Origin of the sequence: Paraburkholderia pallida (genome assembly GCF_004524855.1) — a bacterium.
In the GTDB taxonomy this organism is placed as follows: domain Bacteria; phylum Pseudomonadota; class Gammaproteobacteria; order Burkholderiales; family Burkholderiaceae; genus Paraburkholderia; species Paraburkholderia oxyphila.
The window spans coordinates 1-922,746 of record NZ_CP038149.1 but is presented as its reverse complement, the minus strand read 5'-3'; the positions used below and the strand labels follow the sequence as shown (position 1 = coordinate 922,746).

General features: G+C 64.8%; 786 protein-coding genes, 1 tRNA gene and 20 pseudogenes (1 of these 807 only partly in view). 331 read left to right on the top strand and 476 right to left on the bottom strand.

The window, feature by feature from the left end; genetic code table 11:
- The 4 genes from E1956_RS19385 to E1956_RS19370 all read right to left on the bottom strand — a co-directional run.
- Nucleotides 1-747 carry the 5' portion of a porin gene (locus E1956_RS19385; protein ID WP_134752041.1) on the bottom strand. Its footprint begins 417 nt before the window's first position, so only the first 747 of its 1,164 coding nucleotides appear in the window; its start codon is at nucleotides 745-747; the stop codon falls past the left edge of the window.
- An 82-nt stretch (nucleotides 748-829) separates the two neighbouring features.
- Complete coding sequence (locus tag E1956_RS19380) at nucleotides 830-1,576, bottom strand: SDR family NAD(P)-dependent oxidoreductase (RefSeq protein WP_134752039.1); 747 nt, start codon at nucleotides 1,574-1,576, stop codon at nucleotides 830-832.
- Between the two features lie 74 nt (nucleotides 1,577-1,650).
- Nucleotides 1,651-2,889 (bottom strand): thiolase family protein, encoded by a 1,239-nt coding sequence (locus E1956_RS19375; protein WP_134752037.1) that lies wholly within the window; start codon nucleotides 2,887-2,889, stop codon nucleotides 1,651-1,653.
- Nucleotides 2,890-3,010: 121 nt separating this feature from the next.
- Nucleotides 3,011-4,135, bottom strand: a complete 1,125-nt coding sequence (locus tag E1956_RS19370; RefSeq protein ID WP_134752035.1) for a CaiB/BaiF CoA transferase family protein — start codon at nucleotides 4,133-4,135, stop codon at nucleotides 3,011-3,013.
- A 180-nt stretch (nucleotides 4,136-4,315) separates the two neighbouring features.
- On the opposite strand from E1956_RS19370, the gene E1956_RS19365 reads away from it, so the two are divergent.
- Genes E1956_RS19365 through E1956_RS19355 form a run of 3 tightly spaced genes read left to right on the top strand, consistent with a single transcriptional unit; the run spans nucleotide 4,316 to nucleotide 8,001 of the window.
- Entirely contained in the window at nucleotides 4,316-5,104 is a 789-nt protein-coding gene (locus E1956_RS19365) for an enoyl-CoA hydratase/isomerase family protein (RefSeq protein ID WP_134752033.1), read from the top strand.
- A gap of 22 nt (nucleotides 5,105-5,126) precedes the next feature.
- Nucleotides 5,127-6,494 carry a DUF1214 domain-containing protein gene (locus tag E1956_RS19360; RefSeq protein WP_134752031.1) on the top strand — a complete coding sequence of 456 codons (1,368 nt, stop codon included), beginning with the start codon at nucleotides 5,127-5,129 and terminating at the stop codon, nucleotides 6,492-6,494.
- Between the two features lie 13 nt (nucleotides 6,495-6,507).
- The gene (locus E1956_RS19355; RefSeq protein ID WP_134752029.1) at nucleotides 6,508-8,001 is read left to right on the top strand and encodes a DUF1254 domain-containing protein; all 1,494 of its coding nucleotides are present in this window, start codon (nucleotides 6,508-6,510) and stop codon (nucleotides 7,999-8,001) included.
- 69 nt (nucleotides 8,002-8,070) lie between these two features.
- On the opposite strand, the gene E1956_RS19350 is transcribed toward E1956_RS19355, so the two are convergent.
- Entirely contained in the window at nucleotides 8,071-8,790 is a 720-nt protein-coding gene (locus E1956_RS19350; RefSeq protein WP_167760073.1) for a TetR/AcrR family transcriptional regulator, read from the bottom strand.
- 306 nt (nucleotides 8,791-9,096) lie between these two features.
- On the opposite strand from E1956_RS19350, the gene E1956_RS19345 reads away from it, so the two are divergent.
- Nucleotides 9,097-10,239, top strand: coding sequence for an acyl-CoA dehydrogenase family protein (locus E1956_RS19345; RefSeq protein ID WP_134752025.1), 1,143 nt, complete (start codon nucleotides 9,097-9,099; stop codon nucleotides 10,237-10,239).
- Nucleotides 10,240-10,275: 36 nt separating this feature from the next.
- On the opposite strand, the gene E1956_RS19340 is transcribed toward E1956_RS19345, so the two are convergent.
- Genes E1956_RS19340 through E1956_RS19330 form a run of 3 tightly spaced genes read right to left on the bottom strand, consistent with a single transcriptional unit; the run spans nucleotide 10,276 to nucleotide 13,707 of the window.
- Complete coding sequence (locus tag E1956_RS19340) at nucleotides 10,276-11,289, bottom strand: AraC family transcriptional regulator (protein ID WP_134752023.1); 1,014 nt, start codon at nucleotides 11,287-11,289, stop codon at nucleotides 10,276-10,278.
- A 33-nt stretch (nucleotides 11,290-11,322) separates the two neighbouring features.
- Complete coding sequence (locus E1956_RS19335; RefSeq protein WP_134752021.1) at nucleotides 11,323-11,985, bottom strand: TetR/AcrR family transcriptional regulator; 663 nt, start codon at nucleotides 11,983-11,985, stop codon at nucleotides 11,323-11,325.
- A 39-nt stretch (nucleotides 11,986-12,024) separates the two neighbouring features.
- Nucleotides 12,025-13,707, bottom strand: a complete 1,683-nt coding sequence (locus E1956_RS19330) for an AMP-binding protein (RefSeq protein WP_134752019.1) — start codon at nucleotides 13,705-13,707, stop codon at nucleotides 12,025-12,027.
- Nucleotides 13,708-13,953: 246 nt separating this feature from the next.
- Between E1956_RS19330 and E1956_RS19325 the strand changes: the two genes are divergently transcribed.
- From E1956_RS19325 to E1956_RS19280, 10 genes are all read left to right on the top strand, one after another.
- Complete coding sequence (locus E1956_RS19325) at nucleotides 13,954-15,159, top strand: acetyl-CoA C-acetyltransferase (RefSeq protein WP_134752017.1); 1,206 nt, start codon at nucleotides 13,954-13,956, stop codon at nucleotides 15,157-15,159.
- Nucleotides 15,160-15,182: 23 nt separating this feature from the next.
- On the top strand, nucleotides 15,183-17,288 hold the full coding sequence (locus tag E1956_RS19320; RefSeq protein WP_134752015.1) for a 3-hydroxyacyl-CoA dehydrogenase NAD-binding domain-containing protein: 2,106 nt from the start codon (nucleotides 15,183-15,185) through the stop codon (nucleotides 17,286-17,288).
- Between the two features lie 158 nt (nucleotides 17,289-17,446).
- Complete coding sequence (locus tag E1956_RS19315) at nucleotides 17,447-18,988, top strand: long-chain-fatty-acid--CoA ligase (protein WP_134752013.1); 1,542 nt, start codon at nucleotides 17,447-17,449, stop codon at nucleotides 18,986-18,988.
- 37 nt (nucleotides 18,989-19,025) lie between these two features.
- Complete coding sequence (locus tag E1956_RS19310) at nucleotides 19,026-20,210, top strand: lipid-transfer protein (RefSeq protein ID WP_134752011.1); 1,185 nt, start codon at nucleotides 19,026-19,028, stop codon at nucleotides 20,208-20,210.
- Between the two features lie 45 nt (nucleotides 20,211-20,255).
- Nucleotides 20,256-21,458: an acyl-CoA dehydrogenase family protein gene (locus E1956_RS19305; protein ID WP_134752009.1), complete on the top strand. Its 1,203-nt coding sequence runs from the start codon at nucleotides 20,256-20,258 to the stop codon at nucleotides 21,456-21,458.
- Between the two features lie 14 nt (nucleotides 21,459-21,472).
- On the top strand, nucleotides 21,473-22,621 hold the full coding sequence (locus E1956_RS19300; RefSeq protein WP_134752007.1) for an acyl-CoA dehydrogenase family protein: 1,149 nt from the start codon (nucleotides 21,473-21,475) through the stop codon (nucleotides 22,619-22,621).
- Nucleotides 22,622-22,638: 17 nt separating this feature from the next.
- Nucleotides 22,639-23,094, top strand: coding sequence for a MaoC family dehydratase (locus E1956_RS19295; protein WP_134752004.1), 456 nt, complete (start codon nucleotides 22,639-22,641; stop codon nucleotides 23,092-23,094).
- Between the two features lie 32 nt (nucleotides 23,095-23,126).
- The gene (locus E1956_RS19290) at nucleotides 23,127-24,038 is read left to right on the top strand and encodes an SDR family NAD(P)-dependent oxidoreductase (protein WP_134752002.1); all 912 of its coding nucleotides are present in this window, start codon (nucleotides 23,127-23,129) and stop codon (nucleotides 24,036-24,038) included.
- 51 nt (nucleotides 24,039-24,089) lie between these two features.
- A complete protein-coding gene (locus E1956_RS19285; protein WP_134752000.1) occupies nucleotides 24,090-24,839 on the top strand; it encodes an electron transfer flavoprotein subunit beta/FixA family protein in 750 nt (249 codons plus the stop codon).
- Between the two features lie 15 nt (nucleotides 24,840-24,854).
- Nucleotides 24,855-25,796 carry an electron transfer flavoprotein subunit alpha/FixB family protein gene (locus E1956_RS19280; RefSeq protein WP_134751998.1) on the top strand — a complete coding sequence of 314 codons (942 nt, stop codon included), beginning with the start codon at nucleotides 24,855-24,857 and terminating at the stop codon, nucleotides 25,794-25,796.
- A gap of 457 nt (nucleotides 25,797-26,253) precedes the next feature.
- On the opposite strand, the gene E1956_RS19270 is transcribed toward E1956_RS19280, so the two are convergent.
- Complete coding sequence (locus E1956_RS19270) at nucleotides 26,254-27,777, bottom strand: DUF1254 domain-containing protein (RefSeq protein WP_232071726.1); 1,524 nt, start codon at nucleotides 27,775-27,777, stop codon at nucleotides 26,254-26,256.
- 229 nt (nucleotides 27,778-28,006) lie between these two features.
- On the opposite strand from E1956_RS19270, the gene E1956_RS19265 reads away from it, so the two are divergent.
- The gene (locus E1956_RS19265) at nucleotides 28,007-28,999 is read left to right on the top strand and encodes a DUF1254 domain-containing protein (RefSeq protein ID WP_232071724.1); all 993 of its coding nucleotides are present in this window, start codon (nucleotides 28,007-28,009) and stop codon (nucleotides 28,997-28,999) included.
- 463 nt (nucleotides 29,000-29,462) lie between these two features.
- On the opposite strand, the gene E1956_RS19260 is transcribed toward E1956_RS19265, so the two are convergent.
- The 4 genes from E1956_RS19260 to E1956_RS19245 all read right to left on the bottom strand — a co-directional run bounded on the left by E1956_RS19260 (nucleotide 29,463) and on the right by E1956_RS19245 (nucleotide 33,532).
- On the bottom strand, nucleotides 29,463-29,891 hold the full coding sequence (locus E1956_RS19260; protein ID WP_134751992.1) for a hypothetical protein: 429 nt from the start codon (nucleotides 29,889-29,891) through the stop codon (nucleotides 29,463-29,465).
- 508 nt (nucleotides 29,892-30,399) lie between these two features.
- A complete protein-coding gene (locus E1956_RS19255) occupies nucleotides 30,400-31,077 on the bottom strand; it encodes a hypothetical protein (RefSeq protein ID WP_134751990.1) in 678 nt (225 codons plus the stop codon).
- A 61-nt stretch (nucleotides 31,078-31,138) separates the two neighbouring features.
- Nucleotides 31,139-31,870: an NAD(P)H-dependent oxidoreductase gene (locus E1956_RS19250; protein ID WP_335930001.1), complete on the bottom strand. Its 732-nt coding sequence runs from the start codon at nucleotides 31,868-31,870 to the stop codon at nucleotides 31,139-31,141.
- 180 nt (nucleotides 31,871-32,050) lie between these two features.
- Nucleotides 32,051-33,532, bottom strand: a complete 1,482-nt coding sequence (locus E1956_RS19245) for a flavin monoamine oxidase family protein (protein WP_134751986.1) — start codon at nucleotides 33,530-33,532, stop codon at nucleotides 32,051-32,053.
- A 481-nt stretch (nucleotides 33,533-34,013) separates the two neighbouring features.
- Here E1956_RS19245 and E1956_RS19240 point away from each other — a divergent pair, with 481 nt between their 5' ends.
- On the top strand, nucleotides 34,014-34,775 hold the full coding sequence (locus tag E1956_RS19240; protein ID WP_134751984.1) for a TetR/AcrR family transcriptional regulator: 762 nt from the start codon (nucleotides 34,014-34,016) through the stop codon (nucleotides 34,773-34,775).
- 114 nt (nucleotides 34,776-34,889) lie between these two features.
- Complete coding sequence (locus tag E1956_RS19235; RefSeq protein WP_134751982.1) at nucleotides 34,890-35,318, top strand: DUF3293 domain-containing protein; 429 nt, start codon at nucleotides 34,890-34,892, stop codon at nucleotides 35,316-35,318.
- Nucleotides 35,319-35,355: 37 nt separating this feature from the next.
- Here the strand turns inward: E1956_RS19235 and otnI are convergent, their stop codons facing one another.
- Nucleotides 35,356-36,141, bottom strand: a complete 786-nt coding sequence (gene otnI, locus E1956_RS19230) for a 2-oxo-tetronate isomerase (protein WP_134751980.1) — start codon at nucleotides 36,139-36,141, stop codon at nucleotides 35,356-35,358.
- 91 nt (nucleotides 36,142-36,232) lie between these two features.
- Nucleotides 36,233-37,114, bottom strand: a complete 882-nt coding sequence (locus tag E1956_RS19225) for a LysR substrate-binding domain-containing protein (RefSeq protein WP_134751978.1) — start codon at nucleotides 37,112-37,114, stop codon at nucleotides 36,233-36,235.
- 308 nt (nucleotides 37,115-37,422) lie between these two features.
- On the opposite strand from E1956_RS19225, the gene E1956_RS19220 reads away from it, so the two are divergent.
- From E1956_RS19220 to E1956_RS19205, 4 genes are read left to right on the top strand one after another with little or no spacing between them, the layout of a single operon-like run.
- Complete coding sequence (locus tag E1956_RS19220) at nucleotides 37,423-37,641, top strand: DUF3311 domain-containing protein (protein WP_134751976.1); 219 nt, start codon at nucleotides 37,423-37,425, stop codon at nucleotides 37,639-37,641.
- Entirely contained in the window at nucleotides 37,638-39,116 is a 1,479-nt protein-coding gene (locus E1956_RS19215; protein WP_134751974.1) for a sodium:solute symporter family protein, read from the top strand. The genes E1956_RS19220 and E1956_RS19215 overlap by 4 nt, the downstream gene beginning before the upstream one ends.
- Nucleotides 39,113-40,330: an amidohydrolase family protein gene (locus tag E1956_RS19210; protein WP_134751972.1), complete on the top strand. Its 1,218-nt coding sequence runs from the start codon at nucleotides 39,113-39,115 to the stop codon at nucleotides 40,328-40,330. Before E1956_RS19215 ends, E1956_RS19210 begins: the two co-directional genes overlap by 4 nt.
- Nucleotides 40,331-40,373: 43 nt before the next feature.
- A complete protein-coding gene (locus tag E1956_RS19205) occupies nucleotides 40,374-41,825 on the top strand; it encodes an amidohydrolase family protein (RefSeq protein ID WP_134751970.1) in 1,452 nt (483 codons plus the stop codon).
- Here E1956_RS19205 and E1956_RS19200 read toward each other — a convergent pair.
- Nucleotides 41,822-42,670: a bifunctional allantoicase/(S)-ureidoglycine aminohydrolase gene (locus tag E1956_RS19200; protein ID WP_134751968.1), complete on the bottom strand. Its 849-nt coding sequence runs from the start codon at nucleotides 42,668-42,670 to the stop codon at nucleotides 41,822-41,824. The genes E1956_RS19205 and E1956_RS19200 overlap by 4 nt on opposite strands.
- 86 nt (nucleotides 42,671-42,756) lie before the next feature.
- Entirely contained in the window at nucleotides 42,757-43,974 is a 1,218-nt protein-coding gene (locus E1956_RS19195; RefSeq protein ID WP_134751966.1) for an amidohydrolase family protein, read from the bottom strand.
- 379 nt (nucleotides 43,975-44,353) lie between these two features.
- On the opposite strand from E1956_RS19195, the gene E1956_RS19190 reads away from it, so the two are divergent.
- On the top strand, nucleotides 44,354-44,938 hold the full coding sequence (locus E1956_RS19190; RefSeq protein WP_134751964.1) for a helix-turn-helix domain-containing protein: 585 nt from the start codon (nucleotides 44,354-44,356) through the stop codon (nucleotides 44,936-44,938).
- Nucleotides 44,938-46,269: a type II toxin-antitoxin system HipA family toxin gene (locus E1956_RS19185; RefSeq protein WP_134751962.1), complete on the top strand. Its 1,332-nt coding sequence runs from the start codon at nucleotides 44,938-44,940 to the stop codon at nucleotides 46,267-46,269. Before E1956_RS19190 ends, E1956_RS19185 begins: the two co-directional genes overlap by 1 nt.
- A 105-nt stretch (nucleotides 46,270-46,374) precedes the next feature.
- On the opposite strand, the gene cyoD is transcribed toward E1956_RS19185, so the two are convergent.
- From cyoD to cyoA, 4 genes are read right to left on the bottom strand one after another with little or no spacing between them, the layout of a single operon-like run.
- Nucleotides 46,375-46,749: a cytochrome o ubiquinol oxidase subunit IV gene (cyoD, locus tag E1956_RS19180; protein ID WP_134751960.1), complete on the bottom strand. Its 375-nt coding sequence runs from the start codon at nucleotides 46,747-46,749 to the stop codon at nucleotides 46,375-46,377.
- Complete coding sequence (gene cyoC, locus E1956_RS19175; protein ID WP_134751958.1) at nucleotides 46,746-47,357, bottom strand: cytochrome o ubiquinol oxidase subunit III; 612 nt, start codon at nucleotides 47,355-47,357, stop codon at nucleotides 46,746-46,748. Before cyoC ends, cyoD begins: the two co-directional genes overlap by 4 nt.
- A 3-nt stretch (nucleotides 47,358-47,360) precedes the next feature.
- Nucleotides 47,361-49,379 carry a cytochrome o ubiquinol oxidase subunit I gene (cyoB, locus tag E1956_RS19170; protein WP_134751956.1) on the bottom strand — a complete coding sequence of 673 codons (2,019 nt, stop codon included), beginning with the start codon at nucleotides 49,377-49,379 and terminating at the stop codon, nucleotides 47,361-47,363.
- 6 nt (nucleotides 49,380-49,385) lie between these two features.
- Nucleotides 49,386-50,408 (bottom strand): ubiquinol oxidase subunit II, encoded by a 1,023-nt coding sequence (gene cyoA / locus E1956_RS19165; protein ID WP_232071722.1) that lies wholly within the window; start codon nucleotides 50,406-50,408, stop codon nucleotides 49,386-49,388.
- 162 nt (nucleotides 50,409-50,570) lie between these two features.
- On the opposite strand from cyoA, the gene E1956_RS19160 reads away from it, so the two are divergent.
- The 3 genes from E1956_RS19160 to E1956_RS19150 all read left to right on the top strand — a co-directional run bounded on the left by E1956_RS19160 (nucleotide 50,571) and on the right by E1956_RS19150 (nucleotide 54,108).
- Nucleotides 50,571-51,995 (top strand): aminotransferase-like domain-containing protein, encoded by a 1,425-nt coding sequence (locus E1956_RS19160; protein WP_134751954.1) that lies wholly within the window; start codon nucleotides 50,571-50,573, stop codon nucleotides 51,993-51,995.
- A gap of 320 nt (nucleotides 51,996-52,315) precedes the next feature.
- Nucleotides 52,316-53,212, top strand: a complete 897-nt coding sequence (locus E1956_RS19155; protein WP_134751952.1) for a fructose bisphosphate aldolase — start codon at nucleotides 52,316-52,318, stop codon at nucleotides 53,210-53,212.
- Between the two features lie 125 nt (nucleotides 53,213-53,337).
- The gene (locus tag E1956_RS19150) at nucleotides 53,338-54,108 is read left to right on the top strand and encodes a transglycosylase SLT domain-containing protein (RefSeq protein ID WP_134751950.1); all 771 of its coding nucleotides are present in this window, start codon (nucleotides 53,338-53,340) and stop codon (nucleotides 54,106-54,108) included.
- A gap of 55 nt (nucleotides 54,109-54,163) precedes the next feature.
- Here the strand turns inward: E1956_RS19150 and E1956_RS19145 are convergent, their stop codons facing one another.
- The 6 genes from E1956_RS19145 to E1956_RS19120 all read right to left on the bottom strand — a co-directional run bounded on the left by E1956_RS19145 (nucleotide 54,164) and on the right by E1956_RS19120 (nucleotide 62,791).
- A complete protein-coding gene (locus tag E1956_RS19145; RefSeq protein ID WP_134751948.1) occupies nucleotides 54,164-55,531 on the bottom strand; it encodes a DUF1254 domain-containing protein in 1,368 nt (455 codons plus the stop codon).
- Between the two features lie 65 nt (nucleotides 55,532-55,596).
- Nucleotides 55,597-56,913 carry a DUF1254 domain-containing protein gene (locus E1956_RS19140; RefSeq protein WP_335930000.1) on the bottom strand — a complete coding sequence of 439 codons (1,317 nt, stop codon included), beginning with the start codon at nucleotides 56,911-56,913 and terminating at the stop codon, nucleotides 55,597-55,599.
- Between the two features lie 105 nt (nucleotides 56,914-57,018).
- Entirely contained in the window at nucleotides 57,019-59,199 is a 2,181-nt protein-coding gene (locus tag E1956_RS19135) for an acetate--CoA ligase family protein (RefSeq protein ID WP_134751946.1), read from the bottom strand.
- Between the two features lie 63 nt (nucleotides 59,200-59,262).
- Nucleotides 59,263-60,606 carry an MFS transporter gene (locus E1956_RS19130; protein WP_167760072.1) on the bottom strand — a complete coding sequence of 448 codons (1,344 nt, stop codon included), beginning with the start codon at nucleotides 60,604-60,606 and terminating at the stop codon, nucleotides 59,263-59,265.
- A 153-nt stretch (nucleotides 60,607-60,759) separates the two neighbouring features.
- Nucleotides 60,760-61,677 (bottom strand): LysR family transcriptional regulator, encoded by a 918-nt coding sequence (locus E1956_RS19125; protein WP_134751942.1) that lies wholly within the window; start codon nucleotides 61,675-61,677, stop codon nucleotides 60,760-60,762.
- An 82-nt stretch (nucleotides 61,678-61,759) separates the two neighbouring features.
- Nucleotides 61,760-62,791: a ProQ/FINO family protein gene (locus E1956_RS19120; RefSeq protein WP_134751940.1), complete on the bottom strand. Its 1,032-nt coding sequence runs from the start codon at nucleotides 62,789-62,791 to the stop codon at nucleotides 61,760-61,762.
- Nucleotides 62,792-63,091: 300 nt separating this feature from the next.
- Here E1956_RS19120 and E1956_RS19115 point away from each other — a divergent pair, with 300 nt between their 5' ends.
- Nucleotides 63,092-63,877: an SDR family oxidoreductase gene (locus E1956_RS19115; protein WP_134751938.1), complete on the top strand. Its 786-nt coding sequence runs from the start codon at nucleotides 63,092-63,094 to the stop codon at nucleotides 63,875-63,877.
- Nucleotides 63,878-63,931: 54 nt separating this feature from the next.
- Here E1956_RS19115 and opgC read toward each other — a convergent pair whose 3' ends face one another.
- A complete protein-coding gene (gene opgC / locus E1956_RS19110; RefSeq protein ID WP_134751936.1) occupies nucleotides 63,932-65,020 on the bottom strand; it encodes an OpgC domain-containing protein in 1,089 nt (362 codons plus the stop codon).
- A 473-nt stretch (nucleotides 65,021-65,493) separates the two neighbouring features.
- Between opgC and E1956_RS19105 the strand changes: the two genes are divergently transcribed.
- The 7 genes from E1956_RS19105 to E1956_RS19075 all read left to right on the top strand — a co-directional run bounded on the left by E1956_RS19105 (nucleotide 65,494) and on the right by E1956_RS19075 (nucleotide 73,531).
- On the top strand, nucleotides 65,494-67,884 hold the full coding sequence (locus E1956_RS19105; RefSeq protein ID WP_134751934.1) for a bifunctional salicylyl-CoA 5-hydroxylase/oxidoreductase: 2,391 nt from the start codon (nucleotides 65,494-65,496) through the stop codon (nucleotides 67,882-67,884).
- A 2-nt stretch (nucleotides 67,885-67,886) separates the two neighbouring features.
- Nucleotides 67,887-68,666, top strand: coding sequence for an SDR family NAD(P)-dependent oxidoreductase (locus tag E1956_RS19100; RefSeq protein ID WP_043288769.1), 780 nt, complete (start codon nucleotides 67,887-67,889; stop codon nucleotides 68,664-68,666).
- A complete protein-coding gene (locus tag E1956_RS19095; RefSeq protein WP_043288771.1) occupies nucleotides 68,663-69,223 on the top strand; it encodes a MarR family winged helix-turn-helix transcriptional regulator in 561 nt (186 codons plus the stop codon). Before E1956_RS19100 ends, E1956_RS19095 begins: the two co-directional genes overlap by 4 nt.
- Before the next feature lie 56 nt (nucleotides 69,224-69,279).
- Nucleotides 69,280-70,137 (top strand): enoyl-CoA hydratase family protein, encoded by an 858-nt coding sequence (locus E1956_RS19090; RefSeq protein ID WP_134751932.1) that lies wholly within the window; start codon nucleotides 69,280-69,282, stop codon nucleotides 70,135-70,137.
- A 16-nt stretch (nucleotides 70,138-70,153) separates the two neighbouring features.
- Nucleotides 70,154-71,353: an acyl-CoA dehydrogenase family protein gene (locus tag E1956_RS19085; RefSeq protein ID WP_232071831.1), complete on the top strand. Its 1,200-nt coding sequence runs from the start codon at nucleotides 70,154-70,156 to the stop codon at nucleotides 71,351-71,353.
- A 52-nt stretch (nucleotides 71,354-71,405) separates the two neighbouring features.
- Nucleotides 71,406-71,822 (top strand): RidA family protein, encoded by a 417-nt coding sequence (locus E1956_RS19080; RefSeq protein ID WP_028222680.1) that lies wholly within the window; start codon nucleotides 71,406-71,408, stop codon nucleotides 71,820-71,822.
- Between the two features lie 71 nt (nucleotides 71,823-71,893).
- Nucleotides 71,894-73,531 carry an AMP-binding protein gene (locus E1956_RS19075; protein WP_134751928.1) on the top strand — a complete coding sequence of 546 codons (1,638 nt, stop codon included), beginning with the start codon at nucleotides 71,894-71,896 and terminating at the stop codon, nucleotides 73,529-73,531.
- A 210-nt stretch (nucleotides 73,532-73,741) separates the two neighbouring features.
- Here the strand turns inward: E1956_RS19075 and E1956_RS19070 are convergent, their stop codons facing one another.
- The 3 genes from E1956_RS19070 to E1956_RS19060 all read right to left on the bottom strand — a co-directional run bounded on the left by E1956_RS19070 (nucleotide 73,742) and on the right by E1956_RS19060 (nucleotide 77,745).
- On the bottom strand, nucleotides 73,742-74,059 hold the full coding sequence (locus E1956_RS19070) for a hypothetical protein (protein WP_134751926.1): 318 nt from the start codon (nucleotides 74,057-74,059) through the stop codon (nucleotides 73,742-73,744).
- Between the two features lie 173 nt (nucleotides 74,060-74,232).
- The gene (locus E1956_RS19065) at nucleotides 74,233-76,188 is read right to left on the bottom strand and encodes a putative bifunctional diguanylate cyclase/phosphodiesterase (RefSeq protein ID WP_134751924.1); all 1,956 of its coding nucleotides are present in this window, start codon (nucleotides 76,186-76,188) and stop codon (nucleotides 74,233-74,235) included.
- Nucleotides 76,189-76,341: 153 nt separating this feature from the next.
- Nucleotides 76,342-77,745, bottom strand: coding sequence for a GGDEF domain-containing protein (locus tag E1956_RS19060; RefSeq protein WP_134751922.1), 1,404 nt, complete (start codon nucleotides 77,743-77,745; stop codon nucleotides 76,342-76,344).
- Between the two features lie 312 nt (nucleotides 77,746-78,057).
- Here E1956_RS19060 and E1956_RS19055 point away from each other — a divergent pair, with 312 nt between their 5' ends.
- The 10 genes and pseudogenes from E1956_RS19055 (at nucleotide 78,058) to glyA (ending at nucleotide 90,730) form a co-directional block, all read left to right on the top strand.
- The gene (locus E1956_RS19055; RefSeq protein WP_134751920.1) at nucleotides 78,058-79,800 is read left to right on the top strand and encodes a tetratricopeptide repeat protein; all 1,743 of its coding nucleotides are present in this window, start codon (nucleotides 78,058-78,060) and stop codon (nucleotides 79,798-79,800) included.
- A 92-nt stretch (nucleotides 79,801-79,892) separates the two neighbouring features.
- Nucleotides 79,893-80,525 carry a 2OG-Fe(II) oxygenase family protein gene (locus tag E1956_RS19050; RefSeq protein WP_134751918.1) on the top strand — a complete coding sequence of 211 codons (633 nt, stop codon included), beginning with the start codon at nucleotides 79,893-79,895 and terminating at the stop codon, nucleotides 80,523-80,525.
- Nucleotides 80,526-80,926: 401 nt separating this feature from the next.
- Entirely contained in the window at nucleotides 80,927-82,246 is a 1,320-nt protein-coding gene (locus tag E1956_RS19045; RefSeq protein WP_134751916.1) for an NAD(P)/FAD-dependent oxidoreductase, read from the top strand.
- A 162-nt stretch (nucleotides 82,247-82,408) separates the two neighbouring features.
- Complete coding sequence (locus E1956_RS19040) at nucleotides 82,409-83,740, top strand: MFS transporter (protein WP_028222689.1); 1,332 nt, start codon at nucleotides 82,409-82,411, stop codon at nucleotides 83,738-83,740.
- An 84-nt stretch (nucleotides 83,741-83,824) separates the two neighbouring features.
- The gene (locus E1956_RS19035; protein ID WP_134751914.1) at nucleotides 83,825-84,733 is read left to right on the top strand and encodes a dihydrodipicolinate synthase family protein; all 909 of its coding nucleotides are present in this window, start codon (nucleotides 83,825-83,827) and stop codon (nucleotides 84,731-84,733) included.
- Nucleotides 84,733-86,233: pseudogene (locus E1956_RS19030) on the top strand (aldehyde dehydrogenase). The gene E1956_RS19035 and the pseudogene E1956_RS19030 overlap by 1 nt, the downstream one beginning before the upstream one ends.
- 125 nt (nucleotides 86,234-86,358) lie before the next feature.
- Nucleotides 86,359-87,270, top strand: coding sequence for an aromatic amino acid DMT transporter YddG (yddG, locus tag E1956_RS19025; protein WP_134751912.1), 912 nt, complete (start codon nucleotides 86,359-86,361; stop codon nucleotides 87,268-87,270).
- A 75-nt stretch (nucleotides 87,271-87,345) separates the two neighbouring features.
- Complete coding sequence (locus E1956_RS19020) at nucleotides 87,346-88,071, top strand: GntR family transcriptional regulator (RefSeq protein ID WP_134751909.1); 726 nt, start codon at nucleotides 87,346-87,348, stop codon at nucleotides 88,069-88,071.
- 185 nt (nucleotides 88,072-88,256) lie between these two features.
- A complete protein-coding gene (locus tag E1956_RS19010) occupies nucleotides 88,257-89,291 on the top strand; it encodes a GlxA family transcriptional regulator (protein WP_134751907.1) in 1,035 nt (344 codons plus the stop codon).
- A gap of 191 nt (nucleotides 89,292-89,482) precedes the next feature.
- The gene (glyA, locus tag E1956_RS19005) at nucleotides 89,483-90,730 is read left to right on the top strand and encodes a serine hydroxymethyltransferase (RefSeq protein ID WP_134751905.1); all 1,248 of its coding nucleotides are present in this window, start codon (nucleotides 89,483-89,485) and stop codon (nucleotides 90,728-90,730) included.
- A 135-nt stretch (nucleotides 90,731-90,865) separates the two neighbouring features.
- Here glyA and E1956_RS19000 read toward each other — a convergent pair whose 3' ends face one another.
- The 11 genes from E1956_RS19000 to E1956_RS18950 form a co-directional block, all read right to left on the bottom strand.
- A complete protein-coding gene (locus E1956_RS19000) occupies nucleotides 90,866-91,801 on the bottom strand; it encodes an electron transfer flavoprotein subunit alpha/FixB family protein (RefSeq protein WP_134751903.1) in 936 nt (311 codons plus the stop codon).
- Nucleotides 91,802-91,820: 19 nt separating this feature from the next.
- Complete coding sequence (locus E1956_RS18995) at nucleotides 91,821-92,570, bottom strand: electron transfer flavoprotein subunit beta/FixA family protein (protein ID WP_134751901.1); 750 nt, start codon at nucleotides 92,568-92,570, stop codon at nucleotides 91,821-91,823.
- Between the two features lie 74 nt (nucleotides 92,571-92,644).
- Entirely contained in the window at nucleotides 92,645-93,808 is a 1,164-nt protein-coding gene (locus tag E1956_RS18990) for a porin (protein WP_134751899.1), read from the bottom strand.
- 134 nt (nucleotides 93,809-93,942) lie between these two features.
- Nucleotides 93,943-94,779: a substrate-binding periplasmic protein gene (locus E1956_RS18985; RefSeq protein WP_134751897.1), complete on the bottom strand. Its 837-nt coding sequence runs from the start codon at nucleotides 94,777-94,779 to the stop codon at nucleotides 93,943-93,945.
- A 73-nt stretch (nucleotides 94,780-94,852) separates the two neighbouring features.
- The gene (locus E1956_RS18980) at nucleotides 94,853-95,515 is read right to left on the bottom strand and encodes an amino acid ABC transporter permease (protein WP_028218750.1); all 663 of its coding nucleotides are present in this window, start codon (nucleotides 95,513-95,515) and stop codon (nucleotides 94,853-94,855) included.
- The gene (locus E1956_RS18975) at nucleotides 95,512-96,153 is read right to left on the bottom strand and encodes an amino acid ABC transporter permease (protein WP_134751895.1); all 642 of its coding nucleotides are present in this window, start codon (nucleotides 96,151-96,153) and stop codon (nucleotides 95,512-95,514) included. Before E1956_RS18975 ends, E1956_RS18980 begins: the two co-directional genes overlap by 4 nt.
- Nucleotides 96,154-96,927: an amino acid ABC transporter ATP-binding protein gene (locus tag E1956_RS18970; protein WP_134754597.1), complete on the bottom strand. Its 774-nt coding sequence runs from the start codon at nucleotides 96,925-96,927 to the stop codon at nucleotides 96,154-96,156.
- 241 nt (nucleotides 96,928-97,168) lie between these two features.
- On the bottom strand, nucleotides 97,169-97,687 hold the full coding sequence (locus tag E1956_RS18965; RefSeq protein WP_167760071.1) for a MarR family winged helix-turn-helix transcriptional regulator: 519 nt from the start codon (nucleotides 97,685-97,687) through the stop codon (nucleotides 97,169-97,171).
- A 19-nt stretch (nucleotides 97,688-97,706) separates the two neighbouring features.
- Nucleotides 97,707-98,753: an ornithine cyclodeaminase family protein gene (locus E1956_RS18960; RefSeq protein ID WP_134751891.1), complete on the bottom strand. Its 1,047-nt coding sequence runs from the start codon at nucleotides 98,751-98,753 to the stop codon at nucleotides 97,707-97,709.
- A gap of 39 nt (nucleotides 98,754-98,792) precedes the next feature.
- Nucleotides 98,793-100,118, bottom strand: coding sequence for a M24 family metallopeptidase (locus E1956_RS18955; protein WP_197732899.1), 1,326 nt, complete (start codon nucleotides 100,116-100,118; stop codon nucleotides 98,793-98,795).
- Between the two features lie 199 nt (nucleotides 100,119-100,317).
- Nucleotides 100,318-102,354 (bottom strand): NADH:flavin oxidoreductase, encoded by a 2,037-nt coding sequence (locus E1956_RS18950; protein ID WP_134751889.1) that lies wholly within the window; start codon nucleotides 102,352-102,354, stop codon nucleotides 100,318-100,320.
- 286 nt (nucleotides 102,355-102,640) lie between these two features.
- On the opposite strand from E1956_RS18950, the gene E1956_RS18945 reads away from it, so the two are divergent.
- The gene (locus E1956_RS18945) at nucleotides 102,641-103,267 is read left to right on the top strand and encodes a TetR/AcrR family transcriptional regulator (RefSeq protein WP_134751887.1); all 627 of its coding nucleotides are present in this window, start codon (nucleotides 102,641-102,643) and stop codon (nucleotides 103,265-103,267) included.
- A gap of 85 nt (nucleotides 103,268-103,352) precedes the next feature.
- On the opposite strand, the gene E1956_RS18940 is transcribed toward E1956_RS18945, so the two are convergent.
- Nucleotides 103,353-109,184: a beta strand repeat-containing protein gene (locus tag E1956_RS18940; protein ID WP_232071720.1), complete on the bottom strand. Its 5,832-nt coding sequence runs from the start codon at nucleotides 109,182-109,184 to the stop codon at nucleotides 103,353-103,355.
- Nucleotides 109,185-109,244: 60 nt separating this feature from the next.
- Nucleotides 109,245-109,376 (bottom strand): annotated as a pseudogene (locus E1956_RS47735) (ESPR domain-containing protein); the annotation flags it as partial.
- 468 nt (nucleotides 109,377-109,844) lie between these two features.
- On the opposite strand from E1956_RS47735, the gene E1956_RS18935 reads away from it, so the two are divergent.
- From E1956_RS18935 to E1956_RS18920, 4 genes are read left to right on the top strand one after another with little or no spacing between them, the layout of a single operon-like run.
- Nucleotides 109,845-111,002, top strand: coding sequence for a DUF2827 domain-containing protein (locus E1956_RS18935; protein WP_134751883.1), 1,158 nt, complete (start codon nucleotides 109,845-109,847; stop codon nucleotides 111,000-111,002).
- Nucleotides 110,999-112,180 (top strand): DUF2827 domain-containing protein, encoded by a 1,182-nt coding sequence (locus tag E1956_RS18930; protein WP_134751881.1) that lies wholly within the window; start codon nucleotides 110,999-111,001, stop codon nucleotides 112,178-112,180. Before E1956_RS18935 ends, E1956_RS18930 begins: the two co-directional genes overlap by 4 nt.
- Complete coding sequence (locus tag E1956_RS18925; RefSeq protein ID WP_134751879.1) at nucleotides 112,177-113,340, top strand: DUF2827 domain-containing protein; 1,164 nt, start codon at nucleotides 112,177-112,179, stop codon at nucleotides 113,338-113,340. The genes E1956_RS18930 and E1956_RS18925 overlap by 4 nt, the downstream gene beginning before the upstream one ends.
- Nucleotides 113,337-114,506 carry a DUF2827 domain-containing protein gene (locus tag E1956_RS18920; RefSeq protein ID WP_134751877.1) on the top strand — a complete coding sequence of 390 codons (1,170 nt, stop codon included), beginning with the start codon at nucleotides 113,337-113,339 and terminating at the stop codon, nucleotides 114,504-114,506. The genes E1956_RS18925 and E1956_RS18920 overlap by 4 nt, the downstream gene beginning before the upstream one ends.
- A 99-nt stretch (nucleotides 114,507-114,605) precedes the next feature.
- On the opposite strand, the gene E1956_RS18915 is transcribed toward E1956_RS18920, so the two are convergent.
- Both E1956_RS18915 and ydiK read right to left on the bottom strand, forming a co-directional pair.
- The gene (locus E1956_RS18915; protein WP_134751875.1) at nucleotides 114,606-117,281 is read right to left on the bottom strand and encodes an ATP-dependent Clp protease ATP-binding subunit; all 2,676 of its coding nucleotides are present in this window, start codon (nucleotides 117,279-117,281) and stop codon (nucleotides 114,606-114,608) included.
- 413 nt (nucleotides 117,282-117,694) lie between these two features.
- Complete coding sequence (gene ydiK / locus E1956_RS18910) at nucleotides 117,695-118,759, bottom strand: AI-2E family transporter YdiK (protein WP_134751873.1); 1,065 nt, start codon at nucleotides 118,757-118,759, stop codon at nucleotides 117,695-117,697.
- 225 nt (nucleotides 118,760-118,984) lie between these two features.
- Here ydiK and surE point away from each other — a divergent pair, with 225 nt between their 5' ends.
- Nucleotides 118,985-119,773, top strand: a complete 789-nt coding sequence (gene surE / locus E1956_RS18905) for a 5'/3'-nucleotidase SurE (protein ID WP_028218738.1) — start codon at nucleotides 118,985-118,987, stop codon at nucleotides 119,771-119,773.
- Between the two features lie 53 nt (nucleotides 119,774-119,826).
- Here surE and E1956_RS18900 read toward each other — a convergent pair whose 3' ends face one another.
- The gene (locus E1956_RS18900) at nucleotides 119,827-120,606 is read right to left on the bottom strand and encodes a cyclase family protein (protein WP_028218737.1); all 780 of its coding nucleotides are present in this window, start codon (nucleotides 120,604-120,606) and stop codon (nucleotides 119,827-119,829) included.
- 209 nt (nucleotides 120,607-120,815) lie between these two features.
- On the opposite strand from E1956_RS18900, the gene E1956_RS18895 reads away from it, so the two are divergent.
- Nucleotides 120,816-121,265 carry a MarR family winged helix-turn-helix transcriptional regulator gene (locus E1956_RS18895; protein ID WP_028218736.1) on the top strand — a complete coding sequence of 150 codons (450 nt, stop codon included), beginning with the start codon at nucleotides 120,816-120,818 and terminating at the stop codon, nucleotides 121,263-121,265.
- Between the two features lie 42 nt (nucleotides 121,266-121,307).
- Here the strand turns inward: E1956_RS18895 and E1956_RS18890 are convergent, their stop codons facing one another.
- The 4 genes from E1956_RS18890 to E1956_RS18875 form a co-directional block, all read right to left on the bottom strand.
- Entirely contained in the window at nucleotides 121,308-121,760 is a 453-nt protein-coding gene (locus E1956_RS18890; RefSeq protein WP_134751871.1) for an acyl-CoA thioesterase, read from the bottom strand.
- Nucleotides 121,761-121,787: 27 nt separating this feature from the next.
- Entirely contained in the window at nucleotides 121,788-123,293 is a 1,506-nt protein-coding gene (locus E1956_RS18885) for an indolepyruvate oxidoreductase subunit beta family protein (protein WP_134751869.1), read from the bottom strand.
- Between the two features lie 30 nt (nucleotides 123,294-123,323).
- Nucleotides 123,324-125,582 (bottom strand): thiamine pyrophosphate-dependent enzyme, encoded by a 2,259-nt coding sequence (locus E1956_RS18880; protein ID WP_134751867.1) that lies wholly within the window; start codon nucleotides 125,580-125,582, stop codon nucleotides 123,324-123,326.
- 212 nt (nucleotides 125,583-125,794) lie between these two features.
- Nucleotides 125,795-126,385 carry a BPSL1445 family SYLF domain-containing lipoprotein gene (locus E1956_RS18875; protein WP_134751865.1) on the bottom strand — a complete coding sequence of 197 codons (591 nt, stop codon included), beginning with the start codon at nucleotides 126,383-126,385 and terminating at the stop codon, nucleotides 125,795-125,797.
- A 412-nt stretch (nucleotides 126,386-126,797) separates the two neighbouring features.
- Between E1956_RS18875 and E1956_RS18870 the strand changes: the two genes are divergently transcribed.
- Nucleotides 126,798-127,274, top strand: a complete 477-nt coding sequence (locus tag E1956_RS18870) for a hypothetical protein (RefSeq protein WP_134751863.1) — start codon at nucleotides 126,798-126,800, stop codon at nucleotides 127,272-127,274.
- A gap of 205 nt (nucleotides 127,275-127,479) precedes the next feature.
- Entirely contained in the window at nucleotides 127,480-128,130 is a 651-nt protein-coding gene (locus E1956_RS18865; RefSeq protein ID WP_134751861.1) for a response regulator, read from the top strand.
- Between the two features lie 164 nt (nucleotides 128,131-128,294).
- Here E1956_RS18865 and E1956_RS46890 read toward each other — a convergent pair whose 3' ends face one another.
- The 43 genes from E1956_RS46890 to E1956_RS18650 form a co-directional block, all read right to left on the bottom strand.
- Nucleotides 128,295-128,630, bottom strand: coding sequence for a hypothetical protein (locus E1956_RS46890; RefSeq protein ID WP_232071718.1), 336 nt, complete (start codon nucleotides 128,628-128,630; stop codon nucleotides 128,295-128,297).
- On the bottom strand, nucleotides 128,627-128,833 hold the full coding sequence (locus E1956_RS18855; protein ID WP_197732898.1) for a hypothetical protein: 207 nt from the start codon (nucleotides 128,831-128,833) through the stop codon (nucleotides 128,627-128,629). Before E1956_RS18855 ends, E1956_RS46890 begins: the two co-directional genes overlap by 4 nt.
- 2 nt (nucleotides 128,834-128,835) lie before the next feature.
- The gene (locus E1956_RS18850) at nucleotides 128,836-129,135 is read right to left on the bottom strand and encodes a hypothetical protein (protein WP_134751859.1); all 300 of its coding nucleotides are present in this window, start codon (nucleotides 129,133-129,135) and stop codon (nucleotides 128,836-128,838) included.
- On the bottom strand, nucleotides 129,132-129,893 hold the full coding sequence (locus E1956_RS18845) for a lysozyme (RefSeq protein WP_134751857.1): 762 nt from the start codon (nucleotides 129,891-129,893) through the stop codon (nucleotides 129,132-129,134). Before E1956_RS18845 ends, E1956_RS18850 begins: the two co-directional genes overlap by 4 nt.
- Nucleotides 129,883-130,143 (bottom strand): DUF7940 domain-containing protein, encoded by a 261-nt coding sequence (locus E1956_RS18840; RefSeq protein WP_167760069.1) that lies wholly within the window; start codon nucleotides 130,141-130,143, stop codon nucleotides 129,883-129,885. Before E1956_RS18840 ends, E1956_RS18845 begins: the two co-directional genes overlap by 11 nt.
- Nucleotides 130,143-130,325 carry a hypothetical protein gene (locus E1956_RS18835; protein WP_134751855.1) on the bottom strand — a complete coding sequence of 61 codons (183 nt, stop codon included), beginning with the start codon at nucleotides 130,323-130,325 and terminating at the stop codon, nucleotides 130,143-130,145. The genes E1956_RS18840 and E1956_RS18835 overlap by 1 nt, the downstream gene beginning before the upstream one ends.
- A gap of 16 nt (nucleotides 130,326-130,341) precedes the next feature.
- Nucleotides 130,342-132,456 carry a glycosyl hydrolase family 28-related protein gene (locus E1956_RS18830; RefSeq protein ID WP_134751853.1) on the bottom strand — a complete coding sequence of 705 codons (2,115 nt, stop codon included), beginning with the start codon at nucleotides 132,454-132,456 and terminating at the stop codon, nucleotides 130,342-130,344.
- 96 nt (nucleotides 132,457-132,552) lie between these two features.
- Nucleotides 132,553-135,108: a lytic transglycosylase domain-containing protein gene (locus E1956_RS18825; protein ID WP_134751851.1), complete on the bottom strand. Its 2,556-nt coding sequence runs from the start codon at nucleotides 135,106-135,108 to the stop codon at nucleotides 132,553-132,555.
- Nucleotides 135,105-136,634, bottom strand: a complete 1,530-nt coding sequence (locus E1956_RS18820; protein ID WP_134751849.1) for a hypothetical protein — start codon at nucleotides 136,632-136,634, stop codon at nucleotides 135,105-135,107. The genes E1956_RS18825 and E1956_RS18820 overlap by 4 nt, the downstream gene beginning before the upstream one ends.
- Entirely contained in the window at nucleotides 136,631-137,353 is a 723-nt protein-coding gene (locus E1956_RS18815) for a DNA transfer protein p32 (RefSeq protein WP_134751847.1), read from the bottom strand. The genes E1956_RS18820 and E1956_RS18815 overlap by 4 nt, the downstream gene beginning before the upstream one ends.
- Entirely contained in the window at nucleotides 137,350-137,784 is a 435-nt protein-coding gene (locus E1956_RS18810; RefSeq protein ID WP_134751845.1) for a hypothetical protein, read from the bottom strand. The genes E1956_RS18815 and E1956_RS18810 overlap by 4 nt, the downstream gene beginning before the upstream one ends.
- 45 nt (nucleotides 137,785-137,829) lie before the next feature.
- Nucleotides 137,830-138,156, bottom strand: a complete 327-nt coding sequence (locus E1956_RS18805) for a hypothetical protein (protein WP_134751843.1) — start codon at nucleotides 138,154-138,156, stop codon at nucleotides 137,830-137,832.
- Nucleotides 138,157-138,189: 33 nt separating this feature from the next.
- Nucleotides 138,190-139,683: a hypothetical protein gene (locus E1956_RS18800; protein ID WP_134751841.1), complete on the bottom strand. Its 1,494-nt coding sequence runs from the start codon at nucleotides 139,681-139,683 to the stop codon at nucleotides 138,190-138,192.
- Nucleotides 139,680-141,167, bottom strand: a complete 1,488-nt coding sequence (locus E1956_RS18795; RefSeq protein ID WP_134751839.1) for a hypothetical protein — start codon at nucleotides 141,165-141,167, stop codon at nucleotides 139,680-139,682. The genes E1956_RS18800 and E1956_RS18795 overlap by 4 nt, the downstream gene beginning before the upstream one ends.
- Complete coding sequence (locus E1956_RS18790; protein WP_134751837.1) at nucleotides 141,164-142,117, bottom strand: hypothetical protein; 954 nt, start codon at nucleotides 142,115-142,117, stop codon at nucleotides 141,164-141,166. The genes E1956_RS18795 and E1956_RS18790 overlap by 4 nt, the downstream gene beginning before the upstream one ends.
- Nucleotides 142,117-142,338, bottom strand: coding sequence for a hypothetical protein (locus E1956_RS18785; protein WP_134751835.1), 222 nt, complete (start codon nucleotides 142,336-142,338; stop codon nucleotides 142,117-142,119). The genes E1956_RS18790 and E1956_RS18785 overlap by 1 nt, the downstream gene beginning before the upstream one ends.
- Nucleotides 142,339-142,341: 3 nt before the next feature.
- Nucleotides 142,342-142,674 (bottom strand): hypothetical protein, encoded by a 333-nt coding sequence (locus E1956_RS18780; protein WP_134751833.1) that lies wholly within the window; start codon nucleotides 142,672-142,674, stop codon nucleotides 142,342-142,344.
- A 45-nt stretch (nucleotides 142,675-142,719) separates the two neighbouring features.
- The gene (locus E1956_RS18775) at nucleotides 142,720-143,112 is read right to left on the bottom strand and encodes a hypothetical protein (protein WP_134751831.1); all 393 of its coding nucleotides are present in this window, start codon (nucleotides 143,110-143,112) and stop codon (nucleotides 142,720-142,722) included.
- Between the two features lie 51 nt (nucleotides 143,113-143,163).
- Nucleotides 143,164-144,480 (bottom strand): P22 phage major capsid protein family protein, encoded by a 1,317-nt coding sequence (locus tag E1956_RS18770; RefSeq protein WP_134751829.1) that lies wholly within the window; start codon nucleotides 144,478-144,480, stop codon nucleotides 143,164-143,166.
- A 59-nt stretch (nucleotides 144,481-144,539) separates the two neighbouring features.
- Complete coding sequence (locus E1956_RS18765; protein WP_232071716.1) at nucleotides 144,540-145,463, bottom strand: hypothetical protein; 924 nt, start codon at nucleotides 145,461-145,463, stop codon at nucleotides 144,540-144,542.
- Nucleotides 145,464-145,530: 67 nt separating this feature from the next.
- Nucleotides 145,531-147,597, bottom strand: coding sequence for a portal protein (locus E1956_RS18760; protein ID WP_134751825.1), 2,067 nt, complete (start codon nucleotides 147,595-147,597; stop codon nucleotides 145,531-145,533).
- On the bottom strand, nucleotides 147,594-147,935 hold the full coding sequence (locus tag E1956_RS18755) for a hypothetical protein (protein WP_134751823.1): 342 nt from the start codon (nucleotides 147,933-147,935) through the stop codon (nucleotides 147,594-147,596). Before E1956_RS18755 ends, E1956_RS18760 begins: the two co-directional genes overlap by 4 nt.
- Entirely contained in the window at nucleotides 147,932-149,179 is a 1,248-nt protein-coding gene (locus E1956_RS18750; RefSeq protein ID WP_134751821.1) for a PBSX family phage terminase large subunit, read from the bottom strand. Before E1956_RS18750 ends, E1956_RS18755 begins: the two co-directional genes overlap by 4 nt.
- Nucleotides 149,176-149,727 carry a helix-turn-helix domain-containing protein gene (locus E1956_RS18745; RefSeq protein WP_134751820.1) on the bottom strand — a complete coding sequence of 184 codons (552 nt, stop codon included), beginning with the start codon at nucleotides 149,725-149,727 and terminating at the stop codon, nucleotides 149,176-149,178. The genes E1956_RS18750 and E1956_RS18745 overlap by 4 nt, the downstream gene beginning before the upstream one ends.
- The gene (locus E1956_RS18740) at nucleotides 149,727-149,915 is read right to left on the bottom strand and encodes a hypothetical protein (protein ID WP_134751818.1); all 189 of its coding nucleotides are present in this window, start codon (nucleotides 149,913-149,915) and stop codon (nucleotides 149,727-149,729) included. The genes E1956_RS18745 and E1956_RS18740 overlap by 1 nt, the downstream gene beginning before the upstream one ends.
- A complete protein-coding gene (locus tag E1956_RS46190; protein ID WP_167760068.1) occupies nucleotides 149,915-150,091 on the bottom strand; it encodes a hypothetical protein in 177 nt (58 codons plus the stop codon). Before E1956_RS46190 ends, E1956_RS18740 begins: the two co-directional genes overlap by 1 nt.
- Nucleotides 150,088-150,390 (bottom strand): hypothetical protein, encoded by a 303-nt coding sequence (locus E1956_RS18735; protein ID WP_134751816.1) that lies wholly within the window; start codon nucleotides 150,388-150,390, stop codon nucleotides 150,088-150,090. The genes E1956_RS46190 and E1956_RS18735 overlap by 4 nt, the downstream gene beginning before the upstream one ends.
- The gene (locus tag E1956_RS18730; protein ID WP_134751814.1) at nucleotides 150,387-150,578 is read right to left on the bottom strand and encodes a hypothetical protein; all 192 of its coding nucleotides are present in this window, start codon (nucleotides 150,576-150,578) and stop codon (nucleotides 150,387-150,389) included. The genes E1956_RS18735 and E1956_RS18730 overlap by 4 nt, the downstream gene beginning before the upstream one ends.
- A gap of 168 nt (nucleotides 150,579-150,746) precedes the next feature.
- A complete protein-coding gene (locus E1956_RS18725) occupies nucleotides 150,747-151,172 on the bottom strand; it encodes a hypothetical protein (RefSeq protein ID WP_134751812.1) in 426 nt (141 codons plus the stop codon).
- 17 nt (nucleotides 151,173-151,189) lie between these two features.
- Nucleotides 151,190-151,753: a hypothetical protein gene (locus E1956_RS18720; RefSeq protein WP_134751810.1), complete on the bottom strand. Its 564-nt coding sequence runs from the start codon at nucleotides 151,751-151,753 to the stop codon at nucleotides 151,190-151,192.
- Complete coding sequence (locus tag E1956_RS18715; protein WP_134751808.1) at nucleotides 151,740-151,922, bottom strand: hypothetical protein; 183 nt, start codon at nucleotides 151,920-151,922, stop codon at nucleotides 151,740-151,742. The genes E1956_RS18720 and E1956_RS18715 overlap by 14 nt, the downstream gene beginning before the upstream one ends.
- Nucleotides 151,923-151,946: 24 nt before the next feature.
- A complete protein-coding gene (locus tag E1956_RS18710) occupies nucleotides 151,947-153,068 on the bottom strand; it encodes a hypothetical protein (protein ID WP_134751806.1) in 1,122 nt (373 codons plus the stop codon).
- A gap of 26 nt (nucleotides 153,069-153,094) precedes the next feature.
- Nucleotides 153,095-153,424, bottom strand: a complete 330-nt coding sequence (locus E1956_RS18705; RefSeq protein WP_134751804.1) for an Acb2/Tad1 domain-containing protein — start codon at nucleotides 153,422-153,424, stop codon at nucleotides 153,095-153,097.
- Between the two features lie 84 nt (nucleotides 153,425-153,508).
- A complete protein-coding gene (locus tag E1956_RS18700) occupies nucleotides 153,509-153,943 on the bottom strand; it encodes a DUF2829 domain-containing protein (protein WP_134751802.1) in 435 nt (144 codons plus the stop codon).
- 18 nt (nucleotides 153,944-153,961) lie between these two features.
- Nucleotides 153,962-154,213 (bottom strand): phage portal protein, encoded by a 252-nt coding sequence (locus E1956_RS18695; protein ID WP_134751800.1) that lies wholly within the window; start codon nucleotides 154,211-154,213, stop codon nucleotides 153,962-153,964.
- A complete protein-coding gene (locus E1956_RS18690; RefSeq protein WP_134751798.1) occupies nucleotides 154,210-154,545 on the bottom strand; it encodes a hypothetical protein in 336 nt (111 codons plus the stop codon). The genes E1956_RS18695 and E1956_RS18690 overlap by 4 nt, the downstream gene beginning before the upstream one ends.
- The gene (locus tag E1956_RS18685) at nucleotides 154,542-154,808 is read right to left on the bottom strand and encodes a hypothetical protein (RefSeq protein ID WP_134751796.1); all 267 of its coding nucleotides are present in this window, start codon (nucleotides 154,806-154,808) and stop codon (nucleotides 154,542-154,544) included. The genes E1956_RS18690 and E1956_RS18685 overlap by 4 nt, the downstream gene beginning before the upstream one ends.
- A gap of 10 nt (nucleotides 154,809-154,818) precedes the next feature.
- The gene (locus E1956_RS18680; RefSeq protein ID WP_134751794.1) at nucleotides 154,819-155,208 is read right to left on the bottom strand and encodes a hypothetical protein; all 390 of its coding nucleotides are present in this window, start codon (nucleotides 155,206-155,208) and stop codon (nucleotides 154,819-154,821) included.
- Between the two features lie 2 nt (nucleotides 155,209-155,210).
- A complete protein-coding gene (locus E1956_RS18675; RefSeq protein ID WP_134751792.1) occupies nucleotides 155,211-155,441 on the bottom strand; it encodes a hypothetical protein in 231 nt (76 codons plus the stop codon).
- Nucleotides 155,438-156,595, bottom strand: coding sequence for a hypothetical protein (locus tag E1956_RS18670; RefSeq protein ID WP_134751790.1), 1,158 nt, complete (start codon nucleotides 156,593-156,595; stop codon nucleotides 155,438-155,440). The genes E1956_RS18675 and E1956_RS18670 overlap by 4 nt, the downstream gene beginning before the upstream one ends.
- Before the next feature lie 186 nt (nucleotides 156,596-156,781).
- A complete protein-coding gene (locus E1956_RS18660; RefSeq protein WP_134751786.1) occupies nucleotides 156,782-157,054 on the bottom strand; it encodes a MarR family transcriptional regulator in 273 nt (90 codons plus the stop codon).
- Nucleotides 157,051-157,278, bottom strand: coding sequence for a hypothetical protein (locus tag E1956_RS18655; protein ID WP_134751784.1), 228 nt, complete (start codon nucleotides 157,276-157,278; stop codon nucleotides 157,051-157,053). Before E1956_RS18655 ends, E1956_RS18660 begins: the two co-directional genes overlap by 4 nt.
- Before the next feature lie 5 nt (nucleotides 157,279-157,283).
- The gene (locus E1956_RS18650) at nucleotides 157,284-157,583 is read right to left on the bottom strand and encodes a helix-turn-helix domain-containing protein (protein ID WP_134751782.1); all 300 of its coding nucleotides are present in this window, start codon (nucleotides 157,581-157,583) and stop codon (nucleotides 157,284-157,286) included.
- A gap of 153 nt (nucleotides 157,584-157,736) precedes the next feature.
- On the opposite strand from E1956_RS18650, the gene E1956_RS18645 reads away from it, so the two are divergent.
- On the top strand, nucleotides 157,737-158,012 hold the full coding sequence (locus E1956_RS18645; RefSeq protein ID WP_134751780.1) for a hypothetical protein: 276 nt from the start codon (nucleotides 157,737-157,739) through the stop codon (nucleotides 158,010-158,012).
- 168 nt (nucleotides 158,013-158,180) lie between these two features.
- Here E1956_RS18645 and E1956_RS47730 read toward each other — a convergent pair whose 3' ends face one another.
- A complete protein-coding gene (locus tag E1956_RS47730; protein WP_134751778.1) occupies nucleotides 158,181-158,525 on the bottom strand; it encodes a helix-turn-helix domain-containing protein in 345 nt (114 codons plus the stop codon).
- A 51-nt stretch (nucleotides 158,526-158,576) separates the two neighbouring features.
- Between E1956_RS47730 and E1956_RS18635 the strand changes: the two genes are divergently transcribed.
- Complete coding sequence (locus E1956_RS18635; protein ID WP_232071714.1) at nucleotides 158,577-159,284, top strand: LexA family protein; 708 nt, start codon at nucleotides 158,577-158,579, stop codon at nucleotides 159,282-159,284.
- Nucleotides 159,285-159,288: 4 nt separating this feature from the next.
- Here the strand turns inward: E1956_RS18635 and E1956_RS18630 are convergent, their stop codons facing one another.
- Nucleotides 159,289-159,597 (bottom strand): hypothetical protein, encoded by a 309-nt coding sequence (locus E1956_RS18630; protein ID WP_167760067.1) that lies wholly within the window; start codon nucleotides 159,595-159,597, stop codon nucleotides 159,289-159,291.
- A gap of 150 nt (nucleotides 159,598-159,747) precedes the next feature.
- On the opposite strand from E1956_RS18630, the gene E1956_RS18625 reads away from it, so the two are divergent.
- The 15 genes from E1956_RS18625 (at nucleotide 159,748) to E1956_RS18560 (ending at nucleotide 171,986) form a co-directional block, all read left to right on the top strand.
- On the top strand, nucleotides 159,748-160,119 hold the full coding sequence (locus E1956_RS18625) for an Lcl C-terminal domain-containing protein (RefSeq protein WP_134751774.1): 372 nt from the start codon (nucleotides 159,748-159,750) through the stop codon (nucleotides 160,117-160,119).
- Between the two features lie 29 nt (nucleotides 160,120-160,148).
- Nucleotides 160,149-160,355 (top strand): hypothetical protein, encoded by a 207-nt coding sequence (locus tag E1956_RS18620; protein ID WP_134751772.1) that lies wholly within the window; start codon nucleotides 160,149-160,151, stop codon nucleotides 160,353-160,355.
- Nucleotides 160,355-160,480: a hypothetical protein gene (locus E1956_RS47395; protein ID WP_256377789.1), complete on the top strand. Its 126-nt coding sequence runs from the start codon at nucleotides 160,355-160,357 to the stop codon at nucleotides 160,478-160,480. Before E1956_RS18620 ends, E1956_RS47395 begins: the two co-directional genes overlap by 1 nt.
- Before the next feature lie 124 nt (nucleotides 160,481-160,604).
- A complete protein-coding gene (locus E1956_RS18615; protein ID WP_134751770.1) occupies nucleotides 160,605-160,814 on the top strand; it encodes a hypothetical protein in 210 nt (69 codons plus the stop codon).
- Between the two features lie 23 nt (nucleotides 160,815-160,837).
- On the top strand, nucleotides 160,838-161,182 hold the full coding sequence (locus E1956_RS18610) for a hypothetical protein (RefSeq protein ID WP_134751768.1): 345 nt from the start codon (nucleotides 160,838-160,840) through the stop codon (nucleotides 161,180-161,182).
- A 35-nt stretch (nucleotides 161,183-161,217) separates the two neighbouring features.
- A complete protein-coding gene (locus E1956_RS18605) occupies nucleotides 161,218-162,075 on the top strand; it encodes a DUF2303 family protein (protein ID WP_134751766.1) in 858 nt (285 codons plus the stop codon).
- 117 nt (nucleotides 162,076-162,192) lie between these two features.
- Nucleotides 162,193-162,558 carry an Lcl C-terminal domain-containing protein gene (locus E1956_RS18600; RefSeq protein ID WP_134751764.1) on the top strand — a complete coding sequence of 122 codons (366 nt, stop codon included), beginning with the start codon at nucleotides 162,193-162,195 and terminating at the stop codon, nucleotides 162,556-162,558.
- A gap of 33 nt (nucleotides 162,559-162,591) precedes the next feature.
- Nucleotides 162,592-163,053 (top strand): Lcl C-terminal domain-containing protein, encoded by a 462-nt coding sequence (locus tag E1956_RS18595; RefSeq protein ID WP_134751762.1) that lies wholly within the window; start codon nucleotides 162,592-162,594, stop codon nucleotides 163,051-163,053.
- 14 nt (nucleotides 163,054-163,067) lie between these two features.
- Nucleotides 163,068-163,445, top strand: a complete 378-nt coding sequence (locus E1956_RS18590) for a four helix bundle protein (protein WP_134751760.1) — start codon at nucleotides 163,068-163,070, stop codon at nucleotides 163,443-163,445.
- On the top strand, nucleotides 163,339-164,781 hold the full coding sequence (locus E1956_RS18585) for an RNA-directed DNA polymerase (RefSeq protein WP_472802081.1): 1,443 nt from the start codon (nucleotides 163,339-163,341) through the stop codon (nucleotides 164,779-164,781). Before E1956_RS18590 ends, E1956_RS18585 begins: the two co-directional genes overlap by 107 nt.
- Nucleotides 164,782-164,802: 21 nt before the next feature.
- Entirely contained in the window at nucleotides 164,803-165,987 is a 1,185-nt protein-coding gene (locus tag E1956_RS18580; RefSeq protein WP_134751758.1) for an RtcB family protein, read from the top strand.
- A gap of 18 nt (nucleotides 165,988-166,005) precedes the next feature.
- The gene (locus E1956_RS46670) at nucleotides 166,006-166,893 is read left to right on the top strand and encodes a hypothetical protein (protein ID WP_197732897.1); all 888 of its coding nucleotides are present in this window, start codon (nucleotides 166,006-166,008) and stop codon (nucleotides 166,891-166,893) included.
- Nucleotides 166,883-167,071: a hypothetical protein gene (locus E1956_RS18570; RefSeq protein ID WP_134751756.1), complete on the top strand. Its 189-nt coding sequence runs from the start codon at nucleotides 166,883-166,885 to the stop codon at nucleotides 167,069-167,071. The genes E1956_RS46670 and E1956_RS18570 overlap by 11 nt, the downstream gene beginning before the upstream one ends.
- A 190-nt stretch (nucleotides 167,072-167,261) precedes the next feature.
- Nucleotides 167,262-168,299, top strand: coding sequence for a tyrosine-type recombinase/integrase (locus tag E1956_RS18565; RefSeq protein WP_134751754.1), 1,038 nt, complete (start codon nucleotides 167,262-167,264; stop codon nucleotides 168,297-168,299).
- Between the two features lie 144 nt (nucleotides 168,300-168,443).
- Nucleotides 168,444-171,986 carry a hybrid sensor histidine kinase/response regulator gene (locus tag E1956_RS18560; RefSeq protein WP_134751752.1) on the top strand — a complete coding sequence of 1,181 codons (3,543 nt, stop codon included), beginning with the start codon at nucleotides 168,444-168,446 and terminating at the stop codon, nucleotides 171,984-171,986.
- An 89-nt stretch (nucleotides 171,987-172,075) separates the two neighbouring features.
- Here the strand turns inward: E1956_RS18560 and E1956_RS18555 are convergent, their stop codons facing one another.
- Nucleotides 172,076-172,555 carry a hypothetical protein gene (locus E1956_RS18555; RefSeq protein ID WP_134751750.1) on the bottom strand — a complete coding sequence of 160 codons (480 nt, stop codon included), beginning with the start codon at nucleotides 172,553-172,555 and terminating at the stop codon, nucleotides 172,076-172,078.
- 100 nt (nucleotides 172,556-172,655) lie between these two features.
- Here E1956_RS18555 and E1956_RS18550 point away from each other — a divergent pair, with 100 nt between their 5' ends.
- From E1956_RS18550 to E1956_RS18535, 4 genes are all read left to right on the top strand, one after another.
- Complete coding sequence (locus E1956_RS18550; protein ID WP_134751748.1) at nucleotides 172,656-173,021, top strand: DUF2946 domain-containing protein; 366 nt, start codon at nucleotides 172,656-172,658, stop codon at nucleotides 173,019-173,021.
- Nucleotides 173,022-173,251: 230 nt separating this feature from the next.
- Nucleotides 173,252-175,678 (top strand): TonB-dependent receptor, encoded by a 2,427-nt coding sequence (locus E1956_RS18545; RefSeq protein WP_232071712.1) that lies wholly within the window; start codon nucleotides 173,252-173,254, stop codon nucleotides 175,676-175,678.
- Between the two features lie 98 nt (nucleotides 175,679-175,776).
- Nucleotides 175,777-177,357, top strand: a complete 1,581-nt coding sequence (locus tag E1956_RS18540; protein ID WP_134751746.1) for a PepSY-associated TM helix domain-containing protein — start codon at nucleotides 175,777-175,779, stop codon at nucleotides 177,355-177,357.
- 333 nt (nucleotides 177,358-177,690) lie between these two features.
- On the top strand, nucleotides 177,691-178,014 hold the full coding sequence (locus tag E1956_RS18535; protein WP_134751744.1) for a hypothetical protein: 324 nt from the start codon (nucleotides 177,691-177,693) through the stop codon (nucleotides 178,012-178,014).
- 46 nt (nucleotides 178,015-178,060) lie between these two features.
- On the opposite strand, the gene E1956_RS18530 is transcribed toward E1956_RS18535, so the two are convergent.
- Both E1956_RS18530 and E1956_RS18525 read right to left on the bottom strand, forming a co-directional pair.
- Complete coding sequence (locus E1956_RS18530; RefSeq protein ID WP_134751742.1) at nucleotides 178,061-178,771, bottom strand: SDR family NAD(P)-dependent oxidoreductase; 711 nt, start codon at nucleotides 178,769-178,771, stop codon at nucleotides 178,061-178,063.
- Between the two features lie 190 nt (nucleotides 178,772-178,961).
- Nucleotides 178,962-179,870, bottom strand: a complete 909-nt coding sequence (locus E1956_RS18525; protein WP_134751740.1) for a sterol desaturase family protein — start codon at nucleotides 179,868-179,870, stop codon at nucleotides 178,962-178,964.
- Nucleotides 179,871-180,136: 266 nt separating this feature from the next.
- Here E1956_RS18525 and E1956_RS18520 point away from each other — a divergent pair, with 266 nt between their 5' ends.
- The 4 genes from E1956_RS18520 to E1956_RS18505 all read left to right on the top strand — a co-directional run bounded on the left by E1956_RS18520 (nucleotide 180,137) and on the right by E1956_RS18505 (nucleotide 184,533).
- Entirely contained in the window at nucleotides 180,137-181,177 is a 1,041-nt protein-coding gene (locus E1956_RS18520; RefSeq protein ID WP_134751738.1) for a hypothetical protein, read from the top strand.
- 306 nt (nucleotides 181,178-181,483) lie between these two features.
- Nucleotides 181,484-182,197: a response regulator gene (locus E1956_RS18515; RefSeq protein ID WP_134751736.1), complete on the top strand. Its 714-nt coding sequence runs from the start codon at nucleotides 181,484-181,486 to the stop codon at nucleotides 182,195-182,197.
- Nucleotides 182,197-183,570 (top strand): ATP-binding protein, encoded by a 1,374-nt coding sequence (locus E1956_RS18510; RefSeq protein WP_232071710.1) that lies wholly within the window; start codon nucleotides 182,197-182,199, stop codon nucleotides 183,568-183,570. Before E1956_RS18515 ends, E1956_RS18510 begins: the two co-directional genes overlap by 1 nt.
- A 201-nt stretch (nucleotides 183,571-183,771) precedes the next feature.
- Nucleotides 183,772-184,533, top strand: a complete 762-nt coding sequence (locus E1956_RS18505; RefSeq protein ID WP_134751734.1) for a DUF4410 domain-containing protein — start codon at nucleotides 183,772-183,774, stop codon at nucleotides 184,531-184,533.
- A gap of 67 nt (nucleotides 184,534-184,600) precedes the next feature.
- Here E1956_RS18505 and dld read toward each other — a convergent pair whose 3' ends face one another.
- The 5 genes from dld to E1956_RS18480 all read right to left on the bottom strand — a co-directional run bounded on the left by dld (nucleotide 184,601) and on the right by E1956_RS18480 (nucleotide 191,821).
- Nucleotides 184,601-186,349, bottom strand: coding sequence for a D-lactate dehydrogenase (dld, locus tag E1956_RS18500; RefSeq protein ID WP_134751732.1), 1,749 nt, complete (start codon nucleotides 186,347-186,349; stop codon nucleotides 184,601-184,603).
- A 192-nt stretch (nucleotides 186,350-186,541) separates the two neighbouring features.
- Nucleotides 186,542-187,441, bottom strand: coding sequence for a LysR family transcriptional regulator (locus E1956_RS18495; protein WP_134751730.1), 900 nt, complete (start codon nucleotides 187,439-187,441; stop codon nucleotides 186,542-186,544).
- Nucleotides 187,442-187,534: 93 nt separating this feature from the next.
- Nucleotides 187,535-189,079, bottom strand: a complete 1,545-nt coding sequence (gene hpnR / locus E1956_RS18490; protein WP_134751728.1) for a hopanoid C-3 methylase HpnR — start codon at nucleotides 189,077-189,079, stop codon at nucleotides 187,535-187,537.
- A gap of 184 nt (nucleotides 189,080-189,263) precedes the next feature.
- Nucleotides 189,264-190,754, bottom strand: coding sequence for a GntP family permease (locus tag E1956_RS18485; protein WP_134751727.1), 1,491 nt, complete (start codon nucleotides 190,752-190,754; stop codon nucleotides 189,264-189,266).
- Complete coding sequence (locus E1956_RS18480) at nucleotides 190,751-191,821, bottom strand: patatin-like phospholipase family protein (RefSeq protein ID WP_197732896.1); 1,071 nt, start codon at nucleotides 191,819-191,821, stop codon at nucleotides 190,751-190,753. Before E1956_RS18480 ends, E1956_RS18485 begins: the two co-directional genes overlap by 4 nt.
- A 174-nt stretch (nucleotides 191,822-191,995) precedes the next feature.
- On the opposite strand from E1956_RS18480, the pseudogene E1956_RS46885 reads away from it, so the two are divergent.
- The 3 genes and pseudogenes from E1956_RS46885 to E1956_RS18470 form a co-directional block, all read left to right on the top strand.
- Nucleotides 191,996-192,571, top strand: a pseudogene (locus tag E1956_RS46885) (uracil-DNA glycosylase family protein); the annotation flags it as partial.
- A gap of 78 nt (nucleotides 192,572-192,649) precedes the next feature.
- Entirely contained in the window at nucleotides 192,650-193,015 is a 366-nt protein-coding gene (locus tag E1956_RS46880) for a DUF488 domain-containing protein (RefSeq protein ID WP_167760124.1), read from the top strand.
- Nucleotides 193,016-193,141: 126 nt separating this feature from the next.
- The gene (locus E1956_RS18470) at nucleotides 193,142-193,561 is read left to right on the top strand and encodes a DUF3830 family protein (protein WP_133192976.1); all 420 of its coding nucleotides are present in this window, start codon (nucleotides 193,142-193,144) and stop codon (nucleotides 193,559-193,561) included.
- Nucleotides 193,562-193,609: 48 nt separating this feature from the next.
- On the opposite strand, the gene E1956_RS18465 is transcribed toward E1956_RS18470, so the two are convergent.
- Nucleotides 193,610-194,686, bottom strand: coding sequence for a porin (locus E1956_RS18465; RefSeq protein WP_134754577.1), 1,077 nt, complete (start codon nucleotides 194,684-194,686; stop codon nucleotides 193,610-193,612).
- Between the two features lie 322 nt (nucleotides 194,687-195,008).
- Here E1956_RS18465 and E1956_RS18460 point away from each other — a divergent pair, with 322 nt between their 5' ends.
- Together E1956_RS18460 and E1956_RS18455 are read left to right on the top strand one after the other, a co-directional pair.
- Complete coding sequence (locus E1956_RS18460) at nucleotides 195,009-195,338, top strand: carboxymuconolactone decarboxylase family protein (RefSeq protein WP_134751723.1); 330 nt, start codon at nucleotides 195,009-195,011, stop codon at nucleotides 195,336-195,338.
- Nucleotides 195,339-195,509: 171 nt separating this feature from the next.
- Entirely contained in the window at nucleotides 195,510-196,217 is a 708-nt protein-coding gene (locus tag E1956_RS18455) for an SH3 domain-containing protein (RefSeq protein ID WP_134751721.1), read from the top strand.
- Nucleotides 196,218-196,499: 282 nt separating this feature from the next.
- Here E1956_RS18455 and E1956_RS46175 read toward each other — a convergent pair whose 3' ends face one another.
- From E1956_RS46175 to E1956_RS46875, 5 genes are all read right to left on the bottom strand, one after another.
- On the bottom strand, nucleotides 196,500-196,661 hold the full coding sequence (locus E1956_RS46175) for a hypothetical protein (RefSeq protein ID WP_167760065.1): 162 nt from the start codon (nucleotides 196,659-196,661) through the stop codon (nucleotides 196,500-196,502).
- A gap of 178 nt (nucleotides 196,662-196,839) precedes the next feature.
- Nucleotides 196,840-197,058, bottom strand: coding sequence for a hypothetical protein (locus tag E1956_RS18450; RefSeq protein ID WP_134751719.1), 219 nt, complete (start codon nucleotides 197,056-197,058; stop codon nucleotides 196,840-196,842).
- A gap of 414 nt (nucleotides 197,059-197,472) precedes the next feature.
- Nucleotides 197,473-198,036, bottom strand: coding sequence for a hypothetical protein (locus tag E1956_RS18445; RefSeq protein WP_134751717.1), 564 nt, complete (start codon nucleotides 198,034-198,036; stop codon nucleotides 197,473-197,475).
- Between the two features lie 502 nt (nucleotides 198,037-198,538).
- Nucleotides 198,539-199,000 carry a universal stress protein gene (locus E1956_RS18440; RefSeq protein ID WP_134751715.1) on the bottom strand — a complete coding sequence of 154 codons (462 nt, stop codon included), beginning with the start codon at nucleotides 198,998-199,000 and terminating at the stop codon, nucleotides 198,539-198,541.
- Between the two features lie 267 nt (nucleotides 199,001-199,267).
- A complete protein-coding gene (locus tag E1956_RS46875; protein ID WP_418789292.1) occupies nucleotides 199,268-199,396 on the bottom strand; it encodes a hypothetical protein in 129 nt (42 codons plus the stop codon).
- A 222-nt stretch (nucleotides 199,397-199,618) separates the two neighbouring features.
- On the opposite strand from E1956_RS46875, the gene E1956_RS18430 reads away from it, so the two are divergent.
- On the top strand, nucleotides 199,619-202,045 hold the full coding sequence (locus E1956_RS18430; protein ID WP_134751713.1) for a phosphoketolase family protein: 2,427 nt from the start codon (nucleotides 199,619-199,621) through the stop codon (nucleotides 202,043-202,045).
- Nucleotides 202,046-202,106: 61 nt separating this feature from the next.
- Here the strand turns inward: E1956_RS18430 and E1956_RS18425 are convergent, their stop codons facing one another.
- Together E1956_RS18425 and E1956_RS18420 are read right to left on the bottom strand one after the other, a co-directional pair.
- Complete coding sequence (locus E1956_RS18425; protein ID WP_134751711.1) at nucleotides 202,107-203,078, bottom strand: acetyltransferase; 972 nt, start codon at nucleotides 203,076-203,078, stop codon at nucleotides 202,107-202,109.
- 244 nt (nucleotides 203,079-203,322) lie between these two features.
- Nucleotides 203,323-203,718: a transposase gene (locus E1956_RS18420; RefSeq protein WP_134751709.1), complete on the bottom strand. Its 396-nt coding sequence runs from the start codon at nucleotides 203,716-203,718 to the stop codon at nucleotides 203,323-203,325.
- A 239-nt stretch (nucleotides 203,719-203,957) separates the two neighbouring features.
- Here E1956_RS18420 and E1956_RS18415 point away from each other — a divergent pair, with 239 nt between their 5' ends.
- Nucleotides 203,958-204,794: a DUF72 domain-containing protein gene (locus tag E1956_RS18415; RefSeq protein WP_134751707.1), complete on the top strand. Its 837-nt coding sequence runs from the start codon at nucleotides 203,958-203,960 to the stop codon at nucleotides 204,792-204,794.
- Between the two features lie 90 nt (nucleotides 204,795-204,884).
- Here the strand turns inward: E1956_RS18415 and E1956_RS18410 are convergent, their stop codons facing one another.
- Nucleotides 204,885-206,444, bottom strand: coding sequence for an RNA polymerase factor sigma-54 (locus tag E1956_RS18410; RefSeq protein ID WP_134751705.1), 1,560 nt, complete (start codon nucleotides 206,442-206,444; stop codon nucleotides 204,885-204,887).
- Between the two features lie 348 nt (nucleotides 206,445-206,792).
- On the opposite strand from E1956_RS18410, the gene E1956_RS18405 reads away from it, so the two are divergent.
- Entirely contained in the window at nucleotides 206,793-207,146 is a 354-nt protein-coding gene (locus E1956_RS18405) for a BON domain-containing protein (protein ID WP_134751704.1), read from the top strand.
- 165 nt (nucleotides 207,147-207,311) lie between these two features.
- Here E1956_RS18405 and E1956_RS18400 read toward each other — a convergent pair whose 3' ends face one another.
- Nucleotides 207,312-208,364 (bottom strand): aldo/keto reductase, encoded by a 1,053-nt coding sequence (locus tag E1956_RS18400; protein WP_134751702.1) that lies wholly within the window; start codon nucleotides 208,362-208,364, stop codon nucleotides 207,312-207,314.
- A 335-nt stretch (nucleotides 208,365-208,699) separates the two neighbouring features.
- Here E1956_RS18400 and E1956_RS18395 point away from each other — a divergent pair, with 335 nt between their 5' ends.
- Nucleotides 208,700-213,448 (top strand): DEAD/DEAH box helicase, encoded by a 4,749-nt coding sequence (locus E1956_RS18395; RefSeq protein ID WP_134751700.1) that lies wholly within the window; start codon nucleotides 208,700-208,702, stop codon nucleotides 213,446-213,448.
- A gap of 211 nt (nucleotides 213,449-213,659) precedes the next feature.
- Here the strand turns inward: E1956_RS18395 and E1956_RS18390 are convergent, their stop codons facing one another.
- Complete coding sequence (locus tag E1956_RS18390) at nucleotides 213,660-215,843, bottom strand: heavy metal translocating P-type ATPase (protein ID WP_232071708.1); 2,184 nt, start codon at nucleotides 215,841-215,843, stop codon at nucleotides 213,660-213,662.
- Between the two features lie 108 nt (nucleotides 215,844-215,951).
- Here E1956_RS18390 and E1956_RS46870 point away from each other — a divergent pair, with 108 nt between their 5' ends.
- Together E1956_RS46870 and E1956_RS18380 are read left to right on the top strand one after the other, a co-directional pair.
- Nucleotides 215,952-216,596, top strand: a complete 645-nt coding sequence (locus tag E1956_RS46870; protein WP_134751698.1) for a hypothetical protein — start codon at nucleotides 215,952-215,954, stop codon at nucleotides 216,594-216,596.
- 38 nt (nucleotides 216,597-216,634) lie between these two features.
- The gene (locus E1956_RS18380; RefSeq protein WP_134751696.1) at nucleotides 216,635-217,093 is read left to right on the top strand and encodes a Cd(II)/Pb(II)-responsive transcriptional regulator; all 459 of its coding nucleotides are present in this window, start codon (nucleotides 216,635-216,637) and stop codon (nucleotides 217,091-217,093) included.
- A 104-nt stretch (nucleotides 217,094-217,197) separates the two neighbouring features.
- Here E1956_RS18380 and E1956_RS18375 read toward each other — a convergent pair whose 3' ends face one another.
- Nucleotides 217,198-218,658 carry a M20 family metallopeptidase gene (locus E1956_RS18375; protein ID WP_134751694.1) on the bottom strand — a complete coding sequence of 487 codons (1,461 nt, stop codon included), beginning with the start codon at nucleotides 218,656-218,658 and terminating at the stop codon, nucleotides 217,198-217,200.
- Nucleotides 218,659-218,845: 187 nt separating this feature from the next.
- Between E1956_RS18375 and E1956_RS18370 the strand changes: the two genes are divergently transcribed.
- Nucleotides 218,846-219,166 carry a superinfection immunity protein gene (locus tag E1956_RS18370; protein WP_134751692.1) on the top strand — a complete coding sequence of 107 codons (321 nt, stop codon included), beginning with the start codon at nucleotides 218,846-218,848 and terminating at the stop codon, nucleotides 219,164-219,166.
- A gap of 227 nt (nucleotides 219,167-219,393) precedes the next feature.
- On the top strand, nucleotides 219,394-220,026 hold the full coding sequence (locus tag E1956_RS18365) for a LysE family translocator (protein ID WP_134751690.1): 633 nt from the start codon (nucleotides 219,394-219,396) through the stop codon (nucleotides 220,024-220,026).
- A gap of 121 nt (nucleotides 220,027-220,147) precedes the next feature.
- Here the strand turns inward: E1956_RS18365 and E1956_RS18360 are convergent, their stop codons facing one another.
- The 13 genes and pseudogenes from E1956_RS18360 to katG (E1956_RS18300) all read right to left on the bottom strand — a co-directional run bounded on the left by E1956_RS18360 (nucleotide 220,148) and on the right by katG (E1956_RS18300) (nucleotide 234,887).
- On the bottom strand, nucleotides 220,148-220,432 hold the full coding sequence (locus E1956_RS18360; protein ID WP_134751688.1) for a YodC family protein: 285 nt from the start codon (nucleotides 220,430-220,432) through the stop codon (nucleotides 220,148-220,150).
- A gap of 537 nt (nucleotides 220,433-220,969) precedes the next feature.
- Nucleotides 220,970-221,536, bottom strand: a complete 567-nt coding sequence (locus E1956_RS18355) for a carboxymuconolactone decarboxylase family protein (protein ID WP_134751686.1) — start codon at nucleotides 221,534-221,536, stop codon at nucleotides 220,970-220,972.
- Between the two features lie 38 nt (nucleotides 221,537-221,574).
- Complete coding sequence (locus E1956_RS18350) at nucleotides 221,575-222,924, bottom strand: aspartate aminotransferase family protein (RefSeq protein WP_134751684.1); 1,350 nt, start codon at nucleotides 222,922-222,924, stop codon at nucleotides 221,575-221,577.
- 98 nt (nucleotides 222,925-223,022) lie between these two features.
- Nucleotides 223,023-224,078, bottom strand: coding sequence for a C45 family autoproteolytic acyltransferase/hydolase (locus E1956_RS18345; protein WP_134751682.1), 1,056 nt, complete (start codon nucleotides 224,076-224,078; stop codon nucleotides 223,023-223,025).
- Nucleotides 224,079-224,300: 222 nt separating this feature from the next.
- Nucleotides 224,301-225,161 (bottom strand): MurR/RpiR family transcriptional regulator, encoded by an 861-nt coding sequence (locus E1956_RS18340; protein WP_134751679.1) that lies wholly within the window; start codon nucleotides 225,159-225,161, stop codon nucleotides 224,301-224,303.
- Nucleotides 225,162-225,747: 586 nt separating this feature from the next.
- Nucleotides 225,748-225,918: a hypothetical protein gene (locus E1956_RS18335; RefSeq protein ID WP_197732895.1), complete on the bottom strand. Its 171-nt coding sequence runs from the start codon at nucleotides 225,916-225,918 to the stop codon at nucleotides 225,748-225,750.
- A 222-nt stretch (nucleotides 225,919-226,140) separates the two neighbouring features.
- Nucleotides 226,141-226,422, bottom strand: coding sequence for a hypothetical protein (locus tag E1956_RS18330; RefSeq protein ID WP_134751677.1), 282 nt, complete (start codon nucleotides 226,420-226,422; stop codon nucleotides 226,141-226,143).
- 719 nt (nucleotides 226,423-227,141) lie between these two features.
- Nucleotides 227,142-227,938 (bottom strand): annotated as a pseudogene (istB, locus tag E1956_RS18325) (IS21-like element helper ATPase IstB).
- Nucleotides 227,931-229,430 carry an IS21 family transposase gene (gene istA / locus E1956_RS18320; protein ID WP_418789291.1) on the bottom strand — a complete coding sequence of 500 codons (1,500 nt, stop codon included), beginning with the start codon at nucleotides 229,428-229,430 and terminating at the stop codon, nucleotides 227,931-227,933. Before istA ends, istB begins: the two are co-directional and overlap by 8 nt.
- Nucleotides 229,431-229,720: 290 nt before the next feature.
- Entirely contained in the window at nucleotides 229,721-230,593 is an 873-nt protein-coding gene (locus tag E1956_RS18315; RefSeq protein ID WP_256377793.1) for an AraC-like ligand-binding domain-containing protein, read from the bottom strand.
- Nucleotides 230,594-230,719: 126 nt separating this feature from the next.
- Entirely contained in the window at nucleotides 230,720-231,466 is a 747-nt protein-coding gene (locus tag E1956_RS18310) for an SDR family oxidoreductase (RefSeq protein WP_134751673.1), read from the bottom strand.
- Nucleotides 231,467-231,691: 225 nt separating this feature from the next.
- Nucleotides 231,692-232,492, bottom strand: coding sequence for an SDR family NAD(P)-dependent oxidoreductase (locus E1956_RS18305; RefSeq protein ID WP_134751667.1), 801 nt, complete (start codon nucleotides 232,490-232,492; stop codon nucleotides 231,692-231,694).
- 130 nt (nucleotides 232,493-232,622) lie between these two features.
- Nucleotides 232,623-234,887, bottom strand: coding sequence for a catalase/peroxidase HPI (gene katG, locus E1956_RS18300; RefSeq protein ID WP_134751665.1), 2,265 nt, complete (start codon nucleotides 234,885-234,887; stop codon nucleotides 232,623-232,625).
- 572 nt (nucleotides 234,888-235,459) lie between these two features.
- Here katG (E1956_RS18300) and E1956_RS18295 point away from each other — a divergent pair.
- The 4 genes from E1956_RS18295 (at nucleotide 235,460) to E1956_RS18280 (ending at nucleotide 238,374) form a co-directional block, all read left to right on the top strand.
- Nucleotides 235,460-236,260: an SDR family NAD(P)-dependent oxidoreductase gene (locus E1956_RS18295; RefSeq protein WP_134751663.1), complete on the top strand. Its 801-nt coding sequence runs from the start codon at nucleotides 235,460-235,462 to the stop codon at nucleotides 236,258-236,260.
- Between the two features lie 84 nt (nucleotides 236,261-236,344).
- Nucleotides 236,345-236,749 (top strand): nuclear transport factor 2 family protein, encoded by a 405-nt coding sequence (locus E1956_RS18290; protein WP_134751661.1) that lies wholly within the window; start codon nucleotides 236,345-236,347, stop codon nucleotides 236,747-236,749.
- Between the two features lie 36 nt (nucleotides 236,750-236,785).
- Nucleotides 236,786-237,505: a hypothetical protein gene (locus tag E1956_RS18285; RefSeq protein ID WP_134751658.1), complete on the top strand. Its 720-nt coding sequence runs from the start codon at nucleotides 236,786-236,788 to the stop codon at nucleotides 237,503-237,505.
- A 104-nt stretch (nucleotides 237,506-237,609) separates the two neighbouring features.
- Complete coding sequence (locus tag E1956_RS18280) at nucleotides 237,610-238,374, top strand: SDR family NAD(P)-dependent oxidoreductase (RefSeq protein WP_134751655.1); 765 nt, start codon at nucleotides 237,610-237,612, stop codon at nucleotides 238,372-238,374.
- Between the two features lie 121 nt (nucleotides 238,375-238,495).
- Here E1956_RS18280 and E1956_RS18275 read toward each other — a convergent pair whose 3' ends face one another.
- The 3 genes from E1956_RS18275 to E1956_RS18265 form a co-directional block, all read right to left on the bottom strand.
- A complete protein-coding gene (locus E1956_RS18275; protein WP_134751652.1) occupies nucleotides 238,496-240,616 on the bottom strand; it encodes a 3-hydroxyacyl-CoA dehydrogenase NAD-binding domain-containing protein in 2,121 nt (706 codons plus the stop codon).
- A 90-nt stretch (nucleotides 240,617-240,706) separates the two neighbouring features.
- Entirely contained in the window at nucleotides 240,707-241,615 is a 909-nt protein-coding gene (locus E1956_RS18270; protein ID WP_134751650.1) for an NmrA family NAD(P)-binding protein, read from the bottom strand.
- Between the two features lie 83 nt (nucleotides 241,616-241,698).
- Nucleotides 241,699-242,871: an iron-containing alcohol dehydrogenase gene (locus tag E1956_RS18265; RefSeq protein WP_134751647.1), complete on the bottom strand. Its 1,173-nt coding sequence runs from the start codon at nucleotides 242,869-242,871 to the stop codon at nucleotides 241,699-241,701.
- Between the two features lie 199 nt (nucleotides 242,872-243,070).
- Between E1956_RS18265 and E1956_RS18260 the strand changes: the two genes are divergently transcribed.
- Together E1956_RS18260 and E1956_RS18255 are read left to right on the top strand one after the other, a co-directional pair.
- Nucleotides 243,071-244,876, top strand: coding sequence for an acyl-CoA dehydrogenase C-terminal domain-containing protein (locus tag E1956_RS18260; protein WP_134751644.1), 1,806 nt, complete (start codon nucleotides 243,071-243,073; stop codon nucleotides 244,874-244,876).
- A gap of 52 nt (nucleotides 244,877-244,928) precedes the next feature.
- Nucleotides 244,929-246,149 (top strand): CaiB/BaiF CoA transferase family protein, encoded by a 1,221-nt coding sequence (locus tag E1956_RS18255; RefSeq protein WP_134751640.1) that lies wholly within the window; start codon nucleotides 244,929-244,931, stop codon nucleotides 246,147-246,149.
- Between the two features lie 102 nt (nucleotides 246,150-246,251).
- Here E1956_RS18255 and E1956_RS18250 read toward each other — a convergent pair whose 3' ends face one another.
- From E1956_RS18250 to E1956_RS18235, 4 genes are read right to left on the bottom strand one after another with little or no spacing between them, the layout of a single operon-like run.
- Nucleotides 246,252-247,703, bottom strand: a complete 1,452-nt coding sequence (locus E1956_RS18250; RefSeq protein WP_134751637.1) for an NAD(P)(+) transhydrogenase (Re/Si-specific) subunit beta — start codon at nucleotides 247,701-247,703, stop codon at nucleotides 246,252-246,254.
- On the bottom strand, nucleotides 247,704-248,024 hold the full coding sequence (locus tag E1956_RS18245; protein WP_134751634.1) for a proton-translocating transhydrogenase family protein: 321 nt from the start codon (nucleotides 248,022-248,024) through the stop codon (nucleotides 247,704-247,706).
- 14 nt (nucleotides 248,025-248,038) lie between these two features.
- Nucleotides 248,039-249,181: a Re/Si-specific NAD(P)(+) transhydrogenase subunit alpha gene (locus tag E1956_RS18240; protein ID WP_134754569.1), complete on the bottom strand. Its 1,143-nt coding sequence runs from the start codon at nucleotides 249,179-249,181 to the stop codon at nucleotides 248,039-248,041.
- Between the two features lie 5 nt (nucleotides 249,182-249,186).
- Entirely contained in the window at nucleotides 249,187-250,119 is a 933-nt protein-coding gene (locus E1956_RS18235; RefSeq protein ID WP_134751633.1) for an NmrA family NAD(P)-binding protein, read from the bottom strand.
- A 221-nt stretch (nucleotides 250,120-250,340) separates the two neighbouring features.
- Here E1956_RS18235 and E1956_RS18230 point away from each other — a divergent pair, with 221 nt between their 5' ends.
- Complete coding sequence (locus tag E1956_RS18230; RefSeq protein WP_134751630.1) at nucleotides 250,341-251,216, top strand: SDR family oxidoreductase; 876 nt, start codon at nucleotides 250,341-250,343, stop codon at nucleotides 251,214-251,216.
- A gap of 154 nt (nucleotides 251,217-251,370) precedes the next feature.
- Here the strand turns inward: E1956_RS18230 and E1956_RS18225 are convergent, their stop codons facing one another.
- The 4 genes from E1956_RS18225 to E1956_RS18210 form a co-directional block, all read right to left on the bottom strand.
- Entirely contained in the window at nucleotides 251,371-253,251 is a 1,881-nt protein-coding gene (locus E1956_RS18225) for an AMP-binding protein (RefSeq protein WP_134751626.1), read from the bottom strand.
- 81 nt (nucleotides 253,252-253,332) lie between these two features.
- Nucleotides 253,333-254,469, bottom strand: a complete 1,137-nt coding sequence (locus E1956_RS18220; RefSeq protein ID WP_134754567.1) for a thiolase family protein — start codon at nucleotides 254,467-254,469, stop codon at nucleotides 253,333-253,335.
- Between the two features lie 79 nt (nucleotides 254,470-254,548).
- A complete protein-coding gene (locus E1956_RS18215) occupies nucleotides 254,549-255,007 on the bottom strand; it encodes a MaoC family dehydratase (protein WP_134754565.1) in 459 nt (152 codons plus the stop codon).
- A gap of 257 nt (nucleotides 255,008-255,264) precedes the next feature.
- Nucleotides 255,265-255,963 (bottom strand): TetR/AcrR family transcriptional regulator, encoded by a 699-nt coding sequence (locus tag E1956_RS18210; RefSeq protein ID WP_167760062.1) that lies wholly within the window; start codon nucleotides 255,961-255,963, stop codon nucleotides 255,265-255,267.
- A 357-nt stretch (nucleotides 255,964-256,320) separates the two neighbouring features.
- Between E1956_RS18210 and E1956_RS18205 the strand changes: the two genes are divergently transcribed.
- From E1956_RS18205 to E1956_RS18165, 9 genes and pseudogenes are all read left to right on the top strand, one after another.
- Nucleotides 256,321-257,148 carry an ABC transporter ATP-binding protein gene (locus E1956_RS18205; protein WP_134751621.1) on the top strand — a complete coding sequence of 276 codons (828 nt, stop codon included), beginning with the start codon at nucleotides 256,321-256,323 and terminating at the stop codon, nucleotides 257,146-257,148.
- Nucleotides 257,136-257,909 (top strand): ABC transporter ATP-binding protein, encoded by a 774-nt coding sequence (locus tag E1956_RS18200; protein ID WP_232071705.1) that lies wholly within the window; start codon nucleotides 257,136-257,138, stop codon nucleotides 257,907-257,909. The genes E1956_RS18205 and E1956_RS18200 overlap by 13 nt, the downstream gene beginning before the upstream one ends.
- 55 nt (nucleotides 257,910-257,964) lie before the next feature.
- On the top strand, nucleotides 257,965-259,203 hold the full coding sequence (locus E1956_RS18195) for a branched-chain amino acid ABC transporter substrate-binding protein (RefSeq protein WP_167760061.1): 1,239 nt from the start codon (nucleotides 257,965-257,967) through the stop codon (nucleotides 259,201-259,203).
- 61 nt (nucleotides 259,204-259,264) lie between these two features.
- On the top strand, nucleotides 259,265-260,215 hold the full coding sequence (locus E1956_RS18190; protein WP_134751616.1) for a branched-chain amino acid ABC transporter permease: 951 nt from the start codon (nucleotides 259,265-259,267) through the stop codon (nucleotides 260,213-260,215).
- A gap of 21 nt (nucleotides 260,216-260,236) precedes the next feature.
- On the top strand, nucleotides 260,237-261,559 hold the full coding sequence (locus tag E1956_RS18185; RefSeq protein ID WP_167760060.1) for a branched-chain amino acid ABC transporter permease: 1,323 nt from the start codon (nucleotides 260,237-260,239) through the stop codon (nucleotides 261,557-261,559).
- An 85-nt stretch (nucleotides 261,560-261,644) separates the two neighbouring features.
- Nucleotides 261,645-262,721 carry a porin gene (locus tag E1956_RS18180; protein WP_134751611.1) on the top strand — a complete coding sequence of 359 codons (1,077 nt, stop codon included), beginning with the start codon at nucleotides 261,645-261,647 and terminating at the stop codon, nucleotides 262,719-262,721.
- Between the two features lie 714 nt (nucleotides 262,722-263,435).
- Nucleotides 263,436-264,977, top strand: a complete 1,542-nt coding sequence (locus E1956_RS18175) for an efflux transporter outer membrane subunit (RefSeq protein ID WP_134751609.1) — start codon at nucleotides 263,436-263,438, stop codon at nucleotides 264,975-264,977.
- 67 nt (nucleotides 264,978-265,044) lie between these two features.
- Complete coding sequence (locus E1956_RS18170; protein WP_134751607.1) at nucleotides 265,045-266,223, top strand: HlyD/EmrA/EmrK family protein; 1,179 nt, start codon at nucleotides 265,045-265,047, stop codon at nucleotides 266,221-266,223.
- Nucleotides 266,224-266,295: 72 nt separating this feature from the next.
- Nucleotides 266,296-267,851: pseudogene (locus E1956_RS18165) on the top strand (DHA2 family efflux MFS transporter permease subunit).
- Between the two features lie 615 nt (nucleotides 267,852-268,466).
- On the opposite strand, the gene E1956_RS18160 reads toward E1956_RS18165, so the two are convergent.
- Genes E1956_RS18160 through E1956_RS18120 form a run of 9 tightly spaced genes read right to left on the bottom strand, consistent with a single transcriptional unit; the run spans nucleotide 268,467 to nucleotide 278,652 of the window.
- Nucleotides 268,467-269,522, bottom strand: a complete 1,056-nt coding sequence (locus E1956_RS18160) for a ferritin-like domain-containing protein (RefSeq protein ID WP_134751604.1) — start codon at nucleotides 269,520-269,522, stop codon at nucleotides 268,467-268,469.
- Nucleotides 269,523-269,571: 49 nt separating this feature from the next.
- Nucleotides 269,572-271,470 (bottom strand): hypothetical protein, encoded by a 1,899-nt coding sequence (locus tag E1956_RS18155; protein WP_134751602.1) that lies wholly within the window; start codon nucleotides 271,468-271,470, stop codon nucleotides 269,572-269,574.
- A gap of 40 nt (nucleotides 271,471-271,510) precedes the next feature.
- On the bottom strand, nucleotides 271,511-272,293 hold the full coding sequence (locus E1956_RS18150) for a VOC family protein (protein WP_134751599.1): 783 nt from the start codon (nucleotides 272,291-272,293) through the stop codon (nucleotides 271,511-271,513).
- Nucleotides 272,294-272,350: 57 nt separating this feature from the next.
- Nucleotides 272,351-273,088, bottom strand: coding sequence for a UbiA family prenyltransferase (locus E1956_RS18145; protein ID WP_134751597.1), 738 nt, complete (start codon nucleotides 273,086-273,088; stop codon nucleotides 272,351-272,353).
- Nucleotides 273,089-273,095: 7 nt separating this feature from the next.
- On the bottom strand, nucleotides 273,096-274,463 hold the full coding sequence (locus tag E1956_RS18140; protein WP_134751595.1) for an alkaline phosphatase family protein: 1,368 nt from the start codon (nucleotides 274,461-274,463) through the stop codon (nucleotides 273,096-273,098).
- Complete coding sequence (eboE, locus tag E1956_RS18135; protein WP_134751593.1) at nucleotides 274,441-275,565, bottom strand: metabolite traffic protein EboE; 1,125 nt, start codon at nucleotides 275,563-275,565, stop codon at nucleotides 274,441-274,443. The genes E1956_RS18140 and eboE overlap by 23 nt, the downstream gene beginning before the upstream one ends.
- A complete protein-coding gene (locus E1956_RS18130) occupies nucleotides 275,562-276,788 on the bottom strand; it encodes a 3-dehydroquinate synthase (RefSeq protein ID WP_134751591.1) in 1,227 nt (408 codons plus the stop codon). The genes eboE and E1956_RS18130 overlap by 4 nt, the downstream gene beginning before the upstream one ends.
- A 51-nt stretch (nucleotides 276,789-276,839) precedes the next feature.
- Nucleotides 276,840-277,736, bottom strand: a complete 897-nt coding sequence (locus E1956_RS18125) for a TatD family hydrolase (protein ID WP_134751589.1) — start codon at nucleotides 277,734-277,736, stop codon at nucleotides 276,840-276,842.
- Nucleotides 277,737-277,752: 16 nt separating this feature from the next.
- Entirely contained in the window at nucleotides 277,753-278,652 is a 900-nt protein-coding gene (locus E1956_RS18120; RefSeq protein WP_134751587.1) for an EboA domain-containing protein, read from the bottom strand.
- 798 nt (nucleotides 278,653-279,450) lie between these two features.
- On the opposite strand from E1956_RS18120, the gene E1956_RS18115 reads away from it, so the two are divergent.
- Entirely contained in the window at nucleotides 279,451-280,095 is a 645-nt protein-coding gene (locus tag E1956_RS18115; protein WP_134751586.1) for a hypothetical protein, read from the top strand.
- Nucleotides 280,096-280,299: 204 nt separating this feature from the next.
- On the top strand, nucleotides 280,300-280,467 hold the full coding sequence (locus tag E1956_RS46170; RefSeq protein WP_167760059.1) for a hypothetical protein: 168 nt from the start codon (nucleotides 280,300-280,302) through the stop codon (nucleotides 280,465-280,467).
- A gap of 63 nt (nucleotides 280,468-280,530) precedes the next feature.
- Here the strand turns inward: E1956_RS46170 and E1956_RS18110 are convergent, their stop codons facing one another.
- A complete protein-coding gene (locus E1956_RS18110) occupies nucleotides 280,531-282,126 on the bottom strand; it encodes an SH3 domain-containing C40 family peptidase (RefSeq protein ID WP_134751584.1) in 1,596 nt (531 codons plus the stop codon).
- 564 nt (nucleotides 282,127-282,690) lie between these two features.
- On the opposite strand from E1956_RS18110, the gene E1956_RS18100 reads away from it, so the two are divergent.
- A complete protein-coding gene (locus E1956_RS18100; protein ID WP_134751580.1) occupies nucleotides 282,691-284,466 on the top strand; it encodes an SWIM zinc finger family protein in 1,776 nt (591 codons plus the stop codon).
- 21 nt (nucleotides 284,467-284,487) lie between these two features.
- Here E1956_RS18100 and E1956_RS18095 read toward each other — a convergent pair whose 3' ends face one another.
- Nucleotides 284,488-285,648, bottom strand: coding sequence for a porin (locus E1956_RS18095; protein WP_134751578.1), 1,161 nt, complete (start codon nucleotides 285,646-285,648; stop codon nucleotides 284,488-284,490).
- Between the two features lie 63 nt (nucleotides 285,649-285,711).
- Here E1956_RS18095 and E1956_RS47390 point away from each other — a divergent pair, with 63 nt between their 5' ends.
- Nucleotides 285,712-285,846 (top strand): hypothetical protein, encoded by a 135-nt coding sequence (locus tag E1956_RS47390; RefSeq protein ID WP_256377788.1) that lies wholly within the window; start codon nucleotides 285,712-285,714, stop codon nucleotides 285,844-285,846.
- 17 nt (nucleotides 285,847-285,863) lie between these two features.
- Here the strand turns inward: E1956_RS47390 and E1956_RS18090 are convergent, their stop codons facing one another.
- The 3 genes from E1956_RS18090 to gltA form a co-directional block, all read right to left on the bottom strand.
- Entirely contained in the window at nucleotides 285,864-286,127 is a 264-nt protein-coding gene (locus E1956_RS18090) for a hypothetical protein (RefSeq protein ID WP_134751576.1), read from the bottom strand.
- Between the two features lie 738 nt (nucleotides 286,128-286,865).
- Complete coding sequence (locus E1956_RS18085; protein ID WP_134751574.1) at nucleotides 286,866-289,136, bottom strand: amylo-alpha-1,6-glucosidase; 2,271 nt, start codon at nucleotides 289,134-289,136, stop codon at nucleotides 286,866-286,868.
- A gap of 221 nt (nucleotides 289,137-289,357) precedes the next feature.
- Nucleotides 289,358-290,659, bottom strand: a complete 1,302-nt coding sequence (gltA, locus tag E1956_RS18080; protein WP_134751572.1) for a citrate synthase — start codon at nucleotides 290,657-290,659, stop codon at nucleotides 289,358-289,360.
- Between the two features lie 410 nt (nucleotides 290,660-291,069).
- Here gltA and E1956_RS18075 point away from each other — a divergent pair, with 410 nt between their 5' ends.
- Complete coding sequence (locus E1956_RS18075; RefSeq protein ID WP_028222029.1) at nucleotides 291,070-291,471, top strand: hypothetical protein; 402 nt, start codon at nucleotides 291,070-291,072, stop codon at nucleotides 291,469-291,471.
- 143 nt (nucleotides 291,472-291,614) lie between these two features.
- On the opposite strand, the gene mreB is transcribed toward E1956_RS18075, so the two are convergent.
- Both mreB and E1956_RS18065 read right to left on the bottom strand, forming a co-directional pair.
- Nucleotides 291,615-292,682, bottom strand: a complete 1,068-nt coding sequence (mreB, locus tag E1956_RS18070; RefSeq protein WP_134751570.1) for a rod shape-determining protein — start codon at nucleotides 292,680-292,682, stop codon at nucleotides 291,615-291,617.
- A 234-nt stretch (nucleotides 292,683-292,916) separates the two neighbouring features.
- Complete coding sequence (locus E1956_RS18065; RefSeq protein WP_134751568.1) at nucleotides 292,917-293,561, bottom strand: alpha/beta hydrolase; 645 nt, start codon at nucleotides 293,559-293,561, stop codon at nucleotides 292,917-292,919.
- A 353-nt stretch (nucleotides 293,562-293,914) separates the two neighbouring features.
- Here E1956_RS18065 and E1956_RS18060 point away from each other — a divergent pair, with 353 nt between their 5' ends.
- Nucleotides 293,915-295,495 (top strand): DHA2 family efflux MFS transporter permease subunit, encoded by a 1,581-nt coding sequence (locus E1956_RS18060; RefSeq protein WP_134751566.1) that lies wholly within the window; start codon nucleotides 293,915-293,917, stop codon nucleotides 295,493-295,495.
- Nucleotides 295,496-295,598: 103 nt separating this feature from the next.
- Here the strand turns inward: E1956_RS18060 and E1956_RS18055 are convergent, their stop codons facing one another.
- A complete protein-coding gene (locus E1956_RS18055; RefSeq protein ID WP_134751564.1) occupies nucleotides 295,599-296,909 on the bottom strand; it encodes an NAD(P)/FAD-dependent oxidoreductase in 1,311 nt (436 codons plus the stop codon).
- Nucleotides 296,910-296,955: 46 nt separating this feature from the next.
- Nucleotides 296,956-297,696 (bottom strand): ABC transporter substrate-binding protein, encoded by a 741-nt coding sequence (locus tag E1956_RS18050; RefSeq protein WP_232071823.1) that lies wholly within the window; start codon nucleotides 297,694-297,696, stop codon nucleotides 296,956-296,958.
- A gap of 211 nt (nucleotides 297,697-297,907) precedes the next feature.
- Here E1956_RS18050 and E1956_RS18045 point away from each other — a divergent pair, with 211 nt between their 5' ends.
- The 3 genes from E1956_RS18045 to E1956_RS18035 all read left to right on the top strand — a co-directional run bounded on the left by E1956_RS18045 (nucleotide 297,908) and on the right by E1956_RS18035 (nucleotide 300,746).
- Complete coding sequence (locus E1956_RS18045; RefSeq protein WP_134751560.1) at nucleotides 297,908-298,927, top strand: ornithine cyclodeaminase family protein; 1,020 nt, start codon at nucleotides 297,908-297,910, stop codon at nucleotides 298,925-298,927.
- A 125-nt stretch (nucleotides 298,928-299,052) separates the two neighbouring features.
- Nucleotides 299,053-299,724 carry a helix-turn-helix transcriptional regulator gene (locus E1956_RS18040; RefSeq protein WP_232071821.1) on the top strand — a complete coding sequence of 224 codons (672 nt, stop codon included), beginning with the start codon at nucleotides 299,053-299,055 and terminating at the stop codon, nucleotides 299,722-299,724.
- Between the two features lie 98 nt (nucleotides 299,725-299,822).
- Nucleotides 299,823-300,746 (top strand): glutaminase, encoded by a 924-nt coding sequence (locus E1956_RS18035; protein ID WP_134751556.1) that lies wholly within the window; start codon nucleotides 299,823-299,825, stop codon nucleotides 300,744-300,746.
- 46 nt (nucleotides 300,747-300,792) lie between these two features.
- Here E1956_RS18035 and E1956_RS18030 read toward each other — a convergent pair.
- Nucleotides 300,793-301,075: pseudogene (locus tag E1956_RS18030) on the bottom strand (helix-turn-helix domain-containing protein).
- Between the two features lie 100 nt (nucleotides 301,076-301,175).
- On the opposite strand from E1956_RS18030, the gene E1956_RS18025 reads away from it, so the two are divergent.
- The gene (locus tag E1956_RS18025; RefSeq protein ID WP_134754561.1) at nucleotides 301,176-301,682 is read left to right on the top strand and encodes a GNAT family N-acetyltransferase; all 507 of its coding nucleotides are present in this window, start codon (nucleotides 301,176-301,178) and stop codon (nucleotides 301,680-301,682) included.
- Between the two features lie 28 nt (nucleotides 301,683-301,710).
- Here the strand turns inward: E1956_RS18025 and E1956_RS18020 are convergent, their stop codons facing one another.
- Genes E1956_RS18020 through sufB form a run of 7 tightly spaced genes read right to left on the bottom strand, consistent with a single transcriptional unit; the run spans nucleotide 301,711 to nucleotide 307,807 of the window.
- Entirely contained in the window at nucleotides 301,711-302,043 is a 333-nt protein-coding gene (locus E1956_RS18020) for a non-heme iron oxygenase ferredoxin subunit (protein ID WP_134751554.1), read from the bottom strand.
- 1 nt (nucleotide 302,044) lies between these two features.
- The gene (locus E1956_RS18015; protein WP_134751552.1) at nucleotides 302,045-302,398 is read right to left on the bottom strand and encodes an SUF system Fe-S cluster assembly protein; all 354 of its coding nucleotides are present in this window, start codon (nucleotides 302,396-302,398) and stop codon (nucleotides 302,045-302,047) included.
- Nucleotides 302,399-302,445: 47 nt separating this feature from the next.
- Nucleotides 302,446-302,901: a Fe-S cluster assembly sulfur transfer protein SufU gene (gene sufU / locus E1956_RS18010; RefSeq protein ID WP_028222042.1), complete on the bottom strand. Its 456-nt coding sequence runs from the start codon at nucleotides 302,899-302,901 to the stop codon at nucleotides 302,446-302,448.
- Nucleotides 302,898-304,151: an aminotransferase class V-fold PLP-dependent enzyme gene (locus E1956_RS18005; protein WP_134751550.1), complete on the bottom strand. Its 1,254-nt coding sequence runs from the start codon at nucleotides 304,149-304,151 to the stop codon at nucleotides 302,898-302,900. Before E1956_RS18005 ends, sufU begins: the two co-directional genes overlap by 4 nt.
- Nucleotides 304,148-305,482: a Fe-S cluster assembly protein SufD gene (gene sufD, locus E1956_RS18000; protein WP_134751548.1), complete on the bottom strand. Its 1,335-nt coding sequence runs from the start codon at nucleotides 305,480-305,482 to the stop codon at nucleotides 304,148-304,150. The genes E1956_RS18005 and sufD overlap by 4 nt, the downstream gene beginning before the upstream one ends.
- 33 nt (nucleotides 305,483-305,515) lie before the next feature.
- Entirely contained in the window at nucleotides 305,516-306,310 is a 795-nt protein-coding gene (sufC, locus tag E1956_RS17995) for a Fe-S cluster assembly ATPase SufC (RefSeq protein ID WP_134751546.1), read from the bottom strand.
- A gap of 48 nt (nucleotides 306,311-306,358) precedes the next feature.
- Nucleotides 306,359-307,807 carry a Fe-S cluster assembly protein SufB gene (gene sufB / locus E1956_RS17990; RefSeq protein ID WP_134751544.1) on the bottom strand — a complete coding sequence of 483 codons (1,449 nt, stop codon included), beginning with the start codon at nucleotides 307,805-307,807 and terminating at the stop codon, nucleotides 306,359-306,361.
- A gap of 286 nt (nucleotides 307,808-308,093) precedes the next feature.
- On the opposite strand from sufB, the pseudogene E1956_RS17985 reads away from it, so the two are divergent.
- A pseudogene (locus E1956_RS17985) lies at nucleotides 308,094-309,606 on the top strand (DNA-3-methyladenine glycosylase 2 family protein).
- Nucleotides 309,603-310,124: a methylated-DNA--[protein]-cysteine S-methyltransferase gene (locus E1956_RS17980; protein ID WP_134751542.1), complete on the top strand. Its 522-nt coding sequence runs from the start codon at nucleotides 309,603-309,605 to the stop codon at nucleotides 310,122-310,124. Before E1956_RS17985 ends, E1956_RS17980 begins: the two are co-directional and overlap by 4 nt.
- A gap of 2 nt (nucleotides 310,125-310,126) precedes the next feature.
- On the opposite strand, the gene tssF (E1956_RS17975) is transcribed toward E1956_RS17980, so the two are convergent.
- The 6 genes from tssF (E1956_RS17975) to E1956_RS17950 all read right to left on the bottom strand — a co-directional run bounded on the left by tssF (E1956_RS17975) (nucleotide 310,127) and on the right by E1956_RS17950 (nucleotide 319,362).
- Nucleotides 310,127-311,980, bottom strand: a complete 1,854-nt coding sequence (gene tssF, locus E1956_RS17975) for a type VI secretion system baseplate subunit TssF (RefSeq protein WP_167760058.1) — start codon at nucleotides 311,978-311,980, stop codon at nucleotides 310,127-310,129.
- An 88-nt stretch (nucleotides 311,981-312,068) separates the two neighbouring features.
- Complete coding sequence (locus E1956_RS17970; RefSeq protein ID WP_134751538.1) at nucleotides 312,069-312,410, bottom strand: hypothetical protein; 342 nt, start codon at nucleotides 312,408-312,410, stop codon at nucleotides 312,069-312,071.
- A gap of 37 nt (nucleotides 312,411-312,447) precedes the next feature.
- Nucleotides 312,448-312,711: a PAAR domain-containing protein gene (locus E1956_RS17965; protein WP_134751536.1), complete on the bottom strand. Its 264-nt coding sequence runs from the start codon at nucleotides 312,709-312,711 to the stop codon at nucleotides 312,448-312,450.
- A 33-nt stretch (nucleotides 312,712-312,744) separates the two neighbouring features.
- Nucleotides 312,745-314,424 (bottom strand): type VI lipase adapter Tla3 domain-containing protein, encoded by a 1,680-nt coding sequence (locus tag E1956_RS17960; RefSeq protein ID WP_134751534.1) that lies wholly within the window; start codon nucleotides 314,422-314,424, stop codon nucleotides 312,745-312,747.
- On the bottom strand, nucleotides 314,424-316,541 hold the full coding sequence (locus tag E1956_RS17955; RefSeq protein WP_134751532.1) for a T6SS effector phospholipase Tle3 domain-containing protein: 2,118 nt from the start codon (nucleotides 316,539-316,541) through the stop codon (nucleotides 314,424-314,426). Before E1956_RS17955 ends, E1956_RS17960 begins: the two co-directional genes overlap by 1 nt.
- A gap of 19 nt (nucleotides 316,542-316,560) precedes the next feature.
- Nucleotides 316,561-319,362: a type VI secretion system Vgr family protein gene (locus E1956_RS17950; protein WP_134751530.1), complete on the bottom strand. Its 2,802-nt coding sequence runs from the start codon at nucleotides 319,360-319,362 to the stop codon at nucleotides 316,561-316,563.
- Between the two features lie 1,029 nt (nucleotides 319,363-320,391).
- Here E1956_RS17950 and E1956_RS17945 point away from each other — a divergent pair.
- Together E1956_RS17945 and E1956_RS17940 are read left to right on the top strand one after the other, a co-directional pair.
- Nucleotides 320,392-320,808: a hypothetical protein gene (locus E1956_RS17945; protein WP_134751527.1), complete on the top strand. Its 417-nt coding sequence runs from the start codon at nucleotides 320,392-320,394 to the stop codon at nucleotides 320,806-320,808.
- A 33-nt stretch (nucleotides 320,809-320,841) separates the two neighbouring features.
- On the top strand, nucleotides 320,842-321,837 hold the full coding sequence (locus E1956_RS17940) for an alpha/beta hydrolase fold domain-containing protein (protein ID WP_134751524.1): 996 nt from the start codon (nucleotides 320,842-320,844) through the stop codon (nucleotides 321,835-321,837).
- Nucleotides 321,838-322,080: 243 nt separating this feature from the next.
- On the opposite strand, the gene E1956_RS17935 is transcribed toward E1956_RS17940, so the two are convergent.
- Nucleotides 322,081-323,436 carry an MFS transporter gene (locus E1956_RS17935; protein WP_134751522.1) on the bottom strand — a complete coding sequence of 452 codons (1,356 nt, stop codon included), beginning with the start codon at nucleotides 323,434-323,436 and terminating at the stop codon, nucleotides 322,081-322,083.
- Nucleotides 323,437-323,780: 344 nt separating this feature from the next.
- Nucleotides 323,781-323,972 (bottom strand): helix-turn-helix domain-containing protein, encoded by a 192-nt coding sequence (locus E1956_RS47385; protein WP_134754550.1) that lies wholly within the window; start codon nucleotides 323,970-323,972, stop codon nucleotides 323,781-323,783.
- A 282-nt stretch (nucleotides 323,973-324,254) separates the two neighbouring features.
- On the opposite strand from E1956_RS47385, the gene E1956_RS46165 reads away from it, so the two are divergent.
- The 4 genes from E1956_RS46165 to E1956_RS47380 all read left to right on the top strand — a co-directional run bounded on the left by E1956_RS46165 (nucleotide 324,255) and on the right by E1956_RS47380 (nucleotide 326,644).
- Complete coding sequence (locus tag E1956_RS46165) at nucleotides 324,255-324,425, top strand: hypothetical protein (protein ID WP_167760057.1); 171 nt, start codon at nucleotides 324,255-324,257, stop codon at nucleotides 324,423-324,425.
- A gap of 584 nt (nucleotides 324,426-325,009) precedes the next feature.
- On the top strand, nucleotides 325,010-325,282 hold the full coding sequence (locus E1956_RS47540) for an HAD hydrolase-like protein (protein WP_335929999.1): 273 nt from the start codon (nucleotides 325,010-325,012) through the stop codon (nucleotides 325,280-325,282).
- Between the two features lie 322 nt (nucleotides 325,283-325,604).
- Nucleotides 325,605-325,889, top strand: a complete 285-nt coding sequence (locus E1956_RS17920) for a hypothetical protein (RefSeq protein WP_197732892.1) — start codon at nucleotides 325,605-325,607, stop codon at nucleotides 325,887-325,889.
- 620 nt (nucleotides 325,890-326,509) lie between these two features.
- Entirely contained in the window at nucleotides 326,510-326,644 is a 135-nt protein-coding gene (locus tag E1956_RS47380; protein WP_256377787.1) for a hypothetical protein, read from the top strand.
- Between the two features lie 91 nt (nucleotides 326,645-326,735).
- Here E1956_RS47380 and E1956_RS17915 read toward each other — a convergent pair whose 3' ends face one another.
- Nucleotides 326,736-326,936 (bottom strand): hypothetical protein, encoded by a 201-nt coding sequence (locus tag E1956_RS17915; protein WP_134751520.1) that lies wholly within the window; start codon nucleotides 326,934-326,936, stop codon nucleotides 326,736-326,738.
- Nucleotides 326,937-327,122: 186 nt separating this feature from the next.
- Nucleotides 327,123-329,219 carry a transketolase gene (tkt, locus tag E1956_RS17910; RefSeq protein ID WP_134751518.1) on the bottom strand — a complete coding sequence of 699 codons (2,097 nt, stop codon included), beginning with the start codon at nucleotides 329,217-329,219 and terminating at the stop codon, nucleotides 327,123-327,125.
- Nucleotides 329,220-329,382: 163 nt separating this feature from the next.
- Here tkt and E1956_RS17905 point away from each other — a divergent pair, with 163 nt between their 5' ends.
- Nucleotides 329,383-329,652 carry a hypothetical protein gene (locus E1956_RS17905; RefSeq protein WP_134751516.1) on the top strand — a complete coding sequence of 90 codons (270 nt, stop codon included), beginning with the start codon at nucleotides 329,383-329,385 and terminating at the stop codon, nucleotides 329,650-329,652.
- A gap of 311 nt (nucleotides 329,653-329,963) precedes the next feature.
- On the opposite strand, the gene E1956_RS17900 is transcribed toward E1956_RS17905, so the two are convergent.
- From E1956_RS17900 to ligD (E1956_RS17890), 3 genes and pseudogenes are all read right to left on the bottom strand, one after another.
- Nucleotides 329,964-330,938 carry an NADP-dependent oxidoreductase gene (locus tag E1956_RS17900; protein WP_134751514.1) on the bottom strand — a complete coding sequence of 325 codons (975 nt, stop codon included), beginning with the start codon at nucleotides 330,936-330,938 and terminating at the stop codon, nucleotides 329,964-329,966.
- 106 nt (nucleotides 330,939-331,044) lie between these two features.
- Nucleotides 331,045-331,644 (bottom strand): hypothetical protein, encoded by a 600-nt coding sequence (locus E1956_RS17895; RefSeq protein WP_134751512.1) that lies wholly within the window; start codon nucleotides 331,642-331,644, stop codon nucleotides 331,045-331,047.
- Between the two features lie 174 nt (nucleotides 331,645-331,818).
- A pseudogene (gene ligD / locus E1956_RS17890) lies at nucleotides 331,819-332,121 on the bottom strand (non-homologous end-joining DNA ligase LigD); the annotation flags it as partial.
- 44 nt (nucleotides 332,122-332,165) lie between these two features.
- Here ligD (E1956_RS17890) and E1956_RS17885 point away from each other — a divergent pair.
- Complete coding sequence (locus tag E1956_RS17885; RefSeq protein ID WP_134751510.1) at nucleotides 332,166-332,972, top strand: IS5 family transposase; 807 nt, start codon at nucleotides 332,166-332,168, stop codon at nucleotides 332,970-332,972.
- 2 nt (nucleotides 332,973-332,974) lie between these two features.
- On the opposite strand, the pseudogene ligD (E1956_RS17880) reads toward E1956_RS17885, so the two are convergent.
- Nucleotides 332,975-333,595: pseudogene (gene ligD / locus E1956_RS17880) on the bottom strand (non-homologous end-joining DNA ligase); the annotation flags it as partial.
- 185 nt (nucleotides 333,596-333,780) lie between these two features.
- Complete coding sequence (locus tag E1956_RS17875) at nucleotides 333,781-333,942, bottom strand: DUF1328 domain-containing protein (RefSeq protein WP_134751505.1); 162 nt, start codon at nucleotides 333,940-333,942, stop codon at nucleotides 333,781-333,783.
- 476 nt (nucleotides 333,943-334,418) lie between these two features.
- On the opposite strand from E1956_RS17875, the gene E1956_RS17870 reads away from it, so the two are divergent.
- Nucleotides 334,419-334,865 (top strand): PRC-barrel domain-containing protein, encoded by a 447-nt coding sequence (locus E1956_RS17870; protein WP_134751503.1) that lies wholly within the window; start codon nucleotides 334,419-334,421, stop codon nucleotides 334,863-334,865.
- Between the two features lie 106 nt (nucleotides 334,866-334,971).
- On the opposite strand, the gene E1956_RS17865 is transcribed toward E1956_RS17870, so the two are convergent.
- Entirely contained in the window at nucleotides 334,972-336,288 is a 1,317-nt protein-coding gene (locus tag E1956_RS17865; protein ID WP_134751501.1) for a cation:proton antiporter domain-containing protein, read from the bottom strand.
- Nucleotides 336,289-336,586: 298 nt separating this feature from the next.
- Between E1956_RS17865 and E1956_RS17860 the strand changes: the two genes are divergently transcribed.
- A complete protein-coding gene (locus E1956_RS17860; RefSeq protein WP_197732891.1) occupies nucleotides 336,587-338,011 on the top strand; it encodes a hypothetical protein in 1,425 nt (474 codons plus the stop codon).
- Between the two features lie 44 nt (nucleotides 338,012-338,055).
- On the opposite strand, the gene E1956_RS17855 is transcribed toward E1956_RS17860, so the two are convergent.
- Nucleotides 338,056-338,928, bottom strand: coding sequence for a CHAD domain-containing protein (locus tag E1956_RS17855; protein ID WP_134751499.1), 873 nt, complete (start codon nucleotides 338,926-338,928; stop codon nucleotides 338,056-338,058).
- A 126-nt stretch (nucleotides 338,929-339,054) separates the two neighbouring features.
- On the opposite strand from E1956_RS17855, the gene E1956_RS17850 reads away from it, so the two are divergent.
- Both E1956_RS17850 and E1956_RS17845 read left to right on the top strand, forming a co-directional pair.
- Nucleotides 339,055-339,258, top strand: a complete 204-nt coding sequence (locus E1956_RS17850; protein WP_134751497.1) for a CsbD family protein — start codon at nucleotides 339,055-339,057, stop codon at nucleotides 339,256-339,258.
- A gap of 373 nt (nucleotides 339,259-339,631) precedes the next feature.
- Nucleotides 339,632-340,534, top strand: a complete 903-nt coding sequence (locus E1956_RS17845; protein WP_232071701.1) for a hypothetical protein — start codon at nucleotides 339,632-339,634, stop codon at nucleotides 340,532-340,534.
- Between the two features lie 349 nt (nucleotides 340,535-340,883).
- Here the strand turns inward: E1956_RS17845 and E1956_RS17840 are convergent.
- Nucleotides 340,884-341,195, bottom strand: a pseudogene (locus tag E1956_RS17840) (paraquat-inducible protein A); the annotation flags it as partial.
- 124 nt (nucleotides 341,196-341,319) lie between these two features.
- Between E1956_RS17840 and E1956_RS47725 the strand changes: the two are divergent.
- Nucleotides 341,320-341,523 (top strand): annotated as a pseudogene (locus E1956_RS47725) (DUF3564 family protein); the annotation flags it as partial.
- A gap of 60 nt (nucleotides 341,524-341,583) precedes the next feature.
- Here the strand turns inward: E1956_RS47725 and E1956_RS17830 are convergent.
- A complete protein-coding gene (locus E1956_RS17830; protein WP_134751495.1) occupies nucleotides 341,584-342,669 on the bottom strand; it encodes an extracellular catalytic domain type 1 short-chain-length polyhydroxyalkanoate depolymerase in 1,086 nt (361 codons plus the stop codon).
- Between the two features lie 144 nt (nucleotides 342,670-342,813).
- Here E1956_RS17830 and E1956_RS17825 point away from each other — a divergent pair.
- Nucleotides 342,814-342,945: pseudogene (locus tag E1956_RS17825) on the top strand (ATPase domain-containing protein); the annotation flags it as partial.
- A 212-nt stretch (nucleotides 342,946-343,157) separates the two neighbouring features.
- Here E1956_RS17825 and E1956_RS17820 read toward each other — a convergent pair.
- Both E1956_RS17820 and E1956_RS17815 read right to left on the bottom strand, forming a co-directional pair.
- Nucleotides 343,158-344,453: an NRAMP family divalent metal transporter gene (locus E1956_RS17820; RefSeq protein ID WP_134751493.1), complete on the bottom strand. Its 1,296-nt coding sequence runs from the start codon at nucleotides 344,451-344,453 to the stop codon at nucleotides 343,158-343,160.
- The gene (locus tag E1956_RS17815) at nucleotides 344,450-344,908 is read right to left on the bottom strand and encodes a DJ-1/PfpI family protein (RefSeq protein WP_134751491.1); all 459 of its coding nucleotides are present in this window, start codon (nucleotides 344,906-344,908) and stop codon (nucleotides 344,450-344,452) included. Before E1956_RS17815 ends, E1956_RS17820 begins: the two co-directional genes overlap by 4 nt.
- A gap of 359 nt (nucleotides 344,909-345,267) precedes the next feature.
- Between E1956_RS17815 and E1956_RS17810 the strand changes: the two genes are divergently transcribed.
- Complete coding sequence (locus E1956_RS17810; protein ID WP_134751489.1) at nucleotides 345,268-345,870, top strand: hypothetical protein; 603 nt, start codon at nucleotides 345,268-345,270, stop codon at nucleotides 345,868-345,870.
- Between the two features lie 362 nt (nucleotides 345,871-346,232).
- Nucleotides 346,233-346,760, top strand: coding sequence for a DUF6496 domain-containing protein (locus E1956_RS17805; protein WP_134751487.1), 528 nt, complete (start codon nucleotides 346,233-346,235; stop codon nucleotides 346,758-346,760).
- 177 nt (nucleotides 346,761-346,937) lie between these two features.
- On the opposite strand, the pseudogene E1956_RS17800 reads toward E1956_RS17805, so the two are convergent.
- From E1956_RS17800 to E1956_RS17785, 4 genes and pseudogenes are all read right to left on the bottom strand, one after another.
- A pseudogene (locus E1956_RS17800) lies at nucleotides 346,938-347,141 on the bottom strand (thiamine pyrophosphate-dependent enzyme); the annotation flags it as partial.
- Between the two features lie 122 nt (nucleotides 347,142-347,263).
- A complete protein-coding gene (locus E1956_RS17795) occupies nucleotides 347,264-347,842 on the bottom strand; it encodes a hypothetical protein (RefSeq protein ID WP_134751485.1) in 579 nt (192 codons plus the stop codon).
- Between the two features lie 81 nt (nucleotides 347,843-347,923).
- Nucleotides 347,924-348,199: a DUF1488 family protein gene (locus E1956_RS17790; protein WP_134751483.1), complete on the bottom strand. Its 276-nt coding sequence runs from the start codon at nucleotides 348,197-348,199 to the stop codon at nucleotides 347,924-347,926.
- 14 nt (nucleotides 348,200-348,213) lie between these two features.
- Nucleotides 348,214-348,630: pseudogene (locus E1956_RS17785) on the bottom strand (DJ-1/PfpI family protein); the annotation flags it as partial.
- Nucleotides 348,631-349,235: 605 nt separating this feature from the next.
- Between E1956_RS17785 and E1956_RS47720 the strand changes: the two are divergent.
- Entirely contained in the window at nucleotides 349,236-349,535 is a 300-nt protein-coding gene (locus E1956_RS47720; RefSeq protein WP_418789290.1) for a hypothetical protein, read from the top strand.
- A pseudogene (locus E1956_RS47715) lies at nucleotides 349,493-349,635 on the top strand (transposase); the annotation flags it as partial. The gene E1956_RS47720 and the pseudogene E1956_RS47715, both read left to right, overlap by 43 nt.
- Nucleotides 349,636-349,651: 16 nt before the next feature.
- Here the strand turns inward: E1956_RS47715 and E1956_RS17775 are convergent.
- The 7 genes from E1956_RS17775 to E1956_RS17745 form a co-directional block, all read right to left on the bottom strand.
- Nucleotides 349,652-350,491 carry an amidohydrolase family protein gene (locus E1956_RS17775; RefSeq protein WP_232071697.1) on the bottom strand — a complete coding sequence of 280 codons (840 nt, stop codon included), beginning with the start codon at nucleotides 350,489-350,491 and terminating at the stop codon, nucleotides 349,652-349,654.
- A 72-nt stretch (nucleotides 350,492-350,563) separates the two neighbouring features.
- A complete protein-coding gene (locus E1956_RS17770; protein ID WP_134751477.1) occupies nucleotides 350,564-351,388 on the bottom strand; it encodes a FadR/GntR family transcriptional regulator in 825 nt (274 codons plus the stop codon).
- A 2-nt stretch (nucleotides 351,389-351,390) separates the two neighbouring features.
- Entirely contained in the window at nucleotides 351,391-352,512 is a 1,122-nt protein-coding gene (locus tag E1956_RS17765; RefSeq protein WP_134751475.1) for an acyl-CoA dehydrogenase family protein, read from the bottom strand.
- Entirely contained in the window at nucleotides 352,503-353,495 is a 993-nt protein-coding gene (locus tag E1956_RS17760) for an acyl-CoA dehydrogenase family protein (protein ID WP_167760056.1), read from the bottom strand. The genes E1956_RS17765 and E1956_RS17760 overlap by 10 nt, the downstream gene beginning before the upstream one ends.
- The gene (locus E1956_RS17755) at nucleotides 353,492-354,412 is read right to left on the bottom strand and encodes an acyl-CoA dehydrogenase family protein (protein ID WP_134751471.1); all 921 of its coding nucleotides are present in this window, start codon (nucleotides 354,410-354,412) and stop codon (nucleotides 353,492-353,494) included. The genes E1956_RS17760 and E1956_RS17755 overlap by 4 nt, the downstream gene beginning before the upstream one ends.
- Nucleotides 354,409-355,572, bottom strand: a complete 1,164-nt coding sequence (locus tag E1956_RS17750) for an acyl-CoA dehydrogenase family protein (protein WP_134751469.1) — start codon at nucleotides 355,570-355,572, stop codon at nucleotides 354,409-354,411. Before E1956_RS17750 ends, E1956_RS17755 begins: the two co-directional genes overlap by 4 nt.
- The gene (locus E1956_RS17745) at nucleotides 355,569-357,173 is read right to left on the bottom strand and encodes a class I adenylate-forming enzyme family protein (protein WP_134751467.1); all 1,605 of its coding nucleotides are present in this window, start codon (nucleotides 357,171-357,173) and stop codon (nucleotides 355,569-355,571) included. The genes E1956_RS17750 and E1956_RS17745 overlap by 4 nt, the downstream gene beginning before the upstream one ends.
- An 85-nt stretch (nucleotides 357,174-357,258) precedes the next feature.
- On the opposite strand from E1956_RS17745, the gene E1956_RS17740 reads away from it, so the two are divergent.
- From E1956_RS17740 to E1956_RS46860, 3 genes and pseudogenes are all read left to right on the top strand, one after another.
- Nucleotides 357,259-358,074 carry an enoyl-CoA hydratase/isomerase family protein gene (locus E1956_RS17740; RefSeq protein ID WP_134751465.1) on the top strand — a complete coding sequence of 272 codons (816 nt, stop codon included), beginning with the start codon at nucleotides 357,259-357,261 and terminating at the stop codon, nucleotides 358,072-358,074.
- A gap of 110 nt (nucleotides 358,075-358,184) precedes the next feature.
- Nucleotides 358,185-358,349: pseudogene (locus E1956_RS46160) on the top strand (electron transfer flavoprotein subunit beta/FixA family protein); the annotation flags it as partial.
- 1,945 nt (nucleotides 358,350-360,294) lie between these two features.
- Nucleotides 360,295-360,479: pseudogene (locus tag E1956_RS46860) on the top strand (IS5/IS1182 family transposase); the annotation flags it as partial.
- Nucleotides 360,480-360,522: 43 nt separating this feature from the next.
- Here the strand turns inward: E1956_RS46860 and E1956_RS17730 are convergent.
- A complete protein-coding gene (locus E1956_RS17730; RefSeq protein ID WP_134751460.1) occupies nucleotides 360,523-361,701 on the bottom strand; it encodes a helix-turn-helix transcriptional regulator in 1,179 nt (392 codons plus the stop codon).
- Between the two features lie 204 nt (nucleotides 361,702-361,905).
- On the opposite strand from E1956_RS17730, the gene E1956_RS17725 reads away from it, so the two are divergent.
- Nucleotides 361,906-362,214: a YncE family protein gene (locus E1956_RS17725; protein ID WP_197732890.1), complete on the top strand. Its 309-nt coding sequence runs from the start codon at nucleotides 361,906-361,908 to the stop codon at nucleotides 362,212-362,214.
- Between the two features lie 328 nt (nucleotides 362,215-362,542).
- Here the strand turns inward: E1956_RS17725 and E1956_RS17715 are convergent.
- The 3 genes and pseudogenes from E1956_RS17715 to E1956_RS17705 form a co-directional block, all read right to left on the bottom strand.
- Nucleotides 362,543-362,754: pseudogene (locus E1956_RS17715) on the bottom strand (hypothetical protein); the annotation flags it as partial.
- Nucleotides 362,755-362,988: 234 nt separating this feature from the next.
- Nucleotides 362,989-363,951, bottom strand: coding sequence for a SphA family protein (locus E1956_RS17710; protein ID WP_134751458.1), 963 nt, complete (start codon nucleotides 363,949-363,951; stop codon nucleotides 362,989-362,991).
- Between the two features lie 300 nt (nucleotides 363,952-364,251).
- The gene (locus tag E1956_RS17705; protein WP_134751457.1) at nucleotides 364,252-365,199 is read right to left on the bottom strand and encodes a VOC family protein; all 948 of its coding nucleotides are present in this window, start codon (nucleotides 365,197-365,199) and stop codon (nucleotides 364,252-364,254) included.
- A gap of 133 nt (nucleotides 365,200-365,332) precedes the next feature.
- Between E1956_RS17705 and E1956_RS17700 the strand changes: the two genes are divergently transcribed.
- Entirely contained in the window at nucleotides 365,333-366,280 is a 948-nt protein-coding gene (locus E1956_RS17700) for a LysR family transcriptional regulator (RefSeq protein ID WP_134751455.1), read from the top strand.
- A gap of 176 nt (nucleotides 366,281-366,456) precedes the next feature.
- Here E1956_RS17700 and E1956_RS17695 read toward each other — a convergent pair whose 3' ends face one another.
- Nucleotides 366,457-367,935 (bottom strand): NAD-dependent succinate-semialdehyde dehydrogenase, encoded by a 1,479-nt coding sequence (locus E1956_RS17695; protein WP_134751453.1) that lies wholly within the window; start codon nucleotides 367,933-367,935, stop codon nucleotides 366,457-366,459.
- An 81-nt stretch (nucleotides 367,936-368,016) separates the two neighbouring features.
- Nucleotides 368,017-368,310 (bottom strand): DUF1330 domain-containing protein, encoded by a 294-nt coding sequence (locus E1956_RS17690; RefSeq protein ID WP_028219276.1) that lies wholly within the window; start codon nucleotides 368,308-368,310, stop codon nucleotides 368,017-368,019.
- Nucleotides 368,311-368,731: 421 nt separating this feature from the next.
- Between E1956_RS17690 and E1956_RS17685 the strand changes: the two genes are divergently transcribed.
- From E1956_RS17685 to E1956_RS17670, 4 genes are all read left to right on the top strand, one after another.
- Nucleotides 368,732-369,448 (top strand): FMN-dependent NADH-azoreductase, encoded by a 717-nt coding sequence (locus E1956_RS17685; protein WP_197732889.1) that lies wholly within the window; start codon nucleotides 368,732-368,734, stop codon nucleotides 369,446-369,448.
- Between the two features lie 39 nt (nucleotides 369,449-369,487).
- Nucleotides 369,488-371,020: an aldehyde dehydrogenase gene (gene adh, locus E1956_RS17680; RefSeq protein WP_134751451.1), complete on the top strand. Its 1,533-nt coding sequence runs from the start codon at nucleotides 369,488-369,490 to the stop codon at nucleotides 371,018-371,020.
- Between the two features lie 73 nt (nucleotides 371,021-371,093).
- Nucleotides 371,094-371,408 (top strand): EthD family reductase, encoded by a 315-nt coding sequence (locus E1956_RS17675; RefSeq protein ID WP_028219274.1) that lies wholly within the window; start codon nucleotides 371,094-371,096, stop codon nucleotides 371,406-371,408.
- 89 nt (nucleotides 371,409-371,497) lie between these two features.
- Nucleotides 371,498-372,382 carry a haloalkane dehalogenase gene (locus tag E1956_RS17670; RefSeq protein ID WP_134751449.1) on the top strand — a complete coding sequence of 295 codons (885 nt, stop codon included), beginning with the start codon at nucleotides 371,498-371,500 and terminating at the stop codon, nucleotides 372,380-372,382.
- 120 nt (nucleotides 372,383-372,502) lie between these two features.
- Here the strand turns inward: E1956_RS17670 and E1956_RS17665 are convergent, their stop codons facing one another.
- The 4 genes from E1956_RS17665 to E1956_RS17650 all read right to left on the bottom strand — a co-directional run bounded on the left by E1956_RS17665 (nucleotide 372,503) and on the right by E1956_RS17650 (nucleotide 375,410).
- Nucleotides 372,503-373,399, bottom strand: coding sequence for a LysR family transcriptional regulator (locus E1956_RS17665; RefSeq protein WP_167760055.1), 897 nt, complete (start codon nucleotides 373,397-373,399; stop codon nucleotides 372,503-372,505).
- A 90-nt stretch (nucleotides 373,400-373,489) separates the two neighbouring features.
- Entirely contained in the window at nucleotides 373,490-373,900 is a 411-nt protein-coding gene (locus E1956_RS17660) for a (R)-mandelonitrile lyase (RefSeq protein WP_134751445.1), read from the bottom strand.
- Nucleotides 373,901-373,973: 73 nt separating this feature from the next.
- A complete protein-coding gene (locus E1956_RS17655) occupies nucleotides 373,974-374,918 on the bottom strand; it encodes a fumarylacetoacetate hydrolase family protein (protein ID WP_134751444.1) in 945 nt (314 codons plus the stop codon).
- Between the two features lie 102 nt (nucleotides 374,919-375,020).
- Nucleotides 375,021-375,410: a YciI family protein gene (locus E1956_RS17650; protein ID WP_028219271.1), complete on the bottom strand. Its 390-nt coding sequence runs from the start codon at nucleotides 375,408-375,410 to the stop codon at nucleotides 375,021-375,023.
- A gap of 673 nt (nucleotides 375,411-376,083) precedes the next feature.
- Between E1956_RS17650 and E1956_RS17645 the strand changes: the two genes are divergently transcribed.
- The 3 genes from E1956_RS17645 to E1956_RS17635 all read left to right on the top strand — a co-directional run bounded on the left by E1956_RS17645 (nucleotide 376,084) and on the right by E1956_RS17635 (nucleotide 379,068).
- A complete protein-coding gene (locus E1956_RS17645; RefSeq protein WP_134751442.1) occupies nucleotides 376,084-376,839 on the top strand; it encodes a PadR family transcriptional regulator in 756 nt (251 codons plus the stop codon).
- A 105-nt stretch (nucleotides 376,840-376,944) separates the two neighbouring features.
- Nucleotides 376,945-377,754, top strand: coding sequence for a siderophore-interacting protein (locus E1956_RS17640; RefSeq protein WP_134751440.1), 810 nt, complete (start codon nucleotides 376,945-376,947; stop codon nucleotides 377,752-377,754).
- A gap of 57 nt (nucleotides 377,755-377,811) precedes the next feature.
- Entirely contained in the window at nucleotides 377,812-379,068 is a 1,257-nt protein-coding gene (locus E1956_RS17635) for an MFS transporter (RefSeq protein WP_134751438.1), read from the top strand.
- Nucleotides 379,069-379,226: 158 nt separating this feature from the next.
- Here the strand turns inward: E1956_RS17635 and E1956_RS17630 are convergent, their stop codons facing one another.
- From E1956_RS17630 to E1956_RS17605, 6 genes are all read right to left on the bottom strand, one after another.
- Nucleotides 379,227-379,712, bottom strand: a complete 486-nt coding sequence (locus E1956_RS17630; RefSeq protein ID WP_134751436.1) for a lysozyme inhibitor LprI family protein — start codon at nucleotides 379,710-379,712, stop codon at nucleotides 379,227-379,229.
- Nucleotides 379,699-380,292 (bottom strand): lysozyme, encoded by a 594-nt coding sequence (locus E1956_RS17625; protein ID WP_134751434.1) that lies wholly within the window; start codon nucleotides 380,290-380,292, stop codon nucleotides 379,699-379,701. The genes E1956_RS17630 and E1956_RS17625 overlap by 14 nt, the downstream gene beginning before the upstream one ends.
- The gene (locus tag E1956_RS17620; RefSeq protein WP_134751432.1) at nucleotides 380,292-380,837 is read right to left on the bottom strand and encodes a PAAR domain-containing protein; all 546 of its coding nucleotides are present in this window, start codon (nucleotides 380,835-380,837) and stop codon (nucleotides 380,292-380,294) included. The genes E1956_RS17625 and E1956_RS17620 overlap by 1 nt, the downstream gene beginning before the upstream one ends.
- Nucleotides 380,838-381,248: 411 nt before the next feature.
- A complete protein-coding gene (locus E1956_RS17615) occupies nucleotides 381,249-382,376 on the bottom strand; it encodes a 3-deoxy-7-phosphoheptulonate synthase (RefSeq protein WP_134751431.1) in 1,128 nt (375 codons plus the stop codon).
- Between the two features lie 195 nt (nucleotides 382,377-382,571).
- Entirely contained in the window at nucleotides 382,572-383,579 is a 1,008-nt protein-coding gene (locus E1956_RS17610) for a sterol desaturase family protein (RefSeq protein ID WP_134751430.1), read from the bottom strand.
- A 15-nt stretch (nucleotides 383,580-383,594) separates the two neighbouring features.
- A complete protein-coding gene (locus tag E1956_RS17605; RefSeq protein ID WP_134751428.1) occupies nucleotides 383,595-384,626 on the bottom strand; it encodes a YncE family protein in 1,032 nt (343 codons plus the stop codon).
- A 300-nt stretch (nucleotides 384,627-384,926) separates the two neighbouring features.
- Between E1956_RS17605 and E1956_RS17600 the strand changes: the two genes are divergently transcribed.
- Nucleotides 384,927-386,252, top strand: a complete 1,326-nt coding sequence (locus E1956_RS17600) for an Nramp family divalent metal transporter (RefSeq protein WP_134751426.1) — start codon at nucleotides 384,927-384,929, stop codon at nucleotides 386,250-386,252.
- Between the two features lie 287 nt (nucleotides 386,253-386,539).
- Complete coding sequence (gene zwf / locus E1956_RS17595) at nucleotides 386,540-388,015, top strand: glucose-6-phosphate dehydrogenase (protein ID WP_134751424.1); 1,476 nt, start codon at nucleotides 386,540-386,542, stop codon at nucleotides 388,013-388,015.
- 145 nt (nucleotides 388,016-388,160) lie between these two features.
- Here zwf and E1956_RS17590 read toward each other — a convergent pair whose 3' ends face one another.
- On the bottom strand, nucleotides 388,161-388,346 hold the full coding sequence (locus E1956_RS17590; protein WP_134751422.1) for a hypothetical protein: 186 nt from the start codon (nucleotides 388,344-388,346) through the stop codon (nucleotides 388,161-388,163).
- Between the two features lie 116 nt (nucleotides 388,347-388,462).
- Nucleotides 388,463-388,879 carry a MarR family winged helix-turn-helix transcriptional regulator gene (locus E1956_RS17585; RefSeq protein ID WP_134754542.1) on the bottom strand — a complete coding sequence of 139 codons (417 nt, stop codon included), beginning with the start codon at nucleotides 388,877-388,879 and terminating at the stop codon, nucleotides 388,463-388,465.
- Between the two features lie 284 nt (nucleotides 388,880-389,163).
- Between E1956_RS17585 and E1956_RS17580 the strand changes: the two genes are divergently transcribed.
- Entirely contained in the window at nucleotides 389,164-390,222 is a 1,059-nt protein-coding gene (locus E1956_RS17580) for an alcohol dehydrogenase (protein ID WP_418789289.1), read from the top strand.
- A gap of 758 nt (nucleotides 390,223-390,980) precedes the next feature.
- Here E1956_RS17580 and E1956_RS17575 read toward each other — a convergent pair.
- A complete protein-coding gene (locus E1956_RS17575; protein ID WP_134751420.1) occupies nucleotides 390,981-391,976 on the bottom strand; it encodes an aldo/keto reductase in 996 nt (331 codons plus the stop codon).
- A gap of 304 nt (nucleotides 391,977-392,280) precedes the next feature.
- Here E1956_RS17575 and E1956_RS17570 point away from each other — a divergent pair, with 304 nt between their 5' ends.
- A complete protein-coding gene (locus tag E1956_RS17570; RefSeq protein WP_134751418.1) occupies nucleotides 392,281-394,428 on the top strand; it encodes a tetratricopeptide repeat protein in 2,148 nt (715 codons plus the stop codon).
- 42 nt (nucleotides 394,429-394,470) lie between these two features.
- On the opposite strand, the gene E1956_RS17565 is transcribed toward E1956_RS17570, so the two are convergent.
- Nucleotides 394,471-394,692 (bottom strand): hypothetical protein, encoded by a 222-nt coding sequence (locus tag E1956_RS17565; RefSeq protein ID WP_134751416.1) that lies wholly within the window; start codon nucleotides 394,690-394,692, stop codon nucleotides 394,471-394,473.
- Between the two features lie 492 nt (nucleotides 394,693-395,184).
- Between E1956_RS17565 and E1956_RS17560 the strand changes: the two genes are divergently transcribed.
- Entirely contained in the window at nucleotides 395,185-395,535 is a 351-nt protein-coding gene (locus tag E1956_RS17560; protein WP_134751414.1) for a DUF1330 domain-containing protein, read from the top strand.
- A 64-nt stretch (nucleotides 395,536-395,599) separates the two neighbouring features.
- Here E1956_RS17560 and E1956_RS17555 read toward each other — a convergent pair whose 3' ends face one another.
- From E1956_RS17555 to E1956_RS17545, 3 genes are all read right to left on the bottom strand, one after another.
- Nucleotides 395,600-396,631, bottom strand: a complete 1,032-nt coding sequence (locus E1956_RS17555) for a 4-hydroxyphenylpyruvate dioxygenase family protein (protein WP_134751412.1) — start codon at nucleotides 396,629-396,631, stop codon at nucleotides 395,600-395,602.
- Between the two features lie 59 nt (nucleotides 396,632-396,690).
- The gene (locus E1956_RS17550; RefSeq protein WP_134751410.1) at nucleotides 396,691-397,104 is read right to left on the bottom strand and encodes a RidA family protein; all 414 of its coding nucleotides are present in this window, start codon (nucleotides 397,102-397,104) and stop codon (nucleotides 396,691-396,693) included.
- 93 nt (nucleotides 397,105-397,197) lie between these two features.
- Complete coding sequence (locus E1956_RS17545; RefSeq protein ID WP_134751408.1) at nucleotides 397,198-397,833, bottom strand: Crp/Fnr family transcriptional regulator; 636 nt, start codon at nucleotides 397,831-397,833, stop codon at nucleotides 397,198-397,200.
- A gap of 187 nt (nucleotides 397,834-398,020) precedes the next feature.
- On the opposite strand from E1956_RS17545, the gene E1956_RS17540 reads away from it, so the two are divergent.
- The 3 genes from E1956_RS17540 to E1956_RS17530 all read left to right on the top strand — a co-directional run bounded on the left by E1956_RS17540 (nucleotide 398,021) and on the right by E1956_RS17530 (nucleotide 402,442).
- Nucleotides 398,021-398,548, top strand: a complete 528-nt coding sequence (locus E1956_RS17540; RefSeq protein ID WP_134751406.1) for a hypothetical protein — start codon at nucleotides 398,021-398,023, stop codon at nucleotides 398,546-398,548.
- Nucleotides 398,549-398,619: 71 nt separating this feature from the next.
- On the top strand, nucleotides 398,620-400,764 hold the full coding sequence (locus E1956_RS17535; protein WP_134751404.1) for a phosphocholine-specific phospholipase C: 2,145 nt from the start codon (nucleotides 398,620-398,622) through the stop codon (nucleotides 400,762-400,764).
- Between the two features lie 235 nt (nucleotides 400,765-400,999).
- On the top strand, nucleotides 401,000-402,442 hold the full coding sequence (locus E1956_RS17530) for an NAD-dependent succinate-semialdehyde dehydrogenase (RefSeq protein WP_134751402.1): 1,443 nt from the start codon (nucleotides 401,000-401,002) through the stop codon (nucleotides 402,440-402,442).
- Between the two features lie 55 nt (nucleotides 402,443-402,497).
- Here E1956_RS17530 and E1956_RS17525 read toward each other — a convergent pair whose 3' ends face one another.
- Nucleotides 402,498-402,896: a GFA family protein gene (locus E1956_RS17525; RefSeq protein ID WP_134751400.1), complete on the bottom strand. Its 399-nt coding sequence runs from the start codon at nucleotides 402,894-402,896 to the stop codon at nucleotides 402,498-402,500.
- Nucleotides 402,897-403,143: 247 nt separating this feature from the next.
- Between E1956_RS17525 and E1956_RS17520 the strand changes: the two genes are divergently transcribed.
- The gene (locus tag E1956_RS17520) at nucleotides 403,144-404,196 is read left to right on the top strand and encodes a catalase family peroxidase (protein WP_134751398.1); all 1,053 of its coding nucleotides are present in this window, start codon (nucleotides 403,144-403,146) and stop codon (nucleotides 404,194-404,196) included.
- Nucleotides 404,193-404,726 carry a cytochrome b gene (locus tag E1956_RS17515; protein WP_134751396.1) on the top strand — a complete coding sequence of 178 codons (534 nt, stop codon included), beginning with the start codon at nucleotides 404,193-404,195 and terminating at the stop codon, nucleotides 404,724-404,726. The genes E1956_RS17520 and E1956_RS17515 overlap by 4 nt, the downstream gene beginning before the upstream one ends.
- A 77-nt stretch (nucleotides 404,727-404,803) precedes the next feature.
- Here the strand turns inward: E1956_RS17515 and E1956_RS17510 are convergent, their stop codons facing one another.
- The 3 genes from E1956_RS17510 to E1956_RS17500 are packed head-to-tail and all read right to left on the bottom strand — an operon-like array spanning nucleotide 404,804 to nucleotide 409,025.
- The gene (locus E1956_RS17510; RefSeq protein WP_134751394.1) at nucleotides 404,804-406,270 is read right to left on the bottom strand and encodes an efflux transporter outer membrane subunit; all 1,467 of its coding nucleotides are present in this window, start codon (nucleotides 406,268-406,270) and stop codon (nucleotides 404,804-404,806) included.
- Between the two features lie 18 nt (nucleotides 406,271-406,288).
- Nucleotides 406,289-407,884, bottom strand: a complete 1,596-nt coding sequence (locus E1956_RS17505; protein ID WP_418789288.1) for an MDR family MFS transporter — start codon at nucleotides 407,882-407,884, stop codon at nucleotides 406,289-406,291.
- Nucleotides 407,877-409,025, bottom strand: a complete 1,149-nt coding sequence (locus tag E1956_RS17500) for an HlyD family secretion protein (protein WP_134751392.1) — start codon at nucleotides 409,023-409,025, stop codon at nucleotides 407,877-407,879. Before E1956_RS17500 ends, E1956_RS17505 begins: the two co-directional genes overlap by 8 nt.
- A gap of 103 nt (nucleotides 409,026-409,128) precedes the next feature.
- Here E1956_RS17500 and E1956_RS17495 point away from each other — a divergent pair, with 103 nt between their 5' ends.
- The gene (locus E1956_RS17495) at nucleotides 409,129-409,863 is read left to right on the top strand and encodes a CerR family C-terminal domain-containing protein (protein ID WP_134751390.1); all 735 of its coding nucleotides are present in this window, start codon (nucleotides 409,129-409,131) and stop codon (nucleotides 409,861-409,863) included.
- 209 nt (nucleotides 409,864-410,072) lie between these two features.
- The gene (locus E1956_RS17490; RefSeq protein WP_134751388.1) at nucleotides 410,073-410,708 is read left to right on the top strand and encodes a LysE family translocator; all 636 of its coding nucleotides are present in this window, start codon (nucleotides 410,073-410,075) and stop codon (nucleotides 410,706-410,708) included.
- A gap of 47 nt (nucleotides 410,709-410,755) precedes the next feature.
- Here E1956_RS17490 and lpdA read toward each other — a convergent pair whose 3' ends face one another.
- On the bottom strand, nucleotides 410,756-412,519 hold the full coding sequence (lpdA, locus tag E1956_RS17485) for a dihydrolipoyl dehydrogenase (protein ID WP_134751386.1): 1,764 nt from the start codon (nucleotides 412,517-412,519) through the stop codon (nucleotides 410,756-410,758).
- Between the two features lie 206 nt (nucleotides 412,520-412,725).
- On the opposite strand from lpdA, the gene E1956_RS17480 reads away from it, so the two are divergent.
- A complete protein-coding gene (locus E1956_RS17480; protein ID WP_134751384.1) occupies nucleotides 412,726-413,187 on the top strand; it encodes a universal stress protein in 462 nt (153 codons plus the stop codon).
- A gap of 137 nt (nucleotides 413,188-413,324) precedes the next feature.
- Here the strand turns inward: E1956_RS17480 and katG (E1956_RS17475) are convergent, their stop codons facing one another.
- The gene (gene katG, locus E1956_RS17475; protein WP_134751382.1) at nucleotides 413,325-415,514 is read right to left on the bottom strand and encodes a catalase/peroxidase HPI; all 2,190 of its coding nucleotides are present in this window, start codon (nucleotides 415,512-415,514) and stop codon (nucleotides 413,325-413,327) included.
- A gap of 362 nt (nucleotides 415,515-415,876) precedes the next feature.
- Here katG (E1956_RS17475) and E1956_RS17470 point away from each other — a divergent pair, with 362 nt between their 5' ends.
- Complete coding sequence (locus tag E1956_RS17470; RefSeq protein WP_167760054.1) at nucleotides 415,877-416,986, top strand: lactonase family protein; 1,110 nt, start codon at nucleotides 415,877-415,879, stop codon at nucleotides 416,984-416,986.
- 214 nt (nucleotides 416,987-417,200) lie between these two features.
- On the opposite strand, the gene E1956_RS17465 is transcribed toward E1956_RS17470, so the two are convergent.
- Both E1956_RS17465 and E1956_RS17460 read right to left on the bottom strand, forming a co-directional pair.
- The gene (locus E1956_RS17465; RefSeq protein ID WP_134751378.1) at nucleotides 417,201-420,566 is read right to left on the bottom strand and encodes an adenylate/guanylate cyclase domain-containing protein; all 3,366 of its coding nucleotides are present in this window, start codon (nucleotides 420,564-420,566) and stop codon (nucleotides 417,201-417,203) included.
- Nucleotides 420,567-420,814: 248 nt separating this feature from the next.
- Nucleotides 420,815-421,186, bottom strand: coding sequence for a YciI family protein (locus E1956_RS17460; RefSeq protein ID WP_134751376.1), 372 nt, complete (start codon nucleotides 421,184-421,186; stop codon nucleotides 420,815-420,817).
- A gap of 252 nt (nucleotides 421,187-421,438) precedes the next feature.
- On the opposite strand from E1956_RS17460, the gene E1956_RS17455 reads away from it, so the two are divergent.
- Nucleotides 421,439-422,005: a TetR/AcrR family transcriptional regulator gene (locus E1956_RS17455; RefSeq protein ID WP_134751374.1), complete on the top strand. Its 567-nt coding sequence runs from the start codon at nucleotides 421,439-421,441 to the stop codon at nucleotides 422,003-422,005.
- 317 nt (nucleotides 422,006-422,322) lie between these two features.
- Nucleotides 422,323-422,748, top strand: a complete 426-nt coding sequence (locus E1956_RS17450; RefSeq protein ID WP_134751372.1) for an organic hydroperoxide resistance protein — start codon at nucleotides 422,323-422,325, stop codon at nucleotides 422,746-422,748.
- 177 nt (nucleotides 422,749-422,925) lie between these two features.
- Here E1956_RS17450 and recD read toward each other — a convergent pair whose 3' ends face one another.
- The 10 genes from recD to E1956_RS17400 form a co-directional block, all read right to left on the bottom strand.
- Entirely contained in the window at nucleotides 422,926-425,196 is a 2,271-nt protein-coding gene (gene recD, locus E1956_RS17445; protein ID WP_232071690.1) for an exodeoxyribonuclease V subunit alpha, read from the bottom strand.
- Complete coding sequence (gene recB / locus E1956_RS17440; RefSeq protein WP_134751370.1) at nucleotides 425,193-429,053, bottom strand: exodeoxyribonuclease V subunit beta; 3,861 nt, start codon at nucleotides 429,051-429,053, stop codon at nucleotides 425,193-425,195. Before recB ends, recD begins: the two co-directional genes overlap by 4 nt.
- Entirely contained in the window at nucleotides 429,050-432,664 is a 3,615-nt protein-coding gene (gene recC, locus E1956_RS17435; protein WP_232071688.1) for an exodeoxyribonuclease V subunit gamma, read from the bottom strand. The genes recB and recC overlap by 4 nt, the downstream gene beginning before the upstream one ends.
- Nucleotides 432,665-432,913: 249 nt before the next feature.
- On the bottom strand, nucleotides 432,914-434,050 hold the full coding sequence (locus E1956_RS17430) for a sn-glycerol-3-phosphate import ATP-binding protein UgpC (protein WP_134751368.1): 1,137 nt from the start codon (nucleotides 434,048-434,050) through the stop codon (nucleotides 432,914-432,916).
- A gap of 128 nt (nucleotides 434,051-434,178) precedes the next feature.
- Nucleotides 434,179-435,024, bottom strand: coding sequence for a sn-glycerol-3-phosphate ABC transporter permease UgpE (gene ugpE / locus E1956_RS17425; RefSeq protein ID WP_134751366.1), 846 nt, complete (start codon nucleotides 435,022-435,024; stop codon nucleotides 434,179-434,181).
- Nucleotides 435,025-435,035: 11 nt separating this feature from the next.
- Entirely contained in the window at nucleotides 435,036-435,917 is an 882-nt protein-coding gene (gene ugpA, locus E1956_RS17420; protein WP_134751364.1) for a sn-glycerol-3-phosphate ABC transporter permease UgpA, read from the bottom strand.
- Nucleotides 435,918-435,992: 75 nt separating this feature from the next.
- Nucleotides 435,993-437,255, bottom strand: coding sequence for an autotransporter strand-loop-strand O-heptosyltransferase (locus E1956_RS17415; RefSeq protein ID WP_167760053.1), 1,263 nt, complete (start codon nucleotides 437,253-437,255; stop codon nucleotides 435,993-435,995).
- A 167-nt stretch (nucleotides 437,256-437,422) separates the two neighbouring features.
- A complete protein-coding gene (locus E1956_RS17410) occupies nucleotides 437,423-438,664 on the bottom strand; it encodes an NAD(P)/FAD-dependent oxidoreductase (protein WP_134751360.1) in 1,242 nt (413 codons plus the stop codon).
- 188 nt (nucleotides 438,665-438,852) lie between these two features.
- The gene (locus E1956_RS17405) at nucleotides 438,853-439,725 is read right to left on the bottom strand and encodes a transporter substrate-binding domain-containing protein (RefSeq protein WP_134754532.1); all 873 of its coding nucleotides are present in this window, start codon (nucleotides 439,723-439,725) and stop codon (nucleotides 438,853-438,855) included.
- Between the two features lie 267 nt (nucleotides 439,726-439,992).
- Complete coding sequence (locus tag E1956_RS17400; RefSeq protein WP_134751358.1) at nucleotides 439,993-441,300, bottom strand: MFS transporter; 1,308 nt, start codon at nucleotides 441,298-441,300, stop codon at nucleotides 439,993-439,995.
- Nucleotides 441,301-441,589: 289 nt separating this feature from the next.
- Here E1956_RS17400 and E1956_RS17395 point away from each other — a divergent pair, with 289 nt between their 5' ends.
- A complete protein-coding gene (locus E1956_RS17395) occupies nucleotides 441,590-442,114 on the top strand; it encodes a nucleoside 2-deoxyribosyltransferase (RefSeq protein WP_134751356.1) in 525 nt (174 codons plus the stop codon).
- 94 nt (nucleotides 442,115-442,208) lie between these two features.
- On the opposite strand, the gene E1956_RS17390 is transcribed toward E1956_RS17395, so the two are convergent.
- From E1956_RS17390 to E1956_RS46155, 4 genes are all read right to left on the bottom strand, one after another.
- Entirely contained in the window at nucleotides 442,209-443,873 is a 1,665-nt protein-coding gene (locus E1956_RS17390; protein WP_134751354.1) for a S10 family peptidase, read from the bottom strand.
- Nucleotides 443,874-443,997: 124 nt separating this feature from the next.
- Complete coding sequence (locus E1956_RS17385) at nucleotides 443,998-445,647, bottom strand: S53 family peptidase (RefSeq protein WP_134751352.1); 1,650 nt, start codon at nucleotides 445,645-445,647, stop codon at nucleotides 443,998-444,000.
- Between the two features lie 279 nt (nucleotides 445,648-445,926).
- On the bottom strand, nucleotides 445,927-446,817 hold the full coding sequence (galU, locus tag E1956_RS17380; RefSeq protein ID WP_134751350.1) for a UTP--glucose-1-phosphate uridylyltransferase GalU: 891 nt from the start codon (nucleotides 446,815-446,817) through the stop codon (nucleotides 445,927-445,929).
- A 314-nt stretch (nucleotides 446,818-447,131) separates the two neighbouring features.
- A complete protein-coding gene (locus E1956_RS46155; protein WP_167760052.1) occupies nucleotides 447,132-447,275 on the bottom strand; it encodes a hypothetical protein in 144 nt (47 codons plus the stop codon).
- Between the two features lie 245 nt (nucleotides 447,276-447,520).
- Here E1956_RS46155 and E1956_RS17375 point away from each other — a divergent pair, with 245 nt between their 5' ends.
- Complete coding sequence (locus E1956_RS17375) at nucleotides 447,521-448,681, top strand: acyltransferase family protein (RefSeq protein ID WP_134751348.1); 1,161 nt, start codon at nucleotides 447,521-447,523, stop codon at nucleotides 448,679-448,681.
- Between the two features lie 200 nt (nucleotides 448,682-448,881).
- Here E1956_RS17375 and E1956_RS17370 read toward each other — a convergent pair whose 3' ends face one another.
- The 3 genes from E1956_RS17370 to E1956_RS17360 form a co-directional block, all read right to left on the bottom strand.
- Nucleotides 448,882-451,440 carry a glycosyltransferase family 4 protein gene (locus E1956_RS17370; RefSeq protein WP_134751346.1) on the bottom strand — a complete coding sequence of 853 codons (2,559 nt, stop codon included), beginning with the start codon at nucleotides 451,438-451,440 and terminating at the stop codon, nucleotides 448,882-448,884.
- Nucleotides 451,437-452,903, bottom strand: a complete 1,467-nt coding sequence (locus tag E1956_RS17365; RefSeq protein WP_134751344.1) for a flippase — start codon at nucleotides 452,901-452,903, stop codon at nucleotides 451,437-451,439. The genes E1956_RS17370 and E1956_RS17365 overlap by 4 nt, the downstream gene beginning before the upstream one ends.
- 90 nt (nucleotides 452,904-452,993) lie before the next feature.
- Nucleotides 452,994-455,198, bottom strand: a complete 2,205-nt coding sequence (locus tag E1956_RS17360; protein ID WP_134751342.1) for an NHL repeat-containing protein — start codon at nucleotides 455,196-455,198, stop codon at nucleotides 452,994-452,996.
- Between the two features lie 384 nt (nucleotides 455,199-455,582).
- On the opposite strand from E1956_RS17360, the gene E1956_RS17355 reads away from it, so the two are divergent.
- From E1956_RS17355 to E1956_RS17345, 3 genes are read left to right on the top strand one after another with little or no spacing between them, the layout of a single operon-like run.
- Nucleotides 455,583-456,731, top strand: a complete 1,149-nt coding sequence (locus E1956_RS17355) for an acyltransferase family protein (protein ID WP_134751340.1) — start codon at nucleotides 455,583-455,585, stop codon at nucleotides 456,729-456,731.
- Nucleotides 456,728-457,771 carry a GDP-mannose 4,6-dehydratase gene (gene gmd / locus E1956_RS17350; protein ID WP_134751338.1) on the top strand — a complete coding sequence of 348 codons (1,044 nt, stop codon included), beginning with the start codon at nucleotides 456,728-456,730 and terminating at the stop codon, nucleotides 457,769-457,771. The genes E1956_RS17355 and gmd overlap by 4 nt, the downstream gene beginning before the upstream one ends.
- Nucleotides 457,758-458,714: an NAD-dependent epimerase/dehydratase family protein gene (locus E1956_RS17345; protein ID WP_134751336.1), complete on the top strand. Its 957-nt coding sequence runs from the start codon at nucleotides 457,758-457,760 to the stop codon at nucleotides 458,712-458,714. Before gmd ends, E1956_RS17345 begins: the two co-directional genes overlap by 14 nt.
- Nucleotides 458,715-459,479: 765 nt before the next feature.
- Here E1956_RS17345 and E1956_RS17340 read toward each other — a convergent pair.
- The 10 genes from E1956_RS17340 to E1956_RS17295 form a co-directional block, all read right to left on the bottom strand.
- Complete coding sequence (locus E1956_RS17340) at nucleotides 459,480-460,649, bottom strand: glycosyltransferase family 4 protein (RefSeq protein ID WP_134754530.1); 1,170 nt, start codon at nucleotides 460,647-460,649, stop codon at nucleotides 459,480-459,482.
- Nucleotides 460,650-460,724: 75 nt separating this feature from the next.
- Nucleotides 460,725-461,969 (bottom strand): glycosyltransferase family 4 protein, encoded by a 1,245-nt coding sequence (locus E1956_RS17335; RefSeq protein ID WP_134751335.1) that lies wholly within the window; start codon nucleotides 461,967-461,969, stop codon nucleotides 460,725-460,727.
- Nucleotides 461,966-463,504, bottom strand: coding sequence for a glucose-6-phosphate isomerase (locus E1956_RS17330; protein ID WP_232071686.1), 1,539 nt, complete (start codon nucleotides 463,502-463,504; stop codon nucleotides 461,966-461,968). The genes E1956_RS17335 and E1956_RS17330 overlap by 4 nt, the downstream gene beginning before the upstream one ends.
- A gap of 2 nt (nucleotides 463,505-463,506) precedes the next feature.
- Nucleotides 463,507-464,676: a glycosyltransferase gene (locus E1956_RS17325; RefSeq protein ID WP_134751333.1), complete on the bottom strand. Its 1,170-nt coding sequence runs from the start codon at nucleotides 464,674-464,676 to the stop codon at nucleotides 463,507-463,509.
- 118 nt (nucleotides 464,677-464,794) lie between these two features.
- Nucleotides 464,795-465,721, bottom strand: a complete 927-nt coding sequence (locus tag E1956_RS17320) for a glycosyltransferase family 2 protein (RefSeq protein ID WP_134751331.1) — start codon at nucleotides 465,719-465,721, stop codon at nucleotides 464,795-464,797.
- Nucleotides 465,722-465,776: 55 nt separating this feature from the next.
- On the bottom strand, nucleotides 465,777-468,011 hold the full coding sequence (locus E1956_RS17315) for a polysaccharide biosynthesis tyrosine autokinase (protein ID WP_197732906.1): 2,235 nt from the start codon (nucleotides 468,009-468,011) through the stop codon (nucleotides 465,777-465,779).
- 48 nt (nucleotides 468,012-468,059) lie between these two features.
- Nucleotides 468,060-469,235, bottom strand: coding sequence for a polysaccharide biosynthesis/export family protein (locus tag E1956_RS17310; RefSeq protein ID WP_134751329.1), 1,176 nt, complete (start codon nucleotides 469,233-469,235; stop codon nucleotides 468,060-468,062).
- The gene (locus E1956_RS17305) at nucleotides 469,232-469,681 is read right to left on the bottom strand and encodes an arsenate reductase/protein-tyrosine-phosphatase family protein (protein ID WP_134751327.1); all 450 of its coding nucleotides are present in this window, start codon (nucleotides 469,679-469,681) and stop codon (nucleotides 469,232-469,234) included. Before E1956_RS17305 ends, E1956_RS17310 begins: the two co-directional genes overlap by 4 nt.
- Nucleotides 469,682-469,741: 60 nt before the next feature.
- The gene (locus E1956_RS17300) at nucleotides 469,742-471,160 is read right to left on the bottom strand and encodes a UDP-glucose dehydrogenase family protein (RefSeq protein ID WP_134751325.1); all 1,419 of its coding nucleotides are present in this window, start codon (nucleotides 471,158-471,160) and stop codon (nucleotides 469,742-469,744) included.
- A 99-nt stretch (nucleotides 471,161-471,259) separates the two neighbouring features.
- Nucleotides 471,260-472,639 (bottom strand): undecaprenyl-phosphate glucose phosphotransferase, encoded by a 1,380-nt coding sequence (locus E1956_RS17295; RefSeq protein WP_134751323.1) that lies wholly within the window; start codon nucleotides 472,637-472,639, stop codon nucleotides 471,260-471,262.
- Nucleotides 472,640-473,145: 506 nt separating this feature from the next.
- Between E1956_RS17295 and E1956_RS17290 the strand changes: the two genes are divergently transcribed.
- A complete protein-coding gene (locus E1956_RS17290) occupies nucleotides 473,146-474,666 on the top strand; it encodes a mannose-1-phosphate guanylyltransferase/mannose-6-phosphate isomerase (protein ID WP_134751320.1) in 1,521 nt (506 codons plus the stop codon).
- 266 nt (nucleotides 474,667-474,932) lie between these two features.
- Here E1956_RS17290 and E1956_RS17285 read toward each other — a convergent pair whose 3' ends face one another.
- Nucleotides 474,933-476,135 (bottom strand): transposase, encoded by a 1,203-nt coding sequence (locus tag E1956_RS17285; RefSeq protein WP_134751318.1) that lies wholly within the window; start codon nucleotides 476,133-476,135, stop codon nucleotides 474,933-474,935.
- Between the two features lie 716 nt (nucleotides 476,136-476,851).
- Here E1956_RS17285 and E1956_RS17280 point away from each other — a divergent pair.
- Both E1956_RS17280 and E1956_RS17275 read left to right on the top strand, forming a co-directional pair.
- On the top strand, nucleotides 476,852-477,331 hold the full coding sequence (locus tag E1956_RS17280; protein ID WP_134751316.1) for a DUF2501 domain-containing protein: 480 nt from the start codon (nucleotides 476,852-476,854) through the stop codon (nucleotides 477,329-477,331).
- A 248-nt stretch (nucleotides 477,332-477,579) separates the two neighbouring features.
- Nucleotides 477,580-478,044, top strand: a complete 465-nt coding sequence (locus tag E1956_RS17275; protein ID WP_232071683.1) for a hypothetical protein — start codon at nucleotides 477,580-477,582, stop codon at nucleotides 478,042-478,044.
- Nucleotides 478,045-478,132: 88 nt separating this feature from the next.
- On the opposite strand, the gene E1956_RS17270 is transcribed toward E1956_RS17275, so the two are convergent.
- The 6 genes from E1956_RS17270 to E1956_RS17245 all read right to left on the bottom strand — a co-directional run bounded on the left by E1956_RS17270 (nucleotide 478,133) and on the right by E1956_RS17245 (nucleotide 484,097).
- Nucleotides 478,133-478,732, bottom strand: coding sequence for a DUF4337 domain-containing protein (locus E1956_RS17270; RefSeq protein ID WP_134751314.1), 600 nt, complete (start codon nucleotides 478,730-478,732; stop codon nucleotides 478,133-478,135).
- A 418-nt stretch (nucleotides 478,733-479,150) separates the two neighbouring features.
- Nucleotides 479,151-479,852, bottom strand: a complete 702-nt coding sequence (locus E1956_RS17265; RefSeq protein WP_028217641.1) for an ABC transporter ATP-binding protein — start codon at nucleotides 479,850-479,852, stop codon at nucleotides 479,151-479,153.
- On the bottom strand, nucleotides 479,852-480,622 hold the full coding sequence (gene livG, locus E1956_RS17260; RefSeq protein WP_134751312.1) for a high-affinity branched-chain amino acid ABC transporter ATP-binding protein LivG: 771 nt from the start codon (nucleotides 480,620-480,622) through the stop codon (nucleotides 479,852-479,854). The genes E1956_RS17265 and livG overlap by 1 nt, the downstream gene beginning before the upstream one ends.
- Complete coding sequence (locus E1956_RS17255; protein WP_134751310.1) at nucleotides 480,619-481,890, bottom strand: high-affinity branched-chain amino acid ABC transporter permease LivM; 1,272 nt, start codon at nucleotides 481,888-481,890, stop codon at nucleotides 480,619-480,621. The genes livG and E1956_RS17255 overlap by 4 nt, the downstream gene beginning before the upstream one ends.
- Nucleotides 481,891-481,897: 7 nt before the next feature.
- Nucleotides 481,898-482,824, bottom strand: coding sequence for a high-affinity branched-chain amino acid ABC transporter permease LivH (gene livH / locus E1956_RS17250; RefSeq protein ID WP_134751308.1), 927 nt, complete (start codon nucleotides 482,822-482,824; stop codon nucleotides 481,898-481,900).
- Between the two features lie 145 nt (nucleotides 482,825-482,969).
- Nucleotides 482,970-484,097 carry a branched-chain amino acid ABC transporter substrate-binding protein gene (locus E1956_RS17245; protein ID WP_134751306.1) on the bottom strand — a complete coding sequence of 376 codons (1,128 nt, stop codon included), beginning with the start codon at nucleotides 484,095-484,097 and terminating at the stop codon, nucleotides 482,970-482,972.
- A gap of 1,037 nt (nucleotides 484,098-485,134) precedes the next feature.
- On the opposite strand from E1956_RS17245, the gene E1956_RS17240 reads away from it, so the two are divergent.
- The 3 genes from E1956_RS17240 (at nucleotide 485,135) to E1956_RS17230 (ending at nucleotide 488,149) form a co-directional block, all read left to right on the top strand.
- Nucleotides 485,135-486,124: an ABC transporter substrate-binding protein gene (locus tag E1956_RS17240; RefSeq protein ID WP_134751304.1), complete on the top strand. Its 990-nt coding sequence runs from the start codon at nucleotides 485,135-485,137 to the stop codon at nucleotides 486,122-486,124.
- A gap of 330 nt (nucleotides 486,125-486,454) precedes the next feature.
- Entirely contained in the window at nucleotides 486,455-487,351 is an 897-nt protein-coding gene (locus E1956_RS17235) for an ABC transporter permease (RefSeq protein WP_133193160.1), read from the top strand.
- Nucleotides 487,352-487,354: 3 nt separating this feature from the next.
- The gene (locus E1956_RS17230; protein ID WP_134751302.1) at nucleotides 487,355-488,149 is read left to right on the top strand and encodes an ABC transporter ATP-binding protein; all 795 of its coding nucleotides are present in this window, start codon (nucleotides 487,355-487,357) and stop codon (nucleotides 488,147-488,149) included.
- 115 nt (nucleotides 488,150-488,264) lie between these two features.
- Here E1956_RS17230 and E1956_RS17225 read toward each other — a convergent pair whose 3' ends face one another.
- Entirely contained in the window at nucleotides 488,265-488,660 is a 396-nt protein-coding gene (locus tag E1956_RS17225) for a PaaI family thioesterase (protein ID WP_134751300.1), read from the bottom strand.
- 322 nt (nucleotides 488,661-488,982) lie between these two features.
- Between E1956_RS17225 and E1956_RS17220 the strand changes: the two genes are divergently transcribed.
- Entirely contained in the window at nucleotides 488,983-490,248 is a 1,266-nt protein-coding gene (locus E1956_RS17220) for a pyridoxal-phosphate-dependent aminotransferase family protein (RefSeq protein ID WP_134751298.1), read from the top strand.
- 120 nt (nucleotides 490,249-490,368) lie between these two features.
- On the opposite strand, the gene E1956_RS17215 is transcribed toward E1956_RS17220, so the two are convergent.
- From E1956_RS17215 to tssA, 19 genes are all read right to left on the bottom strand, one after another.
- Nucleotides 490,369-491,184 (bottom strand): class I SAM-dependent methyltransferase, encoded by an 816-nt coding sequence (locus tag E1956_RS17215; RefSeq protein ID WP_134751296.1) that lies wholly within the window; start codon nucleotides 491,182-491,184, stop codon nucleotides 490,369-490,371.
- Between the two features lie 28 nt (nucleotides 491,185-491,212).
- Nucleotides 491,213-492,163, bottom strand: coding sequence for a hypothetical protein (locus tag E1956_RS17210; RefSeq protein ID WP_134751294.1), 951 nt, complete (start codon nucleotides 492,161-492,163; stop codon nucleotides 491,213-491,215).
- Between the two features lie 59 nt (nucleotides 492,164-492,222).
- The gene (locus E1956_RS17205; protein WP_232071681.1) at nucleotides 492,223-492,831 is read right to left on the bottom strand and encodes an OmpA family protein; all 609 of its coding nucleotides are present in this window, start codon (nucleotides 492,829-492,831) and stop codon (nucleotides 492,223-492,225) included.
- Nucleotides 492,832-492,899: 68 nt separating this feature from the next.
- On the bottom strand, nucleotides 492,900-493,571 hold the full coding sequence (gene tagF / locus E1956_RS17200) for a type VI secretion system-associated protein TagF (RefSeq protein WP_134751292.1): 672 nt from the start codon (nucleotides 493,569-493,571) through the stop codon (nucleotides 492,900-492,902).
- Nucleotides 493,568-497,143: a type VI secretion system membrane subunit TssM gene (tssM, locus tag E1956_RS17195; protein ID WP_134751290.1), complete on the bottom strand. Its 3,576-nt coding sequence runs from the start codon at nucleotides 497,141-497,143 to the stop codon at nucleotides 493,568-493,570. Before tssM ends, tagF begins: the two co-directional genes overlap by 4 nt.
- Nucleotides 497,140-498,405, bottom strand: coding sequence for a DotU family type VI secretion system protein (locus E1956_RS17190; RefSeq protein WP_167760051.1), 1,266 nt, complete (start codon nucleotides 498,403-498,405; stop codon nucleotides 497,140-497,142). The genes tssM and E1956_RS17190 overlap by 4 nt, the downstream gene beginning before the upstream one ends.
- 70 nt (nucleotides 498,406-498,475) lie before the next feature.
- The gene (gene tssK, locus E1956_RS17185; protein WP_134751286.1) at nucleotides 498,476-499,810 is read right to left on the bottom strand and encodes a type VI secretion system baseplate subunit TssK; all 1,335 of its coding nucleotides are present in this window, start codon (nucleotides 499,808-499,810) and stop codon (nucleotides 498,476-498,478) included.
- 48 nt (nucleotides 499,811-499,858) lie between these two features.
- Nucleotides 499,859-501,850, bottom strand: coding sequence for a type VI secretion system-associated FHA domain protein TagH (gene tagH, locus E1956_RS17180; protein WP_232071679.1), 1,992 nt, complete (start codon nucleotides 501,848-501,850; stop codon nucleotides 499,859-499,861).
- Between the two features lie 48 nt (nucleotides 501,851-501,898).
- The gene (locus tag E1956_RS17175; RefSeq protein WP_134751284.1) at nucleotides 501,899-503,896 is read right to left on the bottom strand and encodes a type VI secretion system Vgr family protein; all 1,998 of its coding nucleotides are present in this window, start codon (nucleotides 503,894-503,896) and stop codon (nucleotides 501,899-501,901) included.
- 1 nt (nucleotide 503,897) lies between these two features.
- Nucleotides 503,898-504,287 carry a DUF4280 domain-containing protein gene (locus E1956_RS17170; RefSeq protein ID WP_134751282.1) on the bottom strand — a complete coding sequence of 130 codons (390 nt, stop codon included), beginning with the start codon at nucleotides 504,285-504,287 and terminating at the stop codon, nucleotides 503,898-503,900.
- A gap of 65 nt (nucleotides 504,288-504,352) precedes the next feature.
- Nucleotides 504,353-507,079, bottom strand: a complete 2,727-nt coding sequence (gene tssH / locus E1956_RS17165) for a type VI secretion system ATPase TssH (RefSeq protein ID WP_134751280.1) — start codon at nucleotides 507,077-507,079, stop codon at nucleotides 504,353-504,355.
- A gap of 4 nt (nucleotides 507,080-507,083) precedes the next feature.
- On the bottom strand, nucleotides 507,084-508,259 hold the full coding sequence (gene tssG, locus E1956_RS17160; protein WP_134751278.1) for a type VI secretion system baseplate subunit TssG: 1,176 nt from the start codon (nucleotides 508,257-508,259) through the stop codon (nucleotides 507,084-507,086).
- A complete protein-coding gene (tssF, locus tag E1956_RS17155; protein WP_134751276.1) occupies nucleotides 508,244-510,121 on the bottom strand; it encodes a type VI secretion system baseplate subunit TssF in 1,878 nt (625 codons plus the stop codon). The genes tssG and tssF (E1956_RS17155) overlap by 16 nt, the downstream gene beginning before the upstream one ends.
- Before the next feature lie 27 nt (nucleotides 510,122-510,148).
- A complete protein-coding gene (tssE, locus tag E1956_RS17150) occupies nucleotides 510,149-510,661 on the bottom strand; it encodes a type VI secretion system baseplate subunit TssE (RefSeq protein WP_028217621.1) in 513 nt (170 codons plus the stop codon).
- Entirely contained in the window at nucleotides 510,654-511,505 is an 852-nt protein-coding gene (locus E1956_RS17145; RefSeq protein WP_134751274.1) for a type VI secretion system accessory protein TagJ, read from the bottom strand. Before E1956_RS17145 ends, tssE begins: the two co-directional genes overlap by 8 nt.
- 111 nt (nucleotides 511,506-511,616) lie before the next feature.
- Nucleotides 511,617-512,105, bottom strand: coding sequence for an Hcp family type VI secretion system effector (locus E1956_RS17140; RefSeq protein ID WP_134751272.1), 489 nt, complete (start codon nucleotides 512,103-512,105; stop codon nucleotides 511,617-511,619).
- 78 nt (nucleotides 512,106-512,183) lie between these two features.
- Entirely contained in the window at nucleotides 512,184-513,683 is a 1,500-nt protein-coding gene (gene tssC, locus E1956_RS17135) for a type VI secretion system contractile sheath large subunit (RefSeq protein ID WP_134751270.1), read from the bottom strand.
- Between the two features lie 48 nt (nucleotides 513,684-513,731).
- Nucleotides 513,732-514,232 (bottom strand): type VI secretion system contractile sheath small subunit, encoded by a 501-nt coding sequence (gene tssB, locus E1956_RS17130; protein WP_028217617.1) that lies wholly within the window; start codon nucleotides 514,230-514,232, stop codon nucleotides 513,732-513,734.
- A gap of 79 nt (nucleotides 514,233-514,311) precedes the next feature.
- On the bottom strand, nucleotides 514,312-515,364 hold the full coding sequence (gene tssA, locus E1956_RS17125; RefSeq protein ID WP_134751268.1) for a type VI secretion system protein TssA: 1,053 nt from the start codon (nucleotides 515,362-515,364) through the stop codon (nucleotides 514,312-514,314).
- 887 nt (nucleotides 515,365-516,251) lie between these two features.
- Here tssA and E1956_RS17120 point away from each other — a divergent pair.
- Both E1956_RS17120 and E1956_RS17115 read left to right on the top strand, forming a co-directional pair.
- Nucleotides 516,252-517,019 (top strand): hypothetical protein, encoded by a 768-nt coding sequence (locus tag E1956_RS17120; protein WP_232071811.1) that lies wholly within the window; start codon nucleotides 516,252-516,254, stop codon nucleotides 517,017-517,019.
- 34 nt (nucleotides 517,020-517,053) lie between these two features.
- Nucleotides 517,054-517,920, top strand: coding sequence for a PP2C family protein-serine/threonine phosphatase (locus E1956_RS17115; protein ID WP_134751266.1), 867 nt, complete (start codon nucleotides 517,054-517,056; stop codon nucleotides 517,918-517,920).
- Nucleotides 517,921-517,943: 23 nt separating this feature from the next.
- Here E1956_RS17115 and E1956_RS17110 read toward each other — a convergent pair whose 3' ends face one another.
- The 6 genes from E1956_RS17110 to E1956_RS17085 all read right to left on the bottom strand — a co-directional run bounded on the left by E1956_RS17110 (nucleotide 517,944) and on the right by E1956_RS17085 (nucleotide 531,820).
- Nucleotides 517,944-518,720, bottom strand: a complete 777-nt coding sequence (locus E1956_RS17110; protein ID WP_134751264.1) for a glucose 1-dehydrogenase — start codon at nucleotides 518,718-518,720, stop codon at nucleotides 517,944-517,946.
- An 80-nt stretch (nucleotides 518,721-518,800) separates the two neighbouring features.
- The gene (locus E1956_RS17105; RefSeq protein WP_134751262.1) at nucleotides 518,801-519,556 is read right to left on the bottom strand and encodes an SDR family NAD(P)-dependent oxidoreductase; all 756 of its coding nucleotides are present in this window, start codon (nucleotides 519,554-519,556) and stop codon (nucleotides 518,801-518,803) included.
- A 202-nt stretch (nucleotides 519,557-519,758) separates the two neighbouring features.
- Complete coding sequence (locus tag E1956_RS17100; RefSeq protein WP_134751261.1) at nucleotides 519,759-520,397, bottom strand: papain-like cysteine protease family protein; 639 nt, start codon at nucleotides 520,395-520,397, stop codon at nucleotides 519,759-519,761.
- On the bottom strand, nucleotides 520,378-527,622 hold the full coding sequence (locus E1956_RS17095; RefSeq protein WP_167760050.1) for a two-partner secretion domain-containing protein: 7,245 nt from the start codon (nucleotides 527,620-527,622) through the stop codon (nucleotides 520,378-520,380). Before E1956_RS17095 ends, E1956_RS17100 begins: the two co-directional genes overlap by 20 nt.
- Before the next feature lie 186 nt (nucleotides 527,623-527,808).
- Entirely contained in the window at nucleotides 527,809-529,488 is a 1,680-nt protein-coding gene (locus tag E1956_RS17090; RefSeq protein WP_134751258.1) for a ShlB/FhaC/HecB family hemolysin secretion/activation protein, read from the bottom strand.
- A gap of 1 nt (nucleotide 529,489) precedes the next feature.
- Nucleotides 529,490-531,820: a CHAT domain-containing protein gene (locus E1956_RS17085; protein WP_232071677.1), complete on the bottom strand. Its 2,331-nt coding sequence runs from the start codon at nucleotides 531,818-531,820 to the stop codon at nucleotides 529,490-529,492.
- 286 nt (nucleotides 531,821-532,106) lie between these two features.
- Here E1956_RS17085 and E1956_RS17080 point away from each other — a divergent pair, with 286 nt between their 5' ends.
- The 8 genes from E1956_RS17080 to E1956_RS17045 all read left to right on the top strand — a co-directional run bounded on the left by E1956_RS17080 (nucleotide 532,107) and on the right by E1956_RS17045 (nucleotide 543,070).
- Entirely contained in the window at nucleotides 532,107-534,434 is a 2,328-nt protein-coding gene (locus tag E1956_RS17080) for a serine/threonine-protein kinase (RefSeq protein ID WP_134751255.1), read from the top strand.
- A 280-nt stretch (nucleotides 534,435-534,714) separates the two neighbouring features.
- The gene (gene mltA / locus E1956_RS17075) at nucleotides 534,715-536,526 is read left to right on the top strand and encodes a murein transglycosylase A (RefSeq protein WP_418789301.1); all 1,812 of its coding nucleotides are present in this window, start codon (nucleotides 534,715-534,717) and stop codon (nucleotides 536,524-536,526) included.
- Nucleotides 536,527-536,792: 266 nt separating this feature from the next.
- Nucleotides 536,793-537,485, top strand: a complete 693-nt coding sequence (locus E1956_RS17070; RefSeq protein ID WP_134751251.1) for an HAD family hydrolase — start codon at nucleotides 536,793-536,795, stop codon at nucleotides 537,483-537,485.
- Nucleotides 537,486-537,703: 218 nt separating this feature from the next.
- Nucleotides 537,704-538,159 carry a MarR family winged helix-turn-helix transcriptional regulator gene (locus tag E1956_RS17065; RefSeq protein ID WP_134751249.1) on the top strand — a complete coding sequence of 152 codons (456 nt, stop codon included), beginning with the start codon at nucleotides 537,704-537,706 and terminating at the stop codon, nucleotides 538,157-538,159.
- Between the two features lie 17 nt (nucleotides 538,160-538,176).
- Nucleotides 538,177-540,336, top strand: coding sequence for an FUSC family protein (locus tag E1956_RS17060; protein WP_134751247.1), 2,160 nt, complete (start codon nucleotides 538,177-538,179; stop codon nucleotides 540,334-540,336).
- 37 nt (nucleotides 540,337-540,373) lie between these two features.
- The gene (locus tag E1956_RS17055; protein ID WP_027818583.1) at nucleotides 540,374-540,583 is read left to right on the top strand and encodes a DUF1656 domain-containing protein; all 210 of its coding nucleotides are present in this window, start codon (nucleotides 540,374-540,376) and stop codon (nucleotides 540,581-540,583) included.
- A 7-nt stretch (nucleotides 540,584-540,590) separates the two neighbouring features.
- Nucleotides 540,591-541,583, top strand: a complete 993-nt coding sequence (locus E1956_RS17050; protein WP_134754518.1) for an efflux RND transporter periplasmic adaptor subunit — start codon at nucleotides 540,591-540,593, stop codon at nucleotides 541,581-541,583.
- The gene (locus E1956_RS17045; RefSeq protein ID WP_134751245.1) at nucleotides 541,580-543,070 is read left to right on the top strand and encodes an efflux transporter outer membrane subunit; all 1,491 of its coding nucleotides are present in this window, start codon (nucleotides 541,580-541,582) and stop codon (nucleotides 543,068-543,070) included. The genes E1956_RS17050 and E1956_RS17045 overlap by 4 nt, the downstream gene beginning before the upstream one ends.
- 187 nt (nucleotides 543,071-543,257) lie before the next feature.
- Here E1956_RS17045 and E1956_RS46855 read toward each other — a convergent pair.
- Together E1956_RS46855 and E1956_RS17035 are read right to left on the bottom strand one after the other, a co-directional pair.
- A pseudogene (locus E1956_RS46855) lies at nucleotides 543,258-543,476 on the bottom strand (hypothetical protein); the annotation flags it as partial.
- A 414-nt stretch (nucleotides 543,477-543,890) separates the two neighbouring features.
- Nucleotides 543,891-544,193 (bottom strand): DUF4148 domain-containing protein, encoded by a 303-nt coding sequence (locus E1956_RS17035; RefSeq protein WP_134751240.1) that lies wholly within the window; start codon nucleotides 544,191-544,193, stop codon nucleotides 543,891-543,893.
- Between the two features lie 262 nt (nucleotides 544,194-544,455).
- Between E1956_RS17035 and E1956_RS17030 the strand changes: the two genes are divergently transcribed.
- From E1956_RS17030 to E1956_RS17000, 8 genes are all read left to right on the top strand, one after another.
- Entirely contained in the window at nucleotides 544,456-545,850 is a 1,395-nt protein-coding gene (locus tag E1956_RS17030) for a selenium-binding protein SBP56-related protein (RefSeq protein ID WP_134751238.1), read from the top strand.
- A 52-nt stretch (nucleotides 545,851-545,902) separates the two neighbouring features.
- Nucleotides 545,903-546,583 carry a hypothetical protein gene (locus E1956_RS17025; protein WP_134751236.1) on the top strand — a complete coding sequence of 227 codons (681 nt, stop codon included), beginning with the start codon at nucleotides 545,903-545,905 and terminating at the stop codon, nucleotides 546,581-546,583.
- A gap of 186 nt (nucleotides 546,584-546,769) precedes the next feature.
- Nucleotides 546,770-546,949 (top strand): helix-turn-helix domain-containing protein, encoded by a 180-nt coding sequence (locus tag E1956_RS17020; protein ID WP_197732888.1) that lies wholly within the window; start codon nucleotides 546,770-546,772, stop codon nucleotides 546,947-546,949.
- Between the two features lie 58 nt (nucleotides 546,950-547,007).
- Nucleotides 547,008-547,199, top strand: a complete 192-nt coding sequence (locus E1956_RS46150; protein ID WP_167760033.1) for a hypothetical protein — start codon at nucleotides 547,008-547,010, stop codon at nucleotides 547,197-547,199.
- Nucleotides 547,200-547,226: 27 nt separating this feature from the next.
- Complete coding sequence (locus tag E1956_RS17015) at nucleotides 547,227-547,619, top strand: hypothetical protein (RefSeq protein ID WP_134751234.1); 393 nt, start codon at nucleotides 547,227-547,229, stop codon at nucleotides 547,617-547,619.
- The gene (locus tag E1956_RS17010) at nucleotides 547,616-547,981 is read left to right on the top strand and encodes a hypothetical protein (RefSeq protein WP_134751232.1); all 366 of its coding nucleotides are present in this window, start codon (nucleotides 547,616-547,618) and stop codon (nucleotides 547,979-547,981) included. The genes E1956_RS17015 and E1956_RS17010 overlap by 4 nt, the downstream gene beginning before the upstream one ends.
- Nucleotides 547,982-548,252: 271 nt before the next feature.
- Nucleotides 548,253-549,158 (top strand): NADPH-dependent oxidoreductase, encoded by a 906-nt coding sequence (locus tag E1956_RS17005; RefSeq protein WP_232071675.1) that lies wholly within the window; start codon nucleotides 548,253-548,255, stop codon nucleotides 549,156-549,158.
- Between the two features lie 85 nt (nucleotides 549,159-549,243).
- Complete coding sequence (locus E1956_RS17000) at nucleotides 549,244-550,155, top strand: ketopantoate reductase family protein (RefSeq protein WP_134751230.1); 912 nt, start codon at nucleotides 549,244-549,246, stop codon at nucleotides 550,153-550,155.
- An 83-nt stretch (nucleotides 550,156-550,238) separates the two neighbouring features.
- Here E1956_RS17000 and E1956_RS16995 read toward each other — a convergent pair whose 3' ends face one another.
- From E1956_RS16995 to E1956_RS16975, 5 genes are all read right to left on the bottom strand, one after another.
- Nucleotides 550,239-550,703 (bottom strand): PaaI family thioesterase, encoded by a 465-nt coding sequence (locus E1956_RS16995; RefSeq protein ID WP_134751228.1) that lies wholly within the window; start codon nucleotides 550,701-550,703, stop codon nucleotides 550,239-550,241.
- A gap of 165 nt (nucleotides 550,704-550,868) precedes the next feature.
- Nucleotides 550,869-552,134: a benzoyl-CoA 2,3-epoxidase subunit BoxA gene (boxA, locus tag E1956_RS16990; protein ID WP_134751226.1), complete on the bottom strand. Its 1,266-nt coding sequence runs from the start codon at nucleotides 552,132-552,134 to the stop codon at nucleotides 550,869-550,871.
- 15 nt (nucleotides 552,135-552,149) lie between these two features.
- Nucleotides 552,150-553,577: a benzoyl-CoA 2,3-epoxidase subunit BoxB gene (boxB, locus tag E1956_RS16985; protein WP_134751224.1), complete on the bottom strand. Its 1,428-nt coding sequence runs from the start codon at nucleotides 553,575-553,577 to the stop codon at nucleotides 552,150-552,152.
- A 58-nt stretch (nucleotides 553,578-553,635) separates the two neighbouring features.
- The gene (gene boxC, locus E1956_RS16980; protein WP_134751222.1) at nucleotides 553,636-555,351 is read right to left on the bottom strand and encodes a 2,3-epoxybenzoyl-CoA dihydrolase; all 1,716 of its coding nucleotides are present in this window, start codon (nucleotides 555,349-555,351) and stop codon (nucleotides 553,636-553,638) included.
- Nucleotides 555,352-555,491: 140 nt separating this feature from the next.
- Nucleotides 555,492-556,457, bottom strand: coding sequence for a helix-turn-helix transcriptional regulator (locus E1956_RS16975; protein ID WP_232071673.1), 966 nt, complete (start codon nucleotides 556,455-556,457; stop codon nucleotides 555,492-555,494).
- Between the two features lie 109 nt (nucleotides 556,458-556,566).
- On the opposite strand from E1956_RS16975, the gene E1956_RS16970 reads away from it, so the two are divergent.
- From E1956_RS16970 to E1956_RS16955, 4 genes are all read left to right on the top strand, one after another.
- Nucleotides 556,567-557,040: a DUF4863 family protein gene (locus E1956_RS16970; protein WP_134751220.1), complete on the top strand. Its 474-nt coding sequence runs from the start codon at nucleotides 556,567-556,569 to the stop codon at nucleotides 557,038-557,040.
- A gap of 272 nt (nucleotides 557,041-557,312) precedes the next feature.
- Entirely contained in the window at nucleotides 557,313-558,956 is a 1,644-nt protein-coding gene (locus E1956_RS16965) for a benzoate-CoA ligase family protein (RefSeq protein WP_134754512.1), read from the top strand.
- 553 nt (nucleotides 558,957-559,509) lie between these two features.
- A complete protein-coding gene (locus tag E1956_RS16960) occupies nucleotides 559,510-560,880 on the top strand; it encodes a sensor histidine kinase (protein WP_232071671.1) in 1,371 nt (456 codons plus the stop codon).
- Nucleotides 560,877-561,914 carry a response regulator gene (locus E1956_RS16955; RefSeq protein WP_134751218.1) on the top strand — a complete coding sequence of 346 codons (1,038 nt, stop codon included), beginning with the start codon at nucleotides 560,877-560,879 and terminating at the stop codon, nucleotides 561,912-561,914. Before E1956_RS16960 ends, E1956_RS16955 begins: the two co-directional genes overlap by 4 nt.
- Before the next feature lie 64 nt (nucleotides 561,915-561,978).
- Here E1956_RS16955 and cqsA read toward each other — a convergent pair whose 3' ends face one another.
- The 3 genes from cqsA to E1956_RS46850 all read right to left on the bottom strand — a co-directional run bounded on the left by cqsA (nucleotide 561,979) and on the right by E1956_RS46850 (nucleotide 565,417).
- On the bottom strand, nucleotides 561,979-563,277 hold the full coding sequence (gene cqsA / locus E1956_RS16950; protein ID WP_134751216.1) for an alpha-hydroxyketone-type quorum-sensing autoinducer synthase: 1,299 nt from the start codon (nucleotides 563,275-563,277) through the stop codon (nucleotides 561,979-561,981).
- Nucleotides 563,278-564,191: 914 nt separating this feature from the next.
- Nucleotides 564,192-565,208 carry a GGDEF domain-containing protein gene (locus tag E1956_RS16945; protein ID WP_232071669.1) on the bottom strand — a complete coding sequence of 339 codons (1,017 nt, stop codon included), beginning with the start codon at nucleotides 565,206-565,208 and terminating at the stop codon, nucleotides 564,192-564,194.
- Nucleotides 565,160-565,417, bottom strand: coding sequence for a hypothetical protein (locus E1956_RS46850; RefSeq protein ID WP_232071667.1), 258 nt, complete (start codon nucleotides 565,415-565,417; stop codon nucleotides 565,160-565,162). Before E1956_RS46850 ends, E1956_RS16945 begins: the two co-directional genes overlap by 49 nt.
- A gap of 380 nt (nucleotides 565,418-565,797) precedes the next feature.
- On the opposite strand from E1956_RS46850, the gene E1956_RS16940 reads away from it, so the two are divergent.
- From E1956_RS16940 to E1956_RS16925, 4 genes are all read left to right on the top strand, one after another.
- On the top strand, nucleotides 565,798-566,148 hold the full coding sequence (locus E1956_RS16940; RefSeq protein WP_134751213.1) for a response regulator: 351 nt from the start codon (nucleotides 565,798-565,800) through the stop codon (nucleotides 566,146-566,148).
- A gap of 71 nt (nucleotides 566,149-566,219) precedes the next feature.
- Entirely contained in the window at nucleotides 566,220-567,137 is a 918-nt protein-coding gene (locus E1956_RS16935; protein WP_134751211.1) for a LysR substrate-binding domain-containing protein, read from the top strand.
- A 208-nt stretch (nucleotides 567,138-567,345) separates the two neighbouring features.
- Entirely contained in the window at nucleotides 567,346-569,511 is a 2,166-nt protein-coding gene (locus E1956_RS16930; RefSeq protein ID WP_134751209.1) for a phosphocholine-specific phospholipase C, read from the top strand.
- A gap of 150 nt (nucleotides 569,512-569,661) precedes the next feature.
- On the top strand, nucleotides 569,662-570,456 hold the full coding sequence (locus tag E1956_RS16925; protein ID WP_134751207.1) for an SDR family NAD(P)-dependent oxidoreductase: 795 nt from the start codon (nucleotides 569,662-569,664) through the stop codon (nucleotides 570,454-570,456).
- A 93-nt stretch (nucleotides 570,457-570,549) separates the two neighbouring features.
- Here the strand turns inward: E1956_RS16925 and E1956_RS16920 are convergent, their stop codons facing one another.
- From E1956_RS16920 to E1956_RS16905, 4 genes are all read right to left on the bottom strand, one after another.
- Nucleotides 570,550-570,864, bottom strand: a complete 315-nt coding sequence (locus E1956_RS16920) for a Zn-ribbon domain-containing OB-fold protein (RefSeq protein ID WP_232071665.1) — start codon at nucleotides 570,862-570,864, stop codon at nucleotides 570,550-570,552.
- Nucleotides 570,861-572,024, bottom strand: coding sequence for a thiolase family protein (locus E1956_RS16915; protein ID WP_134751205.1), 1,164 nt, complete (start codon nucleotides 572,022-572,024; stop codon nucleotides 570,861-570,863). Before E1956_RS16915 ends, E1956_RS16920 begins: the two co-directional genes overlap by 4 nt.
- Nucleotides 572,025-572,037: 13 nt before the next feature.
- The gene (locus tag E1956_RS16910; protein WP_134751203.1) at nucleotides 572,038-573,384 is read right to left on the bottom strand and encodes an MFS transporter; all 1,347 of its coding nucleotides are present in this window, start codon (nucleotides 573,382-573,384) and stop codon (nucleotides 572,038-572,040) included.
- Nucleotides 573,385-573,486: 102 nt separating this feature from the next.
- Nucleotides 573,487-575,130 carry an ATP-dependent acyl-CoA ligase gene (locus E1956_RS16905; RefSeq protein WP_134754506.1) on the bottom strand — a complete coding sequence of 548 codons (1,644 nt, stop codon included), beginning with the start codon at nucleotides 575,128-575,130 and terminating at the stop codon, nucleotides 573,487-573,489.
- 106 nt (nucleotides 575,131-575,236) lie between these two features.
- Between E1956_RS16905 and E1956_RS16900 the strand changes: the two genes are divergently transcribed.
- The 3 genes from E1956_RS16900 to E1956_RS16890 all read left to right on the top strand — a co-directional run bounded on the left by E1956_RS16900 (nucleotide 575,237) and on the right by E1956_RS16890 (nucleotide 578,734).
- On the top strand, nucleotides 575,237-576,145 hold the full coding sequence (locus tag E1956_RS16900) for a LysR family transcriptional regulator (protein ID WP_134751201.1): 909 nt from the start codon (nucleotides 575,237-575,239) through the stop codon (nucleotides 576,143-576,145).
- Between the two features lie 154 nt (nucleotides 576,146-576,299).
- Nucleotides 576,300-577,535, top strand: coding sequence for a diaminopropionate ammonia-lyase (locus E1956_RS16895; RefSeq protein WP_134751199.1), 1,236 nt, complete (start codon nucleotides 576,300-576,302; stop codon nucleotides 577,533-577,535).
- A gap of 35 nt (nucleotides 577,536-577,570) precedes the next feature.
- Complete coding sequence (locus tag E1956_RS16890) at nucleotides 577,571-578,734, top strand: M20 aminoacylase family protein (RefSeq protein WP_134751198.1); 1,164 nt, start codon at nucleotides 577,571-577,573, stop codon at nucleotides 578,732-578,734.
- A gap of 24 nt (nucleotides 578,735-578,758) precedes the next feature.
- Here E1956_RS16890 and E1956_RS16885 read toward each other — a convergent pair whose 3' ends face one another.
- Together E1956_RS16885 and E1956_RS16880 are read right to left on the bottom strand one after the other, a co-directional pair.
- Entirely contained in the window at nucleotides 578,759-579,643 is an 885-nt protein-coding gene (locus tag E1956_RS16885; RefSeq protein WP_134751196.1) for an alpha/beta hydrolase, read from the bottom strand.
- Between the two features lie 102 nt (nucleotides 579,644-579,745).
- Nucleotides 579,746-580,117 (bottom strand): hypothetical protein, encoded by a 372-nt coding sequence (locus E1956_RS16880; RefSeq protein WP_134751195.1) that lies wholly within the window; start codon nucleotides 580,115-580,117, stop codon nucleotides 579,746-579,748.
- A gap of 142 nt (nucleotides 580,118-580,259) precedes the next feature.
- On the opposite strand from E1956_RS16880, the gene E1956_RS16875 reads away from it, so the two are divergent.
- The 5 genes from E1956_RS16875 (at nucleotide 580,260) to E1956_RS16855 (ending at nucleotide 583,368) form a co-directional block, all read left to right on the top strand.
- A complete protein-coding gene (locus E1956_RS16875; RefSeq protein ID WP_134751193.1) occupies nucleotides 580,260-580,526 on the top strand; it encodes a YlcI/YnfO family protein in 267 nt (88 codons plus the stop codon).
- Nucleotides 580,523-580,858, top strand: a complete 336-nt coding sequence (locus tag E1956_RS16870) for a type II toxin-antitoxin system RelE/ParE family toxin (RefSeq protein ID WP_134751191.1) — start codon at nucleotides 580,523-580,525, stop codon at nucleotides 580,856-580,858. Before E1956_RS16875 ends, E1956_RS16870 begins: the two co-directional genes overlap by 4 nt.
- Nucleotides 580,859-581,069: 211 nt before the next feature.
- Nucleotides 581,070-581,501, top strand: coding sequence for a hypothetical protein (locus E1956_RS16865; RefSeq protein ID WP_134751189.1), 432 nt, complete (start codon nucleotides 581,070-581,072; stop codon nucleotides 581,499-581,501).
- Nucleotides 581,502-581,974: 473 nt separating this feature from the next.
- Nucleotides 581,975-582,994, top strand: coding sequence for a DUF6402 family protein (locus E1956_RS16860; RefSeq protein ID WP_134751187.1), 1,020 nt, complete (start codon nucleotides 581,975-581,977; stop codon nucleotides 582,992-582,994).
- Nucleotides 582,995-582,996: 2 nt separating this feature from the next.
- Nucleotides 582,997-583,368 carry a hypothetical protein gene (locus tag E1956_RS16855; protein ID WP_134751185.1) on the top strand — a complete coding sequence of 124 codons (372 nt, stop codon included), beginning with the start codon at nucleotides 582,997-582,999 and terminating at the stop codon, nucleotides 583,366-583,368.
- 35 nt (nucleotides 583,369-583,403) lie between these two features.
- Here the strand turns inward: E1956_RS16855 and E1956_RS16850 are convergent, their stop codons facing one another.
- From E1956_RS16850 to E1956_RS16840, 3 genes are all read right to left on the bottom strand, one after another.
- Entirely contained in the window at nucleotides 583,404-584,930 is a 1,527-nt protein-coding gene (locus E1956_RS16850) for a methyl-accepting chemotaxis protein (protein ID WP_134751183.1), read from the bottom strand.
- Between the two features lie 240 nt (nucleotides 584,931-585,170).
- Nucleotides 585,171-585,983, bottom strand: coding sequence for a class I SAM-dependent methyltransferase (locus E1956_RS16845; protein WP_134751181.1), 813 nt, complete (start codon nucleotides 585,981-585,983; stop codon nucleotides 585,171-585,173).
- 243 nt (nucleotides 585,984-586,226) lie between these two features.
- A complete protein-coding gene (locus E1956_RS16840) occupies nucleotides 586,227-588,512 on the bottom strand; it encodes an NADP-dependent malic enzyme (protein WP_134751179.1) in 2,286 nt (761 codons plus the stop codon).
- A 212-nt stretch (nucleotides 588,513-588,724) separates the two neighbouring features.
- On the opposite strand from E1956_RS16840, the gene E1956_RS16835 reads away from it, so the two are divergent.
- From E1956_RS16835 to E1956_RS16825, 3 genes are all read left to right on the top strand, one after another.
- The gene (locus E1956_RS16835; protein WP_418789300.1) at nucleotides 588,725-589,639 is read left to right on the top strand and encodes a LysR family transcriptional regulator; all 915 of its coding nucleotides are present in this window, start codon (nucleotides 588,725-588,727) and stop codon (nucleotides 589,637-589,639) included.
- Between the two features lie 113 nt (nucleotides 589,640-589,752).
- Entirely contained in the window at nucleotides 589,753-590,049 is a 297-nt protein-coding gene (locus E1956_RS16830; protein WP_134751175.1) for a type II toxin-antitoxin system RelE/ParE family toxin, read from the top strand.
- Between the two features lies 1 nt (nucleotide 590,050).
- On the top strand, nucleotides 590,051-590,353 hold the full coding sequence (locus E1956_RS16825; RefSeq protein ID WP_134751173.1) for an addiction module antidote protein: 303 nt from the start codon (nucleotides 590,051-590,053) through the stop codon (nucleotides 590,351-590,353).
- Nucleotides 590,354-590,478: 125 nt separating this feature from the next.
- Here the strand turns inward: E1956_RS16825 and E1956_RS16820 are convergent, their stop codons facing one another.
- Nucleotides 590,479-591,801 (bottom strand): MFS transporter, encoded by a 1,323-nt coding sequence (locus tag E1956_RS16820; RefSeq protein ID WP_134751171.1) that lies wholly within the window; start codon nucleotides 591,799-591,801, stop codon nucleotides 590,479-590,481.
- A gap of 323 nt (nucleotides 591,802-592,124) precedes the next feature.
- Here E1956_RS16820 and E1956_RS16815 point away from each other — a divergent pair, with 323 nt between their 5' ends.
- The 7 genes from E1956_RS16815 (at nucleotide 592,125) to E1956_RS16785 (ending at nucleotide 599,020) form a co-directional block, all read left to right on the top strand.
- Nucleotides 592,125-592,868, top strand: coding sequence for an IclR family transcriptional regulator (locus E1956_RS16815; RefSeq protein WP_134751169.1), 744 nt, complete (start codon nucleotides 592,125-592,127; stop codon nucleotides 592,866-592,868).
- Nucleotides 592,869-592,993: 125 nt separating this feature from the next.
- Nucleotides 592,994-594,046, top strand: coding sequence for a cyclase family protein (locus E1956_RS16810; RefSeq protein ID WP_134751167.1), 1,053 nt, complete (start codon nucleotides 592,994-592,996; stop codon nucleotides 594,044-594,046).
- Nucleotides 594,047-594,098: 52 nt separating this feature from the next.
- Nucleotides 594,099-594,800, top strand: coding sequence for an SDR family oxidoreductase (locus E1956_RS16805; RefSeq protein WP_134751165.1), 702 nt, complete (start codon nucleotides 594,099-594,101; stop codon nucleotides 594,798-594,800).
- 2 nt (nucleotides 594,801-594,802) lie between these two features.
- Nucleotides 594,803-595,804, top strand: coding sequence for a 3-hydroxyacyl-CoA dehydrogenase (locus tag E1956_RS16800; RefSeq protein WP_134751163.1), 1,002 nt, complete (start codon nucleotides 594,803-594,805; stop codon nucleotides 595,802-595,804).
- Nucleotides 595,805-595,886: 82 nt separating this feature from the next.
- Nucleotides 595,887-597,215, top strand: coding sequence for a short-chain fatty acid transporter (locus E1956_RS16795; RefSeq protein WP_134751161.1), 1,329 nt, complete (start codon nucleotides 595,887-595,889; stop codon nucleotides 597,213-597,215).
- Nucleotides 597,216-597,245: 30 nt separating this feature from the next.
- Nucleotides 597,246-597,542 (top strand): YciI family protein, encoded by a 297-nt coding sequence (locus E1956_RS16790; RefSeq protein WP_134751159.1) that lies wholly within the window; start codon nucleotides 597,246-597,248, stop codon nucleotides 597,540-597,542.
- A gap of 305 nt (nucleotides 597,543-597,847) precedes the next feature.
- The gene (locus tag E1956_RS16785) at nucleotides 597,848-599,020 is read left to right on the top strand and encodes a porin (RefSeq protein ID WP_134751157.1); all 1,173 of its coding nucleotides are present in this window, start codon (nucleotides 597,848-597,850) and stop codon (nucleotides 599,018-599,020) included.
- A gap of 70 nt (nucleotides 599,021-599,090) precedes the next feature.
- Here the strand turns inward: E1956_RS16785 and E1956_RS16780 are convergent, their stop codons facing one another.
- Nucleotides 599,091-599,486 carry a PPC domain-containing DNA-binding protein gene (locus E1956_RS16780; RefSeq protein ID WP_134751155.1) on the bottom strand — a complete coding sequence of 132 codons (396 nt, stop codon included), beginning with the start codon at nucleotides 599,484-599,486 and terminating at the stop codon, nucleotides 599,091-599,093.
- 66 nt (nucleotides 599,487-599,552) lie between these two features.
- Here E1956_RS16780 and E1956_RS16775 point away from each other — a divergent pair, with 66 nt between their 5' ends.
- A complete protein-coding gene (locus E1956_RS16775) occupies nucleotides 599,553-600,866 on the top strand; it encodes a polysaccharide pyruvyl transferase family protein (RefSeq protein WP_232071663.1) in 1,314 nt (437 codons plus the stop codon).
- A 186-nt stretch (nucleotides 600,867-601,052) separates the two neighbouring features.
- Here the strand turns inward: E1956_RS16775 and E1956_RS16770 are convergent, their stop codons facing one another.
- Entirely contained in the window at nucleotides 601,053-602,213 is a 1,161-nt protein-coding gene (locus tag E1956_RS16770; protein ID WP_134751153.1) for a porin, read from the bottom strand.
- Nucleotides 602,214-602,726: 513 nt separating this feature from the next.
- Here E1956_RS16770 and E1956_RS16765 point away from each other — a divergent pair.
- From E1956_RS16765 to E1956_RS16735, 7 genes are all read left to right on the top strand, one after another.
- Entirely contained in the window at nucleotides 602,727-603,026 is a 300-nt protein-coding gene (locus tag E1956_RS16765) for a YXWGXW repeat-containing protein (protein ID WP_134751151.1), read from the top strand.
- A 223-nt stretch (nucleotides 603,027-603,249) separates the two neighbouring features.
- The gene (locus E1956_RS16760; RefSeq protein ID WP_134754502.1) at nucleotides 603,250-603,810 is read left to right on the top strand and encodes an RNA polymerase sigma factor; all 561 of its coding nucleotides are present in this window, start codon (nucleotides 603,250-603,252) and stop codon (nucleotides 603,808-603,810) included.
- Nucleotides 603,807-604,265, top strand: coding sequence for a hypothetical protein (locus E1956_RS16755; RefSeq protein ID WP_134751149.1), 459 nt, complete (start codon nucleotides 603,807-603,809; stop codon nucleotides 604,263-604,265). The genes E1956_RS16760 and E1956_RS16755 overlap by 4 nt, the downstream gene beginning before the upstream one ends.
- A complete protein-coding gene (locus tag E1956_RS16750) occupies nucleotides 604,262-604,765 on the top strand; it encodes a periplasmic heavy metal sensor (RefSeq protein WP_134751147.1) in 504 nt (167 codons plus the stop codon). The genes E1956_RS16755 and E1956_RS16750 overlap by 4 nt, the downstream gene beginning before the upstream one ends.
- Before the next feature lie 113 nt (nucleotides 604,766-604,878).
- Complete coding sequence (locus tag E1956_RS16745) at nucleotides 604,879-606,399, top strand: DUF1800 domain-containing protein (protein WP_134751145.1); 1,521 nt, start codon at nucleotides 604,879-604,881, stop codon at nucleotides 606,397-606,399.
- Nucleotides 606,400-606,404: 5 nt separating this feature from the next.
- Nucleotides 606,405-607,553 carry a DUF1501 domain-containing protein gene (locus tag E1956_RS16740; RefSeq protein WP_134751143.1) on the top strand — a complete coding sequence of 383 codons (1,149 nt, stop codon included), beginning with the start codon at nucleotides 606,405-606,407 and terminating at the stop codon, nucleotides 607,551-607,553.
- A 107-nt stretch (nucleotides 607,554-607,660) separates the two neighbouring features.
- Entirely contained in the window at nucleotides 607,661-607,858 is a 198-nt protein-coding gene (locus E1956_RS16735; protein ID WP_084687882.1) for a YXWGXW repeat-containing protein, read from the top strand.
- Nucleotides 607,859-607,909: 51 nt separating this feature from the next.
- On the opposite strand, the gene E1956_RS16730 is transcribed toward E1956_RS16735, so the two are convergent.
- Nucleotides 607,910-609,421 carry a carbohydrate porin gene (locus tag E1956_RS16730; RefSeq protein WP_134751141.1) on the bottom strand — a complete coding sequence of 504 codons (1,512 nt, stop codon included), beginning with the start codon at nucleotides 609,419-609,421 and terminating at the stop codon, nucleotides 607,910-607,912.
- 115 nt (nucleotides 609,422-609,536) lie between these two features.
- Nucleotides 609,537-609,734, bottom strand: a complete 198-nt coding sequence (locus tag E1956_RS16725) for a hypothetical protein (protein ID WP_134751139.1) — start codon at nucleotides 609,732-609,734, stop codon at nucleotides 609,537-609,539.
- 1,031 nt (nucleotides 609,735-610,765) lie between these two features.
- Between E1956_RS16725 and E1956_RS46145 the strand changes: the two genes are divergently transcribed.
- Nucleotides 610,766-610,906, top strand: a complete 141-nt coding sequence (locus E1956_RS46145; RefSeq protein ID WP_167760048.1) for a hypothetical protein — start codon at nucleotides 610,766-610,768, stop codon at nucleotides 610,904-610,906.
- Nucleotides 610,907-610,980: 74 nt separating this feature from the next.
- Entirely contained in the window at nucleotides 610,981-612,639 is a 1,659-nt protein-coding gene (locus tag E1956_RS16720) for an NRAMP family divalent metal transporter (RefSeq protein ID WP_134751137.1), read from the top strand.
- Nucleotides 612,640-612,735: 96 nt separating this feature from the next.
- On the opposite strand, the gene E1956_RS16715 is transcribed toward E1956_RS16720, so the two are convergent.
- The 7 genes from E1956_RS16715 to E1956_RS16685 all read right to left on the bottom strand — a co-directional run bounded on the left by E1956_RS16715 (nucleotide 612,736) and on the right by E1956_RS16685 (nucleotide 620,837).
- Nucleotides 612,736-613,689 (bottom strand): LysR family transcriptional regulator, encoded by a 954-nt coding sequence (locus E1956_RS16715; RefSeq protein ID WP_134751135.1) that lies wholly within the window; start codon nucleotides 613,687-613,689, stop codon nucleotides 612,736-612,738.
- Nucleotides 613,690-614,021: 332 nt separating this feature from the next.
- Nucleotides 614,022-615,194: an NAD(P)/FAD-dependent oxidoreductase gene (locus tag E1956_RS16710; RefSeq protein WP_134751133.1), complete on the bottom strand. Its 1,173-nt coding sequence runs from the start codon at nucleotides 615,192-615,194 to the stop codon at nucleotides 614,022-614,024.
- 147 nt (nucleotides 615,195-615,341) lie between these two features.
- On the bottom strand, nucleotides 615,342-616,841 hold the full coding sequence (gene amaB / locus E1956_RS16705; protein ID WP_134751131.1) for an L-piperidine-6-carboxylate dehydrogenase: 1,500 nt from the start codon (nucleotides 616,839-616,841) through the stop codon (nucleotides 615,342-615,344).
- A 298-nt stretch (nucleotides 616,842-617,139) separates the two neighbouring features.
- Nucleotides 617,140-618,291, bottom strand: a complete 1,152-nt coding sequence (locus E1956_RS16700) for a branched-chain amino acid ABC transporter substrate-binding protein (RefSeq protein WP_134751129.1) — start codon at nucleotides 618,289-618,291, stop codon at nucleotides 617,140-617,142.
- Nucleotides 618,292-618,918: 627 nt separating this feature from the next.
- Complete coding sequence (locus E1956_RS16695) at nucleotides 618,919-619,479, bottom strand: hypothetical protein (RefSeq protein WP_134751127.1); 561 nt, start codon at nucleotides 619,477-619,479, stop codon at nucleotides 618,919-618,921.
- Between the two features lie 272 nt (nucleotides 619,480-619,751).
- On the bottom strand, nucleotides 619,752-620,117 hold the full coding sequence (locus E1956_RS16690; RefSeq protein ID WP_134751125.1) for a nuclear transport factor 2 family protein: 366 nt from the start codon (nucleotides 620,115-620,117) through the stop codon (nucleotides 619,752-619,754).
- 81 nt (nucleotides 620,118-620,198) lie between these two features.
- Nucleotides 620,199-620,837 (bottom strand): glutathione S-transferase family protein, encoded by a 639-nt coding sequence (locus E1956_RS16685; protein ID WP_134751123.1) that lies wholly within the window; start codon nucleotides 620,835-620,837, stop codon nucleotides 620,199-620,201.
- A gap of 121 nt (nucleotides 620,838-620,958) precedes the next feature.
- Here E1956_RS16685 and E1956_RS16680 point away from each other — a divergent pair, with 121 nt between their 5' ends.
- The 4 genes from E1956_RS16680 (at nucleotide 620,959) to E1956_RS16665 (ending at nucleotide 628,156) form a co-directional block, all read left to right on the top strand.
- Nucleotides 620,959-621,912 carry a LysR family transcriptional regulator gene (locus E1956_RS16680; RefSeq protein ID WP_134751121.1) on the top strand — a complete coding sequence of 318 codons (954 nt, stop codon included), beginning with the start codon at nucleotides 620,959-620,961 and terminating at the stop codon, nucleotides 621,910-621,912.
- Nucleotides 621,913-621,978: 66 nt separating this feature from the next.
- Entirely contained in the window at nucleotides 621,979-625,428 is a 3,450-nt protein-coding gene (locus tag E1956_RS16675; RefSeq protein WP_134751119.1) for an adenylate/guanylate cyclase domain-containing protein, read from the top strand.
- 967 nt (nucleotides 625,429-626,395) lie between these two features.
- On the top strand, nucleotides 626,396-626,665 hold the full coding sequence (locus E1956_RS16670) for a DUF4148 domain-containing protein (protein ID WP_134751117.1): 270 nt from the start codon (nucleotides 626,396-626,398) through the stop codon (nucleotides 626,663-626,665).
- A gap of 543 nt (nucleotides 626,666-627,208) precedes the next feature.
- Entirely contained in the window at nucleotides 627,209-628,156 is a 948-nt protein-coding gene (locus E1956_RS16665; RefSeq protein ID WP_134751115.1) for a 3-keto-5-aminohexanoate cleavage protein, read from the top strand.
- 55 nt (nucleotides 628,157-628,211) lie between these two features.
- Here E1956_RS16665 and E1956_RS16660 read toward each other — a convergent pair whose 3' ends face one another.
- Nucleotides 628,212-629,135 carry an AraC family transcriptional regulator gene (locus tag E1956_RS16660; RefSeq protein WP_134751113.1) on the bottom strand — a complete coding sequence of 308 codons (924 nt, stop codon included), beginning with the start codon at nucleotides 629,133-629,135 and terminating at the stop codon, nucleotides 628,212-628,214.
- A gap of 125 nt (nucleotides 629,136-629,260) precedes the next feature.
- Here E1956_RS16660 and E1956_RS16655 point away from each other — a divergent pair, with 125 nt between their 5' ends.
- From E1956_RS16655 to E1956_RS16645, 3 genes are all read left to right on the top strand, one after another.
- Entirely contained in the window at nucleotides 629,261-630,412 is a 1,152-nt protein-coding gene (locus E1956_RS16655) for a zinc-binding dehydrogenase (RefSeq protein WP_134751111.1), read from the top strand.
- 10 nt (nucleotides 630,413-630,422) lie between these two features.
- The gene (locus E1956_RS16650) at nucleotides 630,423-631,499 is read left to right on the top strand and encodes a zinc-binding dehydrogenase (protein WP_134751109.1); all 1,077 of its coding nucleotides are present in this window, start codon (nucleotides 630,423-630,425) and stop codon (nucleotides 631,497-631,499) included.
- Between the two features lie 246 nt (nucleotides 631,500-631,745).
- On the top strand, nucleotides 631,746-632,882 hold the full coding sequence (locus E1956_RS16645) for a LysR family transcriptional regulator (RefSeq protein WP_134751107.1): 1,137 nt from the start codon (nucleotides 631,746-631,748) through the stop codon (nucleotides 632,880-632,882).
- Between the two features lie 43 nt (nucleotides 632,883-632,925).
- Here E1956_RS16645 and E1956_RS16640 read toward each other — a convergent pair whose 3' ends face one another.
- The 7 genes from E1956_RS16640 to E1956_RS16610 form a co-directional block, all read right to left on the bottom strand.
- Nucleotides 632,926-635,250 carry a TonB-dependent receptor gene (locus E1956_RS16640; RefSeq protein ID WP_134751105.1) on the bottom strand — a complete coding sequence of 775 codons (2,325 nt, stop codon included), beginning with the start codon at nucleotides 635,248-635,250 and terminating at the stop codon, nucleotides 632,926-632,928.
- 291 nt (nucleotides 635,251-635,541) lie between these two features.
- Entirely contained in the window at nucleotides 635,542-636,690 is a 1,149-nt protein-coding gene (locus E1956_RS16635) for an ABC transporter substrate-binding protein (protein ID WP_134751103.1), read from the bottom strand.
- 66 nt (nucleotides 636,691-636,756) lie between these two features.
- Nucleotides 636,757-637,164 carry an ExbD/TolR family protein gene (locus E1956_RS16630; protein ID WP_134751101.1) on the bottom strand — a complete coding sequence of 136 codons (408 nt, stop codon included), beginning with the start codon at nucleotides 637,162-637,164 and terminating at the stop codon, nucleotides 636,757-636,759.
- The gene (locus E1956_RS16625; protein WP_134751099.1) at nucleotides 637,164-637,871 is read right to left on the bottom strand and encodes a MotA/TolQ/ExbB proton channel family protein; all 708 of its coding nucleotides are present in this window, start codon (nucleotides 637,869-637,871) and stop codon (nucleotides 637,164-637,166) included. The genes E1956_RS16630 and E1956_RS16625 overlap by 1 nt, the downstream gene beginning before the upstream one ends.
- A 55-nt stretch (nucleotides 637,872-637,926) precedes the next feature.
- Nucleotides 637,927-638,751 (bottom strand): energy transducer TonB, encoded by an 825-nt coding sequence (locus tag E1956_RS16620; RefSeq protein ID WP_134751097.1) that lies wholly within the window; start codon nucleotides 638,749-638,751, stop codon nucleotides 637,927-637,929.
- Between the two features lie 36 nt (nucleotides 638,752-638,787).
- Nucleotides 638,788-639,918 (bottom strand): ABC transporter substrate-binding protein, encoded by a 1,131-nt coding sequence (locus tag E1956_RS16615; protein WP_134751095.1) that lies wholly within the window; start codon nucleotides 639,916-639,918, stop codon nucleotides 638,788-638,790.
- 54 nt (nucleotides 639,919-639,972) lie between these two features.
- Nucleotides 639,973-641,154, bottom strand: coding sequence for an LLM class flavin-dependent oxidoreductase (locus E1956_RS16610; protein ID WP_134751093.1), 1,182 nt, complete (start codon nucleotides 641,152-641,154; stop codon nucleotides 639,973-639,975).
- 493 nt (nucleotides 641,155-641,647) lie between these two features.
- Here E1956_RS16610 and E1956_RS16605 point away from each other — a divergent pair, with 493 nt between their 5' ends.
- From E1956_RS16605 to E1956_RS16590, 4 genes are all read left to right on the top strand, one after another.
- On the top strand, nucleotides 641,648-642,724 hold the full coding sequence (locus tag E1956_RS16605; protein WP_134751091.1) for an ABC transporter substrate-binding protein: 1,077 nt from the start codon (nucleotides 641,648-641,650) through the stop codon (nucleotides 642,722-642,724).
- A 58-nt stretch (nucleotides 642,725-642,782) separates the two neighbouring features.
- A complete protein-coding gene (locus E1956_RS16600; RefSeq protein WP_134751089.1) occupies nucleotides 642,783-643,934 on the top strand; it encodes a PhnD/SsuA/transferrin family substrate-binding protein in 1,152 nt (383 codons plus the stop codon).
- A 13-nt stretch (nucleotides 643,935-643,947) separates the two neighbouring features.
- Nucleotides 643,948-644,772, top strand: coding sequence for an ABC transporter permease (locus tag E1956_RS16595; protein ID WP_134751087.1), 825 nt, complete (start codon nucleotides 643,948-643,950; stop codon nucleotides 644,770-644,772).
- Nucleotides 644,773-645,650: 878 nt separating this feature from the next.
- Nucleotides 645,651-646,427: an ABC transporter permease gene (locus E1956_RS16590; protein ID WP_134751085.1), complete on the top strand. Its 777-nt coding sequence runs from the start codon at nucleotides 645,651-645,653 to the stop codon at nucleotides 646,425-646,427.
- Here the strand turns inward: E1956_RS16590 and E1956_RS16585 are convergent.
- The 3 genes from E1956_RS16585 to E1956_RS47375 all read right to left on the bottom strand — a co-directional run bounded on the left by E1956_RS16585 (nucleotide 646,418) and on the right by E1956_RS47375 (nucleotide 648,789).
- Nucleotides 646,418-647,602, bottom strand: a complete 1,185-nt coding sequence (locus E1956_RS16585) for a sigma-54 interaction domain-containing protein (protein ID WP_134751083.1) — start codon at nucleotides 647,600-647,602, stop codon at nucleotides 646,418-646,420. The genes E1956_RS16590 and E1956_RS16585 overlap by 10 nt on opposite strands.
- A 108-nt stretch (nucleotides 647,603-647,710) precedes the next feature.
- Nucleotides 647,711-648,391: a class II aldolase/adducin family protein gene (locus E1956_RS16580; protein WP_134751081.1), complete on the bottom strand. Its 681-nt coding sequence runs from the start codon at nucleotides 648,389-648,391 to the stop codon at nucleotides 647,711-647,713.
- Between the two features lie 275 nt (nucleotides 648,392-648,666).
- Nucleotides 648,667-648,789: a hypothetical protein gene (locus tag E1956_RS47375; protein ID WP_256377786.1), complete on the bottom strand. Its 123-nt coding sequence runs from the start codon at nucleotides 648,787-648,789 to the stop codon at nucleotides 648,667-648,669.
- Between the two features lie 116 nt (nucleotides 648,790-648,905).
- Between E1956_RS47375 and E1956_RS16575 the strand changes: the two genes are divergently transcribed.
- Nucleotides 648,906-650,225, top strand: coding sequence for an alpha/beta fold hydrolase (locus E1956_RS16575; protein ID WP_134751079.1), 1,320 nt, complete (start codon nucleotides 648,906-648,908; stop codon nucleotides 650,223-650,225).
- A 221-nt stretch (nucleotides 650,226-650,446) separates the two neighbouring features.
- Nucleotides 650,447-650,617 carry a hypothetical protein gene (locus E1956_RS46140; RefSeq protein WP_167760047.1) on the top strand — a complete coding sequence of 57 codons (171 nt, stop codon included), beginning with the start codon at nucleotides 650,447-650,449 and terminating at the stop codon, nucleotides 650,615-650,617.
- A gap of 118 nt (nucleotides 650,618-650,735) precedes the next feature.
- On the opposite strand, the gene E1956_RS16570 is transcribed toward E1956_RS46140, so the two are convergent.
- From E1956_RS16570 to E1956_RS16560, 3 genes are all read right to left on the bottom strand, one after another.
- The gene (locus E1956_RS16570) at nucleotides 650,736-651,929 is read right to left on the bottom strand and encodes a porin (RefSeq protein ID WP_134751077.1); all 1,194 of its coding nucleotides are present in this window, start codon (nucleotides 651,927-651,929) and stop codon (nucleotides 650,736-650,738) included.
- 156 nt (nucleotides 651,930-652,085) lie between these two features.
- Nucleotides 652,086-653,531 (bottom strand): NAD-dependent succinate-semialdehyde dehydrogenase, encoded by a 1,446-nt coding sequence (locus tag E1956_RS16565; protein WP_134751075.1) that lies wholly within the window; start codon nucleotides 653,529-653,531, stop codon nucleotides 652,086-652,088.
- 89 nt (nucleotides 653,532-653,620) lie between these two features.
- A complete protein-coding gene (locus E1956_RS16560; RefSeq protein ID WP_134751073.1) occupies nucleotides 653,621-654,379 on the bottom strand; it encodes an IclR family transcriptional regulator in 759 nt (252 codons plus the stop codon).
- A 160-nt stretch (nucleotides 654,380-654,539) separates the two neighbouring features.
- Here E1956_RS16560 and E1956_RS16555 point away from each other — a divergent pair, with 160 nt between their 5' ends.
- From E1956_RS16555 to E1956_RS16520, 8 genes are all read left to right on the top strand, one after another.
- On the top strand, nucleotides 654,540-655,910 hold the full coding sequence (locus tag E1956_RS16555) for an aminotransferase class III-fold pyridoxal phosphate-dependent enzyme (protein WP_418789287.1): 1,371 nt from the start codon (nucleotides 654,540-654,542) through the stop codon (nucleotides 655,908-655,910).
- A 126-nt stretch (nucleotides 655,911-656,036) separates the two neighbouring features.
- Nucleotides 656,037-656,945: an ABC transporter ATP-binding protein gene (locus E1956_RS16550; protein ID WP_197732886.1), complete on the top strand. Its 909-nt coding sequence runs from the start codon at nucleotides 656,037-656,039 to the stop codon at nucleotides 656,943-656,945.
- Nucleotides 656,946-656,984: 39 nt separating this feature from the next.
- Complete coding sequence (locus tag E1956_RS16545) at nucleotides 656,985-657,965, top strand: ABC transporter substrate-binding protein (RefSeq protein ID WP_134751071.1); 981 nt, start codon at nucleotides 656,985-656,987, stop codon at nucleotides 657,963-657,965.
- A 139-nt stretch (nucleotides 657,966-658,104) separates the two neighbouring features.
- Nucleotides 658,105-658,872, top strand: coding sequence for an ABC transporter permease (locus E1956_RS16540; RefSeq protein WP_134751069.1), 768 nt, complete (start codon nucleotides 658,105-658,107; stop codon nucleotides 658,870-658,872).
- Entirely contained in the window at nucleotides 658,869-659,636 is a 768-nt protein-coding gene (locus E1956_RS16535) for an ABC transporter permease (protein WP_134751067.1), read from the top strand. Before E1956_RS16540 ends, E1956_RS16535 begins: the two co-directional genes overlap by 4 nt.
- Before the next feature lie 47 nt (nucleotides 659,637-659,683).
- Complete coding sequence (locus tag E1956_RS16530; RefSeq protein ID WP_134751065.1) at nucleotides 659,684-661,078, top strand: aspartate aminotransferase family protein; 1,395 nt, start codon at nucleotides 659,684-659,686, stop codon at nucleotides 661,076-661,078.
- 2 nt (nucleotides 661,079-661,080) lie between these two features.
- Entirely contained in the window at nucleotides 661,081-661,890 is an 810-nt protein-coding gene (locus tag E1956_RS16525) for an SDR family NAD(P)-dependent oxidoreductase (RefSeq protein WP_134751063.1), read from the top strand.
- 21 nt (nucleotides 661,891-661,911) lie between these two features.
- Nucleotides 661,912-662,715 (top strand): SDR family oxidoreductase, encoded by an 804-nt coding sequence (locus E1956_RS16520; protein ID WP_197732885.1) that lies wholly within the window; start codon nucleotides 661,912-661,914, stop codon nucleotides 662,713-662,715.
- Between the two features lie 102 nt (nucleotides 662,716-662,817).
- Here the strand turns inward: E1956_RS16520 and E1956_RS16515 are convergent, their stop codons facing one another.
- The 4 genes from E1956_RS16515 to E1956_RS16500 are packed head-to-tail and all read right to left on the bottom strand — an operon-like array spanning nucleotide 662,818 to nucleotide 665,931.
- Nucleotides 662,818-663,357 carry a gamma carbonic anhydrase family protein gene (locus tag E1956_RS16515; RefSeq protein ID WP_134751061.1) on the bottom strand — a complete coding sequence of 180 codons (540 nt, stop codon included), beginning with the start codon at nucleotides 663,355-663,357 and terminating at the stop codon, nucleotides 662,818-662,820.
- Entirely contained in the window at nucleotides 663,354-664,235 is an 882-nt protein-coding gene (locus tag E1956_RS16510; protein WP_134754494.1) for a beta-keto acid cleavage family enzyme, read from the bottom strand. Before E1956_RS16510 ends, E1956_RS16515 begins: the two co-directional genes overlap by 4 nt.
- Nucleotides 664,236-664,253: 18 nt before the next feature.
- On the bottom strand, nucleotides 664,254-665,003 hold the full coding sequence (locus E1956_RS16505) for an SDR family NAD(P)-dependent oxidoreductase (protein ID WP_232071659.1): 750 nt from the start codon (nucleotides 665,001-665,003) through the stop codon (nucleotides 664,254-664,256).
- A gap of 13 nt (nucleotides 665,004-665,016) precedes the next feature.
- The gene (locus tag E1956_RS16500) at nucleotides 665,017-665,931 is read right to left on the bottom strand and encodes a dioxygenase family protein (protein WP_418789286.1); all 915 of its coding nucleotides are present in this window, start codon (nucleotides 665,929-665,931) and stop codon (nucleotides 665,017-665,019) included.
- 507 nt (nucleotides 665,932-666,438) lie between these two features.
- Here E1956_RS16500 and E1956_RS16495 point away from each other — a divergent pair.
- The 3 genes from E1956_RS16495 to E1956_RS16485 all read left to right on the top strand — a co-directional run bounded on the left by E1956_RS16495 (nucleotide 666,439) and on the right by E1956_RS16485 (nucleotide 670,772).
- Nucleotides 666,439-668,055: a DHA2 family efflux MFS transporter permease subunit gene (locus tag E1956_RS16495; protein ID WP_232071657.1), complete on the top strand. Its 1,617-nt coding sequence runs from the start codon at nucleotides 666,439-666,441 to the stop codon at nucleotides 668,053-668,055.
- A gap of 63 nt (nucleotides 668,056-668,118) precedes the next feature.
- The gene (locus E1956_RS16490; protein ID WP_134751057.1) at nucleotides 668,119-669,282 is read left to right on the top strand and encodes an HlyD family secretion protein; all 1,164 of its coding nucleotides are present in this window, start codon (nucleotides 668,119-668,121) and stop codon (nucleotides 669,280-669,282) included.
- The gene (locus tag E1956_RS16485) at nucleotides 669,261-670,772 is read left to right on the top strand and encodes an efflux transporter outer membrane subunit (RefSeq protein ID WP_134751055.1); all 1,512 of its coding nucleotides are present in this window, start codon (nucleotides 669,261-669,263) and stop codon (nucleotides 670,770-670,772) included. The genes E1956_RS16490 and E1956_RS16485 overlap by 22 nt, the downstream gene beginning before the upstream one ends.
- A gap of 61 nt (nucleotides 670,773-670,833) precedes the next feature.
- Here E1956_RS16485 and E1956_RS16480 read toward each other — a convergent pair whose 3' ends face one another.
- Genes E1956_RS16480 through E1956_RS16455 form a run of 6 tightly spaced genes read right to left on the bottom strand, consistent with a single transcriptional unit; the run spans nucleotide 670,834 to nucleotide 677,809 of the window.
- Nucleotides 670,834-671,274, bottom strand: coding sequence for a RidA family protein (locus E1956_RS16480; protein WP_197732884.1), 441 nt, complete (start codon nucleotides 671,272-671,274; stop codon nucleotides 670,834-670,836).
- Nucleotides 671,261-671,983 (bottom strand): DUF3726 domain-containing protein, encoded by a 723-nt coding sequence (locus E1956_RS16475; RefSeq protein WP_134751053.1) that lies wholly within the window; start codon nucleotides 671,981-671,983, stop codon nucleotides 671,261-671,263. The genes E1956_RS16480 and E1956_RS16475 overlap by 14 nt, the downstream gene beginning before the upstream one ends.
- Entirely contained in the window at nucleotides 671,980-673,719 is a 1,740-nt protein-coding gene (locus E1956_RS16470) for a hypothetical protein (protein WP_197732883.1), read from the bottom strand. The genes E1956_RS16475 and E1956_RS16470 overlap by 4 nt, the downstream gene beginning before the upstream one ends.
- Nucleotides 673,720-673,745: 26 nt before the next feature.
- Nucleotides 673,746-675,308, bottom strand: coding sequence for a BCCT family transporter (locus E1956_RS16465; RefSeq protein WP_134751051.1), 1,563 nt, complete (start codon nucleotides 675,306-675,308; stop codon nucleotides 673,746-673,748).
- Between the two features lie 43 nt (nucleotides 675,309-675,351).
- A complete protein-coding gene (locus E1956_RS16460) occupies nucleotides 675,352-676,353 on the bottom strand; it encodes a dipeptidase (protein WP_232071655.1) in 1,002 nt (333 codons plus the stop codon).
- A gap of 13 nt (nucleotides 676,354-676,366) precedes the next feature.
- Entirely contained in the window at nucleotides 676,367-677,809 is a 1,443-nt protein-coding gene (locus E1956_RS16455; protein ID WP_134751049.1) for an aldehyde dehydrogenase family protein, read from the bottom strand.
- A 102-nt stretch (nucleotides 677,810-677,911) separates the two neighbouring features.
- Between E1956_RS16455 and E1956_RS16450 the strand changes: the two genes are divergently transcribed.
- Nucleotides 677,912-678,835, top strand: a complete 924-nt coding sequence (locus E1956_RS16450) for a LysR family transcriptional regulator (RefSeq protein WP_134751047.1) — start codon at nucleotides 677,912-677,914, stop codon at nucleotides 678,833-678,835.
- Nucleotides 678,836-678,964: 129 nt separating this feature from the next.
- Here E1956_RS16450 and E1956_RS16445 read toward each other — a convergent pair whose 3' ends face one another.
- Nucleotides 678,965-679,216 (bottom strand): hypothetical protein, encoded by a 252-nt coding sequence (locus E1956_RS16445; RefSeq protein ID WP_134751045.1) that lies wholly within the window; start codon nucleotides 679,214-679,216, stop codon nucleotides 678,965-678,967.
- A gap of 389 nt (nucleotides 679,217-679,605) precedes the next feature.
- Here E1956_RS16445 and E1956_RS16440 point away from each other — a divergent pair, with 389 nt between their 5' ends.
- Nucleotides 679,606-679,935: a superinfection immunity protein gene (locus E1956_RS16440; RefSeq protein WP_134751043.1), complete on the top strand. Its 330-nt coding sequence runs from the start codon at nucleotides 679,606-679,608 to the stop codon at nucleotides 679,933-679,935.
- A 1,084-nt stretch (nucleotides 679,936-681,019) separates the two neighbouring features.
- Here the strand turns inward: E1956_RS16440 and E1956_RS16435 are convergent.
- The 11 genes from E1956_RS16435 to E1956_RS16385 all read right to left on the bottom strand — a co-directional run bounded on the left by E1956_RS16435 (nucleotide 681,020) and on the right by E1956_RS16385 (nucleotide 694,075).
- Complete coding sequence (locus E1956_RS16435; protein WP_134751041.1) at nucleotides 681,020-682,186, bottom strand: alpha-hydroxy acid oxidase; 1,167 nt, start codon at nucleotides 682,184-682,186, stop codon at nucleotides 681,020-681,022.
- Between the two features lie 35 nt (nucleotides 682,187-682,221).
- Nucleotides 682,222-683,715 (bottom strand): aldehyde dehydrogenase, encoded by a 1,494-nt coding sequence (locus E1956_RS16430; RefSeq protein ID WP_134751040.1) that lies wholly within the window; start codon nucleotides 683,713-683,715, stop codon nucleotides 682,222-682,224.
- A gap of 8 nt (nucleotides 683,716-683,723) precedes the next feature.
- Complete coding sequence (locus E1956_RS16425) at nucleotides 683,724-684,863, bottom strand: porin (RefSeq protein WP_134754484.1); 1,140 nt, start codon at nucleotides 684,861-684,863, stop codon at nucleotides 683,724-683,726.
- A 95-nt stretch (nucleotides 684,864-684,958) separates the two neighbouring features.
- Nucleotides 684,959-686,353 (bottom strand): FAD-binding oxidoreductase, encoded by a 1,395-nt coding sequence (locus E1956_RS16420; RefSeq protein ID WP_197732882.1) that lies wholly within the window; start codon nucleotides 686,351-686,353, stop codon nucleotides 684,959-684,961.
- Complete coding sequence (locus E1956_RS16415; RefSeq protein WP_134751038.1) at nucleotides 686,350-687,960, bottom strand: 5-guanidino-2-oxopentanoate decarboxylase; 1,611 nt, start codon at nucleotides 687,958-687,960, stop codon at nucleotides 686,350-686,352. Before E1956_RS16415 ends, E1956_RS16420 begins: the two co-directional genes overlap by 4 nt.
- Nucleotides 687,961-688,006: 46 nt before the next feature.
- Complete coding sequence (locus E1956_RS16410; RefSeq protein WP_134751036.1) at nucleotides 688,007-688,921, bottom strand: dimethylarginine dimethylaminohydrolase family protein; 915 nt, start codon at nucleotides 688,919-688,921, stop codon at nucleotides 688,007-688,009.
- 59 nt (nucleotides 688,922-688,980) lie between these two features.
- Nucleotides 688,981-689,799 carry an ABC transporter permease gene (locus tag E1956_RS16405; protein WP_134751034.1) on the bottom strand — a complete coding sequence of 273 codons (819 nt, stop codon included), beginning with the start codon at nucleotides 689,797-689,799 and terminating at the stop codon, nucleotides 688,981-688,983.
- A gap of 1 nt (nucleotide 689,800) precedes the next feature.
- Nucleotides 689,801-690,637: an ABC transporter permease gene (locus E1956_RS16400; RefSeq protein WP_134751032.1), complete on the bottom strand. Its 837-nt coding sequence runs from the start codon at nucleotides 690,635-690,637 to the stop codon at nucleotides 689,801-689,803.
- A 13-nt stretch (nucleotides 690,638-690,650) separates the two neighbouring features.
- A complete protein-coding gene (locus tag E1956_RS16395) occupies nucleotides 690,651-691,763 on the bottom strand; it encodes an ABC transporter substrate-binding protein (RefSeq protein ID WP_134751030.1) in 1,113 nt (370 codons plus the stop codon).
- A 58-nt stretch (nucleotides 691,764-691,821) separates the two neighbouring features.
- A complete protein-coding gene (locus E1956_RS16390) occupies nucleotides 691,822-692,922 on the bottom strand; it encodes an ABC transporter ATP-binding protein (protein WP_134751028.1) in 1,101 nt (366 codons plus the stop codon).
- A 235-nt stretch (nucleotides 692,923-693,157) separates the two neighbouring features.
- On the bottom strand, nucleotides 693,158-694,075 hold the full coding sequence (locus E1956_RS16385; protein ID WP_134751026.1) for a LysR substrate-binding domain-containing protein: 918 nt from the start codon (nucleotides 694,073-694,075) through the stop codon (nucleotides 693,158-693,160).
- Between the two features lie 790 nt (nucleotides 694,076-694,865).
- On the opposite strand from E1956_RS16385, the gene E1956_RS16380 reads away from it, so the two are divergent.
- From E1956_RS16380 to E1956_RS16360, 5 genes are all read left to right on the top strand, one after another.
- Nucleotides 694,866-695,987, top strand: coding sequence for a polyamine ABC transporter substrate-binding protein (locus tag E1956_RS16380; protein WP_134751024.1), 1,122 nt, complete (start codon nucleotides 694,866-694,868; stop codon nucleotides 695,985-695,987).
- 224 nt (nucleotides 695,988-696,211) lie between these two features.
- Entirely contained in the window at nucleotides 696,212-697,360 is a 1,149-nt protein-coding gene (locus tag E1956_RS16375; RefSeq protein WP_134751022.1) for an ABC transporter ATP-binding protein, read from the top strand.
- 13 nt (nucleotides 697,361-697,373) lie between these two features.
- Nucleotides 697,374-698,339 carry an ABC transporter permease subunit gene (locus E1956_RS16370; protein WP_134751020.1) on the top strand — a complete coding sequence of 322 codons (966 nt, stop codon included), beginning with the start codon at nucleotides 697,374-697,376 and terminating at the stop codon, nucleotides 698,337-698,339.
- Entirely contained in the window at nucleotides 698,336-699,247 is a 912-nt protein-coding gene (locus tag E1956_RS16365) for an ABC transporter permease subunit (RefSeq protein ID WP_134751018.1), read from the top strand. The genes E1956_RS16370 and E1956_RS16365 overlap by 4 nt, the downstream gene beginning before the upstream one ends.
- Before the next feature lie 55 nt (nucleotides 699,248-699,302).
- Complete coding sequence (locus tag E1956_RS16360) at nucleotides 699,303-700,901, top strand: DUF3138 family protein (RefSeq protein ID WP_134751016.1); 1,599 nt, start codon at nucleotides 699,303-699,305, stop codon at nucleotides 700,899-700,901.
- A gap of 319 nt (nucleotides 700,902-701,220) precedes the next feature.
- On the opposite strand, the gene E1956_RS16355 is transcribed toward E1956_RS16360, so the two are convergent.
- From E1956_RS16355 to E1956_RS16315, 9 genes are all read right to left on the bottom strand, one after another.
- Entirely contained in the window at nucleotides 701,221-702,873 is a 1,653-nt protein-coding gene (locus tag E1956_RS16355; protein WP_167760045.1) for a methyl-accepting chemotaxis protein, read from the bottom strand.
- 309 nt (nucleotides 702,874-703,182) lie between these two features.
- Nucleotides 703,183-704,757, bottom strand: a complete 1,575-nt coding sequence (locus E1956_RS16350) for a DUF3138 family protein (protein ID WP_134751011.1) — start codon at nucleotides 704,755-704,757, stop codon at nucleotides 703,183-703,185.
- Nucleotides 704,758-704,958: 201 nt separating this feature from the next.
- The gene (locus E1956_RS16345; RefSeq protein WP_134751009.1) at nucleotides 704,959-706,353 is read right to left on the bottom strand and encodes an aminotransferase; all 1,395 of its coding nucleotides are present in this window, start codon (nucleotides 706,351-706,353) and stop codon (nucleotides 704,959-704,961) included.
- Nucleotides 706,354-706,385: 32 nt separating this feature from the next.
- Nucleotides 706,386-707,267 carry an ABC transporter permease subunit gene (locus E1956_RS16340; RefSeq protein ID WP_134751007.1) on the bottom strand — a complete coding sequence of 294 codons (882 nt, stop codon included), beginning with the start codon at nucleotides 707,265-707,267 and terminating at the stop codon, nucleotides 706,386-706,388.
- Nucleotides 707,264-708,178, bottom strand: coding sequence for an ABC transporter permease subunit (locus E1956_RS16335; RefSeq protein WP_197732881.1), 915 nt, complete (start codon nucleotides 708,176-708,178; stop codon nucleotides 707,264-707,266). Before E1956_RS16335 ends, E1956_RS16340 begins: the two co-directional genes overlap by 4 nt.
- On the bottom strand, nucleotides 708,175-709,284 hold the full coding sequence (locus tag E1956_RS16330; protein ID WP_134751005.1) for an ABC transporter ATP-binding protein: 1,110 nt from the start codon (nucleotides 709,282-709,284) through the stop codon (nucleotides 708,175-708,177). The genes E1956_RS16335 and E1956_RS16330 overlap by 4 nt, the downstream gene beginning before the upstream one ends.
- A 228-nt stretch (nucleotides 709,285-709,512) precedes the next feature.
- Nucleotides 709,513-710,103 carry a transcriptional regulator BetI gene (gene betI, locus E1956_RS16325; RefSeq protein ID WP_167760044.1) on the bottom strand — a complete coding sequence of 197 codons (591 nt, stop codon included), beginning with the start codon at nucleotides 710,101-710,103 and terminating at the stop codon, nucleotides 709,513-709,515.
- A gap of 119 nt (nucleotides 710,104-710,222) precedes the next feature.
- A complete protein-coding gene (locus tag E1956_RS16320; RefSeq protein WP_134754478.1) occupies nucleotides 710,223-711,314 on the bottom strand; it encodes an extracellular solute-binding protein in 1,092 nt (363 codons plus the stop codon).
- Between the two features lie 109 nt (nucleotides 711,315-711,423).
- Nucleotides 711,424-711,711, bottom strand: coding sequence for a hypothetical protein (locus tag E1956_RS16315; protein WP_134751001.1), 288 nt, complete (start codon nucleotides 711,709-711,711; stop codon nucleotides 711,424-711,426).
- A 366-nt stretch (nucleotides 711,712-712,077) separates the two neighbouring features.
- On the opposite strand from E1956_RS16315, the gene E1956_RS16310 reads away from it, so the two are divergent.
- The 3 genes from E1956_RS16310 (at nucleotide 712,078) to E1956_RS16300 (ending at nucleotide 715,395) form a co-directional block, all read left to right on the top strand.
- A complete protein-coding gene (locus E1956_RS16310; protein WP_134750999.1) occupies nucleotides 712,078-712,506 on the top strand; it encodes a hypothetical protein in 429 nt (142 codons plus the stop codon).
- A gap of 284 nt (nucleotides 712,507-712,790) precedes the next feature.
- Nucleotides 712,791-713,885 (top strand): 3-phosphoserine/phosphohydroxythreonine transaminase, encoded by a 1,095-nt coding sequence (gene serC / locus E1956_RS16305; protein ID WP_134750997.1) that lies wholly within the window; start codon nucleotides 712,791-712,793, stop codon nucleotides 713,883-713,885.
- Nucleotides 713,878-715,395, top strand: coding sequence for an ATP-grasp domain-containing protein (locus E1956_RS16300; RefSeq protein ID WP_134750995.1), 1,518 nt, complete (start codon nucleotides 713,878-713,880; stop codon nucleotides 715,393-715,395). Before serC ends, E1956_RS16300 begins: the two co-directional genes overlap by 8 nt.
- 124 nt (nucleotides 715,396-715,519) lie before the next feature.
- Here the strand turns inward: E1956_RS16300 and E1956_RS16295 are convergent, their stop codons facing one another.
- From E1956_RS16295 to E1956_RS16195, 20 genes are all read right to left on the bottom strand, one after another.
- Nucleotides 715,520-715,831, bottom strand: coding sequence for a high-potential iron-sulfur protein (locus tag E1956_RS16295; protein WP_134750993.1), 312 nt, complete (start codon nucleotides 715,829-715,831; stop codon nucleotides 715,520-715,522).
- Between the two features lie 354 nt (nucleotides 715,832-716,185).
- Nucleotides 716,186-716,482 (bottom strand): EthD family reductase, encoded by a 297-nt coding sequence (locus tag E1956_RS16285; RefSeq protein WP_134750991.1) that lies wholly within the window; start codon nucleotides 716,480-716,482, stop codon nucleotides 716,186-716,188.
- 36 nt (nucleotides 716,483-716,518) lie between these two features.
- Nucleotides 716,519-717,253 carry a hypothetical protein gene (locus E1956_RS16280; RefSeq protein WP_134750990.1) on the bottom strand — a complete coding sequence of 245 codons (735 nt, stop codon included), beginning with the start codon at nucleotides 717,251-717,253 and terminating at the stop codon, nucleotides 716,519-716,521.
- Nucleotides 717,254-717,333: 80 nt separating this feature from the next.
- Entirely contained in the window at nucleotides 717,334-718,011 is a 678-nt protein-coding gene (locus E1956_RS16275; protein ID WP_134750988.1) for a hypothetical protein, read from the bottom strand.
- A gap of 34 nt (nucleotides 718,012-718,045) precedes the next feature.
- Nucleotides 718,046-718,702 (bottom strand): c-type cytochrome, encoded by a 657-nt coding sequence (locus tag E1956_RS16270; protein ID WP_134750986.1) that lies wholly within the window; start codon nucleotides 718,700-718,702, stop codon nucleotides 718,046-718,048.
- A gap of 10 nt (nucleotides 718,703-718,712) precedes the next feature.
- A complete protein-coding gene (locus tag E1956_RS16265) occupies nucleotides 718,713-720,197 on the bottom strand; it encodes a flavin monoamine oxidase family protein (RefSeq protein WP_134750984.1) in 1,485 nt (494 codons plus the stop codon).
- Between the two features lie 250 nt (nucleotides 720,198-720,447).
- Nucleotides 720,448-720,858, bottom strand: a complete 411-nt coding sequence (locus E1956_RS16260; protein WP_134750982.1) for a DUF4148 domain-containing protein — start codon at nucleotides 720,856-720,858, stop codon at nucleotides 720,448-720,450.
- 50 nt (nucleotides 720,859-720,908) lie between these two features.
- Nucleotides 720,909-722,198, bottom strand: a complete 1,290-nt coding sequence (locus E1956_RS16255) for an acyl-CoA dehydrogenase family protein (RefSeq protein ID WP_134750980.1) — start codon at nucleotides 722,196-722,198, stop codon at nucleotides 720,909-720,911.
- A 170-nt stretch (nucleotides 722,199-722,368) separates the two neighbouring features.
- A complete protein-coding gene (locus E1956_RS16250; protein WP_134750978.1) occupies nucleotides 722,369-723,055 on the bottom strand; it encodes a TetR/AcrR family transcriptional regulator in 687 nt (228 codons plus the stop codon).
- A gap of 239 nt (nucleotides 723,056-723,294) precedes the next feature.
- Nucleotides 723,295-724,626: an NAD(P)/FAD-dependent oxidoreductase gene (locus E1956_RS16245; RefSeq protein WP_232071807.1), complete on the bottom strand. Its 1,332-nt coding sequence runs from the start codon at nucleotides 724,624-724,626 to the stop codon at nucleotides 723,295-723,297.
- Nucleotides 724,627-724,816: 190 nt separating this feature from the next.
- Nucleotides 724,817-726,058, bottom strand: coding sequence for a thiolase family protein (locus E1956_RS16240; RefSeq protein WP_134750974.1), 1,242 nt, complete (start codon nucleotides 726,056-726,058; stop codon nucleotides 724,817-724,819).
- A 25-nt stretch (nucleotides 726,059-726,083) separates the two neighbouring features.
- Nucleotides 726,084-727,637: an AMP-binding protein gene (locus E1956_RS16235; protein ID WP_134750972.1), complete on the bottom strand. Its 1,554-nt coding sequence runs from the start codon at nucleotides 727,635-727,637 to the stop codon at nucleotides 726,084-726,086.
- Between the two features lie 47 nt (nucleotides 727,638-727,684).
- Nucleotides 727,685-728,818: a saccharopine dehydrogenase family protein gene (locus E1956_RS16230; protein WP_134750970.1), complete on the bottom strand. Its 1,134-nt coding sequence runs from the start codon at nucleotides 728,816-728,818 to the stop codon at nucleotides 727,685-727,687.
- 222 nt (nucleotides 728,819-729,040) lie between these two features.
- The gene (locus E1956_RS16225; protein ID WP_134750968.1) at nucleotides 729,041-729,721 is read right to left on the bottom strand and encodes a c-type cytochrome; all 681 of its coding nucleotides are present in this window, start codon (nucleotides 729,719-729,721) and stop codon (nucleotides 729,041-729,043) included.
- Nucleotides 729,722-731,200: a flavin monoamine oxidase family protein gene (locus tag E1956_RS16220; protein WP_134750966.1), complete on the bottom strand. Its 1,479-nt coding sequence runs from the start codon at nucleotides 731,198-731,200 to the stop codon at nucleotides 729,722-729,724.
- A gap of 88 nt (nucleotides 731,201-731,288) precedes the next feature.
- Nucleotides 731,289-732,254: a WD40/YVTN/BNR-like repeat-containing protein gene (locus tag E1956_RS16215; protein ID WP_134750964.1), complete on the bottom strand. Its 966-nt coding sequence runs from the start codon at nucleotides 732,252-732,254 to the stop codon at nucleotides 731,289-731,291.
- Nucleotides 732,255-732,271: 17 nt separating this feature from the next.
- On the bottom strand, nucleotides 732,272-734,632 hold the full coding sequence (locus tag E1956_RS16210) for an efflux RND transporter permease subunit (protein ID WP_134750963.1): 2,361 nt from the start codon (nucleotides 734,630-734,632) through the stop codon (nucleotides 732,272-732,274).
- Nucleotides 734,633-734,705: 73 nt separating this feature from the next.
- Nucleotides 734,706-736,535, bottom strand: a complete 1,830-nt coding sequence (locus E1956_RS16205; protein WP_134750961.1) for a DUF1302 domain-containing protein — start codon at nucleotides 736,533-736,535, stop codon at nucleotides 734,706-734,708.
- 76 nt (nucleotides 736,536-736,611) lie between these two features.
- The gene (locus E1956_RS16200) at nucleotides 736,612-737,976 is read right to left on the bottom strand and encodes a DUF1329 domain-containing protein (RefSeq protein WP_134750959.1); all 1,365 of its coding nucleotides are present in this window, start codon (nucleotides 737,974-737,976) and stop codon (nucleotides 736,612-736,614) included.
- 76 nt (nucleotides 737,977-738,052) lie between these two features.
- Nucleotides 738,053-738,208 carry a RidA family protein gene (locus E1956_RS16195; protein ID WP_197732880.1) on the bottom strand — a complete coding sequence of 52 codons (156 nt, stop codon included), beginning with the start codon at nucleotides 738,206-738,208 and terminating at the stop codon, nucleotides 738,053-738,055.
- An 886-nt stretch (nucleotides 738,209-739,094) separates the two neighbouring features.
- On the opposite strand from E1956_RS16195, the gene E1956_RS16190 reads away from it, so the two are divergent.
- A complete protein-coding gene (locus tag E1956_RS16190) occupies nucleotides 739,095-739,694 on the top strand; it encodes a transglycosylase SLT domain-containing protein (protein ID WP_134750957.1) in 600 nt (199 codons plus the stop codon).
- 12 nt (nucleotides 739,695-739,706) lie between these two features.
- Here E1956_RS16190 and E1956_RS16185 read toward each other — a convergent pair whose 3' ends face one another.
- A complete protein-coding gene (locus tag E1956_RS16185; protein ID WP_134750955.1) occupies nucleotides 739,707-740,882 on the bottom strand; it encodes an adenylate/guanylate cyclase domain-containing protein in 1,176 nt (391 codons plus the stop codon).
- A 24-nt stretch (nucleotides 740,883-740,906) separates the two neighbouring features.
- Nucleotides 740,907-742,505: a PAS domain-containing hybrid sensor histidine kinase/response regulator gene (locus E1956_RS16180; protein ID WP_134750953.1), complete on the bottom strand. Its 1,599-nt coding sequence runs from the start codon at nucleotides 742,503-742,505 to the stop codon at nucleotides 740,907-740,909.
- Nucleotides 742,506-743,350: 845 nt separating this feature from the next.
- On the opposite strand from E1956_RS16180, the gene E1956_RS16175 reads away from it, so the two are divergent.
- Both E1956_RS16175 and E1956_RS46130 read left to right on the top strand, forming a co-directional pair.
- On the top strand, nucleotides 743,351-743,557 hold the full coding sequence (locus E1956_RS16175; RefSeq protein WP_134750951.1) for a hypothetical protein: 207 nt from the start codon (nucleotides 743,351-743,353) through the stop codon (nucleotides 743,555-743,557).
- A gap of 96 nt (nucleotides 743,558-743,653) precedes the next feature.
- On the top strand, nucleotides 743,654-743,812 hold the full coding sequence (locus tag E1956_RS46130; protein WP_167760043.1) for a hypothetical protein: 159 nt from the start codon (nucleotides 743,654-743,656) through the stop codon (nucleotides 743,810-743,812).
- Between the two features lie 92 nt (nucleotides 743,813-743,904).
- Here E1956_RS46130 and E1956_RS16170 read toward each other — a convergent pair whose 3' ends face one another.
- Nucleotides 743,905-744,846, bottom strand: a complete 942-nt coding sequence (locus E1956_RS16170; protein ID WP_134750949.1) for a LysR family transcriptional regulator — start codon at nucleotides 744,844-744,846, stop codon at nucleotides 743,905-743,907.
- 150 nt (nucleotides 744,847-744,996) lie between these two features.
- On the opposite strand from E1956_RS16170, the gene E1956_RS16165 reads away from it, so the two are divergent.
- Nucleotides 744,997-745,917: an alpha/beta hydrolase gene (locus tag E1956_RS16165; protein ID WP_134750947.1), complete on the top strand. Its 921-nt coding sequence runs from the start codon at nucleotides 744,997-744,999 to the stop codon at nucleotides 745,915-745,917.
- 178 nt (nucleotides 745,918-746,095) lie between these two features.
- Nucleotides 746,096-746,731 carry an SDR family oxidoreductase gene (locus tag E1956_RS16160; protein WP_134750945.1) on the top strand — a complete coding sequence of 212 codons (636 nt, stop codon included), beginning with the start codon at nucleotides 746,096-746,098 and terminating at the stop codon, nucleotides 746,729-746,731.
- A gap of 106 nt (nucleotides 746,732-746,837) precedes the next feature.
- Here E1956_RS16160 and E1956_RS16155 read toward each other — a convergent pair whose 3' ends face one another.
- Nucleotides 746,838-747,755 carry a LysR family transcriptional regulator gene (locus E1956_RS16155; RefSeq protein ID WP_134750943.1) on the bottom strand — a complete coding sequence of 306 codons (918 nt, stop codon included), beginning with the start codon at nucleotides 747,753-747,755 and terminating at the stop codon, nucleotides 746,838-746,840.
- 99 nt (nucleotides 747,756-747,854) lie between these two features.
- Between E1956_RS16155 and E1956_RS16150 the strand changes: the two genes are divergently transcribed.
- Entirely contained in the window at nucleotides 747,855-748,661 is an 807-nt protein-coding gene (locus E1956_RS16150) for an IS5 family transposase (protein ID WP_134750941.1), read from the top strand.
- A 63-nt stretch (nucleotides 748,662-748,724) separates the two neighbouring features.
- Here E1956_RS16150 and E1956_RS16145 read toward each other — a convergent pair whose 3' ends face one another.
- Entirely contained in the window at nucleotides 748,725-749,978 is a 1,254-nt protein-coding gene (locus E1956_RS16145; RefSeq protein WP_167760042.1) for a CaiB/BaiF CoA transferase family protein, read from the bottom strand.
- 426 nt (nucleotides 749,979-750,404) lie between these two features.
- On the opposite strand from E1956_RS16145, the gene E1956_RS16140 reads away from it, so the two are divergent.
- From E1956_RS16140 to E1956_RS46125, 4 genes are all read left to right on the top strand, one after another.
- Nucleotides 750,405-751,205 (top strand): SDR family NAD(P)-dependent oxidoreductase, encoded by an 801-nt coding sequence (locus E1956_RS16140; protein WP_197732879.1) that lies wholly within the window; start codon nucleotides 750,405-750,407, stop codon nucleotides 751,203-751,205.
- Nucleotides 751,206-751,309: 104 nt separating this feature from the next.
- Nucleotides 751,310-751,963 (top strand): zinc-binding dehydrogenase, encoded by a 654-nt coding sequence (locus E1956_RS16135; protein WP_134750935.1) that lies wholly within the window; start codon nucleotides 751,310-751,312, stop codon nucleotides 751,961-751,963.
- A 66-nt stretch (nucleotides 751,964-752,029) separates the two neighbouring features.
- The gene (locus tag E1956_RS16130) at nucleotides 752,030-753,490 is read left to right on the top strand and encodes an aldehyde dehydrogenase (protein ID WP_134754476.1); all 1,461 of its coding nucleotides are present in this window, start codon (nucleotides 752,030-752,032) and stop codon (nucleotides 753,488-753,490) included.
- Nucleotides 753,487-753,642, top strand: coding sequence for a hypothetical protein (locus E1956_RS46125; RefSeq protein WP_167760041.1), 156 nt, complete (start codon nucleotides 753,487-753,489; stop codon nucleotides 753,640-753,642). The genes E1956_RS16130 and E1956_RS46125 overlap by 4 nt, the downstream gene beginning before the upstream one ends.
- Nucleotides 753,643-753,721: 79 nt before the next feature.
- On the opposite strand, the gene E1956_RS16125 is transcribed toward E1956_RS46125, so the two are convergent.
- Together E1956_RS16125 and E1956_RS16120 are read right to left on the bottom strand one after the other, a co-directional pair.
- On the bottom strand, nucleotides 753,722-754,657 hold the full coding sequence (locus E1956_RS16125) for an alpha/beta hydrolase (RefSeq protein WP_134750932.1): 936 nt from the start codon (nucleotides 754,655-754,657) through the stop codon (nucleotides 753,722-753,724).
- 16 nt (nucleotides 754,658-754,673) lie between these two features.
- Nucleotides 754,674-755,594, bottom strand: coding sequence for an alpha/beta hydrolase (locus tag E1956_RS16120; protein WP_134750930.1), 921 nt, complete (start codon nucleotides 755,592-755,594; stop codon nucleotides 754,674-754,676).
- Nucleotides 755,595-755,709: 115 nt separating this feature from the next.
- Between E1956_RS16120 and E1956_RS16115 the strand changes: the two genes are divergently transcribed.
- From E1956_RS16115 to E1956_RS16085, 7 genes are all read left to right on the top strand, one after another.
- Nucleotides 755,710-756,648, top strand: a complete 939-nt coding sequence (locus E1956_RS16115) for a LysR family transcriptional regulator (RefSeq protein ID WP_134750928.1) — start codon at nucleotides 755,710-755,712, stop codon at nucleotides 756,646-756,648.
- A gap of 174 nt (nucleotides 756,649-756,822) precedes the next feature.
- A complete protein-coding gene (locus E1956_RS16110; protein ID WP_134750926.1) occupies nucleotides 756,823-757,632 on the top strand; it encodes an enoyl-CoA hydratase/isomerase family protein in 810 nt (269 codons plus the stop codon).
- Between the two features lie 64 nt (nucleotides 757,633-757,696).
- On the top strand, nucleotides 757,697-758,587 hold the full coding sequence (locus E1956_RS16105) for an SMP-30/gluconolactonase/LRE family protein (RefSeq protein ID WP_134750924.1): 891 nt from the start codon (nucleotides 757,697-757,699) through the stop codon (nucleotides 758,585-758,587).
- A 28-nt stretch (nucleotides 758,588-758,615) separates the two neighbouring features.
- Nucleotides 758,616-760,106: an aldehyde dehydrogenase family protein gene (locus E1956_RS16100; protein WP_134750922.1), complete on the top strand. Its 1,491-nt coding sequence runs from the start codon at nucleotides 758,616-758,618 to the stop codon at nucleotides 760,104-760,106.
- A gap of 43 nt (nucleotides 760,107-760,149) precedes the next feature.
- Nucleotides 760,150-761,613, top strand: coding sequence for an aldehyde dehydrogenase family protein (locus E1956_RS16095; protein WP_134750920.1), 1,464 nt, complete (start codon nucleotides 760,150-760,152; stop codon nucleotides 761,611-761,613).
- A gap of 70 nt (nucleotides 761,614-761,683) precedes the next feature.
- Nucleotides 761,684-762,754: a zinc-dependent alcohol dehydrogenase family protein gene (locus E1956_RS16090; RefSeq protein ID WP_134750918.1), complete on the top strand. Its 1,071-nt coding sequence runs from the start codon at nucleotides 761,684-761,686 to the stop codon at nucleotides 762,752-762,754.
- A gap of 44 nt (nucleotides 762,755-762,798) precedes the next feature.
- Nucleotides 762,799-764,217 (top strand): MmgE/PrpD family protein, encoded by a 1,419-nt coding sequence (locus E1956_RS16085; RefSeq protein ID WP_134750916.1) that lies wholly within the window; start codon nucleotides 762,799-762,801, stop codon nucleotides 764,215-764,217.
- A gap of 183 nt (nucleotides 764,218-764,400) precedes the next feature.
- Here E1956_RS16085 and E1956_RS16080 read toward each other — a convergent pair whose 3' ends face one another.
- The 6 genes and pseudogenes from E1956_RS16080 to E1956_RS16055 all read right to left on the bottom strand — a co-directional run bounded on the left by E1956_RS16080 (nucleotide 764,401) and on the right by E1956_RS16055 (nucleotide 771,424).
- Nucleotides 764,401-765,582: a CaiB/BaiF CoA transferase family protein gene (locus tag E1956_RS16080; protein WP_134750914.1), complete on the bottom strand. Its 1,182-nt coding sequence runs from the start codon at nucleotides 765,580-765,582 to the stop codon at nucleotides 764,401-764,403.
- 34 nt (nucleotides 765,583-765,616) lie between these two features.
- A complete protein-coding gene (locus tag E1956_RS16075) occupies nucleotides 765,617-766,471 on the bottom strand; it encodes an IclR family transcriptional regulator (RefSeq protein ID WP_167760040.1) in 855 nt (284 codons plus the stop codon).
- A 13-nt stretch (nucleotides 766,472-766,484) separates the two neighbouring features.
- Nucleotides 766,485-768,448 (bottom strand): annotated as a pseudogene (locus tag E1956_RS16070) (AMP-binding protein).
- A gap of 15 nt (nucleotides 768,449-768,463) precedes the next feature.
- Nucleotides 768,464-769,669, bottom strand: a complete 1,206-nt coding sequence (locus E1956_RS16065; protein WP_134750912.1) for an acetyl-CoA C-acetyltransferase — start codon at nucleotides 769,667-769,669, stop codon at nucleotides 768,464-768,466.
- 103 nt (nucleotides 769,670-769,772) lie between these two features.
- On the bottom strand, nucleotides 769,773-770,522 hold the full coding sequence (locus tag E1956_RS16060; RefSeq protein ID WP_134750910.1) for an SDR family NAD(P)-dependent oxidoreductase: 750 nt from the start codon (nucleotides 770,520-770,522) through the stop codon (nucleotides 769,773-769,775).
- 26 nt (nucleotides 770,523-770,548) lie between these two features.
- The gene (locus E1956_RS16055) at nucleotides 770,549-771,424 is read right to left on the bottom strand and encodes a MaoC family dehydratase (RefSeq protein ID WP_134754472.1); all 876 of its coding nucleotides are present in this window, start codon (nucleotides 771,422-771,424) and stop codon (nucleotides 770,549-770,551) included.
- A gap of 251 nt (nucleotides 771,425-771,675) precedes the next feature.
- Between E1956_RS16055 and E1956_RS16050 the strand changes: the two genes are divergently transcribed.
- The 3 genes from E1956_RS16050 (at nucleotide 771,676) to E1956_RS16040 (ending at nucleotide 774,605) form a co-directional block, all read left to right on the top strand.
- Nucleotides 771,676-772,827 (top strand): acyl-CoA dehydrogenase family protein, encoded by a 1,152-nt coding sequence (locus tag E1956_RS16050; protein ID WP_134750908.1) that lies wholly within the window; start codon nucleotides 771,676-771,678, stop codon nucleotides 772,825-772,827.
- A gap of 156 nt (nucleotides 772,828-772,983) precedes the next feature.
- Nucleotides 772,984-773,811, top strand: a complete 828-nt coding sequence (locus E1956_RS16045) for an IclR family transcriptional regulator (RefSeq protein ID WP_134750906.1) — start codon at nucleotides 772,984-772,986, stop codon at nucleotides 773,809-773,811.
- The gene (locus tag E1956_RS16040) at nucleotides 773,808-774,605 is read left to right on the top strand and encodes an IclR family transcriptional regulator (RefSeq protein WP_134750905.1); all 798 of its coding nucleotides are present in this window, start codon (nucleotides 773,808-773,810) and stop codon (nucleotides 774,603-774,605) included. Before E1956_RS16045 ends, E1956_RS16040 begins: the two co-directional genes overlap by 4 nt.
- Before the next feature lie 128 nt (nucleotides 774,606-774,733).
- Here the strand turns inward: E1956_RS16040 and E1956_RS16035 are convergent, their stop codons facing one another.
- The 6 genes from E1956_RS16035 to E1956_RS16010 all read right to left on the bottom strand — a co-directional run bounded on the left by E1956_RS16035 (nucleotide 774,734) and on the right by E1956_RS16010 (nucleotide 780,509).
- Nucleotides 774,734-775,420 carry a nitroreductase gene (locus E1956_RS16035; protein ID WP_134750903.1) on the bottom strand — a complete coding sequence of 229 codons (687 nt, stop codon included), beginning with the start codon at nucleotides 775,418-775,420 and terminating at the stop codon, nucleotides 774,734-774,736.
- 68 nt (nucleotides 775,421-775,488) lie between these two features.
- A complete protein-coding gene (locus tag E1956_RS16030) occupies nucleotides 775,489-776,667 on the bottom strand; it encodes a CaiB/BaiF CoA transferase family protein (RefSeq protein ID WP_134750901.1) in 1,179 nt (392 codons plus the stop codon).
- Between the two features lie 2 nt (nucleotides 776,668-776,669).
- On the bottom strand, nucleotides 776,670-777,908 hold the full coding sequence (locus E1956_RS16025) for a CaiB/BaiF CoA transferase family protein (RefSeq protein WP_134750899.1): 1,239 nt from the start codon (nucleotides 777,906-777,908) through the stop codon (nucleotides 776,670-776,672).
- 38 nt (nucleotides 777,909-777,946) lie between these two features.
- A complete protein-coding gene (locus E1956_RS16020) occupies nucleotides 777,947-779,113 on the bottom strand; it encodes an acyl-CoA dehydrogenase family protein (RefSeq protein WP_134750897.1) in 1,167 nt (388 codons plus the stop codon).
- A 17-nt stretch (nucleotides 779,114-779,130) separates the two neighbouring features.
- Nucleotides 779,131-779,592, bottom strand: a complete 462-nt coding sequence (locus E1956_RS16015) for a MaoC family dehydratase (protein ID WP_134750895.1) — start codon at nucleotides 779,590-779,592, stop codon at nucleotides 779,131-779,133.
- 29 nt (nucleotides 779,593-779,621) lie between these two features.
- Nucleotides 779,622-780,509: an HpcH/HpaI aldolase/citrate lyase family protein gene (locus E1956_RS16010; protein WP_134750893.1), complete on the bottom strand. Its 888-nt coding sequence runs from the start codon at nucleotides 780,507-780,509 to the stop codon at nucleotides 779,622-779,624.
- A 272-nt stretch (nucleotides 780,510-780,781) separates the two neighbouring features.
- Between E1956_RS16010 and E1956_RS16005 the strand changes: the two genes are divergently transcribed.
- Nucleotides 780,782-782,167, top strand: coding sequence for a spinster family MFS transporter (locus E1956_RS16005; RefSeq protein WP_134750891.1), 1,386 nt, complete (start codon nucleotides 780,782-780,784; stop codon nucleotides 782,165-782,167).
- 300 nt (nucleotides 782,168-782,467) lie between these two features.
- Here E1956_RS16005 and E1956_RS16000 read toward each other — a convergent pair whose 3' ends face one another.
- Complete coding sequence (locus tag E1956_RS16000) at nucleotides 782,468-783,073, bottom strand: TetR/AcrR family transcriptional regulator (RefSeq protein WP_134754469.1); 606 nt, start codon at nucleotides 783,071-783,073, stop codon at nucleotides 782,468-782,470.
- A gap of 314 nt (nucleotides 783,074-783,387) precedes the next feature.
- Between E1956_RS16000 and E1956_RS15995 the strand changes: the two genes are divergently transcribed.
- Complete coding sequence (locus E1956_RS15995; protein WP_232071650.1) at nucleotides 783,388-783,582, top strand: hypothetical protein; 195 nt, start codon at nucleotides 783,388-783,390, stop codon at nucleotides 783,580-783,582.
- Between the two features lie 42 nt (nucleotides 783,583-783,624).
- Here E1956_RS15995 and E1956_RS15990 read toward each other — a convergent pair whose 3' ends face one another.
- The gene (locus tag E1956_RS15990) at nucleotides 783,625-784,062 is read right to left on the bottom strand and encodes a YybH family protein (RefSeq protein ID WP_134750889.1); all 438 of its coding nucleotides are present in this window, start codon (nucleotides 784,060-784,062) and stop codon (nucleotides 783,625-783,627) included.
- A 229-nt stretch (nucleotides 784,063-784,291) separates the two neighbouring features.
- Between E1956_RS15990 and E1956_RS15985 the strand changes: the two genes are divergently transcribed.
- The 5 genes from E1956_RS15985 (at nucleotide 784,292) to E1956_RS15965 (ending at nucleotide 792,016) form a co-directional block, all read left to right on the top strand.
- Nucleotides 784,292-785,737 carry an MmgE/PrpD family protein gene (locus tag E1956_RS15985; RefSeq protein ID WP_134750887.1) on the top strand — a complete coding sequence of 482 codons (1,446 nt, stop codon included), beginning with the start codon at nucleotides 784,292-784,294 and terminating at the stop codon, nucleotides 785,735-785,737.
- Between the two features lie 257 nt (nucleotides 785,738-785,994).
- The gene (locus tag E1956_RS15980) at nucleotides 785,995-786,906 is read left to right on the top strand and encodes an alpha/beta fold hydrolase (RefSeq protein WP_134750885.1); all 912 of its coding nucleotides are present in this window, start codon (nucleotides 785,995-785,997) and stop codon (nucleotides 786,904-786,906) included.
- Nucleotides 786,907-787,285: 379 nt separating this feature from the next.
- Entirely contained in the window at nucleotides 787,286-789,730 is a 2,445-nt protein-coding gene (locus tag E1956_RS15975) for a type VI secretion system Vgr family protein (RefSeq protein WP_134750883.1), read from the top strand.
- A gap of 66 nt (nucleotides 789,731-789,796) precedes the next feature.
- On the top strand, nucleotides 789,797-790,786 hold the full coding sequence (locus tag E1956_RS15970; RefSeq protein WP_134750881.1) for a hypothetical protein: 990 nt from the start codon (nucleotides 789,797-789,799) through the stop codon (nucleotides 790,784-790,786).
- 846 nt (nucleotides 790,787-791,632) lie between these two features.
- Nucleotides 791,633-792,016, top strand: coding sequence for a hypothetical protein (locus tag E1956_RS15965; RefSeq protein WP_134750878.1), 384 nt, complete (start codon nucleotides 791,633-791,635; stop codon nucleotides 792,014-792,016).
- A 537-nt stretch (nucleotides 792,017-792,553) separates the two neighbouring features.
- On the opposite strand, the gene E1956_RS15960 is transcribed toward E1956_RS15965, so the two are convergent.
- The 8 genes from E1956_RS15960 to E1956_RS15925 form a co-directional block, all read right to left on the bottom strand.
- Nucleotides 792,554-793,483 carry a LysR family transcriptional regulator gene (locus E1956_RS15960; RefSeq protein WP_134750876.1) on the bottom strand — a complete coding sequence of 310 codons (930 nt, stop codon included), beginning with the start codon at nucleotides 793,481-793,483 and terminating at the stop codon, nucleotides 792,554-792,556.
- Between the two features lie 103 nt (nucleotides 793,484-793,586).
- The gene (locus E1956_RS15955) at nucleotides 793,587-794,735 is read right to left on the bottom strand and encodes a CaiB/BaiF CoA transferase family protein (RefSeq protein ID WP_134750874.1); all 1,149 of its coding nucleotides are present in this window, start codon (nucleotides 794,733-794,735) and stop codon (nucleotides 793,587-793,589) included.
- Between the two features lie 29 nt (nucleotides 794,736-794,764).
- Nucleotides 794,765-795,973 carry a CaiB/BaiF CoA transferase family protein gene (locus tag E1956_RS15950; RefSeq protein WP_134750872.1) on the bottom strand — a complete coding sequence of 403 codons (1,209 nt, stop codon included), beginning with the start codon at nucleotides 795,971-795,973 and terminating at the stop codon, nucleotides 794,765-794,767.
- 61 nt (nucleotides 795,974-796,034) lie between these two features.
- Nucleotides 796,035-796,448, bottom strand: coding sequence for a Zn-ribbon domain-containing OB-fold protein (locus E1956_RS15945; RefSeq protein ID WP_134750870.1), 414 nt, complete (start codon nucleotides 796,446-796,448; stop codon nucleotides 796,035-796,037).
- 20 nt (nucleotides 796,449-796,468) lie between these two features.
- The gene (locus tag E1956_RS15940; RefSeq protein ID WP_134750868.1) at nucleotides 796,469-797,680 is read right to left on the bottom strand and encodes a thiolase family protein; all 1,212 of its coding nucleotides are present in this window, start codon (nucleotides 797,678-797,680) and stop codon (nucleotides 796,469-796,471) included.
- A gap of 10 nt (nucleotides 797,681-797,690) precedes the next feature.
- Nucleotides 797,691-798,188 carry a MaoC family dehydratase gene (locus E1956_RS15935; protein ID WP_134750866.1) on the bottom strand — a complete coding sequence of 166 codons (498 nt, stop codon included), beginning with the start codon at nucleotides 798,186-798,188 and terminating at the stop codon, nucleotides 797,691-797,693.
- Nucleotides 798,189-798,269: 81 nt separating this feature from the next.
- Entirely contained in the window at nucleotides 798,270-799,415 is a 1,146-nt protein-coding gene (locus tag E1956_RS15930) for an acyl-CoA dehydrogenase family protein (RefSeq protein ID WP_134750864.1), read from the bottom strand.
- 197 nt (nucleotides 799,416-799,612) lie between these two features.
- Complete coding sequence (locus E1956_RS15925) at nucleotides 799,613-800,767, bottom strand: CaiB/BaiF CoA transferase family protein (RefSeq protein WP_134750861.1); 1,155 nt, start codon at nucleotides 800,765-800,767, stop codon at nucleotides 799,613-799,615.
- 219 nt (nucleotides 800,768-800,986) lie between these two features.
- On the opposite strand from E1956_RS15925, the gene E1956_RS15920 reads away from it, so the two are divergent.
- From E1956_RS15920 to E1956_RS15905, 4 genes are all read left to right on the top strand, one after another.
- Nucleotides 800,987-801,982 carry an AraC family transcriptional regulator gene (locus tag E1956_RS15920; protein ID WP_134750859.1) on the top strand — a complete coding sequence of 332 codons (996 nt, stop codon included), beginning with the start codon at nucleotides 800,987-800,989 and terminating at the stop codon, nucleotides 801,980-801,982.
- Nucleotides 801,983-802,114: 132 nt separating this feature from the next.
- Nucleotides 802,115-802,477, top strand: a complete 363-nt coding sequence (locus tag E1956_RS15915; RefSeq protein ID WP_197732878.1) for a hypothetical protein — start codon at nucleotides 802,115-802,117, stop codon at nucleotides 802,475-802,477.
- Nucleotides 802,478-802,533: 56 nt separating this feature from the next.
- Complete coding sequence (locus E1956_RS15910; protein WP_134750857.1) at nucleotides 802,534-803,778, top strand: aromatic ring-hydroxylating oxygenase subunit alpha; 1,245 nt, start codon at nucleotides 802,534-802,536, stop codon at nucleotides 803,776-803,778.
- Between the two features lie 72 nt (nucleotides 803,779-803,850).
- Complete coding sequence (locus E1956_RS15905; RefSeq protein ID WP_134750855.1) at nucleotides 803,851-805,347, top strand: aldehyde dehydrogenase; 1,497 nt, start codon at nucleotides 803,851-803,853, stop codon at nucleotides 805,345-805,347.
- 118 nt (nucleotides 805,348-805,465) lie between these two features.
- Here the strand turns inward: E1956_RS15905 and E1956_RS15900 are convergent, their stop codons facing one another.
- The 8 genes from E1956_RS15900 to E1956_RS15865 form a co-directional block, all read right to left on the bottom strand.
- Nucleotides 805,466-806,656, bottom strand: coding sequence for an acetyl-CoA hydrolase/transferase family protein (locus E1956_RS15900; RefSeq protein WP_232071805.1), 1,191 nt, complete (start codon nucleotides 806,654-806,656; stop codon nucleotides 805,466-805,468).
- Between the two features lie 257 nt (nucleotides 806,657-806,913).
- Entirely contained in the window at nucleotides 806,914-807,126 is a 213-nt protein-coding gene (locus E1956_RS15895; protein WP_232071648.1) for a hypothetical protein, read from the bottom strand.
- 186 nt (nucleotides 807,127-807,312) lie between these two features.
- Nucleotides 807,313-808,569, bottom strand: coding sequence for an MFS transporter (locus E1956_RS15890; protein WP_232071646.1), 1,257 nt, complete (start codon nucleotides 808,567-808,569; stop codon nucleotides 807,313-807,315).
- 139 nt (nucleotides 808,570-808,708) lie between these two features.
- On the bottom strand, nucleotides 808,709-809,821 hold the full coding sequence (locus tag E1956_RS15885; protein WP_134750849.1) for a porin: 1,113 nt from the start codon (nucleotides 809,819-809,821) through the stop codon (nucleotides 808,709-808,711).
- Between the two features lie 560 nt (nucleotides 809,822-810,381).
- Nucleotides 810,382-811,140: an IclR family transcriptional regulator gene (locus E1956_RS15880; protein WP_232071644.1), complete on the bottom strand. Its 759-nt coding sequence runs from the start codon at nucleotides 811,138-811,140 to the stop codon at nucleotides 810,382-810,384.
- 82 nt (nucleotides 811,141-811,222) lie between these two features.
- Nucleotides 811,223-811,978, bottom strand: coding sequence for an IclR family transcriptional regulator (locus tag E1956_RS15875; RefSeq protein WP_232071642.1), 756 nt, complete (start codon nucleotides 811,976-811,978; stop codon nucleotides 811,223-811,225).
- 172 nt (nucleotides 811,979-812,150) lie between these two features.
- On the bottom strand, nucleotides 812,151-813,110 hold the full coding sequence (locus E1956_RS15870; protein ID WP_134750845.1) for an alpha/beta hydrolase: 960 nt from the start codon (nucleotides 813,108-813,110) through the stop codon (nucleotides 812,151-812,153).
- Between the two features lie 180 nt (nucleotides 813,111-813,290).
- Nucleotides 813,291-813,878 carry a nuclear transport factor 2 family protein gene (locus tag E1956_RS15865; RefSeq protein ID WP_134750843.1) on the bottom strand — a complete coding sequence of 196 codons (588 nt, stop codon included), beginning with the start codon at nucleotides 813,876-813,878 and terminating at the stop codon, nucleotides 813,291-813,293.
- 323 nt (nucleotides 813,879-814,201) lie between these two features.
- On the opposite strand from E1956_RS15865, the gene E1956_RS15860 reads away from it, so the two are divergent.
- Together E1956_RS15860 and E1956_RS15855 are read left to right on the top strand one after the other, a co-directional pair.
- The gene (locus tag E1956_RS15860; protein ID WP_134750841.1) at nucleotides 814,202-815,860 is read left to right on the top strand and encodes a flavin-containing monooxygenase; all 1,659 of its coding nucleotides are present in this window, start codon (nucleotides 814,202-814,204) and stop codon (nucleotides 815,858-815,860) included.
- Nucleotides 815,857-816,627: an SDR family NAD(P)-dependent oxidoreductase gene (locus tag E1956_RS15855; RefSeq protein ID WP_134750839.1), complete on the top strand. Its 771-nt coding sequence runs from the start codon at nucleotides 815,857-815,859 to the stop codon at nucleotides 816,625-816,627. Before E1956_RS15860 ends, E1956_RS15855 begins: the two co-directional genes overlap by 4 nt.
- 340 nt (nucleotides 816,628-816,967) lie before the next feature.
- Here the strand turns inward: E1956_RS15855 and E1956_RS15850 are convergent, their stop codons facing one another.
- The 10 genes from E1956_RS15850 to E1956_RS15805 all read right to left on the bottom strand — a co-directional run bounded on the left by E1956_RS15850 (nucleotide 816,968) and on the right by E1956_RS15805 (nucleotide 825,817).
- Nucleotides 816,968-817,783: an alpha/beta fold hydrolase gene (locus tag E1956_RS15850; protein ID WP_134750837.1), complete on the bottom strand. Its 816-nt coding sequence runs from the start codon at nucleotides 817,781-817,783 to the stop codon at nucleotides 816,968-816,970.
- Nucleotides 817,784-817,952: 169 nt separating this feature from the next.
- A complete protein-coding gene (locus E1956_RS15845) occupies nucleotides 817,953-818,312 on the bottom strand; it encodes an antibiotic biosynthesis monooxygenase family protein (RefSeq protein WP_167760038.1) in 360 nt (119 codons plus the stop codon).
- A 56-nt stretch (nucleotides 818,313-818,368) separates the two neighbouring features.
- On the bottom strand, nucleotides 818,369-819,616 hold the full coding sequence (locus tag E1956_RS15840; RefSeq protein WP_134750833.1) for an MFS transporter: 1,248 nt from the start codon (nucleotides 819,614-819,616) through the stop codon (nucleotides 818,369-818,371).
- 122 nt (nucleotides 819,617-819,738) lie between these two features.
- Nucleotides 819,739-820,698 (bottom strand): MBL fold metallo-hydrolase, encoded by a 960-nt coding sequence (locus E1956_RS15835; RefSeq protein ID WP_167760037.1) that lies wholly within the window; start codon nucleotides 820,696-820,698, stop codon nucleotides 819,739-819,741.
- Nucleotides 820,699-820,773: 75 nt separating this feature from the next.
- The gene (locus tag E1956_RS15830) at nucleotides 820,774-821,160 is read right to left on the bottom strand and encodes a nuclear transport factor 2 family protein (protein ID WP_134750829.1); all 387 of its coding nucleotides are present in this window, start codon (nucleotides 821,158-821,160) and stop codon (nucleotides 820,774-820,776) included.
- 19 nt (nucleotides 821,161-821,179) lie between these two features.
- Nucleotides 821,180-822,043 (bottom strand): fumarylacetoacetate hydrolase family protein, encoded by an 864-nt coding sequence (locus tag E1956_RS15825; protein ID WP_134750827.1) that lies wholly within the window; start codon nucleotides 822,041-822,043, stop codon nucleotides 821,180-821,182.
- A 15-nt stretch (nucleotides 822,044-822,058) separates the two neighbouring features.
- Nucleotides 822,059-822,640 carry a VOC family protein gene (locus tag E1956_RS15820; RefSeq protein WP_134750825.1) on the bottom strand — a complete coding sequence of 194 codons (582 nt, stop codon included), beginning with the start codon at nucleotides 822,638-822,640 and terminating at the stop codon, nucleotides 822,059-822,061.
- 59 nt (nucleotides 822,641-822,699) lie between these two features.
- The gene (locus E1956_RS15815; RefSeq protein WP_167760036.1) at nucleotides 822,700-823,242 is read right to left on the bottom strand and encodes a flavin reductase family protein; all 543 of its coding nucleotides are present in this window, start codon (nucleotides 823,240-823,242) and stop codon (nucleotides 822,700-822,702) included.
- 2 nt (nucleotides 823,243-823,244) lie between these two features.
- Nucleotides 823,245-824,471 carry an acyl-CoA dehydrogenase family protein gene (locus E1956_RS15810; RefSeq protein ID WP_134750823.1) on the bottom strand — a complete coding sequence of 409 codons (1,227 nt, stop codon included), beginning with the start codon at nucleotides 824,469-824,471 and terminating at the stop codon, nucleotides 823,245-823,247.
- Between the two features lie 74 nt (nucleotides 824,472-824,545).
- Nucleotides 824,546-825,817, bottom strand: coding sequence for an acyl-CoA dehydrogenase family protein (locus E1956_RS15805; protein WP_134750821.1), 1,272 nt, complete (start codon nucleotides 825,815-825,817; stop codon nucleotides 824,546-824,548).
- Nucleotides 825,818-826,383: 566 nt separating this feature from the next.
- On the opposite strand from E1956_RS15805, the gene E1956_RS15800 reads away from it, so the two are divergent.
- Entirely contained in the window at nucleotides 826,384-827,169 is a 786-nt protein-coding gene (locus E1956_RS15800; protein WP_134750819.1) for a GntR family transcriptional regulator, read from the top strand.
- Between the two features lie 94 nt (nucleotides 827,170-827,263).
- Here E1956_RS15800 and E1956_RS15795 read toward each other — a convergent pair whose 3' ends face one another.
- Both E1956_RS15795 and E1956_RS15790 read right to left on the bottom strand, forming a co-directional pair.
- Nucleotides 827,264-828,466 (bottom strand): porin, encoded by a 1,203-nt coding sequence (locus E1956_RS15795; protein ID WP_134750817.1) that lies wholly within the window; start codon nucleotides 828,464-828,466, stop codon nucleotides 827,264-827,266.
- 475 nt (nucleotides 828,467-828,941) lie between these two features.
- Entirely contained in the window at nucleotides 828,942-829,685 is a 744-nt protein-coding gene (locus E1956_RS15790; protein WP_134750815.1) for an SDR family oxidoreductase, read from the bottom strand.
- Between the two features lie 98 nt (nucleotides 829,686-829,783).
- On the opposite strand from E1956_RS15790, the gene E1956_RS15785 reads away from it, so the two are divergent.
- From E1956_RS15785 to E1956_RS15770, 4 genes are all read left to right on the top strand, one after another.
- Nucleotides 829,784-830,803, top strand: a complete 1,020-nt coding sequence (locus tag E1956_RS15785) for an AraC family transcriptional regulator (protein WP_134750813.1) — start codon at nucleotides 829,784-829,786, stop codon at nucleotides 830,801-830,803.
- A 131-nt stretch (nucleotides 830,804-830,934) separates the two neighbouring features.
- On the top strand, nucleotides 830,935-832,254 hold the full coding sequence (hisD, locus tag E1956_RS15780) for a histidinol dehydrogenase (RefSeq protein WP_134750812.1): 1,320 nt from the start codon (nucleotides 830,935-830,937) through the stop codon (nucleotides 832,252-832,254).
- Nucleotides 832,251-833,018: an SDR family NAD(P)-dependent oxidoreductase gene (locus tag E1956_RS15775; protein ID WP_134750810.1), complete on the top strand. Its 768-nt coding sequence runs from the start codon at nucleotides 832,251-832,253 to the stop codon at nucleotides 833,016-833,018. The genes hisD and E1956_RS15775 overlap by 4 nt, the downstream gene beginning before the upstream one ends.
- The gene (locus E1956_RS15770) at nucleotides 833,015-834,043 is read left to right on the top strand and encodes a LacI family DNA-binding transcriptional regulator (RefSeq protein ID WP_134750808.1); all 1,029 of its coding nucleotides are present in this window, start codon (nucleotides 833,015-833,017) and stop codon (nucleotides 834,041-834,043) included. The genes E1956_RS15775 and E1956_RS15770 overlap by 4 nt, the downstream gene beginning before the upstream one ends.
- A gap of 41 nt (nucleotides 834,044-834,084) precedes the next feature.
- Here the strand turns inward: E1956_RS15770 and E1956_RS15765 are convergent, their stop codons facing one another.
- The 7 genes from E1956_RS15765 to E1956_RS15735 form a co-directional block, all read right to left on the bottom strand.
- Nucleotides 834,085-834,471, bottom strand: a complete 387-nt coding sequence (locus tag E1956_RS15765) for a nuclear transport factor 2 family protein (protein ID WP_134750806.1) — start codon at nucleotides 834,469-834,471, stop codon at nucleotides 834,085-834,087.
- Nucleotides 834,472-834,486: 15 nt separating this feature from the next.
- Nucleotides 834,487-835,350: a fumarylacetoacetate hydrolase family protein gene (locus E1956_RS15760; protein ID WP_134750804.1), complete on the bottom strand. Its 864-nt coding sequence runs from the start codon at nucleotides 835,348-835,350 to the stop codon at nucleotides 834,487-834,489.
- Nucleotides 835,351-835,364: 14 nt separating this feature from the next.
- A complete protein-coding gene (locus tag E1956_RS15755) occupies nucleotides 835,365-835,958 on the bottom strand; it encodes a VOC family protein (RefSeq protein WP_134750803.1) in 594 nt (197 codons plus the stop codon).
- 44 nt (nucleotides 835,959-836,002) lie between these two features.
- A complete protein-coding gene (gene aceF / locus E1956_RS15750; RefSeq protein ID WP_418789285.1) occupies nucleotides 836,003-837,394 on the bottom strand; it encodes a dihydrolipoyllysine-residue acetyltransferase in 1,392 nt (463 codons plus the stop codon).
- A gap of 4 nt (nucleotides 837,395-837,398) precedes the next feature.
- Nucleotides 837,399-840,071, bottom strand: coding sequence for an alpha-ketoglutarate dehydrogenase (gene mdeB, locus E1956_RS15745; protein WP_134750799.1), 2,673 nt, complete (start codon nucleotides 840,069-840,071; stop codon nucleotides 837,399-837,401).
- 85 nt (nucleotides 840,072-840,156) lie between these two features.
- On the bottom strand, nucleotides 840,157-840,699 hold the full coding sequence (locus E1956_RS15740) for a flavin reductase family protein (protein WP_232071640.1): 543 nt from the start codon (nucleotides 840,697-840,699) through the stop codon (nucleotides 840,157-840,159).
- 2 nt (nucleotides 840,700-840,701) lie between these two features.
- The gene (locus E1956_RS15735) at nucleotides 840,702-841,958 is read right to left on the bottom strand and encodes an acyl-CoA dehydrogenase family protein (protein WP_197732877.1); all 1,257 of its coding nucleotides are present in this window, start codon (nucleotides 841,956-841,958) and stop codon (nucleotides 840,702-840,704) included.
- A gap of 377 nt (nucleotides 841,959-842,335) precedes the next feature.
- Here E1956_RS15735 and E1956_RS15730 point away from each other — a divergent pair, with 377 nt between their 5' ends.
- A complete protein-coding gene (locus E1956_RS15730; protein WP_197732876.1) occupies nucleotides 842,336-843,031 on the top strand; it encodes a TetR/AcrR family transcriptional regulator in 696 nt (231 codons plus the stop codon).
- On the opposite strand, the gene E1956_RS15725 is transcribed toward E1956_RS15730, so the two are convergent.
- The 6 genes from E1956_RS15725 to E1956_RS15700 all read right to left on the bottom strand — a co-directional run bounded on the left by E1956_RS15725 (nucleotide 843,028) and on the right by E1956_RS15700 (nucleotide 848,788).
- A complete protein-coding gene (locus E1956_RS15725; protein WP_134750795.1) occupies nucleotides 843,028-843,498 on the bottom strand; it encodes an Lrp/AsnC family transcriptional regulator in 471 nt (156 codons plus the stop codon). The two genes, E1956_RS15730 and E1956_RS15725, sit on opposite strands and share 4 nt — an antisense overlap.
- A 124-nt stretch (nucleotides 843,499-843,622) precedes the next feature.
- Nucleotides 843,623-845,323, bottom strand: a complete 1,701-nt coding sequence (gene ilvB, locus E1956_RS15720; protein ID WP_134754458.1) for a biosynthetic-type acetolactate synthase large subunit — start codon at nucleotides 845,321-845,323, stop codon at nucleotides 843,623-843,625.
- Between the two features lie 321 nt (nucleotides 845,324-845,644).
- Nucleotides 845,645-846,745: a porin gene (locus E1956_RS15715; RefSeq protein ID WP_134750793.1), complete on the bottom strand. Its 1,101-nt coding sequence runs from the start codon at nucleotides 846,743-846,745 to the stop codon at nucleotides 845,645-845,647.
- An 80-nt stretch (nucleotides 846,746-846,825) separates the two neighbouring features.
- Nucleotides 846,826-847,683, bottom strand: coding sequence for a fumarylacetoacetate hydrolase family protein (locus tag E1956_RS15710; protein ID WP_134750791.1), 858 nt, complete (start codon nucleotides 847,681-847,683; stop codon nucleotides 846,826-846,828).
- Nucleotides 847,680-848,135, bottom strand: a complete 456-nt coding sequence (locus E1956_RS15705) for a nuclear transport factor 2 family protein (protein WP_134750789.1) — start codon at nucleotides 848,133-848,135, stop codon at nucleotides 847,680-847,682. Before E1956_RS15705 ends, E1956_RS15710 begins: the two co-directional genes overlap by 4 nt.
- Complete coding sequence (locus tag E1956_RS15700) at nucleotides 848,132-848,788, bottom strand: VOC family protein (RefSeq protein WP_134750787.1); 657 nt, start codon at nucleotides 848,786-848,788, stop codon at nucleotides 848,132-848,134. Before E1956_RS15700 ends, E1956_RS15705 begins: the two co-directional genes overlap by 4 nt.
- Nucleotides 848,789-849,015: 227 nt before the next feature.
- Here E1956_RS15700 and E1956_RS15695 point away from each other — a divergent pair, with 227 nt between their 5' ends.
- Entirely contained in the window at nucleotides 849,016-850,659 is a 1,644-nt protein-coding gene (locus tag E1956_RS15695; RefSeq protein WP_134750785.1) for an FAD-dependent monooxygenase, read from the top strand.
- A gap of 46 nt (nucleotides 850,660-850,705) precedes the next feature.
- On the opposite strand, the gene E1956_RS15690 is transcribed toward E1956_RS15695, so the two are convergent.
- Complete coding sequence (locus tag E1956_RS15690) at nucleotides 850,706-851,350, bottom strand: PadR family transcriptional regulator (protein WP_134750783.1); 645 nt, start codon at nucleotides 851,348-851,350, stop codon at nucleotides 850,706-850,708.
- A 149-nt stretch (nucleotides 851,351-851,499) separates the two neighbouring features.
- On the opposite strand from E1956_RS15690, the gene E1956_RS15685 reads away from it, so the two are divergent.
- Nucleotides 851,500-852,813, top strand: coding sequence for an MFS transporter (locus E1956_RS15685; protein ID WP_134750781.1), 1,314 nt, complete (start codon nucleotides 851,500-851,502; stop codon nucleotides 852,811-852,813).
- Between the two features lie 632 nt (nucleotides 852,814-853,445).
- Here the strand turns inward: E1956_RS15685 and E1956_RS15680 are convergent.
- The 7 genes from E1956_RS15680 to E1956_RS15650 all read right to left on the bottom strand — a co-directional run bounded on the left by E1956_RS15680 (nucleotide 853,446) and on the right by E1956_RS15650 (nucleotide 861,890).
- Nucleotides 853,446-853,533: transfer RNA gene (locus tag E1956_RS15680), tRNA-Ile, on the bottom strand.
- A 184-nt stretch (nucleotides 853,534-853,717) separates the two neighbouring features.
- Nucleotides 853,718-856,126 carry an RNA polymerase sigma factor RpoD gene (gene rpoD, locus E1956_RS15675; protein ID WP_134750778.1) on the bottom strand — a complete coding sequence of 803 codons (2,409 nt, stop codon included), beginning with the start codon at nucleotides 856,124-856,126 and terminating at the stop codon, nucleotides 853,718-853,720.
- A gap of 175 nt (nucleotides 856,127-856,301) precedes the next feature.
- Entirely contained in the window at nucleotides 856,302-858,200 is a 1,899-nt protein-coding gene (gene dnaG, locus E1956_RS15670) for a DNA primase (RefSeq protein WP_134750776.1), read from the bottom strand.
- A 111-nt stretch (nucleotides 858,201-858,311) separates the two neighbouring features.
- Complete coding sequence (locus tag E1956_RS15665; RefSeq protein WP_134750774.1) at nucleotides 858,312-858,758, bottom strand: GatB/YqeY domain-containing protein; 447 nt, start codon at nucleotides 858,756-858,758, stop codon at nucleotides 858,312-858,314.
- A 284-nt stretch (nucleotides 858,759-859,042) separates the two neighbouring features.
- Nucleotides 859,043-859,255, bottom strand: coding sequence for a 30S ribosomal protein S21 (rpsU, locus tag E1956_RS15660; protein WP_013434742.1), 213 nt, complete (start codon nucleotides 859,253-859,255; stop codon nucleotides 859,043-859,045).
- A 297-nt stretch (nucleotides 859,256-859,552) separates the two neighbouring features.
- Nucleotides 859,553-860,521, bottom strand: coding sequence for a universal stress protein (locus tag E1956_RS15655; protein WP_134750772.1), 969 nt, complete (start codon nucleotides 860,519-860,521; stop codon nucleotides 859,553-859,555).
- 142 nt (nucleotides 860,522-860,663) lie between these two features.
- Nucleotides 860,664-861,890, bottom strand: coding sequence for a BaiN/RdsA family NAD(P)/FAD-dependent oxidoreductase (locus E1956_RS15650; RefSeq protein ID WP_134750770.1), 1,227 nt, complete (start codon nucleotides 861,888-861,890; stop codon nucleotides 860,664-860,666).
- Between the two features lie 192 nt (nucleotides 861,891-862,082).
- On the opposite strand from E1956_RS15650, the gene tsaD reads away from it, so the two are divergent.
- Nucleotides 862,083-863,117: a tRNA (adenosine(37)-N6)-threonylcarbamoyltransferase complex transferase subunit TsaD gene (tsaD, locus tag E1956_RS15645; protein ID WP_134750768.1), complete on the top strand. Its 1,035-nt coding sequence runs from the start codon at nucleotides 862,083-862,085 to the stop codon at nucleotides 863,115-863,117.
- Between the two features lie 134 nt (nucleotides 863,118-863,251).
- Here the strand turns inward: tsaD and E1956_RS15640 are convergent, their stop codons facing one another.
- The 6 genes from E1956_RS15640 to E1956_RS15615 all read right to left on the bottom strand — a co-directional run bounded on the left by E1956_RS15640 (nucleotide 863,252) and on the right by E1956_RS15615 (nucleotide 868,989).
- Nucleotides 863,252-864,367, bottom strand: a complete 1,116-nt coding sequence (locus E1956_RS15640) for a porin (protein WP_134750767.1) — start codon at nucleotides 864,365-864,367, stop codon at nucleotides 863,252-863,254.
- Nucleotides 864,368-864,495: 128 nt separating this feature from the next.
- Nucleotides 864,496-864,675: a hypothetical protein gene (locus E1956_RS15635; protein WP_134750765.1), complete on the bottom strand. Its 180-nt coding sequence runs from the start codon at nucleotides 864,673-864,675 to the stop codon at nucleotides 864,496-864,498.
- A gap of 107 nt (nucleotides 864,676-864,782) precedes the next feature.
- On the bottom strand, nucleotides 864,783-865,592 hold the full coding sequence (folE2, locus tag E1956_RS15630; protein ID WP_134750763.1) for a GTP cyclohydrolase FolE2: 810 nt from the start codon (nucleotides 865,590-865,592) through the stop codon (nucleotides 864,783-864,785).
- A 183-nt stretch (nucleotides 865,593-865,775) separates the two neighbouring features.
- Nucleotides 865,776-867,683 carry a 1-deoxy-D-xylulose-5-phosphate synthase gene (dxs, locus tag E1956_RS15625; RefSeq protein ID WP_134750761.1) on the bottom strand — a complete coding sequence of 636 codons (1,908 nt, stop codon included), beginning with the start codon at nucleotides 867,681-867,683 and terminating at the stop codon, nucleotides 865,776-865,778.
- A gap of 86 nt (nucleotides 867,684-867,769) precedes the next feature.
- Complete coding sequence (locus E1956_RS15620) at nucleotides 867,770-868,663, bottom strand: polyprenyl synthetase family protein (protein ID WP_134750759.1); 894 nt, start codon at nucleotides 868,661-868,663, stop codon at nucleotides 867,770-867,772.
- On the bottom strand, nucleotides 868,660-868,989 hold the full coding sequence (locus E1956_RS15615) for an exodeoxyribonuclease VII small subunit (RefSeq protein ID WP_134750757.1): 330 nt from the start codon (nucleotides 868,987-868,989) through the stop codon (nucleotides 868,660-868,662). Before E1956_RS15615 ends, E1956_RS15620 begins: the two co-directional genes overlap by 4 nt.
- Nucleotides 868,990-869,298: 309 nt before the next feature.
- Between E1956_RS15615 and E1956_RS15610 the strand changes: the two genes are divergently transcribed.
- Nucleotides 869,299-870,405, top strand: a complete 1,107-nt coding sequence (locus E1956_RS15610; protein WP_134750755.1) for an aromatic ring-hydroxylating oxygenase subunit alpha — start codon at nucleotides 869,299-869,301, stop codon at nucleotides 870,403-870,405.
- Between the two features lie 136 nt (nucleotides 870,406-870,541).
- Entirely contained in the window at nucleotides 870,542-871,411 is an 870-nt protein-coding gene (locus E1956_RS15605) for a sulfurtransferase (RefSeq protein WP_134750753.1), read from the top strand.
- Nucleotides 871,412-871,435: 24 nt separating this feature from the next.
- Here the strand turns inward: E1956_RS15605 and E1956_RS15600 are convergent, their stop codons facing one another.
- From E1956_RS15600 to polA, 3 genes are all read right to left on the bottom strand, one after another.
- The gene (locus tag E1956_RS15600; protein WP_134750751.1) at nucleotides 871,436-872,308 is read right to left on the bottom strand and encodes a dienelactone hydrolase family protein; all 873 of its coding nucleotides are present in this window, start codon (nucleotides 872,306-872,308) and stop codon (nucleotides 871,436-871,438) included.
- An 87-nt stretch (nucleotides 872,309-872,395) separates the two neighbouring features.
- Complete coding sequence (locus E1956_RS15595; protein WP_134750749.1) at nucleotides 872,396-873,751, bottom strand: NAD(P)/FAD-dependent oxidoreductase; 1,356 nt, start codon at nucleotides 873,749-873,751, stop codon at nucleotides 872,396-872,398.
- Between the two features lie 232 nt (nucleotides 873,752-873,983).
- On the bottom strand, nucleotides 873,984-876,809 hold the full coding sequence (gene polA, locus E1956_RS15590) for a DNA polymerase I (RefSeq protein WP_134754456.1): 2,826 nt from the start codon (nucleotides 876,807-876,809) through the stop codon (nucleotides 873,984-873,986).
- Between the two features lies 1 nt (nucleotide 876,810).
- Here polA and E1956_RS15585 point away from each other — a divergent pair, with 1 nt between their 5' ends.
- Nucleotides 876,811-877,566, top strand: coding sequence for an LOG family protein (locus E1956_RS15585; RefSeq protein ID WP_134750747.1), 756 nt, complete (start codon nucleotides 876,811-876,813; stop codon nucleotides 877,564-877,566).
- Nucleotides 877,567-877,751: 185 nt separating this feature from the next.
- On the opposite strand, the gene E1956_RS15580 is transcribed toward E1956_RS15585, so the two are convergent.
- Nucleotides 877,752-878,657, bottom strand: a complete 906-nt coding sequence (locus E1956_RS15580) for a transcriptional regulator GcvA (protein WP_134750745.1) — start codon at nucleotides 878,655-878,657, stop codon at nucleotides 877,752-877,754.
- Between the two features lie 95 nt (nucleotides 878,658-878,752).
- Between E1956_RS15580 and E1956_RS15575 the strand changes: the two genes are divergently transcribed.
- The 4 genes from E1956_RS15575 to E1956_RS15560 all read left to right on the top strand — a co-directional run bounded on the left by E1956_RS15575 (nucleotide 878,753) and on the right by E1956_RS15560 (nucleotide 881,022).
- Entirely contained in the window at nucleotides 878,753-879,364 is a 612-nt protein-coding gene (locus tag E1956_RS15575) for a chromate transporter (protein ID WP_134750743.1), read from the top strand.
- Entirely contained in the window at nucleotides 879,361-879,888 is a 528-nt protein-coding gene (locus E1956_RS15570) for a chromate transporter (RefSeq protein ID WP_134750740.1), read from the top strand. The genes E1956_RS15575 and E1956_RS15570 overlap by 4 nt, the downstream gene beginning before the upstream one ends.
- A gap of 253 nt (nucleotides 879,889-880,141) precedes the next feature.
- Nucleotides 880,142-880,711, top strand: coding sequence for a hypothetical protein (locus E1956_RS15565; protein WP_134750738.1), 570 nt, complete (start codon nucleotides 880,142-880,144; stop codon nucleotides 880,709-880,711).
- Nucleotides 880,708-881,022: a hypothetical protein gene (locus tag E1956_RS15560; protein ID WP_134750736.1), complete on the top strand. Its 315-nt coding sequence runs from the start codon at nucleotides 880,708-880,710 to the stop codon at nucleotides 881,020-881,022. The genes E1956_RS15565 and E1956_RS15560 overlap by 4 nt, the downstream gene beginning before the upstream one ends.
- A gap of 86 nt (nucleotides 881,023-881,108) precedes the next feature.
- Here E1956_RS15560 and E1956_RS15555 read toward each other — a convergent pair whose 3' ends face one another.
- Nucleotides 881,109-882,635, bottom strand: coding sequence for an AMP nucleosidase (locus E1956_RS15555; RefSeq protein ID WP_134750734.1), 1,527 nt, complete (start codon nucleotides 882,633-882,635; stop codon nucleotides 881,109-881,111).
- Nucleotides 882,636-882,882: 247 nt separating this feature from the next.
- Between E1956_RS15555 and E1956_RS15550 the strand changes: the two genes are divergently transcribed.
- The 3 genes from E1956_RS15550 to E1956_RS15540 all read left to right on the top strand — a co-directional run bounded on the left by E1956_RS15550 (nucleotide 882,883) and on the right by E1956_RS15540 (nucleotide 885,229).
- Nucleotides 882,883-883,281: a hypothetical protein gene (locus E1956_RS15550; RefSeq protein ID WP_028219564.1), complete on the top strand. Its 399-nt coding sequence runs from the start codon at nucleotides 882,883-882,885 to the stop codon at nucleotides 883,279-883,281.
- A 131-nt stretch (nucleotides 883,282-883,412) separates the two neighbouring features.
- Nucleotides 883,413-884,435, top strand: a complete 1,023-nt coding sequence (locus E1956_RS15545) for a homoserine kinase (protein ID WP_134750731.1) — start codon at nucleotides 883,413-883,415, stop codon at nucleotides 884,433-884,435.
- Nucleotides 884,426-885,229, top strand: a complete 804-nt coding sequence (locus tag E1956_RS15540) for a BPSS1780 family membrane protein (RefSeq protein ID WP_134750729.1) — start codon at nucleotides 884,426-884,428, stop codon at nucleotides 885,227-885,229. The genes E1956_RS15545 and E1956_RS15540 overlap by 10 nt, the downstream gene beginning before the upstream one ends.
- A 123-nt stretch (nucleotides 885,230-885,352) precedes the next feature.
- On the opposite strand, the gene E1956_RS15535 is transcribed toward E1956_RS15540, so the two are convergent.
- Nucleotides 885,353-885,532 (bottom strand): DUF3563 family protein, encoded by a 180-nt coding sequence (locus E1956_RS15535; protein WP_028219562.1) that lies wholly within the window; start codon nucleotides 885,530-885,532, stop codon nucleotides 885,353-885,355.
- Between the two features lie 134 nt (nucleotides 885,533-885,666).
- Nucleotides 885,667-886,872: an extracellular catalytic domain type 1 short-chain-length polyhydroxyalkanoate depolymerase gene (locus E1956_RS15530; RefSeq protein ID WP_134750727.1), complete on the bottom strand. Its 1,206-nt coding sequence runs from the start codon at nucleotides 886,870-886,872 to the stop codon at nucleotides 885,667-885,669.
- Between the two features lie 274 nt (nucleotides 886,873-887,146).
- Between E1956_RS15530 and E1956_RS15525 the strand changes: the two genes are divergently transcribed.
- Nucleotides 887,147-887,857, top strand: a complete 711-nt coding sequence (locus E1956_RS15525) for a phosphatase PAP2 family protein (protein ID WP_134750725.1) — start codon at nucleotides 887,147-887,149, stop codon at nucleotides 887,855-887,857.
- A gap of 52 nt (nucleotides 887,858-887,909) precedes the next feature.
- On the opposite strand, the gene E1956_RS15520 is transcribed toward E1956_RS15525, so the two are convergent.
- Together E1956_RS15520 and E1956_RS15515 are read right to left on the bottom strand one after the other, a co-directional pair.
- Nucleotides 887,910-888,722 carry a TOBE domain-containing protein gene (locus tag E1956_RS15520; protein ID WP_232071799.1) on the bottom strand — a complete coding sequence of 271 codons (813 nt, stop codon included), beginning with the start codon at nucleotides 888,720-888,722 and terminating at the stop codon, nucleotides 887,910-887,912.
- A 237-nt stretch (nucleotides 888,723-888,959) separates the two neighbouring features.
- Nucleotides 888,960-890,531, bottom strand: a complete 1,572-nt coding sequence (locus tag E1956_RS15515; RefSeq protein WP_134750721.1) for a CHAD domain-containing protein — start codon at nucleotides 890,529-890,531, stop codon at nucleotides 888,960-888,962.
- Nucleotides 890,532-890,774: 243 nt separating this feature from the next.
- Here E1956_RS15515 and E1956_RS15510 point away from each other — a divergent pair, with 243 nt between their 5' ends.
- Both E1956_RS15510 and ppk2 read left to right on the top strand, forming a co-directional pair.
- Entirely contained in the window at nucleotides 890,775-890,993 is a 219-nt protein-coding gene (locus E1956_RS15510; RefSeq protein WP_134750719.1) for a YdcH family protein, read from the top strand.
- Nucleotides 890,994-891,196: 203 nt separating this feature from the next.
- Nucleotides 891,197-892,327: a polyphosphate kinase 2 gene (gene ppk2, locus E1956_RS15505; RefSeq protein ID WP_134750717.1), complete on the top strand. Its 1,131-nt coding sequence runs from the start codon at nucleotides 891,197-891,199 to the stop codon at nucleotides 892,325-892,327.
- A 96-nt stretch (nucleotides 892,328-892,423) separates the two neighbouring features.
- Here ppk2 and E1956_RS15500 read toward each other — a convergent pair whose 3' ends face one another.
- Nucleotides 892,424-892,807: a tautomerase family protein gene (locus E1956_RS15500; protein ID WP_134750715.1), complete on the bottom strand. Its 384-nt coding sequence runs from the start codon at nucleotides 892,805-892,807 to the stop codon at nucleotides 892,424-892,426.
- 115 nt (nucleotides 892,808-892,922) lie between these two features.
- Between E1956_RS15500 and E1956_RS15495 the strand changes: the two genes are divergently transcribed.
- The 3 genes from E1956_RS15495 to E1956_RS15485 all read left to right on the top strand — a co-directional run bounded on the left by E1956_RS15495 (nucleotide 892,923) and on the right by E1956_RS15485 (nucleotide 896,126).
- The gene (locus E1956_RS15495) at nucleotides 892,923-893,774 is read left to right on the top strand and encodes a LysR family transcriptional regulator (protein WP_134750713.1); all 852 of its coding nucleotides are present in this window, start codon (nucleotides 892,923-892,925) and stop codon (nucleotides 893,772-893,774) included.
- Nucleotides 893,775-894,879: 1,105 nt separating this feature from the next.
- The gene (locus E1956_RS15490; protein ID WP_167760035.1) at nucleotides 894,880-895,314 is read left to right on the top strand and encodes an MbcA/ParS/Xre antitoxin family protein; all 435 of its coding nucleotides are present in this window, start codon (nucleotides 894,880-894,882) and stop codon (nucleotides 895,312-895,314) included.
- Nucleotides 895,315-895,343: 29 nt separating this feature from the next.
- Complete coding sequence (locus E1956_RS15485) at nucleotides 895,344-896,126, top strand: RES family NAD+ phosphorylase (protein WP_134754452.1); 783 nt, start codon at nucleotides 895,344-895,346, stop codon at nucleotides 896,124-896,126.
- 185 nt (nucleotides 896,127-896,311) lie between these two features.
- Here E1956_RS15485 and E1956_RS15480 read toward each other — a convergent pair whose 3' ends face one another.
- From E1956_RS15480 to E1956_RS15465, 4 genes are all read right to left on the bottom strand, one after another.
- On the bottom strand, nucleotides 896,312-897,046 hold the full coding sequence (locus tag E1956_RS15480) for a metallophosphoesterase (RefSeq protein WP_197732875.1): 735 nt from the start codon (nucleotides 897,044-897,046) through the stop codon (nucleotides 896,312-896,314).
- A gap of 221 nt (nucleotides 897,047-897,267) precedes the next feature.
- Complete coding sequence (locus E1956_RS15475) at nucleotides 897,268-898,662, bottom strand: c-type cytochrome (protein WP_232071637.1); 1,395 nt, start codon at nucleotides 898,660-898,662, stop codon at nucleotides 897,268-897,270.
- 22 nt (nucleotides 898,663-898,684) lie between these two features.
- Nucleotides 898,685-900,289: a GMC family oxidoreductase gene (locus tag E1956_RS15470; protein ID WP_134750707.1), complete on the bottom strand. Its 1,605-nt coding sequence runs from the start codon at nucleotides 900,287-900,289 to the stop codon at nucleotides 898,685-898,687.
- A 244-nt stretch (nucleotides 900,290-900,533) separates the two neighbouring features.
- Nucleotides 900,534-901,277: a sugar dehydrogenase complex small subunit gene (locus tag E1956_RS15465; protein WP_134750705.1), complete on the bottom strand. Its 744-nt coding sequence runs from the start codon at nucleotides 901,275-901,277 to the stop codon at nucleotides 900,534-900,536.
- A 279-nt stretch (nucleotides 901,278-901,556) separates the two neighbouring features.
- On the opposite strand from E1956_RS15465, the gene E1956_RS15460 reads away from it, so the two are divergent.
- From E1956_RS15460 to treY, 8 genes are all read left to right on the top strand, one after another.
- Nucleotides 901,557-902,213 carry a DUF1345 domain-containing protein gene (locus tag E1956_RS15460; RefSeq protein WP_134750703.1) on the top strand — a complete coding sequence of 219 codons (657 nt, stop codon included), beginning with the start codon at nucleotides 901,557-901,559 and terminating at the stop codon, nucleotides 902,211-902,213.
- Nucleotides 902,214-902,467: 254 nt separating this feature from the next.
- Entirely contained in the window at nucleotides 902,468-906,025 is a 3,558-nt protein-coding gene (locus E1956_RS15455; RefSeq protein ID WP_134750701.1) for an alpha-1,4-glucan--maltose-1-phosphate maltosyltransferase, read from the top strand.
- Nucleotides 906,022-909,498, top strand: a complete 3,477-nt coding sequence (gene treS / locus E1956_RS15450; RefSeq protein WP_134750699.1) for a maltose alpha-D-glucosyltransferase — start codon at nucleotides 906,022-906,024, stop codon at nucleotides 909,496-909,498. Before E1956_RS15455 ends, treS begins: the two co-directional genes overlap by 4 nt.
- Complete coding sequence (glgB, locus tag E1956_RS15445; protein ID WP_134750697.1) at nucleotides 909,491-911,707, top strand: 1,4-alpha-glucan branching protein GlgB; 2,217 nt, start codon at nucleotides 909,491-909,493, stop codon at nucleotides 911,705-911,707. Before treS ends, glgB begins: the two co-directional genes overlap by 8 nt.
- A 69-nt stretch (nucleotides 911,708-911,776) precedes the next feature.
- A complete protein-coding gene (glgX, locus tag E1956_RS15440) occupies nucleotides 911,777-914,032 on the top strand; it encodes a glycogen debranching protein GlgX (protein WP_134750695.1) in 2,256 nt (751 codons plus the stop codon).
- Nucleotides 914,033-914,053: 21 nt separating this feature from the next.
- On the top strand, nucleotides 914,054-915,952 hold the full coding sequence (gene treZ, locus E1956_RS15435; RefSeq protein ID WP_134750693.1) for a malto-oligosyltrehalose trehalohydrolase: 1,899 nt from the start codon (nucleotides 914,054-914,056) through the stop codon (nucleotides 915,950-915,952).
- Nucleotides 915,949-918,279, top strand: a complete 2,331-nt coding sequence (gene malQ / locus E1956_RS15430) for a 4-alpha-glucanotransferase (RefSeq protein WP_134750691.1) — start codon at nucleotides 915,949-915,951, stop codon at nucleotides 918,277-918,279. The genes treZ and malQ overlap by 4 nt, the downstream gene beginning before the upstream one ends.
- Complete coding sequence (treY, locus tag E1956_RS15425; RefSeq protein ID WP_134750689.1) at nucleotides 918,276-921,200, top strand: malto-oligosyltrehalose synthase; 2,925 nt, start codon at nucleotides 918,276-918,278, stop codon at nucleotides 921,198-921,200. Before malQ ends, treY begins: the two co-directional genes overlap by 4 nt.
- Nucleotides 921,201-921,255: 55 nt before the next feature.
- On the opposite strand, the gene E1956_RS15420 is transcribed toward treY, so the two are convergent.
- Nucleotides 921,256-922,746 carry a hemolysin family protein gene (locus E1956_RS15420; RefSeq protein ID WP_134750687.1) on the bottom strand — a complete coding sequence of 497 codons (1,491 nt, stop codon included), beginning with the start codon at nucleotides 922,744-922,746 and terminating at the stop codon, nucleotides 921,256-921,258.

The following is a 922,746-nucleotide window of genomic DNA, read 5'->3' as shown; positions in this document are numbered from 1 at the left end:
GGTGTAATGCTCGGTGCCGACCAGATCGAACGTCGAAGCCGCGAGCGGTGCGGGCGCGAGCTGCAGGGTTTCTTTTCCGCCGTGCTGGTTGATATAAGCCAGTGCCGCGTAGAGCCCATATCCTTCATACGACAGGGCCACGTCGACCACGTTGCCCGTGGTGGTCGAGACCGGTTGCGTGGAGGTCGTGGGAAATCCGTACATGGCGTAGAGCTTCATGCCGTACACCTTGGGCGACTGATAGAAGATCGTATTGCTGAGGCGCCCCGGCGCGTATTGCGTGGCCAGCGTATTGCGGTCCGAGGCGGAAGCCAGATCGAAGGCTGCGAGCGGGGAGAGCACCTCGTCGCCACGGAACGGCTCCGCATAGTAGACAGCCCAGAAGCTCGGCTGATACTGGCGGCCGAAGCTCAAGGTGCCATAGTCGTCGTGGCGCAGGCCGACCCACGCCTGCCGGTAGAACAGCACCGACGTGTCGGCCATCAGGCCGCCGTTGTTGACGTTGAAACCGCTTTCCAGGTCGAACACGGCCTTGAGTTTCCCGCCCAGATCCTCGCTGCCCCTGAGCCCGACCATCGACCCGGTCGAGCCGCCGCTGCGCTCGGAAACCGAGCCGGAGCCGCCGTTGTTCATGTACTGCACGAAGGTGTCTACCACGCCATAGAGCGTCACGCTGCTTTGCGCCGCGGCACTTCCGGCCGCGACAGCGAAAGCTGCCCCACAAAGTCCTCGAATCGCGAAATGCATACCTGTCTCCTCTCCTATTGTGTTTTGTGACGCCATGCACGGTACGTTGGCGCGGCCAGCGCAGCGTTGGCCGCGCGTTGCCTTAGCGGGTGCCGCAGTCGATTTCCAGCGTTGCTGCGTTGATGTAGGCGTTTTCGATGGCGTGCTGCACGAGCGCGGCGAACTCCGTGGCTTTGCCCATGCGGCGCGGGAACAGCATCTTGTTGATGACGCCCTCGGAGACCTTGGACGGCATGCCGGCCGACATGCCCGATTCGAACAGGCCCGGCGAAATGGCCAGGACGCGGATGCCATGCTCGGCGAGGTCGCGGGCCACCGGCAGCGTCATGCCGATCACGCCGGCCTTGCTCGCGCTGTAAGCCGCTTGCCCCATCTGTCCTTGCTTCGCGGAGCCGGATGCCGTGTTGACGATCACGCCGCGCTCGCCCGTGTCCTCCGGCTCGTTGGCCGTCATCGCGAGTGCCGCATGACGCACCACGTTGAAGGTGCCGGTGAGATTGACGGCCAGCACGCGGCTCCACAAATCGCTGGGGAAGAGCTCGCCCTTGGAGAGCGTTTTGCACGCCCCGAGGATGCCCGCGCAGTTGACCGCCACGTGCAGACGGCCATGCTTCGCGACCACTGCGTCGATGCCGGCTTTCACGCTCGCTTCATTGGAGACGTCCACGGCGATGCCTTCGATGCCGGCGCCAAGCGCGTCGTTCAGCTTGCTCTGCTCGAGATCGAAGCCGACGACTTTCGCGCCCGCCGCCGCCAGCGCTTTGCACGTGGCAAGACCGAGTCCGGATGCGGCGCCGGTGACGATTGCAACCTTGTTCTGAAGATTCATTTCTTATCCTTACCCATAACAATAAGTCATCCTGATCATGGTGTCCGGCAAGACCCATGAGGGGACACCGCGCCTCAGCGGCCGAGGATCGTGATGCAGGCCACGGCCTCTTCCACGCCGTACAGGCCGCCGCCGTTTTCGGCCACAGCGATGCGGGCATGCTCGACTTGACGTGCGCCGGCTTCGCCGCGCAACTGGGTCACGAGCTCGTGAATTTGCGCGATGCCGGTGGCGCCGACCGGGTGTCCCTTCGATTCGAGGCCGCCCGAGGGATTGACGGGAATCCGGCCGCCAATGGTCGTTTCGCCGCGCTCGGACATGCGGCCGCCATCGCCGAAATCGCACAGGCCGAGGTTCTCGATCTGCACGATCTCGCCCATGGCCGTGGCGTCGTGCACTTCGGCCACGGACACGTCCTGCGGGCCGACACCGGCGATTTCATACGCGCGGCGCGCGGCGCGCACGGTGACGTGCTTGTCGATCTCCGTGGCGTCGCGGTCGGTGCCGGTCTGGATCACGGAGGCGAGCACGCGGATCGCGCGCTTCGGATCGATATTCAGGCGCTTGAGCGCGTTGCCGGTGCAGAGGATGGCCGCGGCCGCGCCGTCCGAGACGGGCGAGCACATGGGCACCGTGAACGGATAGGTGATGGGCGGCGCCGCGAGCACTTCGTCGACCGTATAGGCGACGCGGTATTGCGAAAGCGGATTGTGGACCGAGTGCTGATGGTTCTTCGCGGCCACGGCAGCGATCTGGCGCTGGGTGGTGCCGAAGCGCTTCATGTGTGCGCGCGAGATCGCCGCATAAACATCCATGAAGACGCTATAGGGCTTCGGCGAAGTCGTGCCCGGCGGAATCTCCAGGCCCTCGCCGATCTTCAGCAGCTCGGCCTGGATCTGCGCAGCGCGCGAAACGTCGAGCGCGCTATCGAAGACGGAAAACATGCGCTCGCGGTCTTGCGAGAACATCTTCTCCGCGCCGATCGCGAGCGCGACCTCGCCGGCCCCCGCGAGCAGGTGGTTGACCGCGAGCACGAATGCGCTGCTGCCGCTCGCGCAGGCGTTCTCGATGTTGACGACCGGAATGCCGCCGATGCCCATGTCGCGCAGCGCGATCTCGCCGCGAATCATGTGCTGGCCGTCCATGTGGCCTTGCGAGGCGTTGCCGTAGAACGCGGCGTCGAGCGCTTCCTTGCCGATGCCGGCGTCCTTCAACGCGGCGGCGGTGGCGCCGCGTGCGAGCGACTTGACGCTCTCTTCGAGCAGGCGGCCGAACGGCGTCATGCCGACGCCGACTACGTAGATGTCTTTCATTGCGGATTCCCTGGCAGAGCTTGCCGGTTTATTTCTGCGCAGTGTTCGTGCGCTGGGTTTCTGATCTGGCAGCTAGATTACTCACGAGTAGAAAAGCTGTCTAGAAAGATTAATTCGACGTTTACCCCAGGGCCGGACGTGCGCAGCACGACGCAAGAATCGCGTCGTTGTGCTCGCCCACGGCGGGCACGCCGCTGACCGGGCCGGGGTGGCCGGCGTCGCCAAAAATGAGGGGCTGCGCGACGTACCAGCTCTCGCGGCCGTCGCGCTCGCGCACGCTGCGGAACATGCCGCGTTCGCGAAAATGCGGGTCCTGCGTGACTTCTTCGAGGCTGTTGACCGGCCCCCAGGCCACGCCCGCCCGATCGAGCAGGGCGGCCCATTCGTCGCGCGGACGCTTCATGAGGGCTTCGGCAATCAGCGGCTTGAGCTCCGCTTCGCGCGCGCTGCGCTCGGCGTGCCCGAGCGGCGCGAGCGCCGGCAACCCGAGCAGCTCGCAAAGCGGCGCCCAGAACCAGTCCTCGTGCGTCACGGAAAGCGTGAGCAGGCGCGCGTCGGCGCAGCGGAACACCCCGTAGGCGGGTTGCGCGTTGATGTGCGCCATGCCGAGCTGGCCGCCGTTCATGACCGGGGCGAGGAACACGCTCATCCAGGAGACGAGGCCGTCCGTCATCGAGACGTCGACATACTTGCCGCGGCCCGTGCGGGTGCGTTCGAGCAGCGCGGCGAGGCACCCGGCAACGGCAAACATCGCGGACGAGAGGTCGCCGATCGCGAGGTCGGGCGAGGCCTCGATCTGCCCCGTCGCCGCCTGGCGGTACAGCAGCCCCGCGATGGCCTGGTATGAAAGATCGTGCGCGGGACGGTCGCGCCAGGGGCCGGTCTGGCCGAATCCCGAGATCGACACATAGACCGTGCGCGGGTTGATCTTCGCCACGTCTTCATGGCCGAAGCCGAGGCGCGCCATCGTGCCTGGCCGGAAACCCTCCATCAGCACGTCCGCCGTTTCGATCAGGCGGCGCAGCGTGGCGCGGTCGGCTTCGTCCTTGAGGTCCAGCGCGACCGAGCGCTTGCCGCGGTTGAGCGCGGCATGAAAGTCGGGCAGCTGGCGTGCCGGATCTCCGCCGGACGGACGCTCGACGATGATCACGTCGGCGCCCAGGTCGGCGAGCACAAGCGTGGCAAAGGGGCCGGGGTATTGCTCCGCGAGCGTGACGATGCGAATGCCCTCGAGTGGCAGGCTCATGGTGTCTCCTTCGTGTTTTTCGCGGCCGCAGCAAAGGCGGCGACAGGTATAGGGGGAAATCACATGTTCGCACATTTCTACTCGTGAGTTAATATAAATTCCCGTTGGTAATTCGCCCGTCTGGGCGGTGCATCGATCGATCAAACCGGAACAACCGCAGCAAGAAAAGGAGAAGGGAACATGGAGGAGAGGAGTGTCGTCACGGAGGTGCGAGGCGGAGCGATGTGGATCACGCTGAACCGGCCTGAGGCGATGAACGCCATTTCGCCCGAAGTGGTTGATGGCGTTGGCCGCGCGCTAGACGAAGCACTCGCGCGCGACGACGCGCGCGTGGTGGTGCTGACGGGTGCGGGGCGCGCATTCTGCGCGGGCGCCGATCTCAAGTTCGTGCGCGGCGAAACCGGTGGCGGCCAGTCGGGCGCCGGACAGTTCCTCGCGAGCCTGCTCGAACTGCTCAATCGGCTCGAACGGTTTCCGCGCCCGGTCATCGCGGCCGTCAACGGCCTGGCGCTCGCGGGCGGGCTCGAGCTCGTGCTGTGCTGCGACCTCGTGCTGGCGGCCAGATCGGCGCGCTTTGGCGACGCCCACGCGAACTATGGGCTCCTGCCCGGCGGCGGCGGCTCGGTGCGCTTGCCGCGCAAGATCGGCGCGGCGCGCGCCAAGTATCTGATGTTCACCGGTGAATTCGTGCCCGCCGCCGCCATGGAGGCGGCCGGCCTCGTCAACGAGGTGGTCGACGACGGCGCGCTCACGCAGGCGGTCGACGCGCTCGTCGCGAAGATCGCGGCGAAGAGCCCGCTCGGCGTGAGCCGCATGAAGGCGCTGGTCAACGACGGCCTCGAGCAGCCTGTGGAAGTGGCGCTGCGCCAGGAACTGCTGATGACCGCGCTGCACGAGCACAGCGACGATCTGCGCGAGGGCCTCGCGGCGTTCCAGGAAAAGCGCGCGCCGCGCTTCACCGGCCACTGATGGCATAGCGGAGGCAACCATCATGCGTACTCCGATTCGAGCCGTTGTCGCTGCGCTTTGCGCGGCTTCGGCGGCCGTGGCGCTCGACGCCTGCAAGACGTTCACGCCACCGGCCGCCGCCGTTCAGCAGACCGCTCCCGCCGGCGAGGCCGCCGCACTACGCGTGTCCGACCAGGACATCAGCGACGCCTGGATCTATCTGATGGGCCGCCTGCTCGTGCTGCGCCAGCAGCGGCTCGACTTCGAGCGCAACGGCTTTCAGTGGAACCAGCTCGTTCACCGCACGCCCGGCGGTGTCGAATGGGCCAATCCGAATCTCGATGTGGTCTATTCGGAAGCGTGGATCGCTGTCGATGAGAACAGCTGCGTCCTGCTCGATATTCCGCGCATCGAGGGCCGCTATTACACCTGGCAGATGCTGGACGGCTGGGGCGAAACGATCCTCAACATCAACGAGCGCACGTTTGCCGGGCATCCCTATGGCCGCTATGCGCTGTGCCTGAAAGGCAGCCATGTGAGCATTCCCGCCGATGCGCTGCGAGTGGACTTGCCGGTGCGCACGGCGCGCGCGCTATTGCGTGTGGAGCTGGGCAATTCCGCCGCGCAAGCGGAACGCCTGCAGCACGCGTTCCGCTTGACACCGCTTGGCGAACCGAAGATCCCGGCACCGATTCAGGTGCCGCTGTTCGCGAACACAGCGCTGCCGCGCGCACAGGCCTTCGATTTCGCGGACGCGATCCTCGCGGGCCAGCCCGACCTCAACCCGGGCATGGACGCCGTGCGCGCCAAGGTCGGGGAGGTCGCCGAACTGGTGCGCTCGGGCGCGGCCGGGAGGCAGCGTGTCGACGACGCCGTGGCGAAGCTGGCGCTGCCCGCGCTCGCGGGCCGCCTCCGCGCGCCCGGTCCCCGTGCCAACGGCTGGGCCCACCCGACGGTGGTGGGCACTTATGGCGGCGACTACCTCCAGCGCACGGCTGTCGATCTCGCCGGCATCTGGGCCAACACGCCGGCCGAGGTGACGTATTTCGCCATGCCGCATCTGGATGGCGGTGCGACTTACACGCAGACCTTCGCAAAAGATGCGCTGCCGCAGGCGCAGGCGCGCTACTTCTGGTCCGTCATGGCAGTCGATGCGACGCACTACCGGGTCATGCGCAATCCGCTCGATCGCTACACGCTGAACCTGCAGTCGAAGATTCAGCCCAACGCGGACGGCTCGGTCACGCTCGCCTATGGCCCGCGCAAGCCGGATGGCGTTCCCGAGTCGAACTGGCTGCCCACGCCGTCTGGCGAGCAGTACAACCTGACGTTCCGCCTCTACGGGCAAATCTCCCGTGCGTCGGAGGCGCCGTACTATCCGCCGCCGCTCGTGAAGCTCGAAAATCAATAAGGGATGCGAATAGATGAAGAAGGAACTGCTGATCGGGCCCATCGCGAGTGCGTTGATCGCGTATGCAGCGAGCTTCGCGCCATCCGCGCAGGCGGCGGACATTCCCGCTGCTGTGCCGGCGGCTGCGGGCGGCGAGAGCGGCGCGTTCGCGCCGGGTACGCGCATCACCGAGGCCTACGCCCGCATGGTGGCGCGCAACGCGTACTTCTGGGCCTGGCCCATGGTCAATACCTGGAACAGGCGTCTCGCCTTCGAGCGCGTGCCGGAGCCGGGCCTCGCCGGCGGCGCGATGCCGGTTGCCCCGCTCAACCGGCTGGCGATGCTGACCGATTATGTCGATCCGGCCGAGCGGCTTGTCGCCTGTCCCAATCAGGACGTCGTGTATGGCGCCGGCATCGCCGCGCTCGACAAGAGCCCCGTCGTGATCCAGGTGCCCGATTTCGGCAAGCGCTTCTGGGTCTATCAGGTCGTCGACCTGCGCACGGACAGCGTGGCGAATCTCGGCGCAATGTACGGCACGAAGCCGGGCTTCTATCTGCTCGCCGGGCCCGACTGGCATGGCGAAGTGCCGAAGGGTATCGCCGGAGTGTTTCGCTCGACGACGCAGACCGCATTCGTGATTCCGCGCGTGTTCCAGGACGACACGCCCGCGGATCACGCCGCGATTCAGGCGTCGCTTGGCAGCATCGACATGTATCCGCTCGCGATGTACGACGGCACGATGAAGACACACGACTGGCGCCAGTTACGCGCTTTCCCGTTGCCCGCGCATGCCGGCGGCGGGCATGGCGAATCGCGTCTCGTGTATCCCGAGCGCTTCTTCGACGAACTGCCCGCGGTGCTCAAGGACGCGCCGCCGAGGGCCGGCGAAGCGGCGCGCTATGCGGAGGTGCTTTCGGTGATTGCCGCCGCGCGCAACAATCCGGCCTTGAAGGAGGCCTTGATCGACGAGGCGAAGCGGACCGAGGAGGAGATGATCGACCCGCTGCTGCAGTTCCGGAACTACGGCATTGCGCTGGCCGGCAACTGGAGCACGCAGACCAATGGCGCGCAATTTGGCGACGATTACTTCACGCGCACGGCCGTGGCGAAGTCGAATATTTTCGTCAACAAGCCGGTGGAAACGCGCTACTTCTACCTCGATCTCGACGCGGCCGGCGCGCGACTCGACGGGGCGAAGCGCTACACGGTCACCTTTGCCAAAGGCGCGTTGCCGCCGGTGCGCGGCTTCTGGTCGTTGACGCTTTACGACCAGTACCACTTCTTCGCGCCCAATCCGATCGGGCGCTATTCGGTCGGCACGCGCAATCTGGAGCTGAAGCCGAATCCCGACGGCTCGCTCACGGTCTACATTCAAGCCGATGAACCAACCGACCCGCAGCAGCGCGCCAACTGGCTGCCGGCGCCTCGCAGCGGCGCATTTTCGCTGATGCTGCGCGCGTACTGGCCCGACGAGGCCGTCGCCTCAGGCGCGTGGACGCCGCCGCCGGCCATCGCTTTGCAGTGAGCGGCGCGCTCGCGTGACGACGGGGCGCCGCCGCAGCGGGGCGCCCCCACCACGGGCACGGCCAGGGAGCTACGAAGCCGCGCCGGAGCGTCTGGCCGACGTGGCAGCTGTCGAGCGGGCAGCGGGCGCGGGTGCCTGCGCCGCAATGCCGTGCGACATGAACTGGACGAGCGTCTCGGCGAGCGCTTCGGGGCTATATTCGCCTTCTCTGTCGAACCATTGCGGAATCCAGTTGATGGCGCCCATCAGCCATGCGATGGCCAGCTTCGGCTCGCATGGCGCGATCGAGCCGTCGTCGATGCCTTCTTGCACGACTTCCCGCATGCGCTTGTCAAATGCGCGGCGCCGCTTGCGGATGATCTCCTGATGCTCGGGCAGCATGTCGTCGAGCGGCGACATGAAAAGGCTCATCACGGTGTCGTCCGTAACGAGCTGGATGAACCGGCTGACGATTTTCGCCACCTTGTCGAGCCCGTTCTTGCCCTCGTTCGCTTCCGCGAGCGCCATGTCGCCCAGGTCGTGGGTGACGCACTGGGTCTCGTAGAGTAGTTCGCGCTTGCCCTTGACGTAGTAATAGAGCGCAGCCTTCGTGACGTTCAGCCGCTCGGCCACATCGTCCAGCGAGACGTTGTGATACCCCTTTTCCTTGAAGGCCCGGCTCGCCTCGCGGATCAGCGCCGCCTTCTTGAGCTTCTGGAGATCTTCGCGCGAGGGCAGCGCATTTTTCCAGCGCGCCGTCGATTCTTTCGGCTTGCGGGCGGCGCGGGGCTTCGACTCGGTCGCTTTCATGGTTAATGAGGTTGAAATGCAGTCAGGCGATCTTACCACGCAGTCGACTGCATGTTGTCCGGAGGAATCGGTGCTGAACCCTGCTGGATGCCTGCCATGTGCCTCCCTGATCGGCCAGTGGACCCGTAAAAACAGGGCGCACAACGGCTGGGGCGTCACCCCCATTGACAGATTAACTCGCCAGAACGAAAATTTACTCAAAAGTAGAATTGTGAGTGCTGAGCACGCAATGTGCGCTTTGCGATCATGATTCGGAACGGCGAGGCGCCGCAAACAATCGAAGCAACCTGGAGCACGGAGACCGAGATGGCAGACGCATCCACCGCATTTCTGACTGAGCAGCAAATCCTGATTCGCGACTCGGCACGGCGCGTTGCCGCCGAGGTCGTCGCGCCCACGGCAGCCGAACGCGACCGCACGTCGGCGTGGCCGCATGCGGAGCTTGCGGCGCTTGCCGATCTCGGCTTTCTTGGCATGCTGGTGCCCGAGGAATATGGCGGTTCCGGCGCGAGCGTGGTCGACTTCTGCCTCGCCCAGTACGAGTTCGCCGCCGCGGATGCGGGGCTCGCGACCATCCTGCACGTGCACAACTTCACGGCGCTGTGCATCGCGACGCATGGCAGCGAAGAACAAAAACGCCGCTATCTGCCGGCCATGGCGCGCGGGGAGTCGATCGGCGCGTTCCTGCTGACCGAGCCGCAGGCGGGGTCGGATACCGCCGCGCTGCGCGCCACGGCGCGTCGCGATGGCGATCACTACGTGCTCGACGGCACGAAGCAGTTCATTTCGAATGGCAGCGAGGCCGGTGTCGGTCTCGCCTTCGTCGTGACCGACAAGGCCGGCGGCAAGCGCGGGACGAGCGTGATCATCGTCGATCCGAAGCAGCCGGGCTACGCGGTCACGCGCATCGAGACCAAGCTCGGCCAGCACACCGCGCATACCGCGCAGATCGCGCTGGAAGGCTATCGCGCGCCGGCTGAAAACCTGCTCGCGCGCGAAGGCGATGGCTATCGCATCGTTATGGGCGGGTTGTCCGATGGGCGTATCGGCATCGCGTTCATCGCGGCGGGCGTGGCGCGCGCGGCGCTGGACGCCGCGGTGGCCTATTCGAAGGACCGCGAAGCCTACGGCAAGCCGATCGCCGAGTTGCAGGCCGTGAGCTTCGATCTCGCCGATATGGCCGCGCAGGTCGAAATCGCTTACCAGTATGCGCTGCACGCGGCGCGCCTGTGCGAGCAGGGTATCGAGTGCGCGAAGGAAGCTTCGATCGCGAAGCTCTACGCCAGCGAGATCGCCGAGAAGGTGTGCTCGGACGCGATCCAGATTCACGGCGGCTATGGCTACCTGACCGATTTCCCCGTCGAGCGCTATGCGCGCGACGTGCGCGTGTGCAAGATCTACGAAGGCACGAGCCACATCCAGAAGTTGATCATCGCGCGCAGCCTCTGACGAGACACGTCCGGCGCGCTTTCACCGGCGCGCCCCTCAGCGCTGCCGGTAGGAGCCCGCGGGACTGCCGGTCCAGGACTTGAAGGCGCGCTGAAACGCGGCGCTGTCCGCAAAGCCGAGCTCGGCGGCCAGCGTCGCGACGGGCACGGCGCTCGTGGTAAGCCGCATGATCGCGAGGTCGCGCCGCAGCCGGTCTTTCAGCGCCTGATACGACGTGCCCTCGGCCGCGAGGTGGCGCTGCATCGTGCTGGCGGAGACGTGCAGGCGCTGCGCGATCGTCTCCAGGTCGGGCCACGCCGGGATCGTGAGCTGCAACTGCTCGCGCACGCGCGCGCTGAACGCATGCTCGCCCGGCTTCGGAACGATCAGTCTCGGGACGACGTCGCGCCAGGCGGCCCGAAACGCCTGCTCGTCGCGGCGTACCGGAGCCGCGAGCAAGTCCGCGTCGAACCAGACCGCCGAGTGCGCTTGCGCGAATTGCAGCGGGGCGGGAAAGATCGGCGCATAGATCGCTGCGTAGGCGGGCTGATCGAAACTGAAATCGAACCGCCGTGGCGGCAGCCGGCCGCCATGCAGCCATGCGAGAAACTGCCAGAACGTGCGCAACAGGAATTCGTGCAGGAAGTTCTGGGCGGCGGCCTGCGGCTCGTGAAACTCGAGCGCGAGACCGCTCAGGCCACCCTGGCCCACGCAATCCATGCGGACGTCGTCCTGCAGCAGCGAAAACGTACGCGCGGCGCGCCGCAGCGCTGTGGCGAGTGACGGCGCACCCAGCGCGGAACGCGCGACGAGCGCGAAGCTGCCGCGTCGGAGCCGCCGCGAGAACAGGCCGAGGCCCTCGTCGTCGCGCCGCTCGATCAAGAGACTCAGGAGCGTCGCGTATTGCTCGGCCGTGACCCGCGCGCCGGCTTCGTCGAGCAGGGCGGGATCGATGCGGGCGTCGACGAGCGCGGCCTCGATCCACTCGGGCGTTTCGGCGCCACGGCTGCGCAGGCCGCAGAGCAAGCCCTGCACCGACACGATGGAAAGCGTAACGGGCGCGCGCGACATGGCGTGTGGGGTCCGGTGTTCAGCCAGCCGGCGCTATCCGGCCGTATCGTCAATGGCCGGGCCGCCGGTGGCGAGCCACTGGAACGAGGCCAGCGCGCTCTGGTCCAGGATCGCCGAAGCCGCGCGCGACGCGCCCTGACTGCCGACGTTGCGCATCACGAGCCCCTGGAGCTGCGCGACGATCAGGGCCGCGCGCGCTTCAAGCTCCGCATCCGAAATAGCCGGGGCGATGCCCCGGATCAGCTCCGCGATCGTTTTTCGCTCGCGCCGCTGAAGCTTCTGCATGGTGCGCGCGGCCACGGGGTCGGTGAGCGCGGCCGCCGCGAGATGGACCAGAATCCGGGCCGTCGCGGGGTCTCTTGCCAGCTTGACGAACATTTTCATCGCGGCAAGGAAGCGTTCGAGCTGCGACGCCTCGGGCATGGCCTCGATGACCTCGTCGATGGCGGCCTGGTAGCGGTCCATCAGGAACAGCCACATCGCTTCCAGCAGATGGTCCTTGCTGGGGTAGTAGTGCTGCAGCGTGCTCAGGCCGATACCGACACTCGCGGCCACGCTGCGGACCGAGAAGCCCGCGTAACCGTCGCGTACGAAAATCGCCTGCGCCGCTGCAAGAATTTCGTTGGCTCGCGCGTGACCCCGCTGCGTGGTGGGCGAGGTCTTGCCGCGCAAAGGTTGCTGGCCGGTCCGGTTCATGCTGCGTGGGTAAACGAGTGAGGAAAGCCGCCGATCTTACTACGTGTTCCAGACCACGGAGCGGCCCTGGCTTACCCAGTGCCCGAAGCGCGGCGAGAGCAGCTCTTCGATCCGACTGCGCTTGATCTTCATCGTGGGCGTGAGCGTGCCGTCCTCGACCGACCAGGGCGTTTCGCAGATCACGAGGCACTGGAGCTTTTCGTGCGGATCGAGACCGGCGTTCACCTGTTCCAGATGGGCGCCAAGTGACTGTTCCAGCGCTTCGCGCCCGCCGGGGCCGCGTGACTCGCCGAGCGCCGTTTCGTTGAGTATGACGAGTGCGAGCGGCTGGTGCCGGTGGGCGCCCGCCACGAGGCAGTTCTCCAGTGCGGGGTGCGCCATCAACTGATTCTCGATCGGTGCGGGCGCAACGTATTTGCCCTTGCTCGTCTTGAAGTTGTCCTTCACCCGCCCGACGATCTTCAGGTTGCCGTGCGCGTCCAGTTCGCCCTTGTCGCCGGTGCGGAACCAGCCGTCGGCGGTGTAGGCCGCTCGCGTGAGCTCGGGGTCCTCGAAATAGCCGAGCATGAGCGAAGGGCCGCGCATCTGCACCTCACTCGTGTCCGGATCGAGACGCACGTCCAGTTCGGGATAGGGCTTGCCGACCGTGCCCGGATAGAACTCGCCGGGCAGCGTCGAATGCGAGGCGGCGGCGTTCTCGGACATACCATAGCCCTCGGTGATCAGCAGGCCGAGGCGAGCGTACCAGCGCAGCAATTCCGGCGGAATGGGCGCGGTGCCGGAGATCGCGAAGCGCACTTCGGCGAGTCCGAGCCCCTGGAGGAGTTCCTCCCTGAGCTTCTCGCCGGCGCCTGGCATGTCCAGCATGCGCTCGAGTTGCTCCGGCGGGATTTTCGCGCTTACGCCCTCGTGGAATTTCGACCACAGGCGTGGCACGGAAACGAAGATGGTGGGCCGCGCCCGGCGCAGGTCGGCGGCAAAGGTGGCGAGCGTGTCGCTGAAGTAGATGCGCATGCCGCCCACCAGCGAGCCGAGCTCCACGAGCACGCGCTCGGCGAGGTGGGCTAGCGGAAGATAGGAGAGCATACGGTCTTCTTCGCCATAGCGGATGCGCGTCGCGATCATGGTCACAGCGGCCGTGAGCGTGCCGAAACTGTGCATCACGCCCTTGGCCATGCCGGTCGTGCCCGACGTGTACACGAGCGTCGCGAGCTCGCCGGCTGCGCGCCCGGGCTCGCCCTCGAGAGGCGCCGTGCTGGCGACGATCGCATCCCATTGCAGCGCGTCGATCGCGGGCGCGAGCGGCAGGGCGATGCATGGCCGGTTGGGCTGCGCGAGCACGGGCGCGAAGCGAGCCCAGTCGTCGTCGAGGCGGCCGACGAAGCAGGCCACGGCGCGCGAATGCATGAGGATCTGGCGCGCGCTTTCGGCGGTGTTGGCGGGAAACAGCGGCACGGCAACATGGCCCGCCATCCAGATGGCCAGATCCGCGATGATCCAGTGCGCGCTGTTCTTGCCCAGAACCGCAATGCGAGAACCGGCCGGCCAGTCTTGCTGCTTCAGCCAGGCCGCCATGCGGCGCGCCTGCGAAGCGGCTTCGCCCCACGTGTAGTCGATCACCTCGTTGCCGCAGGGCTGGGTCAGCCAGACAGCGTCCGCACGCGTGCGCTCCCAGTGATAGAGCCGCTGCAGCGGCAGGGTGTCGGCGGACGGTGCGCTCATTCCTGTCTCCTGATGGGGCCACATCTCTCGAGGCCTCGTTGTCAGCATGATTGCCAGCAATCCAGATGATCCGGATTCCACTCTTTTTTTCATAATAAGTCGGGTGACCGGTTTTCGCAACGCTTGCCCGGACGCCCGATCTCCCTGGTTGACTTATTACCTTGCTCGTGTAGCATTCGCGCAACCGGTCATGTGACCCATTGGAAAAATGCCCCGGCAAAACCGGAGCCATTCAAGGAGACGAAGATGAGCGAAGCGCTGATATTCGACGCGCTCAGAACGCCGCGCGGCAAAGGCCGGGCGGACGGTGCGCTATACGAGGTCAAGCCCATCAGCCTGTTGTCGGGCGTGCTGCGCGAACTGCAGCAGCGTCACGATCTCGATACGGGCGAGGTCGACGACGTGGTGATGGGCATCGTGGCGCCGGTGGGCGAGCAGGGCGGCAATCTCGCGAAGATTGCGGCGCTCAACGCGGGCTGGGACTGGAATGCCTCGGGCGTGCAGCTCAACCGCTATTGCGCGTCGGGCCTGGAGGCCGTCAATCTCGCGGCGCAGAAGGTGCGCTCGGGATGGGAGGATCTCGTGGTGGCGGGGGGCGTCGAGTCGATGTCGCGCATTCCCATGGGGTCGGACGGCGGCGCGTGGGCCCAGGACCCGCAGACGGCCATGGACCTCGGCTTCGTGCCGCAGGGCATCGGCGCCGATCTGCAGGCGATGCTCGACGGCTACACGCGCGAGGACCTCGACGCCTATGCGCTCGCCTCGCAGCAGCGCGCCGCCGCGGCCCGCGAGGGCGGCCGCTTTGCCCGCTCGCTCGTGCCTGTGCGCGACGCGAGCGGCATGGTCATCCTCGAACACGATGAGCTGATCCGCCCCAATTCGACGATGGAAGGGCTCGCGGCGCTCAAGCCCGCGTTCGACACGCCCGGCAAGATGGGCTTCGACGCGCGGGCGATCCGCTACTACCCGCAGGTGCAGCGCATCGAGCACGTGCATACGTCGGGCAACTCGTCGGGCATCGTCGACGGCGCGGCGGCGCTCCTGATCGGCAGCGAGAAGAAGGGGCGCGATCTGGGCCTCACGCCGCGCGCGCGCGTCGTCGCGACGGCCGTGACCGGCTCCGAGCCCGTGATCATGCTGACGGGGCCCGCACCCGCCGCGCACAAGGCGCTGGCCAAGGCCGGCATGACAGTCGAACAGATCGATCTGTTCGAAGTCAACGAGGCGTTTGCATCGGTGCCGCTGCGCTTCATGCGTCTCATGGACGTGCCGCACGAGAAGGTCAACGTCAACGGCGGCGCCATCGCGCTCGGCCATCCGCTCGGCGCCACCGGCGCGATGCTGCTCGGCACGCTGCTCGACGAGCTCGAGGCCCGCAACCTGCGCTACGGCCTCGTCACGCTGTGCGCCGCAGCGGGCATCGGCATCGCCACCATCATCGAGCGCCTTTGAGCGCGCCCCTTACGAGATTCGTCATGAAGACCATTCGCTACGAAACCGGCGCCGACCAGATCGTCACGCTCACGTTCGACGACCCCGACGCCCCCGTCAATACGCTCAGCGAGCAGTGGCAGCGCGATTTTGCCGAGGCGGTGGAGCGCCTCGTCGCCGCGAAGGAGACGATCCGCGGCGTGATCCTCGCGTCGGCCAAGTCGACCTTTGTCGCCGGCGCCGACCTGAAGGCCGTTCAGGAGTACAAAGCGCAAGACATGCCAGTGGTATTCGCGCGTATCGAAGCCGCGAAGCAAAATTTCCGCCGTCTCGAGACGCTCGGCAAGCCTGTCGTGGCGTGCCTGGCGGGCAGCGCCGTGGGCGGCGGGTTCGAGATCGCGCTGTGCGCTCACCATCGCGTGGCCGTAGATAGTCCCAAGGTCCAGATCGGTTTGCCGGAGGCGACGCTCGGCCTGCTGCCGGCCGGCGGCGGCGTGACCAAGATGGTGCGCCTGCTCGGCCTCGCCGACGCCTTGCCCTGGCTGCTCGAAGGCAAGAGCATGACGGCCGCCGAAGCCGCGCGCATTGGTCTCGTGCAGCGTCTTGTCGACACGCCGGACGCGCTGCGCCAGGCCGCGGTCGAATGGATCGACGCCAATCCCGTGGCGTCGCAGCCCTGGGACGTCAAGGGCTATCGGATGCCGGGCGGCACGCCCTCCACGCCGAAGATCGCGGGGGCGCTGGCCGTCATGTCCGCCGCGCTGGAGCAGAAAACGCGCGGCCTGATGCCGGGGCCCGCGGCCATTCTGGCGTGCGCGGTCGAAGGCGCCCAGGTGGACTTCGACACGGCCATGCGGCTCGAATCGCGCGCGATCGTGAAGCTGTTCGTCGATCCCGTGGCGCAGAACCTCGTCAACTTCTTTTTCGACCGCACGCGCATCAAGGCGGGCGCCTCCCGGCCGGCGGGCGTGGCGCCGCAAGCCGTGGCGAAGGTGGGCATTCTCGGCGCCGGCATGATGGGCGCGGGCATTGCCTGCGTGAGCGCCATGCGCGGCATGGACTGCGTCCTGAAGGACGTGACGCCCGAGCGGGCGGAGAGCGGCAAGGCCTACACGCGCAAGGTCACCGACGCGCGCGTTGCAAAAGGCCGCATGACGGCCGAACAGCAGGCCCAGGTGCTGGCGCGCATCCACGCGACAGCCGATGCGCAAGATCTGCAGGGTTGCGACCTCATCATCGAAGCGGTATTCGAAAGCCGCGAACTGAAGGCCCAGGTGACGCGCGAGGCCGAGCCGATGCTGGCTGCGGACGGCGTGCTCGCGTCCAACACGTCGACGTTGCCGATCACGGGACTGGCCGCCGCATCGGCGCATCCCGAGCGCTTCATCGGGCTGCATTTCATCTCGCCCGTCGACAAGATTCCGCTCGTCGAGATCATCGTGGGCGAGAAGACGAGCGACGCCACGCTCGCACGCGCCTATGACTACGTGCTGCAGATTGGCAAGTTGCCGATCGTGGTCAACGATTCGCGCGGCTTCTATACCAGCCGGACCTTCGGCAGCTTCGTCAAGGAAGGCGTAGGCATGCTGATGGAAGGCATTCCTGCGGAAGTCATCGAAAACGCGGCGCTCTCCGCCGGCATGCCGGTCGGGCCGCTCACGGTGCTGGACGAAACTTCGCTTTCGCTGGCGCTTTCCATCACCGAACAGACCATCGCGGACTTGAAGGCGGAAGGCAGGCCGTACCTGAAGGAGCCGGGCGACCTCGTCATCGAGAAGATGGTGAAGGAACTCGGGCGCCGGGGGCGCGCAGGCGGAGGCGGCTTTTACGACTACCCGGAGGGGGAGAGGAAGCGCCTGTGGCCGGGCCTGAAGCAGCATTTCGGCAGGGCCGGCGTGCAGTGGGACATCGCCGAATTGCGCGACCGGCTGCTGTTCCGGCAATCGCTGGAGACCCTGCGGGCGATGAAGGAGGGCGTGTTGCGCACGACGCACGACGCCAACGTGGGCTCGGTCACCGCAATCGGCTTTCCGGCGTGGACGGGCGGCACGTGGCGCTTTATCGAGTCGCAGGGCATGGAGCGGTTCATCGCGCGCTGCAACGAACTGGCCGGCCGTTACGGCGAGCGTTTTGCGCCGCCGCAGGCGTAGCGCAACGAGGCCGCTCGAGGCGGGCGGCCATCCTCCTGCTCTCTGGCTGGGGCGGCACACGAGCGGGTTGCCGTCTTTTGCAATGTATTCGATGGATTGCGCAATCGCCGGACGGCGCGACGGTCCCTAACATACATGCACAAAGACAGGAGACATACATGTATCAAACCCAGGCGCTGCATCGCGCGCGGCAACAGTACGGCAATCGCGTGGCCGTCCGTTTCGCCGGGCGCGAATGCACCTTCGGCGAACTCGCGGAGCGCGTCGCGCGGCTCGCCGGCGCGCTGCAGCAACTGGGCATGGAGGAAGGCGACCGCATCGCGATGCTCTCGCTGAATTCGGATCGCTATCTCGAGTTCCAGATGGCCGTGCCGTGGGGCGGCGGCGTGCTCAATCCCTGCAACATCCGCTGGTCCGCGGCCGAGTTGCTCTACGCGCTCGATGACTCGGGCTCGACCATGCTGCTCGTGGACGACGCGTTCGCCGAGCTTGGCGCGCAGCTACGCCGCGACGCGCAAACCGTGCGCGAGCTGATCTATTGCGGCGACGGTGCGGTGCCGGACGGCATGCGCTCCTATGAGGCGCTGGTCGCCGCAGCCGCGCCCGTAGCCGACAAGTACCGGCGCGGCGAGGATCTCGCGGGCATCTTCTATACCGGCGGCACGACGGGCTTCCCGAAGGGCGTGATGCTGAGCCACACCAACCTCGGCGTGGCCGCGCTCACCGCGTGCGCAACGGGCCTCGCGCGGCCCGGCGCGGTCTATCTGCACGCGGCGCCGATGTTCCATATCGCCGACATCGGGCTCGCCGGGCCGCATTGGATCGAAGGCAATACGCACGTGATCCTTCCCTCGTTCGAGCCGGGCGCCGTGCTCGAGGCGATTGCGCGCTACGGCGTGACCCACACGGTGCTCGTGCCGACCATGATTCAGCACCTCGTCGAGCATATCGAGCGGATGCCCCACTACGACGTGACGACGCTCGAAACGGTGGCGTACGGCGCCGCGCCGGTCGCCTCGGCGCTGCTCGCGCGGGCGCAGGCCGCGTTTCCCGGCACGCGGTTCGTGCAGATCTACGGCATGACGGAGGCCGGTCCGGTGTCGATCGAAACCGGCGGCGCAGCCGGCCTCGCGCCAGAGGGCGCAACCGGGCGGCCCTGCTACTGCGTCGAAGTGAAGATCGTCGACGCAAGAGGCGAGGAAGTGCCACGCAACACGCCGGGCGAAGTGGCGCTGTGCGGGCCGAATGTGATGCAGGGCTACTGGAATAAACCGGAGCAGACGGCGGCCGTGCTGCGCGACGGCTGGTATTTCACGGGCGACGGCGCGTACATGGACGACGACGGCTTTCTCCACGTGATCGATCGCCTCAAGGACATGATCATTACCGGCGGCGAGAACGTCTATTCCGCCGAAGTGGAAAACGCCATCGCGTCGCATCCGGACGTTACCGCTGCGGCGGTGATCGCCGTGCCCGACGCGCGCTGGGGGGAGGCCGTGCATGCTGTCGTCGTGGCCGCGCCGGGCGCCAGCGTGAGCGCCGACGACATCATCGCCCATTGCAAGGCGCGTATCGCGGGCTACAAGTGCCCGCGCAGCGTCGAGTTCGTCGACGCGCTGCCCGTCTCGGGCGCCGGCAAGGTGTTGAAGGTCAGGCTGCGCGAGCGTCACTGGAAAGATCGTTCGCGCAGCGTGGCGTGACGGTTCATATCAATCGATACAGCAGGAGCATACCCACATGAGTCGAGACGTCTACGTTGCCGGGATCGGCATGATCCCGTTCACCAAGCCGGGCGCGAACGAGCCCTATCCGCAGATGGGCGCGCGGGCCGCGCGACTCGCGCTGCAGGACGCGGGTCTCGGCTACGAGCAGATCCAGCAGTGCTACGCGGGCTTCGTCTATGGCGATTCCACGGCGGGTCAGCGCGCCATCTATGAGGTCGGCATGACCGGCATTCCGGTCATCAACGTCAACAACAACTGCTCCACGGGTTCGACCGCGCTGTACCTGGCCCGCCAGGCCGTGGCGGGCGGCGCGGCCGACTGCGTGCTGGCGCTCGGCTTCGAGCAGATGAATCCGGGCGCGCTGAGCACCTACTTCCACGACCGTGCGTCGCCGTTCGACCGCTTCGCCGTGGTTGCCGAAGAACTCCTGGGCGCGAACGATGTGCCGCCCGCGCTGCGCTATTTCGGCGGCGCCGGGCTCGCGCATATGAAGCAGTACGGAACGAAGCTTTCGACCTTCGCGAAGATCCGCGCCAAGGCAAGCCGCCACGCCGCGAACAACCCGCTCGCCGTATTCCGCAACGTCGTGACGGAAGACGAAGTCATGGCGTCCCCCATGGTGTGGGAGGGCGTGATGACAAAGCTGATGGCCTGCCCGCCGACCAGCGGCGCGGCCGCAGCCGTCGTCTGCTCGGAAGACTTCGCGAAGCGCCACGGCCTGAACCGGCAGGTCCGCATCGCCGCGCAGGCGATGACGACCGATTTCACCTCGACGTTCGAGGCCCGTGACATGCGCGAGGTCGCCGGCGTCGGCATGACGAAAGCCGCCGCACGCCAGGTGTACGAAGCGGCCGGCGTCTCGCCGCAGGATATCGATGTGATCGAGTTGCACGACTGCTTCGCGCATAACGAACTGCTGACCTATGAAGGGCTCGGCCTGTGCCCGGAAGGCGGCGCCGAAAAGTTCGTGCTCGACGGCGACAACACCTACGGAGGCCAGTACGTGACCAACCCGTCGGGCGGCCTGCTCTCGAAGGGCCACCCGCTCGGGGCCACCGGCATCGCCCAGTGCGTCGAGCTGGTCCAGCATCTGCGCGGCACGGCACAGGCGCGCCAGGTGGAGGGCGCGCGCCTCGCGCTCCAGCACAACGTGGGCCTTGGCGGCGCCTGCGTGGTGACGCTCTACGAGCGCGTCTGATTGTTCAGGCTGCGCAAGCATCCAATCGATTCAGGAGACGGTCCGATGGACTTTCAACCCGATGCGGGTTTGACCGCATTCCGTGAGGAAGTGCGCGCATTTCTGCGCGCCCATTTGCCGGCCGATCTGGCCGGCTCGCAACATGGCGTGCGCTCGCCGCGCGCCGCGCTGATGCATTGGCAAGGTATCCTGAATGAACACGGCTGGGGCGCGCCCTGTTGGGAAACGGCGCATGGCGGCACAGGCTGGACGCCGCAGCAGCGCCTTGTTTTCGACGAAGAGTGCGCCGCCGCGGGCGCGCCGACCCAGGACGTCTTCGGCCAGCGTCTGCTCGGCCCGGTGCTCAATCATTTCGCGTCGCCGGAGCAGAAGGCCGAGCATCTGCCCCACATCTTCGCCGGCACGCGGCTCTGGTGCCAGGGCTTTTCCGAGCCTGGCTCGGGATCGGATCTCGCGTCGCTGCGCACGCAGGCCGTGCGCGACGGCGATCATTACGTCGTCAACGGCCAGAAGATCTGGACGAGCTATGCGCACGAGGCGGACTGGATCTTCCTGCTCGTGCGCACCGATACATCTGTCAAGAAGCAGGCCGGTATCAGCTTCCTGCTCGTCGACATGCAAACGCCGGGCATCACGGTGCGCCCGATCATCACGATCGACGGCTGCCATCACCTGAACGAAACGTTCTTCGACAACGTGCGCGTGCCGGTCGCCAACTGCGTGGGCGGCGAGGGCGCGGGTTGGAGCGTCACCAAGTTTCTCCTCAACAACGAGCATGCGGGGACGGCCGATTTGCCGGCGCTCCTGCGCTTGAAGAAGCAGTTGCGCAGTGTTGGGGCCACGCTTCGGGTGGACGGCCAGCCGCTCGTGCGCCAGCCGGCCTTCGCGCTGCGGCTCGCCCGCCTCGAAGCCGAGCTGCAGGCCGTCTCCATGATGGTTCAGCGGGTGGCGGTGCTGGAGCAGGATCACAGTCCCACGGCGCACGTGATGGGGTCCATGCTGAAGATTCGCGGCACGGAGCTGCAACAGAAGATGAGCGAGTTCCTCGTCGAATCGCTGGGCGACTACGGTGCGATCGCGTACCCCGCCGAGTCGCACGCGGAAGAGGGCGACACGCTGCCGGTTCCGGCCGCGGGCATAGGGCCGGGCCTCGCCAGCGCGATGTTCTTCCGCCGCGCGTCGACGATCTACGGAGGCACGAGCGAGGTCCAGCGCGGCATCATCGCCAAGCTGTTGTTTCAACTCTGAGGCGGGACGCCACCATGAATTTCAATCTGAATGCCGAGCAGCAGATGCTGCAGGACAGCGTGCGCCGCTTCGTGACGAAGGCGTGCAGCTTCGAAATGCGCGCCGCGCAGGTGCAGTCCGGCCGGGACGCTTGTGCGCGCAACTGGGGGTTGTTCGCCGATAACGGCTGGCTGGCCGCGGCGCTGCCGGATGCCTATGGCGGGCTGGGCGGCTCGGTGCTCGATAACGTCCTGATCGGCCTTGAACTGGGGCGGGGACTCGTGACCGATCCGTTCGTGGGGCTGGGCGTGCTCGCTGTCCAGACGCTGGCCGCGTGCGCGACCGACGCGCAGAAGCAAGCCCTGCTGCCGCGTCTGGCCGACGGGACGCTGCGCATCGCGCTCGCTTTTAGCGAGCCGGATGCGCGCGGCAATCCCGCACGCGTGAAGACGAGGGCGGCACCCAATGCGGACGGCTACGCGCTGCATGGCCACAAGACGCTGGTCGTGGGCGCACCGGCGGCCGACATGCTGCTGGTGTCCGCCTTCATCGACGGCGTGGGGGCCGATCCGGGCCGCATGGCGCTGTTCCTCGTCGAAGCCGGTAGCGCCGGACTCGCGCAGCGTGCGCTGCCGTTGCACGACGGCACCTGGGCCGCGGACGTGCAGCTCAATGGCGTGCAGGTGAGTGCCGATGCGCGCATCGGCTACGGCGGCGATTGCTTGCCGGCGTTGCGCCATGGGCTGGCCCATGCCGTTGCCGTGCAAGGCGCCGAACTGATTGGCGTGATGGAGGCGGCCATCGAGGCCACGTCCGAGTATCTGAAGGTGCGCAAGCAATTCGGAGTCCCAATCGGTAGCTTCCAGTCGCTTCAGCATCGCATGGCCGACATGGCGGCCGAAATGGAGTTGGCCCGCTCGATGCTGTTCGCGCTGCTCGCGGCATTCGAGGCCGGCGACGAGACGGCGCTGCAATACGCGGTGTCGGCGTGCAAGGCCTTCGTCTGTCGCGCTGCGAAGAATGTTTGCGGCCAGGCGATCCAGTTACACGGCGGCATCGGCATGACCGAGGAATGCGTGATTGGCCACTACTTCAAGCGCGCGGTGGTAGCGGAGCTCGTCCTCGGCAGCAGCGATCAGCATGAGGCGGCCTGTGCCGCCGCGCTCGAGCGCTCATTGAGCTGAATACCAAGGAATTTTTGATGAAAGTTTATGAAACGCCCGATGCGTTGAAGCCGCTGAAGGGGGAGTCCATCGGCACGAGTGACTGGCTGCTGATCGACCAGTCGCGCGTGAATCTGTTCGCGGACGCGACCGACGACCACCAATGGCTTCACGTCGACGTCGAGCGCGCCAAAACGGGGCCGTTCGGCGCACCCATCGCGCACGGCTTCCTGACGCTGAGCCTGTTGCCGGGGCTGGTCGCTTCGGCCTTCGAGGTTCGCGGCACGTCGGCCGGCGTGAACTATGGCCTCGACAAGGTCCGGTTTCCCTCGCCCGTGCTCGTGGGTAGCCGCATTCGCGGGCTCTTCCGGCTGCTCGAATGGGACGAGCTCGGCAACGGTGCCGTGCAGATCAAGATCGAGATGACGATCGAGTGCGAGGGTGCACCGAAGCCGGCCTGCGTGGCCGAGCCGATTCTGCTTTTTTTCCGCTAAAACGCGCCGCTATTGAAGAAGAGGAACGAGACATGAGCATTCGATTTGACGGGAAGGTCGCCATCGTGACGGGCGCCGGAGCGGGCCTTGGACGCCAGCACGCCTTGGCATTCGCCGCGCGCGGCGCGAAGGTGGTGGTCAACGATTTCGGCGGCGGCCGCGACGGCACCGGCGGCTCCTCGGAGGCCGCGTTGGCGGTGGTCGAGGAAATCCGCGCGTCGGGCGGTACGGCGATCGCCAATGGTGCAAACGTGGCCGACTTCGCCCAGGTTCAGGCCATGGTCGCGCAGACCCTCGATGCCTTCGGGCGCATCGATATCCTCGTGAACAATGCCGGCATTTTGCGCGACAAGAGCTTCGCCAAGATGGACGTGGCGGATTTTCGCGCGGTGCTCGACGTGCACCTGATGGGCTCGATGCATTGCACGAAGGCCGTATGGGAGACGATGCGAGAGCAGAAGTACGGCCGCATCGTCATGACGACGTCGGCGGCGGGGCTCTACGGCAGTTTCGGCCAGGCGAACTACGGCGCGGCGAAGATGGCACTGGTCGGCCTGATGAACGTGCTTCATCAGGAGGGGTTCAAGAGCAACATCAAGGTCAATACGATTGCGCCCATCGCGGCGACGCGCATGACCGAAGAGATCCTGCCGCCGGCAGCGTTGGCCGCCATCCAGCCGGAGCGGGTGACACCCGCGGTGCTGTTCCTGTGCAGCGAGGACGCGCCGTCGCGCGTCGTGCTCTCCGCCGGCGGCGGTTCGTTTGCGGCGGCGACGGTCGTTGAAACGGCGCCGTGCCACATTGCCGATGGCGACCTGAGCCCCGAATCGATCGCGGACCGTTTCGCTGAAATCGCCGACTGGAATACCGCTTCGGCTTACGCCGAGGCCGGGCAGGAAGTGGGGCGCTTCATCGAAGCTGCGCTCAAGTCCGCGCGTGACTGAAATCCTTGCCGTTGAAGACGGCTCTGTTTTGCTGGAAGTCGGGAGTGCATTTTGAAAGTACTGGTCGCAATCAAGAGAGTGGTCGATCCGAATGTGAAGGTCGGCGTGAAGTCGGATGGCACGGGCGTCGACATCGCCAACGTGAAGATGTCGATGAACCCGTTCGATGAAATCGCCGTGGAAGAAGCGGTGCGATTGAAGGAAGCGGGCGTGGTGACGGAAGTGATCGCCGTGTCTGCTGGTGTCGCGCAGGCGCAGGAAACGCTGCGCACGGCGCTGGCGATCGGCGCGGATCGCGCTGTGCTGATCGAATCGGATGAAGATTTGCAGCCGCTCGCCGTGGCGAAGCTTTTGAAGGCTGTGGTCGATAAGGAGCAGCCTTCATTGGTCGTTCTCGGCAAGCAGGCCATCGACGACGATTCGAACCAGACCGGACAGATGCTCGCCGCTTTGGCGGGTCTGCCGCAGGCGACGTTCGCTTCGAGGATCACCATCGCCGATGGCCGTGCCACGGTTGCGCGTGAAGTCGACGGCGGTGCGGAAACGCTTTCCCTGCAATTGCCCGCCGTGGTGACCACCGACCTTCGTTTGAACGAGCCGCGCTACGTCACGCTGCCGAACATCATGAAGGCGAAGAAGAAGCCGCTGGAGACGATCAAGCCATCGGATCTGGGCGTGGATGTCACGCCGCGCCTGAAGACCCTGAAGGTGGCGGAGCCGCCCAAGCGCAGCGCCGGCGTGAAGGTCGCCGACGTGAATACGCTGGTCGAGAAGCTGAAGACCGAAGCCAAGGTGCTGTAAGGGAGCGGATTGAACATGACGAATCTGGTTATTGCCGAACACGACAACGCAACCGTCAAGGCGGCGACGCTGAACACCGTGGCTGCCGCGCAGAAGATCGGTGGCGACGTGCACGTGCTGATCGCGGGGCACAACGCCCAAGCTGCCGCAGAAGCGGCCGCCAAGATCGCCGGCGTTTCGAAGGTGCTGCTGGCTGATGCGCCGCAGCTCGAAGTAGGACTCGCGGAAAATGTCGAGGCGACGGTGCTTTCGATCGCCAAGAACTACACGCACATCCTGGCACCTGCTACGGCAGCGGGCAAGAACGTCACGCCGCGACTCGCCGCGAAGCTGGACGTCGCGCAGATCTCGGACATCACGGCAGTGGAATCGCCGGACACGTTCGAGCGTCCGATCTACGCGGGTAACGCAATCGCAACGGTGCAGTCGCAAGACCCCATCAAGGTCATCACCGTTCGCACGACCGGCTTCGACGCCGTGGCGGCCGAAGGCGGCAGCGCAACCGTGGAAAAGATCGAAGCGGCCGCCGACAGCGGCCTTTCGCAATTCCTGAGCCGTGAAGTCACGAAGCTCGACCGTCCCGAACTCACGAGCGCGAAGATCATCGTCTCGGGCGGCCGGGGTCTGGGCAGCGGCGAGAACTACACGAAAGTTCTGGAGCCGCTCGCAGACAAGCTCAACGCAGCACTGGGCGCATCGCGCGCGGCAGTGGATGCGGGCTACGTCCCTAACGATTACCAGGTCGGCCAGACCGGCAAGATCGTCGCACCGCAGCTCTATATCGCGGTGGGCATCTCGGGTGCGATTCAGCACCTCGCCGGCATGAAGGAATCGAAGGTGATCGTAGCGATCAACAAGGACGAGGAAGCGCCGATCTTCAGCGTGGCCGACTACGGCCTCGTGGGCGATCTGTTCACCGTCGTGCCGGAGCTGGCGAGCGCGACGGGCCTGCAGTGACAGTCGTAGCAGCAAGCCCGCGCATCGTGCCGGTCCCGGCATTGCTGTGCGGCGCCGAATATCGAAAGTGCGGGAGCAGGCGATGAACACTCGCGGCAAGTCGCTGCGCGTCGCAGTGGAAAAGTGGTTCGGGACGGATCCCGCACACCGTACCCGTGTGACGCGATGCCGTCACGCGAGCGCGAAGCACTGGCGCTTCGTTCGTGTCGAAAGCGAGCGGCCGTCCGGCTTGCTGGCGATCGTATTCTTTCGCCATCGGGATGGAGGGTGGTGCGTGTTCCCACCCTCGCACCTATGGCCGGCGACCGGGGCCTCGACGTGGTTGCCCGGTTGAACACCTGCTGGACGATGCGCCGGCCTGGCGCCATGCCGTGTGCGCGCGATCGGTTCAGCGGCATGCTGCCATGATGTCGCGGCGGGAAATCCCAGCCGCGATGGCACGGCAGCTTAAACGTCGTTACTGTACGCGCTCCATGGCCGGGGCCTTCCATTGCCCGTCGAGTGCAGGGGGCGCGGGCCAGTAGAGCCGCAACGCCGTGAGGAAGGGGCCCTGCGGCGCCGGAAGCCAGTTCGATTCGAGCGCGGGCCCAAGCGACTCATGCTGGATATACAGCGTGATGCCCCCATCCGCGTCGCGCTTGATCCCGGGCAGCATCGGCGAATTGATCAAATAGCGGTTCAGCTCATTGGCATAGAGCAGGCTCGCGGGCAACTCATAGAGCGTGAGCGACCAGAACGCGTTGACGGGAGGCAGTTTTCCCGGCGGGAAGTGCAGCGTGTAGCGGTTCGAACCGTTAAGCGCCTCGCCATGCGAATCGACGAAATAGACCGGGTAGAACGCTTCCGTCTTGGTGTTGGCATAAATTCCGACGACTGCCCCGGCCATGCGCGCCAGATAGTTTCCCTGCAGGGTGGCACGGGTTCCGAACAAACTGGCGCTCGATATCTTGCCCGTATCGAGGTCGTTTTTCTTGAATTCGGCGTACGCGCTCCAGGCGTCGGCCATGCCATCCTGCATTGCCTTTTGTATCTCAGGCGCAAGGGCATTCGCATCGAACGGCTTGCCGGCTCCGACGCCAATCTTCGCGAAACGCTCCATCAATGCCTTCTCCGAAGGATCGGTCGGGCAGAACTGGAGCACGAAATTCAACACATTGAAGAATTGCAGCGAGCTGCGCTCGTCCTGAGGCGTGAGCGGCTGGATGAACTTGACAACAGGGGCAGGTGTGGGTGCGGGCTTGCCGAGATACTGCGAAAGCGTTTCAACCTTATATCCCGCCTGTATGCGCTTCACATTGTCGATGTCACCCGGATTGAACAATTGCGTACGGTAGAAAACGAACGCGAAATCCGTGTCCGAGCGAATGACCGACTTGATGCCCTTGGGAACGGTGCCCTTCCACTCGGGGCCGGCCAGCAGGAACTTGCCCGCACCGTTGCCCGTGGTTCGGCTGCCGGCATACGCAAAATTGAACGTGTACAAGTCGATGAACTGAACTGCGTAGTATCGCCCTTTGTCCACCGGGGGCACGCTCAGGACGAGCGGCTCGGTACGCAGGTCGGCACCGAGGAACGAGTAGGGCGTGTCGGAGTTGGGAGACTGAATGGTCTTGTCCTCCGGCGTATACACGCGCGCCGTGTTGGCGATCGAGTTCCATGGCGCCTTGAAGTTTGGACCATGCTCGTCAGCAAAATAAGAGTACTGAATGCGATAGTTGTCGACGAGCGGAAAGCCGTAAATTGTGGCCTCTTTCGCAATGGCTCTCGCCTGCTGTGCAGAGAGCGTTTCTGCCGCGAATGCCGCAGGGAGGAAGAATACGGTCATCGAGGCAATCAGAAGTGCGTGGCAAGTTGCAAGACGCCTCAGGCGTAGCAGCTTCTGTATGTGTGACAAGAGAGGCTGGCTAATGTCGCGTATATATCCCATACTTTCCTTCCTGAAGGGTGTGTGAAACGAGGATTGGATAATGTGGCCGCTCAAGAGATAGCAGAGGCCCCCGGTGGCGTCAACAACGAATCAGATCGTACGCATGGCGCTGGTTATACTGGCGGGGCAGCAGGCATGAGCGATCAAGAAAAGGTTATGCGTGGCAGGGAAAGCTTCATTATTCTGCAATCCAGAATGCTGCTGTGATAGATATTTATCAACTTTCATGTAGAACAACGATATGAAAAGACATACTTTCTGCCGAGCCTCAATTGCGGCGCTCATGCTGACTGCCATTTCCGCTTACGCCCAGTCCACTTCGGCGGGACGCGTGCCCGTTACCGTTGAAAATTTTGCGCGCGCCGAAAGCGATGTGTCGTTCGCGAATTTCGTCAAGATGGGTGGATTCGGCAAGTTCGCTCACAATCGCGACGTGGCGCCGATCGATCGTCAGCCTGTTGTCCGCCCGAACCGCGACACGCTTTACTCCGTGGGCGTATTCGATCTCGATGCAGGCCCGCTCACCATCACGCTGCCGCAAGCGGCTCACCGCTACATGGCCATGCAGGTCATTACCGAGGAAGAGTACACGCCAGAGGTCATCTACCAGCCGGGAAGCTATACGTTCACGCGCAAGCAAATCGGCAGCCGCTACGTGGTGATGGCCGTGCGCACGCTCGTCAACCCCGAGGACCCGGCTGACCTCGAGAAGGCGCGCCATCTCCAGGATGCCATTGTGGTGAAACAAGCCAGTCCCGGAAAATTCGAAATACCGGACTGGGATCCTGTGAGCCAGGCGAAGGTCCGCGACGCGCTGCGGGTGCTGGGTTCGACGCTGCCCGATTTGGGCGGCATGTTCGGCGCGAAGGGGCAGGTGGATCCGGTGCGCCATCTGATCGGAACGGCTAGCGCCTGGGGCGGCAATCCGACCAAGGACGCAATCTATCTGAATGTCACGCCGGAGAAAAACGACGGCAAGACCATTTACCACTTGCGGGCGAAGGACGTGCCGGTGGATGGATTCTGGTCGATCAGCGTGTATAACGCTCAGGGTTTCTTCCAGAAGAACGATCTCGACGCCTATACGGTGAACAACGTGACGGCGAAGCGCGCAAGCGACGGCTCGGTTGACGTCCAGTTCGGTGGTTGCGACGGCAAGATTCCGAACTGCCTGCCGATCACCGACGGATGGAACTATATGGTTCGACTTTACCGGCCTCGGGCTGCCATCCTCGACGGGCAGTGGCATTTCCCGGTGGCGGTAGCGGCGAACTGATGCGAAGTGACACAACGGCGCCGGGCGGGAATGTCGGCCGGCGCCTGGTTTGCGTGATTCATTTCAGCACGCAGGTGCAGCGTTTTTCAGCGTTCGTGCGGCGCGAGGATCGACGTGTGGTGTTGGATGGTGTGGTATGCTAAATAATTTTACATAATACCAATTATCGAAGTTTTTGATGTAGGTCCCAAATAGAAATGTCGGGTTTCCGCTAAATAGAAATGTCGTGTTCTGTGTAGGTTGAGCGCCGGACATCCACATGGAGCGCCAGCGATGAATGCGACTGGGACGATCATCATGACGATGCGCGAGCTGCTGGCGCGGTTTTCACGGATGCGTGGAGCCGCCAATGGCCTGTACCGGGATCACGATGAGCATGCGCGAACTGGACCGCCTGATGGTGATCGAGGCAGTCGCCGAGGCACGACTGATGCGCTGGCGTTGCGAAAGCTAACGGTGTCCATCACGTCCGAACAAGCTCAAGCCCGTTTTCGGCACACCATTGCCTCAGCGCGCTTTCGACAGCATCGGCTTCAAACGAATACCAGCGCTCGAGAACGCCTTCACGCTCCAGCAAATCCTTGAAACGGGCGTAAGCCCCTTGCCGTCGGAAAAAACCTTCGACCTGCTCGTAACACGCAGGCAACTCCTGTGCGACAAGGCGTAAGGCGAGACGTCTTCCCAGATTGAACTCGTTTTTGTGGGGTATCGCGAGGTAGCGATCTGACGATGCAAGGTCGTCAGGAAGCTCCTCTTCGAACCCGTCGCTGGAATCGGAAGTCCAATAGATCTTGCCCGTATCGAGCGAGACATACGCGTTATGCTCCGTTGTCGCCGCGTAGCTGACGAAATCGAAAGCCAAAGAAAGTTCATCGTACCTGACTGCGACCATGGCTTTACTCACACAGGTTGTAACATGCCAAATCGGCATACCCGCTCAGGGCCGGGGTTTGCGGTCCGTTAGCCAAACGAACCCGCATGAGGTGCGCGGGAACCGGCGAACGGCTGCCGATATTTTGACAGAGACAGCGAGCGCCTGTCGCGTTTCGGGGACGGGCAACGCCTGACTGGAGTCGAGCGTTTTGCGCAGCGTGACCGGGAAGGCGATACGCCATCCATGATCGACGCGTTCGATGCGGGCATTTCCGCACGACATCCCCACACGCAAGCGGAAATTCTCTGCGCGGAATCCCACTACCTCCGTATGCACCGGCTGACGCTGGAGCAGCATGAGTTATGCAACTTGCTGCGCCAAGCCAACATGCTCATAAGATATTCGCATCGGTTTCCACGCAGACTCGGTACAGGGCTCGGCATTTCGAATCTGGCATAACTTAAAACGTAGGAATGAAAATAATATAGGTGAAGAATAGAAATGTCGTGTTCTATGCTCGACCCCTCTACTTTCTCGATCGATGTAGCAATTGCCATCCGAACAGAATCATCCACAACGGAAGAAGCCCCACGACCGCCATTTCGATGCCATTTGTGAAAGCATCGAGTTCGCGAAAGAACCCGCACACGAAGTACACCCCTGCGAGTGAGCCGGTTACTCGCAGTAGTGTCGAGCCACCCCAACCGTCCTGCTTAAGCAGTCGGCCGATCATCATGGCCCAGAAGAAAAAGGCCGGCGCCTCGCTCCACCAGAGGCCTCGCTGCGCAACATGGACGACAGTCGCCCAGGAAATCGAAGCGATGGCCTTTTCGTCCAAGCCTCCAGCAATGTACAACTGCGACAACGGCTCGATCGTGGCCAACTGGACCACCGCGCCGCCTACGCCCATGGTGACGTAAAACACGAGCGCCATGGCTGCCATGTGACCGAAAGCTCCGGCCTTCTCACGAAAGGCATACCAAAGACCTCCACCTATGGCGACGAACGGCAAATAAAATCCGAACACGTCCGTGAGCATGGCCCAGCGGAACAGGTCGCGCGTCTGGGCCGGAAGCGCCAGCATCGTTGAACCACGGAACACCATCTCCGTGTCCGGGCCCGTGACCTTCGTCAGCAGACCAAAGGTCGCATAAACCAGAAGGCCCCCAATGACGGCGCTTAAGGCTGTGAAGCGGATGGCCATGAGCGAGCTTCTATCAGTTTGCATGTCTATTCCGGGAAAAAATGAGCACTGGCACAACACGTCAAGGTTTGCGCCGGTTAGATCTGTCTCTTGCCGCCTGTTCCGGGGTTAGCGGGTAAAGATGCTCATCGAATTCGTCGAGCGAACGGAATGAAAGCGTCTGGCGCGTTTGCCAGTTCCTCACGTCCTGGTCGAATCGCGCCAGAATTTCGGCCCGCTCTTTTTCGCTGATATAGGGCACGTGATAACCGAAGAACGGCTCGAGCACTTCGAATCCCACATAGGCCAGCGTGCCTCGAAGAAGGTGTGTCAGCATGATGTCGATTTCATCGTGCACGGCGTCCTTCCCGAACATATGCGGACGGCCCCCAAGCGTCGCGGTCACCCACGCGCGCTTGCCCTTCATTCCACCTCGATCGTAAAAGCGCATGCCGCCATAAAATTGGCCGGAAAGAAACACGCGGTCGATCCAGCCCTTCAGGATCGCGGGCGTCGAGAACCAGAAGATCGGAAAGTTCAGGACGACGAGATCCGCCCACAGAACGTTCTCTACCTCCTCCGTGATGTCGGGCGACAACGTTCCGCCGAGGCGTCCCGCTCGCTGCTCTTTTGCGTAGACCAAATACTCCGGATCCTCGCGCGTTTCAAAATCGGCCGAACTGGCAACGGGATTGAATCCCTTCGCATAGAGATCCGATGTACGCACCTCGTGTCCCGAGTCGAGCAAGACTTCCTGCGCAGCGCGAAACATCGATGAAGTGAACGATTGGGGCTCCGGATGCGCATGCACCACGAGCACCCGACGCCGCGCGCAGTCTTCCACAAGAGACATAATTTTCTCTATCAATAATTAACTAAGGATGACGAATTACTAAAATGACGATGAGACACCATTCATGCACCCCGCCTCCGTCTGCATTCTTATTAACAGGAACACAGGTGATGAATGTGCCTATATTTATGGCATCGTGATTTATTTCCGGTTCAGGAAGGCTTTGACGTCCTGGGCCACACGCGTCCCGCGCTCGATTGCGCCATCAATGGTGCCGGTCCAGCCACTTGCGCTGTCCGCACTTGCGAAGAAAACCGCGCCTTCGCGCTGTCGCAACGGCTCCATATCGCGGGTCAGTTGACCGGGCCGGTAGTAACACCATGTGCCTTGGGACCAGGGGTCGGCGGTCCATTGATAACCGGTCGTCGCCACGACATCGGCACCGGGCAGAATCTGCCGAAGCGCCGTCTGTACCGCGTCTTCGTCGTTGATGTCCAACCGTCCCGGAGGTCCGAACGATACGAGCAGCGTGCCGTCATCGCGCTCCTGCTCAGTCCAGGTCACCGCGATCGGGTTGGGGAAGGCGCCACATCCCATCCATTTCCCGATCTTTTGCTTGATGTGGATGTAGCACTTGGTCCCCTGCCCCGCGACCCCGGCTTTGGACGCTGCCAGTTTGGCTGGATTCAGACCCGGCCTGAAATCGATGCTCTTCAGGACGTTCGCCGGAACGGTACAGATCACGGCGCCGGCCGAGTAATGGGCGCCCGACGCGGTGGTGACGCTCACCTTCCCGCCCGCCTGCTCGACCCGCGCGACCGGTGTGGAAAGCATCACGTCCGCCCCACCGTCCGCGGCGATCGCATTCGCCAAGCCTGAAGTCCCTTGCTCGATCCGGTATTTGTTCACCCGCTCGAACAGCAGCCCCAAGTCGAATTCCGAAAGCGCCCAAAGTTTCAGTTGATCGGCCAGTCCTGCAGATGCGGGATCGCGATGGCAAAGGGTGGTCAACTGAGGCGAGATCAGATCGTGGACTTCCTGCTTGAAGCCCACGGCCGCCAGGCGGTCCTGCAAAGACAGGCCGTCATACTTTCGAACCTCGTCCGCGTGGAAGAGCGGGTCGTGCGGTCGCGGAAAGACCAGTCGTCCGCCGTAGCCATCGACGTCACAGAATTTCGCCATGGCATCGGCTAGCACGGGGAACACTTTTTCCGCATCGCCGCTCTTGATCTTGCCTCCAGAGAGCCAGGACACGTGCTCCAGACTCGCGCCCGGGCCGTCGACGATACCCATTCCATACCGCGTCATCTCATCCCAGACATGGGGCTGGCTCCAGTGAATCCAGGTGCCGCCCATTTCGAGGCGATGTCCCGCAAACGACGAGGTAAACGTCCGGCCGCCGATGCGCGCACGCGCCTCCAATAACAACGTTTTCATGCCACGCAACGCGCAATCGCGCGCGGCGGTGAGGCCAGCAAATCCTCCGCCGATAACGATCACGTCATATTGCGCACCCGATGCGATGGACTTCGACTCCGGCCCCGGGAGCGACGGCCGCTCGCCGGCCAATGCACGCCCGCCTTTCGCCAGGGTCGAGCTGGCTAGAGCGGTCGCTGCCAGCGCGGATCCTGCGCCCCGCATGAACGTACGCCGCCCTACTTTTACCGACTGCTCTTCTTTCATCTCATTCACCGTAATTATGTCAGTTGACCTAGTTGGCGTTATACACACCAGCGTTTTTGGTCGCAACTAAGGTTAAACCCTCATCTCGTTGCGATGGCGTAGCGGGTGGCATGCCTGAATTGGGTATAAGCCTATGATTTATTGATTAAATGCAATCTAAATGTGCTGCCTCGGAGTCAATCAATCCGTGAGCAAGAGGCTCAGAGAATCGGCCTTTCCGCGACATCTCCAGATTCGATTTTCTAGGTCCTGCGACCTAGATAAGCGTTTCCATCCGCAAAGCGAGGACGTGCCGACAACCTGCGGCGCGCTCTGGAAACATCGGTGAACGGTTTGCTCGGGCTGACACGAGCCCGTTGAGACCGAAAACGGGGCCGCAAAATCGCGTAGCGCAAGGGAGGCAAAACTCAGGAGGCGAGAATGTGGACAGCGCCTGGAACGCAATGCAGCCGCTTGCCAGAATGAGGTCATGTGACCGACAATGCATCACTACAAGCTTGAGCATGATGCTCACTGCTCGACTTGGGAAGCTAACCTCATGGCCGCGAAACCGACGACAGACGATAGTGGCAAGAAGAATGGCCACCAGGACGCACTGGCCGATCGACGCCCGGACGTGCCTGTGGAGCCTCAAGCCGGCGACACGAGTCGTTCGCTCACTGGGCGCGGACGCAATACTGTCGCTCGCATCCTTGCCAGTGCGATCGAGATTTTCGTGGCCGAGGGCTACGGTGGGCTTAGCATGCGCAAGGTGGCTGCCAATGCGGGTCTGGCGCTATCCAATTTGCAGCACTACTTCCCCACCCGCGAAGACCTGTTTGCGGCGATCATTGCCGAGACCATCGCGGAGTATTCGAGGAACTATGACAACCTTCGCACCGACTCGTCGCTGTCCCCCGAAGCGCGACTGGAAAAGCTGGTCCGCTTGCTGATTGAAGACGGCAAACAACCTCGAACCCAAAGCCTCTTTGTGAATTTTTGGGCGCTGGCTCAAACGCAGGAATTCGCGCGCAGGAGCATGGAGGAAGGGTATATGTTCCAGCGCCGCATGATCGGTGGATTTGTCGCTGACGTGAACCCTCAACTGACACCGCTCGTGTTGGCGCGCCGAGCCGCGCTCATAACGGGGCAAATCGAAGGGCTACTGGTATTGATCCCTCAGCGCAACCGATTTCCTTCGGACATCAAGGGCATCGAGGACGAGGCCGTGAAAGCGATCCTTGCAGTCGCCACCATGCCCTGAGGGATGGCCACCGAGCGATGGGGCCTGCAGCCAACGCGCTGCGCTTGAGGGCACCTGCCGCGCATTCTTGAGCGCCTTCTCGGGCAAGGTGGATCGCAAAAGACGGAGGTATTTGTGTTTTCAGACTCAAGCATTGCGCGCGACACGATCCAGGCGTACCTCGAGACGCACTACGAGGTATTGGGCGAGACGCCGGCAACGCTGCAGATCGGTCAATTCAATCCGGCGCTTGCCATACTGCATGATGCCCGCCACGTTGCCTGTAGCGCGTTCATTACCGCCTGCAATCCGTTCAGTCAGCGCCTCGACCCGCAAGCCAATGTTGCCCGGCAAGAAGAGCTCGCGCGCGAGCTCGAGGTGCTCGGCCTCGCCTGCGTCGAGGGCGTCGGGCAACATCCGTCGAATCAGTGGCCCGGCGAAGCGAGCTTTCTCGTGTTGGGCGTGACGCTCGACGCCGCAAAGGCGTTAGGCGAAAAGCACGGGCAGAACGCGATCGTCTGGTGCGGCGCCGATGCCGTACCGCACCTGATTCTCTTGCGCTGATCCGTGCGCTTTACATGCCGTCTCGAGGCAAAGTCGATCACTGCGCTTGCAGATACGGGCGCAGCCAGCCCAGCCCATCGGAGGTCGCCGCCTTCGGCCGGTATTCGCAGCCGATCCAGCCGTCGTAGCGAAGCGAATCGATCAGAGCAAACAGGTACGGATAGTTGAGCTCGCCCAGATCCGGTTCGTGCCGCTCCGGCACGCCGGCAATCTGGATATGGCCGATACCGGCGATGTCGCGTTTGAGCTTCATCGCGAGATCCCCTTCGACGATCTGGCAGTGGTAGCAGTCGAACTGCACGCGCAGGTTCGGCGCGCCCACTTCGCGGCAGATGGCCTGGGCGTCGTCCTGGCGGCTGAGGAAGTAGCCGGGCATGTCGCGCTGATTGATCGGCTCGATCAGGATCTGGATGCCGTCGCCGCGCGCGGCTTCGGCCGCCCACGCGAGATTGCTCAAATAGGTCTCGCGGTGCCGCGCGCGATCGCCGTCCGCGCCGATCAGGCCCGCCATCACGTGCAGCTTGTCGTTGCCAATCGTGCGTGCGTAGCCGAGCGCGGTCTCGATCGAGCGGCGGAACTCGTCCTCGCGGCCGGGAAGCGCGGCCATGCCCCGTTCGCCCGCGGCCCAGTCGCCGGGCGGCGCATTGAAGAGCGCCTGCACGAGGCCGCTGGCGTCGAGGCGCGAGCGGATCCCGGCGGCCGGGTGCTCATACGGAAAGAGGTACTCGACCGCGCGAAAGCCGTCACGAGCGGAAGCGGCGAAGCGGTCGAGGAACGGGTGCTCGTTGTACATCATGCTGAGATTCGCGGCGAAGCGCGGCATGGCATCAGCTCCGGTTAGAGAACAAAAAACTGCGCCGCGCGGCACACTCGTGCGCGGCGCCGGGAATCGTGACAGGGCAAACGGCGGGCCATCAGCGCCGCGGCCTGCCGATCATCCGCGACATCGCCCGCGCCAACTCCTTCACGACCGTGTCGGCGGTCGGTCGGTGCAGCAGCGCGATGTCCATGGTCTCGACCGAAGGCAGCCCGCTCTTTTGCGTGAGCACGACGTGGTCGGCCGTGACCGAGCGCGCCGGCAGCAGGCTGATGCCGAGCCCGTCGGCCACGGCCGCCTGGATGCCGCTCAGGCTCGAGCTGATGAAGCTCAGGCGCCAGCGGCGCCCGAGCCCTTCGATCGCGTTCGTCATGTCGTCGCGATAGAGGCCGCGCGGCGGGAACGCGACCAGCGGTATCGGGTCGAGCTGAAACGACGGATTCTTCGCGCTGTCGATCCAGCGCAGTTGCTCGGGCCAGCTGGCCACCGCCTCGCGGCTGTTGCGCCGGTGCTTCACGAGTGCGAGGTCGAGGTCGCCGCGGTCGTAGCTGCTGGCGATGTCGCGGCTCAGGCCGCTCGTGACTTCGAGCTTCACCTGCGGATGCTTGCGATTGAACGCCGCGAGCATATGGGTGGTCGGTCCGCCGACGAAGTCCTCCGGCACGCCCAGGCGCACCGTCAAGCCCACGGCCGCCCCCGCCAACGACTCGATCATTTCGTCGTTGAGCGCCAGCATCCGCCGCGCGTAGGCCAGCAGCGTCTCGCCGGCATCGGTCGGACGCACATCGCGGGCGCCGCGCTCGAGCAGCTTGTGCCCCGCCATGTCCTCCAGACGCTTCACTTTCTGGCTCACTGTCGACTGCGTCGAATGCAGGCGCGCCGAAGCCGCCGTGAACGTGCCGCAATCCGCCACCATGACGATCGCTTTGAGCAGGTCCAGATCGAATAGCGGTCGATGCCCCCTGATGGTGTTTTTCATCGGACCATTTGATTTTCGAATGAGATACCGCCTTCTATCACGCGGCACCGTGGCTGGCAATCGTGTACCGCCCTGCCTTGCATTTCCTGCGCAGCGGCGGCGCCGTGCAGCGCCTCGAGGGTGTCCCGGACCTATTCGATTTATCACTGAAATGCATTAGAACATTTAACTTTTGAATGGCGTGCGCAATCGCTAACATTTGAACGTTTCGATCCGGCTGAACGCCGGGATCAGTACATACATATAGAAGTCTGGAGACAGGAATGGCGCAAACGCAGTTGAGCAGGCCAGCGCGCAGGAAACCGGCAGTGAACCTTCGCGTTCTGCTGGCCGCGCTGCCTTTCGTTGGCATTTATTCGGGCGGCTCGCTCGCCACCCATATACCGATGCTGTTCGGCGTGCCCTTCCTGCTGGTCTGGAACTTGATCTGGATGGCGGGGACGGCCGCCATCCTCGCCTTCATCTATTACCTCGACAGCCGCGACGAAGCCGCCCGCGCGGGCGAGCAGACGGGAGGCGAGCAATGAATCCGGCGCTCATCATCATCGTCCTGTTCGCACTTTTCTCGCTCTTCATCGGGCTGCGCGCGCGGGGCGGCAAAAAGCTGAGCCTCGAGCAGTGGGCCGTCGGCGGCCGTGGCTTTGGCTCGCTCCTCACGTTCCTGCTGATGGCCGGCGAGGCCTTCTCGACGTTCACGTTTCTCGGCGCGAGCGGCTGGACCTACAGCAAGGGCGTGCCCGCGTTCTACATCCTTTCATATGGCTGTCTGGCCTATATGTTCGGCTACTGGATGCTGCCCGCCATCTGGCGCTTTGCGAAGGAGCGCGGGCTCGTCTCGTTCGCCGATTATTTCGCGGCAAAGTATGAAAGCCGCGCGGTCGGCGTGCTGGTCTCGGTCGTGGCCGTCTTCGCGATGGTGGCGCTGCTGATCATCCAGTTGCGCGGACTCGGCATTATCGTCTCCGAAATGTCGTACGGCCTGATTGCGGAAAACACCGCCATCTGGATCAGCGCGACGCTGATGGTGCTCTACATGAGCGTCTCCGGCATCCACGGCTCGGCGAGCATCGCGATCTTCAAGGACGTGCTGATCCTCGCCCTCGCGATCTTTCTCGGCACGTACTTGCCGATCCACTATTTCGGCGGCTACGGCGAGATGTTCGCGCGCATCAACGCCGTGCATCCCGAGCTGCTGCGCATGCCCGAGCACGGCTACAACCTGAGCTGGTACAACTCGACGCTGCTGCTCACGTCGCTCGGCTACTACCTCTATCCGCATGGCTTCACCGCGACCTACGTCGCGCGCGACGCCGCTGCGCTGCGCAAGAACACCGTGCTGATGCCCATCTATCAGGTGCTGATCGCCTTCCTGTTCATGGTGGGATTCGCGGCAGTCCTGACCGTGCACGGGCTCGAAGGCGCGCAGACCGATCTTGCATTGCTGCGGCTCGTCAAGCAGACCTTCCCGTCGTGGTTCGTCGGCATTGTCGGCGGCGCGGGCCTGCTCACGGCGCTCGTGCCGGGCTCGCTCATCATGCTCAACGCGTCGACGACGATCGCCCGCAACATCTATCGCGAAGGCTTCGCCCCACAGGCGAGCGACCGCCAGGTCGCCCGCGTCGCACGCATCGCGCTGCCCCTCTTCACGCTCGTCGTCGTGTACTTCGTGCTGCGCGGCGGCGCAACCTTCGTCTCGCTCGCGATCTTCTCGTCGAGCCTGCTCACGCAACTCGTGCCGATGCTCGCCTCGAGTTTCCTGAAGCGCCCGTTCGGCACGCGTGAAGCTGCGTTCGGCGGCATCTTCGCGGGCGCAATCGTGCTCGCGCTGGCAAACTGGCGTGGCATGACGCTCGCCTCGGTTTTCCCCGGCGCGCCGCTCGCTTTCACTTCCATTAACACGGGCCTCGTTGCATTGTTCGCCAATGCGCTGGTGTTCGTCCTCGTCAGCGCCGCGCAACGCGCACTGCGAGGCCCCATGGCCACTACCGTGGAATCGGCATGACTTCTGCTAACCGCCCTCTCCTCATTTCCCATGTTCGCTTGCCCGATGGCCACCCTGGCCATCATGGCCAGCCGGTGTCCGTCTCGGTCGTCGGTGGACGCATCGAGGCGATCGGCCCGAACGTAGCGGCGCCGCCCGATGCCCTCGTCGAAGACGGCGGCGGTGCGCTGCTGCTGCCCGGCTTCGTCGAAGGGCACACGCATCTCGACAAGACTCACTGGGGCCGCGACTGGTATGTCAACGAAGTCGGCCCGAATCTCACCGACCGCATCGCGAACGAACGCGAATTCCGCAAGAACGCCGGGCACGATGCCGGCGAGCAATCGCTCGCGCTATCGCGCGCGTTCCTGGCAGCCGGCACGACGCGCTTGCGCACGCACGTCGACGTGGACACCGATGCGGGCCTGCGCTACCTCGAAGGCGTGCTCGACACGCGCGACACGCTGGCCGACGTGCTCGACATGCAGATCGTCGCCTTTCCGCAGTCGGGCATGCTGATCCGTCCCGGCACCGACGAGCTGCTCGGCAACGCGCTCGCCGCCGGTGCCGACGTGCTCGGCGCGCTCGATCCCGCCTTGATCGACGGCGACCCGGTCGGGTCGCTCGATGCCACCTTCGCGCTGGCCGAGCGTTACGGCAAACCCATCGACATCCACCTGCACGAGCCGGGCGAGATTGGCGCGTTCACGCTGAAGCTGCTGCTCGATCGCGTGGAGGCCATGGGCATGCAGGGACAGGTCGTGGTGAGCCATGCCTTCTGCCTGGGCGCGCTGCCCGAACCTACGGCGCTGCTCGAACGCGTTGCGCGCCTGCGCGTGGCGCTGCTGACGAGCGCTCCGCCCTCGCGCACCGTGCCGCCGCTCAAGCGCTGCCGCGAGCTGGGCATCACGATCTTCGGCGGCAATGACGGCATACGCGATACGTGGTCGCCGTACGGCGTGCCGGACATGCTCGAGCGCGCAATGCTGATCGGCATGCGCTACGACCTGCGGCGCGACGACGATCTGGCGGTCGCGTTCGATTGCGTGAGCGCGGCGGCCGCGAGCGGCTGCGGCTTCGCCGATTACGGCCTGCGGGCCGGCGCGCGCGCCGACCTCGTGCTGGTAGATGCCCAAACGGTCGCGCACGCGGTGGTCGCGCGGCCGGCGCGCAAGCTGGTGGTAGCGAACGGGCACATCGTCGCGCGTAGTGGCGTGCTCGCCAACGGCGTGTAATGTGCCGGCTGACTCACGAAAAAGCATACGAAAGAGCATGGACATGGACAATCGGGAACGCGTTGACGTGCTGATCGCGCATGGCTGCGTGATCACGCTTGACCCCACGCGCCGCGTGATTGACGACGGCGCGGTAGCGGTCAAGGGCGATCGCATCGTCGCGGTCGGCAAGACCGACGAACTCAGCGCAAAGTATTCTGCAGAGCGTACGATCGACGCGCGCCGCAAGGCCGTGCTGCCGGGCTTCATCGACGCGCACGCGCATGCGGGCCACGCGATGCTGCGCACCATCGGCGGCGCGGACGGCGACGCGTGGACCGATGCCTGCGAGGCCATCTATACGCAGGCATCGGACGAAGACTTCTGGGAGACGGAATCGCACCTCGCCGCACTCGAACGCCTGAAGGCCGGCGTGACGACGGGCGTCTCGCTGCTCGGCGGCGGCGATTCGATCATGCGCGTAGACGATCCCGTCTACGCGCGGCGCCATTGCGATGCCGTGGTGAAAACGGGCACGCGTTCGATGGTCGCGGTCGGTCCTTCGCGCCCCCCCTCGCCGCGCGCCTATACGCGCCACGATTCAAGCGGCAGCACGACGCGCGATGTCGATTTCGATCAGATGTACGAAGTGTGCAAAGCGATCGTCGATACCTGCCACGGCGACGCAAACGGGCGTATCCATATCGCGCTGACACTGCCCGTTTTTGCGCCGCAGCATTACCCGGCGCACGCGCAATGGGAAGACGTGGCGCGCCACGAGGCGGCCCGCTATATGGCGCTGGCGCAGTCGCGCGCGCTGAGCTTCACGCAGGACGGTCATCGCGCCGGTTCGCTGGAGTTCGCACACCGCGAGCTGGGGCTCATGAATGCGAAGTCGTTCATGTCGCACGCCATCGACCTCACCGAAGCGGACATTGCCGCGTGCGTGGAATCGGGCGCCTCGATCGTCCACAACCCGAGCGCGATCATGTCGATCATCGGGCGCTGCCCGGTGCCGGAGCTGATCGATGCGGGCGTCACGGTGGCGATCGGCTCGGACGCCGCCGCGCCCGACCGCGGCTACGACATGTTCCGCCACATGTGGCAGTGCATGCACTATCACCGCCGGCACTTCCGCGATCCGGACGTGCTGCCGCATGGCAAGGCGCTGGAGATGGTCACGATCGACGCCGCCAAGGCGTTGTCGCTCGATGGGGAAATTGGTTCGCTCGAGGCGGGCAAACTGGCCGACATCATCCTCGTCGACCTGTTCAAGCCGCATCTGATGCCGATGAACATGCCTGTCTATCGCGTCACGTGCTTCGCGAATGCCGCGGACGTGTGCATGACGATGGTGGGCGGCCGGATCCTGATGGAGGACTACCGCGTGCTGTCCGTGGATGAAGCTCAGATTCTGGAACGGGTAGAGGCCGCTGCGCAGCGCATGCTCGAGCGCAGCGGCCTGCGTCACCTGCTGGAGATGCCGGCGACGCTGTGGCGGGGTAGCCGCTATTAAGCCGTGCGCTTCGGCTGTTGGCCGAGCGTGAGCTTCACCGTGCGGTTCACATCCTTGTACAGCAGGTAACGGAAGCGCGACGGGCCGCCCGCATAGCAGGCCTGCGGGCAGAACGCGCGCAGCCACATGAAGTCGCCGGCTTCGACTTCCACCCAATCCTGGTTCAGGCGGTAGACGGCCTTGCCTTCGAGCACATAGAGGCCGTGCTCCATCACGTGCGTTTCCGCGAACGGAATCACGCCGCCCGGCTCGAACGTGACGATGTTCACGTGCATGTCGTGGCGCATGTCGCTCATGTCGACAAAGCGCGTCGTGACCCAGCGGCCTTCGGTGCCGGGCATCGGGATCGGCTCGATGTCCTGCTCGTTCGTGACGAACGCTTCGGGCATCGGCACGCCGTCAACCGCTTCGTAGTGCTTGCGCAGCCAGTGGAAACTTGCCACGTTGCCGCTGCGGTTGTGCAGCGTCCAGTTCGTGCGCGGCGGAATGAAGGCGTAGCCGCCCGGCACGAGCTTGTGCTCGACGCCGTTGAGCTTGAGCTCGAGCTCGCCGTCGACCACGAAGATCACGCCTTCAGCGAGGTCGTCGAGTTCGGGACGATCGCTGCCGCCGCCCGGGCTCACTTCCACGATGTACTGCGAGAACGTTTCGGCGAAGCCGGTCAGCGGACGCGCGAGCACCCACAGGCGAGTCTTGTCCCAGAACGGCAGGTAGCTCGTGACGATGTCGCGAATGACGCCTTTCGGAATGACCGCATACGCTTCGGTGAACATTGCGCGATCGGTCAGCAATTCGGTCTGGGCCGGATGGCCGCCTTTCGGCGCATAGTAAGAACTGGATGACATGCTTGACGCTCCGTGAGGATTTGATGTCACAACTTCAAAGGCGAGGCCGCGCGCGGACATCGCGCGCGCGAAGGCGCTCGGGATAGTTAGCCGCGCGGGCCGGATGCGGCCTGCGTGGGTTCGAAGCTCATGCGGGCGGTGTCGCCCCAGAATTGCCCGCGGCGAACGATGACGCGTTCGGCGGGCGCGGCTGCAACGGTAGCCGCCGCGTTCGGTGCCTTGAAGATCAGGAACGAGGCCTCGTTACCCGGCTTCAGGCCGTAGTCGCGCTTGCCGATCACGGCCGCGCCGGCTTCGGTCGCCATGTCCAGCGCGACCAGCAGCGCTTCGTCGGTATAGAAGCCGGAGCGGTAGCCGAGCAGCATGGCGCGCTGCAGCATGTCGCCGTTGCCGTACGGCCACCAGGCGTCCTGAATGTTGTCGTTGCCGCTGAACACGCGCACGCCGGCCGCGCGGAGCTGGAGAATCGGCGGAAAGGCGCGGTCGCCGGGGGCATTCGTCATGATCGACACGCCGGCCGCGGCAAGCGCGTCGGCGATGCGCGCCACCGAGTCCGGACCGACGTCGCCGAGCGCATAGGCGTGGCTCACCGCCACCCGGCCCTGCAGACCGGCTGCCTGAGTGCGTACCGCGATGCGATGCAGTTGCTCGATGCCTTGCTCGCCGGGTTCGTGCAGATGAATGTCGATCTTGACGCCGCGCTTTTGCGCAATGCCGAAGACGATATCGAGCTGGCCCTCGGCGTCGCCGTCGAGCGTGCTCGGGTCGATGCCGCCGACGACGTCGGCGCCTTCGCGCGCGGCTGCGTCGAGCACCTCGGCCGTGCCGGGGCACGACACGACGCCGGCCTGCGGGAAGGCAACAAGCTCGACGTCCATGATGCCGCGCCATTTTTCGCGCGCTTCCATCACGGCGTGAAGGTGGGTCAGGCCGGTTGTGGCGTCCACGTCGACGTGGCTGCGCATGGCCATGGTGCCGAACGAGGCCACCTGGCGGATCAGCGCGTCGGCGCGCGCGGCAATGGGCGCCGCGCTGGCCAGTGCTGCTTTTTCGTCGGCGAGGCGCTCGCGCAGCGTCGCCGCGACGCGATGGGGGCGCCAGCGGTCGCCGACGAAGCTCTTGTCGAGATGGATGTGGCCGTCGACGAAACCCGGCAGCACGAGGTGCCCCTGGAGGTCGATGACTTCGGCGCTGCCGGTCTCGGGGCGCTCCTTGCCGAGGGTGACCAGGCGTCCGTCGCGTACGGTGAGATTCAGGGACTGGCCGTCAGCGCCCACGGCGTTGACGAATACGCGATCGAACATGACTGTGTCTCGGCAAATCAGGCCCCACTCAACGCGTTCCAGTCTGCGTTGCGCTCGCTGCGCGGCGTGGGCCTATGGGGGATAGATGTCAACACCATATCGGACGGCGGCGTTATCGGCAAATTAAATGTTGGAATGTCCATCATTCATTTTCCAAATGGTTTGCCACAGGGCAGACACCTCGCCAGCGAATCCCCACATACCGCATCTGCGGCCCGATGGCTGTAATCCACATAAACAGCCTGAGAGCTGTAATCCGTAGATACAACCTATAGGCTGTATTTTGTATTTACAGCTTTAAGGTTGTATTTTGCATTTACAGCCTATAGACTGTGAGTCGCCCCTTCCCTTCGCCACGTCACCGCGGCAGGAGCCTCGCGTGGACTACTCGCTCAAGACCGTCAGCCAGCTGCGCCCCATGCTGCTGGGATTCCGCAAGCAAGCCGGCCTCACCCAGGAAAAGGTGGCGCAGCGCCTCGGCATTTCCCAGCAAAGCTATGCCGCCTTCGAAGCGCACCCCGAGTCCGCAAGCGTCGACCGGCTGTTTCGCGTACTGCGGCTGTTCGCGGTCGAAATGCGCCTGTCCGGGGCGGCTTCGCCCCCTATGAGCGCCGCGCGCGGCAACCGGGCCAAAAGTGCCGCGGCACCGGCTGGCCCTGCGAAGCGCAAAGCCGCGGAAAGCCGCCCCGTTGGGGACAAGGCACGCAGTGCGCCGGCCAACGCGCCCAAGCGCAAGGCGGCGGCGCCTGCCACGCGCAGCGCCGCCGCGAAAAAGCGTGCGGCGCCCAAACAGGCACCCACAGCGGCACCCACAGCGGCACCTAAAGCAGCACCTAAAGCAGCACCCAAAACAGCACCCAAAACAGCACCCACGCGCGCCGCAAAACGCGTCCCCGCCTCTGCCGCCGGCAAGAGCACGGCGCCAAAGCCCCGCGCGAAGCCGGGCAAGCGGGAGGACTGGTAATGGCGCGCGCCCGCCAGACGAACCGTCTCGACTTGTGGATGAACGGCCTGCCCGTTGGCTACTGGGAGATTGCGCGCGGCGTGGAGCGTCTTGCGTATTTCGAAAGCTGGACAGAAGACGAGCAAGGCCGGCCGCTGTCGCTTTCGCTGCCCTTCACGCCCGGCAATCAGCCGTTGCGCGGCGCCGTCGTCAGCGATTACTTCGACAACCTGCTACCCGACAGCGAGCGCATCCGGCGCCGCATCGCGGCCCGCTACCGCACGGGCGGGACCACGCCTTTCGAGCTTCTCGCCGTGCTCGGGCGCGACTGCGTGGGCGCGCTGCAACTGCTGCCGGCCGGCGAGGAGCCGGTGGGACTCGAAAGCATCGAAGGCAAGCCGCTATCCGAAGCCGCCATTGCGCGGCTCTTGCGCGACACCACCTCCGCACCGCCGTTTGCCGAGCACGAGAGCGTGGACGACCTGCGCCTCTCGATTGCCGGCGCGCAGGAAAAAACCGCCCTGCTCTGGCACGGCGGCCGCTGGCTGCTGCCCGTGGGCAGCACGCCGACCACACACATTCTGAAGCTGCCGCTTGGCCTCGTCGGCAACATGCGCGCCGACATGCGCACCTCGGTCGAGAACGAATGGCTCTGCGCGAAGATCGTCGGGGCTTTCGGTCTGCCGATCGCGCCCTGCGAGATCGCCCAATTCGAAGACACCAAGGCGCTCGTGGTGGAGCGCTTCGACCGGCGCATGGCGCGCAACGGCCGCTGGATCGTGCGCCTGCCGCAGGAAGACCTGTGCCAGGCCACGGGTACGCCGGGCCTGCACAAGTATGAAGCCGACGGCGGCCCCGGCATCGAAAGCGTCATGGCCGTGCTCGGGGGCTCTTCGCGCCAGGCAGACGACCGGCGCCATTTTTTCATGGCCCAGCTGATTTTCTGGCTGCTTGCCGCAACCGATGGGCACGCCAAGAACTTCAGCATCGCGCATCATCCCGGCAGCCGGTACGCTGCCACGCCGCTCTACGACGTGCTCTCGGCGCATCCGATCATCGGGCGCGGGCGCAATCAGCTTCCCGCGCAACGCGCGAGCCTCGCGATGGCCGTGCGTGGACGCAACGCGCACTACCGCGTCGCGCAGATCCTGCCGCGCCACTGGATCGCCCAGGGGCAGCGCGTGGGATTTGCCGTCGAGCAGGTCGAGGCCATGATGGCATCGGTGGCTGGGGATACCGAACGCGTGATCGGCGAAGTCGCGGCGCAGCTTCCCGGCGACTTTCCGCTCGACGTGGCCGAGGCGATCTTCGCCGGCATGCGCAGGCAGGCAAGGGTTCTCTCGGCGGCTTGAGTGGCGGTTGTGTGACTACCGGGTGGCTGGCTCGAGCCGATGCCGGCAACGCGCGCGCTGCGCGTTGCCGGCCGGCCTGGTGCGGGCGAGCCCGGGTGCGCGGGATCAGTCGCGCGCCATCGCGCGTTCGATGCTCATCTGCGTGGGCATCATGTTGACGTTCGCGTTGTGCATGACCCACAGCGACAGCCCGACGATCACTGCGATCAGGAACGCCGTGCACACGAAGATGCCGGTGTTCGCGCGCTGGCTGCGCGAGGCGCCGATATGCAGGAAATACACGAGCTGCACGACAAGCTGAGCGACGCACAGCACGACGATGGCCGCGAGCCCTGCCTCAGGCGGCACCACATGCAGCATCACCACGCCGAACGACGCGAGCGTCAGCACGAGCGAGAGTATCGTGCCGATCATGTAGCTCTTGAGACTGCCGTGCGAATCGTCGTGGCCGCTCGAATGTGTAAGGTTGGTTGAACTCACAGCATGCCTCGCAGATAAACAAAGGTGAAAACGCAGATCCACACGAGATCCAGGAAGTGCCAGAACAGGCTCAGGCACGCGAGACGGCGGCGGATCGCGCCGTTGAGGCCGAACTTCCAGGTCTGATGCATCATGATCGCGATCCACAGCAGACCGGCCGTGACGTGCAGGCCATGGGTGCCGACCAGCGTGAAGTACGCCGAGAGATACGCGCTCGTATGCGGGCCCGCGCCATCGGCGATGAGCTTCGCGAACTCGTTCACCTCCATGCCGACGAAGCCCGCGCCGAACGCGAACGTGATCGCGAGCCACACGATCACCTGCGCGCGGCGCTGCGCGTGGAGGCCCAGCATCGCCATGCCGAACGTGACGCTGCTCGCGAGCAGCAGCAGCGTTTCGCCGAGCACGTAAGGCAACTCGAAGAGCTGCCTGGCACCTGGTCCGCCTGCCGTCGCATTCGCGAGCACGCCGAAAGTGGCGAAGAGCGTCGCGAAGATGAGGCAGTCGCTCATCAGGTAGATCCAGAACCCTAGCGTGGTCTTGGTGCCGTCGTCGTGACCGTGATCGTGGCCGTGCCCATGGGCGTGAGTGGTAGCAGCGTGAGCCATGGTTCAGGCCATCTCCTTGAGTTGTTCAACTTGCCCGGCTTGTTCGAAGCGTGCGATACCGAGCTGCTTGAAGCGCGCGTTCTCGATGCGCGCCACCTCCGCGGCCGGCACCCAGTAATCGACGTCCTGGTCGTAGCTGCGCACGATGAACGTGGCGATCATGCCCACTAGCCCCACCGCCGCGAACGGCCACATGTGCCACACGGCGGCAAAGCCGAACAGCAGGCTGAACGCGGCGATGATGAAGCCGGCGCCCGTGTTGCGCGGCATGTGGATGTCTTCATAGGCGCGCGGCTGCACATACGCGCGGCCCGCTGCCTTGTTGTCCCAGTGCTGCTCCATCGAGGTGATCTCCGGCAGCACGGCGAAGTTGTAGAACGGCGCGGGCGAGGCCGTGGACCATTCGAGGCTGCGGCCGTCCCAGGGATCGCCGGTGAGGTCGCGGCTCGCATCGCGCCCGCGAATGCTCACATAAAGCTGCACGATAAAGGCGAGAATGCCGAGCCCGACGAACACCGCGCCCACGAGCGCCACCACGAGCCACGGATGCCAGCCCGGCACCGCATAGTGATTCATGCGGCGCGTCATGCCTTCGAAGCCGAGGATGTAGAGCGGCGTGAACGCGAGCCAATAGCCAATCAGCCAGCACCAGAACGACACCTTGCCCCAGAACTCGTTGAGCGTGAAGCCGAACACCTTCGGGAACCAGAAGCTCACGCCCGCGAGACAGCCGAACACCACGCCGCCGATGATCACGTTATGGAAGTGCGCGACGAGGAACAGCGAGTTGTGCAGCACGAAGTCCGCGCCCGGCACGGCCAGCAGCACGCCGGTCATGCCGCCCACGGCGAAGGTCACCATGAAGCCGATGGTCCAGAGCGTCGCGCTGTGATAGCGGATGCGGCCGCGGTACATCGTGAAGAGCCAGTTGAACAGCTTAACGCCGGTCGGGATCGAGATGATCGTGGTCATGATGCCGAAGAACGCATTGACGTTCGCGCCTGAGCCCATCGTGAAGAAGTGATGCAGCCACACGAAGAACGACAGAATGCCGATCGAGGCCGTCGCGTAGACCATCGACTTGTAGCCGAACAGCGGCTTGCCCGAGAACGTCGCGATGATCTCCGAGAACGCGCCGAACGCAGGCAGGATCAGAATGTAGACCTCGGGGTGGCCCCACACCCAAATCAGGTTGATGTACATCATCGCGTTGCCGCCGAGCTCGTTCGTGAAGAAATGCATGTCGAGATAGCGGTCCATCGTGAGCAGCGCGAGCGTGCCGGTCAGCACCGGGAACACCGCGACGATCAGGATATTGGTGATGAGCGCCGTCCACACGAACACCGGCATCTTCATGAGGTCCATGCCGGGCGCGCGCATGCGCAGGATGGTCACGATGAAGTTGATGCCCGAGAGCGTGGTGCCGAGGCCCGATAGCTGCAACGACCATATGTAGTAATCCATACCGACGGTCGGGCTGTAGCCCAGCTCCGAGAGCGGCGGATACGCGACCCAGCCCGTCGCGGCGAAGTCGCCGACGAACATCGAGACCATCACCAGCACCGCGCCCACCACCGAGAGCCAGTAGGAGAGCGAGTTCACGAACGGGTACGCCACGTCGCGCGCGCCGATCTGCAGCGGCACGACCACGTTCATGAGCCCGAGAATGAGCGGCGTGGCCACGAAGAAGATCATGATGACGCCGTGCGCCGTGAAGATCTGGTCGTAGTGATGCGGCGGCAGATAGCCCGCCGCGTCGTTGAACGCAACGGCCTGCTGCGCGCGCATCATGATCGCGTCGGCGAAGCCGCGCAGCAGCATGACGATCGCGAGCACGATGTACATGATGCCGATGCGCTTGTGGTCCACCGAGGTGATCCACTCGCGCCACAGGTAGCCCCACTTCCCCGCGAGGGTGATCGCGGCGAGCAAGGCCAGGCCGCCGAGCGCCACGACGGCGCCCGTGCCCATGATGATTGGCTCGTGCCAGGGAACGGCATCGAGCGTGAGTTTTCCGAACATGTGTGTTTACTCCGCTGCCAGGGTGGCGGGACGAGCGAGGGTGAGCGCCGGGTTAGTGACGCCCACGCCCGTGCCGCAGATCGGATTGCCGTGAACGTCGCGCATGTACTGGCCGACCACGCCATCGAAGAGGCCCGGCGCGACGTTCGAATAGAAGGTGACGGGCGTCTTCTCGCCCGGCTGCGCGAGCCGGGCGTAGGCGCCGCGGCTCAGCACCGTGGGCGAGGCTTGCGCGCGCGCGATCCAGGCGTCGAAGTCGGCGCGGCTCGTAGCGAGCGTGTCGAAATGCATGTCCGAGAAGCCCGGTCCGCTGAATGCCGCCGAGCGGCCCGCGTAGGTGCCGGGATGGTTCGCGATCAGATGCAGTTGCGTCTGCATGCCCGACATCGCATAGACCTGGCTGCCCAGCTGCGGGATGAAGAACGAGTTCATCAGCGAGTCGGCGGTCAGGCGGAACGACACGGGCGTGTCGACGGGAATCGCGAGCTGGTTCACCGAGGCCACGCCGTAATCGGGGTAGATGAAGAGCCACTTCCAGTTCAGCGCGACCACGTCCACGCGAATGGGCTTTTGCTGCGATTCGATCGGCCGGTACGGATCGAGCGCGTGCGTCGTGCGCCAGATCAGCACGCCGAGCGTGAGCACGATCACGCAGGGAATCGTCCACACCACGACTTCGATCGCGGTCGAATGCGCCCACTTCGGTGCGTACGTTGCGCGCGTGTTGCTCGCGCGATAGCGCCACGCGAACCAGAGCGTGAGCGCGATCACCGGGATCACCACGAGCAGCATCAGGCCGAGCGCGATCAGGATGAGGTTCTTCTCCTGCACGCCGATATCGCCTTTCGGGTCGAGCAGCACGGAGCTGCAGCCGCCGAGCAGTGCGAGCACGGCGCAGAGCGCAAGCGTCGCGCCAGTGCGGCGCTTGCGTGGTGGGGATGAGCATGAGCGCTCGGGTTGCGGAAACGGCGGGCCGGCTTCGATGGCCGATCCTCTTCGTGTGTGGAAGGTGCGCATGTCGGGTTCCATGGTTGACTTGTCGCGCAAACCCATCCATACGATGCTCACATCGCTAACATGGCAGCAGCCAGACACCGCCGCCCAGATAGCCATACATAGCCTATATGTATGGATTTACGCGCTTCGTGTCCGCATGCTAGAGTAAGACATCATGCATACATCCGCGACAAAATGACGCGAAACGATCCCGTCGATCCAGACAACACGGCGCCAGAGTGGGCCGAGACATGGGCTTCGGCGCTCCAGGGCGGCAGCGGGCCGCGCTATCTGCGGCTCGTCGACTTCATCGAGCGCGCCGTGGCCGAAGGCATGCTCGTGCCCGGCGAACGCGTGCCCCCGCAGCGCTCGCTCGCGGCGCTCCTCGGCGTGGATCTCACGACCGTGACGCGCGGCTTCAACGAGGCGCGGCGGCGCGTGCTGATCGAGGCGCGCGGACCGCTCGGCACCTTCATCGCGGCGCCGCGTGCGGAACTCGAGCGGCGCGTGGACCTGAGCATGAACATCCCGCCTCCGCCGGCCGGCATCGACACCGACGCGCTGCTGCGCGAAGGGCTCTCGCGCCTCTTGCTGCGCAGCGACGCCGACTTGCTGATGACCTATCACGTTGGCGGCGGCAGCGCGGCCGATTGCGCGGCGGGCGCGAAATGGCTCGAGCCGATGCTCGGCAAGATCGATCCCGCGCGGGTGGCCGTGTGCCCCGGCGCGCAGGCGGCGCTGGCCGCGCTGATCCTCGCGTTCACGGAGCCCGGCGAGGGGGTGCTGAGCGAGCCGCTCGTCTATCCGGGGCTGCCGCACGCGCTCGCGCAACTGGGGCGCCGCCTCGAAACTGTGGCGACGGACGCCGAAGGCATGCTGCCCGACGCGCTCGAAGCCGCCTGCCGCCTGCACGGCGCGCGCCTCCTGTACCTGAACCCCACGCTGCAGAATCCCACCGCCACGACGATGCCGGAAACGCGCCGCCGCGCGCTCCTCGAGGTCGCGGCGCGCTGCGGCCTGCGCATTGTCGAAGACGATCCCTACTGGCGCTTCGCGCCCGACGCGCCGCCGCCGCTCGCGCGCCTCGCGCCGGCGCAGGTCTGCTACGTCTCCACGCTCTCGAAAACGCTCTCCCCGGGCCTGCGCACGGCGTTTCTGGCGTTGCCCGATGCCGCGTCGCGCACGCGCGTGCTGGCCGCGCTGCGCAGCTTCTCGCTCATGGCCGCGCCGCTCACGAACGCGCTGGCCCTGCAGTGGATCGAAGACGGCACGGCCGCGCGGATCTTCGAAGGCGTGCGAGCCGAGGCGCAGGCCCGTCAACGCATGGCGGCCCAGACGCTCGGACCGGCGGCCTGCGAGAACGCGGGCATTCATCTCTGGTACGCGCTGCCGAGCTACTGGCAGGCACGCGAACTCGCGGCGGCCGCGAGCACCGAAGGCCTCGCCGTGGCGCCATCCACGGCGTTCGAGCAAGGCCTGGGCACGACCGGGAATACGGCAAACGCAATCCGCATCTCGCTGGGCGCAACCGGCGAGCGCACACGTCTGCAGGCCGCGCTGCGGCGCCTTTCCGCGTTGCTCGCCAGCGACCGGTCAACACCCGCGCAAGTGCTCGTCTAGATTTCACCGTCACGCGAAGCGCGCTTCAGGTTCGTTTTCACGGTGGCGTGGGGCTTGAATTTCTCCGTTGCGCGCGAAGCGCGCTTCTGCACGGATCACGGTGGTAATCCACGTGCAGCGCGCGGGGCTGGCATCGCGCTTGCTTCTTCTGCAGCCGGACGCGCTATACGCACGACAGACGGTTGCCGCACACACGGGCCGAGACGCTGTCACGCTGCGCCAGTACACTCACCGGATCGGAAGCGGCCCGAAGCGGGTCACGCCACCGGGTCCCACGTCACCGCGCCGCGCGCCGGCGCCTTTATTCGGGAGGTTTGAAAATGGCCAACGACACCATGCTGCAGCAGATGCGCGAGAAACCGGGATTCATCGCCGCGCTCGACCAGAGCGGCGGCTCGACGCCTGGCGCGCTGCGGCAATACGGCATCCCGGAGAGCGAATACAGCGGCGAAGCCGAGATGTTCCGGCTCATGCACGAGATGCGCGTGCGCATCATCAGCGCGCCGGCCTTCACGGGCGCGAAGGTGATCGGCGCGATTCTCTTCGAGCAGACCATGGACGGTCAGGCGCACGGCAAGCCCGTGCCCGCATTCCTGTGGGAAGAGCGCGGTGTGGTGCCTTTCCTCAAGGTCGACAAGGGTCTCGAGGCCGAGGCGGACGGCGTGCGGCTCATGAAGCCGATGCCCGGCCTCGACGCACTGCTCGAGCGTGCCGTGAAAGCCGGCATCTTCGGCACCAAGATGCGCTCGGTGATCGAGCACGCGTCGCCTTCGGGCATCGCGGCCATCGCGAAGCAGCAGTTCGAGGTGGGCGAGCAGATCGGCGCGCGCGGCCTCGTGCCGATTCTCGAACCCGAGGTGTCGATCAAGGCGCCGGACAAGGCCCAGGCCGAAGCGCTGCTGCGCGACGCCCTGCTCGCGGGGCTCGACGCCCTGCCCGCTTCGCGCAACGTCATGATCAAGCTGACGATTCCCGACACGCCCGACTTCTACAAGCCGCTCATCGATCACCCGCGCGTCGTGCGCGTGGTCGCCCTCTCGGGCGGCTATACGCGCAGCGACGCCTGCCAGCGGCTGGCGGCCAATCACGGGATGATCGCGAGCTTCTCGCGCGCGCTCATCAACGACCTCACGAAACAGATGAGCGATGCGCAATTCGACGCCGCGCTCGCTGCGAGCATCGACGAAATCTACAAGGCTTCCGTCGACAAAGTCTGAGCAAGCTCAGAGGAAGCGCATTGAGATGCACAGCCGGGCCATGTCCCGGCTGTCTTTTTTCGTGGACGGCTATACTGTGCGACTTTCATTCGCTCACCTGTTGTTTGCCCACGAAAGGACCGGCCATGAGGCGGTTACTCTGCCTGCTCGTCATGCTGCCCGGCCTCGTGCAATACGCGGCGGCCCAGCAGCCCCCAGACGACGACAAGAAGCTCCCCACCTACCTGAGCCAGAAGTTCGGTCTGGCCAGGGACAAGGCTGCACAGATTTCGCAGGCCGTGACCACGGCCGCCGAGAAATACTCGCTGCCGCCCGCCGTGCTCCTCGCCATCATCTCGATCGAATCGCGCTTTCGCGAAAAGGCGCGCGGCGCGAACCACGCGACCGGGCTCATGCAGGTCGTGCCCTCGGCACACCGTAACCTGCTGCGCGACGGCAAGGATCTCACGGACCCCGAAGTCAATATCGATGTGGGGTCATCGATTCTCTACGGCTACAAGCGCGCGGCCGGCGGCGATCTCGACGCGGCCATGAAGAACTACGGCGGCTCGAAGGCTTATGCGGAGAAGATCCGCTCGCGTGCGGCGGAATTCAGCCGCGTGCTGGACACGGCGAGCGCGCCGCAAGCCGGTGCCGCAGCAGCAGATGCGCCGGCAACCTACAGCGGTGCCTTCTCCGCCGACATGGCCGGTAACATCGCGGCGAGCGACTTGTCCGCGGCTCCCGCCACGGCGTGGCCGGCCAGCGCGGCGCTGGCAACACAAGCTTCCGCGCAATCCCTGCGACCCGCATCGGCCTTGCCGCTGGCGAGCACCTCGGCTGCTCCCGTTACCGAGGCATCGGCCATGCGCGGCATGCTCGAGACTCGCGGCAACGCCCGCTCGCGCGAACGCTGAAGCATCACGCGCAAGGCGCGCGCCGGGCGCCCGGTTGGGCTCGCCGGCATCGGCTTCAATCCGGCTGCCGCTCGATCGGCGGATACACGTAGCGTCCGGCCAGATGCGCCTCCTCCGGCACGTACAACCGCAACGCCAGATAAAAGCGCTCGGCGGGCGCGGGCAGCCAGTTGCAGCGCAGCACCGGATCCACGGGCTCACGCGCCGACACCGCGATACGCAAGCCGCCATCGTCATCGAGGCGCAGGCCGTGCGTGCGGTCGCCCAGCGAATAGCGGCCAATGGCGTTCTCGGCCAGCATGCAGGTCGCCCGCGCGTAAGCCGTCAGCGACCAGAACGCCCCAACCTGCGGCGCCTGGCCGGGCGCGAAACGCAGCACGTATGCGGCGTTGCCGTCTAGCGGCGCGCCCTCGGCGTCGCAATCGGCCGTGATGTACATCGCTTCCTCGACACCCAGCGCGCCGATATAGCTGAGCGCCACCTGCGCCCGCTCGTGATAGTCGTTTCCGAACGTCTCGCGCACATCGACCGGCAGCGCCCAGCCGCCGCCGAGCGCCTGCGGCGGCGCGCCCGTCAGCTCGCGCGTGAGTTGGGCGATCGCGCGCGTGAGTGCGTCGGCCTGCGCCGCATCGAGCGCCTCGCCCACACAGTCCGCGCCGATGCCGCAGGCGCGAAAGCGCGCGACGTGCGCGAGCGCCTCGCGCGGCGGCGGATGGTCGGCGAGCGCGCGGTTCACGACCTCGGCGAAGCGCGCCGCATCGCCGGGACGCTCCTGCGGCTGCAGCCCCGCGGGCACGCGCGTCGGCACCTGCTCGGGACTGCCCGCCGCGCGCTCGATCTCAAAGCGGTCCTGCAGCGCGATGGCCGCCGCGAGATCGGCCTCGCCATCCACGAGAATGCGTCCGATCAACCACACCGTGTCGGTCGGGCACGCGAGCGCACGCATGCCCGCGGGCACTTCGCCCCGCCACGCTGGCCCGTGCAGGAAGAATGCGCCCGCCTCGCTGCCCGTCGTGCGGCTGCCGATATAGCCGAAGGGATTCGTGTACATGTCGAGCAGGCCCAGCACGTAGTAGCGCGCAGGCATCGCCGGGACGCGGATCACGAGCGGGCCTCCGCGCAGGTCGAGCCATGCGCTCGAATAGAGCGTGTCGTTATTGGGCGTCACGACGCGCCGATGCTGCGGCCCGAGCAGCTCGCGCGAATGGAGCCACGCGTTGGCCCAGCGTTGCGGCGACTCGGGCGATGCGCCGGCAAAGCGGCCCGCTGCGTCGATGCGCGGGCAGGTTGCCGAAAACATGCGCGCCATTTCGTAGAGCGGCAGCGTGAATTGGACCGCTTCGCGCGCGAGCTCGAACAGATCGGCGTGATCGAGACAGTCGGCGCGTGTGGCGGCGGGTTCACGGAGCGGAATGGATGACATGAGCAAGCGTCCAGGATAAGAAAAGGCGTTTGGCAGAAGCTGGCTGGCGGAGCGCCGCGCCGCGCTCAGCGCGCCACGGCCCGCACGGGCGGAATCCGGTAGCGCCCGTCGAGAAACGCGGGCTGCGGATGGTAGAGGCGCAGGATCAGATAGAAGCCGCCTGCCGGCGCGGGCAGCCAGTTCGCGTGCGACGCCGGCACCTCGTGCTGGATGGCGATGCGCAGGCCGCCGTCCGCGTCGTACTGCAGGCCCGCGGTGCGGTCGCCGATCGCGTAGCGGCGTATCGGGTTGTCGACGAAGAAGCGGTCCGCGCCGTAGAGCGAGAGCGACCACAACGCATCGACGGGCGGCAACTGGCCCGGCGGGAAGTACAGCTCATAGCGGTTGCCGCCGTGCAGCGGCGCACCGGCGTCGTCGAAGTCGGCGCTCGCGTAGACGGCCTCTTCAGCCGCGAGCGCGCCAAGCCCCTTCATCGCCGTGCAGGCGCGCAGCAGATGCGCATGGCCGTAGCGGCCCAGACCGAGGCTATAGCCCCAGCTGCGCCGGGCGCGGCTTTGCGTGAAAGCCAGCAGGAGCTGCTGGGCTTGCGCATAGCCGAGCCGCAGGCCGCACCGGACCGGTTCGGGCAGCGCAGCCACATCCACGCCCGCTTGCTCGCGCAGGCCCGCGCGTTCGAGCAGGCCCACGAGCGCGGCCTCGTCCTCGCGCGGCGGGAGATCGCCAAAGGTATCGAACAGGTTCTGGAAGAAGTCGAGCGCCGGGTCGCCGGATTCGCGCCAGTTGCGCACGCACGCCGGGCCCGCGCAGCGCGGGCCGTCGAGACGGAACGCCCGCGCTGCCTCGCTGGCACGGGCCAGATCGTCGTCGCCCTGGACCAGCACCCGGCCCAGCAGCCAGACGAGCGAGGTGGGACACGCGACGGGCTCGCCCTCGCCCGTGGGCCGCTGCCCCGGCGCATGCAGCACGAAGCGCGCGCCGCGCGTGCCGGCGTTGCGCGGCCCCAGGTTGCGGAAGTTGTCGGTGAAGGCGTCGAGCAGTTCGACCACATAAAAACGCGTGTCGTCGAGGGGCGGAATCTCCAGCACCACCGGCCCGTTCGAGAGATCGATCCACGCGTTGAGGTAGAGGAAATCATTGGCCGGTGTGACGATGTCGCGGTCTTCGTGCGTCCAGCGGTGCGTGCTCGCGTAGAGCGTGTTGAACGGCGCGCGCAGCGGGCTGCGCGAATGAGGCAGCGTGTGCAGTGCGCAGGTGCGCATGACCTCCACCACCGGATAGCGCGCGAGCGCGAGCGGGCCGGCGGCCATGCTCACGAGCGCGGCGAGCGGGTCTTGCTCGAGGTGAGCCGTCGGCTCGACGATGCTCATTGCCTGGTTGTACATATCGATGATCGCTCCTTTGATGCGGTATGCGGCCCGCTCCCGGACCGCGTGTTTCGTGGCCGCGCGCGAGACGAGTCGTCGGCGGCGCAATCAGTGCGCTGCTTGCTACGCCTCGTTCCGCGAGTCGCCTTGCGGATGAAGCGTGACGACGGCATCGGCGGCAACGAGCCCGTCCCGCGTGACGATGAACGGATTGATTTCGAGCGTATCGAGCGTCTCGCCGAGCGCGGCGCCCAGGCGCGACACCGCCGCAAGCACCGCGGCCGCCGCGTCGAGCGATAGCGCCGGGTGGCCGCGATGCCCGCGCAGCAGCGCCGCCACGCCGCTCGTTTCGAGCATCGCGAGCGCGCGCTCGTGCGAGAGCGGCGCGAGGCCGAACGCCATCTTGCGGCCCAGCTCCACGCCGGTGCCGCCGAGGCCCGTCATGGCCACGGGGCCGAACACCGGATCGCGCCGCACGCCGACGATGATCTCGCCCCAGCCGTCGAGCATGCGCGCCACCACCACGCCCTCGAAGCCGCCCGGTATGCCCGCCTGCGCCGCCGAGGTGGCGATCGCGTCGAACGCCCGGGCAAGCGCCGCGGTGTCGCGCAGGTTCAGCCGCACGCCGCCCATGTCGCTCTTGTGCAGCACGTGGCGCGAGCGCAGCTTGAGCGCCACCGGACAGCCGAGCCGTTGCGCCGCGGCCTGCGCCTCGGCGACCGAGCCTGCCACACAGTGCGGCGCGACCGGTACGCCCGCGGCGGCCAGCATCGCCATGGCCTCGGCTTCGTCGAGCGACGCCGCGTGAGCGGGCACGCTCGACGGCAGCATGCTGGACGCTGGCTCAGTTGCCTCGTCTAGGCCCCTCGCATCCGCCGCCTCGCCACGCGCCACATCCGCTTGCTCGCCGGCGCGCAGCAGCGCGGCAACGGCGTCCATCGCGTAGACCGGCTCGCGCAGGGCGAGCACGCCGCGCGCTTCCAGCCAGCTGCGCTGCGTGTCGTCGACGAGGCCGCACAGCACGAGCTGCGCCGCCTCCGAAGGCGCGCCGTGCTCGCCGTGCTTGCGATGCGCCATCGCGCGTTCGACGGCCTGCTCGATCGCGGCCCACGCGCTGGGAACGTGAGCCGCCCCGGCCACGAACGCGACCACGCTGCCGTATGCGCCGCACGTCATGGCATCGACGAGCGTATCGGTCAGCACGCCGGTCTGAGCGACGACCTGGCCCGTCACGTCGATGGGGTTCGCCGTCGACGCGAACGCCACGCTCTCGCGCAAGCGCGCGGCGCACGCCTCGGGCAGCGGCGGCAGCGCGAGCCCGAGCGCCTCCGCGCGGTCGGCCATCATGATCCCGACCCCGCCCGAGACGGTCACGATGGCGGTTTGCCGCGAGCGCGGCCTGCGGCCCTTCGACAGCGTGTTGCCGAGCCGGAAGAAACCCTCGAGGGTATCGGCGCGGTGCACGCCGTATTCGTCGAATACCGCCTGATACACCGCGTCCTCGCCCGCGAGGCTCGCCGTATGCGACTGGGCGGCGCGCGCGCCGGTCGCCGTCGTGCCCACCTTGGCGACGACCACGGGCTTGCCGGCGGCGCGCGCGGCAGCCAGCGCCCGGCGCAGCTTGGCGCCATCGGCGCAGCCTTCGAGGTAGACGAGGATCACCGAGGTGAGCGGATCGTGCGCGAGCCATTCGACGGCATCGGCCACCTGCACGCCAGCCTCGTTGCCGGTCGTGATCCAGTGGCTCAGACCGAGCTGCGCCTCGCGCGCGAGCGCGAAGGCGTAGGCGCCGAACGCGCCGCTCTGGCTGACGAGCGCGACATCGCCGAGCGGCGGCGCGCCCGCGAGCGCCACCGGCGAGAACGTCGCGTAGACGCGTTCGCGCAGATTCATCAAGCCCAGACAATTCGGGCCAAGCAGCGCCATGCCGGCCGCCGAGGCCATGCGCGCGATCTCGCGCTGGGCCGCGCCGCCCGCCTCGCCGGTCTCCGCGAAGCCCGCCGTGAACAGCACTGCGGCGCGCGTGCGGGTGCGCACCATCTGCGCGACGACGTGCGGCGCGGCGGCGGCGGGCACGGCGACAATCGCGAGATCGACGGGTTCGGGCAGCGCATCGAGCGAAGGCAAGGCGCGCATGCCCTGCACGTCCCCGCCGCGCGCGTTGACCGCGTAGACGCGGCCCGTATAGCCTTGCTCGCGCAAGAGCCGCAGCGGCATGCCGCCGACTTTGGCGGCATCGTTCGACGCGCCCACGACGGCAATCGACGCAGGCCGCAACAGTGGTGTCAGATCGGCATCTCTCATATTAATCAGTATTCCTGTCAATCATGCGAAACAGCGTTCTCGATGGCCAAAGCGCCTTTGGGCTCAGCGCTTTCCCGCGGCGAGCGGCGGCACGACGCAGTTCTCCTCGCGCAGCTGCGCGCGTGCCATGAAGCGCCGGCGGTCGGCCTGCGGATCGATCAGCACGGCGGCCACGAGACCGGCGACAAGCGCAAACGCGCCCATGGCCGTCATGCCCATCCGATAGCCCTCGATCTGCGTCGCCGCGCGGTCGATCATGAGACCCATCGCGGCGGGCGTGACGAGCCCCGCGAGCGTCGTGATGCAGATGTTGATGCCGAGCACGCCGCCGCGCTGCGCAGGGGGCACGATCTCGCCGGCAAGCGTCACGCCGCTCACGAACGTGAACGATGCCAGCGAGAACGCCACAGTCACCGCGACGATGAGGAGCGGCCCCGGGGGGAGCGCAGCCATCAGCGTGAGCGCCGCGCCGGCCGCGACAACGGCTGCCGCGCCGAGCGTGCCGCGCGCATGGCGGCTCGACACGCCGCGCGCCATGAGCCGCTGCGACCATGCGCTCAGGAGCGGCGACGCCACCATCTGGCCGAACGCGGGCAGCACGACGATCCACCCTGCCTGCGTGAGCGAATAGCCGGCCACGCGCACGAGGTAGCTGGGCAGCCACACGGTCGCCACGGTCAGGATCACGTAGGCCGCGAAGCCCGCGAAGTTGCTCCCCGCACAGGTGCGCGAGAGCAGCAGCGCGCCGAGCGGGATTCTTGCGGGATAGCGCGACGCCGGGTCCGGGTCGGTCCCATCGGCGGCGGCGGGCGTCTCGTCGCTCGTGCCGAGCGGCCCTTCCTTGCCGATCCACAGCCACAGGACGCTCCACACCATGCCCACGAGCGCGAGCATCTCGAACGCCGCGCGCCAGCCGAACGAAACGATGACCCAGGTGATGAGCGGTGCGATGAAACCCGCGCCGAACGAGGCGCCGACCGTGAGCACGGCGGAGGGCAAGGCGCGCTCGCGATCGGGAAACCATTTATAGAGCGCATGCACGGCCACCGGATAGGCCGGCCCCTCGCTCGCGCCCAGCAGCACGCGTGAGAGCACCAGCGTGGCGGGCGCGGCGTAGAGCAGCAATGGCAGTTGCGAGATCGACCAGATCACGGCCATTGCGAGCAACAGCCAGCGCGCCTTCACGCGGTTGGCGAGCAGGCCGACCAGCAAGGCCGAAATCGAGAAAAACGTGAAAAAGCTGGCGGCGATGCGCCCGAACTGGCTATGCGTGAGATGCAGCTCGCGCATGATGGGCTCGGCGGCGAGCCCGATGAGCGCCTTGTCGGCGAAATTGATGGCGAGGAACAAAAACAGGCCGGCGACGATTACCCAGCGCCGCAGCGTGCCGCGAGTCTCGAACGTCATTGCGTCTCCATTCGCGGCTTTTTCGTGGCCCCGGTCGGCGTTGCTCGCCGCCGGTTGCCTGAGTTGCCTCTGTTGCCGCGTCCGGGACATTGGACGCCACGCGCATCAATAAGACAACTGCATAATTTGCATCGAATCGATGTGTTCAGCGCATCAATCGCTGAGCGGCGGCAACGCTCCGGTCACCCGCTGGAAGGTCTGGATCGTCTGCTCGGCCGCCGGCGAGAGCGTGCGGCCCGCCAGGTGAACGATGCCGAACTGCAGCCACAAGGGCGAGCGCTCCGGCAACGAGAGCGGCACCAGCCCGGTCATGCGCGCGGGGTTCGACAGTGCGTGCGTGGTGAGCAGCAGCAGCGCGTCGGTCTTGCGCGCATATTCCTGCAGGACGTTCACGTCGTTGCACACGAGGTGGAATTCCAGCTCGTGGCCCGGCGCGTAGCGCAGCCATTTGCGCAGCGCCTCGTGCATGGGGTCGGGCAGCGGCACGGAGACGATCGGAAACGCCTGCAGCTCGCGCGCGTCCAGCGTCTCGCGCCGGGCGAGCGGATGGCCTTCGCGCACGAACCACGCCGCGCGGTGCTTCGGCAGCGCGATCACGTCGATCTCGCTGCTCGACTGCGCACCGCGGATATCCACGATCAGAAAATCCAGAGACTCCGCGTGCAGCGCATCGTGCAGATTTTTCCAGTTGTCGACGGCGGCGTTGATCCGCAACTGCGGGTGGCGGTGCGCGAGCTCGTCGAGCACGGCAGGCAGCAGCACGGCCGCCGGATACGGACCGGCGCCGAAACTCACCGAGCCGATGTCGTGATTGCGCAGGAGATCGACGTCGCGCACGAGGCAGCGCGCCTCGAACAGCACTTTCTTCGCCCGGCGCACCACCATCTGGCCCGCGGGCGTGATCTGCACTTCGCGGGTGGTGCGGTCGAACAGCGCCATCTGCAGCTCGTCCTCGATGGACTGGATGCTGCGGCTCAAGGCCGGCTGGCTCAAGTGCACGCGTTGCGCCGCGCGCGCGAAAGTGCCCTCTTCAGCGAGGGCAATCACGTGTTCGAGTTGGCGCAGGTTCATGGCGTGGCGCGGCGAACGGCTCGATCAGCAGGCGCGGCGCTCGCGCCCCTGGGGCGCCGCGCCGGCCATGCCGATGCGCCGCTCAGCCTTGCGTGGCAGGCGCCTCGCCGTCGTTGCCAGACGCCTCGCCGGCTGCCGAGGGGGCTTGCTCCGGCGCCGGCTGGGCCGGCTGTTGCGGCGCGGCCGCAGCCTGACCCACGGACTGCTCCGCGGACTGCGCAGCGGCAGCGGGCTCCTGCGCGGGCGCGGCTGTGTCAGCAACCGCGGGGGCCGCGGCCGGCTCGGACGCCTGCGCCGCCGGAGCGGCCGGTGCGGCCTCCTGCGGCTTGGCGCGCGCCTCGGCCTTCGCCTTCTGGTGCGCGAGCGCAGCCTTGGCGCGGCCGACGTGCGAGGGCTCGATGCCCGGGCCTTCCGAGACCGTGCCGTCCAGCTCGTAGCGCGAGCCGCCTTCGGCCACGCGCTCGTGATAGCGCGGATGATTCACGTGGCGCTTGAGCACGGCGACGATCAGCGTGCGCTCGTAGTCGGGATGGCGCGCGACGAGGTCCTCGACCACGCCGATCTTCAGCGGCAAACGCTCGCGGAACGCCGGATAGTGCTTCGCGAAGACGTTCCAGACCGTGTTGAGCTGGCGATTGCGCTCGATGCGCGCCTTTTCGGCTTCGCTCAGATTGGCCATCGGCTGCTGCGCGCGTGCCGGGCGCTGGCGCTGGGCGCCGCGCTCGCCTTCGCGCGGGCCGCGCGCCGGGCGCGGCTGCTGGCTACGGGCGTCGCGGCGCTTCTCACCCGCTTCGCCGGCCTCGCCAGCTGGCTTGCCCTGCGCCTCGCCGCGCTGCTGGGGACGTGCGCGCGCACGCGCCTCGTCCGCGCCGCCGGGGCGAGGCCCTTTGGGGCCCTTGTGGCCGGGCGCGCCCTGAGCGCGCCGCTGGCCCTGAGCGCCCTTCTGCGGCCCGGTCTTTGCGCCCGCCTTGTTTCCTTTGGGCGCATGCCGGCCTTGCGGCGACTGCGCCTGCTCTTCGGGAGGCTGCTCGGTACCCAGGCCCATGCTCTTCTTGATTTCCAGAAGCCCGTCTTTGAAGCTCAGGGTACGGCGTTGTTGCGATGCGGCTTTCACGTCCAGATCTCTTCCTTATTGGATCGGACGCTATGATACCGAATTCGCGCAACGTGTTTTTATCCCGGCACGCGACGCACCGGTTTCGGGACCGTCCGCGCGAGCGTCTGGCGCGGCTCAATGCGCCGGCGCGAGGCGCCGAATACGTCTTGCCTGAGGGTCCTGGCAGCCCCGGAGCGCCCCGTGGCGTACCGCTAGCGTCCTGCTTGAATCGGCACACCTGGGCCAGACTGTTCCCCGTTTTTCATCGGCCGAAGCGTGCGTCAACGCGCGCGCATCGTGCGCTTTTTATTCCAGACCATGACTGCTCCCACCGTTACGCCCTCCCCGATTCGCGCCATCGTGACCGGCCATTCCCGCGGACTCGGCGCCGCGCTGGCCGAATGGCTGCTGGAGCGCCAGATCGACGTGCTCGGCCTCGGCCGCAGCGCGCACCCCACGCTCGCCGCGCGCGAGCGGTCGCCATCCGCCGCGCAGTTCACGGAAACCGCGCTCGATCTTGCCGATCCCGCCGCGCTCGAGCGCTGGCTTGCGAGCGGCGCGCTGCACCAGTTCGCGCACGGCGCGCAGTGCGTGCTGCTGTTCAACAATGCGGGCACGGTCGAGCCGATCGCGCCGCTCGGCGCCCAGGACGCCAACGCCATCGCCCGCGCGGTCATGCTCAATGTCGCGGCGCCGCTGATGCTTGCGAACGCCGTTGCCTCGGAACAGGCTTCTGGCCCCGCACAGGACCGCCGCATCGTGCACATTTCGAGCGGCGCGGCGCGCAACGCCTACGCGGGCTGGAGCATCTACTGCGCGACCAAGGCCGCGCTCGATCATCACGCCCGCGCGGTGGCGCTCGACGCGCCGCCCGCGGTGCGAATCTGCAGCGTCGCGCCGGGCGTGGTGGACACCGGCATGCAGGCCACCATCCGCGCCACCGGCGCCGACAAGTTCCCCCAGCGCGAGCGCTTCGAGCAGTTGAAGGCAAACGGGCAGCTCGCCACGCCCGAGCAAGCGGCCCGGCAATTAATCGATTACGCGCTCAGCGACGCGTTCGGCGCAACGCCAACGGCCGACGTGCGCGAGCTCGGAAAAAGCTGACGGCAATCGCCGCGGGTTCGCGCAAATCCTCACCTGGGCGAGCCCGCTTTCGCGTCAAGTGAGCGCGACGCGCGGCCGCGCCCCTTTCCATCGCCGCGCGCCGCCGGCCAGCACCAGCAGCGCGGTGATCGCGAGCAGGTCGCCCGCGAGCCGGGCGGGCAAGAAGCCGCTCGCGTGCGTGGCCCGCATCAGCGTATCGATCGTAATCGAGGCGAGCGCGCCGCCCACGAAACACACGAGCCCCTGCTGACCCACCGTCACGACACCCGGCAGGCGCTGGGCGAGCCAGCCGATCCAGCCGAGCCGCACCGCCTGCGCGGCCAGCCAGGCCACCGCGGCAAAGCTCACGATGCGCAGGCTCGCGAGGTTCTGCTTCATGTACCCCGGCTGCGGATCGACTTCGATGAAGAGCCGCACGATCGCGAACGAGGCGACGAGCCCGAACGCGAGCACCGTCAGCGTGCGGCCGAGCCGCGAGACCTGAAAGGCCTCCGACACCGGATAGAGCCGGCACAGCAGGCCGAGCATGAACATGGCTTGCCAGGCAAACGGATTGAACGGCCAGATCGAGCCCGGCGCGGCCGGCAAATAGTCCACGAGCCAGCAGCCCCCGAGCCAGATGCCAAAGCTGCCCAGCAGCACGGCGTCGGGCATGCGCCGCGCGAGCGGCATGACGACGGGCAGCGCGAGCACAAGAATCACATAGAGCGGCAGCACGCCGGCCAGATAGGGCTGGTCGCGGAAGACCGCGATATTGCCGAGCATCGCGAACGGGTGCGCGGCGAAGCGCAAAAAGCCCGAATCCGCAACGAGCGGCGAATCCACGCGCAGCGCCACGGCGGCGGCACCGGAAAGCAGCATCAGCACCGCCGTGCACAAATAAGCGGCATAGATTTCGCGCCCGCGCCGCCAGAAGCGCAGGTTGGCGGCATGGGCGCCCTTCCTCGCGGCGATCGCGAGCCAGCTCGCCGCCGACACATAGCCGCTCATGAACACGAACACTTCGGCCGAATCGCAATACGCAAAGGTGTGCAGCATGCCGTGCGAAAGCACACTGGAAGGAATGTGATCGAGGGCGATCGCAATCAGCGCGAAACCACGGAAAAAATCGATTTCGATCGATCGCTTCGGTGTCTGACTCATCAATCAATACTCCCCTTCGGGTCGGGTTCCAGGGTTGGCTTAATGGAAAAAGACTCGGCTACCAGTGGCCGAATCGCCGGTGCGTCGAGGTTGCGAATCTGAGGCCATACTTTCATCAGGATTGCTGAACATGTATGCGACATTGCATGGCGCCGCCATCGGAAAGGTCCTCGTAATGACCGGATGCTTTCGACGCTGAACCAAGCGAATTCAATGCCAGCTGGCCATACCACGCCCTTCACTGCCATCCCTTCCAGCATCGCACACTCCGCAACACGCCCGCAGTTTCTCCATCAGACGGAAAGTTGCGCGTAAGGATCGCGGGCGCGGCCTCTCTGGGTTGACGCCCACATCGCTGGCAGGTTCCCTGCTTCGGCCGCCCCGCCAGGGCTTTCCCGCCCCATCGGCAAATTACTTGACATCTAAACTAATTAGACCTAAATTGACCCTACGGACAGAACAAGGGAGCGAGCATGCGCATAGTTTGCATCGGTGGCGGGCCAGCCGGACTGTACTTCAGCCTGTTGATGAAGCGGCGTCACCCGGACTACGAAATCACGGTGATCGAACGAAACCGCCCATACGACACGTTCGGCTGGGGTGTGGTGTTCTCGGACCAGACGCTCGGCAATCTGCGCGCGGCCGATCCGGAAAGCGCGAGCGAGATCCTCGACGCGTTCAATCACTGGGACGACATCGAAATCCATTTCCGCGAGCGCTCGATCCGCTCGTCGGGCCACGGCTTCTGCGGCATCGGCCGCAAGCGTCTCTTGAACATCCTGCAGGCGCGCTGCGAGCAGCTTGGCGTGAAGCTCGTGTTCGAGACCCAGATGAGCGACGACGACGTGCAGAACGCCGACCTCATCATCGCCAGCGACGGCCTCAATAGCGCGATACGCCAGAAGTACGCGGCCACCTATCAGCCGGACATCGACATGCGCGATTGCCGCTTCGTGTGGCTCGGCACCTCGAAGCTGTTCGACGCCTTCACGTTCGCGTTCGAGCAAACCGAATTCGGCTGGTTCCAGGCCCACGCCTACCGCTTCGACGACAACACCTCGACGTTCATCGTCGAAGCGCCCGAGCACGTCTGGCGCGCCGCGGGCCTCGAGGAAATGAGCAAGGAAGACAGCATCGCGTTCTGCGAGAAGCTGTTCGCGCGCTATCTGGACGGCCATGCGCTGCGCTCGAACGCGGCGCATCTGCGCGGCTCGTCGCAATGGATCCGCTTCCCGCGCGTCGTGAACCGCGAGTGGGTGCACTGGAAGACCGGCGCGGACGGCAGAGAAACGCCGGTCGTGCTGATGGGCGACGCGGCCCACACCGCGCACTTCTCGATCGGCTCGGGCACCAAGCTCGCGCTCGAGGACGCCATCGAGCTCGCCAACAGCATGGACGCGCATCCGGGCAATCTGCGCGCCGCGCTGCATCACTACACGAGCGTGCGCAGCGTCGACGTGCTGCGCATCCAGAACGCCGCACGCAACTCGACGGAATGGTTCGAGCACGTGGAGCGCTATGCGCAGTTCGAGCCCGAGCAGTTCGCCTACTCGCTGCTCACGCGTTCGCAGCGCATCTCGCACGAAAACCTGCGCGAGCGCGACGCGCATTATCTCGGCGGCTTCGAGTCGTGGCTCGCCCAGCGCGCGGGCTCGGAGGCGGTCGCAGGGTCGGGTTCGGCAACGGGCCAGCGCACCGCGCCGCCGATGTTCACGCCGTACACGGTGCGCGGCGTAACGCTCAAGAACCGCGTGATTGTCTCGCCGATGGCGCAGTACTCCGCACGCGACGGCGTGGCCGGCGACTACCACCTGATGCATCTGGGCGCGCGCGCAATGGGCGGCGCGGCGCTCGTGATGACCGAGATGACCTGCGTGTCTCCCGAGGCGCGCATCACGCCCGCCTGCCCCGGCATGTACACGTCCGAGCATCTGCAGGCATGGCGGCGCATCGTCGACTTCGTGCATGCGAACTCCGATGCGAAGATCGGCATGCAGATCGGCCACTCGGGCGCCAAGGGCTCGACGCGCGTGGCATGGGAAGGCATCGACCAGCCGCTCGACGACGGCAACTGGCCGCTCGTTTCCGCTTCGCCGCAGCAATATCTGCGCGGCGTGAGCCAGTGGTCGCACGCGGCGAGCGCCGACGAGCTGCGCGAGATCGAGGCGCAATTCGTGCGCTCCACGCAGATGGCCGCCGAGGCCGGCTTCGACTGGCTCGAGCTGCACTGCGCGCACGGCTATCTGCTCTCGAGCTTCCTCTCGCCGCTCACGAACCAGCGCACCGACGACTATGGCGGCTCGCTCGAGAATCGTCTGCGTTTCCCGCTGCAGGTGTTCAACGCGATCCGCGCGGTGTGGCCCGAGGACAAGCCCATCTCCGTGCGTATTTCCGCGCATGACTGGGTCGAAGGCGGCATCACGCCCGACGACGCCGTGCAGATCGCGCGCGCCTTCAAGGCGGCGGGCGCGGACATGATCGACGTTTCGTCGGGTCAGGTGAGCAAGGACGAAAAGCCCGTGTACGGCCGCATGTTCCAGACGCCGTTCGCGGACCGCATCCGCAACGAAGCCGGCATCGCGACGATCGCGGTCGGTGCGATCTCGGAGGCCGATCACGTGAACGGCATTATCGCGGCGGGCCGCGCGGACCTCTGCGCCGTGGCGCGTCCGCATCTCGCGAATCCGGCGTGGACGCTCAACGAGGCCGCGAAGATCGGCTACTTCGATGTGAAGTGGCCGAACCAGTACACGGCCGCCAAGACCCAGCTCGAACGCAACATCGAGCGCGAGCGCGCGGCGGCGGCCGCAGCCGCGGGCCTCTCGCCGCTCGAACGGGCGCAGCGCGCCGAAGGCACGGTGTGAGCATGAGCGACGATACGCTGAAGGATCGCCACGCCGTCGTGACCGGCGGCGGCAGTGGCATCGGCGCGGCGACGGCCGCCGCGCTGCTACGCGCCGGTGCGCGCGTCACGCTGATGGGTCGCGACGCGGCGAAGCTCGACGCGCAGCGCGTGGCGCTCGGCGGCGGCGAGCGCATCGCCTGCGTGAGCGTCGACGTGATCGACGAAGACGCCGTGAGCGCCGCGTTCGCCCGCGCCGCCGACGGCCTCGGCGCCATCGACATCCTCGTGAACAACGCGGGCCAGGCCACCGCCGCGCCGTTTGCGCAGACCGATCTCGCGCTCTGGAAGCGCATGCTCGACGTGAACCTCACGGGCGTGTTCCTCTGCACGCGCGCCGTGCTGCCGGCCATGCTCGCGCGCAAGAGCGGGCGCATCGTCAACGTGGCGAGCACCGCGGGCCAGGTCGGCTATCCATATGTGGCCGCGTATTGCGCCTCGAAGCACGGCGTGATCGGCATGACGCGCGCGCTCGCGCTCGAAGTGGCCACCCAGGGCATCACGGTCAACGCGGTGTGCCCCGGCTATACGGAGACCGAACTGTTGCAGGCCTCGCTCGACCAGATCACGCGCAAGACCTCGCGCAGCGAGGCCGAGGCGCGCAGCCTCCTCGTGCGCCACAACCCGCAGCAGCGCTTCGTCCAGCCGGAGGAAGTCGCCAACGCGGTGCTGTGGCTGTGCGCGCCCGGATCGTCCTCGATCACCGGGCAATCGATATCCGTTTCCGGTGGAGAAATCACATGACATCGCCCGTGCCGAAACACAAGGAGCGCAAGGCGCCCGCCGCGAAGACGACGCGCAAGGGCGTCGCGAATCCCGCGGAGAACGTCGTCGACATGGAGATGAGCACCGGCGCCGATAGCCACATGGGCCTGCGCCTGTGGCTGCGCCTGCTCACCACGACGAACCTCGTGCAAGCCGAGCTGCGCCGGCGCCTGCGCACCGAGTTCGATACCACGCTGCCGCGCTTCGACTTGATGGCGCAGCTCGAGCGTTATCCCGAAGGCCTGCGGATGACCGAGCTTTCGCGCCGCCTGATGGTCACTGGCGGCAACGTCACCGGCATCACGGACCAGTTGCAGAAAGAAGGTCTCGTCGTGCGCGACGCCGACCCCGAGGACCGCCGCTCGATCGCCGTGCGCCTCACGCCCGAGGGCCGCGCCGCGTTCGACCGCATGGCGGCCGCGCACGAGCAATGGGTGGTGGAGATGTTCGGCGGCCTCTCGCTCGATGAAAAGTCGAAGATGCACGAGCGCCTCGGCAAGCTCAAGCAACACCTGCGCGACAGCCTCGAAGGCTGAGGCGCGCGAACCCGCAATCAAGCAATACGAAGCCGATACCAGGAAGGAGACATACCTTGACGACAGAACGCTCCAGCGCAGACGCGCTCTTTGCGGGCAACCGCGTGACGCTGGCCGGCTACGAGGCAAAACACTTCGGCTGGTCGGTCGAGGGCCGCGTGGCGACGATCACGCTGAACCGCCCCGAGCGCAAGAATCCGCTCACGTTCGAATCGTACGCGGAGCTGCGCGACCTGTTTCGTCAACTCGCCTATGCCACCGACGTGAAGACCGTCGTGCTGCACGGCGCGGGCGAGAACTTCTGCTCGGGCGGCGACGTGCACGACATCATCGCGCCGCTCATCGACCTGCCGATGCCGGAGTTGCTGATGTTCACGCGCATGACCGGCGACCTCGTGAAGGCAATGCGCCATTGCCCGCAGCCGATCATCGCGGCCGTGGACGGCGTGTGCGCCGGCGCGGGCGCGATTCTCGCGATGGCCTCCGACATGCGCTATGCCACGGCGCGCAGCAAGCTCGCGTTCCTCTTCACGCGCGTGGGCCTCGCGGGCTGCGATATGGGCGCGTGCGCAATCCTGCCGCGCATCATCGGCCAGGGCCGGGCGGCCGAGCTGCTCTACACGGGCCGCTCCGCAAGTGGCGAAGAAGGCCATGCATGGGGCTTCTACAACCGTCTATGTGAACCGGAGGCGCTGCTCGCCGAAGCGCAGAAGCTCGCGGCCGATCTCGCCGCGGGCCCGACCTTCGCGCACGGCATTACGAAGACGATGCTGCACCAGGAATGGACCATGAGCATCGACGAAGCGATCGAATCGGAAGCGCAGGCGCAGGCGATCTGCATGGCGACGCGCGACTTCGGCCGCGCCTATGAAGCCTTCGCGGCGAAGACGCGTCCGGTTTTCCAGGGAGACTAAGCAAGTGGACAAGCAATTGAGCGCAGCGGCTGACAACACGCTGCACGGCGCGCTTGCGTGGCCGTTCTTCGAAGAGCGCCATCGCGCGCTCGCCACCGATGTCGAAGCGTGGGCGCGCGAGCATCTCGCGCACGTCCCGCACGACAACGTGGACGACACCTGTCGCGCGCTCGTGCGCAAGCTCGGCGCGGCGGGCTGGCTGCGCTACGGCGTGGGCGGCACCGCGTACGGCGGCCACGGCGACACCATCGACACGCGCGCCGTGTGCCTGCTGCGCGAGACGCTCGCGAAGCATTCCGGCCTCGCCGACTTCGCGCTCGCGATGCAGGGCCTCGGCTCGGGCGCGATCTCGCTCGCGGGCAACGACGCGCAGAAGGCGCGCTACCTGCCGCGCGTCGCGCAGGGCGAAGCGATTGCCGCCTTCGCGCTCTCCGAGCCGAACGCGGGCTCCGATGTTGCCGCGATGGCGCTGGCCGCACGCGCCGAGGGCGACGACTACGTGCTCGACGGCGAGAAGACGTGGATCTCGAACGGCGGCATCGCCGACTTCTATGTCGTGTTCGCCCGCACCGGCGAAGCGCCGGGCGCGCGCGGCATCAGCGCGTTCGTCGTGGACGCCGACACGCCGGGGCTCGAGATTGCCGAGCGCATCGACGTGATCGCGCCGCATCCGCTCGCGCGCCTGCGCTTCACCGGCGCGCGCGTGAAGAAGAGCCAGATGCTGGGCGCGCCGGGCGAAGGCTTCAAGATCGCCATGCGCACGCTCGACATCTTCCGTACCTCGGTGGCCGCCGCGTCGCTCGGCTTCGCACGCCGCGCCATGGCCGAAGGCCTCGCGCGCGCCGCGTCGCGCCAGATGTTCAATCAGACGCTCGGCGATTTTCAGCTGACGCAGGCGAAGCTCGCACAGATGGCGCTCACCATCGACAGCAGCGCCCTGCTCGTCTATCGCGCCGCCTGGCTGCGCGACCAGGGCGTGAGCGTCACGCGCGAAGCCGCCATGGCGAAGTGGCATGCGAGCGAAGGCGCGCAACAGGTGATCGACGCGGCCGTACAGCTCTGGGGCGGCATGGGCGTGCAAAGCGGCAACATCGTGGAGTCGCTCTATCGCGAGATCCGTTCGCTGCGCATCTACGAGGGCGCGACCGAGGTTCAGCAACTGATCGTCGGACGCGACCTGCTCAAGGAGTACCACGCGGAACATCCGGCGGCCTGAACGCCTTGTTCGCCGCACGACTAATGCACGCAAAACCGGACGCGAGACATTCATGAAAAAAGCTCTTCTTCCCGCAGGCTGGGTCAAGCCGCGCGGTTATGCCAACGGTGTCGCCGCCGTGGGCACCCAGGTCTATATCGCCGGCCAGATCGGCTGGGACGAGAACGCGCGCTTCACGAGCCGCGAGTTCGGCGCGCAGGCGGTGCAGGCATTGCGCAACATCGTGGCCGTGCTCGAAACGGCGGGCGGCAAGCCCGAGCACCTGGTGCGCCTGACCTGGTATGTCACCGATAAAAAGGAGTACCTGGCATCGCTCAAGGAGATCGGCGCGGCGTTTCGCGAGCTGATCGGCGATTACGACATCGCCATGAGCGCCATCCAGGTAGTGGCGCTCATGGAAGACGACGCGAAGGTGGAAATCGAAGCAACGGCCGTGATTCCCGACGACGCCCGCCTGTCGAGCCAGTAAGCGACGCTAAAAGCCGCGCACGCAGCAACAGCACACCACAAGAGACTGTTCACAACCTGGCCGGAGACACCATGCAACCGTCCGCTCACGTCGATACCTTCGCACGCGATCACCTGCCGCCCGAGGCGCAGTGGCCCGTGATGCTGCTCGACAATCCCGACGTCGCCTACCCGGCGCGTCTGAACTGCGCGGCCGAGTTGCTGGACCGCGCCATCGAGGCCGGGCACGGCGAGCGCCCGGCCATCTGGTCCGAAGTCGACGGCAAGCCGCAGGCGACCACCTATGCGCAATTGCGCACGCTCGTGGACCGCAGCGCCCATGTGCTGGTGGAAGACATGGGCCTGAAGCCCGGCAACCGCGTGCTGCTGCGCGGGCCCAATACGCTGCAGATGGCCATCGCGCTGCTCGCCTCGTTGAAGGCGGGGCTCGTGGTCGTGCCGACCATGCCGCTGCTGCGCGCGAAGGAGCTCAAGCAGATCGCCGACAAGGCGCACGTGAGCGCCGCGCTCTGCGACGTGCGCCTCGCCGACGAGCTCGCGCGCTGCATGAACCCCGACGACGAATTCTTCTGCGCCGAGCTCGCGCAGGTGTGCTACTTCCACGACGACACCCCCGGAAGCCTGGAGAGCCGCGCCGCCACCAAGCCCGCCGAATTCACGGCGTGCGACACGGCGAGCGACGACGTCTGCCTGATCGCCTTCACGAGCGGCACGACGGGTACGCCCAAGGGCTGCATGCAGTTCCATCGCGACGTGATCGCGATGTGCGACCTGTTCCCGCGCCACGTGCTCAAGCCCACTGCCGACGACGTGTTTTGCGGCACGCCGCCGCTCGCCTTCACGTTCGGGCTGGGCGGCCTGCTCTGCTTCCCGTTGCGTGTGGGCGCCTCCACGGTGCTGATCGAAAAACTCACGCCCGCGCTGCTGCTGCAGACCATCGAGCGTTTTCGCGCGACGACGGTGTTCACGGCGCCCACCTTCTACCGGCAGATGGCGCCGCTCGTTAAGGACGTCGACATTTCGAGCCTGCGCAAGACGGTATCGGCCGGCGAGGCGCTGCCGCAGGCCACACGCGAGCTGTGGCGCGACGCGACGGGCATCGAGATGATCGACGGCATCGGTGGCACCGAGCTGATCCACATCTTCATTTCCGCGGCGGGCGGCGAGGTGCGGCCCGGCTCGATCGGCCGCGCGGTGCCGGGCTACGTCGTGCAGGCACTCGACGACGCGATGCAGCCGGTGCCGCCCGGCGTCACCGGCAACCTCGCGGTGCGCGGGCCGACGGGCTGCCGCTATCTGGCCGACGAGCGGCAGATAAAGTTCGTGCGCGACGGCTGGAATCTGCCGGGCGACGCCGTCACCATCGACGCCGACGGCTATGTGTACTACCAGGCGCGCGCCGACGACATGATCGTCTCGTCGGGCTACAACATCGCCGGGCCGGAGGTCGAGACCGTGCTGATGCAGCACCCTGCCGTGGCGGAATGCGGCGTGACCGGCGTGCCCGACGAATTGCGCGGACAGGTGGTGAAGGCCTTTGTCGTGCTGCGGCCCGGTTTCGAGGGCAATGACGCCATGGTGGCCGAGCTGCAGAGCTTCGTAAAGAACGCGGTGGCGGCTTATAAGTACCCGCGGCTGGTCGCGTTTATCGACGCGCTGCCGAGAACCGAGACGGGCAAGCTCAAACGGTCGGCGTTGAAGACGATGTGACCGGACCGAGCCTTGGTAGAAGACAGAGGGCGATGCGCTTCGTAAGCGCATCGCCCTTTTTGTTTTCCTGATTTCGGATCGGCACATCCATTTTTATTAGTAATACAACGTAAACCGTTAGAAACTTAACAATCAAACCGTATATATTTGACATTATTAATATAATGTTGGGATTTTGAATGCGGACGGCCACACAATTCACTCGCCCGCTCAGCCCCTCGGGTGCTTCATGTTTTCCGACTCGATGGCCGCATGCCATTCCTCGCTCGCCTCATCCGGCTCGATCGCGTCATCGATCGATGCCCTCGCGCGCTCGGCGCTTGCCCTCGCTTCGTCTGCGTCGGCATCATCTTCCTCGTCAGCGACCTCAGGGGGCTGGATCATGTCCCTGAGCATCGCGCGCAGCTCGGGCGTGTCCCATGGAAGGTGATGCTGCATTTGCACCTTGATGTAGTGCCTCACTTCCGCATCCTGCTCAGCAGTCAGAGGCAATCCCCGAAACGTATTTTCCGGGCCGAGGTCACTCATGGCTTTCTCCTCTAGCTGGCACCTGCTCTGTGCCAGTGTAATCCCGGCGTAAAGATGCTGCGCGCTTCGTGAGAAGCTTCACCCATCTCCCCCTGATTCCAGCGGCGGAATCGGCAGGCGATCGATTTTCATCAGCATGTCGAAGCGCTTTGACGACGGCCAGTGACGCGTCTTCACCGTCCCGGCGATCCCGCGATGCGGCCCTCGCGCAGCAACCTGCCCGCTTCCGCGGCGCCCACTGGCCGGCTGAAATGGAAGCCCTGCGCTCTCGTCGCCCGATTGGTGCCTGCGAGCAGCAGACGCTGCTGCTCGGTCTCCACGCCCTGTGCAATCACGCCAATGCCAGCCTCGCGCGCCACGTTGACGATACCCCGGATCGTCGCCGCGCCCGGGGCATCGCCAGTCAGGCGCTGGGTGACCGATCGGGCCACCTTCAGATGATTGACCTGCCAGGCCCGGGCGTACTCGTAAGTCGCGAATTCGCTGCCAAAGCCGTCGATGGCGATCTTCACGCCGAGCTTGCGCAGCGCGCGGAGCACGTCGTTGCGCGCCCACGCGAGCCGGGTCAGAGTGGCCTCAGTCACGTCGAACTCGAGATCGGACGGGGCCAGCCGCCATTTCGCGAGGGTTCCGGCCACGTCGCGAACCAACGCCTCCCCGTTCAGGAGCTCGCACGAGGACAGGTTGACTGCGATCATCAGCGGGGCAATCCCTTCATCGCGCCATATCCGCATCTGGCGGCACGCCTCATCCAGCACCCAGTGGCCGAGCGCCGCCATGTTGCCGGTGTGCTCGGCGAGCTGCATGAAGGCGTCCGGCCCGAGCAGGCCGCGCGTCGGGTGATGCCAGCGCACCAGCCCCTCCATACCGATGATGCTTCCCGACGACAGCTCCACCTCGGGTTGGTACTGAAGCTCCAGCTCGCCGCGATCCGGCGCGCCGCAAAGGTCTTGAGCCAGCCTCATCGTTTCGCGCACGGCATGATCGAGCCTGCCGGAGGGGAAGCAATAGCGGTTGCCGCCGGCTCGCCGGGCGCGCTGGAGCGCCAGATCGGCCTGCCTGAGCAGTTCCTGCGCACTGCCGCTGCCCCGGAAGCACGGACACACGCCGATGCTGCTGGTCATACGGACTTCGTTGCCGCCGAAGCACCAGGGCGCCGCCAGTGCCGTCTGGATCCTTTGCGCCAGCATGCCGGCGTCGAGTGCCTCGGCCGCCTCGGTCTGCAGCACGGCAAACTCGTCGCCGCCGAGCCGGGCCAAGAGATCGCGTTCGCCCGTGCAGCCCCTCAGGCGCTGCGCGACCTCCTGCAACAAGCGGTCGCCGAGCGGGTGCCCGAGCGTGTCGTTGACCGATCCGAAATGATCGAGGCCCAAATGCAGGACTGCAAACGGTAGCGCGCCGCGCTCGGTGGCCGCGAGAGCATGACGCATCCGGTGCGTGAAAGCCGATGCGTTTGCCAGTCCGGTGAGTGCATCGGTGCCCGCAAGCCGCGCGATCTTTTCCTCCGCCGCCCGCATCGCGGTCAGGTCGAGGATGATCCCCTCCACTTCGATGAGCCGTCCGTCTGCGTCACGCACGGCCGTGAACCGGTTCTCGACCCAGCGGCAGTTGCCGTCGCCCGTGCGCAGGCGAAATTCGACGGATGCCTGCGTGACGCTTTTGTCCAGCACGCGTGCCATGGCCGTCTCGACGCCCGGCCAGTCGCGCGGGTCGACTAGCGCCGGCAGCCCGCCAGGCGAGGCCATCAGTGCGTCACGGTCATGGCCGAATTGGGTGATGTCGTGCGAGATTTCGATGAGCGGCAGTGTGGGCTCGCCACGCAGCCGGTAAAACACGACCGGGCCGTTGACCGCGATGCTGTTCGCTTCGTCGAGCGCGTCGGTGCGCTCCTCAACGGTGCTACTGCTGGAAGCAGCGGCGTCTCCCGAGCCATGGTTGAGCTGCCCGGGTCCGGACAGCCCTTTCGTGGTTGTTGCTGTCGCGGTGCGCCCGACGCGTTGCGCGCGTCGCCGCGACGGCCAGTGCGGCACGTTGTGAGCCGAAACCATGATCACCCCCTCCGAATGACGAGGCGGGGTCGGCACGCCGCCCGGGCAACGCTGCACGGGGCGTTCGAGCGCGCGGGACATGTCCGTCTCGTCAGACGATACCAGTATAGTTGCCTCTGGCTGGCCGGCGAGCGGGGCATTGCGAATCTCGCACGGCCCTTTATTCGCGTCCGGCGCCAGGTCACGGCATGCCTGGCGGGCGCTGCGGGCAAGGCGGATTCTCGGCCCCGATCCCTATGCGATCACGACCCGGTTGCGCCCCAGATGCTTCGCGCTGTAAAGCCGCTCGTCGGCCACGCGCAGGATCGTGTCGATCGTGTTGCCGTCGCGGCCGAACTGCGAGCCGCCGACGCTGACCGTCACCTCACCCGGCTTTCCGCTGCCGGCGTTGAACGCACTGCCGGCGACCGACGAGCGGATGCGCTCGCCAATCGCGAGCGCCTTGTCGAGACCGGCCTGCGGCAGCAGCACCATGAATTCCTCGCCCCCCACGCGCGCGACGCCGTCGTACGGGCGAATCGCGTCGAGACATTTGTGCACGAACTCGCGCAGCACCTCGTCGCCTGCCAGGTGCCCATACGCGTCGTTGATGGCCTTGAAATTGTCGAGGTCGAGTGCCAGCAGGGAAAACGTCGTGCCGCCGTGCCTCACGCGGCCGATTTCGGCTTCCACGCGCTCGATGAACTGGCGCCGGTTGGCCGCGCCAGTGAGCGGGTCGGTGGCGGCCAGGTGCTTGAGTTTCTCGTTGGTGCGCTGCAGTTCCTGCAGCGCGCTTTCGGTACGCGCCGTGGCCTCGGCAAGCCGCGCCATCAGTTCTTCCTGGCTATAGATGTTCGAAAACGAGCGCGTAGTGTGAAACGCCTGCACCACACCATAGCTGAGCAGAAAGAATCCGGCGGCAAAGATCGCATGAGCGAGCCACCACATGTGGTTCCACGGCCGCCCGAGAATGAAGGCGAGCGACGCCAGCGCGAACGACGTGATCGAGATGCCGTAGATGACCATCAGCGGCGTGCGGATCCTGCGCAGCATCAGCGCCGCGACGTTCAGCGCGGAGAGAATCATCGCCCCGCCTTCCATCGAGAGCCGAACCGCGAGGCTGCCGGCGATCGGGGAATACGCCACCCAGGCGACCGCCAGGTCCACCACCACGAACAGCGCGATCCACGCGAGCCAGCCGCGAGGATCGGAACGCTTTGCGGTGCTGTCGGGCGGGTGGTTGTACGACAGCAGCCCCGCCAACAGCAAAGCCGACATCGCGAAACGCGACGCGGGACCGTAAAGCAGGAACAGCCACATGTTGTGATGCGCCATGCCGGTGAAGATGCCGTGCAGCGCATAGATGAGCACGAAGCCCAGAAAGCCTAGCGTCAGCCAGCGGAGCAGAGGCTCGCCGGACGACCGGTAGCACTGCCATGTTACGTAGGCGACGAACAGCCCTTCGAGCGTTGCGGCCGCGATTGCGATCTCGTGGAACAGATGATCTTCGAATTTGAGCGCGGGATTCTGGAAGAAGTACAGATAGGCAATCAGGTAAGCGGGCAACAGGGCAAAGCCAACCAGCAGGAAACGGGCGTAGGCCCTGGTGACGAAACGGACCAGCGTCTGCGGCTCGCGCGCAGCAATTGTGGCATTCATCCGCGATCTCCCTTTGGTGTTCACTACCGTTTCGCCGATGGTCCTGCCTTGCAGGCCGCGAACCCGAATCGGGTTCGCCCCGCTGCCCGCGTCGCGCGGCACCATCGAATCGGGGGCCCACTAACAACCGGTCAATCCTCAGGCAATTAAAAAGTATAGGCGCAGCATTTCATCTGACAAGGCAAGCTGCCGCGCACCCAAATGGCTCGACGGTATTCGATAGAATGTGTACACACGATGACACTCCCGCCTTCGAGGCGAAGTCATGCGCCACGCAATGCTGTCCCAGCCATCGTGCAGGCCTCGCTGAAAATGAGTGCGCCCAAGATTCTGTGCGGCATCGCGTTGGCTGCGCTGTCCATGACATGCGCCGCTGCGGCGGTAGCCGGTGCGTGTGTGCCGTCGTTCTCCGAGGTCGACGTCAAGGCTGGACTCGAAGTGCGGACCGGCTGCACGCTCTCCGCGCCCGCGTTAACGCGCGCCACTGAACGCCTGAACCGCGTGGTGAAAAGCAACGGGCTCTCCGCCGCGCAACGCGTAGCGCTGGCGAGCGCGGCCAACGTGATGCTGCACGCGGTCTTCTCGCAGACCAGCCAGGACCCAGCCGCAAACGACGCCACGTTCATCAACTTCGAAGCGATCCTCGAAAGCCTCGCATCGCAGATCAGGACGCGCACCGATATCGACGCCGCAGCCGAAGCTTCGAAATGGAGCACGCGCTATCAAGATCTGCTTCACAGGTTGTCGGTCACGCGCAGCACCGATCCCACCGAACTGCAGCTCGACGCAGCCGCGAGGCGCCTCGATCTCGATAGCGCATTGGCTTTGCTGACGCGGCTCGCCGCGGTTGCACCGGGCACCGCCCAGCTATCCGCGGCGCGCAACGACGAAGCGGCTAGCATCGAACTGCTCCGCTTCATGCCATGGAACGCGCTGCCCTACCTGGAAAAGGCCCATGCGCAGCAACCCGACGATATCGACATCGCCACCGCATTCGCCGACACGCTGCTCGTGCAGCACGAGCCCGGGCGCGCGGAGCCCGTGTATCGCGCGTTGCTGATCCAGTATCGAACGCTCGCGCAACAGAAGCCCGCCGAGTGGCAGCCCGCCGTCGCGCGCACGCTCGACAAGCTTGGCAGTCTGTATCTGCTGCAGAAGCAGCCGAAGGAAGCCGAAGCCGCGTGGCTGCACGCACTCGAAATCTATTGGGCGCTCGCGCGTGCGAATCCTTCTGCCTACGGTCCCGCAGTGGCTAACACGCTCGACAGCCTCGCAACCTTGTACCGCGACACGCAACGTCTGCAGGACGCGGCTGACGCGTGGCAGGAGGCCCTCGGCCTCGACCGCGCGCTGGCCCAGCGGGACCCGGCCACGTACCGGCCCGCCGTCGCGACGACGCTCAACGACCTCGGCATCCTCTACAGCGCGACACAGCGCACGCGCGACGCGGAGCGCGCGTATCTCGAAGCGCTCGGCATCCAGCGCGCGCTCGCACACGAGAACCCCGCCGCGTGGCGTCCGGCGCTCGCGCGCACGCTGAACAACCTCGGGAACCTCTACAGCGCAAACGGCCGGCTGCCGGACGCCGAGCATGCTTACCTGGAAGCCCTGAAGATCCGTCAACAGCTCGCGCGCGAAAGCCCCGCGCTCTACCAACCCGATCTGGCGCGTACGCTGGGCAATCTGGGCGTGCTGTACCGTCTCGAACGGCAACCGGCCAGGGCACTGCAGGCAGATCAACAAGCGCTGCAGATCGTTCATGCCCTCGCGCGCGAAGCGCCGACCACGTACCAGCCTGACGAGGCGCGGATACTGAACAATCTGGGCGTGCTCTACAACCGCACGGGCAAGCCGCGCGAGGCGGAGGACGCGTGGCGCCGCGCGCTGGATCTGTACCGCAAGCTCGCACACGACGATCCGCTCACGTGGCGCCAGGATGAAGCGCGCACCTTGCGCAATCTCGGCACGCTGCTCAACCACACACAACGCTCGGCTGAAGGCGACGCATTGCAGCGCGAAGCCGACGAGCTGCTGGATTCGACTCCGGCGCAATAGATCGCGAGGCAAACAGCAGGCACCACGCGCTTGCTGGTTGCGGGCCTATAGTGAACGATGAGCGTCCCGACTAGCGCGTTGCGCAACCGGCAATGGAAACCGCCGCCCCGGAAATCGTCCGACTTTTTCCGACTTTCGTATGGTGTCGTCGCCTCGAACAGGCGTGCTATGAATCGCTTGACCTGGCGCTGATGGCCTATGTCGATAGCCTGGTCCGCAGCGGCGTCGGCACCCGTACTGGCGCCGCATGGCAATCGGGCCACCAGCAACATAGAAAGCCTGCGTTTGCCGCGCTGACCGCGCATATCGAACGCGCTGCACGCGACGTCCTTGCGTTTCTCAAAGTCGCCGACGCGCCGTTTCACATTACCGGATGCTGGGTCAATGTCCTGGACCCGGGCGGGGCGCACGCGATGCACTGCCATCCCAACAATTTCCTGAGCGGTGCGTATTACCTGCGCACCCAGGCCGGTGCCGACACGATCCATTTCCACGATCCGCGCCCGCAGACGAGCGTGATTCGTCCACCCGTCACGGAGTTGACGGCTTACAACACCGATCAGGTGGTATTGCCCGTCAGCGAAGGGACGTTGCTGCTATTTCCGGCCTGGCTGGCGCATTCGGTGCCGCCGAATACGAGTGCGCAGGCACGCGTGAGTGTCAGCTTCAACATCATGTTCGACGACTACGACACCACCATGAGCCCACCACTCTGGGGAAATTGAAACAGCGTGCCGCCGACCGCACGCCTTCAACCGAAGCGTCGGCGCAATAGAACCGTTTCGACCAACCGTAGAACGATCGCGACATATCTCGTCATCCGTCACGGCAACACGCCCCCAGGTCTGACCGCATTTTGCGCGTCCCCGGTGTCGCCATCACGCGCCGCACCCGCCTATTTACGCCTTCGCCGCCCTGAATCAAGGGTAAACCCTTATCCCATCGATCGGGCAATGAAGTCCCCGCTGACAACGGATCCGAGCACGTAAACCCTTATTTTTACTTCGTCTACTTGAAACCTATACTTCGTCTACAGTATGTATACACAAATTCTTACCATGTGAATTCAGACTGGGCGCGCCACCCGAAGGCGCAATGAGATTCAAAAGCGACATTGGAATTTGATATGCAAACGGTTACCTCGCTTCCCGCAGACGACAGGATGTGCGGCTGGTATCACACCAGCCGAGCGCGCACGCCCAGGGCGAGCCACACGGGAGAATCGAAAGCGCGCTGGGCAGTGGTCGGCGCCGGCTTCACCGGACTCGCGGCGGCACGGCAGCTCGCCTTGAATTTCCCCGACGACGAGGTCGTGCTGGTCGAGGCGCAGGAAGTCGGCTTCGGGACCTCGGGACGGAATGCGGGTTTTGCGATCGATTTGCCGCACGACATCGGCGCCGACGATTACATCGGCGATATCGCCACGGCAAAGACCACGCTGAAGCTCAACGTGCTGGGACAGACGATCCTGCGCGAGCTCGTTACGAAGCATGGCATCGACTGCCATATGAGCGCGTCCGGCAAATATCAGGCCGCCGTCGAAGCGCGCGGCGTGGCCGTGCTCGACGCCTATCGCCGTGGGCTCGACAAGCTCGGCCAGGCGTATGAAGTGATCGAGGGCAAGGACCTGCCCGCGCATATCGGGACGTCGTTCTATCGCAAGGCGCTGTTCACGCCCGGCACCGTGCTCATTCAGCCCTCGGCGCTCGTCAAGGGCCTGGCCGACTGCCTGCCACCCAATGTTACGTTGTACGAACATACACCCATTACGAACGTGGAGTACGGCGAGAAGATCGTGCTCGCGCATCGGCATGGCCGCATTATCGCGGACAAGCTGGTGCTGGCGAACAACGCGTTCGGCATGCGCTTCGGCTTTCTTCAGCGCACCATGCTGCCGGTCTTCCTCTATGCGAGCCTCACCCGGCCGCTGACCGCCTCCGAACAGGCGCAGCTCGGCGGCAAGCCGTTCTGGGGCGTCATCCCCGCGGATCCGTTTGGCAGCACGTTGCGCCGCACGCACGATAACCGCATCCTCGTGCGCAACAGCTTTTCCTTCAATCCCGACGGCCGCCCGAAGGAACAGTATCTGCCCCGCTTCGCTGAGCGCCACCGTCTGTCGTTCGAGCGGCGCTTCCCGATGCTGCCGGATGTCGATTTCGAATACACGTGGAGCGGTTCGCTCGCGCTCTCGCAGAACCACAAAGGCTTTTTTGGGCAACTCGCGCCCAATGTCTATGGCGCGCTCTGCTGCAACGGACTCGGCATTACGCGCGGGACCGTGACGGGCACGCTGCTCGCCGACTGGCTTGCGGGCAAGCCGAATGACCTGACCGATTTCCTGCTCAAGACATCGGGACCGAACAAGGCCCCGCCCGAGCCGTTCCTCTCGATCGGCGTCAACGCGACGCTCTGGTGGGGGCAACGCAAGGCTGGGCTCGAAAGCTGAACACCCTGCGTCACCGGCCCGGCTACCTGGTGGCGGCTATTAGTTTGGATACCAAATAATCGGCGAATCGACCGATCGAACCTTGAACTACCAGCTCGGAACGCAGCATCCATGGCTCGCGCCAGGACGCTTTGCGCCCAATTTCATGGAAGGAGACACGCAATGTCGAACAATCACGTATCCATTGAAGATGTTCCGCTCAATGGATTTCATCAGTTACTCACCATCCGCTCGAGCGGCGGCTGGCTCATGGATGGCTATGTCCTGAGCATCATTGGTGTGGCGATGGTGCAATTTTCCGCGGCGCTCGGGCTTACCAGCTTCTGGGAAGGCATGGTGGCCGCTTCGGCGCTGATCGGCATTTTCTTCGGTGGATTCGCGGGCGGCTGGCTCAGCGATCGCATGGGGCGACAAAAGCCCTACTTCTTCGGGCCCGTCATTTTCTTCGTCTGCTCGATCGCGCAGTTCTGGGTCCACTCGGGAGAAGCGCTGTTCGTGCTGCGCTTTCTCATCGGGATCGGCGTGGGCATCGAGTATCCCGTGGCGGGTTCGTTGCTCGTCGAATTCATGCCGCGCAAGTACCGGGGTCCGCGCCTCGCCATGCTGACGATCATCTGGTTCCTTGGCGCGGCACTCGCCTATATCGTCGGCAATCTCATTCTGAGCAGCGGCAGCCCCGACGCATGGCGCTGGGTGCTCGCGAGTCCCGCCGTGATCGGTCTCGTGCTGTTCCTCGTGCGCATCGGCACGCCCGAGTCGCCGCGCTGGCTGCTCAGCAAAGGCCGCAATGCCGAAGCCGAAGCGATCATCAAGAAGGTGTACGGCCCGTCGTTCTCGCTGCGCAACCTGCCCGAGGAACAAGCGGAGAAGAAGATCTCGCTCTGGGCGCTGCTGCATTCCGGCTATGGCAAACGCATGCTGTTTGTCTCGGTGTTCTGGAGCTGCTCCGTGATTCCCGTGTTCGCGGTCTACTCGTTCGCACCGCGCGTGCTCGAGGCAATGCACTTGACCGGCCAGTGGGAATCGCTCGGCTCCGTTGCGATCACGCTGCTGTTCGTGGTCGGCTGCATCATCGCGACGCGCGTCATCAATGTGCTGGGACGCCGCGCCATGGTGATCCACAGCTTCCTGTGGTCGGGACTCGCCCTGCTCGCGCTGGGTGCCTCCTCGAACGGCTCGGCGTGGCTGATTCTGGTGTTGTTCGGCGCTTATGCGGTGCTGATCGGCGGCGCCCAGGTGCTGCAACTGGTGTATCCCAACGAAATCTTCCCGACCGATATCCGTGCATTCGCGGTCGGCATGGGCGCCTCGCTCTCGCGCATCGGCGCTGCAATCGGCACGTGGCTGGTGCCCGTCGCCCTGCAGACCGTCGGTATCGGCAACACCATGTATGCCGCGGCAGCCGTCTCATTCATCGGCCTCGTTGCCTCGCTCGCTCTCGCCCCCGAGACGCGCTCGCTGAGCCTGCAAGAAGCCGCTTCGCTCAATCACTGACACAACCCCGGTGGCGGCGCCCTCACCTGTGCGACGGCGCCCCTTTCGTCAACACGGCAGTTTTGAATTTTGCGGAACACCATCATGAACTTTGAAGGCATCTACACCCCGGCCATCACCCCCCTCACCGAAGCCGGCGAGATCGACAAGAAGGCCTTTGCCGAAGTGCTCGAATCGCTGATTGCGGCGGGCGTCCACGGCATCATCATCGGCGGCTCGACGGGCGAGTACTACGCGCATACTGCGCAGGAACGTTTCGACCTCGGCAGCCTGGCCAGGGAAGTGATCGGCTCGCGCGTTCCCTTGATCATTGGCACCGGCGCCGTGCGCACCGAAGATTCCGTCGAATATGCGAAGGCGGCCAGGGCGATCAAGGCGGATGCGATTCTCGTTGGCTCCCCGCCCTACGCCTTGCCGACGGAACAGGAAAATGCCGAGCACGCGCTCACGATCGATCGCGCGGCGGATCTGCCCATCATGCTCTACAACTATCCGGGCCGTATGAGCGTCTCGATGGGCCGCGAGTTTTTCCGCACCGTTTGCGAAGCGTCGAAGAACTTCGTCGCGATCAAGGAAAGCTCGGGGCAAACCGGACAGTTGCACATGCTGGCGCGCGAATTCCCGAATCTCGGCCTGTCGTGCGGCTGGGACGACCAGGCGCTCGAATTCTTCGCGTGGGGCGCGCGTAGCTGGGTCTGCGCCGGCTCGAATTTCCTGCCGCACGAGCACATCGCACTGTACCAGGCCTGCGCGGTGGAAAAGGACTTCGACAAGGGCCGCCGCATCATGTCCGCGATGTTGCCGCTGATGGACTTCCTCGAAGGCGGCAAGTTCGTGCAGTCCATCAAGCACGGCTGCGAAATCGTGGGGCTGCGCAGCGGCGGCGTGCGCGCGCCGCTCAAGGCGCTCAATGAAGAGGAAAAGCAGCAGTTGCAGACCGTCGTCGCGGTACTCAAGCGCGAGGTCGCTTCGGTCGTTGGAGGTGAGGCCTGATGTCTTCTCTGCTCAGCGCATCGGAATACGCGGCGCTAGCCGCGAAGCTGCCGTTCCCGACCCAGGCATTCATCGACGGCGCTTTCCAGCCGTCGAGCTCGGGTGAGACGTTCCAGACGACCAACCCGGCCACCGACGCGGTGCTCGCGCAGATCGCCGCGTGCAACGCCGCCGATGTCGATTTCGCGGTCGCGAAGGCCAGGGCGGCGTTCAAGGACGGCCGCTGGCGCAGCCTGCCGCCGTCGCGACGAAAGGCGATCCTGCTGAAGTTCGCCGATCTGCTCGAGCAACACGCGCACGAGCTCGCGACGATGGAGAGTCTCGACAGCGGCAAGCCGATCCGCGAATGCCAGAACACCGACGTTGCCGAGACGATCCATACGATTCGTTGGCATGCCGAACTGATCGACAAGATCTACGACTCCACCGCGCCGGTGGGCGCGGGCGCGCTCGCTGGTCGTGCGCGAGCCCATCGGCGTGGTCGGCCTCGTGCTGCCCTGGAATTTCCCGCTGCTGATGCTCGCGTGGAAAATCGGGCCGTCGCTCGCGGCCGGCTGCTCCATCGTCGTGAAGCCGGCGAAGGAAACCACCTTGACGGCCCTTCGCGTGGCCGCGCTCGCCCACGAAGCGGGCGTGCCGGCTGGCGTCTTCAATGTGCTGCCCGGCGGCGGCAAGGACGTTGGCGAGCCGCTTGGCCGGCACCCCGACGTCGACATGGTCAGCTTCACCGGCTCCACCGAGACGGGCCGCCGCTTCCTGCACTATGCGGCCGAGTCCAATCTCAAGCGCATCGTGCTCGAATGCGGCGGCAAGAATCCTGCCGTGGTGCTCAGCGACGCGGACGATCTGGACGCGGTTGCGCAGCACGTCGTCAACGGTGCGTTCTGGAACATGGGCGAGAACTGCTCGGCGTCGTCGCGCCTCATCGTGCATGCGAGCGTGAAGGACGAGTTGCTGCAACGGATCGGCGTGCATATGCGCGAGTGGAAGATGGGGGACCCGCTCGATCCGGAGCACCGCATCGGCGCGATGGTCAGCAAGGCCCATTTCGAGAAGGTCCGCTCGTATCTCGACCAGGCCCAGGCCGAACAATTGCCCATCGCATTCGGCGGCGACACGCAGCACGGCATTTTCGTCGAGCCGACCGTGGTCGACGGCGTCGGCCAGAACAGCCGCCTGTTCCAGGAAGAGATCTTCGGCCCGGTGCTCTCGGTGACGACGTTCAACGACATCGACGAAGCGATCGAACTGGCCAACGACTCGGTCTATGGACTCGCCGCCTCGGTCTACACCAGCAATCTGAATCACGCGATCCGCCTCTCGCGCGAGATTCGCGCCGGGGTCGTGACGGTCAACTGCTTCGGCGAAGGCGATGTCACGACGCCGTTTGGCGGCTACAAGGAGTCGGGCTTCGGCGGACGGGACAAGTCGGTCTGGGCGCACGACCAGTACACCGAGATCAAGACCATCTGGATCGACGTGCCGGCGGTGAGCGCGTAAGCGCGTTGGTACGCAGTTAAAGCGCTACCGGTTGTGACCATTCACGATGGTCGCGACCGGCCATGCCACGTTGGCCGCCGCGGCGCGCCGTGGCGGCCCGGCATCATCACAAGCAGGTTCGAAGTATGAAAAACAAGGACACGGCCACGCTGATCGGCCTCGTCGCAATCATGTTGTGGGCGTCGGTCGTCGCTCTCATCCGGGGTGTCAGCGAAAGCCTTGGCGCCACCGGTGGCGCCGCCATGCTGTACACGGTGGCATCGGTCTTTCTCGCCTTGACCGTGGGCCTCCCCAATCTCAGGCAATTTCCGCGCAATTACCTGCTCTGGGGCGGCCTGCTATTCGTGGCCTACGAACTGTGCCTGTCGCTGTCCATCGGCTATGCCGACAACGGCAGGCAAGCGATCGAAGTGGGCATGGTCAATTATTTGTGGCCCACTTTCACGCTGGTTTCGGCCATCGTGTTCAACAAGCAGAGGGCCAACCTGCTCGTCGTGCCCGGCTTCGTGCTTTCGATGATCGGGATCGGCTGGGTGCTCGGCGGCGATCACGGCATCGACTTGCCGGGCATGCTGGAGAACGTCGAGGACAACCCTCTGAGCTACGGCCTGGCGTTTTCCGGCGCGTTGATCTGGGCGGCTTACTGCACGGTGACGGCGCGCATGGCGAACGGCAAGAACGCCGTGACACCGTTCTTCATCCTGACGTCCGCGCTGCTTTGGGCCAAGTATGCGATCGATGGCGGCGGCGCGATGCAGTTCGACGTTCACGCGATCGTCTATCTGCTGCTCGCCGCCGCTGCGATGGGCTTCGGCTACGCCGCATGGAACATCGGCATTCTGCAAGGCAACGCCACGGTACTCGTGGGCGCGTCGTATTTCATCCCTGTGCTCTCCGCAGCCGTGGCCGCGCTGCTCCTGCACGCTCCCCTGTCCGAGCCGTTCTGGCACGGTGCGTTGATGGTCTGCGGTGGATCGATGCTCTGCTGGATGGCCACGCGCCCCCGGCGCGAATTGGGGGCAGACTTGCATTCATAGCGCCGCCAGTGCGCGTCGTATGGTGAATTTTCGTCCGGCGATTTATAGTACACAGAAAGTAGACAGAGAATTTCGATGAAACAAAGCCCCGACGAATCCCCGCTCGACACGACCGTTCCTCTCGACCGCAAGGCCGTGCTGGCCGACACCCTGCGCCGCCGGATCGTCAGCATGGAGTTGCAGCCAGGCGCCGTAGTCGACGAACTGGCCCTGTGCGATGAATTCGGTCTGTCGCGGCCGCCCGTGCGCGAGCTCATGCGCCAGATGGCCGCCGAAGGCTATATCGAGCTGGAAGCCAATCGCGCGGCGCGCGTCTCGTCGATGAACTACCACTCGCTGCGCAGTTTCTTTCTGGCTGCACCGCTCATTTACGTCGCGACGACGCAACTGGCGGCGGCCAATGCGAACGCAGCGGACATTGCCAGGCTCAAGGAAATCCAGAAACGGTTCCGCCAGGCGATCGATGCAGACGACGTGGACAATCGCGTGCTCTACAACGACCAGTTCCATCTCGAGATCGGCAGGATGGCGCAGAACGATTATCTGATGCCCAGCCTGCGGCGTCTTTTGATCGACCACGCGCGACTTGGCAAGACGTTCTACCGCTACCCCGCCTCCGAAAGCATGCAGCATGAAATGCATCAGGCGGCGAACCAGCACGACGAGATCATCGACGCCATCGAGCGCCGCGACGCCGAGCGGGCCGGCGAGCTCGTGAAGGCGCATTGGGAGCTTTCGCGCCGTCATATGACGGACTATGCGATTCCAGAAGGGCTTGAGGTACCGCTGAGCTTCGCCTGATCGGCGCGGCATCGGCGGACCGTGTCCGAGGCGCGTTCGCCGAACATGAAGCGATAGTCCTGGGCAAAGCCGCCTAGGTGCAAAAAGCCCCATTTCATGGCGGCGGCTGTGACCGAATCACCGGCGCGCAACGCGTGGCATAGCCGCTTCGTGAGCCACGCAGCGTCGTTCAACTTTGGTTCTCCATGCCGGACCTGATCGCCCCCACCCACCCGGAACCGGTACGGCCGCTTCGATTCGGCATCGTCCTGTTGCCGAATTTCACGTTGACGGCCTTTTCGGGTTTCGTCGATCTCCTTCGCCTCGCAAGCGACGACGGAGACATGAGCCGCCCCGTGCGCTGCACCTGGACCCTCGTCGCGGAATCGCTCGTGCCGATCCGCGCGAGCTGCGGCATTCAGGTGACCCCGTGGGTCACGTTCGACGAAGCCGGCGCGTTCGACTACCTGGTGGTCGTGGGGGGATTGCTGCATTCGGGCCCCTCGGCGAGCGACGCGACGCTGCGCTTCATCCGCGCGACGGCCGCCACCTCCGCGACGATCGTCGGCATCTGCACGGGTGCGTTCGCGCTGGCACGCGCGGGCATCATGCAGGACTACCGCATCTGCGTGAGCTGGTTTCACTACTGGGACTTCGTCGAACGCTTTCCCGACATTCCCGAAGCCAGCCTGATCGCCGACCGGCTCTTCGTGATCGACCGCCGGCGCATCACCTGTTCAGGCGGCCGCGCATCGATCGATGTCGCCGCCGCGATTCTGCTACGGCATTTCGACGCCAGCATCGTCCAGAAAGCCCAGCGCATCCTGATCGTCGACGATGCCCAGCGCGGCAGCGCCCCGCAGCCCTACCCGCCAGGTCTCGATCCCGCTTCGCATCCCAAGGTGCGCCGGGCCATACTCGTGATGGAGCAGCACATTGGCAATCCGCTCGCGCTCCCGGAGCTCGCACGGCGCGTGGATACCTCCGTGCGGCAGCTCGAACGACTATTCTTTGCCGAGACCGGCAAGTCGCCTAACGTCTACGGACGCCAGATGCGCCTGCGCATGGCCGCCTGGATGCTGAGCGCCTCCGACCGCACCATCGCCGATATCGCGATCTCCTGCGGATTCTCCGACGCCTCGCATTTCGGCCGCGAATTTCGCAAGACATTCGACGATTCGCCGGGCGCGTACCGCATTGCGCGCTCGCACGCTCACGAAGCGGCTGTTGTTGCCGAATGACACAAGTGCGGCATATCCCTGGGGCTTGTCGCAAACGTTCTATCCCGCCGGCGTCGCGTGCTTTCAAATAACGTCAACGCGGCCATCGCGCTGCGAAGCAAGGCGCGCCAGAGAATGCGCTGGAACCTGAGAGAAAGATCGGGCGCAAGCCGACACTGTTGTTGTCTCGTCAAACCGCAACTGGAATAGACATGTTCAATAGAACCGCCTCGACCGTCGAAAACGTCGATCCCGAACTCTTCAAGGCGATCGAACTCGAGAACCGCCGCCAGGAAGAGCATATCGAGCTCATCGCGTCGGAGAACTACACGTCCCCGGCGGTCATGGCCGCGCAGGGTTCGCAGCTCACCAACAAGTACGCCGAAGGCTATCCCGGCAAGCGCTACTACGGCGGCTGCGAATATGTGGACGTCGTCGAGCAGCTCGCGATCGACCGCGTGAAGGAACTGTTCGGCGCGGAAGCCGCCAACGTCCAGCCGAACTCGGGCTCGCAGGCCAACCAGGGTGTGTTCTTCGCCATGCTCAAGCCGGGCGACACCATCATGGGCATGAGCCTCGCGCACGGCGGCCACCTCACGCACGGCTCGCCCGTCAACATGTCGGGCAAGTGGTTCAACGTCGTGAGCTACGGCCTGAACGAAGCCGAAGACATCGACTACGAAGCCGCCGAGAAGCTCGCACAGGAGCACAAGCCGAAGCTGATCGTGGCGGGTGCCTCGGCGTTCGCGCTGCGCATCGACTTCGAGCGTCTTTCGAAGATCGCGAAGAGCGTGGGCGCGTATTTCATGGTCGACATGGCGCACTACGCGGGCCTCGTTGCCGCGGGCGTCTACCCGAACCCGGTGCCGTTCGCCGACTTCGTCACCACGACCACGCACAAGAGCCTGCGCGGCCCGCGCGGTGGCGTGATCCTGATGAAGGCCGAATACGAGAAGCCGATCAACTCGGCGATCTTCCCGGGCATCCAGGGCGGTCCGCTCATGCACGTGATCGCAGGCAAGGCGGTGGCGTTCAAGGAAGCGCTCTCGCCGGCATTCAAGGAATACCAGCAGCACGTGGTCGAGAACGCACGCGTGCTGGCTGAAACGCTGGTCAAGCGTGGCCTGCGCATCGTCTCGGGCCGCACGGAAAGCCACGTGATGCTGGTGGACCTGCGCGCGAAGAAGATCACGGGCAAGGCTGCCGAAGCCGTGCTGGGCGCCGCGCATATCACGGTGAACAAGAACGCGATCCCGAACGACCCGGAAAAGCCGTTCGTGACGAGCGGCATCCGCCTCGGCTCGCCGGCGATGACCACGCGTGGCTTCGGCGTGAAGGAAGCCGAGCAGGTGGGCAACCTGATTGCCGACGTGCTCGACAATCCGGAAGACGCAGCCACGATCGAGCGCGTGAAGGCGCAGGTCGCCGAGCTGACCAAGCGGTTTCCGGTGTATGGCTGAAGCCTGCGCGCGGGACGGTGGCGTAAGCGGACGCCGATAGCGACCTGGACGCTTCGTATCTCGCGGCAAGGCCATGCTTGAGCATGGCCTTGCAACGTCATCGCTCACGGTGCGCGTGGCCTTCTGCCGTTCGGACTACTCCAGACTGTCGGCCAGTTGCGGAACCGCAGTGAAGAGGTCGTCGACAAGGCCGAAGTCGGCAACACTGAAGATCGGCGCTTCCTCGTCCTTGTTGATCGCCACGATGACCTTCGAATCCTTCATGCCCGCCAGGTGCTGGATCGCACCCGAGATGCCCACCGCAATGTACAGTTGCGGCGCGACGATCTTGCCGGTCTGCCCCACCTGGTAGTTGTTCGGGACGTAGCCTGCATCCACTGCCGCGCGCGACGCGCCCAGCGCGGCCTGCAGCTTGTCGGCCAGCGGCTCGAGCACTTTCGTATAGTTCTCGCCGCTGCCCAGACCCCGGCCACCCGAGACGATGATCTTTGCGCTCGTCAGTTCGGGGCGGTCGAGCTTCGTCACTTCACGGCTCACGAAATGCGACACGCCCGCGTCCGCCGCTGCGTCGATGCTCTCGACCGATGCGCTGCCGCCAACGGCTGCAACGGGATCGAAACCCGTCGTGCGAACCGTGATCACCTTGATCGGATCGCCCGACTGGACCGTTGCAATGGCGTTGCCTGCGTAGATCGAGCGCTCGAAGGTGTCGGCGGAATCGACTGCCGTGATATCCGAGATCTGCGCGACATCCAGCTTCGCCGCAATCCGCGGAGCGATGTTCTTGCCATAGGCCGTGGCCGGGGCGAGGATGTGCGAATAGTGCTTCGCAACGCCCAGCACAGTCGCTTCGACGTTTTCCGCAAGGCCAGCCGCCAATTGCGGCGCGTCGGCCAGCAACACCTTGCTCACGCCGGCGATCTTCGCAGCCGCATCGGCGGCAGTCTGTGCGTGATGTCCCGCGACCAGCACGTGAATCTCACCGCCGATCTTCTGCGCCGCTGCCACCGTGTTCAGCGTCGCTGCCTTGATCGACGTGTTGTCGTGTTCGGCAATCACCAGATTCGTCATTTCGTTCGTCTTCCTGTATTTACAGCACCTTGGCTTCGGTCTTCAGCTTCTCCACCAGCGTCTTCACGTCCGGCACCCTCACGCCGGCCGCGCGCTTCGGCGGCTCCGTCACTTTCAGCGTCTTCAGACGCGGCGTCACATCGACACCCAGATCTTCGGGCTTCACGGTTTCCAGCGGTTTCTTCTTCGCCTTCATGATGTTCGGCAGCGTCACGTAGCGCGGCTCGTTCAGGCGCAGGTCGGTGGTCACCACCGCAGGCAATTTCAAGGAAAGCGTTTCCGCGCCGCCGTCGATTTCACGGGCAACCGTGGCCTTGCCTTCTGCAATCGTGACCCTGGAAGCAAAGGTGGCTTGCGGCAGACCCGCCAACGCGGCCAGCATCTGGCCCGTCTGGTTCGAGTCGTCGTCGATCGCCTGCTTGCCGAGAATCACCAGTTGCGGCTGCTCCTTCTCGACCAGCGCCTTCAGGATCTTCGCTACGGCCAGCGGCTCGACGCCATCGTTCGATTCGACGAGAATCGCGCGGTCCGCGCCAATCGCGAGCGCCGTGCGCAGCGTTTCCTGCGCCTGCGCGACGCCGACCGACACGGCGACCACTTCGGTTGCAACGCCCGCTTCCTTCAGGCGCACCGCTTCTTCCACGGCGATTTCATCGAACGGATTCATCGACATCTTCACGTTCGCAATGTCGACGCCCGTGTTGTCCGACTTCACGCGGACCTTCACGTTGTAGTCGACCACTCTCTTGACTGGAACCAGAATCCTCATCGTCATTCCCATATGAATGCAGGGGCGCGCAGTCGCCATGCAACGCAGCAGGCTTGCCACGGGCCCCGCAAGGTTTAGAACAGGTGATACATCCCAATCCGCAACGCGATCTGATGGTTGTTGCTCGACGCGTCGCCAACCACGCCATCGAAAATGGCGGCCTGCGACGCCGCCCCGCCGGCGCGCTGATAGACCCCCATCGCATAGATCGACGTGCGCTTCGAGAGCGCGTACGACGTCGTGAGGCCGGCCTGATGGTAGATCGGCACGGCGTCCGAGTAGCCGATATGCCCGTGCGTGTAGGTGTACGCGCCGCCCACCGACCAGGCGGTGGTCAGCGCGTAGCGGGCCCAGATTTCGTAGTTGTCGAAGCGGACCGTCGAAGTCGTACCGTTCGCCTGATCGAAGCGCGTGTCGGTGAAGTCGGCTCCCACCGTCGCCTGGCCGAATGCATAGCTCGCTCCAATCCCGGCTACCTGTTCGTTCTCCGGATTGCCGACATAGCTGAACGGGCCGGCCGCGCCGATCGCCGAACCTGTTGTGTTGGGCACAAAGTCGCCGTCCGTGAACAGCAGCGCCGGGTTTTTCGCGTACAGATACGCCGCCGCCACATTGACCGACGCGTTCGAGTAGCTCGCGCCGATGCTCCACATGCCGGTCGTGCCGCGGCCCGGCGCGGTCGAGTTCGTGAACGAATACATGCCGCCAAACGTCAGGCCGCCGATGTTCGGGCTCGCGTACTTGATCGCGTTGTCGACACGGAACGAGTTGTCGGTGTTGTCGATGTCGCCCGCATGCACGAACGGGCCACCGAACTGGCCAGGCGCCGTCAACGGCTGCAGGTAGTCGACGACCGAATCGTACTGGCGGCCGAACGTCAGCGTGCCGAGCCGCGTGTCCGACAAGCCGACGTAAGCCTGCCGGCCGAACAGGCGGCTGCCCTGGAGCATCTGCCCGTTCACGGCGCTGAAGCCGGATTCGAGCTTGAAGACCGCCGCAAGGCCGCCGCCGAGATCCTCGCTCCCCCTCAACCCCCACCGGCTTCCATAGACGCCGTCATAAGAGCCGTCCTGCATGTGCCACAGCGATTTGCCCCCGCTGTTGTTCGTATAGTCGATGCCTTCGTCGATCGCACCATAGAGCGTGACGCTCGACTGCGCCTGCGCCGCGGCCGAGCAGGCGGCGAAGGTCGACGCGATGGCCATCGAGCGGGACAATCGCCATATTCTTCTGTTCATTTGTTATCCTAATTGATTTGAATGCTGTGAGACGTGCTTCGGTAACGTGTGTCGGTTCAATACGGGATTAAGGACGATGGCGCGACCTCGCCGCGAATCTCGGATCGCGGCGGCCGCAGGCACATCCCTTCCGGTTACTGAATGATCCGCGGCGCGCCAACGTCCGCGGCCGACGTCGAGAGGCCGTAAGTCTTGAGGATCCGCCCAATCTCCCCGGACTGGCGCAGCGCTTCGATATTGGCGCTGAGCGCGGTGCCGAGCGCGGCATTCGCTTTCGTGTAGAGCAGCGCGGTCTGTCCCGGCTCCAGCGTGGCGGGCACGCGCGGGTCCGGCTTCACGAGCATGATCTTCATCGACGGATAGCCGCCCTTCGTCTGGTTGTACTGCGAGACCGCGTAGCTGTCGGTGCCGGCGTCGATGCGGCCGGCGGCCAGGTCCTGCGCCATCGCGACCGGATTCGGATAAACCACGAGCGAGCTGCCGAGCAGCTTCTGCAGATCGCCGGTCCATAGATAGCCTTGCACGGTCCCGACCCGCTTGCCGACGATGCTCCCTACGGTGTCGACGCCCTGCTTCGAGATCACCGCCATCTGGTCGAGATACATCGGGCCGCTCAGGCCGAGCACCTTCGCGCGATCGGCCGTGCGATACCAGTCGCCGAGGCCGATATCGGCGCGCCGCGACACGACCGACTGCACGACGGCGGCCGGATCGACGACCGAGACCGCGATCTTCAGGCACTCGCGCGCCGCAATCTGCTTGACGATCTCGCCATCGACACCTTTGATGTCCTGCGTGCCGGCCGGGATCGAATACGGCGGGAAATCCCACACGGCAACCGACAAGGTGCCGGGCCGGATCGTCTCGAACTGGTGCGCGGGCTTGCAGGCCTGGGCGTGGGCGGTGGCGCCGAGGCCGGTGAGACACAGGCCGACGAGCGCGATCGAAAGGCGGCGCATTGGTGATGTCATGAGAATCTCCCCAAGAAAGCGTGGCAGGTTGAAAGTGCGGAAATGTGCGAATGACGCAATGGGCGGAACAGGATCAGCGGACCGCGTGCCGTCCCAGACGGCGCTCGAGCGCCGATACGGCAAAGGTCGCGGGCACGCAGATCAGTGCGAACATCAGGCCCGCGAGCAGCAGCACGGGCATGTATTCGAACGTCGACGAACCGATGCTCGATGCGCGGCTGACGAGCTCGGGCAGCGCGATCGTGAAGCACAGCGAGGTGGCCTGCAGCATCATGATCGAGAAACCGAGCAGCGCCGGCAGCGCGACACGCAAGCCCTGCGGCACGATCACGAAGCGCAGCGCATCCACGGCGTTCAGTCCGATCACCGCGGCCGCCTCCTTCTGGCCATACGGCACCGCGTCGAAGCCCGCACGGATGATCTCGCTCGTGTAGGCGCCGGTGCAGCACGCCAGCGCAACCACGGCGGAGAGAAACGACGACAGCGTCAGCCCCGCATTCGGCAGTCCGAAGTAGAAGAACTGCAGCAGGATCAGCGCCGGCGCGCCGCGGCCGATCTCGACGAACACGAGCGCGGCGCCGCGTATCGCCTTCTGCTGCATCGACACGCACAGCGCGAGCACGAGGCCGAGCGGAATGCCGATGCCGATGCTCAGCGCGGTGACTTCGAGCGACAGACGGTAGCCGCCGAGCAGGTCGGGCAGCCAGGATAGCCAGAGATCGAACATGGCGCTCATCGCGACACCCCGGAACGAAGATGAAGATCGGCCCAGCGCGACAGCCACGCGACCGGGAGACTGAGAACGATGTACAGCAGCGCGGCGGCCGCGTAGACGCCGAATCCGCTGAACGTCTCCTGCGACACGTGATAGGCCTGGAACGCGATCTCGCCCACGCCGATCGTCGAGGCCACCGCCGAATCCTTGAGCAGACCAATCAGGTAGGTCGCGGCGGTCGGCAGCGCGACGCGCACCATCTGCGGGAGAATCACGTCGCGAAACTGCTGGATACGCGTGAGGTTCAGCACCTTCGCCGCCTCGTACTGCCCCGGATGAATCGCGGTCAGCGCGCCGCGGTAGACTTCGGAGAGATTGGCCGCGGTCACGAGGCCGAGGCCGAGCGCGGCCGCCGCGAACGGGCTGAGCGGCAGCAAGTCGTTGCCGATCCCGAAGAACACGAAGAACAGCCAGACGATGGGCGGCACCGACCGGCAACCGACGACGATGGCCGTCGCGATCGTGCGCGCAAGCGGATTCGCGGCCCGGCGCATCGCGCACAGCGGCAACCCCAGCACCGCGCCGATGGCGAAGACCGTGAGCGTCAGCGCGATCGTCCACGGCACGCCGGCGAGAATGGCCCAAAGATGGTCGATCATTTAGCGGTCCCTCACGGCATTCAGGAATTTCGCGGCGCGCTCGGTCCGCGGGCGGCCCATCACGACCTCGCTCGGCCCGGATTCGAGGATCCTGCCGTCGGCCATGATGATCACGCGGTCGGACACTTTCTCCGCGAAATGCATCTCGTGCGTGACGACGATCATCGTCATGCCGGACGCGGCGAGCTCGTTCATCACCGCGAGCACTTCGAGGCCGAGTTCCGGATCGAGCGCCGAGGTCGGCTCGTCGAACAGCATGATCTCGGGATCGAGCGCAAGCGCACGGGCGATCGCAATGCGCTGCTGCTGGCCGCCCGAGCAGCGCACCGGATACTGCGCGGCCTTGCTCGCGAGACCCACGCGCTCGAGCAACTCCATCGAACGCTTGTCCGCTTCAGCGCGGCTGCGGCCCATCGTGCGCTCCTGCGCGAGGCTGACGTTGCGCAGCACGCTCAGGTGCGGGAACAGGTTGAACGACTGGAACACCATGCCGATGCGGCGGCGCAACGTCACGAGCTCGCGGCGCGCGGGCGCCTGGTGCGCTTCGATCGTCACGTCGCCGATCGTGACGCGGCCTTCGGTCGGCGGCTCGAGCTGGTTGATGCAGCGTAGCAGCGTGCTCTTGCCCGACCCGCTCGGGCCGATGATCGCGATCACTTCGCCCGCATGCATCGAGAAGCTGACGTCCTGCAGCACGCGGTGCGGGCCGAACGTCTTGCCGACGCCCTCGACGCACAGGATCGGTTGCATGCCGGGCCGGCTCGTATGCAGCATGCCGGCTTCGGGTTGCAAGGGAGGGGGGACAATGCTGTTCATGGGAGCTTCTCCGTCGACGGCTTTCAAGGCTTGTCTCCAGGTCGATGCACGCCTGGCGATCCGCAATTCAGTTGATAAGTACAACGATATGAATTTATGGATGCTATTTAACGCATCCAATATTTTGAGCTCAAGCGATCGTTTTTCATCATGTCTTGAGCGGCACGCATCAACTCGGGTGCGTGCCGCTCAAGAGCGCTCACCACGTATGACGCGTGCTCATCAGCTTGTTGAGGATGCGATCGAGCGCGGCACGCTCGTCCTCGTCGAGCGCGCGCAGCATCAGCGTCTGCCGGTCGAGCGAGACGGGCAGCACCTGCTCGTAAAGCCGTTTGCCGCTTTCGTTCAGCGCGAGCCGGATCTCGCGCCGGTCGTCCGCGTTCGTCTTGCGGCGGATCATGCGCCGTTCCGCGAGCCGGTTCACGGCGCGGCTGATACTGTTCTTCGGCCGCCCCGTCACCTCGCAGATCTTCTTCGCCGTCATCGCACCCACGGTCGCGAGACAGGCGAGTACGTTGAATTCGTCGCGGCTGACGTCGAACGTCTCCAACATCTCCGCGAAAATCGGCTCCGTGTAGTAGTTCGACCACAGCGTCATCCGCCATGCGTCGTTCAGCGGGCCGTTCGTGACGATCGCGTCGAACACGGCGTCGCCAGCCGTTGCCTCGTCGCGATCTTCGGTGTCGTTGTCTTCGGGCTCGATGCCGGGTTCTTTCATCGGGAACAGCTCCATCGGGTCAATGGTCGGACCGCGTGCGGCAATCTTCGGGCGCTTCGCCCAGGCGGCTCAGCCAGTCGGCGAACATCAGGTCCAGATGCCCGCCACCGCCGTTCTTGAACAGCGTGATGTCGGCATCGTGCTGCCGGCCCGCGACGCGGCCGCTGCAAAGGTCGAACAGATCGCCCACGATGTCGGTAGCCGCGATCACGCCCGCTTCGAGCGGCTGGCGAATGTCGCCGCAGTGCTCGGTCACGAGCGCGCGGTGATCGACGTAGATGCGCGAGCGCAGCAGCGCCGCGTCGTTCGCTTCGCGCATCGCCGGCGTGTAGCCGCCCACCAGATCGACGTGGCAGCCGGCGCGCAGCCACGCGCCATCGATCACGGGCGACATCGAAGGCGTCACGCAGACGACGAGATCGGCTTCGCGAACGCTGCGCTCGAGATCCTTGACCGCGCGCACGTCGGCACCGGGGGCGTCGCCCGCCGCTTCGTCGGCGAGCCGTGCCGCACGCTCCGGGTTGCGGTTCCAGATGTCGATGCGCCGCAGCGTCGGAAACTCGGCCGCCATCACGCGCAGATGCGTCTGCGCCTGCGCGCCCGCGCCGACTATCGTCAGCGTCCGCGGGTCGCGTCGCGCGAGCAGGCGCGCACCAAGCGCGGAATCGGCCGCCGTCTTGAAGCGGGTGAAGGCATTGCCGACGATGATCGCGCGGAACCGGCCAGTTTCGGCATCGCTGAGCAGGACCGCGGAATGCACGGTGTCGGCCGAACCATCCGCACGTCGGCCGTTATCCGGCGAGATCGACACGACTTTCGTGCCCGTCGTGCCGTCGCTTGCCCCACCGAGCCAGATCAGCATCTCGGCATCATCGCGCGCCACGCGCGGCACCGTCGCGTGCAATCTCGCGAGTGGCGACCACGCGCGCCGGTGAGCCGCTTCCAGCGCGTCGATCATCTGCGTGGGCGGCACGCGGCTCAGCACCGCATCGGCGTCGATCAACCGGGGCAACTGAGGCAACTGAGGCAAGGGGCTCGACATCATCATGGGCAATCGGCTTGTCATGTAACGAACTGGGGCGGGCAGAAAGGGGGCGCGCCCGGCTTATGCGTTCCGGTCCGCGATCAACGGCGTGGACGAAAGCGCAATCGCACCGGTCGGCGTGATCAGCACCTGCTCCTCGAGCTTGACGCCTTCGGCGCCGCCCTCCTCGCCGATATAGCTCTCGACCGACACGACCATGTTCTCCTCGAACGTGCCGTCGTACCCCCACGCGTCGAAATCGACCGCGTACGCCACGCTCGGGTATTCGTCGACGAGCCCCACGCCGTGCAGCATCATCATGTAGCGGTTGTGCACATAGCGATCGGGAACCGGCCAGCAGCGCTCGGCGAACTCCCTGAACGTGACGCCTGCGCGCAGCAGTCCTAAGTTATGCTGAATCTGGTCTTCCGCGTAGCCGAGCAGGTTGCGCTGGTTCGCGGACACGCCGTGCCCCGGGCAGACGAAGCTGCGCGAAATATCCGAGAGGTAGCCGCCCGGCCCCACCATGTCGGTGTCGAAGCAGACCATGTCCCCTGCTTCGATCACGCGGTTCGTCGCGTCCTGGAACCACGGGTTCGTGCGCGGCCCCGACGAGAGCAGCCGGCTCTCCGCCCACTCGCCGCCGTGCGCGATGTTGGTCTCGTGAAAGACGCTCCACAGCTGGTTCTCGGTGATGCCCGGGCGCAGCGCCTCGCGCATGCGCGCGACGCCGAGGTCGCACACGCCCATCGAGACACGATGCTGCGCGATCTCCTCGGGCCCCTTGATGAGGCGGGCCTGCTCGGTCAGCGGTTGCGCGTCGAACAACGAGATGCCGAGCCGCGTCAGGCGTTCGGCGCCCCACGGGTCGCAGCGGTCCACGGCGAGCCGCAGGTTGCCGCCGCCGTGCGTGCGCAGGAGATCGGTGATTTCGTGCGCCCACGCATCGGCTTTCTCTTCCACACGCGGACCGGCGAGAAAGTAGATCCACGGCGTCGCCGGACGGATCTCGTCGATCGACTCGATGCCCTCGCTGTTGTGCTTGCTGCTCGTGAAATCGAACAGCACGAGCGGGCCGTCGGTGGCGATGAACACGTAACGGCTCGGCGAATGCATGACCCACAGGCCGAGATTGTTCGTATCGGTCGCATAGCGGATGTTCAGCGGATCGGCGAGCAGCATGCCGGCGTAGTCGTGCTTGCGCAGTTGCTCGCGCAGTCTCTCGACACGATACGCACGCAGCGCGCGGCGATCGATGGCGTCGTACGCGTCGAGCAGCGCGCGATCGACGGGCGCGACGCGCTGGCCCTGCACCAGTGCGTCGCGCCGATAAGCACGGCCGTTCGCGGGCTCGCCCGACGGCGAGGAAGCAATGGTGGAGGCTTGGAGTGCAGTGTCAACGATCACGGCGGCTTCCTTCAGGCTGGAGTGTGAGCGCTCGCAGTGGAGCGCGGACTCGACGCATTGCGACACATGGCACCGCATTGCCTGTTGCAATGCAGATTAGTCCCGTATGGAACCAACTGTCAATGCGCCAAAAATGATGTTTACCCTTGCATGGCGACGCGACTTGCCGGGACCGCAAACGCCCCGGCAAGCGTGCGCATTACAGGTCCTTGACGAGCCGCAGCGCGTCGTAGATCGCAGCGTGCGTGTTGCGCGCGGACACTGCGTCGCCGATCCGGAACAGCTGGAAGCGGCCTGCCGGATTGCGGCTCTCGACCTGCGGCTTGCCGTCGATCAGATCGTCGTAATTGACGGCGCCGAGGTTGCTCGACTGCGGCTTGAGCGCGAAATACAGCTCGTCCATCGGGATCGTGCCGTGATTGACGACGATCTGGTCGTAGCGGCGCTCATTGCGGATGCCGCCGTAGTCGCTGCCGACGATCGCGACGAGGTCGCCGCCTTCGCGGCGCACGGCTTCGAGCCGGTAGGTGACCGTGAACTTCGCATCGAGCTTCTGCAGCGAGCGCATGTACGGCACGAGATTCATGCTCATCACTTCAGGAGCGAACGAACGGTCGGGCGTCATGATCTCGACCAGGCCACCCGCCTGCGCGATCGCCTCCGCGGCCTGGAGCGCCGGGTGGTCGCCCGCGTCGTCGTAGATCAGCACGTTGCGGCCCGGCTTCACGTCGCCGGAGAGGATGTCCCACGCGGACACCACATGCTCGACGCCCTCGCTCAGCACGTTGACGTCCGGCATGCCGCCCGTCGCGACGATCACGACATCGGGACGCTCGTCGAGCACGATGGACGCATCGGCCCACGTGTTGAACGCGAAGCGCACGCCGAGCCGCTCGCACTGCGCCATGCGCCAGTCGACGATGCCGAGCATCTCCTTGCGGCGCGGCGTCTGGGCCGTCAGCCGGACCTGCCCGCCCGGATGACTGGTCGCTTCGAACACGACCACGTCGTGCCCGCGCTCCCCGGCGACGCGCGCCGCCTCGAGACCGGCCGGACCGGCGCCGACGATCACGACCTTGCGCTTCGCCGTTGCCGGCGCGATCGTATGCGGCATCGTTGTCTCGCGCCCGGTGGCCGCGTTATGGATGCAGAACGCGGCGCCCCCCTGGTAGATCCGGTCCAGACAATAGTTCGCGCCCACGCAGGGACGAATCTCGTCCTCGCGGCGCTCGATGATCTTGCGCACGATATGCGGGTCGGTCATGTGCGCGCGCGTCATGCCGATCATGTCGACCTTGCCCGACGCGATCGCGTAGCGCGCGGTAGGCACGTCCTGGATGCGCGCCGCGTGGAAGGTCGGAAAGTCGGTGGCGCTGCGAATCTCGCCCGCAAAATCGAGGTGCGGCGCGCTCTGCATGCCCATGATCGGGATGATGTCGGTCAGGCCCGCATCCGTTTCGAGGTGACCGCGGATCACGTTCAGGAAGTCGATCAGGCCGCTCGACTTCATCGCCATCGACAACTGGAGCCCCTCTTCCCTCGTCATCCCGCCGGCCATCATTTCATCGGCCGTATAGCGGACCCCTACGACGAACGCCTCGCCGACCCGCTCGCGAATCGCGCGCAGCACGTCGAACGTGAAGCGCATGCGGTTTTCGAGCGAGCCGCCGTACGGTGCGTCGAGCGTGTTCGTGAGCGGCGACCAGAACTGATCCATCAGGTGTCCGTACGCTTCCAGTTCGATCCCGTCGAGGCCGGCGGCCTTCATCCGTTCCGCCGCGTCCGCGTAGTCGCGCACGATGCGCTCCCGGTCCCACTCCTCGAGCTTCTTCGGAAACGCGCGGTGCGCGGGCTCGCGCGCATGCGAGGGCGACACGGCCGGCAGCCAGTCGCCTTTGTCCCAGCGCGTGCGGCGGCCCAGATGCGTCAGCTGGATCATCACCTTCGCGCCGTGCTCGTGGCACTCGTCGACGAGATCCTTCATCCAGGGCACGACCTCGTCGCGGTACGCGAGGATGTTGTTGAAGACCGGCGGGCTGTCCTTGGAGATCGCCGCGGAGCCGGCCGTCATCGTCAGCGCGATGCCCGCCTTCGCGCGCTCGACGTGGTACGCGCGGTAGCGCGCCTTCGGCATCCCGTCTTCGGCATACGCCGGCTCGTGCGACGTTGTCATGATGCGATTGCGAAACGTCAGATGTTTGAGGGTGTAAGGCTGCAGCAGCGGGTCGGTCGACATGGGATTCCTCTGGATGGGAACGGAAGCGTGATTCGTGACTGCCTGACGTGGATGCCTGTCGCAAGTCAGGTTAGAATCACTGTACATATGTGTCAAGATATCAAAACAGATGTGTACAGTAAGCTCGGGAAACCCCGTATCAAGGGCTGGGCCAGCCTTTCCGGCCTGGGCCGGCTTTATCGGCCTGGTTCAGCCCTTGCGGCCGCTGCCGTTGCGCGGTGCGGCACAATGCAGGTTGCGCAGTGCGCAGCCGATCGACGATTTTGACCGGGAGGACGTTTGCCAGATGGAAGAACCGATTGCAGCCGAGAACATCCGCGGATCCGCGGACACATGGCTGGATGCCGCGACGGAAAGCCTGCTCGAGAGCGGCATCGAATCCGTGCGGATCTTGCCGCTCGCGAAGAAGCTGAACACGTCGCGGACGAGCTTCTACTGGTTCTTCAAGGACCGGGAAGAATTGCTCGCCACGCTGCTCGAACGCTGGAAGGCGAAGAACACCGTCAACTGGATCGCGCGCACGCAGGCCTATGCGGACACGATTTCGGAAGCCGTGCTGAACGTGTTCGACTGCTGGTTCGACGACGCGATTTTCGACAACCGCTACGAGGCGGCCATCCGCAGTTGGGGGCAGCAGGCGCCCGAGATCGCCGCCGAGCTGGCCGACGCGGACGCGAAGCGGATTGCCGCGTTGACGGCGATGTTCGAGCGCTTCGGCTATGCGCTGCTCGCCGCACAGGTGCGCGCCCGCACGATGTATCTGACACAGCTCGGCTACGTGTCGATGAAGACGACCGAGCCGATGGACGAGCGCATGATGCGAATTGCTACGTATGCCGAAGTATTTACCGGCGCGCCGCCGTCTGAGCGCGAGATGCAGCGCTTCTTCGCTCGCCGTGGACCGGCGGTCTAGCGCGAACAAAAAAGACGGGACGAATGACGACGGGCGGCCGTTGCCGGCCGCCCGTCGTTCCCTGCTCTACTGACTTACTGCTGACTTACCACTTCCAGCCCACCCCGGCGTTCACGCCAACCTCATGGCCCGTGGTCGAGACACCGGCGCCGTAGCCCCAGCGTCCGTTGCCCGACAAGCCCTTGAAGTTCACCGCGACCGCGCTGTAGCCCTGGTACGAGCCGACGCCGACACCGATCGTCTTCTCGCCGGCATTGAGCGACGGCAGATACGTGCCGCTCATGGCCATCGCGAGCGCCGTGCCGGCGTAGGCCGTGCGCGCCACGTTGTTGACGTTGGACTGCACGCCGCCGAGCTGCGAGACGGTGGCCGCGTCGGTCGGGGCCACGCCCGGCGCAACGTTGGTCAAGCGGCGCTCGCCGCCGGCCGTGCCGAACGAAACGGTGTTGTCTTCCGTCGCGACCGAGTTCTGGCCGATCGCCACCGAGTTCGCGCCCGACGCAGCCGCACCGTTGCCGATGGCGACCGAGCCCGCACCGGAAGCCCGCGAGTTCACGCCGATCGCCACCGCCGGCGCGCCCGAGGCGACCGCGTTGGTGCCAATCGCCACCGAGTTCGCGTTGGTCGTCGTGGCACGGTAGCCCACGGCCGTCGTGTTGTCGCCGGTGGCGTTCGCGTTCGAGCCGTAAGCCGTTGCGCCTTCGCCGTTGGCATTCACGCACAGGCCCGAGCCCGTTGCGTCCACGCCGTTCACCGTGGAGCAGCCCTGCACCGCCGCGTTCTGGATCGCACCGCCCGTCGCGCCGCGCGTCTGCACGGTACCGTCGTTGTTCATGCCGCCGGCCAGCGTCCCCATGAAGGCATTGCCCGAGGCATTCGCGGAGTCGATCATCTGCACCACCGGCGCGAGCGTGGTCGACAGCGAGCTGACCGCCGAGGTGACCGTCGAGAGACCGGTCGACAGCGAGGACATGCCCGTCGAGGTCGACGTCGACAGATCGCTCATCGTCGTCGACAACGAGTCGACGCCGCCGGAACTGGTCGCCGCCGCAGTCGAGAGGCTCTGCAGGCTGCTATTGGTCGTGTCGATGCTCGTGGACAGCGAATTGAACCCGGCCACGGTGGACGTCGACAGCGAATTCAGATTGCTGTTGGTCGTGTCGATGCCGGTCGAGAGCGAGGCCACGCTCGACGAGGTCGAGGTCGACAGCGAATTCAGGTTGCTGTTGGTCGTATCCAGGCCGGTCGACAGCGAGTCCACGCCGGTCGAGAGCGAAGCGACGCTCGACGAGGTCGACGACGACAGCGACTCCACACCGGTCGAGAGCGATGCCACGCTAGACGAAGTCGACGTCGACAGCGAGTTCAGGTTGCTGTTGGTCGTGTCGATGCCGGTCGAGAGCGAAGCCACGCTCGACGAGGTCGACGACGACAGCGACTCCACGCCGGTCGAGAGCGACGCCACGCTAGACGAAGTCGAGGTCGACAGCGAGTTCAGGTTGTTGTTGGTCGTGTCGATGCCGGTCGAGAGCGAGGCCACGCTCGACGAGGTGGCCGTCGACAGCGAGTTCAGATTGTTGTTGGTCGTGTCGATGCCGGTCGAGAGCGAAGCCACGCTCGACGAAGTCGACGTCGACAGCGAGATCACAACGGTCGAGAGCGAAACCACGCCGGTCGACAGCGAGATGATGCCCGTCGACAGCGAGCTCACGCTGCTCGAAGTCAGCGTGGACAGCGACGAGAGACCCGTCGACAGATCCAGGTAGCCCGTGGAGGTCGAAGCCGAGAGCGAGTCGAGGTTGCTGTCGGTGGTCGAGAGACCGGTCGAGAGCGACGAGAGACCCGTGGAGGTCACGGTCGAGAGCGAGCTCAGGCCCGTCGATGCGGAGGTCGACAGCGAGTCGAGGCCCGTCGAGAGCGAGCTGGCGCTCGTCGATGCCGAGGTGGACAGCGAATCGACGCCGGTCGAGAGGCTGGCCAGGTTGCTATCGGTGGTCGAGAGACCGGTCGAAAGCGACGAGAGACCCGTGGACGTGACCGTCGAGAGCGAGCTCAGACCCGTCGAAGCGGAGGTCGAGAGCGTGTCGATGCTCGTCGAAAGCGAGCTGGCGCTCGTCGATGCCGAGGTGGACAGCGAATCGACACCGGTCGAGAGGCTCGCGAGGTTGCTATCGGTGGTCGACAGGCCCGTCGAGAGCGACGAGAGACCCGTGGAGGTGACTGTCGAGAGCGAGCTCAGGCCCGTCGAAGTCGAGGTCGACAGTGTGTCGATGCCCGTCGAGAGCGAGGACAGGCCCGTGGACGTAACGGTCGACAGCGAGCTCAGGCCCGTCGAGGTCGAGGTCGACAGCGTGTCGATGCCCGTCGAGAGCGAGCTGACGCTCGTCGAAGCCGAGGTCGACAGCGAATCGATGCCGGTCGACAGCGACGAGAGACCCGTGGACGTGACCGTCGAGAGCGAGCTCAGGCCCGTCGAGGCGGAGGTCGAGAGCGTGTCGATGCTCGTCGAGGTCGAGGTGGACAGCGAGTCGATGCCGGTCGACAGCGACGACAATCCGGTGGACGTCACGGTCGAGAGCGAGCTCAGACCCGTGGAGGTCGAGGTCGACAGCGTATCGATGCCCGTCGAGAGCGAGCTGACGCTCGTGGAAGCCGAGGCGGACAGCGAATCGATGCCAGTCGACAGCGACGAGAGACCCGTGGACGTGACCGTCGAGAGCGAGCTCAGGCCAGTCGAAGCGGAGGTCGAGAGCGTGTCGATGCTCGTCGAAAGCGAGCTGGCGCTCGTGGACGCCGAGGTCGACAGCGAATCGACGCCGGTCGAGAGCGACGAAAGACCCGTGGACGTGACCGTCGAGAGCGAGCTCAGACCCGTGGAGGTCGAGGTCGACAGCGTGTCGATGCCCGTCGAGAGCGAGCTGGCGCTCGTGGAAGCCGAGGTGGACAGCGAATCGATGCCAGTCGACAGCGACGAGAGACCCGTGGACGTGACCGTCGAGAGCGAGCTCAGGCCCGTGGAGGTCGAGGTCGAGAGCGTATCGACGCTCGTCGAGAGCGAGCTGATGCCCGTCGATGCAGAAGTGGACAGCGAATCGACGCCAGTAGACAGCGACGAGAGACCGGTGGACGTGACCGTCGACAGCGAGCTGAGGCCCGTCGAAGCGGACGTCGAAAGATTGTCGATGCTCGTCGAGAGCGAGCTGGCGCTCGTCGAGGCCGAGGTGGACAGCGAATCGACGCCGGTCGAGAGCGACGAGAGACCCGTGGAGGTCACGGTCGACAGTGAGCTGAGGCCCGTCGAAGCGGACGTCGAAAGATTGTCGATGCTCGTCGAGAGCGAGCTGGCGCTCGTCGAAGTCGAGGTGGAAAGCGAATCGACACCGGTCGAGAGCGACGAAAGACCCGTGGACGTGACCGTCGAGAGCGAGCTCAGGCCCGTCGAAGCGGAAGTCGAGAGCGTGTCGACGCTCGTCGAGAGCGAGCTGATGCCGGTCGATGCAGAAGTGGACAGCGAATCGACGCCAGTAGACAGCGACGAGAGGCCCGTCGACGTCACGGTCGAGAGCGAGCTCAGGCCAGTCGAAGCGGAAGTCGAGAGCGTGTCGACGCTCGTCGAGAGCGAGCTGGCGCTCGTCGATGCCGAGGTCGACAACGAATCGACACCGGTCGAGAGCGAAGACAGCCCCGTGGACGTGACCGTCGAGAGCGAGCTCAGCCCCGTCGAAGCCGAGGTCGACAGATTGTCGATGGCGGTCGAGAGCGAGCTGACGCCAGTCGAGGCCGAGGTCGACAGCGTGTCGACGCTCGTCGAGAGCGAGCTGGCGCTCGTCGAAGTCGAGGTCGACAGTGAATCGACGCCGGTCGAGAGGCTCGCGAGGTTGCTATCGGTGGTCGACAGGCCCGTGGAGAGCGAGCTGACACCCGTCGAAGCCGATGTCGACAGCGTGTCGATGCTCGTCGACAGCGAGCTGGCGCTCGTCGAAGTCGAGGTCGAGAGCGAGCTCAGGCCTGTCTCGGTCGAAGTGGACAGCGAGCTGATGCTGGTCGAAGACGACGCGGCCAGATCGTCCAGTGCCGTCGACAGCGAATCGAGGTTGCCGGAGCTGTTCGCGCTCGCCGTCGAAAGGCTCTGCAGGCTGCTGTTGGTCGTATCGATGCTCGTGGACAGCGAATTGAAGCCGGCCGCGGTGGACGAAGACAGCGAGTTCAGGCTGCTATTCGTGGTGTCGATGCCGGTCGAGAGCGATGCCACGCTCGACGAAGTCGATGAGGACAGCGAATTCAAGTTGCTGTTGGTCGTGTCGATACCGGTCGACAGCGATGCCACGCTCGACGAAGTCGACGAGGACAGCGAATTCAGATTGCTGTTGGTCGTGTCGATGCCGGTCGAGAGCGATGCAACGCTCGACGAGGTCGACGTCGACAGCGAGTTCAGATTGCTATTGGTCGTATCGATGCCAGTCGACAGCGATGCCACGCTCGACGAGGTCGACGAAGACAGCGAGTCCACGCCCGTCGAAACCGAGGCGATGCCCGTCGAGGCGGACGTCGACAGCGAATTCAGGTTGCTGTTGGTCGTGTCGATGCCGGTCGAAAGCGATGCCACGCTCGACGAAGTCGACGAAGACAGCGAGTCCACGCCCGTCGACAGCGAGGCAATGCCCGTCGAAGTGGACGTAGACAGCGAATTCAGGTTGCTGTTGGTCGTATCTAGGCCGGTAGAGAGCGAGGCGATGCCCGTGGACGCCGAGCTCGAAAGCGAGCTGATGCTCGTCGAAAGGCTCGTGTCGCTCGTGCTCAACTGGGCGACCGTGACGGCGTCCTGCGGCGCCGAGCCATCCGCGACGTTGGTGAGGCGACGTTGCGCGCTAGCGTTGCCGACCGAGACTTCGGCTGCCGGTGCGGCCGTGCCGGTAGCATAGCCGGTGCCCGTCGGGGCAGCGGCGCCGGTCTTGCTGTTGGCGCCGATCGCCACGCTGTTCGCGTAGGCGGCGTTCGCGTTGGGGCCGATCGCCACGGCATTCGCTGCGCCGGCGACCGTCGTGCTGCCAAGGGCGATTGCACCATTGGCCGTGGCAGTCGTGGTGAGACCGAGCGCGATCGCGCCGTTGCCCGTCGCCTGGTTGGCGCTGCCGAGCGCGACAGCGCCGTCGCCGGTTGCGCTCTGCGCACGGCCAATGGCCACGGCGCCGCCCGCGGCGGTCGAGCTGTTCGCCGTCGTGGCGGCCGAGCCGATCGCCACGTTCTGGCCCGTGGCGCCCGCCACCGAGCTGTCGCCCTGCGCGATGCCATAGTCGCCTTGCGCAACGGCAAGATAGCCGAGCGCCACGCCCGAGGCGCCGGCCGCCGTCGCCTGGGCGCCGAGCGCGATCGCGCTCGTGCCGGTCGCGTTGGCCAGCGAGCCAATGGCGATCGTGTCGGTGTTCGATGCGGTCGCGCCGATACCCGATGCAAACGAGCCCTGCCCGCTCGCCACCGAATAGATGCCGAATGCCACGGCGCCCGCGCCGTTCGCCTGGGCGCCCCAGCCACTCGAGAAGGCACCGAAGCCGTTTGCCTGGGTGTCGCAGCCCAACGCAATCGAGTTCAAGCCCCACGACTGGGTAACGGCCACGCCGTTCTTGGACTGCGTGACGTTACCGCGGTTGGTGCTCGTATAACCCGTGTAGCCGCTGGTTTGACCCGGACCCACGTTGTAGGGACCGTCGTAGCTCGTGGCCGAGGTTTGTACGCCAAAGCCGTAGATGCCGCCGGTGTACTTGGAGTCGCCATTGCCGTAGACGCCGCCGTAGCTGATGTTCGTCAGGCGGTTACAGTCGCCGTCGCCCATCATCGCCATCGAGTTCGCGGACGCGGTGCCGCCCAGGCCGCCCGAGCTGGCAGCCCGCGTGCTGGGTCCGGAAGCGTTGCTCGTCATGCCGGTATCGGTAATGACAAACGAGGCGAATGCGGAAGCCGGCGCAAGCGCCGCTACCAGAGAAACACTCGCAGCGACCGCGGCAAGCACGCATTTCGACCTGGTGCGTTTGCCACGAGCCTTGTCTAGTTCGGATACAGCAACCCAGGCGCCCAGCGCCTCATTCCATACACAACGATATGCCTTGTTCATACTACCCTCGGGTTGGACTCGTGAGCCACAACCGGCTCTTTGAATTCGGTTTTTAACCGGCCAGACGTTTCCGTTTTTGTGTTCGGAAATCGATATGCAAAGCATTCCATCCGGCACCAACCCGCTCTATAGAAATCCTTCTATTCCCCCTGGGCGTCGCCCCGTATTCAGAATTGTCTTACCTCCGCAGCCCGCTACAGCGCGGAGAGACACGTATTTCCAAGGCGTGGAACACCATACCTTTAAATTCGTATAAATGGCCACACCGATTATTGACGCCGACAAACGATTGCCCCGCATTTCGAATTTCTACTTCATCCGTGCCGGCGAGAAAATCGGGCGCCACTCCCCTGAGACTAAATTCGAGATATTCGAATTAATCCGATATCTCCGTTTCCACCGCGGGCGCACACTGCCTCACATCGCAGGTCCCAGCCAACACCCGCGCCCCTACACGGAAAACCCATCATGAGAATCGGCATTTCAGTGCTCAGCCACGCAGGCCAGAACATCTGGCAGAACGGTCTCGGCCAGAACGTCATCTTCGTCGCCCAGGCTTTCCAGCGGCTCCCGTTCGTCGAGTCCGTCGTGCTCATCGACGTCGGCAGTGAACGGCAGTTGCCGCAACAGGTCGACGACATCGCGCCGGGTCTTGCGCTCCTCACGCAGCGCGAAGCCACGGACGCCGTCGACGTGGTCATCGAGATGGCCGGCGCGCTCGACAACGCGTGGCTCGATTTGATGCGCGCGCGTGGCCGCAAGGTGGTTTATTACTGCTGCGGGCAACCCTATGTGGGGCTCGTGGAGCCTGCCGTATTCAACAAGCCCGTGCATACCTCGCGCCCCGACCGCTGCGACGAGATCTGGGTCGTCGCCAAGGACCGCCGGCACATGCCGATGATGCGCACGCTGCACCGCTGTCCCGCGCACGAAGTGCCGTACATCTGGCACCCGGGCTTCCTGCAGGCGCGCATCGACGAGGTCGCGCGGCATGGCGTGCAGTACGGCTACGAAACCGTGCCGAGCCGCAACGCGCGGGAAGCCGCCGGCGGCGCGCTGCGCGTGGCGATCTTCGAGCCCAATATCTCGGTGGTGAAGTGCTCGAGCATTCCGATGCTCGCCTGCGACGAGGCCTATCGCGCCGACCGTACGAGCGTAGCCAAAATGCATGCGCTCAACACGCTGCACATGAAAGACCATCTGACGATGCTGCATCTCGCCAACTCGCTCGATCTCGTGCGCGAGCATCGCGCGACGTTTCACGGGCGGCACGACATTGTCGGCTTCATGGGGCAGCACGCGGACGCGGTGCTCGCACACCAGTGGGACAACGACCAGAACTATAGCTATCTCGACGTGCTGTACGGCGACTATCCGCTCGTGCACAACTCGCCGTGGCTCGCCGGCTTTGGCGCGGGCTACTACTACCCGGGCTTCGATGCGTACGAAGGCGGCCGGCAGTTGATCGCCGCCGCGCACCGGCACGAGGCGGGACTCGACGCGTACCGCACACGCACACGCGCCGTGTTCGAAGCGGTCGATCCGTTCAGCGACGCCAACTTGCAAGCCTATGCGGAGCGCTTGCACGCACTCGTCGCCAGCGCGCCCGTGCGGAAGTCCGTATGAACACGCCCGAAACCGCCACGCCGCGTCATTCGTCCCGGCAACGCCGCGCCACTGCGGCGCGCCAGGGCCTGAAGGCTGGCGTCTCGCTCTACGTGCGCAAAGGCGAGCAATCGCTGTGGGAAAACGGCGTGTTCCAGAACTGCCTGTTTCTCGTGATGCTGTTGCGCCAGGTCGCGTCGATCGGCGAGGTGTATCTCGTGATTGGCGGCAGCGATGGGGAGGTCGACGACGCGCGACGCTTCATCGGCGACGCGCACATGCCGATCATCGACATGGCCAACGCTGCATCGCGCCTCGACCTGATGATCGAAATGAGCGCGCGGCTCGACGGCGCATGGATGGCCCGCTTCCGCGACCGTGGCGGCAAGATCGTTTCGATGCGCGTGGGCAACGACTATGCGATCGACATCGAGCGCATGATCTTCAACCGGCGGCAAGAAGCGCTCCTGCCCGGCGAGCCCTTCGACGAAATCTGGACCCTCGCCGAGTACGAAACCACCTGCGTGCCGTACTACCGCAGCGTCCTGCGCGCGAGCGTGCGTATCATGCCGCACCTGTGGAGCCCGTCGGTCCTCAGACGGGCCGCCGCTGCGCGGCGTTTCGGATACGAGCCCGGGCAAGGCCGTTGGCGTGTGGGCATCTTCGAGCCCAACCTCGGTACGATCAAGACGAGCCAGATCCCGCTGCTGTGCTGCGAAAGCGCGCACCGTGCGAATCCCGATTTGCTCGAGCACGTGTGGGCGTTCAACACGGCCAAGCTCGCAGGGAACGCCGGCTTTCGCAGCTTCTGGAACAGTCTCGACATGGTGCGCCATGGGGTGGCTTCAATCGAGGCGCGCTATCCGTTCTATCTGCTCATGGAGCGCCACGTGAATGCCGTCATCACGCATCAGTGGGAGAACGCGCAGAACTATCTGTATTACGAAGCGTTGCACGGGGGCTATCCGCTTGTTCACAACTCGCATCTGATCGGCAACTGTGGCTATCGCTACCACGACTTCGACTGCGAGGAAGGCGGCCGCGCCCTGATGCAGGCGTTCGCGACCCACGACGCCAATCTGGCCTCGTACCGGCGTGACGCCAAGGCCTTTCTCGCGACGCTCCACCCCGAGAACGAACACAATGTCCGCACTTATGGCGCCGCGATCGACGCCCTCTTCAAGAAGGAATCCGTATGAACACCGGAACTCATGACAGCGCGATCAAAACGCGGGGCCTCAAGGTCGGCGTCTCGCTCTACGTGCGCAAGGGCGAGCAATCGCTGTGGGAAAACGGCATCTTCCAGAACTGCCTCTTTCTCGTGATGCTGCTGCGCCAGGTCCCGTCGGTGGCCGAGGTCTATCTCGTGATCGGCGGCGGCGACGGCGACTTCGACGATGCGCGCCGCTTCATCAAGGACGCACCCGCGCCGCTCATCGACATGACCGACGCCGCCACGCGGCTCGATCTGATGATCGAGATGAGCGCGCAGCTCGACCGCGCGTGGATCGCCAACTTCCGCGAGCGCGGCGGCAAGGTCGTCTCGATGCGCGTGGGCAACGATTACGTGATCGACATCGAGCGCATGACCTTCGATTTGCCGCATGCGCTGCTCATCAGCGGCGCGCGCTACGACGAGATCTGGACCCTCGCCGAGTACGAGAACACCTGCATGCCGTACTATCGCAGCGCCATGCGCGCGCCGGTACGCATCATGCCGCACCTCTGGAGCCCGCTCGTGCTCGAGCGCGCGGCCGCCGCGCTGCCCGAAGGCCAGCGCTTCGGCTACGAGCCGGGGCGCCCCCGCTGGCGCGCGGGCATCTTCGAGCCCAACATCTGCATGGTCAAGACGAGCCAGATTCCGATGCTGTGCTGCGAGTCCGCGCACCGCGCGAATCCCGACATGCTCGAGCACGTGTGGGCCTACAACACCTTCAAGTCCCGGGAGCACGCGGGCTTTCGCAGCTTCGCCAATAGCCTCGACATCGTGCGCCACGGGCTGACGTCGTTCGAAGGACGCTTTCCGTTCTATCAGGTCATGACGCAGCACGTGGATGCGGTCGTCACGCATCAATGGGAAAACCCGCAGAACTACCTGTACTACGAAACATTGCACGGCGGCTACCCGCTCGTGCACAACTCGCACCTGATCGGCAACTGCGGTTACCGCTACCAGGACTTCGACTGTGAGGAAGGCGGACGCGCCCTGCTGCATGCGTTCGCCACGCACGACGCCAACCTGGCTTCGTACCGGCGCGATGCGCAGGCGTTCCTCGCCACGCTGCATCCCGAGTACGCCGACAACGTCTACGCATACGGCGCGGCCATCGCCGCACTGTTCGACAAGGAATCCGCATGAACACCGCCACGCAAAACGGCCCGCGCAGCGCGAAGGGCCTGAGGATCGGCATCACGATCGGGCTGCACCAGCCCAACGAGACGCTCTGGAACAATGGCATCAAGCAAAACGCGGTGTTCCTCGCCGACACGCTGCGTCATTGCCCCGGCGTCGCGAGCGCCACGCTCGTCAACACGACGGCCGTGCCGGTGACGGACGCGCTGCCCTGGAGTCTGCAGCGCTGGCCAACGCGTGCGTTCGACGAGATCAAGGACGAGCTCGACGTCGTGATCGAGCTGGGCGGCCAGCTCGACGGCGAGCGCACTGCATGGCTGAAGTCACACGGCGTGCGCCTCGTCTCGTACTGCTGCGGATTCGAGTACATCCACGCGACGGAAGGGATTCTGTTCAACAAGCCGATGTGGAACGGCAACCTGTTCGTCAACCAGCGCTACGACGACATCTGGATCATCCCGCAGGTGGCCGGCAACAGCCAGTCCTACTTCGAGGTGCTGCGCCGCGCGAGCGGACGCGTCGTGCCGTTCGTGTGGAGCCCGGCCTTCCTCGAGGAACGCACCCGCGCGCTGCCCGGTGGCGGCGTCTACGCGCCGCGCGACGAAGGCCGCGCGCCGGCGCGGCTCACGGTGATGGAGCCCAACATCAACATCGTGAAGTTCTGCCTCTACCCCGCGCTGATTGCGGAGCTGGCCTACCGCGCCCGGCCCGAGGCCATCGAGCGGCTGCAGGTGACCAATGCGCTGAAGCTCGCGCAGGAGAACCGCGACTTCATCGCGCTGATGAACCAGCTCGACATCGTGCGCGAGCACAAGGCCGTGTTCCTCGGCCGCCACGACACGCCGGCTTTCCTCGCCGAGAACACCGACGTGGTGGTCTCGCACCAGCTCGAAAACCCGCTCAACTACTTCTATCTGGAAGCGTGCTGGCAGGGTTATCCGCTCGTGCACAACGCCACGCTGTGCCGCGAGCTCGGCTACTACTACGAGGCCAACGACGCCCACGCGGGCGCCCGGCGGCTGATCGAGGCGATCGATGCGCGCGGGCGCGACGTTGCCGGCTGGCGCATGAATCAGCGTCGTGCGATCGCGCGCTTCCTGCCGTACAACGAGCAGGTCGTGAAGACCTATCAAGCGCTGCTCGACGAACTGATGGCGCGTCCCCTGCGATGAGGGCGGGAGGCCGGGGGGCGCGCGGAATGCGCGCGCGACGTGGCGAGCGGCGCACGCGAATCCGCCGCCCGCTTCAACTGCCCGTTTCAAGCGCCCCCGTCAGCCGCCCGTGGCGGCCGCCGCTTCGAACACCATGTTGCGCGCCGCCGCATCGTAGCGGCAGACGACCTTCGCGCCCTCCTTCACCTCGCCCTTGAGCATCTCCTTCGCCAGCTCGTTTTCGAGCGTCTGCTGGATCTGGCGCTTGAGCTCGCGTGCGCCGTATTCCGGCCGGTAGCCTTCAGCGGCGAGGAAGTCCACCACGCTCTCGTCGAACGTTAGTTCGATGTCCTGACTACGCGCCATGCGTTGCACCTGCTCGAGCTGCAGGCACACGATCGCGCGCAGCTCGTCGTCGGTGAGCGGCTTGAACACGATGATGTCGTCGATGCGGTTCAGGAACTCGGGCCGGAAATGCTGGCGCAACTCGGCCAGCACGGCGCTTTGCATCGAGGCGTCGGCGCTCGAGAGGAAGCCCGGGCCCGAGCGCTTCTGCCCCGACACCACGTCCGAGCCCAGATTGCTCGTCGCGATCACGATCGTGTTACTGAAGTCGACCACGCGCCCCTTGCCGTCGGTCAGGCGGCCATCGTCGAATACTTGCAGCAGCACGTTGTAGACGTCGGGATGCGCCTTTTCGATTTCGTCGAGCAGGATCACGCAGTAAGGGCGGCGGCGCACACGCTCGGTGAGCTGGCCGCCTTCGTCGTAGCCCACATAGCCGGGCGGCGAGCCAATCAGGCGCGACACCGCATGGCGCTCCATGTACTCGCTCATGTCGATGCGAACGACGGCGTCCTCGTCGCCGAACACCACTTCGGCCAGCGCCTTCGCGAGCTCGGTCTTGCCCACGCCCGTGGGCCCGAGGAACAGGAACACCGCGGTCGGCCGCCGGCCGCGCCGCAGGCCCGCGCGCGAGCGGCGCACCGCATCGCTCACCGCCGTGATGGCCTGCTCCTGGCCGATCACCCGCTCGTGCAGGCGCTTTTCCATCTCCAGCAGGCGCGTGCGCTCTTCCGCGGTCAACTGCGTGACCGGCACGCCCGTGAGCTTAGAGACGATCTCCGCGACCTGCTCGGTCGTCACGTCGGAGGTCACCGAGCCGAGGCGGCCTTTCCAATCGCCGGTGGCGTCGGCCAGCGCCTTCTCCTTCTCGGCGATGGGCTCGTCGAGCGCATGCGCGCGCTCGAAGTTCTTGCGCGTGGCCGCGTAATCCTGCTCGCGCTTGAGCTGCGCCAGCTCGGCCTCGAGCTCGAGAATCTGCGCGGGGCGCGAAGTGGCCGAAAGATGCACGCGCGCTGCCGCCTGGTCGATGAGATCGATCGCCTTGTCGGGCAGGAAGCGGCCCGTGATGTAGCGGTCGGAGAGCTCAGCGGCGGACACGAGCGCGTCGTCGCGTATCGTCACGTGATGATGGACTTCGAGCTTGTCGCGCAGGCCGCGCAGGATGTTGATGGTCTGGTCCACGCTCGGCTCGGTCACGAACACGGGCTGGAAGCGCCGCTCGAGCGCCGCGTCCTTTTCGATGTACTTCTGGTACTCCGAGAGCGTGGTCGCGCCAATCAGGTTCAGCTCGCCGCGCGCCATCGCGGGCTTGAAGACGTTGGCGATGTCGAGCCCGCCCTCGCTGCCGCCCTGGCCCGCGCCCACGATCATGTGGACCTCGTCGATGAACAGCACGAGGCTGTCGCGCTGGGCGTTGATTTCCTCCATCACGCCCTTCACGCGCTCTTCGAATTCGCCGCGATACTTCGCGCCCGCAATCAGGCCATTGACGTTGAGCTCGACGAGGCGCCTGCCGCGCAGCGACTCGGGCACGTCGCCGCCCAGCATGCGCTGCGCGAGCCCTTCGGCGATCGCGGTCTTGCCCACGCCCGGCTCGCCGATCAGCACCGGATTGTTCTTGCGGCGGCGCGCGAGCACCTCCACGACGGTCTCGATCTCGCTCGAGCGCCCGATCACGGGATCGAGCTTGCCTTCGCTCGCGAGCGCGGTGAGGTCGCGGCTGTACTGGTCGAGTTGCGGCGTGGGGCTCGGCGCCTTGGCGGCGGCATGCTCGCGCTGGTCGCCTTGCGCTTCCACGAGACGCTGCAATACCTTCTGCGGCGTCACGCCGAGACGGCTCAGCAGATGGCCCGCGAAACTGTCCTGCACCTGCGCGAGCCCGAACAGCAGATGCTCGGGCGCGACGTAGCTGTGACCCAGTTCGCGCGAGACGAGAAACGCGCGGTCGAGCGCGCTCTTCAGGCGTGGCGAAACGGCTATTCGGCCTTCCTCGCCCACGACGGCCGGTTCGCGCTTTTGCGCGTTGGCGTCGATGAACGCGCGCACGTCATCGGGCTCGATGCCGAGGCGCTGGAGCACGGCCGCGGCCGCATCGTTGCCGGCCAGCTCGTAGAGCAGATGCTCCGTGTCCACTTCGCGGCGGCCGAACTGCACGGCGCGCTCGGCGGCACGCTGGAGCAAATCGCGCGCCACGTCGCTGAAATAGCGCTCGACGATAGCGCCGTCGCCCGCTTCCATCGTGTGCGGCGCACTGGGGCCGCCGGCCTCTTCGGGTTGCTGCTGGGACGCGCGGAACAGCGCCTCGAGCGGGCTCAACGTACGCTGATGGCGCGTGAGCTGGGCGTAGTGATAGTCGCAGACGTCGAGAAAGCGCCGCCGGCCGTCCTGCAACACGGCCACCCGCACGGTCGCGGGACGCACGCCGCAAATGTCGCAGTTGAACTGAGCCATCTCCCCTCCTTGGGAACTTGGGTAGCACTGTGCCGTGCGCGTGCGCACGGGTGCACCGGGGAGCCGGGACGACGTGTGCAGCGAGTCAGGCACATGACAGCGTGAATGAACGCGAAGATGCGAAGAACGCAAGAGCAAAGCGAAGTCCAGCCGTCATCGTAACGTCGATTCGGCCGGCGTGCCGGTAGGCTGCTTGAGGGGCGAGTGGCGTGGCCGCTGCTGGACCTGGGGCGCCAGGTCAGACGAATCGGCTCAGGCGGGCGATGGGCGGCGCTTGTCGTGTGCGATTCGTGCGCGCCGCGCGCTTCCCGCCCGTGAAGGCCCACGAAGGGCCTCGAAGGGTCACGCAGAGCCACAAGGGGCCATGTAATGCCGGGGAAGAAGCGCGCTTGCGGGGCAGTTGGAGCGGGAACTCAGGCGGGCGTGGACGGCACCTGCTTCATCCACGCGCTCAGCAGCGCCGACGCCACCGCCAGGATCACGGGACCGATAAAGAGGCCCACGATGCCGAACGCGAACATGCCGCCCAGCACGCCGGAGAGAATCAGCAGCATCGAGAGATTCACGCCGCGCCGGATCAGCACCGGCCGGACCACGCTGTCGATCATCATGACCATCACGGACCACACCGCGAACAGGATCGCCGCGACGTGCGCATCGTGCATGAACAGCCAGACGACGCCGCCGATCAGCGGCAGGCCCGGACCGATTTGCGCGAGGCACAGCATCAGCATCAAGGCGGTGAGCACGCCCGCGCCCGGCACGCCGGCCACCGCGAGGCCGATGCCGCCCAGCGCCGATTGCAGCACGGCCGTCACGACGATGCCGAGCGCGACCGCGCGAATCGAGGCGCCCGCGAGCTTCACGGCCTCCGGGCCCTGGGTCGGGGAGATGCGCGCCGCGAAACGCGTGACGTAAGCGGCCGCGCTCTCGCCCTGGTTGTAGAGCACGCCCGTGATGATCACCGTGACGACCATGTGCATCACGAACACCCCCACCGATGCCGCGTGCCCAATCAGCCAGTGGGCCGCGATCGACACGTAGGGCTCGAGTTGCGCGAGCAGGCCGCCCGGGCCCGCGTCAGAGAGCGTCTGCCATTCGTTGGCCACGCGCGAGCCCACCACGGGCACGTCGTGAATCCAGCCGGGCGGCGGCGGCAAGGCGTACTCGGGCAGCTTGCGGATCAGGTCCATGATCTCGCTGCCGTGTGCGGCGAGCGTCGAGATCGCTTCATAGAGCGGCAGGACGATCACGACCAGCAGGATCAGCAGCATGACGAGGGTGGCGAGCCAGCGCCGGTTGCCGAGGCGCCGCTCGACGGCGAGCATCGCGGGCCACGTCGCGACGACGATCGTGGTCGCCCAGATCAACCCTGGAAGGAACGGGCGCATGACGTAGAGGGAGCCGACAGTCAATGCGCAGAGAATCGCGACGACGAACAGTACGCGAGCAATATCTGGCAGGTCTTGCGACTTCACGGGGTCTCCTCGCGGCCGGCGGGCCGCATCAACGCAACGGACTGGAACACGAACTCGAACGGCGGCTGCCGGGCCCGGACGCGTGGCCCGGGAGCGCGATGCCGCCGAGCCGCTAGTCTACCCGGATGGGCCCTGATCCGGCGCGAAATAGCCCTCAATCCGCCCGATCGCCGATAATGGCCGCTCCCCCTCCCGCCCGACCGCAAACCGCGAAAGAGACTCGCCATGTCCGCCTCCGTTTCGAAACTCCCCTGCGTGCTCCTCACCAACGACGACGGCATCGACGCGCCCGGCCTCGCCGTGCTCGAAGCCGTCGCGGCCGAGCTCGCGCATGAAGTGTGGGTCGTCGCGCCCGAGCACGACCAGAGCGGCACCTCCCATTCGATCAGCCTGCACTCGCCGCTGCGCGTGAGCCGCCGCGGCGAGCGCCGCTTCGGCGTGCTCGGCACGCCCGGTGACTGTGTGGTCATGGCGGTGCGCCACCTGATGGGCGATGTCACGCCCACGCTCGTGCTCTCGGGCATCAACCGCGGCGCCAACCTGGGTGTGGAAACGATGTTTTCGGGCACGGTGGGCGCGGCCATGACGGGCCTCCTGCTCGGCCTGCCGTCGATCGCGCTGAGCCAGGCCTTCCGCGACCGCGAGCACGTGCGCTGGGATACGGCCCGCGCGCTCGCGCCCGACGTGATCCGCCGCCTCGCAGCGGTTTCGCACGAGGCGCCCGTGTGCCTGAACGTGAATTTCCCGGATGTGGAGGCCAGTGCGGCAGGGCCGCTCACCGTCACGCGCCAGGGCGTGGGACTCGTGCAGGGGATCGATGTCGTTCCGCAGATCGATCCGCGCGGCATGGAATATCACTGGCTGCGTTTCACGCGCGGCCCGCGCGAGAACGGGCCGGATTCGGAAACGGCCGTGGTCGGCTCGGGGCGCGTGTCGGTCACGCCGCTCAATTTCGACCGGACCGACGAGCGGACTTTCTCAGTGCTCGAAGCAGCGCTGGACACGGCGCGCTGATCGGGCGGCCGTGCGCGTGGTGCTCTAGCGCCCGTGATCAGCGTGAACGGGCCTTAGTCCTGCACCAGCGCGAGCACGCGCAAGGGGCTGCCCGAGCCGGCCTGGATCTTCAGCGGCGCCGAGACGATCACCGCGCCCGTGGGCGGCAGTTGATCGAGGTTCTTCAGGCACTGCAGCCCATAGCGGTTCGATCCATGCATGAGCGTATGGCATGGATACGGCAGGGGCCAGGCGTAGGCCTGCCCCGCGTCGGTGTTGATGGTCTCGACGCCGAAGCCGTGAACCTTGCGCTCATGAATCAGCCACTCGACGGCCTCCTGCGTCGGCCCCGGCGTATGCGCGCCGTCTTCGCGCAGGTTCAGGAACTCGGCTGGATCCGTGCGCTTGGACCAGTCCGAGCGCAGCAGCACCCACGCGCCGGCCGGAATGCGGCCGTGCCGTGCCTCCCACGCCTCCAGAAAGCCCACCGTCAAAAGCCAGTCGGGATTCGCGGCGACTTCGGCGCTCGCGTCCACCACCACGGCCGGCGCGATGAAGTTTTTCACGTCGATGGTGTCCACGGCGTTCTGCGCGTGGTCCTTGCCGGAAATCCAGTGTACCGGCGCATCGAAGTGGGTGCCGGTGTGCTCGCCGCACGAGAAGTTGTTCCAGTACCAGCCCGGGCCCTGCTCGTCGTACTGGCTGATCTTTTCCATCTTGAACGCCCACACCTGGCCGAATTGCGGCGGCAATTGCAAGGCCGGAAATTCGGGCGACAGGGTTTGGGTGAGATCCACGACGCGCACACGGCCGCTCGCCAGATCGGTGGTCAGTTGCTCCAGACTGCTCGTCATCTTGCGCTCCTCGCTCAGGATCTGTTCACGCTAAAATTATCTTTAGGTCTAAATCATTTCAAAATCATGGTTAACCCCTTTGGGGACGTGGTATGTTTGCGTTCCGGCGCAGGCAGTCCGCGCTCCGCCGTGGCCGTCGGTCTGGCCATCCACCGTGGCCGTCGATACGCGCCGTCCGCAGTCGCCGTTCTTTACGCACTCTCCACCGTATGAGCCTGTCTCCCACCAGCAGTTTTGTCGACAGTTACACCCCGGCGCTGCTCGCCCAGGTCAGCCAGCTGATCTCCGGCGAGTTCCACGTGATCGTGCAGGCAGCCGGCTTCGAGATCTCGGACTGGCGCGTGCTGTCCACGCTTTCCGATGGGAAAGCGATGAGCATCGGCCGCCTCGCGCAGATTTCCGTGACGAAACAGCCGACCGTGACGCGCCTGCTCGACCGCATGGAGGCGCAAGGCTACGTCAAGCGCATTCCCAGCGAGACCGACCGGCGCGTCACGTTCGTGCGCATCACGCCGCAAGGGCAGAAGCTCGTTTCCGAACTGATCGTGCAGGCGAAACAGCACGAGGATCAGGTGCTCGCGCCGCTAGGCGCGCAAAAGGCCGAGGAATTGAAGGCCACGCTGCGCATGCTGATCGACCTGCATCGCCCGGCTGCCTGAACAACGCGGCACGCGCACGCCGCGGCCGCTCACAGGCACCGCTCAGTTCTCGCCTGCGCGCGCGGCGGCGTCCTGGGCGGCGCCCTCGATCGCGCGGCGCAAATCGTCTGGAATCGGCATGGCCTTGTGCGTGTCGAGCGAGGTCGTCACGATCGTCTGCTTCGCGCTCATGCGCACGACGCCGTCCGTGCCCGTGCACGCCCACGCCAGCGTGAGCGACGCCTGGCCGATGCGCTCCACGTCGAGCGAGAGCCACACCTCGTCGCCCATCTTGCTGACCGCCTTGAAATCGACCTCCAGATGCACCGTGGGCATGCCCACGCGACGCGCGCCGATCACGCCGTGATAGCCCTCGGGCAAGAGCGCGTCGATCCACGACTCGATGAGGTCGTTGAACAGCACGAAGTACTGCGGGTAGAACACGATGCCGGCCGGATCGCATTCGGAAAAATGAATCTTGTGCCGCCGGCTGAATACGGGTGCGTGCGTTGTCATTGCGATGTCTCCGTCCACGGCCTGCGATTATGCCAGCGCGTGCCGCACGAGCGCGGCGCGCAGCTTGTGGCCGTGCTCGTCGGCGAGCGCCGCATCGCGCAGATCGCGCAAGGTCGCGGGCGCAAGTCGCGCGCCTGCACGCACCACCGCGCCCATGAGCGTCTGGTAGTTCGCGAGCCCGCGCGCATGCGTGTCGCTGTAGCCCTTCACGAGGCGCTGGCATTGCGCGACTTCGACGGCCAGCGCCGGATTGTGCTGCGCGGACTGCACGATCTGCTGCAACCAGGCCTCGATGCGCGCGCTCTCGAGTTCGTAGCGCAGCGTGCGCCGGCGCATGCCGCGCAGGCGCGCGACCGCGTAGAGCATCAGGTAGCCGCGCAGCGAGCTCGTCTTGACCACGCGCCCTGCTTTCGTATGGCGCTTGACGAGACGATGAACGGCGTGCGGCTTCGCGAGCCAGCGGCCGATGCCGGCGGGCAGCGTCTCGCAGATTTCCTCGATGCGCGGATGCATGAATTCGTTGATGGCGAGCAGCTGGTCCGGCTGCGCGCGCACCTCGCCGCGCACGCGCTCGAAACGCGTGGCGCGCGTCTTGAGGTCGGCCACGCGGATCGTGTCCTCGTACGACATCCATAGCGCGAGATAGCGCGCCGTCTCGCGCAGCAAGGTGCCCGGCGCCTCGGGCAGCGTGCGGCGCAGGTTCGCGAGCCGGTCGAGATAGAGCGCCGCATATTCGGGGTCCTGATAATCGATCAGCCTGCGCACGCCCTCGATGGCGAACGACTGGACCTCGGCGGGCAGCTCCGCGCGCACGCGTTCGAGCAGACGGGCCACGACCGGGTCGCGAGGCGCCGGCGCTTGGTCGCTTGATTCAGAAGGCGGTGCGCCCTCTTGCGCGTCGCCTTCGTCGGCGCCCGCACGGGCGTAGCCCAACTCAAACGCGCGCAGGCTCGGCTTCACGCCTACGCCGCCGCGCTCGATCGTCTCCTCGAACTGGCGGCGGCTGAACGGCAGCACGCCGGTGCCGGCCAGGGCGCCGAACAGCACCGCGCTGATCACGCTGCCGCTCGCTTCGGCGGCCTGCGCCATGTCGAAGCGCACGAAGCGCTTCGCCGCCGCGCCCGCGTGGGCGATGAGCGCGCCGTCGTCCACCCGGCCATCGCCCATCGCGGTTTTTTCGGCGATCGAGTAGACGCGGTGCGTCGAGGCCACGAGCGTCGTGCGCTCGGCCGTCACGAGCCCGCGCTGCACGGCGCGGCCCGCCTCCATCAGCTCGGATGCCAGCACCACGTCGACGTCGCCGGGCAGTGGCATCAAGGCGAGAATCGGCGTGCGCGGCTCGCGCTCGTCGCGCGCGAACAGCTCGACGTAATAGATCGTCGCGCCGGTGCGCTGCGCGACGCCCGGCACCGAGGTGGTCTGCGCGTAATAGCCGTTATGCTCGCCCAGGTCGACGACCCAGTCGGCCAGCACGCCGCCGCCCTCGCCGCCCATGGCGAGAATCGCAATCTTGATCGGTTGTGCGTTGTTCATGGTGTTGCCCGGAGTCTCGATGGTCGACGGTCAAAAGGCATAGCGCGCGCGGCGGCGCGCCTCGCGGCGCTGCAGCCAGCCGATCGCCACGTCGCGCACGCGCTGGCGCAGCTTGTCCATTCTCGAAGGATTGCTGATGATCTGCGCACGGTAGAACGACGGGCACAGCACCGCCGCGTGCGAGACCTCGCCGCACAGGCCGCAGCCCACGCAACTGTCGAGCACGCTCGCTACCGGATCGGTGCGCAGCGGATCGGGGTTGGGCTTGATCGAGAGCGACGGGCAGCCCGAAAGGCGGATGCACGAGTGATCGCCGGTGCAGGTGTCCGAATCCACGCCGAAGCGCTCGCGCACCACGCGCTCGCCCGCGGCAATCGCCTTGCGCTGCTTCGGCTTCTCGCGGCGCTGCTTGTTCAGCATGCATTCGCTCTGCGCGATCAGCACCTTCGGCCCTTTCGCGCCAGTGGTGAGCGCTTCCTTGAGCGTCGCCATCATCGTCTTGAGGTCGTAGGTGCGGCGCACCGTCTTCACCCACTTCACGCCCACGCCGCGCACCGCCTGCTCGATCTCGTGGCCCGTGCTGCGCGTGGGGTTCAGTGCCGTCGACGAAAGAATGTCCTGGCCGCCCGTGGCCGACGTATAGCTGTTGTCGACGACGATCGTGAGGTTGTCGCTCTTGTTGAAGACCGCGTTGGCAATGCCGCTCGTGAGGCCGTTGTGCCAGAAGCCGCCGTCGCCCATCACCGAGATGGCGCGCTTGTCCGCGCTCGCGTTCAGCGCCGATGCGCTCGCGCTGCCGAGGCCGTAGCCCATGGTCGTCGCGCCCAGATTGAACGGCGGCAGGATCGAGAACAGATGGCAGCCAATGTCGGCGCTCACGTGGTGCGGGCCCAGCTCGCGCTCGACGAGCTTCATCGCCGTGAAGATCGGACGCTCCGGGCAGCCCGTGCAGAAGCCCGGCGGGCGCGCGTGCACGCTGTCGTCGAGCGGCGGCACGGAGGCGGCGGGGGCGCTTTCCGCACTTTCGGCGCTTGCCACGCCTTGCTCGGCTGAGCGCGCCGCCCCGGGCGTCGCTGCGGCAACTTCCGCACGCCCCGCCGGAACATCGGCGGGCACCGCCTTCACCGGAATCACCTTGCGCGGCGCCGGTTGCGCTTCGAGCACGCCATAGCGCTCGAAGAACGTGCGCAGGCCTTTCATGACCGTCGCCGCGTTGTATTCGCCCGCGAGCGGCAACACGTCCTTGCCGTGCAGCGCGGCGCTCACGCCGCGCTGACGCAGGATCGCGCTCGCGTTCTGCTCGACGAAGTTCGGCTGCCCTTCTTCGATCACGAGCACGGCGCGCTTGCCCGCGCAGAATCGTTCCCACTCCGAATCGATGAGCGGATACGCCACGTTCATCACGTAAAGCGGAATCTCCGATTCGCCGTAGACGTCCGCGAGGCCGAGCCGCTCGAGCGCGCGCAGCACCGTGTTGTAGCTGCCGCCCTGCACCGCGATACCGATATCGCGTGCATCGGCCGAGAAAAATTCGTTGAGCTGCCGCTCTTCGATGAACTTCACGGCGGCCGGCCAGCGCTCGTGAATCTTCTCGCGCTCGTGCAGGAAGCTCGCGGGCGGCAGCACGATGCGCTCGACGTCGCGCTGCGGGTGCTCGAGCGCATCCTTGATGGTGAAGGCGGAGCGGCGATTGTCGGACGCCACGAACTGGCCGTGCACATGGCACGCGCGAATGCGCAGCTGCAGCATGACGGGCGTGCTGCTCGCCTCGGAGAGGTCGAAGCCGTCCTTCACCGCCTGCACGATCGAGGGCAGATTGGGGCGCGGATCGAGCAGCCAGATCTGCGACTTCATGGCGAACGCGTGGCTGCGCTCCTGCATGATCGAGGAGCCCTCGCCGTAATCTTCGCCGACGATGATGAGCGCGCCGCCCGTCACACCGCCCGAGGCGAGATTCGCAAGCGCGTCGGACGCGACGTTCGTGCCCACCGTGGCCTTGAAGGTGACCGCGCCGCGCAGCGGATAGTTGACGGAGGCGGCCAGCGACGCCGCGGCGGTGGCCTCGCTCGCGCTGTTCTCGAAGCGGATGCCGTGGTCGCTCAGGATGTCCTGCGCGTCCGCGAGCACGTCCATCAGATGCGAGATCGGCGCGCCCTGGTAGCCGGCCACGTACGCCACGCCCGATTCGAGCAGCGCCTTCGTCACGGCGAGAATGCCTTCGCCGCTGAACACCTCACCTGCGCCAAGGCGCAGTTTCTTCACTTCCTCGACAAACGACCGCTCTGCCATGACCGTCCCCTTCGATGATCTGCCTCTGCCGCACGGCGGACCCATGCCGCGCGTCGAGTCAGTATAGTTTAGAGTTAAATATTTCCAAAATCATAGTTAACCCGGCAAGACGGCGTCCGGCAAGACGCGCCGCGCGTCCGGTTGCGGGACGGACGCGCGGCGCGAGAGGAAACGGCAAGCCTGTCAGGGCCTGTTTTCAGCGTGAACCGACCCTAGATCACCAGCCGCGAGACCTTCACGCCTTCGAGCGAGACCCCGGCCATCAAGCCGGCGTTGGTCAGCACGAACGCCTCGACGGGGCTGGTCGCCGTCGAGGTGTCGATATTGCCGTTCGCCCCCACGGTGACGAGCGCCACCGTGGCGTCGGCGCCGGCCGACCAGCCCTGGCTGTTGACGAAGTCGTTGAGCGCGCCCTGGTTCATGAACGCGAAGATGATGTCCTTGGACTGCGCGCCGATCTGCAGGCCGAACGAGCCCCCGAGGGTGCTGTAGTAACCGTCGGTCCGCCCGTTCACGCGCAGCGCGCCGGTGCCGTACTGCGCGCCGATCCAGAAGCCCGCCGCGATCACGCCCGGAAAGACGAGCACCCCGCTCGCCTTCGAAAGCAGCTCGCGCGAGCCGGTCACCGTGCTGTAGAGGCGCGTGAGCGTGGCGTCCACGCTCGCGTCGATGGAGTTGCGCCTGGCCGTGTTCTGGGCGGCGCTGCTTCCCGAACCCAGTGGGGTCGTCGTGCAGCCGGCGAGCGCAAGGCCGCCCGCGGCGAGCGCGGTGCTGGAGTTGAGGAGAAATTGACGTCGGCGCATTGAGATGTTCCTGTCGAGACGGATCCGTGAAGTCGATGCCCGCGCACACGTGCTGCGCGAAGCGCCTGAGGATAGCGTGCGTGGTCGCCGGCCGCTGCAACGGCATGCCTTGCCGGCCCCGTTCGGGCAGTCACGGCGGCCATGCCCGCCTTCCTCTGGCGATATAGGACCATGCGCCGCGCATCGAGTTCGCGCCGTCCGGCCGAAAATCCCCGGCGCCCGCGCCGGCCGCCACGCAATGCTGCGACGCAACACCCTCGCCTGCATTCATCTTGCGATGTCCGACTTTGCGTACGCCGATTTCGTAGTTTCTCGAAATCGTCCGATTTTTTCTGTCAGCCCTAGTCGATAGAGTCAAGACGTGGGGGCGCTCAACGCCTCTGCTCCCAGCCCTCTTGAATCCGATACCGTCATGTCCATCGCCAAACCCCTTCCTCGGAATCGACCCGCCGCGTCGTGGATCCTGAGCGCTTGCGAATGGGCGAGCGGCTTTGGGGTCTACCTCCTGCCGGTCTTCTATGTCGCCTTCTTCGCCGCGCTGTACCTGCTCTGGCGCGAGCCCCGCTCCACCTTCTGGCTGATGGCGGCAGGCGGCGCCCTTTGCTGGACGATGTCCGCGTGGGCGATCGTGTTCAGCCTCGCCAGCATGCGCTCCGCGCCCGCGCCCGTGCATGGCCGCGCGGAACCGGCCCACGCGCCTCAGCCGCGCGTGCGCCCCGAGCCGCTGCGTTTCGCGCAGATGCCCACGCGCACGTGCAACCAGGCCTGCGGCACGCCTACGGGTAGCGAAGCTCGCTTTGCGGTCGCCTGCTTCCACGCGCGCTGCCCCACGGCCAACACCAGCGATGCGCCCGGCATCGCTCACGAACGGCCGCAAGCCGATCGCTAACGCATCGCAACCGCCCTTATTCGAACGGACCGTGCCCATGCCGGGAACCGACCGTAGTCCTATATGAGTTACCCAGACATCCTACGGGAGGCCCAATAATCCCCTGACATATAATGAGATAGCTATCCGGTATAGCCGCGGGGCATACGGCCCGGCCCCACGCGGCCTCCTACAGACTGCGAATCCAGGCAAAACGTACACGCTCATGACGAACGCAACACAAGACCTGCGGATCGTGGTGGCCGACGACCATCCTGTCGTGCTCACGGCCGTCACCGACTACCTCGACCAGATTCCCGGACAGAAGGTCGTGGCGACCGCCGGGTCGGGCGCCGATCTTATCGAAACATTGCGCAACACCCCGTGCGACCTCATCGTCACGGACTTCTCGATGCAGGGCGAGGTCGAGGACGAAGACGGCCTGCGCCTCATCAGCCGCCTGCGCCGGCTCTATCCGGACACCCCCGTCGTCGTGTTCACGATGCTCACCAACGGCGGCATCCTGCACGAGCTCGCCGAGCTGGGCGTGGCCGGTCTCGTCGGCAAGGACGAGCCCATTCCGACGCTCGCGCAAGTCTGCCAGCGCGCGCTCGTCGAGCCGGGCACGACGCTCTCCGCGCGCATTGCCGAGCGGCTCGCCACGGAAGGCTCGACCGCCGACGAATTCCGCCGCACGAATCCCCTCTCGCCGCGCGAGCTCGAAGTCGTGCGGCTCTTCGCGCTCGGCCTGAGCGTCACCGAAATCTCCAAGCGCCTGAACCGGTCGGTGACGACCGTCGCCACCCAGAAGCGGGCGGCCATGCGCAAGCTCCATCTCGATTCCAATGCCGATCTGATAAGCCACAAAAACCCGTAGAAGCAACACGAAAGTGATGTAACCGACTGATTTTTATTGAAATAAAGCCCGCGCCGGTCAGCTAAGGGCTTTTGATGGTCAGGTCGCACTTTTCAATGTTTTCGGACTTCTCCCGGAGTCGCGAAAACGATTGTGGGCACAAACTGGTCACAGTCTCGGACGCGCTAGTCCCCGTCCGGAATGATCGCCCGCGAACCCTCATTCGTCTCGATGGACTCGGCGCAATGGTCGGTAGGCTGCCCGGCAATAAGCGTCGCTACCCACCCCAGAAACGCACACAGGATGCATCCCCACTCTCGCCCGGCCGCGCGCGCCTTTCCGGCCCGGCTGCTGATGGTCTCGTCCGGATCGCCGCCCGCGATCGCATTGCACAGGCAGTCGACGCAATACCACCAGCCGACGAAGTAGCCGTGGCCGTTCGGGTGGTAGACGTTGGCCGTCGCGCGCCCGAGGTTCCATAGGCCGATGCAGATGTTTGCGAGATAGAACCAGAGGATCATTGCGGCTCCTTCGGGCAGTTCTTCTGCCGCGCGAGCTCGTAGGCGATCACCTCGCGCTTCGTGTCGGGCGTGTCCGAGCTCGAGGCGGTCATGGGCTTGACCCATGAGCAGCTCGTGTCGACGATGCGCGGCGCGGGCGGCGGTGGGCACTGCGCAGCGCAGCCCGCGAGCGCCGCGACAGTGAGCAGGATCAAGAGGCGCATGGTCAGTCCTTCCGAAGCGCGCTGAGCTTCTGCAGCTCCGCGTCGAGGTTGGCATCAGGTATCGCCGCAGCCTGCTGCTGGGCTTGCGCTGCGTTCGAGGCATCCTGCTGCCCTGCGAGGGCCGTCACGGCGTTGCCTTGCGCTACCGAGGCCTGGGCCTTGGCGACGGTCGCGGCGGCCTTGGCCGTGGCCGTCTTGGCCTGCTGATGGCGGAATACGCCGAAGAGCACACCAGCGCCGCCGATGACCCAGGGGATGATGGCCGTGAGGTGCGCGACGAGGAAAGAGACGATGAGGGTCATGGTTGCCATGCTCCGGTAGTGAAAAGCTGCTTGTTAGCGGCGCGCCGCGTGACGAGGCCCGGCATCACCTTCCCCTTCGCCAGATCCCAGCGCGCGAACTGAGCGGCCGCCCCGACGAAGTCGCTCGCGTTGAGCAGGCGCAGCAGCATCGACGTCGCGAAGTTCTCTTCGCCTTCGTTGAACACGAAGTCGGCGAGCGCGCCCTTCTGCGCCGGCGTGATCTCGACCTTGACGCGCCGGTCGACGGCATCGGCCGCCTGGTTGAGGCGAATGGTGAGCTGGGAGTCGGCGTGCGCTGGCGTCCATACCGTGCCATAGACGATGTCCGCACCGGTGCAGCCATAGCCGCACGTCCACGGCGCGCCGTCGAGATGCAGAAGGTCCTGCGGGATCGCCATGCCGTTGAGCACGTGCTCCCACTGCCCGCGCGCCTGAATGGCCACACCGAGCTCCGATGCCGGATCCGGATAGGCGATCAGCACGCAGCGCTCGAAGTGCTCGGTCATCGGCCGGCACAGATCGATCCACGTTGGCCCATGCGGCGCAGCCACTTCTGGTTTTGCCCCCGGCGCGGGCGCCGTCACAGGAACCGGAACCAACGGGGCGACGACGGGCGTCGACCCGGGTAGCGTCGGCGATTTGCCGAACTGAATGCCACCACTGACGGGACCGATGATTTTGTTGTCGCGAATAACCGGCGCCGGCGCAGGCGCGCGGCGGAACAGCGCAAGGATCGCGGCAAAGAGGTCACTGAGCATCCCCGCCTCCCTTCGCGCCGACCTCCAGCACGCGCGCGATCATCGCCAGCACCACGCCGGCCGCCGGCCAGAACGTCTGCGGCACCTGTGGCAGGTACGTTTGCACAAACGGATACACGCTCGGCCAGTTGTCCGCGAGCAGCTGCGCGAGGTGCGGCGCCGCTGCGAGCAGCGCGCTCAGGGCGAACATGATCCGCATCTCGCTCCACTTCCATGCCTCCTTCCAGTCCTCCACCAGTCGGATCTTCATCAGACGCCCCCCTTCAGGAACTTTCTCCAGCCCCAGAACAGTTGGGAAATGACGAGCAATGCGGTCAGGATCGAGAGGGTGTGCGCCGCCGGGTCCGCCAAGAACCAGAGCCACGTGGAATTAATGACGCCCGCGCCGCTGATCACCCCGCTTGCCGTGCTCGCCATCGTTTGTTTATTCATTGCTTTGCCCCGAGCTTTAGTTGGAAATGACGTTCCACTGGCTCGCCGTGGCGTTCCAGATGAACGTCTTCGTGAAATAGTTGGTTGAGTAGTTCGGATTGGTCACGCCATCCACCGTGCCGAGAACCTGCACGCCGTACGTTCCGGCCTGCCCTACGCCGTCCTTGAGCGTGATGGTTCGCCCAATCGGTGGATTAGTCGGCAGCCCGAACGACCACGCCGCCGACCGCACGGCCGCCATGATGACCATGCGGTCCGTTGCGGTGGCCTGATAGTTGGCCGTCGAGGTGATGAAGGTCGGCTCGAATTCCCTCACGCCGATCTGGTTGTCAGAAGTGCCACCGCCCACGAACATGTTGTCGTGAACGGAATTAAGGCCGGCATTGGTGCCTGTGTTCGCGATGGCCAGATGCGTGTAGGCGCCAAACGGCGATGAAGAATCGACCGCGCCGCCGCAGTTGTTGCCATGCACGTGCACGTAGGACGAACTGCCGACCAGATTCACCGCAGCACAGAACGTCGCATCCGCCCCCGCAGAAACGCCGCGGCTGTTGTAACCGGTGATCATGTTGCCCGTAATCACGCCATTCACCGCGCCATATAGCGTGATGGGCGTCCCCACATGCGCCTGAAAGGTGTTGCCGGTAATGGAGAAATTCGTCAGCGCGGGACTTGCCCCGGACGTGCCTGCGCTGTATTCCTGAATGGCCTGCAAGCCTACGAGCTCGCCATTGAACACGTTGGCCGCGATCGCGCAGCCGTTCACATAGACGTCAGAAGGAGACGTGAAATTGATCGACGGGCCATGCGTGGGCACGTCGTCAAAGAAGTTGTTCGTGATGCGCCAATCAAGGTTGGTGCCGCCCGCAACCAGATTGGCCATCAAGCCGGCCGCGTTGTTGGCACCGATGAAATTGCCATCAACCAGAAGATCCTCGCAGGCGAACACTAGAACGCCGTATTGCGAGCCGATGTTTTCTACGGCCGACACCGTGACCGTGCCGTCGGCAGCGGTCCACGTCAGGTTGCGCGCGGCCGACTTTGCCCCGTTGAGGTAGTTGTCGAGGATCTTGATGATCTCGCAGTTGCCCGAGGCGTTATCCAGCCAGATATTGGCGATACCCTCCTGACATCCCGCGTTCTGGTCGTCCCAGACACCCTGAATCCAGCAGTTGCGGATCGTGGTCAGCGTGCACCCATCGAGATGCACCCCATACACGAGACGCCACGCCCAGCAATTTTCAATGAGCGCCTGCTGTGCGCCGACAAGATGGATCTGCGCGCCCGACGTGGCGAGGTTTGGAAGCGTCGTCTCGCCAGCCGTATAGGAAGGCGACTGCTGGAACCAGATGCCGCTGACGCGCGCAGCGTTCGCGGTTGCGATATACAGCGTGTCGCCGTAGTTGCCGGTCCGCTGAAAGATGGTCTGGTTCGGCCCCGCGCCGAGAATCTGCTGGTTGCTCAGACCCGTGAGGGTCGAGGACAGCAGATAGGTGCCGGGCGGGACATAGAGGGAAGCGCCCGCGCCCAGCGCGGTCAGGGCCGCCTGAATAGAGGCTGTGTCGTCGGTCGTGCCATTGCCGGTCGCCCCAAACTGCTTGACGCTGATCGTGCCGGTGGCACTCAGATACCAGCGGCCGCCGTCAGCGGCCTCGATTATCGTGCCGCCGTTATCGGCGCTCGAGATATCGCTCGCGTTGTACCAGTAGACGCCACCCCCGCCGTCGCCCTCCTTGTAGTAGCCGGTGACGGACACCGCAGGGAAAGTGTTCTTCGGGATGAGGCGAAGCGCGGCGATGGTCTGGACGGTAATGCCGACTGACGGTGCCAGGCTGCCGCCGCTTCCGGAGCCGACAAGAGAGCCGACCTGATCCTGTGTCCAGATCGTATTGCCGAACGAGTCCTGCAGGACGAACTTATAGACCTGCCCGAGTGCAAGCCAGACGGACGCCTCCCCGCGCGCGTTGAGGGCCACCGGATTCGCATTCGGGGTTGAGCCGGTCGAGTCCGTATACGTGGCCTGCGGCGTGGTGGTTCCCGCCTGATACGTATAGAGCTGTCCGCCAGCCAACGGATTGCCATTGTTGTCACAGAAGCGCTGAACCGCCATCGGCGCGAGCTGCACGTTCATCGGTGGACCTCAAATAAAAAAGCCCGCGCAAAGGCGAGCTCCAAAAAACGAAAAAGCCGCCTCAATGGGCGGCTTCGCTGACTGTGTAATGGACTTTTACGGGGAGGGCCCGAACGGGTTCGAGCCTGAAAGGCGTGACAATTTCGTGCCGGCACCGGGCTCCAGCGCGCGCTTGGCCTCTTTCGCGACCGCGCGCTTAGCCAGGCTCTGGCGCGTCCAGGTTCCGACGGGCACGCCGTGCGCATAGACATTCGCAGCGCCTTCCAGCGCCGACTTCGCCATGTTCGCCGCGCCGGCCACAAAGGTGTTGCTGTTATTCACGAAGCTTCCGCGCGGCTGCTCCTGCGTGTAGCGCGCCACGTTCCCCAATGTGTCCAGCGTCTGCGCGATCGGAGCACCGAGGACTACGCCAGTCTTCTGGTCAAGGTTCGTCAGGGCTTTGTTAAGCCCGGCCTGGCTGACATTTCCAGTATTCGTACGCAAATCGACGCCAGCCTGTTGCTTGATATGGTCAAGCAATCCAGCGGCCATGAGCTGCTGGTTCAGCGGATCGCCCGAAAGGTTTTGCGCCATGTTGCGCACCGCTGCAGCTTTGCCGCCAGCGATGTATTTCTGGACGAACTGGTCGGCGAGCGGCGAGGGCTCCCCGGCAGGCACTACGTCATTGATTGCGGCCTTGTACGCAGGGTCCGCCTCCATTGCCTGAAATCTTGTGCGTGCTTGCGCCTGCGCAGATTTGAACGAGGCCATCGCATCAGCGCCGGCCGATGGATCGAGAGGTGCACCGAGAATCGCGTCACGCAACTGACCAATGTCATGCTGCACGCTCGTGTTCTTCGTCTCGGCGATGGCTCCCGACAGGGTTTGATCGATGTCCATGAGATCGCGGGCTGTCAGCGGTCGTGTCGGGCCACCCGACTGATCGAACTGCCCGGGCAGCGTGACGCTATTGTTTTTTGCGTCTTCAAAAATCTGCTGGACACGCGACGGCAACGCACGGAATCGCGTCGGCCCGATCTGCGATTCAAAATTCCTCATCGTCGGGGCTGTATTGACCAGCGCAGACGTGCCGTCCGCGTTGCGCGCGGCGTCATACGCCTCAGCAATCTGATCCTGCAGCGGAGCGTCCGCCTGTTTGTACGCGTCAACCAGCGCCTGACCAATGCCAGCGCCAGAAGGCACATTCACGTCGGGAGCAGCCTGATCGCGGATCGCATCCAGATTCGCCGCCAGCTGGCCATTCTGTTCATTAAAGCGTTGCGCGAGCGCAGGGATTTTGCCGCGCATGTTTTGCTCTTGCGACATCAGATTCACATCGCCGGTCGCTTGGCCAGCAGTCAGTTCTACCGGAACAGGCAGCGAGCCGGCTTCGATATGTCGCGCAGCGGCAGTCGGATTCAGCTGCCCCTTTTGCTCCTGCATCGCAATCTTTTGGACAATCGCATCCGGGACGCCTTCCGCGCGCGCCTGCTCTGCGAACGATGTGCCGGCGGCGCCAACACTGCCTCTGGCGTTCGCGCCGGCGGCCGCCATTGCCGGGCCGGTGGGCGCACTCTGCGGCGCAGGACGCACATTCGCATCGTCGGCCGCGGTGGCCAGCGCAACATCGCGCGCCACCGGCGCGGCCGCCTTGACCGCGCCCGGCGCGAGCATCGACAGCGAGCCGGCCATGTTCGCCACGTCCTGCATCGGCATGCCCGTTGCGTTGGCCACGGCGGCCGCACCCTTATTCACCACATTGCCTGCCAGCTGCGACAGGCGCTGCGACGCTTCGCCCTGGTAGCCTGCTGTGTTCGTCACGCCGAAGAGGTTGCCGATCGGATGCGAGGCGCCCCCAAAGTAGCTGGACGAATCCTGCTCGGCCTGCTTCGGGCTGCTGCCGAGAGCGCGCCGCACTGCGTAATCGGCCTGCTGTGCAAGTTGGCCCGGGGCACTCAGGATCGTGTCAGCGAGCCCGGCTGCGCTATGGCCGAGAGCACTCAGAGCGCTCGTTTCTGGCTGTGGCTGTGCCTGTTGAGGTTGCGGCGGTTGTTGCTGTGCCACGGGCTTTGCCGGCTGCGCAGGCGCGTTCATGGCCGTCATGGCGGAATCAAATACATCCGGCTTCCCTTGCTGCGCAGTAGATGCCGTTGCCGAGGGGGCAGAGCCGCTGCCGGCGGAAGTGCTCCCCGCGCCAAGCGTCTGAAAATTCGTTAGCACCTGCCCGGGATAGGCCTGCGTTTTCGGCCCCCACCCGCGTTGGTCAGGACCGCCGTGATAGGCCATGAGGGCGGTCTGTGGATCGCCATACTGGCCCAGCAACTGCGAAAGGTATTGCGTTCCAGCGAGGATGTTCGTTTGCGGGTCAGCAAGATTCCCGCGAACGCCCATGCCCTTGGCGGTATCTGGCTCAACCTGCATCAGGCCAACCGCACCTTGCGAGGACACCGCACGAGGATTGCCCTTCGACTCGGTCTGGATGACAGCGCGGATCAGGCGCGGATCCACGTCATACATCTGCGCTGCGTGCGCGATGATGCCGCCGTACGGGTCAGCAGATGGAGCTGAAGGCCCCGGTGCGGGGACATTAGATGGCGAGGCGGCCTGCGGCGAGGAATTCCCCGCCGCGCCAGCGCCAAGGCTCGCCATCGCTTGATCGAAGGGGTCACTCACTGGAAAGCTCCCAGTGCATTTGCTCGCTTATAGAGCGCGCCAAATTGCTGTTGCTGGTTAGGCGTCATATCGCGCAGAAATCCAACTCGATCCGTTGGACTCATATTCTGGAATTGCCAGAGGCGCGGATCGCTGATCATCGCCAGATCGGACTTGCGATCCTTGTAAGCGCCAGCGTCGGTGCCGTTCGACGCTCCTTGCAGATAATGCTGCGCGAACAATTGCATTTGCGCGTTCGCCTTGCCGTACTCGGAGATTTCCTGATTCACCTTGTCCGGCATGACGCTTCCCGGCGTGAAATGCGCGACGACGGCGCGGGCGGCATCGGTATTGCCGCCGAAAGCCTGCTGGATCATCGACCCATATTTGTTGAGGAGTACTTGCGCTTGATTCAGGTCTTGCGCCTTTTCCGCCCCAGGCACCATGGCAAGCAAGCTGTTTGCATAGTTCAGGCGATCCCGCGGGCCGGTAAGCGCCTTCTGCGATTGCGTTTGAACGGCGTTGTAGAGCCCGATGCGTTGCTGCGCCGTCGAGGCATCACTCGTGACGCCTTGGTAATCCTTCTTCATCCAGTCCACGTCGGCGGATGTGCCGATAGGCGCGCCACTGCCGGCGAACGAGGGATTGTTCCCGGGCTGCGAATTCAGGCGCCCCGATCCGAACGGATTGCCCCCGCCATATCCGGGAGAACCGGGCGTGACCGAGCCAAGCGACACGGTGCCGGGCTGGCCGTTCTGGAATGTCGGCACGCGGGTCGCAGCCTCACCTGGCGATAGTCCCTGCGCCGTCTCCGGTCCCGTCGCCCCCATGGGAACAGCAGAATAGGGATTGAGTTGCACAGCCTGCACGCCGCCGCCCGAGCCCGTCGTCGTGCCGATCTGGGGCGCTTGCTCCTGCGCCGTGGTGTTCGCCGGCTGCAGCTGCATGGCGAGGTGCTGAAGCGCCTGGTCGCGCTGCGCCTGCGGCATATTCGGATTCAGGTGCTGGAGCAACGACTGCGCATAGCCAATGGTCGGCGCGGCCTGCGGGTTTTGCTTCGCATAGGCATCGAGGCCACCGCTCACGCCGGAAGCATCTGCCGAGCCAATGCCGGATCGGATGATCCCGGAAACGTCATTGCGATAGCCCTGCCCGAGCGCGCGAACTGAATCGTTCAGCTTTAGCCGGTTATCCATTGTCTGGATGATCGACTGCTGCACTGCCTGACCGGTCACGGGCAGGTACTTATTGGCAAAGTTCGCCATCGCCATGGGGTCGATTTCGCCGTCAGGTCCCTTTAGCGAATTGCCGTCCGGGTCTTTGCCGGTAAGCATCGCCTGCCGCGTGAGATTCATTTCGTTGAGGGACTGCGTCGATTGCGCGGCAGAGTTATTCAGGTTCTGCGTCTCAGCCTGGAACATCTGACCTTGCTGCTGAATGTTCTGCAGCTGAGCGAGCGATGAGAGCGACTGCGTCGCTTGTCCCAAGGACGAGAACGGGCTGCTTTGCTGGACCTGCAGCGGGATGGACGGATCGATCGGCATCATGGCCCTCCTGTCGCAGGCGTCCACCCTGGAACACCCGCATTAGCGTTGTTGCCGAACAAGTTCCCACCGGTAAGGTTGTTCAGCGCGTAGTAGCCGAGGCCACTGTTCACGCTTCCACTGATCGAGTTGCCGATGCCGACATCAGCGGCTGCAGCGGCATTGCCGGCGGACGTCGTCGTGTTGGCGATGCTATTGCCGGTAGAGACTGCGGCCTGCCCCACTCCTGATGCAGCGTTTTCGCCAAGATTTGCGAGATTGGCGAGGCGGTTGTAGATGTTCGAATTCTGCGTCTGGTAATCGGCGAAGGCGTTTTGGAACGCCGTCCCCGCCATGTTCTGGTTGTAGTTCACCAGGCTCTTGAGCGCAGAGCCCGAGAGAGCGCCATCCTGCGCCGCGGCGCTGTTCTGGATTGCCTGATCGCCTTGCTGCAACTGGAAGTTGTACGCTGGCGACATGTACTGTTGCCAGTTTGTATTGTTGATCGGCTGATTCAACGTCGCCAGTAGCTGCGGCGTGCCGGTCAACGTCGAGAGCGCAGCCTGACCCGTCTGGTTGTACGGCTGCAGGTTCTGCTGCGTAGTGTTGAACATCTGCAACTGCGTGGCATTTGCATTGTTCGCCGCGCTCTCCTGAGCGCTCGCCGCATTGCTCGACGACAATGCCCCCACGCCCGCGGTCAGTGCTGCCCCGCCTACAATGGCTGCAGCGATGAAACTCATGGGAGTTCCTTTAATTTGTTGTGCGCATCAAAGAGCGCAGATCCGTCAGGCTCGATCAATTCCTGCTCGATCTTGTCGAGGTTCCGCTTCTTCGTTCGATGCACTGTCATGCATGTGGCATCGGTCATGGCCAACACCGCGCGCTTGGTTCCAGGGGTCGATACAAGCACGGCGGGCCCGGTGACCTCGCGCGCGGGCCCATCGCCCTGCGTGATGCGGATGGTGCCGCAGCAGACGATATAGAAGTGCTCCTTGCGATGGACCTTACCAACGATGAGCGTCCCCGCGGGGCGCGGCAGAAAGCGCGCGTACATGCCGTCCGCGAAAAAGTGCTGCGTAGGCAAATCAGCCTGCGGCATGCTCGAAATAGCCGCTTGCAGTCGATCAATGGCCTCGCGCCCCGAGCTCGCACGATCGAAGATGTCATTCACTGGAAACCTCCACAATCTCGTTCTGCATCTCGACGGGCAGCATCGTCACTCCACGAAAAGCTGCGTGATGAGATCGCCAGCACCAACTGCCGTGGCGTCGCTGTCAGCCGCGTTGTCCGTCGTCGCCATCCACATCGTCTGGCTGAAGTTCACGCCGTTAGGCCATGCCAGCGCAAGCTGAGACGACGCAGGAACCTCGATCGTCATAGCTGGAACCGTTGTTCCAACAACAGGCGTATCGGTTGATTCGTACAACTTCACATATCGCGCTGCCGCGTTCGTATTGATGATCAGCGCACCCGTCAGGTTCGCACCCATCAGCTTGACGCGCGCGAGGTTCGTCGTGGCCAGTGAGACCTGACGGAATTTCATCGAAGACATGGAAGCCCCTGTCGATTGAAGTGGTTATTCGAATTCCCAGACGACGCAATAGCTGTTGCCACCCTGGCCGCCAGCATTGGCCGCGCCACTCGCGGCCGCCTGATTCGCGCCGCCGCCGCCCTGCCCCGGGTTGCTGGCCCCGATGCCCGCGCCGGAGCCCACCTTTGCCTGGAACAGCGTCGGGAACATCGACGACGGGCCACCCTGGCCGCCGTACGAAGCGCTGCCCGGATTCAGGACGACACCCACGAACCCCGCCGAGCCCGGCACCAGCACGAGCGCCGTGGCGCCACTCCCGACCGTCGGTGCGGCCGTCGGCACACTGTCAGCGGCGACGCTCGCCGTCGACGTGGCGGCACCGCCTGCGCCCGCATTGCCACCCGGACACGACACATACGAACCGAAGCTCGCCGTCGTGCCTGCGGTGCCCACGTTATTGCCTGCCGTAGCGCCCGCGCCGCCGGTAGGCAGCGTCACCGTCACACCGGTTACCGCGGTCGCAATGAGCACCTTCGCGTATGCGCCTGAGCCCCCGCCGGACGCCGCCGCACTCTGGCCGGTACCGGTGGCCGCCGTGCCGCCGCCGCCGCCGCCATCCGCCTGCAGCTCGACAATCTGGAAGTTCGTGCCCGGCGTCTTGGTGTAGGTGGCGGTGCTCGAGAGCACCTGAACATTGATCAGCCGACCGGTCTGGTTCGGGATGGCCTGAAACGACGGATCCGCGCCGGCGCCGTTGTCGGTCAGCACGCGCCCGGTGGTGCCGATGGTGGCGAACGTCGGCGCCGATGTGCCCTGGCCGAGCACGACACCGTGCGCCGTCAGGGTCGCGAGGCTCGTGCCGCCCTGCGCGACACTTAGCGCCGTCGTGAGGCCAGACAGCGATGTGATGTCGTTATTCGCCCCGCTCGCCGCCGCGCCGAGGTTGCCGCGCGCGGACGATGCAGTCGATGCGCCCGTGCCGCCATTGGCGACAGCGACCGGCGTTTGCAGGCTGACCGTATAGGCGCCCCCCGAATTGGATACCTGAATGCCGGTGCCCGCGGCGATCGACGATACGGGGAGCGCCTGAAACGCAGGATTCGAACTGCTTCCGCTGCTCGTCAGCACCTGGCCCGCCACGCCCGGCGGCGCAAAATTCGGTGCGCTCGCGCCGTTGCCTAGCACAACGGCGAATTGCGTAAGCGTCGACAACCCGGTACCGCCATCTTCGACTGATACCGGCACCGTCAGGGAAAGCGTGATTGCGCCGGCGGCGATCGAGAGCGAAAGGCCGGCGCCCGCTTCCAGCAACTTTGCGTTCGGCAAATCCGTCGCGGCGGCCGACAGCACGTAGGCAGCCTGCTGGAGCGCCCCGATCTCCTGCTGCAGCGTCGCGGCGTCCACCGGCGAGCCATTGCCACCCGAGCGATTGAAAATCGCCAGCAAGAGCAGCCAGAACTCGCGCGTTGCGCGGCCCGTGGTGTCGACGATCGGGACTGCCTGGTTCGGCAGACTCGCGTTCGTGTAGACGTCGCTCATACTGCGATCAGGCTCGCACCGACCACATCGCGCGGAACGGGATCGGAGAATTTCACGTCATAGACGCGATCGCGCGCCTGACCCATACGCCGCCAGATGCAGCGGTTTTTCGTCTGTCCCGCCATACCGATCGAACGCCAGTGCTCATTGCCCCACGTCTGGCCACCATCATCGGACCAGCGCAGGACCGCTTGCGGGCTGCTGCCCTGCCCGGTCTGCACGCCTACGCCGGGCGTGAATTCTATCTGCAGCTGCGAATGAAACACGCGCTCGCGATTGTTCTTGTCCCACACATGCGGCGTGCGGCGCCATGCAACAAGGGGATTCCCGTTGTCGGTATAGACCTGACGTGAAAGCTGGTAGAGATTGCCGCTCGAGCAGTCGCCCACGATCGTCACGCCCGCAAAATTCATGACGCAGTTCGACAGGTGCCGGTGAAAGAGCCCAGCCACAGGGTCATAGCTCGCGCGCTCGTGCCACATATTGGTGGTCACGTCCCATACCCAGGTCACGTCGGCAGTCGGGAACGTCAGCACATAGAACTCGTGCTCGTCCTGCTGATACACGTAGCCGATCGCATCGCTGGTCACCGGATAACTCGCGATCGCGTGATTGACCGCGATCGTTGAAACATCGACGATCTGATACCCAAACGTGCGCTTGACGGCGTTCTGCCCGCGTTCGTTGGCCCCGAGCCAGATGAGGCTATCGACACCGCGCTGGGCGTCGCTGATGCGCGCAATACTGTGCTTTGCAGCGCAGCCTTGTTGCGGCGTGACGCCCTGCAGGCGAGAAAACGGGAACGTTGCATTCCCCGCATCGAACCAGACCTCACTGGTGCGCTCGCCGACGAGCCACAGTTCGCGGATGTTCTCATGCATCGTCACGAGCTGATCGCTGCTCGAATCCTTCAGCGAGAAGTAGCTGGCGTCCATCGCGGTCTTGCCGTTCCAGTAAAGCGGCGACGTGTAGAAGGTCTGCGAGCCGGGCTCGTTGAACACGAGCCAGCCATCGATGAAGGCCACACGATCCGAGCCCAGCCACGCCGGGTCTGTGATCTGGGTGACCGTCTTTGCGGTCAGGTTGACCACGTAGCCGTTCGGACCGTCCACGATCACAGCGATGCCGCCTGCGCCGTTGTCCCGAATGCATACAGGGCCGCTGGACGTCAGCAGCGAGCCGATCTGCGTGGCCGCCAGCGTGATGCCAGCCACACCCGCGGGCGTCGATCGCTGCGTGACCCAATAGACGGCAGCGCCGGAAACTACGATCGCCGCGGCGCCGCCCGGAAGCGTCCAGCAACCGCGGATCGGGCCGCTGCCCACCGTGAGCAGATTCAGGAGACCGGGCGTGCCGAGCAGCGAGCTGGGCGTCTTGGACTCGCCGTTCTGGCTGATTTCCACGTACCAGTTGACGCACTTCTCCGCGTCCTGCACCAGCATCGGCGCTTCGTACGCCTGGCCGACAAACGGGAACTGGCTCACTGAAGGAAGCCCCCGTGCAGGATCCAGCCCGCGTCATTCTTCGCGCGGCCCGCGATCGCATGGTCGTACGTGGCGACCGCCTGCTGCTGCGAATTCAGGTTCTTCACCGCGGCGCGCGACTGCGTATAGGCGAGCATCAGCTCCTTCGAGACGCTCTTGCCATACTCGGGTGCCAGCTCGATCGCGAGCGCATTCTTCAGGAAGCGCACATAGCCCTGCGGCAGGCTCACTTCCGTATTGAGCGTCAGGAAGTCCGTGAACAGGTTGTCGGTCCATAGGTGAACCTCGCCGCCCTGCGACGGGTTCGGGAAGAAGTACATCGTCGCGAGCGGGAACGCGGCGTCGTAATAGACCACCTTGGGCCACGGGCCCGGCTGGTTCTTCAGGCCAATGGCGGACCATTGCTCGACCGAGATCGGGCGCAACGGGTAATCGACCTGCGAGATACCGGACGTCGTGAGGCGCGTGAAGCCCGTGATGATGCGCAGTGGCCGCGGGATATTGATGTTGCCCGGCGTCGTGAAGTCGATCGGCTCCAGCACCGAAAACGTCGCGGTGGCCGGCGCCGACATCGTCACGGTGGCCGCGCCAGCGCTGAAGGCTGCAACCGTCGCGCCAGCCGGAATTCCAGCGCCGGTCAGCGAACCTCCGACCTGAATATTGGACGGCATGGCGGTGACGCCGGAGATGATGGCGCTGCCCTGCACCGTCGTGCCAAGGAACGTGCCGCCAGCCGGATTGCCGACCGTATAGATGTTCTGGCCGGACGACAGATCGAAAATGTTCTCGACGCGCTGGTAGCAGGCCAGGTGCTCATTCGACAGACTGTCGAGCAGATCGTTGAGCACATAGAGCGCGTCATTCGCATCCTCGGGAGGAAGCGTCTCGCCGGCCGCCAGCACATTGATGCGCTTGAGGGCGCCCTGCACCACGTCGAGAGCGGTCGCCATCAGTCCTCCGGCGTATTGGTGCCGTCAGTGCGCGGGCGCCCGCGCTTCTTTGCCGATAGCGATGCGAGGTCTTCGGTCCAGCCCTCTTCTTCCGCGCCCGTCTGTTCCTCCGCCGAATTCACCGTTAGCGTCTGGATGGCGCCAGAAACGAGCGCGCGCTTGAATGATTCGGGCTCCGGAAAACGCTCGCTCGAGCGGTAGAGCATCTTGGGAAATTCCATGGCTCAGGCGCTCACGACCGAAGGAAGCTGTTGATATTCGCTGCGCGTCAGGCTCACCAGATACGTCTCGGCGGTGGGCGTGATCGAGCTGGCCGTGACGTTGCCGAACTGCACCGCGATCTGACCGGCAGCGGGCACGCGGACGTTCGAAACAACGAGGCCGGAGGTATGAGAGGGCTTGTTGATCTCGACGAAGTCGTTGAGCTGCGTGCCCGGCAGGTTGTAGGTCGTTTCCACCGTCGAATTCGCGGGAATCGCCGTGCCGTTGTTCGGCGTGAGCGTGACCGCGAGCAGCTCCTCGAGCAGGACGTTGCCGCGGGTAATGGTCGTTGCCATCTGCTGTTCTCCAGAAGCGGGAGAGCCGAAGCCCTCCCTGGATGGTTAGAACGAATTCATGTAGCCCGAGCCAGCCGGGATGGAGTCGTTCGCCTGCAGGCGCGTGACGCGCACGGTGTAGGCGCCAGCAGCCGGCGTGATGCTCGACGCCGTGCAGTTGCCGAAGGTGATCGGCAGCTGGTCAGCAGTTGCGCCAACAACGCCCGGCAGCGTCAGCAGACCGGCCTGGAAGGACGGCCCCGCGAGCACCTCGCAGATGTCGCCCTGGGTCAGGCCAAGGCCCGAGCCATTGAAGGTCTGCTGCGCGGTCGTGTTGGCGGCCACAGCAGACGGCGTGAGTGAAACGGTGGCGATGACGGCGACCTTCTGGAGGTTGCCGACGGGCAGGCACGGTACGGGATTCGCCGTAATCGCCGGGCCCGGATTCGTCGTAGTCATGTTCCTTGCTCCTGAAAAAGGAGAAGCCGCCCGAAGGCGGCCTCAAGACGGTTAGCCGGCGACGCGGCAGGCGAGCTCGCGGTACAGCGACGCCCAGCCGTACAGCACATCCATACGGGTCGGGATTGCGTCGTTGTTGATCGTGTACTGGCGCACCACGCGGATCGACAGGCCGGTCTGCTTGTCTGCCGCGCGGCCCGCGAAGTGCACGCCGTCCGGCAGCTCAAGGTCGGCGCTCGCGAGCGTGAACGCGTTCTTGTGCATCGCGATCGACTGCGGGCTGTACGCGCCACCCGAACCAAAGACCGTGATCGAGGCGTTGTTCGCCGGCGCAGCCGATACGTTCTGGAACTGGCCCGCACTGATGATCGCGGGAGCGATCGTGAGCTGCAGGTTGCCCGAGCTGTCGGACGTGTACGCGCCGCCCACCACTTGCCCGAGGCCGTTCAGTACGTTCGCGAAGGTGCCGTTGGACGGCGTGCCGACGGCCGGACGCACGACGAACTGGCGAAGCTGGTTCGAGCCCCACTGTGAACGGTTCTGCGGGTTGACCGCGTACACGCCAGCAATCTGGATCACGTCGCCGACGTTCACGACGTTCGTCGATGCGCTCCAGCCGGTCGTGTACAGCGTGCCGTTGTCCTGCCAGCCCGACGTGATCAGCGCCGACGAGGTGCCCGACGTCGAGAACACCGGCGTGCCACCCTGCGCGCCGACCTTGTACGAGGCGATGTTCTGGCTCTGGTACCAGTCGAAGCCCAGCGTGTCGCGACCGAGCAGGCCCTTCTTGTACATCTCGCCGATCGAGGCCTGCGGGTTGAACAGGCCCTTCAGGGCGTCGGCCATGCTGATCATCGAGAACGGATCGAGCAGGATGGAACGCTCGCCGTCATCGGGCGCGGCTTCCGAATCCATGATCGCCTTGGCCGTCAGCGCGGTAAGCGCAGCGGTCGGCTTCGTGCCCGGCGTACCCACGGCGTTGGCCGTGTTCTGGTACGCGAACGTCGTACCGTCGAAGTCGATCTTATTGGCGATCGCGGCGACGGCCGGCTTGATGAGACGCCCGCGGAAGTCATCCATCGACAGCAGCAAGTCGGCCGTCGAGAACTGCGTATCGACGTGGAACTGCGTCGTGAGCGTGACGGGCACGCTCGATTCGACGAAGTCTTCGACGTTGAGCGCGGGACCAACGGTGCCCTTGAAGCGGGCCGGACGGCGGACGTTGACCGTGTAACCGATCTTCGCACCGGCAATGCCGAACTTTTCGTCGTACTCCTTGTTCACCTTGTCGGTGAAGACGATCTCGTTCTCGAGGACCATCAGCGCTTCATACGTGATCTCGCTGATGGTCAACATGGTGTTGGACATTTCAGGCTCCGTAAACGACGAAGCCCCGCTCTTGGCGGGGCTTCAATGGTTTGGACGCGTCATCGCTTTCGACTCGCCTTGGCCTGCTGCTCACGCATGGCCTTGTATTCCTGGTACGTCATCTGCGCGGCGGGCTTCTCAACCGGCGAGGACGCATCGGAAAGCGGATCGATGGGCGGTGGTGCTTTCGATTTTTCAGGTGCTGCAGTTGCTGCCTTAGCGGCAGGCTTCGGCTCTTCCTTCTTCGCGGCGGCAGGCGCTTCCTTCTCAGCCGCAAGACGGTCCTCGAGCTTGCCGAGCATGCGCAGCGCCGCAGTCGGGCTCATGCCCTTCAGCAACCGCGCTTCATCCGGGTTCTGTGCGAGGTAGTACGCAATCTGCGGGCCAATATCGCTCTCCACGACAGCGACGTAGATGTGGTTCGGCAGGTCCACTTCGGACTTGCCCACCACGTCATCGAAGTCGGTGAGCTCGGTCTTCGCCACCTCGAGGCGGCGATTCCAGTTATCGGACAGCTGCTGTTGCGCGGCATTGATGCGAGCCTGCTGCTCGTCCCGTTGTCGCTCCGCGAGCTTCTGATCCACCTTCCAGTCCGTCAGCGCCTCCTGATAGTCGTCATCGCTGACAAACTGGGCACGCTGCGGCTTGGGATCGGGGTCCTTCGGTGCGGGCATCGCCTGCGCGGCCTGCATTTGCTCACGGGCTTCAGCCAATTCGGCGCGCAATACCTCAATTTCCGTGCGCGCCTCGTTGCGCTCGTGACGCGTGCGCACGAGTTCCTCGATCAACGGCTTCTTCTTCGGCTGCTGGCCTTCCTGCGCGGTGGTTTCAGCGCCCTTCTTGCCTTCTTCGCCCGGTTTGGCAGGCTCATTGGCAGCGGGTGCCGCAGCAGCCGCAGGAGTTGCGGCCGGCGCGCCAGTGATGTGCTGCAGCAGGGTTTCGGAAGTGACAACGGTTGCTTTTTCAGACATGGATCTCTCCACGATGCCCCAATGAAAACGCCCCACGCGGCGGGGTAACCGGGTGGGGCGAGAGTGAAACCAAATTCAGTTAATTGACGGCGCTTTCCTTGGCTGCCGTGAGCGCCTCGCGCTTGTCGCGCGTATCGAGGTGGGCGAGCAGCAATGCCACCTGCCCCTTGATCTCTTCGATGTCGCGCGCGGTGGTGTCGCGGCTCGCGATGTCGTGGCGCTTCGTTTCGTCCTGCATGGTCGTGCGCTGGGTCTCTCCCTGCTGCTTCATCTGCTCGATGCTCATGCGATATTTACGCTCGAGCTCAGCCTGCTGCAGGGCCTGCGCTTGCTGCTTGTTCTGAGCGATGAGGTGAGCGATGAGCGCCTTCGCCTGGTCAGGTACGTCGTCCGGGATCTGCGATTCCACACCCGCAATCGGGTTTGCCGCGGCAAGACGGTCCGCGATCTGGTCGGCGCCCGGCCAGTCGAACTGGCGCACCACGATGTCGTCGGCCACCATGGCGACCTTCTCGCCGATCGGCGTGCCGAGCAGCCCCAGCATGTTCTCGGCGTTTTCCTGACGCTTCGTCTGGTAGCCCGGGCCCGTGTCGATCACGATGTCGTATTCGCCCACCGTCACGTCGTTGAGCACCTGCTGTACGACGCCCAGCTCGTCGGTGACCTTCTGGTTGATCGTCACACTGTCCGGCACGCCGTCTTCGCCAATGATGCGAATGACGCGCTGCGTGTCGTAATAGTGGGGGATCCAGTCCAGGATGATCTGGCCGGTATGCTGGATCGACCGGCACAGGTTGTCGTAGAAATGGAAGTTGCTGCGGTCCGACTGCTGCTGTCGACGCTGCACCATCACGCCCGACGTTTCCTGCCCTTCTGCGCCCAGAGCGGGATCGAACATGCCCGCAACAGCCTTCATGTCCTCCGACGCGCCCATCGCTGCATTGACCTGCGCGGCGGGCATCCCCTGCGGCTGCTGTCGGATCGGCGGCGGAATCGGCGTGCCTTCGAGTGATACGGCCTTGTACTTCAGGTGCGAGTAGCTGCGATTGTTCGCGTTGTCCCACTCTTCCTCGTGGCCTTCGATCTGGTTTTCTTCGATGAGCCAAGGCGCTTTCGGTGCGAGCGCAACCACTTCGGTTTCAGACGTGCGCCAGTAGTTGTACATGCGCTGCGGATCCTGCAGGCCGCGCACCATGCCATAACGAATGACCTTGCCCTCGATGTCGTATTCGGCACCGTAGACCGGCACAACGGGAATCCAGCGGCCCGGCAGCTCGCGCTTGTCGAGGATCTCCAGCGCGGTCATCTTGTACCACATGACCCGGCGGCGCACGGTATCGCGCTCCTGCACCACCGTGATGCCCTGCGCGTCCAGATCTTCCTGCTTGACCTGCGACTTATAGACGTTTTTTCCCGTGCTCAGCTGCCACAGCGTGTCGGGCACCTTCTCGATCTTGAAGTACTCCGCAACGCGAATTTCATCCCCGTTAGCCCAGTCGCTCAGGTCGTCGCCTGCGCCCGTATTCTTGAAATCGATCCACTTCGCCTTCGGATACTTGCGCTGGAATTTCTTCTTGCGCATGCGATCCGTGATGATGCACCACTCCGCATCCGAACCGTCCGGCTCGATGCTCGACGGGTCGAAATAGACCGTGAACGGGTTGCGCACGCGCGCGAGGCAGATCTCCTGATCGAAGCTGTCCTCGCGCACGTAACGCGTATTGATGCGCCAATACCCCCAACCCATGCGCACCTGAAAGTCCGCTGCCGTGTCATAGGCCACGTCGGCGCGGCTCTTGACCTGAATGTGGCGCATCAGCCCTGCCACCACATTGGCCTTCTGCTTGTCAGCACCACCAGCAACAGCGTGCACCGTGATGCGCGGTCGCTGCTCGCGCATGTTGTTCACGGCCTGACGCACGAAGCTGTCGGTCTTGTTGATCACCAGACATGGACGATGCTCGAGCTCGCGCGCGGTCTGGATCATCGTCGGCCACTGGTCGCCAGCGGAAAACTTCAGATCGTTGAGCGCCTCGGCGCGATTGTGCGACTCGGCCTCGACGCACGTCTTGAGGTTCTCGTTGCACTCAATGATGACCGCGTTGCGGTCCGACACAATGGGGCGGCCGCGCTCGTCGATAATCACAGCTCCACCCCCGCGGCTTTCATTTCAGCCAGACGACGCGCCTTGTACTCGGCATATCCCGCGACGTGATCGCGCTGCGGCCGACCGCGACCCCAATCCCAATTCACAGTCGGCAGCGTCTGACCCGTCAACGCATTCCACCCACGGAGATGGGCTGCATAGACGGCATTCGAAAACGCGCGGCGCACCCCCCGCATGCGTCGATCGCCCCGCTTCTTTGAAATCGGGCCTTCTACGACAGACGCAACGCCGCATGGCAAATGGGAAATGTCGACACGCACGAAGGCGCTGTCGCCTCGCATGAAGAACGAGATATGAGGCTTCGTGCGCTGCTTCATCCCATCCACCCGCCGCGAGAAGCTTTAACGATACGGTCAGCAGCGCGAGGCTTCGCAGTGGGCGTCACGCGCTTGATCGCGCGCCGCGCCCCCTCGCACGCATAGCGCAGGGCATCGATCACGTGGTTGTCCTTGTCTTCGAGGATGGGAAGAACCTGATCCGTCATCGGATCAGTCTTGTAGCGGTACAGCGACAGCTCATCGATCGTGTGCACGCAACGCGGGTGCACGATGATGTCGAAACTCTTGAGGAACTCGATGCCCTCTTCCAGACTGCCCGGGCCCTTCACGGCGCGCACGATCTTCGGAAAGCCGTGCTTCTGCATGTGGCTGATCGTCTCGGGCCGCGACGAGTCCGCCGTGATCGGCCACTTCTCCGCGTCCGGCACACTCATGAAAAGCTCGGGCAGGTTCACGATCTCGCAGCCGACCTGATACGCCTCGTAATCGACGTAGAGCGCATTGCCTTCGAGCGAGCAGCGAATGAGCACGCTCGGATCGACCGAAAAGCCCCAGTCCGCACCCAGGCGGAAGATCGTGCCCGGCGCGCGGTCGAACTCCTCGACGCGCCAGTTCTTGAACACGCGCGCCTCGCTGCTCTTCTGGTAGTCGCCCAGCCAGATGTGCGTGTACTTCTCCGGGTCCCGCCGACGGTCGTATTCCATCTCCTCGACCAGCGGCGTATCGCCAAACCACGGGTTATCGCAATAGTTCGCCTCGACCACCACGGCGCCCGGTGGCGCATCGCCACCGCGTAACAGCACATCGACCGGGTCAGTCGGGAAGCGCGGATTCCACGAGAACCACAGTTCACTGGCCGGCTTGCGGATCGTCGGGCGCAGCATGTCGAGCGACTTCTGGCTCAACGTCTGCGCTTCCTCCACCCAGGCGATGTCGTAACCTTCAAGCGACTTGATCGACTCGGCCGTATGGTTGGCCATGCCCTCGAAGATGATCTGTCCGCCGTGGATGCTCTTGATCAGCGCGTCCTGCACCTCGAAGTAGTAGCCCGCGTTCATCGTCTGGATCTTCGACTCCAGAAGCTTCTTCACGGACTGCTGCAGCGACTTCTGCTTCTCGCGAACACAGACGATATCGGTCTTCTCGATCGCCGAGCGCTCGATCACGGACTCGCCGAAGAAATGCGATTTGCCCGAGCCCCGCCCACCGTGCGCACCCTTGTAGCGCGCAGGCTCCAGCAGCGGAGCAAACACCCGCGGCGTGTCGAGCAACAGATCGCTCATTTCGACGTGACGACCTTCGCATCGATGATGCGGCGCGTGATCGAGCCGATCTTGCCCTTCTCAGGGTTGTTGAGCCGTTCGATCTGCTCCTTGTTCGCACGCAGCAAGTCGCGCGGAATTTCGCTCGCCTCGTTCGCCATCTTTGTGAGGGTCGAAATGCCAGCAAGCGTAACAACACTCTTCTTGCTCAGCGGCTCCGCATCGTCGATCTTCCCGATCTCAGCATGCGCAATACCAGAGAGACGATGCGCGGTCGCCGCGCCGAACCGCGCCGCGCCCGCGAGATGTTCACTAATGGCTTTCAGGTCGTCCGCAAGTGAACGCGCGGCCATCTGTTCAGAAACGTTCAGGAACGAAAGCGCGCGCTCAGTTTCAACTATTTGATTCGCAACGCTTTTCACAGCCTGATGGCGTTTCGAAACGCGCGCGGAAATCGCGGCCTTGCTCACGCCGAACTCGCGCGCGAGCGCAGCAGCCGATTCGCCCGCCAGAATGCGCTTGCCGATGGCTTCCCACTGCGCATCGGTCAGCTTCGACGGGCGTCCCATTACTGCACCTCGGCCAGAAAACGCCGCTCGATTGAGCCGACAACGCCCGTGTCGACGAGCTCGACCGTGAGCCAGTTGCTATCGCCCACCACATCGTCACGGCAGTTGTAGCCAGGGTCAGAAATGACGCGCACGCGCTTGCCATCATTCGGACTGGCCGGGCAGCAGATCACGTGCGTGGCTTCCATCACGCCGCTCCGCGCCAGCCGCTGATCGAATACGTGAAGCCACGATCGCCGACGCGAACCATCAACGGCACGCGATAGCTGAGCGCGCGCACACGAGCGGCCATGTGGCGAGCGGCGTCGAACGCTTCGAGGTGGGCTCGAAGCGCAAGGCTGAGCGCCTGGTCGTGCGCGCTCACTCGAAAACCCCGCACACGTCCGCTTCCTGCATGATCAGGAAGCGCTCCGAGCCTTCGAAATACTCCTTGTGCTGGAACTCGCCGAAGACGATGCGCTGCCCCGGGGAGACAACGAGCTCGCGCCGGCGACCATCGCGACCACGCTTGCCCGGGCCCACAGCGATAATGATGCCGGTGCCACCGAGCTGGCGCTGGCTCTCGATGTTCTCGCTCACCTTCACGAGCAGGCCTGCGGTGGTGATGTCCTCGCGCAGCGCGTCAGGGCGCACGAGAATGCGGTCGTCGGTCGGCTGGATCATTTCTTCTTTCCGAATGCGCGGCGCGCGGCCGCGTCGATCTTCTTGCGTTCGGCCGACGTGGCGAAGCGCTCGCGCGATTCAGCATTCGCGATATGCGCCTTGTCCTCGAGCGGAAACGCACGATCCTTCGGATCGGCGAAATCCTTCGCGGACAGCTTCTTGCGCGCGAGGGTGCTCAGCTTGGCCATCAACGGTCCTGAAAAAGAAAAGCCCCAGCGCGCCGGGAAACGGGCTGGGACAAAGCTCGACGCACGAGGAGGCATCGAGAGGAAACACGGAAACGAAAAAGCCCCGCGCGGCTCTCACCGGGCGGGGCTGTTTTCTATGGACGAACGCCGTCCAACTGGTTCCGGAAATTACACGGATATCCCAAAGTCGTCAAGGTTTTTCAAGCTACCGCAAACCGAACGATCCAAAATACCCACCGCGACCATCTGCGGACACAAGATCGCCTTGGCGCGCCCGTACTCAGCGTCAAGGCTCAATCCATCACCCAACCGGGCGCTTCCCCATACCGAGGCACCGCTCAGGAAATTGCGCATCGACGCGTTGATAGCAACGCGCGCGCGCGTGTCGAGCCTCTGAATCATCGGCTCCAGCTGCCGCCCGATCGACTTCTTGCGCGACCATTCAACCTCAGCATCGAGCTCGTCGTAATCCATCCACTGGCGGCTGCTGCGAAAGTGCGCGCAGGTGCTGTCGAATGCCTGGTAATCGGTGCCCGCGTTATAGCCCATGCTCCACTCGTACCAGTCCAAAAGCAGTTCGTCGATTCGGTCCATAGGCCCCCGTCAGCCCGTTATGCTGCAATGCTCAAAATCTGCGCGTGGAACTGCGTTCGCTGTCCAGGCTCATCTAAACGCCGCTCGCGCGATCGATTTCGCTCGCGGATCGCCGCCTGCTCGGGCCGCTGAAGATCCTTGATGCGATCGAGCAACGCCATCACGTCGTGCGGATCGACGATGATTTCCTCGGTTCGCGCGAGCGGCGTCGCGAAGATGCCGAAGTCGTCAATGCTCTTTCGCTCGGTCGAAATGAACTGCGGCATCGCGTCGATGGGCGAGAAAGCACTGACGTTGTCGTTTGTCACGACATGCAGTGCCGACGCCATATAGGCGATGCTGAAATCGAGCGGCCTGTCCCTGAACGGCGACCGGTCGTAAAAGTCGAACTCGATCGTATTCGTGATGCCGCGCAACTGCAGATCGCGATGGCGCATGGCGATGCGCACGCCATAGCGGTGGAAATCCTGCTCGGCCGACAACTCCCAGCCAGCCTGCTGCAGGGCAGGTAAAGTCGCCACCCAACCGCAGAAGTGCACGCGGTGGGGCAGCGAAAGGACGCGATGGTCAGAAAGAGCCATCAGCAATGCTGGCCATCAGGTCGTCGTATTCGCGGCGCAGGTTCACAAGCACCTGCTCCGCCGTCTGGATCTGCTTCAGCTTCGTGACGACGGCGCGCTTGGCGCGGCTCTGTGTCTCGTCGCGGACCTCCTTTTTCGCTTCTTCTTCGAGTGCTTTGATATCCAGCATGACTGCTCTCCGTTGGTAAGTGGGTTAAACCTTGCGCTCGATCGCCTCGAGCTCGGCGAGGATCTGCTCCACGGTCCGCGTCTCAAAGCCCGCCAGCAGGCGCTTGATATTCAGCACGTGCTGACGGACCTCGCTACTGGGGACGGCGGAAGTTTTGGCTGCCAGCGTGCCGGCGGCTTGCAACGCAGCTTGGGCAGACAATGCTGCGGCGCTTGCGGAGGCAGCGTCCGCAGCCAACGCACTGCCGTTTGGGTCAGCTGCACCGGGGACACCGCCACCAGCCGATCCATTCGCACCCGCCGCCGCAGCGCCGGCATCGGTCGGCGCGTTTCCCGCCTCCACGCCCTCCGAAGTACAACCGGATCCGTCTCCCTCACCACCAGCCGCGGCCATGCCCGTAACCTGCGACAACGACGGCAACGCAAGCGAGCCAGAAAGCGGCGTTGAGTCCGCGAGGGGTCCGCCAGCAGCTCCCTCCTGCGCCCCCGGGCCGCTCGGGGTGGGCGAAGTAGCAGACGTCGCAGAGCCCTCCAACGCTGTCGGGGTGGCCGCATTCGCGGCAAGGACGTTTCCCGCTTCACCCGCATTGCCATCGCCAGAGACAGGCGACAAAGACAACTCCCCCACATCACCTTGCGGCGCGGAACCAGACTGGTTTTGCGTCGACAGGGCAGCATTCAAAGCCTGCCCGGGCGTGGCGTTTCCCGGGTCAGCTCCAAGGAAAGCCCCCGAAGGGTTCGCCTGGGTCGTCTGGGTCGATGACGCCGCATCCGAACTCGTCGCAGTGGCGCTGCCATCCGTCGCAACCTGGGCAGCGCCGATCACGTTTCCCTGCTCACCGGCGGCCGGAGTCGCGCCCGATTCCGCACCGACGACAGAGGTCGTACCGGAAGTACCGGACGGTGCGGCTCCCGCAGATACCACATCGATCTCCCCCTGCGCGGCCGCGCCAGCCCCATGCTCAATGGCGCCGTTCGAGCCCGGCGCACCTTGCGCAGACATCTCGCCCTGCAACGGCCGGCCCGACGAGGCACCACCAGCAGCGTTTCCCTCACCGTCCAGGTGAAGTGCGTGCTCGAGCTTCTGCTCGAAATTGCGCAGCTCGCCAAGAAGGCCCGTCGATTGGTTCTGTTGCTCTTCGCTCATGCCTACTTTCTCCGATTGAATTGAGGTCAGACAGCCGGCTGCGCAACCGCGCGCACCAGCGCCATGATCCCGGTCTGGATATCCGTCTTGCCGATCGCCGCCCAGCGCTGCGGCTCGGCCTCCATGAAGCGGCGATATTCCCTGCACTCATCACTGCCGCCCTGCTGCCACGGCTCATACGTCGTCGACTTTTGGGCGGCGGCTTTCTTCGCCTCGGCATCCGTCGACAGCAGACCAGCCAACTGCGCCTGCAAGCCGAGCAGCTCGGCGCCCTTCTGCTTGATCTGGTTCATCAACTCGATTTCGGCCTGCGAGAGCTCGCGATAGCCGGCAATCTTGCGGTGCTGGTTTTCCACGTCTGTTTTCTCCGATTGATTTGCGGGGCGCCCGGGGTCTTATGCGCTACATCCGCCGCCCCAGCTCACGGGCCACTCCACGAGTTATTCGACGATCAGCCAGTCGTCCGCCAGCATGTCCGTCTGGCTGGCCAGCCAGCCCATCAGGATTTCGCCCGTGGCGGTTTTCATCGTGATCGACGGCAGCACGACCGCAACGCCGCCGGGCTGGGATTCCGCATACTCTCGATTCGCGGGCGCCCAGAATCCAGCTGCCGGCACCTCTCGGCCACCGTTGCACGACAGCGCGAGCCACATGCCCTTCCCGTTCCAGCCTGACCGCGCGACGCGATGGCCTTTCTTCAGCGCCTCGAGCGCGAGGCCGAACGACATTTCGTCAGTTTCGCGGTAAGCGCCCTCGAAGGCCTCGGCGGGACTCCAGCTGCGATAACCGTCCGGATACAGCACGTTGTAGCCGTCGCGGCCATCGTGCACGGCGGGCGCCGCACACACGATCTTGGTTCCGATATAGCGCTGCATGAATGCTCCTGAGATTGGTCAAACGATGACGGTGAACGAAATGCCCCAATGCAACAGCCAGTCGACCATCTGGGCGCGAAGGTCGGCATTGATCGGGAACGGAAACGCAACCTGCAGGCGGCCGCCAGCGAGCTGCTCGAGCTCGCCCGCGAACGGGCAGCCCTCGAATGCGACAAGCTGCTGCTTCGTGGCCTCGTCAACGCGCTGACGGCTCTTGTGCGCCAGCGTTGCGGGAACATCGGCCCATTGGATGTAGGCGTATGCGCTCACGATGCGTCCTCCAGATTCCATTCGCGATCGCCGCTGTCCATAAACGCCGCCAGCGACTTGCGGTTCTTGCTCACCAGCGCCTTGCAGCGCAGGTATTCGGGCGTCACCCAGTTCGAGCGATGCGTCTCAACGGCGCGGCGGCGATCCTCGGGCACAAAAACCTCTACCTCGACGCGTTCGGCTTCGAACGTGCCGTCGCGATTGACGAGGCGGCGCACGGCGCGCACGCGCGAATTGAGCTCGCAGTCCCCGGGCACGTAGGTCAGGCGGCGATAGCGGCCGACCTCGACTGCGACAACGCTCGGCACCTCGACCGTGAGAACGAGCTTCATCGCGCATCTCCGTAAAGCCGCTCGATCGTCGCGTTGAGAAGGTCGATCTGCGTCACCTTCAGGATCCGCAGGTAGGTCTGGTCGCCGTGCACGCCGTTCTTCCCCTGGTGGCAGTCGTCGTGGCAAAGCGGCACCGTGCAGAAGTCCCCCGCGCGCTGCGCCCCGCCGTGGCCGACGCGAACGTGATGCACGTCTGTCTTCGATTCCTGCGTGCGGCCGAGCAGCGTGCAGCAGATGCAGGCCATCTTCGCGACGCGACCCATGTGGGCGCTCTCACGCTTGTTCGGACGGTGCGCCATGGCCAACCCTCAACATTTCACGCATCGCCGTCTCGACCACAAGGTCTGCAGACGGCCACCACGTTGAATCACCCGTTGCTTGCGACCACTCATCGGGAGCAACGACACTTTCCTCAATCGCCAGATCCGAACGCCATACGACCCGCCGATTCGGCGCACCGCGATTGCCAGACCGGCGCTGTTGCCGCTCCCGGAGATAGCCCTGCAAGACGAGCGCGCGCGTGAGTGTGCGAGCCTGTTTCCCGCAAATCTCCAGACGGACAGCGATCTCGTTGCAATCCATTTCGCCGGTCTCCTCGACCATGCGCAGCACGGCAAGCTTCGTGGGATGCATCACGCCGGCACTGAGTGCACTTTTCCTCATGGTCAGAACGGAGGCGTGGTCAGCGAGCCGCCGGCGTACGTCGTGCGGTGCATGTTGTCGACGCGGCGCGCGGCGATTGATTCGAGCACCACGAACAGCGTGCCCGGGTGCGTGATCGCGAGCCGCTCCGCCTCTTCCGTCGCGGCCTTTTCGGTCGGGTGACGGAATTTCGGCGGCGTCGCGCCGGTCGGCGACCAGACGAGCCAGAAGGCCTGTTCGGTTTGCGGGTTCATGATGCGTAGTCGTCCACGGGCATGAGCGCGTCACCGAACGTGGTGCGCGCGAAGTGGTAGAGGTCGACGGCGTTAAAGCGCTGCGCGTCATTGAGCACGAATTCGATGGCGCGGGGCTCGCGCGAGGCCTTGGCCACGAGCACGCGGTACGAGCGCCAGTCCTCGTCGGCTTTGCGCTCGCGCATGCCCAGCTCGGCAGCGCGCGCATCGACACCGGGCTGCGTCTCGAACCATGTCGTCGGATCGAACCCATCCGGCTTGCCGGTCTGCTTGTCCGCCAGCACCTGGTCGACGAACGATGCGACGAAGCCTACGTAGGTCGGGTGATCGCTCTTGTCTCGCATACGCGCCGCCACAGCGAGACCGTGCGCTTCGCGCAGCAGGCCGGGCGTCACGCCCTTTCCGACCCACGCCAGCACGTGAACGCGGTCCCGGCTTCGATCGATCGTGAGGTCTTTGGCGCGTGAGCGCTCCAGAGATACCAGTAGCTCCGAGAGCTCACGCTCCGGCTCCGCGTTTACGCCTTTCGAATTCACAGCAGCAGCGGCAGCAAAGTTATCCACACCGCCATCCTCACGCGCGTTGCTGCTGTCTCTGCTCTCTAAAGCAATATCTGCTTTATTGGGGTCCAAAATTGGAGGGGCTTGACGTGGGATTTCACCCCCCTTGACGTGGGATTTGGAGGGGCTTGACGTGGGATTTAGAGGGGCTCCAGTTTTGGAGGGGCTTGATTTTTCACCCCTCTTGGCCGATTTGGCCGAAGAGGCTCCAAATTTGGAGGGGCTTCGTTTTTGGACTGGCTTACCCTCGTATTCCTCACGCGAAGGCGGACTGAGCGAGATGGTTTCCCCAGTGCGCTGGTCGATAGCCTGCACGATGACCGACCCGGCAGGCGCCACCATCTGGTACACGACGATGCTGCGCGTCTCGCCAATGCGCTTTTGAGTCTCAATCAGATAGCCGAGTACAATCAGCTTCGCGCGCGCCTTGCGAATCGTCTGGATGTTCAGCTCCGTGTCCAGGAGGAGTTCCTCATTGGTCACCCACGTGCTGTAGTCCTCGCTGGCCCAATTCGCGTAGGTCTTCAAAACGGTCTTCGTCGTGGAATCACCCACGCGCTGGCGTTTCGCCCATTGGAAGGCGTAATGACTCACGGACGCTCTCCTAATGCCCGCAGGGCAATTCGCCGCGCTCGTCCTTCGTCGAGCCGCAGGAAATGCATGTGGTCGGCGCAGCCTGTTCGCTAGTCTGCGCGGCGCGCTCATCCTCAATACGAGGTATCGCGGCGGATCCGAAGAAACCATCCCCCACCGTCACCCAGACGCCGACGAGCATTGACTCTAGGCCGAACATGCCGCCTCCCCGAGGTTGACGCGATAGACAACGGTCTTGCCCGGGCCCACCAGCCGCGTGATGTGGCCGTCCTGCTCGAGCTCTTTCAGATACGTGCGCACCGCGCTGTCGCTCACACCGCAGCGAAACGCGATCTCGCGGATAGTCAGCTCAGCCTCGGACGACTGGAGGCGCGCCTCGCGCGCGACGTAACACAGCACCAGCTTCTTCAAGCCAGGCATGTCGAGAGGCCAGACGAAGTTTTCGTGATAGAGGCTCATGCACGCACCAGCCAATGGCTCGCGAAGCCGCGAAGCCAGGAAAAGGTGTAAAGGAAGGACAACACGAAAATCCCGTACTGGTGGGCTTTCCACGTTGCGTAGAACCAGAAGGGCTGCGATGCGAGGCCGAAGAAGCACGCGTAGCGACGGCGCGCCACGTGCTCATCCTGAGACAGGAAAACGGCCGCCACACTCAGCAATCCGATGGCGATTTGCTCGAGCATGCGAATCAGCGGCCGCAGTTCCCTAGGCCCTGACGGGCGCACTCGCACGACGCCCCGACCTCGCAGAGCGTCGTGATGGCGTCGAGATAGCGGCGCGTGACCAGCGAATGGCCGAGCACGCCCAGCACCGCGTCGAGCTTGTCGATCGTGATGCCCGCCTGTCCCGACGTGATCTTCGAGAGCATCGAGCGGTCCCAGCCCGTTGCCTCAAGAATCAGGTTTTGGCGATCCGAGTCGCGAATCGCGTCGCGCAGCGCATGCTCGAGACTCGGCTTGCGCGAGCCCGGCGTAAACGGTCCGTTCATTTGTATTCTCACCCGTTCAAATCCCCGGGAATGCTTGTGCATCCCGGTCCTACTACATTGCGGCTATCGCCAACGCCGCTTGTTAGAAGGAGCCTCCAGCCATGTCAGAATTGCGTACCCCTACGTCAATCCCTTCCACAACCAGAGGCTCAAATGACAACAGAACTCGAAAAACTCAAAACACTCGTCGTTGCACTGTCAGAACAAGTCGTCGCGCTAGCGACCAGAGAGACTGTCCACGTCGCGGCGATTCATGCTCTTGCCGAATCTCATCCGTCGCCTGCAGAAGTCGAACGACGCTTTCGCGATTTGATCGAGACAATGCTTGGATGTCAGGACGACTCGCCGCCGACGGAGGCGCAGCAGCAGACCCAGCTTCAGACGACGAACGCATTTCTTGCGTCCCTGAAGCGAGAGGGGCCTCGTTAAAAGCGATTGAAGCGCCGCGCCCGGGCTGCTCCCAATTGAACCGCGGGCGGCTGCGATCAAACCACCTGCCAACTGACTCTCGGCGAGCCACCGACGCGAGTCGCGCGGCAATCTTTGCAGTGCGCGCTCGACGGCGTTGGCGCAATTCCTCGGGTGTCAGCGGGCGCTTCATGCTTGCCCCTTCCCTACATGCGGCTCCGCGCCTGCAGGCGGTTGTACGTCGTCTGTCGTGCTCTCTGTTTCCGGTTCGGGTGCGCTTTCTGCGTCGCCCTTCCCCGTGGCTTTCCTTTCAATCAACGGAACCGCAGAAGCCGGGCGCATACGCGCAACCGGTTCGGGACAGAGCCGGTCATGAAGGCCGATCAAACGCTGCCCGACCTCCCAACGCAGGCTGGACTGTGCTCCGGAAGCGAGCCCAGAGACGGTCGATTGCCGCACTCCGATCTCGGCCGCTATTTGCACTTGGGTAATGCCCTGCTCAGCAAGCCGGGCTAAGAGGAGTTTCCAGTTCATGCTACGAAGAATATCGGCAGACCGATACAAAGTCAATCGGATTGCCGATTCTTGAAATATCAGAATGCCGATATGGCTACGATCATTAGAACGTTTGGCGATCGCCTCAAATGGGCGCGCAAAGAGAAGAAGCTCACGCAGAGCGTTGTGGCAGAACGATTGACCATGTCGCAATCGCTGCTTTCTGAGTTGGAGAACGACAAATATGAGGCGTCGATCTGGACGCCTCACCTAGCCCGTCTTTACGATGTAAACGCCAGTTGGCTTGCGTCTGGTCAAGGCTATCCGGATGCTAAATCGTATGGGGCGCCCTTCGAAAACGCGTCTCAAGCCACGGGAGGGATGCGCCGCTATCCCGTTTTGTCCCACATCCAGGCTGGGCGCCTGACAGAGATCGAAGCGCCTTACGCGCCCGAAGACGGCTTCGCCGTCGAGTACGGAGACAATGACGCTTCCCGATGGGCGTTCTTCCTTGAAATCAAGGGTGATTCGATGACCCCTGATTTCAAGGACGGTGACCGGGTTCGCATAGACCCAGAAGTCATTCCGCGCCCTGGCGACTACGTAGCAGCGCGCAATACCAAGGAAGAGGCCACATTCAAGAAGTACCGCGTCCGCGGCACCGACCCAAATGGGAATGAGATCTTCGAGCTCGTCCCCCTCAATCCCGATTACCCGATCATGCGCAGCGACGAAATGCAACTTCGCGTGATCGGGACGATGACCGAGCACCGTCGGAAGTATCGAAGAACTAGGTGAAGCGTTATTTTTCGGAGGCGAGCGAGCCGCATTTGAAATCGACCTCGCCGGATGAAATCTTTCCGAACCCTCCGTTACCAGAGTCGGTCGCCTGCAAAACCTTCATCTCTTTGCCACTCCGCTTGCAATAAGCGTCTGCTTTTTCGAACGCCGAAGCCTTTTGCGCCGGCCCTGACGACCAGCCCATGGTGCTGTGACTTGCCACCATGAATGTGTCCGACCCGGTCGAAACAACGTCTGTGACGCCTGCGCAACCGGCAACGCCAATCGCTGCAAACACGGCAACCGATGCCGACTTCCTGATATTCCACATCGTGTCCCCCGTCCCATCTTTCATTGCTGTTGAATGAATCCGCAGCATAGCCAGAAAAAATATCGGCTATCCGATTGACTTATATTATCGGATAGCCGATACTTCGCCTCACCGTCGTCACATACGACGCGGCGACAACCGAGGCGATCAATGTCACATCTCCTGCAAGCCATTCAGCTCCCTGAACTTCAGGCCGGCGAAATCTACGTCGGCATCATCGGCGATCAGTCCGGCAATCTCCATCACGTGATCCTCCTCCCCGGCGAGCGCACCGACGTCAACTGGAAGGACGCCAAGGAATGGGCCGCATCTATCGGCGGCTCACTGCCCAACCGCATCGAGCAGGCCATGCTCTGGGCACGTTGTCGCGATCAGTTCGAGCCGGATTGGTATTGGAGCGAGGAGGTCTACGAGCGCAATTCCGGCTGGGCCTGGTCTCAGGACTTCCGCTACGGCACCCAGAGCCGCGACCACCAGTACTACGAGCTTCGCGCTCGCGCCGTCCGCAGATTGTCGATTTAGTCATTCATCAATTCGTTCGGGGAGTGACGATGATCACAATCGATCGCATCGAACAGACGCACGTTCAGCCCGTCACGCGCGCCGAGGCGCGGCCCAGCGGCTATCCGCGCATGGCCGACGCGGAGCTCGAGCAGTACGCGCGGCGCACCACGAAGCGGCCCCTGCTCTGCTTCGCGCTCCTCGCCTCGACGCCGTTTCTTGTCGAGATCATCGACCGCCTGCTCGGGGCCTGGTGATGTGGGCGCTCTTCAAGCTTTGGGCCATCGCGTTCGTGGTGCTCGGCTTCTGGGCGCTCGCAGTCGGCGTGATGGAGCAGCTCGACCATCACACCGTCACGTGTCACGCGAAGAGCTGCACCTGATCCCGAAAACGCTCACCTATGTACAGCCTCGAAACGTTCGCACTCCTAGTTGCCGCAGTCATCTGCGCTGCGGCTGCCGGCGTGGGCATCGGACTGCTGATTGAGCGCCTCCGGAGGAAGTGACATGCACGCATTGCCACCCGTTACGCCCGAGCAGATCGCCCGCGAATTCCGCGAAATGCGCTGTACAGGCTCCGCAATGGAAGCGCTCTCACCGGGGCCGCTGCGCCGCGTGCTCGAAGCAGCCGCACGTCGTCGCGTGAAGCATGAAGAATCCAGGCCACGTGCAATCGCGCACGACGGCCGCCGCCGCGCAAGCGGCGATTTTGAGTAACCAATCCCCATAAAGGTGAACCTATGTCTGCTCGACCCATCATGGACACGCTCCGCCATATCGGCGGCGGCACGTTCCTCGACAACGCGAGCGACGAGCTGGCCGCGCTCGTCAATGCCGTGGACGCCAGCGGCAAAGGCGGCACGATCACGCTGACCATCGCTGTCAAGAAGGCCACGCGCGGCGGCGCAATGCACATCGCGGGGAAGGTCACCGTGAAGAAGCCCGGCGACGAGCCGATGGAAGCCATGCTCTTCGCGACGCCCGAAGGCAATCTCATCGCCGAAGACCCGCGTCAGGCAAAGCTCGACATCAAGCAAGTCTCCGGAGCATCGGACGCCCCTCCGACGGCGCTCAAGACGGCCTAACCCCCCCCTCCATCCACACAGGACTCGAAGATCACATGGAAGCGAAACACGAACCGAATCTCGCGGAAACTCTTGCGCGCGAGCTGAAGACCCCCGTCGAGATCGCATCGAATACCGCCGCCGCGCTTCGTCGCGTCGCGCTGCCGCCGGGCTGGACGCTCGAGCAGCAGGACGACTCGGGCAAGCTGGCCGCGCCGCTACGCAAGCGCGCTGTCGTGCGCCTGAAGGACGCCGACAGCTTCATCGACTACGTGAAGCGCCACGGCTCGCTCACCGACTGCACGATCTGGTGCAAGGCCGACTACGTGAAGGGTGAAGTGGCCTTTACCGGCATCATCAACGACCACGGCGCCGATCCCGAGCGCGCCGCGTGGCGCGATCACCGCGCCTTCTTCTCGCCGGAGTTCAGCGAGGAATGGCGCCGCTGGACGAGCAAGCACAAGCAGGCCATGAGCCAGACCGAGTTTGCCGCGTTCATCGAGGATAACCTCAAGGACATCGCCTCGCCGGACGGCGTGAGCCTGCCGACCGGCGCGATGATGCTCGAGATGGCACTCTCGTTCGAAGCCACGCAGGACATGCGCTTCAAGAGCGCGATCCGCCTCTCCAACGGCGGCGTCAACCTCTCGTTCGTGCAGGACGACGACGCACAGACGCTCCAGAAGATGGCCGTGTTCGAGCGGTTCGCGATCGGCATCCCGGTCTTCTGGAACGGCGACGCATACCAGGTCGACGCGCGTCTGCGCTACCGCGTGCGCGACGGCAAGCTCAACTTCTGGTTCGAGCTCGTGCGCACCGACAAGATCCTCGAATCGGCATCGGCAACGATCATCCAGACCATCCGAGAAAAGACTGGCAATCCGTTCTTCTTCGGCGACGCGTTCGTCAGCTGAGGATCCCGACACCGGTCGCCCGCGCGGCCGATCTGCAGCGCGGGGAGGCTCCCGCAGTGCAGTGCGTGTTTGACCGGCGCCGACGCGGGCCGGTCCTTTTTCAAACAAGGAGAAGTCATGCAGCAAGTTCAATTGCCGCCGCTCGCCGAAGGCGAAATCTATCTCGGGGGCTTCGTCGACGCAAATGGCGACGTCACGCACACCATCCTGCTGCCCGGCGATAACGACAACGCATCGTGGCAGGCCCAGATGGAATGGGCGAAGAGCATCGGCGGCGATCTGCCAACGCGCGCCGAGCTGGTAATCGCCTATGAGAAGCATCGCGACCAGTTCGAGAAAGCGGCCTACTGGTCGAACACCCCTGACGATGATCCCGAGTATTCCGGCTGGGCCTGGTGTCAGGTCTTCGACGTCGGCTACCAGCTCACCTGCCACCAGTTCTACGAGCTTCGCGCTCGCGCCGTCCGCAGATTGTCCATTTAACCCTTCATCCATTCATCAGGAGTGCGTCAGACCATGATCACGCTTGAACAGATCGAGGCCGAGCATTCGCGCATCAGCGAACTGATCGCAGCCTTTCGCGCGCAACCGATGCCCACCGAGCACGTTGTCGCTGGCGTGAAGATCCCGCTCGCGCCTGGCGAGCGCTACGCGGGCCTTGTCCTCGGCGAAGACGGCAAGCAGGACTACCACCTGATCCTGCTTCCCGGCGAGGCCGAAAGCGTCGACTGGAAGGCGGCATGCGAATGGGCCGCCGAGCGCGATGCATCTCTGCCGACTCGCCGCGAGCAATCACTGCTTTTTGCCAATCTGAAGGCCGAGTTCGAATCGGCCTGGTATTGGTCGGGCGAGCCGCACGAGGAAAACTCCGGCTGGGCCTGGTCTCAGCGCTTCGGCTACGGCGACCAGATCCTCAACCACCAGTACGACGAGCTTCGCGCTCGCGCCGTCCGCAGATTCATTCCTTCAGTAATTTAACGATCTAAACCACCGTGGCCTTGCATACCCAACTGCCGATCTATCGCGCCGCCGAAGATCTTCTGGATGTCGTGACCGATGTGGTCACGAACATGCAGCGGAACTTCAAGCGCTCGATCGGCGAGAAGATCAATCTCGAATGCATCGAGATCATCGTGCTCGTATACCGCGCCAACGTGGCCGGCGACAAGTCGCCGCACCTGCTCGAACTCATCGAGCGCCTGCAGGTGATCAACCTCTTGCTCCGGCTCGGCTTCAACAAGCGCAAGCTCGACGGCGGCGCGTATGCGCGCGCGGTCGAGCTCACCACGAGCATCGGCAAGCAGGCCACCGCATGGAGGAAATCCGCAGGCAATCGCCCGCTCCGTGGAGGTCAAGGCTCCCATGGCTGAGCGATCTTTCAATCTGGTCGTGCCGCTGGCTCACGAGGCCACCGCCACGCGCACCACGGATACCGTCCGCCAGCAGGCGCTCCGGTCCGGCGCAGTTTCCCGGCTGAGCAATCGGCCGGGCGACGTAGATAGCACGATTTTTCCGGCTGGGCCTGGTATCAGAACTTCAACAACGGCAACCAGAACAACAACCACCAGAACAACGAGCTTCGCGCTCGCGCCGTCCGCAGATTGGGAAGATGGTTTTACGTTCGCCGAGCTGGTCGAGGCTTACCTCGACTGCCGGCGCACGAAGCGCAATAGCCGCAGCGCGCTCGCGTTCGAAGTACGTCTCGAGCGCAACCTGCGCCTGCTTTACGACGAGCTGATCGACGGCAGCTACACGCCGGGGCGCTCGATCTGCTTCGTGATCACGCGCCCGAAGCCCCGCGAGGTCTGGGCAGCAGATTTCCGCGATCGCGTCGTGCATCACCTGCTTTACCGCCGCATCGCGCCGCGTTTTGAGCGCTCGTTCATTGCTGACTCATGCGCCTGCATCAAGGGACGCGGCACGCTCTATGCCGCCCAGCGTCTCGAGGTGAAGGTGCGTTCGATCACGCAAAACTGGTCGAAGGCGGCCTGGTACCTGAAGGCTGACCTCGCGAACTTTTTTGTCTCGATCGACAAGGGCATCCTGCTCGAGCTGCTGCACGCGAAGATCGCCGAACCATTCTGGCGCGAGCTGACCGAGCTCGTGCTGATGCACGATCCGCGCGGCGACTTCGAATACCGCGGGCCGCGCGAGCTGCTCGAGCGCGTGCCGCCTCACAAGCGGCTAATGGAACAGGCTCCGCATCTAGGGCTTCCGATCGGCAATCTGTCCAGCCAGTTCTTTGCGAACGTCTACCTGAACGAGCTCGACCAGCGCGTGAAGCACCAGCTGCAGGCGCGGCATTACATCCGGTACGTGGACGATTTCGTGATTCTCCACGATTCGCCGGCATTCCTGAACGCGGCCTTGGCCGATCTGGATGCCTTCCTGCCTGCGCGACTGGGAGCGCGTATCAACCCGACGAAGACCATCCTGCAGCCGATCGACCGCGGCATTGATTTTGTGGGTCAGGTTATCAAGCCCTGGCATCGCACGACGCGCAAGCGCACGCGCAACGAAGCCATGCGGCGCGTTGCGGACACGCCGGATCTCGATCTTATGCAGGTTGCCAACTCATATTTCGGGCTGCTACGGCAGGCGTCCGCCAGTCATCACGATCGCGCACAACTTGCGAACGTCATCCGCTCACGCGGGCGCGCGGTGGACGCCGCCTTCACAAAGACCTTTCGCGGCTCTGCCGCATAACTGCTCAATTGCGAGATGCCCATGAAACAAGTTATTCAGGACGAAGGCGCACGCCCTATCAAGATCTGGACCGACGAGGTCGAAGACACCGCGCTGCAACAGCTGAAGAACATCGCGCGCCTGCCGTTCATCGCTGGCAACGGCGTCGCCTGCATGCCTGACGTGCATGCGGGCATCGGCGCGACGGTCGGCACCGTGATCGCGACGGACAAGGCCATCGTGCCCGCCGCCGTCGGCGTCGATATCGGCTGCGGCATGAACGCCGTGCGCCTTTCGCTCAAGGCCCGCGATCTGCCCGACAGCCTGACGGAAATCCGTCATCAGATCGAGCGCGACGTGCCGCTCGGCACCGGCGGCGCACACCAGCCCGGGCGCCTCCCCGCGCTGCACGCCGGGCTGCATGAGCGCTACGCTGAGCTCGCATGGAAGCATCGCGGCATCCACAACAAGAACATGCACGCCCAGCTCGGCACGCTGGGTTCCGGCAATCACTTCATCGAGCTGTGCATCGACGAGGCGCAGGACGTCTGGGTGATGCTGCATAGCGGGTCGCGCGGTGTCGGCAACCTGATCGGCCGCTATTTCATCGAGCGCGCCAAGAAGCGTATGGAGCAGTACTTCATCAGCCTACCCGACAGGGACCTCGCGTATTTCCCCGAAGACACGCACGACTTCAACGACTACGTCGAGGGCGTCCAGTGGGCACAGGACTACGCACTGGAGAATCGCCGCGTGATGATGGAAGCCGTGGTCGCTGCCCTGCGCCGCCACATTCCGATCGATTTCACGATCACGCAGGAGGCAATCAACTGCCACCACAACTATGTCCAGAAGGAAAACCACTTCGGCCGCAATCTGTGGGTAACGCGCAAGGGCGCGATCCGCGCGCGCGAAGGCGATCTCGGCATCATCCCCGGCTCGATGGGCCAGCGTAGCTACATCGTGCGCGGCAAGGGCAACCTCCAATCCTATTGCTCGTGCTCGCACGGCGCGGGCCGGCGCATGAGCCGCGCCGAGGCGCGCCGCCGCTTCCAGCTCGCCGACCTCGTCGCACAAACCGAAGGCGTCGAGTGCCGCAAGGATGACGCGGTGCTGGACGAGATCCCAGGCGCTTATAAGGACATCGACGGCGTGATGGAAAACCAGCGCGATCTCGTTGAAGTCGTGCACGTGCTGAAGCAGGTTCTGTGCGTCAAGGGCGCCTGATCGCGAGGAGCCATGGATATGAACCAATACCGCAAGAAGCCCGTCGTCATTGACGCATTCCAACTTCCCGCGCTCGACGAAGACGTCGCAGGCTTCGCGGAATGGGCCGCTCGCGTGGAGTTCGACGGCTACACCAGCGAGCGCGAAGGCTGCATGGCGATCGAGACGCTAGAAGGAACCATGACCGCCGAACCCGGAGACTGGATCATCAAGGGCGTGAGAGGTGAGTTCTACCCCTGCAATCCGGCTATCTTCGCGGCAACGTACGAAAGAGCCGATCTCGCCCCTGATGCGGCGCCGCCGACGCAATGTCAGTGCCCCGCGTGCAAGGTGGTGCTCCATGCGAGCGATTGCGCGGTACACAATGCGCCGGCGCTTCCTAACGGCCCATGCGATTGTGGATCGCAGTTCGGCGATCGCGCGACCTTCGAGGCATGGGCAGAACAACACAGCTTCGCCCCTAGCACGATCGAAGGTGCGTACGTCCCGGAACTCGCCAACGCAGCGTATCTGGGTTGGCACGCGCGCGCGTCAGCAGCGCAAGCCCCGCTAGGCTGGAAGCTTGTGCCAGTCGCCCCTACCGACGAGATGCTCATCGCGATGTTGAATGAAGGCGAGACGAATGCGTACCGCACGTGGCGCGGCGATCAGCATACCCACACCGTGTTCTTGCGCATCTCGGGCATCCGCCAGCGCTATCAGGCCATGCTTGAGGTCGCGCCCGCAGCGCAAACGCTGACGGACGAACAGACCATCGAGCGCTGCAAGTCCGTCGGCATCCGCTGGCTGTCGCCCGAGCCGGAGGACGGCTTCCCAGGCGCGTTCGAGCTGGTTGAGATGCACGAAATGCGCGCGCTGCTCGGCGCGCCGGCCGCCAGCGAAGCGGAGACGCCCCGTGACGCTTGACCAGCTGTTCTTGTGGCATCGCGAGCAGCACGAGCGCTGGGCTCATCTGGCCGAGAACAATAAAGCCACGCTGTCGCAGCCCTATAAGTCATCGCTGAAACGCTCGTACGAAAAGAAAGCGGCCTTCCACGCGAAGGCCGCCACCATCATCAACCCTCTGCGGGGAGTTCCAGCTTGAACGAGAAAGCACTAAGCCTGAAGGAAGCCGCCATGCTGCTCGGCGTCTGCTACTCCACGCTCTACACCCACAAGGTGGAAATGGGGTTCTTCAAGGTGGGCGGACAGTGGCGCATCTGGCCAGACAAATTGAAAGGTGCGCCGGAGTACAATCCCGATCGACCGGCGCGGACGGAACCAAGGAGCGAAAAATGTCAATCCGTAAGCGCAAAGGCTCGGACGTCTGGCACATCGATTTCCGCGCGCCAGGCGGCGGCCGAGTTCGACAAAGTACTGGAACAAGTGACAGGAAGGAAGCGCAGGAGCTGCACGACAAGCTGAAGCACGAGGCCTGGCGCGTGGCGAGACTGGGCGAGAAGCCGCGCCACTGCTTCGAGGAGGGGGCAGCGCGGTTTCTCAAGGAGAGAATAGGCAAGACCACGGTCAAGAGCATGGCGGCCCAACTCGAGTACTTCTGCGGGGTTTTCTCGGGACGCGACCTGGCGTCTCTTACGCGGGCCGAGATCATGGCCGCCCTACCGGTAGATGCCGTGCGCAAGGGCCGCAAAGCTCCGCTGACGGCAGGCACTCGCAACCGGTATCTCTCGACCATTCGCGCGCTGCTTTACGACGCCGCAGACAAGTGGGATTGGATCGACAAGGCGCCGTCGCTTCCCGAGCTGGAGGAGCCAGCGATCCGCATACGCTGGATTACGCGAGACGAGGCCAAGCGGTTGCTTCGTGCGCTGACGGACGACTGCATGCGGGACTGCACGGCGTTCGGCTTCCAGACCGGCCTGCGCCAGGCCAACATTCTGAAGCTGGAATGGGCGCAGGTTGATCTCGTCGCGAAGCGGGCCTGGATTCACCCAGATCAGGCCAAGGCACGCAAGCCTATCGGCGTGCCGCTTAACGAGGAGGCTCTCACGATCCTGCGGCGGCAGATCGGCAAGAGCGATGAGTACGTGTTCGTGAGCGCGGGCGAGCCGCTCGACCGATGGGACGCGTACTGGTGGAAAGTGGCATGCAGGAAGGCGGGCATCAAGAATTTCCGGTTCCATGATGTCCGCCATACCTGGGCTAGCTGGCACGTGCAGGGAGGCACGCCGTTGCAGGTACTCAAGGAGTTGGGAGGATGGGCGACGTTCGAGATGGTGCTTAAGTACGCTCACCTTGCCCCTGACCACCTTGCGCAGCATGCTAGCGCAGTTTTGATGCACGAACCACCGAAGCTCGTGGCAGTGAGCTAAGTCAGGGCTCATTTTGGGCACAAACCCGGCGCGACTTTTTTTAAAAATCGCTAGAATCCGCACCGGGTAAGGGTTTGAGAGGGGCTGTCAGATGAAGGCTAACGGAGATCTGATCCGTTACGCGAGTGAACACGGGTTCGCATAATGGAACGGCGCATCGCCTCGCTGGCTTCGCCCCTTGGCGCGCTCAAGGCGCTCGAGCGCAATCTGAAGCGCGAGCGGCGCGTCTTCGCGATGCTGATCGCGCTGCTCGCCTTCGCGGGCCTCGTTGCCGCGTGCGTGGCGGCGTTCAGCATCGGCGCGGCCGCGCTCTCGAGCCAGGCCGCGCAACTGCGCACGATCACGGCGCAAACGAACGAGTACGTTGCGCGGCGCTATAACTTCCTGTCGAGCCTGCGCCTGCTGTTCTCGCTGCAGGAGGAAGGCACCTTCACGCCGCCGCCCGCGCCCGCGACGGGGCAACGCTGCGCGCCGGCCTTCGCGGGCCTCGCGGGCGCGCCCGAGCTGCGCACGCTGTGCGAGCGCGCGGCAGAGCGGGCTTCGGCAATCAGCCTGAACGCGCCCATGCTGTTCGTGCTGCTCGACGGCAGCGCCGCATGGCAGTATCAGCTCGCCCCCGACCCGCACAACGCCACGCGCGAGACGCTGCGCGAGGGCGCGGATGACGCGCGCATGCTGGTGGACGCCGCGCTCCTGCGCATGAGTGCGCGCGGCATCGACCCGCTGGGCTCGGGCCGCTGGCGCGACGTGACCTGGTTCCGCCCGCCGGCCGCGCTCGGCTTTTCTCCCCGGCTCGTGCTGGCGGCGGCGACCGTTCTTAAGGATGACAAACCTTATGCGCTTGTGATCACGAGCGTCGATCTGGCCGCGCTGCGGCACGCGCGCGACACGAGCGCAGCAAACATCGAGCCGACCTTGTTCGACGGCGACGGCACGATGCTCGCCGGCACCTTGTCCCCGCCCGCCGCGCAGTACGTCGACCGCGTGGTCGCGGCGCTGCCCGTCGAGCGCTTTCAATTGCTGCCGCGCTTCGGCTGGGTGCTGCGCGAGCAGCCGCTCGAATATCAGTTCGGCCACTACACGCTCGCGCTGCCCTGGGACGCGCTATTCGCGCTGATCCGCACGCCGCTCGCCATCATCCTGCTGATGACGGCGGCGCTCGTGGCCCTGCTCGTGGCGCTCGCACGCTACTGGAACCGGCATGTGCTCGAGCGCACCTATGCCGAGGCCACGCGCGCGCTCGAAGGCGAATTGCTCAACCACCTGCTCGTGCACGCGACGCTGGTTGGCTTGTGCATCGTGCGCCAGCGCGACTTCGAGATCGTGATCGCGAACCAGATCGTGCGCAACGTGCTCGGCCTCGACGCTCACGCCACCCGGCTGCCCGGCGCGCTATGCGTGGAGTTCGAGAAGCACATGCCCGATGCGCCCGCGACGGGCGCTGACACCCCCATCCACGTCCTGCCTTTCTCGCTCGTGCGCGAAGACGGCGAAAGCGTGCATCTGGAAATCACCTACGCCCCCGCCTCCATGAACCGCGAGGACGTCATGTTCTGCGCCTTCGCCGACATGTCGAAGCACTACGAGGCCGAGCGCCTGTTGCGCGAAGCGAAGCGCACCAGCGATGAAGCCGCGCGCAGCAAGGTGAGCTTCTTCGCCGCGATGAGCCACGAGATCCGCACGCCGCTCGCCTCGCTCGTCGGCAACATCGAGCTGGTGGCGCGCGGTCCGCTCGCGCCCGAGCAGGAGGCGCGCGTCGAGGCCATGCAGATCTCCGCCTCGGAGCTGCTGCAGATCGTGAGCGATGTGCTCGACTTTTCGAAGATCGACGTCGGCGCGATGACGCTTTCTGAGGAACCCGAATCGATTGCCGTGCTGCTCGTGCGTATCGCGCTCGCCCATGCTCCGCTCGCCGCGCGCTCGCAGCTGCCGTTCTACCTCGTGATGGACCGCGCCATTCCCGCGCGGCTGTATTTCGACCCCGTGCGGCTCGCCCAGATCGTCAACAACCTCTTGAGCAACGCGTTCAAGTTCACGCACTCCGGCAAGATCGTGCTGCGCGCGCACTGGCGCGACGAGGCGCTCGAAATCAGCGTGGCCGACTCGGGCGTGGGCATGCCCGAATCGCTCAAGGCGCGGCTGTTCCAGCCGTTCACGCAAGGCGACGAACACCGGCTCACCGAGGCGCGCGGCACCGGCCTCGGGCTGTCGATCTGCGGGCGCCTCGCCAAGCTCATGCACGGGCGCTGCGAGGTGGAGAGCACGCTCGGCGTGGGCACGCGCGTGATCGTGACCCTGCCGCTGCGCCCGGACGGCACGCTCACGGCGGGCGAGGAATGGACCCTGCCCGACGTGCATCCGGCCATCCTGTGCCGCGCGCCCGAGAACCACGAATGGCTCACGAATCTCTTCGACCCCAAGGTCAGCACGCCGACCTGGCTGAACGCAAACGAACCCCCGCCGCGCGAAGGCACGTGGGATTACCTGCTGACGACGGGCGAGCATTCGGCCGAGGAAGTCGAGCGCCTGTGGGGCAGCACGGCCAACGTCGTGTGGCTGCGCCAGGATGGGCCGCTCGTGCCGCTCGCGCGCGCGGACGGCGGCGTGGAAGTGAGCCTCTATAGCCTCGCGGGGATTCGCACCGCCACGCAGATGCTGCGCGCCCGGACCGATGCGGCGGCGAACACGCCCGCCATGCTGGCTGGCGTTGGGCCTGGTGCTGGCACCGGTGTTGGCTCCCGCGCGGGCTCCGCCGAGACGCAAGCGCTGCAAGGCAACGATTTCCGGCGGCTGAACGTGCTGATCGCGGAAGACAACCTGCTCAACCGCAGCCTGCTGCGCGACCAGTTGCGCACGCTCGGCGCGAACGTGACTGAAGCGAAGGATGGCGAAGAAGCGCTCGCCCGGCTCGACGACGCGCACATCGACGTCGTGCTCACCGACCTCAACATGCCAAAGATGAACGGCCACCAGCTGCTGCAGGCCGCACGCGCGAAGCAGGCGGCGCTGCCCGTCTACGCGGTGAGCGGCAATGCCCTGCCCGAACAGATCGCGCAGGGCCGCCAGTCCGGCTTCACCGACTATTTGAGCAAGCCTGTGCCGCTCGCGGAGCTTGCACGCGTGCTCGCCGACGTAGCGGCGAATCTGCGCAGCGCCACGCAGGCCGCTGTCGCGCCGCCGGAGACGGCACAATCCCTTGCCGCTCACACCGGGAGTCAGACCAAGATGGGGCAGCCTGCTATGGATCAGCCCAAGATGGGCCATCACGAAATCGGCCAGCCCAAGATGGGCGAGTCCGAAACGGCCCAGCCCCGGATGGGCCACCCCCCGATAGGCCAGCCCGAAATGGGCCAGCCCGACGACGATGCCGACGACGGCGTGCCGCGCTTTCCCGCGTTATCTCCCGCGCTCGTGCCGTTGTTCGTCGAGCAAGCTGACCACGATATCGCCGACTATGCACAGATCGCGTCCGCGCGCGATTTCCAGCGCCTGCGCGACTGGGCACATCGTGTCTCGGGCGGCCTGGCCGTGCTGGGCCCTTCGATGCTCAACGAGGCCTGTCTGGAACTGCGCACGACACTGCGCGAGGCCGGACGGTGGACCGATGAAGTGGGCGAGCTCTCGGAGGCGGTGGTGGCCGAACTAGAGGCATTGCGCGAGCAGGCCGCGACGCGCGATTCGGCTTGATTCGGTCCGATGGGGCTTGAGGATGCCTGGTTTGTCCCGAGCGGGGCGCAGCCGCTACACGCGCAGCGCCAACCCGCATCGAGCCTGGCTCAAGTGAGCTCTGAAGAATCGCGGGGGTCGCCGCAGGCGCCTGCTCGTGGGCACTCACCCTGCAGCTTGCGCACGCACCACAGACGCAGCGCGCTGCCCTCGAGGGGGCAGCCGACGGGATTGTGCGGCGTTGCATGCGTGCGCGCTTCGAGCCGCAACGCGTACGCGTCGGGCAATTCGATGCCGCAACAGGTCGCCCGCACACCGCTTTCGTGTTTGGGCGCCGCGTGGTGCCGCAGCACACCGCCGCCTTGGCGCAGTGCATGCACGCCGCGGGGCTCGGCAGTGCGGGCCATCCATTTCAGGCTGGGCGCGAGGCGTATTGGAAAGACGGGCATGATCGTTCGCCGCGAAGCCCGCGGCGCCATAATCGTTGCAGACAGCAACAATAGTCGCTCGCCGTGCCCGCGCTCGCCATAGAACACCTTCGAAAAGGCCCGCGCGAGCCGGTTTTCGCGCCCTCGCGCAGGTTCCCGCATCCGATACGCAGCGGCTTATGACCGTCTTCAGCGTGCCGGCCCGCCTCCTCGACTTGCGCACATCATGGTAGACTGCGCCGCGCTTTTCGCTCACGCCGACATGAATTCACGCAAGCACACCCTGTTGACCGCATGGCTTGGCCTCGTCGCCATGTGGCTCATCGTGCTTGCGCCGCTCGTGAGTCAACTGGTGGCCGCCCATCAGGCGCACGAGCCCGACGCGGCACTGTGCTCGGCGCTGCAGCCGGCATCCTCCGCGCCGCATCTTTCGCACGACGATGCATTCGGCGCTTGCGGCTACTGCCATCTGCTCGAACATCACGTCGCGATGCCGGGCGTTCCCGTGCCCGCGCCCACGCGCGCACTCGTGGCCACGCTCGACCGCGTCGCGCCGCTCTCCACCCGCCACACGCCGTTCGGCGCCTTCCCCTCGGGCAGGCCGCGCGCGCCACCGTTGGTTGCCTGAACACTGCCGTCATCGGCCGCACGTTCGCGTTTCTCTCGCCCGCCCGCGTCTCCAGGCTGCGCTCGCCCATGCATGATCGGGCGCAGGCCCCGGCTTTGTCGATAGCCTCGGCAATGCCCATTGCCGCGAGCGTCCCGAAACGCGCTCCGTAGCACGCGCTATTCCGCTCGAGGCGGTCAGCGCGGCGCTCACGTGTGGCCGCACGTTCATCGCCTTCGGGAAACCTCATCATGTCCACGCCCGCCCCGCGCGGCGCGCGCATTCGCTCGCCCCTGCTTGCGTGTCCTCGCACGCCCTTCAATTCGCCGTTCAGGTCGCTGTTCAAGCAACCTGCCAAGCCAGCCTTGCGCCCGCGCGTACGTGCAAGCCTTGGCCTCGTACCGCTGTCCCTGTTCGCGCCGTTTGCGTCGTTCGCACCAGTTGCGTCCTTTGCCGCCGACGCCACGCTGCCCACCGTCACCGTGAGCGCATCGAGCGCCGGCACGGGCAGCGCGGTCACGCCCGCCGTCGACCCGAATCTGCCCGCCACGGTCGAGACCATCACGCCCGGGCAGTTTGAAAACTGGAACGTCGTCAACACGGAGGACGTGCTCAAGTACCTGCCGAATCTGGCGGTGCGCAAGCGCTTCGTCGGCGACCTCAATTCGATCATCGCCGTGCGAGGCACGAGCAACACGCAAAGCGCGCGCGGCCTCGTCTATGCCGATGGCCTGCTGCTCTCGAATCTGCTCGGCAACAGCTATTCGTTTCCGCCGCGCTGGTCGATGGTATTTCCCGACCAGATCCAGCAGGTGGACGTGATCTACGGGCCGTATTCGGCGCTCTATCCGGGCAACTCGCTCGGCGCCACGGTGCTGATCACGACGCGCATGCCGAAGCACTTCGAAGCCAACGCGGACGTGAAGGCGTTCACGCAGCACTTCAGTCTCTACGGCGTGAACCAGAACTTCAACGGCAGCGAAATGAGCGCGTCGATAGGCGATGCGATCGGCAAGTTCTCGTACCTGCTAGGCGTCAATCACCTCGAGAATACGAGCCAGCCGCTGCAGTTCGCGACGCTCGCCCAGTCGAACACGCCCGCGAAGCCCGGCGACATTCCCGTCCACGGCGCGTACTTCTACAACAATCAGACCAACACGCCCACGGCCGTCCTGGGCGTAAATGGCGAAGGCATCGAACACACGGTTCAGGACCAGTTCAAGCTGCGCATGCAATACGATTTCACGCCCACCGTGCAAGGCGGCGTGACGCTCGGCTACTGGCACCAGACCTACGACAGCCAGACCTCGACGTTCCTCTACGATGCCAACGGCAACCCGGTCTATAGCGGCAAGGTGTCGATGGGGGGCTACGAGTACACGATCCCGGCGTCCGCGCTCGCGCCCAGCCGCGGCTGGAGCGAAAACTGGCTCTATGGCGTCACGCTGCGCACGCATCAGGCGAGCGGCTGGAACGCCGAGGCCATTGCTTCGTACTACGACATTAGCAACAGCGTTGCGCGCACGGCCAAGTCCGGCGGCCCCGGCGACGGCCCCGGCACGATGACGCTCGGCGACGGCACCGGCTGGAAGACGCTCGACCTGCGGACGACATGGACGCCCGAGCGGCCCGACGCGGGCCTGGGCGCGCACTGGCTCAGCTTCGGCTACCACTACGACAACTATGTCGTCGACAACCAGACCTGGAACACGCTCGCCTGGCGCGACGGCGGCGCGGGCAGCTTCGCCAACGCGTTCGCGGGCAAGACCGGGACGCAGGCGTTCTACGCGCAGGACGCATGGCGCTTCCTGCCGCGCTGGAAGCTCGTCTACGGCGTGCGCTACGAAGACTGGCGCGCCTACGACGGCTACCAGGCACTCGGCGCTTCGAGCGTGCCCTATGCGAACGTCGGCGACCATCACCTTTCGCCGAAGGCTTCGCTGTCGTTCGACGTCACCGACGACCTCACGCTGCGCGCCTCCATCGCGCGCGCGTATCGCTTCCCCACCGTGAGCGAACTGTTCCAGGGGCAGGTGAACGGCTCGTCGATCGTGAACAACAATCCGAACCTGCGCCCCGAGGACGATGTTTCGAAGGAGCTCAGCGCCGAATGGGCGCACTGGAACGGGCTATGGCGTTTCACGCTGTTTCAGGATGACGTAAAGAACACGATCTTCAGCCAGACCGACACCACGGTCATTCCCAACGTGACGAACTTCCAGAACATCGGCAAGGTGCGCTCGCGCGGCGTGGAGACGAGCTACCAGGGGCAGGACGTGATGCTGCGCGGCCTCGATCTCGCGGCAAACGTGGCGTACACGCAGTCGAAGATTCTGGCCAATGCGCAGAATCCCGCGAGTGTCGGCAAGTACTTCTACCGGATTCCGCTGTGGCGCGCGAATCTCGTCGCAACGTACCGCTTCGACGCGCGCAACGCGCTCACGCTCGCGGCCCGCTACTCGGGTCGCCAGTACAACACGCTGACCAACACCGACACCAACCCGAACGTGTTCGGCGGCACGAGCACGTACACGGTCGCCGATATCAAGTACACGTTCCGGCCCACGAAGAAGAGCGAGATTGGCGTGGGCATCGACAACCTGTTCGACGCGCGCTACTTCGTCTACCACCCCTATCCGGGCCGCACGTACTACATCGAGGCGAAGCTCGGCCTATGAACACGCGCCTGCCTTCGTCCCTGCCGCAATCGCAACCGCAACCCCCGGCCCGGCATACGTCGCACGCCGCCGCGCGGGACCACGAGGAACCCCATCCGATGTCCGATACCCTGCCCGCCTCCGGTACACGAGGCACGCCAGACACGCGCGCCGCCCGCGCTGCCAGCACCGTTCAACCCGGCTATCGCACGCTATGGCGCTGGCATTTCTACGCTGGCCTGTTCGTGATGCCGTTTCTGATCGTGCTCGCGATCACCGGCACGATCTATTGCTTCCAGCCGCAGATCGAGCCGTTGCTGTATCCGCACCGGCTCGTGGTCGCGCCCGCCGCGACGCCGCGCCTGCCCGCCGATGCCCTGCTCGCGCGGGCACGGGCCGCGCTGCCGCCGGACGCGCGGCCCGTGCGCGCGCATATCGAAGCGAATCCGGCACGCAGCGCCGAGTTCGTGTTCGCGCTCGACAGTGGCGCCAAGGAGAGCGTCTATCTGAACCCGTACAACGGTGAAGTGCTCGGCACACTCGACGTGGAGCGCCGCTTCATGCAGGTGGACCGCATGCTGCACCGCAAGCTGCTGCTCGGCAAGCCTGGCGAGCTGCTGATGGAGCTGGCCGCCTGCTGGACGCTCGTGATGATCGTGACCGGCGTTGCGCTGTGGTGGCCGCGCCAGCCCGGCGAGCGAGGCCCGGCATGGGGTTCGATGCTGCGCGCCGCGCTGTGGCCGCGCTTCGGCGCAAAGGGCCGGCCGTTCTGGAAGAGCCTGCATGCCGCGATCGGCATCTGGCTTGCGGTGGGCGCGCTCGCGTTCGTCGTGAGCGGCTTGCCGTGGACGGGCTCGTGGGGCAAGCAGTTCAAGGCGCTCGCCACGAGCGCGAGTCTCGGCGCGCCGCGTGGCGCGTGGGGTGGCGGCCTGGCGCTGCAGTCGACGCCGCCCGGCGCACAAGGCACGCAGGCGAGCGCTGCCGCGGGCCAGGCTAACCACGCCGATCATGCCGATCATGCCGCCGCCGATGAGCACGCGGGCCACGACATGGCGTCAATGCCCGGCATGGTTATGGACGACCTGCCGCTGCCCAACGTGCCATGGGCTGTGGGCGCGGTGCCAGTGCCGCAGTCGCCCGGGGCGCGCGAGTTGCACCATCAGCCCACGTCGCGCTGGACGCTCGATCAGGTCGTCGCGCAAATGCGTGCACTCGGCGTGGAAAGTGGCTACGACGTCGCGCTGCCCGCAACGGCAACGGGCGTCTACGTCGTGTCGTACTTTCCGGCGGACCCGAAAGCAGAGCGCACGGTCTATATCGACCAGTACAGCGGCAAGGTGCTCAAGGACATCCGCTACGCCGACTACGGCGCGGTCTCGCAGGCGATTTCGTATGGCACGTCGCTGCACATGGGCCGCTACTTCGGCCTCGCGAACCAGCTGATTTGCGCGGCGATCTCGCTCGGGCTCGCGGCGCTCGCCGTCACCGGCTTCGCAATGTGGTGGCTGCGCCGCCCCGCCCGCGCATCACGCGGGCTCGGTGCGCCCGCGCGCGAGCGAGCCGCGCCGCCCATGCGCGCCTGGAAGGCGGGACTCGTCGTCCTCGGCGTGATCTTCCCGCTGATGGGCGCGACGATCGTGGCCGTGTGGGTGCTCGACCGGCTCGCTTTCGGCCGCTCGCGCAATCTTTCGTCTTCCTGACGAAATGGCAGTCGTGCGCATGCGAGGCCCGCTTTCACGCCCGAGCAGCATTGAACGCGCTGCGGTAATCTGAGGACACAATTGCCCTTGAACCCGGCCCTGCAATCCGGTTTCCAAGCAATATCGAGACCTTGCACGGGATCGGAGCAAGCGCTTTGCGCCTGGCGCCGGTCGACCGCGAAGCATGGGACCCGAGTAAGCGCTTTGCTCTAACTCGGGTCGACCGCGAAGCATGGGACCCAAGTAAGAGCTTTGCATGGGGCCGGAGTAAGTGCTGAAGCACTAACTCCGGCCGACAGCTAAAACGCTAACTTGGGTCGACAGGAGGTAACAGTGTTCCGGCTCATTTCTGCATTGGGGATAGCCGCGGTGCTTGCAGGCTGCGTCGCCTACCCTGGCTATTACGACGCCACGTACGGCTATGGCTACCCCTACCCTTACGCTTACGGCTATCCGTACGCATACGGCTACCCCGACTACTATTACGGACCGAGCTTCGGCTTTGCCTACTGGGGCGGCGGCGGCGGATGCTGCTACCACTATCACGGCTGGCACGGCGGCGGCGGCTGGCATGGCGGCGGCGGTGGTTGGCACGGCGGGGGCGGCAGCACCTGGCAAAGCGGCGGCGGCGTTCACGGCGGCGGGCACGGGCACTAGGGCCTGCTCACGCTAATAACAGGCCCTGGCCCGCGCCAAACGCCCCTCAAACGCGCCCGTTCACCGCAATCTCGGCGCCGGTGACCGCGCGCGCGTCCGACGAAATCAGGAACGCGATCACCGCCGCAATTTCATCGGCCTGCACCCAGCGCGTGAAATCGGCGTCGGGCATGTCGGCGCGGTTCTGCGGCGTGTCGATGATGCTCGGCAAAATCGCGTTGACCGTCACGCGTTTGTCCTTGAGCTCTTCGGCCAGCGCCTCGGTGAGCCGCGCCACGCCCGCCTTTGAAGCCGCGTAGGCCCCCATCCCGAGCCCGGCCTTCTGGCCCGCGCCCGCGCCGATATTCACGATGCGGCCCGCGCCGCGCGCGAGCAGGTGCGGCAGCGCCGCCTTCGACGCATTGAGTGCCGTCTTCACGTTCAGATCGAACATCGTGTCCCACGTGCGCGCGTCGCCTTCGGCGATCGTTTCCCAGCGGAATGCGCCGGCGATGTTGACGAGCGCATCGAGCCCGCCGAGCGCCTCGCTCGCGGTCTCGAGCGCCTGGTTCGCCGCGCCGGCGTCGACGAGGTCGATGCCGCCGATGCGCACCGCCTGGGCGAGCGTCGCGGGCCACGCGTCGCCGCCGGGTGCCGCGCCCCGGCCGATCAGCGCCACGCGCGCGCCGCGCGCCGCGAGAAACTGCGCGCTCGCCATGCCGAGACTGCCGAAGCCGCCGGTGATCGCCACCGTCTTGCCATTCACTGAGTTATCCATCTTGAGCGCCTGCCTGTCTTTCGTTCGGGTGGTTTCGAACGGTGGGTTGAAAATCGCCGCGGCGGCTCGTGGCCGCCGCGAGCCGCAACGTTAGCCGAGCGCGCCGATCCCATCAACTGCCGCTTCCTGCGCGGCAGGATCGATGCACAGCCGTGTTCAAGCGCGCCTGGTGCCGCAACGGCCCGGTATTTCAGGCCTCGGTCCGCGTCGCTGCCAGACTGCGCCGGCGCAGCTCCTCGGTGGTTTCGCCCTTGCCGTCCGCGCGCCAGCCCGGCGGCAGGATCGCGTGGCACACGGCGGTCCACAGATTCGGCGCGGCGGCGATGTCACGCGCGAGGCTCGCCCAGTGCTCGAACTCGACGACGAGCGGATTGCGCGAACGCGTCGGCGTAACGAGCCCGTAGCGGCACGGCTCCTCGGCGCGCTCTGCGACGTACGTGCCGAACAGTCGGTCGAACACGATCAGCACACCGCCATAGTTCGCGTCGAGGTAATCGACATTGGACGCATGATGCACGCGATGCGCCGAAGGCGTATTGAACACGTATTCGAGCCAGCCGAGCTTGGGCATCCAGGTGTTGTGCAGCCAGAACTGATAGAGCAGGTTGAACGAGAGAATCGCCACCGCGATTTCCGGGCGTACGCCGAGCCAGACAAGCGGCGCGAAGAAGAAAACCGGGCCGGCAAGCTTGCTGGTCCACCCGAGGCGGTACGCGGAAGTCAGCGTGAGCTGGTTGGGCGAATGATGCACCGCGTGCGAGGCCCAGAAAAAGCGCATGCGGTGCGAGGCGCGGTGATAGCAGTAGTAGCAGAATTCCTGGCCGACGAACACGAGCAGCACGAGCAGGACGTTATCGATCGTCAGCGTGAAGAGACGATGCTCCCAGGCGAAGTGGAAGATCGGCGTGGCGAGCGAAATGGGCAGGAACGCCAACAGTTTTCGTCCGACGAGATCGGCGAGCGAGAGCCAGACCTCGGACCAGTTGAATGGCGCCTGGCCGTCGCAGCGCTTGCGCAGCGAGAGCACCGCCGCCTCGATCAGCGAGGCGGCAACGATGAAGAGCGTGACATAAGACGCGAGTTTTCCTGTCGATAGCATGATGAATGGTGTGCGAGTAGAAGCGCCTGGCGCGGTGTTGAAAAGGACGCGTTGTGCGCTGCTGAATCGGGCGTCGCGTCGGATGAACCGCACTGTAGTGGCGCGCGACGCCCAGAACCACCGACAAAGTATGTCGCCGCATGTCGTGCGTCCGGCGTGAAATACCGCGACATGGTTTTGCGCGAGACTCGCACAAGGGATCGCCCTATAGTTCGTTCCGCTGACACGCCGACTGCGTGCTCCGAACCGAAACGCAAGGATCCCCGATGAAATCGCTCACCCGCTCCGCCCTCGTCGCCGCCCTCTTCGCCCTCGCCAGTGCACCGGCTTTCGCAGGCTGGTCTGGCCACGGCACCGCCTACACGCCGCGCGGCACGTACAACGGCGCGCACTACGGCTCGTGCGGCGGCGGCAGCTGCTCGCATGCGGGCGGCGTGGCCGGCCCGTGGGGCGGCGTCGCGACCAACACGGGCACCGTCACGCGCACCGCGCCGGGACAGTTCTCGAACAGCGGCACGGCAGTCGGCCCGAACGGGCGTTCGGTCCAGCATTCCGGCGACACGAGCTGCGCAGGCGGCACCTGCTCGCACACCGGCAGCATGACGGGCGAGGACGGCCGCAGCGCCTCGACCTCGGGCAGCGTGACGCGCACGGCGCCGGGTCAGTACTCGTCTTCGGGCACGGTCACCGCTGCGAACGGCAACAGCGTGAGCCACAACGCCTCGACCAGCTGCTCCGGCTCGACCTGCTATCGCTCGGGCACGGCCACGGGCAGCGAAGGCGGCACGGTCACGCACTCGGGCAGCGCCACGAGCGTCGCACCGGGCGTGGTGACGACGTCGGGCGGCACGACCGTCGTCCATGGCGGCACGGTCACGACGGGCGGGACCACGGTGGTCCAGGGCGGGTCCACGGTGGCCGTGGGCTCCACGGTGGCTGTCGCGCCGGCGCCGGTGGTCGTCACGCCGCCGCCCCCGCCGCCGGCCAACACGGTCTATGTGGCCCCGCCGCCGGCGCCGAACACCGTCGTCGTCGCCCAGGCGCCCAAGACCGTGTACGTCGCGCCCCCGCCGCCGAAGCCGGTTTATGTTGCACCGCCGGCGCCGAAGGTCGTGTATGTCGCGCCGCCCGCGCCCAAGGTCGTGTACGTCGCGCCGCCCGCGCCGCGCGTCGTGTATGTCGGCCGCCCGCTGCCGCACGCTGTCTATGTCGCCCCGCGTCCGGTCTACGTCTCGGCCCCGCGCGCTGCGATCTGGGTGCCGGGCCACTGGGCAGGCGGTGTCTGGGTGCCCGGGCATTGGGCCTGATCGCTAACGCGCGGCGCCCGTTTCCACGGGCGCTCGCCGTCCGCCCCGCTGCGGCCTGAGCGCCCAGCCGGCAGATCCGGGCGCCACGGCCACGAGCGCACTGCCTGCCCACGGCGTCGCGAGTTCCCGCGCAACGTGCGCGACACGACGTTCATGCACGCTCTGCTCATCTAATATCGAAGGAGCGGCCGCAAGCCGATAGCACCCCTTATCAATGCGCCTGAATCGCGCACCTGAATGACGGCGCCGCACGGCGCCGGACGCATTCTCATCCCGCAGCGCAGCAACCACCGCCGGAGGCGGCCCATGGAGCAGGCAAACCGGATCATCGTGCTCGACGACGAAGCCGAGCTGCGCCACATGCTGCAGCGCTTCCTGAGCGGGCATGGCTTCGAAGTGCGCGCCGTCGCCGACGGCAAGCGCCTCGACCGCATGCTGCAGCGCGAGCCTTACGACCTGCTCGTGCTCGATCTCATGATGGAGCCCGAAGACGGCCTGAGCGTATGCCGCCGGCTGCGCGCGGAAGGCCATACGCTGCCGATCCTCATGCTCACGGCCAAGGGCGATGCCGCCGACAAGGTGATCGGCCTCGAAACCGGCGCCGACGACTACCTCGCCAAGCCCTTTCTGCCCGACGAGCTCGTCGCGCGCGTGAAGGCGCTGCTGCGCCGCCAGAAGATGGCCGCGGGCGACCCCACGGTCACGACACAGCGGCTGCGCTTCGGCGATTTCGTCTTCGACGTCGGCCAGCAAACGCTCATGCGCGACGGCGTGCCCGTCGAGATCCATTCGGCGCAGATGCTGCTGCTGCACGCGCTCGGCTCCTCGCCGAACCGCGCCGTGAGCCGCGAGAACCTGCTCGCGCGCGCCCGCGGGCGCGACCACGCCGCGCTCGACCGCAGCGTCGACGTGCAGATCCTGCGGCTGCGCCAGATCGTCGAGGAAGATCCCGCCAAGCCGCGCTTCATCAAGACCGTCTGGGGCATCGGCTACATGCTGGTGGCCGGCGTCGACGCCTGATGCGTCACACGTTCATGCTCACGCCCTCGCGCTGGCTGCCGCGCTCGCTCCTCTCGCGCAATATCGCGCTGCTGGTGGCGCTCGTCGCGCTCACCCAGGTGTGCTCGTTCGCGGCGCTGCTGCATTTCGTGCAGCGCCCGCGGATCGAGCGCGCCTCGATCATCTTCGCCGACTACGTCGAGATGCTCGACGGCACGCTTGCCTCGATGCCGCCGGCCGAAGGCCGCGCCGCCGCCGCGCGCCTGAACGCCCACCGTGAGGCGCCCGCCTCGAGCGTCGATTTGCCCGGCGTGAATCCGCTGTATGTTTTCCAGACCTGGCAGCGCGACGTCTTCATCGAGGCGCTGCAGCGCCATCTGCCTGCCGACATGCCGGTGCGCTGGGAAACATCAGACGAAGAGCGCCTCTGGATACGCGTGCACGCGGCGGGCGAGCCCGTCTGGGTGACCCTGCCGATGACCGCCGACGCGCGCGCGAGCGGCATCACCACGGCCATCGTGCTGTCGATCGGCCTCGCGCTGCTGGCGGCGTTCACGGGCTGGCTGATCCAGCGGCATTTGAACCGCCCGCTCGCCGATCTCGCTCATGCGGCGCGCCGCGTGAGCGCCGGCGATGCACCCGCGCCCCTGCCCACCGACGGCCCGACCGAGATCGCTCAGGTTAGCCAGGCATTCAATCAAATGACCGCCGCGCTGCAACAAGCCGAAGCCACGCGCGCACTGATGCTCGCCGGCGTCTCGCATGACATCCGCACGCCGCTCACGAAGCTGCGCCTCGCCATCGCCATGGCGTTGCCGCGCGGCACCAACGACAAGCTCGTCGATTCCGCCGAAGGCTATCTAGACCACATCGACACGATCCTCCAGCAGTTCATGGACTACGCGGGCAGCGGCGAGCGCGAAGCACCGCAGCCGGGCGACCTCAACGCGCTCGTCGGGCAGCTCGTGGCCGACTTCGCGGGGCTCGGGCACGAATTCGACTTCGAAGAAGGCGATCTGCCCCATTTCGCGTTCCGGCCCGTGGCCGTCATGCGCCTGTTGATGAACCTGATGCAGAACGCCGTCGTTTATGGCCGCACGGGCCTGGGCGTGCGGACGTGGGAGGCCGACGGCCACGCCTGCGTGGCCATTTGTGACCGCGGCAGCGGTATCCGCGCAGAAGAGCTGGAGCGGCTCAAATCGCCGTTCAGCCGCGGGACCAACGCGCGCGGCCACACGGGCGGCACCGGCCTCGGGCTCGCAATCGTCGAACGAATCGCACGATTGCACGGCGGCTCGCTGACTTTCGCCGACCGCGCGGGCGGCGGGCTCGAAGCCGTGGTGAAGCTGCCGCTCGAACGCGCCCCGTTTCCGGAGCCCGCCGCGCACGGATGACGCGCGCGCGACATAGAGCGACATAATTCGCGCGTGGCGTCAGCACGCACCTTATCCCATACTTGCGTCTGTACCGAGCGACACGCGCTGCCAGGAAACAAGAGCAGGCAAGACGTCCCGCCGGCCCTCATGAACCCGATCCATTATTTCGATATCCTGATTAACTGGCGAATAGCGGATCCAGCACCCAGGCACCCCGAGATGAACACGATGCTCCACACCCTCTTCAACAAGACCCGTCGTTTCGCTGGCGCAGCCCTGCTCGCAGGCTCGCTGTTCGCTTCGGGTTGCGCGTCGGCCGCGAACGCGCTGCAGGCAGCCGGCCCGCTGCCGCAAGTGCGCGCCGAGGTGATCTACGTGTCCGCGTTCGAGATCTCGCCCGATGTCGTGAAACTCGACAGCGGCATGGCGCAGAAGCTCAAGATGATGGCGAGCGGCGAATCGTCGGCGCAGCAGCAGCAACAGATGGCGCTCGCGGCGCGCGAGAAGCTGGCCGACAACATCGTCGCGCAGCTGCAGAAGATGGGCCTGCCCGCCCTGCGCGTGGACGGCCCCGTGCCGGCGGGACGCAGCGCGATCGTGGTCGAAGGCCGCATCGATACCGTCGATGCGGGCAGCCGTCGCCGCCGCGTCCTGATCGGGCTCGGCGCGGGCAAGAGCGAAGTGGGCGCGACCATTGCCGTGTCGTACCTGCCGGCCAACGGCGCGCCGCAATCGCTCGTCACGTTCGAGGCGAAGGCGGACAGCGGCCATATGCCCGGCATGGCGGAAACAGCGGGCGTGGGCGCGGCAGCGGGCCACGTGGCCATGTCGGCGGCGGCGGGCGCGGGGCTGCACGGCGCGTCCGAGGCGAAGCGCGACACGACCACCGCCGACGCCGGCAAGCTCGCCACCTCGATCGCGAAGCAGCTTGCGCAAGCGGCCACGCAATACGGCTGGGTGCCGGTCAGCAAGGCTAGCTGATCGCAGCCCGACAACGCGGCAACCTGCAGACCCGAACGGCGGCGCATACGCGCCGCCGTTCTCTTTTCTATTGCGCTGTCTCGCGGTAGTGCGCGAACTTCGAGGTCTGCCCGATGCCTGGATTGAAGCAGTTGCACGGATCGAGGCTTTCATAAATCGCCTCGAGCGCGGGCTTCGCGGGATAGAGATGGCCGACGTTGTGCTCGGCCGGATATTCGGCGCCGCGCGCGTCCAGCAGCTTCCACATCGCGTGCTCGAGTTCGAGGCAATCGTTGCCCTTGCGCACGATGTAGTCCTGATGAAACACGTGGCAAAGGAAATGCCCGTAATAAAGCTTGACCGCAATGGGCCGCTCGACGGCCTCGGGCAGCTTTTCGAACCACTCGCGATCGTTACGCCGCAAGGCGATGTCGAGCGCGACGATATCTTCCACTTCGTCGCCATGCACCGCGCGATAGCGCACGGCCGCCCCCGCCGCCGCGAAGCGGTGCAGGAAGGCCTTGGCGCCTTCGTCGGCCGTGCATTCGAAGAAGTCGCCGCCCGCCTGCGCGAAGTAGCGCCGCAGATAATCGCGCGTCTCATCGGCGGTATCGGCCGACACCTTGAGCATCAGATGATGCTCGTAGCGGTTGCGATAGTCCTTCAGGCGCGCGGGCAGATGGCTCGGGAACAGCCGGCTCGCGGCCTGCGCCACGCGGTCGGTGAGATGCGCGGGCAAGAAGCCGAAGCGCTCGAAAAACGCATCGCAGCGGCTCTTCAGCGCGAACAAGGCAGGCAGCCGCTCGGTGCCCAGATACTGGATCATGACGAACATGTCCTTGCCGTAGCGCTCGGCGATATCGAACGCGTCCCGGTGCATGTACTCGCCCGCAATCGGCAGGCTGGACAGCGCGGAAAGCAAATGGCGGCGCACGTCGGTCAGCTCCGAGGTCGCGTTGGTGCCGATGTAGAACACCTTCGCGCCTTTCTCCATAGGAAATGTGTCGAGCCGCACCGCGAACACCATCACCTTGCCGGCCGAGCCCGAGGCCTCGTGGAGGCGCAGCGGATCGGCGTTGTAGCGCGCGGGTGTCGCCGCGTCCACGTCGCGCACGTGTTCGGCGTAGTGCCGGTCCGAGGCGGCGCCGGCGTCGTGGCGGATGTCCGCTTCGGGCAGCTCGCCGCGATCGAGGCGAGCGAGGATCTGCTCCGGCGTCTCCCCAAGGCGGATGCCGAGGTGGTTGACGAGACTGAGCTGACCCTGCGCGTCGACCTGTGCATAGACACTCATCTCCGTGTAGGCCGGCCCGCGCCGCACGAGCGAGCCACCCGAGTTGTTGCAGATGCCGCCCACCACCGAGGCGCCGAGGCAAGACGAGCCGATCACCGAATGCGGCTCGCGGCCGAACGGCTTGAGCGCCTTCTCGAGCTGATCGAGCGTGGCGCCCGGCAGGCAGACCACCTGCTTGCCGCCGTCGATCACGTAGACCTTGCGCATGCGCGCCATGCTCACGATCACGATCGGGCGGTCGTAGCCGTCGCCATCGGGCGTCGAGCCGCCCGTCAAGCCCGTATTGGAAGCCTGTGAAATGACGATGGCGTTCGCGTTCACGCAGGCTTGCAGCACGGCCCATTGCTCGACCAGCGAGCCGGGGCGCACCACCGCCGCCACCTTGCCCTCGCCGAAGCGAAAGCCCTTGCGGTATCGAAGCGTTGCCTCGTCGCCGGTGAGCACCTGGCGGCGGCCGACGATGGATTGCAAGGCGTCGACGAGCGACGCTCGCCCCTCGCCACGTTGCGCGCGCGGCGAGGCAGAACGATCGGAAACGGCGGACATGCGGGCAACTCCTGCGGGACCGGCATGCGGACGCCGCATTCACGCGGCCGTTCGCCTGCCTTCGAATCAAAGGAGCCGAGCATAGGCCGCGCGATCCATTACGTCCAATATCGCGGATGCCGCCAATCGATATGAAAAACATATGGATTCACCGCGCGAGCCGAATTCGAGCGCCCGCGCATGACGCCGGACTCAATCGCGCGACGCTTGCCGGGCCGTCTCGCGCAGGATGCGCACGAAATGCTGCACGGTGGGCGAGCGCTCGCCCGGCCGGTGCACGAGTGCGATGGTGGTACGCAGCGACCCGCCCTTGAGGGCGTGATAAGTGACGCCGAGCGCCCGGATCTGCCGCATCGAAGACGGAATGAGCGTGACGCCGAAGCCGGCCGCCGCCATGTTGACGGCCGAGGAAATTTGCGGCGACTCCATGCTGATGACCGGATTGAAGCCCGAGGCACGGCACGCGCTGAGGATCGAATCGTAGAGATCGGGGCCGATCGGGCGCGGAAAAAGAATCAGCGGGTCGCCTGCTAGATCGGCGAGGTCGATGCTGCGCCGCCGTGCGAGCCGATGCCGCGGCGGCAGCACCGCGAGCACGTCCTCCTCCACGAGCGGCTCCGTGGCGAGCCCCCGGCAGTCGAGCGGCAAGCGCACGAAGGCGGCGTCCACCTTCGCCTCGCTCACGCGCTCGAGCAGCACCGAGCTATTGCTCTCCTCGCAGCCGATCGCCACGCCCGGATACGCGCTGCGATAGCGCTGCAGCAGCGTGGCCACGAGCGGATGGAACACCGTGGAGCCCGCAAAGCCCAGGATCAACCGGCCCGTCTCGCCGCGTCCGGCGTTTTGCGCCTCGGCCAGCGCCAGATCGGCGTCTTCCACGATGCGCCGCGCGCGCTCGCGAAAGAGCCGCCCTGCCTCGGTCAACTCGACGTGCCGCGAATGCCGCATGAACAGGCGCGTGCCAAGCTCCTTTTCGAGCTTCTGGATCTGCTGGCTCAGCGGCGGCTGTGCAATGCCGAGCACGCGCGCGGCTTCGCTGAAGTGCAGGTGTTCCGCGACAGCGAGGAAATAGCGTAGCTGGCGCAATTCCATAGGTTTTTCGTCTTGATTCGACCCGCGCAGGATGGAGCGCGCAGTGTGAACCGAAACTGCGCGTGCGTCCACCTGGATGGAGCAATGGCCAATTCAGCCCGTGCCCATGCGGGTCTCGTCGACGAACTTCTCGGTGGCGTCGTCGATCTTGCGGCCCTTGCGCCCTGCCGGGCCGTGAATATAGATGGTCTTCATGTCGACCTGGCGCTCGCCGCTGATACCGGGCGGCGGCGTCATCTCATAGCGCACCTCGCGCGCGTGGTCGGCGAGCTGCAAGCGCGGATCGAACACCGAGTTGAACTTCCACAGCATGCGCACGAAATTGGTCTGGCCGCGCAACAGCAGATGCGTCGCCTGCCCGAGCGCGCCGCGCAGCGCCGTCCAGCCGAGGTGCTTGCGATTCAGAACTTGTTGCGTGCGCACCAGTTCCGCGTAGAACTCGGGCAGCGGCAGCTTCGTCGGCACCACCGCGTGCTGGATGTCGTAGAGCCGGTAGTCGAGGCTCGTCAGGCGCCGCGCCTCCTGCTGCCAGTTCTCGGTGCCCGGGTACGGCGTGTTCACGCTGATGTTCACGATCTCGGGAATCTCCATGCACCACTGGCGTATCGTCTCGAAGCGCGCATGGTCCCAGTCGGGGTCCGCAATCAGGTTGACCGCGACCGTGATGCCCAGCGAACGCGCGAACTCCAGCGCCTCGAAATTGCGGTCGAGGCTGATGCGCTTGCGAAACGCCTTGAGCCCCTCGTCATCGATCGCCTCGAGGCCGAGGAACATGTACTTGAGGCCCAGCGTCTGCCACGCGTGGAACACCTCCTTGTTGCGCAGGAGCACGTCGCCGCGCGTTTCGAGGTAGTAGCGCTTCTGGATGCCGCGTTTGCGGATCGCATCGGCGATCGCCATGCCGTGCTCGGCGTGCACGAAGGCCACGTCGTCGACGATGAAGACGCCCGGCTCGCGCAGCGACGCGAGCTCCTCCACCACGACCTCCGGGCTGCGCGTGCGATAGCTGCGCCCATAAAAGGTCCACGCGCTGCAGAACGTGCAGTCCCACGGGCAGCCGCGCGCGAATTCGATCGACGCGCACGGGTCGAGCGTGCCGATGAAATATTTGCGCCGGTGCCGCAGCAAGTCGCGCGCGGGCCGCACGGGGTCCAGATTTTCGACGAAGCGCGGCGGCGGCCCGGACCCTTCGCGCGTGACCACGCCCGGCACCGCGAGCAAGTCGCTGCCTTGTGCGACGGCCTCGAGCAGCGTGTTGACCGACGCCTCGCCCTCGCCGCGCAGGACGCAGTCGATAGCGCCATCGGCGTGACGCAGCAGATCGGGCGCCGTGAACGAGACGCTATGGCCGCCCACGAACACGAAGCACGTGGGCAGCGCGGCCTTCACGGCCCGGGAGAGGTCGATGATCTCGGGAATGTTCGCCAGATAGTTGCCCGAAAAGCAGAGCGCCTCGGGCTGCCAGTCGCGCACCCTGCGCATCAGGTCGCGATGGGTCTCCACTTGCAGGTCGATGAGGCGCACGTCGTGGCCCGCGTCGCGCGCGGTGCCGGCGACCGATTCGAGACCCAGCGGTTCGAGGCGCAGGAACACGCGCGTATACATCAGGCCGCTCGGGTGGACAGCGAGCAATCTCATGAAGCCTCCTTGCGCGGCGCTTGCCCGACGCGGTGTGCATCGCGGCGCGCCTGCGGTCTGGCACTGCTGTGGCACTGCTCCGGCACTGCTGCTTCGTGCGAGTCTACGCGCCTTCCCATGGCGGCGCTCGCGGCGCCGCTACTTCCGGCATCACGCCCGCCGCGAGCCCGTGTGACGCCGGTAATCAGAAGCTGCCGAAAAGCGACCCCAGCACGATCACCACGGCTAGAGCAATCAGCGCGCCCACGATGCTGACCACCACGAGATCGCGGTAGCTCTCGCGATGCGTCGACCCGCAAACGGCCAGCAGCGTCACCACGGCGCCGTTGTGCGGGAGGCTGTCGAGCGTGCCCGACGACATCACGGCGACGCGATGCAGCAACGCCGGGTCGATATGATGCTGCGCGGCAAGCTGCATATAGGTGCCGCCGAGCGCGTCGAGCGCGATGGTGAGCCCGCCCGAGGCCGAGCCGGTGAGCCCCGCGAGCAGGTTCGTCGCGACCGCGAGCGAGACGAGCGGACCACCGCCGATGCCGAGCACCCAGTCGCGCACCGCCTCGAACGCCGGCAGCGCGGCGATCACGGCGCCGTAGCCCACGAGGCTGCCCACGCTGAGCACCGGCAGCACGGCGGCGTTCGCGCCCGCATCCACGCTTTCGCGCAACGCGGCGAGACGCCCGCGGTTCAGTGCGATGAGCACGGCGATCCCCACCGCGAGCGCCACCGATACCCCCCATACGCCCGACACCGCCGAAAGCGAGGTCGCGCCCCAGCGCGGCTCGGCAAGATAAGAGGCGTCCATGTGCGCAAACACCACGACGTTCATGACGAAGTTCATCGCCACCACCACCGCGAGCGGCGCGAGCGCAACGAAGGGCGGCGGCGGCCCCTCGTCGTCCGACGCAACGGCGCCGTTGTCGATTTCGGCGGGATCGAAGGTCTGCGCGAGGCTCGCGCGCTCGCGCACGAGCGCCGACTTGCCGCGCGCCGTGTCGTCGGCGCCGCCGTCCGCGGGCTCGATGAAGCCCTCGCCATTGCGGCGCGCCACGGCGGCCATGCGCCCGAGCCACCAGAGACCGAAGCCGGCCATCACGATGGCCGCGATGATCCCGAGTCCCGGCGCCGCAAACGGCGTAGTGCCGAAAAACGGCATCGGAATGGCGTTTTGCAGCGCGGGCGTGCCGGGCAGCGCGGACATGGTGAAGGTTGCCGTGCCCAGCATGATTGCGGCCGGCATCAGGCGGCGCGGAAGATTGGCCGAGCGGAACAGCGCTTGCGCCATCGGCGCGAGCACGAAGAACGCCACGAAGAGGCTGACGCCGCCATAGGTGACGAGCGCGCCGCCCAGCACCACGGCGGCGAGCGCGTGACGCGTGCCGAGCTTGTCGATCATGAACTGCGCGACGGCATCCACCGAGCCGCTGTCCTCCATCAGCTTGCCGAACAGCGAGCCGAGCAGAAACAGCGGAAAGAATTGCGCGAGAAAACGCCCCGTGCTGCCCATGAAAGTCTGGGTCCAGTGCGCGAGCACGGGCTGGCCCGAGATCAGTGCGGCCAGCATCGCGCAGAGCGGCGCAAGCAACAGCACGCTCCAGCCGCGATAAGCGAGCCAGATGAGCAGCGCGAGGCTCGCGAGCATGCCGCCGAGGCCCAGCGCAAGCGCGGCCGCGCTCATTGCTCCGCTCCAGGCAGCACGCCTTCGAGCAGTGCCTCGAAGGCGAACGATGAGCTCACGCCGAGCCTCGCGCCGTCGTGCGCGAGGAACGCTTCGGTGTCGCGCCGGCCTTCGTCGCGCAGCATCGTCAGGAAGGCCCATTCGGCATTGAGCTTGGACGACGACCCGAGCGTCACGAGCTTGGCGCCGTGAATGCGGTGCAGCCGCATGGTGCTCCAGCGTCGGCCCTCCGCGCTGCCCGCGTCGGCGACCTGGTGGAGCAGCGCCATCATGCGCAGCTCCTTGAGCAGCGGCGCGTTGAACGCGATCTCGTTGACCCGGTTGATGATCTCGCGCGCCGAGCGCGGCGTGCCCACGCGCTCCACCGGATTGACCTGCACGAGGATCGTGTCGCCCGAATCGGTCTCGCGGATCAGCGGCGTAATCGTGGGATTGCCCGCGTAGCCGCCGTCCCAGTAGGCCTCGCCGTCGATCTCCACGGCCCGGAACAGCGTGGGCAGGCACGCGGAGGCAAGCAGCGCGTCGGGTGTGAGGTCGGCGTTGCGGAACACGCGGGACTGGCCGTTGGCGACCCGCGTGGCGGTCGTGAACAGCTTGATGGGCGAGCGGCGCACAGCCTCGAAGTCGATGGTGTCGGCGAGAATCGCCCGCAGCGGGTTGATGCTCGCGGGATTCAGATCGTAGGGGGAAGCCACGCGCGCCACCATGTCGAGCACGGCGAACACCGGCGAATGATCGAGCGTCCAGCGGCCCATCAGCATGTCGACGAAGCCACGCCGCAAGGGGCTAAACCGCGCGGCGTCGGCCACGCGCCGCCAGAATGCTTCGAGCGAGCGGCGCGCGCCGGCGCCGCCGTCTCGCGCGTAGCCGCTCACGAGCACGGCGGCGTTCATCGCGCCGGCCGAGGTGCCCGAGATGCCTTCGATCTGCAGCCAGGGCTCTTCGAGCAGCCGGTCCAGCACGCCCCATGTGTAGGCACCGTGCGAACCGCCGCCTTGCAGGGCGAGGTCGACGTGCAGCGGTTCGGCGCGGCTCGTTCGGGGTGTCGTGTCACTTTCGGCGGGCATGGTGGCTCCGTTGAAGGTCGACCACCCGCGAGGTTACAGGAAAAGCCCAAAGCGGCGCACGCGCGAGGCTCACCTTGCAAGGCGTCACACGCATGTCACGAGGCGTAAAGGGCGTGGCGCCGCTTTGGTAGACTGGGACTCCCGCCCGCCCACTGTCCGTATCGCCATCGCGCCGTGTCGAATACCCGCTCGCTCCCGCGTCTGTTGACCGAAATCCGCGCTTGCCGCGTCTGTGCCGGGAGCTTGCCGCTCGGCCCGCGTCCGGTGCTACAGGCGAGCGCGAGCGCGCGTCTCTTGATCGTCGGCCAGGCGCCCGGCGCAAAGGTCCATGCCTCGGGCGTGCCGTGGGACGACGCGAGCGGCGAGCGCCTGCGCGACTGGATGGGCATCGATGCGCAGACGTTCTACGACGCCGAGCGCATCGCCCTCGTGCCAATGGGCTTTTGCTATCCGGGCCGTGGCGGCGGCGGCGATAACCCGCCGCGTCCCGAATGCGCGCCGCTCTGGCACGAACGCCTGCTCGCGCTGATGCCCGACGTGCGCCTCACGCTGCTGGTCGGCCAGTATGCGCAGCGCTATGTCCTCGGCAACCGGCGCAAGGCCTCGCTGACCGAGACCGTGGAGGCCTGGCGCGAGTACGCGCCCGCCTGTGTGCCGCTGCCCCACCCCTCGCCTCGCAATACGCCGTGGCTCCAGCGGCATCCGTGGTTTACGCACGATGTGCTGCCCGCGCTGCGCGAGCGCGTCGCCGAGGCTTTATCGCAAACGCAGCAAACTCAGCAAAAGCAGAAAGCGGGCGTGCATCCACACAAAAAGGAGAACCCGAAGATGACCCAACCAGCGATCACGGTCCAGCGTGTCTACGAACCGCTGCCCGAAGACGGACAGGCGTGCTTTCTGGTCGACCGACTGTGGCCGCGCGGCGTGCGCAAGGAGAAGCTCGCGCACGTGAGCTGGGTGAAGGACGTCGCGCCGAGCACGGAGCTACGCCAGTGGTTCCACAAGGACCCCGCGCAATGGGACGAGTTCGAGCGCCGCTACATCGCCGAGCTCGATGCGAACCGCGCCGCATGGGAGCCGATCGCCGAGGCGAGCAAAACGCGTCCGGTCGTGCTGCTCTATAGCTCGCAGGAAACCGTGCGCAACAACGCCACCGTGCTACGCGACTATTTGATGAAGAAGCGGCGCAAATAACGCCGCGTGCCTTCCTCTCGTAGACCCATTCAAGCCCGACGAAACTCCACTATTCGACCACCGGCACGCCTGCAAAGTGCGCTAATGTACGTGCATTGCAAATGCGTATCCCATGGAGAGCCCCACATGAAAAAGATCGTCGTGAACGCCGGCCCATACCGCTTCGTCGGCCGCCTCGAGGAAGAGAAGGCGCCGCTGACCTGCCAGCGCTTCCTGCAGTTGCTGCCGTTCAAGAACAAGGTGATCCATTCGCGCTGGAGCGGCGAAGCGGTGTGGATTCCGCTCGGCGATTTCGATACCGGCCTCGATTTCGAAAATCACACGAGCCACGCGTCGCGCGGCGACATCCTGCTGTATCCGGGCGGATTCAGCGAGACCGAGTTCCTGTTCGTGTACGGCAGCTCGATCTTCGCGAGCAAGATGGGCCAGCTCGCCGGCAATCACTTCTTCACGCTGCTCGAAGGACACGAGCATCTCGCCGCGTTCGGCAAGCTCGTGCTGTGGGAAGGCGCGCAGGACATCGAGTTCCGCCTCGCCGACGAATGATGCCTGCGAGAGTTCAGGTCGTGGATGTCCCGCAGCCGTTTGCTTCGCTCAGAACTTCTGGCGGATGCCGGCGACCACCGCGACCTGCGTAGTCGTCGACGATGGGCCGCCGGTGCCGTCGATCCACGCGCTGCCGATACCCGACGAGGCCTTCTGGTAGAAGCCGTTCAGGTACAGGTCGGTGCGCTTGGACAGCAGATACTGCACGCCCGCCGACACCTGATGATAGTGGCCGTCGTCGTCGCCGCGCGCCACCTGCGTGTACGTGTAGCCGACCATCGCCATCAGCGCGGGCGTCAGCATGTAGCGCACGCTGCCTTCGTAGTTGTTGAAGCGCAGCGTGCCGCCTGTCTCCATCTCGAAGTTCGTGCCGGTGTAGAGCAACCCGAGCGTGGCTTGCCCTAGTGCGTAGGTGCCGCCCGCACCCCAGGTCTGCTGGCGCGTCGTGCTCGCCAGACTCGCGCCGAACACGCTCGCCGACGAAGGATAGTAATTGTCCGATGCAACCGCGCCCGACGCGCTCGTCGCCGGACGGTTCATCCGCGCATACGCGGCGCCCGCGTTCAGCGGTCCGTTCGCATACGTTACGCCGGCGCTCCAGCTGTTGTCGTCCGCGAAACCGGTCGCGTTCGAGAAACCGTACACGAGGTTCGCCTGCAAGCCGGCCCACGTTGGCGACACGTACTTGACCGCGTTGTTCGTGCGGAACGTGTTGTTGATGTCGTCGTTGTCGAACGGGTGCGTCGAATACTGCGCCAGATAACTGCTCATCTGCAGCGTGCCGAGCACGTCCTGCGTCGAGTTGTACTGGCGGCCGAGTGTCAACGCGCCCCAGTTGACGCTGCTCAGGCCGACCCAAGCCTGCCGGCCGAACATCCGGCCGCCCTGGCCGAGTGCGCCGTTCGCGACGTTAAAGCCGTTCTCCAGCCGGAAGTTCGCCTTCGTGCCGCCGCCGAGGTCCTCGGAGCCAATCAGGCCCCAGCGCGGCCCCGACTCGTTGCCGCCCGCCAACTGCCACGACGAATGGCCCTGCTGATTGTTCGTGTAAAGCACGCCGGCATCGACGATGCCGTACAGCGTGACCGTCGACTGCGCGTTGGCGGCCTGAGCGCACGCGCAACTCATTACGACGCCTGCCGCTGCGATCTTGAGGGTATTGCTCACCTGTCTCTCCACCTTTGAGGAATGCGATTTCGTTTTTGATTGTTCTGGGTTGCGACGACCGTTACGCCCCTTTGCAGGTCTGGCCGCAGGGATTACGTCGTCGGCGGAGCGGATGTTAGCGAAGCCCATTTCCATTAAAAAGTTAAATATTCAACTGAAATTCAGTTGAAAATCGAATAGGTCAAGCGTGTGGCGCGTGCACCGTGAAGCGGTCAGAATAGGCGGGCCTTACCCCGCGATCCGGGCATGGGCCGGGATCGCCCAACTTTGAAAAGGACTTCCGATGCTGAACTGGAACGAATACCGCAAGGAGCTGGCGACGCGCGTCGGCGAAATGGGTAAGCTGTCGCCGGGCACGCTCGAGGGCTACAAGGCGTTGTCCACAGCCGGCGCGAAGACGGGCCATCTGGATGCGAAGACCCGCGAGCTGATCGCGCTTGCCGTCGCCGTCACGACGCGCTGCGATGGCTGCATCGCAGTGCATACGGCGGAGGCAAAGAAGCACGGCGCGACCCGGGACGAGATCGCGGAGGCGCTCGGCGTGGCGGTCGCGCTGAACGCGGGCGCGGCACTCGTGTATTCGGCACGCGTACTCGACGCGCTCGGCGACTAAGAGGTTGCGCAGGTCGGCCGCACGCCTCCTGCGCGAGCCGGCCTCGCGAAGCAATCTCCCGTTACATACGCAGCCGCGCCTCCGGACGCATATCTGCTACCGTTACGGTTACGAATTGGTTGAAATCGCAATAAATAATCGTCGGGCACTATCCATCGAGGAGGAACAGCGATGCGCAAGCAGCTCGTCGGCGCGGCGCTCGCCGGTCTGGCCGCAGTGTCGGCAACACCGGCGCTCGCGCAGACCCAGGCGTTCACCAACACGACCGTCAACATCTATGCAGGACCGGCCGGCGACTATCCCGTCGTGGCGCAACTTCCGGGCGGCGTATCGCTCGCCGTGATGGGCTGCGTGGCCGGCTACAGCTGGTGCGATGTGAGCCTGCCCGGCCTGCGCGGATGGGTCTACGGCGCCTATATCGTGTATCCGTATCAGGGTGCAAGAGTGCCGCTGATGAACTATGGCGCGGCCATCGGCTTGCCCATCGTCACGTTCACGCTCGGCGCGTACTGGGGCAACTATTACCGTGACCGCCCGTGGTACGGCAATCAATCGCGCTGGTATCGGCACCCTGGGCCGCGTCCGGGGCCGCCCCCTGCCATCCGCCCGCCCGCGCGGCCGCCCGCGCATGGCCCGAAGCCGCCGCCCCCCGGCGGCCATCACGGCAACCGGCCCGGCGGCGGCAACGGACACGAGCATCGCCCACCCAACCAGGGCGCGAGGCCACCGGGACAAGGCGGTGGACGCCCGCCGGGCAACAACGGCGCGCGGCCGCCGGGCGAGGGCGGCAAGCCGCCGGGCGGCGGCGGTGGTGGCGGCAACAACCGGCCGCCGCCAGGTGGTGGTGGTGGCGGTGGTGGACGCCCCCCCGGCAATTAAAGACAACTGAGCGGCAATTGAGCGGCATCGATCGGAACCGCTAGCCGGTCCTGCCTGGTATCGCATCGGTATTGCCGCTCTAGCGTTTGACGACGAAGCTCAACCGCGCGCAATGCGGTGGAGCTTCGTGCAGATGACCGCTCATGCCATCAAGATCTGCGATTCGAAACTCGGGGTGAACGAGCTACAACGCAGGATCGTGCACACGCCCTTTATATTCGGATACCTAATTATTTGCCGCAAAAAAACCGCACCGAAGTGCGGCATGGCGTTTGGTGTCAATCAACGCACGTGGTGGCACACGCGCACGGCGTGATGATTGTGGTGCTCGACATGACACACTTCATGGTGGTACGGCGCGGCGACGGCAACCAGCGGGGCGGCCAGAGCGGCGCAAAGCATCAGGGCGGACAGGCGGACGAACGGCTTGGCAACGGATTTCACAGTCTGACTCTCTCGATATCGCGTGGGTTAAACAAGAGAGAGCACTGTATCGCAGAGTGCGCAACACTTCGTTACACGCTTGTAACGAGCGTAGCGTCAAATGTCAGGGGCTTGACAGCGGGACCACGCCAACCCGTATTTCAATGTGATTACAGCAGCCTGCAAGACCGCAAGACCGTCACCGCCCTCCGCCTTCGTTGTGCTGGCTGCCCTGCGTCAGCCGCCGCAGCAATTCCTCGCCACGCATCGTGAGGCGCGGCGCGTAGCCGTCCTCGTCCTCGTCCATCTCGACGAGGTGGTAGCGCGCCAGCGCCAGAAAATCGGAATCGAGCGTCTGGAGTGGCGCATTGGTGTCGCGAATCAGCAACAACGCCGCCAGTTCGTGATGGCTGAGCATCGAGGTTCTCCTGTTCAGAACTCACCGTGGACATCAGCATAGCGAGCAAAACGTACAGTTTCGCTACAGCCGTGTTTCTTCGTATTACTCGCGCGATCGATGCGCCAGATAAAACGACGCGCCGCAAGATGTCCTCAATGTGTCACGCGTTACCGCGCACTAGATAAATCGGATTCCTGAATATAGGCGCGGGAAATGAATGCCTGCACGCGGATGGCCTGTCGCATATGCATCCCACCGTGGGCCGCGATGTCCCCGCCGGCAATGCAGCCCCGCAGCGTCGGCGCACAGGAACCCCGCCGGCGCTGCGGCCTCGATGTGCCATCCAGCCGTGGCGCGTCACCGCTGACCCGGAGATACCCCGGCTAATCGCCATACCGGGCCCCCAACCCAGCGGTGATGAATATGCTCCATCTAGTGCCCGTGCTGATTTCCGTTCGCGCTTGCCTGGGTCTTGCCGTCGGCGCGAGCGGCGCCCCGGCCCTGCCCCTGACGCTCCCCAGCCGCGCGCTGCGTGCCCGCGGCCGCCTCTGTCGCCTCGCGCGCCGTGTCACCCATCGCGCGCTCGAACGCGGCCATCCACTCGCGCATGGGCATTGCCGCGCCGCCTTTCACGCCCGGCGCGCCCTGCTGCAGCCCGGTCAACGTGTCCTGCCATTGCTGCGCCATGTCGCGCGCGAGCTGGTTCCATGCGCTGGCGCCTTCCAGCGCGGCCGCGGCGCCCTCCTGCCAGAGCGCGGCGCTCGCGCTCAGATAGTCGCGCCAGACCGACTGGCTCGCGGCGGCGAAATCGCTCCAGTCGCGCGCGTCGCGCAACGTCTCCAGCGTGCCTTCCAGTGCGGCGCGGTCGCGCTCCATGCGGCGATGCATGAGCTTGAGCGCCTGCTCACGCCATTGCTGCTGATGGACGAGCCATTGCAGGGTGGCCGCGACGCCGGTACGGCATGCATTGAACGATGGATGGGAAGCAGTGGCCATGATCGATTTCCTTACGAGAGTATGGGGCCCGTCCGCGGATGGGCACGCAAGGGCGTGACCGCAAAGAATGACGGGCAAGGCGCCCCGGCGAGACCGGCAGTGACAATGACTTGCGGCGGCGCGGCGCGCCAGAGTGACGGAAAGCGGGACTCCGGCAAACCCGGTTGCGATGCACGCCGCGTGGACTGCGGCGCGCTGCACCCGCTCACGCAACACGGCAACCGATGATTCGGCATGCAGCGCGTACGGCCATTGCGCGGTCGAATTCACATGATAAGCAAGATGCTCGCCCCCAGCGTGCCGAACGCCGACGGGAAGTTTGATCGAAATCGTATTTCAAGATATTTGCACCGTATAAACGCACGGCAGGCCATGCCTGTGCGGCTATTTTTCGATGCAAAGGTGGGCGCGCAGGTGCGCTGGCGAGCGCCGCGGCACCTGCGCCGCAGCGCCCGCTTGTCTCCAACTTGCCATCCACCTGGTGCCATTGAACGCCGCGGTGTCAGGCCGCTTGCGGCTCCTCGTTGCGCACGAGCATGACAGGACGGTCGGCCATGCGCAGGAACGACTCCGCCACGCTGCCGAGCAGCAGCCGCTTCATGCCCGACAAGCCACGCGTGCCCATCACGACGAGGTCCGCCTCGTCTTCCGCTGCAATGCGGTAGATCACGGCCGCGACTTCCTCGCCCATCGAGTCGGCGGCGCGCGCCGTGCCCGTCACGCCGGCCTGCGCGAACACCGTCTTCGCTTCCTCGAGTGCGGCCGTGGCGACATCGGCCTCGGCCGACTGGCGCGTCTGCTCCTCCGCGAAGCCGGTGCTGATATCGACGAGGCGCGCCGGATGCTGGACCACGCAGAGCGCCTCTACGGACGCGCCCGTCGCCTTGGCGATCTTCACGGCCTCGTCCAGCGCGCGGCGTCCGCTACGGCTGCCGTCGACGGCCACCAGAATCTGCTTGTACATTGTTACCTCCCGGGCCAGGCCCATGATGCGCGGCATCCTCCGTGCGCGGCCCCGGTCGCCCGGCTCGCGCGCGACGGTCATGCCGGCCGTTGCGTCCCACACGAGCCGCCTTGCAGGCTCGCGCAATCGAAAAGCTGCTTATCCGTTCGCATTCGCTGGTCTTATCGTCTCCGGATAGATGGGAGCGAAAGCACGCATGTCGCTGCGTCGCATCGTCGCTGCCCTCGTGCCTGCGCTGCCTGCGCTGCCGGCGCGTCGATCGCGCACTCATCGCATCATCAGCAATGCTGCGCCCGTGAGCCGCCCGTCGCGCAGATCCGCGAGCGCGTCGTTCGCGCGTGCGACTGGATACACCGTGGTCTCGATCTCGAACGTATGGCGCGCCGCGATGGCCATGAACGCGGCGCCATCGTCCCGAAGGCGCTGAGGAAGCCCGGCGCGGCGCACAGTGCGCTACGCACGGGGACGCATCATCTATCCATGTTACGCGGTCGGCGCGCGCACGGCGACGAGCGCGCGCGGACACCCAGAGGAAGCGCGCCCAGCGATCGTGGCACCATACCTCCGACCGACAGCTCTGCATGGGATGCAACCAGGCCCCATCGACAGGAGCAGCGAATGAGCCCGATCAGCCCCTCTACCCGCCCGCCGCCTTCCGACGCATTGCTGCAGCGCATGGACGCCTGGTGGCGCGCCGCCAACTATCTTTCGGTGGGCCAGATCTATCTGCTCGCCAATCCGCTGCTGCGCGAGCCGCTGCAACTCGCCCACGTGAAGCCGCGTCTGCTTGGCCACTGGGGCACCACCCCCGGCCTCAATTTCCTCTACACGCACCTGAACCGCATCATCAACGAGCGCGATCTCGATCTGCTCTTTATCGCGGGGCCGGGACACGGCGGGCCGGCCGTCGTCGCGAACACCTGGCTCGAAGGCACCTATAGCGAGACCTGGCCGAACGTGCCGCAAGACGAAGAAGGCATGGCGAGGCTCTTCAAGCAGTTCAGCTTCCCCGGCGGCATTCCGAGCCACGTTGCGCCGCAAACGCCGGGCTCGATTCACGAGGGCGGCGAACTGGGCTACGCGCTGTCGCACGCGTATGGTGCGGTGTTCGACAACCCCGATCTGATCGCCGCGTGCGTGGTCGGCGACGGTGAAGCCGAAACGGGGCCGCTCGCCACCTCGTGGCACTCCAACAAGTTCCTCAATCCGGTGACGGATGGCGCGGTGCTGCCCATCCTGCATCTGAACGGCTTCAAGATTGCCGGGCCGACCGTGCTCGCGCGCATCGGCGACGACGAGCTCGCCTCGCTCATGAAGGGCCACGGCTACGAGCCGATCTTCGTGGAGGCCGAGGACCCCGGCGTCGCGCACCGCCTGATGGCCGCGGCCTTCGACACCGCGTTCGACGAGATCGCGCGCATCCAGCAGGCCGCGCGCACCGCGGCCGAAACCGATCCGCATGCGCACCTCGAGCGCCCCCGCTGGCCGATGATCGTGCTGCGCACGCCCAAGGGCTGGACCGGCCCGAAGAGCGTCGACGGCCTGAAGACCGAAGGCTCATGGCGCTCGCATCAGGTGCCGCTGTCGAATATTGCGAAGCCGGGCCACCTCGCGCTGCTCGAAAGCTGGATGCGCAGCTACCAGCCCGCCGAGCTGTTCGACGCGCAAGGCCGGCTCGCACCCGAGATCGCCGCGCTGGCGCCGCGCGGCGAGCGGCGCATGAGCGCGAATCCGCGCTCGAACGGCGGCGGCCGCGTGCGCGAGCTGCGCGTGCCCGCGTTCGAGCGCCACGCAGTGGACGTGCCCGCGCCGGGCCAGGTGGACGCCGAAGCGACACGCATAATGGGCGCGTTCCTGCGCGAAGTGATGCGCGTGAACCTGCCCACGCGCAACTTCCGCATTTTCGGCCCGGACGAAACGGCTTCGAACCGCTGGTCCGATGTCTTCGACGTGACGTCGCGCACGTGGCTCGCCGAAACGACGCCCGACGACATCCAGCTCGCGCAGGACGGCCGCGTCATGGAGATCCTCAGCGAGCACACCTGCCAGGGCTGGCTCGAAGGCTATCTGCTCACCGGGCGGCACGGCTTTATGTCGTGCTACGAAGCATTCATCCACATCGTCGACTCGATGTTCAACCAGCACGCGAAGTGGCTGAAAGTGATCCGCGAGATTCCGTGGCGACGGCCCCTGCCTTCGCTGAACTACCTGCTGACCTCGCACGTCTGGCGCCAGGACCACAACGGCTTCAGCCATCAGGACCCGGGCTTCATCGATTACGCGGTCAACAAGAAGGCCGATACGGTGCGCGTCTACCTGCCGCCCGATGCCAACACGCTGCTCGCCGTGACCGATCACGTGCTGCGCACCTGGAACCGCATCAACATCATTGTTGCGGGCAAGCAGCCGCAGGCCCAGTGGCTCGACATGGACGCCGCCATCCGCCATTGCGCGGACGGCATCGGCATCTGGCAATGGGCGAGCAACGACGAAGGCGGCGAGCCCGACGTGGTGATGGCCTGCGCCGGCGACGTGCCGACGCTCGAGACGCTCGCCGCGGTCGACCTGCTGCGCGGCTGGCTACCCGATCTGAAGGTGCGCGTGGTGAACGTGGTGGACCTGATGACGCTCGAACCGGCGGACCGCCATCCGCACGGCCTCTCCGACGCCGACTTCAACGCGCTCTTCACGACGAACCGGCCCGTGATCTTCGCGCATCACAGCTACCCTTCGCTGATCCATCGGCTGACCTACCGGCGCGCCAATCACGCGAACATCCATGTGCACGGCTTCATCGAGGAAGGCACGACGACCACGCCGTTCGACATGGCGGTGGTGAATCGGCTGGACCGCTACCACCTGTGCGAGGCCGTGATCGATCGTGTGGAGGGGCTCGCGCAACGCGCCGCGCATGTGCGGCAGACGCTGCACGACAAGCTCGCCGCGCACCGCCGCTACGTGGACGAATACGGCGACGACATGCCCGAGATCCGCAACTGGCGCTGGTCGCGCACGAGTGCGCCTGCGCCGGGCGGCAGCGACTGAGAACGCGCTGAACGAAGGATGATGCGGGCCAGATGGACCGTACGGCCCGCGCGCGCGGCGCTCAGCGCGGCGCGGAGCGTCCGAACACGCGCACGAACGCGGTCACGAACAGGTCGAGCCGCTCCGAGTCGAGACAATCGATGCCCGCCGCGCCCACCCGCCCGTTGCCGCCGGGGAAAGCGCGGCAGAGCTCGTCGGCGCCGCGCGGACGCACGAGCGGCGCGCGCACGCTCACCGCGTAATTGCCGTCGGGATTGACGCTCAGCACGGCATGGGCGCACGACGGCTCCTCGATTGCGAGGGCATTGGCGAACACGCCGCGCACGCGACGCGCCCACGGCTCGTCGGGGAGCACGCAGACGCTGCCGTACTGCACCGTGAACAAGGGCGTGATCTCCTGCGCGCGTTCGAGATCTTCGCGGCGGCACGCCGAAAGACTCGCGACGAGCGGCTCCGAGGCAATGAAGTCGAACGGATCGGCGTAGTGCTTGAGCGTCTCGTAGAGCGTGACCGGCGCGATGAACAGGTCCTCGACGCTGTCGCCGTAGGCGTTGTAATTGATCGACTCGCCCAGCTCGCACAACTGGGCGGCCTGCGTTTCGTCGAGCCCGGCTTCGCGCGCGAGCTCGTGCGCGGTGGCCTGCAGGTTGTCGCCGAACGCCGCCGCGACCGCCCACGGGCGGTACTGCCCGCGCAGATGGCGGTCGACCAGCACGCTCGTGCAGACCTGCGCCGTGGTGTCGATGTGCGCGGCGAGGTTGACGTTCATCGGCAGTTCGCCCGCGTGGTGATGATCGAAGTACTCGACGTGCACGCCCTGGTCCAGCAGCGCGCAAAGCGCTTCGCGGTTCGCATCGAACGAAATGTCGAGCACCGTCAGCGAGTCGCCGGGCCGCGCCTGCACGCGCTTGACGAGCGCGATGTCGCGCTTCGCGCCCGTGACGAGCGTGGCCTCGCGCGGCCGGGCGAGGCGAAGCTGGTGCAGCGCGCAGATGCCGTCTGCATCACCGTTGAATACGTCGAAATGCGCCATGTCCTGTGGGTTCCGTTGCGTTGAGCTTCACAGTATCGCGCACCGAATGCGAATCCCACAAAGGGAGGATTTGACCGATCACAGTGAAGGCCGATTCGCTCAGCCCATCACACGATTTCGCGCCCGGCGATTCACGCGAATCGCCTGACAACGGCAAACCGCATCGAGCCTGCCGGTGTGCGCAAGCATCTGGCGGACTCATAATCCGCCGGCTACCCGCGCAGCCCGATCTGCCAGTTGACGCTCAGGTGCGGGCCAGCGGCCAGCGCAGCGAGAAAGCGACCGGGAAGCGCGGCGCCTTGCGGCCGGCCGGCGCGCGCCACGGCTGCATGCGCGCGCTCATGGCCGCGCACATGGCGACGCCTTCATCGCCGTAGAGGCGCTCCATGGCCTGCTGCACAAGTCCTGCGTCGTACCACATCTTGAAACGGCGATGGCAGGTGCGGAAGTCGGGGTAGCGCTCGGGCAGCTTCGCCCAGACGGAGCCCGTTGAAAGCACCCACAGAATGGCTTCGAATACGGCGCGCGAGCAATGCGCGGGACGGCCGCGGCGCGGGCCGCTGGAACGGATTTCATGGAAGAGCGGTTCGACGCTGCGCCATTGGGCGTCGCTAAGCTCCATCGAGGGACGAGGCTGCATCTGATATTCCAAGTTAGGTTGTCTGACACACAACGACTAAATTAGCCTCACGTCCTCGGGGAAAGTATCGGACTATGCCTAAAACGGTCTGAAAATCGGGGTGATAATCGAAGCACGATGGCATCGCGCCTACGAGGCGGGGCTTTCGAAATCCTGCTATTGCAACGGTGTCGTTTCGGTCCGTCACGCTAAAAAGCCGCGTTAAACTGGGGCATTCCGGACTCGACGGTGCAATTCCAATGGCACGCTCACCTGTTTCGCCCGCGAAAACTGGCCGCATTCGCGTCGGCATCGGCGGATGGATCTATCAGCCGTGGCGCGGCACGTTCTATCCCGAAGGGCTCGCGCAGCGCCTCGAACTCGATTACGCGAGCCGCCACCTCACTTCGCTGGAAATCAACAGCACGTATTACGGCGCGCAGCGCCCCGCGAGCTTCATGCGCTGGCACGACGAGACGCCCGACGATTTCGTGTTCTCGGTGAAGGGCCCGCGCTTCGCGATGAACCGCCGCGTGCTGGCCGAGGCCGGCGCCTCGATCGAGCGCTTTCTGGCCGGTGGCGTGCTGAATCTGCGCAACAAGCTCGGCCCGATCAACTGGCAGTTGTTGCCGGGCAAGCGCTTCGATCCAGAGGACTACGCACAATTTCTCGAACTGCTGCCCGTCGAAGCCGATGGGCAGGCGCTAAGCCATGCGCTGGAGGTCCGACACGAGAGTTTCTGCACGCCGGAGTTCGTCGCGCTGGCGCGTCAGCGCCGGGCCGCGATCGTGGTGTCCGGAGATTCGGAGTACCCCCAGATCGCCGACGTATCGGCGCCCTTCGTCTATGCCCGCATCATGGGCACGGCCGATGGCGAGCCCCTCGGCTATTCGCCCGCGGCGCTCGACCGCTGGGCCGAGCGCGCGCTCACGTGGGCCCAGGGCGGCAACCCGGGCGACCTCGCCACCTTCGACGCACCGCTCGCGGCCAAGGCCGGACGCGACGTCTATCTCTACGTGATCAGCGGCTACAAGGCGCGCAATCCCGCGGCGGCGATGGCGCTGATCGAGCGCCTGCGCGAGCGCGGCGCGCAATGAGCACCGGAAGCGCAAAAAGCGCACCGTCCGCAACAAACGCGCGGGGCGCAGCGGGATCGAACTCGCTGCGCCCCGCGCGTCGGGCCGCGCCTAAAGCTGCCGGCGCATCTCCGCCGCCGGCAGCTTCATCATCTGCCGGTACTTCGTGACGGTGCGGCGCGCCACGCGCACGCCCTGCCTTTCCAGCTCCTGCGTGAGCACGACGTCCGAGAGCGGATCGCGCGGATTCTCGGCGTCGATCATCTCCTTGATGAGCGCGCGCACGGCGGCGGCGGAACAGGTCCCGCCCGTGCGCGTCTCGAGCTCGCGCGGGAAGAAGCGCTTGAACTCGAAGATGCCGCGCGGCGTGGCCATGTACTTGTTGCCGGTCGCGCGCGACACGGTCGACTCGTGCAGGCCGAGCTCGTCGGCGACATCGCGCAGCAGCATCGGGCGCAGCGCAATCTCGCCATACTGGAAAAAGGCCTTCTGGCGCGCGACGATGCACTCGCCCACGCGCAGGATCGTCTCGCAGCGCTTGTGCGCGTTGCGAATCAGCCAGCGCGCTTCCTGCAACTGCTGCGCGAGCGGCGAGCGGCTCGTCTGCTCCGAGCGCGCGAACAGCTCCGCATAGAGCTTGTGGATGCGCGCGCGCGGCTCGATGGCCGGATTCACACTCACCACCCAGCGGCCGCGCACCTGGCGCACGATCACGTCCGGCACGACATAGCCGCCGTCCGCGCGGCCGTAGTGATTGCCCGGCTTCGGATCGAGGCGGCGCACGAGTGCGCTCGCGGCCTGCAGCGACTGCGCATCGCAACCGAGCTGGCGTTGCAGCTCGCCATGCTCGCGGCGCGCGAGACGTTCCAGATGCTCGGTGACGATGCGATGCGCGAGCTCGCGGTACGGCGTGTCCTCCGGCATCGCTTCGAGCTGCAGCGCGAGGCATTCCGCAAGCGAGCGAGCGCCGATGCCGGGCCGGTCGAGCGTCTGCACGACGCGCAGCGCGACGCGCAGGCGGTCCTCGTCGAGCGTGTCGCCCACGCCCTCGACATCGGCGAGATCGGCGAGCTCCTGACGCAGATAGCCGTCGTCGTCGAGCGCCTCGATCACCACCTGGGCCGCCGCGCGGTCGAGGTCTTCGAGCGGCGAGAGCCGCAGCGCCTCGTGCAGTTGCTCGCGCAGCGAGATAGGCACGCGCACCCAGTCGGCGGCATCGGCTTCGCCGTCTTCCGAGCCGCGATAGCTCGACGACGCGCGCAGCGCGCCCGGCAACGGCAGCTCGCCAGCGTACGACGTGCCGTCGTCGCTATAGCCGGAAGCTTCGTCGCTGTATGGCGTCGGCTCGCCGCCGTAGCTCGCGGCATCGGGGGGCATGCCGCCGTCCGCGGCGCTTTCCATGCCGCCATCGAGGTCGCCCTCGGGCGCATTGGCCGCCGCCGCGGGCTCGACGCTCGCGGCCGCGCCAATACCGGCGGCGCCTTCAGCGGCCTCGGCGGCTTCGCCGGTCTCCTGGGCGGGCGGCACATATTCGAGAAACGGATTGGTATCGAGCGCTTCGCGCAGTTCTTGCTGGAATTCGAGCGACGATAGCTGCAACAGGCGCACGGCCTGCTGCAGACGCGGTGTCAGCGCCAGATGCTGGCGCGCATGTAACGCGATGGAAGGCATGGCTGTCCTGTTCTTGAATTTGATGTGAATGGCCTGGTCCACGCAACACCCATGCCAGTTTTTACAAGCGCTTGTTTTATAACGGGATCGACTCTTGCGACGGCGCAATTCCAGCACCCGGGCCCGGAGTCTGGCGGACGTTTTTACAATCGCCCGAACAAAATTGCGTGCCGGATTGCGTGCTTGTTGAGCGCACTTTGAGCCCTCTTGCGCCTCAATCCGCCTCGCGCGGCCACGCTGGAATCCCACATAGTGCGCGCCGTAGCGCCGCCACGTTCGCCGCAATTGGCGCGGCACGGCATGGACCTTGCGGCACGTTGGCTGAACCCAACGGAAAAGGAGAAACGCATGAAGCGCATTCCGATGCTCAAGACCGTTGCAGGCCTGGCCTGCATGACTTTCGCACTCGCCGCCGGCGCGCAGACGACCACGACCGAGCCTTCGGCGGCGCCCTCGGGCAGCTCCGAAAGCGTCGGCCAGCACGTTGATGACGCAACCATCACGACCAAGGTGAAGACCGAATTGCTGGCCGCCAAGAACGTGAAGTCCGAGCACATTCACGTGAAGACGCGCAAGGGCGTCGTGTCGCTCACGGGCACCGTGCCGAGCGCCGAGGATCGCGACAACGCCAAACAGGTGGTTGAAGGCGTGTCGGGCGTGAGCGCCGTCAAGAACCACTTGAAGGTGGCGGCCGCGGGATAACCGTGGACTAGCGGCGTTTTAACCGCTCTTTAAACGCGCATTGGCCTCGCATCGACTCGCCATGCGCGACGCTCGCCGCGGGCGCCGCCCACGCAGCGGGCGTGCCACGGCGCCATGCAGCGGGACGCGTGCGGCGCGCGCGTCCCGCTGCTCATTGGTACGCCCTCAGCGCTCCTCGCGTTGCGCGTCGCGCAACTGCTCCCGCCGCGCATCGCCCTGGCGCGCGAGCATCCAGCCCGGATATTCGGCGGGCAAGCCGCTCACGTCGTCGAGAATCGCGAGCTCTTCCGTGGAGAGCTTGACCTGGGTCGCCGCGACGTTGTCGTCGAGCTGGTCGGTGCGCTTCGCGCCGACGATCACCGTCGTCACCGCGCGCTGATGCAGGAGCCACGCGAGCGCGATCTGCGCCACCGAAACGCCTTTGCTCTCGGCGATCGGGCGCATCGCATCGATGCAATCCCATGCGCGCTCGCGCTCCACGGGCGGAAAGTCGAACGTCGTGCGGCGGCTGCCCGCCTCGCCCTGTTGGTCGCGCCCGTATTTGCCGCTCAGGAGGCCGCCCGCGAGCGGGCTCCACACCATCAGCCCGAGCCCTTCGCTCGCGAGCATCGGCACGATCTCGCGCTCGAGGTCGCGGCCCGCGATCGTGTAATAGGCCTGCAGCGACTCGAAGCGCGCGAGCCCGTGATGATGCGCGATGCCCAGCGCCTTGACGATCTGCCACGCGGCCCAGTTCGAGACGCCCACGTAGCGCACATAACCCTGCTGCACGAGCGTGTCGAACGCGCGCACGGTCTCTTCGATGGGCGTGACCGGATCGAAGCCGTGAATCTGGTACAGGTCGATGTGATCGAGCTGCAGGCGGCGCAGGCTCGCCTTCACGGCTTCCATGATGTGATAGCGGCTCGCGCCGCGCTGGTTCGGCGAGGGGCCCATCTCGCCGAGCACCTTGGTCGCCACTACGACCTGGTCGCGCACCACCTTGAGGTTCTTCAGCGCCTGGCCGGTGAGCTGCTCGGAAACGCCTTGAGAGTAGATGTCGGCGGTGTCGATGAAGTTGATGCCCGCATCGAGCGCGCGGCCGATGAGGCGTTCGGCGTCGGACTGCTGCAGATCGCCGATGTGGTTCCAGATGCCGGCGCCGCCGCCGAAGGTCATGGTGCCGAGGCAAAGTTCAGAAACGAAGAGGCCGGTACGGCCAAGAGGACGCATACGCATGGGGAAACTCCGACGTGGACCGAGGGAACATCCAACAACGGGGCAGAGGATACTGCGTTCACGCAAGACGTGCCCGAAGTGCGCCTCAGGCGTTTCGAGGTGCGGCGCTTGCGTATGCGCAAGCGCAAGCCCCGCGACTGCGCACGCCGCCGCGCGCCCGAAGCGCCGCCTGGCAGCCGCGCGCGAAACCTGCCAGACTGCCCTTTCGCGATGCCTTTTGCGGTTTGCACCCGTTTGCACCCATCAACCCGATGGGCCGCGCGAGCCTCACGAGCCGCATGTCCCGCATGCCCGGCACTTGAAACCCGCGCGCCGCGCCCTCAAACCTTGTGCGCATGAGCCTGCTTTCGCCCGCCTCCGTCCAGCCCGATTCATCCAGGTCCGCGCTCAACGCGCCCGACGCCGCCAACGCCGCTGACCTGGAGGACCCGCTCGCCCTCTTCCATCCGGCTGTGGCCGCGTGGTTCCGGAACAGCTTCGCGGCTCCCACCCCCGCGCAGCGCGCCGCGTGGCCGCTCATCGCGGCCGGCCGCGCGACGCTGGTGGCTGCGCCCACCGGCTCAGGCAAGACGCTCACGGGTTTTCTCGCCGCGCTCGATGCGCTCGTGCGCGAAGGCCTCGCAAACGGCGGCGCGCTGCCCGACGCCACGCTCGTGGTGTACGTCTCGCCACTGAAGGCGCTTTCCAACGACATCCACTTGAACCTCGAGCGCCCGCTCGAAGGCATCCGCGCGGAGCTGGCGCGCATGGACCTGGCGCCCGTCGAGATCCGCACCGCCGTGCGCACCGGCGACACGCCGCAGCCCGAACGCGCAGCGCAACGCAAGCGCGCGCCGCATATCCTCGTGACCACGCCCGAGTCGCTCTATGTGCTGCTCGGCTCGGAGTCGGGCCGCCGCATGCTCGCTGGCGCGCGCAGCGTGATCGTCGACGAGATTCATGCACTCGCGGGCAACAAGCGCGGCGTGCATCTCGCGCTCAGCCTCGAGCGCCTCGATGCGCTGTGCGGGCAGCGTCTCCTGCGCATCGGGCTTTCGGCCACGCAAAAGCCGATCGAAACGGTCGCACGGTTTCTGGTCGGCATGGGCAGCGACGACGCGGCGCCGCCTGCGTGCGCGATCGTCGACGCGGGCCATGTGCGGGCGCGCGACCTCGCGCTCGAAGTGCCGCCGGTGCCGCTCGAGGCCGTCATGGCCAACGACGTGTGGGAACGCGTGTACGACCGCATGGCCGAGCTCGTCGCGCAGCACCGCACGACGCTCGTGTTCGTGAACACGCGCCGCATGGCCGAGCGCGTCGCGCGCCATCTCAGCGACCGTCTCGGCGCCGAGGTCGTGGCCGCGCATCACGGCAGCCTCGCGCGCGAGCATCGCTTCGATGCCGAGCAGCGCCTGAAGCGCGGCGAACTGCGCGTGCTGGTGGCAACCGCCTCGCTCGAATTGGGCATCGATATCGGCGACGTCGATCTCGTTTGCCAGATCGGCTCGCCGCGCTCGATCGCCGGCTTTTTGCAGCGCGTCGGGCGCTCGGGCCACCAGGTCGGCGGCATGCCGAAGGGGCGGCTCTTTCCGACCTCGCGCGACGACCTCATCGAATGCGCGGCGTTGCTCGACTGCGTGCGGCGCGGCGAGCTCGACCGCCTCGCGCTGCCGCACGCGCCGCTCGACGTGCTGGCGCAGCAGATCGTGGCCGAGGTGGCCTGCGCGGAATGGTCCGAGGACGCGCTCTTCGCGCTCGTGCGCCGCAGCGCGCCGTTCGCGCAGCTCGAGCGCGCGCGCTTCGACGCGGTGCTGCGCATGCTCGCCGAGGGCTACACGAGCCGCCACGGGCCGCGCGCCGCGTATCTGCACCGCGACGTGGTGAGCCAGACGTTGCGCGCCCGGCGTGGCGCGCGTCTCGTCGCGCTGACCTCGGGCGGCACGATTCCCGACAACGCCGACTACGCCGTGCTGCTCGAGCCGCAGGGCGTGCAGATCGGCACCGTGAACGAGGACTTCGCCGTCGAAAGCCTCGCGGGCGACGTGTTCCAGCTCGGCAACGCCTCGTACCGCATCCTGCGCATCGAGGCGGGACGCGTGCGCGTGGAAGACGCGCATGGCCAGCCGCCGAACATCCCGTTCTGGCTCGGCGAGGCGCCGGGCCGCAGCGACGAGTTGTCGTTCGCGATCTCGCGCTTGCGCGCGCAGATCGAGACGGCGCTCGGCGCGCACGCTGCTGGGGACGCTTCGGGCGATATCGCCGGGAACGCCCAGCCCGTCAACGCAGACGGCGCGCACGACGGCGCAGACGCTACGACAAGCCCAGACGGTACGGTGAACCCAGGCGCCGCGGCGAGCCCAGGCGCAGCGGCGAACGCCGCTGCCATCGAGCGCGCCACGGCATGGCTCGTCGGCACGCTCGGTCTGGACGACGCGCCCGCGCGCCAGATCGTCGAGTACCTCGCGCGCGCCCGCGCCGCGCTCACTGTCCTGCCGACCCAGGACACGCTCGTGATGGAGCGCTTCTTCGACGAAGCGGGCGGCACCCAGCTCGTGATCCACGCGCCGTTCGGCAGCCGCGTGAACCGCGCGTGGGGCCTCACGCTGCGCAAGCGCTTTTGCCGCCAGTTCAACTTCGAGCTACAGGCCGCCGCGACCGAGGACGCGATCATCCTCTCGCTCACGCACGCGCACAGCTTCGCGCTCGACGAAGTCTGGCGCTATCTGCACCCGAACAGCGCCGAGCACCTGCTGGTGCAGGCGCTGCTCGACGCGCCGCTGTTTGGCGTGCGCTGGCGCTGGAACGCCACCACGGCGCTCGCGCTGCCGCGCCAGACCGGCGGGCGCAAAACGCCGCCGCAAATTCAGCGCATGCGCAGCGAGGACCTGCTCGCGGCCGTGTTCCCCGACCAGGTCGCGTGCGTCGAAAACCTCGCGGGCGAGCGCGAGATTCCACGCCATCCGCTCGTCGATCAAACCGTCGACGACTGCCTGCACGATGCGATGGACACCGAAGCATGGCTCGCCCTGCTGCGCCGCATCGAGTCGAATGGCGTACGGCTCGTGACGCGCGAGCTGCCGGCGCCCTCGCCACTCGCGGCGGAGATTCTCAGCGCGCGCCCCTATGCGTTCCTCGACGATGCCCCGCTCGAAGAGCGGCGCACCCAGGCGGTGCTGTCACGGCGCTGGAGCGACCCCGAGTCCACCGACGATCTGGGCGCGCTCGATCCCGAGGCGATCGCGAGCGTGCGCGAGGAGGCCTGGCCGCAGGTGCGCGATGCGGACGAACTGCACGACGCGCTCAACACGCTCGGCGTGCTTGCGCAAAGCGAGGCGGACGCGCACGGCTGGAACGCGTGGCTCGCCGGCCTGGCCGCCGCCGGGCGCGCGACGCGCATGCCGGTCGCGGAACACGATGCGCTGTGGGTCAGCATCGAACGGCTCGCCTGCGTGCGCGCGATCTACCCGCAGGCGCAATGCGAGCCGCCGCTGGCTGCGCTCGCTCGCATCGAGGAGTCGCGCGACGAAGCGTGGAACGAGGACACGGCGCTGGTCGAGATCGTGCGTGCGCGGCTCTCGGGATTCGGACCCCTGACGGTTTCGCAAGTGGCGCGGCCGCTCGCGCTGGAGGCGAGCGTGGCCGCGCTGGCGCTCACGCGGCTCGAAGCCGAAGGCACGGTCATGCGCGGCCGCTTCACGCCGGGCGCGCGTGACGAAGAATGGTGCGAGCGCCATCTGCTCGCGCGCATCCACCGCTACACGGTACGCAAGCTGCGCCGCGAGATCGAGCCAGTCGAGCGCCAGGACTTCATGCGCTTCCTGTTCGAGTGGCAGCACGTGGGCGCCGACGCGCGCGGCTCGGGCCGCGACGCGCTCGCGGCGATGCTCGAGCAGCTCGAAGGCTGGGAGGCTTCGGCGCTCGCGTGGGAGGACGAGATCCTGCCCGCGCGCATCGACGATTACACGCCCATGCTGCTCGACGAGCTGTGCCGCTCGGGGCATCTCGCATGGGCGCGGCTGCCTGCGCGGGCCGCGGCGTCGACGGTGCGCAGCACGCCCGTCGTGCTGCTGCCGCGCCGTGAGCTCGCGCGCTGGACCGCGCTCGTCGAGGCGCCCGAAGCGGCGGAGCTTTCGGCGCGGGCGCAGCGCGTCCATGAGGCGCTGTCGCGCCACGGCGCGATGTTCTTCGACGAACTGGCCGCCGATGCGCGCCTGCTCGGCGTCGAGCTGGAGAACGCGCTGGGCGAGCTGGTGGCCGCGGGGCTCGTGAACGCCGACAGCTTCGCGGGGCTGCGCGCGCTGGTCCGTCCGGCAGCTAAGCGCCATGCGCAGCACGGACATTACGGACGACGGCGCCCGCGCGGCTTCGGGCCGCTCGTGGGCGGCATGGCCGATGCCGGGCGCTGGGCGGTGCTCAGGCGTGTCGCGTTGCCCGCTGCCCTGGCGGCGCCGGCGGAGGATCGTGCGGCCACGGAGCTTGCGTTGGGTTCATCGGCACCGGGGGAAGCGCACGCGGCGGTCGCCGCGAGCGAGGTGCGGGCGGTGCGCGCGACTAGCCTCGCAACATCGGCGGCACTATCGCGCCGCCCGCCAGCCGACCCCGATCTGCTGGAGCACGTCGCGCACGTGCTGCTGCGCCGCTATGGCGTCGTGTGCTGGCAACTGCTGGCGCGGGAGGCACCCTGGCTGCCGCCGTGGCGCGATCTGCTGCGCGTGCTGCGCCGCATGGAGGCGCGCGGCGACGTGCGCGGCGGCCGTTTCGTCACGGGCCTCTCGGGCGAGCAGTTCGCCCTGCCGGAAGCTGTTGCGCTGCTGCGCGAAGTGCGGCGGCGCGGTGGCTCAGGCAGTCCGGCGAACGGGGCACCGGGCGCGGAAAGCGCGCTCGTCTGCATTGCCGCCTCGGATCCGCTGAATCTTGTCGGCACCGTGCTGCCCGGGGAAAAGGTACCCGCAGTCGCGGGCAATCGCATCGTGTTTCGGGATGGCGTGCCCGTCGCGACGCTAATCGCGGGCCGTTGCGAGTTTCTCGGCGATTTCGATGAGGGCACGCGCGCCGCCCTGCGCGTGGCCCTTGGTGGCTTAGGGAGCGTTGCGTCGGGCACTTAACGGGCGCCTACGCGAGGTCCGTTTTCGGTGCCACGGTGAAGTTTGTTGAAGGATGCGGGCGGAATAGGCTGTTAGTTGCGTAACTTGAAGTGCCGGCGATTGGTGGCCGTTAGTTGCGCATTGATCCGCGCAGGCACGGACAAGGCATGCTTCACCTCAGCCGTGCTTCCCCACCCGCGCGTCCCCGCTGTACCCCACTAACCACGCGCCGCTAGGCCTTCCCAGCAAAATGCCGCCGCACGCGCAACCCGTTGGCGACGACCAGCAGGCTCGCGCCCACGTCCGCGAACACGGCCATCCAGAGGGTCGCCTCGCCCGCCAGCGCCAGCACGAGGAACACCGCCTTGATCCCCAGCGCGAGCGCGATGTTCTGCACGAGCACTGCCGACACCTTGCGGCTCAAGCCGATGAACGCCGCGATCTTGCGCGGGTCGTCGTCCATGATCGCGACGTCGGCGGTTTCGAGCGCCGTCGCCGTGCCGGCCGCCCCCATCGCAAAGCCGATGTCGGCGCGCGCGAGCGCCGGCGCGTCGTTCACGCCGTCGCCGACCATCGCCGTCATGCCGTGCCGCGCCGAGAGGTCCGCCACCGCGTCCTGCTTGTCCTGCGGCAGCAGATTGCCGCGCGCGTCATCGATGCCGAGCTGCGCCGCAATCGCGCGTGCCGTCGCGGGGTTATCGCCGGTCAGCATCACCGGCGTCGCGCCCAACTGCTTGAGCGCGCGCACGGCGCTCAAGCTCTCGGGCCGCAGCGCGTCTGCGACCGCGAACAGCGCCACCGGCTCGCGCGGCGAGCACAGCACGATGGCCGTCTTGCCCGCCGCTTCGAGCTGCGCAAGCCGCGCCTCGAGGTCCGACGAACACAGACCCAGCGACTCGACGAGCCGATGATTGCCCAGATGCCACGCCTCGCCGCCAATGCGCCCCGTCACGCCGAGGCCGTTGAGGACCGCGAAATTGTCGATCGGCTCGAGCGACGCCTGCGTGCCGCGCTCGCGCCAGCCCGCCACGAGCGCGCGCGCAACTGGATGCGTGCTGGCGTCGTCGAGGCTCGCGGCGAGGCGCAGGGCCTCGTCTTCGGGCAGCGCCGCCAGCGCGAGCGTGTCGGTGAGCACCGGCGCGCCGCGCGTGAGCGTGCCGGTCTTGTCGAGCGCGACGGCCTTGAGCAAACGCCCGCGCTCGAGCCATACGCCGCCCTTCACGAGCATGCCGTTGCGCGCGGCCGCCGCGAGGCCGCTCACGACCGTCACCGGCGTCGAGACGACGAGCGCGCACGGGCAGGCGATCACGAGCAGCACGAGCGACTTGTAGAGCCACGCGCCCCACGCGCCGCCGAACGCGAGCGGACCCACAATGGCGATCAGCACGGCGAGCGCGACGACGGCGGGCGTGTAGTAGCGCGCGAACTGGTCGACGAAGCGCTGGGTGGGCGCGCGCTGCGCCTGGGCCTCCTGGACCGCCGCCGCAATGCGCGCGAGCGTGCTGTCGCGCGCGGCCGCGGTGACGATCGCCTCCACGACGCCATCGACGACGATGCTGCCCGCGTAGAGGGCATCGCCTTCGGTTTTGTCGACGGGCAGGCTCTCGCCGGTGATGGGCGCCTGATCGAGCGCCGCGCGGCCCGTCGCCACGCGTGCATCAACCGGCACGCGCTCGCCCGTGCGCACGCGGATGCGCTCGCCCACCGCCACTTCGGCGACGGCGCGGGTGCGCCATTCGCCCTGCTCCGGCTGCTGGGCCGACTGTTGCGTCGAGTTTTGGGCCGATTTTTGCGCCGACTGTGCCCCGGCGGCGGCCGTCCAGACCTCAGCCGTTTCGGGCGCGAGCGCGGTCAGCGAGCGAATCGCGTGACGCGCGCGTTCGAGCGAAAGCGCCTCGATTTGCTCGGCGAGCGCGAACAGGAACACGACCATGGCCGCCTCGGGCCACTTGCCGATGACAACGGCGCCAGCGACCGCAAGCGACATCAGGAAATAGATGTTGATCGTGAAGTTCTTGAGCGCGATCCAGCCTTTGCGCAGCGTGGGCAAGCCCGCGCACATCAACGAAACGACCGCGCAGACCAGCACGGGCACGCCAGTCTCGTGACCCGTGCTCCATGCAAGGACCTCGGCCGCAGCAGCAGCGATGCCGCTCGCGGCGAGCAACAGCTTCTCGCGCATCGCGAGGCCTGGGCTGCGTGCAGGCGCGTCCGCGCCGGCGTTGGCCTGCGCGCCGTCGTCGAGCAGGCGCGGCGCCATGTCGAGCGCGCGCAGCGCGGCTTCGAGCGGCTGCGCGTCGGGCAGCCGATGGTAGACCGTCAACTCACGCGCGAGCAGGTCGAAATCCAGACGCACGACACCCTGCATCGGCTCGAGGCGTTTGCGGATTAGCCGCTCCTCGGTCGGGCAGTCCATGTTGTCGATGCGGTAGCGCGCGCGCTGCGCCCCTTCCGGCGCGCTCGCCGGCGCGGCGCTGCGGGTGGATTGCAGCGCCGCAGCGCCGGCGCAGCAGGATGCGGCTTCATGGCCGGCGTGCGCATGGGAATGATCATGGGCATCGTGGCCAGCGGCGTGATCGTGGCCACATGCGTGCCCAAGGTCATGGTCATGGTCATGGGCGTGGTCATGGTCATGGGCGTGGTCATGGGCGTGGTCATGGGCGTGGGCGTGGGCATCGTGATGGTCGTGGCCACATGCCTGCCCGTGCCCGTGCCCGTGCCCGTGCCCGTGCCCGTGCCCGTGCCCGTGGTCGTGGTCACGGTCATGGGCGTGAGCTTTGCCATGATCGTGGCGACATGCGTGCCCGTGATCATCGTCATGCTCGTGCCCATGATCATGATCGTGACCGTGGGCATGCTCATGGTCGCGCCCTTTGTCGTGCTGATGATCGTGCCCCTCGCCGTGCTGATGGCCGCACCCGTGCTCGTCGGCACCAGCGCCCGCACGGCCGCGCGCGCGATCCTCGTCTGCGTGCGCGTGGGCGCAGCCGCAGGCGTGATCGTCCTCCGCTTCATCGAGCGTGACTGCCGATTCCGTCAAGCGCGCCGCCGCAGCGTCCCGCCCTTCGTCGCGCGCCCGAAAGCGTTGCGCGAGCACAAACCGCGACCAGAAAGCCTGGACCATGGCCGATTTCTCCCAAAAGTGACAGAATCATTGGACAGCCTGTAGCCGCTACAGGGTCAAGCCATTTTTGGAGAACTGCGACCATGAGAATCGGTGAACTGGCGCGCCAGGGCCATTGCGACGTCGAAACGGTGCGCTTCTACGAACGCGAAGGTCTGCTGGACGAGCCGGCGCGCGAAACCAACGGATACCGCAGCTACACGGGCGCGCATGCCGCGCAGCTGAACTTCATCCGCCACTGCCGCTCGCTCGGCATCGGGCTCGCCGACATCCGGATGCTGCGGCGCTACCAGGCCGACCCGGGCCAGCCATGCGACGAAGTGAATCAGCTGATCGATTGCCAGATTGCGCGCATACACGAGCAGATCGAGTCGATGCGCGTGCTCGAGCAGCAGTTGCGGACGCTGCGCGATAGCTGCAACGCCCATCACAGCAGCAGCGCCGAGTGCGGGATCATGAAGAATCTGGAGCAGCCGATAGACGAAGAAAACTGCTCCTGCCACGCGGATGCCGCGCACGACGACGCAGCGGCGAAGGGATAAACGCAAACGGGGCGGGCGGTGCGCGGCTGGCACGCGCACCGCCCTTTCAGGGCCGGCTCACACTAATAACGAAAGGCCCCGGCCCTTTGAACCGCTCCAGCCCCTCAGGGAGCCGAAGCAATCACCTCAGCCACCGCAGCGGTGAGCTTCTTCGCGTACGGCACGTGCAAGAATTCGTTCGGCCCATGCGCGTTCGACTTCGGCCCGAGCACGCCGCACACCATGAACTGCGATTTCGGGAACCCTGCCTGCAGGACGTTCATCAGCGGAATCGTGCCGCCCTGGCCGAGATACGCGCAGTCCGCGCCGAAATGCGTGCGCGAAGCCGCGTCGAGCGCCTGCGAGAGCCACGGCGCGACCTCCGGCGCGCTCCAGCCGTTGGCCGCGCCCGTGTCGGGCTTGAAGGTGACTTTCGCGTTATAGGGCGGATCGAGTTCGAGCAGCGCCTTGAGCTCGGCGACGGCCTTCGACGCCTCCACCAGCGGCGGCAGCCGCAGCGAAAGCTTGAACGCCGTGCGCGGACGCAGCACGTTGCCGGCGTCGGCGAGCGCGGGCAGGCCTGCTGCGCCGGTCACGGAGAGCGAGGGCCGCCACGTCGAATCGAGCAGCGCCTGCTGCGGGTCCGTCGTCTTGGGCAGCACGGGGCGGCCGTCCTGGCCGCAGGCCCAGGGCAGCCCCCGCCAGACGCTCTCGCCAAGAATCTTCGCCGTGGCTTCGGCCTCGGAAAGACGGCTGGACGGAATCGCGCAATGGAAGCCCTTGGGCAGGAGCGTCCCGCTCGCGGCGTCTTCGAGCCGCTCGAACAGCTGGCGCATCACGCGGAAGCTCGACGGCGCAATGCCGCCATAGGAGCCCGAGTGGATGCCCTCTTCGAGCACCTCGACTTCCAGATCGCCCGATACGAGACCGCGCAGCGAGGTGGTGAGCCAGAGTTGATCGTAATTGCCCGCGCCCGAGTCGAGACAGACGACGAGCCCAACATTGCCGAGGCGCTCGCGCAGCGCGTCGACGTAGGGCAGCAGGTCGTAGCTGCCCGACTCCTCGCAGGTCTCGATGAGGCCCACGCAGCGCGGGCGCTCGATGCCCTGGGCGTCGAGCGCCGCCAGCGCCGTGACGCTCGCGTAGATGGCATAGCCGTCGTCGGCGCCGCCGCGCCCGTAGAGGCGGCCGTCTTCGAGCTTGGGCGTCCAGGGCCCGAGGTCGTTGCGCCAGCCCGCGAATTCGGGCTGCTTGTCGAGATGCCCGTAGAGCACGACGGTCTCGCTGCTGCCCGAGCGCGTGGCCGGTACCTCGAAGAAGATCACCGGCGTGCGGCCCGGCAGACGCACGATTTCGAGTTTCAGGCCGCGCACGGGCTGTGTTTCGGCCCATTTCGCGGCGTCCTGCACGACGCGCTCCAGATAGCCGTGCTTTGCCCAGTCGGCGTCGAATGCCGGGCTCTTGGCCGGCACCGCGATGTAGTCGGTGAGCGCCGGGACGATTTCGTCGTTCCACTTGCGCTCGACGAACGCACGCAATGCGTCGTGATCCAGTTGGCGGATGTCCTCTGTCGTGTCTGAGCTCATGGTGCGAATACCGTGCGGGAAAAACACAAATCATAGACCCGAACCCCACTGTGCCGACAGGCCTCCGTCACAAACTCGCCATGCGCTGGCCATCCGGCCAGGGACTCGGAGCGCTCCAGGCACGCGCGGCCGATCCGCGCGACAATGAACGATTGGGGGCATGACGCCCCGTTGGGAAGGACCGGCTATGGTGAGCCATTCCGTCTTCGAGATCATCGTTCTGCTGGCAGCGGTCGCGCTCTATTTCCTGCCTGCGCTGATCGCGGACCGCCGCAGGCGTGACGATTTGCTGACGATCGCCCTCTTCAACGCCGTGCTGGGCTGGACGGTGTTCGGCTGGCTGCTGGCGCTCTACTGGTCGCTGCAGCCGAATCCGCCGAAGGACATCGGCGGCAACGTGAAGGAAAGAAAGCGGCGTCTGGGCATGCTGGTGTTCTCCCGGCGGCTCGACGACCGCGTCCACGCGCGCGAGGCCCGCGAGTCCGAGCGCGGACGCTCCTCGCGTTGAAAGCCGCCCCGCGACGCATCCGGGTACCCGGCGCAGCAGGCGCAACGCGCGAGCAGCGCCTTCGCGAGACGCCTGTCCTGGCCGAACGGCCAAACCGCGCGACGGGCCGCGCATGCGCCTCGATTGCATGAAATAATCACAGACATAGCCGCCGTGCACGCGGGTTCCCCACCCAGCGTGTCCCCACTTTTCCCAGTTGCTTGACCCGCAGGACCACGGAGCCCGCCATGCCCCATGTCGCCCCGCTGCTCGCCTTTGCCGCCGTTGCGCTCGGCATGGCGCTCACGCCCGGACCCAACATGATCTACCTGATCTCGCGCTCGATCTGCCAGGGCCGCAAGGCGGGCCTGATCTCGCTCGGCGGAGTCGCGCTCGGGTTCATTTTCTACATGCTGTGCGCCGCGTTCGGCATCACCGCGCTGCTGATGGCCGTGCCCTTTGCGTACGACGCGCTGCGCCTCGGCGGCGCGCTCTATCTGGCCTGGCTCGCCTGGCAGACGCTCAAGCCGGGCGGGCGCTCGCCGTTCCAGGTGCGCGAATTGACGCCCGACCCGCCGCGCAAGCTCTTCCTCATGGGCTTCGTCACGAACCTGCTGAACCCGAAAGTGGCGATCCTCTATCTCTCGCTGTTGCCGCAATTCATCGACCCGGCCAAAGGCAGCGTGCTCACCCAGTCGATCGAGCTCGGCGCGGTGCAGATCGCGCTCTCGGTCAGCGTGAACGCCACCGCGGCAATCACGGCCGGCACGATTGCGTCGTTCCTGTCCCGCCGGCCAAAGTGGCTGGCCATCCAGCGGTATCTGATGGGGACGGTACTGGCCGGATTGGCCGTACGGATCGCTGCCGAAGGGCAGCGTTAAGCGATCGCTTGAATTAGCGGCTACCCGGTAGGCGGCAGGCCACGGGCGGCCATGCCGCCCCGCGGCACCGCACGCCGCCGTTCAGCGCTTCACCAGCAGGCGCAGGCGGCCTCAACGGGCCTCAAACGCGCCCGTTGGCGCGCGCTGCCGGCATGCGCAGCTTGACCGAAGCCGCCGAAATCAGGCGCGGCTCGCTCTGCACCATGTCTTGCGCAAACATGTCCTGGCGCAATTCGCCCTGATCATCGAACCACTGGCAGATCAGCCAATGGCCACTCGCAAAGCCCACAGGCCCTGCGTACATGACCGTCATGCGCGGTCCACCCGATTTGAGGGTGACTACGTCGCCAACGCTAGCCGTGGCGGTGCTTTCGTTTTCTGCAAGCTCAATGGACGTATCCAGCATGGCATTACCTCCCAGGCAGGTCGCTCTTCGAATAATGCCCGACGCGGGTTCCCCTCTCCCGCACGCAGGCCTCGTTTGTCGATAATGTTATTCGGGCGACCGTTAATAAGTCCGGCAAGACTAACAACGCGAAATAAAGCCTGCAAGCGATTTTGACGCAAATACGGGAAAACCGTTATTAATCCACCGGGACTGGTTCCGCATAATCGCGCCCCGCACGACAGTCCGGCCCGGCGGGCCTTCAGGCCTTACCGCGAGCCTGCACCGCGCAAACAGTCAGATTATTTCATGCATGCAAGGTCGATTTGAGCCATGCGCAACCCGACTTTAAGGCGAAAATCGTCCACCCGTTTTATTTTTCGCCTTGAATCGATCCGATATTTGTGCGCTGCAATGCGCGACATTAACCGTTTGGGTAAAAAGCCTTCGCCTGAAATATGGCCGTCATGATTATGGGCCGCCTTAAAAGAAAAAGCGCCTCGCCCAGTTGACCTGGACAAGGCGCCTGATGGCGCCGGACTCGTCGCCGCTTCGCGCTTACTCGGGGAACGGCAGCGAAGTCTGGCCTTCGGCGCGCATGCCGAACACGTTGAGCGTCATCGCCACGAGCGCGTAGTAGCCGAGCAGGCCGACGAGGTTGATCGTGGTCTCATGCCCGAAGCGCTCCACCGCGCGCGCGTAGGTCGCGTCGGAGACGCGCTTCGCGTCGTAGAGCTCCGTCACGAATGCGTAGATGAGCGCGTCGTCGGCTTCGTCGAACACCGGCTCGGCGCCGGTGCGGATCTGCTCCGCCAGCGCCTCGGGCACACCCGCCTTCAGCGCGATCGGGTAGTGGATGTACCACTCCGCCTGCGCCTGCCAGCGCGCCGCCGTCACGAGAATCGCCAGCTCCGAAAGGCGCAGCGACAGCCCCGTGTTGTAGCGGCAGAACGCGCCCAGACGCTGCGCATGCTGAGCAAGCTCCGGGCTGTGGATCCAGCCAAGGAACGGCCCGTTCAGATTGCCACGCGGGCCGGAGAGGATTTCGTCGAGCACCGCTTTCTGCTCGGCCGTCGCGCTGGCCGCGTCGAAGGCGCGCAGGCGCGAGTTCGGGGGTTGCGTCATCAATGGGCTCCGGGAAAGGAAAAACGCGGACAAGCGTATCAGGCGGCGTTGGCCACGCCTGTCGCGCTCAGCGCTGCGCCAATCGCGGCGGCCAGGCGCTCCTCGATCGTATCGATGTCCTGGGCCGTGCAGATGAACGGCGGCGCGAGCAGCACATGATCGCCGTTCTTGCCGTCGACGGTGCCGCCCATCGGGTAGACCATCAGGCCGCGCGCGAACGCCTCGCGCTTGATGGCCGCGTGGAGCTTGAGCGCCGGATCGAAGGTGGCCTTCGTCGCGCGGTCTTTCACGAGCTCGACGCCCACGAAGAGGCCCCGCCCGCGCACGTCGCCCACATATGGATGCCCGGCATAGCGCTCGCGCAGCCGCGCACGCAGTTGCTCGCCGCGCGCGAGCACGTTCTCGAGCAGCTTGTCTTCGGCGATCACGCGTTGCACCGCGAGCGCCGCCGCGCAGGCCGTGGCGTGGCCGATATAAGTGTGGCCATGCTGGAAGTAGCCGCTGCCGCCCACGATGGTCTCGTAGATGCGCTGGCTCACGAGCGTCGCGCCGATCGGCTGATAACCCGCGCCCAGGCCCTTCGCGATCGTGAGCAGATCGGGCGCCACGCCATCTTCCTCGCACGCGAACAGATAACCCGTGCGGCCCATGCCCGACATGATTTCGTCGAGCAGCAGCAGCACGCCGTAGCGGTCGCACACCGCGCGGATCTTGCGGAAGTACTCGCGCACCGGCGGCACCGCGCCGGCCGTTGCGCCCACCACCGTCTCGGCCACGAAGGCCGCGACGTTTTCCGCGCCGAGCTCGAGGATCTTTTGCTCGAGTTCGTCGGCGAGGCGCTGCGCATAGGCCTCGTCGGTCTCGCCCTCGTGACGCTCGCGGTATGCATAGCACGGGCTCACGTGATGCGATTCGATCAGGATCGGCAGGAACGGCTCGCGGCGCCACGCGTTGCCGCCGATCGCCAGTGCGCCGAGCGTGTTGCCGTGATAGCTCTGGCGGCGCGCGATGAAGTGGCGGCGCGTGAGCTCGCCCTTTTCCACGAAATACTGGCGCGCGAGCTTGAGCGCGGCCTCGATCGCCTCAGAGCCGCCCGAAACGAAATAGACGTGCTCGAGCCCCGCGGGCGCCGCGGCGATCAGGTGATCGGCGAGCTGCTCGGAAGCCTCGGTCGTGAAGAACGAGGTATGCGCGTATGGAAGCTGCTGCGCCTGCTGCTTGATCGCATCGATCACGCGCTGATTGCTGTGGCCGAGGCACGAGACAGCCGCCCCGCCGCTCGCGTCGATATAGCGCTTGCCAGTGGAATCGATGATCTCGATCCCCTCGCCCGCCACCGCGACGGGCAAGCTTTGCTTCGGCATCCGATGGAAGACTTTCGTGGACATGGGTTTTCTCGCTGAAATCGCTGAAATCGGGTTGATCCGTTGAAGTTGATCCGATGACGCTCGTGAAACGCTTTACGCTGAGCGGCCTGCACCGCCCTTCACGCCGCGCGCTCGACCTGCAGGCCCAGCGTGCGCACGCCGTCCTGCCAGACGTCGAACGTCACGCCGCGCGGCTCCACGCGCATGCAGGCCGTGGCGAGCGTGTTTTCCTCGTCGGGATCGCAGGGGTCGTCGCGGTAGATCGGCAGGCCCGCGCCCGCGCGGTCTTGCAGCGTGCGCACGAACGCCTCGCCGTCTGGCTGTGGGCCCAGCGCCGGCAGCAGTTCGGCGAGCCGTGCCTGGCGGTCGCGCGAAGAATCGGTGACGATCTGCGCCTCGTTCTCGCATCCCGCGTGAATCAGGTGGTTGGCGTGCCCCGAAGGGGCGCCCACTTCAACGATCGAGCTGCGCTGCGCCGTGGCTTCCACGCTATAGACGCGCACCTGGCCCGCCGCATCGGTGCCGCCGACCGTATGGTGAAAGCCGCTCGCGCGCGGCGTGTCGCGCAGCAGCGTCAGCGCGTCGGCGAGCGTTGCCGCATCGAGCACGGCGCGCGCGAGGATCATGCGCGGCACGCCCGCACGCGGCTCGCGAATGCGCACGTTGTTGATGGCCTGCGCCAGCCCCGCACGCGAAGCCGCGAAGGTGTGGCCGGGCAGCGACCCGGGATAGTAGAAGCTCACGAAGCCGGGCTTGCCCAGGGGCTCGACCTCGACCACGGCGCAACGCCCGCGCAGGTACGGATCGCCGTCTTCATTGTGGGCGATCAGGCCGGCCTCGGGCGTGCGCACCGCGAGCGTCGTGCAGCCGTCCGGTGCGTTGTGGATCAGCTCGCCGCGGCAATTCCACAGGAACAGATCGTGCGCCGGCCAGTCGAGCGCCGCGGCCATCGCGTCGATTTCCGCGACGTGGGCCGGAAAATGCCGCTCGGCCGCCGCGCGCAGTTGCTGTGCAAAGGCGCTGCCGCGCCAGCGGCTTACCGCGGCCCACGCGCTGCTCTGCGCCATATAGGCCGCGAAGACGGGCTTCGCGAGTTCGCCGAGCCGCCGCCCGATCGCCTCGGGCGTGCCGGCCATCCGGAGGGCCGGCCCCCGAAGAATATTGAGTTCCTGCATCGAAATTTCCGCCTGAATGCCTGAAACGGCCGATGTTCGATTTATACGCCACGCAACATATGTTGTCAAATTAAATGCATCTCGCAACAAATGCAATCTGCGATGCGAAAAAAATCCGCCTCGGAGGGCGGCTTTGCGAACAGGCGGGCGGGCCGCATGACCAGGCAGCGAGCGAGCCAGGACTCCGCTGCCTGACAACTGCGCGGCGGAATCTGCACCGCTTCACGGCACATAAGCCCCACGCGCGTTGAGCGTACGCTCGGACTGCTCGAGCTGCGCCACGGCGCCCGCGCCCTCGAGCGCGAGCAGATGCGCGACGAGCGACTCGGAGAGCGCCATCGCAGCCACCAGCGAAGGAAAGAACGACGGGCTTTCGTGCGTGAAGATCAGCACCTTTTCGGCGTTCAGCGCGATGGGCGAGACGGCGCTATCGGTGATGGCGATCAGCCGGCTGCCTTTTTCGAGCGCCGCCTCGGCCACGCGCACAGCCTCCACCGAGTATGGCGCGAAGCTCACGACGATCGTCGCGCTGTCGCGCTCGATGCCGAGCAGCTGAATTTCGAGCGTGCCGGCCTCGCCGCCCAGCAGCGAGACCGAGGGTCGAAAGAGCCGGTAGCCATACACGAGGCCGAACGCGACCGCATAGCACGAGCGAAAGCCCGCCACGTGCACGTGCTTCGCTTTCTTCAGCACGCGCGCGGCCTCGACCATGGCGCGCGTGTTGTGCGCGGCGCTCGCTTCGAGGTTGTGCTGCTGGGCTTGCAGCAGATCGTGTGCGAGCGCGTCCTTCGCGTTGCCCGCGACGAGCGAGCGGGCACGGCTCGAAAGCGGCTCGGGACGCGTGCGCACGCGCGCGACGAACAGGTTGCGCAACTCGTTCCAGCCCGGAAAACCGAACTGCTGTGAGAGCCGCACGAGCGACGCGGGCTGCACCTGGGCGCGCTCGGCGACCTTGCGCATCGAAGAAACGGCAACTTCGTCAGGATGGTCGAGCAGGAAGGCCGCGCCGGTCTGGAATTGCGGGCTCAGTTCCGAGAAACGCGCGCGGATGAGCGCTGCAAGCTGGTCGAAGCTTTCTGGCATGCGGATGGCTGACGGGCGGTGGACGACAACAAATGTTACCACCGGTGTTGCGAGATGTTGTGAAACGCGACTGGCAGTGGTGTTTCGCAAACGATTCCTGTCTTGTCGCAATTCAACCTGTCCCAGCAATATCTCGCAAATCAAACTGGCCTGAGGCTCACGAGACCAAACAAGGATTCGCAATTCAAACTGGCCTGATAGCGGTAACCCATTGATTCGAAAACACGCATTCCGAGCTACCGTGAGGCACCGAACATGCGCGGAAGAGCGCCGCATGGGCGTTGCAATATTTACAAGCGAGAGCGCCTTCACCCAAACGCAAATCCGGTCGACGCAGACCGCCGTAAATTCAATGGGTTAGCTAAAGCACTTGCAAACAAAACTGGCCTGCGAGGATGCAGTTGCAAGCGATATCTGGCCCGACGAATTTGGCCATAGTCTATTGATTTCAAAGAATTTCCCCCAAGCCACAGAAGAGATGCCCTTTCCCGACAGTTAGGATGCAATCAGACCCAGCCGCATTGCGCGTAGCCAAGTTGAGCCGAACTGAGTTCAACAACGGTCTCTTGAATTGGCCGCTGGTTAGTTAAGCAGCCAAGTACGTACGAAGCTCCTTCTCAGTTCGAGCTGAGTCAGGGTCGTCGATAGAGACAACAGCATCGATGGCGCGCACGTAGTCTTCGGACAAGGTCGCTTCCCATGCGCCCACCAATACGTGCTCCGCGAAGATGGCGCCATAGACTCTGTCGTCGGCCATTCCCGTGTGCTCGCAATCGCATTTGCCCGAACCGTCCCATTGCAGGCTTGCTTCAATAGTAGAGCGCGCCCGCGCCGGGCTTGGACCTGACGCTACCATCAACCGCCGCCGCCTCTTTCAATGGTCGTGCCTCCAATCGCCGTCTCGATGGTCGTGGTGCCAGTCGCCTCGCGAGCCACCGCCGTCGCGTAGATGCCCGCTTCAAGTTTGCTGCCGCTGATTTCACGCCGCGGTCAAAAGAGACTTGGCCTGCTCAAGAAGAGCGTGCGACGCGGCAAATTCATTGCGCCCAGCCATTGTGAGGGCCGCGTGGCCAGTGCGTGCAAACAGCTCGTCATTGGATGTTGCAACCAGATGCGAAGCGGAGACAATCTGGTCGTACCGACGAAAGAGTTCGAGCATCTGGAGCGCGTCTGCCCGGCGGTCCTGCGGACCAGCCGTGGCGAGAATTTGCGCCGCCGCTGCTAGTTGTCGCGTGACCAGCAGGAATTCAGAACGGTCCATGGCACTTACCTCATATGATGCCGTCGCCGGCTGTACGAAGCGTCTGGCGACAGGGTTTCCGATTCTGGAACTGGCGAAGATGTGGTGCTTCAATTGCCGTCCTCCAGCACAAACAGCGTCCTCGTCAGGGTCGTCCACGCGACTTCGCTTGTCTCTTCGGGGTTGGCTACAAGTCACATTCCCTGGTCTGGCTGACTAAGCTGTCAGCAAGCACCGCAGGGAAATATCTGATGAACAGTCTGCTTCCGGAAGCCGGCCCGACTTCGATTGACACGTGCGAAAAGGCGGCGACGCCCTGCAGCGCGAGTTGCTAGCCTTCCCCCCGTCCATGTACGCCGTTGATGGCGCCGACGCCGCCCAGCTTCACCCAGTCGGCCAGCTTGGGGGCTTTCTGATTCAGTTCGCGCACGGACGTTTCGCACAGAAAGATACGAACTGGTCGCTTCCATACGCCTGTGCCCCGTCGTAGTAGTCACGGAACTAGCTGCCGATTCTCATATGCTCGTTGTTTGTAGATGGACGTTCCCGTTTGCAGGCGCGGCCAGCAAGCGGGGCAACCACGGCAAAGCGGGTGGAGTCAGTCGTGCGCGGCGACTCTGCCGGACTGAGCCTGACCGGAGACGAGACACGACGAGCGGAAGTTCTCGTGTTGGCGAGCGTCTAAATTTGACCCACTGTTTTCATCTAAATTTGACCCACCCCGAGACAGCGTAGTACATCTACGCCGATGTGGATAACTCTGCGTTGTCAGCCTCCTTTGTCGTTCTCTTCCTGGTTGTCCGAACCTTGGCTGAGCTCTCCTTGAAGCGCCACGATTCATTGCCGGTCTCGACGATGTGGCAATGATGCGTGAGGCGGTCGAGCAGTGCCGTGGTCATCTTCGCGTCGCCAAACACACTGGCCCATTCCCCGAAGCTCAGGTTGGTGGTGATCACCACGCTGGTGCGCTCGTACAGTTTCGAGAGCAGATGGAACAGCAGCGCTCCAGCGCTCTGGCTGAACGGCAGGTAGCCCAGTTCGTCGGGATCACCAGATCCGCATGCGTGAGCCGGTGGGCAATCTGCCCCTGCTTGCCCGCCGTTTTCTCCAGTTCCAGCGCGTTGGCGAGCTCGATTGTGGAGAAGTAGCGTACACGCTTGCCGTGGCGCTGCACCGCCTCGATGCCGATGGCGGTGGCCAGATGCGTCTTGCCCGTGCCCGGTCCGCCGATGAGCACGACGTTGTGCGCACTCTCGAGGAATTTCAGCTGGTACAGATCCCGGATCAACTCCTCATCGACACGAGCTTGCGTGAAGTCGAAGCCTTTGAGGTCGCGGTGTGCCGGGAAGCGTGCTGCCCCCATCTGGTAGGCAATCGAGCGGACCTCGCGCTCGGCGCCTTCGGCCAGCAGCAACTGCTGCATGAAGCGTTCGGGATCGAACTCGGTATGGCGGGACTGCGCGTACAGCTCGGACCAGCTGCTGGCCATGCCGTGCAGCTTGAGCGCCTTGAGGCGGGCGATGATGTCGTTAGACATGGCGATTCTCCGGTTCAGTGACGCGCAGGCGCTCGTAGCGACCAACGTCTGCGGCGGGCTCCTCGGTCAGATTCAGCTGGGTGGTAGCTGTGGCGCGGCTTGCAGCCGGGGCCTTCAGGCGGCTCAGCACGTTGAGCACGTGATCGCCGCTGGGCCGGCCCGAGTCGAGTGCGGCCTGGACGGCCTGCAATACTGCATCGAGCCCGTGCTCCCGTACGGCGCCCAGAACCTGCGTCATGACGCGATCTCCGCCGGGATGCCTCAGCAGGTGTCGCTGCAGTTCCTGAAGGGGCTGGGGCATCGTCGCAAACGGCGCGCCGTTGCGCAGCGCGCCGGGCTTGCGCTCGACCAGCGTGATGTAGTGCTGCCAGTCGTAGAACGTCAGGTGCCGCTCGAAGCTGCGCGTGTGACGGGTGATTTCCCGGTCATCGACGACGACGCTCAGCAGCGCCGGATAGCAGCGCACGCTCACGAGCTGGTTCACGAACTCGGTCGGCACGCTGTAGCGGTTACGCTGGAAGTGGATCAGGCCCGTCGATGACACGCGCAGGATCTGCTCGACGTAGCCGTCGAACGGGCGGGGGTTGGGCATCAGCCGTGTGCGTTCATCCTCAAGCACATCCTCGACGCTCAGCTCCGGCCACTGCGGGTGCGGCATCTTCCACGCCTGGCGGCACCGGTCTGCGACCCATGCGTTCAGCGCCTCGAGCGAGTCCCAGCGATGCTGCACGGCATCGTGCCAGATCTGCCGGCGCTGGTCCTGCACGTTCTTCTCGACGATGCCTTTCTCCCAGCCGGCGGCACGGTTGCAGAACTCCGGCTCGAACAGGTAATGGCTGCACATCGCCTCGAAACGGGCGTTGACCGTGCGCGCCTTGCCGCGCCCGACCTTGTCTACGGCAGTCTTCATGTTGTCGTAGATGCCACGGCGCGGCACGCCACCGAAGGCGGCAAACGCCCTGGCATGCGCATCGAACAACATCTCGTGACTCTGGGTCGGGTAGGCCACCAGCCAGAACGCGCGGCTGGCGTTCAGCTTCACATGGGCGACCTCAAGGCGCCGGCGCAGCCCGCCCACGAAGGCGTATTCGCAGCTCCAGTCGAACTGGAAGGCCTCGCCCATCTCGAACGCCAGGGGAACATAAGCCTGGCGGCGCGGAGCCTGCGCCTGCCGCTCGCGCCAGCGCCGCACGAATATGCTCACACGCGTGTAGCTGCCGCCGTAGCCCTGTGCGCGAATCGCCTCGAACATGAAGCGCGCCGTGCGGCGCTCGCGTTTAGGCCGGTGGCTGTCAGCCTTCAGCCATTCCTCAAGCTGTCCAGCCCATGCGTCTACCACGCTCGGACTGACCCGTTTCGGGTACTTCGGCTCCGCTGCTTCTGGTTGGCGTAGCCACGTGCGGATCGTGTTGCGCGACAACCCCGTTCGTCGCGCAATCTCCCGCAGCGGCACCTTTTCGCGGAAATACATCCGCCTGATCTTGGCCAGCATACCCACCGTGATCACCTCTGTATCCCCTGCTCAAATAATGAGCAGGACATTCAATCACGTGGGTCAAATTTCGATGCAAATCACACCGCTAGGTGGGTCAAATCTGCTCGCCCGTTAACAGCTGTCAACCATGCGCCGTCGGCGGGTGGCGTTGACGGTGGCGGCCGGGTGGCAATCGAACACGCATTTCGTCTAGGCCTTCTAGGGGCGTCGCGCCGCCCGATGAACGAGATCTTCGGAGAGCGAGAAACGATGGAGCTGAAGAAAATCTTGCGGTTCGTTCAGCTCCTCTAATTGTCCACATCTTGTGCAACTGCGATACCTCGTTGCAGCGCCTGCTTTCTATACTCTCGGGGCGTTGCGCCATAGACCGCTTTGAACGATTGACCGAAGTGGGTCAGATTGTTGAAGCCCCACCCGAATGCAATGTCGCTGATGGGACGGATCGCCTGTCCGCGATCCGCCAGATCCCTCGCGCACTTCTGCAGTCGACGCTGCCGAATGAAGCGTTCAACCGACTGGCCATCCCCGGCAAAAATAGTGCTGAGGTAGCGCTTCGAGATCCCGAGATGCTCCGCCACGTCTCCAGGCGAAAGCCATGCACTGCGAAGATTGGCTTCGATGAATGCGCGTCCACGATGGGCTAGCATCGACCGGGTTACGGATGTTTTTCTGGCGTGGCCATCATCGGCTAACGAGGCGAAAGCCATCACGACCATGTCCAGCGCCTGTTCGCTCAGCCGCTGTGCGACTATGGGAGCGAACAACTCGAAGTCGCGTGCCAATGAGGTGATGAACTGCTTCGTAATCCTGCCGAGCGGGTTTTGGGCGGGCACGACCGTCGCCGTCAAACGCTCCAGCGCGCCAACCTGCTTCCGGAACAACGCACGAGGTACCTGAAGGACGAGTTGGGCCATCTCGTCACGGAAATCCATATGGAAAGCTCTCGAGGTATCGAGCAAGGTCATATCACCCGTGCGCAAAATGCATTGACGGCTGTCTTGCTCAACGGTCGCCGTTCCCTCAGTCTGAATACAGACGAAGATCTGCTCTTCCCCTGCCTTTGACGCTTCGAACTTGAACATGCTGGTCGGCGTCATCGGGCAGATTTTGAGGGAGCCAAAGAAGGCGTTCCCCTTGGTGCTGCTACATTCCAGGTGCAACCCGCGCCCCCATCTGTCAACGTGTGCACTGGTCAATTGGAGCCCCGCTTTACATCAGCGAGTGGCTGGTGACACCCGGCGGCGACACGGATGTCCCAAGCCATCCCGCAATAGCCGGCCCCGTGCTCAGCCCTTCATCATCATGTCGTTGAACTCATTGACCCACGCGTGCTCGCCCGGGCCCGGGTTCGCGCGCATTTGCACCGCAGGACCGACGAGAATTTCATCGGCGTCCGTGCCGAGTTGTTGCATCGCCCCGGCAATGAACTCGTCGAGCGGCATCGCGCGCTCCTCTTCGCTGCTATTCATCAGTTCGGTACGAACCCACGGCGGCGCGATCTCGACGACCGAAACCTTGCTGTCTTTCAACAGGTAACGCTGCGACAGCGTGTAGGAGTGCAATGCCGCCTTGGTTGCGCTATAAACAGCCGTCACCGCCATTGGCACGTAACCGAGCACCGAGGCCACGTTCGCAATGACTGCGCCGTCTTGCTGCTTCAGATGTTCGATCAATGCCGACGTCATCCGGATCGGCCCCAACAGGTTTGTCGTGACGGTTGAGGTCAGCAGGGTATCGTCAACCGGTCCGGCAGCGCCATCCGGAAGCATGATCCCGGCGTTGTTGATCAGGACATTCAGCTTTGGGTGGTCAGCGATCAGTTTCGCCGCTACCGCTTTGATATCCGACGGATCGGTAATGTCGAGCGCGACCGCCTGCATGCCAGGGTTGGCATCGATCGTGGCCTGCAGCCGATCAGCACGCCGCCCCGAAATAATGACCTGATTGCCGAGTTTGTGGAGCGCCTCAGCAAGCCCGCGGCCGATGCCCGAACCGCCGCCGGTGATGAAAATGGTGTTTCCTGTCAGCTTCATGATGAACTCCTGTTAATAGGGCGCCACAGACCTATGGCAAATTAACACCAACAGTCAAAGTTAATGACGATGTCGAACGCAATCAAGTATGACGATGAGCACCCCCGGCGTCAATGTCGATCACCACTGTCTTTATCGAATAGAGTAGTCACGTGAGCCGAACAATCGGCGGCACCGGCGAACATCGCCCGTGGATAGTGGGATTGCCGTAGCGCCGCCCGTTCATCACCGTGTCGTCAAATAGTGCGGCGCTGCACGATCTGCCGACAAATGGGGGGCCATTATTTTGCGCACGGATTCGTACGCGTCCCACGCCTCTACGGCGTGCAATGACGGGATCGTAACGAGTTCGTGACGGTCGAAGCCCGTCAAGGCCGCGTCGACCATGTCGCTCGGCAGCATGGCAAAACCCGCGGGCCGATGTTCGAGAGGGAAGCTGTCAATCTGCCAGAATTCAGTGGCTGTTGCGCCCGGCAGTACGGCCTGCATCTGGACGCCCTTCGCGGCGAGTTCGTGGTGCAGTGACAGGGTGAAAGCCAGGACAAAGGCCTTGCTGGCGGCGTACACGCCGTTGAGCGTTTCCGGCGAGACGGCGACGAGCGGCGGGATATTGATGATGGCACCCTCGCCTCGCGCCACGAAGCCCGCGACGGCTGCGTAGCTGAGTCGGGTGAGCGCTGTGACGCTCAGTTCTATCACGCGCGTCATCGCTTCGATGTCGCTGTCGAGCAACGGCTTGTGCGTACCCACACCGGCGTTATTGACCAGCAAGGTGACGCTCTCGTGCTGTTCGAGAATCTCTTCGATCCCGGCAAGCGCCGCGCGATCGTTGAGATCGACATCGACGATTTCGACGTTCCGACTCGTTTCGCTTGCCACGCGATCGGCAAGGTCGATCAGCCGGTCGCGGTTGCGCGCGACCAGAATCAGATCGTAGCCCCGGCGTGCGAGGCGGTTCGCATAGATCTCGCCAACGCCGGTCGACGCACCGGTAATGACGGCCGTACCCTGGTAAAACTTGACCATGATGTCACTCCGTCAGACAGGGTGTCGATGCCTGCATGCACCCGTCTCGCCGAGCACGCGTGCCCGATGCGCAGGGGCGGCCCAAGCCGCCCCCAGACTTCAACTCGAAGAAAATCGCCCACGCAGCGACTCAGCGTGGGACGAGGTCGAAGCGGTCGAGGTTCATCACCTTGACCCACGCCGCGACGAAGTCGCGAACGAACTTCGCTTGCCCGTCGCCGCTCGCATAGACCTCGGACAGCGCGCGAAGCACCGAATGCGAACCAAAGATGAGATCGACGCGCGTGCCTGTCCACTTCAAATGTCCCGTCTTGCGGTCGCGCCCCTCAAACACGCCGTGCTCCGCCGAGATCGGCTTCCATGCAGTGCTCATGTCGAGCAGATTGCGGAAGAAGTCGTTCGTCAGCGCGCCTGGACGATCAGTCAAGACGCCGTGAGCGTCCTCGCCAGCGTGGACACCCAGCACGCGGAGTCCGCCTGTCAACACCGTCATCTCCGGCGCGGTGAGCGTGAGCAACTGCGCCTTGTCGATCAGCAGTGCTTCGGCCGGTGCGGAAAACGCACGTTGCTGGTAGTTGCGAAATCCATCAGCGAGCGGTTCGAGCACGGCCACCGAGACCACGTCGGTCTGCTCCTGCGACGCGTCCATGCGGCCCGGCGTGAACGGCACGTTCACCTCCTGGCCAGCCTTGCGCGCCGCCTGCTCGATTCCCACGCCGCCCGCCAGCACGATGAGGTCGGCCAGCGACACCTTCTTGCCACCCGGCTGCGCGCCGTTGAAATCCGCCTGAATGCCTTCGAGCACCTGGAGCACCCTCGCGAGCTGCTCAGGCTGATTGACAGCCCAGTCCTTCTGCGGCGCGAGGCGGATGCGTGCGCCATTGGCCCCCCCGCGCTTGTCGGACCCGCGAAACGTAGAGGCTGCCGCCCAAGCCGTCGACACCAGCTCGGAAACTGACAACCGCGAAGCCGCGATTTTCTGCTTGAGGACAATCACGTCCTGCTCGTTCACGAGCGGGTGATCGATGGCGGGAATCGGGTCTTGCCAGATCAGCGCTTCTTTCGGCACTTCCGGGCCCAGGTAGCGCGCGCGCGGGCCCATGTCGCGGTGGGTCAGCTTGAACCAGGCGCGCGCAAAAGCATCCGCAAACCGCTCGGGGTGCTCCATGAAGTCCAGCGAAATCTTTTCATAGACCGGATCGAAGCGCAGCGAGAGGTCCGTGGTCAGCATAGTCGGACGCAGCTTTCTCGACGGATCGTGGGCATGCGGTATCGTCTCGCCGCCATCCTTCGCGACCCACTGATTCGCACCCGACGGACTCTTCGTGAGCTCCCATTCGTGGCTGAACAGGCTATGGAAGAAGCCCATGCCCCACTGCGTGGGCGTGCTGGTCCAGGTCACCTCCAGGCCGCTCGTAATCGTGTCCGGCCCCATGCCAGTGCCGAAGCGGCTCTTCCAGCCGAGGCCCATGTTTTCCAGCGCGGTGGCTTCGGGCTCGGGACCCACGTTGTCGGCGGGGCCCGCGCCGTGCGTCTTGCCGAAAGTATGGCCGCCCGCAATGAGCGCAACGGTTTCCTCGTCATTCATCGCCATGCGAGCGAAGGTTTCGCGGATATCGTGCGCCGCCGCAACCGGATCGGGGTGCCCGTCCGGCCCTTCGGGGTTCACATAAATCAGACCCATTTGCACGGCACCAAGCGGGCTCTCGAGAGTGCGCCCGCGGTCCGTGCGGCTGTGCTCAGTGCCGTGCAATTCTTCGTCGGCAACGATCACACCTTCGTCTTCGCCACCGGCGGAGGCCTTGCCGTAGCGCGCATCGCCGCCCAGCCAGCTTTTCTCGTTGCCCCAGTAGACATCCTGATCCGGTTCCCACGTGTCCTCCCGACCGCCCGCGAAACCGAACGTCGTGAAGCCCATGGTTTCAAGCGCAACGTTGCCTGCGAGGATCAGAAGGTCGGCCCAGGAAATGTTCTGTCCGTACTTCTGCTTGATGGGCCAGAGCAAGCGACGGGCCTTGTCGAGGCTCACGTTGTCTGGCCAACTGTTCAGTGGTGCGAAGCGCTGCTGCCCGCGCCCCCCGCCGCCGCGACCATCCGCGATGCGGTAGGTTCCGACGCTGTGCCACGCCATGCGGACAAAGAGCGGCCCGTAGTGGCCGAAGTCGGCGGGCCACCAGTCCTGAGAGTCGGTCATCAGTGCCGCGAGATCTTTCTTCAAGCCAGCGAAATCGAGGCGCCCGAAGGCCTCGGCATAGTTGAAGTCTTTATCGAGTGGATTGGACTTGCTGGAGTGCTGGCCCAGCAAATCGACCCGCAGTTGCTTCGGCCACCAGTCGCGGTTCGTCGTGCCGCCGCCCGCGGCGTGGGTGACAGGGCAAGTCTTGCCGGTTGACATATTTATGCTCCTTGCTGTGATTGCTTCTACCCTTCACCATCGACCACCCAAACGTTCTTTCCCGTGGATACGCATCGAACTTAAAGTCAGCATAGCGTGGTACTCCACTACCGACTATTGCGCGCAAGCATCGCAACCTTACCGACTGGTGGCGTTCGCCTCATACGATGGTATAAGTCATGCGCGCCCCTCATGCGGTCACGCGTCAGGCATTGCGGACCGTGCTGCCATCAACCGCGAGGTGGCCCTGCGCGGTTGTCGCCTTTCCGGCCCGCTGGCCGGTGCCGACCAGAGATCAGCACTCGGCCCAATACCCTCCTTTCCGCGCACGCCGTGCATTTTTACCCACTCGTATAATTTTCAACCTAAACGCCGCAAGCTAGTCTGTATAGCGTATCGGGACGATGGTCGAATCCGCTTCTGCGCAACGATCCGTGTCGCGCTCCGGTGCACGTCCGTTCTCCGCCAAGCCATGACCTGAATCATGTACATATATGTCATTCACGTCATAGCCAAACGAAGCCACAATGCACACACGCAATCACCTTCAACCTTCACAACGGAGTGAGATCATGGTTCAGGCACACAAGGGTACCGCCCTCATTACCGGCGCTTCCTCAGGCATCGGCGCGATCTACGCCGAGCAGCTGGCCCGCCGGGGATACGATCTGATTCTGGTCGCGCGCAACCGCGACCGGCTGATCGACCTCGCCAACCGCATCACGAACGAGACGCGCCAGAATGTCGAGATCATCGACGCGGATCTGAACGACCGCGCGGCGCTGGCCGGTGTCGAGACGAAGCTCAGGGAAGATGCGAGCATCACCCTGCTGGTCAACAATGCGGGCGTGGGTACGCATACGCCGCTGCTCGACAGCGATGTCGAGTCGATGACGCGGCTGATCGAACTGAATGTCACCGCACTTACCCGCCTGACCTATGCCGCCGTCCCGGGCTTCGTCGCGCGCGGCAAGGGGGCCGTCATCAATATCTCTTCCATCGTCGCGATCTCGCCGGAGACGCTCAATGGCGTCTATGGCGGCAGCAAGGCCTTCGTGCTCGCCTTCAGCCAGTCGCTGCACCACGAACTTGCCGACAAGGGCGTACAGGTCCAGGCCGTGCTGCCCGGGGCGACCGCCACCGACTTCTGGCAAACCGGCGGACTGCCGATCGAGCACCTGCCCGCGGGCATCGTCATGTCGGCCTCCGACATGGTCGAGGCAGCCCTGACGGGCTTCGACCGGCGCGAACTCGTGACGATCCCGTCGCTGCATGCCGGCGAAGAGTGGGACGCTTACGAATCCGCGCGCCAGACGATGGCCCCGCATCTTTCGACCGACACGCCTGCCCCGCGCTATACGACGGCACAGTAAGCGGCCGGCTTCAGACCCGCGCCGGGCGGGTCTATCATCGCCCGGCCGGTTACACCCGTTTTTTAAATCATAGGAATCCATATCATGACTGCAACCCTTGAAGAGAAGAACACCGCACTCGTTCTCGAGGCCCTGGAAACGCTGTTCAACAAGAAGGACTACGAAAAGGCCGCCGGATTCTGGTCCGACACCTACATCCAGCACAGCCAGCATGTTCCGGCGGGGCGTGAAGGACTCTTCGGCCTGGTCCGCACGCTGCCCGACGTCCGCTTCGAATATGACATGGTGGCCGCCAATGGAGACTTTGTCTGGGTGCACAGTCGATACACCAATTCGGCAACACCGACCGCACTGATCGCCATGGATATCTTGCGCATCGAGAACGGCAAGCTCGTCGAGCACTGGGACGTGCTGCAGAACGAAGCAACGCGCAGCGAATCCGCCGGCGGCTATCCGATGTTCGGCAGCACGTTCCCGGACGAGCAGTAACGCTGGCAACATAACGCTCCATGAAAGGACTACGCGATGAGCACGTTACTCGAACAGGCCGTGCAGGCGCACGGCGGAATTGACAACTGGGCGAAGTTCCGCAGCGTCTCCGCCGAGCTCGATATCGGTGGAGCCGTCTGGCCCCTCAAGGGCCTGCCCGACATGTTCCAGGGCATCGAACTGGCTGCAAGCCTGCAGCGCCAGCACGTCGGGATCACCTCGAAGGGCGCCGCGTGGCGCGGCACCTTCACGCCGGACGTCGTACGCATCGACTCACCGGATGGCCACATCGAGGAACGGCATGCACCGCGAGAGTCGTATCAGGGCCACACCCACCTGAGCCCGTGGGACCGCCTGCATGGCCTGTACTTTACGGGCTATGCACTCTGGACCTACCTGACCATACCGTTTCTCTACACCCAGCCCGGCTTCCAGACCGAAGAGCTGTCCGAATGGCATGAGAACGGCGAAGTCTGGCGCCGCCTGAAGGTGACCTTCCCCGATTCGATCGCCAGTCACGGCCGCGAGCAGATGTCCTATTTCGGCGAAGACGGGCTGCTGCGCCGCCACGACTATACGGTCGACGTGATGGGTGGCGCGCAAGGGGCAAATTACGCATCGAACTACCACACCGTCCGCGGTATCGTGGTCCCGATGTCGCGCCACATCTATGCTTACGACGACGCACGCCAAAAGATCGATGAACCCTTGCTGGTGTCCATCGATTTTCGCAGCATCGATTTCCACACTGAGTAGAAAACCCTGGAGCGCGCCTGCTCGCTGTCGCCGCCTCCATGGCGGTGCTCCGCAACGGGCGCGGCGGTCTCCCCTGGAAATTCAGAACACAGGAAGCGAACATCGTGAGCGAACTATTTGATCTTACCGCGAAGGTCGCCGTCGTTACGGCGTCGACGAAGGGTATAGGTTTGGCCATTGCGCGCGCGTTAGGCGCCGCAGGAGCGAGGCTCGTTATTTCCGGGCGCAGCCATGAATCAGCTGAAGCCACTGCCGCCCGGCTCCGTGAAGAAGACGGATTCGAGGTCACCGCACTGGCCTGTGACATTACGGACCCCGGGAGCGTGCAGCGCTTCGCGGCTGACGCGCTCGCCGCATTCGGCCGGGTCGATGCCCTTGTGCTCAATGCGGCGGGCAAGCCTCCTGTTGGTTCATTGCTCGACCAAACAGCCGATCATTTCGACGAGACGATGGCCAATGGAGTTCGCGGCAGCCTGGCTCTGGTCCTCGCACTTGCACCGCAGATGATCGAGCGAAGGTATGGCTCGATTCTGTTCATGTCGAGTCGTGCAGCGAAACGCGGCACTGGAGTGCTCGGATTGTACGGAATGTCGAAGGCGGCAATCGACCAGCTTGTGCGCAACCTTGCGGTCGAGCTCGGGCCGTCGAACATCAACGTCAATTCAATCAATCCGGGGGCGGTACGCACCGACTTTTCGCGCACGCTTTGGGAGAATCCGGAGCGAGAGAAACTGACTGTCTCGACAATTCCCATGGGGCGCATTGCCGAGCCAGAAGACGTCTCGGGCCTCGCACTCTTGCTGGTCTCCGGTGCTGGGCACTTTATCAATGGCCAAAGCATCAGTGTCGATGGTGGGGCGACTGCTTGAGGCCGTAATCGGCGACACTGAAGACCGGTGCTTCCGGATTCGAGCTGACAAAGTTTGCGGCACGCCTGGCGAGCAATACCGCGATTCCCACGACTGTCATGCAGCGATTCCGGAAAGGCCATCAGGCGTGCTGGTTGAGGCTGGCAAAATCCGCGCCGCGTTCCACGAGTTCGACCAGCAGCGGCGACGGACGCCAGAACCGTGGATCCTCGTTCGCGAAGCGCCGGATATCGTCGAGCACCGAGCCCAGTCCAACGGTATCCGCGTACTTCATCGGTCCGCCGCGAAAGCGCGGAAACCCATAACCATGGACGAACGCGACATCGACATCGAGTGGACGCAACGCGATCCCCTCATGCACGACGTTGGCCCCCTCATTGATCATGGCCGCCATGTATCGGCGGATGATCTCGTCGTCGGAAAAGTCGCGCGGCGTCACGCCTGCTCGACGGCGTTCCTCGTCGATGATTGCCTCGACTTCGGGGTCCGGCGTGCCTTCGCGCGAGCCGGAGGCGTACACGTAGTACCCGCGGCCCGTTTTCTGGCCGAACCAGCCTCGCTCACAAAGGCGGTCGCCGATCTGCACATAGCGGTCTTCCGGATCCCGGGTCACCGCCCTGCGCTTGCGCGTGGCCCAGCCGATATCGCCCCCCGCGAGGTCCGTGACCTGGAAGGGCCCCATCGCGAAGCCGAAATCGCGCAGGGCCTTGTCGATCTGCCAGGGCGACGCGCCATCTTCCATCATGGCATCCGCAGCGGCGCGATAGACCGCGAGAATGCGGTTGCCGATGAAGCCATCACACACGCCCGCGCGCACCGGCACCTTGCGCAGCTTTTTTGCGAGTTCGAAAGCGGTCGCCACGACTTCGGCGCTCGCCTTCGATGGCACCACGATCTCGAGCAGCTTCATGATGTTGGCCGGCGAAAAGAAGTGCAGGCCGATCACATCCTGCGGCCGGGAGGTCGTCGCCGCAAGCGCATCGATGTCGAGATACGACGTGTTCGTCGCCAGCGTGGCACCCGGCTTCAAAACGCGGTCAAACTGCGCGAAGACTTCCTGTTTGATTGCGATATCCTCGAACACGGCCTCGATCACCAGATCGACTTCCGCAAGCGACTCATAACGCGTGCTGCCGCTCCAGCGGGCCATCACAGTCGCCTTCGCGTCCGCACTCATACGGCCACGCTCGACGAGACGATCGTAGACCTTTTCAATGTTTGCGCGCCCGCGCGCAAGCGATGCTTCGTCGCGTTCAATCATGACGACTGGCAGACCCGCGTCGAGCACGGCCACGGCGATGCCCGCGCCCATCGTGCCGCCGCCGACGATCCCCACCTGGTCGATCCTGCGCGGCGCAGCCTGCCGTGTTTCCGGGAGCTTCCACACGTCTCGCTCGGCCATGAACGCGTGGACCAACCCGGCGCGCTGCGAGCTCTCCATGCACTCGAGAAAGAGCTTTCGTTCAATTCGAAGCCCCTCCTCGAACGAATGCTCGAGTGCGGCGCGCACCGCTTCCACAATCTTGAGCGGGGAAACCAGTCCCCTCGTATTCCCCAAGATCGAGTTGTGAGCGGCCTCGAGCTCGGCCGCGGCGGCTGCCTTGTCGGCAAGCCCCGCCGCGTCGCATGTGCGCCGGGGCCGAGCCTTGAGAGCCAGCAGTTCCTGCGTGTACGCCAGTCCTTCTGCCAGCGTGTCCTCGCTTGCCGGCACGCGGTCGACGAGACCCAGTTCCCTGGCTTGCTTCGCGTCGACGCGACAGCCGGTCGTCATCAGGTCGAGCGCGGCACGCACGCCGATCAGCCGAGGCGTTCGCTGCGTGCCGCCCGCTCCCGGCAGCAGCCCCAATTCGACTTCGGGCAGACCAAGCTTCGCACCTGCGACCGCGAGACGATAGTGCGCCGCCAGCGCGACCTCGAGCCCGCCGCCCAGCGCCGCACCGTGAATGGCTGCAACCACGGGCTTGCTGCACGCCTCGATCCGGTTGCAGACCTCGGGCAAGGTGGGGGGAAGCGACGGTTTGCCGAACTCGCGAATATCCGCGCCACCGATGAAGTTGCGTCCCGCGCCAATCAACATCACCGCTTCAACTTGATCGTCGCTTTCGGCTTTTTCGATTGCCTCCGTCAATCCACGCCGCACCGCCGAATTGAGCGCATTGACGGGGGCATTATCAATCGTGACAACAAGGATCTTGCCGCGCCGCTCACACGTCACGGCGCCGGTCTGGCTTTCGATATTCATGGTGGATTTCGCAATCTAATTATTACAATGTCAAGTTTAGTCGTCGACCCGGACAATGCCCGCCTTCCCGCGGGCTGACGGAACGCAGGCTCAGCGAGGGGCAAACGCCTTCGGATGACGCTGCACGAACTCGAACACGCTTGTGGCCGAGCGGCCAGTCAGCTCCGGAATGTCGTCCGACTGGCGATCGTAGCGATTCGCACGATGCAGGTCGGCCATGGCGCAAAGGTGGTCGACGAGGTGCATGGGCAAGCGCTTCTCGATCAACCCCGCGCGCCACGCTTCGAGCGGCACGTCGACATAGGTGATCGTCCGGCCGAGCGCCTTCGAATATTCGCCGGCGTAGTAAAACATGTCCTCGGACACGGGGCCGGTCAGATGGAGAATCCGGCCGATGTGCGGCGCGGGGTTGTCGAGCACCCGCGCAAGGACGTGCGCAACATCGTCGGCCGAAACAGGCGAGGTCTTTCCGTCGCCGAACGGAAGCCGCAACGCGTTGCTTGCGCGCACGTCATGCGCCGCGAGTTGCAGGAAAAAGCCCTCGAGGAACACAGTGGGGCGCACGTGAACGACGGGCAAGCCCGACCAGTCGAGCGCCTGCTCGGCTAGCCAGTGCAGCTTGTGCTGCGGGCTGGCCGTTGTCTCGTGGATGTTCATCTGCGCGACGGTCATCTGCGACATGTTGACGAACACGCTGACGCCGTAATGCTTCGCGACCGCCGCCGCATTCACGGTAGCCTGGAGATAGCTGTCGGAAACCGACATGCCGAAATAAACGGCGCCGCAGCCTGCGATGGCGCGATGCATGGCCTCCAGATCGCACAGATCGCCGACCACGACCTCGGCGCCCATCTCGCGCAGCGCTTGAGCTCGCTCGTCTTCACGGCGGACCATCGCGCGCACCGCGTGACCGTTCGATAGCAACAGCTGTGTCAGCGTCCTGCCGATCGCTCCTACGCGCCCTGCCGCGCCCGTTACCAAAATAGGCTGCTTCTGCATCTTGATCTCCGTTCATTCCTCATTCACGCGCCGCGCCCATGTTCGGGCGGCGCTCGCCGCGGCGCCAATGGCCCGCTAGTTCATCACACTGCCAGTTCCAGGATGTCGAGCACTTCACGCGGCGTCTGCACCTTGCGCGGATTGCTGTAGATGAAAAACTCGGTCATGGTGTTTCGCGCGACCAGTTCGAACTGGTCCCGGCCGACATCGACATCCCGAAGGCATGTCGGCAGACCCAGACGCTCGCAAAGCGCTTTGAACGCATCGGCAGCAGACCCGCCCGGCGCGCCCAGCGCCCTCGCGAGCGCGCGTTGCGCATCCTGCGTCACCGGCTCGTTATAGCGCAGAACAGCCGGCATCATGACCGGCGTGCACAGATAGTGCGGGACATGGCAGGTACCGCCGAGCACGTGTCCGATTGCGTGGCTCGCACCCATCGGTACACGCGACTGCAGGCCGTACGAGCACAACCACGACGCGATCTGGCATTTTCCTGCCGCTTCGGCATCCTCACGGTTCGCCCGGCTGCGAGGCAGCCAGTGCGCCATCATTTCCAGGCCCTGCAACACGACGGCATCGACGAGCGGATTGCCGCGCGGCGAACAAAGTGCCTCGATGGCGTGATCCATCGCGCGCGTCCCCGAGCCGAGGTAGAGATTTTCCGGCGCGTGTCTCAGGATCGCCGGATCGAGAATAATCGAGACCGGCATCATCTCCGGGTGATAGAACGTCTGCTTCAGGTCGCGCCCGGTATCGGTCACGAGACACCCGGCGTTGTACTCGCCGCCAGAAAGCGTGCTGGGAATCGCGATCATGCGCACCGCCGGGCCCCGGAAGGTCGGGGGCTGCGGAACGCCCGCCTCGTTGAGCTTGACCGCGAAGTCGTCGAGTCCGGTGGCGTCGGTGATCCGGTGCTCGATGCAAACGGTGGTGATCTTCGCGGCGTCGACAACCGAGCCTCCCCCGATTGCGACGATCAGGTCGGCTTTCGCATCGAGCGCGGCGCGCGTTGAAGCCACGACATCCTGCCGGGAAGTGTGCTGCGCGAGCCCGTCGACCAGCCCGGCAAAACGAGGCCCAAGTGCCGTTTCGATCTTCCGGATCTCATCGGTGCCGCGGTTCAACGAACGGCTCGCCATGACGAACACACGCTGGCTGCCGAGCCTCTCGACTTCACTCATCAGCGCCTTCGCGGCCGGCTTGCCGTATATCACACGCTCCATGCTCGGAAAAACATGCGTACCAGACTCGTGCATCGCCCTGTCTCCAGTGGGTTGTCTCATGTCGCAGCTACGTGTACTCCTCCGCGCGCAGCTTGCATGGTCCGAGTATCCTCGACTAAGATGACAGTGTCAAGTTCCAGCCGCTCACGTCATTCACCGCAGTGTTGCCCGACCAGGCTGATCACTCCTTTGGCCCGGCGTGCATTCACTCCCTTTCGCGAGACTGATCGACATGCCAACCTACCAAGGGCCGATTCACGATGTTCTGTTCCTGCTTAACGAAGTCTTCGACTATGACGCGCAGATAACGACCTTACCGGGATTCGAAGAAGTCACACCCGATATCGTTGCGGCCATCCTCGAAGGGGCGGCCGAATTCGCCGAGGATTGGCTCGTGCCGATCAATTTGCCCGGTGACCTGGCAGGGTGCAAATGGGAGAACGGCAACGTCACGACGCCTGCGGGCTACAAGGCAGCCTACGACGCCTACCGAAAAGGCGGGTGGCCGGCGCTTGCGGCCGAGCCCGAGTATGGCGGCCAGGGGCTGCCCGCGTCGCTCGCGCTAATCGTGCGGGAATTCATCGCCTCGGGCTCGATGTCGTTCGGGATGTACTGCGGCCTGACGCTCGGCGCTTATCGCTCGATAGCCGCGCACGCCGACGACGCGCTCAAGCGCATTTATCTGCCGAAGCTCGCGGATGGGAGCTGGGCCGGGACGATGTGCCTGACCGAGCCGCAAAGCGGCTCCGATCTGTCGTCGATTCGCACGCGCGCGGAACCCGATGAAGACGGCACGTACCGTATTACAGGGACGAAAATCTTCATCTCGGGCGGTGACCACGACCTGACCGAAAACATCGTCCACCTCGTGCTGGCAAGGCTGCCGGGCGCGCCGGCTGGCACGCGCGGCCTCAGCCTGTTCGTCGTGCCGAAGCACGTGCCGGTCGTCGAGGATGGCATCGTCGCCAGCACCGTCCCTAATGCCGTGAACTGCGGCTCCATCGAGCACAAGATGGGTATCCGCGCGCAAGCCACGGCCGTTTTGAACTTCGACGGCGCGCGGGGCTGGCTGATCGGCGCCCCGAATGGCGGGATGCGCGCGATGTTCACCATGATGAACTCGTCGCGCGTGGGTGTAGCGGTGCAAAGCGTCGGCGCTGCCGAGATCGCCTGGCAGAACGCCCTTGCCTACGCCAGGGAACGCCGCCAGGGACGCGGCCCCGACGCGGCGACGAAAGCGCCGGACGGTGGCCCGGAGCCGATCATCGTCCATCCCGACGTCCGCAAGAATCTGCTGACGATGAAGGCGCTCGTCGAAGGGATGCGCGGACTCTATATCGATGCGGCGATTGCGCTCGACGTGAAGGCGCGGCATCCGGATCGCGAGGTCAGCGACGCGGCCGACGGCACCCTCGCGCTCCTGACGCCCGTTCTCAAGGCATTCATCAGCGATTGCGCCCTGCGGGTGACCGATACGGCGATCAGCATTTTCGGCGGCCACGGCTACATCCACGAAAACGGCATCGAGCAGTTCTACCGCGATGCGCGCATCGTGCCGCTCTACGAGGGGACCAACGCCATTCAGGCGCTCGATCTCGTCCACCGCAAGCTCGCGCTTGGCGATGGCGCGATTGCCGAACGCTACTTCGACACCATCGCGGCCCTGATTGCGGAGCAACGCTCGAATCCCCGTCTCGATGACATGTCGACGGCACTCGACAACGCCCTGCAATTGCTGCGCGAGTGCACGGCGATCCTGCGCCGCCATGGGGAGGACGACGCGGTGGAAGCGGCCGCCTGCGCAAGCGACTACTTGCGGATGTTCGGATTCGTCGCGCTCGGCGCGGTATGGCTGCGGATCGCCGCGGCTGCCGACTCGGCCCTCGCGCGCTCGCCCGAGCGCACAGATTTCCTGTCCGGCAAGGTGAAGACAGCGCGCTTCTACTTCGAGCGGCTGCTGCCGGAAACCTGGGTTTGCCATAGCGCCATCACGGTCGGTTCCCGTTCGTTGCTGGCGATCCCGGAAACTGAGCTTTGAGCGTGGCTGTCCGCCCGCCGCGAAACTAACTGGAACGTGTTGGAGATATCGCATGAATACATCGAACAAGGGCCCGCTGTCGGGGGTTCGGATACTCGACCTGACGTCGGTCGTATTGGGGCCGCTCGCCACGCTGACGCTGGCCGGGCTCGGCGCCGAAGTGATCAAGATCGAAGCGCCCGAAGGCGACAACGCCCGCAACGCGGGCGTGATGAAGCATGCCGGCATGGGGCACGTATTTCTTCACAACAACCGCGGCAAGAAAAGCGTCGTGCTCGACCTGAAGCGGCCGGAAGGACGTGAAGCGCTGTTGCGCCTTGCAGCGGACGCCGACGTGCTGATTTCGAACGTGCGCGCGGCCGCCATGAAACGGCTGGGGCTCGACTACGAGACGCTCGCCGGGATCAACCACCGCCTCATCTATGTGACCGCCAACGGCTATAGCAGCCGGGGCCCTTATGCAGATCTACCCGCCTATGACGACCTCATCCAGGGGGCCGTGGGCATTCCGTGGCTAATGCAGCAATACGGCGCGCCTGAGCCCTGCTACACGCCGATCACGCTGGCCGACCGGCTCACCGGCCTGCACGTGGTCTATGCGGTCAATGCGGCGCTGTTCGCGCGGGAGCGCACCGGAGGCGGGCAGCATGTCGAAGTCTCGATGTTCGAGAGCGTCGCGCATTTCATCCTCGCCGATCACATGGGCGCACGCACGTTCGAACCGCCGCAAGGGCCTGCCGGCTACGACCGCCTGCTCTCGCCCCACCGGCGTCCCTACAAGACCGCGGACGGCTATCTGTGCGTGCTCATTTACAACGACAAGCACTGGCGCGGGTTCTTCAAGGGGATCGGCCACGCCGAGCAGTTCGAGACCGATCCGCGCTTCTCTACGCAGCAGAACCGCTCGCGGAACATTCGTGAAGTCTACGCGTGGGTGGCGGAAACCATGCTGACGCGCACCACGGCCGAGTGGCAGGCATTGCTCGACGAAGCCGATATTCCCCATCAGACGGTACGCTCGATCGACGAACTGCTGGACGACCCTCATCTGCTTGCCACCGGGTTTATCGGCGAAGAGGACCATCCGACGGAAGGCCGTGTGCGCACGCTCGGCACGCCAACGAGCTGGTCTGCAACGCCCACCGGCACGGTGGACCCCGCGCCGCGCCTCGGCGAGCACAGCGCCTCGGTGCTGCGCGAGGCGGGGTACACGGATGACGAGATCGAGCACCTGGTTGCCCTCGGCGCGGCCCGTATCGCCGGGCGTGCCTGAAATAGACGCGAGCCCTGCTACCGATATCGGAAGCAGGGCTCGGGCACAAGCGGCATTCCTCAGATAGTCGGGGCGTGACAACTGCCCCGACCCTTGCTTCGGCTAGGCGGCCTTCACCATCTCTTCGATGACCTTCTTGGCATCGCCGAACACCATCATCGTCTTGTCCATGTAGAAGAGATCGTTGTCCAACCCCGCGTAACCGGACGCCATCGACCGCTTGTTGACGATCACCGTACGCGCCTTGTACGCCTCGATGATCGGCATGCCCGCGATCGGCGACTTCGGATCGTTCTTCGCCGCCGGGTTCACCACGTCGTTCGCGCCCAGCACCAGCACGACGTCGACCTGACCGAACTCGCCGTTGATGTCCTCCATCTCATGGACGATCTCGTACGGCACTTCGGCTTCCGCGAGCAGCACGTTCATGTGCCCCGGCATCCGGCCTGCGACTGGGTGAATCGCGTACTTCACGTCGACGCCCTTCTCGACGAGCTTGTCGGTCAGTTCCTTCAACGCATGCTGCGCACGCGCCACCGCGAGGCCATAGCCCGGCACGATCACGACACTCTCCGCATTACCCAGCATGAACGCGGCGTCGTCGGCCGAGCCCGACTTCACCGGACGCTGCTCCTGCGCACCGCCCGAAGCCGCCGCGCCCGCTTCCGAACCAAAGCCGCCGAGAATCACGTTGAAGAACGAGCGGTTCATGGCCTTGCACATGATGTACGAGAGAATCGCGCCCGACGAGCCCACCAGCGACCCGGCGATGATCAGCATCGCATTGTTCAGCGAGAAACCAATACCCGCCGCCGCCCAGCCCGAGTACGAGTTCAGCATCGACACCACGACGGGCATGTCCGCCCCGCCGATCGGAATGATGATGAGCACGCCCAGCGCGAACGCGATTGCCGTCATGATGATGAACGGCAGCCACGACTGCGTGAGGAAGAACAGAATGCCAAAGCCGATCATGGCGAGCGCGAGCATCAGGTTGATCAGATGCTGGCCCGCATATACCACCGGCGCGCCCTGGAAGAGGCGGAACTTGTACTTGCCCGAGAGCTTGCCGAAAGCGATCACCGAGCCGCTAAAGGTAATCGCGCCGACGAACGTGCCGATGAACAACTCGATGCGGTTGCCGTAAGGCAGGAAGCCCGGCAGCGGATTGTTCGGATCGACGAGCCCAAAAGCCGACGGCTCCGACACCACCGCGTACGCGATGCACACCGCCGCGAGACCGATCAGCGAGTGCATGGCCGCGACGAGCTCGGGCATCTTGGTCATCTCGACACGCGCGGCGACAAACGCACCCAGCCCGCCACCGACCACCAGCGCCCCGAACAGCAGCGCGAGACCAAGCCCGAGATTCGAGCCAAACTGTGAGGCTTCCTTAACGATCAGAGCCAGCGTAGTGAGGATCGCAATCGCCATGCCCACCATGCCGAACAGGTTGCCGGCACGCGCGCTGCGCGGGTTCGAGAGCCCCTTGAGCGCCTGAATGAAGCAGACCGATGCAATCAGATAAAGCAGCGTAACGACGTTCATGCTCATTTATGCGCCCTCCTTCGCGGCGGCCTTCTTCGGTTCCTTCTTGCGGAACATCTCCAGCATGCGCCGCGTGACGAGGAAGCCGCCGAACACGTTCACGGCCGCCAGCAGCACGGCGAACGTGCCGAAGAACTTGCCCTGCCCGCCCACGGTGAGCCCCGTGGCCAGCATCGCGCCCACGATCACGATGGCCGAGATCGCATTGGTCACGGCCATGAGCGGCGTATGCAGCGCGGGCGTGACATTCCACACCACGTGATAGCCCACATAGACGGCCAGCACGAAGATGATCAGGTTGATGACGGTATGGTTGATCAGTTCCATTGCCGGGTCTCCTCTCAGGTCTTGCGCGTAACGGCGCCGTCGCGTGCCAGCAGCGTGGCCGCGACAATGTCGTCCGCGAGATCGATGTTGAGCGCGCCTTCCTTCGTCACGATCAGCTTCAGGAAGTCGAGCAGGTTGCGCGCGTAAAGCGACGAGGCGTCGGCTGGCACCATCGCGGCCAGATTCGTATGGCCGACAATCGTCACGCCGTGTTTGACCACGATCTGGTCCGCTTCGGTGAGCGGGCAGTTGCCGCCGCGCCGGCCGTCATACTCCGCGCCGCGTCCCGCGGCGAGGTCGACCAGCACCGAACCCGGCTTCATCGCCTGCACGGTTTCCGCCGAGATCAGCGTCGGTGCGGCGCGGCCGGGGATCAACGCGGTGGAGATCACCACGTCAGCCTGTTTCGCGCGCTCATGCACCAGCGCCGACTGGCGCGCGAGCCACGAGGGCGGCATGGGTCGCGCGTAGCCGCCCACGCCTTGCGCCGCTTCGCGCTCCTCATCGGTTTCGTAGGGCACGTCGATGAACTTCGCACCGAGCGACTCGATCTGCTCCTTCACCGCAGGACGCACGTCCGAAGCTTCGATCACGGCGCCCATGCGCTTGGCCGTCGCAATCGCCTGCAGACCTGCCACGCCCGCGCCCAGGATCAACACGCGCGCAGCCTTCACGGTGCCAGCGGCCGTCATGAGCATCGGCATGAAGCGCGGATAGATGCCAGAGGCCACCAGCACCGCTTTGTAGCCGGCGATATTGGCCTGCGAAGAGAGCACGTCCAGACTCTGCGCGCGCGTCGTGCGCGGCGCCGCTTCGAGCGCGAACGCGGTCACGCCCGATGCCGCCAGTCGGGCCGCGTTCTGTGCATTGAACGGATCGAGCATGCCGACCAGCACCGAGCCGCGCTTCATCAGCGGCAATTCGGCCTCGGTGGGCGACTGCACCTTGAGGACGAGATCGGCGCCGAACGCCGTGGCGGCGTCGACGACTGCTGCGCCGGCGGCCGTGAATGCCTCGTCGGGAAAGCTCGCGCCGGCGCCGGCGCCGCTCTGGATGGTGACCCGGTGCCCCTGGGACACATACTTCTTGATCGTCTCCGGCGTCGCGGCCACGCGGCTTTCGTGCGGGCGCGTCTCGGCGGGCACGCCAATGTGCAGGGTACTCAAGGTTGACCTTCCTTCACGGGGTGGGAGGTAAAGGCGTCCGCGTGCTGCCGCACGAAATCGCGAACACTCGCCGCTTGTCGGCCCGTCAGCTTGAAGACGTCGTCGGTCATCCGGTCATAGCGGCCCGCGCGATGCAGATCGGCCATCGCGCTGAGGTGCGCGATCAAGTGCGGGGCCATGCCGCGCTCGACCAGCGACTCGCGCCAGGGACCGATCGGAATGTCGCGGTAACGGATCGACCTGCCTAGAGCGGCCGAATATTCGGCCGCGAAAAAATGCATGTCACCGACTTCCGGACCCGTCAGATGGTAAGTGGCGCCGATGTGCGCAGCGGGTTCGGCGAGTATCGCCGCGACCGAACGCGCGACGTCGTCGGCTGCCACCGGGGAGGTCCTGCCTTCGCCAAACGGAAGCCGGATCTCGTTGTCCGCCTTCACCGAGGGCGCGGCAAATCGCAAGAAGAATTTCTCGACGAATACCGTGGGCCGCACGTGCACGACCGGCAACCCCGACCAGTTCAACACCTGCTCCGCAAGCCAATGGAGCTTGTGCTGCGGGCTCGGCGTGGTCTCGAACACGCTCATCTGCGCGACGCTCATCTGCGACATGTTCACAAAGGCCTTCACGCCGTGATGCTTCGCCACCGCGGCCGCGTTGACCGTCGCCGCCAGATAGGCGTCGGACACCGACATGCTGAAGTAGACCGATTCGCAGCCTTCGATCGCCCGGTGCATCGAATCCAGATCGAGCAGGTTCCCGACCAGCACCTCGGCACCCATGTGCCGCAGCGCATCCGCGCGTTCGTCCTCCGTGCGCACCAGAGCACGGACCTGCTGGCCTTGCTCAATCAAATACTGGGTCAGCGTGCGACCCACGGCGCCCATCCGTCCCGCGGCGCCTGTAACGAGAATTGGGGGTTTTCCTGCCATGTTCATCTCCTTTGCTCTTTCCTGCGGCTATTGACGCTTTGGAATTCCTGTTGCGCGACCCAGTATCCACAAGTAACATAACAGTGTCAAGTTTGACGATGTGGGTACACGAATCGTTCACGCGCCTGACCGTTCGGCGAGGCGCTAAACGCAAACAGTTCGCAAACCCCAACTGAGTACGCGCCGCTCGCGTGTTCATATCAGAGACCAAGGAGAGAGCCATGTTTCAAGACAACCTGTTGAAGGGCAAACGCATTCTCGTGACCGGTGGCGGTTCGGGACTCGGCAAGGAGATTGCCGCGAAATATCTGCAACTGGGTGCTGACGTCTACATCTGTGGCCGCCGGGAATCGGTGCTGCAAGAGACCGCCGCGGAGTTGATGAACCTGCACGGCGGCAGCGTCAAATATCACGCCGTCGACATTCGCAACGCAGAGGCCGTCGACCAGATGATCGAGTCGATCTGGCAGGACGGGCCGCTCACGGGGCTCGTCAACAATGCCGCGGGCAACTTCGTCAGCCGGACGGAAGACCTGTCGTCGCGCGGGTTCGACGCAATCGCCAACATCGTTCTGCATGGCACGTTCTATGTGACGCAATCCATCGGCAAGCGCTGGATCAAGGGCGGTCATCGCGGCAGTGTCGTCTCGATCCTGGTCACGTGGGTGCTCAACGGCGGGCCGTTCGTCGTGCCGTCGTCGATGTCCAAGGCGGGGGTCAACGTAATGACGAAGTCACTCGCCGTCGAATGGGGTCGCTATGGCATCCGCCTGAATGCCATCGCCCCTGGCGTGTTTCCTACTGACGGTATGAGCAAGCGGCTCTATCCGGGCCGATCCGACGCCGGCCGCACCGACGGCAGCAGCCCGATGGGCCGGCCGGGCGAGATGCACGAACTGCAGAACCTGGCCACGTTCCTCATGGCCGACGGATGCGAATGGCTGACAGGCCAGACGCTGACGATCGACGGTGCGAACAGCCTCGCCACGGGCGGCAACTTCTATCACTTCAAGGACTGGACCGACGAAGACTGGGCCAATGCTCGGGACTCGATCCGCGAGTTGAACGACCGCGACCGGGCAGCCCGCACGGTCTGACCTGCCTTCAAAAGCCGCGCCGCGCATGCCTTCGCAGGCGCGGCAGCGCTCTACCCTTCCCTCCTCAAAAAAAACGGCGCGCCGGAGACTGGAGTCTCGGCGCGCCGTTTGCCATCAATGAATGGCGCTATCAGATTGCCAACCGGGTCGCCAACTAGCTCGCCAGTTTCCTCGACACGACGACGTGCCCCGGATACGGCGCGCGAAACAGCGCACTCACGTCACTCGCGCGCCTCTCGATCACCGCGCGCTGGTTGAGGTTGCCTTTGTCCGTCACTTCGTACGCCTGCATTGACGGAGGTTCAGTTAGCAGTCCGACGCGCTCGATGCGCATCGACGCGCCAGACTGCCCCGCGTTGACCTGCTCGAGGCGGCGCGCAAGCTCCGCGATCAGCAACGGATCGCCGCGCAACTGCTCGAGCGGCGCTTCAACTGGTGCGCCCAGGAATTCGCGGCACGCGCCGAGGTCGGGCCACGCAAGCGCTCCGAGGGTGTTTTCGCCGTCACAGGCGATCACCGCTTCCTTCAATAGCGGATGGCATACGTCGAGCAGCCGCGTGCGCAGCGCTGCCGTGCGTACCCATGTGCCGTTCGCCAGCTTGAAGTCCTCGGCGAAGCGGCCTGCGAAGCGCAAGCCGAGTTCGGGACGTTGCGGATCGACGAAGCGCACGGCATCGCCGAGCAGGTAGAAGCCGTCTTCGTCGAATGCCTGAGCGCTTTGCGTCGGCGCGTTCAGATACTCGCGCACGATGTTGGCGCCACGAATGCGCATTTCGTATCGTCCCGGCAACGCGCTGTCTTCGACCAGCTTGAGCTCGACGCCGGGCAGCGGCAAGCCGATGCAGCCGACGTCGTCGAACGCCCAATACTGGGTGACGGCGGGGCCGGCGGTCTCGGTCGCCCCGAATGCGGACGTCAATACCGTGCGGTGCCCGGTCGTCCTGATCGAGACGGCCTGGAACCGGTCATAGAGTTCGCGTGAGAGCACCGCCCCGCCGGTGTAGGCATATGAGAGCCGCGAAAAGAAGTGCTGCGCGAATGCCTCATCACGTTCAAGCGCGTCGATCAGCATCGAGAGGCCCGCCGGCACGTTGAAATAGAGCGAGGGAGCGACATCGCGCAGATTCTTGAGCGTCGAATCGAATCGACCCGGCAGGGGCCGCCCTTCATCAATGTAGAGCGTCGCACCGAAACGCAGCACGCGATTCTGCACAATGTTGCCGCCCATCACGTGATGCCAGGGCAGCCACTCCAGATACGCGGGTTGCGTCTCGGGATCTCGCTCAAATACCTGGGCGGCCATCTCCTGCGCCGCCGCCATCATGCCCCGCGTGATCACCACGGCCTTCGGAACGCCGGTCGAGCCCGAGGTAAACATGTACTTCGCGGGCATATCGCTGGTGAGACTCGCATGATGCGGCTCAAGCTCGGGGTTCGGCGTGGCTTCGAGCCATTCTGCAAAACGCAGCATCTGGGGCGCGGGATGGCGGACCGCCAGCGTGCGCTCAGACGGCACGCGCAGTGCCGCAAGTGCGCCCGCGAAGCGCTTCGCGTCCTGCACGAACGCGAGATGCGGGCGGACGACGTCGACGGCCGCGCCAAGGCGCGCGTAATCGCCGCTCATCAAGGAATAAGCAGGCGAAACCAGCGCGACCGGGACGCCGGCGTAGAGTGCGCCCCAGGTCAGCAGGGCCTGCTCGGTCGAGTTTTCCGACAAGATGGCGACCGGCCGTTCGCGCGACGCGCCCGACGACAACAACTTGCTTGCGACCGCGCGGACAGCATCCCACACTTGCAGGCACGTCAAAGTCTTCCATTCGCCTTGCTCGTCACGCTCGACCAGCATCGGCGCGTTAGGCCGCCTTGCGGCCCAGTGCCCGAGCCAGTCGACCGTGCACCCGGGTTGCTCGGGAAGCGGATGCCCCGAGCGCAGCAACAGGACCTCCGGTTTCTGCGCTTCGACGACGACGGACGGCGCGCGGAAGCCCGTCTCGCGAAACGGGTAGTCGGCATGATTGAGGGACGTTGTGGACATAGCCTTTCCTGATCTGTCTCCATGACACTTCTTCGTCTTGCTATCGCGCCGGCGCGGCGAGCGCGGCCGGCACGAGCACGCCTAAACGGCTTCGAGGATCGTGGCGATACCTTGGCCACCGCCGATGCATTGCGTCGCGAGCGCGAACTGTCCGCCGGTGCGCTTGAGCACCGACGCCGCCTTGCCGACGAGACGAGCCCCCGTCGCACCGAGCGGATGACCGATCGCGAGAGCGCCACCGTCGACGTTCGTGCGCGAAGGATCCAGTTTCAGGTCGCGCGCGCAGGCGATTGCCTGGCTCGCGAATGCCTCGTTGATTTCAACGATGTCGAGATCGTCCACCGAAATGCCGGCACGCGCGAGCGCCTTGCGGGTGGCTGGAATGGGGCCGATCCCCATCAAGGCCGGATCGCACGACGCCACAGCCGCACTGCGAATCTTTGCGAGCGGCTGCAGCCCGTTGCGAGCCGCGAACTCCGCGCTGCAGATCAGCACCGCCGATGCGCCATCGGTCAGCGGCGACGACGTGCCCGCGGTAACGCTGCCATCCTCGGCAAAGGCCGGCTTGAGCCCTGCAAGCGCGTCCGCACTCGCTCCGGGACGGATGCACCCGTCCTGGGAGACGATGCCCTGGGGCGTTTTGATCGGGACGATCTCCGCAGCCAGCCGGCCGTCCTCGCGCGCCGCCGCCGCCTTTTGGTGCGAGATCACGGCAAGCTCGTCCTGCGCCGCCCGGCTCACGCCGAACTGACGCGCAACGTTCTCCGCCGTGATCCCCATCGGCAGATAAGCCGCCGGAATGGTCTCCAGCAGAGCCGGATTCGGAGACTTGTTGAAGCCGCCCTGCGGAACCCGCGTCATCGATTCGACTCCGCCGCAAATGAATGCATCGCCGAGACCCAGCGCAATCTGCCCGGCCGCGTAGTGGACCGCCGACATCGACGAACCGCAGAAGCGGTTGATCGTCGCGCCAGGGACGCTATCCCCGAAGCCGGCCAGAAAACCGATGATGCGCGCGATATTGTGCCCCTGCTCCGCCTCGGGATACGAACATCCCACCACGAGGTCCTCGATCTGCTGAGGCCTCAACCCTGTGCGTTCGAGCAACGCGGACACGACTGCCGCCGCGAGATCGTCGGGCCGCACGTCGATCAGCGCGCCCTTGCGGGCAAAGTGAAACGGTGAGCGGGCAAAGCCAGCAACGACAATATCGGTCATCATTTATCTCCTGAATTCATATCAATGCGAAAAGCGCATTTCGAAGCATTCGAAGCGCCAAGTGGATTCAACGTGAAGGCTAGCCGTCTGCCGGCTTGCGCTTGGGCACACTGCTCAGCGCGTACATGTGCATGACGCGCTCTCCGTTCTGATTCTTGAGGTCTACACGTGCCTTCACCATGCCGCGGCGCGGCTTGTCCGGCACCTCGAGAATTTCGACCAGCTCGCGTTCGACGTGGACCTTGTCGCCGGGACGCACCGGCAGATGCCAGCGCATCTCGTCGACACCGATACCGATCACCGGTGTCTCGCCGTAAAACCGCGCCTCGACGCACAAACGCATCGCGAGAGACGCAAGATGCCACCCGCTTGCAATTAGTCCTCCGAACGGACTGGCCTTCGCCGCGTCGGCATCGATGTGAAAGGGTTGAGGATCGAAGCCTCGACCGAACTCGATGATGTCCTGTTCGCCGATCGTGACTTCCCGACTGACCCACATTTCGCCAGTCGCCAGATCTTCCAGATATCGCCGCGTCATCGCACTCACCGCTGGGGGTTATCTTGAGCCGATTGTTACACTGTCAAGTTTGTTCGTCAACAGGGCGGCTGCGACTTTTCACGTGAGTTAAATGCGGGGATCCTTACGCGTACCGTGAGGAACGGGAATATGTGGCGCCACGCGCGATCGACGCCGCAGCGCGATGCATCGCGAGTGCCAGCAAGCAGGAGGAGGTCAACGTGCCGCGAGGCGGCACGCAGGCGGCGGTTCGCGCCGGTGCCGCTCGGGCAGACTAATCAGGCGGCGCCTTTCTTCACACGGGCGGCCGTCTTGCGCGCTGGGGCCGATGCGATGACATGAGGCGAGAGCAGACCGCCTAGCAGGACCCCGGACACGGACAGGCAGACATCGTCGATCCGATCGTCGGGCACCTGGCACAGCCCGCTCTTGCGGTCCGACAACAGCGTCGCCAGTCCATGCATTCCCGACCAGATCGCAATCGCGGAGTAGCGTGGCGGCCGTTCGTCACCGGTCTGGTCCGCCTGAAACTCGGCAATCGAGTTGCTGAGGAACTGAAACGACGCCGCACTGGCCTCCATCAACTCCGCGTGCCGGGTCTTGTCGGCAATGCGAGGGCCGAACATCAAGTGAAACAGTTCAGGGCGTCGCAGCGCAAATCCGACATAGGAACGCATCACCACGCGCAAGCGCTCTTCCTTGGTCATGCCGTCCTTGAGCGCAGCCAGACGATCGGCCATCAACTGGCGGAACCCCTCTGATGCAATCGCAGCAAGGAGTCCCTCCTTGTCACCGAAGTGATGCGTCGGAGCCGTCTGCGAAACTCCCGCCAGACGTGCAACCTCCCGCAACGAAAGCTCGGCCGCCCCGCGCAGCTCGAGTAGCTCGAGGCCGCGCTGGACCATTTCCTCGCGAAGGTTGCCGTGATGCCACGCGTTCTTTTTGGTAGGCGTCAGGTCAAGAGGTACTGAAGACATGTTGTCACCGTTTAGTAGTAAGCCGCCGAATTCCGGCGGTGATCCGTGAGTGGCCTGAGCAGCCACACGATGGACCAGCCACATTTTACTCCTGTGAGCCCTGAGAAAAAGCGCTACCGTTCAAATCCGCGGCCGGTCTTCCATAAAACGGCTCTCAAGGGAAATCCCTGGCTCGAAACACGTTGCCAGCGGCCAGGCGGCAAGCCTAATATTGACACTGTCATCTTAACAGCACTAACTTTAATGGAGCGCGCCGCTCACGTTAAAGCTCTCGAGCCGGATTCGATGTGTCGCAGACATCAGCGGGCGCCGGCCAGTCCTTTGGGTTCACAGTGAGATCACATTTTGGGCAATAGCATGAATGCCGCGATCCCCCCGAACAGCGGTGCACGCACGGAAGACGCCGTGCTTCGTCTGACAGCGGTACGCAAGGCGTTCGGCGCGACAGAGATCATCCGCGGCGTCGACTGGTCGATCCGGGCCGGAGAATGCCATGTGTTGATCGGGCCGAACGGCGCGGGAAAGTCGACGCTCTTCCACCTGATCAGCGGCCGCTATTCGGCGAATTCAGGGACGATCCACCTGCACGGCAAGGACATCACGAAGCTGAGTGCCAGCCGGATCAGCCGCGCCGGACTCGGCCGCAGCTTCCAGACCAACAATCTGTTCGACCGCCTGAGCGTGTTCGAAAACGCCCGCATGGGGGCGCTTCGAGCCGTGGGGTATGGACCGTCGTTCTGGCGTCGTCTGCCTCGCGGCGGCGCCGCCGACAGGCGTGCGTTGAGCGTGCTGGAAGAAGTCGGCCTCCTCGAACACTGTCACAAGCCAGCCGGCCTGCTGGCGTATGCCGATCAGCGCGCACTCGAAATCGCGCTCGCGCTGGCGGGCGGCCAGCAGGTCCTCCTCCTCGACGAACCCACGGCTGGGATGAACCGCGAGGAGACCCACCGCATCATCGGATTGCTGAAGCGACTGCGCGAAGCCGATCCGAACCGGACGATCGTCATCATCGAGCACGACATGGACGTGGTGTTCGAGTTGGCCGACCGGATTTCGGTGCTCGTGTATGGCGAGATCATCGCGTCCGACCGCCCGGCCAGCGTGCGGGCGGATCCGCGCGTCCAGGCGGCTTACGTCGGGATCGCCCCGCCAACCGCAAAGGAACCGATTGCATGTCAACGATGACGCATCACGCCACGCCCGCCCCTCGTTCCATACCGGGTTCCCCGCTGTTCGAAGCACGGGATATCGTCGCGGGATACGGCGAGAGCCGTGTGCTCCACGGCGCCACGCTGCGTGTCGGCGAGGGAGAGACGCTCGCGCTGCTCGGGCGCAATGGCTCGGGGCGCTCGACGCTGCTCAAGACCATCATGCGGCTCATCGCAGGCACCGGCAGCATCATGATGGCCGGCGTCGAGCTGGCGCGCGCGAAGCCCCACGAAGCGGCCCGTGCGGGCATCGGCTACGTGCCGGAGAACCGCGCGATCTTCCCCGACTTGACGGTGCGCGAAAACCTGTCAATCGGCCTGCCTCAGCGCCATCGCGCGCCGCAAGCCGGCCCACGAGGCCCGCAGTGGTCCGAGGACGAATTCTTCGAGCTTTTTCCAAACCTGAAACGCCGTGCAAACGTCGCGGGCGGCGTGCTGTCCGGCGGCGAGCAGCAGATGCTGACGATCTGCCGCGCGTTGATGGGCGAACCTCGCCTGCTGCTCATCGACGAGCCTACCGAAGGTTTGAGCCTCGCGATGATCGACCAGGTCGCAGGGCTGATTCGCGAGGCGGCGCGACGAGGCGTCGCCATTCTGCTCGTCGAGCAGAAGCTCACCATCGCGCTCGACGTCTGCCAGCGCATCAACGTAATGGGGCATGGCCAAATCGTATTCGACGGCAGCGTCCCTGCTTTTCAGAGCGATCCTGCGATTCGCAGCGAATGGCTCGAAGTCTGAAGCCACGAACGGACCCAACACGCGCGCTTGCGCAACAAGCAGGAGAGAGACACACATGGCAGCTATCCGGTTCAAACATCTCGCGGCCGCCGCCGCGATCGCCGCCCCCTTGATGTGCTGCGACGTATCGCAAGCGGCAGAGCCGCTGAAGATCATGCTCATCGATCCGCTCTCGGGCCCGCAATCGGCGACGATGCAGGGAACGAGCCGAAATCTCGAGTACGCGGTCAAGCGCGACAACGATGCCGGCGGGCTGCTCGGTCAGAAGATCGAGCTGACGACGTGCGACAGCAAGTTCAATCCGAAGGATGCCAAGAGCTGTCTCGACCGCGCGATCGGCAGTGACATTCACTACATCCTGCAGGGCGTCGGCAACAATGTCACGATGACGTTGCTCGACGGCATCGACAAATACAACGCACGCAATCCCGGCAAGGAGATCGTGCTGCTCAACTGGGCCGGTCTCGACGAGGAAACGACCAACCAGTACTGCTCGTTCTGGCAATTCCGCACCCAGGCCCATCTCGGCATGGAGCTCAAAGGCGCGATTCTGTCGCTCGACCCCGGCATCAAGCGTGTCTACCTCATCAACATGGACTACTCATCCGGGCAGGATGCGGACGCCGTCACGAAACGAATGCTCAAGCAGTTCAGGCCGGACATTCAAATCGTCGGGAGTGACCTGTTCCCGCCCGATCGTGTCCAGGACTTCACGCCCTACGTGGCGAAAATCAAGTCGACCCATGCCGATGCTGTCATCACTGCGGCGATTGGCACGGACCTGAACCGGCTCATCGGCGCCGGTAACGAGGTTGGGCTCGACGCGCGGTGGTACACCGTCTATGCATCACAGCACGGGCAGCTCCCCGCGATCGGCTCGAAGGGAGTCAACCGCGTGTATCAGGCTTCCGACTCCGTCATGAGCATGAACCTGCCCACAATCGACAAGCTGGAAGAGCAATCGCGCGCCGACGGCTACGGCGACTTCGAGAGCGTGCGGATGTATCGCGCCTATCGATTCCTCACGAACGCCGTCGGCAAGGCCGGCACCACGCAGCCGCTGCCAGTGGCGAAAGCCATGGAGACCACCACGGTGACGTTCAACAGCTACACCGCCACGATGCGCTCGACCGACCATCAGGCACAGATGCCGGTCTATCTTTCCGTGATGAGCCCGGACGCCAAGTTCAAGCAGGATGGGACGCCTTGGGGTTTTAAAGTCCTGAAGACGTTTGCGAGCGAGCAGATGAGCGAACCGACCACTTGCCAGATGAAACGCCCCCCGGGCGCGTGACATCGCCAGCGCGCCGCTCTCTTTCCCGCGCCACTCCATTTTTTTCGGAATCCGAAACACCATGCAAACGATTCTGCTCGGCCTCTTCAACGGGCTCACGTACGGCATGCTGCTCTTCCTGATGGCCTCGGGATTGACGCTGGTATTCAGCATGCTGGGTGTGCTCAACTTCTCGCACACCGCCTTCTATACGCTCGGTGCGTACTTCGCCTATACCGCGTCGCAGTTACTCGGACTCGGGTTCTGGGCAGGCCTCGTGGTGTCCCCCGCATGCTGCGCGCTTCTCGGCGCGCTCATCGAGCGGTTCGGGATCCGGCACGTGCTTCGCTACGGCTTGCTCGGCCCGCTTCTGCTCACGTTCGGCATCCATATCGCGCTGATCGAACTGGTCGGCCTGATCTGGGGGAAAAGCCCCGTCGCCTATGCAATGCCCGCGAGCCTCAATGTTCCGTTGTTTTCGCTGTATGGAATCGACTATTCGGCGTATCGCGCGTTCACGTTCGTCATGGCACTTGCGGTGCTGGCCGTTCTCCTCGTCACCCTGAAGTGCACGCGCATCGGCACGACGGTACGGGCTTCCTTGTCACATCCCGACATCGTCAATACGCTCGGCCACAACCTCCCGCTACTGCGCTGCATCGTATTCGCCGCCGGCGCCGCGCTCGCCGGACTGGCCGGCGCGCTCTCCGGAAATTTGCTTGGAACAGAGCCCGCGATGGCCGGCGAACTCGACGCGATCCTCATGATCGTGATTGTCGTCGGCGGTTTGGGGTCTCTCGGCGGCGCGCTTGTCGCTTCGCTTCTGATCGGCGTGCTGCAAACGCTCGCGACTTCCGCGGAGGTACCCTGGAGCCGCCTTCTCGGGCCCGTGCACGCGCTGTTCACGTGGTCGAGCGCCGCCACGGCCGCACTGGACCAGCCGATCAGCCGCTTTGCGCCGCTGGTTCCCTTTGCCATCGTCGTGCTGGTGCTCGGCCTCCGTCCGCGCGGCTTGATGGGCTCCCGTCATTGAACCATCGGGATCATGTCAACAATGAAACGGCAACGAAACTCGCTCCTTTACCCCCTCCCCGAACCGTCACCCGCGAGCACGGTCGTCAACGCCGGTCATGCGGACTATTTGCCCGCCGAGCGGCGCCTGTCCGTGCAAGCCGCCGGGTGGATCACCGCGCTTGCGGTGCTTGCCGCGCTGCCGCTGCTCTTCTCGTCACCCTTTGACGTATCGCTTCTGACTCAGATATGCATCGCCGTGACTTTCGCCGTCGCCTATAACATGCTGCTCGGTGGAACCGGCCTGCTATCGTTCGGACATGCGCTCTACTTCGGCCTCGGCGCCTATGCGACTGCGCATGCCCTGAACCACTTTGGCAGTTCCATTCCGCTTGTCCTGACGCCCCTCGTGGGCTGGGCCGTTTCCGTCATAGCCGGCGCATTCTTCGCGTTATTCACGGTGCGCAGCGGCACGCTGACCTACGCGATGATTACGCTCGCGATCGGCCAACTGGCGTTCTCCGTCGCCACCGTCATGACGGGCTGGTCCGGCGGCGACGAGGGCATCTCGCTGGACCCCACCAGGTCGAACGGCTGGGGCATCGATTTCGGTTCGCCGGTTGCCATCTATCTGCTGATCGCCGGCTGGACATGGCTATCGACGCTCCTGATGTTCGCGCTGACCCGCGCGCCGCTCGGGCAGATGATGCTCGCGACCCGCGACAATCCCGAGCGGGTCGAGTTCATCGGATTCAGTCCCGCGCTCATCCGCGGCATGGCCTCGGCGCTGTCCGCAGGCTTCGCTGGTGTCGCCGGCGCCCTCTATGCGCTCGGCTTTCAAGTCGTCACGATGGATTCGCTCGCACTGTCGCAAAGCACGGCAGGGCTGCTTCACGCGTTCATTGGCGGCTATGCTTCATTCTTTGGCCCTGTGGTCGGGGCGGCGCTCATCACCGTGGCGTCGATGTCTCTTGCGTCGCTCACCCACGCCTGGCCGCTTTACGTCGGTGCTTGCTTTGTCCTCGTCGTCATGTTCATGCGCAAAGGGCTCATCTATGCCCCGGACAGTGTGGCGCAGTACGCGAGGTCGTACTACGCAAAGCATGGCGCCCGGAAGTTGGCCGCGCATGTCCTCCTGCTTTGCTCGAGCGGTGTCCTGATCGCCGCCGGCTTTGTCGCGACCATCGAAATGATCGGAGCGCTTTCCGAAAACATGGGCATGCCCGTGACGCTGTTCAAGGCATTCGGTCTTCAGATCGTCGCCGATCCACACCGTTCTACACATTGGATCGTCGCGGTCTTCATTTTCCTGTGCGGCTGCTCCGGAATGCTGGCTTTCCGGGACAGGTCCTCCCTCCGACCATAGGGCTATCGAGATGGCACGAATTTGACGATTCCATAACTATATTAAGCATACCTATATTAAAAAACGGTTGAATCTGGAGACTTTCATGAGAAGAAGTTCAATTTTCGCGCTCGGGTTTTGCATCGGTTCGTCTGGCATCGGCGTCGCGCATGCCCAGTCCTCGGTGACACTCTACGGCGTCGTCGACAGCGGTATTCTGTACAAGACGCATTCCGGAAGCGGCGGCAGCTCGTGGCAGGTTGTTTCAGGGGGGGAATACACGAGCCGCTTCGGCCTGACCGGCGCCGAGGATCTCGGAGGAGGATTGCAAGCGACGTTCCAGTTGGAGAGCGGCATTCGCGTCAACAACGGAACGCTCATCAACGGCGGGCTGGCGAGCTCTGCCGCGACCGTCCTGTTCGATCGCGGCGCAACTGTCGGCCTGAAAAGCCAGCAGTTCGGCGGATTGCTCCTCGGGAAAAACCAGTCGCCACTGCTCAAGACGCTTGCCGACCTGGATGTCACCGGCTATTCGAATTTCGGCTCGCTGAACAACCTGCTCTACCAGAACCTCACCGGCTACTCTGGCTGGCAATACTCTTGGGTCGACAACTCGGTCGAATATCAGATACCCGAAGTCTACGGCCTGCGTGGGTCGGCCATGTACAGCTTCGGCGGAACCGCCGGCGATTTCGAGGCCAAGCGCGTCCTGTCCGCCGGCTTGACATGGCGCGTCGGCGACCTGCTTCTCGGTGGCGCATACTTCTCCGGCAACGATCCGACTGGCGTAACAAACGAAAAGGTCGCGCAATCCTATACGGTCGGCGCGAACTATAAGCTTGCGCAATTCCGCTTCGCGCTCGACTTCGCCAATTTCAAGGACGACGCCAAGGGAACGAGCATCAACTTTTATACCGGTGAAGTCGACTACCATCTCACTCCAGCCCTGGAATTCTCGGCGGTCTGCATTCGTCTGGACGACCGAACCAACGGCTCGATGAGTGGAACGCTTTACCGGATTGGTTCCGACTATTCTTTGTCAAAGCAGACCGTGCTCTACGCCGATGTTGGCTATGTGAAGAACAACTCGCTCGGCACGCTGGGTATCCAGAACTCGATGCCCGTTGGGGTGGTGGGCAAGAGTCAGCTCGGAATGATCGTCGGGATGCGCCACATGTTCTAGACCATAGGGTTGGAAACTGCTGCCCATTTCGCTAACCACGCACAGAATTCAGAACACCTTGTTTAGCGGGCAGTCATCGAATGGCAGAGATCCGTCGCTTGCAGCCCTTCGGGCAATCGCGAAGCTGCCATTCGAATGAATCGCGGGGCTGACTTCAGCAACACTGACGCTAGCCGCCGTTGCCCGATGGTCACGCCAGCGGCAGCCAAGGCCGTGATGCTTGCATGGGGCAGGTTTCGGAGCGGACCAGTCGTACGCGTGACCGAATGAGGGAAGCGTATGGCTTATACCATCGTATGCGGCACACGCCACCAGTCGGTAAGGTCGCGATGCCTGCGTGTAATTGTCCGCGGGCGAGTACCACGCTATGCTGACTCTATGTTCACCGGTTCGTGTTTGCGATCTCGACTGGGAGCCGCTATGCGTCAGTCGGTATATTCGGTTTGGCAATATACACTAGCGCTGCTTTTCGGCATCCAACCAGCGGCCGGTGGAAAACTGGAACATAACGAAGGGTATTTCACGCGAAATCGCGAGTGAACTTGATACCCGGGTTCAAGCGATTCTGGAACACGGACGTTTCCCTCTGCTGCATCGAATCGATGCGGCGCATTCGCAAAGCCCGGTTCAATCTTACCAACATGCGCCTTAAAGGTATCACTTCGCCTTCGATTCGGGCGGCGGCTCTTTCTGCTCGTTGAGGTATCCACGATAATGGACGATTTCTCGCCCGCCTACCGAGTGTGCAACACAACGACTCATCGGATATCGAGGAATCCCGGCGCATGGCTGCCTCCGCTGGCGCCTGTACTCGCGTTGACCTTGGCGGGATGCGTCAACTACGCGGGCATCAAGAGCGATCGGCAGATCGAGCCGCCGGCCAAATATGCAACCCAGCAGAGCTTGCCGGCTGAAGGCGGGAAATGGCCTTCGCTGGACTGGTCTGAGCAGTTCGGTGATCCGCAACTTCCGAAGCTGATTGACGAAGCGCTGAAGGGCAATCCGAGCATCGATGAAGCACGCGCTCGTGTCGACAAGGCGGCCGCCTATGCCGGCAGTGCGAAGTCGGCGCTCTACCCGAATGTGAGCGGCAGCTATGCATGGCAGCGCAATCTCTACTCGCAGAACACCATCTATCCACCTCCGATTGGCGGTAGCTGGGAAAGCGAGAACACCTTGTTGGTCGGCGCCTCCTGGGATCTCGACTTCTGGGGAAAAAATCACCAGAAGTTGAAGGAGGCCATCTCCGACGAGAACGTGGCGGAGGCTGAAATGGAGGAAGTGCGCATTGCGCTCGCCACCTCGGTCGCCAGTACGTACAACGAACTCGCGCGTCTGTATGAGCTACGCGATATCGCAGCGAACGAACTGAGGAACCGGCAAGATATCGAGCATATTACCGAAGGGCGCGTCCATGCCGGTCTGGACACGGATGTGGAACGCGAAACGGCCAATGGGGATACCTCGACCACCCGTTCGAGCGTAACGAGTCTCGACGGGCAAATCACGACGGTGCGTTACCAGCTTGCGGCCCTGCTCGGTGCGGGCCCGGATCGTGGACTCGCTATTGCTGACCCCATGCTCGGCTCAGGCACGACGGTTTCCTTGCCCGATAACCTGCCGGCGGATCTGATCTCGCGCCGCCCCGACCTCGTCGCCGCATATTGGCAAGTCAATTCCGCGGCACACGGCGTCAAGGAAGCAAAAGCCGAATTCTTTCCCGATATCAACCTCTCGGCGTCGCTGGGCCTGGACGCCTTCGGCTGGGGGCACTTCCTGACGGCCGGCAGCCGGCAGATCCAGGCGGGTCCGGCCATTCACCTGCCGATCTTCGATGCCGGCGCGCTGCGCTCGCAACTGCAGGGCCGCTATGCCGACTTCGACTACGATGTTGCAAACTACAACCAGACGCTGGTCAGCGCACTGTCTGACGTTGCGACGCAGGTCACGCTGATCCGCTCGACGGACAAGCAACTTGTGGATGCGCAAGCCGCGCTGAACGCGCAGACGAAAGCGTACCAACTCGCGGTCGTGCGCTACCGGTCGGGTTTGAACGAGCAACTCCAGGTGCTGAATGCAGACGATAACCGGCTCGCCGCCGATCAGGCGGTGGCGAATCTGCAAATGGATCGGCGCAATCAGCAGATTGCGCTGATCAAGGCTCTGGGTGGCGGATTCGACGCCACGAAAGCAGACCTCTCAACCCCATCGGGCACGCCCGATACGACGCTGTCGGTCCTGCACCCCAACCGCTGATTCCCATCTTTAAACCGTCGTGCGTGACCGCCTGGTGAAGTAGGCCAAGCTTTGTCGGAGAGCATCCATGAACCAGACTCAAGGCACTGTGGGAATCGAAAACGAAGAGAACAACGAACAAAAGAATCAGGACGGAAAGCGGAAATTCCTCCTCGCCACACTCGTTTCCGCGCTGGCCGTTGCCGGGGTCGCCTATGGTGCCTACTACGCACTCGTTCTTCGCTATCACGTCGACACCGATGACGCGTATGTGAACGGTAACGTCGTTCAGATTACACCGCAGGTGACGGGTACCGTTGTAGCGGTGAATGCCGACAACACGCAGATCGTCAAGACGGGGGAGCCGGTCGTGCGGCTCGACCCCGCCGATACGCGAATTGCGCTGCAGCAGGCCGAAGCGGACCTCGGCCAGACGGTGCGCCGCGTGCATGGCCTCTATGCCGACGACGACCAGTACCGTGCGGAGATCGCGGAACGGCAGTCCGACCTGAACAAGGCACAGGACGACCTGCGCCGCCGGCTCGCAACCGGCGTCACGGGTGCGGTTTCGGAAGAGGACATCTCGCACGCCCGCGACGCCGTCAACAACGCGAAGGCCGCGCTCGACGCCGCGACTCACAAGCTCGGCGCCAATCGCGCGCTCACGGCGAACACGACGGTCGATCAGCATCCGGATGTCCTGGCAAGCGCGGCACGGGTACGCGATGCCTGGCTTGCCTACTCGCGCACCACCTTGCCTGCGCCCGTGACCGGCTACGTCGCGCAGCGCACGGTGCAAGTCGGGCAGCGCGTTTCTCCGGGCACGCCGCTCATGTCGGTGGTTCCGCTCAATCAGGTGTGGGTGGACGCCAACTTCAAGGAATGGCAGCTCCGGCACATCCGCGTGGGGCAGCCGGTGGAGCTGACGGCGGACGTCTATGGCTCGTCGACCGTGTATCACGGCAAAGTGGTCGGCTTCACGCCCGGCACGGGCTCTGCACTCGCGCTCCTGCCGGCGCAGAACGCCACCGGTAACTGGATCAAGGTGGTTCAGCGCCTGCCGGTGCGTATCGAGATTCCAGTCGAAGAACTGCAAAAGCACCCGCTGCGTGTCGGCCTGTCAATGAACGCCGACGTCAATGTCAAGGACGCAAACGGCCCGCAACTCGGTGCGGACTCCACTTCGACGTACCAGACCAGCGTATTCGTCCACGATGGCGACGAAGCCAATGCAGCCATTGCCGGCATCATCAAGGCAAACGACTAAGGCGACGATGATGAATTACCAGGCGTGACGATTCACACTGCGCTAAGGACTGCCACTCATCTCTGGATTGCCATGACTACCAGTCATCAGGAATATCCGCCCCTCTCGGGAGCCGCCCTGACTCTCGGCTCGCTGTGCGTGGGCCTCGCGGGCTTCATGACCGTGCTCGACTCGTCGATCGCCAACGTCGCCATTCCCACCATCTCGGGTAACCTCGGCGTTTCCGGCGACGAGGGCACGTGGGTGATCACGGTGTTCGCCGCCGCGAACTCGGTAGCGATCCCGTTGACCGGCTGGTTGACTCAACGCTTGGGGCAAGTGCGCCTGTTTGTGGGGTCGATTCTGCTGTTCGCCTTTGCCTCGTGGTTGTGCGGCGTTGCGCCAACGCTCCCCATCCTGCTGATGGCGCGGGTATTTCAGGGTGCGGTGGCCGGCCCGCTGATTCCCATGTCACAAGCACTGCTGCTCAGCTCATGGCCCAAAAGCAAGTCGGCGCTGGCGCTTTCGTTATTCTCGATGATCGTCGTCACAGGCCCCATCGTCGGGCCAGCGCTGGGCGGCTGGGTGACCGACAGCTACAGCTGGTCGTGGATCTTCTACATCAATATTCCTGTGGGGCTACTTTCGGCGGGGGGGTATGGGCGCTCTACCGCCACCGCGACACGCCGCGCAAGAAGCTGCCAGTTGATATTGGCGGGTTACTGCTGCTGATTGTCTGGGTGGCGTCGCTTCAGGTGATGCTGGACAAGGGCAAGGATCTGGACTGGTTCTCGTCGAATACCATTGTCGTGCTTGCGATCACGGCAGCGGTGGGGCTTGCGCTCTTTATCATCTGGGAGCTCACGGACAAGAATCCGGTGGTGGACCTGACGTTGTTCAAGCAGCGCAATTTCCTCGGTGGGACCATCTCGATCGCCGTGGCATATGGGATCTTCTTCGGGACGCTCGTGTTGCTTCCGCAGTGGATGCAGGAGTACCTGGGCTACAGGGCGGTGGACGCGGGGCTAGCTACAGCGCCGCTGGGCATCTTCGCGGTGATAGGCGCGCCGATCATGGGCAAGATCCTGCCGCGCTCGGACGCCCGCATCATCGGCACCTGTGCATTCGTGGGCTTCGCCATCGTGTACTACATGCGCTCGTTCTTCTACACGGACCTGAGCGAAGGCTACATTATCCTGCCAACGCTGCTGCAAGGTATCCCGATGGCGCTTTTCTTCGCACCGCTGACGGTCATCATCCTGTCGGGCCAGCCGCCTGCGAAGGTACCCGCGGCGGCCGGTCTCTCGACCTTCGCACGGATGTTCTTTGGCGGAATCGGAACCTCGATCGCGAACGTCATCTGGAACAACAGAACGATTCTTCATCATGAGATCCTGACGCAGCAATCGAGCGCGACCAATCCGATGTTCAACCAGCAACTGGACGCCTATCATTCGCTGCTCCATCTCGGTCAAGGGGCCTCGTACGCACTGTTCGATCAGGTGGTTCAGAGTCAGGCCGCGATGATGGGGTTGAACGACGTTTTCTACGGCTCTGCACTCGTGATGCTCATCATCATTCCGTTGATCTGGATCACCAAGCCGGGCAAGTCGGCCGCTGGAAGTGACGCCGCAGCCGCAGCACATTGAGCAATGCGTTCAGGCATCGCGATGCCAGGTGCTGCCCGGCAATGCCGTATGCCGTGCGGATGTACGATCCGCACGCGTCGTCACGAGTACCCGCCCCCAAGGCGATCCGGACGACCGCAGCCTCGAATCGCTCGCGGCCACGCCGACGCACATCGTTGCAATGTTGGGCGAGCCAGGCAGTTCATGTTTGCCAATGCTCCCATGGGCGCGCGGACCCAGGCGCGCGCGCGCCGTTGAGGACGATCAGGTCAATGGAACGGCGGTCGCAGCATTGAAGCAAGTTTCCCGACCACAGCGCTGCCGGTACAGAATTGATTGCACGTTCAGAACCGTTTTCGTTTGCAAAGCGCAATGTTGATGCGTCACGATCCAGACCAGTCTTATTTGAAAAAGCGCCCGCCCATCATTTTTTACAATCTGTTTGTTATCAATAAGTTATCCGTTACCCTCAGACCAAATTTCGTTTGCGAATCACCACGATACGCTACGACGCCAGTGGCGCGAACAACGGCCCGCGCGTGGGAGATTCCGCGCGGGCCCTAGCCGTTGTTCACGGAGTTATCGCACTTTTGTGCAATTTCTGGCGGCTTTTTTCAGAGAGAAGCTACCCATCCCTTAAGCGGCGTTACCCGGATCGATCGGTTGATATTCGAAGCTCGGCCCCACGTGCAATTTCGGGTTGGGAATACCGGCCATCATCGCTTTTGCCTGACCTTTCAATGACATCATCAGGCCGATCGCGGTATTGAATTGCGCGCTCGTCGCCGCGCCGTTGAACAGCTGGTGCAACACCAGCAGCAAACTCGTATAGGCGTAGTTGAAGTTATTGCACGCGAGCCGCTGGGCCGAGTTCGGCGGATACGAGGCGAGCGTGGGATTGGTCGGCACCGGATAGACGCCCTGAGGATCGAACGGCACCGCTTCGCCCGTATACGCATAGCCGGGTTCGATGCCGGGTGTCTTCACGAGCCGATGCCCCTTCGCGATCTCCATGAAGCGATAGTAGTGCGCGTAGCCGCCGCCCACGACCGCTTCCGGCGACGTATGCGTGCCCTCGCCCTGCTCCACGATGGTCTCGATCGCCCGGCGCGCCGTCATGACGTCGTACACCACGACCGACTCGCGCATCAGCTCCGGGCCGACCTGATTGCGCGGCGGCTTCGCGAACGCGCCATCGCCGAGCTGCTCGATCGCCGCAAGGATCGCCGCATAGAACTGGCCGATCGTAATGGGCGCGGTGGCATCGGCCGCCAACAGGGCCGCCGACGGAAAATCCAGCGGGTCCTCGGGCTGCTCGATCGTGATGAACGCCTGCAGTTGTTCGCTCGAAAACGGCGCGAGATTGACAGTCAGCTCGGCCTCGACCCCGCCGGGCAGCGGCCCCGGATAGGTCGGAATGAAGCCCGGCTCGTTAATCACAGGCGAACCGCCCAGCGCGTTCATGACGTTCGAGGCCAGCGTCATGTGCAGCATTTCCTCGATCACGACCGAGCTGAGAATCCCGGCGATCGCGCCGTTCTTCGCGGGATCGAGCGAATATAGCGCGTACAGATAGAGCGGAATCGTCGAGTGCTCGAGCTCGATCGCCTGCTGCAAGGCCACGCACACCGACTGGCGCGTCACGGCCGGCGCCGTCAGTCCGCGCAGCACGGCGCGTTTGAGATGAATCATTTGCTTTCTCCGGATTGTGGGTTGGGCACTTCGGCGCGTTAGCGCATCCTCAACGGCTGATCACGCGCCGCGCGATCGCCGCGCTCTTGCCGCCGCGGGTTTCTTCCGCGCGCGCCGCGGCGCTCGCCGCCAATTCATCGGCGGTGAGTGTGACCGCGCGCAGCTTGCGCGCGGGCGCTGCCGTGCCGGGCAGCGGCGCGTCGAGAAAGGCGAGAATCGCGTCGCGCTTGGCCGGCGACAGATCGCGCGTGACCGGCATCGCGTTCGGATCGGCGGGATCGAGACCGAACGCGAGCTTGAGCAGCCCCGCATGGGCGACGACCTGGTCGTAATCGGCGAGATCGAGAAAACGCGCCATGACCGGATACAGGTTCGCGTACTGCTGGAAGATCGGATGCATGCTGTCCCAGGTGATGGGCGTCGACGCAACGAAGCGGCTCCACAGCAGAATGCTCACGAAATTCCATTGATTGACCGGTCCCGAATATGCCGCCGTATCGGCGAGGCTCGCGCGAATCCCGTAGACCTGGCCGTCGATGCCAAAGTCCTCGCCTTGATTGAAGTAGCGCGGCGTGCCGGGGTCGCTCGTGCCGAGCGTGAGCAGCGCGCGGCCGTTGGCGTCGGTCGTGAGCGTGCCCGCGAACGTCGTGGAGAACGGCGTCACCGTGTGGCCGTCGACGAATTGCAGCGCCGCGAGCGGCGTCGCCACTGGCGGCACGTCGTTCGGGTCGATCGAATTGCTCGGCTGCAATTGCGAATCGTCGGCGACGATGCGCAGCGCCGCGCCCGCCAGCGGCCTGCCCCATTGCGTCGCATAGAACGGCACCTCGATGCGTTCATGCGGGCTGCTGCGAAACACGTAGTTGTCGGCGCGCACGAACGCACCGCTCGCCCACTCGCTGATCGTGATTTCCGCGCCGCCGCTGAGCGTGAGCGGGGCGTGCTCCAGCGCCGCGAGCTGCGCGGCCGTCAGCGGCAGCGCCACGACGCCCGCGGTGCGCGCGTACCACGACGGATCGCTCACGTAACCGTGGGCGCCGTGCGCCGCGACGGTGCCGAGCGCGACCTGTCCGTGCGCCGACGCCGCGCTCAGCACGAGATCGCCCAGATCGTTGAGCGCACCGCCAGGCGTGCCCGTGCTCAGCGCATTGCCGAGGTCGAGCAGAATCGCGCTCGACGCGCGATCCACCTGCGCCGCGAAGAAATTGATGCCGCCCACGGGAATGAAAAAGTTGTTGCCGGGCTTGCCGTTCGTCATGAACTGGCGGCCGGGCACGAAATGTTTCGGCTCGTCGGGCGCCGACGGGCCGATGGTGCCCACGATGCGCCCACACATGAATTGCGGCGAGCGAAAGTCGAGATTGATGCCGTCGACGTTGAACTTGATCGACAGGCGCTCGCCGCTGGCGCGCAACGCGCGCAGAAACGGCGAGCCGTCCACGTCGCCCCATTGCAGATTGACGAGCACCGATTGATACATCGCACCGCCGACGGCGTCGCCGTGCGTGCCCGATGCCGTCGCGCGATTCCAGATGTCCATGAACGCGGCGGGCTCGAAGTCGCCGCACAGCAGCGCATTGCCTTGCGCGTCGACGATACGCACCTGCAAGCCCCAGATCTGCGAAACGAGTTGCTGCTCGGGGTCGAGATCGACGAGTTTCGCGCAGACGCGCGAGCCGGAATCGGCGATCAGATAGTCGAGCACGGGGTCGTTCGCGCCAACCGGCCCGGCCTGCGTCGACGCCGACGTGATCCGGCAGTTCAGCAACCGCCACGCGGCGTCGCCGGTCGGATTGAACCAGCCGTTGAGGTCCGTGCCCTTTTGCGGCAACTGATAGCTCGGCAGAAATGCCGCGTTGTCGAAGTGCCCGGGGTCGTTATTGACCGTGGACACATTGGCCTGAAACTGGCCCGCGAAATGCAGGCGGAGGGGGTTCAGATAGCTCATCGATCTTCCTCGTAGTTGCGGTTCCGCCGCCACGGCGGGTTCAGAACGGCTTGATCAGTCCAATCGCGTTGCCTTCGGGGTCCGTGACCATCGCAAACGTGTAGCCGTCGACGACGGTCGGATCGACGAGGCGCTTGCCGCCAGCGCGCACGGCGCGCTCGATCGCAGCATCGAGGTCGTCGACGCGCAAATAGAAGTGCGTGCCAGGCGCGTAGCCCGGCGTATCCGGCTCGGTCTGGCCGATGCCGCCGAGCAGCGGCGTCGTCTGCAACGCGAACGGCACATAGGCGAACCCCGATGCGCCGAGCGCGTACTGCCAGCCGAACACCTCGGTATAGAAGCGCGTGAGCGCGGCCTGATCGCGCGCGATCACCTCGAACATCACGCCGGGATGCCGGTTCGCCGTGGCCGCCTGCGAGGACGCCGGGGACGGCGACGCACCCGCCTCGCCGGGACGCACGAAGCCCGCGAGCGTCACCATGAACTCGACGAAGGTGAACGGCGCGCCGTTCGACTGCACGAACAATTCGCCGTGCTCGCGCACGAACGACGTGAACACCGGACCGCTGACATGACGCTGGAACGCTTCGGCGTCGCGATAGATTTCGAAGAACAGCACCGAACGCGCGTCGACGGGCGGCAACGACTGGAGCGTCGTCCCGACGGCATGCGGGCGATGCACAAGATAGACAAGCGTGTCGGGTTCCTCGCGCTCGACCGCAGCCGCGAGCGCGTGCAGCGCCGCGTCGGCGGCCGCTTCGCAACCGGGACGGATAAACCATGTCGACGTGAGACTGAGGCGCTGCGCGGTGGGCAGTATCATGGCGTGCCTTCAAGAAGATGTGGAGAAGCGTGCGGCGCAATTATTTCGTAGTGCGACTCAATCGCCGCGCACGTAACGTTGCGCGACGCGCGTGAGCAGCGCGCCGCCGACACCGGCGAGCAACCACGCGGGCTGCGCGGTGAACGCCGTGAGCACGATGCCGTCGCAGAGCGCGATTGCAGCGAGCATCCACGGAATCACGGGCCATGCGTAGCGACCGCCGGGCGCGCGATTTTCGCGTCGCGCGACGAACGTGAGCAACAGCACCCAGACGCCCTGCACAGCGCCCGCGAACCAGACCGGCCCCGCCACCGCGCCCTCGAGCGCCAGCGCGGTGACGACGTAGACGAGCACGCGCGCGGCCGCCATCGCGAACACCGTCGACGCAAAACGCTTATGGAACCGGTCGTAGAACGCAATCACGGCGAACAGCGCCGCGCCGCCCGCGAGCCCTTCGCGATGCGGCGCGAGCAACAGGCAGCCGAGCGCGAGAGCGAACAGCGCGACGGTGGCCGTCTGCGCGCGCGCGAGCGTAATGCGGCCCGCCGGGATCGGCCGGTAGCGCTGATGCACGCTGTCGTAGCCGAGATCGCAGAGATCGTTGAGCGCCATGCCACCGCAATAGAATGCCGACAACGCGAGCGCGAGCAGCACGACGGCCGCGCCCGACGCGGGCGACGCGGCGCCCGCGAGCACTGCGGCGGTCAGCACGTTGCTCCACACGGTAGGCAGATTGCTCACGCGGCACAGCGCGAGCAGCGGGCCAACGCGCCCGATCGACGAAAGAGTGCTCATGATGGCTTCAAGGCATGAAAAGGTGATCGAGCAGCAGCGCACAGACCTCGGTCGCGGCAATACGCTCGCGCGTCACGCGGCCGGGTTCGGAACTCATCACGATGGGCGCGTCGCCGTCGGCATGAGGACGGATGCCGTGCGAGCCGCGCACGAGCGACGCATCGAGCGGGATCACGTCCATCGTGTAACGCATGCCGAGCGCCTTGCGCAGCAGCCTCGTGCCAATCTTCAACGCCGGAAAGCGCAGCGCCGGGTCGACGAACAGCTCCGCCGGATCGTAGCCGGGCTTGTTGTGGATATCGACAGTGCGCGCGTAATCGGGCGCGACTTCGTCGTCGAGCCAGAAGTAGTACGTGAACCAGCTGTCCGGTTCCGCAAGCAACACGAGCTCGCCCGCGCGTGCGTGCGCGACGCCGTGATGGCGCTTGCCGCTTTCGTCGAGGACTTCGCCCACGCCCGGCAGACGCTCGCACAGCGCCCGTACCGCGGCGAGATCGCGATGCTCGCGCACATAGACGTGCGCGATCTGATGGTCGGCGACCGCGAACGCGCGCGACGCGCCGGTATCGAGCGTCTCGCGGCCGAGATCGTGTTTGATCGCGACGAGCCCTGCTTCGCGCAACGCGCGATTGATATGGACCGGGCGCGTGACCGGCACGATGCCGTATTCCGACAACACGACGACGCGCACGCCACGCTGCGTGAGCGCGTCGATCAGCGTGCCGCAGACCGTGTCGATCTCGCGCAGATCGGCGTCGATGTCGCCGTTCGGGCCGACGCGCTGCAAGCAATAGTCGAGATGCGGCAGGTAGATGAGATTGAGGCTCGGCGCATAGTCCGTTTCTACGGCAAGCGCGGCGTCGGCGATCCATTGGCTCGACCGGATGCTCGTGCGCGGCCCCCAGAAGTCGAACAGCGGAAACTGCCCGAGCCGTTCGCGTAACGACGGGCGCAGCGCCGCCGGTTGCGTGTAGAAGTCAGGCAGCTTGAGACCGTCCGCGCAATAGAGAGGACGCGGCGTGAGCGTGATATCGGCCTCGGTCGCCATCGCGTACCACCAGAACGTATTGGCGCACGTGAACGACGGGTCGCGCTCGCGCGCCATGTGCCAGATGCGCGGCGACTGCACGAGCCGGTTGCTCTGCCGCCACAGGAGCACCTGATCCAGCTCGCGGAAATACCAGCCGTTGCCGACGATGCCGTGTTCGGTCGGCAGCACGCCGGTCAGATAGGTGGTCTGCGCGGAACAGGTCAGCGCGGGCAGCGTCGCGTCGACCACGGCCACCTCGCGGCCGAATGCCGAGAGTCTCGGCATCCGCGCGTCGAGCAGATTGCGTGTGAGTCCGACGACGTTAATGACGGCTGTGCGCTGCATCGAGCGTCCCCTTGACCCAGTCGAGTTCGCGCGCGATCGACGCGCCCAGCGAGTCGAGCCGCAGCGCGGCGGGCAGCACGCCGAAGCTATAGGTTTCGACTTCGAGCGGCGTGCCGGCCGGAATGCGCGGCAGCGCCTCCTCGAGAAAGAATCGCGTCGTGTCGACGCCACCGATACGCTCGAGAAAGATCGGCACATGAAAATGCACGCGGCACTCCTCGGGCGTCTCGCCGCGTTCGAGCCAGCGCGCGAGGCCCGGCAGATCCGCGAAGCGCAGCAGCTCGCCGTCGCGCCGTTGCAGCACGGCCTGATGCAGATACGTGGGTTCGTCGAACGCCAGCAATTGCGCCACAGCCGCGCCGCTTGCGCGCAACGCCGACGACACCTGCACGCGCGCGATCGCGATGCCGGCCCCGGCGATCTGCGCGAGGCTCTGCGCGGGCGATTCGAATTCGACAGCCTGATGGCAACAATCGAAGCACAGCCCGATATGCTCGGTGAGCGACGCCGGAAAACGCATGCGCTCGAAGAACGCGAGCGCCTCGGCGGTGCGTTCGATCACGCAGTGCGGCTCGGGCTCGATCGCGAGACGAATCCACGGGCCGCCGCGATCGCGCACGCGCGCGAAATGCGCGAGCACGTCGACAAGATGGGCGCGGACCGTCGGCCAGTCGGCGGCGTCGAAGCCTTCGCGGAACGCGACCGGCACGGTCGAGATCGACGTGAGCGCCTCACGCGGCGACCAGCGCGCCAGGATGTCGGCGAGCCGCTTCGTGTAGGCGACCCGGCGCGCATCGCGCCAATCGGGCAGATAGGCACGCTCCTTCACGGCCGCGCCGTGGAAGACGCCGTACGGAAAGCCGTTGACCATCAACACGTAGCATTCGTGCTCGTCGCACCAGCGCGAGAATGCGTCGATCGCGGCGTCGTCGAGTTCGTCGGCGGCACGCGCGGACAGTCGCAAGCCGAGCGGAAACGGCGCGTCGGGCGAGCAAGCGCGCCGCGCCGCGGGCACGTGATCCTCGAGATTGAGCATCACGTCGGCCCAGCCGTCGCCGGGATGGATGTTCGTGCAATAGGTGAGCGGATACGCGCGGCTCATCGCTCGACCTCGGCGTGGGTCTCTACCTGAATCTCGGCGTGGGTTCCGGCCTCAAATTCAGCAGCCACGTGCTCACGGTGCGCGCAGCGCAGCGCATCCACGCAGCCGCGCATCACCGCGACGTCGATGCGATTGACCTCGACGCCGCGGCCGATGCTTTCGAGCAGCGTGATGCACAATTCGCCGCCCAGGTGCTCGCGAAAATCGTTGAGCGCGCCCGCGACGTCGAGCATGTCGAGCGCCGCGTCATCGAGCACGAAGCCGATATCGCGCAGCGTGTCGAGCACGAGATCGGCCTGGGCCCGCGTCAGCAAGCCGATACGCTGCGAATAGACCACGTCGAGCGCGATGCCGATCGCCACCGCCTCACCGTGCCGCAAGCGATGGTGTGACAACTCCTCCAGCTTGTGCGCGGACCAGTGCCCGAAGTCGAGCGGACGCGCGCTGCCGCGCTCGAACGGATCGCCGGAATGACGGATCTGCGCGAGATGCAGTTGCGCGCAGCGCACGATCATCGGCTCCATCGCATGCGGCGCGAGCGCGGCAAGCGCACGCCGGTCCGCGTGCAAGGCGCCGAAGAATTCCGCGTCGCGAATCAACGCGACCTTGACAGCTTCCGCGATGCCCGCGCGGCGGTCGGCGACGGGCACGCTGTCCAGCAGGGCGAAATCGTTCACGACCGCGAACGGCGGCGCGAAGGTGCCCACGAAGTTCTTGCGGCCGTGCCAGTTGACGGCGTTCTTCACGCCCACGCCGGCGTCGTTCTGGCCCAATACCGTCGAAGGCAGGCGAATCAGCCGCACGCCGCGATGCGCGGTGGCCGCCGCGAAGCCCACCGCGTCGAGCAGCGCGCCGCCGCCGATCGCGACCACATAGCTGTGACGGCACAAACCGTGCTCGCGCGCGAAGTCGTAGAACACGCCGACTTCGTCGAGCTCCTGCTTGACCGCTTCGCCGCCGCGGACAATCCATGCGGGACGCGCGAGCTCGAGCGCGTCGGCGTGGGTCTGCGCGTAGCGCTCGATTGCCTGTGGATACTCGGGACACGCCGCGACGATGGCCGCGTCGATCGCGGACAACACGCGCGCCGGGCCACGCCCGCGCTCACGAGGCCGCAGCAGATCGGCGAGCACGCTATTGGCGGGCGCGAACGCGTCGCGCGTGAAGCACACCGGATAACTGTAACGAACGTCGAAGATCTGGTCGATGCGATGTTCGAGCATGAACGCTCCGTGGGCTGATGAGGAGGTCGCGGCGGTCGGCGCAAGCGTCGTTCAGTTCGGCACCGGTTCGTCCACACGCGGCACTTGCCCGCGCAACACCGAGTTATCGGAGAACAGCTGACGCTGATCGAGCGACGGCGTGCGATCCAGTTCGGCCGTATCGATCTGCCGCGACTGGCCATAGGCCAGCAGCGCATTGCCCCACGTGACCGCTTCGACCGCCGCCGCCGGAATGCCTCGCTCCAGCATGAGGCGCGCGGTCTTCGGCACCGACAACGGATCGCTCACGCCCCAATCGGCGGAACTGTCGACGATGATCCGCTCCGGGCCATACTGGCGCACGATTTCGACCATCCGTTCGGATCCCATCTTGGTGTTTGGATAGATCGTGAAGGCCGCCCACGCGCCCGCGTCGAGCACGTCGCGCACGGTCTCCTCGTTGTTGTGATCGACCACGAGTCTCGTCATGGGCACGCCGTGCTCGCGCGCCACGTCGATCGAGCGCCGCGTGCCGAACTTCTTGTCGCGATGCGGCGTGTGCACCATCACGACCATGTCGTTCTGGTGCGCGAAATCGAGCTGCGCCTGATAGGCGTAATCCTCCGCAGGCGTAATTTCGTCGTAACCGATTTCGCCGATCGCCACGACGCCTTCCTTGAAGGCGAATTGAGGAATCAATTCGAGCACGTCGCGCGCGAGCGCCTCGTTGTTGGCCTCCTTTGAATTCAGGCCGATCGCGCAGTAATGCGCGATGCCGAATTGCGCGCAGCGAAACCGCTCCCACCCCACCAGGGCCGAAAAATAATCGATGAAGCTGCCGACGTTGGTGCGCGGTTGTCCGAGCCAGAACGCGGGCTCGATCACGGCGCGGATGCCGGCGGCCGCCATCGCCTCGATGTCGTCAGTGGTGCGCGAGCTCATGTGGATGTGTGGATCGAAAAATCTCACGGCGGCGTCCTCGTGGTCAGTGGAGAAGTTGCAGTGCGTCTTGCGTGAAGCCGCGAGCGCGCGCCTCGCTCAGGAAGTGCGCATGCTTCTCGAACAGGCCGGCCAGCCAGTTCGCGTTGTCGCTCAACGCGCCCGCCCGGCCGAGTCCGAGCAGCGCGCCGCGCTGGCCTTCGACGCTGCCAAGCAAGGCTTCCTCGTGCAGCGCCTCCAGCCCGCGCTCGCCAGCATGCGGGCCGAGACACAGCCAGATTTGGGGCGGCACGCTGCGTCCGGCGCTGCGGCGTTCGTCGACGAGATCGAGGGCCATGCGCGCAAGATCGGCGGACAGCCGCGCGTCGAGCCCGACGATGCGCCACAGCGGCACGTCGATGAACACCGCCTTGATGACTAGCTGCCGCCAGCTCACGTCGTCGAAATGCGTGGCCGGATACGGCGAATCGCAGGCCACAGCTTCGAACACCGTGCGCATATTGCTGCGGCACCCTTCGCCCGCGCGTGCGACGAAGCGTCCGCCGTCGGGCAGCAAGGGCAGCGCGCGATAGAGTGCGCAAGCCTCGCCGTGATCGGCGAAGCAGAAGGCATGTTCGTAGGCAAGGGCAAATGAAGCGTCGAGGAGATCCGGCGAGGCCAGCAGCAAGGCGATGCGCAAGGCGTCGAGCTCGCTCCAGCGGGTGGGGAAGCAGACGCAGCCGGCGGCGTGCAGCGCGCGCAGTTCGCCGGCGTCGAGCGCGAGCGCCGCGCTCGAGCGGGCGTGACGGCTGGCGAGTGCGAACAATTGTGCGCGCCGCCGGGCCGAAGCGCCGCCGCTGATTTCCGCCGACGCGGCATGAAAGAAGTCGAGCGCATCGGGCGACAGCCGCCTGTGCAGCCACCCGGCGACGCACGCGGTCAACGGCGAATGGAATGGGTTGGTCATGCCCGCTTCCTGGATCGTGAGAACAACTCGGTTCTTGTTTTGATCCGGCTAACGCCTCGCTACTGCGCCCACCACCGTGGCGCCGGTCTTTTCAATCCGGTCATCGACGCATTACGTTAGTAATCCTTTATATTTTGCGTGAAGATCACCCGTGCGCGCGGCCGGTTCGCGGAGCCTCACGAACATTCAAACCGCCGCGACCTTCACGCCAGGTTCGTCGATGAGCGCAGAGGATACTACCCGCCCCGGGGACCGATCTACCTATCAAAACAAGGAGGTTTTACGCGGACGCAGTCAAGTTGACACGCGCAGGCTTCGTGTCTACCTCGAGCATCGTTATCTTTACCCGCAAGATCGGCAGCATCAGGAAAACCCGTAGCCCGCCCAATTTGGATGCAACTCTGATACGTCGCAAAACATTAACTTGACTTGACCAAATGCTCGTGTAGAAATCCTCCAAAAAGTAAAAAACGTCATCCTTACCAGAGTGTATAAATCGGATTACTATTCATTATGCAAAAACTCTCAAATGACGCTGCGGTAAAGGTAGATAAAACGTCGTCTGCAACGCAGACTCCCAGTGCTCCTGTTTATCCTACCTACGGAGTTCACAATCCACCGCAATATAGTCCGTGCGCCGCACCGGACTGCCTGTATGGACGCGCGCCCGGCGAGCCTTCCGATCCGATCTTGCCGCTCTACTGGTCCGCGAAATGGAAGATGTATCGCGTGTACAACCGGTACACCGAGTATCCCCCGCCGTATGATGGTGTCCCGCCACATCCGTTGAAGGAAGGCGTGGATTACGAAGTATCCAGTGGCGCCAGCTATTACGACAGCACGTGGGTCGGGCCAAACGGCGAACGCGGCGCGATGATGGAGTATTACGAGGACCGCGCGCTGCCGATCTTTCCTGGCTCGAACCACTATAGTTGCGCGTACATCTCTCTCGGCGACAACGCGTACTTCCTCACCTTCGAGGAAAACCGCCCGGCCACCATGGTTCCCGTATGCCTGTTCTCGGCGCTGAACCATCCGCCCATGCGCGACTTCATCAAGCATCTGCCCTACAGCAAGGGAGACAGCGAGCGGCTCGGCGGACGCGTGCAGGGATATTCGTTCTGGACGAGCCCCGATGGGAATCGTCCGCCGATCCAGGTCGGCGCCAGTCCGGACCGCACGAAAGACGGCGCGGTGCTGTTCGGCTATGCCTTCCACAGCGACTGGACCGAAGACAGGAGCAACGGTGCCGAACCAGCACTGTATCGGCTGCCGCAGTCGTTTTATTTCTCCGGATGGCCGGCAGATCCGCCGAACGCGCCTATCGTCAGCCAGAACTTCTACGACTTCTCGTTCACGAAGCCCGACCCCGCCACGACGTGGGACCTCGTCGCACAGCTTGCGCAAGGACTGCCTATCCCAGTCTGCCAGTTCGGCTCTTGAGCCGTAGCGCTCCGGCGCACACCCAGCCGCTGTTTCAACGGTTGTGGTGCAAATCCGATCCGTCGGTCTGTTACCCTTGAGCTTCTGACCGGCATACGGTCTCGAATGCTACTGCACCGAAGCCTCCACGGAGGCCCGTCGCCATCTCGCGATGGTCAAGCAAGGTGCCCAGTTCGCCGCCCGTACATCACAAGGAGCAAGCCCATGTTTAAGTCGAAGCTACGCCGAGCGCTCGTCAAGGAGCGTCGCACCACGATGGATAGCCATCGCCTCGATCGTGAAGCTTCCGCGCAGCGTCAGCCTGGTGAGCCGCCGGAAGTCGAGCCGAAATCGGATGTGCCACGTTTTGGTGAGCGCCCGTCGCGCCACTGAGCGCAGACGGACTCGCGCGCGCGAATCGCATAGCACTTCGGTCCAGCACGGAATACCGGCCCCTCACCCGGCCGGATTTTCCTCGCTCGGATGCGGCACGTCGCCCCCCGCCGGCATCCCGAGGATGCTGATCTGGAACGTCGGCGTGGCCGCGAGCGATTCGAGGCTGGGGTCTTCCGGATAGCCTGGCAGCAACGGCAAGATCACCGAGCCCCCGATCACGGCGCGGCGGCTGTTGTCGGCCGGTTTCAGTCCCCAGACATCCTGGTAGACGAGCGGAACCGTACGGCCATCACGCACCGTGTTGCCGAGATAGAGCATGACGTGGCCGCCGATGTAGATCAGCGTGCGCATCGGCTTACCGTGCTGCGCGAGGTAGTCGAGCCGCGCCGCGGGTGTCAGCGACGAAAGGTCCGTCATGTCGCCGGCGAACATCTGCGCCGACGAATGGCGTGGCAGCCATACGCCGAGTACGGCAAAGATGCTCTGCAGTTCCGCCGAGCAGTCGTTGTCGAAGTTCGTGTTGCCCCAGCCGTACGGACGCCCGATCAGCGCCTTCATGAGCCTGGCGAGATGGCGCGGCGTTGCGGCGAGCGGCGCGGACACAATCGCGGTATCCGCGAGCGCGGCCATGCGCACGGCGGCGTGGCCGTCGATGTCGCGCACCGGCACGGCGACGACACGCGTGCCGGCCGACGGCGGCCCTTGCAGCGGCAATAGCGTGCCCGCAGGCGCAGCGAATCGAAAAACGCCACGCGTGTCGCGCAGGGCCGCGGACGCCTCGATCACGGCGCCGAGCGACTGTCCCGCCATGACGCGCCAGCGCGCGACGAATGCATCGTCGGCGAGGGCGAGTCCCCCGCTTCGCACCCAACCCTGCACGTCCGGAGTCTGCACGTAGGACCAGCCGCCATCCGCGCTCGTGCCAAGCACATAGAGCGGCGTGCCGGGACGCACGGCGCTCACCTGCAGGTTGTCGAAGGGGTAACCCTCGCCCGCGAAGTGACGGCTGTAGAACGACGGGTCGAGCGTCGGCAGCTCGCGCACGAGCAACGCGTCCGTCGCAATGGCGCGCCTGGCCGGATCGTATGTCGCTGCGCGGTCAAACTGCGACAGATCGACGTTCTGTGCAATCGCGTCGATCCACGCCTTCGTATGCGGACGGAAGTTCATGCCGTAGCCGATGCGGCGCGGCTCCTTGTTCGTGTTGTCGAACTCGTCGAGACGGCGCATCTGCAGCGCCGCTATGTCACTGCCCTTTTCGCTGTACACGCGGTTCCGGATGTAAGCGGGATTCCAGGGCGAAGGATCGTTCGGGCCAGCGCCGAAGTAGCGCGCAAAGAGCGCGTTGAACTGGGCGCGCTGCTCGTCGGGCGAGAGGAACGGGGTGTCGTAGCCGGGGCTTGATGGATCGAGCCAGTGATCGACGTTCTGGTCGTAGTTGTCGAGGGGGAAGAGCGAAACACGATCGACGAAGGTGGGGCGGCCGGCCGGTTGTGTCGCACTTTCCGGTGCGGCGGCCGGGCCGCTCGCGCAGCCGCTCACAATGCCTGAAGCTGCCAGCGCCGCGGCGAGCGCCCAGGTAGACGCACGTCGGGATGCGGCCCGGTGCGGAGCATTTCCGAACAGATGGCCGGAGGAACGAAAGAAGAAGTGCATGGATGAACAGGCCGTTCGACAAGGAGTCGATCATACCCCGAATGTCCGCACTGTCTGCCCCGCGCGTTGACGCGTGGGTGTTGGCCTTTAGCGGAGTCGATGCGGCGAAGTGTTCGTCTGGACCCAACATCGCGCCGCTCGTGGCCCGCGACACGCTGGATGCCGATTGCGCCGCAAGCCAGGCACACATGGGCACCCGGAGGAGTGGGCGCCCATCGGCACAGTCTTTGCACGACAACGCCTGCCCGATTCTCCCTCGCCGCCCATCCAACGGAGGCCAACGTGCTGGCAACGAAAGCGTTTACCGAAACCTGTGTCATTGACGGCATTGCCGTTACACTCACGTTCTTTCCTGACACCGGCGTATTGCGAATCACCGACGCAGTGGGTCGCCGAATTCGCGAGACGCGGTGGTCTTCGTCCTGGAGCAACCTTGTTACGACGCTCCGCGAGATTACCGCCCTTCCGGCGAAGGGCTAACGGTTGTTTGGCGAGCCGTTGCGCAGGTATGATCGCCGATGTGCGCCCCCCATCCCGCATGGCTTCAGTGATACGACCCACCCGATGTACGAATCTGCAAAACTCGCTGAAATCCTTACGCTAGCCGAAGTCGAGTCCTTGACCGACACAAGGACGTTTGCGCGCGGCAAGGCCTATTTCCATGATGGCGCCGTGTCCCGCCTCGATGTCCGCGAGGATGCGGTTCACGCTAGCGTAAGCGGCACTCACCGTTATCGGGTTCAACTCGCCGTTGGCGACAATGGCGCGCTCGCTTACGGCTGTAACTGTCCGGTGGGCGAGCGCGGGGCCTTCTGCAAGCACGCCGTTGCCGTGGCCCTCTCGTGGCTCGAAAACTCGGGCGAAGAGGTCTTTCACGTTGAAGAGGCCGATCAGGCAAAGCCGCGCAAAAAGCGAAAAACCAAAGCGGAGGTGATTCGCGAATACGTGGCCACGCTGAGCCACGACGCACTTCAGGGTCTATTGCTGGAAGCCGTCGAGCACGATCGCACCCTGCGCGACAGGCTACTGCTCGCCGCACGCTCCGAAGGGGCGACTGACCTGGCCGGGATGAAAGCAATCGTGAAGCAGGCAACGCAGATTTCCCGAGCGCTGCACTGGCACGAGGCCGGCGCCTACGCCGACGGCCTGATGTCGCTGCAAGACACGTTGCGTCGTTGGCTCGCGGGCGCCCATGCGGCGCAGGTGGTCGAGTTGTCGGAGCTGGCGATTACCACCGCACAAAGCAGTCTCGGGCATATCGACGACTCCGGCGGCGAGGTCATGCCCGCCATCCTTGAGCTTGCGGCGGTCCACCTCGAAGCATGCCTGGAGACCGGGCCCGACCCGGTAAAGCTTGCGCAGCGATTATTCCGGCTACAAATGGAAAGCCAATGGGGCCTGTTCTACGACGTGTTGCCGGCGTATGCGGAACCGCTTGGCGAGCGCGGGCTGGAACAGTATCGCCTGATGGTCGGCGAAGCCTGGGCGCAGTTTCCTGAACTTGCCCAAAGCAAGGAATCTGAGTATTCATTCGATGCGCGGCGCATGAAGGTCGAGAACGCGATGAAAACGCTCGCCGAACATGACGACGATGTTGACGCGCTTATCCAGATTCACGCGAAAAATCTTTCGAGTCCGCACCGTTTTTTGCTGTTGGCGGAGCTCTGCGTCGAACACGGACGCCCGGACGAAGGACTTGCGTGGGCGGAGCGTGGCATTGAGGAATTCAGCACGCATCTCGACTCGCGCCTGCTCAGCTTCTGTGTCGATGCGTATCTGCTGCGCGGCGAGTTCGATCGAGCCGACGCGCTCGCGTGGCGCCGTTTCGAAATGCACCCGACAGCAGAAGGATGGACAGCGCTGATGAAGGTTGCGTTGGCAACGGGACGACAGGGCAAAACCCGTGAGCGCGCACTCAAGCACCTTTGGTCACAGGTCGCGGAGAATGAATCGGCCTCGAAACCGGAGCACAGTTTGTGGCAACCGCATGCGCGCACCGAACTGGTCACGATCTTTCTCGCAGAAAACGCAAACGACGTTGCGTGGGATACCTTCTCTGGTGGCCCGGTCGCGATACGGCTGTGGCCGCAGATGGCGGCCGTTCGCGCCGGGACGCATCCGCGTGACGCCATCGCGCTCTATCAACGGCTGCTGCCGGTTGCAGTTGAGAATGGCACGTCCAACGCGCGATACGACGAGGCCTTTGACGTCGTGCGTGCCATCGGCAGGTTGCGGGGCAAGCTGGGCGAGCGCGTCGAATTTACCGCCGAACTGGAGCGGATTCGCGCGACGTATCGCGCGAAGCGCAACTTCATGAAACGGCTCGCCACCCTGCCCTGAAACTGCCCGCCAACGCGTCGATCAGAACGCGTGACGCATGCCCACGGTCACGGCCACCTGCGTGTCCGTCGACGACGGCGAGAGCGTGTTGATCATCGCGTGCGAGAGCACCGAGCCTTGCGGCGCGCCGTGCACGTTCTGATAGACGCCTTCGAGGTAGAAGTCGGTGCGCTTGCTGATGGCGTAGTCCGTCTGCAGCATCGCCGTGTTCCAGCCCGGGTTCGAGCCGTTATACGCGCCATGCGTGTACGTATAGGCCCCCGAAACCGTCCACGCCGGCGTGAGCGCGTACTTCACGTTGGCTTCGTAGTTGTCCAGACGCAGCGAGCCGGAGAGCGAGCCCGCCGAGGAATCGTTGGCGCCCAGATACGTGCCCGTGCCGAACGAGAACACACCTGCCGCGTTGTCGATCTGCGTGTGGCTCCACACGAGGCCCGCCGTGACCGGACCGTAGGTGTAGTTGCCGCCCAGCGACCAGACGCGCTGGCGTTGCGCGATGAAGTTCGCGCTCGTGTCGCCCGTGGTGACCGCGCCGCTGCCGTTGCCGGCGCCGTTGAGCTGCAGGTAGCCGGCAGCCAGGTTGACGGGGCCCTGCGCATACGAAAGCGCGAAGCCATAGGAACGGTTGTTCGCGAAGTCGCCTGCCTTGTTGCTGAACGAGTACATGGTCTCGGCCGTGAGACCGTACCACGTCGGGCTTGCGTACTTGACCGAGTTGTTGATGACGACCGAGTTAGCCGCGAGGTTGTCGTTCTCGAACGGATGCGCGGCGATATTGCCGCCCCACGTATTGGATTCCGCCGTGAGCGGACCGACGAGGTCGTTCATCACGTCGAACTGGCGACCAAACGTGAGCGTGCCGTATTTGTCGCTCTGCAGGCCGACCCACGCCTGCGAACCGAACATGTCGCCCGAGAACGCCTGCGCGCCGTTGTTGACGAGGAAACCCTGTTCGAGCTTGAAGACCGCATGGAGTCCGGCGCCGAGGTCTTCCGAGCCCTTGAGGCCGAACACCGTATTCTGCGTCGAGCTGGTGTTGAGCTGCCAGTTGCTGTGGCCCATCTGGTTGTTGGTGTAGACGATGCCGGTATCGATCAGGCCGTAGAGCGTCACGCTGCTTTGCGCATGCGCCGAGACGGCAAAGGCGCCGGTGATTGCGAGGGCGATTAACGATTTTTTCATGTTTTATGGCTCCGAGTGTGGGCGCTAGTGAATTGAATCGAATGCTCTTTGTGCGAAAAACCCATGCAGACGATTGAAGCACTTCGTCAACGCATCAATTTTTATCTATTGCGCTATTGGCAATTGATTATTGCGGACAGCGCAATGCCTGCCGCTTCCGCGGCTTATCAGGCAGAAACGTCACGCCTTGTGGGGTGAAATGACGATCAAGCGCATCATAAGGCGGCGAAAATAAAATTTGCGTTGAAATTGATGGCGGCGTTGCGCCGAAAGAACACATGGAGAAATGCGGTGCATTGCGCGCCCCAAGATCGCGCATGAAAATGCATTAATCGACGTTTTGGGGCAGATCGTAAAGAAAATGAAATGTTTTCAATTTGGCGAATTGAATTGCTATTTGGATGAGGAGTTGGCGAGGCGTGGTGGCGAGTCATCAGCGCCGATGCAACTGCGGCATAGAGCGGTGGAATCCGGTCCACGGCGGGCGGCCGTAGTGCGCGGCGCGCGGCGATTTATGTCACGCTTCTTTTAAGGCGTTGGCCTTAACTTGTTTTCGCGGCGGGCCGCAGGCGTTGCCCCTGTGCGGGGCGGCACCTACTTTTCTTTGCAGCCGCAAAGAAAAGTAGGCAAAAGAAAGCGGCTCACACCGCCAGTGTGACGCCGTCCCCCACTGCCCTTTTAATCGGAGCGGCTCCGGAGCATCCGTCGCCTCGCACACTCCGCCTGAGTGACAAGGGGCTCATCCTTCCCGCCACGCGCTACGCGCGGGCGGAAGGGTCTGCAAGGAAAACCACGCGGGCTGCCTGCGAATACGCTAAGTTATGCCAAGCAAATTTGCGATTGTGCAGGAATGGTTCTTGGCGAATATGCTGGAGTCCTACTGATATGCGAGAGTGCTTCCATTTGAAAACGTGGAGTTCTGTGAATACGTGTATATCCCACCGGTTTTGGTTATGCCCCACGGCGCGCGCAGCGCCGCCGGATGGATGAGTCCTTAGTCACTCCGGGTGACGACGAGTGGTGACAGACGCCCCGGAGCCGCTCCGATTAAAAGGGCAGTGGTGAACTGCGTCACACTGGCGGTTTGAGCGGCTTTCTTTTGCCTACTTTTCTTTGCCGCGGCAAAGAAAAGTAGGTGCCGCCCCGCACAGGGGCAACGCCTGCGGCCCGCCGCGAATACAAGTTAAGGCCAAAGCGCGCACCGAGCGCGCAATACCTCACAACACCGCCACCACCTTCACATCACTGCGATCCGCCGAGGCAATGACCTTGCCATCCACACGCCGAAACGTAAGCGTCACCGCCGCACTACCCACACGCAGATCTCCCACTTCGAGCCAATCAATGCCTTCGGGCAGCATGGGCTGCTCGACGCGCACTTCGTGCCGCGCAGCATCGATACTCACCCCCAAACACGCTTCGAGCATCATGAACGGCGACCCGGCAGCCCAGGCCTGCGGCAGGCAGGCCACCGGATACGCGGTAGGCGGCTCGCCCCGCCGGCGCGGGAAACCGCAAAACAGCTCCGGCAACCGCATATCGAAGGTAACGGCCGCTTCGAACAGCGCCTGCAACAGCCGCACGGCCGCCTCCTTGCGCCCATAACGCGCGAGCCCGCGCGCGCACAGCGCGTTATCGTGCGGCCACACCGAGCCATTGTGATAGGCCATCGGATTAAACCGCGCCTGGCCCGCCGCCAGCGTACGCACGCCCCACCCCGTATGAAACAACGCCGATTCAAGGACGCCGGCCACGGCACGCCCACGCTCGTACTCGGGCAAACCAAATGCAAGCAGATGCCCCGCATTCGACGCGAGCACGCGGCACAACTCGCCGTGGCCATCGAGTGCAATGCCGTAGAACTCGGACTCCGCCATCCAGTACTTGTCTTCCACGCAGCGGCGAATCTTCGCGGCGCGGCCCGCATAGCGCGCGGACTCCTCCACGAGACCGCGATGCGCGGCGAACTTTGACATCGTCTCGAACGCGGCGCTCGCGTAGGCCTGCACTTCGACAAGCGCGATCGGCCCGTCGGGAAAGTGCCCGTCCGCATGGAACACCGAGTCGTGGCTGTCCTTCCAGCCCTGGTTCGCGAGCCCGCCCTCCGACTCGCGCCGGTAATCGAGCAGCCCGAGCGGGTTGCGATCGCACACGCCCGCCACCCAGGCCGCGGCGCGTTCGAGCGCGGGCCAGAGCTCGTCGATCAACGCCATGTCGCCGGTGCGCTCCGCATAGGCGCCCGCCAGCACGACGAACAGCGGCGTGGAATCCACGCCGCCGTAGTAAAGCGCGAACGGCACTTCGCCGGTGGCCGCCATTTCGCTCTTGCGCATCTCGTGCATGATCTTGCCGACCGCCGCGTCGCGAAACGCCGAGTCCTCCTGCGCCTGGTGCGCCGCAAGGAAACGCAGCACGCCGCTCGCGAGCGCGGGTGTGAGCCACAGTGTCTGCAACGAGGTGATGATCGCGTCGCGGCCAAACGGCGTGGAGAACCACGGAATGCCCGCGTAGGGATACGGGCCCGTGGGCAGGTCCGTGGTCAGAAGGCCCAGGTCGGCGATCGAGCGGTTGATCCAGGCATTGAAGAGCGGATTGCTCGAGCGCACGTTTGCCGACGCGCGGCGGCGCTCGCGCATCACGATATGCGAGTCGACCAGCGCGGCGCGCACGGCCGCGCGGCCCACGCGCTGCTCCTTCGTGGGCGCGAGACAGTGTTCGGGCTGAATGATGCTCGCGCTCGGCGCATCGGGCGCGGCACCGGCCAGCGGCTCGACCTCGATGGCCACCGTGAGGTAGAGCGAGACGCAGGCCTGTGCGGGCAGCGCGACGGTAAAGTCGGCGCGGTCGGCAAAGAGCTTGTCCGGCGTGGGCGAGAACTCGATGCGCACGCGCCGCGCGACTTTGTCGAGGCCGATGTATTCGAGCCGCACTTCCCCATCTTCCACGCGCGGCGGCACGATCGTGCCCTGCCGCGCGCGCTTCAGGCCGCGCACTTCGAACATGTCGCGGAAGTCGCTCGCGAACGAGATCGAAAGCGGCACGACGGCTTCTTCGGTGCCGTAGTTCGTGAGCTCGATGGCCTCGGTCATCATCGTGCCCGAGAGCACGCGCTCGCGCTCCACGTGTATCACGCCCTCGGGCGTGGTCGTGCCGCCGAGCGGCGGCAGCGGGCGGTTGGTCAGATGCGCGGTGAATGCGGTGTTGTCGCTGCTCACGCTGCCCGAGAGCAGCGACGGCACACGGCCGCCGAAAGTGAGACGCAGCGAGGAGAGCACGCGCGTGTCGTTGACGAAGAGGCCGTCGTCGATGCCGGTGATGTCGCCGAGCGGGTCGTTGACGATAAAGGTGTCGCCCGACTTGAGCACGTGCTGGTCGGCGCTGGCGACCTCGGGCGTTTCGGGCGCGATAAATGCGCCATCGGTCTCGTGAGCGGGATGATCCACGCCGCCTGCGCGGGTGACGCCGCCGAGTGCTTCAGGATCCTGCATCGCATGCCTCCTCTTCGGTTCGCTTTCGCTCGATTGTAGTGGCTCGAGCGCAAATCATACGAGAGGTTTGTCCACGGCAGACGCAGCAGGTTCACACCGGTACGGTATAAAAAACGGGAGGGTACGCATTTTGGCGCACACCCTCCCGTCGAGCGCTGCGTGACGGGATCTACCGTCACGCAGTCTTCATCGCCGTTGCGGCGTTAAACAACGTCAACGCATCAGCGCGCCGAGATCGGCTTGGCTTCGCGAGCCGCTTCGCCAATGAAGAGCTGACGCGGACGGCCGATCTTCTGCTCGGGGTCGGCGATCATTTCGTTCCACTGCGCAATCCAGCCCACCGTGCGCGCCATCGCGAAGATGCAGGTGAACATCGAGGTCGGGATGCCCAGCGCGCGCTGCACGATGCCCGAGTAGAAGTCCACGTTCGGGTACAGCTTGCGCGACACGAAGTATTCGTCTTCCAGCGCAATCTTCTCGAGCGCCATCGCGAGCTTGAACAGCGGGTCGTCGTGCAGGCCGAGCTCGTTGAGCACTTCATAGCACGTTTCGCGCATGAGCTTCGCGCGCGGATCGTAGTTCTTGTAGACGCGGTGGCCGAAGCCCATCAGCTTCACGCCCGAGTTCTTGTCCTTCACCTGCTTGATGAACTCGGGGATGTTGTCGACCGAGCCGATCTCTTCGAGCATGTTCAGCGCGGCTTCGTTCGCGCCGCCGTGCGCCGGGCCCCACAGACACGCGATGCCGGCCGCGATACACGCGAACGGGTTTGCGCCCGACGAGCCCGCGAGGCGCACCGTCGAGGTCGAGGCGTTCTGCTCGTGGTCGGCGTGCAGAATCAGGATGCGGTCGAGCGCGCGCACGAGCACGTCGTTGACCTTGTACTCCTCGCTCGGCGTCGAGAACATCATCTGCATGAAGTTCGCGCTGTACGAGAGGTCGTTGCGCGGGTACACGAACGGCTGACCGATCGTGTACTTGTAGGCCATGGCGACGAGCGTCGGCAGCTTGGCGATCATGCGGATCGCGGACACTTCACGGTGTGTCGGATCGGTGATGTCGAGCGAGTCGTGATAGAACGCGGACAGCGCGCCGACCGCCGCCACCAGAATCGCCATCGGATGTGCGTCACGGCGGAACCCCCGGAAAAAGAAGTGCATCTGCTCATGAACCATCGTGTGGTTCGTGACCATCGAGACGAATTCGTCTTTCTGCTTCTGCGTCGGCAGCTCGCCCTTCAGGAGCAGGTAGCAGGTCTCGAGGAAGTCGGCGTTCTGCGCGAGGTTGTCGATCGGGTAGCCGCGGTAGAGCAGCTCGCCCTTGTCGCCATCGATATAGGTGATCGCCGAGTTGCACGCCGCCGTCGACATGAAGCCGGGGTCGTAGGTGAACATGCCGGTCTGGCCGTACAGCTTGCGGATGTCGATCACGTCCGGGCCCGTCGTGCCCTTGTAGACCGGCAGCTGGACGCCTTCGGCGTGGCCGGGGATCGTGAGTGTGGCGTGAGTCTTCGAATCGATCATGTCTTGTCCTTGCATTGAATTGCCTTCACCTCGCAAGAGCGGGAAGGCACGGTGTCGCTCGTCGCCCGATTTTCCGGGCCGGCTTCACTGCGACCACCTGACGCATTCTACGGCGCGACGCAGCATCGATTGATAGCGAACCCGGCAACAATGCCTCCTTCAGCTAGCAACATTGAATGCTTGCGGCACCCTTAACGCCGATTTCTGCAACAATATTTTGTCAGTGCAGTGCAACATGGACCCGTCCTGCTCTGACATACTGCTTGACATGCAACGACTTCCCCTGTCGACCAGAGCGGGGGCCTTCGTCAGGCCCCCGCTCTTGCATGTAGCGATATTGGCCCGCCTCCCTTGGCGGGCCTTTTTTCTAAGGCCGCACGCGCTGTACGCAAAACGTAAGGAATGAACAGATGAACATCTCGATCGACACCCTGTTCGCAGAAGACGAACTTGCAGAGGACGCCATCGTCACCGCGCTCAACCACCAGGACATCGTGGTTGCGCTCTCCGCAGCACTCGCGTCCGAGCGCGTGGCGGTCCTGCATATGCTCTACCCGCGCACCGACGCGCGCACGCACCGCAGCCTCGACGCGCTCGTCGACGCCCTGCACGGCCACGGCCTGCACCAGGTCGCGCGCCTCGTCTCGCAGGAAGCGCACTACCTCGTGTTCAAGGATCCGGTGAAGGCATGGAAGGCCTTCCACGAGATCCGCAACGACTCGCTCGCCATCGGCGTGCATCTCTACTACGCGGGCCTCGTAGGCGAAGCCGCCGAGCACAAGCTCGACGCGCACGCACACGGCCGCGACTAAGCGCAACCGATTCGGACTGCGATATTTCCGGATTCCTGCGAAAGCGGCCACCCTGGGTGGCCGCTTTGCGTTGGTCCGCTATTCGGGCGATTGCGGGCGCTTGCCGGCGCCCGCATAACCCAGCGGTGCGCCCATCGCGCCGCTCAATCGCAGGCGTCGAAGTCGGGCTGGCCGGCGGGCACGGCGCCCGCCGCTGCCGCGCCCGCGCCGCGCACGGCGCAGGTGAGCGGCTCGTCGGCCACGCGCACCGGCACGCCCAGCTCGGCGGCCAGGCACTGGTCGAGGCGGCCCAGCAGCGCGCCGCCGCCCGTGAGCACGATGCCGCTATCGGCGATATCGCTGGCCAGCTCGGGCGGCGCCTGCTCGAACACCTGGCGCACCACGCCGATCACCTGGCGCAGCGGCAAGGCGAGCGCATCGGCAATGTCCTCGCTCGTGATCTCGATGGTGCGCGGCAGGCCGTCCTCGAGGCTGCGGCCCGTCGCGCGCAGGCGCTCGATGGGCTCGCCGCGCAGCGCGCTGCCGATGATCTTCTTGACGTGCTCGGCGGTCTGCTCGCCGAGGATCACGCCGTAGAGGGCGCGCACGTGCTCGATGATGGCGCGGTCGAACTGGTCGCCGCCCACGCGCACCGAGCCGCTGACGGCCACGCCGCCCAGCGCGAGCACGCCCACTTCGGTCGTGCCGCCGCCGATGTCGACGACCATCGAGCCCGTGGCCGCGGCGACCGGCAGCCCCGCGCCCAGCGCCGAAGCCAGCGACTCGCCAATCAGGTTCACGCGCGCCGCACCGGCCGCGAACGCGGCATCGCGCAGCGCGCGCCGCTCCACGCGCGTGGCCGACCCCGGCACGCACAAGGTGAACGCCGAGCGGCGGCCGAAGCGGCGCTGCGGGCGCGCCATGGCGACGAAGCGGCGCATCATCTGCTCGGCGGCGGCAAAGTCGGCAATCACGCCGTGCACGAGCGGCTTCACGGTTTCGAGGTTCTGTGGCGCGCGTCCGAGGAGCGCCTTGGCCTGCGCGCCCACGGCGGCGACGGCCGATGCGCCGCCGCTGCCGGCGCCCGCGCCGCGCTCGCGGCAGACGACCGAGGGCTGATCGAGCAGGATGCCCCCTTGCGCTGTATAGATCAGCGTATTGGCGGTGCCGGGATCGATCGCCACGTCCTGGCGGGACCCCAAGTGCAGAAAATGCCGCGTGGCTCGGGCCATGTTGTCGTTATTCGTCGTTGCGTGTGGAGGGGGCCTACGGTGGGCCGCCCCGGAAATCGAGCCCGGTCGCAAACGTTTGAGCAACCGGGCGCCGGAGAGCCTTGACGGCCCACTGGCTTTGTTTACGGCGAAAGCCGGGCGAGACTTTAGCCGCGCCAAAAATAACCGGGCAGCTTAATCGCCAAGTGTGGAAAAAATAAGTCAGGCCGCCACGCCGCGCGCGCGGCCCCGGCGCTACCCCAGCGCCCGCACCAGCGCGTCGCGCCCGAGCATTGCGCCCTGCGCCGTGATCGTGTGGCCGACGCCCGGCAGCGCGAACGCCGCCACGGGGAACCCCGCGTCGCTGAACGCCGCGGCGGCCCGCTCGAGCTCCAGCACGGGAATCACCTCGTCGTCCTCGCCGTGCACGAGCGTGAGCGGCGTCAGGCTCTTCGCGACGACCGGCGTGACGAGGCGCCCGGCGTAGGCGACCACGGCCGCCGCGCCCTCGGACTGCGTCGCCACGTGATAGAGCGACATGATCGAGCCTTGCGAGAAACCCACCAGCGCGAGGCGGTCGAAACCGAGCCCCCAGTGCGCGAGCTCGTCGGCGAGGCGCTTTTCCAGCACCGGCGCCGCCGCGGCCACGCGCGCCGCGCGGTTCGTCTCGTTCACGTCGCGCAGCGTGAACCACTGGCGCCCGCCGAAGCCGCCGTCGAACGGCTCGTTGCCGTCGAGCGATGCGAAGGCGACGCCGGGCAGCGCGCCGCGCCAGGCGTCGGCGAGCGGCATCAGATCGCGCGCATTGCTCCCCACCCCGTGCAGCAGCACGACGAGCGCGCGCGCCGCGCCTTCGGCGGGCGCGAGGCGCCAGCCGCCATCGAATTGTGTCCAGCTCATTGTCTTGATCCCCTCTTGCCGTGTCTCCGACCCGCCAACCCGCGTAAAACGCGCATCATCCGCATGCAGCGCCGTGCGTCCGCCCGAAGCGGCAGGGCGCCGCGGCCCGCATGACAGCCGCAAGCATACGCTGCCCTTGCGACACGCGCATGCACGCCGGTAAAACGAAAAATCACGAAAAGGCATCGTAAGCGTTTAAGCGGCTCACGCCCCGCCGAAGCCCCTGCCGCGCCTGGGGGCGCTTTCACGCCCGCCCATGCCATTGCGCGATTGCAGGTATCCTTGCCGCAAATCCGGTCCGCCGCGCGGACCCTGCGCGTATCCTGCAGCCCCCGAATTTGCGGAGAAGAAGCTTGAGCCAGCCCACCTCACCCTCCTCGTCGTCTCCGCCACCCGCGCCACCGCCCCCGCTCGAAGGCGGCAAGCTGATCCTCGCGACCATCGCCGTGGCGCTGGCGACCTTCATGAACGTGCTGGACACCTCGATCGCCAACGTGGCCATCCCGACCATTTCGGGCGACCTCGGCGTTTCGGTCGATGAAGGCACGTGGGTCATCACGGTGTTCGCGGCCGCCAACGCGGTCTCCATCCCGCTCACGGGCTGGCTCACGCAGCGCTTCGGCCAGGTGCGCCTGTTCGTGGCGTCGATCCTCTCATTCGTGCTGGCCTCGTGGATGTGCGGTATCGCGCCGACCCTGCCGTTCCTGCTCATTGCGCGCGTGCTGCAAGGCGCCGTTGCCGGCCCGCTGATCCCGCTTTCGCAAGCCATCCTGCTGGGCTCGTGGCCGCGCGACAAGTCCGCCACCGCGCTCGCCTTCTGGGCCATGACCACCACGGTCGGCCCGATCGCGGGCCCGGCGCTGGGCGGCTGGATCACCGACAGCTACAACTGGTCGTGGATCTTCTACATCAACATTCCGGTGGGCCTGTTCGCGGGCTTCATCACCTGGAGCATCTACCGCAACCGCGAATCGCCCACGCGCAAGCCGCCCATCGACATCGTGGGCCTCGGGCTGCTCGTCGCCTGGGTGGCCTCGCTGCAGATCATGCTCGACAAGGGCAAGGATCTCGACTGGTTCAATTCGCCCGTGATCGTCACGCTCGGCGTGACCGCGCTCATCAGCTTCGCGTTCTTCCTCGTCTGGGAGCTGACCGAGGAGCATCCGATCGTGGACCTGCGGCTCTTCGCGCAGCGCAACTTCCTCGGCGGAACGATCGCGATTTCGGTGGCCTATGCCGTGTTCTTCGGCAATCTCGTGTTGCTGCCGCAGTGGATGCAGGAGTACCTCAACTACCGCTCGGTGGACGCGGGCCTCGTCACCGCGCCGCTCGGCATATTCGCCGTGATCCTCGCACCGGTGGTGGGCCGCATCCTGCCGCGCTCGGACGCGCGCGTCATCGCCACGCTCGCGTTCATCATGTTCGCGGTCGTGTTCTTCATGCGCTCGCGCTATGTGATCGAGATCGATACGTTCCATCTCGTCCTGCCCACGCTGCTGCAGGGCATCCCGATGGCGCTCTTCTTCGTGCCGCTCACCGCGATCATCCTCGCGGGCCAGCCGCCCGGCCGCATTCCCGCCGCCGCGGGGCTCTCGAATTTCGTGCGCGTGTTCTGCGGCGCCGTGGGCACGTCGATTGCGACCAATGCCTGGAACAACCGCACGATCCTCCATCACGCGCGCCTGACCGAGCAAGCCTCCATCTACAACCCGGTGTTCCAGCAGTCGATCGACCAGACCCAGCAGGTGCTGAACCTGAGCGAGCCCTCGGCGCGCGCGCTGTTCGATTTCCAGCTCACGACCCAGGCCGCGATGATGGGCCTGAACGATATCTTCTATATCTCGGCGATCATCTTCCTCGCGATCATTCCGCTCATCTGGATCACGAAGTCGACGCGAGGTCAGGGCGGAGGCGGCGCGGCGGGCGCGCATTGAGCACACTGGGCGCACCGCGGGCGCCGGTCGCGTGGCGAAGCGGCGGCCTGCGCTCCTCGCGTGACGAAGCGGCAGCCCGCGCTGCCGCCATGCCTGTGCCGCACTACGCGAAACGCTGCGGCAGATAAGGCCTGGGATCGGTGAATGGCGTCTCGCCCATGATCTGCTCGGCGACGAGCCGCCCCGTCACCGGGCCCAGCGTGAGCCCATGGTGGTTGTGGCCGAAAGCGAACCACAGCCCCGCATGGCGCGGCGCGGGCCCGAGCACGGGACGCATGTCCGGCGTGCACGGGCGCATGCCCATCCACGGCTTGTCGTCGAGCCGCTTGCCGAGCCCGAACACGGGCCGCGCCGCGCGCTCGGCCGCATCGAGCTGCGCGTAATTGGGCGGGCGCTCGCGCGTGGCCAACTCCACGCCGGTTGTCAGCCGCAGACCGCGGTTCATCGGCGCGACCACGTAGCCGCCCTCGATATCCACCACGGGACGCGTGAGCGGCGCGCCCGCCTCGCTCGCGTAGTGCATGTGATAGCCGCGTTTGGCCATCAGCGGCACGTGATAGCCGAGCGGCCCGGTCACGAGATCCGACCACGGCCCGAGCGCGACGACGGCAAGCTCCGCAGTCAGCGGCCCGTCCTCGGTGCGCACCTGCCAGCCGCTGCCCTCCTTGCGCAAGCTGAGCGCATCGCCCTTCGCGAACCGGCCGCCTTCGCGCAGGAACAACTGCGCGTAGCCCTTCACGAGCGCGCCGGGATCGGCCACGCTGGCCGGATCGGCCCAGTGAATCGCACCGGCATAGCCCTCCGATATCGACGCCTCCGCCGCGCGCAGCCCCGCCGCATCGAGGACATTCACGCGCAGGCCATGCTGCCCGGCCACGCGCAGCGCCTCCTCGCGCTCGCGCTCGAACTCCGCGGGCGAGCGGTAGGCCTCCAGCCAGCCGACCGGACGCACGAGCGCGCGCAGGTCCGTGCGTGCGTCGGGGTCCATGCCTGCGTCCGGGCGCGTGTCCGCGTAGGCGTCCATGCGTGCTTCCGAACGTGCCAGCAGCGCCTCGTGCTCGGCGACGCAGCGCCCGATGAGCGGCAGCATGTCGTGCGCCGCGCCCGCCAGCCGCGCCGGCGCCGACTCGCGCCAGAACGACGCGAGCCAGCGCGCATAGGCAGGCAGCGAGCGCAGGTCGTAGCGCAGCATCGTCGAGTCGTTGCGCATGAGCCGCAGCAGCGTGCGCCAGTCGCGTGGAAAGCCGTACGGCACCACCGACGACGCCTCGATCAGCCCCGCATTGCCAAAGCTCGTTTCCTCGCCCGGCGCGCGCCGGTCGACGAGCGTGACGCGCACGCCGCGCGCCTGCAAATGCAGCGCGACGCTCACGCCGACGATGCCCGCGCCGAGCACGATCGCGTCCTTGCTCATGCCATTCCTCTGGAGTCCATATGTGCGCCCCCGCTGCGCATCCCTGTCACTTCGCGACGATGTCGCGGCCGAAATACTTCATCGAAAGCTTCGTGAGCGTGCCGTCCTGGCGCAGCGAGTCGAGCGCCGCGACCACCTTGGCCTTGAGCGCCGGATCGTTCTTGCGCATGCCGAAGCCCGTGCCCTCGCCGAGCGTGGCCGGATCCTTGAGTGGCGCGCCCGCGAAATCGAAGTCCTTGCCTTGCGGCTTCGAAAGGAAGCCGTCGGTGGCAGTCTGCACTTCCTGGACCGCGCCGTCCAGACGGCCCGCGGCGAGGTCCGCGAAAATCTGGTCCTGATTTTCATACGTGACGATCGACACGCCCTGGGTCGCCCAGTGCTTGCGCACGTAGTCTTCCTGCGTCGATCCTTGCAGCACGCCGATCTGCTTGCCCTTCAGGCTCGCCGCCGTGGGCTGCAGCCCCGAGCCGCGCTTGGCGACCATCTGGATCGGCATCACGTAGACGGCCGGCGTGAAATCGATCTGCTGGCGACGCTTGTCGGTGATGTTCATCGCCGAGTTGATGACGTCGAACTTGCGCGCCTCGAGCGCCGCGATCAGGCCGTCGAAGCTGTTCTCCACCCACACGCACTTGACCTGCATGCGCTGGCACACGGCGTTGCCGATGTCGATGTCGAAACCCTGCAACTGGCCCGAGGGCGTCTTGCTCTCGAACGGCGGATAGGACGCCTCCACGCCGAAGCGCAAGGTCTGCTGCGTCTGCGCGTGCACCGCGTCCGCCGTCATGCCGAGTCCCGCGCCAAGCAGGCCGGCCAGGCCCGCAAGGCGGACCGCTCGCGCGTAGCGAATCATCTGTCTGTTCATCGTCGTCACCAATGTCTATAGGAGGAGTTCGGGCGGCGCCCTTCGCGTGTGTCCCGCGGCCGCCGGACAAATATAGACGAAAAATAAAAATAAAGTCTAGAATGGACAAAAATGTCTACTCACGGAGCACAGCATGTCCGACACGTCAGTTCCCCACGCAAGCGCCGCCGCGCCGTCGATTGCGCCGTTCATCGCCGACGGCGCGCAGGTGCGCGCGGCGCTCCCCGCCCTCGACGTGCGCGGCGTGCTCGCCGACATGTTCGCCGCGCTCGGCCGCGGCGAAGCCGTGCAGCCGCCGCAGACGCTCGCGCTGTTTCCGCGCGAGGCCGGCGACTTCATCACCTACCTGGGCGTGCTGGCCGATGCCGGCGTGTTCGGCGCGAAGCTCTCGCCGTACATCGCGGGCACCGGGGGCGCGAAGCCCATCGTCACGGCCTGGACCGCGCTGATGTCGATGCGCACCGGCCAGCCGCTCATGTGGTGCGATGCGGGGCTGCTCACGACCGAGCGCACGGCGGGCACCACGGCGCTCGCCGTCGACCAGCTCGCGCCGCGCGATGCACGCCGCCTCGCCGTGATCGGCGCGGGCGCGGTGGCGCTCGCGCACATCCGTCATGCCGCGCCGCTGCGCGCGTGGGAGAGCATTCGCGTCTATTCGCCGAAGCTCGCCGGCGATGCCGGGCGCGCCGCCAGCGTGCGTGCCGCCGACACGCGCGTGAGCCTCGCGGCAACGGCGCAAGAATGCGTCGCCGATGCCGACGTCGTCATGCTCTGCACCTCGTCGGGCAAGCCGGTGCTCGCGCTCGACGCGCTCACGAAGCCCGCGCTCATCACCTCGATCAGCACGAACGTCGCGCAGGCGCACGAGATCGATCCGGCCGCGCTGCCCACGCTCGACGTGTATTGCGACTATCGCCGCACCACGCCGCAAAGCGCCGGCGAGATGGTGCTGGCCGCGCGCGAGCACGGCTGGTCGCCGGAGGCGATCGTGGGCGATCTCGCCGAGCTCGCGAACGACGCCTGCCCGCGCCCCGGCTATACGCGCCATGTGTTCTTCCGCTCGATCGGGCTGGGCCTCGAAGACATCGCGATTGCGCATGCGCTCCATACGCATCTGCTGCAGATGCGCGAAGCGCCGGCGCGTGCGCACTAAGCACGCAGCAGGCGCAGTATCATCGACGTCCTCGTTGACAAAACTTCCGACGCCTCACGGCCCCCGGTCCGATGCAGAAAAAAGACTCCGCGAAGCCGCCCATCAAGCAGCCCGCCAAGCAGGCCATGAAGCAGGCCACGAAGCCGCCTGCGAACCCGCCCGCCAGCGCGAAGACGCCGCGCGAGCGGCTGCTCGAACGCTACGCGCACGTGGCGGACAGCATCACGACGCTGTTCTTCCCGTTCGCCGAAGTGGTGATCCACGATCTCTCGGACCAGACCGTGGCGTACCTCTCGAACAATCTCTCGAAGCGCGAGATCGGCGATGACGCCGCGCTGGAGGACGTCGAGGAGACCACGCGCAACAAGCTGCTGGGGCCCTACGAGAAGGTGAACTGGGACGGGCGGCGCATGCGCTGCGTAAGCACGGCGCTGTTCGACGACGACGGGCACGCGGCGGGCGTCATGTGCATCAACTTCAACATCGCGGCCTTCGACGACATGCAGGCGACGCTCGATCTGTTCCTGCGCGGCGCGGGCGTGATCGCGCAGCCCGAGGAGCTGTTCAGGGACGACTGGCAGGAGCGCATCAACACCTTCCTGCACGGCTGGCTGCGCGAGCGCCAGGTGGCGCTCAACTCGCTCACGCGCGAGCACCGGCGCGAGCTGGTGGAGGCGCTCCATGCCGAGGGCGCGTTCAAGGGCAAGAGCTCGGCGAACTACGTGGCGAAGGTGCTGGGCATGGGACGCGCGACGGTGTACAAGCATCTGCGCGAGCTGAAGGACGAGGGGCAGTAGCGCGCGGGGCGCGCCTGGTGCATCGGAGAGGCGGTCACACGGGGGGCAGACGCGCTGCGGTATCATCGCGATCCCTGCTCCCAGGCGTTCATCCGTCAATGAACCACCCGAACTATCCAGCGATCCTCGAAGAGATTCATCGCGACATCGCACCGTGGCGCACGGCGGGCCGCGTCGCCGACTACATCCCCGAACTCGCGAGGGTGCCCGCCGAGCGCTTCGGCATGGCGATCGTCACGCTCGACGGCAGCGTGTATTCGGTCGGCGATGCGTACGAGCGCTTTTCCATTCAGTCTATTTCGAAGCTCTTCGCCTGTACGCTCGCGTTCCAGTTGCTGGGCGACGCACTGTGGGAGCGCGTCGGCCGCGAGCCCTCGGGCACCGCGTTCAACTCGCTCGTCCAGCTCGAAACCGAACGCGGCAAGCCGCGCAATCCGTTCATCAACGCAGGGGCGCTCGTGGTCACCGACGTGCTGTGCCGACGCTTCGTCGGCGCCGAAACGGCGCTCGTGCAATTCGTGCGGCGCCTCACGGGCGCGGCCGATCTCGACTATGACCTGCGCGTCGCGCAGTCGGAACTCGCGCACGCCGAGCGCAACCGCGCCATGGCGCATTTCATCGCGAGCTTCGGCAACCTGGAGATGCCCGCCGATGCGGTAATCGACGCCTACTGCCGCCAGTGCGCGATCGAGATGAACTGCGTGGAGCTCGCCACCGCCGCCCTCTTTCTCGCCAACGGCGGCGTCGCGCCGGTCTCGGGCGAACGCGTCCTCGACGCGAGTTCCGCCAAGCGCCTGTCCGCGCTGATGCTGACCTGCGGCACCTATGACGCCGCGGGCGACTTCGTCTATCGCGTTGGGTTGCCGGCGAAAAGCGGCGTGGGCGGCGGCATCGTTGCCGTGCTGCCGGGGGAGATGGCGGTGTGCGTGTGGTCTCCAGGGCTCGACGCCAACGGCAACTCACTGGCTGGGGTCAAATCGCTGGAATGGTTGACCACACGGACGGGGCAGTCGATTTTTTGAGCGCGTGCGCGTACCCGATACGTCTGCGGGCGTCGCCCTGCCTGCTTCAACTCGAGCCGATCAGGATCTCAGCAGGTATCCGCAGTCCTTCATGCAAGCGACGAATCATTGCGAGACTCAGTTCGCGCCGGCCAGCCAATATTTCATACACCCGGTTTGGGCGCGGCCAGCCGGAAATGCTCCGCTTCGTAATGCTCAATCAGTAGCGAAAGAATCTCGAGACGGTCGCCGTCCTCCGTACCGGGCTCAGGATCGGCGTCGACCAGCGCAGCCACCACAGCGAGCGCGGCCTTGTAATCGTCCTCAGTGCGAACGGGGTGGATATCCATTCCAAGTACTCCATTTCCACGGTGCGAGCATCGATCCGGACATGTTATTTCGGCCAAGACTCTCTTACACTTTCGTGCAGCGCAAACCATGACCCAAACCATGCCTTTTGAAATCCGCCCCGAAACCCCCGCCGACATCCCCGCGATTCACGCGCTGACCGCAGCCGCCTTCCTGCACGCGCCGCACACGAGCCACACCGAGCAATACATCGTCGATGCGCTGCGCGCCGCCGGCGAGCTGGTCGTCTCGCTCGTGGCCGTGGACGGAGAGTCGCTCGTGGGGCACATCGCGATGTCACTCGTGGCGCTTTCGGACGGCACCACCGGCTGGTTCGGCCTTGGGCCGGTTTCGGTCGTGCCTGAGCGGCAAGGCCAGGGGATCGGCAGCCGGCTCGTCGAGCATGCGCTCGACGCCTTGCGCGCGCAGGGCGCGGCAGGCTGCGTGCTGCTCGGCGACCCGCTCTATTACCAGCGCTTTGGCTTCGCGCCCGAGCCCGCTCTGGTGCTGCCGGACGTTCCCGCCGAATATTTCCAGGCGCTCGCGCTGCGCGGCCCCGTGCCGGCGGCAACCGTGCGTTACAGCGAGGCGTTCGAGGCGCGCGCGTAGTCTCAACCCGGCGGACCAACACGGCGCATCAAAAACCGCTCTCGTCCCAGCGCGCGTCGCGCACCTGCACGATGCCGCCCTCCACGCGCACGGCGAACACCGCGACATCCTCATAAGCCGGCGGCGCGCGGACTCTGCCCGTACGAATGCAAAAGCGCGCGCCGTGCCGCGGGCACACCACTTCATCGCCCTCCACGGTCCCGCCGGTCAGGATGCCGCCGTCGTGCGTGCAAATGTCTTCGATCGCGTAGCAGGTGCCATCGAGATTGAACACCGCGACCTGCGCGCCCGCGACATTCACGCTGCGCACAGCGCCCGGCGGGAAATCGGCGTATGGCGCCACGTCCACCCAGTCGGCCATGTCAGAACATCCCCAATTCCAGACGGGCCGCTTCAGACATCCGGGCTCTCGTCCACGGCGGGTCCCACACCAGCTCCACCTTCGCCGCGCTCACGCCCGCCACGTCCAGGACGCAGTCCTCCACCGTTGCCGGAAACGACTGCGCAACGGGGCAACCGGGCGCGGTCAGCGTCATGCGGATCGTCACGTCCCCGCTTTCGTCGTCGACATCGAGTTCGTAGACGAGCCCCAGATCGTAGATGTTGACCGGTATCTCGGGGTCGTACACCGTGCGCAGCGCGTCGATCACGCGCGCTAGCAGGTCGCCGCCGCTACCCTGCGCATCGTCGCGTTCGTGCAGGTCATCTGTGTTCATCGTCATTCGCCTCGCTGCCTGTCACGCGGTTTGTCATGCCGCTCGCGTCATTCCGTGGACACCGGTTCGCCTTCGTCGCGCAAGGCCGCGCGCAGCGTGTGCCAGGCGAGCGTCGCGCACTTGATGCGCGCCGGGAACTCGCGCACGCCGGCCAGCACCGCGAGCTTGCCGAGTCCTGCCACGTCTGCGAGCGGCCGGTCGGCCGGGGCCGTCGCCATCGCGTGAAAGCGCTCGAACAGCGCCTCGACCTCGGCCTCGGTGCGGCCCTTGAGCGCCTCCGTCATCAACGAGGCCGATGCGGTCGCGATCGCGCAGCCGGCGCCCTCGAAGCCGACGTCCTTGACGATGCCGTCCTCGATGCGCAAATACAGCGTGATGCGGTCTCCGCACAGTGGGTTGTATCCCTCGGCCCGGCGGTTCGCGTCAGCGAGCGCATGGCAGTTCCGCGGCCGCCGGTAGTGGTCGAAAATCATTTCCTGGTACAACTCACGAAGGTCGCTCATAGGGGGAACAGCTCCTGCACGCGCGCGAGGCCTTCGACGAGCGCATCCACTTCGGCGCGCGTGTTATAGAGCGCGAACGACGCGCGCACCGTGGCCGGCACGCCATAGCGCGCCATGACCGGCATCGCGCAATGGTGGCCAGTGCGCACCGCCACGCCGCACTGATCGAGGATCGTGCCGATATCGTGGGCATGCGCGTGCGCCATCACGAACGATACGATCCCCACCTTCTCCTTTGCCGTGCCGATCATCCTCAAATGCGGCACCGCGCGCAGCGCATCGCTCGCATAGGCGAGCAAATCGGCCTCGTGCGCGAGCGCCACTTCCAGGCCAATTGCGCCCAGATAGTCGAGCGCCGCCGCCAGCCCCACCGCGCCCGCGATGTTCGGCGTGCCGGCCTCGAAGCGCCACGGAATCGCGTTGTACTCCGTCTTCTCGAATGTCACGGAGCGGATCATGTCGCCGCCCCCTTGCCAGGGAGGCATCGCCTCGAGCAGCTCGGTCTTCGCATAGAGCGCGCCGATTCCGGTCGGCCCGTAGACCTTGTGTCCGGAAAACGCGTAGAAGTCGCAATCGAGCGCGGTCACGTCGACGGGAAGATGCGCAATCGCCTGCGCGCCATCGATCAGCACCGGCACGCCGCGCGCGTGCGCGCGCTCGATCAGCCGCGCAATGGGGTTGATGGTCCCGAGCGCGTTCGACGCATGCGTGATCGCGACGATGCGCGTGCGCGGCCCCAGCATGCGCTCGTAGGCGTCGATGTCGAGTGCCCCGGCATCGTCGATCGGCACCACTTTGAGCTGCGCGCCCGTCTGCGCGCAGACCATCTGCCACGGCACGATATTCGAATGGTGCTCCATCGCGCTGATGAGGACCTCGTCGCCGGGCTGAATACGGGGCCGGACATAGCTCTGCGCCACCAGATTGATTGCCTCGGTGGTGCCGCGCACGTAAACGATCTCTTCGGCGCGGCCCGCGTGAATGAACCGCGCGATGCGCGCGCGGGCGCCTTCATACGCAGCAGTGGCGCGCTGCGAGAGCAGGTGCACGCCGCGATGGACGTTCGCGTTCATCTGCTCGTAGTACGCGCACTCCGCGGCGATCACAGACGCGGGCTTCTGCGTGGTCGCGCCGTTGTCCAGATACGCGAGCGGCAAGCCGTGCACGCGTTCGCGCAGAATCGGAAAGTCGCGCCGCCAGCGCGCCACCGCGCCTTCGTCTGGAATCCTTACCGGTTCGACAGGCTTCATGTGAGCCCCCGCAGGTATTCGCCGCCGGGCAGGCGCGCGAGCAGCAGTTGCGTGAGCCGCTTGCGCAGCGCGGCGCTTTCCACGCGGTCCACGCTCACGCGCGCGAACGCCCACACGAGCAAGGCCCGCGCCATGCGCTCCTCGAGGCCGCGCGAGCGCAGGTAGAACAGCGGGTTTTCGTCGAGCTGCCCGACGGTGGCGCCGTGCGTGCACTTCACGTCGTCGGCGTGAATTTCCAGCTGCGGCTTGGTGTCGATCTGCGCATCGCGCGAGAGCAGGAGATTGTCGTTGCCCTGATGCGCGTCGGTCTGCTGGGCGTCCGGATGTACGATCACGCGCGCGTCGAACACGCCGTGCGACGCGCCGTCGAGGACGCCGCGATAGTACTCGCGGCTCGTGCCGCGCGGCTGCTCGTGATCGACGCGCGTATGGTGGTCGACATGCTGCTTCGCGCCCACCAGATAGAGGCCGTTCAGATCGGCGCGCGCATCGGCCGCGTCGAGCCGCGTCGCGATCTGCGTGCGCGACAGCGCGCTGCCGAACGCGAACGAATGCGACGTGAAGTGGCTCGCCCGCTGCTGCGAGACGTCCACCTGGGCGATGTGAAACGCGCTGCGCGCCTCCTGCTGAATGCGGCAATGACGGACGTCGGCTTCGCTGTCCGCGACGATCTCGGTAGCGGCGTTGACGAAATAGGCCTCGTCGGCGATGCCCGCGAACTGCTCGACGATCGAACACCGCGCGCCCTGCTCCGCCAGCACCACGTTGAACGGATGCATCGCCAGGCCCGCTTCATCGGCGAAAAACAGCACGTGCAGCGGCGCGTCGATCGCGCATCCCGGCGGCAGCACGACCACATAGCCGTCGCTCAGAAACGCGCCGTTCAGCGCCGCGAAGCCGTCCTGCTGCTCGCGCCGGGCCATGACAGTGTGGAGCCGCTGGGGAATTTCGCGCATCGCCTGGCGCAGGCTGCCGACGAACGCGCCCTCGGGCAAATCGGCGAGCCGCGAGAGCTTCGGCGCATAGCGGCCGTTCACGAACACCAGCCGGTTCGCCACGTCATCGGGCACCAGATCGGTCACCAGACTCGCGATGCCGCCCAGGTCCGCGTGCGCGGGATGCGCGGGCGCGAAGTGCCAGCGCGGCTGCGCGATGGCCGTCACGTTGGTGTACTTCCACGCTTCGAGCTGCGTGCCCGGAAAACCCAGTATCTCGAACCGCTCGAACGCGTGGCGCCGGGCGCTGCGCAGCCACGGCAACTCGACGCCCGGCAGGGTCTTCACCGTCGTGCGAAAAGCGTCGCGGTAGTAGTCGCGCATCGACTCGCTCATTGCTGCTCCTCGCCGGACAAGCGTGCGCCGCTGCTAATGCGCGGCGCGCGGTCCGGGCCCTTCGTGTGCCTCGTCCTCTTCGCGTGTTTCGGCGCCGAGCCAGCCGTAGCCTTTGCGCTCCAGTTCCAGCGCAAGCTCATGCGTGCCCGAGCGCACGATGCGGCCCTGCGAGAGCACATGGACATGATCCGGCACGACGTAATCGAGCAGGCGCTGATAGTGCGTGACCAGCACGATCGCGCGATCCGCACTGCGCATCCGGTTGATGCCGCGCGCGACGACCTGCAGCGCATCGATGTCGAGCCCTGAATCGGTCTCGTCGAGAATGGCCAGGCGCGGCGCCAGCACGGACATCTGCAGCACCTCGTTGCGCTTTTTCTCGCCGCCCGAGAATCCCTCGTTGACGCCGCGCGAGAGCAGGTCCTCGCCGATCTCCATGTCCGCGAGCTTCTGCTTGACGAGCGCGAGGAAGTCCATGGCGTCCAGCTCCGGCTCGCCGCGCGCCTTGCGCTGGGCGTTGAGCGCGGCCTTCAGCAGATAGACGTTGCTGACGCCGGGAATCTCCACCGGATACTGAAACGCGAGAAAGACGCCTCTACGCGCGCGTTCGTCGGGTGCGAGCGCGAGCAGGTCGGCCCCGTCATAGTGCACGCTGCCGCCCGTCACGACGTACGGTTCGCGCCCGGTCAGCACGTGCGCGAGCGTGCTCTTGCCCGAGCCGTTCGGGCCCATGATCGCGTGCACCTCGCCGGCATTCACGCGCAGATCGACGCCGCGCAAGATCGGCTTGCCTTGCACGTCGACACTCAAATTGCGGATATCGAGCATCCTGTTTGCCTCGCTCAGCCCACGCTGCCTGACCGACACTACCCAACACTACCCGACGCTGCCTTCGAGGCTCACGCCGAGCAGCTTCTGTGCCTCCACGGCGAATTCCATGGGCAATTCCTTGAACACGTCCTTGCAAAAGCCGTTGACGATCATCGACACCGCGTCTTCTTCCGAAAGCCCGCGCTGCATGCAATAGAACAACTGGTCTTCGCCGATGCGCGATGTCGACGCCTCATGCTCGACCTTCGCGCTCGAATTCTTCACCTCGATATACGGGAACGTGAAAGCGCTGCAGCGCGCGCCGAGCAGCAGCGAATCGCAGCGGCTAAAGTTGCGCGCGTCCTGCGCCGAGCGGCCCATTTTCACGAGCCCGCGATAGGCGTTCCGGCCGCGGCCCGCGGAAATGCCCTTCGAAAGAATCGTGCTGCGTGTATTGCGCCCGAGATGAATCATCTTCGTGCCGGTGTCGGCTTGCTGGTAATGGTTCGTGAGCGCCACCGAGTAGAACTCGCCGACCGCGTTGTCGCCGCGCAGGATCACGCTCGGGTATTTCCACGTGATGGCCGAGCCGGTCTCGACCTGCGTCCACGAAATCCTCGAGTTGGCTTCGCGGCAGTCGCCGCGCTTCGTCACGAAGTTGTAGATGCCGCCGCGCCCCTGCTCGTCGCCCGGATACCAGTTCTGCACGGTCGAATAGCGGATCTGCGCGCCTTCGAGCGCGATGAGCTCCACCACGGCCGCGTGCAGCTGGTTCTCGTCGCGCATGGGCGCCGTGCAGCCTTCCAGATAGCTCACGTAGGCGCCCTTGTCGGCCACGATCAGCGTGCGCTCGAACTGCCCGGTGTTGCGCGCGTTGATGCGGAAGTACGTGGACAACTCCATCGGGCAGCGCACGCCCGGCGGGATGTAGCAGAACGACCCGTCGCTAAATACCGCGGAGTTCAGCGTGGCGAAGAAGTTGTCGGTGTACGGCACCACCGAGCCGAGATATTGCCGCACGAGGTCCGGATGCTCCTGCACCGCTTCCGAGAACGAGCAGAACACGATGCCGAGCTCGCCGAGCTGCTTGCGAAACGTCGTGGCGACCGACACGCTGTCGAACACCGCGTCCACGGCCACGCCGGCCAGCATCTCGCGTTCCTGCAGCGGCACGCCGAGTTTCTCGTAGGTGCGCAGCAGTTCCGGATCGACTTCGTCCAGGCTTTTTGGCCGGCCCTCCTGCGCACGCGGCGCCGAGTAGTACGCGATGCCCTGCCAGTCGATCGGCGGATGCTCGACCGTGGCCCAATGCGGCTCGCGCATCGTGAGCCAGTGCCGGTACGCGGCCAGCCGCCATTCGAGCATGAATTCCGGCTCGTGCTTCCTGGCCGAAATCAGCCGGACCACGTCTTCGGACAGCCCGCGCGGAAACGTGTCGGACTGCACGTCGGAGACGAATCCATGCTGGTATTTGCGCTGGACCCATTCGTCCACGCCGGCCGCATTCGTGCTCATCTGGACCTCCGCTTTCCGCGGCGGCGCCGAAACAGTCGACACCGCCCGAGCGCTGAAACCGCTCGCGAAGCCGCACGGCGCTATCGACCGGCGGCATCGATATTATTACGGTCTCCTTTTCACTCTCATCCACTATTGTAGAACCGCCCCCAAAACCCTGACGTACCCAGGGTCTCCGTGCGGTTGCGGTGGCGTACTCGTGGCTGTGCCGCAGGCGCCGAAGCGGCCCGACCACATGTCCGGAAATGGCGCACCTCGCGGGCGGCCAGGTTGTACGATGCTGCTCATGCTTACCGCCATCGACTCCCCAGAAAGCGACGCCTGTTATCTGGCGCTGAAGGCGCGCGATGCCCGCTTCGACGGCTCTTTTTTCGCGGCCGTCACCAGCACCGGCATCTATTGCCGCCCGGTGTGCCGCGTCAAGACACCGCGGCGCGAAAACTGCCGCTTCTTCCGTCATGCGGCGCAGGCCGAGGCGGCGGGTTTCAGGCCCTGCCTGCGTTGCCGCCCCGAACTGGCCCCGCGCGCGGCATCGTGGAGCACCGAGGACGCTTCACGCATCCTGGCCCTGCAGGCGGCGCGATTGATGGACGAACCCGATGCCTGGAAATACATGGCCCCCGCACTCCCCGCCCAAGGGCGGCCCGGCGGCGGCTTGATGACTCAAATCGCGCAACGGCTGGGCGTAAGCGACCGCCATTTGCGCCGCATCTTTGAAGCACACTTCGGAGTTTCGCCCCTCCAGTACCTGCAAACGCGGCGACTGCTGGCGGCCAAGCAACTGATCGCCGATACGCAACTGTCGATGGCCCAAGTGGCGCTGTCCAGCGGCTTTTCCAGCGTGCGGCGTTTCAATGGCGCCTTTTTGCGCCACTATGGGCTGAACCCCAGCGCGCTGCGTCGCGCCAGATCCGCGCCGGATGGACAAGGCGTGAGTGTGCGGCTGGGCTGGCGGCCGCCCTATGACGTGGAGGCGATGCTGGGCTTCTTGCGCCGGCGCGCCTTGCCCGGCGTGGAGCGGGTGGCGGATCGGGAATACACGCGCACGTTGCGCCTCATGCAAGGCGCGCAGGTCCACAGCGGCTGGTTGCGCGTGCGCTTCGACGAGGACCGCGCCCAGGCCGTGCTGACGATCAGCGACTCTCTGGCTGCGGCGCTGCCCACGCTGATCAATCGTGTGCGCGCCGCGCTCGACCTGGACGCCGATCCGATCGCCATCCACGACGCCCTGTACGCCGCCTTCCCGTCGAGCGACGGCGTGCGCGTGCCGGGCACGCTGGACGGTTTCGAGCTGGCCGTGCGCGCCGTGCTGGGCCAGCAGATCACCGTGGCCGCCGCGCGCACGCTTGGCGCGCGTCTGGTTGCGGCCTTCGGCGACACCATCGAGACGCCCGTCGCGGGCCTCGATCGTCTCTTCCCCCCCCCCCGCCGCCCTGGCCGCCGCCAGCGGCGATGCGCTGGGCCGGCTGGGCATCACGCGCCAGCGCCAGGCCGCGCTGCACGCCCTGGCCCATGCCGTGCTGACAGCCCGCATCGTCCTGCATCCCGGAGCGGACGTCGCGGCGGCCTGTGCTGACCTGCGCGCCCTGCCCGGCATTGGCGACTGGACCGCACAGTACATTGCCCTGCGCGCGCTGCGCTGGCCCGACGCCTTTCCGGCCGGTGATGTGGCGCTGCAAAAAGCCCTCGGCGTGACCAGCGCCCGCGCCGCAACACGCGCCGCCGAAGGTTGGCGGCCCTGGCGCGGCTATGCGGTACTACGCGTCTGGCATGCCGCCGATCACCCCATCCCAGCATGAAACACATCCTTATCGATACCTCTCTGGGCCGTGTGCGCCTGGCCGCCACCGAAATGGGCCTGGCCGGCCTGTGGTTCGAGGGCCAGAAACACAGCCCCGACACCACGGGCTGGCAATACGACCCTGACCATCCGGTGCTGCGCGAAGCCACCCAGCAGCTGCTTGCCTATTTCAGCGACCAGCGCCGCAGCTTCGACCTGCCGCTGGACCTGTCACGCGGCACGCCCTTTCAACAAGCGGTATGGAACGCCCTGTTGACCATCCCTCGCGGCACGACCGTCAGCTACGGGCATTTGAGTCAAACTATCGGCAAGCCCGCCGCCACGCGTGCCGTGGGCGCGACGGTGGGACGCAACCCGATCAGCGTGATCGTGCCCTGCCACCGCGTGCTCGGGGCCGACGGCAGCCTGACCGGCTTTGCGAGCGGGTTGGCGCGCAAACACGCCCTGCTGGTGCTGGAAGGCGCCCTCGCATGGCAGCGTCCACTACCTCTCGAGGGCGAGTTGCTGATTTGCTGAAATCAGATCAGCGGTACGGCGCCTGACAAAAGTCGGCCTCGCGCCAGCTCCGATCCATGGTTGGCGGAGACGATGACCAGCTGGACGAAGCCATGCGCCGGCGCAAAACGCAGGAACAGACTTTCGAGCACCCGCGCAAAGACGGCAAGAGACGAGCCGCTCAGCGCGCCCTCATCGATCGTGAGCCTCACGCGCAGCCCGCGAACCATGCCGGACTGGGGCAATTCCACGACCCACTCCATCGCCGTCTCCCGGGCCAGTCCAACGATGGCGCTCACCTGCTGACCTCCCGATTGGGCGTCCGCCGGCACATGATCCTCCAACAGCGACTTCAAGGCAGGCAGCCCGGACGGGTCGAGACTGAACGGACCGGTGGACAAATTTCGGAGGACGTTCCAGTAGCGATTGCGTGCACCAACGCGCGCGGTGCTGCCGGTTGGCTTGCAGACGAACGTGATTTTGTCCACAACGGATCTGTCCGGATAAACAAAATCGCCCTCGGGCGCGCCCCATTGCATGGACGCCGGCAAGTCACCATTGCTGCAGACGAGCATCGCGTCAATCTGCTCGTCGCGCGGTGGTTCGGCTCCCTCACCCCGCGAGTCAACGAAAGAGAGGACACGTGCCGGGCTGCCGGGCTGCGAATCGAAGGCATCGTCACGGGCGGCCAGCCAGTAAAGGACCGGCCTTCCGGTCGTGGCGCTGCCGAAGCTCGCATGATGCTCGAGCGAATGGTACGGCTTGATCTCTCTTGACGCCGCGCGGCTATCCCCGTCTCTCGTGAGGCGCACCGATTGCACTGCCCACACCGAGGCGGCCGCCGGATTAACCGTCTGGGGCACCAGCGGATAAGCCGGCAACGTCACGTCCTTCAGCGCGATCGGTTCCGCTGCGCAGGTGAAAAGGTTCACCACAGGCGTGCATCCCAACCTGAAGTTACGCGCTTCCAATTCCCTCAGCGAAGCGGCGGCCGCGCTATCGTGATGAAGCCCACAAACCGGCACATGGATGGTCAGGCGTCGTTTCACGCCCCGCCGGCCCGGAATCTGTCCAAGATGGAAGTCCAGGAAGTGAAACTTCTGCGGGTAGGCAAAATACTCGAGCAGCAACCGATACTCGGACCGGCCCCCGTCAGGTCGCGCGATCAAGGCATCGTCGTCGTCGAAGCCGACGCCTGACACGGGTACCGAATCAAGCGCGCTCCAGCGCCCGGTCGAATCGACTTCGATAAAGGCAGTCGTGGCCCTGTGGATCAGCGCGTCGATGATCGAAGCCGTGGCCATCCCGGACGCATCGACGAACAACCTCGCCGTCCCGGGCGCCGCGTCCGCGAATCCGATCGCTTCGGAACGAGCGGAGAAACTGATCGAGAAGACGCCACTCGCCCCCTGGGGAAGCTGCACGCTGGAGGGCACCGCGGACGGCAACCGATACACGGCTTCATCAACGCGCAGGGGCGAGAGCGTCACATCGTAGACGGTCCGAAACCCGTAGCTACCCCGGCGGGTCGTGAGGTCTGTGCCGCGCTTGATGACGGCCGGCTTCGTCAGACGGTCGACGGCCGCGCTCGACCCGAAGCACGCGATAGCGCAAGCGGGGAGCGGGCGCAGGAACTCGGGATACAGCACTTCGAGAAGCGCAGCGGTGAATTCCGGTATGTCGTCTTCGAGTCGATCCCGCACCCGGGCATTGAGCAACGCCGCGGCCTGAATCATCCGCTCGACGTGCATGTCCTCCGAGTGCTCGCCCGTCATGGACAAACGTCCGGCCGCACGCGGATGACGCGAGCCGAATTCGGACAGCCCGCGCCGCAATAGCAGCAGCTCCCGTTCAAAGCTGGTTTTCAGGTCCCGCACTCCCACCCCTGCCTTGTTCCGGTCGCGCCCGTGGTGAACTGATTGGCGAACACACACGCCTCACAGGCAAACAGGTCGCCCTCGCTTCTCAATACGGACTGCCATGACCCGCCATGGCGGTCGCCCAATCCAGCAAAAGGCCCCACACGCCGAGCGCAAATCCGGCGACGAACAACAACAGTCCCGCGCGCTTGCCCCTCATCAACCCTGCAGGAATGGACAGGACCAGGGATGCAACCAGCGGGTAGCGCAACCAGCCGTTCACCTCTGCGGCGAAATCGTCTCCCCATGAAGAGGACGCGAAAACCGGAATCAGGCACGCAATCAAAATACTCGCGAGGCAGAACCAGCCAAGCACAAGACAGAAAGTCCCCAGGCGATAAATGCGCGTTGTCTTCGCTTGAAGAACACTGTGTGAACTGTCGACCATAACCTATCCAAAATTCAAACCGCCCGAATGCTCGCGGTCACGTCAAGCCGGATGTCGGCACCGATGAAATCAGAGCGGCGCCGCACGATGTCTTGTGACCATCAAAGGCAACTGCACGTCCCTCGATCTGGACGTTCTCATCGCCTTCCACTATCACGCAGTGATCGTGCCCATCCATCGGACACGTACACCGGTCTCCCACGCAGGCTACCTCACGCCCCATGACGGTCGAGTTGTCCTGTCCGGTCACCACCCTGCCGCCGTGCGTCGTCGAGTCGCCGACCCGGATTACGCCTCGCATGCTCCCCTCCTTGATCGCGCTGCCGATGAAAGGCTACTTGCCCCAGAGCGGACTCACACTCGCGTTCTTTTCGTTCATGGCCTTGCTGGCCGCATCCGGCGGACTCACCATCACAATACTTGCCGAGTGGCCGTCGACCAGATTGACAGTCGCGCTCGTCTGTCCGTCCTCGTAGCCGGCAATCGTGGCAAGGCATAGCTGCACGAGCGCGGAACTCACGCCGGTGTCCCCAATGCGGCGGCCGATATCATAGCCGTCCTTCACGTCGCCGAGGTCGATACCCTGTGCATTGCCGTGCAGTGCCTGAGTAAGCGGGATGACCCACTGCCGGTCCAGCGTCGTGTCGTAGAACACGCGCGAAGGCTTCGTGCCATCGTGCAAGGTGCCCAGTGCCTGCTGCCAGCCTTGCTGCAGGCGCGCCACTTCCTCGGCACGCTTGAGCGGTTTGCCGTCGTCGCCGGTGAGTTTGACCTGTACCGGGCGATGCAGGTAGCCAAGCCTCGGCGCAACGTCAAACTGCTCGAGCTGCCAGTCGGTCCAGCGAACCGGCAGATAGGGACTCGGCTTGAAGTCGCCCGGCCCCTGATTGCCAATGTGTTGCCAGAGCTCCGGCAACTGGCTGATCCACCAGTCGGCCTTCATCGTTCCGACATGACGAATCGCCTTGTCTGCATCATCGCCAAACTGGTTATTTTTATCCCAGTAGAAATTCCACTGCTTGATCACGTCGTACTGGGTATCCCGCGTGTCGACCTCGCCAGGCACCTTCACCGCATAAGGGCGAACGCGCTGGTCCACGCGATCCGTACGGGCGACCAACAGGCCGCCCATGCTGTCGGGGATCGGCGGCACGGCTGCCTCACGCGGCTCGGGCGCCGTGCCGGGCGTCAGGCCCAAACGGTACTGCATACCGTCCCGGGACAGGATCAGCGCAGCCGGAACGTCCGGATGCTTGTCGAAAAAGTCGAACAGTTCGGCGATGGACGCCGCCGCGTTCGTCGTGTTGTGGTCGTCGAGCCACAAGAATTCCGTCGCACCCAGACCGGCTCCGTTGCGGCCGTCCACGATGCCGGCCGCGGCGCGGTTATACGCGTTGGGATTGAGCGTATTCGGCGGCCCAACAATGATCACCGGTACCGGCCAGTCATGCACCGCCTTGGCGGCGGCGTATCCGAACGCGGCATTGCTCGCCACATTCGAAAAAATTCTCCGCTCGTCGGGGCTGCTCCCGTAATCCTTCGGATCACGCGAGAGGAATGTCTCGTAGTTGTTCGCCTTCTCCTGAATGAACTTCCACACATTCGCCTGGTGTGTGCCCTTGACCACGAGGCCCACCGAGCGAATTTCGAGCGCATACTTTTCCCCGGTTCCCGCCAGGACCCGGGCCACTTCAGGATTCATGGACGGGTCGGCGACAGCGGCAGCGGGCGCAACAGCGGGAGCTGCAACGGCAGGCGATGGCTTCGCTCCACTGCTTGCGCCCGAGGCATTCATCATCCAGTGGCCGAAAAACGCGAACCCGCCCATGGCTACGATTGCCACCACGCCGTTGCGTATTCCTCTTCCCATATCGGGGTCCTGTAGTCCAGTGAGTTCCCAGTAATGATGGGAGCGAAAAAGTTGATAACCAACCCAGCTAATAGCGACGACGACCAGGACCAGCACATATGGCCAAAACTTGGGGCGGGACGGCGCCCGCAGAAGAGTATTCATCAGCGTAGCATCCGGTCACCGGTCGTTTCCTTATCCACCATCTTCGGTATCGTCGGCGAGACGATGGCAGCCGATGGGAACCTCCCGGTTGTGTAGTAGGTATTCGACGCCTCGATCAAATCTTTCGATTCCTGAGTGAGCCGCTCGTAGTACGTATTTTTCGAAATAACCTGCATCTGGCTATTGGTGATCTTCCAGTCTGCAATCGCGATCAGCAAGTCGCGCATAACAGGATCGTCGAGCGATTTTGCCTGCCCGATCGCGACGTCCATTGCCGCCACCCGGCGGATGTTATTGTCGTCGCGTAACATCGCCGAATGATAGGAGTTCTCGTCCCACGTCGAGCTGTCCTTTCCCAGACGCGCGCGCGCTTCGTTCGGCGTTTCCTCGCGAACAAACGGCGATAGTGCGCCGAGTCCATCGAGTTGTTGCACCCATGCGGTATGGTCTTCGGGATCTGTCGAGTGGCTGTTGAACCAGGCCTTGACGGCCTCGGCGCCCTGGATTCTCGCGTCCCTTGGCGCGTCCGTGACGGGTATGCCGGGTATTTTGGCATCGGGGTTGCCAATCAACGTGTCGCGGCCTACATAATCCGGCTGGTCTTTTCCCGGCTTCGTGGCATTGCCTCTCACCCCCTCGTCACCGAACATCTGGGGCGGATAGGGTGGCACAATCGCCTCGGCGTTGATCGTCCGGTTCTCCTGCGAGCCCATGAGCGAACCTTTCTTCAAACGCTCCGTGTAATCGGGCGACTTGCCAACAAGAGGCGATTTGCCATCTGCCATCCCGCCCCCCTTGCTCCAGACGCGCTGATAAAAGCGATATTTTTTCAGCTCCTGCATCGCCTTCAGGGTGTCGAAGTGAGTCTCCATGCCATCTCCGCCCGCCAGCAACGACAGGTAGTTCGGACTCTTTGGAAGCGCCTTCCAGTCTTCGGAGACGGTATCGGGCACGCCATAGGTACCGATACCCTGGATGTTCGGAATGGCGACCGTCGTGTCTTCGGGACAGAAGTACAGATACACCTTTCCGCGGTTATCGCGCTCTTCGAAGACGTGCGTCGACTGATCCACGCTGTCGATCCGGGTCGCCTTGCCCGGCGTCCAACCTTTACCCGCTCGCCCCGCGTGACGCTCGTTCAGATAGACAAGATCGGTGAGCTCTGGCGACGTATGGGGATTCTCCGTGACGGCCTTCACGATGTTGATCAGCGTATTGAGTTTGCCGGCCGTTGTATATTTTTTCGCCTGCGGTTGCGCAGCGGTTGCGAAGGCTGTCTCGCCAAGACTGTAGGGCGAGTCGACCATGATGACGCAATCCGCGCAACGGGCCTTGTCCTTGCTTTCGGCCAGCATGGCCTGGGCGAGCAGCGAGATGACCGTCCCCTGGCTGTGCGCCACGATGGTAACAGTCTCATTGGGATCGAACCGGCGGATTTCGCGGATCAGCATGGCAAGACGCACTGCGGCCAGCACGTAGTAGGTGCGATCCGGACTCGTCGAGCTGTACTGGAAATCGCTCATGCGCAGGGACGCCCCCCGGTTGCCCAGGCTTTGCTGGAAGCCCGGCCCGTACATCTCGGGAATGTTCGTCGTGGCGTTGTTGAACATGCCGCCGCCTTTCGCAAAATTTTTGTTCAAGCGGTTGCCGTAGGTGTCCTGGTACTGCCCTCTCAGCGTCGTGGGATGCTGCTCGCCGCCCTTGATATGTTTCGAGTCCGCGCGATAACCCCAATAGAAAGGGATCAGCATGCTGTGGGTCTGCTTGTCCCCTTCCGTTACGTCAGTTCGCTGGAACTGATACGTATCCGGGTCGTACTTGATACTCGCCCACTGATCGAAGTCTTTCTCGCCGCTTGTGTGCTTCGCGGCCTCATTGAACTGCAGCCCGTATGCTCCGGGCCACAGATCATCCCGGTCCAGTCGTTCCTTGAGCCCCGCGCATAGACCGGTCTCGACGTGCTGATAAGCCACGCCCGGGTCATTCACGCCATGCAGAAAAATCACCACACCCGGGAGGTCGCGGGGATGCTCGATGTTGCGCGGCCCCGAGCGGTTGGAATACGTGACAGCATTGCCGCGCTTGATCACACGGTCGGTATTTGTCGTTGCAGACATGTCGTTTACCTGTCGTTTTTCAACTGCCCTGTTTCAGGATGTCTATCTTGAGAATCCGCATGGCATCGTCCTTGACGACACTGGTCAGCCCGTTCGCATCGGTCTTCCCTTCGATCACGCTCCCGTCGTCGAGTGTGATCCGGTAGGGCTTGTGGGCCGCGGGCACCGTTTCGCCCGTCGCGTTGGCCGGGTAGTGCAGCCTGAATTGCTGATCGGTGGGCTGGTTGTTGAACGCCGATTTCGGCGCGCTCTGCGTTGAAGGGCCACCCCACTGATGCGAAGCCGACAACAGCTTGATGTCGCCGTTCGTGCCGAGCGTCACGCCCCCACCGAGCTTGATGTAGCTGCCGTCCTGCGCGACGAAGCGGATCGTGGGCGCGGTCACCAGCACCTCGTTTTCGTTCGTGCTGATCGTCACGCCCTTCTGCGCGTTCGCCGTCAGGGCATCGGCCTGGGCCTGCAGGAGCACCGGCCCTTCGCCGGAGACGGCCTGAATACCCGTGCCGCGCGCGAACAGTTGCATGCCCTGACCGGCCGTCGCATTCAGGCGCTGACCGCTCATCAACTGCACGTGCTGCTGGGCGACCTGATCGATGTTCTGCCCCGCGTAGGTCACATGCGTCCTTGGCGTCAGGTTCACCGATCCGGCCTGCGCACCGAGCGCCATCAATGCCTGCGATTCGCTGGTCGATGCGGTCGTGCTGCCTCCCGAACTTCCGGCGCCGGGCGACCAGTTTTTGAATGCGTCCGCAACGGCCGTCTGGCCTGTCACGTCGGCCGCCTGCCCGCCGTGCTGCCCGGCATAGTCGCCCAGCGCCTTGAAGAGGTCAGCACATTCGCCGAGCAACTGGATCAGCTCATTGCGATCCAGCTGGTTGCCGCTCGCCTGGGTCCGGGCATACGTCGTCAGCAAAATGCCTTGCGCGGCGCGCACGGCCGCAGCGGCATCCGTGCGCAACTCCGCGCCCTCCCCGCGATCCGCACCCTTGCCGTCGCTGCGCGGCTGAGTGAGATACCCGAGATTGAGCTGGGAATACGCATGTTCACTCGCGAGTTGCGCGCTGATCTGCGATGGCGTGTCATCCAGGCGGAGCTGGTTGTAACGCTGTCCCTGGATCTCCTTCGATCGCATGCCGGTCAGATAGCGGTTACCTGGCAACCCCCCGGTCCGGCTGAACGTAGCGGGCATGTTCTGCCCATTTGCAAACACGCCAGCGACATACATCCGGTCAGGGTCGCCGTTCATGAAATCGAGCAGCACCTCCATGCCGGCGCGGGGCAAGACGTGCTGTCCATAGTTTTCGCCTGCCCAGCCGCCGAGCACCCGCACTGCAGCGCTGTCGGCAGGGGTGCCGTTGGTGCCCGCACCGCTTGCGTGCGCATGGTCGGTCTCGTCAAGGCCCTGGATCTGCACGAAAATCCGTCCGTACTCGTCGCAATGCACTTCTTCGCCGTCGGGCACGACCACCACACCCGTGATCGGATACACGCGCGGCAAGTCGGCCCGGGGGTCATACATCGGCGTGAGCGGCGTGCCGCGCGGCACACCGGCAAACGTGTTTTCGTATCGACTCGGCTCCGAGTCGTGAATGGTCGCGGGACGCATGCGCGTCCCGACGGATGCCGGCGGCGAGTCGAACAACCACCGGCTTGCCGTGAACAGCGACTGGGCCCGCTCGTTCAGGTCCTTCGGAAGATTGTTTTCGCCACGGTGATGAAGCGAAGTCACGATCACGCGGCGATCAACGACTGGCAACTGGTCAAGCTCGGGGTGCCCCGTGACTGCCACCCAGGTGCCGACCCCAAGGTCACGAACACCACTTGCGCCGTCCATGCGCACGGCCTGCGCGTCATGCGCCATCAGCCGCGCCCGCCCAAGACGCTGGTTGTCGTCCGGCGAGTCCGCGATGTGCGGGGCGTCGATGCGTGCGTCCGAGAGCAGACGTGCCAGATCGTTTCCCGCAGCGCCCTGGTCAACGCGCGTTGGCCCCTGCAGCGTCTCCATCTGGCTGGGCTTGTAGTCCCAACTGACGCGGCGCACGGACCCCGCAACCAGCTGTCGGCCACTCGTGAGCAACGTGATTGAGTCGCTCATGCCGACGGTGGCGTCCGCGCGATAGGAGACTGTGCCCGCCGGCGCCTGCTCGAGCTTGATGACGTTGTCGAAGAGAACGAGCGTGTGAAACGGCTGCTCGCTCAGGTCCGAGGCGCCTTGCCCGCCGCCTGCCTTGACGAACCACGCGATGCCTTCCCGCCGGCACAGACGCCTGATGAAATCCGCGTCGGACTCGTCGAACTGAAGCGTCTGTTCACGGACCGGATATTTCGACGCATCAAGCCGCGACACGTCAATATCAAACGTTCCCGCGAGCGTGGTGCTTCTCGACCGCCATTCACGGACCAGCGTCTGGATAATATCCAGTGTGCTTTTTGTGCGAAAAATCCGCGTATTGACGCGACGTTCCAAAATCGATAGCGCGTCGCGAACCACCAGTTGATAGGTCGAGAGGGACCCGTCGGACTCGCCTTCATGCGCATCGGTGACGATCGCGCAGATTGACTGCAGCGTGCCTTTGTCGGTCACCAGCTGAATGGTCACTGGCTGGCCCAGAAAATTCTGGAGCGCAATCCCGTTAGCGGTTGAGAGGCAGGAAAGCCTGCCTTCTACACCTCCGCAGAGGTCCTCGCGAATGTCAAGCCGCTGCAGAAACAATAAACCCGAAAAATCGGCTTGAGAGGCGCGCCAGTATAGTCTGAACGGGCGTGTATCCTGCGACGGGAGGGCGCCGATAAATGCACGCTGAATGGCGGGAAAGTTCACGACCTGCTCCCCGGTAGGAATTGGGTGATATGCGTTTTCAATTGACTACGGTATTGCGGCCACGTGTCTGCGAAGCACTACGCGCGCATGAAGAAATCGCGCAGAAAATATCAGGCACTTAGTCTCCTGTCAAATCATCCGAAGCGACCGTCAAATAATCCGCATTTATTTCCGATTTATTGGCAACCGGCGAGATAAAGGAAAAATATTCCACCTGAAAACCTGTGTTTCTATGCAGCGTGCATTTTCCCGAGAAAGCCGGCGCAGCTTGCAAAAGCTACAGATCTCCCTCCCATCAGGCCGTACGTCTCGTCCTCACTTACGAGGCTGCCAGCACTTTTCGGCTAGCTCAACTGGGACACTGCCCAAATCGAATTTCGCAGGCGTGGCGACTTGCAAAACAGGCAAAACAGAAACATGGCCAATACGAAAATATTGACGGAATAAACACTAGAGCGACACCTAAACTGGACGCGGGTCGAATTGCAGCGAGCCAGGCAGGATGGGCCGGCGAAACAATCGATATGCGTCGCCGCACTTCGGGGGAATACGCATCGGATACGCTAGCGAATGGCCTTGATCTGCCTGATCACACCGTAAAGGCTATTTTGGCGTCATGCTTCGGAGCGTTGCGCAATTTGAACAGCCAGATACATCAACTTCCGAATCATCGGGGCATCGACCTTTGTATACCTTCGACGAAAACGTCAGGGTTGGCGTGTCGCCTGGTAACCGGTCGATGCGAACTGGTGAGCGATGGCAGCATCTCGAGCTGCTCAGGCCCTCCCCTGCTGATACGCCGCCCACACCGTGCGCTTCGCAATGCAGTACGGTTTCGTTAATTTCATGTCACTCATTCGCGGCTAGCAGGTTGGTAACCTTCGTGGACAGGGTAACGCCGCCTCTTCGCTCCACGCTCATTACAAGGGCTTCAACATTACTCCGGGAAGATCCGCCCCTTATTGCGGCATCGATACTCTTCCTCATGATGTCTGCCATTTGTCATTTCCCTTTCATCCGCAACAAGGTTTGCAGTTCCGTACCGAAGCGGCGGCGGTCGAATCGGTGCGCGCACACATGCAGGCCCTGCTTGCAAGCGTCGAATCCATGCCGCCTGGTGTCGAGCGCGATCGTGCGATCGTTGAGGACGCGGTACAGTTCACTTATGACTGGCCCGGCGTATCCACTCTCGCCAACCGCATTGCCGACAGCGAACCCGACGGAGATCCGCAACTGGTCGAGATTGGCCTGATCCTTTACGCCGCGCTCGGGATCGATCTCAAGAACGTGGACGTTGAGCGCGTCGTGCGCGTCACCAGCGCGTTTTCCGGACTCGGCATCGCGGCGTTGCAGGCTGTGCGTGCGGACATGAAGCGCGAATGGCGCGCTCACATCGTGCAGGCGGCCATGAACGCGCTCGGCCACGGCGCGCGTCGCGTCAGATGACTCGCGGCGAACTCACCTTTCCCGATTGAAACAATGAACGACAAACCCGGCGGCGTCATGCTGCCCACACGTATCGTCCCGTTTCCGGATTCGATCAGCCAAGCGGCGCAAACCGCATTGAGGCGCCTCGTGGATGAGCAAGGCGTTCCGCTGAACTCGCGCCACGTCATGCCCGCTCTTGAAGAATTCGACGCGTGGATGCAGGTCAAGGCGAGTGTCGACGCCCACTACGCCGCTGCGCTCGAACAACTCTCGGGACATTTGCGCGCTGGCGTGGAGACCATTCGGGTAGGCAGCGCGGTGATCCATATCGCGACACCCGTCGACCCACTCTCTGACGACTGCGCCTATATTGACCTGCACGGCGGGGCGCTGGTCTTCGGTGGGGGCGCCGCCTGCCGCGCTGGTGCACAGATGCAGGCGGACCGACTGCGTATTCGATGTTACGGCGTTGACTACCGCATGCCTCCCGAACACCCGTATCCCGCGGCGCTCGACGACTGCATGGCGGTCTGGTCACACGTGCTGGAGCGATACGCTCCGGAAAACGTCGTCATAGGCGGACGCTCGGCGGGCGGCAATCTCGCCGCGGCCATGACGCTGCGCGCCCGCGACGAGGGTTTGCCACTGCCCGCCGCACTCGTGCTGCTTTCGCCAGAAGTGGACCTGACCGAATCCGGTGACAGCTTCCAGACTAACCAGTGGATCGACGTCGTGCTGCCCGGCTCTCTCATGGCGAACAATCTCCTCTACGCCAAAGGGGCCGATCTGGCGCACCCATGGCTCTCACCACTATTCGGCGACTTCTCGAAGGGATTTCCTCCCACCTTCCTGCAAAGCGGCACCAGGGACCTCTTTCTCTCCAACACGGTGCGACTGCATCGTGCACTGCGCCGCGCACGCATTCCCGCGGAGCTTCATGTGTTCGAAGCCATGCCACATGGCGGCTTCATGGGCGCGCCCGAAGACCAGGAACTGAGCGAGGCGATCGAAAGCTTCGTGCACCAGCATTTGGGGGCATTGAGCTAATGACATGGCATAAGCTTCGGACGCGAGAGCCCACTGCGAACGTGTGGTCCATGCCGAAGATACGGTCCATTCGACCTGGCGTTCGCGCGCGCGGGCGCGCCTCCGAAAAGGCAGCGTTGCGGGCAAATCACCCGCTCGCAAATACCGCCCGCACCTCTCTCGCTCCCTTGGTGGCTTCGTCCCGCTGCCTCATTTTCGCAACGAATGACTGAACAATCTGGAAATTGGCGCTGGCTCACGCGTTCAGTGGTGAATCGATTCGACTCCGATCGTGCCGGAAACCGCTTGCGTGACCGCGAATTGCTTGATCAACAAACCCGCGCAAGCAACAAGACCTGCTACCGCCACTGCCGCGAATACACCCGCGAAGCCAAAGTGTCGACGCGTCAATTCAGCCACGAGGAATGAGCCGGCGATGCCACCGAATCGGCCGATGCCGAGCATCCACGCGACGCCCGTGCCGCGCCCCTCAGTCGGATAGAACGCCGCTGCAAGGGCGGGCATCGACGACTGCGCCGTATTCATCAAGACGCCAGCGAGGAAAACGACGAGAACCAGTGCGCCCATGTTGCCGGCCGCTTGCCCAATCGCGTAAACGCTCACAGCGGTCAGGGCATAGCACACCGCAACAACACGATTGGCATTGAACCGGTCCATCAATACGCCGCTCAGAACAGCTCCAACTCCGCCTAGCGGGAATAGCGCCGAGATGAGCGTTGCGCTTCTCGGCGTCAGTCCTGCGTCCTTCAGGAGAATCGGCATCCAGTTAATCGACGCGTAGAAAATCACCAGCCCCATGAAGTAGGCCAGCCAGAGCATCACCGAGCCGACGATATACGACCTCGAAAGGACCAGACCCAAGCCTTTGCTACCGGTGGACGGTGCTGTCTCGGTCAGGACGAAACGATCCGCCTCAAAGGCCGATTTGGAGATGCGGGCGAGCGCCGCCTGGATCCGGTCATGCGGACGCGCGGCGGCAACCATGAAGCGAACCGACTCAGGCATTTCGACAGCGATCAGGCCTGCGAGCACGAGCGGCGTGACACCCCCCAAAATCAGCACGCTGCGCCAACCAAAATGAGGAATCATCCATGCCGCGAGAAACCCGCCGAACGCGGCACCGAGCGGAAAACCGCAGAACATCAGATTGATGACCGTAGCGCGGCGGCGATCCGGACAGAATTCACCCATCAATGTCACTGCATTCGGCATTGCCGCTCCGAGTCCGAGGCCGGTGATGAAGCGCAGCGCAGTCAACTGCTGAGGAGTGGATGAGAATGCGGAGCCGAGGCAGGCAACGCCGAAAAGCGCCACGGCGGCAAGCAGCAACGAGCGACGCCCCAGGCGGTCCGAAAGGGGACCGGCACACAGCGAGCCGCATGCGAGACCAAAGAGCGCCGCACTCAGCACCGGCGCAAGGTCCGGCTTGGCGATGTGCCACTCGCCGAGGAGCGACGGCGCAATGAAGCCGATGGCAGCAGTGTCGAAACCGTCAAGCAGCACAATGACGAAACACATGAAGAATACGAGCCACTGGAACCTTCCGAACGGATGCTCGTTAATGAAAGTTTGTACATTGACTAGCGGCTTTCGACTCATCGACGGTCTCCCTTGCAATACGAAGGCATTAAGCACATCACCTGGCGATCGTTGTCCGGAATGCCCAAGCACCGCGGATTGTTCGCCTAAAGAACTCACGTTCCTTTAAGGAACAAATTCTCACGGCGGGTTGATAGACGTCAAATGAGTGAAACCACCGACACGGGGACATCCCAGCCGGCAAGGAAGGCCAGAGAGGCAGGTCACTATTGGGTTTGCCGAGATTGATCGACCGACTATCCAATTTCGAGATAGTAGATATCCGTCGCGCAAACTTGTTAGTGGCACACCACCAGCGTCGGACGCTCACGGAGGTTGTTCCCGTTTACACGCCCCACCCGCCATTAGCCGTTGGCTTTTTCCGTTCCGGCAGACGCCGTTGAAGACGCGCGTATGCGCATGATGGGTTGGCGCGAGGTGTCGAAACGCCGCGCGATCTCGCTCACCGAAACGCCCTTGTCGAGCAGGCCGATGACGGCTCCCCTGTCCGTCGGCGAGAGTGAGCCCGGCCGCCCCGTGTGCCGTCCCCATTTCAGTGAAAATCTTGCGGACGCCGGCTCTCAATGATCGCCTGCAGCGGTTCGGCACAAAGCGGCTGACGTGACGACGAGCAGGCGCTCGGACATCGCGCATATCTGCACCGACGAAGGATGGCTGTACCAGTCGGTCGTTCTGGTGCTGCCGTCCGTTTTGCGTGCCCGACGCCGGAACAGTGCGAGGCGTGGTCAACGCCGCCAGGGCACGCACGATGCTTCCTCCATACGCGTGATAGACCTGATCAGGAGGCTGACATATGAGCGACTACGCAGGACGAACGCGTGGCACTACGCAAACGTGCGAAGCAACGAGCCCAGGAGCCGCCCGGCGGCGAGATGGCCGTGCCCGGCACCGAACCGGACCGCACCCACAGCAGCGGCGAACTCTCCGAGTGTGGCAAGGAAGTCTGGCGCAGAGGCGCGGGACTCGACGGTGGAGGGAAAACGCGCTGAGGCGTGTCGCGCTGTATAAGGCGACGAATCTTCCGCGTAGCGGGCCGCTTGCCGGACTCCGTACCCACGGCGCGCGCGGCATGGCAAATGCGTATGACGTTGCACTGCCGTAACACCCACGGTCTCAGATCCACGACACGTCCGCCATTGCGGTTTCGACACAGCGGAGTTCTCGTTGATCAGCCGGCTCCGGGCACGGGTCTGCCTTGGTTGGCCAATGGCCCCATTCCCGGGAGCTGCAGATCGGAAGCCTCGTTCGGCACAAACGCATCCTCAATGTCGTGTAAGGCGTTGCTGCGCTCGAAGTGCGCCACGGCGCGCGTGGGGGCTGGTACGCCGAAAGCTGAAGTGATTAGACATGCTAACCGGATCAGACTTTCCCTTGCGCCCGGCCGTGTTTATCGACAGGGACGGCATGCTGCTGGAAACCGTCCCGTACAACATCGATCCGGCTCGTATGCGCCTCGCGCCGCGCGCTGTCGAAGCACTCGCCTTGCTGGCGGGCGCGAGGTTTCGGCTGGTTATCGTGAGCAGCCCGCGCGGCGCACGCATGCTATTGCTGCAGGCCGCGGCCCGGCCTGCTGTTGCGGGCAGGCAGCGAGTGCCGCGTCAATCTCGATCGCAGCTGGATAGTCGGAGACGTGCTCGACGACGTTGAAGCTGGCAACCGCGCCGGCTGCCGCTCGATCCTTGCCGATTGCGGCAACCTGACCGATTGGCAGAGCGCTCCGGCACGACTGCCCTACGCAATTGTTTCGGATCTCTATGAAGCTGCACAAGTCATCGTCGAGCACGATGCCTACGAGTGCAAAACCATGCGCTGGACTCATTGGACTCATGAGACGAGGCCGCCATGAACGGTACGTCCGGCGCCATTGCTCCGCGCGAAGCACATAACTGGAAGCCCGGCGATCAATGGGGCGTGTTCCATTCGAGCATCGTCACCCGTTTGCCGGGCGAATGGCTTCGCTCCAGGCGCGCGAATGCGTCCTGCACGGCGTCGATATCGAAGCACGCGTCCACCCGCACCTTGATCGCATTGTGCCGATAGGCATGCTCCTTGCGGCAACAGATTTGGCGGAACAGACGTTTTGTGTCGCCTACTCGCCAAGCGCGCTCTGCTTGGCAAATTCACCCAGGTGAGCAACGGTTAAATGAGCCTGGGTATCGGAGGCAATCATGCTGTACGAGTACGGCGGCTGGTTTATCGATGCAACACCGGATATTTCCATTGGCAAGTTCTTTGCTCACGTACGCCTGACGCGAGTCTCACAGGTCGACGGCGACGAACCAGAATTACACATTGAACGCGATATAGCCTGGTTTGATAGCGAGAACCAGGCTGTAGAGTGTGCGCACCAGTGGGCGATCGAGTGGATCGACGAGCGCTCAGGCAAGATCGGCCGCGCGCAAACGCTCCATGTCAATCGCTCAGGGACGTCACGGCCACGACAGGCCAGGTGACGAGCCAAGGAACACCAGCAACGGTCCGGCGGGCTGACCGCGCCGCCTGCAAGACCGAGCGCGCCCACGAGGAGAGCGCCGACGCGATGCTGCGCCCAGGCGCCCGGGCCACGCAGAAGTATCAGGCAAGCGCTCCAAACGCCAGAACCATCAGGGCGATCGAGCCAGTTAGCAGGCGGGTGAGTGCCACGTTGCCCTCCCGCAGACCGTCGTGCGATGGCATTGTATTCGCCCCAATTCGTTTGCTCAGGCGCGCTTTAGCACCGTACCCGAGCGCTTGCAATTTTGTGCGCGGTGTTTGTCAATGTATTCGTCGAATCGTTTGCTCGATACAGAACAGCCAAATGCTTGTGTACCGTCTTAGACCAGATTTGTCCTGAAATTTCGACTTTTGGACAACTCGGACATGCACTTTAACCTTCCCTGGTGTAGGCTTCATACGGTCTTTTCCCGGCTACGACAGTCACGAAAAGGTAACGAAAATGGTCATTCAACGTCTTTCTATCCGTGCGTGCAGGGGCACGCTCCAAATCGTTCCGATATGGCAAATCCTTGCGAAAAGCGGCGCAAAGGTGTGTCGCTGGACCGTGAGCGTCGATCGCAGGACGGGCGTAGAGTCGATGACCGTCGACATTGCAGCTTCCGGGCCTCAATGCGCGGCCGACATCATCGCAATGCTCAGCAAGGATCCGTTGAACATGATGGTCACCCCGCTTCCTGCAGCCGTGGTGTCCGATCATGGAGCCCTGGTATGACGATGCGTGCAGTGCAGCTGATCATGCCCGAGTGTTAGCCCAAACCCGGCTCAACGTTTGACGCGCTCAGGGGATAGTCGAGCGCGCTGTCTCATTGCTCCGCAATCTGCAGAGAACACATCTCGTCTCTCTCGCCGCGGCCGTTCACAGGCGCCTGCCTGAGCGCTTTGTTGGCCGCGAGCAGCCGCAAGCCCTGGTGACCCTGTGAGGCAACCACCGGCTCGATATAACGCTGGAATCCGGCGAGCACGACGAAGCTGTTGATGAGGCTCTGTCGCACTTCGGCGGCCAACGCCGGGTCCGCTCCCAACCTTTGAAGCCTGGTGAGGTGATGTACGCATGCAATGGGGCTGAGAAAGGCGCTCGCGGGATGCGCGATTTACCTCCCGGTTTGATGGTGAACGAAGTGCAAAGCTCGGCCGCCCAGCTCGTCGTCGCCATTCTTCGAGGACTGGCTGTTCAACGACAACCGAAAATTTCAGCTACTCGCGTTGCATCGCGCGATCTGCCTTTTCGCCTCGTCTACGACGCGCTGCGACGCGAAGCCGAACTTCGTTCTCAGTGCCTTGAGCGGCGCCGATGCGCCGAACGTATGCATTACGATCTGGGCGCCGAGCCGCCCGGCGTAGCGGTCCCAGCCGAGCGTCGCGGCCTGCTCGACGGCCACGCGCGCATGCACGGCGGGTGGCAGCACAGCATCCTTGTATGCCTCGTCCTGTCGTTCGAAGAGGTCCCATGACGGCATCGACACCACGCGCGCATGGATGCCCTCGCGCGCAAGCGTTTCGTAAGCGTCGATGCACAGCGCCACCTCGCTGCCCGTCGCGAGCAGCAGCACCTCGGGCCGCTTGCCGGCGGGCGGGTCGGCCAGCACGTAGGCGCCGCGCCGCAGACCTTCTGCGCTCGCATATTTCGCGCGGTCGAAGGTCGGCAGCGGCTGGCGCGTGAGCACGATGCAGGCCGGCATGCGCGGCTGCGCGAGCACGACACGCCATGCCTGCGCCACTTCGTTGGCGTCGGCGGGCCGCAGCGTCATGAGGCCGGGCACGGCGCGCAGCGAGGCAAGCTGCTCGACGGGTTGATGCGTAGGGCCGTCTTCGCCCACGCCGATCGAATCGTGCGTGAACACGTAGACGACGTTCAGTTCCATGATTGCCGCGAGGCGCATCGGTGGCTTCATGTAGTCGCTGAAAATGAGGAAGGTCGATGCGAACGGTATGAGGCCAGAAAGCGCGAGGCCATTCGAGACAGCGCCCATGCAGTGCTCGCGTATGCCGTAGTGCAGGTTGCGGCCTGCGTAGCTGCCGTGCTCGAAGCTGCCGGCCCCCTCGAATTTCAGCGGCGTTTTCGTCGATGGCGCGAGATCGGCCGCGCCGCCGAGCAGCCATGGCACGCGGCTCGCGATGGCGTTGAGCACCTTGCCCGACGACTCGCGTGTCGCCATGCCTTTTTCGTCGGCTTCGAAGCTGGGAATGTCTGCGTCCCAGCCGTTGGGCAGGCGACCCTCGAGCATCAGGCTCAGCTCCTTCGAGAGCTCCGGGTGACTTCTGGCATAGGCATCGAAGCGTTGCAGCCACGCGTCGTGCAGGGCCTTGCCGCGCGCGCCCATGATGTGGGCGAAGTGCTCGCGCACGCCATCGGGCACGAGGAACTGCGCGTCCTCAGGCCACCCGTAGGCGCGCTTCGCAAGCCGCACTTCCTCTTCGCCGAGCGGTTCGCCATGCGCCGCCGCCGTGTCCTGCCGGTGCGGCGCGCCCCAGCCGATGATGCTCTTCACGACGATCAGCGTCGGCTTGTCTGTCACACGTTTCGCTTCTTCGAGGGCAGCTTCGAGCGCGTTGGCGTCGTTGACGTCGTCGACGTGCAGCGTGTGCCAGTGGTAACCGCGAAAGCGCGCTTCGACGTCGTCGCTATAGGCGAGATCGGTGTGTCCTTCGATCGTGACGCGATTGCTGTCGTAAATCCAGATCAAATTGGAAAGCCGCAGATGCCCGGCCAGCGACGCCGCTTCATGCGAGACGCCTTCCATCAGATCGCCGTCGCCGCATAGGGCGTACACGCGATAGTCGAACAGTGCGGCATCGGGGCGATTGAAGCGCGCCTCGAGCCAGCGCTCGGCCATCGCCATGCCCACGCTATTGCCAAGGCCTTGGCCCAGCGGCCCGGTGGTGGTTTCGACGCCGCTCGTCACGCGATATTCGGGGTGGCCCGGCGTCACGCTGTCGAGCTGGCGGAACTGCCTGATGTCGTCGAGCGAGACGGCGGATTTGCCGGTTGGCTTGCCATGCGCGTCCACGGCCTTCACGCCCGAGAGATGCAGCAGCGAATACAGCAGCATCGAGGCATGGCCGACCGAAAGCACGAAGCGGTCGCGGTTGGGCCACAACGGCGCGTCGGGATCGTAGCGCAGGTGGTATTGCCAGAGCCGGTAGCCGAGGGGGGCGAGCGCCATCGGTGTGCCGGGGTGTCCCGAGTTCGCTTTTTGCACGGCGTCCATCGACAAGGTGCGGATCGTGTCGATGACGAGACGATCGAGATCGTGCGAAGACTGTGGGGCGGTTTGGGCGTGTGACATGGGCGGCGGCTCCTGGCAAGACTCCTGAAAATTGCGCGCCGCGGACCGGGACAGGCGCGGCAGCGAACAATCTCGCAAATTCGGTGCCGCGCCGTCCGTGGTGAGTCGTCAATGCACAGGCACAAGCCGTGCGCGACTTCGGATATCTGAGGGAGGGTACGTGATGAAACCTGTGACGAATGTAACGATTCTGATGGCGCTCGTGGCGGGCGCCGCGCTCGCCACGGCCAGCGCGGTCTACGCGGAAGACTATGCACCGCAGCCGAGGTATGAAGAGCCTGCTCCCCCACCGGAGCATGGTGCCGCGATCACACTCGGCTGGCACGGCGACCGCTATTGGGACGGCCACCGCTACTGGGAGCACGACGAATGGATGCACCGCCATCCACATGATCCCGGCCCGCAGCACGAGCAAGCGGAGCGCAGCTACTGAAAGCGCGCCTTGATGCACAACATGACCTCAGCCGCGAACGGCGGTTAGCGGTACCAAAAAACAGCAAGGCGGCACGGCGTATGCGGCGGTCGATGATGCGGCGGGTGTCCGGGAAAGCCGCTTTCCCGGACACCGGTCGGCACGCGTTGACGCGCATGCTCCATACCTGGTGGCCGGCTTGCCCCTGGCCGTCATGCAACGACATTACGTGTAATCGCTACAAACCGGTGCCGACGTGCTTCTTTCCCGGCACGCCATATGATTGCGATCACAACGTTATCCGAGCGCAACGTCCATGCCCTGTGCGGCCCTCAAAGCGCCTGGTGCCATTCGACCATGGCCACGAGCTTGCCGTGGGAATGCCCGCGCTCGAGCCGCTCGAAAGCGTCGTTCACGGCGCTGAAATCGACGCGCTCGGCCACCTCCACCTTGATCGCCCCCCGGTCGACCAGCGCGACGATGTGCTCGAGTTGCGCGCCATCCGGGCGCGCGGTGTAGCGCACGGCGCATGCGCCACGTGCGGCGGCTTCGATCTGCGACGGCTCGTCGAGCGCCGAGATCAACGTGCCGCCGTGCTTGAGTACGCTCCACGAGCGCGCCTGCACTGCGCCGCCCACGAGATCGAAGACGAGATCGATCTCGCTCGTGAGGTCCTCGAAGGCTTCGTGGCGATAGTCGATCGTCTGTGCCGCGCCCAGCGCGCGCAGTACGTCGTGCGTGGGGGCCGAAGCCGTAACGCTCACGTGCGCGCCGCAGTGTCGCGCGAACTGGACGGCAAAGCGCCCGACGCTGCCGCTCGCGCCGTGGATCAGCACGCGTTCACCGCGCTTGAGCTTGCCGTAGTCGAACAAGCCCTGCCATGCCGTGAGCGCGGCGAGCGGGAGGGCCGCCGCCATGGCGACGGCGCCTGCGCGCGGCGCGTTGGCGAGCGCACTGGCGGAGACGGCCACGAAGTCGGCCAGCGCGCCTGGGCCCTGGCCCACGAACGCGCAGACGCGCGTGCCAGGTTCCCACCCCGCAGCGCGCGGATTGCCTCTCGCAACGACACCGGCGACGTCGCGCCCCAGCGTAAACGGCAAATCGTGCTGCGCGACTGCCGGGTAGCGCCCGTGCAGCGTCTTCAGATCCACGGGATTGAGCGCAGCAGCTTGCACTTCGACCAGCACCTCGTCGCCGTACAGCAGCGGAACAGGGGTGCTTTCGCAGCTGAGCGCTTCGATCCCGTCAAACCGGGTAACGCGCCAGGCGCGCATCATTTCGGGTAACGCTTGTTGCAGCTGTTCCATCGAAGTCCCTCCGCAAGACAAGAGCCACGCGGACATCTGCCAGCGCGCGGCGTGCGCGCATCCCATAGGGTTTTCGCAAAAGCCACGCCTGCTCGGCGGGGCAAACTCACTCGCTCTGCACGGGCCCGAGCGCCTTGCCAAAGCAACGCACGCCGTCCATGCCGATGTATTCTCCGAACGCATCGACCGATTGGTAGCCATGCTGCTCAACCTCCATGCCGCCCGCCTGTCGCAGCACATGCGCGACCTGTTGCTGAGTCTCGGGACTCACATGGACGGCCACGAGCACGTTCGATACGTGCGGCTTCGGCGTGCCGTCAGGATCGTGCCTGATATCGTGCTGGCGCGTGCGAGCGCCGCCGCACGTCTGCCCGAGCGCGCCCAGCAGCGCGCCGATATAGGCGCCCACACCGGCGGCCACTGCCAGCACGAGCACCGAGCGTGGAGCGAATAGCGAGAACACTGTCGCGAACAAGAGCCCCACAATCGCCCCCACCGCCGCACCCGCTCCCGCGCCAGGCGACGCCCAGCGCGACTGCCGATCGTCAAAGCCGCCGCCGCCCACTGGAAAGCGCGCCTGCTGGGCGTCGTAGTTCACGTAGAGAAGCGACAGGTCTTCATCCGCGAAACCGTGGCTCCGGAGCCTGTCGATGGCCGTTTCGGCGTTGTCGAACGTCGCGAAGCGGCTCGCAACGATCAAAGACATGGCAATCCTCCTTGTGCGCTTCGGTCACACGCAAGCGCGGGCGATATCCCACTCAATTCGGATGCCTCAAAACCAGAAGCAATCTACGGGTCACGATGCTTCTATGACGTATCGAATCAGGACATGCCACTTAACGCAATGCACGTGCCCGCAGCCCGACAATCGACATGAGCGTCACGGCCATGACTTTCCGGTCTGCAAACGCCGCAGCATGGCCGCGCCGATGCGCTGGCGCGTGCTCCCATAACCTTCCCAAGGGTCACCTTCCAGCGTATCTAGCCGCTCGTGCAGATTCGCGATATTCCATTGGGCACCGCCGGTCGTGGTGTCGACTTCCTCCCAGCGCAGCGGCACTGATACGCCGAGACCGTGCCGCGCTCTTGGCGCATAGGCGGCAATCGTGCTCGCGCCGCGTGAGTTGCGCAGATAGTCCACGAAAATACGTCCCTTGCGATTCTGCGGACCCAGCTTCGCGCTAGAGGGTGTTAGGCACTTTCAGTCGGACCTGGTATCCTGGTGTGATGACACCACGCAAGCCATACCCGACGGACGTGACGGACGAAGAATGGAGCTTCGCCGTTGCGTACCTGACCTTGATGAACGAAGACGCACCGCAACGCAGATACGAACTTCGCGAAATGTTCAACGCGCTGCGCTGGATGGCGCGAGCCGGTGCCTCGTGGCGTATGCTGCCGACCAACTTTCCGCCGTGGGAACTGGTCTATCAGCAAACACAACGGTGGCTGAACGCGGGTTGTTTCGAGGCGATGGTCAACGACTTGCGTTCGGTGCTGCGTGTGGCTCAAGAGCGTCAGGGGCAACCGAGCGCGGTTATCCTGGATGGACGCACGTTGCAGTCCACGTGCGAAAGCGGCCCGCGTGCGGGTTACGACGGTTATAAGCGCAAGCGTGGCAGCAAGGTTCACATGGCCGTCGATACGCTGGGCAATCTGCTGGCTGTGCACATTACGCCGGCAAACGAGCAGGAGCGCGCGCAGGTGGCCGAGCTTGCCCGTCAGGTTCAGCGGGTAACGGGCCAGACAGTGAAGCTGGTATTCGCTGACCAAGGCTATACAGGCGAGGATGCGGCGCAGGCCGCGCGTGACGAAGGCATCGAACTGCAGGTCATCAAGTTGCCCGAGGCGAAAAAGGGCTTCGTGCTGCTGCCGCGTCGCTGGGTGGTCGAGCGCAGTTTCGGTTGGCTCAACCGGTTCCGGCGACTGGCTCGCGACTACGAGCGCCTGCCCGAAACCTTGGCAGGTCTGCACTTCGTCGTCTTCGCCATGTTGATGCTCGTTCATGCTGCGCCGATTATCCAAAGTTCCTAACACGCTCTAAAGCGCTCGGGCAGCCGCTTCGCCATTTGCTGCGCAACGGCGCGGGCGAACTCGCGCACCTCGTCCCAGCCCGCATGGCGCGCAAGCGGCACCACCACATGCAGCCCTTTGCCGCCGCTCGTCTTGCACCACGCGCGCAAGCCCAGCTCGTCGAGCAGCTCATGCGTCAGACGCGCGGCCTCGATCATGCGGCTCCAGTCGAGCGCAGGATCCGGGTCGAGGTCGAATATGATCCTGTCGGGCTTCTCGATGCTCGTCGTCAGCGCGTTCCATGTGTGCAGCTCGATCGCGTCCATCTGCGCCGCGCCCACGAGCGCTCGCGCGCTCTCCAGCGTCAGGAGCGGCGCGCGGCCGGGATCGAGGTCGGCGTGTCGCACGGCATGTGCGATCTGCGGCGGCTTCGCGTGCTTCTGAAAAAACTGCTCCCCGGATACGCCAGTCGGGGCACGGACAATCGCAACCAGCCGCTTGTGCAGATGCGGCAGGAGATGCGGCGCGATCGCCTCGAAGTAGTGCACGAGATCGATCTTGCGCAGGCCGCTTTGCTCGTCGATCACGCGCTCGGGGTGCGTGATGCGTACGGCCGCCACTTCGGTTTCGTCGCGCCCGGCGCGCGGGCGGCGATGAGTGGCCTGGAAGCCGCTCTCAATGATGGGTGTGGCTGTGGGACAAGGTTTTCTGGTTGGCGCGTTGTGGCACGCCAATCGGGGAATAAGGCAAAGGGAATACGGCGAGGCGAATGAGAAGCGCATCCGGCGGTAGCCGGATGCCAACGCCTATCCGTGTGGGGAAGCTGCGCTCACCGCCGCCTCATGCCGAACAACAGGCTCGCAAGGAATAGCACGACGAAAATGACGAAGAGGATCTTCGCGATGCTCGCCGCGCCCACCGCAATGCCGCCAAATCCGAAGAAAGCCGCAATCACGGCAATGATGAAGAAAACCAGTGCGTAATAAAGCATTTCATTCTCCTGAATATCTACCTCGCACAACACGCCAAAAGCGCCGCAGCCACCCGCGGCCTCGCCACGCTCCGGCACCTCGTGCTCGCCGGTTCGCAATGTGCGTGCCACGCTTGCACCGGACGCCGGTGCGGCGCAGGGCACACGCCGGCTTTTGCCACCTTACCCACTCGCGGCACATCGCTTGCAGGTGATGCTAATGCGTATCGAAAGAAGCGATACCAACATGCACACGAAGGCGGAAAAAAGCGTACGAACCCAGCGACGCCTTGGGAACTGGATGCCGCAGCAGGAAGACCCATGTACATGCTCGGCTGTTGTATGACGCGCATCGACTTCGGCAACTAGCACCGTCGTGTGCTGGGCGCGCGAGTTGCTGAAACGTCGACGCATCGTCCGATGCGCTCGCGCAGCCAACGCGCGACGCCCGACGATCGAACGATTCACGCTTCCCTTCTTCCATTCAGGAGCCCATCATGGCAATCAATCCCGATTCCTCAACTGGCGCGCGCATCGTCGGCAAAGGCAGCGAAACCGCTGCCGGACCCGGTCCCTATATCATGGCGGCCCGCACGCTGGACGGTGATCGCGTATTTAGTCTGGATAACGAAGAAATTGGAAAAATCAAGGATATCATGCTTGACGTCGAGCGCAGACGCGTCGCCTATGCCGTGATGTCGAGCGGCGGCTTTCTCGGCATTGGAGACAAGCTGCTGGCGCTGCCGTGGGCCGCGCTCACGCTCGACACGACCCGCAAATGCTTCGTGCTGAACGTGGCCAGCGAGCGCGTCAAGACCGCGCCCGGCTTCGACAAGGACCACTGGCCCTCGATGGCCGATGTCGGCTGGGCCACGACGCTCAACGAGTACTACGGTACGCGTGCGCACTGGGAGCGCGATCCGACGGAACTTCCACGTCGCTGATTGGCAGCGCCCAGACCCGGCGGCAATGCCGCCGGGTCGAACCGATGGACTTCCAGCGCCGCATGGCCGGGGCGCAGCTTCGCCACCCTTCACCACGACACACGCATCAGGCGGTTCCTGCTTGCCGCTTGCGCCGGAAGTAGTACTCCAGCGCATAGCCCGCGGTCGATCCGTGCAGCAACACGGAAATCGCGATCGCGTCGAGCACGACGGGCAGCGCCGGCCGCAACGCGTCGCCGGCTTGATCGATCCCCCACACCGCGTAGTAGAACGCGCCCACGCCTCGTATGCCCATCCACGCCATGAGGTTGCGCTGCTGCCTGTCCGCATGGGCGCCGGCCATCGCCCCGAGCACGGCTACGGGCCGCACGAGGAACACGAGCGCAAGCGCAAGCAGCAGCGCGCGCGGCTCCAGCATCTCGCGCCAATGCGCGGAGATCACACAGCCGATGATCAGCAGCAGAGAAAATTCGGCGAGCCGCTCGATCTCCAGCGTGAAGCCTGTCATGCCTTCGGCGAGCCATGCGTGCGCCCGCTCGGGATCTTTCGCGACTTCGCTGAGTTCGCCCAGCTGCACGTTTTCGAGCGCCTCGGCCGGGCGGCGCTCGCCGGTCGCGCGCAGTTCCGCATAACGCAGCGCGACGCCCGCCGCGAACACGGCGACGAACGCATAGGCATGCAGCAACAGCGCGAACCCATAGGTCACTGACATAAGCCCGATCGCGATGAAGCCATCGAGCCCCACGGCCTCGCCGTAGCGTGTACGCAAATGGAGCACGAGCCGCACGCAGAGCGTGGCCAGCACCGCACCGACCAGCAACGCCCCCACCGCGCCCCAGACAAGCGACGCAGCAAAGGAAGCCACGCTGTGCGCGGCGGCCACCGGAACGCCGCATAACGCGAGACCTAGCATCGCGAACGGCAAGGCCGCGCCGTCGTTGAGACCGCCCTCGCCCGAGAGCGCGAAACGCACCGGTTCCGCGTCTCCGGCTTCGTGCACGCGCAGTTCGTTGGCGAGCACGGGGTCGGTGGGCGCAAGCGCGGCGGCAAGAAACAGCGCGAGGCCCGCGGGAACGCCCAGCACCAAGGCCAGCGCGAACATCAGCGCGACGCTCAGCACCATGGCGAGCACGCCGAGCCGCAGCGGCAGCAACCAGAGCCGGTCGCTCAGCCGGATGCGCAGATGCATGCCGACCGAGAACAGTGAAATCACGAGACCGGCCTCGGCGACGACGGCGAGCGTACGCACGTCCTGCGCGAGATCGGCATGCACGAGGCCGAGGCAGCCCGGCCCCACCACGATGCCCACCGCCAGATAGATCATGGCGCCCGTGAGCGGCAGGCGTGCGATCGGGCCGCGCGCGAGCGCGATGAACATCAGCAGGACGCCGATGAGCAAAAACCAGGGGGCTTCGTACGCCATAGACCTGTTGACTCTCTGCTTCGTTGCGCGCATTCCGCTTACGCACGGTCTGTGCCCGGCGCGAAGCGTGTTTGAGATTTTCGGGGGATTGACCCGGTGGCGTGGCTTCGATTCGCGCACGGTTGCAAAGCCTACCTGTAAGACCTGAAATTTGGCAAACCAGATCCTCCTTCAGGAGTGCTATGCGGCGCCGTCAATGATGGAACGGCAATTGCGTGGTTGTGCGTGTGACCGTAGCGCTTCGCCTCGCGACACTTTCAAGTCGGTTGACGCGTCCAGGTCAACTGGAGCATGCGTCATGAACAAGCCGCCGCCAGGCATCGCACGTTTCGATTCCGCTGCCGCCATGGCACAGGCGCTCGCGAGCGCATTGCGCGGCGAGCCCTTTGCGCGCCCTGGCCAGTCGCCGATGCTCGACTTCCTGATGCCCGCCATTAACGCGCTGCCCAGAATTCCGCGCGAATGGGCTTATATCGTGGGCGGCATGAACGAGGGCATCGACCCGCGCCAGGCGAGGCAGCTCGATATCGAGCGTATCGCCCAATGGATCATCGGGCTCTACCCGCACGAATCCTTCGGATGTGCGTTCGTTGGCTCGTCCAATGGCGCCATGATTCATCTCGCTGCCGCGATGCGCGCTCCATGGCTGCCGCAAACCTTTTTGTGCCCAGTGCGTGCCACGTTCAGCGATCCCGACGATGCGCAGCGCTCGTTTTCCGAAGGCAATCGCGTGGCGGATGCCCTGCTCGCCGCCGATGAGCGTATCGCGGTTCATCAGATGCATGACCCCAATCAGGACCGCCTGATGTTGCACGCCATCCGCTACTTTCACCTCAAGCACCGCCGCCTTCCGCTCGCGTTTCGCGAGTTCCTGCTGCACACGCTCGAGCGAGGCGCCACACTCTACATCGTGCATTGCACGCGCGACTGGGCCGTCAGGCTCACGACCGAGCGCTCGTTCTATCAGTTCGGCGCAACGGGCGGCGCCACCGAAGACGAATATCAGCGCGGCGGCGAACGCGTGCGCACGTTCCTCGAGCGCCACCACAGCATGCGCTCACGCTGGGAGCCACCGGCCGCGAACTTGCGCGCGCCCGAGGCCGAATGGGGATTCGACACCGCCTTGCGCGGGGACCTCGCCGCGCTCGCCGCGTCGATGGACTGGCGCCTCGTCGAGATTCGCTTCGAGGAACCGGAGGCGCTGAGTTTCGCGACGGCGCACGTGTACCGACAATGGTATGAGGACAATGCCATCGTGGCGCGCCGCCTCATCGTCGACTCGTTCCTGCTCATGGATCCGTTGACGACGCTCAAGCTGCACGCGATACCGTTCTGGCTGATGTTCTGCGTTGAACCATCGGCGAACGCGCTGCAGCGGTTTCTCGACTACGGGCCGGAGATCGATGAGATCGATCTGATGCTGTTCTCGCCCGGCGTGCAAAGCATCGGCCTTGCACCGATCGATCGCTGGCGCGAGCTTCTCGATTACGCGGGCGGCGCCGGACGCTTTGCCGGCGTCGACACCGCTCGCTACCCGCGCGACTTCGCGACGTTCGGGCGACTCGGTCAGGCGCTCGCTCGACTGCAGCCCCGGCACGCCATTCCACCCACTCTCGGCCCGTTGCGCTTCGAGACGTTGCTACGCGAGCATGGCGCCCTTTTTAATGTGGAATGCGAAACGCTAGCGGAACCGGAAGCACCACCGGCAGGCGCCTTGCAGTGAGCATCGCCATATCCAGGAGGCAACACGAACCCCATACCGGTGGTTCAGCCCAACATGTTTGAGGCAGCGCGCTGGCGGCGCCTGCATTCCTTATGAAGCTTCGTGAGCGCCGCCTGCGCAGCGGCATCGTTCACGAATACGTCACGATGGTTCGTAAGAAGCCGTTCCGTGGCCACTGCATCGTTCAGCAAGCCAAATTTCTTCTGGATCTTCTTAAGCGATCTTAACTTCCCCTTGTAGCCGTGCGATGCCATGGGAGAAAAGAATTCCAGCAGATAGCGTAGTTTCTTCGCGCCCTTTCGCACATCATGCCAGGCGTCGTATTCCCGCTTGTCTGCCTTGCGTGCGCGACGGATGCGCTTCCCTAGCGCTTCGCGCGCCGCCAGTACCCGCTTGCGTGCGAAACGCGTTGCCGGCATGGACGCGCGTCCGGTCTTCAGGCCGGACTTCACTGCATTCAGTATGTCCGGCAACGTGTGCTTGAGATCTGCTGCGGACAACGTAGTTTCGGCGCTCTTGCGAGCTTTGCGGCGAGCGGCGTCAACGCGCTCTCCCTGAAACTCCCTATCTTCGGTGTCGACCAGCGTCATGGCAATATCCCAGTCGCGCGCCCCGCCCGCTGCAGCAGCCACGCGCCTGAGAAACGCGCGATCCCGCTCGACGGCATCGCGATCGAGCAGCGGCCGCCATGCCCACAAGAGCGTGCGCATGCGCCGCAATGCCACGCGCAGCGCGTGAAGGTCTTCGACGGTGGCATGACCGTGCATCCGGTGTTTGAGCACCTCGTTGACGAGGGGCTTGCCCAGTCGGGGAAAGAGTGTTCGCGCGTCTTCGCGCCGCGTCTCGCTTTGTCGGTCCGTGGTGTCCATCTTCGCCTCGATTTCGTTACGCTGCTTGATCAGCCGTGGCGCTTTCATGGTCCCTCCGTTCGCGCGTCTACTTGCAAAACGCAATCCCCGTTCCTTGCCGGGATTGCGTAACAGGTACGCGCGTTGCACACCCCTCTAGCGCACAATGCGCCGACCTGGAAAAGGAGAAGGAGCATGAACAAGGATCATGTGAAGGGCGAAGCAGAGAAACTCAAAGGGAAAGTCAACGAAGTGGCCGGGAAGGTGACTGGAAACAAGTCCCGGGAACTCAAGGGTGACGTTCAGCAAGGGGTGGGTGAAGCACGGAAGAAAGTCGGTGACGTGAAGGATGTCGTCAGAAAAGCCACCGATGGCGATATCGACGAGACCCCAGAATGAAGACGGGGGGCGTGGCGCTCAGGTTTATCGCACTTTGCGTGGCGCCCCCGCTCACGAGCAAAACAAACACGTGCGCCACCGTCATGCCGTTGGATGAGCGCACCCCAGTCCTCGCCTGTGCGTGCTCGAAATGAGCGGCCTTACGGGTGATAGGTCACGCAACGCATGTGCCCGCATAAATCGGTTGCTGTGCGCACCAAACGCTCGATCTCCTCCACAGCGCCGGGCTTGAGAAAGGGGTGGTCAAACCCGGCAATACGCGTTCGCTCACGGTCCTCGGCGTCCGCCCTTTGGGCATGTCGGTTGCGATCTTCGCCGTATGGCGCCGCCGCGCTGCTATTTCCGGAAGGAGACGGTCATGAGACAAGCCGTATTGGGCGTATACGACAACTGCGCGGATGCGCGTTCGGCGCAGCAGGCGCTACGCGATGCCGGGATGGTGCAAGCCGATGTTGCCGTCTATTCGATGTCAGTTGAGGCCCCAGCCGAAAAGGGGCCGCGTGTCTACGCAATCGGCGGTGGCGACGTTCGCGATCGCAAGGTCATATTCGATGAACTCGAGCACTTGTTTGCACGGATCTTCAAGAATAGCGAGTATCCGCCGGAAACCGAGGATTACCGGGAATTCGTTCGCCGCGGTGGAACGCTTGTCTGCGCGGATGTTTCAGACAGGGAAGTCGATGTGGCTATCGAGTTGATGCGCCGTGCGGGTGCAACTGACATTGAGGAGCGCGCCAACGCATGGCGGAACGCTTCCACGAAAACGGGCATGCCGGAACACGTGGCACGGCGGGCTAGCCTGGCGGACCGCGATGCCCCCGGACACTACGAACCGCAGCGCGCTGCGCCCACAGGCGGCTCTTCCGCCGCTGGCTCCACAGGCATGCAGAGCGCTCGCTATGCGCTGGACGAGCCGAAAGCCGCCGGCGTGTTCCAACAGGTCACGACTCGCACACAGCGGCGCGGGTCCCCGGGCACGGGCCTCGTGGGCGATCCCGTCATGGGGACCCCGCTTGACGACGATGATCTATACGACAGCGAATTTCGCAAGGATTATGACGCTCACTACGCAAACACGGGCGTGTCATACGACGAGTACCGCCGGGCCGATGCGCACGGAGCCACATTCGGGCAGGACGAGCGGTATCGCGGGTACGACTGGCAACAGGTCGAGCCCAGTGCCCGCAAAGACTGGGAGTCGCGCTATCCGGCAAGCGGGTGGGAGCGCTTCAAGGCGGCCGTGCACCATGGCTGGGAACGCGTGATCGGCCGCTGATGGTCCTCGCACGGTTGGGAAATCCAACGCGTCCGCCGATGCCTTTGAGGCTTTGACGCCGCAGGACGCACGCCTTTGCGCCGTTGTGCGTGACACTGCCGCGACTTTCGCGTGCGCGCGCTCGTCGGTTCTCGCCTCGGGCGTCGCCGCCATATGGCGCGATGGCTGTCTCGTGCGGTCGATTTGCGCCACGAAGCGATCGATATGCGTCAGGCTCTCGCGGATTTTCGGCGAGGCAGTCAGGCTATCTGCGTCGTAGCTCAAGCGCACGCCCGTGACTGTACCCACGCGAAAGCCGCGCAATTGCTGCGCCGGACCTCGGCTTGCGTGCGCCGAGAACGCGCGCCGGTCACGACCGGCTCCGGATATGCACGTCCCACATCATGCGTGGATCGAACGCATGCGAGGTCGCCATCGTGAGCGCGACGGCGAGCGCGAACACCGTGGCGCCAATCGCGGGCCGCGTCGAGGCCATGCCGCCGAAGTAAATCAGCCGCACGAAAGCGGCAATCGTAAAGACGTCGACATTCGACCATCGGCCCAGCTCGTCGATCCAGCGATACAGGTGCGCCTTCGCCCGCAAATGCCGGCGCAAGCGCCGCCGCACGGAAAGGATGAACCACCCCACGCCGATGATCTTGGCGACGGGAATGACGATGCTCATTACGCGTAAGCGCTACAACGCTTCCTGCGGCCCGCGTGCTCACGGTGTAACCCACGCGCCGGTCCTGCTGTGGCATCCAGCTTGCGCTGCTCCTGGACCGCGATGAGGTGCGAGGTCCACGAAGCCGCTCTGCGTACTACACAATCTGCACCTGAGCCGCCATCAGGAAATCAGCTGTGCAAGCGGTATCGCCACGTTGTCGCGCGAAGTTCCGCACAGCCAGATCGACTGGCACTGGCACCTGCAGGAAGTCGATCGCACACGGATACATGCGACTAACGCACTATTCGCGGGCAGGCTATCGCGGGCGCATCATCTACTGTGACTGCACTGACCGCGCTATGACCGCACTGACTGCGGACAGGACAGGACGCCGGGTGGCGGGTTACGCCGGGCGCTTCGCGCCGCGCCGCTGGCGCCGGAAAAAGTTCCACAGCATCGCCGTCGCGTTGGGGCCCTTGCCGGAATGAAATGCTTCACGAGGGTCGCCGCCGCTCCATGCATGGCCCAGGCCTCGAACGATGCAAACCCGCACGACGAGCCGGCCGCCCTTCAGATAGTCCAGGTAGTCCACCACGTCGCGGCTGTATGTCCGCTGCTCGCCAACGCGCAAGACGCCCTGCGTATCGACGAGCCGGTTCAGCCGCGCAAATTGGGCGCCAAGCTGTGCAGCGTTGCGCTTCGTGACGACGGCATCGAGTTCACCTTGGACGATGATGGCCGGCAAGCCAGGATAGCCGGCGACGTCCACGGACGTCTCTATCAGGCGCAGCGGATTTTCGCGGCTGCCCCCGCGCATGATGCGCATGGCCGTCAGGGTGGAGTTGGCGGCGCCGAATACCGGGCCCGAGTGCATGCCAACGGCGGCGAAGAGCGCCGGGTAATAAACGCCGAGCACTGCGGCGAGCCCGGCTCCCGCCGAGATCCCCGCCAGATACACGCGCTCGTGGTCGAAGCCATGCTCCTGAACGATCGCCGCGACGAGCGACGCTACGGCAGGTGCCTCGGAATGCATCGGATTATCGTGCCAGTGCCAGCAGCGGTGAGGATGTGCTGTCTTCGCCTGCTCGGGAAGCAACACCGCAAATCCGGCTCGCTCCGCGAGCCGGCAAATGCGCGTGCCGGCGGCAAACGACTCCGCGGTCTGCTTGCATCCGTGCAGCATCACGACGAGGGGCATCCCCCGCCCCGACATTGCGGCAGCCGGCAGATACAAGCCGTAGGCGAGATGGTTCACGAGACGCCCCGCGAGCGGCGGCGCGGAGTGAAACGAACGCAGCCACTCGCCCGCTGTCCGCGTCGATGGCAGGTGGCCAGTGCGCGGCGCGCTAACGCGCTTTCTTGCAACCGTGCGGGCAGTGCTGACCGCCGTTGGCTTGCGCGCAACGGCTTTCTTCTTCGACCGCGCTCCCATCAGGCTGGAAAGCAGGTCGAGACCTCCGGACCAGACGCCGGTTCTTTTCCTGGGCATGGACAAGGGCGAAGTCAATAAGACGTCAGTATAGAAGTCACGGCAAAATAATTTTGCATTATCCGAGGAAATGCAGTCCCTTCTCGATCGGGTTGGGCGACGCGTTGACCGATCAATCTCACTGGGTGTTTGAGATGGTGTTCGATGGATGCTGAGACGGGAAGCAAACGGACTGCCAAAACCGGCGTTCCAGGACTCGACGATGTCTTGATAGGCGGACTCACCGAGGGGCAGCTTTTTTTGCTGGAAGGTGCTCCCGGAACCGGCAAAACGACGCTCGCCCTTCGTTTTCTGATCTCCGGTGCGCAAGCGGGCGAACGCGGACTTTCCGCGACTGCGCAAACCTTATCAACAGCAGCAGCTGGTCGCGGAGATAGCGAAAGCGCTTTCCTCTACCCGGTCTGGATAACCAACCCGTTTCCCGGTTGGCCGTCTTCTTTACCACGACACCTTCTTTGGACAGTTCGAGCGACTACGGCGACTGCCGCCTACCCGGGCATAAACATGCCGGCAGCCGCGATTGCCATCAACAACGTGGCCATCCACCCGCCGGCTTTCAGGAGACCGGATATGGCAAACCTGCCCATGATCCGCCCGCTGCTGGCCATCAGCATCACGACGACCATCACCGGGACCGCAGCCAGTCCGTTGATCACCGCGCTCCAGTAAAGCGCCTTGACAGGATCCAGGTGAAAAAAAGTCATGCCGACGCCCCCGATGATCGCCACCGCAATGACCGAGTAGAACTCGCGTGCGAGCGTCAGATGCAGGGAAAGGCTGTTGCGCCATCTGAAGGCCCCCGCCGCGCCATACGCCGCGGAGCCAGCCAGCACCGGGAGCGCAAGCAGCCCGGTGCCCACGATGCCGGCGGCAAAAACCATCGAGGCAAAGCGGCCTGCGATGGGCGCCAAAGCCTGTGCCGCATCGGCGGACGTACGGATTTCTATATGATGGGCATGAAGCGTTGCAGCCGCAGTGAGCACGATAAAAAAGCCGACGCCATTCGAAATCCCCATGCCGATCCACGTGTCCGCGGCGATCCTGTCGATATGACGGTAAGCCTTGAATGACGAGACCCACCGCAGCGGACGCTCGCCAGGCTTCGAGCGAAGTTCCTCGACTTCCTGAGACGCCTGCCAGAAGAACAGGTACGGACTGATCGTCGTGCCGAGAACCGCCACGACGGTGGTGAGATACGCGCCGGAAAGACTGGCGCGCGGCCAGATCACGGATAGTGCGACCTGCCTCCAGTTCACCGGCACGACAAACGCGACCGCAACGTAGGCGAGCAGCACCAGGGTGAGCCATTTTAGAAAGCGCGCGTATCGATCATAAGGAAGCCAGATCTGCAGGATTGCAGACGATGCCCCCAGAGCCACCACATAAAGCTGCTGGGGCCCCTTCACGAGAAGATGGATCGCCGCCCCCATCGCTGCCAGGTCTGCGGCAATGTTGACGGTGTTCGCGCCCGCGAGAACCAGCACCATTGCGATGACCAGCCATTTCGGTCCGAGTACCCGCATATTGGAAGCGAGCCCCTTCCCGCTCACGCGTCCGATTCGTGCACTGATCATCTGGATGGCGACCATCAGGGGATAGGTCAACAGGAGCGTCCACAAAAGCGTGAGGCCGAACTGGGCCCCGGCTTGGGAATAGGTGCCAATGCCGCTCGGATCGTCGTCCGCCGCCCCGGTCACGAGGCCAGGCCCGAGCCGGGACAGCCACGAGCGCTCCGTTTGATCGGTAACCGAAACTTCCGGCTCGAGTCTATCCTGGTCAGTCACGGACACGCCCTCTCAAGGATGCCGCCGGAGCAAGCGGCAGCTGACTTCAGCAAACGCCGTGCCACGCTTGCTCGTAGCCTCGCGGTTCTCTCGCTGACCGTGTGGGTCATGAAAGGCAGCCAGCCCCCGTGGCAGATGACGGCGATGAGCTTGTGCGACGCGTTTGCCCGCTTCACGAAAGACTGGGCCTCCGGAATCAGCCGGATTGCGCCCGAGTTCACGACGCCGCCGGGGAGAACGACCGCATCATAATCGTCAGCCTGTGCATCGGCGAACGTGCGATCCACGTTGACCTTGTTGCCGAGATCCACATGCCGGATACCGTGAATCGCACCAGACTTTTGCGAAATCACGTCAACTTCGATTCCAGCCTCCTTGAACGCACGCTGCGGCTCGGTAAGCTCCACTTCTTCGAAACCATCGACCGCCAGGATAGCGACGCGGTACTTCTTCATCTAGCTGGTCATTGCATCTTCTCCTCATTCAGTGGGGGCCGCATTGGCGCGTGAGTCGGGACTCGTAGTCTGGCTTCCTATGTAATCGCGAATTGAAGACACTGCGCACCGGTGCTCATATGCGAAGCACGCAGGCCGCGTGCCGTAGAAATCGATGGGCTGCGCACGCATAGAGCCGCCTCTTTACCGGTTCATCGGCTGCAAGCCCTATGCCGGTCCGCAGCGGTTGTGCGCGCGGAATGGAACTTGCGTGAACCCATGCAGAGCGTTCGAATGGCCTCGGGTCCCGCGTCACATCCGTGCAGTCCCGCCGGCGGCGAGCGTAGTCAGCAGATACTCATTGTCAGGTGGAGGAATCCATGTCACAGATCATCGCAGCCCGTTTTACGACGTTTCACGCCGCCGAGACGGCCAGGAAGCGATTGCTGACGAGCGGCCTGATCGAGGAGGATGTTGCCGAATTCCATGTGAACCCGGGCGGCGAACATGCACGCTATCCGATCGGTGGAGACGAGTACGCGGACCCGCAGGCGCGGTCCGCCGGGCTCTGGGCAACCGGCGGCGGTGCGCCAGGCGCGGTCGTGGGAGCGGCAGTAGCGGCCGTGCTCGCCTTCTTGCTATTTCACGCGTTTCTTGTGCGGGCGGCCTCAACACTAGTGGGCGCGTACATCGGTACTCTGATCGGCGCTTTGCTGCTGACTCGCGGTGGCAGCCGCGCCAACGAGCCTGGCTCCAGGGCCAGGCCGCACGAACGCGAATCCGGCGTACTCCTGGCAGTTCACGTGAATTCTGGCATGCAAGCGCGTGCAGTCCGTGTTTTACGGGAAGCAAACGGTCAGGATGTCGAAATAGCTGCCGGTCTCTGGAAAGATGGCCGGTGGACCGATTTCGATCCGACACGCCGTGTGAAGCCACTCGACAGCGATGGTTCCGTGCCCACAAGCGGCACGACAAAGTACTGAAAGCCGCACCCGCAAACGAAGCACGCGCGTAATGTCAGGGGTCAGGGTGCTACACTGTGCTTCGCTTTGCGGAGTTCGAATTGGCAATCCGATCGTTTTGCGTGCGTCTCTGGTAATCATCGCCACCGCGGCGGTCGGTATCCTGAAGTCCACGCTGCTCGTCCTGTGTTTCATCACGGCCTCCCGTATGTCATACCGAAGCGCGACCCGGCACCGCCACGCGCATCGGCCCCACGTCAACGGCGAATGCATGCCTCATACCCGGCGGCCGGCGCGCGAGCCAACGCGCTGCTGCGCGGCACAGCGGTTGCTCATGCAGGGGAAGGCACTTAAACCACAAAGCAAGGAACAGGAGAGCGACGATGCCCGAACGCAAAGTCATCGAGCGTGCTCGCGCCGACAAGCGCGCAGGAAAATCGCCGAGCACGCAGGCAGGCGAGTTCGTCAAGGATGAAATCGACCGCGTACGCGCCGGCAAGCATGGCGTGCGCTCTGCGAAGCAGGCCATAGCAATCGGTTTGTCGAAAGCACGGCGTGCCGGCGTCGACCTGAAGCCTCCCGCGAAGGGCAAGACCAGCGAGGCCACACGCAAGAAGGCGGAACAGGATGTGGCAAAGGGACAAGGCAAACAGAAGGCGAGCGCCAGCAAGGAGTCGAGGAACAAGCGCTCGCGCACCACCACGGCCGTGATGCAGCGCGAGAGCAAGGAAGGGGCGTCGAGCGAAGCGATGTCGGCGCAATCGAAGAGCGCGGCTGCGCGCAGGCCGGCCTCGAGCCGATCGGCCGCGGCGAAGAAAGCCGCGCAAACCAAGGGCGCGGCGGGCCGCTCGGCGGCGGCCAAAAAGGCGGCGCAAACGCGTGCGGCGCGGGCGCACCTGGGGCGTCGCTAGCCCGGCCGCGGCCGACGCAAGAGTGTGAGGCCGCTGCGAGACATCGCGCTGGTGCGGGCGAGTGACGCTTGCGCGCCCCCTCCCTTGCGCGTCCCATTCAAGGCGCGCGCGCTCGCTGATCGCCACCGTGCTCGCCGACCAAGTGCGGCGCCATGAGATCTTCGATGCGCAACGTTACGCGAACTTCGCAGCGATCGCATAGGGCACGGCAGCGCCCATCGAGGCGAGGCCGCCCGAGAGCGAGCACTTCATGCCGCGCCGGATCTTGAGGTCGCGTGCGTCCCAGTTTGCGCAGGATCCCGAATCGCTCGTGAGGATCGTCTCGACAGGCAAGCGCGGCGAAAGCTCCGTAAACACGCGCTGCGGATTCACACGCCCGCCCGTGGCGGCGCGCGCGCGCTGCCATGCGCCGTGATGTGATGTGATCCCATTGTGACCAGTGCGTATGCACACGCGGATCTGATGAAAGCACCTGCGCCGGCGCCGCGCGAAGCGAAGCGCGATCAGGTCCGCAGCGGCTCGACCGTCTGGGTCGGATCGAAGTCGGCCCATTTCCCGTCTTGCCAGCGACCGTTGGCGCGCTCGACCTCCATGCCGCCGGCCTCCTCCAGCACGTGCGCCGCCTCCTGCTGCATCTCGGGGCTCACATGGACCGCCACGAGCACGCCCGATTCACGCGCCTTCGGCGTGCCGTCCGGGTCATGCCCGATATCGGGCTGGCGCCCCCGGCCACCGCCGCGCGTCTGCCACAGCGCGCCTGGCAGCGTGCCGACATAGGCGCCGACGCCGGCGGCCACCGCCAGCACGAGCATCGAGCGCAGAAAGAGCGCCGAGAACACGATCGCGAGCACGAGGCCCAGAATCGCGCCCGCTGCCGCGCCGGCCCCCGCGCCGAGCGACGCCCAGCGCGACTGCGGATCGGCAAAGCGGTCGCCGCCCACCGAAAAACGGGCGTGCTGCCCACCCGGATTCACAAAGAAAAGCGACAGGTCTTCGTCCACGAAGCCATGGCTATGGAGCCTGTCGATGGCCGCTTCGGCATGGTCGAACGTCGTGAAACGGCTTGCAACGATCACAGACATGACAAACCTCCCTCAGCTTCCCAATGCGCTGTTCGTGCGGGCTAACCCGCCTTTCCCATCCTGGCCACCCTGGCCGCCTGCTCAGGCATCCCCAACTCGAAAATAGCCGCTGTGCAGTATCACCGCGCCGCCGGTCTGCTCGATCGCCTGCGTGCATACCTCGCGGATGCGCGCCTGCCCGCGCGCGAACGCCTCGCGCAGCTCACCTTCGAGCGCCGAGCCCGCGCCGAAATGGTCTTCCAGCGCCTCGGCACTGATGCAGCAGTCAAATGTCTTGCCGTCCACAACAGCCACGAAGTGCATGAGCAGATTCGTGCCGTCGAACCGCGGCGGGTCACTCCGGTATTCGATATGCATGTCTACATCCTTGACGATGGCCAGAGGGAGTTCGTAGAACTTGCTGGTGTACGCGCTACGCCGCCGCCGACGATGCCAGCTAGCGAGCCGCCATGGCAGATCGCCGCAACCGGGTTGTGCGCGGCGTCAGCGGCGCGCACGAACTCCCTCTCCTCGGGAACCATCTTGATCGCGTCGCCGTTGATCACGCCGCCGGGCAGCGCCACACCGTCGTAGTCGTCGGCCTTCGCTTGCGCGAACATGCAATCCATCTTCGCGCGGCTGCCGTTGTCTACGTGGCGAAGTGCCCGGATCTCACCGCTCTTTTGCGAAATCACTTCGACCACGGCGCCCGCTGCAGAACGCGCGCGCAATGGTTCCGTCAATTCGGATTCCTCAAATCCATCAACGGCGAGAATCGCTATCTTGCAGTGCTTCAATTCGCTCGACATCACTGTCCTCCCTGAGTGGGTCCAAATCGCTCGACGCCCATCGGCTCCTGCGGCTGCCGCGCGAGATGCGCCTGCGGAGATGCGCCTGCGCGGGTGCGTTGCCCTGGTATGCGCAACCCACGTGCCACAGACGCGGCGACCAGGCATGCCAAAAGCACGAGGCCCGGCCGACATGGCCGCTGGCCCATCCGTGTCCCCGGGATGGCGCACGCTGCATGCCGCGTCGCCCGGCGGCGCGAGCGATGTACCCTGTTCGTGCACTCGAGCGCGCGGCGTACCGATGCAGCGCGGGTTCAGGGCTTGCGCAAGAGTGTCTAACAAGGTGCCAGAGAGGATCAGACGATGACGCGATCCGAGGCTGGCGCTGAGCGGAGGGTGGTCGAACAGATCATCTCGCGCCGCCTGGCCAATCGCGTCTCGCACTACATCGGCGTGGTTGGTGTAGTGCTTTGTTTCTGCGATGTAGCGAGGAACGTCGAACGCAATCCTAGCGAACTTTCTTCCGTCCGATCTGAAGATCACGACAACCGGCAGAGCAAGCGTGCCGATGAACATGTCGCGATGCCCCACCTCGCCCTCTTCAAGCGCAAGCCGAATTCGGCGTCGTGTTGCCGCCAGGCCGCCCGGCATCGATCGAGGCCGCCAAAGCCGTGCTGGCGTCACTGGCAGAGCAGTTGCCGGCCATGCTGGCAGACAGCCTGCAGGATCAGCTCTCGCGACTTCGCGCGCTGGACGAGCAGATCGCACGGATCGAACAGCGCAATCTCGAATGGCGCCGCGACGATGATGCATGCAGACGCATCTCCGAAATTCCCGGCGTCGGCGTGCTCACGACGACCGCCGCGGTATCGGTCATCGGCAGGCAAAGATGTTCCGCTCCGGTCGGGAATTTGCCGCCTATCTGAGCCTGGTGCCGCGACAGAACAGTCCGGCGGCAAGGTCAAGCTCGGCGGCATCAGCAAGCGTGGCGACGTGTATCTGCGAACGCTGTTGATTCACGGCGCACTAGTCTTAGCCGGCGCTATCGCGACTCTGAGAGGCGATATACGCGCCTCGCATTGCCCTCGAACATCGCCGCTCGCTCGGCAGGTGCGTAGGCACCGATCAGCACAGCATAGTCGGCCCAGAGGCTTGCATACGACCTGGCGAGACGCTCGAGCGGGAAGTTGCTTCCGAAGAGACAGCGCGATGGACTGAACAGGTCGACTGCTCGCTCGACGAACGGACGCACGCGCTCGATCGTCCACTGCCTGTCGAACATGCCGAATCCGGAAATCTTGAGGACTGTGTTGGGCAGAGCCGCAAGCAGGGCGAGACCATCGCGCCACTGTCCCGTCAGTTCTGGTGATTGCAGCGGCGGCAGCCCCGCATGGTCGACGATGAAGGTAATGCCCGGACGACTGCGAATGACCTGCACGGCGTCGCTCACCTGGCTCGGGTAGATCTGCAGATCGAATGAAAGACCGTGGCGTTCGATCTGCGTGAGACCCGCGCACCAGGCGGGATCGCGCAGCAGGTTCGGATACAGGTCCGGATACCGCCCGGCCTGATTGAGCATCTGGCGCACGCCACGCACCCGGACATGACGACACTGCGCCTCGAGCTCGGATGACAATGCGGGACTCGCCAGATCGGCGTAGGCGATCACCGCATCGGGCAAACCTCGCGAAAGCGCCCGATCTTCCGCTATGGCTTCCAGCCAGGCTGTTTCGTCGATGTTGTTCCGGACATCAATCCCCGCCTGGACGTGCACGGCACCCACCAGCTCAAGGCCGCGCGCATCCTCGAGGAAGTCCCCGACGCAATAGCTCTTGTGTTGAGGTGCCGTGTCACCGGCAAGGCGCTTGTGCGGATCGGTCATCCACGGGTAAGCGTAGCGATCGAGATCCCAGAGGTGAAAGTGCGCGTCGACGAATCGCATCGTGTGTCCTGCTCAGACGGAAGGCTTGCGTGCGCGTTTGCGCCCTGCTTCTCCAAGCCAGGGGTCTAGCGCCAGCACGTGGGAGATCATGAGGCGACGCGCCTGCTCGGCGTCTCCCGCAATGATCGCCTCACCGATCTTGCGGTGCACGTTGTTGACGCGAAGCGCCGCGTGTTCACGAGAGTCTTCCGGGGTAGTCTGCTGTTCGGTGAGGTCGACCATGCACCGCACGAACAACTGGATGACGGGGTTTGCACACATCTCGGCCACGTGGACATGAAAGCTCTTCGCATTGAGATGCGACGCCTCGACTTCGCCTTTCTCGATCTCGAGGTACTGCGCCAGTTCGCGCCGCTGCGTAGGACTGGCCTCGACTGCCGCGGTTGCGGCGGCGTAGCCTTCGATCAGCCCGCGGACATCGAGCAGCTGTTTCGAGTCCACCCCGACGAATGAAAGGTAGAGCGCGATCGCCCGCACGGCAGCTTCTGAATCCGGCTGCATGACCACTAGCCCACCGCCCGGGCCCGGCCTCATGCGCGCGACCATGTGCACCTCCAGAAGGCGCACGGCTTCCCGGAATGCCGCACGGCTGATGCCGTAGCGTTCCAGCAGCACGGCCTCACTGCCCAGCACGCGTCCAACCGGCCAGCCCAAAGCCACGATGTCGGCCTCGATCTGCGCCGCAACTTCTTCGGCCAGCTTGCCCTCGCTTCTCACATCACGGTGCCTGCGCAATGCGATGGGCACCTTGTCACGGGCAGGAGGCTTCTGGGAGGGCATGATGGTGGCGAACTGTGGCAGCGTCTGGGCGAGCGTCGTGGGGGCGGATTGTAGCACCGTCAGGCTGCGCGACGAGACCCGCCCAACCCAAGGCGATTCTTCGCGACGATGCCCGTCATTACCTCGGTCGTCCCCCCTCCGATGCTTTCGGTCATCGTCTGCCGCCAGAGCAGTTCGATTCCTTCTTCGTCAAGAAGAATACCCGGCCCGCCCAACTCCATCGCAGCACGTGCAATGTTCTGGATGGCACGTGCGTGGACCAGCTTGTTCGCGGCCGCCTCCGCCGAAGCGGCCCAACCTCGCTCGACGGCCTCGACCACGCGCAGCGACTGCACCTCTGCTTCAAGCACATCGAGGTAGAGCTCGTCCAGTCGCCTGCGAACCAGGGGATCGCCAGCGAGGCCGTTCGCACGGACCCACTCGCGTACATCCTCGTGGTCGCGGCGCACACGGCCGCACAGGAACTGAACATGACGCTCGTCCGCAAGCGAAGCGGCCATCATGGCCCATGCGCCATTCTCCGGCCCGACACGGCAATCCGCGGGCACCACGACCTCGTCGAAGAAGATCTCCGTGAAGTGGTTACCATCCATCAACCGTATCGGTCGGATCTTCACACCGGGCGCCTTCGTATCGACGATCAGCAGCGATAGACCGGCACTGCGCGAGCCCGCAGGCCCGGTGCGACAGAGCAGCCACAGGTAGTCACAGTGATGGGCCCTGGAGTTCCAGCACTTGTTCCCATTGACGACGTAGTGGCCGTCGCGCAGTTCTGCCGTGCATCGCAACCCGGTGAGGTCCGATCCCGCCTCGGGTTCGGAATAGGCCAGGGCAAAGGTGATGTCGTAGCGGCGAATCCGATCCAGCCACGCGGCCTTTTGCTCGACCGTGCCGTAGCGAATGATGGTCTTGGCGACCACACCGATGCTCAGCGGAATGCGCGCCGCGCGCCTGTAGGCAATCTCGTTCCACAGCACGTACTCTTCGATCGGAGGACGGGCCAGTCCCCCCACCTCCTCGGGCCATGCGAGCGCGAGCCAATTGCGCGCAGCCATGGCCTTGTAGAAGGCGGTCAGTTCACGCTCGCCATCCGAGACAAGGTGCTTGTGCAGGTGCGCATAGGGCGCAAGAAAGCTGCGAACATCGTCGCGAAAGGCTTGCGTCTTCTCGTCTAGTTCCAACTGCACAGGACCTCCGCAGTTCCCGATTCGATCAAGAGCGCCGACGCACCCGTTGAAAAGTCCCTGTCACTCACGTCGTGCCAGGCATCCCGGTCAGACGGAGCCTGGACAGACCACTGCTGGATGCGGCGCGACTGCCAGAAGACCGGTCCGTCGGCTACTGCACCCGCAGCGCCGAAGACCTGATGCGTGGCGAACGCGGCCTGGCGTGCGGCCCTGGATGCCGAGAGTCTCGCGCTCAGGCAGAGACGCTCGAACCCGGCCCGCCGGTGCTGCACATGCACGGCCGCCGACCGGATCAACATTTGCGCCGATTCCAGTGCGACGACCGCTTGCGCAAGCGGGAATGCGACGCCCTGGAACGCGCCGATCAGTTGACCGAACTGTCGTCGCGTGTTCGCGTGGGAAGCAGCAGTGTCGATCAAGCCCAACCCTGCACCGACCAGTTGCGCGCCGATGACAATATCGTACCACCAGCGCGCCTCCGAAAAGGGGCCGAGATCGGTCTGCTCCGTTGACGTAACACGCGCCCAGTGTTCGCCACCGAGCGTCTCCACAGAATCGCATGCGCTGATCGAAAGCAACGTCGCGCGACCTCCAGCCAAACCGACGAACACGTCCGCCTTCATGCCCCAGGGCATGAGCGGCGCGACGCCCATTGATACGACACGTTCGCCCTCGGCCACTCCATGGGCCACTTCTGCTGGCAAGACGCGCATCGCAGCAACTGTCGCGGCGAAGGGCCCCGGGAACCCGGTACGACCGATTTCCTCCGCAGCGACAACGAGTGTCAACAAGGCGTCGTCGCCACCGTCTGCGCCGGCCAGAGACAAGACACCCAGCGAAGCCAGTTCTCGCCACAGGCCTGGCGAGTATCCGTCCAGGGGTCCATCGGCGAACGTCATGCGGTCCTTGCACAGCCGACGTACGGCGTCCGCAACCATGACCTGTTCCGCGTCGATCGAGAGAGAGATGTTGCTCATGCTGCCCACAATTGGTCCGCCGCGGCCCGTGCCTGTGCACTGGGGCCACCGAGTTCCCCCTGAAGCGCCTTCAGGCGATACGTCCAGAGGTGGAGGTGACATTCGTTCGTGATGCCCATTGCGCCATGGAACTGGTGTGCGTCGTAGTGGACCCGCGCCGCCGCTTGCTGCGCATACGCCGCGGCGAGCGCAGCGTCGGCTGGATCGCCGCTCCACGCCGCCCGACGCGCGAGCCACTGGGTGCTCTCGACCAGCACGGCACACTCGGAAAGACGATGCTGGATGGCCTGGTAGGACCCGATGGCACGCCCGAACTGGCGACGCTGCTTGACGTACTCGACCGTGAGATCCAGCGCAACGCGCGCCACGGCTCCGATCTCGACCGCCAGCGCGACCCGCCACCACTGGCGCATCACGTCAGCGGACGCGTCGACGGGCCTCGCCTTCTCGACATCAATCTGCGCCACCTTGCCGAAGGGATAGGCGAAGGGTGTATCGACCGGCTCGACCTGGCAGGTCCTCAGGTCGACAACACGCACGACGTCACCGCAATCCAGCAGTGCACTGCCCCGGGCGTCAACGAATCGACTCGCGCCGAGTAGCGGCAATGACAGCAGTGCGACAGGGCGGGTCAGCAGCATGTCAGGCACCACGTGCGGCACCACAAGCGCAGTGGCCCCGATCTCGATAGAGTACGGCGCGCGCGCCACGGCCTCTACGACCAGCGCTGATTCGACGGCGCCCATCCCTTCCGTGCGCCCGACGTCCAGGTAGCCCGCGTCGAGCAGGTCTCGCTCCAGGTCCGATCCCGGCAACCAGATGTCCGTCGAGCCGGGCGGAATGGCGGCGTGCCGCGATACCAGCTGCTCGATGCCTTCTTGCAGGAGTCTCTGGTCCTGCGTGAGTTCCAGGTTCATGTGCGCACCACCATGTCAGATTCGCGCGGAAGCTCAAGGTGATTTCGCGCGACAAGGTTCAACTGGATTTCTGCCGAACCGGCCGCGATGCCTGTCGAGCCCGCCCGCTTGTAAGCTGCAGCCAGCAAGGGATCGTCGTTGGCCATGAGCCGTTCATGCAGGTAGTCGCCGATGAACTCCGCGACGAGACGGTCAGCACTGACCATGGCATAGCGCGCGATGTTCGTGATCGAACTCGGTGGTCGACCCGCGAATCGTTCTCCAACCACGCGCAGGCAGAGACTGCGCGCGGCATCGATCGCGGCCCGGGCTATGCCTGCGCGCGCTCGCACGACACCGTCGCCCGAGTGCCCATCCATGGACAGCAGCATCATCGCGTGGTCGAGTGCACGCTGCGTCAACGCATATCGTGGCGCACCGATCCGCTCGTTGAGCAAGACATGGCGCGCGATCTCCCAGCCCTGGCCCTCCTCGCCCAGCAAGGCCGCGTGTGGCAACTCGACATCATCGAAGAACATCTCGTGAACCGATCGTTCACCCATGAAGGACTTGATGACCCGAACGTCGATGCCCGGGCGGCGCATGTCCATCAGGAACACACTGATGCCCGCGTAGCGCTCCGGAGACGTTCGCACGAGCATGAAGCACTTGTCCGCCAGACTTGCGCCCGATGTCCAGATCTTCGACCCGTTGAGGATGTAGCCTCGGTCGGTGCGTCGCGCGGACGTCCTGATCGCCGCCAGGTCGGAGCCCGCCGAGGGCTCCGAAAAGCCCTGACACCAGATCTCGGTGCCTGCGACAATCGGATCGATGTGCTCGTGTATCTGCGCTTCGGTCCCGAACTTCAGGATGGCCGGCCCGGCCCAGTTGACGTTCATGTACTGGTAGCTGCGCGGTTCGCCGGCGGCAAACATTTCTTCGCCGAGGATCCAATGATGAAAGGCGTCGAGGCCTTGGCCACCCACCTCGCGAGGCCAATGGGGAATCAACAGGCCCTCTGATGCCAGCATCGGGCAGAAGCGCCTGGAGAACTCGGACACGTAGGCGGAACCCGTGTCCAGTCGTGACTTCTGTTCCCAGTCCGCAGGCAGGTTCTCCGCCAGGATCGATCTCAATCGGGCACGAAAGCCGCGATGCCCGGCAGTCCATTCGAAGTTCATATCGAGTTTCCTTTACGCGCCGTGACGGTATCGCCCGACGTTGATGGCCTGGTTGCGGCAGCGTGGGAGGCGCGCAGTCGGATCTTGCTGACCTTGCCGGTGGGTAGTCGGGGCAGTTCAGTCACGAACGAGACGCCTTTCGGGCACTTGTAGTGCGCGATGCGTGCACGACAGAACTCGATCAGGTCCGATGCACTGAGCGCACGGTCACGTCGCAACACGATGACCGCATGCACCACCTCGCCCCAATAAGCATCCGGCACGCCAATGACGGCGGCCTCTTCGACGCCTTCGTGGCTTTCGAGCGCATCCTCAACTTCCCGGCAGTAGATGTTCTCGCCGCCGGAGATGATCATGTCTTTCTTCCGATCGACGAGAAAGAGAAACTCCTCTTCGTCGAGATAGCCGATATCCCCGGTGTGATACCACCCGTCGCGCACCGCCTCGGCTGTCGCCACGGAATTGTTCCAGTACAAGCGGAACTGAGTGTCCGATTTCACGCAGACCTCACCCGGCACCCCCGGCGGACATGGATGGCCCTCGTCGTCCACAACGCGCAACTCTCCCCCGTCAGCGACTTGCCCGACAGAGCCCAGTCGACGGACCTGAACTGCAGTTCCTTCGAGGTGGTGCTGATGCGGGAAGAGCACGGTGCCGTTCGTCTCCGTCATGCCGTAGCTGTTGATGAAGACGCTCCCAAATGCAGCAAGGCCACGACGAAGGAGCGGCACAGGCATCGGCGCCGCCGCATACAGTATTCCTCGCACGCTGGAGATGTCGTGTTGCGAGAACTCCGGATGGTCCATCACCGCCTGGAACATCGTAGGCGCAAGGTGCATGTGAGAGATGCGACTTCTGGCAATCTCACGCAACACCTCGCCGGCCTCGAACTTTCGGTGAATGACGACAGTCGCCCGGCGAAGGAACGCCGCAACCTGCTGGCTCCTCGCTCCGCCGTGGAAAAAGGGCATCGTTACCAGGATGCTCGAATCTCCGCGCAGGCCCAGCGCAGCCGCGATCTGTTCAGCCATACGTGACTGACCGTAGTGCGACCTGACGGCACCCTTGGGTCTCCCGGTCGTTCCGCTGGTGTAGATGAGTTGGCAATAGTCTTCCCGACTTGCGCGAAACGGCGCGCCTTGCTCATCGCCGCTCGCCACGAACTCCTCGTAGCCATGCGCCCAGGAATTCGCTGCACCAATGCACACGTAGATCGTCGCGTCGCCGAGTCTCGCCCGCAGCGCATCGACAGTCTCCCGATACTGCTCTTCGAACACGACGACACGTGGCGCGGTGTCGCTCAGGACGAATGCAATCTCCTCCACCGCAAGACGGTAGTTGACCGTCGCGGTCACGAACCCGAAGACATCGCCAGCGCCGTACACCTCCACGAACTCAGGCCGGTTCATGGACAGGACGGAGATCCGATCCTGGTGACGTACCCCGACGCGATGCAGGGCTGCACCGAGCTTTCGAACGCGAAGCGCATGTTCGCGGTACGTGATCTTCCGGCCTTCGAAGACGATGGCCACCCCCTCGGGACAGAGGCGGGAGCTTCGATCGATGACGTTTCCTGGCAGTAGCACGGCAGACTCGCTCATCAGTTTTGATTGAATCAAGTATACTTATTTATCGAGGTGCACCAACACGGGTTTACGCGTAACTCAACTTTTCTGGAGACAAGACATGGACTACACGAAGTACAAGACGATCGACGTGAAAGTGGAAAACGGCATTGCCACGTTGATGCTCAATCGTCCCGAAATGCTCAACGCGATCGTCGGCATCGGAGATGCCGTCAGCCATCGAGAGCTGGAAGATGTGTGGCTGGAACTTGCTGAGGATTCCGAAGTTCGTGTGATCATCCTGACGGGTGCAGGCCGCGCGTTCTCGGCGGGCGGAAACCTGAAGGCCATGGCCGGCCGCTTTGGCAAGCCGGAGGGTTGGGCCACGGCGCTCGGAGCGACGGGCTGGGCACCGCGAATGCTGTCGAACATCCTCACGGTCCCGCAGCCCATCGTCGCCGCAGTGAATGGCGACTGCATGGGACTCGGGGCAACGGTTGCCTTGTTCTGCGATACGGTGGTGATGTCACAAACGGGACGCATCGGCGACACGCACGTCAAGGTCGGCCTGGTTGCCGGCGACGGCGGCAGCATTATCTGGCCACTGCTGATCGGGGTCGCGCGCGCCAAGGACTTCCTGATGCGCGGGAAGATCGTCGACGGAATCGAAGCCGAGCGCATCGGCCTGGTGAGCTACGCCGTGCCGGCAGAGCAGGTCCTTTCCGCCGCGGGGTCGATCGCGCAAGAGCTCGCAGCACTTCCCCCGCTCGCGGTGCGCTGGACGAAGCGCTCGATCAACCAGACGCTGCGTGAAGAGTTCACCAAGAAGATCGACGCGGCGATCGCGCTCGAGTCGCTGTCCATGATGTCCCAGGATCACGGCAGCGCAGCGCAGGGCCTGCTCAACAAGGTGCGACCGACGTTCGCAGGCAAGTAGTCCACGCGCAGCAATAGCACGCGCACCGTCGATCCGACTCGTCCATATGGACGATCCCATACTGGTGCGCCAATCGATACTTCACCTCAATCAACCTGGGCATCGGAGATATGAAGATTCTTGTTCCAGTCAAGCGGGTCGCGGACTACAACGTGAAGGTGCGGGTCAAGAGCGATGACAACGGTGTCGACATCGCCAGCGTCAAGATGTCGATGAACCCGTTCGACGAAATCACGGTGGGAAAGGCGGTGCGCCTGAAGAAGAAGGCCATCGCGCATCGGCGACGTGTATTTCAATGGCCTGCCAGGGGATTACTACCGAGATCCCCTCGGAAGCCCAACGATAAACCGAAGCGAAGCCGCCGCATTTTCGCGGGGGTGCTGCTGGCCGCCGTGCTGGCGCCGCTCGCTGGCCCATCCTGGGCCGCAACGCCAGCCAAAGCGATACCACTAGTAGCGCCGTCGCCGATCGGCGGGGCCAACGGCATGGGCTTCGGCCCTGACGGGAAACTCTACGTAGGTGCAGTCATGAGCCAGGGCATCTTCCGTGTCGATCTCGACACGCGTGCGATTACGCAGATCGAACGCGGACCGAGCGGCGGAGCGGACGATATGGTGTTTCTGCCCGACGGCACACTGCTGTGGGCGGCGTTCATGGAGGGCGAGCTCATGAAGCGTGATCCGCGCGGCCGAGTGAGCGTCGTCGCGTCCAACCTGCCCGGCATCGACGGCATCGGTTTCCGCCGCACCGATGGGCGCCTTTTCGTCAGCCAGTGCTTCTCCGGCGATGCGCTCTGGGAGGTCGATCCGACTGGCGCCAAGCCGCCACGTAAAATCTTGAGTAACCTCGATTGCTTAAATGGCTTCGATTTCGGCAGTGATGGAAAGCTCTACGGGCCGTCCTGGTTCGGCGGAAAGATCGTGCGAATTGATCCTGATCGGCCAGCCGTTGAAACCGTGGTCGACGGACTCAACACGCCAGCGGCAGTCAAGTTTGGCCCGAACGGAAAGCTTTATGCGGTGCTCGCAGGCGACGGACGCCTGCTCGAGATCGACGTCGCTACGCGTGCCGTTCGGACCGTGGCGCAACTTGGCTCGGGGCTCGACAATTTGCTGCCTTGGGGTGATGACAAAGTGCTTGTCTCCAGTCTCGCCGAAAATTCGGTTGTCTCGGTCACTGCGGCGAGTGGTCAAGTTCAACCCATCGTAGAGGGCCGCATGACGTCTCCGGGTGGCATGGCTGTCTGCCGTGTAGACGGTCGTGATCAAATCTTCGTCGCAGATATCGCGACGCTCAAGATGGTTGATCCAGTAACCGGCGCCATTGTCGAAATTGGGCGCAGCTATCCTTCGAAGGGTGCACTGACCATCAGCCCCATTGTCGCTGCGACAGGAAGTAAGACCGTGATCCTTTCGGATTTCTCTGGAACGGTGCAATGGATCGACATCGCCAGTGGCAAGGTAGCCGGCGCCGTGAAAGGTCTTAGCGCGCCCTACGCCATGGCGGAGTTGCCTGATGGGACGATCGCGGTGGCCGAATACGGCGCGGGACGCATTGGACGCATCGATCCACGGACAAGCACGCTGCTCGCGCCGCTCGCCACCGGTCTCTCTGGCCCCGCGGGACTACTCCTGCTCAGCGATCGAAGGCTGCTTGTCAGTGACGCAAAGAGCGGCACACTTGCTGTGGTGCCAATTGACGGCGGCCCGGTGCGCCGGATTGCCAATGGCTTGAAGACTCCGGAGGGACTCGCGCTTCTGCCGGATGGCCGGGTGGTTCTGGCAGAGGTGGGGGCCAAGCGACTGATTGTTCTCGACCCGTCCGAAAAGTCGCGACCGCAGGTGCTCGCCGAAAACCTGCCGATCGGCCTGCCGCCGCAGAACAGCCTGCCGGCGCCCTTCGTGCCGACCGGTGTTGCGGTTTCAGGTTCATCCGTCTATTTCGGATCGAATGTCGATCGGGGCATCTACAAACTGCCCCTCCCTTCTTCTGTGTCGATGCGCGCCGGGTCCGCGCCAACTTGCGACGTATGGAAATAATCCGGAATGCGGCTAAGGGCGGAATGCGTGCCACCAACGCGGGGCCCGCTTCGGTCACGGCATGGGTGCACAAATTCAGCCCTCAATCGAGGACGCTAACGTGACGTACACCCGCAACTGCCGGGGGTAACGCTGATAACAGCTCGTGTTTCTGCGTACATTCTCGAATTCTTCCGGGAAGATGCGCAGAGACACCACCAAGCGAGCGGGACCAAGGCCAGCTATCGCGTCAAGAACAGGGCGCAGTACAACGCGGGGCTCATCGACCAAGGAGATATGGCGATATGGGATTGATCCAGACTGTTCGCACCACCACTCCTGACGGCGCCTCGCGAGCGTGGACGACCGTGCGTCTACACGGATGCACATGACAACGCGCGAGGCCACACCCCAGGCCTCGATCTATCGATCAGCCCAGGGAGATAACGCTATTCAGGAGCACGCGCACGAGGGTCGCCTGGCGCGTGACGCCGGTCTTCGAAAACACCGCGCGCAAGTGCGCGCGCGCCGTGTTCTTTGATATGCCGAGCTCATCAGCACATTCCTCGAGCGTGGAGCCATTGGCGAGTGTGAGTGCGAGCGACGCCTCGGTGGGAGTGAGATCAAACAGTTTGCGAACGACTTCGTCCGAGGCTTGAGCTTTTCGGTCCGGGTCGCGGATGAACACGGCGCACGCTGGGCGCCGCGCATTGTCTTCGGACCATTCGTTAAAGGCAATCTTGCGAATCAGCAGCCCTAATTTGGCTTTTCCGGAAGGTTGCGTGACCGACATCGCCTGCACCACGCCGGGTGTATTCGTGACGCGATCTGCGAGTGCATACCGGATCAACGCCTGCAACTTCCGGTTTTCCACCGCGTACGCGACTTCAAGCCTGTTGTTCTTGCGGCACACGCCATCTTTTACGGCCAGGATCTCGTTGGCGGTGATGTTGGTCTTCGTGATCGATCCGGTTTCGTCGAGGATAACCATGCCGACCTGCATACGGTCGACGGCGGTCGCATACAGCGCGCGTTCGGACTCGACGACGTCGAACTTCGAGTGCAGGCAGACCGCGCGTTTCAGGTGGGGCAGGAGTGCACCGCAAAGTGCCTTGTCGACCGCCGAAAAGTTGACCGACTGATGGCTGCGGGATATGCGCAGGCGGCACTCGCCGCCGTCGTTCGTACAGAGGTCGGCGCCCATCAGGTAGCCGACGTCATATACATTGTAAAACTGCTGGTAGATTTCACTGCTGCGCCAGACGTTGTCACCGAGCAGTTCGTCGATGGTGCTCATGCGGTGCTCTGGCAAGTCGACGAACGGATCGAGTGCATAGTAGTAGTTGTTATACGAGGCTTCGCCCGGCAATACGGCGCCGCCTTGTTCAGATGCGTGGACCATGAGACCGGCGCGATCGATCGATGGTGGGCGCAGGATGAGCGTCACATAGTTGGCGCCGAGCAGCGTGCGGATCGACTCCAGCGCACTGCCCCAGGGGATGACCTCCAGCGGGCCTTCGTAAATCATCGCCACCAGTTTGCTGAACTGCTCGATTGTCAGCGCCGATGCTTGCAGGAACTCCGTTCCGTCGTAGTGCTCTACCAGCATGTTTCCTGTCTCCTTGTATTGCGGTCCGTCCGCCGCTGGCCACTCGAACGATGCTGCTTTTCTCTGGCGTGAGGCCTTGTTGGTAACGTTGGATTTTTACCAGGCTCTGTTTGCATTTGACGATATGTGTTTACATCCTGGCTTCTGCGTGAGCGGGACACGATGCTTCGAGAAGCAAGCGCTATATCGCCGATGCGAGTGGCAATGTCCCGTTCATTGTTGATCCATGTAATGGCACACAACGGCAAGATCCTTGTCTGTGTGACGGGTGCCGACTATGTGGCAGAGGTAGACCCTCTCACGGGCAACGTTCTACGACGGCTGAAAACTGGCAACGGTCCGCACAACCTGTTCCTGACGCCGGAGCGTAACACGCTGTATGTCACCAACCGCGTTGGCGGCTCGCTGGCAGCACTCGACGCATCCACGCTCGAACTTCGCCGCACCTGGACGGAACTCATGCAATCACGGCGCAGTATTTCCGATCTGGGACATTGTATTCCGCAAAGCTGACTTCGCTGACGAATATCCGCCCACGGGAGACAGGCGTGCACCCGAATCGATGGCCACAGGCGGCTATCTGGCTCAGCAAATTGGAGGGCTGCAATTCTTCGTTCAGGAATGGCGTCGGGCGAACAAGTCGCGGCGGCGCTCATGAGAATGACAAGCTAACGTCGCAGTTCAACTGTAATCTCGCCACGCCGCAGGGATGTGTGCAACCATACTACCGAAGCGGCCGGGCCTGAATACACATCGGCAACAATCCGCGTCCTGCATGTTCGCGTTCGACCTCCTGGCTGCTGTGGTCCGGCTAGCGCCTCACGCTCGAGCTGGCAAGCCCTCAATGCGTCTGCGCGCGCGCCGCCGTCGCGGCGAGATCGCGCCATGCCGGCTGCCCTGACGCGTAGCGCGCGCGAATGTAGCCCGCAAGTTCGGCCATCTGCCGATCGTCGAAACTGTCCTTGAATCCGGGCATTAGCCGAGCCCTTCCGTGGCGGGCTGGTCGATGGCGTGCATCAGCACATGCAGGAGATTGTCGGGGCTCGCCTGGCTCTCCATACGGAAAAGCCGAACGATCATGACGAGGCCTCTGAAGCTTCCAGTTGTACGGCTCCCATAGTGAACGGGAATGTCACCGGCAAACAAGGAAACCGGATCGGTTCATGAGTTGCGAAACCGCCGCAGCCTCCCCGACGCACGCGGCATTCAGCGGGACGCATTCAACACTGGCGCCGCATCAACACGATTACTTCGAAAGACGACATTAGCAAACCGGTGTTTCTCCCCTCACTGGAATGCCTTGCTGAAAACTACGAACGCGCGCGAAATGCCAAGGGTATTCCGGTTCGCCACCGCGAACTGCAGTTTGAACTTCACATTGGCCTTCCAGGAAGGTATGTCATAGGCTATGACGGGCCCCACGCCGGCAGTCACGAGGTGTTTGCCGTCAGGTTTCGCCGGCAGGCCGTCCTGGATATCACCGTCCCACTGTCTGGCGTAGTAGCCGCTCAATCCGGCTTGCCACCTTCCGAACCGCTCCGTGATGGCGCTGTCGATGTCATAGACCGGCCCGCTCGAATAGTTGGTAGCGGAGTTGTGAGACGTGAAATCAAAAAAGACATGGGCACTGAACTCGAGGCCGTCACCAAGGAAATTGGGACCCGTGAGATACGTCACGGCAAAATTCGGTATATAGAAAAAGACGTTGTGCCCCGGCGTTTGCAACTGGGTAGTGTTGTATTTTCCGGTTGGGAAGATCATCGAATACGCCAGCTTGATGGTCAATCCATATGGCAGATCCGATCGCGACGATTTCACATTGCCAAACACCGGACCGATGTATTTACTCCACTCAATCAGGTCCGCGTAAAGATCGCCGAATCCCCTGTAATACTCATGCCTGTTGTCAATAGAAAGATACGCAGCGGTCACGGGAAGTTGTACAGAGGTTCCAACTGTTCCGCCGAACAGATGAAAGGGGTAAACGTAAAGGAGCCCCAAAGCCCCAACCATTTGATCCCCATGAGCCTGGACACTATTCTCTCTGTCTCCATTGTCGCCATACATGTGAGTGGCCAAAGCCGCTCCCGCCACCACGCTTCCATAAAACCCGGTATCCGATGGCAGATAAGCGTTGCGAATATCTGTTCCCCCTACCGGCCCTCCGAAGTAGTTCCCCTCCGACGCGTGAGACCACATTGGAGATGCGGTTACGGCACCCATGAAAATATACGCCAATATCTTTGACAAAATTCGTCTCCTTTAATATAGATTTTTATTTGTGTATAGTCATTCAAATCATTCAACCAGCCAATCTGCTTCTAAATTCATTTGTTCTGCAGTCGAATAGGTAGCGCGACACGAATCGTCGCGCGCAACACACCCTGTTCAAACACACTGATCACGACCGTGCGTGTGCTCAGGTGGCGTCCATCGTCGGGAAAAGACGAAGGCATCACTCTTGCACCCGGTCGGCTACTCGATCGCGATATCAACGCTCGGAAGATCGGCAGTCCACGCTCTCAAATCTCGCCGCCCGCTTTTCCCGGGCTACACACTGAAGCGCTTGATGAACTTCTCAGGCGGCGGGTCGCCCCATTGCGAAATCAGGCCGTCTTCCACCGAAATCAGCGTCGGGGCATTGTGGATATTGAGCCGATCACTGTCGGTCCAATGCTCGTGCATGCGTCCCCACGGATCGGCCCAGTAATCGAAGATCTGGCTACCGAGAAGGTGGCGCCCCACGCCCCACATATGCTCGTACTTGCCCTTTCGCCGCAGGTGGTCCTGGCCCAGGAATACGTCGTCGACATCCTGAACTTCGAAGGACAGATGGTTCAGGCCGGCGTGCGAGTTCTTCACGCAGTAGAAGATGTGATGATCGACAAAATCCTCGCCACGATCGCAACGATTGAATGACGAGGTGACATTGTCCTCGCTACCGGCATAAACCTCGTCGGTGCAGATCAGCCCCAACGTCTTGCGAAACCAGTCCACCGTGCCGCGCAGATCGGGGGTGCCCATGACGCAGTGACCGATACGCTTGACCCGCGCAGCACCGCGTTTGAGACGCACCAGTTCGCCCGCACGATTGAGAGGCTTATCGGCCATGTTCAGCGGAACCCGTTGAACGGGAATGGGCTCAACCGCCTCGATGCCATGGACAACCTCGATCTGGTAGCCGTTAGGTTCCTTGATGCGCACGCGCAAACCGCCGCCTGGCTCGTCGATTGCCTCCACCGCAGAGGCCCCCGGCAGCCGCGCGAGGCGGTGAAGATCCTCCTCGTCGGCGGCATGCCAGGCGAGCCCGACGAAGCCTGGCTCGCCGAGCTCGGTGACGTGAATGTGATGATGAGGATCGGTGCCCCGCATGTACAGCGCGCGGCTCGTTCGCGCTGCCCGCACCATCCCGAAGTCCGTCAGGAACTCCTCCATGACATCCAGATCGGGCGCGCGCAACCGCCCGTACGCTACATCAGTGACTTTGATCGTCGACATGCTCGCCTCCTGTTTCATATTGGCATCAATATTTATGCGTTGTCCGAACCTTGTGGGAGCATAATGGCCCCATCCCATGCAGATGGGAATCACGCAAATTGTGCGATCAATTCACACCCAGGGTACGAACTCAATGGACCGGCTTACCAGCATGCAGGCCTTCGTCGCCACCGCCGATGCAGGCAGCTTCAGTGAGGCGGCGCGCCGGCTCGCCATGTCGCCCAGCATGGTCACCAAACACGTCGAGGCGCTCGAGCACCGTCTGGGTGTGCGTCTGCTACATCGCTCCACGCGCCGGCTGGTGCTGACCGAAGCGGGCTCCGACTACCGCGACCGCTGCCGATACCTTTTGGCCGAGGTGGATGAGATCGAGGCCGGCATATCGACAGAGCGCCTGGAGCCGCGAGGCCTGTTGCGGGTCAATGTGCCGGTGTCGTTTGGCGTACGGCATATCGCGCCGCTGCTGCCGAACTACGCCCAGCGTTATCCAACCGTCACCGTCGAGCTTGGGCTGAATAACCGCTTCGTCGATCTGATCGAGGAAGGCTGGGACGTCGCCGTGCGCTTCGGGCCCATGGTGAACCCGGCGATGATCGCGCGCCGGCTCAGCACTTCACGCATGGCGGTGTGTGCTGCGCCCGAATACCTCGCCGTACACGGCACGCCTCGCACAGTGGCCGATCTGGCTCAGCATAATTGCCTGCGCTATGCCCCTGCCGGCATCAGCACCGCGATGCCCTGGCAGTTTCAGGGCCCCTATGGACCGGCCGCTCTTGAGGTCCGCGGCAACCTGCTCGCCAGCGACCCCAGCGTGATACGCACGGCGGGCCTGGGAGGCCAGGGCATCCTGTTCGAACCCACCTTCCTCGTCGGCGAAGACATAGCGGAGGGCAGACTGGTGGAGATCACCCTGGACCAGAAACCGCTAAGCGTACCCATTCATGCGGTATGGAGTCCCGGGCGCAGGCTCTCGTCCAAGGTTCGCAGTTTCGTGGATTTGCTGGCTGAGCATATGCACCCAGTTCCGCCATGGGATCGCGGGTTGCCGCCATCGACCAGCGAGGATGCTGCGTCGCGCTGAAGACTTTTCCACCCGTTTCGATGTCGACAAGCGGGTCGAAGCGTTCGATACGCTGACCCCGTATGGGGCAGGTGAGGCCGCACAATCGGCGTAGCGCCGTCGATCTTGCGACGGCCCCGTACCTGCTTGTTGTTCAAGCTGCTGCAGGCACCGATGAGCCCGCTGTTACCGCGTCCTCACCATTCGACGGCAATATACCTGGCCTCGGTGAACTCCTTTATCCCGTGGTGGGATCCTTCGCGGCCCAGTCCACTTTGCTTCACGCCGCCGAACGGCCCAGCGGGATCGGAAAGCACGCCCCGGTTCAGGCCGATCATGCCGCTCTCGATCTGCTCGGATACCCGCAGTCCGAGTTTCAGGTCCGACGTGTACACATAGGCGCCCAAACCAAACTCCGTCGCATTAGCGAGCGCAATGGCTTCATCAACGGTGTCGAATGAGGTCAAGGCGGCGACCGGGCCGAAGATTTCTTCCTGAAGAATGGCTGCGCCGGGATCGATGTCCACCAGTACGGTCGGCGGGTAAAAGAAGCCGGGGCGCTCGCAACGGGTACCGCCCACCAGCACCCGGGCACCGCGCGCCTTGGCATCATCGACCAGCCGTTCGATTTTCCCGACTGCCGCCGCATTGATCATTGCACCGCACTGTGTGTCAACGGCACAGCCGTCGCCGACATTCAGCGCGCCCATCCGCTCCGTCAGCCGCTCTGCGAAGGCGTCGTAGATCCCGCGCTGGACCAGAAAGCGGTTAGCCGCAATACAGGCCTCGCCTCCGTGACGCATCTTGGCGGCCAGGGCGCCCTCGATCGCCGCCACGAGATCGGCGTCGTCGAACACGAGGAACGGCGCGTTGCCACCGAGCTCCATCGACGGGCTTACGATATTGTCGGCCGCTTCGCGCAGTAGAATTCGCCCGACTTCGGTCGATCCCGTAAACGACAGTTTTCGCACGCGAGGATCGTGCAGGATCGCCGAGGCGAGCGGCCCCGGATCGGTGGTCGTGACGATATTGAGAACACCGGCCGGCAGGCCGGCCATCAGCATCAGCTTCGCAATGGCGAGTGCGGTCAGCGGTGTCTCTTCGGCGGGCTTCAGAATGCATGTGCAACCCGCAGCGAGCGCAGGCGCGATCTTGCGCGTCGCCATTGCCGCCGGCAGGTTCCATGGCGTGATGAGTAGCGAAATGCCGACGGGCGCATATTGGACAAGAATACGATTGGCGCCACCGGGCGCCATATTCAATTCGCCATTCAGGCGTACGCCCTCTTCCGCATACCAGCGGAAAAATTCGGCGGCATAGGCGACCTCCCCTTTGGCATCGTCCAGCGCCTTGCCGTTCTCGAGCGAGATGAGTTCGGCAAGCCACGCCTGATGATCCATCATGCTCTCGTAACACGCCTGCAGAATCTTCGAGCGCGCGCGTGGCGCCGTTGCTGCCCAGGCCTTTGCCGATTGGTCCGCTGCCTCGACGGCCGCCATCCCGTCAGACACGGTGCCATCCGCGACCGAAGTCAACACCCGGCCGCTGGACGGATCGATAACGTCGAAGCGGCGTGCGCCTTGCGCCGCTCGCCATTCGCCGCCTATGAGCAGATCGGTTGGAATCTCCGGAGGCCCGGGCAACTTCGCTTGCGACGGGGTCGCGTAGGTGTTCATCGAATCCATTGCTTCGTTATACTTACAATATTGAAGATTGACGGGGTGTGGCGATGGGCAACCTCAGCCCAGATCCACGAGCTACTCCAACGCTTCGACGATCCGATGATCGCGCAAGGTGCCAGGCGGCAGCGCAGCGAGCGCCTTCGCATAGAGCTCGCTATCGTAAGCGGCAATCGCCTGGTCGTAGCTGTCAAATTCCACGATCACGGTCCGCTCGACGACGGCATCCTCGTTGGCTCGCATCCTGCCGCCTCGAACCAGAAACCGGCCGCCGCCCGCTTTCACCGCGGCGGTCGCGAGCTCGCTGTACACCTCTCGCTGTCGGTGGTCGGGTACCAAGCGATATGCACATGTCCAATACGCTTTTGGCATCGTTGTGTCTCCTGTCTACCATTGCTTCATTTGGCGAACGGGCGAATTCATCGCCCGACCGAAGCCGTCTGTTGGCCCGGTAGCCCGGATGTTGCAAGCATCGCCTGGTCGAGTCAAAGACCGATTGGGTTTGGCGCCCAACCTTTGCGGTATGACGCCACGATGTTCCTGATATTTTCCCGGCTTTACCCCCTGGTTCTTCAGCGAGAACTCCGCGTTCTCTGCGTTCAATGATTCGCGAACCGCCCATTACTTTGGACCGCTAACGTCGCGTTCGTCACAACTGACCTTGCCGCAACCCATCGCCGCTTGGTCGCCGGCAGAACCCTGCGCCGATCTCCCACCTATGGTGCGAGCTAATCGCACACTTTGCGCGATTCTCATCGGCGTGAGAAGGGGCCAATATCTTCACAGAGGTGGCTTGCAGCTCGAACGGATCGACGGCGGCATTCGCCACCCTCCTCCACTACACGATATCGAGTACATCATGCAGATTCTTCGCGTCGACTCCAGCCCGCAAGTGCCATCGGTGTCACGTCAACTGAGTGGCGAACTGGTTGCCGAGCTCACACGGCACGAACCTGGCTGCCAGGTCGTGCACCGCGATCTTGGCAAAGAGCCGCTGGCTCACCTTTCGCATCAGTCCGTCGTTTCCATCCGCACGCCGGAAACGTCTACCCCGGAGCAAAAGGCGGTCAGGGTGCTATCGGACTCCTTGATCGATGAACTGGAAGCGGCGGACCTGCTTGTGATCGGCTCGCCGATGTACAACTTCGGCATCACCAGCCAGCTCAAGGTCTGGTTCGATCATGTGCTGCGCGCCGGCCGCACGTTTCACTACGCGCCGGAAGGGCCGATCGGCCTGTTGAGCGGCAAGCGCGCCGTGCTGGTCATGACGCGCGGCGGCGTTCACAGCAATGGCCCCGCGCGTCTGCGCGATCATCAGGAACCCCATTTGCGCACACTCCTGGCATTCGTCGGCATTGGCAATGTTTCAGTCATTCTGGCGGAGGGATTGGGTATGGGTGCCGAAAGCCAGCAGCGGGGTCTGGCTGCTGCACGATCCGCAATCGGTCGCTGGGTCGCAGATGAGTCGCAGCAGCGCGTTGCAGGCTCGGCCGCGCCTTCGCGTGCCTGAACCGAAGCCGTACATCCTATCCTTTGCGAAGAAACGAACATGATCGACACCCTCTCGGCCGTCCTTCCGGCGGACACCTCCGCTCCGGTCAGCTTCAAGCAACGTTACGACAACTTTATCGGGGGCAAGTTTGTGCCGCCGGTGCGTGGTGCTTACTTTGACAACATCACGCCGATCACCGGCGAGGTCTACACTTCGGTTGCCCGCTCGACCGAGGAGGACATCAGCCTCGCGCTCGACGCTGCCCATGCCGCAGCGAGCCACTGGAACCACACCCCGGCTGCAGAGCGCGCCAATATCCTGAACCGCATTGCCGACCGGATGGAGGCCAATCTCGCGCGCCTCGCCTTTGCCGAGACGGTGGACAACGGCAAGCCGATCCGTGAAGCCATGGCGGCCGACATTCCGCTCGCGATCGACCATTTCCGCTATTTCGCCGCATGCGTGCGCGCGCAGGAAGGCGGCCTCTCCGAGATCGACAGCACCACCGTCGCCTACCACTTCCACGAGCCGCTTGGCGTAGTCGGCCAGATCATCCCGTGGAACTTCCCGCTCCTGATGGCCGCCTGGAAGCTCGCCCCGGCGCTCGCCGCCGGCAATTGCGTCGTTATCAAGCCGGCGGAGCAGGCTCCGGTCAGCATTCTGGTGTGGATCGAGCTGATCGCCGACCTGCTGCCGCCGGGCGTGCTCAATGTGGTCAACGGCTTCGGGCTGGAGGCCGGCAAGCCGCTCGCCTCGTCCAGCCGTATTGCCAAGATTGCTTTCACGGGCGAAACAGGCACTGGCCGGCTGATCATGCAATACGCCAGCCAGAACCTGATTCCGGTGACGCTGGAGCTTGGCGGCAAATCGCCCAACCTCTTCTTCGACGACGTCGCCGCCGAAGACGACGATTTCCTCGACAAGGCGATCGAGGGCTTCGCCATGTTTGCCTTGAACCAGGGCGAGACCTGCACCTGTCCGTCGCGCGCGCTGGTGCAGGAGAGCCTCTACGAGCGCTTCATGGAACGCGCGCTAGAGCGCGTGCAGGCAATCAGGCAGGGCAACCCCCTGGAGGCGACGACGATGATCGGCGCCCAGACCTCGAGCGAGCAAGTCGACAAGATCCTCTCCTATATCGACATCGGCAAGCAGGAGGGTGCAGAGGTGCTGACCGGCGGGAAGCGCGCGACACTCGGCGGTGCGCTCGACGGCGGCTACTATGTCGAGCCTGCTGTGCTGCGCGGTCATAACAGGATGCGTATCTTCCAGGAGGAGATCTTTGGCCCGGTGGTTTGCGTCACCACCTTCAAGGACGAAGCCGAAGCGCTGGCGCTGGCCAACGACACGATCTATGGCCTTGGTGCAGGCGTCTGGACGCGCGATACCAACCGCGCCTATCGCCTCGGTCGTGCGATCAAGGCGGGCCGCGTCTGGACCAACAGCTACCACCTCTACCCCGCGCACGCGGCATTCGGCGGCTACAAGCAGTCCGGCATCGGTCGCGAGAATCACAAGATGATGCTCGATCACTACCAGCAGACCAAGAACCTGCTGGTGAGCTACAGTCCAAAAGCGCTCGGCTTCTTCTGAGCGGGCAACTGCATCCCGGGCGGCCCCGCCGCTCGCTGCGCCCAGTGCGACTATCCCTGAAGGAGAACACAAGATGATCAAGGTCAGCGTCCTCTATCCGGCCGGCGACGGCACCCATCGCTTCGACATCGATTACTACATCAACCGTCATCTGCCGATGGTGATGCAGAAGTTCGGCGCCGCCTGCAAAGGCCTCAGCGCCGAACAGGGAATCGCCGGCGGCATGCCCGGCACGCCGCCGGCCTACGCCGCCATGTGCCACTTCACGTTCGACTCGGTCGACGACTTCCAGGCCGCGATGATGCCGCACGCCAAAGACATCATGAGCGACGTCCCCAATTACACCGACATCACTCCAATCCTCCAGGTCAGCGAGGTAAAGATCTAGCGTCGGCGTGCCGCGCTCGGCAATATCAACCCCGATGCCGGTTGAGCAACCCGCAATCGGCTTCTGGCAAGCGCTCAGGAAACACACACATGTTCTCGACCCACGAACCGCCCAAGAAGTCCATCGAAGTTCTCGGCAGGAAGATGGCCTACGTCGAGGCCGGCAATGGTCTGCCCGTCGTATTCCTCCATGGCAACCCCACCTCGTCTTACCTCTGGCGCAATATCCTGCCCGTCGTTGCGCCTCACGCCCGATGTATCGCGCCCGACCTGATCGGCATGGGCGACTCGGAGAAGCTTCCAGGCTCCGATCCGGCGCGGTATGGATTTCAGGAGCATCGGCGCTTCCTCGAAGCGCTGCTTGACGCCCTCGGCCTTGACCGGGAAGTGGTACTGGTCGGACACGACTGGGGCGGCGCGCTCGCCATCGACTGGGCCCGGCGTCACCCTGCCTCGGTCCGCGGTATCTGCTATTTCGAAACCACCATTCGCCCGCGGGAATGGAGTGAGGTCAATCCATCAGAGCGCGCGCTTTTCGAACAGCTGCGCTCGTCCGAAGGCGAGCAGATGATCCTGCAAGAGAACGCCTTTGTCGAAGTATTGCTGCCGCGCTGGGTGCTAAGAAAGCTCTCCGAAGCGGAAATGGAGGTCTATCGCCGGCCCTTCCGTAATTCCGGCGAGGACCGCCGGCCTACACTCACTTTCCCGAGAGAAGTCCTGATTGGCGGCGAACCCGCTCACATGCTACCGATCATTCAGGCCAACACCGACTGGATGTCGACGACCGAAACGCCCAAGCTCTTCATCAACGGGGATCCCGGCGCGATCGTATTCGGCGCGCTTCGCGAGCTTTGCCGCACCTGGCCGAACCAGCGCGAGGTGACGGTGCGAGGCAAGCATTATCTGCAGGAAGACTCGCCACTCGAGATCGGGCAGGCGATCGTCGACTGGCTTGGGACGCTGCCCCGCGCATAGCGACGTTCCGCTCTGCAACCGTCCCCAGGCAGCCCAGTTGATGGCTCCTGGGACGCCAACTGGCAAGCGTTCATTCGCGCGGGTCGCCCACTCACCCAATACCCCTTTCAGTTAGGTATGCTAAGGCAAGGTATTGAGGATCCTGCCGAGCAGCTCATTGATCGAATTCATCAGCGCGGGCTGTTCGCTGCGTAGCCAGCTCATGAGGATCGGCGAGGTGCACCCCGGCTCGTCCAGCAGACGGTAACAGACATCACTGCCACGCATGCGCTGGACAACCGCGGGAACGATGCAGATACCGTAATCCGCGGCTACGAGACCCAGCGCGACCTGCAACTCTCCAACATCGATAATTTCGCTGGGCCGGAACCCACGCTCCGCAAACAGGGCGTGAACCGAGCCCGGATGCCCGGGGGATGCCCCTGTGGGAAACACGATGAATGTCTGATCCGCGAGATCGCGTAAAGACAACGGTTCTGGCGCGTTAATCGCGAGCGGATGATGAGCGGAAACAGCGACGAAGAGCGGCTCTTGTCGCAAGTGGACTTGGGAAATTTCCGGATCGCTGACGCGAATATGGCCGAATCCGATGTCGATTCGACCTTCCTTGAGCGCGACGACTTGCTGCCCGGCCGGCATTTCGACCAGATCGATCTTCGCGTGCGGATTCGCTGCTCGCAGCTCGCGCAACAGCTCGGGAAAGCGGCCATAGAGGACGATGGTCTCAAGGCCGATACGAAACGACCTCTGCCCCGTCCTTTCCAGATGGCGTGCTTCCTGCGAAAGACGGTCGATCCGCGCAAGAATTTCGGAAGCCCGCTGCTGGACCAGCTCTCCCGCCACAGTGAGCGTGAGCTGGCGGGAACGACGATCAACCAGCGCTATCCCGAGCTCTTCCTCGAGCGCGCGGATCTGTCTGCTGAAGGGCGGCTGCGCAATGTGCGATTCCGCAGCCGCGTGCGTAAAGTTCAGCGTGCGCGCCAAAGCAAGAAAGTAGCGCAATTGCCTGAGTTCCATCACGCCCATTCCTGGTCCATCATTGAACCTCAGCGTCGACTGCTTCCTTGTGCGAGGTAGCCCCGAATCACGCCGCAGCGGGATTGGCGCTCACGCTTCAGCCATACCCGGCGGGTAGTCCCCGTCACTCACTTTCTCCATCCAGTCGACAGCCGTACCGTTCACCGCTTCCTGCAGGGCAATATGCGTCATCGCCGTCGTCGACTTCGCACCATGCCAGTGTTTCACGCCGGGCGGGAAGCGCACCACATCACCGGTGCGAATCTCCTCGACCGGGCCGCCCCAGCACTGCGCCCAGCCCACTCCGGCCGTCACGATAAGGATCTGGCCCAGCGGGTGCTTGTGCCACGCGGTTCGCGCTCCCGGCTCGAACGTCACGCTCACCCCACTGCCGCGCGACGGCTCCTGCGTCGCGAACAGCGGGTCCATACGCACGGTTCCCGTGAAGTACTCCACCGGACCCTTGCCGGATGGTTGTGATCCACTTCGCTTGATTTCCATTGACGCGCTCCTTGGTTCGGGTAGTGCGGGTCCGCATGCGCGCGCTGTTCAGGCCGCGCACGCGGCCAGCGAATCAGGGCTTCTCTCTCACCAGCGGCCCGATCGGGGTCTCCGTGGTGAAACTGCGCCACGGACGCTTTGCCCCCACTACACGGTTGCGCAGCACGCCGATGCCCTCGATCTCCAGTTCCAGCACATCGCCTTCAACGATCCGCTTCTCACCCGAGTACGTCCCCAGCGAGATCACGTCACCCGCTTCCATCGGCGTGTAGTCCGAGCAGTACGCCAGCGTTTCGTACGGATCGAAGATCATCCCCGACGAGCTGTCGCCGCTGCGCGTCACCTTCCCGTTCACCCGCACCGACATCTTCAGGTGGCGCACATCGGGCAGCTCACGCCGGGTCACCACCCACGGCCCGAGCGGGCAGAAGCTTGCGAAGTTCTTCGCATACCCGTAGGGTTGGCCCATCTTCATGCGCTCGAACTGACGGTTACGCGCCGAGACGTCGTTGCAGATCGTCCAGCCGAAAACGTAGTCCGCCGCCTCCGAGGGCCGAATGTGCCGGCAGTCGCGCCCCACCACCATCGCCAGTTCGTGCTCCTCGTCCACGTCCTGCGGGAACGGCGGCAGCTCGATCTCGCCCTCGTGGCCGACCATCGTGCAGGCGTATTTGGGAAAGATGATCGGCTCGTTGAAGAACGCCAGGTTCGACTCGTCGATATGCTCCTGGTAGTTCAGCGCCAGCCCCAGGATCTTCGGCGGGTGCAGGATGGGCGGCAGCCACGCCGGATTGGCGACGACGTACTCGTCCAGCGCCCCCGCATCGCGCAAACGCGCCAGGCTCTCCTCGCCCAGGGTGTCGATATCGATACCGGACTGGATGATGGCCAGCAGCGAGTGGCTTTGCCGGACATGCGGATGGGTGCGCTCCATCGCGCGTGTGAGATCGACGATGCCTTCGGGCGCCGCGACACCGACATGCGGCGTGCCATGATAGTCGAATGTCATGAGTTTCATAGTTACTTCGTTCTCCTGCGTTTGGTTGACTTGTTAAGGCTCACGCTGACACGGGCACAGCTTCATTCATGCCGCCCGCCAGGCGGAACCGTTCGCCCCGCCTCAATCCAGCTTCATCGTTCCCGAGGAAAAGTCGATCTGGACATTCAGCCGGCCTTCGTTGACCAGCCAGGGGCGCACGGTGAATGAGCGGGCACCGCTTTGATGCATGGGATCCGTCGCCGCGATCTCGCGCGCATGCTCGATCGACGCGGCACGGATCACGAACATACCGTCGCCTTCCCAGAACAACTCGTCGTCGGTCCACTGCGGCCCGGCGGCGACGAGGATGCCTTCGCGCTCGATCCGGCACTGGTGGACCAGGTGCCGCGGCACATTCTCCAGCACCGCCCCGAGGCTGCCAGTCGGCCTCGAAAGCACCACATAGAACTGCTTCTGGAGCATGCCCCTACTTCGCTCGAGCACTTCCTCGCGCGTGATCCGTTCCGCCATGTTCGTCTCCTGATTCATTTTGACCTCGCACTTTGCGGGCTGGGGTGCCCTTGGCTAAGCATGATGGCCCCGTCTCGCGCAGATGAGAATCACGCAAAATGTGCGATCAGCTCACACCATAAGTAGGAGATCGACCTCTGGGTCTGTCGTCAACGGAGCGCTCGTCGCCGTGGCTATTCACACCGCTGTCCTGCCACGGCCTTCGCCCGAAAACCCGTGGGACGTGTGGGAAGCACCGTGTACTGGAAAACCGCCCCTGGATTTGCGTGCGATGCCCAGTGCTCTGGCACTTAACGAACACCTCGCTTTCATAGACAGCGCCGATGCCTACACACGCCTCGCTGTCGGCGATTCCTCCAGCGAAAACGAAGGCGCGAAAGCCAGCGCTCCAAACTCGCGAGCCAGTCGGTCTTATATGTCCCTACATTCTTAACGAGGATGCGCACGCCAGTGCTCTAAGGTGCGCTCATTCTGCGTCTCATTGCAGCACACTCAACTGCTATCAAAACCACCATTCGATAGTAAATTTGGCGAGAATTCTGCGCTGCACACCGAATTTCGCGGTTCCCGCACACTTTGTTGTGCACCGATACCTTCCAAAATTCTCTTTGACAAACACTCTTAAGATATATATCTTAAGACATGTTTTAAGACACTCTGAGAAGGAGGCCCCATGCGCCACCATCACGCTTTCAGCCATTTCTGGCATCACGGCCGCGCCAGCCGCGCCGGTTTCGACCCCTTTGCCAACGACGATTTCGCCGGCGTCCGCTTCGCCATGCGCCACCCGATGCACGCGCTGCGCCACGCCATGGGCCGCCACCGCGGCGGCGAAGGCCACGGCGATTTCGGCGACCGCTTCGGGGAAGGCTTCGGCCGCGGCTTTGGCGGCTTCGGTGGGAATGGCGACGGTTTCGGCCGCGCCCGCAAGTTCACGTCGGAAGATTTGCAGCTGATGCTGCTCGTGCTGCTCGCCGAGCGCCCGAGCCACGGCTACGAGCTCATCAAGGCGCTCGACGCGCGCTCGAACGGCTTCTACAGCCCGAGCCCCGGCATGGTCTACCCCGCGCTCACCTACCTCGAAGAACTCGGCTACGTCAGCGTCACGCTCGAAGGCAACCGTAAGCGCTACGAACTATCCGACGAAGGCCGTGCGCATCTGGAAGCCAATCGCGAGCGCGCCGACCTGATCCTCGCGAAGCTCACGCATTTCGGCCGCAAGATGGAACTCATGCGCCGCGCGCTCGCCGGCGAAGATCCCGCCGAAGTCACCGGCTGGGTGCGCGAGCTCATCGAAGCGCGCCGCGCGCTCAAGCACGCCTTGCTGGTCCGCACGGACGCCTCGCCCGACGAGCAGCGCCGCATCGCGGTGATCCTGGCGCGCGCTACCCGCGAGATCGAGAGCGGCGAGGAAAGCGGCGGCGCTTGAGCGCCGGCCCGCCAGCCTCCGCACACGGCCCGTCACCGCGCTTCGATCGAACGCCACCCCATCGCTATATCGCCATATCGCCATATCGCCCCATTGGAGCCCCAGATGCACAACCCAAGCCACCTTGAAGTCGTCCGCGTGCGACATCCGCTGAAGTTCCGCCTGCTGCGCGTCGCGCGCGTCGAGGCGCTGTCGCCCGCGCTCGTGCGCGTGACGCTCACGGGCGATCTGAGCGACTTCGTCTCGGCGTCCTTCGACGATCACCTGAAGGTGTTCTTCCCGGCCCCGGGCGCCGAAAAACCCGTGCTGCCGAGCCTCGGACCCGACGGCATCGTCTTTCCCGAGGGCGTCGAGCGCCCCGCCGCGCGCGATTACACGCCGCGCCGCTTCGACACCGTTGCCAACGAGCTCGACCTCGAATTCGCGCTGCACGAGGCCGGCCCCGCCACGGCGTGGGCCGCGCAGGCCCAGCCCGGCCAGTACCTGGGCGTGGGCGGTCCGCGCGGCTCGATGGTGATCCCCACGGGCTACGACTGGCATCTCCTGATCGGCGACGAAACAGCGCTGCCGGCGATCCAGCGCCGCCTGACCGAGCTGCCCGCCGGCGCGCGCGTCGCGGTGGTCGTGGAAGTGGCGAATCGCGCGGCGCGCATCCCGCTGCCCACCGAAGCCGATCTCTACGCCATTTGGCAATACCGTGAGGAATCCGAATCGGATCAACCGCTCGTCGATGCCGTGCGTGAAGTCTGGCTGCCGCCCGGCGAAGGCTACGTGTGGGCGGCCGGCGAAGCCTCGGCGATCCGCGCCGTGCGCGCGCACCTGTGCAACGAGCGCGGCGTCGACAAGAAGCGCATCCGCGCCTCGGCGTACTGGCGGCGCGGCGCCCAGGCGACGCACGAAACGATCGACGACTGAACCAAAACCCAGCGCGCGCACTCCCTTCGAGCGAGCGCGCATCACGAAGGTCCCTCAATGACCCTGGTCCTCAATCCGCTGCGTGAACGCACGTTGCTCTGGCTGCTCGCGCTCACGCAATTCACCGTCATCATGGACTTCATGGTGATGATGCCGCTCGGCCCGCAGATCATGCATGCGTTCACGATCACGCCTGCACAGTTCGCGACGGCCGTGTCGGCCTATTCGCTGTGCGCGGGTCTCTCGGGCCTGTTCGCCGCGACGTATATCGACCGCTTCGACCGCCGGCGTTTGCTGCAGGTCGCCTATGCGCTGTTCGCGCTCTCGAATCTCGCCTGCGCGCTCGCGACCAGCTTTCATCTGCTGCTGTTCGCACGCGCGTTCGCGGGTCTCACGGGCGGCGTGCTCGGCTCGATCGTCATGGCGATCGTCAGCGACGTGATTCCCGTCGCTCGCCGCGGTGCTGCGACCGGCGTGATCATGACGGCGTTCTCGATCGCCGCCATCGCGGGCGTGCCCTCGGGTATCGTGCTCGGCGCGCACTTCGGCTGGAGCGCGCCGTTCTTCCTGCTCGTCGTGCTCTGCGTCATCATCTGGATGGCGGGCGCGCGCGTCGTGCCCTCGCTCACCGAGCACGTGGATCGCGACACGCCGCTGCGCGCGATCGTGCCGCGCCTGTGGCAATTGCTGACGCTGCCGCGCCATATGAAGGCATTCGCGCTCACCTTCACGATGATGGGTGCTCACATGCTGGTGATTCCGTTCATCTCGCCGATGCTGGTGGCCAATCACGGTGTCGATCCGGAGAAGCTCTCGTGGCTGTATATGGCCGGCGGCGCTGCCACGTTCCTGACCTCGCGCGCGGTGGGACGCCTCGCGGATCGCTACGGCAAGCGGCGCGTGTTTCGCATCATGGCGCTCGTGTCGATCGTGCCGGTGCTGGTCATCACGCATCTGCCCACATTGCCGTTCGTCGCGCTGGTGGCGTTCTTCGCGGTGTTCATGATCGCGCTGTCGAGCCGCATGGTACCGATGCAGGCGCTGCTCACGACGATTCCCGAGCCCGCGCGCCGCGGCGCTTTCCTGAGCGCCAACAATGCGGTGCAGTCGCTGGGCACGGGGATTGGCGCGTGGGTTGGCGGCTTGCTGCTCCAGAATGGCCCGCATGGAACGCTCGTGGGGTTCGGGCACAACGGCTGGCTCGCGGCTGCGTTCGCGGTTGTCGCGGTGATCTGGGTCGGGCAGGTGCGCGGCGCGGGCGAAGACGATGTCGAGAGCGCGCCGGCATCGGGTGGGGCGACGGCTAAGGCGTGAAGTTTGGGACGAGGTTCCTGGTCGTTTTGCTTGAGCTTCGCCACGTCTTCTTTGCCTCTGGAAGAGGCGGTGTCGAGCTTGATCGCTTTACGGGGGCTGCCAACGGGCGCAGCGTGTAGACGCTTGAATGGAATGCCCCGCCGAAGCGGGGCTACAAATCATTCGTCGTTGTCAGGCTTGGTCAATTCAGTAAGCCTGTTGTTTGTGATTCTGGTCATGCAGTCCCAGAAATATACAAAGTGCAATGAAGCTTGGCCAACCGAGTAAGTGTCAAAGTAGCAATTGTTATCTCTATACTGCTCCCAACTCGCTTGAGCCTTCTCGAAGTATGGAAGTGCGGCGGGTTGTCCATAAGCGCTATTTTCCTTGTCATCCACTTTCAGGATTTTCACGACTTCGGTGATCCGCTTGTTTAAAGCCGCGATGGCTGATTCGTAGCGAAATTGGGCACAAGCGGACAAGTCCATTGTACCAAGCATTTCACCTTTACAGTACGATGCAACTTGAGCACGCGTCTTTCCAGAAAAATACTTGCTTGTTGGCGTCGCCTTTTTATAGTCGAACTCGGAGCCATAGATCGATGACGACGCATGTGCCGCATTGACGATCAAAAATAGAATCAAAGATATCTTAGTGACGCGCATCGTAATTCCCCGATTCAAACAAACGTGCCTCAAGACGGCGACGCCAAGGTATGCGTTGCGCCACAAACTCCAGTATAACGTCACGCATTCTTTCATATTCACCGCGATTCAGAAAGCCAGCCAAATATGATGAGCGGCTAGTCGGCCACGGATCATGCGGTCGATGGTTCGGCCCAGAGTTAAAAAGAATTGAAACAAGTGCGTCGTATTCGTGTTGATATAGTGCCACTCTGACTTCCCGATTAATCACATCCTCAACCGGACGCAAATTTACTGCAAAGAAATCCCTGCAACGCTGAACTGGCACAACATCGCCAATCCTTAGATTGTCTTGCGGCAATACCTTGTGTCCAAGTCCGACAGTTGGAATTCCATACCCATCGTCATAAACTTTGACGATGAATCCGTCAACAACTTGTTTCCCTTGAAAGATCCCGTTTACTACTCCGCTTTCGAGAACCGCCATAAATGTATATCCGTCGCGTGAAAGCTTCCAAGGCTTGCAAAGTCTGCCTGTTTGTACATACACGCACGAATTCGGGTTGGTGTTTGTTACTGCTACGGCGAGTGCGTCAGGCATTAGACCTCCGCTTTGTGACCAAGGTAAATCCGGGTGGTGTGCGCACCTTCCGTCGTATGGCGCATAGTGCGTCCCTGCGAATCGGTTACCCCGTGTATCAACTCGCCATTCGAAAGGCGCACGGTGTAATACACCTCCCGCAACGGCTGGCCCTTACCATCGCTTAGTTCGAATAGTTCGTCATAGGTAGTGGGAACCGAATTTTTCGGTGTTTCTCTGGCAGTGCCAGTACCGTATCCCGCGCCTTCCATCTCATGCGCAGCAAACTCATGCCAGGCCGTATCCTGAGACGCCAGCATGATCGGTGGCGGATCACACATGCAGATACAGACATCGCCTTCAAGCGCTTGTTGCCTGCCCATCATCGTTGCCGATCGATGCGGACCCTTCCAGCCTATTACCCCCGTCGTATTGCAAACGGGGCACAGCACCTTTGCGTCGATATAAGTGAGCGGCCGTCCGAGGTGGGTAGAACGCTCCATGCCTTCGATAACAACGCCGCCAACGGTGGATTTGTCGCCCAGTCTGAGCAGGTAGCGCCTCATATCGCGCCCCACAAAGTTCGCCTTTCTCGCCTTGCCATTTCCATACCTCCAGGGAGTCGCTGAAAGCAGCCGGCCTGGTCGTGCAACCGGCTACGCGCCGGGCCTGGAATTAGCCCGTTCAGGCGATGCTGGCGTCGCGGGAGAAGGTGCGATATCGGACTCGTCCGAATGAGGGTGCGAACGATTCACGGCGCATCGTGGCGCGCCCATGAATTGATATTCGACAATTTATTCACAATGCGGCGATTAATTCTTATGCTCGGGCCGCACCGCGAATTTTCAAGCTGCTTCGAAACGAAACGCTTCCAGGCACTTAGACCTGGGTCCGGGCCCTCGGCACGGCCATGCGCGCAATGAGGGCCCAGAAGCCGGATGCCCTGGCGGGCAAGCGGCGCACTTCTGGCGATGCGCCTACGCCGCCCGCTTCTGCCTGCGCGCGCGCACGGCTTGCGCCAGCGACTCCAGCACCGGCTGCGTCTGCGCCCAGCTGATGCAGGCATCGGTGATCGACACGCCACGCGCGAGCGGCACGCCCGGCGTGAGGTCCTGGCGCCCTTCTTCCAGATGGCTCTCGATCATCACGCCCACGATGCGTTCCTCGCCGCCCGCGAGTTGCGCGCCGATATCTTGCGCGACCTCGATCTGGCGCCGATGCTGCTTGCTCGAATTCGCGTGCGAGCAATCGATCATCACGTGCTCGCGCAGCCCGGCCTTCGCGAGCGCCGCGGAGCACGCCGCCACCGATGCCGCATCGTAGTTCGGCCCGCTCTTGCCGCCGCGCAGGATCACGTGGCAGTCGTTGTTGCCGCGCGTCTCGAAGATCGCGGCCATGCCCATTTTCGTCATGCCCATGAAGGCGTGGCTCGCGCGCGCGGCGACGATGGCGTCCGCCGCGATCTGCACGCCGCCGTCGGTGCCGTTCTTGAAGCCGATCGGGCACGACAGCCCCGAGGCCAGTTGCCGGTGGCTCTGGCTCTCCGTCGTGCGCGCGCCGATCGCGCCCCACGCCACCAGATCGGCGATGTACTGCGGGCTCAGCAAGTCGAGGAACTCCGTGCCCGTGGGCAGGCCGAGCGCGTTGATGTCGAGCAGCAACTGGCGCGCGGCGCGCAAGCCTTCGTTGATACGGAAGCTCCCGTCGAGGCGCGGGTCGTTGATATAGCCCTTCCAGCCCACGGTCGTGCGCGGCTTCTCGAAGTACACGCGCATGACGACGAGCAGGTCGTCCTTGAGCCGGTCGGCCTCGCGCTTGAGCAGTCGTGCGTATTCGATCGCCTGGTCGTGGTCGTGGATCGAGCACGGCCCGACCACCACCACGACGCGGTCGTCGCGATGCGCAAGCACCTCGCCGATTTGCGCGCGGCTCGTTTCCACGAGCGTCTGCGTGGCGTGCGGCACCGGCAGCTCGTCGAGCAGCAGCGCGGGCGAGATCAGCGGACGCACCGCGCCGATGCGCACGTCGTCGATGCGGGTGGAGTCTTCGGTGGCGTCGGCGAAGCCGACTTCCTGGTCGTGCTGCGGATTGTCGATACGGCTCAAGATGCTCTCCTTCGCTTGGGCGCCTCGCCGCGGCTCGAGCGCCGCGCGGGACAAGCCACGATTATCGCATCCGCCACGCGGCCTGCTGGAATCTCGATAGGGGTCTAGATAGAGAAAGAGGCGGCACGAAGCCGCCTCCCAGAGAGCCATCACGCGGGATGAAACGCCGGGCCTTGAACCGAGCCCGGCGCGCCATCAATTCGCTTGTCCGCCCAGCGGATAGCCCTTGCCGGCGAGACGCCGGCCGATGCGCACGAGCGCGAGCCACTGCTGGGCGATCAGCCCCTCGCCGTAGTTCACGCCGCGGCCTTGCGGCGCGGGCAACTGCTCGCGGATGCCGGTGGGCTCGAGCGCCTTGTTCCACGAGGCCGTGCGGAACATCACGTCCCACCACGGAAACAGCACGCCGAAATTGCAGCCATAGCGCGTGCCCTCGTGGCCGTAGCCCACCGCGTGATGGCGGCGGTGAAACGCCGGGCTCACGAGAATGCGCTCGAGCAGCCAGCCGAATTCGAGGCGCGCATTCACGTGCTGCACGCTCTGCAGGAAGTTGCTCACGGCGATCAGCACGACGAACTGCGAAGGCGGCACGCCGATAAACAGCGAGATGCCCGCGAAGAACGCGGCCTGGACGATGTCGTCGATGAAATGATTGCGATCGTCGCACCAGAGCGACATCTGCTGCTGGCTGTGATGCACCGCGTGCAACTCCCACCAGACGCCGAAGCGATGCTGCCAGCGGTGATACCAGTAGCCCGCGAAATCGAGCACGATCAAATAGATCATGAACGAGACGATGGGCTTGTCGGTCACGCCGGGCCAGAGGCTGTCGACGTCGATGTTCGGCACGTTGTAGATCGCCATCAGGCTCTGCCAGTGATTGAACAGCGGCGTGAGCAGGAAGAAGAACGCGATGTTCAGAATGCCGAGCTTGGCGATCCACGTGTACCAGACGTCGGCGCGCAGCGCCTTGCGGTCGCGCCACGGCTCGGCCGGGCGCAGCGCCTCGAGCGGACGCAGCAGCAGATACGACGCGCAAATCTGCAGCGCGCCCACGATCACCCAGTAGAGCGCGTCGTAGGTGTCCTCGTCGTAGCCCATCAGGCCGACCTTGTAGAAGATCGGCTGGACCACGTCCACGTAGACGAGCGTCTGCAACCAGGAAACGAGGTTGTCGGCTTGCGTCAGCAACGTATCGAGCATCGAATCTCCCGGGCGTCAGTCAGGATTGGGCGCATACACCGGCGCGCTGTTGGCGAAATAGATGCCGTGCGGCGAGCGGCCCACGGCGATCGTGTCGATCAGCTTGCGCGTCGTAAGGTCGATGATGCCCACGTGCTTGGCGAAGCGGAACGTTACCCACAGATAGCGTTTGTCGGCGGAAAGTTCCATGTCGTCGGGGCCGGGGCGCAGGCCCGTGATGTCGGCGACCTTGGTGAGCGTGGTGTAGTCGAGAATGCTGATGGTGCTTTCCACGCGGTTCGACACGGCCACGTGCTTGCCGTCGTCGAGATTGCGGAAGTTGTGCGCGCCGCGGCCCGTCTGGATCCGCTTGACGACCGTGCGGCTATGCAGGTCCACCACGGCCACGTCGTCCTCGCCCGTCATGCCGACCAGCAGGTACTTGTCGCCGGGCGTCATCCACAGGCCCGCGGGCGTCTTGCCCACCTGCAGCTTCCAGGCCACCGTCTGCGTGGGCAGATCGATCGCGGCCACTTCGCCGGTGTCCTGCAGCGTCACGTACGCGGTCTTGCTGTCCGAGGAGAAGTTGATGTGGCTCGGCGTCTTCGCGAGCGGGATGCGCTTCACGAGCGTGACGTCATGGCCGTTGTAGCTGTAGATGTCCACGCGATCGAGACGCAGGCCCGCCGTGACGAACCACTTGTGGTCGGGCGAGAAGCCGAGCTGGTACGGGTCTTCGATGCCTTCCACGCGGCGCTGCACCTTGCCCGTGTGCGGGTCGAGGAACATCAGGTCGTTCGAGACCGAATCGGCCACGATGAGCGACTGGCCATCGGGCGTGATCATCAGGTGATGCGGCTCCTTGCCGGTGGGCTCGGTGCCGACCACGGTGCGGCTCGCCTCGTCGATCAGCGAGAGCTGCGCCTCGCCGGAATCGAGCACGATGACTTTGTCGTTTGCGTTGACGTTGCCGCCGGCATGAGCCAGTGCGCTAAAGGCGAGCGAGCCAAGGAACACCGCCGCTGCTACGCGGTTCCTGGTAGGGGTAAGGATCGGGAAATGTGGCATTTCGTAAGGAAGTAAAGCGCTGCAGTCCGGTGACCGCAAGCGCAGAAAGCACGCTCGGAGCCGGTTTGTGCTGAGATAGATGCTGGCGCGCCGCAAAACGGCCGAAAGCCAGACGAAATCTCGCTCGAATTGACACAAACCAGCGGGCAGCGAACCCGGCGCGCGGGACATCTGATTAACGCGCGAGGATCATTTTCCGATGACGCGCAACTGGCCTGCAACTGCCCTTTTTAAGCGCTTTTCACGGGCCGCGCGCTGCTTTGGCCCCTGAATCGCGGCTTGAACCTCGACGAGGCGTTCATGCATCACCGAACCCGCGAAGACAGCCTGCATGACCCGCCGGGCGGACTCTCCGAGCGCACGGCGCGCAAGGTGCGCGAGGCGCTCGAAGGACGCCGGCGCGGCGCCGCGCTGCTGCTGCCGCTCGCGGGGCCCGCGGTGATCGTCTCCGTGGCCTACATGGACCCCGGCAACTTCGCGACCAACATCCAGGCGGGCGCGCGCTACGGTTATACGCTGCTGTGGGTCGTGCTGCTCGCGAATCTCGTCGCCATGCTGTTCCAGGCGCTCTCCGCGAAGCTCGGCATCGTGACCGGCTGCAATCTCGCAGAGCTGTGCCGCGCGAACCTGCCCGCCCCGCTCGTCTGGCTCATGTGGGTCGTGAGCGAGATCGCCGCCATGGCCACCGACCTCGCCGAATTCCTCGGCGGCGCGATCGGGCTGGCCCTGCTCCTGCATCTGCCGCTGCTCGCCGGAATGGGCGTCACCGCGCTCGTCACTTACGCGCTGCTGTTCTTCGAGCGCGCGGGCTTTCGTCCGCTCGAGCTCGTCATCGGCGCGCTTGTGTGCGTGATCGGCCTGTGCTATTTGCTGGAGCTTTTCATCACGCCCGTCGACTGGCGTGGCGTGCTCGGGCACCTGGCCACGCCGCGCCTGCCCGACGCGCAGGCCGTGACGATCGCCGTGGGCATCGTCGGGGCCACGGTCATGCCGCATGCGCTCTTTCTGCACTCCGGGCTCACCCAGGCGCGCGTGCAGCCGCGCGACGACCACGAGCGCAAACGTCTGCTGCGCTTCTCGAACATCGAGGTGGCGATCGCGCTGTCGTTCGCCGGGCTCATCAACATGGCGATGGTGATCATGGCGGCGGCGGCCTTCCACCTGGGCCACGCCGACGTGGCCGAGATCGGCACCGCGTGGCACACGCTCGCGCCCCTCTTCGGCATGGCGGCGGCCAGTATTTTTCTCGTTTCGCTGATCGCCTCGGGCCTGTCGAGCTCGGTGGTGGGCACGCTTGCGGGCCAGATGATCATGCAGGGCTTCGTGGGCTTCCAGATTCCGCTCTGGCTGCGCCGCGTCGTGACCATGGCGCCGAGTTTCGCGGTGGTGGGCCTCGGCGTGAACGCCACCGAGGCGCTCGTGGTGAGCCAGGTGGTGCTCAGTTTCGCGTTGCCGTTTCCGATGGCCGCGCTCGTCTGGTTCACGAGCCGGCGCGATGTCATGGGGGCCTACCGCAGCGGCGCGGCGCTCGCGTGGCTCGCGGTGCTGGGCGCGGTGGCCGTGCTTGCGCTCAATGCGCTGCTGCTGTTGCAGACCTTCGGTGTGAGCGTGCCCGGTCTCGGGTGAAGCGGTGCTGTGCGCTTTCGATGCCCCTGGCAAAGCAGCCGCTTGAAGCCAGCGCTTGACGGCTTCGGCGCGAAACGTGCAACACACGACGCCCGATTCGATCGATTCGCGCAATTCGCCAGGCATGCGTGCTCGAACCGTTCACCGACCGCACGGTCAGGGTGCAAATACCCGCGTTACGCGTGCAAACTCGCGCGAAACGATGCAACATTAGCCTTTTTCACCGCGCCCGCAGCCAAGCCGGGTGCAATCTTTGCAACGTTGCGCCACAACCGAACGACCCTGCCATGACGAATCAGCCTGTCCAAGCCGCGCCCGAACTGCCCGTCGACATGATCATCTTCGGCGGCGGAGGCGACCTGGCCGCGCGCAAACTGCTCCCCGCGCTCTACATGGCGCATCTGCACGGCAACCTGCCGCCTGACACGCGCATCATCGCCGTGGGCCGCAAGAACTGGACCATCGACGACTACCGCGCGTTCATGGACGAGCAGTCGCGTCCGTTCATCGACGCCAAGGCCTTCGACGCTCAAGCGTGGGACCGCTATCTGAGCCTGTTCCAGTATGTGATCATCGACGTGAATGCACCCGGCGATTACGAACGCCTCGCCGAGGCTTCGCGCAAGCATGCGCTGCGCGTGTTCTATCTCTCGACCTCGCCCGAGCTCTTCACGACGATCTGCGACAACCTCTCGTCGGCGCATCTGCTCGACAAGCACTCGCGCGTCGTGCTCGAAAAACCGCTCGGCCACGATCTCGCTTCGGCCAAGGAGATCAACGCTTCGGTTGGCCGCCATTTCGCGGAATCGCAGATCTACCGGATCGACCACTATCTCGGCAAGGAGACGGTGCAGAACCTGATGGTGCTGCGCTTCGGCAATCCGATCTTCGGGCCGCTGTGGCAGGCGCCGTATATCCGCAGCGTGCAGATCACGGTGGCGGAGACGGTGGGCGTGGGCAGCCGCGCGGGCTTCTACGACCACACCGGCGCGCTGCGCGACATGGTGCAGAACCACCTGCTGCAACTGCTGTGCATCGTGGCGATGGAGCCGCCCGTCTCGCTCGACCCGGACGCCGTGCGCGACGAAAAGCTCAAGGTGCTGCGCTCACTGCGGCCGATGTCGGTGGCCGACATCGCGCGCGACACCGTGCGCGGCCAGTACGCGGCGGGCGCCGTGGATGGCCAGCCGGTGAAGGGCTACCTCGAAGAAGACAACGTGCCGGCGGGCAGCAAGGCGGAAACCTTCGTGGCGCTGCGCGCGCACATCAACAACTGGCGCTGGGCCAACGTGCCGTTCTTCCTGCGCACGGGCAAGCGCATGCAGAAGCGGCAGTCGGAGATCGTGATCGAATTCGCGGACCTGCCCTTCTCGATCTTCCCGACCGGGCCGCGCAACTATGGCAACCGTCTCGTGATCCAGCTTCAGCCCGAAGAGTCGATCCAGTTGCAGATGCTCGCGAAGGAGCCGGGCAGCGGCATGAACATGCTGCCGGTGAACCTGAATCTCGATCTGCAGCAGGCCATTCCGGAGCGCCGCGCGGAAGCCTACGAGCGTCTGCTCGTCGACGTGATCCGCGGGCGCCTCACGCACTTCATGCGCCGCGACGAACTGGAAGCGGCCTGGAGCTGGGTGGAGCCGATTCTCGAAGGCTGGAAGGAGCTCAACGACCGCCCGCGCGTTTATACGGCGGGCACCTTCGGACCGGCTGCTTCTTCGGCGCTGCTCGCGCGCGAGGGCATGTCGTGGGCCGAGGAGGCTTGAGGCGGTTTGATGCAGCGTGAGGCGGCCTGAGGCCGTCTTGCGCTGGCGCCTGATGATGCGCGCCGTGCCTGCTGCGCGGCGCGCATAGCGTGTACCGTTACGAACGGTCGCCGCGCGGTGGTGATGCGTCGCGGCTTCGGGAACGCTAGCGCTGCTTGCCGCCGTCGCGGGCTTGCGCACCCTCGGCGCTCGCCCGGTCGGGGCGGAACAGATCGAGCCCCGCGAAAACCACCACGCCGCTCAGTGCCATCATCGGCACCGAATGCCGGCCCAGATAGAGAATCGCGGCAGCGAGCCACGTCGAAGCAAAAAAGGCAGCCATGCGCCGCATGATGAAACTCCAAAACTCATAATGCGCGAAGCGACGGCGCGTCTGCCCCGCGTGCTACCCGCGTGTGTATCCCGCCGCAACCGCGGCTCTGCGCCCGCTCACACCCGCAACAGGCGTTAGCCTAGCGTCGCGCGCACCGTGCGCAGCCGGCTCACGGTGTCCACGAACGCCTCGCCGCCCAGCGAGCGCTTGATGCGGCCCGTGACCTGCGCGCTCGCGTGATTGAGCGGCTCGCGTATCGCCGTGGCTTGCGGCGTGGGCACGAACGCCACCTCGCGCTGGTCGCCGACGGTACGCTGACGCGCCACATAGCCGCGCGCCTCGAGCCCGTCGAGCACGCGCGTGGCCGTGGGCCGCGCGATGGACAGCAGATCCGCCAGCTCACGCTGCAGCGAACCGGGCCGCTCGAGCACCGCGCGCAGCATGAAACCTTGCGGCGGCGTGAGACCAAAAGGCTCGAACGCCTCGGACCACTCGCGTTCGAGCCGGCGTGCGAGCGCCGACGTGTTGAAGTAAAGACACTGATCGAACATGGCCACAGGATACCCCGTTGTCGTTAGCTATGCAACCAACTCGACACGATAAGGCCCTGATTCAAGCGCTTTTCGAAGTCTTCCTATACGACCTTCATGTTCGGCTGCCGCGCTTCCTCGTCAGGTGATTTATCGGTAGTGCGAATTTATTACTCCCCGGCCAGGCAAGCCAGATGGTCGCCCCGTCGAAAAACAAACGAGCGTACGGATTTTTCGCGTATCCGTTATGATGTGAGCGAATCGACATCGCCTCACCGCTCCACACCACTCCAACGGAGACATCGATGCAGATGCGTTGTTATTGCGTGACCCACCACGGCCAGCCGCTCGAACTCGTGCAGCGCGACACGCCGCAACCGAAGGGCACCGAAGTGCTCGTGCGCGTGAAGGCTGCGGGACTTTGCCATTCGGACCTGCACATCTGGGAGGGCTACTACGACCTGGGCGGCGGCAAGAAGCTCTCGCTCGCCGACCGCGGCATCAAGCTGCCGCTCACGCTGAGCCATGAGATCTGCGGTGAAGTGGTCGCGGCGGGCCCCGAGGCCGGCGACGCGAGGGCCGGCACGATGGCGGTCGTGCATCCGTGGATTGGCTGCGGGCAGTGCGCGGCGTGCCTGCGCGGCGAGGAAAACATTTGCACGAAGCCGCAATCGCTGGGCGTGATGCGCGACGGCGGCTTTGCCGACTATGTGATCGTGCCGCATCCGCGCTATCTGGTCGAACTCGGCGGCCTCGACCCCGTGAAGGCCGCGCCGCTCGCGTGCGCGGGCGTCACCACGTTTTCGGCGATCAAGAAGTTCGGTGCGCGCATCCATGAGGATCCGGTTGTGATCATCGGCGCGGGCGGCCTTGGCATGATGGCCATCGAGGTGCTCAAGGCGCTGGGCGCGAAAGGCGCCATCGTGGTGGACGTGGATGCCGCCAAGCGCGAGGCCGCGCTAAAGGAAGGCGCGGTTGCTGCCATCGATGCGCGCGCACCCGATGCCGTCGAGCAGGTCGTCAAGGCCACGGGCGGCGGCGCCCGTGCCGTGCTCGATCTCGTGGGCGCGACGCCCACTGTGAAGCTTGCGATCGATGCGTGCGCGCGCGGCGGGCATGTAGTGGTGGTTGGATTGATGGGCGGTGATATCACGCTCTCGTTGCCGATTATTCCTATGCGGCCGCTCAGGATTGAAGGTAGTTATGTGGGCACGCTGCCCGAGTTGCGTGAGCTTGTCGCGCTGATGCGTGAGGGTAAGATGCAGGCATCGCCGGTGTTGAGCCGGCCGCTCGGTGAGATTAATGAGGCGCTCGAGGCGCTGGCGCAAGGTAGGGTTGTCGGGCGACAAGTGATGGTGCCTTAAGAGGCGAGGCGCGATTTTCTCGCGCGGTTTCCCTTCGCGGTTCCTTGTTTTGCATACGGGATGCAGGCGTTGCCCCTGTGCGGGGCGGCACCTACTTTTCTTTGCAGCCGCAAAGAAAAGTAGGCAAAAGAAAGCGGCTCACACCGCTAGTGTGACGCCGTCCACCACTGCCCTTATTATCGGAGCGGCTCCGGGGCATCCGTCACCTCGCGCACTCCACCTAAGTGACAAAGGACTCATACTTCCCGCCACGCGCTACGCGCGGGCGGCGGGGTCTGCAAGCAAAACCGCGCGGGCTGGCCGGCGATTGCGCTAGGGGCGCCACTCGGTAAATGCAGGGCGGTGCTAACCGGTGAATGCGTTGGGGTGCTAACTGGAGAATGCACGGGCGTGCTGGCTGGCGAATGCGTGGGCGTGCCGCTGATCGAATACGCTGGAGTCCTACGAAAACAGGTGTATCCCACTGGTTTTGGCTATGCCCCACGGCGCGCGTAGCGCCGCCGGATGGATGAGCCCTTAGTCACTCCGATATACGTCCCGTGATGGCAGACGCTCCGGAGCCGCTCCGATAGACAGGGCAGTGGTGGACTGCGTCACACTGGCGGTTTGAGCGGCTTTCTTTTGCCTACTTTTCTTTGCCGCGGCAAAGAAAAGTAGGTGCCGCCCCGCACAGGGGCAACGCTTGCGGCCCGCCGCGAATACAAGTTAAGGCCAAAACAAAAACCCGCGCCAAAAGGCGCGCCCGAGCAAAGCCGTGCTCACCGAGCGGCATCCCCAAGCCGATAGGCGGCGCTCGCTTCATCCAACCGCGCCTTCAGCGCGGGATCGATCTCGAGATCGGCGGCCGCGATCGACGCATCGAGCTGCTCCGGCTTGCTAGCCCCAATAAGTGCAGAAGTCACGAGCGGATTAGCCAGCACCCACGCGATCGACGCGGTAGTAATCGACTGCCCAGCCTCCCCAACGATGCCCCGCAGCGTCTCGATGGTCTCGAACTCACGCGCGTGCCAATAACGATCGTGATACATCTTCCCAGCCACGCCCACGCTCTGCGTAAAACGCCCTTCAGCAGGCGCGCTATCCTCGCGATACTTGCCGGTCAAGAGCCCACCCGCAAGCGGGTTATACGGAATCACCGCAAGCCCCTCTTCACCCGCGAGCGGCAGCAGTTCGCGCTCAATCTGCCGAAACAGCAGGTTGTAACGCGGCTGCACCGATACAAAGCGCGCCACGCGCAACACATCCGCACGGCCAAGCGCGCGTGCGAGCCGGTAAGCAAGGAAGTTCGACACGCCGATATAGCGCGCCTTGCCCGCACGCACGATCGTATCGAGCGCCTCGAGCGTTTCATCGAGCGGCGTGCTCTGGTCGTCGGAATGCAGCTGATAAAGATCGACATAGTCGGTGCCCAAGCGCCGCAGCGAGGCGTCGATCGCATCGAGCAGATGCTTGCGCGACGCACCCTGATCCCACGGCGACGGCCCGACCTTGCCCACAGCCTTGGTCGCCACGATGAAGCGCTCGCGCCGCCCCTTGAGCCAGCGCCCGACAATCTCCTCGGTGCGCCCGGCGTGCGTTTCGCCGCCGCCGAGCGGATAGACATCGGCGGTGTCGATGAAGTTGATGCCGGCGTTGGCGGCCTTGTCGAGAATGAGACGGGACACGTCCTCTTCGGTCTGCAAGCCGAAGGTCATCGTGCCGAGGCACAGACGCGAAACAGTCAGGCCAGTATGGCCAAAACGGCGGTATTGCATCGAATGCTCCTCTTTCTGGCGGTGCGTTGCATTGCGTTGCGCTCAGCGCGCCTCAGAGGCGCGCGATGCTGCGAAGCATAGCGCGCTCGCGCCGAACCTGCCGGGCGCGGCAGCAGCGCCTTACGATAATGCAATGCGGGAATTCGATGAGGATCGCGCAAGGCGCGGCGCACCCGTCACCGCCCGGTAATGTTGCTGAAGGGCCGATCACCCGAATAGGCGGGCTCGGCAGGCTCTAATCGCGCCGTTGTCCGCCCGCGCCGTGTCGTAAGCTCGTAGCGTCCTTTATTTCGCCCGCCCCACCGTGACCTCGACGACCTCCGACGCGCCCATCCACTCCGACCGCCAGCAGGAAGCGAGCGCGCTCAGCGCGCAAGGCCGCTTCGCCGAGGCGTTCGCCGTGCTCGCGCCGCTTGTCGGCACGCACGCGCGCGCGGACGACGCAGCCCTCGCCGACTCGCTCCATCTGGCCGCGCTCTGCGCGCTGGGCACGGGCAAGACCGACGCGGCGCAGGCACTCTGGCAACGCTGCATCGACGCGAAGCCCGGGTTCGTGGACGCCTGGCACGGCCTCGCGGCGATGCTCACGGCGCTCGGCCAGTGGGCCGCCGCCGAAACGCTCTGGCAGCGCCTGCTCGCCGTGGACCCCGCGCACGCGGACGCGCACAGCAATCTCGGCATCGTGCTGCATCGCCTCGGGCGCGCGCAGGAAGCCGAGCTCGCGTATCGCATGGCGCTCGCGGGCCAGCCTGGGCACGTTGACGCCCAATACAACCTCGGCATCGTCCTGCACGAGGCGGGCCGCCGCGATGAAGCCGAAGCGGCCTACCGCGCCGCGCTCGCGGTCAACCCGCACTATGCTCGCGCGCACAACAATCTCGGCACCCTGCTGCGCGAGCTCGGACGCATCGACGAGGCCGAGGAGGCCTGGCGCCAGGCGCTGCTCGCCGAGCCGCAATACCCCGAGGCGCTGAACAATTACGGCTCGCTCCTCAAGTCGCTCGGCAGACTGATGGAAGCGGAGCTGGCGTGCCGTCTCGCGATCAAGATCCGGCCGGACTACGTCGAAGCGCTCAATAACCTGGGCTGCGTGCTCACGGACCTCAAGCGCCAGCCCGAAGCCGAGCTGTTCTACCGGCAAGCGCTCGCGCTGCGCCCCGACCACGTCGACGCGCACTACAACCTGGGCGTGACGCTGCAGCAACTCGAACGCTACCCCGAAGCCGAAGCAGCCTACCGCACAGCCCTGCGGCTCGCCCCCACGCGCGCGGAAGCGCTCAACAATCTCGGCTGCATGCTCGGCATGCTGGGTCGCCTGCCCGAAGCGCTCGAGACGCTTCGCGCGGCGCTCGCCAGCAATGCCGATATCGCGCAGGCCCATTTCAACCTGGGCGGCGTATTGAAGGAGCTGGGCGCGCTGGAGGAAGCCGAGGCCGCATACCGCCGCGCGATCGCGCTCTCGCCCGATTACGGCGACGCCGTGTTTCGCCTCGCCACGCTGCTCATCACGATGGGCCGCTACGAGGAAGGCTGGCGACTCTATGAGCGGCGCTACGAAAACACCGGCTTCGTGCATTTCGCTTCGCGCGCAATGTTGAGCTGCGCGCATTGGCAAGGCGAGCCGCTCGCCGGAAAGTCGCTGCTGCTCTGGCAGGAAGACGGCCTCGGCGACATGCTGCAGTTCGCCCGCTACGCACGCCTCATCAAAGCGCAAGGCGCGGCGCATGTTGCGTTCGGCTGCGTCGATGCCCTGCACCGCGTGCTCGCGGACGTCGAAGGCATCGACGCCGTCTACACCCACGCCGAAGCCACCGCGCGCGCCGCTCAGTTCGACTACTGGGCGAGCCCGCTGAGCATGCCGCTGCGCCTCGCCACGACCATCGACACGACGCCGCCGCCAACCTGCTTCGCTGCCGACCCCGCGCTCGTGCGCAAGTGGGCCGCGCGGCTCGACACGCTGGGCGACGGCCCGCGCATCGGGCTCGTGTGGAAGGGCAATCCGAAGCATCACAACGACCAGCATCGCTCGGTTCCCTCGCTCGCGGCGCTCGCGCCGATCTGGAGCGTGCCGGGGCTGAAGTTCGTGAGCCTGCAAAAAGGCGCGGGAGAAGACGAAGCGCAAGCGGCGCAGCACGCGGGCGCCGACGCGCCGCAGCCGATCCTGCACCTCGGCACCGAGATTGGCGATTTCGTGGACACGGCTGCCATCGTCGCGCAGCTCGATCTGCTGATCTGCGTGGACACCTCGACGGCCCATCTGGCCGCCTCGCTCGGCACGCCCTGCTGGGTGATGCTGCCGGGCCGCGATGTGGACTGGCGCTGGCTCCACGTGCGCGAGGATTCGCCGTGGTATCCGCAAACGGTGCGGCTCTTTCGGCAGGCAGTGGACGAAACGTGGAGCGCGCCGATCGAGCGCGTACGGCAGGCGTGTGTGGAGCGATTCAGCCGGTAAGGCCCGGCGCGCGCGAAAAGCGCGGGCACGCCAGAGCCGGATTCAGTCCCACATGTTGCGGAATGCGACGGCAGCGATCACCGGCACGCAAAGCACGAGCGGAATCGCGAAGTAAGGCATCTCGCGATCGACAACCCAGCTGCGGATCAGCCAGCCAATGCCGAGCGCGAGCGTGAGAATCCCCACGAGCGCAGTCAGGGTATTCAGCAGCCAGGTGGGCGGCGGCTTGCGCTTTTTCTTCTCTTCCGTGGGAGACGGTTTCATTGGGGCGTTGAGAGTCGCTTTGAGCGCTTGAGCATCCCGACCGGGACGCCGATCAGACAATTTTACTCTCGATGCCCTGCGGCAAGCAGATGGGGACAGGTTCTGACCGGCCAAGCGCAATACGCTTTTTGTGGCGCCAGAAAAGAAAAAGCCCGCCTGATTGGGCGGGCTGAATCCATATCAGGAGGAGACATGGAGGAGACGAATTGATTCTAGGGTTTTCCCTAGGCATTTGCAAGCGTTTTTTGTGGGGCCATGTTCATTCGTTGAAATTCGGGCAATTCGCGGCTTTTTCTTACCGTTACATTACGCTTTTTATTTAATGTTTACTAACTTTTCATCGGCAAAAGCGCTAGCACTTTGAATGATGAATGCCGGCGCAAACAAGGCGCGCTGCACTGGCTTTACCTCGCAGGTAATCGATTCAGCTCCCTTCCCGCCCTATCCTCGTTACCGGTTCACACCCATTCCCATGTGCCCGCGAGGATAACCATGACGACCTACGCCATCGCCCATCTGCATCAAACCGATCTTTGCGCCGACATCGTCGAATATCTGGAGAAGATCGACGCCACGCTCGCGCCGTTCGGCGGCCGCTTCATCATCCATGGCGGCCCCGTGGAACGGCTCGAAGGAAAGTTCAGGGGCAATCTGATCGTCATCGAGTTCGACGACCACGAGCGCGCACGCGCCTGGTACGACTCACCGGCCTATCAAACCATCCTGCCGCTGCGCACGCGGCACGCGAGCGGCGATGTGTTCTTGATCGACAAAGTCGCGCAGCCGCATCGCGCCACCGATGTGCTCGAAGGCGTTGCCGTGCCTGCGGCCAGGACGGTGTGAACCGGTGTTGCCATCGCCACGCGTACTTGTAGTAGGCAATGGGGGGCAAGCGCCCGCGTTACGGTCATCCAAGCGTGCCGCGTTGTTGCTGGTCCTGCTCCTGCGACTCGAACAGGGCTTTGAAATTGCCCTCTCCAAAGCCATCTTCGCCGCGCCGTTCGATGATTTCGAAGAACACCGGCCCAATCTGGCGCCTGGTAAAGCGCTGCAGCAGCAGCTTGCGCGGCCCCTTGCCGTCGACCAGGAGACCGCTTTGCGCGAGGCGCTTGACGTCAAGGCCGTGTCCTGGGAGACGCGCATCCAGGCCGTCGTAGTAGTGCTGTGACGGCGCAGTCATGAATTCAATGCCTGCGGCGCTGAGCTTGCGTATCGTGTCCTCGATGTCGGACGTCAGCAGCGCGATATGCTGGATCCCCTCGCCGCCATAGTCGCGGATAAACTCGTCGTTCTGGTTGAGAACGCCGGGTTGGTCGTGCGCAGCGGCCGCTACCGGAATCGACACGCGGCCACAGGCGCTCACCATCGAACGAGCCCGCATGCCGGACAAGTGGCCCTTGACCTCGAGATATTGCTTCTCCGCGAAACCAAACGTATCGCGATAGAAGTTCGCCCACTTGTCCAGGTTCTCGGGATGGACGATGTTCGACGTATGGTCGACGGCCAGAATGCTGGCGTCGCCCTCCGGCGTATTGCGCGCTTCGACGGGCAGCGAAAAGTCCGCCATGAAATCGGTGTCGACGAAGTAGACGAGGCTCGCGCCGATGCCCAGAATCGCCGGCGCGTCGACGACGAACTCGCCTTCGACATCGGCCAGGGCCGCAAGCGCGCCGCCGGCCAGTGCCTGCTCGTGGGCCCGCCTCGCGTTGTCGACGCGAATGCCGATTGCGCGCACCGACGGACCATGCTTTTGCTCGAACGCGTTCGGGTTCCCGTTGACGAGGAACACGGCTGCGCCTTGCGTCATCAGCCACACACCGGTCTTCGATTTGCCACGGAGACGGAACCCAAGGTGTTCGAAGCGCTCGACGAGTTCCATCGGGCGTGATGAAACGAATTCGACAAAGGCGAATCCATCCGTTTTGACTTGCGTGCTCATTTTATTAAATAGCATTCCTGAATATATGAAGAGAAATCAGCCACGCGGCGCGGACTCGCTCAGTTGCGCGTCGCGGCGACGACCTTGATTTCGACGATGAGCTCGGGACGCGCAAGCGCAGCGATGCCGAGAATGGTCCACGCTGGAAAATCCGAACGGATATAGCGCTCCTTCACTTCGCGGAACACCGCCAGTTGAGAACCGACATCGACGTGGTACGTAACCAGCTCGACGACATCCGTAAAGTCGAGACCCAAATGCTCGAGCACAGCCTCGATGCGCCTGAACGCGACATCGATTTGCTCTTTCGGGTCTTGCGGAATTGTCCCGTCGGCACGCAGACCGATTTGACCGGCGATGAAGACCAGCCCGTTGGCCGTTACGGCGGGCGAATACTGGAACAGGTCGAAAATGCGGTTGCTTCCGAAAGTGGCGTCGTCCTCAGGAAGACGCAGGCGCTCGATTTGGCTCATGGCAGTCCTTCAATCGTGGTGGAAAGGTGTGAACCCAGCGTGCCCCACTCTACGTGACCGACCAGACCGCCGTCTGTATAGCGAGTTACCAAATCAGCCGAAAAGTTTCGAACGGTCCAGCACCCAGATACGCCGCTGACGCAATTCAATCGCCCCGAGTGTCGTCAGCCGCTTCAGGGCGCGCGTGACTGTGACACGGGTCGCACCTGTCATTGCGGCGATTTGCTCGTGAGTCAGGGGAATGGGTATGAGCGTACCGTCCTCGCGCTTTTCCCCGTACAACTCCGTCAGCCTGCCCAGTAACTCCCCGATTCGCATTTCTGGTTTCGGAAGCGCAAGGTATTGAATGCGCGAGGCGAGAATTCGCTGCTTGATCGCGACGATACGCATGAGAGAAATGGCAAGCTCAGGGTTGGACGGAATCGCTCCGGTAATCACCCTGATATCGAACTCTATAAGCTCTGAACGCTCCGCTGCGATGGCCGTCGCGATGCGAGGCAAGCCATCCATGGCTGGGGACTCGCCGAACATCGCCCACGGCCCCATCATCTCGAGCATGAACTCGGTGCCGTCACTCTGGAAGATTGAAACCTGGATGCGGCCCGACAGCAGGAAGTAGAACGTGAAGCCAAGCTCGCCCTGACGGTAGATCGTGGCGCCCTTCTCGACCTTGATCTTCCGGCCGAGATGAGCAGCACGAATCCACACGCCTGCTGTGGCGTCGTCCATGTGCCAGGTTTCCGTCGTCGTCAAAGCACTCTTGCTCAAACTTGTCCCCTTCCTGTTTGCGCGTGGCGCACCCGATTTTCCCACGTCATAGAAAGCAATACGAAAGCATCGGGAAGATTGCTCCGAAACACTAGCACTCGTTTCTGTTCAGGATTTCCGCGGCAGATCGCATTCACGGAAAAAACGTTTGCAAAAGAATATTCATCGCGCGCAAACGTTTTCACTGCTTTCACAATTCTTTCTTCGATACTGGCGAAACTGTGCGCCGACCCATTCTCTCGCCCCTATCACGAGAACGGAAGCGCACATGCAAACACGCCCTTTCGCGCAGTCACTGGCCAGCACGACAGCCGTTGTGCTGGCAACCATCATGCTTGCTGCATGCGGCCCGGGCAGCAGCGCGACATCGCAAGCTGCCGTCACAAACGCGCAAGCGCGTTCCAACGCCGCGACGCAAGCGCAGGATGTAGACGCGCCACTGCCGCCGGCTATGGCCTCGACGGACACCGTGGCCAACGGCTTTGGCGCATCGGCCCTAAACGGCGCCAGCGCTGCAAACGCCGCCGATTTCGCCAGCAGCCCGGTAGCGAGCGTGCAGGCAAGTCTCGCGGCCGATAGCGAACAAGTCGCACCCGTCATGAGCTACGCGCCCGGGGACGACCCACCGTCGAGCACCGGCAACCATTCCAGCAGCACCGCAACGACGAGTCAGTAATCCACCCGCAGTGTGCCTATGTCTGTGCGTATGCACACTCACCCCATCGACAAGCAGAAAGGTGAACCACAATGACGTCAACCAGCCGTCGCCGTTTCTTGCAGACCGTTGCTTCCTCGGGCGCCGCCGCCGCGGCGATGACCGTATTGCCCGAATCGATCCGCAATGCGCTCGCCATTCCGGCGTTCTCGCGCACCGGCTCGATCCGCGATGTCGAGCACATCGTGGTGTTCATGCAGGAAAACCGCTCCTTCGACCACTACCTCGGCCACCTGCGCGGCGTGCGCGGCTATAACGACCGCCTGCCGATTCCGCTGCCTGGCGGCCAGCCGGTCTGGTATCAGCCCTCGAAAGAAGACGCGACGAAGCCCGTGCTGCCGTTCCACCTCGACACGCAGACCACGAGCGCGCAATGCGTGGGCGACCTCGATCACTCGTGGTACCCCACCCACTACGCGATCAACAATGGCGCGTACAACCAGTGGCCGCAGTACAAGACCGACATGACGATGGGGTATTACCTGCGCGCGGACATTCCGTTCCACTACGCGCTGGCCGATGCATTCACCGTCTGCGACAACTACTTCTGTTCGCTGCCGGGACCCACGCACCCGAACCGCTCGTACCTCATGACGGGCATGGTCGACCCGACGGGCACGATGGGCGGCCCGCTGCTCGACAACAACGACTATGTGGACGGCGACGTGCCGCCCACCTACCAGTTGCTCTCGTGGACGACCTACCCCGAGCGCCTGCAGGCCGCCGGCATCTCGTGGCAGATCTACCAGCAGGGCACGAACGGCAGCGACCCTCTGAACGGCAACTACGGCACCAACATCCTGCAGAACTTCGCCAACTTCATCAACGCGCAGCCGGGCTCGGCGCTCTATCAACGTGCGCAGACCGTTCGCACGATCGCCGACCTCAAGAACGACGTGCTCGCGAACAAGCTGCCGCAAGTCTCGTGGCTGCTGCCGCCGGCCGCATTCTCCGAGCATCCGAAATACACGCCCGCTTACGGCGCCGAATACACCTCGCAGATTCTCGACGCCCTTACTTCGAACCCCGAAGTATGGAGCAAGACCGTGCTCTTCATCATGTACGACGAGAACGACGGCTTCTTCGATCACGTGGTGCCGCCGCAGCCGGCCACCACGCCGGCGCAGGGCAAGTCGACCGTGAGCGTGGACGGCGAGATCCATAACGTCGTGAATCCGGGGCGCGGCGGCAAGTACACGGCCGACGGCCTGCCCTACGGCCTCGGGCCGCGCGTGCCGATGACGATCGTCTCGCCCTGGAGCAAGGGCGGCTTCGTCTGCTCGCAGGTGTTCGATCATACCTCGGTGATTCGCTTCATCGAGGCGCGCTTCGGCGTGCACGAGCCGAACATCACGGCGTGGCGCCGTGCGGTGTGCGGCGACCTCATGACGGCCTTTGACTTCCGCACGCCCGACGCGAGCATGCCGACGCTGCCGGACACGAGCAACTACATGACGCTCGCGAACAACCAGTGCTCCGCGAACCCCGCGCCGACCGTGCCGGCCACGCCGGGCCCAATCGACCCGCAGGAGCCTGGCGTGCGCTACGCGCGTGCCTTGCCGTACGAATTGCATGTGAACGCCCAAGTCGACACGGCGAAGAACGCGCTCTCGATCACGTTCGCGAACAAGGGCCGCCAGGGCGCGCACTTCTACGTGTACGGCACGAACCGCAGCGACGGCCCGTGGCGCTACACCGTGGAAGCGGGCAAGTCGCTCGACGACACGTGGGACCTGAGCGTGACCAACGGCGTCTACGCGTTCGAGGTGTACGGCCCGAACGGCTTCGTGCGCCGCTTCTCCGGCACCGTCAGCACCGCTACGGCTGCCCAGCAAGGCCATGGAGTTAAAGGCGGCACGCCGCAGCCCGAAGTCGCGGCGCATTACGACGTGGCGAACGGCAACCTGTTCCTGAAGTTCACGAACACGGGCGGCGGCATCGCGCGCCTCACGGTGACGGACAACGCCTATGGCGCACGCGAGCGCCTGCTGGTGGTGCCGGCTGGCGCGCACATCGAGGAGCCCTGGGTGCTGGCCGCGAGCCACCACTGGTACGACCTCACGGTCACGAGCCGCGACGACACGACCTTCGCGCGCCGCTACGCGGGCCACGTCGAGAACGGCAAGCCGAGCATCAGCGATCCGGCCGCGGTCGCGCCCGTGACGCAACTGAGCTGACACGCGCGGCGGCAACGCCAGAACCGCCCCTGAATACAGGGACTCAATACAGGGGCTAACCGCCAGGGCCTTCGACCTCCTCGAAGGCCCTGCGCATTTGGCGCGCCAGCAGAACCTGAGAAGCGGTGGCAGAATAGAAAGCTTTCCGGCATTTTCCCGGCCACGGCGCCCCACGCGTTGCCGCGCGCGGCGCCCGCTTCCCCACCGTTGCACCGTTGAAGAGGATCGTCCCATCATGAGTTCCAGCGTGAAGCCCTATCCGGATACCCAGATTTACGTCGACGGCGCATGGCGCGCCGGCGCGAAGACGATTGCCGTGGTCGACCCCGCCACCGAGGCGGAGATCGGACGCCTGAGCCTCGCCAGCGAGCAAGACCTCTCGGACGCCGCCGAGGCCGCCGCGCGCGCCTTCAGCGCATGGCGCAAGGTCTCGCCGCTCGAGCGCAGCAAGCTGATGCGCCGCGCCGCCGACCTGCTGCGCGAGCGCGCCTGCGAGATCGCCGCGATCATGACGCGCGAGCAAGGCAAGCCGCTTGCCGAAGCGAAGGGCGAAACGCTCGCGGGCGCCGACGTCATCGACTGGTTCGCCGAAGAAGGCCGCCGCACCTATGGCCGCGTGGTGCCCTCGCGCACGGACGCGGTCCGCCAGATCGTCACGCGCGAGCCGGTGGGCCCGGTCGCCTGCTTCACGCCCTGGAACTTCCCGCTCAATCAGGCCGTGCGCAAGGTGTCCGCCGCGCTCGCGTCGGGCTGCACCGTCGTGCTGAAGGGACCGGAAGAAACGCCCGCGAGCTGCGCGGCGCTGGTGCAGGTGTTCGTCGACGCAGGCCTGCCCCAGGGCGCGCTCAACCTCGTGTTCGGCGTGCCTTCGGAAGTGTCGTCCTACCTGATCGCGCACCCGGCCATCCGCAAGATCTCGTTCACGGGCTCGACGCCAGTGGGCAAGCTGCTCGCCTCGAAGGCCGGCGAGCACATGAAGCGCGCGACGATGGAGCTCGGCGGCCATGCGCCCGCCATCGTGTTCGCCGATGCGGACATTCCGCGCGCCGCGAAGCTGCTCGCCGGCGCCAAGTTCCGCAACGCGGGCCAGGTGTGCATTTCGCCCACGCGCTTCATGATCGAAGACGCCGCCTACGACGAGTTCCTCGAGCACTTCGTGGCGGCCACCAAGGCGATCAAGGTGGGCAACGGCCTGACCGAAGGCGTGCAGATGGGGCCGCTCGCGAACGACCGCCGCCTCGCCGCGATGGAGCGCCTCGTGGCCGACGCGCGCGAGCACGGCGCGAAGGTCCTGACTGGCGGCGAGCGCGTAGGCCGCGAAGGCTACTTCTTCGCCCCCACGGTGCTGACCGACGTGCCGCTCTCCGCGCGCATCATGAACGAAGAGCCGTTCGGCCCGCTCGCGCCCGTTGCGCGCTTCTCGCGCTATGAAGATGCGGTGGCCGAAGCGAACCGTCTGCCCTACGGCCTCGCCGCGTATGCCTATACGCGCTCGAGCGCGACTTCGGCGGCGCTCTCGGAAGACATCGAAACGGGCATGCTGTCCATCAACCACCACGGCCTCGCCCTGCCCGAAGTGCCGTTCGGCGGCGTGAAGGATTCGGGCTACGGCTCCGAAGGCGGCACCGAGGCGATGGAAGCGTATCTCGTGACGAAGTTCGTCACCGAGCATCGTTGATTGGCCAACGCGCTGCGCGTGGGGGTTTCCGCGCGCGGCGCTTGGGTTGCATGCGTTACGTCTCCGGATAGCCGCGCGGATATCGCGGCAATCCATCAGCCAGTCGAATCCACGCGAGCTGCTGCGACGTCCAGGTGTGGTGCTCGGGCGGCGCCTCGTCCGGGTTATCGAGCGTGCCGGTGGCCACATCGACCTCATCGGCAAACGCCGCGTTGCGATAAATGAGCGGCGTACCGCAATCGGGGCAAAAACTGCGCTCCACATGCGCGCTCGACGCATACGTCTTCGGTGCGCCCGCAACGAATCTGAACGCCGCACGTGCGACGCTCATCCAGCCGACCAGAGGCGCCCCGGACGCGCGCCGGCAATCCGCACAATGACACACCGTATTGCCGATTGCTTCGCCTGAAATTTCATAGCGGATCTTTCCGCATAAGCAGCCGCCAGTCAGCATCGCGCCCTCCCAGTTCTGTTTCTGGCGACTTGCAATCGCCTTACACCCATTCCATCCTGCGCGCGCAAATTCGAATGGAATAGATCGCCTGCTCGTCCTGTTGACACCCACAACGGCCTCAAAGCCCTTCTACAGGACCGATCATGCCTCATCGCGCACTGATATGCCCATCGCGCCCGCGCGACCGCGTAGCGCTTTCCGCTGTTTTTCCCTGGCCGCACGAACGCATGCAATTGGGGGGCGAGCCATGACCCGCACCACCATCTGCGTGCCGTGCCGGCTCGCGGCCATTGCGGCAGCGACAGCCTGCGCCTGCGCCGCCTTTGCGTGGACCGCCGGCTGGATCTCGCCGACGCGCGTGACTGCCCCTCACATCGTGAATACCTTCGAATCGAACTATGGCGTGCACCCCGGCTACCGGCGCAATCATGCCAAGGGGCTCTGCGTGGAAGGCACGTTCGAGAGCAACGGCAATGGTGCGCGCGTGTCGCGCGCCGCCGTGTTCGCGCCGGGCGACACGCCCGTTATCGGGCGCTTCGCGATTCCAGGGAGCAATCCGTCCGCGCCCGACGCCAGCACCCCCGTGCGCAGCATGGCGCTGCTGTTTCAGTTGAAAGACGGAGAGCAATGGCGCACCGGCATGAATTCCACGCCCGTGTTCGTCGTTCGCACCCCGAATCAGTTCTACCAGCAGCTCGTGGCCTCGAAGCCCGACCCCGCGACCGGCAAGCCGGACCCCGCCAAGCTCGACGCGTTCTTCCGCGCCAATCCGGAAACCCTGCCGTTCCGTCAATGGCTCAAGGCACACCCGCCTGCGTCCAGTTTCGCGAATACGGCCTTCTACGGCATCAATGCGTTCATTGCCACCGATGCGAACGGCAACACGCGTGCCGTCCGCTGGCAGGTGGTGCCGCAAACGCCGTTCGAGCCTGAAACGTCTGCCCAGAAAGCCGACCCGAATTTCCTCGCCGACGATCTCGACGCGCGGCTCGCACAAGGCCCGTTGCGCTGGCACCTCGTGCTGACGGTGGCCGCACCCGGCGACCCCACCAACGATGCCACGCTGCAATGGCCGGACGGACGCGAGCAGATCGACGCGGGCACGCTGGTGCTGCGTCAGGCGACGCCGCAACGCGAAGGCGCATGCCGCGACGTCAACTACGATCCGACTATCCTGCCCGACGGCCTGAAGCCTTCCGACGATCCACTGCTCGCTGCACGCTCGGCCGCCTATTCGGTCTCGTTCAACCGGCGCACGCATGAAGAAGCCGCGCGCTCACAGGAAAATGCGCAACCATGAAGACCCCTCGCTCGCATTTCAGTGCCCTTTCCCGGCTCCTGCACTGGTCCATGGCAGTCCTGATCGTCACCATGCTATTTGTCGGGGTGGGCATGGTCTCGACCGTTTCTCGGCTGCACAATACCTTGCTCGCGCTGCATCGTCCGCTAGGCATCGCGCTGCTCGTGCTCGTGATCGTGCGCCTCGCCGTACGCCTCCTGTACGGCGCGCCGAAACTGCCCGCCGACATGCCGGCGGTGCAGCGCCTGGCGGCGCATGGCTCGCACCTTGTGCTCTATCTGCTCATGATCGCCATGCCGCTGATCGGCTGGTCGATGCTCTCGGCCGGTGGGTATCCCATCGTGCTGGCCGGCGGCGTGCACCTGCCGCCCATCGCGCCGCACAGCGTCGTGCTGTACGCATGGCTGCGCGCGGCGCATACGTGGCTGGCGATGGCGCTGTACGCGACGATCCTGCTGCACGTCGCGGCGGCGCTCTTTCACGCGCTCATTCGCCGCGACGGTGTGTTCGCCAGCATGGCGCGCGGATAGCGCGTGAACTCATGACCCCATGCCTCACGCACCGGCGCGAACGGGGATTTGGCCAGGATGGCGTGGCGCCGCCCCGCTCAACTTGCGGTGCTGCGCCAGCCGAGGCCCAAGCTTTTCTGAAGCGAAACAAAGTCCTTGAGCAACTGGGCCTGCCCCGAAATCACGTCTTGCTGCGCGAGGAATTCGGAGCGCTGCGTATCGAGCAGGTCGACGAGGCTCGACGCGCCGGCGCGATAGCGCTGACGCATCAACGTAGCCGAGCGCTGCGCGGAATCCTGCACCTTTTGCAGCGTCACCAGATGCACGCGCTGGTAGCCATAGCGTGAGAGCGCGCCGTTCGCGTCTTGCAGCGCGGCAAGCACCGCCTTTTCGTAGCGTGCCTCTGCTTCGTCGCGCGCGGCCTCGGCGCCATGCACGGCGCCGAGCGTGCGGCCGAAGTCGAAGACATTCCACTGCAGATACGGCACGCCTACCCAGCTGAAATTGTTCTTGCGCAGCAGGTGCCCCGGGTCCGCCGCCGTGAAGCCCAGATCGCCGAACAGCGTGAGCTTGGGCAGAAAGTCGGCCACATGCTCGCCGATTTGCGCGTTGCTCGACGCGAGCCGGCGCTCGGCCGCGCGAATGTCGGGCCGCTGCGCGAGCATCGTCGCGGGGTCGCTCACCGGCACCGATGCAGGCAGCGCCGGCAGCGCACGTGGCGCGGCCAGTTCGGCATCGAGCGCGCCGGGCGCCTTGCCGGTCAGCACGGCCAGCTGGTCGAGCGACATCTCCACCTGTGCCGCGAGCGGCGCGAGTGTCGAGCGCGTGGTCTCGACCTGGGTCGTCAGCCGCTCGACATCCACCTCTGCCGCCGTTCCGCCGGCGCGACGCTGCTCGGTCAGCGTCAGCATCTGTTGCTGCAGGTCGGCGTTGCGTTGCGCAATCGCGAGGCGCTGCTGTTCGTCGCGCAGATCGATATAGGCCTGCGTCACTTCGGCAGCGAGCGAGACTTGCGCATCGGCGAGATCGGCCTGAACGGCATCGGCTTCATCGCTCGCCGCCTCGACCGCCCGGCGCGTGCCGCCGAACAGATCGATTTCCCACGAAGCGTCGAAGCCCGCCGTGTAGAACTGCAGCGGGCCGCGCCCCGACCCCGAGCTGCCCGGCTCCTGCGAGAACGCGTTGAGATTGGGCTCGCGCATACGCGGCGCGGCGGCGCTGGCCGAGATCTTGGGCATCTCGGCGGCCTGTTGCTGCTGCAATTGCGCGCGCGATTCACGCAGCCGCGCCTGAGCCGCCCGCAGATCGGGATTGTGGGCAAAAGCCGCGGCCACCAGCGCATTCAACTGCGGGTCATCGAACGCCAGCCACCATTCGCTGGGCGCGCGCTCGGGCGTCACGCCTTGCGCCGGCGTGCGAACGAAGGTTGCGGCGCTGGCCGCCTCCGGCGCGACCGCCGGTGCGCCGCGATAGTCGGGGCCCACGGTGCAGGCCGCGAGCGCACAGGCGGCAGCCAGCACGGTGAGCGGCGCGATTGCGGATCGGGAAGAGCGAAGTGCGGTCATGAGTCAGGAGTGAAAGCGTCAGTGACCGGCGGACGGCGTCTGTGCGCCGGGCTGCGGTTTCTTGAGCAGGAGTGCAAGCGGCACGCATGCCGCCAGCGCGATGCCGAGCACCCAGAATGTTTCGGAGAACGTGATAACCAGCGATTGCTGCTGGATCTGCACCGCGATCTGGCCCAGCGAGCGCATCTGCGAGTAAGCCATATCACCCGTCTGCGCGAACCAGTTCGCCGCGCCCGCTGCCACGCGTTCCTGCCCGATCAGCGAGTTGGCACTGAGCGACTCGCGCAGCACCGCCGTATGGTAGGTCTCGCGCCGGTCGATGAGCGTGCCGATGATCGCGAGCCCCACCGAGCCGCCCAGATTGCGCGCCATGTTGTAGAGCCCTGCCGCGTCGCCGGAATCTTCGCGCGCGACCGCTGCCATCGAGGCCTGATTGAGCGGCATCATCGCCAGCATCTGGGCCGCGCCGCGCACGAGTTGCGACCAGACGAAATCATGGCCCACGCTCTGTGCGGTGAGCGAAATGTCGAGCATGCAGCTCAATGTGAACAACAGCAGCCCGCTCACCACCAGCACGCGAAAGTCCACCTGGCCGAGCAGGCGCGGCAGCACCGGCATCATGAGGAATGCGGGCAGGCCCGACAGCAGCATGATCGCACCCGACTGCTCCGCGTTATAGCCCGCGACGAGGCTCAAGAACTGCGGCAGCAAATAGGAAATGCCGTAAAGCCCTGCCCCCACCGCGAACACGATCACGATCACACTCGCGTAGCGCGGATTGCGCATGAGCGAGAGGCGCAGGATCGGCTTTTTCGCCGTGAACTGCGAAGCTGCGATAAGCGCCATGCCCGCGAGCGTCACCCATGTGAGCGCGACGATCATGTCCGACTCGAACCAGCGCTCGCGCTGCCCTTCTTCTAGCACCACGGTGAGCGAGCTCAGACCGACGGCCAGGCCGACGATGCCGAGCCAGTCGGCCTTGAAAAAGGCCTCCCAATGCGGACGATCGGGCTTGAGGCCAACGAGCAGCAGCGTGATGAGCGCAAGACAGACCGGCAGGTTGATGAAGAAGCACCAGCTCCAGCTGATGTTCTCCGCGAGCCAGCCGCCCACGACCGGGCCGAGCAGCGGACCGAGCAGCACGATGAGGCCGAACACCGTCATGCCGATCGGCAACTGCGAGAGCGGCAGGCGCGTGCGGATGATGGTCTGCCCGGTGGGAATCATGGCGCCGCCCGTGAAGCCCTGGCCGATGCGCCCCGCGATCATCACGCCAAGCGAGTTCGACCAGCCGCACATCATCGAAAAGCCGATGAACAGCGCGGAATTGGCGAGCAGAAAATTTCGCAGTCCGAATACCCGCGTGAGCCATGCCGCAAGCGGAATCATCACGATCTCGGACATCAGATAGCCCGTGGAGATCCATGTGCCCTCGGTGCCGGTCGCGCCGATCTCGCCTTGAATCTGCGGCAGCGCCGAGTTCGTGATCGAGATGTCGAGCGTCGCCATCAGCGCACCCAGCGCGCCCGCCGCCACGGCGACCCAGTCGGCTGCGCTCGCGCGCTCGCCGTGCGGATGCGCTCCGCCCCCTTGTGCGCTGGCGTGTTCAGCCACGATGGTTCTCGGCGTCGATACGGCGATCGTCGTCGCGCGCGGAGCGCGTGTCCACGTCCACGGTCACCGACATGCCCGGCAGCAGCACGCTGCGCGTTTCGGGACCGGTGTCGAGACGGATGCGCACCGGCACGCGCTGCACGATCTTCGTGAAGTTGCCGGTGGCGTTCTCGGGCGGCAGCAGCGCGAATTGCGCGCCCGTGCCCGGCGAGAAGCTGTCCACCACGCCATGCAGCGTATGGCCCGGCAGCGCGTCCACATGCATCTCGACCGGTTGGCCCACGCGCATGCGGCCGATCTGCGTTTCCTTGAAATTCGCCGTGAGGTAGGTCTTCTGCACGGGCACCACGGTGAGCATGCGCGTGCCGGGCTGCACGTACTGGCCCACCCGCACCGTGCGGTCGCCCACGCGGCCCGCCAGCGCGCTCCTCACCACCGAGTTGTCCAGGTCGAGTTGCGACTGCGCCGCATTGGCGCGCGCCGCCTCGAGTTGGGCGCGAGCCTGCGCGAGCTGCGCGGTGAGCGCGGCAATCTGCGAGCGCGCCGCTTCCACGGCGGCCGTATCCGCGGCCAGCGTGGCCTGGGCTTGATCACGCGTGCTCTTCAGTTCCGCGAGACGTTCGGCCGTTTCCGCGCCCGTCGCCGCGAGCGGCGCATAGCGCGCGACCTCGTCCTGCGCGTGGCGCAGGCTCACGCGCGCCACTTCCTGCTGCGCCTGGCTCTGAGCGATGTTGGCGTGCTGCTGCGCGATCTGCGCCTCGGCATGCTGGATGTCCGCGTTGCGCGCGTCGACGGTCGCGTTGGACTGGTCGAGCGCGACCTGATATTGGCGCGCGTCGAGCTTCACGAGCGGATCGCCGGCCTTGACCGCCTGGTTGTCGGCCACGTAGACGTCGGTGACATAGCCGCTCACCTTCGGCGCGATCGTCACGCTGTCCGCCTGCAAGTAGGCGTCGTCGGTGCTCTCGATGAAGCGCCCCACGAGCCACCAATGCCCACCCCAAACACCGGCGGCAACGAGCGCCGCGAGCCCGAGACCCACCAGCACGGTGCGCTTCGCACCGCGTGTTTTCCCGTATTTCCCAGGCGTGACGGCGTCGCTCGGCGCCTCGCGCTCAGCTGCGCCTGCAGTCGTAGACATGTTTGGCCAAATCCAGAATTGTTCCAGTTGGCAAAATTATTCCATTCGGAAAAATTGTGTCAAGTGATATATTTCTTGGAGCGAGGGCGCAAACCGGAAATTTATGAACGAACCGAAACGACTGCGCCGCCCCCCGGCGGGCGGCTATGCGCGCGGCGACGAAACACGCCGCAAGATCATCGAAGCCGCCATCAGCCTGTTCGGGCAGCACGGCTTCGAGGGCGCCTCGACGCGGGACATCGCGGCACGCGCCGGCGTCAACGCGCCTGCGTTGCAGTACTACTTCGAGAACAAGGAAGGGCTCTACCGCGCGTGCGCCGAGTCGCTCGCCGACGCCTCGTGGCAAGCCTTCGAGCCCGCCGTACTGCGCGCGCGCGCAGCGCTCGAACGCAACGCCGAAACCGCCGCGCTCATCGACGCGTTCATCGACATCCAGCGCATCGTGGCCGATCGCACCTTCGTGAAGCACTGCGAGCCGGACCAGCGCCTGTTCTTCGCACGCGAGCAAGGCGGCGGCGAGCCCGAGATTGGCACCGAAGTGCTGCGCGAGCGCGTGCGCATGCCGCTGAACAAGGTGAACACGGCGCTGCTGGCCCGCATCACAGGCCTGAGCGCCGACGACCCGCTCACCATCGTGCGCATGTTCAGCCTTTACGGGCAGTTTCTGCTCTTCTATGTCGCGCGCCGATCGACGCTCACGATGCTCGAGTGGAAGGATATCGACGCGGAAAAGGCTGAGTTCCTCAAGGCCAACATCGGCGAGCAAACCCGTGTGCTGCTCGAGCACTGGAGCCGCGAGCGCGACGCGAAGGGGGAACGGCCGGCGCAGGGCGGCTGAATGCGCCCGAATGTGGATGAATGTGGCTGAATGCCGGCGCGATGGCGGCGCACGTTTCCGATGATGGAACGCACCGGCGTTTTGAAGCGCTTCCGAAACTTCGGGCCGCCTCACACACTTTTGCGCTCCAGCGCCTCCAACTGACCCGTGCGGTCAGCCCGTGCGCGTGCTAGTGTTAAAAATTCGTTCCTCGCGCAACCGGTGCCGCCATGTCCCCCACCACAGCCGTCCTCAGCATTCTCGCCGCCGTCCTGCTGGGCGCCATGAGCCCAGGCCCCAGCTTCGTGATGGTCGCGCGCAACGCAATCGGCCTGTCGCGCCGCGACGGCGTCGCCACGGCTTTCGGAATGGGCATCGGCGCGATCTGCTTCGCGGGCATTGCGCTCGCGGGCCTCTATACGCTGCTCTCCACCGTCGCATGGCTCTACGCCGGACTCAAGATCGCAGGCGGCCTCTATCTCCTCTACATTGCCACGCGCATCTGGCGCGGCGCGGGCCACCCGGTGACGATGAGCCAGAGCGAGATGGACGGCGCCCGGCCGGGCAAGTCGTTCTGGACCGGCCTGACGACGCAATTGAGCAATCCGAAGACGGCGGTGGCCTACGGCAGCATCTTCGTGGCCCTGCTCCCGCAGCATCCGCCGCTCTGGTGCTATTTCGCGCTGCCGCCGCTCGTATTCGCGATCGAAACCGGCTGGTACACCGTGGTCGCGCTCTGCTTTTCGAGCCAGCGTCCGCGCGATCTCTATCTGCGCGCGAAGCGCTGGATCGACCGCATTGCAGCCGGCGCGATCACCGCACTCGGTTTGCGGCTGATTTTCAGCGCGGGGCACCGCGGGCTCTAAGCCGCGCCGCACGGTCCATCCATGGGCACGGCATCCTTTTCCGTGCCCTAGATGTTGAGTGCGCGCTTTTGAACGGCGAGCGCCGCTTCCCGCATCACTTCGGAAAGTGACGGATGCGGGTGCGAGATCATGCCGATATCTTCCGACGACGCCTTGAATTCGAGCGCCACCACGGCTTCCGCAATGAGGTCCGAGGCATTCGCGGAAATGATATGGACACCCAATAGTTCATCTGTCCGGGCATCGGCAATCATCTTGACGAAGCCTTCGGTCCGCCCGATCCCCAGGGCCCGGCCGTTGGCCATCATGGGGAATTGCCCCACCTTCACCTCGCGACCCTCCGCCTTCAACTGCTGCTCGGTCTTGCCGACCCAGGCTATTTCCGGCTCCGTATAGATGACCCACGGAATGCAGTTGTAGTCGATATGCGGCTTCTGTCCGTCGATGATCTCCGCCACCATCACGCCTTCGTCCTCGGCCTTGTGGGCGAGCATGGGGCCGCGCACGACGTCGCCGATCGCGTAGACGTGCGGCACGCTGGTCGCGCAATGGTCATTCACGGGAATGAAGCCTCTTTGATCGACCGTCAGGCCGACCGAATCGAGTCCGAGATCGTGGGTGTTCGGCACTCGCCCGATCGATACGATCAAGCGGTCGGCTTCGAGCACCTGCTGAACGCCGTCCTTGTCCGTCCAGGCGATCGAGACGCCGTCGGCATGCGTCTTGACCTCGCCGATCGAGGCGCCAAGTATGATCTTGAGGCCTTGTTTGGCGAACTGCTTCGCGGCCTCTTTCGTGATGGACTCGTCCGCCGCCGCCAGAAAAACCGGCAGCATTTCCAGCAAGGTGACGTCAGCACCCAGGCGCCGCCAGACTGATCCCAATTCAAGCCCGATCACGCCGGCACCGATCACGGCCAGCCGCGCCGGCACCGAATCGAACGCCAGCGCGCCCTCGTTGTCGCAGACAATCTGGTTATCCACGGCAACGCCCGGCAAATGACGTGCGTTGGAGCCCGTCGCAATGATGACGTCCTTCGCCGTGTAGGTGGCGCTTTCTGCGTCCCCGCTCACGCCAACGCGTATCAGTTCGCCCGCCTTGCCCGCGAGCTTGCCATGGCCCTTGAGCCACGTGATCTTGTTCTTGCGAAACAGGAACTCGACGCCACCGGTAATCTTTTCGACAATGGCTTCTTTGCGTCCCACCATCTTGCGCACATCGAGCGTGACGCGCTCAACACCGATGCCATGATCGCTCAAATGGTGCAGGGTCTTTTCGTACTCCTCAGAGGAAGCGAGCAACGCCTTCGACGGAATACAGCCGACATTCAGGCACGTTCCACCCAGCTTGGGCTTGCCGGCCGGGTTCTTCCACTGCTCGACGCAAGCGACGGACCTGCCCAGCTGCGCCGCGCGTATGGCCGCGATATAGCCGCCAGGGCCCGAACCGATGACGATCACATCGAAGTCCGCGCGCTGCGAATCCGGCTGAGCCACGGGAGCGGGCGCGGGCGCGGGAGCCTGAGGCGCAGGGGCAGCGCTAGCCGGCTGAGCGGGCGCGTGCGGGGCGGCCTCGGTATCGATGATGGCGATGATGTCGTCGGCATGGACGGTATCACCCTGGTTGTGCAAGGTCGCGGCCAGAACGCCGGCGGCGGGTGCCGGGACCTCGAGCACGACCTTGTCGGTCTCCAGTTCGATCAGAATCTCGTCCTGCGCGACGGCATCGCCGGGCTGCTTTTTCCATGCGAGAAGTGTCGCTTCGGTAACCGATTCGGAAAGCTGCGGTACCTTGACCTCTGTCTTTGCCATCGATGATTCCTCGGACGTCGAGCGTATTTCAAACGATCATACCCATGCGATTTCGCAGCACGGCTTAATCGTTCTTAACGCCAGCTGAAACCTTCGGCTGCCCGATGGCCCCTACGGCCCGGTGACCCGTCACGCCGATGCTAGAATCGGCCGCAATGGAACCGCGGCACCGAGGCAAAAACCCGGCGGTGCAGGAGACGCACATCATGTACACACGAGTCCTCGTCCCGGTGGACGGCAGCGAAGCCGCATCGCGGGCATTGGACGCCGCGCTGGAACTCGCCGTGGAGATGGGGGCCGAGCTTCGGCCGTTTTATGTGATCGACGTGCCGGTGCTCGCGTTCGAGTCACCCGAGCTCGATCCCTCGATCATGCGCAACGCGTTCGCCGCCGAAGGGCGCGTTGCCCTGACCCACGCCGAGGCGCAGATGAGAGAGCGCGGCGTAGCGGGTTCCACCTGCCTCGCCGAAATCTCGGGTCCCGGCAAGGACATTGCGCACCATATCCTGCTCGCCGCTGCCGATTGGCGCGCGGACCTCATCGTGATGGGAACGCATGGGCGGCGCGGCTTGCAAAGGTTGATACTCGGCAGCGTCGCGGAGCGGGTGCTGCGCGGCACCACGCTGCCTGTGTTGCTGGTGCCCGCCCGTACGCAGGCGGAGCACTGAATTCACCCGTTTCTGCCGATGTGCGGCGCTCGGGCGAATGTTTGCAGACGCGTTTGTAGACGAAGCGAAAGCGAAGGCCATCGCGCCTTCATCAAGCCGAACAGCGCGATGGCCTCACAATCGAACGCGCGGCAACGTCAGGCGATGTCGAAGCGGTCGAGATTCATCACCTTGACCCACGCAGCCGCGAAGTCACGGGCGAACTTCTCCGTGGCGTCGTTGCTGGCATAGACCTCGCTGAGTGCCCGCAGCACCGCATTCGAACCGAACACCAGATCCGCCCGGGTAGCCGTCCACTTCAGTTCGCCCGTCTTGCGGTCGCGGCCGTCGAACACGTCGCGCGCTTCCGAAGCCGGCTTCCACTCCGTGCCCATGTCGAGCAGGTTGCGGAAGAAGTCGTTGGTCAGCGCCTGCGGACGGTCCGTGAACACGCCGTGCGTCGCCTTGCCGTCGTTGGCGCCGAGGACACGCAAGCCGCCGATCAGCACAGTCATTTCCGGTGCGGTCAGCGTCAGCAATTGCGCCTTGTTGACCAGCAGCGCTTCGGCCGGTACGCGGACCCCGTCCTTGACGTAGTTGCGGAAGCCATCGGCGGGCGGCTCGAGCATGGCAACGGATTGCACGTCGGTCTGCTCCTGCAATGCATCCATGCGGCCAGGCGTGAACGGCACGTCAACGGCATGACCTGCGTTCTTTGCCGCCTGCTCGATGCCGGCGCTGCCGGCCAGCACGATCAGGTCCGCCAGCGAGATCTTCTTGCCGCCGGACTGCGCAGCATTGAACTCGCCCTGGATGCCTTCGAGCACCTTCAGCACCTTCGCCAGTTGCTCAGGCTGGTTCACCTCCCAGTGATTCATCGGCGCGAGGCGAATGCGTGCGCCGTTCGCGCCGCCGCGCTTGTCCGAGCCGCGGAAGCTGGACGCCGAGGCCCACGCGGTGGAGACCAGTTCCGCAATCGACAGACCCGATGCCACGATTTTCTGCTTGAGCGCGGCAATGTCCTTGTCATCGACGAGCGGGTGGTTCACCGCCGGAATCGGGTCTTGCCAGATCAGCTCCTCGGCGGGCACTTCCGGGCCGAGATAGCGTGCACGCGGACCCATGTCGCGGTGTGTGAGCTTGAACCACGCGCGGGCGAAGGCATCCGCGAACGCTTCGGGATCCGCCAGGAAGCGGCGCGAAATCTTCTCGTAGGCCGGATCGAAGCGCAGCGAAAGGTCGGTCGTCAGCATCGTCGGCAACAGCTTCTTCGAAGCATCGAACGCGTGCGGGATCGTTGCTTCGGCATCCTTTGCAACCCACTGATGGGCGCCGGCCGGGCTCTTCGTCAGCTCCCATTCGTAGCCGAACAGATTCTTGAAGAAGCCCATGCTCCATTGCGTCGGCGTGCTGGACCAGGTGACCTCGAGGCCGCTCGTGATCGCGTCCGCGCCCTTGCCGGTGCCAAAGCTGCTCTTCCAGCCGAGCCCCTGCTCCTCGAGCTGCGCCGCCTCGGGCGCTGCGCCCACATTGTCGGCCGGGCCCGCGCCATGCGTCTTGCCGAAGGTATGGCCACCGGCGATCAGCGCGACGGTTTCCTCGTCGTCCATGGCCATGCGCCCAAAGGTATCGCGGATATCGTGCGCTGCCGCGAGCGGGTCGGGGTTGCCGTCCGGGCCCTCGGGATTCACATAGATCAGGCCCATCTGCACGGCCGCAAGCGGATTTTCCAGATCGCGCTTGCCCGAGTAGCGGCTGTGGGGGTTGTCGCTCGGCGCGAGCCACGTGGTCTCGCTGCCCCAGTAAACGTCCTGATCCGGCTCCCACGTGTCCTCGCGGCCGCCGGCGAAGCCGAACGTCTTGAAACCCATCGTTTCGAGCGCGACATTGCCGGTCAGGATCAGCAGATCGGCCCAGGAAATATTCTGGCCGTATTTTTGCTTGATCGGCCAGAGCAGGCGGCGTGCCTTGTCGAGGCTGACGTTATCGGGCCAGCTGTTGAGCGGCGCGAAACGCTGCTGGCCGCGCCCGGCGCCGCCGCGGCCGTCGCCGATGCGGTAGGTGCCCGCGCTGTGCCAGGCCATGCGGATGAACAAGCCGCCGTAGTGGCCGAAGTCCGCCGGCCACCAGTCCTGCGAGTCGGTCATGAGCGCCGCGAGGTCCTTCTTGACCGCGGCGAGATCGAGGCGCTTGAACGCCTCGGCGTAGTCGAAGTCCTTGTCGAGCGGATTGGACTTGCTCGAGTGCTGGCTGAGCAGATCCAGCCGCAGCTGATTCGGCCACCAGTCGCGGTTCGTCGTCCCGCCGCCGGCCGTATGGTCGAACGGACACTTTGCTTCATCTGACATTTTCGATCTCCTTCCAGCGTGTTCACCCATCGACAAGACGACGATGGTCATCAAGGGTTTCAAACGCACATCCTGTCATGGTTCTCGCCGGCTTGCATTGTGACTGTCTGAATCGTTCTGAACGCCGGGGCGGCGCCGGCCGGCTCGTGCCATCCCCCCGCCTCTGGCTGGACAACAGACCCGGCCGCGTGCAGCGCCAGTAACAATTTGTGATCCATGTAACCGGAGCCGTCGCGCGTGCGAACTAGCTCTGGTATCCGGCACGGGTACAAGTCGCGAACGAAGCTTCAAAAGCCGGTCGTGGCAGCAACGATCGGTCCTGCGGTATTCGATCTGTAGTTTGCCAACCTATGGAGCCGTCAATGAAATCAAACCGCTTTTTCCCACGCACAGCGCGTAGAAATTTCATCTTCGCCATCACCGCCGCGCTGTCTTTACCCACGATGGCCTGGGCCGATTCGGATAGCGACCCGGCGGGCGCTGTCTTTGTCATGTCGAACCAGCCAACCGGCAATGCCGTGCTCGCGTACTCCCGGGACGCGAACGGTCAACTTGCGTACCAGGCCACCTACCCGACGGGCGGCAAAGGTGCCGGTACGGGAGCGGATCCGCTGGGCTCGCAAGGCGCACTGGTCTTGTCATCCGGGTTCCTGTTTGCGGTGAACGCGGGCAGCAACGACGTTTCCATGTTCAAGGTAGAAGGCACGAAGCTCACGCTGCTCGACCGGGAGCCATCGGGTGGGCAAAGGCCGGTCAGCGTCACGGTAAAAGGGTTTATCGCGTACGTCGTCAACGCAGGCGGGACGGCCAGCATAAGCGGATATTTCGTCGACGGGTTTGGCAAGCGCCTCGTCCCGCTACCGAATTCGCTGCGCCCGGTCGCGGGTGGCGCATCGGCTCAACCCGGTCAGATCGGTTTCGCACCGGAAAGCGACGAACTGCTGGTGACCGAAAAAGGGACGCAACTGATCGACACCTATCATGTCGACCCCGCGGGATATGCGAAAGGTCCCGTGCAACACGCATCGATCGGCGTCACGCCGTTCGGCTTTTCGGTCACGCGCCGCGGCTATGCCGTCGTTGCGGCCGCGGGCTCGGGCTCCGTTGCCTCTTACGACATCGAGCGCAATCAAGACCTGACGCTAATCAGCAATGTCCCCCTCGGACAAATGGCGCCGTGCTGGCTCGTCACGACCGGTGACGGGCGCTACGCGTATACGGCCAACGCGGGCAGCAGCACGATCAGCAGCCTGCGCGTGAACGCCGATGGAACCACGCAGTTGATCAATCCGACTGCTGCAGCCGTTAGTACTCCGCTCGATCTCGCACTGAGCGCGAACAGCAAGTTCCTGTACGTTCGCCAAGGTGGCGGCGCCGTGAGTGGCTTCAGCGTCTCACCCGACGGCAGTTTGAATCCGATCGGCGCAGTGACGGGCCTGCCACCGGGCGCGCAGGGCATCGCCGCTCGCTAGCCGGTTTGTACTGCTTAAGGTGCCGGGCGGCAGAGCGGGTCGGAATGCGACGGGGCGCACTGCCAGGCACGCCCGGCTTTGGTCACTGTTCGTCGAACAATCCGTTCGGCGGGGCTTCGCGTACGTCACTCATGCGGGTCAAGAAGGCGGCTCGCGCGGACGTTGCACGCGTGTCTGCAGAGCCGATCAGCCGGCTTCGTTACTAATGGAATCGTCATCGCGTTGCGATTGCGGCCAATTCATCAAGCCGCACTTTAGCTCGCTGCAAATCCGCAGTTCCGAATCCTTCCGTGAAAGCATCACGGACAGGAGCGAGTATTTGCCTCGCGGCGCTCATCCTGCCTTGCGTCAAATACAGCCCCGCCAGGCTCAGCGCCGCGCGCAGTTCGAGCGATCTGGCGCCACGGCGGTGAGCCGTGGCAATGGCCTCGTTGAAACGCGCCTCGGCCGCATCGCGGTCCGCGGCAGCGACAGCCGCAGTGGCATCAGCAGTCGGCAGCCCCGCCGGCAGCAGCAGCAACTCGCCCCCAAGGCGATACAGTTCCGGCTCGTGATGGCGTTCGCCCGATTCTTCGGCTACCGCCATGGCTTCGGCCAGCGCATCCAGCCCCGCATCGCGCTGCCCTGCCCTTGCGCAGGTTTCGGCCAATAGCGCCAGAAAGTACGTGCGGCCAAGTCGAGCCCCGGTTGCTTCATAGCCGGCGAGGCCGTGGCGTACGCGAGCCATACCCTGCCCGGCTTCCCCCGCTTCGGCCAGCGCCCAACCGTCGAGTATGGTTGCCCACGCAAGTATCGTGGGGAAGCCCTGCTCCGTCGAAAGGTCGATGGCCGCCTCCGCGCAGTCATGCGTGAGTCTGGGCTCGCCGCGCAATTGATGAAGCTCTGCCTTGAACACAAGCGATTGCCCGAGGCTGACCATGTCGTGCAACGCGCGAGCGCGAGTGAGCGCCTGTTCGGCACGCCTTAACGCCTCATCCGGATAGCCCATGTGCCAAAGCACGAGGCCCAGGCTGCTTTCGCCAACGCTGCGAGGATCTCGCCCATGCGCGAAGATCTCCTCGTCGAGTTGTTCAGCGTCATGCAGTTGCGACAACTTCCCCAAGCCAGCAAGATACGCATGCGCGGAACTCAGCTCCCCGAGCCTGAACAAGCTCATTCCCAGCAGGTAGTTTGCCTCCATGATTTGCGCGGGATTGTGCGCACGCTCGGCCAGCTCGAGCAGCCTTTCGGCGATCTCCCTGGCCGTCTTGTATTCGGCGCCCAACTGATAAACCATGCGCAGGCCGGTTTGAGCCCGGAACAGATGCGGCGTTTGTCCGGCCTGCCTGCACAGCTCCAGCGCACGTGTATACGTTGCCTTCACTTCGGGCGAAGCCCATCCTCTTGCAGCCATCAAGGCCGGCCCGATGGCAAGCCGCAACGCGAGTTCCCGATCGGCGCGCTCGGGCGTTTCAGGCAGACCTCCGAGCAGATCCAGCGCCATGCCGAGCTGACGAATCGCTTCGGCATTCGCCGACCGTTGCCAGGCCTGTTGCCCGGCGCAATGCAAATACTCGACCGCTTTCGGCGCGTTGCCACTCAGGCTGTAATGATGCGCGAGTTCACTCCAGTGGTCCTTGAGATGCGCCTCAAAAAGCGCCTCGAGTGCCTGGCCGGTACGTTCGTGCACCACGCGGCGCCGCTCGGCAAGCAACGAATTGCCGGCTACCTCCTGCGTCAACGCATGCTTGAACACATACTCCACCGCCGGGAAGGCGGGTTGCTCGTCTATGAATCCCCCTTTTTCCAGGCGCGCGAGCAGCGTGTATAGCTCGTCGTCCGGCAGTTCGACGACATACTGAACCAGGTTCGCCGGGAACGTCTTCCCAATCACCGCGAGCGTTTGCAGCAACTCTTTTTCCGCGGCCGGCAACCGGTCGATACGCGCAGCCAGCACGCCCTGCACCGTGGTCGGGATATGCAACGTGAGCGGCACCGTCTGCATGCGGTAATGGCCCTTCTCGCCCACGAGCACGCGCTCTTCGGCCAGCGTTCGCACCACTTCTTCGATAAAGAACGGATTGCCTTCCGTTTTGTCGAGGACATGCTGCTTCACGGCAACGAGTGTGCGATCGTCGCCAACGAGCGCACTGATGAGCCCCTGAGCATCGGCACGTCCCAGTGGCTCGAGCACCACCGGTGTGTAACAGTCGCGCCCGCTCCAGTCATCCCGATACTCGGGGCGATAGTTGAGCAGCAGCAGCAGGCGGCCACTCGATACGTGATCGATCAGGAAAGCCAGGAAAGCCTGCGTCTCGCTGTCGAGCCACTGCAGATCCTCGAACACCAGGGCGACGGGTTCGTTCACGCTTTCTCGCACGAAAAGCCGTGCAATCGCCTCGAACGTGCGATCGCGCCGGATATGCGAATCCATTTGCGTGAGCGCCGGACTCGCCTCGCCGATCCCGAGCAGATGAAGCAGATAAGGCACCCGATCCTCGAGACCACGCTCGAGCGTCAGTACGCGACCCGTCACCTTTTCGCGGCACCGTCGTTCGTCGTCCGCGGAGGAGATCTGAAAATAATTCTTCAGCAATTCAATGAGCGGCAATAACGCGAACGATTTGCCGTGCGAGACAGAGAATGTCTCCACCACGAGGCAGCCTTTTAACGCTGTTCGCTTGAACTCATGAAAGAGCCTCGATTTACCTACGCCCGCTTCGCCCATGACACCCACGACTGAGCCTTGCCCCGCTTTCGTCGCATCGAGCGCCCTGCGCAATGTGTCGAACTCCGCCTCGCGGCCCACGAACCGGGTCAGCCCGCGCTGTTCGGCTACCTGAAGACGGGTACGCAAAGCACCTGGCCCATGCAGCTCGTAGACGGCGAGCGATTCGGCGACCCCTTTGACCTGGGTCTGCCCCAAAGCCTTGAACTCGAAATACCCCTCGGTCAACCGGTAGGTGGACGGGCTCACAAGAATCGACGCCGGCGTAGCAATCGCCTCCATGCGCGAGGCAATGTGGATCGTGTTGCCGACCGGGTCATAGTCCGTGTGCAAGTCGTCCTTGCGAATGGATCGCATGACGACCTCACCGGTGTGGACTCCTACGCGGATTTGCAACGGAATCGCATGCGCGAGGCGAATGCGGTCGCTATGGCGGCGCATCGCCTGTTGCATTCTGAGCGCCGCATACAGTGCGCGCTGCGGATGATCCTCGTGCGCGATGGGCGCGCCGAACAGGGCGAGGATGCCGTCGCCGAGCAACTTCGCGACAAAGCCCTCGTAATGATGAACCGCCTCCATCATCAGCTCGATGACGGGAGCGATCAGTCGATGCGCCTCTTCGGGGTCCAGATCGTAGATCAGCGCAGTCGAGCCCGCCATGTCCGCGAACAGTGCGGTAATGGTCTTACGTTCGCTAACGGCCTTGCCGCGCGCTTCGAGGACCGCCTGTGCCGCACGGATTTGCTCAGCCAGATGCGATGGCGTGTAGTCGATGGGCGACGGTGTGGCTCCCGTGCGAACGAGGACGCCGCCGCACTGCTCGCAGAATCGGGCACCCTCGCGGCATTCAAAGCCGCAATTTGTGCAGCGCATATAGTCCCTCTCGTGGGACGCTCTCGATCACCATTTAAATCTCAAACACTCCGGGTATCAAGCTGCCTGCAGCGCGTTTTGCGTGCTTTATTTTCATACGAATCGGCGCGTGCACGCTCTCATTACCTGCGCAAAGCACTATCCGTTCCCGGTGCTCGCCGATCACAGCGCCATGCGCTTGCGCTGCAGGAACCGGCGCACCATCGCTTGCGCGGCGCCGTCTGCGTCACACGCGCCGCCGGTCGGACTCATGCCCCAGATGGCGCTTCGTAAGGCGCGGTCCAGACCGGGCGCACTTCCATGATGCCGTGCGCCGCGCCGGGACAACGCGAGGCCCACGCGAGCGCCGCATCGAGGTTCGGCACGTCGATCAGATAGTAGCCGGCGAGCTGCTCCTTCGAATCGGAGTACGGTCCATCGAGCACCTGCGGCTTGCCGTCAACGAGCCGCACCGTGGTGGCCGCGTTCGTGTGCTGCAACCGGTTGGCGCCGACCAGCGCACCGGCCTTGTCCAGCGATTCGGTGTACGCGTGATATGCGGCCACGCCTTGCTGCCGCTCGCTGTCGGTCATCTCGGCCCAGCGGTTTTCTTGTGAATAGATCATCAACAGGTATTGCATATGAGCCTCCATCATCGGTTGGTGGCGGATGAGTACATCGGGCCGCCATTTCAATGACGCGCGGGCCGGGTGCTGATGGACAAGCGGCGCAAAAAACTCGGGCGGCGCGGGAAGGTGTCAAAGCCGGGGTACAGGCGTTTATCGAGCGTACGGCCGCTTGTCTCGATTCTGGCCGCATCGTTCCGGAGCACAGGAAATTAATTTTCGCATCGGCACTTGACAATCTATCTTCCAGTAGATAAATTAGAGCCCATGGAAACGAAACTGACAGTGCGCGAACAAGTTGTGGACCACGCCATCACGTTGATGATGCTGCGCGGTTACAACGGGTTCAGCTATCGCGACCTGTCGGAGCTGGTAGGCGTGAAGACGTCGAGCATCCACTACTACTTCCCGTCGAAAGACGACCTGGTGCTCGAAGCCGTGAACCAGTACAGCAACGAGGTCATGCACGCCCTGAAGGCGGTGGACCCGGCGCTGCCGGCAAACGAAAAGCTCGCCATGTACACGCGGCTGTTCGGCAAGACACTCGGCGACGGCAACCAGATCTGCCTGTGCGGCATGCTGGCCGCCGACATCGAGACGCTGCCCGAGGCGGTGCGTCAGGCGGTGCAGGCGTTCTTCCGCGCCAACGAGTCGTGGCTCGCGAAAGTGCTGGAGCAAGGCGTCAAGGAAGGCACGCTGGTGGCCAAAGGCAAGCCCGAAAGCGCGGCGCGCACGTTGTTCGCGGCGCTGCAGGGCAGCGTGCTGGCGAGCCGCCTGTTTCATACGAAGGCGCGCCTCGAAGATGTGCAAGCCACGTGGAAAGCCGTCTCCTGATGGGGACGATCGGAAACATTTGAACGAAGGCGGCTAACCGCCTTTTTGTGGGGCAAGTTATCTATCTTTTAATAGATAGAATCAGTTTAAAAGCAACACGATGCAGGCGGAGTAAGGTATGGTTCTGCTTGGCCCATGCATCTATCTAGTCATAGATAGTGTCAGGAAGATGGCAATCATGCGTACGCCACGAATGACCGCTATTGTCGTTGTAACGCCGTAGCACAGCCTGTCGCGAAGACCACAGCCGGTCTGGACGACGAAAGATTCAACACCCGCAGTCCAACAGCTGCATTGCTCACTCAGGAGAGCCAGTCATGTCGATCGAACAAGTCCTCTACACCGCCGACGCAACCGCAACCGGAGGCCGTGACGGCCGCGCGGTCGTTCCCGCCAGCAATCTCGATTTCAAGCTCACCACGCCGCGCGAACTTGGCGGCGCGGGCGGCGACGGCGCGAACCCCGAGCAACTGTTTGCGGCCGGCTACAGCGCCTGCTTCATCGGTGCGATGAAGTTCGTCGGCGCGCGCGACAAGATCGCCATTCCGGCCGACGTCTCCATCAACGGCCGCGTGGGCATCGGCGCGATCCCCAACGGTTTCGGCATCGAAGTCGAGCTGCGCATCTCCCTGCCCGGCATGGACCGCGCAGCCGCTGAGGCGCTGGTCGAGAAGGCCCACGTCGTGTGCCCGTACTCGAACGCCACGCGCAACAACATCGACGTCACGCTGACGATCGTTTAAGGGCGCGCCCGTAGTTTTTGCGATTGGTTTTGCCGGTTAGTTTTCCCGATTTCCGATCGGGACGGTCGGGCCGCGCAGGCCGGACCACGCCAGGCTCACTTGCCTGCGTGGTCTGGCCCGCGCGGCCCTTATTATTTTCTCTTTATCAGATGGGAAACCCGCGCGGACCGTCCAGCCTCACTGCGCCTCGGCGTCGTGCGCAAGCCCCGCCATCAAGCCACTCGCGCGCTGGACCTTCGCCTGAACCGCGCGGTCGAGCACCGAGCGCCCCTCGGGCAGCGCCAGCGTGAGAAACGCGCGCGCCCGCGTGATCCCGGTGTAGACGAGTTCGCGCGTGAGGATCGGGCTGTAGGTATCGGGCAGCACGAGCGCCGCGTGCGTGAACTCCGAGCCCTGGGACTTGTGGACGGTGAGCGCAAACACGGTCTCGACACCCTGCAGGCGGCTCGGCGATACCCATTTCACCCCGCCCGCGCCGTCACCGGCCGGGAACGCCACGCGCAGCACCGGGGGCGCGCCCGCCTCCACCGGCAGATCGAGCGCAATGCCGATATCGCCGTTCATCAGGCCGAGTTCGTAGTCGTTATGCGTGACGAGCACCGGCCGGCCCGCGTACCAGTCGCCGAGCGGCTCGATCAACCCCTCGTCCTGCAAGATCCGCGCAACGCGCCGGTTGAGCCCTTCCACGCCCCATGCGCCGCGCCGCAGCGCGCACAGCAGCTGGAACTCGGTATGCGCCTTCAGCACCGCGGCCGCCCACTCGGAGAGTGCCTCGGGCGACGCGCCCGGCGCGGGACGCAAGGCACGCATCGTCGTCAGGTAGTGCCGGTAGCCGCGCCGCTGCGCGTCCCGCCCGGGGACATCGCGCGCTTCGTGCGCTTCCGGCGCCTCGCTCACAGCACCGTCTACGATGAGCGCGCGCAGCGGCGCGTCGTCGTGCGCAGGACAAACGAGCCGTGCGAGATCCGCGTAGCCATGCCGCCAGATTTTTGCCACGCCTGTGGCGTCGCCCACGTTGACGAGATCGGCCAGCGCGCCGATCCCGCTTTCCGATGCGAAACGATGACTCTCGCGCAGCATGGCCACGGCCTGATCGAGCGGCGTGCCGCGCGCATCGAGCATCGCGGCATCGATCCGCTCGCCCGTCGCGGCCTCGAGCCAGCTCCGCGACGCCTGCGTGTAGTGGCCTTCGCGCGCGCGGTTGCAGAGCTCGCCCAGCACCGCGCCCGCTTCCACCGAGGCCAATTGATCCTTGTCGCCGAGCAGGACGAGACGCGCCGTGGGCGGCAAGGCATCGAGCACGGCCGCCATCATCTCGAGATCGACCATGGAGGCCTCGTCGATCACGAGCACGTCGACGGGCAGCGGATTGCCCGCGTCGTGGCGAAAGCGCCGGCTGCCCGGCCGCGTGCCCAGCACGCGGTGCAAGGTCGTCACCACGGTGGGAATCGCGCTGCTTAGCGCGGCGGCGTCCACCTGCTGCGCGAGCGCCTCGAACGGCAGCCGTGCAACGGCGCCAGCGATCGATTCGTTCAGGCGCGCCGCCGCCTTGCCCGTGGGCGCTGCGAGGCGAATCCGCAGCGGCCGCCCGCCGGGGCTCTGCGGATTCGCCGCGCGGCCCAGCGCCAGCGTCTGCAACAGCGCGAGCAGCTTCACGACCGTGGTCGTCTTGCCGGTGCCGGGACCGCCCGTGATGATGCTGAAGGCGCTGCGCGCCGCGAGCGCACAAGCGAGCTTCTGCCAGTCCGCGCCTTTCGCATCTGCGCGGCGCGGCGCAAACAGCGCGTCGAGCGCCGCACGGGCGAGCGCGGGGGGCAACTCGGCCTCGAGCCGGGCTGCGTGCGCGAGGCGCGCTTCGATACCTGCGCGCACATCCTGCTCGTACTGCCAGTAGCGCCGCAGATAGAGCCGCGTGCCCGCGAGCACGAGCGGCGTATTGCCTTGCTCGCGGCCGACCAGGTCGGGCATGTCGAGCGCGTTCAGCCACTGCGTGAGCGTCACGCCAGCCAGCACCTCGGCGGGCGGCAGCGGCGGCTCGTCAGTGAGCAATTGCGGGCCATCCGGCGGCAACGAAAGCGCGAAGGCCGGATCGTCGAGCGTCGCGTGCAAGTCGAGGCAAACGTGCCCCCGCCCCAACTGGTGGCTCGCGAGCGCTGCGGCCAGCAACAACAGCGGCGGTGCATCGGGCGCCTCGTCCAGCAGAAAACGGGCGAAGGCGCCGTCGAGCGTACGCAGCCAGCCGCGCTCGACCCAACGGCCAAGCGTGGCAAGCATCTGCGCAGACGATTCGCATACCGTTGCGCGAACAACCAAATCGGCTTGCATGGCGTTGCGCACCGGCTCCTCCGGCGTCTCGTCCTGGCCGCCATCGAATTGCTCGAACAGGTCCCCCGTCACGCCGATGCCATCCTTCGGCCCGCGTGCCCCCGTGGTACGTCGCTTCGTCATACTGCGCCCTCCAGCGCGCTGTGATGCGCGAACAGCGCATCGAGTTGCTCGATCAGCTCGCGCGGCGGGCGCTCGCAATGCAAGCCCTGGCTCGGCGCGCGGCCGCCGCGCAGGAACATGTAGACCGCGCCGCCCACGTGACGGTCGTAGTCGTAGTCGGGCAGGCGCGACTTGAGCAGGCGGTGGAGCGCGAACAGATAAAGCACGTATTGCAGTTCATAGCGCGAATGGAGGATTTGCGAGCGCATCTTTGCCGCCGTATACGACGCGTCGTCGGGTCCCAGCCAGTTCGATTTGTAGTCGGCCACGTAGTAGCGGCCTTCGTGGATGAACACGAGGTCGATAAAGCCCTTGAGCATGCCGTTCAGCCGCGCCGCATCGAGCGGCGGGCGAGCCGCGCCGTCCAGTGTCAGCGCCGTGACCAGCGTATCGAGTTCCTGCGTGTCCACCTTGTGCACCGCGACCCAGAACTCCATTTCGGCCATATAGGACGACTTGTCGAGCGCAGCGAGCACAACAGGCGACACTGCCTCGCCGTCGAATGCCGGCAAATGCATCGGCATGCTAATGAACTCCAGCATCCACTGCGTGAGCGTGTCGATCCAGCGATCCCAGCCGCGCACGCTGCAGCGGCGCGCGATCATGTCGCGCAATCGCACGCTGTCCTTGTCTTGCCCGATCTCCGCGAAACCCTCGTTCGCCACCCACTCCATCAACTCATGCAGGAAGCTGCCCGCGTCGGCGCCGCGTGGGAAGCCGTGCATTGGCGCGTCCGCTGGCGCGATGGCGATGGCGTTGGCATCGGGAATCGCAAGCGCGGCGTCATCGTCAGCGGGCGCGCTGGCACCCAGCAGTTCGAGGAACACGTCTTCGCCGCGCGTATCGGGCGCCAAGCGCGCCTCTTCCTGAGCGTGCGCGGCATAGGCGTCCTGCGCGCCTTCCACCGTCTTCAGGCTCGAATAACTCGCGATCCACCACGGTATGCGCGCGCGGCGCGGGAACGTGCGTGCACGTCCGCGCACCGCGCCCGGCCCCTGCTGCGCGAAGACTTCGCTGCCGGGCTCCGGCGCCTGCGCCACGGCAATATCCGCGCACGATCCGCGCAAGGTCTCGAGCAGCGTCGCGCTCTGCTCCGCCGGCAATGCCGCGCCGCCGCCCGCGAGGTAGCCGAACGCGCTCGACTCCACGCTTTGCACGGGCGCGTAGCCGATCCACGTCGCGTAGCGCGCGCGCGTGAGCGCGACGTACAGCTTGCGCAGATCCTCGCCTAGCCGTTCGCGGTCGGCCTGTTCGAGCACGCGCGGGTCCGCTTCGAGCGTGACACGCAAATCGCCGTCTTCATCGTGCCACTTGAACGGCACGTCGTCGGCCTTCACGGCGCGATGCGCGCACGCGAACGGCAAGAACACGAGCGGGTATTCAAGACCTTTCGACTTGTGGATCGTCACCACCTGCACGAGCCCCGCATCGCTCTCGAGGCGCAGCTGGCGCGCATCGCCTCCGCCGCCCGCGCTTTCGTCATCGCGCTGCTCGTCGAGATAGCGAATGAGCGCATGCTCGCCGTCGAGCTGCGTGCTCGCCTGCTGCAGCAGCTCGGCCAGATGCAGCAGGTTCGTCAGCGCGCGCTCGCCATTGAGGCCCGCAGCCGCGCCCTGCCCGAGCAGGCGCTGCGGCACGTGAAAGTCGTTGAGCAGACGCCGCAGCATCGGCAGCACGCCTTTCTTGCGCCACACCTCCCGATAGCCGCGGAATTGCAGCACGCGCGCTTCCCATGCGATCTCGTCGCGGCCGAGCGCATCGAGCTCGCTCCACGTGAGGCCGAGCGTTGCCGTCGCGAGCGCGCTGCGCACGAGGCGCCCATCGTCGGGTTCCGCGCAGGCGCCGAGCCAGTAACGCAGCTCCTCCGCCTGCGGCGTTTGATAGACGGAATCGCGATCGGACAGATAGACGCTGCGCACGCCACGCTGCGCGAGCGCCTCGCGAATCGCACGCGCCTCGTCGCGATTGTTCACGAGCACGGCCATGTCCGCAGGCCGTAAGGGCCGCAGCCCGTGCTCGCCCTCGAAGCCCGCCGCCTGTGCCTGGCCCAGGTTGAGCAGGCGCACCATCTCGGTCGCGCAGCTCGCGGCCATGCTTGCAAAGTAAGCGGTCTTGCTCAACGGCTTGCCGTCTTCCATGCCGGGCAGCCACCAGACGTTGAGCGCTGCAAGCGCGTGGCCGGCCGCCTCCAGTTCGTCGGCACGGCCATGCGCATCCGCGGCGACGAACGGCAACGCGTTCGTCTCGCCTTGCGCGCCGCGAAACAGAAATGCACCGCTCCCTTCGGGGCGCAATTCCGCCGCCTCGAAACAGCGGTTCACCGCGTCGACCATCGCCCGTGTGGAGCGAAAGTTCTTCTTGAGCGTATAGAGACGCCCCGCGCACGCGCGCCGCGCGCGCAGGTAGGTATAAATATCGGCGCCGCGAAACGCATAAATCGCTTGCTTCGGATCGCCAATCAAAATGATGGCCGTCTCGCTGCGGTTCGCTTCGATGTCGTAGACCGCGTCGAAGATCTGGTACTGCACCGGATCGGTGTCCTGGAACTCGTCGATCAGCGCAACCGGATACTGTTTGCGAATGATTTCGGCAAGACGCGGCCCGTTCGGCTTCTTCAACGCCGCGAGCAGGCGCGTGAGCAGGTCGTCGAAGCCCATTTGCGAACGACGGGCCTCTTCTTGCTCGAAGCGTTGCGCCACCCACCGCGCCGCGTGGCAGAGAATGGGCAGCTTCGCCTCGGGGCGCGTGGCGAGCGCCTCGCGCAAGGTCTCCATCGCGGTGAAGCAGGCGTGTGCGGGCGGCGTGCCGTCCTTCCAGATTTCGGCGAGGCCCGCGGGCGTGAGACGCGTCCAGACCGCCGCGTCATCCTTGAAGCCGGGGTGCGCGCTCTGCGGGTCGTTCGCCCATTCGCGCAGCTTGCCGAACCACGTTTCGCTATGGCGCGTGTTCAGCTTCTTCGCGTCGAACTGCTTCTTTTCGCGCGCCGCCGCGATCAGCCCCTGGGCTTCGTCAATGCCTGCGCGCCACGGCGCCTTGAGCGCTTCGAGCGCCTCTTGCGCCCGCGTGCGGGCGTCGAGCAGCGCGGCCTCGGGCGCTGGCGCGTCGGGCAGCAGATCCGCGTGCGCGAGCAGCCCGCGAATGGCACCGTGCAAGTCGTCTGGACTCCCAAACCAGGCACGGACTTCTTTCGCGCTCTGCGCATCGAGCGGCGCCATGAAAGTGCGCCAGTAGTCGCGCACCACTTCGGCACGCAGCTCGGTCTGGTCCGTCTCCAGCGTCTGCGAAAAGAGGCTGTCGCTATCAAACGCGTGCTCGCTGAGCATGCGGTTGCACCAGCCGTGGATCGTCGAGACGGCCGCCTCGTCCATCCATTCGGCGGCAAGCTGCAGGCGCCGCGCGCAAGCGGGCCACCGCTCCGGCGCGTACTCTTCCCGCAAGTCGTATAGCAGATCCTCGCCGGGCGAGCGCAGCGGCACGTCTTCGGGCAGCGCGTGGAAATACTCGGCCGCTTCGATCAAACGCGCGCGAATGCGCTCACGCAGCTCTTTGGTTGCGGCATCCGTGAAGGTCACCACGAGGATCTCGGGTGGCGTGAGCGGGCGCATGCCCTCATGCGCCTGAGCTGTTTCATCGTGCTCGAGTGCTTCGTCGCCCTGCCCCGCGCTCTGGCCGCTATGGCCCAGCACGAGACGCACGTACAGCATCGCAATCGTGAATGTCTTACCGGTGCCCGCGCTCGCTTCGATCAGGCGGCTGCCATAAAGGGGGAAGCGCAATGGCTCCAGCACGTCGGCAATCATGTCGTCTGCCGGGGTCATGCGGTTTCTCCAGCGGAGTCGGCTGCGTTGGGGGCGGCTCGGTCGGGCTTCGATGAAGCCAGCGGCGCGCGCTGCACCGGCTGCAGCAATGTGGTTGCCAGCGCAACGAATTCGTCGCTTTCAATAAGCGCATCGAAATCGGCAAACGCCCTGCGCAAATAGGGATTGGTCTCGCGCTCGCCGGGCATGCGCACAGCGCCCTCGTAGGCCGTGCGCGCAGCGTCCCACGCCTCGGCCGGCACCGTCCCGGCCGCAGCGCCGAAATCGACTGGCAGCTTGCGCAGCCATGCAAACGCGGTCTTCACCGCCAGCGGGAGCGGCCGCCGCCCGCCTTCGTCCCAGGCTGCGAGCAGCGCGAGCAGCCACGCGCGCGCGACGGCCGGCGCCACGGGCGCGAACTCCGCCACGCCCACCTTGCTCACGATCACCGTCGTGACCTCGCCCGCCGCCAGTTGCGCGGCGACATGCGCGACCCAGTAAGCGACGAGACGCTCGCCGCGATACTTGTTGTCCTTCACGAGCGTGCCCGCGTCGAGAATGACGCGCCCCAGTGCGCTGCCCTCGCCTTCGCGGATGTCGTCGATCCAGTCCTGAATCGCGAGCGTGCGCCCGTCAATCTGCGCGTCGAGGCGTATTTCGTATTGGCCGGCGAGCGGCGTGGGCCAGCGCGCGAGCGCCTTGCGATATTCACCGAACAGGTCCTGCATCGGCGCGAGCAGTTCTTCGCCGATGACTTCGCCGAAGCCACCCGCCGCGAGGTCGCCGCTGCGGTGCATGCGTTCGAGCCGCGCGCGCGCCGCGGTATCGAGGCCCGCTTCGCCTTGCTCCATCGCGCTCAACTGCGCGCGGATCAATTCGCCCTGCAACTGCCACGCCTGCAGCGCATCCACTTCGAAGGGCTCGTGATTCTCGCTCGCCTCGTCCTGCATTTCGAGCCCCACGTGCAGACGCTGGCGAAAGAAGCTGCGCACCGGATCGCGCAGAAATTCGCCCAGTTCGCGCACGGACAGCGGCTCGTCGCGCTCGGACGCGGGCAATGACGCATCCGCCTGCGCCGCGCCGGCCAACGGCACGGGGCGGCTCCATTCGTGCGCGTAGGTATAGAGCGTCGCGCTGCGCGGATCGGCGGGAAAATAGTCGGGGCTGAACGGCTGCAGCCGATGTTCGATCGTCAGTGCATCGAGCAGTGCGTGAGGCGCTCGGTGCTCATCGTGCTCTTCGTGGCCTTCGTACTCGAGCCGCCAGCCGGCCTTCAGATGGTCGCGCAACTGCCCGACCAGCACCGAAGGCGGACGCGGCGTATTGTCGGTCACGCTGCGGCCCACCCACGAAATATGCAGATGATCGCGCGCGGAAAGCAGCGCTTCGAGAAACAGATAGCGGTCGTCCTCGCGGCGCGAGCGGTCACCGGGCCGATAGTCGCGCCGCATCAGGTCGAAGTCGAGCGGCGTGCGGCTGCGCGGATAGTCACCGTCGTTCATGCCCAGCAGGCAGACGTAACGGAACGGAATCGCCCGCATCGGCATGAGCGTCGCGAACGTCACCGCGCCCGCGAAAAAGCGCTGCGCGAGACCGCCGCCATCGAGCTGCCCGAGCCAGTTCTCCGCGACAATCGCGAGCGGCAGCGCTTGCGTGAGCGCGGCTTCGCTACACGCCTCTCGCCACGTTTCCAGCGCGTTGTCGAGACGTTCCAGCGTATAGGCGTCCTCGCCTTCATCGGCGGCAAAGAACGTGGCCTTCAACGCACGCAGGCGCTCGCACCAGACGTCGACGCTGGCCGGCTCGCGCAGCGTGCGCCATGCATGGTCGAGCGCATCGACGAGACGCGTGAGCGGCCCCAGCAACGCGGCGTCGAGGCCGCCGATTTCGGCGTACGGCTCGATGCCGCGCCACGTGCCCGAGCGGTCTCCAGCCGCGTAGCCGAGCAGCATGCGCCGCAGCCCGAAGGCCCAGCTATTAGGCGCGCTCGCGTCTTCGCCTTGTGGCAGCCCCAGGCTTGCGCGCTGCTCGCCATGCAGGCCCCAGCGGATATTCGCGCCGTCTATCCAGTTACGCAGCGTGGGCACGTCCTCGGCGTCGATGCCAAAGCGCGCGCGCACGGCCGGCACTTCGAGCAGGTCGAGCACGTCGCTCACCGTCACGCGCGCGTGGGGCAGCGAGAGCAGCATTTCCAGCGCGCCAATCAGCGGATCGAATGCACGCTGCGCACGGTCCGCGATGCTGAACGGGATATAGCGCGGATCGTCGCTCTCGACGAGGCCGAACACGGCCTGAATGTGCGGCGTGTAGACCTCGATGTCGGGCACCATGACGATCACGTCGCGCGGCCGCAGGGCCGGGTCCGCCGCGAATGCCGCAAGCAGCCGGTCGTACAGGATCTCCACTTCGCGCTGCGCGCTGTGCGCGACATGGAAACGGACCGACTCGTCCACCTGCGGGTCGACCGCAGGCCAGTGTTCGCGCGTTTCGGGCAAGGGCCGCAGATCGCGAATGTCGTCCTGCAATTGCTGCAACAGCGTGTGCGCGTCGGCGCCGTCGAACAGATCGATGCGCTGGCCGATGCGCGTGAAGTGCGGCGTGTAGGTCTCGCGCGCTTCGTCGCTATCGTATTCGTCCAGCAGGCCGATGAAGTCGCGCCCCTGCTTGCCCCACGCCGCCAGCAAGGGCTGCGCGTGCAGATGCAGTTGCGACTCGTCGAGTATCGCTGGCGCACCCGCACGGCGGCGCTGGCGCGCGTGCCGCGCGCGCAGCAGGTCCTGGTCGGCGACGATGTCGGCCCAGTAATGCATGCAGGGGTTGTGCACGCATAGCAGCACCTGGCTCCAGCGCGCGAGCGCGGCAAGCACTTCGAGCGACTGGCGCGGCAGGCTGGAAATGCCGAACACGACGAGGCGGCGCGGCAGCGCGCGCGGACGCGCATCGCCCTCCTGCCACGCCTGCGCGCGCGCCATGAAGCGCTCGTGCACGGCGGCGCGGCCCGTTTGTGCAAGTTCGCTGCCCTGCGGCGCGCTCGCGCTCACGTCGGCCAGCAGCGCGCGCCAGAGCGCGGCCTGCCAGCGGGCGTCGTCGGCAAGCGGCACGCGGTTGTTGCGCGCGTCGATCACCACATCGTCGTTCGCGGCCCACGCGGCGAGCCAGTCGGCCCGATAGACCTGGTACTGGTCGAACAGATCGGCCACGCGCTGCGCGAGCTGGAAGCACTTGCGCTGCTCCTCGTCGTTCGCCATGAAGCGCTTGAGCGGCTCATAGCCGGGCGTGTCGAGCAGCGCGGGCAGCATGCGCATGAGACGCCAGACGAGGCGCGATTTGTCGAACGGAGAAACGGGCGGCACCGCGTCCTCGCCCAGCACGGCGCGATACACGGCCCAAAGAAAGCGCGACGGCAGCGACATTTCGAGCGCCGCCGCGATGCCGCAGCCGCCGTCCTCGGGGTCGGCCGCGAACGCGAGCTTCAGCCACTGCGCAATGCCGTTGCTCTGCACGAGCAACATTTCCTTTTCGAGCGGCGCGATGGGGTGCTGGCCGATCCATTGCACGATCAGGTCGCGCAGGCGCTCGGGCTCGTTGCCGTGAACGAGCATCAGCCCCGCGGGCAATTCGCGCGCGCTCAAAGGCAGCCTCCTTGCGTGGCGCGGGCGGCCTGGCCGCCGTGATCGATTGCGGAGCGCTGTGAGCGAGCTTCAAGCGTGAGGAATGCGGCCATGTCGCCTGGTGATGTTTGTTGCCGATAAGAAACCCGATGCGCCGCGCGCGCTTTCCGATACGAAACCGAAGGGAATTCGATGCGAAGCGCGATGCAAAGCGCGGCGCGGGCCGGCTGTGCAGGCCGGCCCGAAGCGACATGTTACGACATTGACGCCTCAGCCGAGGCGGGTTCCCGCGGCGGGATCGAAGAAATGCAGGCGCGCCGCCGGCAGGCGCACGGCAATGCGCTCGCCGCGCGCGGGGCGCACCTCGTGCGGCAGACGCACGACCACCTCGTTGCTGCCCCAGCGGCCATGCGCGAGATTGTCCGCGCCAAGCAGCTCGCAGGTCTCGACCTCGAGGGAGGCGGGCCCGCCCGCCTCCGGCTGCCGTTTGCCGCTATCGCCGTTATCGCGGCTATTACCGTTGCCGTGCATGTGCTCGGGGCGCACGCCCAGCACGCATTCGCGTCCCGGCTGCAGCGCCGCGCGCAGGCCAGCCGGGAGCTGCTCCATCGGCAGCGGCAGCTGCGGGCCCATGCCCGCCGTCTCGAAGCGCTGGCCATCCGCGCTCACGCGGCCCCGCAGCAGATTCATTGCCGGCGATCCGATGAAGCTCGCCACGAACATCGACGCGGGCCGGTCGTACACCTCGCCGGGCGTGCCGATCTGCTCGGCGCGCCCGCCGTTGAGCACCATCACGCGCTGCGCGAGCGTCATCGCCTCGATCTGGTCATGCGTGACATAGAGGCTCGTCGTGCGCAGGCGCGCATGCAGCCGCTGGATCTCGAGGCGCATTTGCACGCGCAGCTTCGCGTCGAGATTCGAAAGCGGTTCGTCGAAGAGGAACACCGAGGGCTCGCGCACGATGGCCCGCCCCATTGCCACGCGCTGGCGCTGCCCGCCCGAAAGCTCGCGCGGCTTGCGCTCGAGCAGCGTGCCGAGCTCGAGGATCTCGGCCGCTGCCGCCACGCGCGCGTCGATCTCGCGGCGCTCGAGCCCCTGCAGCCTGAGGCTGTAGCCCATGTTGCGCGCCACCGTCATATGCGGATACAGCGCGTAGTTCTGGAACACCATCGCAATGTCGCGATCCTTCGGCTCCATGCGGTTGACGACCTTGCCGCCAATCCCGATCTCGCCCGAGCTCACGCTCTCGAGCCCCGCCACCATGCGCAGCAGCGTGGATTTCCCGCAGCCGGAAGGCCCCACGAGCACCATGAATTCGCCGTCCGCCACCTCCACGTCGATGCCGTGCAGCACCCGCTGCGCACCGTCGTACGATTTCGTCACGCCCCGCATGCTCAATGCCGCCATGCCGTCTCCCGCTTATTCGTTCGCTGTTTCGTTCGATGTTTCGTTGGCTCTTTCGCTTGCTCGTACGCTTGTTCGTACGCTTGTTCGTTCATCTTCTGCCCGATGTGCCTGGCCTTCGGCGTCACGCGTCACTTCTCCACATCCACGAGCCCGCGCACGAACCAGCGCTGCATCGCCAGCACCACGACGAGCGGCGGCAGCATCGCGATCATCGTCGCGCACATCACGAGGTGCCATTGCGTGGCCGCGTCGCCGCTCGCGATCATGCTCTTGATGCCGACCACGGAAGTCGTCATGGCCGCCGTGCTCGACATCAGGATCGGCCACAAGTACTGGTTCCAGCCGTAGATGAACGTGATGACGAAGAGCGACGCGATATTGGTTTTCGAAAGCGGCAGCACCACGTCCCAGAAGAAGCGCAGCGGACCCGCGCCGTCGATGCGCGCCGCCTCGATCAGCTCGTTGGGCAGCGTGAGAAAGAACTGGCGAAACAAAAACGTGGCGGTGGCCGAGGCGATCAGCGGCAGCGTAAGGCCCGCATAAGTGTTGGTGAGATGCAGCGTGGCCGCGACCTGCACCGTGGGAAAGATGCGCACTTCCACGGGCAGCATCAGCGTCACGAAGATGAGCCAGAACGAGAGGCGCCGAAACGGGAAGCGGAAGAACACGATCGCATAGGCGGAGATGATGGAGATGGCGATCTTGCCCACCGAGATCACCAGCGCCGTGATGACGCTGTTGAGCAGCATCTTGCCAAAGGGGCTCGCGGCATTGCCCGTGCCCACGTTCCAGACCGTCGCCGCGTTCTCGAGCAGATGCGTGCTGGGCACGAGCGAAAGCGGCACCGAAAAGACCTGTTGCGCGTTCATCGTCGCCGCGCAGAACGCGACGTAGACGGGAAACGCCACCACGGCCACGCCAAGCAGCAGCATCGCGTGGCAGAAGAGATTGAAGTATTTGCGGTTCTCGATCATAGTGAGCACCCCTAATACTGGACCCGCCGTTCGATAAAGCGGAACTGGAAGATCGTGAGTGCCGTGACGAGCAGCATCAGCACCACGGACTGCGCACCCGAGCTGCCGATATCGAGCCCGCGAAAGCCTTCGTCGAAGATCTTGTAGACGAGCGTGCGCGTAGCCTGCCCCGGGCCGCCGCCCGTTGCCGCGTCGATTACCGGGAAGGTGTCGAAGAGCGCGTAAACCACGTTCACGACGAGCAGAAAGAAACTCGTAGGCGAGAGCAGCGGCAAGGCGATGCCGAAGAAGCGCCGCACCGGCCCCGCTCCGTCGATGGCCGCGGCCTCGAAGAGCGACTGCGGAATGGCCTGCAGCCCCGCGTAGAAAAACAGGAAGTTATAGCTGATCTGCTGCCACACGGAGGCCACCACCACGAGCGTCATGGCCTGCCCCGGATTGAGCGCGTGATTCCATACGACATGCACGCGCGCGAGCGCGTAAGTCACGAGGCCGATGCTCGGATTGAAGAGAAAGCCCCAGAGCACCGCCGCAATCACGGGTGCCACCGCGTACGGCCAGATCAGGAAGGTTTGATAGAAGCGCTTGCCGCGCGTGACGTGATGCGCCATGGCGGCGAGCACGAGCGAGAGCACGAGACCGCACACGGTCACGAGCGCGGCAAAGACGACCGTCGTCTTGATCGAGTCCAGATACAGCGGGTCTTTGAACAGATGCGCGAAATTCGCGAAGCCGACGAATTCCGAGGAGGTGCCGAAGGCGTCTTGGGCCTCGGTGGATTGCAGGAGCGCGACGCCCGCGGGCCAGAGAAAGAATACGGCCGTGACCGCGAGCTGTGGGCCGACCAGCAGATAAGGCAGCAGGCTCGCGCCGAAACGGGAGCGTTGTTCCATCGCGTCGATCTCCTCGGGTTGCGGCGCCGCACCGGCGCGCGCCTGCATTTTAGCCGAGAGTCAAGACGCGCCTCCTCACGATGCACCGCGCGCCGCGATCAGTTCGTCCACCACGCCGATCACCTGGCCCGCGGTGATCACCGTCGTGCACTGATAGCGCAGTGCGTCGCCCGCGTGGCGCGGACACCAGCCGAAGTCGCTGTCGAACTCGACTGAGGTGTCGTTGTAGCAGCTATTGCAGCCGTGAAAGTTGATCACGCGCCACGGCGTATGGAACTCGGCTTTCGGATGCGAAAAGCCGCTGATCAAGACCACGGGCACCCCCACCGCCCAGGCAAGCCAGGACAGTCCGCTGCCCAGCCCGACGAAGAAGTCCGCGTGCGCGAGCAGGCTCGCGCGTTCCTGCAGGGGCCGCGCGCCGGTGAAGTCCTCGGCACCTTCCGGCATCGTGTTCAGCGCGCCGGGCAAGCCATATTCGCGATCCCGGTCGATGCACAGCACGCGGTAGCCGCGCGCCTTCAGGTGCGCGACCAGCCTGTGCCAGCCGTCCGGGTTGTTCCAGTATTTGCACTGCGTCGACGCCTGTGCCGCGATGCACACATAGGGCTGCGCCACGATGCGCGAGCGGTCGGCCACTACGATGTTCGTGCGCCGCTCCACCGCCGGCACGCCCAGCAGCCAGGAGGCAAAGTCTTGCAGGCTGCTCACGCGCGGATCGGTGGGCTGGTGATCGCGGTCGGCATACGGCGAAAAGCAGCCCACGCGGTAGGTTGCATAGATGGGCTTGCCGTCATCGTCCAGGGTACCTGAAGCCTCCGGCATTTCCGATACGAAACGCAGCGCCGGATAGCCGGCTTCGAACAGCTCATGCAGCCATGGCCGCATCTGCACCGTCACTGAGCAGCCGTGTCGCTGCCGATAGGCCTCGATAGCCGGCACCCAGGCGATCGCGTCGCCCAGCGCGCCCGAGCCGATCGTCATCCAGACGTGCTTTTCGGCGGCATCGAATGCATGGGAGAAGACCCGGCGGGGGCCGTCGAACACCTCCAGCAGGAATCGCACGAAGTATTTGCGGCGGCTCGCGACGATCTCGCCAGCCGCGAGCGCGGCGTCGAACACGAGGTTCTGCGTGTCGAGATCGACCATGCGCACGCGCCAGCCCGCCGCCGGCACCTGCACGCGGCACCCGTAGTTGAAGTCGTAGCGAATGCCCTCGGGGCCTTCGAGACAAGGGGCGTCCACGCGCGCGAAACTGGCCGCGTAGCTGCCGCGTTGCGTATCGGAAAACCCGGAAACTTCAGGAGCGGGACGCGATTCTGGATGAGCGGATGGATGCACCGTGCGGGCCTTGTTGGCGTGGCTGCGATATTCGGGACGGACGGTCGAGCCAGAACGCCCGGATCCGTCGCGCCCGCGATGATAGTGCAGCACCGCCCCCGCGCGCCGGCACGCAGATCAAGACATCGCCAAATAGCAAGCCCCGCAGTTCAAGGTGCGCTCACGCGCTACGCCAGTGCCGCCGCCGCGAACTTGCCGAGATCCGTGGCCGGGTCGCGCAGCGCGGCGAGATCGAGCCGCTTGCCCGAGCCCACGAGCTTCTTGCCGCACAGGAAATCCGGCATCGAGCTCACCGCATCCACCGCCAGCAGCGCGCCGTCCTTCAGGTAGTAAACCGCGAAGCGGCGCGCAGCCGGGTCGCCGCGCACGACGGTTTCGTCGTAGCCCTCGTGCAGGCCCACCGTCTGCAGCTTCAGGTCGTACTGATCGGACCAGAACCATGGCGCGTCGCACGCGGGCCGCGCCTTCCCGACGATGGCCGAAGCGGCGAGCTTCGCCTGCTCCACCGCGTTGTGCACGCTCTCGAGACGGCCCGTGCGGCTGTAGTGCGCGAGCGGCCGGCTCGCGCAATCGCCGATGGCGAACACGTCGGGGTCCGACGTGCGCGCGTCCTCATCGACCTCGATGCCGTTGACGCACGCAATGCCGGCCGCCTGAGCGAGCGCGACGTTCGGCGTGATGCCGATGCCGATCAGCGCGAGCGTGGCGGGCACGATCTCGCCACCCGCGAGCTTCACGCCCGAGAGTTTGCCGTGCTCGCCCACGAACGCCTCGATCTTCGAATTCAGGCGCAGGTCGACGCCCTGCGCGCGATGTTCGTTCTCGTAGAACGTGGAGACCGTCTCGCCAGTCACACGCCCGAGCACGCGCGGTGCAGCCTCGAGCACCGTCACCTCGTGCCCCAGTTGACGGGCGGCGGCCGCGGCCTCGAGTCCGATGTAGCCCGCGCCGATCACCACAAGCCGCTCGCCGGGCTTCACGCGCTCGCGCAGCACGTCGGCGTCGGCGAGCGAGCGCAGCGCCACGATGCCGGCGAGGTCGTGTCCCGGCAGCGTCAAGGCACGCGGCGTCGAGCCGGTCGCGAGAATGAGCTTGTCGTAGTGCAGCGTCGTGCCGTCGCTGAGCGTCAGCGTGTGGCTCGCGCGGTCGAGCGATTGCGCGCTCGCACCGAGCTTCAGTTCGATGCGCTGATCGTCGTAGAACTGGCGCGGCTTGAGCCAGAGCCGCTCGAGATCGGCCTCGCCTTTCAGGTAGGTCTTGCTCAGCGGCGGACGATGATACGGCGGCACCGGCTCTTCGCCCACCAGCACGATGCGCCCCTCGAAACCGTACTGGCGCAGCAGCGCCGCCGCGTTGCCGCCCGCGTGCCCTGCCCCGACGATCACCACTGTGTTGCCTGCTTCCTGCATGTCCGCTCCCGTTCATTGATTCGCCGCGCGCATGGGCCATGGCCATTGAGCACGGCACCTTGCCAGTCTGGGCTTGACGACGCGCACCGCCCGCGCGCGCCGGGACCGGCATCATCTCACGTCTGCACGGCGGACGGCAAAGCCCCGGCTTTGCGTGCACGGCACGGGCCTGCAGGACAACCGCGCCATCAATCGAGCGCGCGGTCGTTCGGCGCCGCGTAGAGCGCGCGCAGCGTATCGCTCATCGGAAAGTGAAAGTTCACGCCCTTGGGCGGCACCGGCTGCTCGAACCACTTCGTATAGAGCGCGCCGATCTGCCCGCTCTTCATGAGCGCGCTCATCGTCTCGTTCACGAGTTGCCGGAACGCCGGATCGCCGTTGCGCAGCATGAATGCATAGGGCTCCCAGGATTGCGGCGTGCCGACGATCACCCAGTCGGACGGATGCGCGGTCAGCGAGCGCGTGCCGGCGAGCAGCACGTCGTCCATCATGTAGGCGACCGCGCGCCCCGATTCGAGTATCTCGCGCCCCTGCCTGTAGTCCTTCGCGCTGATCACCTGCATGTTCATATGCTTCTCGAGATTCATGCGGCGCAGGATGGTCTCGGACGTCGTGCCCTGATTGGTGAGCACGGTCTTGCCCACGAGATCGCCGAAGTCGTGGATGCCCGAGTCCTTGCGCGTCAAGAGCCGCGTGCTCGCAACGAAGAACGTATCGGAAAACGTCACCTGACTATGGCGCGCCTGCAGATTGGTGGTGACGCCGCATTCGAGATCGACGGTGCCGTTCTGCACGAGCGGAATGCGGTTCTGCGAAGTCACGGGAATGAAGCGCACCTGCAGATTCGGGCGATGCGCCTGCGCCTTGATCGCATCGATGACATGATTGCAGATGTCCTGCGAAAAGCCGATCACGTTGCCATTCGCATCCAGATACGAGAACGGCACGGACGTCTCGCGATAGCCGATTGCAATCATGTTGGCGGCGCGGACCTTGTCGAGCGTGGGTTGTGCAACCTGTGCGCCAGCCGGTTGCAGCAATAGCAACGGCAGCGCCAGCATTACCGCGCCGGCGAGACCGGTGCGCAACGCCCGACACCGCCCCTTCGCCACGCGCTTGAGCCGGTTCATGATTCGCTCCCCCTGCCCGATGGACGTTTCGATTCGTGAAGTGATGCGCCCCGCACAACGCGCCCGATCGGCATGACTCGCATGGCGCGCCGTCCAATGCGATGTTAGCGCGCGGGCACTGTCACGAGAAACGCAAGGCGAAAAAAAAGCAGCGGCCGCAACCGCTGCTTTCGCGCCGCATGGCTTCGCCCCACGGGTTCAGCCGTTGACGATCTCCTTCGGTTGCAGCAGCGAGAGCGCAGCGCCCAGCACCATCGCCGCCGCCACGCAGTACATGCCCGCGTTGGTGCTATGCGTGACGTCCTTCATCCAGCCGATGATCGTCGGGCTCACGAAGCCCGCGAGATTGCCGATCGAGTTGATCATGCCGATGGCCGCGGCTGCCGAACCGCCGGCGAGTATCGCGCTCGGCCAGGCCCAGAAGACCGGCATGGTCGCGAGCATGCCGGCGGCGCCCACGGAGAGTGCGAGCATCGCGAGCGGCACGTTGTGGCCGAACACCGTGCTCAAGTAGAGCCCGAGCGCCGCGGCCAGCGAGGCAATCGCGAAGTGCCAGCGGCGCTCGCCGCGGCGGTCCGCGCTCTTCGCCACGAACAGCATGCTGAACACGGCGCAAGCGTAGGGAATCGCAGTCAGGAGGCCCACGTCGAGCGCGCTCTTCACGCCGCTCGCCTTGATGAGCGTGGGCAGATAGAAGCTGATGCCGTAGAGGCCCATCATGCAGCAGAAATAGATGAGCGCCATGAGCCACACGCGGCCATTGCTGAACACCGAGGCAACCGAGGCATGGCCCTTGCCGGCCTGCTCCTGCGCGATGTTTTCCTCGAGCACGGCACGCTCTTCGTTCGAGAGCCACGTCGCCGCGCGAATGCTATTGGGCAGATAGAACAGCGTGATCACGCCGAGCACGAACGAAGGCAGCGCCTCGATGAAGAACAGCCATTGCCAGCTCGCCCAGCCATCCCGGCCGTCGAAGGCCGCGAGAATCCACCCGGAAAGCGGGCCGCCCAGCACGCCCGCGACCGGAATGCCGATCATGAAGAGCGCGTTCATGCGGCTGCGCCGCGCGGCGGGAAACCAGTAGGTGAGGTAGAGCACGATGCCGGGGAAGAAGCCGGCTTCGGCCACGCCCAGCAAGAAGCGCACGATATAGAACTGGGTGGGCGTCTTGACGAACAGCGAGGCCGCCGATATCACCGCCCACGTGAGCATGATGCGCGCGATCCACCTGCGCGCGCCCACGCGATGCATGAGCAGATTGCTTGGGACTTCGAAGAAAAAATAGCCGATGAAAAAGATCCCTGCCCCGAGACCGTAGACGGTCTCGCTGAATTGCAGGTCGCTCAGCATCTGCAGCTTGGCGAAGCCGACGTTCACGCGGTCGAGATAGGCCGCAACGTAGCAAAGAAAGAGAAAGGGCAACAGGCGCAGGGTCGCTTTCGCGTAGGCCCGGGATTCGAGCTGCTGCCGTTGGGCGCTCGCAAGGCCGCTGGTAAGGGTATTCATGGTCTCCACTTCATGGGTCTGGCTCTTGCATGCGTTGGTCGTGCGTTGTTCATGCGAGCCATCGCTGCGCCGGCCAGGAAAATCGGGTCTTATGCCTGGCGTTGCAGGCGCGGATGTTACCGGTCACGCCCCTGCCTTGCAACGAATGCAAAGTGCATAATCGTAGCGGCACGCAATCGGCACTGTCAACATTATGTAAGCAAGACCGAATCGGTGGGCACGCCCGGTGCAGGGCTACACTCACCGGTCGAGTTTCGTATCGGATACATTGCATCGAGGAGCGCACGCCATGACTCATGCCGCCCCGCCCCGTCGCCCGCGCGTCTATCTCGCAGGCTTCGACGTGTTTCGCCCCGACGCGCTCGAATACGGCGCACAACTCGTCGCCGCATGCGGCGACTTCGGCTTCGAGGGTCTTTACCCGCTGGACGTCCAGGTGCCCGCCGATCTCGACGGCCCGCGCCAGGCCGCGTGGATTTATCGCGCCAATATCGACGCCATCCGCAGCGCGGACATCGTGATGGCAAATGTCAACGATTTTCGCGGACCGGGCGAGCCCGACTCGGGCACGGCGTTCGAGATCGGCTTTGCCGCCGCACTGGGCAAGGAAATCTGGGCTTATTCGGCCGACACCGGCACGCTGATCGAGCGCGTGCCTTCGCACCCCAGTGCGCAGGGCCGGGTCTGCGAGCGCGGTTTTCTCGTAGAGGACTTCGGGCTGACGAAAAACCTCATGATCGCGTGCGCGGCGCGCATCGTGCCGGGTGACGCGCGCGCGTGCCTCGCGGCCATGGCGCGGGGACGCGTGGACTAGCCGCCCCGCCGCACGACGGCGCACCACTGCGCAGCACGCCGCGCCGCGCCGCCGCACTCGCGGCACCCGCTGCACGCAGGGCGGCGCGGCGCCCTCAGTGGTGCATCGCGCTCATCGTGCTCATCGTGCTCATGCGCTGCAGCGCGCGGATGCGCGCGACCGCCGGGCGATCCGTCACTGCGGTCTGGTAGAGCTTCGCGACATCGGCCTTGAGCGCGGTGCGCGAGGCGCCGTCGAGATAGATCATGTGCCCCGATGGATAGAAGCGCGCGCTCAGGTTGTTGCGCACCTTCTGGTCGACGAGCGGCATCTTCTGCAAATCGATCACGGTCTGGTAGAACGGCGTGACGAAATCGTAGTAGCCGTTTGCGGAGAGCACGCGCAAATCCGGATTCAGTGCCATCACCGCGGCCAGGTCGCCCGCCGTGTAAAGCACGACGTTGCCCTGCGCGTCGACGCCCTTTTGCGCACCCGTCGGGTCGATGTGACTGAAGTTCCAGTTCTTGAAGGCCTGGTCGTTGAGGTCCGTGAACGACGAGTTGGTGCGGAACTTGAGCGTCTCGTTCAGATAGCTGTTCCACATGGCCGTGTACACGCCGCTGACCGCCGTCATGGTGGGGTCGTTGCCGCCCGAATTCGGGTCGATGTTGCCGGCAATGCCCGTGTCGATCGCGGTCACGCGGCCGTCGTACGAGCCGAGCGCCACGCCCTTGTCCTTGAGCAGCGTGGTGAGGAACAGCGAGTTGCCGCGGCTGTCGTAGGCCGCGATGTTGAGGTCCCAGGCCTGCAGCGTTTGCGTGTCGATACCCGTGTATTCCGAAAGTGTCTTGAGCGTCGCGGGGATCGCCGGATTTTTCGGATCGGGGAATTTTTCCAGCGCGAGCCGGTAGTCGGTGCGCGCGAACTGCGCCACCTGAGCCGCGAAGGTCTGCAGATCCTTGGGCGCCGGCTTCACGCCTAAACGCTGGTGATACCACGCGTCGGCCGTCGCCGTGGGCAGCGCGCCAACGGGATTGCCGCTTTGCGTGTAATCCAGAATCGAAGACTGCAAGGTGATGCCGTTCAGGTCCACGCCGTCTTCGTGAAGGCGATACGCGAGCACGCAGCTGCGCGCCGTGCCGTACGATTCTCCGTAAAGAAACTTCGGGGAATTCCAGCGGTCGTTGGCGCTCAGGTAGCGCTTGATGAACTGCTTGAGCGAATCCGCGTCCTGGTCCACGCCCCAGAAGTCGCGGTTGTGATGCGGCGCGATGGCCGCCGAGTAACCCGTTCCCACCGGATTGATGAAGACCAGATCGCTCTTGTCGAGCAGGCTGTCGGGGTTGTCTTCGAGCGTATAGGGCGCGGGCGGCGTGAAGCCCGGCATGGCGGTCTTGATGCGCTTGGGCGCGAACGAGCCGAGCAGCACGAACACCGAGGAGGAGCCCGGGCCGCCGTTATAGAAGAACGTGACGGGCCGGTCCTGGGCCTGCACGCCGTCCTTCGTGAACGCCACGTAGAAGATCTTGGCGTTGGGCTGCGAGCTGCTCGGGTCGACAGTGACGAGATGGCCCGCGGTCGCCGTATAGGCAATGACCTCGCTGCCGATCTGGATCGCGTGATGCGTGATGGCGGCGTTCTCAGTCATGTCGGTCACGAAATCGTCGGGACCGTTGCCGTAAGCGGTGGGATCGAAGCACGGCTGGTCGTTCGGGCTGCGGTGCTTGCCGTTGCCGCTCGCCGCTGCGGTGCCTTCGTTGGTCTGAGCCTCTTCGTTCATCTTGTCTCCTTGCTCGTGGTACGCCGTGGTCTATCGATCGCCCGGAACGCGGTTTCGCTTTGGAAACCAGGAAAACTTTTGCATGCGCGCCGCATTCCATCACGCGGCGCGCTCGTCCCCGATGCTACGCCGAGCCAAGCGCGGCTGCCACTTTGGTGCCCACGGGCGTGCCGAGCCCCGTGCAGGCGTCCCAGCCGGGCGCGGCCGCGTAGTCGCCGTTGTTGCCGCTCGTGATGTCGTTGAACGCACCGGGCTGCGCATAGAGCTTCGCGTTGACGAAGCCCGCCGCCTTGCCGCTCGTCGCGTTGATGCGCGCGATCAGCGCGGCCCACAGCGGCGCGACGGCGCTCGTGCCGCCCACCACGGTATCCGTCCCGCCGATATGCACCTCGTAGCCCGTCGACGGGTCGGCGTCGGCGGCCACGTCGGGCACGCCGCGCTGCGCGAGCGCAACCGCTGCGCCGCTGCTGTGTGCGACCTTCAAACCCTCCTGCCACGCGGGCAGCGCGAACGTCGCGCTCACGCCGCCGCCGGTCGCGCCGTTCTCGCCGCTGCTCCACACCGTCTCACGCGTGATCTGGCCGTTCGCCGCGCTGAGCTGCGTGCCGCCGCAGCCGAGCGCATAGGGACTGGACGCGGGGAAGTCGACATGGTCGGCGCCATCGCCCACGCCGTCCGACGAGCCGCTGTCGCCCGCCGCGCAGCACACCGTCACGCCCAGCGCCACGGCGGTCTGCAGCGCGTCGTTGAGCGCGCCCAGCGTCTGCTGCGACCACACCGATTCGGGCGCGCCCCAGCTGATCGAAATGACCGATGGCTTGCGCTGGCTGTCGTGCAGCGCCGCGCTCACGGCATCGACGAAACCGGCTTCGCTGTTCGGCGCGAAGTAGACGGCGATCAGCGCCCCGGGCGCGAGTGCGCCGGCGATCTCCACGTCGAGCGTGACTTCGCCATCGGGTCCACTGGGGTCGCCGTTCGGCGCGTTGGTTGCCTGATCGACCGAGACGGCCTCCACACGCGGCGGCGAGACGCCGAGCGCGCTGAAATAGGCATCGAGGTCCGACTGGGCGTAGCCGCCGCCCATTTCGATCAGCGCGATGCATTGGCCCGTACCGTCGCCGGCCGGAAAATCGTAGAGCCCGGCGAGTTGCAGCGGCGTGAATGAACGGCTCACCGCGCGCGCGGCGCGGATCGGCGCGTGCACGGCCCCGCCGGAGCCCGTGGCAACGACAACCGGCGGGCTTTTCGCCGGGGTTGTCGCGAGCGCCGTCGAATCGATGCGGAAATGCGCCTGCGCCTTTGCGCGGCTGTCGAGGCCGACAACCGCGGTGACGATCCCGTGCAGGTCGTCGGGCAGATGCACGGGGCCCGTAGGCTGGCGAAAGTGCTGCTTGAGCTTGCCAACCTGGTGCTCGAAGCGCTGCAAGTCCACGCCGAATGCGGCGTTGTACTGCTGCACGGTGCCCGAGAGCACGACGCGGCGCGCGCCGGGGTCGGCCTTCACGACCGCCATGCCGTGCGCCTTTGCGAACGCCTCCACGCGCGCGATGTCGGCGGCGTCCGCGCCGAAGCGCTGGTCGTATTGCTCGCGCGAAATCGGATGCGCGCCGGGCGCGCCCGACGCGATGCGCTCGACCAGCTCGCGGAACGCGGGCTCGGCCTGGCGTCGCACGATCACGACGACGTTGAAATGTTCCGTGGGATCGCACGCACCGACGCACTGCGCGCCGGTGGGCACCGGGTGTTCACTGCCTGCTACGGGACGCCTGATCATGGCCGGATCTCCTCGATGAGCACGTAGTCGTTCGCATTCGGACACACAACCGATTATGCGAGTTCCACGCGCCGAGCGAGTCGTCGACGCCCTTGCCCCTTCTGCCTGGCCTGCGGGCACACATAGTCGGCACTTTCGCGCCGACGCTGCCGATGCATCACGCATCGCGCGGGGCTGGCCGAACGCACACGCCTTACGAAATCCGCGCAAGCAGGCACCAAAAGAAAAAGCACGCCGGGCGCGTGGGCGCCCAGCGTGCTTCGATAAGGATCGCTAATTTCAGGCCGCTGCGGCCAGTGCCTGCGGCAGGTGGTTCTGCAGATAGGCCTCGAACTCGTCCTTCACTTCAGGATGGCGCAGTGCGAACTCGACGGTGGCCTTCAGATAGCCGATCTTGCTGCCGCAATCGAAGCGCGTACCCATGTAGCGATACGCGAGCACCTGCTCTTCCGCGAGGAGCGATTGCAGCGCGTCGGTGAGCTGAAGCTCGCCGCCCGCGCCCGGCTTCAGCGCGCGCAGGTGATTGAAGATCGTGGGCATCAGCACGTAGCGGCCGACCACGCCGAGATTGGACGGCGCGACTTCCGGCGCGGGCTTTTCCACGATGCCCGAAAGCTTGAACACATCCTCTTCCCACTCACGGCCGTCCACGATGCCATACGAGGCGCTGTTTTCGCGCGCGATCGCTTCCACGCCCACCACCGAGCTGTGATAGTGGTTGAAGGTGTCCACGAGCTGCTTCATGACCGGCTTGGGGCTATAGAGCAGGTCGTCGGCGAGAATGACCGCGAACGGCGCGCCGCCCACGAGCTTTTCGGCGCACATCACAGCGTGGCCGAGGCCCAGCGCTTCGGCCTGGCGCACGTAGAAGCAGTCCACGTTGCTCGGCTTGATGCTGCGCACGAGGTCGAGCAGCTTCTGCTTGTTGCGCGCTTCGAGCTCGGCTTCGATCTCGTACGATTTGTCGAAATGATCTTCGATCGCGCGCTTGCTGCGGCCGGTCACGAAAATCATTTCGGTGATTCCCGCAGCGATCGCCTCTTCCACCGCGTACTGAATCAGCGGCTTGTCGACGATCGGCAGCATTTCCTTGGGGCTGGCCTTGGTGGCGGGCAAGAAGCGCGTACCGAGGCCCGCAACAGGAAATACCGCTTTGGTAACTTTGAGCATGATGTTCATTCCCAGTTCGATCGTTTGAGTAACGGTCTCGCAGCAAGGCAAGCCGGCGTCCCCGAGGGTTCTGTTGGGTCTTTCTGCTGGGCAGTTTTTGTGTTCAAAAGGGTCGGGTCCGTCCACCACTAAAAAAGAGACGAAATTCCGAATGCGACGGTCAAGCAGACCAGCGGCAATTATTGCCTGATTGATTGCCATGCACCCCGAATAATCGGCATGAATTTCCTGATCCGGTTTCGATCGTCAAGCAAGCAAATTTCAAGCTGGCTTGCAATCGCGGCGCAATGGCAGATATTGCATGACCGCGCAGTTTACTCGACTTCGTCGGCGGGCGGCAAGCCGCTCGTTTGCGTGCGCGAACGCCGGATAGGCTCGTTTCGCAGCGCCTCGCGATACGCCGACACCGCGACGAGAATCAACAGCACGGCAATGCCGGCCAGCAAATGCATGTTCATCGAAATCTCCATCGACCTTAGGCGATCCCCAGCAAATTAGCATTTCAAATCACACAAATAAATCGCTTTCTCGTTACAAGGTTTTATTTCTCGATTTCGGCGCGGCTATGGATTTTTCGTATGCGGCCCGAGTGAAGCCGAATAAGCACCATGAATACTTTTTGAAAAACTTTTGCATAATTTCCTCGCATGAGGCCCCCTATGATCGCAGGGCAGCCTCCCACCATCACGCACGCCACGCCCCAATGAGCGATCCCGCACTCGAAACCGTCCTGCCGCCCGCCACCACCCTGCCCGCCGCCGTGGCGCGGCCCGCCGGTGCCGTCGCCAGCGATCACCTGATCGATGCGCTGCGCGGCTTCGCCGCCCTGCTGGTGGCGTATTTCCATTGCCGCCAGGTCACCTGGATCGGCATGGGTGCCTTCCATCAGGCCCACGCGAGCCTCGCGAGCCCCGGCACGATCGCCGCGTGGCTCACGCTGCCCATTGCATGGGGCTCCGCCGGCGTGCCGATCTTTTTCGTCATCAGCGGCTATTGCATTCACCGCAGCGGCGCGGCGCGTCTCTTGAAGAACCCCGATTTCCAGCTCGATGCCGGGCAGTTCTGGCTGCGCCGCTTCGTGCGGATCTACCCCGTATTGCTCGCCGCGCTCGCGCTCACCTTCGTGGCCGATTCGTTCAGCCTCACGATGACGCCCGTGAGCCACAAGATTCTCGACATCGGGCCGCACGCGTTCCTCGTCAACCTGCTCTCGCTGCAAGGCGTGGCGGGCCCGACCTACGGCTCCAACGGCGCGCTGTGGACGCTCTCGCTCGAAGTGCAGTTCTATCTGCTTTATCCGCTGCTGTTCGCCGTGCGCCGCCGCGTCGGACTCAACGCGGTGCTGGCCGGCATCGCCGCCATCAACGTGATTTCGGCGCTCACGCTCGCGCGGCACGAGATCGTTGTCTTCACGTCGTACTGGTTCTCATGGATGCTCGGCGCGTGGATTGCGGAAGCGCGCCTGCGCGGCTCGGCAGGCTTCCGTTTCGCTTACGTGGCCGCGGCGCTTTTCGCGGTGGCGGGCTGCGTGGCGTTCCACTTCGGCCAGTACGGCGCGTTCCAGCTCTGGGCCTGCGCCTTCGCCTGCTATCTCGTGAAGGCGCTCGCGCAGCCGGCCGCAACGGGCGGTGTGGTCATGCAGACGTTTTCGAAGCTCGGCGCCTTCAGCTACTCGCTCTACCTGATCCATCTGCCGCTCTTCGTGCTGCTCGGCTCGCTGCTGTTCCGCTCGGCCCTGCAGACCTCGATCTGGCCTTCGTTCGGCTTCACGCTCGCCGTGCTGCCGGTCGCGTGGGTCTTCTATCGCCTCTTCGAGCTGCCGGCGCTCAACGTCGCTGCACGCCTGCGCAAGCGGGCTGCTTGATGAACGTTTAGATTGCGCATAGAGATGGGCCGCTATAGCCAAAGCTATAGCGGCCCTTTTGCAATCGGGTCTTACCGCCCAGGCGTGCCCCGGCCAAAAAGCGGCGCTTCACGCTACACGCGAAAAAATAGCGGGGCCGCTCTCACACGGCCCCGCCCTCGCCGCCCGAATTCGACGGCCCCTCGCTTCTCCCTGAGGCGCTAGCGCGCGCGCGTCACGACGCCATCCAGCACGCGCCCGACCGCTTCCACGTATTGCTCCTTGCCGAAGCGCTCGCGCGCCACCGCAAGCCCGTTATGCGCGAGACGCTCGCACAGCGCCGCGTCATCGCACAGCGCGCCAAGCGTCTTCGCGAGCTCCTGCGCGTCGCCCGGCGTGCAGAGCAGCCCGTTCTTGCCGTGCTCGACGATCTCCTTCACGCCGCCGTCGCGCGAGGCCACCACGGGCCGCTGCGCGAGCATGCCCTCCACCACGACGCGGCCGAACGGCTCTGGCGTGATGGAGGTATGCGCGATCACGTCCATTGCGCGCATGCAGGCCGCAATGTCGTGGCGGAAGCCGAGGAAATGGACCCGGTCCGCGAGACCGCGCGCGGCAACGAATTCGTGCAGCTCCTGCGCATAAGCATCTTCGCCGAACAGCGGTGCGCCGACGAACACCGCATGCGCGCGCGGCTCGAGCAGGAGCGCTTCGAGCAGCACGTGCTGGCCCTTCCAGCGCGCGAGGCGGCTGAATGCACCAACCAGAAACGCGTCCTGCGGCAGGCCGATCTGCGCGCGCAGTTGCGCCTGCGGCACGCGCGCGAGCGCACGGAACGGCGACTCGTCCACACCGTTGTGCACGACGTCGATGCGCCGCGCGTCGAACTTCGTGAGATCGGCAAACACCCGCGCCGAAGCGTGCGAGTTCGCAATCACGTGCGCGAGGCCGAGCTTCGCGCAACCCTTGATGACGGCGCGCTGCACGCGCCCGAAATGCTCGTCGCTCACGATGTCGCGCAAATGCCAGACCACGGGCTTGCGCGCGAGCTTGCCCGCCAGCACGCCAATCACCATCGCGCGCTGCGTATTGGCGTAGAGCACGTCGGCGCCGCGTGCACGGCGGCGCGTCTCGCGCACGAGCGCGGCAATGCCCGCGAGCACGCCGAGCTTCGGCACGGCGCCGCCGTCGCGGCGCACGTTGCGCAATGCGCCCGAGTCAAGCACGTCCACGCGCGCGCCCGCGGCGTCGAGCGCCTCGCGAAACGGCCCGTCGTTGAACAGCAGCACCTCGATGCGTGCACGCAGACCCTTCACCACTTCCAGCAGGGAAAGCTCCGCACCGCCCAGCACGCCGCTCTGGTCGATCGCCAGCACGCGAGGCGCGTCTTGCTGGGCTTCTGGTGCCGTGTCTTGCGCCGCCGCCCGTCCGCCTTCGTCATCGTCGCCTGCGCGTGCCTTGGGCGCGCTAACGCGCGGCAGCCCAGCCTCGGCGATGGCCGGCACGGCCCGCGCCACGCGCGCGAAGAACTGCTCGCGGAAGTGCGCCGCGGAAAAACGCTCCGCGTTTGCGCGGCAATCCTCGGCGCGAAAGCGCCCCGGATCGCGCTCGAACGATTCGACCGCCGCGATGATGGACTCGGCACGCTGCTCCTCGAAGAACAGCCCCGTGGGCTGCGAGCCCGAGTCGCGCACGGTTTCGAGCGCACCGCCCTTGCCGTAGGCGATCACGGGCGTGCCGCACGCCTGCGCTTCCACGACGGAAATGCCGAAGTCCTCTTCGGCCGCGAACACGAAGGCCTTCGCACGGCGCATGCGATCGTGCAGCACCGAAAACGGCTGATAGCCCATCACCTCGACATTCGGGCTCGCCTTCGCGCGCACCTTCTGCATGTCGGGACCGTCGCCGATCACGACGAGGCGCTTCTCCGGCATGCGCGCGAACGCCTCGACGATGAGGTCGATCTTCTTGTACGGCACGAGCCGCGAGGCGGTCAGATAGAAGTCTTCCTTTTGCGTCTCGAGCTCGAACGCGTCGACGTCGACGGGCGGATACACCACCTCGGCCTCGCGCTGATAAACCTTGTGAATGCGCCGCGCGATGAACGACGAGTTCGCCACGAACTGGTCGACCGAGTTGGCCGTGCGCACGTCCCAGTTGCGGATGTAGTGGAGGATCAGCCGCGCGAGCATCGACTTCGGCCCCTGCGTGAGCTGCGACTCCTGCAGATACTGATGCTGGAGATCCCACGCGTAGCGAATCGGCGAATGCACGTAGCTGATGTGAAACTGGTCCGGGCCGGTCAGCACACCCTTGGCCACCGCATGCGAGCTCGAAATGACTACGTCGTAGCCCGAAACGTCGAGCTGCTCGATCGCGAGCGGCATGAATGGCAGATACGCACGGTACTTCGTGCGCGCCTTCGGCAGGCGCTGGATGAACGAGGTCGTCGCGCGCTTGCCGCGCAGGAACTTGCGGTCCTTGTCCTCGACGAAATCGACCACCGAGAACAGATCCGCGTCGGGGAAGCAGTCGATGATCTGCTCGAGCACGCGCTCGGCGCCCGCATAGGTGACGAGCCAGTCGTGCACGATGGCCACGCGCGGCTTGCGGTTGGCCGCGCGCATGGGTCGATCGAGGTGCTGCGGGCGCGTTTCCTGGTGCGGCCGCAATACGGTCACGCTGGACTCGCCGCGGGCATGGGTGTGGGTATCGCGCCGATGGGCGGGCGCGGCGGCGCTTTCGGACGGCGCCACTTCGTCGATCAGTTCGTGACTCATGCGCTTTTCCGTAGGTTCAGACGAAACAGAAGGGAACGGGCGTAGCCGCGCAGCATGGGCGTGGTCGCAACGGACCACACGCAATTGGCCAGCGCCAGCACGACGCCCGCGCCGATCGCATAGATCGCATCGGGCAGCCACCACGCAATGGCGAGTGCGGCAGCGAGAAAACTCAGGTGTGCGAACATGTCGACCACGATCGTGCGGCTGTGAATGCGCGACAGCCACAAGAGCACGACATAGTCGAAGAGCGCGCGGAACAGCACCGCCGCAGCGGCGCCAGGCAGGCCGAAGCGCGAAATGCCCAGCCACAGCAGGCCGGCGTAGAGCGGCAGCTCGACGAGGCCCACGCGCGCCGCGGCGGCGGGATTGTTCTGCGACTGGATCAGGATGCGCGTGACGCCGGCCTGCCCGATCAGCCATACGGCGATGATCAGGAAGCGCCCCACCGGTGCGCCGTGCCCGGCGATCTCGGGGCCCACCCACGCACGCAGGAAGGGCTCGAGCACCACGATCGCGCCAATGGCCACCGGCGTGAAGACCGCGTTGAGAAACTGCAGCGACTGCGCCGCGATTTCATCCGCATGCTCGCGATGCAGCGAGGAAAGGCGCGGGAACAGCGTGCGCACGAGCGCGTTGGGCACCATGTTCAGGCGCGTCACGAGGTTCTGCGGCACCGTGTAATAGGTGACGAAGCGCGCGCCCAGGCCCGCGCCCAGCATCATGCGGTCGAGCGAATCGGCGACCATCGTGGAGACGCTGGCAACCAGCATCCAGCCGCCGAAATTGAACAGCGCTTTCGAAGTGTCGAAGCGCGGCCCGCGTATTTGTTTGATGCCGAGCACGCGCAGCGCGGCACGCCCGAGCAGCAGGCCAGCCAGCAAGCGCGCAAGCACGGCGGCGGCAATCACGGTCTGCAGGTTCGGCGCAATCGCCCATGCGGCGCCGAGCGGCAGCAGCTGGAACAGGAACGTGCCGAGCGTCTGGTTCGTGTTGTAGATGCCGAAGCGCTCCGCGCCGTTGATCGCGCCCGCGAACACCCACGAGACGTTGGCAATGGGAATCGCCACCGCGAGCCACGGCAGCGCGAGATAGACCTCGTGGCGCAGCTCGGCGCTCACGTGCGTGAAGTACGCCGTATAGAGCGCGCCGCCCGAGTAGATCAAGAGGCCGCCAATCGCGCCCGTGATGAAGTTCAGCCAGAACGCGCTCCAGAACACGCGCTCGCAGGCTTCGGCGTCCTTCGACGCATAGGCCTTCGAGATCTGGTTCTGCGCGGCCATGCTCATGCCGAGATCGAGCACGCTGAAATAGCCGATCAGCGTCCACACGAGCGCGATCACGCCGTAGCGGTCGACGCCGAGCATCTTGATGTACGGCGGCACCGTGACCAGCGACACGAAGGTCGGCAGCACGAGGCCAAACAGATTGATCGCGACGTTGCGCAGTATGCCTTTATCCATGTGTGTTCCGGTAGCGTGCGGCGCGGCTTGGGAATGCGGGCCTCGGTCGGCCCTTCGGTTGGGCCCTCAACGAGCCCCTCAGTCGGACTCTCAAGCCGGCTTCCAGCGGTACATCATCACTTTCCCGCGTGCGTCTTCTTCAACGAAGATCAGGTATTCGCCGTTGGGCTGACGGTGTGCGGTAATGCCGAAGGGCACGTCCACCCAGCCCGAGGTATTGCCGACTTCCGCGCCTGGGCCGAACGTGCCGACCTCCTTCGCGCTGTCCTTGTCGTACACGTGGACGTTGCCTGCGGGCTCGACCACGAACAGGTACTGCCCTTCCACGGTGACGCCCGCCGGCGTGACCGGCGGCTTCGCCTTGGGGTCCCAGGGCAGTTGCAGCAGATAGCGCTGCTGCGGATTGCCGCTCGACCACTTGTCGTAGCGCACGAGCACACGGCCCGCTTCCTTCACGAAGCCCGGATCGTGTGGCGAGTCGGCGGTATAGCCCGCCACGTAAAGCGTGTCGGTCTTCGGCTCGTAGATCGCGCGATGCACCTCGGTAAAGGGCGCGGGCATCGCGTACTGATCCATCTTGTCGTACGCGTAGATCGGATTGCCCTTCGCATCGAGGCCGCCGAAGCGGAAACGCGTGATGCCCTTGTTGTCGCGCGCGCGCCAGATGTCGCCGCGCGTGTCGATCCACCAGCCCCACCCGCCGGCCAGGTGGCCCGGTCCCGGATACTTCGCGAATTCGCCGGCGTCGAACGCGCCGTTGCCGTTCGAGTCACGCCAGATCCAGTCGCCGCCAGGCGGCGCGTTCGGGACATGCTCCACGGGCCGCGCACGCCCCGCGATGAAGCCCGAGGGAATGGCGGTCTCGCCGTCGCGCTGCGGATCGAAGCGGTAGATCTTCAGGTGATCCGCATACATGTCGGTGAGATAGAGGAACGTGTGGCCGTTCAGCTCGCGCGCAGTGGGCAGGCCCGGCCACATGTCGCCGTTGAACACCGGGTCCTGCGGATACTTGAAGCGATTGGAGAGGAATCCTACATATTTCCAGTCCTGCCCCGGCGGCTTCGAAAGATCGAGCTCGAAGCGCTTGTTGCCGGTGTAGACGCTATTGGGCCGCGACGGGTCCACCCACGCGCCGTCCACGAACAGCAGCCCTTCCACGTTCCACAAGCGCTTGCCGTCGGGCGAATAGCTTTCGAGCGTGGCGCCCAGGCCCGCACCGATCGCGCCCTGGCGCGGGCCGATACCGTTGGTCGACACATAGATGTTGCCCTTCGCGTCCGTCCCCACGCCGGTCAGGCCGTTGAAGCGGCCGGGTCCCGGCCGGCCCGCGTCGCCGGAGAAGATGCCGCCACGCTCGCCGAGCGTGCCGCTCTGCTTGTAACCACTGCCCTCGCGCGAGTAGATGAGGATCTGCTGACGTGGGCCGTTGTCGGCCACCAGCACGCGCTGCTGCGGATCGACGGCCACATCCACGGGCACCGAGTCGGCGGGCAGCTCGATCGCGCTGGAGAGCGGCTTGCCATCCGCCGAATAATGCGCGATGCGCGGCGTTTGATCGGTCACGCTGCCCGTGACCACCCACAGCGAGCCATCACCCGCCACCGCGATCTTGCCCGGCTCGTGCACGTCGAATTGCGACCTGCGCTGCATCGAGTTCGCGTCGTACACCTCGATACGGTTCGCCATCGGGTTGCTCACATAGAGCAGCGAATCGGTTGCCGCGAGACCGCCCACATCGGCGACGTGCACAGCAGGGTCGGGATGAGCGACAGCCGGCACGTCGGAGACCTTGAGAAATGCGCTCGCAAGCTGCGCGTGCGGATTGAGCGGATCGGGCGCGGCCTGGAAGGCCGCGGCGCGCTTGGGCTCGTCAATCGGCCTGCGCGTGACGCCGTACCACTGGCGCCCCTTCTCCGGCCAGATGCCGGGGCCGACCAGGTGGCCCCTTTCGTTGCCCACGGCCACGGCCGCATACAGATAGCGATGGTTCACGGCCACGGCATTCCCGCCGTATCCGCCCCAGCCATGCGTGCCGCCGGCAAAGCCGAGCACCTTGCCGTTCTGATACGCGCTGATCTCCGCGCCGCTTTCATCCCAGGGCGCGTCGGTGTAGACCTTGCCATCGGGCGTCACGGCGATGGCGGTGATGTTGATCTGAGTCCACGTACCCTGGCCGTTGCCATACGTGTTGCCGATCCACGATGTCGTTACATTGAGTTGCGGCGCGGCGAGGGTCTGAACCGAAGAGGTGCAGACGAACGCACTGAGTGCAGCGAGCGCCAGCGTCCTGCGCATACGGCGGTCGGGAATCGGAAACGGCAAAGCAATTCCTCCGGTCGGTTGAATCCGTCTGGATCATGCCGTAGATTCACGAAGAAAATCGCAGCACAAAAAGCGAAAATAATTCAAAAAAATTCAGTATTCATCACGCCTGCCGGCACACATGCGAAATAAATCGCCGCGTGCCGCGCGAAGACCCGCGCAGCGGCCACGGCGCGGACTTGTCCCGATTTCCGAAACGAAACTGCAACGAAATCGCCACGATACTGACGCCTATATTCCGGCTAATCAAATCGCTTTCATTTTCAAAATCACCCACCAATATATTTCGGCTTTTTGACCATTTAATTCTTTCTAGAATGAACCGGCCTGTGCATGCATGAAACAACCGGATAGCCGATGACCGTAAACAGCCTCGCCAGCCCGCCGCAACATTCCCACCGCATCGTCCAGCTCGACGGCCTGCGCGCCTTCGCCGTGCTCGCCGTGTTCGCGCAGCACGCGCTGAAAGCGCCGTTGTGGATGGGTGTCGACCTGTTCTTCGTGCTGAGCGGCTTTCTGATCACCGGCATCCTGCTCGAGCGCAAGGCGCGCGGGCAATCGTATTTCAGCTACTTCTACGCGCGCCGCGTGCGCCGCATCCTGCCGCCGTACATCCTGCTGATGATCGTCTCGTCGCTGCTGTTCGGCTTCGGCTGGGCGCACTACTGGCCGTGGTACGCGTTCTTTGCGACCAATATTGGCGATGCGCTGAACCAGAGCGGTCATGACAGCCTGAACATCCTCTGGTCGCTCGCCGTCGAAGAGCAGTTCTATATCTTCTGGCCCTTCGTGGTGCTGCTGCTGCCCGAACGCGCGCTCGCCGTCGTGGCCGCGGCGCTCGTTTTCATCGTGCCCGTGCTGCGTGCCGTCGCGACGCCGTGGTTCGATTCGTTCTGGCCCATTTACTACCTCACGCCGTTCCGCATGGACCTGCTCGCCTCCGGCGCGCTGCTTGCCGTGCTCGTGCGGCGCGACCGCAACGCGCTCGAGCCGTTCAAAGTGCCCGCCGCGATTCTCTTCTTCGCCATGCTCGCCGTGCTCGCGTGGCTGCACCTGCATTACCCGCGTTTTCGCGCCGCCAACACGCCGCTCTCGAACGCCCTGCTCTACAGCGTCTCGCTTGTGTTCTGCACGTCGATCGTCGTGATCGCGCTGCAATCGAAGGGCTTCATCAAACGCCTGCTTTGCAACCCGGTGCTGGTCTACATCGGCACCATCAGCTACACGATCTACCTGATTCACCTCACGATTCTCTACGCGGTGTGGCCGCTCCACTTCAGCCGCCCGGTGAGCGCCGCCATCGCGCTCTCCATCACGCTCGTCTATGCGAGCGCAAGCTGGTTCCTCATTGAAAAGCGCCTCACGCGCGGGCCGAACCGCCGGCACCAGTCCGCGGAAGCCACCGCGCGCGCGCGCGTGAGCGCCACCACCTCGCAGTCCTGCATCTCAAACCCGATAAACAGGTTCCGAATCCACGTTCGCTACTTCAAAGGTACTGACACATGAACGAACGACGCAAAGCGATCATCACCGGCGTATCCGGCCAGGACGGCGCGTATCTGACCAAGCTGCTGCTCGACAAGGGCTATCAGGTGGTCGGCACCTACCGGCGCACCAGCTCGGTCAACTTCTGGCGCATGAACGAACTCGGCGTCACGGATCATCCCTCGCTCGAGCTCGTCGAGCACGATCTCACCGACGCGGGCTCGACGCTGCGCCTGCTCGAACGCTCGCAGGCAGGCGAGGTCTACAACCTCGCCGCGCAAAGCTTCGTGGGCGTGTCCTTCGATCAGCCGGTGACCACGGCCGAAGTGACCGGCATTGGCGCGCTGAATCTGCTCGAGGGCATTCGCGTCGTCAACCCTCGCACGCGCTACTACCAGGCATCGACCTCCGAAATGTTCGGCAAGGTGCAGGCGGTGCCGCAGCGCGAGGACACGCCCTTCTACCCGCGCAGCCCGTACGGCATTGCCAAGCTGTTCGCGCACTGGTCCACGGTCAACTACCGCGAGTCTTACGACATCTTCGCGACCAGCGGCATTCTCTTCAATCACGAGTCGCCGCTGCGCGGCCGCGAGTTCGTCACGCGCAAGATCACCGACGCCGTCGCCAAGATCAAGCTCGGCAAGCAGAGCGTGCTCGAGCTCGGCAACATGGACGCCAAGCGCGACTGGGGCTACGCCTCCGAATACGTGGAAGGCATGTGGCGCATGCTGCAGGCCGACGATCCGGACACCTACGTGCTCGCGACGGGCCGCACCGAAACCGTGCGCGACTTCGTGACGATGGCCTTCGCGGCGGCCGGCTTCCAGCTCGAATGGTCGGGCCGCGCCGAGCGCGAGACCGCTGTCGACATTGCGACGGGCCGCACGCTGGTGCGCGTGAGCCCGCGCTTTTACCGCCCGGCCGAAGTCGATCTGCTGATCGGCGACGCGGACAAGGCGCGCAGCAAGCTCGGCTGGGAGCCGCAGACCTCGCTCGAGCAACTCTGCCAGATGATGGTCACGGCCGACCTCACACGCAACGAGCGACATGACACGTTCTGACGATATGCGGCGCGCGCCGCGCGCGCTCATCACGGGTGTGGGCGGCTTCACGGGCCGCTACATGGCCGCTCGGCTGGCAGCCGACGGCTACCGCGTCTGGGGCACCGTGCGCGCCGGCGAATCCGTTGGCGACGATGGCGTGCCGGGCGGCATCACCGCGCTCGCGGCCGATCTGCTCGATCCCGAGGCGCTCGCACATGCTGTGGAGGCGGTGCAGCCTGATGTGGTCGTGCATCTCGCGGCGGTTGCGAACGTTGCTAACGGTGACGTTGCTCGCACCTATGTCGTCAACGTGGTTGGCACGCGCAATCTGCTCGATGTGCTTGCGAATCAGCGTCATGTGCCGCGTGCCGTGTTGCTTGCCAGCAGTGCGAACGTGTATGGCAATGCGACGCCTGGTGTCATCGACGAGGCCGTGGCGCCGCAGCCGGCGAATGACTACGCGGTGAGCAAGCTCGCGATGGAGTACGTCGCGAAGCGCTGGAATGCGCAGTTGCCGCTGGTAATCGCGCGGCCGTTCAACTATACGGGCGTGGGTCAGAGCACCGACTTTCTGCTGCCCAAGATCGTTGAGCACTATGCGCGGGGCGATCGGACCATTTCGCTCGGTAACACCGAGGTGAGTCGTGACTTCTCCGATGTGCGCGATGTGGTGGATGCCTATGCCAGGCTTGTCGCGGCGGCGCCGCGTGGCGAGACGGTCAATGTCTGCTCGGGCACCGGCTGGACGCTCGGTGAGGTGCTCGATATGCTTTCGCGTATCGCTGGGTATCAGATTGAGGTGAAGGTCGATTCGCGGTTCGTGCGCGCTAATGAAGTGCGCCATCTTGTGGGCTCGAATGCGAAGTTGCGGTCGATTGTTGGTGAATCGGTTCGTGTGCCTATCGATGAGACGCTTCGCTGGATGTATGGTGAGGCGAGAAAGCGGGTACTCGACCGCTGAGCTTGGGGCACCTTGCTCGGTTGCCGTGCTTTTCACGCTTTTCGCGTTTCCTTGTATTCGCGGCGGGCCGCAGGCGTTGCCCCTGTGCGGGGCGGCACCTACTTTTCTTTGCAGCCGCAAAGAAAAGTAGGCAAAAGAAAGCGGCTCACACCGCCAGTGTGACGCCGTCCCCCACTGCCCTGTCCATCGGAGCGGCTCCGGGGCATCCGTCTTCTCGCACACTCAACGTTAGTGACAAGGGGCTCATCCTTCCCGCCACGCGCTACGCGCGGGCGGAAGGGTCTGCAAGGAAAGCCGGCGGGCAGGCCAGCGATTGCGCTAGGGGTGCCACCCGGCAAATGCGCGAAGGTGCTGTCCGGTAAATGCGTTGGGGTGCTGATTGGCAAATGCGCGGAAGTGCTGATCGGTAATTCGGGGGAGTGCAGATTGGTGAATGCACGGGCGAGCTGGCTGGCGAATGCGTGAGCGAGCGCTGATCGAATACACTGGAGTCCTACGTAAACGCCTGCATCCCACTGGCTTTGGTTACGCCCCACGGCGCGCGTAGCGCCGCCGGATGGATGAGCCCTTAGTCACTCCGGGTGACGGCGAGTGATGACAGACGCTCCGGAGCCGCTCCGATTAAAAGGGCAGTGGTGAACTGCGTCACACTGGCGGTTTGAGCGGCTTTCTTTTGCCTACTTTTCTTTGCCGCGGCAAAGAAAAGTAGGTGCCGCCCCGCACAGGGGCGACGCTTGCGGCCCGCCGCGAAAACAAGTTATCCCCTTAATGCACGCCATTCGCGGCAGCGATAGCCTCCGCATAAACATCAGCAACGCGCTTAGCGATCACAGCATTATCGAAATTCTCACGCGCATAGGTCTTGCAAGCCACTTCGTCGGGCAACTTGATACGCCCGGAAAACGCCGCATCGATCCCCTCCGCAATCGCGGCAGCGCCAGTCTCCGGCAACACGAGATCTTGCGATAGACCGGCCACCGCCTCAGGCAACCCACCCACCGGTGTAACCAGCACCGGCGTCCCTGCCGAAAGCGACTCGACGGTAATGAGCCCAAACCCCTCCAGCGCCACGGTAGGCACGACACTCAACGTCGCAGCCCGATAAAGCGAAGGCAAATGCGCATCGGGCACAAACCCCAACAGCTTGACGTTATCGGTCAACCCAGCCGCATCGATCCGCTGATTCAACTCGGCTTCGAGCCGCCCGCGCCCGGCAATCAGCAGCAACACATCCGGGTGACGCTGCTTCACCACCTTCATCGCATCAATCAGGTCTTCCAGTCCCATACGCCGCACAAGCCGCCGCACAGCCAACACAATCGGACGATTCTGCGGCAATTGCAGTCTCAGCCGCGCCTCTGCCCGCGTGCAAGCCGGATCGAAATGCGCGGTATCCACGCAACCCGGCACGATACGCACACGCTCGGGCGAAATCGAATAACGCTTCGTAAGAATATCGCCAAAAGCCTTCGACAAAACGATGAGCCTCGACGAGCGTTCATACACCGACTGCTCGAGCGAATGCTTGATCCGCTGGCTCAACGTAGCCGCCCCTTCGACAAAGCTCTCATCGGCCCAGGGCCCCTGAAAATGCGACACCTGCGGAATGCCCCGCGTGACATCGAGCCCAGGAAACGTATAGAGCGCAAAGTGCGAAGAAATCACGTCAGGACGATGGCGCTGAATCTCTCGACGCAACGCGCGACGCGCATCCATGAGTCGAAACGGCAAGGCACGCGCCGCCGAACCGAAGCCCTGAATCGCACCGCCGCTGTCTTCGGCCACTTTGGGCGAGCCGGCCACCACACCGCGCACGTGCACGCCCGCGCCGGGCAGCGCCCCCACGAGCGAGTAATACATGCGGTCGAGCCCGCCCGCACGCTCCGGAAACCAGTGCATGCCGATCTGTAGCGAATGGATGGAATGTTTTGTCATCTCTCGTATCCTTGTTATGCCCATGTGCCCGTCAATTGACGGCAAATTGCTGGCCGATATGAGTTTCAGGGAATTTCAGGGAGTCTCTGCGCGCCGCAGCGTCTGAGCGCCTGGCAGCGGCTGCGCCGCGAAGTTGTGTTCCGTTCTGCGCGGTTCGTCCCGCGATTCGCTGCGCACGGTTGCGCCCGCGTCGCCAGCCAGGTGGCGATACAGCGCGATATATTGCGCGGCCATGCGCGCCCAGCCGAATTCTCCGGCCAGTTGCGCGGCGGCCTCGCCCATCGCGAGGCGGCGCGGCGTATCGTCGGCGAGTTGCAGGATCGCTCCGGCGAGCGCCGGCACGTCGTCCGGGTCGTCCAGCACAATCCCGCAATCGGGCGTGATGACCTCCGCCCCGCCCGCCGTCTGCGCCGTCACCACGGGCAGGCCCGCGGCAAGCGCCTCCAGCAGCGATAGGCTCATTGCTTCGTAGCGCGAAGGAAAAACGTAGGCGTCCACGCTGCGCATCAGAATCGGCATCTCGCGCACGAGGCCGAGAAAGTGCACGCGCGAGGCAATGCCCAGCTCCCGCGCCATTTCCGGGTACGGGCTGCCGGGCAGATAGCCCGCCACCGCCAGATGCACACGCTCGGGCAATTGCTTGAGCGCATGCAGGACCGTGCCCAGGTTCTTGCGCGGCGTGCGCAGATCGCCCACGAAAAACAGCAGGAATTTGTCGCCGGGCAGTTCGAACTTCGCGCGATCGGCACTGGCCGAGGCGAACGCGCGCGTGTCCACGCCGTTGTAGATCACGTCGAGCCGTTCAACGGGGTTGCCGCCCGATGCGACGATCTCGTCGGCCACCTTGCGCGAAACGGCCGCGATCACGCGCGAGCGCCGGTAGGCCCAGCGCTCGAGCACCGCGTTCGCGCGCGTATAGATGTACTGGTACGCCGACCATACGCCACCCGTGAGCCCGAACGGGTAGTACTTGCTGCGCCCCCAGCCGCCGTGCACGAAGTGCGCGGTGTTGACATCAGCATGGGCCCACGTGATGAACCCGTTCACATGCAGCACGTCGTATTCGCGCTTATGGCGGCGCAGCCACAGCGCGCTCTTGAGCGCGAACACCTGCTGGCGCAGCAGGTTAGTCGGCCACAAGCGCGAAGGCTGCACCGGCACCCACTTCACTTTCGGATGCGCAAGCAGCTCCGGCGCGACATGCGAGGCCACCAGCGTGACCTCGAATCCTTCTTCGAGCGCCGCGCGCGCGATTTCATGATTGACGCGCCCCTGGCCGTCGTTGTGGCGCACCACGTGCGTGACGATTGCGACTCTCAATCGGAAACCCCCCTGTTCCGGGCCTGGAGGCGAGTCTGCTTGCTCCAGTGTCCCGCGCTGAGAATGGAAAACACACTCGAAAACAGCAGCAGACCGCCCGTGCCAACCAGCGAGTTGGTGAACACGAGCATCGCGAAGATCGACACCGTGAGGCTCAGGCACGCGCACACGTAGCGGTCGTCGGGCATGGCGAGCGAGATGCGCACCGCGCGCGCGATGAGCCACAGCACGCCGGACATGTACATCAGCGTGCCGGGCCAGCCGAGCACGAACGGAATGTTCATCACGCCGCTGTCGAAGCTGCCGTATTGGCCGAGCTGGCCGTTGTTGTTCGAAAGCTTCGTCGATGCGCCGGTGGCGCCCAGGCCCTCGCCCGTCACGTCGGTGAAGGCCTTCTTCGCGAAGTCGGCATAAAACTGGTTACGCGCCTCGTAGCTCTGGTCGTCTTTCAGGTTCACGAGCGTATTCAGGCGCTGCTGCATGCGGTCGGCCACCGGGCCGAAGGTGAGCAGCGGCACGCACACGCCCGCGAGCACAAGCGCGCTCACGATGATGCGAATGCGCACCTTGTTGCTCGACTTCATCAGCTGGATCACCATGGCGATCGCCCAGCCGCCCCAGGTCGAGCGCACCAGCGAGAGTGCGAACGAGAAGAAGCCGAACGCCGCCGCGATCCAGCGCACGCGGTGCTTCGCGGCCATCACCAGCACCATCGCGCCCATCATCGCGAACGCGAACGGGCCCGAGGAGTTCATCGTGCTGAACACACGCACGCCGAGCGGCACCGGGTCGCCCTGCGAATTCATGTCGGAGCCGATCATCCACATGGCATCCCACGGCGGCATGATGAAGAACTGCACGAGACCGTAGGCGCCCATCACGAGCATGCCGTAGATGAAGGTGTTCACGATGGTGTCGCGGCACTCGGGATACTGACGCGTGAGCACCATGATGTGAAAGCCGATCAGGAACGGATAGATCCAGTTCGCAAGGTCGTAGACGGCCGCGGCGGGACCGCTCGCCACCACGCCCACGACGAAGCCATAGCCAATGCCGAAGAGCGCGAGCAGGATTGGCAGCCCGCGGCGCTGCGCGAGCATCGGGTAATAGCGCAGCAGCGAAAGCCCGCTGATCATCGTGACCGCGAGCGGCGCAACCTGAATCAGGCTCGTGGGCGTGAAGCCGCCCTTGCCGAAGTCGGCGAGACGGCGCACTTCGGGGCTCAGGAACCACAGCCACCACATGAAGCCGATATAGCGGACCGGATTCACGAAGTAGAGCCAAAAGCCCACGGCGATGGCAAGCGCGGGAAACGCGAGCGTGAGCACCGTGCCCTGATGCGCAATGATCAGCAACGTCGTGAAGGTCCACAGCGCGATCACCGGCAGCGTATCGCGGCCGAGCACGCTGCGCAGGCCCTTGCGCCTCGCCGCCGCCGGCGCAGGCGCGCCCGCGGGCGCGGCGCGCACGTTGATGGGCCGGGAAGGCCGCGGCGGCGGCGGTGGCGAAGCCGGAATAGTGGATGGAATTCGCATGATCACATCCCGCCGGGTGCTTGGCTTGAAGTCTGCCCCGAAGCCCGCACGCCTGCCGCCACGCCCGCACTGGCAGGCTGCGCCACGCGCGGATCGCGCTCGCGCATCATCTCGCGCGTGAGCTGCGCGTGCTGGCGCGCGAAGTTCTCGGTCGTGAGATCGCGCGTGGTCAGTTGCTCGCAGGCCTCGCGCGCCTGGGCGAGCGCGCGCGCGGGGTCGTCGACGAGCGCATTCACGGCGTCGCGCAACTGCTGCGTATTGAACGGCTCGACATAGTACGCGGCCTTTTCGTCGAAGTAGTCTTCGAGCGCGCCCACCTTCGTCACGATCATAGGCTTGCCGAGCGCCGCCGCTTCGAGCATCACGGTGATACCGGACGCGTGCGTATTGGGGCGCAGCGGCACGACGATGATATCGGCCCATTCATAAAGCGCATGCTGCTGCTGGATACCCGACACGCGCACGATCTCCACGTTCGACGCGCACGCCGATGCCGGCATGCGCCGGCGCGTGGCGATGCGCACCTGATAGCGCGCGTCGTTGCCGAGCGCGCCCACGAGCGTGGTCCAGTCGCGGTCGCGGTCGTTGCCGATGCCGGCCACGCGCACGGGCGTGTTCGGCTTCCAGTGCGACGGCGGACACAGCGGGAAATCGTGGGTGTTCAGGCCGTAGAGCACGTGGCGCGCCTGGCGGCCGAAAAAGTCGCCGCACAGGGCCGCATTCTCGCTCGCGAGCGTGGTCAGCAAGTCGGCGCGCGCGAGCAAACGGCGGTAGAACGCGCGGCGCAGCGCGCCGTAGCCGGGCCAGCGGTCGAGCAGCCACACGCTTTGCGCGAGCAGCAGCGGGCGCGCGCCGCCCTTCTTCGCATTCATGAGCAGAACTAACGCCACGGCCAGGTGCTCCTGCTCCGTGTGCGTCCAGATCACGTCCGAATCGAGAATCGCGCGGCGGTTGCGCCACGCGTGAATGAAATCGAAGCCAAGCGCGGCCTTCAGCGCGCGGCGCGCGAAGCGCACCGGCGTGCTTTCGCTCGTGTCCTGCGCGTAGTTGAGCGCGAACTCCGCCGACTCCGCGTGATGGTAACCGTACAGGGAGCCGATGTTCTCACCCTTGCGGTAACGGCGCGGGTCGGCACCATAGAAGAGGTGGACGTGGACTTGCGTACCGCTCATTCAAGGTCCTCCGTTGAATCGATTGCAAAATGCGCGTGAGGCGCCGGCGCGAATTGAGCCGGCCTGGTATGGCCTGATCCGGCTGGAGCTGCCTCGCAACGCGCGAGGCGCTCGCAGCTCAGGCGATTGCGCGGCGCGCCTCGCGCGCGCCGCCGCGCACCGCGCGCCAGCGCGCGAACGCGACGGAAGGCGAGCCCGCGCGCACTGCGCTCAGGCCCGTGTGCACCAGGCCCGGGTAGACGCGGGTGCCGATGAGTGCCCACCACCACCAGGCCATTTCGCGATGCAGCGGCGAAAGATGACCGCGCAGGATCAGGTGGAAGTTGTAGGCGGCATTGCGGATCGAGGCGAGCGTCTGCGCATTGCGCGGATCCTCGCCGGGACGCGCCGCGGGGAAATGGTCGACGGCCACGCGCGGGTCGTACACGAGCTTCCAGCCCGCGTGCTTCACGCTCATGCTGAACGCCATGTCGTTGTGCGTCTGCGCACCCGTGCCGCGCAGGCGCCGGTCGAAGCGCAGCTCGCCGATCGCGGCGCGCCGGTAGCTCATGTTCGCGCCCTTGAGCAGGTCGACCTCGCGCGCTTCGCCCACGCCCAGGTGGTGATTGCCGACGATGCGGCCCGAGCGCTGCACACGCCCCACGAGCGTGCGCTCACCGTCGAGCACGCGACCTTCTTCGTGGACCCAGTCGCGGCCGCCGAGCGCGCCGAGCTTGTCGTCGGACTCGAAGTGCGCGGCGATGCGCGCGACCCAGTCGGCATGCGGCGCGGCATCGTCGTCGGTGATGGCGATCACGTCGCCCGTCGCGGCCTCGAGGCCGCGGTTGAGCGCGGCCACCTGCCCCGGCTCTTCCACGGTCGCCACCTCCACGTTGAGCACGCGAGGCGTCACGTGCTCCGCGAGACAGGCATGCGTGGCTGCGTCGTCGGCGCGCGCCACCACGACGATCTGATCCGGCGTGCGCTCCTGGCGCAGCAGCGCCGAGAGGCAGCGCGCCAGATCGTCAGGACGCCGATACGTCGGCACGAGCACGGTCACTTTCATCGCGCTTTTCTCCGGTTTTTCGACTTTGGCTGACATAGTGCGGTTACCCTGCGCATCAGGCGCTCAGGTATTCCTGCACGGAGCTATAGCCGTACGCGTATTTGCCGTGCGCGCGCGCCGGCACGCCATTGAAGATCCCGCCCGTCACGTGCACGCCCGCGGTGCGCAGACGCTTGAGCGTATCGGCGATCTCCGCATCCGTATGGATGCCCGAGCGCAGCACGAGGAACGTCGATCCCGCATGGCCGCTGAGGATGGCGGCATCGGTCACGGCCAGCACCGGCGGCGTGTCCACGAGCAGGATGTCGTAGCGCTTCGAAAGCCCTTCGAGATACTGGTTCAGGCGCGGCGACATCAGGAGCTCGGACGGATTCGGCGGACGGCGGCCGCACGAGATGAAGTGCAGGTTGTCCACTTCGGTCGCGCGAATCGCCTCGTCCAGCGAGATCTGGCCGGACAGCAGTTCGGAAAAACCATTCGCCTGCGGGCCGCCGAGGTAGCGCTCGAGCGCGCCACGGCGCATGTCGCCGTCGATCATCAGCACGCGCTTGCCCGAGTGGGCGAGCAGCACGGCCAGGTTCGCCGTAAGGAAGCTCTTGCCCACGCCCGGCACCGAGCCGGTCAGGACGACTACGTGATTGCGTGCATCCATGATGCTGAACTGCAGCGAGGTGCGCAGCGAACGCAGGCTCTCGATCGTGAGGTCCTTGGGCGCCGCGTTCGCGAGCACTTCGCGCAGGCGGTTGCCGCCGCGTACGGGAGCGCGCTTTTCGAGCACGCTCTGCTCCGCCGAAAGCGGCACGAGACCGTATACGGGCAGATCGAAGGTGCGCTCGATCTGGTCCGGATCGACGATGCCCTTGAACATGTTCCGGCGCATCAGCACGAAGCCAGTGCCGAGAATCAGGCCGAGCATCGCGGCCGCCGAGATGATGAGCAGCTTCTTCGGCTTAGAAGGCGCACCCGGGCGCATCGCCGGGTCGACGATATGGACGTTGCCGCCCGTGCCCACGCGCTGGACCGAAAGCTCCTGGATACGGTTGAGCAGCAGCACGTAGATGTCTTCCGCCACCTTCGCGTCACGCTGCAGCTGCACGGCCTTCACTTCGGTGGCCGGCAAATCGCGGAACTTCGTGTCGTACTTCGCGCGCTCACCTTGCAGTTGCGCGAGCTGCTGGCGCGCCGCGATCAGCACCGGGTGCTGGTCGCCGAAGCGCTGCTGCAGCGAAGCGATCTGCAGCTGCAGCGCCGAGATCTGCTGTTCGTACTGCACGCTGCCGTCCAGATAGATCTTGGCTTCGTCGCTCGCGTTGATCGAGCCGGACTTGCTCTGATAGGCGGTGAGCGCGGCTTCGGCGTTCTCGAGGTCGGCCTTCAGGCGCGGCTGCTCGCTGCGCAGGAAGTCGAGCATCTTGCTCGCGTCGGCTTGCTTGGTTTCCACGTGCTCGCGCAGATACGACTGCGCAACAGCGTTGGCGATATCGGCCGCGGCTTGCGGGTCGGTGCCTTCGAGCGAGATGTCGATCACGCCCGTCTGCTTGCCCTGTTCCTGCACCTTGACGGCGCTCTGGAACGCCGAGACCGCATCGAGGTCGTTCAGGCGCATGACCTTGAAGCGCTCGCCCGGACGCGCCTTGAGCTCGTTCACGAGCAGCGTGATGCCGCCGCCCTGCTCGCGCGTGCCCACCGTGCCTTCGAGCAGGCGGCCGCCGTCGGGCCCGGAGATCACGTAGCGGTTGTCGTCGAGTGCGGTGAGCGTGAGCTTCTTGCCTTCGAGCTCGGGCGCCACCTGGATCGAGTCGATGTTGAGGACTTCACCGCCCCACGCATAGTCCTTCAAGCCGAACCACGGATGCGCAGGCGTGCCCGGCGTCGCGAGACGCGCGGCCAAGCTGCCGATGACGGGCAGCGTGACCGGCGCGGCCGTGAAGTTCAGCTTGAACTGCTTGACGACCGGCTCGAGCACGCTGCGGCTCTGGATCATCTGGATTTCGGCGTCGGTCGGCAGGCTGCCCTGCTGGCCGCTCGCGACGTTCGCGCCGGACTGCGTCTGCGTGAGCGCCTGGGACGTGTAGTCCTGCTGCTCGACGCGGACCTGCGTGTCGGCCGTATAAACCGGCTTGGCCACGAAACAATAGAACACCGCTGCGCCGACCACGACTGCCGCGATCGCGATGAGCCAGCCGATGTCGTCGAAGATGACGCGCAGCAACTGGCCGAGGACGACGTCCTCTTCCTCTGTGCGGGCCGCCGGGGCCGGCTGACTGATGGCTTGTTGGATACTCACGATTCGATCCCGTTTTAATTCATGTTGCGAGAAGAGAATGCCCGCACGCTTTTAGCGCGTGAGCTGCTTCAGGTAGAAGGCTGTCTCGACGGAAGGCAAGATCTCTTGCAACATACGGTTGAAGGTGGCCGAAGCGGCAGTGCCAACGTACACAACATCCATCGGCTTCAACTGGAATTGCGACGACAGCATGATCGCGTCGGGCTTGGTCATATCGAGTCGGTAGATCTCCGGCTGGGTGGGGTTGTCCTTCATGCCGCGCATCACGAAAATCTGGCGCGGGTTCGCGTCGGTATCGAGAATGCCGCCGGCCGTGGTGAGCGCGTCGGCAATGGTGAGCTTGCCGCGAATCAGGTTGGTCTGGATCGGCGTCTTCACCTCGCCCATGATGAATACCCGGCTGTCCGAATGATCCGGCACATTGATGATGTCGCCGTCCTGCAGGACCACGTTCTGGATCTGGTCGTGGCCCTGGAGAATCGCGTTGGCGTCAATGATGTAGAGCTTGCCGTTGCGCGTGAGGTGTACGCGGTTGATGTCGGCGTTGTCGGTGTAGCCGCCCGAGCGCGTGATGGCGTCCACGACCGTCAGCGGCACATCGCTCATCGAGAGCGGCCCCGGCGTCTTCACGTCGCCGGTGACCTGGACTTTCTGGCTGCGGTAGGAGAGCACGCGCACGTCCACCTGCGGGTTCTTGATGTACGGCCCGAGACCGGAAGCCAGCTGGTCGCGTAACTGGCCAGGCGTCTTGCCCGCGGCCTGCACGCGGCCCACGAACGGGAAGTAGATCGTGCCGTCCTTCGCCACGGTCTGCCCGTATGGGTCGGCCTCGCCCGGCAGCGCGTTGGTGTACGGCTGCGTGAGCGCCTGCCCCACGGTCTGCGTGGTGTTGCCGCCCGACGAGAAGGTCGAGCCTTGCGGCGTCGAGAGCTCGGGGTGGTCGTACACGGTCACGCCCAGAATGTCCTGGGGCGCGATGTGGTACGTGTAATCCGAGCTATTCGCGTACTTGCCCGGCGGCACCTCGTTGTTCTGGGCGGCCGCGGCGGCCTGCGCCTGCTGCATGACGAGTTGCGGAGTGATCAGATGCACGTCGTACTGCTTCTGCGGCTCGTTGCTCTTCTGCTCTTTGAGGCTCGACGTGTCGAGATAGTTGCCGGGCGCCGTGGAGCACGCGGCTACGAAGGCGCTCAACGCCAGCGCAGTCATCAGATTGAGTTTTCTCATTGGCATATTCGGCTCAGCCATCCCTTAACCAGTCGATCCATCAACTCCAGACTCTCGCGATACGCGGCCTCGTCGAGGCCATGCGGATCGGCGACATCCGAATTTTCCCAATTACCGAGCGCGTACACCTTGCCGTACGCGCTCGGTTCGATACGCTCGACGGCGAGCACCTGGTGGCGCTCCGTCACGAGCACGAGGTCCGCTTTGCGCACCAGGCGGCGCGTGAGGCGGCGCGAGCGATGCTCGCCGACCGCCACGCCGCGCTCGGTGAGCAGGCGTTGCATCACCGGGTCCATGTCCTCGCCTTCCAGCGCGCGCAAACCCGCCGAGTGAAACGTGCCTGCACGCTCCCCCGCCTGCTCGCGAAAGCGCGTGCGAAACAGCTGTGCCGCCGCGGGCGAGCGGCAGACATTTGCATGGCAGACGATCAATACGTCCTTGAACATGGCCCAGTGGCTCCTCAGGGTTCCTTACTGCTTGCGTAAAACGCAGGCGCTTGCAGGCTGCTACGCCGGGACGCGCGTCTGCGCGGCGGCTTCAGCGCGCGTGCGGCTAGCCTGCAAAGCGCTCGCGCGGCCCACCGCGTGATATTCGATGCCGAGCTCCTGCAGCGCGAGCGGATCGTAGAGATTGCGCCCGTCGAACACGATCGGCGTCTTCAGCAGCTCCTTGAGCGTCTCGAAGTCCGGCGCCTTGAACACCTTCCACTCCGTGGCGACCAACAGCGCATCTGCGCCGTTGGCGGCTTCCATGGCGTCGTGCACGTAGGCGAGGCGCTCGAGCTGCTCGGGCGTTTTGGCCAGATCGATCGCGAGCACGCGCTGCGCTTCTTCGATGGCAACCGGGTCGTAGGCCACCACGCGTGCGCCGCGCGCGAGCAGCTCGGCGATCAGCGTGCGGCTCGGCGCTTCGCGCATGTCGTCGGTATTGGGCTTGAACGCGAGGCCCCAGAGGCCGAAAGTTCGGCCCGTGAGGTCGGAGCCGAAGCGCGTGACGATCTTCTGCGCGAGCACCTGCTTCTGGGCGTCGTTGACCGCTTCCACCGCGCGCAGGATCTGCAGCGGCTCGCCGAAATCCTCAGCAGTGCGCATCAGCGCCTTGACGTCCTTCGGGAAGCACGAGCCGCCATAGCCGCAGCCCGCATAGAGGAAGTCGTAGCCGATGCGCGGATCCGAGCCGATGCCGCGACGCACGGCCTCGATGTCGGCGCCCACGCGGTCAGCGAGATTCGCGAGCTCGTTCATGAACGAGATGCGCGTGGCGAGCATCGCGTTGGCCGCGTACTTCGTGAATTCGGCCGAATGCACGTCCATATAGAGTGTGCGCTCGTGATTGCGGTTGAACGGCGCGTACAGGCGCTTGATCAGCTCACGCGCACGCTCGCCGGGCACGTCGTCGTCGCAGCCCAGTACGATGCGGTCGGGGCGCGCGAAATCGTCCACCGCTGCGCCCTCTTTCAGGAACTCGGGGTTCGAGACCACCGAGAACATATGGCCCTCGCCGCGCTTGTGCAATTCAGAGGCGATCGCGTCGCGCACGAGCGCGGCGGTCCCCACCGGCACCGTCGACTTGTCGACGATCACCTTGAAGCCGTTCATGTGGCGGCCGATATTGCGCGCGGCCGCCAGCACGTATTGCAGATCGGCGGAGCCGTCTTCGTCGGGGGGCGTGCCCACCGCGATGAACTGCACGTCGCCGTGCGCGACGGCCGCCTCGACGTCGGTCGAGAACGTGAGCCGGCGCGCGCGCCGGTTGCGCTCGATGATCTCCTGCAGGCCCGGCTCGTGAATCGGCACGACGCCTTGATTGAGCAGGTCGATTTTGCGCTGGTCGACGTCGAGACAGAACACGTCGTTGCCGATGTCGGCCAGACACGCGCCCGTTACGAGACCCACATAACCGCTGCCAATGATCGTCAGATTCATGCCCACCTCAATTGTGATTGCCTGTTGGTGTCCGTCCGGGCCGCGCCGTCATGCGCAGCGCAATGCGCAGTGCATACGCACATAGCGGACCCGGGTCGCTCAATATGCGTTCTGGCCTGCGAAGCCTTTCCACATGGTCATCGCCACGATCCGCAGATCGAGACCGAAGCTCCAGTGCTGCATGTAGTGCAGATCGAAACGCACACGGTCGCGCATTTTTTCCACGCGGTCGGTTTCGCCGCGGTAGCCGTTGACCTGCGCCCAGCCGGTAATGCCGGGCTTGATGCGATAGCGCGCCATGTAGCCGCGCACGAGATCCTTGTAGATGTCGTCGTGCGCAAGCGCGTGCGGGCGCGGCCCCACCACCGACATCTCGCCCTTGAGCACGTTGATGAATTGCGGCAGCTCGTCGAGGCTCGTGCGGCGCAGGAAGGCACCCACGCGCGTGATGCGCGGGTCGTTGCGGCGCGCCTGCGTGACCTGGCCCGCCACCTCCGCGTGGACCTTCATCGAGCGAAACTTGTAGATCTCGAACTCGTTGCCATCGAGCCCCTTGCGGCGCTGCTTGAAGAAGACCGGCCCATGCGAGGTCAGCTTCACGGCCAGCGAAATGATCGCCAGCAGCGGCGCGAGCGCCACCAGCACGGCGCCGGCAAAGGCGACGTCGAACATGCGCTTGGGCAGCACGCGCAGATCGGTGACCGGCGACGCCGCGAGATTGATGGCCGGCACGCCGAGCAGATCGACCACGGGCTGGCTGAAGAACGACAGGCTGCGCACGTCCGGAATGAAGCGGATGTTCACGAAGTCGTTGCGCAGCGCCATCACGATGCGATGAATCGTGCGCTCCTTCGTGATCGGCAGCGCGAGCCACAGCTCGCGTACGTCGTGCTCGCGCACGTAGGCCAGCATGGCCTGCAGGTCGCGCTCGACGGGCACGCCGTCGAGGCGCGCCTCGCCATCGGCGTCACTGTTCTCGTCGAACACGAGCGCGGGATGAAAGCCCGCCTCGGGATGGCTCTTCATCTGCTCGACCAGGAAGCGCGAGCAGCGATGATCCCCCACCACGGCCACCGCCTTCTGGTTGTAGCCTTCGCGGCGCAGGCTGCGCAGCACCATGTGCACGAGCGTCTTCGAGACGATCAGCAACGCGACCGAAGCAACCACCCACCAGGCGAGCCACGCGCGCGAAAGCGAATCGGCGCGGTGCACGCTGAACGACAGCAGAATGCCCGTGCACTCCACCGCGATCCACGCGGCGCACACGCGGGCTGCGAGCACGTAGAGCGACTTGCCGCGCCACGACTGGTAGATGCCGAAGGCCGGGAACATCCAGATCGCGAGCACGCAATTGAAGGCGAGCGCCACGCTCTCCATATCGGAGAGCGCCGCGAATCTACCGTGGTGCAGGGCCGCCGCGACCAGGGCGCCGGCGGCGATGGCGGCAAGATCGATGATTCTGGCTAGAACGCTCAGCATGTCCGGCACCTCGGGTTAGAAAAAAAGAATTGCAGCCACGCGCTATGCATCATGGCTGCCGCTTACAGGAATCAGGGAAAAGTGCACCGGGCTCGCCCGGCGCTGATGAATCGCATCCGAATAAACCCTAATAAAGCACGATAAAAATTGAATGCGCAACGCCAAAAAGTATCTCCAAATGTTTCGTTGCTAACGGTCTATTTTTTGTGTGATTTTTTCGGCAACGTTTTCCGGAAGTTGTGGCTGCAAGGGCTTCCGGCGCACCGCCGGAGCGGAAAAATTTGCCGTACCGCGGGCGCCAGACCCCGATTAATTTTTGACTCGGTCGAATGGATTCAGAAGCGGCACGCCATTTTTATTCGAATTTTTATTGGCTCCGTATTGTGACGAATTCGTTATTTTTTATTTGATTCGAATATTTTCCGTTTTCTTCTTTACGAATCTATTTATATCGATTTTAAGCATGCTACAAATCGCAGAACCGAAACGCCTTTCAGGAGAATGAGATGACGGATACGGGTTCCGCAACGACATCGGCACGCGTGGCTGATGCGCGCGCCGAATCGCGCAGCGCGCTGCAAGTCTGCCCGGTGGTGCTTGCAGGCGGCGCGGGCTCGCGGCTGTGGCCACTATCGCGCGAAACTTACCCGAAGCAGATGATCAACCTCGTTGGCGAGCGTTCGTTGCTCGCGGATACGGCAGGCCGTCTCGACGCGCTCGCCGAACGCGTCACCCTCGCCGACAAGCTGATGATCGTGTGCAACGAGGAGCACCGCTTCACCACCGCCGACCAGGTTCGCGCGGCAGGCAAGGAAGCGCGCCTCATTCTCGAGCCGCTCGCGCGCGACACGGCGCCGGCGCTCACGATTGCCGCGCTGTCCGTGGTCGCCGAGCAGGAGGACGGCATTCTCGTGGTGATGCCCGCGGACCACGCGCTCGCGGACCTCACGGCCTTCCAGGCCGCCGTTGCCGACGGCGTGCGTCATGCGGCCAACGGCCAGATCGTGACGATGGGCATCGTGCCCACGCGTGCCGAAACGGGCTATGGATACATCCACGTGGGCGAGCCGCTCGCGGCCGAAGACCAGGCCGGCGCACGGCGGTTGAACGGCTTCGTCGAAAAGCCCTATTTCGAGCTCGCGCAGCAGTACGTCGCCTCGCAGCGCTACTGGTGGAACAGCGGCATCTTCATCATGCGCGCCAGCACGTGGCTCAAGGCCATTCGCCATTTCCAGCCCGCCATCTACGAGGCGTGCGCGGCCGCCGTGGAGCACGGCAAGGCCGACGGCGACTTCTTCCGTGTGGACAGCGAAGCATTTGCGCGCTCGCCGTCCAACTCGATCGACTATGCCGTGATGGAGCCGCTTTCGGCTGACACCACGGTGGCCGGCGGCGTGGTCGTGCCGCTCTCCGCGGGCTGGACCGATCTCGGCTCGTGGGACACCGTCTGGCAAGTCGCCGCGAAGGACGATGCGGGCAACGTGGCCCAGGGCGAGGTGATGTTCGAAGGCGCAAGCGATACCTTCGCGCACTCGGACGGACGCCTGATCGCCTGCCTCGGCACGGAGAACCTGGTGGTGGTCGAAACCGCCGACGCCGTGCTCGTGGCCGACCGCTCGCGCGCCCAGGACGTGAAGAAGATCGTTCAGCGCCTGAAGTCGCAACGCCGCAGCGAAGCCGTCGCGCATCGTCTCGTGCATCGCCCGTGGGGCCACTACGACAGCGTCGACAGCGGCGAGCGCTTCCAGGTCAAGCGCATCGTGGTCGAACCGGGCGCGCGCCTGTCGCTGCAAATGCATCACCACCGCGCCGAGCACTGGGTCGTCGTGCGCGGCACGGCGCTCGTCACGCGCGGCGACGAGCGCTTCATCGTTTCGGAAAACGAATCGGCGTACATTCCGCTGGGCGTGTCACACCGCCTCGAGAATCCGGGCAAGATGCCGCTCGAGATCATCGAGGTGCAGTCGGGTTCGTACCTCGGCGAAGACGACATCGTGCGTCTCGACGACCAGTACGGCCGGCAGTAACGTCGTGCAATAAGGCGGTCAAAGGGGCGCCATAGAGCGCCCCGCCGCCAACGCAGCAGACAGACAGTGGGAACAACGGACGGAGACATCACTGGCGGCTGTAGCGGCGATCATTCGAGAGATTCGAAGAATCGACCGCTACGGCCGCAAGTGCGAAGCCAGTGTGCAAGACAGCGACGAGTAACGTTCGCTCGATGAGCGATGCGACGACTACGACGGAAACGAAGCTGCGGAAGACGGGCGCAGGCGCCGGCGTGCGCCGGCTCTCAGCCCAGATGCGTTCTGAAACGCGAGATGTGGTGACGGCGTTCGGCGCTCGCACTGCTTGCGGAGGAAGCATCGCGTACTTCGCCGCCACTGCGCCGCACGGTGCTCGAGGTGTAGCGCTGCAACGGCGCGTTGTGCACGTTGCCGGCGGCATTCGTGGCAACGGCGCTGGCCACAGCGGCACTCACCGCGACGGCGGGCATGGCGCGCGTGACGACGGCGTTGGGGGCATGCGGAAACGCCACGGACTGACCGTTGGCGGACGCGCTCACGCCGCCAGCAGTATCGCTGTCTGCGCCGCCAGGCATTTCACGCTCGATCCATTCACGCGCCCAGTCGAACGCGTAGTGCCGCGCCGCTTCGTCATCGCCGAACGGCGGCCCGATGAGGCCCGAGCGCTCCACGCGCTTGCCGTCCTTGAGGATTTCCACGGCCGCGCGATACATGTCGTTGCGCGCGGGCTCCACGCTCAGCTGGATCTCGTAGCCGCGCCAGTGCGCGATCTGCACGGCTTGCGGCATGGCGTTCGTCCACGTCGCATCGCCGTCGGTCTCGAGCGTCTCGTCGGGCACCACCGTACGGCTCGCAACGGGCACGCTCACGCTCGCGTCGGCGGGACGCGGCACGGCACCCGAACCGTGAGACGGTTGCGAACGATGCGGCATGTGATGCGCATGAGCGGACCTCGCGGGCTGCGCGAGTCTGTCGTCCAGACTCACGAGCTGACGCGTCATGCTCTCGATAGGATTGGCGAGCGGCGCGTCGGCAACCGACGCGGGCGCCTGCCATGCCTCGGGGCTCTTCCAGTAGACCGCGGGCAAGCCGTCGTCTTCGACGACTTCCTCGGCCACGGCAGCCACGGACTGCGCCGCCTGCGTGCTCGTCACGGCCGCCTGAGGCTGCACGGGCTCGGGCACGTAGACGAAGCTGCGGCCACGCTGCACGAGCAGCTTGACGAGCTCGCCGAGCGTGCCGCTCACGTGCCACTCCTCAAAGCGGCGACGGCAGGTCGGGCCGGACGGATAGCGCGCAGGCAGACGCGACCAGGATTCACCGGTCGTCAAGATCCACAGCACAGCGTTCGCTACGACACGCGGCTCCGCGCGCGGGCGGCCGCGGCGGTTCAGCCGTATAGGAGGTTCATCGGATACGAGCGAGGACACCAGCATCCACTCGTCATCGCTCAGTTCTTCGAAATTCATGCTGTTCTCCACGCAGCCGGACCGGGGCTGCTGTGACGGAGCCTTCGCTCGCGGATCTTGCTGTCCACGTTGGCGTGCTCGGTTGCACCATATGGTTATATGACATGTTCATTTGCTCCTCCGGCCGCACATTGGCAGTGCGTGTATTCACGGAAATGACGCAAAGAACGTGGTCTCACTCGTGCAAGGGAGAATTTGTGCAGGAAGCATACCACCTGAGACCAGCCGATGAGGAGGGCCGTAATAAGTGTTACGGTTAGAAACAAAGTAACCCTTTGTGTGGCCCAGATTATGCCGGTTCGCACTTGCAAACTCGCTTGCGAACCCCCTCACGACTTCGAAAAAGCCCTTCCAGCAAGGCCTTTTTCGCCCTTTCGCAAACCCTTTGCTTTCCTTCCCCCAACAACTCGATGCGCCCTCGTGCATGCATCTCGTGCCAGACCCCGTCACGCTCGATGCAACCGGGCGCTTCGCTATGCATGCCGGCTATCCGGGCCGCCCTCTTCTCCGGCGACATCGTTGTTGTCCATCTTTCCCCGAGACTCTGTTGTGCCCGCAACAAGTGACACAGAGATGAAACACAGCCCTCCAACGGGTTGCACCCGTCATTTCATGCCCCGCGCATGCGCGGCCACTCTGCAAAGGCTGCGCGGCGAATCCGTCTATAGTACGAGGGCCTCAGTGATCACACTGCTTGTTATCCAGGAGATTCGTGTATGCATACTTCAGCACTGCGCGGCGCCCGCGCCCTGATCGCCGCGACCGGTGTCGCCGCCGCTCTGCTTGCGCCGTGGAATGCGGCGCAAGCCCAGCTTGGCAACCTCCTCAACCAGGCAGGTGGCAGCGGCTCGACTTCGGGTGCAGGCAGCAGTCTGGGCAATCTCGGCAGCCTCGGCAGCACGCTCTCGGGCTCCTCGCTCACCTCGAGCAGCCTCGGCAACGTCACGGGCCTGCTGCAGTACTGCATCAAGAACAACTACCTCAACACCGACTCCGCCAGCAGCGTGAAAGACTCGCTGCTCAGCAAGCTGCCCGGCGGCGCTGCCACCACGGACACCGGCTACACGCAGGGCAGCAACGGCATCCTCACGGCCGGCAATGGCTCGCAGCTCGACCTCTCCGGAAACGGCCTGAAGGAAGCGGCCACCAAGCAGGTCTGCGACAAGATCCTCACCCAGGCGAAATCAATGCTCTAATAGAGCAGTCGCGGGACCGCTACAAGCTCGGCCACGCCCGCGTGCACGCGCGAGGCGGCCGGCTTTTGCGGTCCTGAGGTCTGTTGGCCGGGTCTGCCCGACCAGGTCTGCCCGACCGGGTCTGCCCAAGCGGGTCACACTTCGAATGTGCGGTGCGGCGCAAAATTGCGCAATTTCTGTGCCGCGGCTCTTGAACACCAACAGCGTTTCGGTGTCGAATGGGTTCACGCGGAACGCAAGTCACTGCCATGAACCAGCAACGAATCTCCGTAGCGCCTTTCTTCATCTTGCTTTGCGCGCTTTGCGCGGGGCTTGCCGCCCTTCTCGTGCCGCACGTCGCGAAGGCGCAATCCCACGACGAACAGTTCGACTGCAAGTCGAACCCGCATGAATTCATTTCAACGCTGATTGAAGAAAAGTCCATCGACCCGAATCCGAGCCGGGTGGAAGCCAACTCGGTCAACGCATTCAGCCCCGCGCACGGCAGCCGCCTGAGCGCGTTCGGTTTTCCCATCTACGTCGTGCTCGGCTACGCGCACGACGACACCCTCTTCCACCGCGGCGCGGGCAAGGAGCTCGATGCGCCGCTCTATGGCGTCGTAGTCTCCGCTCCGGCGGAATCGGTCCGCTCGCGCTTGCGCGAGGCCAATAGCGACGCCACCGTGCACTCGGTCGTGCCACTGCTGCTCACGGCCATCGTTTGCGGCGGCTGAGGCGCCCGCACGAGCGGCCTGCACCCACGGTCCGCGCGCACGGTCGGCAGCGTCCCAGCCCGGCGAAGAACGGCCTGACGAGGAACGCTCAGGCGAAGAACGCCAATGCGCCCAGCACCACGCCCGCCGCGCCCACGCCCATCGAAGTCCACAGCAGCCACTTGCTCCGCGTAAGCAGCGTAATCGCCGTGAGGGCGATCGAGATTTGAATCAGCGTGGTCGCCTGGGCCCAGCGATGGTGACCGTGCAGCAGGGCCTCGGCGCGCGCGTCGTCCTCGGCCACCTGCTTCTCGAGCGACTCCGCCTGCGCGCGAATCGGCTCTTTCTGCTTGCGATAGCGATCGACGTCGGCGGCGAAGCGGCGCTGCGCTTCGGTCGAGTTCGGCGTGAGCGCGGAAAGCGCGGCGCCCAATTCGGCGAGGTTTTCCTTCTCGCCTTTCGCCTGGTAATACGCCCATTGATTCGCCGCTTCGGTCTTGCGAATCGCGGCTTCGTTCTTGTAGTAGAGCGCGAGATTTTCGCTGTTGCCGCTCTGGTAGGCGAGGATCGCGCCAATCGAGGCAAGTATTGCGGTCATCACCGCCATGCGGCCCGGAAACGGATCGCGCTCCCCATCGCCGCCGTGGCCGGCGGCCGCGTGCTCGACCGCGTGATCGTGCGGACCGTGCACTTCATAGTCTTCAGACATCCAACGACTCTCCGGTAACTCAGATACCTTCGCGCACGGTCCACGTCTCACCGTGTTCTCGCGAAACGCTCAATTATCGTGAGCGCGGGCCGCTTGTCCAGTATCCGTTACGCATGTCACACAGAGAAATGGAAACGTATTAATTGCTAATTTAATTGAAAGTTTATTGTCCGGCGAAAATGATCTTGCAAATAAGAAAAAAGCCCATTCGGCTTTATTCTTGCCATCGCCCCTTTTTCATAGCTTCTTCCATCATTCCGAGCGTCAATCCATTACAGAAGGTCCTCAGGTTTTGCGAGCGGGCTATACGCGGCAACGGCTTGCCATCGCACCCAGCGACTGAATGAAAACGGCCCGCGCCATCCCCGCACGAAGAGCGGAAACGGCGCGGGCCGCCATGCGCATCACGCGCGAGCGCTCAACCGCCCAGGTAGGCGCGCTTGATATTGTCGTTCGCGAGCAGATTCTCGGCGCTATCGGCGAGCACCACGCGCCCCGTTTCGAGCACGTAGCCGCGATCGGCCACATGAAGCGCCTTGTTCGCATTCTGCTCGACGAGGAACACCGTCACGCCCTCCTCGCGGATCGCGCGGATGATGTCGAAGATCTGCGCGATCACGAGTGGCGCGAGGCCGAGCGTGGGCTCGTCGAGCAGCAACAGGCGCGGCTTGCTCATCAGCGCGCGGCCGATCGCGAGCATCTGCTGCTCGCCGCCCGACATCGTGCCGGCGCGCTGCTTCGCACGCTGGTTCAGACGCGGGAACAGCTTGAACACATGCTCGATGCCCGCATCGATCTCGTGCTGCGAGGCGAAGAAGCCACCCATCTGCAGATTCTCGAGCACCGTGAGGCTCGGAAACACGCGGCGGCCTTCCGGCGAGATCGCCATGCCCTTGCGCATGATCTCGTGCGTGGACTTGCGCGTGATGTCCTCGCCTTCGAACGTCACGCGCCCCGACGAGGCGCGCGGCGTGCCGCACACCGTCATCATGAGCGTGGTCTTGCCGGCGCCGTTGCTGCCGATCAGCGTGACGATCTCGCCCTTGTTCACTTCGATCGACACGCCCGCCAGCGCTTCGACCGCGCCATAGTGGGTATGGACCTTTTCCAGCTTCAGCATCAGTCCTCTCCGAGATAGGCCTTGATCACGCGCGCGTCGTTGCGCACTTCGTCGGGCAGGCCGATCATGATCGGCTTGCCGTGCTCCATCACGAGGATGCGGTCCGAGACGCCCATCACGAGACTCATGTCGTGCTCGATCAGGAGTACCGAGATTCCGAACTCGTTGCGCAGACCGTCCACCATCTGCTGGAGCTCGATCTTCTCCTGCGGATTGAGACCCGCCGCGGGTTCGTCGAGCATCAAGAGACGCGGATCGGTGATCATGCAGCGCGCGATTTCGAGGCGGCGCTGATGGCCGTACGAAAGCGTGCCCGCCTCGCGGTTGGCCACCTGCTTCAGGCCTACGCGCTCGAGCCAGTACGCGGCGCGCTCGAGCGCGGCGCGTTCGGCGCGGCGGTACGCGGGCGTCGCGAACAGGCCGCTCAGCATGTTGCGGTTCACCTTCAGGTGCTGCGCGACCATCAGGTTCTCTAGCACCGTGAGCTGCTTGAAGAGACGAATATTCTGGAACGTGCGCACGAGGCCGCGGCGCGCGACCTGATGGCTCGGCTGGCCGGTAATGGCGTGGCCGTCGAGCACGATGTCGCCCGCGCTCGGCTTGTAGAAGCCGCCCACGCAGTTGAACACCGTGGTCTTGCCCGCGCCGTTCGGGCCGATGATCGCGAACACCTCGTTCGGACGCACGTCGAAGTCGATGCCGTCCACGGCCAGCAGACCGCCGAAGCGCATCTGCAGGCCCGCTACTTTCAACAACGCTTGTGCGCTCATTGCGGCAACTCCACGTGCGGACGGCTTGCGGGCAAGAGGCCCTGCGGACGCCACATCATCATCAGCACCATCACCAGGCCGAAAATCAGCATGCGGTACTCGGCAAAGCCGCGCGCGACTTCGGGCAGCACCGTGAGCAGGATGGCCGCGAGCACCACGCCCAGCTGCGAGCCCATGCCGCCCAGCACCACCACGGCGAGAATCAGCGCCGACTCGATGAAGGTGAACGACTCGGGCGTGACGAGCCCCTGGCGCGCCGCGAAGAACGCGCCCGCGAGACCCGCGAACGACGCGCCCAGCGTGAACGCCGAGAGCTTGATGCGCGTGGGATTCAAACCCAGCGAGCGGCACGCGATCTCGTCTTCGCGCAGCGCCTCCCAGGCGCGGCCCATCGGCATGCGCAGCAGACGGCTCGTGACGAACAGCGTGAACGCCACCAGCACCAGCGCGAGCAGGTACAGGAAGATCACCATGTGCTCGCCGTTGTATTCAATGCCGATCAGCTCGTTGAACGTCTTCGCGCCTTCCACGCTTGCGTGGCGGGCCATCTCGAAGCCGAACACGGTGGGCTTCGGAATGCTGGAGATGCCGTCCGGGCCGCCCGTGATGCTCGTGAGGTTATTGAGCAAGAGGCGGATGATCTCGCCGAAGCCGAGCGTCACGATGGCGAGATAGTCGCCGCGCAGGCGCAGCACCGGGAAGCCGAGCACGAAGCCGAAGGTGGCCGAGGCCAGCGCCGCGAGCGGCAGGCATTCCCAGAACGTGAAGCCGAAGTACTGGTTGAGCAGCGCATACGTATAGCCGCCCACCGCGTAGAAGCCCACATAGCCGAGGTCGAGCAGGCCCGCGAAGCCCACCACGATATTGAGGCCCAGGCCGAGAATCACGTAGATGAGCGCGAGCGTGGCCACGTCCACCGCGCCGCGCGAGCCCATGAACGGGAACACCGCGCCGAACGCGAGCAGCACCCAGATGGCTACGCGCTGCTGGCGTGCGCCGAGCGTGGGCGCCCTGGGCAAGCGCACCGTACTCGTTGCGCGTACCAGCATCGGCTTGATGAGCTGGAATACGAACACGAGCGCGGCGGCAATCCACACGGGACGCCAGTGCTGGTGCAGCACGACCTGATAGCCGTCGAGCGTGAGCTGCAGGCCGAGGATGGGTGCGGTGAGGATGATCGTCGCGACGGCCGCGGCGAGCGCGCCCTTTACGGTCTGCGACGACGACTGGCCTTCTGCGGCCATGCGAACCGAAACAGTCTGACTCATTTCGACCTCACACCTTTTCGACGTCCGGCTTGCCGAGCAGGCCGGTGGGACGGAACAAGAGCACGAGCACGAGCAGGCCGAAGGCCACGACGTCCTTGTACTCGGCCGGCATGTAGCCCGCTGCGAAGGTTTCGGCGAGACCGAGCAGCACGCCGCCGAGCATCGCGCCCGGAATGCTGCCGATGCCGCCGAGCACCGCTGCGGTGAACGCCTTGATGCCCGCGATGAAGCCGATATACGGGTTGAGCTTGCCGATCGTGAGTCCGATCAGCACGCCGCCCACGGCCGCGAGCATCGCGCCGAGCACGAACGTGAACGAGATCACGCGGTTCGTGTCGATGCCGAGCAGGTTGGCCATTTTCATGTCCTCGGCGCAGGCGCGGCAGGCGCGGCCCATGCGCGAGCGCGAGATGAACAGCGTGAGCGCGATCATCAGCACGAGCGTCACGCCGACGATCAGCATGCGTGCATACGGAATCGTCACTTCGAAGCTGCCGCCCATGTTGAAGTCGAGCGCACCGGAGATGAGCATCGGCACCGACACGTCGCGCGCGCCCTGCCCGATCTGCACGTAGTTCTGCAGAAAGATGGACATGCCGATCGCGGAAATGAGCGGCACGAGGCGCGGCCCGCCGCGCAGCGGCCGATACGCGACGCGCTCGACCGCAAAACCGTAGAGTCCGGTGACCAGCACCGAGACGATGAGCGCCGCGCCCAGCACGAGCGGCAGCGGATAGCCCGCCGAGGTGCCGATCGCCGTGAGCGTGACGAGGCCCACATAGGCGCCGATCATGTAGATCTCGCCGTGAGCGAAGTTGATCATGCCGATGATGCCGTAGACCATCGTGTAGCCGATGGCGATCAGCGCATAGATCGCACCCAGCGTGAGCCCGTTGACGAGCTGCTGGGTGAACTGCGGAAGAAAATCATTCATGCCTTAAGCCCCGCGGCAGTGAAGCCGATGAGAGAGCCCTGAAACCGTGCCGATCTGGTTGAATTTGTTGCGCGCACAACTGATGCGAGACAGACTCCACGCCCCGCCATGGTCGGCGGGGCGTGCGCAGCGTGCGGCGCGGGGATCAGTTCGCGGCGGTCTTGGTGGCGTCCTTGTGCCACGTGTAGACGACGAAGCGGAACGACTTCAGGTCACCCTGGGCGTCGTACTCCACCTTGCCGATCGGCGTGTTGAAGGCATTCTTGTGCAGGTAGGCGGCAACCTTGGTCGGGTCGGTGCTCTTCGCGCCCGCGATGCCGTCGGCGATCACTTCGACCGCGGCATACGACGGCATCTGGAACGGACCGTTCGGGTCGCGCTTGGCGTCGGCGAAGGCCTTCACGAGCTTGGCGTTGGCCGGGTCCGAAGCGAAGTCGGCGGGCAGCGTGACGAGCATGCCTTCCGAAGCCGGGCCGGCAATGGCGGTCACGTCCTTGTTGCCCACGCCTTCCGGTCCCATGAACGTGGCCTTCACGCCCTGTTCACGCGACTGGCGCATCAGGAGACCCATTTCCGGGTGATAGCCGCCGAAGTAGACGAAGTCCACGCCTTGCGACTTGAGCTTGGTGACGACTGCCGAGTAGTCCGAATCGCCTGCGTTGATGCCTTCGAACACGACGACAGGGATATGCGCCTTGTCGAGCGCGGCCTTCACCGAGGTGGCGATGCCCTGGCCGTACGACTGCTTGTCGTGCAGAATCGCGACCTTCTTCGGCTTGACCTTGTTGATGATGTAGGCGGCGGCAGCCGGACCTTGCTGGTCGTCGCGGCCGATGGTGCGGAAGATGTACTGGCGCTTCTTGCCTTCGGTGAGTTGCGGCGCGGTCGCCGACGGCGTGACCATCACCACGCCTTCGTTCTCATAGATGTCCGAAGCGGGGATCGTCGAGCCCGAGCAGACGTGGCCGACCACGTACTGGATGTGCTGCGAGACGATCTTGTTCGCGACTGCGACGGCCTGCTTCGGCTCGCACGAGTCGTCCATCAGGACGGCTTCGAGCTTGTTGCCGTTCACGCCGCCAGCGGCGTTGATCTGTTCGATTGCGGTCAGGGCGCCCGCCTTGACCATGTCGCCATACTGGGCAACCGGGCCGCTGAACGGGCCGGCAATGGCGATCTTCACGGTGTCGGCGTTCGCAGCGGCGCCGAAGGCAAGCAGCGCGGCGGCCACGGAAAAGGAAGTCAGGCGGTTAAGGCGGGACAACGGCGTCATCAGGAGCTCCTCGATTGTTTTCGGGTCAACCGGGCAGACGGGTTGACCTGCGCAAACGAACACGAACAGCACCCCAAGGACTTCGACGGGGAGGACAACAAGGACGGGCCAAAAGACAAAAGACGCAACGGGGCCCGGCATGTATCGGCCGCCTGGTAGCGGCTTCAGTTCGGAGAGACTGTGGATACAGCCTCCATTGCGCAAGCGATCCGCCTGCCCCGTTCACTGCATTTCAAACCGGAAAGGTGGTCCGGCCAAAATCAGCGACCCGCGGATGCTATCAATAAACCCGCCCATTCCGCAACCGAGGGTTTTTTCGGATATCGATCGATATATTGATCTATGTCAATTGACAAAAAACACCCGGAAGCGGCCGAAAACCCTTGAAAAATCGGTGCGGAATGGCGTTCGAAGTCACAGCGCAGCGACAGGAGGCCCGTCTGGCGGAGGTTCGGGAAAATTAATTTCCAATGCGAAATTTTGATTATTAACCGCCCATTCCACAGAACCTCATGAGGGCCTCATCGAATATATTTATCCTGATGCCGCCACATTTTAACGATCCGGGAAATTATCGCGAACGGCACGTCTCCACAATAGTACAAACCCTAAATGCAAAGCGCGCCAACCCATTGATTTGATTCACAAAACTTACATTTGCATTTCAATGCGCCGCCGCAAAATCGCATAATCCACTCAGAATCTTGCGGCATGCGCTCATCCATTATTTCCAATCCGAAATCAGGAAAACTTCCGGCATCCCACCGATTTTTCCCAAAAATCGCCGATGCGATTTACCGCTCGCCGCCACGACACCGTCGCATCCATGCACCACTCGCCCGTGGCGCGTTCCGGACCCATGAAAGGCGATGGTATGCTCGCTGCCTTGCCGCCGGCCTGATGCGCACCATCGGCACCCAACGCGGCGCACGGCGTGCTGGGCAGCGCCGCGCGCAAGTCCGGTGGCGCTGCCGCGACCCGCGGCCCACACCCGTCCAGAACCGAAAGAACCGACCATTCGGGGGAGATCAAAGAGAATGAAGAGCTTCACGCAAGCCGCCAAGGCCGCCACCCTTAGCCTGATCGCCGGCGCCGCCGCGCTCACGTTCGCCACCGGCGCCGCACAAGCGGCCGAGACCGCGACCGTGGAAGTGCTGTCGATCGTCGAGCACCCCGCGCTGGACGCGATTCGCGACGGCGTGCGCGACGAGCTGAAAGCCGCCGGCTACGACGCCGGCAAGAACCTCAAGTGGGAATACCAGAGCGCGCAGGGCAACACCGGCACGGCCGCGCAGATCGCCCGCAAGTTCGTAGGCGACAACCCTAGCGCGATCGTCGCGATCGCCACGCCTTCGGCACAAGCCGTGGTGGCCGCAACGAAGTCGGTGCCCGTGGTCTACTCGGGCGTGACCGACCCGGTCGCCGCGCAGCTCGTGAAGACGTGGGCGCCGAGCGGCACGAACGTGACCGGCGTGTCCGACAAGCTCCCGCTCGACAAGCAAATCGCGCTGATCAAGCGCGTGGTGCCGAACGCGAAGAACGTGGGCATGGTCTACAACCCCGGCGAAGCGAACTCGGTCGTGGTCGTCAAGCAGCTCAAGACGCTGCTCGCGCAGCAGGGCATGACGCTCAAGGAAGCGGCCGCGCCGCGCACCGTGGACATCGGCCCGGCGGCGAAGAGCCTGATCGGCAAGGTCGACGTGATCTACACGAACACCGACAACAACGTCGTCTCGGCTTACGAGGCGCTCGTGAAAGTAGCCGACGACGCGAAGATTCCGCTCGTCGCCGCCGATACGGACAGCGTGAAGCGCGGCGCCGTCGCGGCGCTCGGCATCGACTACAGCGACCTCGGCCATCAGACCGGCAAGGTGGTCGTGCGCATCCTGAAGGGCGAGAAGCCCGGCGCGATCGCATCGGAAACCAGCAACAAGCTGCAACTGTACGTGAACCCGGCCGCCGCGCAGAAGCAAGGCGTGAAGCTCTCCGACGACCTGCTCAAGGACGCCACGACGGTCGTGAAGTAAGGCGCGACGTTACCGCGTGACAGCGCGCGGGCCGTCGCGTCACGGCAATGCGCCCGCCTCGCGCGGCGCGTTGCCGATCGGAAACGGCGTGGAAGTACCGCCGGGAAACCGCGGAAACACGCCGCCGGAACGCGACTCAAAAGCACGCCGCAACAGCACAACGCAAGAAAGACGCTACAACGCAGTCGAGCCGTAAAAAACGTACCGGCCCAGAACGGGCCCCCGCGTCCGCCGGCGCACGCCGCCTCACCCAGGCTGCGCGTGCCGGCGGCGACCGATCCGGCGCAGCGACCACGACCCGCGCGCCGCAGACCGCAACAGGATTTCCCCATGTCCCTCTACTCACTACTGGGCGCGCTCGAGATCGGCCTGATCTTCAGCCTCGTCGCCCTCGGGGTGCTGATCTCGTTTCGCATCCTCAACTTCCCCGACCTCACCGTCGACGGCAGCTTCCCGCTGGGCGGCGCCGTAGCCGCCACGCTGATCGCCAATGGCCACGATCCGTTTATCGCCACCTTCTGCGCGATGATCGCCGGAGCGCTCGCAGGTTTCATCACCGGCTGGCTCAACGTGCGCCTGAAGATCATGGACCTGCTCGCCAGTATTCTCATGATGATCGCGCTCTACTCGATCAACCTGCGCGTGATGGGCGCGCCGAACGTGCCGCTCATCTCCGAGGCCACCGTCTTCACGATGATCCAGCCCGCGTGGCTGCCCGATTACGTGCTGCGCCCCCTCGCGCTGTTCGTCGTGGTGCTCGCGGCCAAGTTCGGCGTCGACTGGTTCTTCTCCTCGCAATACGGCCTCGCGCTGCGCGCGACGGGCGCCAACCCGCGCATGGCGCGCGCCCAGGGCATCGCCACGGGCCGCGCGACGCTCGCCGGCATGGCGCTCTCCAACGCGCTCGTGGCGCTCGCGGGCTCGCTCTTCGCGCAGACGCAAGGCGGCTCGGACATCTCGATGGGCATCGGCACCATCGTGATCGGGCTGGCCGCGGTCATCATCGGCGAAAGCATTCTGCCCGCACGCCGCCTCGTGCTCACGACGCTCGCGGCCGTGCTCGGCGCGATTCTCTACCGCTTCTTCATCGCGCTCGCGCTCAATAGCGACTTCATCGGCCTCAAGGCGCAGGACCTGAATCTGGTCACTGCCGTGCTCGTGACGATCGCGCTCGTGCTGCCCGCCACGCGCAAGAAACTTTTCGCCCGCAAGAACGGGAGGGCCTAAGCGATGCTCAGCGCACAAGACCTCAAACTGACTTTCAACCCCGGCACGCCGATCGAAACACGCGCGCTACGCGGGCTCACGCTCGAGATTCCCACGGGCCAGTTCGTGGCCGTGATCGGCTCGAACGGCGCGGGCAAGTCCACCTTCCTGAACGCCATCAGCGGCGACCAGATGGTGGATAGCGGCAAGATCACCATCGACGGCAACGACGTCACGAAGAAGCAGGCATGGGACCGCGCGCATCTCGTCGCGCGTGTGTTTCAGGACCCGATGGCGGGCACCTGCGAGGCGCTCACGATCGAAGAGAACATGGCGCTCGCGATGGCGCGCGGCAAGCGCCGCGGCTTCGGCCCGGCGCTCAAAAAGCAGGACCGCGAACTGTTCCGCGCCAAGCTGAGCCTGCTGAATCTCGGCCTGGAAAACCGCCTGACCGACCGCATCGGCCTGCTCTCGGGCGGGCAGCGCCAGGCCGTGAGCCTCCTGATGGCCTCGCTCCAGCCCTCGCGCATCCTGCTGCTCGACGAGCACACGGCGGCGCTCGATCCAAAGACCGCCGCGTTCGTGCTGGAGTTGACCGCACGCATCGTGGAGGAAGCGAAGCTCACCACCATGATGGTCACGCACAGCATGCGCCAGGCGCTGGACTACGGCCAGCGCACCGTGATGCTGCACCAGGGGCAGGTGGTGCTGGACGTGTCCGGCGACGCACGCCGGGGTCTCGATGTGCCGGACCTGCTGCGCATGTTCGAGCAGACGCGCCACGAGAAGCTCGACGACGACGCGCTGCTGCTGGGCTGAGCGCCGGCACGCGCCAAATGAAAAAACCCGCCACCTTACCGGTTGGCGGGTTTTTCATTTTCCGGCAATTAATCTGGATTCCGAATAAACTTTTGACGACCAGGCCGTGCCGGGTTCAAGCCGATTTCGAATACTTGAAGGTGCCCTGCGCGCTTGCAATCAGCAGGCGGTCGTCCACCCAGGCCTCCGCGCGGGCGAAGAAAATCGAGCGGCCGCCGCGCTCCAGAAAGCCCTTGGCGCGCACGAACTGCCCGAGCCCCTTGTCGAGATAATTGGTGGTGAGCGAGAGCGTGAAGCCATGGCGCTTGGGCGCGTCGGGCTCCGCGAACAGGCCCGCATAGCCCGCCGCCGCATCGAGCAGCGTGGCGATCGCCCCGCCTTGCAGCACGCCCTGGCGGTTGAGCTTCGAGGCGTCGATCGGCATGAGCAGTTCCGCGTACCCCTCGCGCCATTGCGTAACGCTCACGCCGAGCGTTTCGAGGAACGGATTGTCGACGGCGAATTGCGGCATGCTGCGGTCTCCTTGATGATGTCGATGAGCGGTGTCGATGCGGCCCGGCGCCTTGCGCACGCCATTCGCGCGCGGGCTACGATTCGCGCGCGGACCACGTCGCGTCACACCGGACCAAGCCAGGCCGGAGCCGGAGCCGGAGCCGGCTGTCGATTATAGGACGCAGCACCCGGCACCGCAGCGCGCCCTCACGCAACTGTGCACTGTTCAGAGAAAATCCGCGCAACTGTACATGGTTTTATATGCGGCCCGGAAGAACACTATACTTTTCCCCGCCGCCCACGTGGGCGCATTTCTCCCCAGCACCGCAAAGGAACCCATCATGACCGACAACACGCGCCCCACCGACTCCCTGACCCACCAACGGGCGGCGGCGGCCGCCGCGGCGTTGCCGGTCTCCTGCCCGAGCGTGGATCCGCTCACGAGCATCCTGCCCGAGGAGCCGCTGCTCATGATGGGCGCGGGCCCCGTGCCCATTCCGGACGCCGTCGCGAAGGCCAACTCGGTCGTCATCAATCACCTCGGCGACACCATGGCGCGCGTCATCGACCAGGTGAAGACCATGGCGCGCTACGTCTTCCAGACGCGCTCGAACTGGGTGCTCGGCGTGGCCGGCCCTGGCTCGGCGGCCATGGAAATGGCGGTCTCGAATCTCGCCTGGCCGGGCACGCGCGTGCTCTCCATCGTGAACGGTTTCTTCAGCGCGCGGATGGCCGAGATGGCGCGGCGCGTCGGCGCCGAGGTCGCCACGCTCGAGATGGCCGACCGCGAGATCGTCTCGCTCGATACGCTCGCGCAGGCCATCGAGCGCACGCGCCCCGAGATCGTCACCGTGGTGCACGGCGAGACGTCCAACACGGTCTGGAACCGCCAGTTGCAGGACATCGTGCGTGTCGCGAAGACCGTGGGCGCGCTCGTCGTCGTGGACGCGGTCTGCACGCTGAGCACGATGCCGCTCGACATGGACGCTTGGGGCATCGACGTGGTGATCACCGGCGGCCAGAAGGGGCTCTCGTCGATCCCCGGCGTCTCGCTGATCGCGTTTTCCGATGCCGCGTGGGAGCGCGTGCGCGAGCGCACCGTACCAAACACGCATTGGTGCCTCGACGCCATCCTCGCCGAGAACTTCTGGCACAACGCGGGCTATCACTACACCGCGCCCGTCTCGGGCGTGCTCGCACTGCACGAGGCGTTGCGGCTAGTCTGCACGGAGACGCTTGAAAAGCGCTTCGCGCGGCATCAGCGCTGCTCGCTCGCGCTGCAGAGCGGCGTGATGGCCCTCGGCCTCGAGCTCTACACGCCCGAAGCGTGCCGTCTGAACTCGGTGGTCGGCATCGCGTTGCCCGCGAGCGTCACGCCGCGTGACGTATGCAACCATATTTCGCGGCAGTACCAGGTGGAGATTGCCGGATCGTTCGGACTCCCCATCGTGCGCATCGGGCAGATGGGCGAGCAATGCCGCGAGCACCATTTGTTTCGCACCGTGCACGCGCTCGGGCGCACGATGTGCGACCTGGGCGCGGACGTGGATCTGCCTGCCGGCGTGGCCGCGCTCGAAGAATCGCTTTCGGCGGCCGGGCACCGATGAACGAAGCCGCGCGCTCCGGGCGGAGCGCCACTGGCAAAGCATTTCGGGCCGGGCGCCCCGGGCGGCCCGCGACTGGCGGAGCGTTTCAGACCGTGCGGCCCGCCACTGCCAGGCCGCGCCCTACGCGCGACGCGCCCTCACGCAGAGAAACGCCGGCGCGAGCGCCAGCTCCGCATGGAGCCTGGGCGCGACCGCCTTCATCTCGGGCTGCGGCAGCGGTTCGACCAGCTGCTCGATCACCCAGCCGTTCGCGGTGAGCGCATTGACGATATCGGCAAGCGGCCGGCGGTACGCCTCCACGTAGGGCTTGGGCTCGCCGAAGCCGCCCCAGTGCAGGCCAAAGCGCGTGGTCTCGAAGTACGAGCGGCCGCCGCGCGTGCGCGTATCGATCCAGTCGCGCATGGGATGCGCCATCGAGAACACCAGCAGCGCGCCGGGCCGGGCCACGCGCCGGAACTCGGCGAAGGTGGGCGTGAGGTGCTCCACATAGTCGAGCGCGAGCGAGCAGACGATACGGTCGAACTGGGCGTCGGCGAGCCACGCGAGCGGCTGGCCCAGATCGCCTTGCGTCACCTCCACCGGCAGGCCCGCGCAACGCGACTTCGCCAGCTCGACCATCGCGGGCGTCACGTCGAATGCATGCACGCGCGCCCCCGCGCGCGCCAGCTCGGTGCTGACGATGCCGGGCCCACAACCCGCATCGAGCACGCTGAGCCCCGCCACCTCACCGAGCAGCGCGGCAGTGGCTGGGCGCTCGTAGAGCGCGTTGTGCGGCTTTTCCGGCGCGATTTGCGCGTAACGCTGCGCGAACTGCGTGTAGTTCGCGCGGCCGGGCAGCTCGGGCGCGGCGCTCGCGCCGGGCACCGGTTCGGCGTGATCGTCGGACGTGGAAGCAGCGCTATCGTGAGGGACTTTGTCGTTTGAGTCGTTCTGCATGCTGGCGTGACGGCGGTAAGCAAAAGCGCTATTGTCCCGCGTTTTTCCCCACATTGCGCACGCTCAGTTCCAGCCCCCGCTTCACGCGCGCGATATCCACCCCGCCCGCGCCCGGCACATCGGCGAGCGGCATGAAGCGCGCGGGCGTGTGCAGCAGATAGGCCTGCAACTCGTCGATCACGATGCGGTCCGACGGGTCGTAGCCCATGCTCGTCAGCTCTTCCGTGAGCGCTTCGCGCTCCGTGTAGGTCAACTGATGCCACCAGAATGTGCGGCAGGCCTCGGCATAGGCGGGGTCGGAGAAGTAGCGCCAGTGCCCGAGCTCATGGCTCAGGATGGCCGCGCGCACCTCGGTGTCGATCACCTCCCCCGCGGGCCCCGTTCCCGTGCCCGGAATCGTGACGAGGAAATCATGCGCCGACGCGGCCTGCCACGTCATCCCGCCCTCGCCCGCTTCCTGCCGAATGAGGCCCCATTGCGCGAGCAGCGTCTGCAACGCGCGCTCGCCTTCGGTCAGGCTCACGTGCTGCCGCTGCGCCACGTCGAAGAACTGCGCAATCCGCGCCGTGCTGAAGTTGTTACCCGCCGTGAGGCCCGCCGGATCTTCGCCGAAGCGGCGCGCACTCGCGACAATGGCGCTCATCGACACCACGCGGTCGCGCGGCATGTCGCGCCGCTCGACCAGCGCCACGACACGCGAGAACATCGCGCCCTGCGCCGCGAGGCTCGGCGCGTGCATCACGTACAGGCCGGGCTGGTCCGTGATCGCGTAGAGCCTCAGCGTGGGGCCCAGCGGCAATGCGCCAGCAAGCTGCGCGAGCGGCAAGTGCACGACTGCGGGATGCGGCGCGAACGCGTCGGCGAGCTGGGCGCTCAACGCGCCCGCTGACATCGGCGTGCCGGCCGCGATCCCATGGGATGTCACGAGACCGGCGCACAGGCACACTAACGTTGCGTACGCAACGTTCGCGATACCCATGCGCGGGCGCGACCCCGCACCCGGCAATCCGCTTGACATGCGCAAGAGCGGCACGGAGTTCAGTCGGTCACGGTCACGATCGTCACGCGGCGATTTTCCGGCGCCGCCGGATTGCGCGTATTAAGCGGCTCGGTCGAGCCCTTGCCCACCGCGCTCAAGCGCTCCGCCGCAATGCCGTCCTGCTGCGTGAGATAGTCGACCACGGCCTGGGCGCGCTGCTGCGAGAGCGTCATGTTCGCATCGGCATTGCCGCGCGGATCGGCATGGCCCTCCACGCGGAACCGGAAGGCGGAGAGCTTGTCGGATTGCAACGCACGCGCGACCTTGTCGAGCGCGCCGCGCGCCGTGCTCGTGAGGTCCGTGGAATTCGTGGCGAAAGTAATCAGCATTTGCGCCGATGGGGCCTTTTCAGGCCGCTTCGCCTTCGCCGACATCGCGCCCGGCTGCTGATTCGACAGCACGAAGCCACGCGTGAGCACGTCGCCGGTCGTCTCGTTCGGCGTGAGCGCATTGGTGATGGACTGCTCGGTGATGTCCTTCTCTTTCATCACCTGAGCATGAGCGGGGGTCTGCATCGCGCCCGCGATCGCGACGGCGCAGCAAGCGAGCGTGGCGGGCCACACACGCCGCAGCCGCGCTTGCGAGACATTCTTCGTGAAAGCCAACATGTCATCTCTCCATTGAATCCAATCTTGCGCCATGGCGCGGCCTCGCTATTGCGCGGCCAGTTTGAGCCTCAATCGCGGCGCAGCGCGATCGCCGTCTGCCACGGCGCCTGCGCGACGTCGAGCAGGTCCGCGAAACGCGGCCCATCGAGCAGACCCTGTGCGATGCGCAGCGTTGCCGGAACCGCGTCCGATCCTTCGCTCCACCACACGCTCTCGCCCACCGCCGCGCGGCTGGCCAGGCACTCGCCGAGCCCGACACCAGGTTCTTCGCCCTCAGGCACACAAGCATAACGCCAGGGCGCGCCGTCGTCCTGCCCGAATCCATCGAGCGCCGCCACCTGCTCGTCGAAGCGTTCGAGATCGAAGGATGGCGCCAGTGTCGACAGCGCAAGCCCTGTCGCCGCATCGAACCACGCCTGCGCGCCGCGCAGCCAACCCGCGAGCAGCGCCTGCGCCATCGGCCGCGCGAGCGTGAACGGGAAATACCGGCCCACGCGGTCCACGCCCGGCATCAGCACGCCCACCCAGGCCTCCTCGCCGCACAGCGCCGCGCCCAGCGCGAAATACCACACCGGCGCGTTCAGGTAGAGCGGCAACCACTGCGCGCCATAGCGCGAGCGTGCTTCGAGCATGCCGGCCTGGAGGCTGCGGTCCCACGGCTCGATAAACGCTGCCGGCAGCCGCCGCGCCACAAAATCGCCGTGCGTGCGCACCTTGCCGAAGAACCCCGTCTCGCTCATAGATGATCGGGACAACGGAACTGATCGATCATGCCGCGCCGGAACGGGTTCGTCACACTGCTCGCGTCCAGCTCGAGCTGCGCGTGCCGGCCATCCGAGACGAAATCGATCTTGAACCGGTCGGGCTGGCCCATCTGCTGCAATTGCGCCTTGTCCATCAGATGCAGGAGCGCCCACGGACCGTCGGCGCGCGGCGCGTCGCCGTTGCCGGGCGGCGCGAATTCCACGTGCGCCTGCCCCGTGCCCTTGCCGCTCGGCCACTGGAAGCCCATGCCCTCGTTCGCGCCCGGCTTGGCGACCCATTGCGTGCCATCCACGTCGAGCGTGAATTGCGTGATCGACGGATCGATCGCGATCGGCTTGACCGTGAAGCGCACCGAGACGTCGCGCCCGCCCGCGCGGAACAGCGCATCGCGAATCTGCGCGGCGCGCTGGAACTGCACGAGCACATCGTCTGGAATGCCAAGCGATTCCGTGCCCGGCCGCCAGCGCCACACGGGCCCCGACATGTCGACGAAGTTCTGCAGATTCTTCTGGAAGAAGTCGTCGATCAGGCCACCCGGGGCGAGCAGGCGGCCGAAGTCGTCGGGCGCGGCGTCGCGCGTGGAGCTGCGCACGAGCGGATAGCGCCCGTCGAGCGCCTGCTTGCACAATTGCCCGACGTTCGCGAGCCAGAGCGCATTCAGGCGCGCGCGCTCGCCGCCCGCCATCAGCGCCGTGGCGCCGGTCGCCACGTCGTTCGCGACCGCCGCCAGCGGCGCGGGCGCGCCCTGCGAGGCGAGCTTGAGCTTGCCGATGGCGTCGCCGGGCGGCGGCGCCAGGCCCTGGCGGCGCGCGGTGTCGGCGGCCTGGAGGTAGGTGGCCGCGTCCTTGAGCGCCGCGAGCTGCGTGTCGAGCGGCGCGGGCCCTTGCGCACCGGGCTTGCCCACGAGGTCGTGCAGCGCCTGAAAATGCGCATCGACGGGATTGACCTGTGCAGGTGCACCGTTGGCCGTGTCGTCGGGCGTGTTGCCGATCGCGCTCTCCAGCTTCTTCTTCATCGCCTCGATCTTGCCGTTGATGAGCGCCCCCGCCTGCGCGCCAATCGTGCCGCCTTCGTTGATGCTGCCGAGCGTGGTCTCCTGCGCCGCCGCCACCATGACCGCGCGCAGCGGCGAGTCGGCATTGCCGAGCGCGTAGGCCACGCGCGCGCCCTTGTCCACGCCGTCGAACGGCACCACGTCGATATCGCCGAGCAGCGCGTCCCACTGGCGGATGTATTCGTCGTAGTAAAGCTGCGTCATCGCCGTCTTGAGGTCGTTGGCGGCCGCGGGCGTGAGCACCTGCTCGTCGCGGCCGAGCACCCAGTTGTCGCGCGCCACGTCGAGCACCGCGGCGTCGCGCAGCGCGAGAAACTTGCGATAGCCCGCGAGCGTGAATGCGCCGGGCACGCCGCGCGTGAGCGGCGCGCCGCTCTTGCGCACCAGCACGAGCGCCGCGTTCTGGCCGCCCGCGGCCGCCACGCTGAAGTCGGGCAGATGCTGGGCGTCGAGATCGCGCCGCACGCTGTCGAACATGCGTTGCGCGAGCGGCATCTTCGCGAGGTTCGTGCGCGCTTGCTGGATCAGGCTCTTGTCGAGCGGCAGCGAGGGGTCGAAGAACGCGGGCTCGAACAGCGCCGCAAGATGGCCGTCGATATCGTTGCGCTGCGCGTCGCTCGCGTCGCGCAACGGGCCGCGCTGCCAGTCGACATCGGCCCACAGGCGCACCGCATCGGCGTCGTAGTGCGACGGGTCGCCGAGCATCAGGTAGGCGCGCAGCACTTCGTACTGGAACTCGCCGTTGTTCGCATCGCCGCGCCGCAACTCTTCTTCCATGCGCCGCACCACGAGCGGCAGCAGCGTTTGCCCGAGCAGCCGGCGGTAGCTCGCCTGCGCCTCGAGCCCGAGCTTGTCGCCCTGGTAGAGCCCGAGCCGCGAGAGCCACGGCACGCTCGCGTTGCGCTGCGCGTAGCCGCCCGGCAAGTCGCGCGCGGCGTTCAGGAGCGGCAGCAGCGCGAGCGGGTTGTCGGTGGGCGGCGTGGCCTGGGCTAGCTGCTTGAGCGCGTCGACCTGTTGCGCCGCGTGCTCCACGTAGGCTTCGTTGCGCTGATAGCTGATGAAGAACGCACCGAGCGCGAGCACCGTGAACAGTGCGATCGCGCCGAGCGCGATGCGCTGCAGCCACGCGCGGCGCTGCTCCAGCCGGCGGTTGGTGCCCGCAACCCCGGACTCGTGAAAGATCACGTCACGCAGGAGCCGCGTGATGAAGTACGCACGCCCCGCCGACGCATCGGGCAGCACGACCTGCTGCTGCAGACCGAGCGCCGCGGCCACGGCGCTCATGACACGGTCGATCGGGCGCCCTTCCTGCGTGCCGCTCGTGAAATAGACGCCGCGCAACAGCACCGGCTTCTCGTAGCGCGATGCGCTGAACGCGTCGTTCAGAAAAGCCTGCACGACGCCTTCGAGGCCCGCGAACTGCTGCGGGAATCCATAGACGAGCGCGCGCCGCCGCGTGTCCGTCTCCTGCTGCATGCGATGCAGCACGCGCGCCTGCAAGCGTTTCTCCAGCGCGTCGAACTGCGCCGGGAACTGCGCGAGCACGTCGTTCGGACTGCCTGGATTGCCTGGAGTGGCACCGCCATCCTCGTCGAAGGCGAACGTCACGCCCCAGACCTGCTCGCGTTCGTCCCGGCCCAGGTCGTCGAAGAACTCGGCGAACCCGGCCAGCAAATCGCACTTCGTCACCAGCACATAGACCGGAAAGCGCGTGCCGAGGCGCTCATAGAGCTCCTTCAGGCGCTCGTGCACGGCCGAGGCCTGCAACGCGCGCTGGGTGTCGGAAAGCTGCAGCAGATCCTGCGCCGAGACCGCCACGATCACGCCGTTGAGCGGGCGGCGCGGCCGGTACTTGCGCAGCAATTGCAGGAAGCCGCCCCACGCGGCCTGATCGGCGGCCGCGAAGCTGTCCTGCGTGGTGAAGCGGCCGGCGGTGTCGAGCAGCACCGCGTCGTCGGTGAACCACCAGTCGCAGTTGCGCGTGCCGCCCACGCCGCCCACCGCCTGGTCGCCCAGTTGCGTCGAGAGCGGAAATTTCAGGCCCGAGTGCGTGAGCGCCGTGGTCTTGCCGGTGCCCGGCGCGCCCACGAACATGTACCACGGCAGCTGGTACACGTACTGGCTCCCGAAGCGTCCCTTCACGCGCGACTTGCGCAGAATCGCCATGGCCTCTTCGAAGCGCTTGCGCAGCGCGGTCACGTCGGCGTCCGATTGCTCCTTGCCCGGCGCCGCCTGTTTCGCGCCCTCGGCCACCACGCGCGTGAACTTCACGTTGGCAAGGCGCACGCGCAGCCAGCGCACGAACCAGTAGAGCGCCCATAGCAGGAACAGGATCGCGATCACGAACCAACGGCTCGTGCCCGATTCGAGCGGCGCGCTGCCCGCCCATGCGAAGAGCGGCCCCTCGATCCAGACGATCAGCGCGAGCGCGAGCACGCCTAGAAACGACAGCACGATCGTGCGTCGCAGCCAGTCCACCAGCTTCTTGATCATGGTGTGGCTCCCGGTGCGAGCACGGCAATGTCCACGCGGCGATTACGCGCGCGGTTGGCGGCGCTGTCGTTCGGCGCGATGGGCTCGGTATCGCCGCGCCCCTCGGCGGTGAAGCGCGCGGGCGTGCCGGCGCGGGCGACCAGCAGGTCCTTGACGGTCTCCGCGCGCGCCTGCGAGAGATGCCAGTTGGACGGGAAGCGCGCGGAAATGAGCCGCTGATTGTCGGTGTGGCCCGTGACCACGACGTTGCCGCGCACGTCCTTCAAGGCGTCGCCGATGCGCTGGATGATCGGCAAATACGTGGGCGTGAGCTCCGCGCTGCCCGAAGCGAACAGGCCGTCGCCATTCACCTCGACGATCGTGCGGTCGGGCTGTGTCGTCACGCGCACGAGGCCCTGCGCGATCTCGGGCGCGAGGAATTGCGCGAGCTTGGGCGCGGGCTTGGGCGCGGCCTCCATCTTCGCCACGAGCACCGGCGGCGGCGCGACGCGGATCGCGTGCAGCGCCTGGAACACGCTGTCCGATGCGTCGTTGAGCCGGAAGCTCAGTACCAGATGCGCAACCACCAGCACGACACACGCCACGGCCGCCGCCACCCACAGCGGCACCAGTTGCAACAGCGGCTTGCGCTCCACGCTCACGGGCTGCCATTGCGGCGAGAGCTCGCGCTCGACGGCGCCGCGCTGCGCGCGGATCATCTGTTCGAGCCGCTCGCGCACCGCGTCGAGCTGGGTTCGGCCGCCGTCGATGAGGCGGTAGCGCCCTTCGAAGCCGAGACCGAGTATCACGTACATCAGTTCGAGCACGTCGACGTTCGTGCCGGGGTTCTGCGCGAGCCGCTGGAGAATCAGGAAGAAGCGCTCGCCGCCCGAGGCCTCGTTATGGAAGGTCACGAGCAGGCTGCGGCTCGCCCATGCCCCCGCGCCCCAGGGCGTGCTCGAAATCGCCTCGTCGAGGAAAGTGCACAGGCAATAGCGCGACGCGCCGAGCTTTTCGTCGTCGTAGCCGCTCGCGCGCCCCTGCGTCTCGAAGGCCCGCATCATCTGAATCAGTTGTGTACGCAACTGTTCCAGGTCGGGGTGCGTGGGTAGCTGGCGCAGCGGCAAGGCCAGATCGATGAGCGGATTGGCCGCGCGCAGCAGCGGATTCAGGCCGCCTGCGTCGGCGGGAATCGGCGCGACGGACGACGCCGCGGCCACGAACGGCGCACGCGCGCCGCCCGGCGTCGGGATCAGGATCGTGGCGCCGGGGTCGGCGCTCATGCGTGGGTCGTCGGGTGACACGGTGCACGTCCTCCTCAATCGATGGCGCCGCTGCGCCAGACGCAAGCGCCTATCGGCGGATCGCCCAGAATTCCATCGCGAGGCCGGGAAACTCACCCGCGACGTGCAACGCCATGCCCGCCGAAGCCGCGAACTGCTTCCACAGTTCGTTGCCGCGGTCGAGCTCGAAATATGTGAATCCCGCATGGAACGGCAACTGGCGCGGCGCCACGGGCAGCGCCCGCAAGCCGATGCCCGGCAGTTGCAGATTCACGAGGTCGCGGATGCGCTCGATCGGCCCGATCTTCACTTGCGGCGCGAAGCCGGTGAGGATGGCTTCGGCCGGCATTTGCGCGCGCACGGCCAGCACGAAGTTGGCCGAGGCGAACAGGTTCTTGTCGGGCACCAGCGCGACGCGCAGGCCGAACTTGCGCTCTTCGAGCGGAATGGGCACCGCGTGCGGGTCCATGACCATGCTGAGCGCCGCGCGCAAGTCGTCGATCACGGGCGCGAAGGTCTCGCGCAAGCGGTCGTGCCGGTAGACGGGATACGCGTTGGGGCGCTTGTTCTTCTGGCTGAAGGTGGCCAGCTCGCCCGCGAGCTGCACCACCATCCGATAGAGCGCTTCGGGATGCAGCCCCGTCATCGTGGCGAAATGCGCCGCGAGCGGTTCCGCGCGGTTGATCAGCTCGAGCAGCAGGAAGTCGGAGACTTCGGCCACGCCCGTCACGCCCGGCTGCACGAGGCGCGCGGCCAGCGCCTCGCCGCGCTGGTGCAGGAGGCCCACGAGGTCATCGGCGAAGGCGCGCAAACGTGACGCCACGCGATAGTCGAGACACGGCGGGCTGTAGTCGGCTTCGAGCACGACGCGGTTGTCGGGCTGCCGCTCGATCACGCGCGCCACGCCAAGCGTGGCGTAGGCATTCGCCACGTCGGGCTCCAGCGCGAGGCGCACGCGCAGCTTGCCGATTTCCACGAGCGCCGCGCTCGCGTTCGGATCGTTGCTGTCCGGCACTTCGGCGTCGGCGCGGCGATGGCGCGCGAAATTCTCTTCGCTTTCCTCATTGCCTGTTTCCGGCACGCCGGGGCGGCGCACCGGCAGCGCGAGCGTGACGAGCATGCTGCGCGTGCCCTCGGGAATGTCGAGCGGCTCGGGCAGGTCGTCGTCACCAGGCAGGTTGAACGGCGTGCCGTCGGGAAACACGCCCGCGCAGGAGAGCAGCGCGAGCTTGCCGAGCTTGAGCAATTGCTCGTCAATCTCGAGCGCGGCGAAGCCCCAGGCATAGGGGCACAGGCCGCCCGCGCGCGTCTCGAGCTGCGCCTGCAGATAACGGTCATGCTGCTGCATATGATGCGGCTGCAGAAACATGCCTTCCGACCAGATGACTTTGCTGTTCCAGGACACGTTGTTCTCGTCGTCGTATGGTTGAGGAGGCGACCGCCGGCGCTCAGGTCAGGCGGGCCCCGTTTTCGGTTTCGTCTGCGCGTCCTCGCCCGTCGTTCTGCTCGCTTCGCGCGCGCGTTGCATGGCGTCCACCTGCGCTTCGTAGGCCTCGTTGAAGGCCTTGCCGAAGAGCTTCTGGAAGTCGTCCTCCGCTTCGCGCGCGATGCCTGCACGCAACTCGACGAAACGGTCCCAGAGCTTCGCCTTGCGGTTCGAGAGCACGCGGTCGAGCACGCCCTGCTCGCTCAACTGCGCTTCGAGCGTGGCCGGGTCGAACCGCGCGAGCACGTGCGAGAGCGCCGCGCGCATTCCCACTAGCACGGCCAGCTCGTGCGATTCGATGTCGACGAACGCGCGCGCGACCGCCTCCGCGGGCGGCAGGTAGCCCTGCGCGCGGCCGGTGAGCATTTGTGCGAGCGCGCTGTCCACGTCGGGGAAGAACTTGAGCGGGTTGTTGTCGCGCTCGACGATGAGCGTGGTGTCGAGCCGCGCCTCGCGCTTGGTCATCGAGCGCGCGCGCAACACCGCCATGGTCCCGCGCAGCGAATCGCGCAGCATCGCGCCGACGAGCCGCGCGAGGTCCGCGGCGGGCAGGTTCGGCGCGCGCCCGGCGTCGAGTCCCAGGCCTTCGAGCAGCGCGGCGAGCATGGCCTGCTCGTCGGTTGAAACCGGCGCGGCGGCCGCAGGCGCTGCCGCGCGTGCGGTGGGTTGCGGCGCGGGCGCGGGCGCGGCCGGTGCTGGCGTGGGTATTGGCGCAGGTGCCGGCGTGATGCCCGGTGCAGCGCCTGGCGTGGCCTGTCGTGGTGGCGTCGGCGCCTCTTCGGCCTTCGCTTGCACGGGAGGCGGCGGCTCGGGCTGCGATGGCGCCGCAGGCGCGAAGATTTGCGTCACGGAAGGCAGCAGCTCGCGCGGTGCCGCCTGGGCCGCCGCAGCGGGCTGCGCCGGCGGCGCGAAAGACCCTGGCGACGCTGGCGCGGCCGGCGCAAAGAGATCGTCGAACGGCGTCGCGCCATGCGGTGCCGCATCGCCCAACAAGCTCGCGGGCAAACCCGTCGGCCCGCCTGCGCCCAGGCCGAGCGGATCGGCCGCGCCAGGCATGGCGGCAAACGCAGGCAACGAAGCCGGCATCGGCGGCGGCATGAGCGGCGGCACCGGCGTCATGGCAGGCGCCACGTGGGGAGAAAATGCGCCGGGCGTCGCTACGCCGGGCGTCGCCACGCCGGGCGCCGCCGCACCAGTGGTCGGCACCTGCGCAGGCGCCGCGCTGCCGCCCGACTCCCACTGCGCCAGGGCGTCGGCCAATGGATCGTAGTCCGCAGGAATGCCACCGGCTCCAGACAGCGAGGCAGGCGACGCGGCAGGCGTAAGCGCAGGCGGCGTGAGCGCCTGCAGCTCGGGCGCAACGTGGTCGCTTTCCGATCCCGCATAGCCGGGCCGAGCGACCACGCGCTCATCGGTGCCGAGGCACGCCGCGCCGAGCGCATCCAGCCGGCCGGCGCCGGCCGCAGCGGCACCCGTGCCGCCCGCCTGGCCATAGCCGCCCGGCGCAAACGGGTTCACCAGCGGGTTCTCGGGCAGCGTCAGGTCTTCAGCCTCGGGCGCACCTCGCAGCACCTGCACGCCCGCGAGCGGATCGTGCCCGAACGGTCGCGCCTCGTCCTGCGCCGCGCCCTCTGCCAGCGCCACCTCCAGCAAATACGCGCCTATCATCAACTGATCGCCATGCGCGAGCCGCGCCTCGCGCGTGCCGCCCAGCGCGCGCTGGTTCAGCACGCTCGGATTGGCGCCGAGGTCGCACAGCAGATACTCGCCGCCACGGCATTCCACGCGCGCATGCACGCGCGAGATCGCGCGCTGCTGGTCGGGCAGCACGAGCGTGCAGGTCGTGGCGCGGCCGATCGTGCCGCCGTCCGGCCCGAAGCGCACGGCGATCGGTTCGGCGAGCGGCTCGTCGTTGTACTTCGCCACGCGCAGCGTGAGGATCGGATTGGTCAGTTGCATCGCGTTACCCAGGTCTCCCCCGTCATTTCATCAGGATTGCAGATCGCCTCACGACTCCACCTTCTTCGTGCCATCGTCAGCGTCCTTCGGGTCGGTGGGCGACGTGGGCGACGAGCCGGCTCCCGAGCCGGCCGAGCCCCCCGAATTGAGCTGGATCGGCATGCCCGAGACCGCAACCGAGCTCGGCCCGATCACCACGAACGCGCCGCCCGCTTTCAGGGTGATGCTCATGCCCGCCTCGATCACCACGTTCATGCCCGCCTTGATATGAATGTTCTGGCCCGCGTCGATGGCGTAGTCCATGCCCACCTTCTCCTGCAGCTTCTGCCCGACCGTGAGCGAGGCCGTGCCGTCGACCTTGGCGTTCTGCGCGCCGCTCACGTGGTCGTGCCGGTCGCCGCTCACCTGTACATACTCGTTGGCCGTGACCTTCAGGTGACGGTCGTTGCCGACGTTCATCAACGTGTCGTTGATCACCCACGTTTCATGGTCCTTTTGCGCATGAAAGAACAATTGCTCGCCGCCCGCCTTGTCGAGAAAGCGCACCTCGTTGTTGCCCGACGCATTGGGCGTGGAGTTGCTCTTGATCGTGGCGAAGGCCGAATTGGCCGGCAGCTTGTATGGCGGCATCAGGCTCGCGTTATAGACGCTGCCCGTGACGAGCGGATGGTCGGGGTCGCCTTCGATGAATTCGACGATCACCTCCTGCCCCACGCGCGGCAGGAAGAACATGCCCCAGGTCTTGCCCGCCCAGCCCTGCGAGACGCGTGCCCAGCAGCGGTCCGTCACCTGGCTGTCGTCGTTTGCGTAAAGCTGCTCCCAGTGGAACTGGACCTTGATGCGGCCGTACTCGTCGGTAAAGATTTCCGAGCTGCCATCGCCCACCACCACCGCCGTCTGCAAGCCACCCACCACCGCGCGGGGCGTGAGCCGCTCGGCGCGGAACTGGTTGTCCTTGCGCAGCGCCTTGAATTCGCAGTCGAAGAACGGCAGCGCGCTCTGTGCCGATGCCGCCCGGCTCGACACATAGGCATCCGAATTGATCTCGTACGACGCGCTCACCACCAGATAACCTTCGTTCCAGTCGTCCACGGGATGCTCGCTCATCTGCAGCAAGCCGCCCGGCCAGATGCCGCGCATCGTGCTGCGGCCTTCGATGCTGTCGTTGCGCGCCTGGCGGATCTCCACGCCCACGCGCGCGTAGCGGTCGCCGTCGGCGGGCGCGGTGTGCCCCGTGAGATGCTCCTGCATCGTGTAGCTCGGCGCGTCGTACGGCTGCGTGCGCGTGGCGCGCGAACGCAGGCCGCCCTGCAGGCTCGACGAGGGCTTTTCGAAGTCGTAGTCGTTCGTCTCGTAGTGACCGGTCTGCAGCTCGCCGCCCGCAAACCACTCATAGACGCATTCCATGCCCTCTCGCGCGGCCGCATTGCGGTCGCGATAAGGCATGCTCTGGTAGCCCGGGATGGGCGCGTGCACGTCGCCGGCATCGGCCAGCACCAGGGTCTGGCGGCCCCGCGTGTGCTCGAAGTAATAGTAGATGCCCTCGTGCTCCATGAGCCGGCTCACGAAGTCGAAATCGGTCTCGCGGTACTGCGCGCAATGCTCGCGCTTCGGATACGTCGCGGTGCAGCGGTTCGTCACGTCCACGTTGTAGTCGTTGAGCACGCTCATGACGATCTCGGGCACCGTCTTCTCGTAGTAGAAGCGGCAATGCGAGCCGCGCGTGAGCAGCCACAGGCTCGGCCGCACGATGGCCTGATAGCTCGCCATGCTGCCGTACTGCTGGTTGCCCGGCGAGGTCATGCGAAACACCGTCACGATGCCGTTGAACTGCCGCTCGCCGCCCGCGGGCAACGAGACCGCGATCGACAGGTCCTGACCGAGCACGTCCTTGGGCGTGACGGTGTTCTGCTCGCACAGCAGGTCCACGCGGTACTCGCTCAGGCGGCCCAGTTCGTCGCGGCCGGTCATGCGCAGGAACAGCAGGCTCGCCTGGGTGCCCTTGCAGCTGACCGTCACGTGGCGGTTCGTATCTTGCGAGGTCATGTCAGGGAATCATCGTGTTGACGGTGGCCGGGTTCACGATCGACACCACGCCGCCCCAGTTGCACATGCACTTCGAGACGTTGTCGAGCGAGGGCTGGTTGCCGAGCAGCACGGTCGGCGCGCCCGGTGTCCACGGGGTGAGGGTTGCGGGGATGCACGGCATGGGCGTGAGCACGCCCAGGGCCGCCGACGTGGCCGCGGCCACCTGCGGATTGGCCAGCGACGAGCACACGCCGAACGGCATGATGTTGACCATGGGTATGTGGTCCATGATGTTCGCGGCGGGCGGCCCTTCTCCCATCACCATATTGACGGGCAGCACCACGAGGCTCGACGGCGCGGCGCCGAACGAGCACTGCAGCGTGGCTCCCATGCTGACCTGTTGTGGCATGGTCGTTCTCCCCTGTTCTCTTTTGCACTCTTGCGCGCGCCGGGTCGCGCAGGATCGCGCGCTGCTTAATCAAACGTATAGACGAACTCGCCGTCGCGCGCGCCCACCTCCACCTTCGTCACGCTGGCGCCGTTCATCATGCGCGTGAGGAACTCCGTGGAGACGCGCGGCAGCAACGTGTTGGTCAGAATCGCATCGATCATGCGGCCGCCGCTTTCCAGCTCCGTGCAGCGGCTCGCGATCAGCTTGACCACCTCGTCGTCGTAGAGGAACGGCACCTTGTGCGAAACGCGCAGCCGCTTCTCGATGCGCGAGAGCTGCAGGCGGATGATCGCGCCCAGCATTTCGTCGGAGAGCGGGTAGTACGGGATCGTCACCACGCGTCCGAGCAGCGCGGGCGGAAACACCTTGAGCAAGGGCTCGCGCAATGCCTTTGCAATGCCCTCTGGATCGGGCATCAGTTCGGGGTCCTTACAAAGATTCGTGATGAGGTCGGTGCCGGCGTTGGTGGTGAGCAGGATCAGCGTGTTCTTGAAATCGATCACGCGGCCCTCGCCGTCCTCCATCCAGCCCTTGTCGAACACCTGGAAGAAGATCTCGTGCACGTCGGGGTGGGCCTTCTCCACCTCGTCGAGCAGCACCACGCTATAAGGGCGCCGCCGCACGGCCTCGGTCAGCACGCCGCCCTCGCCGTAGCCCACATACCCCGGGGGCGCGCCCTTGAGCGAGGAGACCGTGTGCGCCTCCTGGTACTCGCTCATATTGATCGTGATGACGTTCTGCTCGCCGCCGTAAAGCACTTCGGCGAGCGCGAGCGCCGTCTCGGTCTTGCCCACGCCCGAGGTGCCCGCAAGCATGAACACGCCAATCGGCTTGTTCGGATTGTCGAGGCCCGCGCGCGAGGTCTGGATGCGCCGCGCGATCATCTCGGTGGCATGGCCCTGGCCGATGATGCGCTTGTTCAGGTTCTCGGCCAGCTTCAGGACGTTCTCGATCTCGTTGCGCACCATGCGCCCCACTGGAATGCCGGTCCAGTCCTGCACGACCGAGGCCACGGCCTGGCGGTCCACGGTGGGCAGGATCAGCGGCTCCTCGCCCTGATGGCTCGCGAGCTGCCCCTGCAATTCGCGCAGCTCGGCGCGCAGCGCTTCTGCATCGATCGGTGCCGCGTCGTTAGGGGCATTGCCGGCTTGCGCCGCGCCCTCGCCCGATGCGCCTGTTCCGCCTTCCACCTTGCCCGTGCGCTCGCGCAACTGCGCGCGCAACGCGAGAATCCGCTCGACCAGCCCCTTCTCGGTCTCCCAGCGCGCTTCGAGTTGTGCGAGCCGCTCGCGCTCCACCGCGAGCTTTTCGCTGGCCGACGTTTCGCGCTCGCGCGTCTCGATGCCCACCGCCTTCTCGCGGCCGATGATCTCGAGCTCCGTTTCGAGCGCGGCGATGCGCTTGCGCGCGTCGTCCACCGAGGGCGGTGTGGCGTGCTGGCTAACGGCCACGCGCGCGCACGCTGTATCGAGCAGGCTCACCGACTTGTCGGGCAGCTGGCGCGCCGGTATATAGCGGTGCGAGAGCCGCACCGCCGCCTCGAGCGCCTCGTCGAGCACCTGCACCTTGTGGTGCTGCTCCATCGTCGAGGCCACGCCGCGCATCATGCGAATGGCCTTCTCTTCGTCCGGCTCGCCCACCTGCACCACCTGGAAGCGCCGCGTGAGCGCGGGGTCCTTCTCGATGTGCTTCTTGTACTCGGCCCAGGTCGTGGCCGCCACGGTGCGCAGCGTGCCGCGCGCGAGCGCGGGCTTGAGCAGGTTGGCGGCGTCGCCGGTGCCCGCCGCGCCGCCCGCGCCCACCAGCGTATGGGCTTCGTCGATAAAGAGAATCACCGGTTTTTCGGAGGCCTGAACTTCCTCGATCACCTGGCGCAGCCGGTTCTCGAATTCGCCCTTCATGCTCGCGCCGGCCTGCAGCAGGCCCACGTCGAGCGTGCGCAACTCGACGTCGCGCAGCGAGGGCGGCACGTCGCCCGCCACGATGCGCTGCGCGAAGCCCTCCACCACCGCGGTCTTGCCCACGCCGGCCTCGCCCGTGAGGATCGGGTTGTTCTGGCGCCGCCGCATCAGTATGTCCACGACCTGGCGGATTTCCTCGTCGCGGCCCACGATGGGATCGAGCTTGCCGCTGCGCGCCTGCTCGGTGAGATCGGTGGTGAAGCGGCGCAGCGCCTCCTGCTTGCCCATCGCAGCGGGCGGCATGCCGGCGGCGTCGCCCTCCGCACCGGCGCCCGCGTTCGCCTGGAAGCCGTCGCTCGCGCCCATCGCCGCTTCGGGCGAATCGCGCAACAGGCGGTCGAACTCTTCGCACAGCGCATCGAGCTTGATCTGCTCGAACTGCCGCGAGATGCCGTAGAGCGTATTGCGCAGCGAGGGGGTCTTCAGGAGTCCGACGATCAGATGGCCGGTGCGCACCTGCGACTCGCCGAACATCAGCGAGCCGAACACCCAGCCGCGCTCGACGGCCTCCTCCACCTGCGAGGAGATGTCCGTGACCGACGAAGCGCCGCGCGGCAGACGGTCGAGCGCCGCGGTGAGATCGCCCGCGAGCCGCGCCGGGTCGATCCCGTAGTGGCGCACGAGCCGGTGCAGGTCCGAGTCCTGCAACTGCAGGATCTGATGGAACCAGTGCACCAGTTCGATGTAAGGGTTGCCGCGCAGGCGGCAAAACATGTTCGCGCTTTCGAGCGCGCGAAAGCCTAGCTGGTTGAGCTTGCCAAAGAGCGCTGCACGCTTGATTTCGGCCATGTCTTCATTCTCCCGGGTGAATGTCGAGCGCTGCGTGTTCTACTGCGCGTTGCGCGTCGTCCTGTGGCGGCACGCGCATCGGGTCCTGCGTTTGTGTCTGCATTTGTGCTTGTGTCCCTGCCGCGGTGACTTCGTGCGCCCTTTCGGGCGCCACGCCATGCCGCGTGCGCGCTGCGGCGCCGCTCGCGGGATTGAGCTTCAGCTGCCGCTGGTCGCCTTGCGCCGCGCCGCTGAGCACCCAGCTCGTGAGCCCGAGCCGCGCATGCGCGCCAAGCTTCAGGCGCGGCACCTCGGCCTCGCGCAGTTGCAGGTTCACGTCCCAGTCGAGCCCGTCGCGCACGTAGTTGCGCACCCAGTCGACGAGCCGCTTGAGGCTCTCGCCGCCGGGCAGGAAGCGTTCGTAGTCGGCGAGCGACAGCGGCCCGATCACGACGCGAAACTTGTGCTGGCAATCCCATACGCGCGCGCCCAGCAGCGTGGAGACGCCCAGCGCCGAGGAGCCGTCGCGCGCGCCCATGCGCGTGCGCGACTCGGCCGGCAGCGGCATCCAGTGGCCCACCCACTGCTCGATCGACACGGGCAGCCGGAAAAAGCGCGTGAGGATGAGCGCGAGCCCCGAGGCCGAACGCGTGGGCGCACCCAGCAGCCCCGCGAAATGCAGCTTCGCGAAGTCGGGCACGGCATCGCGCTCGCGCTGCGCCGTTTCGCCCATGCCGAAGGTCGCGCCCACATACATCGCGAAGCGGTCGCGGCCCGGCCGCTCGAGGCTCACCGCGGGCTGCGCGTTAGCCCATGCCCGGTAGAACAGGCTCACCATGCGGTGCTGGAACAGGTCGAGAAAACGCGCGAACGTGGGGTCGTCGGCATTGCGCTCGCGGTCGCGGATATATTCGGTCAGATGCGTGGGCAGCGCGCCGTGCGGCCCGAGCAGGCCGAAGAAGTTCACGGCGAGGCGCGGCGCCCGGCCCTCGCCATGCTGCGAAAAGGCAGCCAGTGTCGTGGGATGGAACACGAGCTCGGGGCGCTGCGTGAAACGCACGGCGTCGTCGCGCGGGCGCAGCGACTCGCCCACGCGCGGCCGCTCGGGCCACGCGTTCTCGATCAGGCGCACCGCCTGGAAGAAGTCGAAGCGGTACGCCTCGTCTTCGAGCAGCCGCAGCACGGTCAGATGGTCCAGCATTGTCCCGCCCTCGCTGGCCAGCGCATGATATCGCCGCGCGCCGTCGTGCGCACCACGGTCTCGGTGAACGAATTCAACGAGACGTACAGTGAAAAATAGCGCGCCAGAACGGCGCCCAGCACGAACGCACCGGAGCCTTCGAAGGCCGTCTCGTCGAACGTCACGCTCACCTGCTGGCCGCGCCCGAACACGATCGGCCCCGGCACGGGCAGCCGCCGCGTAACGGGCTTGGCCTCGACCGAGCGCACGCCCTCGATCTGGCGCTGCGCCGCGGGATCGTCCACCGGGCAATAGAGGCTCAGCAAATCGCGCAGCGCCCGCGCGCCGGTGGCCGCGTCCGAGTCGATCAGCGAACTGTAGTTCAACGAAAGATGGCTCAGGAGCCGCCATGCCACCGCGCCGTGCGCGAACGACGGCAAGGGCCGGCTCGGCCCGCTCACGCAGCGCACGCTCTCCACGGGCGCTTCCACGCCCAGCGTGAAGTCCGACGCGCCGGTGCCCGTGGCAAGTGTGAGCGGCAAGTCGCGGTTCGTGCAGAGCACCTTGAGGCCGAGCTGCCGCAAGTCCGCGCGATACGGCGCGTTGGCCGCATCGACGAGCGCAATGAAGGTTTCGCTGCCAAGGTAGCTCGTGCGCTGGCCGCGCTCGCGTGCCCGTGAGGATTGCAACCGCCGCTCGCGGCGCACCTGGTAGTACGCGCTCGCCTGCTCGCCCGCGGAGAGATCGCGCGCGTGATAGAACGGCTCGAAGCGCTGCTCCTCGTTCGAACCCGCGCCATAGCCCGTCACTTCCTCGACGCGGTAGATCTCGAAGTCGAGCGGCCGCGTGCGGTCCGCAATCACCTGATACTCGAATTGCGCGGGATCGAAGGCGATGCGGTCGGCGCGGCGCGCAAACAGATTGATCGCGGGCGTGCAATGGAGCGCGAAGTGGCTGGCGTCGAGCGTCTGCTCGAGCAGCGGGTCCGCGCGGTCGAGCAGCACGATCACTTCCACCTCGTTTTCGGCGCAGGCGCGCAGCGCGCCCTGCAAGCCGTCGATGGCGACGAAGAGAAAGCGCTGCGGGAACGCGAAATATTCCTGCAACAGGCGAAAGCCCTGAAACGACTGGCGGCTCACCGGCAGGAGCGCTTCGTCGTCGTCGAAGCCGATGGGCTTGACGGCGCTCTTCGGTAACAGCCGGTGCCACGGCGCGGGCCGCGCGACCGGCAGCACGGCCACGCCCACGCACGAGGCGAGCAGGCGCTCGTAAAGCCGCGCGGGCAGCGAGTCCGCGCCGCGCAAATAAAGCGTGAGCCTGTCGAGCGCGAGCTGGCTGAACTTCACGCCGCCTGTCGTGCGCAGACGCAGACGCACGCCGGCTTTCACCCCTGGCGGCAGCGCCATGTCCGCGCCGCCCAGCGCGCCGGTATGCGTGAAGAACCTGGCCTCCGCGATCTCCACGGGCCAGAGCGTGAGCGCATGCGCCGTGCGGTATTCGCAGCGCGTGGAGCCGTTCTTGTCGAGCACGGCGTGCAGCGCGCTACCACGCGGCACGCTCACGCCGGCCGCAAGCGCCGGATGTGCGAGATCGGGCTGCATGTGCACGACCGCCATGGAGGGCGTGGGCGCGAGGTAATGCGGATAGATGAGCTCCGAGAGATGCTGCGTGAAGCGCGGAAACTCGGCGTCGATCTTCAACTGCACGCGCGCCGCGAGAAAGCTGAAGCCTTCGAGCAGGCGCTCGACATAGGGATCGGCGCAATCGAGCCCTTCGAGGCCCAGGCGCCCCGCCACCTTCGGAAACTCGCGCGCGAATTCGCTGCCCATCTCGCGCAAATGGGCCAACTCCTGGTTGTAATAGCGGATCAGGTCGGGATTCATCGTCGCTTCTTTGTCTCTGGCTCGTCTTTAGCGCGCCGCGCCCTGGTCGATCACGCGCACTTCGCCGCCTTCGAGGTCGAGCTCGGTGCGAAAGTAGAGCCGCTCCGGATACGGCTGCGCCCACAAGTCCCCTTCGATCGCGAACACGACCGTGTTGTGATGGCCCGTCGTTTCCTCCTGCAACACCGCCGTCACCTTCACCGTATCGCGCAGGATGCGCGGCTCGAACGCCACGATCACGTCGCGTATCTGCCGCTCGAGGCGCGCGAGGTTCATGCTCGACGCGGTCTTGCCCGCAATATCGGGGAAGCCGAAGTTGACCACCGAGCGCTCGACGAGCGGCCACGCGGACAGGTCCTGAACGGAGCCCAGCCCGCTCGCGTTGAGCAGCCACGCGAGATCGCGCTGCACGCCCTGGCGCAGCGCGCGCATCGAGAGCACGCGGCGCTCGCGGCTTTCGACCTTGGTGCCGGGCTCGAGATCGGTCAGCCGGTCGAGCAGCGCGGGCTGCAGGCGGTCGCGGCCCGTCGGCTCAGCCATGGTCTTGCGCACCGCCGCCCGCGGGCGCCTCGGCATCGAGCACGAGCGTGCGCACGTCGAAGAGCGCGTAGTCGTTTTCGTCGGTCGTGAACATGCGCTGACCGACCGGGTGCGCTTCGTCGAATTCGCCGCCGCCTGCCTCTTCCCACTCGGTCGCGCGCGCGAGCGCCAGCGCGTTGTCGGCCTGGCCGCTCGCCACGTTGGCGGCCAGCGTGCCGGGATAGCGCACGGGGATGAGCCCCGCCCCCTGGCCCTCGTTGGCCCACGTGAAGACGGCCGGCATCCACACGCGGTCGCGCAGGTCGTCCGGCGCCTCGAGCTCGATGCGGTGAATGCGCTCGAACGGCACCCAGTAGTAGCGGCCGTTGAGGATCACTTCGAGCGTGGGACCGAGGCGCGAGTCGGCATCGGCGATCCACGCGAACGGCACGCCGTTGAGCGTGCCCGCCGTAGGCTGCGCCGTCTCCAGCGCATTGGCGCGGCACGCGGCCGCCGCCTTGAAGTCGCCCGCGCCGTCGAGGCGCAGCGCTTCGATCAGGAGTGCGAGCCAGGCGGTCGGCTCGCCGAAAATGAGTGGCGCGCGCCGCCCCGCGAAAACGTCCTCGCGCAGCGCCTCGCACTGGAGCGCGTCACGATAAAGCTGCACCATCGGCAACGCGGCGGCGTCGAGATCGCCCACCACGTTGAGCTGCGTGAGCGCGCGCTCCCAGGCGCCCTGCACGGCAAGCAGCTGAAACAGGAACACGCGGTACGACGCGTTGGCCGGGTCTGCACGCACCTGGTTCTGCAATTGCTTCAGGCACGCGTCGAGGTCACCGGCGCGCAAGCTCTCTTCTGCGGTCATTGTCGATTTGCTCCGTCAAGCCAGCAAGGACTACGATCGGGCGTCGATCGGATCGGACATGCCCGGCGGCGGTGCGAATCCCCTTTCGCGCGCGCCGCCGTACTCGACTGCTTACTCCGCGACGTTCTTCGCAATGTCCCACTTGGTCTCGACCACGCCGCCTTCCTTCTCGCCCTTGGCGCTCTGCGGCTGGTATTCCACGTGGTACTTCTCGAAGTTGATCGTGACGTTCTCCGTGAAGCGATCCTCGCCGCCCGAGCCGCCTTCGCTGATCGACGAAATCAGCACGCCCGAGAACGTGACCTTGAAGTACTCGAGCGGATTGTCGCCGCCCGCCTTGCGCACCGTGAGGATCGCGGTGTCATAGTGGCTGCCCTTCGCGCACGCGCCCATCAGCACCGGCGTGGATTTGTCGACATACTTGGTGAAGGACAGATCCTGCACGTTCACCTTGCCCGCGCCGCCGCCCGTGCCCATGTGCATCGTGCCGCTTTGCGACATGCCCCAGCTCCATGCCAGCACATCGATTTCTTCCTTGTGCGACTTGTCCTGCGACTCGCCCTTCACGTCGCCGATCTTGATGAAAATATCAACGGCCATGTCTGTTCTCCACTTTGAGGGTTCGCGTCAGTTCGCGTTGATTTGCGCCGGTACGCGCGGGTTTTGCATTCACTCAGGTTATGCCGCCTTGGCGGACGGCAACTTGGACACCAGCCGCAACGACACCGTAAGGCCCTCGAGCTGGTAATGCGGACGCAGGAAGAACTTGGACGTGTAATAGCCTGGATTGCCCTCGACTTCCTCGATCACGACTTCGGCTGCAGCAAGCGGGCGGCGCGACTTCGTTTCCTCGCTCGAATGCGCGGGGTCGCCGTCCACGTATTGCAGAATCCAGTTCTGCAGCCAGCGCTGCATGTCATCCTTCTCCTTGAAGCTGCCGATCTTGTCGCGCACGATGCACTTGAGGTAGTGCGCAAAGCGGCTGCACGCGAACAGATACGGCAGGCGCGCCGCGAGATTCGCGTTCGCGGTGGCGTCGGGATCTTCGTATTCGGCGGGCTTGTGCAGCGACTGCGCGCCGATGAACGCCGCGAAGTCGGAGTTCTTCTTGTGCACGAGCGGCATGAAGCCGTTCTTCGCCAGCTCCGCCTCGCGCCGGTCGCTGATGGCGATCTCGGTCGGGCACTTCATGTCCACGCCGCCGTCGTCGGTGGGGAACGAATGCACCGGCAGATTCTCGACCGCGCCGCCCGACTCGATGCCGCGAATGCGCGAGCACCAGCCGTATTGCTTGAACGAGCGGTTGATGTTGGTCGCCATCGCATAGGCCGCGTTGGCCCACGCATACTTCTTGCTGTCCGCGCCCGCGGTGTCTTCCTCGAAGGCGAACTCGTCCACCGGGTTGGTCTTCGCTCCGTACGGCGCACGCGCGAGGAAGCGCGGCATGGCGAGGCCGATGTAGCGCGAGTCTTCCGATTCGCGCAGCGAGCGCCAGGCGGCATGCTCGGGCGTCTGGAAGATCTTCGTGAGGTCGCGCGGATTGGCGAGCTCCTGCCACGAATCCATCAGCATGACCGACGGGTCCGCGCCCGCGATGAAGGGCGCGTGCGCGGCGGCGGCCACCTTGGCGATCTGCGTGAGCAGGTCGACGTCCGGGCCGCTGTTGTCGAAGTAATAGTCGGCCACCAGCGCACCATAGGGTTCGCCGCCGAACTGGCCGTACTCCTCTTCATAGAGCCGCTTGAAGATCGGGCTCTGATCCCATGCCGTGCCCTTGTACTTCTTGAGCGTTTTGTTCAGCTCGTTCTTCGAGATGTTCATCACGCGGATCTTGAGCGTCTCGTCGGTCTCGGTGTTGTTCACCAGATAATGCAGCCCGCGCCACGCGCTCTCCACCTTCTGAAACGCCTCGGAATGGATGATCTGGTTCACCTGGTCGGTGAGCTTCTGGTCGATCTGCGCGATCAGCGACTCGATGGTCACGAGCACGTCGCCCGACACCACAGTGGTGTCGCGCAAGGCCTGCTCGGCCAGCGTGCGCACGGCCGTCTCGACGGCCTCCTTCGCTTTGTCGCTGCGCGGCTTGAATTCCTTTTCCAGCAGGCTCGCGAATTCGCTCGCTTCCAGTGTGGCACCGCCCTGCTGGGCTTCCTGCTGTTGAGTGCTGGGTTCGGCCATGTCAGACTCCCCCTCGATAGACGATTAATGGATAAACGAACGCGACGGTTATTCCTGCGGCTTGGGCGCCGAGGCCAGGGCCTGCAGCAATGCGGGATCGCTCAAGAGCTTCTGGATCAGATCTTCGGCGCCGGTCTTGCCGTCCATATAGGTCAACAGGTTCTGCAACTGGCCGCGCGCCTCCAGCAGCTTCGCGAGCGAATCCACCTTGCGCGCGACGGCCGCCGGCGAAAAGTCGTCCATGCTCTCGAAGGTCATCTCCACCGCGAGATTGCCCTCGCCCGTGAGCACGTTGGGCACCTGCACGGCCACGCGCGGCTTCATCGACTTCAGGCGCTCGTCGAAGTTGTCGACGTCGATCTCGAGGAACTTGCGGTCGGCGACCGGCGCGAGCGGCTCGGCGGGCTGACCCGACAGATCGGCCATGACGCCCATCACGAACGGCAGGTTGATCTTCTTCTCCGAGCCGTACACCTCTACGTCATATTCGATCTGCACGCGCGGCGCCCGGTTGCGCGCGATGAACTTCTGGCTGCTCTCTTTAGCCACGGCCTTTCCCCTCGTCGATGCCGCGGCGTCGCGCACCAGGGCGCGACGTGTGGCGGCGTTGCTGGACCCTGCTGACCCATCACTCCTCGTTCTGGACGCCGCCGATATGGCGCGCCTGCGCAACCCCATCGGGCGCGAGATCCTCGAGGATCTCCATGAAGCTCTTGTCGACGAGCCGCCGTGCCCGCTTGAGCAGCATCGGCACCGGGCTCCCCGGCTCATACGTTTCGTAGTACTTGCAGATCCGGTCGATGGCGCGCTGCACGTCCTCGCGGGTCGTGATCTCGCCGGGCGGCCGGGCCGGCGCGGCGGCGCCTGCCACCGCGGCTGCCTCTTGCGCAGCGCCCTCGACCTCTGCGGCGGCTTCGGCCGCAGGCGCGGATTGCGCTGCCTCATCGGCCACGCGCTCGCCAAGGAATGCCGCCGCGTGACGCAAGAGCCGCGTGAGCGGATCGAGGTCGATCGCACGCGAAGCGCCAACGTGGGTCATGAGCACCGTCTCGATACGCATCCCGGCCTCGACGGCACGCCGCAAGGCGTCGAGCGACTCGCGCGCGCTCTCGCCCGCGTCGGCCACCGCGAGGTCGATCGAGCTGAGCGAGGGCGCGCTCACGCCCGCGGGCACGGGAATCTCGCCGCTCGCGTATTCGACGTCACGCAAAGTGACCTGGCCGTGTGCCCGCGAGATCGCGAGCGGCGCTTCACGCACCTCGGCCAGAGTAGTAGCGGCATCAACGAGGCTCGCAAGCGCGTTCACGCGCGCGGTGGGATCGTTGTCGTCGTCGGGATCGAGCTGCGGATACAGATGGGCCCAGCGCTGTTCGAGCATGCAGGCGATCAGGTCGAGCCCTTCGGCAAAGCCGCCGAAGCCCACCCGATTGAGCAGTGCACGCGAGAGATACGCCGTCACACGCAGATCGCGGCTCTTCTCCAATAGAGCGAGCGCGAGCGCCTGCGCCTCCTTCCAGTCGGGGGGCACCGCCTCCACCACGGTATTGCCGTACTGCACGTCGGGTTTGCCATGCACGACGCGCTCGAGCTCGAGAAACGCCGGGTCGTACTCGACGTCTTCCCCGCAAGGCAGCGCCGACGAAACTTCCGCGAGCAGCGCCCCGGCATCTAGCATGGCCATGGTCCAGTGGTCCGTGTGGAATCGGTTATGTTCTGGGTGTCGCCCAGGCAAGCGCATTAAGGCGGATAGCAGTTTTGTGGCGCCGAACTGAGCGTGATTCTGATATTGCTTGATCCAACCGAGACAAATTCGTAAGCAAGGGCGGTCGTTCAGCTTAACGAGTCGCTATCAGAATAGCACGACAAGTACAAAAGAAAAGCGCCCCGCGGTGCAAGCACCGTACCCGAATTTCCGGAAATTCGCCACGCATTTAATTTACAGACGATTAAGTATTTGTTCCGTTATTCATGCAAGCGGCGCACCTGGCCGCTCAGCCTTGCTCCGCCTCGCTGAGCGCACAATCCGCTTGCGCAGTCGCGCAGTGGAATCGCTCCCACTCGCGCCGTTTAGCCCTTGTTTTCTAGTGGTTAACCATCATGCTGCATGGTTAGGAAAGTGAATCATCAGACTTATGCGCGCGAGGCCATGGCGCCCGAAGTTCGCTAACCTTATCGACCGAACGATCGTTTTTCCAGGTGCATCATGTTCGCTAACACGCATGGCGATTTACCCACTTCGAATCCAGTCCATCAATAAGTGCCACGTAAACCCTGGAATGCGCCTTTTAGCATTTTTATTTGAAAAAAGTAAGATGTTCTAGAACACGTAATTGCCGATTTTTTCACGCTTGTCAGACGCACGACCTCCTAATAGACTCGTCGTGAAAGCTGTGCAGCCAATCAAACGATCCATCCAGGACACACGAGCGTCATACGACGCCAGCTCAAAACCCGATGCGAGGGGAAAACGTGTCGAACATCGAAAGCGCAGCGCTCGTAGAAGGCCCGGAGAGTCCATGCACGCTGCCCGATCTCTGGCAGCGGCGCACGGCGCTGAACCGTGCCGAAATGGCTTCGCTCTATATCATCGTGCGGCGCGCGCTCACGGGCTATCACCCGTTCGAGCTGCAGGCGCTGGCCGAAGACAAGGAAGAGCTCATCTCGCAGTTCCTCTTCTCCAAAGTCTTTCGTCTCGAAACACCGGCCGCCGAATTAATGAGTTTTCCCGCGCATAGCGCCCCTTCGAATAGCCACGCGGTATGCAGCTATTTCCGCCGCTACCTGATCGACTGCCTGCGCAGCGCGAGCCATCGGCGCAACGTCTCGATCGACGAGGGTGATGTGCTCGCGGAGCTCGAAGAGCACAGCGCGACGCACCCCGATCCGGTGGGCGCCGCGCTGTTCCAGCACGGGCTCGACGAAGATTACGTGCGCGCGTCCGCCGTGCGCTTCATCGCCGGCCTCGACGAAGCCGCACGACTGCTGCTCGCCGGCACGCTCGGGTGGCTTTCCGCCGAGAAAGGCGGGCTCGCGCAGATTGCCGCGCGCTATGGCATTGCCTCCTATCACCACCGCGCGCGCAAGCTGGGCGTCACGCTGCGCAAAGGCGCGATGCCCGCCGACTTCGCGCGCACCGGCATCGGCCACTGGATCGAAGCAACGCTCGGCATCGAAATCGCCGCGGAGAACCGCCTCGCGCTGCTCGCCGTGCTCGGCATCCTTGCCGAGCAATCGCAGCTGGCGCATGGGGCGGCTCGCGTGCCGCATGAGCGCGGCGCGCGCGTCGCGAGCGCGGTGCCGTGCACGCACGACAGCGGCCACGAGATTCACGAGTGATCACGGGGAAGCCCGCAACAGGACAGGAGCGCGCGTGCAACTGGCCTTCGCAAGCCTGACCGATCAGGGCGGGCGGCAGCGCAACGAGGACTCGCTCGGCGACTGGTCGAGCGAGCGGCTCTTCTACTGCGTGGTTGCCGATGGCGCGGGCGGCCACGGCGGCGGCGACACCGCCTCGGCCATCGTGGTCGACACGGTGCTCGCCGATCTGCGCTATCTCACGCTGGCCGAACTGCCGCCCACGGGCGAGCGCCTCGCCAGCGCGCTCGCCCATGCGAACGACAACATCGTCGAGGAACAGTCGCACGGCGCCCCCGCGCTGCGCGACATGCGCTCGACCGCGACGCTGCTGGCCATCGACCGCGAGCGGCGCACCGCCGCCTGGGCGCATTGCGGCGACACGCGGCTCTATTGCTTCCGCGCGGGCAAGATCGTTGCGCAAACGCGTGACCACAGCATGGTGCAGGACATGGTCGACGCGCGGCTCATCACGGCCGAAGCGGCGCGCCATCATCCGCGCCGCAACGTGCTGTTCTCGGCGCTCGGCACGCTCGAAGGACTGAGCATCGCGGCACAGCCCGGCACGTTCGCGCTATGCGGGCGCGACGCGTTCCTGATCTGCACCGATGGCTTCTGGGAATACGTCGAGGAAACCACCATGCTCGCGACGCTCGCGCAGGCCGCCAGCCCGCACGCCTGGCTGGAGGCGCTGGCCGCGCATGTCCGCGCTCACGCGAGATCGGGTAACGACAACTTCAGTGCGAGCGCGGTTTGGGTGGGCGACGATGCGCACGGCGACGCCGCGCCGATGGTGCAAGCCGCGCAACGCGCGGACAAGCAAGAAGAGAAGACGGACGATCAGGCGACCGTCATGCGTCCCGTGCGGAACGCGGATTCGTAAGGCGGCGCCTGATCCGCCGCCGCTCAGAACGGCGCGCCGGGCAAGCCGGGATAATACGCCCCGGCGGTCATGCCGCCATCCACCGCCAGCTCCGCGCCATTGCAGTACGAGCCTTCATCACTGGCGAGGAAAAGCGTTGCGCGCGCAACTTCTTCCGGCAAGCCGACGCGTTGCAGCGGCACGTTCGCGTAATGCTTGTTGATCTCTTCGAGCGGCGCGCCCGTCGGATTCGACATGACCGTGTTCACGCCGCCCGGATGGACCGAATTGACGCGCACGCCCTGATGGCCGAGTTCGAGCGCGGCGACCTTCGTGAGCCCGCGCACGCCCCATTTGCTCGCCACATAGGGGGCAAGCGCGTTGACGCCGCGCAGCCCGTCCACCGACGAGATGTTCACGATCGAGCCGGAACCCTGCGCCTTCATCAACGGCGCAATCGTGCGGATGCCCGTGAACGTGCCCACGAGGTTGATCGACAGGACACGCTCGAAGTCCTGCTTCGTGAGTTCCGTCACGCCGCCGAACATCAAGATGGCGGCGTTGTTCACCAGCACGTCGATCCGGCCGAACACCTCGGTCGCGAATGCCGCCACGTGCGCCCAGTCTGCTTCTTCCGTCACGTCGAGGCGCACGAAGCGCGCGGCGTCGCCCAGTTCGCGGGCCAGCGCCTGGCCCTCCGCTTCGAGCACGTCGGCGATCACCACGCGCGCGCCCTCTTCCACGAACAGACGGCAGGTCGCCGCGCCCATGCCGCGTGCGCCCCCCGTCACGATTGCAGTCTTTCCAGCCAGTCGAGCCATGTTTCGCTATCCTCTTCAATTGCATGGCGCGTCGCGCCACCTGTCGTTTTCCCAAGCGCGCCCGCAACGGGCGCACGCCTTCAACCCCAATAAGCCTGGCCACCGTCGAGCGGCAGCGTCGCACCGGTCAGATAGCCCGCGTCCGCGCTCGCCAGCCACACGATCGCGCGGCCGATGTCGCGCTCGCAATCGCCGACGCGCCCGAGCGGAATCGTCTTGAAGAATGCGGCGGCTTCCTGCGGATGCTCGTCCACCCAGCCCTTCAGGCCTGGCGACAACGCATGCGGCGCCACCGCGTTCACGCGGATCCCGTCCGAGCCCCATTCGCACGCGGCCGCGCGCGTCAGTGACCGGATCGCCTCCTTGGTCGCCGCATAGGCGCCATAGCCCGAGGCGTCCCAGCGCACCGCCGCGGACGACGCGAAATTCACGATCACGCCGTCGCCTTTCAAATACGGATGGCAGGCGCGCATCATGCGCAAGGTCGCAAGCGGGCCCGAGTCGAAGCCGGCCACGAAGGCTTCGTCGGTCACCTCCAGCAGACGGCCGAGCGGCACGACCTGTGCGTTGTTGACGAGAATCTGCACGCCGCCGAAGCGCGCCACGACCGCTTCGACGCAGCGCGTGATCTGTGCGCCGTCCATTACGTCGCACAGGAACGGCTCGGCCACGCCGCCGCGCCCTCGTATCGTTTCGCAGGTGGCGAGCAACTTGTCCAGCGTGCGGCCGACCACGGCAACCGCCGCACCCTCGGCAGCAAGCGCCAATGCCACGCCTTGACCCACGCCCTGGCCCGCACCGGTGACCAGCGCAATCTTGTTGCTTAGCAGTGCCATAGATAGTCTCTATTCGATGATGATCCGGTGAGGCGATGCACTGGCGCCGCGGTTGGACGCACGCCGCCCCGGATTGCTGACCACTACGGTACAGGCGCGCACGCGCCGGTCCATCGTCCACTCGGACGATGGACCGGTGCCGCGCTGCTGCGCGGCACCGCTTTCGATGATGGGTGTGGTGGGTGTGGCGAGACTCGATGCGCTACTGCAATTTGCACATCATGCTGTATTGAGCCAGAGGCGTGTCATCCCAGTTGAACCGCTTGTTCAGGTCATCGATGGTGATTTCGATGTTCGGCCCCTTCGCAGGATCGTGAATGACAACGGTGTTCGCGCTCGGTTTGGAACCGATCAAGACAACGATATGGCCGCCGACATGGGCCCCTTTTGCATCGAATAGCTTGGTGCGCACATAACAGGGGCCGCAATCGCGCAGGATGGTCGCAAGCTTTTCACACGTCCATTGCTTGTCCGCGGGAAGCGGCACCATGCTCAAGCCTTCGTTCGTCACGAGCACCGGATAGTTGGCGCCCATCCCGCGAGGCTGAATGTTCCCTTTGGCATCGACCTCATGGGGCGTGCCGTCTGGCTTGACATATTGCGCAGGCACGCCAAGCCGCGGACCGATTTCCCGGTAATAGCCGAGCATGGACACGGCGGCATACCAGCAGCCCATTCGTTCGGTTCGCCCAGCACCTGCGTGGATATGGCCACCAATATTGACCTGGCTGACATAGGGCACGCTGAGAAGAATGTCCGACATTGGCTGCTCCGCTTCGTTGACGCCCGGCGCAAAGCCGTGTGCCCCGAAAGAAGGGTCCTCAAAAATCGCCACACCCATGCTGCCCGTTCAACAGCATGCAGCTGTTCAGATTGGGCTGCGAGCGCACGCGCTTCCACTCGACCGCGAGCAGGTCCTGGTTATCGCCGGGCGGCGTGGTCGTGAACAGCGGCTGATTCGACCCGACGCAGATATTGGTGCCCTGCAGGTTGTTCTCGTAGACGAAGGTCTTCTCGCTCATGCCGAAGAACGACTGCATCGCGCTTACGGCGAGCGGCAAGTCGGGGTCGTAGCGCGGCGCCGCCGGCGGCGGCGCCGTCACGGTCAGCGTGCCGGGCACGTTCTGCACGATATAGCCCACGCTCGAGAAGAACGCCGGATCGATCGCGTATTGTCCCGGCGGCGAGCCGCTCGTCGCGCTGCTCGAAAGCGTGCCGCTCAAGGTGGAGCCGGGGTCGCCGTTGATGAGGCCGCTGATCGTAAAGCCGAAGTTCGGGTTCGGCGCGCCTTCGATCTTCACCTCGCCGTTGGCCGTGACGATCACCGTGGGCCGCGCGACATAAACGAAGTGGTCGCCCGAAAGCGGCACCACCCCGCCCCAGCTACATCCCGCGCCGTAGCTGCAACCGTAGAAGTTCGGCTGCGCGGTGTTGGGCTGCACGTTGCCGCGCGTTTCGCCGTTCCATGTCGAGGCCCAGATACGCCAGCCGTTCGTCGCGCTGATGCTGCCGGTGCCGTTATCGGTGAAAACACCGTTCTCCATCACGAGATCGATCGTGCCGCCCGCGCTCAGGTTCGTGTTCTTGCCGCCCGTCGGGCCGTTCGGCGCAGCCGTGCCGCCGCCAAGGCCGATGCCGCCCGTTGCCGCCTGGGCCAGCAGGTTGCCGGTGAGCGTGGAGTTGGTCGCGTCGATGGTGGTGGCCGCGTTCGACGCCGCGTCGAACGAACGGCTCACGATCGGGCCGATCACGAAGCTCGTCGAGTTCAGGAAGTTCACGTTGCCCGCGTTGAGCATCGCGAGCACGCCCACGTCGTTTTGCGGATCGTTCAGCGTGAAGTTTCCAGGCCCCTGAAGCAGCAGCCCGGCCGCCTGGATGCCGCCCGGGTCCGTGACCGCGCCCGCCGAAGCGAGCGTGAGCGTATTGCTGCCGAGCGAGATGCCGTAGAGCAGCTGGATGCCCTGGCTGCCGCTCCCCGTGTTGATGAGCGTGAGGCTCTGGTTCGTGGTGGGTTTGCTGAGCGAGCTGCATGCGCCTTGCGAGGGACACACGCCGCTTACCGTGATGAGGCCCGTCTGCGTGCTCGAGCCCAGCACGAGCGTCGAGAAGCCGGAGAACAGCGAATACGTGGCGGCTTCGATGCTCAAGCCTGCCGCGCCGGTGCCGAACAGCGTGATCGGCGTGGCGTCCAGCGCGGTGAAGGCGAATGTCGTCGGGTTCACGCTCGCCGGCATGAACACGAGCGTGCCGCCCGATGACGTGATGGCGGCGCCGCTGTCGGCGAAGCTCGTCACCGTGCCGTCGTTGGCGGCACGCACGGCGAGCGTGCCATTGACGCCGGCGTTCACCTGCACGGTGCCCGAGGTGTAGTAGAAGTTGCTGCTGGGCACCGGCACGGCGCCCAGCGCAACGCCCGCGTCGGAGGTATTGGTCGAGCCCGCGATCGAAATCGTGGTGTTGGGCGCCGTGGCCGAGATCGTGCCGTTGTAAATGAGCGTGCCGTAGTCATACTGAATATTGCCGCCGCTCGTGCTCGTGGTCGGGCTCGTGACCACGCCGCGGATATCGATGGCGCCACCGTTGTTCGAGGTGATCTGCGAGCCGTCGGCGACGAGCACGCCTTGTGCGCCGGAGCCGGAACCGCTGCCGTAGATCGAGAGCGTGCCGCTGCCGGTGGTGAGGGTAGTGGGTGGCGTAGAGACGGTTACCAAGGAGGATGAGCTGGAATCGGAGTTCGCCGCGCCGAGCACCACGCCCGTCGATGAGAGTCCGGTCGTGGGCGTACCTGTCGTGAGGCCCGTGAGCGCGATGGTGCCGCTGGTCGAGGTGAGGTCCGAGCTGATGAGGTCTACTGCAAGGCTGCCACTGCTCGTCGCCGGCACGCTGCCTTTTACTGCTATCGCGCCGCTGCCGGTCTGGATCGTCGGCTGCACCGTGGTGCTGCCGTTCGCGGTGTAGCCGCCGGAGAGGAGCGTGCCATAGGCGATGCTCGGCGCACCGGTCGTCGTGCCGCTCAGCGTGACTGTACCGCTCGTGGTGAGGATCGAGCTATTGAAGGCCGTGATCCCGGTCCCGTCCGCGAACGGTTGGCCCGGCGCCACGTTCGTCGTGCCATCGATCAGCACATTGCCGGCCCCCGAACTCATCTGCGTATTGAAAAGCCCGACACCGGCGCCGCTGGAGGTGACATTCGCCGTGCCGGTCACCGTGACGCCCCCCCCGGCGGTCGTCAATACCGCACCGCCCAGATCGACGCCCTGCCCGAAGCCGCCCGTCGCCGTGCCCGTGATAGCGATGGCGCCGTTGCCGCCCGTCGTTAGCGTCGTACCCGGTGCGCCGGAGCCGACGTTGAGACTCTCCACGCCGTAGGCGAATGAAGACGCACTGGTTCCACCCGTCCCGGTCAACGTGATCGAGCCGCCCGACGTGCTCAAGGCGGTGCTCGACAGTCCGATGCCTATACCGTTGCCGGTCGCCGTGCCGGTCAATGTTGTGTTTCCGCTGCCGGTCGCGATCGACGAATAGCTCAAAGCGACGCCTTCGATGCTGCCATTGCCCGTGAGCGTCACCGCGCCGCTGGTATTGCCGATCGTCGAGGTATTGAGCTGGATCCCGGTCACGGCGGTCGACCCCGATGCCGTGCTGGACAACCCGATCGCCCCGCCGTTCGCAACAATCGACGCGTTCGCCAGCTGGACGCCATCCCCCGGTCCGTAAAGCATCGTGCCGGTGAGCGTGACGGCGCCGGTGCCGGTCACGTCGATGGCGGCCGCGCCTCCAGGACCCGCGCCTGAGATCAGGACGCCGTTGAAGATCGACTGGCCGGTGATGGCGTTCGCATTGCCGGTCCCGGTCAACTGGATCGTACCGTTCGTAGTCCCAATCGTGCTCTGATTCAACGTGATGCCGTTGCCGTCATAGAGCGACGTTCCCGTAATGGTCACGTTGCCGCCCGCCGCGCTGATCGCGGAATAGCCAATGGCGACGCCATCGCCGAAACCGTTCGTGCCCGTGATGTTCACGGCGCCGCCCTGGGTGTCGATGGTGGCGTTCGAGATGCTGACCACGCTGCTCCCCGTGTCGCCAATCGTGAAGTTGCCGCCGTTCGTGTTGAACGTCGTGTTGACAATTCCCACGTACTGATTGCCCCCGGTGCCGCCTGTGTTGGCGTCGAGCGTAACGTTCAGCGGCCCCGCGCCGGTGCCGGCGCCGATCGTGTCGTTGCCCTGGCTGACGCCGGCCGCGTCGATGGAGATGCCGCCGCCCGCGCTGAGCGTGAGCGTTGCCGTGCCGCTCGCGGTACTCTCGATCGGCGCGGAGACACTGATCGAGGCCGTGGGGGTCGACACGGTCAGATCGCCCGCTATCGAGAGCGCGGTCGTCGAGCCGAGGCTGGTGAACGCACCCGATGCCGTAGCGAAACCGGCCATCGACGCGACGTTGAGGGACACATTCTGCGAATCGACGAAATCCGCGCTGCCCGTGCCCGCGGTCATCAACGTCCCGACCGTGTTCGAAGCGTTCGTCAGCGTGAATGTGCCGGGCCCGGCGAGCCCAAGCGTGCTCGTCTGAATGGCGCCGCCCTGCGTGACGGTCCCCGCCGAGGCGAGCGTAAGCGTGTTGCCCGTGCCGAGTGAGAGCCCGTACAGAAGCTGGATGCCCTGGCTGCCACTGCCGTCGTTCTCCAGTGTCAGGTTCGTGGCCGTGGTAAACGTGGGCATCGAGACGCAAGTCACGCTCTCGCCAACGCACACGCCATTCACCGTGATGAGACCGGTGTGCGTGTCCGATCCCACCACCACCGTGCCCACATCCTGCGTGAGCAGGCCGAGCGTCGGCTGGTCGATCGACAGGCCCGCGCCGGTGCCGTACAAGGTGATGGGCGTGGCGTTCTGGGCGACGAGTGCGAAGCTCGAAGGATCGACCGAGCCCGGCAGGATCGCGAGCGTGCCGAGCGGCACCTGGACGGTCAAGCCATTGGCGCCAAGGCTCGTCACCGTACCGTCGTTGGCCGCGCGCAGCACGAGCGTGCCGGACGTGCCGGTCGAGATCGTCACGGAGCCTTCGCCGAAGTAGCCGCTGAGCCCGTTGCCGAGCACGAGCCCATAGTCGGCGGTATCTGTGGAGCCCGCGATCGCGATGCTGCCTTGCGTGCCGCTCACGCTGGGCGCCGCGCCAATCGACGAGTTGATCGTCGCGTTGTTGATCACGACGCCCGCGTCATTCTGCACGTTCGAGCTGCTGCCGGTTGGCTGCGGGCCGCCGCGCACCGCGCCGCGAATGTCGATCGCGCCGCCGCCAGTGGACTCTATCGTCGTGCCGGAGGTGATCAGCACGCCCTGGGTGCCCGTGCCCGTGCCGCTGCCGTAGATGCTGATCGAGCCGGTGTCCGACTGGATCGCCGTGGTACCGCCCGCCGCGGGCAGCTGCACGGCCGCAACGACGCCGACGGGGACGATGCTGCCCGGGTTCTCCAGCACGATGCCCTGCACCGACGTGTTCGCGGCCGGCGTGCCGCTGCTCAGGCCGGTCAGCGTGATCGCTCCGCTCGTCGTGCCGATCACCGAGCTGGAGATCTCCGTGCCGACACCATAGTCGTACTGCGCCTGCACGATGCCGTTCACGTTGATGTTGCCGCTCGAGTTGCCGAGCGTGGAGTCGACGAGGCCGACGCCCCACGGGCCGTCGCCGCCGCTCAGCTCCGGCTGCCGCGCGGACACGGTCACCGGGCTCGTGCTGGTGCTGGTGGCCGCCGCGGTGTTCACGGTGCCGTTCAGCGTGATCTGGCCTGTCGTGTTCTCCACTGTCGCGGTCTGGAGCCACGTGCCGATGGCGCCGCTACCGCTCGCCGTGCCCGTCATGGCGATGTTGCCGCTAGTGGTCTGCAGCGTCGGCTGCAAGGTTGCACCCGTGGTCGGCGCCGTGTAGCCATAGTTCAGGTACACGCCCGTCACAAAGTTGTTGCCCGAGCCCGCGGCCGTGCCAAGCGCCGTGCCGGTCAAATCGATATTGCCGGTCGTCGTGCCGACCGAGCTGTCGACCAGGTCGACACCGTAGCCGGTCGTGTCGGTGTAAATCGTGCCGTCGAGCGTCACGTTGCCGCTCGTGACGCTCAAGCTCGAGTTGTACAGATACAAGCCGTTGCCGCCGCCGTTCGACCCCGCGCTCGCGGTACCGATCGTGCCCGTCACCGCGAGCGTGCCGGCGCCCGTCGTGATCTGCGAGTTTTCGATGTCCACCGCGTTCACCGCGCTGTCGCTCGTCGGCGCGGTGCCAGTGATCGTCAGATTGCCGCCCGAGGTGCTGATCGTCGTCGACTGGATGCTGACCTGGCTCGCGCCGTTCGTGCCGATCGCCACCGCGCCGCCGTTGGTCGCGATGTTCACGCTCTGCAAGGTCACCATGTAGGCGGGCGACGTGCCGCCGATGTTCGCATCGATCACGACGCCGAGCGGGCCGCCGGTCGAGAAGATGTTGTCGTAGACGTTGATCGAGCCCGAGGCGCTCAACTTGAGGGTCGCGGGCGCGGTCCCCGTCATCTGGATCGGGGCCTCGACGTTGATCGTGCCGACCCCGTTCGGCGAAGCCGGCGAATTGACCGTCGACACGGTCACCGAAGTGCCGCTGTTCAATTCGTTTTCGATCGCCGTAAACATCAACACCGACGAATTCGGGTCCGGTCCGAACATCACGCTCGACGAGCCCGTCGAGGTCGGTCCCGACGCCGGCGTCCCCGTGGGCTGGGCCACGATATCGAGCTCGAACGGATCGAGTTCCCACGTCCCGCCCTTGCCCTTCGGCGCGAGCGCCTGTACCGTGGCGCCGCTCGTGTCGAGATAATGCCCCGAGGTCTCGATATAGCCGCCATTGCCGCCCTGCGGCCCGCCGTTCGCGGTGAGCGTGCCGTACAGGCGCGCCGCCGTCGTGCCATACGCCACGATATGCCCGCCGTTGCCGTTGGTCAGCGCATCGGCATGGATCTGCGCATTCGGATCCATCCAGACCGCATTGGCGTCGCGTATCGTCGGGTCCTTGCCGGCGGAGCCGCCGCCAAAGCGCACACTCCCACCGCCCGCCGCGCCGCTCGCATTCACATTCGCGCCCGCAAGCAGCGCGACGTTGTACCCCGTCACATCCACCTGCCCGCCCGTGAGCCCCGCGCCACCCGAAGCGTCGAGCGTGCCGGAAACGAGCGTCTCTCCATTCGTCCCGCCATCGAGCACGATATGCCCGTCACGCGCGGCAAGACTCTGCGCGCGCACGATGCCCTGCTGGTTGATGACCGTGCCCGCCAGCGCGTCGGCCGTTTGCGCGCTCATCACCACGGTGCCGCCATCGGCGGCGAGCGTGCCCGTGTTGCCGAGAAAGGCGTTGGCCGCGCCCGAATTGACCTTCAGCGTGGTGAGCCCGTCGCCCGCGAAGTCGAGCGTGACGTCGCTGCCCGCGCCCACCGCCACGGTGCCGAGCTTCGCCGCCACCATGCCGCTGTTGGTGACCGAGCCGCCGAGCAGCGCGATGGTGCCGCCGTCGGCCGCCGTGATCGACCCCGCATTGACCACGGCGCCCGGCGCATTGCCGACGAAATGGAAATTGCCCGCGAGGAAATCCGCATTCGAAATGCCGAGCGTGGACGCGACGAGCGAGCCCACGTTCACCGAAGACCCCGGCGCGAAGATCACGCCCGCCGGATTGACGAGAAACACGCGGCCGTTCGCGCTCAGGCGTCCGGCAATATTGCTGGGGTCGTTGCCCACCACGCGGTTGAGCAGCGCCGACGTGACCGAGGGCTGCGCGATGTTCACGGCCTCGCCCGCGCCGATCGAGAACGTGTTCCAGTTCACGATGGCGTTCGGCGTGCTCTGCGTGATGTTCATCTGCGTGGAGCTGGGCGAGCTCACCGTCACGCCGCCCGCCACCACCTGCGCGCCCGTGGGGTTGGCCAGCACCGACGATGCCCAGATGGCCTCGAACAGCGCCGCCACGACGCTTGCGATCGCCTTCGCCTGGAGCGGGTGCGCGTGCTTTGCCGCCAGCCGCGCATGGGCGCGGCGCCGGGGGGCCGCCACACCCGGGTGTCCATCACGTGCCGTTCCACACGCGCGTCCAGTGGCCCCGCCAGGCCGATTGTCGCCACGCTCGTTCATCGCACACCTCGCGAACCGGGCCGCACCCGGCACTGTCCCTGTCTCGTCCCACCCCGGCGTTGCGCGGCGCGTCAGCCCAAGCGGGCCGGCCGCGCCTCGCCGGCCGCATCAAAACGTCTTGCTCAACTGCATGTAGAACGTCGGCAGCTTGTCGTTGCCGGTCGTGTCGGGCGAGGTCGTGCGCCACGCCACGGTGCCCTGCCACGAGAACCCATACGGCAGCGCCAAGTACGCACCGATGCCCGCGCCGCTGCGCGTGATGTTGTTCGGCCCCTGGTTCGGACGCGGATTCGCGTTGTACCAGCCCGTGCCGAAGTCGAAGAACGTGAACGCGGTGATCTTCGAGTTCACCGCGTAACGCAATTCGGTGGTCGCCACGAAGCCTTCGTCGACGAGGCCTTCGGAGGGCGAATAGGCGCGCACCGCGTGCGGCCCGCCCAGCAGGAAGCGCGACGAGTTGTCGAGCGTGGTGGCCGCCCATTGCCCCGAGAAGCCGAAGAACAGGCTCACCTTCTCGGTCACCGCGTTCAGCCGGTTCGCGAAGAAGGTCGCGCGCACTTCGTTGCCGGCCGTGTTGCGCCCGAACGCCGACTGGTCGACCGCGTAGTTCGCGGCGTCCTTGAAATGCAGGCTGCCGATCAGCAGCTCGACGTCGGCGCTGTTGAAGCCGCCGCCGAACAGCGCGTCGCGGCTTTCGTAAGTGAGCCCCACGCTGCCTTCGACCATCGAGCGCCGGTTGTGGTCGTCGACGATGCCGATGTTGTCCGAGAGATCGCGGTACTCGAAATTCGCGCGCGCGAGCAGGTTCTGGTTGCGCGTGCGCAGCAGCGGATGCGTGACCGTGAGGTCGACCACGGTGGCGTCGCCGGTGGCATCGAGCGAGGAATACTCCTTGCCGAGCGTGTAATTCAGGCGCGCCACCGCCACGCCCACGCGCGTGCCGTACGCGTTCACGGGCGCCTCATAGCCCACGCGGCCATACGCGGTGTCGAGCCGCTCGGCGCCGAGGATGCGCAAGTCGAGGTTGTCGCCGATGCCGAACGGCGAGTTCAGCCGCGCGAGCGCGCCCAGGCGCCAGGTGCCGCTCGTGGAGGCGCCATAGTTGTCGAGGTCGACGGCGAAGGTCCAGCGCTTCGCGGGCGCGACGCTGATCGTGAGATCGACGGTGCCTGGCTCGCTGCCAGCCTCGATGGCCGAGGTCACGGTGATGCCCGGCAAGTCGGAGAGCAGCAGCATGGTGCGTTCGAGCGTCTGCTGCTGCAGCGGCGCGCCCACCGGAATCTGCTCGACGCGCTCGCGCAGCAGCGACTCCTTGATCGGCGTGCCCGCGGCCACGTTCAGGCGCACGTGCCCCACGCGCCCTTCGAGCACGCTCATCGTCACTTCGCCCGAGGTCACGTCCTGCGGCGGAATCACGACTTGCGCGAGCACGTAGCCGCGCGCGCGGTAGATCTGCGTGATCTGGGCGGCAATGGCCTGCAGGTCGGCGAAGTTGACCTCGCTGCCGATCTTGCCCTGCACCGGCGCCAGCAGCTCGTCGCTCGGGATCGTGTCGTTGCCCTTGAGCGCGATGCCCTTGAGCACGAAGCTCGCGCCGCCCGGCTGCCCGCTCGGCGCGTTCTCCTGCGGCACCGCGGGCAGTGCGCCCGCGCCGCCCGGCGGCGCGGGGCGCGTCTCGCGCGGCTGCGTCTGGTTCAGGATCGTGCCGCTGTTCGGCAACGTCTGCCCCCAGGCGATAGCGCTGCTCGAGCAAGCGAGTGCGGCAATCGTTCGGAGTCCTTTTTTCATGTCATGATCCGCGCGCGATGGAAAGACGCCAGCCGCCCATCAGGTCGAACGGCGCCCAGAAGAACGGATGCGCGAAACGCGGCTCCTTCATGACGGCGAGCTGCGCGGCACGCATGGCGTCGATCGCTTCCTTGCCCTGGGCAAGCTGCGAATAGAACGTGCGCATCGTGATTGCTGTGGATTCGTCGGCCACCGGCCACATCGAGACGATCAGGCTCGTCGCGCCCGCGTAGAAAAAAGCACGCGTGAAGCCGAGGATTTCGTCGCCGCGCGCGATGCGCCCGAGCCCGGTTTCGCAGGCCGAGAGCGTGACGAGCGCGACGTTGTCGAGCTTCAGGTTGTAGACGTCGAGCGCGAGCAGCGAGTCGGGGCCGTCGGCCGGTTGCGTGGCGGGCGCGAGCAGGATGCGCGAGTGCAGCGGGTCGATGGTGTCGGCCTGGGCGTGCGTGGCCACGTGGAGCACGCGCCCGCCCGGCGCGCTCTCGCGGAATTGCGCGCGCGTGGCGGCGCTTTGCAGGAACAGCTCCTTGGTCGCGAACAGCGGCGCAATGCCTTCCACCTCGGCCTGCGCGCCGGGCAGCGCATAGGCGGGCGCGATCTGCGGATTGCCGAACGCCACGAGGTTGCTCGCCACCTTCTGGCGGCGCGCCTCGAGCTGCATGGCGATGCTCGCCGAGGGCTCGAGCGCGATCGGGTGCTGCTCGATCAGGAAGCCGCCGGGGCCGTGCAGCGCCTGGAACGGCAGATAGTGCAGCGCGCCGTGCGGCACGATGATGAGGCGCTCCTCCGGCTGCAGCGCGAGCGGCGCGATCAGCAGCGCGTAGAGCTTGTCGCCATAAGTGATCGCGTTCTTGCTCCGGTGCACGATGGCGTTGCGCACGTCGGTCACGGCCGTGTCGATGTCGGCGCGCTTGAGCGGCAGCGTATGGCCCGAGAGGCCGCTCTTGCGGATCACCCACACCACGAGCGTGTCCTTCAGGCTGTGATATTCGATGATGGCTTCGTCGGGCCGCAGCGCGTCGCGCACCGCCTGGAGCGTCGGCACGGTGCCGTTGAGCTGCTGGTCGTCCACGCCCGCATCGACGCGGTTGCGCACCACGTCGAGCAGCGCGCGCGCCCGGCTGCGCTCGGAGAGATTCCAGGCGCTTTCATAGTCGCCCGCATCGACGGTCAGCTTGATCGCCTCTTCGAATACCGACTGTGTATCGCCGAACAGGCCCGTCTTGAACTCGTCGCTGCGAAAGCGCGCGCGGATCTTTTCGGAGTCGTCCACGGCCTGCAGGTAGGCTGCGCGCGCGTGGTCCTTGTCGCCGAGCGCGAGGTAGGCGCGGCCGATGCCCTCGTGCACCCAGAGATTGTCGTAGCTGGCCTCGCTCGCGCCCCCGCCGGTGCCGATCAGTTGCGCCTGATAGACCTTGAGCGCGTCGGCGGGCTTGCCTTCGGCGAGCAGCAGCTTGCCCTCGATGCGGCCGTAGGCGGGCGCGAGATCGGCGCTCGCGGGCGGGCCCGCCTTGTCGAGCGTCTGGCGCGCAGCGGCGGTGTCGCCCACGGCGATCTGCGCGTTGACGATGGACAGCAGCACGAGCGGCTTGAAGCGCGGCGAGGCCGTCAGCAACGCATCGTCATAGGCCGCGAGCGCCGCGTGTGCATCGCCACGGCGCAGCGCCACGTCGCCCAGCACCTTGTTGGCCGGCGCGAACACCTGGTCGGGCTGCTTCGGATTCGAGGCGAGCGCTTCGTGCGCGTACTTGTCGGCGTCGTCGAGGTCGCCCGCGTAGCTGTAGGCGATCGCCAGATCGCGCTTGGAGAGCGCGACGAGGTCGGCGTTGTCGGTGCGCTCGGCCACCACGAGCGCGCGCGCCGCCGCGTTGATGCTGTCGCGGAAGTCGCCCCGCTCCGCCGCCGCCACCGACATGCTGCAGTAGTCGTAGGCCGGCAGCGCAACGTGGTCGCGCGAGAGCAGGAGGCGCCCTTCGTCGGTCAGCGACTTGAGCGTTTCCGCGTCGCGCTCGCGCTCGGCGGCCTCGCGAAAGCCCTGGGACTCGGGCGCGAGGCCGGCGGCCGAGGCGTCCGCGCCGGGCCGGGTTGCGCTGGTTGCTGCGCCGGTGGTTGCGCCGTTCACGGTCTTTTTGGCGGCGGCAGGCGCGGCTCCGTTTACCGCGCTGGCGCCGCTGTCGGCCGCGCTGGCGCCGGGCGGCGCGGCAATGCCGAGCAGCAGCGCGCACAGCGTCGCGGCCGTGACCTTTGCGAGCGTCGCGTGCGCCGTCCGCGCGCGCGACGTGCATCCCGCGGCAGCCTGCTCTGCGGCCAATAGATGTTCGAGTTCGTTCACTTCGCTTTCCTGCGGGAAAGAAACATCACGCGACCGGGCCCTGAGCGCGCAGCCGGAGCAGGTCCGGCGGGCCATTTCATATGTGTTAAACGAAACGACCTCAGGCTTTTTGAAAGCCCGCGGAGAATTTCGTGTGAGGTATCGCATGCACGCAAGCGCCCCCCGGGTCGCGCACGCAACCACTACACTTTCAAAAACGGCCGCGCCGAATCGTCTACAGGTTGGATGGGCGCGGGCGCGCGGCCATTTCAAGCGCACAGCCTCGCCTGCCACGGAGCTTCGCCAGATGAGCAGCAGCAGCACCGACGACAAGACGGTCATCGTGTCCGCATCCGGCGGGCCGGACGCGCCACGCGTGGACGACGCAACGTCCGCGACGGTGATTCAGGACGCATCGCGGCACGCTCCGCCAGCCGACGAGGCGGTGGAGAAGGACAGCGGCGCGGACCCGGCGCAGCCGCCGGTGCAAGCGCAGACGCCATCCAGAACGCAAACCCGGACGCAAGCGCCGGCCGACGCGCAAACGCAGCCGGCCGAGGCGGGATCGACGGGATCGACGGGGTCGGCAAGTTCCGCAAGCCCGGCCGCCGCCACAACCGCTGCGACCGCGCCCGAAACGAGCCACCAGGCCCTGCCCTTCAACACGCGCATCGCCGAGTTCGAGATCGTCGGGCTGATCGGCGAAGGCGGCTTCGGCATCGTCTACCTCGCCTGGGACACGCTGCTGCGCCGCCACGTGGCGCTCAAGGAGTACATCCCGGCCGCGCTCGCCGCGCGCGTGGCGGGCAGCGCCGAGGTCACGGTGCGCTCGCAGCGCCACGAGGACACCTTCCGCGCGGGCCTGAAGAGCTTCATCAACGAAGCGCAGCTGCTCGCGCAGTTCGATCATCACTCGCTCGTCAAGGTCTACCGCTTCTGGGAGGCCAACGGCACCGCCTATATGGTGATGCCGTACTACGAAGGCGTGACGCTCAAGGAGACGCTGCGCCAGCTCGGCGTGCCGCCCACCGAAGCCTGGCTGCGCGCGCTGCTCGCGCCGCTGATCGACGCGCTCGCCGTCCTGCACGCCGCGCAGTGCTTCCATCGCGACATCGCGCCCGACAACATCATGTTGCTCAAGGGCAGCCAGCGGCCGCTGCTGCTCGACTTCGGCGCGGCGCGGCGCGTGATCGGCGACATGACCCAGGCGCTCACCGTGATCCTCAAGCCCGGCTATGCGCCCGTCGAGCAGTACGCCGAAGTGCCATCGATGAAGCAAGGCCCGTGGACCGACATCTACGCACTCGCCGCCGTGGTCTATTACGCGATCGAGGGCAAGACGCCGCCCGCCTCCGTGGGCCGGCTGATGGGCGACACCTACGCACCGCTCGCGACGACGGCGGCGGGACGCTACAGCGACGCGTTCCTGCGCGCCATCGACCACGCGCTCGCGGTGCGGCCCGAGGACCGCCCGCAGGACGTGCGCGCGCTCGCGGCCGAGCTGGGCATCTCGGCCGGCGGCGATGTCGCGGCGGGGCATGCGGGCGCGGGGATCGAATTCCTGCAGCCCTACACCTTGCGCGAGGGAGAGACGGCGCTGCCGCTGCCGGGGGACGGCGCCGCGGCGGGCTTGGGAGGATCGGGGCAGGCTTCGGGAGCGTCCAGGGCGTCCGGGGCACCTGCTTCGGCTGCATCGTCCGGTTCGTCTGCCGCGGCGGTGGGATCGGCTTCGCCGCGCGCTACGGCCGGCGCAATACCGCCAGCCCCTCACAAACGGCGCACGCCGCTCGCGGCTATTGGCGCAGGCGTGGCCATCGTCGCAGCCGTAGGCGCCTGGCTGGCGCTGCGGCCCACCGGCGCTCCGCCGCTCGTGGCGCGGCACGTCAACGCGCCCGCGGCCCCCGCCACGGCGCAGACCACCGCACCGGGCACGACGACAACGCCCGCAAGCGCCGCAGCCGGCCTGCCGCCCGTGCCGCCGCCAGCCGCGACGGCCTCACCGGCTCCGGAGACGACCGCGTCGGCCAGCGCAGCCGCGGCAACAACGCCCACCGCGCCCGCGAATGCCGCGCCGCAAGCCGCCGCGCTGGCGACCTACACACCCGCCAGCGAGTTCGAGCGCATCGTGACGCTCGCCGATCCGTCGATCGACGTGCGCACGACCTTGCGCAGCGCCACCGCGCGCATCAAGAAGGACTTCCTGCAGTTCAAGGTGACGAGCAGCCGCGCGGGCCGCGTCTACGTGTTCATGGTCGACCCTCAGGGCAACTATTTGATGCTCCTGCCCAACGAGCGCGACAAGGCCAACACGATCGCCGCCGGGCAGACGCTCACGCTGCCGCGTCCGAGCTGGCCGATGCTCGCCGACGCGCCCGCCGGGCCGATCCACTTTCTCGTGATCGTGTCGCCCGAGCAGCGCGACTTCTGGGACGCCGGGTTGCACCCCGGCGACGTATTCGCCGATTTCCCCGGACACGCGCAACGCGCCGCCGCAGCGCGGCGCACGGCGGACTACTCGCCGTTCGCGGGCAAGGCGCGCTGCGCGAAGCCGGCTTCAGGGCAGCCCGCGAGTTGCAATAACGCGTTCGGCGCGACGACGTTCGAAATCGACGTGGTCGGCGGCAGCGGCAGCTAGGCGGCGATTGGCATGGGATCGCGAAGCATGGGACCGCACCAGGCGCTAAAGCGCTAACTGCGATCGACCGCGAAGCATGGGACCAGAGTAAGCGCTAAAGCGCTAACTCTGGTCGACACAGGAGACCGTCATGGACCGTTCGCTCTTTCTGCTCGCGGCGGCGGCAGCCGCGCTCGCCGGCTGCGCGAGCGACAACCCAGCCAGCTCGGTGGTGATCGGACCGGCAACGCAAACGCAGGCCGCAAAGGCACAAGCCGCCACGCCAGCGCAACAGGCCGCCATGGCGTCCACGGCAAACGCACCGCAAGCGCCATCAGCGCCAACCGTGGCCGCGAGCCCGGCAGCGATGGCCGCCCCGGCAACCCCGGCGACACCCTCGGCATCGACCCTGCCGTCCCCCAACGCGAGCGCCACGCCGAGCGCACCGGCCCCCACCGCCGAGGCAAGCCCGTCAGCCGCCCCGTCCCCCGCCGCCGCACCCGCGGCCGCCTTCGCCACGCGTCACGCGTGGTACCAGGCCGCGCGCTTCTCCGACCTGCCCGGCTGGAGCACCGACGACCTCGGCGGCTCGCTCGACGCCTTCAAGCGCAGTTGCGGCGTGCTCGGCGCGCGCAACGGCTGGGCCGCGCCCTGCGCCGCCGCGCGCAGCGTCGATGCGGCCAGCGCCGCCGCCATCCGCCGCTTCTTCGAGACGTACTTCGACGTCTACCAGATCCGCAACACCGACCGCAGCAGCGACGGCACCATGACCGGCTACTACGAGCCGCTCCTGAACGGCAGCCGCCAGCCCGGCGGCGCCTACGTCTACCCGGTCTACGGCGTGCCCGAGGACATGCTCTACCTCGACTCGCGCCGGCTCGGCGGCGCGGCGCGCGGCAGCATCACGGCGGCGCGCGTCGAAGGGCGCACCGTGATCCCGCTGCCGGGCGCGGTGCCGGGCAGCGCGAAGGGCGTCTACACGCTCGACCTGCGCGACAGCGTGCCCGACATCCGCGACAAGAAAATGCGCCTGCGGCTGGACGGCGATCGCCTCGTGCCGTACTACACGCGCGCCGAGATCGAGCGCGGCGCCGCGCGCGCGCCGGTGCTCGCGTGGGTGGACGACCCCGTGCTGCTCTATTCGATGCAGATGCAGGGCTCGGGCAAGATCCGCATGCGTGACGGCACGATCCGCCGCGTGGCCTATGCCGAGCAGAACGGCCGGCCCTTCCTGCCGCCCGTCGCGCACGCGGGGGCGAGCGGACGCAAGCTCAAGGTGCGCGGCATCGAAATGGACATCGACGTCGCCGACGACGACAGCAGCAGCAACGGCCCCGACCTCGTCGCCGACGCGAACGGGCCGCAAGGCGCAGCGGGCGCGTCGGACAACGGCGCGTCGTCGACGGGCGCTAACAACGACGAGGACGACCAGCCCGTCTCGCCGCTGCTGCGCGGCTTCAAGCTCGCCAACGCCGGCCCGGCGACGAGCGGCACGGCGCGGCCCGCCGTAGCGAACGCGCAGCAACAGAGCACGAAGAGCGCGAGCGTGGGCGCAGGAGGCGCGGGTGGCGTCACGAGCGGCAGCACGGCCACGAGCAGCGGCGCGGGCGCGGGCATCGCTACGGCGCTCGGCGCGAACGCGCATCCGCAGCACGCGTTCGCGACCTCCGACCCCAGCTACGTCTTCTTCCGGCCCATCCCCGACTCGCCGAACGGGCCGATCGGCGCGCTCGGCGTGCCGCTCTCGGCGGGACGCTCGGTGGCCGTGGATCCGCGCACGACGCCGCTCGGGGCGCCCGTGTTCGTCGCCACGGGCGATGCCTCGCAAACACCGGGCGCCGTGAACCGGCTGATGATGGCGCAGGACTCGGGCGGCGCGATCCAGGGCGCGGTGCGCGCCGATTATTTCTACGGCTTCGGCCAGTCCGCGCAAGCCGAGGCGAGCCGCACGAAGGAGCGCCTGCGCATGTGGCTGCTGCTGCCCAAGGGCTTGCACGTGGCCGCGCAGGAATCGGCCACGAAAACGCGCGGGCTGTCGAACCAGTCGAACGCGGACTGCCTCGTGGCCGATCCGCAATTGTGCGTCGACGACGATACGGGCAACGGGCAGTGAGCGCTTTTGGAATCCGCGTCGGGGCTGTGTGAGCCGCGACGCGCAAAGCGCCCTGTGAGCGGGCCCATCTCGCGCTCCGGCGAGCGCGCGATCCGGCGCATTGCACGCCGGATCGTCGCATGACATCAGAACACTTATGGGCACTTTAATGTGTCAATAGAGCCATGGATCGTTGTTGAACAACGCCCCCGCCGCATCCCGGTTAAAATCGCGCTCTTCCGTCCGCCGCGCGGACGCGACCCCTTCCGCAGACGATCCCTCCCGCCATGCCCCACTCCCCCTTCGACGCCGTGCTCTTCGACTGCGACGGCGTACTGGTCGATTCCGAACGCATCACGCATATCGTGCTGGTCCAGATGCTGGACGCGCTCGGCTGGACGCTCTCCGTCGACGAGGCGATGGGGATCTTCGTCGGCAAAATGGTGAAGGACGAGGCCGCGCGCATCGAGCGGCATACCGGCTTTCGCGTCACGGAGGCCTGGCTCGAAGACTTCCGCGCGCGCCGCAACGCGGCGCTAGAGCGCGATCTCGTCGAGATTCCGGGTGCGCCGGTCGCGGTGCGCGCCGTGCACACGGCGTTTGACGGGCGGATTGCCGTGGCCTCGGGCGCGGACCGCCGCAAGGTCGAGCTGCAGCTGCGCAAGGTGGACCTGCTCGACTGCTTCGAAGGGCGCATCTTCAGCGGCCACGAAACGCCGCGCAGCAAGCCCCATCCCGACGTCTACCTCGCCGCCGCCGCGGGCCTGAACGCCGCGCCGCAGCGCTGCGCCGTGATCGAGGACACCGTGACGGGCGCGCGCGCCGGTCTCGCCGCGGGCGCCACCGTGTTCGGCTACAGCCCGGGAACGCCGGGCCACAGCAGCGCGCAGGCGCTGCGGGACGCAGGCGTTGCGCACGTCTTCACGGACATGGCGCAACTGCCCGCCCTGCTCGCAGGCTGGGGCACGCACCGACCCTGAGCGCCGGACCGGCGCCCGGCAGCGCCGTGAATCCCTCGTGAAATTCACCCGCTTGCGTCGCATCCGCGTCACACGGGCAGCAAAAATCCACCATCGAGAGCGCAAGCGCGCGGGCATTCCACTACCATCGCGAGTTAGCGTTGCAGGCTGGAAAATAGTAAAAGGCCGCCAAAGAAAGATAGTTTGCTACCGAATCGCTTTACGCTATCATCCCGCCGATGTCGAATCTTCATACCTTACGCCTCGCCGTCAGCAGCACGCTCGTCGTGGCGGCGCGCAAGTGGCGGCGCACGAGTCACGGCGCGCTGGCCGCCTATAACGTCTCCGAAGCCTGTGCCGCGCCGCTGCTCACCGCCGGGCGTCTTGGCGAAGCCGTGCGCCAGGTGACGCTCGCCGAGCACGTGGGCATCGAAGGCCCCTCGCTCGTGCGCCTGCTCGACCAGCTCTGCGCCGCAGGCCTCGTGCGCCGCGACGAAGACCCGGACGACCGCCGCGCCAAAACGATCTCGCTCACCGACGAAGGCCGCGCCGTCACCGCGAAGATGGAGGAAGACCTGCGTGCGCTGCGCGCGCGCGTGCTCAAGGGCGTGAGCCGCGCGGAGCTCGAAGCCACGCTGCGCGTGCTCAACGCCTTCAACACGCCGGACCCGGCCGACGCCATCCTTCATGACTGAAAGCTGAAAGCGGCCTCATGACTTACCCATCCCTCCGCGACTGGCTGTTCTCGGTCAAGACGTTCGCCGCGTCGATGCTCGCGCTCTATATCGCGCTGGTGTTTCAGCTGCCGCGCCCGTACTGGGCGATGGCGAGCGTCTATATCGTCTCGAATCCGTTCGTGGGCGCCACGCGCTCGAAGGCGCTCTATCGCGCGCTCGGCACCGCGCTCGGCGCGGCCGCCGCGATCGCGCTCGTGCCGCCGTTCGTCGAAACGCCGCTGCTGTTCAGCGTGATCGTGGCGCTGTGGACCGGCACGATGCTCTATCTCGCGATCTCGGACCGCACCGCGCGCAGCTACGTGTTCATGCTCGCGGGCTACACCATGCCGCTCATCGCGCTGCCCACCGTCACCGATCCCACCACGATCTTCGACGTGGCCATCGCGCGCACCCAGGAGATCACGGTCGGCATCATCTGCGCGAGCGTGGTGGGCAGCAACTTCCTGCCGAGCCGGATCGCGCCCACGCTCATCGAGCGCGCCGATGCCTGGTTTCGCGACGCCGCCTTCTACGGCCGCGAAACACTCTCCGGCCAGATCACGGGCAAGGCGCTGTCGGCCTGCCGCCAGCGGCTCGCCACGACCGTGAACCAGCTCGAATTCCTGCTGAGCCAGCTGAGCTACGACCACGCGCACCCGGAACTCCTCGCGCGCGCCCAGGACCTGCGCGGGCGCATGCAGCTCTTTCTGCCGATCATTTCCGCGCTCGCTGACCCGCTCATCGCACTGCGGCGCGACCTGCACACGTGGCCCGAGGGGCTCGACGCGTTGCTCGCCGATGCGGCCAAGTGGTTCGACGCCCCGCTGCCCACGCGTGCCGCCGATATCCACGACGACGCGGGCGACCCCGTCGCCGAGAGTCTGCGCGCGCGCGTGGCCGCGCTGCAGCCCCCGCACGACGCGCTCACGAGCTGGGAAGGCGCGCTGCTGTCGAACGCGTTGTGGCGTCTGGGCCAGGTGATCGACGTCTGGCAGGACTGCCGGACGCTGCGTGCGCTGATCGCGCACGAAGCGGGCGCGTGGCGGCCGCGCTACCGGCACTGGCGCCTGGGCGGCACCGAGCGCTTCTATGACCGCGGCCTCATGCTGTTCTCGTGCCTCGTGCCGATGGGCGCGATTCTCGTGGCGTGCTGGCTGTGGGTCAGCTCCGGCTGGCACGACGGCGCGGCCGCCGTGACGCTCGCGGCCATCGCCTGCTGCTTCTTCGCGGCGCTCGACGAGCCCGCGCCGATGGTGTTCCGCTTCTTCCTCGCGACGACCGCGAGCGTGGTGTTCGCGGGCCTCTATCTGTTCGTGGTGCTGCCCAAGGTGCATGACTTCGCGATGCTCGTGCTGCTGTTCGCGGGACCGTTCATCCTGATCGGCACCTTGATTCCGCGCCCCGCGTTCAACATGGTGACGATGCTCGTGGCGGTGAACACGGCCACCTTCATCAGCATCCAGAGTGCCTACGAGGCCGACTTCTTCGTATTCCTGAACAGTAATATCGCGGGCGTCGCGGGCCTGCTGTTCGCCTATGTGTGGACGCGCGCCACGCGCCCGTTCGGCGCGGAGTTCGCGGCCAGGCGCCTGCTGCGCTCGAGCTGGTCGGACGTGGCGCTCTCCGCCGGCGCCGAGCCGATCGACGACCAGCGCAATCTGGCCTCGCGCATGGTCGACCGGCTGATGCAGCTGATCCCGCGTCTCGCGGCGTCCGACGAGCACCGCCATCCTTCGATCGAAAGCTTCCGCGACCTGCGCATCGCGCTCAACGCGCTGGACCTGCGCCGCTCGCGCCGCAAGCTCGACGGCGAGCTACCCGCCGTCATCGACCGCGTGCTCGCGGGCGTGAGCGATCATTACGCGCGCTGCGCCCAGGCAAGCGCGCGACAGGACGTCCCGCACGCGCTGCTTGCCACGATCGACGACGCGCTGCACCGGGTGGCCACGCGCGGCCTCGCTCAGGAAGCCGCGGATGCCGCCGATACGGGCCCCGCAGGCGCTCCAGGCGCAGACGCGCAAACGCCGCCGCACGCGCGCTTCTCGCAGCGCTGGCTGCGCGACGCGCTGCACGCGCTCGTGGGCCTGCGCCTCTCGCTCTACCCCGCGCTGGTCGGCCAGCGCCCGGGCGCGAATCCAATCGGGGCCAATGGATGAGCGCACACCCTTTTTATTTACTTTTGATAACCGCACCATGATCGGCGAAATCGACATCTTCGGCGTGTTCGTGCCCGCCGTGCTCGTGCTGATGCTGATCGCGTACCTCATCAACGTCGTGATCGGCAAGGTGCTCACCCGCGTCGGCTTTTACCGGCTCGTATGGCATCGTTCCATTTTCGATCTCGGCATTTATGTCTTCGTGCTGGCTGCCGTCATCATCGTGTCGCATCGCTTCGTGAACTAACGTGAACGTGAAAAAAACCTGGTTCTCCGCAGGACAGATCCTGCTGACGCTCATCGTCGTCGTCGTGGCCGCCGTCGTGCTGTGGCGCATCGTCAACTACTACATGTTCTCGCCCTGGACGCGCGACGGCCGCGTGCGCGCCGACGTGATCCAGGTCGCGCCCGACGTGGGCGGCCTCATCACCAGCGTCGAGGTGGTCGACAACCAGCCCGTCAAGAAAGGCCAGGTGCTGTTCGTGATCGACCAGGCGCGCTACTCGCTCGCGCTGCGCCTAGCGCAGGCCGCGCTGGAAAATCGCCAGGCCGCGCTCGCGCAGTCCAGGCGCGAATACGCGCGCAATCTCAAGCTCGGCAACCTCGTCGCCAGCGAAACGCTCGAGGAAAGCCGCACCAAAGTGGACCAGGGCGAGGCCGCCGTGGCCGACGCCGAGGTGCAGGTGGACACCGCCAGACTGAACCTCCAGCGCACGACCATCGTGAGCCCCGTGGACGGCTATCTGAACGACCGCGCGCCGCGCGTGGGCGAGTACGTCAGCGCGGGCCGCGCCGAGCTCTCCGTGGTGGACATGCATTCGTTCCGCGTGGACGGCTACTTCGAGGAAACGCGCCTGCACGGCATCCATATCGGCCAGCCGGTGGAGATCACTGTGATGGGCGAGCCGAAGCCGCTGCGCGGCCACGTGCAGAGCATCGTCGCCGCCATCGAGGACCGCGACCGCCAGCAAAGCCCGAACCTGCTGCCGAACGTGAACCCCGCGTTCAGCTGGGTGCGCCTCGCGCAGCGCGTGCCGGTGCGCGTCGCGCTCGACGAGGTGCCCGACGACTTCCGCATGATCGCGGGCCGCACGGCCACCGTCGCGGTGCGCACCGAAGAGAACGACAAGCAGAAGACCCGGGCCGGCGCGGCGGCGGGCGCCAGCGGCGCATACAGCGCCAGCGGCGCGGTCGCCGCAACGAACGCTAGCGTCGCGCCCGTGACGGCGAGCGGAGCCTCGCAATGACGCGCCGCAGTCTCTGGCGCGCCTTCGCGCTCGCGCCGCTCGCGCTGGCGCTGGGCGCGTGCATGAACCTCGGCCCCAACTACACCGTGCCGAAGGACGCCCTCGTGAACGCCCCGCTCGCGCAAGGGCCGATCGCGGGCGCCGACCGTGCGCCCGTTGCGCAGGGCGAAGTGCCCAACGACTGGTGGCGTCTCTACAACGACCCGACGCTCGATCAGCTTGTCCAGCAGGCGCTGCAATCGAACACGAGCCTGCGCGTGGCCGCCGCGAATCTCGCGCGCTCGCGCGCCGCCGTGGAAGTCGCCAGCCAGCAAGGCGGCTTCTCGGGGAACGCGAGCGCCGGGGTCCAGCGCGCCCAGGTATCGGCCGAGCAATATCTTCAGTTCAGCAAGGTGCCGGTGGGGAACCTCGGCGATCTCGGCGTCAACGTATCCTATGAGTTCGACCTGTTCGGCAAGCTGCGTCGCGGTGTGGAGGCAGCGCAAGCGGACGACGAAGCCGTGCTCGCCGCCGCCGATCTCGCGCGCATCACCGTGGTCGCCGGCGTCGTGCAGGCCTACGTCGAATCGTGCTCGGCCGGCGAGGAACTGGCCATCGCGCAGGAGTCGCTCAAGCTGCAACAGCAGCGCGTGGCGCTCACGAAGCGTCTGCGCGACGCGGGCCGCGGCAACCAGCCCGACGTGACGCGCGGCCAGACCCAGGTCGAAACGCTTGCCGCCGACATTCCGCGCTTCGAGGGCCGCCGCCGCGTCGCGCAATACCAGCTCGCCATGCTGCTCGCGCGCGCGCCGTCCGACCTGCCGCCCGCCGTGCTTGCCTGCAACCGCCTGCCGAAGCTGAACCAGCCGATCCCGGTCGGCGACGGCGCGGCGCTCTTGCGCCGCCGCCCCGACGTGCGCGAGGCCGAGCGCCAGCTCGCCTCGTCCACGGCACGCATTGGTGTCGCGATGGCGGAAATGTATCCGTCGGTCAGCATCGGCGCAGGCGTGGGCTCGATCGGCCTCACCGACGACCTGTTTTCGTCGAAGACCAACAGCTGGTCGTTCGGACCCCTGATCAGCTGGACCTTCCCCGTGAACGGCCAGCGCGCGCGCGTGCAAGGCGCACAGGCGGCCACGGCCGGTGCGCTCGCGCAGTTCGACGGCGTGGTGCTCAACGCGCTGCGCGAAACGCAGACGAGCCTCGCCACCTACGCCGCCGACGACCAGCGCGCCGACGCGCTGCGCACGGCCTATGCCTCGGCGCAGCAGTCCGCCGACGAAACGCACCGCCTCTACGCGGCGGGCCGCGAGCCGTTCCTCTCCGACCTCGACGCCACGCGCACGCTCACGAGCGCGCATGCGCAGGTCGCTTCGGCCGAGGGCCAGGTGGCGCTCGATCAGGTGAAGCTGTTCCTCGCGCTCGGCGGCGGATGGCAGCCGGATCAGGAGAAGCCGGCGCCCGCCATGCCGGGGCAGGCGGATCAGGGGAAACAGGTTAGCCAATAAGGCGGTGTCAGGCACGCGGCTGCGAGTCGATACAGCCGTGGCGGCCGGCAAGCGCGACGAGCGGCGTCAATCCAGCGCCGCTCTTGTCGCCGCTGGGGTCATGCCTGTGCGCGCCATGCCCACGGGTCCAGCTGCATGCCATGCCCTGCTGCTCGAAGCGCCGCATGAGCCGGTGCCTCAGCGCGCCGAGCCGATACCACACCACGCCGTCGAACCGGGGCCAGCGCGTGGCCCAGACATCGGGCAGCGTCACGCTCACCCAGCCCGTTGCGGGCGCGCTCGTGGCATCCCAGCCCGAACGGGCCGCCTCGATACGCGTGAACGTGAGCGCCTGCGCCTGGCGATCGATGGAAGAAGCGGCACGAGCCGCATGGCAAAAGCAGGCGGCGCAGACGAGGACATCCATGAAGGCTGCGCAGCCGGATCGGCGCATGCGTGCAGCGTTCGCAAACGTGTGGATGAAAGCGCCGAAGAGCAATGCGGCGCACGCAACAGCACACGCATTGAAGCGCGCTGCGAAATGCAGCTCTACGCGCGGCTCAAAGCAGGCAGGCAGGCGGCGCGAGGGACGCGAGCGTCTCAGGGCAGCCAGCCGTTGGTGCGCGCCTCGTAGACGGCCTGGGGTTTCGACTCAGCGAGCTGCCGCGCAAGACCTCGTCGATATTAAGGATTCCAATACATCTATCCTGTAACCTTCCATAGGAAAACGCCGCACAAACGTTTCCGTTCGTGCGGCGCAACGCGCTCGAGCACGTCAACCCTGCGCGCAACAGCGCTGCCTCATCGCCTCATCGTGCCATGAAGCAGCAATCAAGCGAACTCAATGCACCATGCGCACCGGCGCCGAGTAGCTGCTTGCCTCGCCGCTTTGCGATGTGCCATCCATCGAAGACCCATAGCCGCTGGTGTCACGGGCGTCCAGACGCGCCTTGGCGGCCTGGTAGTCCGAAGGATAGAACGGCGAAGCCACGTTCGGCCGCCAGCCCACCGACTCGAGCGCCTTCACTTCGCTGCGCACCTGCTCGCGCGTGACAGGGCCATTTTCGGGTTGCGACTGAGCGAAAGAAACGGCCGGCACGACGAGCACGGCGGCAAGCGCGACAGCCTTGATAAGCGACTTCATGACAGTACCTCCGGTAACTTGATGTATCGGTCGGGCCCAAGCCGCAAACCGTTGGATATAGTGTAGAAACCCCGGAGCGCGGAATAAATGGCAGCCCGGCGAATTCACTGTTTTCGCAGCACGTATAATCGCGCGCCTCATTACCCCGGCTCATAAGCTTCTTTGCGCCAGGAATAAGGCACCGCGACACGGTATCCGGCCAGCAGGCACGCGCGCACCAGGGCAAGATAGGCGTTTCGGCACCCCCGAAAAGGAGCTTGCGATGGCGACATGGAAGCCGGATCCCAGCTTTTACCCCTCCGCACGCCTGGCGGCCACGGCGACACCTGAAACGCTCGCATGGGTCGCGAGCTTCGATCCCACCAGGCGCGTGCCCGACTCGCTCGACGTGGTCGACCTCGATCCGGGCTCGAGCGAGTACGGCCAGATCGTCCATCGCCTCGCGATGCCCAACACCGGCGACGAACTCCATCACTTCGGCTGGAACGCGTGCAGCTCGTGCCTGTGCCCCAACGCGCCGCATGCGCATACCGAGCGGCGCTACCTGATCGTGCCCGGAATACGCTCGTCGCGCATTCATGTCATCGATACGAAACCCGACGCGCGCCGCCCGAAAATCGTGCGCGTACACGAGCCGGAGAGCGTCGCGCAGCGCGCCGGCTATACCCGGCCCCATACGGTGCATTGCGGGCCGGACGGCATTTATGTGACAGCGCTCGCCAACGCCGAGGGCGAAGCGCCCGGCGGCATCTTCCTGATGGACCATGAGAGCTTCGATATCCTCGGCCAATGGGAAATCGAGCGCGGCCCGCAGCAGCTTGCCTACGACGGCTGGTGGCATCTCGGCTACGACACGCTCGTGACGAGCGAATGGGGGCTGCCCGCGACCTTCGAGAACGGGCTCGTGCCCGAAGTGCTGCTTGGGGGCCAGTACGGCCATCGGCTGCACTTCTGGGACCTGCATACGCGCCGGCATAAACAGGTGCTCGATTTCGGCGCGGAAAACCAGCTCGTGTTTGAATTGCGGCCCGCGCACGACCCCACCAAGCCTTACGGTTTCGTGAATTCCGTCATCAGCCTGAAAGATCTCTCGGCCTCGATCTGGCAGTGGTACCGCGACGGCGACCAATGGGCGGCGCGCAAGATCATCGAAATTCCCGCCGAGCCCGCCGACCCGGAGACGCTCCCGCCCCTGCTCAAGGGCTTCGCCGCGGTGCCGCCGCTCGTCACCGACATCGCGCTCTCGCTGGATGACCGCTTTCTCTATGCGGCCTGCTGGGGCACGGGTGAGCTGCGCCAGTACGATGTTTCGGACCCCGAACATCCAACTTTCACGGGGAGCGTGCGTATCGGCGGAATCGTCTCGCGCGCCACGCACCCGCGCGCGCAAGGCCGCGCGCTGAACGGCGGGCCGCAAATGGTGGAGGTGAGCCGCGACGGGCACCGCGTGTACTTCACGAATTCGCTGTACGGTGTGATCGACGGGCAGTTCTATCCCGATGGCATCGACGGCTGGATGGTGAAGCTCGACGCCGTCCTCGATGGCGGACTCAGTTTCGACGAACGCTTTTTCGTGGAGTGGCCCAAGACGCATCGCCCGCATCAGATCCGGCTGGAAGGCGGCGACAGCTCGTCCGATTCGTACTGCTATCCCTGAGTCGAATGCGCGCGAAACGCGGCAAGCAAGGCCAGGCACGAGGCGAAGCGGCATGAGCGGCCTGTTTGAGACATTCGGGACATTCGGCGCGCACTGGGCCGCCTGGAGCGCCGTGATCGCCAGCGGCGTTTTTCACGGCGCGAATCCGGCCATGGGCTGGCTCTTCGCCACCGCGCTCGGGCTACAGCGCCAAAGTCGCAGGGCCCTGCTGATGGCGCTGCCGCCTATCGCGCTCGGCCATGCCGCGGCCATTCTGCTGTTCACGGGATCGGTTGCGATGCTGGGCGCGTGGCTGCCTGTGCTTATACACAGTGGCTTGCGCTGGGTGCTGGGCGCCTTGCTGATCGGCTGGGCGGCCTGGCAGCATGCCTGGGGGCACCGCCATCGCGTGCGCGTCGGGATGACGGCTGGTTTTCTCGGCCTCGCGGCATGGTCCGCGCTGATGGCCACGCTCCATGGCGCCGGCCTCATGCTCATGCCCGCGTTGCTGCCGATGTGCGGCGGCGCGGCGGTGAACGGCGGTGCTGGTGTCGGTACGGCGGGGCCGCTTGCGGTGTCCGTGGCGGTGACTGTGGTGCATACGGTCGTCACGCTTGCCACTACCGCCTTCATTGCGTTCGTTGCTTATGAATATGTGGGACTGGGCGTGCTGCGGCGCGGCTGGATCAACTTCGACTGGCTCTGGCGCGGCGCGCTGGTGGCCACCGGGACGCTGATGATTGCGACGGCGTGAGCGGTGCGCTGCGCTCTACAGAGCCCTTCCCTCCCACCGCGTCTTGTTCGCGCCGCCGCCTCGCTATCCTGTTTGCAAGCCGATAAACATTTTTCGGATATCGAATCCTCATAATGGGTGGATCCAGACATGGCGCCGCGAGCGCATAGCCATGTCACTTTGGCGCGCCAATTGACGGAGCAATTGATGATGACCACGACATGCAGCCGCTTTGATGCGGCGGACTATCTGGACTGTGAGGAAGCGATTACGGAATTTCTCACCGCTTCTGCAGTGGATCCCAATCCTGACGTGCTGCTTGCAGCCATTGCGGCAGTTGCCCGCGCGCGCGATGGCAAAAGTTGCAGCCGATGTGAATCTCGATAGCCAAGCGGATTTCGAGTCATCAGTTTTCGCAAGGCAAACGATTGGGAGGTGAAGCATTATGGCAACGCGCAAGCCATTGATTGACAAGGATGACGAAGTCCGGGAACTGACCGCCAACGATCTCAAGAATTTCAAGGCCAGCAAAGCAGTCCTGCCACCCGCGCTCAAGGCGAAACTCGGCGTGCGCGGGCTGTCAGACACACATCGACTCAACGCTCGTCGACTAGCTGAAAATGCATTCGCCCGATGAAGTGGCAAGATGTCGCTGGACGGGTCAATGTCAATCATCGCCACGGGGCAGGCAGTGCGCGGCGTTCGCTCACCGACGCCAGATACACCATCTACCAACATTGATCGTTGTCTTTGCTACCAACGCTGTGTCATCATTTCGCGTCTCCACGACGAGCGAGCCCGTGATGTCCCCACCGTCTGCGCACCATCACGCGAAGCACCATTCGCCCCCCAGCACCATGAAGCCCCCCCCTACGTGAGCGACTTCATTGCCGCACATCTGGAGGCGGCACAATCAGTACAGCGCAAATATCGTGTTCCCGCTGGCATCGTGCTCGCGCAAAGCGGGTATGCGACAGACCCTGCATATTCGGCGAAGCTCAATGCCATCATCCGCACGCACAAGCTGGAACAATACGATAACGGGCGGCCCAATTGATGATCTGCCGACCGATCGTGCGTCGTGTGATTGCCGCCGCAGCCTTGCTCGCAAGCGTTCACGCATGGGCAAACGGCTTGCCGGTTGCGAACGACAACGAAGCCGCCACGCGGGCCGCTGACATCACACGTGACTATGCCCTCTCGAAAGACCGCACAGAGTGCCTGTTCTTCGATACGGCTGACAAGGGCAGCTACTTTCTGGTGCGCGTCCGCGAGAATCATAGTCAGGCATGCGGCGGAGAGCCGGGCGTTTCGCCTGTGTTGTTCTTCATGAAAATCCGCAAGCGGGACGGCCATATCGTTACAACGGCCTACGATGGCGAGCATTACCGCCCCCTCAAGCCACACCATCAAGACTGACACGTTCGGCACTCACAAGCACCGAGTCAGTCACTCACCCTCCCAGCGCCGATTGAAGCCCCCTACCCAGCGGCGAGACTCGCGGATCCCCCTTTCGAACCGGGTGACGGCGGCAAACGCCGCTTTTGGTGCCACCCCGCCGGCGTGCATGCAAGCGCCCGTTCGCGGCCACCGAACGCCACTCAGCGCGACACGCGCGAGCCATGTACCATACGGCGCTCGCGCTCGCGCGCAACGCATCGAACTGTAATCGCCGGAGAAGAACCCAATCATGTCCACCATCACCACGCCCGAAACGCCCGGCGCGGCGCCCCTCAGCACCGAAAATCCCGCAGCAACCCACACGGACCAAGCGAACCAGGCAACCGCCATGCACGCCCTCGAAGCCCGCTACGGCGCGCCCTGGCACGCGCCGCTGCCCGCCTGGAACGCGACGCTCGACTCGCTGCTCGCGCACCGCTCGGTGCGCAATTACACGAATCAGCCCCTGCCCGCCGGCACGCTCGAAACGCTGATCGCCGCGGCGCAATCGGCCTCGACCTCCTCGAATCTGCAGACGTGGAGCGTGGTCGCCATCGAGGACCGCGAGCGCAAGGCGCGGCTGTCGAAGCTCGCCGCCGACCAGTCGCAGATTCGCGAGGCGCCGCTCTTTCTCGTCTGGCTCGCCGACCTCAACCGGCTCGAAGCCGCCGCGCAGCGCACCGGCGCGAGCGCGGAAGGCCTCCACTATCTGGAGACGCTGTTCGTCGGCGTGATCGACGCGGCGCTGGCGGCGCAAAATGCCGTAGTGGCGCTCGAGTCGCTCGGCATGAGCTCGGTCTATATCGGCGCGATCCGCAATCAGCCGGAACAGGTGGCCGCCGAACTGGGCCTGCCGCCGCGCGTGCTGCCCGTGTTCGGCCTGTGCGTGGGCTACGCCGACGAGTCGCGGCCCGCGCAGGTGAAGCCGCGCCTGCCGCAGCCCGTTGTCCTGCATCGCGAGCAGTACGACGCGCCTTCGCAGCAAGGTGGCATCGCGCAATACGACGACGTGATGGGCACATTCCAGAGCGCACAAGGCCTGAGCGCGGCGGGCTGGACCTCGCGCTCGCTCGCGCGCTGGCGCAGCCGCGAATCGCTGCACGGCCGCGACCGCCTGCGCGATGCGCTCCAGGCGCTCGGCTTCGAGCTGCGCTGAGGGGTTTCGCATCAGTCGATACGATCCAGTTCGTTGAGCACACAACAAATTGGTAATTGAACAGGCAACCGAAGGAGCAACGCAGATGAAAATCGCCATCATGGGCGCGGGCGCGGTGGGCTGCTTTTACGGCGCCATGCTCGCGCGCGCGGGACACGACGTCGTCCTGATCGGGCGCGCGCAGCACGTCGAGGCCATCGAGCGCGAGGGCCTGCGCCTCGAAGCGCTGACGTTCGACGAGCGCATCGGCCGTCCGCACCTCACCGCGAGCACCGAAGCCGCCGCCGTGGCCGGCGCCGATCTCGTGCTGTTCTGCGTGAAGTCGACCGATACGGAAAGCGCAGGCGCATCGATCCGGCCCCACCTGCGCGCCGATACACTCGTGCTCACGCTGCAAAACGGCGTGGATAACGCCGAACGCCTGCGCACGGTGGTCCCGCACGACGTGGCGGCCGCCGTCGTGTATGTGGCGACGGAAATGGCGGGCCCGGGCCACGTGCGCCATCACGGGCGCGGCGAACTGGTGATCGAGCCCGCGCGCGGCAGCCTGGCCGCCGCGCAGGCCCTGAACGACGCGGGCGTGCCCACCGAGATCTCCGCGAACGTGCGCGGCGCGCTCTGGGCCAAGCTCATCGTGAATTGCGCGTACAACGCGCTTTCGGCGATCTCTCAGTTGCCCTATGGGCGGCTCGTGGAAGGCGCCGGCGTATTCGACGCGATGCAGGACGTGGTCGCCGAATGCGTGGCCGTGGCGCGCGCCGACGGCGTCACGCTGCCGCCCGACGTGGAAGCCGGCGTGCGCCGCATCGCCGAAACCATGCCGGGGCAGTACTCGTCCACGGCGCAGGATCTCGCGCGCGGCAAGCGCAGCGAGATCGATCATCTGAATGGTTACGTCGTGCGGCGCGGCGCGGCGCTAGGCGTGGCCACGCCGGCCAACCGCCTGCTGCACGCGCTCGTGAAGCTCATCGAGGACAAGGCGCACGGCACGATCTGAAGCGTGCACCTTAGTGCACGTTTAGGGGGCTTTCGTCATGAAGCCGCCTGCGCCCCACCGCACATGGGGGCGCAAGCGGTACTTCATGCGCCGGACGCTTCGCGTTCGAAGACGAGCAGCGTCGATGTCGCCGATGCGTAGACCTTGCCGGCGGCGTCCGTGATGGTCGCCTCGGTGAAGGCCGCGCGCCGGCCGATGCTCAACACGCGGCCTTCGGCGCGCACGGGGCCGGTGCTCGCGGTCATGGGCCGGTGATAGGCCACCTTGAGCTCGAGCGTCGTGTAGGCCTGATGCGCGGCGAGACGCGAGTGCGCCGCGCAACCGCAGGCCGAATCGAGCAGCGTGGCCGCATAGCCGCCATGCACGGTGCCAATCGGGTTGTACGCGTGCAGCCCCGGCACGCCTTCGAAGACCACGCGGCCCTCTTCCACTTCCGCGAGCTTGAAGCCCAGCGTATCGCCTATGGGCGCGGTGCGGCCGCTCGCGAGCATGCGCTGCAGTTGTTCGAGGCCGGTGAGGCCGGCGGGCAATTCGGCAACGAGGTTCATTTGAAACGTGTCTCCATCGGGTAGAGTGCGCGGCGCGCCTGGATGCACCCGAATGCAGCCGGTACGCTGACTTCCCGACATGGTAACGGTTTACGAACGATCGTGCTTAAGTAACCATGCGAACCGAGGAGGCACTCTTTTGCAGCATGTGGCCCCGATACCGCCTCAATAGGTTTCGAGGTGCAGCCGCCCTTCGCGCTTGAGCCGCTCCCACAGCGCGTCCCACGCCATGCCATGCGCTTGCGCGATCTCGCCGAGCGCCTGCAGCACGCCGTCTTCCATGCCCTTGAGCCCGCACACGTAAATATGCGTGTTGGCGTCCTTGAGCAGTTGCGCCACATCCACGGCGCGCTCGCGCATTGCGTCCTGCACGTAGCGTTTGGGCTGCTCCGGCGTGCGCGAGAACGCGAGATTCGTGTCGATGAAGTCCTTCGGCAACTTCATCAGCGGTCCGAAGTAAGGCAATTCCTGCTGCGTGCGCGCGCCGAAGAACAGCATGAGCTTGCCCGTCGCGCCCTTGAGCCTGCGCCGGCGCCGGTACTCGGTCATCGCGCGCATGGGTGCGGAGCCGGTGCCCGTGCAGATCATCAGCAGATGCGAGTTCGGATGGTTCGGCATCAGGAAGGTGTTGCCGAACGGGCCGATCACGCTCACCACGTCGCCCTTCTTCAGGTCGCACAGATAGTTCGAGCACACGCCATCCGCGGCGTTGCCGCTGTGGTCGCGCGTCACGCGCTTCACGGTGAGCGAGACGTTGTTGTAGCCGGGCCGCTCACCGTCGCGCGGGCTCGCAACCGAGTACTGACGCGCGTGATGCGCGCGGCCATCGGCGCTCGTGCCGGGCGGCAGGATGCCGATCGACTGCCCTTCGAGCACCGGAAACGGCATCGTGCCGAAGTCGAGCACGATGTGGTGAATGTCGCTTTCCGTGGCGTCGTCCGTGAGCCGGTAGTTGCCCGCCACGGTGGCCGTCGTCGGCGCCTTGTGCGTGTACAGATGCACATAGGGCCGTGCCGCCGACCACGGCGGCACGGTCGCGCCGCGCACCATGTCGGAGCCGGAGCCCGGCGCTTCGTCGCTGTCGCTCTGCGTTGCGCCGGCCTGCGGTGGGTTGGAAGCGTTGGACCCAGCCGATACTTCGGGAGCGCTCACGGTCGGGTTCTGCGTAGGGAGCTCGTCCCAGCCGAACTGTTCCTCGACGCTGTACGCCTCGGCCTTGAACACGTTGCGCCAGTTGTCGATCGCACCGGTCGGGCACGGCGGCACGCAGGCCATGCACGCGTTGCAGATATCGGCCTTGACGACGTAGTTGACGCCGTCGTGCGTGATCGCATCGACCGGACAGGTCTCTTCGCAGGTATTGCAGCGAATGCAGATCTCAGGATCGATCAGATGCTGCCTGAGGATCTCCACGGGTACCGGGCCGCTCATGATTGCCTCTGCCGTTCAATTGAAGCGCACGTACTCGAAATCGACGGGCTGGCGATTGATGCCCATCGCCGGCGGTGCGATCCAGTTCGCGAACTTGCCCGGCTCCACCACGCGGCCCATCAGCGACGCGACATAGGCGCGGTCCTCGGGCGTGGGCAGCCACTTCGCTTCGTTCGCGGCCCATTGCGCCTCGTCGATCACGCGGCCGTCCGGCGCGACACGCACGCCCGCGAAGGTGCCGATGCGGCGATTGAACGCCTTGTGCGGCACGCTCAGCCGAAAGTCGATGCCGGCCTTCTCCAGCACTTTGTTCCAGCGGTTCACGCCCGCCACCGAGTCCTTGATGTAGTCGTCGCGCAGTATTTCGTTCATGGCATTGAGCATCGGCACTTCGCGCTCGACGAGCTTGCCGTCCTGCACGTCGAGCAGGCGATACGTCTGGCCTTCGAGCTGATGGTCGTCGTCGCGCTTCGTTTCCTCGTAGCGGCCCTTCAGGCCCGAACTGTAGAACGTGGCCGCGTTCGACGAGTGGTCGGCGCCGAACAGGTCGATCGTCACTGAATAGTGGAAATTCAGGTAGCGCTGGATCGTTTCGAGGTCGATCACGCCCGCGGCGCGCAGGCGGCCCACGTCGTCGGTCTTGAGCTCGTTCATTGCCTGCGCGGTGCGCTGCACCACGCGCGAGACGCCCGACTCGCCCACGAACATGTGATGCGCCTCTTCGGTCAGCATGAACTTCGTGGTGCGCGCGAGCGGGTCGAAGCCCGACTCTGCGAGCGCCGAAAGCTGAAACTTGCCGTCGCGGTCGGTGAAGTAGGTGAACATGAAGAACGCCAGCCAGTCGGGCGTTCTTTCGTTGAAGGCGCCCAGGATGCGCGGGTTGTCGTCGTCGCCCGAGCGCCGCTCGAGCAATGCTTCGGCTTCCTCACGACCGTCGCGGCCGAAGTGGCGATGCAGCAGATAGACCATCGCCCACAGGTGCCGCCCCTCTTCCACGTTCACCTGGAACAGGTTGCGCAGGTCGTAGAGCGAGGGCGCAGTGAGGCCCAGATGGCGCTGCTGCTCGACCGAGGCGGGCTCGGTGTCGCCTTGCGTGACGATGATGCGGCGCAGGTTCGCGCGATGCTCGCCCGGCACGTCCTGCCAGGCGGCCTCGCCCTTGTGCGCGCCGAAGTGGATCTTGCGGTCCGCCTCGCCGGGCGCGAGGAAGATGCCCCAGCGGTAGTCGGGCATTTTCACGTGATCGAAATGCGCCCAGCCGCCGGCGTCCACGCTTACCGCGGTGCGCAGATAGACGTCGAAGCCATGCGAGCCGTCGGGCCCCATGTCGCCCCACCACGAGAGAAAATTCGGCTGCCACTGCTCCAGAGCCCGCTGCAGCGTGCGGTCGCCGGCGAGATTGACGTTATTGGGGATCTTTTCGCTGTAGTTGATGGTGGACATCTCGATTCCTTGCGGCTATGACGGAGCGGGCGGGACGCTGGCTGCGGCCAGGCTGCAATCACACGCGAGCGGGGTCGAACTGCGCCTTGCTGCCCTTGCCGTACACCTTGAGGGCGCCCTTCTCGCCTACCGCGTTGGGGCGATTGAAGATCCAGTTCTGCCACGCGGAGAGCCGGCCGAAAATACGCGTCTCCAGGGTCTCGGGCCCGTTGAAGCGCAGATTCGCCTCGAGGCCTGTGAGCGCGTCGGGCGACATGGCCGCGCGCTCTTCAAGCGCGATGCGGATTTCGTCGGCCCAGTCGATGTCGTCGGGCGCGGCGGTCACGAGGCCCAGCTGCTCCGCCTCGAGCGGCTTGAGCGGCTGGCCGATGCGCGCGCGCGCGGCGTCGAGCGGTTCGGCCTCTTCATAGAAGCGCCGCGCGAGACGCGACTGATGCGTGACCATCGGATACAGCCCGAAATTTGCTTCGGATAGCGTAATAGCGGGCTCTTCGTCTTCGTTCGAAGGCAGCGCCGCCATATAGCTGCGGTCGGCGGCAAATGCGAACTCTGCGAATGTGCCTGCAAAGCACGAGCCCGGCTCGATCAGCGCGAACAGCGAGCGCGACGAAACGTCGATGCGCGCGAGCGTGCGGCGCAGCATGCCGATGGTCTCGCGCACGAACCAGTGGTCGCGGTGTTCGATGAGTGCGGCGTCGGCGGCCAGCACACCGCGCGCGTCGCCCTCCGTCTTGAAGATCCACGTGCCGACGTCGAGCTCGTTGGTGCGCATCGTGAGGATTGCATCGTCGAGCTCGCGGGCGAACTGCAGCGGCCACCATGCGGCGCCGGCCGCGACGATCGCGTCGGTGCCTTCGGGTAGCGGCGCTTTCGCGGTATCGGGCGCTTTCGCCGTGAAGGTGGCCGTGCGCTTCGCGCGGTCGATCGACACCTCGACGCTCGCGTAGCTCAAACCCTTCGCGTGCTCGATGCGTTCGATGCGCGTGAGCGCGATGCCCTGCGCGCCCTGAGCAGCGTCGGGCCGGTCGCTCAGCGCGGCGAGCTCGAGCGCGCGCGCCTGCACGGCCTGGCTGAAGCGGTTGGGCTTGACCACGTCGTCCACGAGGCGCCACGCCTTCGCGCGCTCGCCGCGGATGCCCTCCGCCACGGTACAGAAAATATCGGCGCGGTCGTGGCGGACGCGGCGCTTGTCGGTGAGGCGCGTGAGGCCGCCGGTGCCCGGCAGCACGCCGAGCAACGGCACTTCGGGCAGCGCCACCGTAGACGAGCGGTCGTCCACCAGCAGGATTTCGTCGCAGGCGAGCGCCAGTTCATAGCCGCCGCCGGCGCAGGCCCCGTTCACGGCGGCAATAAACTTCAGGCCCGAATGCCGCGACGAGTCTTCGATGCCATTGCGCGTTTCGTTGGTGAACTTGCAAAAGTTCACCTTCCACGCGTGGGTGGAGAGGCCCAGCATGAAGATATTGGCGCCGGAGCAGAACACCCGGTCCTTCAGGCTCGTGAGCACCACCGTGCGCACCTCGGGGTGCTCGAAGCGGATGCGCTGGAGGGCATCGTGCAGTTCAATGTCGACGCCGAGGTCGTATGAATTCAGCTTCAGCTTGTAGCCTTCGCGAATGCCACCGTCTTCGGCAATGTCGATGCCGAGCGTGGCGACGGCGCCGTCGACGCTGAGCTTCCAGTGCCGGTATTGCGAGGGGTCGGTGCGGTAGTCGACACGCGGAACGGTCGGTGCAACGACCGGCTGGGCGACGGCGCTATCTGCTGCGGCCATGGGGCGTCTCCTTGTGCACTTCGTTTCAATGAACGATAGTGCAACACTCACCCCATGTAAAGCACTTTAGTGCATATTCAAAGTTGCGACGGGTAAACCATGAAATACACTGCATCTCCTGTCAAACCGCCCGGAGCACCTCAGTCAATGCGTGCCGGCTCCGCGCCAAGGCGCGCCGCGAGGCGATCGCGCATTTGCAGATAGGCGTCGGCGAGCGTCTTCTCGCTGGTGTCGAAGCGCATGTCCGCGCGGCCATACAACTCGCTGCGGCCCGCCAGAATGCGCTTGAGGTCGTCCATGGCCTCACGGTTGCCCGACATGGGCCTCAGGTCGCCCTGCGCGACCACGCGGCGCATGTGCTCCTCGGGCGCCGCCTGGAGCCAGACCGTAAAGCAGTGCGCAAGCAATGTATTGAAGGTGGCCGGCTCGGACACGAGCCCGCCCGGCGAGGCAATCACGGCGCGCGGGTGCTCGGCGATCACGGCCTCCAGCGCGCGCTGCTCGTAGCGGCGGTACGCGCTCGCGCCGTAGAGTGAATGAACCTCCGAGGGCGGGCAGCCGGCCAGTTGCTCGATCACGCGCGTGAGCTCGACGAACGGCACCTTGAGCTCCTGCGCGAGCATGCGCCCGAGCGTGGACTTGCCCGCGCCACGCAGGCCGATGAGCGCGATGCGCTCATTGCGATGCGGATCGGCGGGCGCCTGCGAGAACATCTCGGCGAGCGCGATGCGCGCGCGCTGCAGCGCGGCCGGGTCGCGCCCCTGCAGCAACTCGCGGATCAACAACCATTCGGCCGACGAAGTGGTGACGTCGCCGATCACCTCCGCCAGCGGGCAGTTCAGCGTAGCCGCGATCTGCCGCAGCACCAGCACGGAGGCGTTGCCCACGCCTGATTCCAGATTCGCCAGATGGCGCTCGGAGAGCCCGGTTTCCGCCGCCAGCGTCTTGCGCGTCATGCCGCGGCGCGCGCGCAGCATGCGCACGCGCTCGCCCATCGCGGTCAGGAACGGGTCGCGTTCGCTGCGCTCGCCGCGCGCCGCGTCCGTGGCTTCATGGGCGTCCGTCGACTCTTCCGGCTGCGGCTCGGCAATGTAAGTTTGCTTCATCTTGAGAGACCTCCCAACCCAGCTTTATGTACTATAGTGCTTGACATGCATTTTTCTAACCGCTAATTTTCGCCAAAAGACGGGCCGCAGACAAACACAGGAGACACGCATGTCCCCGCAAGACTTCGAACACCTGATTGCAGGTGTCACGAACCCGATTGCCGGCCGTCCACTCGATGATGCACTCGATGCCTGGCTCAACGCTACCTGGCCGAACGGCAGCCCGACCTTCGCGGCGCTCGAAAACGCCTGCCGCGAGGACGTCGCGAACGGCTGGATGTGTCAGCGCGAGGCCGGCGGGCTGCGCTACGGTCGCGTCATCAAGCCGCTGCCGGCCACGCACGGCTTTTCCGTCGATGTCGTGCAGATGAAGGATCTTGCCGGTCCGCATCATACGCACCCTCACGGCGAAATCGATCTCCTCATGCCGATCACGCCCGGCGCGACGTTCGACGGCCGGCCCGCGGGCTGGTGCGTCTACGGTCCAGGCAGCGCACACCGCCCAACCGTCGCCAACGGCGAGGCGCTCGTGCTCTATTTGCTGCCGCAGGGCGCGATCGAGTTCACGCCGGCGCCGGCCTGAGCAGCTACGCTGGCGCAGGCGAATCGGGCTTCGGGTCGCCGCCGGCGCACCGTTTCCTGCTAGCCAGCGGTATGAAGAATGATGTGGTGCATAAATTATTGCCAGGCAATCCGAATTGACCGGCGCAGCAGCTTCATAACCACCGTAGACCGACGGCGCAGCGCGCACGCAAGGCCATTGCACGCAAGACAACGCGATCGCGGCAGATCGAGACCGATCGAAGCACACCAAGCGGAGACAGCATCGTGGATACCCAAGCAGCGTCGCCGGCCGTGGCCCCTGCGGCACCGCAGCTATCGAGCGCGCCGGCCCCCGTGCCGCCGCCCGCGCAGTTGAACTTCGCGGCGCACCTGTTCGCCCTGAACGCGGCGCGCAGCGCCAAGCCCGCCTATATCGACGACACCCGCACGCTCGCCTATGGCGAACTCGAAACGCGCGCGCGCCAATTCTCCGCGGCGTTGCGCACGCTCGGCGTGCACGCCGAAGAGCGCATCCTGCTCGTGATGCTCGACACCATCGAGCTGCCTGTGGTCTTTCTCGGCGCGTTGCATGCCGGCGTCGTGCCCGTCATCGTCAACACGCTGCTCACCGCCGCCGATTATGTCTACATGCTCGCGCACAGCCGCGCGCGGCTCGTGATTGCATCGGGCGCGCTGCTGCCCGTCGTGAGCGCCGCGCTGGAACAGGCCCGTTCCCAGGGCAATGGCGAAGACTGCGCGCTCGTGGTCTCGCAGCCGCTCGACGACGCGCCTGACTGCCCGCGAGGAGCGCTCGTGCTCCATGAGCTGATCGAACGCGCCCAGCCCGCCGCGCAAGCGGCGCGCACGAGCGGCGACGACATCGCGCTCTGGCTCTATTCGTCGGGTTCGACGGGCAAGCCCAAGGGGACTGTGCATACGCACGCCAACCTCTACTGGACCGTGGAGACTTATGCCAAGTCCGTGCTCGGCATCCGCGAAAGCGACGTGGTGTTCTCCGCGGCCAAGCTGTTCTTCGCGTACGGGCTCGGCAATGCCCTCTCGTTTCCGCTCTCGGTAGGCGCGACCACGGTGCTGATGGCCGAGCGCCCCACCGCCAGCGCCGTTTTTACACGCCTCGTCAAGCACCGCCCGACGATCTTCTACGGCGTGCCCACGCTGTACGCGAGCATGATGGCCTCGCCCAATCTGCCCGCGCGCACGGCGCTCGCGCTGCGCATTTGCGCTTCGGCAGGCGAGGCGTTGCCGCGCGAGACCGGCGAGCGCTTCAGCCGCCATTTCGGCAGCGACATCCTCGACGGCATCGGCTCCACGGAAATGCTGCACATCTTTCTTTCGAACCGCCCGGGCGAAGTCGAATACGGCACCACGGGGCGCCCCGTGCCTGGCTACGAGATCGAGCTACGCGACGAATCGGGCCGGCTCGTGCCCGACGGAGAAATGGGCGAGCTCTATATTCGCGGCCCGAGCGCCGCCGTGATGTACTGGAGCAATCGCGAAAAATCGCGCGCGACCTTTCTGGGCGAGTGGGTCAAGAGCGGCGACAAGTACCGTCGCCTGCCCAGCGGCTGCTACATCTATGCGGGCCGCAGCGACGACATGCTCAAGGTGAGCGGCCAGTATGTCTCGCCCATCGAGGTGGAGATGGTGCTTGTGCAGCACGATGCCGTGCTCGAGGCGGCCGTGATCGGCGTGGATCAGGACGGGCTCGTGAAGACCTGCGCATTCGTCGTACTCAAGCAGGAGGCGCATACGCAAGCGCTCGCCACAGAGGACGGGCATGCCGCGCTCGTCGACACGCTGAAGGCCTTCGTCAAGGCGCGGCTCGCGCCGCACAAGTATCCGCGCGAGATTGTTTTCGTCGACGATCTGCCGAAGACGGCAACGGGCAAGATTCAGCGCTTTCGTCTGCGCGAACAGTATCGGTCCTGCGCGTGAGTGAATCGTGAAGCCGTAGTGAACCCGGCGGGCGGCCGGTCTCCGCGTCGCGACGCCCACGCGGCGCTCGTCGCAGCCATTCCGCCGTTCGTTCTAGCGCTTCTAGCGCTTCTAGCGCTTCTAGCGCTTCTAGCGCTTCTAGCGCTTCTAGCGCTTCTAGCGCTTCTCGCGCCTCACGCCCCAAGGTCACGGCCTGAGCCTCACGCCAGGAGCCGTTCGCACGCCTGCCGATTCATCCGCACAATTCCCCCTTCACGCCGTCTCACGCCCTGCGCCGCCTACTCCACACGCACGCGGCATGGTTCGTCGATGCTGCCTCACAACGGTGTGCGCCGATGTGACGCCCGCGCCCCTTGCAGCCTGCATCGGCGCCCCACAATGATGTTATTGTCTGCAATGGCCGCAGCAGTCCGACCCCACCTGCCCAGAGACCGCTACGCGTGGAAACCGAGCAAGCGCTTTGCACGGAACCGGAGCAAGCGCCAAAGCGCCAATTGCGGTCGACAAGAGACACACGCGCAGCCAGGGCCGGCAGCGAATCCGGCATCGAACCATGAGCGATTCCACCCTGATGAACGTATCGAGCATCACGATGCGCGCGCGCCGCGGCTGGGCGGCGCTCAAGCCGCGCATGGCGCGCGCGTTCGCGCCCGCCATGCGCAACCTCCAGTACGTGAAGCGCCGGATGCGCCCGCTCGCCGTGGTCGCGAGCGTCGGCTTCCCGCTTTACTACTACGTCTGGAAAGACCTCTTTCCGCAGCCCTATGAGAATCTCACGCTGCGCCTGATCGGCGCCGCGCTGTTCGTGCCGATTCTCGCCTTCGAGCGCTGGCCCGCCGCGGCCAAGAAACTGCTGCCCTGGTACTGGTATACCGCCACGCTCTACGCGCTGCCGTTCTTCTTCACCTTCATGCTGCTCAAGAACAACGGCAACGAGGTCTGGGTCGAAAGCGCGCTGATCGCCGCCTTCGTCATGGTGCTGCTGCTCGACTGGCTCATGCTCGTGCTGCAGTTCGTCGTGGGCATCGGGCTCGCGCTCATCGCCTATGTGCTCACCACCGACCCGATCGTCCTCAACTCGGTTTATCTCACCCACCTCGCGATTTTTTCATTCGCGGTGGCCATCGGCGCGGTGGCGAACTACGACCAGGACCGCATCCAGATCGAACAGGAGCGCGCCATGCTGGCCACGGCGGGCAGCGTCGCGCACGAGTTGCGCACCCCGCTCGTCGCCATCCGCGTGGGGGCGGCGGGCCTCATGCGCTATCTGCCCGCGCTGCTCGACACCTATGCGCTCGCCCAGCGCAACCGTCTGCCGGTGCCGAAAATACGCGTGGCGCATCTGCATTCGATGCAGGGCGTGGTGAGCCGCATCGAGCAGGAAGCGCTGCATTCGAACGCGATCATCGACATGCTGCTCGCCACCGCGCGCTTTTCCGGCACGAACATGCAAAACGCAACCACGTGCTCGATTGCGCATTGCGTCGAAACCGCGCTCGCGCGTTATCCGTTTCGCGAAGGGGAGCGCGCGCGCGTGCATTGCAATCTGCGGCCCGATTTCGAGTTCGCCGGCTCTGAGATGCTGACCGTGCACGTGCTATTCAATCTGCTTAAAAATGCCTTCCGACATATGGGCAGCATCGACGGCGCGCATATTTCGATCCGGCTCGAAGCGGACGATCGCGGCAATCGCGCCAACCGGCTGATTTTCAGCGATACCGGCTCCGGTATTTCGTCTGAAGTCTTGCCGCACATCTTTACCCGCTTTTATACTTCCTCCACCACCACCGATGACGTGGCGCTCGGAGCAGGAATTGGGCTGGCATTTTGCCGCGATGTCATGCAGGCGATGGGGGGATCCATTGCCTGCTCTTCGGTAAAAGGCAAGTACACCGAGTTTGTTTTGACATTCCCAGCGCCATGACGAAAGCCACTCCGAAAGCCATTCAGCCGTTCTCCTGGCCGACCACCGCCGCCTTCGTCGACGACAGCGCGGCGTTTCTCTCGAATCTGAGCCTGCAGCTCGACCCGGATCTGGCGTTCCGGCTATTCAGCTCGCCGGCGGAGGCCCTGAAGTTTCTAAACGGCCGCGCGGCGCAAGACCAGCCGGCCTCGCCCATTTTCAGTCCCTATCTGGACCGCACCGAAGAAAACGATGCGCATCAGGTGATTGCCATGCGCGTGGACGCGATCCGCTCGCTCGTGCACCGGCCGGAGCGCTTCGAGTCCGTGTCGGTCGTGGTGGTCGACTACGACATGCCCGAGCTGAACGGCATCGAATTCTGTCGCCGGCTCGCCAATCCGGCGCTCAAGAAAATCGTGCTCACCGGCAAGGCCGACGAGCACGTGGCCGTCAAGAGCTTCAACGAAGGCCTGATCGACCGCTTCATCCGCAAGCACGAAGTCGACGCAGTAGAAACCCTGAATCAGGCGATCCGCGACATGCAGGCCGCGTATTTCAACAAGGCCTGCGGCACGGTGCTCGATGCGCTTGCCGTGTCCGAATACGCGTTTCTCAAGGATGGCGCGCTCGCTGCGCACGTGCAGGGCATTTTCGAGTCGCTCGGCATCGTCGAGCACTATCTCTCGTATCAGCCGCACGGCCTGCTGATGTTCGATGCCCACGGCACGCCCTGGCTGCTCATCATCCACACCGAGGAATCGCTGCGCGGCGTGCACGAGATCGCCATCGAGCAAAGCGCGCCCGCCTCGTTTCTGGCCGAGCTCGACAGCCAGCGCAGCGTGCCCTACTTCTGGCGCACCGAAGGCTACTATCCGGCGCACTGCGAGCAGTGGCAGCCGTATATGCATCCCGCATCGGTATTCGAAGGCGAGCGCCGCTATATCTATGCCGTCGTGAAGCAACCCGCGGGTCTCGCGCTCGAAAACGTGCTGCCCTATGACGCGTGGCTGCAGCAGCTCGACCGCGAAATCCAGGCGGCGTGGGACTCGCGCTGAGCCGCGCACGCCGCCTGTCTGTCACGCCCGCGTCACGCCCGCGCCCTCTGCGCGCCTGCCGGCCTCACGCGGCCACCGGCAGTTCCGCCAGCGCACGCGGCTGACGCACGCGCGCACGGCCGGCGCCGCGCTCCATGAGGCGGCGCGTCGAAGGCCAGTTCCACATTTGCACTTCATCGCGGATCGCTTCGCACACGTCCACGATGCGCTCGAGCTCCGCCTCGGACAGCGCCGCACTGATCGACAGGCGCACGAGCGAGCGGTTCTGCGCCGTAGCCGGCGCGCAGAACACCGAGCCGAAGATCCCGCGCGCCTCGAGCGCATCGCGCAGCACGATGGTCTGCGGTTCCGGCCCGGCCTCGAGCGCGATGATCTGCGTTTCGCTGCCGTTGAGGTTGTAGCCAAGTTCCGCCAGGCGCATGCGCAGATAGCGCGCGTTCGCGGCCACGCGCGTGCGGCGCCAGTCGTCGCGCTCGATCACGTCGAGCGTGGCCGCGAGACCTGCGCTCTCGTGCGGCAGCAGCGTCGAGCTGAAAATGGCCGGCAGCGCCTCGCACTTGAAGTATTCCTGGAAGCGCCGCGAGCAGCTGATGATGCCTGCGCGGCCCGCGAACGCCTTCGCGAGGCTCGCCGTGCGAAAGTGCACACGATCGGTCAAGCCCAGCTGCGCAACCATCCCCGCGCCATGCGGACCGTGCGTGCCGAGTGAATGCGACTCGTCCACCACGAATACGCACTCGTGCTCGGCGCATACGTCCGCGAAGGCCTGCAGCGGGCACACGCTGCCATTCGTGCTGTACACCGAATCGACGATCACGATGCCCGGCCCGTAGCGCTGGATGCGCTGCTCGAGATGCTCGACATCGTTGTGGAAGAAACTGATGGCCTTCGCTCCCGCGCTGCGAATGCCTTCCCAGAGCGACATATGCGCCATCATGTCGACGTACACCGGCGTCTGCGCATTCGCGATCGACTGGATCAGCCCTGTGTTGGCCGCGAAGCCCGACTGGCACAGCACGCTCGCCTCGGCGCCCATGAAGCGCGCGAAACGGTCTTCGAGATTCAGCTGCGGACAATCGTCGCCGTGCAGGAACACCCCCGACATCAGCAGGCCGTTGCCCTCGGAGCGGATGCTCATGCACATCGCATCGAGAATCTCGGGATGGCGGGCAATCGACAGATAGTCGTTGCTCGATAAATGCAAAGCGTCGGCATCCGGAACGCGCCCCTTCATGATGTGGCCCCCCGACCAGCTCTGCTGCACGCGTTCCGTGTAATAGCGGTCGACGCGTGCGGCGAGAAAGGCCGGCAGCGCCACGTCGTTGTTATGTGCATGCCGCCAATTGTTATTGCCAACTTTCATCTCAGGCTCCTTGTGGTTGATGGCCACCCACCCAAGGTGATACGCGACTTCCCCCGGAAATCCTGCTGGACGGCTGGCCGGTAGTTGGCCCGCGCCGGAGCGCCATGCGCGAAACGCATGACGAGGGAATTCCGGTTGCGGGCCTATAAATGCGAAGAAAAATGCAGTGACGAATGCGAGCGGAGCGACGCCTCGCGAGCGTGCGCGGGGCGCGAGGGGCAAGACGCGCGGCATGCACCGGCGGCGCCTGCGTGCACATGCACGCGTCGCGCTACAGTGCGAGCGGCCCGAACCTGCGTCGGGCGGCCGGCGTCTTGCGGTGCGTCCACCCCGGTGCGGACTGGCGTCGACGCGGCTGGCATGCGCTTCTACGCGCACGAGGGGCAGCGGATTTGAAGGCAAATAAAGGCGCGTGACGCCGTAAGCGGGCGTCTCGACTTCCGCACGATATCCGCCTGGAATGATCGCCACTGGTTATCAAGGAAAAGACGCCTGCCCCGAAAAATGCGGTGCCTGTTTCCGGCGGCGAGAACACGACAACGCGCGGCCGGCTGGAACGGACGTTGTAGAACGTCATCCCTGGCTGGGATTGATTATCCTTTAAAAACAGCGATGTGGCTTATCTGAATTGCATTAGCATGCGCTATGCATACCGAAATGACTGCATAGGTTTAACGCCCCTCAACGATTCGTTTTCGAGGTATTCAAATTGCATAACTTCACGAGAAGAGACAGGATGACGAAATAAATCCATTGCGCAAAGAGGGAAAACACCCAGGCGCAACGGATTACGATTCTGTTTCAAGGGCCGGTTTGGGGAGTCGCGCGGAGTAATGCCAATGGAAAAATCGCCCGGCATTATTTGAACTTTTTATGACGCTGCCGGCGCATTCGCGCGCAATGGCGCTTTATTTTTATTGCGCCGCTGCGCTCACCACCCGGTCGCGGCCGCGCGTCTTCGCCTCATAGAGCGCCGCGTCCGCGCGCGCCATCAAGCTCGCCAGTGTATCGCCGTCCTGATAGACATCCACGCCGGCGCTGAACGTCAGGCCCGCGTGCGCCGCCGGGGCATCGTCGCCAGCGCCCTCCCCGTCGTCCGGCGCCATGCCCGACGGCGCGACCTCGTGCGCCGCGACGCAGTCTCCGCGCCGCACCGCGAGCGCGGCCACGCGCAGCGCGTCGACGCGCATCACCGCGTCCTCGCGCGCCATTGCCGGAAAAAGCAGCGCGAACTCCTCGCCGCCCAGCCTGCCGAACAGGTCCGACTCGCGCACGCCCGCAGCAATCACGCGGCCGAACTGGGCGAGCGCGCGGTCGCCGGCCGCGTGGCCGTAGCGGTCGTTGATGCTCTTGAAATAATCGATATCGACGATGGCGAGCGCATGCGGCATGCCCGCGGCACGCGCGGCGTCGAGCGCCGCGCGTGCCTGGGTGAGGAACGCGCGGCGCGTGAGCGCTCCGGTCAGCTCGTCGCGGCTCGCGAGGTGTTCGAGCCGCTCGGCCATACGGTCGTGCGCGAGCAGCACCATGCCGATCGAGAGCGCCGGCAGCACCAGGATCCCCAGCGCCAGATACGCAACGTTAAAGGGCGTGAAGTCGAGCATCGTGCTCTGGCGTATCAGCCCCGTGCCGTAAATGAAGCCCCGCAGGCCATGCGCGAACGCGCCCAGCCAGGCGGCGCAGGTGACGAAGCGATAGCTGTAGACCGGCCGCCCCTTCGGCCGATGCCGCAGTGCCAGCCAGCCGATGGCGCAATAAACCGAGCCATGAAACGCAGAAACGAGCGCAATGCGCGCGGCCAGATCCGGCGTTATCCAGTACCACCAGGCAATCCCCACGCCCACCACCGCACAGCCCGCCCAGGCAAGCGGCGCGCGCGGGCTCAGCCCGAAGAACTCGCGGCAACCCTCGACACCCAGGTAATGGCACATGCCAGCAGCGTGTTCGAAACGAAGATCGTGAGGAGCGGCATGCCCATGCGCTGCATGCCCGCGAGCACGAGCGCGACGCTCGCCATCAGATAGGCGCCCATCCAGCGGCTCACCCCGGGAATGCGCGCGGGCCGCAACGAGCCGAGGATGGCGAGACTCATGATGCTCGAGAGCACCGTGACGAGGAGGATATTGACCGGATCTAGCATGGGCGGAGCATGACGCAGGGGCGTTCGGATGGCGGCCGGCTAATGCGCTACGCACGTGCGGGCCGGGCCTTGCGTATGTTAACGGCAAAAAATAAAACGACTTGAGCCGCCCCGGCAAACACGGCAGCGCCACGGGAACGCCGGCTGCTATGGCATTCATGCGTCATTTCAGTGACTCGCATGCGCCACGCCGCCGATCGAGCGCATTGCCGCTCCGAATGCGCCGGGCATGGGAAATGCGGCACTACCGGTGAGTTCCGGCGCCTGCGAGCGCCGGAATCCGCCTGCTCAGACGGGGTTGGGACATGGCGAAGAACACGCTCGCACGGCATAGCAACCGTGCAAGAACGGCGGGCGCGCGCCGCACAGGTAAACGACGTATGGCTACCGTATTACTCGTCGACGACGACATCAACGCGCTGAACGCGCTAAAAGAGCTGGTCGGCCAGGAAGGTTATCGGGTCAGAACGGCAGAGGACGGGACGGACGCGCTCAGGGCCGCGCTCGCCGACCCGCCCGATGTCGTGATCTCCGATTGCATGATGCCGCACATGGACGGCCTCGCGCTGATGCGCGAAATGCGCAGCAACAGTGTGCTCGCAGGGGTGCCGCTCGTGCTCGTCTCCGCGCTCGTCACGCCGCCCGCCGATGCGAATCTGGTCGGCTTTCTGCGCAAGCCCTTTGCCGTCTCGCAGTTGCTCGACATTCTGCACCGCGTGGCGATGCCTTGAGCGCACGGCACGCCGTAACGAATCTGACGCGAAGCTGAGGTAAAGTCGAGGTCATTTGCCGTCACGAGACCATGCTCGTCCCCCAACTCGCGCCGCTCGTCGCCGCGTTCTATGAAACCGTCCGGCAAGGCAGCATCGTCGCGGCCGCACGGCATCTCTCGGTCAGCCAGCCCACCATCACCTCGCGCATCCAGCAGCTCGAAAAGCACTACGGCGTCGAGCTATTTCATCGCCGCGGCAACCGCGTCGAGCTCACGCAGACGGGCGCCGCGCTCATGCCGCTGATCGACCGGCTGATGCTGAGCGAACGCGAAATCGACGCCGCCTTGCGCCACGAACGCGAGTGCTACACCGGCAGCTTCCGGCTGGGGACCACCGGGCCCTACTACATTCTCCCCGCCGTGGCGGCGTTCCGGCGCCGCTATCCGAACGTGCAGCTCGGCATCGAGGTGGGCAATTCGAAAGAGGTGCTCGACGCGCTCGTGGAGTATCGCGTGGACGTGGCCGTTTCGTCGAACCGCGTGGACGACCCCGCGCTCGCGCGCCACCGCATCGCGGGCGATCTGCTCGTGCTGGTGGTCGATCCCGCGCACGCGCTCGCGCACCGGCGCACCACCGACCTCGGCGTGCTGGCCGGCGAAACGCTCTTGCTGCGCGAGCCCGGCTCGCGCACGCGCGAGGCCACCGAGACCGCACTCAGGCGGCGCGGCGTCGAGCCCGCCGCCGTCATCGAAATCGGCAGCCGCGAGGCGATCTGCGAGGCGATCCGCCAGGGCCTCGGCTGCTCGCTGATGCCCGCCGGCGAAGTGCCGCGCGGCGCCTCGCTCGTGAGCGTGCCCATCGAGCCCGATGGCCCCGCGATGCACGAGTATCTCTACCATCTGAAGAGCCGCGCGAACGGGCATCTCATCAGGGCGTTCATGGGCACGCTCGAAGCGCTGCGCGCCGCACACGGCGATGCCAGCGAAGCCGCCTCATTTCATTCGTAGAACGAAATAATTCAGGCCGGCCCGGCACGCGGAGAAACCTCGCGCGCCTCATGCCTCGCGTGCGCACCGAAGCGCATCGAGGCACGCCAACCGGCCCTCGACCACGCCGCGCGAGCCAGGCCGCCTCGCGCGCAGCAAGCGCCATTGCGCCCAACGTGTCATGCTCGCGGGTACCAACCCGGAACCACCCCGCACGACCTTTGGCACCATGACCTCGAAGGACCGCCGCCGATTTCTGCATAGCGCCGGCGCGCTCGCCGCGCTCAGTCTCTTTCCGCCGGCCATCCGGCGCGCGCTCGCGATACCCGCGAACCGCGCCACCGGCACGATCCGGGACGTCCAGCATGTCGTGATCCTCATGCAGGAAAACCGCTCGTTCGACCACTATCTCGGCACGCTGCCCGGCGTGCGCGGCTTCGGCGACCGCATCACGATCCCGCAGCCGCAAGGCGCAAGCGTCTGGCAACAGAGCGACGGCGCGCGCAGCGTCCTGCCCTTTCACCTCGACAAGACCAAGGGCAATGCGCTGCTCGCGGGCGGCGCGCACGAATGGGCCGACGCCCACGCCGCGTGGGACAACGGCCGCATGACGCAATGGCCGAAATCGAAAGGCGATATTTCGATGGGCTATCTGCGCGAAGCCGACCTGCCGTTTCATTTCGCGCTCGCGAATGCGTTCACGGTTTGCGACGCCTACTATTGCTCGCTGCTGAGCGGCACCAATTCGAATCGCCTGTTCCTGTGGACCGGCACGAACGGTCCGGGCGGCGGCGGGCCCACCCCGCACGCGGTGGTGAACAACAACGGCTGGGACTGGCTCGGGCCCTCCGGCAACGGGCTCGGGTGGACCACCTATGTCGAGCGCCTGCAGAAGGCGAGCGTGAGCTGGAAGGTCTACGAGAACCAGCCCGATAACTACAACGACAACCCGCTCGCGGGCTTCGCCACGTTCCGCAAGATCCACGAGGCGCTGCCCGGCTCGCCCAACTTGCCCTGGACGGCCGAGCTGGAGGCGCGCGAGCCGCTCTACAAGGGCATTGGCAACACCATGCCCGATGGCGGCTTCCTGCAGGCGCTCAGGGACGACATCGCCGCCAACCGGCTGCCGCAGGTGAGCTGGATCATCGCGCCGCAAGCCTCGTGCGAGCATCCCTCCGCCTCGACGCCGGGCCAGGGCGCGTGGTACATGCAACAGCTGCTCGACGCGCTCACGGCCAACCCGGAGGTCTGGAGCCAGACCGTGCTCTTCGTGAACTACGACGAGAACGACTGCTTCTTCGATCACGTGCCGCCGCCCGCCGCGCCCTCGCCCATCGGCGACGGCGCCTGGGCGGGCAAATCCACGGTCAGCACGAAGCACGAGTACTTCACCGTGCCGAACCCGCCCGGCGACACGACCCCGCTCGTGCCGGACGGGCAACCCTACGGCCCCGGCCCGCGCGTGCCGATGTTCGTGGTCTCGCCCTGGAGCACGGGCGGCTTCGTCAACTCCGAGGTGTTCGATCACACCTCCGTGCTGCGCTTTCTGGAACTGCGCTTCGGCGTCAAGGAGCCCAATATCAGCGCATGGCGGCGCGCCGTGTTCGGCGATCTGACCTCCACCCTGAACTTCAGCACCCCGAACGAAAGTCCGGTCAAGTCCTTCCCTGCCCCGAGCAAAGCCGCAGCCGATGCACAGAACGCGCAGCAGCATGCGCTGAAGGCCGTCTTGCCGCCTCCAGCTGCCGAGCAGTCGATGCCGGTCCAGGCGCGCTTCGCGCGGCCTTCGCGCGCGTTGCCGTACCGCCTGCATACGGAGGCGAGCGTGGTGCCGAAGCGCCACGCGGTGCGCCTCGTCTTCGGAAACGAAGGCAGCGCCGGCGCGGTCTTTCACGTCTACGACACCTTGCATCTCGATCGCCCGCCGCGCCGCTATACCGTCGAGGCGGGCAAGCAGCTCGACGATACGTGGACACCCGAAGCGTCGGACGCCGGCGCATACGATCTCTGGGTGCTTGGGCCCAACGGCTATCACCGCGGCTTCTCGGGCAACGTTAGCGCGGCGCCGCGCGGCCCCAACTCCGAAACGCGCCTGCGCTACGACGAGGCGCGCAACGCGCTCACGCTCACCGTCGCCAACGCGGGCCCCGTGCCGTCGATTTGCACGGTGCAAGCCAACGCCTATCGCACGGACGGGCCGTGGACGCTCACCGTCCCCGCGCATGGACGGGCGGAACAGACCTGGCCGCTCGACGCATCGGGCGGCTGGTACGACTTCACGCTGCGCGCCGCGAATGAGGTAAACAGCGGAGGCGACATCACACGCCGCTTCGCCGGCCGTATGGAGACCGGCAAGGACAGCATCAGCGATCCGGAAATGGGGATCGCGCACTGAGCGGCGCGCGGCTGCGTCGCCTCGCGCGCGTGCCGCGAGACGGTTACGAGCAAGGGAAGAATGCCCGCAGTACACTGCCGGTTCCCCTCACGCCGCCCGCTCGCACGGCGGCGCGTCTCACTCAGGCAACGCACGCAATCGGAGAACACGATGAAGATCGATTTGTCAGGAAAACTCGCGCTCGTCACCGGCTCGGCGGCGGGCATCGGGCTCGCCATCGCCAAGGGACTCGCGGGCACGGGCGCCACGGTGATCGTAAACAGCCGTCGCGAAGGCAGCGTGCGCGAAGCCGAAGCCGCCGTGCGCGAGGCCGTGCCCGGCGCGCAGGTGCAGGGCTTCGTCGGCGACCTCGCGAACGCCGCGGGCTGCGACGCGCTCGTGAAGGCGTATCCGCAGGTCGACATCCTCGTGAACAATCTCGGCATCTTCGCCCAGGAGGACTTCTTCGCGATCTCCGATAGCGAATGGCTGCGCTTTTTCGAAACCAACGTGATGTCCGGCGTGCGGCTCTCGCGTGCCTACGCGGGCGCGATGGTCAAGGCGGGCTGGGGGCGCATCGTGTTCATTTCCTCGGAGTCGGGGCTGAACATTCCCGCCGACATGATCCAATACGGCATGACCAAGACGGCACAGCTCTCGGTGGCGCGCGGCCTCGCCAAGCGGCTTGCCGGCACCGGCGTGACGGTGAACTCGGTGCTGCCGGGCCCGACGCTCTCCGAAGGCGTGGAGGCGATGCTCAAGGACGAAGTCGCCAGGACGGGCAAGCCCGTGGAGGAAGTGGCCGCGGCGTTCGTGCAGCAGCACCGGGCCTCGTCCATCATCCGCCGCGCCGCGAGCGTGGAGGAAGTGGCGAACATGGTGGTCTACGCGTGCTCGCAGCAGGCCTCCGCGACCACTGGCGCGGCATTGCGCGTGGACGGCGGCGTGGTCGACACGATCGCCTGATATTGATACGGCATCCTGATCGATCGCGCGGCCTCGTGCATCGGATGCGCGCTCGATTGCGATACGTTTCGTTTGGCCCGCCGTGTGCCAGCCTCACAGGGCGCGGGCCAGAATGCGGCTCTCCTCGTCGACTTCGAGCGAGACCGTCTCGCCTTTGCGTGCCGCAACGTCGAGACGGGCGATGACGACCGGCCCCGCATCGGTCCGAACGCTCGCGAGGTGCACGGCGCCCGGCTCGCTCGTGCCCACGCGGTGGCTCACCACGGTTGCCGCGAGCACCGTGCCGTGCGCCACCGCCTGCTTCGTCCATTGCGCGCCGCCGCACGCGGGGCACAAGTAGCGCGCCGGAAAGAGCGTGGTGCCGCAAGCCGCGCAGCGCAACACTTCGAGCTTCATGGTCTGTCTCATTGGGCATGCTCCGCTGCTTCCAGCACCACGGCGTTCGCGCACATGCCGTAGCGGTATTCGACCATGCCGTAGCCGCTCACCAGCGCGAGCCGCGCGCGCTCGACCTGACGCGCGCCCGCTGCGCCGCGCAATTGCGTGAGCGCTTCCACGAGGCCGTGCATGCCGCCCGCCGCACCCGCCTGCCCAGCCGAAAGCTGGCCGCCCGAGGTGTTCACCGGCAGCGCGCGCGAGGCGATGCGCGCGATCAGCGCGCGCAGATCGCCATCGGGCGCGAAGCCCAGGTCGGCCAGTTGCACGAGCGCCATGACTGGATAGTCGTCATAGACCGAGACGAGATCCATCTCGGCAGGCGCCGTTTGCGCCTCGCGCCAGAGCGCTGACGCCAGCGCTGCGAGCGAGGTCTGCAGGCCATCGCCCATCTGGTGATCGGCGTTGTAACGGCATTGCAGCGCCCGCACGCGCGCGTGACGGCCCGGCTTGACGAGGTCCGCGCGCGCCACCACCAGCGCGTTCGCGCCGCACACCACGGGCACGCAGTCGTAGCGGCCGAGCGGCGCGGCCACCATAGGCGCGTCGAGATAGTCGTCGAGCGTGAGCGGCGTGCGATAAACGGCCTGCGGATTGAGCGCGGCCCACGCGCGCTGCGCCACGCACAGCGCGCCGTAATCGGCGCGCGTGAGCCCGAAGCGCTCGGCATGCTGCTGCGTGAGCATCGCGAACAACGCGTTCGGGCCACCGCTTTCGAGCGGACGCAGCCAGGTCCGCGTGGTGAGGTTGTAGTGGTCGACGAGCCGCTTGAAGTCGCCCGGCTCGAAAGCGTCGCCCGACACCAGCGCGATGACGTTCGCATCCCCGCACTGGATCGCGCGGATCGCGTGCTGCAGCAGATTGATCGCGCTCGCGCCGCCGTGGCAGTCGTCCATGCACCAGCGCGGCGAGAGGCCCAGCCGCCACGCGAGGTCGATGGCGTGATCGGGGCCCAGCGTGAACGAGGCCACGCCCAGCCCGTCGATCTCGCGCGCGGCGAAGCCCGCTTGCGCGAGCGCCGCAGAGAACGCCTGCGCGAGCAGGTCGCCAGTCGAGAGGCCGCCCGCCTGGCGGCGGTACGGCACCTCCACGCCCGCGCACAGCAAAGCGCCGTCGTATCCGCGTGATGACATTATTTCGCTTTCCTTATCGTGTGACGCCGCGCACCGTTTCCCGCGTGCACACCAGCGCAATCACCGTGATAGCGCCCATCGCCATCAGCATCACCGCGACGGGCCATGCCGCGTGATACTTCGCGAGCAACGCGGTGGCGACGAGCGGCGAAAGCCCGCCCGCGAACACCGAGGCAATCTCGTGACCGAGCGCCATGCCCGAATAGCGCACCTCGGTGCTGAAGAGCTCGCCCATCAGGCTCGGCTGCGTGCCGATCATGGCGCCGTGGCACACCGCGTTGCCAAGCAGCAGCGCGAGCCAGATGAGCGCGGGCGCCTTGGTGTCGAGCAGCCAGAAGAACGGAAACGCCACCACGATGAGCCCCACCGCGCCAATCAGATACACGGGCTTGCGGCCGATGCGGTCCGAGAGGCGGCCCCAGAGCAGCATGGTCACGAGCTCCACCGTCATCGAAACCATCACGCCCGCGAGCATGACCGCGCCCGGCACGCCGATGAACTTGCCGTAGACGAGCGAGAACGCGAGGAAGATGTACGAGCCGCCGTTCTCGGCCACGCGCAGCCCCATGGCGACGAGGATCGCGCGCGGGTGCTTGCGGATCGCATCGAGCACCGGCATGTGCGAGGTCTTGCCCGCCGCTTCGGATTTCGCGAATTCGGTGCTCTCGGGCAGCGTCGAGCGGATATAGACGCCCACCCCGAAAATGACGATGGAGAGCAGGAAGGGCACGCGCCAGCCCCAGCTCATGAAGCTCTCGTGCGGCAGCATCTGCACGGCGAAGAACACCGCCGCCGAGAGCACGAAGCCGCCGCCCACGCCGATCTGGCTCCACGACGCGTAAAAACCGCGCTTTTCGGGCGGCGCCGACTCGCTGATCATCAGCACGCCGCCGCCCCACTCGCCGCCCGACGCAATGCCCTGCACCACGCGCAGCAGCACGAGCAGCGCGGGCGCCCACAGGCCCACCTGGCCGTAGGTGGGCAAGAGACCGATCAGGAAGGTCGCGGCGCCCATCAGCGAGAGGGTCCAGACCAGCGCGCCCTTGCGCCCGTAGCGGTCGCCGATGTGCCCGAACAGCACGCCGCCGAACGGGCGGGCCGCGAAGCCGACGGCAAAGCCCGCGAACGCGGCGAGCGTGCCGATGAGCGGATCGGTCCCGTGCGGAAAGAACAGCTCGCCGAACACGAGCGCCGCCGCCGTGCTGTAGAGAAAGAAGTCGTACCATTCGAGCGCATTGCCGGCGACCGATGCCATCACGATGCGGCGCAAGGCGCGCGGGTCAAGTGCCTGCGCACTCGTGCGGGGTTCTGCGTGCGGCGCTTCGGGCGCCCCGGCGGAACAGGTTTGGGTGCTTGCCATGCTGCCTCCTCGTGCCTCTGGTGGGCTCTCGTGACTTGCGGGTGCCGCCGTGCGGCAGGTGCGATGCGAATGCTGCGTGCCTGTTGCGTTTGCGCGCCGTGCTCAGGCTCGCCTGAGCCGGTAGCCAGACGCTTCGAGATCCCACGCCGTAACGGTAATGCCGGCCTCGCGCAGCTTGTACTTCTGGATCTTGCCGTTTTCCGTGCGCGGCAGATCGGCCACGAAGTCGAGATAGCGCGGCACGGCGAAATACGGCAGGCGCGGCTCGCAATAGCGGATCAGCGCGAGCGCGTCCAGCGTCTCGCCCGCACGCAGCACGAGCGCGGCCATCACCTCGTCCTCCGCGAACTCCGACTTGACCGCGTACACCGCAGCCGTCTCGACCGCCGGATGACTCAACAGCACCTGCTCTACTTCGTATGACGAAATATTTTCGCCGCGGCGCCGGATCGCATCCTTGAGCCGGTCGACGAAACGATAGTAGCCGTTCGCCTCGCGCACCACGCGGTCGCCCGTATGGAACCAGAGATTGCGCCACGCCTCCACGGTCTTCTCCGGCATGCCGAAGTATCCGCTCGCGAAGGCAAATGGCGTGCCGGCGCGCAGGATCAGCTCGCCCGCCTCGCCGTCCGGCACTTCGCGGTCGTTCTCGTCCACCACGCGCGCGTCGAAACCCGGCACGAGCTTGCCCATGTAGCCCGCACGCTGATCGGCGATGCCGCCGCCGAGCACGAAGTTCGTCTCGGTCGAACCGTAACCGTCGAGCAGCGCGATACCGCAGCGTTCGGTGAATTCCTGCTGGAAGTGCCCCGGCACGCCGGGCGCCAGCGCGATACGCACGCGATGCTCGCGCTCCCGGTCGGACGCCGGGCGGCCCAGCAGAATCGGCACCATGGCGCCGAGCACGTAAGTCACCGTGGCGCGCGTCTCGATGAGCGAGGCGAAGAAGCCGCTCGCCGAGAAACGCCGGTCGGCGACCAGTTGCGCATCGGAAACGAGCGCCTGGAAGAACGCGTTGAGCGCATTCGTGTGAAAGAGCGGCAAGCACGTGTAGAGCACGTCGCCGGCCACCACGCCGAGATGCTCCGCCGTGAGGCGGGCCCACCAGTAGAGCTGGGCGTGCGGGCAAATCACGCCCTTCGAGAGGCCCGAGGTGCCCGACGTATAGAGAATGGCGAGCGCGTCGCCGTCGCCGATGGGCGGCGCCGCGAGCGGCTCGCCCAGCGGCGGGAACGGCTGCACCGTCATGCTGCGCGCCGCCGGAGCGTGGCTGCTTTCGCGCGCTTCGGCGCTCTCGCCACGCTCGCCGCTCTCGATCAGCCAGATCGATTCGAGCGCGTGCGCCTGCGCGTCGATGGCGTGCACCGCGCCCACGAGATGCGTTTCGGCCACGATTAGGCGCGCGCCCGAATTGCGCAGGATGTGCTCGAGCTGCATGCCGCGCGAAGCGGTGTTGATGGGCACGACCACGGCGCCCAGCCAGCCGCAGCCCAGCACGATCTCCATGAACTCGCTGCGGTTCGTGCACAGCAGCGCGACCCGGTCGCCGCGCCGGATCCCGTGCGCCGCCAGCGCGCCGGCGCGGCGCGCGGCGATCTCGAGCGTCTGCGCGCCGCTCCAGCAGGTCCTGCGATCCGAAAACAGCGCAGCCTCGCCGTCGCGCTGCGCACGCGCCGCCAGCAAGGCCGGCAGTGCCAGCGATGCCGTCTGCGCCGCGTCGGCGGCGAGTGCGGCGCCCAAGTCCATGCAGCCCATAAACCGGTCTCCTCGAATTCCCTCGAAATCGATGAACCCAGTCTAGGTTTGGGCTAAGATATCTGTCAAATTCATCAATATTATCAACATCATAAACATGGCTGATTTCAACGAAGCCGATCTGAACCTCGTGCGCGTGTTTCAGGCGATCCTCGAAGAACGCAGTCTCACGCGCGCGGGCCAGCGCCTGGGCCTGTCGCAGCCAGCCATCAGCTATGCGCTCGGGCGGCTGCGCGTGATGTTCGACGATCCGCTTTTCGTTCGGTCTCCTGATGGCATGCTGCCCACGCCCACGGCGCAGCAACTCGCGTTGCCGCTCGGGCGTGCGATTGCGTCGATACGCGAGGCGCTGCGCCACGGCGAACCGTTCGACCCGGCCACGAGCGCGCGCGAATTCCATCTTTCGATGACCGATGCGGGCGAGCAGTTCTTCCTGCCGCCGCTGTGCGAAATGCTCCAGCGCGTGGCGCCGCACGTGAAGCTCGAAGCGCGTCAGACACCCGTGGCCGAGGTGGCCGAGCAACTGCGTCTGGGCCAGCTCGATCTCGCCATCGGCAATCTGCCGGCGCTCAAGCCGCACACGCATAGCGCCCTGCTCTTCGACGAGCCGTATGTGTGCATGACGCGCCGGCGCGCGGGACTGCCCGCGCGCCGCATGACGCGCGAGCGCTTTCTGGATATGCAGCACATCATGGTCGTATCGAGTGAGAGCAGCCACCGCACCATCAACGACTCATTGCGCGCAGCGGGGCTCGACCGCAAGATCGCGCTGAGCGTGCCGCATTTTTCGGTCGTGCCGCAAATCCTGCGGCGCACCGACTGGATGGTGACCTTGCCGCGCCGCGTTGCGCAGTTCTTCAACGAGCACGATCAATTCGCCATCTACGAACTGCCGGTGGAGATGCCGAGCGTGGAGGTCACCGTGCACTGGCACGAGACCTTCGACAACGACGAAGGCAACCGCTGGTTTCGCGAGCTGACGATCGAGACATTGCGTCAAGTGTGAAACGCGACGCGCAAGATCGATCGTTTTTTGCGTGCACAGCAGCAATTGCGAGACTTTTTCGCGAGGCCTGCGCCATATCATTTCTGGGGTCGGCGGCGTTCGCGCCGCAAATTCAAATCATCGAGGCCGTCCATTGGCCGAGGAACACTGCCCCATGCTGATCCCCAACCCGCGCGCCACCCGCAGCCCTTATCCCGCGACGCTACGCACCATTCTGAACGTCGAATCCGGCGATGAAAGCCGCGCCTGGCTGTCCAACTGGGTGTTGATCAGCCGGGAGCCGACGCCGCTGTGGGAGTTGCCCCACGCGGCCGCGCAGCTCGGCGTTGCGCGCCTGGCCGTCAAAGACGAATCGCTGCGCTCCCCGCTTGGCAGCTTCAAGGCGCTGGGCGCCCCAATCGCGTTGATGCGGCTGATCATGCGCCTCTTGCCCACCCATGACATCGCCCCGAAGGCATTGATCGAAGGCCGCCATCGCGAACAGATGTCGAACCTCACAGTCATCAGCGCCACCGACGGCAACCACGGCAAAGCGCTCGCCGCGGCGGCCCAGTCGATCGGATGCCATTGCGTCATCGTCCTGCATGCGAACGTCAGCACGGAGCGCGAGCAGGCCATTGCCGACTATGGCGCACGCATCGTGCGTATTCCGGGCAACTACGACGAATCGGTCGAGCATGCCGCCCAACTCGCGAGCGCCCATGGCTGGCACGTCGTATCCGACACGTCATACGAGGGATACGAGGCGATTCCGCGCGACGTCATGCAGGGATACGGCACGATCGCGGCGGAAGTCATCGAGCAAGCCGGCACGGCGCGCGGCGAACCCGCTTTCACCCACGTCTTCGTGCAAGGCGGCGTGGGCGGCCTCGCGGCCGGCGTGGCCAGCTACCTATGGGAGCATTACGGCGTGAATCGGCCACGCTTCATCGTGGTCGAGCCGCGCCAGGCCGATTGCCTCTATCAAAGCGCGATCGCGGGACGCGCCGCGCAAGCCACGGGATCGGTGGACTCCGTGATGGCCGGCCTCGCGTGCGGCGAGACATCCCCGCTCGCATGGAAGATCCTCGAAGGTTGCGTCGACAACTTCATGCTCATCGAGGACGAAGACGCGGTGGCGGCCATGCGCACGCTCGCGGCCGGCGACGGCGACGGCGACGACGTGCCCATCGTTTCGGGCGAATCCGGCGCCGCGGGCCTCGCCGGCCTTGCGAAACTGATGCAAGAGCCCGCGCTCGCCCATGCGGCGGGGCTCGATGCGCAATCGCGTGTCCTGCTGATCAGCACGGAAGGCGCGACGGCCCCGGGCGTCTATGCGCAACTCGTCGGCACGCACGCCGATACGGTAGCGGCGCGCCGCGACGAATGGCTGGCACAATGGGCACGCTAACGGAACCGGCATCGATGAGCGACGAGGAGGCGTCCATGGAAAGCACACTGCAAGGACAACTGAAGAGCTGGCGCCAATATCTGCACCAGCGCCCGGAAACCGGCTTCGAGGAGGTCAATACGTCCGACTACGTTGCCGGCATCCTCAGGACACTGGGCCTCGAGGTCCATCGCGGCATTGGCGGCACCGGGCTCGTCGCGAACCTCACGGTCGGCAGCGGTAAGCGCGCGATCGGCCTGCGGGCCGACATGGATGCGCTGAACATCGCGGAATGCGCACCGGGCCGCGAACACGCCTCGCTCAACGCCGGGAAGATGCACGCGTGCGGCCACGACGGCCACATGTCGATGATCCTCGGCGCCGCCCGCCTGCTTGCCGAACGGCGCGATTTCGACGGCACCGTGCGCTTCATCCTCCAGCCCGCCGAAGAGCATGGCCGCGGCGCCAAAGCGATGATGGCGGACGGCCTGTTCGAGCGGTTTCCCGTCGACGCGATCTTCGGCGCGCACAACATGCCCGGCATGCGTGCCGGCACCTTTGCGACGCGCGCGGGCGGCATCATGGCGAGCGAGGATAATTTCGTCATCCATATCAAAGGGCGCGGCACGCACGCGGCGCGCCCGCATATGGGCGTGGATCCCATCGTCGTCGCTTCGCAGATCGTGCTCGCCTTGCAGACGATCGTGTCGCGCAATCTCGACCCCAGCCAGCAGGCCGTGATCTCATGCACGGAATTCATCACCGACGGCATCCGCAATGTCATTCCGTCGAATGTGATCATCAAGGGCGACACGCGCAGCTATTCGAAAGCGGTGCAAACGCTGCTAGAGACGCGCATGCGGGAAATCAGCGTGGGCATCTGCGCCACGCACGGCATCGAGTGCAGCTTCGAATACACCCACGAATTCGCGCCCACGGTCAATTCGGCGCAATTTGTCGAGGTCGCCGTCAACGCCGCGCGCAATATTGCCGGTGAGGCGGCCGTCGATGCGAACGTCGAGCCGATGATGATTTCCGAGGATTTCGGCGCCTTTCTTCAGGCCGTTCCGGGCAACTTCATCTTTATCGGCAACGGCGACGCAGCGGAGCGCGGGGGCGTGCCGCTGCACAACGCGAGCTACGATTTCAACGACGACATTCTGCTGACCGGCGCGCGCTATTTCGCGGAGCTCGCCCGCCTCGAATTGCCGGTTCGCTAAACCGCGCAACGGCCGCGCCTCGGGTCAGGCCTGCTGCGCATTCGGATGCCAGCCGTTTTGCTTGAACGACGTGGCGAAGAACAGCACCTGATAGCGGATGGCATTCGACCAGTACGACCACGTATGCCCGCCGGGGCGCTCTGCATAGTCGTGCGGCACGCCCAGCGCAATGAGCTTGTCGTGCAGCACGCGGTTCGACTGCACGAAAGAGTCGTCCACGCCACAGTCGATCGTGAGCGCGATATGCGCATGCTCGAAGCTGCCCGCGCCCTCCACGATCGCGTTGCGCGTCCAGAAGTCGGCATGGCGCGCGGGATTGCCGAACACGCGGTCGATGCCCGGCTCGTCCTCGCAGTTGCGCGGATCGACCGCGCCGCTGATGCTGCCGGCCGCGCCGAACGCCTGCGGATGATCGAGCGCGATGCGCAGCGCGCCGAAGCCGCCCATGCTCAGGCCCGTGATCGCGCGCGTCTGGCGCGAGGCCAGAGTGCGGAAATGCGCGTCTATATACGACACCACTTCAGTGCCCACATAGGTTTCGTATTGGCTCGAAGAATCGAACGGGCTGTCGATGTACCAGCTCTCGTGGCCGCCGTCGGGCATCACGAGCATCACGTGATAGTGGTCCGCCAGCTTGCCGATGCGCGTGTTCGAGGTCCAGTCCGCGTAGCTGCCGCCCGAGCCGTGCAGCACGTAGATCACCGGATAGCGCGCTGACCCGCTGCCGCGCGCGTCATAGTCGTCGGGGAGCACCACGGTGGCGTCGAACGCACGGTGCATCGCCGCGCTGGGGATCGAGACGATTCTCGTCTGGAACGCCCAGCTTGGGGCGCTCAGGCACAGCGCAAAGAGCGAGGCCAGAAAGAGCGCCAAAGACTTGAGGGGCCGAATCGCAAGGGCTGTTTGCATGAGTAGTCGCTCTGGTTCGGACTGCCACGAAAGGCACGACGTCTGCGACGACTCTAGCAACGGCTACTTACAACCAAATTTCGACGAACCCTACGGCTAGCTTCACGCACGGTCATCGGCTGAATCATCTTCGTAAGCCGTGACGCCGGCATCGCCATTGCGCGCGCGCCGCTTGAGCCGCCCTTGCGGCTCGCCCGGATGCAACAACCCCTTTTGCCGGGGCGTGAGCGGGTCGGTCAGACAAGGCTCGGCATCGAGCTCCTGCTCGAAACGCTCCCACATGCCCGCGGGCGTGTTCGCCCGGCCCACGCGCGTGCCGATCGTCAGGCGGATCTGATTCGCGCGCAGGATGGTCGAGCGCAAACGATGGATCTCCCAGAGCAGCCGGACGACGACCGGCAGCGGGTGCCGGTCGTAGATCTCGGCGAGTTCCGCGGCCGTGAGCGGCGGAGAATGACGATGATTCCGTCCCATGATTGCGTCCCATTTCCTGCACCAAAACACTGTATATTTATACAGGTTAGCACACGTGGGAATTTTCCTGGGAGGTGTCGGAGGGGGATCGGATGGCCTGAGTGCTATCATTGCATTACATTTGCGATGCAAGGAGTAGCCAGTGAAAACTGCAACCATGCCGCCGCTGCGCGTCGACCCCGAATTGCGGCAGGCCGCCGAAGACGTGCTTCACGAAAACGAGTCGCTATCCATGTTCATGGAGGCGGCGCTACGCGAAGGCATCGCGCGCAGGCGCCTGCAGCGCGAGTTCGTTGCGCGGGGACTCGCTTCGCGGGACCAGGCGCACCGCGATAACGAATACTTCGATGCTGACGACGTGCACGCCGAGCTGGAGAACATGCTCGACGCCGCACGGAAGGCCCGATGAATTTTCGCGTTCGCTACACGCGCGGCGCACGCGACGATCTCAAAAGGCTCTACGCGTTCTTGCTCGAACGCGACGACACGGCGGCAGCACGCGCACTCGAGGCCATCCGCAAGGCCACGGACCTGCTGCAGTATTTCCCCTTCACGTGCCGCAAGGCAGACGACTCCAACCCATTCCTGCGGGAACTGGTTATTTCGTTCGGCGACGCTGGCTATGTCGCCCTGTTCGAGATTGACGGTGCACCGCCTGCCGAAGATCCGCTGGCCAGCGCGGCAAGCCCGTATGTGACGATCATCGCCGTCCGCCATCAGCGCGAAGACGACTACCACTGATCCGGTGAGCCTGAGGAAAAACAGCGACGCCCAAGGCTGAGCGCCCCTCTCCCAACGATTGTTTCAATCCGTGCAACGGCCTGTCGCGCCGTTGCGAACGTTTGGGATCATTTTGTTACACCTCTTACCCCGCAGGCCCACCCGCGTTACAGAGACCTTTCATCCCGGCCGCTATACTCAGCACCGTCTCAAAAAACAAGTGGGTTTTTCCATGTCGAAGAAATACATCCCGATGGTTGCGATTGCGGCACTGGCCGCCGCGGTTTCGTTGCCCGCCACGGCTGGCGACATGAACAATGCGCTGGGCGGCGCGCTCGGCGGCGTAGCCGGCGCGGCGATTGGCGGCGCCGTTGGCGGCCGCACGGGCTCCGTGATCGGCGGCGCAGTGGGCGGCGGCGCAGGCGGCGCAGTCACCTCGAACCGTCGGGAACGCACGGGCGCCATCATCGGCGGCGCACTGGGCGGCGGCGCGGGCACGGCAGCGGGCAACGCCATGGGCGGCCGTAGCGGCGGCCTCGTGGGCGCGGCACTGGGTGGCGGCGCAGGCGCGGCACTCGGCGGCAACATCTCGCGCTCGAATTCGTATGCCGACGAGTATCACCACGGCTACCACCATCACAGCAAGCGTCGCCATTGGGATTAAGCCCGCTACGGGATTAAGCCCTATCGGGCTTGAACGCTCTTCGGGCTTGAGTCCAAGTTGGACTTAAGCCCGCACCGCGGTCTGGCCCGCGTTGTGATCGAGTTCACATCGCACTCGATCGGCTCGCGCCTCACGCGAGCCTGAACACTCCCACCGCTTCCGCAATTCGACGGACTGCTCCGCAGTGGCATGTGCCGCCGCGAGGCCTCCTCAACGAGCGCAGTCACGCGCTCGACCGTGTCCACCATTTCCCGATCACGTTGCCCGTATCGTTCACGAGCGCCGAGCCCGCATCGATGGGCAGTGCCGAAGGCTCAATGAGCGCCTTGATTTCCTTTGCCGCAGCACCTCGCCTCCTCTCAATGGAATGTGCGAGTCAAATCAGTCAATTCGAAAACCGGCTTCCTTGACGATGATTAAGGCCTGGAACCCCTGAATATGCTCGTATTATCCTTTTTCTTGAAGGGAATATTATGAGCGCACAAGAATTATCCGTGTATGTTCCAGATGGCGGGGAATGGCGAAAACGTACGGGAAATATATGCTACGTCGAAGGTGAGAATCCTTGCCCCGAGGTATCAGCACCCGCACGGCGCCTGTCAGCGCAGGACCGGTTCGAAGTCACAGATATTCCCGGTGCGATGGCGAAGATGGGTTGGCACACGTCGGCCGCGCTTCTGAACAAATGGTTCCATTGTTCACCCAAGAATCAGGCGATGAGCTCATTCGAGAAGATGTATGGCCTTAGTCAGGATGGCTTGCATCAATATCCGGCCCATCGAATTGACCAGAGCACCATTCGTCTTGATTGGGTATTGTCTCATCCGCGAGTAAAGGTGCGCTTCGATGTACTGCAAAGCCATTTCTATCTGGCAACGAATACGGCTCGTGCATTATTGGCGAAGAAATTACGCAAATTCAAAGATAGAGAGCATATCGACTCCCTGGTCGAAACGGATGGAAACATGGACGAACTGCATACGAAATTTCAGTTCCAGCGCGTTCAGATAGATACGTCGGCGTTAGAAAAAGCATCGGTTTTCTTTCGGGCCATGCTCAACTATGGAAAACCTGATGATCTGGCGGGAGCACTGGGCGGCTTCGCCATGTATGCAGCAGCTGCAAAAATTCATATTCGCCCGTCGATTATCGGGGCCGGCACAGTAGCCGAGGTAACGCACGTTGCACTATACGTCAAAAACCCCTATTCATTTTTTGATGACGAAAAAGAAAGTGGCTCACAATATTTGGGTCATTGGAATCGAGATGGGATTTGTCTGGTACCCGAGGGCTATGTTTCTCAGTGGGCCAACTTTGGCAGTTGGAGCAAATACATCATTCAACCTGAGGGCCCGTATGGACGCACTTACTGGCCCGTACACAATAGCGACTTCCGGCGTTGGCAAGACGCACACAATGCGGGTGGCGACATAATCCTGTATTCCGACTTCCAGATCGTCAAGATTTCCCCGCCCATCAAGGTCAGGTTATAAAAATGAGAAAATTTCGACGCTTCGGTGTCATCGTCCTTTCATTTACGATTGCCCTCGTGTTAATCGATTACGGCTGTGAAGCCCGAAGGCGCGCGAAGGCTGGCGAATGCATGGACACCACATCGCACAATGGTCTATACCGTGCGCAGGCGTGCATCACTAGCGTCAGCGGAAACGTCGTCTTCTTTGTCGGCAGACTGTACGAAGCCCGCACCGGCAAACTTGTTGCCGAAACGACGTTCGATTCGATGGACGGCGGAGTACCGGACTTCATGCCCGACGACCACGCCGTATTGTTTGACGGCGGTGGAGATTCGGGGCTTATCGACGTTCCTCCTTCTCTGCTCGACCGCTTGCGCGCAAAGATTCCCTAAGCGCGCCGTCGTATTCAGCACGTCAGGCTCGCGCCTCACGCGAGCCTGAACACCCCCACCGCCTCGCGCAGTTCAACCGCCTGCTCGGCAAGCTCATGCGCAGCCGCGGAAGCCTCCTCAACGAGCGCCGCATTATGTTGCGTGACCTCGTCCATTTGCGTGACCGCCATGTTCACCTGCTCGATGCCGGTGCTCTGCTCCTGCGAGGCCGTGGCGATCTCGCCGACGATCGCCGTCACGCGCTCGACCGCGCCCACCATGTCCCGGATCACGTTGCCCGCATCGTTCACGAGCGCCGAGCCCGCGTCGATGCGCTGCGCCGAAGCCTCGATGAGCGCCTTGATCTCCTTGGCCGCCGCGCCGCTGCGCTGCGCGAGCGAGCGCACTTCCGCGGCCACCACGGCGAAGCCGCGCCCTTCCTCGCCCGCGCGCGCGGCCTCGACCGCGGCGTTCAGCGCGAGAATGTTGGTCTGAAACGCAATGCCGTCGATCACGGCGATGATCTCGACGATCTGGCCCGAGCTCGACGCAATCCCGTGCATGGTCCCAACCACCTCCGACATCAACTGCTTGCCGCGCGCGGCCGTACTCGCCGCATCGCCGGCCAGCAGCGCCGCCTGTTTCGCGTTCTGCGCGTTCTGGCGCACGGTGGCGGTGATCTGCTCCATGCTCGCCGCCGTTTCTTCTAGCGAGGCGGCCTGCTCTTCCGTGCGCGCCGAAAGTCCGTGATTGCCCGCCGCGATTTCACCGCTCGCCGAGGCCACGCCCTCCGCATGGCCGCGCACCTTGCTCACCACGCCCGCGAGGCTGCGCTGCATGCTCTTGAGCGCGGCGAGCAGCATCGCGGTTTCGTCGCGGCCGCCGGTCTGAACCTCGAAGGCGAGATCGCCCTTCGCCACCGCGCGCGTGCAGTCGAGCGCGCGCGCGAGCGGCCGCGTCACACTGCGGCTGAAGAGCCAGCTGCCCGTCATGGAGACGATCAAGGCCGCCACCATCAACACGGCGCTGATCGCCGTCGCGTGGCGCGCCTCGCTCGCCGCGTCGGCCGAAACGCGGGCGCTTTGCGCCGCGATCCGGTGCGCGGCTTCGTCGAGCAACGCGGCCGGCGCGCGATCAACGCCCGCCACCGCATGATCGCCCGCAGTGGGATCGAAGCCCGCCGCCTTGAAGGCCGCGAGCCCCGCACGATAGCCTTGCCCCATCGTCGTATGGGCAGCGGCAAAGCGCTCGACCAGGTCGCGGCTTTCGCCTTCGGGCAGACTCGTTGTTAGCTGTGCGGCAAGCGCGTCCACTTCGCGCTCGCGCGCTTCGAAGGCGGACCAGTGCTTATCGAGCAGCGCCGGGTCCTTGCCGCGCAGCAACGTGTCCTTCCACTCCTGCACCTGCACCTTGAAGGCGACCAGCATCGCCGTCACCGCGCGCTCGTTGGCGACGCTGTTTTGCACTGTCGTGCCGTACACGTTCAGCGACTGATTCAGTGAATAGATTCCGTAGAGCGCCCCCGCGAACATCAACAGGAGTGCCGCCGCGAATGCGAGCGGAATCTTCAGGGTCAACTTCATCTTCATTTCCTTGCGGTTGCCTTGCGTGACGCGCCGGGCGCCACGCAAATGCTATCGGCATACGCGCGCGAAACTGAAGGGCAGCAAGAGCACTGTTGCTAGCCACGCGTTCATCAGACAAAAGAACGCACCGAAATTCACAATAAATACGTCATCACCCATAAAAAGAACCCGGCGTTGCCGGGCCTCTAAATAATTTCGTATACCGAATGAAAACGCTTGAAGACACGCGCGCCAAACTCAAAGAGCGACAGTCACGAGCAGAAAGGTCGCGGAAATGGACGTTCTGCCCGCACGCGAACTGGTATTCGCGCTGTTGAACAGCGCTTCCAGTTCCTTTTGCAGCTCGGCGGATCGACCCGCACTCTCGGCCGCTTCAAACGCATTGATCGTCGGCGCATAGAACTTTCGGAATTCAGAAACGTACTGCTCCGGTGTGCCGGAATAGTCGAAAACCCAGGTCTCTCGGGAACAGGCCATATTCTCGGCCTTGCACCCCGCTGCAACGAATCGCTCGATCACGTTGCTCTCGACGCCCCACGTCATTGGACTGACGAATCCATCGGGCGACGGCGGCAGGTACGCCGAGCAGATCTTCAGAAGCTGCGCGACGCATGTCAGGTCATTGGGAATCCAGTTGCCCATGACGATCCGGCCGCCGGGCCGCGCTACGCGCACCATCTCCTTCGCCACGTCGAATGGTCTGGGGGCAAACATCGCACCAAAGATGCTGACGACGAGATCGAACGTGCCGTCGTCCAGTTCGCGCAGGTCGCACGCATCGCCCTCCTGAAACGTGCAGTTGGCGAGCCCCAGCTGCATTGCACGCTTGTTGCCCGCCGCCACCAGCGGGCCCGAAATATCGACGCCCAGAACCTCGGCCCCCAGGTCCGCCGCGGGGATGGCCGTGGTGCCGTCGCCGCAGCCAAGATCGAGCACGCGCAACCCCTTGGTGATGCCGAGCCGGTTCACGAGCGCTTCACCGCTCTCCCTCATGGTCCGGGCGATATGCGTGAAATCGCCCTTCTCCCAAAGTGCCTTGTTCGAATTCATGGCAGCGCTCCTTTGCGGGTGATGAATGGCTCGCCATGCGCAACCCCTGGCGTCAGGCGGTTGTCCGGCGAACACGCCATATAGGTATAGACATCGCGGCACCCACTTCGTGCAATCCACAGCCGGAGCTCACGCTGATCGCTGCAGTGCGCCCATGCATCGGCGATGCAAAAAAGGCGGCGCCCTCACGGGCCGCCGCCTTCTTCATCGTTCGCGCGCGAGCTTCTTGCGCGCCGGGCTCAATCAGTCGCGATTGGCCTGCAGCACCGTCAACGCCGTCATGTTGATGATGCGTCGCACCGTCGAGCTCGAGGTGAGCACGTTCACCGGCGCATTCACGCCGAGCAGGAACGGCCCCACCGCCACGTTGCTGCCCGCGCCGGTCTTGAGCAGGTTATAGGCAATGTTCCCCGAGTCCACGTTCGGGCACACCAGCAGGTTCGCCGCGCCCTTGAGCTTCGAATGCGGGAGGATGCGCAGGCGCAGGGCTTCGTCGAGCGCGCAGTCGCCGTGCATCTCGCCGTCGATCTCGAGATCCGGGTTCTGCTCCGTGACGAGCTTGAGCACTTCGCGCATCTTCGTGCCAGAGGCCGAGCTGCCCGAGCCGAAGTTCGAGCGCGAGAGCAGCGCGACCTTCGGTGCGAGATTGAGCCATTCCATCTGGCGCGCCGCCGCGAGCGTGAACTCGGCGATCTGCTCGGCGTTCGGGTTGTCGTTCACGTGCGTGTCCACGATGGCGACCGTGCGCTTGTCGAGCAGCAGGATGTTCATCGCCGCATAGGTGTTCGCGCCGGGGCGCTTGCCGATCACTTCATCGACGAAGCGCAGGTGGTTGTGATACGCGCCCACCGTGCCGCAGATCATGCCGTCCGCGTCGCCCAGGCGCACCATCATCGCGCCGATCAGCGTGAGGCGGCGGCGCATTTCCACGCGCGCCATCTCCTTCGAGATGCCGTCGCGGCAACGCAGTTCCCAATACGTGGTCCAGTACTGGTGGAAACGTTCGTCATACTCAGGATTCGTGACTTCGACGTCTTCGCCGAGCTTCAGGCGCAGGCCGAACTTCTCGATGCGCGCCAGCAGCACTTCGGGACGGCCGATCAGGATCGGACGCGCGAGCTTCTCGTCGACGATCACCTGCACCGCGCGCAGCACGCGCTCTTCCTCGCCTTCCGCGAACACGATGCGCGCCTTCGCGCCGTCACGCACGAACTGGCGGGCCGCCGCGAAGATCGGCTTCATGAACGCGCCCGAGTGGTAGACGAACTGCTGCAGCTCGTTCGTGTAGGCGGCGAAGTCGTCGATCGGACGCGTCGCCACGCCGTCTTCCATGGCGGCCTTCGCCACCGCCGGCGCGATACGCACGATCAGGCGCGAGTCGAACGGCTTCGGAATCAGATACTTCGGGCCAAAGCGCAGATCGTAGGCGCCATAGGCGGCCGCCACCGAGTCGTTGAGCTCTTCTTCGGCGAGCTTCGCGATGGCGTGCACCGCCGCGATTTCCATGTTGCGCGTGATGGTCGTTGCGCCCACGTCGAGTGCGCCGCGGAAGATGTACGGGAAGCACAGGACGTTGTTGACCTGGTTCGGGAAGTCCGAACGGCCCGTGGCGAGCACCGCGTCCGGGCGCGCTTCGAGCGCGACCTCGGGGAAGATTTCCGGCGTGGGGTTGGCAAGCGCGAGGATGAACGGCTTGTCCGCCATCTTCTTGACCATTTCCGGCTTGAGGACGCCGCCGGCCGAAAGACCGAGGAACACATCGGCGCCTTCGATCACTTCGGACAGCGAGCGCGCCGACGTGTCCTGCGCGAAGCGTTCCTTGTCCGGATCCATCAGCGTCGTGCGGCCCTGATAGACCACGCCATCGAGGTCCGTCACCCAGATGTTCTTGAGCGGCAGGCCCAGATCCACCATCAGGTCCAGACACGCGAGCGCCGCGGCGCCCGCGCCCGAGGTCACGACCTTGACCTTCGAAATATCCTTGCCCACCACTTTCAGGCCGTTCAGGAACGCGGCCGAAACGGTGATGGCGGTGCCGTGCTGGTCGTCGTGGAAGACCGGGATCTTCATGCGCTCGCGCAGCTTGCGCTCGACCGTGAAGCAGTCGGGCGCCTTGATGTCTTCCAGATTGATGCCGCCGAACGTGGCTTCGAGGCTCGCGATGATGTCCACGAGCTTGTCGGGATCGCTTTCGGTGACTTCGATGTCGAACACGTCGATGCCCGCGAACTTCTTGAACAACACCGCCTTGCCTTCCATGACCGGCTTGGAAGCCAGCGCGCCGATATTGCCGAGACCGAGCACGGCCGAGCCGTTCGTGATCACGCCCACCAGATTGCCGCGCGCCGTGTAGCGGAACGAGTTCTGCGGATCGGTGACGATCTCTTCGCAGGCCACGGCCACGCCCGGCGTATAGGCGAGCGCGAGGTCGCGCTGGGTGACGAGCGGCTTGCTGGCCGTGACCGAGATCTTGCCCGGCGTGGGGAATTCGTGATATTCGAGGGCGGCCTGACGCTCGGTCTTGTTCATGTTCCTCACTCCAGATAGGATGCCGGGCGCGCTGGCGGCGCTCCGGTGGTGTTCGAATGGTTCGAGTGAGAGCGATTCTAGAGAGCCGTCATAACGACCCTATTTTGATTTAGTATGGGGCCATTATGTTTTCCTGATGCCCCCCGAGGGGCTTGCGGATCGTGTCATTCAGTACCGACGAAGTAACGAGGCGCCTGAACACGCGCCTGAAAATGCGCCATCTGGTGCTGCTCCTGCAGATCCGCCAGCACGGCTCGCTCACGCGGGTGGCCGAGCACATGGCCACCAGCCAGCCCGCCGTGACCAATGCGCTGGCCGAGATGGAGAGCATGTTCGGCGCACCGCTGTTCGACCGTTCGCCGCGCGGCATGACGCCCACGGCGCTCGGCAACGTCGTGCTGGCCCGCGCGCAGGCCATGCTGCACGACCTCGACCATCTCGCGCGTGACATCGAGGCGGTGCAAGCCGGCCACGCCACGCGGCTGCACGTGGGCGTGATTCCGTTCATTTCAGGGCGCACGCTGGCTGCGGCCATCCGGCTCGCGCAGTCGCGCCTGCCGCAGCGCGTGACCATGACGATCCACGAAGGCACGAGCGACGCGCTGCTGCCGCGCCTGCGCGACCACACGCTCGACCTTGTGATCGGACGCGCCTCGTCCACCGTCGACGTCGCGCAGTTGAAGTTCGATGTGCTGTATCAGCAGACGCCGCGCTTGATCGCGAGCCGGCGTCTTGCCGCGCGGCTCGGGCGCAGCAAGGCGAACTGGCAGAAGCTCGCGGAGCTCGACTGGATCCTGGGCGCGCCCAACACGCCGATCCGCGAGCAGATCTCCGACATGTTCCTGCATGCGGGATCGGCGCCGCCCGTGCCCATCATGGAGAGCTATACGTCGCGCCTGATCGGCGAAATGATTGCGGCGAACGAAAACGCGGTGTCGATCGTGCCCGCCGATATCGCCGAAGAGCTCGTGCATATCGCCGGCGTGGCGATCGTGCCTTACACCTTCGACTGGACGCTGCCGCCCATCGCGCTGTTCACGCGCGCGGGCGTGCAGCGCGAGGTGGATACCGTGTTCGGGCAGGCGCTGCGCGAGCTTTATCAGGAGGCGGAGGCGGCGCGGCGGTGAGGCCTCGCTAGCGCTGATCAGGCCTTGATTAGCTGCTCAACCGTGCCTGGATACTTGCGCGCGCGCACTCTGCAGTGCTTGCATGATTGTCCCCTATGGGTTACATTTGGATCATGTACAAAGTCCTGCGCACGCCCCAATTCGACGAATGGCTCGATGAGCTGCGCGATCCGGTCGCTAGTGCGGCCATCAACATTCGAATCGAACGCGTGCGTCTTGGAAACCTCGGCAACTGGAAAGCCGTTGGAGAAGGCGTATCCGAAATGAAAATCGACGTCGGGCAAGGGTATCGCGCCTACTTCGTCCAGCGAGGCAAGGTAATCATCGTTCTGCTGTGTGGCGGCAACAAATCGACCCAGAAGAAGGACATCAAGCTGGCCAGGAAGCTTGCCAGCGAACTGGAGGATTGAAATGAAACTCAGCGAACTGAAGGAATTTGACGGGTCGAAATACCTTAAGGACGAGGAAACGATTCGTCACTACCTCGCGCAAGCGTTCGAAGATGGCGACCCTCGCCTGATACAGGCGGCGCTTGGCAACGTTGCAAAGGCGCGTGGCATGTCCGCCCTTGCACGCGACTCAGGAGTAAAACGTGAAGCCCTGTATCGTGCACTCTCCGATGGCGGCAACGCCGAATTCGCGACGATCATGAAAGTGGTGCGCGCGCTGGGCTTGCATTTGACCATTGCGCCACCTGAGCCAACGCACGCGTAACACAACGATCGTGCCAATACACGTCGACAGGTAAACGCAATGAGGGGAGCGGCAATTGTCGCTCCCCTCATTGCTGTCCGGCCCGCCCCTTCGATCGGCGCGCCCCCTTTCATTCACCGCGTCGTTCAAACCCGCTGCGCCACCCCACTCTGCTCGCGCATGACCTCATCGCTACGCATGCGCGAGACCAGCATCAGCGCGCACACCATCGTGATGATCACGTGCACGATGCCCAGCGCCACCACCGAAACAATGCTGCCCGTGGCGCTCAACAGGAACTGGCCGAGAATCGGCGTCGTGCCCGCGAACACCATGCCGCAGATCTGGTACGCGAGCGAGATGCCCGTATAGCGCACCTGCGCCGGGAAGGCCTTCGCGAGCATGCCGGCCATGGCCGCGTAATAGAGCGAATGCGGAATCGAGGCGAGCGCCATGCCGAACATGGCAAGCTTGGTCGAGCCCGTGCTGATCATCCAGAACATGATTGGCAGCGCCACGATCTCGGGCGCGAGCATATAAATGATGGCCTTCTTGAGATCGAGCCTGGTGGCCAGCACGGCGCCGAATGGCTGCACGATCAGCTGCACGACGATCGCGAACGTGATGACGCTCAGGAATTGCGTGCGGTCGAAGCCGATCGAGGTCACGGCCCATGACAGCGCGAACGTGGTCTTGAAGTAGGTAGCCGAAAGCGCGATCACGCAGGCGCCCACGCCCATCGCCACGAGCGCCTTGTGATGGCGCAGCACTTCGCCGATCGGCAGCTTCACGACCTTGTTCTTCGCCTGCAGCTCCTTCATGGCCGGCGACTCGTCCACGCTCGCGCGGATGAACAGGCCCACCACCACGAGCAGCGCCGACATCAGGAACGGCACGCGCCAGCCCCAGGTCATGAACTGATGGTCGGGCAGCATCGAGACGAGAAGAAACGCCACGGTCGAGAGCAGATTGCCGGCGGGCGAGCCCTGTTGCGCGAAGGCCGAATAGAGGATCTCCTTGCCCTTGGGCGCATGCTCCGACGAGAGCACCACCGCACCGCCCCACTCGCCGCCCATCGCAATGCCCTGCATCAGGCGCAGGAAGATGAGTAGCACCGGCGCGATCACGCCCGCCTCGGCGTAAGTGGGCAAGAACCCCATGGCCGTGGTGCAGAAGCCCATCAGCATGAGCGTGATGATGAGCGTTTTCTTGCGGCCCATCTTGTCGCCAAGGTGGCCGAACACGATGCCGCCGATCGGGCGCGCGAGAAAGCCCACCCAGAACGACGCGAACGCCGCGAGCGTGCCGACCACGGGCGAGCTCGTGGGGAAAAACAGCTTGCCGAGCACGAGCGCCGCCGCCGTGCTGTACGCGTAGAAGTCATACCACTCGATCGTCGTGCCGACGAACGAGGCGATGCCGGCCTTGCGGGCCTGGCGATGCTGGGTGTCGAGAGAGGAAGCTGCCAAGTTGCGTCTCCAGAAATCGATGCCGGCCGCGATGTTTCCGATGTTTCTCATGCGAAACACGCCGGGCCAGCCGCTTTTCCGATGCGAAACATGCCGATCCGGCGCGCGTCGCAAGCGGGGTCAGTACTGTTCACCTTACGAACAAGCTTTCATTTTCCGAACAACTGTCGGGAGGTGCGGACTATGGAGCGCTCGCTTTATACCGTCAACCAAGGGATAACCCGAATTCGCTCCAGACTCAGTCTGGGCGGCTGTACGCGCGTTTTAGGTGTTTACCCGTAAGCATGTTGTCAGAATATTATCGATATGCTGATAATGCTCTCATGGATGTGAAAACTGCAGTGCGCGTCTTCGACGTGATCAACCTCTTTGCCGAAGTCCGGCAACCGATGATCTACAGCGAGATTGCGCGTCGAACCGAGATTCCCCTGTCGAGCTGCCACGCGCTGTTGCAGACGATGGTGGCCAAGGGCTACCTCTACGCACCGGGCGTGAAGGCCGGCTATTACCCCACGCAGCGCCTCTTGCATGTCGCGCGCGACATCTGCAGCGAGGACCCGCTCACGCTGATGTTCCAGCCGCTGCTTGCCGCGCTGCGCGACACGACCGGCGAGACGGCGGCGCTGGCCACGCTGGCGGGCAACCGCGTCGTCTATCTGGACGTGCTGGAGTCGCGCCAGAAGATCCGCTACAGCGACGAGCCGGGCGGCTTCATGTCCGTCACGAGCGCGGCCGGCAAGGCGCTGCTCGGCGCGCTCGCGCCCGCGCCGCGGCGCAAGCTGCTCGATAGCTGCGAGCCGTTGACGGTCGCGCCGGGCGGCTCGTTCGTCGACCGCGCCACGTTCGAGCGCGAGATCGAGCAGGGCGTGCTGGACGGCTGGCATCGCTCGACGGGCGAAAGCGTCGAAGACGTGGCCGGCCTCGCGCGCGGTTTTCTGATTCATGGCGAGGCCTTCGCGCTCGTCATCGGCGCGCCGAAGGCGCGCCTGCTGAAAAACGAGCAGCACGCCGTGAAGGCGCTGCTCGAAGTGTTCGCGCAAATCCCGCCGTCGCTGCTCGCCGCCTGAGGGCGCGCATGCAGCGCCTGTGCAGGTAATAGCGCAATCGGCACGGCAAGGGTTGCGCAAGTGCGCCTGGGCTGCACGGCTCGCGACTTTGCCCACCGCCTGGCAAAGATGGGGAGGAACGGAGCATGCGTTGGAAGAACCGGCCGGAAGGCTCGAACTGGGGCGACTTCGGCCCTGACGATCAGTTGGGCCGCCCGAACCTCATCGGCGCGGAGCAGGTGCTCAAGGGCGCGCGCGAAATTCGCGCGGGGCTCACGTTCACGCTTTCGCTGCCGCTCGACTTTCCCGGCGAGAGCAAGCTCAACGTGCGCCGCCATCCGCCCGTGCTGCGCCCGACGTTCCGCGACGGCCTGCCGTATGTGAACTTCCCGTTCGCGCGCAATTCGCCGGACGCCACCGATGTCGTGAGCGACGACCAGGTGCTGCTCTCGCTGCAATATTCGACGCAATGGGATTCGCTCGCGCACGTGGGCGCGCGCTTCGACGCCAACGGTGACGGCGTGGCCGAAAGCGTCTACTACAACGGCTACCGCGCGAACCAGGACATCGTCGGCCCAATGGAATATCGCGCGGAAGACGGCTTCGCGCCGCACGCCTGCGGCGGCGAGCACAGCCACGCCGATGTGCTCGGCATCGAGCATCTCGCGGTGAAGGGCATGCAGGGCCGTGGCGTGCTGATCGATCTGGCCGCGCATTTCGGGCGCGAATGCCGCACGGTCGGCTACGACGACCTCATGCGCGTGATGCAGGCGGACAACATCGAAGTCGAGCGCGGCGACATGCTCGTGCTGCGCACCGGCTTTGCCGAAATGGTGCTGGAGATGAACCGCCAGCCCGACGAGGCCGTGCTCGCGAGCCATTGCAGCGCGCTAGACGGCCGCGACGAACGCCTGCTGCATTGGATCACCGACTCGGGCATTGCCGCCCTGGCCGCCGACAACTACGCCGTCGAGCGCTATCCGGCGCGCAAGCCCGCTACGGCGGGCGAGCACCCGCTCCTGCCGCTGCACCACCACTGCCTCTTCAAACTGGGCCTGCCGCTTGGCGAGCTCTGGTATTTGCATGATCTCGCCGCCTGGCTGCGCGCGCACCAGCGCTCGCGTTTCATGCTCACCGCGCCGCCGCTGCGGCTGCCGGGCGCGATGGGCTCGCCCGTCACGCCAGTCGCCACCGTTTGAATTCAGTCAGTATTCCTGTGTTTTTCGAGCAACTTCGATCCGCATTCCCAACATGGCTAAAGAACGAGTATTGATCACCGGCGGCGCCGCCGGCATTGGCGCCGCGTGTGCCGCCCGCTGCGAGGCAGACGGCTACGAAGCGGTCGTGATCGACCGCGTGGGCGACGGCATCATCGCCGATCTCTCAGACACCGAGGCCACGGCGGCCGCGCTCGAGCATGCGCTCGCAGGCGGTCCGATCACGCGCCTCATCAACAACGTGGGTGTCGTGTTTCCCGCCGACGCTGCGCATCAAACACTCGAAGAGCTCGAACGCGCGTGGGCGCTGAACGTGCGCTGTGCGCAGCAGTGCATGCAGGCGCTGCTGCCGGGCATGAAGGCCGCGGGCTTCGGGCGCATCGTCAATATGTCGTCGCGCGCGGCGCTGGGCAAGGAGCTGCGCACGGCCTACTCGGCCACCAAGGCGGCGCTCATCGGCATGACGCGCGTCTGGGCGCTCGAGCTCGGCGCGTTCGGCGTGACCGCGAACGCCATCGGCCCGGGCCCCATCCGCACCGAGCTGTTCGACCGCGCCAACCCGCCCGGCGCGCCACGCACCCAGGCCATCATCGACGCGGTGCCCGTGAAGCGCGTGGGCACGCCCGACGACGTCGCGCACGCGGCCTCGTATCTGCTCGACGCGCGCAGCGGCTTCGTCACGGGGCAGGTGCTGTATGTGTGCGGCGGCATGACGGTTGGCGTCGCCGGAGTCTGACGATGGCGCCCATCGCCCCGCTCGAAGCGCATGACGCACAGGCCACGCCGGAGCGCGCTATGAGGCGCGCGGGCATCGTCGGCGCGGGCAGCATCGGCGTGGCGTTCGCGCTTCAGTTCGCGCGCGCGGGCTGGCGCGTGCGCCTGTTCGATCCCGACGCCGCGCGGCGCGCGGCAGTGTCCGCCGAACTCGCCACGCGCCTCGAAGATCTCACGCGTTTCGCGCTGATCGACGAAAGCGCAGCGCAAATCGCCGCGCGCGTGGAGGTGGTCGACACACTCGAAGCCGCAGCCGCCGATGCCGACCTCGTGCAGGAATGCGCGCCCGAGCGTGCCGAGCTCAAGCGCGAGCTCTTCGCGCAGCTCGATCGCGCCGCGCCGCCGCATGCGATTCTCGCGAGCGCCTCGTCGTTTCTCGCGGCGTCGAAGTTCGTCGACGAAACCTTGCCGGGCCATGCGCGCTGCCTCGTCGCGCATCCGGGCAATCCGCCGTATCTCGTGCCCGTGGTCGAGATCGTGCCCGCGCCGTTCACGTCCCCCGCCGCCACGACGCGCGCCATCGCGCTCTATGGCGAAGCGGGCCTGCTGCCCGTGCGCGTGAAGAAGGAAGTGGCCGGCTTCATTTTCAACCGCCTGCAAGGCGCCGTGCTGCGCGAAGCCTATTGCCTCGTGCGCGACGGCGTGGCCTCGGTCGACGACATCGACACGGTGATGCGCGAGGGGCTCGCGCCGCGCTGGTCGGTGATCGGCCCGTTCGAGACCGTCGACTTGAATACGCGCGGCGGCATTGCCTCGCATGCGCAAAAGATGGGGCCGTCCTACGAGCGCATGGGCGCCGAGCGCGGCCAGCACGATCCGTGGACGCCCGAGCTCGTCGCGCAGGTGGAGGCCGCGCGGCGCGCGGCGCTGCCGCTCGACCAATGGGATGCACGCGTGGCATGGCGCGACCGCCAGCTCATGCGTCTCGCCAAACATCGCAAAACCCTCCCACCCGCCGAGGATTGAGCCGCACGCTCACGTAAGCGCGTGAGCGCGATGCGATCGCGAGAGAGACCCAGAATTACTACGACTTGAAAGAGACCGAACCATGCAAAGAGTCACCGCCTTCTTCACCGAGCTGATGCGCCGGTACTTGCCCGATCCCTTCGTCTTCGCGATCGGCCTCACGTTGCTCACGATGGTGCTGGCCGTGGCCGTGCAAGGCCAGGCCATCACCGCGCTCACCACGAGCTGGGGCAAGGGCTTCTGGGCGCTGCTCGCCTTCACGACGCAGATGGCCGTGATTCTCGCCATGGGCTACGTGCTCGCCACCGCCCCGCTCACCGACCGTCTGCTCGACCGCCTCGTCTCGCAGGTGAACTCGCCGCGCACGGCCATCATCGTGGCGACGCTGGTGGGCGGCGTCGGCAGCTGGCTGAACTGGGGCTTCGGCCTCGTGGTAGGCGGCATCGTCGCGCGCAAGCTCGCGCTGCGCGTGAAGGGCGTGCACTATCCGCTCATCATCGCTTCGGCGTACAGCGGCTTCACACTATACGGTCTCGGGCTTTCCGCAAGCATTCCGGTGCTGATCTCCACCAAGGGCCATCCGCTCGAAGCGCAGATGGGCGTCATTCCGCTCTCCGAAACGATTTTCTCGCCCACCATGCTCATCACGAGCCTCGTGACCATCGTCACGCTGCCGCTCCTGAATGCCTGGCTGCATCCGAAGGCCGGCCAGCCCGTGAAGGAAATCGATCGATCGCTCGAAGCCGCGCCCAAGGCCGCCGCGCCCGTGCTCGACACCGAAGAGCACGGCACGCTCGCCCATCGCCTGAACAACAGCCGCCTGCTCAGCTATGTGATCGGCGCGATCGGCATGGGCTATGTGGCGCTGCACTTCGTCCAGGGCGGCTCGATCGACCTGAACCTCATCAACTTCTTCATCCTGTTCCTCGGCATCCTGCTGCTCGGCACGCCCATTCGCTACGTCGAAAAGCTCAACGAGGGCATACGCACGATCAGCGGCATCATCCTTCAGTATCCGTTCTATGCGGGCATCATGGCGATCATGGCGTCCTCGGGGCTCGTCGAGACGTTCTCCGCGGCCTTCGTCAAGGTGGCCACGCCCGCCACGCTGCCGTTCTGGGGCTTGATCAGCTCGTTCTTCATCAACTTCTTCGCGCCCTCGGGCGGCGGCCACTGGGTCATCCAGGGACCGTTCATGATCGAGGCGGCCAAGACGATCGGCGCCTCCGTGGGCCACACCTCCGTCGCCGTGATGCTCGGCAACGCATGGAACGATCTCGTGCAGCCGTTCTGGATCCTGCCGGCGCTCGCGCTCTCGAGGCTCAAGCTCAAGGACATCATGGGCTATACCGTCATCATGATGTTCTGGATCGGCATCGTTTATTCGGTGGCGATTCTCGCCTGGGGCTGACCCGCCCCGGGGCTGAGTGGAGCACACCCTGTGCCATTTCTGATCGAAACCTTCGATAAGCCGGACCACGCCCACGTGCGCGCGCAAGAGCGCGCCGCGCACCTGGCCTTTCTCGAGAAGCACAAGACGCTGCTGCTCGCCTGCGGCCCCAAGCTCAACGACGACGGGTCGAGCGCGGGCGGCGGCGTCTATATCGTCGACCTGGACACGCGCGAGGAAGCCGAGCGCTTCATCGCCGAAGACCCCTTCTCGCTCGCGGAGCTCTTCGAGCGCGTGAGCATCGTCCACTGGCGCAAGGCTTACGTGGACGGCGTGTGCTATCTCTGAGCGCGCGCGCCCGTGTCGCTCAAGCCATGCGCTAATGCGCGGGCCGCTTGAGCGGCGCACTCCCCTTTCCCCCTCGCTAAGCCGCAGCCTGCGCCGCGCGCACGTCCTGCGCGCGCATACCTAAAACTTTCCTGGCAGAAAACTAAAACAAGTTTCATTTTTCGGGCCGTTTCCGACACGGACCTGTCATTGCATATCCTTAAATTCTCGATTCCCGCCGCATAGCAGGAAACACTGCGCATCGGACTACTAACCACACGCTCGTCCCCGCGCACGATGGTTGACCTTTCTCTAACGGAATCGAAATGAAAAAAGCGTTGTTGAATACTCTCGCCCTCGCCACGGTGGCCGCGTCGTCGATGGCGCACGCCCAAAGCAGCGTCACGCTGTACGGCACCGTCGACGCCGGTCTCGATTACATCAGCAACCAGAAGTCGTCGGCGGGCCACGGCACCTCGTGGGGCGTGCAGTCGGGCAACGTCAGCACGAGCCGCTGGGGCCTGCGCGGCGCCGAGGACCTGGGCGGCGGCCTCAAGGCGATCTTCCAGCTCGAAAACGGCTTTAACGTCGCGAGCGGCAAGGGTTCGAACGGCGGCTATCTGTTCGGCCGCCAGGCGTGGGTGGGCCTCGCGAGCGACCAGTACGGCTCGCTCACGCTGGGCCGCCAGTACGACGCGCTAGTCGACATGATCGCGCCGATGTCGGCCACGGGCTCGGGCTTCGGCGGCAATATCGCCGATCACCCGTTCGACAACGACAACCTCAACAACGACGTGCGCATGAACAACGCCGTGAAGTTCCGCAGCGCGACCCACGCGGGCTTCCAGGCCGAGGCAGCCTACGCGTTCAGCAACCTGGGCGGCGGCTTCTCGAACAACAACGCCTATACGTTCGGCGCGTCGTGGAACGGCGGCCCGATCAACCTCGCCGTGGCCTACTTCCAGGGCAACGAGCCGGGCACGACGACGGGCGGCGCGCTCTCCGCGGGCAGCGGCACCGACAACGACCCGATGTTCGTCTCCGCGCGCACGCGCACGCTGGGCGCAGGCGGCAGCTACACGATCGGCGCGGCGAAGGTCGGCCTCGTGTTCACGCGCACGATGATCGCCTCGCCCACGCAGATCATGCAGGGCGGCTCGCTCAATGCGTTCAGCGCCAACTACCTCACGTTCAACAACTATGAGGTGAACGGGCGCTACCAGCTCACGCCGCAATTCAGCCTGGGCGGCTCGTATGTCTATACGGACGGCTCGGTGAGCCAGGCGGCCGGCAATGCGTCGCCGCACTGGAACCAGTTCATGCTGCAAGCCGACTACGCGCTGAGCCGCCGCACCGACCTGTATCTCGAAGGCGTCTATCAGCGCGTCTCGGGCGCGAACGGCATTCCGGTGCTGGGCAATGCCTCGATCTATAACCTCGCGGCTTCGTCGAGCAACACGCAGGCCGTGGTCGCGGCTGGCATGCGCGTGAAGTTCTGACGCGTCACGCCCCCTGCACGCGCGCGGCGGCGCGCCCGGCTATCGGCCGGGTGCGCCGCCGCGGCGTTGTTTACGTGTGGCGCACGAAGAGTTCCGCGAAACCCGAGCGTGCATCGTGCTCGCGTGAGAAGCGGTACTCAGGCAGCAGCATGAGCAGGACTTCGGCCGTCGTGCGCACGATGCAGCCACGCGCCACGTGTCCGCCGAGCACGCGGCCTTGCGCGTCGGACACGCTCGCATGCAGATGCGCGCCGTCCGGTGACAGCGAACCTGCCAGCGTGAGGATTTCGTAATCGCCGCGCAAGGATGCGGGCGTATCGACGCCCGCGAAGCGCAATTCAACCGCGCTCAGACTGCCGATCCCCTGGACGACATATCCCGCCTTGACGCCATGTTCGGCGAGCGCGGCGCTGAGCGAGTCGCGCAGATCGTCGCCGGGAGACAGCCTGAGGGGTAGCGCATGCATGAGAGCAGCTCCAGCAAGGGTTGCGGCACCCCAGATTAAGCCCGTTCGCGCCCGCCCGCAATGCGCGTGGCAAGACACGGTCTCGCCACGCTCGGCGCGGTAGTATCGACATCGTGCGGGCCGTGCGTGTCCGCCGCCACGATCCGGGCCTCGCTCATGCCACCTCACCCTGATGCGCCGGCGCGCACGGTTCTGTTCGGCGCGTTCGACCGTCACAATTTCGGCGATCTGCTGTTTCCGCATGTGCTGGAGCGCATGCTCGCGCCGCGCACCGTGTCTCACGCCGGGCTCGCGACACGCGATCTGCGCGCCTGCGGCGGCCACGCCGTGCGCGCGTTCGGCGCGCTTGCCGCTGGCGCTCGCGGTGCGGCGCTGAACGTCATCCACGTGGGCGGCGAACTGCTGACCTGCGATGCATGGGAAGCCGCGGTCATGCTCGCGCCGCCCGAGCGCGTGCAGGCGTTGATCGCTCAGGAGCAGGCATGGAAGGACGATCCTTTGGCGTGGGCGCAGGCCCATGTGGGCATGGCGGCGCGCGCGCCTTACGTGCTTTCGAAAACGGCGCTCGCGCAAGCGCGGATCGAGACGCTCTGCTTCCATGCGGTGGGCGGCGCGGGTCTCGATCGGCGTGATGCGCCGTTGCGCGACGAGGTGCTGGAAAAACTCAGGATGGCCGATCATCTGAGCGTACGCGACCGGCAAACTCAGGCTCAACTGCGTGCGCAAGGCATCGATGCTCAGCTCGTGCCCGATCCCGCCGTCATGGTGGCGGAACTGTTCGGCGCGCGGATTCGGCAGCGCATCGCGCAAGATGCCATGCGGGCCATCACGCGCGCGTTCCCGCAGGGCTACGCGGCCGTCCAGTTCGACGCGAGCTTTGGCGACGATGCCACACTGGACCAGCTAGCTCGCGAAATCGCCCGGGTGGCGCGCACGCAAGGACTCGGCATCGTGCTGTTTCGCGCGGGGGCCGCGCCATGGCACGACGATCTCGACACCTACCGCCGCCTTGGCGCGCGCATCAGGGGCACGCGCCTCATGATTATCACTTCGCTCGATGTTTGGGATATTTGCGCGCTGATTGCGCGCAGCCGTGTTTATTGCGGCAGCAGCCTGCACGGCAGGATCGTCGCCATGGCGTTCGCGAGACCCCGCATCAATATCGTTCACGCGCAACAGGCGCTACAGCCGCCCAAGCAGGCCGCATTCGCCGCGACGTGGGAGCCTGCGGAAATCGCCGCAACGGCGAGCGTGGGAGAGATTGCCGGGGCGATAGACGCCGCGCTGGATGCCGACACGGCACTATTGCGCCACACGGCGGACGATCTAGCACGTCGCTACCGCGCAGCGTTCGAGCCGCTCCATGCGCTCGCCGGGTAATTCGTAGAGCAAACGAATCGAACCCGTAAAACGGGCGCACAAAAAGCAACCGGCCCGCCGGCGAAACGCGCCTCGTGAGCGCATTTCGCACGGCGGGCCGGCCATGCATTGCCGGAAAACGCGGGAGCGGACCGGCCGATCCGCTCCCCGCGGTTTCCCGCTTCCGATCAGACGATCGGGCTTCGATTAGAAGCGGTGACGCAGACCCACCGTTGCAGCGACCTGGTTCGGCGTGGTCGACGGCGACAGCGTGTTGATCATGGCAACGTTCGACACGCCGTTCAGCGAGCCCGAAGCGTGCTGGTAGACGCCTTCGACGTAGACGTCGGTGCGCTTCGAGAGCGAGTAGTCGGCTTGCAGCGAAACGGTGTGCCACTTCGGATCCGACGAGCCAGCGTTGCTCGTGAGCTTGCCGTCCGTGAACGTGTACGCGGCGTTCAGGCTCAGAGCCGGCGTCAGCGCGTAGGTGCCGTTCAGCTCGAAGTTGTCGAGGTGCAGGTTCGTGTTCGGTTGCGTGAACACGATTTGCGTGTCGCCGCCCTGGCCGCCAGCAATCAGGCCCTGGTATTGCGTGTGGGTCCACACGAAGCCGACCGTTGCCGGGCCGTACGTGTAGTTCGCGCCTGCACCGAAGGTGCGCTGCGTTTGTGCCGACAGGTTGAAGTTGTTGCCATTGCCTGCCGAGTTCGCGCCGTTTGCGTTGCTGTTCGTGCGCGAGTTGTTCATCTGCAGGTAAGCAGCCGCGACGTTCAGCGGGCCGTTGCCGTACGATGCGCCGGCGCTCCATGCGCGGTTGTTCGCGAACTGGCCAGCGTCGTTGCTGAAGCCATACAGGCCGCCGAACTTGAAGCCCGCGTAGTTGGTGCTCTGGTACTTGACCGCGTTCTTGATCGAGAACGAGTGGTCGAGGTTGTCGTTGTCGAACGGGTGAGCGGACAGGTTGTTGCCGTAGCCCGCGCCTGCTTCCGACAGCGGCGACAGGTAGTCGACCATCGAGTCGTACTGGCGGCCGAGCGTCAGCGTGCCGTACTGGTCGCTTTGCAGACCGACGTACGCTTGACGGTTGAACATCGTGTTCGATTCCGTGTCACGGCCGTTGTTCAGGTTGAAACCGTTTTCCAGCTTGAAGATCGCATGCAGACCGCCGCCCAGGTCTTCGCTGCCCTTCAGGCCGAAGTACGTGTCGGACAGGGCGCCGCTGCCCTGGTTCCATGCTGCGTGGCCGCCCGCGTTGTTCGCGTAGACGATACCCGCATCCAGCGAACCGTAAAGCGTGACGCTGCTTTGTGCGTGAGCCGAAACTGCGAACGCGCTCAGGACGCCCGCGATGATCAAAGTGTTCTTCATGACTTTCCTATATGACATTCAGACCGCGCTGAAGTGGCCCGGGTACTGGAACCACCCCGGCAATCTTGGAGCGAAGTTTAAGTGCCAATGCATTGGGAACGGGCTATTCACGCGGTGGAACAGACCATTGCAGAATATGGAAATATCGAGATATCCGGGCTTAAAACCTTGTGTGGAAAGGAAAAATTCACCCTGGCCCCGTCATCGAAATGTCATGGACGTGTGGCAATCACGCGACGCCGTTGTCAAGTCAGTGAATTTGATTATTGCGGAATTCACTTTAAATATGACCTGACCCGTATGTTGGAGCCCTGTTCTGGTTAATGCGCGAAAACGAAACAAGCGCGGCAAAAACGCGGTGTCAGCCATTCATCGTGCTATTTGTAGCGGCGGCGCGCGCGGCGCAAATAACGTCACGTAAAAAATTTCATTTCCTCGCGACGGATTTGCGCCACTGTCCCGTTCAATACGCATGAGGGCCACACGCCCGCCACGAACAACGGGAGAGTTTCCATGCCACGCAAGCCGCTTCAAACGCTCCTCGCCGCCGTCGTGCTGATGCTCGCCGGCACGTGTGCATTTGCACAGACCGTCATCATCGCGCCGCAAGCGCCGCCTCCGCCGCGCGCGGAAGTCATGCCGCCGCCGCGCGCCGGCTACGTGTGGGACCCGGGTCACTGGCGCTGGGATCGCGGTGCCTATCTATGGGCGCCGGGTCACTGGCAGCCCGTGCGCCGCGGCTACCGCTGGGTGCCGGGGCACTGGGTCGCGCGCGGTCCGAACTGGCGCTGGGTGCCGGGGCATTGGGCCTGAAGCCGGCGCCGTGTCGTATATATTGAACGCTCGCGAACCGGCCCTGGGAGAGAACGACGATGAGACTCGCGCGGCACGAGCCGCTGCGTTCGCACACAACGGCTGCGCGCTCGACGAGATGCCAAGCACCGCGGCAGACACGGCAGCGAGCACGGGCTCGGGCATTGCCGCAAGCACGGGCGCAGACGCGCGCGGTCCAGGCGCGCCGGCACGGTGTGGCGCCTTGAGCGAGCGCGATCCCGACGCGGACCTCGTCGCGCGCGTGGGCGCGCGTGACGCCGGCGCGGTGCGCACGCTCGTCCTGCACAAGCTGCCGCGGCTCCTCGCGCTCGCCACCCGCATGCTCGGCGATCGCATGGAAGCCGAAGACGTGGCCCAGGAAACGTTCATGCGCATCTGGAAGCAGGCGCCGCATTGGCGCACCGGCGAGGCGAAGTTCGACACGTGGCTGCACCGCGTCGCGCTCAATCTCTGCTACGACCGCCTGCGCGGCCGCCGCGAGACGCCCGCCGATACACTGCCCGACGAAGCCGATCCCGCGGCGGCACCCGAGCAGCAACTCGAGGCGCGCACGCGCGACGAGCGCGTACGTGCCGCGCTGGCCGCGTTGCCCGTGCGCCAGCGCGAGGCGCTCGTGCTCACCTATTACCAGGAGCTTTCGAACCTGGAAGCGGCCAGCCTGATGGGCATCTCGGTCGACGCACTCGAAAGTCTGCTGGCGCGCGCCCGCCGCACCCTGCGCGCACAACTGGCCGGCGAACAGGCCGGTAAGGACTCCGTATGACATCTGAACGATTCCACACGCTTGTCGAGGCCTATGGCGCCGATCCGCGCCGCTGGCCCGAGCACGAACGCGCCGACGCGCTCGCCTGGGCGCGCGCGCACCGCAGCGAAGCCGATGCGGTGCTAGAAGAAGCCCTGGCGCTCGACGCCTGGCTCGCACGCGACATGATCGCGCCGCCCTCGCGCGCGCTCGTCGAGCAGATCGTCGCGCTCGCGCCCACACCTGTGCCGGTGCACAAGGCGCCTTCGAAGCAGCGCATGTTCTGGTGGTCCGGCGCGGCGTTCGCGGGCGCCGGACTCGCGGGCGCGCTCGCCGGTGCGCTCGCCATGTCGCTCGTGCTGCTCGGCAATCCGCCGCCTTCGGCAAGCGACTCGGGCCATGATGCCGCGCACGAGAGCCCCTCGTGGATGAGCACGAGCTTCGATGGCTCGATCGACGAGTGGGGCGACGAATGAACGGACGCTCCTGGAAGGCGCTGATCGTGGGTTCGGTGCTGCTCAATGTGTTCCTGCTCGGCGCGATTGCGGGCGGCGCCTGGCGCTGGTTCGCCGTGCACGGCACGGCGCAGGCGCCGCAAGCGCAACGCACGGCGCTGCGCTTCGCCACCGACGAGCTCGCGCCCGAGCGCCAGCAGCAGTTCCTCGACGCGCTCAAGGCCGCGCGGCGCGAAGGCCGCGAATACGCACGCGCAGGCCGCGACGACCGCCGCCAGGTGCTCGATCTGCTGGCCGCGCCGCAGATCGACCGGCCCGCGCTCGACGCCGCGCTCGCACACACGCGCGAAGCCGACCTCGCCATGCGTACCGAGGTGGAAAGCGCCGTTGCCGACTATGCCGCCACGCTCACGCCCGAGGAGCGCGCGAAGTTTGCCCAGGGACTCGAGCGCAGCGGTCAATGGCGCCTGCCGCTGAAGCAGCGCAAAGCCCCACAGCAATCGGCGAGCGAAGCGCAATGAGCGCGAAAGCGAAACAAGCCGTAACAACTGGCTAAAAGAAATTTTGCGCGGCAGCGACGGATCGATGCGCGAGTTGCGTTTAAGGGAAATACGCAACGCAATGAGGACAGCGCATGGAAAGCCTGCCAACCGCTCGCGCGGGCGCGATCGCGATGAATCGCTTCGGCCTGGGCGCGCGCCCCGACGAGACGCCCCCTGCCGACCCGCCGCGCTGGCTGCTCGACCAGTTCGCCCGCTACGAGCCGCTGCCTGCGGCATGGCGCGGCGAGCCTGGCGCGGTCGCCGTGACGACGCGCTTTGGTGAGGAACGCCAGCAGCGCATGGCGGACGACACGGCCGCCAGCGGCACGAATGGCACGCCCGGCACCCGAGACATGGATGCCGCCAACAACGGCAGCGCAAGCCAAACGCCGCCGAACGCGGCCTCACCGCAAGCGGCCCAGCAGGCCGCCCGCCAGGCCACCAACCGCGCGATTCGCCTCGAGGGGGTCGAGATCTATCGCAGTGCCGTGAACGCCCGCCTCACCAGTGCTTTGGACACCGAAACACCGTTCGTCGAGCGCCTCGTGCACTTCTGGTCGAACCACTTTGCGGTATCCGTCGACAAGGCGGCACTGGCCGGCCTCGCGGGGTCCTTCGAGATGGAAGCGATCCGCCCGCACGTGCTCGGCCGCTTCGAAGACATGCTGGTCGCCGTCGAGCAGCATGCCGCGATGCAGATCTTTCTCGATCAGGTGCGCTCGGTCGGCCCCGACAGCCGCGCCGCGCTGCGCGCCGATCAAAACGATCCCGCGCACAAGCGCGGCCTCAACGAGAACCTCGCACGCGAGATCATGGAGCTGCACACGCTCGGCGTGCGCACCGGCTACAGCCAGGACGACGTCACCGAATTCGCGCGCGCGCTCACGGGCTGGAGCGTGGCCGGCGTGCGCGGACCGCAGCCGGGCAACGCCTCGCCCGGCGTAGCGACGCCAGGCGCCTTCGTCTTCCGGCCCGCGCTGCACGAACCGGGCGCACGCACGGTGATGGGCCGCCGCTACGACGAAGCGGGTGAAGAACAGGCGCTCGCGATCCTGCACGACCTCGCCCACGCCCCCGCCACGAGCCGCCATATCGCGTTCCAGCTCGCGCGCCACTTCGTCGCCGACAATCCGCCGCCCGCGCTCACCGAGCACCTCGCGCAAGCCTTCGAGCAAAGCGATGGCGATTTGCCCACGGTCTATCGCGCGCTGGTGGAATCGCCTCTGGCATGGAACGACGCTGACGTGAAGTTCAAGACGCCATGGGAATGGACCGTTTCGTCGATGCGCGCGCTCGGCTGGCGCGAGCGCGGCGACCTGAACGCCGCGCCGCTGCTCACGCAACTGGGCCAGCCGATCTGGCGCCCGGGCTCGCCCGCCGGCTACGACGATATTGCCGCGAGCTGGGCCGCGCCCGATGCGCTGGTGCGCCGTGTGGAAGTTGCGCAACGCTTTGCGGCGCGCGTGGGCGACCGGCTCGACCCGCGCACGCTCGGCCCCGCCGTGCTGCCGGGCACGCTCAGCACGGCAACGGCCACGGCGGTCTCGCACGCCGAGAGCGCGCCAACGGCCATCGCGCTGCTGCTCGTCTCGCCCGATTTCCTGAGGAGGTAACCGGTATGCTCTCCCGCCGCCATTTCTTGCGCGTCGCCGCCGCCGGCGCGGGCGCGATGCTCGTCGCGCCGCAAATCGTGTTCGCGAGCGCGGCCACCGACCGCCGTTTCGTCTTCGTCATTCAGCGCGGCGCCGCCGATGGCCTCAACATCGTCGTCCCGTATGCGGAGCCCGCATACGCGAGCCTGCGCGGACCGCTCGCCATCGACACCGCAAACGCGGCGAAGCTGAACGGCACCTTTGCGCTGCACCCGTCGCTCGTGCAAGCGGCGCAGATGTATCACGGCGGCCAGGCGCTCTTCGTGCACGCGGTGGCCTCGCCGTATCGCGACCGCTCGCACTTCGACGGCCAGAACGTGCTGGAGACGGGCGGCACCGCGCCGTACCAGGTGAAGGACGGCTGGCTCAACCGGCTCGTCGGGCTCGTGGGCGCCACGCGCGAGAACGCCATCGCACTCGCGCCCACGATGCCGCTCGCGCTGCGCGGCACGGCGCGCGCGACGTCGTATGCGCCCTCCGCGCTGCCCGCCGCGTCTGACGATCTGCTCACGCGCGTCTCCGCGCTCTACGAAGGCGACGCGCAATTGCACGGCCTCTGGGCTTCGGCGATGAACGCGCGCGGGCTGGCCGGCGACGCGAGCGCGCATCAGGATCCGGCGAGCCTCGGCAAGCTCGCGGCGCAATTCCTCGCGCGCGCGGACGGCCCGCGCATCGCGATGATCGAGACCGGCGGCTGGGACACGCACAGCGCGCAAAACGCGCGGCTCGCGAATCAGCTCAAGGCGCTCGACACGATGCTCGCCTCGCTGCGCGATAACCTCGGCCCCGCGTGGGACAAGACCACCGTGCTCGTGGCCACGGAGTTCGGCCGCACGGCGGCCGCCAACGGCACGGGCGGCACCGACCACGGCCAGGCCTCGGTAGCGATGCTCGCGGGCGGCGCCGTGGCCGGAGGCCGTGTAATAGCGGACTGGCCGGGCCTGCGCCCCGCCGATCTCTACGAGCAGCGCGACCTCAAGCCCACCGCCTCGCTGGATGCCCTCATTGCGGGCGCCGCCGCCGAAAGCCTGCAACTCGACCCGCAGCGCACGGCTACCGTGCTGTTCGCGCAAGCGGGTGCGCAGCAGCCGGTTACCGGGCTGATTCGAACCTGAATAAACACTAAGGATTACGTATGATTTGGCGCGAGAAGACCAAGATGCCGATCGACGAAACATAAATCCGTACATCAAGGAGGAACTCAATCGTGAAAAAGAAGCCGATGCTTCTCGCCGCCCTGCTCACTGGCACGGCCCTGCTTTCGGCGTGCGTAGTGGAGCCCGCGCGGCCGCCCGAGCCGCCGCCGCGCGTCGAAGTCGTGCCGCCCGCGCCGGCGCCCGGCTATCACTGGGTGAAGGGACACTACCGCTGGGAAGGCAACCATTGGGCCTGGGTTCCCGGGCACTGGGCCGGCTGGTAAGCACGCGGCCACCCAGCGCGCGCGGTGCGCCCGCACCGCGCGCATCCGCCATCAGAAGGCGATCGTCGTTCTCACGCCCACGACCGCTTCGTCTCCCACGCGCTGCGTGACGTTCTGCGGATCGGGAATGCCGCCCGACGGCCTGAAGAAGTACTGGAAGTCGGCCTGCACTTGCCACCACGGCGCGATCTGATACTGGTACGTTGCCTCCAGCACGGTCTCCGAGCTGCGCGACGGATAACCGGGCGTATACGCTGCGGTGTCGCTTGCGAGATCCTGGGCATGCGAACCGATCTTCGCGTAACCCACCGCGAGCCCCACCGTATCGTTGTCGCGTCCCTTGAACGGCGCCTTCAGCGTCACGCCCGCATTCACGGCGAGATCGACGAGATTTCGGTCGCCTGGCGCGCCCATCACGCGCGCGAACACGCCCAGCGATTGCGGGCTGTCCGCGCTCGGGCGCCACACCATCTGGTCCGCGACCGCGTAGAAGCTATAGTCGCCGCGGTGCGACTGCGGCACGCCCGTGCTCGCCGGATTCGCTAGCGAAAGACCGGTATTGTCGTAGTGCTGGTCGTCGAAGCGGCCCGTGTTGTACCAGAAACCCAGCTTGTAAGTGCCTGGCAATCCTGCATTCTTCGCATCGGCCGGATTCGACGGCGCCGGGTTGAGCGCATACTGCACTTCGCCGATGAAAAGCGCGCTGTCGTGCAGATTGAAGTTCGTGCCGCTCGCATTGAGCTTCTGCGGATCGCCCACGCCGTTGCCTGCCGGATTGCCGTCGAACACGCCCGCCAGCACGGTCCACGAATCGGACGGCGTCACGCGCAGGCGCGCGCCCAGGGAAGAAAGCGGATACGCCGGGCCGCCCGCCGGCATGTCGGTGGAGGGCAGCACGGGCCAGCCGAACGTGGCATTCATGAACGTGCCAGCGTACTGGCTCACCATGAATTCCTGGTCGAGGCTCTGCTGGCCAATCTTCACGTCCGCCTTGCCGCCCGCGAAGCTCTGCTGATACCAGAGTTCCCAGAGGCGCGTCGTGGCGTCGGCCTCGATACCGGTCGCCGTTTGCAGCGTCTGCAAGTTGCGCTGCGTGAGATTCGTGCCGTGAATCTGCAGGGCCGAAACGTTGAAGATGCCGCCGGGCAGACCGAACGCCTTTTGCGTATCGAGGCCGAGGCTCATCTCGGTGAGCCCGTCATAGGCGCCGCCGCGATGCGTGCCGCCCGAGAGATTGTTCAGATACTCGCTCGTCTCTTGCAAGCCGAACGTAATGCCGTGCTCGCCGAGCCAGGGGCGCAATCCCCCCATGTCGCCAAACAGCGTCGCGCGGTCCCACAAGCCCGTGGGCGCGGGCGCCGCGTCGGCGCCTTGCGCCGCCGGCGCCGCTTGCTGTGCTGCCGGTGCTGTTTCTTGCGCTTGCGGCGCCGGAGCGGCCTGGGCCGCATCGGGCGGGGCGCTCGTCTGCGCGTAAGCGGCCGGCGCGAAACCGAGTGCAAGGAGAGCGGCGAGGCCGAGGGGCGAACGGGCGAACGACGGCGTGCCTTTCAATGTTTTTCTCATGATGATTGAGGCGTTTTTTTCCCGGCGCGAAGACCGGGACGATTGCAGGAAATCGCTCGAGGCGAGCTGGAATTCGGGTTGTCTAGAAGGATGGCGAAGTAATGCGACGATCTCTTTACGAGAACCACCAGCTCAGGCGCATGGCGCGATCGATCCCGCTAGCGGCGGACGACGCGCAGAGCACCGCGGCCAATGCGATGGCCACCGCGACGAGGGCCAGCACCATGCCGCCCGCGGGCAGCGGCGAATTACCGGCACGCGCGGGGAACGGCGCCGTGCCGAGAAAGTACGTAACGAATGTTTTGACGAACATAAGCCCACCTCCGTCCAGCCCGCATGAGACGGGCGACGAACGACGACGTGAGAACGCCTCGCAAGCAGGCTTGCGACGGACGATTCAACAGAGGGAGCGTGCTGCAAAGAAGCGCGCTAACCCGACTCAGCGAGTTAGCGGCGAAGGAAAGAGGTCCTGCGGCGGCTAACTCGCGGTTGTGACGCCGGCGCAGGCCGGCATCGAACTTCCACTGCTAGAGCATGTGTCCACGAGGGACTCCTTTTGGAATGACGGGGCGGATTGTATTCGCCCTCTGCAAAAAAACGCAAGCAAAAAGATCGCCTGCACAATGTGCTCGAATGTTCTGCAACGAGGCACGTTCGCGATAGCCTCAATACACAGGTCTCCTGTGCAATCGCCCGCCGTCCCTCAGCCTCTCCACGGGCTTTCGCGCACCTTTCCAGAGGCTTCAATAGATCACCTCACCCTACCTTTCAATTTCCTGTACACCGCGACGTTTTTTTGTTCCGCCTCCAAAAACGTGTTGACGCGTCGCGCGTGCGCTACCTAAAATTTAGAAATCTTCACGAAAGGGGCTTACGCCTTGGACACCTGCAGTAGTCGATCTTCGAACTGTTTCGCTGCCTGACCGGCAAGACGTCCGCGCGCCCTTCTCACCGCCGCCGTCTCGCCAGCAGGCAGACGGTGCGCGCCGTAGCAACACTCCCCGTGCACCCCACCATTTAGCGCCGTCTGGACGCGGCTTTCGCGCGTTCGCACAGCAGGCGTTGCGAGCATCCGCTCGCGACTGCGCTCGTGCGCGCCTATTCGCAACAGGCGCTGCGCGCGAGCGCGTGGATCAACACGCGTGTACTTCCCGTACGCGCCTGACGCATGAAGGAGCCGCCATGCCGGATAGTGACAGTCATCCCTTACGTCCGACCCTTTTGACTTATTCATTCCTGAACACGGAAAGCGAGTAGTCGTCCGCCGCCATACGCAGCGCGCATGGCCACCCGGGCCTGCTGGCTTTCGCTGAACGCGTCGAGCCAGACGCCCGGAGCAACATCATGTCATTCGCACTCCTGCTTTCCAGGTGGCCTCATGTCGAAGAGGCGCGTGCCCAATACGAAGGCCTCGTCGCCTTGTACGAACACGTGCCGGGCTTGCCTGCCCACCTCTGGCAACGCTTCAAGCAGTTCTTCTCGTAGGCGGTACGCCGCGCGCGCACGGCGCACAACCACGCCCCCGCTAGCCACCCGACAACTCAAAAGACGAGAACGCCATGTCCACTCCAAGCAACTTCCAGCCGGCGAGCGTATCGCCGCCACGCAGCGCCGTGCTCGACGAAGCGCACCTGGGCGACATCAAAGGTGCGCTCGGCACCATCTCCCATTACGACCTCGCGCCGCGCACGGGGTGGTGGCCGCGCCTGCGCACGCTGCTCGCGATCCTCGGGCCCGGCCTCATCGTGATGGTGGGCGACAACGACGCGGGCGCCTTCGGCACCTATACGCAAGCCGGCCAGAACTACGGCACCACCCTGCTCTGGACGCTGCTGCTGCTCGTCCCCGTGCTCTACGTGAACCAGGAAATGGTGCTGCGCCTGGGCGCGGTCACGGGCGTCGGCCACGCACGCCTGATCTTCGAGCGCTTCGGCAAGTTCTGGGGCGCCTTCAGCGTGATCGACCTGTTCATCCTCAATGCGCTCACGATCGTGACCGAGTTCATCGGCATCACCTTCGTACTCGACTTCTTCGGCATCCCGAAGATGCTGGGCGTGGGCATTGCCGCCGTGCTGACCATGGCTGCGGTGAGCACGGGCGATTTCAGGCGCTTCGAGCGCTTCGCCGTCGCGCTGTGCGTGCTGAGCCTGCTGCTCGTGCCGGTGCTCGTGTCGATTCACCCGCCCGTTGGGCAGATGACGCGCGACTTCTTCATTCCCAACTGGCCCGCCCATTCGAAGCTCTCCGACGTGATGCTGCTCGTGATCGGCATCGTCGGCACCACCATCGCGCCGTGGCAGTTGTTCTTTCAGCAGAGCTACGTGATCGACAAGCGCATTACGCCACGCTTCATGAAATACGAACGGGCCGATTTGTGGATCGGCATCTTCTTCGTGCTGATTGGCGCCGTGGCCATGATCGCGTTCTGTGCACAGCTCTTTGCCGGCAAGCCCGAATTCGGCAGCTTCACCGACGCGGGCGGTGTGATCGCCGGCCTCGAAAAGTACGCGGGACACACGCCGGCCGTGCTGTTCGCCATTGCACTGTTCGACGCGGCCATCATCGGCGCGGCGGCGGTATCGCTTTCGACGGCTTACGCGATTGGCGACGTGTTCAAGATCCGGCATTCGCTGCATCGCGGCGTGAATGACGCGAAGGGCTTTTACCTCGTCTATTTCGGCATCGTGGCCGCCGCGGCCGCTATCGTGCTGATTCCGGGCAGCCCGCTCGGCCTTCTGACCGAAGCCGTGCAGACCCTCGCGGGCGTGCTGCTGCCGAGCGCCACAGTGTTCCTGCTGCTGCTGTGCAACGACCGCGCGGTGCTCGGGCCCTGGGTCAACTCGAAGGCGCTGAACCTGTTCACGGGCGCGGTCGTCTGGGTGCTTGTCATGCTCTCGATCGTCCTCACGGCTTCGGTCATGTACCCCGACATGAGCGGCGAGACGATCATCGACATCCTCGCCGCCGGCACGCTGCTGGCCGTGGCCGCCCATGCGGTCATACTCGGCTGGCGCTGGCTGCGCGGCGAAACCCCGGTCGTCACCCAGCGCTGGCCGCAGGGCGCCCGCGATATGTGGCGCATGCCGCCGCTCGCCGAATTGCCGCCGCCCAATCTCACGCTCGCCAAGCGTGTGTGGATGGGCGTGCTGCGCGGCTATCTGATCGTGGCCGTGGCGCTCGTGGTCGTGAAGGTCGTGCAGATGACGCTCGTGCACTGAGCAAGCCAATGCGCCGCTCAAAGGCGGCGCCAGAGAAGCGGCAACCCCCGGTTGCCGCTTCAAGTTTTTTTGCTGGACCCTGGCGCGATATCGGTATCAGGCGGCTTGCGTGCAATGGTCCGGCATGCGCAGCGCCGCCTCGTCGGCGGCGAGCACTTGCGGAATGGATTCCTTGAGGAAGTCGACGAAGGTTCGGATCTTGGCGTCGAGATATTGCCGCGACGCGTACATCGCGTACACCGTGAGCTGCTGGAGCCGATAGTCCGGCAAGACCCGCAGCAAGGAGCCGTTGCGCAGCGCCGGCACCGCCGACGACATCGGCAGCGAGCCGATGCCCGCCCCTTCGCGCAACGCGGCGGCAAGCGCATCCGCGACATTCACCTGGAATACCGAGGGCGGCAACTCGAACGTCTCGGCGCCGCCCGGCCCCTCGAGGTGCCACCGGTCACGCGGAAACACCGGCGTGATGAGCTGGAGACAGGCATGGTCCGCGAGCTCGGCCACGCTGTGCGGCGTGCCGCGCTCGCGCAGGTAGTCGGGCGAAGCGCACAGCACGCTGTGCACCACGCCCAGTGTCTGCGAGACGAGCGCCGAATCGGGCAACTCCGTCGAGCTCAACTGCAAGGTCACGTCATAGCCTTCGTCGAGCAGGTCGGGCACGTGCTGCGAGAGCGTGAGCTCGACCGCAACCGAGAGATAGCGCTTCTGATACTGCATGACCGCGGGCACGACATAGGCTTGCCCGAAGCTCGTCGTGGCATGCACGCGCAGCCTGCCCGACGGCAGCGCCTGAGCGTCGCCGGCCTCGGCTTCCGCCTGGTCGATGTACGCGAGAATCTGCTCGCAGCGCCGAAGATAGCGTTCGCCGGCCTCGGTGAGTGCGACGCGGCGGGTGCTGCGGTTGAGCAGGCGCGTCTGCAGATGCGTCTCCAGGCTCGCCACGGCGCGCGACGCGAATGCGGTCGTGATGTCGAGGCGATGTGCGGCGGCGGTAAAGCTGCCTTCTTCGGCAACGCGGGCGAAGATCCGCATGCAGTTCAGCGTATCCATCTGATGTCAAAAACTGGGAGGGGGCAAGGGCGCCAGACCCCGCGCGTGATCCGCGCATCGGCTCCGTGCATGTGCACGCAGGAGGCCTGTGAGCGAGGTCCTGCGCGATCTGACACCGCCAAGCTTACCATCCATGCCGCTGCAGCGTTCACGGCGCGGCTTGGCCCGCCGTCATCAAGCCACTTCTTCGCGACTGTCCGCTGCCGCCGGCATGCCCACCGTTTTGCGAATGCCTTCCTCGCAAGAGACAAAAAAAAAGCCCGACACAGTCGGGCTGAATTTCGAAGTACCAGGAGACTCCATTCAACAAGGAAGGAGACGACACGCCGGAACTACACGACGTTCTTTTCAACGATGGGACGCTTTTCCAGCACGCGGTCCCAGCTCAGCGAAGACAGGTCCAGGGTCGCGTATTTCCCGCCGATAATGAGCTCGCTCACGCCGCGGCCCGTGGCGGGCCCCTGCTGCAGGCCATGTCCGCTATAGCCGTTTGCGAACACGCAGTTTTCGATCTCCGGGTGATAGCCGATGATCGCGTTATGGTCGAACACGTTGTACTCGTAGTAGCCCGACCAGCAATTCTCGACGCGCAGCGCCTCGAATTCCGGCACCCGATGCGCCAGTGTCGGCCAGATCACTTCGTCGAACAGGTTGTGATCGACTTCGTCGAGCGGCAGATCGTTCGGGTCGTTCTCTTCGCTCGGCGAGGTCCCGGTGATATACGTCTTGCCTTCGGGACGGAAATACACGCCGGTGGGATCGATCAGCAGCGGGCTGTTCGTGAGCCGTGCCGGCGACGACACGTTGAAGATGCTGCGACGCCGCGCGTAGACCGGAATGTCGATGCCCATCATTTCGGAAATGCGGCGCGTCCACGCGCCAGCGGCGTTCACGAGCGTATCGCAGGCGTAGCGTTCGCCGTTGCTCGCCAGCACATGCGTGACCTTGCGTCCGTCGAGCTCGAGACCGGTCACGTCCGAAGCGACATAACGCGCACCAAGCGCCTGCGCCTTCTTGCGCAGCGCCTGCACGAGCCCGTAGCCGTCGAACCAGCCTTCGCCGCTGAGGCCATAAGCGCCCGCAACGATATCGTCCACGTTCAGCCAGGGAAACTTCTCCTTGAGCGCGTCCGGCGAGAGCAGCGCGATATCCGCGCCCAGACTCGTTTGCAATGCATGGTTTTCGCGCAGCGTGGCCTCGCCCGACGAGGTGGCCAGAAACAGGTAGCCGCCCTCATGCAAGTCGATGGACGGCTTGTGACCCTCCACTTCGAGCCGGTCGCCGATATTGCGCAGGAATTCGATGCCGTAGAGCGACATCTGAATGGACAGCGGCGTGGAGAATTGCTGCCGGATGGAAGCCGCCGATAGCGCCGACGACGACCGCGCATAGCTCGGGTCACGCTCGATGACCGTCACGGCAATCGTCGGATCCGACGCGCGCAAAAAGTAAGCGATAGAACTACCGATGACCCCGCCGCCAACGATAACAACTTTTGCACTCACGACTTGCTCCAGATTCCAGATAGCCAGGCACACTGAGGGAGAGACGGTCCGGCGGCGAAGCAGAAACACGCGCCATTGCAAATTGCATTGGCTCGCGCGCTGCCCGGCCCCCTGAAAGTCTCCCCACGCCCAGAGTGAGTTTTATTTTTAGTCGATGTTGAAATCGATGCCCTGCGCGAGCGGCAGCGCAGACGAGAAGTTCACCGTATTCGTTGCGCGCCGCATGTAGGCCTTCCATGCATCCGAGCCCGATTCGCGGCCGCCGCCAGTCTCTTTCTCGCCGCCGAATGCGCCGCCGATCTCCGCGCCGCTCGGGCCGATGTTCACATTGGCAATGCCGCAATCGCTGCCCGACGCGGAGAGGAAGCGCTCGCTCTCGCGCAGGTCGGTCGTGAAGACGCACGACGACAGCCCGTGATGCGCGGCATTGTTTGCCTCGATGGCGTCTTCGAAGCGGCTGTACTTGAGGACATAGAGAATCGGCGCGAACGTTTCGGTCAGCACGATCGCGGTTTGCGCAGGCATCTCGACAATCGCCGGGCGCACATAGAAGCCCTTTTCGTTGCCCGCGACCCCATGGCGTTCGCCGCCAAAGACCTTGCCGCCTTCCTGCTTTGCCTGCTCGAGCGCGGCTTGCATGCGATTGAACGACTGCTCGTCGATGAGCGGCCCCATCAGCGTGCCCTGCTCCAGCGGGTTGCCAATCGAAACCTTGCTGTAGAGCGTCTTCAACCGTTCCACGGTCTGGTCATAGACACTCTCATGAACGAACAGGCGGCGCAGCGTCGTGCAACGCTGGCCGGCGGTGCCCACCGCCGAGAACAGGATGCCGCGCAGCGCCAGCTCCATGTCGGCGGTGCCCGAAACGATGCCGGCATTGTTGCCGCCGAGCTCCAGAATCGTGCGGCCGAAGCGGCGCGCGACTTCCACGCCAACGGCGCGGCCCATTTCGGTGCTGCCCGTGGCGCTCACGATATTCGAGCGCGGGTCGGCCACCAGCTTCGCGCCCACATCGCGCCCGCCGTTGACGAGGCTCGTGAGCCCTTCCGGCGCGCCGCCGAATTCCTTGAGCGCATCTTGCAGAATCTTGTCGACGGCCAATGCGGTCAGCGGCGTCTTCTCCGAAGGCTTCCAGATGACCGCGTTACCGCACACCAGGGCGAGCGCGGCATTCCACGACCACACGGCGGCCGGAAAGTTGAACGCCGAGATGACCGTGCAAACGCCCATCGGATGCCACGTTTCGGCCATGCGGTGGCCCGGACGCTCGGAAGCGATGGTCAGGCCATAGAGCTGACGCGAGAGACCCACCGCGAAGTCGCAGATGTCGATCATCTCCTGCACTTCGCCCAGCCCTTCCTGGAGGATCTTGCCGGTCTCGAGGGTGATGATGCTGCCCAGCGCATGCTTGCGCTCGCGCAGCTTGTTGCCCAGCACGCGGACCAGCTCGCCGCGCCGCGGCGCCGGCACGTTGCGCCATGTCTTGAAAGCTTCGTGCGCTTTCGCAAGCGCGGCGTCGGCGTCGGCGACGGACTGGCTCGCCACGCGGCCAATCAGTTCGCCATTGATGGGCGAATGAACCGCGATATCGCCTGCCTCTGCGAGATGGGAAATGCCAAGTTCCGAAAGGATGGTGGATGCTTTCACGGAGAAACCTCGTCGATGTTTCCGATAGGAAATATTGATACTTTAGGAAACTATACACGCAGAGCCGTGCACCGGCAACGTTGTCAATACGGCCCGCTGCGCTGGCCTAGAACGCCGCTCGCCAGCAAATCTCGCGGCGCCCGCCATGGGGCGGCGCGCCCCGCTCCCGGCCCGGCACGAAAATTTCGCATCGGAAACAATCATGCCTCGATGTTGCTGGCAGCAGGGTCAATGGCACCGCTCGCGCCGGGGCGTGCACCACGCGGGCTCGCACGCCCCGGATTGCCGCGGGCCGGGCTCAGTCCGTCGTCTTCGTCGTCACTGGCACCCAGGCCACGTCTTTCACCTGATACATCGTCGAGCTCGGGCTCTTGAGGTCGCCAGTCTGGGTGAAGGCAATCCGGCCCGTAATACCCTGGTAGTCCGTCGACTTCAGCGCGGCATTGAACTGCGCGGGGTTCACGGAGTTGGCCGTCTGCATCGCCTTGATGGCAACCCACGCCGCATCGTAGGCAAACGGCGCGTACGCCAGCATGTCCACGCCGTATTTCTGCTTGAACTTCACCTCGAAATCCTTCCCCTTCGGCAACGCGCTCAACGGCTGGCCGTACTCCCAGACCGCGGAGCCGTTTGCCGCGTCGCCGGCGATCTTGATGAAGTTCGCGTCCTTCACGCCGCCGCCCGCGAGAAACTGGGCCTTGATGCCGAGCTGGCGCATACGCTTGACCAGCATGGCCGCCTGCGTATCGAGACCGCCGAAGAAGACGAGGTCCGGATTGTGGCCCTTGATAGCGGTCAGTTGAGCCGAGAAGTCGACTGCCTTGTCGTTGGTGAACTCGCGATCGACGATCGTGCCGCCGTTTGCCTTGACGGCCTTGGCGAATTCGTCGGCCTCGCCCTGGCCGAATGCCGTGCGGTCGTCGATGATGGCGATGCGCTTCGCCTTGCTGACCGTCGCGGCGTACGCGCCCGCGTTGCCGGCGTTCTGCGAGTCCGTGGCGATCACCCGGTAGACGGTGCCGAAGCCGGCCTGCGTGATAGCCGGGTTCGTTGCCGACGGGGTAATCATTGGAATGCCTGCTTTCGCGTAGATCTGCGATGCCGGCAGCGTCGTGCCGGAATTGAAGTGACCCACGACGACCGCGACATGATCGTCGGCGAGACGTTGGGCCACCTGCACGCTGACGCGAGGATCGCTCTGGTCGTCCTGGGAATCGACGACGAACTTGACCGCCTTGCCGCCGATGGTCGGATGGGTAGCATTCGCCTCATCGACTGCCATGCGCACGCCGTTTTCGATGTCCTTGCCGTAAGCGGCGCCGCCACCCGTGAGCGGGCTGGCAACGCCAATCTTCACTTCGACCTGCTGGGCATGGGCGGCCCCGGCCGCCAGCAGCAGAGAAACAGCAACCCATACAGGACGACAGGCAGTGCGAAAGCGGGCAACCATTGAGCGTTCCTTTGATATCGGTGATCGGCACATCGCGCACCTCGTCAACCGCAGCGGGCTCCAGCGCGCGATATTCATCTCCCGCCTCGACACGCGGCGCGTGGGCCACGTGCGGCGAAGATGCAAGGAGATTGTCGGCAGCCAATAGACCGGCATCAAACGATATCTATGCACGACGTGATGCGCTTTAGTCATCAAGTCCGTGAGATTGGGGGATTCAGCGAAGTCTTTCGTGGAATGCGGGGCATTGGGAGATACCCCGATCGAACCGGCGCCATACCATCGAGACGCCGTGATGGCGCTAGTCGCGATGGACTCAAGTTCCCGCTCGCTCACTCGCCGCGGGCGCCTCTGGGGCGGTCGAGTTGTGTCCGCCACGCCCATTATATTTCGTCATCCGAACTAATAATCACGGAATTTGTTCCGGTTTGACACAATGCCCCAGTTTCCAAACGTCTTCAGCGCGACGGCATGACAGGTTTGCAACAGCCTTTCCGTATGCGGCTACGGCACCGTGTCCGGCCAACCGCTCCTGAACGTCCCGCAGGCGAAGACGGGGATGCACGCAGAAGAATCTTCACGCGAACGATTCAAGGCTCTCCGCTGCCGTCAGCGAGTCTCGCTTTATTAATGCGTCTCCATGTATCTTTTCATTCGATCTACGCGCGCCCGGATGCGCTTTTCCTTATACCCAACGGCGTCTTCCTTCATACCTAACCGCTTCATGAGTTTAATCACAAAGATTTGGCAATTGTAGCCATCTTCGACGTCGCCATTCCATTTTCCCTTATCCTTGGCTACATCGACCGCCGCCTTGAGCACTTCCCCCAAGCTCTTTTCCGGATCAAGCGTGTAATCATCTGCGTACGCATTGCCTGGCTTGATAGCCGAATAAAGTACTCGATAGTAGCTCTGCAGGAGATCGACCTTAACGGAGATATTGGCCGAAGTCGAGAAATAGGTTTCCCAATGCGAGTGTTCACCGTTCTCGTGGTCATAATCCAATGCCCTGACCACCGTCAATTTGCTCAGCATCGTGCCGAGGGTGAAACCTGCCGCATTGACTAATCCGGGTTGCACTACCGTATTATCCGCATCCTGATTGAGGGGAAATTCAGAACCCGCCGCTCCGCCCGCGTTTTTCAAATACATTTTCGGCGTACCCGTTGTGTACTTGGTCGTTCCCATGATTTCATTCTCCATGAATACGATTTCAGGCCGGCAAATAATCCACCACTCCGGCAACACAAGAGCGCTTGAATTAGCATGATTGATAACCATGCCAGGAATGTGCCGCGCAATCGACACGATTCTCAACACACACTACGCCGAAGTGCACGAGCACACAATGGTCTGATGTGACAGATAAAGCGGAATTTCCGCAATACCCGCCACATCATGCTTCACGCCTATGCATAGATGTTTTATTGCATCCTTACCCCTCAGGGATAATCCGAAAATCACGACGGCATGGAATCCAGGAAGACATAGAGCGCCGCAATCTTCCCGTCGCGAACGATGATCACATCGATGCCCGTATAGTGGGGAGCTTCGCCGCGCGGGCCCGATCCCCACGCGAGGCGGCCGGCATTGTGCAGCGCTTGTGCCTCACCAATCGGCGAGTAGGCGAAATGCGGATGCGTGGCTCGAAGCTCACCTGAGAACTTGTCGAGGGCATCGTGCCCGACGAATACACCCGGCGGCGCGTAGAGCACGCAGTCCTCGGTATAGAGCTCCTCGATTGCTGCGCGGCGACGCTTTGCGTCGCCTTCGCCGAATACCTCTTGCAGGTTGCGATAGAGCAGTTCGTCGATACGTTCGTTCATAACAGTTCTCCTTGCTGACCGGCTAGAGCGTGCGCCTGATCAGATTGCGTGAATGACTAGAAATTCGGACATTGCATGGCACTACTGAGCGAGTGCCAGCGTTTTTTCGATGCCGGTGATGACAGCGGGCCGCGCGGCCACTTCTTCAAGCCAGCGAGCGACAAATAGAAACTTGTCGAGGCTCGCGCCGATGGCCTGATGACGCCACACCCACCCGAAATGGGCGATATCCGCAATGCTGTACTCTTCGCCGGCAACGTACGGGTGGCGTTCGAGAATCTCATTGAGCACGCCCAGCGTCCGCTCGACTTCCGCAAGCGCCTGCGATTTGGCCTCGGGCTCGGGCGACGGCTGGAGCGCAACCCGGAACGCTTGCCCAAACGCGGGGCTCAAGCCAGACGCGTGAAAGAACAGCTGTTCAAAGACCCTGGCGCGCCGCTGGCCGTCCCGCGGCAGAAGTTGCCCGGTCTTTTCCGCGAGGTGGACGAGAATCGCGGCGGATTCGCTGACGACCAGATCGCCTTCGCCCGCAACGGACCTGTCGACGAGAACCGGTACTTTGCCATTGGGATTCATGGCCTTGAAGGCGGCGCGCTTCTGCTCGCCCTGGCGCAGGTTGACGGGTACGAGCCGATACGCGAGTCCCATCTCTTCCAGGGCGATGGGGACTTTGACGCTATTGGCCGTGGCGAACGCGTGAACTTCCAGCGGGGTGCTCATGAATCTTTCCTTTGTGGGGTTTGATCGCCTGATGCGGCGAGCAATGCGATGAGACAAATCTATGGCAGCGTGCTACTTTTCGAAATAGAAATGCCTGAAAACCATCGTTGCAAAATTGCCGATGTCCAAGCTGCCTGACTTTGAAGGGTTCGCGATGTTTGCGAAGGTCGCCGAAGAAGGCTCATTCGCCGCCGCTGCGGCGGCCATGGGCGTCTCCGTGGCCACGGTCTCGCGCGCCGTCACGCGGCTCGAGGAACGGCTCGGGGGCCGGCTGTTCAACCGCACTTCGCGGCGGCTCGCGCTCACGGACTATGGCCAGCGGCTGGCCGAGCGGGCCTCGAAGATCTACGCCGACGCCGAAGAGGCCGAGGATTTCGCGCGCGAGACGTCAAGCCGCCCGCGCGGGCTCGTCAAGCTCGCGGCGCCGCTGTCCTTCGGCGCGCGCTGGATTGCCCCGCTGCTGCCGGAGTTTTTCCGGATCTATCCGGATATCTCCGTCGAACTGCATCTCACGGATACTCATGCCGACCTGATTGGCGATGGGTTCGACGCCGCGCTGCGCATCGCCGTCATGGAAGATTCGTCACTGGCTGCACGCCTCATTGCGCCCGTGCGCCGGTTTGTCGTCGCGTCGCCCGCCTATTTGTCCCGTCATGGCCGCCCGCAGCATCCGCATGATCTCGGCGCGCATCCGTGCCTGACGTACGCCAACCGGGGCAAGCGGGATGTCTGGCGCTTTACGCACCCGAGCGGCGAGGTTTGCACGATCACGCCAACCGGCGCATTGCGGGCGACCAGCGTGGAGGCGTTGCTGCCCACGCTGCTAGCGGGACTGGCCGTCACTGAGCTTCCCGAGTTTGTGGCGACGCAGTATTTCGTGGATCAACAACTCGAAGCGCTTTTGACGGATTGGCGCTTGCCGGAAGGCGGTCTGTATTTCGTCACCCCCACTGCCCGCGCACGCCCTGCAAAGGTGAGCGCGCTGGCCGAGTTCTTCATCGCCAGGCTCACGCCGGCGCAATGGAGCGCCGAGGCGCAAATGGGCTGGAAGCCGCCAGGCCGTGGCAGCGGGTAATCCGCCTTGCTGCGCTGGTGGATTCGGCGTCTAATCAGTGACGTGCAGGCGAAAGCGAGGGGCGATATGCGCTGCGCAGACTGCGGTTTCGAAAATGCCGCCGGGGCTCACTTCTGCGAGCAATGCGGAATGCGGCTCGCGCGGCTGTGCTCGCGGTGCGGCCATGAGCTGAGCGCGAGTGCGCGCTTTTGCAATGCATGCGGTGCACCCGCCAACGGTGCGCCCTCTAGTGGCGCATCTCCTGGCGACGCCGCTCATGCATCCCCCGCCGCCCCCATTCAATACACGCCGCCCCATCTGGCCCAGCGCATTCTCGCCGAACAGGCCGCGATCGAAGCGCAGCAAGGCACGGCGGTCGAGCGCAAGACCATCACGGCCCTCTTTGCCGACATGGCCGGATCGACCGCATTGATCCACGAACGGGACCCCGAAGACGCCCATCGTCTGATCGCGCCGGTCATCGCGCTCATGATGGAGGCCGTCCATCATTACGAGGGCTTCGTCGCGAAATCGCTGGGCGACGGCATTCTCGCCCTCTTCGGCGCGCCGATCGCGCACGAGGATCACCCGCAGCGGGCGCTGTATGCGGCGCTGCGCATGCAGGAGACGATGCGCCGGCATGCCGACCGCATCCGTCTGCAGGAGGGCATTCCTCTGCAGATTCGCGTGGGCGTCCACACCGGCGAGGTGGTGGTGCGCTCGATCCGCAAGGACGACCTGCGCACCGACTACGACCCGGTCGGCCATACGATCCACATTGCCTCGCGCATGCAGACGATTGCCGCGCTCTCCTCCGTGCTCGTCAGCGAATCGACCTACCGGCTCACCACGGGCTATTTCGAGTTCAAGGCGCTGGGCGCCACCCAGATCAAGGGCATTCAGGAGCCGCTGGAAGTCTTCGAGCTGACCGGTCTTGGCGCATTGCGCACACGCCTGCAAGTGGCGGCACATCGCGGGCTGGCCCGCTTCGTGGGCCGCGAAACGGAACTGGAGCGCTTGCACGGCGCGCTCGCGCTGACGACGGCGGGGCACGGGCAAATCGTCGGCGTGGTGGGCGAAGCGGGAGTCGGGAAGTCGCGCCTGTTCCATGAGTTCAAGGAGCGCTCGCAGCGCGGCTGCCTGATACTCGAGACGTTCTCGGTCTCGCACGGCAAGGCGTTTCCGTATTTACCCCTCATCGAGCTGTTGAGGAACTACTTCCAGATCACGGCTCAGGACGACGAGCGGCGCTCCCGCGAGAAAGTCACCGGACGCGTCTTGACGCTCGAGCGCGGTCTCGAAGACCTGCTGCCCTATGTGCTGTATCTGCTGGGCGCCGGTGAGCCGGATTCGGCGGTCGCGACCATGGACGCCCGCATCCGGCGCGACCGGACCTTCGACGCGATCAAGCGACTGATCGAGCGCGAGAGCCTGAACCAGCCGGTTCAGTTGCTGTTCGAGGATCTGCAATGGCTGGATAGCGAGACCGAGGCATTCCTGGCATTCCTTATCGAACATGTGGCTAGCGAGCGGATCATCCTGCTGCTGAACTTCCGGCCCGACTATCGACCGGGCTGGAGCGACAAGGACAACTACCGCCAGATGCGGCTCGACGCACTCGGGCCGGCCGAAGCGCAAAGCCTGCTCAGCGCGCTGCTGGGCGATGACCCCGGCCTCATGCCGTTGAAGGAGCGCATCCTCGAAAAGACCGAGGGCAACCCCTTCTTCATGGAGGAAGTGGTTCAGACGCTCGTCGAGGAAGGCGCGCTGCTTGGCGCGCCCGGCCATTACCGCATTGCGAAGACGCCGGCCGAATTGCACATCCCCACCACGGTGCATGGCGTGCTGGCCTCCCGGATGGACCGGCTGCCCGTTGCCGAGAAGACGTTGCTGCAACATCTCGCGATTGTCGGCAAGGAGTTTCCGTGGAGTTTGATCCGGCAGGTGGTCGAGCAAACGGAAGACGAGTTGCGCCACCTGCTCTCGCGTCTGCAAATAGCGGAATTCATCTACGAGCGGCCGGCCTTCCCGGAAATCGAATACACCTTCAAGCATGCGCTGACGCAGGAGGTCGCCGCCAGCTCGCTCCTCTCCGAACAACGCAGTCTGTTGCACGAGCGCACGGCGCAGGCCATCGAAGCGCTCTATGCCGGCCGGCTCAACGAGTATTGCAGCGAGCTGGCGCACCACTACAGTCTCAGCAGCAATGCGCAGAAAGCCGTGGAATACCTGCACCGCGCGGGCCAGCAGGCCGTCGAGCGTTCGGCCGGCCTCGATGCGATGCGGCACTTCCAGACCGCGCTCGCGCTGCTCGAACGCTTGCCCGACACACCCGGCCGCGCGCGCCAGGAACTGGCGCTGCGGCTCTCTATCGGTCCCGCGCTGATGGCGGCCCGGGGTTACGCCGCGCCGGAAGTCGAAGCCACCTATACGCGCGCGATGGTGCTATGCGAACAGATTGGCGATTGCTCGCAACTCTTTCCCGCACGATTCGGCCTGCGCACTTACTATTCGTTGCGCGCCGATTACGCCACGGCACAGGAGCTCGGTGAACGGTTGTTGCGGGTCGCGTCCAACGCGCACGATCCGGATTTTCTGGTCGAAGCGCATAGTGCGTTGGGATCGAGCTCGTTCTTCCAGGGCGATTTCGTTACCGCACGCGAGCACCAGGAAAAGATGCGCGCGCTGTACGTGCAGGAGCGACATCAGGCTCATGCCTATGTCTATGGCATGGATCCCGGTGTGCGCACCTTGAGCATTGCTTCGTGGACCCAGTGGTATCTGGGCTTTCCCGATCAGGCCAGCGAGCGAAGCCGGCAGGCCCTCACGCTCGCCCGCAAGATTGCCCAGCCGTTCGGTCTCGCGTTCGCGCTGGTCTCCGCGGCGATGCTGCATCTGATCCGGCAGGAACCCCGGCTGGCACAGGAATTCACCGAGGCGGCCATCACGCTATCGGAGGAACAGGGGTTTCCGTACTACCTGGCCTGGGCGGCGATCCTGCACGGTTCGTCGCTCGCCGAGCAGGGCAACCTGGATGGCGGCATCGAACAGATGAAGCAAGGGCTCGCGGCGTACCTGGCGACGGGTGCGAAGCTTTCGCATTCCTATTTTCTGGGGCTGCTTGCCATGGCGTGCGGGCGCTATGGGCGTGTGCGCGAGGGGCTCGATACGCTGGCCGACGCGCTGGCCATTGTGGAGCAAACAGGAGAGCATTTCCACGAGGCGGAACTTTATCGGATCAGGGGAGAACTCCTTCTTGAGCGCGCGGGCGATCGAACGTGCGATGGGCAGGAGGCGTTACAGGCCGAAGGCTGTTTTCAGAAAGCGCTCGCCATTGCGGCTGGGCAGCGGGCGATGTCGCTGCAGTTGCGAGCCGGGTTGAGTTTGGCGCGGCTGTGGCGCGCGAACGGCAAGACCGGAGAAGCCGGTCAGATGTTGAGCCGCATGTATGAGGCATTCTCCGAAGGCGTGGATACGGCGGACTTGCTGCAAGCAAAAGCGTTGCTGGGCGATATGGCGACCGAGAGAAGCGCCTGATGGCAGGCGGATCATAATGTGTGAGTTATTTTTTATTCTGGATTCCAGATTAATTTTCTGATTAATCAACTCGCCTCAATATCGCTATCCACGTTGTCTTTCAATAACTCCCTTTGTGGGTTTTAAGGCGTTGGCCTTAACTTGTTTTCGCGGCGGGCCGCAGGCGTTGCCCCTGTGCGGGGCGGCACCTACTTTTCTTTGCCGCGGCAAAGAAAAGTAGGCAAAAGAAAGCCGCTCACACCGCCAGTGTGACGCTGTCCACCACTGCCCTGTATTTCGGAGCGGCTCCGGAGCGTCTGTCACCACGCGACGTCACCCAGAGTGACTAAGGGCTCATCCATCCGGCGGCGCTCCGCGCGCCGTGGGGCATAACAAAAACCATTGGGATATACACGTATTCGTGGAACTCCCGCGTATTTATATGGAAGCACTCTCGCATATCAGTAGGAATCCATTATATTTGACCGGAACCAATCCTGCGCAATCGCTAATTTGCGCGGCAGAACTGCGCGCATTCGCTGGGCAGCACGCTCGGTTTCCCTTGCAAACCCTTCCGCCCGCGCGTAGCGCGTGGCGGGAAGAATGAGTCCTTTGTCACTAACGCGGTGTGTGCGAGGCGACGGATGCCCCGGAGCCACTCCGATTTACAGGGCAGTGGTGGACGGCGTCACACTAGCGGTTTAAGCCGCTTTCTTTTGCCTACTTTTCTTTGCGGCTGCAAAGAAAAGTAGGTGCCGCCCCGCACAGGGGCAACGCCTGCGGCCCGCCGCGAATACAAGTTAAGGCCAACGCATTAAAACCCGTGGCGCGCCACGCGCCACCCGACTCACTATTGTTGCCCACACAGCAACGCTGCGTTGGCGCATTACGGGGTTACCCCAGGTCGAACTCCCTACTAGACTCCGCTCAAAGCCGCACGACCACGCTGTCGTTGCACGAATCGTTCAAGTTTGAATCGGAGAGAATCATGAAGAAGTCCTTTGTCCCGGCGCTCGCGCTTGCCGTCCTCATCGCCGCGCCGCTCGCCTCGCAGGCACAATCGGCACAGCCCGTGACCCACGCCCAGCGCTACGCCGAACTGGCAAAACTGGAAGCCGCAGGCTATAACCCGCGCGACTCGGTCCACTATCCGGAAAACTTCGAGGCTGCGCGAGCAAAGGTCGCGGCTGAAGACGCCGCGCAACAGAGCGCCGACGCAAGCGCCAACGGCACGATCAAGACCGCCGCCCGCCAGTAGCACGCCCCGGGACTCTGATCCCGCTTTCAAGGCGACCTCCCCCTCGCCAACCACGCGCCATACAAGGCCGCCGCCCCGCGCGGCGCACCACGCCACCCTCCCCGCCCACGCGGCCGGCCGCTAGTCCCCTCCCCTGGCGTCGCCCGGCCGCCCAGTCAGATTCTGCGCAATCTGATTGATGTGGCCCCCTCCAGAAACGCCCCTCTCTTCGTGACTTCTCCGCCGCAACAGCGCGGAATTCCTCTCCCCCCATTCCGCACTAGCCGATCAGCGCAGCGCCATGCCAGGACATACCCTCACCCCCTTGACTTAATTCATTCTACAACACATCATTCGATCTCAATCGATCTTTCGCGGAATCATTCCCGATCGATGCGATTGCGAGAGCGATGCCGATCTCATCCGTTTCGTCGGTTGACCAGAAGTCTCTTGCGAAGGGCAAACGCGTCGCGTAACGGCGGCGCCCAGGCAGACCTGCCCGGTCTGATTGCCGCCGGTTCGGAACGTTGCGAACTTTTTTTACCACTTGTATCGAGGATCATCATGGTCGAAAAACTTTCACTCTGGGAAGCCGCCAAACGCGAAATGGAGGAGTACCAGTTCATCGCCGGCGCCGAGCTGCAACCCAAATGGGATGTGTCGGAAAAGATCGCCATCAACGCCGCCGTATCAGGCCGCTTCGAGAGCACCACCTCGCTCGCCGAGTACGTAGACGCGGCGTCGAGCGTCATCGAAGCCGGCGCCTGCGGCGTGCACATCGACTTCTCGTTCATGACCGACGAGAAGGGCCGCCGCCTCGATCGCGACATCCCCCCCACCGAGGCCTACGCCGCGGTGCTCGAGCCGCTGCGCGCGCGCTTTGGCAACGACTTCGTGCCGAATCTGAACGTCCTCAACGGCTCGTCCTTCGACGAATGCGTGAGCCCCGCGCGCGCGGGCCAGTGCGAAGTGGCCCCGTGCGCGCCGGGCCATCCGGACGCGTTCATGGTGCCCGCCATCACCGAGCTCGAGGCCGCCGGCGTCAAGCCCGAACTGGCCGTCCACAGCTCCGGCGAGATCGAGCTCGCCAAGCGCAAGCTCATCGATACCGGCATCCTCAAGAAGCCCTATAACTGGCTGATTCTCTACGGCCTGCCGTTCAACGTCGGCCGCACGCTGGTATCCGGCACGTGGGTCAGCAACGCCCAGGACATGACGAAACACCTGTTCCTGATGGTCGACCAGATCCGCCAGATCGATCCGACTTCGGTCATCAGCGTCTGTGCAGCCGGCCGCGCGACGCTCTACATGACGACGCTCGCCACGATGATGGGCCTGCATATCCGCATCGGCACCGAAGACACGCCGTGGAAGTATCCGAACAGCGACGAGCGCCTCAAGGACAATCTGGAGATGTTCACCATGGCGTGCGACATCGCCGCCCTGCACGGACGCAAGCCGGCCTCGGCCAATGACTACCGGGCGCTGGTTGGCAAGCCGCCGCGCAATTGAACGGTCCGCGCGGCCAACGCCGCGCGGAAGATGTGCGAGCAGCTCGCGACGCCCTTCAGCGACGCTGCTCCATCCGATAGCGGCCCGGGCTGATGCCCGTCGCGCGCTTGAATGCAATGCTGAATGCGGTGTCCGACAGGTACCCAACGCGTTCGGCAATCGACACTAGTGGTTCTTCGGAGTCCTTAAGCGCTGTCATTGCAATCGCCATCCGCCATCGATGCAGGTAAGCGAGCGGCGCGCTGCCCACCATGGTGCGGAACCGCGACGCAAATGCCGTGCGTGACATCCCTACGCCTGAGGCCAGCGACTCAATCGTCCAGCGTTGTTCAGGCGAGCCGTGCATCATCGAGAGCGCCGACCCGACCCTGGCGTCCGATAACGCCCTGAGCCAGCCCCCCGCATGCTCGCCGCCGGCCATATAGGCGCGCAACGCCTGTACGAGCACCAGCGTCGCGAGACTCGTCTTCACCACGTCCGAGCCCGGCGCCGGATCTCCGGCTTCCAGCTTCAGCAGCGCAAGCACATGGGACAGCGCATGCGCCGCCACATCGGCTGCGCGCAAATGAATGAGCGGCGGCAAATTCCCCAGCAGCGTGCTCGTCACGTCGTTTTCGAAAATGAAGCGCCCGCTCGCTAGACTGACGGGCGCGACTCTCCCGGGCCCACGAAATCGCACGACGCCGTCCGCGCCGCGAATCGACCGGTAAGTTTCGGGGCCGTCGCGCGGCGTGCGCCCCGGCACGCTCGCTGAGCAGAACGGTTGTCCGTTCGTCAGCAGATAGACGTCCCCCTCTTCGATCGGGCGGTAGTCCGCCTCATCCGCCATCCGTAGATAAAGCCGCCCGCGCAGCACGGTGCCGAACTTCATGTGCTGATAGGCGGGAAACCGGAAGGCCCATGCCCCCTCGCCCTCGAAGCGGGACGAGAGGCCGCTGCGCACCTTCAGCAAGGCGAGGACTTCGGATAAGGCGTCCATAAATGTACGATCGATAAGAAATTCCGGCCAATTGATTATAGGAAGTTCCAGTTCCGTGCGCGAAGATCATACCGCTGCCGCTGCATCCGCGCACGCGGCCGATTTTTATCAAACGGAAGCCCGCCATGTCGACGCCCGCAGGTCTTGCCAGCAGGAATTTCGTTCTCCCCGATCATTTTCGCCAATGGGTGGTCAAAGGCGGTCTCGCCAGCGGCGCCTTGCGCGAGCAGAACTTCGAGCAGCGCATCGTGCCCATGCCGCAATTGGAAGATGGCGAAGCACTCGTGCGCGTCATGCTCATCAACGTTCACGCCGCAACGCGCATGCGCATCGCTCGCGGACTCATTGCGCAAGGCGCCACCGACCCGAATAACTATGCGTGCGCGCGAGTCGTGCGGTCGCGAGATCCGGCGTTCGCGGTCGGCGATGTCATCGCGTGCCAGGCGGGCTGGCAGGAATACCAGATCGTGCGCAGCGGCGATCTGCCCGTTGGATTCAGCGAGCCCGACGAACTGGTGAAAGCGCTGAACGGCACGCGCTCTCCCTGGACCTATGTATTTCGTCCGGCGCTGGTGCGCATGTGGCCACCGCCAGTGCTCATGGAAATCTTCGGCACTTCGGGCATGACGGCGTGGTTCGGCATGCGCCAGTATGCTCCGTTGATGCCGCGTGACGCGGTAGCCGTAGCGGCTGCGACCGGCGCCGTCGGGTCGATCGTCGCCCAGCTCGCGAAGGCCGCTGGATGCCGGGTGGTCGGCTTCGCTGGCGGAGCCGAAAGGTGTCGATGGGCGCTGGAGCATCTGGGTATCGATGCGTGCCTCGACTACAGCGCCGATGACTTCGACGACGCGTTGCTGAGCGCCTTTCCTGAAGGTATCGACGTGTTCTCGGATGGCGTGGGCGGTAGCTTGACCGAGCGCGTGGTGGCGCGCATGAACCGCCACGCGCGGCTCTTTTCGTATGGATCCGCTGCCGCTTCGTATTCCGAAGCAGTCGACAACGCGCCAGCGCAAAAGCCGACGTTGCGCGAAGTGTTCGGCATCAACGCAACCGTCGAAGACATGCTACTCGAGCGTCACATCCATTCCGGCGCATGGACGGTCGACAGTTTCTATCACGACCGGCTTCGCGCCGAAGACGAACTTTCGCGCTTGATGCGCATGGGTCTGATTCGATCGCACAGCCGCGCGGTGCGAGGATTCGAGCGCTTGCCCGGGGCGATCGCCGACCAGTACCGCCAGCGCGGAACCGGAAAACTGCAGATTGCATTCGAATGAGGGGCGCACCATGAAAGCATGGCAACTCACTCGCCTCGGCGGCGAGCTGAAACTCGTAGACCTGCCGACGCCCGAGCCGCGGCCTGGCAGCGTCGTCGTCAGAATGCAGACGTCGGCTGTCATGTCGTATATGCGCCAGTACGTCGCCGGCGAGTTGCCGGTCTACCACGCGCCGGATCGACCATTCATTCCTGGCGGCAACGGTGTTGGAATCGTCCACTCGGTCGGCAAGGACGTGTGGCACATGAAGCCTGGCCAGCGCGTCGTAATTTCATCGCACTTCGTTTCCAGCGAAAACGTTAGCAATCCTGCACAGATACTGATCGGCGTCACCGCTTCGGGCGCAGCCGGTCACGCGATGCAATCCGACTGGCCGGACGGCACGCTGGCCGAATACGCGCTGCTGCCAGCCTCGACATTGACCCCTGCCGATGCAGACGCCGATTTCGATGCCACGCAACTGGCGCTTTTCGCGCGCTTCGTCGTGCCTTTCGGCGGCCTGTTGCGCGGGCGGCTTGCGGCAGGCGAAACGGTCGCCGTATCCGGCGCGACGGGCGCATACGGCAGCGCGGCCGCATTGCTGGCCGTTGCGCTCGGAGCGAGCCGGGTCGTCGCGATCGGGCGCAACGCGAAGGCGCTGCACGCGCTTGCCGGATACGGTCGCGGCCGGATCGTGCCGGTCGCGGTCACGGGCGACGCTGCACAGGACGCGGAGACGATTCGCGACGCAGCACGGGGGCCCGTCGATCTCGCCTTCGATATGGTCGGCAACGCGCGAGATCCGAACATGACACTTGCAGCGCTGCGCAGCCTCGCGCGCGAAGGACGGCTCGTGCTGATGGGCAGCATGGCCGTGGATCTGCCGCTTCCGTACACCGAAGTCATGCTCAACGGCTGGGAAATCATGGGCCAGTTCATGTATCCGCGCGATGCTTTCCGGCGCTTGCTTGCGGTGGCTGGCACGGGTGCGCTGGAATTCGGCGCGCTGCGCCCGATGGTCTTCGGCATGACCGAGCTTCATGCAGCGATCGAATGCGCAGCCAACGCCTCGGGACTCGAGTGCGTGGTGGTCGATCATGAGCGGTAAGGTTCGTGCAAAACTCGCCACCGCTGTTATCCCGCCATTCATTTTTCAAATATCTGCCAACCAAATATTTAATTTCCCGTTGCCGCGCCGCCCCTCCATACTGACTGGCAAATATTGGGCATAACATCCACAGGCCCGAGCATAGCGCTGCGTGCACACGCGGCTGGTTCGCATGGAAGGAGACACCGGCGTGCAACTGGAGTCCACATACCGCACGAGCATCGCGTCGCAAGGAGGCGCATCGACGTGCGGGACGCATTGAAACCGGACGCCTCACCCGCGGACGCGTCCGATGGGTTCGACACGGCGCACGCGCTCGAGGTGCTCGAGGCCCGGCTGATGCGCATCCTGCTCGTGCTGCTGACCGAGCGTACCGTGTCGCGCGCGGCCGTGCGCATGAACATGTCGCAGCCGGCGACCAGCACCGCACTGAAACGCCTGCGCACGCTGCTCGGCGATCCGCTGCTCGTGCGCAGCCGCTACGGGATGGTGCCGACCGAATTCGGCGCGCGGCTCATCGAGCCGCTGCGCAACGCGCTGCGCGTGATCGACTTCATCCGCATCCAGCAGCCGAGGTTCGATGCACGCACGTCAGTGCGCACCTACCGGATTGGCTGCCCCGACTACCTGAACGTGCTATTCGTGCCAAAGCTCGTCGCGCTGTTCCGCGCACAGGCGCCGAATGCGCAGCTCGTGTTCCATCCGCTCGGCGATGGCTTCGACGATGAGCGCGCGCTCGCCGACGGCGAACTCGACATCGTGATCGACAACCGCACCGCCCGTCTCTCGCGGTTCCGGCAAGACGACCTGTTCGACGACCGCGTCGTGTGCCTGATGCGCGCCACGCATCCCATCGCCAGACGTGGCACGATCACAGCCACCGATTTCGCGCAGGCGCCGCAACTCTGCCCAACCCCCTCGTGGCTCGAAGCGTCCGGCGCGATCGACCGGCAGCTCGAACGCGTCGGCTTGCAGCGGCGCATCGTCGTCACGCTGCCGCACTTCGAACTCGCCGCGCACGCGCTCGTGCGCTCCGACCTGATCCTGACCACCACCTGCCGGCTCGCGCGGCACTACGCGAAGCTGTTGCCGCTTGCCGTTGTCGCGCTGCCCGCGCAGCCGCCCGACATCGTGTACCGGATGACGTGGAACGAATCGGGCGAGTGCGCCGAGGGCGTGCGCTGGCTGAGCGGTCTGATCGCCGAGGCGACGCGTTGCTGGCTCGATGCCGAGGTCCCGCAAGCGGCGCCCGCGACGGCCAGGGCCGCGCCGGAACCTATACGTGCGCTGCCCCGCCAGCGCACGACGCGCTGCAGTGCGTCACACCGCCCGCTGGTCGCGCGCGTCGCGCGTCGCCACCGTATCGCGTCGAAGCCGCACTGACATGAACCGGCGCAGGCGGCAACGGCAACGGCAGCAGCAACGCCTAGATCTTCGCAGTAAACGTCACGCCCACCACGCGCGGATCGCCGTACAGAATCGGGTAGGCGCCATACGACGGCAGAAGCCCGAGTTTCTTGTAGACCTTGTTAGTGAGGTTGGTGGCATAGCCGGTCAAAATGTACTTCTGATTCGGTGACGTCCACGACACGTGCGCGTTCAGGATCGTATATCCCCCTTGCCAAAGCTGCGGATAGGTCTGCCGCGTGGCGCTGAAGAACTGCAAGCTCTGATAGTTCACATCGCCACCGAGCGCGAGCGTGCCAAACTCCACGGGTAGCCGGTACTCGCCACCCGCATTGATCGTCGTGTGCGGCGAACGGGCGAACGAATTGCCCACGGCGGCCGGCACATAGGCGAATTCGGTGTAGCGGGTATTCAGGAGACCAAGGTTCGCGAACAGATACAGGCTGTTGATCGGCTGCGCCTTCAGTTCCAGCTCAAAACCGTCGGCACGCCCCTGTCCTGCGTTCGACAAGGTCGAGACCGGCGGCCCGCCCTGCGGATTGGGCGCCAGCGCAAACACCTGAATGTCGCGATAGTCGTAATGAAACACGCTGACGTTCGCAATCAGCCGCTTGTCGAACCATTCGCTCTTGATGCCGGCCTCGTAGTCGGTCAGGTATTCCGGCTGCACGGTCGATACCGTGCTCTGCGTGTATGCGCTGCCGTTGTAGCCGCCCGAGCGGAAACCGCGTGCGTAACGGAAGTACGCGCGCACATTGCTCGCGAGCGCGTATTCGGGCGTCAGATCCCAGGTCGGCGCACGCCATGTGTTGGTTTCGTTCTGCCGCGCGCTAACGGCGAGTGGCGAAGTCACCGAACCAGGCGCCCACCAGCTGCCCGTGTCGCTCCAGCTCACCGGGCCGACGTTCTCGAGGCCCGTGAGATTGATGTTCTTGCGCTCGATGGTGTAACGCAGGCCCGCCGTCAGGTTGAAGCGATCGGTGAAGCGATATTTCACGCTGCCGAATGCTGCGGCGCTCTGCGTGTGCTGCGTGATGTCGGCGAGATGATAGTACGTCGACGAAGGCCCGCCCGGCGCATCGGGCAAGCCGCCGCCCGCGCTTTGCTCGCTGAGCTCCTCGGTGAAGAAGTGCGCGCCGGCAATCCAGCTCAAGCGGTCGTTCTGCGGCGACTCGATACGGAACTCCTGCGAGAACTGATGCGAGGCCAGCGTGTCGTGAGAGCGCGCGGCGTCGTAGGGCGAGTAATCTTCGTCGTCCTGATACCAGCGGTTCAGGCCTTCGAGCGCCGTGATCGACGTGAGCGTCAGCGCGCTGTTGATATGCCAGTGGGCCGTCAACGAGCCGCCATAGGTCGTGATATGGTCGCTCGACGGCGCGTTCAGCGAGACCGTGTACGGGTCGCTCGACCCCACGAAGCCGAACGCATTGGCGCCGCCCGGGCCAGCGCCCTGCGCGTGCCACGGGTCGCCGCCGCCCGTGTAGTTGCGCGCGTGAACGTTGAGCAGGAAGTCGCTGTTCGAGGTGGGCACCGCGAGCAGCTGAAAACGCACGGCGTTGTCGTGGAAGCCGCCGAAGCGGCCGTTGGCATCGGTATTGGTGAAGTAGCTGTCGCCGTTCTCGTGGTACACCGACACGCGCGCGGCCAGCACGTCGTTATTGCCGATGGGGCCGCCCACCGCGGCCTCCACCAGCTTCGTGTCGTACTGGCTGAAGCCGACCTTGCCATAGCCGCTGAAATCGAAGGTCGGCTTTTGCGAGGTGATGCTCACCGCGCCGCCGATCGTATTCTTGCCCCACAGCGTGCCCTGCGGGCCGCGCAATACTTCGATATGGTCGAGATCGAAGAGCGGGAAGCCCTGCCCGAAGACGCTGTTGATATACACGTCGTCGAAGTAGACGCCGATCGGGCTCAGCGACAGATCGGACGGATCGTTGCTGCCCACGCCGCGCAGGAACCAGCGCGGGCGCTCGCGCCCTTCGGTCGAGGCACCGTTGAAGTTCGGCACATATTTCGTGATGTCGTTCACGACGCGCAATTCGTTCTGCTTGATGCTGTCACCGCTGATCGAGGTGACCGCCACCGGCACGTCCTGAATGCTTTCCTTGCGCCGGCGCGCGGTCACGGTGACCGTGCCCAGTTGCGTCTCGGCGGGCCTGGCCTGTTTTGCCTGCTTCGTCGTCCCGGCTTGCTTGCTGCGCGACACGTCCGCCTTTTCCGTCGTGCTGGCTGCGTCGGGTGCGGCTTGCTGTGTGGCGCCGTCGGCCGCCCAGGCAGGCGATGCCGCCATCGCGCCACCCAGCAATCCGCCGAGTGCAACCACCAGTGTTTTTCTCTTGAACATTGATTGCATTGTCCTGATCTGTTTTTATTCGCCTGCATGACCCCGCGTCATGCGCACGCTCTGTTCAATGCAAAAGGAATGCCAGCGCGAGCAGGGGCGAAAACGCCTTGTTTCAAGGCATATCGCGTTGCGCATCCGCGTGTGCTGCTGCGCAGGCAGCGCTCTTATGGTGTGGGCCTGTTGCGCACGCAACACCTGCTGCGGATGTTTCGCATTGGCGCGCAATGACCCAAAGAAAAAGCGCGCCTCGCGGGCGCGCTCATCGAAGCGACACGGCATGAATCTCGGCTCTTAACTGCTCGATGCCCCACGTGTGCGCGAGCGCTCGACCCGTTCCAGCGCTCGCGGGTCGATCCATTCATGCAGATCGAAGTCGGCGGGCAGCACGTGCTGGGCCAGCAGAAATTGCTTGAAGCCGTCGAGCGCGGCAATCGACGCTTCGTCGAGTCCCGTGCGCAGCCGCAGATGCACGTCAGCGCCATAGGCGCGGCGCAGCCATTCGTCGGACGAACCCGTTTCACGGCCCAGATAGGCGAGCACCTTGTCTGGATGCGCGCGCGCCCAGTTGTCGACGTCGATCACCCTGGCAAGGAAGCGCCCCACCACCTCCGGCGCCGCTTCCAGCGTCGCGGCGTTGACTGTGAGGGGCCGGGGCGAGCCGTTGTTGACGCGCACGCGCGGCTCGGGATGAAAGCCGATGTCGATCACCACGCGCGCCCCGATCAACCAGGCGGTTTCGAGCCCGAGCGAGCCCTTCACGTATATCGCGTCGACTTCGCCGCGCAGGAGCGCCGTGGCCTCGGCCGCGTAAAGCCGCCGGCTGGCGACGCTCGACGGGTTGCTGAAATGTGCCTCGTGCGCATCGCTGTGCGCGGTTGGGTGCGCCTCCTCGCGTACTTCCTCGCGCGCCGCTTCGTGCACAACTTCGCCCGCCGCTTCACGCACATCGCGCAGCCCCGAAGCCGCCACGTCGATCCACTCCACCTCGCGCGCCCCGATGCCTTCGAGCTCGAGCACGCTCGTGAAGCCGCGCAATGCGGCCGCGCGAAAGATGTCGATGCGCTGCCCCGCACGCGCGGGCAGCCCCAGCCGCCGCCCGCGCAAGTCTCTCGCCGTGCGGATGCCCGAATCCGGCAACGTGACGATCGCCTGCGCCTCGTCCACCCAGGTCAGCCCGATGACACGCGTTTGCGCGCCCGCCGCGCGCGCCCACAGCGCCGGAATGCTGCCGCCCTGGCGAAACGAGTTCGCCAGCGTGTGATCGATATGCGAGGCCGTGAGCGCGGTGTCGCGCGTTTCCTGCAGCGACCGCACGGTGATCCGGTCGCGCGCGAATTCCTCGTCGAACCAGCCCAGATGCGCGGCAATGCCTAGCGGCGTGGGCACCGGACAGCGGGTGAACCAGATCGACTGGACCGTCGATTCAGCGACTTCGCTCATGCGTTGTATCCCTCGCTCGTGATCACACTATGGTAAGCATCACTAAAGTTATCCCGAAGCATCGCCTCATCCATTATTCGCGGTCAGCACCGAAAGGCGGGTGATGCCCGCGTGCTCGATGGCGGCCATCAGCTTCGCCACGCTGCCATAGGGCACGCCCTCATCGGCCTGCAGGTTGAGCGCCACGTCGGGCCGTTGCGCCTTGAGCGCGGCTAGCTCCGCGGGAATACGCGCGAGATCGGTGGCGCGCTTGTCGATCCAGATCGCGCCCCTGGCGTCCACGCTCACGGTCACGGGCGCGCGCGTATCGGCGGCAGCAGTCGCCACCGTCTTCGGCAAGTTCACGTGAACCGCGTTGTTGAGCAGCGGCGCGGTCACGATAAAGGCCACCAGCAGGACCAGCATGACGTCGACGAGCGGCGTGATGTTGATCTCGCTGAGCACGTCGTCGTTATCGGCAGAGGAGAAGGCCATTATGCGAACGCCTCCGCCGTGGTTTGGCGCACCGGTTGCGGCGCGCGCGCGGCGCCGTGCACGCGAAAGCCCGCGCGCTGCGCGAGTGTGACGAAGTCGGTGGCGAACGCGTCGAGGTCGCCCAGCGTCGCCTTCACACGGCGCACGAAGAAGTTGTAGGCCAGCACGGCGGGCACGGCCACCGCAATGCCGATGCCGGTCGCCACCAGCGCTTCGCCGATCGGGCCCGCCACCACGTCGATGCTCGCCGAGGCGCTGCGCGTGATTGCGGTGAGCGCATGGATGATGCCGAACACCGTGCCGAACAGCCCCACGAACGGCGCCGTGCTGCCAATCGAGGCGAGCACCGCAAGGCCCGCTTCGAGACTGCGGCGCTCGTTCTGGATCTGCTGGCGCAGGTGCCGTTCGAGCAGATCGTGGCGGCTCCAGCTATGTTCGAGGTCCTGCGCGCCGCTCTCGTCGGCACGGCGCAGCGCGTCGAAGCCCGCTTGCGCGAGGCGTCCCGCCGGGCTCGAGGCGCCTTCCACCTGGGCCGCCGCCTGGAAGGTGCTCGCGGCCCAGAACGCCTTCGCCCAGCTGCGATTGCGCGCGCTCGCGCGCCAGGCCTGAAACGCCTTTGCGACGATGAGCGTCCACGTCAGCACGGAAAAGAGTCCGAGCAGCCACAGCGTGCCCTGGACGATGAAAGTGGTTGGAATGGCATTCATGATCTGGAATTCCTGTCGATGCGGTACGCGCACAACGCGCACCCGGTTAAATGAGCTACCCCAGCTTGAAATCGATCGGCACGTTGACCCAGCCGTCCACCGCGTCCTCGCCGCGCTTCGCGGGCACGAAGGCCCAACGGCGCACGGCGGCGACCGCCGCGTCGTCCAGCAGACGATGTCCGCTCGACGTCTTCAGTTGCACGACGTCGGGCGTACCGCTCGCCAGCACGTGCACGCGCAGGATCACGTGGCCTTCCCAGCCCTGGTCTTGCGCAAACGCCGGATAGTCGGGCGCGGGATTGTGCAGATAGGCGGCGTCGCCGATCGGCTCGGTTTCGCGCGGCGGCGCGGCTGGCGCAACGGGCGGCTGCGCTGCTGCGGGAGTTGGTGGCTGCGAAACTGCCGGCTGCGCCTGTGCGGCCACGGCAGATTCGAGCGGCTGCGCCGCATGAAGCGCCGGCTTCGGAGGCGCTGCGCGTGTCGGATGTACCGCGTGCGGCGGCACGGCGGCCGGCCGCGGCGCCGGTGCCGCTTGTGGCGTGTGCGGCGGCTCGGGCGCTTGCGCGAGCGGCTGCGGTGGACGTGTCAGCTCAACCGTCATCGGCAAGGGCTTGGGCGGTTGCACGAGCGGCGTCTGCTGCCCGCTCGCGTGCAGCCACCATGCAACCCCCGCATGCACGGCCAGCACGAGGCACGCGAGCCCGGCCAAACGAAGCCCATGCTGTCCATCGAACGAAGACCGCGACACCTGAGCGGCCACGCGAACGTGACTGCCTTGCGCAGACGCCACCGCACGCGCCTCAGTGCTGCGCCCTCCCACGCGCGACGCCGCGTGCCGGCGCATACGCACCATCGGCGAATCGATGCTTGCGATCGTCATGATGTGACTCCTCGTGCGCGGCGGCGGCGCATGACCTCAGCGCCCCCGCGCATGACGGCCACCGTGCACCTGTTGCAACGGCTCGGTGTCGATCCACGCGCGCGCGTCGAAGTCGTGTTCGAGGAAGCCCCATTCGAACAGGAAGTCCTTGAACGCGACCAGCCCGTCGATGGACGTCTGCGCGAGGTTCGTCTCCAGATGCCGGTTCACCTCGGCGCCATAGGCGTAGCGCACCCATTCCTCGGAGGCCCGCGTTTCGCGCCCGATATAGGCCACCGTCGGGCCTGGGTTGCGTGTCGCCCACTCTCCCGCGTTCACCACCACGCCAAGGAAGCGCTGCACGAGATCGGGCCGCGCGTCGAGCAGCGCCTGATCGACGGTCAGCGTGCGCGGGGTACCGTTGCCGATGCGCACGAGCGGGTCGGGATGCGAGCCGAGATCGACTACGACGTGCGCGTCGATCAGATGCACCGTCGCGAGCCCGGCCACGCCCTTGACGAACACGGCGTCCACCTCGCCGCGCAACAACGCCGCGACTTCGAGCGCATATTCGTGCGGACCGAGCTCGGCCAGCGTGGTCGCCTGCCCCTCGCGCCGCCCGCGCGGCAGGTGCGCGCCACGGCGCCCGGCAGGCTCGGGCAAATCGATCCACTCGGCGTCGGCATAACCGAGCCCGTCGAATTCGAGCGCGCTGAGGAAACCCTTGAGCGCGGCGGCGCGCCAGAAGTCGATGCTGATGTCGTGACGCGGCAGTCCCAGCCGACGCCCGCGCAACTCGGCCGGCCGGGCGATGCCGCTGTCGCGCCGCGTGATGATCGCCTGAAACTCGTTGGTCCACGACAGGCCGATCACGCGCGTGCGTGCGCCGCGCGAGCGGGCCCAAAGCGCCGGGATATTGCCGCCCTGGCGAAACGAATGCGGCAGGCTGTGATCGAAATGCGATTCGCGCTTGTCCGCCGCATCGATCTCCTGCAGCGAGCCGAGCGTGATGCCCTCGGCGCCGAATTCGTCGTCGAACCAGCCGCGATGGACCGCGATCCCCAGCGCCGTAGGCACGGGGCAGCGCGTGTACCAGAGCTTCTGAAGCGCATCGGGCGCATGGGGTGCACGGAGCGCACTGGCCGCCTGCGGTCCGCCATCCGGTTTGTCGATCAGCGTGGCTGTCATTTCGTTATCCTCTTCATGTTGAAAGTGCCGGCGATGATGCATCGCCGCGCAGCATCAGGCGCCGGCCACGCGCAGCGCAGCGCGCGTGCGGCTCGCATCCTGCGCGGCGGCCACGAGCGGCAAGACTTCCTCGCCCACGCGATACGCCTCTTCCAGATGCGGGTTGCTCGCGAGAATGAAGGTCGACACGCCGATATCCACGTATTCGGCGAGCCGCTGCGCCACCTGCTCGTGGCTGCCGACGATCACGCAGCCGGGACCGCCGCGAATCTGCGACATGCCGGCCCACAGATTCGGCCCGACGATCAGGTCGTCGAAGTGCTGGGTGTTGCCCTGATGCAGCGCGAACTGGCGCTTGCCGCCCACCGATTCGGAATCGCCGAAGCCGCTTGTCGGGCGCGAGTGGCCCAGGCGCGTCGCGTCGTTGACCGTCGCGAACATCTGGCGCAGTTCGGCCCACGCCTGCTCTTCGGTCTCGCGCGCGAGAACGTCGATACGCATGCCAAAGCGCAGATCGCGTTCGGCGTTCTGGGCGTCGAGCGCCTGGCGGGCCTTGTCGATCACTTCCTTTTGCTTCGCGAGCGGCTCGCCCCAGCTCAGGTGCACGTCGCCGTGGCGCGCCGCGACGCCGAGCGCGGCATCGCTCGCGCCTGCGAGATAGATGCGCGGCACCGGCTGGTTCGCGAGCGGCGGCAGCAGGCCGCCGTCCTCGACGCGATAGAAGCGCCCGTCGAAGTTGAACTGGCCGCCCGCCGAGTAGCCCTTCACGACTTGCAGGAACTCCTCCGTGCGCGCATAGCGGCTATCGTGGTCGATGAAGTCGCCATAGGCGCGCTGGTCCGCGCCACCGCCGCCCGTCACGACATTCCATTCCACGCGCCCGCGGCTGATGCGCTGCAGGCTCGCCGCCATTTGCGCGGCGTACGCGGGATGCACGAAATGCGGCTGCAGCGCGATCAGCAGGCGCAGATTGCGCGTCTCGCGCGCGAGTGCCGCCGCCACCACCCACGGCTCCTCCGTGAAGCGGAAGATGGGAATCAGCGCGCCATGAAAACCGACGATGTCCGCTGCGCGCGCAACCTGCGAGAGATAGTCGATATACCCGAAGTCGTCCGAATCGATTTTCGGCGCGACGCGCGCGCCGCGTTGACGGTTCCACTCGCCGCGCGTGTGCAGGTCGTGGGCGCGGCGTCCATCGCCGTGCATCGGCAGACGCCAGAGAAATTCGACAGCCATTGCTTGGTTCTCCTTGTGAATGGCCAACGCCTGCGCCCCGCTATCGAGCGCGGCGCGGGCAGGCAGTGTGGCGCTATCAAGCACGGGTCGTGCCAGCAGCACACGCGGCAGGCAATTCGAACGCACGAAGGTCCGCAAGGCGGCCACGCGGCCGGGCTGAAGTGCAATCCATGCGGCTCACGCGACACGACGCGTCCATTGCCGCGCAAAGCAAAGCCCGTTGCTTGAGTGTTGCCTCAGCAACAACGACCGCGCGCACTGCTGCTCATGCAGCACCCGGCGCTGCCTCTCACGCAACACGCCCGCGCCATTCGCACGCCGAGTTCACGTGACGCACGAGCCGCCACAACGCAGCGCGAGCGCTGATTTAAAGCGCTCGACGCGGCGGCGCGCGAAGCTGGTCTGGAACTTGCGTTGCCCTCCCGCAGGCCGGCGCGGGCCGGGAGGCATCTCGCGCGGGCCGCTTGAGCGAACTTCGAAATGGAAACCACACATGACAAGCAAGTCCGATTCGTCATCGGCACACACGCAGCCACTCTGGTATGTACGATCGCCGGTGCCGACGCCGCTCGGCATCGCCGTTCATCTGGGCTGGCTCAACGGCGAGCTCTCGGCCGACGGCGTGGCGATCCGCTCGCTGCGCGACTCGACGCGTCACGACCGGTCATCGATCAGCGATCACACGCTCGCGCAGTCGTTTCGCCAGGGCGGCAGCATCCCCGCGATGTGGGCGCGCTCGAACGGCGCGAACACGCGGCTGATCGGGCTTTCGTGGGTTGATGAGAGCCAGCTCATCCTCGCGCTGCCCGCTTCCGGCATACACAGCGTCGCGGCGCTGCGCGGTAGACGCCTGGCCATTCCGCGCCGCCGCGCCGACCGCATCGACATCTTTCGCGCCTCGGCGCTGCGCGGCTTCGTCAACGCGCTGAGCCTCGAAGGCCTGAGCACGCGCGATGTCGATCTCGTCGACGTGGAGGCGCGCACGCTGCAGTCGGTCGACGCGCAGCGCGAGCCGGGCCAGTTCGCCTCGCCGGACGGCTTCTCGAGCCGCTCGCTCTATGCCGCCGAAGCCGCAGCGCTGCTGCGTGGCCAGGTCGATGCGATCTACGTGAAAGGCTCGACCGGGCTCGAGATTGCGCAGGTAATCGGCGCGCAGGTGGTGATCGACATCGGCTTTCATCCTGAGCGCCGCATCCGCAACAACAACGGCACGCCGCGCCCGCTCACCGTCAACGCCGACGTGCTGGCGCAGCACCCCGACATCGTCGAGGGCTTTCTCAAACTGGTCGTCGATGCGGGCGAATGGGCGAAGAGCCATCCTGACGAAACGGTCGACTACGTGACGCAGGAAACGGCCTCGTCGCTCGAATGGGTGCGCACGGCATATGGACCGGTCCTGCATCAGCATCTGGGCGTGAACCTGGAAGCCGAATCGATCGCCGCGCTCGCCGAGTTCAAGGACTTTCTCTACGAATGGGGCTTTCTGGAAGCCGATTTCGACGTCGCGGACTGGATCGATCCCCGACCGCTAGGCGCGGTGCTCGCGCCCGCGCTACGCAAGCACGCCTGAAAACAGGCGCCGTTGGCCACGCCAATCCACACTATCCGCAAGCCGCAGCATGACGAACATGACACTCACCCTGGCCTCATCCCTGCACGCCGCCGCGCGGCGACTGACACTCGCGCTCGTTGGCGCTGCCGGCATCGCGCTCGCGGCGGCCGCACCGGTTGGCGCGCTCGCGCAGAACGCGCCGCCGAACGCATCGCCAAACGCGTCTCCAGGCGCGCCACAGGTCGTGCGCATTGCGGTCGTCGCCTGGTCTAGTGGCGGCAAGACGCAATACGCGGGCGCCTCTGCGCTCATCGACGCCGACAAGTCGCTGGAGAAGGCGCTTGCCGCACGCAACATCAAGCTCCAATGGGTGCCGGTTTCGACGGCGGCGGTGGGCACGCTCGTGAACGAGGGCTTTGCGAGCGGCGCGATCGATTTCGCCGGCTACGGCGACCTGCCCGCCGTGGTGGCGAACGCCGCCGGCACGCACACGAAGCTGATCGTGCCTGGCGGCGTGGGCAGCAACACTTACCTCGTGGTGCCGGAGAATTCGAGCGCGAAGTCGATACTCGATCTCAAGGGCAAGCGCATTGCGCTGAACCGCGGGCGTCCGTGGGAAGTCTCGTTCAACAAGCTGCTGGCCGCCAACGGACTCAAGCTCTCGGACTTCCGCATCTTCAATCTCGATCCGCAGGCGGGCTCGGCTGCGGTCGCGGCCGGGCGCGTGGACGGCTTCTTCACGCTCGACGATGCGTATTCGCTCGAGGACAAGCATGTCGGCAAAATCATCTGGTCGACCAAATCCGCGCCTGACGACTGGAAGATGCGCGCGGAACTTTGGGGCGACGCGAGGTTCGTCGCCGCGCATCCGGACATCACGCAGATCGTGGCGACGGCTTACGTGCGCGCAGCGTACTGGATCTCGCAGCCGCAAAACCGCGATGCGTTCCTGAAGATCCTGAGCGCATCGGGGCAACCTGAAAGCGTGGTGAGGCGCGAATACGATGGCGAGCGTCTCGCGTGGAAGGACCAGTGGGCGCCGGTCTTCACGCCTGCTTTGAACGCGCATTATCGGGACGTGGCGGCCTACAGTGCGCAGGCGCGCCTTGCTTCCGCGCCGGTGGCGGTCGATAGTTTGCTTGCGCCGCAATTTGTTGCCAGTGCGCTCAAATCGCTGGATCTCGTGCATTACTGGGGCGACGGCGCGGCGAGCGTCGCAGCGCGGTGATGGAGGGCGGCGCATGAGCACCCCGTATATTGCCTTTCCGTTCGCGCGTCTGCGTGCCCGGCGGGCCACGGCCTTCGCGGCGCGGCTCGCGCGTGGCGCTCAATGGTGGGTTACGCCGCTCGCGCTTGGGGCGCTCTGGTGGTATGCGAGCGCGCATGCTTGGGTGAGTGTGCAACTGCTGGTGCCGCCGCAACGCGTGTGGGGCACGGCGCTGGATTTGTGGCTCGATGGGGAGCTTCAGCAGAATATCGCGATTACGTTGCGCCGACTTGCAGTGGGTTTTGTGTGGGGCGCCGGCAGCGGTGCCGTTTGCGGGTTGTTGCTCGCTCGCAGCCGAATCTTCGGCGATTTCGTGCAGCCGTTGTTTGATTTGCTGCGGCAGATTCCTACGCTCACGCTTATTCCGGTGTTGATTCTTTTGATCGGTATTGATGAGCCGTTGAAGATCGTGATTGTGGCTAAGGCGGTGTTCTTTCCTGTCGCGCTGGCTACGCTCGGTGGCGTGCGCGATGCGCCGCGCGATCTTATCGAAATGGCGCGACATTATGGGGTTGGGCGGGGTGCGCTATTGCGCGATGTTATCGTGCCGGCTGCTTGTGGGCCGGTGCTTACCGGTGTGCGGATTGCGCTTGCGCGCGCGTGGCTTGCGCTTGTTGCTGCCGAGTTGCTTGCCGCTGATAGCGGGATCGGGGAAATGATGGAAATGGCGCGGCAGATGATGCGGATCGATGTCGTATTAGTTGATGTATTTGTGATCGGGTTGATCGGGTTCGTGATGGATCAATTTATTGCTGGTGTGCAGCGTTGGGCCTCGCGTTGGCAAGCGATTTCCCGTTAGGGAGTTTTTAAATTTTCATTTATGGTTCTTTTGGCGCAAGATTTTGCGCGGGTTTTTTTGGCTTTGGCCTTAACTTGTTTTCGCGGCGGGCCGCGGGCGTTGCCCCTGTGCGGGGCGGCACCTACTTTTCTTTGCAGCCGCAAAGAAAAGTAGGCAAAAGAAAGCGGCTCACACCGCCAGTGTGACGCCGTCCCACACTGCCCTGTACATCGGAGCGGCTCCGGGGCATCCGTCGCCTCGCACACTCCGCGTTAGTGACAAAGGGCTCATCCTTCCCGCCACGCGCTACGCGCGGGCGGAAGGGTCTGCAACGAAAACCGAGTGGGCTGGCCGGCGAATGCGCTGGGGGGGCCACCCGGTAAGTGCGCGAAGTTGCTGACCGGTAAATGCGCTGGGGTGCTGACTATAAAATGCGTTGGAGTGGTGATCGGAAAATGCGCTGGGGTTCTGACCGGCAAATGCATTGGGGTGCTGACTAGTGAATACACGGGCGTGCTGGCGCGCTGACTGGCGAGTGCGAGGGCCACGGCCGATAGAATACGCTGGAGTCCTACGAAAACACGTGCGTCCCACTGGTTTGGGTTATGCCCCACGGCGCGCGGAGCGCCGCCGGATGGATGAGCCCTTAGTCACTCCGGCGTGAAGCGAGTGGCGACAGACGCTCCGGAGCCGCTCCGAAATACAGGGCGGTGGTGGACGGCGTCACACTAGCGGTTTGAGCGGCTTTCTTTTGCCTACTTTTCTTTGCCGCGGCAAAGAAAAGTAGGTGCCGCCCCGCACAGGGGCAACGCCTGCGGCCCGCCGCGAAAACAGGTTAAGGCCAAAGCCTCCAAAGTGCTACAGAGAAAATCCAAACCATCCAATCAGGATTCCATATCATGCAAAAGCATAAAACCACTTCAATACGCCGCCGCGCAAGCGGCCTGATCCTCCCCCTCACGCTACTAGCCGCATGGCAAGCGGCCGCCCTCCACGATGAATCGCATCAATACACCTTCGTGCCACTCGAACAAATCGGCGCAGCCAGCATAGAACTCATCCGCAACGGTGAACTCTTCATCGACCTCGGCGCGAGCCTGCGCCGCACCACAATCGGCCTGGCATCAGGCACCCTGACCGGCATTGCACTCGGCGCCGGCATGGCGCTCTCCCCCTTCATACAACGGCTGCTACAGCCGCTCTTCCAGGGCATGCGCTACGTGCCGCTACTCGGCCTGATACCGCTCTTGAGCCTATGGGCAGGCAACGGCGACTTCGCCAAGACCTTCGTAGTCACGCTAGCCGCACTCTATCCGGTAGCAACCAGCAGCTTCGACTCACTACGCCGCATCGACATGCGTTTCATCGAGCTTGCCAAGTCCTACGAACTAACACGCACCGAACGCCTACGCGACGTGCTCCTGCCCGCGATGATGCCGGAACTCTTCACCGGCGTGCTGCAAGCAGTCCCCATCGCATGGATCACGGCAACCAGCAGCGAGCTGCTATTCAACGCGGGCGCAGGCGTAGGCAACCTCATGCAGAACGCGCAGGCAGGCGCGCGCGTGGACGTGCTGTTGGTATGCGTGCTAGGAGTGACGGCGCTCGCGGTAGCAATGAGCGCACTATGCGAGCGCGTTGCGCGCCGCGTGCTGCGTTGGCGCGATCAGGCCTGACGGCGCCCAGACTGCCCGGCATCGCGCTCTTCGCCCGAAGCGCGATGCAATGCGCCAGACTCGCCGGCATCGGCGACATCCCCTGCATCGCGCAGCTTCAACAACCCCAACTGCGCAAGGCGCGCCCTCACGATATTGCGCGAGAGATCAAGCAACCGCGAGGTACGCAACTGATTGTGCTCGCTGTATTCGAACACGCTGCGATAGACAGCCTCTTCAATATGCTGCCAAAGCTGCGGCGTGCCCAAATCAAGCAGATCCACCACCGCCGCGCGCAACGCGGCACTCGCCTCCGCAATATCGCTCGGACGCTCCGTGCGGCCGCCCGAGCCGTGGGCCGGCGCCGTTTCGCGCTCCAGCGGCGCCGCCAGCGCGAGCGCCGAGAAATGCAGATCCGCTACGTCGATCACCCCGCCGCTGCTCACAAGCACGGCGTGATGAATCACGTTCTCGAGCTCCCGGATATTGCCAGGCCACGAATGCTCATGAAGTCGCGTGAGCGCGGCCGCCGTCAACGTGGGGCGTGCGTTGCGCAAACGCTTCGAATAGCTTTCCAGAAAATGATCGATGAGCGGCGCAATATCGCCCGGCCGCTCGCGCAGCGGCAGCAGGCTCAGCTTGACGACGTTGAGCCGGTAATACAGGTCTTCGCGGAAATTGCCGGCGCGCACCGCGGCTTCGAGATTCACGTTGGTCGCCGCTACGAGCCGCACGTCGATCTTGACCGGCTTGCGCGAACCCACCGGCACCACCTCGCGCTCCTGCAAGACGCGCAGCAGCTTCACCTGCGCCGCGAGCGGCAAGTCGCCCACTTCGTCAAGAAAGAGCGTGCCGCGATTGGCCGATTCGAACCAGCCAGGCTGGCTAGCCACCGCCCCCGTGAAGGCGCCCCGCTCGTGGCCGAACAGCTCGCTCTCGATCAGCGTCTCGGAGAACGCACCGCAGTTGATCGCCACGAAGGGGCCGTCGCGCCGCTCGCTCAGGGAATGCACGAGCCGCGCGATCAGTTCCTTGCCGGTGCCGCTCTCGCCTGTGACGAGCACGGTGGCGTCGCTCGGCGCGACCAGTTGGACGCGCTCGAGCAGCACGCGCGATTTCGGGTCGTCGAAGGTGAGCGCCTTCGCGCGTATCGTGATGGCGTGCGAGCTGGGATCGGCGAAGCTGAAGACTGCCATGAGTCGACCGGCGAGAGAATGAGGGGAACCTGACAATAGCAAGGCCACCCCGCACCGGGAACCAATACATCGAGCTAACGGTATATCTCGCGCCGGATTACCTGCCCCTCATGCAAGCCCGGTCATCTTCCATTGCTGCTCGAGCGCGCCCGGCCCAAATTCCAGCGAACCGCCCAGCGGCTCCGCGAGCGCCTGAAATTTCGCTCCCTCCTCGAGGATCAGGATGTACTTCGAGATCTCGAGAATGCTTTTTCCCCAGAACGTGGCGCCGCCGTTTGCTTCAAGAATGGCGGGGATGTTGGCGTCGCGGCGGATCGTGTCGAGAATGAAGCGCGGCTCGCCCGGACGCCGGTCGATATAGATGGGGATCTCGCGCGCACGCGTGTAGCGCTGCGCCGGCGCATAGCGGATCGGCAACGGCCGGTGCGCGCTGGCCCACGCGCCGAGGTACGGTCCATGCACGTGGATCACCACGTCCACTTCAGGCGCCTCGCGAAAGACATCGGCGTAGCGCGGTCCGTGCCCGCTCGCGCGCGCATCGCCGCGCAGCACGGTGCCGTCGAAGCGCACGACATCGGCACGCACGCGCTTGAGCTCGTCCCATGGCGTCGGCGCGCCGAGCGCCACCACCGCGTCCTCTCCAGGCACGCGCTGGTAGGCCTGGAACGTATTGGTGGCCGAGAGCGTGTGCGTTTCCCGCAGCACGCTCTCGGCTTGAGCGAATTCACGCGAAGCGCGCTCGATCAGGTTGGCGAGTTCGAGTTGGCCGGCCGGTTGTGAGGCTGACATGACGTTTTCCTTGTGCAAGTGATGCGTGTGATGGCGGAAAGGCGTGCGATGCGATTCGCCGCTTCGTCATCAATTAGCAGCAAGCGTGCCAACGGGTCCGCGAACCCAGAGGATGGCGTGCGTACGCCGCCACGCCGCATGCGCGTCAAACGGGAAGAACGACTAGCCCAGCGCCGCCGCGCGCAAATTGCTGCGTGCCCAACAATCTCTGGGCGCGTATTGCTGCCTGCGCCGCAACACGCTCATGCACGCACGCAGTCGAACAGGAAGGACGGTCAACACATCCGACGCGCTTCCCGCAGCGCGAGCGGAGGCACGTCCAGCGTGCCCAGCAAGACCCCCACGACTGGCACGACCAGCACGACCAGCACCACCGGCACGACCAGCACGACCAGCACAAAAAGTCATGCCGCTTTCATCTGGTTCGGATCTTGCAAGCACTCCCGCTCACGCGCAATTCGTGCGCGCAACGCTTGCGCCTCTTCATGCTTGATACATGGCTATCCGAAACAATATGAAATCCGCGTCGCTAAGCCGTCCCCTCACCCACACCCGCGCCGTAGCGCGTCTCGCCTCCGGCGCAGCGCTGCTGTGCGCCGCCTTGCTCGCGCATGCCGGCGTGCGCGTGCCTGCCCCCGATCCGCTGCAAGGCGATGGACGCGTATCGGCGTTCTACACATGGGACGCCGACGTGCCCGCCTCTCCTGGCGTGCTGTTGCGCTCCGAGCCGCTGCCCGCCACGCTCGGCCTCGCGAATGCGTCGCGCCAGTTGCGCATCCTCTATAGCTCCACCGACGGCGTAGGCGGCAGCACGCCGATCGCCGTGTCCGGCGCGCTGTTCATTCCGCAAGGCACCGCGCCCCAGGGCGGCTGGCCCATCGTCGCGTGGGCGCACGGGACGTTCGGCATGGCCGACATCTGCGCGCCGTCGTGGTTCGGCCGCTCATGGCGCGACGTGCGCTATCTCAACGCGTGGTTGAAGGCCGGCTTCGCCGTCGTCGCCACCGACTACCAGGGGCTCGGCACGCCGGGGCCGAATCCCCAGCTCAACAATCGCTCGAACAGCTACACGCTGCTCGACAGCGTGCGCGCCGCGTTGCGCGGCGTGCCCGGTCTCGCCAATGAAGTGGTGCTGGTGGGCCAGTCGCAAGGCGGCTCGGCAGTGATCGCCGCGGCGGGATACGCACCGCGCTATGCGCCCGACCTCAATGTGCGCGCCACCGTGGCGACGGGCATCATCTACAACGCGCCGCACGCCACGCTGGCTTCGCTGGCGCCGTTCAAGACGCGTTTTCGCCGCGATCCCGAACGCGTCGACCCGACGCTCGCCTACGAGTTCTATTCGGTGCTCTCGGCGCAACAGATCGACCCCACGCTCAAGCCGGAAGACGTGCTGACCGACGCCGCGCGGCCGCTCCTCGAACAGTCGCGCATCAGTTGCCTCGCCTCGCTCGAAAGCGATGCCGAGCTTGCGGGACTCACGCGCGCGAATACGCTCAAGCCCGGAGCGCAGGCGCGGCTGCAAAAATGGTGGGATGCCTACCTCGCTTACCCGACGCTGAAACTGAACATGCCCGTGTTCGTCGGCGTGGGCGCCGACGACGGGCTCGCGCCCGCCGAGCTGGCGCTCGCGAAAGATGCCTGCGCGGCCGGCACCACGGTCGAGGCGCATCTCTATGAAGGTCTCGAACATAACGGAACGGTCAATGCGTCGTTGAACGATTCGCTCCCGTTCGTCAGACGTGTGCTGGCTGGCGAGTCGATCGCGCCGGTCTGCGAGCCGCATGAGCAGGCGCCTCGCGCCGTGGTTGGGCAAGACGACGGCGCGCATTGAGACGCCCGCCGCGGGGAGCACCGCCGGCCGCCGCGGCTCCGTGGCGGCCCGCTCGCCGGGAGCATATGTATCAGCGGTCACACCGTGTTACACGTGTAAAGATGGGCGAAACCCAATCCTGAAATTCGTGCACTACACTTCGATCGTCTTGTTGGATTACGGTGCAGCGCCACTGGCGCAGCCCGGTTTTTTACTCCCTCACTTTGGTCGGACGCACGTCGATGATTCGGACCCTCATCACCCTCTCCCTGATTAGCGGCCTGTGTGGTTGCATCGTCGCGCCGCCTTATGGTTACGCGCCCGCGCCGGGCTACTACGCCGGCTATGCGCCTGGCTATTACGCGGCACCGCCGGTCAGCATCGGCATCGGCGGCGTCTTCCACGTGCGTTGACCGCCTGTGATCGAAGCGCCAGCGGCATGCAAACCACCGCCAGCGCCAGCTTCACCCTGGACGCCGCCGAGTGCGGCGGTCCGCTTCCTTTCGTCATCTCACGGCTCGCCTTGACGCGTCAAAACCGGTGATCGATCCCAGCCGTAATTACGGCCTGCTCGCGGGACGATGAAAGCGGCAACAGCGACGGTTGCAGCGACGCATATCGGGCGTCACCGTTCGCCCGCTGGTACGCCCCAACGAGGTACAGCATCGTTCTCTTGGACAGGCTGTAATCCATGCCAAGATTGATCTGATTCCACCTGGGCGTCTTGCCCGGCGTGCCGGGCTTCGCGTCAAAATCTCCGGTTGTCAGAATGTACGCAGTCCCAACTGTCATGACCGGCGTAATCGCGTATTTGAAATTCAACTCATAGTTGCGCAACTCCAGCTTCGTCGCATCCAGATAGTTGAACTGCACGTCCGAGAACGTCGCGCCCAACGTGGCCTTGCCGAACGAGTACGCGCCGCCCGCACCAATGATCTGCTGCTTCGCCACGCCCGCGCCGAATGGGTTCGTGGTGAAGGCGTTCGAGTAGTCGTCGGTGGACGGCACGCCGTTCAACGCCCCGATTGCACCGGTCTGATTCGTCATGCTATCTGGCGTGTCGAGCCGCATGTAGCCCACGGCGAGTCCGAGCGGTCCGTTCGTGTAGCTGAGCGCCGTGGACCAGATGCGGTTGTCGGCGAATCCGCCGGCCGAATTGCTGAAGCCATACAGGCCGCCAAACTGCAGCCCCGCCCAAACGGGGCTCATGTACTCGATCGAATTATTGACGCGAAACGATCCGTCGAAATTGTCCGAGTCGCCGATGTGGCCGCCGATCGTGCCGGCCCAGTCGTTGTCTGACGCGTAGATCGCGACGAGATATTGCATGGGATCGTACTGGCGGCCGAGCGTGACCTGGCCCAGCGTGTCGCTCTTGAGACCGACCGTCGCCTGTACGCCGAACAGGCGCCCGCCCGCGCCCGGCGCGAACGCGCCATTGGACGGCTTGAATCCGTCGGCGAGCTTGAACGTCGCCGCCGTGCCGCCGCCGAGCGGCTCGGTGCCGGTCAGCACGAAGCGGCTACCCGTCGAGTTGTTGTCGAGGAAGCGGTACGCGTGACCCAAGCCCGGATTCGCCGCATACGGGTTCCAGTTGTAGTTCGTTCCTTCGTTGCTGACGTAAGCAATCCCTGTCGTAATGTCGCCCGCCAGCGTCACGCTTTGCGCATGCGCCATGCCGGCCGAAGCCATAAGGCACGCCAGACCACTACACACTCTCTTCATCAACCGTCTCCTGAGCGTCTTCGCTTGTTTATATAATATCAACACTGTTTCTAATATCGATTCAGTATTGGGAGACGAAAAATGCGTGTCAAGTTAATCCGGCGTACTTATGGGTTTACGATGAGTCGCGCAACGCAGTCAATGGTGCGCCAGGGGCTACGCAAAGCTTCGGCTAACGAACTTTGCGCATAGATAGTCCTGCAAGCCTTCGATGCCGTTTTCCTTGCCGAAGCCGCTGTCCTTGACGCCGCCGAAAGGCGTCTCAGCTTGCAGTACGGCCACGCTGTTGATGCCCACGGCGCCGGCTTCGAGCGCATCCGCGAGACGATCTGCATTCCGAATCGATGTCGTAAACGCGTAAGCGGCAAGTCCAACCGGCAGACGATTCGCGCGTTCGATCACATCGTCGAGCGAGTCGAACGAGGCGATCGGCACGACGGGGCCGAACGGCTCTTCGTTCATCACGCGCGCCATATCGGGCACGTCCGCGAGCACGGTGGGCTGAAAGAAGAAACCCGCGCGAGGCACGCATTCTCCGCCGCACACGATGCGCGCGCCCACGCCGCGCGCGTCGTCGACGAGCGCCGCCATTTGCTCGACGCGCCGCCGGCTCGCGAGCGGGCCCATTTGCGTGTCCGGCGCGAGTCCATCACCGATTTTCACGGCACGGGCGCGCGCGGCAAATCCCTCCACGAAGCGCTGATACAGCGACTGGTGCACATAGAAGCGCGATGGATTCGCACAGATCTGCCCGGCGTTGCGGAATTTGAAGCCCGCGAGCGTGTCGAGTGCGCTTTCGAGGTCCGCGTCTTCGCAGACGATCACGGGTGCGTGGCCGCCCAACTCGAGCGTCACGCGCGTGAGATGCCGCCCCGCCTGCTCGCCAAGCAGTCGTCCGACGTTGATCGAGCCGGTGAAGCTGACCTTGCGGACGGCCACCGACGCAATCAGCGAGCTGGAGATATGGCCCGGGTCGCCGATCAGCATCTGCACTACGCCGGGCGGCGTGCCGCTTGCGACGAACGCATCGACGAGCGCCATGACGGCGACGGGGGTTTCCTCGGCGGGCTTCAGCACCACCGTGCAGCCGGCCGCGAGCGCGGCGGCGAGCTTGCACGCGGACAGCATGACCGGGAAGTTCCAGGGCGTGAGCGCGGCCACCGGGCCAACGGGTTTCTGCACGACCCACTGCTGGACGTTCGGCGCGCGCGCGGGAATTACGCGCCCGTAGGCGCGGCGCCCCTCCTCGGCGAACCAGTCGATGACATCGGCGGCCTGGGCGATTTCGCGCGTGGCCTCGGCAAGCGGCTTGCCCTGCTCCAGCGTGAGACGCATGGCGCTCTCTTGCGCCGACTCGCGCAGGCGCTGAGCCGCGGCGCGCATGATCTGCCCGCGCTCGAACGCGCTGCGTGCGGCCCATGCCGGGAACGCCGCGGCGCTCGCCGCGACGGCCTGCGCGATGTCGTCATCGGACGCGGCCTGAAACGACGCCAAAGTCGTTTCGTTGGCCGGGTTCACCACGGTGCACGCAAGCGCGCCCGTGCCGTCGCGCCACTGCCCGGCAATGTGCTGGCGCGGTTGAGGGTAGGTGCAAGTCTCCAACTGTCTCTCCTTGGGGATGAATGCCAACAGGCACGCCGCAAACGTTCATCGCGTTCGCGTGCGTGCCTGGCGGCGAGGGGGAAATGAGATCAGACGATCGAGGTCACATGGGCAAGTTCCGCCGAGATGGCTGCCGCGCGCTCGGTCAGCACGGGCGCGAGGCGCGTCATCACGCGCCTGGTCATGCGCGCGGCGGGGGCCGCCAGCGCGACGCACGCGAGCGTTTCGCCGCGGCTGTTCACGATGGGTGCCGCCAGTGCATGCAGGTGCGGTTCGTATTCCTCCATATCCTGCGCATAGCCGCGCTCGCGCGTGCGCTCGAGCTCGGCCAGGAGCGCGTCGCGCTCGATCAGCGTGTTCGGCGCGCGCGCCACGAGCTTCACGCGCGCGAGGTAGTCGTCGAGCGCGGCTTCGGGCAAACGCGCGAGCCATGCCTTGCCCGCCGCCGTGCAGTACATCGGCACGTGCTCGCCCAGATCCGCCGCGACGCGGTTGGGCAGCGGGCTCTCGTAGACCTGCAGCACGACCATCTCGTCGCTGCGGCCCACCGTGAAATGAATCGTTTCCGAAGTGCTCTTCCACAGCTGCAGCAGATGCGGCCTTGCGGCCTCGAGCGGCGGGAAGCTGTTCTGCTGCGCGGCCGCGAGCGCGAGGATCGCATTGCTCAGGCGATAGCGCCGCGTCGTGGGGTTCTGCGCCACGAAGTCGTATTCCGCATACGTTTTGAGGATGCGGTGCACGATCACCTTGTCAATGCCGGTGCGTTGCGCGATTTCGGTCACTCCGAGATCGGAGCCTGCGTTGACGAACTGCTGGAGCACGTCGAGAGACTTGGCAAGGGTTTTCATGAATGGGTTCCGGCTTGACACACAAACAGCAGCTTACCATACTGTTTTAACGATGTGTCAACACTGTTTATATTATATCAACACAAACAGCGTGCAAATCGACGTACGAAGCGGCACACAAACGACGCAACGATCAACATCCTCATCGGAGACAAGCAACGTGTTCAGCAACCAGTCCGTGGACCGCAGCGCCATCGCGGCCGACAACGCGCGCTATATCTGGCACCCGATGGCAGCGCCCGCCGCCACCGAGGCCGCCCTCCCCACGATCATCACGCAGGGCGAAGGCGTGTTCGTGCAAGACATCGACGGCAAGCGCTATCTCGACTGCACCGCGGGTCTCTGGTGCGTGAACGTGGGTCACCGCCGCCCCGAGATCAAGCAGGCCATCGTCGACCAGCTCGATCAGATCGCCTATTACGGCACCTTCTCCAATCTTTCGAATCCGCCTTCCATCGCTCTTTCGGCGCGCCTGATCAAGATGCTCGCGCCGGAAAAGATGGCCCGCGTGATGTACGGCTCGGGCGGCTCGGACGCGAACGAAACCGCGTTCAAGCTCGCACGCCAGTACTGGAAGCTCAGCGGCAAGCCCGAGAAGACCAAGATCTTCTCGCTCAAGCACGGCTATCACGGCCTGCACTTCGGCGGCATGTCGGCGGGCGGCAACATCATGTGGCGACGCGCCTACGAGCCGATGCTGCCGGGATTCTTTCAGGCCGAGGCGCCGTATCTGTACCGCAATCCGTGGACCAACGACCCCGAGCGGCTCGTCGATCTCTGCATCGACGACCTCGAGCGCGAGATCCTGCATCAAGGCGCGGACACCGTGGCCGCCTTCGTCGCGGAGCCCGTGCAGGGCGCGGGCGGACTGATCGTGCCGCCCGCGCGCTACTGGCCGCGGCTGCGCGAGCTGTGCGACCGCCACGACATCCTGTTGATCGCCGACGAAGTCGTCACCGGCTTCGGGCGCACCGGTTCGATGTTCGGCGCGCGGGCATGGGGCGTCGCGCCGGACATCATGAACTTCGCCAAGGGCATCAATTCGGCTTACGTGCCGCTAGGCGCCACGGTCGTCAACGAACGCGTCGCGCGCGCATGGGACACCGACCATCCGCTCGCAACGATCATGCACGGCTACACGTACTCCGGCCATCCGCTCGCCTGCGCGGCGGCGCTCGCGAATCTCGACATTGTCGAGCGCGAGGACCTGCCGGGCAACGCCGCTCGCCAGGGCGAATATTTCCTCGCACGCCTGAGGGAATTGCTCGACTATAAGCAGGTGGGCGAAGTGCGCGGCAAGGGCCTGATGCTCGGCATCGAGCTCGTGCTCGACAAGGCGACAAAAGCGCCCTTGCCGCCGACGCATCCGGCCTCGAAGAAGCTCTATGCCACGCTGTGCGCCCAAGGGCTCCTCGTGCGCATCGCCGGCAACAAGATCATCCTCTCGCCTCCGCTCACGTTCGAGAAAGAACACGTCGAACGTTGCATGAACGGCTTGCATGCGGCCTTTGAAGCGATCGCCGCGGACTGAAGCCCGACCGTTATACGACTGAAGATCGATACACGACTGAATCCCATGACTGGATCCCGATTGGCGCGGCAGACAGACGACGTTGCGGGTCGACTGGATGCCCGGCAAGCGGGCAGGAGAATAGACGTGCAAGCTGATTTGAATATGCGGCGTGAAGCGGCGGCCATGCATCCCGCGGGCGCGAACCCCGCACGGAGCGCGGCGAACGCGGGCGCGGCGACCAGCGGCCCTGAAAGCCGCAGCGCCGGCACGCCCGGCGCCCTCTTGAAGGTACAGCACATTGCCAAGGCGCTCGGCGAAGGCGCCATGCGCAACCCGATCATTGGCGACCTGAGCTTCGAGGCGCTCGAAGGCGAGTTCCTCTCGATCGTCGGGCCGTCCGGCTGCGGCAAGACCACGCTGCTGATGTGCCTCGCGGGCCTGTATCGCGTGGACAGCGGTACGGTCGAGTTCGGCGGCAAGCCCGTCGACGGACCGCCCGCTGGCGTGTCGGTCGTGTTCCAGGATTACAGCCGCTCGCTGCTGCCCTGGAAGAACAACCTGCAGAACGTCGTGTTCGGCATGAAGCGGGTTCACGACATGAGCCGCGCCGACAAGCTCGCGTATGCGCACGAGCTGCTCGCGAACGTCGGCCTGAAAGGCTTCGAGCGCCACTATCCGTGGCAGGTGTCGGGCGGGATGCAGCAGCGCATCGCGATCGCGCGCGGCCTCGCGGCGCGCTCGCAACTGCTGCTGCTCGACGAGCCGCTCGCCGCCGTCGACGCGCAAACGCGCGCCGACATCCAGGACCTGCTGCTCGACCTCGCGCGCCGCTACAAGCAAACCTGCGTGCTCGTGACCCACGACGTCGACGAAGCCGTCTACATGGCCGACCGCATCGTCGTGCTCTCGAAGCGCCCGACCGTCGTGGCGCAGCAGATCAAGGTTTCGCTCGCGCGGCCGCGCACGCAGCTGGAAACGCGCGAGGAACGCGAGTTCCTCGACCTGCGCCATCAGGTCGTCACGCTGATCCAGTCCATGCGCACGCCGCACTGAACGCATTCTTCATTTCATAAAGACAGACAGGAGACAACTATGTTCAAGCGCTTGATCAAGCGTGCGCTAGTGGGCGCCGCGTTCGTGGCGGCGGCCGGGCAGGCCCTCGCCGCAGACGCGCCCACGACCATCCGGATCGGCGAGATTCGCGCCGATTCGATGATCCGGATCTACTACGCGCAAAGCAAAGGCTACTTCGCTCAGGAGGGCCTCAAGCCCGAGATCGTCACGCTGGGCTCGGGGCCGGCGGTTTCGTCGGCGCTCGCGAGCGGCTCGGTCGATATCGGCTACTCGGGCATCATTCCCGTGCTGTTCGCGCGCGCACGCAACCAGCCGTTCGTGATCGTCGACACGCTCGACTACGAGTACGGCGCGCCCGGCAAGCAAGACACGTGGCTGATCGCCAGCAAAGCGTCGAACATTCACAGCGTGGCCGACCTGCGCGGCAAGACCATCGCGATCAACGCTACGGGCGCCGTGTGCGAGCTGCTCGTGAAGGAGCACCTCGCGCAAGCGGGCGTGCCCTATGACTCGGTGAAGAAGATCATCGTGCCGATGCCGCAAATGGCCAGCATGCTGCAGGTCGGTAACGCGGATGCGGCCTGTATTTCCGAGCCCTTCTATGCGTCGGCGAAGATGTCGCCGAATGTCCAGGCGGTCACGCTCGGCTCGGGTGTCATCGCGAATCTCCCGCCGAACCAGCGTATCGCACTCGACGTGCTGTTCGCGCGCGAGGACTGGGTCAAGAGCCATGCGGACGTCCTGCAGCGCTTTAACCGCGTCCTCGATCGCGCGAGCGCCGACTTCCGCGCCAACCCCGCCCTCTATCAGCAATGGCTCGTGAGCGAGTTCAAGCTCGCGCCGGATCTCGCGCAACAGGTCACGCACTATTTCGACTGGGGCTCTCTCACGCCCGATGCCGCCTCGCTGCGCCCGCTCACCGACGCGATGGTGCACTACGGCCTGCTGCACGCGCCGCTCGACCCCGCCACGCTCGTGGCAACCGGCGCCGCGAAATAACCTCGAACCGCGCGCAAGGCAGCCGCGAGGCTGCGCGCCGCGCATGCCGCATGCGGGCCAGTCCAGGCACACCCAGGCCGGCAGCGGCGCGCGGCAACGCTCACGCAAGCACCGCAGGTGACGCTATGAAGGTGACGCAATGAAACAGTGGATCAAGCCATGTATCGGATTCGCAGCCGGTTGCGCGGTCTGGCAACTGGTCGTGTGGACCGGACATGTCCCGAAGGAATACATGCCCGGCGTGGGCACCGTGTTCGAGGCGCTCGTCGGCCAGCTGCGCTCCGCCGAGTTCTGGCAGAACGAGCCGCTCACGCTGATGCGCACGGCCATTGGCCTCGTTGCCGCCGTCGCGCTCGGCTTCGGCACCGCCGTGCTATCGGCGCGCTACCGCCTCGTTGAAGACGCGCTGCGCCCCCTCGTCAATATCATGCGCTCGCTGCCGCCCGCGGCGATCGTGCCGCTCTCGATCTTCGCGCTCGGGCTCGGCCTGAAGCTCTTTCTCTTCATCGTCTGCTTCTCGGGCGTCTGGACCGTCTATGTGAGCGCGGCGGCCGCGCTCGCGACCAGCGAGCCGGTGCAGTTGCGCAGCGCGCAGACGCTCGGCTACTCGGGCTGGGAAATCATGTGGCAGGTGCGCATTCCCGCCGCGATGCCGGCCATGCTGACCGGCGCGCGCCTCGCGGTCGCGGACTGCCTGATCGCCACCATCGCGGCGGAGATGCTGGCCGGCAGCAACGGCATCGGCTTCATGCTGTACGACAGCGCGTTCACGATGCATACGACCGACACGTTCGCACTCCTTGTGGTTGCGGGCGTCAACGGATTGCTGTTCAACCAGGCGGTGTTGCGCCTGCGCGCCAGCATGGTCCGGTGGCACGATCAGTTCACGAAAATGGTGCAAGCATGAAGCGTCTCACTCGACGGATCAACTGGCCCGGCATCGTGCTGCTCGCGGTTCTGGGCGCCGCGTGGGAAATCTCGGCGCGCTGGATCGGCTCGCCGAACTACCCCGGCCTCTTTGACGTGGTCGGCGCGCTCTACCGGCATGCGGGCGATCTCACCCAGGCGCTGGGCGTCACCCTCGTGCGGGCCGGCGCGGGCTTCGCGCTCGCGCTCGTGACGATGTTGCCGCTCGGCATTTGCCTCGGTCGCCTGCGCGCGCTCGGCGCGTTCTTCGAGCCGCTGATCGACCTCGTGCGACCGTTGCCGCCGCTCGCCATCGTGCCGGTCGTGATGCTGTTCGCGGGCACCGGCAACGCCGCCAAGATTCTGGTCGTGTTCTATGGCGCCGCGTTTCCCATCCTCATCAACGCCATCGACGCCACCCGCGCCACCCATCCCCTGCTCGTGAACGTGGCGCGTTCGATCGGCCTCTCGCGCAGCGAGATCATGTGGCGCATCGACCTGCCCGCCGCCCTGCCGCAGATCGTGAGCGGCATCCGCATCAGCGTCGCGCTCTCGCTGCTCATTAGCGTCAGCGCCGAAATGCTGCTCTCGACCAACGGCATCGGCAATTTCATCGTCGAAGCCCAGCAGCAGTTCGAGATCGCCGCGGGGCTCGCGACGATTCTCGTCATCGCGGTCGCGGCGCTGTGCATCGAAACCGTTTTTTACCGCATCGAGCGTCGGCTGCTCGCCTGGCATCATCAACGCGCCGCGCTAGGTCGCTAGGCCTCCGGGATTTCGCCGCTCTACTCATCACAGCAAGAGAGATTTTCATGTCGATTAGTATTCCTGATTCTGTTATCGATTCGTCCCGCCTCGACGCACTGCTCGAACGGGAGCAGCAACGCTTTGCGGCGCGGCATCCGCGCTCGGCCGAACTCTATGCCCGCGGCCGTGAGGTGTATCTCTACGGCACCCCGCTGCACTGGATGCAGCTGTGGCCGGGCGCGCATCCGGTCTATATGCGCGACGCGCAAGGCGCGCATCTGCGCGACGTCGACGGCAATGAGTTCGTCGACCTCTGCCTCGGCGACACCGGCTCGATGTTCGGTCACTCGCATCCGGCCATCGCCGACGCCATCGCCCGCCAGGCTCACCGCGGCGTGACCGCCATGCTGCCGTCCGAGGATGGCGTATGGGTAGGCGAAGAATTGAGCCGGCGCTTCGGCCTGCCCTACTGGCAGCTCGCGACTTCCGCTTCGGATGCCAACCGCTTCGCGCTGCGGCTCGCGCGCCTCGTGACGGGACGCGACAAGATCCTCGTCTTCAACGGCAATTACCACGGCTCGGTGGACGAGACGCAGGTCGAATTCGATGCGCAAGGCCGCATGCGGACTCGCACCAATGTCACCGCCAACGGCATGGATCACGAGCGCCTCGTGCGCCTCGTCGAGTTCAACGACATCGAGGCGCTCGAGCGCGAGCTCTCGCATGGCGACGTGGCCTGCGTCATCACCGAGCCGATGATGACCAATATCGGCATGGTGCCCGTCGCGCCGGGCTACCACGCTGCGCTGCGCGAGATCACGCGGCGCTACGGCACGCTGCTGCTGATCGACGAGACCCATACGATCTCGACCGGCCCCGGCGGCTGCACGCGCGCCTGGGGGCTCGAGCCCGACATCTTCGTGCTCGGCAAGGCCATCGCGGGCGGCATTCCTTCCGCGGTGTACGGCGTGACCGAAGCCGTCGCGCAACGTGTCTGGGCAGCTAAGCCGCCCGCGTGGGCCGGCGGCGAGAAGCGCAACAACCACTCGGGGTTCGGCGGCACGCTGGTGGGCAACCAGCTCACGATCGCGGGCCTGCGCGCCACGCTCGAACACGTGATGACTGACGAGAACTACGCGCACATGATCGAAATGGCGACACGCATCGCGCGCAGCGTCGATGCGGATATCGCAAAGCACGCGCTGCCGTGGCACCTCACGCAAGTTGGCGCCCGCGCCGAATACATGTTCATGCCGCAGCCGCCGCGCAACGGCAGCGAAGCGAAGGCCGGACGCAACGGGCCGCTCGAGGCATTCATCCATCTGTACCTGCTGAACCGCGGTGTGCTCATCACGCCGTTCCACAACATGATGCTCGCCTGCCCGCAGCTCGCGCCGGGCGACGTGGACCAGCACAACCGCGCATTCTCCGAGTGCCTGGCCGAGCTCGTGGGAGGCTGACGATGGGCCGTCTCGACAACAAGATCGCGCTCGTCACGGGCGCCGGCCAGGGCATCGGCGAGGCCATCGTCGAGCTCTTCGCGCGCGAAGGCGCGCACGTCGTGGTCAGCGACCTCGACCTCGCGCGCGCGAACGAGGTGGCCGCGCAAATCGTCCGCTCCGGCGGCCGTGCGGCTGCGTGCGGGCTGGACGTGACAGACGAGCCAGGCTGGCAGCGCGCGATCGCCTGGATTCAGGCCGAGCTGGGCGGTCTCGACATTCTCGTCAACAACGCAGGCGTCGCGCTCGTGAAGTCGATCGAGGACACCTCGCTCGCGCAGTTCCGCAACGTCATGCGCGTCAATGTCGAGGGCGTGTTCCTCGGTATCAAGCACGCGGCACCGGCGCTCGCCGCGCGCGCAAAAGGCCGCGCAACGACTGCGGCCATCGTGAACCTGGCTTCCGTGCTCGGTGTGCAAGGCATTCCGGACAACATCGCCTACGGCACGTCGAAGGCCGCGGTCCGGCAGTTGAGCCGCTGCGCCGCGATCGAGTTCGCCGAGCGCGACACGCCTATCCGCGTGAATGCCGTGCTGCCCGCTGTCACCGATACCCCCATGGTGCGCCGGGAAATCGAGGAATGGGCGGAGCTCGGCACCTTCGGCACGCGCGATGTGGAGACGACGCGCGCGGCATTCGGTGCGCGCGTGCCGCTCAAGCGCATTGGCAGCGCGGCCGAGATCGCCTACACCGTGCTCTTCGCCGCTTCCGACGAGAGCTCATTCACGACCGGCGCCGAATACGCCGTAGACGGCGGACGGCTGGCCGTCTGACCCCACGCAGGAGAGAACAGAGTGACTGGCAGATTGACAGGAAAGATCGCGCTCGTGACCGGCGGCGCCCAGGGCATCGGGCGCGCCATTGCGGAGGTATTCGCGAGACAGGGCGCGATGGTGGTGATTGCGGCGCGCTCCGCCGACCAGGGCGAAGACGTCGCCGCGCAACTGAGCCGGCAGATGCAAGGAGAGCCCGGCGCAGGCCGCGCGAGGGTCTCGTTCATGAAGCTGGACGTGGCCGATGCCCAGGCGGTGCGCGAAGCCGTGGACCGCATCGCGGCCCTGCATGGCGGACTCGACATCGTGGTCCACAACGCGGCGGCGTTCTCGCGCGACCCGCTCGATTCGATGCCGTTCGACGCGCTCGAGCGTGTGCTCGCCGTGAACCTGAAAGCGTGCTTCTACCTCGCGCAGGCGGCCGTACCGCATATGAAGGCACGGGGCGGCGGCCGGCTGCTCGTGACATCGTCGATCACCGGGCCGCGCGTTGTCATGCCCGCCACATCGCACTATGCGGCGAGCAAGGCCGGCGTGAACGGTTTCATTCGCGCGGCAGCCCTCGAACTCGCCGGTGCGGGCATCACGGTCAATGGCGTCGAGCCCGGTTACATCGATACGCCTGCCATGAGCGCCCTGAAGCAACGCTTTGGCGAGGAGGCGATCGCACGCCACATACCGCTGAAGCGGCTCGGCCAGCCCGAAGAGATCGCCAACGCCATGCTGTTCCTCGCCAGCGACGAATCGGCCTATATCACGGGCCAGACGATCGTGGTCGACGGCGGGTCGATGCTGCCCGAGAGCCCCGTTTTTGCAGAGGCTTAGCCAGATGCCGCTTCCTGCTGACGTTGAGTTCACCTCTCCCGCCTCCAACCGTTGTGTCGCGACACCTTTTTTCTGCGCGAATTCCGGAGGAGGCGAAGTTCGTTAGAACTGCATGACGAGCGGCTTCGAGAACAGGTAGCGCTTCGCCAGTGCCACGTATCGGTCGGCCGAAAGCTGGATCGCCTCTGCCTCCTTCTCCGAGAGCGGGCGAAGCAGCCGCGCCGGATTGCCGGCCCACAGCTCCCCTGTCCCCACCACCTTACCCGGTGTCAAGACGGCGCCGGCGGCCAACATGCCGCCGGTGCGCACGATTGCGCCATCGAGCACGCGCGCACCGAAGCCGACAAACGCCCGGTCCTCGATCGTGCACGCATGGAGGATCGCGCCGTGCCCGACCGTCACGTCACTGCCGACGAGCGTCGGCGCACCGTTTGTCGTCCCGTGCAGAATCGAGCCGTCCTGGATATTCGTTCGGGAGCCGACGACGATGCGTTGAACGTCGCCCCTCAGCACGCAGTTGAACCAGATCGAGGCGCACTCTCCAATCTGCACGTCGCCGACGAGCGATACCCCTTGAGCGATGAATGCCGACTTGTGCACCGATGGCGTTCCAAACTGCTGCCTGTCCTGATCCTCGCTCATTGCTTCAACCCCAGTTGTTCGCGTGCCTGCGCAGCCGTAGCAATTTCCCCACCGAGCGACAGCACGATATCGCGTGCTCTTGCAACCAGTTCGGCATTGCTTTCGGCGAGCACGCCCTTCGACAGGTAGATATTGTCTTCAAGACCGACACGGACATGTCCACCTGCCAGCCACGCCTGTGCGACGATGGGAAACTCCGCACGGCCGATGCCGAACGCCGACCACGCCGCGCCATGGGGCAGAAAATTGCGCGCGTACTGCAACGTTTCCGGCGTGGCCGCGAATCCGTATTTGACGCCCATGACGAACGTCCACAGACCCGGACCGTCGAGCACGCCCTCCTTGATCAGATCGAGCGCCAGATGCAGGTCGCCCGAATCGAAAATCTCCAGCTCCGGCTTGACACCGGCTTCGCGAATCACGTGAGCCATCTTGCGCACGTTCTTCGGCGTATTGATCACGACGTCGCCACCCGAATTCATCGTATTCAGGTCAAGGCTGCAGATATCGGGCCGCAGCTCGGCGATGTGCTCCACGCGCTTCTCGGGCGCAAGCAGCGTCGTTCCCGGCGCCGCGACTCTGGGATCGTCGTCCGAGGGGATGAAACGTCCGCCCGGTCCGGTCGTCAGGTTGATCACAAGCTCCTGGTCGACCGCCCTGATGAGCCGTATCACCTCGCGATACAGTTCGATGTCCATCGACGGTCGGCCGGTCGCCGGATCGCGCACGTGAATGTGAGCGACGGCTGCGCCGGCCTGCGCCGCTTCCAGCGCGGCCGTGGCAATCTGCGCGGGCGTAATGGGCAGTCCCGGGTGTTGCTCCGGTTTGGTCAGGTTCCCTGTGACTGCACAGGTGATGATGGTCTTGCGTGCGTGCATCATGAGCCTCGCTTCGGATCAGGCCAGCCGCCGGCCGCCATCGACAATGATGGTCGTACCCGTGCTGAATTTAAGGTGAGTCGCACATGCCTCGATGGCTTCGGCGATGTCATCCGGCGTGCCGATGCGCCCAAGCGGCGTGGTCGCGGCAACCTTGTCGTTGAAGTCCGCGCCGCGCCCGGGCACAAAGCTGGTATCCACGACCCCGGGCGACACGTTCAGCACGCGAATGCGAGGCGCAAGCGCGCGGCCAAGCGAAGCGGCCATGACATCGAGCCCGGCTTTGGCGGCACAGTAGGCGATATTGCTGCCGACGCCCGTCGTGGCCGAGATCGAAGACACATTGACCACCAGCCCCGCGCCGGATGCGTCGAGCAAGCTGCGGAATTCCCGGATCGCCGCGAATTGCGCGCGCCAGTTGACCGTCATGATCTCGTCGATCAGCTCGTCGGTCAGCGCATCGAGATCGGCGTGCCTGACCGGCTTCGTAAAACCGGCGGCATTGACGAGGATGTCCACGCGGCCGAACAGGGCGCTAATGTCGCTGGCCAGCGCGGCAAGCGTACCGCTCTCGGCGATCGACACGGATTTCGCCACATGCCCGTGCCCGGGCAGCGACTCCACGACCTGCTGCGCTTTCGCGGTCTCCGACTGACCGCAGACCACGACACGGGCACCCGCCGCCGCGAGCCGCTTCGCGACGGCCACACCGATTCCACCGGTACCGCCAAGAATGACCGCTACTTTGTCTTCAAGAATGTTGGACACGTTGTTCTCCACGTTATTTGATGGGGGGCGTCGGCCAGACAGGCGTCCCTTCGGCCACGACAAATTCATACTCGAGCGTGTAATACGGCCCGTTGACATCGGGTGCGGGGGCCTTCCCGTCGTCGTGTGCGGAAAACGTCCCGACGAGCGCGCGGTTCACGCCAAAGACAACGTCCGACCCCAGGTACTCCGAATCGTCTGCGAAAACCTGGCTGATCAACGTTTCATAGCCCTGCGCGACCACGACGAAGTGAATGTGTGCCGGACGATACGGGTGACGATGCTGCTTCTCGAGCAGCCGGCCTACCGGGCCGTGAGTCGGCACCGGATAGCCGGCAGGACGAACGGACCGCAGCCTGAAATAGCCTTGTGCATCGGTCCGGAATCTGCCGCGCAGGTTCATGTCGGGCTGGTCCGGGTCCTGGTTTTCGTAGAGCCCGATTGGCGACGCCTGCCAGACGTCGACGAGTGCGCCCTCGACGGGCGTACCCGCCGTGTCCACCACGCGACCGCGCACGAACAGCGGTGCGCCGGGCGAGCCTTCGGCCACGATGGATGCGCCATCGGCGTATTCGGGCGAGTGGCCCCGGTAGAACGGCCCAAGCAGCGCGCCGGGCGTGCGATTGCTGCGATCGGCCGTGTTGAGCAGGGTGACGAGCGTCGAGAAGCCCAGCACGTCCGCGGCCAGCACGACCTCGTTGTGATCGTCCACGGTCGCCTGCCCGATGGCCTTGACGAACTCGAGCCCTTTTTCGAACTCCTGATCCGTTAGTTCTACTTCACGAAAGAACGCGTGTGCGTGGCGCACCAGCGCGTCGATAATCTGCTTCAAGCGCGCGTCGTCCGTCTTGCTCATGGCCGCCAGCACGACTTCCGTAATCGACTCGGGGTCGTCAACGATGCTGTCGAGGTGAGTGAAATCCATCATGTGAGTCTCCTGGTGTGTTCCCGCAACCGGCGGTCATGTTCGACGGGTCCGGCAGCAAGCCCATTGAGCGGTTCCTTGCGCCGTCGGTCGATCAGTTCGCCGCTTGTTTTCATGCTATCGGGTCCACGCAAACGCGACGGACAATCACTTCCGAATTTCTGCCAGTCTCGGGACAACCGTGATCGGGCTTCCCGCCTCTGTCTGGACAGGTTTGCGCAAGCGGCAACCGTTTCATCGCCCCGTTTCGCCGGGGCGATGGAATGTCCGAAATTCGAAAACATCTGTCTCGTCAAGGAGACCGGAGCCGATTACAGTTCCGATACCGGCAACGACGTGCATGCCGTAACGGACACGTAAGACGTGGGGCATACCGTGGACGTTCTGACTGCCATGAAGGGGTTCGTCAAGGCCGGGCAACCGGCAAGCTGAAGCCATGGACCCGCGGACATCGCCGCGCCCACAATCGCGTTACCAGGATATGCTGACTTTTTTTCGCGACCACCGCCCATGAGCCAGGCCGCCATACCCACCCACGCTCCTGTCGCGCCGCCAGCCTCCGGGCCCGCGGCGGCCACGCCCGCGCCCGAACACGTCCGGGCCCTGCTGATCGGTCTGGGGCTTGCGACCGGCATGGAGTTCTACACGTTCGACAGCGTCAATCTCGTCCTCACGGATCTCACCGGCACCCTCGGTGTTTCCGCCGACGAGGCGAGCTGGATTCTGACCGTGTACAGCTGCGCGCTATTCCTTGGCGTGCCCATATCGATCTGGATGGCCGGGCATTTCGGCTACAAACGCTTCCTGCTCGGCACGGTGGTGGCGTTCGCCGCCACGTCCATAGGCTGCTCGCTCGCACCGGATCTCGACATCATGCTGTTCTGGCGCGCCCTGCAAGGACTCGCCGCGGCGGGCCTCGTCATGTGGTGGCGCGCCTCCGTGTACCTGCTCATGCCGAAGCCGCAGCGCAGCCCGTCGCTGATGCGCATTTCGACGATGCTGTATCTCTCGAGCGCAGCGGGCCTGCTTGCGAGCGGCTACATTACGGATCACGCCAACTGGCGCCTTATTTTCCTGCCCAACCTGCTCTACGCCGCCGGCGCGCTCTGGCTGATCGCGCGGCATTTCCCGAACCAGCCCAAGCCCAGCGCGGAGCGCCTTGTCTCCGCGGACTGGCCCGGCATCGTGCTGCTCGCCATTGCCTTGATCGCGCTGCAGGTGATACTCAATCGTGGCGAGATCGATGACTGGTTCGGCTCCGCGCATCTGCGCATACTCGGGTTTGTCGGTGCCGGCGCGCTGATTCTGTTCATCGCCTGGCAAATGAGCGCCGCCAACCGGACGCCGCTGCTATGGCTCGAGCTCATGCGCGACCGTAACGTGCTTTCGTCGGCGTTGCTCGGGGTGCTTACCGGCATGATTCTTTCCGGCAGCGTATTCGTCCTGCCGGAATTCCTGCGCAACGTCGCGTCGAAGACCTACAGCGCGACGCAGACCGGCCAGATCATGTGCGTCTACGCGCTCACCGCAGCCGCAATACGGCCGCTCATGGTCGGCTTCATCGCACGCGTGGGCCAACGCAAGGCCATCGCATTCGCACTCGTCATGCTGATCATGTCGATGCTGATCTTCAACCGGCTTCTGACCACCGGAACGCCGGGATGGTACTTCGCCCTGCCGCTGGTTCTCTACGCTTTCTGCCTTTCGCCGCTTCTGCCCGCCGTGGGCAGCGGCACAGTCGCACGAATCGATCAGAACAAACTCCTCGATGGCGTTTCGCTGTACATGACGTTTCGCCAGTTCGGCGCCTCACTCGGCGTCGCGCTCTTGACGATCCTGATCTCGCATCGCGAGACGCTGCACTCCGCAAGGCTTTTCGATCACGTGCGGCACGACAATGACGTGACGCGCACATGGCTCTCGACCGTCTCCGGCACGCTGACGACGCACGGCGGCTACACGCCTCTCGAAGCACAGCAGGCCTCCGTACGCATGCTCGCGGAGCAAGGCGCCCATCAGGCAGCGGCCTACGCCTACGCGGACGCGTTCGCGTTCATGGCCGTCGTGGGGATCGTCGCTCTTTGCCTGCTGCCGATTGTTCCGCCTACTCCCGTGCAAAAAAAGTAGGACGATTGCCTTGAAGCCACAACATCCGCCGCTCGCGGCGAAAAACACTGGACGGGAGACGCGATGAGTGAAGGATTGCCCGTCGAAAAGCCTAACGAAACGCGTACGGGAGCGGCACCGCCGCCGACGACTGCCACAACCGCCACGCCTGCGCCCAACACCCCGCCGCCCGGCGCGGCAAAGCCGAACCGGCGCCCGCTGCTGTTTGCAGGACTCGGCCTTCTCGTGCTCGCCGCGATCGCCTTGTATTTTTTCCTGCCGGGTCTTTACGAGCAGGAAACCGACGATGCATACGTGGACGCGCACGTCATATCGGTCATCCCCAAGGTGCCGGCTTACGTGCAGAAGCTCTATGTCGACGACAACAGCGCGGTGCAGCAGGGGCAGCTACTGATCGAACTCGATCCGCGGGATTACGCGGTTGCGTTGCAGCAGGCGCAAGCCAATCTGGAGAACGCGCAAAGCCGGCTCCAGGCAGCGCGCGACGAGATTCCGGTGGCCGACGCACGCGTCGCGCAGCAGCGCGCCGAACTGCAGGTCGCGCAAGCCAACTCGAAGCTGGCGCAGTCCAATCTGCGAAGGCTCCAGTCGGTTTCAGACGTGCGCGCGGTATCGTCCGAACGGGTGGATGAAGGCGCGGCGGCGGCGCAGGGTACGCAGGCGACCACCGTGGCTGCGCAGGTGCGCATCACCGCCGCAGAGGCGTCTGCGAAGCTCACGCGCACTCAGGCGGTCACCGCCGAGGCGGCCGTCGCACAAGCGCACGCGGCACTTGCCCAGGCGCAGTTGAACCTTTCGTACACGAAAATCTATGCGCCGGAAGCCGGCAGTGTGGCCAGAAAGAGCGTGGAGTCCGGCAATTTTGTCCAGCCGGGCCAACTGCTGCTCTCCGTTGTGCCCGAGCGGCTCTACGTGATCGCGAACTACAAGGAAACGCAACTGACGCACGTGCAGCCGGGCCAGGCGGTGTCCGTTCGCGTCGATGCCTTTCCCAACCTGAAGCTGCGCGCCCACGTGGAGAGCATCCAGCGCGGCACCGGCTCGCGTTTTGCGCTCCTGCCGCCGGAAAATGCCACCGGCAATTTCGTCAAGGTCGTGCAGCGCGTCCCGGTGAAAATCGTGTTCGACGATTCCGCGGACGCCCTGCGCTGGATATCCCCGGGGATGTCCGTCGAGACCCGTATCTTTACCCGGGAGCCGCCCAGATGGTTAGGCCTGCTGAATTAACTGCCGGGCGCGAGCGGCGAGTTGGCCGCCAGGCCCGTGCGTTGGCCGCGCTGTTGCTCTGCACAAGCGCCCTGCTCGGCGCGTGTACGGTTGGGCCCGATTACGTGGCGCCCAAAACGAGCTTGCCGCCCGCTTACAGTGAAGCGGCTGGCGCGCAGGCCACCGCGCCTTCGACGGCTGAAGCGGCATGGTGGACGAACTTCGGAGATCCGGTCCTGAACCATCTGATCGACGAGGCGCGGCGAAGCGCCCCGGATCTCGCCTCGGCTGAAGCGCGCGTGCGCGAAGCCCGGGCCATGCGCGGCGTGGCAGGTGCAGCCGACTATCCCGAGGTCGACGCGGGCGCCGCCTACGCCAGAACGCATGGCAGTGCGAACGTTCCGGTTGGCGTGCCGCCGGGCGGCCTGGGCCCGGGCATTGATGGCAATCTTTGGCAAGCGGGCTTCGACGCGTCGTGGGAAATCGACGTGTTCGGCGGCACGCGGCGAGGCATCGAAGCGGCCAACGCGGCCTACGAGGCGTCCGTCGCAGGACGCGGGGATGCCGCCCTCCTGCTGACCGGCGAGATTGCGCGCGACTATGTGGTGCTGCGGGGCGCGCAGCGCCAGCTCGCCGTCGCGCAGGAAAACCTGTCGATCCAGCGGGACACCTTGGCCCTCACGCGTTCCCAGTTCGATGCGGGCCTCGCTTCGCGTCTCGACGTGCTGCGCGCACAGGCGCAGGTCGAAGCGACAGAAGCCGAGATTCCGACGTTCGTGGTCGACGCACGCACCGCCATCTACCGGATCGGCGCATTGGTGGGCGTGCCGCCGGAATCGTTGCTGACCGAACTCGACGCCCCCCAGGCGATCCCCACGCCGGTTGCAGACGTACCGGTCGGCTTGCCGTCAGATCTGCTCCAGCGCCGCCCCGATATCCGCGAGGCCGAGCGGCAACTGGCTGCCGCGAATGCGCGCATCGGCGTGGCGAAAGCCGATCTCTACCCGCACTTCTACCTCACCGGCGCAGCAGGTCTCGAGAGTCTCGACGCATCGACGTTTCTGACTGCCCCGAGCCGCTATCTCTCGATCGGCCCCAGTATCAGCTGGCTCGTTTTCGACGCGGGCAAGGTCCGCTTCACGATCGATGCAGAACAGGCACGCACCGACGCTGCCGCGGCGCAATACCAGCGTGTGGTACTCGACGCGCTCCGCGACGTCGAAACCGCACTGGTTTCCTATGGCCAGTCGAAAATCAGGCGCGAGCGCCTGGCCGCCGAGGTGGCAGCCGATCGCGACGCCGTGGGCATCGCGCAACGGCTCTACCGGCAAGGTCTGGACGACTTCCTGCCGGTGCTCGATGCGGAACGGTCGCTATACGTAGCCGAAGACAAGCTCGCGCAAACCGACCGGGACACGGATATCGCCCTCGTGGCGCTCTACAAGGCGCTGGGAGGCGGCTGGCACGACGACAGCGCACCGTTAGCCTCGAACGCCAGCACGAAGCCGTGACGGATCGCTACCGGCGTGCACCGCTCACGCAAGGGGCCGGGCGCTCGCGCTTGCTTCGAATCTAGATCGCTACGGCCGCGCCTGCGCGAACCGGCACGCAGGCGTAAGCAACGATCTCGACCAGCATTTCCTCGCGCGCCAGCCCCGCAACGACACACGACGCGCGATTAGGAAATGGCGCCGCGAAGTAACGCAACCAGACCGCGTTGACGGCCGGCAGCCACGCGCGGTCCGTCACGTAGACCAAGACCTGCGCGACATCGCCCGCCGTGGCGCCGGCCGCCGCCAGCGTCTGGAACAGGTTCGCGAACACCTGCTGCGCCTGGGCTTCGATGCCGCCGCTCACGACGGTCCCCTCGGCATCGACGGGAATCTGCGCCGTGTACAGCATGCCGTTCGCCGTCACCGCCCATTCGAACATCGCTGTGCGGCTTTGCGGCAGTCCCGTGGGCACGGCCGCGACCGTACGCGGCGCCGCCATGACTTGCTTAGAATCCGTCATCAGCGCCCCCCGCACCATGCTCGCGCGACGCCTCGCTTGCCGCGACCAGCACGCGGCCCTTCCATGTAGCCAGACTCGCGGTCTGCTCGGTGTCCACGTCGACGCCGCGCCAGATCGCCTCGTAGTAACGTGCTTCGAGCTCGGCTGGATCGGCGGCGCCCTCAAGCGTTGGAGCCACTTCGATCGGCACGCGCTGTGAGGCATTCACGCGGCAGCACACGATCAACTCGTCCGCATCCCCAGTGGCTCGCGCGTCACAGCCCAGATAGGCCGGCCACGCATTCTGTCCGGTGGCGCTCGCATAGTGGCGCCCGCTGGCATCGCTCCACGCCAGATCGAAATGCCGCCCGCGCGCGCTCATCATCTTCAGCCCGTACAGCGCGAGGCGCGGCGCGAGTGCCTGCGAAACGCGCACCACGCCCATGCCGTTCCGCGTCGCCTCGGCCCATGCAAGCTCGAACGCAAGCGCACAACCGGCCAGCCCCGCACAGTGCTGCACGCGCATCGCGCCAGGCGCGGCACCTTCGACCACTACCCGCTCGCCCCGCTCGGCGCCAAGCAGGCCGTCCATCGCCGCGAGGCCATCGAGACCGAGCGCCTGCAACCACACGGCCGCATCCGCTGCATCTTCGTAATCGCCCTGCGCCCACCCGCTGCCCTCCAGCGCGGCGCGGCACAGCGAGACCAGTTCGTTCATCGCCATCTTCATGCTTGTGCACTCCCCCTTTCATTGCCGTCCGGCACGCACGGAAACAGCCAGTCGTCGATCATGTCCGGTGCGAGATCGTCGAGCGTCGGCGCCCCCTGGAACAGCGTGACCCGCACCCACAGATTCGACTTCGGATCGAACTTGCTCGCGCCGAACATCGACAACTTCGCGCGCATCAGGTCGATCGGCAGCATGTCGCGTGCGAGCAGGTTCTCGCGTATCTCGCCATACACACGCCCCGCGAGCGACTGCACGCGGCGCACGATCGCGCGGAACTCGGGATGCTCGGCCACGAACACGGCCACGCTCGCTTCGTCGTGCGCCTCCTGCAGCCGCGCATGGAGCCGCAGGATCTGGCGCGCGATGTCGAGCGGCAACTCGCGCGCGGCGCCCGGTTCCTCGGCGCGCATGCCAAGACGCGGCTCCTCCTTCTCGGCGGAGCGGTACCAGAAGAAATGGGCATCGTCGCGCTGCGTCTGGGGCTGCGTGAGCGCCCAGCGGTAGTCGCGCTCCACGAGCGAGCGCAGCGCGCTCACGCGCATGTCGGGATCGAGCCGCAGCGTATCGTCGACCGGTGCGCCGCAATCGATCGTGTCGACGTGTTCCGGATACAGTTCGAGTAGCACGGCCACGAGCACTTCCTGCGCGGCACACGAAAGCTGCGCGGCGGCCCACGCGAGCAGCGCGCCCCAGCGCATCGGCTGCGACCCCGCCGCTTCATGCTGTAGCGCACGCTCGAGACGCGGCAGCTCGGCGAGCAATTGAGCGTTGCGCGCGGCCTCGCGCGGATGGTCGGTATGGACCTGCGCGATGTGGCGCCCGGCGCGCGCGAGCAGCGTGCGCGCACGGGCGAGCGTGGCCGCGTCGACGGACTCGACCGCCAGCACGCGCGCCAGCGCCGTCTCGCGCCCGCGTATCCACTGGTCGAGCTGGGCCGGGTGGCGCACGAGGAACGGCGCCATCCCCAGCCCAGTCGCGTTGCCCACACCGAGATAGCGCCGGTAGCTGCGCGCGAGCTTGACGGCCGCACGCGGATTGCGCCGCGCCGCGATGTGCTCGACGAGGCGCACGCTGAAATCGCGCAACACAAAGACAGCGCACATCTGCGCCGAAAACCCCGCGCGGAACGCCTGGCTGTCGACGAGGCGCGTGTAATCAGCAATGCCAAACTTCCCGTTCCCATACACGGCCGTCGTGCGAATCAGGTAGCCCACGCGCTCGAACGCGGCGGGATCCGGCTGCCGCCCTTCCGCGAGGCAATTCACGACGTAGTCGAAGTTGCGCACGCTCTTGTTCGCCCGGCACAGCACGAGATCATGCGCGCGCAGCCGGCCCGCTTCCTGCAAGGGCACGTTGGCCCGCAGTTGCGCGAGATCCGCTGCTTCGGGCACGCCGCACACGAGGGCGGACGTGATGTCCCACTTCTCGGCGATCACGCGGTCGGTGCGCTCGGCGTCGTCGAGGTGCTGCGAGAAAATCACCTGGCTGTAGCGCTCGCCATAGGCTTCGATCGTGTAGACGCAGGTGCCATAGCCGTTGTCGTCGAGGTCCATGTGCGTGACGCGGATGCGCCAGTTGTCGCGCGCCATGCGCCTGACGAGCGCGCGCACGAAGCTCAGCCGCGTGCCGTGCATGGCGCCAAGCCGTTCGAGGCGATTCGTCACGTCGGGGCTGCGCATCGCGCTGCGCTCATCGAAATCGTCCGGCTGACTCGCGCCAATCGATTCGTTATCCATATCAATATCCACTTCCATGCCAGTCATTATTTCACTCCCTGCTCGACGGCCATCCTGCGCGCGATCCGCACCGCGTCCCACAGCGAAGGCAGGATCAGGATCGAAACCGGCACGGCGGTAATGACGATGAACGATTGCAGCGCGCTGATCCCGCCCGCCCCCATCGTGATCAGCACCGCGCCAACGAGCCCCATGCCGACCGCCCAGAAGATCTTGAGCCACGCGCTGGGCTCGCCGCCGCGATCGCCGCTCATGGCCATCGCGATCGTATAGGCCATCGAGCCGCCGTTCGTCACCACCGAGAAGAAGCTGAGGAACAGGAACAGTGCCGAAATCAGGTTACGCAGCGGCATGGCCTGGGCGACGCCGAGCAACAGCGCCTCGGGCAGCGTGCCGTGCGAGACCACCTTGCCAGGCGTTGCCAGTTCGATGCCGATGCCGGCGCCGCCAACGAGCGTGAACCACAGCATCGTGATCAGCGGCGCGGCGATCGAGAGCAGCACCACGAGCTCGCGAATCGTGCGGCCGCGCGACACCTTCGCGACATAGATCGCCATGATGGGCGCGTAGCCAATGAACCAGCCCCAGTAGAACAGCGTCCACGCGTTGAGCCATTTGCTGTCGCCGCGATACATCGCCGTCTGCACGAAGTCCACGAGGTGCGTCGCGAACGCCTTGAAGAACACGCTGCTCAGGAAGCTCGTGGGCCCGCAGACATAGAGGTAGGCCGCGAGGCCGAGCATCAGCCAGACGTGGATCTTGCAGACGAATCGCAAGCCTTCGAGCCCCGCGATGCAGGCCGTCGTGAAGATGGCGGTCACCGCGAGAATCACGAGCGCCTGGGTCGCGATGGTATCGGGCACGTGCCAGACCGACTGCAGCACATAGGCGATCTGCAGGCCGAGGAAGCCAATCGGGCCGATGGTGCCCGCCGCGACGGCGATGATCGAGGTCGCGTCCGCCAGCGCCGCGATCGGGCCCCGGAGCGCGCGCTCGCCGAACAGCGGATACAGCAGCGTGCGCGGCGCAAGCGGCAGGCCCTTATCGAAATGCAGGTGCATGAAGACGATGGTCAGCAGGCTGCCGAGCACGGCCCACGCCAGAAAGCCCCAGTGCAGGAACGATTGCGCGAGCGCCGCGACAGCCGCCGCCTCGCTGCGCGGCGCGGCGCCGAAGAACGGCGGCGGGCTCATGAAATGCATGAGCGGCTCGGCGGCGGCCCAGAACGCGCCGCCACCGGCCAGCAGCGCGCACATGATGATCACGACCCAGTTGAAGGTCGAATTCGACGGCACCGCGCCGCGGCCGCCCAGCTTCACGCGGCCGAGCTTCGAGAACGCGATGCCGAGACTGACCACGAAGGTCGCGAGCATCAGCAACTGCCAGTACAGCCCGAAGCCGCGCGTGGCCCAGCCAAACGCCGTGTCGACCGCCGCCGAGAGCCACGGCAGGTTGACCAGCGCGGCGACGAGAAACAGCACGAAAAATCCGCCGCTGATGATGAAGATGGGCCAGTCGATACGGCCCCTGCGAGCGGCCGGGTCGGCCGGTTCGTCACGCGCGGCCGCGAGGTCCGGCGAGGTCTGCATGTCCATGTCTCCTCCAGTCTTGAATAGTAGTGTTCGGCGCGCGTCAGCGGCGCTGTTCCGCATCACGCAGGATGCGCATCCAGTTGCCGCCCATGATCTGCGCGACCTCGCTGGGGGCGAAGCCCGCGTGCACGAGCGCCGCCGTGAGGTTCGGAAAGTCGGCGTTCGAGCCGAACCAGCTCACGGGCTGCGGCCAGGCCGCGTTGTCGGCGCTGCCTTCGCCGTAATCGGTCTGCTTGCTCCAGCGGCCGTTGCGCATCCATTCGAGCACGCTGTACGGCTGCCCCTGGCACAGGTCGCTGCCGATGCCCACGTGGTCGATGCCGATGAGGTCGACCGTGCGCGCGACCATGTCGGTGAACTCGCCGGGCGTGCAGCGGCTGCCGTTCTTCAGATGAAACGGATAGAGGCTGAAGCCCACGAGGCCGCCGCGCTCGCCGAGCGCGCGCAGCACCGCGTCCGACTTGTTGCGCTTCGCCTCGTGGAAGAACGACGGATTCGCGTGGCTGATCACGATGGGCTTCGACGAGATCGCGATGGCTTCGAGCGTCGACCGCTCGGCGCTGTGGGACATGTCGATCACCATGCCCACGCGGTTCATCTCCTCGATCGCCGCACGGCCGAATCGCGTAACGCCGCCATCGGAGGACTCGTAACAGCCCGTGGCGAGCAGGCTCTGATTGTTGTACGTGAGCTGCATCGTGCGCACGCCGAGATCGCGGAACACCTCGATGAGGCCGATGTCGTCCTCGATCGGCGAACAATTCTGCAGTCCGTATAAAATAGCGACCTTTCCGGCCTGCTTCGCCGCGAGCACGTCGTCCATCGTCCGCGCCCGCATCACGAGATCGGCGTGGCGCTCGAAACGCGCGTTCCATTCGGCCATGCGCGTGAGCGTCTCGCGCGCGTTCTCCCAGTAGACGATCGTCGCATTGACGGCCGCGACGCCGCCGTCGCGCATCTGCTCGAAGATGCCGCGGTCCCAGTTCGAGTACTGGGTGCCGTCGATGACGACGAGCGTGTCATGCAGAGTCTTTTCAGTCATTGCCCGCCCCCTTTTATGCGCGCGTGTAGGCGGTCTTCAGCGTGGTGTAGAACTCGGCCGCGTGCGGCCCCTGTTCGCGCGGACCGTAGCTCGACGCCTTGCGGCCGCCAAACGGCACGTGATAGTCGGTGCCGGCCGTGGGCAGATTGACCATCACGCAGCCCGCCTGGGCATGGCGGCGGAAATGCGTCGCGTGGCGCAGCGATTGCGTCATGATGCCGGCCGTGAGGCCGAACGCCGTGTCGTTGGCAACGGCCAGCGCCTCCTCGTAGTCGCGCACGAGGATCACACAGGCGATCGGGCCGAAGATCTCGTCGCGATTGATCTGCATGTCGTTGCGGCCCTGGTCGAACAGCGCGGGCGACATGCACCATGCGCGCTCGGGATGCGCGAGCGCTTCACCGCCGCACACGAGCCGCGCGCCCTCGCGCTGGCCGAGCGCGACATAGCGCAGATTCGATTCGAGCTGGCGCCCGTCGATGACCGGACCCATCTGCACGCCTTCGTCGAGCGCGCGGCCGACCCGCACGTTGCGCAGCCGCTCGGCCAGCCGCTCGACGAACGCCGCGTGGATACCCGGCGTCACGACGAGTCGCGACGACGCGGTGCACTTCTGCCCGGTGCCCGAGTAGGCCCCTTGAAACGCGCATTCGACCGCGAGATCGAGATCGGCGTCGTCGAGCACGACGAGCGCGTTCTTGCTGCCCATCTCCATCTGCAACTTGATGAGGTTCGGCGCAGCGGTGGCCGCGAGGCGGCGGCCGGTTTCGAGCGAGCCCGTGAACGAGATGCCGTCGACGCCCGGCGAAGTCGCGAGCAGATGGCCAATCGCCTCGCCCGGCCCCATCAGCAAGTTGAACGTGCCGGGGGGCAGCGCCTGGCGGCTGATGATCTCCGTGAGCGCCCATGCGCTGGCCGGGGTCAGGTTGGCGGGCTTGAACAGCACCGCATTGCCGAAGGCGAGCGCCGGCGCGATCTTCCAGCATGCCGTTGCCATCGGGAAGTTCCACGGCGTGATGACGCCGACCACGCCGAGCGGCTCGCGCCGGTAATCGATCTCGATGCCGGGCCGCACCGAATCGGCGTTGCCGCCGAGCTGCCGCAGCACTTCGGCCGCGAAGTAATGGAAGAACTGGCCCGCGCGCGCGACCTCGCCCACGCCCTCGGCGAGCGTCTTGCCCTCCTCGCGTGCAAGCTGCCGGCCAAGCTCATCGCGGCGCGCGATCAGCTCATCGCCGATCGCACGCAGCACGTCGTGGCGCTGCTCGAGGCCCGTAGCGGCCCATTGGGGTTGCGCGCGGCGCGCGGCTTCGATGGCCTGCTGCGCCTGGGCGCTGGTGGCCTGCGTGTAGCGGCCGATCAGGTCGTCGGTGTCGGAGGGGCTGCGGTTATCAACGAAGGTCTCGCCGGCCTGCCAGTGGCCGTCGATCCAGTTCAAAAAGGTCTGAGGATTCATCTTCGATCTCAACGCGATTGACGTGAGAGCGATTCTAGAAACCACGCTAAAATAGCCAAAGCCAATTTTTCTGATCGAAATATTTATTCTTCTTATTCCGCTATGGACCGGCTCCCTGATGTGAAGATCGCGCAGTTGCGCCATTTCGTGGCCGTCGTCGAGCACGGCGGCTTCAAGGCCGCCGCGCGGGCCGTGTTCCGCAGCCAGCCGGCGCTTTCGCTGTCGATCAAGGAGCTCGAAGGTGCGCTGGGCGCGGCCCTGTTCGAGAAAGGCAGCCACGCCTCGCTCACTCCGTTCGGCGCGATGCTCTATGGCGAGGCACGCAAGCTCGTCGAGCATTACGAACGCGCGATTGCCTCGGCAATCGACGTGGCGCAGGTGCGCGGCGGCCGCGTGCGCGTGGCCGCGGTGCCGTCGATCGCGCACGAGATACTGCCGCGCGCGATCAGCCGGTTCTCGGCGCGCCATCCTGGTGTGCATCTGCATGTGGAAGACGGCACAGCCACCTATATCCACGACCGGGTGCGCTCGGGCGCGATCGACTTCGGCATCGCGGGCGAGCCGAAGGACGACTCCGAGCTCAGCTTCACGCCGCTGCTCGCCGACGTGATGTGCTTGGTCGTGAACGCGGGCCATGCGCTGTTCAGGCAGCGCCGCGTGGAATGGAAGGATTTGTCAGGCTACCGGCTGATCGGCAATGGCACGCTGCGTGCGTTGCCCGAACCGGTGCGGCGTGCCGCGGACGGACAGGACGATATCTTCATCGCCAATACGACCACGCTGCTTTCGGCCGTCGAAGGCGGTGTGGGGCTTACGGTGCTGCCCTGGCTCGCGCAGCAGCGGCATCGCGAGACGCTGCGCTTCATTCCGCTCGACGCGCCGCGCATCGAGCGCGCGGTGGGCTTCGTCGAGCTGACCGGACGCTCGCTCAACCCCGCCGCGCGTGCACTGCGCGAGAGCTTTTGTGAGGCGCTCGACGATGTGGCGCTGCCGCCGACGTATGTGCGGCGGCCGTCTGCGGATTGAGAGGATCAATCAAGGCAGAGGATTAAAGCTTCTCGCGAAGCGCCAAGATCTCTGGACAACTAATAATTGACGCCAAGGTTGAACTGGCGCGGGGATTGCTCGGTGCGTGAGCGACGTAGAACGCGGCGATCAGAAGTCGGAGCCCAGCACCTGAACGGGCGACTTGGCGCCAGCCTGAACCTTCCGGGTTGCCACGTCGACAATCTCCTGAAGGTTGTCCAGAAGCGCGGCCTCATCGCTAGCCGGGTCGCCTTCGGAGCCAAAGACATCGACCAGACACTCACCTGCCACCCGAACCTCGAACAGGGTTCCCGCAATGAGGTAGTCGAAGTACGAATCGCCATCCTTGTGAAGAATGGGAAAACCAGATGGGCTGTTCATGGCGCGCACCTCGTGACGTGGTGGGCACATGGTAACGGGTTTCCCGTCGTGTTCCCGAGACCGCGGCGACGGCAATGCGGCAATCTTCGGGCTGGGAAACCCATACCTGCGCGGTTCCGGCAGTTTCACCCCGCAAGCGAGCCTCTTTTTCAGCAACCACGACGAAATGGTCTGCGGAATCCGCCGCGATTCCTTGAAAATCCCGCCAGACGGGGCTCCGGCGCGTTGTCGATCATCCCGGGGTGACGCGTCGATTGTTTACGTGGGCGCAACGCAGAATTCGTTCTATTAGCATTGTTCTTCAATAGATAGCGCCTAAAATTCCCTCCACTGTGTTACGGCGATCGTTGCTTTGCGGCGGTGCCGGACTGCTTACATGAGAGGGTGCCATGAAGGAAATTCTCGAAGGGGCCGCGGTCATTGCCGCGATGAGCCTGTATTTGATTCCGTCAATCGAAGCTGACGCGCGCGGGCATCACGATGCTTTGGCGATCACGTTGGTCAATGTGTTGCTGGGCTGGACGATCGTTGGATGGTTTGCGGCGCGCGCTTGGGCGCACAGCCGGCGCGAGGAGCGGCTGCTTGGCGCCGCGAAGAAAATCCAGCGTGCGGCGGGCCGGATTACCAGCCAGAAGATCGTGCAGCATGCGCAATGGCGTACCGCGATGGAATCCCGTTCGGCGTTGGGACGGCGTGACGTGAAGCGGTACTATTCATGATCGCGGCTAATGCACGAGGGGCGGCGGTGGTATCGCCGCTTCGGGCGATCGGTTCGGTTGTGGCGCTTTGCGCGATGTTGGTGGGTTGTGCTTCGGCCACCGATGTCACCTCGGTGGATCAGCATGGCACGCTTATGGTGTCGGCTAGCGCCACTGGCGGGCAGCTTGCGTGGGCGCGCGCTCGCAGGACCGCGATGGCCAAAGCTAATGAGCACTGTGAGAGCCTTGGGATGCAGACGAGTTTCGCTGCGGAACAAATGCAGGGTTTTCAGGCGTTCGAGCAGCAGGACTCTGTTGTCAGGTTTGAGTGCCATCCCAAATTGTGATTGGGGCGCTTTGCGCGCGGGTTATTAGGCCGTTGGCCTTAACTTGGTTTCGCGGCGGGCCGCAGGCGTTGCCCCTGTGCGGGGCGGCACCTACTTTTCTTTGCAGCCGCAAAGAAAAGTAGGCAAAAGAAAGCGGCTCACACCGCCAGTGTGACGCAGTCCACCACTGCCCTGTCCATCGGAGCGGCTCCGGGGCATCCGTCTCCTCGCACATTCCATGTTAGTGACAAGGGACTCATTCTTCCCGCCACGCGCTAAGCGCGGGCGGAAGGGTCTGCATGGAAAACCGGGCGGGCTGCGTGGCGAATACGCGAAGTTCTGCCGGGCAAATCGGAGATTGCGAAGGAATGGTTCCGTGCGAGCGAATATGCTGGAGTCCTACTGATACACGAGAGTGCTCCCAATAAATACTCGGGAGTTCCACGAATACGTGTATATCCCAACGGTTTTTGTTATGCCCCGCGGCGCGCGAAGCGCCGCCGGATGGATGAGCCCTTAGTCACTCCGCTATACGTCGCGTGGCGACAGACGCCCCGGAGCCACTCCGATATACAGGGCAGTGGTGAACTGCGTCACACTAGCGGTTTGAGCGGCTTTCTTTTGCCTACTTTTCTTTGCCGCTGCAAAGAAAAGTAGGTGCCGCCCCGCACAGGGGCAACGCCTGCGGCCCGCCGCGAATACAAGTTAAGGCCAACGCGCCGACAGGATCAAATACGAAAATAAGCGCACCGTACGGGCGCCCCGTACAGCAAACGAAATCACATCCTTGCCAACACTGGCAAATTGCGATTACGCCGCACCTCCACTGACGCCAGTTCAGTGAGATCACGGCAACCGAGCAACGCCATCGTCGTGGCAAGCTCCGTAGCCAGAAGCTTGAAAGCACAACCAATCCCGCCCTTTCCGCCCGCCGCGGCGCCATACAGCCCAGGCCTGCCAGCAAACACGGCCCTCGCCCCCACCGCGAGCGCCCGGCTCACATCCTCCCCACTGCGAATGCCACCGTCCATCATGACCGTGAGCGCATCTCCAACGGCATCGACAATCTCCGGCAACGCATCGACCGAAGCCGCGCAGCAATCCAGCTGCCTCCCACCATGATTGGAAACGATGATGCCGTCCACGCCCAATTCCTTCGCGCGTTTGGCGTCCTGCGCACCCAGCACGCCCTTCACCACAAGCGGCCCATCCCAAAGCCGCCGGATCTCGCCCAGCGAGCCCCAGTCGAACGCCGGATCGGTTTGCGCGTCCAGTTGCGCCATCATCGATACGCCGCCGCCATAGTACGGCTCGAGATTCGGCAAGCGAATGCCGCCGCCGCTCCAGTAGCGAAGCAGCCAGCCCGGATGCCGGAGCACGTCCATGCACATTCGGGCATTGGGCCTGAGCGGCAGCGCCAGGCCGTTGCGAATGTCGCGGCGCCGGATACCGGCAAACGCGAGATCGATCGTGATGACCAGCGCGCCGAAGCCACTCGCTTTCGCGCGGGCAATGAGGTCGAGGTCGGTGGCGCGGTTGCGCGACGCATAAAGCTGAAACCAGCCGAGATCGCCACAGATCGCGCCAATCTCCTCCATCGGGCAACTCGCCACGGTGCTCAGTATGAACGGCAAGCCCATCTCGCGCGCTGTCTCCGCAACGAGCCGTTCCGCCTCCGGCCACACGAGCCCGCTCATGCCGGTAGGCGCCACGCCGAAAGGCAACGCATAGCGCTTGCCAAACAGGTCTACCGAAGTATCCACTTTCGAAACGTCGCGCAACGCATGGGGGACCAGCGCAACGTCGCGCAGGCTCGCCCTGTTCTCCCTCAGGACGAACTCGTCTCCCGCGCCGCCATCGACGAAATCGAACACGACGCGCGGCAGATTACGGCGTGCAATTTCGCGGAGATCGTCGATGCAGGAGGCGGACGCGAGCGTAGGCATAGTGGCTTCAGGGACTTGAGTTTCTGGGAATGGGATCAACCGAGACGCAGGAGGGTCGACTTGAGCTCGGTGTATTTTTCAAGAGCGTGGACGGAATTGTCTCGCCCGTTTCCCGACTGCGCAATGCCTCCGAAGGGCATGTTCATGTCCCCGCTGTCGTCGTGACCGTTCACCCAGACCATGCCCGCGCGCAACCGTCGCGACGCTTCGTGCGCGAGGCGCAGGTTGCTGGTCCAGACCGATGCGCCCAGGCCATAGTCGCTGCTGTTGGCAAGCGCAATCGCCTCGTCGAAGTGATCGAACGGAAAGACCGTCAAAACCGGGCCGAAAATCTCTTCCCGCGCTATGCGGGCCGTTGCGGCCGGACGCTCGAAAATCGTCGGCTCGATGAACAAGCCGCCGCTCGACTCCCTGACGCGTCGCCCTCCGCAACGCAAGCGGGCCTCTGTGCGCCCCACGTCGATATAGCCGAGCACCCGGCGCAAATGCTGCTCGTCGACGATCGCGCCCATCGTGGTGCCAATATCGAGCGGGTCACCCGGCACGAAGCGCCTCGCCTCGTCCACCATCGCCTGCATGAACACGTCGTAAATGTCCGTGTGGATCAACAATCTCGATGCCGCGGTACATATCTGGCCCGCGTTGTAGAAGATGGCGGCTGCCGCGCTGCGCGCCGCGTGGCCGATATCGGGACAATCGGGCATGACGATGAACGGCGACTTGCCGCCGAGCTCGAGCCAGACGCGCTTCAGATTGGAGCGCGCGGCGCATTCCATCACGCGCTTGCCCACGGCGGTCGACCCCGTGAACGCCACGCAGTCGACGTCCTCATGGAGCGCCAGCATTTGGCCGACCGCGCCGTCGCCGGGCAGCACATTGAGCACGCCGTCCGGCAAGCCGGCGGCTCTCGCGAGATCGGCAATGCGCAATGCCGTGAGCGGCGACTTCTCCGAAGGCTTGAGCACTACGCTGTTGCCGGCTGCCAGCGCCGGGGCGATTTTCCACATGGCCATCTGGAGCGGAAAATTCCACGGCACGATGGCGGCGACGACACCCACCGGCTCGCGGGTGACGTAGCCCAGTTGGGTCTTGTCGATCTGGACGAGCTCGTCGACACGCTTGTCCGCCAGCTCGGCAAACCATTCGAGGCAATAGATCGTGCCGGGCACGTCGATCGCCGTCGTGTCGGCAATGGGCTTGCCGACGTCGAGGGTTTCCAGCAGCGCCAGTTCGTCGGCGCTCTCCCTCACGAGTTGCGCCCAGCGTTGCAAAACGGCTTTGCGCTCCCGCCCGCTCGCGTCCGCCCACACACCCGAGTCGAAGCAGCGGCGGGCCACGGCGATCGCCAGTTGAACGTCGCGCTCCGAGCAGGCGCTCACGTGGGCCAGCACGCGCGAGTCCGCTGGCGAAACGTCGGCGAAAACCGCGCCGTCGTGCGCGTCCACGCGTTTGCCGTCAATGAACGCACGCCCGTCGATGCGCAGGGATTGCGCGAGCGCGCGCCAGTCCCTTTCAATCGCACTACTCATCGTTGACCTCAGAAAGAATGGAACATGCCGATGCGCGCCATGCTCTGGTGCTGGCTGCTCGAGGGCGTGAAGTTATAGCCGATATTGGCATCCACGCCCGAGGACGCAACGAGGAAGTCCGCGCCCGCATAGACGGAGGTCCGCTTGGACAGCGCATAGGTCGCGCCCGCCGATATCGAGTTCCAGTGGTGTCCCTCGAAGGTGGTGTACTGGTATCCCAGCACGCCGAATAGCGCTTCCGTGAAGTTGTAGACGCCACCCGCCTCGTACACCTTCATCGACGAGCTCTGGCCGTACCCCTTGAACGTGGTGTCGGTGAAGTTGCCCATCAGCATCAGCTTGCCGAGCGTGTAGCTCGCGCCCACGCCGAGCGTGCCCTGGCTGTCCACGTTGAACGGCGTGCTGGCGTACAGGTCGGTCACCGCGCCCGTGACGGGATCACGCGTGGCGACGGTCTGGCCGAGGAAGGTCGTCACGCCGATTGCGCCATAGGGATCGAGCGCCGCCAGCCCGCTCGGCTGGTTCAGGCGCGTGTAGGCCACCGACGCCGCGAACGGGCCGTGCGCGTAGTTGACGCCGGCGCTCCATGAACTGCCGTTGTGGAAGTCGCCCGCGCGATTGCTGAACGAGTACATGCCGCCAAAACTCAGGCCCTTGAGGTCGGGGCTCGTGTACTTGACGGCGTTCTGCAGCCGGTCGCCGCCTACACGGTCGAAGTCGCCCTGGTGGATCGAGTAGCCCGTGGCGTATGCGCTCACGTTGTACTGCAGGATGAAATCGTTCGTGAAGTCATACTGGTTGCCGAACAGCAGCGTGCCGAAATCGCTCGACAGCCCGACGTAGGCCTGGCGGCCAAACTCCGCGCCACCCTGCTTGAGCTGGCCCGTGTTGAGCGCAAACCCGTTCTCCAGCCTGAACACGGCCTTCAGGCCGCCGCCCAGGTCCTCGCTGCCCAGCAGGCCCCAGCGGTTGCCGTACATCTTGCTGTCGTCGGCGCGGTAATTCGCCGAGCCGCCTTCGTTCGACACGTAAGTGATGCCGGTGTCGATCTTCCCGTACAGCGTCACCGAGTTCTGGGCGAACGCGGCCGTTCCCCCCGAGAGCGAACCGACCAGCGTACCAAGCGTGCCAAGCGCCACGTAGAACATTTTCGTTGTCATTCAGGTCTCCGAAATTAGCTGGGCGGGCATGCCAGTCAGCGATAACATCATGGATGCCCATTTTTATTGACTTCTTCGACTACTCAGTCAACCACCTTGCCCGGGTTGAGCGTTCGCTTCGCGTCGAGCAGCGAGCGCACGGCGCCCATCAACGCGAGGCGCTGCGGGTCGCCGTAGCGAGCGAGCGCGGCCTTCTTCTCGACCCCAATGCCATGCTCTGCGGAGAGGGCGCCGCCCACTGCCGCGAGCGGCTCGTAGATCAGCGCTTCGATATCGGCATAGCGGTCGTGCAGCGGCGTATCCGCTGCCAGCATGATGTGCAAGTTGCCGTCCATCAGATGACCGAAGACGAAGAGCTTGATCGACGCGTCGAACGACCGGAATGCCGCCTGCAAGTCGCGCACGTAGCCGTCCAGCGCGGGAACCGGCAGCGCCACGTCGAACGAAAGCTGATGGGCGCCCTGATGCGCGACCGCATCCGAATCCTCGCGCAGCAACCAGATGCGCTCGCGCTGCGTGCCGCTGCTCGCGACGATGCAGTCTTCGAGGAGGCCGTCTTCCAACGCGGACTCCAGCAACGTTTCGAGTTGCTGCGCCATGTCGATGGCGTCGTCGTGCGCGACTTCCACCACGAGACTCAACGGGCAATCTTCGAACACGAGGTTCGCCAGCTCCGGGTGGGCGTCGCGCACGCACGCCGCATAGTCCGCCCAGAGCACTTCCACCGCGAGCAGGCGGTCGTAGTGCGCGTGCCGCAGGCGCCGCACGATTTCGAGTCCGGCACGCAGGTCGGCGAGGCCCAGCAAGGCCGTCGCTGCGGCCCGCTGCTGCGGCACGAGCCGCAGCACCGCGCAGCTCACGATGCCGAGCGTCCCCTCCGCGCCGATGAAAAGCTGCTTCAGGTCGTAACCCGTGTTGTTCTTGGTCAGCGCGTTCAGGTCGCGAAACACGGTGCCGTCTGCGAGCACGGCTTCGAGACCCAGCACTTGCTGGCGCGTCATGCCGTGGCGGAACGCGCGCAGGCCGCCGGCGTTGTGCGAGATCAGCCCGCCCACCGTCGCGCCGTCGCGCGAAGCCAGATCGACGCCGAATTCGAGCCCCGCCTCGCGCGCCGCCTCGTTGATCTGCGCGAGCGTCACCCCTGCCTGCACCGTGATCGTCATGCTCTCGCGATCGAGCGCCACGATCCGGTTCATGCGGCGCAGCGAAACGATCACATCCTCGGGGCGCGATGCGCTCGCCCCCACGAGCCCGGTGAGCCCGCCTTGCGGCACGAGCGAGCGCCCCTGTGCCGCGCAGCATTGGACCACGGCGGCGAGTTGCTGCGTGTCGGCGGGCGAAACCATGATGCGTGCCGCGAGATTCTCCGTGTGATAGCCATGATCGAGCAGCTTCACCTGCTCGCCCACGCGCACGCCCTCCCTGCCGGCAATGTGCGTCAGCGCCTCGATCAGCGTGGCGTCGTCGCGCGCCATCATTGCGCCTCCCAACTGAAACGCGAGGCATCGATTTCGAGCAGGCCCGGCGTCGTCTTGCCGTGCTGTTCGGCCAGCAATGCGCGCAGCTCCGCCAGATTCGCCGGCGCGCAATACGCAATGTCGTAAGCGGCAGCAAGCGCCCTGAAGTCCGGCGGCTCGACATCGACGCCGAGCGGCGGCACGTCCGCGCGGCACATCGCGTCGCGAATCTCCTGATAGCCCCGGCTGTTCCAGACGACGACCGCGATGCCCGCGCGCGCCTCGCGCGCGCAGGCCAGCTCGCCCACGCTGAACTGCACGCCGCCGTCGCCGACCAGCGCGACGACGGGCCTCGCGGGCTGCGCGAGCTTGGCGCCGATCGCCGCCGGCAAGCCGTAGCCGAGCGTGCCGTAGCCCGTCGACGAGTTGAACCACGATGCGCTAGCCGTGGCCCGGTAGGCAATGGCGCCGCGATAGACCGGCTGCGTCGAATCGCCGGCGACAATGGTATCGGGAGCCGCATCGCGAATGACCGTGAGCAGCGCGTCGAAGCGCCGGTCCTGCTCCCGCGCGTGGGCCCGCACGGCGGCATTCACCTGCGCCACGCGCCGGTGCGCCCATTCCAGATCGGTTTGCACATCGAACGATGTCGCGAGCAAGTCGTGCAGCACCGCGCGGGCGTCGCCGACGACCGGGAGCGCGGCGGGATGCGCCCCTAGCGCCTGGAACGGATCGATGTCGATGCGCACGAGCGGCGCGCGCAGCTTGTGCGGCCCTTTGCCGAAGAAGTCGTAGTCGGTCTCGCCCAGCTCCGTGCCGATGGCGACGACCAGATCGGCCTCGTCGAAGAGCTGCCGCCCCTCGTCGAACGACTGCACGCCGTCAAGCAGCAACGGATGATCGGGCGGCAACAGGCCGCGCGCGTTGACCGTCAACGCCACCGGCGCGCCGAGGCGTTCGGCCAGCGCCTGCACGAGCGGCCCCGCGCCCACCGCCCCGCCGCCCGCCAGCAGCACGCGCCGGCGCGAGGCAGCTAGCCGCGCGCGCAACGCGTCGAGCACGGCCAGCGGCGCGCTCGGCGCGGCCGGAATGGCGCGCGGCGTCAAATCGACATGTGACGCGTCGGCGTCGAGCACATCGAGCGGAATCTCGATGTGCACCGGGCGTGGCCGCGCACAGCCGAACACCGCGAAGGCCCGGGCCAGCACCTCCGGCAACTCGTCGGGCCGGTTCAGCGTATGACTGAACGCGCTAACGCCGGCCACCAGGGCGCGCTGGTCGGGCAGTTCGTGCAGCCGGCCGTGGCCGAGGCGCAGGTGCTCGCGACGATTGACGCTGGAGATGACCAGCATCGGAATGGAGTCTGCATAGGCTTGCCCCATCGCGGTGGCGATATTCGTCATCCCCGGACCGGTGATGATGAAACATACGCCCGGCCGCCGCGCGACGCGCGCATAGCCGTCGGCCATGAAGCCGGCGCCTTGCTCGTGGCGCGGCGTGACGTGCTTGAGCCGGCTGCCGGCCAGCGCCCGGTACAGGGGCACCGTATGCACGCCGGGGATGCCGAACAGGGTGTCGACGCCATAGCCTTCCAGCAGGCGAACGAGCGCTTCAGCGCAAGTGATCAAGACAGACTCCAGGTGTGTTGCAATGAATTGATGCGGCGTGCGGCGCTCAGACCGGATCGCGACGCAGTGGCTGGCACATGCAGTGCACCCCACCGCCACCATTGGCGATCATGTCGATTTCCGGGTCGTAGACCGTGAAGCCCAGCGCCTTCAGGCGGTCCTTGAGGAAATGACTGCTGTTGGGCAGGAGCACGCGGTCATTGCCGAGCGCCACCACGTTGCAACCGAGCTTCATCGTGTCCTTGAACGGCACTTCGATGATCTCGATGCCCTTGCCGCGCAACCAGCTCACGACGTCCGGCTCGGTCGTTTCGATACAAACGGCCGCAAGCTTAGGCGCGAGCATGACGACCATGAGGTCGATGTGCACATAGTACGGATCGATGCTGGACAGGCGCACTTCCCAGCCCTCCTTCTCGAACCAGCCCTTGAGCTGGCGCGCGCCTTCCTCTTGCGAGCGCCCTTCCACGCCTTCCCAGCCAATCAGCACGCAACCGGGCTCGATAATGTCGAAGTCGCCACCCTCGAAGGTGCCCGCCGTGACGTAGTCGTAAATGGGGATGCCAAGGCGCTGATACGTTTCGATGGCGCGGAAGTTCTCGCCGCGGCGCCACCATTGCGCCATGTTCGTGATGACCGCGCCGAACGGCGTCATGACCGACGAGTCGCGCGCGAAGACCTGATACGGGAGCGCGGGATCCGCCGCGTGAAAGTGCACCTTGACGCCGGCGCTGTGGTAGGCGTCCACCATTTCCGCGTGCTGGCGCCGGGCAACGTCCGCGTCGAAGCGCAGGCCGTCGCGCAGGCTCTTCTTGGACAGCGAGCTCGTTTCCAGCCAGCGATAGTTTTCGACCGGGCCGAGCAGGATGTCGCGCAGCACGCCGTAGTCGCTGTTGGCGCCCCAGTTGTCGAGCGCGGGGGTGTTGCCTTCTTCACGGCGATTACGCAGATTGAACGTCATGATTTGGATTCCTTATTAAAGTTAGTGCTTTTGACCGCCTTGCGACGGTCCCTGCTACCTCAGTGTTCGGCCCGGCGCCGCTCGCCGGCGTGCTGCAAGGCCATGCGCGCGACGAGCACGACGGTGGTGATCGCCAGCAGCAGCACGGAGATGGCGGCGACGCTCGGGCTGATGTTGTCGCGCAGCTCCGTCCAGATATGGCGCGGCACCGTGTTCACATTCACGCTGGTCACGAACAGCGTGACCGAGATCTCTTCCCACGACAGCGCGAGACCGAGCAGGAACGTGGACGCCATGGCCATCTTCAGGTTAGGCAACACGACGAGAAACGTGGTCTGCACGAGATTCGCGCCCAGATTGCGGGCGGCCAGCTCGATGCGCCGGTCCAGCTGCGAGAGCGCCACCATCATGGTCACGACGCAGTACGGCACGATCATGATCACATGCGCGACGATCACGCCGGGCAAGGTGTCGTACCCGAGCGAGGGCAGCCAGGAGCCGACCTTCGTCTCCATGAAGTACAGCACCATGGCCGAGATGATCGGCGGCACCACCATCGGCACGAGCACGAGCGCCACGACCGCGCTCACGATGCGCGAGCGCAGATACCACACGCCCACGCTGAAGGCGACGGCCAGCACGAGCGCGATCACGCTTGCCACGACGGCCACCAGCGCGCTCTGGCCGATGCTCGACATCCAGTCGCTGCTTTCGAACAGCGCCTTGTAGTGGCGCAGCGACCAGTGGCCGTCGGGCATCGAAAGATAACGCTTCGACGTGAACGACACCGGAATCACGGCCAGCAGCGGAAACATCAGGAAGCCGATGGTTGCCACGCTCAGCACGCGGCTGATTGAACCAGTCTGTTGGTTATCCATATCAATTCACCAGCCTGTTGGAACGCGTCGCACGCATCATCAGCGCGGCCAGCACGCCGATGAACGCCAGCAACGACACGCTTAGCGCCGCGCCCAATCCCCAGTTGTTGGTCTGGAACATCTGCAGGTACACATACTCCGCAATCATCGTGGTCTGGCCGCCTCCAAGAATCGCGGGCGTGATGAAGAAGCCCAGGCAGAAGACAAACACGATCAGAAACGCGCCCAGGATGCCCGGCAAGGTCTGCGGCACGAGCACGGCCCAGAACGTGCGCAGGCCATTCGCGCCCATGCCGCGCGCGGCGAGCAGCGTGCGCCGGTCCACCTGGCGCATGCTGGAGGCCAGCGGGAAGACCGCGAACGGCACCATCAAATGCACCATGCCGATCACGACGCCGAACTCGTTGCGCGTCATCTGCAGCGGCTCGCTTATCAGGCCCAGGTGCATCAGGAGGCCGTTCACGACGCCGTCACTGCCGAGCGCGATGAGCCAGCCGAACGCGCGCACCAGCACGGAGATCCACATCGGCACGAACACCGCGATCTCCACCACGCGCTGCCACGGCCGCGAGGCGAAGACCCAGCAGTACGACAGCAGGTAGGCAATGGCGACTGCGACAACGGTGGTCGTCATGCACAGCCGGAGCGTGCGCACCATGACCTCGCGGATCGATGCATCGCTGACGACCTGGCGGTACTGATCGAGCCCGGGAACCGGCAACGTGACGCTCCATCCGATCACCCCCGCCAGCGGCAGCCCGTAGAGCAGCAGCAGGAACACCGGCAGCGGCACGATCAGGAGCGCGCGCTTTACACTGGAAGAACAGGTCAGACTCATGCTCGTCGGACGCTCAGCGCGCGATATGTTTGAGATATTGCTCGAGCGCCGCAGCGTAATGGTCGGCGTACCACTCGATATTCAGGCGAATCTGTCTGGCCAGGTTCTCCGGCGTCGCGCAGTTGCGCGCGCGCAGGTTCGTCGGAATCAGCGCCTGCGCAGCGGGATTGGCGGGGCTGTTGTTGGTCAGCTTGAAGAGCTCCACCTGTGTCTTCGGATCCTGCGCATAGGCGATGAACTGCATCGCGGCCGGCGCCCCGCCCGGATTGTTTTTCAGCACCGCCCAGGTGCTCGGCGTCACGAACGCATTGTCGTAGCCCCATTTGATACGGCCATCGGTGTCCTCTTCGAGCAGCATGGCGCGCGTGTTCCAGATCGCGCCCACGGACGCGTCGCCGTTCACCATGAACTGCTGGCTTTCCGCGCCCGCCCCCCAGTAGCCGATCACATGGGGCTTGAGCTCGTCGAGCTTGCGCAGCGCGCGCGGGACATCGAGCGGATAAAGCGCGGAAGGCGCGACGCCATCGGCCAGCAGCGCGGCCTCCAGCATGCCGTTCATCCACTTGTAGAGCGTGCGCTTGCCGGGAAAGGCCTGCACGTTCCAGAAGTCGGCCCACGTGCGCGGCCCCTTCGAGCCGAAGCGCTGGCTGTCCCACGCGATGACGTAGCTATACAGGTAGCTGGCCACGCCATATTCCTGCGCGAAGCCCGGCGCCACCTTGTTCTTGTCGATGATGCCGTAGTCGAGCGGCTGGCAGATGCCCGCGCGGCCGAGCGTGAGCGAGGTGAACGGCTCCGCGTCGACCACGTCCCAGCTCGGATGGCCGCTCGCCGCCTGAGTGCGGATCGCGCCGTCGGTGGGGCCGCTGCCGTCGATCTTGACGGGAATGCCGGTCTTGCGCCCGAACTCGTCGGTCCACGCCTTCCGGTACGCATCGATCGCATCGCCGCCCCAGTTGACGACCACGAGTTGCTTGCCCTGAGCGAAAGTCACTCCGGCGCGCATCGCGGCGGGCAGCGCGGCCAGCATGGCCATCGCCTTGACGAAGCTGCGCCGGCTGACTTTGCCCGCCTGGGCTTGTTCGAGGAGGATTTCGATGCTGTCGCGTTGATGACGGTGATCCATTCAACACTCCGTAGTCGGATAGAAGGCGTTTGGGTGAGGTTGGGCCTGCTCGATTGCTTCAGGCATCGAGCAGGATGCTGTTCGTCGGACACCAGCTCAGCCACACGGGCGCGGTATCGCCGAGGCTGCGCACGGGATGCTCCACGGGCACGTCGATCACGGTGGTCGCGCTGGACGCGCCGCCGTTCGCGGCACGCACGACCAGCGCCATGCGCGAGCCACAATAGGTGCGCTCGACGAGCGTGCCTGGCACGAGATTGCGGTGGCACGGCGGCGGCGCCTCGACATGCAGCGTCATGTGCTCGGGGCGCACGGCCAGCACCTTCGCGCCGGCCGCCGGCGCGGCTGCGGTTTTCGCGCGCAGCGTGAGCGCGCCGTGACGGCCGGCGACCAGATCGCCGTCGTGGCCATGCGAGTCGAGCGCGAAAATATTCATCTTGCCGAGGAATTCGCCCACGAAGCGGCTCGCCGGACGCGCATAGATGTGCTCGGGCGCGTCCACTTGCGCGAGCCGGCCCTTGTTGAAGATGGCGATGCGCGTGGACAGCGCGAGCGCCTCCTCCTGATCGTGCGTCACGAACACGAAGGTGGTGCCGACCTGCTTGTGAATGCGCTTGAGCTCGGCCTGCAGTTGCTCGCGCATGTTGCGGTCGAGCGCCGAAAGCGGCTCGTCGAGCAGCAGCACGTCCGGCTCGAACACGAGCGCACGCGCAATCGCCACGCGCTGCTGCTGCCCGCCCGAGAGCTGATGCGGCCGCTTGTGCGCATGCGCCGCGAGCCCGACCGTCTCCAGCATTTGCATCACGCGCGCCTTGCGTGCGGCCGCATCGACCTTGCGGATGCGCAGGCCGAACGCCACGTTGTCGAACACCGTCATGTGCGGAAAAAGCGCATAGCCCTGGAACACCATGCCGAAGTTGCGCTGCTCGGGCGCGCGGCGCGTGATGTCGACGCCGTACTCCAGCAACTGGCCGGCGCTCGGCTCGACGAAGCCCGCCAGCGTCATCAGCAAGGTGGTCTTGCCGGAGCCGGACGGGCCGAGCAAAGTCAGGAACTCGCCCTTTTGAATGTCGAGAGAAATATCGTCGAGCGCGAGAAATGCGCCATAGCGCTTGGTGATATTCCGGGCGCACAACTGGTTCTGTGTTTGCCTGTCCACTGCAACCTCTTTTATCAAAACGTCGCCGTTTCTATGCGTCGCTGGCGTCAATGTGCGACGAATTTACATGACGATTTTCGGAACAACAATTTCGGAAATTAAACGCAACAGGTCAATTTTTTTCACCTTTCTAGGCGTTAACGCACCCCGAAGCCCCGGTCGATCCGGTAATACCCTCGAAATTTCTGCCCTATCGGCAATGGGGAACGACGCTGCCGGGGAGATGCGCGAAGCGCTAGGGATGGTGGCGTACGGGCGCGGCCCACGAGCGCAGCGAAGCGCCCAGTTCGCCGTGCAGCCAGTCGCTGAACGCACGTACGTCGGGGCGCTCGGCGCGCTCCGGTGTGCATACGAGGTAGTAGCCGCGCTGCGACTCGATCGCGACGTCGAAGGGCCGCACCAGCAGGCCGCGCGCGAGCGCGTCGCCGCTCAGCAGCGTGTCGCCGATCGCGATGCCCTGCCCGGAAATGGCGGCTTGCTGGGCGAACGGCGCATCGGAGAAAACGATGCCACGGCGGCCGTCGATCGCCTGCAAGCCCGCGCCGGCGAGCCACAGCAGCCAGTCGTCGTGATTGCTCATGTGCAGCAGCAGCGTGTCGGCGAGATCCTCGGGCCTCAAGCGGCTGCCGCGCGCGTTGAGCAAGGTTGGGCTGCAGACGGGGAAAAACGACAGCGACGTGATCGGCTCGACGGTGAAGCCCGGCCATTTCCCGGTGCCGTAGGTCACGAACAGGTCGGCGTCGCGCGCGTTCACCTCGTCGCCCTTCTGGGGCGTGGCAATGCTCAGCTCCACGTCGGGATAGGCGCGATGAAACGCGCTCAAATGCTGGCACAGCCAATAGACCGCAAAGCCAGCCATGCAGCTCACGCGCAGCCGCCCCGCGACGGCGCCGTTGGCATTGCGCCGCGCCGCCTCTTCGAGTATCGACAAGGCCCGGCGCGCCTCGAGCATATAGCGCTCGCCGCGATACGTGAGCGCGATGCCGCGGCCCACCTTTTCCAGCACGGCGAAGCCGAGACTTCGCTCGAGACTGTCGATTTGATGGCTCACCGCACTTCTTGTCAGGTAGAGCTCAGCCGCTGCCCGGGAGATGGAGCCGTGTCTTGCGATAGCGTCGAGTGCTTTCAACGCTGTGGTGGAAGGAAGGTGCATGCGTAATCGGGTTGCCTGGATCGCGGCGCCACGTGCCGGCGCATGAGCTGCGCAGCTCGCCCGGCCTGACGCGGTGGCACTCAATGTCGCCTTGCGGTCGAGCCGATTCGGCAACCGCCCGGGCGGAGTCTGAGCCTAATCGAAAATAATTTCCGATTCCAGTTGGGCAATCCCAGCTTGCGAGAGCAGCTCGCCTCATGTAATGAGCAGCGGCAAGACCCAACGCGAAAGGGGCGATGGCGCGGAGCCAGGATTAGCGGGTATCAGGATCGCGAGCGCCACGATGCAGTCCATTGAAAATTCATAACATGAACAATAGCTTACATTGCTCGGCAGCGATGTGAACGTCTCGAACTTCGTATATTTACGACCTTGGATCTGCAATAGAGTGCTGCAACACGAAAAGAATTCGACGCCGTGCCGCGTGACATGCACAGACACGGTGTTCCGAAGGAGATGGAGACAATGGTTGCACGCAGCTTTGCGCGAGTCGAGACATTCGACTCCGAACTTCTTCCTGGCCGATCGCAACACGCGAGATCCATTGGATTGTCCGGCCAACGGCCTGGCGGGCTCGACACCTCCGGCCGCTCGGCCCCCAGCCGCTTCCCCGCACCAGTCCGGCTGAGCGCGTTCACGATCACACTGAAAAAGCGATTGCCGCAATCGGCGCCTTCATTCGCGGCCTGACCGGCGGCTGTTTCGCTACACACGTACTCAATGGGCGGTGGCATCTAGCGCGTGCCTGCGGCGGTGCTCCGTCCGAACATTATTCCCAGGGAAAACCCACATGAATCTTTATCATCTTCGACGCGCGACCGCCGTGGCCGCGACTGCTCTGGCCGCGAGCTTTTCAGTGACTTCGAGCCAGTCTGCGCAAGCCGCCGACAGTGTCTTGAACGTCTATAACTGGTCCGACTACATCGCAAAGGATACGATCCCGAACTTCGAAAAAGAGACGGGAACGCACGTCAAGTACGATAACTACGACAGCGACGACACGCTCCAGGCCAAGCTGCTCGCGGGCAGTTCGGGCTACGACATCGTCGTGCCGTCATCGAACTACATGGCCAAGCAGATCCAGGCGGGTGTGTACCAGAAGCTCGACAAGTCGCAGATTCCCAATCTGAAGAACCTCAACCCCACGCTCATGAAAATGATCGCGGATACCGACCCGGGCAACCAATACGGCGTGCCCTGGGCTTATGGTATCGACGGCATCGCCTATAACGAGCAGGCGGTAAAGAAGGCACTCGGTGACAAGGCACCCGTGGATAGCTGGGCGCTCGTGTTCGATCCGCAATATCTCTCGAAGCTCAAAGGATGCGGAGTGTCGTTCCTCGACCAGCCGGCCGACGTATTCGCAGCGACCCTGCAGTACATGCACAAGGACCCGAACAGCACGAATCCGGCCGACTACCAGGACGCGTTCGACGTCCTGAAGAAGATCAGGCCGTACATCACGCAGTTCAATTCGTCTGGCTACATCAATGATCTGGCAAACAACGACGTCTGCGTAGCCGTTGCGTACTCGGGCGACACCGGCATCGCTCGCCGCCGCGCGGAAGAATCGAAGCGTTCGTATTCGATCCGGTTCTCGAACGTGAAGGAAGGCGGCGTGCTGTGGTTCGACATGATGGCCGTGCCGAAGGACGCACCGCACCCGCAAGCGGCGATGAAGTGGATCAACTACATCGAGGACCCGAAGGTCAACGCGCAGATCACGAACGAAGTGTTCTATCCCACCGCCAACGCCGCCGCACGTCCGCTCGTGACGCCACTGGTCACCCAGGACCCGAACATCTATCCGTCCGACGAGACCATCAAGAAAATGACGTTGCTGCGGTCTCAGCCGCTCGAGATCCAGCGCCTTGAAAACCGCCTCTGGGCACAGCTCAAGACCGGGCACTGATCAACCTGAAGACGAGACAAAGGAGACATCGCGGACGAGGGTTCGATCGAAACCTCTCCGCACACCACGCGCAGTTTTGACGTCTGGTCGCGTGGCGCGGTAACAACCCGAATCAGGCAGCCCCCTTTGAGTTCCGGTCGAAAGACCCGCTTCCACGAGTCGCTCCGCGCGCTTCGTGTGGGACTGCTTGCGCCTGAACCCCGTAAGGCAGGAATGGTCACATCATGAAAACGACGCCTTCAGTCAATGCCCAACAGGCCGTGCGCTCGCCGGCCGCCCCGTCCCGGGACGAATTCGTCCGCATCGAGAACGTCGTCAAGAAGTTCGGCGACAGTATCGCCGTGAACAACGTGAGCCTGAACATCGCGAAGAACGAACTGTTCGCACTGCTTGGCAGCTCGGGTTGCGGCAAGTCCACGCTGCTGCGCATGCTTGCCGGCTTCGAGACCGCCACCTCGGGCAAGATCTTCGTCGATGGCGAAGACCTCGCGACGCTCCCCCCGTATCGCCGCCCCGTCAACATGATGTTCCAGTCGTACGCGCTCTTCCCGCACATGAGCGTGGAATCGAACGTCGCGTTCGGCCTCAAGCAGGAAGGCGTGCCGAAGAACGAGATCAAGGAGCGCGTGGCCGACGCGCTGAACCTCGTGCAGATGGGCCGCTACGCCAAGCGCAAGCCGCACCAGCTCTCGGGCGGCCAGCAGCAGCGCGTCGCGCTTGCCCGCTCGCTCGTCAAGCGTCCCAAGCTGCTGCTCCTCGACGAGCCGATGTCCGCGCTCGACAAGAAGATCCGCCAGAAGACCCAGCTCGAACTCGTGAACATCATCGAGAAGGTCGATGTCACGTGCGTAATGGTCACGCACGATCAGGAAGAGGCGATGACGATGGCAAGCCGCCTCGCCGTCATGAGCGAAGGCCGCATCGTGCAGATCGGCTCGCCCAGCGGCGTCTACGAATTCCCCAACAGCCGCTTCTCCGCCGAGTTCATCGGCTCGACCAACCTTTTCGAAGGCCGAGTGGTCCAGGACGAACCCGATCACATCTTCGTCGAAAGTGAGGACCTCGAAACGCGCATGTACGTGAGCCACGGCATCACCGGGCCGCTCGGCATGCCGGTGGGCATCTCCGTGCGCCCCGAACGCATGCACGTCACGCGCGAGAAGCCCGCGGCGCCGTACAACTGGGCACGCGGCGTGGTCAAGGACGTGGCCTACATGGGCAGCTACTCGCTCTATCACGTGCGCCTGCCCGGCGGCAAGGTGGTCGTCTCGAACCTTTCCAGCTCGCACCTCATGAACGAGGGCGCGCCGGCCTGGAACGACGACGTCTATGTCTCGTGGTCGCCCGCCAGCGGCGTCGTGCTCACGCAATAAGGGAGATGCCGACATGAGTGCTTCTTTGCCTTCCACCACGGCCGCCTCCGATGGCCGCGCCTCGCGCGGCACCTTCGCACGCTTCCTCTCGCGCTTCGTGCCTTCGGGCCGCACCACCGTCATCGGGATTCCGTTCCTGTGGCTCACGCTGTTCTTTGCCGTGCCGTTCGTGCTCGTGCTCAAGATCAGCTTCGCCGACCAGATGATGGCCGTGCCGCCCTACTCGAACCTCGTCGAGATGAAGGACGGCATGGTGCACCTGGCGCTGCAGCTCGGCCACTACGTGTTCCTGCTGCAGGACAGCCTCTACGTCGCCACCTATATCAGCTCGCTGAAGATGGCCGCGGTCTCCACCTTCTTCTGTCTGCTGATCGGCTACCCCATCGCCTACTACATCGCGCGCTCGAACCCCGCCACGCGCAACGTACTGATGATGGCCGTGATGCTGCCGTTCTGGACCTCGTTCCTGATCCGCGTCTACGCGTGGATCGGCATCCTCAAGGACGACGGCCTGCTGAATCACGCGCTCATCGCCATCGGCCTGATCCACTCGCCGCTGCGCCTCTATCACAGCGACGCGGGCGTCTATATCGGCATGGTCTATTCGTACCTGCCCTTCATGGTGATGCCGCTCTACGCGCACCTCGTGAAGATGGACCTCACGCTGCTGGAAGCCGCCTATGACCTGGGCGCCAAGCCCTGGGTCGCCTTCACGCGCATCACGCTGCCGCTCTCGAAGAACGGGATCATCGCCGGCAGCCTGCTCGTGTTCATCCCGGCGGTGGGCGAGTACGTGATTCCCGAGTTGCTCGGCGGCGCGGACACGCTCATGATCGGCCGCGTGATGTGGGACGAGTTCTTCAACAACATGGACTGGCCGATGGCATCGGCCGTGACGGTCGCGATGGTGGTGCTGCTGCTCGTGCCGATGGCCCTCTTCCAGCACTACCAGGTCAAGGAAATGGAGGACCGCAAATGATCAAGCCCAACCGCACCCTGTCCACGGGCGTGCTCACGCTCGGCTTCCTGTTCCTCTACATCCCGATCATCAGCCTCGTGGTGTATTCGTTCAACGAATCGAAGCTCGTGACCGTCTGGTCGGGCTTCTCGCTGAAGTGGTACGCCGCGCTGCTGCAGGACGACGAGCTCCTCACCGCCGCCTGGCTCTCGCTGAAGATCGGCCTGATGACGGCGTTCGCGTCGATTGCAATCGGCACGTGGGCCGGCTATGTGCTCGCGCGCATGGGCCGCTTCCGGGGCTTCGCGCTGTTCGCGGGCATGATCAACGCGCCGCTCGTGATTCCTGAAGTCATCCAGGGCATCTCGCTGCTGCTGCTGTTCGTCGCGATGGAGCAGTTCCTCGGCTGGCCGAAGGGCCGTGGCGTGCTGACCATGTGGATCGGTCACGTGATGCTGTGCGTCTCGTACGTAGCGATCATCGTGCAGTCGCGCGTGAAGGAGCTGAACAAGTCGCTCGAAGAGGCCGCGCTCGATCTGGGCGCCACGCCCTTCAAGGTGTTCTTCGTGATCACGCTGCCGCTGATCTCGCAGGCCCTCATCTCAGGCTGGCTGCTCTCGTTCACGCTTTCGATCGACGACCTCGTGCTCTCCGCGTTCCTCTCGGGCCCGGGCTCGACGACGCTGCCGCTCGTGGTGTTCTCGCGTGTGCGTCTCGGTCTGAATCCGGAGATGAATGCACTGGCCACCCTCTTCATCAGCGCGGTGACGATTGGCGTGATCGCGGCCAACTTCATCATGTCGGCCCGCGAACGCAAGCGCGCGCGCGACATGCAGATGGCCTTCGTGCAGCCCGGTCCGGCTGACACACCCGTGGGTGCCATTGCGCCGACAGCTACCCGCTCCTTCGGGCGTGGCACGGCGACCTGAGGACGACCTGCCCCGTCCAGGGGCTTTTGCAACAATGACTGGAAGAGACAACTCAATGAGGAAGAAGTTAATCTGCCTGCTGGTGGCCGGGGCACTGCCGGGGCTCGCTTTTGCGGACTCGACCAGCGATCAGATCAAGGCCCTGCAGCAGCAGCTCAACGCGCTGCAAAAAGAGGTGAAATCGCTCAAGAACGAGCTTGCCACGTCGAACACGGGCGCGAAGGCAACGGCGAAGAGCGCAAGCGGCACGGGTGCCACGGTTGCCGCGGCGGCGCCTGCGCAGGAAGTGGACATGTCCTCGCCCGACTACGGCAAGCAGCCTGCTCACCTGACCAACGACGAAGTCGACGCGATGAAGCAGCAGATCGCGGGCCAGCAGCTGAAGGTGGACTCGCTCTCCGACGCGGCCAACACCGGCCCGATTGCGGGCCTCTCGGTCACGGGCTATATCGACCCGACCTATATCTACAACCGCGCACCCGGCACCTCGTCGTTCCTGTTCGCGAACCACGAAAGTTCGTATAACTACTTTAACAGCACGTTCGGCGACCTCTACCTCGACATCAAGAAGACCTTCGGTGTCGGCCCGATGGCGCCTTCGGCCGAAATCACGCTCATGCCCAACCGGGGCAACGGCATCACGCTGCTGGCCAACGAGCACGGCGACATCGGCGACAACATCCTGAACACGGCGGTCATCACGGTGCCCGTGACCGCCACGGGCACGTTCGTGGCGGGTCTCATGCCGAGCTTCGGCGGCTATGAGGTGCAGCAGTCGAACCAGATGCTCACCCTCACGCACAACCTGCTCTACGACTTCTCGGATCCGGGCAGCTATGTGGGCGTGGGCTGGAACTACTCGCCCGACAGCAGCCAGTGGGCCTTCAAGTTCATGGTCGGCAACGAGCAGTACCGTACCTACGGCGCGGTCACGCAGACGGGCACGAACGCGCTGGGCGACCCCATCACGACGAGCAACAAGATCCCGACCTTCACGGCGCGCGCCGACTACACGTGGTCGAGCGCACTCGATATCGGTGGTTCGTTCAACGTGGGCCGCCAGACGCTGTCGAGCGCGCAGGATCCGACGACCGGCCAGTTCGTCTACGGTCCGGGCGGCCAGGCCACGAGCTCGGGCGGCTACTTCTTCTTCGGCGAAATGGACGCGACCTACACGCTCGCGGACATCCAGTACAACGCCGAGCTCGACTACGGCCAGCAGCAGCGCGCCGCGTTCAACGGCGGCAATGCGCAGTGGTACGGTCTCTCGCTGCTCGCGCACCGCAAGTTCAACGCACCGGTGGTGGGCCGCATGGGCGTGACCGCGCGCTACGACGTGCTCGCCAACGGCAAGAACGGTGGTGGCGGTGGCGGCATCGCGCTCAACGGCAACGGCATGGATCCGTACAACGGCTTCGGCGTCGGTTCGGAGTGCCTGGCGACTTCGCAGGCCAACGGCGGTCATGGCTTCGAATGCAACGGCGCAACGCGTCAGGACGTAGCCCTCGATCTGCTGTTCTATCCGACGCAGCAGGTCACCGTGAAGGTTGAATATCGTCACGACTGGGCCACGCAGAAGGTGTTCCTGCGCGACGACGGCTCGTACAGCAAGAGCAACGACCTGCTGGGCGCGCAGTTCATCTACTCGTTCTGAAGATGGGCCAACGGACAGCAGCCTGTGCGGTGCTGTCCGGTTTTCATTCGCCGGACCATAGGGCGGTGGCCCATCGGCAAGCTGCCATCTGCATCAACGGTGACAAGCCGCGCATGTCCAGCCCCCCCTCCTTGAGGCCTCATAGCCGCACTTGCTCGGCGCCGGCCCCCTCACGTCTGGAACGATCCACGATTGCGGCGCTCGAGCGGGATTGATCTCTGACCCGCGAGACGAATCGGTGAGGATCGTCACGCAAGTTCATGTCGAGCGCGGTCAAAGCCAGTGCGCGACTTGCAAACTTCCATGCTGCTCCACTCCGTCAACGTGACAACGCCGTTGCACCGGCTACTCGCAAGGCGATATGCGCCTCGCCGCCAATGACTTCGTGCCGCGCTTCGCTGCGCGCGCCGGCGACGTTGAACACCGCCACCGCCTCGCGCAGGCCCGCGGCCCCACCGGCTAGCGTTTGCGCGGCGCCAGCAACCTGCTCGACGAGCGCCGCGTTGCGCTGCGTCGTCTCATCCATTTCCGCCACGGCGCGATTGACTTGTTCGATATCGCTCTTCTGCGCGGCGCATGCCGTTGCGATATTGCTCATGATGCCCGTGAACTCATGCACCGAGCGCACGAGTCCGGAGATGCGCTCACCCGCATCCGCCACGAGGCGGGACCCCGCCTCGACGTGCCCCGCCGATTCTCCGACCAGCGCTTTGACCTCTTTCGCCGCGTGCGCGGTACGCTGGGCCAGCGTGCGCACTTCGCCCGCCACCACGGCGAACCCACGTCCTTCGGCTCCGGCACGCGCCGCTTCCACGGCTGCATTGAGCGCGAGAATATTGGTCTGAAACGCAATGCCCTCGATCACGCCGATGATCTCCGCAACACGCGTTGAGCTGCCCGCAATGTCCTCCATGGTCGAGATCACACGCCCGACCAGCTCGCCGCCCCTGCCCGCCGCTTCAGAAGCCGCGCTGGCGATGGTGCTGGCGTGCGCCGCGTCGTCCGAGTTTTGCGTCACGGCAGCGGTCAGCTCGGTCATGCTGGCCGCCGCCTGCTGGAGCGATGCAGCCTGCTCTTCGGTGCGCTGTGAGAGATCCCGGTTGCCGGTCGCAATCTCGCCCGCGCGCACCGCGATCGATTCCGTCGAGGTCTTGATCTGTCCGACAATCGACATGAGCTGCAAGCGCATCGTTTCGAGCGAGGCCATCAGACTGCGATTGTCGTTCGGCCGGAGCACCACCGCCACCGCGAGATTTCCGCCCGCTATTTCGCTGGCGAGACGCTGCGCCTCACCGGGATCGCCGCCGAGCTGCCGCAATATGCTGCGCGTGATCAGGATCGCAGCGGCCACGCCCACGCAGAGCGCCGCGAGCACAGCAGCCACGGTGACGAGCGCAAGGCGCGACCACGTCGCGGCCGCGGCATCCGCCGCATCATGCGCGCGGCCCTGCTCGAGCGCGAGCAACTGGTCCAGCGTGGCCAGCCATGCGACCTGCTTTGGCCGCACTTCGTTCACGAGCACCTTGAGCGCGGCATCCTGGTCGTTGGCGAGCGCCCAGTTCATCGCTTCCTTCTCGACGAGCGGCATGGTCTGAGCCTCTTCGTCACGCAGCGCGGCAAAGAGGCTGCGCTCCTTTGCGGTGGTCAGCGGCGAGGTGTCGAACAGACGACCCAGCGCGCGATAGTTTTCCGCATAGGAAACTTCCTGCGCCTTGATTGCCGATTGTTCCGCTTCGACATCCTGTTCATTGGTCATCACAGCCATGTTGCGGATGGCAATGGCGATACCGCTCACCGCGCCGCGCAGGTTCGTCGCGCGCATCGTCTCGGCGTCATGGACAAGCACGATATCGTCGAGCTTGCTGCGTATGCTCGTCATGCTGGCCATGCCGACCACGGACAGGGCGACGAGCATCGTGAGCACAACGCCGAAACCGGCTGAGAGCCGGGTAATAATGCGGGTTTGAGCCATCTTGATTGATCCCCGTAGCGTCCGGAGCCGCGAAGGCGTATCGGGCCGTCCGGCACCGTCGACATTCGTTTGGGCTCCCGAAGACAGCACGTCGCGATGCGGTGCTGCGTCCATTGTTCTTGGGGGCCAATGCTATTGCAGGCCATACAGTGGAAACTATTGTATTTTTGATGTTTTCAGTCGTTATAGCCGGCTCTCCCCGATTTTCAACGCCATCAACGTGAATCCTGACTCGCCGTTGGCACGCCTCAGGCCGGAGCAGGTGCGCCAGGGCGAGCCAGGGTGTCGCCCATCCATCAGCCGTGCCTGCTAGAACGAGTAGACGAACTGCGCGGCGAGCAGATCGTTGCTCTTGCCATACGAGCCGTCGTCGCGCAGGAACACCCTCTGCGTGGCCCAGTCGTGGCGATATTCGACCTTCACGGTGATCTGCTGCGTCGGATAGAACAGCAGATCGAGCGCCAAGTCCTGACGCGTCGCGCCGTGGCATTCGAAGCCGTAGCCGCCGTCGGCCTTCGAGTTCGCGAGGCAATCCGAACCAATGCCGAAGCCGTTGTACGGGTCCATGCCATTGCCGTTGAGCACGACGCCGCCACCGCCGCCACCGTTCTTGCCGTTGGCGAGCACGTCGTAACGCGCGGTCACGCCCATGCGGCCCACCACCGGCGCGTTGAACTTGCGGTGCGCGAGCAGCGAGAGGCCGTACCATTGCGCGTTGCCGCCGTTGAACGCGGCGCGCTGCTGCTGGCCGTAGTCGAGCTCGGCGTTGTACTGGATGTCCGCGAGCGTGTAGGTCGCATCCATTTCGCCGAAGAAGAAGTAGCCGCCCGAGCTCGTGGCCTGGCCGCCCGGACCGTAGACGACCTGGCCCGTGGTGGGGTCGGTCGCGCTCGACAGCGTCTGGCGGCCCACGTTGAACGATCCGCCGATATCGAGTGCGCTCGACCACGTGTAGTCGGCGCGTGCCGTGAAGGTCGGGATCTTGTTGCTCGTCGTGATCGGGTCGCCCAGCGCGTTCGTGCCCGTTTGCGTGACGGAGCCATAGGTGCGGTACTGCTCGTTGCCGACCATGAACTTGAAGGCCCACTGGCTGGCGTCGGGCGAGTAGTTCCAGCCCACGCCCACGTAGCTGCCCGGATCCGAGAAGTCGTAGAGCAGGTTGTGCGTGAGCGTGAGCATCTGGTTCGACTGCTGCACCTCGTAGCCACCAAAGCTCGTCATGAGACCCGCGACGAACGTGCCGGTCGCCGTCACCGGCACGGTGACGACGGCGGTATTCAGGATGTCGTCGGCCAGCGAGCCGTGCTCGTTCGTGAGCAGCGTGATCCCATTGCCGCGGTTGGGCATGAGCGTGATTTCGGCCGAAGGCGCCATCGGGCCGACACCGAAGGTCTTCTTGATGTCGAGATACACATCGCCGAACGTGCTATTAAAGTAGTTGTACGAACTTTCGTGGTTAGCAAACAGGAACGATGAAGTGTTTGCCGCCCGGTTATAGATGTAGCTCGGGTCGATATAGCCCGTGATCGAGAGGCCCGCGAGCGGGCCAGTGTTTGAGGCATCGACGAGCGTGTCCACCTTCAGCCGCTGGCTGGCCAGTTGCTGCTTGATCTTCGCGACCTCGTCGTTCGTCAGCGTGGCCGGCGCGGCGCCATCGTCAGGCGACAGCGCGGGCGTCGCCGCCTGCGCGGCCACTTCCGGCTTCGTGCCACTGGTGGACACGCTGCGCGTTTGCGCCGTCATTGCCTCCTGCATTTTGGCCATCGACTTCTGCAACGCCGCCACCTGCGCCTGCAGCGCCTTGATCTGCGCGTCCGTGGCATCGGCCATCGCCAACCCTGGTAGACAGGCCGCCACCGCCATGCAAATAAGTCGTCTCTTCATCCTCGTTCTCCTCGTTAGTCATGTCGCCAACCGCCAGCGCGTAGCCGCCCGCTCCGGCAACGCGCTGAATATCGGTTATCTATTTATTCAATAAAGGCGATGGATTGCACTGCGTGGAAACAAACGTCCGCCACTGGCAGGCGAAGCTGCGCCCCTGCCTGCTATCGCCAGGCGGGGCGCATCGATGCTGCGGATGCAGCCTCAAGCGATCGTGATGCCGAGTTCCTGCTCGATGTCGTGCATGGTCCGCACGATGCCTTCGCGCAAGGCGTCCATCATCTGGTCGACTTCCTGCTTCGTTATCACGAGCGGAGGCGAGAACACGCATTGATTGACGATAGGACGCACCATGAGCCCCAGCTCGTGGCAATGCCGGTCGATGCGCGCGCCGAGGTCGCTGTCGAACGCCAGCGAGTCTTCCGCGATGCTCTTCACGCTGCACTCGACGCAGCCGACGAGCCCCATGCCCCGCACATCGAAAACGATGGGGATGTCACGCAGCTCCTGGAGCCGCGACTGGAAGTACGGCCCGAGCTCGCGTACGTGCTCGAGAATGCCTTCGCGCTCGATGATCTCAATGCTCTTCAGCGCAGCGACGCTGCACACCGGATGACCCGAGTAGGTGAAGCCATGCCCGAAGGTCGCGCCGCGCGCCCGTCTGCCGGACACTTCGGCAAAGACGCGATCCGAGATCAGGCAGGCACCCAGCGGCAGATAGCCGGACGTGAGCCCCTTCGCGCTGGTGATGAGGTCCGGCTCGATGCCGAACACGTCTTTCGACGCAAACCAGTGGCCGAGACGCCCGAAGCCGGTGACGACCTCGTCCGAGATGTAGAGCACTTCGTACTTGCGGCAGAGCTCCCAGCAGCGGCGCAAGTATCCGTTCGGCGGCACGATCACGCCGCCCGACGACTGAATGGGCTCCGCGATAAACGCGCCGACATTCTCCGCACCCAGCTCCAGAATCTTCTGTTCGAGATCGCGAACCTTTTCGTCGGCGAATGCTTCGACGCTCATCCCCGCCGGGCGGCGCGACGGGTTCACCGACGGCAGGAAGTGGACCGTGGGCGAGCCGATGTCGAACCAGTTGCGGTCGCGATCCTTGCCGGTGACGAGCGAGCACAGGTAGGTGCTGCCGTGATACGCGGAGGCGCGCGAAATGATGTGCTTCTTGTTCGGCCGCCCCTTCACGTTGTTATAGAAGTGGACGAAACGCAGCGCGGTGTCGACCGCGGTGGAGCCGCCCGTCGTCAGAAACACATGATTGAGGTCCCCCGGCGCGAGCTCCGCGAGCTTGGCCGCGAGCCTGGCGGACGGCTCGCTCGTGAGCGAGAACGGGTTCATGTAGGGCACCTGCATGATCTGTTGCGCGATCGCGTCGGCCATCTCCTGCCGGCCATACCCGATCTGCATGCACCACATCCCGCCGGGGCCGTCGATCAGGCGGTTGCCTTTTTCGTCGTACACGTGGATGCCCTCGGCACGCTGCACCACCGTCCGGTTTGCCGCGCCCACGTCCGTCATCGACTCCCATGGGTGCAGCCATGATTCGTTGTCCTGCTTGCGGATCTGCTCCAGATTCTTCAAGGCTTTCATCTTTCCTCCATTGATTTCAACAGCGTGCCCGGTCATGCCGCCTGCGCCACACGCACGGGCGTCAGCTCTTCCTGTGCCGGCGCGGCCAGCGCGCGGCTGACTTCGGCATCGCGTCTGCGCGCACGCCGGAGCATGAAAGTGTTGTTGAGCACCACCACGACGCTCACGAACATGATGACGATCGTGCCCATAGCATTGATCTCCGGGTTCAGACCGAGCCTCACGCGCGACAGCACGACGAGCGGCAGCAAGGTCGAGCCGGGGCCGGACAAGAACGCGGACATGATGATGTCGTCCATCGAGATCGTGAACGACAGCAGCCAGCCAGAGAGCAGGGCCTGGGCGATCAACGGCAGTGTCACGTCGAAGAACACCCGCCATGGCGGCGCCCCGAGATCCCGCGCCGCCTCCGTGAGCGAGCGGTCCATCTTCGCGAGCCGGGACTGCACGGTGATCGAGACGTAGGACAGGCACAGCATCACGTGGCCGATCCAGATCGTCACCATCCCGCGCCCGCCCGACCAGCCGAACAACTGTTGCAGGCCGATAAACAGCAGCAGCAGCGAGATGCCCTGGATAACCTCGGGCAACACGAGCGGTGCGTTCGTCATCGCGGCAAACAGCGTGAACCCGCGAAACCGGCCGAAATCGGAGAGCACGAAGCCGGCCCACGTGCCGATCACGACCGACGCGCAAGCCGTGGCCGCCGCGATCTTCAGGCTCGCGGCCGCAGCGTTCAGCAGCTCCGCGTCCTGCGTCAGCGCGTAGTACCAGCGCAGTGAGAAACCGGTCCATACGGTGACGAGCTTCGACGCATTGAACGAATAGAACACGACGCTCACGATCGGCACGTACAGAAAAAGGAAAACCAGCGCGAGGAATGCTCCCGGCAGGATCCGTCGCATGATGTTCATGAGGTTTTGCCCTCCCTCGCCTGAATACGCTGGAACCACGCCATCGGCACGAGCAGCAGCACGACCATTGCGCAGGCGGCCGCTGCCGCGACGGGCCAGTCCGTGTTGTTGAAAAAGTCATCCCACATGACGCGGCCGATCATCAGCGAATCGGCGCCGCCCAGCAGTTCGGGAATCACGTACTCGCCCACCGCCGGGATGAACACCAGCAGGCAGCCGGCGATGATGCCGCCTGCGGAGAGCGGCAAGGTCACGGTCACGAATACTTTCCAGGGCCTGGCGCCAAGATCGCGTGCAGCCTCGATCAAACGCATGTCCATCTTCACCAGGTGCGCATAGAGCGGCAGGATCAGATACGGCAGGTACGAGTACACCATGCCGATATAGAGCCCCCAGTCGCTGTGATAGAGCCTCAGCGGCCGATCGACCAGATGCGCCCAGAGCAGGAAATCATTGAGCAGTCCTTTTTCCTTCAGGATGCCGATCCATGCATAGATGCGGATCAGGTACGAGGTCCAGAACGGCAGCATGATGCCCACCATCAGGACGTTTCGCCGGGCCGGATTCGAGCGTGCGATCAACCAGGCAGTCGGATAGCCGATGAGCAGACACAGCAGCGTCGAAATAAAGGCCACCTGCACCGACTGGAGATAGGCGTCGATATACAGGCCGTTGATCAGCACGTCGCGATAGTGCGCGAAGTTCAGCCGGATCTGCAGCACGCCGTCGACCCACTGGGCAAGCGGCGAATACGGCGGCATCGCCATGCGCAGATCCGCGAAGCTGATCTTCAGGACCGCGAAGAACGGCACCATGAAAAACAGCAGCAGAAACGCGTACGGAATCGCGATGACCACGCTGCGCCCCGAAGGCATGAAGCGGCGCGGCAGGCTAAGGGCGCGGGTCATCATGATTCCAGCACCACCACGCTGTCCGCGTCCCACGACAGATAGACGGGCTCGCCGTACCCGGGCGGGTGCGCGAACTGCCTGAGCGTCATGCGGGACATGTTGACCATGAGCAGCCTGCCGCTGCGCAGGCGCACGTAGAACAGCGTGTAGCTGCCCATGTACGCACACTCCTCCACCGTCCCCTCGGTGACGTTGTAGCCGAGGTTTGGCGGCGTGAATTCGAGGTTCACGCGCTCGGGGCGGATCGACACATGGCAGGTCATCCCGCGCCTTCCGTTCAACGGCGCGCGCAGGCGGATCTGTGCATCCAGGTCGGCGCATTCGATCCGGTCCTCCCCTTGCTCGAGGAGCACGCCGTCGAACAAATTCGTCGAGCCGATGAAGTCAGCGGAGAACTTGCAGTTCGGCGACTCATAGACATCTTCGGGCGCGCCGATCTGCATGATGCGGCCGCGGTTCATCACCGCGATGCGATCGGCCATCGTCATGGCTTCCTCCTGATCGTGCGTCACCATCACGCAAGTCACGCCCACCTTCTGCAGAATGTTGCCGAGCTCGAACTGGGTCCGCTGACGAATCTTCTTGTCCAGCGCCGACATCGGCTCGTCGAGCAGGAGCAGCTTCGGACGCTTGATCAGGCTGCGCGCCAGCGCGACACGCTGCTGCTGCCCGCCGGAAAGCTGGTGCGGCTTGCGCGACCCGTAGGCGGACATCTGCACCAGTTCGAGCGCCTCGCTCACGCGCTCGCGAATCTCAGCTCGCGGCACCCGCTCCTGCTTCAGGCCATACGCGACGTTCGCCTCCACGTTCATATGGGGAAACAGCGCATAGGACTGGAACATCATGTTGGTCGGCCGGCGATGTGCGGGCACCGTCGCCAGATCGACGCCCTCCACCAGGATGCGCCCCGACGTCGGCGTTTCGAGGCCGGCCATCATCCTCAGCAGCGTAGACTTCCCGCATCCCGAGCTGCCCAGCAAGGCGAACAGCTCGCCCTTGCCGATCGACAGGCTCACATGGTCGACGGCCGTTGTGGCGCCGAACTGCTTCACGATGCCGACGATCTCGACAAAACCCGAGTCGGGCTTGCGCGCGGTGCGACCCATGGCCGTTGCGTCCTCGAGAGCCTGATGCTGCCCAGGCGCCCCGAGATCAGACCATGCCGCTCTTTCCAGTGCGTTATTCATAACCTCATCTCATTAGGAATATTGAACATCGTGCCATCTCCAGTCGGCGCCGCGAGCACGCCCGCACCCTGCTTATGTTGAACAAACATTCATCCAATAACGCGCGCCGGAAAAAGGCGGCACACCGACACCCGCCGCCCGCCCCGGTTACGCCAGCATCATCGAGAGGAAGTCGAGACAGGCATCCTCGGCCTCCTTCGGGGTGAATCCTTTCGGATCGAGCCCCCACTCCAGCCACAGTCCGTCGATCACGCCGATCAGCAAAATCGTTGCGCGCCGCGCGTTGATTTCGCGCCCACGCTGCTTGCCGGCCTCCTCGAACAGCTTCTGGTACAGCTCCCGGTCGTAGTTGTAGGTCTCGCGGTGCAAGCGCCTGAGCGCCGGCGACTTGCCAATCACACTCCAGTAACCCACCCAGATGCCCAGATAGTCCGGCTTGAACAGCGTGGGGCCGAAGCTGACCCGGATCAGCGCACGCAAGCGCTCCTCGGGATCGCTATAGGTGCTCATGACCATTTGCTGCGTGTGGAAAGCCCACTCGTCGCACAACTCCTTATACGACTGGCGCAACAACTCGTCCTTGCTCGTGAAGTGATGGTTGATCATCCCTCTCGAGACTTGGGCCTCCGCGCATATGCTGTCCACCGTCGTGCCGGAGTAGCCGTACTTCGCGATGGAGCGCATGGTCGCCTGGATCAGCGACTTGCGCCGCACTTCCGGGTCCTCGCGACTGCGCACGCGTCCTGTCGGTTTTGCCGCTGTCCCGGGCCTTTTGCGGACATTTGCCGTTGTCATCGCGCCTTACTCTCCGTTGTCTGGCAATGAGCGTCATTATAGGGCCGGGCCTGCGCCTGCAATCAGCGGTTGGCCTTGAACTGCAGCCACAGCGCATTCATCGTGCGCCGGATATCCGGGTCGATCGGCTCGAGCACGAAGTACGACTTCAACTGCTCGCTGGTTGGATAGATGGACGTATCCTGCGCGACCGCCGGATCGATCATGCCGCGCGCAGCGGCGTCGGCCGTGATATAGGTCGTATCGTTGGTGAATCCCGCCGACACCTTCGGGTCGAGCATGAAGTTCAGCCACTTATAGGCGTCGTCCTTGTTCTCCGCATCCTTCGGGATCGCCATCATCGTGAACCAGACCCCGCCGCCGCCCTTGGGCACCAGATACTCGATCTGGAAGCTGCGGTGCGCCTCCCTCACCCGGCGCTTGATCATGCCTGCGTCGCCCGACCAGCTATAGGCGACGCAGACATCGCCGCCCGCCACATCATTGATGTAGGTGGAGCTGAACTGCGTCACGTATGGGCGGATTTTCTTGAGCACATTGTAGGCATCGCGATAGTCGCCGGGATTCTTGCTGTTGGGATTTCGCCCCATGTAGGCGAGGACAATCGGGAATACGTCGGCCGGCGAATCCACGATCGAGACGCCGCATTTGCTGAGCTTGCTGACCACCTCCGGATTGAACAGCAGATTCCAGCCCAGCGCGTTCACGTCGGCATCCTTGCCGAGCGCGGCGCCCGCCTGCTGCAGGTTGATCGAGATGCCCTCGGTCCCCCACGCATAGGGAATTCCGTATCGATTGCCCGGGTCCATTTTCGCGATCTTCTTCATCAACTCGGGGTCGAGGTTCGCGCGGTTGGGAATCTTCGACCAATCGAGCTTCTCATACACGCCGGCTTCGATCTGGTTGGTCATGTAGGTCAGTGTCGGATACACCACATCGTATCCGGTATGACCGCTCAGCAGCTTCGCCTGCAGCGTGTCGTCGCTATCGAGTGCGTCGTAGCGGACATTCACGCCCGTGGACTTCTGGAAGTTCGAGATCGTGTCCTTGCCGATATAGTCTGACCAGTTCAGAACGTTCAGCGTAGTGGCGCTCGCCGCAGCCCCCTGCCCCAAGGCAAGTGCCGCAATCACCATCGGTATAACCGCCTTCATGCGTCTCACAGCATCCCCTCCAAAGTTTAGGTTGCTCGATCTGTCTGACTCATGCCTGATTGCCGACTGCACGCACCACCCGGAACGCACTCTACTATTTGATGACCGTTCAATAAAGTGCGGGATAGCCCTGGATCAAGGCCAACCGTTCCGCTCCGTCAAGCAAAGCCTCGTTTTGTGAGGTTTCGATACGCCTCGCGCCGGCAGGCAGCAATGCCCTGCGTGTGTCTTCGTGATACCCAAAAACAATGCAGATCACGCCATCCACGCAGGACTTTTCTTGTGATAGCGATGCGCCTGATGCAATTGTATGTTCGTTCAATAGCGCACGCCACGGAGTATAGGGAATATTAAACAGGAGTTCAATAGCGTTTTTGGAGAGGAATTTTCGGGGCAAGGACGCCTGCGATACCACCGGGACGCAGCCCGCACATGTAAGCCAGGCGCAAGCTCAAAGCCGTCGTGGTGCCGCCCTCCGCTCCGGCCACCGAACCCGCCAGCTTTGCCGATATCGGTGCCTCGCGAGCCTGCGCGCCCAATGTTCTGCAGATTCGGGGCGCGCCCCCGCTTGCTTATCGGCGCGAGAACGCGCAGGCTGCTCAGTTGAGACTCGCCGGGGCTATGTTGGCCGAACTGACTGCGAGCGCCGGCCGTGCCGGCGCGCACGGACCTTGGTGCCGACGTGTATCCGGACAGGTTCAAGCGCCGCATCTCGTGGCGCGATAGTGGATCTAGCAACACATTTCGCGCAGGAGGACCGGCCATGCGGATACGACATGCCACCCGCTTCGCCAGGGGCAGCGCGGCGGCAGCAGGCCTCCTGGCCACGGCCGCGATGGGTGCGGGCGCCTTCGACGGGGACTGGGCCGTCTCCCTCACCTGCCCGCCCACGCCCGATGGCGCCTACAGCTACAACTACCAGTTCCCCGCACAGGTGAAGGACAGCGCGCTGCACGGCGAGCACGGCAGGGAGCATGAGGCAGGCTGGCTCGTGCTCGACGGCACGATCGGCCCGGACGGCAATGCGAGCCTGCGCGCAAATGGCCTGAGCGGCGCGCCCAACTTCGCCGTGGGGCATGTGGACCGGCTCACGCCGTATTCGTATGAGGTCAAGGCGCACTTCGACGCCACGTCCGGCACGGGGTCGCGACTCACGGCGCGGCGCTGCGATTTCGTGTTCTCGAAGCCGTGACTTTGACGCGCTCGCTCGCACGCGCGGCAAAAATACTTCGCATTCCTCTCTTCTCTAAAAAATGCTCCCGCTCCAGGTCCCCGATGCAGGGTATGGGTGTCGCCGGCCGACCGGACTGAAAGCCTCTGAAAGCCATCAGAAAACCGCGTCGGGTGATTTGATGCCCGTTTGCCCTTCATCTCGCCGCCTTGAAACGCTCCACGTGTTGATAACCTGTCGTCATCGGCCCTGACGCCACGCACCCGGCATCGCGCGGGCCAAGAGGCACTTTCCCCTGACCGTACATGAAGTCCAACGCCCTCAATTTCTCCGGCGGCCCCGGCGCGCTTCCGGCCACCGTACTCGATGAAACGCGCGAAGCAATCGTCGCGCTGCCCGCCACCGGGCTCTCGGTGCTTGGCATGAGTCATCGCTCGGAGTGGTTTCTCGGCATTCTCGACGAAGCCGAACGCAACATCCGCGAACTCCTCGACCTGCCTGCCCGCTACGCGATTTCCTTTCTGCAAGGCGGCAGCAGTCTGCTGTTCGCGACGATACCAATGAACTTTGCGACCCGCGCGTTCGCGCCGCCGGAATATGTGAATTCGGGCTACTGGAGCATGCGCTCGAGCGCCGAAGCCAGGCGCGTGTGTGCGAGCCGCATCGCCTGGGACGGCACGCGCACTGGCTTTCGCGAATTACCGATGCTAGACCGGCTCGCCGTCGCACCCAACGCAGCCTATCTGCACTACGTGTCGAACGAAACTGTTGAAGGCCTGCAATTTGCGCTGCCCGAAGCAAAGCCGGCCGTGCCGCTGATCGCAGACATGTCCTCGGACTTTTTGTCGAGACCGCTGGCCGCGGACCGCTTCGCCATGATCTACGCGCACGCGCAAAAGAATCTCGGTCCCGCGGGCGTCACCGTTGCGCTGATCGATCGAGAGATGCTCGCACGCATTCCCGATGGACTACCACGCATTCTCGACCTGCGCACGCAAATCGAGCATCACTCGAACTACAATACGCCGCCCGTATTCGCAATCTACGTGCTCATGCTAGTCACGCGCTGGCTGCGAGACACAATCGGCGGCCTCGCGGCCATGCAGCGCATCAACGAAGCCAAGGCGCAGCGTCTTTACGGCACGCTCGATGCGATGCGCGATGCCATCAAGGTGCATGCAGCGAGCCCCTGGCGCTCGCAGATGAACGCCGCCTTTACGTTCGGCGACGAACGGCTCGATCGCGCGTTCATCGCCCACGCCGCCGAGCGCGGCATCGTCGGACTCGAAGGGCACCGCTCGCTCGGCGGGCTGCGCGCCTCGCTTTACAACGCGGTAACGCTCGACGCAGTCGAAACGCTGTGCGATGCCTTGACCGACTTTGGGCGGCAGCATGTCTGAAGCGCGCCACGCCAGCCATCGCCCTGAACACGAGATGTCGCCGCTCTCCGAGCAACGGTCACAGCCCACCATGGCGGCCGATGCAACTACGGACACGCTGCCGCCCGATGCCGCCACGGAACACTCAATCGAATACCTGTCGCGGGCGCTCGACGCCGCCCCTCTGGATGTCACGCTGCACGCGCAGATGCTCGCAGCCGCGCGCGCGGCCAACGACGAGCCGCTGAGCACTGCGCACGAGCTGGCGCTCGCGGCTTTCGATCTGCTCGGCGCCACGACGACTGACAAGCTCGCGCTCGTGCTCTACAACGTTGCGACGGTCTACGCAATGAAAGGAAGGCGTGAGGCGGCGATTCGCTGGTACCGGCATGCGCTCAGGATTCATCCGGACCTTGCCATCGCCCATCAAAATTTGGCCGCGGCGCTCGAACGCGAGGGGCTGCGTGAGGAGGCTTGCGCTCATCGCGAACAGGCCTACCGGCTACAGCGCGTGTTCACCGATGCGGCGCTTGGCAACGAGGAGCGCCGCGTCCTTATCCTGGGCGTGGGCAAAGGCACGGGCAACGTCCCTGTCGACGCCCTGCTTTCGCACCTGAATACCTCGCGCATCCGCTACGCGATCGATTACGCCGACGAAGCCGAGGACGCGCAACTGCCGCCTTATGACCTGGTGTTCAACGGCATCGGCGACCCCGACGTCGCAACGCCGCTTGCCGCGCGCATCGCCCGCTTTGCCGCACAGTGTGACCGGTCGATGCTCAATCCGCCTGAAGCGATCGAGCGCACGCACCGCCACAAAACGGCTGAGTTGCTCGCACGCGTGCAAGACGTCATCGTGCCACGCTGCCTGCGCATCGATGCTCGCCCCGCAGATTTGAAAACGCTGACGCAGCAGATCGAGCAGTCCGGTCTCTCGTTCCCGCTATTGATGCGCCCGCTCGCGACCCACGGTGGCGAGCGCCTGGAATTGCACACGTCGCTCGCGTCATTGTGGTCAGCGCTCGTCGAACTCGAAGCGCCGTGCTACCTCACCGCCTGGCACGACTTTCGAAGCGCCGACGGCTACTACCGCAAATACCGGATCATCTACGTCGACGGCGAGGCTTACCCCTACCATCTCGCCATCTCGAGCCACTGGATGGTCCACTACTTTTCGGCCGGTATGGTCGAACAGCCGTGGAAGCTCGACGAAGAGCGGCGCTTTCTCGCCGATCCGTTCGCGGCACTGGGCAAGCGGGCGAATGAGGCCATTGTCGCGATCGGGCGACAACTCGCGCTTGATTATGGCGGTATCGATTTTTCGCTCACCGCCGACGGGCAGGTGCTCGTGTTTGAAACCAACGCCACCATGCTTGTGCATCGCGAACCACGGTTCGGTCCATTGGCGCACAAGAACGCGTATATCGACCAGATAGTCGCGGCCTTCGAGCGCATGCTGCAGGCACGTACTCGTAGCCGCCCGACTCAGGCCGGCCAACACAAGTCGTCCGCACTATCCCTCACATCGTGATGGTGGATTCCGGCACCACCATTTGGCGTGAACCCGGCTCGCTCGCGCCGATCAATTTTGCGCGGAAGCCTGCAATGACGTGCAGCATGCGCACGCTTTTCGTGCACGTGCTGCCCCCGAGCAATCAAGCCTTCTTGCTATAGGCACTACACCACCCCTTGGCCGCGACCTGTTTGCCGCCGAACATTGGGCACGGCGCGAACGCATCATTCGATTTGCCCTGATAGAACATGCAATTACCGCAGACCTGACCCGTTGCGTACTTCGCGTACTTCGCCTTGTCGACCTTTGTCGCGTCGGTCCTGTAACCGAGCGCGCGCGCCGTCGAATCGACTTCCGACACCTTGTCCCCATCGGCAAAGGCGAGGCGAGACAGCGACAGCCCCGTTGCAACACCTGCGGTAGTGATCATAAAAGTGCGGCGGGACTTTCTCATGCAAATACCCCTTTGTTGTGGAATGGGCGTGCCGGTAAGGCACAGTGACATCAACAACCCATGGCATGCAAATTTACATGCCATAAAAGCGCCAACCGCTTCGAGCACGTCTGCGCATTCAGACTTTCAGCGCCTCTCGCTACACGCCACTCGCCGCTCGCCGCTCGCCGCTCGCCGCTCGCCGCTCGCCGCTCGCCGCTCGCCGCTCGCCGCTCGCCGCTCGCCGCTGACCGATTCCACAGGAATGCCAATCAGTAATGCCATAGAGCAAATTGATCGTTCACGTTGGTATCGGTCATCGCATGGATTGCAGGCCTCGCGGCAATGGCGAAGTCCGGCCGGCCGCGCGACCGGTCAGTCGTCCGCGCAGAAGATCGTCGGTGTGATATTGGTGAAGTTCTTCACGTCGCCGATCACCTCGGCGGTCCTCGCTGAGGAAAGCGCCATATTGATCCCAACCTGATCGCTGAAGCGCAGTATCGCTACGCATGCGAAGGGTTGCTGAGTGGGCGATGGAAACAGAACCTCAGCCGATTGCAGGCCGAACTCGCTCCACGCCGAGCGCACAAGCGGAGCATGAGTCGAAAGGTAATACTCGCGATCAAACGTGGCGCCTTCTGCGCTCGGGTAGCTCACGATCAGGGTAGTCATATTCAATCCCGTGTTAAGAGGTGTTTGAGAGTGGCCTCAGGTGGTTGCACCGGCGCCTTGCAAGCGTGCTGGCAACGTTCGTGCGCGGCGCAGCAATTGCCAGCCGAACAACAACATCCACAGCGGCAGAACCAGCACGACGACCATCTCGCTGGCATTCGAAAGCGCGTCGAGATCAGGAAAGAAACCGAACAGGAAGAAGACCCCGAAAGCCCAACCGACAATCTTCAGCAGAATCGATCCCTTCCAGCCCGCCTTCTCGAGCAGGTTGGCGGCAATTAGCGTCCAGAAGAGCACGAGGGGACCCTCGATCCACCAGAGGCCGTTTTGCGTGCCATTGGCTATCGCCGTCCATACCGCCGCCGCGGCGTTTCTCGTGGCATCGTCACCGCCCGCGTAAAGATGGGCCAACGGGTGAAGGACGGCGAACTGCATGACAGCGCCGGTCACGCCCACCATGACGTACAACACAACGGCCATCGCCACCATGTTGCGAAGCGCACCCAGCTCTTCGCGAAATACGTGCACAAAGTATCCGCCAATGACGAGGAAGGGCAGATAGAAGCCGAGCGTGTCGGCAACCATGCACCAGCGAAACAGGTCGCGGGTATCCGGTGGCAATGCCAGCATCGGTGCGCCGTGCAGCACCATATCCGCATCCGGACCCGTCACCGCCAAAGACAACCCGACATTTGCGTATGCCAGAACGCCACCGATGATGGCGCTCCAGGCCGTGAAGCGCATTACCTTGCGCGAGGTCTGATTCATCATAGTCTCCGGGAATAACTCTAAACGTAGCCCGCATTGGACTTCCCGGTCGCCCGGGAACCTGGGTGCAGCGACGTCATCGCTCAATTGTGGGAAGGCGCGAGACGCTTCGATATTTGCCCGCCGCGTTGGACGCGCTCCAGGGCGCAGTAGCCGTAATAGATCGTCGGCATGAAGCCGGCCCACGTGCACAGCGCCAACGTGAAAAAATTGAGCACGACGTTGGTTTCCTCTCCGGGGATCTTGTAGAAATCGTAGATGCCGGCAATCGCAAGCGAGGCCATCGACGACACCGCCACACCCAGGGCCTCGAGCACCGCGCCAACGTTCAGCAATCGCTTGACGAAATAAGCGAGATAGATCGACAGCAGAATCCACATCGCCAGATAGTAGTAAGGCAACACCCCCGCGATGAAATCCGCTCCTACGAGGACGAATGTGAGCGCAAACGAAGCGACGAATACCGCTACGTCCTGCCGAATTGACGGCTTGTAGCCGTGCGTAATCGCCATCAGACCCGCGACGGCAATGACAGGCATACCGAAGCCGCGAGAGAACGCATCGAAGAAGTGCGCTACCTCATAGGAAACCGCATTGCCGGTGGCAAAAAATCCGATGGCGTTCGTTGCCGAGGTTCCAACGATCCACATCTCCAGCCCGAGAAGATAGTTTCGTTTCCTGACGATCTTCCAGCCGTAGAAAAACGAGCTCACCGCCAGCAAGGCACTAGAGAACATAAGAACTAAAGATCTGAGGTCCATGACTAAACTCCCAACTCCGGTTGCGTCTGATTGATCAATTTTTCTTCGGGTCAAGGCTTGCCAGATAGGTGGCAATGGCCTCGCGGTCTTCGGGCGAAAAGCCTGTCACAAGGTTCTTCATGACGCCCGTGGGTTCGCTGCGGGTGCCTGATGCGAACTCGTCGAACTGGGCGAGCAGATAGTCGTATCCCTGACCCGCCAAACGCGGAAACTGGTCGTGGCCCATCAATTGGGCACCGTGACATGCGACACAGTTGCCCGCGGCCACCAGGTGCTGCCCCTTCTCGCGTAGTTGCGCATCCGGCTTGAAGTAGTGATTCGCGACAGGGGTCACACCGGCGAAATATTCAGCCAGTGATTTGATCTGCGGATCGCTCATCGTCATCGCCAGCGGCCCCATGTTCGGATTGCGCCGCGCCTCACTCGCAAAATTGTGGAGCTGCGTTTCCAGGTAGGGCGCCGGCTGCCCCGCCAGACTCGGATACCCCTGATGGAGCGAATTGCCTTTGACTCCGTGACAGCCCATGCAGACGTCGGTCATATGCGGCCAGGGGCCGCCGTCAGCCAGGTAAGCCGAGGTCGACGTCGTGATAAAGCTCTGAAGCCGGTAAAGACCTAGCAGATCGGAACCGAAAATGGCCAGCAGCAGAACCATAACCAGAGGAATGCTAATCAATAGAATTTTTTTCATCGCTGCCCTCCTACGCCCGACGCAGGGCATTCAGCGCCTGAAGCGCGCCTTGATGGCCGGAGCGCACGGCGCCGTCCATGTAGCCGGCCCAGATGTTCGCGGTTTCCGTCCCCGACCAGATCAGCTTGCCGCAGGACGGGCGCAAAGCCTCGCCGTGAGCACTCCAGAAACCCGGCGGAATGGCGGAAACGCAGGTCAAGGTCCAGCGATCGACCCGGCCCCAGTCCTGATCGTGGTAGGCGATGGGAGACAGCGCTTCGTCGCCGAATGCCTGCGCGTACAGCTGCTTGTGCATGGCCATTGCGGCGTCCCGCCCGGACGGGACCATCGCGTTCTGGATAAACGCATTGATGACCCCGATCTCCCCGGCGGGCGGGGAATTGTCGTAGGCCCAGAGGATGGGGCCATTGACCTGGAAGATGCTGCCGTTCATGCCCTTGTCGCGCCAGAACGGACGGCGATAGACCATGGCCGTCTTGCGTGCCGGGGAATGCGCGGGCCAGGCACGCTGCAGGGCCGCACGCTTTTCAGGCAGGGGCGGATCGAACTGCACCTGATGACACAAAGCCGGATGGATGGCCATGATGACCGTCCGTGCCCGCACTTCTCCGTGTTCGGTATGCAGGGTGACGACGTCGCCATCCCATCCGGAAATCAGGCGGACCGGAGAAGACAGGCGCACCTTGTCGCCCAGTTGCTGGGCCATCTTGATGCTGAGGATTTGCGAGCCACCGATGAAGCGGGTTTCCTGGGCGCTGTGCTTGATGCTGTCGAGTTGCGAATAATCGCAATCCGCGGAATTGACCATCGAAAGGAAGTGCAGCAACCCCATCTTTGCTGGCGCCGCGCCGCCCGAAAGCGTGATGCTGCCATTCCATGCAACCTGGTCTTCAGGCTTGATATCCTGCTTTTCCAGCCAGTCACCGACCGAGAGCTTGTCCAGTTCGCCGGCCTTCGGGGACGTCCACGGTGCGCCGCAAGGCACGTCGCGCGAGAGCCTGCTGAGCTTTGCTCCGATCGCCTCGTCGGTGCCGAACGTGCCCTTCAGATCGGCGGTCACGCGACCGTCGCCGCCCAGAACGACCGTATTGCCGTCGTAGTAGGTCGGGAAGGTGCCGACACCCAGTTCGCGTGCGAGATCCGCAACGGCGGTCTGTCCGGGCCCGATCCATTGCCCGCCGACTTCCGAAACGTACCCACCAGGGATGTCGTAGTTGAACGTTCGTCCCCCAACACGGTCCCGGGCTTCCAGCACCAGAAATGACTCGCTGCCCGCCTGACGCAGGTCTCGCGCGGCGGTCAGTCCAGCCAGCCCCGCACCTATGATGGCCACGTCGAGAATGTCGTCCGCGTGTGGCGCGCCCTTGCTGACTGCCGCATACGACTGTCCGGCGCCCATGGCGAGCGTGCCCACGGCAGCCGAGGCACCGGCATATTTGAGCCATTGCCTGCGCTGCAGGTTTGCAGCGCCATCAGGAGAAGATTTTTTTACCATAGTGCCTCTGTTTACGTGATGAAGCGCCCCGCTCCTCGCGAGCCACCGCAACCGCTGCGCTCTGGCGCGAGGTTTCACAACCGATCGATTCACCTTGCTGTCGCAATGATTCGGTATCCTTTTAAATTATCCTGGGCGCCACATCCGGGACCGCTATGCGCTTGAATTGACGACTCCAGCTACAGCACGACGGTGAACAGATCGCCCACGATGCCGTAATCGGCTGCGCTGAAGATCGGCGCTTCCTCGTTCAGTCACTTGTGCTACTTACGCTCGTCGCCGGAATGATCCCTTCTGCCTTCCACACCTGCTCCAGGCGCAGGAAGTTTTCCCGGTTGCGCGCCCTCGTCGCAGCACCGGGCGGATAGTCAATCCAGCGCGGCGGAAGCAACCCCTGCTCCCCGGCCTGCAGAAGTTCGGCCCGGACTTGCGCCCGGGTTTTGCCGGGCGCCGCGCTCACGTCCGCAGCCGGACGCGCGTCCGCGCGAGCCGCATCGGCCTGCGCACCCGGATCATCCGACACGCCACTCGAGACAGACACGGAATGCGGAATCGACGGCTCGGTGGGGCGAACACCGCCGCCACGCGCCTGGGCCGAAACGGTGACGGTAGTTAGCACAGCCGCGAAAGCTGCATGCCTTAATATGGCGGCGGTATTCATGTCGTAGTCCTAATGTAAAAATTCAGCCGGATTCACTGTCGACGCCCTGCTTACTCCTTCGCCCACCCGTTCTGATAGAGCTTTCCTGCCAGCACGCCCAGACGCAACGTGAGGTGGTAGTTCTCGCCGTCTTCGATCAGCGCGGAGCGCACATCGCGGAACAGCTTCTCGATCGGAAATTCACGGGTGGTGCCGTTGCCGCCGAACATCTGGAACGCCTCGTGCGTGATCTTCATCGCCTCTTCGGTCACGCTGACCTTGGCCTGGGCCGTTGCGTACGGATGGCTCTTCGGAGACAGACGTGAGAATGCGAGGCTGCGCCGCGCAATCGCACGCGCCATCTCCAGCCGGCGCAGCATCTCTCCCACGCGCAGTTGGGTCATCTGGTGGTCGATCAACAGCGCCCCACCTTGCTTGCGCTCGTGGCAATACGCCAGCGCGAGCTCGAACGCGGCGCGGGCCACGCCCACGAACACCTGGCACATGTGCGTGCCGGCGAACGACCAGGTCGAAGCCAGATTGCCGGGATAGTCGTCCTGCAGCGCAATGGCGAAACGCCTGGGCACCTTCACGTTGTCGAAGTAGATCTCGCCCTGCGGCAGCGAGCGCTGGCCGATTTTGTCGAGCGGCTTGCCGCGCGAGACACCCGGCAGATCAAGCGGAAGAATCATGCCGATGCCGTTGGTGAACGCGCTTCGTTCCCCGGTGCCATAAAAGCCATCGCCATAATCCGCCGCCATGTACGCGAGCGCCACCTGCGCGACCGAGCCGTTCGAGATCCACGCCGAACTCTGCCCGTTGATGACGATCTCGTCCGCACCCACCTTCGCCGTGAGGTTGCCCACCGGTTGCTTGCCGCCGGCGCTGAGTTCGTCGCGGTAGAGAATCGCGGCATCGGTGCCGCGGTCGGGCTGCGTGTTCATCCAGCAACCAATCTTGCCGGTGCACATGTCGATCAGTTCCTGATTGCCGACCGACTGCGCCATCATCAACGGAGCGGGCGCCACGCCGATCGAAATAGCAAGCCCTGCATCACCCCAGCCGAGCTCTTCGCCGATCAGCGATTCGATGCGCACCGCCATGTCTGGCGGAAGCTGCGCGAGCAGTTGCGGATCGAGGCCCAGCTTTGCACTCTCCATCATGGCCACCCAGTACGGCGAGCCAGGCGCGATCACTTCCTCCGGCGTCATGCGGTCCAGTTCGCGGCCGACGGGCTTCAGCACGTCGCGCGCGAAACGGTGAACCGTGTCCTGGATCGCACGCTCCTCCTCGCCCAGCGGCGTTTCGAAACCGGTCAATCCCGCCAGCGGCAACCCTACGGATTTGTGCAGTCGAATCATTTCAGTACTCCTCCTCTCCTGGACGCATATCGACCGGACTGCCCCGCAACCCAGTCGCCTCATTTGTAGATCAACATACCAAACATAGGTAACAATACAAAATAGAATACGAAAAAAAAAGACAGGGTATTCCCCTGTCCTTTTTCTTTGCCGGCATGGGCCCGTGGCGGCTAGGCCGTCTCGGCGTCTACCGTCTTCCCCCACACCAGGTTATACGCGGTCTGAAGGAAGATCGCCTCAAACCCTCGCATGTACGCCCGCTTACTGCGCGGGGTGCCCAGATGAAGGGTCATGCCGTCCACCATCGAAATGAGCAGCACGGCGATATGTGCACTCTCGGCCGTTCCACGCTCCGGATTGGCGGCATGAATAAGCTTGGTCAGTTCGCTCGTCAAGGTGTCGTACCACTCGTCGCGCATCTGTGCGCACTCGGGGTCGCTAGACGCAAACGAAAAGAAATGCCACCACAGCGGGATGTTCTTCGAGTCCTTCGCGTCCCGCAACGACTGATCGAGAATGGCTTCGATCGTCGCACGCGGCGAGGCGTTGCTCTGGAGCGCCTGTTTCAGCGCATCGAGATACGTGTCGATCACAGGCGCCATGACCGCCCGCAGGACGGCAGGCCGCGTCGGGAAATAGTATTGAAGGTTGCTGACGCTGATTCCCGCTTTCAGGGCGACGGCACGCAGCGAGAAGTCTATCGGGCCACTTTCGAGCAAGAGCTTCCTTGCCACACGAACAATGGCATTGCGTGTACGTACGCCTTGGGCCCGCAGACCGTCGGGTGAAGCGCCCGTGGAAGGTGCTGCGCTCGATGTCCGCCGCTTGCGGGTGCTGGGCTCTTTTGGCACTGTCATCGCTTTCCGCCTTGAGTAAGGTAGACGCCTCGCCGAGGAGAGGCAACGCGGTCAGACGAACCGCTTCCTAGGTAAACATGACTATACCTTACAACAGGCTGAAACTCCATCCGCATGGCGGAGCATGCGGCGGTGTTCGTGCCCGCTCTTCATCACCCTCAACCGCAGTAGCCGGGCATCGATCCGCTCGCCCAATGCCCCGGCAGGTTCGTCACGAGCGTCCCCTACCTTGACGTGCGTTACGCCCGCAGCGCTTGCGCCGCGCGCGCCTTGCTGTTCACGCGTTCGTCGAGCGCGTTCGTCACGCCCAGCGCCCCATTGACGACGCACCATCGCAACGGCTCGGGCAGCGTCGATGGCGTCTTGTGATCCAGCGCCGAAAGGAGCGGATTTTCGGCGCCGCGAATCCGCCCGGCAATCAGGTTGCCCACCATGGACTGGGCAGCCACGCCATGTCCGGAGCATCCTGCACTGTAGAAGATGTTCCGATGCGCCCCTGTTGCCCCGACGACCGGCAGCGCGTCATTGGCCAGGCTGATATAGCCGCTCCAGCATGCCCGCAGCGCGATGCCTTTGAGCGTGGGGAAGCGGTCATGCAGAGCCGTGCGCAGCTCGCGATACGACTCGTAGTCGGGCACGTTCGGCGTTTTGGAGCCGTACGGGTAATGGATGCGCTTCGTCGTCACCACGAGTGTGTTGTTGACGGTCAGGCGGTGGCTTTCCATGGTCCAGTGTGCCGTCACGATGCCTTCGCGTCGTGGCCAGCCCAAGGTCTTGCACTGCGTATCGGAAAGCGGCTCGGTCTCGATCGCCGAGACCCTCAACGGTATGACCTTGTCTGCAAGCAGGCCCAGTTGCGGCGTATACGCGTTGGTGGCCAGCATCAGCGCCGGGGCGCTCGCACTGCCTCGCGGGGTTTGCACCTTGATGACCGCCCCCTCCGTGTAAGACAGCAGCGGCGTATGCTCGTAGATCTTCACGCCCGCCCGCAGCGCCGCGCGCCTGAGCCCCATCACATACTTGCCGGGGTGGAGCGTGCCACCGCGCGACACGTAGTTGCCAAACAGAAACGCCGGCGGAATACCGCGTGCACGCATCTCAGCCTGATCGAGAAACTCCGACTGAAGGCCCAACTCGGTGCCGGTTCGCATATCCTCGCGCACCTTCTCTTCCTGAGCCGGATCGATGCCGGCACGAATCAGCCCTGTCTGGTTGTAGTCGCAGTCTATTTCGTACTCCTTGAGCTTTCCCTCCACGAAGGGGACGGCGTCCTCGTAGTAGCGGACGATCTCCTTGCCTTTTTCGTTGCCGATGCTCTTGAGGAAAAGATCGTATTCGAGCGCGAGTGCGCCGGCCAGATAACCCGCATTGCGTCCACTTGCACCGAATCCGGCAAACTCGCGCTCGAGCACGACCACTTTCGCTCCGTGCCTGACCAGCTCCAGCGCAGCCGAAAGCCCGGCAAACCCGGCGCCGACGATGACCACGTCCGCGCTCACGTCGCCCACGAGTTCCGGCTGCAAGTCGTCTGGTTTTTCCACCCAGCCGCCAAGCGCGCGATACTTCTCCATGTCAGCGGTCAATTTGAGTTCCTCCACGGGTCCAGCCGATTCGACCCGCGAGCATTGCGTAGCCGCCACGGCTGGCACCACTACGGCTGCCGCCGCCGCGCCCTTGATGAACGTGCGGCGGCTCACTCCGGAGCGCGAGCCGTCTTGCTGTTCTGCCTGTGTTTCCGTCGTCTCGCTCATACCCGCTCCATCAAGTCTTGCTCAGAATGTGGACAGCAAGCGCCGCCTCTTCGATGCCCTGAAATCCACCGCCGTTTTCCTGAATCGCGTGACGCGCGCCGCGTACCTGACGCGCGCCCGCTTCGCCACGCAGTTGAGTCACCAGTTCGTAGAGCTGACCGATTCCTGTCGCGCCCAGCGGATGCCCCTTCGATTCGAGGCCGCCGGATGGGTTGATGGGAATGCGGCCGCCGAGCGTGAACTCGCCGCCTTCGGCTGCGGGACCGCCCTGGCCGATCGGGACCAGTTGCAGATTTTCGGCCTGGATGATCTCGCCCATTGCCGACGCGTCGTGCACCTCGGCAACATCCATGTCCTCGGGGCCGAGGCTTGCCTGCTCATAGGCCTGCAGCGCCGCGAGGCGGCCGATATTCTTTTCCGGCTCGTCGATGCCCCGATGCGTGAAGCTGCGGATCACGCTCGCCGCAATCCGGATGCAGCAGCGGCGATCGGCACCGATGCGCCGCAAGCCTGCCTCGGTACACAGGATCGCCGCGGCCGCGCCGTCCGAAACCGGCGCACACATGGGCAGCGTGATCGGATACGTGATCGGCGGCGCCGCGAGCACTTCGTCGATCGTGAACGGCTGGCGAAACTGCGAATACGGGTTGTGCACCGAATGCAGGTGGTTCTTCGACGAAACCGCTGCGATCTGGCGCTGCGTGGTGCCATAGGTCTTCATGTGATACCGGCACAGCGCGGCATAAACCGACATGAAGCGGCTATAGGGTCGATCGGACTCCGAACCGGGCGGCGCGTGAACACCCTCGCCGAGCTTCATCAGGCTGGCGAAGTTCTCCTCGACACGCGACACGTCCCAGCCCGCCTCGAACAGGGCGAACGACTTCGCCTTGTCCGCGACGTTCATCTTCTCTGCGCCGAGCGCGAGCGCGACATCGCAGGCACCCGACCTGAGTGCCTGGCCCGCGAGGTGCACCGCGGTGCTGCCCGAAGCGCAGGCGTTCTCGACGTTGTGGACCGCGATGCCTTCAATGCCAATTTTGCTGAACACGACCTGCCCTGGAATCGATAGCTGGCCCTGCAGCGGCCCGCTGGTGATGCCAGCATAGAAAGCCGCGCCGATCGCCCCCGCATCGCAACCCGCATCCTTCAAAGCCCCGCGTAGCGCTTCGCCCGCGAGATCGTCGATGCTGCGCTCGAAGTGCCGGCCGAACACGGTCATTGCAATGCCGGCGATATAAATGTCGCTCATGGTGTCTTATTCCAGCGTGGCTGACTCAGATCCGGCGGGTTTGACCCTGCCAGTACTGCTCGCGCAAATCCTTCTTCAGTACCTTGCCGGCCATGCTGCGAGGCAGTGCTGCGATGAAGTCCACGCTCTTCGGTGCCTTGACCGAGCCGAGCTTTGCCTTGCACAACGCCACGAGCTCCTCGGCACTGACGCTCTGACCCGCGTTGAGCTCCACTACCGCCTTCACGGCCTCCCCCCACTTTTCATCGGGCACGCCGATCACTGCGCAATCCTGCACGGCCGGGTGCGCCCAGATCACCTGCTCGACTTCGCTCGGATAGACGTTGAAGCCACCACTGATGATCATGTCCTTCTTGCGGTCGGTGATGTGCAGATATCCTTCGGCATCCAGATGACCGATATCGCCCGTATGCAGCCAACCGTCAATGACCGTTTCCGCGGTCTTCTCCGGCGCCTTGTAGTAGCCCTTCATCACGAGGTCGCCGCGCACGCAGATTTCGCCACTCTCGCCCCGCGGCAAGATCTCGCCGCGATCGTTCAAGATCTCGACGCGAATCAGCGGGTTGGGCCTCCCGACTGACGAGAGCCGCTCTTGCGGTGCGAGCGCGCCTTCGACAAAGTGCTCGGCCGGCGTGAGATAGGAGATCGACGCCGGAGCTTCCGTCTGGCCGTAGCCGCCGGCCATGACTGGACCGAATACCTCGATCGCGCGCTTGAGCTTCTCCACCGACATCGGCGCAGCGCCATACAGAAAGCACTTGAGTGACGAAAAATCCTGGTCGTCGATGCCGGGGATATCGAGCAGGCGATAGATCACTGTTGGCGGCAGGAAGAACTCCGTGACCCGGTGCCTCGCGATCGCGGCGAGCAGACGCGCCGGCTCTGGCTTCGGCAGCACGACCACCGTACCGCCACGCGCGGTGCAAGGCAGAGACAGCATCCCTGTGGTATGCGTCATGGGCGCGGCAGCGAGATTCACCGGGCGCTCCACGCCATACGGAAACGCCATCATGAACCGCGCGAAGTAGGTCTGAAACGCGCGATGCGTATTCATCACGCCCTTGGGCAAGCCCGTCGTTCCGCCCGTGGCCGAAAGCGTCACGATATCGTCCATGTCGTAGTCGACACGCGGCTCGCTCGCCGGTTGAGCCGCGCTCCATTTTTCGAGCGACGGCGCCCATGGCAGATCGGCATCGATACAGATCCAGAGCCTGACCTTGGGGAGACTGGGACGCAGCGCTTCGATCGCCGGTGCGAACGCCTCGTGAAAGAACAGCGCTTCGCAATCGAACGTATCGAGGAGATACTGGTTCTCCAGCGGCGCGTTGCGCCCGTTCACCGGGATCCACACCACGCCCGCACGCCACAACCCCAGCGTGCAGGTCCATGCCGTGACATCGTTGTCGGCCCAGACCGCTGCCTTCGCTTCCTTTTCAAAGCCGGCGGCGAGCAGGCCGTTGGCGATGCGGCACGACAGTGTGTGCACCTCATCGAACGAATAGCTGCGCTCGTCCTGGATGTAGGCGATGCCGTTGCGGTTGATGCGCCAACCGCGATCGAAGAAGTCAATGATTGCCATGTCCCATGTTTCCCTGAATCGGTTCTGAATCTGCTCGTGCGTGGCGCTTACAGCTGAGCGACGGTCGCGCGCGCGAGCCCGCGCTGCTCGAGGAACCCGAGCAGATAGCGATGCCCGAATGCCTTGGAACCCGAGGCAAAGCCCACCTTCGCAGTCTCGCCGTCGAGCAGTTTGATCGCCGCGGCCGTCTGGATGGCGCCGGTCGAAATGTATGGCGTGATCCCGTGCACGGTCGCGCGCACTGCCGAGAGCTGGCCACGGCCGATCGCGAAGTCAACCGTGCGATGAAGCGACGTGCGCTCACGCGGCGGCATCGACGGTGTCACGGAATCGACAAGCTGCTTGAGGACCGCGTCCTGCTGCTCGCGCGGCAAGTTCGCATACTCGGCATCCCACTTCTGCTCGAGGCCGTGCACCATCTGCATCGCGTTGTTGTCGTAGAAACCCACGCACGAGATACAGCTGCGCACGCGTGGATCGTGCTCGAAGTGCACCGGCAGCGACGTACCGCCCCAAGGAAGCGCGAACACGGGCTGAAGGAAATCGGGGGAGGCGACGCTGAACGAAGCGTGCTTGTCATGCGGCACCAGCTTCTTTTCCCACAGATAGCACGATTCCTGGCGATACCCTCCGAAGATGGTCGCCGTGGAGCCCACGCTCACACCGGCGCCGGCGCCACGCGGACCGCGCGTCAAAGTCGCCGTCTCCAGCGCATCGACACCCGGCGTCTCGAGTGCCAGCTCGGCGGCGATTTCCGCGAACGTGTACATGTATGCATTCGACGGCGACAGCAGCAGACCGGCCTGACGGTACAGCTCGCCAAACTGCTCGCGCGCCTGGCGGATGAAGTGTTGCTCGCCGGTGGTGTCGAGGTAGTGACAACCGGCCTTGAGTGCCGCCTCCACCGTAACCAGCCCGAAATCGAAGAACGGCCCGACCGTGGTGCACACGACCTTCGCACCCCTGAATGCACTGGCGAGCGACTCGACGTTGTGCTCGGCCTCGATGATTTCGTAGTTAGCCGATTCAAGGCGCACGACACGCTGCGCCATCATGTCCTGCGTGCGCTTCGCATTGCGCGCGACCGCCGTAAAGGGAATGTCCTGGTCGATGAGCCAGTCCATGATCAACATGCCGGTGTAACCACTAGCGCCATAAACAACGACGGGATGCTTTGCCATGCTTGTCTCCTGAAACGTGATGGGTCAAATGTTGCGTCTCTCTAATGCCCGGTATGTCACCAACGACTGACGCGTAGTGCCGTCGGATGATGCTGCGATGATGCACGCGCGCTTAATAGAACACAATACAAAACTTAGTCCATGTTACAAAATATAGAAGGCGAAAAAAGACAGGGTATTCCCTGCCGTTTACGCGATTCCTGCTCCGCTATGCCGTAGCGGCTATTGCCTGCCTGCGGTGCTGCCTCCTGGCGTCAAGCCGGCGAGATAGCTGGCCACCGCGCGGATGTCTTCGCCGGACAAGGTGGCCGCCATCCCGTTCATTGCACCGCTCGGGTCATGACGTTCACCCGACTTGAAGGCGGCGAGTTGCTTCGCGAGATAGGCCTCGCCCTGGCCCGCCAGACGCGGTATCTGATCGCGGCCCATGAACGACGCTCCGTGGCAGGCCTGGCAGCTTTTCGCCGCGACTAGCGCCATGCCCCGCTTGTCGAGCGCCGCCTCTGCGTGCACCGCTTCACTCTGGGCCGGTGTCTGCCGCGCGAAATAACTAGCGAGCGATTTGATCTGTTCATCCGTGAGTGCCCTCGCAATCGCCCCCATGTAGGGATTAGCTCGCTGCCCAGTAGCAAACCCGTGCAACTGTGCGACGAGATAAGCCTCGGGCTGTCCGGACAGCGCCGGATACCAGGCATTGACGGACTGGCCGTGCGTACCATGACAGAAGTAACAGGTTTCCTGCGGTTGCGGCCAGGGGCCGCCGTTGGCCACCTCCGTCTTGTCGATCTCGTTCATCGCCTGTTCGAAATGCATGCCGTCGAGATAATCGCGTCCGTAGAGCGCTCCCGCGCCCACGACGCCTGCCAGCACGACGACTGCGCCAACGATCCATGCCCGTTTCATTCACGCCACCTCGCCGCGTCGAGTGAAACCTGCCAGCGCCTGCAAGGCTGCGCGGTGGCCCGAACGCACAGCGCCATCCATCGCGCCGGCCCAGATATCGGCGGTTTCGGTCCCCGACCAGATCAGGCGGCCGACTTCGGGATGCAAATACTTGCCCCATTTCGTCCAGAAGCCTGGCGGCATGGGATTGATGCAATGCAGGGTCCAGGGATCGACGCGGCCCCAGTCGTAGTCATGGAATTGCGCCGGACGCAGCGCGCGATCTCCGAATGCCTTGGCATACGTTGCCGACAGCGTCTTTTCGGCCGTCGTGGGATCGTCCGGCAACATCCCCGGCGCGACAAATGCGGCGATCACGCCGAGCGATGCATCGGGAGGCGAGTTGTCGTACGCCATGAAGACCGGGCCACCGACCTGGAAGATCGTTCCGCAGTAACCGGCGTCACGCCAGAACGGTTTGTCGTAGACGTGGACCGCCTTGCGCATTGGGGCATTGGTGGGCCAGTTCTGCTGGAGTTGCGCGCGCCCACCAGGCAACGGTGGATCGAAAACCACCTGATTGCACAGGGCCGGATTCATCGCCACGATCACGCGACGCGCTCTGACCACGCTCTGATCGGTGTGCAGCTCGACCACATCGCGGTCCCAGCCTGAGATCTTGCGCACTGGCGAGGACAGCCTGACCTTGTTGCCGAGCCGCTCGGCCATCTTGATGCTCAGACGCTGCGAGCCGCCGACGATGCGCGTCTCTTGCGCGCCGCCCTTGAACGCTTCGAGCTGCGTGTAGTTGCAGCTCGCACTGTTGATCATCGATAAGTAATGCAGAAGACCTAGCTGGGCTGGCGCACCGCCCGTAGTCAGCTTTGCCGCCAGCGCGAGAAAGTAGCCATCCTCGTATTTCACGCCCTGCTGCAAGAGCCAGTCGCCGTACGAGAGCTTGTCCAGTTCCGCCAGGTGCGGTGCCTTCCACGGCGCGCCGGACGGCACACCGCGCGCCAGCTCGGCAAGCCGGTTACCGATCGTTTCGTCGCCCCCCGTGCCGCCCTGAAAATCCTGGGCCACCGCCACGTCCTGTGCCAGCACGACGGTCTTGCCGGTGTACCAGCTCGGAAAGGTGTCGATCCCGAGCTCACGGGCCAGATCGAAGATGGCGGTCTGGCCAGGACCGATCCACTGCCCGCCGGCTTCGGAAACGATGCCGTGGCCGAGGTCATGGTTATAGGTGCGTCCACCAACGCGGTTGCGGGCCTCGAGCACGACGAACGAATCGCATCCGGCCAGTTCGAGGTCGCGGCCCGCGGTCAATCCCGCGAGACCCGCCCCGATGATTGCGACGTCCAGAGCATCGCCGTCCGTGGGTTTCGTTACGGCGGCCTGCGCCAGCGACATGCCACCAGCCGCCAGTGACGCCGCACCCATCGCCGTAAAGCGTAGAAGCTGGCGCCGCGTCTGGGTATCCGGCCTGCGTTTCCGATCCATCTTTGATGACCAGGTCAGTTTCATTGTTCCTCTACTGTTTTCTCTGCTCTTGAGGAAAGCGCTTTAACAAGGTGGGGACTTGCATTGCTCAACGCGCTGGCAGCACCCCGTCTTGCGAAAACAGGATCGGCTTGCCCGCACCGTCGATCAATGCGGCGGTGAGCGTCGCGCGATCCTCGCGCTGGTGAACCTCGAACGACGCGCTGCCCCCGCGTTGGCGCAACACCAGTCCGTCGAGTCCAACGCCGAGCAGCCCGTTTCCGGTCGCAACCAGATCCGCGATCGAACTCTTCGTGTTGGCGTTCAGCGCGGTCCACGTTGCGCCTCCGTCACTGCTCTGGTACAGGCTGCCGAGCAGTCCGCCCACGACGATGCGTCCATCGGGCAGCGCCACGCCTGCCCACAGCGTGCCCTTTCCGCCCGTCGGCAGATAACTCCACGTCGCGCCGCCATCGGTCGACTTCAGCACCATGCCCTGTTCGGAGTCGATGTAGAGCGCGCCTTGTTTATCCGCGAAAACGTGGTACAGATTGCGATCCGCCCTGCCGGCGCCTGGCGGCTTCGGCACCGTCACCTTGGTCCATGTCTTGCCGCCGTCATGCGTTGCGAGCATCAGCGACCACAGCCCCACTGCCATGCCGTCCTGCGCGTTGGTGAACAGCACCGAGAACAGCGGCTGGTCCACCGAGAGGTCCATCCGTTGCTTCTGCCACGTCTCGCCGCCGTCGCGGGTCGCGAGGATCACGCCCCACTGACCCACTGCCCAGCCGTGCTGCGCGTCGGTGAACGTCACCGCCGAGAGCGTGGCCGACACCGGCACCTCGCGCGCCTGGCGCCATGTTTTTCCTTCGTCTTCCGAAATTATGATGACTCCGTGCTCGCCCACCGCGACGATGCGCTTGCCCGCATGCGTTGCGTCCAGCAGCATCATGTGGGACGGCGCGCTCCAGGCGTGGGCGGGTTTGGCCGCCCAGTCTGCCACCATGCCTGCGGGCTGTGCCAAGGCAACGGCACTCGCGCACAACGCGGCGCAGGCAACAAGCGTCTTGATCATGACTGCGTCCCCCATGTTTAGTGGCTGAACAGGCCCGGCGCACGCGCCGGCTTACGGCGCGGGAACCAGCGCTCCAGCACCGAGGCCAGTGCCGGCAGCGCGGTCATCGCCATCAGCAGGTTCACGAGGAACATGAACGCCAGCAGCTTGCCCATGTCGGCCTGGAACTTCAGCGCCGAGAAGCTCCATGTCGCCACGCCGATCGCCAGCGTGATGGCCGTGAAAATCGTCGCCACGCCCACCTCGAGCATCGCGTGCTGAACCGCCTTCACGATGCTCTGCCCACCCGCCAGATGTACCTGCAAGCGGTTGTAGATATAGAACGCGTAGTCCACGCCGATGCCTACCGCCAGCACCATCACCGGCAGCGTGGCCACCGTGAGGCCGATCTGCAGTCCCTTCATGAACCAGTAGCCGATGAAGGTGGCCACCGTCAGCGGCAGGCAGCACGCCAGCATCGCGCGCCAGTCGCGGTAGGCCAGGAACACGAGGATCAGGATCGCCGCGTAGACATAGAGCATCATCGGCAGTTCGCTCGCCGCCACCTCCTCGTTGGTCGCCGCCAGCACGCCCGCATTGCCAGCCGCGAGCCGCACCGTGATGCCCGGGAACGGATGCGTTGCGCGGTACGTCTTCACGTCGTCGAGAATCCGGTTGATCGTCGTAGCCTTGTGATCGGTGAGGAACAGGTGCACGGCCGTCATGCTGCAATCCACTTTCATGAAGCCCTTCACCCGGCCCGTGTCCACCGATACCGCACCATAGTTTTCCGGGTCGATCGGCACGACATTCATCTTCGGATAGTCCTCGTTGTAGCCCTGGTTGTAGCGGCGCAGCATCCCGGAGTACGACTGCACCGACACCACGCCCGGCTCGGTGCGCATCGCGCTCGTGAAGTCGTCTTCGTACAGCCCGACCGCGGGGTTATCGCACGCCTTGCCCGTCGATTCGATCGCCACCGTGAGCCAGTCGAGCCCGATGTCGTAGCTCGAGGCAATCGACGTGGCGTCACGGTTGAAACGCGCGTCCGCTCGCAGCTCCGGCGCTCCGGGCTGGAGCGTGCCGATCACGCGGTCGCGGCTTTGCCAGGCGGCCAGTGCGAACACCACCAGCGTCAATGCCACGGTGAGACCGGCATACTTCGGCTCGGCGATGCGCGCGAGCCCGCGCAGCCATGTCGAGCGCTGTTCGCTGCGCTTCAGGGCACTATCCGCATAGCGCTTCGTGAAGTTGAAGCACGACGCCGCGACCGGCAGCAGCACGAGATTCGTCACGATCTTGTAGGCCACGCCAAGGGAGGCCGTGATGGCCAGCTCGCGCACCATCGGAATCGGAATCAGCAACAGCGTGATGAACGAGACGAACGCCGTCACGAGCGCCAGCACACCCGGAATCAGCAGACCGCTGAAGCTGTGGCGCGCGGCATCGAACGCGCTGTGGCCGTGCGCAATCTCGCGCACGATGTAGTTCACCTGCTGCACGCCGTGCGAAACCCCAATCGCGAACACGAGAAACGGCACCAGCACCGCGAGCGGATCCAGTCCAAAGCCCAGCAGCTTCAACGTGCCGAACTGCCAGACCAGCGACGTCAGCGAGCACGAAATCAGCAGCACCGTGAAGCGCACCGAGTGGCAGTACCAGTAGACCGCGAGCGCAGTGAGCAGCAATGCGATGCCGCAGAAGCCGAGCACGGCGGTTGCGCCATCGGCGATGTCGCCGATCTGCTTGGCGAAGCCGATGATCTGGATTTCATAGCCCGCGTCTTCGAACGGCTTGCGGATCTGCGCTTCGAGCAGACGGTTGAATGCCACGTAGTCGAGCACCTTGCCGTTGCGGTCGCGCTCGTTGAGCTCGGCCGTGATCATCGCGCTGTCTTCGTCATGCGAAACGAGCGTGCCGACATAGCCGCCCAGCGTGGTCGCATGGCGGATCTTCGCGACCACATCGGGCGTGAGCTGGTCGGGTGTGATCGTGCCGGAGATGATCGGCTCGGCGCGAAAGCCCTCGTCGGTGATCTCGTTCACGTAAGCGTTCGGCGTCCACAGCGACTGCACGCCGATGCGGTCCACGTTGGGCAGATACGTGACCGCCTGGGTCACCCTGTACAGGCGCGTGAGCCCATCCTTCGTCCAGATCGAGCCCTTGCGCGCGCGCACGACCACGGTGATGCGGTTCGCGCCGAGCAGGTCGGCGCGGTACTTCTGGAAGGTCTGGATGTATTCATGGCCAATAGGCATCTGCTTTTCGAAGCCCGCATCCATGCGCAGCTGCACGGCGAAGAAGGCCATCACGGCGGTGAACAGGCCGATGCTCACGAGCACCGCCGCGCGATGACCGAAGAAGCACCGCTCCAGCGTTTTTACCAGACGATTTAACACGGCATTTTTCCTTCAAGCGTTTCGGCCGTTTCAGCGACAAGCGGCATTGGACCACCCACCGGCGCTTTGGCCATCAGAAGTTCCGGGTGACGAACATCCCGACGAAGTTGCGGTCTGCGTAGGGGTTCCCTACGGTGTTGTGCCCGCCCCAGAACAGCGTGTAGTTGATCCCCGCCTGCCAGACGGTCGGGTTCTGGTTGAACAGCACATAGAGGTTCAGCGACTTCGCGCCCTGGAGGTAGTTCGCGCTGAGCGTCGGCGTATAGCCGTAGAGCCCGTCGGCGAACGTCACGCCGGGCGTCACCTGCCAGCCGTGGATCAGCGTGCCGTCATAGGTCCAGTTGAAGTCGATCGTTGCACCCACGGAACTGGACGTGCCTTGCGCCATGCCGATCGGGTAACCCAGGCCCGAGTTGTTGTTCAGCCACGGCAGATAGCCCGCCTGGGGCACCTGCGTGACCGTCTGGCCGTCGACCGTGCGCGTGATGCCGTGCGTGCTCAGGCCCGGGTAGTAGATCCAGGTGAGCTCCCAAGTCAGGGTGGCCTCATCTGCACCGAGCAGCTTGAGGAACGGATACTCGCTGCGCGTGAGCGCGAGCAGGCCATTGAGGTCGTACTGGAACTTCTTCTCGTCGGCCCATTGCTGGCAATTCACCCCGGCCACGCCATTGGTGTTCAGGTCGAGCGGGCCGCCCGCGCCATAGCAGCTCGAGAGCGCCACGGCATCGTGCGGCCGGTACGACAGCTCGGTGCCGATCGCCCAGTTGCCGATGCCGAAATTCGCGCTGGCGCCAAAGAGCTGCCGGTTCTGCAGATACGACCAGTCCAGCGTGCCGTTGGCCAGCGACGAGAGCACCGGCGACTTGTCGGTATAGTTCTCGTAATAGACCGCGAAATTCGCATCGAACGAGCGCGGCGAATAGTTGAACTTCATGCCGAACTGCGGATGGTACTTCGACGGCGCCTGCCAGTTCACAGGCAAGCCGATATCGTTAAAGGGCGGCCCGGCAAACGCGCCGTTGACGAGCCCAGTATTGATCCCGTTGAGCACGTTCTGGTTGCCGCTATTGGGCCCCGCGATCGTGCCTGCACTGGGGCCGGCCACGTTGAGATTCGTGGTGCTCACCGTATACGGGTCCGTGCCACGGCCCAGGCTGTTGGACACGGACCAGAACGAACCCACCGGTGGATAACGATTGCCGTTCCACTGAAATTGATAGTAATCCTCAGTACTAAAGCCGTGAGAAAGATCGGCTGCGAAACTGATCATCGGCGCGGGCAGCAATGCCTGCTTCAGCTGCGAACCGGGAATCAGCAGCTTCTGCACGTCGAGCGAATTGGTGGCGTTGATGCCGCCCTGCGCGAACATGCTCTCGCCCCAGTTGATCACCTGGTTGCCGAGACGTACGTGCGCGTTCTGACCGTTGATCGTGAAGTCCTTCTCGCCCCACAGATCGAGCAGCTGCGCGTTGTAGACGACCTGCGCCGCGGCGGTGCTGGAGAGCGGCGTGCGGTTCGTGTCGCCCGCGAGAAAGTCGTACATGCCCGTGCCGCGGATCATGAACTTGAGCCCCTCGCTGGGCATCTTCAGCAGCAGCTCGCTGGTCGCGCTGATATAGGTGCTGAAGGGCTGACCCTTGCGGTAGTTCAGGTCGCCGTCGTCGCCCACGCCCCACTGATTGACGTTGGCCGCCGCACCGCACCCGAACGCGTTCGGATCGCCTGTGAGCGAGCAGCTCGGGTTCTGGGTGCGGATGCCCGCGCCCGCCGTGAGATTGGTCACCCACGAACCCGAGAGATCGTTAAAGCCTGTCGTGAACTCGTAACCGTACGCACCCGTGGCCGCTGTTCCGAATAGGGCGAGCGTGACCGCAACATCCCTTCCAATGAGCTTGGTTTTCATGCGTCTCCCCTGCCATCGCCCTCGATGCCGACGCACGCCACCGGCGCGCGTCGGTCCCCGGTACCTGCGCCTGACCTCAGCGCTCGCTCACGGACCGCAGGGATTCAGCCGTGTAGAAGTCTGTCTTGAAGCGCGGGTCGTTGATTTGCTGGTACCAGCGAATGTCCTTGCCCTGGCCGATCGAGGAGGCGTCGAACACATAGCGTCCGTTGTTCAGGTCATACTGCACGAACGGCTCGTTATCGCAGGCGCCGCCCAGCTCCCATACCGGAATCGGATAGCTCTCGCGCACTTTCCAGAGCTTGCCCTGCGCGTCATAGTCCTCGCCCACGAGCGCGAGCCAGCTGTCCTCGTCCAGATAAAAGATCTTTTTCGAAGCGACGTGACGCGCCGTAGGCTTGAGCGTTGCTTCGACCACCCAGACGCGGTGCACCTCGTAGCGGCGATGATCGGGCGAAATGCCATTGGGCGTGGCGACGTCGTGCAACTTGTCCTTGAAGGTGTACATGCCGAAATCGTCATACGGGACGATCATTTCCTTCTTGCCCACGAGCTTCCAGTTGAACCGGTCGATGGAGCCATTGAACATGTTGGATTCGTCGATCAGATACTGATTCTCGAAGCCGATCAGCGGTGCATCGTGCGTATAGGCCGGCATGCGCCTCACGCGGCGCTGCCCTGGAAAGTAGTAGTAGGTTTCCGAGTCCTTGTCGAAGTACTGGCGCTGCACGAAGGCCTGCCCGGCCAGTGCTGCCGGCGAATCGACGGAGAAGTACGCAGCGAGGCTGAGCTGGTCAACATCCTGTGGCGTGCTCTTGCCATCCTTGCCCCCCGGGAAATAGAAGACCTGAGGACCGACTGCATCGATCCAGTCGCTGCTGCCGGGGCGCGGGGAAATAGCCGTGACGACCGGCGACCACTCGACACCCTCGCCGCGGTATCGTGTTTCGTAGTTGAGGATCGCTTCGGCGCCGTTCTTTGGCTGCGGAAACGCCACGCCCGGCAGCACTGCGGCCTGCACCGTCTCGCCATCCGAAGCGAGCTTCGCCGTCGTCAGATTCGCGCTCGAATTCTGCTCGGCGAAATCCGGCAACTGGCATTCGCGGTGGGACGGATAGACGTCCATGCGATAGCCCTTCATCTGCTTGATCAACTGGATCTGCCCGGGCGACAGCTTGTCGGCGTATTTATCGACGTTCGAAGCGTCGATCGTGTACAGCGGCTTCTCGCTCTTGTGCTTCCAGAAGTCGCCGCGAACCTTGCCCCACTCCCAGCCTGCGGGCGTGGCTTGCCTGCCGGAAAACGCCGGCACGAGCCCGTCCTTGCTGGCTGCGCGCTCGGCACCTGCCGGCGTGAGGTCGTCGGCAACGGCCGCTCCGGCCGCAAGCAATAATGCAGCCGCGATGGCCGATACGGCTCCGATGGTGTGCTTTCTCATCATGACTCTCCTTCCGATCTCACTCTAATTCGTAGTGCCTATTATTAGATTCAAACCCAGCGCATGGGAGCCGAACCGCTCAGCCCTTGCCGGCTTTCATATCCGGGCCCATGCCGACCTGGCCCGAGACCCAGATCGTGTTCCCCACCCGGGTCGTGGGCGAGCAATGGTTAGCGTTGTAGAACGCCTGGAACGGCGGCGGGACGATCGATTGCCGCGCGATGGACATTGTCATGATGGTGGTCCCTTTGATCAGACAAGTTGACGGAAACACGGCGCGCGAAACGGATTCCCTTCTTTCAACACGGCAAGTTCTTCATTCATGGCTGAACTCCTGGATCGTCAATCGGCGACCAGGTTGCTAACGCTTCCCGCGACGCCTACGTAGAAAACTTTACCAAAGTTAGGTCATGATACAAAAATAGAAAAAAGAAAAAAGAGAGGGAATTCCCTGTGTGTGGGTAGGTGCCGTCATTCGGCTCCCCGGTTACAAACGCTCCCAGCCTCTTCGTGGAAAATGTTACCTAAATTAGGTCACAATGAAAAAGACAGAAAACAGGGAAAAAGAGGGTATTCCCGGGGGTCCACATGACGACACACCAGCCTGCCAGCCCCACGGTCAGTCGCAGGATGCGGTTTCGGCACCTGCAAGCAGCTTGAGCAGCGATCGAGGCCGCCTTTGTGGACACAAGGCAACCGGCTTGCCGCCAAAGTCTTCTTGTTTTATTTTGTAAACATACCTATCTTAGGTATTGTGTTCTACAATCTGTCTGCAATCCCCGCTTGTGCATGAAAGGGTGCAGTCGATAGCGTTAGCAACCCGCCGCCTTGGCATCGGAAGGCGCGAGAACGTGGCTTGGAGCGGCTTTTGTCGCGATACCGGTGCTGCGAACAGTTAGCGGCGAAACAGGTAGGAGACGGTGATGTTTGGCATTCTCAGCAATTGGATCTATATGGGCAGCAACGCATACGACGAGTACACGTTCGTGCCATGGCTAAACAAGAACGTCTACCGTCGAACGGTAGATTTTAGTCAGGTATGCATACTATAGCGTCCGCATATTGCATTTCCAGCCGGACGCGGGCGTGAGCCCCGCACGCAATCTTGAGGAACATAGGCCGTGTTCACGAACCTGAGCGAAGAGGCTATTGGGTGGTTACACACGCTTGCGCTCCGTCTTCGCAATATTGTCCTCGCGGCGACTGTGGTTTTCTTCTCGCTAACGGGACTGTGTTATGGCGCTGTTGCGTCGGATTGGCCGGCGTCCACTCAAACTGTCGACGTCCCGACAGAGGCAGCGCCCACGGCAGAGGAAATCGCGACCGTTGTGAGTGCCCGCTTTCATATAGGACTGCACGGCGCCTTGGAAATCGGTCACGCGGTGCTAATTGCGGCACGACGCTACGCAATCTCGCCGTTGTTATTGCTTGCAGTGATCGCGGTCGAATCGGGTTTCGACCGATTTGCAGTCAGTGTGGCTGGCGCCGAGGGACTCATGCAAGTGCTTCCGTCTCAACACAGAGACCGTGTCCTTGACACGTCCGATTTGACCGACGCGCGCACGAACGTCCGTATTGGATCCGCCATTCTGCGAGACTATATAAGGGCGTCAGGTGGCAATCTGGAGGCCGCGTTAAATCGCTATAGCGGAGGGGCCAAGGGCTATGCACAACGCGTAGCCGATCGCTTGCGCATGATGAAAGCGGAATTCGGTTTGTAGCCGCGGTCTTGTTTAGACTCGGCCGACCAGGAACCACGTTCGGAGCTCGCCCATGCCCTTCGTCACAATCGTGCCGCGCGCCTCGAACACGAAGGGATCGCCCAGCCTCTCGCGGGTGGCCGCCGTGACCTGCACACGCCCGGCCATGCCGTGCGATTCCATCCGGCTCGCGAGATTCACGGCAACGCCCCACAAGTCGTAGATGAACTTGCGCTTGCCGATCACGCCCGCCACGACTTCGCCACTGTTGATGCCAATCCGCAACTGCAGGTCGCAGTGCCGCAGCGCGTTGAAGCGGGCCATCGTATCGATCATGTCGAGCGCCATGTGCGCCGCGCGCGCCGCGTGATCGTCCACGGGAATGGGCAGTCCTGCAGCCGCCATGTACGCGTCGCCGATGGTCTTGATCTTTTCGAGGCCGCGCGTGTCGGCGATGCTGTCGAAATCCGTGAAGATATCGCTGAGCATCTCGACGAGTTGCTCGGGGCTCAGGCCAGCCGAAAAGCCGGTGAAGTTCACGATGTCCGCGAACAGAACCGACACCTCGGGAAAACGGTCCGCAATCACCTGCGGAAAGCTGCTGTCGGCAACGTCATGAAGATGAGCCTTCAAGCGCTCGGCAATCGGATGGGGCAGCATGTTGCGCAACAGCCGCTCCGAGACCTTCTGCTCGGCGACCACCTTCGCATAGAGATCCTTGAGCTCGTCGCTCTGGCGGCGAATCAGCTCGCGGCTCGCCTCCACTTCCCGCACCTTTTGCTCGAGTGCCTTGCCGTACTCGCGCGACTCGCGGTGCAGCAAGCGGACCTCCAGCATGTTATGGACACGCATCAGCACCTCCGCCAGATCGAACGGCTTGCTGATGAAGTCCTTCGCGCCGGTTTGCAACGCGCGCAACTTATGGGCCGGCTGGGCGGTGATCGCGATGACGGGAAGATAGTTGTCCACTTCGAGCGACTTGAGGCTCTCCATCACCTGAAAGCCGTCGAAGCCGGGCATCTGGAGATCGAGCAGGATCAGGTCATAGCGGTGATGCCGATGAAGCTCGCTCACTGTGGACGCTTCCATCGTCGACGTGACGTGAACATAGCCCGCGCGGCGCAGCATCTGTTCGAGCAACAGCACATTCGCTTCCAGGTCATCGACGACCAGAATTTTCGCGTTGAGGATCGCTAATGAATCGATCATGGCTCGATGCCCGACGACCTGAATCTAGCCCCGGCTTTCCACGGACGCGATGGCCTCGGCGAGGGCCTCCATGAACTGGTCGATCTTGATCGGCTTCGTCAAATAGCGAAAGAAGCCCGCTTTCAGCCCCTTCTCCACGTCGCGCGGCATCGCATTCGCGCTGAGCGCCAGAACCGGGATTTGCGCGGTGGCTGGATTCTTGCGCAAGATGCTCAGCGCTTCGACGCCGCTGATATCGGGCAGGTTGATGTCCATCACAATCACCTGCGGCAACGCACTCGATGCGAGTTCGACACCGAGTTGACCCGTCATGGCGCTGAGCATCCGGATATCCGGGCGCCTCGCGATCAGTTGCTCGACCAGTTTCAGATTGGCCGGATTGTCCTCGATATAGAGCACGGTAGGCATGCGTGCCTCGGCGGCCGCCCCACTTTCGGGCGCCGCGTTCGCGGGCACGGTAGACGATGCGGCAGTCGTCGGCGCAATATCGGGAGCGCGCGCCGCATCGAGTTCGATCGAGAAGACACTGCCCGTTCCCGCGGTGCTTTCGACACCGATGGTGCCGCCCATCAGTTCCGTCAACCGCTTCGCCACCACGAGGCCAATGCCAGTGCCCTCTTCGGTGCCAGCATCCTGTCCCAGGCGATTGAATGGCTGGAAGAGCTGGCCCAGCTGATCCGGCGACAAGCCCAGGCCCGTATCGGCGACGCTGATGCGAACCCGATCCGCTACGCGCGTCGCGTCGTATTCGACCGTGACCGTGCCCGATGGGCGGTTGTACTTGATCGCGTTGGAGAGCAGATTGATCAGGATCTGCTTGAAGCGAGTCCGGTCGGCGCGCACATGGCAGCGCGGCTCCACATGCGGAAAGTTCACCACGATGCGCCGTTGACGCGCCTGCGGCTCGATCATGGATGCGCATTCGCGCAAGATGTCGCTCAGCGAGACCGGCTCCGGCGAAATGGACACTTGCCCGGATTCGATCTTCGCCAGATCGAGCACCTCATTGATCAACGCCAGCAGGTGCCAGCCCGCACGCAGAATCTGATCGATGCTCGCCTGCTGCGAAGGCGGCGGCGGCGGCGACTCGGAGGCCATGAGCTGGGCGAAGCCCAGAATCGCATTGAGCGGGCTGCGCAACTCGTGGCTCATGCTGGACAGGAAGTCCGATTTCGCGCGGTTGGCGCGGTCGGCCGCGGCCAGCGCCTGCTTCTGGTCGTCGATATCGGTGACCGTCCCAACCCATTTGACGACACGGCCCTCGGCATCTTTCACCGGCGAGGTCCGGTCGACATGCCAGCGATACGTGCCGGCGGATTGACTCTTTAAGCGCACCTCCATTTCGTATTCGGCGCCGCTCGCGAGTGCGGACTTCCAGTTCGCGAGCGCAGCTTGCACGTCATCGGGGTGGATCACCGATGTCCAGTTCCAACCCTGAATTTGCGCAAAATCGAGCCCGGTATAGGCTTCGAGCCTTCGGCTGACGAAGTCGACCGAGCCATCTGGATCGGCAGTCCATACGATATGAGGTAGCGCGTCTGCGAGCGACCTGAAGCGTCGTTCAGTGTCGGAAACCCCGGTTTCGGGACAAGGACGATTCGTCGATTTTGCTTGCTTTTGCATGATCCAACCCCAAAACGCACGCCGACGTGTCGGAGACGCAGCATGGCCACATCGCGGTCTTCATGTTCCCGCTGATGTAGCGAAGCGTCAATGAGGAGCGGATCGACCTGCGAAGGGGTACTGCATCTGCCACTGGCGGGAGCCAGCTGGTCTCAGGCGCAGCCGGGCAAGCGCCGACATCGGGGAGATGGACAGGCATTGCGCCGGACCTGGATTATGCGGTTAAGCAAGAAGCCCGGGGTTTAAAGCATAAATTGTCTATTTCATGGCTCCGTTCAACCACAGTGTCAACTGTAGAAAGGAATAAAGCGGCCAAACGGACAGCATTCAAGCCTCTGATAGGTATTTGCGGAAAGGCCAAACAACAGGCGAAGCCCTTACTCCCTTATAATTAGCCGCTTTTTAACTCGATAGGCTGAGTTATTTCCAAAGGCTTGTCAATAACGCATGACGGAGACGCCAATGCTGAGAGCGACCTTTGTATTCGCATTAACTGCACTTTTATCCGCGTGTATTTCGAAAGACGGCGCAGAATCTGCGATGGCCGGGTTCCCCATGCATAACGTCGAACTTGGTGGCCCGGCGCCCGGGGTATGCGACTGGAATCAAAAGACCGGTGTGCACTACACCGGGATCGACAACGACACTGGCAAGCCCGTGTCTGGCGTACTCTGCACGAATGTGTACGAGTCCAACTCCACAATCCACCCCGACCACTAACGGTAATCCGATAAGCGGCACCCGCGCTGGGCAAAAGTTGGCCACGGGCCAGCTCCGCCCCATTGCGGGCGCCAGGCGGGCGCGTCAGTAAAGTGGCCATGTCGCGTCAGGGGAGCGGTATATAGTTGATCGGGTTGCTCGCCAACGCGATCGCGAGCCTCGTCGATGGTCAGGGCAGGATCACGATCGATGCGCTGCGGCCGCCGCCGCTGACCGGGCCGATCAGGAACGCGCTCGCCGCAGTCGAGACAGGCGGAGGCGACGAAGATCCCGAGGTCGACGCCGACTACGGCGAGCCCGGCCTGACGCCGACCGAACGCGTATTCGGCTGAATCACGCTGGAGGTCCTGGCACTCGGGGCTGGCAATCCGGCCAGGCCCGTCTACGCGATTCCGGGCCGCGGTGTCGTTTGGCGTGTCTCGCTGCACATGCCCGCGGCGCGTCTCGACATCGACAATCCGTGGGTGCGCTGGCCGTCGAACTCCGTGGCGCGCAAGACCGGCCGCGCTCCGGTGATTTTGCCCAACATTGGCGGCGCGGTGCCAAACGATATTTTTGCGGACGCGCTCGGGTTGCCGACGTTATGAGCCCGCATTCGTATGCGGGTTGGTACAGCGTGCGCAATGAGGCGATCGTCGGAGTGGGCAAGCCGAGCCGTTCGCCAATGACCAGTCAACATTCACTGCGTCCCCTGTCTGGCGGCGAAAAGGATCGTCATCAATTCGCGCTTACCCACCAGAAAGTCGATAAGCGCCCTGACCTTCGCCGGCATCTGCGCACGCGTGGGCGCGTAGACATAAAAGCCTGCAAACGGCTTGCACCATGTCCCCAGTACGCGCTTCAGCGCCCCCGAATCCAGATGTGGCTGGACGGCGATGTCAATGTGCTGGATAAGCCCAACGCCTTGCAGCGCCGCGCGGATCATCCCGTCGTCGTCGTTGGTCGTCACGCTTCCTCGCGGTTCCACCATGAAACTATGGCCCGGCTCCTCTGGCGACGTAAACTCCCAGGGATGGATCGCCCCGCTGGCCTGCCGGAAGCGCAAGCAGTTGTGTCGAATCAGATCGCCTGGCTTCGCGGGCTCGCCATAACGCTCGAAATACGTTGGCGTTCCAACCACGGCCATTTCCAGCGGAGGCGTCACAGGAACCGCAATCATGTGCGGTGCGAGGCTCTCGCCTATCCGGATGCCAACATCACAGCCATCCGCAACGATGTTCGCAAGACCATCGTCCATTACCAACTCAAGTCCCAATTTGGGAAAGCGAGCACTGAACTCCTCTAGATGCGGCTCGATGAGGGTCTTGGCGGCGACGCGCGATGTGTTCATACGAATCAAGCCGGAAGGCTCATCGCGCTCATCGTGCAACGCGTCAACAGTCCTTTCAAGGGCGACAAGTGCCGGATACCAAACCTCGTAGAGCCGCCTCCCCTCCTCCGTCAATGACATGTCGCGAGTCGTTCGATAGAGCAGTTTGACGTTCAGGCGCCGCTCGAGCGCCTTCACGTTTTGCGAGAGATTTGCGCGGGATACCCCCATCTCAGCGGCGGCTTTCGTAAAACTACGATGATGCGCAACGTGCGCGAACCACGCGAGCGAGGGGAGCAAAGACGGATCCATCCGGGTTCCATTGTCAATTTGGCAATACAACTGTAGTCCAGATTGCGAGCTTTCGTAATTCCAAACCACTCTCTATATTCAGGTCGTTGTCACCCGGTTTCAAAGTTTCCATCTGTGCGAACTGAACCGCCTCACCTGAACGGAATCATCATGAAAAGCGTCAAGATCAAACATTTGTATTGGGATATCGCCGCCAACGTCTATTTCCCGCCTGATTTCAATGAAGGCACCCAGTATCCTGCCATCATCAGCGCCCATCCGATCGGCAGTTGCAAAGAGCAAACTTCCGGAAACGTCTACGGCGAGGCATTGGCCAGGGAAGGCTTTGTCGTCATCGCATTCGACGCCAGCTTCCAGGGCGATAGCGGCGGTGAGCCGCGCTATATCGAAGACCCGTCGCAACGCGTCGAAGATTTCCGCGTAGTCTGCGACTACCTTGTGACGCTCCCCTACGTCGACGAAGAGCGCATCGGGGTGTTGGGAATCTGCGGCGGCGGTGGCTACTCGATCAATGCGGCCATGACCGAACGCCGTATCAAAGCGGTGGGCACTGTAACCGGAGCCAACTACGGCCGTCTGATGCGCGAAGGTTTCAGCAACTACAACCCCATTGCAGCACTCGAGGCGATGGCCAAACAACGTACGGCGGAAGCACGCGGCGCGGCACTCCGCGTGGACGATCTGTTGCCGCCTTCGCCCGAAGCTGCCAAAGAAGCCGGTCTGACCGAGGTCGACGTTTTTGGTGCAACCGAATACTACCGTTCGGATCGTGGCCGCGCGCCAAATGGCGTCAACCGCTCGCTCTTTTCGCACCAGGCCGTCGCGGTGGGCTGGGACGCGTTCCACCTCTGTGAGACGCTCCTCACCCAGCCGCTCATGGTGGTGGTCGGCGACAAGGTCGGGGCCTTCGGTGCCTACCGGGATGGCTGTGAAATCATGGGTCGCGCGGCTTCGAAAACGAAGGAGTTGGTCGTCGTCGAAGGCTGGTCGCATTACGACCTGTACGACAAGCCCGAGCCGGTCGGCAAGGCGCTGGCGAAACTGATCCCGTTCTATAAGGAAAACTTGTAGTCCCACCGCCGGGATCACAACGGGAATCGCTTATGCCACGGCTGCTTTACGGAATCCGCTGGCCAATCATTATCGCAATGCGTTCGCTGCCTCCGGCGCGCGGACCGCATTGCCATACAAATCGAACTGACTCCCGCGTTCTATCGCGGAGCCGACTCCTCGAATCGGGAAAGACATCATGAAAAAAGTATTAATCCTTGGCGCCAGTGGTCAGATCGCGCGCTGGGCAGTACGCATGCTGGGAGAGCAAACGGACGTCAGGCAAACACTACTGATTCGCGACCCCAAAAAATTGACCGGAAAAGAGCCCGCGAACGCGAGCGTAGTGATCGGCGATGTATTGGACAAGAAACTTTTGCATCGAGTCATGGAGGGCCAGGACGTGGTGTATGCCAACCTGGCCGGTGACGTGGACATCCAGACGGAGCACATTCTGGCCGCCATGAAGGCCACCAACGTCAGGCGGCTGATCTTCATTAACTCCCTCGGGATCTATGATGAGGTACCAGGAAATTTCGGCGAATGGAACCGGCAGGAGATCGGAGCGTATCTGCCGCCATATCGCAGGTCCGCTGATCTGATCGAAGCATCCGATGTGGATTACACCATCCTCCGCGCCGCGTGGCTGCAGGACAACGAAGAAGTGGATTATGAGGTCACCACACGCGACCAACCGTTCAAGGGCACCGAGGTTTCACGTAAAAGTGTCGCCGATCTGGTCGTAGATCTCGTGGAACATCCCGAAAAGCTCGTGCGCGCCAACGTTGGCGTCAACAAGCCGGGAACCGAAGGCGACAAGCCCGCTTTCGTCTGAAACGGAACGCCGGAAGAATCGATATGAAAGTCGACGGCACACTCCACAACGCGAGGAATCGGCATGCGCGGTCGCACAAGCCATCGCACGCAGTCCATAAAGGAGGCTAGTGATCGGTCAATTGGGCGACGAATGCCCTTGTGGCGGCAGTCAATGGGTCGCCACGGCGCGTGCCGATGCAAAGCCGGCGCAACGCCCACGGTTCGTCCAGTGCCACCAGCATCACCTTGTTAAGGTCCTCCACCGGCAGCATGCTCTCCGGCTGAATCATCACACCCAGGCCGGCCTTGACGAGGCTGCGGGCAGCCTCGATCGTATTGACCCGGTACTTCACATTGAGCTGCCGCCCCAGCGCGGACGCCGCGTTACTCAACTGGGTCATCATCGAAGTCGTCGGCGAGATGCCGATAACATTCTGCTCGAGCAGGTCTCGTGTCGTCACACTCGCGCGTCCTCCGAGGCTATGCCCGAGCGGTACGACGGCGACCAGACGGTCGGTTCGATACTCGACGATATCGAATATCGTCCTGTCGATATCGTCGGTTGCGTAGAACATGGCCACGTCCGCCTTGCCAGTGACCACGGCGCCGATCACATTCGTGTTTGCGTCCTCTTGCAACTCGATGTCGACGAGTGGAAAGTCTCGCGTGAATTCCGCTATTTCCCGCGCGAGAAACTGAACGATGATCGTGCTCGTGGAACTGATGCGAATATGGCCACGCACACCCTCCGTGAACTCGGCGACCTCCCGACGCATGACCTCGAGATTCTCGAACATCAAACGCACATGGCGAGCAAGCACTTCGCCAGCAGGACTGGGCACCATGCCGCCGGGCGTGCGCTCGAACAGATCGATGCCGGCTGTTTCCTCGAGATCCTGGATCCGTCTCGTCGCGGCGGACGGCGTGATGTTTTCTCTCACCGCGGCGCGACGCATCTGCTGCTCCTCCACGACGGTGAGAAACAAGCGCAACGTGAACAGATCGACACGTCTGGTCAGATTGTGAAGACTGAACCCCGCCATATCCTCTCCCTCCCTTTGCGCCCCGGTAACATTGCAGGCACGAGCAATTGAGGCTAGAAGGTGTTATGAACTTTCGGCCAGACCTGGTACCCTGGCGGGATGAAGAAACGCAGGCCCTACCCAACGGATGTATCGGATGAAGAGTGGTACTTCGCCGCTCCGTACCTGACATTGATGAACCAGGACGCGCCTCAGCGTCGCTACGAATTGCGCGAGATGTTCAACGCCTTGCGCTGGATTGTCCGCGCGGGTGCACCGTGGCGTCTGCTGCCCAATGACTTTCCGCCGTGGGAGACGGTCTACCAGCAAACGCAGCGCTGGATTCAGGCAGGCTGTTTCGAGGCCATGGTAAATGACCTGCGTTCGCTTATCCGGGTGGCGCAGGATCGCCGGGGTCAACCCAGTGCAGTCATCCTCGACGGCCGCACGCTGCAGTCGACGTGCGAGAGCGGCCCACGCGCAGGCTATGACGGGTACAAGCGCAAGAAAGGCAGCAAGGTGCACATGGCGGTGGATACGTTGGGGCAACTGCTTGCGGTTCATGTGACGCCGGCCAACGAACAGGAGCGTGCACAGGTCGGAGAGCTCGCGCGACAGGTCCAGCAGGCGACGGGGCAGACAGTGAGAATCGCGTTCGCTGACCAGGGCTACACCGGCGAAGAGCCTGCAGAGGCCGCGCGCGATGAAGGCATCGAGCTTCAGGTGGTCAGGTTGCCGGAGGCGAAAAAGGGCTTTGTACTGTTGCCGCGGCGCTGGGTGGTGGAGCGCAGCTTCGGCTGGCTCAACCGCTTCCGCCGACTGGCCAGAGACTACGAGCGATTGCCCGAAACGTTGGCTGGTCTGCATTTCGTCGTGTTCTCCGTGCTTATGCTCGTCCACTTTGCAGCCCTTAGCAAAAGTGCATAACACCTTCTAAGCCCGGGGAGAACCGGCCGTCAACCGGGAAGCCCGCATGCGTTGGCCACAGACTCAGATTACTTTCAGTTCCTCCAACCTGCCAATTTCATCTTCGTTCATGCCCAACCACTCGTGCAGCACATTCGAGTTGTGCTCGCCAAGTTTCGGCGGCGTTTTCGCCTCGGGTTCGGGGACATCCGACATTTTGACAGGATTCCCCGCCACCTCAATGTGTCCCCAGACCGGATCATCGAGCGTCATGAGCATCTTGCGGGCTGCAACGTGAGGACATTCGAACAGATCCGGAACATCGTTGACCGTCGAGCACGGCACACCACCGGCGCGCAGCGTCGCCAGCGCAGTCTCCCGCGATCGATCAGCCAGCCATGCGTCGATCTCGACGTTCAGCGCGTCCAGATGCTGCTTGCGCAACATGCCATCGGCGAATCTCGGGTCACTTGTCAGATCCGGGCGGCCGATCACGTCCGCAAATCGCTTCCAGATGTGCTCGCCCAGCACCGCGATCACGATATAGCCATCTTTTGCGCGATAGGTGCCAAACGGCGCAGTGACGGCGTGGACGCCAGGCGGCGCTGTCCGTTTCGTTGCGGAGTACATGGCAACGGAAATTTCGTTGAGAACCAGTGAGGCGTCGTACATCGAAATATCAATCTTCTTGCCCTTCCCCGTCGTCTGCCGATGCAACAGCGCCAGCACAACGCCATAGAGCGCCAGGACGCCGCACTCGATATCGGCAAGCGAGAAGCCGAGATAGGTCGGCCGATCGCCGGTGCGTTCGGGACGATACATCAACCCGCTCATCGCCTGGCCCACGATGTCGAACGCAGGAAAGTCGCCGTACGGGCTGGGCAATATGTCGTCGTGTCCAAAGCCGGAAATAGCGCCATAGATCAGCCGCGGATTAATCCTGCTCAGCTCTGCATAGCCAATTCCCAGCCTGTCCATGACGTTCGGCCGCAGGTTTTCAAGCACAACGTCAGCTTGCGTGGCGAGTTCCTTAAACAGGCGCTGCCCCTCGGCGTGCTTGAGGTCGAGCGTCACGCTTTTCTTGTTCCGGTTCGTTCGCAGAAATGCGAGGCCGCTCGGCTTGCCATCGGCGCCGGGTCTGACCGGACTTGTGCTCCGCGCAAAATCACCGCCTTCGCGCGCCTCGATCTTGACGACTTCCGCGCCCGCATCCGCAAGCCACATGGAAGCAAACGGCGCCGCGATGAAATTTTCTACGGTCAGTACCCTGATGCCGTCCAACGGACGCCCAACGCGGATTTTATCTTCACCGCGTGAATCATGAAGTGCCTCCTCCATCTTGTCTCCTGTTCGTTCATTGCATAGGGCGGATGCTAGGTGCGCCGGGCGCCGCATTCAAATGCTGATTCGCGAATCCGGCGTTGCGGATTCACGAACGGGCATCTCCAACACAAGTTGCCCCGGATCACCAGATCATCACGCGCGGCGCTCGGACAGCCAGACAATCGCACTCACATGCGTGTACGCAGCGAGGTCCGATTCGAAAAACGTCAACAGGCGATTCGAAAAACGGCACTCGAATTAAGACCTCTGCCTTCCTAATATTGGACATCAGGTCAGGCGGCGCTCCATGGAGTTCGTACGCCCGCCGCCAGTCAGTTACCCGCGAGCTACCGGCCACCTGCGTACCATCCGCAATGTCGTGCGTAGCCGATCGGTGGGCATGCTCGCGCGAATCTCTCCACGATTTGAAGGCAAATTTCGATGAGCAGTCTTGAAGGGAAAGTAGCCGTTGTCACGGGCGGCACCGGCGGAATCGGCAAAGGGATCGCGTTGCAGCTTGCCGCTCGCGGTGCGACGGTCGTGATCAGTGGACGAAATCCGGCAAAGGCAGAGTCGGTGCTTGGCGAACTACGTCAGGCAGGCGGTAAGGCGGATTTTCTGGCCGGTGATGTTCGATCGAAAGCCGATATGGACGCGTTGGCGTCGGAAACTGCCCGCCGCTACGGTGGCATCGACATTGTCGTCGCCAACGCTGGGGGCAATGACGACGAAGCACGTTCTCCCGACGTACGTGGCCCATTCGCCCATATCGACCTCGCACGCGTCGCCGCGCTGGTTGCGGACAATACGGCCGCCAAGCTCCTCCCGGTACAAGCCGTGTTGCCTTTTATGCGTCCGCGCGGCGGCGGCAGCGTGATCTTTGTGACCTCGGAAGGAGGCCGTGTACCGACGCCGGGCCAGACCGCTGTTTCGACGTTCGCCGGGGGGCTGATCCGGGCGAGTAAAGTCATCGCCAAAGAACTCGCTCAAGACAAGATCCGGGTCAATTGCGTCTGCGTGACGGTCGTGCGAGACAGTCCATCCTGGGACGCCGTGTTCGGTGCGCAAAGCAAGGTTTCAGCCCAGCATCGCAAACAATATGAAAAGGTCGTTGCTGGCTGCCCGCTCGGCGTTGCCGCACCACCTGATATCGGCCAGGTCGTCGCGTTCCTGGCATCGGATGAGTCCGCTTACCTCACAGGCGCGACGCTCAGCCCGACTGGCGGACTCACCATTCATTGATCATGCCACGCGGCGTGGCCGCGCTCACCGCATCCGTAATAACACCACAACGCGGTTCGGCATGACGCGTGCACGCCAGTTCAAATACAGTTGGAGGAGACGTAATGCGCGGCATGGTGTTCCAGGGAGATTGCAAGGTCGAAGTGCTCGATTTCGAGGACCCCGTTCCAGGGTACGGCGAAGCCGTCATCGAAATGAAGGCGTCCGGGATGTGCGGAACCGACCTTCACTACTACCGTCACGGCATGGCGGATTCACCGGCCATGCTCGGCATGCTGGATCGAATGGACTCCGAACAGATTATCGGCGGACACGAGCCATGCGGCGTCATTGCCGCGCTGGGGCCCGGTGTCGATCCGAAGGCGCACGGTATCAACGCGAGCAAAGTCGATCCGGTTGAGGCAATCCGCAAGCTGACCGGCGGCAAAGGCGTCTCTTGCGCGGTAGAGTGCGCGGGGGGCGAACTGCCGCGCGCCCAGGCCATTCGCAGCACGGGTGTGTGGGGACGTGTCGTGCTCGTCGCCATCGGCGGAAACGTCACGATAGACGTGATGAAAGATCTGATCGGCAAGCAACGGACACTGATCGGATCATTTACCTTCTCCGAAACCGGTATGAAGGACTGCGCCCGCTTCATCGCCGATCACGGCGTCGAAGTGGACCAGCTCTTTACCGAGGAATGGAGTCTTGAACAAGCTGGTGAGGCCTACGCGCACTTCAATCAACAAACGAGTGGCAAGGGCATCATCGTATTTTGACGACACACCTGACGGTGTCGTCCCGCATCTGAATAGCGCCTTCCAATGAGGGCGATGGAGAATTTGATGACCAAGAGAACAATCGAACTCAAGCATCCTCGAATGTTCTACATTGGCGGGCAGTGGGTCGCGCCCTCCACCTCCGGTACTTTCGACGTGCTCGATTGTTCGACGGAGGAAGTCGTAGCGACGGTTGCAAAGGCCGAGTCGGCGGATATGCACCGCGCCATCGCCGCAGCGCGCGACGCTTTCGACAAAGGGCCGTGGCCCCGGTTGACGCCGCAAGAACGCGCGGTCTATCTCGAGCGATTCGCGCAGCGCCTCGAAGCGCTCAATGACGACTTTGCCCGCGTATGGTCGATTGAGACGGGAATCGTCTACAAGGTTGCCCAACCGCGTCTCGGCTTGTTCATCAGCGGAGCGTTTCGCCAGTACGCGGCGATGGCATCGACTTTCCCGTTCGTCGAAGAACAGCGATCGGTAACAGGGAATCCCGGCTATCGCGTCTACGAACCGGTCGGCGTCGTGGGCGAGATCATCCCCTGGAACGGGCCAGCCGGATTGATGGCCTACAAGACCGCGCCTGCGCTGCTGGCCGGCTGTACGCTGGTGATCAAATCGTCGCCCGAAGCCCCCTGTTCGGCCTACCTGTTCGCCGAGATTTGCGAAGAGATCGGCTTGCCGCCCGGGGTGGTCAATGTCGTGACCGCCGATCGCGACGTGTCCGAGGAGCTGGTTCGCCATCCCGATGTCGACAAGATCACGTTCACGGGATCGACAGCCGCGGGCCGCCGCATCGCTTCGATCGCAGGTGAACGGGTCGCGCGCGTCACGCTCGAACTGGGCGGCAAATCGCCCGCGGTCATTCTCGACGACTACGATATCGAAACCGCTGCGAATACGCTCGGTCCCTCGTACTTCGGCTACAACACCGGGCAAATCTGCCACAGCCTGACGCGTGTGATTGTGCCCCGTGCGAAGCACGATGCCATGGTCGAAGCGTTGTCAACGATCGCGAAGCAGATTGTGGTCGGCGATCCGTTCGCACCGGAGACGACCTCCGGTCCGCTCGCGAGTGCACGGCAACGGGAGACGGTCGAGCGTTTTGTCGCCAGAGGCATCGCAGACGGTGCAACGCTGGCAGCCGGCGGCAAGCGGCCGGCAGATCTGACTCGCGGGTTCTTTTTCGAACCGACGGTATTCGGCAACGTGGACGATCGTTCGACGATCGGGCAGGAAGAAATATTCGGCCCGGTACTGAGCGTCATCCCTGCCGACGACGAGGCCAGCGCGATACGCATGGCCAATGACACGCCGTTCGGTTTGAACGCCGCGGTCTTCACCAACGATCGCGCCAGGGCACTGGAGGTGGCGCGGCAGATCCGCTCGGGTACGGTCGGCCACAACGGACCACGCACGGACTTCTCGATTGGCTTTGGCGGCTTCAAGCAGTCAGGCATCGGGCGGGAAGGCGGCGTGGAAGGTTTGACCGCATTTATGGAGTCGAAGACCATCGTCATGGCTTGACGGCCCCGTTCGACGATCTGTTCGATCGTGGTCTGATCGCCCGCATAGTCCTGCGGCTTGCCGGCAAGCAGGTCGTAAAGCGAAACGCGCAGATCGTCGATACCTCGCTCGATCAGGCGATCCATCAACGCGCACGCGTCGCCGATGCGTAGTGCCCCTGCGCCCGACGCTTCCGGAGAAATACGATAGCCCACGCAGCAGGGACACCGCATCCGCGGTGTCCCTGTGCGATTACAGGTGCTCCTTGAAGAACGGCACCACGCTCTTGAGCGCCAGGGCTACCGGCTCGGGCTTATCGTACAGGTCGTAATGCGACCAACCTTCGGCCACGACGATATGCTTGTCCTTCGATGCAGCGCGGCCGTAAATTTCCCAGCCATCGCGATACGCACCAAAAGCGCCCGGCTTGTCGCCGATCACCACCATCAGCGGCTGCGTGAGCAGCACTTCGGCGTGCAGGAAAGCGTCCCAGCCCATCGCGGCGCTGTTGAACGAGAACAGCCCACTGGTCGCGCCGTTCGGTTTCTGCCCACGATCGGACTTGTAATAGTCCGTGGCTTCCAGCACGTCGATATCCGTCACGCCGTTCTTTCTGCCTTCATCGACCGATGCCGGCAGATAGTTGATGAAGTTGCGCGGCGCACCCTTTGCTTCCGCGGTGCGCTGCTTGCCCATCGCCTCCAGCGCGCCGACGGGATCGAAATTGCTGAACCCTTCGCGAATCAGGCGACCAAAGTTGACGCCGGTGATCGACGTCACCGCCTTGATGCGGTGATCGGTCATGGCCGCATGGATCGTATAGCCCCCCCCGCCGCACACACCGATCGCGCCGATACGGCTCTCATCGACATAGGGCAGCGTGACGAGATAGTCGATGGCAAAGCGGATATCCGACACGCGAATCGACGGGTCTTCGATAAAGCGCGGCGACCCGCCACTGGCGCCCTGGAAGCTCGCATCGAAGGCAATGACGACGAATCCCTCCTGCGCGAGCGCCGCACCGTAGACGTTCCCGGCGGTTTGCTCCTTGCAACTGCCGATCGGGTGCGTGCTTACGATGGCGGGATACTGCCGGGTCTCGTCGAAATCCGGCGGCAGATAAATATCGGCTGCCGTATCCCACCCCAGGTTTTTATAGCTGACGGTGCGAATGTCGTTGACGCTCATAACGGGTCCCGTTTTCTCAATGACCGAGCGTACGCTGGAAGAACGGCACGAGTACCGAAACGGCCTCGTCGACGTACTGTGGCACGTCGTACAACGACATATGGTTTGCGCCTTCGACAACGTGGAGTTGTTTGTCCTTGCTCGCGGCGCGGGCGAGCAGGTCGTCGCTCATCCACTTGCTGCCGGCCACGCTGCCCGCCACGATCTGAAGCGGCTGGGTCAGGAAAGCTTCGGCCTTGTTGTAGGCGTCGTAGGTGATGATCTGGTTGAGGCTGCGGGACGTCATGAAGCCAGGCGCGTTGGGATGCTCGCAACGCGGCGTGTGGTAGTACTCCCAGGCTTCGCGCAGTTCGGCGTTCGGGGCATCTTCCTCGCGCATCGGCGCGAGCGGCAGCGTCGCCAGTTGCGCATTCACGGCGTCGCTCGTGCGCGCCTGCGAACCCGCGCCGATGTAGGCCAACGCGTCCGCATCGGCAACCGTGTTTTCCCAGCCATTGCGGAACATCTGGCCGATGTTGACCGCGCTGACGGTCCCCACGGCCTTGATGCGGCGGTCGTTGATGGCGGCGTTCGCGGTATAGCCGCCGCCAGCGCAGACGCCCATCGCGCCGATCTGCTCCGCGTCGACATACGGCAGCGTCACCAGATAGTCGATTACGGCGCTGATGTCCTCGGTCCGGATGTACGGGTTTTCGAGTTGACGCGGCTCGCCCGTGCTCGCGCCCTGATACGACGCATCGAAAGCAATCGCAACCAGGCCGTTTTCCGCGAGCTTGCGGGCGTACAGTCCGGCGGTCTGTTCCTTCACACCGCCGCCCGGATGCGTGACGACCACGGCTGCGTGCTTGCGGCTCGCATCGAAACCTTCCGGCAGATGGATGTTGGCGGCCATCGTCACGCCCTGGCCGTTGAGGTTCTTGAAGGTCACGCTTTGCATAATCGGTTGGCTCCTGTATGGATAAAGTCCGTTTCGATGGAGTTCATCATAGGCGCGTCTTTGGATAGGAAAAACCGCCTTTTAAACACATCAGTGTTAAGCTAAACTTGACAATATGCCGATTGAAACCTCCCTTCTGCCCGCCCTCGCCTCGTTTGCGAACATTGCCCGTCACCGCAGTTTCACCCGCGCGGCGACGGAAATGGAGGTGTCGCGCGCAGCGCTTTCGCAGCAGCTCAAGGCGCTGGAACAGCAACTCAACGTGCGGCTGCTGCATCGCACGACACGCGATATGTCGCTCACGGAAGAAGGACAGCGTCTGTTCGACACACTCGCGCCCGCGCTCGCGACGATCGAACGGGCGGTGGCTGAGCTTGGCGAAGCGCATGCCGAACCCGCCGGGCAAATCCGCGTGAGCACGTCGCGCATCGCGGCGCGCCTGCTGCTGGAACCGCACATGGCTGATTTCCTCGCGCGCTATCCGAAGCTGCGTCTCGAGTTCGTGATGAATGACGGGTTCTCGAATATCGTGGCCGAAGGTCTGGACGCGGGCATCCGTCTTGGCGAGAGTCTCGACGAACATATGGTGGCTGTGCCCGTCACGCCCATGCTGGAAATGGCCATCGTCGGCTCGCCGGAGTACTTCGCGCGTCACGGCACGCCGGAAACCCCGGCCGATCTCATGCGTCACAATTGCCTCTCCTATCGCTTCACGTCGAGCGGCACGATCGACCGCTGGTCGTTCACCACACCCGGCACCGAGGCCCAGACGGTGGTGTACGAACCCAAGGGCAACGCCATCTTCAACGACGACGACAGCATGCTGCGCGCAGCGATACAGGGCGTCGGACTCGTGCAGCATATCGACCTGTGCGTGCAACATCAGCTAGCCAACGGATCGCTCGTGCGCGTGCTCAGGCCGTGGTGCCGCCCCTTCCCGGGCTTCTATCTCTACGTCCCTTCGCGCTCGCAAATGCCCGCGAAAACCCGTGCGCTCATGGACTTTCTGATCGCACAACGCGAGCAGCTCGAACGGGTACGTGAATCGCGCTGATACGTGTGCGAGGGCGTGAAATGCGTCTTCCCAATATAGGCGAATCAAGCGGGCACGAATCGCTTTCCTGAGCGGCTACCAAAGTACGGAACGCGCGCATCGCACGCATTGCGCCCGCCGATAACGGCGGGTTCAATGGATGTTGATCCGTTCAAATCCGTTTTGGAATTCCGCATGCGATACGAAGAATTCGAGTATCTCCGGTTCGATCCCCAGCCCGACGGCGTCATGCTCGTCACGCTGAATCGCCCCGATTTCATGAATGCCACGAACAACCGGATGCATTGGGAACTCACCCAGGTCTGGGGCGTGCTCAACGGCGATCCGCAGGTCAAGGCAGCAGTCGTCACCGGCGCGGGCGACCGCGCATTCTCCGCAGGTGGCGATCTGTCCGTCGTGGAAGAAATGTCGAACAGCCACGAAGCCACGATGCGCGTGATGAAAGAGGCGTCAGACATCGTCTACAACATGCTGGCCTGCGAGAAGCCCATCATCTCGGCGATCAACGGCACGGCGGTGGGCGCGGGCCTCGCCGTGGCGCTGCTGGCCGATGTGAGCGTGATGGCGGAGGACGCGCGTCTGACCGACGGTCATACGCGCCTGGGCGTCTCCGCGGGCGACCACGCCGCGATCGTCTGGCCGCTGCTATGCGGCATGGCCAAGGCGAAGTATTACCTGATGACGGCCGATTTCGTCGATGGCAAGGAAGCGGAGCGCATCGGCCTCGTCACGTTCTGTGCACCTCGCGTAGAAGTCCTGACGAAGTCGCTCGGCATCGCGGCCAATCTCGCGCGCGGCAGCCAGAGCGCCATTCGTGCAACCAAAAAGTCGCTCAACAACTGGATGCGCCTCGCCGGACCGATTTTCGACAATTCCCTCGCAATGGAAATGCTGTGTTTCCTTGGCGAGGATGTGAAGGAAGGCCTGGCCGCGCTGCGCGGAAAACGCCAGCCAGATTTTCCGTCAGCCCGCTTACCCTCGTAGCGCGCGGCCGGATTGCCCGACGCGCCACCCTGCGCGTTTTACCTAACTAATAATAGTTAATGACATGAGACAACTGACCCTGCTGCTGGACGGTATGACGCACACCGAAGGCGCGCGCTGGCACGACGGACGCTTCTGGTTCAGCGATCTGTACTCCGAACGAGTGTGCTCGATCCTGGAGGACGGCAGCGATCTGCGCACCGAAATGCACGTCCCCGAGTGCCCTTCCGGCATCGGCTGGCTGCCCGATGGCCGCCTGCTCGCCGTGTCCATGCACGATCGCAAGCTGCTGCGGCGCGAGCACGATGGCGCCGTGGTGGTCCATGCCGATCTGTTCCCCCATCTGGAATTCGAGCCGAACGACATGGTCGTGGACGCGCAAGGCCGCGCGTGGGTGGGCAATCTCGGCTTCGACGTCATGAAGCTGGCGCCCCGCCGCCCGGCCCGGCTGGCGCGCGTCGATCCGGACGGCACGGTCACCGTGGTCAGCGAAGGGCTGCATTTCCCCAATGGCCCGACCGTGATCGACCACCGCACGCTCGTGGTCGCGGAATCGTTCGGCAACCGGCTCTCGGCCTTCGACATCCAGCCCGATGGTTCGCTATCGGCACGCCGGGACTGGGCGCGCTTTGGTCCGGTGCCGCAAAACGAGGACGTGATCCAGTCGATGGCCGAAATCACCGTGGCGTCGGACGGCATCTCGCAGGCCGATGCCGAAGGCGCTATCTGGGTCGCGGACTTCATCAAGGCGCGCGTACTGCGCGTGGCGCCGGGCGGACGCATTCTCGAAGAGATCCAGACCGGCGATCGCAACTGCTATGCGTGCGCCCTCGGCGGCGCGGATGGCCGCACGCTGTTCCTGTGCGTCACGCCCGCCGATTTCAATCCGGACGTGCGCCGCGCCAATCCGCTGAGCGCCGTGCTGTCCACTCGGGTCGACGTTGCCGTCGCCTGAGCGCATTGCCATTTCCCATGGAGACTTCATGACGAATTCATCCAACCCGGCTCAAGCCGCCCGCGCCAAAGCGCTCGCCTGGATCCTGCAAGGCGGCAAGCGCCTGCTCATCGGCGGACAGTGGATCGAGGCAGCGTCGGGCAAGACCTTCGAGGTCATCAACCCGGCGACTGAAGAACGGCTCTGCCATGTGGCCGAGGCCGACAGCGCCGACGTCGATGCAGCGGTGATCGCCGCACGCAAGGCCTTCGAAGCGCCGTCCTGGGCCACGCTGTCACCGCACGCGCGCACCCGCGCGCTGCTCAGGATCGCCGACAAGATCGAGCAGCACATCGACGAACTGGCCGCGATCGAATCGCTCGATAACGGCATGCCGCTATGGTTCGCCCAGGGCGCGGTGACGGCCACCGTCGACATCTTCCGTTACTACGCGGGCTGGTGCTCGAAGGTGCTGGGCACCACGATCCCGTCGGACGGCAGCACGCTCATCTATACGCTGCGCGAACCGCTGGGCGTGTGTGGCCAGATCATTCCGTGGAACGTGCCGATCCTGATGGCGTCCATCAAGTTCGCCAATGCGCTGTGCTGCGGCAACACGGTGATCCTCAAGCCCGCCGAACTGGCGTGCCTGACCTCGATCCGGCTTGCTGAGCTGATCCAGGAGACCGACCTGCCGCCCGGCGTCATCAACGTGCTGCCCGGATTCGGCGCGACGGCGGGCGCCGCGCTCGCCCAGCACCTGGGCGTGGACAAGATCGCGTTCACGGGCTCCACGGCCATCGGCAAGCAGATCGTGCGCGACGCCACGTCGAACCTGAAGAAGGTGACGCTGGAACTCGGCGGCAAGGCGCCCAACGTGGTCTTCGCCGACGCCGACATCGAAAAGGCCGTGCAGAGCGCCGTCAAGACCTTTTGTGGCAACTCGGGCCAGGTGTGCTCAGCGGGCACGCGCCTGTTCGTGCAGGAGAGCATCCACGACCAGGTGTCGGAGCGCGTGGCGCAACTGGCGGCCACGTGGAAGGCCGGCGACCCGTTCGCCGCCGATACGAAGCTCGGGCCGTTGATCTCGGCGAAACAACGCGAGCGCGTGTGGTCGTACATCGGCGCGGGCCAGGAAGGCGGCGCGTCACTGCGCCTGGGCGGCAACGCGTGGAGCGGCGCGGGCTACTTCGTCGAACCCACGGTGTTCGACAACGTGCGCAACGGCATGCGGATCGCGCAGGAGGAGATCTTCGGCCCCGTGCTCTCGATCATCCCGTTCAAGGACGAGGACGACGCCGTGCTGCAAGGCAACGACACCAGCTACGGCCTGTCCGCCGCGGTCTGGACGCGCGACGTGTCGCGCGCCCACAAGGTCGTGCGCGCGCTGAAGGCCGGGCGTCTGTGGATCAACACGTTTGGCGAGTCCGATCCGGCGATGGCGTTCGGCGGCTACAAGCAATCGGGCTGGGGACGCGAATTCGGCCAGGAATCGATCGAGGCCTACACGCAGACGAAATCGATCATGGTCCGCATGTGATCGCGGCTTTCCAAAACAAACGTCAAGGAGACACGCCGTGGATATGAGCACGCCTACGTTCGTACAAGGCGCCAAAAAACTGCTGATCGGCGGGCAATGGGTCGAGCCCGGCTCGGGCCAATATATCGACGCCATCAATCCCGCCACGGGCGAGCGGCTATGCCAGATCGCCCGTGGCGATGCCCCGGATGTCGATCGCGCCGTGGCCGCCGCACGCCGCGCCTTCGAAGGGCCGTGGAGCCGTTTCACGGCACACGAGCGGCGCAAGCTGCTGCTGCGCGTGCACGACGTCATCCTCGACAACTTCGACGAGCTGGCGTTGATCGAAACGCTCGACATGGGCGCGCCGCTCGCGCGCACGCGTGGCTACAAGGAATGGCTTTCGCAGCTCCTGCAGTTCTATGCCTCGCAGACGGGCGCGGGCACAGTTACGGCAAGCCCGCTGTCCATCGCGCCGAACTTCACGGCGCTCAAGCACCTGATGCCCGTGGGCGTGGTCGGCGGCATCATCCCCTGGAACGGCCCGCTGATGGGCCTGTGGTGGATCTACGGTCCGGCGCTCGCGACCGGCTGCACGGCTGTGCTCAAGCCCGCCGAAGATGCGTCGCTGTCCTCGTTGCGCGTATCCGAACTGATGATGGAAGCCGGTGTACCCGACGGCGTCATCAACGTCGTCACCGGCTACGGCAAGGACGTGGGCGAAGCGCTGGCCGGGCACATGGGCGTGGACCGCGTGGCCTTCACGGGTTCGGTGGGCACGGCACAGGCAATCGTGCGGGCCTCGGCCGGCAACCTCAAACGGCTGCAACTGGAACTGGGCGGCAAGTCGCCCGACATCGTGTTTGCCGATGCCGATCTCGACAAGGCGGTGCCAGGCGCGTCGATGGGCGTGTTCACCAACACGGGCCAGGTCTGCGTGGCGGGCACGCGCATTCTCGTGCAGCGCGCCGTGCACGACGAATTCGCGCAGCGCATGGTCGCGTTCGCCAAAACCATCAAGATCGGCGACGGCCGCGAGCCGGGGACCCAGATCGGCCCGCTGATCTCGCAGCGCCAGCTCGAACGCGTCATGCACTACGTGGATATCGGCGGCAAGGAGGCCGAACTGGTACATGGCGGTCGCCGTCTCGGCGGCGAATTGACTAACGGCTTTTTCGTCGAGCCCACGGTCTTTGCCAACGTGCGCAACAACATGACCATCGCGCAGGAGGAAATTTTCGGCCCGGTGGCGTCGGTGATTCCGTTCGACTCCGCGGAGGACGCGCTGCAACTCGCCAACGACACGCCGTATGGCCTCGCAGGCGGCGTGTGGACGCGCGACCTGTCCACCGCGCACAAGGTCTCGCAGGGCATCCGCTCGGGCACGGTCTGGGTCAACTGCTATGGCGTGATCGACCCCGCCGTGGGTTTCGGCGGCACGAAGATGAGCGGCTATGGCTGGAAAGGCGGCAAGGAGCACGTGGAAAGCTTCCTCTACCCCAAGGCCACCTACATCAATCTGGACTGACTGGACTGACGATAGACGCGCGGCCCAGCCGCCGCGCATTCCAGTCACGAAAACAATTCAGGAGACACACATGAAAGGCATCGTCTTCAGGGGCGACAAGAAACTCGACATCCTCGATTTCGACGACCCCACGCCCGGCCCGCTCGACGCGGTCATCGAAATGAAAGCCTCGGGGATGTGCGGCAGCGATCTGCACTTCTATCGCAACAAGCCCGCCGACGTCATCAAATCGCTGGGCTTCAAGGACCTGGCGTCGCGCGGCATGTCGGAGGACACGCCGATCATCGGCGGCCACGAGCCGTGCGGCCAGATCGTCGCGCTTGGCGCGGCAGTCGATGCGCGCGCCTTCAAGGTGGGCGATCGCGTTGCGGTGTTCCACTACGAAGGCTGCCAGCACTGCGACCATTGCCGCACGGGCTGGACGCAGATGTGCAGCCACGGCGCGGATATTCATGGCGTCATCAAGCACGGCGGCCACGCGCACTACATGCGGGTGCCCGTGACCTCGCTCGTCCACTTGCCCGATGAGGTCTCGTACGCCACGGGCGCCGCCGTTTCCTGCGGCACCGGTACGGCCTGGGGCGCGCTGCTGCGCCTGAACATCAGCGCGCGCGACACGCTCGCCGTGTTCGGACTCGGGCCTGTGGGTCTATCGGCGGTGCAACTGGCCGCGGCGATGGGTGTAGAAGTCATAGGCGTCGACATTTCCGCCGACCGTGTGGAACGGGCCAGGGAATTTGGCGCGGCGCACGTGATCGACGGCAGCAAGGAAGATCCGATCGAAGCTATCCTCAAGCTGACCGGCGGCATGGGCGCGACCTGCGCGATGGACTGCGCGGGCGGCGACACCCCGAAGCAGCAGGCGGTGCGCTGTACGCGCCCGTGGGGACGCATCGCACTCGTCGCCGTAAACGGCAATCTCAACGTGGACGGCATGAAGGACGTGATCGGCAAGCAGCGCACGATCCTCGGCTCGTACACGATGTCCGAAGTCAGCATGAAGGACTGTATCCACTTCGTCGCCAATCACGGCGTGGACGTGGACAAGCTGTTTACCGACCGCTGGAAGCTGGAGCAAGCTGACGAAGCGTATCGTCTGTTCGACGCGCAGGCGGGCGGCAAAGGCGTGTTCCTGTTCTGATTTCCCGAATTTCCAGATTGCATCCTGAAAGCAAGGAGACACGCGTGACCACCGCGCACGAAACCCCATCCCCCACTCCGGCCAACTGCCCGCCGCTGGAGCGGGAAGTCGTTCGCTTCATTCAGGAACTGAAATACGAGCATCTCGACGCTCGCGCGCACGCCGGTTTGAACCGCCTGCTGCGCGACCAGATCGCCTTGCAGATCGGCATCTCGAAGATGCCCTGGTCCGAGCAACTGCTCAAATACGCCATGGCGCAGCAGCGGCCGGGCAAGAGCCGCGTGAGCGCCTCGGCCGTGACGATGAGCGCCGCGGACGCCGCGTTCGTCAACGGCTCCTATGGCCACGGCTTCGAATACGACGACGCGCACGGCCCCAGCTACAGCCATCCGGGTAGCTGCGTGATCCCGGCAGCGCTCGCGATTGGCGAGGAGTTGGGTTCGTCGCTCGAAGACGTCCTCACGGCGATGGTCGCCGGTTACGAGGTCTACGCGCGCCTGGGCGTGCTGGCCCAGCCCGAACTGTTGCAGCGCGGCTTTCATCCGCACGGCACGCTCTCGAATTTCGGCGCGGCCGCCGTCGCCGCCAAACTGCGCGGCTTCGATGCGGAAACCACGCTGCACGCGCTGGCCATTGCGTTGAGCCACGTCTCGGGCACCACCGAGTACACCTCCACTGGCGGCTCCATCAAGCGCATCCATGCGGGCATCGGCACGCGCAACGGCATGCAGGCGGCCGACATGGCGCGTGCGGGCATTACCGGCCCGCGTGCGTTCCTGAGCGGCAACAAGGGATTTTTCCGCACCTTCCTGCAGCGCGCGGCGGGCGACGCGCCCGAGCGGCGCTTTGCACTCGATCAGCCGTTCGAGGTGAGCACCGTCTGGCTCAAGGCTTATTGCGCGTGTTATTGCACACATGCCTATATCGACGCACTACGCCCGTTCGCCGCGCGCCGCGACGAGATTGCCGATGTGCATCTGAAGATCACGCCGCATTTCAACGTCGTGGTCGGGACGGCCAATGCCAACGCCTATGAGCCGAAGAACATCGAGCACGTGCAGTTCAGCCTGCCCATCCAGGCCGCCTTCGCCTTGCTCGGCAAGGGCAACGGCTTCCTGATCCATCGTGACTATCTGGCGGGGAACGTGGACATGGCGCCCGTCATCGCGATGGCGCGCAGCATCCGCATCAGCGAAGAGCCCGCGCTGGAAAAACAGTATCCGGGCCGATTCGTGGCCGACGTGACCGTGACGTTCAAGGACGGCCGCGCCGAGCATGTGTTCGTCGAAAACCCGATCGGCACCGACCGTAACCCCATGCCCGAGCAGGAGCAGGACGCCAAGTTCATGGAGCTGACCCGCGATATTCTGGGTGAAGGGCGCGCCCAGAAACTGCTGGCGACGCTGCGCACACTCGATCCCGCGATGCAGACTGCCCAACTGACGGAGATGTGGGCGACGTAACGACAAACGGCTGGTTGAGCAGGATCCCCCTGCCCGCCAGCCGTTTTTTCTTGAGTCCCGGCTTTACATGCCCGAGTAATTCGGACCCCAGGCTCGCGTCCTTGAACGTCAGATGCGCGGGCTGATCTTTCTACTCATGTGGGACTGTCGTGCTTTGTCAATGGCACGCTCAAGCTGGCCGCGTCAAATGACGTTGCGCAGTCGCAGACCGGCGATGGCCTGGGCGTCGTAGCCGACACCGGCCAGAATCTCATCGGTGTGTTCGCCCGTCAGCGGTGCCCGCGTGCGGATCTCGGGCGGCGTGCGCGACAGCGAGACAGGCGTGGCGAAAATCGGCACCTTCTTCGGCGCGCCGGGGTAATCCATCCAGTGAATCAGGTTGGCGGCTTCGATGGTCTTGTCCTCCAGCGCCTCGCGCGGCGAATTGACCGGACCCGCGGGAATGCGCGCCCTTTCGAGTTGCGCCAGTGCTTCGGCCTGCGAAAGATCCTGGCACCACGCTGACATCACCTCGCTCAGAAACTCGCCGTGCTCGCCGCGCAGCCGGTCGTCGGCAAAGCGTGGATCGTCGAGCAGCTCGGGGCGCGCCACAAGCTGCGTCCAGCGTTTGAACATGGGCCGCCCGATCACCTGAGTAATGAACCAGCCGTCCTTCGCCTTGAAGATATCCGAGGGCGCGTAGCTGGACGCCCGGTTGAGCGTGGCGGCGCGGTCGAGACCCAGCAGCGCTTCCTCGATCAGCGCGCCGCTGGCCATGTTCAGCCCCGTGCACAGCAGCGATGCACTGACCTCCTGGCCCATGCCGCTGCGCTTGCGCTCGTAGAGCGCGAGCACGGTGCCCAGCGCGCAGGAAAAGGCGGTGGCGAAATCCACCACGGGCACCATCGCCTTTTGGGGCTGATCCGGCGTGCCCGCGATGTGCACCGCGCCGCTCAGCGCCTGGCCCACGCCGTCGAAGCCCGGCCGGTCGCGCACCGCCTCGCTGTTGCCGAACGCGTTGGCGGCCACGAGGATGATGTCGGGCTTGATGCGGCAGAGGCTCTCGTAGTCGAGCCCGAGGCTCGCGAGCGTGCGCGGCGGCATGTTGGCGATCACCACGTCGGCGTCGGCCACCAGCCTGCGAACAATGTCGCGCCCTTCCTCGCTATCGAGATCCAGCGTCATGGAGCGCTTGTTGCGGTTGACCTGCAGAAATAGCGCGCCCTCGCCTTGCTCCGTCACGGGCACGATAAAGCGGTCTTCGCCACCGCCCACGCGGTCGACGCGGATCACCTCGGCGCCATAGTCGGCCAGCAGCGCCGAGCAGTACGGCCCAGCGATAAAGCGGCCAAAATCGAGAACCTTGATGCCTTCGAGCACTTTCATTTTTCTCTCGCATGAGAATCGGCTTGACCCGCGGTCAATATCCGATCACGTTGAATTCCGATTGCAGTTCGTGCGCCATCGCCAGCAGGCGTGGTCCCAGTTCGCGCTCCACACGCCCGCGGGACATGCCATGGCTGGCGCCGATGCAAGTGAGCACAAAGGGCGCATTGCCTTCGAGCAGCACGGAGGCGGCGAGCACGCCTAACTCCGGCTCCCATTCGCCGATGGCCGTGCAATACCCCTTTTCGCCGGCCTGGGCGATGCCCTCCAGGACGCGTCGGCGCAGCCTGGCCCAATCGCGCGACATGCGCCGCTCCACGTTATCGAGCAAATAGCTGCGCTCCAGCTCAGGCAGCGCCGCGAGCAGCGACCAGCCCATGGGCGAGAGCGCGATGCCCAGCCGCATGCCCACATGCAGCGGCAGCATCACGGGCGATTCGAGGCTGCGCCGGCATTCGAGCACCACGAGGTCGAGCCGGTCGCGCACCGCGAGGCATACGTGCAGCCTGTGCTGCCGCGCGAAGGCCGCCATGCGCTCGCCCGCGAGGCCCTGGATGGCGGAATGGGCGATGGCGGCAAAGCCGAGACCCAGCACCGCCGCGGAAAGCCGGTACTTGCGCCCGGTGGCGTCGTGGAGCAGATAGCCGATGTGCACGAGCGACCGGGCGATGCGCGACACCGTGGAAGGCGGCAAGCCGGTGCGCTGCGCCAGCTCGCCGTTGCCGAGCCAGCGCTCATGCGGCGCAAAAGCCGAGATCAGCATCAGTGCGCGCACCAGCGGCGTGACCACCACCGCGCCCGGCTCGCGCTGCGGCGCAGCGCTTAGCCGCCCCGCGGAGATATCGGGCATCGCGCGCTGCACCCCGGTGAGCGGACGGGCGGCGGTCATGGCGAGGCGTGGATCAGTCCGTGGGCGCCACAGCGCGCACTTCGTCGAGCGCGGCGGGATTGTCGAGCGACGACAGATCGCCCGGCGGCAGGCCGCAGTACACACTGCGGATCAGGCGACGCATGATTTTGGAGCTGCGTGTCTTGGGCAACTGCTCGACCACATGCACGCGGCCGGGCCTGAACGGGCGCCCGAGGCGCTTGTCGACATGGCCGGACACGGCGGCCTCCAGCGCGGCCCGCTCCATCGTCGAGCCGGGCTTGGGCACCACGAAGACCACGAGCTTCTGCCCCTTCTCGGCATCGGCCACGCCGATGGCGGCGCCTCGGCCACGTCGGCGAGCTCGAGCACCACTTCCTCGACCTCGGCCGGGCCGAGGCGCTTGCCGGCAACCTTGAGCGTGTCGTCGGAGCGCCCCATCATGAAGTAGTTGCCCTCGGGCGTGCGCAGCGCCAGGTCGCCATGCACCCAGATGCCGGGCATGGTCTGCCAGTATGCTTCCAGGTAGCGCGCGTCGTCGCGCCAGAACGATTGCGTCATGCCCACGAAAGGCGCGCGGATCGCCAGCTCGCCCACCTCGCCGGTCACGCTGTTGCCAAATGGATCGACCACGTCCGCCGCCACGCCGGGCGAGACGGTGTTGAAGCCGCTGGGCGGAATCGGGCGGATCGGCACGCTCGCCAGCAACGCGCCCGAGGCCTCGGTGCCGCCCGTGTAGTTGATGACAGGCGCCGTGCCGTCGCCAAAGCGCTGCAGAAACCAGTTGAAGTGCTCGGGCGCGATGCCCTCGCCCGCCGTGATGAGCAGCCGGACGGTGGAGCGGTCGCCCCTGAGGGCCAGTTCCTCGTGGCTGGCCATGCCACGGATCAGCGTGGGCGCGGAGCCGAAGTGCGTGACCTTGTGGCGCTCCACGACCTGGGCCATGCGCGACCAGTCGGGGTAATCGGGCGCGCCGTCATAGCAGACCAGCGTGGCGCCGCGCAGCAGCGCACAGCCCAGCACCAGGGTGCCCGCGATCCAGCCCATGTCGGCGGGCCAGCAGTACACGTCGCCGGGGTGCACGTCGAAATGGACCAGCGAGTCGTGCGCGATCTTGATCGGGAAGCTGCCGTGCGTGTGCACGACGCCCTTGGGCTTGCCCGTGGTGCCCGAAGTGTAGATCACCATGAAGGGTGTGTCGGGCGTGACGGACACTGGCGCCGTGCCTTGACCGCGTGCCACGGTGGCGGTTTCCTGCCAGTCGAGATCGCGCGCATCCTGGGCGGCTCCATGGACGACCTCGCCTTCGCTGCGCTTCCAGATCACGTGCTCGAGCAGCGGCAACTGGCGCCACGCGTCGCGCAGCGCGCCCGCCACGTCGACGCGCTTCGTGCGGCGCGAAAAGCCCGTGGAGGCGATGACCATGCGCGCCTCGGCGGCTGACAGGCGCGCGACGATGGCATCGACGCCGAAACCGCTGAAGAGCGGCACGACCAGCGCACCCAGATGCACGATGGCGAGCAGCGAGACGGTGGCCTCGATGCCGTTTTCCATCAGGAGTCCGATTCGGTCTCCCTGCTTCAGACCCTGCTGTGCGAGGCCCGCCGCGAAGTCGCGCACGCGCGTTTCCAGCTCCGCCCAGGTCAGCGCATTCACGCTGCCGTCCTCACGCTCGGCCACCACGGCGTTTTGTTGCGCGGTGGCGGGATTTCGGGCCCATGCGTAAATGGTGTTGACCCAGTTGAGCTTGCCGCCGGGAAACCAGTTGGGAAACTGCGGCCCGCGCGACAGGTCCACGTAGCCCGTGGGCGGCTCGTCCCAGGCGATGGCGCATTCGCGCATCACGGTGTTCCAGTAGCGCTCGGGCTCGTCGATCGAGACGCGCATCAGCTCCTCATACGAGGACACCTCCAGTGCGCGCATCAGCTTGACGATGCCGGCGTTCTGCAACTCGCGCTGGCCGGGCTGCCACACGTGGCCGGATTCAGGATTGCTCATGATGAGTCTCCCTTCTTATGCACGTTCGAAAATCATGGCGATGCCCTGGCCGCCGCCGATGCACATCGTCTCCAGGCCATAGCGTGCCTCGCGGCGCTGCATCTCGTGCAGCAGCGTGCTCATGATGCGCACGCCCGTGGCCCCCACGGGATGGCCGAGCGAGATGCCCGAGCCGTTGACATTGAGCCTTTCCTCCAGCGCTTCCATGGAGCTGCCCCAGCCCTTGACGCAGGCGAGCGCCTGGCAGGCGAAGGCTTCGTTGAGTTCGATCAGGTCCATCTGCTCGAACTTCAGCCCCGTGCGCGCCAGCAGCTTCTGCACGGCCGGCACGGGGCCGATACCCATGCGCGCCGGATCGCAGCCCGCGGCGGCCCAGCCGACCAGCCAGCCCATGGGCGTGAGGCCCAGTTCTTCGAGCTTGTCGTCGGCCACGATCAGGCAGGCGGCAGCAGCGTCGTTCTGCTGGCAAGCATTGCCCGCCGTGACGACGCCGTCCTTCATGATGGGCTTGAGCTTCGCGAGGCTCTCGGCCGTCGTTTCGCCCCGCACCCCTTCATCCTTGCTCACGAGCAGCGCGTCGCCCTTGCGCTGCGGTACGGACACCGAAACGATTTCCGCGTCCAGCCAGCCCGCAGCCTGCGCCGCGGCGGCGCGCTGGTGACTGCGCGCCGCGAAGCGGTCGGACGCCTCGCGCGAGATGCCGTACTCGCGCGCCAGCGTTTCGGCGGTTTCAATCATCCCGCTGATGCGGCCAAAGCGTGCTTCGGGCTGCGAACGCTCGCGGCCACGATCCAGACGGTCGTGCATCTTCACGGTGCCCGCGCGCTTGCCCCAGCGCATGTCGGTCGTGTAGTACTCGACGTTGCTCATGCTCTCCACGCCGCCGGCCATCACCACGTCGGCCGCGCCGGTCTGCACCATCATGGCGGCCGTCGCGAGCGCCTGCACGCCGCCACCGCAGCGCCGGTCGAGCTGCATGCCCGCGACCTCGATCGGAAAGCCCGCCTGCAGCGCCACCCAGCGCCCCGTGCAAGGCGTCTCGCCGCTCGCGTAGCTCTGGGCGAAGACCACGTCGTCGATGCGCGCTGCGTCGAGCCCGGTGCGCTCCACGACGGCACGCGCCACGGTGGCGCCCAGTTCCTCGACGGGAACCCCTTTCAGTACCCCGCCGAATGCACCCACTGGTGTGCGCAGCGGGGAGACGATGGCTGCTCGTTTCATTTCAAATGCCTCTGGAATAGCTGGAAGAATTCATCGCCCGCGCAAATCGGTCGTGCGCCGGCCGTTGTTGTCTTTACGGGTCGCAAGCGATACCGCCGCGCAATCAGCCGTACCGTCCGCCCGTCACATGCAGCACCTCGCCGCTGATGAAGCCCGCACGCTCGCTCGCGAGGAAGGCAACGGCGTCGGCGATGTCCTCGGGGCGCCCCACGCGCTTGATGGGCTGAGCGGCCACGGCGCGCTCCTTGATGGTTTCGTAGGTCGCCAGCGCCTGGACCATTTCCGTTTCCATGAAGCCAGGCGCCACGCAGTTCGCGGTGATGCCATAGCGGCCCTCTTCCATCGAGAGCGCCTTGGCCATGCCGATCAAACCCGCCTTGGCGGCCGAGTAATTGGCCTGCGTGGGATTGCCCAGGTGGGCGCGCGAGCTGATGTTGATGAGACGCCCCCACCCCTGCTCGATGAAGTGAGGCATGACGGCCCTGGCCGCCAGAAAGGCGCCCTTGAGCATCACGTTCATGACGAAGTCCCAGTCCTCCTCGCTCATCTTCACGAGGTACTTGTCGCGCGGCGCGCCCGCGTTGTTCACGAGAATATGCACGCCGCCGAAATGCGCGACGGTTTCATCGACGAGGCGCTGCACGTCGGCGGCCTTCGTGATGTCGCCCACCACGCAGTGCGCGGCCAGCCCCTCGTCCCGCAGCGCCTTCGCGGTGGCCTGCGCCAGTTCGGCGTTGATGTCGGTGATGACGACTTTGGCGCCCTCCTGTGCGAGCCGGCGCGCCGTGGCGGCGCCCAGGCCCCGTGCCGAGCCGGTGACGATGGCGACCTTGCCGTTCAAACCCAGATCCATGTGATGCTCCCGCAAAAAGTTGGTGTTCAGGTCAGATCGACCCGCGCATTGTTCAAAACCACCACGCCCCGCTCCACCGCCGTGACGCGCAGCGACACCGTGCTGCCGCGCACCCACATCTCCGTGCGCAGCGTGTCGCCGGGCCACGCAGGCGCCGTGAAGCGCACGCGCATGCCGGAAAAGTGCGTGTCGTCGTAGGCCAGCACCGTGCGCAGCACGGCGTGCGCGGCCACGCCCATGAGGGCCATGCCGTGCAGAATGGGGCGCTGGAAGCCCGCCGCAGACGCCACGGCCGGGTCGGCATGCAAGGGATTCAGGTCGCCGCTCAAGCGGTAGATCAGCGCCAGTTGCGCGGGCGTAGGCAGCTCGCACACGTAGTCGGGCTCGCCCTCGGGCATGGCATGGGGCGCAGGGGGCGCGCCACCACTCCCCCCCTCGCCAAATCCACCGTCGCCGCGCAACAAGCTCAGTTGAATCACGGTGGCAAGCAACTGACCCGTTTCGGCATCCGTAATTTCGCGCGTCTGCTGCAGAAAGGCGCCCTTGCCTTCCCCTTTGTCCCACAGGCCTGTGATGCGTGTCGTGCCCTTGACGCGTCCGCTGGTGGGCAACGGTGCATGGAGTTGAATTTCCTGCTCGGCATGCAGGAGTTTTTGCCATGTGATGCCCGTATCCGGCTCACGTGCCCAGAAGCCTGGGTAGGCGAGAACGTTCACCATGGTCGGCACGGCACGCAGCGATTGACCGTCCTTTCCCTCGTAGACATAGCGCAATTGCCCCGCGTCCAGCGGCTCGCTTCCGAGGCCCAGGCCGAGGGCGTAAAGCTGGGTATCGCGCTGGGAAAACGCATGTTCGATGGGCGGAAAAGGACGTGCCAGCAAGTGAGCAGGATGAATGGACATGACGGACATGACAACGGTGATAACCAGTCGTCACGATGAAACCAGCGCTCATCCCGGTCAACCGATTTGCCTTGCCTGTTCCGTACCTTGGCACGGGCGGCTGCACGCCTTTTGTCGGCCTGCGCCAATGCGGGCAAACGCAGACCGGCCGGGGAATTTCCATCTTCCGGAACAACCGGAGCAAATCCGTTGCTTCGCTCCCGCGACTACCGCAGCATGGGGCACCCTCATCGATTGATTGACACGCTGACATGATTCGCGACCAGGAAACGCTCAACGGATTGCTCGACACTATCGCCCGCTTCGTGCGCGAACGCCTCGTGCCCAACGAAGAACTCGTGGCCGAAACCGACGAAATACCCGAGGACATCGTGGCCGACATGAAGGCCATGGGCTTGTTCGGCCTGACGATTCCCGAACGCTTCGGCGGCCTCGAGCTGACCATGGAAGAAGAAGTGCTGGCTGTCTTCGAGCTGTGTCGCGCCGCGCCGGTATTTCGCTCGCTGCTGGGCACCACGGTGGGCATCGGCTCGCAGGGCATTCTGTTCGACGGTACGCCCGAGCAGCAGGAAAAATACCTGCCGCGCCTCGCGACCGGCGAGCTGATCGCCGCCTTCGCGCTGACCGAGCCCGAATCCGGCTCCGATGCGGCCTCGCTGCGCACCACGGCTATCCGGGACGGCGACCACTATGTGGTCAACGGCACCAAGCGGTTCATCACCAATGCGCCGCATGCGGGCATCTTCACGCTGATGGCCCGCACCAATCCCGACGACAAGAGCTCGGGCGGCATTTCGGCCTTCATCGTCGATGCCGGAACGCCCGGCATCAGTTTCGGCAAGCGCGACAAGAAAATGGGCCAGAAAGGCGCCCATACCTGCGACGTGATCTTCGAGAATGCGCGCATACCCGCCGCCAGCCTCATCGGCGGCAAGGAAGGCCAGGGCTTCAAGACCGCGATGAAGGTCCTGGACAAGGGCCGCATCCATATTGCCGCCGTCTGCGTGGCCGTGGCCGAGCGCATGCTGTCCATGGCCCTGGCCTATGCGATGGAGCGCAAGCAGTTCGGCCAGCCGATCGCCGACTTCCAGCTCGTGCAGGCCATGCTGGCCGACAGCCGCGCGGAGATCTACGCGGCGCGCAGCATGGTGCTGGACGCCGCGCGCCGGCGCGACGACAAGCTGCCCGTGAGCACCGAGGCGTCGTGCGCCAAGCTGTTCGCCTCCGAGATGTGCGGCCGCGTGGCCGACCGCGCGGTGCAGATCTTCGGCGGCGCCGGCTACATGGCCGAGTATGGCATCGAGCGCTTCTACCGCGACGTGCGGCTCTTTCGCATCTACGAGGGCACGACACAGATCCAGCAGATCGTCATTGCCCGCAACATGATCCGCGAGGCGCAGTAGCCCGGCGCGTCGAACGGGCGACTAGCGGCAGACCTCTACCCCGCGCGCCAGTCGCCACCGCATAGCGACCAGGAAGGAGTAAACCCCAATCGACATCGGCCAGCGCCAGAATTCTAATGATCGTTAGTTTGGTGAGCGTGTTTCGTAGAGACAACCATGTATCGTTCATACTCCCCCGACGCCAGTGCAACGCCCAAAACGGGGACGGTCAAGCACGGCCCGGTCGTGATGCCATTTGCTCGCGCGCTGGCCATCCTTTGCGCGTTCACGCCCGACGATCGCTGGCTTTGCAACAGCGACCTCTCCGAACGGGCAGGCATCCCGGCATCCACCGTGACGCGCCTGACGCGCACCCTGATCGCATCAGGCTATCTGTGCTGCGACAGTGGCAAACGGCGCTTTCGCCTCGGCCCTTCGGCGTTGGCGCTGGGCTACCGGGCGGCGGCCGACATCGAGATCCACGAAGCCGCCCATCAGCGCATGCATCTGTTTGCCGAGCGCCACCAGGTGCATGTTCATCTCTGCGCCCGCAACCGTCTGGATGTGGTCGTCATCGACAGTTGCTGCACGAGCACCATCCCTGCCTCGCTGCAGCCAGCGATCGGTACCCGGTTGGGGCTCGCATCGTCCGCCGCAGGCTGGGCGCTGCTGGCGAGCCTCCCCGACGTCGAACGCGATTATCTGCTGCGCAGCGCTGCGTCGCAGTCCTCTCGCGGCTGGAGCGAGAAATGGGGGTATCCAGGCCGTCGTCCCAGCGAAGCCATCGGGCAGGTGCGAGACGGCGGATTCTGCGTCGCGTTCGGGCGATCGGGCCAACCCATGACGATGGTGGCCGCCCCGGTCCAGTTGCCAGGCGAAGCGCCACTGGCCGTGAGCTGCATGGGGCCAGCCATGCTCATCGGTCGCGCGCGCAGCGAGCGTGAGCTGGGGCCGGCGCTGGTCCGCATGGCTCAGGAAATCCAGCATTCGAGAGCATTGTCATGAGCGCGCCCAGAGGCCCTGCATCCGACCATTCGACGCTGATGACGGTGGAGCGCGGGCTGGAGGTCTTGCGAGCGTTCCGCTCGAACCGTGCGCCACTGAGCAATGCGGAGCTCGTCAGGCGCACCGGGCTCTCCAAGGCCACGGTCTCCCGCTTGACCTCCACCCTGATACAGGTTGGCTTCCTGCGCCTCGTCCCCGGCAAGCGCGAATTCGAGCTGTCCATCGGCGCACTGGGGATCGGACACGCCTATCTGGCAACCAACGACCTGCTACAAGCGGCGCAGCCTCTTCTGCAGGAGCTGGCCGACCGGCTCGATGTTTCGGTGGCGCTCGGCGTCAAGGATGGCATCGACTTGCTTTACGTCGCTTACCGTGTCAGCCGCAAGGTCGCCACGCTGCGACTCGGCGTCGGTTCAGTGCTGCCCATGAGCACCACCTCCATCGGGAGAGCCTATCTTTGGGGGCTGCCTGACGAAGAACAGCAGCGCTTGATCGAAGCGCACAAGCGCCACGCCGGACCACAAGGCGAGGCGCTCGGGCACGCCATCCGCGCCTCTTTCGACGAGCTCGAATCCACCGGCACCTGCGCGGTGCTGGGCGGCTTCCAGCGCAGCACCTTTGGCGTGGCGCTGCCCGTACGCATCGGCCGCGAGGGCACCCTCATGAGCATGAGTTGCGGCAAAGCGGACGTCGATCTCGATCTGCAGGCCGAGCGCGAACGTATCGCGCCCGCGCTCAAGGAAACGGCCGCACGCCTGCAAGCGCAGTTGGCGGACTGCGAGGGCGGTCTCTAGCACGCTAGCAGGCCACGGACATAGCGCTTAGGAGAACGGCTGAACCTCGGCCCTCGCCAGTTCCGGCAAAGGGGTGGTCGATCAGCCACGCCATGGCGCTCTCCTCCTGGTGTGTCTGCAAGCCTCGATCAGGCAAAGCGCGTCAGATCGTCCACGCCGGCCCGCGTCGTGCGGAACTGGTTGACCGGGTGCTCCACCTCGGCGTAGCCGAACGAGATGCCGCAGACCATGTGCTGCGTATCGGGAATGCCGAAATACTCGCGCACGAAATGCGCGTGGCGCGCCAGCGCCGCCTGCGGCGTGGTGGCCACGCCATGGGCATGGGCCGCCAGCAGGAACGAGGAGATGAAGCCGCCCGCATCCACGAGCGCGTACGGTCCGAGCTCCACCGGCACCGTGACAATCGCCACGTGCGGCGCATCGAACATGCGGAAGTTGCGGAACATCTGCTCCATGGTGCGCTCGGTGTCCTTCCTGCCAATGCCCAGTGCGGAATACAAGGCAATGCCCGCGCCGCGCCGACGCTCACCGTACACGCCCTCGTAGCTGGGCGGAAACGGCAGATCGGACTCGTTTTGCTGATGGTTCCGCGCGCGCTCCATCAGCGCCTCGCGAAAACGCTCCGTGCTCTCCAGCGTTTCGGTGATGACCAGTTGCCACGGCTGCACGTTGCACCAGGAGGCCGAACGGCCCGCCATGGCGACGATGCTGCGGATCAATTCGGCGTCCAGTGCCTTGTGCTGGTAGGCGCGGCAGGTGAAGCGGCCGTTCGTCAGGCGATCGAGCGCATCGAGATCGGGAGTGCGAGAGGTCATTTCAGAGGAATCCTTATCTGTTTTTCAATCGTGGCCGAACGCGCGCGTGGATACGTGTGCCCGCGGCATCATATGAAGGTGCCCTGGGCGCGCCAGGCCTCGATGCGCTCCTCGGGCAGCCAGCCTTGCAGCGCGGCGATGGCGTTGTCCGTGCTCAGCGCGGCAGGCGGCTCGGGCCGCGCGGCGGGCGTGCGCGAAAAGCGCGGGCCGGGAGCGGGATGCGTCACGCCGTCGAGATCGATGAACGTGCCGCGCGCCGCGAGATGCGGGTGGCCCGGCGCCTCGTCGAAGTCGAGCACGGGCGCGAGGCACACGTCGAGCTCGCCGAGCTGCCGCGCCCACTCGTCGCGCGTGCGCTCCCTGAATCTGGCGGCCAACACCTGCTTGGCCTCGGGCCAGTGTGCGCGGTTCATCTGCTCTTGCAGCAGCGGGTGGTCCTGCAATTCGAGCTTTTCGAGCAATAGCCGGTAGAACTTGCTCTCAATCGGGCCGACGCTAATGTACTTGCCATCGGCGCACTCGTACACCTCGTAGAACGGCGCGCCAGTATCGAGCAGGTTGGTGCCGCGCTCGTTGCTGAGCATGCCCGCTGCATGCAGGCCCAGCGTGACCGTCATGATGGAGGCCACGCCGTCCACCATGGCGGCGTCCACCACCTGGCCCTGGCCGGAACCGCGCGCCTCCAGAATGCCAGCGAGCAGGCCGAATGCGAGATACAGCGAGCCGCCCGCGTAGTCGCCCAGCACATTGAGCGGCGGCGTGGGCGCCTGCCCCGCGCGGCCCATGGCGTGCAGGGCGCCGGTGATGGAGATGTAGTTCAGATCGTGCCCGGCCACCTGGGCAAGCGGTCCGTCCTGCCCCCAGCCGGTCACGCGGCCATAGACGAGGCGCGGGTTGCGCGCGAGGCACGCATCGGGCCCGAGGCCCAGGCGCTCCATCACGCCGGGGCGAAACCCTTCGATCAGCGCATCGGCCCCGGCGATCAGTTCCATCGTCATCTCGACGGCGGCCGGATCTTTCAGGTCGACGCGGATGGACTTGCGGTTACGTAAGCCCAGATCGAACTGCGCGGGGCGGGGCGCGCCGAGGCCCGAGGGCTCCTTGCGGTCCACGCGGATGACGCTGGCCCCGAGGTCGGCCAGAAACATGGCGGCCAGCGGCCCGGGACCGATGCCCGCGATCTCGACGATCTTGATGCCGGCGAGCGGGCCGCGGCGCGACGGGGATGCGGATGGCGCGGTGGACATGGTCAGATCACTCCCTCGTCGCGCAGTTGCCGCAACCGGTCCTCCGGGAGCTTGAGCAGGCTGCGGTAGATCTCGTCGTTGGAGGCGCCGAGTTCCTGTGCGGGCTGGTCGAACTGCACCGGCGTCCTGGAGAAGTGAATCGGCAGCCCCATGCCCATGGCCTCGACATCGGCGAGTCCGGAATGCTCCAGCTTCACCACGGCGCCGCGCTTCTCCAGCACTGGATCCTTGAGCACGTCGAGCGGCGAGCGCACGGGGGCCGCCGGCACGCCGCGCTTTTCCTGCAATTCGCGAATGACCTCCTCCGTGCTGCGCTGCCGCGTCCACTCCTCGATCATGGCGTTGATCTCGGCGGCATGCTTCATGCGCGGACCGCGCGTGGCGTAGCGCGGATCCTTCGCCATTTCGGGCCTGCCCAAAGCTTCCATCAGGTTCTGGAACCAGTCGGGCTGGAACGCCACCATGGCCACATAGCCGTCGCGCGTGCCGTACACGCCAAACGGCACGAGGCGATCCTGGAAGTTTCCCGAGCGCTTGGGATAGCCGTGCCCGAGGAACACGTCGAAATGTTCTTCGGCCACCATCGACGAGAGGCAGTCGAGCATGGACACCTGCACGAGTTGCCCCTCGCCTGTCCTGCCGCGATGGATCAGCGCGGCCAGGATGCCATTGACGGCGTACAGCGGCGCGACGAGGTCGGCAATCGGCAGGCCCCAGCGTGTGGGCTGGCCGTCGGCGAAACCCGTCACGTCCATGATGCCCGAAAGCGCCTGCACGATGATGTCCATGCCCTTGAGACTCGGGTACGGGCTCGGCTCGCCAAAGGCCTTGATCGAGGCGTAGACGATCTTCGGGTTAGCTTTGCGCACGCTCTCGTAGTCCACGCCGAGGCGCGCCGTGGCGCCCTCGCTGGCGTTTTCGATGACCACGTCGCACTCCTTCGCCAGCTCCATGAAGAGCGCCCGGCCCTGCTCCGACTTCAGATCGAGCGTGATGCTTTTCTTGTTGCGCGCGCGATTGAGGATCGTCAGCGACACCTCGTCCTCGCGCCTGACACCGAAGTGGACGCCTTCCTTGCCCACATAGGGCGGATTGTTGCGCGCGATATCGCCGCCGCCGGGCGATTCGACGCGAATGACTTCGGCGCCCAGACCGCCCAGCAGCAGCGACCCGTAGGGCCCGGCGAGCGCCACGGTCAAATCGAGCACGCGAATACCTTCCAACGGTCTTGTAGTGGACATGCTTGTCTCCTGTGTCCTGTATGCGGCCGTCGCGTCGCTTAGTATGACTTCGGCAAGCCGAGCTTGCGCTCCGCGATGTTCGACAGGATGAGCTGCGGAGTGACCGGCGCGATGTAGCCGATCCACGCCTCGCGCATGAAACGCTCCACGTGATACTCCTTCGCGTAGCCAAAGCCGCCATGCGTGAGGATCGAGGTCTGGCAGGCGTTCATGCACGCCTCGGACGCCAGCAGCTTCGCCGCGTTGGCCTCGGAGCCGCAAGCGAGCCCCCTGTCGTACAGATCCGCCGCCGCGAAGATCATATGATTGGCCGCTTCCAGTTCCGCCCAGTTGCGTGCCAGCGGATGCTGGACACCCTGATTCTGGCCAATCTGACGACCGAACACGATACGCTCCTTCGCATATTGCGTGGCCAGCTTGAGCACCGCGCGGCCGATGCCGACCTGCTCGACGGCAACCAGCACGCGCTCGGCGTTCATGCCGTGGAAAATGTAGCTCAAACCCTTGCCTTCTTCGCCGATCAGCGCGTCCTTCGACACCGGCAGGTTGTCGATGAAGAGTTCGTTGGTGTCGACAGCGGCGCGGCCCAGCTTGTCGATCTCGCGAATGTCGACATAGTCGCGGTCGAGCTTCGTGTAGAACAGGCTCAGCCCTTCGCTATGCTTCTTGACCTCCTCGATCGGCGTGGTGCGCGCGAGGATCAACATGTGGTCGGCAACCTGCGCGGTCGAGATGAAAACCTTCTTGCCCGAAATGAGGTAGTTGCCGTCGGGTTGCTTCTTCGCCACCACCTTGAGCCTGGTGGTATCGAGCCCCGTGTCCGGCTCGGTGACCGCAAAGCACGCCTTGTGCTCGCCACGCGAAAAGGGCGGCAGCCACGCCTTCTTTTGTGCTTCCGAGCCGAAATGCACGACCGGCTGCAAGCCGAAGATGTTCATGTGGATGGTGGACGCCGCCGCCTGGCCGCCACATTCGGCGACCGTACGCATGAACAGCGCCGCCTCCGTTACGCCCAGATTCGCACCGCCCACCTCCTCCGGCATACAGATGCCGAGCCACCCGCCGCTGGCGACGGCTTCGAAGAACTCATGCGGGAACGCGTGGTTCTTGTCCTTGTTGCGCCAGTATTCGAGCGGAAAGTCGGAACAGATTTTTTCCGCCGCATCGACAATGGCAAGCTGATCGGCGCTGAGTTGGTAGTCCATGGCTTCTTCCTGTGAAATCAGGCCTTTTCGGTGGGACGCAGCATCATCAGGCCGGTGCGCACCGCGGTGCACACGATCTCGTCGCGCTGGTTTTTGGCAACGTGCCTGAAAGTGACGATGCCCGAGTCGTTGCGGCTCTTCGAGAGCCGCGTCTCGAGAATCTCGGTCTCGACACGAATCGTGTCGCCGTGGAACGTGGGCTTGGGAAAAGCGATCTCGCCAAAGCCGAGATTGCCGAGCGTGGTTCCCAGCGTTGTTTCGTATACCGTAATGCCGGCCACCAGCGCGAGCAGGAACATGCTGTTCACGAGACGCTGGCCGTAAAAAGTGTTCTTGCTGTACTCGGCGTCGATATGCAGCGGCGCACAGTTGTAGGTCATCGCCGAGAACAGGACGTTGTCGGTCTCGGTGACGGTGCGGCGGATGGCGTGCTCGATCAGCATGCCGGGCTTGAATGCTTCGAAGTAAAGGCCTGCCATTTTGTTTCTCCTGATAGTTTCGTTGGCGATCAGCCGTTGAACGACTGCGCGAGTTCGATGATTTCGCGTGCCGTCTTCGCGTGAGCAATGTCGATGTGCTCGCCGTCGTAGATGCACGAGGCGCGGCCTTCGGCCTGGGCCTTGTCCAGCGCGTCGATCATCCCCTGATAAAAGGCCACTTCTTCCTCGGTGGGGCTATAGGCCTTGTTGACGATTTCGACGTTGGAGGGATGCAGCACCAACTCTCCGCTCATGCCCAACTGGCGGTCGTTGGCCGCCGAGACCCTGAGCCCTTCGAGGTCGTGCACCTGCTGCCAGACACCGCCGATGGGCAGCTTGCCCGCGGCGCGCGCAGCCATGACGACGCGCGACTTGAGGTACTGGGTTTCGCGGCCGTTCAGCGACCAGACGGTCTTGAGCGCACGAGCGACATCAGCGTTCTTGGCCGTGGCGCCCACGATGGCGGGCACGCGTTCGTGCTGGGCGATTTCGTAGGCCAGTTGTAGCGAGCGGGCGGTCTCCAGCAGCGGGATCACCCTGGTGTGACCCACCTCGACACCCGCGCGGTACTCGGCCTCGGCCAGCATCGACGAGACGGTATGAATGTCTTCGGGACCACAAGGCTTGGAGATCACGATGCCCTCGACCACGGGGCTCACGATGGCCAGGATGTCGTCGAAGTCGTACAGGTGTGCGCTGCGGTTGATGCGCACCCAGATACGCTGCTTTTGCTCCGCCAGCCAGGCCAGCTTCGACTTGACGATCTCGCGCGCCTCGACTTTCTGCGGCGGCGGCACGCTGTCCTCCAGATCCAGGATCAGTGCATCGGCCCTGGAGGTAATGGACTTCTCGATCCAGGTCGGCTTGTTTCCCGGAACAAAGAGGAAGGAGCGTATGGGTTTCATCTGCGTCGTCATGTCTATCTGGGCCTGTCGATGGGTTCAACTGAGTGCCGTCAGGTTTTACCTAACAACTGGTAGTTAGTTTCGGCGCTGATGAAGACGCTGTCATTGGGGGTTTACACCAACCTCGAAACAGGCGCGCAAGTCGCGTCGCGCCCCGCAACACGCGAGGCAATCCGGTCGGCTCATGGATAACACGCATGGAACATCGTCTGTCCACGCACCACACTACCTAACGTTAGGTAGTCAAAATCGCGTGATATTTAAATGAACGTATCGGAGGAACAATGAGCAACACCACGAACGACTTGCCGTCCAACGGCGCCGGCAGCAACGAACAAGCGCTAGCGCAGCCATCCCCTGCTCGCGTAGTCCACGACAGCGGACAGGCCTGGTACATACTCGCGGTGCTGACGCTCGCGTACTCTCTGGCTTACATCGACCGGCAACTCCTCAATCTGCTGGTCGAGCCCATCAAGCGTTCGCTAGTCATCTCCGACACGCAACTGAGTCTCGTCCAGGGTATCGCGTTCATTTCCGCGTACCTGGTCGCATCGCCGCTATTCGGCCGGCTCGTCGACCAGACTAACCGGCGCAATCTTCTCGTGGTCTGCATCTGTCTGTGGTGCGGTTTCACCGCGCTGTGCGGCAAGGCCAATACGTATGAAGGGCTCTTCATCGCACGGCTTGGCGTCGGTGCAAGCGAGGCGTGCGTATTCCCACTCGCGCTCTCGGTGATCGCCGACTGCTTTTCGGCCAGGCAAATGGCGCGCGCAATGAGCATATTCATTCTCGGACCGATGCTCGGCGGCGGGCTCTCGCTCGTCGCCGGCGGTTTCGTGATCGAATTCGCGCGCGCGCTTCATCAGCAGTTCCCGATCCTCGCGCAGTTCCAGACCTGGCAGCTCGCGTTCGTGCTGATCGGATTGCCCGGGATTCTCTTCGCGCTGCTGGTCGTGGTCACCGTGCGCGAACCCGTGCGCAGCAGCGTGAACAGCGAGCGCGCGGACGACCGGCAATTCACGACCGGCGATGCAGCCGCCTACCTTTGGCAGCGACGCGGGTTTTATGTGCGCATGCTGCTTGGTGTAGGCATGCTGGCGATCGTCGTGCTCGGCATGCCGGCGTGGATGCCAACGTATCTGATTCGCACGCACGGGATGCCGGCCGCGCTCGTCGGATTCCGCTTCGGCGCGCTGGTCGTAAGCTTCGGCATTGCCGGCGCGCTCATCGGGCCCTGGATCGCCCGCCAATTCGAAAAGCGCGGCTATCAAGATGGGCCGCTGCGCACCGCGGCACTCGCCATGATTCCGATGATGCTCTGCTGCGCGAGCATTCCGTTCGCGCCTGGCGCGACGGGCGCGTTGGCCGCGGCCGCCGGCACCGTCTTTTTCTTCAGCCTGCCCACGGCCTGCATGAGCGCGGCGCTGCAACTCGTCGCGCCGAGCCGCATGCGTGGCACTGTAGGTGCCCTCTACTCGTTCGTCGCTCAGTTGATCGGCTTCGGTGCAGGCCCGACGCTGATCGCGCTGATGACCGATCATGTGTTCGGTAATCCGAAGATGGTCGGGCATTCGATCGCTATCGTATGCGCGATCGCGTCAGCGCTCGCGGCATGGCTGCTCTTTGGCGCACTGCCCCACTACCGGCGCTTGCTGGCCGAGTCCGCTTGAAGCAGTGCGGATCGGGCGGTGGCCAGCGGCTTCAGCTCAATGCATCCTTCACGGCTTCGAATCTAACGAACGGTAGATTGATTTACAGTGCGCGTCATCTCCATCCGGTCCAACCCGAATGCAGATGACCTCGTCACATCAGCAGCAAAACTCGGCGCACCCGGAAGGAAGCGGGATTCAATGCGAAACGCGTTCGGCGCGAGGAGGACGGCGCCCGGGACGGGGCGCCGTTGCGCAAGATGGAGAAAGTGGGAGGGCAGGCGTCGCTCGAGGTTCCGGGCGACGCCAATGACGGCCGGGTCAGGACGAGGCGGCCAGTTCCTTCTTGCGGCCGCCTCGCCGCGGCTTGGCCGCAGGCGCAGCGCCCTCGAAGAACATCGTGATGAACTGATCCGCGATCTTTTCGAGCGATCCCTTCTTCGGATCGAACCAGGTCTGGACCGAATTGATGAAGCCGAGGACGAAGACGCGGCTCAGTGCAATATCGATGTCCTCGCGCAAATAACCTTCCGCCCGCAGATCGTCGAAGACGGTCGTCCACATCCGCTGATGCCGCTCGCGCCGCTTGACTTGACGCTCGCGCACCTTGTCCGGCAACTGTGTCAGGAGACGATTGTGCGCCAGCGCGTAGTCGCCGAACTTGATCAGGGCGCTCATCTGCCCGACCAGTGCCGCCTTGAACCGGTCTTCGGCATTCGCGGTCGGGGGCAGCGCGTCCATGTGCTCGTTGATATGCTGCACGATGCTGTCCGCGCCGTGCTCCATCACGACGTCGACAAGTTCTTCCTTCGACGCAAAGTGATAGTAGATGCTCGCGGCCTCGATGCCGGCCTGGTCCGCGATCGAGCGCATCGTCGTTGCCGTATAACCCTGGGTTGCAAACGAACGAGCCGCGAGCCGCAGCAGAGTCTCTCGGGTATCCGCGCTGGGATTTACATTACGCTTTCGCACGTGTCTCTATCAGCTTTGCGCTGTCCTGTGTTCGCCAGCGCAAAGGGTACGCGCTGCACAATCTAATGGTCGTTTGGAAGGTTACCGTATTTTTTCCGCCCGGAACAGCCGCCCTGTCACTGTACGGAACGACTCGCCGGCGCATATTGACACGGCGCGGACCAACGGCGAAGTTCGAAGCGGATGCTCGATGCGCCACCGCGTGCGCGCCCTCCCCCGGCGCCTCGCTGGGCGGCGCTACGAGCCTCGTTGCCGTCGGCGAGCAACAGGTGGAAGCAAGCGCACTGATCCTCGTCGACATCGTGCCGTACACGGAGCCAGCCGGTGTCGAACGCATCCGCGCATTCATGGCCCAGAATCCGGACGGATTCGCTTCGCTCGACGAAGTCGCGGAGGCGATTGGCCGCTACCGCCCTTCGCAGTCGCGCCCGCGCAGTCTGCAAGGCCTCGCGAAGAACACGTGAGCTCGCAATTCGGCCCGAGCGTTGCGCTTGCCGGCCTGGGCCTCATCCTGCTCCGCCCTGTATAGGCGGCGACTCCGGCGTAGTTGAAAAATGGTGTTGACGAATCTTCCATTGGCCTTGTTGCAATGCGACGACGAGCGTCGTGCGCAAACGCGAGCGCGACAGTTGGCCACCACTCAACACGAACGAGAATTCGCCGTAGCCTTGCGCAAGAAAGCAGTCGTCCGCGAGGCGGCTGAAGTGCTGCTCCACGAGTTCCAGCGCGGCCGATTCGATCACGCCTTCGTACGAGGCAAAATAATCACGAATCGCGCCAGCGCCAACCGAGTGCCCAGGCCGTCCGCCGAAAAACAGCGCGTCGTCCGTGTACACGGCCGTCAACATCTCTGCATTCCAGCGGTGCGCCGCCGCATTCCATGCGGCCTGGACCGTCGCGAGCGCCGCGCGGGCTCCAACGACCGCATCGGTGTTTCGGTTCATCAGATCTCTTCCTCCTCAGTCGTGATAGACCGTCAAGCCTCTCCCACGGCGGCTCGACGTACATCGCCACCAATCCTAACAGCCGTTAGCTTTCGATACAAATCGCCCCGCGCGGCGGGAACTTCGAAAGTTTGCCACGTATACGGATTAATACGCATGGCACTCCCTCAAGCCCTGGAATAAAACTAACATACGTTAGTTATAAGCGCATCACTCTCAGGACCCTGCCATGCCCGCCACAATCGTCGAACAGCTTGCCCATTTCACCACCGACACCCAATTCGACCGAATCCCTCCCGCCGTCGTCGAGGAGTGCAAACGGATTCTTCTTGACTCGATCGGCTGCGCCGTAGCAGCCATCGGCGAGCCCAAGGGCCGCATCGGCATCGACTATGCACGCGCGATGGGCGGCAACGGCAACGCGACCATCATGGGCACGGGAGAGAAAGCGTCGATTTTCGGCGCGGCGTTCGCCAACGGAGAACTGATCAATGCGCTCGACATGGACGCGGTCGTGCCGCCCGGCCACGTCACGCCCTATGTGCTGCCCGGCGCACTGGCCGTCGCGGAAGCTAGGGGCGCACCAGGCACGGCGCTGGTCGAAGCAATGGCGCTCTCGCATGAAATGTCGTATCGACTCGGCAAGGCCATGGACTATCTGCGCGACACCCGGGACGGCAAGGTGTCTCCGCCGCCCGTCTACGGCTACAGCAGCACCGTGTTCGGGGCGACGGCTGCAATCGTCAAGCTCAAGGCCCTCCCGCCTGCCGTGCTCCCCAATGCGCTCGGCATTGCGGGCAGCATCTCGCCCGTCAATTCGCAGGTTGCGTGGTTCCAGCATGCGCCCAGCTCGACGATCAAGTACCTGCTGGCCGGCGCGCTCACCCAGGCGGCAATGACGGCCGCCCATATGGCCGAATTCGGCCATCGCGGCGACATCCAGATTCTCGACGACCGCGAGTACGGGTTCCCGCGCTTCATCGGCACGCGACGCTGGGAGCCCGGGCACATCACCGCGGGCCTCGGTGTCGACTGGCGCTTCCCCACCGAGCAGGCCTACAAGCCATATCCTCATTGCCGCATTCTCCATGCGCTGCTGGACAGTCTCACGGAGATTGTCGAAGAGAACGATATCGCGCCCGCGGAGATCGACGGCATCAAGGCGTGGGTCGAGGGCTTCGTGGAGCAACCCGTCTGGCTCAACCGCGAGATCGCGCATGTTCACGACGCGCAGTTCAGCATCGCGCACGGGCTTGCACTCGGCGCGCACCGCATCCCGCCCGGCAAGGGGTGGCAAGACCCCGACCTCGTCTTCGGCGAGTCGGTGATGAACCTGATGTGCAAGGTCACGCACGAGGTGCATCCGAACTATGTCGAACTCCTTAGCGGCCACGCCGCCAGCCGCCCCGCGAAAATCGAGATTCAGGCGCGCGGCAAGACCTTCGTGGGCGAGCGTCGCTATCCGAAGGGCAGCCCCTCGCCGGAGTCGTCCAGCTTGATGACCAACGACGAACTCGCCGCCAAATTCCGCCGCAACGCCGAAGGCGTGCTCTGCTCCGCCCGCACCGACGACGTGATCGACACCGTCTTCCATCTGGAGAAACTCGGCGATGTCGCAGCGCTCATGCGCATGATCGGCCCGAATGACGAACGCGCGGCTGGCCAGGCACGTTGATCACCCACCCAGACCATCGCGTGCGACGGCGGCGTGTAGCACGCGATGTTCGCGAAGTCCATGGGCAAGTAATACAGTCATTCTCGTTGGTTCGCCATTTCGGAGTACGGAACGTGTGAGCCAACGGCATTGACTCATTCCCGATGCGCGCGGACCTTATGTCTGAGACTTCCGCGCTGCGAGCCCAATACCGCATCGCGGAAAACAGTCACTGACCCGCATGGAAATGCACGCAGCGAAGGACCAGTACGATCGTGATGACTTTGACGCAAGCGCGTGTGCGCGACACGCCCGCCCCAACACACGTATGGGAGAGCGCGGACGGTACACGCCTCGCCGGCGACGTCTGGGGCGACCCGGATGGCATACCGGTGATCTTGCTGCACGGCAGCGGGCAAACCCGTCACGCCTGGAGCATGACGGCACGGGCGTTGGCTGCGGCGGGCTTCTATGCGATCGCCTTCGACGCGAGAGGACACGGCGATTCCGACTGGTCGCCGGTCTGCAATTACAGTCAGGGCGCCATGGTCCGCGACCTCGAATGCGTCGCGGCCATGCTCGACGGCCGCACGCCGGCGCTCGTCGGGGCGGGCATGGGCGGCAGCACGAGCCTGCTCGCGGTAGGCGAACGCTATGTGAATGCGCAGGCGCTCGTGCTCGTCAACATCGCACCGCAAACGGAGAGCGCGGCTGTCACGCGGCTGCAGTCGTTCATGCGGCAACAGCCCGACGGCTTTGCGGCACTCGACGAAGTGGATGCGGCGCTACAGCGCTTCCGGGCCCATCCGGCGCGACCGGTGAATGCGGAGGGCCTGATGCGGAGCGTGCGCTGCGGCGACGATGGGAAATACCACTGGCACTGGGATCCAGGCTTCGCCGCATGGCCGCGCGACCTCGCGCGCCGCGAGTCGCGGCTCTCGAAGTGTGCGCGCAATCTCGACCTGCCCACGCTGCTCGTACGTGGCCAAAGCTCGGAGGTCGTCAGCGAAGCGGGCGCGCGCGCCTTTCTGCGTTTATGTCCGCACGCGCAACACGTGAATGTGCGCGACGCCGGGCACACGATCGCTGGGGAGCATAACGACATGTTCGGCCATACGGTGCTGCGCTTTCTGCTGCGGCATGCGAACTTCGCCTGTCCGCCATCGCATCGCGCAACAGCCTGTGTATGACGCGGCGCATGGCGCAAGCCGAGCCGCTGGCCTCGCACCTCATACGCGAACGCTCGACGAGCGCGGCCACGGATGCATCCGCGAACCGGTCGCCGCCCAGTACGGGGCTTGCCCCCGTTCCGGTAAAGCGCAGCCTCCATTGCGCAATCTGGCGCGTCCATGGTCGGGTACCTGCATTTCAAACGAAGACATCGGCGCAGAGACTTTTGCGTCGTGACAAACAATGATATTTTGAAGGGCTCCGAACCGTTGCCCTGACAAATAGCGGGAGGTATAAGGGAAGGATGGTCTGTAAAAGGCCATCACCACGGCTCGTCATTTCTTCGCAGCCCATTCATGCGGGCCGTGTCTCCACATAAACAGCAAGGAGGCGACGCGTATGGCGGAGCTGCTGACGGCACTACAGGACATACCGGGAAGGCAGGCGTATTTTCTCGAGGTGCCGGGAACCGCAAGCGCGGCACAGCTTTCGGTCGTGGAATTCGATGCGATCGAGAAGATGGGGGCACCCAACGAGGTGAGCATCGTCCTCACCCACCCGCTCCAGCTCCCGCGTACCGATTACCTGAATCTGCATGCGACTTTCAAGATTGTGGCCGACGACAGCGTCGTCAGGAAATTTTCTGGCTATATCGAGCGCTTCTCGACGATCCAGACCACGAAGGACTACACCCGATACCGGGTCGTCCTGAAATCCCACTTCGGCCGCCTGCAGGGTGTCACGAACACGCAGGTCTTCCAGCATCTCACGACGCCGCAGATCATCCAGAAGATCCTGCGCAGTCACGGCATCCCGGAACACCAGATGGCGTTCCGGCTGCGCGGCAAGTATCTGATGCATCTGTGGCGCTTCCAGCACCAGATGACGGATTTTGACTATGTACACATGCTCATGGAAAAAGCCGGCATCTACTGCTATATCCTCGAAACTGAGTACGGGGATCAGATCGTCTTCGCAGACGACATTGACCACTATATCTACGACCCCCAGCTGATTGTTCCGTACCGCGAAGCAGCGGGCCTCGAAGCCGGTGGCATGGAAGCACTCACGTCCATCAGGACGCACGCCATGACGGTACCCCGATCCGTCATCGTTGCCGATTACAACCCGGATCAGGCTTGGGAACGCTTTCGCGACGAAGCCGATATCGCACCGCAGGATGAAACCACTTACGGCCAGACCTACCTCTATGGCACCAACCATCTTGACCAGGACGGCGCAAAGTGGGAAGCCCAGTTGCGACACGAGGCAGCGCTCGCGCGCCAGATCGTGTACGAGGGCGAGAGCAACGTGCTCGAGCTGCAATGCGCGCGCGTGCTCGAGACCGACATCGTCCTCCCGGACGCGCCCCATGGGCAGGTGATCACCGAGATCACCCACAGTGGCGCACGTGACAAGGCCTATTCGAACAGTTACAAGGCCATCCCGGCCGATCGCCGATTCCGTCTGCAGATGCACCCAGAAAAATGGGCGTGCATTTCCGGCACACTCAGCGCACGAGTTTGCAGTCCAGACAAATACACGTATGGCTACCTGAATTATGTCGGATACTATGTGGTGCGACTCGATGCCGACTTCGGAGAGTGGCCTCACGGAGGCGAAAGCGTGCCGCTGCGGCTCGCCAAACCCTTCGCTGGCAAGCTGCAAACTGGCTTGCACTTCGTCGCACTGGACAATGACGAAGCTGTGATTTCATTTCGAGATGGCGATCCTGATAAACCGGAAATCACGGCATTTCACCACCACAGCCAAGCCCGCGACCTGATCACCAACGACCGTCGCTGGCTCTCGCGCAACGTGATTCGTACGCAGAGCAACAATAAGCTGCGCATGGAAGACTGGGCAGGCCAGGAAGGCATCAAGCTGAGCACCGAACATTCGGGCAAATCGCAACTCAATCTCGGATACCTGGTCAATCAGAAGCTTGAGTACCGCGGTGAGGGCTATGAGCTCAGGACATCGGGCTACGGTGTCAATCGTGGAGGTAAGGGCCTGTACATCACCGCGTACGATCGTCCGGCTGCGACGGGAAAGCAGCTCGACATGCAGGAGACTATCGCGCAGCTCGAGAGCGCGCTGGCCACTGCGAAGGCGCTGGCTGCATCGGCGAGTAGCGCAAAAGCGGAACCCGCCGATACCCATGCCCAGCAGCAGCTCAAGGAAGATTTGGATGGCCTGAAGAAGCCCGGCCTCCTTATGAGCACCCCAGCATCCGCGGGGCTCGTGGCGAGCGAAGGGATCCAGATTGCCGCGCAGGGCAACCTGAATGCCGTCGCCGGAAAGAACGCGGACTTCAGCGTCCTGAAGCGTTTCACGGCAACGGCTGCCGAAAAGATTTCTCTGTTCGCCCAGAAGCTCGGTATCAAGATCTTCGCCGCGAAGGGCCCCGTCCAGTTCCAGGCCCAGACTGGCCCCATGTCGCTCACAGCGGCCAAAGACGTCGATCTTGGGAGCGTCAACGGGAAGGTCAACCTCGCGGCCACCAAAGAAATCATTCTCGAATGCGGTGGCGCATTTGTGCAGATCAAGGATGGCAGCATCACGCTCGGCGGCCCAGGTGATCTGTTCCTGAAGACCATCACAGCCCAGAAGAAAGGCAAGGATACGAAGCATATCCTTTTACCGGCACTTTCCGGTGCTCAAAATGCGTTCGACGACCGCTTCAGGTTGATCAACGCAACTACTGGCGCGCCGCTTCGGAGAATCGAATACGCTATCGTCCGCGCTGACGGATCAGTGGAACACGGCGTCACAGATGACGCTGGGCACACTCATCTCCTAAGTCAAACTGCAAAATCGGAGGAAGTCAAAATATACGCATAGCTCAACGTCACTGAATGTTCGAGTTTTTAGTTTATCAAATAATTTCTGCAACTGGAAAGCTGTCCCATGAGCGATGAAACATTTCCCATTGATTTTGGAAACACTATGGACAATTTGATAACCACCCCACTTGGGCGCAATCTCAATCTTGTATGCAAGAAGAATACGACGTTATTTACTGACGAAAGTGCAAAGGAAGTTCTCGTCCCGGAAAAATATGTATTATTGAAAATTACGACAATCGCAAGTGGCTACGCACTTCAAAAAGTGTATGGGCATCCGAACGTTACCACTACGTTCCGAAAGTCTGCAGACCCTCAGCCCGCGCTGGTTGTGCCAACGTTCCATGCCCAATTAGTTTTTTTTGATTCGACCAAAGCAGAATCGGGGTCTACAAAACATGACATCAATGTAACCCGCGACGCTTGGTACTATCTCGGTGTTGACCATGCTGGCGCTACCTGGTGCAGAAATGTAAGCTTCGAACCAGCCGATGCTAGAAAGAATAGATACTTGACGGAACAAATCCACTTCCCCCCCGGAGCGGATAAAAATGTGCATGGATTCTTTCTGATGCAGGATGAAGCTCAGCGTGGAAAAGACAGCCGACAACTGGAAGCTAGAGGCGTCAGTCTTGATAATCCGTATGGAGACCGAATTTCTTGCAGGAAGAGCGAATCTACCGCATCGAACATCATGTTTCACATAGGGGGATTTTACGTAGCTCGGGCTGCGCTTGGTCACGCAAAATGGCTTGGAGGCTCGGAAGGGTGTTTCACATTTATCCCCAAGGAAAGTGTTCACTCTACACCCGAAGAGGCATCAAGAGTCACTGTGGAGAACGCCTTTTTGTCAAATAGAACATGGGTCAACTTGACAAGAAAAATAGAAACGTATCGCGACAATGATCCACAAAAGCGTTTTATTGTTGAGGTAGAGCCGCGCAACGATTACGCTCGCGATTCGATGAAAAACATTATTATGTTGTCTGGAGCGCTAGACAGACAGATTCGACATTATGTGAATGGCGTCATTTCCAATCCATTTTCTTTCTAACTGCTTAAAAAGCCACTCGCATGAACAATAAAATACACGACCGACCATATAGACTACAAATAGCCATCGGAGTTTTAATTTTAATCCTACTTTCCGTTACCTGCTACCTTTTTTATCCGACCGCCCGTTGCATTTACGAATGGGGCGATTTTTCCGCCCCCTGTCAAGAGGAATTCATGCTGACATTGATGATACCATTTCCAGTTTTTTTTGTGCTCTGGGGAATATTGCTCACATCAGCCATTCTATTTTTCAGAAAATCCAATTAATTAAAATTAAAAATTTCCAGCACTCTCGACAACCTCATATTTCCGATGAAAAGTGTAGAACCGCGTTTGAAGCAGATAAAAAATCTTCAACATGGAAAGAAACACCAATAATAGTCGATCGCGTATCATGCGTGCCTCGGACATCGATGGCACCATGTTTCGCGATCTCGATAACTGGGAACTGCGAAGATCCATGCGGGACCTAGACACGCTGCGCGCCACCCGATTCCTCGACTTATTCGGCCGCATGGCCAAGCTACCCTAAAAGGGAAATCGACGTTATTCATTGGGGAACGAACTAGGCAGCCTACGGGACGGTAGAAATTCATTTAGCCTTGATTCCGGAGGTCTATAATTAATTAAAATGATAAATTCAGCGTTCCTTTCGGCGATGGTTTTCGGTGTGTGTTGCCTCACCGTTCAATCAAGCTATGCGGCGAGCGGCATAAATAGCGAGTGCGCTAAAGGCACTACGAACAAGTTTGCTATCAAAGAATTCAAAAACAATTTGGTGAGCGTATGCCCAGTCGAAGATGGTGCAGAATGCCTATACTCATTGACGTACGCGAAAACGTTTGTGGACAGTCATCTTCATCTCAATTCTGATCACTTGAAAGACTATGTGATTAAGGATTTCTCAACAGGTTACGGAAACAATGACGTTGTTCATTTCATGTTCTTTGCACAATGTCGCAGTGGAAATTTTGTACAGGTTGGAGATGATTTCTTCACGACAGTAAAGCCCGATGTGGTTGACAAGACGACTGGCTGGCTAAAGTTTCGTGTCACGCGTGATTGCTATAGCGAAAGCATCGGCGACACCCAGGAACGCAGCTACACCATCGTGTTCGGTCCTAAAAAGAAGAAGTATGGCCCCCCGGATTCCAATCCAAAATTGACGCACTATTGCAGTGACGCAGAACTAGCTTTGCCCGCAAACTCGACAAACGCACCCAAGTAAATCAAGCAAATGTTCCTGAATCGAATTTTCCAACCAATTTTCATATGGAGTACATACCGTCACTCGCAGACACCAGTTCACCAAAACCAGCGAAATTCACGTCACGCACATGCACGCCGGGGACGCGTAGTCGGCGCGCCGCGGTATTTTCGCAAGCATACAGCGCCGAAGCACCCTCCCGACCTCGTCATGCATGCGTGCCTCAACCTGCGCCTGCCCATACACGGGGAATTCCTTCCGTGGCTCTTCGCGAAGGCCGGCAGGGCGCATCGCGTCAAGGTCGACGCGACTCGTATTCAGCAGCATCACGCCGATACGCGAAGCCGCACTGGCGAGAGCGGGCCTCGCTTACCTGCCCGAGCCCTGTGTTCGCGAAGCGCTGGCCGCGGGCATCTCGTTCAGGTCCTGGCGGACTGGCGCAAGACCTTCGAGGGCTAGCACCTTTACTACGTCAACCGGTGCCAGGCTTCATCTGTGCTTTCTTTGCCCGTCGAGGCACTGCGTTATCGGAAGCCGTGACAGGGTACGTGGGTCGGCTCAGGCCGCCGCCTCGTCGCGCGGGCGGTCCAGCAGTTGCCGGATCAGCGCGGCCGCTATGGGATTCACCTCGCGCCCGCGCGCGGTCGCGATATGAATGTGCCGCACCGCCCACGGCTCGGCGAGCTCCACCACCGTGACGCGGCCGAACAGTTCGTGGCTCACGAGACATTCGGGCTGAATGGTCACGCCGAGCCCAGCCTCGACGAGACTCACGGCCACGCCCGCGCTGCTCACGGTGTAAGGTGGCTCGAATTCGGCGCCAAGGCGCCGCGCCGCGACCCGCAACGCGCTCTGCATGGCGTTGACGGCGATGAGGTTCTCCGGCAGCAGGTCGGCGAACGAGACGCTCGTGCGCGTGCTCAGCCGGTGCCCCTGCGGCACGACGGCGATCAGGCGGTCGGTCCGGTACGGTGTCACGTCCACCCCGCCGAGGTCGAGCTCGTGCGAGGCCGCGAACACGCCGGCGTCGGCCTCGCCGCGCGCGACGGCGTGCACGATGTCGGCATTCTCCATTTCTCGTACCACGAGATCGACGAGCGGATATTCGCGCTTGAAGTCGCCCAGCTCGCGCGCGATAAACGGCACGATGATCGTGCGCGCCGACGCGATTGCCAGCTCGCCGCGCATGCCCTCGGTAAACGACGCGACTTCGGCGCGCATGTCGTCGAGATTCTCGAAGATGCGGCGGATGTAGCGCACCAGCACCGCGCCCGCGGGGCTCGGCACGACGCCTTTCGGGCCACGCTCGAGCAGCTTGATGCCGGCGATGTCTTCGAGGTCCTGAATGCGCTTGGTCGCCGTGGACGCGGCGATGTTCTCGCGAATCGCGGCGAGACCGATCTGCTGCTCCTCCACCGCCGAAACGAACAGCTTCAGCGTGAACAGATCGACCTGCCGTATCAGATGCAGCCGGTTGAAGGTGCTCATGTCTCCTCTCTTGCCCGCCCTCCCCGCCTCTCTACGCGACGTCGCACGGGCCTGACGGCTTGATCGTACACCGTCTGCCCCTGCGCGGCGCCCTGGATCGAGCCTATTGCGGCACCTTCAGCAGGCGTTCGAGCTGGTCGTTGTCGGCGCCGATCTCGCGCGCGGCATGCAGCGGCGGCGGACGCTTGCCGTCGAACGACAGCGGCAGGCCGACAAGGCCGATCTCGTCGTCGGGCGGCGTTTCGATGATGCCTAGCGCACGCGTCTGCTCGTGCCCGACCACCTCGGCCGTCGTCTGGATCGGGGCGACCGGTATGCCGGCCGCTTGCAGCCGTGCCTGCCAGGCCGCACGCGTGTCCGTTGAAAGACGCTCGCCGATCAGGCGGTCGATTTCCACCCGGTTCTTCAGCCGCCCGGCGTTGGTGGCGAAGCGGTCGTCGCCGGCCCATTCGGGATGGTCGATCGCCGCGCACAGCTTCGCGAACAGCGCGTCGTTCGCCGCGCTCACGATCAGATGGCCGTCGGCCGCCGCGTACGCCCGATGCGGGACGATGAACGCCACGCCCGACCCGTGCCGGCCGCCCTCCTCGCCGTCCGCGCTGAAATTCGCGATGCCGACCGACATCCACGCAATCGCCGTCTCCAGCAGCGAGCTGTTCACGGTTGCGCCGCAATGTTTGATTTGCCGGCGATACAGCGCGGACAGAATGCCGATCACGGCCCACATGCCGGTGCCGAAGTCGACGATCGACACGCCCGCGCGCACCGGTGCCTGCTCCTCCTCGCCGGTGATGCTCATGATCCCCGAGAACGCCTGCATGAGCGGATCGTAGCCCGGCAGCGTATTCATCGGCCCGGCGTGGCCGAACGCGCCCACCTCGCAGTAGACGAGCTCGGGCTTGGTGACGCGCAGGCTGTCCGCGTCGAGTCCGTAACCGGCGCTGGAGCCGGGGCGCAGATTGTGGATGAACACGTCCGCGTGCTCGGCGATCAACCGGTGCAGCGTCGCGAGCTGATCGCGGTCCTTGATGTCGAGACAGATCGTGCGCTTGCCGCGATTGAGCGCGTGATACGCCGCGCCGCTGCCTTTCCACTTGCTCGGCCCCCAGCCGCGCGCCGAATCGCCCGCGGGCCGCTCGATCTTCCAGACTTCAGCGCCCAGCGCCGCGAGGATGCGCCCGCTGAACGGCGCCGAGGCACTGTCGCTCAGCTCCACCACCACGACGCCCGCCAATGGCAAATCACGCAACATGGTTGTTCTCCCTGGAGTTGTGTCTGCTGTCACGCGGCATCCGGGCCGGGCGTCCATGCGCCACCCGAGCGGATCATCGCGTCAATCTCGTCGCGGCCGAAGCCGTACTCCGCCAGCAACTGTGCTGTCTGCTCGCCCAAACGCGGCGCCGGATAGCGCAACTCCGGCGCGCTCTCGCTCCATTGCTGAGGAATCCCTAGCGTTCGGATCATGCCCTCGGACGGATGCGCCTGTTCGGCGAAGAAGCCCACCGCTTTCATATGCGGGTCGTCGAGCAGCGTTTCCGGCGTATTCATTTCGATGACGGGAATGTCTGCCTCGCTCAGCAACGCGACCCATTGCGCCGAGGTCTTCGTTTCAAAGACCCGCGCGAGAAACGCGTAGAGATACGCGATATGCTCAGTGCGCGCGCCTATCGTGGCGAATCGCGGATCGTCGGCCATCTCCGGATGTCCAGAGAGCACGAAGAAACGCCGCCAGTGATGATCGGCATACACGTTGACGCCGATATAGCCGTCGCGCGTGCGATAGGGCCGGCGGTCGGGATTCATCATGCGCGCGTAGCCCCAGTCGCCGAGCGGCGGCACGAAGGTGTGGCCGTACAGGTGATCGCCAAGCACGAAATGCGCGAAGGTCTCCAGCATCGGCACGTACACCTGCTGGCCCACGCCGCTCTTCTCGCGCCGGTACAGCGCCATCGCCACCGCGTTGCTGGTAGCGATGCCAACGACGCGATCCGCCACCGCCGTTGCGACATACTCGGGCGGCCCCGACTTGCGGCTTTGCAGCACCGGCATGCCGACCGCCGCCTGGATCAGGTCGTCGTAGGCGGGACGCGCCGCATAGGGCCCGTTCTGGCCAAAGCCGAACGCCCCGCAATAGATGATGCGCGGATTGATCCGCTGCACGTCCTCGTAAGCGATGCCGAGCCTGGCCATCGTGTGCGGGCGCATGCTGTACAGCAGCACGTCGGCGCTTTCCGCCATGCGCCTGAGCGCGCCGATGCCGTCCGGATGCTTGAGATCGAGCACGAGGCTGCGCTTGTTGCGATTCAGATGCAGGAAGATCGGCCCCATGCCGGGATGACGAGACGGGCCGATGTTGCGCGTCGTGTCGCCCTCGCGTGATTCGATCTTGCACACGTCCGCGCCCATGTCGGCCAGCAGCAACGAGGCGTACGGGCCCATGAAATTGGACGTCAGGTCGAGAATGCGCACGCCCTCAAGCGGTCCGGCCATGATGCCTCCCGCCGGGGCGTGTGCCTGGAATAAATCTCACGGTGTCTCCTCCGTTTGGCTGCTATGCCGGCACGAACAGCGGCAGCTTCTGCTCGCCGCGCTGCGCGAAGCGCACCGCCACGCGCTGGCCGATCGCGATGGTCTCCGGATCGGCGTTGATCTGCGAAAACAGGAAATAGCCCTCGTCCATCTGGATGAAGCCGACCGTATACGGCACGATGCCGGCCCATACAGGCGTCGGCCCGCGCATGATCGTGCTGTACGACCAGACGGTGCCGCGCCCACCCGACTGCCGCCAGTCGAGCGAGCGCGACCCACAGTGTGTGCAGAACGAGTGCGCGGGCCACACGGCTTGTGTGCAGTCGTTGCAGTGCTGGTAGGTCAGCCGTTCTTCCGCCAGCGCGGCCCAGTAGGGCTCGGCGTCCGGCAAGCGGTAAGGCTGCGGCCAGCCATTGAGCGAATGAGTGTCTGTCATGGAATGCTCTCGATCGGATATCACGTCGTGGACGACAGCAGCAGCACCGCACCCGCCGCCAGCATCCCGCCCGCGCCCTGCACCAGCACGGTCCGCGGACGGCGTGCGGGCGCAAGGCCCAGGGGTTCGCCGCGCAACTGGCGCACCGCTTCGACGATGCTGTCCATATTGCACGAGATACCTGGCTGTCCGAACGACAGCCAGCCGCCGTTGGTGTCGGTGGGCAGATCGCCATCCACGCCGGTGCGGCCTTCGCGATAGAGGTCGATGCCGCGCCCCTTCTTCGCGAAGCCCAGATCCTCCATCACCATCGGCCCCATGTGCGCGAAGTTGACCGAGATCTGCGCCATGTCGATATCCTCAGGACCGAGGCCCGACATCGTCCAGGCCTGTCGTGCCGCTTCCGCAGTCGCCGTCGTGGTCAGGCTCGGGAACGCGCCGAGGCTGTCGAACCGGCACTGCCGCATGTTCATGCGGTCGGTCAGGTACTCGTGCGTCGTCGCCGAACCGTAGCCCATCAGATACACCGGATTGTGGGCGCCGCGCGCATTCTCCGGCGACGTGACAACGAGCGCCCCACCCGTGCCACCGCCCCAGGTGGAGCACATCCAGCGGCGCAGCGGCGTCGCCACGTAAGGGGAAGACAGAACCTTCGCGCGGTCGATCTCGCCGAACTTCGCCTTCGCCGCGTGCGGATGATGCCGCCCCCAGCGCTGATTCGCGACGGCCACATCGGCAAGGTCCGCTTCAGTGATGCCGAATTCGTGGAAGTAGCGCTGCGCGGCCTGCGCGTAAAGCGCGGGAATCGTCGGGCCGTAGGGAATCTCGAACTGCGGGTCGGCGTCGGCTTCCGCACCCATCGCGACGGCGTCGACGAACAGCTCGGTCGCGTCGCTCTGCAGGCACAGCACGTATTCGGCCCGGCCCGCGGCGATCATCTGCGCGGCAATTGTCAGCGTCGAGGTCAACCCGGCGCCGTGCATCGTCAGCTCGCTCGTGATCGTCACCGGCATCTGCATGTGCGAAATGAAGATGTTGCTCCACTGCGAACGCTTGTCGGCCCACGGCGAGCGGCCCGTGAACACCGCGTCGACCTGCTCCTTGCGAATGCCCGCGTCAGCGAGCGCGTTGAGTGTCGCCTCGGCCGCCAGCTGCAACGGGTCCTTCCTGTTCGCGAGCGACGCATAGGCATCGCCCATGCCGACGATCGCCGCTACCGGTTGGGGACTCATACGTTGCTCCTCAGACCTTGAAGTCGGGCTGCGCTTCGGCGATCAGCGCGTCGAGGTCCGCGCGACGGCGCAGCATCAGCAGGCTCCATTCGCTACGCTGCACGACTTCGCCGCGCTGGTTATAGGCCTGAATCAGCATCGTGCCCACGCCGAACTTCTCGTCCTTGTCCTTCTTCGCGATCACTTCCGCGCTCGCGTAGACCGTGTCGCCGATCTTGACCGGGTTCAGGAAGCGCATCTTGTCCACGCCGTAGTTCGCCTGGATCGCCGGACCGAACTGCAACAGGCCCGAGATCAGCGAAAACGTCAGCATGCCCTGCACGATACGCTCGCCCCAGCGCGTCTTCTCCGCGTATTCCTTGTTCGAGTGGATTTCGATCCAGTTGCCGGTGAACATGCAGAACATCACCACGTCGCTTTCCGTCACCGTACGGCCAGGCGAGCGGAACTTCTGCCCGACCTCCAGTTCGTCCAGCGGGATATTGATGCTGTTATTCACTACGTTCATTGCCACGTCTCCTGAAAATTTCGTGGACGAGACGGCCACATCTGTCCGTCTCGCGTATAGAGCTTGTGGAGCTTTGCCCCCTTACTGGCGCATCGACTTCGCAATGATCGTGCGCTGGATCTGCGAAGTGCCGCCACCGATGGTCGACTGGATGCTCTCGCGCAAATAGCGCTCCATGTCGGCTTCGGGCAGGTTCGCGTAGCCGCCCAGGACCTGCATGCCCGCCAGCGCGCACTCCTTCAGCGTTTCTGAGCCGTAGAGCTTCGCCATCGACACTTCGCGGCTGCACGGCACGTGCTTCGCGGCCATCTGCGCGGCGCGGTAGCACAACAGGCGCGCGGCGTCGACCTTGGTCTGGCAGTCGGCCAGCATGTGGCGAATCACCTGGAAGTCGTAGAGCTGGTGGTCGAACTGGATGCGTTCGTGCGCGTAGCGCGTGGCCGTCGCGACGGCCTGCTGCGCATTGCCCGTGTAGGCGGCGGCCACGGCGCAGCGCTCGAGTTCGAGGTGCTCGGTGATGATCTTCCAGCCCTGGCCTTCTTCACCGAGCAGCGCGTCGCCCGGCACGCGTACTTCGTCAAGGAAGATTTCCGTCGTGCCCGTGGCGTGACGCGAGAGCGTAGGCAGTTTGTTGATCACCATGCCCGGCGTATCGTTCGGGATGAGCAGCACGGAGAGCCCCTTGTGCTTGTCGTCCGTGCTCGTGCGCACGAGCATCGCGATGACGGTGTCCTTCGCCGCCGCGCCGCTGCACCAGAGCTTCTGGCCGCTCACGATCCAGTCGCCGTTGCTGTCGCGGCGTGCCCGCGTTTTCGTATTCGCGGCATCCGATCCCGCATCGGGCTCCGAGATCGACACCGAGAAGCGGATCTTGCCGTCGATGAACGGCTGGACGTATTTCGCTTTCTGCTCCGGCGTGCCGAACTTGATGATGTTCATCGCCGTGAAAGTCGGCACGAGCACCGAGCACGCGAAGTCGAAGCCGAACTTGCCGAGCCCTTCGGCCATCAGCGAATAGTCGAAGATGTCGCCGCCCGATCCGCCCTCTTCCTCCGGGATCAGAATGCCGAGCCATCCCTGCTCCGCAATCCTCTTATAGGCCTCGTACGGATAATCGCGATTCATGTCGCACTTGCGCACGTACTCGACGGTGATCTCGTTGTCCATGAACCGGTTGACGGTGTCGAGCCACATCGTCTGCGATTCGTCCAGAAAGTTCGCTTGCATTTGTCTTCGCTCCAGTTGACGTGTTTGCCTCGTTCTTCTGCCGGGCATCACTGTCTGTAGATTAGGCCTACGCTATTTCCGATCCAACTGGTCAATTACGAAGCAGCGATTCGAATTTCCCGAAATTCGGCGAGGTTTCCCACTAATTCAGGATTCCAATGTAATTGCCATGCAATACCCGGTATCGTCTCGACGATTCACACGATGACCCGCGACTCGCGCAAGCTGTCGAGCTCCCCCGCACTGAATCCCCAATCCCGCAACGCCTCGTCCGTGTGCTCGCCGGGCTTCGCAGGCGCTCGCTGAATGGCGCCGGGCGTGCGGCTGAAGCGAGGCGCCGGCGCGGGCTGCACAACACCATCGCGCTCGACGAACGTGCCGCGCGCGCGCAGGTGAGGATGCGTGGGCGCTTCCGTCATCGAAAGCACGGGGGCGAAGCACACCTCGCGGCCCTCAGCCAGTGCGCACCATTCATCGCGCGTGCGCGTACGGAAGATCGCGGCGAACTTTTCGTGCACCTCGGGCCAGCGCGAGGTGTCGTGCTGATCAGGCATGTCGACTTCGGAAAGGCCCAGCACCTCCAGCGTGTTGCGCCAGAAGCGCGCCTCGTTCGAGCCCACGCTGATCCAGCGCCCGTCCTTCGTTTCGTACACGTTGTACCAGGGCGCGCCCGAATCCAGCCGGTTGCTGCCGCGCTGGTCCTTCCAGTAGCCGCTCGCGAGCAACCCGTAGCACAACGTCATCAGCGAGGCCGAGCCATCGACCATCGCGGCATCGACCACCTGGCCTTTGCCCGAGCGGCGGCTCTCCAGAATTGCCGATACCACCCCGAGCGCAAGATAAAGCGAGCCGCCGCCAAAGTCGCCGGCGAGATTCAGCGGCATGACGGGCGGCCCGTTGGCCGGGCCGATGGCGTGCAGCACGCCCGTCAGCGAGATGTAATTGACGTCGTGCCCCGGCGCCTGGGCGAGCGGGCCGTCCTGCCCCCAGCCCGTCATGCGGCCGTAAACCAGCGCGGGATTCGCCGCGAGGCAGGCGTCGGGGCCGAGGCCCAGCTTTTCGGCCACGCCGGGCCGGAATCCTTCGACAAGCGCGTCGGCGCGGGCAACCAGCTTGAGCACCGCGCCCGCGGCCTCGGGCTGCTTCAGGTCGAACGCGGCGCTTCGCCTGCCGCGATGCAGCAGATTGAAGCGCGAGTCAACGGGTACGCCGCCATCGTATCCGGGCGGCCGGTCGATGCGGATGATGTCGGCGCCGAGGTCCGACAGCAGCATGCAGCAGAAAGGCACCGGGCCGACACCGCCCAGCTCGACAATCCGTACGCCCACCAGCGGGCCTTGAGTTTCGCGCATAGTCTTCACAGTCCCTGATCGGAATCGATTCAGGTTACTGCCCACCCGCCGCGCGTCCAATGTCGAAAATTCGAATTGCCACTTCGCTATGCTCGAAGCGCCCCCCGCATGGTTGCTGTCGGCCCCGCTTCCGAATTCCGGAACGAACGGCTGCCAGCGTTGACGGCGCACGCAGCGCTGGCATAGGGTCTGGATCATCGATCGTATGCAGAATCGTCCATGGATCCGCTCTCGGATGTTCTATCGCTTCTGAAGCCGCGCAGCCAGCTCTTTGCCGCGTTCGACACCGCGGGTGCATGGTCGTTTTCTTTCCCGCCCTATGACGGCATCAAGATCGCCGCCGTCCTGCAAGGTGGATGCTGGGGAATCGTCTCCGGGATGAACCGCCCCGTTCGCCTGGAGGAAGGCGACTGCTTTCTGCTGAACAGCGGCTACGAGATCGTTCTTTCGTCCGATCTTTCGCTGCCCCCTCAAGATTCTTCGCTCATCATGGATGGGATCGCTCGCGACGGCATCGCTGTACACAACGGCGGGGGCGAGGTCTTGCTGATAGGCGGCTTCTTTACGTTCTCCAGCGAGCACGCGGCCTTGCTGCTCGATGCATTGCCACCGTTCGCCAATCCGCCTCGCTCGTCGAATCAGGCGGACGTGCTGCGCTGGTCGCTCGATCAACTGAGGTCGGAATTGCGCGCCCCCATGCCGGGCGGCGTGCTGGTGTCGAACCACCTGCTGCATCTGATGCTGGTGCAAATATTGCGCTTGCACATGACCGCGTCGTCCGCGGAGTCTCCCGCGGGATGGCTCACCGGTCTGTCCGATCGCCGGATCCGGGCTGCGATCAGCGCCATGCATGCGGAACCCACGCGTCACTGGTCACTGGAAGAGTTGGCTCGGATCGCCGGATTATCACGAACAATCTTCGCGCAGCGTTTCAAACGGCTGGTCGGAGAAACGACCATGAGCTATCTGATGCGCTGGCGCATGCTGATGGCTACGGATCGCCTGCGTCACAGCGAGCAAAGCATCACATCGATCGCCTTCGCGCTCGGCTATGAGTCCGAAAGCGCATTCTGTACCGCATTCAAACGGGCAATGGCCTGCTCGCCGACACAGTATCGGCGGCACGCGTCCGTGTCGGCGGAAGATACACAATCCGTACTCCCTATAAGCAAAACCGAACGCCTTCGAAATACCCGCTCCCCGGTCAAGAACTAATATTCGGCTGCACCCAGTGCCATTGCGGCGATGCCGTGTGACGATCGAAGGCAATGGATGGATGCCATGTTGTCGACCCACAAAAAATGACGTCTGCGTAATCACCAGGCGAAGACCTATCGGAGGAGCACAATGATCCAGGCTGTATCCGTCAATTCTGGCCGGCTGCCGGAAGGTTTTGAAGAACTCGAACCCTGGCTCGAGCGTTGGAGCGCGCCGACGTCCCATGAGCGGTGGATCAACCGCGCCGCGACGCCGTACCCGGACATCGTGAAGTTTTATGACGCGATGTTCGCCCGCGCCGAAGAAGCGACCGTCTACCTCGAAAAGCTCCCGCTCGACGACATGCCCGAGCCGGCACAGAACCTGTTTCGGCTTCTGCTCTCGATGTGCCATGCCGCGATCGCGGTGGAAATGCATCAGGCGCCGACCATCCGCCATGCACAGCCAGTGCATGCGCTGAAAATCGCGACTGGCTTTCAGCCGCACGGCTGAGCGCCTGTGCGTCGACGCTGATCGATTTGCAATCCTACTCATTTGCAGGAGCCGGCATGAACCACCCTACCGAACACCCCGCCCAACTGACCGAATCCGCAGGCCTTGACACCGAAGCGATGCCCGTTTCGCTCTATACCGATCCGGCGCAGTACGAGATCGAACGCGAGCGGATCTTCCGCCGCGCATGGTTGATGGCCGGCCGTGTCGAGCGGATTCCCAATCGCGGCGACTTCTTCGTCAAGGACATCGCGATGCTGAAGACATCCGTTATCGTCACGCATTCGGAAGACGGGGAAATCCGCGCATTTCACAACGTCTGCGCACACCGCGCGAACATCGTCGAGCACCGTTCGAGCGGCAACACGAAACGCTTCGTGTGCCGCTACCATAGCTGGAGCTACAACAACTCCGGCGATCTGTCGCACGTGCCCGACGAACCAGGCTTCTTCCACCTGAACAAGAAGAAGTGCGGGCTGACACCGGTTACCGTGGCGCTCTGGGAAGGCTGGGTCTTCATCAACATGGCGCCGACGCCGGAGGTCAGCCTGAAAGAATTTCTCGGGCCCATGGCGGACGCGCTCGCCGGCATCGAATATCCGAATCCGGATCACGCGCTCGTGCTGCGCGGCGAGTTCAGGGCGAACTGGAAAGCCGTGGCCGAGAACTTCAGCGAGGCCTATCACATCTCGTCGATTCACCCGAAAACGCTCGGACCGATTTACGCCGGACCGCTCAATCCGTTCAGCAGGCCAATTAGCGCGAACGTTTACGGCGCACATCGATCAATGTCGACGTGGCTGAATCCGGCCGCCGCGCCGTTCGCGAATGCGAAAGTCGCGCAGTGGCTCTTCACGGCCGATCACTCGGTCACCGGCACACGGAAGGATGGTCAAACCAATCCGCTCGTCGAGCACAAGGGGATCAACCCGACGAAGAGCGATCGCTGGGCAAGCGACGTCAACTGGTTCTTCCCGAACTGGCACCTCCAGATATCGGCGAACCAGTTCTGGACGCACGAATTCTGGCCGACGTCGGCAACGTCGACGATCTGGGAAGCGCGCTTTTACTTCAGGAAAGCGCAGACGGTGCGCGAGCGTCTGCAGCACGAGCACTTCACATCGCATATCACCGACACGATGCTCGAGGACCTCGGCAATATCGAAAGCATGCAGCGCGGGATGGAATCGGGCGCCAAGCCGTTCATCCACTTCAACGAAAGCGAGATCCTGTGCCGCCATGGGCTCGAGCAGGTCATCAAGTGGTCGGCAGCGACGACAGCCAGGGACGCACTGACCTAAGCGGCGCGGCCAATCCCGTATGCCGCGGAGCAGTCTGGCCGACAACCCTGGTATTTTCACATCGAGGCATCCATGCCCCACGAATCTCGCGCGGCGCTGCCGCGCTACGAGCATCTGTACATCAATGGAGAATGGGTCAAGCCGCTCGACGGCGAACTCATCGAGAGCATCGATCCGGCCACCGGCAGGCCGTGGGCCATCGCGCCGATGGGCGGCCGTGCGGACATCGACCGTGCCGTGGCAGCCGCGCGTGCGGCCTTCAACGGGCCGTGGCGGCGCATCCCGGGCTACGAGCGAGCGGCGTTGCTGCGCCGCTTCGCCGATCTCTTCAGCGCGGCGATTCCCGAGCTTGCGGTGATCGAATCGCGCGACAACGGCAACCTCGTGCGCGAGCACCGCGCGAGCCTCACCGCGCAGGTCCAGTGGTATCAATGGTTCGCCTCCCTCGCCGACAAGGCGCAGGGCACGACGATCCCGATCGACGACAGCGTGCATGCGTTCACGTCGCGCGTCCCTGTGGGTGTCGTCGGCGCGGTCATCCCCTGGAACGCGCCGCTGCTCGCGACCTGCCTGAAGATTGGCGCGGCGCTAGCGGCGGGCTGCACGCTGGTCGTGAAGCCCGCCGAGCAGACGCCGGTTTCCGCACTCGAGCTCGCGCGCCTGATTCACGAGGCCGGATTCCCGCCGGGCGTGTTCAACGTGGTGCCGGGCTTCGGCGGCACGGCCGGCGCGCATCTCGTGATGCACCCCGACGTCAGCAAGATTTCGTTTACGGGCTCGACCCAGACGGCGAAGCACATGGTCCGTGATGGCGCCGACAACCTGAAGCGTTTCACGTTCGAGCTCGGCGGCAAGGCGCCCCACATCATCTTCGCCGATGCCGATCTCGACAACGCCATCAACGCCGCGACGGCGTCCGCCTGGCGACTCACGGGACAAAGCTGCGCGCTCGGCTCGCGCGTGCTGGTCGAGCGGACCGTGTACGAACGCGTAGTCGAGGCGTTCCGCACGCGCGCGCACTCCGTGCGCGTCGGCCTGCCTTCAATCGACTCAAACCACATGGGCCCGCAGGCGCACGAAGCACAACTCAAGAAGACGCTGTCGTATATCGACTTCGGCAAGGAGGACGGCGCCGAGCTCGTCGCGGGTGGGCATCGTATCGCGACGCCGGAGCTCGCCTCGGGCTACTTCGTCGAGCCGACCGTGTTCGCGGGCGTGAACAACGGCATGCGCATCGCACGCGACGAGATCTTCGGGCCGGTCGCTTCGCTGATTCCGTTCGACGGCGAGGACGAGGCCATCGCCATCGCGAACGACACGCCGTACGGCCTCACCGCCGGCCTGTGGACGCGCGACGTGGGACGCGCCCACCGCGTCTCGAGCCGCATCGAAGCCGGCATGGTATGGGTCAACACCTACTCGTTCCTGCGCTGGTCCACACCTTATGGCGGATTCAAGTCGAGCGGCTGGGGCCGCGAGAACGGCATCGACGCGCTCGACCCGTACCTCGAAACCCGCACGACCGTCATCAGCACAACCGGGCAGTTCCCGGATCTTTACGCGAGCTGAACGCATGGGGCGGCGGCGCCGAAAGCGACGGTGCTGCCGCCATCGAACGCCGCGAACATGAAAAACGAACCGTGCGCGAGGTTGACGACGTCCATCGCGCCCCATAGCCTGTCGCTGCTCAGCGATTCATGCGCGCCTCCTGCTCGAGCCGCTCGCGATGAGCGGGATGGGCGACGGCAATCATCCGCAAGACGCGTTGCGCAAGCGACAGGCCCCGCAGATCGGCCACACCGTATTCGGTGACGATCACGCAGGCATCGCTGCGCGGCACCGTCACGGGCCCCGAGACACGCGTGACGATGCGGCTGTGCACGCTCGCCGTGGAAGGCAGCGCAACGATCGGCACGCCGCCGGGGCTCGACTGCGCCGCGCGCAGAAAGTCGCCTACGCCGCCCACGGCTCCCACATAGGTGCCCGCGACCATTTCGGCATTCACCTGGCCGGTCAGATCGACCTCCACCGCCGAGTTGATCGCGACAAAGCGCGCGATCCTGCCGAGCACCTTGGGGTTGTGCGTGTATTCGGTGCCGCGCAGCTCGAGCGCGGCGTTACGGTGTGCGAATCGACGTATGCGTTCCGAGCCGATAATGACGCCGCCCACCGTGACGCCGGCGTCGATCGTCTTTCTCGCATTCGTGACGACACCCGCCTCGCACAGCGCGGCGACGCCGTCACCGATGCTGCCCGTGTGCACGCCAAGATCGCGACGGTCGCGCAGTTGCGCGAGCACGGCATCCGGAATCGCGCCGATCCCCGTTTGCAGCGTCGCACCGTCTTCCACGAGGGATGCGACGTGCCGGCCGATGGCCAGCTCGACCTCGCCCGGCGCCGATGCCGGCGAGTCGGCGAATGGCGTGTCGGACGCCACGAGCAGATCGATATCGGATGCCTGAAGCCATGGGCCGCCATAGGTCCACGGCACCTCCGGATGAACCTCTGCGATGATTGCGCGCGCATGCTTGAGCGCTTCGACCAGGTATTCGCGGGCCAGCCCGAGGCTGTAGCGCCCCTGCTCGTCGGGCGGAGAAACCTGCAGCATCACGACATCGATACGCAATGCGCCGCTGCCGATCAGTGCCGGCAATTGCGAATAGTGCGCGGGCAGGATGTCGAGCACGCCTGCGCGGGCGAGCTTGCGATTCGCGCCGCTGCCGCAGTACGCGAGAAAATCGAAGGCGTCCGCGTGCTCCGGCGCGAGCACGTCGGCAAGACCGATGCCGAGAAAGAGACGCAGGCGCCGCAGCCGGTCGCGCTGCGCCACCAGCGCGCGCATGAGCGTGACCGGCTCCGCGTGGGACTGCCCCCACATTACGGTGTCGCCGGGGCGAATCAGGCCGGAAAGATCGGGAACGGGGAGCGTTTGGTCCGAGGCTTCAACAGATTCCGAGGCGTGCAGAGGCGAGAATTCGTCGTGTTTCATGCAAATGGAAAATGGGGGGGGAGCGAAGTACGATGACTCATTACACAGGAATCCAATGTATTCACGATTTCCCCTGTTCGATGTCATGGCCATTGCATCATCGCCCCAAGCAAGCGTCACCGTGATCTCGACGGTCGTTCCGTACTTCACACGACGCGCATCGTCAAACGGCGCGGCAACGGCGGAAAGACGCGCCATGCGCCGTCGTCATGCCGGAAGAAGCAGATGGCGATATCGCCGCACGGTGTGCGCGCCTCCACCCGGACACAGCGGCCACGCACGTTCCGCAACGGGCGCACCCGGAACGGCACCGCGTGACTGGGCATCAGCCAACGCTCCACGACCTCGCGCAACGACATTCGAACCGTTTCCATCCACGTCTCCCTGCTCTCCACTGCCCTGCCACGACTGCGGGTTCCTTGATGGGCTCATCGTGCATTTCGTCGCCCGCCAGCGTCAACGCTGTCCGTGCTGCCGTTCCGTACTTTGAACGCAGCGGCCACCGGGTTCCCACGGATCGCCGATCCGCCCGATGGCTTACGCGCTCAAACGTCCGCGTAAGCCATCGGCGACGGCGCGCTCTCCCGAATCTGCGCGACGACCACGGCCGCCAGCATCGCCGGCACCGCAAACGCGTAGAAGCTCCATTGCGGCCCCAGCTTCGCGCCGATCACCCAACTGCCGACCATTGGCCCCAGAATCGAGCCGATACGGCCCAGGCCCTGCACGACGCCGATGGCCGAGGCCCGGCACGAGGCGGGGAACCAGGCGGCGACATAGCCATAGCTGAGCGTGGCGGAGCCCACGGAGCCCAGTCCCGCGCCGAACACGCCGAGCATCAGCCACACGTAGGCGGGCTTCTGGCTCAGCACGAGCAAGGACAACCCGCAGATGAGCAAGTACGGAATGAGGACCTTCCTCGATCCCAGCCGGTCGGCAAGCCACGCGCCGAACAAATTGCCCGACACCGCGCCGAACTGCATCACCAGAAGAAACTGCAGCGAAGAGCCCAGCGGATAGCCGGCCTTGCGCATCAAGAGCGGCAGCCACACATTCAGGCCATAGATGACCAGTTGCACACAGAAGGCCATCAGCGCGAACAGCAGTACTGCCGCACGCCACTGCGAAGACATCATGAGTCGCAGCCCCCGCACGCGAGGGCTGGCCGAATGCGCATGATGCGTGCGCTGCTCCTCTTGCAGAGCCTGATCGAAGTCGACGGCATAGCGGGACGCCAGTGCGCGCGCTTCATCCGTGCGGCCGCGATCGACGAGGTAATTGACCGACTCCGGCAGGAGGAAATACATCGCCGGCAGAAGCAGGGCGTAAAGCGCTCCCACTGCGTAGAGCATGCGCCATCCGTGGCTTTCGAGCAGCGCGATGGCGAGCAGCGCGCAGATCACGCCACCGATGGGGTAGCCGGTGAGCGCGAGCGCGTTATATAGCTGCCGGCGATTGCGGGGCGCGCATTCGATGCTCAGCGCCACGGAAGACGGCACCACGCCGCCAAGCCCCACGCCGGTCACGAACCGTGCCACGCCAAAGGCGAACGGCGAGTGCGCGAGGGCACAAAAGAGCGCCCCCACCGAAAACCACAGCACGCCGAGCATGATAAGCCAGCGACGGCCGATCCGGTCCGCAAGCGGCCCGGCACCCACGAGGCCAACCATCAGCCCCGCCAATGTCCAGCTTCCGATCATGCCAACGCCGTTCGCATCGAGTCCCCAGCCGGGTTCTGCCAGGAGGCGCGGAACGGTTGCGCCATAGACGATGAGATCATAGCCGTCCACGGCTATGGTCATGAAACACATCAGCACGACTAATAGACGTCTTCCAGTTTGCGCAGCCGAATCGTTCACGTTGTCTCCTGTCCTCTCACGGCCACGCTGGCCGTGCGGTATTTATGGTTTTGGGTTAGACCCACTATGTCGGGCATCGCGGCTAGAACTTGTGAAGGATGCCTACCCCACCGCCGACCGTCGTGCCGGGCGCCCCCTGCAGCGCGCCGTCCACGTCGAGGCCGAGTGTGGACCGGCCGTGGTTATTGGTTACGCCGACCTGCGCATACAACGAAGTGCGACGCGACAATGAGTACTGCGTGCCGAGCGCGGCCAGCAACCCGTGCGTGCTCGAATCGTGCGGGTCCCGCAGATACCAGACACCCGAATTGACGTTGAGCGCCGACGTAACGTAATAGTCGAAGCCGAGGTTCCAGACGTCGTGATTGCCACCGCCCACCAAACCATTGAGCGTGGTCTCAGGCGCCTTGTAGTTGGTGAACGACCCCTTCACCGTAAAGGACGAGATCGAATAGCCAAGGCCAAAGGTCTTCGCGATGAGCGGTACCTCGAACAGCGTGTTGTTCAAGGTTGCCTCGTTTCCCGCACTCGCGTCGTAGACAGCCGCGTTGACCAGCACCCCGGCGCCCTGGAACTTCAGACTCGCGGAATACTGGCGTCCCGCGTTGAAATCTCCGGGCACGCCGCCGAGTGCGTACATGAGGCTTGCGGTAAACCCTGCCACCTTCGGCGACGTATAGCTCACCGCGTTTGAAACAAACGTTCCGGTAAACGTGTTGTTGGCGTAGACGGAGATGTTGCTGCCGAATTGCGCCATGCTGCGCGGGTCGGACTCATAGAGCGCAAGAATGAACGGCGAAAACTGCAGGCCGGCCTTCAATTCGCCAACATTGCTGGCGAGGGAGATCCACGCCTGACGGCCGAACAGGCCGCCATTGGTGTTGTCGAAGCCGCCGTTGGAAAGACTGATCCCGCTTTCCAGCTTGAACTTCACCTTCACGCCGCCGCCCAGGTCCTCTTGCCCGCTCAAGCCGAACACGGACGGCTCAAGCCCGCTGCTGATCATCTCGAACTGCTTGCCGCCGTTCTGCCCGGTCGCCGGGTTGTACGACTTGTTCGTATAGATCAGGCCCGCATCGAGCACACCGTAGAGCGTCACGCTGGACTGCGCCCACACAGTGACCGGCAACGACGACACTGCCACCAGAACGGCGATTCGCTTGAGTGCGAACCTGAATACGCCGTACGAACTCATGTCTGTCTCCTTGATTTCGAAATCGTTTTGTTTTTTTCATTGACGCCATGGCAAGGAGGAATCCCTCAATCCGGGGGCTTCCGGTTCCATGGCAATCGCTCCAAACCCGTAGTACGGGAGCACAAGCCATTTCAGTCTGGTGTTGGACCTCCACTCGAATCGCGCACGAAAGCCTGTGTTGCAGGTTTTTCGAAACTTGATATACAAATAGGATATCTAATCAAATAATCTGGAAAACGTGCCTGTATTCGCGAGCGTGGCATTCCGGAACAGGAATTCGAATGTCCATGGCTCGCGTCGTTTCCGTCGATTAGAACAATCGGAAATACGACGGTCAACGTCGCTCTTCGAAACGTTCCGTACTTCGGGGAGTCGACGGCGACCCGCTTCGGGTAAGGGAAGGAGCGTTCGCACAGCCCCTGGGAGTGAACGGCCGTGTGCGTAGAGGAAACACCGCTACGATAGCCCAGTACGCTGACCGCAGCCTCGTCAATCGAGCAGATCCGTGGCGCCCAGTTGCAGCGTGACGGCGCAAAGCGGCCGTGGAACAGGCCGCTCCGCTACGGCGCCTTGAACTCGACCTCGCAAAGTAGCGATTCGAGCTCGACCGCCGCCTGTCTGAGGGCCGGCACAATGCGGTTTCTAGCCGCGTCGATATCCAGTTTCGGTTCAACCGCACCGCAACTCAACGCCATCAATGTTTGAGCGCGCTGGAGCCGGATCGGCAGCGCGATACCATAAGCGTTTCGCTGGTACTCCCCTGCCGACAGGCAAACGCCATTTGAACGGAGATCCTCCTTGGCCGTCTCGATGCCTGCCCTGAGAGCCTCGGCCTGGGGGCCGGCAGCCGCCAGCAGCCGAGCGATATAGCGCTCCCGCATACTCTCGGACAGCCCGCCGAGCCAGGCCCTGCCGATCGCGGTCGTCCCCATTGGCAAAAGCGAGCCGACACCCAGTTGCAGCGTCGATATTCGCGCGCCACATTGGTATGCGATATAGAGCATCTCTAACTGATCCGGAACGGCAAGGGCGACAGAGACGTCGAGCCGGTCTGCAAGTCGTTGCATCAGAGGTTGGGCCAGTTGCGTGACCAGACTGGTGGCCAGGTACGACTGGCCGATTGCGAACACGCCCATCGTCAGTTCGAATTGAGGGCCGCCCGCAACTCGCCGAATATAACCTTCGTGAATGAGCGTCGATGTGAAACGGGAAACCGACGAGCGCGATAGCCCGGTGCGGCTGGCCAGTTCTCCATTCGTCAGCGGCACCCGATCGGCATGAAACGCCCGCAGTATCTGGAGACCGCGATCGAGCGTCAAGGTGACTTGAGTGGGGCGAGGCATCGAGGATCCCATTTGCGTCAGCCGGTGGCGGATGTTCTGGTTCAGGATTCGTGCGGTCTCACCGGCGTGCAGGCAAGCGTTCCTGCAGGACCTGCGCTGTCGCGACAAGCCGCGGCCCCAGTTCCATCTCCATGCGCACCTGCGCCATGCGCGCCGTGCGACCCACGCAGCCCAGCACCAGCGGGGGGCGCCCGGGAATGGAGACGGGCGTGGCAACGCAAGCAAGCTCCGGTTCCCACTCGCCATGCAGCATGCCGAAACCCAGCTCATGCACCTGCGCAATCTTCTCGCTCATTCTGCGCCGGATCGAAGGTGGCCATGCCCCCCCAGCCTTGTTCTCTACCTGGTCCTGTAAATACCGACGCTCTTCTTCCGGGAGCACCGCCAGCAGTGCCCAGCCCATCAGTGAATACGCAATCTGCATGCGCACGCCCGGCAATAGCCGCAAGTCCAGCACGGCCCGGCTGCCTCTCTGCGTATCGAGCACGATGATGTCAAGTCGGTCCCGGGTGCCGAGCAGCACGTACGTATCCGTTGCCTCGGCGAACTTGCGCATCTCCTCGCTCGCCAGCCGCAGGACGTCGGGATCGGCAACCGCAGCATAGCCCAGCGCCAGTGCGGCGGGCGCCAAAGCGTATTTACGGCTCGACGTGTCATGATGAAGATAGCCAAGAACCACCAGAGAGCGCAGCAGTCGCAGCGCGGACGGCGCGGGAATACCCGTTGCCTGAGCGATCTCCTGATTGGTGAGCCACATCTTCGCGGGAGCAAATGCCGAGAGGATCGACAGGCCGCGCGCGAGTGGCATGACCATAGACCGGCTATCCGGCCGCTTTTCCTGCGGTGGCTTCGGCCACGCGGTATCGACGCCATGCGGACCATTGCGTGACCTCGCACGGGTAAGCGGCGTCGTGGGCCTGCCGGAATGCATGTCTGCCTCAGCCTCCGTTGCATAAGAGACCGTGTCCTGGTCCTGCGCGCTCATTCTACTCCGCCTGTGTCCTGACCCCGCTCCTTGAGCGCGCCGCTAGCGCCCGAAGCCGGCCGCAAACGAACGCAAGACCGTCACGGCTTCCGGGGAGAATGCCAATCATCATCAGAAAGCCGTGCATTTGGCCTGCCGCGCGAAGATGATCTACCGGAACACCGGCCCCGGTCAGACGCTCAACGTACGCCTCACCTTCGTCACGCAATACGTCGTGCTCGGCCGTGACGACGATAGCCTCTGGCAATCCGTCGAGCTCGGGTTCACGCAGCGGCGACGCAAGGCTCGACTGCCTGGCCGTATCCTGCGGCGCATAGTGTGCCCAGTACCATTTCATCGCTTCGCGGTTGGTGAGCAGTTGATTATCCGGATCTGCATACGACGGCCGGTCGAAAAGACAGTCGGTCACGGGATAAACAAGCAACTGAGCGTCGATCGATACGGTTCGGGTTTTGCGCGCCAGCAGCGTCACTGCAATCGCCAGATTGCCGCCTGCGCTATCGCCGCCAACGAAGAGCGGTCCATCGGCCGGGAGCCATTCCGCCCGCTTTCGGGCGAGCCACTGCGTCGCTTGCCATGCGTCCTGAACCGGTCCGGGAAATGGGTGTTCGGGCGCTTTCCGGTACTCGACGAGTGCGACGGCAACACCCGCGCCGGTGGCGATTTCACGGCACAGCGGATCGAATTCGTCGATGCCGCCCACCACCCAGCCGCCGCCGTGAAAATAGATGAGCAGCGCCTGTGGTTGCTCATTCGGCACATAGAGACGCGCGCGCAGCGCCCCGTTCTCGACGGGAATGCCAAGCGGGACGACTTCGCGCATCTCGGGGCCAGGCGCGAGGATCGCCGTGATCTTCGAGAAGGCGGCGCGAGCCTCGCCGGGCGTCATCAGATGGCGCGGCTTCAGCGCCGACGAAGCGAGCTTCTCCATGAATGCGCGGGATTCGCGATCGAGGCTCATGACGATTCTCCTGCTAGCGTTCAGCCTGAAGCGCGGCAAGCACCGCATCCGCGCCCGCGAACAGATTCCAGCCGAGCGCGTAGTTCGCCTCGATCACGGGCGTGCGTACCGGCCCCCGGCGACACCGCATACCGATTCCTCCTGCCCCGCCCACTACGAGAACATTTCTGCGTGTTGCCATCAGCGCTCCCCCGCCTCGCGCAATCCTGCATCGGCAAGCATCAGAAAAACGGGATCCTGCGGATCGCGCCGGCCCAGGGTCCAAGCTGAATTCAGCGCGCTGCCGCCCGCCTCCACGAGATGAGACTGCATCGCGTCGAACACCGTACGGCGTTGTGCGACGCGCCATTCGTCGTTACGTTTCTCGAAGCGGTCCACGTAGCGCCCGAAGACCTCGACGCGACTGATCCCCGGGCTCTCGAGATGCTGCGCGTCGAGCATGGTCCGGTGGCCGCTCGCCTCGGGCGCGATCTCGAGCCGTGCCACGAAGTACGTCTCGACCACCGCGATCGTGTCGGAGGCGAATTCCACCAGACAGTTGCCCAGAAAATGCGTGGACTTCAACAATCCCGGGCTGTCGTGGCGCTCCCTGACCCACTCGATGAAATCGTCGCGACGCCCCTTGAAGTCCGCGTGATCGTCGGCGCAATCCTCGAAGAATGCGCAGCGGACGAGTTCCCAGTCGCGCCGGTCCACGCCGCGCGCGTAGCGCAGCATCACATCGCGAATCTGGTCCTTGTCGATAAGACGTTGCAGTGCAGTAGACATGGTGAACGGCTCTTTTCGTGACGACGCGCCAACGATGGCCGCCCGCCGCAAGCGATGTCAACGCGCGCGCGAATCGTCTCCCGTACTTTGAAATCTCTCGTGGCGCACGCTCGCCAACTCCGCGCCTACCGTGCGCCTCGTCGTTGCACGCAGGGTAAAACACCGATTTCAAAGTACGGCAAAGCCCTTTCGTTCCCATTGCCGTGAAATCCCGCGTGCCATCCAATGGAACCCGGCATGAGAAATATTTTTACCAGCCATCCGGCATGAGACCGGAGTCCGTGCTGAAGCACTCACTCCGGTCGACACAGGAGACAACTGCCATGAAAAAGGAGTCGAACGTTCTGGACGCCGTTGTCGTCGGCGCTGGCTTTGGTGGGCTGTACGCGATCAAGCGGTTGACCGACGCAGGCTTTCGCCTGCAGGCATTCGAATCGGGCGGCGGAGTGGGCGGCACGTGGTACTGGAATCGCTATCCCGGCGCGCGCGTCGATCTCGAGTGCTGGGACTACTCGTATTCGTTTTCGCCGGAACTGCAGGACGAATGGGATTGGCCCGAGCGTTATCCGACGTCACCCGAACTGAGGAAGTATCTGAACCACGTCGCCGACCACTTCGATTTGCGTCGGCACATCCAGTTCAACACCCGGGTCGAGTCGGCCGTGTTCGACGAACGCGAGAACCTCTGGGTCGTCACGACCTCCGACGGCAAAACCACGAAGGCGCGCTTCTTCGTGCCGGCGACAGGCGTGCTTTCCGTGCCGAAGCCGCCAGAAATTCCGGGCATCGAATCGTTCAGGGGCGAAAGCTACCACACGGGCCGCTGGCCGCATCATGAAGTCGACTTCAGCAACAAGCGCGTCGGTGTGATCGGCACAGGCTCGTCAGGCATTCAGGTAATTCAGGCGCTTGCTGGCAAATGCAAGCATCTGAGCGTATTTCAGCGCACGGCCGTGTACGTGGTGCCCGCCAAGAATCATCCCTTGACACCCGGGATGCGTGAGCGCGTGCGTGCCACCTATGCGGAACGCCGCGCGGTCAGCCGGCTCACGCGCTTTGGCATTGCCGTGCCGTTTCCGGTGGAATCGGCGCTCGACGCCACACCTGAGGAGCGGCGAAAGAAGTACGAGAACGCGTGGGAGAACAGCCAGTTGCTGGGTTTTCGCATGTGCTACGGCGACATCCTGTCGAACGAGAAAGCCAACGACACAGTGGCCGAATTCATCCGCGGAAGAATCCGCGAGACGGTGAAGAGCCCGGAAATAGCAGAAAAACTCATGCCGCGCGGCTTCCCATTCGGCACGAAACGTCCGTGTCTCGGCGACACCTACTACAGCGTCTACAATCGCCCGGACGTGACGCTCGTCGACCTGAAGGCGACACCGATCGAGCGCATCGTGCCCGACGGCATCGTCACGAGCGAAGGCTTGCAGCAACTCGACTGCCTGATCTATGCGACCGGCTACGACGCCCTCACGGGCGCGCTCACGCATATCGACATACGCGGCATCGGAGGGCGCCAACTGGTCGACAAATGGGCCAGCGGCGCAAAGACCTATCTCGGCCTCGTCACCAGCGGCTTCCCGAACCTCTTCACAATCACGGGACCAGGAAGTCCGGGCCCGCTCGCAAACATGTCGATGAGCATCGAGCAGCATGTCGACTGGATCACCGCGTGCATGGTCCACATGCGCGAACGTGGTATCCGCCGGATCGATGCCGACCTTCAAGCCGAAGAAGACTGGATGCAGCACGTCCAGGACGTCGTGTCGAAAACGCTCTATATGAAAGCCAATTCCTGGTACATCGGGGCGAATGTGCCGGGCAAGGCGCATGTATTCCTGCCGTATCTCGGTGGCCACGGCACGTACCGCAAGAAATGCGACGACATCGCGGTCGCCGGCTACCCGGGCTTCGTATTGACCAAGAACGGCGAAGCGCAGATCGAAACCTCCAGTGAAACGATCGGAGACGCAGCATGAGCAATGAGAACGGGCGACTCGCAGGCAAGATCGCATACATAACCGGCGCGGGCACTGGCATCGGGCGGGCCGCGGCGCAACTTTTCGCGCACGAAGGCGCCACCGTGATCATTGCGGAATTCAATGAGGAAAATGGGCGGCTTGCCGCAGAGTCCATCAACGCAGTTGGCGGCCGGGCGCAGTTCATTCGTACCGACGTGACGAGCGAGGACAGCGTGCGTGAATCGATCGACGCCGCAGTGCGCTACGCGGGCGGTATTGACGTGCTGTACAACAATGCCGGCGGCTCAACCTCGATAGACGCGCAAGTGACGGACTGCCCCGCCGAAGAGTTCTGGCGCGCGATCAAACTCGACCTGTTCGGCACGTGGATTACCTGCAAGCACGGCATTGCGGCAATGATGAAAAGTGGCGGCGGCTCAGTCATCAACAGCAGTTCGGTCTTCGCGCTGGTTGGCACGCGTGGGAAAGACGCGTACACGGCCGCCAAGGGCGGGATATCCGCCATCACGCGCTCGATGGCCGTGGAGTATGCGCCGCATCGCATCCGCGTGAACGCGGTCGCGCCCGCCGTCACGAAGACAGCTCGCGTGCTCGGTCTGATGGAGACGCAGCCCGGCGTGGTCAACAAGACCGGCGAGCGCCAGTTGCTCGGCCTCATCGAACCGGCGGAAGTCGCCATGACCGCGCTGTACCTGGCGAGCGACGAGTCGAAAACCACGACCGGCCAGATCTTCGCCATCGACGGAGGCTTTTCGATATCTTGAACGCGAGGTGACAGGGCGTCGCGCAACAAGGATCTCCCTGCGTTGCGCGCGCGGGGCGCCATCGAAGGCGCCCCACTTCACACGCCACGCCCGCTCACATTCGTGCCGCTCTCATCGACAACGAACCTCAGGATCGACGTGAAAATCAGGAATGCGGCGGCCACGGCAAGAGTAAAACCGTTGGTAATGGAGTGCATCGATTTCCTCAAAGACTGATTTGGTCTGGATGTCTTGTGCTGGAAGGGTGGGCGCGAAGTACTTTTCAAATGCCTCTTCGTATAGTGCATGGACCACTTCGGGACGGGCGTCCCGATACGCCCCGCCGGAATCGGAGCACGTGTCACCCACGTCCCCGGTTCTTCAACATCGCTCGAGTCGCGGCCGCGAACTCCACAGGCATATCGGTGAACCCGAGATGATGACCGGGAACCTCCACCATCGGGCAGCCGACCCCTTCTGCGATGACGACGGCCGCGCGGCCGGCGGGCCCATCGCCGGTACCCACGCCGGCGGCCGTGACCATGCTGACCTGGTTGCCGCGGATGCGCGCGAGATCCGGCACATAGAGCGTGAACGGCATGTACTCCTGCTCGAAGAAGAACTTCCAGTTCCCGGCGGCGCGTTCCGCGTATTCGAGTGCGACCAGCGTGGCGGCCTCCTTGCTCGCGTTGTTCAGTTCGGTGAATACGCGCTCGGCCGCCTCCCAGCCTTGCGTGCGAGTCGCTTCGTCGACCTGCTCGGCGAGCGCCTGCCATTCCCTCGCTTCGGGCAGCAGCAGTCCGGCCGGGGCCTCATGGGCGATGAGGAAGTCGACCACCTCGGGATGACGCGCGGCCAGTTCGAGGCCGACGACGGCCCCGCCGCTGTTGCCGAATATCAGGGCCTTCTTCTCGCCCGACGCGCGAATAACCGCAATCGCGTCACGAGCCTGCTGGGCAACCGTCATGGGCGCCGTGAGGTCGCCCGTGCTCCGGGAGTTGCCGCGCCGATCATAGGTGACGACGGTGTATTCGGTCGCCAGGATATCGGCCACGTCGGAGAAGAAGCCCGCGTCTCCGAGCGCGCCGGTGATCATCAAGAGAAGCGGGCCCTTGCCGCGTCGCTCGCAGTAGAGTTCGGCTTGCTCGGTGGATACGGTCATGGTCGTTTGGGTCAAGAGAGTCTCCTTAGTTCAGTGGATGGCGGGCGCCGGCACGGCAATCGTCGGATGGCGGCCCGTCAGGAATGCGACGGCGGCTGCGGCGAGAGTCAAACCGCCGGTGATGGTGCACATCGATTGACTCGATGGCTGGTTTGGGCTGCATACCTTGTGCCGGAACGTCGACCTACTCATACAGATGTGTATAGGACGCGACCGGCCGATAGAATCCGCGATTGACCTTCACGCTCGACGTGCGGTGAAGATCCGTCTTCAGTTCGCTGGCATAGGCCGGGTTGTCGACGGCGGCCACCCACGCGTCATACGATTGCCAGAGCGAAACGTTGATCAATTGATATTGATGGTCGGGCAGCAACGACTTTTGCAAGTCGGCGCGGATGAATCCCGGCATTTGCCCCATCAACTTCGAGCGTCGGTTCCAGTCGTCAACGAACTGCTCGATTTCCGTCTCGGCGATTTCGAGCAGGTTGATGAAGTAAAACGGCGCCTCGGGGTTCTGGATGTTGGGGTTGCGCGTCGAACTCATTGTCTTCTCCGTTGTGGGTAACCTATCCTTCCTGTCGCCGCGATTCGTCCTCTTCATCAAAGCGAGGCTTCGCTGAGCGCCAATCGTTTTGCCTTGCGCGGCGCGGTTTCCTCGACCATCAGCATCAACAACAGCGCAATGATCATGAAGACCGCCTGAAGGCAAGGCACGGCGATCAGGCCAACGCGATCGGCAAGTGCCCCGCCAAGCAGCGGTGCGAGGACGCCGCCGACAATTTCACCGGTGCCGAGCACGAGTCCGATCGCTGCGGCGACACGGCCCTCGCGTAGCGTTTCCGCCGGAACGGTAGCGATCAGTAACGGACCCAATGCACTGACGAGGCTGCCGACGAACAGCGTCACAGCCATCGCTACCGGGGTCTGCCACAGATACACCACGCTGAATGGCATCAATAGCGAGATCGCGCCGGTCACCAGCATGACCGGCTTGCGCCCGACCCGGTCCGATATGGCGGGCACCACGAGCCCGGAGACGGCGGCAGACAGCCCGATCATGCTCATCATCACGCCCACCTCGGTCGACGGCATATGCAGGACGCTAGAGAAATAAACGGGCAAGAAGACGAACGCCAGCGAGAATGTGCCAAGCAGCAGACTCGCCAGCGCCATGCACAGCACGATGTTCCGGTGGCGCATCATCACACGCAGATTCAACGTCTCCTGACCCGCCGCTGCGTCGGCGGCGGGCCGTCTCGCGGGATCGCGCGCAATGCGCCACGTCACCAACGCACAGATCAGTCCCGGCAGACCGGCCACAAAAAACGCTTCGCGCCATCCCCAATGGCTCGCGAGCGGAATCAGCACGATCGGCGCGATGAAGACGCCCAGCACACTGCTGCCGAAGGTCTGCATCAGCCCCATGTTGAACCCGCGCCGGGACTCCGACGACGCGTCGGCCATCAAGGTCTGCGAGATCGGCAGCACGGGGCCTTCGGCGACGCCCATCAGCACGCGCGAAAGCAGCAGCACCACAAACGTCGTGGCGAGACCGGAAATGAAGGAGCACAGCGAAAAGACGACCATCGCCAGCACCAGCACCAGCCGGTAGTTGCCGCGCCGATCGCACAGGCGGCCAAAACCATAGCCCGAGATCGCCCACGCCGCGGACAAGCCCGACGCGAGCAGCCCGATCTGCAGATTGTTGAGCGAAAGCTCGCGCGCGACGAACGGAGCGAGCAATGTCATCGCGGTCCGGTCGAGAAACACGAAGCCGAAGGTGAAAGTGAGGACGATCAGCAGCCGGTTCTCATACGACTTGACAACGCCATGCCTGGCTTCGCTCATGATCGTGCTCCGTCGAGGGCACGTGCAAACGTGCAAAGCTTCGGCCCATGAAGATCCACTGAATCCATTGCCTGTCTCCGTCAAGAATATTGTTATATGCGTGAGTGCCAAAGGCGCCGCAGCTATGCCGCTCCGTGCGCGTCGTGCAACTGCAAGCCGGGTTTCCAGATCCGCTCGCCGCCCTCGTCGAGCGTGCGTCCCACGCCCGGCCAGGGGAAGTGCGGCGTGAAATGAAAGCAGCGCTCCTGCAACAGGTGCGCGACCAGCTTGCGGCGCGTCTCGATCGCAAGCGCCGGGTCACTGTCGAAACTGAAGCGCCAGTCTTCATGCCGGATAGAAATGAACGGGTGGCCCGCCGCATCGGCCGTGTAGAACATCGCCTGTCCCTGCGACCTGAAACGGAAACCCACCTGGCCAGGCGTATGTCCGGGCAACAGAACGGTTTCGATGCCGCCAGGCAGCGTGTCGCCCGCCGCGAACCGGATCATCCGGTGCGCTGCAAGCGCAATGAAGCGCTGCGCGACCTGAGCGACGTCCGCCTTCATGAAATCCGGCATCAGGCAGCCATCGAGATCGGGCCGACTCCAGAATGCCAATTCCTCATTGCTCACGTAGTACGTGGCGTTCGGAAAGGCGGGCTGGCCGTCGTCGTCGAAGAGCCCGCCGATATGGTCCGGATGGATATGCGAGACCAGGACCGCATCGACTTCGGCCGGCGCGATCCCCGCATCGGCGAACGAGCGCAGCAGACGGCCCGCGGTCGGAATAGCGTGCCCGTCTGGCCCCGGCACTCTGCCAATCCCCGCGTCCACCAGCACCGTCATGCGCGGCTCTGGCAGACGGACCAGCAAGCACGAAATAGGCGTGTCGATGACATCGGGGCTCTCTCCGCACGCGCTCAGGAACGTGCGCAATTCATCGGGGGGAATTTCCGGCGCGGCCATTTGCGCGGGCGTCGTGACATACCCATCGCTCAATGAAACACACGACAGCGCGCCAAGCCGGAAGCGAAAAAACGCTGCCTCGCCGGCGCAATTCGCTTCGGCGGCGAGACTACGGGAAACCGTGGTGGCTTCGGTCATTCGGACCTCACTCGTGACATTGCAATCCAGTTCAAGGACGGCGCTCCAGGAAGCGAGGCGCCGTCGGCGGCGCATTCAGAGGTTCGTCGCCTGAAAGCTCACTTGCTGCCACGCGTTCATCTGCCGCCGCCACACCTGCGTCGTCATGATGGACATCTCCATGCGCTGGCCCGCCGGCATCAACTCGATCGACTGACGCAGCGGCCCGGTGGCCACCGCGATATCGCCATAAACGCGAACATCGAGGCCCTCGCGCGTAGCCGAGAGAAAGCGGATTTGCGTGCTTACCGCCGCCAGATAAGTGGGCTTGTCGTCGGTCTTGCCGTTGGCGTGCACGTGCACAACGTCGTCGGCGACCAGTTCGCCCAGGGTCGCGAGATCGGCCTCGACCAGCGCCCGGCAACGCGCGCGCTCGAGCCGTGCAATTTCGTCCGCCACGCGGACGTCGTTCGCATTGTTCATGTATGTCCTCCTGTTCCCGTTACGCCGACTCGGCCTGCACGACGTTCTCGATCGCGCCAATGCCGTCGATCTCCACCTTCATTCTGTCGCCGGCGCGCAACCAGCGCGGCGGCTTCATGCCGATCCCGACGCCACCCGGCGTGCCAGTGAAAATCACGTCGCCGGGCTCCAGCGTCATCACCTTCGACAGATGCTCCACCTGCGCGTAGCAGTCGTAGATCAGTTGCGACGTATTCGAATCCTGGCGCTTTTCGCCGTTCACGAAGCAGCGGATGCCGAGCGCATGCGGATCGGCGATCGCGTCGGCGGTGACGATCCACGGTCCGAACGGCGCGTGCGTGTCAAACGACTTGCCGATCGTGAATTGCGACGTCCTGAGTTGCCAGTCGCGCACGCTGACGTCGTTTGCGGCGCAGTAGCCGAAAATCACTTCATGCGCGCGCTCGCGCGGCACATGGCGGCAGCGCTGGCCGATCACGAACGCGAGTTCCGCCTCGTAATCCAGTTGCTCCGAGACGCGCGGCAGCTCGACGCAAGCAAACGGACCGGCCACCGAAGTGGGCATCTTCGCGAACCACTGTTGCTCGGCAGGCCGCGCCATTCCGGATTCCTCAACATGATCCGCGTAGTTCAGACCGATGCCGAGAATCTTGCCCGGACGCGGCACCGGCGCGAGCAAGGTCAGCGCATCGAACGCAATGTCGGCCGGTTGCGTGGCGGCGAGCGACGCGAGCCGCTCGCGCCAGGCCGGCCATGCCGCGATCAACGCTTTCATGTCGCGCGGCGCGGCGCCCAGATGCCGGACGATGTCGAGGACGCCGTCGTCGAGAGCCACGCCGACGGTCGGTGCATTGCCTGCCGTGCTGAAAGTAACGAGTTTCATGGGTTGGTGCTCCGTTTACATGGGGGTGGACTTGCCAGTCGCGGCGGTGCCGACCGCGCTCAACTCGGCATCGCTCGCGCCGGCGCGCCACATACGGACCAGCTCGTCGGGATCGAACTCCACGCCGAGATTGTTCTGCGCGAACGCCTCCGTATGGAAGTACGCGCCCGGATCTTCCCCGTTGTCGGCCTGCAGTTCGATATCGTTGCCCTCGGGATCGCGGTAATAGAGCGACGTGGTTGGGCCGTGGTTGATGCACCAGAACGGCAGGATGCCGAGCGATTTCAGGCGCGCATAGGTCGCCAGCAACTCGCCGATGTCGTTGTAGCTGTAAGCGATGTGATGCACGCCCGCTACCCGCTCGGCCTTCGGCGACAAGTCCGGCATGTTGAAAAAGGCCAGCCGGTGATGCTCGTCGTCATACGTAATGAAGGTCAGCACGTCGTCCTCGAACACGAGGTGTGCCTGGAACAGCTGCTGGTACCACGCGACCGTGTCCGCGCGCCGCGCGCATTGCAGAACGAGATGGGCCATGCGGGCGGGAACGATGCGCGCTTCGGTGTCGGCGCTGCTCGTCGATGTCTGTGATGTCGTCATGTTTGCCTCCTGTTTTACTGGGTCTTTCGCTGACGCCGGGCGCAGCGATCGGTTGCTGCTCACCACCCCTCGATGCATCCGCTGGCGGACAGCATCGGCGTGCGGGCGTGCATCTGCTGATACTTCCCGCTGTAGAAAACCAGCGGACGCCGTTGCTCGCCGTGCCGCACGTATTCGAGCTCGCTGATGTACAGCAGATGGTCGCCCGCGGGATGAATATCGACGGTGCGCGCGACGAGCTGCACGAGGCTGTTCTCCAGCAGCGGCGTGCCCTCGTGCTCGCAATACGGCAATGCGAGGCTGGCGTCGGGCCGGCCGCCGAAATGCGCGCTCAACGCACGCTGGTCCTCCGCGAGAAAATTGATGCCGTAACGCACGCCAGCGCCAACCCACTGGTTGAAACGCGAGCTCGCGCGAACAGAGACGAGCACGAGCGGCGGTTCGAGCGAGACGGACATGAACGCGTTCGCAGTCATCCCGGCAGGTTCGCCGTCGAGCCGAAAGGTCACGACCGTCACACCCGTGGCGAACCGGCCCATCGTCGCGCGCAGGACTTTCGCATCGATGCGCGGTGCGGCAGAAAGCTGGCTGCGGGCATTCATGGTCAAACCAGCGGCGTCACGTTGTTTTCGACGCCAAGCAGCGCCTTGCCATAGAGCTCGAGCCCGATCGCGGGCAGTCCCACCGCGTGGCGGGCCGCCGTGTTCGAGTCGCGCCACCAGCGCTGCAGCGGGCTCGCCTCGGCAAAGCCGCCGGCGCCGTGCGCCCACAGCAACGTGTTGATCGCATCGGTGACGTAGGTGGTCACCATGCCCGTGTCCGCCCGCACGCGCGCACGCGTCACGCCGTCGAGCTGCTCGTCGCGCCGCGCCGCGGCGTCGATCTCGTCCGCGGCACGGAAGGCGCGCAGATGCGCGTTGTCGATCTTGATCGCGGCCTCGGCGATCTGCATCTGAAACATGGTCGAATCGGATTGCTTCTCGAAAGACGTATAGGTGATCGGGCGCTGCGCGGCCTTTTCGATCACATAGCGCAGCGCGGCGCGGCCGAGCCCGAGTTGCGGGCCGGTGAGGATCAGCGCCGCGAACGGCACGAACGATGCGCGATACGCGGCCTCGTCCTTGCACTCGGTCGGATAGCGGCGTTCGATGGCCTCCATCATGTCGAGCAGGCGATGCTCCGGTATGAACACATCGTTGCCGACGATGCAGTTGCTGCCCGAGGCGCGCATGCCCGCCGTGAACCACGTGTCCTCGATCGTCAGTTCGGACATGGGCACGAGGGCGAGGTACTGCTTCTTGAACGCGCCGTTCTGATCGTGCTCGATCACGCCGATCGCAGCCCAGTCCGCATGCAGCGAACCGGAGGAGAAGTACCACTTGCCCGAAACCACGAGCCCGCCCTCCACGCGGCGCGACTGGCTGGACGGCGTAAAGACGCCCGACACGCGCGCTTTCGGATTGGCGCCCCATACGTCGTCCTGGGCCTGCTTCGGAAACAACGCAGTGAACCATGCGCACACGTTGATGAGCGCGACGACCCATGCCGTGCCGCCGCACGCCTCTCCCAATGCGGCCGACACCTCGAGGTGCGCGCGCAGCGTCCCTTCGTGGCCGCCGTAACGGCGCGGGACCATGAGCTGAAACAGGCCTGCGTTGTCGATCGCGGCAATGTTTTCGTCGCATGCGCGACGATATTTTTCGGATTCCGCAGCATTCTTCATGAGCAGCGGCTGCAGGGCCGCTGCCTTCGCAACCAGCTCATTCAAGGTATCGGCGGGCTCGCCGGCATCGATCTTCGACGCCCGTATCGTCTCCACTGTTGCCTGCATGGTTGTCTCCGGTTTTATATGAGTTGCGCCAATTCAAAGCCAGCGATCAAAGCGTGGCCCGCTTCGCGCCGGCGTTATTGCTGCGTCGCGGCCGCAGGTGCGGGTGCGTTCGCTTTGGCAAACGCACGGCCATAGTCTTCCTGGCAGGTCTCGATTTGCGTGTGGGCGTGCAGCGTCACTACGCGGCTGTCGCGGAACAGGCGTTCGAACGGATTGCCGTCCATGATCGACGACGCGCCGCCGGCCCGCAGCGTCAATGCCGTGATCTCCGAGGCAAGCTTGATGGCATGCGCGCTTTCCAGCTTGGTTCGCGCAATCTCGAGTTCATCGGCGGGCTGGCCGGTCGCCGCGAGCACCTGGACTTTTTCCACGTTGCCGCGAGCCAGCATTTCGACGGTGCGCAACTGGCAATGAAGCTCGCCGAGCTGAAGGTGCGTGACGGGCGCCTCGCTCTGACTGCTGTAGATCGAGTTGGAAATCCCACGGCGATGGATCTTTTCCTGAAACAACTCGACTGCCGAACGCGCGAGCCCCACCGCGATGGCCGCCATCAACGACGCCGTGTGCTGGATGAGGTTGACCTGGTAAAGCACACCTGCGGGCGCGGGAGCGAGGCGCTTCGCGGCAAAGATGTCGCCGATCGGACGCACGCGATATTCCGGCACGAACACCTCGTCCTCGATCACCACCGTGTTGCTGCCCGAGCCGCGCTGTCCCATCACCCTCCAGTCGTCGAGAATCTGCAGTTGCTCGTGCGGGACTTGCAGAAGAATGGGACCCTGGTCGGTTTCGCCTTCGCAGCTCGCACCCAGATGATGGAACGGGGTGTGGTGGCACGCGCTGTTGAACGGCCAGCGGCCCTTGAGCATGTACCCCCCTTCCACGCGCCGTGCGAATCCCGGCCCCCATGCCGTGATGACGCCGGAATTGAGCGGCCCAACCCAGCCCATCCCGAAGAGTTCTGCCTGAAACCGCGGGTCGAAGAACGATACCCATTGCTGGGAAGTCGTCGTGACCCATACCACCCATCCGGTCGAGCCACAGCCGCGCGCGATCTCCGCGACGATGTCGAATTGCTGCACGGGCGTCAGCGCGTAACCACCGTATTCGACCGGCACGCACATGCGAAACACGCCCAACTCGTCCAGTTCCTTGATGGTTTCATCCGGTACGCGGCGCAGCACCTCCGTTTGACGCGCACGCTCGCGCAGCGTCGGCACGTAGGCCCGCACGTCCGCGAGGATGCGCGCAGCGATCTGCTCGTCGCCCGGAGAAGAAAGCTGCGGCGCGCGAGGCGCGGCATCGCTGCTGATGGTCGACTGCTGGGCGACGGACACGACACTCATTGCGGGCCTCCAAGTTCTCAATAGACATCGGGTTTAAGTCGGCACAGATTCACATCGACAATTAAATATGTCAACACTTTTTGCCGATCTCGTACCGAACATCGGACCGCCCGGACAAGTTGCCAGTCATCTTCCTGCGAAATGAAATCGCAGTATTTACCGCTATTTTAAGTACATTGTGCTTGGTATCACGCTTTCCACACTGAATCTGACAGGATTCACGCGTTGTGGGTGAAATTTATAGTGTCGACATTTTTATCATAAAAAACGTTGACCATGATCCATTTTCAAGATCGATAGCATGCAGAATGTGACGATCACCGCCAGCTCTGGGACACTTCAACGCTACATTGTTGACGCGTCGGCTCCGTTGCCCGAGAGTCGAAACTTTCATTGCCGTCGGCGTAGCAACACGAAAAATCCGTGCTCAATGGCCACTTTTTTCGCATTAATCGTGGGCATGCCATTGGATCGACCAGAGTCTCACCGCGTGGTATAGTGAAATCGCTCATGCAAGGTGTCGACACTCTTCGTGTCATCCATAACGCTTACTTCCGGTTGCACTCATGACGAGATCCACAGCGCCTTCCTCAAACGCCAAAGGAAAAATGCGCAAGGGCGCGACAACTGCGATTGACGAAGCACCGCGCGTCAAACGAACGGGCAATACGGCGTCGATCGTCTACGCCGAGCTCCGGGCGAGGATTCTCGATGGCACACTCTCGCCAGGGCAGCCGATCTCGCAGCTGTCGATCGCGAAGGTGAGCGGCACGAGCCGCGGACCGGTGCGGGAAGCACTGCGGCGGCTACAGCAGGAACAACTGGTCGTGGCAGAGGCCAATCGGCGCTTCAGCGTCGCGTCGTTCGATATCGCCGACCTCGAGGAAGTCCTCGGACTGCATCTCGTGAACATCGCACTGGCGATCCGCATCGCCACGCCGTTCCTGAGCCAGGATGAAGTCGCACATCTGCGCGAATGCGCCGACGAAATGGACAAGTTCGCCAATCAGGACCGGTTCGCATGGGAGGCGGCCTTCCGGCGTTTCGCGTTGTGCTTCGCGCGGCATGCGGGCGCCCATTCGGTGGCAATCATAGGAGGACTAATCGATGATGCCCAGCGCTATCGCGCCTACGTGCTGACCGATACGCCGCCGGTTGCCCATCCGCCAGGCAAGGCGTTTCATGAGATCATTTTGTCTGCGGCCGGGGGCGACGGTTATCGCGCGTCCATTCTGTTCGCCGATATGTTCAGCCGCATGGCGTCGCTCATCATGGCCGGCGCCGCGCCACGGTATGATGCGGCGCGGCTGCGCAGCTGTATCGACGCCGTGTTGCCGCCCGCCGGACGGTGATGCGCCCGGGCCGCGCGCGCCGAGATTTCTGAAAAGCCGCGTTGACTGGGGCGATAACTGCGGCGCCACCGCCCCACCCCGCTTCCAGCCAGAATCAGAAGAACGTCATCAGACCGCACAGAATCGCCAACTGGTTCGCGCTTGACGAGACATCCGGCGCGCCGCCAACCACCGAAACGGTCGCAGGAACAGCAGACGGGTTGCTGCTGTGGTTAACCGCCGCCATGAGGTAAAGCATGGAGCGCCGGCTCAACAGATACCGCGCGCCGATGAACGGCTCGGTAATGGTGGCGCTCTCGCCTGCCCGGTTTCTGTCCCAGGCAATGCCCACCCCCGCACCAACGGTAATCGCTGGCGTCACATAATAGTTCGCCGCAACTTCAAAAGGCCGCGCTCGGGCCTGCGATCCGGGAAAGACAGTTTCCCACCCCTGCGAATAGTTGGCGAGCAATGTGAGACCGCCAATCGTGTAGACCGCGCGCACCGAATAAACGTTGTTGGCGATCACCACGGTGCTGAAGTTGTCGCGCGCCCAGCCCACGCCCAGTTCCAGGCCGCTGTTCACGTACTTCAGATAGGCCGACTGCATGTTGTCGTGGCGGCTGTCCGGGCCGAAGCCATACATGAGGCCGCCCGATATCGGACCGTTGTTGTACGCCCACTTGATCGAATTGTTGTACATCCCGGAGCCGGAATGGTTGTCGACGGCGGGCGGCGGCGCGCCTTTGACCGGGCTGCTGAATCCCTGGAAGCCCTCCACGAGTCCGCCCTCGATCATGGTGGTGGAATCCGGCGGCATCTCGATGTGAAGGAAATCGAACTGGCGGCCAAGGGTCAGCGTGCCATACGTCTCGCTGCGCAATCCCACGTAGGAAGCATAGGCCCAGAACGGCGTCGTGGATGCGCCATTGTTGACGCTGATCGGAGCTTCGAGCACGAACAGGGCTGAGAGCCCGCCACCCAGATCCTCGTTGCCTCGCAAGCCCAGCCGCGAAGGCGCCCCGCCATTGCTTTGCACCTCGGCAAGCGAGTGGCCGCCGGAATTGCTGACGTATTCGAGCCCTGCATCCAGTATGCCGTATAACGTCACGCTGGTTTGCGCTTGAGCGGTCGTCCCCGAGCACGCCAATAGCGCGAATACCCCGGCTGTCGCGGCACGCATGGACGTGTTCTGCGGTCTGGCTTTCATAGATGGATTCCGTTCTTGAAAAAGATCTCGTGCCTGGTTGTTTTGAAGGAAGTGCGACGGGATTTCCAGCCCAAGCTGTCCGGCGCGGCCGAGGTAAATCCGTTTCATCAGCGCAAATGATTAGTCATCCGAAACATTATTCATCGCGCTATGCACGCACGCGTTATCGCTCGGCGGCCCCATCCGCGGGCCGCCAAACGAACATCGGTCGTGCCTGAGAGGGCCAGCGAAATCGCGCGAGACGCATGCCTTCTGCCCGATTTCAGGACTTCCTTGAACGCAGCTAACCCGGTCGAAACAATAAATTTGCACCCAATAACTGTCAACAGTTTTAGACCTGAGCCTCGCCAGGACATACCCGTACAGCTTTCTCAAACCCGCCTATATGCCGGAAGAATCCACATAGCCTGGTTATCTCCGGATAAAATTTTGCACAAGCCGACACAACTTTGGACCATAATTGTGTCGACACATATGATCGTTGGATCACCGAGGTTTTTAGGTCGACATCGATGGCTAGCCAGCCCACGAGGACGCGGCGCCGCATCATGTGGCGTCGTGCCCGACGCCGCCCCGGCTGTGTTTAACGCGATTCGGCGATTGCGACGGCGTCAGCGCCGGCCGGCAGCCGCGCAGGGCAGGCGGTATCCGTGGCGAAGCGCCATACGGCTTGCGCCACGTCGAGCGAGTGAGTCACGTCGCCTGCCTGCTCGATCGTCGCGAATGCAGCTTGCGCGAACGCTTGATACGCCTGGGGGATGCCATTGGGCAGCAGGCGCTGGACGTTTTCGCCGAAACGGGTCTCCGGCGCCCGTCCCGGGATGATCAGGCCGACCCGTACGTCGAACGCTTCGAGCTCGAGCGCGAGCGACTCCGTGAAAGCCATGATCGCCGCCTTGCTTGCGGTGTAGATGGAAAGCAGCGGAAACGACTTCAACGTGACCGCCGACCCTACGTTGATGATGGCCCCAGAGCGACGTTGCGTGAATTGCGGCAACAGTGCATGCGTCATTGCCAGGGTGCCGAAGGTGTTCGTTTCAAAGACCTGGCGGACCGTCTCCATCGACGTTCCTTCGAATGCGCTGAGCAGGCCGACTCCGGCGTTATTGACGAGAACGTCTATCGAGCCGGCTGCATCGACGGCCTCGCGAATGCTCCGCGCATCGGTGACGTCGAGGGCGAGAACGCGCAAGTGCGCCGAGCGGGGCAGCACGTCCTCGCGTGGCATGCGCATGGTGGCGATGACGTTCCAGTCGCGTTCGAGAAAGTAACGGGCGGTTTCGAGGCCAAACCCGGACGAGCATCCGGTAATCAGAACGGTCTTCATGGGGATCTATGAAATGGTTGAAGGCATTGAAACGATAAGATTGCGTGGACCATCCCGCCATCATTGGCAGTCCAGATTTCATTCGTCGGAGTCCTGGCATGGTTGATCCGCTCGCCGAGTTTGTCGCCCTGCTTCGGCCAGGCGCGCCGATTGCAAAGACCGTTCGCGGTGCGGATTGCGCCCGCATGGGCTACCCGCAAACCGGGTTGCCTTTTTTCTGCGCGGCGCTCGAGGGGACATGTCGCGTTGACGTCGAAGGCAGGGAGACGATGGTCGTTCACCAGGGCGACTTCGTACTGATCCCTTCCGGCGTGGCTTTCCGCTTGCTGGACCCTGCCGGCACGCCGCTCATCGGGACGCGGCGTGCGGGAGAAACCATCGGGCCGGCTGAGCTGCGGCTCCTTGCGGGCTACTGTATCTTCGGTTCGCCCGACGCCGCGTTGCTCGTTTCGTTCTTGCCCCAGGTTGTGCATGTGCGAGGAGGCAACCGCCTTGCCAAACTCGTGCGACTCATCGAGGACGAGACCTGCACGGCAGGACCCGCGAGCGATGCCGTGCTCCGGCGACTGCTCGAAGTCCTCTTCATCGAGGCGCTTCGTTGCGCGGTCGATGCAAGCGCTTCGCCGGGCCTGCTGCAAGGGATCGCCGATGCCCGGATCGCCGCCGCGCTCCAGCGGATGCACGCGTTCCCGGCCCGGCCCTGGACCGTTGCGCAACTGGCCAAGGACGCCGCGCTCTCGCGTTCGGCGTTCTTCGAGCGTTTCAGTCGCATCGTGGGCGTCACACCAATGAAATACCTGCTCGCGTGGCGCATGGCGATCGCGATGGATCTACTGCTGAGGAACGCAGGCGGCGTGGCCGATGTCGCGGAACGTGTCGGCTACGGCACCGCAAGCGCCTTCAGTGCCGCCTTCGCGCGCTACGTCGGCATGTCTCCGACCCACTATCTGCGCAAGCAGGCTGAAACACGATTGCGTGTACGCAGCACTGTCCCGCTTCAATGCGCTGCGGCGGAAGACGTTCGGCATCCCGCGCGTGCGGCGCCACGCATAGGCCTGCCAGCGTATGCGGATACGAGCGAAGCCGTGTACGCGTGGACTCCGGTTTCGATGCGGTAATCGCCACGCACACATCCGCAATGGAGCCCCACACAACTCAAATGCGGGGTTAACACGTATTTGCATACGTATGCAACGACCGGAAGGTGTCAGCCATTCGAAGCCGGATACTCTTTTCATCAAGGACAATCATGATCAGGTACATCAAGCGTGGCCGTCCCGCGGCCGTCAAATCGGATGCCGAAGCAACGGTGCGCGCCACCGTCGAGCAGATCATTCAACGCATCGAGAAAGACGGCGATGCGGCTGTTCGCGAGTACAGCCGCCAATTCGATAACTGGGATCCGGACGAATTCCGGCTTTCGCGCGCCGAAATCGAAGCCGCGCGAAAGCAGCTTTCCGCCCGGGAGATCGAGGACATCACGTTCGCGCAGCGGCAGGTCCGCAATTTCGCGCAAATCCAGCGCGACTCGATGACGGACGTCGAAGTGGAAACGCTCCCCGGCGTCGTGTTGGGACACCGGCACATTCCGGTCAATGCGGTCGGCTGCTACATTCCCGGCGGCAAATATCCGCTGCTGGCTTCTGCTCACATGAGCGTGCTGACCGCCAAAGTGGCGGGCGTGCCGCGCGTGGTGTCGACCGCGCCGCCCTATCAGGGCCGGCCGCATCCGGCCATCGTCACGGCGATGGACATGGCGGGCGCCGACGAAATTCTCGTGCTCGGCGGCGTTCAGGCGCTGGTGGCGATGGCCGTGGGAACGGCGAGCGTAGCGCCGGTCGACATGCTCGTCGGGCCGGGCAACATGTTCGTGGCGGAAGCCAAGCGGCAGTTGTTCGGGCGGGTCGGCATCGACCTTTTCGCAGGGCCGACCGAGACGCTCGTCATCGCGGACGATAGCGTCGACGGCGAGCTCTGCGCTGTCGATCTGCTCGGTCAAGCCGAACACGGACCCACGTCCCCTTCGATTCTGCTCACCAACAGCGTCCAGCTGGCGCACGATACTCTCGCCGAAATCGAGCGCCAGTTGAAACACCTGCCGACCGCGTCGATCGCCGCGCAGAGCTGGGCCGATTGCGGCGAAGTCATCGTTTGCGACACCGACGAAGAGATGCTTCGCATTGCAGACGAAATTGCGTCGGAGCACGTTCAGGTCATGACCCGCGACCCGGAATTTTTCCTCCAGCGCATGACGAACTATGGCGCGCTGTTCCTCGGACCGCGCACCAATGTGAGCTTCGGCGACAAGGTCATCGGCACGAACCATACGCTGCCGACCAATCGCAGCGCGCGCTATACCGGCGGCCTGTGGGTCGGCAAGTTTCTCAAGACCTGCACGTATCAACGCGTGTTGAGCGACGAGGCCAGCGCCGCCATCGGCGCATATTGTTCGCGTCTGTGTCATATGGAAAATTTCGCCGGACATGGCGAGCAGGCGAACATCCGCGTGCGCCGTTATGGCGGGCGGCCTGAACTCGCCTGGTATCAGCCGGTGGAGGCGCAATTTTGATCGCCCTGCCAGCCGGGCCCGACTTCGGACTGAGCGGGCGACGCGCGCTCGTCACGGGAGGCAGCAGCGGCATCGGCCTCGCGGCCGCCGTGGCGCTGGGGCGCGCGGGCGCCCACGTGAGCGTGGCCGCAAGGCGCGGCGCCGAGCTGGAAGCCCTGTGCGAGGCCATGCGCGCCGAGCGCATCGACTGCGAAGCGCTCGTGCTCGACGTCACCGACTCCGGCGCGGTGGATCGCACACTCGATGCGCGCGCACCGTTCGACATCCTCGTGAACAGCGCCGGCATGAACCGCCCCAAGCCGCTCGCCGAGCTCACCGACGACGACATCGATGCGGTCGTGCAATTGAACGTGAAGTCGACGTTCTACACGACCCGGGCCGTCGCGCGCCGGCTCCAGGCCGCCGGCCTGCCGGGCTCGATCATCAACGTGTCCTCGCAAATGGGACATGTCGGCAGTCCGCGCCGTTCGCTCTACTGCGCAAGCAAGCATGCGGTCGAGGGCATGACCCGCGCGCTCGCATGGGAGCTGGGCCCGGCACGGATTCGCATCAACACGGTCTGCCCGACCTTCATCGAGACGCCGATGACGGCGCCCATGTTCGCGGCGCCGGGGTTCCGCGACTGGGTGTGTGAGCGCATCGCGTTGGGGCGTGTCGGCACGATGCCTGAAGTCATGGGCGCGATCGTGTTTCTCGCCAGCGAAGCATCGAGCCTGATGACGGGCAGTGCGCTCATGCTCGACGGCGGATGGACCGCGGCATGAAGACGGCTCCGCGCGCTCAGGACGTCGCCGCTCTCGCGAAGGTATCGCAGTCCGCGGTAAGCCGCACTTTTACGCCGGGCGCCAGCGTGTCGGAAGAAACGCGGCGCAAGGTGCTGGCCGCCGCGAAGATGCTCGGCTATCGGCCCAATGCGCTCGCGCGCAGCCTCATTACCCGACGCAGCCGCATTGTGGCGCTCGTGATGAGTTACCTCGACAATCAGTTTTATCCGCTCGTCATCGAACAGCTCTCGCAGCGGTTGCAGAAAGCCGGCTACCACGTCCTGATGTTCATCGCGGAAGTGGACGAAGAAGCCGATGGCGTGCTGGCCGAGATCCTCGATTATCAGGTCGACGGCATCATCATGGCCTCCGCGAACCTTTCACCAAGGCTTGCGAACAGTTGCGCCGATCTTGGCGTGCCTGTCGTGCAATTCAACCGTGTGATGGAACAGCGGGGCCGTGGCCGCAGCAAGATCAGCTCGGTGACATCTGCGAACGAATCCGGCGGCCGGATGGCGGCGCGGCTGCTCGTCGAGCGCGGATATCGCCGCATCGCGCTGATTGCCGGGCTGGAGAACGCCTCGACCAGCATCGAGCGCGAGCGCGGCTTCACCGACGAACTGGCCGTCCTTGAAATGCGCCTGTGGAACCGCGAGGTCGGCCACTACGATTTCCATCGCGCGCAGGAAGCCACGCAACGCCTCTTCGCCGGCGACGAGCGGCCGGACGGCCTGTTCGTCGCCAACGATCACATGGCGATCGCCGCACTCGATATGCTGCGCCAGGAACTCAACCTGAAGGTTCCGGAGGACGTGGGCGTCATCGGCTTCGACGATGTCCCACAAGCCGCGTGGGGCGCCTATCGGCTCACGACCGTACGCCAGGATCTGGAGCCGATGATCGACGCCACGGTCGCCCTGCTCTGCCAGCAGATGACCGGAGAGCTGCGGCCCGCCGACATCGTCGTGCCGTGCGCGCTCGTCGAACGCGCCACGGTGAGACAGCGGCCGCCATCAACAGCGTAGCCAGTGATGGTGGCCGCCCCGTGGATCGGCCCGACTCGTCTTTACAGATTGGTCGCCTGGAAGCTCACCTGCCGCCACGCGCCGGACTGGAGCCGCCAGACCTGCGTGGTCATGATGTGCATGTCCACGCGCTGGCCCGTCGCCATCATCTCGATCGACTGGCGCAGCGGTCCTGTCGCGACGGCCAGTCCGTCGTACACGCGCACGTCCAGACGCTCGCGTTGCGCCGAAAGAAACCGTATCGCGCCGCTCACCATCGCCAGATAGCCGGCCTTGTCGTCGGCCTGGCCGTTGGCGTGGACATGCACAACGTCGTCGGCCACGAGACGATCGAGCGCTTCGAGGTCCGCCGTCACGAGCGCGTGGCACCGCTCGGCTTCCAGCCGGATCACCTCGTCGCGCACCGTGTCTTCAGTATTGCTGATCATCGGCAGGCTCCGCGTTCATGCAGGTTCGGTCTGGACCACGTTCTCGATGGCGCCAATGCCGTCGATTTCCACTTTCATCCGGTCGCCGGCGCGCAGCCAGCGCGGCGGCTTCATGCCGATTCCCACGCCGCCCGGCGTGCCGGTGAGGATCACGTCGCCGGGCTCGAGCGTCATCACCTTCGACAGATGCTCCACCTGCGCGTAACAGTCGAAGATCAACTGCGACGTATTCGAGTCCTGGCGTTTTTCGCCGTTCACGAAGCAGCGGATGCCCAGCGCGTGGGGATCGGCGATCGCGTCGGCCGTCACGATCCACGGACCGAACGGCGCGTGCGTGTCGAACGACTTGCCGATCGTGAACTGCGAGGTCTTGAGTTGCCAGTCGCGCACGCTCATGTCGTTGGCCGCGCAGTAGCCGAAGATCACTTCGTGCGCGCGCTCACGCGGCACGTGACGGCAGCGCCGGCCGATCACGAATGCCAGTTCCGCTTCGTAGTCGAGTTGCTCCGAGACGCGCGGCAGATCGACGGGGGAGAACGGCCCCGTTGCCGAAGTCGGCATTTTCGCGAACCATAGCTGGTCCACGGGCCGCGCCATGCCCGACTCTTCCACGTGATCCGCGTAGTTCAGGCCGATGCCGAGAATCTTGCCCGGACGCGGCACCGGCGCGAGCAGCGTGACGCCATCGAAGCCGAGATCCGCGGGCTGCGAAGCGTCGAGCGACGCAAGGCGCTCGCACCAGGCCGGCCAGGCTTCGATCAGCGCAATCGTGTCGCGCGGCGCATCGGGCAGATGCCGCCCGATATCGACGATGCCGCCGTCAACGGCGAGGCCCGCGGCCGGCGCGTTGCTTCCCGCAAGGAATGTGACGAGTTTCATGCTTCCCCCTGTGCTTACATGAATGTTGATTTGCCGGTGGCCGCCGTGCCCACCGCGCTCAGTTCGGCGTCGCTCGCGCCGGCCTTCCACATGCGGACCAGTTCGTCGGGATCGAATTCCACGCCGAGATTGTTCTTCGCGAACGCCTCCGAATGGAAATACGCGCCAGGGTCGTCGCCGTTGTCGGCCTGCAGTTCAATATCGTTGCCTTCCGGGTCGCGGTAGTAGAGCGACGTGGTCGGGCCGTGGTTGATGCACCAGAACGGCAGGATGCCGAGCGGCTTCAGACGCGCGTAGGTCGCGAGCAGTTCGCCGATGTCGTTGTAGCTGTACGCGATGTGATGCACACCGGCCGTCTCGCGTTGCCTCGGCGGGATATCGGGCATGTTGAAGAACGCGAGGCGGTGATGCTCGTCGTCGTACGTGATGAAGGTCAGCACGTTGTCTTCAAAGACGAGGTGTGCCTGGAACAGCTTCATGTACCACGCGACGGTGTCTGCGCGACGCGCGCATTGCAGAACGAGATGGGCCATGCGGGCGGGCGCGATGCGTGTCTCGCTCGACGTTGCGTCATGGGTATCGCCGGCCTGCGTCTGTACTGTCGTCATGTCTGTCTCCTGTCTGGACGGTGCTGCATGAATTGAAGGCCGCATCAAAGCAGCACGCGGCGGAAGTCGGCCATCAAGGTGGCCAGATACGCGAGGAAGCGGCCGGCCTCGGCGCCGTCCACCGCACGGTGATCCCATGAAAGCGAAAGCGGCAGGATCAGACGAGGCTCGAACGCGGTGCCGTTCCATACGGGCTGCGTGGCGGCCCGGCCTGCCCCGAGGATCGCGACCTCGGGGGCGTTGATGATCGGCGTGAAGTGCGTGCCCCCGATGCCGCCGAGCGACGAAATCGACATCGAGCCGCCCTGCATCTGGGCCGGCGTGAGCTTGCCTTGACGCGCCAGCGCTGCAAGCTCAGCCATTTCTGCGGCGATTTCGGCAATGCCCTTGCGATCGGCGTCGCGAATCACCGGCACCACGAGTCCATCAGGCGTGTCCGCCGCAAAGCCCATGTGGAAGTAATGCTTCTGCACGAGCTCCTGACCGTCGAGGCTCACGTTGAATTGCGGATAGCGCTGCAGCGCCGCCACGCACGCCTTGACGAGAAAGGCCAGCATCGTCACCTTCGCCCCGCTGTCCCTCGCTTCGCGATTCAGCGTGGTGCGCAGGGATTCGAGCTCAGTCACGTCGGTCTGGTCGAAATTGGTGACGTGCGGAATCATCACCCAGTTGCGATGGAGATTCGCCCCGGAGATCTTGCGGATGCGCGAAAGCGGCCGGCGTTCCACCGGCCCGAACTTCGCGAAGTCCACCTGCGGCCATGGAAGGATGTCCAGAATGGTTGCACGCGCATCTTTCTGTGTCGCGGCTGGTGGCGGACTCGACAGCACGCCCTTCACGTGGGCCAGCACGTCCTCCCGCAGTACCCGGGCGTTGCGGCCGCTGCCTTTTACCTGCGCCAGATTCACGCCGAGCTCGCGCGCCAGCTTGCGCACGGACGGGCCCGCCGCGACATCGATCTTCGCAGACGCGTCGACGGGCTGCTGCTGAGGCGGCTGAACTGCCTGGGGCATCGGAAGCGGCTCGATGTGACGCTCCGGCACGGTTGGTTGCGCAGGCGTCTGCGCCAGTGCTGGCGCAGACGCCGGGGCCGCAGGCTCCGCCAGTTCCGCCAGTTCCGCCAGTTCCGCCAGTTCCGCAGGCGCGGCCTGGCTTCCGGCGCCCGCGGCGTCGAATTCCACGTGCGCGATCAGCGTGCCATGCGAAACCAGATCGCCCGGCTTGAGCAGAACCTCGCGTATCGTCCCGGCAAGCGAGCTCGGCACGTCCATGGTCGCCTTGTCCGATTCGAGCGTCACGAGCGGCTGCTCCCGCACAACGACATCCCCCGCGCGAACCAGCACCTCGATCACCGGAATATCCCGGTAGTCGCCTATATCAGGGACTCTCAACTCCTGCATGTCCAATCCTTTATCAGGTTTCCTGAGGGGGTTCACCAGCTCAGCGGTTCCACGGCGCTACGCCGTCCGCGGCGATCTCATAGCGCGCCAGCGCTTCGGCGTGCTTTGCCGCATCGACGGCTGCCAGCGCCGCCAGGGCGATATGCCAGCGGTCCACCTCGAAGTAGCGCCGCAACGCGACGCGCGTATCGCTGCGCCCGAACCCGTCGGTGCCCAGCGCCGTGTACGGTGCCTGTACGTAAGACGAGATCAGTTGGGCATATGCACGGACGTAGTCGCTCGCCGCCACTACGGGCGTGGCGCCCGGCAGGCAGCGCGCAACATGGCTCTCGTGCTGCGCGCCGGCGCCGTACAGCCGCTCGCGCTCCAGCTCGCGCGCCTCGCGCGCCAGTTCGGAGAAGCTCGTCACGCTCCAGATCTCGGCAGCGATGCCCCAGTCGTTCGCCAGCAACTCCGCCGCCGCGATCACCTCGCGCAAGATCGCCCCCGAGCCCAGCAGCCGCACCGCGGGCTCGCCCTCGCCGCGCACGCCGTAGCGCCGCATGCCCCGGACGATGTCCTCGTGTTCGTGAGGCTCAATCGCTTCGTGCACGTAGTTTTCATTCGTGACGGTCAGGTAGTAGAACTCATCATATTGCTGCTCCAGCATGCGGCGCGCGCCGTGATCCACGATCACCGCCATCTCGCCCGCGAACGCCGGGTCGTATGCCCGGCAGTTCGGCACCGTGGCCGCCATCACGTGGCTCGTGCCGTCCTGGTGCTGCAGGCCTTCGCCCGAGAGCGTCGTGCGTCCCGCCGTAGCGCCGATCAGGAAGCCCCGCGCGCGCTGGTCCGCCGCCGCCCAGATGAGGTCGCCCACGCGCTGGAAGCCGAACATCGAGTAGTAGATGTAGAACGGCAGCATCGCCACGCCGTTCACGCTGTAAGAGGTCGCCGCCGCTGTCCACGACGCGATCGCGCCGGCCTCCGTGATGCCCTCTTCCAGCAGTTGCCCGTCCTTCGACTCCTTGTAATAGAGCATCGAACCCGCGTCTTCCGGCTCGTAGAGCTGCCCCTGGGGCGAGTAGATACCCACCTGGCGGAACAGGCTCGCCATGCCGAAGGTGCGCGCCTCATCCGCCACGATGGGCACGATGCGCGGACCGAGCTCGCGGTCCTTGAGCAGGTTCGTGAACACGCGCACGAGCGCCGTGGTCGTGGAATTCTCGCGGGCGTCGGGCGTCAGCGCGAACTGCGCGTAGCTTGCCAGTGCGGGCACCGCAAGCGGTTCGGCATGCGTGGCGCGGCGCGGCATGTACCCGCCCAGCGCCTCGCGGCGCTCGCGCAGGTAGCGCAGCTCCGCGCTGTCCTCCGCGGGCCGGTAGAACGTCATGCCGGCCACCTGCTCGTCGTCGAGCGGCAGCGCGAAGCGGTCGCGGAACGCCTTGAGCGCCTCGACATCGAGCTTCTTCTGCTGGTGCGCCGTGTTGCGCGACTCGCCCGCCTGCCCCATGCCGTAGCCCTTCTTGGTCTTGGCGAGAATCACGGTCGGGCGGCCCGCGTGCGCGGTGGCGGTCGCAAACGCCGCGTGCAGCTTGCGGAAATCGTGCCCGCCGCGCCGAAGGCCGTCGATCTCCTCGGGCGTCATGTGCGACACGAGCGCCTGCAGCTCAGGATCGAGGTCGAAGAAGTGCGCGCGGTTGTAGGCGCCGTCGTTAGCCCCCAGTGTCTGGTACTGGCCGTCCACCGTCGCCGCAAAGCGGCGCAGCAGCACGTGATGGCGGTCGCGCGCGAACAGCGCGTCCCAGTCCGAGCCCCACACGACCTTGACGACGTTCCAGCCCGCCCCCGTAAACAGCGATTCGAGCTCCTGAATGATCTGGCCGTTGCCGCGTACCGGGCCGTCGAGCCGCTGCAGGTTGCAGTTGATCACGAACGTGAGGTTGTCCAGCCCCTCGCGCGCCGCGAGCGAGAGCGCCGCGACCGATTCCGGCTCGTCCATCTCACCGTCACCGAATACGCCCCATACGCGCCGCGTGTGGGTCTGGGCCATGCCGCGATGCTCGAGGTAGCGCAGAAAGCGCGCCTGGTAGATCGCGCTGATCGGGCCGATGCCCATCGACCCGGTGGGAAACTGCCAGAACTCGGGCATGAGCCACGGGTGTGGGTACGAGCACAGGCCGCCGCCGTCCACCTCCTGGCGGTAGCGCTCGAGCTGGCTCGCGTCGAGCCGTCCCTCCAGATACGCGCGCGCATAGACGCCCGGTGCCGAATGCGGCTGGAAATAGACCAGATCGCCCTTGCCCGCTTCGTTGTCGGCGCGGAAGAAGTGGTTGAAGCCCACTTCGAAGATCTCGGCCGCCGAGGCGTAGCTCGCGATATGGCCACCGAGTTCGCCATAGGCCTTGTTGGCCTTCGCGACCATCGCCAGCGCGTTCCAGCGGATGATCGAGGTGATGCGCTCCTCCATCGCGAGGTTGCCCGGGAACGCGGGCTGGTCCTCCACGGCGATGGTGTTCTGGTACAGCGAATAGGGATGCGCCGCGGGCGACACGCCCAGATGGTTCGCGTGCTCGGCGAGCCGCTGCAGCAGGAACGTCACGCGGTCCACGCCCGACACGCGGGCCACGGCTTCGAGCGCATCGAGCCATTCGGACGTTTCCTGCTGGTCAGGATCGGCTCCGGTCCCGCACGCCAGCGGGCCGTTCAACAATTGATGAGGTTCGGATTTCATTCAGTACTGCCTCGTTTTCGTTTCGGTTAAGCAGGATCGCTGCGGTGATAGCGCCCCGGCCCTGTGCGGAAATGCCTGCGCAGCCCTACCAGCCCTCGACGCAGCCGCCTGCGGTCAGCATCGGCGTATGTGCGTGCATCTGCTGGTACTTGCCGCTATAGAAAACCAGTGGACGGCGTTGCGTGCCGTAGCGGATATATTCGAGTTCGCCGATATACAGCAGGTGATCTCCGGCCGGATGGACGTCCACGGTCCTCGCAACGAGCTGCACGAGGCTGCCGTCGAGCAAGGGCGTGCCGTCGTGCCCGCAGAAGGGCAACGCAAGATCGGCCTGCGGCCTGCCGCCGAAATGGGCGCTGAGCGCCCGCTGGTCTTCGGCAAGGAAGTTGATGCCGTAGCGCACTCCCTTGCTCACCCACTGGTTAAAGCGCGAGCTCGCCCGCACCGAGACCAGCACGAGCGGCGGTTCGAGCGAGACGGACATGAAGGCATTCGCCGTCATGCCCGCGGGCTCCCCCTCCATCCGGTAAGTGACGACCGTCACGCCTGTCGCGAACATGCCCATGGTGGCGCGAAGCGCCCTGGCGTCGATGACCGGGGAAGCAGCTGGCTGGCTGATGGCGTTCATGATCAGACCAGCGGCGTGATGTTGTTCTCGACGCCGAGCAGCGCCTTGCCGTACAACTCCAGCCCAATCGCCGGCAATCCCACTGCGTGACGCGCCGCGGTGTTCGAGTCGCGCCACCAGCGCTGCAGCGGGCTCGATTCCGCGAAGCCGCCGGCGCCATGCGCCCACAGCAGCGTATTGAGCGCCTCCGTGATATAGGTGGTCACCATCCCCGTATCGGCACGGGCGCGCGCGCGCGTCACGTCGTCGAGCTGCTCGTCTCGCAGGGCTGCCGCGTCGATCTCGTCCGCGGCCCGGAACGCACGCAGATGCGCGTTATCGACCTTGATCGCGGCTTCGGCAACCTGGGTCTGGAATACCGTCGAGTCCGTCTGCTTTTCGTACGAGGTATAGGTGATCGCCCGCTGGGGCGCCTTCTCGATAACGAATTTCAGCGCCGCGCGTCCGAGACCCAGTTGCGGGCCGGTCAGGATCAGAGCTGCGAACGGCACGAACGACGCGCGGTAGCTTGCCTCGTCCTTGCACTCGGTCGGATAGCGCCGATCGATGGCCGCCATCATGTCGAGCAGCCGATGGTCCGGCACGAACACTTCATTGCCGACGATGCAGTTGCTCCCGGATGCGCGCATGCCCGCCGTGAACCACGTGTCCTCGATCGAAAGCTCCGACATCGGCACGAGCGCGAGATACTGCTTCTTGAACGCGCCGTTCTCGTCGTGCTCGATCACGCCAATCGACGCCCAGTCCGCATGGAGCGACCCCGACGAAAAATACCATTTGCCCGAGACCACGAGGCCACCCTCGACGCGGCGCGATTGCGTGGAGGGCGTAAATACGCCGGCGACGCGTGCGTCGGGATTGGCGCCCCAAACCTCGTCCTGGGCCTGCTGCGGGTAAAGCGATGTAATCCAGGCACACACGTTGGTGAGCGCGACGACCCACGCGGTGCCGCCACACGCCTCGCCCAGCGCTGCCGATACTTCGAGGTGAGCGCGCAGCGTGCCTTCGTAGCCGCCATAGCGCCTGGGGACCATCAAACGAAATAGCCCCGCACTGGCGATCGCTTCAATGCTTTCCTCGCTCGCCCGCCGATTGCGCTCGGCTTCCGCGGCGTTCTTCATGAGCAGCGGCTGAAGCCCGGTGGCGCGGCGCACGAGCTCCTGCAGGGAGGGGCCACTCTTCACCGGCTGCTGAACTGGCCATTGCGCAAGAGCCGGTTCGTTGTGGGTAACGTATTCGCTTGTTTTCATCATGTTCATCTTAGTCATCCTAAACATGCCATTGACCCGGTATCGGGAGATGGCGTTGATTGCGAGTCAACCTGCGCTCAGGTGCGCGCCGGAAACCGATATTGGGAAAAGCACGAGCCCGCGTGCCCGTGCAACCCCGCCCGGCCGGAAAGGAGAAGTTGGCGCATGCCTTCCACTCTTAAGAATGACGATAATGTCATTTCTTATTTGAGACAAATAGTAGAATTCGCCACGACATGTCGCAAGAATTATTGGTCTTCCCCAGGGTTTTCTATAGGACTGCATTGTCATTCTGACAATTCGTCATATACTACAAATACGAATCGCCCGATGAGAAGGAACCGATGGACCACCGCTCGATAGTTGCCGAAAAAAAGCGTCTGCTAATGCGTACCAAGCTGATCGATGCGGCCACGCGTGTGTTCGCCGACCGCGTTGGGCCCGCCCCTGTGATCGACGATGTCATCCGCGAAGCCAGGGTTTCGCGGGGGACTTTCTATAATTACTTCGATTCCCTCGAACAGGTGCTCGCGGCGATCGGCCAGGAATTCAGCAACCAGATGATCACGGACATCCTGCCGGTCTACGACATCCTGCAGCAGCCGTGGCAAAGGGCGTCGGTCGGTTTCCGGGTCTTTCTCGTTCGCGCCCTGCTCGACCGTAAATGGGCCGGATTCATGGCGCTTCCCGACGCGTGGCCCCACCATACGCTGCTCGCGAAATACATGGGCGCCGACCTGGAAAACGGCAGGCGCGCCGGGCAGTTTCACTTCGACGACGTCTCGGCCGCCACCGACTTCCTGATGGGCGCAACGTCCCAGGCCATCCAGTCGATCCGGCAGGGCGTGGCCGATCCCAACGCCTACATGAACGCCTATACGCGCATGGCATTGGCGGCCCTCGGATGCACGCACAAACTCTGCGACGAGGGCGTCGGATTCTCCCTCTCCTATCTCAAGGACTGGGCGTCCGGACGCCTCGACGTCAGCAAGCCGCTTTGGGCGCTCAACATGAATTCGAAGGAAGGCCAACTCTTCCTCGGCTACGCCGCGACGCAAACCGGCGCGGCCAAGGCGAGCTAGCGGCCTTGCAGAGGAATCGCCGTCGAATACATCACCTGCTTGAGCGCAAAGCTCGAACGGATGCTTTTCACATTGGGGATGCGCGTGAGCTCGTCCACAATGAGCCGCTCGAGCGCCTGGGTGTCACGCACCAGCACCCGCAGCAGGTAATCCGCGTCACCCGTCATCAGATAGCACTCCATTACACCGGGTATGGCAACCACGGCGCGCTCGAACTCGTCCAACCCTTCGCGCCGCTGGTTTTCGAGCGATATGTGAATGAAGACATTCACATTCAGTCCGAACATTTCCGGCGCAAGGAGCGTCACGCGCTGCCTGATCAATCCCGCGCGCTCCATCGCCCGCACTCTCGCGAGGCAAGGCGATGCGGAAAGGTTCACGCGCACCGCCAGTTCGACGTTCGTCAGGCGCGCGTCCTGCTGCAGTTCGTTGAGGATTCGTATGTCGATTGCGTCGAGTTGTACCATTGCGGATCCTGGAGAGTCGATCGGACAGGATAGCGAAACCGTCGGCCTCGCAGCCACGACGTCCAGGAGTGTAGCGTGTAGAGGGCTGCCCATCCACGGCTCACTACGCAGCTCACTGCGCGGCTCACAGCGTGGCATCGCCTTGCAGATCGGCCGACGTGAACAACATGTCGGTCAGGCCCGAGCCCGCGCGAACCATCGGCCAAACGTTCTCCGAAGGATCGACAATCACGTCGAGAAACACCGTACGGCCCTTCATGGCGAGCGCCTCCCGCAGCGCCGCCTCGACCTCGCCTGGCTGCTCGACGCGCAAACCGACGTGGCCGTAGGCACGCGCGAGCGCCGCAAAATCGGGCAATGCGTCCATGTACGAGTTCGAATAGCGGTCCCCATAATGGACGTGCTGCAACTGCTTCACCATGCCGAGATAGCCGTTGTTGAGCGAGACGATCTTCACGTCCAGCCCGTACTGCTTGCAGGTCGAAAGCTCCTGAATGCACATCTGGATCGAGCCGTCACCGGTCACCGTTACCACATCGGCCTCGGGAAACGCCCGCTTTACGCCCATCGCATAGGGAAGCCCGACCCCCATCGTTCCCAGCCCGCCCGAGTTGATCCAGCGCCGGGGCTTGTCGAACGTGTAACGCTGCGCCGTCCACATCTGATGCTGCCCGACATCGGAGCAGACGAATGCGTCGCCGTGCGTCACCTCCCACAGCTTTTCGAGCACGAACTGCGGTTTGATGACCTTCTCGTCGCGCGCGTAGGCGAGACATGCGCGAGCGCGCCACGTTTCGATATCGCGCCACCATGCACGGCGCGACAGCACCTCCCCGGGTTCTTCCGGAAGCAACGCCAGCAAGGCGCGCAAGACCGCCTTGACGTCTCCGACGATCGGCACGCCCACACGCACGCGCTTGTCGATGGTCGCCGGATCGATATCGATCTGGATGATTGTTTTATCTGCCCTGCAGAAGTCGTCAGGATTGCCGATCACCCGATCATCAAAGCGTGCGCCGAGCGCAATCAGCACGTCACTGTTCTGCATGGCGAGGTTGGCCTCGTAGGTCCCGTGCATGCCGGGCATCCCGACGCTCTGGCGGTGCGTGCCGGCAAACGCGCCCAGCCCCATCAGCGTGCTCGCGACCGGTGCATCGACGCGCCGCGCGAGGCTGGCGATCTCATCGCCGGCGCCCGAGGCAATGGTGCCGCCTCCAACGAGAATGCAGGGCCGCTGTGCACGGCGCAACGCGTCGGCGGCGCGCTGAATCTGGCCGGCATGGCCTTCGGTGCGAGGCCGGTACGAGCGCAGTTCGACCGTGTGCGGATACGCAAACGGCCCGCGCGCCAGCAGAACGTCCTTGGGAATGTCGACCACGACGGGCCCCGGCCGGCCTGTAGCGGCGATATGAAACGCCTTCTTGAGCGTCGTGGCCACTTGATCGACCTGCACGACGAGAAAATTGTGCTTCACAATCGAGCGCGTCAGGCCAACCGCGTCGCACTCCTGAAAGGCGTCCTTGCCAATGGCGTCCGTCGGCACGTTGGCGCAGATCACGACAATCGGAATCGAGTCGAAATAGGCCGTGGCGATGCCCGTCACGGCATTGGTTACACCCGGCCCCGAGGTCACGAGCGCCACGCCAACCTTGCCCGTCGCGCGAGCGTAGCCGTCCGCCGCGTGCACGGCCGCCTGCTCGTGCCGCACGAGAATGTTGGTGATCGACGGCGCCGAGAGCAGCGCGTCGTAGATGGGCAGGACCGCGCCGCCCGGATATCCCCATACCGTGTCGATGCCTTCCATGCGCAACGCGGACACGACCATCCCGGCGCCGGAAACGATCTTCGCTCGTGCGGCGTGAGTGGATTCCGTCGTGGCAACCTGGGCAATTTCCGGGGCAGCAATTTTCACTTTCTTCTCCGACAAACAGGATTATTGCAAGATCGTTTCCCTGAACCGGCGGCGCTCATACGGGCGCCCTGCAGGATAAGTCGATCATATTGGGTTCCATGAAGCAGATGATGTCGAATTGAGGGCCGGCCAGCGGGCTTCGCAGCACAAGCGCACTGCGCAATCGCCGTCCAACGAGAGTTCGTGCCGTGCGCGCCTTTTGAGCCGGCCATAGCTGCGGCGCGGTGATGCGCTTCAGAAGTGCGTATGCAGGCCAATTCGGGCCACCGCCTGGGTCGCGCCGGAGGACGCGCCATCCGGCGTGTTCATGCCGTTCAGTTGCGCGAGGCCGCCCGCGCTCGCACGCTGGTAGAGACCGAGCACGTACACACTGGTCCGCTTCGACAGGGCATAGTCGACGCTCACCGCCAGTTGGTGCGCGTGATTGTTGTCGACGACATCGTTGCCTTTCATGTACATGTACGACGCGCCGGCGCTCAACGCAGGCGTGAAGTTGTAGTGCGCGCCGACTGAACCCTCGTACACCGTGCCGCCGTTGAGCGAGTTGTGGACGGTGGTGAAGAGCGCGTTGGCGATCCAGTTTTCAAGACCGTAATGCGCGCCCACGCCCCAGTTGCGCACACTGACGTCGGGACCGCCTGCGAGCGGGTATTTCAGGTTCGTGTACGCGGCATTGAAGCCGAAGGCGTGCCCCGCATAGTTCAGTGCAAAGCTCGTGCCGTTGCCGGTGCCGATCGAGCCTGCGACGTTGCCGAAACCATACATCGCACCCGCGCTGAACCCGCCCACCACGGGCGTTTCGTACTTGAGCGCGTTGCTCGCGGTCTCCCCGGCCATGCGGTCCCAGTCGAACGCGCCGGTCGGATTGGCGGGCAGCCCGAGCTTCTGGAACGGTCCGGCGCGAAAATCATAGAAGTGGCCGGAAAGTTCGGCCGGGTCTTCGCCGCCCGCGAAGAGCGCGTCGGTCATGAAGTCGTACTGATTGCCGAGCGTAAGCTTGCCGGCTACCGGGTTGCTCAAGCCCAGTACCGAGGTCCGGCTAAAGAGGCTCTTGTTGGGCATGAATCCACCATTGTCCAGCTCGAACTGACTCACGAGGCGAAAGAACGCATGCGTGCCGCCGCCCAGGTCTTCGGTTCCCGACATGCCCCAAAGGTTGGGTCCATTGACGCCATCGTCCATCTTCAGGGTAGAGTGGCCGCCCTGGTTGCTGACGTAGGTGATGCCCGAATCCATCATGCCGAACAGCGTAACGCTGCTTTGCGCGAGCGCCGGCATTGCGCAACTCATACTACCCGCCGCAACGGCAATATATTTGCAGTGCTGAATATTCATGACCCGATCTCCTCACAATGACTCTCATCCGGCGAGGACGATACTTTTGCCGCCCTCTGCCAGGTCAACGCCTCATCGCATCATGCCCGCTCGCCCACGACCGCATTGCGCAGCACGCCGATCCCGCTCACCTCGACCTCCACCACGTCGCCAGCCTTCATGAAGCGGGGCGGGTTGCGCTTCGCGCCCACGCCGCCCGGGGTCCCGGTCGAAATCGCGTCGCCCGCGCGCAACTCGCAGAACGTCGAGATGTAGTGCACCAGAAAAGGCACCGACCACACGTTCTGCTCGAACGGCGCGCTCTGCATGACCTCGCCGTTCAGGCGAGTGGTCAAATGAAGCGCCTTCGCCGGCTCCCCAATCTCGTCCGCCGTGACGATCCACGGTCCCGTCGAGCTGCTCGCGTCGAAGTTCTTGCCCGCCGTGATGCTGTGCTTCTGCCAGTCGCGCACCGAGCCGTCCATCAGCAGCGTGTAGCCGGCGACGTGCTCCATCGCCGCGTCCTGCGCGATATGGCGCCCCGGCTTGCCGATAACGATGACGATTTCGCCTTCGTAATCGAACATGTCGGAGACCGCCGGCTTGACGATGGACTGTTCATGCCCGACCAGCGACTGCGGCAGCTTCGAGAAGAACACCGGATGCTCGGGCGCTTCCTTGCCCGTTTCCAGTTGATGATCGCGATAGGCCCAGCCCAGCGCGAAAAGACGCGCGTCCGTGCGCGGATTGACCGGCAGCCAGACCAGCTCGCCGGCCGGCGCGTCGGGCGTGGCGCGCTCGACAAGCTTGCGGGCGCGCTCGACGAGGCCCATCGCAAACAGATCCGCCAGATCGCGGCAGCCGTCGTCCAGCCGGCCGCCTCCCAGATCGAAGAACTGGCCGTCGACCACCGCGCCGAACGTCGGCTTACCCTTGAACACCACCGAAGCAAACTTCATTTGTTTTCCTCCATCGCCTTGAACCATGCCTGCACCTGCTTGCGACCAATGCGCCAGCGCCCGTCGATACGCCTGAGCTCGTCCGTGTACTCGCCGACGAGCGCCGGGCCGCGCAGAGGCGCGGGCTTGCCGTCCGGCACCGCCTCGTCGTGGCGATAGACCGTGACGTACGACTTCACGCTCGCCTCGTCGGCGCCGTGCAGCGTCGCGATCATGTTCGTGATGACATGTCTTACGCGCATCGCCTGCGAGCGGCGCTGCATCATCTGCACGATGCCGTCGTGCCCGGCCACGGTGCCGTCCGCGCGTTCCCATACGCCGTCCGGCGCGAAATGCAACAGCATGGCGTCGGGCCTGCCATCGTCGAAGGCCCGCACGAAGGCGAGCACGGCCTCTTCGCACGCACGCCGCGCCCGCATGGACTCCACGTCGTCCTCTTCGAACGGTCTCATGCCTTCTGCTCCGGAATCCTGATCAACTCCGAAAGCGGCTCGCCGTTGTCGAAGCGCGCGAGGAATGCATCACGGTCGATGTCGATGCCGGACGGGTTCGCCTTGAACGCCGCCGACTGGAAATAGCCGAAGAACGATTCCTCCGTGTCGTAATTGTTGCTGCACAGCTCGACCACATTCTGGTCCGGGTCCCGAAAGTAGAAGCTCGTGATGGGACCGTGATTGGCGCAACGGTGCGGATGGATGTCCGCGTCGCGAAGCAACCGCACCCGCTCGATCAGCGCCGCCAGCCCGACATGCTTGAACTGCATGTGATTGAGCCCGGGGTCGATGGTCGGCTGCGCGCCCACCGAAGGAATCTCGAAGATCGCGAACATCTGTCCATAGGGTAGCGTGCGGTCGAGGAACATGAACGAGCAGCGCACGTCGCTCGCGTGCACCTGCTTGCCACCGTCGCCCAGACGCTGCTTCGCCGGTCCCCTGGGCGTATTGACGATACTCCACGGCGTGCCGAGCACGGCCTCGTACCACTCGCGCATCGGCTCGTAGTTCGACGTTTGCAGGACCACCTCGGAAATCTTGACGGGCGGCATGGTGAGCGTCTGCTCCTTGAGCGCCGAAAGGCGTCCGGAGAGAGAAGTGACGGGTTGCATTTGCACAAGCTCCTTTCGTGACGAGAGACCCGAACGTTACAGACTTGCCGAACCGCCCGATGTTGGTGAAATCACCGATGGCTCACGATAACGTATCGATTTATACATGTCAAAACTTACATGTCATACCGTACATGTCTTGACGGGTATGAGGGTTGGCGAAAACGAGCCTGGAAAAGGGCCCCGCTTTTTGCCGTTTCAAAGGCAGGATCAGGAGAAATGCTTCAATGAACAGCAAGACGGAAGTCCCCGTAATCATCGTCGGCGGCGGTCCCGTTGGCCTCGCGCTCGCCAATGAGCTCAGTTGGCGCGGGGTCGAATACGTTCTCGTGGACGAAGGGGACGGGGACGTGACCTTTCCGGCCGGAGAGGCCATCTTTTCCCGCACAATGGAGCATCTGCGCCGCTGGGGCATTGCCGACCGGGTTCGCCATCATCGCGGCTTTCCGGACCACTACCCGTTCAACGTCGCCTTCGCCACGTCCCTGCACGGCAAGCTGCTCGCGTCGTTCGACGGCCATGCGAACCGCGACATGCCCATGGCGTTCGGGCATCTTTCTCCGGAGGGTCCCACGGTCTGTCCCAAGCGACTGTTCGATCCCACGCTGCGCGATGCCGCGCTCGAGCGCGGCGCGGACCTGCGCTATGGCGTACGCGCCACGCTGGTTGCGCACGACAGCGACGGTGTGAGCGTCGAGTTGGCCGATCTGCGTACTGGTCGCGTCGAGCGCGTGAAGGCGGGCTATCTGGCCGCGTGCGACGGCGCGCGCAGCGCGGTCCGCAAGGCGCTCGAGATTGATTACGAAGGTGATTTCGCGCAGGGGCACAATTTCGCCGCCTATTTCCGCTCGCCCGGACTGAAGGCCCATCTCGCGCGTCAGTTCGGCAGCACGTTCTTTCAGATCCATACGCTCACGCCGCAACGCACGTATCTGACGACGGTGGACGGCTCGGAACTCTGGCGCATTTCGGAGTACTGCCAGGCAGACCAGTCACCCGATCCCGCGGACATGATTCGCCGCGCGATCGGCGAGAACATCGGGTTCGACATCCTCCGCGCGCAGCCGTGGTCGGGGCATCGCGTCGTCGCCCGACAGTACGGCGCCGCGCGCGTGTTTCTCGTCGGCGACGCAGCGCACCTGCGCTGGCCGAAGGGCGGCTTCGGCGCGAACACCGGAATCGGCGATGCGATCGATCTCGGCTGGAAGATCGCGGCCCACCTCGCGGGCTGGGGCGGCGACGGCTTGCTCGAGAGCTACGGGATCGAGCGCCGCCCGATTGCGTTGCGCAACACCGGGGAAGCGGCACGCAACTACGACCGCGATTCGCGCATCGAAGGCTCGCCGCTGCTCGACGCGGACACCCCCGAGGGCGAAGCCGCGCGCCGCGCGATGGAAGGCGAAATCCATCGGCACCGCAAGCAGGAGTTCACGACCCAGGGCATTCAGCTAGGCTACTGCTACGCCGGCTCGCCGATCTGCGTGCCCGACGGCTCCGAGCCGCCGCCCGACGATCCGCACGTCTACACGCCGACGACCTGGCCCGGCGCCCGCGCACCGCACGCCTGGCTCGCCCCCGGTGTTTCCACGCTGGATGCGTTCGGCCGCGCATTCGTGCTCGTTACTACGGAATACGAATCAACGGCGCGCACATTCGCCGATGCCTTCAATGCCCGTGACGTTCCGTTCGCCACGTTGCGCATCACCGCGCCTGACGTCGTGCGGCTCTACGAGCGCAAGCACGTGCTCGTGCGCCCCGACGGCCACGTGGCGTGGCGCGGCGACGAACTGCCGGAAAACCCGATGGATCTGCTCGAGCGCATTTGCGGCCGGCGAACGCTCAAGCAGCAAGCGGAACTGAAGGCGGCCTGAACGAGGCCTGAGTGCAGCGATGCCGTGCAGGACGACGGCATCGAATTCAGGGCTGCCGACGTGCGCCTTTGCGTGAGGGGGGAATCTTCTCGTATTCGTCGAGCATCCAGCGATACCACTGAAGCGTGAAGACCCGGCTTTCACGCGTGAACATGACGCTGGAATACAAGCCGAACACGTGATGATCCGCGCCTACGGGAAATTGCACATCGTAACGCCGCTGGGCGTCGGCGAGATGGGCGTCGATGTCGGCGATTTCTCTTTCGACCAGCGCGATCTGCTTTGTGATGACGTCGACGGCCTCTTCCGGAGGCAGCAGCCAGAGCGAGAAGACCTTCAGGTTGAATTCGTTGCGCGTGGGGCTGGGCGTGGGCGCCTCCGCCACCCAGGCGCGCAGCGCCTCGCGGCCGGCGTCCGTGAGGCTGTAGACCTTCTTGTTGCGCTCGGCGGCATGGGAGAACGTCACGTAGCCCGCTTCGGCCAGCGCACCGAGCACCGGATAGATCTGGCTATGGCTCGCCTCCCAGTTGTAGTTTTTCGGCGGCCCCATCAGCAAGGAGAGGTCGTAGCCCGTTTGATCGTGATGTGCGAGCCGGCCAAGCAAGGCGTAGCCAATGACAGGAATCTTCTTGTTGGCGGCATCGACCCCGGCTTCGGTCGCGCCAGTGGACTGGCTTGCTTTGCGTGGCATAGGAATTGGATTCGCTGGTGCGGTCTGACGCTGTGAAGTGGGGATTATACGACTCGCGCCCCCGCGACCGGCCGGACGCTCGCACCGGACGACATTGAGCGACTATTCATATCAGCGGGCCACGAAAGCCCGCGGAAAAGGAGACGAAGATGGAAAGCATTCACGTGTCGGCCCCCGCAAGGATTGAGGAGAGCCCCCAGGGACGCGGCGCCATTCTGGCCGCGAGGATCATTCTCGGCGGCGGACTCGGCATGTTCCTCAACCTGGGCCCGGTCGTCCTGTTCACTTATGGGATCTTCATTCAGCCCATCTCGGCGCAAACGGGCTGGTCGGCCCTGTCGCTCGCTTCGGCAATCGGCCCGGCGATGCTGATCACCGCGCTATCGCAGCCCGCGATCGGCTATCTGCTCGACCGCCACGGCGCCCGCAAATTCGCCCTGGTTTCGATCGGCGGGTTCGGGCTCGGCATCATCGCGCTCGGCGCGCTGCCCGGCAGCGCGCGCGGCTTCTCATGGTGCCTCGCGCTCGCCACGCTGCTCGGCGCGGGACAAACGCCGCTGCCCTATTCCTTCCTCGTTTCGCGCTGGTTCGATCGTGGGCGCGGAACCGCGCTCGGTATCGCGCTCGCGTTCTCCGGCCTCGGTGTGACCGTCTGGCCCGCCGTCGTTGGCCATTTGCTCGCCGCAGTTTCGTGGCGTCAGACCTATATGGCGCTCGGGGGCATGGTGCTCGCACTCGGCGCACTAGTCGTCGCGCTGATCCGCGACCCGGTGCGCAATTCCGCTCACGATGGCGCAGACCATGCACCGCCGAGCGAGGGCGTTACGCTGAGCGCGGCGATGGCAACAGGCTCGTTCTGGCTGCTGGCCGTCGTCGCGTTCGTGATCGCTGCCGAAGTCACAGGCGCAACCGTTCATCTGCCCGCCATGCTGGCAGCGCACGGTGCATCTCCCCAGGCCGCCGCCTCGCTCGCCAGTGTGCTGGGCATTGCGAGCATCGTGTCGCGGCTCTTCATTGGCGTAGCGCTCGACTACGTCTTCGCGCCAATTGTCGGCTTCGCAGTCTTCGCGGCCTCCGCCGCCGGCTGCCTGCTATTGGTGCACGCAACAGCGGACGCGCCCGTCGTGGCGGCGGTCCTGCTCGGAATCGGTCTCGGCGCCGAAGCGGACATCCTTGCTTTCATCGCGTCCCGTATCTTCGGTGTACGACACTTTGGCTCGATCTACGGCGTGCTAATGGTCGTCTTCCTGCTTGGCACGTCCGCTGGGCCGACGCTCTTCGCGGTGGCGCTGAACGGCCATGGCGGCTACCCCGCCGCGCTCCTGGGCTCGGCCATTGCTGGCGCATGTGCCGCGTGCCTGACGCTCATGCTGAGTAGATGTGCCTTTAAATATATGCACGGCGGCGGCACGCCTGGTGGCCGTTCCAGACTTTCGTTGGAGCGTACGGGGCGCGATCTGTAAGGAGCGATACCGCACCGGTCTGTGCTTCCCTGAGGATGACGTCGAGCTTCCGATGAAGGTTTCGGCCGCCAAATGCAGATGCATCGAGCAATTGATTGCGCCATCGACGCACACCAGCAGTGTGCAGGCTGCTGTACGGTCCTCGAACCAGTGGTGTTCGCTGCCGTCGATCTGATCGAGCTCGGCCACAGATACCGGTCGTGCGCGAGGTGGGTAGACCTTCAGTTGGCGCTGTCATCTCGCGAGGGCGGCAAATCCCGGCTATTACGATAAGTTTGATTATCTTCCCGCAGCGGGCAAATCTATACGGCTCCCGTCGTAACGCGGCCGCCATTGCGATCGGCTGCACACATACTTCGGATTACTTTTCAATTTCTGCCTGCCCCATCATCACCGCGCGACAGACTTCGTGCCTGACTTGGCTTTGCGGATTGCGTTCTTGGTGGGGACACTGGGGTATCTCGCTTCATAGCCTGCGATCTACCCCAAAAACTACCCCCCACGAATCGGTGGCAGTCAAGGGAATGAAGCGGCTACCCGGGGACGTCCGGGAAGACCGGCGCCCCTATCCAATCTGGACTGAGGGTGAGAAAAACGGAAGAACATCCAGGCACTCGCTGGAATGCTTTGAATGGTGGGCCGGGTCGGGTTCGAACCGACGACGGGATTTCTCCGGCGGATTATGAGTCCGCTGCCTGCAACCAACACGGCGTCCGGCCCACGAAGCTACAACGAGGGGAAGTCAACAAAAAAGCCCGGTCTACACAGAGGCCGGGCTTTTCGACGGCAGGCCGACATACTACACGAACCGCACCAGCCTGCCTATCCGAAGCACGCAACTGAACGCAAATTAAGCGCCATAGATACGTCGTTACCTGCGTCTCGTTCCCATCTCAACCTAACATCAGTTCCCTTCGAGGAACGACTTGAGCTTGTCCGAGCGGCTCGGGTGACGCAGCTTGCGCAGCGCCTTCGCTTCGATCTGGCGAATCCGCTCGCGCGTGACGTCGAACTGCTTGCCCACTTCCTCGAGCGTGTGATCCGTGCTCATCTCGATACCGAAACGCATGCGCAGCACCTTCGCCTCGCGCGGCGTGAGCGAGTCGAGCACGTCCTTCACCACATCGCGCATCGAGGCATGCAGCGCGGCGTCCGCTGGCGCAACGGTGTTGTTGTCCTCGATGAAGTCGCCCAGATGCGAATCGTCGTCGTCGCCGATCGGCGTTTCCATGGAGATCGGCTCCTTCGCGATCTTCATGATCTTGCGGATCTTGTCCTCCGGCATTTCCATCTTCTCGGCAAGCGTGGCCGGATCCGGCTCGAGGCCCGTCTCCTGCAGAATCTGCCGCGAGATGCGGTTCATCTTGTTGATCGTCTCGATCATGTGAACCGGAATGCGAATCGTGCGTGCCTGGTCCGCGATCGAGCGCGTGATGGCCTGGCGGATCCACCACGTCGCGTAGGTCGAGAACTTGTAGCCGCGACGATATTCGAACTTGTCCACCGCCTTCATCAGGCCAATGTTGCCTTCCTGAATGAGGTCGAGGAACTGCAGACCGCGATTCGTGTACTTCTTCGCAATCGAGATCACGAGACGCAGGTTCGCCTCGGTCATCTCGCGCTTGGCCTGGCGCGCCTTCAGTTCGCCCGCCGCCATCTGGCGGTTGGTTTCCTTCAGGTCCTTCAGCGGCAGCACCACGCGCGCCTGCAGGTCCAGCAGGCGCTGCTGCTGCTCGCGGATCGCCGGGATGTTGCGCGAAAGAATCCCGCTATAGCCGTGATTCTCGGCAACGATCTTGTCGGACCATTCGAGGTCGGTTTCGTTGCCCGGGAAGCGCGCGATGAACTCCGAGCGCGGCATGCCGCACTTGTCCACGACCGTGTGCAGAATCTGGCGTTCGACCTGGCGCACTTCGTCCACTTGCGCGCGCAACGTGTCGCACAGGCGCTCGACGGTACGCGCCGTGAAGCGGATCGACATCAGCTCGGTCTGGATCGTTTCCTGGGCCTTCAGGTAGGACTTCGACTTGTAGCCTTCCTTCTCGAACGCGCGGCGCATCTTGTCGAACCACTCGCTGATGAGCGCGAACTTTTCGAGCGAGGCACGCTTGAGGGCTTCGAGCTGCGCCGCGTTGGCCGTCGCCTGGGCCGCGCCGTCGTCCTCTTCCTCCTCCTCTTCGCCCTCTTCCTCCTCTTCCTCTTCCACCTCGTTCTCGATCTCTTCGGCTTCCTTCGCATTGAAGCCGTCGGTGTCCTCGGCGTTCGGATCGATCAGGCCGTCGACGAGCTCGTCCACGCGGCTCTCGTCGTTCGCCACGCGCTCGGCCATCGAGAGGATGTCGGCGATGGTGGTCGGGCAAGCGGAGATCGCCATGACCATATGCATGAGGCCGTCTTCGATACGCTTGGCGATTTCGATTTCGCCTTCGCGCGTGAGGAGCTCGACCGTGCCCATTTCGCGCATGTACATGCGCACGGGGTCGGTCGTGCGGCCGAATTCGGAGTCGACGGTGGAGAGCGCGACTTCCGCTTCCTCTTCTACTTCGTCGTCCGAAGAAGCGTTGGGCGCGTTGTCGTTCAGGAGCAGCGTTTCGGCATCGGGCGCCTGCTCGTAGACGGCCACGCCCATGTCATTGAACGTGCCGATAATGCCTTCGATCGCCTCGGTCTCGGTGAAGTTGTCCGGCAGGTGATCGTTGATTTCCGCGTAGGTTAGGTAGCCGCGCTCCTTGCCAAGCTTGATGAGCGCGCGCAGCTTGTTGCGGCGCTCTTCGAGTTCCTCGACGGTCCCGGGCTGCGATGACGCGAATGCGTCTTTCAGCAGCGCCTTTTCCTTCGCTCGCCGGTCGCGCGCACGGGTGGTCTTCTCACCCTTGCCCGCGGTGGGCGTGCTCTCTTCGCTCTGGTTTGCGTCGTCATCGACGGACACTTCATTCAGCTTTTTCGTCATGGAGTTCGCCGTACCGGCTGTAGTCTCGACTCGCGGCTGCTGGACGTCAGCCTCTTGAACCGTGGATACTGGAGCCTCGCGCTCTGCCGCATCGTCCGCAACGGCAGGCACTTGCCTTGCACTACTCGGACCACCGGACCGCTTCGTTGCCGGGTGAGTCGCGGCTTTCGCCGCGCGTGTTGGCGCCGCTCGCGCGGCCGAAGCAGCCATGGCTTTCTTCCGGACTGCGGGGACTTCATGACTGGCGGTTACCGCCTCGCGGCGGGAACTGGCGGGTGGGACGTCCTGGGCCTTCGTGACCTTGCTGGTCGGCTCCGTCGAGCCTTTGCCTGTCGCCTTTTTTCCGCCTGTAGTCTTTGCCATTGCCATTCCGCCCTTGCTGGAAACTGGACAGCTTCCCGGTACCGCCCGGCGAATGACCTCCGAGTGATACTTGAGCTGCCCGCCCGGAAAAAACAAAAACAAACAACAAAAACAAACCGCTGAAAACCTTTTATTATAGCACGCACGGTAATAATCGCCCGCGCACGCTCCTACCCTACAGCCCGAGCTGGCGTTTCATGTCAGCTCGCGTCTGATTCAGTTTCACATATTCGGCCAGCTCCTCGGGCGTATGACGCGACTGCCGCGAAAGCACGTCCAACCGCTCGCTGCAGGCGTCGAAGCGCATCTTCAGGATTGCCGCCGCCAATTCCTCGCCCACGAGCCGCTCCTGCTCGCGGCGCTCCTCCAGCACAGCGCCATCTTCTGGATTTTTCATCAGCAAATCCCGAACGTTTTCATCATAGTCCAGAATTTCGCGAAAAATCTCCTCGAAGGTGGGGGCGTTCGCACCGTTTCGCAACAGGTCCGAAAGGAGCTGAAACTCGGCTGCGTCGCCCAGCGCACGCGCGTGCGTGGTCACTTCCTCGAACAGTTCGCCGTGCCGCGTGAGCGTGATGAGCGCCTGTTCGGCCTCTTCGTCGAGCTGCGCCACGATGCGCGGGTGCATCACCAGGTTGCGCAGCGCCTTGCGCTCGATCCCGGTCACGAGGTGCCGGTCCTTGCGCGCGGGCGCCTGACGCGCGGCCTGGGCAATACGGGCGTCGACCTCGCAGAGCGCCGCGACCTCCTCGAACGGCACGTCGAGGCGGTCGGCGAACATGTGCATGATCTGCGCTCGCAGCGCGTTCGCCGGCAGCGCCTGCAACAGCGGCTTGGCATCGAACAGCGCACGGGCGCGCCCTTCCGGCTGGTCCAGCTCCTTGCCCACCAGGACTTCGTTCAACATGAACTGCGAAAGCGGCATGGCCCGGTCGACCTGCTCCTTGAACGCCTCGGTGCCATACTCGCGCACGTAGCTGTCCGGGTCGTGCTCCGAGGGCAGGAACAGGAAGCGGATCGTCCGATTATCCGCCGCGTGCGGCAGGCAGGCGTCGAGCGCGCGCCGCGCTGCCCGGCGGCCCGCCGCATCGCCGTCGAAACTGAAGATCACCGTATCGGTCTGACGCATCAGCTTCTGCACGTGGATGGGCGTGCACGCGGTGCCCAGCGTTGCCACCGCGTTCTGGAATCCGAGCTGCGCGAGCGCGACCACGTCCATATACCCTTCGACCACCAGCACGTAGTGCTGCTCGCGAATCGCCAGACGCGCCTCGAACAGCCCGTACAGTTCGCTACCCTTGTTAAATAGCGGCGTTTCCGGGGAATTCAAATACTTGGGCTCGCCGCCGTCGAGCACGCGCCCGCCAAAGCCGATCACCTGACCCTTCACGTTGCGGATGGGGAACATCACGCGGTCGCGGAAGCGGTCGTAGCGGCGCGCCTGTCCCTGCGCGTCCTGCTTTTCGCTGACGATAACGAGGCCGGCTTCGACCAGCGCGTCGTCGCGATAATCGGTAAACGCGGATTCGAGGTTCTGCCATCCATCGGGCGCGTAGCCGAGGCCGAACCGGGCCGCGACTTCGCCCGTGAGGCCGCGTTTTTTCAGATACTGGATGGCAATCGGCGCGCTGCGCAACTGCTTGCGGTAGTAGTCGCAAGCCGTCTGCATGAGGTCCGAAAGCGCGTTGGAGACGGCCTTCGAGACGCCTGGCGCGTAGCCGCCGGAGCCGGCGCCCGCGCCGCCGCCACTGCCGCCATAGGCGCCGCCGCGCATCGGCGACGGTTCCTGGGGCACGGCGAGGCCGACCGACTGCGCGAGTTCGTTGACGGCCTCGGGAAACGTGAGGCCCGCGTGCTCCATCAGGAAGCCGATGGCGGTGCCATGCGCGCCACAGCCGAAGCAGTGATAGAACTGCTTCGTTGGACTAACGGTAAAGGAAGGGCTCTTTTCGTTGTGAAACGGGCAAAGGCCCATGAAATTCGCGCCGCCCTTCTTGAGCTGCACGTAGCGCCCCACCACGTCGACGATATCGACGCGGTTGAGCAGATCCTGCAGGAACGAATGCGGAATCATCAGGGCTCGGTCGCTCGCATAACAGAGGCCGGGCACGCGCATACGCACGGCCCGTGACGGGCCTCGCGGCAGCGCACGGCACGATGGCCGGCGGCGCGCGAGGCTTGGCCCTTACTTCGCGAGCGCAGCCTTGACGAGCCCGGAGACCGCGGTCATGTCGGCGCGGCCCGCCAGCTTGGGTTTGAGCACGCCCATGACCTTGCCCATGTCCTGCGGCCCGCTCGCGCCCACCTGGGCGACCGCCGCCTGCACTTCGGCAGCGATTTGCGCGTCCGAAAGCTGCTCGGGCATATAGGCGGCCAGGACCTGGAGCTCGGCGTTTTCCTTCTCGACGAGGTCTGTCCGACCGGCCGCTTCGAACTGGCTGATCGAGTCCTTGCGCTGCTTGATCATCTTGTCGATGACCGCCGTAATGCCGGCGTCGTCGAGCGTCACGCGCTCGTCGACTTCACGTTGCTTGATGGCGGCGAGCAGCAGACGAATCGTGGCGAGGCGCTCGCTTTCGCGCGCGCGCATCGCGGCCTTCATGTCGTCGTTGATCTGGTCCTTGAGACTCATCACTCACCTGAAATGCGTTGGGGTTGCACAATCCCCGGGGAAACCCGGGCAGTGCGGCCACCGCGCCAAACCATCGCACCGAAACATCACAAGAATGCAAAACCCGCCTGGAAGCGTTTCCAGGCGGGTCGGTGCGGATTCGACACAGCTGCGGCCACACCAATGTAGACAGCTCAGGCTTTGTTGCCGGTCCGGCCCGGGTTTCCCGGGCTGGCCGGCGGCATTGCCGGCTGCTTGCGACGCCATGGAATTCCCAAAAAACGGAAGCCATGGCGCCGCCGGAATCAGTACAGCTTCTTCGGCAGCATCTGGCTGCGCAGACGCTTGAAGTGGCGCTTCACCGCTGCGGCCTTCTTTCGCTTGCGTTCAGCCGTAGGCTTTTCGTAGAACTCGCGCGCACGAAGCTCGGTCAACAGTCCGTTCTTCTCGATCGTGCGCTTGAAGCGGCGCATGGCCACTTCAAAGGGTTCGTTTTCTTTTACGCGGATGGTCGTCATTTTCCAATAACGGATCAGGGGGTAAAGAGAGTCAAGTATAGCAGTTCCGTGCTCGCGCATTGCGTGGCCACTTGAGGGGGAAACCCCACCCCAAGCGGCCCGTAAGCCCACGTTCGCCGCTTCATTTGTCGTCCGTCAAACGGTCCTTTCACGCCGATTTCCCAGTGTGCCCCAAGAACCGATCGCGAGCCGCCACAGTGGCCAAACCAGGGCCGCCAGCCGCGCAGATCATGGGCATCATGACCCACGCGGCAAGTCCGACCGACTTGCAGGCAGCGATATGGCTAGCGCGGCGGATCAGCCTTCGCGGGGGCCGACGAGCAGCAGCGGCACACGCGTGATCTCGACGGCGCGCTGGGCAACGCTGCCGAGCAGCCAGCGCGCGACGCCCCGCCGGCCGTGCGTGCCGAGCACGACGAGATCGGCGTTCCAGTGCTCCGCGTCGCGCAGAACGGTGTGGGCGATGTCGTCGCGGATGAGGCCGGTCGCCACGAGCGCCGTTTCGCAGGCGTCGCCGGCCGGCCCGAGTTGCTCGCTCGCCGCAGCGAGTGCCTGGCGCCCGACTCCGCTGAACGACTCCTCCAGCCCCGGAGCGGCCACCGGACCGGCGGCCACGCTGCTGCGGTCGACGACATAGATCGCGCGCAACTCGATTTGCGGCGTGATGAGCCGCATGGCCGCCTCGATCGCCTGAGCGGAGGCCTCGCTGCCGTCCGTCGCCAGCAGCATGCGCGCAAAGCGCGCCTCTGCGCGCGCCTCGTACTCGGCCGGCACGACCAGCAGCGGGCACGGCGCACTCACGGCGAGCGCACCCGAGACCGAGCCGTCGACCCAGCGTTTCACGCGCCCGCGATGACGCGCCCCGACAATCAGCACGTCGGCCTGCCATTCGCTGGCCGCCGCGCTCAGGGCGTTGACGACTGCGCCGGATTCGCCGGAAAGATTGAGCACGTGCCCCGACACCGATGCAACTTGCCCGTCGAACGCGGACATGGCTCGCTCGAGCGTGCGCTCGGCCTCGTGACGCAACTCCTGGCGCGCGGCGGCGAGCGTGTCCTTCATCCAGGCATCGCCCGCCGTGTAGGCGCCGCCGGCCTGCCAGGCGCGCGGCTGCTCGGCGGCACAGACGATGCGCACGTCGGCGTCGCGCGGCGCCACGCGCCCGGCAAAGCGCAGCGCCTGCAGAGAGGCATTCGAATCGTCCACCGCAATCATGATTCGCCGTAGCGGCACGCCGTACTGCACCTGTTCTTCTTGCTGGTTCACCTTTCACACCTCTCCACATTGGATCAGTGTTCCAGCGTGAACCTCCATGGCCGGGCCAACAATGACGGGCGTCAAGTCCTGGAGACTCGATGCGTCACGTCAGTCAGAAACCGGTGTTTTGCAATGCTGCGGCCGGTGCGCGTCAGGCCTCGCCCGCAGCGAGCGTGAATTCCGCCGCAGCCTCGCCGGCCGCCACGCCGGAAGCCCACGCCCACTGGAAGTTGTAGCCGCCAAGCCAGCCCGTCACGTCCACCGCCTCGCCCACGAAGTACAGACCCGGCACGCGCTGACTCATCAGCGTCGCGGAGGAAAGCTCGCGCGTATCCACGCCGCCGCGCGTCACTTCGGCCTTCTTGTAGCCTTCGGTGCCGGTCGGGGTCAGCGTCCATTGCGCGAGACCCTCGCCGATACGGCGCAGCGTCTTGTCGGGCAGATCGGCGAGACGCGCTTCCAGCGGCACCTGATGCGACTCGAGCCAGGCGTGCGCGAGGCGGGATGGCACCCACTCGGCGAGCAGGTTGCCGATCTGGCGCTTTGTCGCGCCCTTCGCTTCGACGAGCGCGTCGCCGGCGGGCCGCTCGGGCAGCAGATTCACGCGAATCGGTTGCCCCGGCTGCCAGTAGCTCGAGATTTGCAGCACGCCGGGCCCGGAAAGGCCGCGGTGCGTGAACAGCAGATCCTCGTCGAAGGCCCCGCCGGTCTTGCGCTCGCCGGTCGCCACATGCACTTCGAGCGAGACGCCGGCCAGCGGCACATAGGGCGCCCAGTCCTGCGGCGCGAACGTGAGCGGGACCAGCGCGGGGCGCGTGTCGACGAGCTTGTGGCCGAACTGCTTCGCGATGCGGTAGGCGAAATCGGTCGCGCCGATCTTCGGAATCGAGAGGCCGCCGGTCGCGATCACGAGCGCTTTCGAGCGAATCTGCCCTTGCGGCGTGCCGAGCGTGAAGCCCGCGCCGTCGGCATGACTCACCGCCTCGACTTGCAGGGGCCGCCGCCACGCCACGCCCCCGGCGTCGCACTCGGCGCGCAGCACGTCGATGATCGCCTCGCTCGACTGGTCGCAAAAGAGCTGCCCCTTGTGCTTCTCATGCCAGGTCACGCGATGCTGGCGCAGCAGCGCGAGGAAGTCGCGCGGCGTATAGCGCGCGAGCGCGGAGCGGCAGAAATGCGGGTTGTTCGAGAGATAGTTCGCGGGGCTCGCGTGCAGATTCGTGAAGTTGCAGCGGCCGCCGCCCGAGATGCGGATTTTTTCCGCAAGGCGCGGCGCGTGATCGATCAGCGTCACGCGGCGGCCCTGCTGACCGGCCACCGCCGCGCACATCATGCCGGCCGCCCCTGCGCCGATCACGGCGATATCGAAGGATTCCATGGCGCGCATTCTACCTGTGCATCCCGCCGGGGTGGCGCCCTGGCGGCGCCTCGTCGGCTTCTCCGCGCGCCGGGCGCGGCGAGCCGGGTTTTGCCCGCGCTGCTATACTTTGAAGTTCGCCTTTCACTTTGATTCAGCGACGGTTTTCGCCTGGCTCGTCTTGCCAGTCGGGGCGCCGCCGCACGCCACACCATGCTCGTTCTCGGCATCGAAAGCTCCTGCGACGAAACCGGCCTCGCACTCTACGACAGCGAGCGCGGCCTGCTCGCACACGCCCTGCACTCGCAGATCGCCATGCACCGCGAATACGGCGGCGTCGTGCCCGAACTCGCCTCGCGCGACCATATCCGCCGCGCGCTGCCGCTGCTCGAGGAAGTGCTCGCGAAGAGCGGCGCCGCGCGCAGCGACATCGACGCCATCGCCTTCACGCAAGGCCCCGGGCTCGCCGGCGCGCTGCTGGTGGGCGCGAGCGTCGCCAACGCGCTCGCCATGGCGTGGAACCGGCCGACCGTCGGCATTCACCATCTCGAAGGGCATCTGCTCTCGCCGCTGCTCGTCGATGCGCCGCCGCCCTTTCCCTTCGTCGCGCTGCTCGTCTCGGGCGGCCACACGCAGTTGATGCGCGTGACCGACGTGGGTGTCTACGAGACGCTCGGTGAAACGCTCGACGACGCCGCGGGCGAAGCCTTCGACAAGACCGCCAAGCTGCTCGGCCTCGGCTATCCGGGCGGCCCGGAAGTCTCGCGCCTCGCCGAATTCGGCACGCCGGGCGCCGTCGAGCTGCCGCGCCCGATGCTGCATTCGGGCGATCTCGACTTCAGCTTCAGCGGCCTCAAGACAGCCGTGCTCACGCAGGTGAAGAAGCTCGGCACGAACATCTGCGAGCAGGGCAAGGCCGATATCGCGCGCGGCTTCGTGGACGCCGCCGTCGAAGTGCTCGCCGCCAAGTCGATCGCCGCGCTCAAGCGCACGAAGATGAAGCGCCTCGTGGTGGCTGGCGGCGTGGGCGCGAACAAGCAGTTGCGCGAGACGCTTTCGGCAGCCGCGCAAAAACGCGGCTTCGAAGTCCACTACCCCGATCTCTCGCTGTGCACCGACAACGGCGCGATGATCGCGCTCGCGGGCGCGCTGCGCCTCGCGCGCTGGCCCGAGCAGGCCACGCGCGACTACGCGTTCACGGTGAAGCCACGCTGGGATCTGGCGTCGCTCGCGCAGGACACCCGATAGCGGGTTCACGGGTTCACCAGCGCTATCGCACGCTGCCCGGCAGAAACTCGCCAGCGGCACAAACAAGCCACAGCGACACGAGACTCGCCCGCGGCGGCCTTGTGGCGAGCCGGAGATCGTCGAAAGACTCTGCGTCAGAAGCGCTGCGTCACACCAAGGACCGCGAGCGTTTGCTTCGTGCCCGGCGTCGTGACGGCGACACCCGACCAGCTCATCGTGGCCGAGCCATTGTTCTTCATGTAGCCCGCGCGCGCATAGACGGCCGTCCGTTTCGAAAGACTGTGGTCGATGCCCAGTTGCACTGCCCAGCTATTGTCATGCACACCGCGCACGACGCGTTGCAGGCCGGCGATTTCGATCGTGTCCGCCGTGGTGGCTTGAATCGTGGCGCCGGCTTGCATCACGCTATAGGGATGCACGGCCAGGAGCTGGGTCGCGAGCGGGCTCGAATCGTCATGCTTCGCACGGTGATAGCCATAGAGAAACTGCAGGTTGACGATGCCGATTTGATAAGCGACCGCAGTATTGAAATGCTCGGTTCCAACCGTATTGAGGACCGAAGGCAAGCTGGCCAGGGTCCTGGTGCCCGGATGCTGGTATTGATATGCAATCCCCGCATTCAGGCCATAGCCCGACCAGGTCGCGGCGATATCGATGAGATTGCCGTTCGTTTGCGGCGCAGGCTGCGACACGCTGGACTGGAACGCGTACATGGCCAGCAACTGGAGCCCATTGAGCTTCGGCGACTTGTACACGACCGAGTTGCTCGACCGCCCGCCGCTGGACTGCATGCCGATCGTATTGCGGTCGACGACATTACCGGCCGCGGCCAGCAGCGAGATCACTTCATTGGCGAAAAACGGGTCGCCTGGGTAGAGCACCCAGAAAGTCGGCTGGTACTGGCGGCCGAACGTGAGCGTGCCGTATTGCTCGTGTGTCAGCCCCACCCACGACTGGCGATAGAACATGGCGCCCGTATCGGCAAAGCCGGTGCCATTGTTGATGTTGAAACCATTCTCGAGTGTAAATATGGCTTTCAGCCCGCCGCCAAGGTCCTCCGTGCCTTTCAAGCCGAAACGCGACGGCGTGCTTCCGCCGCCGCGCTGCGACCAGGATTGCTTGCCGTCATTGTTGAGGAACTGGACAAACGCGTCCGCGATGCCATAGAGCGTGACGCTCGATTGCGCATTCGCGCCAACCGCCGCCAGCATCAACGCCGTACCGCAAATGCTCTTTCTGCAAAAGCGCATTCTGTCTCCTTCGTCATCTTCTTGTAGATGGATCGGCCATCGTTCGCGAGTAACGTGTGCCGACTCGTTATAAGGTCACGTTGCAGTGAAGTTATAACGGCGAAGGTAGACCTCGGTATTGCCACACCTCAATTAATCGCCGCATATTCGCGCAGCGTTATTGCCGCGCTGGCGATAGAGCGATCTGCCTGATGAGAAACAGAAGAAAATAATGTCAGGATAACCAGGCAAAGCGGGTGTACCCCAGCCTGGCTGGATAGGTTCACCAATACAAACGGCAGCTTGCCCAGACAAGCTGCCGTCGACATGTTTCCGCTTCAGACATTCAGACGATGAAGAACGCTTCGTAAGCGGTTGCAATCTCCACCGATCTGCGCCGCGCAATCGAATCAACTAACGCGTGCCGGCGTGTCGATCACCCCGCCGCGCGCTTGTCGTGCTCGATCACGGCATACGCGCTGTGGTTATGGATCGACTCGAAGTTCTCGGCTTCGAGCGTATAGGCAAGCACGCGCGCATCGGCGTTCAGGCGCACGGCTACGTCGCGCACCAGATCCTCGACGAACTTCGGATTCTCGTACGCGCGCTCCGTCACGAACTTCTCGTCCGGACGCTTGAGCAGGCCCCACAGTTCGCACGACGCTTCTTCCTCGGCGATGCGAATGAGGTCTTCCACGGGCAGGTCGCCCGCGAGCTCGGCATCGATCGTCACGTGCGAGCGCTGGTTGTGCGCACCATACTGCGAAATCTTCTTCGAGCACGGGCACAGGCTCGTCACCGGCACGAGCACCTTCAGCGAAAGGCGCGTCTCGCCATTGCGCACATCGCCCGTGAGCGTCACTTCGTAGTCCAACAGACTTTCCACGCCCGACACCGGCGCGACCTTCTTCACGAAGTACGGGAACGAGACCTCGATGCGGCCCGCCTGCGACTCGAGCTTATCGAGCATCGCGGCCAGCATCGTGCGAAACGTCGCCGGTTCGAGCGGCGCCCGGTTCTCTTCGAGCAGCGCCACGAAGCGCGACATGTGCGTGCCCTTCTGGTCCGCCGGCAGATGAACGTCGAGGTTCCACGTGCCGACGCTCGGCTGGACGTCGCCCGCGCCGGTCTTGACCGTAAGCGGATGGCGCACGCCCTTCACGCCCACGCGCTGGATCGGGATCTGACGGGTATCGACGGAGCTCTGGACGTCCGGCATCACGAAGGCCGGGTTCATCTGATTCATGTTCTTGTCCTCAGGCCGCGCCAAACTTGCGGCGCGCAAATGGCAAGCGCCGGCAAGAGCCGGCGCTGGCTGGCGAAACCGGGTACGCAACCCGGCCGCCGGTTCAATTTTGAAGTGGACTGCCGCGGCTCGCGGCCTGCCTGCTCAGACGAGGCTGGCCGCGCCGCGAGGCGCTAATCCCACTCAGGCGACGCGCATCACCGACTTGCCGGACGCGCTCGCGGCTTTGTCGAGAAAACGCTCGCGAATCGACTTCGCGATCCCTGCCGCGTCGAGGCCAACGCCCGCCAGCAGCTTGACCGGGTCGCCGTGGTCGATGAAGCGGTCGGGGAGGCCCAATTGTAGTACGGGCTTGATAACCCCACTTTCAAGGAGGGCTTCCACGCAGGCCGAGCCCGCGCCGCCCATGATGCAGCCTTCCTCGACCGTCACGAGGTAATCGTGCGTCTCGGCAAGCTGGCGCACAAGCTCCGCATCGAGCGGCTTCACGAAGCGCATGTTCGCCACGGTGGCGTCCAGCTCCTGTGCAGCGGCCAGTGCCGGCGCAACCATCGTGCCGAACGCGAGGATCGCCACGCGCTGGCCTGCCGGCGCATTGCTCTCGCGGCGCACTTCGCCCTTGCCCACCGGCAGCGCGGCCATCTGCTTGACGGTCGCGACGCCCGTACCCGCGCCGCGCGGGTAGCGCACGGCCGTCGGGCAGTCCTGCTGGAGCGCCGTGTAGAGCATCTGGCGGCATTCGTTTTCGTCCGATGCTGCCATGACCATCATGTTCGGGATGCAGCGCATGAACGCGAGGTCGTAGGCGCCCGCGTGCGTCGCTCCGTCCGCGCCGACGAGGCCCGCGCGGTCGATCGCGAACACCACGGGCAGGTTCTGCAGCGCCACGTCGTGAATCAGCTGGTCGTAGGCGCGCTGCAGGAAGGTCGAGTAGATCGCGACGACCGGCTTCAAGCCTTCGGCCGCGATACCGCCCGCGAACGTCACCGCATGCTGCTCGGCAATGCCAACGTCGTAGTAGCGGTCCGGGAAGCGCTTCTCGAACTCGACCATGCCCGAGCCTTCGCGCATGGCCGGCGTGATGCCGATCACGCGCGAGTCGAGCTCGGCCGCGTCGCACAGCCATTCGCCGAAGACCTGCGTGTAGGTCTTCTTCGCAGGCGTGGTCGACGGCTTGATGCCTTCGGCCGGATTGAACTTGCCGGGGCCGTGGTACAGGACCGGGTCGGCTTCGGCGAGCTTGTAGCCCTGGCCCTTCTTCGTCACCACGTGCAGGAATTGCGGACCGCGCAACTCCTTGATGTTCTGCAGCGTGGGGATCAGCGAGTCCAGATCGTGACCGTCGATCGGCCCGATGTAGTTGAAGCCGAACTCTTCGAACAGCGTGGCCGGCACGATCATGCCCTTCGCGTGCTCTTCGAGCTTGCGCGCGAGGTCGAGCACCGGCGGCGCATGGCGCAGCACGCGTTCCACGCCCGCACGCGCGGCGGCGTAGAAGCGGCCCGACATGAGGCGCGCGAGATGGCGATTGAGCGCGCCGACCGGCGGCGAAATCGACATGTCGTTGTCGTTGAGGATGACGAGCAGCGGCACGTCGTCTTCCACGCCCGCGTTGTTCATCGCCTCGAAGGCCATGCCGGCGGTCATTGCGCCGTCACCGATCACGGCGATGCCCATGGCGTTATCGCCCTTGAGCTTGCTCGCGACGGCCATGCCGAGCGCCGCCGAGATCGAGGTGCTCGAGTGGGCGGTGCCGAACGTGTCGTACTCGGACTCGTCACGCTTCGGAAAGCCGGAGATGCCGCCGAGCTGGCGCAGCGTCGACATCTGGTCGCGGCGGCCCGTCAGGATCTTGTGCGGATAGGTCTGATGGCCCACGTCCCAGACGATGCGGTCGCGCGGCGTGTCGAACACGTAGTGCAGCGCGATCGTCAACTCGACCGTACCGAGGTTGGACGACAAGTGGCCGCCCGTTTGCGAGACGCTGTCGAGAACGAAGGCACGCAGTTCGTCGGCGAGCGGTTGCAACTGGCGGCGATCGAGGCGGCGCAAATCCGCCGGGTCGTCAATGGTTTTCAGCAAGTCGTACATCGTCGTTCCATTGTAGGAAATCGAGCGCTCCCGCACTTCTGTCCGCGCATGAATTCCCGTTCATGCGCGTGGGCGGGTTGGCGCAATCAGCTCACCCGGTTCACAACCAGATCAGCGAGTTCGGCGAGGCGCTGCGCGCGCGCGCCGAACGGTTCAAGCGCCGCATGTGCGTTCTCACGCAACTGCTGCGCGAGCACACGCGAGGCATCAAGGCCGATGATCGACACGTAGGTCGGCTTGCCGTCCTTCGCGTCCTTGCCGGCGGTCTTGCCCAGCGTGGCCGAGTCGGCGGTGACGTCGAGAATGTCGTCCACCACCTGGAAAGCGAGGCCCACGGCCGCTGCGTACTGATCAAGCGCGGCGAGCGCGTCGGCCGAGGGCGTTTCGCCCGCCAGCGCACCCATGCGCACCGCGGCGCGCAGCAGCGCGCCGGTCTTCAGACGGTGCATCGTTTCGAGCTGCTCGCGCGTGAGCGAGTGACCCACGCTCGCGAGATCGATCGCCTGGCCGCCGGCCATGCCGATCGAGCCGCTCGCGAGCGCGAGTTCGCGCACGAGCGAGGCCTGGCGCTGAGCCGAGTCACCCAACCCCGACACATCGGACGTTAGCGTGATGAAGGCCTGCGATTGCAGCGCGTCGCCGACCAGCAGCGCCGTCGGTTCGTCATATTTGACGTGTACGGTGGGTTTGCCACGACGCATGTCGTCGTCGTCCATGCAAGGCATGTCGTCATGCACGAGCGAGTAGACGTGAATCATCTCCAGCGCGCACGCCGCCGCGTCGAGCGCCTCGGGCGCCGCGTTCGTCAGTTCGCCCGCAGCATGGCACAGCAGCGGGCGCACGCGCTTGCCGCCGCCGAGCACGGCATAGCGCATGGCGTCGTGCAACGGGGCAGGCTGCACGTCGGCTGCCGGCAAATAGTGATCGAGCGCGCTTTCGACCCGGTCAAGCACCTGCCGGGTCCATTGGTCAAATGTCATAGATCGTCGTCGTCTCCGCCAGCGGCGGAACTGCCTGTCGTATTGAGGGGCACGGGCCGCAGCGTTTCGCCGTCGAGCACGCGCACCTGTTGTTCAACCTTTTCGAGTTGCTGCTGGCAGAACTTCACCAGTACGGCGCCGCGGCGGTAGGCAGCCAGCGACTCCTCGAGACTCAAGCTGCCGCCTTCCATGCGCGCCACCAGCGCGTCGAGCTCGGCGAGGCCTGCCTCGTAGCTCTGCGGCAGGCCGGCGAGAGACGCCTCATCCGCGCCTGCTTCGGCGCCTTTGTCCGCGCCGGCGCGGTCTTTCGATGCGGATTTCGCCATGGGTGGTCGCCAAAATGAAACAAGGCGGACATTCTACGGCAAAAGCCCCCCAACCGCCCCGCTCGCCGGCGCGTGTACCCTGCCGGCCACACGCCAGGGGTTTGCCCGAATCGGTGCCGGAAGGCCGCATTTTGCGCTTTATTGTCGCGGTTTATACCGCATTCCTGGCGGTTTCTTGACGCAATTCCTGCAAAAATCAGCAACTTAGCTAGCCCGCCGGATGCAATCAGGCTATAATCTCCGGCTCCCTAAATCGAATCTTCGATGGTTGGGTTGTTCACTGCTTTCACGTCTTCATCGGGAGTGGGAATGTCCAATCTGAGCAATGCATTGCAGCTGAAGTCCATTCATAGTCAGCTGCCAGTCACGGCTTACTTTGACGAAGCGCTTCTCAAGCGCGAGATCGAAACGCTTTTCCAGAAAGGTCCTCGCTACGTCGGCCACGAATTGATGGTGCCCGAAGCGGGGAATTATTTTGCGCTGCCCAGCGAGAAAGAGGGTCGCGTGCTCGTTCGCAACAAAAGCAACGAGATCGAGCTGCTCTCGAACGTCTGCCGCCACCGCCAGGCCATCATGCTAAACGGTCGCGGCACGGCAGACAATATTGTATGTCCGCTGCATCGCTGGACCTATGACCTCAAGGGCGAACTGCTCGGCGCGCCGCATTTCGCGGACAAGCCCTGCCTGAACCTGAGCAGCACGCCGCTGCAAAAGTGGAACGGCCTGCTCTTCGAGTCAGCCGGGCGCGATGTCGCCCGCGATCTTGCACGCCTTGGGCCGGCCAAACATCTCGACTTTACGGACTATATGTTCGATCACGTCGAGATCCACGAGTGCAACTACAACTGGAAGACATTCATCGAGGTCTATCTGGAGGACTACCACGTCGTGCCGTTCCATCCGGGTCTCGGCAACTTCGTGTCGTGCGACGACCTGCAGTGGGAGTTCGGCGAATGGTACAGCGTCCAGACGGTGGGCGTGCACAACCATCTCGGCAAGCCTGGCAGCCCCACCTATCGCAAGTGGCACGACGAGGTCCTGCGCTTCCGTAACGGCGTGCCGCCGGAGTTCGGCGCGATCTGGATGGTGTACTACCCCGGTCTGATGATCGAGTGGTATCCGCACGTGCTCGTCTGCTCCTGGCTCATTCCGCAGGGCACGCAGAAGACGACGAACATCGTCGAGTTCTATTACCCCGAGGAAATCGCGCTGTTCGAGCGCGAGTTCGTCGAGGCCGAGCGTGCCGCCTATATGGAAACGGCCGTCGAGGACGACGAGATCGCCGAGCGCATGGACGCCGGCCGCCGCGCGCTCTTCGAGCGGGGCGTCTCGGAAGTCGGCCCGTACCAGAGCCCGATGGAAGACGGCATGCAGCACTTCCACGAGTTCCTGCGCCGCGAGCTCGGCACGATCTGAGCGCTTGATTCGCGGGCAGGCAACGCATCACGGAAAGACGGGCTTCGGCCCGTCTTTTTGTTTAGACTGACGGCATCGGGCCGGCACGGCAAAGACCACTGCGAATCGCCGGCCATGCACGATTCAAGGAGCCGTCATGCCCCACACCCACTACACCACGCTGATCTCGGCCACCAACCTGCACGAGCGCCTCACCGCGGCGCCCGGCAGCGTGCTCGTCTTCGACTGCCGCTTCGACCTCGCGAACCCCGCCGCGGGCGAAACCGCCTACGCCGCCGGCCATCTGCCGGGCGCGCGCTATCTGCACCTCGACCGCGACCTCTCGGGTCCGAAGACCGGCAAGAACGGGCGTCATCCGCTGCCCGATCGCGCGTCGCTCGTCGCCACGCTCATGAGCTGGGGGCTCAACGCGGGTCAGCAAGTGGTCGCCTACGACGAACAGGACGGCCGGTACGCGGCACGCCTGTGGTGGCTGCTGCGCTGGCTCGGACACGATTCGGTCGCCGTGCTCGACGGCGGCCTGCATGCCTGGCAGGCGGCCGGTTTCCCGCTCTCGAAGGATGTGCCGGCAGGCACGCAAGGCACCTTCAAGGCCGGGGCGCCGCTGCAGGTGACAGTGGACGCGCAGGCCGTCGAGCGCAACCTCGCGACGCACGAGCTCACGGTGGTCGATGCGCGCGCCGCCGACCGCTATCGCGGCGAGAACGAAACGATCGATCCCGTGGGTGGCCATATCCCCGGCGCGATCAACCGTTACTTCGTGGACAATCTCACGCCCGACGGCCGCTTCAAGTCCGCTCACACGCTGCGCGACGAATTCGGCGCGCTGCTGCCGGGCAAGACGCCCGAGCACGTGGTGCTGCAATGCGGCTCGGGCGTGACGGCCTGCCATAACGCGCTGGCGATGGAGATCGCCGGCATGCATGGCGCGGCACTCTATGGGGGCTCGTGGAGCGAGTGGTGCTCGGACCCGAAACGGCCCGTGGCGACGGGCCCGAACCCCTGAGCCACATGAGGCACGGCGCCGGCCTCAGCCGACGCCGTGCTCCTTGAACCACGCAATCGTGCGCTTCCAGCCATCTTCCGCATCGGCCTTGCGATAGCTCGGCCGGTAGTCCGCGAAAAACGCATGGCCCGCGTCGTCATACACGACGAACTGCGAGCCGCGCCCGCCCTGCGGGCCTTGCGCGATGGCCGCCTTCATCTGCTCGAGCGAGTCCTGCGGAATGCTTTTGTCCTGAAGACCGTAGAGCCCCAGCACCGGCACTTGCAGATTGCCCACAAGATCGAGCGGATTCTGCGGAGAGTTCGCGGTGCGAGCGCCAGCCACACGTCCGTACCACGACACGACAGCCTTCACACGCGGATTGCGCTCGGCATAGAGCCACGCGTAGATGCCGCCCCAGCAGAACCCGTTGATCCCCACGCGCTTGAGGTCGCCGCCATTCTGGCCAGCCCAGACGAGCGCAGCGTCGATGTCGCCGAGCACCTGCGCGTCGGGTACCTTGCTCACGATGTTCTGGTCGATCTGCTGAATCGTCTGATACGCGGACGCATCGCCTTCGCGCTCGAAAAAATTCGGTGCGATGGCCAGATAGCCGAGCTTCGCGAAGCGCCGGCACACATCGGCGATATGCTCGTGCACGCCAAAAATCTCGTGAATCACGATGATCACCGGCAGATGGGTCTTGCCGCGCGGCTGCGCGCGGTAGGCCGGAATCAGCGTGCCGCTCGACTCGAACGCGATCTCGCCGGCTTCGAGGCCCACGCTGTCCGTGTGGATCGTTTGTGCGGAGACTGGCAGCACGGCTGCGGCAAAACCGCTGCCGAGCGCGGCCTTGATGAAGGTGCGCCGGTCGAACGGCACGTGCGAGACGAGGCTGTCGACTTCAGGTTTGAGCATGCGACGCTCCTTTCGAAAGGACGACACAAGAGAACCGCACGAACCGGCGCAGCGCCGGAGCCGTTAAACTCCGGCGCATCATCCGCATCAGTGCAGCTTCACGCGCGGCAGCGTCGTGCGCCGCAGCCAGTGCGCAAAGGTATCGAGCACCATGCGCGCATAGCCGTGCAGCGCCGCGATATGCAGCCGGTACAGCGACATGTACATGAAGCGGGCGAAGAGCCCTTCGATCAGCATGCTCCCGCCGATCAGCCCGCCCATCAGGTTGCCGACCGCGCTGAAGTGGCCGAGCGAGACGAGCGAGCCGAAGTCGCGATACGTGAACTCCGGCAGCGGCTTCCCCGCGAGCAGGTCGCCCATCGATTGAAACAGGAACGAGGCCTGCTGGTGTGCGGACTGCGCGCGCGGCGGCACGCCACGTTCGTGGCCGGGCCAATCGCAGGCGGCGCAGTCACCTAGCGCAAAAACGTTATCGTCGATTTCGGTTTGCAGCGTGCGGCGCACGATCAACTGACCGAGCCGGTTGACGGGCAGGCCGTCGAGCTCCGAGAGCACCGCCGGCGCCTTGATGCCCGCGGCCCACACGGTGAGGTCCGCGCGCACGGTTTTGCCGCTCGCCGTGCGCACGACGCCCGGCGCCACGTCGATCACGCGCTCGCCGGTCATGATCCGCACGCCCAGCTTGCGCAGCAGCTCCGTAGTGGCCGAAGAAACGCGCTCGGCCAACGCGGGCAGAATGCGCGGGCCCGATTCGATCAGCACGATGCCCACATCACGACTCGGATCGAGTTTGTGCAGGCCATAGGCCGAGAGCACCTGCGCGGTGTTGCGCAGCTCGGCGGAAAGCTCGACGCCCGTCGCACCCGCGCCGACGATCGCGATCTGCACGCGCGGCACTTCGTTGCCTTCGTGATCGTGCTGACCATGAATCCAGGGCTCCGGCTCCTGATGCTCCGCGCGCATGCACGCCGCGATGAGGCGCTTGCGAAAACGCTCGGCCTGCTCGACGGTGTCGAGCGCGATGGAGTTTTCCGCCGCGCCCTGCACGCCAAAGAAGTGCGTCGTGCTGCCGATCGCGAGCACGAGCGTGTCGTATTCGAGCACGCGCTCGGGCAGCATCTCGCCACCGTCTTCGTCCTGCACCGCGCCGAGTGTGATGCGCTTCGCCGCGCGGTCGAGCCCGGTCAGCTCGCCCTGCTGGAATTCGAAGCCGTGCCAGCGCGCCTGCGCCGCGTACTCGAGCTCTTGCGTGAACGGGTCCATGCTGCCCGCCGCGACTTCATGCAGGAGCGGTTTCCAGATATGCGTCGGGTTGCGGTCGACCAGCGTGACGGCGGCGCGCGGCCGGCCGCGCTTCGCACGCCTTTCGCCGTAACGATCGCCTAGCCGTGTTGCCAGCTCGAGGCCTCCGGCGCCTCCTCCCACAACGATAAAGCGGTGCATAGACTCTCCGTGCATGTCGACAGGCGATAGAACATCCGACGCTGATCCGATATTCAATATCGGCGCTCACAGGCAGCGCGGCGTCGGTCTCCGGCTCATTGTCGGCTGACGCTGCGCACCGCGGCAAGACGCGCGGTGCGCATTAGCGACATCTGCTCCGGCCGCTTGCGCAACGGCGCGGCTGCGGTTACGGCCTGTCCGTGCGCGCGCTCTGCATCCCCCGCGTGCACCCTCAGTGCGCTTCTTCCCAGTTCGCACCCACACCCACTTCGGCCACGAGCGGCACCTTCAGCTTCGCCACCGAGCACATCAGTTCCGGCAAGCACTTGCGCACTTCGGCGAGTTCGTCGTCGGGCACTTCGAGCACCAGTTCATCGTGGACCTGCATGATCATCTTCGTGGCGATCTTGCGCTTGTCGAGCCACTGCTGCACGGCGATCATCGAAAGCTTGATGAGATCGGCGGCCGTGCCCTGCATCGGCGCGTTGATGGCGGCGCGCTCGGCGGCCTGGCGGCGCGGACCGTTGCCGCCGTTGATCTCGGGTAGCCACAGGCGGCGGCCGAATACGGTCTCGACATAGCCGCGCGATTTCGCGTCCATGCGGGTCTCGTCCATATAGCGCGCCACCCCCGGATAACGCGCGAAATAGCGGTCGATATAGAGCTTGGCCGCATCACGCGTGATGCCGAGATTCGAGGCAAGGCCAAACGCGCTCATGCCGTAGATCAGCCCGAAGTTGATGACCTTGGCGATGCGCCGCTGGTCGTTGCTCACTTCGAGCGGCGTCACGCCGAACACTTCCGCCGCCGTCGCGCGGTGAATGTCGTCGCCGCGCTTGAACGCCTCGAGCAATGACTCGTCGCCCGAGATGTGCGCCATGATGCGCAGTTCGATCTGCGAATAATCGGCGGACACGATCTTGCAGCCCGGCGGCGCGATGAACGCCTCGCGAATGCGCCGGCCTTCACCCGTGCGCACCGGAATGTTCTGCAGATTCGGGTCGTTCGAGGCGAGCCGGCCCGTGACCGCCACCGCCTGCGCGTAGTTCGTGTGGACACGACCCGTTTGCGCGTTGACCATGCGCGGCAGCTTGTCGGTGTAGGTGGACTTGAGCTTGGCAAGACCGCGATGCTCGAGCAGCAGCTTGGGCAGCGGGTAGTCCTCGGCGAGCTTTTGCAGCACCTCTTCGTCGGTGGACGGCGCACCGCTCGGCGTCTTCTTCACGACCGGCAGTTGCAGCTTCTCGAAAAAGATCTGGCCGATCTGCTTGGGCGAGCCGAGATTGAACTCGCCGCCCGCGAGCGCGTAGGCCTGCTGTTCGAGCTCGACGAGCCGCACCGCGATCTCGGCGCTCTGCTTCTCAAGCCGCTCCGTGTCGATCAGGACGCCATTGCGCTCCATCTTGCGCAGCACGCGCGAGGTGGGCAATTCGATCTCGCGATACACGTAATCGAGGCCCTTCTCGGGCACGATCTGCGGATAGAGCGCGAGGTGCAGTTGCAGCGTGACATCGGCGTCTTCGGCTGCGTATTCGGCGGCCTGCTCGAGCGCCACTTCGTCGAAGCCGATCTGCTGCGCGCCCTTGCCCGCGACCTCCTCGTACTTGATCGTCTTGATGCCGAGATGGCGCAGCGCGAGGCTGTCCATGTCGTGCGTGCGATGCGATTCGAGCACGTACGATTCGAGCAGCGTGTCGAATTCGACGCCGTTCAGCTCGATGCCATAGTTCGCGAGCACCTGCTCGTCGTACTTCATGTGCTGGCCGACCTTCTTGTGCTGCTCGCTTTCGAGCCACGGCTTCAGGCGTGCGAGCACTTCGTCGAGCGGCAGTTGCTCGGGAGCGTCGGGCCCGCGATGCGCTAGCGGCAGATACGCGGCGCTGCCAGGCTCGGTGGAGAACGACATGCCCACGAGCTTCGCCACCATCGGATCGAGCGCGGTGGTTTCCGTGTCGAACGCGGTGAGCTCTGCCGCTTCGATCTTCCTGAGCCACGCGTCGAACTGATCCCATGTCTGGATCGTGTCGTAGTGGCGCGGCGCGTCGACGAACAATGCGGGCTGCACGTTCGCGTCCTTCTCGGGCGCCTTCTCCGCTGTGGCCGCTGTCGCCGTGGCCGTGGGCGCAGCCACGGTCCCGTTCTGAATGGCGTCGTTCGCCTCACGCAGCCAGGTCTTGAAGCCGTGGCGCGCGAAGATATCGCGCAGGTCTTCGAGTGCTTCGGGACGCGTGGCGAGCGACGCCTCGATCGATTCGAGGTGCGGCGCGAGATTGCAAGCGGTCTCTACCGTGACGAGCTTCTTCGCCATCGGCAGGAAGTCGAGCGCTTCGCGCAGATAGCCACCGACGGCGCCCTTGATTTCATCCACATGCTCGACGATGCCGTCGAGCGTGCCGTATTGCGTGAGCCACTTCACCGCCGTCTTCGGGCCGCACTTGTTCACGCCCGGCACGTTGTCCACCGTGTCGCCGATCAGCGAGAGATAGTCGACGATGCGCTCCGGCGGCACGCCGAACTTCGCGATCACGCCTTCGCGGTCGAGCATCTCGTTGGTCATCGTGTTGATGAGCGTGACGTGGTCGGTCACGAGCTGCGCAAGGTCCTTGTCGCCCGTGGACACGACCACCTTCATGCCGAGCTTTTCCGCCTGGCTTGCGAGCGTGCCGATCACGTCGTCGGCCTCGACGCCTTCGATCATCAGGAGCGGCCAGCCGAGCGAGCGCACGGCCTCGTGGATAGGCGCGATTTGCGCCGCGAGCGGCTCGGGCATGGATGGCCGGTTCGCCTTGTACTCGGGATACCAGTCGTCACGAAACGTCTTGCCCTTTGCATCGAACACGCACGCGCTATACTCTGCCGTAACGTCCTTGCGCATGCGGCGCAGCATATTGATGATGCCGTATAGCGCACCTGTCGGTTCGCCGTCTGGACCGCGCAGATCAGGCATTGCATGGAAGGCACGATAGAGGTAGCTAGAACCGTCGACCAGCAGCAGGGTCTTACCTTCCAGCCCGGTTTGTTGCTGTAGCTTTGTATCCACGCGTAGTTCTTCAGGCATTATGGACAAGAGAAAAGTGATTCCGAGTCTGCGTTCACTCGCAGATCAAGAGCGCGCAACGGCCAAGAAGGCGCGCGCATCGTGGCAGATGTTCACGATTATGGCAGAGTTTATCGAGGCGACCGAATACCTGTCCGAGATCCGGCCAGCGGTCAGCATCTACGGTTCTGCCCGCCTGAAACCGGACTCGCCGTACTACCAGCTCGCCAAAACGATCGCGCGCAAAGTCTCGGACGCGGGCTTCGCCGTGATCTCGGGCGGCGGCCCCGGCATCATGGAAGCCGCCAACCAGGGCGCGCACGCGGGCAAGTCGCCTTCCGTGGGCCTGAACATCGAGTTGCCGCACGAGCAATCGGGCAACCAGTGGCAGGACATCTCGCTGCGCTTTCGCCATTTCTTCACGCGCAAGGTCACCTTCGTCAAGAACTCGGATGCCGTGATCGTGATGCCGGGCGGCTTCGGCACGCTCGACGAACTGGCCGAGGTGCTCACGCTCATCCAGACCAAGAAGTCGCGCCACGTGCCCATCATTCTGGTGGGCGCGGATTTCTGGAAGGGGCTGCTCGACTGGTTCCGCTCGGCGCTCGTGCCGATGGGTCTGATCAATCCGGAAGACATGGACCTGATGCAGGTGATCGACGACCCCGACCAGGTACTCGAAGCCGTGCTCAAGTTCTACGAGGACAGCGGCGAGGAACCGGAGAAGGAACACCCGAGCCGCCCCGAGCCCGACGAAGACCGCATGTTCTATCTTTGATGTTCGACGTCGCTCGCGTGCCGGCGCCTCGCGCCCGCGCGCGAGTGCGCTGCACAACCCGCCTGACGCGCTGACTTCGCAGCGCTTGCATGTGCCGCGCCGCGCAGGCACGGCACATGCGCAAAACTTTCTTCGGGCTTTCAGGCGCGCGACTTGCATGCCCGGCCTCAATTCACCCCCTCAACTCAGCCCGTTGCGCTCATGCTGCCCGGCAGCGCGCTAGCCTGCTCCTCTAGCCACCGGCAAAACTGCGCGACGACGGGCACGTCCGCCACCTCGCGCCGCGCAACCCACCAGTAGCCACGCGCGTCCAGATGCGGGCCGGCAAGCGGCGCGACGAGACGCCCCGAAGCCAGCTCGTCATCCAGCAACGGCAGCGGTCCAAGCGCCACACCGAGCCCGTCCTCCGCGGCCTGCAAGGCCAGATAGAAATGGTCGAACGACTGCTTCTTCCTGCACTTGGCCGTGACGCCGGCGGCGGCGAGCCACGTGCGCCACGCATCGGGGCGCGTGTCCGAATGCAGCAGGACGTGGCGCGCGAGATCGTTGGCGCACTGGATCGGCGCACGCTTCAATAGCGCCGGACTGCACACCGGCAACTCTGTTTCGTCGAGAAAATAGCCGCTCGCACAGTCCGGCCAATGCGCCGGTCCGCGCCGCACGGCGACATCGAACGCATCGAGCGTCTCGACAGGCCCGTTCGACGTGGCAAGGCGCAATTCCACGTTGGGCGCGAGACGCTGGAATTGCGAAAGACGCGGCAGCAGCCACTTCATGGCGAACGTGGGCAGCGCATTCACGCGCAGCACGTGGACGACGCCGGTATCGCGCAGCTCCGCCGTGGCGCGCGCGATGCTGTCGAACGCCCCCTGCACGGCTCCGAGATAGCGCCGCCCGTCCTCGGTCAGGGCGACGCGCTTGCCGTGCCGATGAAACACCTGCACGCCCACCCACGCCTCCAGCGCCGCAACCTGGCGACTGATTGCACCGTGAGTCACATGGAGCTCGGCCGCCGCGGCGGTGAAGCTGTTGTGCCGCGCCGCGGCTTCGAACGCGCGCAGCGCGGGAAAGGGAGGAAGGGAGCGAGCCATGCTTGTGATTCTAGGTCACAAGAACCCGGCCGAGAAATCGTTTTGAGCGAGGGAAGTTCGGCGCTACGCTTCGAGCTTGCCATCGAGGTCTTCGCATGAAACAACATCCCGCCTCCTCCACCTCCGAGGCCAACGCCATCCCCGCAGACGACGCGCCCGGCACACCCAGCGTACGTGATCTGTTCCTCGGCTTTCTCGGCCTCGGCTTCACGTCCTTCGGCGGCGCGCTGCCGCTCGCGCGCCGCGCCATCGTCGAGCAGCGCCGCTGGCTCTCGGCCGCCGAATTCACTGACCTCCTCGGCCTGTGCCAATTCCTGCCTGGCGGCAACGTGATCAACCTTTCGGTGGCGGTAGGCATGCGCTTCAGGGGCTGGCGCGGCGCCCTCGCCGGGCTGCTCGGGCTGATCGCCGGGCCGTCGCTCGTCGTGATCGGGCTGGGCGTGCTCTACGAGCGCACGCAGAACGATCCGCACGTGCGGCACCTGTTCGTCGGCCTCGCCGCCGCGGCAGCCGGGCTGCTGATCGCCATGGCCGCGAAGATCGTGCTGCCGCTGCGCCGCGACCCGGCCGCTGCCGTGATTGCATTGCTGGGTTTCATCGCCATCGCGCTGTTGCGCGTGCCGCTCTTGCCCACCATGCTCGTGCTCACGCCGGTCGGCATCGCCGTTGCGGCCCGTGCCGCCCGCCGCGCGGGAGAAGCACAATGAGCGCCACCCTCATTGCGCTCGCCACGATCTTCTGCCAGCTCTCGCTGCTCGCCTTCGGCGGCGGCAACACGATCCTGCCGGAGATGCAGCGCCAGGTCGTGGAGGTGCATCACTGGATGCCCGCGAGCGAGTTCAGCGCGCTGTTTGCACTCGCCCAAGCCGCGCCTGGGCCGAACATGATGATCGTGACGCTCGTGGGATGGCACGTGGCCGGCTGGGCCGGCATGCTCGTGACGTCGGTGGCGAAGTTCGGGCCCTCCTCGCTCGTGACGGTGGCCGCGCTTCACGCGTGGGACCGCTTCAAGGACCGGCCGTGGCGGCGCATCGCGCAGCGCGGACTCGTGCCGATCACGGCGGGGCTCGTGGCCGCGAGTGCGATGCTGATTGCGAAAGCCTCCGATCCCACGTGGATCGCATGGGGCATCACGGGCGTGTGCGCCGTGCTCGCCATGCGCACGAAGATCCATCCGCTGTGGCTGCTCGCGGCGGGGAGCCTGATCGGGTTGACGGGATTTGGGCAGTAGCGGCCCCGAGCCGTCATTCGTCCGGATGAGCCCAATCGCGGCTAGCGACTCGCGGGCCGGCGACGCATGCCGGCGCTATGCGCCAAACGGCCAATTGAAGCCTTTTCGCAGAACTATCTGATCGAAGGTTACGCCGGAGCAGGACAGGCCAGGGCGATCGCTTGCCTGTCCACGCAATGCAGGCGAAGCACAAGGCAAACCCTATAGACTCGAATGCCTGAGATTCGACCAGGCAAGGGCTTGCAAATTGACTTTGGCAGAACATGAGAACGCAACGGCGCATTCGGCGCACGAGCGCGCGTGGACGCATGGCTGGAACTGGCTCGTCATCGCCATCGTGGTCGTTGCACCGCTCGTGCTCATCCTCGTCGAATACAAACTTCGCGACGAACTGTGCGCCCTGCGCGCGCCGCACACGTGCCAGCCGCTGGACTTCTTTTCGCCGACCATGATGACGGCGGCGCTCACGATGGCCCTGCCCTGCATGAGCATGCCAGGCAGTTTGCCGAGGCTGATCGCACTGCCCCAGCCCCCTTCAATACTTCAATTCTCCGCGCGCAAGCAATGGGCTTGCACCTACCGTGCCGACATCCGGCGCAACAGGACGACAAGATACATCGGGTATGCAAATGTTGGCCTGGCCATCTTCGCACTTTTCTTGTCCGGCGGCATATTTGTCCTCTGGCTGTTGCGGCTTCACCCTGACGGCAGTGCTAGCATCTCCGCTACATGGGGAACACCACAAACGGAAAGCTGCATTGCCTACGGCATCGCAGCCAGCCTGACCTTGTTAAAGGCCACTCTTGAGCGGTTCAATAAATGACATACTCGCCTGTAGTCGAAATCATCGGCATTCCTGCCGCCGGTATATTCGTCGGGATCGTGTTGTCCTGGCTCGTAAGCCGCCTGTACCGTTCGCTTGCCCTCTATGATGCGCTCGAGGCTCAGACCAGGCGTGCATCGCCTGCGCCAAACGTCATCTATGCCCAGCCTACGTCACTGCCTGTCGATGCTGCCACGCGTATCGCCATGGCCATGAAGACGAAAAACATTGCACTAAGGCTCGACGGTGGCAAGTATGCGCACGCGCCGCTCGCAACCGCGCTCGCAACCGGTTACGTGCCGGTGAGCTGAAACGCTCTGCCAGTCCGCCCAGAGCAATCGTCCAGAATGTCCAGCGCACAGGCCTCTCCCACAGGCGCCGGACAGTCTTGTCTACTTCACTGAAACGCCACTTCGGCAAAGCTGCGCAACTTGCGACTATGCAGCTTGTGCAAGCCGTTGGTGCGCAAGATCTCCATCGCCATCACGCCTATCTGCAAGTGCTGATCCACTTGCGCGCGATAGAACGAATCGGCCATGCCGGGCAGCTTGAGCTCGCCGTGCAGCGGCTTGTCGGAGACGCATAGCAACGTGCCATACGGCACGCGAAAACGGAAGCCGTTTGCGGCAATCGTCGCGCTCTCCATGTCGAGCGCAACCGCGCGGCTCTGCGAAAGACGTTGCACCGGCTCGCGGTGCTCGCGCAATTCCCAGTTGCGATTGTCGACGCTCGCCACCGTGCCCGTGCGCATCACGCGCTTGAGCTCCACGCCGTCGAGCTGCGTGATCTGCGCAACCGCACGCTCGAGCGCCACCTGCACTTCGGCCAGCGCCGGAATCGGCACCCACAGCGGCAAGTCGGCATCGAGCACGTGATCCTCGCGCACATAGCCGTGCGCGAGCACATAGTCGCCGAGACGCTGCGTGTTGCGCAGCCCCGCGCAGTGGCCGAGCATGATCCACGCATGCGGGCGCAGCACGGCGATGTGATCCGTGATCGTCTTCGCGTTGGATGGCCCCACGCCGATGTTGATCATCGTGATGCCGCTGCCGTCCGCGCGCTTGAGGTGATACGCGGGCATCTGCGGCAGACGCGCGGGCGGCGTGCCCTCGTCGTCCTGCTCGCCGAGATTCGCGTTATAGGTGACCACGTCGCCCGGCTCCACGAACGACGTGTATTCGCTGCGGTAATTGCGCAAGTCGGCGTCGTCGGTGCGCGCCATCATCGCGCGGCCGAGCTTCACGAATTCGTCGATATAGAACTGATAGTTCGTGTAGAGCACGTAGTTCTGCACGTGCGTGGGCGAGGTCGCCGTGTAGTGCTTGAGGCGATGCAGCGAGAAGTCCACGCGCGGCGCCGTGAAGAGCGCGAGCGGCTGCGGCTCGCCCGGCGCCGGTTCGTAGGTGCCGTTGACGATGCGGTCGTCGAGCTCGGCCAGGTCCGGCGTATCGAATATGTCGCGCATCGCGAAGAGCCGCTCGCGGTCCAGATCGCCTTCGAGGTGGATGCCCTCGGCGAACGCGAAGTGAATCGGAATGGGCTGCTCCGACACCCCGACTTCGATCGACACATGATGGTTCTTCGCGAGCAGGCGCAATTGCTCGCGATAGTAATTGCCGAACAGATCGGGGCGCGTGACGGTGGTCTCGAACACGCCGGGGCCCGCGACGAAACCATATGAACGGCGCGAGTCGATGTGCGTGTTGACCTCCGTGTGAATGCGCACGAACGGATAGCATGCGCGCACGCGACGGTCGAACGCCTCGCCGCGCCGATAGCGCGCGAACGCATCGCGCAGAAACGAGGTGTTCGCCTCGTAGATGGCGGACAGGCGGGTGACGGCGTCGGCTGCGTCTTCGAAGGCTTCGACCGGAAAGTCGTGCGGGGGCGTCATGAAGGTGCGCCGGTGGGTCTCGTTGTTCATGTTCGTTCGCCTCGGTTCATATGGAACGACATTAGCACGGAAGAAGGTCATTCTGACAACGCCCTTCGCACGCTCGGGAGATTCGGATGCTGCGCGCCTTTGCGCCGCGATCGGCGCCAGGACCGCACCGAAACGGCCGCCCCGCCAGCCCCGCCGACGCGGCACGTCGGCCCCGCGCCCCCAGCGGTCGGACTCGGGGCGCGGGACGCGGATTTGCTAGAATTGGAATATTCATCGGAGAATCACCATGAAGCCGTACCTTCTTGCCGCCTTCGCAGCGACGCTCGCGTTCAGCGGTGTCGCCATGGCCACGCCAGCCGACGACGCGAAGACCGCCGTCGAGGCCCAGTCCGCCAACGAGCGGGCCGGCCTGCCCGATCTGGCCGCGATCAACAACCAGCCCGCTGCGCGCGTCACCTCGAAGGTCAACATCAACGACGTGCCGCGCACGCCGAGCTTCCACGAAGTGAGCCCGACCGGCACCGAGATCACCGAATACCGCGACAAGGGCAAGCCCGTCGAGATCAACGTGCATTCGAACTTCGGCACGCGTTACTCGATGAGCGCGAATCCCGACACCTCGCCGCAAGTCCGTCCGAACGGCCAGGCCAGCACGCGCCTGCCGTCGATCAATCTGCATTACTGATACGCCGTCCTTGCGCGCGGACGGCGTGCGCTGTCCCGCGCCGCCTCCCGCCCGAGCGCACGAAGCCGCGCCGAAACGGCGATTGCGCCCGTGAGCAGGGCTCCCATTACGATAACCACACGACCTCTGGCATGGCCGTCTTCACCGCTGTCACCGAAACCCAGCTTGCCCAATGGATGCGCGACTACGATCTTGGCGACGTAGTCGATTTTCGCGGCATCCAGTCAGGCATTGAAAACAGCAACTTCTTCCTGACGACGACGCGCGGCGAATACGTTCTGACGATCTTCGAAAAGCTCACTGCCGAACAGTTGCCGTTCTATCTCGAGCTGATGCGCCATCTGGCCTCGCACCGCGTGCCGGTGCCCGACCCGATGCCCCGTGCCGACGGCAGCCTGTTCGGCCTGCTGCACGGCAAGCCGGCGGCCATCGTCACGAAGCTCGACGGCGCGCCGGAACTCGCCCCGGGCGTGGAGCACTGCATGGAAGTCGGGCAGATGCTCGCGCGCATGCACCTGGCGGGCCGCGATTTCGCGTTCGACCAGCCGAATCTGCGCAGCCTGCCGTGGTGGGAAGAGACCGTGCCCACGGTCCTGCCGTTCCTCGCCGACGCCCAGCGCGAGCTGCTCACGAGCGAGCTCGCGCACCAGCAGGCCCTGTTCGCGAGCGACGATTACGCCTCGCTGCCCGGCGGCCCATGCCATTGCGACCTCTTCCGCGACAATGCGCTGTTCGCGCACGTCAGCCCGGAAACGGGCCATACGGTGCGCCTTGGCGGATTCTTCGACTTCTATTTCGCCGGCTGCGACAAATGGGTGTTCGATGTGGCGGTGACGGTGAACGACTGGTGCGTCGACCTCGCGACGGGCAAGCTCGACGCCCCCCGCGTCGAAGCGCTGTTGCGCGCCTACCAGACGGTGCGCCCGTTCACGCCCGCCGAGAGCCGGCACTGGGTCGACATGCTGCGCGCCGGCGCGTACCGCTTCTGGGTATCGCGTCTGTATGACTTTTATCTGCCGCGCTCGGCAGAGTTGCTCAAGCCGCACGACCCCGGCCATTTCGAGCGCATCCTGCGCGAGCGCCGCGCCGACAGCGCCGCCGGCACGCCGGGTGCCTTCCACGCACACTCTGAACAACCCCGCTCATGCAACTGATCGAAGTCCCCGCGAAGCAGGGGTACGTCTGGTTTCGCCAGGGCATCTGGCTGTTCCGGCGCAATCCGCTCGCGTTCCTCACGCTGTTTTTCTCGTATCTGCTCGCCATGACGCTGATCTCCGCCGTCCCGGTGATCGGCGGCGTGCTGCCGCTCATCTTCGTGCCGGGCGTGGCGGTGGGCTTCATGGCCGCGTGCCGCGACACCGTTGCGGGCAAGCCGGTGTTTCCGACCATACTCGTCGACGGTTTCCGCTCGTACGGGCAGACGGTCACCAAGCATCTGTTCGTGCTGGGCGGGATTTACGTGGTGGCGATGACGCTGGTGCTCGCGGCCTCGGCGCTCGTGGACGGCGGCACGCTGCTGCGCCTGATGACGCTGGGCGGCTCGCTCGATACGGATGCCGTCGCGAACAGCAATGTGCCGCTCGCCGTGCTCGCGTCGCTCGCGTGCTACGTGCCGGTTTCGATGATGTTCTGGTTCGCGCCGGTGCTGACGGCCTGGCACGAGGTGCCGCCGATCAAGGCGATGTTCTTCAGCATCGTGAGCTGCTGGCGCAACAAGGGCGCGTTCGTGGTGTATGGCGCGCTGTGGTTTGCGGTGTCGATCGGCGTGTCGCTGGGACTTTCGACGCTGCTGCGCGCGCTCGGCGCCGGTGACTACGCGCTGGCGATCCTCATGCCGGCGCTGATTCTCGTGACGACGATGCTCTATTGCTCGTTCTACGCGACCTATCGCGGCTGCTACGGCGTGCAGGAAAAGACGGCCGCCGAAATGCCGGGTTCGGGACGCTGAGCGAAAGGCGTCGAACGCAAGCCGCTTTGGGCGGCAAGTTCGAGCCGCACAAACACCAATGGGGCGCCACTGTGCGCCCCATTGCGTTTCTGAAACTTCAGACCGGCGTGAATGCCTGGCCGATTAGCCGTAGTGATTCATCCACGACGGGTTGCGGCCGGCCTTCTCGCGGTCGAGCTTGCGCATGCGGAATTCGAGGTCGTAGATGTCGGCCGATTCGGCCAGGTAGGCTTCCTCGCGCTCCTTTTGAGCGGTTTCGTACGACTTCGTGAGGAACAGGAAAAGGCGGCTGAGCAGGTACATGGTCTGGCTCCGGTAATCGGGCACATGCCCTCGGAATGAACAGAGCCATTATAGGGTAAACCCTTATCATGGTAAACCCTTGAATTGATGCGGATTGTCGCAGCGCCTGCCGGCGCGCACGACACACCGCGCGCTCAGCCCGCGCCAGCCGCCAGCTCGCCGTCGAAAGCGTCGTCGACCGCGTCGCGTCGCCGTGGCTCGAAAAAGTCCCAGATCATCGCGCTGGCGTCCGGTCCGGTCGCCGAATGGAACGGCACCGTATCGTCGCCGCCGCTCCAGGCGTGATCCAGCGCGCTCACCCGGCACAGACGCACCACGCTTGCGCCGTCGTGCCAGTAGTCCTGCACCGTGTAGCCCTCGCCGTCGTGCTCGTGCGAGACCACGCCCTGGCGCACGCCGTGAGCATCGGCGAGATCGTTCAGGCGCAGGAACTGCGTGGCGAGCTGCTCCGCATTGACCGGCGCGACCACCGCGTCGGCGCCGCCGTGCACGATGAGCGCCGGCATGCCGGGATGCGAACGGCCGGCCAGCTGGCCGTCGACGAGCGCCACCGCATCATGGTGCAACCCGCGCCGCATGACGTCGAGTGCCGAAACACCCGAGCGCGCCTCGCCGAACGCCGGCCCGGAATGGAGCGCGACAGCCGCGAAATGGCCCGGCGCGTTCACTGCCAGCAGCGCGGCAAGGCCCGCACCCGCCGAGAGACCGGCCAGATAGACGCGCGAACGGTCAAAGCCGTGTTCGTGCACAAGCGTGTCGACGAGCGAAACGATCGCCGCGGCTTCGCCGCCGCCCGCCGGCTGGCGTGCGTCGTACCAGTGCCAGCATTGGTGCGGATGCCCGTGGACCGATTGCTCCGGATAGACCACGGCAAAGCCGTGCTTGTCCGCGAGCAGGTTCATGCGGGTGCCCTCAGCGAACGAATCCATCGTTTGCTTGCAGCCGTGCAGCATCACGACGAGCGGCATGCCCGCGGTGGGCAAGCCCGGCGGCACATAGAGGCCATAGGCGAGCGCGCGCGACGCGCCGGGTGCCAGATGCTCCGCACGTTGCCATTCGCCGGCCGCCCACGCGGCGGCCCGGGGCCCCACGCGCGACTCGCGCAGCGGCGCCCCGCTGCGCGCAGCGGGCGCGGGGCGTACTGACGCCTCGCTTGCGGCTGGCGCTGCCGCCGCCGCGGCAGCGGCCTGCGCCACGGCGGTCTGGGCATTGCGCCACATGGCCTGCGCGTCGGGCGCGCGCCGGCCGGCTTCGTGCAGCGCTTCGCGCGCAGCACGGTTCTGGATGGCGAGCAGACGTCGCATGCCACCCGCCCACAGCTTCGTCAGATTTTTCGTCATCAGTGGCCTCGTGAAAGGGGGTCGAATACGCCGAGGCGATAAGCCGCGGCTCTTCATTGTGCGATGCACAATAACACCATTCATCGATCGATGCTGTAACGAGTTCTGGCTGCTGTAACGAGTTTTAAATCGGACCGTCATGTACGGCGCATCGCAATAATCGCCCCCGAACGCGGCTATACTGGAAGATGAGATGTAGTTCGTGTCGCCCTTTGCGGGTGCTCGAGCGTTAGTCAAATATGCCTTTTGGAATGCGCCACTGCGGCGCCAAGTCATGCCTGATTTACCCCTTCACCTCTGGTATTCGATCACCAACCTCGGCGGCGCCGGCCTCACACTCCCGCTCGCGCTGGCCATCGCACTGTGGCTCGCGACGGGCTATTCCTGGCGCATGGCGGCGAGCTGGCTGTTGCTCCTTGGTGCGGCAATTGGTCTCGTCACACTCACGAAGATCGCGTTCCTGGGCTGGGGTGTCGGCGTGCGTTCGTACGATTTCACGGGCCTGAGCGGCCACGCCATGCTGTCCACGGCGGTTTATCCGGTGGCGTTTTTCCTGATGCTGCAGGGCGTGCGGCCCGTGCTGCGCATCACGGGCGTTGTCGTCGGGCTCGTCATTGGCATCGCGGTCGGACTCTCGCGCGTCGTGCTCGACGCGCATTCGCCGTCGGAAGCGGTCACCGGCTGCATCGTCGGCGCGCTAACCGCGCTCGTGTTCGTGCGCTACTGGTGGGAGGCGCAATCGGGCCGGCTCTCCGCGGCCGTGGTCACGATAAGCCTCGCGGCACTCACCTTCGGATTGCACGACGTGCGCCTGCCCACTCATCGCTGGGTCACGAATCTCGCGCTCACCGTCTCGGGGCACGATCAACCCTATATTCGGGCCAAGTGGAAGGCCAATCGGCCGATACACAAGCCCGGCACGCTCAACGCGCCGGTCTCGCAGACCCGCAACACGCTTGCGCAGCCTCCCCAGCGGCACGCCTGAGACAAGCCGCGGCCCAGGCCGGCACCGTGCCTGAGTGCGCCGGCCGCCCCGCTCAGCCACCCACCCCAAGCAGCACGCTCGACGCCTTGAACACCGCCGTCGCGCTCGCGCCCGTTTCGAGGCCGAGCGCGTCGACGCTCGCGTCCGTCACGACCGCGGCAATCACCGTTCCGCCCGGCAATTCGAGCGTCACCTCCGCGTTGACCTCGCCGCGGCGCACGCCGCTCACCACGCCGCTCAAGCGGTTACGCGCCGAAAGCCGCGCGGCGTGGTCCGCCGAAAGCGCTCCGCCGCCCACCAGCACGACCGACGACGCCTTGACGAGCGCCACCACCGCCCCCCCAACGGCGAGACCCAACGCCTCGGCGCTCTCGCGCGTCACGACTGCGACGAGCTGCTGACCGCCCGGCAGCGCGATCGACACTTCGTCGTTCACGGCGCCGCACACGAGCGCCACGATCGTGCCGTAGAGCTGATTGCGCGCGCTGGTGCGCAGCGCGAAGCGGCCGAGCACGGCGAGATCCCTGCCGAGACTGCCTGCGGCGCCCGCGTCGGCGTCCGGCTCTGCCGCCCCGCCGAGCGCGCGCACCGCTGCGGCGGCGCGCTCGAGAAAGTGCCGATGCTCGCGCTCGATCGCACCGAACGTGGCGATCAGGCGTTGCGCGCGCGGCGTGAGCGTGGTCCCGCCGCCGCCCTTGCCGCCTGTCGCGCGCACGACGAGCGTCTCGCCGGCGAGATTGTTCATCGCGTCGATGGCATCCCAGGCGCCCTTGTAGCTCATGCCGACCGCCTTCGCGGCGCCGGTGATCGAACCGGTTTCGCGGATCGCCGCAAGCAGCGCGATGCGAGCCGCGCCACCGAGCATCTGCGGGCCGGCCTGAAACCAGACCGAACCGCCTACACCCAGCTCGGGCGATGCCGCGCGCGGCGGCTCGCCGGCTTCGGCGCCAGCGCTTTCGCCGCCGGCAGCCGGCCCGCCTGGGGAGGAAGTCGAAGAGGAGGAAGTCGTCATCGCGCGGGGCTGTCGTCGTAGGCAAGCGTTGGCGTCGATTATAGAGACGGGGCGCGCGAGATTGGCCCCGCGCTCGCGCGCACGCCCGGGTCAGGCGCCGCGCTTGACCTTCGGCTGGCGCAATTCGCGCAGGAGCCGCTCGCCCTCTTTCGCCGTGTAGCGCTTCATGGCTTCGCACCACCCTCGCGCGAAGCCAAGCTGATATGGCTCCGCATCCATGCGCTCGAGATAGCGCAAGGCGACCGCGGCGTCGTTGCCGTCGCCCAGCACGCCTTGCAGGCGCGCGAGCGAGCGCGTCGTGTCGGCGCGTGTGCGGCGCGTCGTGATCGGTGCGAAAAACTCGAGCGTATAGCGCAGATACTTCGCGCTGATACGCACGCGATGGCGGCCTGCGTCGTCGATGGCCGTGAGCTTTTGGGCCTGCGCGAGTTGCTCGTAATAGCGGCGCACGCGCTTCTTCGCGTGCCGGTGCAGCGAGCGTGCGTTTGCGCCGTCGGCGCGCACGCAACGCGCAAGGGCCGCCAGCCACTGCAGCCACGCCAGCGCGGCATGCGCGTAGCGCGGCGACGCCAACGCCTCGCGCAACCGTGCGCGCGCCACGAGCCGCTGCGCCTGCGCCTCATCGAGCACGGCGCGCCAGCGCGCGGGCTCGACGTCAGCCGCGGCGAGCGCGGGCAATGTGCCTTCGACGAACACGTCGCGATCGCGCGCGTCGCCGAGCAGCCCCCCCAGCCAGCTGAGCTCGGGTTTGACGCGCGCATCCCAGGTCTCATCCTGCCAATGCGAAAAAATCCGCATCACGGTGCGCAGACGCCGCTGTGCCACACGCATCTGGTGAATGAATTCGATGTCCGCAGAATCGCGCACGCCCCAGTCATTGCCGAGCCAGTGCGCGCTGATGTTGGCGCCGATCGCGACCAGCGCGGCCTCGGCGGTGCATGCGCCGCCCAGATCGACCGGCTCCGCCCGCAGCGCGCACGCGTCGCCGGCGAGGCTGCCGGCCGCCGCGCGCTCGAGCGCATCGCCCAGGCGCACGAACGCGGGCAGCGCGTCGGCCAGCTCGTGCGCGCAGGCGAACAGCGCATCGACGAGCGGCGCATCGTCCTCGCCTTCGGCCCACGGCACGCTCACGCGCAACTCGTGCAGGCTCGCGCCTTCGTCCTGCGGGGCACGCAGGTCGGCATCGAGCACGAGGTCCACGCTGAGGCCGTCGCGCTCCCAGCGCCAGCGGCTACGCACCGCCGACAGCGTCGCCGACGGTTCGAGCGGCCCGCATGACGCCAGCGCCTCGCGAAACACCTCGGGCGCGGCATCGAAGAGTGCGGTTTCAAGGCCGTCCGCTTCGAGATGCGCCTCGAAAATCGGCTCGACGACGACGATGCCCGGCGTCCATGCGCGCCGGCTGGAAACGACGACGCAATGCGCCGTGCCGCGCGTTTGAACGCCGATCCGCCAGCCGGCTCTGGCAAGTACGCCAGCACTATCGAAGACGGTGATCGTGACGGGGTCGGCCGAATCGGCCTGGGGTTCGAGCTGCGGCAAAGCGGCGCATATGGCCACGGCGAATTCGGATGGAATCTGCTCGGACGTGACGGCAGCCTCGGACGAAGCCTGTGGCGTGGCACTCACGACATCCAGCACGATTTCCAGTACGCGGTTCATGGACGCTCCGAGGGTCGTTGGGGCGGCAGAAAGCGGTGAAAATGGCAAATATGAACGGGTGAGATTAATCTGACAACGACGCTGTTGTCGCACCTGATGGTACACGCGCAACCGCAGCGGTGCTCTCGGTAGCGGCCCCACCCCGTTTGCGCGGAATGACGACGATCAAGACCTCAGCCTGACGAAAGTGGAAAAATACTTGCACATCGACCTGATGTGTTGCACTTCTGTAAGGAGTATTGAGTGTTCCCAGAATACAGAGACCTGATCTCGCGGCTCAAAACCCATGATGAGCATTTCGCGCGGCTTTTCCATCGTCACAACGAGATGGATCAACAGATCAAAAACATGGAAGCGGGCATCGTCCCCGCGAACGGCATGGCCATCGAACAGCTCAAGAAGGAAAAGCTGCAGCTCAAGGATTCGCTCTACCAGATCCTGCGCAAGGCCGAAAGCGTGTAAGCACCAGCGCTTATACCGAAACATGCCGCATCGTGCGGGCCGCGCGATGCGGCGCTGGTCCGCATCGCCCTGGCCATGATCCCGGTGCCGCCCGCGTCGCTGGCTCCCCTCGCTCCCCACTGCCGCAGGCCGCCCGGTTCAACCGGGGTCCGGCCGTTGTCGTAGCGCAACCTGTCGTAGCGCAAACAATTCCTACCCCAAAGATGGCCACTCACCCTGCCTCCCCTAAACCCGCCCCCGGCGCTCAAAGCGCGCTTCAAGACCCGCCTCGCCACAGCGACGCGCCCGCGCACCGGACCGAGCTCACGCCGCATAGCGCCGAGCTGCACGCCGTCGACGCCGCCATCGAAGCGGCCAGCGAGGTCATTGCCGGCGCGATGCACGATCTCGTCGGCGCCAATGGTGCAGCGCACGGCGAATCGTCCGACTCGTTGCTCGAATCCATCGCCGCGCTCATGCGTGGCTTGTCCCCAGACGAGGCCGCGCAACTGCGCAGCGTGATCCTGGAAGGCAACCCCGCGGACTGGCGCAAAACGCGAGCGCGCCATCCTGACGAAGAGCTTGCCGCGGGTTGGCGCGACGGCGCCTACCCCTACCGCAACCTGATGTCGCGGCGCGCCTACGAGCGGCAGAAATATCGCCTGCAGGTCGAATTGCTGAAGCTTCAGGCGTGGGTACGCGAGACCGGGCAGCGCGTGGTCATCGTCTTCGAGGGGCGCGACGCGGCGGGCAAAGGCGGCACGATCAAGCGCTTCATGGAGCATCTGAATCCGCGCGGCGCGCGTGTTGTGGCGCTCGAAAAGCCCACCGAGGTCGAGCGCGGCCAATGGTACTTTCAGCGCTACGTTCAGCATCTGCCTTCGGCGGGCGAGATCGTGCTGTTCGACCGCTCCTGGTACAACCGTGCGGGCGTCGAGCGCGTCATGGGCTTTTGCTCGGCCGAGGAATACACGGACTTCATGCAGCAGGTGCCGGAATTCGAACATCAGTTGATCCGCAGCGGCATTCACCTCGTCAAGTTCTGGTTCTCGGTGAGCCGCGCGGAGCAGCGGCGCCGCTTCAAGGAGCGCAGCGTGCATCCGCTCAAGCAGTGGAAGCTCAGCCCCGTGGATCTCGCCTCGCTCGACAAATGGGACGAATACACGCTGGCCAAAGAGGCGATGTTCTCCCAGACCGATACGGCCGACGCCCCCTGGACCGTGGTGCGCTCGGATTGCAAGAAGCGCGCGCGGCTGAACGCCATGCGCCACATCCTGCACAAGCTGCCTTACACGAGCCGCGATGTCACGGCGATCGGGTCCGTCGACCCGCTGCTGGTGAGCCGCGCGCTTTAAGCGCCGGGGAACCGGCCAGACCTGCACGCCTGCGACGTCCCGCGCCGCAATCCGCTTGCGGCGCGGGTACGGCGCGTTCGGCGGTGCGCGGCAAGATCAAGTGGCGTACTGCGCGATCCCATTGCCGAACGACCAGTTCTCGCGCGCGACATCCACGAGGTTGACGAATACATCCTCGCGCCGCACGCCGGGATCGCGCGCAAGGTTTTCGGCGATCTGGGCGAACAGCGCTTTCTTCTGATCCTGCCCGCGCGTATTGCTCACGGCGATCTGAATCATCACGAGATCGTCGCTGCGCTCGATGCCAAGGTAGTGGCGGCCAAAGACGAAATTGTCGGCATCGTGCTCGGTGACGATCATGAACTGGTCGTCTTCCGGCGCCTTGAAGACTTCCATGAGTGCAAGATGCACGCCCTGCGTGAGCGCCTTTCTATAGGCTGCGGGCTTGCCTGCGCGGACGGCAATACGGGTGAATGGCATGTCGGGCTCCTTCAGCGTTGCATGGGGTGACAAGTGAACGACCACGACAACAGCTTAGGCGCGCGCTATCATAATAAACAGATATTGCTCGATATTTCATTTATTTTCACTCGAAATGAAACCCCTCGATCTCGATGCCGTGCGCGCGTTCGTGCTGGTCGCGGAACTGCATAGTTTCACGCGCGCCGCCGACGCGCTCGATACCACGCAATCTGCCGTCAGCCTCAAGCTGAAGCGCCTCGAAGCCCATCTTGGCCGGCAGTTGCTCGAACGCACGCCGCGCGTCGTGCGGCTCTCGCCGGACGGGCGCGCGTTTCTTGGCGCCGCGCGCGAGTTGCTGGGAGCGCATGAGCGCGCACTCGGCACGCTGACGGGCGAGGCGCGGCGGCTCGCGCTCGGATTGAGCGAGTACGTAGCCGATGCACAACTCGCCCGCCAGCTCGCGCTCTTGCGCGCTCACGATCCGGGACTCGTGATCGCACTGCATCTTGGGCTTTCGGCACAGTTGCTCGCGCAATTCGACGAGCGGCGGCTCGACGCCGTCATCGTCCGTCAAGAAGCCGATGAGGCGCCGCGCGGCGACGCACGGCTGCTCTTCGACGAGCCGCTGGTCTGGCTCGCCGCGCCCGATTGGCAGTGGGAGCCGGGTACCTCGCTGCCGCTCGCGTTGCTCGAGGGGCCTTGCGCGGTGCGCGCGGCGGCGATCGCTGCGCTCGACGTGGCGGGCATCGCGTGGCAGGAGGTGTTCGTGGGCGGCGGCGTGGCCGCGGTTGGCGCGGCGCTGGAGGCGGGGCTCGCGGTGTCGGCGCTGGCGCGGCGCGTCGCACCGAGAGCGCTCGTCGATGTTGGGGCGAAGCACGGCCTGCCGCCTTTGCCGGTCTCGCGGGTGACGCTGCATTCGCGCGTGCACGAGCCGCGCTCAGCGGCGACGCTGCAATTGCTTGCGTCGAGTCTCGGCACGACCTGAGGGCAAAACTGCGTGAGTGGGTGGCCGTGCAGCCGGGGAGCCGCCGGTCTCCGGGCAACGCAGCCGTGCGTTAGGCGCGGGCATGCCGATACGCCGCACGGCCCAGCCCGGGTCGGAATGGATCAGCCCAGCATCGGCGGAAGTTGGCGCGGCTGCGGGATTGCGCGCTGTGCCTGCGCCGCAGGCGCCTGGACCACGAGCTTGTGATGCGGCGCCGGGTGGAGCGCTGTGGGCCTGGCCGGCGCGTGTTTCGGTACGGCCGGCTTAGGTGCGACCGGTCCAAGTGCGGCTGTCTTAGGTGCGGCCGGCTTGGGTGCGGCTGGTCTAGCGGCGGCCATCTTGGTTACGAGCGGCTTAGGTGCGGCCTGTCTGGGTGCGGATGGCTTAGCTGCAACCGGTCTAGAGGCGGCCATCTTAGTTACGAGCGGCTTAGGTGCGGCCTGCCTGTGCACGGCTGGCTTGGGTGCAGCCGACGTGTGTGCGGCTGGCTTCGGTACAGCCTGCGTGTGTGCCGCTGACTCTAAAGAGTGTGTGTGGGCGCTCGCCTGACGTGAGGTCCGCGGTGCATCGTGTGCCGCCGGCCGGCTCGCGGCATTGGCTCGTTGCTGGGCGTGAGCTTGCATGTGCCCGGCTTTCACAGGCTTCGCGGATTTCGCGGATCGTGAAGGTCGTGCTGCATGTGTCGCAGGCGCGTCAGACTTCGCGTGCTTCACGCCATGCTGCGCCTCGGTTCTGGCGGCCTTACCTTCTTTGCCACCATTGCGCGCGCTCGCCTGGGCGTTCCCGTCACGGGCGCTATGGGCACTATGCGCGTCATGCGCCCCACCTCCCCGCGTAGCGGCGCCGCCTCCCGCTCCATGCACCGCCGCCCCGCCATGGCCTTCATATCCGCCACGCTGCGCCGCGGCCGCCGGCGCGACCGCCCATGCCATCGTCGTCGACATCCACCATGCTGCGACCATCACCGCTACTGCCCGCACGCCGCTCCTCCCTCGAATAGCTGTTCTTGTCCCGATTCGATCGGCCGGCGATTATACCCAACCAAAATTTGCAAAAATCCATATATGGACTAGCATCATAAAAAAGTTCATATAAAGACCAGACCATGCCCCATGCGCCCACCTCCCCGTCCGCCGCGCCAGCGCGGCGTCCCGGCGCCGAGCCCTCAACCGCCGAGATGTCGGCGGCCGGCCTGCGCGCCTTTTTCAACATCGCACGCGACTGGGATCTCTCCGTGGAAGAGCAGATCGTCCTGCTCGGCTCACCCGGCCGTTCGACGTTCTTCAAGTGGAAGCAGGCACCCCAATCCGCGCGGCTAGGCCGTGACACACTCGAGCGCCTTTCGCTGCTGCTCGGCATCTACAAGTCCTTGCAGATCCTCCTGCCGCCCCCCGCCGCCGCCGATGCCTGGGTCAAGCGCCCCAACAGCGCGCCACCGTTCGGCGGCCGGAGCGCGCTCGACCGCATGCTCGCAGGCAATATCAGCGACCTCGTGGCGGTGCGTCAGTACCTCGACGCGATGCGGGGCGGCTGGGCGTGAAAAAGCACACGACACGAGACACGGCACAAGTGCCGGCCCCGGGCGCCACGCCCGCCACCGGCCCGTCGGACACATCCTGGGAGGCACACTGGCGCAGCGCGCCACTCGACTGGTCGCCCGCGTTCCGCGTGACCCCCACGCGCTTTCCCGCCGTGAATCTGTTCGACCGGGTGGCCACGCCTGAGGACTTCGAGGCGCTCTATGCACTCGAAGCGCTGACCAACGACCGCCTGCGCACGGAGACCGGCGACCTCGATCTCGTGCCGCGCGAGGAGCGCCGCTTCGGCCCCGGCTACGGCCCGATCATGGCCGCTTTCACGCATCTGAACCCGCAGGGCAGCCGGTTTTCCGACGGCACCTTTGGCGTGTTCTACTGCGCGCGCACGCGCGAAACGGCCATCGCCGAGACGCGCTACCACGCGGGCCGCTTTCTCGCCGCGACGCGCGAGCCGCCGCTGCGGCAGCAGATGCGGCTCTATACGGTGATCGCGCAAGGCACGGTCGCCGATCTGCGCGGCCCCGCGGCCGCGCATGCAGCCGCTCAAGGGCCCACTGATCTGGCCGATCCGGCCGTGCTCGCGCCGGACGACTACACCGCGGGTCAGGCGTTGGGGCGCGCGCTGCGGGCGGCAGGCGCGCCCGGCATCGTTTATCCATCGGTGCGCGATGCGGGCGGCGAATGCCTCGCCGCGTTGCGCACGACGCTGCTGCACGCCTGCCATCACGCCGCCTACCTCGAATACAACTGGAACGGCGAAGCCATCGACATGGTGTTCGAATTGACCGCCGCGTACGGCCAGGAGGGCATTTAAGGCGGGCCAGGGCGAGGACCGGGGCCAACGCCAACGCAGGGGCAGGTGTTGGAGACGCACGCAACGAGCCATACGCGCGAAAGAGCCGGGGATGCGCGCAGTTATCGCCCTGGACGTTCGCAGGTAGCGCGCAGTCAGAGTCCAGGCAGTCGCGGTAACGCGCGGCAGAAATGCAGGAAGCGCGTTTAAGGCAGCGTCATCTCGGCCGCGCCCATCGCGCGCGCCGCCTGCACGGAGATCGACCACTGCCGGGACGTGAGCGCCTCGACCATCGTCAGGCGTCCTTCAGGAATGAACGCGCCGGTATCGATGAACGTCTGCGAGCCTATCTGGCGCAGCTCGCGCACGGGAGTGTGCCCGCAGTAGGTGGGCGAAAGCGCGTAATGCGGCAGCCTGGCCGCGTTGAAGGCCAGCTCGCGCCCCCACATCATGCGTTCGCGCACTTCGGCATCGAACCGGCCGGCGTCGAGATCGGCATCGTCGCCGAAGAATTCCGCGTGCAGCACGTTAAAGCGCGTCTCGCCCTCGCCCACCACGCGCACGAGCGGCAGCTCCCGCAGCCGCTTTGCATACGTGGCCAGCGCGTGGTCGGACAGCCCCTGCGCCCAGCCCCCGCCAATGGCATACCAGCGATGCCGCGCGAGACGCCCTTCCGCGACCGCGCACAGCGAGTCTTCGTGATTGCCGAGCACGGCGTAAAACCAGGGCTTGTCGAGCAGCGCGAGCGCCTCCTCGCACTGGTCGCCGCGGTCGACGAGATCGCCCACCGAAAACAGCCGGTCGTGCGCGGCGTCGAATCCCACTTTGTGAAGCAGATAGCGCAAGGCGTCCACGCAGCCGTGCAGGTCGCCGATCACGAAATCGCGACCGGCCGCATTGGCCGCGTGATGCTGGACGTCAGGAGCGAGAGTTAGCGTCATCGTTTCATCATAGCGCTGGCCGCAGCGCCACGTATGCGCGCCAAACATCTTTTCGCGCAGCTTGCAGCCAGCTCGAGCGAAGCCTCCCGCGGCAGCGCCCGCGCGCCGGGACACGCGCTCAGGGGCGCGCCGTCTCCGGGCGCGCCGCCCATTGCACCGCAAATCGCACCACACAACGCGACGCCCGGGCTGACCCGGCCACACCCGGGCGCGGCAGCGCGCTATTGCGCCTGCGCGCGCAACGCCGCAACCTGGTCCGGCGTGATGCTCGCCTGCGGATCGCCGAACTGCTTCGTCACGTAGTTCGCGATGGCCGCCACCTGGTCGTTGCTGAGCGCATCGCCAAATGCAGGCATCAGCACGTCGGCGTCTTTGGTCTGGCGCTTCACGCCGTGCAGGATCGTCATCGTCAGGTTGTCCGGGCTCGCCGCGCCCGCCACGCTGTTGTGAATCAGAGACGGATACGCGCCTGGCGCACTCGCGCCCACGCCCGCACCGGTCCAGTTATGGCAGCTCGCGCAGTTCGCCACGAATAGCTGCGCGCCATTCACGCTCGTGATCACGGTGCCGCGCAGCGCGGTGATATCGTCGTTGGCGGGCTGGCCGTACGAATCGCGCGAGCGCGTCACGCCGCCCGCAACCGGCGGTTGCCCGCGCAAATAGGCGGTGATCGAGCGCTGGTCCTCGGCGTTCAGGTATTGCGTGGAGTTCTGCACGACCTCGGCCATCGGCCCGGCGGCGTTCGCGTGGCCGGGGGCCACGCCGGTGGCGAGGTAGCTCATGAGCGCGTCGTCGCTCCAGCCGCCGATCCCGCCCGCGCGGTCCGGCGTGATGTTGTAGGCCTGCCAGCCCGCCTGCGTCGCACCCGAGAAGCGGCCGCTCGACTTCAGGCCCTGCATGAAGTTGCGCGGCGTGTGGCATTCCTCGCAATGCGCGAGCCCTTCGACCAGATAGGCGCCGCGGTTGTACTCGGCGCTCTTTTGCGGATCGGGCACGAAGCGCCCTTCGTCGAAATTGAAGAGGTTCCAGAAAATCATCAGCCAGCGCTGATTGAACGGGAACCGCAGCTCGTTGGCGGGCGGCTTGTAGTGGATCGGCGCGACCGTGTTCAGGTACGCGCGGATCGCGAGCACATCCTGCTCCGTCACGCGCGTGAACTCCACGTACGGAAACGCCGGGTAGAGCCGCTCGCCGCTCTTGCCCACGCCCTCGTGCATCGCGCGCATGAAGTCGGACTCGGTCCACTGGCCGATGCCGGTGTCGGGATCGGGCGTGATGTTGGGCGTGTAGATCTTGCCGAATGGCGTGTTGATCGCGAGGCCGCCCGCGAACGGCCGGCTCTTGTCGGCCGTGTGGCACGCGGCGCAATCGCCCATGCGCGCGAGGTATTCGCCGCGCTTGACGATCTCCGGCTGGGCGGTGGCGTCGCCGGGCGCGGCCGGGCCTTCGCCGTGCGCGGCGGGCAGCGGGACTTCGTCGACGGGGCGCATCTCGCCGTCGTGCGCGGCGTGCCACGCCACGTAGAGCGCGAACGTGCAGAACAGCAGCGTGGCGAGCGTGGTGCGTGCGCGATGCGTGCGGTGGGTGCGATGCGCGGGGGACGGTCTTGTGTTCATCGGTTGTCTCCGGCTCATTGCGTCAAAGCTCGCGACGCAGCTTGTCGGCCAGCTTGAGCGCCAGCGCGGCAATGGTCAGCGTGCAGTTCACGGAGGCAGCCGTCGGCATCACCGCGCTGCTGGCGACGAACAGGTTCGAATGGTCGTGCGTGCGGCAGTCGGCATCGACGACCGAATCGGCCGGGTTCGCGCCCATGATCGTCGTGCCCATGATGTGGTTGTTGGGCGCGAAGGTATCGTCGAAGGCGACCTCCGTGCCCCCGAAGAGCGCCGCGATCTGTGCATAGAGCTCGTGTGTGTTGGCGGCGCTCTTCTTCACGTAGTCGTTGATCGAGTAGTAGATCTCGGGCTGCGGGATGCCGAGCGCGTCCTTGTGCTCGCCCGATGGCAGCACGCGGTTCTGCGGCTCCGGCAGATGCTCGTGGAAGCTGTTGATGTTGAGCGTGCGCGAGGCGCGGTCGCGGATCTCGCGGTCGAGCTCGGCGCCCGTCACGCCGTTCTTGATGAGCGCGGCGGTCACGGCCATCGTACCCACGCCGTTCGAGAGATGCAGCTTCTTCGCGGCGTAGTCGGAGCGGAATGCGCCGTCGCGGAAATTCACCACCGAGGTCATCTCCATCGGCCCGCGCCCCGGCCACAGCGGCTCGTTGGCGAGGAACGTGACGCCCGTGCCCGGGTGATCCATGAGATTGCGGCCCACCTGGTCCGAGCTGTTGCCGATGCCATGCGGGAAATGATCGCTCGTCGACATCAGCATGAGTTTCGGTGTTTCGATGCCGTTGGCGGCCAGCACGAAGAGCTTGCCCGTCACGCGCGTGCTGTTGCCATGCGGGTCCTTGTAATGCACCGCGGTGATAAGGCCTTTGTTGTCGGCCTCGATACGGTACACCACCGCCTCGGGCACGAGCTGGGCGCCGGCGCGCTCGGCCTTGTCGGCGTGCACGACGCCGTTGTACATCGCGGCGATCGGGCAAATGGGCATGCAGTTGTTGTTGCCGCAGCAAGTCGGGCGCGCATCGTAGGGGCGGCTGTTGCGCGCGACGGGCTCGGGCACCACGTGAAAGCCGTTGGCATTGAGCACGTCGCTAAAGCGCTGATCCATGTACGAGAGCGGCAGCATGCTCATCGGATAGGGCTTCGAGCGCGGCGAGCCCAGGTCGTGCTGCGCAGGATCCGGTCCCGAGACACCGAGCTCGGCTTCGGCGGCCAGGTACCACGGCTCGAGCGTCTCGTACGGATACGGCCAGTCACGGCCCACGCCGTACTGCGTCTTCAGGCGAAAGTCGGCGGGCAAAAGGCGCCAGGCCGCCGCCGCCCAGTGCCACGTGGTGCCACCCACGAGGCGCAGGTATTGCGAGTTGTACGGATAGTCGCCCTTCTGCACGAGGTAGTCGTTGGGCGGCGAGTATTCGGGATGCGGCGCGAACGGCGCGGAAGGATACGGCGTCGCGAAGTCGCCCTTGGCCGGCGAATTGCGGAAGTTCTCGACGATCTGCCAGCGCGCAAGACGCGGTCCCGCTTCGAGCAGGATCACCGATGCGCCGGCCTGGGCCATCTGGTACGCCACCAGACTGCCCGCCACGCCGGAGCCGACTACCACTACGTCGGCAGATTGCTTGATCGCCATTGTCGTCCCTCGTTGTTCTGGCTTGCTTGCGTAGTGTGAGGACCGGGCGCGGCCTGCCGGAATCCGCTCCCGCCGCGCGCCGCGGTTGCGGCGGCGCACGACGGCGGCGGTGCGAGAGGCGGCACGCGCAAGGTCTCGCGGGAGCGTTCGCGCGCCGCTGTCGGCCGGCCGGTGGACGCGTGCACGAGGTTCGCACGCGGCCCCGGCCAGCCCGCGTCACGCGCGAGCCGCCCCGCCAACTGCTCTAGTTCCTGGCCGCGGGCATCGCAGCCACCGTCGTGGCCGGCATGTCCGCAGGTTTCTTTGTCCAGTAGAACGGCACGTCGCGGCAATACGACGGAATCGTCAGCACGTCGCTGACCGGATCGAACATCAGCGCTTTCTCGTAGGCCAGCACCTGCACGTTCGGCATCTCGCCCACGAGCCCGAGGTACCACGCGCGCATGATGTCGCCGACGCTCGAGGCAAGCTCCGGCTGATCGGCCTTGAGCGCGGCCGTGACAGTGTCCGAAGGCACGCCGCCGTGCGCTTTGAGCCATGCGTTGAGCGCGCCCACGTTCTGCTCGAACTGGCTGCTTGCGCGCGCGAGCGCGGCGTAGATGCGCTGGCCGAGCACGGCGTCGAAGTGCGTGCGACCAGTCAGGTGCTGGGACAGTGCGATAAAGGCGGCGTAGCCGCTTTCCGCGGCTGCGGCGCTGGCGGCGGGGTCTGCGGCCGGGTTGGCGGCAAGCGCATCGGCAATGCCGAAAGCGGATTGTGCGCCGCGCCTGCCGGCCAGCGCGAAGGCGAGCGTCGCGGCAGTGGCGCAAGCGAGCGTCACGAAACGGCGGCGGCCCGCGTGCTCGACAGGGCCGTCGGGCTCGCTGGTGCCCGGCTGCGCTTCCGTACGAGCGGCGCGGCGAGCGGCCTGATCGTGCGATAAGCGGGCGCGCCCGAGGCGGTCATGGGGCGAATGAGCGGTCCCGTCCTGCTGCGTCACATCGGTCATGGAGACTCCTGACGAAGGGTCTATCCCGCGCGAGCGGGACTACACACTTGCCGCCGTGACCGGCGACGATGCATACGGGAAAAGTTTGCAATCTTGCTCAAACATGCACGTGTCAAATCCCTTTCCGTATGAAAGGTGCGGATGACACGTCGCGCAAGCAATATAGCGTCTCCTGACCCGATTCGACAAACCGTAAGCGCCGATGCCCGAAATAACGCCACATCGACGAGCCCGTTAAAATCGTTGCAACATTGCGCCCCCAAACTTTCAATCGATGCGATGAACGTCCTCCCGCAAGTCCTGCGCAACCGCCCGCACATGACCGTCGCCATTGTGGTGGGCGCGCTGTGCGGCGCACTCGCGCCGGGCGCGCTGCGGTCCGTGGCGCGCGTGCTGGCCGGATGGGACGCCGCGATCTGGACCTACCTCGTGCTGATGTGGATACACATGGCGCGCACGAGCGAGGAGCGCGTGCGCCACAACGCGCAGCGCGAGGACCAGAGCGCGGGCACGGTGCTCGTTCTGATCTGCACGGCAACGGTGTTGAGCATCGTCGCCATCGTGCTGGAGCTCGGCACGACCAAGGATCTCAGCACGGCGTCGAAAGTCCTGCATGCGGCGCTCACCGGCCTCACGCTGATCGGCGCGTGGTTCCTCATTCCCACCATCTTTACGCTGCACTACGCGCGCGTGTACTACGGCTCCGATCCCGCGGCGCCCGCGCTCGCCTTCCCCGACCGCAAGCTCGAGCCGAATTACTGGGACTTCCTGTACTTTTCCTTCACGATCGCGTGCGCGTCGCAAACCGCCGACGTCGGCCTGCGCGGGCGCAGCGCGCGGCGCGGCGTGCTCGCGCAATCGATTCTCTCGTTCTATTTCAACGTTGCCGTGCTTGGCCTGTGCGTGAACATCGCCGCGAGCATGGTGGGCAACTGACCCACCGAACCACTGAGCGCCTGCTGGCGCCCGGCCTCGGGCACATGCCTTGCTGACCCTCCCAGTGCCTGGACGCCACGTGTCGCCTGCGTGGCATCCGGTTTGGCTCCGGCCAGCTATTGCACTACTCTGAACAGGGCGTGTCGCGCGTATTGCTTGCGTGGCCCGCTCCGGCAGCCCACGGGCAACGTGATCGCATCCGGTGTCATATCGGCCATGCATCCACGTCGCCCGACGAATCTGGAATACGACCGATGGAAGCTCCCCACGCCTATGCGCCGCGGATCTATTTCGTTCATTCCGTTCTCGTCGGATCGCTCGACGCGTGGCCTGCGCAATTCGCGCATGCCGCGTCGCTCGGCTTCGACCATGTCCTGATCGGCGCGCTGTTCGCGCCGGGCGCCTCGGGCGACGACCGCATCGTCGCCGATCACACCCGCTTGCATCCCGCCTTCGGCACACAGGAAAGCGTGGACGACGCGTTGCGCCTGCTCGCGGCCGCCGCGCGCACGCGCGGCATCACGCTGCTCGCCGACCTCACGCTCGACCGCAGCGCCGCCGACGGCAGGCTCTACACCGGGCATCCCGAATGGTTCCATCCGTTCGAGCCCGAGGATGCGCGGCTCGACCCGCGCCACGGCCATCGCGACGCGAACGTGGCCTATGCCGACTTCGCGCGCGCGGGCGCGCCGCTTGCCGTGTGGTGGACGCAGCTCGCAAGCCGTATTGCCGATGCGGGCATCGGCGGCTTTCGCATCGACTCGCCGCATCGCGTGCCGGCCAACGTGCTGCGCGCGATCTTCGACGCGGTGCGTGCGAGCCATCCGCAAACGCGCTGGCTCGCGGCCACGCCCGGCCTCGCGCGCGAGGACCTCGCACAGCTCGAGGACGCGGGCTTCGACGCCGCCTTCACCTCGTTGCGCTGGTGGGACTTTTCGTCGAGCTGGCTCATCGATGAGCACGCCGTCATGCGGCGCGTGGGCTCGCCCATTGCGTTTCCCGAGGCGCCCTATGGCCCGCGCCTCGCCCACGACCTCGAAGGCGCCGGTGACGCGCGCGCGGTCGAGCGCGCCTATCGACGCATGCTGCGCGCGGCGACGGCGCTCGGCACGGGCTGGCTCGTGCCAATGGGCTTCGAATACGGCATGGACGAAGCGATCCATCACGGCGCGCCGGGCGGCGACCCGCACGCCGGGCACCATGGCGGCCAAGCGCCTGGCGTGCACACATGGGAAGCCGCGAAAGCGCGTGCGCCGCTCGATCTTTCCGCCGATATCGCACACGCCAACGCGTTGCAGCGCGAGACGTGGACGCTGCAGACCAACGGCGAGCTGCGCGCGCTCAACGGTCCCGGCGCGCCGGTGGCCGCCCTGCTGCGCGGCGATAGCGCCGACCTGCGCGAGTCCGGCGAAGCGCTGCTCACGCTCGTCAATCCCTCGCTCGCGGCGCCCGTGCGCGTGAACATGGCGCGCCTGCTCGACGGTGTGCCCGGCGGGTTCACGCGCTTCGCGCCGCTCGACGCGCAGACGCTGCGCGGCGCGCGCGACCCGGCCGCGCCTCACGACGCGAGCGCCGTGCCCGAGACCTTCACGCTGCCCGCGGGCGCGTGCTGGATGTTCAGCGCGCTCGCGAGTCCGGTGGTCACGCTCGCGCCGCCCGAAGACCACGCGAAGTCGCCCACGAGCGGGCACAAGAGCGTGCTCGAGGCGATTGCCGCGCCGCGCATCGCCATCGAGAGCGTGTCGCCGTCGGTCGATCATGGCCGCTTCGTCGTGAAGCGCGTGGTGGGCGAGCGCTGCGAAGTGCGCGCCGCGATCTTCGCCGAAGGCCACGACCGCATCGACGCGGCCTTCCTCTGGCGCGCCAGCGACGAGACCGCCTGGCACGAAGCGCCGATGACGCCGATGCAGCCCGCCGGCACCGACCTGTGGAGCGGCCACTTTCCACTCGAACGCGTGGGTCGCCACGAGTTCGTCGTGATCGCCTGGCGCGACGACTTCGCCTCGCTCGTCGATCATCTGCAGAAAAAGCGCGCGGCGCATCAGCCGGTCGACCTCGAGCTCGAAGAAGCGAGCCGCCTGCTCGCGCTCGTGCTCGCCACGGCGGAAACGTCGGACGCCGACGAGCACGAGAGCCAGTCCGGCGAGCATGCGCGCACACGCGACGCGCTCGATGCGCTCGTGAGGCGCTTCGTGGGCGCCGACACCGACACGCGCTGCGCGCTGCTGGCCGCGCCCGCAACGGCCGCCGCCGTGCGCGCCGCGCGCCATCGCCCGTTTCTCGCGCGCGACACCCAGGTGCAGCGCGTGGACGCCGAGCGCAGCGCCGCGCGCTTCGCGAGCTGGTACGAGATCTTCCCGCGCTCGATGAGCGACGACGAATCGCGCCACGGCACCTTCGACGACGTGATCGCCAAGATGCCGCGCATCCGCGACATGGGCTTCGACGTGCTGTACTTCCCGCCCATTCATCCGATCGGGCTCGCCAACCGCAAGGGCCGCAACAACGCGCTCACCGCGCAGCCCGGCGACGTGGGCAGCCCCTATGCGATCGGCGCGGCCGAAGGCGGCCACACCGCCGTGCATCCGCAGCTCGGCACGCTCGACGATTTTCGCCGCATGGTGGCGGCCGCGCATGAAAACGGCCTCGAAATCGCACTCGATTTCGCGATCCAATGCTCGCCCGACCATCCGTGGCTCAAGGCGCATCCGGGCTGGTTCGCGTGGCGGCCCGACGGCACGCTGCGTTACGCGGAGAATCCGCCCAAGAAGTACCAGGACATCGTCAACCCCGAGTTCTACGCGCACGATTCGAAGCCGGATCTGTGGCTCGCGCTGCGCGACGCAATCCTGTTCTGGGCGGACCACGGCGTGCACATTTTCCGTGTGGACAATCCGCATACGAAACCGCTGCCGTTCTGGGAATGGATGATCGGCGACGTGCGCGCGCGGCACCCCGACGTGATCTTCCTCTCCGAGGCCTTCACGCGCCCGCGCCTGATGTACCGGCTCGCCAAGCTGGGCTTCTCGCAGTCGTACACGTACTTCACGTGGCGCGAGTCCAAGCGCGATTTCATCGACTACCTCACCGAGCTCACGCAGACCGAGGTGCGCGACTTCTATCGGCCCAACTTCTTCGTCAATACGCCCGATATCAATCCGCGCTATCTGCAAGGCGGCGCGCGTTCGAGCCACTTGATTCGCGCGGCGCTCGCCGCACTGCTCTCGGGCCTGTGGGGCGTCTACAGCGGCTTCGAACTATGTGAAGCCCGCGCATTGCCCAATAGCGAAGAATATCTGGACTCCGAAAAATATCAGCTGCGCGCATGGGACTGGGAGCGGCCCGGCAACATCGTGCCGGAGATCGCCGCGCTCAACCGCATCCGCCGCGCGAATCCCGCGCTGCAGACGCATCTGGGCATCACCTTCCTGCCCGCGCACAGCGACGCCATTCTGTGCTTCGAGAAAGCCACGCCCGCGCGCGACAACGTCGTTGTCGTCGCGATCAACCTCGACCCGTTCGCCGAGCAAGGCGCCGACTTCGAGCTTTCGTGGGCGACCTTCCAGCACTGGCACATCGACGATCACGCGCGCCTGGCCGTAGTCGACGAAATGACCGGCGAGCGCTTCGAATGGCAAAGCCGCTGGCAGCACGTGCGGCTCGATCCGCACGCGCGGCCGTTCGCGATCTGGCGCATCGCGCCCATCGACGGCCTGCCGCGCGAGGCGCCACCCGCAGAGTCGGCCGACGAGCTGCATGTCGAAGGCCACCCCGAACTGGATCAGGACTTCCCGCCCGGAGGAGCGACATGAAACGCGATCCCGCCTCCCATGAGACGCCGCCGCAGGCTGAAGCGCCCATCACGCACGACCCGACCGCGGAGGACACCGACGCCCTTGCCGAGCACGAACGGCATGGCACGCAAAGGCGCGGCAAACCCTCGCTGCTTTCCGACGATCCGCTCTGGTACAAGGATGCGGTCATCTATCAGGTGCACGTGAAGTCGTTTTACGACTCGAACAACGACGGCGTGGGCGACTTCCCGGGCCTGCTCGCGAAGCTCGACTACATCGCCGCGCTGGGCGTGACGGCGATCTGGCTGCTGCCGTTCTATCCCTCGCCGCGCCGCGATGACGGCTACGACATCGCCGATTACCGCAACGTGCACCCCGACTACGGCCAGCTCGCCGACGTGCGCCGCTTCATCCAGGAATCGCACGCCCGCGGCATCCGCGTGATCACCGAGCTCGTCATCAATCATACGTCGGACCAGCACCCCTGGTTCCAGCGCGCCCGCCGCGCGAAGCCCGGCTCCAACCACCGCAACTACTATGTGTGGTCGGACAGCGATCAGAAGTACCAGGGAACGCGCATCATCTTCATCGACACCGAGCCGTCGAACTGGACGCACGACCCCGTTGCGGGCGCGTACTACTGGCACCGCTTCTATTCGCACCAGCCCGACCTCAATTTCGACAACCCCGCCGTGCTGCGCGAAGTGCTGCACGTGATGCGCTTCTGGCTCGACATGGGCATCGACGGGCTGCGTCTGGACGCCGTGCCCTACCTCGTCGAGCGCGAAGGCACCAACAACGAGAACCTGCCCGAGACGCATGCGATCCTCAAGCAGATCCGCGCGACCATCGACGAGCATTATCCGAACCGCATGCTGCTGGCCGAAGCGAACCAGTGGCCCGAGGACGTGCAGGAATACTTCGGCCAGGAAGACGAATGCCACATGGCGTTCCACTTCCCGCTGATGCCGCGCCTCTATATGGCGATCGCGAGCGAGGACCGCTTCCCGATCATCGACATCATGAAGCAGACGCCGGATCTGCTGCCGAGCTGCCAGTGGGCGGTGTTCCTGCGCAATCACGACGAGCTGACGCTCGAGATGGTTACGGACTCCGAACGGGATTATCTGTGGAACACCTATGCGAGCGATCGGCGCGCGCGCCTGAATCTCGGCATCCGGCGGCGCCTCGCGCCGCTCATGGAGCGCGACCGCCGCCGCATCGAGCTCATCAATTCGCTGCTGCTCTCGATGCCGGGCACGCCCGTGATCTATTACGGCGACGAGCTCGGCATGGGCGACAACATCCATCTGGGCGACCGTGACGGCGTGCGCACGCCGATGCAATGGTCGTCCGACCGCAACGGCGGCTTCTCGCGCGCCGACCCCGAGCAGCTGGTGCTGCCGCCGCTGATGGGCTCGCTCTACGGCTACGACGCCATCAACGTGGAGGCGCAGACGCGCGACCCGCATTCGCTGCTCAACTGGACGCGCCGCATGCTCGCCACGCGCCGCGCGAAGCAGGCGTTCGGGCGCGGCTCGATCCGCTTTCTGCGGCCCGCCAATCGCAAGATCCTCGCGTATCTGCGCGAGATGCCGGGCGAGCCCGCGATCCTGTGCGTGGCGAATCTCTCGCGCGCGCCGCAGGCCGTCGAGCTCGATCTCTCCGAGTTCGTGGGCACGGCGCCCGTGGAAATGACCGCCGATTCGGTGTTCCCGCCCATCGGCCAGCTGCCTTATCTGCTCACCTTCCCGCCGTACGGCTTCCTGTGGTTCCTGCTGTGCCCCGGCAACGAGCGCCCCTCGTGGAGCCAGCCGACCTCCGAGCAACTACCCGAATTCGTGACGGTCGTGATCCGCGAAGCCCAGACCGGCGCCACGCCCGAGAACGTGCGCCTGCTCGAATCCGAAGTGCTGCCCTCGTGGCTCTCGCGGCGGCGCTGGTTCGCCTCGAAGGACAAGGCATTGCGCGGCGTGAAGCTCGCCGCGCTCACGACCATCCACGGCGCGGGCTTCGCGTTCACCGAGCTCGAGGCCGAGCTCGCCGACGGCACGAGCGAGCGCTACCTGCTGCCCATCGCCATCACCTGGGGCGCGGACACCACCACGCCGCTGCACATCCAGCTCGCGCTCTCGCGCGTGCGGCGCGGGCGCACGATCGGCTACCTCACCGACGCGTTCTCGCTGCCGTGGTTCGCCTACGGGATGCTGCGCAAGCTGCGCGAGCGCGCGGCCGTGCCCACGGTGCAAGGCAGCACGATCCGCTTCGAGCCCACCGGGCGCCTCGCCGAACTCGATCTCGGCGAAGAGCCCGAGGTCCGCTGGCTAGCCGCCGAGCAGAGCAACAGCTCGCTCATCGTGGCGGAAACGGTCGTGCTCAAGCTCGTGCGCCGGCTGATCGCCGGTGTGCATCCCGAGGCGGAAATGAGCCGCTACCTGACGACGCTCGGCTACGCGAACACCGCGCCGCTCTATGGCGAAGTGGTGCGCGTGGATCCGCAGGGCGTGCCGCATACGCTCGCGATCCTGCAGGGCTATATCGACAATCAGGGCAATGCGTGGGACTGGGCGCTCGATTATCTGCGCCGCACCGTCGACGAACTGGCGCTCGCCGCCGACGACGGCGACACCGGCGACCAGGCGCACGAAGAGGAAGTGATGCAGAACTACGCGTCGGTGATCGGTGTGATCGGCAAGCGACTGGGCGAGCTGCATGCCGCACTCTCCACGCCGACCGACGACCCGGCCTTCGCGCCCGAACCCGCGTCGCGCGAGGACGTCGGGCAATGGATCGCCGATACGAAGACGATGCTGGCCGAAGCGCTCGACATCGTGGCGCAGCACTCGGGCGAGAACGTTCACACGCTCGACGACGACGCGCGCGAGCTCGCTCGCAGCCTGGTCGAGCGCCGCGACCTGCTGATGGCGAAAGTCGACGAACTCGTGCCGCTCGACGCATCGACGTTGCGCATCCGCATTCACGGCGATTTCCACCTGGGTCAGGTGCTGATCTCGCAAGGCGACGCCTACCTGATCGACTTCGAGGGCGAGCCCGCAAGATCGCTCGACTATCGGCGCGCGAAGCAATGCTCGCTGCGCGACGTCGCGGGCCTGCTGCGCTCGCTCTCCTATGCGGGCGCAGCGGCGCAATCGAGCACGGAAAGTGCGCCGCAGCAGATCGCCGAGCGCAAGCACGCGCTGTTCGAACGGTTTCGCGGGCATGCCGCCGAGACCTTCCTGAGCCAGTATCGCGCGGCCGTCTCCCAAGCCCCGCTCTCGCTCGTCAGCGCCAGCCACGAGCAGGCGCTGCTCGACCTGTTCCTGATCGAGAAGGCGGCCTACGAAATCCGCTATGAGGCCGCCAACCGGCCCAGCTGGCTCGCTCTGCCGATCCGCGGGCTGGCCGCGCTCGCGAACCGCGTGCTCGGTCCCACCCCCACACAAACGCAAGCGCATGGGCATCCGCATACGGGAGGAAGCGGACATGGCTGAACGCTCCCCCGACGCCGCCCTGCATCACCACGACATCGACGCGCTCCTTCACGGGCGGCACGCCGATCCTTTCGCGGTGCTCGGGCTGCACTGGGTCGACGGTGCGCCGTACGTGCGCGCGTGGTTGCCGAACGCCACGCAGGTTCGCGTGCTCGCGCGCGACCGCGCCCATACGCTCGCCGAGCTCACGCTCGTGCATCCCGCGGGGCTCTTCGCGGGGCCGCTCGCGGAAGCCGTGCCGTACCGGCTCGAGATCGACTGGCATGGCGTCACGCAGGAAATAGAGGATCCCTACTCATTCGGACCGCAGCTTTCCGGAGACGCACTGCACCGGCTCGCCGACGGCGACCCCTACGCCGTGCTCGAATGCCTCGGCGCGCGGCCGCTCACCTGCGAGGGCGTGCCCGGCGTGCGCTTTGCGCTATGGGCGCCGAATGCGCGGCGCGTCTCGGTGGTGGGCGACTTCAATTCATGGGACGGCCGCCGCCATCCGATGCGGCTGCGCCATGAAGCCGGCGTGTGGGAGCTCTTCATTCCGCGCGTGGCCGCGGGGGCACGCTACAAGTACGAGATCCTCGGCGCACGCGGCGAGGTGCTGCCCTTGAAGGCCGATCCGTGCGCGTTCCAGACCGAAGCGCCGCCCGCCACCGCCTCGGTGGTCGCGCCCGTGGAGGCGCTCGACGACTTCGCCTGGCACGACAGCGAATGGCTGCAGTCGCGCGCGCAAAAGCAGAATGCGCGCGCGGCCATGTCGGTCTATGAAGTGCATGCGCCTTCATGGCTCCCCACGCACGGCGCGGACGCACCGGCGCCCGACTGGCAGGCGCTTGCCGAGCGCCTGATCCCCTACGCGCAAGGCATGGGCTTCACGCACCTGGAGTTGCTGCCGGTAGCCGAGCACCCGTTCGGCGGCTCGTGGGGCTATCAGCCGCTTGCGCAATTCGCGCCCACGGCGCGCCTCGGCTCCCCGCTCGATTTCGCGGCCTTCGTGGACCGCGCGCACGAGGCCGGCCTCGGCGTGATCCTCGACTGGGTGCCCGCGCACTTCCCGAACGACGCGCATGGCCTCGTCGACTTCGACGGCACCGCGCTCTACGAGCACGCGGACCCGCGCGAGGGCTATCACCCCGACTGGAACACGATGATCTACAACCTCGGGCGCCGCGAGGTGAGCGCGTTCCTGATCGCCTCGGGGCTCGCGTGGCTGCTGCGCTATCACGTCGACGGCCTGCGCGTGGACGCCGTGGCCTCGATGCTCTACCGCGACTACTCGCGCGCGCAGGGCGAGTGGGTGCCGAACGTCCACGGCGGACGCGAGAACCTCGAATCGATCGCCTTCCTCAAGCGCCTCAATCACGAAGCGCAATATGTGCCGCAGCGCCCCGGCGTGATCACCATCGCCGAGGAATCGACGGCCTGGCCCGGCGTCACCGCGCGCCCCGAGGACGGCGGCCTCGGCTTCCAGTTCAAGTGGAACATGGGCTGGATGCACGACACGCTGCACTTCATGCACGAAGACCCGATCCACCGCCGCTATCACCATCACGAGATGACCTTCGCGATGGTCTACGCGTGGTCCGAGCGCTTCGTGCTGCCGCTCTCGCACGACGAAGTCGTGCACGGCAAAGGGTCGCTGCTCGGCAAGATGCCGGGCGACCGCTGGCAGCGCTTTGCGAACCTGCGCGCATACTTCGGCTTCATGTGGGGGCATCCGGGCAAGAAGCTGCTCTTCATGGGCGGCGAGTTCGGGCAGATGGCGGAGTTCGACCACGACGGCACGCCGCACTGGGACCTGCTCGACGACCCGCTGCACCGCGGCGTGCAAACGCTGGTGCGCGACCTGAACCGGCTCTATGCGGGCGAGAGCGCGCTCTACATGCTCGACACGGAGCCGGGCGGCTTCGAATGGCTCATCTCCGACGACGCCGAAAACAGCGTGCTCGCATGGCGGCGCGTGGACGGCTCGGGCCGCGAGATCGTGGTGGTCTGCAATTTCACGCCGGTGCCGCGCCAGGGGTACCGGATCGGCATGCCGCAACCGGGCCAGTGGGAGGAAGCGCTCAACACCGACGCGGAGATCTACGGCGGCTCGAACATGGGCAACGGGGGACTCGTGTGCACGGAGCCCGTGCAAAGCCACGGCAAGCCGCAATCGGTGGCGTTCGTGCTGCCGCCGCTCGGCACACTGATACTGCGCCTGCGCCGCTGATGAAATGATCGCGCCAGCATACCATCAGGAATCCGATGCAATAGAAGAAACACGACAAGGAGCATCGAAATGGCTAACGGCCCGCACGAGCGGCTGCTGCCCGGCACGCCCTACCCGCTGGGCGCGACCTGGGACGGGCTCGGCACGAACTTCGCGGTGTTCTCGGCACACGCGTGGCGCATCGAGCTGTGCCTGTTCGACCCGACCGGGCGCAAGGAGCGCACGCGCTACACGCTGCCCGAATGCACCGACGAAATCTGGCACGGCTATCTCCCGGGCGCGCACCCCGGCACCGTCTACGGGCTGCGCGCGCACGGCCCCTATCAGCCGCATCACGGCCATCGCTTCAACCCGTACAAGCTGCTGCTCGACCCCTACGCGAAACGGCTCATCGGTCAGTTCCGCTGGTCCGACACGCTCTACGGCTACCGCGTGCATTCGAACCGCGGCGACCTCTCGCTCGACCGCCGCGACTCGGCGCCCGCCATGCCCAAGGCCGTGGTCAGCCACGACGCCTTCGACTGGTCGCGCGACGTGCGCCCCAATACGCCGTGGGGCAAGACCGTCATCTACGAAACGCATCTGCGCGGCGTCTCGATGATGCGCCACGACCTGCGCTCGCACACGCGCGGCACCTTCGCGGCACTCGCCGCGCCGCGCTTCATCGAGCATCTGCACAAGCTGGGCGTCACCGCCGTGGAGCTGCTGCCGATGCAGGCCCTGCTCACCGAGCGCTTTCTCTTCGAACGCGGCCTGCGCAACTACTGGGGCTACAACTCGGCGGCTTACTTCGCGCCCGAGCCGTCGTATCTCTCGGGCCACGACCCCGACGAAATGCGCATCGCCGTGCGCCAGCTTCACGCGGCCGGCATCGAGGTGTTCCTCGACGTGGTCTACAACCACACCTGCGAGAGCGGCGAAATCGGGCCGACAGTGTCGTGGCGCGGGCTCGACAACGCGAGCTACTACCGCTGCGTGCCCGGCGACGAGCGCTACCTGATCAACGACACCGGTTGCGGCAACACACTCAATCTCGCGCATCCGCGCGTGCTGCAGATGGTGGCCGACTCGCTGCGCTACTGGGTCACCTCGTACGGCATCGACGGCTTCCGCTTCGACCTGGGCGTCACGCTCGGCCGCGAAGCGCACGGCTTCGACCCGGCCAGCGGCTTTTTCGACGTGCTGCGCCAGGACCCCGTGCTCTCGCAGGTCAAGCTGATCTCCGAGCCGTGGGACGTGGGGCCGGGCGGCTATCAGCTCGGCAATCATCCGCCGGGCTTCGCCGAATGGAACGACCGCTTTCGCGACAGCGTGCGGCGCTACTGGCGCGGCGACCCGGGCCAGCGCGCCGATCTCGCCGCGCGCCTCACGGGCTCGGCCGATCTCTTCGACAAACGCACGCGCCGCCCCTGGGCCTCGCTGAATTTCGTGACCTCGCACGACGGCTTCACGCTCGCCGATCTGGTTTCGTACGAACATAAGCATAACGAAGCGAATGGCGAGAACAACCACGACGGCCATAACGAGAACTGGAGCGCGAACTGGGGCGTGGAAGGTCCGACCGACGATCCGGCGATCCTCGACACGCGCGCGCGCGTCGCGCGCTCGATGCTCGTGACGCTGTTCATCGCACTCGGCACGCCCATGCTGCTCGCCGGCGACGAGGCCGGCCGCACGCAGCTCGGCAACAACAACGCCTACTGCCAGGACAACGAGATGTCGTGGCTCGACTGGACGCTTGCCGCAACGCCGCAAGGCGAGGCGATGACCGCGTTCGTCGCGCGCGCAATCGCGCTGCGCCGGGACCACCCCGTGCTGCGGCAGACGCATTTCCTGTTCGGCGACCGCGACGTGCTGCCGGGCGTGCACGACATCGACTGGTTCGACGAGCACGGCGAACCACTCTCGCCCGAAGCGTGGCAGGACCCCGAGGCGCGCGCGTTCGCGGTGCGGCGCGCGGGGCCGGGACTCGACGGCGAAATCGAAGTATTGTTGATGATGCTGAACGCCTCGGCGCACGCGGTGGCGTTCACGGCTGCCGCGCCGCACTTCGCGTGGTCCGTGCTGCTCGACAGCGCGCATCCCGAGGAACCGCCGCACGCATTGCCCGACGCGCGCCTGGAAGTCGCCGCGCATGCGCTCGTGGTCTTGGGCGCGAGGCCCGCGCGCCACGGCGAGCCCGCCGCCGCGCAGGTGCCGGCTCCCGGCGCGGCAAGCAATGAGGCGAGCGGCGCGCCGAAAGGCGGCGAGACGCCGCCGCCCGACCCGCGCCAGCCGGGCGCAGCACAGGCAAACGCTGACAAAGGCGCAGAAGACGACCGCTGAACAGGACTCCAGGAACCGGCCATGGCCACGCTTACGCATGATCCGCACGTCCGCCATTACATGCATTGCCTGCCGTTCGGCGCGCAGTTGACGGGCGCCGCGCACGCGCAGCCGCACACGCGCTTTCGATTCTGGGCACCCTCGTGCGACGCCGTGCAGGTGGTGTTCGAGAACGACGCCTGTGCGCCGCTGGACATGACGCCCACGGGCAACGGCTGGTATGAGGCCCAGGCGCAGTGCAGCTCAGGCACGCTGTACCGCTACCGCCTCGACCGCGGTCAACTCGTTCCCGACCCCGCTTCGCGTTTTCAACCCCAGGGCGTGCACGGGCCGAGCGAGGTGCTCGACGCGCGCGGCTACGGCTGGCAGCACGCGCACTGGCAGGGACGCCCGTGGGAAGACACGGTGCTCTACGAGTTGCATGTGGGCGCGTTGGGCGGCTATCGCGGCGTCATGAAGCGCCTGCCAGCACTCGCCGACATCGGCATCACGGCCATCGAGCTGATGCCCCTGAACGACTACCCGGGCGAGCGCGGCTGGGGTTACGACGTGGTGCTGCCCTATGCGCCGCACGCGGCCTACGGCACGCCCGACGAGCTCAAGGCGCTCGTCGATGCGGCGCACGGCCTGGGCCTGCAGGTGTTTCTCGACGTGGTCTACAACCACTTCGGCCCGGACGGCAACTGGCTCGGCCACTACGCGAAGCCGTTCTTCAAGGCGGGCAAGCGCACGCCCTGGGGCGACGCGCTCGATTTCGCGCGGCCCGAGGTGCGCGACTTCTACAGCGACAATGCGCTCTACTGGCTCACCGAATACCGCTTCGACGGCCTGCGCATCGACGCGGCGCACGCCATCGAGAACCCCGAGTGGCTGCGCGAGCTTGCCGATCATGTGCATGCGCGCGTGGAGCCGGACCGCCACGTGCATCTCGTGCTGGAAAACGAGCACAACGAAGCGAATCTGCTTGAAACGCATTTTGACGCGCAATGGAACGACGACGCGCATCATGCGCTGCACGTCATGCTGACCGGCGAATCGGAGGGCTATTACCGCGCCTTCGCCGACGCGCCCATCCACCAGCTCGCACGCGTGCTCGGCGAAGGCTTCGCGTACCAGGGCGATCCCTCGCCCGTGCATGCGGGCAAACCGCGCGGCGAGCGCAGCGCGCACCTGCCGCCCACCTCGTTCGTGATGTTCCTGCAGAACCACGACCAGATCGGCAACCGCGCGCTGGGCGAGCGCCTGCGCGCGTTGAGCGACGACGGCGCCCTGCGCGCGGCCACGGCGCTGCTGCTGCTCTCGCCGCAGATTCCGCTGCTGTTCATGGAGGAGGAGTACGGCTCGACACAGCCGTTCCAGTTCTTCACCGCCTTCGAAGGCGAGCTGGCCGACGCGGTACGCGAAGGCCGCCGCAAGGAATTCGCGGCGTTCAGCGCGTTTCACGACGCGGCGAAGCGCGCGCAGATTCCCGATCCGAACGACTTGCAGACGTTCGTGAATTCGTCGCCGCCGGCCGATGCGCCGCTCGACGACGAACAGCGCGCGTGGATGCATTTCTACAAGTCCGCGCTCACGGTGCGCGCGCGTCTGCTGATGCCGCGCCTGCGCGATGCGCGGCCGCTCGGCGCGAGCGTGCTCGCCGACGACGCCGGCAACAGCGTGAATGCGCTCGTCGCGCGCTGGCGCCTCGCCGACGGCGAGACTTATACGATCGCGCTGAACCTGAGCCCCAACGGCGTGAGGCTCGATGCGCAACCCAAAGGCATGGTTGTCTTCGAAACGCCCGAGCGTGCGCGCGATTACACCGACAACGACGTGCTGCCCGAAAGCGCCTGCGTGGCGTGGCTCACCGGCGCGGTGCCCGAGTACGCGCTGCATCACGACGCACGCGTGATGCAGCACGAGGAGCCGCTCGCATGAGCACCGCGCGCCGCAGCGAGACGCTCGCGGGCCTCGCGCAACGCGCGGGCTTCGAAGTCGAGTGGACCGATGCGCGCGGCGCCGTGCAGCGCGTGCCCGACAGCACGCTCGCTGCGCTGCTCGAATGCGCGGGCCTGCCGTGCGCGAACGCAACCCAGTTGCGGCACAGCGCCTCGACGCTGAACGCGGAGCAGTCCTCGCGCCGGCTGCCGCCGCTCATCACCGCCGAATTCGAGAGCGCAATCGAGCTACCCTCTTCGGCGGTGCGCACCGGCAGCCACTATCGCATCGATCTCGAGAACGGCGAGCACATCGAGGGCCGCTTCACCGCGCCGCGAGACGCGCCCGCGCTGCTCGCGCCGCTCTCCGAGCCCGGCTATCACACGCTCACCGTCCACGATCACCGCCTGACGATCGCCGTCGCGCCACCGCGCTGCCACACCCTCGACGACGCATGGCGCGCAAAGCACGGCAACGCATCCGGCCCGAGCGGCTCAGGCTCACGCGTGCCGCCGCTCTGGGGCAGCGCCGCCCAATTGTATGGACTCCGACGCAATGGCGACGGCGGCATCGGCGACTACAGCGCGCTGGCCACGCTCGCCACTGAGCACGCGCGGCACGGCGCACACGCGCTCGCGGTGAGCCCCACGCATGCGATGTTCAGCGCCGAGCCGGGCCACTTCAGTCCGTACTCGCCCTCCTCGCGGCTCTGGCTCAACGTCGCGCATATCGATCCAGCAGACGTGTTCGGCGCGCAGGCCGCACACGAGGCCTGCGTCGCCGCCCACGTCGTCGACATGGCGCGCGAGCTCGAAGCCCTGCCGCTGATCGACTGGCCGCGCGCAGTGCGGCTCAAGCTCGCGGTGCTGCGCGTGCTCTTCGATCGTTTCGACAGCACCGAGCGCACGAGCGGTTCGCCGCGCGCCGCGGCGTTCGACGCGTTCTGCGCGCGCGGCGGCGAGGCGCTCGAAGACCATGCGCGCTTCGAGGCGCTCCAGGCGGCCATGCTCGAGGAGCCCGGCGGCGCGCGCCACTGGCAGGACTGGCCCGCGCCCTTGCGCGACCCGCGCAGCGCGGAAGTCGCGAGCTTCGCCACAGCGCACCGGCGTGAAGTGGACTTTCACCGCTTCCTGCAATGGCTCGCGGCCGAGGGCCTCTCGCGCGCGCAACGCGAGGCGCGCGAAGCGGGCATGGCGGTCGGCCTCGTCGCGGATCTCGCCGTGGGCTGTGACGGCGCGGGCTCGCAGGCTTGGGCGCAGCCCGAGGACATGCTGCAGCGCGTCTCGGTCGGCGCGCCGCCCGACCTCTTCAACCAGGCCGGACAAAGCTGGGGCCTCACCACCTTTTCGCCGCGCGCGATGCACAACACCGGCTTTCGCGCCTTCATCGACATGCTGCGCGCCGCGTTCGCGCATGCGGGCGGCGTGCGCATCGACCACATCCTCGGCCTGCGGCGACTGTGGCTCGTGCCCGCGGGCGAAAGCGCGAAACACGGCGCGTATCTGCGCTATCCGTTCGACGATCTCTTGCGCCTCATCGCGCTCGAGTCGTGGCGGCACCGCGCCATCGTGATCGGCGAGGATCTCGGCACCGTGCCGCCGGGCTTGCGCGAGCGGCTTGCCGCGCACGGGCTCTACGGCATCCGCGTGCTGTGGTTCGAGCGCAAGGACGGCGCGTTTCTCGCGCCCGCGCGCTACGACCCGAACTGCGTGGCCACCACCACCACGCACGATCTGCCGACCGTCGCGGGCTGGTGGCGCGGCACCGACATCGACTGGCGCAACCGGATCGGGCAGATGCTGGCGCGCGCGGACGGGCGCGACCCCGTCGCCCTGGAGCACACCCAGCGCGCCGCCGACCGCGCCGCGCTCTGGCTCGCGCTGCAGGATGCGGGCTTCGCGCCGCGCGACGCCGCCGAGCCTTCGCCCGAGGACGCGCCGGTGGAGGACGCGCTCGGCTACGTGGCCGCGAGCGCGAGCCCGCTCGTGACCTGCCCGCTCGAAGACCTGCTCGGCCTCGCCGATCAACCGAACCTGCCGGGCTCGATCGACGAGCACCCGAACTGGCGCCGGCGCCTGCCACTGCCCGTCGACGCGCTGTTCGCCGATCCCGCGTTCACCGCGCGCGTCAGGACCGTCGTGCGGGCGCGCGCGATGGCTGGTGAGGCGGCAAATCAAACAGGAGGTCAAACGGAGGATCAAGCAGGCAGTGAAGCAAGCGCCGCTGCCGCCAGCCGCTCCGGTCGCCCGGATGGCGCCGGCGGCCCCGCGAGCCCTGGCGGCGCGCCTGCCGCGCCCGCAGCGTCCCCGCTTCGGCCCGCGCCATGACCTTCCCGCGCGCCACGCTGCGTCTGCAGCTTCATGAGGGCTTCACGTTCGACGACGCGCTGGCCCAGCTCGACTATTTCGCCGCGCTCGGCGTGAGCCATCTCTACCTCTCGCCCATCACGACCGCGCAGCCCGGCTCGATGCACGGCTACGACACGGTCGACTACGGCACGGTGAGCGAAGAACGCGGCGGCGAAGCCGCGCTGCGGCGCCTCGCCGACGCGCTGCATGCGCGCGGCATGGGCCTCATTGTCGATCTCGTGCCCAACCACATGGGCGTGGGCGGCGCGCACAACGCGTGGTGGCTCGATATTCTCGAATGGGGGCGCCACAGCGCGTTCGCGCGCCACTTCGACGTGGACTGGCACTCGCCGGACCCGGTGCTGCGCGGCAAGGTGCTGATGCCGTGCCTCGGCGCGCAATACGGCGAGGAGCTCGCGGCGGGCCGCATCGCGCTGAAGTTCGACGCGGCGCTCGCGCGCTTCTTCGTGCAGTACGGTCCGCACGTCTGCCCGATCTGCCCGATCGATTACGCGACGCTGCTGCAGTCGGCCGGCCATGCCGATCTCGACGCGCTCGCCGCGCCGTTCCAGGGCCTCACCACGCAGCCCGACGACCAGACGCGCGCCGCCATCGCACGCGATGCGCTGCGCGCCTTCGTCGAGCTCGAGGGCACCGCTGCGATCGATTCCGCGCTGCAGTCCTGGTCCGGCGCCGATGCCGTCACGCGCGAGCGCCTGCATCGTCTGCTTGATCGCCAGCACTTCCGTCTTGCATGGTGGCGCACCGCCACGGACGAAGTGAACTGGCGGCGCTTCTTCGACGTGAGCGCGCTCGCAGGCGTGCGCGTAGAACGCCACGACGTATTCGAGGCCGTGCACAAGCTCGTGTTCCGCCTCTACGCCGAGGGCGTGATCGACGGTCTGCGCATCGACCACATCGACGGACTCGCCGACCCGCGCGAGTATTGCGAGCGGCTGCGCCAGCGGCTCATGTCGTTGCGTGCGCAACCGCCTTACCTCGTCGTCGAGAAGATTCTCGCGCACGGCGAGCCGTTGCGCGAAGACTGGCCCGTGCAAGGCACGACCGGCTACGACTTCATGAACGACGTGGGCGCCCTGCTGCACGACCCCGCTGGCGCCGCGCCGCTGGCCGAGAGCTGGGCGGCGATCTCGGGGCAGGACTGGCCCTTCGCGCGCATCGCGCTCGACGCGCGCCGCGAGGTGCTGGCCGCCTATCTCGCGGCGGAGCTCGATCACGCGGCGCGCGCGCTGCACCGCATTGCCCGCGAGCAGCCGGCCACGCGCGACTTCACCTACGCGAGCGTGCATCGCGTGGTGGCGCAACTTGCGATGCACTTCCCCGTCTATCGCATTTATCCGGTCAATGGTCTGCGCGGCCAGGAGGACAACCCGTGGTTCGATCTCGCGCTGCAGGCGGCTCGCCAGGCCGTGCCGCGCGCGAGCCTTGCCGCGCTCGATCAGGTCGATGCGTGGCTCGGCGCGCGTGCGCCGGATGTCGAGAACGGCAACGGCGCGAAGCCCGCGCGGGCGGCACAGGCCAGCACCAACGCTGGCGCGCAGACAGGCAATGGCGGGGGCACGTCAAAGCAAGCCGTGCAGAATCCGGCCCCCGCCCCGCTGAGCCACGCGCTCATCGCACAGCGCACGGCACTCACACTCTTCTCGCAGCTCACCGCACCGCTCGCGGCGAAGGCGACCGAGGACACGGCGCTCTACCGCTACGGCCGGCTGCTTTCGCGCAACGAAGTGGGCGCGGACCCGGACGACTTCGCGCGCAGCGTTGAAGAATTTCATGCGGACAACGCGCTGCGCCAGCGGCGTTTCCCCTATGCGATGCTCGCCACGGCCACGCACGACCACAAGCGCGGTGAAGACGTGCGGGCGCGGCTCGCGGTGCTCAGCGAAATCGCCCCCGAGTGGAGCGCGACGCTGCGCGCGTGGTCGACGCTGAACCAGCCGCACCGGCGCAACGACGCGACGCCGTCGTCATCGTCATCGCCGGGGAGCGTGGCGGGGGAATGGGCGCCCGGCCCGGCCGCCGAGGCGATGCTCTATCAGACGCTCGTGGGCTGCTGGCCGCCCGAGCTCGACGCCGGCGACGAAGCGCGCGTGCGCGAGCTGGCCGAGCGAGTCGCGCGGTGGCAATTGAAGGCACTACGCGAAGCGAAGCTGCGCACGAACTGGCTCGCGCCCAACGAAGCCTACGAATCGGATTGCCAGGCATTTCTCTTCGACATTCTCGCGCCACAGCGACGCGACGGGTTTCTGCAGGCGCTTGCCACCTTCGTGGCCCGCATCGCACCGGCCGGCGCGGTCAATACGCTGCTGCAGACCGTGCTGCGCCTGACCTCGCCCGGCGTGCCCGACCTCTATCAGGGCACCGAGCTATGGGATTTGAGCCTCGTCGATCCCGACAACCGCAGGCCCGTGGATTTCGCCTTGCGCGCAGCGGCACTCGATCAAGGCGCGCCCGCCACCAAGCTTGCGCAGTGGCGCGACGCGCACGTGAAGCAGGCCACTATCGCGCACCTGCTTGCGCTGCGCGCCCGCGCGCCGGAGTTGTTGCGCGAGGGCGAGTACTGGCCGCTGGAAGTGCGCGGCGCGCTGGCCGCCCACGCGCTGGCCTTCGCGCGCCGGCACGGCAATACCTGGGCTGTCGTGATCAGCACGCGGCATGCGGCGGCGCTGCTGGAAGGCGATCTGCCGCTCGTCGAGTCCACACGCTGGGACGGTACGGCGGTCGTGTTGCCGAAGGGGTGCCCGGCCGCGGATCTGCACGACTGGCTGAGCGACGCGAAACGCGCCGCAACGAAGCATGATCAGGACAACGTGCTTTATCTGCGCGATGTGCTGAGCGCGATGCCTGTTGCGGTGCTGTCGAATCTCACACCAGCCTGAACCGCGCCCACCGGGCCGCGCCTGGGGCAAGGCATCAGCCCGACGTCAGTAAGCCTCAACCGCCCTCGTCCTCCAGATCCTTCGGGTACACGCGCACGAGCACGATGCGCGGTCCCTTCATCTTCTTCACGACGATGTCGAAGCGGTCGAACTCGACGCGCTGCCCCTCGGTGGGCAGATCGTTGAGCGCATGAATCACGAGGCCGCCCACCGACTCCGCGCGCCCTTCGTCGATATCGATGCCGAGCGCCTGCTCCAGCGAAACTACGGGCAGGCTGCCGCGTCCCATCAGCGTGCCGTCGTCCATGCGGGTCCAGTCGGTATCGGCCTGATGAAATTCGTCGTGGATCTGGCCTACCAGCGCGCCGAGCAGATTGTCGAGCGTGAGGAAGCCGCTCGGACGCATGCCCTTGCGCCCGACCAGCGCGAAATGCGGCGCGCCCTTGCGAAAGCGCCGGAACAGCGCGAGCGCGGGCGCCTCGGGCTTCACGTACTGCACCGGGCGCACGAACTTGCCGAGGTCGTCGAGCGCGTGGCCCGCCTCGCGCGCGAGCAGCAGATCCTTCAGGTGAATGAGGCCCGCCACGCGCTCGCCCGAAGCATCCTCGAAGAGCGGATAGCGGCTGAAGCGATGGCGCGCGACGATCTGCATGTTCTCGGCGAGTGACAGGTCGCGGCGCAGGCCCACCATCTCGTGCGCCGGGCGCATCAGGTCCGAGACGCTCAGGCGCGAGAAGTCCAGCGAATGCGCGAGGGCGTTCCATTCGTCGGCACTGTAGGTGCTTCCGGCGCCGCCCATGTTAGCGGTACTCGCCGGGCGCCTCGCGCGCGGCGAAGGCTTCGCAGCAGCGCCAGCCGAGCCGTTGGCGCGCGCCACGCCGCCCGCCGCCGCGTGTCCATACGCGAGCGCGCGCGCGTCGGCTTGTGCGCGTGCCTCGTGCAGCGCCTCTTCCTGCGCCGCGGCGCGGCGGCTGCGCAGGATCAGCTTGAGCTCGTCGGTCGAGTAATGCGCCTCGGCGCCATGATCCGCCGAGAGGCCGGCCAGCCTCAGCACGGCATTCGCGCTCGAATTGAGCGCCCAGATGGCCGGGTACATCGTCCAGTAAAAGCCGTACAGCGGCGCGGCGGCCCACAGCGAAATCTTCTCGGCTTCGCGGATCGCGAGCGACTTGGGCGCGAGCTCCCCCACCACGATATGCAGGAACGAGATCGCGGTGAAGGCGAACACGAGCGAGATGCCGTGGATCAGCTCCGGCGAGCGCACGCCCACGAGATCGAAGACCGGCTCGAGCAACTGCGCGAAGGCCGGCTCGCCGATCCAGCCGAGGCCGAGCGAAGCGAGCGTGATGCCGAGCTGGCACGCGGACAGATAGGCGTCGAGCTGGCCATGGACCTTGCCGAGCAGACGCCCGCGCAAGCCATGCTGTGTCGCGAGGCTTTGCACGCGCGTCGCGCGCAGCTTGACGAGACCGAACTCCGCCGCGACGAAGAAACCGTTGAGGGCAACGAGCAACAGCGCGCCGGCGAGAGCGATAACCTGAATCAA

Coding starts and splice junctions, on each gene's coding strand:
- E1956_RS19380 (WP_134752039.1), bottom strand. CDS start 1,576: ATGAATCTTCAGAACAAGGTTGCAATCGTCACCGGCGCCGCATCCGGA.
- E1956_RS19375 (WP_134752037.1), bottom strand. CDS start 2,889: ATGAAAGACATCTACGTAGTCGGCGTCGGCATGACGCCGTTCGGCCGC.
- E1956_RS19370 (WP_134752035.1), bottom strand. CDS start 4,135: ATGAGCCTGCCACTCGAGGGCATTCGCATCGTCACGCTCGCGGAGCAA.
- E1956_RS19365 (WP_134752033.1), top strand. CDS start 4,316: ATGGAGGAGAGGAGTGTCGTCACGGAGGTGCGAGGCGGAGCGATGTGG.
- E1956_RS19360 (WP_134752031.1), top strand. CDS start 5,127: ATGCGTACTCCGATTCGAGCCGTTGTCGCTGCGCTTTGCGCGGCTTCG.
- E1956_RS19355 (WP_134752029.1), top strand. CDS start 6,508: ATGAAGAAGGAACTGCTGATCGGGCCCATCGCGAGTGCGTTGATCGCG.
- E1956_RS19350 (WP_167760073.1), bottom strand. CDS start 8,790: ATGAAAGCGACCGAGTCGAAGCCCCGCGCCGCCCGCAAGCCGAAAGAA.
- E1956_RS19345 (WP_134752025.1), top strand. CDS start 9,097: ATGGCAGACGCATCCACCGCATTTCTGACTGAGCAGCAAATCCTGATT.
- E1956_RS19340 (WP_134752023.1), bottom strand. CDS start 11,289: ATGTCGCGCGCGCCCGTTACGCTTTCCATCGTGTCGGTGCAGGGCTTG.
- E1956_RS19335 (WP_134752021.1), bottom strand. CDS start 11,985: ATGAACCGGACCGGCCAGCAACCTTTGCGCGGCAAGACCTCGCCCACC.
- E1956_RS19330 (WP_134752019.1), bottom strand. CDS start 13,707: ATGAGCGCACCGTCCGCCGACACCCTGCCGCTGCAGCGGCTCTATCAC.
- E1956_RS19325 (WP_134752017.1), top strand. CDS start 13,954: ATGAGCGAAGCGCTGATATTCGACGCGCTCAGAACGCCGCGCGGCAAA.
- E1956_RS19320 (WP_134752015.1), top strand. CDS start 15,183: ATGAAGACCATTCGCTACGAAACCGGCGCCGACCAGATCGTCACGCTC.
- E1956_RS19315 (WP_134752013.1), top strand. CDS start 17,447: ATGTATCAAACCCAGGCGCTGCATCGCGCGCGGCAACAGTACGGCAAT.
- E1956_RS19310 (WP_134752011.1), top strand. CDS start 19,026: ATGAGTCGAGACGTCTACGTTGCCGGGATCGGCATGATCCCGTTCACC.
- E1956_RS19305 (WP_134752009.1), top strand. CDS start 20,256: ATGGACTTTCAACCCGATGCGGGTTTGACCGCATTCCGTGAGGAAGTG.
- E1956_RS19300 (WP_134752007.1), top strand. CDS start 21,473: ATGAATTTCAATCTGAATGCCGAGCAGCAGATGCTGCAGGACAGCGTG.
- E1956_RS19295 (WP_134752004.1), top strand. CDS start 22,639: ATGAAAGTTTATGAAACGCCCGATGCGTTGAAGCCGCTGAAGGGGGAG.
- E1956_RS19290 (WP_134752002.1), top strand. CDS start 23,127: ATGAGCATTCGATTTGACGGGAAGGTCGCCATCGTGACGGGCGCCGGA.
- E1956_RS19280 (WP_134751998.1), top strand. CDS start 24,855: ATGACGAATCTGGTTATTGCCGAACACGACAACGCAACCGTCAAGGCG.
- E1956_RS19265 (WP_232071724.1), top strand. CDS start 28,007: ATGCTGACTGCCATTTCCGCTTACGCCCAGTCCACTTCGGCGGGACGC.
- E1956_RS19260 (WP_134751992.1), bottom strand. CDS start 29,891: ATGGTCGCAGTCAGGTACGATGAACTTTCTTTGGCTTTCGATTTCGTC.
- E1956_RS19255 (WP_134751990.1), bottom strand. CDS start 31,077: ATGGCCATCCGCTTCACAGCCTTAAGCGCCGTCATTGGGGGCCTTCTG.
- E1956_RS19245 (WP_134751986.1), bottom strand. CDS start 33,532: ATGAAAGAAGAGCAGTCGGTAAAAGTAGGGCGGCGTACGTTCATGCGG.
- E1956_RS19240 (WP_134751984.1), top strand. CDS start 34,014: ATGCATCACTACAAGCTTGAGCATGATGCTCACTGCTCGACTTGGGAA.
- otnI (WP_134751980.1), bottom strand. CDS start 36,141: ATGCCGCGCTTCGCCGCGAATCTCAGCATGATGTACAACGAGCACCCG.
- E1956_RS19225 (WP_134751978.1), bottom strand. CDS start 37,114: ATGAAAAACACCATCAGGGGGCATCGACCGCTATTCGATCTGGACCTG.
- E1956_RS19215 (WP_134751974.1), top strand. CDS start 37,638: ATGAATCCGGCGCTCATCATCATCGTCCTGTTCGCACTTTTCTCGCTC.
- E1956_RS19210 (WP_134751972.1), top strand. CDS start 39,113: ATGACTTCTGCTAACCGCCCTCTCCTCATTTCCCATGTTCGCTTGCCC.
- E1956_RS19205 (WP_134751970.1), top strand. CDS start 40,374: ATGGACAATCGGGAACGCGTTGACGTGCTGATCGCGCATGGCTGCGTG.
- E1956_RS19200 (WP_134751968.1), bottom strand. CDS start 42,670: ATGTCATCCAGTTCTTACTATGCGCCGAAAGGCGGCCATCCGGCCCAG.
- E1956_RS19195 (WP_134751966.1), bottom strand. CDS start 43,974: ATGTTCGATCGCGTATTCGTCAACGCCGTGGGCGCTGACGGCCAGTCC.
- E1956_RS19185 (WP_134751962.1), top strand. CDS start 44,938: ATGGCGCGCGCCCGCCAGACGAACCGTCTCGACTTGTGGATGAACGGC.
- cyoC (WP_134751958.1), bottom strand. CDS start 47,357: ATGGCTCACGCTGCTACCACTCACGCCCATGGGCACGGCCACGATCAC.
- cyoB (WP_134751956.1), bottom strand. CDS start 49,379: ATGTTCGGAAAACTCACGCTCGATGCCGTTCCCTGGCACGAGCCAATC.
- cyoA (WP_232071722.1), bottom strand. CDS start 50,408: ATGGAACCCGACATGCGCACCTTCCACACACGAAGAGGATCGGCCATC.
- E1956_RS19160 (WP_134751954.1), top strand. CDS start 50,571: ATGACGCGAAACGATCCCGTCGATCCAGACAACACGGCGCCAGAGTGG.
- E1956_RS19155 (WP_134751952.1), top strand. CDS start 52,316: ATGGCCAACGACACCATGCTGCAGCAGATGCGCGAGAAACCGGGATTC.
- E1956_RS19150 (WP_134751950.1), top strand. CDS start 53,338: ATGAGGCGGTTACTCTGCCTGCTCGTCATGCTGCCCGGCCTCGTGCAA.
- E1956_RS19145 (WP_134751948.1), bottom strand. CDS start 55,531: ATGTCATCCATTCCGCTCCGTGAACCCGCCGCCACACGCGCCGACTGT.
- E1956_RS19140 (WP_335930000.1), bottom strand. CDS start 56,913: ATGTACAACCAGGCAATGAGCATCGTCGAGCCGACGGCTCACCTCGAG.
- E1956_RS19135 (WP_134751946.1), bottom strand. CDS start 59,199: ATGAGAGATGCCGATCTGACACCACTGTTGCGGCCTGCGTCGATTGCC.
- E1956_RS19130 (WP_167760072.1), bottom strand. CDS start 60,606: ATGACGTTCGAGACTCGCGGCACGCTGCGGCGCTGGGTAATCGTCGCC.
- E1956_RS19125 (WP_134751942.1), bottom strand. CDS start 61,677: ATGAACCTGCGCCAACTCGAACACGTGATTGCCCTCGCTGAAGAGGGC.
- E1956_RS19115 (WP_134751938.1), top strand. CDS start 63,092: ATGACTGCTCCCACCGTTACGCCCTCCCCGATTCGCGCCATCGTGACC.
- opgC (WP_134751936.1), bottom strand. CDS start 65,020: ATGAGTCAGACACCGAAGCGATCGATCGAAATCGATTTTTTCCGTGGT.
- E1956_RS19105 (WP_134751934.1), top strand. CDS start 65,494: ATGCGCATAGTTTGCATCGGTGGCGGGCCAGCCGGACTGTACTTCAGC.
- E1956_RS19100 (WP_043288769.1), top strand. CDS start 67,887: ATGAGCGACGATACGCTGAAGGATCGCCACGCCGTCGTGACCGGCGGC.
- E1956_RS19095 (WP_043288771.1), top strand. CDS start 68,663: ATGACATCGCCCGTGCCGAAACACAAGGAGCGCAAGGCGCCCGCCGCG.
- E1956_RS19080 (WP_028222680.1), top strand. CDS start 71,406: ATGAAAAAAGCTCTTCTTCCCGCAGGCTGGGTCAAGCCGCGCGGTTAT.
- E1956_RS19075 (WP_134751928.1), top strand. CDS start 71,894: ATGCAACCGTCCGCTCACGTCGATACCTTCGCACGCGATCACCTGCCG.
- E1956_RS19070 (WP_134751926.1), bottom strand. CDS start 74,059: ATGAGTGACCTCGGCCCGGAAAATACGTTTCGGGGATTGCCTCTGACT.
- E1956_RS19065 (WP_134751924.1), bottom strand. CDS start 76,188: ATGTCCCGCGCGCTCGAACGCCCCGTGCAGCGTTGCCCGGGCGGCGTG.
- E1956_RS19060 (WP_134751922.1), bottom strand. CDS start 77,745: ATGAATGCCACAATTGCTGCGCGCGAGCCGCAGACGCTGGTCCGTTTC.
- E1956_RS19055 (WP_134751920.1), top strand. CDS start 78,058: ATGAGTGCGCCCAAGATTCTGTGCGGCATCGCGTTGGCTGCGCTGTCC.
- E1956_RS19050 (WP_134751918.1), top strand. CDS start 79,893: ATGGAAACCGCCGCCCCGGAAATCGTCCGACTTTTTCCGACTTTCGTA.
- E1956_RS19045 (WP_134751916.1), top strand. CDS start 80,927: ATGCAAACGGTTACCTCGCTTCCCGCAGACGACAGGATGTGCGGCTGG.
- E1956_RS19040 (WP_028222689.1), top strand. CDS start 82,409: ATGTCGAACAATCACGTATCCATTGAAGATGTTCCGCTCAATGGATTT.
- E1956_RS19035 (WP_134751914.1), top strand. CDS start 83,825: ATGAACTTTGAAGGCATCTACACCCCGGCCATCACCCCCCTCACCGAA.
- yddG (WP_134751912.1), top strand. CDS start 86,359: ATGAAAAACAAGGACACGGCCACGCTGATCGGCCTCGTCGCAATCATG.
- E1956_RS19020 (WP_134751909.1), top strand. CDS start 87,346: ATGAAACAAAGCCCCGACGAATCCCCGCTCGACACGACCGTTCCTCTC.
- E1956_RS19010 (WP_134751907.1), top strand. CDS start 88,257: ATGCCGGACCTGATCGCCCCCACCCACCCGGAACCGGTACGGCCGCTT.
- glyA (WP_134751905.1), top strand. CDS start 89,483: ATGTTCAATAGAACCGCCTCGACCGTCGAAAACGTCGATCCCGAACTC.
- E1956_RS19000 (WP_134751903.1), bottom strand. CDS start 91,801: ATGACGAATCTGGTGATTGCCGAACACGACAACACGTCGATCAAGGCA.
- E1956_RS18995 (WP_134751901.1), bottom strand. CDS start 92,570: ATGAGGATTCTGGTTCCAGTCAAGAGAGTGGTCGACTACAACGTGAAG.
- E1956_RS18990 (WP_134751899.1), bottom strand. CDS start 93,808: ATGAACAGAAGAATATGGCGATTGTCCCGCTCGATGGCCATCGCGTCG.
- E1956_RS18985 (WP_134751897.1), bottom strand. CDS start 94,779: ATGACATCACCAATGCGCCGCCTTTCGATCGCGCTCGTCGGCCTGTGT.
- E1956_RS18980 (WP_028218750.1), bottom strand. CDS start 95,515: ATGAGCGCCATGTTCGATCTCTGGCTATCCTGGCTGCCCGACCTGCTC.
- E1956_RS18975 (WP_134751895.1), bottom strand. CDS start 96,153: ATGATCGACCATCTTTGGGCCATTCTCGCCGGCGTGCCGTGGACGATC.
- E1956_RS18970 (WP_134754597.1), bottom strand. CDS start 96,927: ATGCTGCATACGAGCCGGCCCGGCATGCAACCGATCCTGTGCGTCGAG.
- E1956_RS18965 (WP_167760071.1), bottom strand. CDS start 97,687: ATGAAAGAACCCGGCATCGAGCCCGAAGACAACGACACCGAAGATCGC.
- E1956_RS18960 (WP_134751891.1), bottom strand. CDS start 98,753: ATGACAAGCCGATTGCCCATGATGATGTCGAGCCCCTTGCCTCAGTTG.
- E1956_RS18950 (WP_134751889.1), bottom strand. CDS start 102,354: ATGTCGACCGACCCGCTGCTGCAGCCTTACACCCTCAAACATCTGACG.
- E1956_RS18945 (WP_134751887.1), top strand. CDS start 102,641: ATGGAAGAACCGATTGCAGCCGAGAACATCCGCGGATCCGCGGACACA.
- E1956_RS18940 (WP_232071720.1), bottom strand. CDS start 109,184: ATGACGAGCAACGCTTCCGGACCCAGCACGCGGGCTGCCAGCTCGGGC.
- E1956_RS18935 (WP_134751883.1), top strand. CDS start 109,845: ATGAGAATCGGCATTTCAGTGCTCAGCCACGCAGGCCAGAACATCTGG.
- E1956_RS18930 (WP_134751881.1), top strand. CDS start 110,999: ATGAACACGCCCGAAACCGCCACGCCGCGTCATTCGTCCCGGCAACGC.
- E1956_RS18925 (WP_134751879.1), top strand. CDS start 112,177: ATGAACACCGGAACTCATGACAGCGCGATCAAAACGCGGGGCCTCAAG.
- E1956_RS18920 (WP_134751877.1), top strand. CDS start 113,337: ATGAACACCGCCACGCAAAACGGCCCGCGCAGCGCGAAGGGCCTGAGG.
- E1956_RS18915 (WP_134751875.1), bottom strand. CDS start 117,281: ATGGCTCAGTTCAACTGCGACATTTGCGGCGTGCGTCCCGCGACCGTG.
- surE (WP_028218738.1), top strand. CDS start 118,985: ATGTCCGCCTCCGTTTCGAAACTCCCCTGCGTGCTCCTCACCAACGAC.
- E1956_RS18900 (WP_028218737.1), bottom strand. CDS start 120,606: ATGACGAGCAGTCTGGAGCAACTGACCACCGATCTGGCGAGCGGCCGT.
- E1956_RS18895 (WP_028218736.1), top strand. CDS start 120,816: ATGAGCCTGTCTCCCACCAGCAGTTTTGTCGACAGTTACACCCCGGCG.
- E1956_RS18890 (WP_134751871.1), bottom strand. CDS start 121,760: ATGACAACGCACGCACCCGTATTCAGCCGGCGGCACAAGATTCATTTT.
- E1956_RS18885 (WP_134751869.1), bottom strand. CDS start 123,293: ATGAACAACGCACAACCGATCAAGATTGCGATTCTCGCCATGGGCGGC.
- E1956_RS18880 (WP_134751867.1), bottom strand. CDS start 125,582: ATGGCAGAGCGGTCGTTTGTCGAGGAAGTGAAGAAACTGCGCCTTGGC.
- E1956_RS18875 (WP_134751865.1), bottom strand. CDS start 126,385: ATGCGCCGACGTCAATTTCTCCTCAACTCCAGCACCGCGCTCGCCGCG.
- E1956_RS18870 (WP_134751863.1), top strand. CDS start 126,798: ATGTCCATCGCCAAACCCCTTCCTCGGAATCGACCCGCCGCGTCGTGG.
- E1956_RS18865 (WP_134751861.1), top strand. CDS start 127,480: ATGACGAACGCAACACAAGACCTGCGGATCGTGGTGGCCGACGACCAT.
- E1956_RS46890 (WP_232071718.1), bottom strand. CDS start 128,630: ATGATCCTCTGGTTCTATCTCGCAAACATCTGCATCGGCCTATGGAAC.
- E1956_RS18855 (WP_197732898.1), bottom strand. CDS start 128,833: ATGCGCCTCTTGATCCTGCTCACTGTCGCGGCGCTCGCGGGCTGCGCT.
- E1956_RS18850 (WP_134751859.1), bottom strand. CDS start 129,135: ATGACCCTCATCGTCTCTTTCCTCGTCGCGCACCTCACGGCCATCATC.
- E1956_RS18845 (WP_134751857.1), bottom strand. CDS start 129,893: ATGCTCAGTGACCTCTTTGCCGCGATCCTTGCGCTGTTCCGCCGCGCG.
- E1956_RS18840 (WP_167760069.1), bottom strand. CDS start 130,143: ATGAAGATCCGACTGGTGGAGGACTGGAAGGAGGCATGGAAGTGGAGC.
- E1956_RS18835 (WP_134751855.1), bottom strand. CDS start 130,325: ATGAATAAACAAACGATGGCGAGCACGGCAAGCGGGGTGATCAGCGGC.
- E1956_RS18830 (WP_134751853.1), bottom strand. CDS start 132,456: ATGAACGTGCAGCTCGCGCCGATGGCGGTTCAGCGCTTCTGTGACAAC.
- E1956_RS18820 (WP_134751849.1), bottom strand. CDS start 136,634: ATGATGCCGATCGATCCGTCCATCCCGCTGCAGGTCCAGCAAAGCAGC.
- E1956_RS18815 (WP_134751847.1), bottom strand. CDS start 137,353: ATGAGTTTCATCGCTGCAGCCATTGTAGGCGGGGCAGCACTGACCGCG.
- E1956_RS18805 (WP_134751843.1), bottom strand. CDS start 138,156: ATGAAATTCCGTCAGGTCTCACTGGCCACGACGAACCTCGCGCGCGTC.
- E1956_RS18800 (WP_134751841.1), bottom strand. CDS start 139,683: ATGAGCGACGTCTACACGAACGCGAGTCTGCCGAACCAGGCAGTCCCG.
- E1956_RS18790 (WP_134751837.1), bottom strand. CDS start 142,117: ATGGCGACCGCTCTCGACGTGGTGCAGGGCGCCCTCAAGCGCATCAAT.
- E1956_RS18785 (WP_134751835.1), bottom strand. CDS start 142,338: ATGGAATTTCCCAAGATGCTCTACCGCTCGAGCGAGCGTTTTCCGGAG.
- E1956_RS18780 (WP_134751833.1), bottom strand. CDS start 142,674: ATGGCAACGACCATTACCCGCGGCAACGTCCTGCTCGAGGAGCTGCTC.
- E1956_RS18775 (WP_134751831.1), bottom strand. CDS start 143,112: ATGACTACGACGAATCCGGGCCCGGCGATTACGGCGAATCCCGTACCG.
- E1956_RS18770 (WP_134751829.1), bottom strand. CDS start 144,480: ATGTCCAACACCATGTTGACCATCAGCGAGATCACGTATGAAGCGCTG.
- E1956_RS18755 (WP_134751823.1), bottom strand. CDS start 147,935: ATGAAGCAGCGCACGAAGCCTCATATCTCGTTCTTCATGCGAGGCGAC.
- E1956_RS18750 (WP_134751821.1), bottom strand. CDS start 149,179: ATGAGCGATCTGTTGCTCGACACGCCGCGGGTGTTTGCTCCGCTGCTG.
- E1956_RS18745 (WP_134751820.1), bottom strand. CDS start 149,727: ATGGGACGCCCGTCGAAGCTGACCGATGCGCAGTGGGAAGCCATCGGC.
- E1956_RS18740 (WP_134751818.1), bottom strand. CDS start 149,915: ATGGAAGCCACGCACGTGATCTGCTGCCCGGCCAGTCCGAATGATGGC.
- E1956_RS18735 (WP_134751816.1), bottom strand. CDS start 150,390: ATGATCCAGCCGACCGACGACCGCATTCTCGTGCGCCCTGACGCGCTG.
- E1956_RS18730 (WP_134751814.1), bottom strand. CDS start 150,578: ATGGCCAAGCTGAGCACCCTCGCGCGCAAGAAGCTGTCCGCGAAGGAT.
- E1956_RS18725 (WP_134751812.1), bottom strand. CDS start 151,172: ATGGACCGAATCGACGAACTGCTTTTGGACTGGTACGAGTGGAGCATG.
- E1956_RS18720 (WP_134751810.1), bottom strand. CDS start 151,753: ATGGCTCTTTCTGACCATCGCGTCCTTTCGCTGCCCCACCGCGTGCAC.
- E1956_RS18715 (WP_134751808.1), bottom strand. CDS start 151,922: ATGCTGGATATCAAAGCACTCGAAGAAGAAGCGAAAAAGGAGGTCCGC.
- E1956_RS18710 (WP_134751806.1), bottom strand. CDS start 153,068: ATGAGCGAAGAGCAACAGAACCAATCGACGGGCCTTCTTGGCGAGCTG.
- E1956_RS18700 (WP_134751802.1), bottom strand. CDS start 153,943: ATGCAGCGCTATATCGGAACCAAGATCGTGTGTGCGGCGCCCGCCGTG.
- E1956_RS18690 (WP_134751798.1), bottom strand. CDS start 154,545: ATGAAGCTCGTTCTCACGGTCGAGGTGCCGAGCGTTGTCGCAGTCGAG.
- E1956_RS18685 (WP_134751796.1), bottom strand. CDS start 154,808: ATGGGTCGCGTCGCGAAGATGGCCTGCATCTGCTGCACGCTGCTCGGC.
- E1956_RS18680 (WP_134751794.1), bottom strand. CDS start 155,208: ATGAGGAAAAGTGCACTCAGTGCCGGCGTGATGCATCCCACGAAGCTT.
- E1956_RS18675 (WP_134751792.1), bottom strand. CDS start 155,441: ATGAACCCGCAAACCGAACAGGCCTTCTGGCTCGTCTGGTCGCCGACC.
- E1956_RS18660 (WP_134751786.1), bottom strand. CDS start 157,054: ATGAGCCTCTATCACGAAAACTTCGTCTGGCCTCTCGACATGCCTGGC.
- E1956_RS18655 (WP_134751784.1), bottom strand. CDS start 157,278: ATGCTCGAGCAAATCGCCATCGGATTGCTGAGTGTGGCGGCCGTTTTC.
- E1956_RS18650 (WP_134751782.1), bottom strand. CDS start 157,583: ATGAACGGACCGTTTACGCCGGGCTCGCGCAAGCCGAGTCTCGAGCAT.
- E1956_RS18645 (WP_134751780.1), top strand. CDS start 157,737: ATGACAACAGAACTCGAAAAACTCAAAACACTCGTCGTTGCACTGTCA.
- E1956_RS47730 (WP_134751778.1), bottom strand. CDS start 158,525: ATGAACTGGAAACTCCTCTTAGCCCGGCTTGCTGAGCAGGGCATTACC.
- E1956_RS18630 (WP_167760067.1), bottom strand. CDS start 159,597: ATGTGGAATATCAGGAAGTCGGCATCGGTTGCCGTGTTTGCAGCGATT.
- E1956_RS18625 (WP_134751774.1), top strand. CDS start 159,748: ATGTCACATCTCCTGCAAGCCATTCAGCTCCCTGAACTTCAGGCCGGC.
- E1956_RS18620 (WP_134751772.1), top strand. CDS start 160,149: ATGATCACAATCGATCGCATCGAACAGACGCACGTTCAGCCCGTCACG.
- E1956_RS47395 (WP_256377789.1), top strand. CDS start 160,355: ATGTGGGCGCTCTTCAAGCTTTGGGCCATCGCGTTCGTGGTGCTCGGC.
- E1956_RS18615 (WP_134751770.1), top strand. CDS start 160,605: ATGCACGCATTGCCACCCGTTACGCCCGAGCAGATCGCCCGCGAATTC.
- E1956_RS18610 (WP_134751768.1), top strand. CDS start 160,838: ATGTCTGCTCGACCCATCATGGACACGCTCCGCCATATCGGCGGCGGC.
- E1956_RS18605 (WP_134751766.1), top strand. CDS start 161,218: ATGGAAGCGAAACACGAACCGAATCTCGCGGAAACTCTTGCGCGCGAG.
- E1956_RS18600 (WP_134751764.1), top strand. CDS start 162,193: ATGCAGCAAGTTCAATTGCCGCCGCTCGCCGAAGGCGAAATCTATCTC.
- E1956_RS18595 (WP_134751762.1), top strand. CDS start 162,592: ATGATCACGCTTGAACAGATCGAGGCCGAGCATTCGCGCATCAGCGAA.
- E1956_RS18585 (WP_472802081.1), top strand. CDS start 163,339: ATGCGCGCGCGGTCGAGCTCACCACGAGCATCGGCAAGCAGGCCACCG.
- E1956_RS18580 (WP_134751758.1), top strand. CDS start 164,803: ATGAAACAAGTTATTCAGGACGAAGGCGCACGCCCTATCAAGATCTGG.
- E1956_RS46670 (WP_197732897.1), top strand. CDS start 166,006: ATGAACCAATACCGCAAGAAGCCCGTCGTCATTGACGCATTCCAACTT.
- E1956_RS18565 (WP_134751754.1), top strand. CDS start 167,262: ATGTCAATCCGTAAGCGCAAAGGCTCGGACGTCTGGCACATCGATTTC.
- E1956_RS18560 (WP_134751752.1), top strand. CDS start 168,444: ATGGAACGGCGCATCGCCTCGCTGGCTTCGCCCCTTGGCGCGCTCAAG.
- E1956_RS18555 (WP_134751750.1), bottom strand. CDS start 172,555: ATGCGGGAACCTGCGCGAGGGCGCGAAAACCGGCTCGCGCGGGCCTTT.
- E1956_RS18550 (WP_134751748.1), top strand. CDS start 172,656: ATGAATTCACGCAAGCACACCCTGTTGACCGCATGGCTTGGCCTCGTC.
- E1956_RS18545 (WP_232071712.1), top strand. CDS start 173,252: ATGTCCACGCCCGCCCCGCGCGGCGCGCGCATTCGCTCGCCCCTGCTT.
- E1956_RS18540 (WP_134751746.1), top strand. CDS start 175,777: ATGTCCGATACCCTGCCCGCCTCCGGTACACGAGGCACGCCAGACACG.
- E1956_RS18530 (WP_134751742.1), bottom strand. CDS start 178,771: ATGGATAACTCAGTGAATGGCAAGACGGTGGCGATCACCGGCGGCTTC.
- E1956_RS18525 (WP_134751740.1), bottom strand. CDS start 179,870: ATGCTATCGACAGGAAAACTCGCGTCTTATGTCACGCTCTTCATCGTT.
- E1956_RS18520 (WP_134751738.1), top strand. CDS start 180,137: ATGAAATCGCTCACCCGCTCCGCCCTCGTCGCCGCCCTCTTCGCCCTC.
- E1956_RS18515 (WP_134751736.1), top strand. CDS start 181,484: ATGGAGCAGGCAAACCGGATCATCGTGCTCGACGACGAAGCCGAGCTG.
- E1956_RS18510 (WP_232071710.1), top strand. CDS start 182,197: ATGCGTCACACGTTCATGCTCACGCCCTCGCGCTGGCTGCCGCGCTCG.
- E1956_RS18505 (WP_134751734.1), top strand. CDS start 183,772: ATGAACACGATGCTCCACACCCTCTTCAACAAGACCCGTCGTTTCGCT.
- dld (WP_134751732.1), bottom strand. CDS start 186,349: ATGTCCGCCGTTTCCGATCGTTCTGCCTCGCCGCGCGCGCAACGTGGC.
- E1956_RS18495 (WP_134751730.1), bottom strand. CDS start 187,441: ATGGAATTGCGCCAGCTACGCTATTTCCTCGCTGTCGCGGAACACCTG.
- hpnR (WP_134751728.1), bottom strand. CDS start 189,079: ATGAGATTGCTCGCTGTCCACCCGAGCGGCCTGATGTATACGCGCGTG.
- E1956_RS18485 (WP_134751727.1), bottom strand. CDS start 190,754: ATGAGCGCGGCCGCGCTTGCGCTGGGCCTCGGCGGCATGCTCGCGAGC.
- E1956_RS18480 (WP_197732896.1), bottom strand. CDS start 191,821: ATGCCCGCCGAAAGTGACACGACACCCCGAACGAGCCGCGCCGAACCG.
- E1956_RS46880 (WP_167760124.1), top strand. CDS start 192,650: ATGACCCAACCAGCGATCACGGTCCAGCGTGTCTACGAACCGCTGCCC.
- E1956_RS18470 (WP_133192976.1), top strand. CDS start 193,142: ATGAAAAAGATCGTCGTGAACGCCGGCCCATACCGCTTCGTCGGCCGC.
- E1956_RS18465 (WP_134754577.1), bottom strand. CDS start 194,686: ATGAGTTGCGCGTGCGCTCAGGCCGCCAACGCGCAGTCGACGGTCACG.
- E1956_RS18460 (WP_134751723.1), top strand. CDS start 195,009: ATGCTGAACTGGAACGAATACCGCAAGGAGCTGGCGACGCGCGTCGGC.
- E1956_RS18455 (WP_134751721.1), top strand. CDS start 195,510: ATGCGCAAGCAGCTCGTCGGCGCGGCGCTCGCCGGTCTGGCCGCAGTG.
- E1956_RS18450 (WP_134751719.1), bottom strand. CDS start 197,058: ATGCTCAGCCATCACGAACTGGCGGCGTTGTTGCTGATTCGCGACACC.
- E1956_RS18445 (WP_134751717.1), bottom strand. CDS start 198,036: ATGGCCACTGCTTCCCATCCATCGTTCAATGCATGCCGTACCGGCGTC.
- E1956_RS18440 (WP_134751715.1), bottom strand. CDS start 199,000: ATGTACAAGCAGATTCTGGTGGCCGTCGACGGCAGCCGTAGCGGACGC.
- E1956_RS46875 (WP_418789292.1), bottom strand. CDS start 199,396: ATGGCCATCGCGGCGCGCCATACGTTCGAGATCGAGACCACGGTGTAT.
- E1956_RS18430 (WP_134751713.1), top strand. CDS start 199,619: ATGAGCCCGATCAGCCCCTCTACCCGCCCGCCGCCTTCCGACGCATTG.
- E1956_RS18425 (WP_134751711.1), bottom strand. CDS start 203,078: ATGGCGCATTTCGACGTATTCAACGGTGATGCAGACGGCATCTGCGCG.
- E1956_RS18420 (WP_134751709.1), bottom strand. CDS start 203,718: ATGCAGCCTCGTCCCTCGATGGAGCTTAGCGACGCCCAATGGCGCAGC.
- E1956_RS18415 (WP_134751707.1), top strand. CDS start 203,958: ATGGCACGCTCACCTGTTTCGCCCGCGAAAACTGGCCGCATTCGCGTC.
- E1956_RS18410 (WP_134751705.1), bottom strand. CDS start 206,444: ATGCCTTCCATCGCGTTACATGCGCGCCAGCATCTGGCGCTGACACCG.
- E1956_RS18405 (WP_134751704.1), top strand. CDS start 206,793: ATGAAGCGCATTCCGATGCTCAAGACCGTTGCAGGCCTGGCCTGCATG.
- E1956_RS18400 (WP_134751702.1), bottom strand. CDS start 208,364: ATGCGTATGCGTCCTCTTGGCCGTACCGGCCTCTTCGTTTCTGAACTT.
- E1956_RS18395 (WP_134751700.1), top strand. CDS start 208,700: ATGAGCCTGCTTTCGCCCGCCTCCGTCCAGCCCGATTCATCCAGGTCC.
- E1956_RS18390 (WP_232071708.1), bottom strand. CDS start 215,843: ATGGACTGCCCGACCGAGGAGCGGCTAATCCGCAAACGCCTCGAGCCG.
- E1956_RS46870 (WP_134751698.1), top strand. CDS start 215,952: ATGGCCGGCGTGCGCATGGGAATGATCATGGGCATCGTGGCCAGCGGC.
- E1956_RS18380 (WP_134751696.1), top strand. CDS start 216,635: ATGAGAATCGGTGAACTGGCGCGCCAGGGCCATTGCGACGTCGAAACG.
- E1956_RS18375 (WP_134751694.1), bottom strand. CDS start 218,658: ATGAGCTCAGACACGACAGAGGACATCCGCCAACTGGATCACGACGCA.
- E1956_RS18370 (WP_134751692.1), top strand. CDS start 218,846: ATGGTGAGCCATTCCGTCTTCGAGATCATCGTTCTGCTGGCAGCGGTC.
- E1956_RS18365 (WP_134751690.1), top strand. CDS start 219,394: ATGCCCCATGTCGCCCCGCTGCTCGCCTTTGCCGCCGTTGCGCTCGGC.
- E1956_RS18360 (WP_134751688.1), bottom strand. CDS start 220,432: ATGCTGGATACGTCCATTGAGCTTGCAGAAAACGAAAGCACCGCCACG.
- E1956_RS18355 (WP_134751686.1), bottom strand. CDS start 221,536: ATGACGCAACCCCCGAACTCGCGCCTGCGCGCCTTCGACGCGGCCAGC.
- E1956_RS18350 (WP_134751684.1), bottom strand. CDS start 222,924: ATGTCCACGAAAGTCTTCCATCGGATGCCGAAGCAAAGCTTGCCCGTC.
- E1956_RS18345 (WP_134751682.1), bottom strand. CDS start 224,078: ATGCAGGAACTCAATATTCTTCGGGGGCCGGCCCTCCGGATGGCCGGC.
- E1956_RS18340 (WP_134751679.1), bottom strand. CDS start 225,161: ATGCCAGAAAGCTTCGACCAGCTTGCAGCGCTCATCCGCGCGCGTTTC.
- E1956_RS18335 (WP_197732895.1), bottom strand. CDS start 225,918: ATGGCCGACGACAGAGTCTATGGCGCCATCTTCGCGGAGCACGTATTG.
- E1956_RS18330 (WP_134751677.1), bottom strand. CDS start 226,422: ATGGACCGTTCTGAATTCCTGCTGGTCACGCGACAACTAGCAGCGGCG.
- istA (WP_418789291.1), bottom strand. CDS start 229,430: ATGCTGGCCAAGATCAGGCGGATGTATTTCCGCGAAAAGGTGCCGCTG.
- E1956_RS18310 (WP_134751673.1), bottom strand. CDS start 231,466: ATGAAGCTGACAGGAAACACCATTTTCATCACCGGCGGCGGTTCGGGC.
- E1956_RS18305 (WP_134751667.1), bottom strand. CDS start 232,492: ATGGTCAAGTTTTACCAGGGTACGGCCGTCATTACCGGTGCGTCGACC.
- katG (WP_134751665.1), bottom strand. CDS start 234,887: ATGTCAACCGGCAAGACTTGCCCTGTCACCCACGCCGCGGGCGGCGGC.
- E1956_RS18295 (WP_134751663.1), top strand. CDS start 235,460: ATGGTTCAGGCACACAAGGGTACCGCCCTCATTACCGGCGCTTCCTCA.
- E1956_RS18290 (WP_134751661.1), top strand. CDS start 236,345: ATGACTGCAACCCTTGAAGAGAAGAACACCGCACTCGTTCTCGAGGCC.
- E1956_RS18285 (WP_134751658.1), top strand. CDS start 236,786: ATGAGCACGTTACTCGAACAGGCCGTGCAGGCGCACGGCGGAATTGAC.
- E1956_RS18275 (WP_134751652.1), bottom strand. CDS start 240,616: ATGAATATCGAAAGCCAGACCGGCGCCGTGACGTGTGAGCGGCGCGGC.
- E1956_RS18270 (WP_134751650.1), bottom strand. CDS start 241,615: ATGCAGAAGCAGCCTATTTTGGTAACGGGCGCGGCAGGGCGCGTAGGA.
- E1956_RS18265 (WP_134751647.1), bottom strand. CDS start 242,871: ATGCACGAGTCTGGTACGCATGTTTTTCCGAGCATGGAGCGTGTGATA.
- E1956_RS18260 (WP_134751644.1), top strand. CDS start 243,071: ATGCCAACCTACCAAGGGCCGATTCACGATGTTCTGTTCCTGCTTAAC.
- E1956_RS18255 (WP_134751640.1), top strand. CDS start 244,929: ATGAATACATCGAACAAGGGCCCGCTGTCGGGGGTTCGGATACTCGAC.
- E1956_RS18250 (WP_134751637.1), bottom strand. CDS start 247,703: ATGAGCATGAACGTCGTTACGCTGCTTTATCTGATTGCATCGGTCTGC.
- E1956_RS18245 (WP_134751634.1), bottom strand. CDS start 248,024: ATGGAACTGATCAACCATACCGTCATCAACCTGATCATCTTCGTGCTG.
- E1956_RS18235 (WP_134751633.1), bottom strand. CDS start 250,119: ATGGCAGGAAAACCCCCAATTCTCGTTACAGGCGCCGCGGGACGGATG.
- E1956_RS18230 (WP_134751630.1), top strand. CDS start 250,341: ATGTTTCAAGACAACCTGTTGAAGGGCAAACGCATTCTCGTGACCGGT.
- E1956_RS18225 (WP_134751626.1), bottom strand. CDS start 253,251: ATGTCCACAACGTCCCTCAATCATGCCGACTACCCGTTTCGCGAGACG.
- E1956_RS18220 (WP_134754567.1), bottom strand. CDS start 254,469: ATGACCGATATTGTCGTTGCTGGCTTTGCCCGCTCACCGTTTCACTTT.
- E1956_RS18215 (WP_134754565.1), bottom strand. CDS start 255,007: ATGACGCGGCGATATCTGGAAGATCTGGCGACTGGCGAAATGTGGGTC.
- E1956_RS18210 (WP_167760062.1), bottom strand. CDS start 255,963: ATGTCTTCAGTACCTCTTGACCTGACGCCTACCAAAAAGAACGCGTGG.
- E1956_RS18205 (WP_134751621.1), top strand. CDS start 256,321: ATGAATGCCGCGATCCCCCCGAACAGCGGTGCACGCACGGAAGACGCC.
- E1956_RS18200 (WP_232071705.1), top strand. CDS start 257,136: ATGTCAACGATGACGCATCACGCCACGCCCGCCCCTCGTTCCATACCG.
- E1956_RS18195 (WP_167760061.1), top strand. CDS start 257,965: ATGGCAGCTATCCGGTTCAAACATCTCGCGGCCGCCGCCGCGATCGCC.
- E1956_RS18190 (WP_134751616.1), top strand. CDS start 259,265: ATGCAAACGATTCTGCTCGGCCTCTTCAACGGGCTCACGTACGGCATG.
- E1956_RS18185 (WP_167760060.1), top strand. CDS start 260,237: ATGAAACGGCAACGAAACTCGCTCCTTTACCCCCTCCCCGAACCGTCA.
- E1956_RS18180 (WP_134751611.1), top strand. CDS start 261,645: ATGAGAAGAAGTTCAATTTTCGCGCTCGGGTTTTGCATCGGTTCGTCT.
- E1956_RS18175 (WP_134751609.1), top strand. CDS start 263,436: ATGGACGATTTCTCGCCCGCCTACCGAGTGTGCAACACAACGACTCAT.
- E1956_RS18170 (WP_134751607.1), top strand. CDS start 265,045: ATGAACCAGACTCAAGGCACTGTGGGAATCGAAAACGAAGAGAACAAC.
- E1956_RS18160 (WP_134751604.1), bottom strand. CDS start 269,522: ATGATTCATCTCAAACGCGCCGTGCTGCGCGGACTGACGGCGCCGGCC.
- E1956_RS18155 (WP_134751602.1), bottom strand. CDS start 271,470: ATGAGCTATCTGAACCCCCTCCGCCTGCATTTCGCGGGCCAGTTTCAG.
- E1956_RS18150 (WP_134751599.1), bottom strand. CDS start 272,293: ATGATACTGCCCACCGCGCAGCGCCTCAGTCTCACGTCGACATGGTTT.
- E1956_RS18145 (WP_134751597.1), bottom strand. CDS start 273,088: ATGAGCACTCTTTCGTCGATCGGGCGCGTTGGCCCGCTGCTCGCGCTG.
- E1956_RS18140 (WP_134751595.1), bottom strand. CDS start 274,463: ATGCAGCGCACAGCCGTCATTAACGTCGTCGGACTCACACGCAATCTG.
- eboE (WP_134751593.1), bottom strand. CDS start 275,565: ATGAGCCGCGCGTATCCGCTCACCTATTGCACGAACATCCATCCCGGC.
- E1956_RS18130 (WP_134751591.1), bottom strand. CDS start 276,788: ATGCTCGAACATCGCATCGACCAGATCTTCGACGTTCGTTACAGTTAT.
- E1956_RS18120 (WP_134751587.1), bottom strand. CDS start 278,652: ATGACCAACCCATTCCATTCGCCGTTGACCGCGTGCGTCGCCGGGTGG.
- E1956_RS46170 (WP_167760059.1), top strand. CDS start 280,300: ATGTTTAAGTCGAAGCTACGCCGAGCGCTCGTCAAGGAGCGTCGCACC.
- E1956_RS18110 (WP_134751584.1), bottom strand. CDS start 282,126: ATGCACTTCTTCTTTCGTTCCTCCGGCCATCTGTTCGGAAATGCTCCG.
- E1956_RS18100 (WP_134751580.1), top strand. CDS start 282,691: ATGTACGAATCTGCAAAACTCGCTGAAATCCTTACGCTAGCCGAAGTC.
- E1956_RS18095 (WP_134751578.1), bottom strand. CDS start 285,648: ATGAAAAAATCGTTAATCGCCCTCGCAATCACCGGCGCCTTTGCCGTC.
- E1956_RS47390 (WP_256377788.1), top strand. CDS start 285,712: ATGCAGACGATTGAAGCACTTCGTCAACGCATCAATTTTTATCTATTG.
- E1956_RS18085 (WP_134751574.1), bottom strand. CDS start 289,136: ATGCAGGATCCTGAAGCACTCGGCGGCGTCACCCGCGCAGGCGGCGTG.
- gltA (WP_134751572.1), bottom strand. CDS start 290,659: ATGATCGATTCGAAGACTCACGCCACACTCACGATCCCCGGCCACGCC.
- E1956_RS18075 (WP_028222029.1), top strand. CDS start 291,070: ATGAACATCTCGATCGACACCCTGTTCGCAGAAGACGAACTTGCAGAG.
- mreB (WP_134751570.1), bottom strand. CDS start 292,682: ATGGCCCGAGCCACGCGGCATTTTCTGCACTTGGGGTCCCGCCAGGAC.
- E1956_RS18065 (WP_134751568.1), bottom strand. CDS start 293,561: ATGAGCTGGACACAATTCGATGGCGGCTGGCGCCTCGCGCCCGCCGAA.
- E1956_RS18055 (WP_134751564.1), bottom strand. CDS start 296,909: ATGAGCAAGGACGCGATCGTGCTCGGCGCGGGCATCGTCGGCGTGAGC.
- E1956_RS18050 (WP_232071823.1), bottom strand. CDS start 297,696: ATGACGGCGGACGCGGTGCACGCGCAGACGCAGCAGACCTTGCGCTTC.
- E1956_RS18045 (WP_134751560.1), top strand. CDS start 297,908: ATGTCCGACACGTCAGTTCCCCACGCAAGCGCCGCCGCGCCGTCGATT.
- E1956_RS18040 (WP_232071821.1), top strand. CDS start 299,053: ATGAAGCAGGCCACGAAGCCGCCTGCGAACCCGCCCGCCAGCGCGAAG.
- E1956_RS18035 (WP_134751556.1), top strand. CDS start 299,823: ATGAACCACCCGAACTATCCAGCGATCCTCGAAGAGATTCATCGCGAC.
- E1956_RS18025 (WP_134754561.1), top strand. CDS start 301,176: ATGCCTTTTGAAATCCGCCCCGAAACCCCCGCCGACATCCCCGCGATT.
- E1956_RS18020 (WP_134751554.1), bottom strand. CDS start 302,043: ATGGCCGACTGGGTGGACGTGGCGCCATACGCCGATTTCCCGCCGGGC.
- E1956_RS18015 (WP_134751552.1), bottom strand. CDS start 302,398: ATGAACACAGATGACCTGCACGAACGCGACGATGCGCAGGGTAGCGGC.
- sufU (WP_028222042.1), bottom strand. CDS start 302,901: ATGAGCGACCTTCGTGAGTTGTACCAGGAAATGATTTTCGACCACTAC.
- E1956_RS18005 (WP_134751550.1), bottom strand. CDS start 304,151: ATGAAGCCTGTCGAACCGGTAAGGATTCCAGACGAAGGCGCGGTGGCG.
- sufD (WP_134751548.1), bottom strand. CDS start 305,482: ATGAGCGAGTCGATGCGCGACTACTACCGCGACGCTTTTCGCACGACG.
- sufC (WP_134751546.1), bottom strand. CDS start 306,310: ATGCTCGATATCCGCAATTTGAGTGTCGACGTGCAAGGCAAGCCGATC.
- sufB (WP_134751544.1), bottom strand. CDS start 307,807: ATGAGCACGAATGCGGCCGGCGTGGACGAATGGGTCCAGCGCAAATAC.
- E1956_RS17980 (WP_134751542.1), top strand. CDS start 309,603: ATGAAACACATCCTTATCGATACCTCTCTGGGCCGTGTGCGCCTGGCC.
- E1956_RS17970 (WP_134751538.1), bottom strand. CDS start 312,410: ATGGTCGACAGTTCACACAGTGTTCTTCAAGCGAAGACAACGCGCATT.
- E1956_RS17965 (WP_134751536.1), bottom strand. CDS start 312,711: ATGCGAGGCGTAATCCGGGTCGGCGACTCGACGACGCACGGCGGCAGG.
- E1956_RS17960 (WP_134751534.1), bottom strand. CDS start 314,424: ATGAATACTCTTCTGCGGGCGCCGTCCCGCCCCAAGTTTTGGCCATAT.
- E1956_RS17955 (WP_134751532.1), bottom strand. CDS start 316,541: ATGTCTGCAACGACAAATACCGACCGTGTGATCAAGCGCGGCAATGCT.
- E1956_RS17940 (WP_134751524.1), top strand. CDS start 320,842: ATGAACGACAAACCCGGCGGCGTCATGCTGCCCACACGTATCGTCCCG.
- E1956_RS17935 (WP_134751522.1), bottom strand. CDS start 323,436: ATGAGTCGAAAGCCGCTAGTCAATGTACAAACTTTCATTAACGAGCAT.
- E1956_RS17920 (WP_197732892.1), top strand. CDS start 325,605: ATGCTGTACGAGTACGGCGGCTGGTTTATCGATGCAACACCGGATATT.
- E1956_RS47380 (WP_256377787.1), top strand. CDS start 326,510: ATGACCGTCGACATTGCAGCTTCCGGGCCTCAATGCGCGGCCGACATC.
- tkt (WP_134751518.1), bottom strand. CDS start 329,219: ATGTCACACGCCCAAACCGCCCCACAGTCTTCGCACGATCTCGATCGT.
- E1956_RS17905 (WP_134751516.1), top strand. CDS start 329,383: ATGAAACCTGTGACGAATGTAACGATTCTGATGGCGCTCGTGGCGGGC.
- E1956_RS17900 (WP_134751514.1), bottom strand. CDS start 330,938: ATGGAACAGCTGCAACAAGCGTTACCCGAAATGATGCGCGCCTGGCGC.
- E1956_RS17895 (WP_134751512.1), bottom strand. CDS start 331,644: ATGTCTTTGATCGTTGCGAGCCGCTTCGCGACGTTCGACAACGCCGAA.
- E1956_RS17885 (WP_134751510.1), top strand. CDS start 332,166: ATGACACCACGCAAGCCATACCCGACGGACGTGACGGACGAAGAATGG.
- E1956_RS17875 (WP_134751505.1), bottom strand. CDS start 333,942: ATGCTTTATTACGCACTGGTTTTCTTCATCATTGCCGTGATTGCGGCT.
- E1956_RS17870 (WP_134751503.1), top strand. CDS start 334,419: ATGGCAATCAATCCCGATTCCTCAACTGGCGCGCGCATCGTCGGCAAA.
- E1956_RS17865 (WP_134751501.1), bottom strand. CDS start 336,288: ATGGCGTACGAAGCCCCCTGGTTTTTGCTCATCGGCGTCCTGCTGATG.
- E1956_RS17860 (WP_197732891.1), top strand. CDS start 336,587: ATGAACAAGCCGCCGCCAGGCATCGCACGTTTCGATTCCGCTGCCGCC.
- E1956_RS17855 (WP_134751499.1), bottom strand. CDS start 338,928: ATGAAAGCGCCACGGCTGATCAAGCAGCGTAACGAAATCGAGGCGAAG.
- E1956_RS17850 (WP_134751497.1), top strand. CDS start 339,055: ATGAACAAGGATCATGTGAAGGGCGAAGCAGAGAAACTCAAAGGGAAA.
- E1956_RS17830 (WP_134751495.1), bottom strand. CDS start 342,669: ATGCCCAGGAAAAGAACCGGCGTCTGGTCCGGAGGTCTCGACCTGCTT.
- E1956_RS17815 (WP_134751491.1), bottom strand. CDS start 344,908: ATGAAGAAGTACCGCGTCGCTATCCTGGCGGTCGATGGTTTCGAAGAA.
- E1956_RS17810 (WP_134751489.1), top strand. CDS start 345,268: ATGTCACAGATCATCGCAGCCCGTTTTACGACGTTTCACGCCGCCGAG.
- E1956_RS17805 (WP_134751487.1), top strand. CDS start 346,233: ATGCCCGAACGCAAAGTCATCGAGCGTGCTCGCGCCGACAAGCGCGCA.
- E1956_RS17795 (WP_134751485.1), bottom strand. CDS start 347,842: ATGTCTGTGATCGTTGCAAGCCGTTTCACGACGTTCGACCATGCCGAA.
- E1956_RS17790 (WP_134751483.1), bottom strand. CDS start 348,199: ATGCATATCGAATACCGGAGTGACCCGCCGCGGTTCGACGGCACGAAT.
- E1956_RS17775 (WP_232071697.1), bottom strand. CDS start 350,491: ATGACCGATCCGCACAAGCGCCTTGCCGGTGACACGGCACCTCAACAC.
- E1956_RS17760 (WP_167760056.1), bottom strand. CDS start 353,495: ATGAGCAACATCTCTCTCTCGATCGACGCGGAACAGGTCATGGTTGCG.
- E1956_RS17755 (WP_134751471.1), bottom strand. CDS start 354,412: ATGAACCTGGAACTCACGCAGGACCAGAGACTCCTGCAAGAAGGCATC.
- E1956_RS17750 (WP_134751469.1), bottom strand. CDS start 355,572: ATGAACTTCGAATGGACTGCCGGGCATCGCGGCTTTCGTGCCCGATTG.
- E1956_RS17745 (WP_134751467.1), bottom strand. CDS start 357,173: ATGAGCGAGTCTGCCGTGCTACTGCCAGGAAACGTCATCGATCGAAGC.
- E1956_RS17740 (WP_134751465.1), top strand. CDS start 357,259: ATGGACTACACGAAGTACAAGACGATCGACGTGAAAGTGGAAAACGGC.
- E1956_RS17730 (WP_134751460.1), bottom strand. CDS start 361,701: ATGCTGGTAGAGCACTACGACGGAACGGAGTTCCTGCAAGCATCGGCG.
- E1956_RS17725 (WP_197732890.1), top strand. CDS start 361,906: ATGTCCCGTTCATTGTTGATCCATGTAATGGCACACAACGGCAAGATC.
- E1956_RS17705 (WP_134751457.1), bottom strand. CDS start 365,199: ATGTCGACGATCAAAGTCACTGATGTAGCGTACGGGCGGTTGCGCGCG.
- E1956_RS17700 (WP_134751455.1), top strand. CDS start 365,333: ATGGACCGGCTTACCAGCATGCAGGCCTTCGTCGCCACCGCCGATGCA.
- E1956_RS17695 (WP_134751453.1), bottom strand. CDS start 367,935: ATGAACACCTACGCGACCCCGTCGCAAGCGAAGTTGCCCGGGCCTCCG.
- E1956_RS17690 (WP_028219276.1), bottom strand. CDS start 368,310: ATGCCAAAAGCGTATTGGACATGTGCATATCGCTTGGTACCCGACCAC.
- adh (WP_134751451.1), top strand. CDS start 369,488: ATGATCGACACCCTCTCGGCCGTCCTTCCGGCGGACACCTCCGCTCCG.
- E1956_RS17675 (WP_028219274.1), top strand. CDS start 371,094: ATGATCAAGGTCAGCGTCCTCTATCCGGCCGGCGACGGCACCCATCGC.
- E1956_RS17670 (WP_134751449.1), top strand. CDS start 371,498: ATGTTCTCGACCCACGAACCGCCCAAGAAGTCCATCGAAGTTCTCGGC.
- E1956_RS17665 (WP_167760055.1), bottom strand. CDS start 373,399: ATGGAACTCAGGCAATTGCGCTACTTTCTTGCTTTGGCGCGCACGCTG.
- E1956_RS17660 (WP_134751445.1), bottom strand. CDS start 373,900: ATGGAAATCAAGCGAAGTGGATCACAACCATCCGGCAAGGGTCCGGTG.
- E1956_RS17655 (WP_134751444.1), bottom strand. CDS start 374,918: ATGAAACTCATGACATTCGACTATCATGGCACGCCGCATGTCGGTGTC.
- E1956_RS17650 (WP_028219271.1), bottom strand. CDS start 375,410: ATGGCGGAACGGATCACGCGCGAGGAAGTGCTCGAGCGAAGTAGGGGC.
- E1956_RS17645 (WP_134751442.1), top strand. CDS start 376,084: ATGCGCCACCATCACGCTTTCAGCCATTTCTGGCATCACGGCCGCGCC.
- E1956_RS17640 (WP_134751440.1), top strand. CDS start 376,945: ATGCACAACCCAAGCCACCTTGAAGTCGTCCGCGTGCGACATCCGCTG.
- E1956_RS17635 (WP_134751438.1), top strand. CDS start 377,812: ATGACCCTGGTCCTCAATCCGCTGCGTGAACGCACGTTGCTCTGGCTG.
- E1956_RS17630 (WP_134751436.1), bottom strand. CDS start 379,712: ATGCGCGTCACTAAGATATCTTTGATTCTATTTTTGATCGTCAATGCG.
- E1956_RS17625 (WP_134751434.1), bottom strand. CDS start 380,292: ATGCCTGACGCACTCGCCGTAGCAGTAACAAACACCAACCCGAATTCG.
- E1956_RS17620 (WP_134751432.1), bottom strand. CDS start 380,837: ATGAGGCGCTACCTGCTCAGACTGGGCGACAAATCCACCGTTGGCGGC.
- E1956_RS17610 (WP_134751430.1), bottom strand. CDS start 383,579: ATGCTCGATACGTTGCTGACGCAAGCCGACAACCTCGTTTCCTGGTTG.
- E1956_RS17605 (WP_134751428.1), bottom strand. CDS start 384,626: ATGCCACATTTCCCGATCCTTACCCCTACCAGGAACCGCGTAGCAGCG.
- E1956_RS17600 (WP_134751426.1), top strand. CDS start 384,927: ATGCATCACCGAACCCGCGAAGACAGCCTGCATGACCCGCCGGGCGGA.
- zwf (WP_134751424.1), top strand. CDS start 386,540: ATGACGAATCAGCCTGTCCAAGCCGCGCCCGAACTGCCCGTCGACATG.
- E1956_RS17590 (WP_134751422.1), bottom strand. CDS start 388,346: ATGCGGCGCATGGCTGCCTTTTTTGCTTCGACGTGGCTCGCTGCCGCG.
- E1956_RS17585 (WP_134754542.1), bottom strand. CDS start 388,879: ATGTTCGATCAGTGTCTTTACTTCAACACGTCGGCGCTCGCACGCCGG.
- E1956_RS17580 (WP_418789289.1), top strand. CDS start 389,164: ATGCAGATGCGTTGTTATTGCGTGACCCACCACGGCCAGCCGCTCGAA.
- E1956_RS17575 (WP_134751420.1), bottom strand. CDS start 391,976: ATGCAATACCGCCGTTTTGGCCATACTGGCCTGACTGTTTCGCGTCTG.
- E1956_RS17565 (WP_134751416.1), bottom strand. CDS start 394,692: ATGAAACCGTCTCCCACGGAAGAGAAGAAAAAGCGCAAGCCGCCGCCC.
- E1956_RS17560 (WP_134751414.1), top strand. CDS start 395,185: ATGACGACCTACGCCATCGCCCATCTGCATCAAACCGATCTTTGCGCC.
- E1956_RS17555 (WP_134751412.1), bottom strand. CDS start 396,631: ATGAGCACGCAAGTCAAAACGGATGGATTCGCCTTTGTCGAATTCGTT.
- E1956_RS17550 (WP_134751410.1), bottom strand. CDS start 397,104: ATGAGCCAAATCGAGCGCCTGCGTCTTCCTGAGGACGACGCCACTTTC.
- E1956_RS17545 (WP_134751408.1), bottom strand. CDS start 397,833: ATGGACGACGCCACAGCAGGCGTGTGGATTCGTGCTGCTCATCTCGGC.
- E1956_RS17535 (WP_134751404.1), top strand. CDS start 398,620: ATGACGTCAACCAGCCGTCGCCGTTTCTTGCAGACCGTTGCTTCCTCG.
- E1956_RS17530 (WP_134751402.1), top strand. CDS start 401,000: ATGAGTTCCAGCGTGAAGCCCTATCCGGATACCCAGATTTACGTCGAC.
- E1956_RS17525 (WP_134751400.1), bottom strand. CDS start 402,896: ATGCTGACTGGCGGCTGCTTATGCGGAAAGATCCGCTATGAAATTTCA.
- E1956_RS17520 (WP_134751398.1), top strand. CDS start 403,144: ATGACCCGCACCACCATCTGCGTGCCGTGCCGGCTCGCGGCCATTGCG.
- E1956_RS17515 (WP_134751396.1), top strand. CDS start 404,193: ATGAAGACCCCTCGCTCGCATTTCAGTGCCCTTTCCCGGCTCCTGCAC.
- E1956_RS17510 (WP_134751394.1), bottom strand. CDS start 406,270: ATGACCGCACTTCGCTCTTCCCGATCCGCAATCGCGCCGCTCACCGTG.
- E1956_RS17500 (WP_134751392.1), bottom strand. CDS start 409,025: ATGTCTACGACTGCAGGCGCAGCTGAGCGCGAGGCGCCGAGCGACGCC.
- E1956_RS17495 (WP_134751390.1), top strand. CDS start 409,129: ATGAACGAACCGAAACGACTGCGCCGCCCCCCGGCGGGCGGCTATGCG.
- E1956_RS17490 (WP_134751388.1), top strand. CDS start 410,073: ATGTCCCCCACCACAGCCGTCCTCAGCATTCTCGCCGCCGTCCTGCTG.
- lpdA (WP_134751386.1), bottom strand. CDS start 412,519: ATGGCAAAGACAGAGGTCAAGGTACCGCAGCTTTCCGAATCGGTTACC.
- E1956_RS17480 (WP_134751384.1), top strand. CDS start 412,726: ATGTACACACGAGTCCTCGTCCCGGTGGACGGCAGCGAAGCCGCATCG.
- katG (WP_134751382.1), bottom strand. CDS start 415,514: ATGTCAGATGAAGCAAAGTGTCCGTTCGACCATACGGCCGGCGGCGGG.
- E1956_RS17470 (WP_167760054.1), top strand. CDS start 415,877: ATGAAATCAAACCGCTTTTTCCCACGCACAGCGCGTAGAAATTTCATC.
- E1956_RS17465 (WP_134751378.1), bottom strand. CDS start 420,566: ATGCGCTGCACAAATTGCGGCTTTGAATGCCGCGAGGGTGCCCGATTC.
- E1956_RS17460 (WP_134751376.1), bottom strand. CDS start 421,186: ATGCAATACCTGTTGATGATCTATTCACAAGAAAACCGCTGGGCCGAG.
- E1956_RS17455 (WP_134751374.1), top strand. CDS start 421,439: ATGGAAACGAAACTGACAGTGCGCGAACAAGTTGTGGACCACGCCATC.
- E1956_RS17450 (WP_134751372.1), top strand. CDS start 422,323: ATGTCGATCGAACAAGTCCTCTACACCGCCGACGCAACCGCAACCGGA.
- recD (WP_232071690.1), bottom strand. CDS start 425,196: ATGACGAAGCGACGTACCACGGGGGCACGCGGGCCGAAGGATGGCATC.
- recB (WP_134751370.1), bottom strand. CDS start 429,053: ATGACCCCGGCAGACGACATGATTGCCGACGTGCTGGAGCCATTGCGC.
- E1956_RS17430 (WP_134751368.1), bottom strand. CDS start 434,050: ATGGCGGCATTGAGCATGCGGGGCGTGACGAAATCGTACGACGGTGCG.
- ugpE (WP_134751366.1), bottom strand. CDS start 435,024: ATGATCGAGAACCGCAAATACTTCAATCTCTTCTGCCACGCGATGCTG.
- ugpA (WP_134751364.1), bottom strand. CDS start 435,917: ATGGAACAACGCTCCCGTTTCGGCGCGAGCCTGCTGCCTTATCTGCTG.
- E1956_RS17410 (WP_134751360.1), bottom strand. CDS start 438,664: ATGCAGGAAGCAGGCAACACAGTGGTGATCGTCGGGGCAGGGCACGCG.
- E1956_RS17405 (WP_134754532.1), bottom strand. CDS start 439,725: ATGCTGGCGCTGCCGTTGCTATTGCTGCAACCGGCTGGCGCACAGGTT.
- E1956_RS17400 (WP_134751358.1), bottom strand. CDS start 441,300: ATGAATACCCTTACCAGCGGCCTTGCGAGCGCCCAACGGCAGCAGCTC.
- E1956_RS17395 (WP_134751356.1), top strand. CDS start 441,590: ATGACTCATGCCGCCCCGCCCCGTCGCCCGCGCGTCTATCTCGCAGGC.
- E1956_RS17390 (WP_134751354.1), bottom strand. CDS start 443,873: ATGAACGAAGAGGCTCAGACCAACGAAGGCACCGCAGCGGCGAGCGGC.
- E1956_RS17385 (WP_134751352.1), bottom strand. CDS start 445,647: ATGATCAGGCGTCCCGTAGCAGGCAGTGAACACCCGGTGCCCACCGGC.
- galU (WP_134751350.1), bottom strand. CDS start 446,817: ATGCTCAAAGTTACCAAAGCGGTATTTCCTGTTGCGGGCCTCGGTACG.
- E1956_RS46155 (WP_167760052.1), bottom strand. CDS start 447,275: ATGAACATGCATTTGCTGGCCGGCATTGCCGTGCTGTTGATTCTCGTC.
- E1956_RS17375 (WP_134751348.1), top strand. CDS start 447,521: ATGAGCGATCCCGCACTCGAAACCGTCCTGCCGCCCGCCACCACCCTG.
- E1956_RS17370 (WP_134751346.1), bottom strand. CDS start 451,440: ATGAGTCACGAACTGATCGACGAAGTGGCGCCGTCCGAAAGCGCCGCC.
- E1956_RS17365 (WP_134751344.1), bottom strand. CDS start 452,903: ATGGATAAAGGCATACTGCGCAACGTCGCGATCAATCTGTTTGGCCTC.
- E1956_RS17360 (WP_134751342.1), bottom strand. CDS start 455,198: ATGCGCAGGACGCTGGCGCTCGCTGCACTCAGTGCGTTCGTCTGCACC.
- E1956_RS17355 (WP_134751340.1), top strand. CDS start 455,583: ATGACCGTAAACAGCCTCGCCAGCCCGCCGCAACATTCCCACCGCATC.
- gmd (WP_134751338.1), top strand. CDS start 456,728: ATGAACGAACGACGCAAAGCGATCATCACCGGCGTATCCGGCCAGGAC.
- E1956_RS17345 (WP_134751336.1), top strand. CDS start 457,758: ATGACACGTTCTGACGATATGCGGCGCGCGCCGCGCGCGCTCATCACG.
- E1956_RS17340 (WP_134754530.1), bottom strand. CDS start 460,649: ATGACAAAACATTCCATCCATTCGCTACAGATCGGCATGCACTGGTTT.
- E1956_RS17330 (WP_232071686.1), bottom strand. CDS start 463,504: ATGCGAATTCCATCCACTATTCCGGCTTCGCCACCGCCGCCGCCGCGG.
- E1956_RS17325 (WP_134751333.1), bottom strand. CDS start 464,676: ATGAGCGGTACGCAAGTCCACGTCCACCTCTTCTATGGTGCCGACCCG.
- E1956_RS17320 (WP_134751331.1), bottom strand. CDS start 465,721: ATGAAAGTGACCGTGCTCGTGCCGACGTATCGGCGTCCTGACGATCTG.
- E1956_RS17310 (WP_134751329.1), bottom strand. CDS start 469,235: ATGAGAAAACTCAATCTGATGACTGCGCTGGCGTTGAGCGCCTTCGTA.
- E1956_RS17305 (WP_134751327.1), bottom strand. CDS start 469,681: ATGTTCAAGGACGTATTGATCGTCTGCCATGCAAATGTCTGCCGCTCG.
- E1956_RS17300 (WP_134751325.1), bottom strand. CDS start 471,160: ATGAATCTGACGATCATTGGCAGCGGTTATGTGGGTCTCGTAACGGGC.
- E1956_RS17295 (WP_134751323.1), bottom strand. CDS start 472,639: ATGCTGAGCGTTCTAGCCAGAATCATCGATCTTGCCGCCATCGCCGCC.
- E1956_RS17290 (WP_134751320.1), top strand. CDS start 473,146: ATGACGGATACGGGTTCCGCAACGACATCGGCACGCGTGGCTGATGCG.
- E1956_RS17285 (WP_134751318.1), bottom strand. CDS start 476,135: ATGAATTTCGAAGAACTGAGCGATGACGAGTGGATGCTGGTGTCCTCG.
- E1956_RS17280 (WP_134751316.1), top strand. CDS start 476,852: ATGCATACTTCAGCACTGCGCGGCGCCCGCGCCCTGATCGCCGCGACC.
- E1956_RS17275 (WP_232071683.1), top strand. CDS start 477,580: ATGAACCAGCAACGAATCTCCGTAGCGCCTTTCTTCATCTTGCTTTGC.
- E1956_RS17270 (WP_134751314.1), bottom strand. CDS start 478,732: ATGTCTGAAGACTATGAAGTGCACGGTCCGCACGATCACGCGGTCGAG.
- E1956_RS17265 (WP_028217641.1), bottom strand. CDS start 479,852: ATGCTGAAGCTGGAAAAGGTCCATACCCACTATGGCGCGGTCGAAGCG.
- livG (WP_134751312.1), bottom strand. CDS start 480,622: ATGAGCGCACAAGCGTTGTTGAAAGTAGCGGGCCTGCAGATGCGCTTC.
- E1956_RS17255 (WP_134751310.1), bottom strand. CDS start 481,890: ATGAGTCAGACTGTTTCGGTTCGCATGGCCGCAGAAGGCCAGTCGTCG.
- livH (WP_134751308.1), bottom strand. CDS start 482,824: ATGAATGATTTTCTTCCGCAGTTCACCCAGCAGCTCGTCAACGGGCTC.
- E1956_RS17245 (WP_134751306.1), bottom strand. CDS start 484,097: ATGACGCCGTTGTCCCGCCTTAACCGCCTGACTTCCTTTTCCGTGGCC.
- E1956_RS17240 (WP_134751304.1), top strand. CDS start 485,135: ATGAAGAGCTTCACGCAAGCCGCCAAGGCCGCCACCCTTAGCCTGATC.
- E1956_RS17235 (WP_133193160.1), top strand. CDS start 486,455: ATGTCCCTCTACTCACTACTGGGCGCGCTCGAGATCGGCCTGATCTTC.
- E1956_RS17230 (WP_134751302.1), top strand. CDS start 487,355: ATGCTCAGCGCACAAGACCTCAAACTGACTTTCAACCCCGGCACGCCG.
- E1956_RS17225 (WP_134751300.1), bottom strand. CDS start 488,660: ATGCCGCAATTCGCCGTCGACAATCCGTTCCTCGAAACGCTCGGCGTG.
- E1956_RS17220 (WP_134751298.1), top strand. CDS start 488,983: ATGACCGACAACACGCGCCCCACCGACTCCCTGACCCACCAACGGGCG.
- E1956_RS17215 (WP_134751296.1), bottom strand. CDS start 491,184: ATGCAGAACGACTCAAACGACAAAGTCCCTCACGATAGCGCTGCTTCC.
- E1956_RS17210 (WP_134751294.1), bottom strand. CDS start 492,163: ATGGGTATCGCGAACGTTGCGTACGCAACGTTAGTGTGCCTGTGCGCC.
- E1956_RS17205 (WP_232071681.1), bottom strand. CDS start 492,831: ATGTTGGCTTTCACGAAGAATGTCTCGCAAGCGCGGCTGCGGCGTGTG.
- tagF (WP_134751292.1), bottom strand. CDS start 493,571: ATGAGCGAGACGGGGTTCTTCGGCAAGGTGCGCACGCACGGCGATTTT.
- tssM (WP_134751290.1), bottom strand. CDS start 497,143: ATGATCAAGAAGCTGGTGGACTGGCTGCGACGCACGATCGTGCTGTCG.
- E1956_RS17190 (WP_167760051.1), bottom strand. CDS start 498,405: ATGAGCGCCGACCCCGGCGCCACGATCCTGATCCCGACGCCGGGCGGC.
- tagH (WP_232071679.1), bottom strand. CDS start 501,850: ATGCAACTGACCAATCCGATCCTCACGCTGCGCGTGGCGAAGTACAAC.
- E1956_RS17175 (WP_134751284.1), bottom strand. CDS start 503,896: ATGACCTCGCAAGATACGAACCGCCACGTGACGGTCAGCTGCAAGGGC.
- E1956_RS17170 (WP_134751282.1), bottom strand. CDS start 504,287: ATGCCACAACAGGTCAGCATGGGAGCCACGCTGCAGTGCTCGTTCGGC.
- tssH (WP_134751280.1), bottom strand. CDS start 507,079: ATGGCCGAAATCAAGCGTGCAGCGCTCTTTGGCAAGCTCAACCAGCTA.
- tssG (WP_134751278.1), bottom strand. CDS start 508,259: ATGCTGGACCATCTGACCGTGCTGCGGCTGCTCGAAGACGAGGCGTAC.
- tssF (WP_134751276.1), bottom strand. CDS start 510,121: ATGAATCCCGACCTGATCCGCTATTACAACCAGGAGTTGGCCCATTTG.
- tssE (WP_028217621.1), bottom strand. CDS start 510,661: ATGGCTGAGCCGACGGGCCGCGACCGCCTGCAGCCCGCGCTGCTCGAC.
- E1956_RS17145 (WP_134751274.1), bottom strand. CDS start 511,505: ATGACCGCAGAAGAGAGCTTGCGCGCCGGTGACCTCGACGCGTGCCTG.
- E1956_RS17140 (WP_134751272.1), bottom strand. CDS start 512,105: ATGGCCGTTGATATTTTCATCAAGATCGGCGACGTGAAGGGCGAGTCG.
- tssC (WP_134751270.1), bottom strand. CDS start 513,683: ATGGCCGAACCCAGCACTCAACAGCAGGAAGCCCAGCAGGGCGGTGCC.
- tssA (WP_134751268.1), bottom strand. CDS start 515,364: ATGGCCATGCTAGATGCCGGGGCGCTGCTCGCGGAAGTTTCGTCGGCG.
- E1956_RS17120 (WP_232071811.1), top strand. CDS start 516,252: ATGGCTTCGCTCTATATCATCGTGCGGCGCGCGCTCACGGGCTATCAC.
- E1956_RS17110 (WP_134751264.1), bottom strand. CDS start 518,720: ATGGCTCGACTGGCTGGAAAGACTGCAATCGTGACGGGGGGCGCACGC.
- E1956_RS17105 (WP_134751262.1), bottom strand. CDS start 519,556: ATGGCACTGCTAAGCAACAAGATTGCGCTGGTCACCGGTGCGGGCCAG.
- E1956_RS17100 (WP_134751261.1), bottom strand. CDS start 520,397: ATGGGTGTGGCGATTTTTGAGGACCCTTCTTTCGGGGCACACGGCTTT.
- E1956_RS17090 (WP_134751258.1), bottom strand. CDS start 529,488: ATGAAAAAAGGACTCCGAACGATTGCCGCACTCGCTTGCTCGAGCAGC.
- E1956_RS17080 (WP_134751255.1), top strand. CDS start 532,107: ATGAGCAGCAGCAGCACCGACGACAAGACGGTCATCGTGTCCGCATCC.
- mltA (WP_418789301.1), top strand. CDS start 534,715: ATGGCGTCCACGGCAAACGCACCGCAAGCGCCATCAGCGCCAACCGTG.
- E1956_RS17070 (WP_134751251.1), top strand. CDS start 536,793: ATGCCCCACTCCCCCTTCGACGCCGTGCTCTTCGACTGCGACGGCGTA.
- E1956_RS17065 (WP_134751249.1), top strand. CDS start 537,704: ATGTCGAATCTTCATACCTTACGCCTCGCCGTCAGCAGCACGCTCGTC.
- E1956_RS17060 (WP_134751247.1), top strand. CDS start 538,177: ATGACTTACCCATCCCTCCGCGACTGGCTGTTCTCGGTCAAGACGTTC.
- E1956_RS17055 (WP_027818583.1), top strand. CDS start 540,374: ATGATCGGCGAAATCGACATCTTCGGCGTGTTCGTGCCCGCCGTGCTC.
- E1956_RS17045 (WP_134751245.1), top strand. CDS start 541,580: ATGACGCGCCGCAGTCTCTGGCGCGCCTTCGCGCTCGCGCCGCTCGCG.
- E1956_RS17035 (WP_134751240.1), bottom strand. CDS start 544,193: ATGAAGTCGCTTATCAAGGCTGTCGCGCTTGCCGCCGTGCTCGTCGTG.
- E1956_RS17030 (WP_134751238.1), top strand. CDS start 544,456: ATGGCGACATGGAAGCCGGATCCCAGCTTTTACCCCTCCGCACGCCTG.
- E1956_RS17025 (WP_134751236.1), top strand. CDS start 545,903: ATGAGCGGCCTGTTTGAGACATTCGGGACATTCGGCGCGCACTGGGCC.
- E1956_RS17020 (WP_197732888.1), top strand. CDS start 546,770: ATGATGACCACGACATGCAGCCGCTTTGATGCGGCGGACTATCTGGAC.
- E1956_RS46150 (WP_167760033.1), top strand. CDS start 547,008: ATGGCAACGCGCAAGCCATTGATTGACAAGGATGACGAAGTCCGGGAA.
- E1956_RS17015 (WP_134751234.1), top strand. CDS start 547,227: ATGTCAATCATCGCCACGGGGCAGGCAGTGCGCGGCGTTCGCTCACCG.
- E1956_RS17005 (WP_232071675.1), top strand. CDS start 548,253: ATGTCCACCATCACCACGCCCGAAACGCCCGGCGCGGCGCCCCTCAGC.
- E1956_RS17000 (WP_134751230.1), top strand. CDS start 549,244: ATGAAAATCGCCATCATGGGCGCGGGCGCGGTGGGCTGCTTTTACGGC.
- E1956_RS16995 (WP_134751228.1), bottom strand. CDS start 550,703: ATGAACCTCGTTGCCGAATTGCCCGCCGGCCTCACCGGCCTCGAACAA.
- boxA (WP_134751226.1), bottom strand. CDS start 552,134: ATGAGCGGCCCGGTACCCGTGGAGATCCTCAGGCAGCATCTGATCGAT.
- boxB (WP_134751224.1), bottom strand. CDS start 553,577: ATGTCCACCATCAACTACAGCGAAAAGATCCCCAATAACGTCAATCTC.
- boxC (WP_134751222.1), bottom strand. CDS start 555,351: ATGGCCGCAGCAGATAGCGCCGTCGCCCAGCCGGTCGTTGCACCGACC.
- E1956_RS16975 (WP_232071673.1), bottom strand. CDS start 556,457: ATGAAGCAAACTTACATTGCCGAGCCGCAGCCGGAAGAGTCGACGGAC.
- E1956_RS16970 (WP_134751220.1), top strand. CDS start 556,567: ATGTCCCCGCAAGACTTCGAACACCTGATTGCAGGTGTCACGAACCCG.
- E1956_RS16960 (WP_232071671.1), top strand. CDS start 559,510: ATGAGCGATTCCACCCTGATGAACGTATCGAGCATCACGATGCGCGCG.
- E1956_RS16955 (WP_134751218.1), top strand. CDS start 560,877: ATGACGAAAGCCACTCCGAAAGCCATTCAGCCGTTCTCCTGGCCGACC.
- cqsA (WP_134751216.1), bottom strand. CDS start 563,277: ATGAAAGTTGGCAATAACAATTGGCGGCATGCACATAACAACGACGTG.
- E1956_RS16945 (WP_232071669.1), bottom strand. CDS start 565,208: ATGTGCCATTACCTGGGTGTCGAGGGTTGCCGCGAGTTCTTCGGGCTG.
- E1956_RS46850 (WP_232071667.1), bottom strand. CDS start 565,417: ATGCTAGATCCGGTCAATATCCTCCTCGTCACGGTGCTCTCGAGCATC.
- E1956_RS16940 (WP_134751213.1), top strand. CDS start 565,798: ATGGCTACCGTATTACTCGTCGACGACGACATCAACGCGCTGAACGCG.
- E1956_RS16935 (WP_134751211.1), top strand. CDS start 566,220: ATGCTCGTCCCCCAACTCGCGCCGCTCGTCGCCGCGTTCTATGAAACC.
- E1956_RS16930 (WP_134751209.1), top strand. CDS start 567,346: ATGACCTCGAAGGACCGCCGCCGATTTCTGCATAGCGCCGGCGCGCTC.
- E1956_RS16925 (WP_134751207.1), top strand. CDS start 569,662: ATGAAGATCGATTTGTCAGGAAAACTCGCGCTCGTCACCGGCTCGGCG.
- E1956_RS16920 (WP_232071665.1), bottom strand. CDS start 570,864: ATGAGACAGACCATGAAGCTCGAAGTGTTGCGCTGCGCGGCTTGCGGC.
- E1956_RS16915 (WP_134751205.1), bottom strand. CDS start 572,024: ATGTCATCACGCGGATACGACGGCGCTTTGCTGTGCGCGGGCGTGGAG.
- E1956_RS16910 (WP_134751203.1), bottom strand. CDS start 573,384: ATGGCAAGCACCCAAACCTGTTCCGCCGGGGCGCCCGAAGCGCCGCAC.
- E1956_RS16905 (WP_134754506.1), bottom strand. CDS start 575,130: ATGGACTTGGGCGCCGCACTCGCCGCCGACGCGGCGCAGACGGCATCG.
- E1956_RS16900 (WP_134751201.1), top strand. CDS start 575,237: ATGGCTGATTTCAACGAAGCCGATCTGAACCTCGTGCGCGTGTTTCAG.
- E1956_RS16895 (WP_134751199.1), top strand. CDS start 576,300: ATGCTGATCCCCAACCCGCGCGCCACCCGCAGCCCTTATCCCGCGACG.
- E1956_RS16890 (WP_134751198.1), top strand. CDS start 577,571: ATGGAAAGCACACTGCAAGGACAACTGAAGAGCTGGCGCCAATATCTG.
- E1956_RS16885 (WP_134751196.1), bottom strand. CDS start 579,643: ATGCAAACAGCCCTTGCGATTCGGCCCCTCAAGTCTTTGGCGCTCTTT.
- E1956_RS16880 (WP_134751195.1), bottom strand. CDS start 580,117: ATGGGACGGAATCATCGTCATTCTCCGCCGCTCACGGCCGCGGAACTC.
- E1956_RS16870 (WP_134751191.1), top strand. CDS start 580,523: ATGAATTTTCGCGTTCGCTACACGCGCGGCGCACGCGACGATCTCAAA.
- E1956_RS16865 (WP_134751189.1), top strand. CDS start 581,070: ATGTCGAAGAAATACATCCCGATGGTTGCGATTGCGGCACTGGCCGCC.
- E1956_RS16860 (WP_134751187.1), top strand. CDS start 581,975: ATGAGCGCACAAGAATTATCCGTGTATGTTCCAGATGGCGGGGAATGG.
- E1956_RS16855 (WP_134751185.1), top strand. CDS start 582,997: ATGAGAAAATTTCGACGCTTCGGTGTCATCGTCCTTTCATTTACGATT.
- E1956_RS16850 (WP_134751183.1), bottom strand. CDS start 584,930: ATGAAGTTGACCCTGAAGATTCCGCTCGCATTCGCGGCGGCACTCCTG.
- E1956_RS16845 (WP_134751181.1), bottom strand. CDS start 585,983: ATGAATTCGAACAAGGCACTTTGGGAGAAGGGCGATTTCACGCATATC.
- E1956_RS16840 (WP_134751179.1), bottom strand. CDS start 588,512: ATGAACAAGACCGAGCGTCAGGCCGCCCTCGAATATCACGAATTCCCC.
- E1956_RS16835 (WP_418789300.1), top strand. CDS start 588,725: ATGCGCCATCTGGTGCTGCTCCTGCAGATCCGCCAGCACGGCTCGCTC.
- E1956_RS16830 (WP_134751175.1), top strand. CDS start 589,753: ATGTACAAAGTCCTGCGCACGCCCCAATTCGACGAATGGCTCGATGAG.
- E1956_RS16825 (WP_134751173.1), top strand. CDS start 590,051: ATGAAACTCAGCGAACTGAAGGAATTTGACGGGTCGAAATACCTTAAG.
- E1956_RS16815 (WP_134751169.1), top strand. CDS start 592,125: ATGGATGTGAAAACTGCAGTGCGCGTCTTCGACGTGATCAACCTCTTT.
- E1956_RS16810 (WP_134751167.1), top strand. CDS start 592,994: ATGCGTTGGAAGAACCGGCCGGAAGGCTCGAACTGGGGCGACTTCGGC.
- E1956_RS16805 (WP_134751165.1), top strand. CDS start 594,099: ATGGCTAAAGAACGAGTATTGATCACCGGCGGCGCCGCCGGCATTGGC.
- E1956_RS16800 (WP_134751163.1), top strand. CDS start 594,803: ATGGCGCCCATCGCCCCGCTCGAAGCGCATGACGCACAGGCCACGCCG.
- E1956_RS16795 (WP_134751161.1), top strand. CDS start 595,887: ATGCAAAGAGTCACCGCCTTCTTCACCGAGCTGATGCGCCGGTACTTG.
- E1956_RS16785 (WP_134751157.1), top strand. CDS start 597,848: ATGAAAAAAGCGTTGTTGAATACTCTCGCCCTCGCCACGGTGGCCGCG.
- E1956_RS16780 (WP_134751155.1), bottom strand. CDS start 599,486: ATGCATGCGCTACCCCTCAGGCTGTCTCCCGGCGACGATCTGCGCGAC.
- E1956_RS16770 (WP_134751153.1), bottom strand. CDS start 602,213: ATGAAGAACACTTTGATCATCGCGGGCGTCCTGAGCGCGTTCGCAGTT.
- E1956_RS16765 (WP_134751151.1), top strand. CDS start 602,727: ATGCCACGCAAGCCGCTTCAAACGCTCCTCGCCGCCGTCGTGCTGATG.
- E1956_RS16755 (WP_134751149.1), top strand. CDS start 603,807: ATGACATCTGAACGATTCCACACGCTTGTCGAGGCCTATGGCGCCGAT.
- E1956_RS16750 (WP_134751147.1), top strand. CDS start 604,262: ATGAACGGACGCTCCTGGAAGGCGCTGATCGTGGGTTCGGTGCTGCTC.
- E1956_RS16745 (WP_134751145.1), top strand. CDS start 604,879: ATGGAAAGCCTGCCAACCGCTCGCGCGGGCGCGATCGCGATGAATCGC.
- E1956_RS16740 (WP_134751143.1), top strand. CDS start 606,405: ATGCTCTCCCGCCGCCATTTCTTGCGCGTCGCCGCCGCCGGCGCGGGC.
- E1956_RS16735 (WP_084687882.1), top strand. CDS start 607,661: ATGCTTCTCGCCGCCCTGCTCACTGGCACGGCCCTGCTTTCGGCGTGC.
- E1956_RS16730 (WP_134751141.1), bottom strand. CDS start 609,421: ATGAGAAAAACATTGAAAGGCACGCCGTCGTTCGCCCGTTCGCCCCTC.
- E1956_RS16725 (WP_134751139.1), bottom strand. CDS start 609,734: ATGTTCGTCAAAACATTCGTTACGTACTTTCTCGGCACGGCGCCGTTC.
- E1956_RS46145 (WP_167760048.1), top strand. CDS start 610,766: ATGTCATTCGCACTCCTGCTTTCCAGGTGGCCTCATGTCGAAGAGGCG.
- E1956_RS16720 (WP_134751137.1), top strand. CDS start 610,981: ATGTCCACTCCAAGCAACTTCCAGCCGGCGAGCGTATCGCCGCCACGC.
- E1956_RS16715 (WP_134751135.1), bottom strand. CDS start 613,689: ATGGATACGCTGAACTGCATGCGGATCTTCGCCCGCGTTGCCGAAGAA.
- E1956_RS16700 (WP_134751129.1), bottom strand. CDS start 618,291: ATGGTTGCCCGCTTTCGCACTGCCTGTCGTCCTGTATGGGTTGCTGTT.
- E1956_RS16695 (WP_134751127.1), bottom strand. CDS start 619,479: ATGGGAACGACCAAGTACACAACGGGTACGCCGAAAATGTATTTGAAA.
- E1956_RS16690 (WP_134751125.1), bottom strand. CDS start 620,117: ATGAACGAACGTATCGACGAACTGCTCTATCGCAACCTGCAAGAGGTA.
- E1956_RS16685 (WP_134751123.1), bottom strand. CDS start 620,837: ATGAGCACCCCGCTGGAAGTTCACGCGTTCGCCACGGCCAATAGCGTC.
- E1956_RS16680 (WP_134751121.1), top strand. CDS start 620,959: ATGTCCAAGCTGCCTGACTTTGAAGGGTTCGCGATGTTTGCGAAGGTC.
- E1956_RS16675 (WP_134751119.1), top strand. CDS start 621,979: ATGCGCTGCGCAGACTGCGGTTTCGAAAATGCCGCCGGGGCTCACTTC.
- E1956_RS16670 (WP_134751117.1), top strand. CDS start 626,396: ATGAAGAAGTCCTTTGTCCCGGCGCTCGCGCTTGCCGTCCTCATCGCC.
- E1956_RS16665 (WP_134751115.1), top strand. CDS start 627,209: ATGGTCGAAAAACTTTCACTCTGGGAAGCCGCCAAACGCGAAATGGAG.
- E1956_RS16660 (WP_134751113.1), bottom strand. CDS start 629,135: ATGGACGCCTTATCCGAAGTCCTCGCCTTGCTGAAGGTGCGCAGCGGC.
- E1956_RS16655 (WP_134751111.1), top strand. CDS start 629,261: ATGTCGACGCCCGCAGGTCTTGCCAGCAGGAATTTCGTTCTCCCCGAT.
- E1956_RS16650 (WP_134751109.1), top strand. CDS start 630,423: ATGAAAGCATGGCAACTCACTCGCCTCGGCGGCGAGCTGAAACTCGTA.
- E1956_RS16640 (WP_134751105.1), bottom strand. CDS start 635,250: ATGTTCAAGAGAAAAACACTGGTGGTTGCACTCGGCGGATTGCTGGGT.
- E1956_RS16635 (WP_134751103.1), bottom strand. CDS start 636,690: ATGAGCGAAGTCGCTGAATCGACGGTCCAGTCGATCTGGTTCACCCGC.
- E1956_RS16630 (WP_134751101.1), bottom strand. CDS start 637,164: ATGGCCTTCTCCTCTGCCGATAACGACGACGTGCTCAGCGAGATCAAC.
- E1956_RS16625 (WP_134751099.1), bottom strand. CDS start 637,871: ATGAATGCCATTCCAACCACTTTCATCGTCCAGGGCACGCTGTGGCTG.
- E1956_RS16620 (WP_134751097.1), bottom strand. CDS start 638,751: ATGACGATCGCAAGCATCGATTCGCCGATGGTGCGTATGCGCCGGCAC.
- E1956_RS16615 (WP_134751095.1), bottom strand. CDS start 639,918: ATGACAGCCACGCTGATCGACAAACCGGATGGCGGACCGCAGGCGGCC.
- E1956_RS16610 (WP_134751093.1), bottom strand. CDS start 641,154: ATGGCTGTCGAATTTCTCTGGCGTCTGCCGATGCACGGCGATGGACGC.
- E1956_RS16605 (WP_134751091.1), top strand. CDS start 641,648: ATGACAAGCAAGTCCGATTCGTCATCGGCACACACGCAGCCACTCTGG.
- E1956_RS16600 (WP_134751089.1), top strand. CDS start 642,783: ATGACACTCACCCTGGCCTCATCCCTGCACGCCGCCGCGCGGCGACTG.
- E1956_RS16595 (WP_134751087.1), top strand. CDS start 643,948: ATGAGCACCCCGTATATTGCCTTTCCGTTCGCGCGTCTGCGTGCCCGG.
- E1956_RS16590 (WP_134751085.1), top strand. CDS start 645,651: ATGCAAAAGCATAAAACCACTTCAATACGCCGCCGCGCAAGCGGCCTG.
- E1956_RS16585 (WP_134751083.1), bottom strand. CDS start 647,602: ATGGCAGTCTTCAGCTTCGCCGATCCCAGCTCGCACGCCATCACGATA.
- E1956_RS16580 (WP_134751081.1), bottom strand. CDS start 648,391: ATGTCAGCCTCACAACCGGCCGGCCAACTCGAACTCGCCAACCTGATC.
- E1956_RS16575 (WP_134751079.1), top strand. CDS start 648,906: ATGAAATCCGCGTCGCTAAGCCGTCCCCTCACCCACACCCGCGCCGTA.
- E1956_RS46140 (WP_167760047.1), top strand. CDS start 650,447: ATGATTCGGACCCTCATCACCCTCTCCCTGATTAGCGGCCTGTGTGGT.
- E1956_RS16570 (WP_134751077.1), bottom strand. CDS start 651,929: ATGAAGAGAGTGTGTAGTGGTCTGGCGTGCCTTATGGCTTCGGCCGGC.
- E1956_RS16560 (WP_134751073.1), bottom strand. CDS start 654,379: ATGAAAACCCTTGCCAAGTCTCTCGACGTGCTCCAGCAGTTCGTCAAC.
- E1956_RS16545 (WP_134751071.1), top strand. CDS start 656,985: ATGTTCAAGCGCTTGATCAAGCGTGCGCTAGTGGGCGCCGCGTTCGTG.
- E1956_RS16540 (WP_134751069.1), top strand. CDS start 658,105: ATGAAACAGTGGATCAAGCCATGTATCGGATTCGCAGCCGGTTGCGCG.
- E1956_RS16535 (WP_134751067.1), top strand. CDS start 658,869: ATGAAGCGTCTCACTCGACGGATCAACTGGCCCGGCATCGTGCTGCTC.
- E1956_RS16530 (WP_134751065.1), top strand. CDS start 659,684: ATGTCGATTAGTATTCCTGATTCTGTTATCGATTCGTCCCGCCTCGAC.
- E1956_RS16525 (WP_134751063.1), top strand. CDS start 661,081: ATGGGCCGTCTCGACAACAAGATCGCGCTCGTCACGGGCGCCGGCCAG.
- E1956_RS16515 (WP_134751061.1), bottom strand. CDS start 663,357: ATGAGCGAGGATCAGGACAGGCAGCAGTTTGGAACGCCATCGGTGCAC.
- E1956_RS16510 (WP_134754494.1), bottom strand. CDS start 664,235: ATGCACGCACGCAAGACCATCATCACCTGTGCAGTCACAGGGAACCTG.
- E1956_RS16500 (WP_418789286.1), bottom strand. CDS start 665,931: ATGATGGATTTCACTCACCTCGACAGCATCGTTGACGACCCCGAGTCG.
- E1956_RS16495 (WP_232071657.1), top strand. CDS start 666,439: ATGAGCCAGGCCGCCATACCCACCCACGCTCCTGTCGCGCCGCCAGCC.
- E1956_RS16490 (WP_134751057.1), top strand. CDS start 668,119: ATGAGTGAAGGATTGCCCGTCGAAAAGCCTAACGAAACGCGTACGGGA.
- E1956_RS16485 (WP_134751055.1), top strand. CDS start 669,261: ATGGTTAGGCCTGCTGAATTAACTGCCGGGCGCGAGCGGCGAGTTGGC.
- E1956_RS16480 (WP_197732884.1), bottom strand. CDS start 671,274: ATGACGGATTCTAAGCAAGTCATGGCGGCGCCGCGTACGGTCGCGGCC.
- E1956_RS16475 (WP_134751053.1), bottom strand. CDS start 671,983: ATGAAGATGGCGATGAACGAACTGGTCTCGCTGTGCCGCGCCGCGCTG.
- E1956_RS16470 (WP_197732883.1), bottom strand. CDS start 673,719: ATGGATAACGAATCGATTGGCGCGAGTCAGCCGGACGATTTCGATGAG.
- E1956_RS16465 (WP_134751051.1), bottom strand. CDS start 675,308: ATGCAGACCTCGCCGGACCTCGCGGCCGCGCGTGACGAACCGGCCGAC.
- E1956_RS16460 (WP_232071655.1), bottom strand. CDS start 676,353: ATGACTGAAAAGACTCTGCATGACACGCTCGTCGTCATCGACGGCACC.
- E1956_RS16455 (WP_134751049.1), bottom strand. CDS start 677,809: ATGAATCCTCAGACCTTTTTGAACTGGATCGACGGCCACTGGCAGGCC.
- E1956_RS16450 (WP_134751047.1), top strand. CDS start 677,912: ATGGACCGGCTCCCTGATGTGAAGATCGCGCAGTTGCGCCATTTCGTG.
- E1956_RS16445 (WP_134751045.1), bottom strand. CDS start 679,216: ATGAACAGCCCATCTGGTTTTCCCATTCTTCACAAGGATGGCGATTCG.
- E1956_RS16440 (WP_134751043.1), top strand. CDS start 679,606: ATGAAGGAAATTCTCGAAGGGGCCGCGGTCATTGCCGCGATGAGCCTG.
- E1956_RS16435 (WP_134751041.1), bottom strand. CDS start 682,186: ATGCCTACGCTCGCGTCCGCCTCCTGCATCGACGATCTCCGCGAAATT.
- E1956_RS16430 (WP_134751040.1), bottom strand. CDS start 683,715: ATGAGTAGTGCGATTGAAAGGGACTGGCGCGCGCTCGCGCAATCCCTG.
- E1956_RS16425 (WP_134754484.1), bottom strand. CDS start 684,863: ATGTTCTACGTGGCGCTTGGCACGCTTGGTACGCTGGTCGGTTCGCTC.
- E1956_RS16420 (WP_197732882.1), bottom strand. CDS start 686,353: ATGATGGCGCGCGACGACGCCACGCTGATCGAGGCGCTGACGCACATT.
- E1956_RS16410 (WP_134751036.1), bottom strand. CDS start 688,921: ATGACGTTCAATCTGCGTAATCGCCGTGAAGAAGGCAACACCCCCGCG.
- E1956_RS16405 (WP_134751034.1), bottom strand. CDS start 689,799: ATGGATAACCAACAGACTGGTTCAATCAGCCGCGTGCTGAGCGTGGCA.
- E1956_RS16400 (WP_134751032.1), bottom strand. CDS start 690,637: ATGAGTCTGACCTGTTCTTCCAGTGTAAAGCGCGCGCTCCTGATCGTG.
- E1956_RS16395 (WP_134751030.1), bottom strand. CDS start 691,763: ATGGATCACCGTCATCAACGCGACAGCATCGAAATCCTCCTCGAACAA.
- E1956_RS16385 (WP_134751026.1), bottom strand. CDS start 694,075: ATGCACCTTCCTTCCACCACAGCGTTGAAAGCACTCGACGCTATCGCA.
- E1956_RS16380 (WP_134751024.1), top strand. CDS start 694,866: ATGAATCTTTATCATCTTCGACGCGCGACCGCCGTGGCCGCGACTGCT.
- E1956_RS16375 (WP_134751022.1), top strand. CDS start 696,212: ATGAAAACGACGCCTTCAGTCAATGCCCAACAGGCCGTGCGCTCGCCG.
- E1956_RS16370 (WP_134751020.1), top strand. CDS start 697,374: ATGAGTGCTTCTTTGCCTTCCACCACGGCCGCCTCCGATGGCCGCGCC.
- E1956_RS16365 (WP_134751018.1), top strand. CDS start 698,336: ATGATCAAGCCCAACCGCACCCTGTCCACGGGCGTGCTCACGCTCGGC.
- E1956_RS16360 (WP_134751016.1), top strand. CDS start 699,303: ATGAGGAAGAAGTTAATCTGCCTGCTGGTGGCCGGGGCACTGCCGGGG.
- E1956_RS16355 (WP_167760045.1), bottom strand. CDS start 702,873: ATGGCTCAAACCCGCATTATTACCCGGCTCTCAGCCGGTTTCGGCGTT.
- E1956_RS16350 (WP_134751011.1), bottom strand. CDS start 704,757: ATGAAGAGACGACTTATTTGCATGGCGGTGGCGGCCTGTCTACCAGGG.
- E1956_RS16345 (WP_134751009.1), bottom strand. CDS start 706,353: ATGAAAGCCTTGAAGAATCTGGAGCAGATCCGCAAGCAGGACAACGAA.
- E1956_RS16340 (WP_134751007.1), bottom strand. CDS start 707,267: ATGAACATCATGCGACGGATCCTGCCGGGAGCATTCCTCGCGCTGGTT.
- E1956_RS16335 (WP_197732881.1), bottom strand. CDS start 708,178: ATGATGACCCGCGCCCTTAGCCTGCCGCGCCGCTTCATGCCTTCGGGG.
- E1956_RS16330 (WP_134751005.1), bottom strand. CDS start 709,284: ATGGGTCGCACCGCGCGCAAGCCCGACTCGGGTTTTGTCGAGATCGTC.
- E1956_RS16320 (WP_134754478.1), bottom strand. CDS start 711,314: ATGAAGGCGGTTATACCGATGGTGATTGCGGCACTTGCCTTGGGGCAG.
- E1956_RS16310 (WP_134750999.1), top strand. CDS start 712,078: ATGCGGATACGACATGCCACCCGCTTCGCCAGGGGCAGCGCGGCGGCA.
- serC (WP_134750997.1), top strand. CDS start 712,791: ATGAAGTCCAACGCCCTCAATTTCTCCGGCGGCCCCGGCGCGCTTCCG.
- E1956_RS16300 (WP_134750995.1), top strand. CDS start 713,878: ATGTCTGAAGCGCGCCACGCCAGCCATCGCCCTGAACACGAGATGTCG.
- E1956_RS16295 (WP_134750993.1), bottom strand. CDS start 715,831: ATGAGAAAGTCCCGCCGCACTTTTATGATCACTACCGCAGGTGTTGCA.
- E1956_RS16285 (WP_134750991.1), bottom strand. CDS start 716,482: ATGACTACCCTGATCGTGAGCTACCCGAGCGCAGAAGGCGCCACGTTT.
- E1956_RS16280 (WP_134750990.1), bottom strand. CDS start 717,253: ATGATGAATCAGACCTCGCGCAAGGTAATGCGCTTCACGGCCTGGAGC.
- E1956_RS16275 (WP_134750988.1), bottom strand. CDS start 718,011: ATGGACCTCAGATCTTTAGTTCTTATGTTCTCTAGTGCCTTGCTGGCG.
- E1956_RS16270 (WP_134750986.1), bottom strand. CDS start 718,702: ATGAAAAAAATTCTATTGATTAGCATTCCTCTGGTTATGGTTCTGCTG.
- E1956_RS16265 (WP_134750984.1), bottom strand. CDS start 720,197: ATGGTAAAAAAATCTTCTCCTGATGGCGCTGCAAACCTGCAGCGCAGG.
- E1956_RS16260 (WP_134750982.1), bottom strand. CDS start 720,858: ATGAATACCGCCGCCATATTAAGGCATGCAGCTTTCGCGGCTGTGCTA.
- E1956_RS16255 (WP_134750980.1), bottom strand. CDS start 722,198: ATGATTCGACTGCACAAATCCGTAGGGTTGCCGCTGGCGGGATTGACC.
- E1956_RS16250 (WP_134750978.1), bottom strand. CDS start 723,055: ATGACAGTGCCAAAAGAGCCCAGCACCCGCAAGCGGCGGACATCGAGC.
- E1956_RS16245 (WP_232071807.1), bottom strand. CDS start 724,626: ATGGAGAAGTATCGCGCGCTTGGCGGCTGGGTGGAAAAACCAGACGAC.
- E1956_RS16240 (WP_134750974.1), bottom strand. CDS start 726,058: ATGAGCGACATTTATATCGCCGGCATTGCAATGACCGTGTTCGGCCGG.
- E1956_RS16235 (WP_134750972.1), bottom strand. CDS start 727,637: ATGGCAATCATTGACTTCTTCGATCGCGGTTGGCGCATCAACCGCAAC.
- E1956_RS16230 (WP_134750970.1), bottom strand. CDS start 728,818: ATGGCAAAGCATCCCGTCGTTGTTTATGGCGCTAGTGGTTACACCGGC.
- E1956_RS16225 (WP_134750968.1), bottom strand. CDS start 729,721: ATGAAACGGGCATGGATCGTTGGCGCAGTCGTCGTGCTGGCAGGCGTC.
- E1956_RS16220 (WP_134750966.1), bottom strand. CDS start 731,200: ATGGATCGGAAACGCAGGCCGGATACCCAGACGCGGCGCCAGCTTCTA.
- E1956_RS16215 (WP_134750964.1), bottom strand. CDS start 732,254: ATGATCAAGACGCTTGTTGCCTGCGCCGCGTTGTGCGCGAGTGCCGTT.
- E1956_RS16205 (WP_134750961.1), bottom strand. CDS start 736,535: ATGAAAACCAAGCTCATTGGAAGGGATGTTGCGGTCACGCTCGCCCTA.
- E1956_RS16200 (WP_134750959.1), bottom strand. CDS start 737,976: ATGATGAGAAAGCACACCATCGGAGCCGTATCGGCCATCGCGGCTGCA.
- E1956_RS16195 (WP_197732880.1), bottom strand. CDS start 738,208: ATGACAATGTCCATCGCGCGGCAATCGATCGTCCCGCCGCCGTTCCAG.
- E1956_RS16185 (WP_134750955.1), bottom strand. CDS start 740,882: ATGATCGATTCATTAGCGATCCTCAACGCGAAAATTCTGGTCGTCGAT.
- E1956_RS16180 (WP_134750953.1), bottom strand. CDS start 742,505: ATGCAAAAGCAAGCAAAATCGACGAATCGTCCTTGTCCCGAAACCGGG.
- E1956_RS46130 (WP_167760043.1), top strand. CDS start 743,654: ATGCCCGCGGCGCGTCTCGACATCGACAATCCGTGGGTGCGCTGGCCG.
- E1956_RS16170 (WP_134750949.1), bottom strand. CDS start 744,846: ATGGATCCGTCTTTGCTCCCCTCGCTCGCGTGGTTCGCGCACGTTGCG.
- E1956_RS16165 (WP_134750947.1), top strand. CDS start 744,997: ATGAAAAGCGTCAAGATCAAACATTTGTATTGGGATATCGCCGCCAAC.
- E1956_RS16160 (WP_134750945.1), top strand. CDS start 746,096: ATGAAAAAAGTATTAATCCTTGGCGCCAGTGGTCAGATCGCGCGCTGG.
- E1956_RS16155 (WP_134750943.1), bottom strand. CDS start 747,755: ATGGCGGGGTTCAGTCTTCACAATCTGACCAGACGTGTCGATCTGTTC.
- E1956_RS16150 (WP_134750941.1), top strand. CDS start 747,855: ATGAAGAAACGCAGGCCCTACCCAACGGATGTATCGGATGAAGAGTGG.
- E1956_RS16145 (WP_167760042.1), bottom strand. CDS start 749,978: ATGGAGGAGGCACTTCATGATTCACGCGGTGAAGATAAAATCCGCGTT.
- E1956_RS16140 (WP_197732879.1), top strand. CDS start 750,405: ATGAGCAGTCTTGAAGGGAAAGTAGCCGTTGTCACGGGCGGCACCGGC.
- E1956_RS16135 (WP_134750935.1), top strand. CDS start 751,310: ATGCGCGGCATGGTGTTCCAGGGAGATTGCAAGGTCGAAGTGCTCGAT.
- E1956_RS16130 (WP_134754476.1), top strand. CDS start 752,030: ATGACCAAGAGAACAATCGAACTCAAGCATCCTCGAATGTTCTACATT.
- E1956_RS16125 (WP_134750932.1), bottom strand. CDS start 754,657: ATGAGCGTCAACGACATTCGCACCGTCAGCTATAAAAACCTGGGGTGG.
- E1956_RS16120 (WP_134750930.1), bottom strand. CDS start 755,594: ATGCAAAGCGTGACCTTCAAGAACCTCAACGGCCAGGGCGTGACGATG.
- E1956_RS16115 (WP_134750928.1), top strand. CDS start 755,710: ATGCCGATTGAAACCTCCCTTCTGCCCGCCCTCGCCTCGTTTGCGAAC.
- E1956_RS16110 (WP_134750926.1), top strand. CDS start 756,823: ATGCGATACGAAGAATTCGAGTATCTCCGGTTCGATCCCCAGCCCGAC.
- E1956_RS16105 (WP_134750924.1), top strand. CDS start 757,697: ATGAGACAACTGACCCTGCTGCTGGACGGTATGACGCACACCGAAGGC.
- E1956_RS16100 (WP_134750922.1), top strand. CDS start 758,616: ATGACGAATTCATCCAACCCGGCTCAAGCCGCCCGCGCCAAAGCGCTC.
- E1956_RS16095 (WP_134750920.1), top strand. CDS start 760,150: ATGAGCACGCCTACGTTCGTACAAGGCGCCAAAAAACTGCTGATCGGC.
- E1956_RS16090 (WP_134750918.1), top strand. CDS start 761,684: ATGAAAGGCATCGTCTTCAGGGGCGACAAGAAACTCGACATCCTCGAT.
- E1956_RS16080 (WP_134750914.1), bottom strand. CDS start 765,582: ATGAAAGTGCTCGAAGGCATCAAGGTTCTCGATTTTGGCCGCTTTATC.
- E1956_RS16075 (WP_167760040.1), bottom strand. CDS start 766,471: ATGACCGCCGCCCGTCCGCTCACCGGGGTGCAGCGCGCGATGCCCGAT.
- E1956_RS16065 (WP_134750912.1), bottom strand. CDS start 769,669: ATGAAACGAGCAGCCATCGTCTCCCCGCTGCGCACACCAGTGGGTGCA.
- E1956_RS16060 (WP_134750910.1), bottom strand. CDS start 770,522: ATGGATCTGGGTTTGAACGGCAAGGTCGCCATCGTCACCGGCTCGGCA.
- E1956_RS16055 (WP_134754472.1), bottom strand. CDS start 771,424: ATGTCCATTCATCCTGCTCACTTGCTGGCACGTCCTTTTCCGCCCATC.
- E1956_RS16050 (WP_134750908.1), top strand. CDS start 771,676: ATGATTCGCGACCAGGAAACGCTCAACGGATTGCTCGACACTATCGCC.
- E1956_RS16045 (WP_134750906.1), top strand. CDS start 772,984: ATGTATCGTTCATACTCCCCCGACGCCAGTGCAACGCCCAAAACGGGG.
- E1956_RS16040 (WP_134750905.1), top strand. CDS start 773,808: ATGAGCGCGCCCAGAGGCCCTGCATCCGACCATTCGACGCTGATGACG.
- E1956_RS16035 (WP_134750903.1), bottom strand. CDS start 775,420: ATGACCTCTCGCACTCCCGATCTCGATGCGCTCGATCGCCTGACGAAC.
- E1956_RS16030 (WP_134750901.1), bottom strand. CDS start 776,667: ATGTCCACCGCGCCATCCGCATCCCCGTCGCGCCGCGGCCCGCTCGCC.
- E1956_RS16025 (WP_134750899.1), bottom strand. CDS start 777,908: ATGTCCACTACAAGACCGTTGGAAGGTATTCGCGTGCTCGATTTGACC.
- E1956_RS16020 (WP_134750897.1), bottom strand. CDS start 779,113: ATGGACTACCAACTCAGCGCCGATCAGCTTGCCATTGTCGATGCGGCG.
- E1956_RS16015 (WP_134750895.1), bottom strand. CDS start 779,592: ATGGCAGGCCTTTACTTCGAAGCATTCAAGCCCGGCATGCTGATCGAG.
- E1956_RS16010 (WP_134750893.1), bottom strand. CDS start 780,509: ATGACGACGCAGATGAAACCCATACGCTCCTTCCTCTTTGTTCCGGGA.
- E1956_RS16005 (WP_134750891.1), top strand. CDS start 780,782: ATGAGCAACACCACGAACGACTTGCCGTCCAACGGCGCCGGCAGCAAC.
- E1956_RS15990 (WP_134750889.1), bottom strand. CDS start 784,062: ATGAACCGAAACACCGATGCGGTCGTTGGAGCCCGCGCGGCGCTCGCG.
- E1956_RS15985 (WP_134750887.1), top strand. CDS start 784,292: ATGCCCGCCACAATCGTCGAACAGCTTGCCCATTTCACCACCGACACC.
- E1956_RS15980 (WP_134750885.1), top strand. CDS start 785,995: ATGACTTTGACGCAAGCGCGTGTGCGCGACACGCCCGCCCCAACACAC.
- E1956_RS15975 (WP_134750883.1), top strand. CDS start 787,286: ATGGCGGAGCTGCTGACGGCACTACAGGACATACCGGGAAGGCAGGCG.
- E1956_RS15970 (WP_134750881.1), top strand. CDS start 789,797: ATGAGCGATGAAACATTTCCCATTGATTTTGGAAACACTATGGACAAT.
- E1956_RS15960 (WP_134750876.1), bottom strand. CDS start 793,483: ATGAGCACCTTCAACCGGCTGCATCTGATACGGCAGGTCGATCTGTTC.
- E1956_RS15955 (WP_134750874.1), bottom strand. CDS start 794,735: ATGTTGCGTGATTTGCCATTGGCGGGCGTCGTGGTGGTGGAGCTGAGC.
- E1956_RS15950 (WP_134750872.1), bottom strand. CDS start 795,973: ATGGCCGGACCGCTTGAGGGCGTGCGCATTCTCGACCTGACGTCCAAT.
- E1956_RS15945 (WP_134750870.1), bottom strand. CDS start 796,448: ATGACAGACACTCATTCGCTCAATGGCTGGCCGCAGCCTTACCGCTTG.
- E1956_RS15940 (WP_134750868.1), bottom strand. CDS start 797,680: ATGAGTCCCCAACCGGTAGCGGCGATCGTCGGCATGGGCGATGCCTAT.
- E1956_RS15935 (WP_134750866.1), bottom strand. CDS start 798,188: ATGAACGTAGTGAATAACAGCATCAATATCCCGCTGGACGAACTGGAG.
- E1956_RS15930 (WP_134750864.1), bottom strand. CDS start 799,415: ATGCAAGCGAACTTTCTGGACGAATCGCAGACGATGTGGCTCGACACC.
- E1956_RS15925 (WP_134750861.1), bottom strand. CDS start 800,767: ATGCGCGAAACTCAAGGCCCGCTGGTGGGCGTACGGATTGTCGAGCTG.
- E1956_RS15920 (WP_134750859.1), top strand. CDS start 800,987: ATGGATCCGCTCTCGGATGTTCTATCGCTTCTGAAGCCGCGCAGCCAG.
- E1956_RS15915 (WP_197732878.1), top strand. CDS start 802,115: ATGATCCAGGCTGTATCCGTCAATTCTGGCCGGCTGCCGGAAGGTTTT.
- E1956_RS15910 (WP_134750857.1), top strand. CDS start 802,534: ATGAACCACCCTACCGAACACCCCGCCCAACTGACCGAATCCGCAGGC.
- E1956_RS15905 (WP_134750855.1), top strand. CDS start 803,851: ATGCCCCACGAATCTCGCGCGGCGCTGCCGCGCTACGAGCATCTGTAC.
- E1956_RS15900 (WP_232071805.1), bottom strand. CDS start 806,656: ATGTGGGGGCAGTCCCACGCGGAGCCGGTCACGCTCATGCGCGCGCTG.
- E1956_RS15895 (WP_232071648.1), bottom strand. CDS start 807,126: ATGTCGTTGCGCGAGGTCGTGGAGCGTTGGCTGATGCCCAGTCACGCG.
- E1956_RS15890 (WP_232071646.1), bottom strand. CDS start 808,569: ATGACCATAGCCGTGGACGGCTATGATCTCATCGTCTATGGCGCAACC.
- E1956_RS15885 (WP_134750849.1), bottom strand. CDS start 809,821: ATGAGTTCGTACGGCGTATTCAGGTTCGCACTCAAGCGAATCGCCGTT.
- E1956_RS15875 (WP_232071642.1), bottom strand. CDS start 811,978: ATGGTCATGCCACTCGCGCGCGGCCTGTCGATCCTCTCGGCATTTGCT.
- E1956_RS15870 (WP_134750845.1), bottom strand. CDS start 813,110: ATGAGCCTCGATCGCGAATCCCGCGCATTCATGGAGAAGCTCGCTTCG.
- E1956_RS15865 (WP_134750843.1), bottom strand. CDS start 813,878: ATGTCTACTGCACTGCAACGTCTTATCGACAAGGACCAGATTCGCGAT.
- E1956_RS15860 (WP_134750841.1), top strand. CDS start 814,202: ATGAAAAAGGAGTCGAACGTTCTGGACGCCGTTGTCGTCGGCGCTGGC.
- E1956_RS15855 (WP_134750839.1), top strand. CDS start 815,857: ATGAGCAATGAGAACGGGCGACTCGCAGGCAAGATCGCATACATAACC.
- E1956_RS15845 (WP_167760038.1), bottom strand. CDS start 818,312: ATGAGTTCGACGCGCAACCCCAACATCCAGAACCCCGAGGCGCCGTTT.
- E1956_RS15840 (WP_134750833.1), bottom strand. CDS start 819,616: ATGAGCGAAGCCAGGCATGGCGTTGTCAAGTCGTATGAGAACCGGCTG.
- E1956_RS15835 (WP_167760037.1), bottom strand. CDS start 820,698: ATGACCGAAGCCACCACGGTTTCCCGTAGTCTCGCCGCCGAAGCGAAT.
- E1956_RS15830 (WP_134750829.1), bottom strand. CDS start 821,160: ATGAACAATGCGAACGACGTCCGCGTGGCGGACGAAATTGCACGGCTC.
- E1956_RS15825 (WP_134750827.1), bottom strand. CDS start 822,043: ATGAAACTCGTTACTTTCAGCACGGCAGGCAATGCACCGACCGTCGGC.
- E1956_RS15820 (WP_134750825.1), bottom strand. CDS start 822,640: ATGACGACATCACAGACATCGACGAGCAGCGCCGACACCGAAGCGCGC.
- E1956_RS15815 (WP_167760036.1), bottom strand. CDS start 823,242: ATGAATGCCCGCAGCCAGCTTTCTGCCGCACCGCGCATCGATGCGAAA.
- E1956_RS15810 (WP_134750823.1), bottom strand. CDS start 824,471: ATGCAGGCAACAGTGGAGACGATACGGGCGTCGAAGATCGATGCCGGC.
- E1956_RS15805 (WP_134750821.1), bottom strand. CDS start 825,817: ATGAGTGTCGTGTCCGTCGCCCAGCAGTCGACCATCAGCAGCGATGCC.
- E1956_RS15800 (WP_134750819.1), top strand. CDS start 826,384: ATGACGAGATCCACAGCGCCTTCCTCAAACGCCAAAGGAAAAATGCGC.
- E1956_RS15795 (WP_134750817.1), bottom strand. CDS start 828,466: ATGAAACGGATTTACCTCGGCCGCGCCGGACAGCTTGGGCTGGAAATC.
- E1956_RS15790 (WP_134750815.1), bottom strand. CDS start 829,685: ATGAAGACCGTTCTGATTACCGGATGCTCGTCCGGGTTTGGCCTCGAA.
- E1956_RS15785 (WP_134750813.1), top strand. CDS start 829,784: ATGGTTGATCCGCTCGCCGAGTTTGTCGCCCTGCTTCGGCCAGGCGCG.
- hisD (WP_134750812.1), top strand. CDS start 830,935: ATGATCAGGTACATCAAGCGTGGCCGTCCCGCGGCCGTCAAATCGGAT.
- E1956_RS15770 (WP_134750808.1), top strand. CDS start 833,015: ATGAAGACGGCTCCGCGCGCTCAGGACGTCGCCGCTCTCGCGAAGGTA.
- E1956_RS15765 (WP_134750806.1), bottom strand. CDS start 834,471: ATGATCAGCAATACTGAAGACACGGTGCGCGACGAGGTGATCCGGCTG.
- E1956_RS15760 (WP_134750804.1), bottom strand. CDS start 835,350: ATGAAACTCGTCACATTCCTTGCGGGAAGCAACGCGCCGGCCGCGGGC.
- E1956_RS15755 (WP_134750803.1), bottom strand. CDS start 835,958: ATGACGACAGTACAGACGCAGGCCGGCGATACCCATGACGCAACGTCG.
- mdeB (WP_134750799.1), bottom strand. CDS start 840,071: ATGAAATCCGAACCTCATCAATTGTTGAACGGCCCGCTGGCGTGCGGG.
- E1956_RS15740 (WP_232071640.1), bottom strand. CDS start 840,699: ATGAACGCCATCAGCCAGCCAGCTGCTTCCCCGGTCATCGACGCCAGG.
- E1956_RS15735 (WP_197732877.1), bottom strand. CDS start 841,958: ATGAACATGATGAAAACAAGCGAATACGTTACCCACAACGAACCGGCT.
- E1956_RS15730 (WP_197732876.1), top strand. CDS start 842,336: ATGCGTACCAAGCTGATCGATGCGGCCACGCGTGTGTTCGCCGACCGC.
- E1956_RS15725 (WP_134750795.1), bottom strand. CDS start 843,498: ATGGTACAACTCGACGCAATCGACATACGAATCCTCAACGAACTGCAG.
- ilvB (WP_134754458.1), bottom strand. CDS start 845,323: ATGGTCGTGTCCGCGTTGCGCATGGAAGGCATCGACACGGTATGGGGA.
- E1956_RS15715 (WP_134750793.1), bottom strand. CDS start 846,745: ATGAATATTCAGCACTGCAAATATATTGCCGTTGCGGCGGGTAGTATG.
- E1956_RS15710 (WP_134750791.1), bottom strand. CDS start 847,683: ATGAAGTTTGCTTCGGTGGTGTTCAAGGGTAAGCCGACGTTCGGCGCG.
- E1956_RS15705 (WP_134750789.1), bottom strand. CDS start 848,135: ATGAGACCGTTCGAAGAGGACGACGTGGAGTCCATGCGGGCGCGGCGT.
- E1956_RS15700 (WP_134750787.1), bottom strand. CDS start 848,788: ATGCAACCCGTCACTTCTCTCTCCGGACGCCTTTCGGCGCTCAAGGAG.
- E1956_RS15695 (WP_134750785.1), top strand. CDS start 849,016: ATGAACAGCAAGACGGAAGTCCCCGTAATCATCGTCGGCGGCGGTCCC.
- E1956_RS15690 (WP_134750783.1), bottom strand. CDS start 851,350: ATGCCACGCAAAGCAAGCCAGTCCACTGGCGCGACCGAAGCCGGGGTC.
- E1956_RS15685 (WP_134750781.1), top strand. CDS start 851,500: ATGGAAAGCATTCACGTGTCGGCCCCCGCAAGGATTGAGGAGAGCCCC.
- rpoD (WP_134750778.1), bottom strand. CDS start 856,126: ATGGCAAAGACTACAGGCGGAAAAAAGGCGACAGGCAAAGGCTCGACG.
- dnaG (WP_134750776.1), bottom strand. CDS start 858,200: ATGATTCCGCATTCGTTCCTGCAGGATCTGCTCAACCGCGTCGATATC.
- E1956_RS15665 (WP_134750774.1), bottom strand. CDS start 858,758: ATGAGTCTCAAGGACCAGATCAACGACGACATGAAGGCCGCGATGCGC.
- rpsU (WP_013434742.1), bottom strand. CDS start 859,255: ATGACGACCATCCGCGTAAAAGAAAACGAACCCTTTGAAGTGGCCATG.
- E1956_RS15650 (WP_134750770.1), bottom strand. CDS start 861,890: ATGGAATCCTTCGATATCGCCGTGATCGGCGCAGGGGCGGCCGGCATG.
- tsaD (WP_134750768.1), top strand. CDS start 862,083: ATGCTCGTTCTCGGCATCGAAAGCTCCTGCGACGAAACCGGCCTCGCA.
- E1956_RS15640 (WP_134750767.1), bottom strand. CDS start 864,367: ATGCGCTTTTGCAGAAAGAGCATTTGCGGTACGGCGTTGATGCTGGCG.
- E1956_RS15635 (WP_134750765.1), bottom strand. CDS start 864,675: ATGTCGACGGCAGCTTGTCTGGGCAAGCTGCCGTTTGTATTGGTGAAC.
- folE2 (WP_134750763.1), bottom strand. CDS start 865,592: ATGAATCAGATGAACCCGGCCTTCGTGATGCCGGACGTCCAGAGCTCC.
- dxs (WP_134750761.1), bottom strand. CDS start 867,683: ATGTACGACTTGCTGAAAACCATTGACGACCCGGCGGATTTGCGCCGC.
- E1956_RS15620 (WP_134750759.1), bottom strand. CDS start 868,663: ATGACATTTGACCAATGGACCCGGCAGGTGCTTGACCGGGTCGAAAGC.
- E1956_RS15615 (WP_134750757.1), bottom strand. CDS start 868,989: ATGGCGAAATCCGCATCGAAAGACCGCGCCGGCGCGGACAAAGGCGCC.
- E1956_RS15610 (WP_134750755.1), top strand. CDS start 869,299: ATGTCCAATCTGAGCAATGCATTGCAGCTGAAGTCCATTCATAGTCAG.
- E1956_RS15605 (WP_134750753.1), top strand. CDS start 870,542: ATGCCCCACACCCACTACACCACGCTGATCTCGGCCACCAACCTGCAC.
- E1956_RS15600 (WP_134750751.1), bottom strand. CDS start 872,308: ATGCTCAAACCTGAAGTCGACAGCCTCGTCTCGCACGTGCCGTTCGAC.
- E1956_RS15595 (WP_134750749.1), bottom strand. CDS start 873,751: ATGCACCGCTTTATCGTTGTGGGAGGAGGCGCCGGAGGCCTCGAGCTG.
- polA (WP_134754456.1), bottom strand. CDS start 876,809: ATGCCTGAAGAACTACGCGTGGATACAAAGCTACAGCAACAAACCGGG.
- E1956_RS15585 (WP_134750747.1), top strand. CDS start 876,811: ATGGACAAGAGAAAAGTGATTCCGAGTCTGCGTTCACTCGCAGATCAA.
- E1956_RS15580 (WP_134750745.1), bottom strand. CDS start 878,657: ATGGCTCGCTCCCTTCCTCCCTTTCCCGCGCTGCGCGCGTTCGAAGCC.
- E1956_RS15575 (WP_134750743.1), top strand. CDS start 878,753: ATGAAACAACATCCCGCCTCCTCCACCTCCGAGGCCAACGCCATCCCC.
- E1956_RS15570 (WP_134750740.1), top strand. CDS start 879,361: ATGAGCGCCACCCTCATTGCGCTCGCCACGATCTTCTGCCAGCTCTCG.
- E1956_RS15560 (WP_134750736.1), top strand. CDS start 880,708: ATGACATACTCGCCTGTAGTCGAAATCATCGGCATTCCTGCCGCCGGT.
- E1956_RS15555 (WP_134750734.1), bottom strand. CDS start 882,635: ATGAACAACGAGACCCACCGGCGCACCTTCATGACGCCCCCGCACGAC.
- E1956_RS15550 (WP_028219564.1), top strand. CDS start 882,883: ATGAAGCCGTACCTTCTTGCCGCCTTCGCAGCGACGCTCGCGTTCAGC.
- E1956_RS15545 (WP_134750731.1), top strand. CDS start 883,413: ATGGCCGTCTTCACCGCTGTCACCGAAACCCAGCTTGCCCAATGGATG.
- E1956_RS15540 (WP_134750729.1), top strand. CDS start 884,426: ATGCAACTGATCGAAGTCCCCGCGAAGCAGGGGTACGTCTGGTTTCGC.
- E1956_RS15535 (WP_028219562.1), bottom strand. CDS start 885,532: ATGTACCTGCTCAGCCGCCTTTTCCTGTTCCTCACGAAGTCGTACGAA.
- E1956_RS15530 (WP_134750727.1), bottom strand. CDS start 886,872: ATGACGAAAAATCTGACGAAGCTGTGGGCGGGTGGCATGCGACGTCTG.
- E1956_RS15525 (WP_134750725.1), top strand. CDS start 887,147: ATGCCTGATTTACCCCTTCACCTCTGGTATTCGATCACCAACCTCGGC.
- E1956_RS15520 (WP_232071799.1), bottom strand. CDS start 888,722: ATGCTCGGTGGCGCGGCTCGCATCGCGCTGCTTGCGGCGATCCGCGAA.
- E1956_RS15515 (WP_134750721.1), bottom strand. CDS start 890,531: ATGAACCGCGTACTGGAAATCGTGCTGGATGTCGTGAGTGCCACGCCA.
- ppk2 (WP_134750717.1), top strand. CDS start 891,197: ATGGCCACTCACCCTGCCTCCCCTAAACCCGCCCCCGGCGCTCAAAGC.
- E1956_RS15500 (WP_134750715.1), bottom strand. CDS start 892,807: ATGCCATTCACCCGTATTGCCGTCCGCGCAGGCAAGCCCGCAGCCTAT.
- E1956_RS15495 (WP_134750713.1), top strand. CDS start 892,923: ATGAAACCCCTCGATCTCGATGCCGTGCGCGCGTTCGTGCTGGTCGCG.
- E1956_RS15490 (WP_167760035.1), top strand. CDS start 894,880: ATGCCCCATGCGCCCACCTCCCCGTCCGCCGCGCCAGCGCGGCGTCCC.
- E1956_RS15480 (WP_197732875.1), bottom strand. CDS start 897,046: ATGACGCTAACTCTCGCTCCTGACGTCCAGCATCACGCGGCCAATGCG.
- E1956_RS15475 (WP_232071637.1), bottom strand. CDS start 898,662: ATGAACACAAGACCGTCCCCCGCGCATCGCACCCACCGCACGCATCGC.
- E1956_RS15470 (WP_134750707.1), bottom strand. CDS start 900,289: ATGGCGATCAAGCAATCTGCCGACGTAGTGGTAGTCGGCTCCGGCGTG.
- E1956_RS15465 (WP_134750705.1), bottom strand. CDS start 901,277: ATGACCGATGTGACGCAGCAGGACGGGACCGCTCATTCGCCCCATGAC.
- E1956_RS15460 (WP_134750703.1), top strand. CDS start 901,557: ATGAACGTCCTCCCGCAAGTCCTGCGCAACCGCCCGCACATGACCGTC.
- E1956_RS15455 (WP_134750701.1), top strand. CDS start 902,468: ATGGAAGCTCCCCACGCCTATGCGCCGCGGATCTATTTCGTTCATTCC.
- treS (WP_134750699.1), top strand. CDS start 906,022: ATGAAACGCGATCCCGCCTCCCATGAGACGCCGCCGCAGGCTGAAGCG.
- glgB (WP_134750697.1), top strand. CDS start 909,491: ATGGCTGAACGCTCCCCCGACGCCGCCCTGCATCACCACGACATCGAC.
- glgX (WP_134750695.1), top strand. CDS start 911,777: ATGGCTAACGGCCCGCACGAGCGGCTGCTGCCCGGCACGCCCTACCCG.
- treZ (WP_134750693.1), top strand. CDS start 914,054: ATGGCCACGCTTACGCATGATCCGCACGTCCGCCATTACATGCATTGC.
- malQ (WP_134750691.1), top strand. CDS start 915,949: ATGAGCACCGCGCGCCGCAGCGAGACGCTCGCGGGCCTCGCGCAACGC.
- treY (WP_134750689.1), top strand. CDS start 918,276: ATGACCTTCCCGCGCGCCACGCTGCGTCTGCAGCTTCATGAGGGCTTC.